The following is a 922746-nucleotide window of genomic DNA, read 5'->3' on the forward strand; positions in this document are numbered from 1 at the left end:
CCAACCGTCTAGAAGAGTTATTTGTCAAAATGGTCGAAAAGAATTTAGATGGAGCTGCGCAATGAATTTTACCCAACTACGGATTGCACTCTATACCTTAGTGCATAAAGAAGTTCGTCGTTTTATGCGCATATGGCCACAAACCTTGCTACCACCAGCCATCACCATGAGTTTGTACTTTGTGATTTTTGGTAATTTGGTCGGTTCGCGTATTGGTGAAATGGGCGGCTTTAGCTATATGCAATTTATTGTGCCTGGCTTAATTATGATGGCAGTCATCACTAACAGTTATGCTAACGTATCTTCCAGTTTTTTTAGTGCAAAATTCCAGAAAAGCATTGAAGAACTGATTATGAGTCCTGTACCGTTGCATGCCATTTTATGGGGCTATGTTTTGGGTGGTGTTATCCGTGGTGTATTGGTCGGCATTATTGTCACCACCATGAGTTTATTCTTTACCGACCTTTATATTACCAATTGGTTTATCACCATTTACACGGTATTAATTACGTCCTTTTTATTCTCATTAGGCGGTTTTATTAATGCTGTTTATGCCAAATCGTTTGATGATATTTCCATTATACCGACTTTTGTACTGACTCCACTGACTTATTTAGGTGGTGTATTCTATGCCATTAGTGCCTTAAGCCCTTTTTGGCAAAACCTCTCTTTAATTAACCCTGTGGTGTATATGGTTAATGCTTTCCGTTACGGCATTTTAGGACATAGTGATGTCAACGTGACGATTTCATTATCTGTGATTACACTATGCTGTGCAGTGCTTTATGGTATTGCCTATCATTTACTTTCTCGTGGTTCAGGAATGCGTGAATAATGAGTGTTGAACAATCTCTCCTTGGTAAAGACACCAATTATCCTACAGAATATCAACCTGATATTTTATTCCCTATTTCACGTGTTGATTCACGCGAAAAATATGCAGATGTCGAAGGAATTCGATTGGGGCAAGACTGGTGGCACATTTTTGAAATTTCGTGGTTAAATGCCACAGGCGTTCCGCAAGTTGCGATTGGTCGAATTACGCTACCTGCGTCATCACCCAACCTGATCGAATCAAAATCATTAAAGCTCTACTTTAATAGTATGAACTTTACCCGTTTTCAGTCTGAAGCCAATTTTATCGAAACCGTTGAGCATGATTTAACGGCTGCGGCGCAAGCACCTGTTACCATCACTTTATTTCAGGTCGATGATTTGGCAATTAGTCAGCCTGAAGGTATTTGCATTGATCAGCTCACACCTGAGCGTTTAGAGCAACATCCTGACCCAAGTTTATTGCAATTCGATTTAGAACAAGCTGAAGATATAGAGGTACAACTGTACTCGCATTTATTACGCAGTAACTGTCCTGTAACAGGACAACCTGACTGGGGTACTGTTTTTATCCGTTATCAAGGTAAAAAGCCTTGTTATCGCAGTATTTTGGCTTATATTATTTCTTATCGTCAGCATAATGGTTTCCATGAACAATGTGTGGAACAGATGTTTGCAGACATCTGGCAAAAATTTGCACCTGAAAAACTGATGGTATATGCAACCTATACACGTCGTGGTGGATTAGACATTAACCCTTGTCGTGTATCGGATTTAACATGGATGCCTCGCCCTATTCGTTTAGCGCGACAATAACAACATTGAGGTTGAAAAATGCCATTTTTTGGATTCATTCCATCTGCAGAATTATTAAATACGATTGAAACTGCACAACAGAAAAAAAATTCAAGTGAGCCGCTGTTCCCACTGCGTGACAAAACTGCATTAATGATTAATGAAGAAATTATTGATGCCATTTTAACCGAATTGGTACGTCGTTTTCCTGCAAGCGATAAACGCGACACTGCCGAAAAACTTGCGGGCTATGTCAAATCTACCGTTGCAGTACTCCTAAAACAATTATTAAGCAAAGCGCCCAATGATGTCGTGAAACAATCGATTGAATTTTCTGAGCGCAGTAGCTTTAAAGATGCAGCAGGCAATGCACGTGTAGGTGAAACACTTGATGCGAGTTTAGTGACCAATCTGAAACATAACTATGCCGAAATTCAAGCAGGCAATGAAGTGAATAAAGCCGTTTTGACAGAGTTGTATAAACAGTTTGCAGAAGCGACTGTACGCCACTTTATGAGCGATTTTAACAAAACCCTCGATTTAGGCATGATTAAACGTAAAGCGGCAGATATTGGCGCAGCAGCGGTAATTAAAGCTGTCCATATTGCGGTGGATAAAATCATCCCCAATTTAACCAAAGAAGAACTATTGGTTTTAGCGGAATATCACGACACATTATTCCATCATTAATGCCAGCGAGTTTAGCTGTTGATGTGGTTTAAGTCCTTTTGTTGCATGTTAACTGCAAAATAGTAGGAATTACATGTTCTAGCATCTCATACAACACAAACTAAATATGCAGTATTCTTAAAAGATGCAACCAACCTACACAATGCCTGATTTCAATCAGGCATTTTTATGCACAATTGAAAAGCGGAGTATGTCTGCAACTCTTACACAATTCAGAACAAGTTTTTGCCCCTCAATTGAATTTTGTTACAAATCCTGCGCGCTTTTTACACATTCTTTGTCTATTTTTGTATAAGTTTTTGCAAACCCGTTACGCATGAATGCTATCTTAGCCGCTTGCTTCACTTTGATAGTTTGGCCCAAATAGCGGCTTATTCTACATTTATAAGTAGCAACTTATTTAATGCATATAAATAAGTTGTGTAAATCATCAATTTGGAATTTTTCCCAATATGTTCAAACTTGATTTTTATAACAAACTAAAACGTCTATCTTTACTCATTGGTGCATTTTCTATCACCAGTTTTTGTCAGGCCAATGATTTCCAAAATCATCCGTCATATGCCAATTTTAAACAAAAAACCATGCAGACCTATGGCTTAAGTGCAGCACAAGTCGATTGGGCGATGGAAGGTTCCAAAAACTTACCCAATATCATCAACATCATGAACCGCCCAGGCGAAAGTAAGCCTTGGTACGACTATAAAACTAATTTCCTTGCAGAAAGTACCATTCAGCGTGGTGTGCGCTTTAAACAACAATATGCAGATACGCTCAATAGAGCTGAACAGCAATTTGGTGTACCGCAATCCATTATTTTAGGGATTTTGGGTGTGGAAACAGGTTTTGGGAGCAATAAAGGCTCTTTTGTAACCCGCGATGCCCTTGCTACCTTGGGCTTTGGTTATGAACGTCGCGCAGAATACTTTAAAGATGAACTCGCGGCACTGATCGCATGGTCATATAAAGATGGTGTGCCAACCTCTTCAATTGTTGGTTCTTATGCAGGCGCTGTTGGTTATCCGCAGTTTATGCCAAGCAATATTCCAAAATTTGGAGTCGATTATGACGGCAACGGACATATTGACCTACGCAACTCAGCAGTCGATGCCATTGGCTCCATTGCAAACTACTTGGCACAACATGGTTGGCAGCGCAACCAACCCATTGCATTTGCTGCACGATATATAGGCAACAATCCTGACAGCGTGATTGCCAAAGATTTAACCCTACCAACACCTTACGGGGTTTTAAAGTCGCAAGGGGTAATGCCAATGAATCCAATTGTGCAAATAGATGACCTAGACTTGGTCAATGTTATTCAATTACAAGAAAATTATGGTCATATCTACTATATAACCTATCCAAATTTTCAGGTGATTACGACTTATAACCGTAGCCGTATGTATGCGACTGCACTGTGGTTATTGGGCACTGAAATTGCGAGTCGCTAAGCACAAATTTAAATACAAAACCAAAAAGTCAAGAAATATTTTTGACAATTTGATCACAAAACAAACTTTTTACACATCATGTTACAATATTGATTATTTTTTAATCAAATAGAGTTGGTTTTTGGTACTTTTTGTCATTATTTTCGTATAAAGACTAGACACCTTGAGTAAGGGATGAATATTATCCATTTCGTCAAATGTAGTCGAAAAAGTGAAATTACAGACAGGATTACCGCTATTTCAATCAGTTAAGAGCGAAATAAGTTAAAAATTCTGTCTTCAGGAGTTCAAACCATGCATAGTTCACTTAAATACTTACTTGCACTTTCTGCAGCTGTTGCCCTAAGTCAGTCGCAAGCTGAAATGGTGCAATCATCATTCAATAATGATAATGAGTCATCTAGCCTTGCTGCGCGTGTACTCAACAAAGAAGCACAAAGTTTTAATTCACATTTCTCCAATTTGAATAGCCTTTCAATCACCGAACGTTCAGGCGACCAAATCCGTCGTCAAACGATTGCAGCGAAAATTGAAATTCCTGCTGAAGAGCCTTCAGTGATTGAAAAGTTAAATACAGTGGCATCGAACACTGTACGTAAATTTAGCCAAACAGGTATGGCATCTTGGTACGGTCGTCAATTCCACGGTCGTAAAACTGCAAGCGGTGAAACGTTCGACATGAACGCAATGACTGCTGCACACCGTAGCCTGCCGCTAAACTGCTATATTCGCGTAACCAATAAAAACAATGGTAAGAGCGTTGTAGTTAAAGTAAACGACCGTGGTCCATTCCATGGCAACCGTGTACTCGATCTTTCTTATGGCGCTGCAAAACAATTGGGCATCACCAATGCAGGTACTGCTAAAGTAAGCATCGAGCGTATTGACGGTCCAAACTCTTAAGATTCGCTTACACGACTTCACATTTGACTTAAAAGCCACAGCAATGTGGCTTTTTTAATGCCTGTAAGATTTACAGTCATCCCATGCATCTACGCACAAAGATGATCCACACAAATTTTGTGGCCACTTGAGTTTGAAAATATGAATACTGTTTTGACCACCTCTCTGTTCTCAGTTATATTTTAGACAGCAAAACAATAACAACGGATGATCGGTCTACAGGAGTAGTACATGAAGACAGTAAGCGAGTGGCTAGATGAATACAGCGAGAGCCATCAAAATAAAACCAATAAATTAATTCACTGGGTTTGCGTACCGACGATCTTTTTTTCGATTGTCGCCATCTTGGCGCATTTCAGTGCTTTACTAACAACATTACTTCTAGTACTCAGTTTTATTTTTTATGCACGTTTAGACTTGGTTCTTGCCGTCGCAATGGCAGCTTTAATGCTGGTGATGGCCTGGCTAATTTATGTATTGCCTGTGGGAATGGGTTTTTATATCGCGATTTTTGTTTTGGCATGGATTGGGCAGTTTTATGGTCACAAAATTGAAGGAAAAAAGCCTTCATTCTTCAAAGACCTCCAATTCCTTCTCATTGGCCCAATTTGGTGCATGGATGCCTATTTAGGTAAAATCCTACCCTCTTGGAAAACACGTCGTAAAAACAGCATTATGAGCGTTTAAACGCTATATCCTATTTTTATTATCGGAAGAACCGTTACTGGTAGGTTCTTCCTTGATGTTTTAACCATCCAGCTACGTGTTTATTTGCTGGATCATGATGCGTCCAATGAATCACCCCACCCTTATCTGAGTATTCATATTCACCAAAAAACTCAACGGTATCGCCTTTGGCTATATTGGCAATTCGTGGTGCAAGATCAATATTATGTGCAACCAATACAGTTTGCCCATTGCTCAATTTCAAAATAAATTTTTGATGACGTGAACCTTCGTTGTCATCTGCTAACACTGCAACGACTTGTCCACTCGCACGGACTTGTAGATTACTCTGCTTACGCTCAAACGCACGTTCAATCAGCTGAACACCCTGAGCATCCTGTCCTTGCGGTGTATCTCGCTGTAAGTTCGATTGTTTTTTTTCAGTTTGCGATGTGCGAGCAGTACTTGTAGATGGCGTGTTTGATGTTTCAGACTGAAACTGCTGTAAATCCATGCCAAAAAATGCAGCAATTAACACTACAATAATTGCGCCAATACTTAAATTCTTTTTATTTGCCATATAACCTTCTTGTTCTGATTCCGATCTATATAATCAAGCCAATTACTCATAACATACTGATTTAAAATTAATATCTTTGTTTTTATCTCAATATTTATGCCCCGATTGCATATTGCTAAAACCGATATTCACAAAAAAGCCCCAAAATAAATTGGGGCTTTCCTTACAAAATATTTTACGTGAAGTAAAAATTATTTTGCAGCAGCTTGAGCAGCAGCAACTTCTTCAGCGAAGCTCATTTCTGCTTTTTTCTCAATACCTTCGCCTACTTCGAAACGAACGAATTGAGCAACAGTTGTACCAGTTGCTTTTAATACTTCAGCAACTTTCTTCTCGTTGTCAATTACGTACATTTGACGATCAAGCGCAACTTCGTTCAAGTATTTTTCAACTGAACCAGTTACCATCTTCTCTACGATGTTTGCAGGCTTACCAGATTCAACTGCTTTCGCTTCTGCAATTTCTTTCTCTTTAGCGATAAGATCAGCAGGAATTTGTTCAGCAGTAACAGCAACTGGGTTGAATGCAGCAACGTGCATTGCAATACCTTTACCAGTCGCAGCATCACCTGTGTAAGAAACAACAACACCGATTTTTAAACCGTGCTTGTACACAGCAAGGTTGTCGCCTTCAACGATTTGTGCACGACGAACTTGGATGTTTTCACCAATTTTTTGAACAAGGGCAATACGTGCTTCTTCAACAGTTGCACCATCTTCAAGTTTAAGTTCAGCAATTTTAGCAGCATCAGTTTCGTTTGCAGCTAGAGCAGCAGCAGCAACTTTCGCAGAGAAATCAGCAAAGTTTTCGTCTTTTGCAACGAAGTCAGTTTGACAGTTTACTTCTAAAAGAATCGCTTTATTGCCTTCTTGAACGATTGTGATAGCACCGTCAGCAGCTATGTTACCTGCTTTTTTAGCAGCTTTTGCTTGACCAGATTTACGAAGGTTGTCAATCGCTAATTCGATGTCACCGCCGGCTTCTGTTAATGCTTTTTTACATTCCATCATTGCTAGACCAGTACGATCACGCAATTCTTTAACCATGCTTGCTGTAACTGCAGTCATGTTTATCTCCTAAAATCGGTAGAAAATGAATTCTTTTTTAACAGAAACGGCCCAGAGGGTGTCTCTTGGGCCGTCTGCATACATGACGCTTACTTTGCCACCATCACATGTCGCAAAAATGACAAGCTTACGTCAAAACGCATTAAGCCTCAGAAGCAGGAGCTTCTTCGCCTTTTGCTTGAGCATTGGCTTGAGTTTGAGCGTATTCTTTACCAGCAATGATCGCATCAGCCATTGAAGAAGCGTAAAGTGTAACTGCACGGATCGCATCGTCGTTACCCGGAATAACGTAGTCTACGTTGTCTGGGTTAGAGTTTGTATCAACGATACCGATTACAGGAATACCTAAGTTTTTAGCTTCTTTAATTGCAATTGCTTCGTGATCAACGTCAATTACGAATAATGCGTCAGGTAAACCACCCATGTTTTTCACACCGCCTAAAGCGCGCTCAAGTTTTTCCATTTCACGGCTACGCTCTAAAGCTTCACGTTTAGTAAGCTTAGCAAAAGTACCATCAGTAGACTGAACTTGAAGATCTTTTAAACGGCTGATAGATTGGCGAAGTGTTTTCCAGTTCGTCAACATACCACCTAACCAACGGTGATCTACATATGGTTGACCAGCGCGTTGAGCTTGTTCACGGATGATTGCAGAAGCAGCACGTTTTGTACCAACGAACAAAACTTTGTTCTTTTTGCTAGCCAATTGGTTTGCAAAGTTCAAAGCATCATTTAACGCAGGAACAGTGTGCTCAAGGTTGATGATGTGAATTTTGTTGCGCGCACCAAAGATGTATTGACGCATCTTTGGGTTCCAGAAACGTGTTTGGTGACCAAAGTGTGCGCCAGCTTGAAGAAGGTCGCGCATGCTTACGTTGTAATCTGCCATTTTCTTTACCTTAAATGTTTGGGTTAGGCCTCCATATATCCGCATTCTCCACCCCAAAGGGCACCCAGAGTAATGTGACGATATATGTGCGGATTTTTAATTCCCTTTTTACCTTGCCTTATGAAACATATTCATAAAAAGCATTTGATAAAATGGGCGGCTATTTATACCATAGTCACATACAAATTTCCAAAAGTTTTTAGAGATCATGAACAGTACTTATCAAGCGCCTCGTCGACTCATCAAAACCGCAGAAGATATTGAGAAAATGCGCGTGGCAGGACGACTAGCAGCAGAAGTTTTGGAGATGATCAAAGCATACGTTAAACCAGGTGTTACCACGCTCGAACTAGATACGATTTGCCATGACTATATTGTCAATCAACAGCAAGCCATTCCTGCCTGCTTAGGTTATGGTGCTGCTCCAGGACGTCCAGCCTTCCAACATACCATTTGCACCTCGGTTAACCATGTGGTCTGTCACGGCATTCCATCGGAAAATAAAGTGCTGAAAAAAGGTGATATTTTAAATATTGATGTCACGGTCATTAAAGATGGCTTCCACGGCGATACCAATATGATGTATATCGTGGGTGGCGAAACTTCCATTTTGGCCAATCGTTTATGTAAAGTTGCTCAAGAAGCCATGTACCGTGGTATGGCGACTGTAAAACCAGGTTCTACCATTGGTGATATTGGTCATGCCATTCAAAAGTATGTCGAATCAGAGCGCTTTAGCGTGGTACGTGAATATTGTGGTCATGGTATTGGCACAACCTTCCATGATGAACCGCAAGTATTGCACTATGGTCAAGCCAATACAGGTATGGTTTTAGAAGAAGGTATGACTTTTACCATTGAACCAATGGTCAATGCAGGCGTATGGCAAACCAAATTACTGGGTGATAAATGGACGGTCGTAACTAAAGACCATAAATTATCGGCACAGTTTGAACACACCATTTTAGTCACCAAAGATGGCTTAGAAGTGCTGACTGCACGCCCTGATGAAGATTTATCTCGCTTTCAAGCCTAAGCTTTAGCAAAAATTAGCTAAAATCTGTCATTGGCTAGAAATTGAAGCAGTCTGTCAAAAAGATCAGTTTTAAACTGGTCTTTTTTTAATTTATTTGCTTTAAACCTTAAAGATAATTTTAAAATTCAAAAGATTATATAAAAACTCAACAATAAATAATTGATTCACTGCATTTCATCTACCCGCTATAGAGTTAACAAAAACTCAATACAACTTTCAGATCACAAACAAACAATTAAAAAAATATGCTGTAAAAACAACAGTTTTATTTTCCTCCACCATTTCATAATGCCTCACATAACAAAATCGCAAATAACAACAAGCACAATGGACATGGAGTTCCGTTATGAAAAAAACCTTATGCTGCCTTGCAGTCAGCAGCTTACCAATTGTGAGTTATGCCAATTCACCCTACTTTAGCTTACAGGATGGCGATGGTTTTAAACGCTTTTCTGTTTCGGTTGGTGCACTGCATGTTATGCCGCAAGGCAAGGCACAACCTTTTCGAGTCAATACAGCTATTCAAAATGGCTACACAGCCGATGTCGGTGAGGTTCAATCGCAAACTGTAAAAGATAACTTACGTGACGGATTTGAGCCTCCCTTATTATTAAGTGGGGCATTAAATTTGCTGCCTACCGTTCCTGCCAACATGAGTGGACAAGCCACAATTTCAGGTTTGGAGCAATGGGATAATCCTGGCACAGGTTTAGAAGCAGATAATGTCACCACACTCGGTATTATCAGCAACTATTACTTTACCGATAATATTTCCTTTGAAGTCAAAGGTGGTATTCCCCCTAAAGTTGATTTACAAGGCAAAGGTAAAATCTATGCACCCTTCTCAGCAATTGCACGTCCATTAGGCGGCGCATTGGGTGAGCTTGAATTACAAAATGATATTTTCATTACCGATTTAGAAGCACATGGCCCTGCTGCTTCTGCCCGTGCTTGGACACCTGCATTTGAGTTTCAATACCATTTTGGAAAAACAGGTGTAAATAAATTCCGTCCTTATGTCGGTGTCGGGTTAATGTACGCTTATTTTAATGAATTAGAAATTAACCCACGCACTGAACAAGACCTGATCGCCGCTGGTCACATGATTGCCAATATTAAAGAAGGAAAAGCGGGCGCATCTTTAGAAGGCACACCAAGTGCAGCCAACCCTAAAGTTGAATTAGACGCCACCGATGCCTTTGCGCCCGTTGCCAGTGTGGGTTTTACCTATGACTTTAATGAAAAATGGTTTGCAGTTGGCTCACTGTCTTATGCACATCTTAAAAATGAAACCACCATTACGGTGACCGATGCTAAACACGGCGAATTAATTCATTCTAAAGCAGATATTGAGGTGAATCCAGTGATTGCCTATGCAGGTTTTGGTATGCGTTTTTAAGTGCTAATAGCGCTCTTGGATCAGTCCTTTTGAAAACTATAATCGCCTTCATCCAACCCTTCTCCACAAGGAGAAGGAACTCTCGATCCCCATTTCTTGATGACTCACGATCATTTTTTTCTTTTTGATTAAAAGTTCAAACTGATAACCAAATTTTATCATTTGATGAATTTTATTTTATCGCGATCTGCGGCTGAATCGACTATCATAACAAGCTGTTAGCAATACATGGATGCCTTATGTCGAATGCTCAATTTTCCAAACCTCTGATTTATATGTTAATTGGAAGTGCCGTTATTTTGGCATTATCACTTGGCGTTCGGCATGCGTTTGGCTTGTATTTGGTGCCTATGAGCCACGAATTTGGCTGGGGTCATAATGTCTTTAGTTTAGCCATTGCCATGCAAAACCTGATTTGGGGTGCAGTCCAACCCATCACAGGTGCTTTTGCAGACAAATATGGTAGTAAAATTGTGGTTGCAGTTGGTGGCGCACTGTATGCGCTCGGTTTACTGCTCATGGCAGTCAGTTCGACAGGGTTATTGCTAAATTTAAGTGTGGGTTTAATTTTAGGTTTAGCACTTTCTGCGACCTCATTCCCTGTACTACTTTCTGCTGTGGGGCGTGCAGCACCACCCGAAAAGCGCAGCCTTGCGATGGGCATTGCCAGTGCCGCAGGCTCGTTTGGGCAGTTTATTATGTTGCCATCAACCTTATTATTATTACAAAGTGTGGGCTGGTCAGGCGCTTTAATTGTCAGTGCAATTTTAATTACGTTAATTATTCCTTTGGCATGGATGCTCAAAGCACCTATGTACCAAAACCCCAATACAATCTCAACCAGTCAACCCGCTTTAGGCTTTAAACAAGTTTTGGTGATTGCCAAAAACCACAAACCCTTTTGGTTTTTAGCTTTAGGTTTTTTTGTCTGTGGCTTTCAAGTGGTGTTTATCGGGATTCACCTTCCTAGCTACTTAATTGATCATGGCTTTAATGCAACCACAGGCACAGTTTTTCTGGCACTCGTGGGTTTATTTAATATTGTGGGCACCTATACAGCGGGTTGGTTAGGTGGCCGCTATTCCAAACCGCATTTGCTGATGTGGCTTTACGGATTACGCGGGATTGCCATTATCGCCTTTTTAATCCTGCCTTTAAGCATCTGGACAATTTATGCATTCGGGATCATTATGGGTTTATTGTGGTTATCTACAGTTCCTTTGACCAATGGTATTGTGGCAAATATGTTTGGGATTAAATACCTGACCATGCTCAGTGGCATTGTGTTTTTCACACACCAAGTCGGCTCATTTTTTGGTGGATGGCTTGGCGGTTTAAATCACGATCTAACAGGTAACTATAATGCAATCTGGATTGTTTCTATTGCTTTAAGTGCGTTTGCGGTCTTGGTACATTTTTGGGTAGATGAGGAGCACGTCATTCATGATTAATTCTTTATTTAATTTTAAATTATGGCTCACACTTGCCATCACTGCCCTTTTTGGTTTGTCGATTTTTTTATGGGCGCAAACACCACAGCTATTTGAATATTTTAATCAGGCGTTTTGTGCGCATTAAAGCGCAACATTACGCCATATCGCTAAAATCTCAAGCAATAAAATACCCCTCAAGAATAATCTTATGGGGTATTTTATAATATGCTAAACCCAACTAATTCAACATTAAAACAAACGATTCATCCCATTTAAGGTCGCGACACGGTAAGCTTCTGCCATAGTTGGATAATTGAATGTGGTTTCCACAAAATACTTAATAGTATTGTTCGGGCTGTTCATCACCGCCTGACCAATGTGGATAATTTCCGCAGCATTATTACCAAAGCAATGCACGCCCAGCACTTCTAAAGTGTCACGGTGGAATAAAATCTTCAATTCACCCACTGTATCACCCGTAATTTGCGCACGAGCCAAATGACGGAAAGATGCCTGACCAACTTCATAAGGGATTTTTTCTTCTGTCAACTCCTGCTCAGTTTTACCAATCGAAGAAATTTCTGGAATGGTATAAATACCTGTTGGAATATCGGTTACAGGCGCAACATTTTCTTCGCCACTCATATTTGCACCCGCGCAACGACCTTGGTCATAGGCAGCTGATGCCAATGATGGCCAACCAATCACATCACCCGCAGCATAGATATTATCTACTTCGGTTTGATATTGATCATTGACTGTTAATTGACCACGGCTGTTTGGTTTAAGTTCTACGTTTTCTAAACCTAAACCATCGGTATTACCTGAACGTCCGTTACACCATAAAATCGCATCGGCTTTAATTTTCTTGCCACTTTGCAAATATAAAACCACGTGATCATCAAAAGTTTCTAAATGATCAATTTGCTCATTGTGGCGAATCAGAACCCCTTGCGCACGTAAGTGATATGACAAAGCATCTGAAATTTCATCATCCAAATAGCTGAGCAATTTGTGCTGAGTATTAATCAAATCAACTTTATGATCTAAACCAATGAAGATGGAAGCATATTCACAACCAATCACACCCGCGCCATAAATGATGATTTTTTGAATCGAGAAATCCAAATCCAAAATTTTGTCTGAATCAAATACACGCGGATGGTTGAAATCTAACATTTCTGGGCGATATGGACGGCTACCTGTCGCAATCACAATTTGATGACACATAATGGTTTCTTTAATGCCATCTGCACCAAATACCATGACCGTGTTTTTATCTTGGATATAAGCACGACCATGATAAATCGCAATTTCATTACGGTCATAAAAGCGTGAGTGCGTTTCAACTTGCTGCTGAATAACTTTATGTGCACTTTGCAACACTTGTTTCATGGTGAACTGACGCCAATCACCCATTTTTTTAAACATTGGGTCACGGCGATAACGGATAATATTCGACACTGTCTGACGCAATGCTTTACTTGGAATGGTGCCCACATGGGTACAGTTACCGCCAAGCTGCTCACGAACATCTACAATCGCAACACGCTTACCTGATTTGGCAAGTTTCATTGCCGCGCCTTCACCCGCTGGGCCTGAACCGAGAACAACCGCATCATACTTCACGAAAGTTCCACTAACGACCTCTTTTTTACGTGGCATTCAACGCTCCTTTTATTTAAATCTGTCTTTTCAATGGGCTATATTATGACGTAAATCTTTTGAATTTTCTGTATTTACTGTGCATATATTACGTGATAACCACATTTTTTATATGAATATCGTTTTTACCCAATTTAAGCACAATTTCGTTATAATAATCATCTTATGATGATGTTAAGGTGACATTTTACTTTTGCCTTTAGATTCGATTTAATCGGACTCTATTTTACGTAAAATCTACCCTACACTAAATCTCTCCCCTTTCAAAAACAGTGGAAAAGTTGAATATGTCTGCAAACCGTAAACCAGAACAGGGTGTCAAACTTCGTGGTGCTGAAAAAGTCGCACGTATTCCTGTAAAAGTTATTCCTACGGTTGAAACGCCTCGTAAGCCTGACTGGATTCGGGTCAAAATGACGGCACCAGAAGAGGTTCAACGCATCAAAACCACTTTACGTCAGCAAAAATTGCACACCGTTTGTGAAGAAGCTGCTTGTCCAAACCTGCCAGAATGTTTTGGCGGCGGTACAGCAACCTTTATGATTATGGGTGATATTTGTACGCGTCGCTGCCCGTTCTGTGATGTTGCACATGGTCGTCCAAATGCACTAGATCCTGATGAACCGCGTCACATGGCAGAAACGATTGCCAACTTAGGCTTAAAATATGCCGTGATCACCTCTGTAGACCGTGATGACTTGTTAGATGGTGGCGCACAACATTTTGTCGATTGCATTAAAGAAACCCGTTCTGTAAGCCCAAATACGTTGTTGGAAATTTTGGTGCCAGACTTCCGTGGCCGTATGGATATTGCACTACGCATTATGACCGAATGTCCGCCAGATGTTTTTAACCACAATATTGAAACTGTACCGCGTTTATATAAAGCCATGCGTCCAGGTTCAGACTATCAGCACTCTTTGAACTTGCTGAAAATGTTTAAAGAATATTGCCCAGATATTCCAACCAAATGCGGTTTAATGGTGGGTATTGGCGAAACTGAAGCAGAAGTCATTGCACTGTTAGATGACCTTAAAGCGCACGATGTAGATTATGTGACCATTGGTCAATATTTACAGCCATCTAAAGAACATGCACCGATTGACCGCTTTGTAACACCTGAAGAATTTGAGCGTTATACAGCGCATGGTCAAAAGTTAGGTTTTAAAAATATTTGGGCTGCGCCAATGGTGCGTTCAAGTTATTTTGCAGACCGTCAATATTATGGTGAACCTGTACCAACAGTACGTCGCAAAGCTGACCCTGCTAAAAAAATTACGGTGCAAACCATTGAAGCTTAACACTCGCTTATTTCAAAATTTGTGATAAAGCTAAAACAGCCCCGACTTTATGTTTGGGGCTTTTTTTATGCCTTGTGGATATATTTAAAATAGCTGATTGTGAACATTTTTATTGTCTACGACTAACTGCACATGCTATTGCAGCCATAAATTGTTAATCTATGCTTCAAGTTCAAACAATAAAATAGGGATAGTAAACATGTCACAACAAGACTATGACAATGGCTTAAAAGTTCGTACTGAAGTCATGGGCGAAAGCTTTGTAAAACGCGCACAGGACAACACTGTACCATTTACCCAACCTTTGCAAGACTGGATTAATGAGCATGCATGGGGTTCAACTTGGCAACGCGAAGGTGTGTTGCCGCGCAAATACCGCTCCTTAATTACGATCGCATTTTTAACTGCATTAAAGAGCCCGACAGAGCTTAAAGGGCATATTCGTGGTGCACTAAATAACGGTGCAAGTGTCGAAGAAATTCAGGAAGTCTTGTTACACAGCTTGCCCTATTGTGGCGCACCTGCAACACAGGAAGCTTTTCGCGCAGCGTTGGAAGTTTTGGCAGAACACACTACAAATACTTAAACAAAACCCAAACAAGAAATATAAACCTATGACATTGCACTAAAATTATTCCGTGTAATGTCGTAGGATTGAATTTAAATCCAATACACATTAAAGCTATAAAAGAACTCATTTAACTCAAAGCGCACCTGATAACCTAAATCAGTCAACTGCGCCGATAAACTCCGAATATCTTCTAAAGGTAAATGTTTTGGCAGCACGGTAAAAACTGCAGTATTGCCCTGCTTAGCATTCTCTTCAATTAAAGACGCCAAACGCTGCTTGTACAATTCAATATCTAGCTTGGCATAATCTGAATAAACTTTTGCTTGTTCAGCGGTTAAAAAATTTGCCATTTTATTGTTCTCATCATGTCGTTATTTAAGATTCAGCATATTGAAAGTTGATGATATCGCTCAAGTGATTTTTTGTTATTGTCTGCATAATTGAATAATCAACAGACCCTAGTTTTAGAAAATAAAATCACATCGAAGATGGCTTTTTCCCTGCAGACCTTTTAGGCTATCGCATATTCTTATGTTGTAATTTTGCTGGATAGCATTATGTCAGAATCTGTTTCTATCTCTCCTGCGCTAATGAACCGCGCTATTGCAGGACAAGCCGAAGCCCAATTTGAAGTGGCGGTGCTGTATATGCAAAGCGATTTTAATGAAGATATTGAACTTGCCGAACAATGGGCACTCAAAGCTGCCGCAAATGGACATATCGAAGCGATGTATTGGCTTGGTGAAGGCTATACCGTATATGCCAAAGACGTTCAGCAAGATGACCCTGAAGATGCCAAACAACACTTTAAAGATGCTTTTGTCTGGCTTAAAAAAGCCAGTGATGCACAACATCCTGCCGCTATTTTAGAGCTGGCAGGCTATTACCGTCGTGGTGATGTGGTTGAACAAGATGTCGCTCGCTCTGTGGCATTGGTTCAGCAAGCAGCAGAATTAGGCGAAGTTCAAGCCATGCGTGATCTTGCTTTTATTTATGCAAATGCTTTGGGTGTAGATGCTGATGAAAACAAAGCTGAATATTGGACACAAAAAGCAGATGCGGCGGAGTAATTCATTTCTCTAGCCGATCAATTGATGGGCTAGACAATTTTTGCATAATTCGAATCGTCATTGAATCGAGCTTGAACTTTTTATAGCGCTTAGACTTCGACCACAATTACTTGTCTGCAAATACCTTCTTGCTGACGCTGTCGTTCAAATACAGTCGCAGGCATCGAATCAAAACTATCAAAGAAACAAATTTCAGCGTCATTAATAGAATATAGCAATGAGTGATTGCCCACTCCTTCTAAAGTGTCGTAATAGACAATCACAAATTTATTTTCATCAAATACCTGCTGTATTTGCTGATAGCCGATTGCCGCCAATACAGGCAATTTAAGCTGTTCAGCTTTGGCATAACTTAACTTTTCTGAATCTTGTAAATCTGGGTCGGGGTCGGTATAAAACTGCACCTTAAAGCCAAACTTTTTCAGTCCAACAGCCAAGCCAATTGTGGTTGTGCCCTGCTCTGGCGTATAACCACACACTTCAATCAATTGTTGAATATCGGCGTCAATGCCTAAGTGTCGTAGCAGCATCCATACTGCATAAATCCCGCCGTTGGCTTCTAAATTTGCCAACTCTTGAGGAAGCTCTAAAGCCATCATTCGATCTCAAAAATATGTTTGTGGTGATAATAAACAAAACATGATTGGAACTGAATCAATTTCCAAGTACAATATTGCGCTAGTCGAGGGATGCTGCGACGTTTTACAGGCACGAAATGTAAAATCGCCAGGCTCGACCAGCATAGCAATGCGTTTGCTATGTCACAAACGGCATCCGCGAACTGAATGATCAATTGTTTTTTATAAGGAGATCGTGATGAACGCGGTTAATGCTTCATTTACAGATTATAAAGTTGCCGATATCACACTAGCTGATTTTGGTCGCAAAGAAATCAAACTTGCAGAAGCAGAAATGCCAGCCCTGATGGGTTTGCGTAAACGCTACTCAGCTGCAAAACCTCTTGCAGGCGCGAAAATTCTCGGCTGTATCCACATGACCATTCAAACTGCTGTTTTAATTGAAACTTTGGTTGAATTGGGTGCAGAAGTTCGTTGGACTTCTTGTAACATCTTCTCTACTCAAGATCACGCTGCTGCCGCAATTGCTGCTTCTGGTGTACCTGTTTTTGCCTGGAAAGGCGAAACAGAAGAAGAATATGTATGGTGTCTTGAGCAACAAATTAATGTGAATGGCACACCTTGGGATGCCAACATGATTTTGGACGATGGCGGTGACTTAACTGCACTTGTTCACGAGAAATATCCTGCATTATTAGAGCGCATTCACGGCATTACTGAAGAAACCACCACAGGCGTACAACGTCTAATTGAAATGTGGAAAGATGGTTCTTTAAAAGTGCCTGCAATTAACGTCAACGATTCTGTGACCAAATCTAAAAACGACAATAAATACGGTTGCCGTCACTCACTTAATGATGCAATTAAACGTGGTACAGACATGCTATTGTCTGGCCGTCGTGCATTGGTCATTGGTTACGGTGATGTGGGTAAAGGTTCTGCACAATCTTTACGTCAGGAAGGCATGATTGTTCGTGTTTCTGAAATTGACCCAATTTGTGCAATGCAAGCATGTATGGATGGTTATGAAGTTGTATCTCCATACAAAAATGGCGTACAAACAGGTAATAAAGCAGACGTAAACCTAGAGCTGTTAGAAAATACTGACTTGATTGTGACTACAACAGGTAACTATCACGTGTGTGACGCGGCAATGCTAGATACACTTAAAGCAGGCGCTGTCGTATGTAACATTGGTCACTTCGATACAGAAATCGACACCAATTACTTACGTGGTTATAAGTGGGTTGAAGTGAAACCACAAGTACACCAAGTGTATCGCTCAGAAAATGAAAACGATTATTTAATCTTGCTTTCTGAAGGTCGTTTAGTGAACTTAGGTAACGCAACAGGTCACCCATCACGTATTATGGATGGTTCTTTTGCCAACCAAGTATTGGCACAAATGCACTTATTTGCTGAGAAATTTGCCGATCTTCCTGCCGATCAAAAACAAGCGGCAATTCGTGTTGAAATCTTACCAAAAAAACTAGACGAAGAAGTTGCTGCTGCAATGGTTGCTGGTTTTGGTGGTGTGTTAACACAATTGACTCAAGTACAAGCGGACTACTTAGGTGTAGCTGTTGATGGTCCGTTTAAATCGGATGCTTATAAATACTAAGCGTTTAATCCCTCTGCATAACCCTCTCCTGAGCGTACTTCCAGCACTGCTTTGAAGTTCAGCCCAAGAGAGGATTTAGCAGAGGTGCAAATACAAATAAGTATTTATAACAAGGATTAAATCATGACCAAACAAATTCCGATTTCATTTGAATTTTTCCCATCTAAAACCGATGTAGGTGCGGAAAAACTCAAAGTTGTGCATCAAGAATTACAACTTTTAAATCCAGAGTTTTTTTCTATTACTTATGGTGCAGGTGGTTCTACTCGTGAACGCACTTTATCCACCATCAGTGACTTCAATGGCAAAGGTACACCTGTAGCACCACACCTATCATGTATTGGTGATGACAAAGCGCGTATTGCTGAATTACTTGATATTTATAAAGCACAAGGTATTGACCGCATTGTGGCTTTACGTGGTGATTTACCTTCAGGTCAAGTGGGTTTAGGCGAATTGCCATATGCCTCCGACTTGGTGCGTTTTATTCGTGAACATTCAGGTGATCATTTTCACATTGAAGTTGCGGCTTATCCTGAAATGCATCCACAAGCAGATCACTTTGATCAAGACATTAAAAACTTTGTCACCAAGGTAAATGCAGGTGCCAATGCGGCAATCACACAGTTCTTTTTCAATCCAGATGCGTACTTCTACTTTGTAGAAGGTATTCAAAAACAAGGTGTGAATATTCCTGTTGCACCCGGCATTATGCCGATTACTAATGCCAGCAATTTAATTCGCTTTGCAGATGGTACAGGTGCAGAAATTCCACGTTGGATTCGCAAGCAATTGGCAAGCTATGGTGATGATACAGCTTCAATCAAAGCTTTTGGTCATGAAGTGATCATTAAACTGTGCGAACGCCTAATTGCAGGTGGTGCACCAAGTCTGCATTTTTACACCATGAACAACACCGACCCGACCCGCCAGTTGGTCACAGATCTTGGTTTGGCTTAAGCTATATTTTTCATATTTAATTGACTTGAACGAGTAATCCCTATGCCCCGTTTTTATATTGAAACTGAATTAGCAGTAGATACGCAAGTTGAACTGACTGAAACAGTATTTCATCACTGGGTGAAAGTACTACGCGCACAAGTCGGAGAAACCGCCACTTTGTTCAATGGACAAGGTGGTGAATACGAAGCGGAACTGATTGAAGTTAACAAAAAAACAGCGCAAGTGCAGATTAAAAGTTTTAATCCAGACAATCGCACCCCAAGCTTTAACGCCTTATTAGGACAAGTAATGAGCAAAGGTGATCGGATGGATTATGCGATTCAAAAAGCGGTAGAGCTTGGCGTGACTAACATTCAGTTGCTCACCTCTGAACGCTGTGAAATGCGCTTAAAATATGACCGCGATCAAAAGAAATTAGATCATTGGCAAGGCATTGCCATTGCAGCTTGCGAACAGTGTGGCATGAATATCGTACCGAAAATTTTAGCTCCACTCCGTTTAGAGGACTGGTTCAATAGCAACCTTCCTGCCACCAAATTAGTGTTAGCACCGAATAAAGATCAAGTCGATGTGTTAAACAACGCCAGCAAAGATTTGGCTTTATTAATTGGGCCTGAAGGTGGTTTAAGCGAAGCTGAAATTAACGCTGCCAATGCAGTTGGCTTTGAAAACTGGTGTATTGGTTCTCGGGTATTACGCACTGAAACCGCACCCGTGGTTGCTTTAGCAATCTTAAATTATCGCTTAGCTGAGTAATTTATCCACTTTTGAAGAAATCGATAGCCAATAACATTGCAATTTACAAAGCACAGGATTATTCTCGAAGAAGATCTTAAAGATTTTGCATAGAATTTAAACACAAAACCGCAATAGTTTATGCATCAACGTAATGTTATTTAAAATATAAATGTAGGGTTCATTTAACTAGATTTTGGGGAAGTATGTCAGACGCTCAAGATGAATTGTTGCAGCAATACTTATATGCTGCGCAAATCACCAATACCATTCGGCTTATTCGATTCTTTTTGGTCAGCGTCCTGATTGTTTGTCTGTATGTATTTTTTATCTATCAAATTTCTTTCGCACATTCATCATCCTACCTGAATATCTGGTTTATTCTCACTGAACTGACTATTGGTTCGTGTTTACTGCTTACGGCAATTCATTTTAAAGCGGGACAATATCAACTCCAACAAGCAGATCGCTGGCTAAAATTGGTGTGTTTCTTAATTGGAACTGCAATCGCAGTTGGGGTAAGTTTGCTGTATTACTTTTTACCTCATCAAAACCCTGAACTAAACATCCATGAAGCCATTATTCTAGCGGCCTTATTAATTATTGTGAGTCAAATCTTTGCCCTCACCTTTTTAACGCAACGCTTGAGTTATTTTTGCTGGGTATTCATTCCAGTGATTACACCCTATATTGCCGCGCAGTTTTTAATTCGCTCTGATACTTCTGCTTTCTTTTTTCTCGCAACAAATTTTGCCTTAATTACCTTGCTCATTTGTGCCAATACTTCAATGCGCATGCATCGTCGTTTATCGAGCGTCTATTTTAAGAACGACCAATTAAAAAAAGCCGCAGAGCAACAAGTTGGCTGGACAGATCAACTCTGCCAACAATTGCAAGTTGCAATGAACAAATCTAAAGATATTGAATTACAACTGCAATTTAACAATCAAATGCTAGAACAAAAAGTTAGAGAACGTACCTTTGACTTAGAACAAACCCATCAAGACTTAATCAATCAACAACATAGTTTAATTTTGGCACATGAAGCTGCAGGTCTAAAAGCATGGGACTGGAATATTCGACAACGCAGTATTGTCTTTGGTAGTGGCGGACAGCAAACCCGTTTAGAAAATACCAAACAGCATCGAAATAAATTACAGCAACTGATTCACCCCGATGATGTTCCACACTTTCACCAAACCATGAAACAGCATTTACGTGGTCAGACAGAACGTTATCAAGCCACTTATCGCGTACAACATAGTTCAGGTGAATGGTATTGGGTACATGATATTGGGCGGGTGATTGAGCGTGATCCTGTCACTCATAAACCTTTGCGTATGGTAGGAATTCGCCGTGATATTCACCAAGAACGAATTGGGCAAGAGCGATTAAAACTCACTGCCAGCGTACTTGAACAAGCGGCTGAAGGTATTTTTATTTTAGATAAAAACCTACGCTATATTGAAGCCAATCCATTCTATGCACAAATGAGCGGATTTAAACGTGATCATATTTTAGGTAAATATCTGTTTGATTTAGTTGAGTCAAACAAATTACATCAATGCAAGACGCAAGAAGAAATTGTTCAAAAATTACTCAGTACAGGCGAATATGATACTGAACGGAATATAAAATTCCGCTCAGGTAAAGAATTAGAAGTTCGTATGCATATCAATGCTGTCACTGATGAGCAAAACCGTATAATTAATTATATTGGGATTGTGTCTGATTTAACCGAACGTAAACTACAAGAACAGCGTTTATCCTATTTAGAAAATTATGATCCGCTGACCGATCTACCTAATCGTTTTTATTATAATTATCAACTACATCAATATCTTATTTCGCAGCAAGATTCATTGCAGCAATTAGCGGTCATTCGACTCAATATTGACCGTTTCAGACCTTTAAATGAATATTTAAGCAATAATGGTGGTGATGAATTACTCCGTCAAGTGGCGCAGCGTTTACGTATCACCAATGCCGAAGCGCTATTTGTTGCGCACTTAAATGGCGATGATTTTGCAATTGTGTATGAAATATCTCATATTCGCCCTTCAATCCAACAGCACTGTGAACGCATCACCAAAGCCTTTAATGTGCCGTTTAATGTGCAGGGACAAGAACATATTATTACCCTGTCGATGGGGGTTTCCCTCTATCCTGAACATGGACGCCAGTTGGATTATCTGAATAATTGTGCTGAACAAGCCTTGTCTGAAGCCAAGCGTTTGGGGGGCAATACCGTTAAATATTACGATTTAGATAATTCCAAACTGCTAGAACAAGATGTGCATTTAGAGCGCGACTTACGCCAAGCCATTAAAAATGATGAATTAATTGTATATTATCAACCTAAAATTGATTTTCATAATTATCAGGTGGTTGGGTTTGAAGCATTGGTGCGCTGGAAACACCCAACCAAAGGTGTTCTTCCACCTAACCTATTTATTCCTATTGCAGAACAAACCAGTTTAATTTCCGATATTGGTCGAGTTGTGATTCAACAAACAGCCAAGCAAATTCGTCAATGGAACCTGTTAGGTTTTGATCACATTCAAGTATCGGTTAATGTGGTTGCACAACAACTGCAACGCGGTCAATTGCTGCAAGATTTGGATGATGCGATTAACACCTATCAAATTTCAGGTGCAAGCTTAGAATTAGAAATTACCGAATCCTCTTTAGTGGAAAATTCCACAACCGTGAAGTCTTTATTAGATGAAATTAAACAACGTGATATTCATATTGCCTTAGATGATTTTGGTACAGGCTATTCCTCACTTTCTTACTTAACTGACTTCCCAATTGACAGTTTAAAAATAGACCGTAGCTTTATTTCTAAAATTGGAAATACCAAACAAGAAGCCATTGTCAATGCCATGATTGCCATGGGCAAAGCCATGGGCATGAGTGTGGTGGCTGAAGGAATTGAAACTGAGCAACAACTCGAATATTTGAAGAATTTAAATTGTGATATTGCGCAGGGATATTTATTCTCTAGGCCTTTGCCTGAAAGTGAAGCGACTCAATTTCTAAAAGCCAATTTAGTATCGCGCGCTTATCGCTCCTTAATCTGATACCAGACCTAAAAGCTCTAAGTTTGTTCTAAAAATAAACAGTGACGTCTGTGCTAAGGGGGCAAGTAATGGTATATTCGATAAGATTCATAAAAATCCACCAGCATCGCTGGCCAACTTGTCACATAAGAGATTCAGATGGACGATCAATCATTAAAACAGCAGGCACTTTACTATCACGAATTTCCAACACCAGGAAAAATCAGCGTTACTCCAAGTAAGCAGCTGGTCAACCAACGTGACTTAGCGCTCGCTTACTCACCAGGTGTCGCAGCACCATGTTTAGAGATTGAACGTGATCCTTCAACAGCTGCACTTTATACCGCACGCGGTAACTTGGTTGCTGTCGTTAGTAACGGTACAGCAGTGTTAGGTTTAGGTAATATCGGTCCTTTGGCGTCTAAACCTGTGATGGAAGGTAAAGGCGTACTCTTTAAAAAGTTTGCTGGTGTCGATGTATTTGACATCGAAATTGCTGAAAATGATCCAGACAAAATTGTAGATATTGTTGCAGCATTAGAACCAACTTTTGGTGGTATTAACCTTGAAGACATCAAGGCACCAGAATGTTTCTACATTGAGCAAAAACTTCGTGAACGCATGAATATTCCTGTGTTCCATGATGACCAACACGGTACGTCAATCATTGTCGGTTCAGCCCTACTCAATGCTTTGTTACTCAATGGCAAGAAAATTGAAGAAATCAAAATCGTTGCTTCAGGTGCAGGTGCCGCCGCATTATCTTGTTTAGACCTATTATGTGCATTGGGCGCGAAAAAAGAAAATATCATTGTTGCGGACTCACGTGGTCTAATCACCACCAAACGTGAAGGTTTGGATGACTCGAAAAAACGCTATATGCAAGACATTGAAGCTACGCAACTTGCCGATGTAATTGGCGGTGCAGATATGTTCCTCGGTCTTTCTGCAGCGGGTATCTTGACCAAAGCTATGGTTAAAGAAATGGCTGAAAATCCAATTATCTTTGCATTGGCTAACCCAGACCCAGAAATTTTGCCTGAACATGCGCACGAAGTACGTCCTGACGTGATTATGGCAACTGGTCGTTCGGACTATCCGAATCAAGTCAACAACGCACTTTGCTTCCCGTATATTTTCCGTGGTGCATTAGACGTTGGCGCAACAACCATCAACGAAGAAATGAAAATTGCTTGCGTACATGCAATTGCTCGTATGGCACACATTGAAGCAGATGCTGCAACTTATGGTGAAAAATCTGCATCATTCGGCCGTGACTATTTAATTCCGCGTCCACTTGATCAGCGCTTAATTCTTGAAATTGCACCTGCAGTTGCTCAAGCAGCTATGGATTCAGGTGTAGCCATTCGTCCAATTCAAGACTTCTCTGCATATCGTCAGCGTTTGTCTGAGTTTGTTTACAACTCAGCATTTATGATGAAGCCTATTTTTGCTCAGGCAAAAACTGATCCTAAGCGTATTGCCTATGCAGAAGGCGAAGACCTACGCGTACTTCGCGCAGTACAAATTGCAGTTGATGAAGGCTTGGCAAAACCAATCCTTGTCGGTCGTACGGCAGTGATTGAAGCAAACATTAAAAAGCTAGGTTTACGTCTTGAACATGGCGTGAATATGGAAATTGTAGATCAGGAAAACAACCCGAACTACGAAAAATTTGCAGATGATTACTACACCATCATGCAGCGTAAAGGCGTGACACCTGAATACGCGCAGCGTGAAGCACGTCGTCGTTCCACTCTCATTGCAGCAATGTTAGTCAAGCATGGTTTAGCCGATGGTATGTTGTGTGGCACTTATTCAAGCTACGACATTCACCTTGATTTCGTAAAAAATGTGATTGGTCTAAAAGAAGGTCGTACTAACTTCTTTACCCTTAATGCATTGATGCTTGAAGACCGTAACTTGTTCATTGCCGACACTTACGTTAATACCAACCCAACTGCTGAACAGTTAGCTGAAATGACGCTTTTAGCGGCTGAAGAAGTACGTCGTTTTGGTATGACACCACGTATTGCACTACTTTCTCACTCAAGCTTTGGTTCTGACCAACAAGACGCTAGCGCACAAAAAATGCGTAAAGTCTTTGAAATTTTAAGTGAGATTGCACCTGAGCTGGAAGTTGAAGGTGAAATGCACGGCGATGCAGCATTAGACGAAAATATCCGTCATTTTGCTTTCCCGAACTCTCGCTTCAAAGGTTCTGCAAACTTGTTGATTATGCCGAACTTAGATGCGGCCAATATTTCATTTAACTTATTGAAATCGACTTCTGGTAACAATGTTACGATTGGCCCTATCTTATTAGGTGCAGCAAAACCTGTACATATTTTAACTCCGACTGCAACGACACGTCGTGTTGTGAATATGACGGCCCTCACTGTTGCTGAAATTCAACAAACAGCGCAAGTTAAAGCCTAAACCTATATTTCTGAGTGGCTGACTCAGAATTATAGACTTGAGAAAACCTCTATTCTGTTGCATGATTGCTTGAAGAATAGAGGTTTTTTCATGCAAGTTTATTTAGTAGGCGGTGCAGTTCGAGATCACTTACTCGGGCATCCCTATCACGAAAAAGATTATGTTGTGGTTGGCGCAACCCCCGAACAACTTTTGGTTCAAGGCTTCCAACCTGTGGGCAAAGACTTCCCTGTTTTTCTTCATCCTGAAACTAAAGATGAATATGCGCTTGCCCGTACAGAGCGCAAATCTGGACATGGTTATCATGGTTTTGAATTTCATACCGACCCAAGCGTGACCTTAGAACAAGATTTAATCCGTCGTGATTTAACCATTAATGCCATGGCGATGGACAATGATGGCAATGTCTACGACCCTTACGGTGGACAGCAAGATTTGTGCAATAAAGTGCTGCGCCATGTATCCGACGCATTTGTAGAAGACCCGTTACGGGTGTTGCGTATTGCCCGTTTTGCAGCACGTTATCACGCTCTAGGCTTTGTGGTTGCCCCTGAAACCTTGTTATTAATGCAAGAGTTGGCAGAGTCTGGCGAATTAAATGCGCTGACACCTGAGCGCGTATGGAAAGAAACTTCGCGTGCCCTAATGGAAGCGCATGCGGATGTGTATTTTGAAACATTACGTACCTGTGGTGCTTTAAAAGTTTTGTTTCCTGAATTAGATGCATTATTCGGTATTCCACAGCGCCCTGAATATCACCCTGAAATTGACTGTGGTGTGCACACTATGATGTCATTACAACAAGCCTGTCGTGCCAATTACTCACTCGATGTACGCTTTGCAGTGTTATTGCATGATTTGGGTAAGGCATTAACCCCTGCCGATGAATTGCCACGGCATATTATGCATGAAGAGCGTGGGATTCGACCTGTAACGGAAGTATGCGATCGTCTGCGCGTACCGACCAATACCAAACAGCTGGCACTTGCGGTATGTAAAGAGCATTTAAAATGCCACCAAGCACTGAGCTTAAAGCCCGGCACGTTATGGCGTTTATTACAGCGTTTGGATGTGTTGCGTCGTCCTGAGCGTGTAGAAGCCTTTGTACAAGCCTGTGAATGTGACTCTCGTGGGCGTTTAGGTTTGGAAGATCGTGACTATCCACAAGCGAGCTATATATTGGAAGCGATTCAAGTGGTACGTAGCATTAAAGCGCAAGACTTACCTGCCGATGTCCAAGGCCCTGATATTGGTGAAATGCTGATTGAACGACGTATTAAAGCGATTGAACAATTGAAGGCACGCCACTTGGCTGCTACTGCATAGACTATTTTAGTCTATGCAACAGCATTACATGCGTTCATTTATCAATTCTCTTTAGCTTACTCGAAACTATCCTAAAGTTCTGATCAAAAGCTGCAATCTTCTCAAAATATAGAAGTTGCGGCTTTTTTTTTGCTTTAGGTTCTCGACTAAATACATCGCGAATTGAGAAACTACTAAATTTTAACTTTTAGGCAAGCTGTGCAGGAAAACTAATCACCTGCTCTAAACGCATCTGCTCAGTTGCAACCATCAATAAGCGATCTATACCCAAGGCGATACCTGAACATTCAGGCATATGCGGTAAAGCAGCCAATAAATATTCATCAATAGGCATCACATGTAAACCAAGACCTGCGCGTTCTACATTATCGGCTTCAAAACGGGAACGCAGCACCACAGCATCAACCAATTCATCATAGGCATTGGCAAGCTCTAAACCTTCGATATAAAGCTCAAAACGGGCTGCAACCAACTCCCCATCATCATCTGTTCTGGTTTTAGCTAAAGATGCCAATTCAGGCGGAAAATCAGTTAAGAACACGGGAGCATCAAAACCCAAACTTGGTTCTACAAAATGTGAAAACAATAGGTCGATATAGCCTAGACGATCATCCCCCAAATCCAGATGCAAACCCACACGATGACAACAGTCTTTCAATTGTTGCAGACTTGCCTGTAAAGGATTTAAATCCAAACGATCCATAAATGCATGTTTATAACTTAATACCGTTGGACGTACTTCGCCAAAGCGTTGTTTTAAAGTCAGATTGAGTAAATCTGTCACCTCAAACATGAGATCTTTCAGGCTAAATTGGGGACGATACCATTCCAACATGGTAAATTCACTGTTGTGTTTACGCCCATGTTCATCATCACGAAAAACTTTGCAAATTTGATAAATAGCACCACTGCCACTGGCCAATAAACGCTTCATGGCAAATTCAGGTGAGGTCTGTAAATAGTGCGTATGCAATTTGCCCTGCACATGGCGCTGAGCTTGCACTGAAGCTAAATGAACATCAGTTACTCCTGCCTGTGACAAAATTGGCGTTTCAACCTCAAGTACCTCACGTTCCGCAAAAAACTGGCGTATCTGTGCATACAATTGCGCACGTGCGCGCATGCTGTTTAAGTCGCAAGTGGGTTGATATTGCAGATGATTTGAACTCATGCTTGTGGGCCTCCATGCGCTGCCCATTCACGACGCAGAGGATAAGTTTTTCTTAAATGATCAAAAGCCTGCTGCTCAACTTTGCCCGCTTTGACACAGGCACGTAAATTAGCATCATCCTGTGCAATATCATAAATTTGGTTTAAATGTGCACGCAGACTATTTTTCAAATCGTGTGTTTGAAAGTATTGCGCGCAGCTTGGCAATTGAGTTTCAAATTGTTTTGTTGCCTCTAAACCAAACTTTTCACAAAAAGCCTGATAAATCATTTGTGTACCGCGTGCCTTTCCCTCAAGGCTATACCCTGCAATATGCGGGGTTGCCAAAGCAAGCAAGTCCAATAATTCTGCAGAGATTTCAGGCTCATTTTCAAAAACATCTAATACCACTAAACGCTGGGTACGCTGAATATCCTGCATTAAAGCCGCTTCTTCCACCACTGGCCCACGTGCTGAATTAATCAACATGGCTTGAGGTTTCATACGTGCCAAACGTGTTGCATTGATTAAATGATAAGTAGGATGCTCGCCAGTTTCAGTTAAAGGCACATGAATAGAAATCGCATCTGCCTGCTGTAATACTGCATTTAAGTCAGATTGCTGCACATTGGGTAACTGTACAAATGGATCATAAGCGATAACATCCCAACCCAGTAATTGTGCCATTTTGACCAAGCGCGAGCCAACATTGCCCAGCCCAATAATGCCAAGTTTAAAGTCATGATTGGCATGTAGTAATTCAGGCTTGAGATGAAGCAATGCAGTAATGACATACTCACTCACCGCCTGCGCATTACAACCCGCCGCATTTGACCAGGTAATATCCTGCTGCTCGATGGCTGGAATATCAAGATGGTCTGTGCCAATGGTCGCGCTACCGATAAATTGAAGCGCTGTCTGTTGAATCAGTGCTGCGTTCACTTGGGTGACGGAACGAACTAACAGCGCATCAGCATCTTGCACTTCTTGATGCGTTAGTCGACGCCCTGCCTTATGCTCTATTTCAGCCAAATCTGCAAAGAAATAATCGGTATATGCCAGATTTTCATCTGCAATGATTTTCATAACGCCATCCCATGTGTATTTGCCTGTTTATGATAGCTTGAGTTGTCTAGGATGACTACGATTGTTGATATTGATGCAGAATTGTTGAACAGCAATCTGACTATTCATTTCGGCAGAAACATGCACATTTATATTGAGACTAAATATTCGCACAAAAAAATCAGCCACCCGAAGGTGGCTGACTGCTATAGATTAAGCCAGTGAAACCTTAACCAATAAATTTACGCGCATTGCGGAACATACGTAACCATGCACCATCTTCAGCCCATTCTTCAGGTTTCCAAGAATGTTGAATCGCACGGAAATTACGTTCAGGGTGCGGCATCATAATTGTTGCACGACCATCTTTTGAAGTCACACCTGAAATACCTTCTGGTGAACCATTCGGGTTCATAGGGTAATGCTGTGTCGTATTTCCGTGACTATCGACATATCGTAAAATCACTTGGTTCCCTGCGTTTAAGGCTGCCAAATTAACTTCCGGTGCAACGACACGACCTTCGCCATGCGCCACTGCGATTGGTAAAATCGAGCCTTCCATATCTTGCAATAATACAGAATTAGATTTTTCCACACGTACGTTAACGCTACGTGCTTCAAACACTTCTGAGGTATTACGATGGAAACGTGGCCACGCTTCTGCACCCGGAATGAGTGGCGCTAATTGTGACAACATTTGACAACCGTTACAGATACCCAATGAGAATGTTTCTTGACGATTAAAGAATTTCTCAAACTGATCACGTAATTTCGAGTTGAACAAAACTGATTTCGCCCAGCCACCGCCAGCACCTAAGACGTCACCATAAGAGAACCCACCACACGCTACCAAACCTTCAAAGTCGTCTAAATCGACACGTCCTGCAAGCAAGTCGCTCATGTGTACGTCAACGGTGTTAAAGCCAACTTTGTCAAACGCTGCCGCCATTTCGACATGACCGTTTACGCCTTGTTCACGTAAAATCACCATGTTAGGACGACGTGTGTTGATGTACGGCGCTTCAACGGGCTCATTTAAGTCAAATGTCGGTTGAGCAATTAAGCCTTTGTGGTTTTTGTCTGTGATCAAAGCAAACTCTTGATCTGCTGTTTCCGAGTTATCACGTAAACGTTGGATTTGGTGAGATACTTCAGTCCACGCCACTTGCAAGTCAGCACGTTCAAGAACCAAACCATTCACAGACAATTGATCGGTATTATTAACAGTACCCACGACTGTAATTGTATCTTTCAGTGCAGATGCAGCGACTTCTGCTGCCAAGGCTGCCCAATCTGCTTTAGAAATTTGCAATACTGCACCAATTTCTTCAGCAAACAATGCTGCAACAGATTGATCTTCAAGTGCCACACCTAAACGTGAAGCAAACATCATTTCTGCAACAGTCGCCACTAAACCACCATCACCAATGTCGTGATAGGCTTGGATCAGACCACGTGCATTCCAATCTTGTACCAACGCAAAGAAAGCTTTGAACTCATCAAAATTGTCTACATCTGGTGTGATTGAACCAATGGCTTTATACACCTGTGCCAAAATTGAACCGCCTAAACGGAACTGACCTTTAGACAAATCAATACGCACTAACACTGAATCGGTATTTTTTAATTCAGGAGTTAAGGTTTTGCGTACATCGGTTACAGGTGCAAAGGCTGTGATAACACCTGACATTGGTGACGTTACAGATTTGTCTTCACCTTCGTCATTCCAAGTGGTACGCATAGACAATGAGTCTTTACCTACTGGAATTGCAATACCTAGTGCAGGACACATTTCCATACCAATGGCTTTAACACCTTCAAACAAGGCTTGGTCTTCACCTTTTTGCCCTGCTGCCGCCATCCAGTTTGCAGACAATTTAATGTCGCTGATCTGGTCAATTTTGGCTGACATGATATTGGAAATAGATTCCGCCACTGCCAAACGTGCAGATGCTGCTGGGTTTAACAATGCTACAGGCGGACGTTCACCCATTGCCATTGCTTCACCTGTGAAGCCTTGCAAGCTAGTGGTCGTCACTGCTGCATCCGCAACAGGGACTTGCCATGGGCCAACCATCTGATCACGTGCAACCATACCAGTAATTGAACGATCACCAATGGTAATGAGGAATGATTTAGAAGCAACGGTTGGATTCTTGATGACGCGGTAAATCGCATCTTTCAGATCAGTAACTTGAGCGGCATCAAAATCATCGCCTTGACGCTTAATGCTTTCATAAGAACGGCTCATGCGAGGTGTACCACCTAAGATGACCTGCATTGGTATATCTACAGCGTTATTATTGAATAGTGGATCTTCAACAGTTAAATGACGTGCTTCAGTCGCTTCACCCAATACCGCAAACGGACAACGTTCACGCGCACAAATCGATTCAAATAACTCTAAGGAACTTGGACGAATAGCCAATACATAACGCTCTTGCGCTTCGTTTGACCAAATTTCCATTGGCGACATGCCTGGTTCTAAAGATGGAATTTTACGTAAATCAAGCACTGCACCTAATTCGTGATCATTCACCAACTCAGGCATTGCGTTAGAAATACCCCCTGCACCCACGTCATGCACAGACACGATTGGGTTGGCATCTTCCAAACGCCAGCATGTATCAATCACTTCTTGGCAACGGCGTTCCATTTCTGGGTTTTCACGTTGTACTGAAGCAAAGTCAAGGTTTTCACCCATGGTTCCGCTATCTACAGAAGATGCAGCGCCACCACCCAAACCAATCAACATCGCAGGGCCGCCTAAAACGATTAATAAATCGCCCGGCTCAATTGGGTCTTTTTCGACATGGTCTGGACGAATGTTACCGTAACCCCCTGCAATCATGATTGGTTTATGGAAGCCTTTGACTTCGCCATTCACGTTTTGCTCGAAAGTACGGAAGTAACCATTTAACGCAGGACGACCAAATTCGTTGTTAAACGCTGCACCGCCCAATGGGCCTTCAATCATAATTTGTAATGGCGATGCTATACGTGAAGGCTTGCCGTAGTTTTCTTCCCAAGGCTGTTCAAAACCAGGAATGTTTAAATTCGATACCGTAAAGCCCGTTAAACCTGCTTTTGGTTTACCGCCACGACCTGTCGCGCCTTCATCACGGATTTCACCGCCCGAACCTGTCGCAGCACCTGCAAATGGTGCAATTGCAGTTGGGTGGTTGTGCGTTTCAACTTTCATTAGAATGTGGGCAGCTTGGCTCTTATATTTATAAACGTAGTGACCTGTTGCAGCATCTTTTTTCGGATAGAAGCGCTGCGTGTCAAAACCAACTATCACCGAAGCGTTGTCTTTATAAGCCGACAATACATCTGTTGGTGATTCTTTATAAGTGTTTTTGATCATTTGGAACAATGACAATGGCTGTACTTCGCCATCAATTGTCCATTCTGAACCAAAGATTTTGTGACGGCAGTGTTCAGAATTGGCTTGCGCAAACATCATCAATTCGATGTCATGCGGATTACGGCCTATCTTGATAAATGCTTCAGTTAAATAATCTATTTCTTCATCAGACAAGGCAAAACCAAACTCGCTGTTGGCTTTTACCAATGCCGCCTTACCTTCACCCAAAATATCAATGCTATTTAAAGGTTTTGGTTCAGTTTCAACAAATAACGCTGCAGCATCATCAATGTGATTAAACACACTTTCAGTCATGCGGTCATGCAATACTTGTTTTAGTTCGTTTGAAACGTCTGCAATACCCTTCAAGGTAAACAAAACACCGCGATCTAGGCGGTGTACAGGCGTATTACAGTTGGCAAAAATATCGGTTGCTTTTGATGACCAAGGAGAAATTGTGCCCACACGTGGTGTCACTAAAATTTGAACTTCATCACTTGCAGCTTGGCGTAATTCAAAAGATGCACCATCATTTAAAAGCTGTAAAGCAGATTGCTGTTGTTGCTCGTCGAGCGCTTGGTCAAATAAATAAACCCATTGGCTATCGAAAGATTGAACAGAACTCATTGACGCTAAACGGTTTAAGAGTTGAGTTTTCTTAAAAGATGAATGTGCAGGTGCACCGGCAACGATAAACATGCTGATTTTGGCTCCACGGGCTGATCTTTTGGACCATGCCACAATGTGACTTGAAGAGAGCGCATATTCTACTGCGAAATGCCATAATCAGCTAGATGGAAAATGGTTTTCTTGGTGCGTTTCGGCAGTAAAACTTGTGAATATTATTTTTATCACAAAATTTAAGCCGACTACCTAAAACATAGGTTTGTCGACCTATATCAAACTTGAATCAAATAATTGATTCAAACTACTCAAAGCGCCTTTAGTAATCCTAATTTGAAAAGGCTTTATGGCATAAAAAATAAGAATATGATTTTATTATATTTATTTAGAGCTTAAAATTTATACAAAAATTTTAAAATTAGTCAGTTGCAAAATGTTTGTGCAACAAAGTCCATCAGAAGATATCCTCACAAAGAAAAACTTATTATATTAGACCTCTTGCGAAAGTATAGTTTTATCTAATTTTTGAATTGGCTAAAACCTTATAAAATATAGCTTTTGACTGCTTAAAATTTGACTAACGCAAGAAGTCTATTTTCTTTGCGAAACGCAACTCATTTTTAGACCTACGAATTCGCCAAACTCCTAAAAATAAGAAAATACTACCAGATCCTAACAAATAAATTAATTTTGGCAAAACAATTGAAGTTTTAACGCCCATTTGATTTAACTGATCCTAGACAAAATAATGGACAGCACGTCCCTCTAAAGATAACGTAACTTTAATCTTTGGAGATTCAAGAAATGGCTAAACGTTTTAGTCCCGAATTTAAACAGCAAGCGATTGATTATGCACTTCTTTAACCTTTGGATGCTCAATTTCCGCATCTTCGGGTAAGGGTAAGCCTTTTGGATGAAAGATTTTTACTTCAGCGCCAAACTGCTCCAAAATACGTCCTGCTTCCATCACCGCCAATCGGCTGTATGAGCGCTCACGGTTTGAACCATACAGCAGCAAAATACGCGGTGGATGATGCAGCTCTTTAGCTTGTACTTTTTCTAAAGTAGGTTGATCCAAAAGATTCATATCTACATTTGGGAGAGTCATAGAAATTACACCTCTTCTTTAAAAAACTTTTTTCTAAGCCATAAAGACACGCTCACCAAAGCAATCAGCACAGGTACTTCAACCAATGGCCCAATCACCGTTGTAAAAGCGACTGGTGAAGCTAAACCGAATGTGGCGATTGCAACGGCAAGTGCTAATTCAAAGTTGTTTCCAGCCGCAGTAAAAGAGATTGCTGCTGTCTTCGGATAATCATTGCCCATCCATTTGCTCATAAAGAAGCTAATAAAGAACATCAAGACAAAGTAAATTGTTAAAGGAATCGCAATTCGTAAAACATCCATTGGCAGGCTTACAACATCACCACCTTTTAGGCTAAACATAGCCAAAATCGTGAACAGCAAAGCAATCAAACTTAGAGGACTGATTTTCGGAATAAACTTGGTTTGATACCACTCCACGCCTTTTTGTTTCACCAAAATTAAGCGCGTTAAGAAACCTAATAAAAACGGAATACCGAGATAAATCAAAACAGCATGGGTAATCGTCCAGAAATCAACATTGATCACTTGCCCTGCAACGCCAAAATAAGGCGGTAAAAAGGTCAAGAATAGCCAAGCATAAATACTAAAGAACAAAATCTGAAAGATACTGTTAAAAGCGACCAATGCTGCGACATATTGGTTATCACCACAGGCCAAACCATTCCAAACCAGAACCATTGCAATACATCGTGCTAAGCCGATCAGGATTACGCCTGTCATGTACTCGGGATAACTCTGCAAAAATATGATTGCCAATGCAAACATCAGCACGGGAGCGATCAGCCAGTTTTGTACTAAGGATAAAGTTAGTGTTTTCTTATCCTTAAATACTTGCGGTAACGTTGCATAGTCCACTTTTGCCAGTGGCGGATACATCATCAAAATCAAACCTATCGCAATAGGAATATTGACTGAATCCACACTCATTTTATCCAAAGCGACAGAGGCTTGCGGAAAAAACACGCCTATCGCAATCCCTAAAGCCATGGCAATAAAAATCCATAGCGTGAGGTTACGATCTAAAAAGGATAATCTTTGTTGAGCCATAATTTTCTCATTCAATATCTGAGATGTGATTGATTGCAGCAATCAATTCAGGACGAGACATATGTGCTGTATCCAATGCAAATAAAGCATCTAAACGACGATTGATATGGTCTACAGTCACTTGGAATGCCTGTAATTTTTCTTCTTTAGGTAAGTCTAAGTGTGATGGATCAGCCAAACCCCAATGTGCCTTGATCGCTCCGCCTAAATAAAGCGGACACGCTTCTTGTGCTGCTGAATCACAAACCGTAATCACCACATCAGGTTGGTATTGTTCACAATCATCAATGGTTTTACTCCACAAACCATCTGTTGAAAGACCTAGATTTTCTAAAGTTTCTATGGTCAATGGATGTACTTGCCCTGATGGCTTACTACCTGCACTGTATGCTTTCCAACCCTCTGGGGCACGACTATTAAACAGCACTTCTGACAGGATGCTACGGCAACTATTTCCAGTACACAAAAAAAGGAATTTCATATTGTTCTACTCGCAATAACTATTGATTTGTTGAAATGATGGAGCAACTTTTGGCTGTAAATCAGCATTTTTAAGGGTGTTAAGTATGTCTAGGCACCAAATGGGTAAATTAGGATTGAGACTGTAATAGACCCATTGCCCTTGACGTCGATCTTGTAAGAGACCCGAAGAACGCAGTAAGGCTAAATGCCGTGAAATCTTAGGTTGGCTCAGCTGTAATTTTTCAGTCAAATCACAGACACACTGTTCATTATTCCCAAGAACCAACATGACAATGTTGAATCGAGTTTCATCAGCCAAACATTTAAAGAAATTGATTTGATCCATATTTTTACCCACTCAAACATATGGATATATCAATATTCACATATATCCATGAAATTTTTATTTCAATCGCTGCCCATTTGCATCAATCACTTGTTCACCATCCTCTTTAGTGAAAGCACCTTTTTGTGAGAGGGGCAGAATTTCTAAAACCAGTTCTGACGGGCGACTTAAACGAGTTCCTAGTTCAGTCACCACGAATGGACGATTAATTAAAATTGGATACTGAAGCATAAAATCTAAAAGCTGTTCATCCGTCCAATCATCACGTTCTAGTTCTAGCTCAGAATACGGCACAACATTTTTACGGATTGCCTCTCTCACCGTTAAACCTGCATCCGCGATCATTTGAATCAGTTCATTTTTAGATGGAGGATTGACAAGATACTCAATCACTTCAGGTTCAATATTGGCATTACGGATTAACGCCAATGTATTACGTGATGTACCACATTCAGGGTTGTGATAAATCTTAACTTTTGGAATCGCAGTCATTTACTCAAACTCAATGGAATCTTTATATATATTTATATATGAATAATCATATATATGCAATTCCATATTTCCATATTGAATAAAATTGATTATAAAAAATGACACTGTGATTTCTCATAGTGTCATTGCTCATAAAATGAATTAGTACTTACTTTAAATTAAACCCTTGAATGAACTCCATATTTATCAATCATGATCGAACTGGCTTCATTTAAGCCTCGAACCGTGACATTCACATCATTCTTTTGGAACTTATTGACCACAGAATCAAGCATAGCGACTGATGTTACATCCCAAATATGTGAGTGAGTTAAATCAATAATTACGTCTTTCACATCTTCTTTAAAGTCAAAACCCTGCATAAATTTTTCAGAAGAACTAAAGAAGATCTGACCTCTCAAATCATATAGACGAGCTGTCCCCTCAAAAGAAGCACTGACCTGAATATCATTTTCTAGTTTATTGGCCAAGAATAAAGCTGAAAGCATTACACCTGTTAATACTCCTAACGCTAAGTTATGTGTAGCTACTACTACAATAACTGTTGCAATCATCACGACATTGCTGCTTTTAGGATTGTCCCTCAATTGGGTGACAGAACTCCATTCAAAAGTACTGATTGAAACCATGATCATCACAGCAACCAAGGCGGCCATTGGAATCACTTTCAGCCAATCACTGATAAATACAACAAGAATGAGAAGAAAAATACCCGCTGAGAAAGTCGATAATCGTGTGAGACCACCCGACTTTACGTTAATCATAGATTGACCGATCATGGCACAACCAGCCATACCACCCATGAAGCCAGAGGCGATATTCGCAATACCCTGTCCTTTACATTCCTGATGCTTATCACTTGGCGTATCTGTCATTTCATCGACAATAGTTGCTGTCATCATAGATTCAAGTAAACCTACGGCTGCTAGGGCAACCGAATACGGCAAAATGATCATCAATGTCTCAAGATTTAGAGGGATATTCGGGATCAAGAACATAGGAAGGGTGTCAGGTAATGCTCCCATATCTCCAACAGTCCGTACATCAATTCCTAGGGCTATTACTAATAAGGTAATCACAATGATGCAGACAAGCGGAGAAGGTAATAGCTTTCCTAATTTTGGTATTAAAGGAAATAGATAAATAATCGCTAGACCCAAAGCAACCAATGCATATACATACCAAGTTACATTCATCAGTTCAGGTAGCTGTGCCATAAAAATTAAGATGGCTAAAGCATTTACAAAGCCAATAACGACAGATTTTGATACGAATCGCATTAATTTAGCGAGCTTTAAATAACCTGCTAATATCTGAATAATACCAGTCAAGATTGTTGCAGCAAGTAGATATTCTAGCCCATGCTCCTTGACCAATGTGACCATGAGCAGTGCCATCGCTCCAGTAGCTGCTGAGATCATAGCTGGACGGCCACCAACAAAAGAAATCACGACAGCAATACAAAAGGATGCGTATAGACCTACTTTAGGATCTACACCAGCAATAATTGAAAAAGCGATAGCTTCAGGGATAAGTGCAAGACCGACGACAAGTCCTGCAAGTACATCCCCACGGATGTTAGAGAACCATTGTTCTCGTACATTAGATAACATAAACATAGCCTGTTTTTTAATTTTTTAGATAGGCTAGTGATGTGATATATACAACACACAAGCGACTACACCACATCACTAGACAGTGATGAGTTATTTACTGATTAAAGGGGTAAATAAACTTAAGGTGGCGTAAGTGTCATATAGGAAAAGAGTGTTTAGGTTTTAGAGCACTTAGGGTAGCACAAGAGGTTGAGGATGTGAAATCAACCAACCTTTAAAAAAAACTACTTATTAAGATTAATAAGGTAGTGTTCAAAAAACTGTGTCATTTCCTTAAACTGTTAAAAACAGGAATGATGCATTATGGCAACTACATTTGATTTTGAAACAGCCTTAAAACAACTCCAGTCAGGACAAGCACTGACTGGAGAAAATGGCATACTCACCCCTTTAATTAAACAACTGACCGAAGCTGCTCTTGAAGCAGAAATCGAGAATTACATTGAAGCGAATCCGAAACAAGGTAATCGCCGCAATGGCTATACTCGCAAGACAGTAAAATCTACATCAGGTTCATTTGAGCTTGAAACCCCTAGAGATCGAAATGGTGAATTTGAGCCACAGTTAGTTAAAAAGAACCAGACCAAATTATCAGAAGAAATTGACAATAAAATCATATCACTCTATGCACTTGGTATGAGCTATCGTGATATTCAAAAGCATGTTGCTGATATGTATGGATTGGAGATTTCAGATGGTGCTATCACCAATATTACAGATAAGCTCCTCCCTCAGTTACAAGCATGGAAACAACGCCCACTCGATACAATTTATCCCTTTGTTTGGTTAGATGCCATACATTACAAAGTGAAGGATAAAGGTGTTTATGTGAGTAAAGCGATCTATACCATTTTAGCTTTAAATGTTGAAGGTAAGAAGGAACTACTCGGCTTGTATTTATCGGAAAGCGAAGGGGCGAACCATTGGCTTAGTGTACTGACAGACCTACAAAATCGTGGTGTTCAGGATATTCTGATTGCCTGTGTAGATGGACTAAAAGGTTTCCCCGAAGCCATAGCAGCGATTTACCCTCAAACAGAAATACAACTGTGTATCGTTCATCAAATTCGTAATTCTTTACGCTATGTTGCCAGTAAAGATCAGAAGGCATTTATGGCTGTGAACCGTACCAGGTTTGTCGGAGACTCAATATTCTGAGAGACTATTCCGATGAAAAAACCAAACTATACCCCCGAAATTAGAGAAAGAGCGGTTCAATTACTAATTGAATCTGAAAAAGATTATCCTTCTACTTGGGCAGCAATCACAGCTATTGCTCCTAAAATCGGTTGTACTCCTGAAACATTGCGTGTTTGGTATTTAAAGCATATGGATCAACTAAATCCTGCCAAAGTACAACAGATATCTGACCAAGAAAAAATGAAGCAAATGGAACGTGAAATTAAAGAATTAAAGCGTGCCAATGAAATTCTACGCAAAGCAGCCGCTTTTTTCGCCCAGGCGGAGCTCGACCGCCCACACAAATAATGGTGGATTTTATCCATCACAATAAAGATCGATATGGCGTTGAAGCGATTTGTAGAATTTTACCGATTGCAGCTTCGACCTATTATCGGGCTTTAGATCTCGTTGATAACCCAGAACATCGAGCGAAACGTGCTCTGCATGATTTACATCATGCAGAGCAAATCAAACGTATTTGGAAAGAAAGTTTAGGTCGATATGGTGTACGTAAAGTTTGGCAAAAATTGAAACGTGAAGGCTATGTTATTGCACGTTGTACAGTTGCTCGATTGATGAAAAAGCTAGATATACAAGGTGTTTGGCGTGGTAAGAACAAACAAACTACCCGCAGCCGAGATGATCAAAAACGAGCAGATGATTTAGTGAAACGGAATTTTAGTGCTGATCGACCTGACCAATTATGGGTCAGTGACTTTACGTATATTCAAACCAATTCTGGCTGGGTATATACCGCATTTATTATTGATGTGTTCTCGCGAGCAATTGTTGGATGGAAAGTATCAACACGGATGAATACAGATATGGTACTTGATGCACTGGAGCAAGCATTGCATGATCGAGGCATGCCAAAGAATGTGATTCATCATTCCGACAGAGGTGTGCAATATCTTTCCATTCGCTATACCAATCGTTTAGAAGCAGCAAATTTACGAGCATCAGTCGGTACAACGGGTGATTCATACGATAATGCTCTGGCTGAAACGGTGAATGGCTTATACAAAACAGAGGTGATTGAATATTTAAAAGCAGATTGGCAAGGTTTAGCGGATGTACAACTTGCGACATTAAATTGGGTAGATTGGTTCAACAAAAAGCGTGTACACAGTGCACTGGGTTATGTATCGCCTTTTGAGTTTGAAGCAATGTACTATGATAAGATTAATCCGTTAGGTCAGGTGGCCTAACTTAAATAAAAAAGTCTCCGATAAACCCGGTACGGTTCACTGATTTAAAGCCAATTTACCGTGCTGATACCAAAGGGGCGGCAGAAGTAGCACTGGATGAGCTAGAAGAAAAATGGGGCGAAAAATATGGTGTGGTCATTCAGTCATGGCGTACCAAATGGCATCTACTATCCGCCTATTTCAAATACCCTAAAGCGATTAGGAAGCCGATTTACACCACCAATGCCGTTGAAGCCGTACATCGTCAATTCCGCAAACTAACCAAAACCAAAGGAGCTTTCCCCAATGAGGATAGTCTGATGAAATTACTGTATATTGGTATTCAACAGGCATCAGAAAAATGGACAATGCCTATTCAGGAATGGGGACAAACGATTACTCAATTATCCATTTACTTTGAAGGTCGATTAGATGATATAATTAAAATCTAGTCAAATTTACTGACACAGAATTTTGAACGCCCTCATTAATAACAAAAAAATTAAGATCTGAGTTTTATTAAAAGGCATCATGTGATGCCTTTTATTCAATTTAAAGCTTTAACCGATTGCTGTAAGCCTTGCTGAATATCCTGCACAAAACCCTTACTCTGAGTGAATTTGGTCTTCGTCTTGGCTTTTGATTCAAGTGGAGAATGCTCAGACTCAGCATTCTCATCCACATAAAACTCTTCCACGAAATCTAGTCCCTCCTCAGCATTCACCTCAAATCGTGTATTACCATAACCCTGCCGTGCCATTTGATCTAAAGTAGCCTGATTAAAACCACACAACTTACTTTTCTGGTCAATTTCCTTCGCTGTTTGAATCGCCTCTTGTAAATGAACTCCATCCCGTAAAGTCAAATCCACGTAATACACAGGTGTACGATAGCTTTGTGTCGTAGACTTGCCTCTAAGAGTGAGTTGTAAAGGTAGGCATGAAAGCAAGCCATTCGATGCTGCATGGTAATAACTGAGTCGTGCCGCCAAAGTCCGAATGCTGTTAAAACCTGTGGTTCTAAAGATGAATGTGCCCAGTTCATCGGACTCATCTAAATTGACATGCAGACGCCCATAAGGTTTACAGTTTCCGCCTTGTGCCAATCGACATAAATCAGGAGATGGACAGGGATGATGCTCAACTCCCTGATTGGTTAAGCGCTGACAAGTTTCACCATTACCTACACACACAGGGCGTCCTGTCTGACGATCAAATAAACTGTACTCAGCCCGAAGATTCAATTCAGGATCATTAAAGATCATACACAGGAATCGTTCTAAGTTTTTGATTAGGTGCTTTGGTACGAAGTTGTTCATCTAAAGGGTGCTTGACCCATCCATCTTTACCTTGAATTTGGCTGGTAATGGTAAACTGATCATCCCTTTCAGGCAGACGTTTGCCGTTCTTTTCCACAACTTTACCAATGCTGATTCGCCCTAGAATAGGCGGTGTGATGGCTAAACCTTTAATCATGATGATTTCCTCTATACTTTAAATGTGTTGTGTGGTTAAAAATGAAATGGACATAAAAAATCCCATGCGCTGAGGCATGGGATGTTTAGGTGGGACTTGTATTTTTGCTTGTGAATTTTACTTAGGCTAAATTCATTTCAATCATCATTGCTGTAGATATTGAAGCGCCGTGAACCTGTTTTACTTTGTGGAAATTGCTTCAGATATTCAGGGTGCTGTTTCAATAAAGTCTTGCTGTCTAAGCTGATTGAGTCTTTAGACTTTTTCCACGTCACCGAACCTGTTAAGAATGTTGCTCGTTCTACGTTTTGCATCTTGGCTTGCAGTTGGTGTTTGAGTAGATCGAACTGCTCCTGATGTTTTTCAATTTGGTTACGGGTCTGAATGAGTTGCTCAAACTGTTGATTGGCTTGCTCATCCTCAGATAGATCCGTGGTGCTGAGCGGTACATGTTCTGGATAAAGTAGTTGTAAGGCTTTGGCTGCGGATTCACTGGCATCGGCTTCAGGTGGTGTATCCTTTTCCACACATTCCCAGAAGTAACGCTCCGCATTGATGATGTGCTGAATCACGGATTCTGAACGGGTCACTTTAAAAATTCGGGTTTCATGCCCACAAATCAATACACAAATATGTGCTGCTTTTTTACCTGTCACTGCCAATTGATGTTGTACCTGACACAGCACGTATAAAGGTACACCGTCTCGCCACAATTTGGCTGTTAGCGGCAGTGTAAAAATGCCCCCTAACCGCATTTAAAAACTGCCCCCCTTTGTTAATTTAGCGGTCATCTTGGACTGCTCAACATATCAAAGATCACCCGTGCAAAGATGCTGGCCTTCGCCGGATCAGACAACAACTGCATCATCTGTTCCTGATGTGCCGCACTACTGCCAAGAATGGCATCATCCATGGCTTTCGGGAAATCCCCCAGCATGGCCTGTTCGCGGGTATTGTTGGCAATCTGCTTCATCACAATCTCATTTTCCGCCAGCTTGTCACGTACCGTATAGGCATAGTTCAGCATGTCTTTATCGGTCAGGTTATCAGTGATAAAGACATCATTCAGACGCTCAATGATCTGTGACAGGAATTCTTCTTTCTTATCACGTGGCTTGGCTGCACCGAGGTCATTGCCCGGTTCCAGCTTAAAATCTTCGGCATCTTCTTTCAGCTTGATGTCCTGCTGACGGATCTTGGACAAGCGGTAATGGCTCATGCTGACATTACTTAAGTCCACCTCATCATCTTTCGTTGCGGTTTCACGCAGCAATGGACGCAGGTTACGCGCATACAGACTGAGCTTCTCCAGTTCTTTGTCATCGTAGTCCACGATCTGCGACATAAACTCGTAAAAACGAGTAAAGCTTCCCAAGTCTTTTTTAAAGATTTCCAACTTGTCTTTTTCAAGCTTGGCCGCTTTAAAGGCATTGTCGGCATTGGCAATCAGCACCGCATCATTGGTTTTCTTGCAGCGTTCCAGCATATCTCGGGTGGTGTTATAGGCTTCGATGGCTTGGCTATAGCGTTTCTGCCAGCGTTCAACCGCAGGCTTGCAAATGTTACTGATCGCGGCATTGGATTTGTTCTTGGTAAAGAAGGCTTCTACAAACTGTTCAACTTCCGTCCACAGAAAAATCTTGGTAGCTTTCAGCTTTTCAAACAGGTCAAAGATCTGATCCGGATTCGATACATCAGCCAGTTCTGCGGTTTGAAAGTAAGGCTGGAAGGCCCCAAGAATGTCTTCGGGATCGTTAAAGAAGTCCAGCACAAAGGTGCCAGATTCCGCTTTGCCCGGATAAGTACGGTTCAGGCGTGACAGGGTTTGTACGCACTCCACACCGCCCAGCTTTTTGTCTACGTACATGGCACACAGTTTCGGTTGGTCAAAGCCAGTCTGGAACTTGTTGGCTACCAGCATCACCTGATAGTCATCACTATCAAAGGCCTTGCGCATTTCCCGTCCTTTTAGCCCCGGGTTCATGTTGCGTTCATTAAAGGTCTGCCCGACTAAACCACTGCTGAACCGTACCAGGTTTGTCGGAGACTCAATATTCTGAGAGACTATTCCGATGAAAAAACCAAACTATACCCCCGAAATTAGAGAAAGAGCGGTTCAATTACTAATTGAATCTGAAAAAGATTATCCTTCTACTTGGGCAGCAATCACAGCTATTGCTCCTAAAATCGGTTGTACTCCTGAAACATTGCGTGTTTGGTATTTAAAGCATATGGATCAACTAAATCCTGCCAAAGTACAACAGATATCTGACCAAGAAAAAATGAAGCAAATGGAACGTGAAATTAAAGAATTAAAGCGTGCCAATGAAATTCTACGCAAAGCAGCCGCTTTTTTCGCCCAGGCGGAGCTCGACCGCCCACACAAATAATGGTGGATTTTATCCATCACAATAAAGATCGATATGGCGTTGAAGCGATTTGTAGAATTTTACCGATTGCAGCTTCGACCTATTATCGGGCTTTAGATCTCGTTGATAACCCAGAACATCGAGCGAAACGTGCTCTGCATGATTTACATCATGCAGAGCAAATCAAACGTATTTGGAAAGAAAGTTTAGGTCGATATGGTGTACGTAAAGTTTGGCAAAAATTGAAACGTGAAGGCTATGTTATTGCACGTTGTACAGTTGCTCGATTGATGAAAAAGCTAGATATACAAGGTGTTTGGCGTGGTAAGAACAAACAAACTACCCGCAGCCGAGATGATCAAAAACGAGCAGATGATTTAGTGAAACGGAATTTTAGTGCTGATCGACCTGACCAATTATGGGTCAGTGACTTTACGTATATTCAAACCAATTCTGGCTGGGTATATACCGCATTTATTATTGATGTGTTCTCGCGAGCAATTGTTGGATGGAAAGTATCAACACGGATGAATACAGATATGGTACTTGATGCACTGGAGCAAGCATTGCATGATCGAGGCATGCCAAAGAATGTGATTCATCATTCCGACAGAGGTGTGCAATATCTTTCCATTCGCTATACCAATCGTTTAGAAGCAGCAAATTTACGAGCATCAGTCGGTACAACGGGTGATTCATACGATAATGCTCTGGCTGAAACGGTGAATGGCTTATACAAAACAGAGGTGATTGAATATTTAAAAGCAGATTGGCAAGGTTTAGCGGATGTACAACTTGCGACATTAAATTGGGTAGATTGGTTCAACAAAAAGCGTGTACACAGTGCACTGGGTTATGTATCGCCTTTTGAGTTTGAAGCAATGTACTATGATAAGATTAATCCGTTAGGTCAGGTGGCCTAACTTAAATAAAAAAGTCTCCGATAAACCCGGTACGGTTCATGCTGTCGGTATCCTTGTCATTAAACTCAACCTCACCCGAGAATGCGACCATAGCCTGAATAGACTTATAGCCCTGATCCGTCACGTATTTGTCAAAGGCCAGCTTGTAACGCACCGCTTCTTTACGTGAACTGGTCACCACCATGGCTTTAGCCTGCCCACCCAATAAGCCCATCACGTTATTTTTAAAATGCTCGACAATGACTTTCACTTTCTGGGAAATGTTGTGGTCATGCAGGCGCACCCATTGATTCAGCCTGATCTTGGCTTTTTTGGCATCGACCTGTTTGTCGGCTTGTTCAATTTTTTGTTTGAGCTTATACACCACTTTATAGTTGGTATAGTTTTTCAGCACATCCAGAATAAAGCCTTCTTCAATGGCTTGACGCATGGAGTAGACATGAAAAGCTTCTGGCTTGTTCTGCTTGGAGGGTGGTAGCTCAGGATTGGGTACCCGGCCAAACAGTTGCAGGGTTTTGTCTTTCGGTGTCGCGGTAAAGGCATAGTAACTGAGGTTATTACTGCCCTTACGTGCAGCCACCACCGCATCCAGAATATCTTCCGAGGACAGTTCAGCATCCTCTTCGCGCTCTTCCAGCATCAACACTTCTTTGAGTTGTCGTGCCGTAGAGCCGCTTTGTGAAGAATGCGCTTCATCGGCAATCACCGCATAACGTCGCTGTTTCAGATTGGTACTGTTTTCAATCGCACGCAACACAAAGGGGAAAGTCTGGATGGTCACAATGATAATCGGCTGTGATGTTTCCAGTGCCTTGGCCAGTTTTTCCGATTTGGAGCCATCGCCTTCTTTGTTATTGATGCGTCCGACCACGCCATCGGCATGTTCAAACTGGTAGATGGTGTCCTGTAGCTGGGCATCCAGAATGGTACGGTCAGTGACCACAATCACCGAATCAAACAGTTTCTGATTGTGTTGATCGTACAGGGTCGACAGCTGATGTGCTGTCCAGGCAATTGAGTTGGACTTGCCTGAACCTGCACTGTGCTGAATCAGATATTTCTGTCCAGTGCCCTCCTCTAATGCGGCATTGATCAGTTTGGTGACCACATTCCACTGGTGGTAACGTGGGAAGATCAGCAGTTCTTTTTTGTACTTGCGTCCTTCCCAGTCTTCTTTTTCTTCAATTTGCAGATGGACAAAACGTCCAATGATATTCAGCAAATTGTCCGGTGTGAGGACTTCATTCCACAGATAGGCGGTGGCGTACTGATTCTGGTCTTCTGGCACATCATTGCCTGCGCCACCGTCATGCGTGCCTTTATTGAATGGCAGGAAGAAAGTATCTTCTCCGGCCAGTTGGGTCGCCATATAGACTTCGTATTGACTCACGGCAAAGTGTACCAATGCGCCACGCTTAAACATCAGCAAGGGTTCAGGCTTGTTGGTTTCTGGATCTTTCGGCAAGCGGGTGCGTTTGTACTGCAACATGGCATTCTGCACCGCCTGTTTAAACTCGGACTTGAGTTCCAGTGTTGCCACAGGAAAGCCGTTTATAAACAGCACCAAGTCAATACGCCATTTCTTGGCCTGTTTGCCCATGTCCTGTAACTCGGCAGCCGTAGCATACGGGCTATAGACCAACTCTGGCACAATGCGGCAGATGTTCTTTTTGTAATTGGCTAGTGTATCGGGATTTAGCGCATGTTCAGGCTTAAACTGACACAGGAAAAAACGTGCGCTGCGGGTTTTCACTCCGTGACGCAGCACACCTAAAGTGCCATAGCTACGTGACTGTTCATCAGTGGCATTGATGTCGGCTTTCTTCAGCTGGGCAACCACGGCTTCTAGAAAATGCCGTTCGGTATCTTGTGGAAAGATGCGCTGAAACTTCTGCCAGTCTTGTGCTTGGGTTTGTTGCACAAAATCTAGTACGTCCTGCTCATACAAGGCGGTTTCACGGTTATAACCTTGTGGGGTTCCGAGTTGCCAGCCCTGAGCCAGCATCTGTTGAATGATGTCGTTCTGGAAGATGCTTTCACGGGTCGCGTCCATGATTATTGTTCTCCATCGGCGAGCAAGCGTTGTTTAGCACGTTCCCTCGCAAGGTGTAAGCGCTGTTCCAAGACTTCTTTGGGTGGCAAAACCGTCATATATTCAGCCACATGAATATCCGATTTTTCCAAGTCCAGCAATTCAATTTGTTCATGTTTTTTGGAGGTACAGAAAATAATGCCCAGCGGTGGGTTTTCACCTTCTTCCTGTTCGTATTTGGCCAGCCAGCGTAAATACAGTTCCATCTGGCTTTTATGCGAATGGCGGAATTTTTCAGTTTTCAGGTCAATCGCGACCAGTCGTTTGAGTTTGCGGTTATAAAACAACAGGTCAATGTAGAAATCATCTTCATCGATTTGAATACGCTTCTGGCGGGCAATAAAGCTAAAGCCTGAACCCAGCTCTAAAAGAAACTGCTCAATATCGCGCAAAATGGCATCTTCTAAATCTTTTTCCAGATAGCGGTCATTCAGATCGAGAAAGTCCAGAATATAGGGATCTTTGAGCAAGAGCTGCTGATGTACAACCCCTTGTTCCTTGAGCTGTTGCAGTTCATGCAGAATGGTTTCATCCGGTTTTTTGGAAATCGCGGTACGTTCAAACAGCATTGAACCGATCCGTTCATCCAGCGTTCGCGTAGACCAGCGTTCCTGCACTGCCATGTTGAGATAGAATTCTCGTTTGATGTGGTCATCTATATACATCAGGGTTTTAAGATGCGTCCAGCTTAATTGTCCACGCACTGCATGGACAATGTTGATATCATCAAAAACTTCGGCAAATTTAACATAGTAGTTGAGCTGTGACTTTCCCCAGCCTCGGCCTAATTGCGCTGTCAGAGCTTTGGATAAATTGCCAATGATGTGTTGCCCATATTCTGCCCGTTCGCCTTTGAGGATTTCCTGTCGGATACGTTGTCCCACGTGCCAATACAGCAAGGTCAGTTCGGCATTGACGGCTATGGCTGCACGCTGTTTGGCGGCATGGACAAGTGAAACAATATCTTGGGTTAGTTGTGGCAAGGCTAAGCTCGTTAATGAATGCTCACTCATGCGCTTAACTCCGTGTCTGCCTCAGCAACCGTTGGGGCTTGCCAGTGGCGCACGTCGATTTTTCCAGTGACTGCGGCTGAGATCAGGGCGGTTCGGCGTTCTTGCATTAACTGAATTGCTTGTAGTGCTTTTTGCTCTAATTCATCTAACTTTCGGCTACTTATTTCAATATATTTTAGAATTTTCACCTGTTCATCAACAGGTGGTATTGGCAACCTGTATTCGTTTAATGATTCTCTATTAATTTTTGGCATTGCTACCCTATCAGAATCTAGGATCACAGCTTTGGTAAAACTATCAGACAATATGAAGTGATATAAAAAATCATTTGTTAAACCATTACAAGCGTTCATTGGGTACATATCAGCACTACATAGAGCCATATCTTCTTCACAAATAGCTACTTTTGCTAAAGCAGGACGAATCTTGCTATAAACGACCTCCCCCTTAAAGCAAAGATATTTATTACTATCCGCACCTTGTTCTTCAGCTGTCTCTTTATAGAGAATCTTACCTGTCGCTTTTTCAATATGATTTGGTGCATAAAGTATGAAATTTTTATAATTATTATCTCTAGGGTCTACAAGCCCATTGCGAATTTGAACACATCTATTAAATTTCATTACTATCCAATGCCCCGGCACTTCCCCTAACCATGCCACACCCGAATCTTTCATTGGAACATTTGGATCGAGTCCTTTGGTCACGGCATGGCTAATCACCGCCTGACGTTTTTCTTTGAGCAGTTCAATCAGTTGTTGTTGTTTTTCAATCAGGCGATCGATTTTGGTGGTTTCGTGATCTAAAAAATTAGAAATCTTTATCTGATCTTCTAATACTGGAGAAGCATATTCAAAATTTACAAAGGTATCTTGATACAAATGAACAATCGTTGAACCTGTTTTATTAAAGTCCACAAATTCTTTAAATACTTTCGATTGAAGCAACCAAAAATAAAACTTTGTGGAGAAATTATTTCGCAATGGTCGCACAACGAAAATTCCACTATTCAAAGTAGCTTTTTCGTCATCTTTTAAATTACTAACTAATGCAACCTTACCGATCGTACCATCTTTAGTAATTAACAAGTCTCCATCTTTCAATTGAATATATGGGTCTTGCTCATAACGTGGTAAATCGCAATGATAACATTGAGACCAATCAATATTAGTTCCTTTAAAATCACTACCTGTAACTAAATAAGGACCTTCGTCTGTAAAATCATCTGATTTAAGCCCATGCCAACCTACACGAGCTTTTACATAAGCTTCATATTTAACCTTAGTGTTAATCCAATCATTTGGAATTTCCCCCAACCATTCAACCCCTGAATCTTTATACTCCGCGTATTTCTGATACTTCGCCATTATGAATGCACCTCTTGGAGTAGCTGCATAATCTCGGCACTCACCGCATCCAAATCAGCATCAATCTCACTTAGGTCACGTGGCGGTTCATACACATAAAAATGACGGTTAAACGGAATTTCATAACCGACAATGCCAATCTCGCAATCCTTTTCATCGCGCTTGTCAGCATTAATCCAGGCATCCGGCACGTGTGGCTGTACTTCACGTTTAAAGTAAGACTCGATTAAATCTGTGGTGCTGACCTTTGGATTCAGTGCAATATTTTCGGCATCACGCAAATCTCCATCCTGTACAAACTCCACCACTTTGCCCTTGTAGCTAAACTGGCCATATAGTGGGTTTTCCGCCTGTTTCACGACCTTGTTAATCACCGGTTCCGCTTCCGGATTTTTCCAGGTAATGGCATCTAACAGCTGTTTCTTCTCTTTGGCATCCAGCTTGATGTCGGTTTGCTTCAGGGCTTTTTTCAGCACTTCATCAAACTGGTTGAAATCATCAAACTGCTCAGTGCCAATCACATTCTGTAAGGCTTGGGCTTTTTCCATCAAGGCTTTCTGGAACAGCCAGATTTTGCTGTCCAGTACCTCTTTAATGTCTTTTTCTTTTAGCTCAGGGAATTCCGCTTTAATCAGGGCACGGACCTCAAGGGCAACGTCCTGCAACTGACCATAAGTTTCAGCTGTCCATGCTGTACCAAAGGCTGTGCCCAATTGCGCATCGATACTTTGCATCACGGCATTAAACGGTTTTGGCGCAAAACGTAATGCGGCAATCGCGCTATCCGTGATCTGTGCCGATAAACGTAATGGACGTTCAATGGTCACGCGACGATAGCCAAATTCATGACTGTCAAAGATTTTGCTGGCGAATGGTTTTTGCTGTTCGGTTTCGCCATCCTGCGCCAAGGTGTCTACCGCCACAAAGTCACCGTAATTTTGGGTAATGGTGGCAATTTCAGCTTCAGTCAGATAGTTACGTTTTGAACCCAGCGACTTACGCATTTTGGTACTGAGGTTTGAGGCATTAATCAGCTGTACCTTGCCTTTACGTTCAGCGGCTTTTTTATTGCTGAGTACCCAGATATAGGTGGCAATCCCGGTGTTGTAGAACATGTCATTCGGTAAGGCAATAATGGCTTCCAGCAAGTCGGCTTCTAAAATATAGCGACGGATCTCACTTTCGCCACTGCCTGCACTACCGGTAAACAATGGTGAACCATTCAGGATAATCCCGATGCGGCTGCCGCTCTCGCTACTACTGGCATCACGCATCTTGCTGATCAGGTGCATCAGGAATAATAGTGAACCATCCGATACCCGTGGCAAGCCTGCACCGAAACGGCCATTAAAGCCTTTGTGCTCGTGCTCGTCCTTGATGTCCTGTTCGATCTTTTTCCAGTCCACACCAAAAGGTGGGTTAGATAACATATAGTCAAATTTATCTAATGCGAGTTGATCATTCGACAAGGTATTACCAAGTTTGATTCGGCTTACATCCTGACCTTTAATGAGCATGTCGGCTTTACAGATAGCGTAGGATTCTGGATTGAGTTCCTGACCAAAGGCACGCATCACCGCATTCGGGTTCAGCTCATGCAGATATTCCATACCTGAAGACAGGAAGCCGCCTGTTCCCGCAGTAGGATCGTAAATGGTACGGATAATGCCGTCTTTGGTCAGCACGTCATCATCTTCCATAAACACCAGTGCCGTGGTCAGACGCACGATGTCACGCGGGGTAAAGTGTTCCCCTGCGGTTTCATTGGAACCTTCGGCAAAACGACGGATCAGTTCTTCAAACACCAAGCCCATGTCATGGTTGGATACGTTCTTTGGACTCAGATCCGTGGTAGCAAACTTTTGCACGACTTTATACAAAAGGTTGGCATCATCGAGGAGGCCGACAAATTCGATGAAGTTAAAGTATTCAAAGATCTCGCGGGCATCTTTAGAGAAACTTTGCACATAAGTGCTCAAGTTGGCCTTGATATCACTCTGCCCCATTTTGCTAAGATCCATTGGGGAGGTATTAAAGAAGGCTAGACCGTTGGTGGCACGCAGCAATAACTTTTCTTGAGCTTCTTCTGGCAGATTCAGCTTGGAGACTTTTTCATGTTCTGCCAGTACCGCTGCCTTGCTTTCTTCCAGTACACACTCCAGACGACGTAACAAGGTAAATGGCAGAATGATGCGGCCATATTGCGATTGTTTGAAGTCACCACGCAGCAGGTCGGCAACCGACCAGATGAAAGAAGCGATTTGTGAAAAGTTATTGTTGGTCATAGTAGCGAATCAATTCCTGAATTCTTATCTGTTCAGTATCTGGCGACACTTCGGTTGCTAGAGATAATACTGATAATTTTTTAACTGTTGGATAATATTATATTATTTAAAAGCAGATTGTTGATTATTCATTTATTGCATGACAGTTAAGCGACAAATTTTGTCATCTGGTTTCAGATTTTTCTCATAGAAGGTTCATCCACCATAACGCTACAACCCTGCTTTTGAAAGCCGTGCCTATTTATAAGCCCATCTGCTAAACTAGGCTTACATCACCTTTGTTCAAGGAAATTCCAGAATGCTAAACACTCTCGAACAGAAAAAAAAATATATCCAAGCTACGCGCTTGCAGAATTATCAAGCCAGTTTAAAGCTGGAAGGCATTAACCCGTCCTCAAACGCACCGGCATTAAGTAAAGCTCAGATTCTACAGAAATATAAGAAATTCTCACAGACCTCGGAATCGTGATCAGGCTTCCTTATGGATAAATATGGTGAAATGGGTGACAGCATTTACTGTTACCCCGACTCGGACGTCCTCAAAAACAAACTGAACATTCAGGATGCTGAAATTCTGCAACAGGCAGAACTGGAGTTGACTGAGTATGCCAGCACACGAATTGAGTATGCGGAGCCACCTTACGATCTCAAATACCTGCAATCCATTCACTTTCAGCTCTTTTCAGACCTGTATGCCTGGGCAGGTGAACTAAGACAAGTGGATATTGCCAAAGGCGATACCCGCTTTTGTACCTTCCCGCGTATTGAAATTGAAGCCAATAAGCTCTTCAAGCAACTTGAGCAGCAGCACTATTTTCAAGGTTTAGCCAAACCAGTACTTATCCAAAAAATCGCTGATTTTTATTGTGAAGTCAACGTGATTCACCCATTTCGTGAAGGCAATGGACGCACCCAGCGTATCTTCTTTGAACACCTACTTGCTCACTGCGGCTATGGGGTACAGTGGATTAAAATTAACAATAAGGAAGTCTGGATTCAGGCCAATATTGATGGATTCAACTGCCGGCTAGATGGACTGATCGCTATTTTTGAAGCCTGCATTATCACTCCTGAATAACAAAAAAATGGGTATACGGATTTAATGGTTGATGGGGCACCTTCACCCCATCAATCTGATACCACCCTCAGATGGTTGATAGATCGACTCCGTAGTTGAGTTCCTCTGCGAAGTCCGGCAGTCCGTAACCGATGGTTTTCTTGTAGAAAGGAGAGACCTTCGCAGTCGGTGCCTTCTTCTTGTGCTTCGTGGTGTAGAGCATTCGTGCCCGCATCACCTCGAAGGAGTAACCGCGCCCTTCACGGTTCTTGTCCTTGGCCAGTCGGTTGATGGACTCCGTGTAAGCGTTGGTGACGGGCATGTCCGTCTCGAAGTAGGTCATGGTCTCTTCGCGCCAGTTTCCCACTGCCCTGACCAGATCGCTCCAGACTTCCTTTTGGCCCTTCGGGATGGTGGCTATCCACTCGTCCAGGGCGGCTTCTGCCTGGAGCCGTGTGGTGGCGTCCCAGATGCCGTAGAAGCGCTCCTTGTGCTCGTAGGCGGCCAGCAGTTGCGGGAACGCGCCTGTCCAGGTCTCCATGATGAGGCGCTCCCGGTCTGAGACTTCGTGAGCGCGTTTCAGCAGGATTTTCCGGTCTCCCTTGAGAGTCCGGCTCTGGGACGGTTTCAGCTCCTTTCTGAGGCCCTTGCGCACTCTCTCTAGGTCAACACGGCCAGCGCACCCCACAGGTAGCCGGAAACGGGTTGGCGCGTCTCGGGCGGCAGTTTGTCAGGGGCGTTCACGGCAATGCCTCCTCGTGCGCCCGCTCGGCTGGCATGGAGGCCAGTTGCGCGTCCAGATGGGCCAACGCTTCGCGCCGACGCTCGACGAACTGGCGCAGAACGGCAAGCTGCGCGGCCGCTTCATCGCCGTCCGCAGCATCCAGCGCCCGGCACAGCCGCGCCAGCGCGTCCAGGCCGATGCCCGCCTCGAAGGCCGCCCGCACGAAGCACAGCCGTTGCAAGGCGGCATCATCGAACAGGCCATAGCCGCCCGGGGTGCACGCCACCGGACGCAGCAATCCGCGCAGCAGGTAGTCGCGCACGATATGCACGCTCACCCCGGCATCAAGGGCCAGCCGGGACACGGTGTAGGCGCTCATTGAAAACCTCCTTTTTTTATCCAGCGCAGCAGGAAAGCTGCTTCACGTCCTTGTTGAAGGTCTGCGCCGCAAGCTTCAACCCCTCGACCATTGTCAGGTAGGGGAACAACTGGTCAGCCAGTTCCTGCACCGTCATGCGGTTGCGGATGGCGAGCACCGCCGTCTGGATCAGTTCGCCCGCTTCCGGGGCCACCGCCTGCACGCCGATGAGCCGTCCGCTACCTTCCTCGATGACCAGCTTGATGAAGCCGCGTGTGTCGAAGTTGGCAAGCGCTCGCGGAACGTTGTCGAGTGTCAGCGTGCGACTGTCGGTCTCGATGCCATCGTGGTGCGCTTCCGCCTCGCTGTAGCCCACGGTGGCGACTTGCGGGTCGGTGAACACCACTGCCGGCATCGCGGTCAGATTGAGGGCTGCGTCGCCGCCGGTCATGTTGATCGCGGCACGGGTGCCGGCCGCTGCCGCCACATAGACGAACTGCGGCTGGTCGGTGCAGTCGCCGGCCGCGTAGATGTTCGGGTTGCTCGTGCGCATGCCTTGGTCGATGACGATGGCACCTTGCGCATTGACAGTGACCCCCGCTGCGTCCAGCGCGAGGCTGCGCGTGTTCGGTGTCCGACCGGTGGCAACCAGCAGTTTGTCGGCGCGCAATTCACCGTGCGTGGTGGTCAGCACGAATTCACCGTCCATATGGGCGACCTGGCTGGCTTGCGTGTGCTCCAGCACCTCGATGCCCTCGGCACGGAAAGCGGCTGTCACCGCCTCGCCGATGGCCGGGTCTTCACGGAAGAACAAGGTATTGCGCGCCAGGACCGTGACCTTGCTGCCCAGCCGGGCAAAGGCTTGCGCCAGCTCCAGCGCCACCACCGACGAGCCGATTACGGCAAGGCGTTCGGGAATGGTGTCGCTCGCCAGGGCCTCGGTGGAAGTCCAGTAGGGTGACTCTTTCAAGCCCGGAATCGGCGGGACCGCCGGGCTGGCACCCGTGGCGACCAGGCAGCGGTCGAACATCACGACGCGCTCGCCACCCTCGTTCAAACGGACGGTAAGGCTCTGGTCGTCCTTGAAGCGCGCCTCACCGTGCACAACGGTGATGGCCGGATTACCGCCCAGGATGCCTTCGTACTTGGCGTGCCGCAGTTCGTCGACGCGGGCCTGCTGCTGGGCCAGCAGCTTACTGCGGTCAATCGTAGGCACAGTTGCCGCAATACCGCCATCGAACGGGCTTTCCCGGCGCAGATGGGCGATGTGGGCGGCGCGGATCATGATCTTGGACGGCACACAGCCGACATTGACGCAGGTGCCGCCGATGGTGCCGCGCTCGATCAGCGTGACCTGCGCGCCTTGCTCGACGGCCTTCAGTGCTGCCGCCATTGCCGCGCCACCGCTACCAATGACGACGACCTGCAACGGGCGTTCGTTGCCACTGGGCTTATCAGCGGCCCCTATCCAGCCGCGCATCTTGTCGAGCAGGCCGGCGCGGTTGTCCGTCGGTGGCGCATCGGCAAGCGTTGCCTCGTAGCCCAGTCTGGCCACGGCGGTAGTCAGCGCATCCGATGACGTGCCCGCCTCAATGGCGAGTTGCGCTGTGCCCTTCGGATAGGACACCAGCGCCGATTGCACGCCGGGCACTTTCTCCAAGGCTTCCTTGACGTGAGCCGCGCACGAGTCGCAGGTCATCCCGGTGATTTTCAGGGTGGTCATGTATTTTTCCTTTTCTGTGGTGGCTACGGCTGTTGCCGTCAGCCACGTTGTTCTGGCAATTCACAGCTGTCCGGCCCGCAGCGGCGATGTGCTGGCGAGATGAAATCCCAGACCGACACCCCAACCATCAAGGCCAGGCCGACATAGAGCAGTCCACCGCTCTGCCAGCCGTAAGCCCGCATTAAAAACACCGCTGCCAGCACCAAGATCGGGCCTATCGTGCCGAGCGCCGTGCGTCGCCACTGTCGATGATTGAGCCAAGCGATAGCATTGGCGAGTAACGCGATGCCGGCGAACATCGGCAGCAGGATGCCAATGAATAGCCCCTCGTACTGGCTCAAGAAGCCCAGTCCGATGGCCGCGCCAAAGCTGGCGATGGCAGGAAAACAGGCGGCGCAGCCCATCGCGGAAACGACGCTGCCGAGCGCGCCGGTTTTGCCAGCGATGCGCGTGATGAGTCCCATGTGTCGCTCCCGAGTTCGGTTAACGGATCAGCGTTTGAGGCTGGACGGATAGCCCGCGTCCTCGGTCGCCTTGGTCAACTTCTGGACGTTGGTCTTGGCATCGTCGAAGGTGACGACGGCCTGGCGCTTGTCGAAACTTACGTCGGTCTTGCTCACGCCCTCAACCTTGGAAAGCGCGTGCTTGACAGTGATCGGGCAAGAGGCGCAGGTCATGCCAGGCACGGACAGCGTTACGGTCTGAGTGGCGGCGAACACGGGGGCAACGAAAGCGGCGAGAGCGAGGGAGGCAAACAGCTTTTTCATGATGAACTCCTGATTAGTAGAAAAATGGCATGACGTAGGGAAAACCAAGCGCGACCAAGACCAACACGGCGACGAACCAGAAAATGAGCTTGTAGGTGGTGCGCACTTGCGGAATCGCGCACACCTCGCCCGGCTTGCAGGCTGCGGTCGGTCGGACGATGCGCCGCCAGGCAAAGAACAGTGCAACCAGCGCCGCGCCGATGAAGATCGGCCGATACGGCTCCAATACCGTCAGGTTGCCGATCCATGCCCCGCTGAACCCCAAGGCGATCAAAACCAGCGGCCCCAGGCAGCAGGCCGACGCAAGAATGGCGGCCAGCCCACCGGCGAAGAGCGCGCCGCGCCCGTTTTGTGGTTCAGACATACGCTTGTCCTTTCAAATTTGGTTTGGATAGCTTAAGCTTACTTCCGTAGTTATGTACGGAGTCAAGCGATATGCAAATTAATTTTGAGAATCTGACCATTGGCGTTTTTGCCAAGGCGGCCGGGGTCAATGTGGAGACCATCCGGTTCTACCAGCGCAAGGGCCTGCTGCCGGAGCCAGACAAGCCCTATGGCAGCATTCGCCGCTATGGGGAGGCGGACGTGGTTCGGGTGAAATTCGTGAAATCGGCACAGCGGCTGGGGTTCAGTCTGGACGAGATTGCCGAGCTGTTGCGGCTCGACGATGGCACCCACTGCGAGGAGGCCAGCAGCCTGGCCGAACACAAGCTCAAGGACGTGCGCGAGAAGATGGCCGACTTGGCGCGCATGGAAACCGTGCTGTCTGAACTCGTGTGCGCCTGCCATGCACGAATGGGGAATGTTTCCTGCCCGTTGATCGCGTCACTACAGGGCGAAGCAGGCCTGGCAAGGTCAGCTATGCCTTAGCGTGCTTTATTTTCCGATTTCTGAGGTGCCCCCACCCAGAGAGTGACCCGCTTGCCGTGGATGGGCAGATCACGATAGGGAACGTCACGCTTGCCGAACCGTACGAACTCACCCTGCACGCCGCATTCCTCGCAGGCGATGGGATCGGGCACGTCCACCTGGAAGTGCATTTCGTCGTCGGTTGATTTGCAGCCCAGTACTTGGTATTGCGGCAGGTGAAGGATGTTGTCGGGAAGTTCGGTCATGGTGTTGTATAGGCGTAGGTGTCAGTCAGATCCATCCGACTCGGCATTGGTGTTTGCTTTTTTACCCAACAAGCTGCTGGAAACTAAAAGTAAGGCACCGAGGACAATTGCAATATCAGCCAGGTTGAAGGCCGGCCAATGCCAGTCTCGCCAATAGAAATCAAAGGAATCCACAACATAGCCGCGAAAGACCCGGTCAATCAGGTTGCCCATGGCGCCACCGAGGATAAGACTGTAAGCGATGGCTTCTCCTTTATGACGATTTTCAAGGATCAGCTTGATCAGAAAAATCGAGACCACTACCGCGATTCCGATAAAAAAGTAGCGCTGCCAGCCTCCACCATTCGCAAAAAGACTGAATGCGGCACCGGTATTCCATACGTGTACCCAGTTAAAGAATGAGGTCACTGAAATAGACTCGCCATATGCCATTGATTGTTGCACCAGCCATTTTACGGCCTGATCAGACGCTGCCAGCAGGCCCGATATGGACAATAGGGCATACGGCGAGAGCTTTTTGCCAATAATGAGCATTATTTAACCCTTCAACGCCAAAATGCGTCTAGCACCGTTAAGTACAATTACCCCCACGATGGTGCCGATAATCAGATCCGGATAATTGGACCCGGTCCACGCGACCAGAGCGCCGGCGGTGATGACCCCCAGGTTGATCACCACGTCGTTGGCCGAGAATATCCAGCTTGCCTTCATGTGCGCTCCGCCCTCCCGATGTTTGGATATGAGCAGCAGACAACTGGTATTGGCAATCAATGCGACGAAGGCGATCGCCATCATCATCAGCGATTCAGGCTCACTACCGAAAACAAAGCGTCGCACCACCTCGACGAGTACGCCGATAGCCAAAATCAGTTGCAGTACCCCTGCCAGATGCGCGGCACGTACCTGCATTTTCGCACTGCGCCCTACGGCATAGAGAGCCAGGCCATAGACGGCTGCATCGGCAAACATATCCAGGGAATCAGCGATCAGGCCGGTAGACTGGGCGATCAGGCCAGCAGTCATTTCCACCACGAACATGATCGCATTGATACCGAGCAACACGCGCAGAGTGCCTGACTCCTGCGTAGCAGAGACTGCCGAGCTCTCAGCGGCCTTGATCGTCTCTGGGTCGGCAATGACGGTTTCCTGAAGCGAGGCGCCTAGCCCCAAGGTCGCCAGTTTCGCGGTAATGGGCTCAGCCTCGCCGTCATGCACGACCTTCAACCGGCGGTTCGACAAGTCGAAGGACAGTGCCCGAATCCCCTCAACGCCGTTCAGGGCCAGGCGAATCATGCGCTCTTCTGATGGACAGTCCATCTTCGGCACGGCATAAACACTGACCCATCTCCCTGGCGCCTCGGAGGAGGCCTGCATATCGATATCCGCCGCAGGCCTTGCATGGTCGCCACAGGGGCCTCCGCAGTTTTTACTCATGATATGACTCCACTTGAATGTGATCGGGTTTTCATTTAAAACTATATAGTAGCTATAATGTCAATAGCGTAGAGAATCCGTTGCGGAGGAACCCGATGCGTATTGGTCAGTTGGCACAGTCAGTAGGGGTAGATACACAGACGATCCGCTTCTACGAACGGCAGGGCTTGTTGCCGCCGCCTGGTCGGCAGGAGAACGGTTACCGTGTCTATACCGAGAAACACGTTGAGCGGCTGGCCTTTATTCGTCGCTGCCGCATCCTGGATCTGTCACTGGCAGAAATTCACGAACTAAAGCGCTATCAGGACGACCCTCATCAGTCCTGTACCGCTGTCAATGCCTTGCTCGATGATCACATCTCTCATGTGCGCTCGCAGATAACCGCTCTACAGGCGCTTGAGAAACAACTCGTTTCACTAAGAGCGCGTTGCAACGATGACCGGGAAGTTAAGGCGTGTGGGGTTCTTGCTGGAATTAGCGAAGGAAACATGCACCAGCAGTAGGTGAAGCATCAACCAGATAATCCGATGAGATGCCGGTCTGTCTCACTCTCATGCAAAGGTAAGATCAACCATTTAATCCGCTTACCCAAAAAAATTAAGGGAGCCGAAGCTCCCTTCAATTAGTGACTAGCCAACTTGTTCAGAATCCATTAATTGACTTACCAAGCTGACTAGATAATTCAACTGTGCTCAATTCACAGCTCTAACACTCTGCTGCAACCCCTGCTGAATCTCCTGCACATAGCTCAATTGCGCTGAATGCTCTGTATCTACAGCACTGTCACTGTGTGGATAAAATTCCTCCAGCAATTCCATCCCCTCCTCTGCATGCACCTCAAACTTGGCATTGGCAAAACCCTGCCGTGCAATCTGATCCAATGCCGCCTGATCAAACCCCGCCTGCTTACTCTGCTGGTCAATCTCTTTGGCCGTCTGTATCGCTGTTTGCAAATCCACACCTTCCCGTAACGTTAAATCCACGTAATACACGGGCTGACGATAGCTTTGGGTCGTAGACTTGCCTCTAAGAGTGAGTTGTAAAGGTAGGCATGAAAGCAAGCCATTCGATGCTGCATGGTAATAACTGAGTCGTGCCGCCAAAGTCCGAATGCTGTTAAAACCTGTGGTTCTAAAGATGAATGTGCCCAGTTCATCGGACTCATCTAAATTGACATGCAGGCGTGCATAAGGCTTACAGTGCCCGCCTTGTCCAAGTGGGCATAAGTCGGGGGATGGACAAGCATGTTGCTCTACACCTTGTGATGTCATACGCTGACACGTCTGACCATTCCCCACACAAATCGGGCGACCTGTCTGTCGGTCAAATAAACTATATTCAGCTCGAAGATTGAGTTCAGGGTCATTAAAGATCATCCGTACAGGGATGCTACGTAACTTTTGATTCGGTGCTTGATTACGCAATTGCTCATCCAAGGGGTGTTTAATCCAACCGTCCTTACCCTGTATTTGACTGGTAATGGTGAACTGATCGTCTTTCTCTGGCAGACGCTTGCCATTCTTTTCTATTACACGGCCAATACTGATCCGTCCCAAGATGGGTGGTGTAATGGCTAGACCTTTAATCATGTTGAAATTCCTCTGTCGTTGAGATGTTTAGATGTGTTGCACTGTTTGCTTAAATTAAAATCGGCATAAAAAAATCCCATGCAGGGCTGCACGGGATTTCAGATTGCTTCTTGCTGAGTGATTAACTCTAAACTTTGAGCTAATCGTGATAAATGTTGAAACGACGGCTGCCTGCTTTCTGCAGTGGGTACTGTTGAATGAGTTCAGGTTGGTGCTGAAGTAAGGATTTGATGTCCAGGCTAATACTATCCTTGCTCTTCTTCCATGTCACTGAACCTTGCTGAAAGACAGCACGTTCATGTTCCTGCATCAGTGCTTGAACACGGTGTTTGAGTAGATCAAACTGGCTTTGGTGCTGTTCAAGCTGCTGTTTCTCCTGTATCAGCTGATCAAACAGTTCATTAGCAAGTTTCACCTCCGTTAGATCAACACAGCTCAGTGGGGTATGTTCAGGATAGAGCTGTTGTAAAGCTTTGGCTGCCGATTCACTGGCATCAACAGCAGGCGGAACGTCATTTTCAACACATTCCCAAAACAGCCGTTCTGCCTGAATGATTTGTTCAATCAGGGCTTCGTTACGACTGACTTTGTAGATTTTGGTTTCCTGTCCACACAGCAACACACAAATATGTGCCGCGTGCTTACCTGTCACCGCCAGTTGATGTTGTACCTGACACAACACGTATAAGGGCACACCATCTCGCCACAGTTTGGCACCATATTCCCCTGCGGTTTTACATTCCAGGATTTGCACGTCTTCATTGCCCACAACGGCATAATCCAAGTTCGCCAACATAAAGGCTTTGTCAGGATCAGGATGCTGTAGCACCGCATTGACTCGACGGACTTTATTATTGGTATGCAGACTGTAGTATTCAGCCACTAGCGGTTCTAGCTGCTTGCCCCAATATAAAGGTGCATGTCCTGAGCTTTCATCTTCAATGTTTTGCTGTACCCGTCCTGTTTTGATCATCCACAGTTCCAGCATCGACATATAAGGATTCAAGCCACAGGCGGCTGCGGCGTCACTACTGCCTATTCCCTGTTTACGCACTTCCAGCCATGCCTGATAGTCCAGTTGTTTGGTGTTGATCAGACGTTTGGCATTTAAACTACGTTTTGAACCTGATTGACTTTGTTTAGGCTTGTCATTGGCTATAGTTGGTAAATACTGAGATTGAGACGTTACTGTTGGGTTTATAATCTGATTCATGGGTTTATCCTTCTATCATTGATTTTAAAACGGCATAAAAAAAGCCACATCCGAAGATGTGGCAAAGAGGGATACAAGATAAAATTTAGGCTGCAAGATATAATGCTTGCTCTAATCCACGTTGCTTTAATGCTGCCCCTGCACCAAACCAAGCAGAGTCAAGGCGGTGATCAGTACTCATCGCACGACGTTCATGGTCGACAAACTCGGTGATCGCACAAAGTAGTCCATAGGCGGTGTCTTTGGCTGAAGATAAGTCTGCTCCACGTCCCTGCCCATTAAACATATTCATGACTTTGGTCATGGCACGTCCATTCGGTTCAGTTTTATTGGGTTGTGGATTGGCTTGAGACGCGACATTACGGTAGTACTGAATAATGTTATCCTCCTGTTCCATCGCACTTAGGCTATTGTTGTTAAATACCACATCAAAATAAGCCGCTGCTTCTTTCTGGGTGACTTTACGTTGGGTGAGTTGTTTCATTTCATACATGTGGTCGTACCATGTTTTCACTGAAATACCGAGTTGATCTTTGACTTTGTCGGCATCGAATTTGGTACTGTGCGGTACTTTGACCACGCCTGCATTGGAACTCTGCCCTCGTAAGGCAATCGCTAAGGTGTTGTTGCACACCACACGGATATTGGTGAATTGTGCGGTGGTGGCTAAAGTACCATCACATGCGGTTGCTAGCAGAATATAGCCATTGCTGACATCCCCACCTTTCAATTCTGCAGTTTGTCCTGTACGTGCCAAAGCCCAGAACTTTTTCCCACCTTTTAGGACACCTGCGGTTTCCAGTTCAAAGCCGGATTGCTCAGTCAGATCACGGTAGAACTCCAGAATTTCCATCGGTTGGACTTCTTGATAACGCTGACTCACCACCGATAAAGGAGCATGGGTATCTGAACGGTACAGTACCCGTTGTTCTTCATACGGCATGATGATGCTTTGTCCACGCGCGTTTTGAGCCATGTAGCTGACATTGGATGATTCAATGCGCCAGTCCATACCTGCTTGCTTGGCCCAGACTTCAATCGGTTGGTTTTGGCTAAGTTGATTGCCCAGACCGTGCCACGGGGTTTGTCCGACATACGCCATTTGTTCAAGTTGATGTGCCATTTTGATTATTCCTTAAATAAAAGTGAAAGATGTAAAGATGCAGAAATGTGCTGTAAGGGTTTAAACAATCCATCTATTCAAAGATGTAACCGTGTAAAGTTAGAGATGCGATTACGGCACCCATGCAAACGCTTGTTGGCAATCCAGACAGAGATACTCTCGGCATTGCTGTAATATTTTTCATAGCAGTACTGACTGACAATAACCAATACACCACCCATCACAACACCGATGGCTGCGCCTGTAAAAGGCGGGAATCCTGCCTTTTTGGCAAACTGCATGCCGAACAGCGCCATCTGTGTCGGTGAAATACAACGTTGCAGTTGTTCGAAATAATTGGCGTTTGCATGACTTGAATCAGTCTGTCTGACATGGGTGGACTGACAATAGGGGCATTGAATTAAGGACATTGAATATTCCTTGTTAAATGAATTGGGTACGAAAAGCTGAATTGAGGGCATAAAAAAACCGTGCCCATTGAGGACACGGTTTGATTTAAATTTTACTTTGTCGAGGAGAGTCGCTATTGAAAGCTATAGCTTGCAGTGCCTTTTTCTGTTTCAACATCGACACGCACTACATTGTCATAGCCACAACCGGTTAATTTCAGCCTTAAACGCAAACCCATTTTAAAATGCTGCGGATATTCCAATGATCGGCGATAACCTTCATAACTGCATTCACCGTTGTTGATCAGCACATTGGTCACATCAATCGGATCTGCACTGTTAGAACGGATCGTTAATACCGCAGCGGATTGATTTTGGGCATACCAGTTACTGGTATCAATTACATCGAGTTCGACCGTAAACGTGTTTGGATCAAGGCCAGCATTACAGCCACTCAACATGATGCCTGTCGTTGTAGTCACTGCGAGGAGTAAGGGTTTTAAAAGTTGCTTCATCAAGTTCATCCTTAGCAGTAGTTATAGCTCACGCCATAATCGCCTGTATTTAAATCAATGCTAGCCAGATGGATTTCACAGTCTGTGCCGTTATCAAATTTATAGACGTAGTAGCGATTACCCGCTTGCTCCGACTCCAGTGCGCCATGTTCTTGCAAGCTAAAGTCTTGCACTGATTTGCCTGTATCTTTTGCGGCTTTGGCAAAGATATAGCGTTGATACTTGTCTATATTGTCCTGCTCAAATTCAGGCAGTTCATCATAAGGCAGCATCGACAGTAAGGTATCCACAGCCTTAAGTTTTTGATCAAACTCAAAACTCAGCAGCTCAGGCTCATGGTCTGATGGACTCAGACTTTTGCTTCCCGTGGTCAATTCTTTGACATCGATCCCATCCACTTCTGCCGCTGCAATCTCAGTGGATACTGCTTCTGAACTGGCGGATTCTAAAGGCTGTGCAGAGCTGGTCTCAGAAGTACTGGCTGGAACCGTTTTTTCAGTTGCGTGTTTAGGGCTAAAGAAGTAGAAGCCTGCGATGCTGATCAAGGTCAGGGCTAAGATTGCCGCCAAGCCCAATATGGTTTTTTGGGTCATTTGAATGTTCCCCTCGTTTAGTTGGGCACAGTGACTTGACCATTCTGAGTATTAAAGTGAACAAAGCGCGGACAACCACCCTGAAAGTTCACCGTGAAATTACGCCAACCACGGTTGCCAGGATTGGTTTTATAAAGACATTGATAAACCCCACCGCCTGTATGACGTGCTTGAACAAGGTAGGATTCACCGGCTTGTGCAAACCAGCCTGCCTGCGCCAATGATGCGCCTGCAAGTAGTGATGAAATCAGGGTCGTTTTTAGAAAAGTTTTAAACATCATCATTTTCTCTTTTTTATAGGCATCACTGGTCTTGGTCTTAATCAGACGCAGTGCTCCCCATGCATGAATGTTAGAATGAATATCTATGTTTTTTTGAAGTGTTATAGACGATAAAGCACACAAATCTATGCCCCTCAAAAACAGCATGAGAGATTCATCTTCATATCGGTAATATGTACTTGAAAAAATTTTATTCTTAGAAAGTCATGGACACAGCTATGCATTGACTGCACGGCATCAGGTCTAATCACCCAACGGCACAAACATGAAAAAAGAGAAATGTAAAAGACGGTATTGATGTAAGCGCATGGCGTACTCCTTAGGTAATAGAGCTCTACCACAACCACTGTCAATTGATGGTGGCAGAACGAGAAAGGGTTGACAGACTGAACCTAAGAATCAGCACGCCCGAAGGCGTCCCTCCCCCGCCCTACCGCAAAGAAGGGGGACGAACGAGTCCACAACATGCAAAATCAGATTTCACATATTGTCTTTGTTAATGGGTCTGTCAAAACCCGCTGACGATGTAGGTCAGCAGACTAAGGATAATCTGCACGCTGTAGAGCGTCAAGCAAGCTAAATAAATGGGGAGTGAAAATATTTATAATTAAAAAATGTTTGAATAAGAATTTAGTTAGATTTAAATACAGCTTATTAAACTATATTCCTTAATCTTCCAAATACCACCAAAAGAAATCAATCCAATCCAAAATTTGATGAGGGGTAGGTTGAGGGGTAAAACTACAGACAAAAAATAAGCCCTTGCAAATACAAGGGCTTATCTTAAAATTTGGCGGAAGCGGTGAGATTCGAACTCACGGAGGACTCACACCCTCGTCGGTTTTCAAGACCGGTGCATTAAACCGCTCTGCCACGCTTCCATGTGCGCCATGATACGAAGCTTTTGATTTGATGACAAGCAAAAAATTCCTCGTCAGCACTCAAGTGAATATTGTTTCACCAAATCAATGCTAAAGCTCATCAAAACAACAGCATAGCCACCTCACTTTTTAAAGTTTAGCAGCTAATTCTGCCCCTTCACGAATCGCACGTTTTGCATCTAACTCTGCAGCAAGCTTTGCCCCACCAATAATATGATAATTAGCCAAAGTATTTTCATCTGCCGCAGGCATTAAATCTTTAACTGATTCTTGCCCCGCACAGACTACAATGCTATCTACACGTAACAATTGGTCTTGACCTGCCATTTCAATCCACAAGCCTTCATTGCTAATAGCTTTATATTGCACACCACGTAGCATACGCACTGCATGTTTTTTTAACTGTGCGCGGTGTACCCACCCTGAAGTTTTACCCAAACCAGCACCCAAAGCCGTCGTTTTACGTTGCAATAAATAAATTTCACGGATTGGGGGATGTACTTCTGGAGCACTCATGCCTCCTTCAGTCACATAATTAGGATTCGGATCGACACCCCATTCACGCTGCCATTCTGCCAAAGGTTGCGGTTGTGGCTGATGTTCAGGTTTCAGTAAAAACTCCGAAACATCAAAACCGATTCCACCTGCACCAATCACAGCAACTTTCCGTCCAACAGGTGCGCCACGTAATACTTGTGCATAAGACAATACTTGCGGTGCTTCGCTGCCTTCAATTTTTAGTGGACGTGGTACAACACCTGTTGCAATGACCACTTCATCAAAACCTTCACGTTCGAGTTGCTCGCGGTTGACTTTGGTATTTAAACGTAAATCGACCCCAGTTTTTTCAATTTGTACTTTAAAATAGCGAATGGTTTCATGAAATTCCTCTTTGCCCGGTACGACTTTTGCCAAGTTAAATTGCCCACCCACTTCATTGCTGGCTTCAAATAAAGTCACCTGATGCCCGCGACTGGCAGCAACTGTAGCGGCAGACATTCCAGCAACACCACCACCGACAACTGCAATACGCTTCGGTTGCTTGGTTTTTTCATAGACCAATTCAGTTTCATAGGCTGCACGCGGGTTGACCAAACAAGTCGCTCGTTGATTTTTAAAGGTATGATCTAAACACGCTTGGTTACAGGCAATACAGGTGTTAATTTCATTGACACGATTAGTCGCAGTTTTATTGACCCAGAATGCATCTGCCAATAATGGGCGTGCCATTTGAATCATATCGGCTTTACCCGCTGCCAAAATTTCTTCTGCAGTATCAGGCATATTAATACGGTTGGATGCAATTACAGGAATCTCAACGTGTTTTTTCACTTCTGCGGTGTAATCAACAAAAGCTGCACGTGGCACAGAAGTCACAATGGTCGGAATACGAGCTTCATGCCAGCCAATTCCAGTATTGAGTAAGTTCACACCCGCGTGCTCTAAGGCTTTTGCAACGGTAATCACTTCCTGCATAGTGTTGCCATCGTGGACTAAATCCAACATCGACAAACGGAAGCAGATAATAAATTTTTCGCCAACTTCAGCACGAATAGCTTTGACCACTTCCAAAGCAAAACGCATACGATTTTCAATTGCACCGCCCCATTGGTCTTCACGCTGATTCACATGACGGCTTAAAAACTGGTTCAACAAATAGCCTTCCGAACCCATAATTTCCACACCATCGTAGCCTGCCATTTTGGCTAAACTGGCTGTTTTTGCATAATCTTCAATGGTATTTAAAATTTGTCTTTCACTCATTTTACGAGGTTTAAATGGTGAAATTGGAGATTTAATCGGGCTTGCTGACACCACAAATGGATGATAGCCGTAGCGTCCTGAATGCAGAATTTGCATTAAAATTTTAGCGCCATGCTTATGTACTGCATGTGTCACCAGTCGGTGTGGCGCAACATCGCCCAATGTATTCATAGCCCCGCCCGCAGGCAATAACCAGCCTTGACGGTTAGGTGAAATACCACCCGTAATAATTAAACCCACGCCACCTTTAGCACGTTCGCCAAAATAAGCAGCCAGTTTTGGATAGTTATAAAAACGATCTTCCAAACCCGTGTGCATTGAACCCATCACAACACGGTTTTTAATGGTGGTAAATCCTAAATGTAATGGTTTTAGAATATTTGCATAGCGAGTTGTCATGATGAATCCTTATATAATGAGCTTTGCAACTTGTTGCATGAATACTTTAACCGATTTTTATAAACTGTTTATGACTCTAAAGTTCGACTGCGTGGCGCAAACGTCAATCTATAAACTATTCTTGGTGAAATGCCCTAAATAAAAGTGATTTTATTTTGCACCATCCAAATTTCGGGTTTTGTTATTCAATTTTTACACCAAGTTTGCCATTTCTAAATGAAAATTTAAGTCTGAACCTGATTTTTTTATCAAATGCGCTTTTTTAACGAAAACAAGCATTTTAAAGGGTGCTATAATTTTCAGTTTAGAATTTTCCTTGGCCACCAAATGTGGTGCCTATTTTAAAAAGTTAGGACTAGCAATGACTGATAATGCAACTATCTTGCAGAATGTACCAGTAGGCAAAAAAGTCGGTATCGCCTTTTCTGGTGGTCTAGATACTTCAGCTGCTTTATTGTGGATGAAGCAAAAAGGCGCTGAACCGTATGCGTATACAGCAAACTTGGGGCAGCCAGATGAAGATGACTATGATGCCATTCCAAAGAAAGCCGAAGAATATGGCGCGGTAAAAGCACGCTTGGTTGACTGCCGTTTGCAGTTGGCTTTGGAAGGTATTGCTGCCATTCAATGTGGTGCATTCCATATCAGCACAGGCGGTGTGCCTTACTTTAACACCACCCCGCTTGGTCGTGCAGTAACAGGTACGATGCTCGTGACTGCCATGAAAGAAGATGACGTCAACATCTGGGGTGATGGTTCAACTTATAAAGGTAACGATATTGAGCGTTTCTATCGGTATGGTTTATTGACCAATCCTGCGCTTAAAATTTATAAGCCATGGTTAGACCAAACCTTTATTGATGAGTTGGGCGGTCGTGCGGAAATGTCACAATTCCTCATCGACAATGGTTTTGACTATAAAATGTCAAAAGAAAAAGCGTATTCAACTGACTCAAACATGCTAGGTGCAACACACGAAGCGAAAGACCTTGAGTACCTAGATGCTGGCATCAAAATCGTTGATCCAATCATGGGCGTGGCGTTCTGGAAAGACGACGTTGAAATTCAACCCGAAGAAGTATCGATTACTTTTGAAGAAGGCTTCCCTGTTGCAATCAACGGTCAACGTATCGAAGATCCTGTTGAGTTCATTCTTGAAGCCAACCGTATTGGTGGTCGTCATGGTCTAGGTATGTCTGACCAAATTGAAAACCGTATTATTGAAGCGAAATCTCGCGGTATTTATGAAGCACCGGGTATGGCACTTCTACATATTGCTTATGAGCGCTTGGTTACCGGTATTCATAACGAAGACACGATCGAACAATACCGTATTAATGGTTTACGCTTAGGTCGTTTGCTTTACCAAGGTCGTTGGTTCGACTCTCAAGCATTAATGCTTCGTGAAACTGCACAGCGTTGGGTTGCGAAAGCTATCACAGGTACTGTGACTTTAGAACTTCGTCGTGGCAATGACTACACGATTATGAACACTGAATCTGAAAACCTCACTTATGAAGCTGAACGTTTGACGATGGAGAAAGGTGATTCAATGTTTACGCCAATGGACCGTATTGGGCAGTTAACGATGCGCAACTTGGACATTACCGATACACGCGCTAAATTAGGTATTTATACCAATTCTGGCTTATTGTCGATTGGTTCAGGGTCTGCAGTGCCACAATTGAAAGACAAAAACAAATAATCACTTGCTGATGATTTTGTGAAATCAAAAGCCGCTCAAATTGAGCGGCTTTTTTATGTCTGTTTAAACAGAAGCACTGGATAATTCAGACTAAATGAAAGCTGCGATAAAAACTTATACCACCTCTTCTACCTGCAAAGTGTGGTAATAAATTTGATTACGTCCCAACTGTTTTGCACGGTACAAGGCTTGGTCTGCTCGTTGCAAGAAGTCGCTTTTAAAAATTTCAGCCTCACCTTTGTAGACAGTAAAACCTAAACTGATTGTGACGTTACTGGAAACTAAAGATTGGCTATGTGGAATCGCCAAACGCTCAACCGCTTTAAAAATATTGGAAGCCACAGCATACGCACCATGTGCATCCGTTTCTGGCAATAACACCACGAATTCTTCGCCACCATAACGTGCGACAAAATCCATGTGACGAATCGAGTCTTTGATGGATTTGGCAATCGCTGAAATGACCTCATCCCCCTTTTGATGCCCATAATGATCGTTATATTTTTTAAAAAAATCGACATCTATAAAAAGTAAGGATAATGGCACTTCATCATGCCGTGCCTGTTCAAAATAGCTATCTAGCATTTCATCAAAGGTACGTCGGTTAGACACTTTGGTCAACGCATCATGCTGACTTAAATGCAACAACTCTTCGGCATGGATACGGTTAATTTTTTCACTGAGTCGAGCTTGGTGCATCACCAAAAAAATCATCCGCTCTCGGGTACACAGCATTTTGCTGATTAAAAAACCCATCACCGTACTGCCAACCAACACCCGCCCCATCACCATCACATCAATTGGAATATGCAAGCTTAATAACATAATCATGGCAACCACTGCAGCCATTAGCCCTGTCAGCAGCATGTGAAACGGCTTCACCCCTGTCAGTACAAAGCCCATAATATAAATCATACTAATGATCATCATGGCTTGATATCTAAACACTTCGGTAAGCACTGTCATGGTCAGCCAAGTCATCGACACAATGGCCCAAAAAGTCAACGCCATGGCAGCATAAGCATAATACGGGCGCAAAATTTTATAATGGGCAAAAAAGAACAGGGTCAGTAAGCAAAATGCACCATTCACCAAACCTAGTAAGGAATGGATAAGGTCGTGTTTAAAAAAATTACGATCAATAAGCCAGTAATCCCCAGTAATGATCAGCACAGTGATAATAAAGTAGATGAGTACGCCCGACCAAAAATATTGGTTAATGTTATGCCGTGCTTGTTCAAGATGCTGTTGCCAAAATTCAACTTCGAGTTGTTTCGGAAAAACCTGCCCAGCACGTTTACGTTGACGTTTAATCAACTCTTCATTTTTTTCTTTGTCGTACTGTAGCTTGGCTAACTTATATTTGTATTCCATGGATGCTTTAAATTCCATTTAATCACGATTGTTGCACAGCAAAACTGTAACAGCCTGAATATAATTTTTTAGTGGTTTAAAAATAACACAATGTCGAAACAATTAATTCAGGCATTTCTATTTTTTATGGCTTTCAGCGTTACCATTTTAACATTTATAGATTATCATCTGTTTTATTTTTCAGACTGGCAGCGCCTTGAATACGATTACTCTTATCCAGCCAGATGACTGGCATGCTCATTTACGTGATGGTTTAGCACTACAACGTACTGTTCCCGATCTTGCCAAGCAGTTTTCACGCGCAATTTGTATGCCTAACCTTGTTCCGCCAGTAAAAACGGTAGAAGAAGCGGAAGCATATCGTGAACGCATCATGGCACACGTTCCAAAAGGTGTAAATTTTGATCCGCGTATGGTGTTGTATTTTACCGATCAAACCGCTCCTGAAGAAGTTAAGAAAATTAAAGCCTCTGCACATGTGAATGCCATTAAACTTTACCCTGCTGGCGCAACAACAAATTCAGACAATGGCGTGAGCGACATTCGTAAAGTATATGCGGTGATTGAGCAACTTGAAGAACAACAAGTGCCATTATTATTGCACGGTGAAGTCACGCACAATCATGTCGATATTTTTGACCGTGAAAAACGCTTCTTAGATGAAGTGCTTTCACCATTATTACAACAATTTCCTAACTTAAAATTGGTGCTTGAGCACATTACCACCTCTGAAGCAGCGCAATTTGTTTTAGAACAAGGCCGTAATGTCGCAGCAACCATTACCCCGCAACATTTATTATTTAACCGTAATGATATGTTGGTGGGTGGTGTGAAACCACATTTCTATTGTTTGCCTATTTTAAAACGTCAAACCCATCAGCAAACCTTATTGGAAGTTGCGACTAGCGGAAATCCTAAGTTTTTCTTAGGGACAGATAGCGCACCGCACTCAAAAAATGCCAAAGAAAATGCATGTGGCTGTGCAGGCTGCTATAGTGCGCCTACGGCAATTGAACTTTATGCACAAGCTTTTGATCAAGCTGGACGTATTGACCGCTTAGAAGGCTTTGCAAGCTTGTTTGGTGCAGATTTTTATGGTTTGCCGCGTAATACCAACACCATTACCTTGGTGAAAGAAGAGCAAATCATTCCAACCAGTTTAGACTACTTGGATGGTGAACAAATTATTCCGTTATATGCGGGTAAAACCATTCAATGGAGAAAAGTGTGACAGATACAACTTTGCCCGTTATGGGGCAACGTTTTCGTGGTTTCTTGCCTGTGGTGGTCGATGTGGAAACCGCAGGCTTTAACGCCCAAACTGATGCTTTGTTAGAAATTGCTGCCATTCCAATTGTTTATGATGCGGAAGGGAAATTTGTACCCGGTGAAGCGTATCATGCGCATATCAACCCGTTTCAAGGGGCAAATTTAGACCGCCGCTCTTTAGACTTTATTGGGATTGATCCTTTCAACCCTATGCGAATGGCCATGGCTGAAGATGAAAAAACTGCGTTAAAACGAATTTTTAAATCGGTCAATGAGGTGCGTCGCCAACAAAATTGCACCCATGCCATTTTGGTGGGTCACAATGCGCATTTCGATTTAGGCTTTGTGCAAGCCGCCATTGCCCGCACAGGTACGAAGAACCAAAACCCATTCCACAGCTTTTCAGTGTTTGATACAGTGACTTTAAGTGCGGTGATGTTTGGTCAAACAGTGCTGGCAAAATCATGTATTCAGGCAGGTATTGAGTTTGATGGCAAAGAAGCACATTCAGCTTTATACGATACGCAAAAAACTGCAGAACTGTTTTGTTTTATTCTGAATAAACTTGCACCGTACATGGTAGAGAACTTACTCAACCCAGATCAATAATACGATTGTTACTCAAAAATTGAGATGTTTACAGGATGACAGACTGCGTTTGTCATCCTGTTTTCTTTTTATTGTTTTGGTTTTGATTCATGTTTTTCAACCACAAGGCTGAGCATCGAAATGTTTTTACTTAGAATCAGCTTTTATCCATGCAGTCTTTTGAGCTGACTTTGGTTATAATGGCAATATTCCAATTTGTGTTACTGATTCTGCCATGTTGAAAAAAATTGTATTGGTTTTGGTCATTCTCGCGCCTTCTGCGTTGTATCTTTATATAGTGAATCGTGAGCCTGCACAACCTGAACCAAGCACTCAACCCGCAGCTACACAAACAACAACCTCTGAAAAGTAATATCACCCCCCTGATCATTAAAATACTGCACAGCGTTCAAATATTTATACGGTGATTTATTACTTTTAAAGATGTATTATTTTTTAAACAAATAACAAATAGCGCGGCTGTTTTCTAGGATTCAGGTTTGACACTGTTGCGAAAAATTCATAATATACGCATCACCTCGCAACGTCCCTATCGTCTAGAGGCCTAGGACATCGCCCTTTCACGGCGGTAACCGGGGTTCGAATCCCCGTAGGGACGCCATTTATCGTGCTATACGATCATTTCTAATTCAAACATATTATTTTCAAGATTGCAGAATTGTAGTTTTTCTCTACAATACTTCGCTTCTTTTATTTTTTCTCCTATCACTTATGCAGTCATCCAATCATCAGAATGATGCTGTGCATCAAGGTCGTGCTGAGCCTTTAAAACGTGCAATGAGTACCCGCCATTTGGTTATGATTTCATTGGGCGGAGCCATTGGTACAGGTTTATTTCTTGGCTCAGGTGAAGTGATTGCACAAACAGGGCCTATTGGCGCAATTATCGCGTATATTTTTGGTGGTTTAATTGCCTACATGGTCATGCTGTGTTTGGGCGAACTTGCCGTACACATGCCTGTTTCAGGTTCATTTGGGGCATACGCTAAACAATATATTGGGCCTGGCACGGGCTACACCATCACTTGGTTGTATTGGCTCACGTGGTCGGTCACTTTAGGCACAGAATTTACCGCCGCCGCGTTGTTAATGCAGGAATGGTTCCCCCATATTTCCATGTGGATTTGGACACTGATTTTTGGTGGTGTCGTATTTAGTTTAAATATGATTTCCACACGCCTGTTTGCAGAATCTGAGTTTTGGTTGTCTTTAGTCAAGGTCGTGACTGTTATTGCCTTTATCGTTTTGGGTTTAATGGCAATTTTTGGTGTTGTATCCTATCAAGGTTATAGCTCTACCTTTATTTAGTAATTTAACTGCACAGGGCTGGTTTCCTGAAGGGTTATTCCCTATTTTTGCCACCATGTTGATCGTCAATTTCGCCTTTTCAGGTACGGAGTTAATTGGTGTTGCTGCAGGTGAAACTAAAGACCCGGCTAAAAACGTGCCTAAAGCAATCAACACCGCAATTTTCCGCCTGTTGATTTTCTTTGTAGGTACCATTGTGGTAATTAGTGCGCTGTTACCACATCAGGCTGCAGGTTTGGCTGCAGAAGGTGTAAGTAGCAGTCCTTTTGTGACGGTGTTTAATCAGATTGGTATTCCGTATGCGGAAGATATTATCCGTTTTGTGATTATAACGGCGTTACTCTCTGCAGCCAATTCAGGCTTATTTGCAGCTTCACGAATGATGTGGTCGCTCTCACACCAAAAACAATTGCCACAGATTTTTTCTAAAGTGAATTCACGTGGTATTCCTTATATTGCAGTCATGGTCACCATGCTCGGTGCAATGCCGGGTTTATTGTCTGAACAATTTGCTCCTGAAACCATTTTTAAAAACCTCTTAGGCGTGGCAGCATTTACCATGGTGGTCGTGTGGATGAGCATTTGTTTAAGCCAGTTTAACTTCCGTCGGCAATGGTATAAACAAGGCAAAACCGTGCAGGATTTAGGTTTTGCTGCACCGCTATTTCCTATAGTGCCGATTTTAGGTTTTGTGTTCTGTTTTATTACTTGCCTAAGTATGGTATTTGACCCTGAAATGCTAGCAGGTTTTATTGGCTGTATGATTTTTATTGTGTTGTGCTATCTCAGTTATTACATGATTTATCACAAAAAATCATAATTTTTTTTAGCGATGATATAAAAATAATAAGGGCAATCTTAGGATTGCCCTATTTTTTGAGTTGTGTTGATTAGCAACGAATATTGCAAAATACAAAGAAAATCACGCTACTCAAATAAATGCGTCTATTTAAAGAATAGCTTGAAAAGCATGATTTTTACCGCTTCAGACGAATCACAGCAGCAGAATAGTTTTAATTTTATTCAGTTGAACAATTTTTTCAGAATTATTGCAGAAAAGCGTTTGACACCCCCCTTTATACGCCCTATTATACGCCCACCTCTGAAACGTCCCTATCGTCTAGAGGCCTAGGACATCGCCCTTTCACGGCGGTAACCGGGGTTCGAATCCCCGTAGGGACGCCAATTTCAGAAGTAGATTTTTTTTAAGTCCCTATCGTCTAGAGGCCTAGGACATCGCCCTTTCACGGCGGTAACCGGGGTTCGAATCCCCGTAGGGACGCCATTACTTCAAATCCAAAGTTCTGGTTTAAAATATCACTTCTACACTGTCCCTATCGTCTAGAGGCCTAGGACATCGCCCTTTCACGGCGGTAACCGGGGTTCGAATCCCCGTAGGGACGCCATATTCGAGATAGTTAATTTAATTAACTTCTCATAAAAAAGCCCAAGCATGATGACTTGGGCTTTTTTTTGCTTGTTCCTTCATTCCTGTTTTTAACGTTTGATCAAATTGTCTCGATTGCAATTTTATTTGTTTATAAATAATTCATTTAAAAATATTATTCTTTTACATTTCTCTTCAACTCGTTATCCATTCATTTTCATTTACAGCAATCGCACTATAAATCCGAACAAAAATCAATACCGATAGTATAAGCATGCCGTTAAGGTAGAAAGCATAATATATCTGCAAGGATCAGATTATGTTCGTCAGTACAAAGTTAAGTTCGCCTGAATCATCTATTAAAAAACATAATCATCAATTCAATAACTTTAAAGATTGGGTCAACTTCTTTCAAGATCAACAGATTTCGACGGCAGTAAAGACCGAACAGGCTGAGAACTATTTAAGAGATTTAATCCAGCAAGTTGATGTGGCTGGATTGGAATGGCTGGATCAACCCAGACATGTAGAGCAACATTTTCTGGAACAGCACCACCAAACCTGCACAATTTTCCAGTCTTATGTAGAGCGGCGTAAACAGCAGCAAGGACGCGAGTACTTCCCGACTGTATCACATGCATTTGAGTTCCTGGCCAAAGTCGCACCCGTAAAACTGGTAGACGGCTCATGGCTGTATTCAACTGTGCAAAACTGGAATCGTCCGGAAACCAAAGACTTGATTTCTATCTATCTGGAAGAACTGGGCATGGGTCATACTCGTGCCAATCATGTCACTATGTATCAAGATTTGTTGAATCATTATGAGCTGAACAGCTATGCCGAGCAGCTGGATGCCAGTTACTATGAACAAGCGGCTGTCCAGTTGGCACTGGCCTACGCACCACCCGAGTATTTGCCTTTAGTGATTGGCTTCAATCTGGGTTATGAGCAGCTGCCCTTACACCTGTTAATTACCAATTATGAGCTGTCTGAACTCGGTATTGATCCACATTATTTCAATGTACACATTACCATTGATAATGCTCACAACGGTCATGCACAAAAATCTCTGCAAGCCTATTTAGATCAGTATGCACTCGCTGAAGATCCTGCTCAGTATCTTGATCTGATTAAAAAAGGCTATGTGCTGAATGACATTGGTAAAAGCTCTACCCAGATCATCAAGCAGCTGGATATTGAAAAACTGGCTTTGAAAGTGTTCCAGAACAAAGCGCTGATTGGACAATATATCCATAACCAGAAATGCCAGTTTAGTGGCAAGACTATTAATGAGTGGTTATCCGATCCGACACAGATTGCGGGCTTCCTGAAAGTCATGATTGAAAAAGGCTGGATTGTAAAAGAAGCGCCTGTAGAACAAAGCCGATTCTGGAAAATGATTGATGATCCAGATGGTAAAATGTTTGGTGTATTTAATGCGACTGAAAAACAAATTATTAAAGACTGGATTCAAGGTGAGACTTTTGCTGCTCGTCTGCCATCACGTAGCAGATCTCAAGTACATAACCAGATGGAACCGGTGCTGAACCGTATCGACCAGCAGCAGATCCATCAGCTGAAAAGCCGTCTGAATCGCTGTGCCGCTGCCGAACAAAAGATTGATCTTTTGATTCCTTATGTGACACCGCATATGCATCATCAGGAAGTGGGTTTGTGGGCAACACGTCAGCTTTCTCAGTTACTCTTCCCTTTTCAGATTCAAGCCATGACTTATTCTTAAAAAGATCACTCATATAAAAACAGGGCATTTTATATGCCCTGTTTTTACTTCAATGTATTATGCAAATTAAGCCGATTTACGTGAATTGATCTGACCTTTAATCACAGCTTTCACATTGCCTTTTACATAATTTAAAAATACCTTTAAAGGTGACAATTTTGGATTTGGTCGATTACCTTTAGCAATTTCCTTAAATTGCGCGGCATACCAGATGATTTCCATAATCGCCATTTTATCGATCATTGGAATACCAGTTTTAATTTTCTCCACTGCATAACGTACATCCTGCCCAGCCACCAGACGGTTACCTAGATCAGGCTCGACCGCAAATGGACGTGCAATACCGACAAAATCACATGCGCCGCTGTCAAGGGCTGCATTCATACCCACTGCGGTACGGAAGCCCCCCGTCACCATTAAATGACAATTAACTTCCTGACGGATCTTTTCGGCAAAGTCGAGGAAATAGGCTTCGCGGGCAACCGTTGATGCTTTACGTTTCTCTGCTTTTACCCCAGCCATTGCGGGTGCTTCATAGGTTCCGCCAGAAACTTCAATAATATCGATCCCGGCTGCATCCATCGCCTTAAAGACATAAATAACGTCTTCTTCACTAATGCCACCGCGCTGAAAGTCTGCCGAGTTTAATTTCACTGAAATGATAAAATTCTCTGAAGTTGCTGCACGTACCGCCTTATAGGCTTCTAGCAAAAATCGGCTGCGGTTTTCAATACTGCCACCCCACTGATCTTGACGTTTATTGGTCAGCGGCGATAAAAACTGGCTAATCAGATAACCATGTGCACCATGTAGCTGTACGCCTTCAAATCCCGCCTTTTCACAAATGGCAGCTGAAGTCGCAAAGCGCTGGATAATATCTAAAATTTCATCTTCACGCAGTTCACGTGGCGTACCGAAACTCATCGCCAGTGCCGGACTAAAAGGTACAGCTGAAGGTGCTACAGTTTCTTTATTCAAGCCTTTCGGGCACTGACGTCCAGGATGAGACAACTGTACCAGTTGTATCATGCCATGACGTTTTCCGATATTCGCCCACGCCTTTAACTTTTCCAGATCACGTTCAGTTTCTACTACCACTACCCCAGGTTCATTCTTGGCACGAAAATCCACCATGACATTACCCGTAATCGCACAGCCTAAACCGCCTTTGGCCCAAGCCTCATACAACTTTAAATGGGCTTGATTAGGTTGGCCTGCATCATTAGCCAACGCCTCACTCATGGCACCTTTAATAATGCGATTTTTAAACATGGTATTACGAATCTGAATTGCTTTGGCAAGATGGCTCATACACTGTTCCGTATTGTATTTTATTGGTCTTTTTTACTCTAAAGATTTTTCGGAACAGGTCAATGCCATTTTGACAAATCTTATTGTCAATAATGGTAAACTAAACCAATAAGCCTCAATAGCGGTTTAAAATATTGAACGGTCAATACTCACTGGCTGCTATCAGTTGACGGGTGTATTCCGTTTGCGGATGGCTAAATAACTGCGCAGTCTCCTGAAATTCCATAACTTTAGCTTGATGCAGCACCAACACTTTTTGACAAAGCGCTTTCACCACTTGCAAATCGTGGCTAATAAACAAATAACTCATCTGTTCTTGCTGCTGTAAGCGGCGCAACAACTGCACTACAGCGCGTTGCGTGCTACGATCTAGGGCAGAGGTCGGCTCATCCATAATTAACAGTTTAGGGCGTAATACCAACGCACGTGCTAATGCAATCCGTTGACGTTGCCCACCCGACAATTCATGCGGATAGCGCTGTTTAAAACTCACAGGCAATTCTACTTTGCTTAAAGCTTCATCTATGCGCTGAATGATTTCAGGTTTGGACAAATGTTGCAATGTCAAACCTTCACCAATGGTTTGTTCCACATTTAAACGTGGATTTAAGCTGCTAAATGGATCTTGAAATACAATTTGAAACTGCTGTCGTAAGGGACGCAATTGGCGTTCATTCAGTTGATTCAGGTCTCGCCCAAGTAGTTCAATTTTTCCCTCACTTTCAATCAGTCTTGCAATTGCAAGTGCCAATGAACTTTTACCCGAACCGCTTTCACCGACAATGCCAATAGATTGACCTTGCGGAAGTTCTAAGCTTAACGGTTCAACCGCAACCACATAATCTTTAACCCGATTCAGTAAGCCTTGTTTAATCGGAAATTTCACAGCAACCTGTTCTAACGCCAAAATAGTCGGCAACTCATCAATCTGCAAAGCTTCGCCAAAATCATGGTTTAACAAATTTTGAGTATAGGCTTGCTGCGGTCTATTAAAAATATCTGCCACACTGCCCTGTTCTTCGACTCGCCCCTGATTCATGACAATGACCTGATCTGCATAGTGTTTGACCAAATTCAGATCGTGGCTGATCAAAATCATGGCCATATTACGACGCACTTGCAGACTTTTTAATAAATCCAAAATCTGTGCCTGCAAAGTGACGTCTAAAGCAGTGGTTGGTTCATCGGCAATTAAAATATCGGGATCAAGTGCTAAGGCCATTGCGATCATCACTCGCTGACGTTGCCCCCCAGATAATTCATGTGGATAACGCTTTAGTTTTTCTTCAGGCTGAGGAATGCCAACATCTTCAAGTAATTGCAATACTCGGGCACGCGTTTTTTCCTTGCTCCAACCTTGGAGCAACAAACTTTCACCAATAATTTTTTCCACGCGATGCAACGGATTTAAAGCCGTCATCGGTTCCTGAAAAATCATCGCAATTTTTTGACCACGAACTTGCCGCAATTGTTGCGGTTTAAGGCGAAGTAAATCCTGTTCTGCAAAGATTGCCTGACCTTGCACCTGTAAATGTTCGGGCAATAAACCTAGCAATGCCAAACTGCTAATAGATTTTCCAGAACCACTTTCACCGACCAACGCAATAGTTTCGCCTGTATGCAGCTCCAAGTTTAAATCATGCAGCAAAACCTGTTGCTGCTGCCGAATATGCAGATGACTGACTGTTAGCAATACTGTAGGATGTGACGCAGTTGAAGGATTAACGTCTTGGATCAAATGCATCACGGGTCGCCTCTCCAATATAAATTAACAAGGACAGCACAATCGCTAAGGTAAAAAAGCCTGACAACGCCAACCACGGTGCATTTAAATTATTTTTACCTTGTAACAGCAATTCCCCTAAAGATGCTGCATCGGGTGGTAAACCATAACCCAAAAAATCCAGTGCGGTTAAAGCTGTAATATTGGCGGTCAGCATAAAAGGCAACTGCGACAAACTCGAACTCATGGCATTGGGTAAAATATGCCGAAACATAATGGTACGATCGGTTACGCCTAAACTTCTCGCTGCACGGACATAATCAAAATTTCGGGCGCGTAAAAACTCTGCCCGAACTAAGCCAACCAGTGTCGTCCAGCCAAATAGCAGCATAATTACAAATAGCCAATACACACTTGGGGTAAACATGCTGACCAAAATCATCACCATGAACAGCATAGGTAACCCCCCCCACACTTCTAAAACACGCTGACCAATTAAATCAACCCAACCGCCATAATAGCCCTGTATCGCCCCGACCAAAATGCCTAAAGCTGCCGTTGCAAAAGTCAGTGCAAAACCAAATAACAAAGATACACGCAAGCCATATAAAATTCGCGCTAACACATCACGCCCTTGGTCATCTGTACCTAGCCAGTTTTGTGCAGTCGGTGCTGAAGGTACAGGCACGGTCAAATCTAAATTCGGGGTCTGGTAAGAAAACTCAATAAGCGGCCAAACTGCCCACCCTCGGTCTGCAATCAGTTGTTGCACTACAGGGTCTTTATAATCGGCTTCGGTTTCAAATACACCGCCAAAGGTTGTTTCAGGATAAGCCTTGAACACTGGCAGATATAAAGATTGCTCATATCTAATCAATAACGGTTTATCATTGGCAATCAATTCTGCCGCCAAAGACAATACAAAAATAATGATAAAGACAATGAAACAACCAAAACCCAATTTGTTCTGTTTAAAACGCTGCAGACGCGCCTGCATGATCGGTGACATTATTTGGCCCCTCGCGATTCAAAACTAATACGTGGGTCAATCACCTGATATAACACATCACTGATTAAGCGCAGAATTAAGCCCAATAAGGTAAAAATAAACAAAGTACCAAAAATTACAGGATAATCACGCTGCACAATCGCCTCAAAACCAAGCAGGCCTAATCCATCCAAATTAAAAATGATTTCGATGAATAAGTTCCCGACAAAGAAAATACCCACCAATGCTTCAGGCAAACCTGCAATTACAATCAGCATGGCATTACGAAACACATGCCCATATAACACACGCGATTCTGTGAGACCTTTAGACCGTGCTGCCAACACATACTGCTTGTTTAATTCTTCCATAAACGAGTATTTGGTCAGATAGGTCAGCCCTGCAAAACCACCAATCACCATCGCCAATAAAGGCAAAGTCATGTGCCAGAAATAATCGGTGATTTTGCCCCATAGGCTTAATTGTGCAAAGTTTTCAGACACCAAACCCTGTAAGGGGAACCACTGAAAATATGAACCACCCGCAAAAAATACAATCAGCAAAATTGCAAATGCAAATGCAGGAATGGCATAACCGACTGCCAACAAAATAGAAGTGGCTTTATCAAACAACAAACCATGCTGACGGGCTTTTTTAATACCTAATGGAATAGAAATTAAATAAATTAGCAAAGTGCTCCATAAACCTAAAGATAGCGATACAGGCAATTTTTCCCATAACAATTGGGTCACAGGTTTATCTTTAAAAAAACTGGTGCCAAAATCGAGCTGCACATAGCTCGTGAGCATTTTCCAAAAGCGTTCATGTGCAGGCTTATCAAATCCATATTGCGCTTCGATTTTTGCAACCATTTCATCACTTAAACCTTTAGCGCCTTGATAATTACTACTATTAGATGTTGCAGCAGTTTCACCGCCTATCATCCCCATGCCCTGAAAAGCTTCGGCTTGCTGAATTGCTTGTTCAACCGGCCCGCCTGGTGCAATTTGAATCACCACAAAGTTAATCAATAAAATGAAAAACAAGGTTGGAATAATCAGGAGCAATCTTTTGAGTATGTATGTGCCCATGTGCTTACCTTTTGGCAATGTTCTGGTTTATCGCAAACACTGTCATGCTTGAGTTTTAAAATCGTTATTGTTGACGTAAATAATGTGCAACTTTCTTGGCTTGTGCGGCATCGCTCCACCAATAATCAATTCCTGCCGATAATTTAGGTTTGGTGGCGGGCTGACGATACATATTCCAATAGGCATACCAGTTTTCACCTTTGCCATAGGTTGGAATTTGATAATACCCTGCGCGCAATAAACGATCCAAAACTTTGGTACGCACAATCAATTGTTCACGATTAGGTGCACGTATCAACTGTTGTACCACTTCATCAATCACTGGGTTTTTAATGCCTGCGTAATTGTAGTTTCCTGGTTGATCTGCGGCAGCACTACTCCAAAGCTGTGCCTGTTCATTGCCCGGGCTTAAAGATTGCGGCATGACACTGGTGGTCATATCAAAATCGGCACGACGCATGCGTTCAATATATTGCGGCACATCTACATGCCGAATATTTACCCTAACACCCAGACGTTTCATATTGCGCACAAAAGGCATTAATGTGCGTTGCAAACCATCCTGATGGATTAAAAATTCAATTTGAATGGCTTTGCCTTTGGCATCTATCAATTTACCTTGCTGAAAACGATAACCCGCTTTCAAAAGCAATTCACGTGCTTTAAGCAAACCGCTTCGGTTAAAGCCACTGGCATCGGTCACAGGATACTGCCAATTTTGCAATACGCCTTGACGTTGAATAGGATGCAGCTTGGCCAAAAAGGGTTTTAAAACAGCCAATTCTGCGGCTGAAGGAGTGCCTATTGCTTCTAACTCGCTATTGGAAAAATAACTTTGCAAACGGCGATATTGCCCATAAAACAGAGCTTTGTTTTGCCATTCAAAATCATAAGCGTAGGTTAAAGCCTGCCTAAAGCGAATATCCTGAAACGCATGTCTGCGGGTATTAAAAACAAAACTTTGGGTCGGAATTGGATTTTGGTGCTGAAATTTATGCTTGACCACCATGCCCGCATTCACAGCAGGAAAACGATATTCCGTAACCCATTTTCGTGCCGTATATTCTTCATGCAGCGTGTATTGCCCTGACTTAAACCCTTCAAAGGCAATATCTAGATTACGGTAATAAACATACTTCAGGCGATCAAAATTATAGCGCCCTTTATTTACAGGTAAATCTTTGCCCCAATAATTTGGATTACGCTTATAAGTAATGCTGCGCCCTGCATCAATCCGCTCAATAAGATACGGCCCTGAACCTAAAATCGGTTCTAGGGTAATGCGGGTAAAATCACGCTTTTGCCAGTCATTTTTAGAATAGATTGGCATTTGCGACAAAATCAGTGGCATTTCGGCATTGTTATTGGATTTAAAACTCACTTTGACCTGATGCTTAGACAAGACCGTGGTTTTATCTAAATCGGATAAATACATTTGTAAACCCGGATTGGACTTGGTCTGAAAAGCATCAAAACTGAATTTGACATCATCTGCTGTGAGCGGGCTGCCATCACTAAATTTGGCTTTAGGATTTAAATGAAAAATGACGAATGCAGTTTGCTTCGGATCATAGCTGACTTTTTCTGCCAATAAGGGATACATCACCCCTGGCTCATCTAAAGAACTGCTCATGAGTGAATCAAATAAAAAATCTACCCCATCGGTGGAGCTGCCCTTGCCATTCATACCATTTAAATTATCAAAAGTGCCATTACTGGCACGAATTAAATCGCCACCTTTAGGTGCTTGCGGGTTGGCATAAGGCATAGCCGAACGCCCTACATACTGAGGCTGGCTATGTACAGCAATATATGGCGTGGTTTGTAATGCAGCCCATCCACACTGTGGCAAGACCACACAACCTAAAATATAGCCAAGATATTGATGTGTCTTTTTTTTGGCAAATGACATGCACACAGCTCCTTGTGCAGTATTCCTGAGGATGCAGTCAAACGCCGCATCCTCAGGATTAAACTTTACAGATTCGGGACTTTAATCATATCGCCAATACGTAATTGAGTATTTGGCTGCATATCATTTAAATCTGCCAATGCTTTAGTGTCGATGCCATAACGACTGGCTAAGCCAATCAGCGTATCCCCACGTTTCACTTTATAATCAGTCACGGTTTTAGGAATTTGTATGCTTTGTCCAACGCGCAAACCTGAACGTGGGGTTAATTTATTTAAACTCGCTAATTCTGCAACCGACACACCTACACGGTTAGCAATCGAATTTAACGACTCGCCACTTTTAACGGTATAGGCTTCAGTAGCTTTGCTACTGCTGCTTTTCGCTAAACTTGTGACCTCTGTTTTTAATTCATTCTTTGCAGCACTGGCATCGACTTTTAAACGTTGCCCAATGCGTACATTTGCAGTACGTGAAAGGTCATTCAGCTCTGCCAAATAATTCAATTGCAATTTATATTGGCGGGCGATACTGCTTAAAGTTTCCCCTGCTTTGACTACGTGAATGTCATTGGTGGTTTCAGCCACCGCTTCAACTTGGACTTTTTTCTCAGGAACATCACCCGTAAGTTTCAAACTTTGCCCTGCTCTTAAACCACTGTTACGGCTTAGATTGTTTAAGTCTGCAATATAGTCTTGGCTGAGATTATATTTTGTCGAAATCGCCGATAAGGTATCGCCACGTTGTACCGTATAACGCTCAGGCACATTAACACCTGCAGGTACTTTAAGGGTTTGCCCAATGCGTACCCCACTTTGAGTGGTCAAATTGTTTAAACTGGCCAATTCAGCCAACGAAATTTTGGCTTGGTTGGCAATGCTCGATAAAGTATCGCCTCGCTGTACTTGATAATTTTCAGTCGAATATTTTGGCTCTGCTGTTTTTACATCTGACTGATTCACTTCAGCTTTGCTCGCTTCCACTTTTGGTGCAGTTACCTCATGCACAGGTACATGAATGCGCTGCCCAACCAATAAACTACTGTTCGCATTTAAACCTGGAGTTAAATCGGCCAATTCCTGATTCGACAAGGCATAACGATCTGCAATTAACTTTAAGTATTCGCCGCGCTTCACCACGTAAGTTTTAGTTGTAATTTTTGCAGCCTGTTCTGCAGTTTTTTTGTCGGCTTCTGCTTTGGCTTTAGATGCAGCTGTTTCTTTTAAACTTAATCGTTGCCCTACAAATAAGCCACTGGTGCTGCTTAAGTTATTCAAGTCTGCCAATTGTTTTACAGTTAAACCAAACTGACTGGCGACACCTGTTAAGGTGTCATTGGCTTGCACCACGTATTGCTCAGGCATAGTTTTTGGCTTGGCAGGTTCTGCCTGTACTTGTGGCTTAGCATCATATAAATAAATACTGGTGCCCACATACAAAGTTGCATCTGGGGCGATTTGGTTCCACTTGGCAATATCACGCCAATTCAAACCATTTTTCATAGCGATACTGGCCAAGGTGTCCCCCGCTAACACAGTGTACGTGCTACGTTTACCTTTTGGTGGAACGACCACCACTTCAGATTCTGTACGTACATAGTTCTTACCTTGGTTACGCTTTGCTTCTTCTGAATCTAGGCGCGTGTTTTCTGCCACACTTTTCGGGTAAGCAAAACCCTTGGTTAATTCTTTACCTTGCTGCTCTGCAACAGACTGACTGGTCTGAATAGCGGTCAGCTTAATTTTGCCATCGTATGGATCAACAATTTCAGTGCCTTGCGGCGCAATTTGTTTCAACTCGGCCACTAGTTGTTCTTGCTCAGCCTTAGAAGCCACAGGCTGCAACACTTCTTCTACAGTTTTATTGCTACCTTCTGCCTGCACGGCTGCCAAAATTTGCTCGCGCTCAGTATTGGAAATTGGTGGTTCAATCCGCACAGGCTGAATATTGGCCGCAGGTGTAACAGCAACAGGAATACGTGGCGCACTTGGAATATCACTACCCGCAGCAAATGCAGCCAAAGCGTTTGAACCTTGTGGGGTACGTGACAAACGTACAGGCACAGTCGTTGCTGGTTTTGAAACACTGGCTGTGGTCGATGCTGTGCTTGGTTTAAGGGTGGTCGTAACTGCCGTAGATTCTGCAGGTTTGCTTGTAGTTGTTCGGGTTGTAGTATTGGTCGTTAATGCTGGTGGTGAAGATTTAGATGGTGTAATGGTCACACCAGAGGATGAAAAGGATGGTGTATTGCTGCTATTGCTTGCCAATAAACCGCTACCACCATGTAGTTTTTTCAATCGTGCATCTACCGTTGGGCTTAAATCTGCAGGAATTAAAATACGCATTGGACTTTGGGTGTCAATCCAGTCACCACGATGCCCTGGGTTAAGAGAATAGAGTTCTGCTCGGCTTAATCCTGTAATATTCGCCACATCATTTAAATTCACTGCACCTACATTAATTTCACGGAAGTGCGGACGGTTGGCAATTGGGGGCAAAGACACATTATAAGCATGCGGACTTTTAATAATTTGTGCCACCGCCAAGAAACGCGGCACATAGTTCATGGTTTCTTGCGGCAGTTTTAAAGACCAATAATCGGTTGGTAAACCTGCAGCTTTATTGCGGTTAATGGCTTGTTGAATACGACCTGGACCTGCGTTATAAGCCGCCAATGCCAATTCCCAAGAACCAAACTGATTATACAAACTGCCCAGAAACTCATAGGCAGCACGGGTCGATTCCACGACATCACGGCGACCGTCGTACAATGACGTTTGTTTTAAGCCGTAAATACGCCCCGTACTTGGAATAAACTGCCATAAACCTGCAGCTGCGGCACTACTGGTTGCTGCAGGGTCATAGGAACTTTCTATTACAGGTAACAACGCTAATTCAGTTGGCATGCCACGACGTTCAGCTTCTTTAACCGTGTGATACAAATAACGTGAAGCACGCGCACTTAAACGATCCAAATACGGCTGACGTGAAATAAACCAGCCACGCTGCGCTTCAATACGTGGGTTCCAATGATTTAAATCCATTTTGAAACCAACGGTCATACGCTTCCAGACATCACCGTGTTTTAAAATTAATAAACGGTCACCTTCTACCGCACGCATATCGGTTGCAGAAAGTAAATCTTCCAGACCATCTAAAGTACTGGCATCTAAATAACCCGACCCAACCTGACTTGAAGTGAGTGGCTTGCTCGCACCTTGAGTCGAACTACAACCCGTCATCAAGCCAAGGGCAGCCAATGCTGAACCTAAAACTGTAATTTTTAAAAATGAAGGTAAAGTCAGCTGCCACATGCGCGTGGTTGGTTTATACATAAAAAAATCCAAACAACTCGTATATAAATTATTTTTTAGACTTGCCATTGTAGTAGAGCTAGACAACGACACAAGGCATTAATTTAGCGCGTTTCGTCTATAAATGTTACAAGAAATTAAAAAATAGACAGGATTTACACGTCTAAACCGAATTTGCGATATACAATAGCTTTTCATTCCGATTTATTTTGCACAACCTGCGGATCTGATTTATGTCTCAAACAATCACATTATATGTTGATGGTGCTTGTCGTGGTAATCCTGGCTTGGGTGGCTGGGGTGCGTATATTGTTACTGAACAAGCAGAACATAAATTATATGGTGGCGAAGCTCAAACCACCAATAATCGTATGGAGTTGACTGCAGCGATTGAAGGCATTTTATTTTGCCCAACGGATGCCAAGCTAATTATTTGGACTGACTCCAATTACGTCAAACAAGGCATTACTGAGTGGATTCACGGCTGGAAAAAGAAAAACTGGAAAGATGTCAAAAATCCTGATCTTTGGCAAAAATTAGATGCGGTCTGTCAAGGTCGTGAAATTGAATGGAACTGGATTAAAGGTCATGCAGGACATGCTGGCAATGAAATGGCAGATCAACTTGCCAATGTGGGTGCAGATCAAGTCAGCGAAATGTTAAAAACCGCAGACTCAAACCTAAGGCTCAATGCAACCTTAGTCACATCGGCAGCAGACACCACAGAACATGATAAAAAAAAAACGGAATCTGACTGGTTGTTAGATGACCCCTTTGGTTTTGATTTAGTGAGCGATGATGCCGAGGTTGAAACAGAGAATATGCAAAATACGTTTCAGGAAACTCATCAGACAACTGAATCAACTATCACTGACGAAGCTGAAGCGGAAAAAAACAATTCATCAACTGGTGTTGAAGCAGTGAACACAGCTCAATCGCATCCTCATATTGTGATTACCCCTGCCACAATGCAGCTACACGGCCCGCGCCAACTGATTCTGGATACTGAAACCACAGGTTTTTACTATCAAGATGGTGACCGAATTATTGAAGTCGGTGCGTTGGAAATGATTAACCGTAAACTCACGGGCAGCTCCATCCACATTTATATTCAGCCTGAAAAATTGGTCGGTGAATCGGAAAACATTCACGGCATTTCAGATGACTTCTTAAAAGACAAACCCAAGTTTGCCGAAATTGCTGATGTACTGTATCAATATCTCAAAGGTGCAGAAATTATCGCGCACAACGCCACCTTCGATATGAACTTCTTGGATATGGAGTTCAGTCGTGCAGGTTTGGGCAATTTATCAGACGTGTGTACCGTAACGGACTCATTGTTGATGGCAAAAAGCAAACACCCTGGGCAAAAAAACTCCTTAGATGCTTTAGTCAGACGCTATGAAATTCCTGCACGTGACCGTACCTTCCACGGCGCATTACTGGATGCTGAAATTCTAGCCGATGTTTACTTGGCAATGACGGGTGGACAAGTCGCCTTTGATATGGATGCCCTGTCTGCAAGTGAAGCACAGCAACGTCAAAGTGATCGTTTAAATATTGATATTAATCTTGCAGTGATTCTACCGTCTGAAGAAGAATTGGCTGCACATGAGAATTGGATCAAACAATTTGAAGAGAAACATGGTAAACCTTGCTTTTTTGCCAAATAAAAACTACGAGTTTTGTAATTTTATGTATTTAAAGATTTGCCAGTTCAGTTATAGTTAAAGCAAATAGGACTTTGTGTATTTTGCAAAGAACCAACAAACAGATAAAACACTAGGAAAGGTGCAGATCCATGTCTTACCAAACCTCTATACATTTTGATCCAACTGCCTTACTGATAATAAAAAATGAGGTTGATAATTCTATCAAACTGGTTGAATCCGCAGTAAGTTCCTTAGCTGAAGATCAAACTTTGCCTTTTGGGATTGACGATGCACTGAATCAATTTGAACAGTGTGCTCAGGTTTTAGCCTTAATTGATATGGAATGCTTGGCAAAAATTGCGCAATACTCAGCAGAGCTCATGCGTAAAATTATGGGGAACCCAGGCAATATCAACACGCTTGAAGTCATTGCACTTAGCGAAGGCACCACCATGCTCAAGCGTTATATTGAGTTTATTTGCCTACGTGAAGTTAAAATTCCACAATTCCTACTCGACACTTTAAACCGTTTAGAATTGGCATTGGGTAAACCATTGACTCAGGAAGGTCAGCATATTGAAACTTTATTGGACTGCATCACTCCAAGTTTCCAATTGCCGCAAGTGCCTTCTTTAGAAAAGTCGGCTTATGTGCATCGCTTATATAAACTGTCATTACATAAGCTGCTCAAGCAAGAAGAATCTGCCATGGATCTTCAAGCGATTAAACTGGTAGGAACGTATTTGGCAGGTTTGGCAGAACAACATCCGAGTCAGCAATATTGGGGCTTAGTACACGTTGCCTTTAACCATATTGATAACTTGTTGTTGAATGAGCCACGTTTGCGTACTTTTATTAGTATTGAGCACAATATGCGTCAATACTTTGCTGCGCCAGAAAGCTTTAAAGCAAACCTCACTGACCTTGCCAATGTTTTGAGCTTGTGCATTAGTCAGGAAGATGAAGTTTCTCAACATATTCGCAGTCAAATCAATTTGGGTGAAGACCTACTCACCGATACACAGTTACAAGTATTTAGCCGTCATTTGTATGGTCCTGACTTTGACACCATGCACACCATTAGCGATTTAGTGACCACAGAAATGTCACAGATTCGCAATGACATCGAATACAACTATCAAAACATGAGTCCTGAAAAAACGCATGAATTGCAAAGCAAATTAAACCAGTTAGCCAATTTATTTAAAGTCCTAAATTTAAATGAAGCACATATTGATCTGCAACGTCAGTCAGAATCTTTAAGTCGCCTGGAATTGCTCAAAGATGAAAACTTTGCTCAGCAATTAATGAACGTGATTTTATCGGCGATGAACTCTATTGGTGTGTTAGAGCGTCATCACACTTCTAGCCGGTTACAGTTACGTGTGAACAACATGAACATTTCGCTAGATCGTTTAGATGAAGCACACGAAGCCTTGCTCACTGAAACCAAGTTACTGATTGACCTCATCACGCAAACACTAACACAGCACTTACAAAATCAAAGCGTTGCAGATTTAGAGCATACTTCTGCGCAAATTCGTGAAGTTGCAGGGGCTATGCAGTTCTTAAATGCCGAAAGCGGTCAACAAGCACTCAAAGTATCTGCAGATTTTGTGCATGCGCAAGTCGAAGCAGGTCAGAACTTAACGCTAGAGCAAGTCAATCACATCTTGGATACACTTGCGAGCGCAGACATGCTGATTGACAATTTAAAGAACAAACAGCCTGTTCTACATAGCATGTTTAAGGTAGCATTGGACAGTAGTGAAAAATTGAAAACTGTAGCCTAATGACTGAACTCTCCCTTGCATATATTTTTCAGCAACAACAACTTTTGGTCGATGAAAACTTCCAATTACCACGTGTGGAAAAGTTGGCAAGTGATTTAAGTTTTAGCTCGGGTGATCAAGTGATTGCCCGAGATCTGCTTGAAGATGAATCTATACCTGAAGGCTTTCAACTGGTTCCAATCCGACAACTTCTACAAGTCTGGAACACTCAGCAGTTTGAACAAGCCAGCCGTGCTATTCAGTTACTCGAATGGCGTCGTAATCATAAATTCTGCAGCCATTGCGGTCATAAAACCGAAGTTCATGCGACTCAATACGCCATGGTCTGCCCTGCTTGTGGCTATCACCAATATCCGCGCGTAAATCCATGTGTCATTACCGTGATTACCCGTGGTGAAGATGAAGTTTTATTGGCACGTAATGCACGCAATAAATTGCCAATTTACGGTTTAATTGCAGGCTTTGTGGAAGTGGGTGAAACACTTGAAGAAGCTGTACGTCGTGAGACTTTTGAAGAAGTTGGTGTCCAGCTTAAAAATATTCAGTATCTTGCCAGCCAGCCGTGGCCTTTTCCAAGTAACTTAATGATCGCCTTTAAAGCTGAATACGCAGGCGGTGAAATTCAGTTACAGGAAGAAGAAATTCATGATGCGCAGTTCTTTAAATTTGATCAACTGCCTGATATTCCATTTAAAGGCAGTATCGCCCATGCCATGATTATGCATGTAACTCAAGGCACGCCTGTGGCAGACGACACAAAAGCGTGGCTGTAAGTCCAATTCGCAATCTTGCATACAAAAAAACCGTTGCAAGCCTTAAGCTGCAACGGTTTTTAATGATTATTTCCATCAGAAGATCAATCCACATCATGCATCGTTAAGCGCCTGATCTAAAGCACGCATTATTTGGCGTTTGGTCGCAAAGAAACGGCTAAACAGACTCGACACCGATGCCATAACACTAACATGCCCTGTTTTTGGAATGACAATAATTTCACTGTGATTGCCATATTTCTTTAACACGTGATCGAAGTCTGTGGCATTATATGCCCCTACAATTTGATCTTTTTCTGCCACCAATAAATAGTGTTTGACTGAATTCGGCTTCACAAAATAATACGGCATCACAGCCTGATATGGCACCTCTTGATCAAAGGCATCGGCACATAGCGGATCATCTTTATAATCAAAATGATAAGGCCCAGCTAAGCCAATAATAGCGCGGATGTGATCTTTACAACTTAAAGCATAAGGCTGTGGATGGTACAACAAGGACATGACATTAAACGCCCCTGCAGAATGTCCCATCAACACCAGCTGTGCCGTGGAAATACCCAGTTTATGTTGCTGCTGAGTCAAGTAATTCAGTGCAAGGGTTAAATCATCAATATAGGTTGGAAATATATGCTGTGGCGCGAGCTGATAGTTCATCACCGCAACATCAAATCCTTCTTTGGCAAATGCTTCGCCCACAAAACGATAATCCTGCTTATCGCCACGTGACCATGCCCCACCATGTACAAAAACCATGAGTGGACGCTGCGAACGTGCTGTTGTGGTGCGGTACAAATCCAAACGATGCCGTGCGCGTAAACCATAAGCAATATTGCTTTGAACGGTATAACCCTGACGTGGCGTTAAACGGTTCAGCGCATAGCTGCCCAAACTATACAGGCGAAATTCTTCATAAATACGTTTCGCCTGTTCTAAAGTTTTATTCAGTTGTTTGAACCAGTGTTCCACATTATTGAACATGCGTCGGTTCAACCTGATCTGGGTCAATCGCGACAGGCGTTTGTGTTTCTGGAGCAACCATTGGACTTACAAAGTTCGAGTTGTTGCTTGGTTGCAACTCAATATTATCAATTAAGGTAATAATTTTAGTGACATTACCCACTTGTTGTAGCACTTGGTTTAAATCCTGCAATTCTGCATTATTTAAACGTCCCATTACATACAGCACACCATCTTCGGTATGTATACGCACTTTGCTGTCTGACACTACAGGCGCTTTCATAATTAAGCCGCGTGTATTTGCAGTGACCGTGGTGTCCTGCATAATAGTACTATAACTAATTTGATTACCCACTGTAATATAATTGTGGATGGTTTTTACATCACTCATGGCACGCACATTGTCTTCTGCCAACTGTTTTAAATGCGCGTCAGGCACTTGCCCTGTCAACAACACATTGCCATGAAAACTTTCTATATTGACACGTGATTGTTTAAAACGTGAATCCAGTTTATATAAATTAATTTTTGCAGTACGTTCAATAGAGTTATCTATAAACACTTGCCCAAGTGAGCGTGCACCACTTTCTGTACCCACTGGCGCTGTGCCTGTGCCACTTGAAATAAAACTTGCACAACCCGATAAACTTGCTACACACAGCAAGGTCACTGCAATACGCTTGAACACTCAGCAAGACTCCTATTATTTTCTTTCAATTCTAGCTTGTGCTGTGCATTTCATCCTTAGATTTGCACGATCAACAATACACCGACTGATGCTTTTGCTTTAAATTTCACTTAAAGATTAATCAAGTCTGCATCAAAAGTAAAAGCATTTTCAATCCATTGCAAATCATACGGGAATTTGGAAAAGTCGTGCTGTACTGTTTTTGCAAATTGCCGATAAAAATCAAAGCAAATCACATCAAAACGACAATAATATTCTGAATAGTGTGGATATTCTGTTAAAAACTGCATGGCGGTTTTCATAATTTTACGCTGCTTAGATGCAGACACCACTTCATAGGCTTTGCCATAACGGGTTTGAGAACGTGCTTTGACTTCTACAAAAATCAATTGTTCAGCTTGAATAAAAATACCATCTATTTCACCAAAAACACTGTGATAATTCTGCTCCAGCATATGCCAACCATGTTGTTGTAAATATTGCCAAGCCGTCTGCTCTGCCCATGTGCCGATGCTTTGCTGGAGTATTTTTTGATTCATGCTATATCCGATTTTTTATTTTGTTATTGTGCCCATCATAGTATTCGCTGAATTGCAATGACGCGAGTTTCACACGTCAGACTGCAATTCAGGTAGAATAAATGCTTGGTCTGTAACTTGCATCAGACGCAAGCCAAGACTGCTGTTGTTTCGTGTTCGATCATTTTTTTATTTTAGTTTGCTATGCCCCACGGAGAAAACTCAATGAGTGCCCAGTTATTTGTTGTTGCTACCCCAATTGGTCACTTAGATGATATGAGCTACCGTGCAATTGATGTGCTTAAATCGGTCAGCCTAATTGCTGCTGAAGATACCCGCACCTCTGCACAATTAATGAAACATTTTAATATTTCAACTCCGCTTACAGCCTGCCATGAACACAACGAAAGCAACAAGATTGATATTTTAATCCAAAAATTACTCAATGGCGAAGACATGGCGCTCATTAGCGATGCAGGTACACCACTGATTAGCGACCCTGGTTTTAAATTGGTTCGTGCCGCACAAGCCAATGGTATTCGTGTGATTCCAGTACCAGGTGCATGTGCAGCGATTGCAGCGCTAAGTGCAGTGGGTTTACCCAGTGATCGCTTTAGTTTTCAGGGATTTCTTGCTTCTAAACAGTCACAGCGATTACAACAACTTGAAAAGCTGAAAGATGAAACCCAAACCTTGATTTTTTATGAAGCACCGCATCGAATTTTAGATTCGGTCAAAGATATGGCTGCCGTGTTTGGTGCAGACCGTCCAGTTGGCTTTGCCCGTGAAATTACCAAAACTTTTGAAACCATTAAAAAGATGACTTTGGGCGAATTGGTTGAATTTATCGCAGCAGATCATCATCAACAAAAAGGAGAAATTGTATTGGTGGTGGCTGGAGCGAGCGAAGAAAAAGACATCGAACAAGCAAAATTAGATCAGTTATTACAGCGTTTATTGCAAGATTTATCGGTTAAAGCAGCATCACAATTGGCGGCTGACTTAACAGGGATTAAAAAGAAAATTGCCTATCAACGTGCATTAGAATTAAGCCAAGCAGCTCAATAAACCGATTGAGCAATAAGAGTGATGACAATCATCGAGCCTGTAAATAATTTTGTGTAATTGCTTTTCATAAATTTAAAGGTGATTGCTTAAGCGGTCACCGAATTCAATAATAAAGCGACTCATAGCTAAACGCCAGTCGCGAATAGGCATATTCCACTTTTTAGACGCTGCATCAATGGCCAAGTAAATCACTTTACGTACAGAATCATCCGTTGGAAAGACTTTCCGCTTTTTGATTGCCTGGCGTATTACGCTGTTTAATGACTCGATCGCATTAGTGGTATAGATGGCTTTGCGTATCTCGGCTGGATAAGCAAAGAAGGTATTCAGATTCTCCCAGTGCGTACGCCAGCTTTTGCTGATCTGTGGGTACTTGTCATCCCATGTTTGGGCAAATTGATCCAGGGCCATCAAGGCTGCCTCTTCAGTGGGTGATTGATAAACGGCTTTTAAATCCTGAGTGACCGCCTTGTAATCTTTCCATGACACATATTTCAAGCTGTTGCGCAGCATATGGATAATGCACAGCTGGATGTGGGTTTGCGGGTATACGCTGTTAATGGCATCAGGAAAGCCTTTTAGTCCATCTACACAGGCGATCAGAATATCCTGCAGCCCTCGGTTTTTCAGCTCAGTCAGAACATTTAGCCAGAACTTGGCACCTTCATTCTCAGCCATCCACATGCCGAGCAGTTCTTTCTGTCCATCAAGATTAATGCCTAAGGCAAGGAATACAGCCTTGTTGATGACACTGCCATTATGACGGACTTTAACCACAATACAGTCCATATAAACGATGGGATAGATTGCATCCAGCGGACGGTTTTGCCATTCAGCAACCTGCTCATTGACGGCATCAGTCACCTTGGAAATCAGCGTTGGCGATACATCAGCATCGTACATTTCCTTGAAGGTAGCAACGATTTCACGGGTGGTCATGCCTTTGGCATAAAGGGATAAAATCTGGCTATCCATTTGCGTGATACGGGTCTGATTTTTCTTAATCAACTGAGGTTCGAAAGTACCATCACGGTCTCGTGGTGTGGTGATCTCAATCTCCCCATCATCGCTAAGCACTGTCTTACTGGAATAACCATTACGGGCATTTGAACCGTTCTTACGAGCATTCTTTTCATGTCCGAGGTGTTCGGTAAGTTCGGCATTGAGAGCCGTTTCAACAGTGAGTTTAGTCAACAATCGGGTGAATTGATTGAGATCGTCTTCTGTTTTGATTCCTTTAGCAAATTCTGCTGCAAGGTCTTTTAGTTTTTGTTCGTTCATCATGTTGCCTGACTCCGTAGTGAATATGAACATAGCAAATTCAGGCAATTACACAATTTAATTTACAGTCTCCAATCATCGCTCATAAAAAAAGCATCACACTTTATGCAAGGTGATGCTTTTTTTATGTTGAAGTTATAAACATTAGAGCAGCCTGCATAGTCAGCACTCCGCCCAACCCCACTCAACAGTTCAACGAACAAATTCAATCAACGCGTTTCGCGAGCAGCAAGTTCAAGAGATTAGTCGCGTGCAGACTCATCTGGTGGTACTTCGGTAATTTTTCCGCCACGTGCCAAGAACGCAGCCACTTCATCTTCCAATGCCTGACGCTGTTTCAGTTTGGCAGTTACAGTGAGAGTTTCTGCTTCTGCAAGATCACCATCTACAGCACCTTCTTCTGAATCTACAGCGCCTTTTTCGGCAGCTTTCGCTTCATCTTCGTCTACAGTTGAATCTTCTGCATCATCGTAATCGTTCATGTCTGTCATCTTAATCTCTCCACAAATGATTTCAATTTAGTCCAAGTGACACTGGTTATGAATTACGATGAAATTTAGCAATCTCTTGGCCTTTCGCATAGAGTCTAGATTAAAAAAAACGTATCTTTTTTAATTAAATTGATCATCAGGTATGTATGACCGTACAAAAAACAACTGTTTTGCTTTAAACCGCGTAGCGTGTGTCTTTAAGTATGCTTAATCCATTGGCTTGTGCCATAAAGGCATCCTTTAACGCAGGCTGTTGCTCTACCTGTTTCAAACCAAAGTTACGTGCCCACACCACCGGGAATAAAGTGCTGGTTTCCATCCAGCCTATCGCAGACATGCTATGCATCATGGCATCATTTTGTCCTTTACGGTGATGCTCATAACGCTTTAAGGTCTGCTCATGCGCCCAAACGCCACGTTTGAAATCATGCAACAATACATCACATAGTACGGCTGAATCCAGACAACCAATATTCACCCCCTGTCCTGCGAGCGGATGAATCACATGCGCGGCATCACCAATCAGTGCCAGACCATCTTGCACATAGCGCTGCGCTGCACGTGCTTTCAGTGGGAAAATAGCACGTGGGGTTGCCTCTAAGACTTCCCCAAGCATGTGATGACTTTCACGAGTCAAAAGTTGGGTAAAGTCGTCATCATTCAGTTTGGCATATTCTTCGGCATAGTCATCAGGCAAAGTCCAAACAATCGACTGCCAATGCCCTTCCTGCTCGGCGTGTAAACTTGCCATCGGTAAATAGGCCAAAGGACCAGTTTCTAAGAAAATTTGACGTGCAACATGCTGATGCGGCTGCGCAGTACGAATTGCACAGGTTAGACCTGCCTGACGATAATCCAACACATCAAAATCAATAAAGGCTTGTTCGCGTACAAAGGAGTTAGCACCATCTGCGCCAATGACTAGCTTAGTCTGTAATTGTGTACCATCGGCCAAATAAATGTGCCAAACGCCAACACCACGCTCTAAACGGGTCACTTTGACTTGCGTTCGATAATCTTGCACTTGTTGCAACATTTGCTGCTGAATCGCTAGATTTAAAATGCTTGGCTCGACCATTGAACCCAGAGCCTGCTCAATAGCTGGCGTACGTTCAGCACTTGCCCCAAAGTTAATTTCGCCATAGCCATTTTTGTTCCAAACCTGCATGCCGCTATACGGCATGTGTCGCGCCAGTTTAGACCAGACATCGACTGTTTTTAACAAGTGGATGGTGGCCTGACTTAAAGCCAATACACGTGGATTGGCAACTGCAAGGGTTTTCTCTGTATCTAAAATAGGTGCGGCATCTAAAACTGTAGCCTGCACACCCCCTTGTGCCAATAAGAGCGCAGTTAAGCCTCCCACCAAGCCGCCACCAATAATGATGACATCTAACACTTGAGTTTGTTGATTTGCTGTGATCATGCTTTTAACCCCATGGCATAGTTGGCGACCAAAGGCTTAATGCCTGGAATGGTATCAAATGCGACTAAGCCCGTATTACGCATGAATTTTAGGATTGGATTTTGATTGCTAAAGCCACGTACAACACTGTCGCAGAATTTAATAACGCGTTGCTGATCCTTTAAGCGAGATTGTTCATAGTCACGTAGTACAGTTGGGTCGCCTAAATCTGCAGATTTTGCTGCCTGTTCGGTGAGATAACGCAATAAAACATAAGCATCTCGCATACACAGGTTAAACCCTTGCCCTGCCACTGGGTGAATGGTATGGGCTGCATTACCCATCAGTACAACGCGGCCAACCGCCTGTTTTTCAGCCAAAACTTGTGCCAATGGAAAACTAAAACGACGTCCTGTTTTTTCAAATTTCCCTGCACGATCACCATAGGCTTGTTGCAAAGCATTTAAAAAATGTTGATCATTTTCATCGCCCATCCATTCATGTTCTGTACCTTTTGGCACAGGCCACACCACGGAACGGCGATATTCGCCTGGCAGTGGTAGTAACGCCAAAGGCCCTAAATGACTAAAACGCTCAAAGCCCACATTTGCATGTGGCTTGGAGGTTTGTACTGTGGTCACAATCGCCACTTGGTCATAATCATGTTCCGATGCACCAATCCCCAAGGCTTTACGGCAGAAAGAATCACGACCATCAGCAGCAATTAGTAGTTTTGCAGAAAGTTGGAGTTGCTCCTGACCACGCACCGCCTCGATATATGCAAATTCTGTGTCTTGCTTCAGTGCCGTTACCTGCACACCATCAATTAACTCAATAAGCGGCTGTTTACGCACTTCAGTCAGCAACACCCGACCGAGCCATGCGTTCTCAATCACCTGACCAAAGCTTTCAACTTTTTCTTGTTCGGCCAATAAACGTGCCTTGCCAAAACTGCCTTGTTCGGTAATTTGAACTTCTAAAATAGGTGTGGCATGTTGCTGCAAGGCATCCCATAAACCCAGTTCTTGGTAAATTTGTACACTGCGACGTGACAATGCGCTGTTACGGGCATCGAAACTGGAATGATACGGTGCAAGGTTAGCATCGTCATAATTGGGATATTGAATCGCTTCTAGCAACTTCACTGCAATGTTTGACTTAGCCAACATCAAGGCTAAGCTTAGCCCGACCATACCACCGCCTACAATGATCACTTCTTGTTGCTGCATTTCGTTCCCCAATCTGCTCAATTTCACTGAATCATACTGAATTTAGGCTTTGGCTTGAGCCATGAGCGCTTCAATCTCTGCTACTGTTTTTACTACATTTGCAGTCAAAACACGACGTCCATTTTGTGTTGCCACCACATCGTCTTCAATACGGATACCAATACCACGCCATTTAGCATCTACCGTTTCATCATCGGGTGCAATGTATAGACCTGGCTCAACGGTCACCACCATACCTTCTTCAAAAACACGCCAGTCTTCACCGTGTTTATAGCTGCCGACATCATGCACATCCATGCCCAACCAATGCCCTGTACCGTGCATATAAAACTGACGATAACTTTCTGAAGCAATAATTTCTTCTAAATCGCCCTGCATAATGCCTAGATCAAGCAAACCTTGCACCAAAATACGCACCGCAACATGATGTGGCTCTTTGTAGGAGTTACCAATTTGCACAGCATCAATGGCTGCAATTTGCGCATCCAAAACAATGTTATACAGTGCTTTTTGTTCTGCACTGAATTGACCATTCACGGGAAAAGTACGGGTAATATCTGAGGCATAACACTGATATTCACAGGCCGCATCAATCAGGACTAAATCGCCATCTTTAAGCACCTTGTCATTTTCGACATAATGCAAAATGCAGGCATTTTCACCACCACCGACAATGCTGTTATAGGCAGGAACACAACCATTTTTACCAAAAATATAATTCAGTTCAGCTTCTAATTCATATTCCATCATGCCTGCTTTGACAGTATGCATAGCACGGGTATGTGCCTCAGCACTAATGTCTGAAGCAATTTGCATCAACTCCAGTTCAGACTCGGTTTTATGCAAACGCATTTCATCCAGCAAACGATCTAATTGCACAATTTTGGCGGGTGCAGTATTGCCTTGACGATGCTGTGCATCGGCTTGTTGGTTCCATGCAGCTACACGTACATCAAATTCAGCTTGATGACCCAAGCGGTAATATAGCGTGTCTTTGTTAACAATTTTCGCAATGATTTCAGCATCTAACTGCTCAATTGCAAAAGACTCATCTGCCTCATACTGCTCAATTGCACCTTCTAGTCCTGCGCGATAACCATTCCAGATTTCCATTTCACGGTTACGTTCACGGCAGAACAAGGTGTAAGTGTAGCCTTCATCAATCGATTCATAAGTTTCAATTACCGCAACTGCTTCAGGTTCTGCAAAACCTGTCAGATAGAAAAAACTGCTGTCGGCACGATATTTATAGTCTGCATCACGATTACGTATTGCAACAGGACTGGTTGCAATAATAGCAACACTGTTGGGGCCCATACGCTCTGCAAATTGATCACGACGTTCTTTAAATTCGACTTGAGTCAGTTTTTTCATATTGAGTTCTTTCATTGAAAATATGTTGATGAAATTAAAATGATTATGATGCGTTCAATTAACTTACACTTTCGCAACCCAAGCCACAACGTCCGATTAGCTCGGACGGTGTGGTGTAAACATTTCTACCACTGAAGATGGATTTTTCCCTGTTTGTGCAGTCTGTACACGTGATTTAGCGTGTACGTTTTGCAATAAAGAACTTTCTTCCACAGCTACTTTTTTACGGCCCACAGACAAACTCACAGGAATTAAACGTACAAATTCATACAATTCCTGATAACTTTCTTCGCCTTCTTCATCATTGTCTGAATCTTCAAATTCAACCGCAGCCACATCTTGTAAATGCTCAATCAGTTCAATTTCATCTGAACGGATATGCCCAGAAGCCAGACCGAAACCGAGTACAACACCCGCACACCAGTCGGCTAAAGCTTGTACACGCTCTTGTAAAAGATGTTCGTCATCTGGCAACAGCGGCAAATAATCCAGTTCATCTTCAGACAAGGCATGTGCCACATCTTCAGATTCATCGGTTAAAAGTGCCAGGGCTGTTGGCTCTAAATCGGGCACATTTAAGGTTTGTAAAATCTGCTGCCATTCGGTTTCGCTTGGTGCATTTGTCACACAAACTATACCTGTGAGCAAGCCGTGTAACTCACTTGGGCTTGAAATTTCTTCAATGCCAGAAAAATTGCGAAACCATTCTGACCAACCTGAAATATCGTCTTGCATTCGTTTATCCAATCTTTATACTTCGTATATATTACCTTTGTTTGCAATACTGTGCGACCACGATATGTTAGAAGAATTACAGCGTCTACAAGCGCATATTGGTGTTTTAAAAACACGAATTGATCATTATGAAAGTGAAAATAAGGCCCTCAGCACAGCCAAGCAAACTGCTGAGGAACAGCATCATGCTCAAATTGTGCAAAGAAACGGCATTATTACTGCCAAGCAAGATGAAATTGAGAATCTGACTGAGCAATTAAGCAGCACTCAAGCGCAATTACAGCAGTTAAACCAAGATGCGACAGCACTGGCAGATCGTTACAGTCGTTTGGAAAAAAGCTGTACTGATTTGAAAAATCGCTTTCAGGAAATTTTGGCTGAGCGCAATGAATTACGCATTTTGAAAGAAAAAATGCTGAATGATCAGCGTATGAATCAGCAAGAAATTCAGACACTCAAACAAGAACGTGAAAGATTGTTACAAAAAAATGAGCATGCCAAAGCCAAAGTGGAAGCCATTATTCAGCGTCTTGCAATTTTAGGTACAGCTCAAGATCATCATGCGCAAGAAATTCAACAACTTGCCCACCCTGCTGAAGTGAATGAGGAAGGCTAATATGTCAGTTCAAATTCCAATTGATTTACGTGTTTTAGGGCATAGTTTCCGTTTAGCCACAACTGAAGAGAAAAAAGAAGACTTAGAACGTGCAGCACAATTATTGAATGAACGCTATGATGAGTTTCGTCGTAAAGCGCCCAATATGGAACCTAGCAAACTGATTATTGTGGTGGCTTTAGAGTTAATGCAAGAGGTTCTTTCTATGAATAAATCTTTGCAGCACTATGCGCATTGTGAGCGTTTACTCAGCACTATTTTGCAAGAAGTCGAAGCCCTCACTTAAATGTTGTTTTTTTATTAAAGTTTGCATAAAGGCTATACAAATGAGCCTAGTCTTTATAGTTAATTCGTGAACATGAGTTGCCAAGCAACTGAGATAGGTTATACTAATTCTAACTCTGAGATGTTCGCCAGCGAGTCTATATCCCTGCCGATACTTAAATCTTAGGATTGTGTTCTGCATATTTAGAGCGTATGCCCATCTCGTATGGGAAACCCAGCAAGTATGCGTCGCGTCCGCCTTGAACTTTTTCGGGTTCAGGGTAACGACATGCAGCGGCATCTTCGGAGCTAATTAGTTATTTAATGCCATAAATACAATATTTTATAAAACCTCACTTTCGACATTTTCACTTTCTCAGCTTTTGGATAGCTCATCCATCCTAAGCCTTATCATCAACAGCCTAGTAGCTATCTAAAATGAAAATATTAGAGAAATAAAATGAAAAGTTTTCTTTTGTCAGAATAAATTTAAAACTACTGATCTCGACATTAAAGCTTGCTAAGTAGTTTGAATCAGTATCAATTTCATCACTTCTAAACACATTCAATCTCACCCACATGATGATAGTTGCGATTAAAATAAATCAATGCCTGATCTTTCTGATTTTTTTGTATGGCAACAATTGGGCAAATAAAAATAGTATGCGTTCCGACTTCTTGAATTTGCGAAATTTCACAATCAAAGCTCACTAATGCATTTTTTAATATAGGAGCACCCGTTTCTAAAGCAGCCCATTCCGCCAGTTTAAAACGCTCATCGGAGCTCAATTTTGATGAGGCAAACGCATTTGCAAGGTGTTCTTGTTCTGCATTCAGCACATTCACACACAGCACTTTATTTTCTAAAAAACTGAGATGAGAACGCGATGATTTGTTCATGCACACCAACAAGGTCGGCGGTGTATCTGTCACGCTACACACCGCAGATGCAGTAAAACCATGACGTCCTGCATCTCCGATTGTCGTCACTACATTGACCGCACTTGATAAGAAAGACATTGCATTTTTAAAGTCTGTCGCTTTAACCATCACCGTATTCCAACACTCAACTTTTATAGAAAGTCCAAAGGATGCTTTTTGCATGAAAAAGCATCCATGATTCACTTAACTTGAATTCACTTGGCTTGAATTAACTTCGCCAGGTCAAACGCTTAACTAGATAATTCTTGGCGAATGATGTTCGTACCAGCGGCCAAAGCCTGTAACTTGCCCCGCGCAACCTGACGACTCAACGGCGCCATACCGCAGTTGGTCGAAGGATAAAGCTTATCAGCATCGACAAACTGCAATGCTTTGCGCAATGTATTTGCGACTTCATCGGCTGTTTCAATGGTATTTGTTGCAACATCAATCGCACCCACCATCACCTTTTTACCGCGGATAAGCTCAAGCAAATCCATCGGAACACGTGAGTTGTGACATTCCAGTGAGATAATATCTAAATTTGACTGCTGTAATTTTGGGAAAACAGCCTCGTATTGACGCCATTCTGAGCCGAGTGTTTTTTTCCAATCAGTATTGGCTTTAATGCCATAGCCATAGCAAATATGCACGGCCGTTTCACATTTCAAACCTTCTAAAGCACGCTCTAATGTTGCCACGCCCCAGTCATTCACCTCATCAAAAAACACGTTAAACGCAGGTTCATCAAATTGAATAATGTCTACTCCTGCAGCTTCAAGTTCACGTGCTTCCCGATTCAGGATTTTGGCAAACTCCCATGCTAATTTTTCACGGCTCTTGTAGTGTGCATCGTATAAAGTATCAATCATGGTCATAGGGCCAGGCAGCGCCCATTTAATAGGTTGATCTGTCAGTGAGCGCAAGAATTTGGCATCTTCGACAAATACTGGTTTTTGCCGAGAAACTGCACCCACTACCGAAGGGACACTAGCATCATAACGATCACGAATTTTAACTGTTTCACGTTTTTCAAAATCGACACCTTCAAGGTGTTCAATGAAAGTGGTAACAAAATGCTGGCGGGTTTGCTCCCCATCACTCACAATATCAATCCCTGCTTGCAGTTGTTCATGCAGTGATAGACTTAGCGCATCTTGTTTTGCGTCCAGTAATTCTTGCCCTGTTAATTTCCAAGCTGACCAAAGCTTTTCAGGTTCTGCCAGCCACGAAGGTTTAGGTAAACTGCCAGCCGTTGAGGTCGGTAATAAAATAGTCATTTTGAATCTTCTATCTGTATTTTAAGTTAAGCAACACGTTCTTGTTTGGCAGCATAAGCCGGCACAAATTTGGCAGCCCATTGTTCAAGAATGTCTTGATAAGGCTTGATAAAGTTTTCTTCAGTCCATTTGCCCTGCTTGACTGCCAACTGAGCACGCTCAACTCGGTCATACACAACTTGGGTCAATGAATAATCCTGATAATTCAAACTTGGCTGATAGACCTCGCCTGCAGGTGAGTTGGTGTTATAAATTTCAGGACGATAAATTTTCTGGAAACTTTCCATGGTACTGATAGCACTGATCAGCTCAAAATCTGTGTAATCACGCAGTAAATCACCAGAAAAATAGAACGCAAGCGGTGCATTGCTATTTTCCGGTTTAAAGTAACGCACGGTTAGACCCATTTTTTCAAAGTAGTCATCGGTACGTGAATATTCATCATTTTTATATTCTGTACCTAAGACAGGATGCACATTGGTCGTACGATAATAAGTTTTTGAAGTGGATACGCTCAGGCAAATCACAGGTTGTTTTTGGAACTCGGCTTGAAACACTGCCGAACAGACCAAATGCTGATAAAGCTTACCGTGCAAATCGCCAAAACTTTCAGGCTTTTCATTGACTTTGCAGCCCAATGCTGGCAATACCACACTAAAGTCATAATCACGAACATAAGAAGAAAAGCTGTTGCCAATCATGCCTTCAATGCGTTCATTTGTTTGATGATCTATGATCGTGCTTTTTAGCATTTCAATGAATGGGAAAGTTTTGCCATTTCCTTCAATATCAATTTCTGCAGAAATGATGTCAATTTCAAGCGAATAACGATCACCTTTAGGGTTATCGCAAGACGCCAGCGAGTTAAAACGATTATTGATCATCGCTAAGGTTCTGCGTAAATTTTCCTGACGACTTTCACCTCGCGCTAAATTTGCAAAATTGGTGGTTAAACGCGTGCTGTTAGCAGGTTCATAGTTTTCGTCAAAACGAATACGCTTAATTGAACAAGTGAATGGCTTAGTCATGATGATCTACTACCCAAATTTAAAAAGTTAAAATTTCTGAATGAGGATATTTATACTAGAACGACAAAGTGAATAAAAATGATTTAACCTCAACCTAAAGTGAATTTCATTCACCTTTATAAAAAAATGCAGCAATATTTCTAAAATAATGATTCTTCTGCGATAAGCAAAATTTTAAAATTTAAATAAATATCTTAATAACAATGATTTAAATAAAAATATATTTTTATTCTGAAAAATATTGAGGAGTAGATTTTAGTTGATAGCCCATTACCCATTCAGCAAATTTCAGCCCTGAATGAATGAAACTCAGCTTGAAGTTAGAAAATCTCAGCTTCTGATTGGCATGGTTGAGCATCTTCTTGATAAAACGTATTGATTGAATCACATTAAAGTCACTAGACAAAAAAATAGGTCAATCGTCAGTTTACCAATTGACCTTAGCTATAAGCTCACACCTTGGGGCTCATAGATGATGCAATTTTATTGAACTTGTGCAGGAAAACCATCTTCAGCCAATGCAGCGGTAATTTGATCTACTGTTGCAGTGCTTTCCACAGTCACAATTTTAGTCGCTAAATCGACTTCAACTTTTGCAGTAGGATCAACATCTTGAATCGTTGCAGTGACGCCACGTGCACAACCGCCACAAGTCATATTTTCAATCAATAGTTTCATTAAGAACTCCACATTTCTGCATTTGTTGAACTGTAGTTTAAAGCTTACCATGCTGGTAAGGTCAAGCTTATTCTAAGCAAGAATTTACTTGACCTTACCATCATGTCAATCTATATGCTAAGCACATCATCCCCCAAATTATAGAGACAACTATGGACGCAAAACACCCAAATGCCTCTCCCTATCAGGAAACCTTGTCTATAGAAGGCATGACCTGTGCCTCATGTGTTGGGCGTGTGGAAAAAGCTTTAAAAAAAGTCGATGGTGTAGAAAAAGCTGAAGTGAATCTTGCAACTGAAAAAGCACTAATTCACGCATCGCAACCTTTAGACCGCGCACTACTCATTAAGGCGGTGCAACGTGCAGGTTTTGATGTGCCAGCCATTCAACCGATAGAACTGTCTATTGATGGCATGACCTGTGCCTCGTGTGTGGCACGTGTCGAAAAAGCTTTAAAAAAAGTGCCTGGTGTAGAACAAGCCAATGTCAATTTGGCGACTGAACGCGCGTGGATTCAGCCGAATGCCGCAATTTCTAGCCAAGATTTAATTCAAGCGATCCAAAAAGCAGGTTATGACGCCAAACTGCTGCAACACGACGCTAATGAACAACACGATAAAAAAAATCTAGAACAGCAACAACTGAAACGTGATTTAGTGATTTCAGTCATTTTAGCCTTGCCTGTATTTATTCTGGAAATGGGATCACACATGATTCCTGCCTTTCACATGTGGGTGATGCACAATATTGGACAACAACAAAGCTGGTTAATTCAATTTGCTTTAACCACATTGGTACTGCTTTTACCTGGACGCCGTTTTTATCAAAAAGGGATTCCTGCGCTGTTACGTTTTGCGCCTGATATGAACTCTTTGGTGGCTGTGGGAACTTTGGCTGCTTACAGTTTTTCATTGGTGGCGACATTTATGCCACAGCTTTTACCCGAAGGCACAGTGCATGTTTATTATGAAGCTGCGGCAGTGATTGTCAGTTTAATTTTGCTGGGTCGCTATTTTGAAGCCAAAGCCAAAGGGCGCACATCTCAAGCCATTCAGCATTTAATTGGCATGCAAGCTAAAACTGCGCGTATTCATCGGGATGGTCAAATTATTGAAGTACCTGTGGCAGAAGTGAGTTCCAATACCATTGTTGAAATCCGCCCAGGTGAGCGCATTCCTGTAGATGGTGAAGTTGTCGAGGGTCATAGCTATATAGATGAATCGATGATTACGGGTGAACCTGTGCCTGTAGCCAAACAAGTCGGCCATCAAGTTGTGGGCGGCACCATCAACCAAAATGGCACACTGAATATTCGTGCCACAGCGATTGGTGAAGCTTCAGTATTGGCGCAAATTATTCGCATGGTCGAGCAGGCGCAAGGGTCTAAATTGCCCATTCAAGCATTGGTAGATAAAGTGACTATGTGGTTTGTGCCTGCCGTGATGCTATTGGCTGCACTTACTTTTATTGTGTGGTTTATTTTTGGCCCAGAACCAGCCCTAACTTTTGGTTTAGTCAATGCGGTTGCTGTGCTGATTATTGCCTGCCCATGTGCAATGGGTTTAGCCACACCTACTTCAATTATGGTGGGAACAGGTCGTGGCGCAGAAATGGGGGTGCTGTTTCGTAAAGGTGAAGCTTTGCAGCTGTTGCAAGAGGTTAAAGTGATTGCGGTGGATAAAACAGGAACGCTCACCGAAGGCAAACCGACATTGACCGATTTTCATGTGCAATCGGGTTTTGATGCAGATCGAGTTTTTGCACTTTTGGCATCAGTTGAAGCAAAGTCTGAGCATCCCATTGCATTGGCGATTGTGCAAGCTGCAACAGAAAAGCAAGTCAGTTTACTGCCTGTGACCGAGTTTGACAGCATCATAGGTTCTGGTATTAAAGCACGAGTGGATGCTCAGCGTATTCAGATTGGTGCAGACCGTTATATGCAGCAAATTGGGTTAGATGTTAGTGCTTTTGATGCAGAAGCTGCACGTTTGGGGCACGAAGGTAAAACGCCAATTTATATGGCGATTGATCAGCAACTGGCAGCCATTGTGGCCGTTGCTGACCCCATTAAAAATACGACTTTTGCTGCAATTGCAGCGTTGCATCAACTGGGTTTAAAAGTGGCGATGATTACAGGTGACAACAGACATACGGCTCAGGCAATTGCTGCCCGTTTACAGATTGATCATGTGGTAGCCGAAGTTTTACCTGAAGGTAAGGTTGATGTTGTACGTGAATTACAACAGCAATTTGGACGTGTGGCTTTTGTGGGCGATGGCATTAATGATGCCCCTGCTTTGGCACAAGCCGATGTCGGAATTGCGATTGGTACAGGCACAGATGTTGCGATTGAAGCAGCCGAAGTGGTGTTGATGTCGGGCAATTTACAAGGTGTGCCGAATGCAATTGCGTTGAGTAAAGCCACCATCCGCAATATTCGTCAAAATCTATTTTGGGCATTTATTTATAATATTGCCTTGATTCCAATTGCTGCGGGCGTGCTGTATCCGTTTGCAGGTATTTTGCTCTCGCCTATTTTTGCTGCGGGTGCGATGGCGTTATCTTCAGTGTTTGTGTTGGGTAATGCGCTCCGCTTAAAATATTTCCAAGCAGCACAGGTTTAAATGTAACATACAAAGGGTTTAGAAGATTGTTCTATGCCCTTTTATAAGAGAAGTCACATGAATATTGGTCAAGCCTCTAAGCTATCGGGTATTTCCAGCAAAATGATTCGTTATTATGAGCAAATTGGTTTGTTAGATACGGCCAAACGCTCTGCTTCGGGTTATCGAATTTATTCTGAGCAAGACTTAAAAACGTTGTCTTTTATTAAACATGCGCGGGATTTGGGTTTTTCTTCTGAGCAAATGAAAGAATTGCTAGGTTTATGGAAAAATGCTGACCGACAAAGTGCAGAAGTGAAGCAACTCACGCTTAAACATATTGAAACCTTAAAACAAAAGATTGCACAATTACAGGAAATGGCGAATTGGCTACAAAGTTCTGCAGACCATTGCTCTGGTGATGAGCAAGCCGATTGTGTGATTTTGAAGAATATTGAATTGGGCAAGTGAGAATTCAACTCAACATTGAATTTTAAATGGCTTTGTTGCACAAAACTATCTCTAAGGCTTATTCCACAATATAATTTCCAAATGAATAAGCCTAAACCCAAGATTTATCCGACAACCCATTGGTCTTCATATTACCGAGCACTCATTCATCGCGAAAATATTGCCATTTGGTTTGATCCTGCTGCGCAATGCTATGCTCCATAAAAGGGAAACAAGGGATATACCGAACCTACTCCAAAGCAGCCATCCAATACTGCTTAATGATGAAATCCTTATTCAATCTTTCTTTACCTATGGTCATTGGCTTTGTACAAAACATCTTTTTCTGAAATAAAGCACCTATTTAACCGATAATTTTTTTAGAATGATTTATGCTATATCACACATCAATAAATGAAAATTGAATAACAAGAGAATTTGATTTATGCCTCATTCTTACCACCTCGAAAAACATTATATTGCACGATCTGGATGGTTACGTGCTGCAGTTTTAGGGGCGAACGATGGAATCATTTCTGTGACCAGTTTGGTCGTTGGGATGGCAGCTAGTGGTGCATCTTCTCAAACCCTGTTGATTACCTGTATTGCGGGTTTAATTTCGGGCGCTGCTTCTATGGCAGCGGGTGAATATATTTCGGTGAAATCTCAACAAGACATTGAAAAAAATGACCTTGCAATGGAAGCTCGTGAATTAAAACTCAACCCAGAGCATGAGCTAAAAGAGCTCACCAATATTTATATGATTCGCGGTTTAGATGCCAAATTGGCAGAACAAGTGGCCATACAACTGACTGCACATAATGCTTTAGATGCCCATGCCCGTGATGAAATTGGTATTTTAGAACACACCGCAGCGCGACCATTTACCGCAGCATTTTCTTCGGCATTGGCATTTACCATAGGTTCATTATTCCCGTTGGTGTCTATTTTACTGTTACCTGAACATCTGTTAGATAAAGGCGTGATGCTGGTCGGTGTAATCAGTCTAGGCATTATGGGTGCGCTTGCCAGCTATGTGGGTGGTGCAAGTATGTGCAAAGGCGCATTGCGCGTCATGATTTGGGGTATTGTTGCCATGGTATTCAGTGCGTGGATTGGTTCCATGTTCCATGTCGCTGTGGCTTAAAACCTAGAAAATTCAGTATAAATTTCTGTCCTGTCTTTGAATAAAGATATATTCAGAGATAGGGCAAGCTTCAGAAATAGCATGAAGGGGCAGGTTGTCCATGCAAAGTTGATATCTCTAAAATTTCTATCTTCCACAAATAAACACTACAACAGATTCAGCCACAATTTTAAGTGAGTTTTAAGTTTCAAGTATTAGGCTAAAACATCTTAAAGTCTTTTGAATCATTGACGATGTCTAAGCAGTCCCAATCACCACTTACTCCGTCTTTCTTGGCCCGACTGCGCGTTTGGCAAAAACCGATTTCTTTATTCTATTTCAATCTAATGCTTGCCCTATGGTTAGGCTTGGTATTGAACTATGGATTTTATGAGAAAATTCAACAATTCACACCTTATCAGGGCATTAAAGCCATAGGCTTATTGATTGCAACTGTGATCGTCATCGTATCGGCGTATCATCTGTTGCTGCAATGGCTGAACTGGCGTTGGAATGCCAAAATATTAGCCAGTATTTTGATTGTAGTCGGTGGATTCAGCGCTTATTTTGTTAATAGCTTGGGCGTAGTGATTACCGCAGACCAAATTCAAAATATGCTGCAAACCGATGTACGTGAAGTACGTGATCTTTTGTCTGTACGCTTAGTGGTTTGGAGTGTGCTGTTTGTACTATTGCCATTGGTCTTGGTGTGGTCTGTTAAAATTCAGCCGACTCATTTTGCCCGTCAATTACTGCAAAAGACTTTAGGCAGTGTAGTTTCGATTGTGCTGATTTTGGGTTTATTGTTCTGTTTTTATGTGGATTATGCTGCAATCTTCCGCGAGCATCGTGATTTAAAAGGCATGCTTTCTCCACAAAATGCGATTGCCTCTAGTCTATCGTATTATAAAAAGAAAGCACCCAAACAGAATTTGCCGCTGCTGCGCTATGGTGAAGATGCACTTTTAATTCAACCTGCACAAGCAGGCGCACCACCCAAAATTATGCTGTTGGTGGTCGGTGAAACTGCACGTGCCGAAAGCTTCTCGCTGAATGGCTACGCAAAAAATACTAGTCCAGAACTGTCTAAACTGCCTGTGATTAATTTCAGTCAAGTCAGCTCTTGTGGTACTGCCACAGCTGTTTCTGTGCCGTGTATGTTCTCGGGGATGCCACGCCAAAATTATGATGAACAACTGGCAAGTCACCGTGAAGGTTTACTGGATATTGCACAGCGTGCAGGTTATCAAGTCACTTGGATTGATAACAATTCAGGCTGTAAAGGTGCCTGTGATCGGGTGCAGCAATATCAAATTCCTGCAGCGCTAAAACAAAAATGGTGTGATGCCAGCGGTGAATGTTTAGATGAAATTTTAGTCGACAGTTTACAGGCTTATCTTGCTCAACTTGACCCGAAAGACACGCGCTCACATTTAATTGTATTGCACCAAATGGGCAGTCATGGACCAGCTTATTTCAAACGCTCAACCGCAGCTTATCAACCCTTCCAACCGACGTGTAATAGTAATGCGATTCAGGGCTGCAGTGCCGATGCCTTACGCAACACCTATGACAACTCGATTGTCTACACCGACCATGTTTTAAGTCAGTTGATTCAAACTTTAGCGCAACAAAAACACTATCAAACCGGTTTTTGGTATTTGTCTGACCATGGTGAGTCGACAGGTGAACATGGTTTATATTTGCACGGTGCACCATATTCCATGGCGCCTACTCAACAAACCCATGTACCTATGCTGATGTGGTTTTCAGAAACTTGGCAACAACAAAATTCTGCGCAAGTGAATTGCTTAAAAGCACAACGCCAAGCAACATTGAGTCAGGATAATCTTTTCCCAAGTTTATTGAGCTTGCTGAACGTAAAAAGCAAAGTGATTGACCCGAAAAATGATATGCTGAATCAATGTTCTACCCCATTTACCGTCCAACCGCAGCACGAGTCATCACATGCCCAAAATATTAATCATCGAAGATGATTTTATGATTGCCGAATCGACCCAAACCTTACTCAAGTTACAGCAATTTGATGTTACTTGGGTAAATAACGGGATTGATGGCTTAAAGCAATTACAGCTGCACGATATCCAACTGGTGTTGCTGGACTTAGGCTTACCCATGATGGACGGCATGCAAGTATTAAAAAATATTCGCCAGTTACATCCACAATTGCCCGTACTGATTATTTCTGCGCGTGATCAATTGCAACAACGAGTTGATGGTTTAAATCAGGGCGCAGATGATTATTTAATTAAGCCCTATGAGTTTGATGAATTACTGGCGCGAATTTATGCCCTACTCAGACGCAGCGGTACACAAAATCCAGTGAATAATACTGCGCATATTTTAAGTTATGGCGATTTAGTCTTAGATACCGAACAACATTTGGCAAAATTCAAAGGTGAATATATTGAATTGTCGAATCGTGAATGGGCAATTTTAATGGCTTTGCTCAGCCACCCTAATAAAATTTTCTCTAAAAGTAATTTAGAAGATAAATTATACGATTTTGACAGTGAAGTCAGCAGCAACACAATCGAAGTCTATATTCACCATTTGCGCACCAAACTTGGCAAAGACTTTATTCGTACCATTCGTGGTTTGGGCTACCGTTTAGGGCAAATTTAATGCAATCCTACTCTTTGCAAAAACGTCTGATTATTTATGTTTCTATTTTTAGTGTCATGTTGGGCTGCGTTTTGGTATTTGCAGCGTATCGAATTGCCCTAGAAGAAATCAATGAAATTTTAGATGCACAAATGCAAAGTTTGGCAGAACGCATTGCAGAGAACCACCCTGAACCTACGCGAAGCCAAATCAATTTAAATCAGAAATATAGCGAAGAAGACTTATTTGTCGATATTTGGTCGTATGCTGATGCAACACCACAATTACACCCTCAAGGTGTGTTGCTACTACAACCTGTAGAAAAACCGGGTTTTTATAGTCATCAAACTGAATCTGGATTGTGGCATACCTATATTTTGCCGCAGGAAAATCTGCAAATTCAAATTAGCCAGCAAAACTCTGTGCGCCAATATTTAGCTTTAGAATTAGCGGCAAATATGTTTATTCCCTATGCACTATTTTTACCCTTTGCATTATTGGCTTTAGGTTGGCTAATTCACCATAATTTTCAACCGCTCAATGACTTTAAAAGTGAATTGGCACGTCGTAAAGCACAGGATCTCAACCCAATTCGCATGCTGGATTATCCTGTTGAGCTTGCACCCACTATTCAGGAAATGAATCAATTATTTACGCGAATTTCTGCCGCACAGCAGGATCAGCGTCAGTTCGTTGCCGATGCTGCACATGAATTACGTACCCCACTCACCGCACTTAATTTACAGGTACAAATTTTATTGCAGGAATTTCCACATAGTGATGCCCTAAATAATTTAAGCCAAGGAGTTTTACGATTGCAACATTTGGTCAATCAGTTATTAAGCTTAGCCAAACAAGATGCCTTAGATAGTCTAATTGAAAGCGATCAAACCCTATCCTTAAATCAAATGACCATTGCCTGTGTGGAACAGCTCATTCAATTGGCATTGCAAAAAGATATTGATTTAGGTGTCGAACAACGCCAAGAGTTGAATATCCACGGACAAAGTTCTACTTTACATTCCATTATTTATAATTTAATTGATAATGCGATTAAATATACCCCTCAACAAGGCGTGATTAATGTGACTATTTTTCAGCAAGCGCCGCATGCAATTTTGCAAATTGAAGACAGCGGTACAGGCATTGACCCCGCTCTATTCAACCAAATTCGACAGCGTTTTTACCGTATTCATAACCATGCAGAAATTGGCAGCGGCTTAGGTTTATCTATTGTAGATAAAGCCACGCAACGCTTAGGTGCAAGTCTAGATTTTTCAAAAAGTACCAGTTTAGGTGGTTTATGTGTGCAGGTTAAATTTCCGATGCGTTAAAATCAGGTTTTGAGTGTGGCAATTTATGCGCCAAGAACGCATAAGCAACCACGTTTAAACACCAAGTCACCCAGCCTGTCCAAAGGTTATGACTAAAAAAATGTGCACCGCGCATCATTTGCGCCCAACCCATCCCCATGCCCAAAATACATGCCGCAATCAAGAAAAAATAAGCACGTTTAGGTTGAGTAACTCGATAAATAAAATATCCGACCAATAAAGCAAAGCCACTAGAAGCATGCCCACCAGGAAAACAATGCCCTGCCGTTGCACTTAAATCCCACCAAACTCCACGCGCTGTGGCTATACTCATATCCCACGGGCAAGCATGTACCGACTGTGATTTAAGTACGGCAATCACACTAGTCGTTATCACCACCATCCAAAAGAAATAGCCAAACTCCCAACGACGGGTGCGTAATTTTTGCAATCTAAAAGACAACAACCAAGCCAGCAAATAACTCAGATATACCGCAATGAGGATATATTTGACATAACGGTGATTTAATTCAGCCAAAGCCCAGTCTTGTCGAAGTGGAAATTCTGCATGCGCATCTACGAAGGGTTGAATGAGCTGTAAATCTAGCCTGCCTGCAACACTAAAAAAATTGAGCAAGATCAGCAAACTCAGAATAAGTAAAATTGCTTGAAAAAGTAAAAATTTTGAATGCTGATGCCGCATGAGGAATACTCAACTCAGGTTATTTTATCGTCTGTTTTATACTTGCTTTAGAAAGATCAAGCAGGAATCAGGCATGCCGCCCAAGTTAATGCGATAATTGCCAAGGCAACAAATTGTGCTGCACTTCCCATATCTTTGGCATTTTTGGACAAGGGGTGTTGCGCCATCGAAACACGATCGACCACAGCTTCAATAGCAGAATTAATTAGTTCGACAATGATGGCAAGTAAACACACCACAATCATGAGTACCTGTTCAACACGACTGACAGGCATGAAAAAACTGAGTGGAATCAGCAGTGTATTAATCAGGATGATTTGCCGAAATGCAGCTTCATTTTTAAAGGCGGCTTTAAAACCTGCCAAAGAATAGCTTGTAGCATTCAGAATTCGCTGTACACCAGAAGTGCCTTTATAAGGAGAGCGTGGAAGCATAATGAATCTGATTTGAAATAAACCAGATGTTAAGTGGTTTAGCTTAAAATTGGCTTAACTACCAACGTTCGAGACTATAAATTAAATCTGTGTAACATGTAACATTATAAGTGCGCTTTTGAATAATAAGAAACCACCAGTAAAGAGACTGTAAATTAAATTGAACTTTGTTGCATAAAAATTCTTCAAAATACTGATTTTTTAGGATTTTTTAAATTTCAATCCAAAAATAAATTAAACAAAATCATACCCTTAGATATTTATGCAACAAAGCCTAGGCAAAGTGCAAATTTAAGTTTGCTGCTCTGCCGTAGAACGCGTGCAATTACGCCCACTGTGTTTTGCTTCATAAAGTTTATTATCTGCTATTTTTAGCACTTCGTTCACATCTGCTGCATCTTGAGGCCAAAATGCGATACCAACAGAGATGGTGATTTGCCCCATACCATTAATATTGGTTTGTTGCATGGTCGTTCTTAAACGCTCCGCAGCTTTATATGCCACACTTGGGTCGGCAGTCGTCATCAGCACTAAAAACTCTTCGCCCCCAGAACGGCAACAAATATCATGATCCCTAAAATTAGTTTGCATTATTTGGGCGAGCGTTTGCAGTACCATATCACCTTGATCATGCCCATAGTGATCATTAACTTTCTTAAAGAAATCAATATCAATAGCCAATGCTGCAAACTCAGTTCGGGTTTTGACCAACTCATTTAAAAATAATTGCATCCCACGACGGTTATATAAACCTGTCAATGGGTCCGTATTGACACGATGTTTTAACTCCGCAATCCGATGACTAAAGGTTTCCGAACTGAGTAATAATGAGGTTCTAAACTTTAATACCTCGAAATACCACGGGTCGACTTCTTTAATTTTATCTTGAATTTCAGCCTGATTGAGCATACTTGCCATACGTGCCAAGCGGTTCAAAGGTGAAGAAATAAAGCTTGAGATATACCAAACCACTAAGAAAATAAATAAGTAAAAAAAGAAGATCCCAATCGATACTTTTAAAATCAGCGTATTGGCTTGTGCAAGTAAATCATCAGTCGGCTGCTGAGAAACTACAATCCATTTTACACTAGGAATATGTGCAAAACCCGCCAAATTATCTATACCTAAACTATTCTTTAAACGGATTGATCCCTTTCTATGATTATTAATATAGTCTAAACCCGTATTATTGATAATTTTTTCACCAATGCGCTTTTTATCTGGATGAAAAATAATACGATTATGTTGATCAATCACATACATATAACTTTTTTTATAATCATACTGAGTATTGAGCATGGTATTAATCAAGTTCTGCTCCTGTAAATAAATCGTACCACTGATTAAGCCTAAATATTGATGTGTTTTATCATAAATAGGTTGTGACATCATGACGATTAAATTATTACTTATAGACCAATAGGGAGATGAAATATAAGTTTTCTTTTTTTTAATAGATCCATCAATACCAATGGTACTATAAGCCTGATTAAAATTAAGTTTTAATGTATTAGGTGCATAAGCTAAAATATGTTTATTCTGCTCTACCAATAAAACGCTATTAAAATTATTCGATTGATTTTTTAAGCGTTTTACTTCTTCTTTTCTAACTTGTGTATTATAAAAATTTTTTTCTAATAAACGTGCACTATAATCCAACTCTTGCAGCATATCTGAAAAATGTTGATTGGCACTGGTGGCAATTTTTTCTGCATATTTTTCATTGATCACAAGTGAATTTTGAATTAATTGTTGTTTAATTACATAATTTAAAATAAAAATACTTACGACAAATAAGCCTGATACACTTAAAATTGTGGAAATTAAAATAAGTTTACGCAGATCCAATCCGAGTCGTAGTAAAAATTGTTTCAACAGTTCCTACCCCAAAAAATTCATAAACTGCGACAAATGTCGATTTTAACACATAATTTTACAACTCAATCACATATTTGAAAGCAATACAGTTGAATTTTAGTTGTCTATTTTTGATGTTCAATTCCACAAATTGGATAATTCCCTTGTTGCTGACCACCACCTCAATTCAGAAATATATCCTGAAAATAGAACTTCTACCACACATCTCCCAAGAATGCACCGTCTAACAACAAAGAATGACAACTTGACGTTTTTTGTACTTAATTTTTTTGGAAAACCGTGACTATTAGATAAACTTCTAGGATCAATTATACACAAAATTACAAAAATTAAATATTTGCTCTATGCTTTAAATTCACTCTATCCACTTAATAAATAAATTGTTTTCTCTTATGTTTAAGACACTTTTCACTTTAAGCAATTGCTGACTTTTAACAGCATGTATTGTGGTTGACGGAACAGCATCGGGGCAGATTTCCAATATCGTCATTCAACCTCAAATTCCACCCAGTACACCTCTAGAACACCCTGCTCAACAAACTATTTATGTGCCAACATCTAAGCCTTATCCTACACAAACATGGCAACAAAAACTCAAAATTAAAACCTATGATGGCCGCTGCGTAGATTTTAGTCGCAGTAATCAACGTTCCATTCAGACTTCACATTGTCATGATGGAACCAATCAGTATTTCATTTTCCATCCTGATCAAAGTATTACCGTGCAAGGCAAATGTCTAGATGTAGCAGGAAAACAGAAACATGATGGTGCGGAAGTCATTGCTTATAGCTGTAATGGACAAAGTAACCAAAAATGGTATCTCGATGGTCAGCGTATTCGTAGTGCAGATACAGGCAAATGTTTAGATATTTATAATGGGAAAATGAAAATGTATAGCTGCAATCAAAATCGTGGGCAGAAGTTTAGTTTTATTGCATTATAAATAAATGAATCACTCCTTCCCTCAGCCTAGCCTGCTCTTTTAAAGATGGCGGAATTAGCGATTGATGATTTAAAAACAACTTATAAAAAATCTAACACCATTAATTAAGGATGCTGGCTAAACAAATCAAAAATCACTTTTCTTAACCACTGATGACAGGTTTGGTGATGACAAGACGTATGCCAATACTGTCGTACAGGATAAGTTGGGAAGTTCAACGGCGCACTTACTACTTGTAAATTCCCACGTGCCAACAATACCTCACTTAAATAATAAGGTACTGTCGCAATCATATCGGTTTCTTGCACAATTAAACCAACGCCCAAATAACTTGGAATACTCATTAAAATATTACGTCTTAAACCGCGATTGCTTAATTCATTTTCAATATGGTAGTGACCTATACTGGTATCCACATCGACATGCGATTCACGAATATAAGCTTCAACATCTAAACTTTTTTCACAGATGCGTGGATGATCTTTACGACTAATCACCACATAATATTGTAAAAATAATTGCTGCTGATAAAAACCCTGTTCTAATTCAGGTAAAAATCCAATCGCAAAATCAATTTCACCATTTGCCATTTGATAACTGGTTTCACGGGTAATAGGACGAATTTTAATCCGTACCGAAGGCGCATGTTTTTTTAAAAACTTTGTCAGCTTTGGCAATAGAACCAAATGCGAAACATCGGTCATTGCCAAGGTAAATAATTGATCGGAATGGGTCGGATCAAAATCGACTTTAAAGTTATTAACCGTTTCAATTTTATTAAGAATTTCACTAATCGGTGAAAAAATCTGTTTCGCCAACTCTGTTGGCAACATTTCATTGCCCACCCTTAAAAATAATGGGTCATTAAAATGCTGACGAATTTTATTTAAACAGTTACTAACCGCAGGCTGACTCATGCCCAACGCATCTGCGGCAGCAGACACATTTTTTAATTTATACACATAATAAAAAATCTGTAGCAGTCTGCTATCTAACTTAAACATATCCATCTATCCTTAGAATCAGTTTCACTGCTCAGTTTTCATCCTTATTTAACGCCAAGCTTTTAATTTAGAGCTATGTCCAATGCCTACATTAAAACAATTGGTCGGATCCAATTTTTTATAGTGCTGCTTCAGGGCAGGCTTCGCCACATATAAATGCCCAACATTATGCTCTGCAGGATACTCTGCCCCACGTGCATCAAGCAATGACCACATTTGATGTTCCATCGCCAACGGGTCTAGACCTTTTTTAATAATATAGTCCTGATGAAAGACATGACATAGAAAATGACCATAATACAACTTATGTATAATCGCCTGCTCCAACTCTGCAGGCAAGGTTTCAACCCATTGCTGATCATTACGTCTTAACGCAATATCTAAAGCGACAATGTCTTCCACTTCATTTCGATGTGTATCACGATAACGGATTGCAGCACCTGCCACAGCAAAGCGATGCAAAAATGCCTTACGTCCTTCATCTTCATTACATAGAAAAAAACTGCCGGAACTGCGCGTGATAAAATAATCCAGTAAAAACTGCTGTACTACCGCAACATCTTGCTGCTCAATCCGCAAAATTAAATGATGCTCATACAAATCACGAAATTGGTTCATGCGTTCAGGTAAATGATTTGGCAACAGTTTCGTGAACATTTGCAAAACTTTATCTGACAATCCACGCATACCCCAACGGGTTAGAAAACCATCGACTTTGTCTTTCATGGCAAAAGCGGCAGGTACTTTACTGGTGCCAAATTTCTCAATAAACAAAAAGCTGTCTTTGCCGTATTCTGCGCCAATGTCATAGGCATCTCGATGAATATACTCGCCTGCAATCGGTACACGCGGCAAATCACGCAATAAAAAACGGCGAATCGCGGTTAAATCATCCTGTTGATTGCTGCCGATATAAAACACCTGACTCGGAATTTTCTCAAACGTATCCAAACGCACCGCAAACACACAGACTTTACCTGCAGAACCTGAAGCTTCAAACAAACGGCTCGGGTCGGCATTAAATCGTGCAGGGGTATCGGCATCGACTTGCGTAACATCATGTACATAACGCTGATCTGAAGCACAGCAATGTTCTGAATATTCAATATCTTCAGGGCGATATTGTTGTTGCTCAAGTTTGGTTAAAATTTCTTCTGGCGAGCTTCCTAAATTCACCCCCAAATGGTTGATGAGTTGCAACTCGCCCAGTTCATTGACCTGGGCATATAAAGCCAACTCAGTATAGGCTGGGCCACGTCTGACCAATGCACCACCTGAATTATTACATACCCCGCCCAACACCGAAGCGCCAATACAAGACGAACCAATGACTGAGTGTGGCTCACGCTGATGCGGCGCCAAATGTTGTTCCAAAGCATCTAGTGTTGCACCAGGCAAGCAAATCACTTGCTTGGCATCGTTGATGAGCTGGATACCTTTTAAACGTTGGGTGTTAATCAAAATCACAGGACGATCATAGTCATCACCAAAAGGGGTAGAGCCGCCCGTGAGTCCTGTATTGGCGGCTTGCATAATAATAATGCAATCTGCGGCCACAGCCACTTGTAACACTTGCCACTGCTGCAATAAAGAACCTGGCGTGACCACCGCAAAAACCTGTCCTTCGCCAAAACGTCGCCCTTGACGATATAAACGAGTATCCGATTCATGGGTCAATACATGCGCTTTTCCCACAATATCAACTAGGTTTTTAAGGGTTGCTGCAGCATCAAATTGTGTTATTGAAGAAATTGTCTGTGGCATAGTGTACAAGTCCTGAAACAAGGTGAAAAATACAATTAAGCGATTCAGCCAAATGCAACGGTTGATGGATTGATCGCTCCTGTTGGCAATTTAGCCTTTCAGTTCACGCTCAAGTTGTACCAAGCAATCTGAATTAATCGCTTGAATGTTTTTAGCCCCCGTTAAGGTCATTGCGACGCGCATTTCTTTATCAATCAATTCGAGTAAATTACTCACACCCGCCCCGCCTGCTGCACCTAGTGCATAAATAAAAGCACGTCCGAGCATACAAGTATCCGCACCCATCGCCAACATGCGCACCACATCTAGGCCATTACGAATACCTGAATCCACTAGAATTTTAAGATCTCCTTTCACCGCATCAGCAATTGGCGGTAAAGCACGTGCAGTCGAGAGCACACCATCTAACTGACGACCACCGTGATTGGACACCACAATTCCATCAGCCCCAAAACGAACAGCATCCTTAGCATCTTCTGGGTCTAAAATGCCTTTAATGACCATTGGGCCATCCCAGAATTCACGAATCCACTCCAAGTCTTTCCATGAAATAGATGGGTCAAAGTTATTGCCTAACCAGCCAATATAATCTTCAAGTCCTGTTGGTTTGCCTAAGTATTTAGAGATATTGCCCAAGTCGTGCGGACGACCAAGTAAGCCAACATCCCATGCCCAGTTTGGATGCATCACTGCCTGCATATAGCGTCGCATAGCAGCATTTGGACCACTCATGCCCGAGTGCGCATCCCGGTAACGTGCGCCAGGCACAGGCATATCTACTGTAAAGACCAAGGTTGAACAGCCTGCTGCTTTGGCACGTTCCAAAGCATTGCGCATAAAACCACGGTCACGCAATACATATAATTGAAACCACATTGGGCGTGAAATGGCAGGCACCACTTCTTCAATAGGGCACACCGACACAGTAGATAAGGTAAACGGAATGCCTTTTTTGTCAGCCGCAACTGCAGCCTGTACTTCACCACGGCGTGCATACATGCCTGTTAAACCCACAGGTGCCAACGCCACAGGCATTGACAAGGTTTCATTAAATAAGGTGGTTTCTAAACTCAAAGCCGACATGTCATTCAAAACACGTTGGCGCAATGCAATTTGTGAAAGGTCTTCCACATTTCTTTTCAGCGTTTGTTCCGCGTACGCACCTCCATCAATATAGTGAAATAAAAATGGCGGTAAACGGCGTTTAGCTGCTTCGCGGTAATCATTCGCAGAAGAAATAATCATGGCGCTATCCTGTTTAATCGACTCGCACGCTGACGACGCGCATCTTCCTCGTCGATCATGCGTACTTGTTGAACTACAAATTCAATATGTCCACACACTGCCGTACGGGCAGCTTCTGGATCCTGACGTTCAATTGCATCCATCACTTGAAAGTGTTGATCATGCAACTGATCAAAACGGTGGGCTTCGGTATAAACTTTACGTCTGCCCAAAACTACGTTGTATTGCAACAAATCAAATAAGCCGCGCATCATTTGAATGAGCACCAAATTGTGCGATGCCTCGGCAATTGCCAAATGAAACTTGGCATCGGCAATTGCCGCCTGATCGTCATCACCCAAAATCTGAAAATGAGCGATTTGCTCATAACAGGCACGGATGTTTTTCATATCCTCAGCAGTTGCCCGCTGTGCGGCATACCATGCCGTACCACCCTCAAGCACCATTCGCGCTTCCTGCACATCAAAACGATAAGCAGGATCTTCATCAATCAGGTTACTTAAAGGCTGCACAATTTGATATTGCGACCAATTGGTGGGTAGCTGTTGCAAAAAAGTACCCGCTCCAACTTTGCTGACCAACATGCCCTGACTAGTCAATTGCTGAATAGCTTCACGCAAAGAGGAACGGGAAACCCCGAGTTGTTCACATAACTTTCTTTCGGCAGGCAATCGGTCTCCGACTTGCATCTGATTTTTTTCAACCAGTGTGCGCAGGTCTTGTACAACTTTGTCGGAAACTTTCATGCGGCAATCCTCTTGTGCATGTGGTTATGGAATCATCCATGGGAACACATAAGCTTGTAGAGTGATAATAATACCGATCATTACGGTGAACGTGATACTGTGTTTCACGGTAAAGCGGAATAAATCCGATTCTTTTCCAACTAAACCTACTGCTGCGCAGGCAATTGCAATCGATTGTGGTGAAATCATTTTACCTGTTACCCCACCACTGGTATTGGCAGCAACTAACAAGACTTCTGGTACACCAATTTGCTGTGCAGTTGTAGCTTGCAAGGCAGCAAACAAGGCATTGGCTGATGTATCCGAACCTGTTAAGAACACCCCAATCCAACCTAAAAATGGCGAGAAGAATGTGAAAGCATGGCCTGTGTGTGACAAAGCCAGTGCCAAAGTCGCAGACATACCTGAATAATTGGCAATAAATGCAAAAGCCAACACCATCCCAATCGAATAAATCGGTGTTTTAAGCTCGTTGATAGTTTCTGCAAAAGTTTTAACAGCTTCACGCGGTTTCATTTTTAAGTAAATGATGGTGATGACAGCCGCAATCATAATTGCAGTCCCTGTTGCACTCAGCCAATCGAACTTAAAGATCGCATCGTAGTCTTTAACCTCAGCAACCACAGGCGGCATCTTTTGCACCAATTGGTGTAAAAATGGCACCTTGATGGAAATTACCCAGTCGTGCATTGCCCCATCTTTGGCAAATAAATCTTTAAACGGTTTGATGCTCCAAATGGTGACCATCACCGTTAACACTGCAAATGGAGACCATGCTTTAACAATCTGACCCATGCTGTATTTTTGCTGTTGTTCTGCAACTAAGTTGGCATCTACTTTTGTGTCTGCATCGCTAAAACGGAAAATGTGTTTTGGCTGCCAGAATTTAAATAACACCGTTAAACTAATCAAAGATGCAATAGCAGCTGTAATGTCGGGTAACTCAGGTCCAACAAAGTTAGAGGTCAAGTATTGTGCAATTGCAAAAGCACCACCACCCACCAACACTGCAGGCCAAGTTTCCTTAACACCGCGCCAGCCATCCATAATTGCCATAATCCAGAACAGCACAATTGGCACCATAAATGGCAACTGACGTCCAACCATCTGGCTAATTTCCATAGTTTCTACACCCGAAACCTGACCCGCCACAATAATTGGGATCCCCATTGCACCAAACGCAACAGGTGCAGTGTTCACAATCAAACATAAACCCGCAGCGTATAAAGGTTTAAAACCCAAACCCACCAGCAAAGCTGCAGTAATTGCCACTGGCGCCCCAAAGCCCGCTGCACCTTCTAAAAATGTGCCAAACGCAAAGCCTACTAATAGCATCTGGAGACGCTGATCTTCTGTAATCGACAGAATAGATGAGCGAATAATGTTAAATTGCCCTGTTTTTACAGAGATTTTATATAAGAATAGCGCGCCAATAATAATCCATGCGATTGGCCATAAACCGTAGAAAAAACCATAGATTAATGAAGCAAAAGCCATTGGTGCAGGCATGCCATAGGCAAATAACGACACTAATAACGCCAAAATAACCGTAATTGTTCCCGCAACACTTCCCTTTAAGCGAAATACTGCCAATGCCAAAAAGAAAAATATAATCGGGATTGATGCAATAAGACTCGAAATCCAAATATTTGCCATTGGATCATAGATCTGTTGCCAATGTTGAAGCATTGTCATCTCCTTGAAATGCTCACTCAAACGTAAACATAGGTTTAAGCATAGAGGTAAAAATTCTAATTTTGGTCTGACCAATATTGAGATAAAATCAAAATCCCCTCAATATTTGCAACAAATAATAGTTTTACACAAGAAAAAGTCAACATTGGTCTGATTATTTATTAAAATGGTCATACCAGTTTAAATAAAGGTGTTCTTTGGTTGCAGCATAAAAAAATACGCTAAAGAACAATTTAAACTTTGTTTTTTCTGTAGTTTTTAAAAGGAAGGAAAAACCAAATTTATTCTGCACAGCCTTATACAACTTTAGTCCAATACAATGAAATAAGTGTGATTTCTAGCAAGATGAATTGAACCCTTGATAAATCTTTACGTCCAAATACATCTAACGCGAGTCGGAAATCATTTTTTCAGAACTTTATAATTTGTTGGCATCGGCTATGGTAATAAAGGGCTTAACTTTTGTGAAGTCTTGCCCCTGCGCATCCATCACGGTTTCTACGTTACCCATCGCAGCGTTTAAGATTTTCGTTCCACCTGCAAAGTAAATATTTTCATGCGGCTGATACTCTGTTGCAAAACGACCCAATTCTTTGCCTGTATGAATATCTAAGATATGCACCACATTGCCTGACGATGGCGACACAGCAACACGTTGTCCATCTACTGAAAGCGCCATGTTCTGCATGGAAACCTTCGACTGGCGTACAGCAATTCATTTTGCCTGTTTTAATTTTAATGGATACCCCATCAGCAAAACTTTGACGGGAATCTAAAATGGATTGTCCATCTTGGTTGGAATACATACCATCCAACCACTGTTCATTAAGCTTACCTGCAGTTTGATGAATTTAAGCATAAGTAACTAATTTTATGATATTTAAATGTATTTCTAATAAGCGCTCTTTGTGGTCAGGAATCATATTGACCACGACCACTTTTCCAAAGCCTTGCGAAAGGCGAATCACAGTCACTGGACCATCTCAGTTATTGCCGAAAAAAAAGACTTGTTGAATATTCGGTGGCTGCTGTATATAAGTCGAATCTGCATCGCCTTGTGTGCTGACACAACTGGTTAAAGCCGGCACGCCTTAAAGCAGATGTTTAAACACTTTGTTGCAATATTCATGTTCTTGTTCTGTCTAAACAGCAAAATGAAAAGTATTGTTTTTGTTTGGCTTGTGTTTTTAGATGATAGTTGTTTTTAACTGAAATCGTCCCAATTCATCTCGATACGACCTTGAAGATTGTTGGCGTGGCATTCATTGCGCAATCGCATATTTGTTTTATAATTTTAAATCTAGGTTCAAGCCAGACTATCCAATAGCAGGTCAGGTTCAGATAAACAGAAATATAACATTACATCCTGTTAAAATGCCAAGCATGATAAAAGCTTGTTTTGTCGATGCAATGACAGTAATTCCATACCAATTCAAGCATTTAAACTCAGGAATATCAGGATGTGCCGAAATGCAGTTGTTGGAACTTAAAACCTTGCGTAAACAGCTTCGACAACAACGCAGAGCAGTCACGCGTACCCAACAGCAACAAGCGCAGCAAGCTGTTTTGCAGCGCCTACTACGGCTGCCAAAATTTCAGTACGCAAAAAAAGTGGGGCTGTATTTAGATGCATTTGGTGAAATTCATACACAGCGCATCATTGAATATTGCTTCGTACAAGGCAAACAAGTGTATTTACCAATGATTTGCAATATGAATCAACGCTTGGTGTGGGTACAAATCAGCCTACAACAATATCGTAAGCAGCGTTTTACCCATCATCGTCTAGGGATGCAAGAACCAAGAACAAGTCGCGGGAAACACATCTCGCATTTAGATATGCTATTGATGCCCTTATTGGCCTGCGATACACACGGCACCCGAATTGGAATGGGTGGTGGTTATTATGACCGCACGCTGGCATCTGCTCCACAGCGTCCCTATCGCTTAGGTATTGCACATGATTTTCAGCTGATTCATGCAAACTTGCCACGTGAAAATTGGGATCAACCTCTAGATGCCTTACTGACACCACAGTATTTTTTACAGTTTAAACGCAACTAGAAATGCTAAATTGATCAATTTGACTGAGCAGGTCAATTTAAAATCAAATACTTAGCTACTTTTTAAACAATTTATGTTGACCTACCCTTGTATTTTTAAAAATACCCATCACTATAAAAAACATGGCAACACCGTTGTCACTCATTAGGAGTGCCCATGTCTGAAATTATTATGAATCAAGAAACCTTAGAGCCTCAGGTTCCAAGTGTATTACCACTTTTAGCGCTACGTGATGTGGTGGTGTATCCGCACATGCAAATCGCGCTATTTGTAGGTCGTGAAAAATCGATCAATGCAGTTGATGTGGCTCGTAACAGTGACAATCTAGTATTTGTAGTTGCGCAAAAAGATTCGCTTACAGAAGAAATTGATCACGACAATTTGTATCAATACGGTACTGTCGCGAAGATTGTGCAAGTTGTGAATCACGAAAATGATGAAAACTGTATCAAAGTGCTGATTGAAGGCTTATACCGCGCCAAACTCGAAAAAATTATTGATGAAGACGCGTATTTGACTGCTGAACACAGCTTAAGCCCAATGACTGTTGCGATGGATGAAAATACCCAAGCAACACGCTTGCAAGAATTACGTGCCTTATTTGCGCAATATGCAGAAGCAAAATTACGCAATGCACGTGAACTGATTGCTGCTGCCAATAAAATTGAAGATTTATTGCAGTTGTTGTTCTTTGTTGCAACCCGCGTGCCATTGAATATTGATGTTAAACAAAAATTCCTTGAGCACGACGAGTTTGAAGCTCACTTAACCGAGTTAATGACTTATTTATTGCAACAGTCTGAAGAACAGCAGATTGAGCAAACTTTGCATGACTCAGTTAAACGTCAGATGGAAAAAAATCAGCGTGAATACTTCTTAAATGAGAAGATGAAAGTCATTCAACGCGAACTGTCCGATATGAACGGCGGTGCGGAAGATGATGTCGCTGAAATTGAAAAACGTCTGGCCGAAGCAGACTTGCCTGAGCATGTACGTAAAAAAGCAGAAGCTGAGTTCCGTAAACTAAAAGCGATGCAACCTGCATCTAGCGAAGCAGCTGTTGTACGTAACTATCTGGAAGTTATTTTAGATACGCCATGGAACAAAGCCAGTAAAGTCAGTATTAACTTGGCGAAAGCACAAGAAATTTTAGATGCCGACCATTATGGTTTAGATGAAGTTAAAGACCGTATTGTGGAATACCTTGCTGTGCAGTCGCGCGTGAAAAAACTCAAAGGTCCAATTCTGTGCTTGGTTGGTCCTCCAGGTGTAGGTAAAACCTCACTAGGTGAGTCGGTTGCCAAAGCCACTGGACGTGAGTTCGTGCGCATGGCGCTAGGCGGCGTACGTGATGAAGCGGAAATTCGCGGTCACCGTCGTACCTATATTGGTGCGATGCCAGGTAAAATTGTGCAGTCATTGACCAAAGTTGGGGTTAAAAACCCGCTATTCTTGCTCGATGAAATTGACAAAATGGCACAGGATTACCGTGGTGACCCTGCCTCTGCTTTGTTAGAAGTACTTGATCCATCACAAAATAACAAGTTTAACGATCACTATTTAGATCTAGACTTAGACTTGTCTGAAGTGATGTTCATTTGTACTGCCAACAGCATGAATATTCCAGAAGCTCTACTAGATCGTATGGAAGTGATTCGTCTACCGGGTTATACCGAAGATGAAAAAGTGAATATTGCAGAACGCTATCTTGTACCTAAAGCCATCAAAAATAACGGCTTGCGTGCTAAAGAATTGACGGTTCATGAAGAAGCGATTCGTGACATTGTACAGCGCTATACGCGTGAAGCAGGTGTGCGTAGTCTGGAACGTGAAGTGTCAAAAATTGCCCGTAAAGTGGTGAAAGAAGCAGTCAGCAAAAAAGCCAAAAACCTACAGGTAGATGTGACTTCACAAAACTTGCCTGATTACCTTGGTCCGTACAAATTTGACTATGGTATGGCAGAAGAAGAAGCTGAAGTCGGCCGCGTAAATGGCTTGGCTTGGACTTCAGTGGGTGGTGAATTACTTACCATTGAAGTAGCAACCATGAAAGGCAAAGGCAATTTCATCACCACAGGTTCATTGGGTGACGTGATGCAAGAGTCGATCAAAGCTGCGATGACCGTTGTGCGTACCCGTGCTGACAGCTTAGGCATTGAAGCGAGTGTATTTGCCGAAACCGATGTGCACGTACACTTGCCAGAAGGTGCAACACCTAAAGATGGTCCATCTGCAGGTTTGGCATTGACCACAGCATTGGTGTCTGCGTTTACAGGTATTCCAATTCGTCCTGATATTGCCATGACTGGTGAAACCAGTTTACGTGGTCGTGCAATGCGCATTGGTGGCTTGAAAGAGAAACTTCTTGCGGCACATCGTGGTGGTATTAAACTGGTATTTATTCCACAAGAAAACGTGCGTGACTTATCTGAAATTCCAGACAATGTCAAAGATGGCTTGGAAATCAAGGCTGTAAAAAGCATTGATGAAATCTTGCCTTTGGCACTGACCAGTATGCCTAAGCCTTTAACCAAGGCACCTATTGTGAAGCCAGTAGCAGCAGGCAAAGCAGCACGTCATTAAGCCAGTGACTTTACTTTGCATAACAACTACTCAAAAGAGCACCTAGGTGCTCTTTTGTCGCATTTAGATTCTGGATTTAAAATAGTTGAATTATTTTTTTAAACAGATCCTATATTTTTAATTCAATTTCCTTGAAAAATAGGGAAACCGTCTATATATAAATTTGAGATACATCGCGCTGTATGTTTCTTGTTTGGTCTATTTAGACCGATAAATTGATCAGACGCTTTTGAATGAAGCGTGCTTCATGGTCTGGTCATCTATATCTCCAGATAGATGACCTTTTAATCGCAGTCCTAGTTCAATTCAGGGCTGCGTTTTTTATGCACTGCGATCATCCATCAAGGTGATAAAAGCTGTGTAACAAAGCCATTTACAACATGCGCCATTTTTTCAAAATTTACCGTTTTTAAAGTATCACTTGTAGTATGACGAAGTGCACTGCGATAACTACCTGTATCGGTTATTAAAATAGCTGGAATATCATATTTCCAATAGTTTAAATGATCTGAAAAATCCATCCCCTTGACGAAAGTCGGTGCCACCACGCGTTCACATTGCAGTTGGTTCAAACGCTGCATCGCATTGCAATAGGCTGCACTCACTTCACGTGACTGAATATTGCTCAACGCCGCAATAAAATTGCCATGACTGGGGTAAATCCACTTTATACCGATTGGGTAATTTTGCACCAAATTGCTGTCGTAATAACCAATCATATCGAGCACATACACCGCACTAATTTTTTCTTTTTCAGCCTGCACAGATTTGGCATGTACAAAACTGCCCATTGACTCGGTTTTAAAAAATGGTGGTTCTGCCAAGGTATAAAATACAAATTCGACATTTTGACTAAGTTTATTCTTTTCCTGCGCCAAAATTCGTGCTGTTTCGATTACACCCGCCACGCCAGAAGCGTTGTCATTTGCGCCCTGCTGCTGTCCATATACATCGTAATGCGCACCAAAAATCGTTTTTTTCGCAGAACCGATATTCAGCTTACACACTACATTACGGTAGCTTTGCTGATTGACCACATAATTCTGAAACTGACACGGTATTCCAAATACCCGCATCTGTTCCCGAATCCATGCCGAAACCCGATTCAGTTCATTCACATTTTTATAATGACGATACTGTTCGGAATTACCTAACCCCTGCTGCCCAATCACTTGCTGCATATAGACTTGTAAATTGTTTGGTTCTGCCGATTGCTCCGCTGGAGCAGAAAATGTAGCAGTGCTCATCAATCCCATACTCGCGCCCAATACCCATACATATAACTGCTGACTTTGAAACGTGCGCATGCTGATAATTCCAATACAAAAAGACCAATAAGATTGTCGAGTATTAAAGCAACAGCCTGTTGGCAAATTCAATTGCAAATTGTGTCGTTACACAGCGCTTGTATTGAATCATGGTTATAATGTGAGATTCTAATTGCTCGCTACATGAACTCGCCTATGAAAATTCGCATTCTGACCATTGGACAAAAAATGCCGACTTGGGTGCTGACTGGTTTTGAAGATTATTTCAAACGGATTCAGCCTTTTGTACAGACGCAAATTGTCGAACTGCCGATGGCGAAACGTGGCAAAAATGATTCTGAAGCCGATATTCTAAAATACCGCCAAATTGAAGGTGACAGCATTTTAAATGCCATGAAAACCAATGAGGTGTTAATTGCCTTAGAAGTGGGCGGCAAAGAGTTCAGCACCGAAAAACTTGCTGAAACGATGAAAGGCTGGATGCTAGAAGGTAATGATGTCGTCCTGGCGATTGGTGGACCAGATGGTCATTCTGAAGAAGTACGTAAAGCAGCAGCATGGCATTGGTCCTTATCCAAACTAACTTTGCCACACCCTTTGGTTCGCGTGATGCTGATCGAACAGCTATACCGTGCCATGAGCATTAACCATAACCACCCTTATCACCGTGCCGGTTAAATAAGACGACTCAATTTACACGTGAAGTTATAGCAGTATCACCAATTTAAGCAACGTTGCAAAGCTGCAACATAGCGTTGAACAAAAGTACATTTCGCTGCACACACTTTTTTGCGATGCTGTAGAACAGCAGGCTTTAGGGATCTAAGCATGAACTTACAGACATTACCTGGTTTATTTATCTCACATGGTTCGCCCATGTTGGCACTCAATCCTGAACAGGTCGGGCCCGCGCTTAGCCGTTTAAGGGACAATTTGCCAACACCGCAAGCCATTGTGGTGATGTCTGCGCATTGGGAAAGTAATGCACTGGAAGTCAATACAGGCATTCGTCCTGAAACATGGCATGACTTTCGTGGTTTTCCTGAAGCTTTGTATGCTTTACGCTACCCTGCACCTGGTTTGCCTGAACTGGCAGAAGATATTTTGCAACGTTTGACTGATGCTGGCTTTGCTGCACATGCCAACAGTACACGTCCGCATGATCATGGTGTATGGATGCCTTTACTACACATGTACCCCGATGCCAATATTCCAGTGATTACCATTTCTTTGCCCATAAATATGAGCGCCGAACAGATTTATTACATTGGGCAAAGTTTATCGCCATTGCGTGAACAGCAAATATTACTGATTGGTTCAGGCAGCATTACCCATAACTTACGTGAATTGTCCTGGAATATACCCCATGCAGCTGTGCCTGAATGGGCATCTAGTTTCCGTAATCGTGTGGTGCAGCATTTAAGTCATCGCAATTATGATGCTGTGCTGGATTGGCAACAATTGCCGCATGTGGCACGTAACCATCCAACGTTAGAACACTTTGCACCGTTATTTTTTGCAATGGGTACAGGCGATCGATTTAACATTGTGCATAGTAGCTTTAGTATGGGTTCACTCGGTATGGATATTTATCGTTTTGATTAAGCACTTTGCCAAACAAAAACGACCATAAGGCTATATTTTGAATATCATGATTGATCTGAGAATGTTGAATACAGCCTTGAAAATGAGCACTCTTTCTAAAAATAAAAATTGATCATCAGCCATCAGTAAAATAAGTACTGAAAGTTCCTTCTCTTGGCCATATATGACTCAGTATAAAGATATATGCCGTGCCAGAGAACGAGGGAATCGTAAATATCGTTTTAAGCAGATTTGTAAAAGAAGTCTTTTTAACCATCAATACTTAACAATACTTATGTTATAGCCCGCACGCCAAAAAACCAATACAATACCGATATGAGTTATCCAATACATTTTAGAAAGAAAATATTAGCCAAGCTTGAAGAAGGTCAATCTATCCGAGCGGTTGCTCAGCACTTCGAAATTAATAAAAATACAATTGTCGAATGGAAAAAGCGAATCGAAATAAAAAGAACTCGGCCAAGAAAACCATCTAAAGTTGATGATGATGCCTTACGTGCAGATGTTGAGCAATATCCTGATGATTATCAATATGAACGCGCTGCTCGTTTTGGTTGTGGTACTTCTACAATTGGAGATGCGCTCAAGCGTCTAAATATCACAGTTAAAAAAAGACCTTACGGCACCCGAAAGCAAAAACAGAACTCAGAGAGCAGTATTTAAAAGATTTGAACCGATTAAGGTATCAACACCCGATCATCTATCTTGATGAAAGTGGATTTAAATCTCATGAGCATAGACCTCAGGGTTATTCAAAACAGGGAACTCCTTGTTATGGAACATATAATTGGCAATTAAAAAATCAAACCAATGCAATAGGAGCAATCCATGAGGGTAAGTTATTTGCAGTGGGTTTATTTGATTGCAAAGTAAATTCGGATGTATTTCATTTTTGGGTAGATCAGTTTTTATTACCAGAGTTACCCTCGAATAGTATAATTGTCATGGACAATGCAGCCTTCCATAAACGACAAGATATACAAGATCTATTAAGCCAACATGGGCATCAAATACTTTGGTTACCACCGTATAGTCCTGACCTTAATCCTATTGAAAAAATGTGGGCATGGGTGAAGGCAAAAAGGAAAAAATGGTTGGTTAACTCAATAGATAAGCTTTTTAGTCGTTTCTTTAACGAGTGTATGGGTAATTAAACGGTTTGACTATACCAAACCACACCATTTGCTAAGCATCAACCAAAAAAACCGATGCATGTGCATCGGTTTTTTGAAAGTCTATTTAAGCCAAAGCTTAGAATACACCTTGCGCTAACATGGCATCGGCAACTTTTACGAAACCAGCAATATTCGCACCATCTACATAGTTTACAGTACCATCTTCTTGAGTACCGTATTTCACGCAGTTACGGTGAATTTCTTTCATAATTGCATGTAAACGCTCATCCACTTCTTCAAACGTCCAACCTAAACGAATCGCGTTTTGAGACATTTCAAGACCAGAAGTTGCTACGCCACCTGCATTTGAAGCTTTACCTGGTGCATACAAGATTTTCGCTTCAACGAATTTCTCTACAGCATCCAAAGTAGAAGGCATGTTTGCACCTTCAGCTACACAGATCACGCCATTTGCAAGTAAAATAGCAGCATCATCACCAGTTAACTCATTTTGAGTTGCACATGGCAATGCGATGTCACACTTAATACCCCAAGGTCGTTGACCTTCAAGATATTCGAAACCGTGTTTAGACGCAAATTCAGAAATACGACCACGTTTTACGTTTTTAAGTTCCATCACCTCAGCAAGTAATTCTGGTGTGAAACCTTCTTTCACGTACACAGTACCATTGGAGTCAGAAAGTGAAACCACTTTCGCACCCAAGTACATTGCTTTATCTGCAGCGAATTGTGCAACGTTGCCTGAACCAGAAATCGCAACAACTTTATCTTTGAAGGAATCGCCACGAGTCTTGAGCATTTCCTCAGCGAAATACACAGTACCGTAACCTGTAGCTTCTGGACGCGCCAAAGAACCACCGAAAGACAAGCCCTTTCCTGTGAATACACATGAAGTGTCATTGCTAAGTTTTTTCATCATGCCTGCCATGTAACCTACTTCACGGCCGCCTACACCAATATCACCCGCAGGAATATCAGTGTTAGAACCTAAATGACGATATAACTCGATCATTAAAGCTTGGCAGAAACGCATAATTTCGCCTTCAGACTTACCTTTAGGGTCAAAGTCTGAACCACCTTTACCACCACCCATCGGCAATGTAGTCAAAGCATTTTTAAAGGTTTGTTCAAAACCTAAGAATTTTAAAATAGAAAGGTTCACTGATGGGTGGAAACGCATACCACCTTTAAATGGACCAATTGCTGAGTTGTACTGTACACGGAATGCACGGTTTACGTGGGTTTGACCTTGGTCATCTACCCAAGAAACGCGGAATTGAATTGCACGTTCAGGCTCAACCAAACGCTCAAGCAAACCATGTGCTGCATATTGAGGGTTCTTTTCAATAAACGGCCAAAGGCTGGTCATTACTTCTTCTACAGCTTGTAGAAACTCTGGTTGATGTGCATCACGTGTTTTAACGTAATTTAGGAACTCGTTAAGGCTGTTGTATTTCAACGCTTAATCCTCAGCAGAAAATGGATCAAAATTGGTCAAAATTTCAATCAATGATATATTTTGGCGCAAAATATTAAATATCTTTTGTTAACAATCTACAATAGTTTTTTTCAAAAAACTTTAAAACATATTTATTTTCATAAATTTAACTTATTTTTTAGCGTGTTAAGCCCATAAGTTTATGTAACAAATTAATTCATAGTTTTGAGCATTTTTGCCCAAAAAAATTGCAATTGTTGTTCTTAATTTGCGCACAAGCCTAAATGCAAAAATCGTGCTAAAATCATCTACCTAGAGTTTTCCCCAAGATTTATCTTCCGTTTTTCTGCTGCTGTTAAAGTGGCATTGGTTTGTCCATGAATTCGCAAATTGCTCTGATTCAAAATATTGATGCGCTCCTTCCTCAAACTCAATGTGGCTTATGTGGTCACCGTGATGGCTGTTTACCCTATGCCAAAGCGATTACAGAAGGCGAAGCGGCCAATAAATGTGTACCTGGTGGACAACCTGTTGCAGATGCACTGGCAAACTTACTCCAACGGCCTTTATTGACCGCAGAAGCCAGTGTTTGGCCTGTGCAGGCCGATGGACGCCCACAGCGTATGAAAGCACTTATTCGAGAAGATGAGTGCATTGGCTGTACCAAATGTATTAATGCCTGCCCTGTCGATGCTATTTTAGGCTCAGGCAAACTCATGCACAGCGTTTTGACTGATTTATGTACAGGTTGTGAATTGTGTATTCCACCTTGTCCTGTCGATTGCATTGACTTGGTGGAAGATACACAACCTTTGCTTACTGAAAGCGCGCGTGTGGCAGAACAGAATGATTTACGCCAGCGTTATTACGCCCACATTCAACGTGAAGAACAACGTCGCCTGCACCGTAAAGGCCCCGTAGTACGTGCAGAAATTGATACTGAGCTGTTTGCACAATTCTCAGCACAAACCGATGCTGCTGTTCCTGTAATTGAGTTGCCAGTGCAAACAAATGAACAGATTTCCACTGCCGACGCACAAACCACCATCGAACTGGCAAAATTACGCACGCAAATTAAAAAACTCGAAAAACAACTCAGTGTGCGTGAAGATGAGAAAAAACGGCAGTTGCTTGCCGATTTACAACAACAGTTAGGTGAATTAGGAGCATGAACATGCCCGAAAGAAATGCACGTCTAACCAATAAAGCGGTTAAAAAAACAGCCACCAAAAGAACAAAGCCGAAAGAAAATTCGTCTAAAAATATGACCAAAAAACAAATTCAGACTTTTTTTGAACGCTTGCGTGAACAACGCCCAAATCCAACAACCGAACTTAATTTTTCCAACCCTTTTGAATTACTGATTGCGGTGACCTTATCTGCACAATCTACCGATGTCAGCGTCAATAAAGCCACTGACAAATTGTTTCCTGTTGCTAATACTCCCGAAGCGATTTATGCCTTAGGTGTAGAAGGCTTAAAGGAATATATTAAAACAATCGGGCTGTATAATTCTAAAGCAGAAAATGTGATTAAAACCTGCAAAATTCTCATCGAAAAACATGGCAGTATTGTGCCTGATAATCGTGCCGATTTAGAAGCCCTGCCTGGCGTGGGACGTAAAACTGCCAATGTGGTGCTAAATACAGCATTTGGACAGCCCACTATGGCGGTAGATACGCATATTTTCCGCTTAGGTAACCGCACAGGTTTGGCTGTGGGTAAAAATGTTTTAGAAGTAGAACAGCGTTTAATTAAAGTTATTCCTAAAGAATTTTTAATTGACTCGCATCACTGGCTGATTTTGCATGGCCGTTATTGCTGTATTGCGCGTAAACCTAAATGTGGTGAATGTGTAGTGTCAGATGTGTGTAACTGGCCAGATCGCTTTGAATTTGGTGCACACCGCCATATTAAGCTGCATGAAATTCATCACGACTCCATCCCTAAGTAAACACTTCAGTAAACTTTAGTGATCAAACTTATTGAAGACAAGATAGATCATCAACGCAATCCGGATCATCTAAAATAGTGTGGAGAACTTTGCAATCTATACACAAGATTATGCAGAGATGATTTATTTATCCTGAGAATCTTCAGACTGACCTTGTTGTTTGAGTTTCGGATGCAATTGATAGTGTTTGCCTGATTTTTTTTCAGCCGAATTTTGAGCTTGTGTGTTGCGCAATAACTTATAGCTCAAAAAAACAAGAAAGCCTAAAACAGCAATACTTGCCAATAACATGATGATAACAGCAGCGTGTTGCAAAGCACTCTCCCGAATTGAAACATATAAAAAGAGCCCTAATATGAATCAGCGCTCTTTTAAAGTCAAAACAAGCAGCCTGTTTAAACGGTTTTATTTTCATTTAAACAGACTTAATCTAAAACTAAAACCTAGGCTTATTTTGCTTGATCTAAAATAGCAAACAAATCTGCTTGAACTTCTTCAATTGGACGAAGACCATTCAATTTGTTGTAGCTTGGTGCATTTTCGCCAGAAGCAGCACGACTCTGATAGAAGCCAACCAATTGCTCAGTTTCTGAGTGATACGCTTTTAAACGCTTACGGATAGTTTCTTCTTGGTCATCTGGACGTTGAACCAAATCTTCTCCAGTTTCATCATCTTTACCTTCCACTTTTGGAGGATTGTAAACAAGGTGATAAATACGACCAGTCGCAGGGTGCTGACGACGACCTGACAATCGCTGTACGATTTCTTCGTCAGCAACATCAATTTCAATTACGTGGTCGATATTAATGCCTTCGCTTTCCAAAGCTTCAGCTTGTGGAATAGTGCGAGGGAAACCATCAAAAATACAACCATTCACGCAATCTGGCTGCGCAATACGCTCTTTCACTAAGCCAATGATAAGTTCATCAGATACCAAACCGCCACTATCCATGACGCTTTTAGCTTGTAGACCTAATTCAGTACCTTCACGAATTGCAGCACGGAGCATATCACCGGTTGAAATTTGTGGGATATTGTAGCGCTTACAGATCAACTGAGCTTGTGTACCTTTACCTGCTCCAGGTGGTCCGAGTAAGATAATGCGCATAAAAAACATCCTCATTTTAACAATGTATTTGACACTCGTTGCATATCAGCACCATCGCCCTCTACGCAGCCAGCATCCTCTTATAAGAAAGCGACAAACAAATGTATTACACCAGCAATAAAACCAGTTACGCCACCCAAGACAATTAAAATCCACTCATCTTCCTGAAAGGCAGGACGCAAGAGATTCTGAAATTCTTTTGGCGTCAGTTCACGAATACGATCTCTGAACATTTGAAAAATTTTCTGTGCACGGCTCGCATTAAAGGCAGGGTCGCATACAGGCACCATCGTAATTTCAATCGAACGATCAATCAAGTCAGTCTTGAGTTTGGCATACTCTTTTGGCCCCAAAGACAACTGTAAAGAGGTACGAACCAATGGTGTTTCCATAATTTGATTAATGTGGCGTTTGACAATACGGCGGGTTTTGTCTTTTTTACTGCCATACATCATTTCAGTCATAATGGATTTTAACGTAATCAGATCTTCTGTGACTACCTTTGCAAACACATCGGAGACTTCTTCTTGGCGTTTCATGAACGCACCCTGAATATTATAAGTCCCAATGCGTGGAATCACTGGCTTAATCCATGGAAATTTGCGATTTTCAGTCAATTTAAAGAACTGCGGATATTTCACGTAATGCGGTTCGACAGGGTTGAATACCATCCAAATGGCAATCCAGTTGGTCAAGAAACCCCAAATTGCCGCCCAAAATGGGACCGTCCAGTGCCATGGCACCAGAAACCAAACAATCATCTGGAAAATACCAAAGAACATCCCAATTAATGCACTGATATGCCAAATAAAATTAATTTCTTTTTGACCGACTTTGAGGAACATACGCACCATTAAGCGACGGTCACCTTCCATTTGGCTAACCACCATTTCACGCATATCCACTAAGGATTCAACATTCAAGGTCAGTTCAGTCACCAATTCACGCAGCACACCTGGCAATTGTTTATGCGCCTGTGCGTAAATACGGCGTTTAATCGAATAGGGTAGGTTTTCCCAAAGCACTGCATTACGGTCTAACATGACCTCATCAATTAAGTGTTCAAGTTCAAAACCCACTTGGTCACCAATAATACGCGCCATGTCTTCTGGGTCCATGGCGTTAAGAAACTCACGCAACGAGCCCAGTTTTGACAAGGTGTTATCGGTAATGATGCCTGAAATACGCCCTGCTTTACGCGGCACAATCCCCTGCCATCCCACAGGAATAGGCCCAAGGTGAAAACCCCAAAAGTTGATTGGATAGAACACCATTTTTAGCGCCATCCATACATGCGCCCAGGTCACAAAAGCAGTCACAGGAATAATACTGAGCACGGCCCAAAAATCTGGACGATTCAAAAAAGTTTGCCACAACTGATTGACGTACTCAAGCATGCATTTTTTCCATATTTAGTTCTAATTACAAGATTCTAAAGTAGTTAAAAGTCACTATTCTGACTACAAACCCATACTGAGCGTATAGGAAAATTGTATTCTAGGCTCAGTTTCCTCAATCACTCGCCCTTGTCGATCTTCCAATTTTTCACCTGCACCAATACCAACACTAAAGCTACTGATACGTTCAGGGCTGAGCAATACATAAGCCAAATCAATTCCTGCACCTAAACGTGCTTTTTCTTCACCATCCACCCACTTAGATTCTAGATGTCCTGCGTAAGCACCAATATAATAACCATTTTTGTCTTTACCTGTGAGGTGGTATGGGTAACGAAAACCCGTTTGCCCACCGACTTCATGGTCACCATTTAAAAATGCACCCGCTTTTACATAGGCAATACCATAAGGATTGACCCATTCACCATTCAAATGCAGTAATTTTTGGGTAATACCCGCGCCTACATTCCAGGTTTTTGCGCTATCTGCGCTAATTTTTGCTTCAGGTAAAAAAGTAGTGTTCCCAGCAAAGCTAAAATTTGAAAAGGCAAGTAATGCCACTAAAGAATAGACTTTTGTCATTATTGTCACCATGTCCATTTGTTTTAATTTTAAAAACAGTCCTTTTTCGTGTTTTGACTCTAGCAGAATTGTGAAAATTCTTATATACAGCAAATTAGAATTTTGATGTCGCTAAAGTCAAAAATTAAGATTGCGCCCACCTTCTCGGTTAAATCGGGCAATTCAGTCAAACATGGCTACTCAAAATTGCCACTAGATAAGCTAGAATAGTCCAAACTCTTTCTTCATCACTTTAGTTAAGCCAATTTTTGTATGAAACAACACTATCCGTTAAAAAATGCTCAGCAAGAGAAGCGTATTTTTCGCAATCGCATCTTTTTTTCGGTGGGTGTTGTGGTTTTTTTCTTGCTGCTTTTGGTGGCACGTTATGCTTATTTACAAATTAGTGGCTACGATGAATTTTCAACTGCATCAGATAAAAACCGTATTCGATTACAACCACTCGCGCCTGCACGTGGTTATATTTATGACCGCAATGGCGTGTTATTGGCCGATAACTACCCTGTATTCTCTGCCACCTTAAGCCGAGCAGATGTTGAAGATATTGATGACACCATTGCGCGACTGACGCCTGTTTTACAACTGACAGAAGAAGATATTGAACGCTTTAAAAGTCGGATTAAAACTTCACGTAAAACCGAACGTGTATCGATCAAACTGAATTTAAATGAATCAGATATTGCGCGTTTTAGTGAAGTCAAATTTCAGTTCCCTGGGGTCAATATTGAAACTCAGATGACTCGTTATTATCCACACGGTGAATTATTTGCGCATGTGATTGGTTATGTCGGACGTATTAACGACAAAGAACTGAAAGAAATTGACAAAGATGCTTATGCAGGCACTAATCTGATTGGTAAAATTGGAGTGGAAAAATCGTATGAGCACTTACTACATGGCGTACCTGGCAACGAATCTGTAGAAGCCGATGCGCATGGTAATGTGCTACGTAATTTAGGACGTAAAGACCCTTTACGTGGCAATGATTTGTTTTTATCACTGGATTACGGCTTGCAAGTGGTTGCCTCTGAACAATTGGCAGAACGTCGTGGTGCAATTGTGGCGCTCGACCCACGTACAGGTGAAATTTTAGCTTTGGTATCTAGTCCTAGCTTTAACCCTAACTTATTTGTCACAGGCATTAGTCATACCGACTACTCAGCTCTACGCGATAATTTAGATCAGCCGCTCTATAACCGTGCGGTACAAGGTGTTTATCCACCTGGTTCTACCATTAAGCCGATGTTTGGTTTAGGCGGTATTCATTATGGCTATGTCGATTGGAAAACTGCCATTCAGGATTATGGATATTTTACTTTACCGGGTGACAGCCACCGTTTCCGTGATCATAAAAAAACTGGGCACGGCATTGTCGATATGCACAAAGCCCAAATCGTGTCGTGCGATACCTATTTCTATGTATTGTCCTATCGTATGGGCATTGAAAAAATGAACGACTGGATGCGTCAATTTGGTTTTAGTGAAAAAACTGGAGTCGATTTACCAAATGAAAGCACAGGGCTCTACCCAAACCCAGATTGGAAAATGCGTACTCGTAATGCCAAATGGATGAAAGGTGAAACAATTTCAGTCAGCATTGGACAAGGTGCCTTCACCTCTACCCCATTGCAATTGGCGATGGCAACAGCCATTACTGCCAACAAAGGCTTAAAAGTTACACCACACGTACTGCGTGAAAGCCGTGGTGCAAAACCCTTCAAGGTTCACAATGGCACCAATGGTAAAATTAACTTTAATGGTACTGAAGAAGACTGGATTAAAATGCGCAATGCCATGGTTGATGTGATTCAATCAGGTACAGGTAAAGGGATTAAAGGCGGATTGCAATATTCGATTGCAGGTAAAACGGGTACAGCACAGGTTAAAAGTATTGCACAGGGCAAACGATATAATGAAGCGTTGCTAACAGATCGTCAACTTGACCACGGCTTGTTTGTCGGCTTTGCCCCTGCCGAAAACCCTGAAATTGCCATTGCAATTATTCTTGAAAATGGTCGTGGTGGTTCTGCCGCAACAGCCTTGGCGCGTCCAATTTTAGATTATTGGTTACTCAATAAAAATAAAAAGCCAATTCGTCCATCTGCTGCTCAAGTGAGTGGTGGCTTAATGACTGCAGGCTTAAAACCAAGTGAGCTACCAAGTGGTGAAGTCCCGTCATCTACTGCTCCAAATACCAATAGCTCCAATAATCCAAATATTGCGCCCCACAACCCTACGCCAAACCTGAATCATGAACAAACAGCTCCAAGTTCAACGACAACCCATTCACCTGCAGCTGCACCCGCAGCAATTGTTCCAGCCAGCCCAATTGAGAGCGACTAAGTCATGAAAAATCAACTACGCATTATTGGTGGAGAATGGAAACGTCGCCAGTTGGCTTTTGCTTCAATTGAGGGATTACGCCCTACACCTGACCGAGTCCGCGAAACCTTATTTAACTGGTTAATGTGGGATGTGCAAAACGCCAAAGTGTTAGACCTCTGTTCAGGTTCGGGCGCATTAGCTTTTGAAGCCCTGTCCCGCGGTGCGGCACACGTGGTCATGATTGAGCCAAACCGTACACAAGCGCAGTTTTTACAGCAAAATTTAGAATTATTACGCGTCAATAAAAGCACAGCACAATTAAAAATTTCTACCGCACAGCATGCCTTGGCAACACTGAAAGATCAGTTTGATTTGGTATTTTTAGACCCACCCTACAGTTTAGATTTATGGGAAGAGTTGGCAGCGTTGGCTGATCCACATATTGCAGCACAAGGTCTGATTTATGTTGAAGCAGATCGTGATTTAAACCTGTTAAAATTACCGCATACATGGCAAAAAATTAAAGAGAGCAAAGCGGGCACTGTACGTGCAGGCTTGTATCAAAAGATCACTGTTTAAATTTTTTTCTTAAAAGAGATGTTGTAACTTTCTGTTTTTGACACTTTTCAACAATTAGCAAATAATGTTATATTATAACATTACATTTAAGGTGTTTATCTTTATGAAAGTTCGTTCATCTTTAAAAAGTGCAAAATGTCGTGCTGATTGTCAAATTGTGAAACGTCGTGGCAAATTATTTGTGATTAGCAAATCCAATCCACGTTTTAAAGCAAGACAGGGCTAATCTCCTGTCTTTTGGTTTTCATAGATTATTACCCTAAAATCGCTTAATTATTCTGATTACTCTGAATAGTAACGTGTATCGACACTAAAGCTTTCGGGAAATTTTGCTTGAACGTGTGCATAAAATGCCATGATTTCAGCCATATCTTTTTCAAAATCACCAGTTGGATACACAATTTTTCCCACACCTGTTTTCTTTTTTTCATAGTCCATATACGCCAAAGCAATTGGAACACCTGCATTTAACGCAACATGATAAAAACCAGTTTTCCATTGCTCTTGACGCGCACGAGTAGCTTCAGGTGTCACTAACATCACTAATTTAGGATGGGTTTTAAATAAGTCCGTCATGAGCTGAACCATGCTTGGTCTTGCTTCACCTGATGCTTTCGGACGGCGGTCAATACCAATACCGCCCATCGCACGGACAAATGGCCCAAACGGTAATTTCATGTAGCTGTCTTTAATGGTCAGCCGAACATTAACACCTAAAGCTTTAAGCCCTAAGCGTGCATATAATGCATCCCAATTACTGGTATGTGGTGCAGCAATCATCACGTATTGGTCTAATTCCAACGGACAATGATTGTCGACTTCCCAACCCATTAAATTTAAGCTTCGCTCAGCTAACTTCTCAAACACAACCACATACCCCAAATAAAGAGTGCGAATTTTAGCAAGCATCATCAAATATAAAACTCTAAAACGATGAATAAATAAACAAATAATTTATAAATGTATAAAAATTTCCTGCATTGATCTTAATTTTCTCATTCCAAGCTAAATCGTGCTGTGTTTACACCTATTCATTACCATATTTAAGCAATTTTAAAATAATAAATATATTAATTTACACACACTTTGTTTTATTTCTACGGATCATTCGATGTAATCCTTGAAGTAAAATTTAAAACTTAAAAACACCGAACTTGTTATGATTTGCTACAAATTTTCCTTAAAAAATGAGCCGAATTGGCTAGTCATATACAAAGTGAAAGTTTAAGGTGGCAGCAAGACAAGTTTAAAGTTCAGAACATTTATGCTGAATCGTTATGCGATTGCACTCAGTACACTTAGCTTATATTTAGCAGCTTGCGGGCCAACCGAGCAAAGTAAGGAATATCAATCTAATTTATCTTACGAACCCCCAGTCGCGACCAAAACTGAAACTCAAAACTCAACAATTTCATGGTCAAGACAAGCTACCGGTAACTTTAAAGCCTTATTACCTTGTAACCACTGTGAACAACATGTGATTCACTTACGCCTGAATGATGATCAAACCTTTCAACTCAATGACATTAAACGCTGGAAACAGCGCCATCGTGAAAACCTAGTGACAGGCACGATTCAAGCTGCTCAGGACAACAGACAGCGAGAAAAACAGACCCAACATCCATCGCAAAATACCATTAATGAATGGTTGCTCAACACAGAAAATGGGGAAGCCTACGCGCGTATTCAGCTTACACCTCACGGTCTTAAATTCAGTTTATACAAGCAAAAAAATATAAAAAATCAGCAGAAAACTGAAACCCAGGTTTTCTTACAACCAGTAGAAAGTATGCAAGTCAGTAATGCGCTGAAGCATGTTGATATTCAGGCAGAATACGTGCAAGATGTTGAAATCAAAGAATTAAACCACCCTGTGATAGCACATGATTATTTTCTGGCAATCCACAATCAATCCGAGCATACATTACAATTACATGCCAGTGATTTAATTTTGGTCGATCGGCAGTATCAGGAATACGCTGCTGTAGTCGATCCACAATTTTTAAAGCCTATTCCCACACAACAAAAACAATGGATTAAGGTGTCTTTCCATTACCCTACTTCTGTACAGGCAGATGTGATCAAAATTAAATAAGTTTAAACTGCTGACTATTCATAAATAAAGAAACCTCTCTTTAAAGATGTGTCTTAAAAGTGTTTAAGCATTCTTTGATTATTTTTTATCGCCATAAAAAAACCCTGCTTAAGCAGGGTTTTTTTAAACCATCAAGCAATTAAGCATTGAATTGGTTCATTGTGTTTTTCGCATCGTCACCCGCTTTAAGCGCGTTGTCACCAGCGAAGATTTCTTTGTGGTCGTCACCGATGTCAGAACCAGCCATTGCTTGGTGTTTCACACAAGCGATACCACCGCGAATTTCTTTACGTTGTACGCCAGCAACATAAGCCAACATACCTTCAGAACCGAAGTAACCTTCTGCAAGCTCATGAGTTGAAAGCGCAGCTGTGTGGTAAGTCGGAAGTGTGATCAAGTGGTGGAACACGCCTGCTTCACGAGAAGCGTCTGCTTGGAATGTACGTACTTTTTCGTCAGCTTCAGCAGCCAATTCAGTGTTGTCGTACTCAGCGCTCATTAACTTAGCGCGGTCGTATGCAGAAACGTCTTTTCCTTCAGCAACCCAACGGTCGTAAGCTTGTTGACGGAAGTTTAAAGTCCAGTTGAACGATGGAGAGTTGTTGTAAACAAGTTTCGCATTTGGAACAACTTCTTTAACACGGTTAACCATGTGAGCGATTTCAGCTACGTTTGGAGTCGCAGTTTCGATCCAAAGAAGGTCAGCACCGTTTTGTAAGCTAGTTACACAGTCAAGTACAACGCGGTCAATTTGAGTGCCTTCACGGAACTGGTACAAGCCAGAAGCTAAACGCTTAGGACGGTGTAATTTACCATCACGCTTGATTAAGATTTCGTCTTCTTTCGCTTCAGAGATGTCAATTTCTTGAGTGTCTAAGTAGCTGATGTATTGAGAAGCGATGTCGCCTGGCTCTTTAACTACTGGGATTTTTTGAGTTAAGTCAGCGCCTTCAGAGTCAGTACGTGCAACGATGATACCGTCGTCAAGACCCATTTCAAGGAATGCATAGCGAAGAGCGTGGATTTTCGCGATGAAGTCTTCATGTGGAACTGTTACTTTACCAGCTTGGTGACCACATTGTTTCGCGTCAGACACCTGGTTTTCGATTTGTAGTGCACAAGCACCCGCTTCGATCATTTTCTTAGCAAGTAAGTAAGTCGCTTCTTCGTTACCGAAACCAGCGTCGATGTCCGCAATAATTGGCACAACGTGAGTTTGGAAGTTGTCGATTTGTGAAGTGATTTCAGCTGCTTTAGCAGTGTCGCCCGCTTCTTGTGCTTTTTTAAGTGCACGGAACAAGTCGTTTAATTCTTTCGCGTCAGCTTGACGTAAGAATGTGTAGATTTCTTCGATCAATGCAGGAACAGAAGTTTTTTCGTGCATAGATTGGTCAGGAAGTGGACCGAATTCTGAACGAAGTGCAGCAACCATCCAGCCAGAAAGGTAGATATAGCGACGTTCAGTTGTACCGAAGTATTTTTTGTTCGCAATCATTTTTTGCTGAGCGATAAAACCGTGCCAGCAGCCTAGTGATTGAGTGTATTTGCTAGAGTCTGCATCATAAGCAGCCATATCACGACGCATAATCGCAGCTGTATATTTAGCAATGTCTAAACCAGTTTTGAAACGGTTTTGCATTTGCATACGCGCAGCATCTTCAGGACTGATGTCTGCCCAAGTGTTGCCGAATTTTGCTTTTAATTCGCGGATTGCATCAATCGCTGTTTGGTATGTAGTCATGATATTGTACCCTGTAATATTATTTAGGATTTATCAATCGAAGGCTAAATCGCGCTTATGTTTGATTGCTCAGATTTAGAGCACTTCGTTACGATGAACACAGAGTAGAGTGACTGAATGAATTAATCCAATATTCTAGTGTAATTCTCGGTATTTTTTTAAAAAATGTATAGATCAAAGTCTTAATTCCAAAATACATCAAAAACATGATTCATTGTTTTTAAAAGTATTTTTTATAAAATTTATCAAATATCTTTGCTTACAAATTCATTTTTGTGCAGATATTTTCTGCATTAGACTTAAGTCTTGCCTTTCATAAAATAATACTTGCATTGGCGATTTCTGCCATTTGATCGAAAAATTTTGATGCTTTTCAGCTCAATGAAACCGCATAAGTTTCATACAAAATAGAATCTGCCATCAGTTCTGCCAATGCTTTTAAGCGTTTTTGCATTTAAAATTAAAAAGCACAGAAGCAGTACTAGGCAAGCTACATTTCTTTTTAAAATAAGGATGGGCTGGCTGTTTTTATTCAGATTTTTGACTGCTTATCTCGTCGATTTTTTCATCTTAATTTATACACAAGCCTTACGGCTTATGGCATAATTCCAATAATTTAGTGATTTTATTTTCGGTATTTATTTTATGAATCTGGAGCGGGTTGATCTTAATCTATTAATTTATCTTGACGTCTTACTTCGTGAAAAAAATGTAACCCGTGCTGCGGAACAATTGGGCGTTACCCAACCTGCAATGAGTAACATTTTACGTCGTTTGCGCAATTTATTTAATGATCCCCTGCTGATTCGTTCTTCTGAAGGCATGACACCAACTGAACGTGCCCTTGAATTACAACCGCGTATCCGTGATGCCTTATCTGACCTTTCAATGATTTTGGAACCTCGTACCGAGTTCCGTCCTTATACTTCAAATCGTGTCTTTCGGATTATGACTTCCGATTATGCAGAAGCCACATTAGTACCACGCTTGGTTAAAGCTTTACGCTCTGAAGCACCTAATGTGGTATTGGACTTTTTAACGCCGAGTGATGTGTCTTACCGTGACATGGAGCAAGGTAAAGTCGATTTAGCGATTAACCGTTTTAATGAAATTCCACAAAGTTTCCATCAAGTGTTAGTTTGGCGTGATAGTTTTTCTTGCCTGCTCAATCACAAACACCCTGCTGCCAATAACCTGAATTTAAAAAGCTACTTAGATGCACAACATATTTGGGTTTCTAAAACAGGTATGGGCGTTGGTTTTGGTGTGAATCCAGAGAAACAAGCGGGACTGGGTTGGATTGATCAAGCTTTAGAGCGTATTGGACAAAAACGTAAAATTTCGGTGTTTACCCGTCATTATCAAATGCCTGCACTACTCGCGTCTAATGTAGATTTAGTCGCAACCTTACCTACACGTATTGCGCGCTTACAAGCCAAAAGCCAAAGCTTACTGATTAAAGACCCACCATTTTATATTCCAGAATTTGAATTAAAGATGGCATGGTGTCCGTTGTTACATCATCACCCTGCACACCGTTGGTTACGCCAATTGATTTTATATGTAGCGCGCCAAATGATTGAAGAAGAAAACCGTGAGTTTTTACTGAATAACTCTCAATTTTCAGCCTATTAATTAAAAATTCACTGAACTTATTGGCACAAACGCTTATACTCAGATGAGGAATATTTCGATATTCCTCATTGTTTAATCATGATTTAATAAAGATTCAAATTGTTATATTTAAAATAATATAATCCACAGGTGGATTCGTGAGCCTCTTCCAGAATATTGTTATTATCCTCATCCTCATTGTCGGAGCTGGTTTTTTATCGCTGACTGAAATTGCGTTGGCTGGTGCACGTAAAGTTAAACTGAAAATTCTAGCCGAATCAGGCGATGAACGTGCCCAAAAAGTTTTAGACCTACAAGAAAACTCAGCTGATTTTTTTGCTGCCTCACAAATTGGCTTAAACGCAGTTGCCATTTTAGGTGGTATTTTAGGTGAAGGCGCATTCCGTCCTTATTTTTACAACTTAGTTGTGCGCTTCTATCAAGGACCATGGACTGAAACACTTAGTTTTGCCTTGTCATTTACCTTAGTGACTTCGCTGTTTATTTTATTTGCCGACCTAATGCCTAAGCGTTTGGCAATGATCGCACCTGAAAAAATTGCGGTATCGGTGATTAATCCGATTCAAATTTTTATTCGGATATGCAAGCCTTTGGCATGGATGATTAATGCGATTGCCAACGTGCTGTTCCGTTTATTTAAAGTAAATACCACGCGCGAAGATAATATTACATTTGATGATATTTCTGCAGTCATGGATGCAGGCGCTCAAGCAGGTGTTTTACAAAAGCAGGAACATCACTTTATTGAAAACGTGTTTGAACTTGAAGAACGTAACGTGCCTTCGAGTATGACTACACGTGAAAATGTGGTGTTTTTTACCCTAAAGGAATCTGAAGCCAGTATTCGTCAAAAACTTGCAGAATATCCTTATTCCAAATTTTTGGTCTGTAGCGAAAATATTGATGATGTTATTGGCTATGTTGATGCCAAAGATATTTTGGTCAGAATCCTCAATAATCAATCTTTACTACAACTAAATGAAAGCACCATCCGTAATGTATTAACCATTCCAGATACACTCACGCTGTCTGAAGTCTTAGACCGTTTCCGCTCTACCAAAGAAAAATTTGCCGTAGTCATTAATGAATATGCGTTGGTTGTGGGCGTAATTACCCTGTCTGATATTATGATTACTGTGATGGGCGATTGGGTAACACCTATTGAAGAAGATCAGCAAATCATTAAACGTGATAACAATTCTTGGCTGATTGATGGCAGTACACCAATTGAAGACATTAAACACGCGCTGCAAATTGATGAAATGCCAGATGATGAAAATTATGAAACCATTGCAGGTTTTATGATGTATAAGCTACGTAAAATCCCGCGTCCTGCCGACTCTGTACTTTTTGATGGTTATAAATTTGAAGTGGTCGACGTCGATCATTTTAAAATTGACCAACTTTTAGTGACACGAATTGTAGAAACGCAGGAAATACAAAACAACACTGAAGCAGATGGATAGTGAGATTCCTTGTATTCGTTCAGCCTGATTGCATCTACATTTTCTCGCATTCACAAAAAAGCACCACATCAAAATGAAGTGGTGCTTTTTTAAATCTGAACTGATACTTCTGAAATTTAGCTGAGTATTTACTTAATACTTACTGATCAACTCATCCAATACTGCTTGATAATGAATCGCAATATCTTCAGCTAAAATTTTATAGACATTGTCGAATTGCACCATTGGCCAACCTTCTTTCCAGAAAGGGAAAATATTGTGCAAATCATGCGTTACCACAGCATCTTCACGCACAATCGCTTGTGCAACCTGAGCCAATACTTGTGCAGTTTCTGTGCCATCAATGGCTAAATAATCAATCCCACGTGCTTTTAAAATACGCACACGGTCTTTTTTATAACGAATTTTTTTCATTTGCGCTTCATTTAACTGCAAAGCCAAACTCACCGCTTCTACAAATTTGCTTTCAAATGATTGATTCAGTGCCACCAACGCTGCTTTATGCGCTTCCTGACGACCTGCTTTCCCACCATTACGGATAATTTCTTTTGCCTCTGTGTCTAGCTCATCACTTTTCATAGACTGCAAAATGTCGAGTATTTCGATATCACTTAATGATTCAGGAGATTGGTCAATCATGTACTGCCCTTGGACAAAAATAGCAAAACGCTATTTTCGCACAATTTAGCTAAAAGCTCGACACATTCCGAAGCAATTGTTCACACAAGGCAGTGCTGCACCTATTACAGTGCAGCAGTTTAAAATTGATCTTTCAGCTTTGATCATCCTTGTTTATTTTAAATTTCTTATTGTTCCCTTAGTTTTTCTCCTGAATTTTACCGTCTATTTAAAACCCGTTATTTCAAATGAATAATCCAATAAATAACAGGTTTAACTTTTCAACTCACTTGTACTTTTTAGTAAAAAATAATTAACAGGTTGCTCTTTACACTTAATACAAGTTTTCGCGTTTATCATGATCGAGGCGGTCAATATAGCGTTCTAAATGTAGCATCGCATGATACATTTTATTTAAGTTCCGAACATTGATTTGCTGACGAACAATATTTTTGTGTAACCGTTTTAATGCACGTAGACTGTGTTTTGGCGTATATGCAGATAAAATTTTCATAAGCCTGCTCTCTCTATCAAATTATTTTACATGAACCGTTTTGTTATCTTGAGAATGAATTCAATGAATATAAAGATAAGCTCTATTATTGACAGGGTGTGTCCTACACCTCCTTAATATTTGACTATTTGGAAAAATTTTATTGTGTTAAATTGTAGTTTAAAGGAATATTTATGTAATTATGATTAAAATAATTGCTAAAAAAGATTCAAAAAATCTTTGTTAAAATCTTCTATAAAAATATGCATAAAAAAACTGACACTCGGTCAGTTTTTTATGCGGGCTGATTTTAAATTTTGAGTCTTTAAATCACTTCCACCACTACTTTGCCCACATGCTCACCTGTATCCATTTCGGCATGTGCTTGTTGAATTTGATCAAACTGGAAAGTTTTATAAATCATTGGCAGACATTCGCCTTTTGCTAACAATGGCCAAACAATCTCTTGCAAGCCTTTGGTAATTTCAGCTTTTTCTGCAGTATTGCGGGCGCGCATAGTCGAACCAGTAATGGTAAGACGCTTCATCATAATTTGACCAAGTTTCACTTCTTTGGCTTTTGCACCACCCAAGAATGCGATATACACCAAGCGACCATCACGACGTAATAAATTTAAATTACGTTCCAAATACGGCGCACCAACAATATCTAAAATGACATCAACCCCAGCATTGTCTGTCACTTCGTTAATCACTTGTTCAAAATCTTGTGTCTTGTAATTAATTGCTGTGGTGAGGTGTGAAATTGCCTGTACTTTTTCATCTGAACCTACGGTTGCAAAGGTTTTTAAACCTAAGGCATTGCACAGCATTAAAGCAGTTGTACCAATACCACTGGTTCCACCATGAATCAGCGCCGTTTCACCTGCTTTGGCTTTACCCATTTGGAATACATTGGCCCACACAGTAAAAAATGTTTCAGGTATCGCAGCGGCTTGTACAAAACTGACACCTGTTGGAATTGTCAAAGTCTGGCTTTCTGGTACAACACAATATTCTGCATAACCACCACCATTGGTTAAGCCACACACTGCATCACCAACTTTAAATTGGCTAACATCTGCACCCACAGCAACTACTTCACCTGCTACTTCTAAACCTGGCACTGGCGTCACGCCTTTAGGCATAGGATACAGACCCTGACGCTGTAAAATATCAGGACGATTCAAACCAAAAGCATGTACTTTGACCAAAACCTCATTGGCTTGTGGCTCAGGTATTGCAACCGTTTCATAGGCTAATTTTTCTGGGCCACCTGGTTCTGTAATAATAATCTGCTGCATTGTGTTTTGTGTCATGGCAAATCCCTGATTGTTTGATGCTGATATGAATTCTGACTATTTGAACATAAAACAGCAAAGCATTAAAACCCAGATTAACTTAGGTATAATTCTCATGCCGTGGTGTTTCATGCGTGATTAAATTTTTATTTATGATTAAAGAGTATGTGATGTCAGAAATTGTGGAATACAACGAAAATAATTACCGTGAGTTTGAATATGAAACAGGCGTTGCGGTGATTCGTTTTTATGCGACGTGGTGTACGCCTTGTGTTCAAAATGCACCATTTTTTGAGCAGCTTGCCCAACTTTTTGATGCTTCGGTAAAGTTTGGCAAAGTGAATGTCGATCAATCTCCAATTTTAACTTTGCGTTATCAAGTCTTTGGTTTACCGACCACTCTGATTTTTAAAGATGGGCAAATTGTTGAACGACTGTCGGGCAATGTTTCTGTCGTACAACTTCAACAAAAAATTCAGAGCTATCTTTAAGCCATGTAGAGTAGCGTCAACATATTAAGTTTGAATTACTACCTGATCGCGTCCTGCATGTTTGGCTTGATACAAATGCGCATCTGCAGCTTTCATAAAATCATCCACGTGCGTATACGCTTGTGCGCGAGTCATCCACGCTACACCGATACTTAAAGTCACATATTGTTTATGGTCTTCTCGTGCTACATGCTCAAAAGCTGCATCACGCACAGCCTGCAAGACCTTTTGCATGAGTGGTGCAATCGCAGGTTGCGGAATATCGTGCAGTAAAATGGCAAATTCTTCACCCCCATAACGTGCCACAAACGCATTTTTAGGCAAAGTATCTTGTAAAACTTTAACTAGGTTTTGCAGAATTTGATCGCCTTTTAAGTGCCCATAATGATCATTGTATTTTTTAAAATAATCGACATCGAGCATCGCAAAGACCAAAATATGTCGCTTATTTTGCAAGGTTTCAAAATACAAACGCTGAATTTCTTCATTTAATGCACGGCGATTATATGCCCCTGTTAATGCATCGGTTTTAATCTGTATTTCCAGTTTTTCATTCAAAAGACTGAGTTGTTCAGTGCGTTCCTGCACTTTTAAATCTAACGAGCTGTTTAAATGAATCAGTTTTTGGTTCAAGCGTTCAATGCGTAAGTTATGGTAGGCATAATTTCGTGCCTGCTGAAACATGATGAGCAATGCATAAACACTGGTCGAAATAAAAGATAAATGAATGGAATTGACCAAATTCAGCATTAATAAAAAATCATGAATAAATGTGCCACACAGAATAATTACTGCCCAAAAATTGATTCTAGAATAATGCTCTCCTGAGTGCAGGGTTTGATAAAATCCATAAGCAAAATTTGCCAAAATCAGCACAAAGAAAAAAGAACTATAAAATGCCAACTGCTGAAAAATAGTGGGTTCTGCCCACAGCGTCACCCCAATATTAAAGCTCAATAACAGCATTGCCGCGCTATATACCCAACGATGCAAATAGCGCGAACTGAGCAAAAACATATAACTCAGGAAAAATAAAATCGCTAAAAAACTAAATAAATATTCGAGTCTTATTCCCCAAGACCAACTTAAATTCAGGAAAGTGGTATAGGCATAGGGTGCAGAAAATAAATTGTGTAATGCCAGAAAAACAATAAAAATCCCGAAAATAAAAATACGCTTAGTCTTTCCACCATTTGCAAGACTAAATGCCGAAAACATCAAGGTAAACAAACCAATACCAAGTACTGCCCCACAAATCATGGCAATACTCATCATCAAACGCTGATACTGTTGATTGATGGTGCGACTTAAACCAATTTTCATTGGATTTTTTAAACCACCTTGCAAGCTCTGAAAGCTAGACGCTTGAATGGTCAGGGTAAAATATTCACTTTCAGGAACAAAATATGCAATTCGTGGGGCATTTTCGGTTTGGTGACTACTCGCATCTGCACCGACTGTGCCAACACGCACCAGTGGATCGCCATTTAAAAATACCCGATAGGCGCCATATTGGTTGGGAATCCAAATCGCAATACGTCTGCCTAGAAATTCTTTTGGAATTTGAAAGTGCCCAATAAAAGTGCCGTAAGTATTGGCATTGCCCATTAAATCTTCAAATGAAGCAGGCAATTCAACGGTATTCGATGCCAGTACCGCACTGGGTTCTTGAATCAATTGTTGCGGATAAAACAACCATCGCCCAGTCAAAATACTCGATTGATCTTCAGTAAATTGAACAGAATTGAGCAGTTGTTGATGTAGATAGTAAGATTCAGGTGCAGACTCATACTGCGCCAACACACACGGTGGTGTGAGTACACTGCACAGTAAAATTAAGAAGAGTAATGCACACTTGTGCCACATCCGAGTGAAATTCAAAAATGCAAAAGTCCTATTGTGCTTGTTTTTTAATCTAATCGTTCTTGCACTAAATTTGAAGTAAAAAATTAAGTCATTTATGCTAGACCTTACTGGCATCGGATGAATGACTTAAATTCTAGCGGTTTGGCTAAGTTGAAAGGTGTTTATTGATCGCGTGTTTTCACATCATACAATTCAATTTCAAAAATTAAATTCGAATTGGCAGGAATGATATTGCCCATTTTGCGCTCACCATAAGCCAAATGCGCAGGTACGATCAGTTTGCGTTTACCACCCACTTTCATCCCCATGATGCCTTGATCCCAGCCTTTAATGACACGACCTGTACCAATCACGGTTTCAAAATAGTTACCACGGTCTAAGGATGAATCAAACTTGGTGCCATCTTCCAACCAGCCTGTGTAATGCGTAGTAATTAAAGCGCCTTTAACCGCTTCTTTCCCCTCACCCATCACCAAATCAATAATTTCTAATTCTGCACTCATGTTCATCTCCAAATATTTACACTTCGATGTTTAAGATAATTTCCAGCTCGTGCAAGTGTTATTGCAACAGTGTCCACTCAATCTGAGCCTGTGCCTGATCGCCAATCAATGTCCATTCGCCATCCATTACATTCAACTGCAATTGCATGGTACGTTCGCATAAAGCTTGAACGGCTTCGGTACTCGCTGGCGATAGTTGCCACACTTCAACATTATTTAAAGTTTTGATTTTACTGTTACGTTTGTACCATTCATCTACCGATGAACCATAAGCAATAATCGCAACTTGCTTACAGCGCGAACTGGCTTTTTTGACTTTATCTTCATCTGGGCAACCAACTTCAATCCATTTGATTAACTGCCCTGTTAAGTCTTTTTCCCACAAGGCAGGCTCATCAGTTTCAAACAAATCTTTGGTGAATTCCAAAGCTTCATCTGCATAACGTGCGAATGCCAAAATACGAACCATCAAACGCTCAATAGTTTCAGAAGGATGCAATGCCATGGTGAGTTGATAGTCACCATATTGATGCACATCCATATTGGCAATGTTCAAATCTGCCTTATAAATTGTCGCTTTCAGCGCCATTGTCTATTCCTAAAACCATGTTCAAATTTGCCGTCAAGCATAATAGATTTTCTGGGATTTTGCTTTATCGTTTGCCAAATAGCACATAGATTTCATTCAAAAAGCCGTAGTCGCATCAACCCGACACGCCAATAATTCAGCCTCAAACTGTACCCAATCCCGCTCGGTTTGATAAATAATTTCTACCCGATTGTCTATGCCTTCATCGGTAGATTGATAATTAAATTGCTGGGGATTGAAGTTAAAACTTTTCCATCCCTGATTGGTATAAAAAATCCCTTTAATGCGCAACCAATCTTGCTGTTCACAAAGTAAATCTAGAAGTGGATAAAAATCGAATAGCCAACGTTTAGGAAATTTCCAACCTGCGACTGCATACTCTTGTGCAGTCTCGACATAGTGATAGGGCAATTGCTTGATTACTGCTGGCTCTTGCAAATGTGTAGGGATGACATTCTGTTGTAATTTCAGCAATGGCTGAATTTTACGCTGTGTGCCGACATAGGGTATATCAATTTCTGTCAAAGCCAGACTACCCTGTTCAGCTTTCAACCATTTTTGCATATAGGCTTGATATTCATGTTGCAACTGCACTAGCGCAAGCTCATCTGCCGCTTGCATGTGGTCTGCATGTGACACCACAATAATTTGTGCAGCTTTGAGCTGATCGGCATACAGGTTTTGTTGCGTCCACGCCTGATCATGCAAACGTGAACCATCGACCACTGTAACCAAAGCACGCATCGACAAATGCGTATGCCAATGTGGTTCAGTCAATTGCTCCAAGAGTTGCGCAGGATGCCCCAAACCTGTCGGCTCAATGAATAAACGCTCAGGCTTCGCTTCAGACAATAAACGCGACAAGGCAATTTGCATCGGCAACTGACTGCTACAACATAAGCAACCGCCCAATAACTCTTTGATCTGATAGCCTTGTTGCTGCGGTAAAAGTTGTTGATCGACTCCGATTTGTCCAAATTCATTCATCAGCACCGCCCAGACTTCATGTTCAGGTTTTTGGCTGAGTAACTGTTTTAATAAGGTGGTTTTTCCTGCACCGAGAAAACCAGAAATAATATGCGTCGGGACTGCTTTTTGTGGTGCATTTATTTTCAAAATAAGCTCGCTTTATTGAGTTTTAAACAACTCGAGCATGCTAAGCAAGTTTAGCGATTAGATCAATCTGAATCTAAACACACTAAAAATTTATCCAATTGTTCATATTAATTGGCATCATGATTTGAAAGATTTTCTTACATTTATTGTAGGATGACCGACAACTGATTTTGGTCAATACGCAAGTTTAAGCCGCTTGATGTTATGTTTTATTGCCGCCGGTGGAACTTCCTTGCCGAAAATATAGACATTTCTGATGAATTTGGCTGCATATTTAAAACAAAAATTACCAAAATACGACCTGTTCATCATCATTGTGCGATTCTAGTAACCATCATTGTTTTGCTTTGTTGCAAGCATTGATCCGACAGCATTGGCTGCTTAGGATGAGTTCCTGTTCAGCTCGTTCAAATCAGGTGATGACTGACTTGAACACTTTAGCCGCATGAAGTTTTTTTACTCAATGCTGGTGCTGAACAGTTGTACCCATTCATGAAAAACTTTAAATAAGGATGCCAAACCATGAAATTGACACAAATTTTACTCACTTCAACTTTTGCTATTGCCACTGTAACCACTTTTGCAGCACAGGCTGAATCGACAGTTACAGAACAGGAAAAAGTGATTGTTTCAACGCAGGAAACTATTGCTGAACCTGCTTCAGAACAAGCTGCTACACAACCTGCATCTGAAGCAAGCACTGAAACACCTGCTGCATCGAGCCAACAGCCTTAAAACTTAGATACATTTTAAAATGTAAATTGAATACAAAAACTGAGTTTTAAGCCACTCTCTCGGTTTACTCAGTTTTTGTTCATCAATAAGGCTAATCAATACTACTCTTGAGAAAAATTAAAAAATAGACACAAAAAAACCTGTGTGCAATTGCAAACAGGTTTTCAGCTGAATTTGATGAAAACTTAGATTTGTTCAGTTTTCTTATAAATACTGCAAGATGGATGATGATTTTCTTGCAAACGCGCAACTTTACGCTGCTCTGCTGCTTCAAAACGGCAACGCTTCCAGTCGTTGTCTAATTTCAATGCAGGGATTTGTTTGGGTTTACCATTTTCATCCACTGCAACCATAGTGAAGTAACAGCTGTTGGTATGGCGCACTGTACGCTTTTGAATATTTTGCGCTTCTACACGAATCCCGATTTCCATTGAAGTACGGCCGACGTGGTTCACACTAGCAAGGAAAGTCACCAATTCACCCACATGAATCGGTTCTTTAAAGTTCACTTTATCAACCGAAAGGGTCACCACATAACTACCCGAATAGCGGCTCGCACATGCATACGCCACTTGGTCTAATAGTTTTAAAATTGTTCCACCATGTACATTCCCTGAGAAATTTGCCATGTCTGGTGTCATTAACACGGACATAGTTAATTCTGACTGGTCATCTAACACAGGGGCAATTTGATCTAATGATGACATTGCGTTCTCTAGACTCTTTTTAAAGACAGTAAGATATGAGCGTATTATTATATCGTGTTTATAAAAGTTTGAATGTTCATTTCGGCAACAAGTGCATCATTATTATTTATATCGTTAATGACAACATTTATTTAAAATTATAAGACTAAAGACTAAGACTCCCAAGCTATTATTTTTTAATTCATTTCTGATGTTTAGAATATTTGTTCAAATTGTATATTCAGTAAATACCACCGCCTCAAGTGTTCAAAAAACAATCTAAAATCTTTTATTCAATGGATTATTCAAGCAAATTTCGGCAATTTTACACCAAGAAAGTTCAATTTAGTTCCTAAATTTTGAAATTGAGTGGCAACATTCAAGCCAAGTGCAGCATTTCATTCGATGCATTACTATAAGTCAAATTTTGATCGGTACTCAGGGCTGCTTCAATCACATAAGAACCATCCAGATTAATCATCATCACTGTAAAAACAACCTTCTACATCGTGGCAAGTATCATCTGCTGTCCAATTTCAAGGCCGTGCATCAAGTACCTCTCTATTTTTTTTAAAGTTTTAAGCTGAAGCACTAAAATATAGGCTGTCTTGGAAGCATGTTCAATTCTTAAACTGCTTACAAAAACAAATTCAGTAAACGCCAAATAGGATAAATGCAAACATAACGAAAAGGATACGATAAAAATTGATTTTTAAGTCTAAATAGCTCATCTAGGCTTTTAAATATTTTTAGGGTATTTAAATTTTTTGATTATAAATATCAAATGCTTAAAATATATCAATCTAAACCAGCTAGCATTAAAGTTATTTAAATCAAGCACCTCATTAGACTTAAGTTAAATCTATTTATTTCATTGAGTCTACGTAAATAAAGGATATGGACAGCTATTTAAACTCTCCATAACCCCCAAAAGTATTACTCACTTTATAATCTACTATTCTATGCCCATGTGCATAATGATGCTGTTGATAGACTTGATCTATTTTATTTAATTGCGCTGCGGTTGCTTCTGCACCTGCCAGCATGGTCGCTTCCCGCCCTTTTACATCAAAAATATGGGCTTTTTCACGTAAATCGGGTTGAATGACAACATCTGCGAGTTTCAATTCTTCATTGGCCAAATGCTTTTGCATAATATTAATATTTTGGTTAAACAATCCCCATACATTACTAGTTTCAGTATGAATAGGCTGCGCCAAAATATTCACGGCAATTACAATATCTGCCCCTAAATCGCGTGCAACCTTGACAGGTACAGGGCTCACTAAACCCCCATCGACATATTCATGTTCTGCAATTTTAGTAGGTACAAACATACTTGGGATAGACACTGACGCACGCACCGCCTGCCCCGTATTACCATAATTAAATACGACTTTTTTGCCTTCTTTTAATTCAGTCGCCACCACATACATTGGGATTTTAAATTGCTCCAAACGGAGTTGATCGACTTGTGCATTGACGTAATTTTCAACTTTTTTGCCATCAAAAAAGCCTTTTAAATCCAAAGTCACATCCCGTACATCATTGGGTTTCATATTCATGGCAATTTCACGTAATTGCTGCGCATTTTTACCGCTGGCATAAATTGAACCGACAATGCTGCCTGCGCTGCTGCCCACAATAAAATCAGGATGAATACCATACTGCTCAAGTACTTCAATTACACCTATATGTGCATAACCACGTGCGCCACCACTGCCCAAAACCAACGCGATAACTGGACGTTTTTCTTGTTGTTTTAACTGCCGAAAATCAATTTGATTCAGGCGTGACTCTGCTTCAACCATGGGCTGCGACTCAAGTAGAGTTTGAGTCGAAAATTGCTGCTGTGATGGCACTGCCTGACATCCCACCATCAATAATGCTGTAAGAGATACATACCCAAATTTCATAATGACCTTCTTGAATCCATAGGTTTCAGTCGATATTTCACCGCCAATCGTGACAAGGTTGATCAGCCAACTTGATACAGCAACCATCTTAACCATGCCACTGATGCTATTTGTTTCGCCTTGCATGACCGCCCATAGTCTATCTATTATTTTAACCAATCCTTGTAGTAATTCGTTAAACTGTCACGTCTAGCCACTACAGTGGCGCACAAGTCGAATCTGTCTAAAATTATATGCCAACACCTTCTTATTCCTTATTATTCTGGATTTTTCTGCAATTAGGCTGTCTGTCTTTTGGCGGGCCTGCAGCGCATTTGGTATTTTTCCATCAGCGTTTTGTGCATCAACTCAAATGGCTAGATGAATCCCAGTATTCACAAATTGTCGCACTTGCACAACTCTTACCTGGCCCAACCAGTAGTCAGGTGGGTTTAGCGATTGGTTATTTGCAAAAAGGCTATTGGGGTGCAGTCCTAGCGTGGTTGGGTTTTACCATGCCTTCCGCATTGTTTATGGCATTGGTTGCAGTTTTGGGACATCAATATTTAGATGTACTGTCGTCAAATAGCTTTCACAGTATTCAACTGATCGTATTGGCCGTGGTAGCTTGGGCATTTTGGCAAATGCTGCGCAGTTTTTGTAAAACGGTTTGGCAATATGCCTTAATGTTTGCTTCTGCCCTATTTATTTATCTAATGCCCTTGAGCTTCAATCAAGTTTTAGTGATTCTGATTGCAGCTTGTTTAGGCATGTGGATGGCGAAACGTACAACACCCACTGCAACGCTCTCATCCGCCAATACAATGGCGACAGATACACATTTTACTGCGGCACACCTACCCCAACACCGTCGTTATGCTGCATTTTGGGTAGTACTTTTTGTTGCACCTTTTATTGTGCTATCCGCGCTAAACTGGCTACAACCTCATTTACTCTATGCAGCCAATTTAAGTTTCTATAAAGCCGCATCTTTGGTCTTTGGTGGTGGGCATGTCATTTTACCTTTATTACATCAAGATTTTGTTAGTACAGGCTTAGTCAGCAAAGAACAGTTCGATTTGGGTTATGCCATAGCGCAATTGGTGCCTGGGCCATTGTTCAGCTTTGCAACGTATTTGGGCAGTTTGATTCCAATGACAGAATCTATGCTGCTGAATGCGACTTTAGCCACGTTGGCAATTTTTCTGCCATCTTTCTTTTTGGTATTTGCGACTTTGCCTTATTGGTCTTGGTGGATGCAGCAAGCTTATATTCGTCATGCCGTAACAGGTATTAATGCAGCGGTAGTCGGTTTGCTGCTGTATATGGTGCTCGAAATGGCACAGCGTTATGTTTTGAGTATTACTGATCTGCTGTTTATTGTTTTGGTGATTGGATTATTAAAATCAAAACTACCTGTTTGGCTCAGTTTAATTGGCAGTTTCCTGATCTATACCGCATTCATGCATTTCATCGCTTAGATTGAAATGCGATAGATCAAAGAACAATGCCAGTTCAATTGAACTGGCATTTTTTGTGAATGCTATGATTAAATCAATCCTGAATGCTTTAAAGCTTAGCCACCAAAGAATTTTAGAATAGATTGAATCACCGCAACGTTAATTAAATCGACAAAGAATGCACCACACAGCGGCACAATCAAGAACGCTTTATAAGATGGACCATACATATTGGTAATGGCCTGCATATTGGCGACTGCAGTTGGCGTCGCCCCCATCCCAAAACCGCAGTGTCCCGCTGCCAACACGGCTGCATCGTAGTTTTTCCCCATAAGACGGAAGGTCACAAAAGCTGCATACAACGCCATTGTGAGCGTTTGCGCACCTAAAATCACCATTAAAGGACCTGCCAAATCGGCCAATTGCCATAATTTGAGTGACAACAACGCCATCGCCAAATATAACGATAAAGATGCATTCCCAAACACATCAATCGCACGGTCAAAAATATTGACTTTAAAAATACTTTCTAAAACATTACGCAGAATCACACCGCCCGCCAATGCCCAAACGAAAGTTGGCAATTCAAACATAGTACCTTTGGCAGCGCCTGTCATAAACTCGGCAAATGCCAAACACGCTGCGAATAAACCCAAAGTGGTAATAGCATTATCTGCTGTGATTAAACGCACCTGATGCGGATATTCAAATGGAATAAACTCATTGGAATCTTGATCTGCAAGCGTATTATCACGTTTTTCAATTTGTTCTTCAGTACGAGGTACAGCCAGTTGATGACGGTTGATTAAGGTTTTAGCCAATGGGCCACCAATTAAGCCGCCAATAATTAAACCGAAGGTCGCGCTTGCCATTCCCAGTGCTAAAGCACCTTGAATACCATGTTGAGTTTCTAAAATTTCACCCCATGCACCTGCCGTACCATGACCGCCAGTTAAAGTAATTGAACCTGCAATTAAACCAATTAGTGGATCAATACCTAACAATGTTGCAAGACTAATACCGACAAAGTTTTGCACCACAATAAACACAGAAACGGCAATCAAGAAGATAATTAAACCAATTCCGCCTTGACGCAATTTTGTAAAGTTCGCGCTTAAACCAATCGAGGCGAAGAAAATCAGCATAAAACTGGTTTGTAATACGCTACTGGTGGTAATGCTATAACCCCAAAATTGATGCACCAACAATGAAACAATTGCGGCAACCAAACCACCTGCAACAGGTTCAGGAATGTTATAGCGTTTTAAAAAATCAATTTTATTAACCAAAAACCGTCCCAAGAGCAAGACGATGACCGCAGCAATCAGCGTATAAAACGCATTAAAAGTAAATTCCATGGCAATATCCATATAGTGATTGCAGATTATTTTTTAATATGATGAAGAGCTGTCTATGCAAACCAAAGCATTTGCATCAGCATGACTCTAAATCAACTAAAAAATGCCGCAATATAAAGTATGTAAGCAGTATCGTATTTGACCGATGTTTAAGATGTATGCGTTTCACTGAGCCAACCCAATCCTTAGGTTTCACTCAAGCATTATGATCTGCGTTTGCCTAGAACAGAAGAAAAGAAAGACAAAAGACAGTAATTTCACTTTCGGGGTGACTTCGAGTGCAAACAACTGAATCGGCTTAAGACTGAGAGGTAATCTCATATAAGCTCCAAAATATCTGAGGTGGATAAATACCTTGCGATAAAGATATTCAATCACTTGATAAAAAACAGCAAGATTAAAGGTCGATCATTATGCATTTTTTTTGACAAAAAGCTGCTATTTTCTGCATTATTTCTATAAATTTTATTGATTGTTTTCAACTATAAGTGCAAGTTACAGCATTCCTTGAAACTGAATAAAATTTAAATTATTGAATTGACAACATAAATTTTCAACATAAAAAAACAGAGCTTAACATTAAGCTCTGTTTTGGATTTTGCTCAAAAGTAGTGACTTAGAAGCTATAACGCGCCATAAAGCCTACGCGGTCATCACTGAATTTATCGCCAGCAAATGTTTCACGCTCACCGTTGATATATTCAATACCTAAATCGACTGGTTTTACAGGTGAATAGATAAAGTTAATCCACGCTTGTTGTACTTTCTCGTTAGCACCAGTATTATTTGCTGCACGCGCATAGTCTGTACCATCATCCGCAAATAAAGCACCATACGCTAAAGTTGAACGTAGTTGTGGAGAGAACTGATAGCTTGCACCCACTTGTACACCAAATGCTTCGTTTTGCTCAATGCTATTAGTATCTACATAGAATGCAGAGTTACTACCATATAAGTAGTTACTGTTACCCTTAACATAAGAGACATCCGCATATACTTTTAAAGGTTCTGCAACTTGATAATTGGTACCTACAGCTGCGCCCCAACCTGTCTTATCATCATTTGCTGCTTCTGATTTATAATGTTCAACCAATGCACGGGCAGAAGCTGTTCCTTTACCTTCTGCAAAGCCTTGAACTACTTTTGCAGTCAATACTGGAGCTCGGTAAGTTACGTCAGAGCTAACATTTTTCTTCTCTTTAGCATCATAAATTTGTGAAGAACTATTCCCCTCTTCAGCCGAAACGAATAATTGTGTCGCAGGCGCTAATTTATAGTTGTAGCGTACTTGCGGCACACGTGCTGTACCTCCACCAATGTTCGAATTCAAGTCAAGCATTTCTGGTGCGTGGCTTGACAAAAAGTTCGATGTAGTTTGACCAAACAACCAATTATTTAAAGTTAAGTAAGCGTGACGAAGGCGTATGGTTTCACTTGCACCATTAAAGTCTACTTCAACTTTACCACCTACTTTATTGTCACCTACAGGTGTATTAAAGTCCAAACCTAAACGAGTAGCTTTTGCAGTTGCTAAAAGTTTGTCATTTGTAGATTTAGTGCTCCCACCCACTGTATTTGCACTGTGAAACTCACTGTCCGCGCCGTCAATAACATAGCTTGCATCGCCACGTACGAAACCATAAATAGAAACATCTGCACCAGATTTAGACTTTAAGCTGCTTAATGCACTTAAAGGTGCAGCAGGCTTCGCTTGTTGTACTTGGGCAATTTGAGTTTGCTGCTGTTGTTGTACTTGCTGTTGTTGCTGAATTAATGATTTTAACGCTTCAACTTCTTGACGAAGTTCTTGAATTTGTTGTTGCTCAGTTTTTGCTGCGTGTGCAGTACCTACCATGAATGTTGTAACAGCAATCGCTAAACCTTTGATCACAAATTGACCGTTGAGTAATTGACTCATTTTTCTCTCCAAAATAAAACAACGCTGCATCCGTGCATGATGATTTTGTTCGTCATCTATCGATTTCACATCGAATTATAAAAATGGCTCAAAAATCAAAACACTTTTGCCAAATAGTCCAAGACACTCAAATATTTAAAATATTACAAATTGTGTCATTTATTACAGACTTCAATCTATCAAGTTATGACGTTTATTAAAATCAGTTTTCCCGAATAAGAAATCAAAATTAATCATAATTACAAATCCAATTAATTAAACCATATAAAATTCAATACTTTAAACAGGTTGATTATTCAAGTATTTACACCAATATTAGACTATTGTATATATTTCAGTCCTGTCTAAAAGCTCAATTTTTAAGAAAAAATCACCATTTTAAAAAGTATTTATCTCTATTTAGTCTGGTTGCGGTTGTAAAATATGAAAAACGGCAAACATTCCAGACCCAATAAATAGCAGCATTAATACCGCCATATTCAGCAAAGCAGTGCCTGTTAAAAAATTGAGTAATACCCCACCAATCAAGCCACAAAAGAATTGCACACTGCCCATGATCGCACTGGCGGTTCCAGCACGTGCGCCTTGTTTTGCCATTGCCAGCGCCATGGCATTCGGACCTGTAAAACCTATCCCAGACACTGCAAGAAATAAACCGAGCATTACCAATGCCAAAGGTGCATACCCCAGACTACCTGCGAGCAGTAGAATGACCGCACCACTCAGTTGAATGAAGCTGCCCAATTTTAAGCGTTGCAACACGCCCAATTTTCCACTGATTTTTTTATTTAGGGTCGAAAACAGCATAATACCAAGGGCATTGGCACCAAACACATAAGCAAAAGCCGTTTCACTCAAGCCATATTGATCCATCATGAGCGCACTTGAACCGCTGATATAGCAAAACAATGCCCCACCTGTCAGACAGCCTGCCAACATTGGAAAACGAAAATCACGATCTTTTAAAATTGCGAAATATAAGGTCAGGACTTGCTGAAAGCTCAAATTTAAACGGCGTTCTTTGGCTAACGTTTCTTTAAAAAAGAAATGCACGCATAAACAGCAAATGATTCCAACGCAGGTCAGCACCACAAAAATCGCTTGCCAATTCATCCATTTAAGTACCCATGCACCCAGCGTAGGTGCAATAATGGGTGCAAGGGTCATCACAATCATCATACTCGAAAAAGCTTGAGCGGACGTTTGCAAATCCAAGCGATCACGAATGGCTGCTCGTGCAATCACCACGCCCACACAACCGCCCAAAGCCTGCAAAATACGTGCAGCAATCAATCCCCATTCATTGTGTGCAAACACGCACAACATACTGGCCAGTGAAAACAATACCAAGCCAAAATATAAAGGCGGCTTACGTCCAATCCGATCACTCAGCGGCCCATAAATCAGTTGTCCCAAAGCCAAACCTAAAAAATAAGCAGGCAAACTGTTTGCGACCATTTGGGTCGATACACCAAACTCGCTTGCCATTGCTGGCAAGGCAGGCAAATACATATCAATCGACAAAGGCCCAAGCGAAGTCAGTAACGCCAACAACAATATCCACGCTGTCGAATATTGCTGCATGTTGGGTTGTGGCGCAGATGGTGGCGTACTGTTTGAACTTGGTAGCGTTTTCGATATGCTCATTTTTTATCGTGAAATGACAGATGTACAGACAAGCTTACACGCTTCATAATATTATTTGTTGTGATCAAAGATGAATTTTCACATATTAAACACTCTAAACACTCATCTACAGTTACAATTTACGCAAGCTTTCATCTCACAGCATAAATCTCTGTTTAGACAGAAAAGTTACTTAAAGGAACGATGTTGAAACCTTGGCTGATAAAGCTTAAACAAGCGACCTATAACACTACATTTATGTATAACATCCGCATGCTCATTGCATTTGCGGGAACTGCTTTTGTTCCCTATTTTATGGGAATGCAACTTGCCACCATTCCTTTAACTTTAGGTGTAGTTGCCGCAGGTTTGAGTGATATTGATGACCGTTTTTCGGTGCGTATCGTCAATCAGCTCTATACTTATATTGGTTTCTTTGTTACCGCCACTTCAGTTCAGTTTTTATTTCCGCACCCTATTTTGTTTGCCACAGGCTTAATCCTGTCGTGTATTGTCTTAATTTTGCTCGGTTCGCTCGGACGGCGTTATGCCACCATTTCTTATGGCTGTTTGGTGGTATCGGTCTACGCCATGCTTGGTGTCAATCTATTTGATGACTGGTACATGCAACCGCTACTTTTGGTTTCGGGCGCAATCTGGTACGGCTTAATTTCGACCATCAGCTTTTTACTGTTTCCTGTTCGTGCCTTACAAGACAAACTTTCGCTCAGTTATTCTGCTTTAGGTGATTTTTTATTTGCCAAATCTAATCTATTTGATGTGGATATGACTGCACCCAGTTATCAGCAAAGCATCATTGATTTATCACTTGAAAACGCCAAATTAATTGCGATTTTTAACGACTTAAAAACTGCTTTGCTGACTCGTTTAAAAGGTGACCGCGGGCAAAAAGATACCCGACGCAGCTTACAGTATTATTTTGTCGCACAAGACATTCATGAACGTGCCGATTCTGCACATATTGATTATCAAAAACTGGCGAAAATATTTCAGCACAGTGATATTTTATTTCGCTTCCAGCGCATTTTGTCTATTCAAGGCAAAGCCTGTAAAGATTTAAGCGAAAGTATTCTGCATCGTAAACCTTATGTGCATAACAAGCGTTTTAAACATGCTTTTGAAAATCTTAAACAGTCTTTAGAAAAGCTGCGCAGTGAGCAGCAATATGACCAAGTTTGGATTAATGCATTGTTTGCCTTATACCAAAACCTAAAATCGATTGACGCTCAACTGCGTAATCTTGAAACTGAACGCAATATTAAACTGGATAAATCCAAGAATATTGAGCAACAACTCATAGATGACGACTTAAAAAGCTGGGATGATATTGTCATCCGTATCAAACAGCATTTAACCCCTGAATCTGTCTTGTTCCGCCATGCCATTCGTTTGTCAATTGTACTGTTGATTGGCTATATTTTTGTACAAGTCACCAATATTCAATATGGCTACTGGATTTTACTGACCGCCCTGTTTGTGATGCAGCCTAACTTTAACACCACCAAACGGCGTTTACGTTTGCGTATTATTGGGACACTGGCTGGGATTGTGGTCGGCTACACCATTTTATATTTTGTGCCATCCGTAGAAGGGCAATTGGTAGTTTTAATTATTAGTGGCATGTTGTTCTTTGAATTACGCAGTAAACAATATGCACAAGCGACTGCTTTTATGACTATTTTGGCGCTGATGAACTTTAACCTAGAAGGTTTGGGCTATGCCGCAGCTGTACCTCGTATGGTCGATACCTTAATTGGCTGTGCACTGGCATGGTTTGGCGTGAGTTTCATCTTCCCCGACTGGAAATTCCGTCGTCTATCACGCACGATTCATCGCTCACTCACCGCACAATGTGACTATTTGGCAGAAGTGATTGAACAATATAAAAATGGACGCAATAACGGCTTGAATTATCGAGTGGTGCGCCGCGCTGCTCACAATACCGACGCAGAAGTTGCTTCACTGATTTCAACACTCGCCACCGAACCTGATTTTGATCCTGATCAAAAAGCTCAGGCCTTTGAGTTTTTGTGTCTTAATCACACCTTTATTAGTTATATCGCTGCACTGGGTGCGCACCGTGACAAAATTGAAGATCAGGAAGTCTTGCAACTGCTCGATCAAGCGATGGACGATATTCAAGGTGCTTTACTCAAAGATGAAACGCCGGATTTAAGCGCACACAACATGCTGCAAACCATTCGTCAGCGTTTAAGTCAAAACAATGAGGAAGATCAAAAATCATTGATTATTTTGCAGCAATTATCATTAATGATGAGTATCTTGCAGCAATTAAGTCGCTTAAAACAAAGTTTAAGCCACGAACATGATCAGGATGCAACTGAACTGGCGTCTTTATAAACAATCCTGCAAATAGTCCGTGCCTACTTTCTCACCCTAAGCTGTGTAAGTATTCACCGACCTTAGCATGATTTTGCGACAATATACTCACTGCATGACAGCAATTAATGCTAAACTTTTTATAGTTTTAAATTTGTTAGTTTCACTATGACCGCGAAAAGTTTATACGCCTACACCCTACAGCCTGTGATCTACGAAGTTTCTGAAGAAGAACAACGTCACGCACAACTGGTAATATGGCGCAGTACCAATAAAATTGGCATGAAAGCATGGATTATTATGGGGGTGATTGTTGCCCTTTCCATTTTAGGCATTCTACTATTAAAAAATTATTCGACAATTTTCTGCTGGGTCGCCATTGTCTGTGTGGCACTTTACCTACTGGTGCGTAAATACGGCTTGGAATGGTATGTTAAACGCAAAATGAATGAATTTCCTGTTCAAGAAATTAAAGGAATTCGTTTAGGCGTACAACCACACGGAATCGTGATGCGTCAGCAAATGGGCGCTCAAGAAGGCGTGGGTGCAATTGGCTGGAAAGATGTGTATGAATGGTACAACACCCCTGAATTTATTTTGATAAACTTCAAAGTAAAAGGTCAGCAAGGTGCTTATATTCTACCTAAGCGCATGGACAGCAAGAACTTTTCGTTCAACACCATTCGCAAGCATTTAACCGAAGCTGCAGGCGAAGCCAAGCAAATCTAAATATTCTGATCTAAAAATAAACCTCTATCCCCTGTGATGGAGGTTTTTTTACTTAAAATCAAAACAATGAACGATAATGAGAATAAATAGCATTTGCATTAACTTTGTATCTGGATTATTCTTCTCCAAAATTCATGCTCAACCCTCATTCCTCATGTTAAAAAAAACATTTTTTCAAATTCACTGGTTCCTCGGCATTACAGCAGGGCTTATTTTGTCACTCATGGGGGTCACTGGGGCAATTTATTCCTATGAACAACAAATTCTAAAATGGTTGAATCCAGACAGTTACCAAGTTCAAGTTGAGCAAAAACCGAAACTTACTCCTGCAGAAATTTACACACATTTTCAGCAAGTCCAACCCAATTATAAAATTAACAGCATTACTATTGCCCAAGATCCTGCAGCATCTTCAAGCATAAATATTGAAAAAGAAGGCGCCAGACGCGGGGAAAATATCATGATTAATCCCTACTCTGCAGACATTTTACCTGAAGTGAAAGGGCGTGAATTTTTTCAATTTATCCAACAATTACACCGCAATTTAACCATTGGTCCGATTGGCAAACAAATCACAGGTGCCTGTAGCTTAATCCTGATTTTCTTTGTTTTAAGTGGCGTGTATTTGCGGTGGCCAAAACGTCACTCCTTCAAACAATGGTTTGCGATTAAACCTCAACTCAAAGGTCGCAATTTTATTTGGGACTTACATGCTGTGGTCGGTACATGGGTAGTGATCTTCTATCTCGTTATGGCATGCACAGGTCTATATTGGTCGTATGATTGGTGGCGCAATGGCATGTTTAAAGTCATGGGTGTAGAAAGACCACAAGCGCAAGTGCAAGCAGATGGACACAATAAAAAGGAAAATCAAAAAACTCAAACATCTCATCAAGCAAGGCAAACACAAGTTACAGAACCTCGCCCAAATACTACGCTCCCTGCTCAGAAAAATACACTGGATCAGGCACAAATCAATTTTGCATTGACTCAGGCATGGCAACATTTCCCGCAGCAGTTAGAGCAAGATTATTCGAGCATCACTTTTAATGTGCCTAAACATGACAATAGTGAAATTGAAATAAACTTTATCGATGTCATTCCGCAACATGAACGCGCACGCAACACCGCAACTTTTGATTATCAACAAGCGCATATTACTCAACTTGAATTATATGCAAACAAACAACTCAATGAAAAAATCATGAGCAGCATGCTGCCTGTGCATCGGGGTAGTTTCTTTGGTCCTGTTTATCAATTTTTGGCAATGCTTGCTGCATTGATGATGCCGCTGTTTTTCGTCACAGGCTGGATGCTATATTTAAAACGTCGTAAACAAAAGCATTTGACTCTTGCTGCACGTCAAAATCAAACTCAATTTAAAATTGACCCAAATGCTGAACACTGGCTCATCGTCTATGCCAGCCAAACAGGTACTGCCGAACAATTGGCATGGCGCACTGCAACCAGTCTGCAAGAGGCACATCAACCTGTCACAGTCAAAGCTATTCAAGAATTGCAGATAGCTGACCTCAAAAACAATACTCAAATTTTGTTTGTTGCCAGCACATACGGCACAGGAGATGCACCCGATTTATCCTCTAACTTTGTTAAAAAAATCATGTCCCAAAGCTTAGACCTCTCTCATTTACGTTATGCGGTTTTAGCCCTAGGCTCCAAAGAGTATCCTGACAGTTATTGCGATTTTGGACATCGTCTTGCTGCATGGCTGCAACATAATCAGGCTCACGCTTTGTTTGACACTATTGAGGTAGACAATGCCAATCCTGCTGATGTACAGCGTTGGAATCAAGCATTGGCACAGGTGACTCAGCTTGAATTACAAAGCATGCAAATTGATAAAACTTTTGATACATGGTGTTTGCAACAACGTGATTTGCTCAATCCGAATAGTTTAGGTACCCCTGTGTTTAATATTGAACTTGTACCGCAGCACGAAGCACATTGGGCTGCAGGTGATATTGCTGAAATTCAACCAGAAAACAGTACTGTACGGATTCAGGATTTTTTAAAACAACATCAACTCGATGCAAATACTATTATTGCTGATGGTCAGCAAACCCTAGCACAGGCTTTAGCACATAAAGACCTGACAGCCCCTATTCAGACATTTAAAACTATCGATGAATTATTGGCACAACTTTCACCCTTACCTAGTCGTGAATATTCAATTGCCAGTATTCCTTCACAACAGGTTTTAAGACTTGTGGTACGTCAAAAATTCGATGCTCAAGGTGAACTTGGCTTAGGTTCAGGATGGTTGACTGCTCATGCTGCACTGGGACAAAATATCGCACTGCGCATTCGCAATAATCCATCTTTTCATTTAATTGATGATGACCGCCCAATGATTTGTATTGGTAACGGCACTGGACTTGCGGGTTTAATGAGCTTATTGCATGCACGTAACCGCCTGAATTACACCCAAAACTGGTTGTTTTTTGGTGAACGTCAGCAAGCGCACGATTACTTTTATCAACGCACCATCGAGGCTTGGCAAAGTACAGGCGTGCTACAACGGCTTGATTTGGCTTTTTCTCGTGATCAAGCCGAGAAAGTCTATATACACCATAAGTTACGTGAACAGGCTGAAGAGTTAAAACGCTGGGTTGAACAAGATGCCGTGATTTATGTTTGCGGTAGTATTCATGGCATGGCTAGTGATGTCGACCAAGCTTTAAAAGATATTTTGGGTGAAACTCAACTGGAACAATTACGTCAGCAAGGACGTTATCGCCGAGATGTGTATTAGTCAAAACTTGTCAATTCACCTAAGCTTTACCCATAGCCTCAACCGAAACATACTTCAGTTGGGGCTAAATTTTTAAGCAGCTTCGGCTATACTGTTTACACAGCATCATAGCGCAATAAAGTTATGCAGGGCATGCAAGCAAGTCACGTACACCCGCAATCAAGTCCATTCAAAAGAATATTCAGTAGCCTAATTGGATTAATTTTAGTTTTGGATGGTGTCTATCTCATCAGCTTAAAGAAAATTCATTTCGGCACCGTTTTGCCTGTTTTAATAGGCACGATGCTGCTGTGTTATGCCATTTTCTATACTTGGATTCAAAGCTACTTAAAACAACATACACGCTCAGATTGGTTGTGGAAATTGAGTTGGGGCGTATTTTGGCTGTGGTGTATCAGCCTGTCGATCTTTTTTGCTTATATTCATTTCAGTACACAGCAGCAAAATACTGTGACCAACAATGCTAAAGTGGTGATTGTACTCGGCAGTGGCATTGAAAATGGACTACCATCGCCCACACTCGCCAAACGACTAGATACCGCAGCAGCTTATGCCTTAGAACATCCACACAGTTATTTAATTGTCAGTGGCGGCCCCGCTTTTGCGGAACAACTCACCGAAGCGCAGGTGATGTCCAACTATTTACAACAACGCTATGCTATTGCAGCATCACGCATTATCTTAGAAACCCAAAGTACCAGTACGGCACTCAATTTAAAAAACAGTCAGCCTTTGCTGCATCAATTAGGCACAGATAAAACCCAACCAATTACGATTGTCACCAGCGACTTTCACACACCACGTGCAGCAGCGATTGCCAAACGACAGGGATACACACAGTTCAGCATGCTCAGTGCAGCAACACCACTCTATATCCGCTATAACGCATGGTTGCGCGAGTATTTTGCTTATATCAGTGGTTGGCTACTAAATGAGTATTAAAAATAAAATCTAACAAGCAGATCGCTTAATTCAAACGAATTGAGCGTGGTAAAGGAATTTGCATATCTTTAAAAAATTCAGGTTTTTGCATATACACCTGATACAAATAATTTTTTAGATCAAGCAATAACTTTTCAGGAGCAACCAATACATTCTGCCCTTCTGGACTTAGATTCATAGAAATATTAGTGGTTTCCTGACGTAGAAACGGAATCACTTTTTCAATAAAATCTTTCAGTGAAATTTCTTCAACTTGATAATTGGCCCAATTGTCTTTAATTAACAGTTTTGCCAGACTTTTATTTTGCCAGATCGCAAAAGCACGTTGCCCTGTAGGGGTAGCACAAAGCGCCCAACCATCTTCATACAAGGCAAAAACATGCCCCTGAGACACAATGGTTTCAATAAATTGCTTGTAAATATCTTGCACATTATAAGTTTGCGTTGCTTGCTTAGATGCAGCTTTACGTTGATAAGGATTTCGCATAAGACACGGATATTAGTATTATTATTAAATAAAAATTCTAGGCGAATTTATTGCAATACGCAAGAAATATAAGATAAAGGAGTATGAGAATATATGGTGGGCGCTGACGGGATCGAACCGCCGACATTCTGCTTGTAAGGCAGACGCTCTACCAACTGAGCTAAGCGCCCTGAAAAGAAAAAATAACATCGTTATTTTAGTATGCAAGACAACGAAGGCCGTAGTCTTGAACTTTGAAACACATTTTTCACATCAGGGAATGAAAAATGGCGCAGCGGACGGGGCTCGAACCCGCGACCCCCGGCGTGACAGGCCGGTATTCTAACCAACTGAACTACCGCTGCAACGGTAATTGCGTTAAGCAATTAAGGTCTTATTTTTTTGTATGTATGCCAAGCATATATACTAAAATATGGTGGGCGCTGACGGGATCGAACCGCCGACATTCTGCTTGTAAGGCAGACGCTCTACCAACTGAGCTAAGCGCCCTGATAAGATCAAAACAACATTTTGTTCTGATTTTGCAAAACTGTCAAACTTTGCATCATTTAAGTTTAAATCTATCAGGAAACTTAAACTTCTCTTTTGAATGGCGCAGCGGACGGGGCTCGAACCCGCGACCCCCGGCGTGACAGGCCGGTATTCTAACCAACTGAACTACCGCTGCATCGCAAAAGAATCTGGTGGGCGCTGACGGGATCGAACCGCCGACATTCTGCTTGTAAGGCAGACGCTCTACCAACTGAGCTAAGCGCCCTCAAATGCAATTTTATGTAAATGGCGCAGCGGACGGGGCTCGAACCCGCGACCCCCGGCGTGACAGGCCGGTATTCTAACCAACTGAACTACCGCTGCACTTACACAAAGTCACTCTTGTGGTACAAACGATGATTAAAGAATCTTAAGTGGCGCAGCGGACGGGGCTCGAACCCGCGACCCCCGGCGTGACAGGCCGGTATTCTAACCAACTGAACTACCGCTGCACGTAAGAATCTATAACGTAAAGGCTTGGTGGGCGCTGACGGGATCGAACCGCCGACATTCTGCTTGTAAGGCAGACGCTCTACCAACTGAGCTAAGCGCCCTTAACGTCTTTATCGTTTGTGAGGTGCATTATAGAGAATCTTTACCGCCTGTCAAACGCTTTTAGGCTTGTTTTCATTTTTTTGTGACTGAGTGATTAAAAAATAGGTAATCCGCTATAAAAACAAACAAATTCTGCAAGTTATTATAGTTTTCAAGCAAAAATTAATCTGCATTTCAACTTGTTAGCGCTGCAATCAACCTGCTCACTATATTGATTTTTTTATTGTCATAGATGCAACTTTATGCAATCAACTTACACCATCAACAAAGTAAACCTAAGCTATTTAAATCTAATTTGTGTTCAGAAATATAAACGAGTGCTTTTTCTGGAATCAGTTCAAACAATTCTAAAATATCGTGGTTACGCATCCGAATACAGCCATGCGATGCTGGGATGCCCATCGGCTCAGTGTCTGGTGTGCCATGTATATAGATATAACGCTGAAAAGTATCGCAGCCGATGCCCTGATTAAATCCCTCTTGCAAACCACTCAGCCATAAAATACGGCTTAAAATCCAGTCCCGTTCAGGAAATTGTTGGGCTAAATCTAAACTGTATATTTCACCTGTGGGTTGCCGCGCAATGAACACTGCATTTTCAGGTTCATTTTCACCAAATTTTAAAGCGACTTCATGCCAACCACGCGGTGTTTTACCACTATTTTCAGTTTCACCAATTCCATTCACCCCACTAGAAATGACATAAAATTTGTGATGCTTCGGCAAATATAGAGTTTGCTCAGCCAAATCAATCAAAATATCTGCTTGTGTGTATAAAAAAGACATTGCGCACCCTATTGTTCTTCTTTCTTGAGCGGTTGTGGTTCAGGACGTAACCACAACCAAATACACACCACCAACATGGTGGTATTGGTAAAAACTTTGACCGCAACAGGTGCTGTTGTAAACAGCATGATCACAGCACTGATACTCATCATGATCGTTGCTAACCATTTGGCTTTACGCGGTACTGTGCCATTGGCACGCCAATCCCTGAGTGTACTGCCATATTTAGGATGATTCAGTAACCAGTTATCCATTTGCGGCCAACCACGCGACGATGCCCAAGCTGCTAAAATCAAGAAAACAGTAGTAGGCATGCCTGGCAGCAATGCACCAATAAAGCCAAGGATGACAAAGATCACCACTAAACTTCGCCATAACAAGCTTTGCATACCACTGTCCCAAACTACGAATTGCGGTAGTATAAAGCGTTTTTTAATTTTCCGTTGTAATTATGCATTTTTCAGTATGGATTCATAATGATTGAGTTGCATCAACCCGAACTTTTGCCCGAAGTCTGGCTGACTTATAAAACCCCGCTTATCCGTCAGTTGGCTTTTAGCGTGGCCAGTCCGAATATTTTATGTACTGTTCCTGAGCAATTGCCCATTCAACATCCTTTTGAATTCCATTCAGATGCTTTTTGGCAAAAGCATTATCAAGCTTATCAATCACGTTTAGCCTATTTGGATTCTCATCCCGAAGCGGTTTACGATTTTTTAAATCAACTGAAAAGTACCCGTTTAGGCTTACGCTTTGAAATGCTGTTGTGGTTTTGGCTGCGAGATCGTGACTATCATCCCTTTGAATTATTAGGACACAGCATTCAAATTATTGATGGCGCTAAAACCGTAGGTGAACTGGATTTTTTACTGCGCAACCATGACACACAGCAGGTTGAACACTGGGAAGTCGCATTAAAATACTATTTAGCCGAAGCGGATTGCTCTTTGGCACACTGGTATGGTTTAAACCGCTCCGATACTTTGGTGCGTAAATTAAATCATTTTAGTCAAAAGCAATTTCAATTTAAGCAAGCCTTAGATGTGCCAATTCAACGTCGCTTAGCCGTACTCAAAGGACAATTATATTTAGCTACGTATCACTTGGCACAATCATCTACAACACTTACGCCACACTGGATCAATCGCGCTCGGCGTTTAGGTCTTTGGGGAAGTGATATTCCTGCTCAAGCTGAACAGTTTTATCGCCTACAACGACATGAATGGATTTGCCAAAATACTCAAGCCAGTAGCCTACCGAATCAATGGTGGGGAGATGGTTTATACTATCAAGAAGCCCATTCACAATTTTATATGTATCGTGCTGCATCGCTGATTAGCTATCCTCCATTAACACACTGAATAACTGTTTCAACATTTTATTACGCAAGCACCATAAAAGTTGACTATTTATTATTCTGTTTATTTTCTAAGCTAAAAAACACATCAAAATAATCTATCTAGAGTATATTGGAGATAATCATGAAAAAAATTCTAGCGACTTCACTGTTACTGACCTTTATTTTAACGGGTTGTAATACAATTAAAGGTGTGGGCGAAGACGTATCTTCTGCAGGTAATGCGGTAAGTAACACTGCTGAAAAAACCCAACAAGAAATTCGAAAATAATTCTGACAATTTCAGAAAGATCTTCACAAAACAACAAAAAACCTTGTCCGAGAACAAGGTTTTTTCACGCTAAAAATTTCACTTTTGTTGCATTATTCCCCTATTATTAGCACTTACTCTTGATAAACGTCTGAAACTCTCATGACCTCTTCTGCTACTCTGGATTTAAGCCTGCAGCTTTTACGCCAACCCTCTGTCACTCCTGTCGATCACAACTGCCAAAATCTCATGGCAGAACGCTTAGAAAAAATTGGATTTAAGATTGAAACTATGCGTTTTGATGATGTAGATAACCTATGGGCACGTAAAGGCACAGAAGCACCCGTCTTTTGCTTTGCAGGTCATACCGATGTTGTCCCTACAGGCAATTTAGACGCATGGAATACCGATCCATTCGTACCTGAAATTCGTGATGGCAAGCTTTATGGTCGTGGCAGTGCCGACATGAAAACAGCATTGGCAGCTATGGTGGTTGCCTCTGAACGCTTTGTTGCTAAACATCCTGACCACAAAGGTTCAATTGCTTTTCTGATCACCTCTGATGAAGAAGGGCCATCCATTAACGGTACCGTAAAAGTCGTTGAAACTTTGGAAGCACGTCAGGAAAAAATGACTTGGTGTTTGGTCGGTGAACCTTCAAGCACACATGAATTAGGCGATATTATTAAAAATGGTCGTCGTGGTTCACTGAATGGAGTCTTGACTGTAAAAGGTAAACAAGGTCATGTGGCTTATCCACACTTGGCAATTAACCCGATTCATACCGCGTCTAAAGCAATTGCGGAACTTTGTGAAACGGTGTGGGATCATGGCAACGAATACTTTCCTGCCACCTCATTTCAAATTTCAAATATTCAAGCAGGAACAGGTGCGACCAATGTTGTCCCAGGCAACATGACTGTGACCTTTAACTTCCGTTATTCGACTGAAGTGACTGCAGATGAGCTAAAAGCACGTGTGTTGGAAATTTTAGATCGCCATCAAGTGGATTATGAAATCGAGTGGACGCTTTCAGGTTTGCCATTTTTAACCCCTGTGGGCGAATTGGTCAATGCTGCACGTCAGGCCATTCGCAATGTCACAGGTGTTGAAACAGAATTATCGACCAGTGGCGGCACTTCCGATGGTCGTTTTATTGCGCCAACAGGTGCGCAAGTATTGGAATTAGGCGTACTCAATGCCACCATTCACCAAATTAACGAGCACGTTGATGTAGCTGATTTAGAACCCTTAGCCGAAATTTATGAGCAGATTTTAGAAGGGTTACTCACTTAAATTTGATAAAAGTTAGTTACACAAAACAGAAAAGGAACTCTATTTGAGTTCCTTTTCTGTTTTACAACATAGAAAATTGCGTTTAAGCCGTCAAGTTTTCTTGAATGTATTGCAAATTCGGTACATGAAAGACCTGCTCACCCATACGGACATATTGGAATACCGCAGGATCAGTCGTGGTTAGTTGGTCATCATCTACCACTTCAGAAATACGTAAGCGCAGTGTTTTAGGCATTTCATTGCACATCAAAGCAAAACGCTGCTCCATTTCGTCACCTTCAATGACCAGTGCCACGCCCATTTTTTTCTCTGGGTCGTTGACAGCATAAACAGGCAATTGCGATTCGTGCCATTCTACAGTTTTAACTTGAGTGGCGTTATCCAACGCTGATAACACAATATTTTGAGGTATCAGCATCGGTTGTTTACCATGACATTCAACAATATAAGCATCAATAAAACCCGTAGATACGGTAATTAAATGCTGTAGTTCTTGTTGACTGATTTGCCCAAGTAAATTTGGACTATTCGTCTGACTCATCGTTTACCTCTGACTGACTGCTAATAATTGTTCAATATTGGCAAGCAATTCTGTCTCTTGGAACGGTTTACCCATGTAATGTGTCACACCTAAGCTAAACGCACGTTCACGGTGTTTTTCACCTGTACGCGACGTAATCATGATGATTGGCAGATTGCTATGCATGTCGTGGTGGCGTACGAGGTTAGTTACCTCAAAACCATCCATACGTGGCATTTCAATATCCAGTAACATCAAGTCAGGTTTGACGTTTTCAAGTTGCTCGATGGCATCGACACCATCTTTGGCAGTCACGATGTCATAACCTTGACGCTCAAGCAGACGTGAAGTTACCTTACGTACGGTGACTGAGTCATCCACAATCATAATTAAGCGGCGCGTATTTCGACGCTGGATTTCACGTTGATCACTGGCTTGTTTAGTACGTTGTGTTGCAAGAATTTGACGGGCAATGTTCTGACCATCCAAAATTAAACAAACTTGACCATCCCCCAAAATAGTTGCGCCTGCAATTGCACCAATGCTTGTGAACTGCTGTCCAATTGGCTTCACAACAATTTGACCACGCGAACCAATCAACTGATCGACCAGCAAGGCAATGGTTTGACCTGTACTGCCTTTAATTAACAGTACTGGCAGTGAATGCCCTATATTGCTTAAACGCGGTAATGGCTGATTGCCAACGAATTCAGATAAATAGCGTAACTTATAGTTCTGGTTATCAATTTGAAAGAAGTCTTCATTGCTGTTGAAGTAAGATTCCAAAGTGGTTGGTGCGATACGTACAATACGGTCAATTTGCGCCAAAGGTACCGCAAATTGTTGATCGCCAACTTTTACCATTAAGGCATCAGATACCGCAACCGTGGTTGGTACGCGAATACTGAAGGTTGTACCTTGACCCAATATTGAATCTACAGAAACGTGACCACCAAGTGCCTTAATTTCACTTTGCACCACGTCTAAACCAACACCACGACCTGAAATTTGTGTAACCGATTGTGCTGTCGTAAAACCTGGGTGGAAAATGTATTGTAGAATTTCATTTTTATCTAAATTCTGATCGGCTTTGATTAAACCTAAGCTCAATGCTTTTTGTTTAATCTTGGCATCATCAATACCCTTACCATCATCCACAAAAGTCACCACAACATCTGTGCCTTGACGGGTAATGTTCAGTTCAATTTTACCAACTTCAGGTTTATTGGCTGCAGCACGTTGCACAGGGTCTTCAATACCATGGTCGACCGCATTACGCAGCATGTGTTCAAACGGTGTCACCAAACGTTCAAGAATGGTACGGTCTAATTCACCTTCAGTGTTATTAACCACTAGCTCTGTCGGACGGTTTAAGGTCGATGAAGTCTGACGCACAATACGTTGTAAACGTGGCAATAACCGCGAAAATGGTACAAGGCGTGTACGCATCAAGCTTTCTTGAATTTCGGCCTGAATACGTGATTGTTGTAATAACAAGCCTTCGGCATCACGGATTTTTTCAGCCAATGTACTCTTAAAGTCCACCAAGTCTGATGCAGATTCCGCCAGTGATTTAGACAACTGATTCAACGATGAATATTGGTCCATCTCTAATGGGTCAAAATCTGCATAACGTGAGTTTTCAGAACCGTGCTTGGCAATAATTTGCGATTCTAGCTCGCCTTCCATTCGGCGTAACTGATCGGCAAGACGTTTAATCGCCAATTCCATCTCATTCAAGGTACCGCCCAGTTGCCCTAGCTCCATTTCAATACGTGAACGGTTAATCGAGTTCTCGCCGGACAAGTCAATCATCTTCTCGACTAAATCAGCAGAGATACGAATCATCTCATTGCTGTTATCCAGCTGCGTGGTTTCGCCCCATTCACCCGACATTGCAGGTGGTTCTGTACCATCACCCTGAACAAACTCATAACTACGGCTCGGCGATAATAAGTCGGTATGCGTTAAACGCTCAGGCAATTGTGCAGATACATCTACAAACTGCATCGCCGACAAGCTAGATTTTAAGCTGTCATAATTGCTGTAATCTGCATTGAAGATCGCATCACGCAACCATGCCAACGTAGTTTGCAACAAGGCATCATAAACATTTGAGTTAAATTGATGCACCGCAAACTGTTCAAAGGCACGTTCAAGTTGATAAGCAATTTGCGAAACAGGATCAATTTCCAACATTCGCGCACCGCCTTTTAAGCTGTGTGCCGCACGTTGTAATTGAAGCAAGATACTTCGGTCACTTCGCTGTTCGAACCATTGTTTCAAACGCTGATCTGCAGCATCCAAAATTTCTTCCGCTTCTTCTCGGAAAGTTTCAACCACAACTGAATGCAATTGCTCATCTTTAGATTCAGCACTTGCTTTAAGACTTGCATCATCACCAATAACTACGTCATCTTTAGCTAAATCTGCAATCGTGTCTTGGAACACTTCTGCCGCCAACTCAGGCTGGGTATCAAAATCTTCAGTTGCTTCGATACCCTGTTCAAGCTGCGCTGTAGTTGTCACACTTGCAACAGATAAATCCGCATCGCCTTGTGCCAAGCTGACAATATTGCCTAAAATCGCAATGGACTCTGGCGCAGCATAGTCAACACGCTCATCACGAATGGTCTGAATACGGTCTGCAATATTATCTTGCACCAAACGGATAATTTGAATTAACGCAGGTGAAACAGCAATTTGGTTGTTAATGATACGCTCGTAAATTGACTCGAGGTTGTGTGCAATTAAACCTATATGCGTCGCCGAGATCATATTTGCACCACCTTTTAATGTGTGCAAATAACGCATAAGGTTGTTTAATGCTGAAGTATCACTAGCATCTTTTGACCAAGTATTAACGTCTTCATCCATACCCACCAAAAGTTCTTCTGCTTCTTCCAAGAAAATATCCAGCAAGTCAGGATCAAAGTCTTTATTGGCATCATCGGCATGCATGTTTTGTTGATCAGACGCAATACGTTGTGACAATTGCGCCAAATTCACCGTGCCCGAACTTTCGCTCACAACTGCAGCAGGCGAACCTTCATGTTCCGCAACAACCGCAGTTTCCACAGCGTTGTCACTCACTGATGATTCAGCATCTTGAAGTGCAATTGCATCAATATCTTGCTGTACAAATGCAGTTAAGTCATTTAAGGATTTCTGAATATCTCCGGTAACTGTAACGCGCTGTCCCGCAGCCAAGGTATCGAATAAATGAATAAACTCTTGGTGCGTCTGTGCAAATAACTCATGACAATATTCAGAATTAAGTAAAATTGGTTGGGCTAAAACACTGTCGTAAGCAGCTTTAAGTTCTTGAGTAAATTGATGGATACCTACAGACGCACGGTTATCAGTATGATCTACCAATAATTGCGCTTGTGCGCTAAGTTCTTCTAAATAGCTTGGGAATTGCGCTTGCGCCAATTTATCAAAATCAAATTCGGCATCAAGTAAACGATCAATATTCAGTTCGATGAGCTTCGATACTAAACCTTGAGGATTAGAGTCTTCCGTATCGCTAGTGCTAAAGCCGTAGCTATCCCAAGCTTTATTAAAAGTTGCATAGATAACATCTAAACCATCACAGTGACCTTGACGAAGTACATGCAGATAATCACGGACAAATTCCGCATATTGTACCAACAGCGCAGTTTCTTTAGAGGTCGACTCAATTTCATCTTGCACAAACGTTTTAAACAAGTTTTCAACTTTAGAGCTTGCTTCAAACACCTGCACAATTTGTGCCATAGACGAACTGCCGCGCAGTGTATGTAAAGCACGGATTAAACCATTATAGTCTTGCGATTGAATCTGATCTTGCGCCAAGAAATGATCAATTGTCGCTAAATGGTCTTCCGCTTCTTCCACAAAAATAGCCAGAGTTTCAGCCAATAGACTTTCATCAGCTGCCACTTCTTGCGCAACGTCTGTCTGCAGAGTTTCTTCAGAAGTTATTACATCATCAGATGATTCAACTGCTGCGACAGATGCTGTTTCAACTTCAGCATCCGCCAATTCTAGTCCTATCGGCATATCAGTTGCAGTCAGTTGATCCGCTAGAACGAGCAATTCTTCCAGTGCAGGTTCAGGACTTTGGTTTTGCTGTAATTGTTGTCCTAAAAGCACCAACGGGCGTAAATCAAGATCAATTAAACCGACTTGCTTAAAAATTGGATAAAGCTTGAATTGATAAATATTTAAAACAGTTTTAGCGTATTTTTGAATATCAGTATTGAGTGTCACCGCACCCGAAAGCACACGATTTAAAGTATCCTCAACCGTCCATGCCAATTCGCTCGCAGATTTCGCACCCACCATGCGACCCGAGCCTTTTAAAGTGTGAAAGTGACGACGAATTGTCACTAAAGTTTCTTGATCTGTTGGGTTCGCAAACCAATTTCTAAATAATGGATTTAATTCTTCGAAGATTTCTTCAATTTCTTCGATAAAAATTTCAAGAATTTCCGCATCTTGCTCAAGATAACTATCTTCAGGAAGCGTCATTGTTTCAACTAAATTTTTTAATATTTCTTTCATAGCTAAGGCTTCTTACGTTTTCAGCACCAAAAGGTACTTCAACTTAATTGTAACCATCCTGAATGCCCCTAACCCAAAAGTTAAGTTCATCTTTGCGATGCTTTATCTCTGAATGATGGTGCACCCATAACTGTGTATAGGTACACCTTTCCCCAAGCTGGAATCCGGCTTATTCAGGTAGTTTAAAGTCAGTTACAGATTCACGTAATGATTCTGCCATGTTGGCTAACTCAGATACCGAACGTGCAGTATCGAAAGTTGCACTGGTCGTTTGCGAGGTAATTTCTTGTACCACATTCATTGTGGTTGCAATGTGACCTGCAGAAGCAGATTGAAGTTTTGCAGCATCCGAAATGTTCGAAATCAATTTCGCAAGGTTGGCTGATACCGTTTGAATCTCATCCAGTGCAACACCCGCATCCTTAGATAAGTTCGCACCACGTACAACTTCAGATGTAGTTTGTTCCATCGAAATTACGGCTTCGTTGGTATCGGTCTGAATGGTTTTAACCAGTGTTTCAATCTGCTTGGTTGCAGATGCTGAACGTTCCGCTAGACGCTGTACCTCGTCGGCTACGACTGCGAAACCACGACCAGCTTCACCCGCCATAGACGCCTGAATTGCTGCGTTTAATGCCAAAATGTTAGTTTGGTCGGCAATATCGTTAATCAAGGCAACGATGTTACCAATCTCTTGTGAAGATTCACCCAAACGCTTAATACGCTTTGAGGTTTCTTGAATCTGCTCACGAATGATATCCATACCTTCGATTGAACGGTTTACAACGTCTGCACCATTCGATGCAATATGTACTGAACGTTCTGCTACCGCTGCTGATTCTTCAGCGTTGGCAGATACTTGGTCAATTGACATTGCCATTTCGTTAATTGCGGCAGATGCACCTGCAATTTCTTGCGCTTGATGCTCAGATGCTTCTGCTAACTGGTTAGTAATGTTCTGTGTGGTTGCCGTATATCGTGCAACTTCGTGCGATGTTTCTTGAATACGCGATACAAGGTCACGTAATTGGTCAATCGCAAAGTTAATCGAGTCAGCAATAGCACCCGTGAAGTCTTCCGATACTGTTGCGTATGAACGTAAGTCACCATCCGCAAGGTCGGCAATTTCATCGAGTAAACGTAAAATCGCGTTCTGGTTACGGTCATATTCATCTTGTAGACGAACCACGCGAGATTTATCGGCTTCACCACGTAAACCAAGTAACTTGAATACACAGAACAAGAATGCAAGTAATGCTGCAATCAAGCCAATTGCAGGAATCGCAATAGACCAACCTGAACCGCCAGACAATTTATTTAAATTGGTTAAAAGTTTATCTGACTGGTCAAAAATAGAAGAGGATGCCTGACGTACTTTTACAATTTGCGTTGAGTTCTTTAAAACCGTTGCAGCAGCAGATTTCAATACTTCTTCATATTCTGCTTGAATGCTTTCTAATGAACTACGTAAATCTTCTTGAGTAATACGTTGTACGCCCAGTTCTGCACTACCATTCAACTGCGCTGCTAAGTAAGCACCAAATGTTTCGGTATCGGCACTAAAGTCATCTGCAGATTCACGAGAACTGTCTGTACCTGTCAATACAGAACTGATTGAACGTAAAATACGCTCTGCAATGAATACTTGGTTCTTTGCAATAACCACCTGGCTACTTGGCATGTCTTGGCGTGCCATTTGGTCAACCATCAAATTATATTCCGCCTGAATACCAGGGATGGTTTCACTAATTGCAATGCTCGTGTCATAAAGCTGGTTAATAATTTTTTGTTGTGACGCAATTAAATCAATATTTTCAGAAATTGATTTCCACTGTGTTTCTACATCACGCAAAGTATCTGTATTTGGATGAATGTCTTTCACTGTTTCTAAGTTATCAGCAAAGGCTTTTTGTGAATCTGTTAAATTTTTAATCGATTCAGGTGTACCTGATGCAGTCGCTTCAGTTGCTTGACGAGAAATGGTTTGTGACAACAGACGTAATTCACCCAAACTACGGGTAAAGTCGTTATTACGCGGCACGCTATAAAAAAGGTATAGCAACAGGAAAAGCGATAAGATGATACAAAAAGCTGCACCTAAAATAAGTGGCTTAGATTTTTCTGTTTCGCCAAATACACTCGCAAACTCTTCTGTTCGCGCCTGTAATTTTGCAAAAAAACCTGAACCACTTGCTTTATGGACGGTTTCTTCGCCTGGATTTTTCTTTTTAAGTTTAAAGCCCATACAGCTTCTCCCCGATTGACGCCTTCATTTTTAGGTGCGCGACAGTTAATTTATAAATTTTATAGATGCGTTCATGTATTTTGGGTTTTGCAATAAACGACTAAATAAGAAAACATGCCATTGTTGGTTATGTTGGTGAAAATACCCCTGACAATATTCTTGTAAATTACTATCTAAATCATTGTGTTTAGAAAAGAAACTTTTCTTATTAAAGTGCTGTATACCCAAAACTTGATCTACAATTAAACCGACATAATGGTCATTATGACTAATACACATTACTTTTTGAGTAGGTGAATATTGGCTACTTTGCCCAGATACATAATGTGCCAAATCTGAAACTGAAAGTAATCTTCCGCGAATATTCGCTAGACCCACTACCCAAGGTTGGGTATTTGGTACTGGCGTATATTTCGGTGGATAAATAACCTCAGAAACCTCTCCTAATGGAGCAACGAAATATTGCCCCATCATCTCAAAAGCAATACCTGACCAGCGGTTTACCTCATTTTCGGTACTAACGTAGTTTTTGTTTCCACGTTTAGATAACCGAAGTAATTCAATAAAACCATTTGCAGCCATAGCTTATCCTGCATTAAGGTGTTGATTAATCACATCAATTAATTGTTTTTCGTCAACAGGCTTAGTTAAGTAATCGCTCGCACCTTGGCGTTTCCCCCAAACACGATCAGTTGCCTGATCTTTGGTACTCACAATTACAATTGGAATGTGTTTGGTGGTATCACCACGCGAAATTTGACGTGTTGCCTGAAAGCCGTTCACGCCTGGCATAACTACATCCATTAATACTAAATCTGGTAATTCGGCTTGCGCCATGGTCACGCCATCTGCACCATTCGCTGCTTCAATGACATCAAAACCATGCTTGGTCAAGATTTCTCTAAAGCGGAATGTTTCTGTAGGTGAATCATCTACAATAAGAATACGAGCCATTATTTCCCCCAATAAATCAAACTAACTAATAATTATGCGGTCACGTGGTTACGAATGGCGTTTAATAATTCATCTTTACTAAATGGTTTAGTCAGATACTCATCAGAACCCACGACACGTCCTTTGGCTTGATCAAATAAACCATCTTTACTTGATAGCATAATGACAGGAATGTTTTGGTAGTTTTGCGAGTTTTTAATCAAGGCACACGTTTGGTAACCATCTAAGCGCGGCATCATAATATCTACGAATACGATATCCGGATTTGATTCGGCAATTTTGGATAATGCCTCAAATCCATCAACTGCGGTAACCACTTCACAACCTTCACGCTGTAGAAGTGTTTCAGCTGTACGGCGAATGGTTTTTGAATCATCAATCACCATGACTTTTAGATTTTGGAATTTATCGTCCATTCAATGACCCTTCCCATTTTATTTGCACAAGCAACTGAGTAGAAAATTTTTACATATTGATGTTATTTTTAACATATCTTTACTTGTAGTTTCAATGAACATATTTAGTGTAAAGCTACACTTTTACACCATTATCACCAAACCGCTCACACTTTCGTGTGACCATTGATATTTTTTTATCGGTTGTATTTTTCTAATTCCTAAATCTGATCTAATATAACACTATTATTACGTGTAATTTAAGTAATTTAGTCAACTTTATTATGGGGGACAACGTGAGCACTTTTTTTGCAAAATCACTCGCTGTCAAATTAAAACAAACTAAGCAGTCACTCAAATTGGGCATGCTTGCTTTACTGCTCTTTCCCTCTGCCCCACTCATGGCTGACAGCCAGAATAAAGCGGTGTGGTACCGCTATTATGATCAACATGGCGTTGCGAATATTAGTAGTAATGTGACACCTAATCATATTCGTCACGGCTATGAAGCATTAGACCGTAACATGCAAGTGATTCAGCGTGCACGTCCATACAGCACCGAAGCGGATATTAAAAAAGCTCCACAACGCGCTGCTCAAGCGTATCAAATGGAATCTGATCAGCGTTTGAAAAAAGCCTATACCAATAGCCAAACCGCAATCACTAAACGTAATAACGCTTTAGCTCATATTAAAAAGCAAATTATTTTCCAACAAGAACAAATCAAACAGTTGCAAAATGACCGTATTACTTTTAAACGCCAAGAAATGGAGTATCTACGCAAAGTCAAACCTGTGCCTGCACAACTAAAAACCAATTTGGACAATAACTTGAAAAACATCGAGCTTAAAAAAAATATGATTCAATCTTTACAAACAAGCTATCGAAATACACAAGCAGAATACGACAAAATTATTACTCGCTTAAAAGCTCTTGAATAGTTGATTTGAATTACATTGTCATTTTGGCAATTATTAAGGACAAATATGCATGCACATTGCACAGCGTATCGCAGTTAGGTTTAATCGGCATTATTTACCCATTTTTCGTATCGCTACAATCGGCTTATGTATTTTAGTGAGTGCCTGCCAAAAATCAGAAACTGAAAATAAAACAATAGCATCAGAAAAAGTAGAACTCATTCAGCAAGATTTAGTGACCCCACAACAAGGCAGAGCAATCAGTAAAACTGCCTTTACAGGGACAGTGCGTGCAGTCAATCAAAGCAGTATTCAAGCACAGGTGACTGCCACAGCAACTTCAGTCTATGTCAAAATAGGCGATAGCGTACAACGTGGTCAAACCTTGCTGCGCTTGAATAATCAGGATAATGCTTCGCGTTTGGCACAAGCTCGCGCAAATTTAGCTGCAACGCAAGCACAAGCCAACCAAGCCCGAAACATGATGCAACGAAAAAAGCGTTTGCTCGATCAGGGTTTTATTTCACAAGTGGAATATGAGCAAAGTCAGTTAGATTACCGTGCACAAATGGAAAATGTACGTGCCCAACAAGCCAATGTCGATATAGCACTAAAAGCCGATCAAGATGGTACGATTACCAGTCCAATTCATGGTGTCATTACCCAACGTCAAGTTGAGCCTGGGCAAACTGTGGCTACAGGACAAACCTTATTTGAAATCGTAGATCCGAACCAATTAGAAATTCAAGCAAAATTACCAAGCGACTTACAAGCCGCACTAAAAATTGGTCAAAAAATTGAATATCAACTACAAGGGCAAGCAAACACATTTAATGCACAAATTAGTCGCGTTTCCCCTGTAGCAGATTTAGCCAGTCGTCAAATTGAGTTTTTTGCGACCCCGCTTGAGCGTCTTCCATCTTTAAGTATTGGGGCATTTGTGGATGGTTATATTTTAGCGAACAGCACAATTTCAGGGCAAATCATTCCACTCAATACCATTCACGATATCCAAAACAAACCTTATGTTTGGGTGATACGAGATCAAAAAATTGCCCGTGTTGATATCACAGTTTTAGAACAACGCTACAGTGATAATACTGCTGTGATTCAAGGCTTACAGAACAATGATCTAGTGAGTCGAGTGGTATTTAGCCCCGATCAAATCCAGCAGCAGGTGATCATCCAAAATAACCTTCAATAATTAGAATTTCATCTCAATGCAGTAGTGCAGATGTCCAATAAATAAAAAATCAGGATCGTTGTATGTGGTTTACCCGAGTTAGCGTCAAGTATCCCGTTTTTACCATCATGATGATGTTTTGTCTGATGGTGCTTGGCTTGGCTTCATGGCAACGTATGGGCGTGGAAGAATTTCCTGACGTCGATTTTCCATTTGTAGTCGTTTATACCAGTTATCCAGGGGCATCACCTGAAACAGTTGAGTCTGAAATCACCAAGAAAATGGAAGACCAGATCAACACCATTTCTGGACTAAAACAACTGGTTTCACAATCCAGTGAAGGGTTATCTACCATAACAGCCGAATTTAATTTAGATGTTCCTTCGGCAGTGGCGGCACAAGATGTACGCGATAAAATTTCCTCAGTCAGTGCAGGTTTTCGAGATGAAATTCAAGACCCTGTAGTGGAGCGCTACGACCCAACAGCCAATGCGGTCATGTCGATTGTCTTTGAATCCTCACAAATGTCCTTGCGCGATCTAAGTTCCTATCTAGATCAGCAGGTTGTGCCACAACTGCGTACCGTATCTGGCGTCGGGACAGTCAATTTATTGGGTGATGCACAGCGACAAATTCGGATTGAGGTCGATCCACAAAAATTAATGAGTTTTGGTTTAGGTGTGGATCAAGTTATCAATACCCTAAAAGCTGAAAATATTGAAGTGCCAGGCGGTACACTCAAACAAGCCAAGAGTGAATTGGTGGTCGAAATTCAATCCAAAGTCATTCACCCTCTAGCTTTTGGCGATTTGATTATTGCCAATAAAAATGCTGCGCCAATCTTCTTAAAACAAGTAGCCACAATTCAAGACAGTCAGGCAGAGCTGGAAACCAGTGCGTTTCTAAATGGCCAAACTGCGGTTGCTGTCGATATCTTGCGTAGCTCAGACTCTAATATCATTGAAGTGGTAGATAACACCCACAAAACCTTGGAACGTATTCAAACCCAACTACCTGCAGGCATGACTGCAAAAGTCGTGGTGGATTCTTCTAAAGGGATTCGTGGCAGTATCCGTGATGTAGCTCGCACCATTATTGAGGGTGCGATTTTAGCAGTCCTGATTGTACTATTGTTTCTTGGTTCATTCCGTTCTACCGTCATTACAGGATTGACCCTGCCCATCGCCCTACTCGGCACACTCACCTTTATTTGGGCATTTGGCTTTACCATCAACATGATGACCTTACTGGCGCTCTCGCTCAGTATTGGCTTATTGATTGATGATGCAATTGTGGTTCGTGAAAATATAGTGCGTCATGCCGACATGGGTAAAGACCATGTCACGGCTGCTTTGGATGGCACCAAAGAAATTGGCTTGGCGGTTTTAGCCACCACTCTAACCATTGTTGCGGTATTTTTACCTGTAGCATTTATGGGCGGGATAATCGGACGCTTTTTCTATCAATTTGGGGTAACCGTCAGTACTGCCGTGCTGATTTCCATGTTTGTCAGTTTTACCCTAGACCCAATGTTATCTGCACATTGGGCTGAAAAATCCAATCCCGATAAACAACCTGGACGGATAAAACGCTTCTTAAATTGGATTTCCAACAAACTCGACAATTTAAGTCATCATTATGAAAAACTTTTAAAATTAGCGCTACGATTTCGCGTTATTACCTTATTGATTGCCGTGGGTTCATTATTTGCTGCACTCGGATTATCCAAACTGATTGGCACAGAGTTTGTACCTGTACCTGACAAAGGTGAAATTCGGATTAAATTTGAAACACCTGTGGATGCCTCTCTTGAATATTCACAAGCAAAATTAAAACAAGTAGACCAAATCATCCGTCAACACCCTGAAGTACGTGCGACTTACGGGGCAATTAACAGCGTGACAGATCGCGGGAAAAATCATGTTAACTTGCGTGTAACTGTCAGCCCGCGTAATGAACGTCAACAAACGCTGACTGAACTCAATAATGAATTCCGCCAGCGTCTACAAAGTATTGCAGGCATCACCATCACCTCTGTCGCATCTGCCGATGAAACAGTTTCGGGGGGGCAAAAACCTGTGATGGTGTCCATTAAAGGCCCTAATTTAGCAGAGTTACAAAAAATTTCTGACCGCTTTATGAAAGAAATTGCTCAGGTGGAGGGTATTGTCGATTTAGAAAGCTCGCTAAAAGCCCCTAAACCTACATTAGGTGTTCATATAAACCGCGTGCTTGCTAGCGATTTGGGGCTATCGGTGAATCAAATTGCCAATATTATCCGACCACTCATTGCAGGGGATGATGTCACTACATGGCAAGATGAACATGGCGAAACCTACGATGTTAATGTTCGCCTTACAGAAAACCGTCGTAGCTTGCCGAGCGATGTGCAAAATATGTATTTAACTTCACAAAAAACCGATGCCAATGGACAAAATATTTTAGTGCCTTTGGCAAGTGTGGCTAAGTTTGAGGAAAGTTTAGGTGCAGCACAAATCAACCGCCGTGATTTAGCCCGTGAAGTTTTGGTCGAAGCAAACACCGCAGGACGTCCTGCAGGTGACATTGGTGCCGACATTGAAAAAATTCAGGACAACTTTAAATTACCCGCAGGTTATAGCTTCGATACACAAGGTGCCAATGCCGACATGACTGAATCTGCAGGTTATGCGCTGACTGCTATTACCCTATCTATTGTGTTTATTTATATCGTTTTAGGGTCGCAATTCAACAGTTTCATTCACCCCGCTGCAATTATGGCTTCTCTGCCTTTATCACTGATTGGGGTATTCTTGGCACTGTTTATTTTCAACTCGACCATGAACCTGTTTTCTATTATCGGTATTATTATGCTGATGGGATTGGTAACCAAAAACGCAATTTTGCTGATTGATTTTATTAAAAAAGCCATGGATCAGGGCGAGTCACGTTATGATGCAATTATTGCTGCAGGAAAAACCCGTTTACGTCCCATTTTAATGACCACCAGTGCAATGGTGATGGGGATGGTGCCACTGGCACTTGGCTTGGGTGAAGGCGGTGAACAAAGTGCACCAATGGCACATGCAGTCATTGGCGGTGTGATGACATCTACCCTGCTCACCTTGGTGGTTGTACCTGTTATTTTCACTTACTTAGATGATTTTAAGAATTTTATGTTACGCCAAACACGTAAACTGATCTCTTAAAATCTCGCACAAATTCACACAATCGTTGGGCTAAATTTTAACGCAAGTTTAGCCCGATTTTTATTGTATAATCTGGCTTTGAAAAAATTCCATTTAACGCTTCATTTTTTAGGACAGTTTCCATGCGCGCGAGTCGCTTTTTATTTGCTACGTTAAGAGAAACCCCAAACGATGCCGAGGTGATTTCTCACCAGCTAATGTTACGTGCGGGTATGATTCGTAAATTGGCTTCAGGTTTATATACTTGGTTGCCAATGGGGGTACGTGTGCTAAATAAAGTTGAAGCTATTGTTCGTGAAGAAATGAACCGCGCAGGCGCTTTAGAAACTTTTATGCCTGTCACTCAGCCCGCTTCACTTTGGGAAGAATCTGGGCGTTATGTGCAATATGGTCCTGAATTACTACGCTTTAAAGACCGCCACGACAATCCTTTTGTACTTGGTCCAACACATGAAGAAGTCATTACAGATTTGGCACGTAATGAGTTAAAAAGCTATAAGCAATTGCCAATTAACTTCTATCAAATTCAAACTAAATTCCGTGACGAAATTCGACCACGTTTTGGGGTAATGCGTTCACGTGAATTTATTATGAAAGATGCTTATTCTTTCCATACCAATCAAGCCTCCTTACAAGAAACCTATGATGTCATGTACGACACATACTGCCGAATTTTCTCGCGCTTAGGTTTAGACTTCCGCCCAGTACAAGCAGATACAGGTTCTATTGGTGGTTCAGGTTCACATGAATTCCACGTTCTAGCTTCAAGTGGTGAAGATGATATCGCCTTCTCTACAGAATCTGATTATGCAGCCAATATTGAAATGGCTGAGGCCATTTTGGTGGGTGAACGTGCTGCTGCAACGCAAGAACTCAAGATTGTAGATACACCAAACAAAAAAACCATTGCGGATGTTTCTGCATTTTTAGGCACGAATAGTAACCAGTCAGTCAAAGCGCTCTTGGTTCAAGGTGTTGCAGATGAATCGGGTCAAATCCCTGTGATTGCATTATTCTTGCGTGGTGACCATGAACTCAACGAAATTAAAGCAGAAAAGCATCCACAGATTGCTGCACCACTTACTTTTGCAACCGATGCACAAATTGCAGCATTAGGTTTAACTGCTGGCTTTGTTGGTCCACAAGGTTTGGTTGAAAAAGGTATAACTGTGATTGTAGACCGTGCTGTATCGGTACTGTCTGACTTTGTTGCTGGTGCAAACCAAGTTGATCAACACGCAACAGGTGTGAACTGGGAGCGCGATGCACAATATACTGAAGTTTATGATTTACGTAATGTCGTTGAGGGCGATCCATCTCCCGATGGGAAAGGAACGCTACAAATTAAACGCGGTATTGAAGTCGGTCATATCTTCCAGCTTGGGACTAAATACTCAGAAGCGTTGGGCTGTAAAGTATTAGGTGAAGATGGCAAACCGTTTACTGTTACCATGGGATGCTATGGGATTGGTGTTACGCGTGTGGTTGCCTCTGCTATTGAACAGAACTTTGATGATAAAGGGATTATTTGGCCTGCAGCCATCGCACCATTTGAAATTGCGATTGTGCCAATGAATGCACATAAATCACCACGTACATTAGAAGCAGCAGAAGCACTTTATGCTGAACTTCAAGCTGCAGGTTATGATGTATTACTGGATGATCGTAATGAACGTCCTGGGGTGAAATTCTCTGACCTTGAGCTTACAGGTATTCCGCACCGTATTGTGATTGGTGAGAAAGGTTTAGATGCAGGTACTTTTGAATATAAAGGTCGTCGTGATGCTGAATCTAGCAACCTAACGAAAGAAGAATTACTCATCCAAATTGCCAAATAAGATTAAACACTGAGTATAAAAAATCCCGCACAACTGGCGGGATTTTTTTCATTTGGAATTAACAGAATTTCATACCACCATAACAGTTAGGGGTAACGTTTTGGTTATGTAAAACCTGATTATTAAGTGTCAATCTGGCTGGTTGACCCGTGTAATAGCCTGTGTAACTACCAACATCAATATTCATTTTACGCTCGATTGGTGTACCAGCCAATGAACCTAATGCTTCTAAAAAACTTACATCTACATTATGCTTATTTTGTATTAACTCAGAGGTTAATGCTTTTGCGACCTGTGGTAGTACTGAAGAAACATCTACCAAATCCGCAGTTGCCAAATAACCCAATTGCACCGGTTCTTTAAACGACATCCACCAACCTTGTTGTGCAATATCTTTTTCATCTGCACCCATCCACTGCACTGGCTTGCTTTGTAAAGATAAATATCCACCTGTTCCTTTCAGAGGAATATTGTGAATCATATTTAGGGCTTGGACAAAAGTAATATCCATATTCAAATTTTCTAATGTAGAACCCTTACTCATTTTAAAGAATGAGTGATCACCAACAGAACCAAACAATAAAGGAGGAAATGTGACATATAATTGGTCGTTGGAAAAGTCAGGTGTTCCATTTACATCAGCAGCATATGTCCCAGACTCTGTTGCCGCTAGTGGAATAGAACCTAATGTTGAACGGATACCTGTAACTACAGCGGATTCCATACGCTGACCAGTCACTACTGTTTCAGGCATCGTAAAATCAGCTCTCATAGATGGAACGGTAATCCCAGTATGTCCTTCTGCACCAGGTTTACTTGTATAAACACGATCCTGCCCCAATGCTGTCAATGTCCCACTGATTTTTTGGTCAGAAGCATTACCAAACTTAGCAGCCTGAGTATAAGAGTGCCCTTGAGTTTGTGCCATTTTCATATAACCACTGAAACTTTTAATCCCGTCATTTGGGTTTTGTACGTTGTCTGTACCCAAGGTCAGTAAACCTATAATTTCTTCCGCACCTAAGCGAAAACCAACCACTTCACGTGTTGACGCACTATTTCCACTAATCGCAAATTCAATAAATGGATTGGTAATTTGTGCACTGGTACCCGCACGTTCACCATTAAACTTTGGGCTACCTGTTGAATCATGGGACTCGTTCAAACCACTTAATGCAATATTAGAAATATCAATATCACATCCTGCTCTATTATGAATCGCATTATTTACACCGCCACAACCTAGTTGTAGTGTTTTAATGTTGGCATTGAGCTCCATGAGTGCATCAACACTCAGTTTATAAAAGTTTAATCCTTGCGATTGATCTGTCGCAGTCATCAGGTTCAAAAGTGCCTGACCTTGTACATGAGATAACTGATCATCATTTAAAGCCTGCATCGCGTGAGCAGAATTAAATGAAAAAGCTGTACTTAAAATAGATGCAACTAAAATTGTTTTTTTCATTTTATTTTTATCCTTTAGCGTGGCGTAATGCCGAATGTGCTGCGCATGGCTCCACCTGTAAGCGCGACAGAAGCAATTTTTTGCATATTGCCATTGGTAGACATTGCAAAGTCTGTTTTAAAGGGTTGAGCAATATTATTTTTATAATTAAATTTAACTTGATTGTCTAAAGTGACCGTATCTGCACTGACGAAGACTTTTCCTTTAACCCCTAAATGACCTTCCATACGATTCAAGTTAATTGAAGACGTTTGAATAGTTTTATTATCCACTTGATCTTCATTAATCAAACTAAAATAACTACCCAAGTTCTTGGGATCTGCCTGTTCTGTGCTATCTAGACTTCTAAACTTAAAGTTCGCATCAAAAGACAAAAAGTTTGAGTTCGGATTAGTAGCAATTGGATCCATTCCTGGAATTACCAACAACTCGCCATTGCCATCTAATTTAAAAGCGATGGTGGTCAACACATCATCTTTCTTCGAAAAATTATCGTAAGGTACAAAGCTACCGCATTTCGTTGATTCTGTGACGCAGTTGTATTTTGAACCTGGTAATTGGCCAATCGCTAACTCTGCTTTTGCTGCAACCAATAAATGATCTGCACGGATATAAATCCCTTCATCTTCATAACCAATTACACCATCGGACTGAATTAATGCATCAATATTTCTTAAACCAGCATAATAGTTAACAGTTTCTCCTGCATGCAGGCTGTTTTGCCCATCAATTAAGATAATAGAAGTAGTACTGGGCAAGCCTGTTTTTGAATCTATGCCATAACCTTCGGTAGAAACCATGGCGTTATAACCAATTCCAGTTTTATTTGTTTGATCATAAGGTGACAGATATTGTTTACCCAACAAGGCCACATTGGCATTTAAATTATAAATTGGAATTCCAATACCCCAAGAACCACCATCCCCTGTCAATTCATCTAAAGAATTGTCAGAAATAATTCTCGCTTTGGCTGCAATTGATTGAAAGTCCATGCCACGAACAGCAATCAGTGAGAACTGATCACCTTCAAGCTTACTCGATAGCAACTGGTTTAAAATAGGACTCGATGCACCAATGGTATTTTTTATATTTTCATTGACTAAAAAATTGAGATTTTTCGCTTGTACGGTATTAATATAAATATCGCCAAAATCGATATAAGCATTTTTATTGTGTAAATTACCTTGTGCATCACGTGTGGTTAGCGGTCTTAGATTCGAAAACTCAACTGCATAACTGCCTTTTCCTGTGTGCCCAATTTCCAAGATTGTTGGTAATTGCCCTGCAGCCAAACCTGTCGTATTTTGATTGGTAAAATCTGCAGATAAGCCCAAATGCAAACCACCTTGTCCCACCACAGTATCGTAGCTTGTAACTGCGGTATTTTTAGTTTCAATTACACCATTGACCTTATTCGAAACGTCAAAATTGGCAACATTCTTTTGCTGCCCATTAAAGAACAATTTTGCATTGCTTACCGCACCTGAAGCACCAAAGCGAATTAAGTTTTTATCATCATAACGCAAGTCAATATTGACCCCAGGATTGGTTGCATTTTGTCGGCTACTTGCAACATCACTCAAGTCCTTCACACGCCCAAGATTTACAAAATGGTCGGTGGAACCATTTTTAGTGGTAAAGACCAATCCCTCATCGGCATCAATATACATATAGCCATCAGTCGCAAAATTAAAGTTAAAATCATGCAGAGATAATTGATGCTTACCTAAACCATGACTAATTTTGGCATTCTGTAACTGGAAGTTTAAATGTGCTGTTTCATTTTGATTGAATAAACCTGCTTTGGTTTCTAATAAAACTTTTAAAGGTGATTTCGTTTCTAAGCCGAACTGACCCAAGCTTTGTGTTTCTTTAGTACAACTATTTCCGACACAGTTTTTTTGGACTAAGTTTAAATCTGCAGTCGCTTCAAAAGCATCAATGCTCGCATCGATACGCACACCTGCGCCAACATCAGTTTTCCCCACATCTAAAGCAAGCTTACTGATAATAGGTTGGTTATTCTGTCCTTTAATTTCTACATTATGTAAGCCTAAGCCCTGTTGAGTGCCAGTCACTAAATCAGGATCATACCAATTGACTTGATTAATCGTGGCTTTAGACATTTCGTGGGTGATTACAATACCATCTTGCCCACTTACATCAGACAAATGTTGGTCTGCAATCAGCTCTAGAGCATGCACTTGTTGCGCACAAAGTACGCTTAATGTTAATAAATTTAACTGCATTATTTTTTTCATTTTTACATCCCTATACTGTACTTAATCCTTTATTCAACAACGACTTGCTGCTGAACCTGTACAGTTGTAGCTAAATATTTTCACATTGCTAGACATGTGCATATTGCCGTGAATATTTAAGCCTATAAATCCTTTTTCGGCGCCCCGATCAAACAGAGGGACATTTTCCTGAACTAAGCTATAACTACCATCTTGTTCATAATTTCTTCCTTCAAATTTGGTGTATACCTCTGAATTTGCATAACCTTCATTTACTCCCTGCCCTGTACCTGTTTCAATCGCCATGGTTGCAAAACCCAAATTTCTTATTTTTAATGGCTTATCATCATAAAAACTCAACATCATTGCCGTTTGTGGGTCATTTTTATGATTAATAATAGTCGTGCCATCTAAAGAAAACTTATCAATTTGTAGGGTGCCTTGAATTTGCTTAAATACCAGCCATTTTTTATTACCGTTATTATCTTCATGGTTATTGGGTGCAATCGCTAAACGACAGAGCACATTATTGTCAGCACAATTTTTACTATAGCTATAATAAACTTCTGTAGGTTTAGTCCCGCCATTAAATTTTGAAATATTGCTGAGTTCCAAGTTTTCGGCATATTCATGGTTTAACGACAACGTCCAACTGAGATCTGCACCCCCTTGACCTGTTGCTTGGGTTAATTCATGATGAACCGTACCGGGTTTATCGGAGACTTTTTTATTTAAGTTAGGCCACCTGACCTAACGGATTAATCTTATCATAGTACATTGCTTCAAACTCAAAAGGCGATACATAACCCAGTGCACTGTGTACACGCTTTTTGTTGAACCAATCTACCCAATTTAATGTCGCAAGTTGTACATCCGCTAAACCTTGCCAATCTGCTTTTAAATATTCAATCACCTCTGTTTTGTATAAGCCATTCACCGTTTCAGCCAGAGCATTATCGTATGAATCACCCGTTGTACCGACTGATGCTCGTAAATTTGCTGCTTCTAAACGATTGGTATAGCGAATGGAAAGATATTGCACACCTCTGTCGGAATGATGAATCACATTCTTTGGCATGCCTCGATCATGCAATGCTTGCTCCAGTGCATCAAGTACCATATCTGTATTCATCCGTGTTGATACTTTCCATCCAACAATTGTTCGCGAGAACACATCAATAATAAATGCGGTGTAGACCCAGCCTGAATGAGTTTGAATATACGTGAAGTCAGCGACCCACAGCTGGTCAGGATGATCTGCATTAAAATTGCGTTTTACTAAGTCATCTGCTCGTTTTTGATCATCTCGGCTACGGGTGGTTTGTTTATTCTTACCACGCCAAACACCTTGTATACCTAGCTTCTGCATCAATCGAGCAACTGTACAACGTGCGATAACATAACCTTCACGTTTCAATTGTTGCCAGACCTTACGCACACCATATCGACCTAAACTTTCTTTCCAAATACGTTTGATTTGCTCTGCATGATGTAAATCATGCAGAGCACGTTTCGCTCGATGTTCTGGGTTATCAACGAGATCTAAAGCCCGATAATAGGTCGAAGCTGCAATCGGTAAAATTCTACAAATCGCTTCAACACCATATCGATCTTTATTGTTCTGGATAAAATCCACCATTATTTGTGTGGGCGGTCGAGCTCCGCCTGGGCGAAAAAAGCGGCTGCTTTGCGTAGAATTTCATTGGCACGCTTTAATTCTTTAATTTCACGTTCCATTTGCTTCATTTTTTCTTGGTCAGATATCTGTTGTACTTTGGCAGGATTTAGTTGATCCATATGCTTTAAATACCAAACACGCAATGTTTCAGGAGTACAACCGATTTTAGGAGCAATAGCTGTGATTGCTGCCCAAGTAGAAGGATAATCTTTTTCAGATTCAATTAGTAATTGAACCGCTCTTTCTCTAATTTCGGGGGTATAGTTTGGTTTTTTCATCGGAATAGTCTCTCAGAATATTGAGTCTCCGACAAACCTGGTACGGTTCATGATTTTCCAGTGCAATTAAATCGGCATGGGTCAAAGGACTACACATCAATGCAATACAAGACAGTTTTTTTAACATGATGATTCTCCTCTTATAGACCTGTCGTTTTAAATTTCAGGTGTTGAATCAGCACGCCATCAATTGCAACCGAACCTAGATTCTTAGCAGAACCATCTACACCTTTAAATACAACACCGGTGGCATTATCATGATCCTTGGCACGTAACATATTATTTGGCAAGCGCTCAACTGTACCAATAGCAATACTACTGTGTGTTGCATTGCGCCCCTGATACATTGCTGTACTATCTGTTGCACTAGCTTTGAGTGACGTACCACAACTGACCACATTACAAGTCGCACCTGTAAACGCCGCAGAACCTAAATATCCACCCTTTCCATCTTCATAATTTTGATAAATTTTATTATAAATTTCAGGGACATTTGGAATACGTGTAACTTCCAGCACAATATTATTACCCTCAGAACCAACCACAAAAGGCTGATACATATTCCCTAAAACTAAATTGATATTTGGGCTGTATAAATATAGACCCTCGATATCATGAAAAACTGGTGCCAATGAACCATCTATTGCAGGTGTGACCGCCGTTCCATCCAAAGTATCTAATTTTGCTGCTGTGCTAATGCGAATCCCTTTACTATCTAGGTTTGAATCTGTGAAACTTAGATTCGAAGAATTATCATTGGTGTTCAAACGCAATAGACTTGCCATACCCAAGGTTTGATGATGGTTTGGGTTATCCGAGTCTAAAGTCTGAAATAGTCGGGTCTGTGACCCATTTAAACTGAGACCATTGGCAACAAATTGTGTGCGCAAACGATGCGCTTTATCTAAACCTGATGTTGGCGCTCCAGTGCTTGGATCTACCTCTGCGCTTGAATCCAACTGACGCGAAAAAATATCAGTCCAAAAGCCTAATTTAATATTATTATCACTTTCAGTTGCTGCAGTAGTTGCAAGCGGCGCCTCAAGTGCCAAATAACCAACATCTTTTTCTATATTTTTAAATTGTTTGACTTTTTCTGTACCCGCGCGGAATAACCATGGGTTATCTGCGGAACCCCAGTTAAAACCCTGATTGCTATAACGGCTACTTAATGAATTATCACTTTTAGATAATGCTAAACCATAAATAAAAACATCTGCTTTGGTTCTAAGCGATTTTACTGGAGAACCTGATGCTGCAATTGTCGCAGCCTGTTCAGCTGATTGTATAATTTGAGCATAAATTTCAGCTACAGCAGACTTTGCTGTATCTTCTGCAAGTTGACCCGCATTATATTTAGCCCGAATTTGAGCCGATGCTGTTTCTTTATTTATTTCCGTTTGTATTAGCGCATTAACTTGTGAGCCAACTTGGTCTGCTCGAGTAAAGTTGCCAAGCCCTTTATAAAAATCAGAATTCAATAAATCATTATTAGTTTCTGCCGACCGACTGCCATACAAGAGATCAAGCATTTCATAAGTATTAGCTATAGCATATTCTTTTGCTTTTTTCTGATCAGTACCAATATTACTCAAAGAATATGCTGTAGTTCCATCTTTTGCTAGACCTTCACCATCAGTTAACAACCATTCATCCTTCCATCCCCAGGTACCATTACTATAGTCTGCAAGACGCTGATTGTAATAATTCTTGAGCGTCTCATTTTTAAAAAAACCTTCACGAACCTCAAATGTAAATGTTTCTGTTTTCGCTTGAGCATCTGTTACAATATTTTTAGTATATTCTTGATACAAAGTTGAATATTGATTTGTATAGGTTTGTTCATAAGTTGAACGGTAAGTTTCGTTATATTTATGCGCAGCCTTACCTTCTAGAACACTTTGATTATAAGTATTATTAAAAACCGTGTGATATGCACTTTCTGCCAACTGCGCATAATTCTCTCCCGTCGGAATAATACGAATAAAGCCCGTATCATATTGACTAGGGTTTTCTAACCCACGAGTATAGCTTGACCCTGTAGAAAGATCATTCGGTTGCTGAAACACCATTTTGAAGTCATGAAGAACTAACGCAACACCTTCGCCTGTCGTATTAGAGAGGGAGTCATCTGAGAGTGCTTGTAAAGCATAACTTGGGTTCGCCAAAAATAAGCTTATCGCAGTGGCTAAGCAATGCTTACGAAAAGGGAAAGTAATTGCGTGTTCAGTCATCTCGACCATCCTTTTATCTGATGCTCCGCATCTTTCTTTTATTTATCTATAGCTTGGCTATTTATTTGAGTGTTTTTATCCTTAAAAACGTGATTATGCCAAACCATTCTCATATTTAATTATGCTGAATATTTATGCAAATGCAAAACAAACTGGCTAAACAGTACAGCTTTCCGATGAATGAAAAAAAGCGAGCACATTGGCTCGCTTCTTCAATAGAAAAATTGTGATAGATAGTTGTTGCTTATGCTTTAGGCAAGGTTACGCCTGTCTGCCCTTGATATTTACCACCACGGTCTTTGTACGAGGTTTCACAAACTTCATCTGATTCAAAGAACAACATTTGTGCCACACCTTCGCCTGCATAAATACGTGCAGGTAAGTTCGTGGTATTGGAAAACTCTAAAGTTACATGACCTTCCCACTCTGGTTCGAGTGGCGTGACATTCACAATAATGCCACAACGTGCATAGGTCGATTTACCTAAACACACTGTTAATACATTGCGTGGAATACGGAAATATTCAACGGTACGCGCCAAGGCAAACGAGTTTGGCGGAATGATGCACACATCTGATTCAATATCGATAAAACTTTTTTCATCAAAGTTTTTTGGATCGACAATTGCTGAGTGAACATTGGTAAAGACTTTAAATTCACGTGCACAACGTACGTCATAACCATAGCTAGAAACACCATAAGAAATGAGTTTCTCGCCATTTTCGTCAAAGCGAACTTGGTTTTCTGCATACGGTTCAATCATGCCGTGTTTTTCGCTCATTTCGCGAATCCAACGATCAGACTTAATTGCCATTTATTTTCTATCCAAAATATGAATGTTTAACTGTGCTGTACTTTAACTGAAATCTAAGTTAATGAAAACCAGCCGTTTCCCTCACATCGCTTTTTGAGTGCAATGATTAGGGTCTGTTGACAATTCGTCTATGTTTGCGACAACGCATATTTTTTAGCTGATATAAGGCATGGGACAGGAAATTTAGTCATTCTAAATGACTGGCACATAACGCAATAGCAGCAAAAAATATGCTTGTCCTGAAAGGCTGTGGCTAAAACTTTCTCAGATTACGTTATGAAACTTGGAAATAGTCTCGCTATTCCCTGCGTTTCATGCCTGATCTGCTCAGTTTTAGCACACAGCGCAAGCCATTTATGAAATGTCAACAGACCCTATTTCCAGTAGATATAAATTTTTGATACAACGTTAACTTTACAAACTTAATAAAGCCGAATAACTTAAAGGAATTGAAAAGCTTAACAACACAATAGAAGCTGTTTTTTGTAGATTGCACTGATTGAGCCAGCTAATTTTATTTTTAGCGAGCACCGAACCAATAAATGTCCAGAAAAAAGCAATCGGCACGATTAAACATAAAAATACCAGCATGTGTGCCACATAATAGTCTGCTTTTACCCATGCAATCGTTGGGAAAATCGCAGAGGCAAACAACAATGCTTTCGGATTCAATAAAGTCGCTAAAAATAGCTCACTCGCACGAATCGTAGGTTGATTAAAGCTTTGCTCAACTTTGGCCGTGCGCCACAATTTAATCGCCAAGAAAATAATATAGCTTGAACTAAATAATTTTAGAATGGTGGGCAATAATGGAAGATGGGTAGACACCGTACCAATTAAAGCACCCCAAAGTGTAATAGAAATCAAATAACCCAATGCTTCTGCTGGAATTAATCGGAAAGATTTACGGATACCAACCTGAATACCTGATGATGCAAGCAAGGTATTGGTTGGCCCTGGTGTCAATAAAATTGTGATCACCAAACCGATAAAAAACCATGAAATCATGAATTGACCTCACTACTGAATGAACGCAGATTAAAATAGTTCATTGCAATTGGCAAAAAGTATTTTGTAAGACAAATTTTTGTTTAGTTGAATATTTTAAATTTATTATTCTTATTCAACCACTTATATAAAAAATATTTTTTAATTGAATAGTAACTTATAAGTCATTTTTTCTTAACAATTTTAAGTTACTTATAGATTAAACGCCATTAAATCAGATGCTTGTGTATTTTTTAATCAAAAAAAATAGCTCACCGAAGTGAGCCAAATATTCAAAATATTGTGACTTAGCTTTTAAAGATGAATCACTCAAAATTTGAAGGGCGATAACTGAATCACTGCAACCTCGATCATTCAAAGCAGAGATGACTGTTTAGAAAATACGATTCTGATCTTTTTCAGCTTTAGGCAGTTTTTTTGCGATTTTCTGAGCAATCGCAATGTAACTATCGGCAGCATCATCGCCTGCAATCACTGACGGCGTACCTGCATCGACATTTTCACGAATACTGACATTTAAGGGTAAACGCCCAAGCAGCGGAATGTCATATTGTTCTGCCAGTTTATCGCCGCCGCCCTGACCAAAAATTTGTTCTTCGTAGCCACAGTTTGAGCAGATATGCGTCGACATATTCTCAATTACCCCCATGACAGGAATTTGCACACGATTAAACAACTCTATGCCTTTGACAGCATCCATTAAAGCGACATTTTGTGGTGTGGTTACAATTACTGCTCCCGTTACAGGAATACGCTGTGCAAGTGTCAATTGAATATCCCCGGTTCCTGGCGGCATATCAATCATCAATACATCTAAATCTGGCCATAAGGTTTGATTAAAGAGCTGCATTAATGCACCTGTGGCTTTTGGTCCACGCCACGCCACAGGTGTGTTGTGGTCACCCGTTAAATGCCCGATGGATAACACAGGCATCCCAAAAGCATCCAACGGTACAAACTGCTCAGCTTCAATCATTGGGGTTTTACCTGCATTGCCGAGCATGGTCGGAATACTAGGACCATAAATATCGGCATCTAATACACCAACTTTTAAGCCAAGCTTTTGTAATGCCAAAGCCAAATTTACCGTAGTGGTGGATTTTCCAACCCCGCCTTTGCCCGATGACACCAAAATTACGTTTTGAATACGCGGATGTTTCGGCACATCACGTTGTTGTGGCGCAGCTTTTTGAATCGGTGGATTATTCGGATCGACTTCTTGCATTGAACTTTGACCTGCAGCATCTATCACGGGGGGTAAATGAGATGCAGCAGTCTGTGTGGTCGATGTTGCGCAGCTTTCACCTTCAGCATGTTGATGCCCACAACTTTCTTTTTTTTGTCCAGTTTTCTGCTGAATCACATGCATATTCAATTCTTTAATGCCGCATTTTTCTAAAGCATCTGCCAACTCATCATGAATTTGTTGTAAATGTTGTTTTTCTTCAGGATAAGTATTGATGGTGATTTGCAGGATGTCACCTTGCACATTCACTTGAGAAATACGATCTTTTAAAGCATGTTCAGATTCAGGCAATACATAACTTTGTAGCACGTGCTGAATAGCTTCCTCATTCACCGTATGCGAAGGTGAAAAAACCGATTTAAGTGAAGAAAGCCAAGACATAGATTTACTCCAAAGTTTGGAAATACCGCGATTTTGATAGTGTAACGATAATTCAGTCTAAGGTTAAGTCGGGCTATCAATGAAATACTTAATTCTGAGTGTATTGCTTGGTTTTTGACATGATTTATCTTCAAATACAGACCAAGAGCTTGTTTCGATATTGTGTTTAGCCTTCTAGCCGGATTTGAAAAGAATTCATGGAATCCCTTGTGCATCTATGTGCTATCTAAGGTAAAATTGCCCGAATTGCATCATCCCTATTAGAGAGTTATATCCGTGCGTCAAATTTTAGTCACTAACGCCCTACCATACGCCAATGGTCCGATCCATATGGGTCACTTACTCGGTTATATCCAGGCAGATATCTGGGTTCGCGCCATGCGTGCAATGGGACATGATGTGACTTATGTCTGTGCGGATGATGCGCATGGTACAGCAATCATGCTGCGTGCCGAAGCCAATGGAATTAGTCCTGAACAGCAAATTGCGAATGTGCAACAAGAACACATTCGTGATTTTGACGGTTTTGGCGTGCATTTTGATCATTATGATTCAACGCATAGCGACACCAACCGCGCACGTGCCAGTGAAATTTATGTCAAAAACCGTGATGCAGGCAATATTGCCGTGCGTCCTGTTACGCAATTATTTGATCCTGAAAAAGGCATGTTCTTATCGGATCGTTTTATCAAAGGCACTTGCCCAAAATGTAAAGCGGAAGATCAATACGGCGACTCTTGCGAAGTTTGCGGCACTACCTATAACGCGACTGAGCTGATTAATCCAAAATCGACTTTAAGCGGTGCAACACCTGTAGAAAAATCATCAGATCATTATTTTTTTAAATTGCCTAATTTTGGCGAATACTTACAAAAATGGACGCGTGATGAAGGTCGTTTGCCAGTTTCAATTGCCAACAAATTGGATGAATGGTTTGAAAATGGTTTGAATGACTGGGATATTTCACGTGATGCGCCATATTTTGGTTTTGAAATTCCAGATGCACCAAATAAATATTTTTATGTCTGGGTTGATGCGCCAATTGGTTATATGTCGAGTTTTGAAAACTACGTGAACACCAAACGCCCTGACCTAAATTTTGACGATTACTGGAAAAAAGATTCAGACAAAGAAGTCTATCACTTCATTGGTAAAGACATCGTATATTTCCACGCCTTGTTCTGGCCTGCAATGTTGAATGGCGCAGGTTATCGCACACCTACAGGTTTATTTGTAAATGGTTTCTTGACTGTAAATGGTCAAAAAATGTCGAAATCTCGTGGCACATTCATTAAGGCAGAAACATACTTACAGCATTTAAACCCTGAATATTTACGTTATTACTTTGCATCAAAACTGTCTGACAAAGTTGAAGACTCTGACTTAAATCTGGATGATTTTGTGCAGAAAGTAAACTCTGACCTTGTGGGTAAAGTGGTGAATATTGCCAGCCGTTGTGCGAAATTCATCAACAGCAAATTTGATAACAAATTAAGTGCAAACTGTGCTGAACCTGAGTTAGTACAAAGCTTTATTGCTGCAGGTGACTCGATTGCCAAAGCCTATGAAGAGCGTGAATTCTCTGCAGCCATTCGTGAAATTATGGCACTTGCAGACCGCGCCAACCAATATATTGATGAGAAAAAACCTTGGGCTTTAGCCAAAATTGAAGGCGAAGAACAGCAAGTTCATGACGTATGTTCTGTAGGGATTAACCTATTCCGACAATTGGCAATTTATCTGGCGCCTGTACTGCCGACATTGGCTGAAGAAGTTCAAGCCTTCTTGCAATTAGACAGCTTTAACTTTGAATCTCGTCAGCAAATTTTGGTTGCACATGAAATTGCATTGTTCCAACCCCTCATGCAACGTGTAGACCCGAAAGCGGTAGCTGCAATGGTGGATGCATCTAAAGATTCTTTAGCCTCACCTACTGAAGCACCAAAAGTGGAAAAGAAAAAAGAAAAAGCCAAAGAGAAAAAAGCTGAACCTAAAGTGGGTGAAGCGGAAATTATCACGATTGATGACTTTGTCAAAATTGATTTACGTGTCGCAGAAGTTTTAGAAGCTACTACCGTTGAAGGTTCTGACAAACTGCTTCAATTGACCTTAAATGTCGGTGAAGCTGAACCACGCAATGTATTTAGTGGTATTCGTGAGTTCTATAAGCCTGAAGACTTAAAAGGCAAATTGGTGGTGATGGTGGCCAACCTTGCACCACGTAAAATGCGTTTTGGTATTTCTAACGGGATGGTACTCGCTGCGGGTAATGGTGACGGCGTTTGGGTCATTTCACCTGAAACTGGTGCTAAACCGGGTGATAAAGTCTCTTAATTTTAAGAAGTTAAGATGATAGAAGCCTCTACAAAGTAGAGGCTTTTTTGTGGCTTTTAATTTATTAATTTTTCCATGCAAGAACGATTTAACCTTTGTATGCGGTATTCTTAATTTCCGTTAAGTTAGGCAAAAATTTATCTTGTAACTTATGCTTTTCCAAAATAGTTATAGGCTGAGCTAGTTTTTCATTTATTACTTCAATAACTCTTTCAAACCATTTTTCTTCCTGTAAATAAATTTTAGCTTGGGGATGTGCTGTATAGCGTGATTTTAATCCATCTATCGCAGACATAGCACATCTATAGTTAATTTTACAAAGTTGATTTATAAAATCTTCAGGTTCTAATGCATTTAAGATCGGATAATCGTAAAATTTATTCGTAATTTGTTGGTAAAACTCATAACTATCATTTTCCATTAATGTTAATAATAGTTTTCCTCTTTCTTCATTTTTTTCAATATATTTATCTTCATATGCTTGAGCAATATCTTTTAGAAATTTCTGAAAAATTGGAAGTTCTCTAGCATACAATCCATATCCACCAGACTCATCACAAATATCAAAGTAACCAAATTTCTTAATATTTTCCTGTAAATTTACAATTTTTTTGTATTGATTAATTGCTAACACTAATAGATTTTCAATTGAAAAGAAAATGAGACTTTTTTCTTTGAAATATACCAACATACTAACAGTATGAAGAATATCCGTAACATTAGTTAAGTTTTGATTTTCAATAGTTAATTTTGCTTCTTTGACTAGTTCTTCAAATTCTTTTTGCTCCAAGTCTAAATAGTGCCAAAGTTTAAACCAAGTAGGTGGTTCTTCCTTTAAACGGAAATAAATCTGATATAACTCATTACTTATTAAGGAATCATTGATAATATTTTTGTTGAGAATTTGATCCCATAAATCTTTTGAAAACATATACTCTGCAAGATTCATTTGATATTTCTTTTTAAATTCTTGAGCCTTTTCTCCCACAAAGCCTGATATTGATTCTACAATTTTATCCACAGGCTTTTTAGAATTTTCCTCATTTAAATCAGATTTAAAATTTAAAACTTCTTTATCAAATCTTCCTTTCTTATTCTCTAATGAAAGAATCAAAAAAGCCCTTAAAACTTTCTTAAAAATCTCAGAATCAAAGCTATCATCCTTATCTTCAAAATATTTCCTTTTATAGAACCGTTCAAAATCGAAAATAGTTTGCTTAAAGGCTCTTAAATTTTTATAGCCTACTTGATTAAATGTTTGCGTAATCAGTTCAATTTCTGAATTAAGAATACTTTTTAAATCTACTTCTGAAATTTCATCTAAAATACTTTTAATAGCTAAATTTTGATCTTCGATATAGCTAAATGTTGCCCCTATAAGTTTTTCTTTTTTTCTAGCATATTCTTCATTATCTTGAATTTCTTCTTCATTTGACACAATGAGTGTCTTAATCCCTTCTTGCTCTACGAAATAGTTAATGTAGCCCAAAGTTTCTTCTTTTTTTAACTCACAGCGTTCTAAATCATCAAAAACAAGAATGAATTTATCATCAATTTTTAAATAATCTGGCAACGAAATATTTGGTATACCGCTTGAAGTACTTCCATCTGATTTACCATCACCATCTAGATCAATTTTGATTGTTGCCTTCAGTGTCCCTTTTAAAATTTGACCTGCTAATTTTGCACCTTTACTACTCAGTATTGGATGAATACTTTTAAAAATTGCCTCATCAATCAAAGAAGTTTTAGTAATTCCATTTAAGCTTACATAACAAATCTTTTTTCCCTGATCTTCTTTCTTTTCTAGATATTGCTTTACAAACCATGTCTTCCCACTTCCCCATGCTCCGTTCAATAACACAGCATATTCGAAATTCTTTTTCCCATCGAAGTAATAGTCTAAGTAATCTTCGATATGTTTATTAGGCTCTGAAATATAAGTAGACATACTCTTTGGTTTACTCTTTTTAATTAGAATGAATTGGTTGAATTAAAACTCAATGAAAAATATTTCACAACATGCTAAAAATAATCCATCTTCTTAAAATCAATAAGAACCTATGAAAACTTTAAATCCCATCCTTCTCGCTCTAAGCCTAAGCACCGCAGCCCTCACCACCCAAGCCGCTGAACCAACCATTCCCCAACAAAAACAGGTCGCGGGCTACTACCATCACCAATTCGGCAATACCCAAATCACCGCCCTACTCGATGGCACAAACTACCTCAACCCATCCATGTTTAAAGGCATAAGCGAAAGCGAAAAAAGCGACATCCTAAAAAAATATGCTGCTAAAAATGACAAAGGCGTTCAAACTTCAGTCAATGCCTTTCTCATCAATACAGGCAAGCAATTGCTCATGGTCGACAGCGGTGCAGCCAGCTGCTTTGGCGAACATCTGGGTTCAATCTATAACAACCTAAAAGCCTCGGGCTACAAACCTACACAAGTAAATGACATCTTCCTCACCCACTTACACCCTGACCATGTTTGCGGTATTTCCAATAACGGCGTAGCGCATTATCCAAATGCCACTTTGCATATTTCAAAAATAGAATACGATTTCTGGCTGAATCCCAAGACAGTGAAGAAACTGCCAAAAGACAAACAGGCAGGCTTCTTAAGCACAGTTGAAAAAATTAAAGCGGCTTTAGCGCCGTATGAAAAAGCCAAAAAAGTGAAGGTATTCTCGGACAAATCATTGGCATTGGGTGGAATCGAATTTAAGCCATCCTTTGGTCATACTCCCGGACATTACAGCTTTAAGCTGAAAGTCGCAGATCAGGAAATCGTTTTTATCGGTGACATCGTACATTCACATTCATTGCAATTCGACAAACCTGAAACAGCAATCGAATTCGATGTTGATCCTAAAGCTGCGGTACAAACCCGTTTAAAACATTTTGCCGAATATGCGAAGCAAGGTCAGACTATTGCAGCGCCGCATTTACCCTTCCCAGGGATCGGTCATATCTATTCTCAGGATGGAAAGAGCTATAAATGGATGCCAATTCATTTTAAAGATTAATGATTCTATAAAACCTTCTCCATTTAGGAGAAGGTTTGAATGAAGGCACTATACATATATTACTCACTTCATCCCAAAAATTAACTTTAAGCCCAATACTGTCATTACTGCCCCTGCTGCACGGTCAAAAATAGCCTTAAACTTAATATAAGCCTGACGCGGTTTTTCTGCAGACAAAGCCACTGCAACCAATGAGCACCAACCTGCATCAATAAAAAAACACAGAATTGGCAACACCACATAAAAAAAGTTCGGAATTTCTTTAGGCAACAAAGCTGTAAAAATACTCGCCAAGACAATTGCAATCTTAGGATTTGATAACTGCGTAATTAAACCTGTGGTAAACGCGCGGCGCAATGACATTTTCGGCCCATCTACAAGATTGGTTTGAATAGGCGCTTTGGCATGCTTCACAATTTTATAAGCCAAAAATAACAGATATAAACCACCACAAATTTTAAGCAGCAAATATGCAGAAGGCACAGCCAATAAAATAGCCTGCAACCCCATCACCGCCAATAAACCAAAAATTGCGGCACCCGTACCTGTGCCTAAGGCCGTATATAAACCATGCTTACGCGAAATGGCTATCGAATTTTTTGCCACATAAATAAAGGTGGGGCCAGGACTCATTGCGCCTAGCATTAATGCCATCGCAATTGAACCTAATATAAGCAAGGATTCCAAAACCAACACCTAACACAACAAAATCAATTTAGCTATTTTACGGTTTTTATTTCCATGGTTGTACTATTTGGTCAAATTATTTATGGCTCATTTTCCTACTAGATGTCGTAACCAATTGATAGTGATGTTCATGTACAGGCATGCCCACCATAATCACGCCGCGAGTTTCTATTTTGTTTGAGCTTTGCGTTTGTGTTTCTTGCACACTTGCGGCATCACATGCACATAAACCCAGAATCACACTAAGCAAAAATAAACAACACCATTGATGAGAAAAGAATGACATGTTTTTTCTCCTGTTCTTATATTTATCGTTCGAGCATAGCATTCATTCAGCACGTAAATTCATTGTGTTTGTTACCGTGCCCTTTATAATTATGTTATTAATCTTATTGCTGATCTGTATGTTCGATACCATCGCGCAAGAAATTCCATTACAACGTATTGATTTTTATGGTCGTGAGCTGTGGATTAAACGCCTCGATTTAGTGCATCCTAATATTTCGGGCAATAAGTTTTACAAACTAAAATATAATTTTTTAGCTGCCCAAGCGCAGGGTTATCAACACGTTCTGACTTTTGGCGGCGCATATTCAAATCATATTGCTGCAACCGCTTTTGCCGCTCAGTTGTTTGGTTGGAAAAGTACCGCAATCATCCGTGGTGAAGAGTTGGCACAACGCCCTTTGAACTCAACTTTGGCTTTAGCCCATGAGATGGGCATGCAATTTCAATTTGTTTCACGTGAAATGTATCGTCAGAAAAGCAGTCCCGAGTTTTTACAGGATTTGCAGCATGAATATCCCGATGCTTATATTCTTCCTGAAGGTGGTACTAACGCATTGGCAATTCAGGGCTGTCAGGAAATTTTAAGTGCCGATGATTTGCATCAGTTTGATCTGATTTGTTGTGCCGTTGGTACAGGTGGCACACTTACAGGTTTGATTGAAGCGAGTCATCCACATCAACAGATTTTGGGTTTTTCTGCATTAAAGGGAGATTTTTTAACGCAGGATGTTAAACAACTGACCATGAAAAGAAATTGGCAAATCACTGATGAGTTTTGCTGTGGCGGTTATGCCAAAACCACACCTGAATTACTAGCCTTTATTCGAGCGTTTGAAAAAGAACATGCAATTCCACTCGAGCAAATTTATACAGGAAAAATGCTGTTTGGATTAAGTCACATGATACAACGAGGCGAGTTCAATACAGGCGAACATATTTTGCTCATTCATAGTGGTGGTTTACAAGGCAGGCATATTGCATCTGCCTAATTCAACAGACTTTGTTGCATAAAGATTTGAAAGGCAAAGCGCCACAAATCAGCAAATTTAAGCGCAATTTGGGTAAATTCAGACCTAATTGCGTACATCTGTAGAGGACTGATACACGTGCATGAATCTCTTTGACTTGGCGATCAAAACGCCTTGCACTGAGTTTATCTCCTCATCATTTGATGCAATGCATCTTAGTTTCAACCCAACTTCAAGGATTTAATCATTAAGCAGCCTTGGATGGCTTCGTCGGAGTAGATTTGATTTCATCTTTGTTTGCCTTTTGATGGAGCATACCATTGCGTAGTTGGATCGAACCACATAGCCATATTTCCGCGATTAACGAGTGCTCGGTTATATAAAGACTAATGAGTTGTGCGGTAGATTTTGTGTGTAGGCTTCTTCATTTGAAAATTATACTGCTGAAAAAGCCTTTACACATAGGTTTATGCAACAAAGCCGAAGTGAGTGCATCACAGCAATGATCTATTTTTATGATAAACACTTCATAGTTTTATTGAAAAGATAGGCATATCAACCACAATTCAAATGCAAAAAAACGGCAACGACAAACGATAAAGTCTATAATAATGCGCTTTCTCATTTCTCTCGGTGCAACATGGCAACTGCAAATCAATATGATGTTTTGGTATTAGGTGCGGGTGCATCGGGGCTGATGACTGCTTATATGGCAGCACAACGTGGTCGTAAAGTATTGGTGTTAGAAAAAGCCAATAAAGTGGGCAAAAAAATTCTGATGTCGGGTGGTGGTAAATGTAACTTTACCAACTTAGAAGTCGAGCCAAACCATTATATTTCACATAATCCACACTTTGTCATTTCTGCACTCACCCGTTATACCAATTGGGATTTTATTGGTTTAGTCTGCGAATACGGCATTGAATATGAAGAACGCAAACACGGACAATTATTCACTTTAAACGGCGCTAAAGAAATTTTAGCCATGCTCTTAGCCGAATGTGAAAAAACCAAATTGGTCGATATTCAAACCAATTGTGAAGTCAAAGCCGTGAATGCGGTAGATGATCAAGGTTTTCAAATTGCAACGACTTTGGGTTATTTCCAAGCAAGCGCTGTGGTCGTAGCAACTGGCGGTTTATCTATTCCAACTTTAGGTGGCTCTGGAATTGGCTATGAAATTGCCAAACAATTTGGTCATCGTGTTTACCCGACCCGTGCAGGTTTAGTGCCTTTTACCTTCTCAGACAGCTTTAAAGAAGTCACTACACGTTTAAGCGGTAATGCGGTGGATGCGACTTTATCAAATTCATTGACTAGTTTTACCGAAGCATTGCTATTCACCCATCGCGGTTTGAGTGGGCCGAGTGCCTTACAGCTTTCTAATTATTGGGATGTCGGACAAAGTTTTAAAATTAACTTTTTACCTTACTTAGAACTCTATGACTTTTTTAAAAATAAAAAGCAAAGCAGTCCTAAAGTTTTACTGCGCACCTTACTCAGCGAGCATCTGCCAAAAAGTGTAGTGGCTGAATTACAGCAACTGATTTGGCCTGCACTCTCTGAAACGGCAATTGGCAATATCAGTGATGAAAAGCTAGAACAGATTGCAGCACGTTTAAATGACTTTGAAGTTAAACCATCGGGTACAGAGGGTTATCGTACTGCCGAAGTTACTTTAGGCGGAGTGGATACCCAAGAAGTTTCCTCTAAAACCATGGAAAGTAAAAAACAAAAAGGCTTGTATTTTGTTGGTGAAGTTTTAGATGTGACGGGACATTTAGGTGGCTATAACTTTCAATGGGCATGGTCATCTGCACATGCAGCATCGCAGTATGTTTAAGCAGCTTTTATATGAAACATTCAATTAAAGCATGTGATAGCAATGCTTCGAGTCAAAATGAATCAATATTGATGTTGCGAATCAAATTTTGAAATAACAAAAGCCAGTTTTTCTAAACTGGCTTTTTCTTTAATGAACAGCATCACGCACTATAAAACTGAGCAATACGTGAATCCTATTATTTTATTCTAAATAATCGGTACGAAATAATACCAATTTTGGCGTGTTTGCCAAACGTGATTCAGTTTGCTGCATTTTGAGGACTGCACTTTGCTGATGCATAGGTAACGAATTTACCACTTGAACTTTTAAACTGATACGGAGTTTATTTAGCATATTGATTTCTCTCATTATTGTCATCCTTGCGCGAATTTTAAGACTCAAATATTTCAGCTTGGTTAAAACCAAAGATTTTTATTTTCCCTTTAAACGTTCATTAAGCCTTCCAAGCTATTGATCTGATTATCCAAAATCAGTCTTTGACTCATTCCTGTCAAAGTTGATTAATTTTTAACATAATTTAAGAGCTTGGTCTATCCTCTTTTAGATAACTTTTTTCAATATTTTCAGTTGATTTTTCTGTTGCTGCTGGCTTAGCAAAGACAAACTTATAAGCTGCAACAAAAAAGCCGATAGTGATACCAGCAATCACGATTGGAGCAAAAAACTTATTGGGTGCTGATTTGGATATTATCGTTTCCTCTTTTTTAATGAATACCGAAAAGAAATCGACCAATACGGTGATTGGTCGATCATCTTAGCGATTCAAATCAAAATTTGAATAGGTTATTTCGGGTCATTTTTTGGATGTTCATCGACATCAGGTTCAGCCTCACCTGTCGAACCAAATGGGTTGTTGACTGGTGGATGTTCAGGATCAACCTTTAAGGTATCTGGCACTGCATGATCAGTTGCCGCTTCAGGTGTTGTAGTCACATCACTTACAGACGCTTGCGGCTGCTCAGATACAATAGGTGTCATCACACTTGATGCTGACGTTGCCGTTTCTGTCTTGTGCAAAGGATTCGGTTGATTTGCCTCACGTTTAGCTTTATCAATCAAATCAGTTAACACACGCTCTGCAGGTTGACGACCACCTAAACCAAAGGCAAGTGCGAAAGCCACTGCAACAGAACCGAGAGTTAAACCAAAGGCCAAGTTCACAATCGAGTCGGCAATATCCATCGCGCGTAAGCCCATGGCTACCACCAAACCCATAATTAAAATACGGACTAAGTTTGCCAACCAACGTGAGCTGTTATATTCACCGCGCTGTACCACTTTGGCGACCAAATTCGCGAGCCAGAAACCCACCACCAAAATGACAGCACCCAACAGGATATCTGCACCAAACTGGATAAACATGGCAATCAAGCCGCTGACTTGATCAAAGCCCAAACGGTTCGCCGCTTCAGATACCGCAAATAGCATGGTAAAGAATACAATCAGATAACCGACTACACATGAAATTTTAGTCGTACCTAAAAAGCGCTGTAAGTCGAGTTTGGCAGGAATATCATCGACTCCTGTGCCTGCAACCACTTCCACCACAATATTGGCGACAAAGCGTGACACCACATAAGCCAAAATAAGAATCAGACCTGCCGCAATAATATGCGGGATCGCATTCATAATTTCATACAGCATGGCTGTCGCAGGCTGCGAAATGGCTTCAATTCCAAGTGCCTCAAAACCAATAATCAAGGCGGTGATGATCACCAAGGCGAAAACAAACGAACCGAGTAATTTAGGTAAATTTGAATTTTTAAAAATGCCAACTTTTTCAGCATGCTGTTGAATATTCAGGCTGCCTAATAAACCTTCGACAATGCCACGAACAATTTTTGCCAGAATGTATCCGACAAAAACAATCACGCCTGCAATGAAGATGTTCGGTAAATACAGCACAACTTCATTCACCATGTTTTGCACAGGGAACAACAGACCGTTTAAGCCTAAAATTGACAGCACAATTGGCAAGAACAGCAATAAAATCAGCCAATAAACAATTTCACTGATATTTTGACTAAAGCCACTCACACCCACATCGTCGCTGAGTTTTTCATCCAATTGGGTACGTCCCAACAGTTTTTGTATCCCCACTTTGACCAAATTTGCCAAAATCCAGCCGATAAAACCGACGGCTACAGCCGCAAGTAAAGAAGGAATAAACAGTAAAAACTGCTGAATCATATTACTGAATGGCCCACTGACACTGGTCAGATTCAACACATTCAGCGCACCAATGACTGCAATAATTAAAATCACCCAAAATACGACCCGTGACACAATCACTTCAATATTTGAACGATGCCCCGTTGCATTTGATAACTTTTGATCGGTGCCTAATTTTTGTAGAACCTTTTTAATTCCACCCGCAACCAATAATGCAATCACCCACCCGACAAGTAAAATTGCGACTGCAGCTAAAATGGGTTGAAATTGCTCCCAATAATACATGGCATCAAAACCTCTACCATGTAGGTTCCCATTAAAATAATCATTCATCTTGTTTAATCCTCATGGTGATTAGATTCATTTTTAGTTTTGCACTTCAGCGCAAAACTGCTTTTTATCGATTCAAATTATTGTGTAAAGTTCTATCCACCATAGAATTTGTATATTTCTTATTCAATCTTAGGATGCAGAATCGCAACAATTCTACAAAGGAGGGATAATAAACCTTGCGAAAATCCACAAAAAAGCCCTGCAACTAGGCAAGGCTCAATTTATAACATATGATTTTCTTAGGTCTAGGCATAACTACCGATCTGTTGCTGTTGCAGTATTGCTGTCATCCGCACGTGCTTCATCTCCAGCTGTGCCCGTAGTCGTGCTATTTGGCGTTGCTTGTTGTACGGTTGGATTAGGATGTCCAGGAGGCGCTTCATTTGGACTCGGTTTGCGATCCGCCAACATGTAAACCAACAATGCCAATAAAAAAATACCCACCAGTAGAAGCATATAGACGGGAATACGTTTTTTACGCTTGATGTCTTCAGCTGAGTTTACATGAGGTGGTTTATTCAAATCATGTGGCATGTTCCCCTCACTTATGTATTTATCTGATGAATTTTTATACTAACAAGCTCCTCATGCTGATTGTGTGAAAATACATAGCAAGATGGTGAAAAGATGTAATAAGCCTTAAATGACACCAATTCTTCCTCTTGTGGACAAAGCTGCCTCTCACAGAGAAATGCGCTATAATCACATACCGTTTTTTTGTGTACTTTGAATTTTATGGCGTATCGTCAACAAAGTGTATCGCTTGATCTTGACACTGACGTCACTCATCAATGTGCCTTGCACTATACTCGTGATGGGCATCTAATTGGTATTATTGAATTTAGCAAGCCAAGCTATCTGCTTAACTGGAGCGATTTAGAATATTTTCGTCGTCGTACCGAAGAATTTTCAGTCATGCCATTTCCAGATTGTGTAAATGCCATGATCATTGATATTCGCAACATTGCTGCATTTTTGGATAATGAAGTGCCAATTTTGCCGTGGCGCTTAATTGAAGAAGAATGCCCTGTGCGTTTGGTGGTTCCTCAAGAACGCTTAGAACATTATGCAGGCTTTTTCGAACCGACTTGGCTGAGTAGTGATGTCGATAGCGCGATTCAGGAAATCCGTGAATATATGGATATGTTTGTACACTAATCTCTTTCAAAAAATCACTTTCAAGCATTGCCCTCAAAAGCTGTTTTCAAACTGGAATCGTACAAAGCAAAAACCTCATCTGCAATGTTGTAGTTGAGGTTTTTATCTGGATGATGAAAGTTACATCAACACCTAATTTTTAGCGAATTGTGAAAATACATAATTTTTTAAACTTGATTTAGGCATCCAAAAAACTGCTTAAAATGTATCTGATAGTTACAAAAACTTCGCATTTTCTTAGGTGCATAGCGCCAACCGACACAGTCTTTATATTTTTCAAATTCAAGTGCTTGACTTGCAATGGTTAAGCTTTGCTGAACTTTGATTTTCTGAAAATAGCGGTTTCTTTCGCAGATTGAGCCAATATATTCGTTATACATTTGCTGCATTTCGGCACATTCAAATTGCAATGTTTGACAACTGCTTCCATGCCACCCAGTGGACTACGCAAGTTTAAATCTTTTACTTTGCCCACAGCAAACACATAATTGGCACAAGAAGAACAGCAATACTATCCAACTTGTACATCGAGTTGATGATCATAAACCAAATTACCCAAATCAATGTGAAGCCGATCTCACCACCACGGCTATTGATTGTTAAGGTTTTAATCTTGTCTGACTGTTTAACTAATTCAACTGATGGTGCAATGGTTTGACAGCTAAGTGGCCCATCTTAAATTAAGCACATGATCTTGCACAGATACCTGATTTTCCAGAATTTCAGCCTGTACGGTATATGCGACTATAAATATGAAACATGAAACCTAGACTGGCTATAAATTTAAACAGTGGATATTTAAATAGCTGCATTACATCCTCACCAATAATTTTCAACTGCAATATTGCCTTCCCCGCGGCGATTCATGCTTAACCCACGCGCTTTCAAGGCTTCTTTGGTGTCATCGACCATGGCAGGGTTACCGCATAACATCACATGGCTGGTTTCAGGGTTAAATACACTGCCTGCAACCTGTTCCAGTTCACCATTTGCAATTAACACAGGCAAACGATCATGCAAAGCAGCTTGAGGGTCGCGGGTGATAATTGGGATAAACTCAAAGCCTGTATGCCCTTCGCCAAAAGTTTCGGCAATTTCGTGAATTTTATCGACATAAGCCAATTCGGCTTCGGTACGCACGCTATAAACCAAATAAATATGTTGATATTTCTTCCATGTTTCAAAGTCTTGCAGCATGGATAAAAATGGGGCAAGACCTGTACCTGTGGCCAGTAACCATAAATCGTGTGGTGCAGGCAATTGATAACGCGCCAAAGTCAAAAAACCATACGGAATTTTTTCCAAGTACAGCTCATCGCCCACTTGAAGGTGCTGCAAGTTAGAAGTAAACGCACCATCTGGCACAACAATCGAAAAAAACTCCAAAGTTTCAGCAAATGGTGATGACACCACCGAATAAGCACGTACCACCAATTCATCATCCACTTTTAACCCGATACGTGCAAACTGCCCTGCGGTAAATTTAAAATGTGCAGGACGGGTCATGGTGAAGCTAAATAAGGTGTTGGTCCAACGATGAACCGAAAGCACTTTTTCTAAAGTAAATTTTTCAATTGACATGATTTGAGCGTGGCATGAAAGACTGTGCTCATGTTAGCATGTCGGGGTAATTTATTAATATTTTTTAAATGTTAAGGCTTGATTCATGCGCATGACTTTACGCCAGTTGGCGGTTTTTGTAGCAGTTGCCCAGGAAGGGACAGTAACCAAAGCCAGTGATGCCGTTAAGCTCACCCAAAGTGCTGCAAGCATGGCCTTAGCAGATTTGGAAGATGGCTTAGGCGCTCCACTGTTTGACCGTTTGGGTAAGCGCCTACAACTGAACGATTTAGGTCGTTTTTTATTGCCACAAGCCTTAGAAATTTTGGGGCGTTGTGAAGCATTTGAGCAAGCTGCTAAAGGTGAACTACAAAGCATTGATTTGCGTTTAGGTGCAACGCTGACCATCAGTGACTATTTGATGCCTGATTTAATGGCAGACTTTTTACAAATTCAACCACAAGCACATTTACAGTTACAAGTGGGCAATACTCGCCAAATGATTGAAGCTGTGAACCAGTTTCAACTAGATTTAGCACTGATTGAAGGTTCTTGTCACTTACCACAACTGCAATGTATTCATTGGCGTGACGATGAACTTGCTGTGTGCTGTGCACCAAGTCATCCTTTAGCACAGTTAAACCGTTCCTTAAGCATTGCAGATTTTGAAGATGCCGAATGGATTTTACGTGAAGAAGGTTCAGGCACCCGTGAAGTGTTTGACAATGCAATTTTAAAAGACCTGCCTGATGCCAATATTCGTTTAACTTTGGGTCATAACGAAGCGATTTTAAAAATTGTCGCAGGTGGAATTGGTGTGTCGTGTATTTCACGATTGGCGATTGAGCCTTTACTAGAAAAAGGTCAATTGGTGATTTTAGATACGCCTTTCTGGCAATTGACGCGCCCGTTATTCATGTTGGTGCATCGGCAAAAATACCAAGGACCGGGTTTAAAAGCATTTATGAAGTTTTGCGACGCGAAATAGTTTATAGGAGTACCAATCAAGGTACTCTTTTTTAACAATTAAAACTGACTCTCACATGGTATGCCGTCACCATCACCGTCCATTTTAGTATTTGGACAATTTCTTACAAAGAATAACGCTTCTTCGTAAGACGTCATTTGACTACAGTGCTCACGCCCATCACAAGTAAAGTTCTGTTCGACCACTGGAACCTCTACTGCTTTTTGTACTGACAAAGCTTCAGACTGACTATTTTGCCAAGCTTGATACTTATTAAATACTGCATAAGACAAGCCGAATATAATCAATATACCCATATAAGTCACAAAATTGGATGAGTTATTTTCAGGCTTCTGCTGTCTTTTATGATTCTGCTTTGTGGTATAAATTGCCCTTGATTGAGGCGTATGCCTTTCGACTGCAACTTTAATATCTAGACGGACGATATTATCTGCTTTGAACTTGCCATTTTCTTCTACTTTACGAAATTTTAGATTTTCTCCCACTTTTAGTGGAATATTTTTATTAGACCTCTTGCGAAAGTAAAAACTGCATCAATATAGATTTCATGAAATATCAGAAATTAAACCGTTTTTCAGATTCTGAATTCAAGCGCTTGGTGGGCGTACCTCGACCAGTTTTTACTGAAATGGTCGAAGTTTTAAAAGAAGCAGAATCACTTAAAAAGAAATTAGGACGTCCTCATACTTTAGCTATAGAGGATCAATTATTATTAACACTCAATTACTTACGAAACTACAACACCCAATTGGAATTGGCGGCAAATTACCATATCGCTGAAAGTAATGTGAATCGAACCATTAAAAAGGTTGAAGATGCATTAATGAAATCAAGACGTTTTACCCTGCCAAAACGAAACATTACCACAGCAGACGAACAGTTTAACTGGGTCATTATTGATGCGACAGAATGTTCAATAGAACGCCCGAAAAAAAAATCAGAGTAAGTTCTACAGTGGTAAAAAGAAGAAACATACGCTAAAAGCCCAAGTGATCTATCATCCGAAGAGCAAACAAATCATAGGAGTAGATATATCGTTTGGTAGTCAGCATGATATTAAATTGGCAAGAAAAACAGTTAAGAAATTCAAACATTGTGGCTATGTTATGACCGATTTAGGGTACTATGGGTTAGAGCAAGATGGCTTTAAATTATTGATGCCAATAAAGAAAAATAAGAATTTACCCTTATTTGATGTTGAGAAAAAGTACAATAAAATGATTGGAAAAATACGAGTTGTGATCGAACACATTAATAGTCAATTGAAAAGATTTAGAATACTCAGTGAACGCTATCGAAATAGACGGAAAAGATTCGGTTTACGCATTAACTTAATCGCTGCATTGGTAAACAGGATGAACTTGCAATAAAAACTTTCGCAAGAGATACCGTCTGAAACGTCAAGCAAATTATCGAAAATTCATGCTCAATAATCTGCTTGATAAGGCTGTTGGTGTTTGAGTACACCATAACAAAGATGAACCAACTTTCTCATTGCAGCTCCAATCGCCATCATTTTGGTTTTACCATTAGCTAATAATCTTTCATTCATCCCTTTAATATGAGGATTATGCCGAGTTGCGACAATGGCTGCCATATATAAACCGGCACGTATTTTGGAAGAGCCCGCTTTGGATAAATGGCTTCTGCCATGAATGGAGCTACCTGACTGCTTTTGAGTGGGCACCAAGCCAACAAAGGCGGCCGCTTGACTAGCTCTTTCAAAAGTATGACTGCGCAAGAAACTGAGCATTAATAAACTAGTTCGATCTGCAATGGCTGGAATACTGCTGAGCAGTTCTTTATCATTTTTTAAATCAGGATTCTGATCAATGTGATCATCAATTTGTTGGTCGATACCCTGAATATGTTGGTTTAACTGTTCAATACTCTTGTGGAGAGACTCAAGTACAGGTTCCATCGTGAAGGTAGACTCTGCTTTTTCCAAACGATTCTTTTCACGTTGTAAATCTTCACAAAGAACAGCTCTTCTATCCAGTAAAGCATTCAGCAATTGAATATGTTTGGGTAAAGGTTGCCAAAAATGTAGATTGGCAGTCATCGCAAATCGAGCTAGAACCTCACTATCTACCTTGTCTGTTTTATTCAGCTTAGACATACTCTGAGCAAAATATCGAGCTCTGGCAGGATTGGTTACAGAGACTTGATAGCCCTCATCAAATAAATATTTAGCCAAGAGTTCATGATAAATAGATGTTGCTTCCATTAAGATAATGGTCTGCGTAGAAGTTGCAGCATGCTGGTTTAGCCAGATTTGAAGTTGCTCAAAACCTTTTGGTGTATTTGAAAAAGTTTTGGTTTTCTTTTTATTTGCAGAATTTTCTAAAATTAAACAGCAATCAATTTTAGCTTTAGCAACATCAATACCAAGATAAAACATAATCTTTACCTGCTTTAATTATTCAATTATTGTTTTAGCATAACCACCGTCTTTTCTTGTGAATGCAGCATCAAAGTGCTTAGTTACCGTCCAGAGTTGTGCAAGTGGTTAGGGCAAATTGTAGGTTTTATCTCTTGCACAGACTAAAAGTCTTAGGTCTATTACAAACTCTACAATTTGCATATAGTGGAAGCTAATCACTACAACCTCCAAGATACAAGGTCTATTGGGAAAATCTTTAATATGAAAAAACAAATCTTTAGGCTCTCCTTCTATTTGAATAAAACCAAAGCCTCTTTCTTCGTTATAAGTTTTTATTTTCCCTTCTATAAACATAAATTACTCTTTTCACGTTAATTTTTGATTATTGTACAAAAAAAGAGGCGGAAATGCCCCTTTTCTGTTCAGGAAAACATTTAAATTAACGCTTTAAGTTGGATAACAATGCAGACGTAATCGACGTATTTGCGGCAACTGCTTTGGCTTTTTTCGCTTTCTTGGATTTATCTTCTATAGGTTCAATATTAATGGCTTTATAACGATCACCATTTTGAACCACATTAAATTTAACCCGATCATTGCGCTTTGGCTCGCCTACAGCCGCAGGAAAATCCGAAATATGGAAAAATACTTCACCTTCAGGTGCGGCAATAAATCCATAGCCTTTTTCGGCATTGTATTGTTTGATTTTCCCTTGATATTGTTCAGATTTCATGGCTTAACCTTTTACGCGCTGCACTTTATATGAGTATATAAAAAAGAGGCAGTTAATGCCTCTTTTTCACCAACATTCAGCTTAATCTTTTTGTACCGAACCAAAAATTTTATCGCCTGCATCCCCCAAGCCAGGCACAATATAACCGTCTTGGTTTAAACCATCATCTACCGATGCAGTAAAGATCACCACATCTGGATGCGCGGCTTCTACACGTTGAATGCCTTCTGGCGCTGCAACCAACACCATCACACGGATGTCTTTACAACCACTGGCTTTAAGCAAATCAATCGCTGCCACTAAAGATGAACCTGTAGCAAGCATGGGGTCAATAATCATCGCGATACGGTTTTGTACATCTGGTACTAACTTTTTGTAATACGTACGCGCTTCTAAAGTTTCTTCATCACGTTCTAAACCAAGTACAGATACTTTAGCACTTGGAATTAGGTTCAAGAAACCATCCAACATGCCAATACCTGCACGTAAAATTGGCACAACCGTAATTTTTTTACCTGCAATACGATCTACAGTAACCGCACCATTCCAACCCGCAATCTCGTGCTCGACCATAGGCAAATCTTTGGTGGCTTCATAAGTCAGCAACATAGTGACTTCTTGTGCCAATTCACGGAAGTTTTTTGTGCTGATGTCAGCACGACGTAATAGCCCTAATTTATGACGAATAAGCGGATGACGGATTTCATGAATAGCCACGGGAGAACACCTAAAAGGAATAAAAGCAAATAGCGTTTTATTATATGCTGTTTTTAATATGTACATAAACCAAAAAGCCTTCAATTTATGAAGGCTTTTTGACTGAAAGTTAAAATTCTTTCAAATTATTGCTGTGACAGCATGAAATGGATTGGTGATAAAATTTCAGCTTCCAGCGCAATTTTGATAATTGGGTCTGGATAAACACCAATCACCAATACTGCTAAAGCTGCAGCCAATACCATAATACCGCCCACTTTTTGCCCCCAATGATCGACAGCGTCCATTTTTGGTTCGTCTGGTGGTGTCATATACATCACCACCATAACGCGCAAATAATAGTACAAACCAATACCTGAACCCACGATGATCATCGCAGCTAAGAACCAATGCTGAGTCGTTACCGCAGCCATCACCACCAAGAACTTACCAATGAAGCCTGCAGTGAGTGGAATACCAGCTAGAGAAAGCATCATCACGGTTAGTACAGCAGTCAATACTGGACGACGCCAGAACAAACCACGGTAGTCAGCCAAGCTTTCTGCTTCTGCTACGTTGTTGTATGGGCTCGACATTAATGCCACTGCACCAAAAGCACCAATAGTCGTCAAGACATAGGTAATCACATAAACGCTGACATTGCCCAAGCTTGCATAAGTCATGCTGATTAAACCAATCAACAAATAACCAAAGTGTGCAATTGATGAGTAAGCCAAAATACGTTTAAGGTTCACTTGACGTACAGCAAGGAAGTTACCCACCAAAATTGAAAGCACGGCAATAATGCTCATGATGGTTACAATCGAGTCGATCAGGATTGCACCTGAACCCAACATGTAACGCACAAACAAACCAATGGTTGCTACTTTAGCTACAGTCGCAAGGAAAGTTGCGATTGGTGCAGGTGCACCGTCATAAACGTCTGGTGTCCATTTGTGGAATGGTGCCAAAGACAGTTTAAATGCCACAGCAAAGACAATTAAGCCTAAACCTAAAATCACCAATGGCTGTTGGATATTTTGCATTAATGCTTGCACAGAGTCATAGAACGACAATGAACCTGTGTACGCATAAATATACGCCATGCCCATAAGCAACATTGCTGATGCAGTTGCAGACAATACCAAGTATTTCACGCCCGCTTCTAAAGATTTAGAACGCTGGTGGGTATATGCCAATAAGCCATACATAGGAATTGACATTAACTCAAGGCTGATGAAGAACGATGCATAGTGCGAACTTGACACCATCAACATAGCGCCCACTACAGAACATAACATTAAAATGTAGAGTTCTTCGCGGTTGTCTTTATACGTTTCAATATAGGCATGCGACAAAGTAGAACATGCCAATGCTGCGATCAGAATCACCAGTTGATATAACAAGGTGAACGGATCAATCATAAACATGCCCATCACGCTGGCAGGAGCAAAATTCCCGCCAAACATCATGAGTAATAGGTAAGCAGCAGCGAGGTTCAAACCCACTACTGATGCTGTAGCAATTAAGTTATGGTTACGCTTAATTGCAGTAAGGATCATCACGACAATCGCAGTTAAAGCCACGATCATCACAGGAGCTAAAGGCATAAGCTCAGAAAATGACATTGTGAAGTTCATGGCTTATTGGATCTCCACATTTTCGAGTTGAGCTGTTACTTCTTGAGTAACTTCAACTACTTCTTGAACAGGGATGTAGCTATTTGCTAACCACGCCATACTTGAATTTGAAACATCAAGGAAGGTTTGTGGATAAAGACCAAGCCATACTAGACCCAGCGCACAAATTGAAAGGATCACAACTTCACGTGCATTTAAATCTTTTAACGGATTTGCATAGTGCTGTTTTTGCTCTTCATTTGGTACACCAAATAAGGCTTTGTGAATCAGGATTAAACCGTAAACACCTGCAAAAACTAAGCTGATTGCCGCAATAATTGTGAAGGCTGGAAACTGTTCAAATGAACCCATTAAAATTAGGAATTCACCAATAAAGTTACCTAAACCAGGAATACCGACTAACGCAGCCACAAAGAACATAAGGAAGAATGAAAGGTATTGGAATTGACCACGAATACCGCCCATTAAACGCATGTCACGTGTGTGTACGCGCTCGTAAATTTGACCACACATAATGAACAATGCAGCAGATGACAAGCCATGTGCCAACATCATGATCATTAAGCCTTGGTAAGTTAGGATATTACCTGCATAAATTGCAAGTAATACGAAGCCCATGTGCGAAATTGAGGTATAGGCAAGTAAACGCTTCATATCGGTTTGCTGGAAAGCACACCACGCACCGTAGAACACACCAATTAAACCCAAAATAATGGCAATGTCAGCAAACTGAGCAGAAGCCGCTGGGAAGAATGGAATTACGAAACGTAATAAACCGTATGCCGCAGTTTTAATCAAAATACCTGCAAGATCGACAGAACCTGCTGTAGGCGCTTGTGCGTGTGCATCTGGTAACCAACCATGTAATGGGAAAACTGGAAGTTTTACCGCAAAACCGATGAATAAACAGATCATGAAGGCATAAGCGACTGCTGGTAACTGTGCATCAAGTGTATTCGCTACAGCCAATAAATAGTTGTAGTTGAACGAAATCGTACCTGACATCATGTATCCGTAGATCACTAGACCTAAGATACCCACCAACATGATTAAACCAGCAACTTGCGTGTAGATGAAGAATTTGGTTGCAGCATAAACACGTGAACGACCATTTGAACCTTTATGACCCCATAACGCAATCAGGAAGTAGATTGGTACAAGCATCATCTCCCAGAAGAAGAAGAACAGGAACAAGTCAATCGCAAGGAATACACCAATTACCCCGCCCAAAGACCATAAAAGGTTCAGGTGGAAGAAACCGACGTTCTTTTGAATCTCACCAAATGAACAACCTACCGCCAAAATACCCAGTAATGCAGTTAAACCTACCATGAGTAAAGATAAGCCATCCACTGCTAAGTGAATGTTGATGCCTAGTGTTTGAATCCAAGGCAACATAAATTCAGCCGACCAAGTTGGAACTTGAGCGCCTAATTCATAGTTATAGCTAGCACCTTGCCACAATGCGACAGTTAAGCCCAAAGTAACGAGCATGCCTACTAAAGCAATGTAACGCGGCAATTTATCGTCGAGTTTATCGACCAACCAGCAAATAAAACCTGCAATGAACGGAACAAGGATCAGCGCGGGTAGAATTAAATTGTTTGGAGTATCCATCTTATTTCCCCACGACCTGAATCACGATCAAGATCATTAGTAAGACCACCACACCAAGTGCCATACTCGATGCGTACTCACGTAATGAACCAGTTTGACGTGAACTTGTAAAGCTATGACCACCTTTCACCAGTGCAGGCAGTATTAACCACATAGCATCCACTGGATCACGACCTAATAGTTTGGCAATCAGCAAGTATGGTTTTACAAATACGATGTCATACAACGCATCGAAACCAAGTGCATTACGGCAAATATTGGCAAGACCTGCACCCAATGAAGTTTGTGCGAATCCTTTTACCGCATTGTAAGCAAAGGCAAATAACACAGCACCTACAGCTAAACCTGCCAAAGCCACACCAATTGCAACATACTCTGCACCATGTGCGCCTGCTTCTAATGCTTCAGGAATCACAAATGCTGGGATTTTTGCAGCATTGAGAATGCTCATCACTGGCGCTTTTAAAACAATTGCTAAACCAGTTGAAAGTACGGCAAGTACTGCCAATGGGAACCAATAAGTTGCGCCTTTGATCTCGTGATACGGTGTGTTTTCTTTACCAAAGAATACAACCCAAATTAAACGGAATGTATAAATTGATGTTAAGAATGCACCAGCTACACCCACCCAATATAAGCTGTTATATAGCGGAATACCTGCGATATGACTTTGCGTCCAAACTGCTGCCAAAATAGCGTCTTTTGAGAAGAAACCAATGGTCAAGAATGGAATCGCTGCCAATGCACCGCCACCAATTGCGAAACATGCAAACAGGAATTTGTTCTTGTAGAACAAGCCGCCCATTTTGAAAATGTTTTGTTCGTGATGGTAAGCCAAAATCACCGCACCAGAAGACAAGAATAATAATGCCTTGAAGAATGCGTGAGTGAGCATGTGGAACAAACCCGCTTGGTATGCTTCTGCACCAACTGCCATAAACATATAGCCTAGCTGACTCATGGTTGAGTAAGCCAAAATACGTTTGATGTCGGTTTGAACCAATGCTGCAAAACCAGCAACCATTAAGGTCACAGCACCTGTAATTGAAATGAATAACATCACTTCAGGCGCAAGTTCAAATACGCTGAACATACGGCAGCATAAATAAACACCCGCAGTGACCATGGTCGCAGCGTGGATCAATGCAGATACAGGTGTAGGACCTGCCATCGCATCTGCTAACCAAGTTTGTAACGGAATTTGCGCAGATTTACCCGCAGCACCCAAGAACAACATTAACGCTGTCCAAATAGTGATAGACGAGCTTTGAGTCATTACATTGGCTGCATTTTCTACGATGTATTGTGTGTTCAAAGTACCAAATTGTTGATACAACAAGAACAACGCGATCAGTAGGAAAACGTCACCCACACGTGTTACGGTAAATGCTTTGATTGCGGCAAAACCATTTGCAGGGTTTTGGTAGTAATAACCAATCAGCAAGTAAGAGCACAGACCTACACCTTCCCAACCTAAGAACAATAACGCCAAGTTATCGCCAAGTACCAACAGCAACATGCTCGCAACGAACAAGTTGAAGTAAGAGAAGAAACGTGCGAAGTCCTCTTCACCACGCATATACCATGATGCAAAGATGTGAATTAAGAAACCCACGCCTGTAATCATGCCTAGCATGAGCAAAGATAAACCGTCTAGGTGCAAGCTAAACTCAGGTGCAAAACCACCAACATTGAACCAAGTCCATAAATATTGAGTCGTTGCAACCGAACCGTTGTTTACAAAGTCCATGCCTGCAATTAACGCAAATAATGCAGACAGACCTACTGAACCTACGCCAATAATCGCAGCAACTTTTTCAGGTAAGTTGTTACGCCCTGCCGCTAAAAGGATAAAACCAATGAGCGGAAACAATACTGTTAGATATAAATAACTCATCCGCGCATCTCACTAGCAGCATCCACATCCAAATGATGGAAGCGATGATAGAACTGAAGGACGATCGCAAGACCGATACACGCCTCTGCCGCAGCAAGTGTCAAGATCAAGATAAACATGATCTGACCATCTGGTTGTACCCATGCACTACCAGCCATGACAAACGCAAATGCAGCAGCGTTCATCATGATTTCAAGGCCCATTAAAATAAATAGTAGGTTGCGTCGCACCATTACACCGTAAAAACCAAGTGCAAAAAGAATGGTCGCGACAATCAAACCATGTTCTAAAGGGATGTTGCCCATTATTCTTTTTCCTCTTCTGCACTTGGTTCACGTTTACCGATGTGGAAGCCTGCAACCAAGGCTGCAAGTAATAACATTGCGGCAACTTCAACCAACAATAAGTACTGAGTAAAGAGTGCTTGACCTACTGCTTTTGGACCCACCATCTCTGTGCCCATAAGCGCGCTTGGTGCAGTGTAGTCTGAGCTTAATGACCACACTAAAACCAAACCAATCAGGAAGCTCATCAACGCTGGGTAAGCCCAAGTTGATGAAGTCAACCATTTACGCTCTTGTTCAACAGTTTGCTGACCGAGGTTGAGCATCATCACCACGAATACGAACAAGACCATGATCGCACCCGCATAAACAATGATTTCCAAGGCGCCAGCAAATGGCGCTCCCACGATCATGAACATACCTGCAACAGCAAGTAATGACACGATCAAGCTTAGTAAAGCATGTACTGGGTTCGCGTTAGTCACTACACGAACCGTAGAAACAATGGCCACGAGTGCCATCAAATAAAACGGCCACATCATGGTAATAGACTCCGTACATCAATAGGTGCGCTTTCACGTTGCGCTTGACCTTTGTCTTTACCTGTAACAGCCATACCGGTTACGCGGTAGAAGTTGTAGTCAGGATATTTACCAGGACCTGAAATGAGTAAGTGTTCTTTCTCATACACCAAGTCTTGACGCACATATTCACCTAACTCAAAGTCAGGTGTTAACTGAATTGCAGTCGTTGGACATGCTTCTTCACACATACCGCAGAAAATACAGCGTGAGAAGTTGATACGGAAAAACTCTGGATACCAACGACCATCTTCCTGTTCTGCTTTTTGCAGTGAAATACAACCTACTGGGCAGGCAACTGCACAGAGGTTACATGCTACACAACGCTCTTCGCCATCTGGATCGCGTGTTAACACAATACGACCACGGAAGCGTGGAGGTACAATTTCTTCGGCTGGTACTTCCGGATACAAAATGGTGTCACGTTTACGTGTCACGTGTGAGAAAACCATCCACAGTGAACGTACAATTGACCCAAACCCAGCTAGAAACTTAAACATATTGTTCTCCCTGCTGTCTTAGGCCGAATGATTCATAAGAATCACAGCACCAGTTACCAAAAGGTTAACAAGCGCCAATGGCAAGCAAATTTTCCAACCAAAGTTCATCACTTGGTCATAACGTGGACGCATTAAAGAACCACGTGCCAAGACAAACATCATCACAAAGAATGCTGTTTTGATAATGAACCAGAAAGCTGCTGGAATGAATGGAATTTCAAGGTTAAACGGCGCAAGCCATCCACCGAAGAATAAAGTCACGATAAGTGCAGAGATCAGAACTACGTTGACATATTCTGCAACGAAGAACATCCCCCACTTCATACCGCCATATTCGACGTGATAACCTTCTGCCAATTCTTGTTCTGCTTCTGGTTGGTCAAATGGGTGACGGTGAGTTACCGCAACGCCCGCAACCACGAAAATCAAGAAACCTAAGAATTGTGGAATCACAAACCAAACATCACGTTGCGCTTCAACAATTTCACGCATGTTGAATGAGCCTGCAATTGCAACCACACCCATGAGTGAAATACCCAAGAAAACTTCATAAGAAATGGTTTGAGCAGCTGAACGTAAACCACCAAGTAATGCGTATTTGTTATTTGATGACCAACCACCAAATAACACCGCATACACTGCGATACCTGCCATTGCCATAAAGAACAACAGGCCAATGCTCATGTCTGCCACACCTAAATAAGGTGACACAGGAATAACCATGAATGACAGTACCGCAGTTGCCATTGCAACCGCTGGTGCCATACGGAACGTAAGTTTGTCGGCAAATTTTGGTGTCCAGTCTTCTTTGAACATGATTTTCAGCATGTCGGCAACAATCTGGAACATACCGCCTGGACCTACACGGTTCGGACCATAACGGTCTTGCCATAAGCCCAGTAAACGACGCTCAATAAAAGACATGAGTGCAGCAATCAATACTACAACCAGTAAGATGACAATCGCTTGAATGACTGAATAGGCAATTGGCCAGTTCTCAGCCCACAGCGGCGTCTGACGGATTAATTCTTCTTGCATGAATTACACTCCTACCGCGACTGAAACAGGCTCAGCAAGAGATACCGTTGGTGCGAGACCAATTGGGTAGCCAATATAACCTGTAGGTAAATATTCAATCACTTGCACTGGCAACACGATAGATGTTTCGCCTGTTTGTACAGTAATTTTTTGACCATCTTGTAGATTCAAACGCTGTGCATCCTGCGTACCTACAGCAAATACTGCTTCAGGAATACGTGATTCCATTGCAGGTGTTTTCACCGTAAATTCACCCGATGCAAAAATGTGATGCATTGGAATTAAACGGAAGCTGTCTGGATTAGCAAGCACTGGTGCAGGTGCAACATAGCTACGTGCAGGACGTTTTGCCAAACGGTCGAATAAACGAATACCTGAGTCGCCACCTTTTAAGTGACCACCTACGCTGTCTTGGAATTTGTTCCAAGCTTGTGGCGAGTTCCAACCTGCAGACCATGCAAATGGTACAAGTGCCGCTGGCGTTTGATTACCTACATAACCTTCCATAGAGAACGTTAATGCAGAATCGACATCGACAGGTTGTTTCGGCTCGTGAATAGATAACGGCGCACGCATAGCTGTACGACCTGAGTAACGACGTGGTTCACGCGCAACTTTCAAGCCATGTACACGGAAGCCTGCATCTGGTGCAACATCCTGAATTGCTTCAAGTGCTGGAACATTTTTCGCAACAGATTCAATCACGTCATCTAAAACAGTCCAGGAAATTGCTTTACCTTTTAAGCCTGTTTCAAGCGCGTGTAACCAGCGCCAAGATTCCTTAATCGCCAATTCAGGTTTGTAGTAGCTTGGGTCATAAACTTGGAAGAAGCGTTGTGCACGACCTTCCTGACTCACCACCGTACCATCACCTTCCGCAAAGCTTGCTGCAGAAAGTACGATATTGGCTTTTTGCACAGTTGCTGTTTCAGAATGATCTAACACAATGACATCTTGTGCTTTAGCCAAAGCGGCATCAACTTGTGCCGCAGGTAAACGACGGTATAAGTCATTTTCAACCACAATCACAGCATCATAATCTTGTGCAAATGCTTGCTCTAAGCTTTGACCACCAAAAATAGCCAAGCCCATTGAGTTCACTTCTGGCACAGTTAAGCTTAAACCTGCATTTGCGCCCAAGTTTTGTGCCACTTGTGCAGCCGCTTCCATAATGGCAGCTTCTTGTAAGCTTGTACCTGAAATCACCAATGGCTTTTTCGCAGCTTTTAACGTGTCGGCAATAGTTTGTGCAAATGCTTTAGCATCGTCATCTAAACCAGTGATTACATCGCCTACTACTGCAGCTGCAATCGCAAAACCTAAACGTGCAATATCGTTTGGAGAAGCAACCACTTCACCAGTTGCGACATCAGCTAAACGGGTTTGTGTTGCAGCCAAAATGTAAATTGGTGATTTTGCATCTTGCGCAATACGTTGTACAGGTTCAGCCAACCAGTCTGGGGTACGACGCTCTGCCGCCATTTCTTTGGCTTTATTTTTCGCCGCTTGACGCACAGACAACGCCATACGTGGTGCAGTTTGGGTTAAATCTTCACCCAAAATTAACACAGCATCGTAATCTTCAATTTCACGCATACCTGGGTTGTAAATACCTTCGGTTTGCATGATTGAAGCTGCAAGCTCTACCAAGTTTTGCTCTTTTTGCGATAAGCCCGTTGAGTAGTTGTCTTGACCCACTAACTCACGCAAAGTAAAGTTTGATTCAAGCGATGCACGTGGCGAACCAATACCCAAAACTTTTTTGCCTTGAACTTTGGCAATAATCGTATCAAGTGCAGTATCTACAGAAACGGTTTCTACACTCGCACCATTACGGAACTGTGGCTGACGTGGACGATCTTCACGGTTCACATAACCTGTACCGAAACGACCTTTGTCGCACAGGAAGTATTGGTTAACTTCACCGTTAAAGCGGTTTTCTACACGACGTAATTCGCCATAACGCTCACCTGGAGAAATGTTACAGCCAGAAGAACAGCCTTGGCATACGCTTGGCGCATACTGCATGTCCCACTTACGGTTATAACGTGCAGAGTGCGTTTTGTCGGTAAATACACCTGTTGGACATACTTCAGTCAAGTTACCAGAGAATTCAGATTCCAAAGTACCCGATTCAGGACGACCAAAGTAAACACGTGATGCGTTGGCATAAACGCCAAAGTCTGTACCACCTGCATAGTCTTTGTAGTAACGCACACAACGATAACATGCGATACAACGGTTCATTTCATGTGCAATGAACGAACCTAGCTCTTGGTTATAGTGCGTACGTTTGGTGAAGCGGTAACGACGACGGTCATGCTGCGTCATTACAGTCATATCTTGTAAATGACAGTGACCACCTTCTTCACAGACTGGACAGTCGTGCGGGTGGTTCGTCATCAAGAACTCTACAATTGAAGCACGGAACTCAGTCGCTTCCTTGTCTTCAATAGAGATATAGGTATTGTCAGCAGCAGGTGTCATACATGACATCACCAAGCGACCACGAGTATCTTCAGGGTTCGCATATTGGGTCACGGCACATTGACGGCAAGAACCGACAGAACCTAAGGATGGATGCCAACAAAAGTACGGAATGTCGATCCCAAGGCTCAAACATGCTTGCAGCAAGTTTTCCGAGCCATTGACTTCGTACGATTTTCCATCGACATGAATTGTAGCCATAGTCGAATTCCTTAAGCTTGTTCTACGTTGCTAGCTTGAGCAGCAGGACGGCTATTTGCCACTTTTGCTTCAAACTCGCTACGGAAATATTTGAGTGCGCCCATTAATGGCTCCATCGCACCTGGTGCGTGAGCACAGAAGGTCTTACCAATCCACAATTTTTTGGTGAGTTCTTGAAGATGTTGAATGTCTTCTTCTTTTCCTTCCCCATTCTCAATTGCTTTGAGTGCTTTCACAGCCCATGGTAAGCCATCACGACATGGCGTACAGAAACCACATGATTCGCGCGCAAAGAATTCTTCTAAGTTACGGGTTGCAGAAACCATACACTGGGTTTCATCGACCACCATAAGCAAACACGTACCTAAACGTGAACCAGCCTTCATGATGCTTTCTGCATCCATTGGCAAGTCAATGTGTTCTGCTGCCAAGAAGTCGGTAGATGCACCACCTGGTAACCATGCTTTTAACTTCAAACCATCACGCATGCCACCCGCATAGTCTTCAATTACTTCACGTGCAGTCGTACCAAATGGAAGCTCCCATAGACCTGGGAATTTCACCTTACCAGAAGCACCGTAAATTTTTGTGCCTGGGTCTTTCGATTTGCCTGCAGATAAACCGATATACCACTCTGCACCACGCAACATGATTGCAGGTAAGTTGTTATAGGTTTCTACGTTGTTGACAATTGTTGGACGACCCCATGCCCCTGCAACTTGCGGGAATGGTGGCTTAGTACGTGGGTTTGCACGACGACCTTCAAGTGAGTTAATCAATGCGGTTTCTTCACCACAGATATAACGACCTGCGCCTGTGTGCACGTATAGCTCAAAGCCCCAGTTGGTACCTAAAATGTTTTCGCCCAAATAACCTTTGGCACGAATTTGCTCAATCGCTTCATTTAAGTACTGTGCAGCTTCGATGTATTCGCCACGAATAAAGATATAACCGTGTGTAGCTTCAAGCGTATAAGCTGCAATCAACATACCTTCAATCAGTTGGTGAGGAAGTTTTTCCATCAACAAACGGTCTTTGAAAGTACCCGGCTCCATCTCATCGGCATTACAAATCAGGTAACGTGGACCTGAATTGTCGTTTGGCGCCATCAGTGACCATTTGATCCCTGCTGGGAAGCCTGCACCACCACGACCTTTTACTGTCGCAGCTTTAATGACTTCAAGCACATCTTTAGGCGGCATAAAAATCGCTTTCTTAAAGCCTGCATAACCTTCTAGCGCTTCGTAATCATCTGCATTACGCACGTGCTCTTGCTTGCTTAAACGCCAAGTTAATGGATGCGTTTCTGGGTTACCGTCACCATAAATTGGTCTTGGTTCGGTATTCATACATACTTCTCCAATAACTGTTGCACCGATGTCACCTCAACTAAACCGTGAGTATCTTCATCAATCATCAAGGTTGGTCCCTTGTCGCAATTTCCTAAACAGCAAATTGGCAATAACGTGAAACGACCATCTGCAGTCGTTTGACCAAACTGAATGCCTAATTCACGTTGGAATGCTTCTGCCAGTGTTTCTGCACCCATCAAGAAGCATGCAATCGAGTCACACAATAAAATCACGTGGCGACCTACAGGCTGGCGATAAATACGGTTATAGAAAGTTGCAACACCTTCTAAATCAGCAACGCTGATGGTGAGAAGCTGTGCAATCGCATTTAACTGCGCGTCATCTACCCAGCCATTACGGCGCTGTACACACTTCAAGGCATCTAAAGATGCTGCACGTGGGTACGGATAATGACCAATGTGATGTTCAATTTCATGGATTTCTTCCGCAGTTAAAATCCCTTCAACATTCACACGTGGCTTTTTATCAGTCAAAATCATCATAATGCGTTTACCCCTTAGCGATCCACGTCTGCCATTACGACGTCAATGGTCGCTAAATAAATGATTAAGTCAGATACCAGACTGCCGTTAATCACAGAAGGCATTTGCTGTAAATGCGTGAAAGTTGGTGTACGAATACGGGTACGGTAACTCATCGTCGACTTATCTGAAGTCAAGTAATAGTTAGATGCACCTTTCACCACTTCTGCCATTACAGATGCTTCACCAGCAGGCATTACAGGACCCCAAGACACGCTTAAGAAGTGCGTAATCAAGGTTTCAATATCTTGTAATGTCTTGTCTTTTGGTGGTGGAACAGCCAATGGATGGTCTGCTTTATATGGACCAGATGGCATGTTATCTAGACATTGTTTGATGATTTTCAATGACTCTTCGATTTCACGGAAGTGTACCAACACACGTGCGTAAGCATCGCCTTCGTACTCTAATGGCACATCAAAGTCATAGTTTTCATAACCACTGTATGGACGGTATTTACGCACATCAAAATCAATACCAGTTGCACGTAAACCTGTACCTGTCACACCCCAAGCCAAAGCAGATTTCGCATCATACTGTGCAACGCCTTGCGTACGACCCATGAATACCGAGTTGCGTAATGCCGCAGTGTAGTATTCATTCATACGTTTTGGCATCCACTCCAAGATTTCACGAATTAGGTGCTGCCAGTTGTTTGGTAAGTCGTGTGCGGTACCACCGATACGGAACCAAGCCGGGTGCATACGGTAACCTGTGATCGCTTCAATCGCATCATAGATTTTTTGACGGTCTGCGAACATATAGAATACAGGGGTCATACCGCCCGCATCCTGAATTGCAGTACCGATGAACAATAAGTGGTTATTGATACGAAATAATTCCGACATCATGACACGAATACATTGTGCGCGGTCTGGCACAGTAATGCCTGCCAGTTGTTCCACACCCATCACATACGGCATGTTTTGCGCACAACCACCCAAGTAGTCGACACGGTCTGTATAAGGAATGAATGAATGCCAAGTTTGACGTTCAGCCATCTTTTCCACACCGCGGTGGTGATAGCCAATATCTGGCACACAGTCTTTCACTTCTTCACCATCCAACTGCAAAATTACACGGAACGCACCGTGTGCAGATGGGTGGTTAGGACCCAAGTTCAAGAACATAAAGTCTTCGTCTTTATTACCGCGCTTTAAGCCCCAATCTTCAGGCACAAAGCGTAGATGTTCTTGTTCGAAGTCTTGTTTGGCTTGGTTCTGCATATACGGTGTATATTCCGTTGCACGTGCAGAATACTCTTTGCGTAACGGATGACCTTCCCAATAGGTTGGCAACAAGATACGACGAAGCATTGGATGCCCTTCGAAGTTGATACCAAACATATCGTAAGCTTCACGCTCGTACCAGTTGGCATTTGGCCAAATATTGGTTGCTGTTGGAATGTTGAGATCGTTCTCATTCAACGCAACTTTAATACGAATATCCGTGTTACGCTCAAGCGATAACAAGTGATAGAACACAGTAAAGTCAGACGCAGGTAGACCATCGCGGTGCGTACGTAAACGCTCATCTACCGCAGACAGGTCAAACAGCATCACGTATGGACGTGACACTGTACGCAAGAACATCAAGACTTCTTGTACGCGTGCGCGCTCAACCCAGACCGTTGGAAAATCTTCAAAAGTCGTTTGCACATAGAAGTTTTCACCAAATTTGGTTTTGAGCTCTTCTACAATTGCAAATGCTGGGCGGGAATCAACTGCTGTTGATTCTGGCATAGCAATGTCAGTTTCAGCCATTGGCTTGGCTTCCTATTTAATACAAATTCAGTCAACCTAAACGACAACTACACCCATCAGGTGCATCGATATTTGTACGTTTAAATTATTTAATTTCATCCATAGAGCGTAAGTTTTTCACCGCAATACGCTGTGCATTCTTACGGTCACGTTCTGGCATCATCTTAGGCTTATACACTGGCTTAAGATCATCACCAATCACCGCAGATAACGGACGACGCTCTAATTGAATTTGGTCTTGTAATAACATCAATGCTTGGATTAATGCTTCAGGACGTGGTGGGCAACCTGGAATGTACACATCCACAGGAATGATTTTATCCACACCTTGTACAACTGAATAAATGTCGTACATACCACCTGAGTTTGCACATGCGCCCATTGAGATAACCCATTTAGGCTCAAGCATTTGCTCGTACAAACGCTGAATTACAGGTGCCATTTTCACAAAACACGTACCTGCAACAATCATCAAGTCTGCCTGACGTGGTGAAGCACGAATAACCTCGGCACCAAAACGTGACAAGTCATGCACGCCTGTTAATGTCGTTGCATACTCTACGTAGCAGCACGATGTACCAAAGTTGAACGGCCAAACTGAGTTCTTACGTCCCCAGTTTACTGCTGTATGTGCCAAGTCCTCTAAACGAGTCATGAACACATTTTTATTCACTTCTTCTTCAAGCGGATCTGTAACGATTTGACGCTCTTGAAGTGGATATTGATCAGCATCGGGATTCGCACGGGTTAAGGTATATTTCATCCCGAGTTACTCCTTGTCAGATGAGGTAGTCGCAGATTTTTTTACACGACCAGAGGATTGAGCTGGAATTTGACCGGTAGGGTCCATTACCAATTCTTCAATTGAGTTAAAGCGTGTGATTTCTGCAAGATCCATATTTGGCGAACCAATTTTAGGTTTAATCCCTGCTGCTTTACGCTTATCAGATGGAGCCCAGTTCAGCGCACCAGTTGATAATTCATAAATTAAGCCAACGAGTAAAACTAAAATAAATACAGCAGCCGTTGCAAAGCCCACCCAACCTACTTCACGAACAGAAGCTGCCCATGCGTATAGATAAAGTGCTTCCAAGTCGAAAACAACGAAGAAAATTGCAACCAAATAGAACTTTGCAGATAAGCGGATACGTGCTCCACCAGCACCTACAACACCCGACTCAAACTGCTCTTGCTTTGCACGTCCCCATGATTTACCCCCAAGGAGTAAAGGAACGGTCAGCATAAAGACGCATAAAAATGTAACGCCGATCACGAAGGCAATAATTGCCCATTCGTATGGAGTAATGGCACTCATGCGGGGATAACTCCTGGCAGGCCTATTTATTAACAAAGAATGTATGTATTGGCCTTCAAATACACCAAACACAAAATTAATCACGCCAATTGTACCTGATTTATGATTTCACTTGCTAGCTCATAAGTCTTAGTCTTTCGGATGATTTTTTATTCAAATACTTGATATTTTAGAATTCCACTACTCCGCAGGGCTCTTTGATCGCTTTAACAAATAGATAAGCCAGTTGTGATTATTTTTTCCAAAACACCAATTGAGCGGTTCGTTGCCAATTTTTTAAATTTATAGAGAGATCATCGCAACTTCAGGTTTCAGCTTAGTTTAAGCCACATAAAAATTTGTGTATTTTTTGCAACTTAAGCTCTGAGTTTCTTTAATTTTTCACTCAGAGTGTGCTATTCCTAGTAAGCATTAAAAATTTGAATAATAAGGAGTAAACACATGAGCTTAGACTATATTCACAAACCAAATTACTTTATGTTTGCGCAATTATTTATTCGTCATTTGCAAAATTATTTTGAAAAACATCCTGACGCACAAAATGCAATTTTTGACTTGCGTGATATTTACGAGTTATTTCGCCAAGACAAAGCATCTGCCACCATTAATTTAGACGGTATTATGAATATTGCAGATGAATACCGCCTAGAAACCCTACAGGGCGATCAAAAATTAATTAGTCGTTATGCGATTGACCCACAAAACAATTCTTTATTGGTCGATTTTAACCGTGAGGCTTTAGACAGCTTAAAACAAGGCAAAGCAATTTTGCCACCCGATGCAACCCTGCAAGAATAAAGCCCTATAGAATCTGCATTAAAGTGTGTGTTTTAAACAGCTAACACTTTCATAAAGCACAAAAAAGCGAGCATCTGCTCGCTTTTGAGTATCGGGAGCCATAAGCCCCTTATCTAAAATAATTTAGCTTTTACGTGACAATAAAAACTCTGATATCTGCTGTAACTCTAAGACGTTGTCGTTTTTAAAATATGTTAATGCAGCAAAGGCTTGATCGTGCAATTCTTGTGCATAAGCTTGTGCTTTTTCCAAGCCCATGAGTGCAGGATAGGTCGATTTTTCAACTTCTTGATCTTTCCCTGCAGTTTTACCCAATACTTCTGTATCCGAAATAATATCTAAAATATCATCTTGTACCTGAAAGGCTAAACCAATCGCCTGCGCATATTCACGCAATTGCGGAATCGCTTGATCTCGTCCATCAAACACAGTCACAGCCGCCATCATCACGGCTGCTGAAATTAACGCACCTGTTTTGTTGCGGTGGATATTTTCCAAAGTCGCCTGATCTACCTGTTTACCTTCAGACTGCAAATCTAAAACCTGCCCACACACCATTTTTGAAGAAGCGGTGGCTAAAATTTGCATCTGTTTGAGCACAATGCCTTGATCTACCGCAGCAGACTGATCAAACAAACGGCTGCCTAAAATCTCAAATGCCATCGACTGCAAAATATCGCCTGCCAGCAACGCAGTATCTTCACCAAACGCTGCATGACATGTCGGTTGGCCACGACGCAATAAGTCATTGTCCATACATGGCAAATCATCATGTGCCAATGAGTAGCAATGAATAAGTTCAATCGCAACCGCAGCACGGCGTACCGCAGCAGAATTTTGATTCGGTCTTAATGCTGCAGTGGCATAACACAAGGCAGGACGAACACGTTTTCCACCCAACATGACGGCATGATGCACGGCAGACTTTAACGGTTCTGGCAATGCAAAAGCCTCTAAAGCGGTAAGCAAGTCTTGCTGAATACGTTGTTGGGCTGCGGTTAATGCATGCGCCTGTAAATCGTGAAGTGATGACACATTCGCCTCGATTGATTGATTCATTTCTAATAAGCAGTAAGCTGCCTGTGTAGCTGCATTGTACCTATAATTCAAAGTTTTTTAAGCTTTAGCTGAACCGATATAACATTTCAACCATAAAAAAGCCCCTATCGAAATAGAGGCTGTATGTAGCTAGCTAATATTTGCTCGAAGCAAAACTTATTCTAATGTTTCCACAGGTATGCGTACCCAACCTTCCATTAATACACGTGCACTACGGCTCATCACAGCTTTTTTCACTTGCCATTGTCCATTTTCCTGCACAGCTTGCGCACCCACACGAAGCGTACCTGATGGATGTCCAAAACGAACAGCTTCACGCTCGCCCCCGCCTGCAGCCAAATTGACCAGTGTTCCTGGAATGGCTGCAGCTGTACCAATCGCCACTGCTGCTGTGCCCATCATGGCATGGTGTAGTTTACCCATCGACAATGCACGTACCAACAAATCGGTGTCTTCAGCCTGAATCTGTTTGCCACTTGAAGATACATAACTTTTTGGCGCAGAAACAAAGGCAATTTTTGGCGTATGCTGGCGTTTTTCAGCTTCAGTTATTTCCTGAATCAGCCCCATTTGTTTAGCCCCATAAGCGCGAATAGCTTCAAAACGCGCCAAAGCTTGCGCATCACCATTGATTGCATCTTGCAGTTCTGTGCCCGTATAACCAATTTCTTCTGCATTGAGGAAAATTGTTGGAATACCCGCGTTAATAAAAGTCGCTTGGAACGTTCCTATATCTGGCACATGCAAAGTATCCACCACATTTCCAGTGGGGAACATTGCTCCTCCTTCTTCGCCATCATCGGCAGGGTCTAAAAATTCAATTTGTACTTCAGCAGCAGGAAAAGTCACACCATCTAATTCAAAATCTCCCGTTTCCTGCACTTGACCATGCGACATAGGCACATGCGCGATAATGGTTTTTTCAATATTTTTTTGCCAAATGCGTACGGTACAAATGCCATTTTGGGGAATTTTACTGGCATCGACTAAGCCATTGCTAATCGCAAACGCACCGACTGCAGCTGTCAAATTACCGCAGTTACCACTCCAATCTACAAATGGCTGATCAATCGAAACTTGTCCAAACAAATAATCAACATCGTGATTGGGTTGAGTACTTTTAGCTAAAATAACGGTTTTACTGGTACTCGAGCTCGCACCACCCATTCCATCAATTTGCTTGGCGTAGGGATCTGGACTGCCAATCACACGTAATAAAATTTGATCTCGAATTTTCCCTGGCTGCTGCGCTGCTTCAGGTAAATCATCAAGTTTAAAAAATACACCTTTACTTGTACCGCCACGCATATATGTTGCTGGAATTTTAACTTGTGGTGCAAAACGCATGAATTTTATTCCCTTGTTTTCTGATTGTTATGGCCATATAAAAGACCTTTTTACATCATAACGGTTTTTATTCAAAAGGTATCGCGGTCTTGACTTAAGTATAAAAAAACAACATTTGTTAAAATTCACCCTAACCAGTCATCTTGATTTACAAGGTATAAATAAAATTAATCTATTGATTATACTAATTTTTAAAATAAAGAACAGATAAACTTATTTTTATAATTTACATAAATTTAACTCATAACTACCTAGCTACTAGGCTAATGAAATTTGATCTATTACAATCTTGTCACTTTTTCATTGTCGGGCTGAATACTTTGAACAACAAGTCTTCACAACTTCAGCGTGGCTTAAAGAACCGCCATATTCAATTGATTGCCATGGGTGGCGCAATTGGTACTGGCTTATTCTTAGGTTCCGCGCAGGTCATCCAATCTGCTGGCCCTTCTATTATTTTGGGTTATGCTATTGGTGGTCTTATTGCATTTTTAATTATGCGACAATTGGGGGAAATGATTGTTCATGAGCCCGTTGCAGGATCATTCAGTCACTTTGCCTATAAATATGCTGGTAAATTCCCCGGCTTTTTAGCAGGTTGGAACTACTGGATTTTGTATATTTTAGTGGCAATGGCAGAACTTACTGCAGTGGCTAAATATATTAACTATTGGTGGCCCCATATTCCTGCTTGGACTTCGGCACTGTTCTTTTTCATTGTAATTACCATTATTAACTTGGGCAATGTAAAGTTTTACGGTGAATCAGAGTTCTGGCTAGCAATCATTAAAGTCGCTGCTGTGATTTCGATGATTGTCTTTGGTTTATATCTCTTACTTTCTGCAGATGCCAATTCAACCGCATCATTCAGTAACCTTTGGGCGCATGGTGGTTTCTTCCCGAATGGCTTTGAAGGCCTGTTCTTTATGTTAGCATTCCTCATGTTTGCTTTTGGTGGCATTGAGTTGATTGGTATGGCAGCCGCTGAAGCACAAGATCCTGAAAAAACCATTCCTAAAGCCATTAACCAAGTTGTGTTCCGTATTCTGATTTTCTATATCGGTTCACTCACCATTCTATTGTCATTAGTGCCTTGGAATCAGTTAGATTTAGGTGGTTTAGATAAAAGTCCATTCGTGATGATCTTTAGTCAAATGGGCATTGAATGGGCAGCCCACTTACTGAATTTCGTGATTTTGACTGCGGCACTTTCTGTGTATAACAGTGGTATGTATGCCAACAGTCGTATGCTTTTTGGTTTAGCCAAACAAGGGAATGCACCAAAGATTTTCCTGAAAGTGAATAAACAAGGTGTGCCAATTCCAGCAGTATTATTCTCTGCAGTGTTAATTTTTGGCTGTGTATTGTTGAACTACTTTGTACCCGAAGAAGCTTTAAGCCACCTTATGTATATTGTCGTGGGTGCATTGGTTTTAAACTGGGCAATGATCAGTTTGACTCACCTCAAATTTACCAACACACTGAAAAAATTAGCGATTCCAACCAAGTTCCCTGCACTATGGTCACCATTCAGCAACTATTTGGTTTTAGCGTTTATTGCAGTGGTACTTTATATTATGTGGACCCAAGGCTTTAAAGAATCAGTCATTATAATTCCTGTGTGGGTGGTTTTGATGTACATTTTATTTAAAGTGCTGAATGCTAAAAAATCTTAATTTATACAGCATATATTTCTAACAACTAAAAAGTTATTGCTTCGGCAATAACTTTTTGCTTTTAAGTGCAACATACCCTTTTGCCCCTAAATAAAGCGTTACATTTAAAATAACTTTAATTCAAACCTATTGTTTAAGTTGATATTTCGACTTTTTTGTAGCAAAAGCCGCATCATTTACATTCTAAATGATAAAAAGACTCTACATGAGAAGAATTCTTAGTTATTATTTGAGCACAAAATTTGTCGTGTGAATGAACTATGAATGCGTACGCTGCTCAACCTGCCAATATCTTGACGATCCAACAGCTCAGTAAAAAGTTTGGCGCGCGTTTTGCAGTACAACAAGCAACATGGTCGGCAATGAGTGGACAAATTATATGTTTATTAGGTCATTCAGGCTGTGGCAAAACCACGATGCTTCGTCTGATTGCAGGCTTAGAAACACCTAGCAGTGGGACAATCCTGCTAGAACAGAAAACCATGTGGAGTGAACATGCGCAGATTCCTGCAGAAGCTCGCCATATTGGTTTAGTGTTTCAAGATTACGCACTTTTTCCGCATTTAAGTGTGTTAGACAATGTTATTTTTGGCTTAAAGAAATTTCCCAAAGCGCAGCGGGAAGCAATTGCCAAACAAGCTTTAGCGCATGTTTCCATGCTGCACCATCAAGACAGCTATCCATATACACTTTCGGGGGGCGAGCAACAACGAGTCGCCTTAGCTCGCGCCTTAGCACCAGAACCACAAGTCTTGTTAATGGATGAACCTTTTTCAAATTTGGATCATCGTCTGCGAGATCAAATTCGTCAAAACACCATTCAACTGCTCAAACAAACTGCAACAACTACCGTTATCGTGACACATGATCCAGAAGAAGCCCTGCAAATTGCTGATCAAATTATTTTGATGCATCAAGGGCAAGTTATTCAAATTGGTTCACCCAAACAACTTTATTTACAGCCAAAAACGTTGTTTGCTGCACGTTATTTTTCTTCGTTGAATGAAATTCCAACACATATCCAGCATCAAGAAATTCACACAGTATTTGGCAAGATTGATTTACCAGAATATGCAAACCCTCAAGATTCAATAGTTTGCTGCTTCCGTCCGCATCAATTGCATGTCAGCCAAACACCAAGTGAAAATGCCTTGCCAGCAAGCATTGTGTCATCCAGCTTTATGGGGCATGCGCAACAACTGCGTCTAAAACTACGCGATCATGATCTCACGCTTTTGGCACAAGTGAATCACCTTCAAGATATTCAACTTTCAGAACAGGTCTATGTTTCTGTCGATTTAAACAGCTGTTATTTCTTGGCTGCTGATGAGCAATCAGCCATCACATCGTCTTCTACTCATACCGCTGTTCAGGTTTAGATTTTCAGTTCAAACTTTTAATTAGGATTACTGCATGAAACCACTATCTAAAATATCATTGCTTGTTACAGGTTTACTTGCATTTGGTGCGAGTGTCGCACAAGCAGCGGAAGTCAATTTATACACCACACGTGAGCCTGTGCTCATTCAAACTTTATTGACTGAATTTACCCAAAAAACTGGGGTAAAAGTGAATACGGTTTTTATTAAAGATGGTTTATTAGAACGGGTGAAAGCAGAAGGTCGTCGCTCCCCTGCCGACGTTATGCTGACTGTAGATTTTGGCAATTTGGTTGATTTGGTTGAAAGTGGTTTAACTCAGCGCGTGAGTTCTAAAACCTTAAATAGCGCAATTCCTGCCAATTTACGTGCTGCCAATGGTCACTGGTATGCCTTGTCGATGCGTGCACGTGCAGTCTATGCTTCTAAAGACCGTACACCGCTTAATGCGATTACTTATGAAGATTTAGCCAATCCCAAATGGAAAAATAAAATCTGTATTCGTTCAGGCAGCCATCCATATAACACTGCTTTGATTGCGGCTTATATTGCCCATCATGGTGAAAAACAAGCTGAAACTTGGTTGCGTGGTGTAAAAGCTAATTTAGCTCGCCCAGCTAGTGGTGGTGACCGTGATGTAGCACGTGATATTTTAGGCAAAATTTGTGATATTGGCGTTGCCAACACTTATTATGTCGGCACAATGCGCACAGGTGATGCCGAACAACAACGTTGGGGCAATGCGATTAATGTCGTGTTACCGCGTTTTAAAAATGGTGGAACACATGTAAACGTATCGGGTGCAGTGGTCTCTAAACATGCGCCAAACCGTAAAGAAGCTGTACAACTGCTTGAATTTTTAGCTTCAGATCATGCGCAAGCCATTTACGCAAAAAACGGCTTTGAATACCCTGTTAAACCTGGTGTAAAAATTGACCCAATTATTGCCAGTTTTGGCAAACTGAATATTGATTCAATTCGTTTAAGCGATATTGCACGTCACCGTAAAGCCGCCAACTTATTGGTCGATAAAGTCCAGTTTAACCGCTAAAATTTTCTGCTTTTGTCTTACAGTGCAGCGCTTTGCACTGTAAGATGCGCAACTGTTCCCTTCCCCCCTTATTTAGTACCTCTATTGCAATGCTTAAAAATAAATTTAATTTTTTATTTTCGCTCAGTGGGTTATTGACACTACTCGCCTGTTTACCTGTGGTCGCTTTAATTTGGACAGCATTACAAGGTGATAGTGAAATTTGGGGGCATCTGCTGCGTTATGTAATTCCACACACGTTGGCAGAAACTGGGATTTTATTGTTGGGTGTGGGAATTCTCACCATCCTGATTGGTACAGGCAGTGCATGGATTGTAACAGCGTATCAATTCCGAGGGCGTGCATTTTTAGATTGGGCCTTACTGCTTCCTTTAGCCGTACCGACTTATATTATTGCGTATAGTTATATTGACATTTTGCATCCCATCGGCCCTGTGCAAAGCATCCTGCGTGATTGGTTTAATTTAGAATTACAACAGTTTTGGTTTCCCAATATTCGTAGCGTTTGGGGCGGCATCTTCTTACTTAGCTTTGTGCTGTATCCGTATGTGTATTTAAGCACCCGTGCAATGTTTCTGATGCAATCGGCCAGTTTAATTGAGGTCGCACGTACATTAGGATTAAAACCCGATCAAGTGTTTTTACGTGTTGCGATTCCATTAGCACGTCCTGCGATTGCTGTGGGTACTAGTCTAGTTTTAATGGAAACCATTAATGATATTGGCGCAACAGAATTTTTAGGTATTAAAACCTTAACTTTGTCGATTTATTCAACCTGGACCAATCAATCCGACTTGGCAGGCGCAGCGCAAATTGCCATTTTCATGTTGATGATCATTACTCTATTAGTTTTAGTAGAGCGTTTAGGACGACGTAAACAGCGCTATATGAACTCTGCACAACGTAGCCGCTTGATGCCTGCACAATCGGTTAAAGGTGTTAAAGCACTTGTATTATTCGGTTTAGGTTTAATTCCTGTCTGTATTGGCTTTTTAATTCCAACCAGTCATTTATTGGTCGAATCCTATAAACGTATTCAATATGCAGGGTTCTCAGATTATCTGATCCAAGCATCCATCAACACACTGACGCTTGCCAGTATTGCCACCATCGTCACCATTTTGATTGGCTTCTTTATTGTCAGTGCTGCACGTTTTAGCAAACACAACTGGTTTAGCCGCATTTCGAGCTTAGGTTATGCCATTCCAGGAACCGTTTTGGCAATTGGTCTCATGCTGGCTTTGGGTAAAATTGATCATACCATTGCCGACTTTTTAGAATTTAAATTAGGGATACACACAGGTTTATTATTCCTCGGCACCAGTTTTACCCTTATTTATGCTTATGCTGTGCGTTTTTTAGCTATTTCAGTAGGTGGCATTGAGTCAGGCTATAACCGTATTCATGGTGTTTTTGATGATGCTGCACGTAATTTAGGACAAAACAGCTTTGCGATTTTATGGCGTGTGCACTTGCCATTATTGCGTCCTGCCATTATTTCTGCAGCTTTATTAATCTTTGTAGACTGCATGAAAGAACTGCCAGCAACTTTATTGCTCCGTCCTCTAAATATGGAAACACTCGCCACCCAATTGTATGCAGAAGCCTCTAGAGGAACTTATGAAGATGGCGCAGTAGCAGCTTTACTAATTGTATTGGTCGGTCTGATTCCTGTTATTTTATTGGCAAAGCTTGGAAAAACCCCACGTTGATCTGTCCCATTGTTGCTAAATATGTAGAGCAACAATGGGTTTTAGAGTAAAAATAGTATTTTTTTTAACCAATTAAAAACACTCAAACCAAAGATTGATTTTTAAATTTTATTCTTTAATTTCAATCACTAACAAACCAAAAACCCACACCAATTAGAACAAATACTCTATTCAGCTTAATTTTTAAACTAATTAGTTTTTCCTAGAGCATTTACTCTTATTTTAATTGTGATATTTTTGTCACATGGAGTAACAAATGGTCTCGGTTTGCACAAGTCGAAATCATCCTAAATGAAAGCTTAAAGCATCAACAAAAACTGTCATAAAAGACTTTATAGCCCAAGGGAAATGTATAATGAAATTAAAAGCACTTAGCACAGCAATGATTCTTGCAACTGTACCAATGACGGGGGCATTTGCCGCTGCTCTAGATCGTTCAGGTCAATCTATGGCTGCATTCTTGCAACCTGGTAATTACTTTGAAGCAGGTATTTCTGTATTAGATCCAGATGTATCTGGGAAGGCTATTTCAACTGCTGGTGGCGGCAATCTTTCTGACATGGGAGATGATTACTACTTCCCCTCAGCTGCTCTTAAATTACAAGTAACAGACCACTTCTCATTTGGTTTGATCTATGACCAACCATTTGGTGCTGATGCTGCATACTCAACAAGTGACCCACTTGTTGGTCTCAATACAGGTTTGTTCCACTTAAACGGTGAAGCAACTGAAGTAGAAGTTGACACTCAAAGTTTGTCTATGATTTTTGGTTTCCAGCCAAATGAAAATTTCAACATTTATGCTGGTCCTGTTTATCAAACAATTAAAGGTAATGTTCAATTACGTGGTGCGGCATATGGTTCAGCTAACGGCCTTGGCTTATATAATGCTGATTTAGATGAAGATGGTGCAGTTGGCTGGTTAGCTGGCTTTGCTTATCAAATTCCTGAAATTGCTTTAAAAACATCTATCACTTATCGCTCTGAAATTGACCACAAAGCATCTGCTCGCGAATATGGTCAAAGTAACGTATTAGCATTTGTTGGCAGTAGCCCTGTTTACGATGTAGCAACAGATGCAAATATTACAACTCCCCAATCTGTTAACCTTGATTTCCAAACAGGGATCATGGCAAATACAGTTGCCTTTGCAAATGTACGTTGGGTGAATTGGAAAGACTTTTCTATTGACCTAAAACAATTCGGAACTGTTGCAGATACTCTAGGTGCGCTAGGCCAGACTCCAGACAACCCAAATGGCTTTGATATTGTTGCTTATACTGATGACCAATGGTCAGCAAACGTAGGTGTAGGCCGTAAATTTAATGATCTATGGGCAGGTAATGTCTCAGTAGGTTGGGATTCTGGTGCAGGTAATCCTATATCAACTCTTGGCCCAACTGAAGGTTACTGGAATGTTGGCTTAGGACTTCAATATAGTCCAACACCTGCAACCTTTATCGCTGGTGGTGTTAAATACTTCATGCTAGGAGATGCCAAAGCACAAGTAGCGTCTGACTTCGGTTCAGATTCTTATATCGCAGAATTTGAAGACAACGATGCTTGGGCATACGGTTTAAAAATCGGTTACCGCTTCTAATCTATTGCTTTTCAAAGGAGCCACCCTTCAGGGTGGCTTTTTTTTCAACTAAAACTCCCATTTTTTATACGAGTGTTAACTAAATGTTCAAATTTAAAACACTTAAACTCATATTTACCCAAACATTACCCTAAAAAATTATTTAATAGAATTCATTTACTTAAGACTTTAAAATAGTACTTTTACTCTAATCAACTGCTATTTATAACTTATTCAGTTCATTTATTCTGCGAAGTTGAGCATTTACTCTTTTTTTAAATATGTTACTTTTCCTGCACTTTTTGTTACATAAAGCATCAGGGAAGGAACATGAAGCTCAATAGAATTTATTCGGCTATTTTACTTAGCACTCTCCCACTTACACCTGCGCTTGCTGCTGGTTTAGACCGTTCTGGTCAATCTATTGCTGCATTTTTACAACCGGGTAATTATGCAGAAGCAGGTATTTCAATTTTAGATCCAACGGTTAAAGGAAAAGATCTTATAAAAAATAACGTCAGCGATATGGCTGAAGATTATTACTTCCCTTCCGCTGCAATTAAAGTACAAGCGACTGAACAAATTTCTTTAGGTCTTTTATATGACCAGCCATTTGGTGCAGATGCGATGTATAGCCTAGAACAGAGCATGTTTACTAATGGAATTGAAGCTACAAAAGTTGAAGTTGAAACACACAATCTCACGGCTTTAATTGGTTACCAACCTACAGAAAACTGGAATTTCTACGCGGGTCCTGTTTGGCAAACTGTTGAAGCAGATATCTCCCTACGTGGTCAAGCCTATATATCACCTAAAGACCCAACTAAAGTTTTAAGTGGCTATGACATTAAAATACATGAAGAAGAGGCTTTTGGTTGGCTCGCAGGCTTTGCTTATCAAATCCCTGAAATCGCACTTAAAACATCAGTAACTTATCGCTCCGAAATCAAGCATAAAGCTAAATCGGTAGAGACACACAAGTTAATGCCAATGTTAAATGTAGAATCACAACTTGATGCCATAACTCCGCAATCAGTAAACATCGATTTTCAAACAGGTATTGCAGCCAACACGTTAGCTTATGCCAATATCCGTTGGGTACATTGGGATCAATTTGCGGTCACACCAAAGTTTTTAAATGCTGCTTCTGGCAATAACCTTATTGACTATTCAGATGATCAATGGTCTGCAACCGTAGGCGTTGGCCACAAGTTTAATAGTCATTGGTCTGGTTCTGCTTCTGTAGGTTATGACTCTGGTGCGGGTAACCCTGTCACCACTTTAGGCCCGACTGAGGGTTATTGGAGCGTTGGCTTAGGTGGTCAATACAGCCCAGCGGAAAACTATTTTATTCAAGCTGGCGTAAAATATTTTTGGTTAGGTGATGCCACTGCACGTACGGGTACAACAAACGTTGGTGAATTTGAAGACAACTATGCATTGGGTTATGGCTTAAAAATTGGCTACCGCTTCTAAATCAATGCACTGTTAATATCGCATAAAAACAAAGGGCATCAAATGATGCCCTTTATTGTATTCAGCTTCAGATTAAGCAGGAATATCTCGTACCGAAGCACCACGAATTGCTTCTTTTAATGCTGCATACCCATGAATTGCAGGGAATTGTGGGAATTCTGCAATCACATTTTCAGGTGCATCAAATAAGAAACCATGATCCGCTTCACCTAGCATGGTGGTGTCGTTATATGAATCGCCTGCAGCAATTACACGGAAATTTAAACCGTGTAAGGCTTTTACAGCTTGACGCTTTTGATCAGGTTGACGCAGTTTATACGCGGTAATCATGCCATTTTCATCTGTTTCTAGTTTATGGCAGAAAATTGTTGGCCAACCCAACTGCTTCATCAACGGATGTGCAAACTCATAGAACGTGTCTGAAAGAATAATCAATTGGAAGTGTGTGCTCACCCACTCTACAAACTCTTTCGCGCCAGGAAATGGCCCCATATCCGCAATCACCGCTTGAATATCATTCAACCCCAAGCCATGCTGTTTTAGAATATTTAAACGCTGAGTCATCAACACATCGTAGTCAGGAATATCACGTGTAGTTGCTTCAAGTTCTTTAATGCCAGTTTTTTTAGCAAAGTTAATCCAAATTTCTGGAACTAACACACCTTCAAGATCAAGACATACGATTTCCATGGGCTCTCCCAAAATACCTGTAAAAATTTTTCCCTATCATAGCCGAAGATTTGGTATTTGCCTTGATCTTTTTTAAATCTATTTCATTCATAAGCATTTATTTTTTAGTGATAAGACCTTATTAGGAATTCCATTAAAATAATCCACGCAAGTATAAAGATTAGCCCTCAAGCCGACTGCAGGAAGACTTATGCATACCATCCCCACCATAGACATTGTTGATGCACTCGCGACTGAATATGCTGATAAATCACCAAGTGACATTTTAAAGCTTGCTTTGAGTCAGCAAGGTGAAGTCGCAATTTCATTTTCAGGTGCAGAGGATGTGGTGCTAATTGATATGGCATCCAATTTAGGTTTGCCATTTCGTGTATTTAGTTTAGATACAGGACGTTTGCATCCTGAAACCTATCAATTTTTAGAAACTGTACGCAAATATTATAATATTGAGATCGAAATTTGCTTTCCCGAAACCGAAGGGGTACAACAATTAGTTCAAGAAAAAGGCTTGTTTAGCTTTTTTGAAGATGGACATCAGGAATGTTGCGGAATTCGCAAAGTTCAACCTTTACGCAAAAAACTGGCAACTTTAGATGGTTGGATTACAGGACAACGTAAAGACCAAAGCCCGGGTACACGGCAAGATATTCCTGTCATACAAGCAGATGTAGGCTTTTCAGGTCCAGCCAAGCAATTAATCAAATATAATCCACTGGCAAACTGGTCAAGCAATGACGTGTGGAACTACATTCGCATGATGGAAATTCCATACAATCGTTTGCATGAAAAAGGTTTTATTTCTATTGGCTGTGAACCGTGCACCCGCCCTGTGCTCCCAAACCAACATGAACGCGAAGGTCGTTGGTGGTGGGAAGAAGCTACGCACAAAGAATGTGGTCTGCATGCAGGAAATCTCAAATAATCTGCACCCTATTACCCTATTAAGGTCAATAAAAATCACCCACCTACTGTGATTTTTATTGACGGATGATGGCGCAAAAACCACTGTATTTGTTTGGTAAAAAAGCTATACTGAAATTAAATCTTATATAACTCTAAAAAGCCTGTTCAGCAAAGAAGAGGCGTAGAAATTGCAGTGAGGCAATCCAGAATATGCGACCATTACACCCTATTGATTTTATATTTTTATCATTAGAAAAACGTCAACAGCCCATGCATGTGGGTGGATTATTCCTATTCCAAATTCCAGAACATGCGCCAGACACTTTTATTCAAGACTTGGTTGCTGATATTCGCAATTCAAAGTCAATGCCAATTGCACCATTTAACAATAAGCTCAATGGTCTGTTTTGGGATGAAGATGAAGAGTTCGATCTCGATCATCACTTCCGTCATATCGCCTTGCCAAAGCCAGGCCGTATTCGTGAATTATTAACTTATATTTCACAAGAACATAGCTCACTCATTGATCGCGCCAAACCTTTATGGACTTGCCATATTATTGAAGGCATTGAAGATAATCGTTTTGCGATGTTCTTTAAAATTCATCATGCCATGGTAGATGGTATTGCAGGCATGCGCTTAGTTGAAAAATCTCTATCGCATGATGCAAATGCAAAAAGAATTGTACCGCCTTGGTGTGTGGAAGGTCCGCGTGCTAAACGTCTGAAAGAGCCTAGAGTCAGCCGTTTAAAGAAAATTTTTGGTGGGGTTAAAGGTCATGTTGAAGCAACTCCTCGCGCAGTCTATGAAGTATCACAGACTGTTGCTAAAGATATGGGACGTAATCCTGATTATGTCTCCAGCTTCCAAGCACCAAGTACCATCTTAAACCAACGTGTGAGCGCCTCACGTCGTTTTGCCGCTCAATCTTTTGAGTTTGCACGTTTACACCGTATTGCTAAGGCTTTGGGTGTAACTATTAATGATGTGGTACTGGCAATTTGCTCAGGCGCATTACGTGAGTATTTACTCAGCCAATATGCCTTACCTAAAAAACCACTCATTGCGATGGTGCCTGCCTCTATTCGTGATGACGATTCTGAAGTATCCAATCGAATCACCATGATTTTAGCCAACTTAGGTACACACAAAGAAAATCCACTTGAGCGTTTAGAAATTGTGCGTCGCAGTGTACAAAATGCTAAACAGCGTTTTAAACGCATGAATGCCAATCAAATTATGAACTATAGTGCTTTTGTTTACGGTGCTGCAGGTTTAAATATTTTGTCAGGCATTATGCCAAAGCGTCAGGCCTTTAACTTAGTGATTTCCAATGTACCTGGCCCGAGTGAACCTTTGTATTGGAATGGTGCAAAATTAGATGCGCTTTACCCTGCTTCAATTGTATTAGATGGACAAGCTTTAAACATTACCATGACTAGCTATTTAGACAAATTGGAAGTAGGTTTAACTGCTTGTCGTCATGCCTTACCAAAAATGCAAAACTTATTGCAACACTTGGAAGATGAAATTCAGCGTTTTGAACAGATTATTGATGCGCCTGAAGGGGTCAATAAAATCGTGGATTGATACGTCAATCCATCAGAAACAATTCAACAGAATCAATTAAGGGGCAATTGCTGCCCCTTATTTTTGAATAGTACGACACTGTTTTAATAATTGCTGACAAACTGCGCTGATCATTGCGGTGGTAATTTGAGTTTCTTTACCTTGCTCATCTACAATATAACCGTTATGTGTCACTTTACGATCTAATACTTTTAAACTCTTTTGAATCACAACTTCACTCATACCCATGACATACCTCATTTGCTAAACCGAGGGAGATATTCGGCTTTGGCTACTCTGTATGCTTAGTATTGAGAATTCGCTCAAAAAAGTAAAATTTCAGATGTAACAACTGTTTAGCGATATCCTGTTACAATTTCAGCTCAGAATGATATCGTATTGCTCTTGCGTATATAAATTTTCCACCTGAAATTTAATCACACGACTAACAAAATGCTCTAAATCCGCCACTGCTGGCGCTTCTGCAGTTAACAATCGGTCAATCACCGATGGATGCGCAACAACAGTAAAGCCACGTTGTGATTCAAATGCACGCGCATATCTTAAAATTTCCCGAAAAATTTCGTAACAAACTGACTCTGCTGTTTTAACATAGCCCCGCCCCTGACAAGTTGGACAGGCTTCACAAAGTAAATGTTCTAAAGATTCACGGGTACGTTTACGGGTCATCTCGACCAAGCCCAGCTCAGACACTTGGGTAATTTTGGTCTTGGCATGATCTCTTTCAAGCATACGCTCAAACTGACTCAAGACTTCATCACGATGCTGTGCTTCTTGCATATCAATGAAGTCAATAATGATAATACCGCCCAAATTACGCAAACGTAACTGGCGGGCAATGACCTGTGTGGCTTCCATATTGGTTTTAAATACAGTGTCTTCTAAAGTCCGACCACCGACATAAGAACCTGTATTTACATCAATGGTGGTCATGGCTTCGGTCTGATCAATCATCAGATAACCGCCTGACTTTAATGCCACACGGGTTTGCAATGCTTTTTGAATATCTTCTTCGACATTGTATAAATCGAACAGTGGACGCTCACCTGGATAATGAATCAGGCGATTGTGCATATTGGGCACAAACTCATCCACAAATTCTTTTAATTTGGCGTGAATTTCACGTGAATCGACATAAATTTTGGCGGTGTTATCATTCGCCAAATCACGAATTACGCGTTGCGGTAACGGCAACTCTTCAAAAATCAAAGAAGGCACAGCAATGCTTTTTTGTTTACGCTGAATGTATTCCCACAATTTTGCCAAGTAACACATATCTTGCACTAAGGCCGCTTCATCGACACCTTCAGCTGCTGTGCGTACAATTACCGAACCTGGCAATTTATGCTCGGCCTGAATGGTTTCAATGATGCCACGTAGACGCTCACGTTCTTCATTCGATTCAATGCGTTGAGATACGCCAATATGACTGCCATACGGCATTAAAACCAAATAACGTGAAGGAATAGAAAGATCAGTGCTTAGTCGTGCGCCTTTAGTACCTAGCATGTCTTTCATGACTTGCACGGTTAGAATTTGCCCAGGCTGCAATAATTCAAAGACATTCGGTGTAGGTTGGCTGCGCGGCCAAATCATGTCATTGATATGCAGAAAAGCGGTACGCGACAGCCCAATATCGACAAAGGCAGCTTGCATGCCTGGCAGCACGCGCACGACTTTGCCTTTATAAATATTACCCACCAAACCACGCTTAGCGGTACGTTCAATGAATAGTTCATTGACCGTGCCGTTTTGAATTAATGCCACTCGACACTCCATCGGTGTGACATTAATCAACAACTCGTCAGACATAATAAAACTCAAAACATTATAAAAATTTTTGTGCAGCAGTTAATTTAGTACCTTAACTGTCTGTAATAACTGTACGGTTTCATAGAGCGGCAAGCCAACAACGTTGCTATAACTACCCTCAATACGCGGAATATAACGTGCTGCGATGCCTTGAATTGCATAAGCACCCGCTTTTCCAATCGGCTCACCTGTTGCCCAGTAACTTTCCATATCTTCTAAGCTTAGCGATTGAAATTCAACCTGTGTACGTACCACTATACTGGATTTTTTCTGTTGTGTACGCACACAAACACCTGAAAAAACATCATGTTTTCGACCAGAAATTTGTGACCAAATGGCAAAGGCATGTGCTTTGGATTCTGGCTTGCCCAATATCTGCCCATCTACGCCCAAACTGGTATCAGCAGCTAACACCATAGCATCAGGAAATAGCTGCAAAACAGCATCGGCTTTGGCACACGCCAAACGCTCAACATAGGTGGCAACGTCTTCGCCCGCTAAAATAGATTCATCAATATCTGGACTGTAAATTTCAAATTCCAGTCCGAGCTGTTGTAGGAGTTCCCGACGGCGCGGTGAACTTGAAGCGAGAATTAAATGCGCCATTTTCGCAAGAAATAATACAGCACAGGCCAGAGTAAAATACTACTCAGCAAAGGTTGCCAATGACGCGCAAATGGGAACTGAATTCCCCCCATGACTTGCAACACCCAAATCAAGGCGAGGTGTGCCAAAATTGCGATTGCACTGATGACCCATAAATTCGCAAACGTCATAATACGGCGTTCGCGAGTCAGGAAACGCGCCACAAAAGTAATGACCACAAAACTCAGGGCATTCATACCCAAAGGTGCATCGAGAAGTAAGTCTGCAAACAAGCCTGTACCAAAGGCGAACCAGATGCCACACCAAGTTGGCTGCCCAAGCACCCAAAACAAAGTCACCATCAACATAAACAATGGTCGCCAACCCGAGCCTGTATAAGACAATGGATACACCATGAGTACGGATGCAGCTATGACAGAAAAAATAATCGGCAACAGTGGATCTTTATTTTTGTTTTGTCCGAGTCGAGTTTGCCCAATTTTAGCGATTGGCATTTGGCTGCTCCTTCGCTAAAGATTCTGAGAAAAGCACCACCACATGATGACCACCCGCCAATTGTGCTGCAGGCATCACATCAATTTGTGCAAACTCACCAGAATTATGTCGGCTGATTTTGGTAATGCTTCCAACCAAATACCCTGCAGGAAAATGCTCACCCAAGCCTGAGCTATAGACCTTTTCACCAACCTGAATATTGGCACTGGTCGGCACATATTCCATTTTTAAACGTCCCAAATCGCCCGTACCTGACACAATCGCACGCATGCCTGTATGCTCCAAACGCACTGAAAGCGAGTGTTCTTTATCGGAAAGCAACATGACACGGCTACTGTGTGGATACACAGCGATAATCTGCCCCATAATGCCCTTATCATCCAAAACGGTTTGTCCGACTTTGAGTTGATTTTGTGAACCACGGTTAATCACAATAATATGACGCAAAGGATCGGCATCTGTACCAATCACTTCGGCAATTTCCATGCGTCCATCAATAATGAGAGGGGTATCGAGTAGACCACGCAGGCGGGTATTTTCTGCAGAGAGTTCAGATAATTTTTGCAAACGGACTTGAGCCTGCAGTAGCTCTGCCTGCATCGCGGTATTTTCACGACGCAATTGAGCCTCAGACTTACTTTGTTGACTTAGCCATTCTCGCGACAATACAGGATAGCTTGCAAGGGCATAAATTGGATTATATGCCGCATACAAAACATCACGTGCAGGTTGAATTACATGCGGTACACGCCAGTTAAAGAACAGAATGACCAAACAAGTAATGACCGCAATGATAAAAGAGCGAAAAGATGGCGGTTGTCTGGAAAACAGATTTGTTTGCACCGCCGAATCCTATGTATTAGCCAACAAATAACATATCGTGGTTTGGATTATCAAAGAATTCCAAGACCTTGCCACCACCACGGGTAACGCAAGTTAATGGTTCTTCTGCGACTACCACAGGCAAGCCAGTTTCTTGTGCCAAAAGCTTGTCTAGGTTACGCAATAACGCACCGCCACCGGTGAGCACAATTCCACGCTCTGCAATATCTGAGGAAAGTTCAGGAGGCGTTTGTTCCAGTGCAGATTTTACTGCCGATACAATGCTTTGTAATGGATCAGAAATCGCTTGGGTAATTTCATCAGAAGTTACAGTAATGGCACGTGGCACACCTTCTGCCAAGTTACGACCACGCACTTCAATTTCCAGTGGTTTAGCACCTTCATCTGGCAAAGCCATGCCGACTTCTTTCTTAATGGTTTCTGCGGTGGTTTCACCAATGACACAACCATGTGCCTTGCGTACATAATTAATGATTTGCTCATCAAACACATCTCCCCCAATACGTAAAGAATCTGAATAAACACAACCTTGTAGTGAAATGATCGCGATTTCTGTCGTGCCACCCCCAACATCGACTACCATTGAACCGCAAGCTTGCTCTACAGGCATGCCTGCACCAATTGCAGCAGCCATCGGTTCTTCAATCAGGCGGACATCACGTGCACCCGCATTAAACACAGCTTCACGAATCGCACGGCGCTCTACCAAGGTAGATTTACATGGCACACACACCACGACACGCGGTGCAGGTGGGAATAAGCGTTTTTCATGCACTTTGCCAATAAATTGGTTCAGCATGGTTTCAGTCACCTCAAAATCAGCGATGACACCATCTTTCATGGGACGAATTGCAGAAATGTTTGCAGGGGTACGACCCAACATTTGTTTGGCATCAAGACCGACTGCGGCAACAATTTTCTGTGAACCGCTGTGACGAATTGCCACAACCGTCGGTTCATTTAATATAATGCCTCGTCCTGGCGCATAAATAAGTGTATTTGCTGTACCTAAATCAATGGCTAGGTCTGGCGAAAACAAGCCAATTAGTCGTTTTAGAATCACGGAGTCGTTCTCGATTAAACTTTATGTGGACGCAAGTTGGCAACTTTAACTAAATGTGGTGCGTTGAACAAGTCAATCGCTTATTATAACGCACGATATTTTGAAATTTTTTATTAATACTGATTTTAGGTGATGTTATGTCTACCTCGGATGCTCAGCATTCTGCAGATTTAAATGCACAAACAGTTTCAGCAATTGCCCATCTTGCCCGTCTTAAACTCAATGATACGCAATCTGCTGAGTATGCTCAAAGTCTAAATAAAATTTTAGGCATGATGGAAAGTTTAAAAGGCATAAATACCGATGACGTTGAGCCTTTAAAAAGCCCATTTGACCACCCGCAACCATTACGTGAAGACGTCGTAACCGAACAGAACCATCGTGAGCAATATCAAGCTGTTGCCCCTGCAGTTCAGGATGGCTTGTACCTTGTTCCACGTGTGATTGAATAATTTATTCGGCTGTTACATTTTGACTTCATAAAAAGGTAAAAGAATTTTTCTCATGACAGATTTACATCGCTTATCGATTCGTGAAATCTCTGAGGGTTTAGCGGCAGCCAAATTCTCCTCTCGCGAACTAACAGAACATTATTTAAAACGTATTGCCAAAATTGATCCGCAAGTACGCTCTTATGTCACCGTGACCAATGAAGTAGCACTGGCACAGGCAGATGCAGCCGATGCGATACGTCAGGCAGGTCAAGCGACAGCTTTAACAGGCGTTCCTGTTGCACATAAAGATATTTTTTGTACCCAAGGCATTAAAACCTCTGCGGGTTCAAAAATGCTGGACAATTTTATCTCGCCTTATGATGCAACTGTGGTGGCGCAAGGTAAAAATGCAGGTTTGGTCACTTTAGGTAAAGTGAACATGGATGAATTTGCAATGGGTTCAACCTCTGAAAGTTCATTCTACGGTGCAACAAAAAACCCCTGGGCACTTGACCATGTACCGGGTGGTTCATCAGGTGGTTCGGCTGCAGTCGTGGCGGCTGATCTAGCACCATTTGCTACAGGTACAGATACAGGTGGCTCAATCCGTCAGCCTGCATCGTTCTGTGGTTTGACGGGTTTAAAACCAACCTATGGACGTGTTTCACGTTACGGCATCATTGCTTATGCATCGTCTTTAGATCAAGCAGGCCCAATGGCACGCTCTGCAGAAGACTGTGCTTATTTAATGAATGTGATGGCAGGTCATGATGCTAAAGACTCAACCTCTATGGATAAAGCGGTTGAAGATTATGTGGCAAACCTCAATGCGACAGCGCTTAAAGGCTTACGCATTGGTATTCCTAAACAATACTTCAATGTGGCAGGCTTAGATGCTGATGTAAAAGCACGTGTTGAAGAATCACTAAAAAAATTAGAAGAATTGGGCGCAGTATTGGTTGAGATTGATCTCAACATGACGGAAAGCTACGTGCCAACTTACTATCTGATTGCCCCTGCAGAAGCATCGTCTAACCTTTCTCGTTACGATGGTGTGCGTTATGGCTACCGTGCAGAAAATCCGCAAGATATTTTAGACCTTTACAAACGCTCACGTTCTGAAGGTTTTGGTGCAGAAGTACAACGTCGTATCTTGATTGGTACTTATGCCCTTTCTGCAGGTTATTACGATGCCTACTACGTGAAAGCGCAAAAAGTACGTCGTTTAATTCAGCAAGACTTCTTAAAAGCCTTTGAACAGGTAGATGTAATTGCTGCACCGACTGCACCAACCACTGCATATAAAATTGGCGCGTCTTTAGACCCTGTTGAAATGTATTTGGGCGATATTTACACCATCGCGGTGAACTTGGCGGGCTTACCTGCAATTAGTGCGCCTGTTGGTTTTGACCAAGATCACTTGCCTGTGGGTTTACAATTAATTGGCAATTACTGGTCTGAATCGCAACTGCTATCTGTGGTACATCAGTATCAACAAGCGACCGATTGGCATACTCAACGCGCTGCAATTGCTGAGGAGAACGCATAATGGCGAAGAATACTGCTAAACCAAAATCAAACCTGATTGATGGTTGGGAAGTCGTGATTGGTATTGAGATTCACACTCAGCTTGCAACCCATTCTAAAATTTTCTCAGGCTCATCAACCGAATTTGGTCAAGACCCAAATACGCAGGCCAGCCTTGTTGATTTAGCCATGCCAGGCGTCTTGCCAGTGCTGAATAAAGAAGTGGTGGATTTGGCAATCCGTTTTGGTTTGGGTATTGATGCTTACATCGACCAAGCTTCTGTGTTTGCGCGTAAAAACTACTTCTACCCTGACTCTCCAAAAGGCTACCAAATTAGCCAAATGGATAACCCGATTGTGGGCTTAGGTCATATCGACATCCAACTTGAAGATGGCACAACCAAACGCATTGGCGTGACCCGTGCGCACCTTGAGGAAGATGCAGGTAAATCAATCCATGACCAATTCGAAGGCATGTCTGGCATCGACTTAAACCGTGCAGGTACGCCTTTATTAGAAATCGTATCTGAACCCGATATGCGCTCAGTTGAAGAAGCGGTTGCTTATATTAAAGCGATTCACACACTGGTGCGTTGGTTGGGTATTTCTGACGGCAACATGGCTGAAGGTTCTTTCCGTGCGGACTGTAACGTGTCGTTACGTCGTCCAGGTCAACCATTCGGTACACGTTGTGAGCTTAAAAATCTAAACTCATTCCGTTTCATTGAACAAGCGATCAATGTCGAAATTGAGCGTCAAATGGAAATTTTGGAATGGGATGGCACCATTGATCAGGAAACACGTTTGTTTGACCCTGTGAAGATGGAAACGCGTTCAATGCGTTCGAAGGAAGAAGCCAACGATTACCGTTACTTCCCTGATCCAGACTTGTTGCCTGTGATTATTCCTGACGCGCAAATTGAAGCCATTAAAGCGACTATGCCTGAGCTGCCTGCTGCTCGTCGTGCGCGTTTCGTGGCTGACTTCGGTGTGACTGAGTATGATGCTCACGTACTGACACTGACTCGTGAAATGTCAGAGTTTTACGAAGATGTGGTAAAAGCTGCTGGCGGCGCTGCACAAGGTAAGATTGCGGCAAACTGGGTGATGGGCGAATTCTCAGGTGCTTTAAATAAAGCAGGCTTGGAATTGGCGGATTCTCCTGTATCTGCAGAAAAACTTGGCGGTATGATCGCGCGTATTGTGGACAACACGATTAACGGTAAGATCGCGAAGCAAGTATTCGGCTTTATGTGGGAAGAAGGCAAATCTGCGGACGAAATCATTGCAGAAAAAGGCTTAAAGCAGGAAACTGATACAGGCGCGATTGAAGCGATTATTAAAGAAGTTCTTACTGCCAATGAGAAGATGGTTGAAGAGTATAAATCTGGTAAAGAGAAAGCTTTCAATGGTCTTGTTGGTCAAGTGATGAAAGCTGCGAAAGGTAAAGCAAACCCTGCACAAGTAAATGAATTAATGAAAAAATTGATTGGTTGATCTGATCTTTTTTTTTAAATAAAACCCGCTTTAGAGCGGGTTTTTTAACTCTTACTTTGTGAAAAATTCTCTAATTTCATTGATCCATTCTATTTCTTCTAAACTATTAACCGCTCTAATATATTCCTCAGCAAACTCCACTTTCATGGTATTATTATTTTTGCCAAAAAATTCTTTTAAAATCTTTCTTTCAGGTATAGATAAAGTTAAACATAAACCTGAAGGATAAAATTGATTTTCCAACAACGGTACTCTTTTGTGTTCACTAAGCAGTACTTCTAGTTCAGGATGTTCTCCTTTTTTCTCTTCTAATACTTTTAAAAACGTTTTTGCATTAAGAACATCTTCAAGAACAGTCGAATTAGCAGCAGTTGTTGAGTTAATCATCACCAATTCAGATTTCTCATTTTCTTGATTATTAATTAAACGACGATATTTTAATTTAGGGTGCTGAGTATCATGTTTTACATAATTGGTATTAGCATCTAAATTGGCATCCGTATCACAAACCAAAAACACCTTGCCTTTCATTTCTTGTTTGAAGTCTTCAAATGCTATTGCAAGATGATTATACAATTTTTTAACTTCACTATACCCACCAACAGGTAAAATTCTCAATCTAGAATTTTCAACCAAATCAGATAGGTAATAATTAAAATAGACTTTTTCTGAAGAACCTTCACAAATCAACCAATTAAATGGATTCTCACTCATACTTCCATAAATAATAGCCTGAACTAAATCATTTATACTTTTCAATTGAATACTAAAAGGTAGTTGATTACGTGACTGAACACCTATAATCCTTGTTTCTTCACGGTACTTGCTAATATTAATAAAATCAAACTTATGACTACTATCATCTCCTTTATTTAAAATTACCGTATTACCTCTAATCACAGAGGGGATATAACCATACCAATGTGTAGTAAATAATACTTGAGAACAATAATTAGTTGTTTCATATAAACTTTGAAACATATCAAAACATGCTGAAATATGTAAAGACGACTCAGGCTCATCGAACCCAAAAATCACATATTTTTCATTATGATTTTCATAGTTTTTTCTAAGTAAACTATTTGCAATATCCAATATAGCTTTTTGTTTCTCACCTGAACTAAGTTTAGTAATCGCCATTGATGAACTCGCATCTACTTTCAGATGCATAGTCCTTATATTGAAATATGCTTCAATAATTAGGTTGTTGATATCTACTCGTTTTAATTTTGTCTGCCTTACATCGCTATTTGTTTTATAAATATATGACTCAAGATCTTGTTCAATTTCTCCAATAATCCCATCCAAAGAGTCATTTATTTTTTTTACAGTTGCAGCAGAGATTGTTTCATTTAAAGTTTGTTGTAAACTTTTCCCCATCAAAAATTCAAATTGTTTGTTATGCAACTTAGTAAATTCTTCAGCACTTAACTCTCTAGGAATATAAATATAGCGATAAATATCTACAATTTTACTAAAAATATTATCTAAAACATTCAAGTCAAATTCAGTTTCATCAATCTCTTCGACCTCGGCACTTGGAGAATTGATCCCTTCTAAAAACTCAGATAATTTTTCTTTAAAATAGCTATTAAAAACACTAAAACTCTTTTTATTATTTAAAGTTATACCCAATGGAATTAGAAAATAATCATCTATATTTTTGAGTGCAGATACTACTCTTTGAATATGCTGAACTGTTTCTTTAGCTCCCGAAAACCTTGGAGGTAAATTGTAAGCGTCCGCTGAATCCCATACCTATTTTTTAATTCGATTTAGGTTTCCAGCAGTGCGGCAGCAATTCTTCAATTTGGGTCACTTTGTGTGTCGGTAACCTTTTCAGCACATCACTTAAATAGGCATACGGATCCAAGCCATTCAGCTTTGCTGACTGGATTAAAGTCATGATGTTTGCCGCTCGCTGACCACTGCGCAGCGAACCTGCAAACAGCCAGTTCTTGCGTCCCAACGCCCAGGGACGCATCTGATTCTCTACCCAATTGTTGCATATCGGTAGATTGCCATCATCCAGATAGCGGCTTAAGGCTGGCCAACGCTTCAGAGTGTAATTGATCGCCTTGGCGGTGGGAGAACTCGATGGCACTGTCAGATGATGTTGGTTGAGCCATTCATATAGTTGTTGCATCACCGGTTGGCTGTGCTGTTGTCGGTATTCGCGGCGGTGTTCTGCTGTACTATCGGTCTTTTTCCTGAGTTCTGCTTCTATCGCATACAGTTTCTGAATCAGCACCAATGCCTGTTCAGCGATCTGACTTTTCCCAGTCACATGTAGCTCATGGAATTTACGACGTGCATGCGCCATGCAGCCCACCTCAATGACATCGCCTGATTTAAAGCGTGCTTTATAACCACTGTAATCATCACAGACCAGATGGCCCTGCCAGCCATTCAGGAACTCTTCTGCATGCTGACCTGAACGGCTATCCTGAAAGTCATAGATCACCGCCTGAACTGGATTATACTGTGTGGTGGCATAGGCCCAGACATAACCTTTCTTCGGTTTTTTATTATTCTCACCCATCCGCATGATGGTGACCGGTGTTTCATCTGCATGCAGCACCCGCTGTTGCAGCACCACCTCTTTTAAGGCATTGGCCAGAGGTTCCAGTTCTACACCGCAGCGACCTATCCAGTCAGATAAAGTGGATCTGGACAGATCAATGCCAGCCCGCTGATAGATCAGGCGCTGACGGTACAGCGGCAAATGATCGGCATACTTCGATACCAGCACATGGCTGAGCAATTCAGGTGAAGCAATGCCTTTATCAATCACATAGGCGGGCATCGCTTGCTGAGTCAGAGTGTCACACTGATCACAGACCCATTTACCACGCACATGCTGTTCCTTATAGAACTGTGCCGGTCTGAAATGCAGTTTTTCACTGACATCTTCGCCGATACGACGGAGTTGGCAGCCACAAGCACATTGGGTTGATGCAGGTTCATGCTCAATACGGATGGTGTGTAGATGATCTGGCAGTGGTCGACGTTTAGGTTTATTGGTTTTGGCTTTCTGTGTCGCTGCATTGGTTTTATCTGCATTTAGCCGTTCCAGTTCTAGATCAACCGCGGCAATATCTTCTTCAACCGCTTCATCCCACAGATGGATTTGTTTTGCCGTTAAGTGTTCATTCTTTTGGGCGAATTTGTGCTTTTTAAACAGCGCCAGTTCATGCTCGTATTTTTGATTGAGAATAGAAAGATGTTGAACTTTGGCATCCAATTGTTGGTTTGATTGTGCTAGAGACTGATGCTGCAGCGCCAACTGCCTGGTGAATTCCAGCAGTTGTTCATGGGTCAGTTGGCTTAAGTCAGGCAGCGTATTCATGACCGCAGTATGCCTGAGGTCATGAGAAGAATGAAATAGAACGTTTGGAGAATAGCAGAATGGAACAGCCTGGTTTAAAGCATCGTCACCACCTGCTGTCGTCCAATGCGCTGCCAGGGCAAACCTTGGATCAGTGCCTGTAACTGTTCCGGGCTGAGGGCCACGGTTTCACCTTGGTGAACTTGAGCCCAGTGAAATTTGCCCTGTTCCAGCCGCCGGGCACACAGCCAGATGCCCAATCCATCATGTACCAGCACTTTCATGCGATGGCCACGTTTATTACAGAACAGGTAAGCACAATGCGGTTTGATGTAGCCAAAGGCTCTCACCACCTGAGCCATGGTCGTATCCATACCTGCACGCATGTCCATGGGCTGAGTAGACAACCAGATTTCATCAATGCGGATCATATTGCAAGTGCCTTGAGTAATTCTGCTAAAGCAGATATTTCTGATACTTGCCATTTCAAGCCAATTTCTGCTTTTGAGTGGGGTAAAGTAATTTGAACCGTTAACATGTCAGTAGGAGTAGGATCTAATGGTGCAGAGCAAGATAAGGCAATAAATGCAGGTTTATTCGGTAGTGGTGAGCGATCATTCCCTGGCTTAGCATCAATTAAGCGAATCCATTTGGATACAAGATTTGTATTCAATCCATGTTGCAAAGCGACCGAAGCAATTGAAACGTCCGGTGCTTTACAAGCCTGAACGATCTGCTGTTTAAATTCAGCACTGTATGTTCTTCGTTTTTTCGCAAGAGATGCGATGGATGTCTGGTGATTTGTAGTCATAAATTTTAGTCCCCACTTGTTTTTAAGTGGGGACTAAATTAAGGCTTATAGGATGAATTCATAAGGTGTGTTCAGCGGACGCTTACGGTAAATTTGTAGCCTTAATCTGTTTAATTGATTTATCTATAACTTGAACTACTTCAAGTTCTTTAGCATCAAATGTAACCTTATCTTTTTCAATTAAAAAAATTGGCACAATGTACGGAATATTAGAATCATCTTGGGATTTATTATGAGATAAATTAATATTCCATTCTTTATGGGACAAGAAAATTTTATCCAAAGCCTCTAAAATAGTACTTTTCCCAATTCCATTGTTACCAACTAAGCCACAAAATTTTTCTCCATCACTCAGCGGAATAAAATTAATACCCTTATAAGTTTTTATATGTCTTAAGAAAATTCCAACTATCATTTCATTTATTCTTTGAAATCAATTATATAAAATATAATAAAATTAATAGAAAAACTCAATTAGTATGTTATTTTTTAAATGTAACCTCTATGACCAAACCTGAGGACTCAGGACACATTCCACACCTTTTCCTATAACGAGAGGGTGAGGGAGAGATAAATATTTAAATTTTAAAATGAAGTACAGATCAAAAATCATTCACCCATCACTTCATGTCTCTTAACATATTCTTAGCCCCTGCATGATTATAATTATTGGCTAAATTCTCTAAAATACGTTTTGCCTGCGCATCGGAATTTGGGAAACGACTCCGATAATTCGAAACACCCGTTAAACAACGAGCCACCAACATGCCAGACTCTGTATAAATACGTGTCCCTTCTGCGCCTTGTAACTTGCCATAGTTATAAGCACGTTGCGCATTATTACAGGCATTAATTTGATTACGCCCATTGTTTAAATCGCGACGTGCCGCGACATATAAACGTGTCTGTTGCTGTTGCGGTGTTTCAACCACACGTGGTGGAGCTGTTTTTACTGCTGCAGCCACTGGCTCTTTTTTCTCTTCAAGTTTTTCTTTCACTTCAGCAACTTTGGTTTTATTTATTGTTTTGGGATTACTTGGAGTTACTTTAGCTCCTGCCTTTGCGGATTCAGAAGTCGCACGGTAAAAGCGTCGTGCTTCATCTTCAGACATTATTTTAGTGACCAAACTCACCACTCGCGCTTCACCACGCTGTTCCAACTGGCGCTCTGCCACTGGCTCAATGGATACGATCCAATTTTCGCCCTTATTACCTACACAGCGGTATGCTCCAATCCCCTGTTTTACATCTCGATAGCTATTGAGTAATTTTTTAGACCATGCATTCTTGACTAAACTCATTGAGCTTTTATAGGCAAGCGTGAGACGTCCATTTTGTGACTGACAGTAACTACCCAGATATTTACGTGGCAGCATAGATTCAGCAGGTTGTTCTTTACGCTGTGGCCCCCAATAATAGACATATTCTTTAGCGGCACCATTGGGCTGATTTAATTTTTTTTGAACAATCAGTTCTTGTGGAGATGCAAAATGCTTCACCGAATTTGGGCTATATTGATCAACTGTTGCACAACCAAATAATAGGCTACCAACCCCACCCATTAAAAGTAATTTTTTGCAGGTCACGTTTCAATTCTCTATTGTTTTTATATGAATGAAAATATATGAATTGGCTAAAAATAACAAATCTAACACCTTGATTTTATAGTTAAATAATCATCGCTTTATTTGAATCAAGTTTGATATTTTTATAAAACAATCCAATTCATCACAGTTTTTTATGATTTTGAAAACTAACACTCGTATTATTTTCATACAACTGTTCAGATCAATTTATATTTAGCCATCATGGCTCTGAACATGTAAACGCGACATCCACAACAAATGATGGATGTCGCCACCACACCTATTGATCTAATGTCGACTCAAATGCTTTTAAACGCTTATAGATAGACAAAAGCTCAATAATGGTTGGCCAAGATGCAATTAGATACTGAAAAGATTCACGGACTTTGCCAAATACGTTGGCAATTTGCATCATCAAACCCAATGTAATTGCACCTGCGGCAATACTTGGGAACAACACAAATAAACCGTAAATATTGTCCAATTGCATGTACCAAATGCGTACCAAGTTAAAATAGGCATAGTGGAAATATAAACGGAAATAGTTCAAACGCACTTTGCTAAACAGTTCTTTTAAACTCAGCGGATCGGCACGTTCAGCGTGATCTTCACCATAAACCAATTCTTTACGATAAGCCGCCTCAACTTTTTGGTTATTAAATTCCAGACCTGGTAACTTCGCACCCACCACAATTAACACCACTGTACCAAATACTGCCCAACCCACTGCAGCCCAAACTAAAGCATATGGAATTTCTCCTATTATAGGCAGGGCTTTGACATGCACAGACAAACTAAACAGCACAGGTAAAAATGCCAACAAAGTCATTAGGGCTTCGACTAAATTCACCCCTAAAGTTTCCATGGTTCTAGCAAAGCGCATGGTATCTTCTTGAATACGCTGCGATGCACCTTCAATATGTCTAAGCTTTTCCCAATGTGCGGTGTAATAATTATTCATTGCCGTACGCCAACGGAAGACATAGTGACTAACAAAAAATAAATTCAAAACCATTAAGGTCACTGCCACCATGGCGATGTATAAAAAGGTCAGCACACCTGCATAGAGTTCATTGACATCTCCACCACCACTACTGAGCATTTTTTGAATCAGGTCATAAAATGGGTTGTACCAAGCATTCACCACAACACTGACTTGAACCCCAAACCAAATATTAAACAGGATGAATGCCGATCCCCATACCGACCAGCGCTGCCATGGGTGATTTGCTTTAATTTTCCAGAAAATGGCAAACAGCGTCGTTGCCAAAAAAAACCACAGGTAAAACCATAAAAATGCAGTTGACCAAAAACGGCTGACATCTATGGGTAATGTTGCTTCGGCATAGCCTTGCGGGAAGCCAATCCAACTGCCCCATGCATTACCGCCCGAATACCATAAGCTTAGGTTAATACTCAACCAGAGCAACAGTGAAATAAAAAACCATTTTGGATTTGGAAAAAATGACTTAAACATGCAGACAAAATGCCTTTATTCTTAAAATATGACGATAAAACCCAACGCTGTTACTAGCTCAAAACATAGTGGCTGGGTACTAGAACTTTTATACTTTATACGCTGTTTTTTCAGCAATAATTTTATTTTTATACTGAAAACTGTAAATTTCATCAATCGGCTTTATTTTACTGTGCTGTTCATTTGCCACTCATCTAAAAAATTAAATGAAATTTCAACTTTCTTATATTTTTTAAAGCGTGAAATCATGCAGTATTAGACAAATTTATTTCGATTTTTTTGACCAACCATTTAAATACCAAATATTTAAATGCGACACAGATTTCCGATTTTTTGTTGATTATTCATCAGTTTACTATATAATACAATTGATTAAAAATAACTCATTTAGGGTGCGGTATGCGATCAACAACAGAAAACATTGCTATTGAGCTACTTGAACCTATTGTTCTGCGTAAAGAAAACTGCGCACCAATTGAATTTGAGCAAGGTACAATTTTAAAAGTTTTATTGGTTAATCCTAACTCCTACTTGGTTACCGTAGACGACGAGTTTAACTTTACTGTCGCTTTAGAAGATGAAAATAAGGTGTGGCGTAAACTTTAATTCTTTCGTATCTCTGCTCAAAATTAGAAACATTGGATGCGCCTAATTCATCCAATGTTTTTTATGTTTCGCTGTCTCTCCTTTCCAGCTCACACAATCAACTTCAAATCGCAATCATCTAATCTGCTTTCTTATTCCTGCTATATTTCATGATCGTAACCGTGCTCACAAAAAGTTTCTTAGGTCCTCAAAGCACTTCAATTCAAACAAACTTTAAAAAAAGTCTAAACAAATTCTATTCAGAATCCTCACGGAAAAATTCATAATAATCAATAAAATATACTAAACATTAAAATCAACAACATTAACAAAATGACTTACAATTCAATTTTATAACTAATAAAATCAAAAATTAATCAGAAATTATGATAAGATCAGCTTTCTTACAAAATGTGTTTTTTTATAAAGATGAATTGCTTAGGTAATTTTTACTGTCTTTAGCACATTTTATTTTTTCTTTTTTTAATTCACATCCTATTTTGAACAGATTTTTTAATCGCTCAATTTAGGATTGTATTTGCTTATCTTTATAACGCTTATATTTTAAATCCTGAATTGTGACACTCAAAATTGGAGAGGTAATTAAGAACTCAAAACTAATGGAGATAGCAATGGATCGAATTGCAATTATTGGCGCTGGCCCAAGCGGCATGGCCCAATTAAGAGCGTTTCAGTCAGCAAAGGCCAAAGGTCTACAAGTTCCTGAAATTGTATGTTTCGAAAAACAAAATGATTGGGGTGGACTCTGGAACTATACTTGGCGCACAGGTATAGATGAACATGGTGAACCTGTCCACGGCAGCATGTACCGTTATTTATGGTCAAATGGCCCTAAAGAAGCGCTAGAATTTGCCGATTATACTTTTGATGAACACTTCAAAAAACCAATCGCATCTTATCCGCCACGCGCAGTGTTGTGGGATTATATTCAAGGTCGTGCAGAAAAAGCACAGGTGAAAGACTTAGTCCGCTTTAATACCGCCGTTCAGCATATTCATTATGATGATGCGACGCAAAAATTTACGGTTGATGTCGAAGATTACGCACAGCAACGTCATTATTCAGAACAGTTTGATTATGTTGTGGTGGCCTCTGGGCACTTTTCTACCCCGCGTGTCCCTGTTTATGAAGGCTTTGATCAATTCCATGGTCGTATTTTACACGCGCATGATTTCCGTGATGCACTGGAATTTAAAGGTAAATCAGTGCTGTTGGTGGGCAGCAGCTACTCTGCCGAAGACATTGGTTCGCAATGTTATAAATACGGCGCCAAACAAATTTACAGTTGCTATCGCAGTAAAGCCATGGGCTTTAAGTGGCCCAAAAACTGGTCTGAAAAACCACAATTACTGCGTGTAGATGAAAATACTGCTTATTTTGGTGATGGAACATCGGCCAAAATTGATGCCATTATTTTATGTACGGGCTATTTACACCACTTCCCGTTTATTGAAGATGGCTTGCGCCTCAGAACGCATAACTGCCTTTATCCACTAGGTTTATATCAAGGTGTGGTTTGGGAAAAGAATCCACGTTTGTTCTATTTGGGTATGCAAGATCAATGGTACACCTTCAATATGTTCGATGCGCAGGCATGGTTTGTCCGCGATGTGATTTTGGGCAAAATTGCGTTGCCAAGTATAGACGAAATGCAAAGCCATACCCAAACCTTGCATGAAAAAGAACAACGCTTAATGAGCGATGAACAATCTGCACGTTTTCAAGGGGATTACATCAAACGCCTGATTGCGCAGACCGACTATCCATCTTTCAATATTGATGCAGTACACGATATTTTCATGCAATGGAAAAAGCATAAAAAAGAAAATATTATGGGCTTTAGAGATAAAGTTTATCGCTCAGTGATGACAGGAAAAATGGCTAAACCGCATCACACACCATGGCTTTATGCACTAGATGATTTTTTGGAAAGTTATCTAGAAGATGAAGCTCAACGTGAGGCAATGTAAGGCGTGATCTATAAGATCAATGCACGCCTGCTGTAACGAAAAAAATAACTACAAGCCTGATAAATACTGCTGATGAGGCTTGTAGTTTAAGATTTATTTCAACTTATCGCTATTTTAGAAATAGCGCAATTATAAATCCGACTTGGCGCGTTTTAAGGCATGTTGCCAACGCGCTAAATATTCAGCCCGCTCTGCTGCATTCATTTGTGGTTCAAATACACGATCTAACTGCCAAGATGCTGAAATTTCAGATAAGTCAGTAAATACACCCGCCTTTAAACCTGCCATCGCCGCTGCTCCCCAAGCAGTTGATTCCAACATTTTAGGACGTAACACAGGCACATTTAAAATATCCGCTTGGAATTGCATCAACATATCATTTTGACTCGCACCACCATCCACCCGAAGTTCTTTTAGTGGATGATCTAAATCGGATTGCATCGCAGTGAGTACATCCGAGACCTGAAATGCAATGGATTCTAAGGCAGCACGGGCAATATGCGCCTTATTGGTGCCACGTGACATTCCACATAAAAGCGCTCGCGCTTCACTGTCCCAATGTGGCGCACCAAGCCCTGTAAATGCAGGAACTAGCACTACACCATCGCTAGAAGTTACACTATTGGCAAGTTGTTCCACATCGCTGCTTTGTTGAATAATCCCCAAACCATCCCGTAGCCATTGCACCACAGCCCCAGCCATAAAGACACTGCCTTCTAGGGCAAAATGGGTTTGATTTTGACATTGCCATGCCAAAGTGGTGAGTAACTTATTTTTGCTAAACCGCACCTGATTGCCTGTATTGAACAACATGAAACAGCCTGTACCGTAGGTGTTTTTTGCTGTGCCAACCTCAAAACAAGATTGTCCAAATAACGCCGCTTGCTGATCACCTAAAATACCTGTAATGGGGATATTCGCGCCCAATAAACCTGTTGCCGTATCTGCAATATAGCTGTCGGATGTAATAATTTTAGGTAAAACTGATGCTGGTATTTGAAACAATTCCAGTAAGTCTTCATCCCACTTTTGACGATGTAAGTTCATCAACATTGTTCTTGAAGCATTACTTGCTTCAATGACATGCTCTGCACCCTGGGTCAGATTCCAGATTAACCAACTGTCGATAGTGCCAAAAGCAACATGCCCCTGCTGTGCCAATGCTTTTAACCCATTCACATGCTCCAGCAGCCACACCAGCTTGCCTGCACTAAAATACGGGTCTATACGCAGACCTGTTTTATCCTGAATCAATTGAATCTGGTTATTATGAATAAGCTGATTACACCAATCCGCAGCACGACGATCTTGCCAAATTATTGCAGGCGCTAGAGGTTTGCCTGTGCGTTTATCCCACACTACTGTGGTTTCACGTTGATTGGTCACTCCAATCGCGCAAATGTCTTTAGCCAAAATACCTGCAGTTGCCAATGCCTGTTGCACCACGGCAATTTGATTTGACCAAATTTCTTGGGCATCTTGCTCAACCCAGCCTGAATGCGGAGTCAGGATCTGGGTTTCACGTTGTGCCGTTGCCTGAACTTGTCCGTGTTCATTGAAGATAATGGCGCGACTAGAGGTTGTGCCTTGATCGAGTGCTAGTAAATAACTCATATTTTTTTATTGTGTTCGACTTGAAAAAGAAAATATTAGCGCAATTATGTAACTAAGCGCATTGAAATGTTTAATTGTGCAGAAAATACATCGTAATTTTTGCCAACTATGCTATGATAGCGCTGTGATATGGGGGTGTTATTGGCTTCGACGCTGATGATGAAGCTCATAGATGCATGCCGAGAGCGCATTTTCTCTCGTAAATCAAATTTGCATTAAAATAGTCGCAAACGACGAATCTTACGCTCTAGCTGCCTAAGGGCAGCTTGTCCGCTTCACTGAATACTTGTGGTCAGTGAACCCGACTGAAGCGCACGCACACAAGTCCGTATAAAGTTGAGCCTCGGGACTTTATACCAAACTTAGAGGATCGCACTTTGAACCCTGTTCGTCGGGTCTTAGAGTGTTAAAATAATAGACGATATCTAAGCATGTAGTATTCTCGAGTGTAGTGTTGGCGGACGCGGGTTCAACTCCCGCCACCTCCACCAAATTCTTAAATACATATGAAGTTACATAACTAAATATGAAGCAAAAAGCCTTAAATATCAGTGTTTAAGGCTTTTTTTATGCATATACATAAATAGCGATGAATACGTATAGTCTTGTATTGTTTGTATGGTGTCATGTATATTTTGAGTTGCAATAAAACCACCATACAAGGCCTTGGCTATGAAAAGAGTCGATATAAAAAAATATCCTTTATCTGATACTACTCTTGCAAGTTTGGAGCCTGAAGAAAAAGAGTACCGTGTTAAAGATAGCAATAATCTATATTTCACGGTTCATAGTAAAGGAAACAAACGCTGGGAATTAAGATATAAAAGACCAAGCGATGGTAAGTGGACATGGTTGGGGTTAGGAGGATATCCGTCAGTTGGTGGAAAACTTGCAAGAAAAAATGCAGAAGAAATGAGAAAATTAATTTCAGAGGGGATAGATCCAAAAATTGATAGAGAAAATAAAAAGCAAGCCGAATTGTTAAGCAAATCATATACATTTGAGCAATTAGCTATAGAATTTTGTCTAACTAAAACATGGACAGAGGGTACAAGAGTTAGAAATGAAGGGGCATTAAAAAACCATATTTATCCAGTGATGGGAAAACTGGATTATAGAAAAATAACAAAAAAAGCATGGTTGGAGTTATTTAAAGCGATTCAAAAAAAATTACACCCTAAAACGAAAGAACCTATTGTTGAAATGGGTAAAAGGCTATGTACATTATGTAGAGAGATTTATGATTTTGCAGAAGTTACAGGGCGTATAGATTACAACCCAGTCGCTGGTATTACAAAATTTTTAGACAAACATGAAAAGCAAAATATGCCACATGTTTCAGAAAAAGAGTTGCCAGAATTATTAAAAAAAATAAAAGCATATCCAAATCGAATGACCGCTATCGGATTGGAGTTGAGTGTTATGTTAGGTACACGCCCCTCAGAAATGAGGCAAGCTGTGTGGGAAGAATTTGATTTTCAGGAAAACCTATGGTCTATTCCTGCACATAGAATGAAAAAACGAAAAGAACATATTATCCCTTTACCACAGCAAGCCTTATTACTTCTTAACGAGCTAAAAATAATCACTAGTGATTCTGTATTCTTGTTCCCGAGCAGAGGTACCAAGAAACAACCTATTTCCAATAATACATTTAATAAAGCCTTAAAGTCATTAGGTTATCAAGGACGCCAGACTCCGCATGGGTTTAGGCATATTTTAAGTACTACTTTGAGAGAAAAAGGTTTTAGAAAAGAATATGTTGAGACTGCTTTAGCTCATACAGTCGGTGGAGTTGAAGGTGTTTATAATAAAGCTCAATATCTTAAACAACGAGCTGTTATGATGCAGAAGTGGGCAAACTATTTAGATGATCTAGTAAATAATTCAGCTAGTGCTTTAGGTTTCGAAAATACAGATATTTTTGATAGCTTGGAAAATATGGGTTTAAGTGATGATCAAAAAAATATTATTAGCAAGGTTATTGAACAACTATTAATGGACAGTCTTTAAATATTTGTAATAACTGCTAATTTGCTAACAACTCATAAAGTATTGATATATATGATTTATAATGGAAAATGATTTTTGCTAAATTTGCTAAAAATAATTTAGCAAATTTAGCAGGATAACTATTTAGTTAGTCCTGCTAAAAGTAATTTAAAATCAGTCGGTTGCCTATTTTAGCATTATTAGCAGTCTATTTAGTTGTACTACCTACTAACTCAATAAATTTTTCCTTATCATCTGTATATTTGATTAAATTTTTTTCGAGTAAAATTTTTACAGCAAGCTTACGTATTTCACACGTTCTAATCTGTTCTGGGCCGTATTGATTAAGTGTGGAGACCTTGAATTGAGTAGTACCACTTTGAACCTTAGCTCGCATCCATTCAAGTAAGATGGTGTCAAGGCTTTTTTTATTTTGGGTCAAATACAATAACCACTGATCTAATGAATACTTCACAATCAAGATAGCATTTTTCATTGTTATGTAATCAATTTCATCTTTTCCTTCAAAGAATGCGAACACCGCAGCTACTCTGAGAACATACTGTTGAGTTCGTTTAGCAAATGGTGCTATTTCAACATATAAACCCTCAGACAATAAATCTGTTTCTTTTCTTATAAACTCATTAAATTCATGATGGAGCCTATCAGCGTCTTCATTTTTTGAAATGACAGATCTAGTTTTTAGATTTGAAGACCTATCTAAAAGATCTTTACATAAATCCCAATACATTTGCAAATCATGGTCATCGTAAGGTTTTAGCTTAGTTTCTTCATAAGTTCTGGGTTTATAGGCTAAAGGTTTAGGTGAAGCAAATAAAAATCTAGCCATGAAGCCTTGATTTCTAAACATTTCATCATTTAATACTTTTTTTACAACCACATCTTGTACAGAGATATCTAAGCAAAATCTTTTATTACTTATATAACTGCTGTCTTCACCTCCCAAATTCGTGATCACAGTACCTCGATCAATAAGATCAGTTAATGTACTTAATGAATCACCTTTCATATCACTTTGTAACGAGAATCCTCCAAATACATATCCACCTTCGCCAGTACTCCATATGTAGCTTGAGGAAGGACTTAAGGACATATGCTTTAGTAAGCCTTGAGTTGTTGCTCTCATAAAAATTGATTGTGGGCTATGTGGTCGAGTCCCTTTGTTTTTCTGTGTACTAGACTTCCATTCATCAACTTCTTGTCTAAATGATTCCAAAGATGCATCATCAATTTCATTAATGATTTTAGCAGCATCATCTTTACAGACATCTTTCCCTTCACCGCTAGGAAAAACAGTCAATATAGCTAAGCTACAAGGTTGTCCTTCTTTCTTTTTATCACTAGGCGCATTGATATATGGCTGTGCCATATATGCCATTTGAGCTAAATAAGTTTGACCTGCAACGGAATGAGGGACTTGATGATAAAATGCTGATTTATTTATAGCATTCGCAACTATCACTGGAAATGCTTGAATAGGGTATTCAGTGATGGTTTCACGCAAGACTTCTTGAAGGGAAGCTATTAGAGGCTTAGTATTCATTTATACTTCCTCTCTCGCAGCTTTCTTTGATTCAACCCATTCAATTACTTCTTTTATATCAAAATACGCATGGGACTGTCGTGAAGTTCCAAACTTTATTGGGCGTGGGAATGTTTTGTCTTTTTTAATTAGCTTATTCAAGCCATCAGGAGTCAGGCTAAGAAAAGCACAGATTTCATTTTTCGTCTTTAACATCGTATGTATCCAATTGCTGATATTTGCGGATACATATATTTTTATTAGATCAGTATCTGTTTATCTTGGTTGCAGAGATATGGAAAATAAGTTGCTCTGACAACCTTGACAAAATAAGAAAAAAATGAATTAAAACTCATCTGCTAGCTTTAAATGTTCAATAGTATTATTGTCTTCACCAATAGTGATCTGAGTCATCATTTGTGTATTGATAGGATTGGTATTGGCATTTTTTAGTATATTTTTAACACCAGTTTCATCCAACTCGTGACCAAAGAGCGTGGATGTAAGTTCACAAATTATTTGGTTTGAAATCTTTTGATGAAAGGTATTTTTAATCTCTCTTACAAAAAAGTTAATTTGTAAATTTTTCTCTTTCGGTGCAAATGGATCTCTTGCATTAACTAAGTACTGAGCATCTGTAATATAATCATTGAAAAGCACATCTGAATCAGAGAGGATAGAAAAACTATTTTTCATCTCATTTTTAATTAAATCCAAATCAATATTTTTTGCTACTAACTTTGAGTTAATTAACTTTTGAATAGCCATATTTATATGAAAGTCTAATCTCTGATTTAACCACTCATTAAAATCCAAAACATTTTTTGATTTTTCATTAAAATAACTGTAGTTTTTTTCTAAGCCTTCTAAAATTTCTTTATCTTTTTTTTGCCTTAATTTTAAAGAATTAATATGATATTTAGATGACTTATCATAAATGTAAATAATTTTACAAACTCCATCTAAAGTCATATCACTGATTTTAAATAATTTTATAAAATTTGAATTTTTCAATATTTTATTCAATGCTATTACATTGTCTTCTATGTCAAGTAGGTTTCCATATCCTAGTTTTTTAAAAATCATGCTAGGAATTTTATCTTTATGAAGATTGTGCAGAAAGAATATTTTTTGATCTTCAACCTTTTTAATCGCATTTTTAAAATTTTCACTTGGGTTTCCTTCAATGAAAATTAAAGGGGAAAAAACATCTTCAAATTCTAAAGTCATAATATTGGAAAAAATTCTTTATAAATATGTTAAAAAAATAATGATCATAAAAAGATACTGAAGCTCATATGATTTAAAGCTTCAGCATCTTGAAACATTGCTTATTGGTACTTCCAAACTTTTACGATAGTTTCATATAGTTTTTCACCACGCTCATTAATCGTACTTACATCCCAAACCTCTTTGCTTAGACACTCTCTTGTGCGCAATAATGTGGAATAAGTATCTAACTCTTTACGTTTATTTTTCCAAGCTGAATCACGAAGTTTAGAGTTTAATGAACCTTTAATTAAAGCCAAATTACCTAAAGTTAAAAGCTTATAATTATTTTGATCGATTAACTCTTTTGAGTCGGGAATATCCCAATTATTTTGCCATTTTTTAGGCATAAGATGTTCCAAAGAGAATCCTTCTAATGACAAAGTATGGTTGTCAACTTTACAGTCGCTAAGATCATATAAAGATATAATATACAAAATTTCCCGCGTATATTTATTGATGAGAGCCTTGCCTAAAACTGCATCTTTAACTTGTTGATCAGTTGGAAAAATATTTGTATCGTCCGTATAAGATACAAGTTTATCTAAAATTTTTTGGCTAGTTACTGTATCCCATTTTTTGATTTCCACTAACAAGCCTAAAAAGAGATTGTTATAGTTTTTGGTTGTCAATTTGCAGATTGTACGTCTAGCGATATATGATTCCAATGTAGCTAAAATTTTCTTCAGTTCATCCTCATCTTTCACTTGCTTCATAATATAGAGCATAAGAGGCATGATTGTGGTGATTTCAAATTCAGATATGATCTGGAAGAATCTTTTTTTATATTCCGAATATGATAATGACCGTAAATCAATACCATCTGGTATTTGACGGTAAACTACTGCATGATCTTTTAAGTCTTTAATAAACAGTGCTAATTCATCTTTATTTTTTTCTTTAATTAAAGCTTTATATTCTTTAAATAGTTTTTCAAGTCGGACAGGAGCCTCTTTCGTTATTACCAAATAGCTGTATAGGAAGAGTTCTATCGTTGATCGACGAATACGTCCAGATGTACGTTCAGATGACCAAAACTCAATATCATCTTCATTTTCTTCAAATACTGAATACCAATTGTCTTGATAGAGGGTGATTGATTCTGAATCATTACGGAATAGAAAATTCTTTAATAGCTCAGCAGTTGTAAGCTTTACGCCTTGTGAGTTAATCGTATCAAAAATCTCTTGAACATCGTCACTATTTGATAGTGCCATATGAATTATCGGCAAGTTATTCAAAACAATATCAAGAAAATTAGTAAGAAATTCATCACGCTCTTCATCAGTTAATTGCTCATCAAGCATAGTGATAAGACGTTTTCTAAAGTACATGTAACAGCCATGAATAGCATCATTCTTTAAGCTTAAATCGATGTATTGTTCTAAAGTAACAAGATTCAAATCTTGAACTTCTTCCCAAATTTCAGAATTGTCATTTTCATTTACTAAGATAGCTTCAAACTTTTTTTTGTCATTTTTACTATGAATAATTCTTGGATTTTTATTACCATATCTATCTGTAAATACAACTAAATTTTTAATCCACTCTTTTAAATTAGGACTCTTTATTTCATCATGAATTGCTCGAATTAAAAGGCAAATTGTTGTCAGGCGTTGTTGACCATCAACTAAATCATATTCATTAGCCCCCATTTTTTTAACTTGTTTTTGCTGAACAATAATTGTGCCTATGAAATGTTCAGAGCTATTCGAATCTTCTTTATTTAACTGTTCTAAAATACTGTCGAAGAATTCTTGCCAGTTTTCTATTTTCCAAACATAAGGTCGTTGAAAAAATGGAATATGGAATTGCAAACTACCTTCTAAAAAAGAACTAATTTGTTCTTTATTTGCACTTAACATTAGCTACCCCTCAATATGATTTCATACATAAAAAAGCACCAGAAAACTCTGGTGCTTTAAAACTAAAAACTTAAATATCCAACTTCGGTAAACTTCTCACAATCTTCATTGTTTCCAAACTTACTGTGATGACCCGTAAAAACAACTCTAATGGATATTTAGCATCACCCATAGTTTCAATTGCCCAATCATTCGCATCATTCACAATGCCACTGTCTTTGTGCGTAGAAACGCCTTGACGCTCCATAACCCATTCAAGTGCAGACTTACCATTCACCACGTAGTCATAAGCCTCTAACGGTATTTCACGGATGGTAATAGAATTGTTATAGACCACCGTATCCTTTTGGTCTTTTTTAGGGAATTTCATTTTGGTCACATAGAAGTCTTTATCTTCTAATTGCTTTAATGATTTACCGCCTAAATCCAATTTAGCTTTGTACGGCTCTACAGTTTCATAGTTTAAATGCCAATGCGCCAAATCACGCCCTGCTTTAGAGAATGCCCAGAAATCTTCGGCTTTTTTCACGCATGGGATACGTGGTAACTCTTTAGTCAAGTTGTCTGCATAACGACTACGATAATCTTCACTATGTAATAAGCCATACACATAGTAGAAAATATCTTCCTTACTAATCGTTTCAGTCGGGTAAGCATCGTGGAAATGCTTTAGCCCCGCATCATTAATTGCATCTTTACGGGTGTACTTTTCATCTGTTGAGCCACTTTCTTCTTGGTTAAATAGATCAGTATCATTAGCTTTTACGGTATTTTCTTCGTAAAGATAAAGTGGGAAACATTGTGCTCCCGCATCCATTGAGTTTAAATCAAGAATTTGATTAGATATGATAGTTGAAAACCCTTTTTTACCACCAAGTCCTGTAACAGAAATAATTAAATTTTCGACATCTACTGTTGGGAAAATTTGTGGCATTTGATAAACCCTTTCATTTAGCCTCCTATTAAAATACATCCATGATTTAATAAATGGTCTATAAGTAGCTATTCTTAAAGATTCATTTTCAAAATTTAAAGGCTTATTTTTTTTAAGATCATCTTTTAAGTTGTCAGCCCAACTTATGTTAGTTGTATCATTTTTAATTAAAGAATTAATATCTAATTCTTTAGTTTTATTAATTAAACTGCTAAGCCTATTTCTTTCTAAATTATAGAAATCAATAAATTTTTTTATTTGATGAATTAATTTTTTATTTGAGGCTTGATAACACCAAGCATCTCGACTTGTTGCTACACCTCTTGAATAATTTTCAAATAAATCTATTTCTGATTTATTTTTCTTATTTCCAATTGAAATGAATTTATTAAAACTATCATCACGTTGATTTATCCAATCATTATGAGTATCAGGGGAGATTGTTGTCCAACCATCAATAGCAGTAATACCACTAATACTAACAAGATCAGAAATTTTTTCTAACTTTTCCTTACGACTTAGATAATCACCAATGTCATGGAAATAAATTTGACCATGTTGTTTAGCATTGGGATTTTTCACTAAAACCGATATAACGATAGGCGCTAGGCTTCCACCTTTACCACCTATTGCAGCAAATAGAGGATGCCCTTCTTTTCTACATCGTTCACCAGATGTTCTTCCATTTCCTCGCAAATGAAAAAAATATAACGAACTAAACTCATCAGCTAAACATTTACGTAAACCATCGGCTGAGTTTGAATCAATAAATCCTGCATTAGTTACAAAACCAATTACACCACAGTCTTTGATACGATCACTTGCCCAACGAATAGCACGAATGTATGAATCATAAAGTGAATTTTTATTTGTAACCTGAGTATATTTGGCATAAGTCGATTCGATACGACTATCTAAAAATGGGTATTTTACATTAGCATTATTATCATTGCCTGACTTTTGTCCTGCTGAATAAGGTGGATTACCAATAATTACTCGGATATCTAAGTTCTTTTGGCGCTTACGTCTTGAACTATTATCTACTAAAACTTTGCTAACTAAATCTTCTTTTTCATACATTTCAAAGGTATCAGTTAAACAAATTCCTTCAAATGGTGCATATTCAAGATTAGGATTAACCGTTTTCATTTGATCGTGATATACGGTTTCAATGTTGATTGAAGCAATGTAATACGCCAATAAAACAATCTCATTGGCATGAATTTCATTCTTATACTTATACGTTAAACGATCCGCAGGGATTAAACCTGATTGAAGCAAACGGTTGATGAATGTACCAGTGCCAGTAAATGGATCGAGTACATGCACGTTATCATCAGCAAAGGTTTTACCAAACTCACTTTTGAGTACGTCATTTACACTATGGATAATAAAGTCCACCACCTCTACAGGGGTATAAACAATCCCTAGTTTCTCGGTCATACGTGGGAAGGCATTTTTAAAGAATGAATCGTATAGAGTTAAAATAATACTTTGCTTACCTTCGGCAGTATTAATGCCTTCTGCTCGCATACGGACTGATTCATAGAAGGAGTTAAGCGTATCCGCTTCTTTTTCTAAGTGATGCTCATTCAGCGCATCAAGCACCTTTTGCATTGCCAAGCTCATTGGGTTATGTTCAGCAAAGCTATGGTCTTTAAATAGGGCATCAAATACAGGTTTAGTAATTAAATGCTGTGCCAACATTTCAATGATTTCAGCATCAGATACGCTATTGTTCAAATCATCACGTAGTTCATGTGCAAATTCGTTGAATGCTGCAATTTCATTTGTATTAGTAGGGTTTTCAAGGATGGCTTGAATACGGTCAATATGAGTTTTAGCAATTTTAGCAACATCACTAGCCCAATCTTCCCAATGATGGCGATTACGCATTTTTTTACGATTTTGGCATATAAAGCACGTTCAATTTCACCAACTTCAAATTCCATTTCTGTTTGCTGAGGCGTTGGTGAGGCAGCTTGCCCAATAGATGATCCACCTCTAGCTTGGGCTTTTGCCTTGCGTTTTTTACCTTCACTTAAACCCGATTGATCAGATGTTTCATTTCCATCAGTCGGTTGTGGCTTTGCTTTTTTAGTCTTTTTAACAACTTTATCTGCAATGGCAATGACTTCCATACGAGATACATCTTTGCCATTAAACTCAAGTTTGTTAATCATGGCATCAAAGCGGTCATCATGTGCGCGTAGGGCATTTAATACTTGCCAAACTACACGATATGCTTCGTTATTATTTAATGCCTGTTCAGGCTCTACACCCGCAGGGATGACGACAGGTAAAATTACGTAGCCCAATTCTTTGTTTGGGGCTTTACGCATGACACGGCCAACAGACTGAACCACATCTACTTGTGAATTACGAGGCGTAAGAAAAAGAACTGCATCAAGGGATGGAACATCAACACCTTCTGATAAACAGCGCACATTTGATAAAATACGGCATGTGTTTTCAGGTGCTTGCTCTTTTAACCATGTGATTTTTTCTTTCTTTTCTGTTGCATTCATACCACCATCAACATGTTTTACCTGACAGTTCAGTTTCAATGATGGGTCAATGTATGGATCTTGTTCTGTTCTGTACAAATGATCCATTTCAGCATCTTGATAAGCCTCTACAACAGCACTAAACATTTCCGTGATTTGTTTAGAACTTACCTTATGTTTTTTACCTTTGTATTCTTTTTCAATGACCTGACAGAAAGCAACTGCACGTTCCATTGGCTTTGCAACTGTACCATCTGGATTATATAAACCTTGTTTAGCTAGTGCTTTCCAACAGCCAACAATTTTTGCAGCATCATCAACTTTTAGAGAATTATTTTCGTCTTTTAATAAGCTCTGCAACTGGCGATTAATGTGGCTTTCTTCAACAGCAAGTACAATTACTTTGTAGTCACATAGAATCCCCATTTTTACAGCTTGTGAGAATGTGATGACATATAAATCTTCACCGTAAAGTGACTTATCATCCATTGAGCAAAGTGTAACTCCCTCTGTTTCTTTAGCTGTATCGCCATAAATACGAGGGGTAGCAGTCATGTATAAGCGTTTCTTCCCTTGTACATAATCATTGTTATGAATACGCACAAATTTAGACTCATCATCTCCTTCAAATGTTGCACCTGTAGTACGGTGAGCCTCATCACAAATGATTAAATCAAATTCAGGAAATCCTGCTTTTTGTGCTTCTGTAATAACATCAATGGAGTGATAGGTAGAGAACACTACATTCATGTCCTCATTGGCTTCATTGGGCTTGAATAAATCTCTAGCTTTGAATGCTCGTACTAAACTTTGAGGATTAGTAGTAGCAGGAAATTTTAAATCGCTAATACCAACTACAATATTGTCATCATCTTTTTTCTTACCAACATCACTATCAGAACAGACTGCAAAGCTACGAATACCAATCATGGTATCTTGCGTCCACTCATCCAGTGTTTGACTTAATAATGCAAGGCTTGGCACAAGGAATAAGACATTTTTGCCACGACCTGCTAATTCTTCTGCAATACGCAACGAAGTAAAAGTTTTACCAGTACCTGTCGCCACGATCAGCAGTTGTTAAAGCATGTTTTACTGCATTTAATGCAGGACGTTGGTGTTGGCGTAGCTGTTTCTTATCACGAAAAACTGGTTTCACATTTGGATCGAAATCAAACTGAGACCAATCAATCAAACTTCCCTCTAAATCAAGAAGTGAGATAGTTGCAACAGGCGGCTGTGCATCCACTAAAGATGATTTGGCATTGTCTGACCAATCATCCGTTGATGCCACAATATAACGATAGGCAAAATATGATTTACCCGACCCACCCAAAAAGCTATCAATGTCTTTTTTTTGAATTTTTGTAGTGTTGTAGTTTTTACATTGAATTGGATGAAAATCACCTTCAATAGTTACCGCTACGAGATCAATACCATAATCTCTTTTATCAGTAATATTTAATTTTTCACCATACTTTTCGACCCAATCAGAATACGATAATACATCGGTATAAATTTCAGCATATTTAGGCTCATTTAAAAAATATTGAACCATTAAATTCTCAAAAGAAGTTCCTTTATCTCGTTGTGTAGTAGACACTTCTTTAATTTTTTCTAATAAATTTAACAGGGCTGACATGCAAATATAACTCCGAAATATGCAAAAGCATTTTTAGTAGAGAATTTAGCATACAAAGACCTATTTTTTATAAATTAAGACGGTATTTTCCCAGTCTAAACCATATCTTTATCCAAAAACTCCATAACTTGATTCATATCTAATTTTGATGAAATTTCCCTTGGGAGCTCCTTATCAAAATTTAGGTAAATTTCTCTTTTCAAATAATATTCTTCATAGCTATCAGCATATGTTTCATAACGTGGGGCAAAATATAGTTTCAAAGTTGGTAATTTTTGATCATCCCATCTTTGTTTGCCACGGCTATATAGAAACAATTTGCCCAATGTATAGAGTCGTCCAACCTGTTGCCGCATCCCTCTAAAAACCGCATAGGTTTGAAAATAGGACTGCCATTTAACGAGATCTTCAACAGCTTTAGTTTTGTGAGTCTGTGAGACATAGCGATTAATAATATTAACTAGATCCGTCTTCTTTTTTACCACAACTTCTTTCTTCCATCTCCAAGTCCAGCTAAAGGGTTTACTTGGAGTTCTATAAAATTTGTCAGAATGTGATTTGTATTTCTTATGAGTCATTCGAACCAATTCTGCTGAACATCCAGAAAAATCTAATTCTAGATAAGGTTTAGACATGACAAATTTAAAACATTCATCATCATTAAAGTACCTGTGGATTAGATCAGTTTCAGCGATAATATTTTCTTTAGAAAAAGACAATGCTTCCATTTCAAAGATTTTATCTTTGCCGATTTGCTCTTGTTGTTCATTAGCGTGAATTGGCTGTTTACTATGTCTATGACTATTAGGCGTGGTGATTAATAAAATAAAAAGCCATCTATTTTCATACATCACATCTTGAACAATCAGATCTGCAATCGGCTTTCCTGTTTTCAGTCGATAATTCCTTTGCCGACTCGTTAAATTTAGGTCATATCTGTCCGTTAGTTTCTCGATGAGTTTCTTAATGTTGGTTGTTGAGCCAATACCATTATCAATACTAAATGATGAGTAAAAGTATGCGCCACGAGTGACTTTGTCCTGAATTTTTTGTGCTGTGTATTTGGTATGAGGGCTGTAATCAATCATTTTTTGTCATCCAACAATACAGTTTAACTGTAAATCAACAATCCACTTTTTCCCTGTGGAATCCCATCTAAGCATTTGTGTCAATCAACAATAGAAATTGTCTCAATTAAGGTGTTTTTACTTTTGAGCTTTGCTCAAAAACCGCTATGGCAAAGCCATAGCTTTATGAATGATCACCTCACTTTGTAAGGTGGCAATTAAGTAGTTCCTAATGACGACACAAACATTATTAGTTAAATTTATATTATTTTAAATTTATTATCAATATTATTGATATTTAAAATTTGATGTACTAATATGAAGTTATCAATCGAATTGTGGACTGACCATCCATCCTTAATTTTCTTCTTTGAAGTTTTGGATGGATTTAAGACCACCATTCAAAACTTTGATACATATTGCCGTGAGTACCTGAACTAACCATTCTTGTACTGCCGATGTAGCGGACTGCTGGGGAAACCTCGCTCGGTACGTTGCAACGGGGGCTGGAGAGCTGCAATGCTCTTCTTCTATCCGTTCATTCAACTTGGATTTAAGAGTTCCTATATGCATTGCATATAAAGTTGTTGGGCGACAAGGACACGGGAGCCTATAAGGAATCTATTCCGAAATGGTCATTTGGTTAGGAATAGCCAGATTAGATTTAAAACTTAGGTTTTGAATTGATACCCTGTTCAAAGTGATACAGTCAGGAGCAGCATAGGATGTGCGATAGTCTCCGTTAATAGCTGAGTGTGTATGCTTGATCGAGGCAAGTGAACAACTTGCGAAAAGTATGCTCATTTCCAATCACGATGGCTGCTGAGAGTACCGTGAGGTACTAGGACTTCGAGCCTAACGGTGGAGAAGTTGGCACCATTTGGCGCAAGCTAAATGGGTCGCTGGATAGCTTAAACGTGTAACGGCATTAATCGATAGATGCTGATTGGAGTGTAAGAGTTTTACCCTTTATAAAGTTGTGTATACATCATATCCCGATAAAACTAAGGAACTACGGTTGGGGGAAACAGGAAGTATGTATGCAAGCGAGAGGATAAACGGTCTGCACATTAAGACACTTTGAAATAACTTGGGAAGCACTGTATGAAGGACTTAAATTGGTTAAAGGTCTGTTAATTTATACAGTGTGGGAGCGATGGCAAGTAGCGCATATAAAGCAGGTTCTACCTGTGGAAGTTGTGATACAGATCTTCATTAAAAAGAACTGTATTAAGTGAGATAGCTAGCTTAAAGCGAATCCTAAAACAGTCTGATTGATCAGATTGCTCACTGCGAAAGCTTGAGTCGGCACATATGAAAATATGTTCGGCAATATGTTAGAAGAAGGTTAAGGGAATACTTGGTCGTATTCCTATGTTTGAGCTTGGTCGCTCAAACTAGACCATGATTGATGAAGTATGAGTATTCTTAAGTTTGGTCACTGAAGAAATATTGCTTATACGGAGTTGCTAGGTTCTTTTTAATCTAGCTAATGTTCACACGGACATGAAAAATATAAGTGTCTCGCTCTTCCATCTTAGGCGAGAAAAAACTAAATCCCCGATTTAGAAATTTGAAGTGGAATATGGCTTAAGTCAGCATGAAAAAATTGAGCAGCCAATAAAGGCGTAAGAATTTGCACAAGAAAGTGCATTAAAAATCACTATAAGGCTCGATTTCATTTGGAACGAGCCTTGTTTTTTCATGTATTATTTACTCAAATAAAGATAAAATGTATGGTGCTTTGTATGGTTGATTTTTTTAATTAATTAAAATTATTTAAAATCAATGCATTATCATTACAGTTTAGTAGACGCCACCCCACCAAATTCTTAAATTCATATGAAGTTACATAACTAAATATGACTTAAAAAGCCTTAAACATCAGTGTTTAAGGCTTTTTTTATGCATATACATAAATAGTGACGAATATGTATATAGTCAAACCGTTTAATTACCCATACACTCGTTAAAGAAACGACTAAAAAGCTTATCTATTGAGTTAACCAACCATTTTTTCCTTTTGCTTTCACCCATGCCCACATTTTTTCAATAGGATTAAGGTCAGGACTATACGGTGGTAACCAAAGTATTTGATGTCCATGTTGGGTTAATAGATCTTGTATATCTTGTCGTTTATGGAAGGCTGCATTGTCCATGACTATTACACTATTCGAGGGTAATTCTGGTAATAAAAACTGATCTACCCAAAAATAAAATACATCCGAATTTACTTTGCTATCAAATAAACCCACTGCAAATAACTTACCCTCATGGATTGCTCCTATTGCATTGGTTTGATTTTTTAATTGCCAATTATATGTTCCATAACAAGGAGTTCCCTGTTTTGAATAACCATAAGGTCTATGTTCATGAGATTTAAATCCACTTTCATCAAGATAGATGATCGGGTGTTGATACCTTAATCGGTTTAAATCTTTTAAATACTGTTCTCTGAGTTCTGTTTTTGCTTTCGGGTGCCGTAAGGTCTTTTTTTAACTGTGATTTTTAGACGCTTGAGCGCATCTCCAATGGTAGAAGTACCACAACCAAAACGAGCAGCGCGTTCATATTGATAATCATCAGGATATTGCTCAACATCTGCACGTAAGGCATCATCATCAACTTTAGATGGTTTTCTTGGCCGAGTTCTTTTTATTTCGATTCGCTTTTTCCATTCGACAATTGTATTTTTATTAATTTCGAAGTGCTGAGCAACCGCTCGGATAGATTGACCTTCTTCAAGCTTGGCTAATATTTTCTTTCTAAAATGTATTGGATAACTCATATCGGTATTGTATGGGTTTTTGGCGTGCTGACTATACAACTTCAAGAGAAATAATAAATATAACTTTCATTTCAACCATCTAGGTTCAAATCCACTTTTAGGGCTTGAGCTTTTTTTTATTGGGGCGATTCGTCCCCAAATGTCCCACCAAAAAATAAAACAACCGCATTTGAATCATTCAAACGCGGTTTGATTTTTAACATCCATGGTTCAGTAAACTAATCCCATCGGCATCCTACTTAGTCAAAATCTTGCTTAATATTCATAGCCATTATGGATTGACCATTTCTGCAATTTGCCATAATAGATTTCATCATTAAACAGCAGACCTGCTTTAGATGCAGCATTACTTTCTTCGGTTGGGCAGAAACCGTCATCACAATCGGCATCAACAACCCAGCAACCACGCACAAATAATACTTTATTGCCTTCTTGCTCCAATTGTTTCTGTACGCGATCAATTGCTTCATACAGGTGATCTGCACCTAAATATGCGGTCAAATACGCATAAGAGCCTGTTTCATCGGAAGCTTTACGGAACTCAACACCCACACAAAATAAATGTTTTTTCATTCTAGGCTCCTTGTCATTTTATACAACTAAACTAATCTTTAATTTGGTCTAGGTCTAGTGCTTTTTCTTACACTTAACAATACGTTACCTATTCAGCATATTGCAGTTCAGACTAAAAACCGAATATGCCAAAATCAGACTTAAGCTTTAATCGCTGTATGAAGGACGCGTCGCTTTGCTTTGATCTGCATATTCATAAATGGTGTCTAAATCTTTTTGAATGGCAGCCGCAACTCGGCTAGGCATCAACTGATTCAGTTTGACAAAGACTTTTTCAGGATACCCGACCTGATAGGATTGACGCGCTGTGTGCAAAAACTGATACAGCTCTTGCGCTACACATTCAGGTGAATCTACTTTTGTACCCAGTTTGCTATTCATTTCAATCACATCGGGATTGTTCATACTGGTATGGGTCGCGCGTGGTGAGAAATATCTAAAACGAATGGCGGTCTGACTATACTCTCGCGCCAACGCTTCAGTTGCACCACGCAAAGCAAACTTACTCGCGCAATAACTCACATAGCCAGGATAGCCGATACTGCCAAACGTCGAGCCGATATTGATGATCTGACTCGGCTGACTGTCCGACATATAGGGAATCACGTCCTGAATCAATTGCAGTGCATAAGCCACATTGACTAATAGCATTTGCTCAATGGTATCCTGTGATTGCTGCGCAAACAAACAAAAATCATTCATGCCTGCATTGTGAATATAGTAATGAATTGGCTGTTTTAATGCGGCAAGTGCCTGAATAAAATCATGACGACTGCTGGCATCAGTTAAGTCACAACGCAGACTGTGTAATTGCAACTGAGGATGCTGCTGCGCCAGACTTTGCCCTAGTTGTTGCAAGGTGTCTTGCTTACGCCCAACTAAAATTAAGTTTAAGCCTTTGTCTGCAAAATGATGCGCAATCGCATGACCAATCCCGCCTGTTGCCCCGAAAATCACCGCAGTTAAATTTGACATAAAAGATACTCTCAATTTTAAGATATTCGATACAACTCAATTATAAAAAGGCAGGATTCAGTCCCAAGCCCATACAAATATAGAGTTTACGATCTTCTAATGGCACCAATATTTCACGTCTGCCATGCATAAAGCGCTTATTGTCAATGAGCACCACATCACCATCTTGCCAGTCAATTTCTGAGGTTTCACGCTCGCAACGTTCTGCCAGTTCTTCCAATAATTCTGCTTCGATTTCGCTGCCATCGGCAAAGTAAAAATGCGGCTTTTCGTAATTATAAGAAGGCCCCAGCAAGGTGTTGGCAAAGGCAGGCACGGCTTTTAAATTGTCATGGCGAATCATCGGCATGCTCAAATCATACTGCACACCTTCATCATGCGCAGGGCGAATCCGTTGTCCAGGAATCATCTCAATAAAATGAGCGAATTCCTGCTGCCCGACCTGTGCAGCATCGGCAATATTGAGTGCAGTTGCCACATACTTTTGCCACATTACTTTGGGTAAGTAACGGCTGATGGTCATGGGTTCAGCAAATTTCTGCTTCAGTGTGTCAGGCAGTTTTTTCCATACCTCATGTCCATCACATAAAGTAGTCTGCGAACCACGCGAAGCACTTTTTTCACTAAAAAAAGCAATGATGTCAGGCGGCATTGGGGTTGAGCCATTTTCAATATGCAGCCCCATTGCCTGCGTACCTGCATCTACTTTTTGCGATTGTCTAGTTACATTTTCACGTGCAGGGTCATAGGTCAGCTTTTGGCAAATATTGCTCATCAGCCGACTAAACGCATTCACATCATAATGTTCATTTCTGAGTAAAACCCAACCGTGTTCCACCAAACGATCTTTAATTTGTTGTGGTAAATGTTTGAATTGCTGTTGTGCAATATTCATGTGATTTCTCTCTATCTCTATTGATGACTGACAGGTTGATGTCTATCTGTGAAACATCTTCAAGATCAGCCATTTAATACGTTGTAGGATGCGCCAAAGCTGTCTGATACTGTTGCTGAATGATTGCTCTACGCAATTTTCCGTTATCGGTTAACATCTGATTATTTAAAGAAAAAGGTTGTGCGGCACGGCACCAGTGTTTAATTTGGGCATAATCAGGCATGCGGGTATTGGCACGATAAATCGCGGCTGCCAATTGCGCATCTGAACGATGTTCTGTGGCATAAATCACTGCAGATAATGACGGCTGTGCTTCACCAAACACGGCAATCTGCTGAATTTCGGGTTCATTCAAACTGTTCGATTCAACCCATTCTGGTGAAATATTGCGCCCAAAACTGCTGACAATAATTTGCTTGATACGTCCCGTAATATATAAATAGCCATCTTCATCAAAATAACCTGCATCGCCTGTGTGAATATCGGCTGATACCACATCCTGCTCACGGCCAAGTTCATGCATATATCCCAACATGGCATTGCCTTTAACTACCACTTCTTGATTGGCAGCAATTTCGACTTGAACATGCGGCAATACACGTCCAACACTGCCAATTCTGCGAGCTTCCGGCAGGTTTAAACTCACAACAGATGCACATTCAGACAGACCATAACCTTCATAAACAGGTAAATTGAATTGCTGACACTGCTTGAGTAAATCTGCAGACACTTTGCCGCCACCCACAGCAATAAACTTCAAAGTGCGTAAGCCCGCATCTCCGTGTTGATGGATATATTCCACAATAGCTTTGAGCATTTGCGGCAATAAAATCACACTTTCAATGCGATATTGCTGTACGGCATCGACAAAGCGAGAAACATCAAACTCATGGTTAGACAGCAAACCAAACTGGCTGACTTCAGCCACCACCACTGCACGTCCCATGTGAAAAGGCACATACACGCCTGCGATATTTTCAAGCAATGTTGCAAATGGAATTAGACACAAATGCCGCCCAAGCTGGCTGCTTTGTAATGCCTGACTTAAAGAGTGCGTAATTGAATTGATGGTAGCTTCTGCCAAACACACACCTTTGGGTGTACCTGTACTACCCGAGGTATAGGTGATTTTTGTAGGCTGCTCAGCAGAATTTGGGGATAAATGCAGTTTTGCTGTTTCAACGCTTAGACGAAACAACTGCCCTTGATATAAATCTGATGGCGGCAAAAACTGCGCATGAACTGCATGAATTACTTCCAACAAAGCTTCGGGGATAGCTGTATTTCCAATAGCCGAGTTAAGATTGGACGGAGTATCGCCTTGTGTGGTATCTGTCAAAATACACAGCAACTCCGCTTGGCTGTCATGCAGTAAATGTTGCACTTGTGCAGCAGTAAAAAATAAAGGCACAGGAATGACTGTCATTGCAGCTATACGCGCGGCTAAATCGACCACAATCCAATCGGCCTGATTCACACCCCACAATGCCAAACGCTGTACTTGATAAGTCGCCAATTCTGCACTGAGCAACTCCACCCGTTGTTGTAATGTGGCATAACTCAGTGTGGTTTGTGCCGTCACAATGGCTTCACGTTCAGGGTCTATTTGGGCATAGTAATTCAGGTTTTCAAACAACTCATTCATCTTTCAATTTCCACCTTTCTGCATGACCTTAGGCATAAAAACAATATTGCTGTTGCGTGACCGCCAACGCTGCTGCAACGTCAATCGCCAGTACATAAGGCTTCTGTTGGTAATAACTGCCCCATTGATGCCGCGGATCACCCAATGCTTCAGGGTTGGCTTTTTCTATTACCTGAAAATGCAGTCCCATTTGGTGTAACACATAGCGCACCGCTGCTGTTCCTGTGCAAACTGCCCACGACACATTGTTCTGCGATAAATGAAACACCAAAAAAGCCACCATCAATTTGGCTTTGCTTATGTCTTGCGCGGCCAAATTACCAATTTCAACTATCTGCGCGCGCGTTACAGGCACTTGGCTCAATTGGGTTAAAATGATTTCAATGGGCGCATCTAAATACTGTTCCAAAAAGGCTTGGTTCTCGCCCAATGGCTGCATGCCAATCACCACTTGCATGTCGTGGTTTACATAACCCGCAAATAAGGTATCTGAAAAAGTATTTATGGATGCCTGATGGACTTTTTGGTATTTATCTCGAATAAAATGCTCTAGTTCCAAGCGTTGTTCGCTAGCATCTCGGCTCACCGTTGTCACATTTAAATGTTGTGCTGTTGTCTGTGCTTGAATCACCGAGGCATAGCTGTGTAATACATCTAAATGTGGCTGTTCTAGGTTCAACTGTTTTGAGTTCGTTTGTGGTTTATACGGCTGCGCTACAGACGCATATCCGATAAATTGTTTTTTATTTTTTTTCTGATGGAAATTCTCATCCAGAAAATGCGTTTGACTGGATGATTGAGCATCAAAATTAAATTTGATCATGTGCATCACATTGGATATAAAATAAATCAATGCTCAAGATAGAAATCTAAACTTAAAGAAAACTTAAGTCGCTACAAACTGTCACAATTCAAAAATTTTTTTATGCACACAAAAAAAGGAGCTGATTACTCAACTCCTTAGATATCTAAAACAATAGGCAAAACACAATTGTTCGCGCCCTAGCTTAGATTTTAATAGGCATAAGACGCTATTGCCGTTGCAATGGGTTTATCTTCATCATTCACCATCGTCATTCGCATAGTGCAACCTTTACGCCCTAAACGTAAAGTTTCCGCACGGGCAATAAAATACTTGCCACGTCCTGGCGCTAAATAATCCACCCGCATATCTACCGTAGCCAAACGGGTGACTTTTTTTATGGTGTCGGGCAAATTATCAGGTTTACTACTTTTATATAACTCACCCATCGCCACAATACCGCCCACACTATCCAAAATGGTTGCAGCAACACCACCATGTAAAATTTGAAATGCCACATTGCCTACCATATACGGTTGCATCTCAATATATGCTTCAATTTGACCATCTACCACACGCATGCTCATGCCATTGTGTTGAAAAAATGGCGATCCATTAAATGCATTGACCAATTGTCTTAGCACGATCTCAATATCGACTTTCGCGCCTAAATGTATATTCCCAGTCCAATTTTTCTCTGCATTACTCATAACGTGCCCAAAAGTCCAAACAACTCAATTTACCAACAATAAAAAAAAGCCAATGTATGCCCAAATGAAATTTAAGGGGCTACAATAGTTGTCTAGTTTAATACCGATCAGTGAGATTTTTATGACCTATACGTTCAATCGCCCTGCATTTCCTGCCACTCGTATGCGTCGTATCCGTAAAAATGATCAATTACGCGCCATGGTGCGCGAAACTCACTTAAGCACAGATCACTTGATTTATCCTGTATTTGTTTTACCAGGACAAAATCAAACCCAAGATATCCCAAGCATGCCCAACATTCAGCGTTTATCGGCAGACCTATTACTCAAAAAAGCCGAGCGTTTAATGCAACTAGGTGTATCTAAACTGGCCTTATTTCCAGTCACGCCACAAGAAGATAAAAGCTTAAACGCAGAAGCGGCATGGCGTGAAGATGGCTTGGTGCAAAACACACTACGCCTGCTAAAAAAAGAATTGCCAGAGATGGTACTGATTACCGATGGTGCACTCGATCCATACACCACGCATGGTCAAGATGGCATTATTGATGACACAGGCTATGTACTGAATGATGAAACCGTTGAATGTCTAATTAAACAGGCTTTAAGCCATGCCGAAGCGGGTGCAGATGTCGTTGCGCCAAGTGACATGATGGATGGTCGTATTGGGGCGATTCGTCAGGCGCTCGAAAGCAACGGGCATATTTATACCTCTATCATGGCCTACTCTGCCAAATACGCTTCTAGCTTTTACGGTCCTTTCCGTGATGCCGTTGGTTCTTCTAGCAACCTGAAAGGCGGCAACAAATACAATTATCAAATGGATATTGGCAACCGTGCCGAAGCCTTGCATGAAATTGCACTAGATATTCAAGAAGGTGCAGACATGGTGATTGTAAAACCAGGCATGCCTTATTTAGACATTGTACGTGAAGTGAAAGATAACTTTGGTGTGCCCACCTTTGTCTATCAAGTGAGTGGTGAATACGCCATGCTTGCTGCAGCGATTCAAAATGGCTGGTTGTCGGACAGCGTGATTATTGAATCGCTGATGAGTTGCCGCCGTGCAGGTGCAGATGGTATTTGGACGTATTTTGCCGAAGAAGCAGCACTCAAACTTAAAAATATGGCATAAAACAGAGGCTTTCATGCACATCGCAATTATTGGTGCAGGCATCAGCGGTTTGTTGTCTGCACTCGAACTGGTAGAGCAAGGTTGCTCTATCAGTATTTTTGATCAACAACAGGCAGCACAAGCCGCATCATGGGCAGGGAGTGGAATTCTATCTCCCATGTATCCGTGGCGTTATCCTCAAGCGGTCAATGACTTAGCTCAATTTGCCAAACTACAGTACCAAGCATGGAATGAAAAACTCAAACCCATCACAGGCATTGATTTTGAAATCCATGAAACAGGCATGCTGATTTTTGATGAAGATGATTTTGAAATTGGTTTAAATTATGCCGAGCGTCATCACGAACCGATGCAGCAAGCCGAATATCTGAATCGGGAACAGCTCGAACAAATTAACCCGCATATCCATCCTAAATTTAAACAGGCTCTGTATTTTTCACAGCTTGCCAATGTGCGCAATCCACGTTTATTACAATCGCTCACGCAATATTTAAAACAACATCCGCGCGTGCGTTTTTTTGAACACTGTCCAATTCACCAATTTCAGATCATTGAAAATCGTATTCAAGCCATTCAATCTGCCGATGGCCGCTTACATCAAGCAGATCATATCGTGCTTGCAACAGGTGCATGGTCACAGCAATCGGCGACGCAACTGGGTTTAGAGATTCCTATACAGCCTGTGCAGGGGCAAATTGTATTGTTTAAAACCCCTGCACAATGGTTACCCAGCATGTGCATGAACAAGGTGATGTACTTGATTCCACGTCAAGATGGCCATGTGCTCTGCGGTTCAAGTATGCGTCATGTTGGTTTTGATACTTGCCCTGACCCACAAATTAAGCAGGATATTTTAAGTGCCTGTTTTGAAATGGTGCCTGAACTGGCACAATTCCCTATTGTGAAACAATGGGCGGGTTTACGTCCAGGCTCGCCTACAGGTGTGCCGTATATCGGCAAAGTACCAAACTTGAATAATGTTTGGGTGAATTTCGGACACTTCCGTAATGGCTTATGTATGGGCACTGCTTCAGCGCAGTTATTAAGACAGCTCATGCTTGGGCAAGAGACAATTGTTGATCCTGCTGCTTATGATCCAAAACAGTTACAGCCAACTTCTATCAATGCATAATGTTCAGCATCATCCTCCGTTTACGTAGAGGATGATGCACCCAGACAAGCCGCTAGCGCCTGTTCAAGTTTTGGATATTGAAAGTAATAGCCCGCGTGTTCTAACGCTTGTGGTTTGACATATTGCCCATTGAGCACCAATTGTGATTGCTCGCCCAATAGCCAACGTAAAACAAAAGCAGGTAACACAAAAAATGGACGACGCTTTAAAAGCCGAGCTGCTGTTTTGGCAAAGTCCTGCTGACTGGTTTTTTCAGGTGCAACGACATTCAGAATTTTGGCGTCTACAGTTTGCGTCATTAACCAGTGAATGACCTGTAAAACATCTTGTATATGCACCCATGCAACAGGCTGCCGTCCATGCCCAATCCGCCCGACGGCATTTAAACGAATTGGTAATAACATTTGCGGTAAAATGCCGCCACCGCGTCCAAACACCACGCCCAAGCGCATAATTTTGGTATTTTGCTGGCTGAAGCTTAATGCAGCCTGTTCCCATTGCTGGCACAACTGCGACATAAAAATATCTTGTGCTGCACTGTGCTCGGTACACAATCCTAGCCATTGTTCCTGTGGATCAATTCCGTAATACCCCACAGCCGAGCCTGAAATAATACACTTTGGAAAAATACGGCGCTTTTCAAGATATTGATATAAGTGCAGTGTGGTCTGAACTCGACTATCAAGCAATTTTTGTTTGCGTGCTGCTGTCCATCTGCCCTGCCCAATACTTTCTCCCGCCAAATTAATTACATAATCAATTTGGTCGGTGTCGAGTTCATCTAACTGCTGAATCCAGCGTAATTGTGGATGTTTGGATACTCGATTAGGCTGTCGGGTTAGCCCCACCACCCGATAATCCTGTTGCAATAAAAATGGCAACAACTGTGAACCAATAAAACCACTTGCCCCTGTTACCAGTACCAAAGGTTTATGCATCTTCCAGTCTCAGCATGAGAAAAAATATACTGTTAGCTATACGTGATTAAGGCTGAATATTCAAGTCTGAGCAAATCACCACATCATGACTAATCATGTATATTTAAATAAAATCAGTCACACATAACTATTTTTGCAAGCCAAACATTTTAACTGCCATACGCTGAGCCTGTTTGCCATAAAACCAATAGGTCAGCAAATACAATGGAATTGCGATCAATACGAACATGATCACTACCACGCTCATAAATTGCGGCTGTTGTACATACTGTAAAAAATCTTGCCAAATGCTGGGGTTTTGGCGAGAAAATATGGCCAAACCTAATAATAAAAATGCCAAGTTATAGCCCCAAAAAATCAGGCTAAATCCTAAAGTAAATGTCTTACGTTCCTTGTCATTCGGTGCGCGGCGTTGTTGTTTTAAAAACTTATACAGCACTAAAATCATGGCAACCAAATAAGGCACCGCAGTTAAAATCCCACCCACACCCGCAGGTAATAATGCAGCCAACACGCCACAAATACAGGTCATCACAAAGCAATATAAGAAAAACCAGAGAAAATAACGGCTTAGCGATACCATGAAGATAACTCAGACAAAAGATTCATCTTAGTATAAAAAAAAATGATTTTTTTTTCATGAAATTGTCAACCGAATACAAAAGCCTGACGTTAAATAGGCTACAAGGTCACAACAACCGTTAATGTGTATGGCATCCACAATATTTTCGGTGACCTACTAAAGCAATAAATCGCATACAGTCATGCTTTGAACATCAGCCCAAGCTTTACTGTATCGCAAGTTTTTTTGACCGACGATTTCATCATCACTCGAATCGTCGGTCTTTATTTTTTAAGGTCTTTTTTATATCAAATATCTAGCATCTGTATTTTATCTTCCCTAATTTTCTATACAGATCACGACATTTTTTTGCCCTTATTTTTAAAACTCATGCGACCTAAATTGTCGTTTTAAAAGCAGAAAACTATTTTTTCGCCACAGTGTTACGCTCGATTATGTTAAGTTATCCTATAATTCAACATCAAGATTGGAACACCTATGGCTGTTCATTTTTTACATACTTCTGATTGGCATTTGGGACAATTTTTCCATCACCATGAACGTGAATATGAACATACTGCATTTTTGAATTGGCTCTTAACTCAAATTAAAAGCAAACAGCCGAATGCCCTGCTCATTGCAGGCGATATTTTTGATGTAGTGAATCCTGCTTCGAGCGCTCAAAAACAACTCTATCAATTCCTCACCGATGCGCATGCGCTTGCCCCACACATGCGAACCTTAATGATTGCTGGTAATCATGACTCTGGATATCGCATTGAGCAAGTTGAACCCTTTTTGGATCGTTTCAATGCCAAAGCTGTTGGTGTAATTGGCAAAACAGCCGAGCAAAAATTAGATTTAGATAAACTCTTAGTGCCTATTTATGACGCTGCGCAAAATATTGTGGCGTGGTGTCTGACTCTACCCTATTTACGCAGTGCAGAAATTACTGGCTTAAATGAGCATAGCAGTGACAATCAATCTGCGGTCGCTTATTTGCATCAACAACTCATTGCAGAAGCCAAAGTCCGTAAACAGCCCGATCAAGCTTTGATTTTAATGTCACATGCGCACATGCAAGGCGGCGAAACCTCCGACTCAGAACGCCCAATTGTAGTGGGGAATGAAGAAGCGTTATCGACTGCGCTGTTTGATGAGGTGATTGACTATGTCGCACTAGGACACTTACACAAACCGCAACAGGTTGGACAGCCACACATTCGCTATAGCGGTTCACCCATCCCCTTATCATTTAGCGAGCTGAATTATAAACACCAAGTTCTTGAGGTCAGAATTGACCCGTTGCAGGCAGATGCACAGCGTTTCCAATATGAAAGCTTGCTTATTCCACGCACGGTAGAGCTGCTTCGGATTCGCTGCGAACTTTCTGAATTAATTACTGAACTAAATCAATTACCAAAAGATGAAATTGCAGAAGTCTGCGCACGGCATTTTTTAGAAATTGAATATGTCAGCGATGCACCACCACCCATTGATTTACGTCAACAAATTGAACAGGCACTACCTGCCAACCGCTATCGTTTACTGCGCATTGCAAGACGCTTTCAAAATAGTGAAAACTCCAACTTGCAACAATCAAAAATTGATTTAGAACCGCCAACGCCTGAAAAATTATTTTTAGATTTATGGGAAAAAATGGGCTATCAACCTGATCCAGAAGTAAGCCAAGATTTTTTACAGCTTTTGGCCGAAGCCCAACAAGAACTTGATCTGAATAAAGCTTAAGGATTTGCCATGAAAATTTTACGTTTAAGTTTAAATAATTTGGCATCTTTGGCAGGCACCCATGTCATCAATTTTGAAGATGAGCCATTGGCACAGGCAGGTTTAATTGCAATTACGGGCAAAACGGGTGCAGGTAAATCGACTTTGCTCGATGCCATGTGTTTGGCACTTTATGATGAAATTCCACGTTTAAGAGGTGCTACAGGCAGCCTGACTGATACCGCAGGCAAAGAGATTTCCTTAAAAGACTCAAAACACATTTTACGTCGTGGCACGACTTCTGGCTTTGCAGAACTTGAATTTATCGCGCTCGATCAAAAACGCTATTCGGCACGTTGGCAAATACGCCGTGCGCACAACAAAGTAGATGGTAACTTAAAAGTTGAACGTGCCATTACCTGCCTAGATGAGCAACGGGTTTTAAATCAAAAAATTTCTGAAGCTACGCCAATTGTAGAGCAGTTGATTGGCCTTAGTTTTGAGCAGTTCACTCGAGCAGTCTTATTGGCACAATCGGAAGTGGGTGCATTTCTCAAAGCCAAAGACCATGAACGGGCAGATTTACTCGAATATTTAACCAATTCGCAAATTTTTACAGAAGTCAGTAAACGTGCAGCCGTTAAGTTTAGTGAAATTAAACAAAAACGGACAGATCTTGAAAATGTCATGGGGCATGTGGTGCTCCTCAGCGAGGAAACACTGAAAGGCTTAGAAGTCCAAAAACATGAACTGAGTCAGCAGTTAGCTTTACTGACCCAAACCGAAAAACTGTATGAAAATGATGTGAAATGGCACAAAGATTGCCATGAACTCTATGCCAGCACCCAAGCTAAAAAAGAAATATACGATGTTCAAGTCGATGCCGATCTTAAACTCGCCTCGCAAAAACAATTGCTCAGACATTTAGATGAATTTCAAACTATCCGTGAGCAATTTGTGTTACGTCAGCAAGCGGATACCGAGCTAAAAAACCTGAATCAGCAGCTTTTGAAATTTGAACCAAACTTGCAACAAGCTGAACTCGCACAACAGCAAGCGATGAGTCAGCAACAGCAAGCGGAGAAAGAACTTCAAGCATGGCAGCAACATGTAGAGCAATTGAAGCCACAACTTGAAATTGCGGCACAGTTACAACATGAAATTTCCAGCAAACTCCAGCAATATACCGCTTTGGATGCCGCACAAAAATTATTTTTAGCGCAGCAAATTCAGCCTGTACAAAATGACTTAAACCAACTGACCGCTCAACTTGCGACTGAGCAACAACAACAGCAACACTTACAGCAACAATTCAAACAGACTGCTGCATGGGCAAATTTTGATGAAAACTTAGCCCTTACGCTGCAACGTCTACAAGATTATTTGCAGCTTGAACAGCAACTGCGTCAGCAAAACCCAGAGCTGTTCCAATCGGCATTAGATACCTTAATTGAGCAACAACAACATACACAACAACAACTTTTGGTTTGGGAAAAACAATATCAACACCCTGAACAACTTGAGCAGCAACTCACGGCAGAGCAACAGCAATTACAATATACTTTAAAGAGTGTGCATGTTTTAGAACGCTTGCAGCAAGCACTTGAACAATGGCAACAACAGACCACTTTATTTGAGCAATTACAACAGCGTCAGCAAGAAACTTTAAGCTTGCAACAGCAGACACAGGCTCAAATTCAAACCCAACAGCAGCAAGTACAAATTACTGAACAAGCCTTGCAACAATTACAGCAAATCTTTGAACAGCAGCGTTTATTACAGCATCAAAGTGTGCAGGATTTACGTTCCCAACTGAAACCGAATGAAGCGTGTATGGTCTGCGGTAGCCATGAACATCCGTTTATTCAACATGAAAACTTACTCAGTGACGCTTTAAACCAATTGCAGGATCAGCAATTGCAGCAGGCCAAAACTGAATTTGAGCATGCGCAAAAACAGTTACAGCAATTGGAGCGTGATTGCAGTCAACACAATGCAACTTATCAGCAACAACAACAACGTAAACTTGAGCTGCAACAGCAACTTGAGCAACAGCAGACATTGGTACAACAGCTTACAGCGTCCTTATCATTAGATGTGGATGCGGCGCTGCCTGTTGCTAAGCAAATTGAAAGCGTGCAGCAACATTGGGCAACCACATATCAGTCCACTCAACACTTGCAGCAGAGCATTCAACAGGCAAACGACACCCTAAAACAATGGCGCAATGCTGCACAGCAGGCAGAACAACTCAAATATGCTATTCAACAGCGCCAAGACCTTGCACAGCGTTTACAGCCTATTTTGTCACTTTTAGATGCAGAACAAAAACTTGCTTGGCTCAATCAACCGATTGAATACTATCAAGATGCCTTGCAACAGTTAGAGCAACGTCATCACTTACAGCAGCAGCAAGTTCAACTGAGCAAAACGATAGAACAACTGACTCAACAACAGCAGCAAGTGCAAGAAAAGTTGCTATTTTTACAACAGCAACATGCCGAGAAAACCCAACAACTGCAGCACATTAAAACTGCAGGCAGTGAGTTACGTGATCAAATTAAGCAACTGACAAAAACCCATGCGGGATGCGAATATCAGACCTATCAAGAATGGCAGCAGGCTTTAGATCAGCAACAACAGCAACTCAGTCTTGCACTTAACACACAACGCACCGTACTTCGCCAAGCAGAACAGGTGTTAAATGACTTACAACTACAAAAACATGGTTTGGACAGTAAAATTCAACAGCGCATGCAGCAACACACTGAATGCCAGCAATACATTGCAACGTGGCAAGCGGCACACACGCACTTTCAAGCCAGCGTCATTGATGAATGTTTACAGATTTCTTATGCTGAACATCAGCAAATACGCAAGATGATACAGCAACAGCAAAACAGTTTGGAAAGTGCTAAAACGGCTTGGCAAACGCTAGAAGAACAATATCAAAAGCACTTGAAACAACAGCCGCAACTGACTTTTGACGAGGTCACCACTCAACTTGCTGCACTACAAACAGACAAAGCCAAACAACAGCAAGACTATAATGACATTGAGGCGCAACTACGCATGAATAGCACCAATCAGGGGATTTTTGCAGCCTACCAGACTCAAATTGAAAGTATCAAAGCTGAAGAATATCGTTGGGGACGTATTTACGATTTAATTGGGCATAAAGAAGGGACAAAATTTAAGAAAATTGCCCAAGAACATCACTTGGATATTTTGGTGGAATACGCCAATCAGCAATTACTACCACTCAGTTCGCGTTATCAATTGCATCGTATTCCTGACAGTTTGGGTTTGGCGATTATTGATTTAGACATGAACAGTGAAATTCGCCCTGTTCTATCTTTATCAGGTGGAGAAACCTTTTTAGTTTCTTTAGCGTTAGCACTGGCTATTGCCAATATGGCATCTGGTTCAATGAAGTTGGAATCATTATTTATTGATGAAGGTTTTGGCACACTCGATCCAACTTCCTTACACATGGTGATGAATGCCTTAGACCATCTGCAAAGTCAGGGACGTAAAGTGGTGTTGATTTCGCATATTCAGGAAATGCACGAACGAATTCCTGTGCAAATTCAAGTCAAACCTGTGGGTGCAGGGGCAAGTGAAGTCAATGTAGTGGGTTAAAGCCAATACTGCCTAAAATCTGAAAATTATTTGTCGATTGAAGAATTATTGAGATGACCGTGAGATTTCAGATTTTAGGCTTCCCTGAAGTTGTATTGAATTTATTTTAAAATCACCCACACTTTAAGTACTTAATTTTATGGATATAAAAACGATTATTCTCTTTGTTGTATTGCCCAGTTTAAGTATTATTTTTCTCACGTGGTTAGTACGTTTCCCTAAATTTTGGGTTTTTAAAGCGGTTTTAATTTTTGAAATCCTCCTCACCGTCTGCACTTTAGTCATTGAGTTGGATGCAAGAAAAACACCCGGAAATAGCGGTTGGATCATCATTTTTACAGGCTTCTTTCAGTTCTGTTTTTTGCTATTTTTACTCATTGCCCGTATTCGAATCTGGATAGAAAATAAATCTTGAATGTCCACTTCACCTGTTTACTAGACTTACTAGACGGAAGTGACGCTTTCTAAAAAATAGTAAAGGTGATTAGAAATAATCTACATAAGCCAAAATTTTGACAGCTTTACGACACAAAACTAAAAAAGCCTCGACATCCTGTCGAGGCTTTCTAGATTCAGTTTTTGGTATAACTCCTGTCGTACCAAGCACTTCCGTGTTGTTCTATTTCTTATTCTTCTTATTTAGGAAACTCCCTGTTTCCCGATAAGTTCATAATAAGAAAATCCAGCCTTCAGCACTAGCCGCAAAATTCCGCATTTCGTGTCAGCCAAAACGTACAAGGTAGCGTTTGCTAAATCTAGTCGCTTTTCTAGTGTATTTAAAGCTTAAGCCTTGGAATAGTCACGTGCACCAAACAATGCTGTCCCAATGCGCACCATGGTTGAACCTGCTGCAATTGCAGCATTTAAATCGCCCGACATGCCCATACTCAAAGTATCCCAATCTTCAGGCTGTGCATGTTGTACTTTAACTGCATCAAACAATTGTTTGGCATCCTGAAACGCTTGCGGATGATTGGGCGCAGGAATCACCATCAAACCGCGCAGTTTTAAATGCGGTAATTGGCTGATCTGTTGGACTAACTCTGCGACTTCACTCGGCTGACAACCATCCTTCGTGTCTTGCGCATCAATATTCACTTGCAAACAAATATTCAGGGGCGCTTGTTGAGCATCGCGCTGATTCGATAAACGCTCGGCAATAATTAAACGATCTACCCCATGCACCCATGCAAACTTTTCTGCCAAATGCTTGGTTTTATTGCGTTGCACATGCCCAATAAAGTGCCATTCAATTTCTAAATCACTCAAGGCCTGCATTTTATCCAAAGCTTCTTGCAAATAATTTTCGCCAAAAGCGCGCTGCCCTGTCGCATACATTTCACGCAAGGCGTCACCCGGATGAGTCTTAGACACCGCCAATAATTGCACCGTATTTGGCTCGCGCTGCGCCAACTGACATGCGTGTTGAATTTGTTGCAAAACCTGAGTGCGCATAAGCTGCAGATTATTCATTGATGCATTTCTCATTTCATTCATCTTTTTTTTCCTTGTCCAGCAACTAACAGTTGGTTAAGCTGATGGAAAGCCGTATTATTCTATCAAAATAATTAAGATTTAATTGATCTCGGGGACTTTATGGATATTACAGAATTATTGGCGTTCTCCGCTAAAAATGGCGCTTCGGATTTACACTTATCTGCGGGCATGCCACCACTGATTCGTGTGGATGGTGAAGTTCGTCGTATTAACTTACCAGCATTAGAACATAAAGAAGTACACAAATTGGTGTACGACATTATGAATGATAAACAACGTCGTGATTATGAAGAAAATCTAGAAACGGACTTTTCTTTTGAAGTCCCTGGTGTGGCTCGTTTCCGTGTGAACGCTTTTAACCAAAACCGCGGTGCAGGCGCAGTATTCCGTACCATTCCTTCTAAAGTTTTGACCCTGGAAGATTTAGGCATGGGACAAATCTTTAAAGATATTTGTGAATATCCACGTGGTTTAGTGTTAGTGACAGGCCCAACGGGTTCAGGTAAATCGACCACACTTGCCGCGATGATTGACTTTATTAATGACAATCGCTACGACCACATTCTGACCGTCGAAGACCCAATCGAATTTGTACACCAATCTAAAAAATGTTTGGTCAACCAACGTGAAGTACACCGTGATACGCATGGCTTTAACGAAGCATTACGTTCAGCACTGCGTGAAGACCCTGACATTATTCTAGTGGGTGAAATGCGTGACTTAGAAACCATTCGTTTGGCACTGACGGCTGCCGAAACAGGTCACTTGGTATTTGGTACGCTACACACCACGTCTGCAGCAAAAACCATTGACCGTGTGATTGACGTATTCCCTGCAGAAGAAAAAGACATGGTACGCGCCATGTTATCTGAATCTTTACAAGCCGTCATTTCGCAATCTCTGCTCAAGAAAAATGGCGGTGGACGTGTAGCAGCGTATGAAATCATGATTGGTATTCCTGCGGTGCGTAACTTAATTCGTGAAAACAAAGTAGCTCAAATGTACTCGGCAATTCAGACAGGTGCCAACTACGGTATGACCACCCTCGACCAGAGTTTGAAAAACTTGGTATCGCGCGGTGTAATTAGCCCACAAACGGCTCGTACGGTTGCAAAACAGCCTGAATCATTCTTATAAGTTTAAAATTCGAGATACGCGATGGACTTTAATGATTTACTGAATTTAATGATTCAGCAACAAGCATCAGACTTGTTTATTACAGCCAATGTTGAACCTTCCATGAAAATTCATGGACAAATTGTTCCTGTCGCGAAAAGTAAGCTCACAGGTGAAATTATCGGTCAGTTACTTAACTCAATTATGAGTGAAAAACAGCGTAAGGAATTTGCCGAAACCCGTGAATGTAACTTTGCGATCACCAACCGTGAAAAAACAGCACGTTTTCGTGTCAGCGCATTCCAGCAACGTGATGAGCCAGGCATGGTACTGCGTCGGATTGAAACCAAAATTCCGACCATGGATGACTTGAAACTACCCCCTATTCTCAAAGATTTGGCGATGACCAAGCGTGGCATCATCATTTTTGTAGGCGCAACGGGTACAGGTAAATCGACTTCTTTGGCGTCTATTATTGGTTACCGCAACCAAAATTCTAAAGGTCATATTATTACCATTGAAGACCCAATTGAATTTGTGCATGAACATGCGGGCTGTATTATTACCCAACGTGAAGTCGGGATTGATACCGATTCCTTTGAAGTTGCGTTAAAAAACACCTTACGTCAAGCGCCTGATGTGATTCTAATTGGTGAGATTCGTTCCCGCGAAACCATGGATTATGCCATTGCCTTTGCCGAAACGGGGCATTTGGTATTTGCCACCCTGCACGCCAACAACGCTAACCAAGCCATCGACCGTATTATTCACTTCTTTGACGCAGACCGTCATAACCAATTATTCATGGATTTATCACTAAACCTGAAAGCAATTGTGGCGCAGCAGTTAATTCCAACCATTGATGGCAACTCACGACGTGCTGCGATTGAAATTTTAATTAACTCACCATTAGTTGCAGATTTAATCCGTAAAGGTGATGTGCACGAAATTAAAGACCTAATGAAGCGTTCACGTGAATTGGGTATGCAAACCTTTGACCAAGCTTTATACGACCTCTATAAAGCCAAGCAAATTAGTTATAAAGATGCACTCAAACACGCCGACTCGCCAAACGATTTGCGTCTACAAATCAAACTTGCAGAAGAAGGTGGCGAGCGTTTGTTACATGCAACCTCGAATATAACCTTCGATGGTCAATAACAACGCTTAAACATAAAAAATAGGCTTCCATACGGAAGCCTATTTTTTATACCTTTAGCAAATTATTTTTTGCGTAACGCTTCACGACATTCTGGCGCATCGCAATAACCATATAAATTCAGCGAGTGACCTGTTAGCTCAAAACCAAATTTCTCTGCCACATCATGCTGTTCTTTTTCAATAGTATCATTAATAAATTCAACCACTTTGCTACAGTTCAAGCAGACTAGATGATCGTGGTGATCTTCCTGCATAATTTCAAACACAGAATGATTGTTCTCAAAATTATGGCGCTCAATAATGCCTGCAGCCTCAAACTGTGTTAACACACGATACACAGTTGCTAAACCCACATCTTCACCCTGATCGAGTAAAGTTTTGTAGATATCTTCTGCACTTAAATGATGTTGTTTTGAATTTTCTAATAATTCTAAGATTTTAATTCGTGGAAGGGTAACTTTAAGTCCAGCTTTGCGTAATTCTTGATTTGAAATAGGCATGAAAAAAGGTCTCTCAACAAAATTAAAGTTGGAATATGCAACAAAGTTAAGATGCAGTATGATCTAACACTGGATCAAGATCAAATGCATCATAATTAATTTGGGATAGTGTAGCAAAATGCAAAAAATCATGTTGACGTTATTGGTCACTTCACTGCTCGCAGGCTGTTCGACCTTGGGCGTTTATAAAGTCGATATTCCACAGGGTACACCTTTAACCCAAGCTCAAGCGTCTAAAGTCCAAGTCGGTATGAGTCATCAACAAGTCCGCTTTTTACTGGGCAGTCCAACCATCGCCGATCCGATGAATCCGCTACGTTGGGACTACATTTACAACTATATCCCAGGAACTTATGCTAAAAAAGCCAAGATCCCTGCCGCGCATGGTCAGCATTTGAAAATCTTTTTCAATCAAAATGGTATCGTAGAAAAAGTTGAAGGCTTGGAAACCATTCCAGAATCTCAACCTGGTCTACCAGGATCGAAAGAAGCGATTCTCAACGCGCCTCCACTATAGCCGCTTTAGAATAAAAAGAAACCCCTCACTGAAATTCATCTGAGGGGTTTTTAAATCATTTCAATTGTCTTAAGCGATTGCTTTTGGCATAACGTCCTACAGGGTTCTTTGCGGCACGTTTACGACGAATATCTTTCGGATTAATGGTCAAAGCACGATAAATCTCAACCCGATCACCTGCTTGTAATACATGTTGCGGCTCAACCCGTACGCCAAAAATACCCACCATCAACGGTTCAGGCAAAGTCGTTGCTATCGCAAGCCCACTCTGCTGAATTGCATCCAGTACGGTCATGCCCTGCTGAAATGCGACAGCCACATGCCATTGTTGATCAGGTGTGGCATACGCCACCCAAACCTGTGCCACTTGACTCATGCGATCCACTGTCCAATTAACGCCACCATCGCCACTACGATAGATACAGGCAACACCACACGTACCGCAATACGCCAAATGTTATAAAATGCTTCGCTGCTAAAGTTCATGGCTTTGCGCAAATGGCTGATTTTCATAATCCAGCCTGCAAAAATAGCATAAATCAAACAAATGACTAAGCCCCAAAGCAACAAGGCAAAATTAAACACAGGACTCATGGCAGGAATTGCCCAAACCAAAGTTGCTGCAATCAATACAATCCACTGAATCGCAACCGCCATTTGACGTTGTGCCAATTGTTCACGTGCCAGTTGCAATAACACTGCTGCTGCTGCAACAGTTGCCACCACCAAAGCCAAGGCTGGAATTTGTGCCTGTACGGCAAAGAATGCAAAAGCAACGACCGCCAATAGCTGAGCAATCCAAATTGGCAATACCGTTGCGGTTGCTGCAGATTGTTGCTGTACTTGCGGCAAACTGGTTTGCCAGTACAAGCCCATGCCTAAACCACTGGCCACCAAAGCTAAAACGGTTGCACTTCCCCATTCACTAAACTCGATTGAAGTGACTTGCCATGCAGGGAGTTCTGAACCCATCACCATTGCTAAAACCAAAGCCGCCCCAACAGCAACAGCGGTACACAACAATAAAATTTGACGCGGCACGAATGACAATGCCAAGGCTAAAACAGCAACAATCACAAATAAGAAATGACTAGCCAAATCTGCCGTGGCATATTGATTTAAAATTTGTGCAGCATTAGACAGCAACCCGCCAGCTAAAAATGGAATAAACACCACAGCAAGCCAACCCACTAAACGCCATTTTTGAGAAGCATCGGCATCACGGGTTAAACTTGAAAGTGCTTGTAATGCTGTCGTTTTAGAGCGTTTGGCTAAGGCAATTTCCAAATAAGTAATCGGCAATGCCAAAATCAGCATGGTTGCTAACCACAACAACCAAAAGTCGAGCTGGCGCTCAACCTGAATACCTGTCATTGGTGCGAGTGTGGCAATAATAATGAATGATAAACCAAATGCCATCAGCGGCGATAACCATCGTGACATAGCATTGTCCTGCATGACGCTGTCCTAATAAAAATCTACGGCTATTTTGCCTTTGTCATCAAGGAAAAGCAAAACCTCAAAAAGAAAAAAGCAAACTGTCTGAGGGGCTGCTAACACTCCATCTATTTATGATAGTGCCAACAACTCCTCTAGTTTGCTGCGCAAATTTATAATTTTTATTCTTTCATTTTTTTATGGCTACAAACTTATGAGAAGAAACGAGCGAACCAGCCTTTACCTTTTTTCTTCTCGTTTTCTTTAATAATGCCCATCATATTCTCTTTCACAGCGCCTACATAATCGGCATCATCGTGTTGAATATGATTAATTAACCATTTTGATAGGACTTCATGCAATTCGCTTTCAATGGATTGTCCTAGTTCAAAACGTTGACGGTAAGACTCAATTTTTTTAATGAATAAATCATGTACACGTTTATGTGGGACGCGGTATTTATAACCTGCTTCTTCTTGTAATGATTCTTCAAAGGTAAAATGCGATTGGGTATAGTCAATAATATTATCTAAAATATGCTTTACACGTGCTCGATCAGTGCCATCGCTAATTTCAACAATTTCATTAATATAATCGAGGATACGTTTATGCTGATCGTCAATCACATCAATTCCAGTGTTGTATTCTGGAACCCATTTCATCTTCATACGACCACCTTACAGAAATAAATGATTAATCACACTGTGGAATGGTAGCGGTATTTCCCACAAATAAAAATGAAGTGAATTGGTAGGGATTGATTAAAACCAAACAAAAACAACACAAGGTATTGATTTAAATAAATTTAAATCAAGATAACCAACAAAAAGACTCAGTTATTAATTAACCAACTTATACATTTTTGTTCTTGATTTAATTGAATTATACAACAATAAAATGAGTACTTTTTTATCACATATACCCGTATAAATTAATATTGATCCGCTTTGGTGATCCGTCTTAATTCAGGATTTAAACGTTCACGTTCCAAACGCGCAATATGTGTCATATGGGTTTTAATTGGGCGTCCATGTTGAAATAAAATCATTTCACCTGGTTGAAATGCCGTCCATGTTTCATTTTGAGTCAAAGGTTCGGTGGTAATCACCGCCACACAATCCTCAGCTGTGGTGACTTGGCTAAAATCGACCTCAACATCTAAATCAATTAATTGTGCAGGTTGAAATGGATAAGCGCGAACCAACCAATGTAATTTGGTCACTGCATAACTAAATAATGCCTGACCATTAGACAAACAAAAATTAAAAGTGCCATGTTCTGCAATTGTAGGAGAAATTTCGACTAATAGATCAAAAACTTGTGTCAGGCTAGGTTCATCATAACCAAAACGATTTATCAATTGATCTAACAAATAACAAAATGCTCGTTCACTGTCAGTATTGCCCACAGGGGTAAAACGACCTGATAAACGTGGATGAAAGTCTTGTAAATCGCCATTATGGGCAAAAATCCACTGGCGTCCCCACAACTCACGACTAAACGGATGCGAATTTTCTAAATTAATTTTGCCTTGTGTCGCTTTACGAATATGGGCAATCACATTGCGCGATTTGATGGGATAGTTGCGGATCAATTCTGCAATGGGTGATTCCACTGCAGATTGGTTATCAACAAATAAACGGCAAGCTTTATCTTCAAAAAAAGCAATTCCGAAGCCATCAGAATGGTCTGAGGTGATTCCTGCACGCTGCGAAAATCCCCGAAATGAAAAGGTAATATCGGTAGGTGTCGCACAATTCATTCCAAGCAACTGACACATAAGGCCTTATCTTTATACAAATAATGAAATTATCTGATTATTGTGCATCAGCCATGTACATAATTCAAATCCGAAAAATATAAATAGATTTCTACACCACCATTTTATAAATATGCAGTGCTGTAGAAATCTCCATTTCATCACGATGTTATGATGCTTTTACTTTCTTTTGGCGAATAAAATGTTTTGCCATTTGTTTCACATCTAACAAAACAAAATAGTCCAAACAGTTAAACTCACGATCATAAAATGCTTGCTCAGACAGTTTGGCATTCATTTTCAGATAAACATCAAACAATTTAGGAATCCGTTCATCTTGGCTAAAAATGTGACTTGGGCAACTAGGCTCAAACGGCTGCTGTGACTGAATATCGCAACGCTGATTTTCTGCCAATTGCTGAATCGCTTGATGGGTATGATAAGCCCGCGCTTCATTGCCTTCCAAACGAATACTGACACAGCCAATAAGGTGTTTGGCACGCATTTCCCATAACACTTTCGGTACTAAATTCAGCCATAAAATAGAGAGTGTTTTGCCTGAACGATAGCGTGGATGCACACAAGTACGCCCCATTTCGACAATATTCGAGAGATGCCCTAACTCATCTATAATTTTAAACTCTTGAGCGCTATAACTATTCGCAAGCTCATGCCCTTGCCAAAGTTTTAAACGGGTATAGGCAACAATTTCACCCGTAGATTTATCTCTGAGTACGGCGTGCTCACAGCCAAAATCGTACAAGTCCTGATCTAAACCTGACTCAAATTCAATGCCAAATTGCTTGGAAAATTGTTTTGCACGAAAACGCTGTACTTCTTGTAGTTGTTTTAAATTTTCAACCCATTCAAATGCATATTGTGTGGCTTTACTATTTTTTTTCTGAGCTTTACCCACTTTAACCATAGGAAAGCTAAACTGTTGACGATACTGATTTAATTTTTGTAGCATCATAGATACCTCATGTTTTCTCCTACACTAGGACAGCGACATGACACTATGATGACTACGGGTTCGCTGACTAAAATTTTAAGATCTCAGGATAGCTACTAAGCTATTTCAAGCATGCTGAATCAATAAAGTTTCAATTTCGTGCTCAAAACCTTACAAAAAAAAGAGCTTCAATTGAGAAGCTCTTTTATGGATCATTTTCTAGAGTTTCATTTACGCATTTGGACACGGTTGGTAATTAAAGTTCCTACTCCATGATCAGTAAAGATTTCCAATAAAGTAGCATGTGGCACACGACCATCGACAATATGTGCGCTGATCACACCACCCTTGACTGCATCCAATGCACAACCCACTTTTGGAATCATGCCACCGTAAATCACACCTGTATCAATTAAACGATCCACTTCCTGCGTGGTCAAACCGGTTAACAGTTTTTTATTTTCGTCTAATACACCCGTAATATTGGTCAGCAAAATTAACTTTTCCGCCCCCAATGCTTCAGCAACTTTACCTGCGACTAAATCGGCATTGATGTTATAGGTATTGCCTGCATCATCGACACCCAAAGGTGCAATCACTGGAATAAAGTCACTGCTGGTAAACATTTCCAGCACATCGGTTTTGACACCTATCACTTCACCCACCAAACCAAGATCAATCTGTTGTACTTCGCCTGTTTCAGTGGTTTTTTGCATCAATAATTTCTGCGCGCGAATCAAGTTACCATCTTTACCTGTCAAACCAATCGCACGACCGCCGTGTTGGTTTATCAGATTGACGATAGATTTGTTGACGCTCCCGCCCAAAACCATTTCTACGACCTCCATGGTCGCAGGATCGGTGACACGCATACCATCAATACGATCAGACTCACGTCCCAATTGCTTGAGCATAGAATCCACTTGTGGGCCGCCACCATGAACCACAATTGGGTTTAAGCCTACAGTTTTTAACAGCACAATATCTCGAGCAAAAGAGCTTTCTAGCTCAGGATCGGTCATGGCATTGCCACCATATTTCACAACAAGGGTCTTGCCCGCAAAACGTTGAATATACGGCAAAGCTTCGGTCAAAATTTGCGCTTTGTCGATACCAGTCTGTTGATGTGGCATTCGCCTCTCCTTATTGAGCATCTAAAATGTCTTGGGCGATTTCAGGGTATCGCTCACTTAACATGGAAACAAATGTATCGCGGATATCATTCAGTCGTGTTGGATTATCAGCATCAAAACGCACCGTAAAATATTCGCCTGTATTAGATGCTCGAATAATGCCAAAACCATCTTCAAAATCAAGTCTTATACCATCTATTTTACTTAATTCTGCCCCACTACGATGGCTATAACTTTCAACATCATTTAAAACCGTACTCGGTTCAATATTCCGTGTGCTGATATACGTATCTTCAGTGCAGCAACGCTCAGGATATTTCTGCATCAGTGCTGAAAGACTGCTGTATGTACTGTGGCTTAAATATTCAAGCACGCGTAAGGCAGCATAAATACCATCATCATAGCCAAAACCACGTCCATCATTAAATACATAATGTCCCGCGTATTCGCCACCGAACACAGCTTTGCCTTGTGACTGAGCCAAATAACGACGCAAGAAGGTGCTGCCTGTACGAATCATCACCGCTTCGCCACCCAAATCACGTACGGTATTGCGAACCATGGTGGAGCATTTTACATCAAACACCACTTGATGCTGAGGATGGGTTTTTAAGCACATTTCTGCAAATAAAGACAACAAGCGATCTGCAGACAGCACTTTTGCGCGTTCATCCAACAAGACGACACGGTCACCATCGCCATCTAAAGCAATGCCAATGTCTGCCTGATGTTCATGAACCGCAGCTTTTAAATGTTGTAAGTGTTTTTCTTGTGATGGATCGGGTGCATGCTCTGGAAAATGACCATTGGCTTCGCAGCGTAAAGCAATCACCTCACAACCCATCTTTTGCAACACCAAAGCAGCACAATGCCCAGCCGAGCCATACATCCCATCTAGCACCACTCTATAAGGGCGTGCCAGATGGAGATCCTGCAACATCGCATTTTGATATTGTTGACACGCATCTTCAATAAATTCATGAGAAATATTGTCAGCATGTTGTAATTCAATGAAGGTTGCCGCATCGGTATTTAAATAATGTGGTGCTGCATCTTGTGCCACTTGTTGAATCATTTCAGGGGTTGGTGGTTCGCCCTGTACTATCCATTTAATGCCGTTGTCCGATTTTGGATTATGACTGGCCGTAAGCATAATGCCGTTACCTGCAGTATGTCGTGCCATAAAATACAACATCGGGCTGGAACAACACCCCACCATCGTCACTTGAAATTGATGGGCAAGAAACGCTTGACGCACAATTTCAGCATAAGCAGGACTATTTAAACGCGCATCATAACCAATACTAATTTGAGTTTGCTGTTGTTGTTGATATTGTTGCACCAATCCTTGTGCAATCGCGTGTATCAATTTCACAGTCAGCACAGTTTCTTTGCCACGTATGTCGTAAGCGCGAAAAATATGCTGAGGAAAAAGTGTTTGTGGATTGTTCATAGGCTTACAACTACAAAGATGAGCCAACATAAAATGAATAAATCTTGGCTCTCTAAATTTTAAAAAATTCTAATCAAACTTTTTTAAGTAGGAATTATCGTCTCAAATCATCAAGAAATATGTTTGTCATTATTAGTACATCTTGCGTTACTTTTCAAGAATTGCTGGTAAAGTTTCAGATAAAACTTTACCAAACGATATAAGCTAAAACCTAAGTAAACTCAGTTTTTACCCGTATGCCCAAAACCACCTGCACCACGTTCAGTGGCCACAAATTCATCTACCTGTTCAAACTCAGCCTGCACCACAGGAACCAAAACGTATTGCGCTAAGCGCTCACCAGGTTCTAGGTTAAATGCAGTTTGGCTACGGTTCCAAACCGAAACCATCAACTCACCCTGATAATCTGAATCAATCAAACCCACCAAGTTACCTAACACGATGCCATGTTTGTGACCTAAGCCTGAACGCGGCAAAATCATGCCTGCAAAACCTGTATCTTGAATATAAATCGCTAAACCTGTTTTGACCAATACAGTTTGACCTGGCTCAATCACGGTGCTGCTGTCTACACAAGCACGTAAGTCCAAACCTGCCGAACCTGAGGTTGCATAAGTTGGCATTGGCCATTCTGTGCCTAAACGTGAATCTAAGACTTTAACTTGAACTTTCATGAAGTTTATCCTGTTTTTAAATTTTCAATGTAATTTCGATATAAATTATGCCCTTTGATGCTGTACTTGCATCAACACCGCTGAATGTTTTTCAGCGCTTAATCAGAGCACGTAAATTTTCCAAATAATGATGTGCCTGTAATTTCGGATCGACATCACCAGCTAACTTTTTCTTACGTCCGAGCCATTCCAATTCATCTTGTGGTAATTCATCCAAAAAACGACTTGGGGTCATTTGTTTCATTTGCCCGCCCGCTTTGCGCTGCTCTGCCAAAGTAATGGTTAAGCCCTGACGTGCACGAGTAATCCCCACGTACATCAAGCGGCGTTCTTCCTCGACAGTATCTGCCACAATCGAGTTTTTATGCGGCAAAAGCTCTTCTTCCAAACCAATTAAATACACGTACGGAAATTCCAAGCCTTTGGACGCATGCAGGGTGAGTAAATTGACTTTATCAGTGTCTTCTTCTTCCTGTTGCTGTTCGAGCATATCCAACAGCACCATTTTACGAATCACACTTTCAATATTTTTTTCATCGACATCTTCAGCGCGGTTAATCAAACTTTGGATGCTGCTATACAGAACTTCAATATTATCCAGCTTGGTTTTTTCCTGCGCAGGGGTGGCTGCTTGCTCTTTAATGTAGTCGATATAACCTGCTTCGAGCATCATTTGACGGATGATTGGCACAGGCTCATCATCTTCCAATAAATTACGGGTAAAGTTACCAATAAAATCTGCAAACTCTGCCAACTGTGTCGTGGCTTTTTTCGGAATTGCCATCGTCAGGCGCTGATCACCTGCAGCAGCCAATAATGACAAATGGTTTTCTTGTGCAAACAGCCCTAGTTTTTCCAAAGTCACAGGGCCAATCGCGCGTTTAGGCGTATTAATAATGCGTAAGAATGCGCTGTCATCTTCAGGATTAATAATCAAACGCAAATAACTCATGATGTCTTTGATTTCAGCGCGCGCAAAGAACGATTGACCACCTGAAAGCTTGTACGGAATTTGCATTTGGCGCAATTGGGTTTCCAAAATGCGTGCCTGAAAGTTACCACGATACAAAATCGCATAATCTTTCCAGCTTTTACCGTTCATTAACTTATGGGTGAGTAAGTCTTTCACCACGCGTTCTGATTCATCATCATCGTTACGGCAAGTGATCACCCGAATCACTTCACCATGACCTTTATCTGACCAGAGTTTTTTATCAAAAATATGTGGATTATTACCAATAACAGTGTTGGCTGCTTTTAAAATACGACTGGTCGAACGATAGTTTTGCTCAAGTTTAATCACTTTTAAATTCGGGAAATCATCTTTCAGTAAGGCCATATTTTCAGGCTTAGCACCGCGCCATGCATAAATAGATTGGTCGTCATCACCTACCGCAGTGAACTGCCCCATCACACCTACAAGTAATTTCACCAAGATATATTGTGCGGTGTTGGTATCTTGATACTCATCGACCAATAAATAACGAACACGGTTTTGCCACTTGTCACGTACTTCGGCATTTTCTTGCAAAAGTCGTGTCGGCATTACAATTAAATCATCAAAATCTACCGCATTATAGGCACGTAAATTACGTTCATAAAGTTGATATAAATGTGCGAACTGGATGTCTTCTGGCGTTTCACACGTAGTATGCGCCTGCTCTGGTGCAATCAGATCGTTTTTCCAGTCTGAAATCATCTTCATGGCTTTAGCAATCAATTCTTTGCTTTCTGCACCCGACAAATTATCTCGGTGCATTAAGTCCATCAGAATACGTTTGCAGTCATCGGCATCTAAAATCGAGAAATTGGCTTTTAATGGCGTGTGTTTTAATTCAAGACGCAATAAATTCAGACCAAAGGTGTGGAAAGTCGAAACAGACAAACCTTTGGCTTCTTCACGTGACAATAGTTTGGTCACACGCTCTTTCATTTCGCGTGCTGCTTTATTGGTAAAAGTCATCGCTGTAATACGATGCGCAGGAATCCCACAATGCTTCACCAAATAGGCAATTTTTCGGGTAATCACCGAAGTTTTGCCTGAACCCGCCCCTGCAAGCACTAACAAGGGTCCTTGAGTGTATTTCATCGCTTCAAGTTGCTTGTCGTTTAACTGACTTGCCAGTGACATAGTATTTCCTCTATTTCGGTTCGTGCTCGATTATAGTCATCTCCACCAAAGATGACTAATCTAAAATGCTACTTTAAACCTCATTGTCTATTTGCTGAGTAACCCCTAAAAATGCTTGCATAAAAAAACCGCCCGAAGGCGGTTTTTTACAGTCTATACAATGCCAGATTATTGGATTGCATAAATGCTGATTTCTACACGACGGTTTTGCTCACGACCTTCTGCAGTCGCATTCGATGCGATTGGGTTTGCAGCACCGTGACCTTGTGCATTGATACGAGTACGTGCTACGCCTTTACCAGCAAGGTAGTTCGCAACAGATTGTGCACGTGCTTGAGACAATGGAATGTTGATTGCATCGTTACCAGTACTATCGGTATAACCTGTTACCAAAATACCACTCTTGTTATCTTGGGTTAGCGTTTGCGCTACTTTGTCCAAGGTAGAATAGAAGTTTGGTTTGATGTTTGATTTGTTAGTATCAAACGTGATGTTACCTGGCATGATTAAGCCTACAGAACCATCTGGATTACGGTTTACTTCTACACCAGTGCCTGCCATTTGTTGACGAAGTTGTTTTTCTTTGTTGTCAAGATAAACACCCGCAGCAGCACCCACCACAGCACCAATCGCTGCAGCACGGTTATTTTGTGCGCTTGTATTTGCATTACTTTTAGAGACCCCATAACCTGCAGCAGCGCCAATTACTGTGCCTAACGCAGTTTTGTCATATTCTATACCACCAAGGTTGTTACCAGTCGTTTGACAACCAGTTAAAACCATTGCACCTACGACTGCTGCCGAAATTGCTAATGCACGCATGGCATGCCTCCTTACTTGTGTTTTGTTGTATATGCGGAATATTGAATGAAAAAATATACTTAGACCATTGATTTTTTGTTAATAAAAAAACTTTTACTTACAATTCTTCATGATCGTGTACAAATCTTGGTATAACTTCATCACAATTTCTACACACTTTCACTTCAACACTTTTTTATTTTAAAAACAACATTTATATTGGAGTCATCTACAAACACGTGACGCATTGGACGATTTATCTTCAGGATTGATTTATATGTCATCGCAAGCAAAGAAACACCCTTTATTAAAAAAAATCACAAAAGGTCTCACCGTGGGTACAGTCATCACTGGCAGTACATTTTTTCACGGCCCTCCTGTGTTGGCTTTGGGCTTAACCAAACTGTTAAAGCAGTCACGTAAGGTCGATGAAACCAATATTCAAATTACCAACAGTTGGCTCAGTGTAAACAACTGGCTGATTGATCATGTATTACCCAATACCCAATGGGATATCAGCATTGATGAAGATTTGCAACTGAGCATGCAAGGTCGTTATCTCATGACCTGTAACCATCAAAGTTGGGTCGATACCACAGTAAATCAGTATTTTGGCTTAACCCGTATGCCATTGACCCGCTTTTTTACCAAGTGGGAACTGATCTTTATTCCCTTTGTAGGACAAGCCTTTAAAATTTTAGGCTTCCCAATGATGAAGCGTCACAGCAAAGCACAAATTGCCAAAAAACCTGAGCTGAAAGACCACGATATGGAAGAAGCGCGTAAAGCCTGCCAACAGTTATTAAGTCAGCCCTTTACCCTGCTGAATTATTTAGAAGGCACACGCTTTACCCAAGAAAAACATGATCAACAACAATCGCCTTATCAACATTTATTAAAGCCAAAAGCTGGTGGTTTAGCTTTGGCATTGAATATTTTGGGTGATCAAATTGATGCCTTAGTGGATATGACCATTGTCTATCCCGACGGCGCACCTGGCTATAGCGAATTTTGGCTCGGGGAAGTCCCACGAATTGCGGTCAATTTGCGTAAAATTGATATTCCAGCATGGGTACTCGCTGGAAACTATGAAGACGATGCAGACTTTCGAGAAAAATTCCAACAGTGGGTCGATCAACTTTGGACTGAAAAAGACCAGTTGATTGAAAAAATGAAAGCCAAATACTCAAAGTCGAATTTAACCCAGTAAGAGTCTATGCATGATGCAGAATAACCAAGTCAAAAAGTCTAAATATCATCAGGTTGATCCTCAAAGTTTGTATTTCAAACTGTTTTTGATCTATGACATTTTTATGGTGTTTCTCATCATTTTTAACTTGTTTTGTTTGTGTGCTAATTTTTTTATCATGAGCAATATCGGTGGATGGTTTTTCCATGCTATTCACCTAGAAAGTGTCTTAAACTTCTATCGTGAGCATTTGCATCCATGGGTCATCACCACAGAAGCTTGGTTTATTCTGTTCTTAATTACTGAATTATTGGTGCGTTGGGGCATTGCCATCGTGTATCGACACCATCGTCGCTGGTTTTTCTTTCCCTTTATTCATTGGTACGAAATTTTAGCGATTATTCCTCATTTACGTTTTTTAAGATTATTTCGTGCAGGGGTGATTGCTTTTCGACTGCATGAATTAGGCTATAACGTAATTCCTAAGTCGTTACAAATCAAGGCCAAATTTTACTACCGTGTGGTGATGGAAGAACTCTCTGACCGAGTCGTCATTACTGTATTAGATGGGGTGAAGCACGAATTAAATACCAGTTCGACCCATAAAAAAATTATCCATGATCTGGTCGATCATCATCGGGCTTTATTTGCACAAGCATTGGCTGAAATTTTACAAGAGTCTTTGGCCACTGAATTGAAACAGCGACAGTATTTAATTACCCAAAATGTCGGTCTGATTATCAATCGTGCGATTGAAGATACCCCTGAACTGACCCAATTACTGCGTTTGATTCCAATTGTGGGTGGAAGAATTGAGCAACAAATTCAAAGTATCGGACAACGACTCGGTGAAAACATCACACAAGGTTTACTGGAACCAATGGTGACTGGAAATCCTACACAGCCCAATGCTACCTATCGCTTAATAGCTGAAAAAGTCAGTGATTTAAAAATTGATAATCAGTCTTTGGAACAATTGGTTGAGTCTGTGGTCTATGAAAGTTTGGATGCTATTCGCAAGCAAGTTAAGGTGAAACAGTGGTTAGAAGAGCTCGAAAAATATGATCAAGCCAAAGAATAAGCATTAAGATAAAAATATTACAAACGCAGCTAGTGCAATCCTTCATTTTGTTCTAGGATTTGCTCTATTTACAACATTTACTTCGACAACAATGAACAGGTCAGAAGTCTTAAGGAATCATTATGGCTGACATACGGATAAAAGGCAGATTGGTCAATGCGATTCGCATTAGCTTAGACACCAATGATCATGATGCGATCCGCCAGCAACTAAGCCCAATGTTGCAAAAATCATTTCCACCAGGGGTTTTGGTGGTCATTGAAAGTTCAGTCGAACAAGAATTGATTGCGCTAATTCAATTGCTAATTAGCCTAGAAGCACAGCCAATTGCTGTGACTGAAGGCATTATGGCAGATCAGGCACGTGCTATTCAGTTCCCTGTCATCCCGCAAGACCGTCCATTGCAGGAAGTGAAAGCCACCAAAGAACAAGTGGTTGAAGTAAAACCTGAACCTGCGGCAGAACAGCAACAGACGGAAAATCAAGTTGCTGAAACTGCACCTGCTGTAGCGCATATTACGTCTTATCACGATGAAATTTTGCGTACAGGTCAATGCTTGGTACAACATCAGGGCGACATTATTTTAACCGCAGGCATCAACAGCGGTTCTGAAGTGATTGCTTCAGGAAATATACATATTTATGGTAGTGTACGTGGTAGAGTCATTGCCGGCGCGGGCGGGAATATTGCGGCACGAATTTTCTGTCATTCCCTAGAAGCAGAATTGGTATCTATTGCAGGCACGTATTGCGTGGCGGACGATATTCCTCAGCATGTGACTAAAAAACCTGTGCATATTTACTTAAATGATAACCAAGAGCTTGTATTTGAAGCTCTACAATTTTAATGTATAAATAATCACCAAAAATCCCCGAAAAAATATAGGGGAATTTAAACCATAACAGGAGTGGATTCGGTGGCGAAAATTGTTGTCGTAACATCAGGCAAAGGTGGCGTAGGTAAAACCACTACAAGTGCATCTTTTGCAACAGGTTTAGCCCTACGTGGTCACAAAACTGTTGTTATCGATTTTGACGTGGGTTTACGTAACCTTGACTTAATTATGGGTTGTGAACGTCGCGTTGTTTATGATTTTGTGAATGTATTAAATAATGAAGCGCGTTTACAACAAGCATTAATTCGCGATAAAGATATCGAAAACCTTTATATTCTTCCAGCTTCACAAACCCGTGATAAAGATGCCCTCACCGATGAAGGTGTGGCACGTATTATGGATGAGTTGGCACAAGAGTTTGATTACATTATTTGCGACTCACCTGCAGGGATTGAGCGCGGTGCCATTCTTGCAATGTACCATGCCGATGAAGCGATTATTGTGACTAACCCTGAAATTTCTTCAGTACGTGACTCTGACCGTATTATTGGTATGCTTGACAGCAAAACCAAAAAAGTAGAACAAAATGAAGGTCGTGTGCGTAAGCACTTGTGTATTACACGTTACAACCCAGAACGTGCCGATAAACAAGAAATGCTAACTATTGACGATATTTCTAAAGATATTTTACGTGTACCAACTTTAGGTGTGATTCCTGAATGTAAGAGCGTACTTCAAGCATCTAACGAAGGTAAACCTGTGATTCTGTATAGCGATGCCGCTGCAGGTCAGGCGTACGATGACTTGGTTGCACGTTTCTTGGGTGAAGAACGTCCGTTTCGCCATATTGAAACAAAACCGAAAGGTTGGTTAGCACGGTTATTTGGAGCGTAGACATGGCAGGATTTTGGAGCAAATTATTTAGCGGTGAAGACAAGCCATCTAGCGCACAAACAGCTAAAGATCGCTTAAAAGTGATTGTTGCTTCTGAACAAGGTCTGGGTAAACGCTTAAGCCAAGACAAAATTGATCAGATGAAAAAAGAAATTATGCAAGTGGTAAACCGCTATGTGCGTGGTGTCGATGAACAACATATTCAAATGTCTGTGCGTTCAGAAGCCAATATTGAAATGTTAGAAATGAATATCAATTTGCCTGAAGAGCGATAATCTGAATACTGATTAGTCAAGCAAATTGAATCAGGGCAAAATAACGCAAGTTATTTTGCCCTATTTTTTCAAAAGAATATAAAGGAGATTGCTATGGCATTATCTCAACCTGCGACCTTTAACGAGGCATGGTCGGATGAACGTGTATTTGCCTACTTGAATCAACTTCCACCAGCAGGTGTGAATGCAGATTTTCACGTACTCTATCACGCATTTAAACACATGCGTCCAAGCGATTATGAACGTCTACTAACACAATTTGTTGCCGATGGTCGCGATGTAAATGCCACCAACCCTCAAGGTCAGCGTATTCATGATGTAATTGCTGAATTTCCTCGTCAGAAAGATGGTTTTTTAGCAGTTTTAGCCAAGTTTGCTTAAACTGCTTAATCACAGCATTTTGCAAAACTCAGCCAAAGCGGTTGAGTTAAAAAAATCCCGCAATATTGAATTGCGGGATTTTTTACTGCAGCACTTAATTCAAGATCAAACAGAAAGCGAAGCTTTACACTAAAATTTCACGTTTTCCATTTGCACCCTGCTCGCTCACAATACCTTGCTCTTGCATCTGATCAACAATACGCGCTGCACGGTTATAGCCCAAGCTAAATTTGCGCTGTAAAGATGAGGTCGATACTTTACGTGTTTCCAGTACAAATGCCACACACTGATCATATAGCACATCACGGTCTGGACTGCCCTCCCCATCTTCAAAACCACGTGAGGACGGTTCTTCATCAAATGGTGTCAAGATTTCATCAACATAGTCTGGATCACCACGCTCACGCCATGCATCACAAATACGGTTGACTTCATCATCTGAAATAAATGCACCATGTACACGTTCTGGCTCAATTTTACCAGGCCCTAAAAACAGCATGTCACCATGGCCGAGCAGATCTTCTGCTCCGCCTGCATCCAAAATAGTACGTGAGTCAATTTTTGAGTTTACACGTAAAGCCACACGAGTTGGAATGTTGGCTTTAATTAGACCAGTAATCACATCTACCGATGGACGCTGAGTTGCCAAGAGTAAGTGAATCCCTGCTGCCCGTGATTTTTGTGCTAACCGGGTAATCATTTCTTCCGCTTTCTTTCCTACTTGCATAATCATATCGGCAAACTCATCTGCCACAATGACAATGGATGGCAATGGCGTTAAGCGCGGTGCACGTTCCTGCGTTGCAGAATCGCCAGGTTTCCAAGTTGGATCAATTAAATCTTCACCATTGGCAATGGATTCTTCAACCTTACGGTTATAGTCACTTAATTTACGAATTTTAAGAAAAGACATCAACTTATAGCGACGTTCCATTTCATTGACACACCAATTTAAGGCACTGACTGCATCTTTCATGTCCGTCACCACAGGCGTCAACAAGTGTGGAATATCGTTATAGTTAGCAAGCTCTAGTTGTTTCGGATCAATCAAAATTAAACGCAATTGATCAGGCTTGTATTTCAGCAACATCGACAAAATCATCGAGTTCACTGCCACCGATTTACCAGAACCAGTCGTCCCTGCCACCAACATGTGTGGTGCTTTGCCCAATTCAGTAATGACGGGATTACCTGAAATGTCTTTCCCCATCGCCATAGATAAAATGCCGTTTGGATCTTCAAAAGCAGGCGTTTGTAATAACTCAATCAAACGTACCATTTCACGTGAACTATTCGGTACTTCAATACCAATATACGGCTTACCAGGAATGACTTCGACTACACGTACCGATGCCATCGACATTGAACGTGCCAAGTCACGGGAAATGTTGGTGACTTTCGAAGCTTTGACTCCGGGTGCCAAATCCAGCTCAAAACGAGTCACGACAGGGCCAGGCTGCGCTTCAACGACTTTGGCTTTGACATTAAATTCCTGTAATTTAATTTCCAGCAATTCCGACAAGCGTGATAATTGTTCTGCGGTGAAATTTACTTTTTTGTTTGGATCGACTTTATCGAGCAAGTCCAAACCTGGTAATGGCGATAAATCACGGCGTTTTTCTGCGACCTGCATAGCACGGGACATCGGGCGACCATGTGCATCGGTCAAGGGCGCATCAAAATCGAAGTCATATTCGTCTTGAGGTTTGCCTGCATTTTCCTGCCAAGCTTCGATAAATGCTTCTTTGGATAATGCTGCTTTTTCTGCATGATCAGCCTGTGTAGCAGTCGCTGCGCTTGCCATCGTGGCGGCAGCTGCTGTCTGAATAGGTGCCTGAACAAAAGCTGAACTTTGTGCATAACTGTTAGTACTGCGCGTTACAGGTGTTTGATCTTGAAATGAATCTTGCTGTAACTCATCAGCTAAAAGATCATCCACCAATAAATCATCTAAACTGTCTAAATCATGCTGCAAATGACGTTCTTGGCGTATAGCATGGTTTTGCGCATTCGAGGCACTTGAAGATGGCGGAGTAAAATCTGACTCAAATCGACTAAGATCATCGTTAAAATTGTGAGTCGTATGATTCGAGTGTGGATGTACTGTTTTTTGCTGGTTCACTGACTCGTCTAAAGCATCGATTGCCCCACTATTTTGGAATGGGCTATGTAAATCACTTGCAGCTTTGCCTTGCGGAACTGCTGCGAGCAATTCATCAAAAATTTGGTCATCATCCCAATCCAACGATGATTTTGTAGTGGCTTGAGCTGCTGCAGTTCTAGGAAGCACGTCATCAAAAGGATTAGATTGTAGATGCGACTCAGGCTCTTCTGAAGCACGCAATAAAGCATGAATGTCTTGGTTATGCTGACTGTCGGTATTTTCTTGTAAAGCACGCCATACTTCACCTGTCGCAACAATACGCTGGCTGTCTTGTTTTAAGCGATGCGCCTTTTCTAGGGTTTTCTCTAATTCAACCTCATCAATTTCATCTTGTATCAATCCCTGTTGCTGCGGCTGTTGCTCTTCTTCTTCGCGTTGCTGCATATCATTAAACATACGCTCTGCCGCAGGATGTGGCGTAGTTACTTTAGCTTGTTTCACCTGTGCCACAACGAGTTCACTCTCTTCTGAATCGGTTGATGCCACTTTGGCAGCATCCACAGGTGCAGCAGCGACAACGGTCTTTTTCACCTGTGGTGCAGAACGGTCAAACTCCGATTCTACTTCAGGTACATTGCGATAGAACAAATCTTGCAGATAAGCAGGTGTGGCTTTTAAAGTTGCCCAGGTTCTGTTCCACTTCACCCCAAATGCGAGGGTAAATAAGAAAATCCAAAAGACGACTAAAAAAATTGTTGCCCCATAAATGGTTAAAATTTGCGACAAACTTTTCCCAAGCTCAAAACCGATAATGCCGCCTGAGGCATTGTCTAAAGTATCGGCAGGCACTTGCCAAAATAAATACAATAAACTTGCGGTCGCCAATAAAATGAAGAATTGTGCAGCATAACGAAATGGACGGTTTAAAAAACTACGTGGCCACCAGACTTGTAAAGCTTCAATAAATAAATAAGCAGGAAGGAGCAGACTCGCCCAACCTAAAAAGCCAAACAATAAATCGGCAATCCATGCACCTGCTATTCCACTTGCATTTGAAACCTGTTGGGTATCACTAGAAATGTGCATCCAACCTGGGTCAAATGGAGTATAGGTCACTGTTGCAAGGAACAGATATATTCCAAAAGAGACCAAAAATAATGTCGCTATTAAGCGCTGTGCATAAGCACCCGACACCGCAGTCATATATTGTCCTGTCGCCAATTCTTCATCAATGTTTTGTTTGCTCGATGGTCTAAAAAAGCCACCTAATTCAGAGCGTCTGTGTTTCATTTAGCTATGGCATTTAAGTCGCATTTCACGATGCAAACTTCATCACACAGCAAGCCATAAATTATAACAGACCTTCTATTATGCATGTGTTGCCTAGAAAAAGATGCAAGATTATTGAAGTGTGTTGTTAACTTTTTCTATATAGCTCAAATCGATTTAGATGATCAGTAATATCAACTTTAATCACACAGCAAACTCATCCTGTTTCACGTATAATTCCATAAATTTCTGAATAAAAAAAGGATGCTGTGCATGAGCGCTCGTCACTCACGTTTGATTATTTTAGGTTCAGGCCCTGCAGGTTATAGTGCCGCAGTATATGCCGCACGCGCCAACTTAAAACCGACTTTAATTGCAGGCTTACAATTGGGTGGTCAACTCACCACGACCACGGAAGTTGATAACTGGCCAGGCGATCCTGAAGGTTTAACAGGCCCAGTGTTAATGGAGCGTATGCAAGCGCATGCAGAACGCTTTGGCACAGAAATCGTGTATGACCATATCAATGAAGTAAACCTGAATGTGCGCCCATTTGTACTCAAAGGCGATATGGAAGAATTTACCTGTGATGCTTTAATCATTTGCACAGGCGCGACTGCTCAATATTTAGGTTTAGAATCTGAAGCAGCATTTATGGGTCAGGGTGTAAGTGCCTGCGCCACCTGTGATGGTTTCTTCTACAAAAACCAAAAAGTGATGGTCGTTGGTGGTGGTAACACGGCTGTCGAAGAAGCATTATACCTTTCTAATATTGCAGCACACGTGACATTGGTGCATCGTCGTGATTCACTTCGTTCTGAAAAAATCATGCAAGACCAATTATTTGCAAAAGTGAAAGAAGGCAAAATCAGTATTCTTTGGAATAACCAGGTCGATGAAGTCTTGGGTGACAACACAGGCGTAACTTCAGTCCGTTTAAAATCAACTACCGATGGTTCTACTCAAGATGTTGATGTATCTGGCTTATTCATTGCGATTGGTCACAAACCGAATACTGGCATGTTTGAAGGTCAATTAAACTTGCGTGATGGTTATATCCAAGTACAAAGTGGCACTTCAGGCAATGCGACTCAAACTTCGGTGGATGGTGTTTTTGCTGCGGGTGATGTGGCAGATTCAATTTATCGCCAAGCAATTACTTCTGCAGGTTCAGGCTGTATGGCAGCATTGGATGCAGAAAAATATTTAGATGCACTGGGTAAATAATTTAGTGACTACGTTTAAAGACCGCTCTCTTTGAGCGGTTTTTTTAACACGACATTTTTAGGTATGATGAGTCAAGTTCCTCACAAAAATTCACACGGCAATTGCTATGCTCACACTCCCCGCTTCACAATTCATTTTCCCCGATCCTATTGAAGTTGATCCTGAAGGTGAAGGTTTGATTTGTGTAGGTGCAGACCTCTCCCCTTCTACGCTCTATGCAGCCTATACCCATGGTTTATTTCCATGGTTTTCAGAAGGTGATCCTATTTGCTGGTGGAGTCCAGAACCGCGCTGCGTGATCATTCCGCAACATTATCAGCCCAGTAAATCTTTAATCCGCAACATGAAAAAAATGGATTATCGTATTACTATCAATCACGCCTTTGCACAGGTGATTCGCAATTGTGCTTTACCTCGCAGCTACGCCAATGAAACTTGGATTTCTGAAGAAATCATTCAAGGTTATTGTCAGCTTTTTGCAGCAGGTTATGGCTACAGTGTCGAAGTTTGGGAGCAAGATCTTTTAGTTGGTGGTTTGTATGGAGTCAGCATTGGTAAAGGCTGTTTTGGCGAGTCGATGTTTAGCCATCGTACCGATGTATCCAAAATGGCATTTTATAGTTTGATGCTGCTCGGACAAGAACAACAATTGCCTTGGATTGACTGTCAATTGGTTAATGACCATTTAATTAGCCTGGGCGCATGTACAATTTCTCGCCAAGACTATCTTAAATCGTTACAAGATGTTGTAAAACAGCCTGCGATCAATTGGAAAAAATATCAGGACAGTGTATTTTCAAGTAAAACAATAGTGCAGTATGCGCGCTTACTTGAATGACAATAACAGAGAGGGATCTTGAAAATGAATTCATATCACCCAAAATCCCCGCTAAATGATTTGCAGTATTACATTACTCCACCGCACGATTGCAGCTATTTACCTGAAAAATCTGCGCGGATGGTATTTTTAGACCCTACACATAAAATTGATGTGCTGACTTTGTCTGAACTCTCTAGGGTCGGTTTTCGTCGCAGTGGCGATTTTGTATATCGCCCTGAATGCCATTTATGCCGCCAATGCCTTTCTTCACGCATTCCTGTCGCTGAATTTAAAATGAACAGCACCCAAAAGAAAGCTTGGAAACGCAATCATGATTTACAGATAAAAATAACGCAGCCACAAGATGCAGGCGATTTGCATTATGCACTGTATGAACACTATATCAATGAACGACATGCCGATGGTGATATGTTCCCTGCCAGTCGTGACCAATTTGAAAAATTCCTGATCCACAGTTGTACTAACAGCTTCTTTTTAGAAATTTGGCACGCAGATCGCCTTATTGCGGTATCGACCTGTGATTATTTAGATGATGGTATTTCTGCGGTCTATACCTTTTTTGATCCTGACGAAAGTCGTCGCTCACTCGGAACATTTGCAGTATTAAAACAAATTGAACAGGCGCAACATTTGGGGCTGCAATATGTATACTTAGGCTATTGGGTACCACATTCCAATAAAATGAATTATAAATCGCAATATGTACCACTTGAGCTACTGCTCGATGGTCAATGGCGACGTATTAACCGCAGCCTAAATACCGATGAGGTGCAGCAATTGGGAAACTCTTTAATGACCACACTGCCCTTAGGCTGGAATAACTCAATCATCAAATAAACTGAATTCACACAAGATCAATTTTTACCTCGAACAGATTTACTTAAACAAACTGGCAAAATCATCACTACAAGATTTCACCATAATAATGGCATGCTCGCGTGTCCCATCCGTTTTAGGATAATAATTTTTACGTAAATCAATTTGATGAAAACCTGATTTTTCATACAGGGCTATCGCAGCTAAATTACTTTCACGTACTTCTAAAAAAATCTGAACGGGTCGATTCTTTAAGCCTGCAATAGAATGTTCTAGCAATTGATAGCCTAAACCTTTGCCTTGCTGACTTGGATGCACCGCCATCAACAACAAATTCGCTTCATCCAATACAGGTTGCAAAATACAAAAGCCCACTACTTTCCCTGCGTGTTCAATCACGGTACTGTGATAACTGTCCACAGCTTCACCAAATTGGTTGGCACTCCACGGATGACTTTGTACCAAATTTTCAATAACAACCACATCGGCGACATCATGGGCTTGCATTAAACGAATCATAAGAAGTGATCTTGTGCTCTAAGATGTAGGCATTATAGATTTCACTACAAAAAAATCGAGCAAAAAAAAAGGCAACTTACGTTGCCTGACCAAAGGGAAAAGTTTAGAAGCCTAATTTGGCTTTCCAAGTATTTAATAATGTTGTGGTGTCAAAATCGTTCGGATGAAAATTCGGATTGAAATATAACAACATTTCTTTGCCCATGCCGGTAATAATCCCTTTGGATGGACTATAAGCATAACGATAAATCATGCGTAAATTTTCCAAATTCAATTGCTTGTCTTGTTTTAATAAACGCCATAAAAAATAGTTTTGTATAAAAAACAAAATCACCATCGAGATAACCAAAGAACTTGTCCGTAGTGCATAGGCTCTCAAACCCTTACCAAACACACCTTTAAACACATCATAAGCCACAGCTTTATGTTCATTTTCTTCAATTGCATGCCACAACCACATGGTTTTCATGGTGTCATCAGTCATCAATTCTTGAATATGAGAATTACTGAGTAACTGTGAAGCAATCGTTGCCGTGAAATGTTCTAGCGCAGTAGTTGTAGTTAAATCTACCATTTCCTGTGTAATGCCAATCGGTTTAGCTAACTTTGCCATAAATTTTCGAGTGGTTTGAATCACGGTATCTGTATGACGTTCCAAAGCATCAACATCATGCCCAAATTTCTGCGCAGAGGCATTAAAACCGACATGCTCATGCGTGTGCATGGCTTCTTGTCCAATGAAAGCACTGATTTCTTTCTGTAAATCTGCATTGTTTTTCAGTATTGGGTGATAACGTACAGCACGTACACTGTCTATAAAAAACTTCTCACCTGCAGGAAATAATGCAGATAAAGCAGTCATAAAATGCGTTAGGCCTGCATTACCACCCATCCAATATTCGGGTACAGTATCAAAGTTGAAATTCATACGGCGGACAGGAAAACTCGCCCCAGCACGTTTACTTATACTTACCTTAGCATTCATGTTGCTCACTCCTGAGGTTACAACTATGAAGTTATTTACTCCTTGTAACCCACTCTATTTTTATTTTTCGATATGACTTCATATTACGGTTTTCTGCGCAGTATTTAAGTGCACTTAGGGACAGCGAATTGTCAATTCAGGACATGAGGAAAAAAATAATGATAAGTGAAATTATTTTTGTGATTTAGAGAAAAATCGGTAACTATACCGTAGCATAAGAAAGTTAAAAAAATGGTTTTTAGATGATTCAAGGCTTAAAGAATGACTTTTTTGATCCATCAAACTGTATGACAAGCTATCATCCATAAATGAAAACTAGCACTCAAAATACAGCCATAAAAAAGCGCCCCAAACGGAGCGCTCTTTCACACTATAAAGCGATTATGCTGTTACTTTAGCAACAACACCAGCACCTACAGTACGACCACCTTCACGGATCGCGAAGCGTAAACCAGCGTCCATTGCGATTGGGTGGATTAATTCTACTGACATTTCAACGTTGTCACCTGGCATTACCATTTCAACGCCTTCTTTCAACTGGATTGCACCAGTTACGTCAGTTGTACGGAAATAGAATTGTGGACGGTAACCGTTAAGGAATGGAGTGTGACGACCACCTTCTTCTTTAGAAAGTACGTATACTTCCGCATCGAATTTAGTGTGTGGCTTGATTGTACCTGGCTTAGCAAGTACTTGACCACGTTGTACGTCTTCACGCTTAGTACCACGTAAAAGAACACCACAGTTCTCGCCTGCACGACCTTCGTCAAGCAATTTACGGAACATTTCTACGCCAGTTACAGTTGTTTTAACTGTATCTTTGATACCTACGATTTCAACTTCTTCACCTACTTTCACGACACCAGTTTCTACACGGCCAGTTACCACTGTACCACGACCAGAAATAGAGAATACGTCTTCGATTGGCATCAAGAATGCTTGATCGATTGCACGTACTGGCTCTGGGATGTAAGTGTCAAGCGCTTCAACAAGCGCTTCAACTGCAGCTTCACCATATTGACCAGCGTCGCCGTTAAGCGCAAGAAGAGCTGAACCACGGATTACTGGAGTGTCATCACCAGGGAAGTCGTAAGTAGAAAGAAGTTCACGAACTTCCATTTCAACTAGCTCAAGAAGCTCTTCGTCGTCTACAAGGTCGCATTTATTCAAGAATACAACGATGTAAGGTACACCTACCTGACGAGAAAGAAGGATATGTTCACGAGTTTGTGGCATTGGACCGTCAGTCGCAGCACATACAAGGATTGCACCATCCATCTGAGCAGCACCAGTGATCATGTTTTTAACATAGTCAGCGTGGCCTGGGCAGTCTACGTGCGCGTAGTGACGAGTTGGAGAGTCGTATTCTACGTGAGAAGTATTAATTGTAATACCACGTGCTTTTTCTTCTGGTGCAGAGTCGATTGCAGCGTAATCTTTCGCTTCACCACCGAATTTTTTTGCACATACAGTTGCAATTGCAGCTGTTAAAGTTGTTTTACCATGGTCAACGTGACCGATTGTGCCCACGTTAACGTGTGGCTTATTACGTTCGAACTTAGCCTTAGCCATGAGATCTTCCTTTTTAAAACAACTCATGGAGGATCACTCCATGAGCATTAGGTTTTTTAACTATAAATTAGTTTGCGCTTATAGTAATCGAAAGATTACTCGTCGTCACCTTTTTTACCACCAGACTGGAATTTAGCAATGATACCCTCTGCCACGTTACGTGGAGTTTCAGCATATTTAGCAAATTCCATAGAATAAGTCGCACGACCTTGAGACATAGAACGCATGTGAGTTGCGTAACCAAACATTTCTGCAAGAGGAACTTCAGCACGAATTGCTTTAGTACCACCAGGTAAGTCGTCCATGCCTTGAACTATACCACGACGACGGTTTAAGTCACCCATGATATCGCCCATGTAGTCTTCTGGAGTTTCTACTTCAACTTTCATGATTGGCTCAAGAAGAACAGGATCTGCTTTCATGAAACCGTCACGGAACGCGTAAGAACCTGCCATTTTGAACGATAGTTCGTCAGAGTCGACATCGTGGTAAGAACCGTCGAATAATGTCGCTTTAATGCCCACAACTGGGTAACCAGCCAAGACACCATTCTTCATACGTTCTTGGATACCTTTGTCTACTGCACCGAAGAACTCTTTAGGTACTACACCACCTACAACTTCTTCAGCGAATTCGTATTCTTTACCAGATTCAGGATCAAGCGGCTCTAAACGTACGTATACGTGACCGAATTTACCCTTACCACCAGTTTGACGTACGAACTTACCTTCTTGCTCAACAGTCTTTTTGATTGTTTCGCGGTAAGCAACCATTGGTTTACCAATGTTCGCTTCAACGTTGAATTCACGTTTCATACGGTCAACGATGATGTCAAGGTGAAGTTCACCCATACCAGCGATGATTGTTTGACCTGACTCTTCGTCTGTACGAACGCGGAATGATGGGTCTTCTTTCGCCAAGCGACCTAAAGCAATTGACATTTTTTCTTGGTCAGCTTTCGTTTTTGGCTCAACAGCCAATGCAATTACTGGCTCTGGGAATTCCATACGCTCTAGTGTAATGATGTTTTTCTCATCACACAGTGTATCACCTGTAGTTACGTCTTTGAGACCTACACATGCAGCGATATCACCCGCACGGATTTCTTCAACGTCTTGACGATCGTTCGCGTGCATTTGCACGATACGACCGATACGCTCACGTTTAGATTTAACTGGGTTATAAACAGAATCACCTTGCTTAAGAACACCAGAGTAAACACGAACGAACGTTAAGTTACCTACGAATTTGTCGTTCATGATTTTGAACGCAAGTGCAGAGAACGGAGCTTCGTCAGATGCTTCACGAATCGCTTTAGTTTCAGCTTTGTCGTCAAGAACACCTTCAATTGCTTTCACTTCTGTAGGTGATGGCAAGAATTCAATTACTGCGTCCAACATACGTTGAACACCTTTGTTTTTGAATGCTGTACCACAAAGCATTGGTTGAATTTGACAAGCCAAAGTTTGAATACGTAGACCAGCAACGATATCTTCTTTAGATAGTTCGCCTTCTTCTAGGTATTTATCCATGAGCTCTTCAGAAGCTTCAGCAGCAGCTTCAACCATGTTTGTACGCCATTCTTCAGCAGTCGCTTGAAGATCAGCTGGAATCTCACCGTACTCAAACTTCATACCTTGTGACGCTTCATCCCAAATGATCGCTTTCATTTCGATCAAGTCGATTACGCCTTGGAAGTTTTCTTCAGCACCAATAGGAATGACTACAGGTACTGGAGACGCGCCTAAACGTGTCTTCATTTGCTCAACAACACGGAAGAAGTTTGCACCTGTACGGTCCATCTTGTTCACGAATGCTAAACGAGGTACTTGGTATTTGTTTGCTTGACGCCATACAGTTTCAGACTGAGGTTGTACACCACCTACAGCACAGTAAACCATACATGCACCATCAAGAACACGCATAGAACGCTCAACTTCAATAGTGAAGTCAACGTGTCCCGGTGTATCAATTACGTTAATACGGTGTTCAGGGAATTGCTTAGACATACCTGACCAGAAGGTAGTAGTAGCAGCAGAAGTAATGGTAATACCACGCTCTTGCTCTTGCTCCATCCAGTCCATTGTTGCTGCACCATCGTGTACTTCACCAATTTTGTGAGATACACCTGTGTAGAACAAAATACGTTCTGTAGTGGTGGTTTTACCCGCATCAATATGCGCAGAGATACCAATGTTACGATAACGAGAAATTGGGGTTTGACGTGCCATGATTTCTAGCATTCCTAAATTTTGTTGTTTAAAACAGGACGCTTTAAGCTGCCTAGCAACTTAAAGCGATTTGATGACAATTCAGTGACAACCGATTCATCACCCTCCTGATTAGGGCCTGTTTTAGTCGCTTAGAAGCGGTAGTGAGAGAATGCTTTGTTGGCTTCAGCCATACGATGCACGTCATCACGTTTTTTAACCGCTGCGCCTTTACCTTCAGATGCATCAAGCAACTCACCAGCAAGACGTAAAGCCATAGTTTTTTCAGAACGCTTAGCAGCAGCATCTACCAACCAACGCATCGCTAAAGCAGTACGACGGGATGGGCGTACTTCCATAGGAACTTGATAAGTAGCACCACCAACACGGCGTGCTTTTACTTCGACCATTGGACGAACTTTTTCAAGCGTAGCTTCAAAAAATTCAACTGGGTCTACTTTAGATTTTTCTTGAACGCGGTCTAAAGCACCGTAAACGATACTTTCAGCAATAGATTTTTTACCATCTTGCATTACGTGGTTCATGAATTTAGCGATTGTTTGGCTGCTGAATTTAGGATCCGGAAGGATTTCACGAGCAGCGACTACGCGACGTCTTGGCATTTTAAACTACCTATAAATATGACACTTCAGGGTGATCCAGCCGTAGCACAAAGTGTCGTGTGCATTTCGCTGGCCTTACTACACGTCGCTTGAATTTCACAAAATTAAATGCAGAAATCAGACAAGCGAGACGATAAAGGATTGCAGTTCTACGAACTAAGAGCTTAATCTTTAAAAGATTATTTCTTAGGACGTTTAGCACCGTATTTAGAACGCGACTGGTTACGATCTTTCACGCCAGCACAGTCTAAAGAACCACGAACGGTATGGTAACGTACACCTGGTAAGTCTTTAACACGACCACCACGGATAAGAACAACGCTGTGCTCTTGTAGGTTGTGACCTTCACCACCGATGTAGCTAGAAACTTCAAAACCTGAAGTTAAGCGCACACGGCAAACTTTACGCATTGCTGAGTTAGGTTTTTTAGGTGTAGTTGTGTAAACACGTGTACAAACACCACGACGTTGTGGACAAGCCTTCAACGCAGGAACTTTTGATTTTTCAACCAAAGTCGTACGACCCTTACGGATCAACTGATTTGTTGTTGCCATGTGGCAATTCTCCCGTTATTAAAAAGCCCCAAAACATACTACTTTTTGAGGGCATGCAATTGTAAGCGAAGATAGAATAATGGTCAATATTGCATAGGCAGTTAAAACACCAACCCAATTTCTACTTATCACTTGTTTTTATTCAGCTTTTGGCTTGCGAGTACTTGTACGAGTTCTCGGTTTTTTTGTAACCTGCCTTGCAGTTTCTTTGCTTGATGTTACTGAATTATCTGAAACAGTTTCAGCCATTTGGGTTGAATCTTTCACAGGCTCCAAAGCATCTTCTAGCATATATTCATCAATTTCATCAGCAGGTACAGCTGGTTTTTGCGGTGCAACTTCAGCATGTGGCTCTAGCATTTGATCTGCCAGTTCTACTAAACCTTGCTGAATATTTTCATCTCGCTGTGCTGCCGTTGTTTCCACTTTGTCCGATTTTTTCTGCACTTTTACCGTTCGAATACTTTCATGGTCTGATAAGGTTTGCACTAGAGCATCTGACGGTGCAGATTCCGCGCGCTCTTGCCCCTCTACCAAAGCATCTTGCGCATGTTTGGCTTCATTGCCCTTCAATTGTTCCAAGAGTTTAGGCGCAGCCTGTGCCAGTAATTCTAATGATTTTTCATAAGCATGAATGGCAGATAAATTGCTGTCTTTATGCTGAATTAAATAGCTGCGAGCATTTGAAAACACTTGCTGTGCCTTTTGATGCACATCCTCAACTAATTTCCAGCTATATACTGCACTCACCGATGCGGTTGCTACAGGCGTGAGTTTATTCAACATGGAAAACTTAGGTACATGGTTCAACCAAGACCATTTGACTTGACCTTGCTCATTCAAGAAGTATTTCTTTAATGCCTCATAATCATTGCTTGAACCGAGCATATTCTGTAGTTGATGCACATCATGAGTTTGCAGCATATTGGATAAGGTTTTTAACCCCATCAACACTGCTTGCTTTTCTGCAATGACACCTAAATCAATTTGTTTAAAAATAAACTGAACAATTTCTTGCTCGGTATCTTTATTCAGTTCAAAACCGTAGGCACGCCCCACCTGATAAATGGTACGCAAAGACATCACAATAGATGCAGGCACATCAATGGTTGAGCCAATCACTCCCGTTGCACCTGTTAATGCGCCTTGCAGTGATGCAATCCATTTATTTTGTTCTGCGAGTGCCTGACTAATTCGTTTAGAACGATCCACATCTTGAGTCAATTCTTCTAAATCACGTACACCAGCCTGATCAAGCACATCATCAACTGAGCTAATATTGGAAGTAAAACTATTCAACTGATCAAATAAATAATCTGAAATTTTATCGGAAAAATCGGGCGACACAAAACTTGCCACCTGATTGACGCGGTTATAGTGACGACCTAAAAGCTGACGTGAAACTTGTGGCACGTGCTGTCTGAGCATGTGTTGAGGATTATCATATTGACGTGCTTGAAAAGCACTAAAACTACGCGCCTGACCTTCAATAATTTGCCCTGATTTTGCACTGTGCTCATCCTTTGCTACAGCAACCGGTGCAACTTGCTGCAATACATGGATGCCTGTACTACTGAGCTTTTTAGCCACCCCAATCGCATTCGAGAAGAATCCGCTTGATTGTTTATTGTTGGAATCTGACATTCTTACTCCTCATTTTTAATTTCTATGATTTATAGGTAAATACTAGGTGTAGTCTAAGTTTATCTCAATATGATTGTGTATCTTTTGGTTGGCTTCCTGCATCTCATTCGCCGCTTCACTGCAGTTTGATCTTCCTTGCAAAGTGGCATCATATTTGCCATAAGAATTCAAAATTCTTTCTGCTATTATGAACGCAATTGTAAGACATGAGTCATACCGTATCAGCGATTGCTTGGCAATTACGGTGTTCGGCTCGACATTATCACCATAAAAGGGATCTGTAGATGAAACGTGTTGTAATCACCGGCATGGGCATTAACTCGTGCATTGGTAATACTTTAGAAGCTGTGACTCATTCTTTACAAAACGGTATTTCTGGGACACGTTCCAACCCAACTTATGCTGAACTTAATTTCAAAAGCCACGTAAGTGCAGCAGCTGAACAAAACTTTGACCACATTGACCGTAAATTAAAACGCTTTATGGGCGTGTGTGCGATGTACGCTTACAACGCTGCAGTAGATGCCATTGAACACGCGGGCTTAAAGCAAGAAGATTTAGCAGGCAACCCACGTTACGGTATCGCAGGTGGTTCAGGCGGTAACTCTACAGCATCTGTTGCAGAAATGATTGAGCTGCTTGAAGAAAAAGGTGCGCGTAAAATTGGTCCATTCTTCGTACCGCGCAACATGTCAAACACGATTACGGCAAACTTGGGCGTTGCATTCAAATTACAAGGTATTGCGCACTCAATTACCAGTGCATGCGCAACTTCTGCCGATGCAATTGGTTATGCCTACAACCTCATTCAATTGGGTAAACAAGATTTAATGCTAGCAGGTGGCGGTGAAGAAGATCACTGGTCACAAAGCTTATTGTTTGATGCGATGGGTGCATTGAGTTCTAAATACAACGACACTCCAGAAACAGCATCTCGTCCGTATTCTGCAGACCGTGACGGTTTCGTGATTGCTGGTGGTGGTGGTTTTGTGGTGCTTGAATCACTTGAACACGCTCAAGCACGTGGTGCAAACATTTTAGCTGAAGTGGTTGCGTATGCTGCAAACTCTGACGGTGCAGACATGGTTGCTCCAAGCGGCGAAGGTGCAACACGTTGTATCTTGATGGCTTTAGACGAAGCAAAACAACACGGTGTAGAAAAAATTGACTATGTGAACACACATGGTACTTCTACCCCTGCGGGTGATGTAACAGAATTAAAAGCGATGGAACGTGCGTTTGGCGAAGGTCAAGTTCCTGCACTTAGCTCTACGAAGTCAATGACAGGTCACAGCTTGGGCGCCGCTGGTGTTCAAGAAGCAATTTACTCTGTCTTGATGATGCAAAACGACTTTATTGCACCAAACATCAACGTTACTGAACTAGATGAAGGCGCAAAACCATTTGATATCGTACTTGAAAAACGTGACACAAAATTGAATACTGTGATGAGTAACAGTTTCGGTTTTGGCGGCGTAAATGCCTGCCTTATTTTCAAGAAGTGGGATGAATAATCTCCATAGGATGATCGATGGATGCACCTTCTGATGCTTTTTTATGGGTAAAAGCATTACATATTATTGCTGTGGTTTGTTGGTTCGCTGCATTGTTCTACCTACCACGTTTATATGTTTACCATGCCATGAGTGAAGATACGCTGAGCCATCAGCGTTTTGAAATCATGGAACGCAAGTTGTACCGAGGGATTATGTGGCCATCTATGATTGCCACCCTCATTACGGCACACTTTTTGGTAGATTGGGGTGATGCGACCCGGAATTACCACGATGCGTTATGGTTTTACCTGAAAGTGGGATTAGTCGGTTTATTGGTGATTTATCACTTGGTTTGTGGCTATTACCGCCAAAAACTAATTGGCAATGCACATTATAAATCACATAAGTTTTGGCGATTCTTCAATGAAATGCCAACAGTTTTGTTACTGGCAATTGTGATTTTAGTGGTGGTTAAGCCGCAATTCTAAGCGTTAAACCGCAACATCTAGATACGTCCAACTTAACTCAATTCCAATTGAGTTAGAAAAAACCTCAGCTCTATATGAACTGAGGTTTTTTTATTGACTCCAGCCTTATTTATTTTTGATAGATTGGATTGCGTGATAAGACTTAAACCCTAAGGCTTCTGCTTGTTTCTGCTGAGATTGAGGAATAGTCACGATGGCAATTCGTCCATCTGCCCCACCACAGACTTGTGCATACATTCTTCCATCTGAACCCACACGAGCCTGATATACCTGAATCTGTGCCTGCTGCAAACGTTGGCTAATCTCAGCAACAGTTAAACCAGAGTCAGGCTCACACTGACGATGTTGCAATGATGTGTACATTTCGACCTGTGCTGCGGACTGTGTAGGTGTGGGTATGCTATTTACACATGCCGTCAAGAACACTGAAACTGCTACAAAAGTCATCGATTGACTGCTTTGCTTCATCATAACTTCCCTCTCAATCTGGATATAAATATTGAAGCATGATCCTGCCTAAAACTCTGCGGTAAAAGTGCAAACAGATATAGCCCCCAATTAAGGTAATTTTTCGACTACCGACAAAATTTGCGCAAAACACTGAATTCTGTATTTTGGTGCAGCCAAATCTAGCTCCTGAGCCGAACCATAGCCATACTCGACTGCAACACAATCGATGCCATTGGCTCGCGCACCGAAAACATCGTGTTCACGATCTCCAATCATTAAACATTGTTCAGGTTGCAATTGTTCTTGCTGCAAAATATAGTGAATAAGGTCTGCTTTATGGGTACGCTCGCCATTCAGTTCACTACCATAGGGATATTCAAAATATTGCAATAAATCGAAGTGATCCAATATTTGGCGTGCATAAATTTCAGGCTTGGCTGTTGCTAAAAACAGTTTATAGCCTTGTTGTTTTAAAGCTGCCAAGGTTGCGGCAGCATCTTCAAAGACGTGATTTTCAAACAAGCCTGTTGCAGCAAAACGCTCTCGATAGCCTGCTAAGGCTTGCTCTGCCAATACGTCATGCACATCTACATTGAGTAATTTTGCCAAAGAGGCTTTTAAGGGAGGCCCAATAATCCAGTCAATATTTTCCATATCTGCAATAGGATGCCCAACTTTTGCCAAACCATAGCGTGCAGAAGCGGTAATGCCCTCTTTCGGGTCGGTCAACGTGCCATCCAAATCAATTAAAAGGGTGTTAATCACAATCCATGCCTATCAGTACAAATGACTATCGAGAGTTATTACAAAGTTGCCTATACTAACGTAAATATAAGCAATGAAGGATATGTGTGTGCGACCAACAGTACTTTGTTTTTCTGGTTTAGACCCTTCGGGTGGTGCTGGTTTACAGGCTGATATTGAAGCCGTTGGCAATAGCGGTGCACATGCAGCGATTGCCTGCACAGCACTGACTATTCAAAACTCTCAGCAAGTGTTTGGCTTTGAAGCCACCTCTAAAGAGTTGTTGTTGGCACAAGCCAATGCGGTGGTGAATGATTTGCCCATTAAAGTTGTAAAGTCCGGCATGTTGGGCACCACTGACAATATTGCAGCACTGGCAGATTTTTTACGTGCGCATCCTGATTATTTATATGTGCTTGACCCTGTTTTGGTTGCCAATAGTGGTGGTTCTTTAGGAGATCAAGCGACGTTGGTTCAGGCATTTGTCGAGTTAATTCCACTGGCGACGTTAATCACGCCAAATACTGTGGAATTACGCGCTTTAACGGGTGAAGATGATTTAGAGCGTGCAACGGCTAAATTATTTGCCATGGGGGCGCAGGCTGTTTTGGTCAAAGGTGGGCATGAAGATACCCCTGATCACATTCGTAATGCGCTGTATATGAACAATGAAATGGTTTCCGAAACCCGCTGTCCACGTCTTGAAGGTGAATATCACGGTTCAGGCTGTTCTTTGGCGAGTTTTATTGCAGGTCGCTTGGCATTAGGAGATCAACTGAAACAAGCGGTACAACATGCAGAAACTTGGCTGTTTGGTGTGCTTAAAATTGCGGAAACGCCTGTACCGAATGGACAGAAAATTCCGAAAAGGTTTTAGTATTTAACGTTCAACTCTTTCATACCCTGATCACACTGTATCAGGGTTTTTTATTGCAACTTTTTTAATGTTCGTGCCGTTGTTTTAAATTTTCGACATGCTGACGATGGGTTTTCCAAGACTTATCGAGTAGTTCTTTTTCAATTCTTAGTTGAATGCGTTTCAGTTTCATCGGTGAAATAACTTCATGCCGAAAACCTTTGACATGCTCAACCCATGCACTACCTTTAAAAACATTGTTGGGCAAATGGGTCTTAAACTCACAGTCTGGCATAAATACAATCACAGAATGCAGATATTCAGGCTCGATAATATCGCTTAATACTGATTCCAAAACTTTTATATGCTTATAGTTCTGATAGACAGGATTCTGAAATTTATAGGTCTTTTTATAAATTTTTTGTGTCCATACTTTTTGGCGTTCTCCACCAAAAATCCAACCTTTATAGTTTTTTGTTTCAATCACAAAAATTCCAAAAGGACTCAATAAAATATGATCTATTTGAGTTGTTCCTGTGGACTCATCAGGCAGAGTTACATCATTCAACAAGATATAATGTTCATCTAGATACAACTTCACATGCGCACTTACTGCGAGTTCTCCTGCCTTTCCCTTAAGAAACGGTTTGAAAATTTTGATCAGTCCTACCCCTGCAACCAGCAGAATAAGCCACCAAAACTGCCACAATAATGTTTTTAACATTTCCCCTGCTCTTCTTTATTATGATCAAAATTGTTGTTGAATCGCAGTAATTTAAACTTTTGAATTTGAAGATTCTAATCTTAACAAAATCGCTTTATTATCCAACCCGCCTGCAAAGCCTACTAGCTTTCCACTTGCACCCACCACACGATGACACGGTACAATAATCGAAATTGGATTTTTACCATTTGCCGCCCCTACAGCACGCATCGCATTCACACTACCGACCTGTTCGGCAATTTGCTTATAACTGCGAGTTTCCCCAAAAGGAATGCTTAATAATGCCTGCCAAACTTTCTTCTGAAATTCAGTGCCTTCAAAATCAAGAGGCACATCAAATTGCTGACGCTGACCTGCAAAATACTCTTGGAGTTGCTGCTGAGTTTTGAGCAAAATTGGATGATCATCTTGTCGAACTAAACTGGCTAAACGTACCCGTTTATGATCTTCGTTATCCCACATTACCGCAACCAATGCGTGATCGTGAGCCACCAATTTAAGCACGCTTACAGGAGTGTCCATTTCAGTAAATGCCAATTGCATTATTTTTCTCCTCAAGCAGGTAGGGTATCAGCTCACCCTGTTTTAACTCGAACCGATCTGTGATTGCACGCACATACCAAACAACCACATTCCCAATTATGTAGATGAAATTTTCATCAACACCAGACCGGAAATAATCAGAACTGCAGCCAACATACGCATAGCACTGGCAGGTTCGCCTAACACAAAAATACCCACTAAAAATGAACCGACTGCGCCAATACCTGTCCAAATCGTATAAGCCGTGCCCAATGGTAAAGTACGCATCGCATAGGCCAAAAGCGCAAAACTTAAAATCATAAAAAAGAGCGTCACAATGCTAGGCGTTAATTTACTAAAGCCGTCAGACAACTTCATGGAATATGCCCAAACCACTTCAAAAATACCCGCCAATATCAACATCAACCAGGCCATAACGCCCTCCTTCAATATCATGAAATCAGGCCGCCCTGATGATTTTTCTTGTCGAGTGTCAGTCACTTTGCCTATTTCCCAAAACCCAAACAAGGGAGGTCGTTCCTCCTGTTGAAATTTAAGCCACCGTGCAGCGATGACCCCTCTATTTTAAACTTAAAATTTTGCGCGCATCATTCAACTCAAACATGGCCACAATTAAGCGAATAATCAGGTCTGGATAATTCGAGCATGTGAGCATCACCAAACCGCCCGCGATAATCACACCTAAATTAACAATTACATCATTGGCGGAAAAAATATAACTGGCCTGCATGTGGGTTCCGCCATCCTTATGCCCTGAAATCAGCCATAAACAGGTGACGTTTGCCAGCAATGCTACAGCGCCAATACCCATCATCAATATGGATTCAGGCTCACTGCCCAAGAAGAAACGGCGCAGAACATCAAAAATAACCAGTGCAGCCAAACCCAGTTGTACCCAACCAGACAAATGCGCAGCTTTGAGCTGTTTCTTGGCGGATTGACCCACAACAAATAAAGCCAAACCATACACAGCAGCATCAGCAAACATATCTAAGGAGTCAGCAATTAACCCAGTCGAAGATGCAATTAAACCTGCGATTAATTCCACTAAAAACATAGCAGCATTAATGCCAAGCAAGGCATACAGCACTTTTTGTTGTGCAGCACTGTTAGATACAGGTAGTTCAGTTTGTGTATTGGCTTCAGTCTGTTGCAACACAGCACCCAAACCCAATGCCCATAATTTATAGCTAATTTCTGTGACATATTGGTTGCTGTGGTAAACGATTAACAGTCGCGCAGGCAAATCAAAAGATAAGGCTGCAATATTATTATAGTCTGCTAAAGCAATCCGTACCATTTGTTCATCTGCACCACCATTCATTTTATATGGTATGCACTTACGCACGGACTCAAAAGTTATGAATATAAGACTGTTGCTTTATCTGTTTGAGTAGTCATGGCAGATGTAACGCTATTTTGATCCGCACAGGATTTTTTTGTATCGTAAGACAGACCACAGCCAGCATTGTTTAGATTTTGGTTTTCTGAGTTTTTATCTTGATTCGATTAAGGATCTTGAGTTGATGAAGACATACGCCACACCCAAAAATACAATAGGCTCAGTATAAACCAAGCCTATGTATTTAGGGACAATCTATTCTATTTAGAAGTTGCAGCGATAATTGTCGTAATCATTAAAACCTGAGACGCAAGCCTATCGCATATAAGCCGCTCTGCTCGGAATCAGCTGCTGACTGCCAAGCAGTTTGTTGATTGCCTTTCGTATATTCATAACCTGCACTGATATACGGCATGATGTTCTTGCTGATTTCATAACGCATTGCCACACCCACAGCCGCACGGTTGAGTCCTGTTTTTTTCGCATATTTGGCATCATCCTGCAGAATAACATCTACATCTAAATAAGGTTGTGCAATCAATTTCTGAGTCAATAACAGATCCCGTGTGGTTTCCAAACTCAAAGCCGCATATTGATCCTCACCCAAATAAAAATAAGCATCGGTTTCAAAAAAATATGGAGCTAAACCATGTAAGCCAAACACAGCGTCAAACTTATCTTCTCGGTCTATTTGATGCTCTTGCTGATTCACTTCATGGCGATAACGCACACCTGCTTGCACATCCCAAAAATCCGAAATCACACGACTGTATAACAACTTGACATCATATTCAGTTGCTTGTGATTCGTGTTTATCGCTATGAATTTTCAAAAACAACTTGTTTTCATCGGTTCCAATACGAGTTTGTAATTTAGATTTGAGCACTCCCTCGGCATGATCATTCACTTGCCATTGCGTATCTAAAGTGCTCACCGCATATACTTGCGCGCCATGTTCTTTACGATGATCGTGTGACTGCGACTCTTGCAAGAGCGAAGCAAATTGATGCGATTGATGCGATTGATGCGATTGATGCGATTGATGCGATTGATGCGATTGATGCGATTGATGCGATTGATGCGATTGATGCGATTGATGCGATTGAGTATTTACCTTAGCTGCGATTGCTGCAACCTTTGCGGAACTGCCATGTGCGCTATGCGCCTCTGTTGCTGCCAACCCAACTGAGCTGATGCAGCAGACAAAAATACTCAAAACTGTTTTCGCAAAAAGATTAGTGTTGTGCATGTGCTGCTCCTTTTTGCGCTGTCGCTGAAGAGGTTTGAGTCGCCTGAATTGCTGTGGTAGAAAGCGGTTCATTATCGCTGACCTGTGCCACAATCAATTTGTTCATCATTCCTGCACTCATGTGATAGAGCAAATGACAATGTATGGCCCATTCACCTAATTCATCTGCAGTAAGCAGTGCTGTTACAGTTTTACCTGGCGGCACAATTAAGGTGTGTTTATTCGGCATTTCTGCTGCCGTTTGACCATTTTCCAACTGCATAAACATGCCATGTAAATGCATCGGATGCGCCATCATACTGTCATTGATAAATTTGATCCGAATACGTTCACCATATTTCACCTTGAGCGGTGTGGCGTCACTAAATTTCTTGCCGTTGATTGTCCAGATATAACGCTCCATCGTACCACCTAAACGCACGACCAATTCACTGCTAGGTTTACGTGTGTCTGGTTGTAGCTGCAGCGATTTCAAATCTTCATAGTTCAAGGCCTTATGCCCCGCAGGTGTAGAAGCATTTGTCCATCCATATACCACCGCATTTTTGTGTTCTACTGAAGGCATGCCATATTGTGTATGCGTATTTTCAGACATTGTTGCATGGTTCATCTTGGAATGATCTATTACCGCATGATTCATCTTGGAATGATCCATTTCTGACATCGCTACATGGTTCATCTTGGAATGATCCATTTCCGACATCGCTGCATGATTCATCTTGGAATGATCCATCTCCGACATTGCTGCATGATTCATCTTGGAATGATCCATTTCATGCATCGTTGCATGGTTCATTTTGGAATGATCCATTTCCGACATCGCTACATGATTCATTTTGGAGTGATCCATTTCTGACATCTTTGCATGATTCATCTTGGAATGGTCCATCTCAGACATCGCTGCATGATTCATTTTGGAATGATCATCTGCATGTTCTGTGGCATGCCCCATATCTTGCATGGTGAGTAAAGCACGCGGACGCGCTGCGGGCAGCTGTAGATTTGATGATGCAGAATGAAGTTCATTCTGCAAACTACCCACAGCAAAACCTGAGCGGTCTATCGATTCTGCTTCAATTTGATAGTGCGCTGCTTGAGGTTCAACAATCACATCGTAGGTTTCTGCAGTTCCGATACGAAACTCATCTACAGTGACAGGTTTGACTGGCTGACCATCTGCACTGACCACTGTCATTTTTAAGTTTGGAATCCGCACATCATAAAATGACATCGCAGAGGCGTTGATAAAACGTAAACGTACTTTTTCATTTGGCTTGAATGCACCTGTCCAATTCTGTTCAGGTGTCTTGCCATTCATTAAAAAAGTATAGCCTGTGACATCGGAAAGGTCAGTTTTCAGCATGCGCATCTGATTCCACATTTTACGGTCTGACCATGTGGCTTTTAGTCCATCACGCTGTATTTGACGCCAAACATCACCTAACGTTTCACGCTGATTTTGATAAAACTCGGCTGAAATTTTTAAATCTTTCTGAATTTGATTGCTAGATTTTTCATGAAAATCTGACAGCAGCACCACATAATCACGATCGGTGTATTCATGTGTGTTTACAGCTGGCTTGGCTTTAGGATGAATCACCAATGAACCGTATAGGCCATCTTGTTCCTGACCTTTGGAATGTGCGTGATACCAATAGGTGCCACTTTGGCGCACTTTAAACCGATACACAAAATGCCCTTGTGGCTTAATCCCTTGAAAACCATTAAATCCAGGCACACCATCCATCAAACCCGGCAGCAATAAACCATGCCAATGAATAGATGAATCCTGATTTTTCAATTGATTATTAACGTGAATTACCGCCTCATCACCCTCTTCAAATTCGAGTGCAGGCGCAGGAAACTGCCCATTGACCGTAATGCGTTGAACAGGTTTTCCCGTGATATTGACTGTTTGTTCTGCAATGGTCAGGTGATATACCTTGACCGCGGCAAACGCAGAACTCGAATACAATGCACAGACTGTTAAAAACAGCGTAGGCTGATAAAATTTAGACATGACTTAATCCTTAAAATAAAACTTAAAAGTGTTTTGAATTTAGGATTAAGCTTTGGGTGGACGTAAAATTTGCTGCCAATGACCAAGTAAATGTTGAGCGTGATAAGCAGGCAATAGAATATTGACAGATGTGAGTGCTGCAGGTTGAGTCAGTTCAGGAACTTGCACATTCAACACACTGTTTAAGCTTTGACAATGCAACTGCACACAGTCCTGACAATTCATGTTGGCAGTAGAAAATTCAGCCGAGCCATAACAACCTGCCGCATTTAAATCGGTATCCGTTGCAGATGTGTGCTGACTGAGATGCTGTTGGCATTGGAATCATGCCCAGATAAATGCTGCTTGGTTTCAGGATGCATTTGCAAAGCTGTCGTATGACAATCTACTAAAGATGTCACTATAGGCACTGCGGTTGCAGAATGTAGAAGCTCAGACCCTGCTGCATGATTTGACATCATCCAATTGTGTGCAGGTTTTACCGCAGCACTGACAATACCACTCCACCCCATGACAAATGCCATCAGGACAACAAACCACATTTGTTTGTAGGGTTGAGTCAGCACTAAATGAATTCCTGAGTATGAAAGATGTAAACCTGAAATTGCGCAAGAATTGAACATTTTTGCCAAGCGCAATCCACAATCTACAACTCGCTCAATATAATTCAAGCCCCACTTATACACAATAACTTTTGCATTGAAAAACTGAGTGAATCGGTGCGATTAAAAAGCCAACTAAAACAATCAAGTTATATATTAAGCAACTTATTTTTATGACTACCTGAGCAAATACCAAACAAATTCAGTGTATTTAAAATATACAAAAAGGATTCTATTGAATCCTTTTTATACTTATTTTGTATAAGTCACAAACAATTGATGTACCAATGTTTATAAATTAATCGGCTTATCCATAGTGTTATCAACATAGATATCCATACAGTTATCTACAAAGTTATCCACAGCTTAAGACCTTGTGATTGTAGAAACTTATACTTCGACTGCGCCAACTTTTGCCAATTCAGCGCGCATGTCATCAATCACTGTTTTATAGTCTGGCTTGCCAAAAATTGCTGAACCTGCAACAAACATATCTGCACCCGCTTCTGCAATTTCACGAATATTGGCAGGTCCTACACCGCCATCAACTTCTAAACGAATATCACGACCTGAAGCATCAATGATTTGACGTGCCTGACGTAATTTCTCTAAAGTCATTGGAATGAATTTTTGCCCACCAAAACCCGGGTTCACACTCATAAGTAAAATCTGATCGACTTTATCAAGTACATAATCTAAATAATGTAGCGGTGTAGCAGGGTTAAATACCAAACCCGCTTTTGCTCCACCCGATTTAATCAGTTGCAATGAACGGTCAATATGCTCTGAAGCTTCAGGATGGAACGTGATAATGTCTGCACCCGCTTCAAGAAAATCACCAATCATCCGGTCTACAGGTTTTACCATTAAATGCACATCAATTGGTGCAGTAATACCATAGTTTTTCAATGCCTTACACACACCTGCGCCGAAAGTTAAATTCGGCACATAGTGATTATCCATTACATCAAAATGCACCACATCGGCACCTGCCTGAAGTACATTTTCCACTTCTTCGCCTAGACGAGCAAAATCTGCAGATAAAATAGACGGCGCAATTAAATAAGGCTTGGACATGGGAGAACCTGGCTGAATATTGGGATTGAGGCGCATTATAGCAAACACTGCTTGGTGTTGTGGATTCTGTTACGATTGGATCATTCAGTTCGATTCTTCAGTTACATCATCCAATTTGATAATTCTATTTCCGCAACGCTCCGTTGCAGGATTCCACTTTTCTTTCAGTCTGACTTTGTTATGGTAAAGGTCTTTACTCATATAAACAAAATGCTGGTTTCAACAGATGATGAATAGTACTGCCCATATTCAAACAACACAAGCAAGTCGCATTGCCAAGCGGCTACTCAACCACTGGAAACATAAATTTAACGTTGTAGAAAATGCAAGCCAATACCAAATTATGATGCCAAGCGCCACAATTCTGCTCACGCCTCAAACACATAAGCTTGTGGTTGAAATTCAAGCCAAAGATGCTGAAACAGATTTAAGTTACCTCGAACAAGTCGTGCTTGACCATTTAAATCGTATGGGACAAACAGAATTGAGCGCGGTTTGGCAACAACACTAACTGATTGATGTTAAGGCGCTAAACGCTGCGTCTGCTCAAAATCCTTGACTGCTTGAATACGTTTTTGTGTTGCAGGATGGCTTTGCAAAAAATCCAAAGGACTTTTGCCGATGTCTTCTCCTGTATCTTGTGCCAAACGCTCCAAAAAATGAGCAAAATGAATGGTTGGAATGCCCTGAGCGTGCATGGTATTTAGAGCATAATGATCTGCTTCAGATTCAAAATTACGTGAATAACTTGCCCCCACGAGCGCCACAGGCAAGGTCGAAACTAAATCTGTACCATCTCCTGTAATCGCAAGCAAAATAATACTAAACCCTAAGCTCGATAAAGCTTGTTGCAAGCTGTGTCTTTCTGCCAAATGCCCTTGTTCATGCGCCAACACACCAAAAATTTCCTGATCATTCTGCGCCAATTCCACCAATTCATCGGTCAAAATAATGGTGTTATTCGGAATTGCCAAAGCATTCGCTCCTAAGCGATTACCTTGTCGAAACAGCACTTTAGCAGGTGTATCTCCTGCAATGAGCTTGCGATAATCTTTCAGAATTTTCTGCTGACGCGCTGTAGGTAATTGACTAGGAGCTGTCATATCTAAAATATAACGCTCTGCTTCATCACCAATTTGATTCAAGGTGTTCGCAGGCAATTGAAAGGCAACGTATTTGGATGCACTCGGAATGCCCCATTGTACGGTGGCAAATACCATCAACATCACAAAAAACAGACTAAATACAATCAAGCTTGGCGTACGTTCCAATTTCCAGATGGAATGCTGCAGCTGTTTATTTCGTAGTTGAAACCAGTCAGGCAACGCTTGAGAAAACTCAATACGTGCATCGTCTTTAAGTTCAATGACAGGCTGAATTTTACCCAGTGCGCCCACCAACATCATGTCTTGATAATGATAGCGCCGTTGTTGTTGTAAGTTCTCACCATAACAAATGAGTACCGACTGAGCATCAATAGGCGAGATTTTGGCTGGCCATGGTTTAGATACCACGCCATCATAAAACACCACATCCACGACCTGTTCAGCCATATTTCTCTCCCACCTTACAGCGATACATCAATATCAAAAATATCACTGATTTCTTCTGCAAGTGCGCTATGTTCAGCTTGCAGTTGATTGATCATCAAATCTGGATCATTTTTTAAATGTAGACTTAAAGACTCAACCTGATAGCGATATAAACGAATGGCTGCCCATGGAGTCATTAACCCCAAACTCAGAACTTTCACAATCCAATTGGTCACCACAATCCAAGTATAGTGCCACTGCCCGCAATCGGTCTGAAATTCACTACCACTGATACTGGTATTGTTCCATGTAGTGATAAAAATTCGCGCCGACATCAGCGGCCAAATTAAAAACAACCCCAGCAGATAAACCGCTAAAAACAACCAAAGCAACTGTGCAGGATTTCGACTTAACTGTCCTGACAAAGCCAAAATCATCCCCACAGCAAGCAAAATACCAAAGAATAAGAAAATAGGTATATACATCGCGCGCATAAAAGCAGGCCAGTCAGCTTTTAATTTAAATTTAAGCTGTCCTGCATATAAATGGTCTAGGCAATAACGCTTATACATCCACACCAATACAGGAAAAAACAAGCCTAAAGTAAACAGATTAATCACGATACATTTTAAAAATACCCAGTAGGCTTCTTTGTTGCTACCTGAAAAATAAAAACGCGCATTACCAAATTTACTATTTCGCGCCTTGAAACGAAGGGTCGCTCGAATCAACCACGGCACAACTAAATATAAAGTCACCACGCCAATGAGCATGGCTTTGACTGAATAATTGGAAATCACCGAGATCGCAACATAAATTCCAATGGCAATTAAACGCCCTAATAAAATTTTATGTGGGATGCCCGTGAAATCAAAACGGCGTTTGTTTAATTCGGTATTGCCATAAAAATAGCGCAAACGACGTACTTTTGCCCACGGTGCATATAGCCCGAAGGTTACAATCATCAATAAAATATTGACAATCCAAATGCCAAAATACTCTGAGGCGCTACCATGAAACTGAAAATGATGAATCCGTCCAAGTAATGGATTCAGCGCAGGCGGCGTTGTAGGCTCCGCTGGAAAAAACGGGGAAGATGACGGTGTTTGTTGTGGTAAATCCCATTCTGAATTGTGCATGTGATGCCTTAGTTATTTTATTGTGCAGTCGTTCTTTTACCTAGACACTCAAACCCAAATGAGCAATCTTTCTAATTGGTAAAAAAACAAGTGTTCACCATTCTATTAAAAACTAAACAACGTGCCTAGAAAAGTTTAAAAATCAATGTGTAAAATTGATTGCTTGGCTTAGTCTGCTTGCAATTGCACCACATGGAATTGTAAATGCTGATCTATAAAGCTTTGAATGAAATAATAGCCATGATCATAGCCCGCATGTTCACGCAAACTCAATTTTTGCCCAACTGCATCGCAAGCTTGCTGAAATAATGCAGGATTGAGCTGACTGTAGAATTGATCTTTCAATCCCTGATCAATCAAAATTTCACTGAACAATGCACCTTTGGCCTGCACCAAAGCAGTCGCATCGTGCTGTAACCATAGTTGTTGATCTGAGCCTAAATAATTAGAAAACGCTTTTTCACCCCACGGGCATTGGGTTGGTGCACAAATCGGAGCAAAAGCAGACACGGACTTAAATTTTTCAGGATATTTAAACGCGAGGGTCAATGCACCATGACCACCCATACTGTGCCCCATGATACCCACTTGCTGTGGCTGAATTGGGAACTGTTGTCGTACCAATTGATAAAGCTCATCGGCTACAAAAGTTTCCATTTGATAATGTGCCGCCCACGGTGCTTGTGTGGCATTGATATAGAAACCTGCACCCTGTCCAATATCCCAATGGTCACCTTTAGCAACAGCTTCACCACGTGGTGAAGTATCTGGACTAATCAAAATTAGTCCCAATTGCGCTGCCATGTGCTGTGCATGTGCTTTAATCGCAAAAGTTTCTTCGTTACAGGTTAAACCTGCCAAATAAAATACCGCAGGACAAGCCTGTCCCGCCAAAGCTTGTTCGGGCAAAAAAATGCCAAACTGAGTTTCAGTCTGTAAAGCATTAGAATGAAAACGATAAATCCGTTGCTCACCCTCAAAACAGCGGTTGTTCTGAATTAACTCCATCACCCTCTCCTCTTTGGCTTATTGAACAGATTGCGCACTCAATTGAATTTCTGCCGATGTTGCAACACTTTTTTGTGGAAACAAACGCTGCTCTAATTGTGGCAGCATCAATTCCATATTTTTACCTATCGCCCATTGCGGCTCTGAAGGCTCAAAACCTTGCGCTTGCTCCCATTTGGCCACAGTCACTTTGGCTTCATTAAAGGCATTGGCAAATGAATTTTGTTCACGCATGGCCTGATCAAAAAAGGCACGACCAAAATAAGTATAGTCAGCTTCGTTTGAACAACCAAACGACTCACGATCTGCTGCCGATGCAGTAATTACCAAGGTATTATCATCTTGCAAGGCGGATACAAAGCTACCTGAATAACAGGCTGAAATAACGATCACACGCCAGCGAATACCCGATTTATCCAAAGTATCACGCAGCCATTTCGGATCGACCTGATTTAAGTCAAGTGGTGCATTTTCAATTTCAAAATGGTCTTTTAAACCATGTGAGGTCATATATAAAAATAGCACATCACTTTCACGGTTCATGCGTTGCCCCATACGGCGCAGCGCCAATTCAATACTGGTTTGTGAGGCAATTGGAATTACATTGCGGGTCATTGGGTTATTAATGAGCACCATCGAACGCCCAAAAGTACCAAAACGGGTATCAAACTGTTCACGAATCCGCTCAATTTCAGACATAAATACGTCTTGATAGCTCGCCCCTGCAACCCCTAAAAAGTACCAATGCGATTGGGCAAATTCCCCATATTGAATACTGTCTAAAGCTTTATTCAGTACACGGCTTTGTGCATAAAAAGCTTCTTCGCTTAAACTTGGTGGAACTTCTTCTACTTTCCAAATGGGCTGACTTTTCACTGACATCTGCCAAACCACCAAAGTGAATAAGGTCGCCAAAACAATCAGTGCCCTTTCCCACCACGGCCAATGCAGCTCACGTGAAAACACCCACACCACGGCCAAGCTTTGCCAAACAAAAAGCACCATAAAAATGATAGGCAAATAGTCATACAACACATACGGCAAGACATCCATCATGCCCATGTATTGAATCAAGCTTTGTAATAAAGCAACGTGAGTATCTAATACTAGCCACAACAAAGCAGGGACTAACAATAAGCGCGGGTTATTGACACGCTGAGAAAGAATAATTCCGACAATTAAGGCAATAAACGGCCACAAGGCATAACTGACCAAACCCTGTGGGTTAAATTCACTCACTTCTCCCGCCACCAACCAACTGAATAAGGTATTGGCAAGACCGCCTAAAATCCCCCAAAAAATCAGTTGTAAGATAGATGGACGAATAATTTGCAAAGAGCGTCGCGAACCCAAAAATAACCAAACGCCCGCGGCTTGGTTGCTTTTAAAATCGTGCCAAAAATTAATGGAGGGTTTGAAGTCAATCATAGGATTCTGTTAATCGCAGCTCGCGTTTCCACACTCCAAGTTTATGCTTGTCGTCGTAATTATCAATTGTTAATTTTAACTATATAACAAATCTTTGTGCATTATAGAAGCATTGAATGCCTTGCCACTGCTTTAGTGGTAGAAATCTACCCGTTGTTCAAATTTGCTTGGAAATAAGCATCAAATCTGCATGCATCACCATGCCATTGATGTGTAGTTTCCTGCCCCGCCAAAAATACTGCCAAACGTGGACGCTTCACTACAACACGTTTGGCAATTTGCTGTGCTAAGCCTAATAAATGATCACCTAAATCCATTTCACCATCTTCAGGTAACAACAAATGTAATAACTGCATTTGTTTTTTGACTTGAGCCTGCTTTTTCTGTGTCTGTTGATGTTGATCTCTCTGCGGAAACATCGGGTCTAAATACACCACATCAACAATTTTTCCCCGCGCTGCGCAGTTGCGTAAATAATCTGCTGAATCTGTAAAAACCAACTGGATACGTGCAACAACACGTGCCAAGAAAGGATCATCTTCAGCTTGGCGTTTAGCATCTTCCAACAAAGTAAAAAGAATAGGATGACGCTCCAACAACGTGACCTGAGCACCCAAATATGCCATAAGCAAGCTGTCGTGTCCTAGTCCTGCCGTAGCATCAATCAGGCTTGGTTTTTCCGACAAATTACAGGCACGAGCAATCATTTCTGATTTTAAAGAGGCACGCTTTAGCCGTCCAATTTCAGCTTTCCAATCGGGTTGCATTTTCATGCCATTGGCACACAACCACAGCCCTTCAGCATCTACACACAATGCCAATTCAGGGTTCAAACGCAAAAAACGCGCATTCAGTTTTTCTACTGTTTCAATGCGCGTTTGCACGCCTCTAGACAAAAGCACAGCAGAATAATGCTGTGCTTGAGTGAGCCACTCGGCTTCTATGTATAAGCGAAGTTCGCTTACCATAGTTTCCAGCCTGTGAATGCGAACAATAAAATGATTAAACCTGAAGCAATGCGATACCAAGCAAAAATCATAAAATCTCGCTTAGCCACATACGCCACCAAGGCACGGATTAGCAAGAGCGCCGATACAAAAGAAACGATGATCCCGAAACTGAGCACCGTCCAATCTTCTGTGGTTTGGAATACATCATAGCTTTGGTACAAGTCGAGTAAGCCTGCGCCAATAATGACAGGAATACCCAAAAAGAAAGAAAATTCAGTGGCGGCTTTACGCGAAACACCTAAGAACATTGCACCAATAATGGTTGCCCCTGAACGCGAAGTCCCCGGAATCAGCGACAACACCTGAATCAGACCAATCCAGATAGCATCTCTATAAGTTAGGTCTTCAACTTCATGTGCACGTACTTGTGGTGGATGTTTCTCAATCCACATAATGATAAAACCGCCAATAATCAGACCAATGGCTACGGCAACATCATTAAACAATAATTCTTTTACAGTTTGTCCAAAAGTCAGTCCAATCAGAATTATTGGAATAGACGCCATAATCAGACCAAAGCCCAAGCGACGACCTTTTTCTTCGCCTGTAAACATACCTGTGGCTGCGCCCCATAAACGTGTCCAATACTCATAAATGACCGCTGCAATTGCTCCCATTTGAATGGCAATCACAAATACATCACTTTTTTCTTTGGTCCAAAAGTCCATTAGCTCTGCAGCTAGAATCAAATGTCCTGTGCTAGAAATGGGTAGAAATTCGGTAATCCCTTCTACAATACCCATAATTGCCGCTTTGAGCAGCAGTAAAAGATCCATAAATAACCCTAATTATGCCTTGCCTTGTTCTGGAATTTTTTTCCAAGCATTGTCACGTAAATAAACAGGTAATGCTTGTTCTGCGCTGACCCATTGCTGTTGCTGTGCACAGACGCGTGCAATAGTAGCAATATCTTGTGCGGTTGCACTTAAGCCCTTGTATTGTATTTGTTCTTGATCAATTAGGCCTGCACCAGAACCGACCAATTGAAAGCGTACCACTTGTGCAGCGTCGCTATAATTCAATAATTGTTCCTGATCAACCGCCTGCATAATTTCTTGTATATCTAGCTCAAAACTAGCGATATACACTTCATTCATGCGTGCATCCAACACAGCTGTAACTGCAGTTAACCCTTCAAGACGATAAGCCGCTTGCGCCAATGCCTGCAAAGTCGATACAGGAATTACAGGCACATCATGCGACCACGCCAAAGCTTGCGTAACTGCTGCATTGATTCGCACACCACTAAAAGAACCTGGGCCACGACTAAAGGCAATTGCAGTCAGGTCAGCCGTACTCATTTGAGTTTCAGCAAAGCCTTGCTCAATCATCGGTAAGATGGTTTGCGTTTGTGCTTTTGCTCGCGTATCTAATTGAAAAAAAAGTTCCTGTGTTTCATCTACAATCGAAACGGAACACTGCTCATTGGCAGTTTCCAATGCCAGCAATTTCATGCACAACCTTCAAGGAGTAAATATCAAAAATTGGCGTTATGATACTCCACTCCTGAAATTCACGCGAGGATTTACATGCCTCAGATTGCAATTCATGCGTATAAAATTCTATGCAATTAAAGCCAAAATATGCGTTTGACTGAACGATGCAAATTCTAATTTAGAGTGTGGCAGGCTCTAGGTTTACAAATTGTTGAAAATGTTCAGCATAGTGCAGCGCACTCATTTTTAAACGTGCTTCTGCAGATTCATCCAAAATCTTGACCACTTTTCCAGGAGAGCCCATCACCACAGAATTATCAGGAATCACTTTCCCTTCAGGAATTAAAGCATTGGCGCCAATAATACAGTTTTTACCAATCACCGCATGATTCAATACCACCGCATTAATACCAATCAGACTGTTATCGCCCACGGTACAACCATGTAACATCGCCTGATGTCCAATAGTCACATAATCACCAATCTGCATTTCAATGCCTGCATCAGTATGCAATACAGCATTTTCCTGAACATTGCTAAAATTACCCAATTTGATTTTACTGTTATCGGCACGTACCACAGCCCCAAACCAAATGCTAACTTTTTTCCCCAACTCAACCTGACCAATGACCGTAGCATTATCAGCTACCCAACCATCCCACGGTTGCTGCATTGCTTGAGGCGCATATCCTTTAAATTTATACAACATAGTTCCTTTCTATCCTCACATCAAAATTTTTTCTATTTGTTAAATGTTGGTGAATTTAACAAAAACGGCCATTCTTTACGATAATCCAAACCATATTCAAATAAAGATACTAACATCCGCGCTGTTAACCCCCAAACTACTTCATCTTCGATCTGCATGCTCGGAAAATATAATTTTTGTTGTGCAAAGCTCACTTCATACGGCATCGGTGGCGCTTCCATTAAATGCTGTAAAGAAGCAAAAAAGATCCGATCAATTTCTGAAGGTTGTGGAATTAGTTCTACTTTTGGGGGAATCAGCCCCACCACAGGTTTAACCAACATCCCATTACGAGCTTTTTGCATTGGCAAATCACCAATCAACTGCACTTCAAATGGATTTAATGCGGTTTCCTCCTGCGCTTCACGCAATGCCACCACAATATTACTGGTATCTTGCGGATCGCGTTTGCCACCTGGAAAAGACACCTCACCCGCATGATTGTTGAGTAAGGTAGAGCGGCGTGTGAGCAACACCTTAGGATCAGACTCGTCGGTAATAGCAATCAACACCGCTGCATGCGCTTCCATGAACGTTTTAGAAAAGCGCAAACGTTGCTGTAACAGATGCGTGAGCGAATGATCAATCATGCCTTATAACTCTCCTTGTCTAAGTTTTCATCATAGCTGAAATAGCTAGGCAATAGATAGAGAGGATGCCAAAGTTGAAATTTTCAGTTATTCTGAGAACTCCCTTTAACAATGACGATCACTATGAACTTTTGTGGAAATTGTGGGCAAAAAACAACAACGAAAATTCCGCTTGGCGATCAGCAATTACGTCAAGTCTGTAGCGCATGTGGCAACATTCACTACGTCAATCCAAAAGTCATTTGTGGTGCATTGGTGGTTTGGGAAAATAAAGTATTATTGTGTCGTCGTGCAATTGAACCGCGCTATGGTTTGTGGACTTTACCTGCAGGCTACATGGAAATGTTTGAAACTATGGAGCAAGGTTCTGCTCGTGAAACCCGCGAAGAAGCCGAAGCTGAAATTGAAATCGAACAACTTTACTGTATGTATAACATTCCTCGGATTGGGCAAATTTATGTGCTATTCAAAGCTCAATTGTTGAATGGTCAATTTGGTGCAGGTGAAGAAACCATCGAATCACGTTTGTTTAGTGAAGATGAGATTCCCTGGTCTGAATTGGCGTTTCCAAGTGTAGAACGTACTTTACAGCACTACTTTACAGACCGAAAAAACAATCATTTCACGATTCATTTAGAAACCTTAGGTTCACGTACCGATCATACGGGTTAACCCCATATGATATTCATTTAAACCAACCTGAAATCTGAATAAAAATAGCCCACTCTCACAGTGGGCTTTTGTCAACTCATATCAGCTAAAATGAATGCTAAATACGCACTCTATTTGGGTTATAACACTCAGCAACATCTAGACTTACCGCTCCACCCTGGGCTTTCACCAAAGCTTTATCTGCATCAGTTGCTAAAGTTGGGTTCTGAGCCACGTAGGTTGCAAGTTGTGCATGATAAATATTGCTCCACTTCACTGTTGCGCCATTAAAATCTGACAAAGTAATACGTGTGGAGTTGGCTGCAACTAAATTGCCTATATTGGCGCGTGCACCACCCACCACTTGACCAACCCCACCTTCGACAGCTTCAATTTTGGTGTTCAAACCAATGACTGCGCCATCAAGTTTATGAAATTTTGGATTGGCTAAAATCATACGCAAAGTGACTGCTTTATTGTCGATATCGGTTGCACCTAACACACCAATACGGTATTGCTGCACACCATTTGTATCCACATATTCAGCACCAGTCTGACTAATTTCAGCACATTGACCTGACATATCGGTTGCTGTGGCATTTGGTGCTATATCTGCCCAAGTTTAGTAAATTTTTTCATCTTGTTACTCTCCCGAGAGTATTATTTTTTTGGTTTTACCACTCAGTGCCAATGATTGTTTTTTTATTTGATGAGGACAACACTGACACACATTCCTTGAGCAGCCGGTTTGCACGTACAAAGGTATATCTGAGTTATTTTTTGTTCAACTGCTGTTGGTCGCAATCCACATCTTACCGACAAACGGTTATTTACTTTTTATGTGCTGTAATCATGTAAAATAGCCTTTTTAAATCTCTCAGCTGTTTACACTTTATGTCCTATCCTAATCATTTTAAAAAATTATTCTGTGAACCTGAATGCGAGGCTGCAAAAATTCTGCAAGCTTTGGCAGCACTTTCACATTGTATTTATTTGCAAAATAATGGAAAGGCACGTATTGCATTTTTGGCTGAATGCTATTGTGTGGAACAAAACCATCAACATTTTTACTTTCAAAAAACAGCATTGAATCAATACGAATTAAGTTCAACTCAATTAGATTTAACAGCTCATCTCGGTGCTTCAAATGATACAAACACTGCCCCATTTTGCAGTTTAATGGGTTTTATTTCGTATGATGCAGCAGCACAGCAACACATCGATATGCAATCCCGCGCCCAGCCAAGTGCTTTTTTAGGTCAATTTAAAAGCTATTTACAGCAAGAACCAGATGGCTGGTATTTTTATAGTTCAGACGACAATCCAACACAAACTTTTGATTTTATTTTTAATTTATATACCCAATCAGCCGTAGTTGAACAGTTTGAATTAAGCCAAAAGTGTCAAGCACGCTGGAATTTCACAGATTACCAACGTGCCTTTCAGCGTGTTCAAGACTATATAGTCGCTGGAGATTGTTATCAAATTAATCTTACGCAAGAGTTTAGCGCTGAGGCTCAAGGTCCACTTTTAGCAACTGCTGCTCAGTTTTGGCAACTGACCAATGCACCTTATGCAGGTTATTTACGTATTGGTGATTTTGAAATTTTAAGTTGTTCGCCCGAACTCTTTATTAATTTTGAGGAAAATCGAAAAATTACCACAAAACCAATTAAAGGCACGATGCCACGCTATGATGATCCTGAATTAGACCGACAATCGAAACAACAATTAAGCGAATCTGAAAAAGATCAGGCCGAAAATGTGATGATTGTAGATTTATTACGTAATGATTTAAGTGTTTATGCCGAAACTGGCAGCGTCAAAACGCCAAAGTTATTCAATATTGAGTCTTTTAATCAAGTGCATCACATGGTCAGTGAAGTTACTGCAACACTAAAAGCAGAAATGAATCCTTTTGCTGTATTGATGTCTGCCTTGCCAGGTGGCTCAATTACAGGTGCACCAAAAATTCGTGCCATGCAAATTATAGATGAACTAGAAGGTGCAGCACGTGGCGCCTATTGCGGCTCTATGGGTTATTTTGATGCAGATGGAACGGGTTCCTGGAATATTTTGATCCGTTCTATTCAAAAATATCAGCAAGATGTTTCATTATGGGCAGGTGGCGGAGTCACGATTGCATCTGTATGTGAAGCAGAATATCAAGAATGTTTTGACAAAGTTTCAGCCATGTTGGATTTATTGAATCGTTGGTATAAACCTGTGCTATAGCATGAAGTAAAAACAAAAAAAGCGAGTGAATTCAAAACTTCACTCGCTACTATTATATTTTGATTATTAGACCAAAATCTCGTGTTTTAAAGTTTCGACTAAGCGTTGATTTTGCTCATCAGTACCAATCGTAATGCGCAAATATTGATTGATACGTGGTTTATTAAAATAACGCACAATAATACCGCGTTCACGTAATGCTGTAGCTAATTCACCTGCATCCCGTTGAGGATGTGATGTAAAAATAAAGTTAGCGTGTGATGGCAATACCTTAAAGCCCAAGGTGATTAAATCCGTCACCAATTTCTCACGGCTAGCAATAACTTTTTGGCATTGCGCTTCAAAATACGCCTGATCTTGAAAAGATGCCACCGCGGCTGCAATGGCAAAACGATCCATTGGATAGGAGTTAAAACTATTTTTTACGGCTTCCAATGCGGCAATTAAATGTGGTTGTGCAATCGCAAAACCAACACGTAAACCTGCCAAAGAACGTGATTTAGAGGTGGTTTGACACACCACCAAATTCTCGTACTTTTCCACCAATTTCACTGCAGACGCTGCACCAAAATCGACATAGGCCTCATCAATCACCACCACTGAATTTGGATTGGCCTTTAAAATTTCTTCAATAGCGCTTAAACCTAAAGCAATACTGGTCGGTGCATTCGGATTGGTGATGATAATGCCGCCATTGGCTTGCTTATAGTCATTAACTACAATTTCAAAATCATCATTTAAAGGCAAAATTTTAGTTTTCACCCCAAAAAATTGACTATATACAGGGTAAAAACTATAAGTAATATCTGGATACAGTAGTGGCTGTTCCTGAACAAAAAAAGCCTTAAAAATATGTGCAAGAACTTCATCTGAACCGTTGCCAACAAAGACATTTTCCACCGCTACATTTTGCTGTTTCGCAATGGCTTGCTTAAGTTCAGACGCATCTGGGTCTGGATATAAACGCAGTGCATCAGCTGAATTTTCTAAAACCTTTTGCACCGCTCCCACCACTTTAGGTGAAGGTGGATACGGGTTTTCATTGGTGTTCAATTTTAATAAATTTTGGATTTTTGGCTGCTCACCCGGTACATAAGGTTCTAGCTCACGTACTTCAGGGCTCCAAAAACGCATTTTTTCTGCTGTGATATTCATTTTATATTCTCGTTCATGCACTCAACTTACTTTCGCGTAAGCCTTCTCTTTTCAGGAGAAGGTTGGGGTGAGGTTTTAAACCATGCCAAACTGAATTAAAGATTGCAGCCCTCATCCTTTTGTGAAGTCATACTTTTCCCTCAAAGGGATAAGGAGCTTTAAATGAGAGTTTTTTAAATTAATTACTGATAACGATAGCGTGCTGATCTTGCATGTGCATCAAGATTTTCCTGCTGCGCTAAAATATCAGCGGTTTTCGCTAAGCTTTTCACACCCTCAGCTGAACACATAATCAGACTTGAGCGTTTTTGGAAATCATAAACACCCAATGGTGATGAAAAACGTGCCGTCCCCGACGTTGGCAAAACGTGGTTTGGTCCTGCACAATAATCACCAATCGCTTCTGGTGTATAGCGCCCCATAAAGATCGCACCCGCATGACGAATTTCTTCTGCCATTACTTGAGGATTATCCATACACAATTCCAAGTGTTCTGGCGCCACTTGGTTAATCAATTCAATGGCTTCGTGACGATCTTTCACTAATACCAATGCACCACGATTTGCAATAGAGGTGCGAGCTATTTCAGCTTTAGGCAAATTTGCCAAGTGCTGTTCAATCGCTTGTTCAACCTGATTTAGCAATTGCTCATCTGGTGTCATAAAAATAGATTGTGCAACAGTGTCGTGTTCGGCTTGAGAAAGCAAGTCCATGGCCAACCATTCTGGATTATTCTCACCTTCGGCATAAACCAAAATTTCGGATGGTCCTGCAATCATATCAATGCCAACCTGACCAAACACAGCACGTTTTGCAGCTGCTACAAAGCGGTTACCCGGCCCCGTGATTTTATCTACCGAGGGGATAGTTTCTGTACCATAAGCCAATGCAGCAACGGCTTGCGCGCCGCCAATGGTAAATACACGAGTCACCCCTGCCAAATATGCAGCGGCCAAAACCAATGGATTGAGTTCACCATTCGGTGCAGGCACAACCATAATAATTTCAGGCACACCAGCAACATGCGCAGGTACAGCATTCATAAGCACTGAAGATGGATAAGACGCCAAACCACCTGGCACATAAATACCCACACGGTCTAATGGTGTGACTTTTTGTCCGAGTGTATTGCCCAAAGCATCAACATAACTCCATCCATCCTGTTTTTGCGCTTGGTGAAATTCACGAATACGTACAGCAGCCAATTCCAATGCCTCACGAACTTCGCGCTCTAAAGCATCAAATGCGGCTTTCAGCTGTTCCTGACTTAACTCAAGTTCTGAAAATTGATGCGCTGGATGTCGATCGAACTGTTGAGTGAGTTTAAGAACCTGAGCATCACCATGCTGACGTACATCAGCAATAATTTGATCTACAGTTTTTAAAAGTTCAGGATCACTGACAGTTTCAAAAGCCAACAAGTCCGCAAAAGCTTGTTTAAAGCTTTGATCTTGAGTCGATAAACGTCGCATCAATTTACCCACAAGGTTTAATAGAAAAGTTTAGTTTACCTTGTTTCTAGGGCTTTGTGGGAGTCTATACATGGTCAAAGCAGTATGTTTTGATGGAAATTCACGTTCAAAATCATTCAAGAACAGAATCATGCACGAACATAAAAAAACCGCCATTGAATGACGGTTTTTTGAGAAGGCAGGATGATGGATACAAAGTTAAGCAGATTGTTTTGCCAACTCTCGTTCTGCCACAGCTTTTTCAAGTTGTGCCAAAATTGGATTGAGCAAATCTTGCTTGCGCTTAAAACTGGCTTTATTGACAATTAAACGTGAAGATACTTTACAGATTTCTTCTAGCGGCTCTAAACCGTTGGCACGTAAAGTATTACCTGTATCAACCACATCCACAATGTAATCACCCAAACCGACCAATGGCGCTAATTCCATTGAGCCATAGAGCTTAATTACATCAACCTGCTCGCCTAAGCTGGCATAGTATTGACGGGTTAAATTCACATATTTAGTGGCTATCTTTAAGCGACCTTTTGGACGCTGCATGCCAACCTTACCAGCAGTCATTAATTTACAATTGGCAATTTTCAGATCTAGCGGCTCATATACATTTTGAGCGCCATGCTCCATCAATACATCTTTACCCGCAACCCCAATATCTGCCGCACCATTTTCAACATAAGTGGGTACATCAGAAGCACGTAAAATTAAAATACGCACTTGTTTATGTGTGGTTGGGAAAATCAACTTACGTGATTTATCTGGGTCTTCCAGTAAATTAATTCCCGCAGTTTCCAATAAAGGCAAAGTTTCTTTTAGAATTCGCCCCTTACTTAATGCCAAAGTTAAACCATGATCAAAATTGCCCATGACGTCAAAATTTGGATCATCGTTTCTCATGTCATTCATCTATTTACTCGCTTAATTTGGGCGCCTAAACCTTGTAACTTTTGTTCTACATTTTCATAACCGCGATCAATATGATAAATACGATCAATCAATGTTTCGCCTTCTGCCGCCAATGCTGCTAACACCAACGAGAAAGAGGCACGTAAATCGGTTGCCATAACAGGTGCAGCAGAAAGTTTTTCGACTCCTGTCACCACCGCATCATTACCTTCTACCTGAATATTGGCGCCCATACGTGACAACTCAGGGACATGCATAAAACGGTTTTCAAAAATAGTTTCTGAAATCGTTGCAAAACCGCGTCCAATCGCATTCACCGCCATTAACTGTGCTTGCATGTCAGTCGGAAATTCAGGATGTGGCAAAGTTCTGAAACTCACAGCCTTAGGACGCTTGCCCATCATATCCAGTTCAATCCAGTCATCGCCACGTGTGACTTCTGCACCCATTTCTTCAAATTTATCTAACACGGATTCTAGCAACGCAGGATCGGTATGCGTGGTTCTAATTTTACCACCTGTAATTGCAGCTGCTGCCAAATAAGAACCTGTTTCGATACGGTCGGCAACCACGGAATACTCACAACCATACAAATGTTCAACGCCTGTGACCACTAAAGTATCGGTGTCTAAACCTTCAATTTTAGCGCCCATTTTAATGAGCATTTGTGCAAGGTCAGTAATTTCAGGTTCACGTGCAGCATTACGAATGGTAGTCACACCTTCTGCCAATACGGCCGCCATGAGAATATTTTCTGTACCGCCAACAGTGACCATATCAAAGACCACTTCACCACCTTTAAGGCGACCATTGACTTTGGCATTTACATAGCCATTTTCAACTTCAATTTCTGCGCCTAAAGCTTCAAGTGCTTTAAGATGCTGATCGACAGGACGAGAACCAATTGCACAGCCACCAGGTAAAGATACTTTTGCACTACCATAGCGCGCGACTAATGGGCCAAGCACCAAAATAGAAGCACGCATGGTTTTTACCAACTCATAAGGTGCAAATTGGTTATCCAATGTTGAGGTATCCGCAATGACAGTATCGCCCTCATAAGACATTTTAATGCCCAAGCCTGCGATCAACTTCACCAAGGTATTTACATCTTTTAAATTTGGAACATTTTTCAATGTTATTGGTGTTTCTGCAAGAATCATTGCAGCAAGAAGTGGCAAGGCTGCATTTTTCGCACCAGAAATGCGCACTTCACCTTCGAGCTTATTACCGCCCTGAATTAAAAATTTATCCATTAAATTATTAAGCTCCAAATAAGCTTGCTTTACGCCATTCTTCTTGTGTCATTGCACGAATTGTAACCGCATGAACTTCACCGCTGGCAATATAGCTATTCAATGGTGCATACACTGCTTGTTGACGAGCAACAGGACGCTTACCTTCAAACTGATTATCTACAATACGAAGATCAAACTTGCCGCCTTGCCCACTTACAGCAACTTCAGCCTCTGGAAAAGCAGCTTTTAAAATTTCAGTGAGCTGTTCACTATTCATCACAAAGACCTCTTATAGGACCAACGGTGTAAAAACCTGTCATTTTACTATAAATAGAAAAAATAATTCATTAATCCTATACATTATCGCAATAAAAAAGAGGTTTATCCAAAACCTCTTTTTAAATCACATTTTGATTAGATTGCTAATGGCTGATAATCCAGCTGCATCTTCCGATGTTTCTCTAACTGCCGTTTTAATTTTTCTGTCATCATCTTAATTGAAGTATACATATCATCAGCGCTGGCCTGCGCAAAAAGCTCCGTTCCAGGTAAACGAATAATCGCTTCTGCAATATGATTGGCGCTGCCTTTTTTAGAATGTTTATCGATTTGATGATCTTTACTTAATTTCACCTGCATACTATTGACCTGATCCAGATGTTTGGTCATTTGTGCAAATTTAAGTCGAATATTTTCTTCAATTGCAGGGGTGATAGCTAAGTGATGTCCACGAATTGTTATTTGCATAGTTCTATCCCTCACCTTCATTAGGATTAGGAAGGCATAGTTCACATGATTGATTGCCAAATAACAGATCGCTGCAGCGGTCACTTTAAATCATGTCTAACTATTCCTTCAAAAAAAAAGATTCATTATTTGGTCATAATGAATCCTTAGAATAGACCGATTTTAAAAATTAGATCAAGACTTTTCGTTCAGAAGATGACGGAATATTTAATGACTCACGATATTTCGCTATAGTCCGACGTGCTACATCAATTCCTTCCTCCTTAAGTAGATTAGCAATTGTGTTATCGGATAAAGGCTTACGTGGATTTTCATCTGCAATTAATTTTTTAATCTTGGCGCGAATCGCAGTTGAGGATGCTTCACCGCCTGAACTGGTTCCGACGTGACTTGAAAAGAAATATTTCAATTCAAACAAACCACGCGGAGTTAACATATATTTATTGGTGGTCACCCGTGAAACTGTAGATTCATGCAATTCCACCTCATCAGCAACATCACGCAAAATCAAAGGCTTCATTCCTTCAGCACCAATTTCTAGAAATTCACGTTGATGCTGTACAATACAGGTCGCGACTTTTAATAAAGTTTTATGACGTTCATCGACACTTTTAATAAAGTTTTTTGCATCCAACATTTGATTGCGCAAATATTGATTTTCTTCGCTTTGATCCGCGCGTTTAATCATATTGGCATAAAATGAATTGATTCTAAGCTTCGGCACAACATCTGGATTCAATTGCACCTGCCAATGATCCTGTTTTTTACTGACCACCACATCTGGAATTTGATAGTCTAAATCCTGATCTTCAAATGCTTTACCAGGATGCGCTTTCAAAGTTTTTAATAAAGACACTGCATACTGAAGCTGATCAGCACTTAAACCTGTTTGCTTAATTAACTTGGCTAAATCATTCGCAATTAATAATTCATAATGCTGTAAAAGTTGCAATGCCTCCTGACGATAAGGCACATCTGTAGCCAAACTTTCAAGCTGAATAGATAAGCATTCCGCCAAATTACGCGAACCGATTCCAATTGGATCTAAACGCTGAATATGTTTCAAAACGACTAAAACTTCATCGTCTTCAACTTCATCATCATATTCCATGGAGATCAATAGATGCTGTACAGATGTAGTGATTTCCGATATTTCACAATCCAAGAAACCATTGTCATCTAAAGCATCGACAATACAGTAGGCAATGAGCTGCTCAACTTGAGAAAAATGTAACAGATTGATTTGTTGCATCATGTGCTCTTTTAAACCCAAATGCCCCTGACGATTATCCTCTCGCTCTTCATATTCCGCCGTGCCCAAACTCGTTGGTAAATGAGTGTACACATCATCCCAGTCTGTATCGACAGGCAAGTCATTAGGCAGATGATCTGCATTTAATTCTTTGGTTAAATCTTTTTGATTATGTTCTTGCTCTTCTAAAGTGGATAAACTTTCGAAACTACTTTGTTCTTCGACTTTTTCTAATAGAGGGTTACTGTCCAACTGAATTTGAACTTCTTGTTCAAGCTCTAAACTTGAAAGCTGAAGCAAACGAATGGCTTGTTGTAACTGCGGTGTCAGCGACAAGGAGTTTGCAACTTTTAATCCAACCGATAACTTCATTTTCACCACTCTTTTAAATTTATTTTTTCAAAAACTTAATACATAAGTTTTTGATAAGCAATTTCTATGCCGTTATTTTAGATATAACATAAATTTATGAAAAAACATAAAGATTTTAATTAGAAATTCTATTCAATTTATTTTCTTTTTCTACTTATCTTTCCCCATAAAAAAACACCCCCAACGTGAGTTGAGGGTGTTTGAATAATGAGCTGGCGATGACTTACTCTCACATGGGTAATCCCACACTACCATCAGCGCGAAGAGGTTTCACTTCTGAGTTCGGGAAGGGATCAGGTGGTTCACTCTTGCTATGGTCGCCAGCACAACTGTTATGGACTTGTTCGGGTCTTAGTTACATTGCTTTTGCTTGATGCTTTTGCATGTAATGCCTTACTTGGTTCCAAATGAGTTATTAACAGGTTGGCTATTGGGTCTGAAGTTTATTGTTTAGCGTTCACTAAATCAAGTTTTTGTTTGATCGTTAGATCAATATGAAATCGATTGATCCTCACTTCTTTCGAAGTTCGTACAACAACTGTTTGGGTGTTGTATAGTCAAGCCTCACGAGCAATTAGTATTGGTCAGCTTCACATATCGCTATGCTTCCACATCCAACCTATCAACGTCGTAGTCTTCAACGGCTCTTTAGGAGGCATAAAGCCTCGGGGAAATCTTATCTTGAGGTAGGCTTCCCGCTTAGATGCTTTCAGCGGTTATCCCTTCCGAACATAGCTACCCGGCGATGCGACTGGCGTCACAACCGGTACACCAGAGGTTCGTCCACTCTGGTCCTCTCGTACTAGGAGCAGATCCTCTCAAATTTCCAGCGCCCACGGTAGATAGGGACCGAACTGTCTCACGACGTTCTAAACCCAGCTCGCGTACCTCTTTAAATGGCGAACAGCCATACCCTTGGGACCTGCTTCAGCCCCAGGATGAGATGAGCCGACATCGAGGTGCCAAACACCGCCGTCGATATGAACTCTTGGGCGGTATCAGCCTGTTATCCCCAGAGTACCTTTTATCCGTTGAGCGATGGCCCTTCCATACAGAACCACCGGATCACTAAGACCTACTTTCGTACCTGCTCGACTTGTGGGTCTCGCAGTTAAGCGCGCTTTTGCCTTTATACTCTACGCGTGATTTCCGACCACGCTGAGCGCACCTTCGTACTCCTCCGTTACTCTTTAGGAGGAGACCGCCCCAGTCAAACTACCCACCAGACATGGTCCTCGTCCCGGATAACGGGACAGAGTTAGAACCTCAACATTACCAGGGTGGTATTTCAAGGACGGCTCCACTCGGACTAGCGTCCAAGTTTCAAAGCCTCCCACCTATCCTACACAAGTAAGGTCAAAGTTCAATGTCAAGCTGCAGTAAAGGTTCACGGGGTCTTTCCGTCTAGCCGCGGGTACACCGCATCTTCACGGCGAATTCGATTTCACTGAGCCTCTGCTGGAGACAGCGCCGCCATCATTATGCCATTCGTGCAGGTCGGAACTTACCCGACAAGGAATTTCGCTACCTTAGGACCGTTATAGTTACGGCCGCCGTTTACTGGGGCTTCGATCAAGAGCTTCGCTTACGCTAACCCCATCAATTAACCTTCCAGCACCGGGCAGGCATCACACCCTATACGTCCACTTTCGTGTTTGCAGAGTGCTATGTTTTTAATAAACAGTTGCAGCGGCCTGGTTTCTGAGGCTGTCGACAGCTCAAGGAGCAAGTCCTATCACCATCAACAGCGTACCTTCTCCCGAAGTTACGGTACCATTTTGCCTAGTTCCTTCAGCAGAGTTCTCTCAAGCGCTTTGGTCTACTCGACCTGACCACCTGTGTCGGTTTCGGGTACGATTCCAGTGTAACTGAAGCTTAGAGACTTTTCCTGGAAGCAGGGTATCAGCCACTTCACTGTACAAGTACAGCTTGATATCAGATCTCAGCATAGAGCACCCCGGATTTGCCTAAGATGCATGCCTACTTCCTTTCACCTGGACTACCAACGCCAGGCTGACTTAACCTTCTCCGTCCTCTCATCGCATTACACTGAAGTATTGGAATATTAACCAATTTCCCATCGACTACGCCTCTCGGCCTCGCCTTAGGGGTCGACTCACCCAGCCCCGATTAACGTTGGACTGGAACCCTTGGTCTTTCAGCGAACGGGTTTTTCACCCGTTTTGTCGTTACTCACGTCAGCATTCGCACTTCTGATACCTCCAGCAGACTTCTCAATCCACCTTCGTCGGCTTACAGAACGCTCCCCTACCACGTATACAATGTATACATCCGCAGCTTCGGCACATAGTTTTAGCCCCGTTACATCTTCCGCGCAGGCCGACTCGACTAGTGAGCTATTACGCTTTCTTTAAAGGGTGGCTGCTTCTAAGCCAACCTCCTAGCTGTCTATGCCTTCCCACATCGTTTCCCACTTAACTATGATTTTGGGGCCTTAGCTGGCGGTCTGGATTGTTTTCCTCTTGACTACGGACGTTAGCACCCGCAGTCTGTCTCCCGGATAGTACTCATTGGTATTCGGAGTTTGCATCGGTTTGGTAAGTCGGGATGACCCCCTAGCCGAAACAGTGCTCTACCCCCAATGGTATTCGTCCGAGGCGCTACCTAAATAGCTTTCGGGGAGAACCAGCTATCACCGAGTTTGATTAGCCTTTCACCCCTATCCACAAGTCATCCCCTGGCTTTTCAACGACAGTGGGTTCGGTCCTCCAGTTAGTGTTACCCAACCTTCAACCTGCTCATGGATAGATCACCCGGTTTCGGGTCTATACCCAGCAACTATACGCCCTATTAAGACTCGATTTCTCTACGGCTCCCCTATGCGGTTAACCTCGCTACTGAATATAAGTCGCTGACCCATTATACAAAAGGTACGCAGTCACCAAACAAGTTGGCTCCCACTGCTTGTATGCATGCGGTTTCAGGATCTATTTCACTCCCCTCACAGGGGTTCTTTTCGCCTTTCCCTCACGGTACTGGTTCACTATCGGTCAGTCAGGAGTATTTAGCCTTGGAGGATGGTCCCCCCATATTCAGACAAGGTTTCACGTGCCTCGCCCTACTCGTCATCATTATGTGTGCCCTTTCGTGTACAGGACTATCACCCACTATGGTTGCACTTCCCAGAGCATTCCACTAAAACACACATAACTTAATGGGCTTTTCCCCTTTCGCTCGCCGCTACTGAGGGAATCTCAATTGATTTCTTTTCCTAAGGGTACTGAGATGTTTCACTTCCCCTCGTTCGCTTCGTATGACTATGTATTCATCATACGATACCTACCTTAAGGTAGGTGGGTTTCCCCATTCAGACATCTCCGGATCAAAGGATATTTGCCGCCTCCCCGGAGCTTTTCGCAGGCTATCACGTCTTTCTTCGCCTCTGACTGCCAAGGCATCCACCACATGCACTTAATTACTTGACTATACAACCCCAAACAGTCGTTAATCCCTACAAGTAGGATTAAGACAATTAAATAAATAATCAATGATCTATTTAATCTACAGTTTGAAGTCCCGTGCTCTTAAGCACCGTACAGCTTCAATCTAAATTCATATACCAAAACGCTTGATTCAGTTAATTTGCTAGTGCTCATTTCAATTCGTAATTAAACCGTAACACCGAAGCATTACTGTCAATCTTGAATAAAATGAGTTGAACAATTTATTTCAGACTCAATTTTTGCCAATCTGTTAATGATTCACTGCATCCTCGTCGGACTGCAGTCAACTGTGATAAATCACAGAACTTAATAAATCTAAATCAATCTCTTGATTCACCTTATTTATTAAGTTCTATAATTTAAAAATATCTTTCACTACCATATTAGATCAGATACTACGCGCAGCATAGCTGCTTGTCTTGCGCTTCGGCAAAGCGTTGCTTTGCTGATCGAAGCTCTGGTGGAGACTAGGAGAGTCGAACTCCTGACCTCCTGCGTGCAAAGCAGGCGCTCTACCAACTAAGCTAAGTCCCCAGCTTATCATTTTTGATTCGATGTATCAGATTATAGCCTGCGCACTCACTCACGTTCGTTTGCCTTGCGCTTCGCCTTAAAGCAGTGCTTTAAGTCTTGCTCATGGTGGGTCTGACAAGACTTGAACTTGTGACCCCACGCTTATCAAGCGTGTGCTCTAACCAACTGAGCTACAGACCCTGAGAAAAATCAAAGCATCGCTTTGTATTTTTCGCAAGACAAACGCAGTGCGTAGTATCTGCTACTCAATCCAATTCGAAAACCTCGAATTATCTTTTAAGACACATCGTCATGAAGAACAACTTGTTGTGGATTCTTACCAATCGTCAATCTTTCGTTAAGGAGGTGATCCAGCCGCAGGTTCCCCTACGGCTACCTTGTTACGACTTCACCCCAGTCATCGGCCACACCGTGGTAAGCGTCCTCCTTACGGTTAGACTACCTACTTCTGGTGCAACAAACTCCCATGGTGTGACGGGCGGTGTGTACAAGGCCCGGGAACGTATTCACCGCGGCATTCTGATCCGCGATTACTAGCGATTCCGACTTCACGCAGTCGAGTTGCAGACTGCGATCCGGACTACGATCGGCTTTTTGAGATTAGCATCACATCGCTGTGTAGCAACCCTTTGTACCGACCATTGTAGCACGTGTGTAGCCCTGGCCGTAAGGGCCATGATGACTTGACGTCGTCCCCGCCTTCCTCCAGTTTGTCACTGGCAGTATCCTTAAAGTTCCCATCCGAAATGCTGGCAAGTAAGGAAAAGGGTTGCGCTCGTTGCGGGACTTAACCCAACATCTCACGACACGAGCTGACGACAGCCATGCAGCACCTGTATGTAGATTCCCGAAGGCACCAATCCATCTCTGGAAAGTCTCTACTATGTCAAGGCCAGGTAAGGTTCTTCGCGTTGCATCGAATTAAACCACATGCTCCACCGCTTGTGCGGGCCCCCGTCAATTCATTTGAGTTTTAGTCTTGCGACCGTACTCCCCAGGCGGTCTACTTATCGCGTTAGCTGCGCCACTAAAGGATCAAATCCCCCAACGGCTAGTAGACATCGTTTACGGCATGGACTACCAGGGTATCTAATCCTGTTTGCTCCCCATGCTTTCGCACCTCAGTGTCAGTATTAGGCCAGATGGCTGCCTTCGCCATCGGTATTCCTCCAGATCTCTACGCATTTCACCGCTACACCTGGAATTCTACCATCCTCTCCCATACTCTAGCTAACCAGTATCGAATGCAATTCCCAAGTTAAGCTCGGGGATTTCACATTTGACTTAATTAACCACCTACGCGCGCTTTACGCCCAGTAAATCCGATTAACGCTCGCACCCTCTGTATTACCGCGGCTGCTGGCACAGAGTTAGCCGGTGCTTATTCTGTGGGTAACGTCCACTCTTCTTAGGTATTAACCAAGAGAGCCTCCTCCCCACTTAAAGTGCTTTACAACCAAAAGGCCTTCTTCACACACGCGGCATGGCTGGATCAGGGTTCCCCCCATTGTCCAATATTCCCCACTGCTGCCTCCCGTAGGAGTCTGGGCCGTGTCTCAGTCCCAGTGTGGCGGATCATCCTCTCAGACCCGCTACAGATCGTCGCCTTGGTAGGCCTTTACCCCACCAACTAGCTAATCCGACTTAGGCTCATCTATTAGCGCAAGGCCCGAAGGTCCCCTGCTTTCTCCCGTAGGACGTATGCGGTATTAGCATCCCTTTCGAAATGTTGTCCCCCACTAATAGGCAGATTCCTAAGCTTTACTCACCCGTCCGCCGCTAGCTCAGTTACCGAAGCAACCTCGCCCGCTCGACTTGCATGTGTTAAGCCTGCCGCCAGCGTTCAATCTGAGCCATGATCAAACTCTTCAGTTAAAATCATTTTGTCACTTTATTCGAAGTGACCAAATCTGGCTCATCAATTTTCTGACTTAAATTTCGCTCAAATAAACTTCGAGTAATTTAAACCAATCAATCAATGAAAATAATTTCGATCAATCAACCAGTAAAAATCCACACAAGTTGTTCTTCATAATCTCTTAATGATCTTCTTGCCACTTCGTCAGCAGCAAGCTAGGTCGGCTATATTACGCTTTATTTCTAAAGTGTCAACTGGTAAATTAAATTATTTTAAACTTATCAAATAAAACCCAACTCAATCATTTCCAACCAAGTCATTGTTTTATCAGAAGTTTTAATCTGCATCACCGCCGATGGATGTGCATTATAGGGCAATTATTTTACCTTGCAATACTTTTTTTTAAAGAAATATATCGGGTGCTTGTTTTTTGTTCTTTTTTGCATTTTTTACATACATTTTGAGCAAATTTGCTTCAATACATCGTTTCAATTAACTGTTAATATATAACCATCGGCGATATAACAGCTTTTGCTTACTCAGATTTAAGCGCTAGGATTCTTATGTATCAACAAAAATATCTTTGGGTGTGCCTTGTTTCTTTAGGATTCATCACCTCAACACATGCGACAACATCATCATCTTCTAGAGAAGAAGTTACTCAAAAAGAAACCGCTGAAGTTATTGCGGCAGATTCATCTTCTAAAACTAAAAATAGTCGTTTGGATGCACTAAAAGAATTAAAAAATGTAAAAACCAAAGATTTAAAAGTGAATGCAAATGCTACACAACCCGATGAAGTCAAAGACCCACTCCAGCCTTTGAACCGTCAGGTTTATGCATTCAATGACATGCTAGATCGTAATATCGCGCGTCCACTTGCAGTGCAATATGCAAAAAATGTCCCTCGTGAAGTTCGCGGTTCATATCGCCAGTTCAGAAAAAACTTAGGTGAACCTTGGAATGCGGTTAATCAATTGATTCAAGGTCGCCCTTTACGTGCCGCAAAAACTTTAGGTCGTTTTAGCTTAAACACCATTACCACTTTAGGAATGGCTGACCCTGCACGTCGTTTAGGTTTAGATACTGAAGAAGAAAATTTTGGTACAACCTTGGGCTATTACGGTGTCCCTTCAGGGCCTTATGTTATGTTACCAATTTACGGACCAAGTACTTTCCGTGATGGTTTTGGCACAATTGTAGATGGTCAGGCGCGTCCACAAAAATACATTTTAGATGGGAATGACCGTTTATATTGGTCGGAACAAGTTATGCGCGGCCTAGATACGCGTTCGCAAATCTTAGATGTAGAAAAAGTATTACAGGGCGATAAATATGCCGCGATTCGAGATATTTACTTGCAACGTAAAAACTTTGAAATTGCAGAAAAGAAAGGACTCGATGCCGACAGTATTTCTTTTGTAGATGATGAAACCGAAGAGTTTTTCGATGATCAAGAAGAAATAACCGCACCTGAAGAAAGCAAAGAATAATTTGTAAAACATTTTACTCAAGGTGTGTTTTTACTTTCCTTGAGTATTCAGGCATTGTTATAGTAACGCTTTGTTTAGGTTAAGGGTCAACACAAAACTCTATGTATTTCATTCAACCCACACGCGATATTCCATATCTAGAACAGGTGCTCGACACACTTCCTAGTGTGCAAATGATTCACATAGATGACATCAGTTTGTATGACCCAACCATTATTGCAATTGCCGATGTGCACGATTATTTAACCCATCAATGGAATTTACCCACGATTGTATTGGCCTTTGAAGATGAAGGTACAGCATTGGTGCAAGCATGGGAGCAAGGTGCTTTAGCAGGTTGGTTGTGGAGTCGTTTACCCGAAAATCCACCGCAAGCCTTACGCAAAATTGACGCACAATATAAACGTAATCAAGACAGCCGTGACTTACCTTCTGCAGCAGAACTACAAAAAAAATTACTGCCAAATCCTATTGAACTGTACAACTACCGTGTTGATACCTTATTTAAACCTTCGGCTTATTTGTCGGGCGATTGGTTTGATTACTGGAAAATCAGTGACAAAGAAATTATGTTCTATTTGGCCGATGTGTCTGGGCATGGTGTAACCAGTAGTTTACTGACGTCTTGGATGGCTGCCTTTCATGGTCGCTCCAAAACACCGCGCGAGCTGATTAAAAAGCTGAATGGCATGCTGGTTCAAGAAAATATTGAAAAGCATATCACTATGATTAGTGGGATTTTAAATATTGAAACCCATGAGCTGCGTTGGTCGAGTGCGGGGCATTATCCACCTGCCATTATAATCTCGCCCAATCAAGCACCTAGGATTTTAAATACCAGTAGTTTCCCTCTAGGACTGACTGAAGATTTAGAAGTTGAAGAATTTGAGTGTGTATTAAATAAACAGGCGCGGTTTATTATCTGCTCCGATGGTGCATTGGAACCTTATAGCGGTGGTTTGAATGAACAGTTCGAGCAATTGGTCTTTCACTTGCAAAATCAATCATTCCAAGCCCCCGATCATGTGGCAGATGATATTGCGATCTTGAGTTTATGCCGGACAAAATAAACAACAAATCAGTTAGTTAACCTCTTAACCCAAGATATACGACTGTAAGCTACTTGAGTCTATATAGTCGCTATGGGATAATTATCTGATCCTTCTCTGCAAATGGCATTTATATGTCAACAGGTCATGTTGAATATGCAAGCTTGAATGGAACGCATATCTTTAAGCTTTTTGGCGAAGTGCGTGCCCAATCTTGTATTAGTCTAGACAAACTACTCAGTAAAATTGAACAGCAATCTAATGTAGTGGGTGCAATTGTAGATTTAACCCAAACTACATTTATTGACAGTACAGTTTTAGGTGTATTGGCTAAGCTAGGCTTAAAACTGAAACAAATTCATCACATTCAAGCAGTTATGCTATCTACGAATCCTGACATTACTACGCTCGCCAATAGCATGGGCTTAGGACAGGTATTTGTAATTTTAAACTACTGTGGCGAACCGACACTCTGCACGCGTGAACTGGTCGAAGAACACGTTACACATAGCAATATGCTCACCACAGTATTAGATGCCCATAAAACCCTCATGAAGCTGAATGAAAACAACCAAAATATGTTTGAACCTTTGGTGAAACAGCTACAAAAAGAACAAGATAATCTCGATCAATGTGCTGACCAAAATCAGCAGAACGCTTGATCTTCACTTAGGAATAGGTTGATGACTCTACTTTCTGTTGCTCAAATGAACTCGCAAAACGATATTGAAGAAAACTTCAAAATCATTGAAACATTGATTCAACAGAGTAAAGTTGATGGTGCAGAGCTGATCGTTTTTCCAGAAAATTTTGTCTGCTTTGCGGCTGGTAAACAACGCGAAACCGCGGCACAGTTTGAAAGTATTCAACAGCGTTTGGAACAGCTTGCGCATCAATATCAAATCTGGATTGTAGCAGGTACATTGCCCTGTCCGTATCGCCCAGACGGCTCAACAATTGCAGATGGTCGTGTGCGTACGGTCAGTTTATGTATTAGCCCAGAAAAAACCGAAGCACGTTATGACAAAATTCATTTGTTTGATGTGCAAGTTGGCGACTCAGTTGGTGGTTATCAGGAATCTAAATTTTTTGAACCTGGTTCTGAAGTTGTTGTGGCCAAAACACCGTTTGGTCATATCGGCTTAATGGTGTGTTATGACTTGCGCTTTCCTGAATTGGCCTTAACTTTACGTGCTCAGGGCGCCAATATTTTAACTGCGCCATCAGCTTTTACCTACACCACAGGTCAAATGCACTGGCAATTGCTCTTGCAGGCACGTGGCATGGATAGTCAATGTCAGGTTTTAGGTGCAGCCCAACAAGGCTGGCATGGTGAAAAACGTCAGACTTGGGGACATTCAGGCGCTGCTAATTCACGTGGGCAGTTATTATCAATGGTGCAAGACGAAGGTACGCAACTGATTACAGTGCCCTTTGATTTAGATGAACAAAGCAAAATTCGAGAGTCAATGCCGTTAATCCAGCATCGTCGTTTATTGCAATTTTAAACTCAAATTTCAATAAAAAGGGCTGATCTACAATATAGTGATCAACCCTTTTCATTTCCCATCTTACTTTTTAACTATTCAGCCGCTTCATTGGTAACACGCAAGACTTCTTCCAAGGTCGTTTTACCAGCCAATACCTTACGCAATCCATCTTCACGAATAGAACCTGATTGCTGTCGTGCATAATCTTCCAGTTCGTATTCTGCGGCATTGCCATGAATCAGACGGCGCATCGCTTCATCTACAGGTACAATTTCATAAATTGCAGTCCGCCCTGTAAAACCTGTATGTGAGCAATGCTCACAGCCTTTGGGTTGTGGAAGTTTCAAATCGGTTGCATCGGTCACATGTTTAAACAATGCTTGTTCAAAGTCATCTGCGTCATGCCACGTGGCACATTGTGAACATAAGGTACGTACCAAACGCTGTGCAATTACACCAATTAAAGAACTTGACAACAAGAACGGCTCGATGCCCATATCTTTTAAACGTGTGACTGCACCAATAGCAGTATTAGTATGCAGTGTAGATAATACCAAGTGACCCGTTAAAGAGGCCTGCACCGCAATTTCGGCAGTTTCCAAGTCACGAATTTCCCCGACCATCACCACATCGGGGTCTTGGCGCAGCATGGCTTTTAAAGCACGCGCAAAGGTCATATCCACTTTGGTGTTGACCTGTGTTTGTCCAATCCCTTCAAGTTGATATTCAATTGGGTCTTCTGCAGTCAAAATATTTTTAGAACCGTCATTTAGGTCTGACAAGGCGGCATATAATGTCGTAGTTTTACCTGAACCTGTCGGCCCTGTAACCAAAATAATCCCATGTGGTCGATGTACCAGTTGCTTTAAGCGATCATAATCATTTTGCATCAACCCCAAGTGCGTCATGTTTAAACGACCCGCTTGCTTATCCAGCAAACGCATCACCACTCGCTCACCATGTGAAGATGGAAGCGTTGAAACACGCACATCGACCTCACGACCTGCCAGTCTGAGCGAAATGCGACCATCTTGAGGAATACGTTTTTCAGCAATATCGAGCTTGGCCATGACTTTAATACGTGACACCAACAACGGCGCCAATTCACGACGAGGTTGTACAATTTCACGTAGCTGACCATCGACCCGTAAACGCACCGACAATTTTTTTTCAAAAGATTCGATATGAATATCGGATGCACCGACCCGAATCGCTTCAGATAGTAAGGCATTAATTAAACGTACAATAGGTGCGTCATCTTCCTGATCCATCAGATCTTCTGCTTCTGGAACTGAATCTGCCAAACTGAGCAAGTCAGGATGATCTTCCAGTCCCGCAGCGACTTGCTGCGACTCACCCGTATCACCTGCAAAACTGCTGCTTAATAATTTGTGAAATTCCTGATTGCTACAAAGTTGATGCTGTGCAGGATGCCCCAGAAAACGACGTGCTTCTTGAATGGCAAGCATCGGCGTATTTTCACGACGTACAATAAAGGCATGATCGCCTTCATAACGAATTAACACCCCATGGCGTTTGGCAAAGCTATACGGTATTTGTAATTGTTTCAGTACTTGCATCAGAGATTATAATAATGATGAAAAAATTTAATTTGAGTGTACTCTAAGCGTATAACAGCGTGAAGTCTGTTTTCGCTGATTTATCAAGAAAGGGATAGGCCATTGTCACAAATTCATGAGATTTCAGAAACTGATTCAGCTAAATTAAAATGGTGGGGTGATTATGCGTTTGAGCTCAATCATCCTAAAGCGTGGCAATTTGGCTCACTCTTAGTACGTTTGACGCGTGGCATGCAAGAATGGCGGTTGGAATACTATCGTCCGCAAATTCAATATGATTATGAACAGCAATGGCATAAAATTGATGATCCTGAATTTGCCTTTCCACAACCTATAAAAATTGAACGCTATATGTTCAAATCTACACAAAGTAAATTACACCTCATGCCACGTTTGGCAGACCGTTCCGTGGTAATCAAACCTGTCGATCCAATTTATATTCCTGCAGGGCAACGCGGCACCTTGTATATCAGCACGCCATTGTGGATGTCTGCCTTTGTAGATGGACAACGTGAACCCATTTTTGATTTGCCAGTTATTCGCCCGAAAGATACTTGGTTTGGCCCAAATCATCGTACAGGTGAAATTTGCTATGCCACAGCAGTCGATGGCCGTACCGAATTACATCAACTCAAACCCCGTGCATTTCGTGCCGTCACGCCTATTGAATTTCACAACACCAGTAATCAACAATTGCGTTTTGACCGAATGAATGTGCCTGTGCCTGCACTGCCTTTATTTTTCAGCGAAAGTACAGGTCGTTTATGGACTTCACAAATTAAAGTGATGCACGAAGGTTTAGACCGCCCGCTGCGGATTCGGATTGAAAATCGTACCCCACCACATGCAGGTGAGGTGACCTATTTGCAACCACCACGTGAAACGGCAGGTGCTTTATTTAATATGTTTGATTCATTCTTCTAAGAGGTTGTTATGGCAGATTCAAATATTTACAAAGAAATCACCAACAGCCTCAAAGGAATTTTTACCAGTATCAATACAGATCGTCTGACTGAAATTTTGGTCGCAATTGTATTGTCTTTGATTGGTTTTTTAATTGCGCGTTTTGTTTCCAATACTTTTGTGCGTACTATTGGCGCACGTTTTAATGCGCATCAACGCTTAGTTTGGCGACGCGGGATTTTTTACTTTATTTTCCTGCTGTTTGTGATGGCGAGCCTGAAAGAAGCAGGCTTTAAACTCAGCGTGTTTTTAGGTGCAGCAGGTATTTTAACCGTGGCTTTGGGTTTTGCCTCACAAACCTCGGCATCCAATTTAATTAGTGGCATGTTCCTAATTGGTGAAGGTTCTTTTGAAGTGGGCGATACTATTCAAATCACCCTGATTCGTGGACATACCATTGAAGGTGAAGTGATTTCAATTGACTTACTTTCAGTCAAATTACTGACTCAGGACAATATTTATGTGCGTTTGCCCAATGAACAATTGATTCGTGCGCCCGTACAGAACTTGTCTAAGTTTCCCATCCGACGTGTGCCTATTACCCTAGCGATTAACTTTCACGAAGATATTATTAAAGTGCGTGAAGTATTGCTCAGCGTTGCCAATCAATATGCCTTAGTATTGTCTGACCCAAAGCCTGCTGTAACGGTTACAGCTTTCCGTGAATCCTCAATTGAATTGTTGTTTGCGGTGTGGTGTCAGCAAGAAAACTTTTTTAAAGTACGCGATGAAATGCAGGAACGTATCCGTAATGGTTTCCTAGACAACCAAATCGAAATTCCTGTACCCAAAATGGGGTTTGTTGATCATCCTTTATCGCGCCCTTTAAACAATGAAGACCTTGATCAATATGCCAGCGCCCAAGCACTGAAACGAGAACCAGACTTAAAGTAACCGTTTCAGTCTTCGACACTTTGCCTCTTACTAAAATTAATGATCTGCTCAAACTTTAGAAGACGGCGAAGTGTTATTTTTTGCAAGATTTAGCTCGGGAATTGGGGCGATGTATGCAATTAGCAGCATGCCCAAACCTGCAGCAAAGAATGACAGTATGCGCATGAGAGTTCCAATATTAGATAAATCCAAGAGTACCAATTTCAAGGTCACAATAACCAAAATACTGCTGCCTAAAATCCATAAGGCACGTAATTGTTTTAGACTAGCAATCCACATGGCGATACAAGCTAAACTTACCCAAAGCAAGGTCAGACTGAGCTGCACAGTCGCATCTTGCCAAACAGCAATCCCGTTGATTGGCGTTCCCAAATACAAATGCAAGGCACGTAATAGCACATAACTACTCAGCCACAGTAAACTCAAGACCATAATCACCGCAGTCAAGCCTTGATCTAAATTGGTTTTGCGTTGCAGATTCAGCATCCACAAAATAGCCACCAACATGGCTATACTGACCAAATCAAATGGATTCAAAATAGGCAGTACATAGCCGTAAAATGCTTGTTCCGTCAACAGTTGTGAACATAGCATCCACATCAACATAAAGATTAAATTGCTACGCGCATACCAAAACTTGCGCCAATCTGAATCTGGTTGTTGCCACCAACACCACGCAGCAAAGATCAATGGTAAAATCACCACACTGCTATACGGATGTTGAGGAAACAGCGTTAAACTCGCCATCGCCAAAATGGGTAACAGCCCTAAACTCACCCACTCTTTGTCGCTACGGACAGTCCATATAGGACGCAGCCACAAGACACAGAGCACACTTGCAAACAAGGCAAATAGCAGACGTTCAGCGCCCGAAACCCAATGCACTGCCCCATCATAGCTACGGCTGAATAATAATCCTGCTGCAGTGAGTGAAACAGGCGTTAAACCTAACCATTTGGGCAATAACCATGACCATGTCGCTTGACGAGAAAGCAATACTTCGTTGAAGAGCAAATAGATGACCACCACTGCCAAAAGCGTCTGTACTGTTGCAAGCTCTCCATCGAAGTAGTCTAAGCCTAACCATAGCCATAAACTGGTTGCAGACAACATCATGAGACACAGTACGCTCGTGGTAGCGGTGCTCAGTTGTTGTCTAAATACTGCACGGCTGTTGGAAAACACCACAACCGTGGCATAACTTAGGCTCAGTACCCAATAAATACTGCGTTCGAAATAAGGCAACTCGACTAAATAATACAACCCTGACAAGCCCGCAACGGCAAACAAACCCAATGCCAAATAACGGCTAATTTTAGAATGTTGAATAAAGGCAAAAATAAACACAGCCACGCCTTGCAATGCCCACCCGATGACACTCCACTGTTCAGGCAGTAAAATAGGAGGAATCAACACACTAAAAATCAGCATCAAACTGAAATAACTCTGTGCAATAAATTTTGTCTGCCGATGCTGTTTGGTCAGCCAATACAAACCAGCAAAAATTACAGCAAACAACAAACTAAAAGCTGCCTGCCCTGCTGTTTCTTCAAAATACATGAGATATAAACAAGCATAACCGACAATGGGTGCACCAAAAATTAAGGCAAGATCTAAAATAGGTTTCAGCTGAAACGAGACAACATCATCCTGTGCCAAAAGCTGACTAAAGCGAAAACCCAACCAAATAAAAATAGCCGCATGCGCCAAAATCAGTAGCGTTAACACCTGCCGTTCAAAGATATAACCATGATAAAAGGCATAACTGCCACCGACCACAACCGTCATTAAAAATGCGATTTGATTTAAATATTTCCACGGGCGCAAACTACTTAAAATGGCAACAGAAATATTAATCAGCAAATAATAAGCAATAAATTCAATGGCTGTGGCATTACGGACAGGTAAAGTAAACGGTGCGAAATAAGCAATTAGCATTGCCATGAGGGCAAGTTCGACTGATTGTTGTTTTAAACTCAGCCAGAGCGTGAGCAACATCACCACAATAAAACACAGACTGGCAACCACTAAATTTGGAATGACCAAATTGTAATAAGCAAAAAATAAGGTCAGACACAACCCTGCCAACCCCAAACCTTGTACCGCCAAAGCGAAGCTGCGATTTTTGTTGCGTAATAGATAACCAAATACTATCACGGCAGCACTCACGCCAGAAACGAACAGAAGTTTCACCGCCAAACTAAATTGCCAATGCTCAGTAGCAAAACGTAACAGCAACACCACACCAATAAGTAATACTGCAATTGCCGCTTTTAACACGGGATTGCCATGCAACAGCCATAATTGGGCTTGTTGCAATAAGCTATTACTTGATGTGCGCGCTTGTGTTGCAAAAGAGCCAGCAGACCTTGAGGAATTAGCTAAATCTGGAGCTGAATATTTTTGATCTAGATGTTCTTGATCTTGATATGAATAAGAAACTTGAGCTGGTTGTTCCTGAACAGAGTTTGGCACACTCGATAATATGGAATCAGGTTGAATAGCGATGGTTTCAGGTTGAGAAGTTGTTGATATAACGCTCCCATCCACATTCGCCTTAGATAATGAAAGACTTGCATCGACTTCAGATGTTTTGGCTAAAATATGCTCTGTGAATTGCGTTTGAGTCTTTGTTTCTTGAGCATAGGCCTTTTGGGGATAGCTCTTTTGAGCATGCGTCTGAAGCTTAGCAGCACTTTGTAATTGCTGTAATTGATACAGCCCTTGCTCCAAACGCTGCAACCATCGCAATAACATAAAAATCCATGCACTTAAAGCAATCGATGCCAGCAAATACCAATCCAGCAACACCCCTAAAAAAGCAATAAAAGTGGCGATATATAAAGGAGTTTTAGAGCTTTGACGCTGTACTTGGGACTGCGCTTCTGCAACCTGTTCCAGTGAATTCTGCACTCGTCCCACAAAAAATATCACACTGACCACTGCAGCGACTGCACAGATATAACTCAGCATCGGCACATCGAGCCACCATGCACCAATTGCTACTATGATTAATAGCATGAACCAAATGATTCGAATTTCATTCTGCCGTGTCTGCATTGCTCTTCATTTTATTGATATTGTCATGGCTCCGATCATACAACAGCCAGCACGAATCTGAATCAGGATTCATCAACAATTCGGTAACTGCGCGTCTGCAACACTTGCCTTAAAATCAGTTTCTGCGACAACTACAAAAATCACGTACAATAAACTGCTTATTTGCAGGAGGAATCAATCCATGCCACCATTTGTCTTGGTCGATGGCTCATATTTTCTATTTCGTGCCTTTCACGCACTACCACCATTAACCACGTCAACTGGTTTACATACCAATGCTATTCGTGGCGCGATCTCTGCGATTCAAAAGTTGATGCGTCGTACTCAGCCTACTCACATGGCGGTGATTTTTGATACCCCTGAGCCGACTTTTCGCCATGAATTATCGCCTATCTATAAAGGTGACCGCCCAAGTATGCCTGAGGAACTTTCTCAGCAAATCCCATACTTACACGCTTTAATTCGTGCTTTGGGTATTCCGCTTTACATGCTGCCAGGCGCAGAAGCCGATGATATTATAGGAACTTTAGCCAAACGTGCTGAAGCTGAAGGACAGCAAGTGCTGATTTCTACAGGCGATAAAGACATGGCGCAGTTGGTAACTGAAAAAGTTACCCTTGAAGACAGCTTCAAAGAAAAGCCAATGGATATACAGGCGGTATTCGATAAGTTTGGCGTATGGCCACATCAAATTATTGATTACCTCACGCTCATGGGTGATGCTTCCGATGGCATTATGGGTGTGCCTGGTATTGGCGCCAAAACTGCTGCAAAACTGCTGACCGAATATGGCTCGATTGGTGGGATTTTGGAAAATGTCGACCACATTAAAGGCAAAGTCGGACAAAATATTAAAGACAATGCGGATGGTATTGCGTTGGATCATCAACTTGCCAGCATTGTGTGTGATCTTGATCTAGGCTTTGGCTATGCCGATCTAAAACTGCAAAACCCAAATGTCGAAGCCCTACGCAATTTATATACAGAGCTAGAATTCCGTAACCAATTACAATCGCTTGATCATCCAAATAATCCAAACAACAACAATTATCAACAAGCTGCACAAACAGTCGCCGCACCGACAGCCAATGAAATTGAAACTGAAGATCAAGCCACACAAAGCAGTATCGATGATCAACTCGGAGTAGCAACATACCAAACCATTTTAGATCAGATGGATTGGGATAGTTTGCTGCAACGCTTGCAAACTGCACAGCGTTTTGCCTTTGATACCGAAACCACCAGTCTAGATTATCGCGTTGCAGAAATTGTTGGTTTCTCAGTCGCTTTCGATGCCAAAAATGCCTACTATGTACCTTTAGCGCATGATTATGAAGGCGCACCACAGCAGCTCAACCGTGATCAAATCTTGGCGCAAATCAAACCTATTTTAGAAAATAATGCTGTGGAGAAAATTGGGCACCATTTAAAATATGATGCGCATGTGCTTGAAAATCATGGTATTCATTTACAAGGTTGGTATTTCGATACCATGCTGGCATCTTATGTGCTCAACTCAGTTGCAACTCGACACGGCATGGATGATGTGGCACGTTTATATTTAAGTCACCTGACTACATCGTATGAGCAAATTGCAGGCAAAGGCGTTAAACAAAAAACCTTCAATCAAATTGAAATTGAAACGGCTGCACACTACGCTGCAGAAGATGCGCATGTCACCTATCGTTTATATGAAGTGCTGTCTGCGAAGCTACAAAAACATCCTGAATTGGTCAATATTTTGCACAACATTGAAATGCCTGTGGCTCGTGTGCTGACCTGCATGGAAGAAAACGGCATTCAACTTGACCTGGAATTTTTAGATCAATTAGGTGTCGATTTTGCCCGAACCATGCAAGATTTAGAAAACCAAATTGTAGAGTTGGCAGGTGAAAACTTTAATGTCAGCTCACCCAAACAAGTGGGTGAAATCCTATTTGATAAACTCGGACTCAAAGGCGGCAAGAAAACCGCAACAGGTCAATACAGCACCAGTGAAAGTGTTTTGGAGAAAATTGAGCATCCGATTAGTAGCTTAATTTTAGACTACCGTGGTTTATCCAAACTAAAAAGCACCTATACCGATGGTTTGCTGAAACAAGCCAACAACGATACGCATCGAGTGCATACCAGTTATCACCAAGCTTTGACTGCAACAGGGCGTTTATCTTCCACCGATCCAAACTTACAAAACATTCCCATTCGTACCGAAATTGGTCGTCAAATTCGTAAAGCCTTTGTCGCACCTGAAGGTCGTGTGCTATTGGCAGCCGACTACTCGCAAATCGAATTACGTTTAATGGCGCATTTTTCACAAGATGATGCCCTGCTCGATGCCTTTAACCACGGTCAAGACGTGCACCGCCGTACTGCAGCAGAAGTCTTGGGTATTGCCTTAGAAGATGTAACCTCAGATCAGCGTCGTCAGGCTAAGGCCGTAAACTTCGGTTTGCTCTACGGCATGTCTGAATTTGGCTTAATTCGTCAGCTTGGGTTTACCCGTGAAGAATCACAAAACTACATCAAGCAATATTTCCAGCGTTATCCAGGTATTTATGAATATATGCAGCGCACCCGCCAAGTCGCGCTAGAACAAGGTTTTGTAGAAACTATTTTAGGCCGTCGCCTCTATACGCCAGATATTGCTGCACGTAATATGATGATACGTAAAGCGGCAGAACGTGCGGCAATTAACGCGCCATTACAAGGCTCTGCAGCGGATATTATTAAAATGGCGATGATTGAAGTTGACAAAATGTTACCGCAAGCGCAAGCCAAAATGTTGCTGCAAGTACACGATGAATTGGTATTTGAAGTCGATCGCGATGCGGCAGATGAACTCGCGCCGAAGTTGGCAGAAGTCATGCAATCTGTAGTGGAAATTTCAGTACCATTGGTAGTGGAAGTCGGTCAAGGCAATAACTGGGATGAAGCACACTAAAATCGTTGCACTCTCTTTTTCCGCACCTTCCTTCTTCGAGAAGGAAGGTCAGGGTGAAGGTTATTTGTATTCCCAAAGACATATTAAGGTCGTCAGTCCAAACTTCAAGCATTAAAAAGGACTCCAAGAGTCCTTTTTAATGGTTCTGGAATATTGCGACTTATAAGCCTGTCAGCAAAACAATCGCCACCTGATTCATAATGATTTCAGCGATATATAAAGCCAAAAATGCAATAATAGGCGACAAATCAATCATCCCCATGTTTGGCAATAAACGACGAAATGGTGCCAACAACGGCTCTGCCAACTCTTGAATCACTTCAATATACGGGCCTCGAGATTGAGTAAACATCACCACCCAACTTAAAATAATGGTGGCAAAAATCAAATAACGACAGAAACGGATTAAATCCTGAATCATAGTCACAAAAGTCAGAATCACTAAGTGAATTGGACTATTTGGCATCGCACCATTTAAGTACATGACACCAAATATTTTGAGTAAATACAGCACCACCAACAAAGCTAAGGCAGCAGAATTGACCCGACCTTTGCCAACTGTTGGAAAGATACGTCCAAATACATCTACAATTTTGGTGGCTTTAATGGTTGAAAGCACCACAGGGTTATAAGGACTCACCGCTGCCAATTGCATTAGGAAACGGAAGAATACGAGCAAAATCGCTACGTTAATGATAATGCCAAAAATTAGCGCAGAATTTGCACCCATACTTAAACTTTCCTAAAATTTAAATTCGTTGTTTTTCAATAAATTAAATACTATCACTCAACTCTTGCGCTAATTCTTGACTACGCGTTTTAGCAGCAGCCAACGCCGCCTGAATATTTTGTGAAATTTGTGCATGATCAAACACTTCAATCGCAGCTTGGGTCGTGCCATTTGGTGAAGTCACATTTTTGCGTAATTCTGCAGGTGTATTCGAGCTGGTAATTGCCATTTGCGCAGCACCCAAAGCAGTTTGCAAGGTCAATGCTGTCGCAACTTTTTCATCTAAACCTAAGTTCTTGCCTGCACGAATCATGCTTTCCATCAAATAGAAGAAATATGCTGGCCCTGAACCAGATACTGCAGTCACAGCATCAATTTGCGCCTCAGAGTTTACCCAAATAGTTAAACCTGTCGCTGCCAAAACCTGACTTGCCAATTCACGGTCAGTGCTATTGACCTGTTCGGTTGCATACAAACCATGTGCACCTGTTTGCACCAAAGCAGGCGTATTTGGCATTACCCGCACTACACGTTCTGTACCCAATAACTCAGAAATCGTGGCAATTTCTGCGCCCGCAACAATCGAAATCACCAGTTTATCTTCAAACTGACCGTGCAATGGACGCAATACTTGTGCCAAAACCTGTGGTTTGACTGCAAATACCACAATATCTGCATCTGCAATCGCGGCCAAATTATCCTCAGTGACATGCACATCTTTTTCTTTCAATAAATCACGTACTTGTTCTACAGGATCTGAAACTGTAATACGGGTAGGCGGCAAACCTCTGGCAATCAAACCACCAATCAAGGCTTGCGCCATGTTGCCACCGCCAATGAAACTAATATTACAATTCAATACTGCACTCATGATCCACGCTCTTCGTTGAGTTCTTTGTCGTTAAGAGACTAAATTCGGTTGCCATCCATCTGCGACACAATAGTCCGACTGTGCAAGCCAAAAGCCTTTGGGGCTAAAAACGCCTAGCATAACATTATCTAGGCTTAATATTTGAATTGTATGACGTGTCCACGGAAAAATTTGTGCTTCCTGAATAGCTTTTTTCAGTGGCCATGTGCCCACCCGACCATACAAATGAATTTTTTCACCACCCAAACGTGGCCGTAAAGTTAATCGACGATTCAGCAAAGTTGCAGATAAACCAACTTTGGCTTGTTGCAGTTGATAACAGCCAGACCACACTTGAAAAGTCTGATCTGCCTGTAAACATAACGCTTGTTCTTCTGCCTCAAACTGTTCTGCAGCTAAATACTCTGCTTTTGGCAAACGAAATAATTGTTGCTGATAACGCAGATAATAATAATCCTGACAATGTAACGCCGCTTGTGCATCGGCTTTGGCCTGAATCACTTCTCGCTGCAAACGATCGACCATATCATAACTTGGGCGATATTGTGCTTGCCCTTTCATCCACGCCGATAAAAGCTGACGTTGCCGTGGCAAAGATAATTGTTGTAACTGAATTAAATTCAACTGCGAAGCTGAACCGCAAGCCGCTAAATCCTGCGCTAAAACTTCGGCCAAAATATGTTCGGCATCTTGCATCAAGTTTGCAGTACGTGCCACAGCTTGCTGCATTCTAGGAAAACGTTGTTGCAACACTGGCCACAACATTTCTCTCGCCCATGCTCGGTCATAATGCACATCCTGATTACTAGGGTCTTGCACATAATCCAGCTTTAATTCAGCACTCCATTGGCAAATCTGCTCACGCGAGACCTCCAATAACGGACGCCAAATGCTCAAATCATCCCGTACATCGACAACCTCCATGGCAGCAAGTCCTTTCACACCTGCGCCTGAAAACAAACGCAGCAATACGGTTTCCGCCTGATCTTGCTGATGGTGCGCCAATACTAAAACTTCGTCGCTATCCAAGTGCTGCATATAGGCCTGATAACGCGCCTGACGTGCCTGATTTTCTAGATTACCCTCAGACACACTGACTTTTTGCAGTACACACGGTACATTTAAATTCTGACAGGTGGCTTGCACCAACACGCCCCACGCTGCGCTTGGACTTTGCAATTGGTGATCAATGTAAATCGCGCGTACTTTTTCAGGACACAAAAATGATAAAAGATGCAGTAGCAACATGGAATCCATGCCGCCACTACATCCAATTAAAAATTTTGTCTGTGCAGGAAAAGCCTGTAGTTGACTTAAGACGCTAGACCTAAATTGTCGCTGCCAAACTTCATTAAACGCTGGTAACGTTCTTCGCATCGTTGTGTTGCATCCATCGCTTGCAATTCATTCAAAGCTTCTTTTAACACATTTTTTAGACTGTGCATGACGTGTACAGGATTTAAATGTGCTCCCTCACCTTCATCAACCACGTATTCTACAATACCAATCTTTTGCAGTTTTTCTGCGGTCAATGCCAATGCTTCACTGGCTTGTTCGGCTTTTTCTGCAGTTTTCCAGAGAATAGACGCACAACCTTCTGGTGAAATAACAGAGTAAATACTGTGTGACAACATCACTACACGGTCAGCCACACCAATACCCAAAGCACCACCTGAACCACCTTCGCCCAATACTGTAGCAATTACAGGTACTTTTAAATTCGACAGTTGTGCCAAGCTAGTCGCAATCGCTTCTGCCTGACCACGTTCTTCTGCACCTACACCTGGGTATGCGCCCATGGTATCAACAAAAGTGAAAACTGGCAGATTAAAACGCTCTGCCATATCCATAAGACGCTGTGCCTTACGGTAGCCTTCTGGATTACACATCCCAAAGTTGTGTTGTAATTTTTCGCGGGTACTGCGACCACGATGTTGACCTATCACCATGACAGGCTGACCATCAAAGCGTGCCAATCCACCGATCATTGCCCCATCATCACCAAATAAACGATCACCATGCAAGGCATCAAATTCAGTGAAAATTTCACCCACATAGTCTAGAAATTGCGGACGTTCAGGATGACGTGCAATTTGCACGGTTTTCCATGCTTTAGATTGAGCAGCTTTTTTCATAAGTCGACTGTTATCCCTAAATTAACCAAATCTTAATCGACAAATTGTTCCGACTGAATATTCAATTCAATGTCCCAATTCTTGAATTGCACTTGTTCATCGTGCAATTCAGCGACAAGTAATGGCCACTGTTTGGCATCACCCGACACGCTGAGCTGCCATTGTTGCGCATTGCGGATGCTTAATTCAATGGCAGGAAGCATCGCATCGCTACGACTTGCATTGACCAAAACTGCAAGGCGAAGCAACAAACTTAAGTAAACAATTTTATTGCCACCCGCTTTCAATGCTTCTATTTTCGCGTCATGACGCAACTTTCGACGATGGTTGCCCACCAAATGCGAGAGATAGTTTTGGTCAATTTGTGAAAACCCTGGAATGTCCGAATGTTGCAATAAATATGCACCATGACGATGATAACTGCTGTGACTGATGGCTAAACCAATTTCATGCAGGTACGCAGCACGACGCAATAAGTCACTATCTTCATTATTTAATCTTAATGAATCTGCCACACTATCAAACAAATGTTGCGCAGTTTTGACCACGCGTCCTGCCTGTTTCGGGTCTGAGTTATAACGCCCCATTAAGGCCTGTACACTGCGATCACGAATGTCTTCATGCTGGAAACGTCCTAACAAGTCATACATTACACCTTCACGCAAGGCACCATCGGAATACACCAATTTATCGATATCTAATACATCAAATACGGCATATAAAATTGCTAAACCTGCTGGCAAAACTGCTCGACGGTCTTCTTTAAGGCCATCAAATTCCATTTCTGATACGTGTTTAAACTTGAGCAAACGGTCTTTGAGTTTTTCTAAACCTTCACGAGTCAGATTTTCCTGCTCATTGCTCCAGCCCATATTTACCGTAATTTGACGACAGGCTTTAATGGTACCGCTTGAACCTACAACCGTATCCCAACCTGCTTCTTTATAAGTGTTTGCAATCGAATACAGTTCTTTACGCGCTGCAACTACTGCTTTTTCAAAACTACTCTTGCTAATTTCACCATCGGCAAAATAGGCTTTGGTATAGGCCACACAGCCCATTTGTAAAGATTCAGTATGAATTGGCTCAAACTCTTCGCCAATAATCAATTCTGTCGAACCACCGCCAATATCAATCACCAAACGACGTCCACTATTCGCCATCGTGTGCGATACGCCTAAATAAATTAAACGGGCTTCTTCACGCCCTGCAATAATTTCAATAGGTTTAGGCAAAATTTCTGCGGCTTTTTGAATAAACTCATGTCCATTTTTGGCCTGACGCAGTGCGTTAGTTGCCACAATACGCAAACGGTTTGACTGTACTGCAGTTAAACGCCCCACAAAACGCGCCAAACAAGCCAAACCTCGTTGTTGAGCTGCTTCGGTCAAATTCTTATTTTCATCTAAACCTGCAGCCAACTGTACTTTTTCTGACATTGATGCCACTTTTTTTACTTCACCATGATCCACCCGTGCAATCGCCAAGTGGAAACTATTCGACCCCATATCGATGGCTGCGAGTAACTCTTCATCAATTAAAAAATCAGACATTCTTCAAACAAACCTAGACAGAATTGTGCCTAGAGTAATTCACATAAACCTAATTTAAAAGCCATTTATCAGCACAATTTAACGACTATTTAAATTTTCTGCATATATGACAATTGTGTTACAGAATTAGCATTTTCGTTTAGCCTTATCGTCACGATCAATTGGACAAATTTGTATATTGAATGGAAAATTCACAGATTCCCTACTTTGTTCAAGATGGCTATGTAATACTAATTAAAGCTATCTTATAAATTATTTGGAGCGTAATCCATGTCTGGCAACATCGTAAACACCACTGATGCAAACTTCGAAGCCGATGTTCTTCAATCAGATACTCCTGTATTGGTTGACTTTTGGGCTGGCTGGTGTGCGCCATGTAAAGCAATTGCACCTGTACTTGAAGTACTTGCAAACGAATACCAAGGCAAAGTTAAAATTGTAAAGGTTGATGTGACTTCTTGCGAACAAACTGCAGTGAACTACAACATCCGCAATATTCCAGCTTTATTGATGTTCAAAAATGGTGAAGTGGTTGCACAGCAAGTTGGTGCAGCACCTAAATCTAAATTGACTGCGTTTATTGACGAAAATATCTAAGTCGATGGATACATCATCTATTTATAGAGATGATGAAAAAAATACGCCAAACACTGGCGTATTTTTTTTCCTACAAATTGACAACTAGAGATTTCTCTCTTATATTGCATGCTCAGGAAACGCAGGATCTTTCATCCTCTTTCTGAAAAGACACAACACAAAAATGCCGCTCGGCAACAGAAATTGTTTTTCACATTTTTCATTCAAACAATGAATCAGTGCTCTGAATCGTTATTGTGCAAATACAATTGCTTTCATTTTATTGTATGAATGCGGCTAAATGTTGCTCCTTCTCTAACCAGTACCCCAGAATTTTAATTCTATCAGAACCTCTATGAATTTAACCGAACTCAAGAAAAAACCGATTGGCGAACTCATCAAAATTGCCGAGTTTATGGGCCTTGAAGGAATGGCACGTAACCGTAAGCAAGACATTATTTTTGCCATCTTAAAGCGCCACGCCATGAATGGTGAAGAGATTTTTGGTGATGGCGTTCTAGAAATTCTCTCTGATGGTTTTGGTTTTTTACGCTCTGCTGCTGGTTCATATCTTGCTGGCCCAGATGACATTTATGTCAGTCCTTCACAGATTCGTCGCTTTAACCTACGTACAGGTGACACAATTACGGGTACGATTCGTCCACCTAAAGAAGGTGAACGTTATTTTGCTTTACTTAAAGTAAACCAAATAAACTATGACACCCCTGAAAATTCACGTAATAAAATCTTATTTGAAAACTTAACCCCGCTTTTCCCAACAGAACAATTGGTAATGGAGTTGGGTAACGGAACAACTGAAGACTTAACTGCACGTGTGGTAGATTTGGTTGCCCCAATCGGTAAAGGTCAGCGTTCAATTATTGTCGCTCCGCCTAAAGCGGGTAAAACCATGTTGCTACAAAACATCGCCCAGTCGATTGTGCGCAACAACCCTGAGGTGTTCTTAATCGTACTTCTCATTGACGAACGTCCAGAAGAAGTGACGGAAATGGAACGTACCGTTCGTGGCGAAGTCATTGCGTCAACCTTTGATGAATCACCTGCACGTCACGTTCAAGTAGCCGAAATGGTCATTGAAAAAGCCAAACGCTTGGTTGAACACAAAAAAGATGTCGTCATTTTACTGGATTCCATTACCCGTTTGGCTCGTGCGTATAACACCGTTGTACCATCTTCAGGCAAAGTTTTAACGGGTGGTGTTGATGCGCACGCTTTAGAACGTCCAAAACGCTTCTTTGGTGCTGCACGTAATATTGAAGAAGGTGGTTCACTGACCATTATTTCAACTGCACTGATTGAAACAGGCAGTAAAATGGATGAAGTGATTTACGAAGAGTTTAAAGGTACGGGCAACCAAGAGATCACCTTAGACCGTCGTATTGCAGAAAAACGTGTTTTCCCTGCCATGAACATCAAGAAATCAGGTACGCGTCGTGAAGAACGGTTAATGAGTGAAGATAATCTTCGTAAAGTTTGGATTTTACGTAAATTGTTGCACACTCAAGATGAATTGGCAGCAATGGAGTTCTTACTTGATCGCATGAAAGAAACCAAAACCAATGACGATTTCTTCGATCAAATGAAACGTAAAGCAGCCAATTAAACTATTAGAAATATCAGAACACCTAAAAAAGTCATCTTATAACGATGGCTTTTTTTATTTGGTTGACAAAAGTTACATAAAGACACAATTGCACCTGTTATATGTAAACTTATTTTTAAGTAAATGATTATAAAAAAATATTTAGTCAAAACCTTTTAGTTTTTAGCCAGTTACTGTGCAACTCTCCAATCTAAAATGCCAAATTAATTGTTATTTTCTGTTAAAAAAGCACGTATTTTTCGCGTTTTTTTGCCTTTTTTTCAATCAACCTAGTAGCAATTCAAAAAGCGCAGTGATAGCATATTCGCAGACCAGTTAGACTGCGCCTGCGTTGTTAGTGCCTAACAAAATTTAGGAATAATAAAAGCATACAACAGACTAACGTCGGTTTTTTTTAATCTCATATTTTAGAGAGTGATGCCATGTTATTCAAAAAAATCGCTATTGCTGCTGCAGTTGCTACTACTTTAGCTTTTGTTGGTTGTGCTAAAAAAACTGAAGAAGCTGCTGCTGACGCTAACGCTGCTGCATCTGAAGCTGTTGTAGCTGCATCTGAAGCTGAAGCTGCTGCTGACGCTGCTGCTGTAGAAGTTGCTTCTGGCGCTGAAGCTGCTGTAGACGCTGCTACTGATGCTGCTGACACTGCTGCTGCTGCTGCAACTGACGCTGCTGATGCTGCTGTAGACGCTGCTGCTGCTGCTTCTGAAGCTGCTGCTCAATAATCGATTAGATTATGCAGTACAAAAAGAGAGCCTCTGGCTCTCTTTTTTTATTACCTGTTTTAAATTACTGACACAATAACAAATCGTGATATATCAAAGTATCAGAACAGTCCTACCCTACTTACAAGTAGGTTAGTCAAACCTTTTAAATTCAATCAGAATATTTTCCAAAGTTTATTAAAGCTACCCATCCATTTTGGGCAAGGTAAAATCATCTATTGATTATGTGCTACAGAGATAATTGCCTATCTAAGCTATTGGTCTTGTTTATAGATTATTTTAAAAAGTAGGCTAAATGTATTTAAACTCACGCTAGATGCCAGCCTAAACCAAATACAAGTATTAAATATCTAACGCAGAATTAAAACATAAAAAAAGCAGATCAATCGATCTGCTCATTTCCCACACGCTGGCGGAATTTCTGGCCTGCGCGGAATGTGACTACACGGCGGGCTGAAATTGGAATTTCTTCGCCTGTTTTCGGGTTGCGACCAGGTCGTTGACGTTTATCACGTAACTCGAAGTTCCCAAACCCTGAAAGTTTAACTTGCTCGCCAGAGATCAGTGCTTGGCTGATCTCATCAAAAAATAGCTCGACCATTTGTTTCGCTTCACGGCGGTTTAAACTCGTGAGCTCACTTAAATGATCAGCCATTTCTGCTTTTGTTAATGCTGTCATGAAGCCCTCAATGTCGCTTGGTAAGTGTTTTCCAACACTTGCAGAATGTTATCCATACCAGATTTAATTTCAGCATCTTCAAGTGTACGTGTTGGATGTTGCCATAACAAGGCAAAAGCCAAAGAACGCTTGCCTTGTTCAACACCTTGACCAGTATACACATCGAATAACCAAGTTGAGTCTAACAGCGCTCCACCCGTTTTTTCAATAAGTTGCTGAATTTCACTTACATTTATCTTATCACTAATTAAAAGCGCAATATCACGTCTAACCGATGGAAAACGTGATAATTCTGTAAAATTATATACATAAGTTTGCAAAACTGCTGTTTGATCGAGTTCTGCCACCCAAGTCGTGCCTAAATCTAGCTCATCTTCTAAAGATGGATGCAAACGACCAAAGTAACCAATAGACTGACCATCTACTAAAATTTCAGCAGATTGCCCAGGATGCAACCAAGTGCGCTCTGAGCGAACATACTCGACTTGTACACGACCTGCAGCTAAAATTTCTTCAATATCACCTTTAAAGTCGAAGAAATCCATAGGCTGAGCTTTGGCATGCCATGATTCTGCATGTTTAGCACCCACAGCAATCAATGCCAAAGTTGGAATTTGTTTTAAATCATGAATGCTTGCTGCATGTTGATAATCAAAACGTAAACCCAACTCAAAAAAACGCACACGGTTTTGCTGACGATTCACGTTGTATTGCACGCATGGAATTAAGCTTGATAACAGTGTTGAGCGCATCACTGCCAAATCGCTAGAAATTGGATTCGCCAATGCCAACGGGTTCACCGCAGGGTTTAACTGTTTTTCCAATTTTGCATCGGCAAAGCTAAAACTAATCGCTTCTTGATAGCCCAAAGTTACTGCAGTTTGACGTAATTGAGAAACTTCAAACTGATCTTGGTATTTTGCCAATCGCACATCTATCACAGGCAAACTGATTTGAATGTTGTCGTAACCGTGAATACGGGCAATTTCTTCAATTAAGTCTTGGTAAATTGCCATATCAAAACGATGCGATGGCGGCACAACGCTCCACTGACCTTCAGCTTGAACAGTCACTTGACAACCTAAACGGGTTAAAGCATCGGCAATAAATGCCGTATCAACGTGATAACCCAAGAGCTGATCGACTTGCGCTTGATTTAACGAAATTGCTGCACGTGTTGGTAATTGTGCTGCTTGTTCTGCCACTGTAATTGGACCAAATTCGCCACCCGCTAATTCTGCAATCAGTTGGGATGCACGGTTCATGGCCAATAATGGCAATTCAAAATCGACACCACGTTCATAACGCTGTGAGGCATCGGTATGTAGGCCATAACGACGTGCACGACCTGCAATATGCAATGGTGCAAAGAAAGCGGATTCAAGGAAAATTTCTGTGGTTTCATCACTTACCGCAGAAGATAAGCCACCCATGATGCCCGCCATCGCCAATACTTTTACGTCATCGGCAATCACCATCACATCTTCTTGTAGCTCTACTTCTTGCTCGTTTAACAGCACCATTTTCTCTGCTGCAGTCGCTTGTCGAACTTGGATACCACCTTGAATTTTCGCACCATCAAAAGCGTGCATGGGCTGACCCAATTCAATCAAGACATAGTTAGTAATATCTACCAAAATACTATGTTGACGGATCCCTGAACGTGTCAACGCGCGCTCCATCCACTCAGGTGTAGCTGCTTTGGTATTGACATTTTTAATCACACGACCTAAATAACGTGGGCAGCCTTCAGTCAGACTTTGTACGGTTTTTTCATCGTGAATGGTTGATGCTACTGCCTGAATATCAGGTGAATTAACTGGCAATTGGTTAATCACTCCAATTTCACGGGCTATACCACGAATACTGAAACAGTCACCACGGTTTGGAGTAATACTAATATCAATGACATGGTCATCTAAATCAAGATACTCACGCACATTCACCCCTACAGGTGCATCTGCAGGCAGTTCCAGTAAGCCATCAAGTTTATCTTCAAGATCAATTTCTGATGCACCGCACAGCATCCCTTGTGATTCCACACCACGCAGTTTGCCTTTTTTAATTTTAAAGTCGCCTGGCAATACCGCACCAATGGTTGCCACAGGTGCTTTCATACCTGCACGCACGTTTGGCGCACCACACACAATCTGCAACGGCTCACCTGAACCAATATTTACCGTAGTCACACGTAAACGATCTGCATCTGGATGCTGTTCAACCGTTAAGACTTCACCCACCACAACGCCTGTAAATGGCTTTGCTGCTGGTGACATATCATCAACTTCTAGACCCAGCATCGTGAGTTGATTCGATAAAGTATCGCTGTCAATGGCTGGGTTAACCCACGTGCGTAGCCAATTTTCGCTAATTTTCATTGATATAAAACCTATAAATCTAAATTTTGAATCCCCTCTACTCCCTCTTTTCAAAGAAGAAGCGTCCTGTGTCATATATGGACACCCCTCTCCTTTTAGGAGAGGTCAGGGAGAGGTATAAATTTGTTTTTAAGCAAACTGGCGCAAGAAACGCACATCATTTTGGTAGAACATACGTAAGTCATTAATGCCATAACGCAACATTGCAAAACGCTCTACCCCTAAACCAAAGGCAAATCCTTTATATTTTTCTGGGTCGATGCCTGAAGCGCGTAATACGTTTGGGTGCACCATGCCGCAACCCAAAACTTCCAACCAACGACCACGTTCATCCATAATATCCACTTCGGCACTTGGCTCTGTAAATGGGAAATACGATGGGCGGAAACGAACTTTTAAGTCTTTTTCAAAGAATACATTCAATAAGTTAATCAACAAACCTTTGAGTTCTGCAAAACTGGTGTTTTCTGCGACGTATAAGCCTTCAATTTGATGGAACATTGGTGAGTGTGTTTGGTCTGAGTCGCAGCGATAAACACGACCTGGACAAACAATACGAATAGGCGGCTGTTGATTTTCCATGGTGCGAATCTGTACGCCAGACGTATGTGTACGCAATAAATGATTCACATCAAAATAGAAAGTATCGTGCATGGCACGTGCAGGGTGATGTCCTGGAATATTCAACGCTTCAAAGTTGTGATAGTCATCTTCAACTTCTGGGCCCGTTGCCACGGTAAAACCGGCTTTGGTAAAGAATTGGCAAATACGTTCCTGAACCTGCGTAACTGGGTGAATACTGCCAATGCTTTGACCACGACCTGGCAAAGTAATATCAACGGTTTCATTAGCCAGTTTTTGCGCCAAAGCCGCTTGTTGTAATTCAGATTGACGCGCAGTTAATGCCGCATTAATTGCTTCACGCACAGCGTGAATTTGTGCACCAAATTCTTTACGCTGTTCAGGGTCCATTTTACCCAGTGCTTTGGATTGTTCCGCAAGCTGGCTTTTTTTCCCCGTAAATTGCACTCGCACCTGGTCGAGTGTAGCAAGGTCCTCTGCTGCTGCAATTGCAGCGAGCGCTTCATTGGTCAGGGCTTCCAGTGACATAGTAACTCTCAAAAGCAACAATTTAGAAATAATTTAAAAACCCCGTATTCTAACAGTTTTTAGTCGCTATGATGAAGCTTCGATATAATCAAAATTAGATTAGCATCTTGAAATACAAAAAGTATAAGATAAAGCCAATCAACACGAGATCTCAATATTATGGCGCTCGATCAGATTTGGAAGCAGCAACTTGCCCTTGTGACTTATGGCAATGAATATTTGACTCAAGATTTAAGTTTCAATCATTGGCTCAAGCATCAAGTATTTAACCAGCATCAAATTCAATTTCGTGATTTATTGTCACAACATTTATTGGCACAACACTTTCAAATTTGGTTAGAGCATCTTAAACAACAAGGCGTGCGACGTTTGAGCCTACATCAGGCAAGTATTTTAAATGATGAGAAAAACCCCAATCCAAATGTAGAGTTATTACCTTTTGCACACTTTATTGTAAGCCACGAGGCAAAACACAAATCTGCCTGGATTTTCGGAAAAGAACTTGCAGAATGGTATACCGCAGAACAAGATTATATGGCGCCCGTTTCGCAACAGAGCGAGCTACGTCAGGAAGTGATGTGGCGTTATCAACTAAACCACAAACTCGTCAAACAGCTCGATACAGATTTTTTCTCTCCAAACTGGGATGAAATTGATCGCTTTATTCGTTCTGAATTATTTTTAAATTCTTGTGCTGCGGAGTTTATTGAACCAGAGCAAAGTGCTAAACCTTATTTCGGTGTAGATCTTACTCAAAATTCAACTGAAAGCATGCACCCAACTTTAGCGTTAATTCCCGCAGACTACCCTGCTGCGTATGCACATCAAATGCTGTATCGTTTAGATGCACTGCATCAATTTATTCAGAACAAAATCCAGCATCCTTATCATGCCGATGGCACAGAATTCGAACCGAGCGAACAACTCAATTTACGTCATTTTTCTCAGAAACTTGAAGATTTACACGCCAAATTTATCACGAAGGTTGCGAACCATTATCAGACCGCACAGCTTACGCCAGTGCAAACGCCTGATCATTTTGAATCAACGCCTAGTCAACTACAAAATATCACTTCACCCCAAATACCAACACCTGCAGCTTCACATAAAGTCGGTGCATCTGCAGTAATTAAACTGATTTTAATTACCGTGGTGATTTGTGCTGCAGCTTACTATTTTGGCTTATAAGCCAGTCATAAATTTTGAGCATAAAAAAAGACCGCTAAGGTACTATATATAACAAATACGGTCTTTTTTTAGTCTTAAAAGACTTATGCAGCTAATGCATCTTTAGCTTTTGAAGCTAAAGCAGCAAATGCAACTGCGTCATGCATAGCGATGTCAGCAAGTACGCGACGGTCGATAATCACTTGAGCTTTTTTCAAGCCAGCGATCATACGGCTGTACGATAAACCATTTTGACGAGCACCCGCATTGATACGCGCAATCCATAAAGCACGGAATTGACGTTTCTTTTGACGACGGTCACGGTAAGCGTATTGACCTGCTTTGATTACCGCTTGGAACGCTACGCGATATACGCGTGAACGAGCGCCATAGTAACCTTTAGCACGAGCAAGAATTTTTTTATGACGGCGATGAGCCTGTACACCACGTTTTACACGAGCCATTTATAATCTCCTTAGATGTATGGGCACATAGCACGAACAGCAGCAACGTCACTCACGTGAACCATTACACAGCCGCGCAATTGACGGATACGTTTAGCAGATTTTTTGGTCAAAATGTGGCGTTTGAACGCTTGTTTACGCTTGAAACCGTTAGCAGTCGCTTTAAAACGTTTAGCTGCACCACGGCGAGTTTTTAACTTAGCCATAACAACCTCTTTAAACACCTGTTCGGCACGTCTGCACCATTGCAAAAACGACCTGCAGGTAAGGGAGCGAGTATTCTAAAGCATCTTTGCTTAAAACAAAAGCATATTAGCTAAATAAAAATGAGCGTCTCATCACTCGTTTACTGTAATTCAACTTTGGAAAACATCATGAAATTGTGAACATTTACTACAATTCACAACAAAGCTTAAGTTCTGCAAAAAATTGTGCAGATCGACACCCTAAAAACTTGCAATAAGTTACGGATTACTCTTGCGATTATTCACAATTACATCAATACTTCGTCTCGCTTGTGTGAGATAAAAAAGACCGTAACATGATGAAAACATCTTTATATATAACTCTATTGCTTGGAATCAGTGGGACGCACTTATATGCAAAACCAACGCAACTGCAACCAACAGCAAAAGCCACACTCGAGGTACAAAAAAGTGCCGCCTTGCCTGCTCATCTCACCACACGTTTAACATGGCGTAAGTTCCCACAGCCCAAATATAAAAATGAAGATTTAAATCAGCAAAACCGAGCTGCAATTGTGCGTATTTATGCAGATGAAACGGGCAAAATTAGTCAAGCCACTATTCAAGAAAGTACAGGGCTGAAAAACTTAGATAACGCCTTATTACAAGCGGTTCGCACTGCTGAAATCCAACCAACCTATGTAGAAGATACTGCCGTTCCGACCATTGGTTTTCAAAGCTTTAATTTAAGATTTCAGGATAACCAACACGAAAATTGCCAGTTTGATTTTCAATCTAAACAATGGTTAGCACAGCAACAACAGCAAAAAGTTCAATTTAAGTATCGTCATCAACCACAATTAAACTTAAGTGCCGAAGATTTAAAAAACCACTCACGCAAGTTAAAGTTTCAATTCAAAGTGAATAAGCATGGCGAGGTGAAACGTGTGAAATTGACACAAGGTTCAGGACAATCTGCACTTGATCAACAAGTTTTGGCTGCAGTGAAAGCTGCTCAAGTAGATGTACCGCGTCAATTTTGGCTATATAAAAAGTCAAAATTAAAAGATGAAATTTATTTTGATATAAACACGTGTGATGCTCAAGAACAGTCATAAGTGAACGTGGTGACTAAGTTATTGGTGGCTGACTTAAACCCATGTATAAACAAAATAAATAAACAGATAACGCCCGATTTTGGCAAGACTCACGATCAACACAAAACGGGCAAAATGTTCTTTCATTAAGCCTGCAATCAGGGTAATTGGATCACCAATAATCGGCACCCAACTGAGAAATAAAGACCAAAAGCCATATTTGGCGTAAGTATGTTGTGCTTTTTCTAATTGAGTAGCCGAAACAGGAAACCATTTTTTATCTTTATAATGTTCGATTTTAAGTCCCAAATACCAGTTCACACAAGAACCTAAAATATTGCCTAGACTCGCAATGCTAATGAGCCAAATGGGTGCATAACTGCCTTCATATAACAGCCCCAACAGCACGGCTTCGGACTGTAAAGGCAATAAAGTTGCCGCACCAAATGCAGATAAAAATAAACCCAACAACGTCCAAAGCATAGACGATTTAAAGTCCTAAAGCTCGTTTAGTTTTACGATATTCCCAGTTCGCCCAAACAATACAGAGCAAAATGAGCACCGCACGCGCCCATGTATAACGCTGAGTAACAGGCTCAATCGCGGCACGTAAAACCTGCTGATCTGTGCTATTTAAAGCCCCAATCATATTCTGCACATGAAAAGCTTCGATCACAAACAAGATCAAGCAAGATACGATACCCAAAATAATGCTCCAATACACTTTGGCATTTTGTTCAACAATCTTGGTAAAGTTTAAAAAAAATTCTTGCATAGCCCATCCAATAAAAAAGCCACCTGAAAAAGTAAGGTATCAGGTGGCTGGCATATTAGCATAAAAGTAAATTCAAACTTGAATCTCAAGTGCTTTCTGCACCGCAGGGCGAGCAGTCAATCGTGTAATATAGTCTTGTACATAAGGATAATCTTCTAGCGAAATATTTTGCCAGTCATGACGTAGTGCCCATGGCAAAATAGCCATATCAGCGATTGAATATTCACCTGCCACGTACTTTTGCCCCATCAACTGCTTATTTAACACACCATATAAACGCTTGGATTCATTGATATAACGCTCAATCGCATAAGGAATTTTCTCTGGTGCGTAGCGACTAAAATGATGATTTTGCCCCAGCATTGGACCAAAACCACCCATCTGCCACATCAGCCACTGCTCTACTTCAACACGTTCTTGCTCATCGTTAGGGTAGAACATGCCTGTTTTTCGCCCAAGATATTGTAAAATTGCACCCGACTCAAACACAGAGATTGGCTCACCACGTGGGCCATTCTGATCGACAATTGCAGGAATTTTATTATTGGGCGAAATTTTTAAAAAATCTGGCTGAAATTGATCATCTTCTGAAATATTGATGGGGAAAATTTGATATTCCAAGCCCATTTCTTCTAATGCAATTGTAATTTTATGACCGTTGGGCGTACCCCAATAATATAAATCAATCATTTGTGCCTATGCTCCGTGCACCTTTATTTTGGTGTTTCAACAACATAATAGATCTGACCAAAAACAACAAGCATTGCGCCGAAAAATAAATTTTTATTATCTATTCAATTACTTGAAACTAAAAATAAAAAATTTTCGCGCTCTTCCTTGAATTTTTTTCACTCAAACACATATTTATTTTTGCATCAGGATGATATTTCATCTTTTGCCCTGTCGATGATGATCATGACAGATAAATTCTTGTTTTAAGACTTTGCTGACCTCAGGAGGTTCTAATAATGAGTAACATCAATCTTCATCCACTTTTCCGTCGCAGTATTGGTTTTGATCGATTGAATGATTTCATTGATTATGCCATGCAAAGCGATGCACCCAACTATCCGCCCTACAATATTGAAAAACATGGTGAAAACCATTACCGCATTGTAGTGGCAACTGCTGGTTTCGACCAGAACGAGCTGGATATTTCACTTGAAAACCGTTTACTGACCATTTCCGGCAAGCCTGAGGTTGTGCAAACCGAAGGTACTGAATATCTGCATAAAGGTATTGCCCGTCGCTCCTTTAAACTGTCATTGCGTTTAGACGAGCACATTGAAGTACAACAAGCCGATTATGAAAATGGTCTGTTGGTGATTGATCTGCAACGTATCATTCCAGAAGAGAAGTTGCCGCGACAAATCCCGATCGGCAAAAAGTTACTGCTAGAAAATCCGGAAAAGGTGACCGAAAAAACCGTGAATACGGAATAATGTGCTTATTCAAAGAAAGACTCCAACTGGAGTCTTTCTTTTTTTATACATAACAGTAGACCTCTTGCGAAAGTAAAAACTGCCTCAATATAGATTCCATGAAATATCAGAAATTAAACCGTTTTTCAGATTCTGAATTCAAGCGCTTGGTTGGCGTACCTCGACCAGTTTTTAGTGAAATGGTCGAAGTTTTAAAAGAAGCAGAATCACTTAAAAAGAAATCTGGGCGTCCTCATACTTTAGCTATAGAGGATCAATTATTATTAACACTCAATTACTTACGGAATTACAGCACTCAATTGGAATTGGCTGCAAATTACCATATCGCTGAAAGTAATGTGAATCGAACCATTAAAAAGGTTGAAGATGCATTAATGAAATCAAGGCGTTTTACCCTGCCAAAACGAAGCATTACCACAGCAGACGAACAATTTAACTGGGTAATTATTGATGCGACAGAATGTTCAATAGAACGCCCGAAAAAAAAATCAGAGTAAGTTCTACAGTGGTAAAAAGAAGAAACATACGTTAAAAGCCCAAGTAATCTATCATCCGAAGAGCAAACAAATCATAGGAGTAGATATATCGTCTGGCAGTCAGCATGATATTAAATTGGCAAGAAAAACAGTTAAGAAATTCAAACATTGTGACTATGTTATGACCGATTTAGGGTACTATGGGTTAGAGCAAGATGGCTTTAAATTATTGATGCCAATAAAGAAAAAGAAGAATTTCCCCTTATTTGATGCTGAGAAAAATTACAATAAAATGATTGGAAAAATACGAGTTGTAATCGAACATATTAATAATCAATTGAAAAGATTTAGAATACTAAGTGAACGCTATCGAAATAGACGAAAAAGATTCGGTTTACGCATTAACTTAATCGCTGCACTGGTAAACCGGATGAACTTGCAATAACGACTTTCGCAAGAGGTCTAGTATAGTAGATTCAAAACATGCATAATAAAAACATAGATGAAAGCACAACCTTCAATAAAACGGTAGTGTTCAAAAAACTGTGTCATTTCCTTAAACTGTTAAAAACAGGAATGATGCATTATGGCAACTACATTTGATTTTGAAACAGCCTTAAAACAACTCCAGTCAGGACAAGCACTGACTGGAGAAAATGGCATACTCACCCCTTTAATTAAACAACTGACCGAAGCTGCTCTTGAAGCAGAAATCGAGAATTACATTGAAGCGAATCCGAAACAAGGTAATCGCCGCAATGGCTATACTCGCAAGACAGTAAAATCTACATCAGGTTCATTTGAGCTTGAAACCCCTAGAGATCGAAATGGTGAATTTGAGCCACAGTTAGTTAAAAAGAACCAGACCAAATTATCAGAAGAAATTGACAATAAAATCATATCACTCTATGCACTTGGTATGAGCTATCGTGATATTCAAAAGCATGTTGCTGATATGTATGGATTGGAGATTTCAGATGGTGCTATCACCAATATTACAGATAAGCTCCTCCCTCAGTTACAAGCATGGAAACAACGCCCACTCGATACAATTTATCCCTTTGTTTGGTTAGATGCCATACATTACAAAGTGAAGGATAAAGGTGTTTATGTGAGTAAAGCGATCTATACCATTTTAGCTTTAAATGTTGAAGGTAAGAAGGAACTACTCGGCTTGTATTTATCGGAAAGCGAAGGGGCGAACCATTGGCTTAGTGTACTGACAGACCTACAAAATCGTGGTGTTCAGGATATTCTGATTGCCTGTGTAGATGGACTAAAAGGTTTCCCCGAAGCCATAGCAGCGATTTACCCTCAAACAGAAATACAACTGTGTATCGTTCATCAAATTCGTAATTCTTTACGCTATGTTGCCAGTAAAGATCAGAAGGCATTTATGGCTGATTTAAAGCCAATTTACCGTGCTGATACCAAAGGGGCGGCAGAAGTAGCACTGGATGAGCTAGAAGAAAAATGGGGCGAAAAATATGGTGTGGTCATTCAGTCATGGCGTACCAAATGGCATCTACTATCCGCCTATTTCAAATACCCTAAAGCGATTAGGAAGCCGATTTACACCACCAATGCCGTTGAAGCCGTACATCGTCAATTCCGCAAACTAACCAAAACCAAAGGAGCTTTCCCCAATGAGGATAGTCTGATGAAATTACTGTATATTGGTATTCAACAGGCATCAGAAAAATGGACAATGCCTATTCAGGAATGGGGACAAACGATTACTCAATTATCCATTTACTTTGAAGGTCGATTAGATGATATAATTAAAATCTAGTCAAATTTACTGACACAGAATTTTGAACGCCCTCAATAAAACAGTATCCGGTTGCTATCTTTAAACTTGCAGCAGTATTTTTTGTTCTCTTGCCGCTCTTGGTAACTTCAGTTATCTTCTATATCGGGCGGAGCAACAATAAGACTTATGTAGAAATCTGGACGCTATTCATTGAGCTGGAACTGACCATGCACTTATACAATCTAGGCTGTATTGCCATCGCAGTGGTCTTATGGAAATTTACGTTTAATCATTACACCACAGAAAATTTATTATAGGGTTTGGAACATTCCCATTACTTTGGGCATTCAAAAACATGAAATTTATGATTGCCAGATTAATCATCAGTTTGATGCACCACTTACTTGGATGTTAAGGCAAGTAAAAACTTTCGATTCAACGAGTGATCTAGATGCATTTGACAGAAAAATGGGAACCATAGAGTTTGTTTTTATTCATCAACAACCCATCAATTGGCTGAGACATAAATTCAGCCTGATGTATTTACTCAGTTTTTCCAAACAGCATCGTCATGCGATTGTTCAAATGCTTCAAGACCATTGGAATTTAAAATTCCATCGAGACTCATAAAACCAGCATCAAAAAGCCCTGCGATTGCAGGGCTTTTTAGACTCAATAAGTGCTTACTTTTTCTTTTTAGGACCAAGCAGCATTCCCATTTGACGACCTTCCATTTTTGGTGCTTGTTCAACTACACCATATTCAACTACGTCAGCTTCAACTTTTTGTAATTGAGCCAAACCTAACTGTTGGTGAGCCATTTCACGACCACGGAAGCGTAAAGTGATTTTTACCTTGTTTCCTTCTTCAAGGAATTTGATAATTGCACGTAATTTTACGTTGTAATCGCCAACATCAGTCGCAGGGCGCAGCTTGATTTCTTTCACCTGTACTTGATGCTGTTTTTTCTTCGCTTCTTTCTGCTTTTGCTTTAGATCAAACAAATGCTTGTTAAAGTCCATGATTTTGCATACTGGTGGTTCAGCATTTGCCACAATTTCCACCAAATCAAGGTCTACGCTTTCTGCTGCGCGTAATGCATCAGCCAAGCTGACAATACCTTTTTGCTCACCATTTTCGTCTACAAGACGGACTTCTTTTGCACGAATTTCATCATTCAAAGCAGGACGGTTAGATTTTCCGCCCTGTTGATTACGGTCAGGCTGTTTAATCGCTGTTACTCCACAATATACCGGCCGCGTTCTGCGACGGCTGTTTTCACTAGGTCAATGAAAGCATCAATTGACATAGTACCCAAATTTGTTCCTGAGCGAGTACGGACGTTTACCGTTCCTTCTTCCACTTCACGGTCCCCAAGTACCAATAAGTATGGAATACGCTCTAATGTACGCTCACGAATCTTAAAGCCGATTTTCTCATTTCTCAAGTCAGAAATAGCACGAATACCGTTTTCTTTAAGTTTTGCGACGACCTGTTCACTTGCAGCAGCTTGTGAGTCGGTAATATTCATAACACAAGCTTGCACTGGCGCTAACCATGGTGGCATAAAGCCTGCATAGTGCTCAATAAGTATACCAATAAATCGTTCAAAGCTGCCAAGAATTGCACGGTGCAACATTACAGGCTGATCACGATCATTGTCTTCAGTGACATAAGATGCCTCTAAACGTTCAGGCAAGTTAAAGTCACACTGAATTGTACCACATTGCCACACACGACCTAAGCAGTCTTTCAGTGAGAATTCAATTTTCGGGCCGTAGAACGCGCCTTCACCCGGTTGTAACTCCCAATCTAGACCTGCAGCATCCAGAGCATCTGCCAAAGATTTTTCTGCAATATCCCAAAGTGCATCATCTCCCACACGTTTTTCAGGACGTGTAGACAGCTTCATTTGCACCTCTTCAAAACCGAAATCTTTATAAACATCTAAAGTCAGTTTGATGAAGTCTGCAACTTCAGGCCCAATTTGCTCTTTGGTACAAAAAATGTGAGCATCGTCTTGTGTAAAGCCACGCACGCGCATAATGCCGTGCAATGAACCCGATGGCTCATTACGGTGACATGAACCAAATTCTGCCAGACGAATTGGCAAATCACGATACGACTTTAGCCCTTGGTTAAAAACTTGTACGTGACATGGGCAGTTCATTGGTTTTACTGCATAATTACGATTTTCAGAATGGGTAGTGAACATATTGTCTGCATAGTTGGCAGCATGTCCTGATTTTTCCCATAGCGTAAAATCGACCACTTGCGGGGTACGAATTTCCAAGTAACCGTGGTCTTGTTGTACTTTACGCATGTATTGCTCAAGTACTTGGTAAATCGTCCAGCCATTTGGATGCCAGAACACCATGCCTGGCGCTTCTTCCTGCATGTGGAACAAGTCCAAAGCTTTACCAATTTTACGATGGTCACGTTTTTCTGCTTCTTCTATACGTTTGATATACGCCGCGAGTTGCTTTTTATCTGCCCAAGCCGTACCATAAATACGTTGTAACTGTTCGTTTTTGGCATCACCGCGCCAGTAAGCGCCAGAAATTTTGGTGAGTTTGAACGACTTTAAGAATTTAGTGTTTGGAACGTGTGGACCGCGGCACATATCCAAATAGTCTTGGTGATAGTACAAGCCCATTTGAGTTTCGTTTGGCATGTCTGCAATCAAACGTAATTTATATTCTTCGCCACGTGCTGTGAATTCTGCAATCACCTCATCACGCGGGGTCATTTTTTTCACAACATCATAATCTTGGTCGATGAGCTTTTTCATACGCTCTTCGATTGCTGCCAAGTCATCTAACGTAAATGGGCGTGGCATCCAGATGTCATAGTAGAAACCTTCTTCAATGACAGGGCCTATCACCATTTTCGCTTCAGGGAAAAGCTGTTTTACCGCATGCCCTACTAAGTGCGCACATGAGTGACGGATAATTTCTACACCTTCTTCATCTTTAGGCGTAATAATTTGTACGGTTGCATCTTCAGTAATTAAATCGCAAGCATCGACCAAACGATCATTCACACGTCCAGCAACTGTATTTTTGGCAAGACCTGGACCGATGCTTTGAGCAACTTCCATCACAGATACGGCTTGATCAAACTGTTTTTGATCGCCATTTGGCAAAGTGATAATAGGCATAGATAAAAATCCTTAAGGAGTGATGCCCCGTACCATGGAGCATATCACCGCGAGATTATGATTAAGGGAGACCCTCAAAAGATAAAAACGGTGTATAAATAAAAAGCGCCTTAAATTTTACACGGCTTGCGTTCAGGTTTAAACCTTTGTGTACTAAAAAAGCCAAAGAATCGGTATTTCAGCTGTTTTTATTCCCTGCAGGTTACCCACAGCGTGAATTGTCCATGCTGATAGGCATACACCTCGGCAAACTGTGGTAACACCGCCTCACTCTACTGCGGGCGTAAAAACACGTAATCATCTATTTGAATGCAATGCTGTTTGGGCAATTGAATCAACCCTTGATTGCTGTTACGTCCATATAAGGCATGTGGATGACTACCCTCAGGATAAATATAATCTCCCATCCAAAAATAATTACTTTGCATATCACGCTCCCCTGTTCAATGCGCTTACTTTGACGATTGCTTGAGTTGTTTATTGAACATCACGCTGCACTCAAACTTGGAGTCGTGAAAATATGACTTAAAATGGATTAACCCATTTTTGCTGTGGATCAAGCTGCTCATGAAGTTGCGTAAAAGTAAGCGTGCACTGAATAGACCTTATGAATTCATTCTATAAGCCTTAATTTAGTCCCTACTTAAAAACAAGTGGGGGACTTAAATTTATAACTACAAATAACCAGACGTAGATTACATCGCGCCTATGAGCATGACTGAAATTAGCCAACCACTTGGCTTTAGTGAATTACGGAAATTTTGACGTGCATTTAAGCGTTGGATAGGACTCAACCCATCACTCTATAAAGCCAAATAACAAAATAAGTGATTTTTTTTATTGAGTAAAAAAGCTGCTAATTTTTACTGAAACTAATTTTTAAATATACTTACAAGTGATTCAAAATAAAAACAACAGATTTTCGACTAAAGCATAAATGCAAAGCTGCCATAAAATCCCTATCGTTTTAAGTTGGATAAAATAACGACACATATATGGAGAATAACAATGGTCAGCGCATACGATGAACTACCGCGTACCCCTGCGAACTTTGTCGCCTTGTCCCCGTTACGTTACTTAGAGCGGGCAGCTTATATTTACCCTCACCAAAACGCGATTATTCACGGTTCACGTCAAATTACCTGGCGCGAAACTTATTTGCGCTGCTGCCAATTTGCGCATCAACTTCAAAATTTAGGCATCAGCAAAAATGATACTGTTTCGGTGCTGCTCCCAAATGTTCCCGCCATGCTAGAAGCACACTTTGCCGTACCAATGTCAGGTGCAGTGCTGAATACCTTAAACACTCGTCTGGATGCTAAAACACTGGCATTTATGCTCGATCATGCAGAATCCAAAGTGCTTTTGGTGGACCCTGAATTTGCGGCTTTAGCACAAGAAGCGTTGCAGATGGTCAATCATGAAATTTACGTGATTGATGTCAGCGATGCAGAATATGAGCATGCTGCCAATGCTCTTAGCATCGGACAGATTGAATACGAAACTTGGCTGGCTGCAGGTGACCCCAATTTTGAATGGCATTTACCTCAAGATGAATGGGATGCAATTAGCCTGAACTATACTTCGGGCACGACAGGCAACCCGAAAGGCGTGGTCTATCATCATCGTGGTGCTTACATTAATGCAGCCAGCAATATTATTGCCTGCGGGATGACCCCACGTGCAACCTACCTATGGACATTGCCCCTATTCCACTGTAATGGCTGGTGCTTTGCATGGACAATGGCGGCCAACGGTGGCACCAATATCTGCTTGCGAAAAGTCGACCCTGAACTGATTTTTAAATTAATCGCAGAGCACAAAGTCGATTATTTCTGCGGTGCACCAATTGTCTTGTCGATGCTCATCAATACCCCAGAACAGAAAAAAACCCAGTTTGATCACCGTGTTGAAGTGATGGTTGCTGGTGCTGCACCACCAGCAGCAATTATTGAGGGCATGCGCAATATTGGCATTAATGTGACTCACGTTTATGGCTTAACTGAAACCTATGGCCCATCTGCATTGTGTGCTTCTCAAGCTGGTTGGAGCGACCTATCCATTCAGGAACAGTCACAATTACATTCGCGTCAAGGCGTTCCTTACCCATTGCAAGATGGCATGAAAGTTTTAGACCCTGAAACCATGCAACCCGTGCCAAAAGACGGCAAAACCATGGGCGAAATTATGTTCCGTGGCAATATCGTGATGAAAGGCTATTTGAAAAACCCAGAAGCTACCGCAGAAGCATTTGCAGGCGGTTGGTTCCATACGGGCGATTTAGCTGTCTGCCAACCTGATGGCTACGCCAAAATTACTGACCGTTCTAAAGATGTGATTATTTCAGGTGGTGAAAATATTTCTTCACTCGAAGTGGAAGAAGTGTTGTATCAACATCCTGCAGTTTTGACCGCCGCAGTGGTGGCAAAACCAGACCCACGTTGGCAAGAAGTCCCGTGTGCCTTTATTGAACTGAAAGAAGGTAAACAGGTCAGCCCTGAAGAAATTATTGCCTATTGCAGTCAACATTTAGCGCGTTTTAAAGTGCCAAAGGATGTGGTGATTACTGAAATTCCCAAAACGTCGACAGGTAAGCTACAAAAATTTGTACTGCGCGAATGGGCCAAAGAGCGTTCAGTCGGTGAGTGTGGCTAAAATTTGAAAAATCCCTACACATAACAGGCCAAATAAAAAACGACTCGGCATGAGTCGTTTTTTTGTGCAATCATCAGCTCACGCTATCTATCTTCTTAGATAAGGAACACTAATTTAGCTTTCTGACAATAAAGCGACTTGCTGCACATAGTTAAACAACTTGAGTTTAGATGCTTCAAGTTCTTCTACAGACATTTCTTGCTTCATATCACGATGGATACGCAACACATGCTGACGCAGCGTATGACGCTCAGCCGCTTTATAGGTTTTACTAAAATCATTAATTACAGGGTCGCCATCTTTAATGATTCGCTCCACCCAACGCTGTAACTGTGCGGTTTTTTTCGCACCTTGTTGCGGGGTCAAATAAGACAAAATTACGCTTTCATCTTCATTACGCAACAATTTACCAATACGCTGACACTGACGACGACGTGCTTCATGTGAAGTAATACTTTGCAATTCCAGTAAAGCATCAATTAAACGCTCTTCTACTGGAAGTTTTTGAATTTGTTTGGTGCTTAACTGCGCCAATTGTTCGCCTAGCGCAGCCATACGTTGTACGGCTTTTTTCTGTTCGGTTTTACTTGCACGCCCTTCTAAAGATTCAAAGTCATCTTCGGTAAAACGTTGCGGTCGACGTGCCACGATTAATCTGCCTCGTAAAATTTTGCTGCAAACAGTGCTTGAATATCAGATAAAGCTTTTTCTTCATCTGTACCATCAATCACCAAGCGTAAAGTAGTTCCCTTGCCTGCACCTAACATGAGCAAGGACATAATATTTTTAGCATCAACCAATTTGTCGCCTTTACCAATTTGGATTGACGAACGAAATTTAGTGGTCACTTCAATCAGCTTCCCAGATGCCCGTGCATGTAAACCTAGTTTATTAATTACGTCAACAGTTGTGTCAATCATGACCAGTGCTTCATTTCTCGGTGTAAGACTTGAATAGACCATTGTGCCTCAAGTGCTTTCTTTAGTCTATCAACGATATAGACAGAACGGTGTTGCCCACCCGTACAGCCAATTGAAATGGTAATGTAGTGGCGATGCCCTTCGGCAAACGCTGGCAACCATTTTTCTAAAAACTGCTGAATGTCATGAATCATTTCATGAGTTTGTGGACTTTGTTGCAAAAATTCCTGCACAGGTGCATCTAAGCCTGAATATTTCCTGAGCTCCAAATCCCAATGTGGATTGGGTAAATGGCGTACATCAAAGACATAATCGGCATCTAAGGGAATTCCGTGCTTATAGCCAAAGGATTGTAAAATTACAATGAGATTGTCAGTTTGCCCAAGCTTAGACAACAACACGTGTTTTAAATCATGCACACTTTTGTCGGTAGTATCAATATGCACCGAAGAGCGAAACTGAATGGGCATCAACAAGTTTTTTTCTTCTTGAATACATTCATTCAAGCTTTTAAAACGATTAGAGAGTGGATGCGGACGGCGTGATGCGCTAAAACGGGCAATCAATTCCTGATCTTGCGTGGTCAGATAAATAATATCGACTGAACCATGCTTTTGCAGTTGCTCAAATACCAAATCAAACTCTTGCAAGTCGGCACGGGTACTGCGTACATCTACCCCCAATGCCAACTGTTCCAAGTTATTTTCCTGATCCAGTTTATCCACAATTTCGGGAAGCAATGCCAAAGGTAAATTATCAATACAATAATAACCCAAATCTTCCAACACTTGTAATGCCGAAGATTTTCCAGAACCCGATTGACCTGTTACGATCAAAATACGTTTCATGGCATGCAACCCTTCTCTTGTCAGCTATGCAGAATGTTTGACCTGCAAATTATCAATTAAACGTGTATTGCCCAATTTTGCCGCAACGAACAACACTAAATCTTCACTAAACGCTTCAATTTTCTGCAGTTCTGTTGTACGCGCCTCTACATAGTCCACAACAAAGCCTGCTGCTGTCAATGTTGCTTTAATATTCGCTAACACTTGTGACAAAGTTTCACCTTGCTGTAATGCTTGTGCAGCTGTTTTTAAACTTTGATAAATTGTCGGTGCAATTTGACGCTGTTCCACACTCAAATACCCATTGCGTGAACTAAGTGCCAAACCATCAGCTGCACGTACAATTGGTATACCAATCACTTCTAGCGGAATATTCAAGTCGCGTACAAACTGACGAATGACTGCCAATTGTTGATAGTCTTTTTCACCAAAGAAAGCATAGTTTGGCTGTACCATGTTGAATAATTTGGTCACGACCACCGCAACACCATCAAAGTGTCCAGGACGCTGCAAACCACACAAGTCTGCCGTAATCTGGCTGACTGAAATATTGGTCAAACGTGGTTTGTTACCATACATTTGCTCAACTGAAGGTGCAAAAATAATGTCGCAGCCAACCTCTGCTAACAATTGACTGTCTTGGTCTAAAGTTCGTGGATAACTATCAAAGTCTTCATTAGGTCCAAATTGAATTGGATTGACAAAAATACTAACCACCACCACATCACATATTTTTTTCGCTTCGCGCACTAAAGTTAAATGCCCTTCGTGCAAATTGCCCATGGTCGGAACAAAACCAATGCTTTTTCGTGCAGCGCGTGCAGGCTGTAACGAAGCCGCTAAGCCTTGAATTGTGGTTTCAGTTTTCATATTACAACTCGACTTGGAAAGTTTGTTCACGTGCTGGGAAAGAGCCATCTTGAACTGCAGCATGATAGGCTTTAAACGCATCTAAAATGGCAGTTTCACCCGCTTGTTCTTTCATAAAATTACGCACGAATTTTGCGACACGGCCAAAAGTCAACCCCAGCATGTCTTGCACCACCAATACCTGACCGTCAGTGTCTGCGCCCGCACCAATTCCAATAACGGGAACTTCAGGGAACAAGGCAGAAATTTCTTGACCTAGCTGTGCTGGCACACATTCTAATAATAGAATCGCAGCGCCAGCTTCTACAACAGCTTTACAATCAGCAATTAGTTTATCTGCAGCTTCACGGGTACGTGCCTGTAATTTATAACCGCCAAATACATGCACCGATTGTGGCGTTAAACCTAAATGCACACAGACAGGAATACCATTACGGGTCAGTGTTGCAACGGTTTCACAGAGCCATGCACCACCTTCCATTTTGACCATTTGCGCACCCGCCTGCATCACTTCTTTCGAGCTTTGCAATGCATCATTTAAGGTGGCATAACTCATAAATGGCAAGTCAGTCAAAATAAAAGCATGTTGATTACCACGACGCACCGCCGCAGTGTGATAAGCCATATCCGCCACGCTTACAGGCAAGGTTGAGTCACGTCCCTGAATAGACATACCCAAAGAATCACCAATTAAAATCGTATCAATTTCAGCAATTTCCATTGCTTTCGCCATGCTTGCATCATAGCAAGTCAGGCAGGAGAATTTTCGACCTTCCGCTTTAAATTTTCTTAGGTCACTTAAACTAATCATGAAATATTCCTCTATGGAAAAAGCATCACGCATGCTTAATTTAAAACTTTATAGCCCTGCCCAATTGCCTGCATCCACAACAGTTAAGCTCGGATGTTCAAGCAATGGCGAGTGTTTTAATAATTGTCCTTTGACGCTTAAGTTAGCATCCAAATCTAACAGCGGGATGACGACAAAATCGCGTTCTAACACCCCCACATGCGGTACAGTCAGACGTTCATTTTGAATACTAGCATCAGCATAAATCAACAAGTCTAAATCTAGCGTACGCTCACCCCAATGACGTAAACGTACCCGACCTGACTCATGTTCAAGACGCTGCAATTCATCTAACAATGCCAGGGCTTCAAGCTCGGTATCTAAACGTACCACAGCATTCAAATAATTAGGCTGATCTTGTGGTCCCATTGGTGGGCTTTGATACAGTTTAGATGTCTGCACCTGCCCCAGTGTTGCCAGTTTTTGCACCGCTTCAGTCAAAATTTGACGCGAATCGCCTAAATTACTGCCTAAACCAATATAGGTGATGTTGCTCATTGTGTTGGCCCAAAAATCACTTGGCCTAAATCACGTTGCACACGTTTACGTTTTAAAATTGGATGATCTGCACCAATACCTGAACTGCTTGCTGTAGCAGTCAATTGCGCTCGATTTTCTTCATATTGTTTGGCTTTACGCGCACGACGACTTCGAGGCTCAGGCTCATTCACCAAGGGTTCAATCTGCATATCAGCAGCATGTATTGCTGGTGTCACATCAACAGGCTCTTGCGCTGTTTTACGGCGGCTCTTGGCACGTAGTCGGTTGTATTGGGCAATCGCACGTTCTTTTTCATCGATGCTCATGAGCTGGTAGGCATCCCACCACTGCCCCATTCCTAAAGTCGAGCTATCACCTGCTTTTTCACGCAGTAATAAAAAGTCAAACCCTGCACGGAAACGTGCATGCCCAGACAATGCTTCAATTTGCTGTGGTTTCGGTTGCAATAAACGGGTTTGCATTTCCCAAACTTCACGAATAAAAGTTTCAGCAAAGCGTGGGATAATGGTACGTGTCGCCTGACGCTTTAACACATCTAAACCTGCTTGCGCTCGCGCTTCGGCTGCCACCACACCTTTAGAAAGATAAAAGTCACAACGCTCTAAAAACGGTTGCCACAACAGCACCGCATAGAAAAATGCAGGGTTGATGGTTTTACCAATTGCAATTCGTTGATCGGTATTTTTTGCTGCACGCTCAATAAAAGAGTTGATGTCAGGCTTGATGTCGGCAAATAACTGACGCCAAATACCAAACTCAATCAACATAGGCAGGACTTTACTTAAATGTCCCATCGTAAAGAGTTTTTGCGACTCATCATATAAACGGTGTGGCGAAACATCACGCAATAACTGCGTCATTTCAGGGGTAAAAATTTTAAGAATTTTTGGATCAATATTGAAATTTAATTTGGCAGCGAAACGCAAAGTACGCAACATACGCACTGGGTCTTCTTCAAAACGCAAGGTTGGATCACCCAATAAGCGTAAGTTTCTGTGCTTAATATCATCTACCGCATTGCAAAAATCGAGTACGATGCCTTTACGTGGCTGGTAATACAATGCGTTGATTGAAAAGTCACGACGAGCAAAATCTTCCTCTATTGTACCCCAGTTATTATCGCGCAGAATCATCCCTGCGGCAGACGTCACAGCTTTTTTGGGTGGTGCTCGGAAAGTGGCTACTTCAATCAATTCACGTCCTGCATAGACATGCGCCAACTCAAAACGTCGTCCAATAATTCGGCAACGTCGTCCGAAAACTTCTTTCACTTGTGAGGGGGTAGCATTGGTTACGGCATCAAAATCCTTCGGATTTAGCCCTAACATTAAGTCACGAACTCCACCACCGACTATATAGGCTTCATAGCCTGCTTTGGTTAAAGCATCTAGAACATCTAAAATGGAAGAAGGTAATTGAGCGGTAGATAAACCACATTTTGACGCGCGCAAAGTTTGCAAAAGACGCTGTCTCCTACGTCTGAACGTAAAACAGATAAGATGTCGCTAATCATATCTCTAACACAATCAAAGGGCAATTTGATTCACACGCTAATTTTGCAATGTGCGGTGCTAAAATTCTGCTTGCAGCTACAATGCCAACTTGTGTTTATTCTTGGCAAATAAGGCAGGCCCAATCCCTTTGACTTGCTGAAGTTCTTCAATACTTTGGAATTTTCCATTTTGTTTTCGATATTCCACAATCGCTTGTGCTTTTTTCATACCCACCCCAGACAATTGCTGCAATTGTTCTAATGAAGCACTATTTAAACGCACCTGGTTTGAATGCGCACTTTGCTGGGTAGGACGCGCTAAATAATGTTCTGCGGTTGCTGAGGCTTGAGTCGCACTTAAACGCTGATCTTGCGCAGCTTGCTGCGCTTTCCATTTTAAATAATTTTGATCATAGCTGTGTCCATTCACCTGAGTAGACTTGGACTGCACATTTTGTGCTGTAGTCCATGCGCTGATACTACATAACAGCAATGCAAGCCAGTACTGCCATCCGAAAGAAAAAAAGCGAAAAGAAACTTTTAATTGCTGCGATATATTCATGTTGCTGCAAAACCTGTCATTTTAATTGTTGTTTTGCCTGCTCCCAAAGTTGATCCATTTCTTCTAAAGTCATATCTTCTATTGTTTTTTGTTGTAATTCGGCCTGATCTTCAATGTAAGCAAAGCGTGTTCTAAATTTATGAATCGTGCCCAATAATGCCATCTCACTGGACACGCCAAGTTTACGCCCAACATTGATTAAAGAAAACAAACAATCCCCAAATTCATCCACTATTTCGTCGGATTGTTGCTGCTGAATCGCATGTTGTAGTTCTTGCAATTCTTCTTCTAACTTACCATAGGCATCTTGCACAGTATGAAAGTCAAAGCCCAACTGTGCCGCATGCTGTTGAATTTGCTGTGCTTGCACCAATGCGGGTGCATGTTTCACCGCATCTAAACGGGACTTTGCTTTACCCTGTTTTTCTTGTTGTTTGATGGTTTTCCATAAGGCAGCAACATCTTCTGCGCTAAGCTGTGTAAACTGTTCTGCATGAAACACGTGTGGATGCCGACGAATCAATTTATCGCAAATGGCTTGTACCACATCCTGAAAATCAAATGCACCTTCCTCGCTATACATTTGTGCCTGAAACACCACTTGCAACAACAAATCACCTAGCTCATCACGTACATCATCCACCTTGCCTGAACGCACTGCCGCTTCAACTTCATAAGCTTCTTCAATCGCATATTGAGTCAAACTTTCTGGGGTTTGTTTTTGATCCCACGGGCATTGTTGACGTAATTGTTGCATGATGGAAAGCAATTGCTGCATGGGTTGTTCCTTATTTCAATTTATTGCACGAATGTAGCTATTTTTTTGTTATGCTCAGACAGCAAGGACGATATGCACAACAAAAATAACATCAGGGAGCAAGTTCAAATGCACAGTATCTTGATTAGTGGCGCTGCACAAGGCATTGGTGCGGCGATCGCACAATTGTTTTATCAACAAGGTTACCGTGTCGGTATTTATGATATTCATCTCGCACAAGCGCAGCAATTGGCAGAACAATTGGGTGAGCGTGCACATGCAGGTTTACTTGATGTGGCGGACTATGCCAGTTGGCAAGCTGCATTATCTGATTTTTGCCAATGGGCAGGTGAATTGAATATTTTGGTGAATAATGCTGGAATCCTCTACTCAGGCGCATTTGAGAACACCCCTATAGAAGCGCATCATCGAACTATGGCGGTGAATGTAAATGGTGTGTTGAACGGCTGTCATGCGGCTTTTCCTTATTTAAAACAAGCCAGTTTTGCGCGGGTGATTAACCTATCTTCTGCATCTGCGATTTATGGACAAGCCGATTTAATTTCTTATTCTGCTTCCAAGTTTGCAGTGCGTGGCATTACGGAAGGTTTAGATATAGAGTGGCAAAAATACGGCATTCGGGTCTTAGATGTCATGCCGCTATTTGTACAAACCGCAATGGTTAAAGATATGGATGCAGCCACCATTCAAAACATGGGTGTGCATTTATCAACAGAAGATGTTGCACAGGTGGTGTATCAACAAGCGACGGTTAAAGATTCGATTCTGACCAATACGCATCGTGCAGTCGGTTTAAAAGCCAAAACCCTGATGCAACTTTCAAGTATTAGCCCGCAATGGTTAAATCGTTTGTCGAATAGCTTGTTAGCGAAGCGGCATTAATTCTACATCTATCATATTTAGATTAAGTCACTCAAAAAAAATCCCGAATTCACATTCGGGATTTTTTAATCAAACTCGTCAAAGTTTAAGCCTTAGCCTCGCTTAAACTTCTTCTCGGCTTTCTTAAACTTCTGCACATAACGGCGACGACGTGCCGCTGTGCGTTCATCCACTTGTGACTTACGTCCTTCAAACGGGTTATCAGAGGTCTTAAATTCAATTTTTACAGGTGTACCTTCTAGTTTATAGACTTTACGGAACACGTTTTCTAAATAGCGACGATAATCTGCAGGAGTTTTGTCTACCTTATTACCATGAATCACAATGGTTGGCGGGTTCTGTCCACCCATGTGTGCATAACGCATTTTGATGGCACGACCTTGCACTTTAGGTGGATGGTGTGCATCTGTTGCATCATTCAAAATTTGGGTCAGTTTCGCAGGTGACACTTTTAAGCGTGATGATTCATAAGCACGGTGAATTGAAGGATATAAATCGCCCACACCTGTACCATGCAAGGCAGAAATTAAATGAATTTTTGCCCATGGAATAAAGTCAAAACGACGCTCAACATCTAACTTACATTGTTTGCGATCATATTCGGACATATTGTCCCATTTGTTAATCGCAATTACCATGGCACGCCCTGCTTCAAGCGCATAACCAATTAAGTGTAAATCTTGCTCGACAATGCCATCTCGTGCATCCACCACAATCACCACCACGTGTGCATCTTTCATCGCTTGCAAGGTTTTGACAATCGAGAATTTCTCGATCATTTCATCGACCTTACCTTTACGACGCACACCTGCAGTATCAATCAAGGTGTATTTACGTTCATTGCGCTCAAACGGAATATAGACAGAGTCACGTGTCGTACCTGGCTGATCATATGCCACCACACGTTCTTCGCCCAATAAACGGTTAACCAGTGTCGATTTACCTACGTTTGGACGCCCAATAATAGCTAAACGCAAACCTGTATCTTGATCATGTGCATCTGGGTTTTCATCTTCAGGAACATCCGCCAAAACGTCTTCCAGCATTTGCTGAACGCCTCGACCATGACTAGCGGCCACTTGCAATGGCTCACCCATTCCCAATTTAAAGAATTCAACCAAAGCGGCTTCGGCATGTACGCCATCTACTTTGTTCGCCACCAAGAATACTTTTTTGCCCAAAGTACGCAATTCACGCGCAATTTGCTCGTCCGATGCTAACAAGCCTGCACGTGCATCGACCACAAAAATGATCATATCGGCTTCGTGGATGGCTGTTTTAGATTGTTCAGCCATATAAGAGTCGATGCCACCTTCACTTTCGCCAATACCGCCAGTATCAACCACAATGAAAGATTTATTTTGATAGGTTGCATCACCATATTTGCGGTCACGTGTCAGACCTGCAAAGTCGGCAACAAGTGCATCACGGCTCTTGGTAATCTGGTTAAACAGCGTTGATTTTCCGACGTTCGGACGACCAATGAGCGCAATTACGGGTTTCATAGATTAACCTTTATTCAAGATCAGTCAGTTTCAATGGTCTGTACATCCGAAACTGTGGAAGAAAGAACAGAGTATGGATGTTGGGTTCAGCGTTGCGACCACGCAAACGACAAAGAGAACATCGACCACTCTATTAAATAAAAACACGGGGCATTGATGATTCAATTACCCCGCGTAAAAATACGGACAACTATTTTAGCATAAAAGTCAGAACAAAATTAGCGGTTCTGCCAAACGCTTAATGCGCCCTTTTGCGTTGCGACATAGAGTTGATTGTCAATTACACGCAATGAACGGACTTCGCCATTGGTTTTTGAACGTCCAACCAGTTGCCCTGAGCTTGGATCAATGAGGTGTAAAACACCATCTAAATCACCGACCACCAAATATTTTCCAAACAATACAGGATTAGATAAACGACGGTTCAGTAAACTGTCATTTTCCCAAAGTAATTGCCCAGATGTGATTTCGTAAGCTGCAATTTTGCCATCTGTAGTGCTGACAAATACACCATTCCCCGCAACTTCTGGGCGTTTGGTACTGCTTGCATCTTCACTCCAAATCACTTGTTGTGAAGCCAAGTCCAATACTGTGACCTGACCTTGGTAACTTGTAGTCACCAAGAATTGACCCGCAACCACAGGGTCACCATCAATGTCATTTAAGCGTTGAATGTCTGAACGGCCTTCACTAATAGCAACACGGCGCTGCATACGTGGTACGCCTGTAACAATATCTAGCGCATACACATAGGCATTTGCTGAAGCAATCAGCACAGTACGTGAATCGAGCGCAACGGGTGCCGCCATGCCACGTAAGCTAAATTGCACGTTTGGCAAATTGTAAGTCCAAACCAATTGCCCTGTTTCGGCATTGTGTGCATATACCGTGCCGTCATTGCTGACAGTGACCACACGACCTGCCTGAATTAACGATGGCGCAAGAATTGCACCTGTTAACTTTGCAACCCACTTTTGTTCGCCTGTTTGCTGATCTAGGGCGAACAATTGTCCTTTGCTGTTGCCTGCAACCACTATTCCTTCTGCAGCATTGACACCTGCCGTTAAGCCTTGCTTAGACACTTGTTTTTGCCAAAGGCGCTGTTTGCCTTGATAGGCGGCCATTTCACCTTTAGGATCAACGGTATAAACCACCCCATTTTCTGCATCTAATTGCAGACGCAATGGATCGGCTGCTGTAGTCGATGCAACGCTTTGTGAAAACACAGGAACTAAACTTTGTGCTTGCTCAAGTTTTGGTAGTGGATTAGGCTTAACTTCTGCAACTTTAATTTTATTGGTGGAACACCCCACCAAAGCAAGGGTTAAAACGGTCAGTGCAAACGGTGTTTTATACTTTCTATTCATTAGCTCTCATCCACTTGTGTTTCTAATACTGGGCGTTCAATTTCAGGATCATCCACCAAAACACCAACACTTTCGAGTTTTATTTGTAAAATTTGACGCTCTTGTTTACGTTCCGCCAAAGTATCCCATGCACTTTGATACGCTTTTTTGGCATTTTCACGGTCATTTTTCGCGACATAAACATCGCCACGCGCTTCATCTGCAGTCGCTTTAAATGCAGGATCAGTCACCGCTGCCAAACTTTGAATAGCTTCATCGTATTTCTTTTGCGCCAACTGTGCATAAGCCAAACGCAACTTAACCAATTGCAGCAAGCCTTGGTCTTTCACTTTAGAGTTTTCAACTTTCTTTAAGGCTTTTTCTGCGGCAGCAAAATCTTGCTGATCGTAAGCGAGTTTTGCCATTAAGAATTGGGTTTGAATGGCTTGCACAGAATCTGGAGCTTCTTTCACAATTTTATCGGCAGTTGCAGACAATTGACTAAAGGCATCTGGATTGCCTTCCGCTGTACGTGCATCATCCATCAGTTGTTGCACTTTAGCTGTATTCATTTGCTGCTCTGCCAAGGTTTTTTTCTGCCAATATTGCCATCCGAAAAAGGCAATCAACGCAATTAAAATCCCGCTAATCATGGCTGAACCATATTTTTTCGCAAACGATTTTAAACTATCAAGTTGTTCGTCATCACTCAATGCGCTCATTGGATTACCCTTTTCCTTATGTTATTTGGCTTATTGTGAAGAAAATTTTTCAATGATGAAAGGTACAATTTCAGCAACAGCAACTGCAGTTTGCTCAGCAGTTGCCAAGGTTTTCACTGCTAATTGCTGTGCTTCTGCTTCGCGCTCACCAAAAATCAAGGCGTAGATTGCACCTGATTGATCGGCTTTTTTCATTTGGCTTTTCATTGAGCCTTGTGAACCTACTTTTAAGCGAATCTGGCTGCCCGCTTGTTCCAATTGGTCACGAATTTGCTCAGCTAAAACCAACGCTTTGCCTTGAGTTGTTGGGTCTGCCAACAAGAACACTTCACAATCACGTACAGCTGTATTGTCTTCAACCTGTTCAAGCAATAACAATAAACGCTCAATACCCATTGCAAAGCCCACGGCAGGTACAGACTGATCTGCTTTACCTTTCAACTGCCCCACCAAACCATCATAGCGTCCGCCTGCACAAACTGTGCCTTGCGAACCTAAATGCGTGGTTGTCCATTCAAAAACGGTTTTGTTGTAATAATCTAAACCGCGTACCAGTTTTTGATTAATCACAAACTCAATGCCAGCATCGGTTAAATATTGCTGTAATTGGGCAAAATGATTCAGGGTGTCTTCACCCATAAAATCATGCAATTTAGGTGCATTTTCTAGAATGCTTTGGGTTTTAGCATCTTTCGAGTCCAAAATACGCAATGGATTGGTACTTAAACGACGCTGTGAATCTTCATCTAAATCGGCTTTGTGCGCTTGCAAAAATTCAACCAAAGCGGCACGATAGGCTGCACGCTCATCCGACTCACCCAAGGTATTTAACTCTAAGCGAACTTTATCGGCAACGCCCATGCGTTTCCATAAACGCGCAGTCATTAAAATAAGTTCGGCATCCATATCGGGTGTGGCAACACCAAAAGTTTCGACACCAAATTGATGGAATTGACGATAACGACCTTTTTGCGGTTTTTCATAACGGAACATCGGACCGATATACCATACACGCGGTGTCGCACCACGTAGCAAATTGTGCTCTAACATGGCACGTACACAACCTGCAGTTCCTTCTGGACGTAAAGTCAAAGACTCTGGCGGATTACCCTTATCTAGGAATGTGTACATTTCTTTTTCGACGATGTCTGTGGCATCACCAATTGAACGCTTAAACAAATTGGTTTGCTCGACCATTGGCAAACGAATTTGTTGATAACCATAAGCATCCATTAAAGATGCTAAATGTTGCTCTAGACGTCTCCACGCTGGTGTTTGCGTTGGAAGAATGTCATTAAAACCTTTGATTGCAACAATTGAACTCATGTCTTACTCAGAAAAGTTTGTACGAATAATCTCTTTAGATTTAGCTTCTTCAAGCTCTGTCACACGTTGACGAACCATGCTTTCGATTTCATCAACAAGTTGGTTGGTATCAATTAAATGGCTTTTTTCACCATTTCGATATACCAACGAACGTGGACTTGCACCCACCACACCAATATCCGCCTCTTTGGCTTCACCTGGGCCATTCACTTTACATCCAATAACCGATACATCCATAGGCGTGCGGATATCTTCCAAACGCTCTTCCAAAGCCTGCATCACAGAAATCACATTAAATTCCTGACGTGAACAGCTTGGGCAAGCAATGAAGTTAATGCCGTTTGAGCGTAAGCTTAAAGATTTAAGAATATCAAAACCAATTTTGACTTCATCTTCAGGTTCTGCCGCAAGCGAAATACGCATGGTATCGCCAATGCCTTCCATGAGCAGACCACCCAAGGCAATTGCAGACTTTACGGTACCAGTACGATAAATTCCTGCTTCAGTCACGCCCAAATGTAATGGATTATCAATTTTTTGTGACAATAAACGATAAGCATCCATCGTTAAAAACACGTTCGATGCTTTGACTGAAACTTTAAATTCCTGAAAATCTAGACGGTCTAATATATCAATATGACGCATGGCAGATTCTAGCAATGCAGCCCCTGTTGGCTCACCATATTTTTTCTGAATATCTTTTTCCAGCGATCCAGCGTTCACACCAATTCGCATAGAAATGTCATGATGTTTGGCTGCAGCCACCACTTCACGAATCTTGGCTTCCGAACCAATATTGCCTGGGTTAATCCGTAAACAGTCCGCACCCGCATCGGCAACCGCCAACGCAATTTTATAATCAAAGTGAATGTCTGCCACCAACGGCACAGACACTTGCTTACGAATTTCACCAAATGCAGCTGCGGATTCCATTGTCGGTACAGAAACACGCATGATGTCTACACCTGCATCTACACAACGCTGAATTTGTGCCACAGTTGCAGCAACATCGCAGGTTTCCGTATTGGTCATACTTTGGATGCTGATGGGCGCATCCCCACCCACATAAACAGAACCCACACGAATTTTACGGGTCGGACGGCGTTGAATTGGATTTACAATCATGATATCGCTCTACCTTGCTGTATTATCGAGATAAACGGAATTCTGCTTTTCCGTTCACCGTGTATGGCGATAATGAAATCGACTCATTATTCAAACTTAATGACACAGCAGTCGCATCATCTAAGCGAATTTGAAATGGAGCTTCGCCTTGTAAATTTAACGTAGAGGCTTGACGTCCTGTCGCCAAAACATTGCCAGCAGCGTCAACAATATGCACTGAAGTTGGACGAGAAAATTGCAAATTCAGCTGATCGCCTGAAGCAAGAGCAGTCGTGCTGCCTGTCGCATTGTCTGAAATAATTTGCACATCGGATTGCAGTACTGCAATTTCAGGTTCTGCACCCTCTTGACCAGATGACATCCAGTTTTGAATTAGCGCGACCAATGCCCACAACAACAGCAATACCGCCACAATTATGGCGATACGAGTGAGCCACTTTTTATTGCGATCACGGTTAGAGCCAGGCAGTTTTCCCATAATTTTAATGGGTGAATTGTTCAAGGCGTGATTTGGCAACAACCCTGTATCGTTGGCATAAATTTCATCAAAACGCTGAATAATGACTGAAGCATCGACCTGTAAATATTTGGCATAGGTACGATAATAACCTTTAATAAAGGTAGCTTCAGGCAAAGCGGTATATTCGTCTTGCTCTAGCGCCATCAGCGTTTTTAATGGAATTTTCAAATCTTTTGAAACATCATCCAGCTCGCGTTTTTGATTGACGCGAATTTGACGAAGGTACTCACCTGGACGTTGAACATTTCCTAATGCATGGGATACAGGCGTGGTCCCCTGTGTGGGTTGCGGTGAATTAGGATTTACTTCCATACGGCCTCAGTACTGTACTGTAATTGCAAATAACGTTGGTATTCTTGGCTATTGGGAAATAATGCACGCAGCTGGTTCACTAAAACCTGAGTTCCCAATTGATCGCCATTGGCACGTGCTAAACGAATCCCGATCCATAAGGCACGTGCACCTTGATTTGTTTGCCCCACTGCACGTACAAATTGTTCATACAGTTGTCGTGCGGGTGCAAATTGTTGTCTTAAATATAAAATTTCCGACAACTCTAACATTGAAACATAAGAATCGCGATTGGCTTGCAAGGCTTGTTTGAATGACTTTTCGGCATTCTCTATATCGCCTAGTTTCAAGTAAATACGACCTACATTTTCCAATGCTCTAAAGCGTTGATCATAACCTAGCGTTGCACCTGCAATACTGAGCTGCTCAATCGCATCATTATAGCGTTCTACTTGATATAAATACGTACCATAGTTGTTACGCGCTTGTGCATTTTTTGGGTCAGCGGCAATGGCTCGCTTAAAATAAGCATCGGCTTTTTCTAAATTCAGCTTGCTGCCTTCTTGTTGCAGCAACACGCCCATCATCATATTGGCAGCGGAATCACGTGAATCGCTTTCCAAAGCTTGATCAAGTGCGCGTTTGGCTGAATCTAAATCACCATTTTTTAAGTATTCTGCTGCCAACTGGGTACGTACTTGCACCGCTTTTTCAGGGTCTTTTTGCCCTAAGGTTGGAGCTGTGGTTTGACAAGCTGCAGCAAAAATTGCCGAAATACAAACAGTTGTAATTTGTGCGATTTTAAATACAGGCTTATTCAATGGACATCCCCTTTGCGTCTTCGTTCGATGCAAGTTACTTATCTATACAAGTCATTATCCTTGCGAGCGTATGATTTCATTTTGCGCTGCAACTTTCTTTTTCCACTGTTCGGCACGGCGGGTGCGGTCTGCCACTTGTCCGACCAATTGCCCACACGCGGCATCAATATCATCACCACGTGTCTGACGAATCGTACACACAAAACCAGCATCAGACAAAGTTTTTTGGAAAGAAATTATTCGATTTCGGCTTGAACGTCCATACGGCGCATGTGGAAATGGGTTAAATGGAATCAAATTAATCTTGCTTGGCAGGTTCTTGAGTAGTTTAATCATTTGCTGCGCATGTTCAGGATGGTCATTTACGCCATCTAACATCACATATTCAATGGTCACGTGTTTACGTGCGCTTTCGTTGCCATCTTTACCAATATAACGCTGACAAGCTGCGATTAATTGTTCCAACGGATATTTTTTATTAATAGGAACCAGTTCATCACGCAGTTGGTTATTGGTTGCATGTAAAGAAATTGCCAAAGCCACGTCAATATCTTGTGCCAATTGGTCAATTTTAGGTACAACACCCGAAGTAGATAAAGTCACACGACGCTTAGACATACCATAAGCAAAGTCGTCCAACATAATGCGCATGGAATTCAAGACGGCATCGTAATTCAGCAACGGCTCGCCCATACCCATCATCACCACGTTGGTCACTGAACGCTCACGCTCAATCACAGGCACATCTTCCATATAGGAATAGTTTGCCATCCACAACTGACCAATAATTTCGGCTTGAGTCAGGTCACGCTGAAAACCTTGTTTGCCCGTAGAACAAAATGAACAATCGAGCGCACAACCCACTTGCGATGAAATACACAGGGTTTTACGTGAGCCTGTTTTGTCTTCTGCAGGAATCAGAACGGTTTCGACCAATGAGCCTTCGCCATCACCCACACGAAACACCCACTTACGGGTACCGTCTTTAGAATAATTTTTATGCACCACTTCAGGCGCTTTAATTTCACAAATCTTTTCCAATTTTTCACGTAACTTGCCTGAAATATTGGTCATTTCGGCAAAATCTGTGACAAAAAACTGGTGAATCCATTTCATCACCTGTCCTGCACGGAACTTCTTCTCACCTAAATCTTCAAAGAATTTTTCCATTTGTGGACGTGACATGCCAAGTAGATTCACTTTCTCTGCAGTCGCAGACTGTGCAGGAGCGGACGCAGATACTTGCTGAACATCTATTGAAGATGCAGCGAGGACTTCTGTACTCATGTGTGTATACCTAAACCATGTCTAAAGATGAAAGGAGAAGCTCAAGAGGAGAGCAAAGGTTTATTCAGAAAATAAAAATCAGAGAATAAAAAACCAGATAAGCATAATAACACTTATCTGGTTTGAATACTGCGTATTAACGAGTACGTGGGCAAACTTCAGTTTGAGCAAAGAAGTAGTTTACTTCACGCTCTGCAGATGCAACTGAGTCTGAACCGTGAGCAGCGTTTTCGTCGATGCTTACAGCGAAATCTGCACGAATTGTACCTGGTGCAGCTTCTTTAGGGTTTGTTGCACCTAAAATTTCGCGGTGAGCAAGAACTGCGTTTTCACCTTCAAGAACTGACACAACTACTGGACCAGAAGTCATGAACGCAACTAGGTCACCAAAGAAACCACGTTCTTTGTGCTCTGCATAAAAGCCTTCAGCTTCAGCTTGAGAAAGGTGTTTCATTTTAGTCGCAACGATTTTAAGACCAGCTTTTTCGAAACGAGCAAAGATGTCACCGATGTGGTTTTTAGCAACTGCATCTGGTTTTACGATAGATAAAGTACGTTCAATAGCCATGATTGGCTCCTTAAGTCAATGTTGACACGAAAATTTTGCCGCATTATACCGAATAATGGGCTATTTTCTGCTTTTGATGTGTAAAAAAATTGCTTTTTTCGATATGAAGCGCATTGTGCAGGACCTTGATCGGCAAATCAATCTTGCTTCATACCGCTAAATTAACGCGCTTCATCAATCCACGCCATTTGAATGGCTTCCAAGATGCCTTCAGTCGATTTTTCAGGATCATCCTCAAATTCTGGTAAAGCACAAACCCAAGCGTGTAAATCGGTAAAACGAATCCATTGCGGATCAACATCAGGATGCGCCTCATACAACTCAATGGCAATGTCGATGCTGTCTGTCCAACGTAAACCCATGTGTATTCCCTATTCTAGTCAAGACAGCGACTACTTTAACAAATTTCGCATGGGCTGCCTGCCATTCTCCACTGAATTTTCGATTTGGTTTTATCCAGACTTATAAAACAATATTTACATAAGGCGCGGCCAAAATAATCGCACTCGCCACTGCACCGCCAATCATCGCCCCAACCGCCACATCACTCGGATAGTGCAAGCCTAAAATCATACGGGAAATGGCCACCAAAATCGTAAAAGGCAACATCAACATCAACAATACTGGCTGGATATAACCCAAAACCGTCGTGGTCATGACTGCATGCAAAGTGTGACCGGAGGGGAAGCTAAAATGATCTAAGGGACGTTCCCCCAAACGAATCACTTGGTGTACCTGATATGGGCGCGGACGGACTGTTTTTTGTTTTAAATATTTATAAATACCTGTACCAACAGAACCGCCTAATAACAGATAAATAATTTGTAAACTATAGCCAATGCCCTGCATCACCCAAGCACTTGCGAGCATGACATACCAGAACACACCGTCGCCCAAACGGCTAATGACTTTAAAAAATTGTGCCACCCGCTGAGAGTGGGAAAAATGGTTAAGATACAAACAGCCTTTTAAGTCGAGATCCAGCATTCTTATTTTTGCATTTTTAAACTTCATCAGTTCTCTCCTCTTTGGCGTATAGCTAAGATGGCATGTGTAGCTCCTTCGCCACCTGATATAACGCTTGCTCAAATTGTTGGACTGGATACTGCCAGCCAATATTTAAAGTCGCTTTGCGGGCGCGTTCGCCCATCTGTCTAAGGGTTGTAAGATTGGGAAGTCGGTGGATATGACCGACCAAGTTTTCTGGCTGACCGAGTGGACTCAACCAACCTGTTTCATTCGGTTTTATATGTAAACGTGCACAAGCATAGTCATAAGCAATGACAGGCAAGCCACTGGCCATGGCTTCTAACACGACATTGCCAAAGGTTTCGACCTGACTGGCAAAAGCAAACACATCGGCACTGGCATAGGCTTGTGCAAGTGCTGTGCCACTTAAACTACCTGTAAAAACAATATCTCCCTGAGTGTTCATAGCTTCTAAATGCTCACGGTCTGGCCCATCCCCGACAATCACCAATTTCACAGGCTGTTCAGTATTTTTTGGCATACACTGATAGGCATCAATAATAAGATTGACTTCTTTTTCAGGTGATAGACGCCCTACATACAACATCACCCGCGTGTTTTCACTGGCACCCCAGCTCGCTCTAAGTTGAGGCGAACGAAAATCTGGGGAAAAATATTCGGCATCAACACCACGCCCAACCACCACCAGAGGCCCTTGCACGCCAAACTGACGCAATGATTTTTCAGTATGACTACTTGGCACACAAGTGAGCAAGGTATTGTTATGAAACCATTTTAGATAATGCTGAATGGGTTTGAGTAAAAATGCCAAATCGAAAAAACGGCTAAAATCCTGAAAAGCAGAGTGAAAACCACTCGATATTGGAATATTTTTGGACTTTGCAATTTGTAAACTAGCTAGACCCAAAGGACCTTCAGTGACGATATGCACCACATCGGGTTGAAACTCATCTAGCGCCTGCGAAACTTTAGACCACTGTGGCCAGCCGAATTGCAAATTATGATATTTAGGAATCGCTTGGGCTTTAACTAGACATTCTTTATAGGGCTGAAACTGACCATCATGCTGTTTTTGTTCAGGGCGTATGAGCAGAATTTTATGTCCAAGTGCCTGTAAGCCTTTGCACAATTGCTGCAATGAACGTGCTACACCATTAATTTCGGGTGGCCAGGTTTCTGTCACAAGGGCGATTTTTAAACGTGGGCGGACAAGGTCTGATAGATCAGAAGTGGATTGGCTGCTTTTTTGTTTTTGATTTTGTTTGAAATAAAATTTAAACGCATCGCTGTAACGCTCTAATTTACTGCTCTGCTTTGCCAATACATTACTCATCGCCTTTCTGCTCAATTCTTATTTTATGCTCGTTAGCCTAATACAGCAGCATTGCAATAATATGATGCTTTGGTGACACGTTTGTCATTTTTTTCAATTTTAAAAAGCTAGCAACCCCCATAATTTGCTGTCATTTAGCCTAATAACACATGAAAAAAGCAAATATTCAATACCGACCTGCTCAATACATCATCTTGAGTCTGTTATAAATCAAAACATCTAAAACAGTAAGTTAACATATAACTCATCGGTATAGCGTCCTGCTGGCGTTGTCAAACTCGGCTGTTCATCTAACTGTACCGCTACACTGTATTTATGCCCTGATGCAGAAGTCTGTCCTTCAATTGGTGTGTTCCACAGATTATTTTTTGCACCCATAATGCGCATACTGGTCCGTAAACGGTGAGCACCATTATTCACAAAACTGCTGCCGTGCTTGTCCCGTAAATTACGACTACTAAACTGAATGCTATAACCCCGATCACAGTGCACATTAAAACTGGTTGCCGTCTGACTACGGTATTGAGCGCTCATTTGCAATAAAGACTCACTCACCGAACCAATGGTGCAGGCCTGTGCAGGAACACAGACCCAACAGCCACACAACAACAGGCTTATTTTTTTTACGATCTCTAATCTTTTCATTTTTCTCACCCTCACTCATCATGCTGACATGCTTACTGACAAATCAAATCCATTTGCGTTGTTTGCGGAACCGTGCCAGCTTTAACTTGAGGTACTTCAAGCTGGCTATGGCAAATCTTTCCACCTTTGGTTTTGACTTTTAGCGTATAGCTGCCGGGTTTCACACCATATAAATGTACATTTCCATCACTGCCCACAGGTACAAACTCAGTGGTATCACGACTTAAATACACCTCACTTCCCTGCACAAACGGCTGCTGATCAGCTGTAAGTAAACGTAATATAATCAATCCTGTACGCTGCACAGGAAAATTCACTTTATAACCACGTTGATTCATACCAATCACTTTTTGGCTTGAATATTCAAAGCTGTCATACATGTCTAACTGGTCTTGATCAAAAGACACGTCGTAATTGACGTAAGGTACAATGTCATGCACAAACACATAGCCTTTTTGATTGGTTTTGCCGACTGGTGTTAAAGCCCGTTGTACTTCTACATTTGGAATATCACCGACATTTACCAATGCAAAGGCATTGTCTACGTATTTGGTCATGGCCCATTTTCGATCTAACCAAACCACTGCACCCTGATAATTGGCTTGACTATAACTAAAGCGCTCGCTTTCATCGTGGCTTAAATATAAATTGCCCATCGGCATTTTCAGGGCTGTATAAGCATTTACACCAATATCCCCTTCAGCTTGCTGATGGCGCACAGCAAGCGTGTAATCCACACCATTTTGAGTTAGGCTGCTTTGCGCATAACGTAACTGGGTTTGTTCTTCAAAATTATGTGAAAGCTGCGCACTGCGGCGTTGGTCAAATTGATAATTCAGCGTTAAATAGGCTCCGTCGCTATCCTGCATTTTCAAGTCTTTATAATAAGAAAACGATATTGAGGTTTGACGTCCCAACATACGAGAAAAACCGACTGTAAGCATTTGGCTATCTGTAAAACTATTATTTGCATTTGGATGATAACGGCGCTCAAGATAATTCACATTTAAGGTGTTGATTAAAGGAATATTAAAAATACTGACATAAGCTAAATTGTCGTATTCCACTGTTTGCGTCGTATTGCTATATCCCAAACCGCGATATTCAGGACTGTAGTATTTATGACTTGCACCAAGCGCAATCCAACTTCCACTCCGGCTTAGCGAAGCGCCAAAGGTATAGCCATCGCCCCAATCACTGTGACTAGAAGCTGCATGCGTATCTAACAAGGCATATTTGTTGATAGCTTGCGTCCATAACAAACCAACATTTTGCACATCCTTGCTGTAACTTAAATTAGTGCCTAAGGTCGTGCTGTCAGTAATCCCGCGTCTGAAATAAAGGTTGCCAAAAAACTCACGATAATCATCTGACACGTAGTCATAGTCATAACGCAACTTGCCTGCAGAAAAGTTATATTCATTTAACCCAGGTTTGAGTAATTGCGTGGTGACATAGACAGGAAAGGATTGCACGGTACGGTTACCCAATACATCTTCCACCACCACCTGCGCCTCACCCGACTGCTGAATATTGGCACCTGTATTTAAGCTATAGTGTCCAGGCGTAACCTGTTGTTGATATAAATTGATACCATTAATGTATAAATCGACTGTGGATGGCAGTACAGCACTCCCCCTTAAGGTGGGTACATTCCAATAAATAAAATCTGGATAACTACTAAAATTTGAACCAAAAGATACACCGCCAAATCTAAATGTATCTAATAATGGATTATAAACACTTGTGTTATCACCCAAGGTTAAACGCTGATAACGTGATGGAAACTCTATTTCAAAACTGGTATTCAAACGCAGTAGCTTATCTTGATCTTGTTCTACCTCTTTGCGATACATCATGGCATTTTTAAAAATCCAGTAATCTTTAAAAATACCAAGCTCCGCCAAGCCATTTATTTCATTGTAATTATCATAACGTGCATACAGCACATCATAATTTAAAAAGCCACCCAAGTCCGCTTTTGAGGGAATCGCATGCGTTTGGGTAAATTGTGCATCAATAAAATAGCTGGCTGGTACAGTCAGTTTAATGGCTTGCAGCGCAGCGTCTTGCACGGACTGAATTTCATTGGTGCTTACAGAACAGAACTGAGTTTGTGCGCTGTGTTTTTGTAAGCGCTCTTGCAGCAAACCCAATTGTTGCAAGACTTCACATTCCATATAACGTTGCCCGTCCTGCTGCAATACTAGACTTTCAACGACACGATCAACGCCATTTAGCCAGACACTATTTAATACCATTTCAGGCTGAGCAGCAGCGGCTTGTAATGGTATCCCCCACAGGACACTTTGCAGCGCAAAAAACAGTCGAGTTCTATGCATGATTTAGCCCTTCATTTTCAACTCAATGGCTTGCTCACTTTTATCTGTTTCAAGTTTGAGTATGTAATTTTTCAAATCACTCAGTTTGATTTGCCCCATATCAAAGCTGTGCTTTTGTTGATTCAACAAATATTTCATTTCACGAGTAGTTGCGACAGGTTGTTTTTGTTGATTCAAAATACTGATTGAAGAAATTTGCACATGCGATCCAGCATGATTTTCTATCTCTAAAAATAAATGATCATTTTGATAACGCGGGGTTGCTGTTACCTGAATGGCTTCTTGCTTACCCACAAATAAAGGAACAGAAATTGTGAATAAAAATTGTAAGGCGTCTTCTTCCACTACAGGAGCAATTTCTTTAAAAACAATGCGCCAAGTTTTTTCTTGCGCCATTTCTTCCTTCGAAAGTGGTCGGCTAAAACCTACACGAATAATTTGTTGCGTATTAGGTTGTAAAACAAAGTTTTTTGGATTAATTAAAAGGTCTTGATCTGGCTCTAGTACATCTTCACCCTGAGCATTTTGCGTCCATTTATAGGCAAACATTTCAAAGCTTTTCGGTTCGGTAAGATCAGTGGCTTCCATCACAACCGTTGCACTGCGTTGTCGTGCTTTATCGCCCAAATACATTTGTGTAGGTGAAATCACCATGTTTGCATAAACAGCTTCTACACATAAGCAACTTGCAATCAGCATATATTTCAATAATCGTTTCATGCTTCCCCCAGCAATGTCTTATTTTGTATTTATTTAGACTAAAAAGTTGACTCCACCCATCGGCAAAGCCAACTCATTCAGATTGAGTTCAAACGTATTAGAATGACACTCGAATGTTGTATTTATCGGTATAAGTACCCGCTGGTTTAGAAATACCTACGCTGTCACTTTTAACAAAGACATTGTAAGTGTTCCAGCCATTGCTGCCTGGCGCAATATTGGTTTGCTGATCATTTAACTTAATCACAGACGATGAACCCGTACGCTTGGTTTCAACGGTTAAGCCCACGGCATGGCTACCTGATTTAGCTTCAGATTTGGTTGTTTTGCCTCCACCAACACGGTTGTCGGTATCGACTAATAAGTTGTAGTCTGCATTCGCTCCAACCAAAAATTGACCTGAAGCTTCTGCACCATCTTTTAATGAGATACTTGGTGTTTTCACTTTCAGCTCACAACGCTTAGGTACAGTCACTTGAATTGGTATACTTCCTGTGCAAGGCCCTTCGTTACATACTGGGGTTGGCTTAGGGTCTGGTTTAGGACCGTGATTGCCGCCACCACCTGCCATTGTTACCGTTGAAAAAGCGCCGAAAACCACCACAGCTGCAGCTGTTTTAATAAATTTAGACATTTCATTTCTCCATAACTCTTATAAAAAACCATTTTTTAATCATTCACTCGCTTGAGATATCGTTAGAATTATTGAAACTCAATCCTTAGCAAGCTTCTTCATTTTAGGTATTTCTCACAAAAAACCATCTATACGCGCTATTTCACACAATATTGAATAAACCTTGAATTTCAGTAAATTAGGATGATTAAAGTACTGTTTTAAATGACATCACAAAAAACTAGGGAGCAGCTCACTCCCTAAAATTTGTGACCCAAATTTTAGGGATAATAAAAAAATATATTTCTTAACTTCTAGATTAAGATTTTGTTTTTATGGAATTTTTACTTTAACTTCATTTTAACTTTTGTTACATTTTAAGTCGGTTTATTTTTAACTGAATGGTTAAATTCTCATTTTTAGTCCATTTTTTACTATACTTTTCACATATTTGATTCGCTATCTCCTATCACATTCGACAGACTGAGCGCTTTTTAACATCAAATCTCACCAATTACAGGGATTGCCTCTCGCTATAAAAAACCTATGTTTTGAGCAACTAAATTTATCGTTAAGATCAAATTTGCACATCACTAACTCAACGAAGAAATAATTGATTATTCATTTATATCGCTAACGTGAGTGATAAATCTTGCTCGATGTTTAGCGAGCTCATAAGGTAATAGCAGACAAAATAAAACCCCATTCAAGCACTGCCTGAATGGGGTCATCACACCTGAGTCAATTCTCTTCACCCAGGCACGCAAGCGTGACTCATTTAACGTAAGTCAACCAGTGTGCATATTTGTCATTCTTACCTTGAACTGCATCAAAGAAAGTTTTTTGAATTTCAGTGGTAATTGGGCCACGTGAACCACAACCAATCACACGGTCATCATATTCACGAATTGGGGTGACTTCCGCTGCTGTACCTGTAAAGAAGGCTTCATCGGCAATGTAGAATTCATCACGTGTAATACGGCGTTCAACCACCTCATAACCCAAGTCTTTAGCAATGGTGATCACTGTTTGACGCGTAATACCATCTAAAGCACCGCCTGCGATGTCTGGTGTGTGTAAAACGCCATCTCTAATTAAGAATACGTTTTCACCAGAACCTTGGCATACATAACCTTGTGGGTCCATCAACATGGCTTCATCATAGCCTGCTTGCGCGACTTCTTGGTGTGCAAGAATAGACAAGGTGTAGTTACCTGAAGCTTTGGCTTTACACATAGTCACGTTTGGATGATGGTGCGTAAATGATGAAGTTTTAACGCGAATGCCTTTAGCCATTGCCTCTTCACCCAAGTATGCCCCCCAACCCCAAGCCGCAACCGCAGCATGAATGGTGTTATTGGTTGCAGCAATACCCAGTTTTTCAGAACCAATCCAGATTAAAGGGCGTAAATAGCACGATGAAAGTTTGTTTTCACGTACCACATCAATTTGCGCCTGTTCTAGAGCTGCTTGATCAAATGGTACTTTCATTTGATAGATTTTTGCAGAGTTTAACAAACGCTTAGTATGGTCCTGAAGACGGAAAATCGCAGTTCCGTTTGGCGTTTCATAAGCGCGGACACCCTCAAACACACCCATACTGTAGTGTAAGGTATGCGTTAAGACGTGAATTTTTGCATCACGCCAGTCAACCAATTGTCCATCTTGCCAAATAAAACCATCACGATCAGCCAAATTCATGGCACACACTCCAAATGTTTATACAATAGTCATTTTAATCCAACGCAGACATTGCAGTCGGATCAATTAATCTTTGCCATAACTTGCAAACGACCTCACGGGTATCGTACCAGTCCGCAGCATTGACTTGCATGGATTGATTTGCAAGGGCTAAGCGGTGGCTTTCGGCTCGTTCACGGAGATAAGCTTGAATCAATGCTGTCGCATCGTCGCTGGATAAGCAACCTGTTTTTGCGGCATCTTCAAGGATTCTTACGTTGTCGGAATAATGGGCGAGATCAGGATTCGACCCACTCCAGGCTAATACCGCATACTGTGCCATAAATTCGATATCAACGATACCACCTGCATCCTGTTTTAAATGAAAAATTCCATCTTTTTTTTGCTCTTTAGATGAACCCAAATGATCTTTCATTTTTTGACGCATTTTCAGCACTTCGCTGCGGACATAAGCTTCGTCACGCGGCTGGGTTAAAATCTTACAACGCAACACTTCAAACTTGTCACGTAAATCTTGATCTCCCGCAATACTGCGCGCACGCACCAAAGCCTGATGCTCCCACAGCCATGCACTTTTCAGTTGATATTGCTCAAAGGCCCGTAAACTGGTCACCAATAAACCCGCATCTCCCGAAGGACGTAAACGGGTATCGACATCATAAACGCGACCATCTAAAGTTTGCGTGGTCATTAAAGATACAAATTTACGCGCTACCCGCATGGCAAATTCAAAGCCACTGATGGGTTTAATACCATCAGTATCGGCCTGTTCATCCATGTTGTGAATAAAAACTACATCTAAATCTGAGCCGTAACCCAGTTCAATGCCACCCACTTTGCCATAACCAATAATGGCAAAAGCGTTATGCTCTAAACCACAACGCTGCCCTTCACTGTCTAGTGGATAACCATGCTTTTTGACAATCATTTGATAGGCTAGTTGCAGGGCTGCATTTGCGGTCACTTCGGCAATATCAGTTAAAGCATCTGACACTTTCATTAAGTGACTTTCTGCTAGTACATCGCTCGCTGCAACGGTCAATACGTTGGATTTTTTGAATAAACGTAGCACCCGCATGAGGTCTTCGACTTCATCCAGTTCAATGCGCAACAATTGTTGGCGCAAAGAATCTTCCAAATCGCTGCGTTTTGGCAATTCAAAATCCATAGACAAAAACTCATCTAGCAACACAGGATATTGCGTCAATTCTTCACAAATCCATGGGCTGACCGTGGCCATTTTCACCAAGCGTTGTAAAGCGCCCTTACTCTCAATCAACATGACCAAATACACGGAACGACGCAGTACAGATTCAACCAATGGCATTAAACGCATTAGCGCCATCTGTGGGTTTTCCGACTGTAACACCGCCTCAATCAGGTGTGGCCAAAAGGTTTTTAAACGCTGCAAAGCTTTGGCGGTGAGTTTTTTAGTGGCATGTCCATACCAGAACTCATGCACTAAATTTTTCGCTTGGTCGTCCAATACCGCATCGAGCTGTTTTTCTAGCTGACTGTAATTTTCCAGCAAAGAATCGGGTTCATTTTCTTTAATTAAATGTTCAAACTGATAAATGACTTTGGCACGTTTTTCATTTAGGGTCTGCATAAAGCTATCCCAATCGGCAAAGCCCAAAGTATCGCTAATGCGTGCACGTAACTCAGGTTCGGTTGGTAAAGCTTGGCTTTGCTGATCATTCAAGGCTTGAATGGCATGTTCAACTCGGCGTAGGAATAAATAAGCATCTTCCAAATCAAGTACGGCTTGCGGTTCTAGCAATTCGGCTTCGCCCAAATGGCGCAAACTCACCAAACACTGGCGATCTTGTAATTCTAGTTTTGAACCACCGTAAATTAGCTGAAAAACCTGCACAATAAATTCAACTTCACGAATTCCACCTGCGCCCAATTTAATATTGTCTTCGATATTACGGCGCTGCACTTCGCGTTCAATCATAGCTTTCATTTCGCGCATAGCTTCGAAGGCGGTGTAATCGACATACTTGCGGAATACGAAAGGTCGGGTCATTTGCAGTAATTCATGACCTTCTTGCCCGCCTGTGATAATACGTGCCTTAATCCAAGCATAGCGTTCCCATTCACGTCCATGCTGACTTAAATATTTTTCCAATGCCACGTGGCTAATTGCCAATGCTGAACCATCGCCCCACGGACGTAAACGCATATCGACACGAAAAACAAAACCATCGGCGGTGATATGATCTAATAGATAGATCAGTTTTTGTCCCCATAAGATGCAGAATTGCTGCACTTCAATACACTTGCGTCCATTGGTTTCACCTTGTTCATCAAAGGCAAAAATCAGGTCGATGTCGCTGGATAAATTCAATTCCTGCGCACCATGCTTGCCCATGGCGACCACAATCAGGTCTTGGACTTTGCCGTTATATCCCATCGGTTCGCCATGCTTGGCAACCAACGGAATCCGCGCAAAATCTTTGGCAACTTGCACACAAATATCGGCAAAGTCTGAAAGTTCCTGCGTCAACGTCACCACATCGGTGAGTTGGTTGGCATCTTGCCAAATCCAGCGAAACATTAAACGCGCGCGTAAAATTCGCAGGGTTTTCATCCACAAGGTTTCATCTTGAATGTCTTGTAAAGTCGAAATTACCAGTTGATGAATATAGTCTGCGCTCAGCGGTTTTAGAAATTGGTCAATTGCATAATCCTGCTGTAACAGGCTTTCGTGATTTGCCAAAACTTGTTCTGCATATTGACTGGCATGTAACGTTTTTTGCAATTGTTCCGCATTCATTTTTAAGACCTAAAACCCAGTTTTATTTTGAAATATTGTCAACTCATCTATTTATAGCAGCAGACGTGCCAAAGAAGAAAATAAAATTACCGCAATCTATAAAATACCTCTTACTTAAAATGCAGCGATAAAAAAACCGAAGTCTAAACTTCGGTTCTATCTGCTTGATGCAATGCCTATTCAGCATCTAGCATTAATTCTGCACTCATACCCACGGTGTTAAAACCTGCATCGACATACAGAATTTCACCGGTAATACCATTGGCCCATGGTGAACAGAGGAATAGTGCAGCATTACCGACATCTTCAATGGTCACGTTGCGTTTTAAAGGTGCAACTTTTTCATTCAGGTCTAACATTTTACGAAACGATTTAATACCTGAAGCTGCAAGCGTACGAATTGGTCCTGCAGAAATTGCATTTACACGAATACCTTCAGCACCCAAACTTGAAGCCAAGTAACGTACACCCGCTTCTAAAGATGCTTTTGCCATACCCATGACGTTGTAGTTTGGCATCACGCGCTCAGAACCTTGATAAGTCAAAGTCAATAAGCAACCTTGGCGTGCTTGTAATAATGGTTTTGCAGCACGTGCCATCGCAATAAAGCTATAAGCACTAATATCATGCGCAACTTTGAAACCATCACGATCTGTAACATCGGTAAAGTCACCGTCTAAAGTATGCGCAGGTGCAAAACCAATCGAGTGAACCAAACCATCCAAACCATCCCAGTGCTTTGCCAAGTCAGCAAAAGCTTGCTCAATTTCTGCATCTACACCTACATCGCAAGGCAATACAATGCTTGAGCCAAATTGTGCAGCGAAGTCATCAACACGTTTTTTGAGTTTTTCATTCGGATAAGTAAATGCTAATTCTGCACCTTCACGATGCAATGCTTCTGCAATACCAAATGCGATAGATAATTTACTTGCAATACCAGCAATTAAAAAACGCTTACCCGCCAAAAGACCTTGTGCCATGTGAAACTCACCTTGATATATTTCGCAGTATCATGCCAATTCTGAACGCATAGTGAAATTGCATAATGCGACTTTTTTTGCAGATTATGTAAAAACTCAATGGCGTTTCAATTGAGTGGTAGATGAAATCACAGGATTGATCTGCAAGTGGTGACGTACAATCTTAGTTAAAAACCTGCCCTACCACTTGGCATAATGCTGTTCAAGCAAGCCGTATTCGTTTAACAAAATAATTTCGGTGCCATTTTGTTGAATAGTACCGCTAATTTTGGCTTGCCATTGGCTAAACTGACTGCCGACTAGACGCAAATTCAAGTTTTCATAACGGCGCCAACCAGTACTAACAGTTAAATTCAAGCGATGATCCAGTGAACGAATACTCCACGAACCATCATCTTCAAGTTGGAACAACACATCTGTTAATGGATACAGCACCCCATTAATCCACAAACAGTTTTCATTGCCAAAACTTTCATTCACTCCAGACGCCAGATTCAAGCCTACACGACGGTTTTCGGTACCCCAGAAGTTACACGACAACCAAAACCATGCCGTTTCAGGACGTAAAAACCCGCAGGTGTCATCTAAAGAAGCAAAGGTGCGTTCATGGAATTGAATGGTTTGTCCGGTTTTATTGACAAAATAGCCTTCACAGCCGAGCGTGGTCAGTTTTTGGGTGTAAGTCCAACCATTAATACCCGTTGGGCTACACATACTCAGCGGGTCTGTGCCTGCACAAAATATCCGCGCACTGAGTTTTATTTCACCGTATTTGGTCACGCGGATATAACGCACACCATTGGCATGTTGAATTTCAATTTGAAATGGCGATTTTTCAAAAAAACTTTGATTAAATAACGGTTGCTCATCTAAAACAGTATTACGCGATAATAAATTAATCGCATTCCATTCCTGTACTTCTCCCGTCATGTGATTATAAATATAGACAAAACCGTGCCCTGCCCAAGCAATATCGGCAATCGCAAGCCCAATGGTATAGTGTTCGTGTTGAATACTACAAAATTTAAACTTTTTATATTTTAATCGCTTACGCCAACCTGACAATACCTCACCATACGGTGATTTATATTGGTAAGCCTGATAATCAATTTTTTTGGGAAGTTCACTAAAGCGTCCATAATGCGGTTGTCCATTCGCCTGAATTAAATCCATTGAAGACATTCCCTGTTGTCTAAAAACAATTCATCTTTGGTCGTATTATGCCTACAAATGCATGTACAAAAAACCCGCAGCTTATGATTTTGTTCAAAAAACTATAAAAACATAGATTGTTTTACCATTTTAAGGCCTGAGCGCTTACTAAATATACAAAACATAAATTAATCTATTTCTGCCTCAATATTCTGAATACTTTTAAGCATCAGCCTTCAAAGTCAGATAGGTATTTTCCCAGCGATTGCCTGAAAATGACCCTTCAACCAATTGCACATAGCGACCATGCACCTGATCTATCGCAATACAATCATCCACTTCTAATACCCGATCGGTATGTTGTTTTTGCCAGTGCTGAGCAAAATAGGCTTTACCACGCTGTTTTGCCACCATTGGGTTTTGCGCCACCACCAAAACATAACGATGTAACTCACCAAACTCTCGCGGATCATATCCACCTAAATTAATTAAATACAGTCGGTTTTCTACCTGATTCGGCTGCGCATCGGTAAATTTTAAATAGTAAGATTTGCCTTCAAACGCAACACCATTAATTTGCGCCCATGCATCAATATGCAAACCTTTCGGCTCTGCAAACCAAGCCTGCTTGAGTTGAGGATAGGTTTCTTCTAAAGCATCACCCACTGCAAGTACCACATCATGTACTTCGGTATTGGCCCGTGCATGACGCCCACCCAACATGACAATAAATAAACTTGGCATACCCATCCCCTACATAATTTTTAGCTTTAATGGTTTTAAAGTAGCGAGAATTTTTAAATGATCCAATTAAAAAATCGTGCCGAATTGCTTCAGCACGATTAAGGAATTGAAAATCTAGCCTGCTCTATTTCGAGCATGTGGCAATTTACATATCTACCATTTCTACGCCATCTAAACGTGCAACAGTCATTAAGTCTTTATCACCACGACCTGAAACGGTCGCAATAATGATTTGGTCTTTATCCATAGTTGGCGCAAGCTTGGTGACATACGCCATCGCATGTGAACTTTCCAATGCAGGAATGATCCCTTCAATACGGGTTAGGTCACGGAAACCTTGCAAAGCTTCTTGGTCATTGATTGGCACATAATCGACACGGTGCATATCTTTTAAGAAGCTATGCTCTGGCCCTACACCTGGGTAATCTAGACCTGCAGAAATAGAATGGGTTTCAATAATCTGACCTTGCGCATCCGACATTAAATAAGTACGGTTACCGTGCAATACGCCTACGTGTCCTGCATTCAATGGCGCAGAGTGTTTGCCTGTTTCAATGCCCAAACCTGCAGCTTCGACACCGTACATTTTCACTTCGGCATCGTTCAGGAATGGATAGAACAAGCCCATCGCATTGGAACCACCACCAACACACGCCACAAGTGCGTCAGGTAAACGACCTGCCTGCTCCTGAATTTGACGACGTGCTTCACGACCAATAATTGACTGGAAATCACGTACCAATTGTGGATATGGGTGTGGGCCAGCGACTGTACCAATCACGTAATATGTAGAGTCAACATTGGTCACCCAATCACGCATGGCTTCGTTCATGGCATCTTTTAATGTTTTAGAGCCACTTTCCACAGGTACAACAGTTGCACCCAATAAACGCATGCGATACACGTTCATGGCCTGACGTTTGACGTCTTCTGCACCCATGAACACTACGCACTCTAAACCTAAGCGGGCTGCAATCGTTGCGGTTGCCACACCATGCTGACCAGCGCCTGTTTCGGCAATAATGCGTTTTTTACCAGACAACTTTGCCAGTAATGCCTGACCAATGGTGTTATTCACTTTATGTGAGCCAGTATGGTTCAAATCTTCACGTTTTAAGTAAATTTGCGCACCACCCAACTCTTTTGACCATCGCTCAGCATAATACAAAGGACTAGGACGACCTACATAGTAGGCGAGATCGCGGTCGAATTCTGCCAAAAACTGCGGATCATCTTTCATGCGGAAATACAGTTTTTCTAAATCTTGTAAAGCCGCCATCAGCGTTTCTGACACAAAACGTCCGCCATGGATCCCAAAATGCCCTTTTGCATCTGGGAATTGGGTATAGTCAATCACTGAGTTATTGTGATTTGTACTTTGCTGATCCACGTTGGACTCCTTGCATGAAGCTTTCTATGAGTTGTTGGTCTTTAATACCTTTTGCTGACTCTACCCCACCACTGACATCAACAGCATAGGCTTGAGTCGTCTGTATTGCATCTTCAATATTTTCAGGGTTTAAACCACCCGCCAAAATTAAAGGAATATCGAGTTTGGGGAAATTTGACCAGTCAAAACTGTGTCCTGTTCCACCTTTCAATTCTGGATGCCACGCATCTAAAAGTACTGCGCTTGCCCCTGCCTGTTGAAAGCGTTGAACTTCTGCAACTACATCCAGTTCAGGTTTCACTTGAATGGCTTTATACCAGCGACGCCCAACCTGTGCTGCAATCGCCTGACAGTCTTCTGGTGTTTCATCGCCATGAAACTGAATAATATCCAGTGCCACTTGTTTTAACACATCCGCAATATCATCCGCAGTGGCATTCACAAAAAGTCCAACAGTTTGCACATAGGCAGGCACATGTCGAATCAATTCTTTAGCTTGAACTGCACTGACATGGCGTGGACTAGGCGGGAAAAATACAAAACCAATTGCATCTGCCCCTGCATTGACCACAGCTTGAATATCTTGGCTACGGGTAATCCCACAAATTTTGGCACGGGTTCGCATAGGTTATAACTCTGGCTCAACCCTATTTATAGCTGATCTATAAATAAAGGGCGAATCATTGTAATGCAATTTTTTCGCCTTGCGTAAAGTTCATCCTGAAAAATCTTTACATAGATTGTTTAATTCGCATACAAACCTTATACTTCGCCCAAATGCAATAAGTCTGAGCACTATGCTTTAGGGAAGTTGGTGAGAGTCCAACACTGCCCCCGCAACGGTAAAACGAAACGTATATCTTTATAAGTGTTTGCACTTACATCACTGCACTCGTGTGGGAAGATGGATATACCAATATTGTTCGCAATATTTATATTTAAGTCCGGAGACCTGCTTATTGCGCCATTTAACTCAATCATTCACGGGGGGTGAATGTATGGAGCCAGCATGCCAAATTTATTTCAGCCTACAGCTTTAGTGGGCGCAATCGCTATTGCGATGGGTTTCTCCGCAACAGCATCTGCACAAGACAGTATTAATACATCTTTAGATACATTGGTTGTCACTGCAACACGTTCTGAAAAAAAGATTAAAGACGTTCCTGCCCGTATTTCTGTAATTTCAAAAAGTGAAATCGCAAAAAATCCAGCCCTTAACTTAAATGATCTAGTCAAACAAGATGCCGCATTAAATGTTGTTCAAACTGGCGGTCTTGGGCAAACAACTTCCATTTTCACCCGTGGTACAAATTCAAATCATACTTTAGTACTTAAAGATGGTGCTGCTTTAATTGAAGGAATTAACGGTAAAAATAATACCGAACTTTTAGATTTATCTGACATTAGTCAAATTGAAATTCTTAAAGGACCAGCTTCGGTTCAATATGGTTCTGATGCAATTGGTGGGGTAATCCAATTACTGACAGATACCCCAGAAAAAAATAGTGCATTCATTACTGGCTTATATGGTGAGAACAACACATATAAAGCACTGGTAGGATTAGATCTAGCTCAAGATGGTTTTTTTGCTCAAATTCGTGGTCAACGCTTAGAAAGTGACGGTACAGAAATCTTAAATACACAGAATAATGACCAAGCGAGCTATGACCAAAAAGGCTATAGCGCTAAGATTGGATACAAACAAGATAATTTTAAAACAAACGTGTCTATTAGTGAAAATGAAGGAATCAATCACTATTTAGACTATTCTACAGGTACAAATACGGCTAAACGTGATTTTAAAAATCAATTGATCAATTGGAATGGCCTATACCAATTCACAGATGCATTAACATTAAATGCCCGCTATTCAAATTATCAAGATGAAGCAACTTATATTGAAACATATTCTTATGCCTATGATAGTGAGCGCAATGAAGGTGACATCAATTTAAATTGGAAGTTCACTCCAAAACAAAACATTTTGTTCGGTGTATCAACGCAAGATACCGATGTGACTTATGATTACCTATCTGGGAAGAAAAACCTTGGATCTACAGGGTATTACTTACAACATCAATATAATAATGCGGGCATACACACTCAAGCAGGTATCCGTTTAGAAGATGATGATCAATTTGGCCAACACACTGTAGGGCAAATAGCTGGGCGTTTACAAATTGCCCCGTTGACAAGTATTTATGCCAATATTGGCTCTGCATTTAAAGCGCCAACAGCCTATCAGTTATATGCTGGTTTTTATGGAAATCAAGATCTCAAACCAGAAGAAAGTATTTCTTATGAAATTGGTCTAGATCAACAACTTAACTATGGTTTAAGTGCAAATGCGTCTGTGTATTACACTAAGGTTAAAAACCTAATTGGATCAAATGCTTCATGGCAATATGTCAATATTGATGATGCCAATATGACTGGTGGTGAGCTCGGACTAAATTGGAAAAAAGATCAACTTTTTACATCTGCTGAATATGCTTACGTAAAAACAGAAGATGAATCTACTGGGTTTGAACTCGTGCGTCGTCCACGTCAAACCTTTACCTTTACAGCAGGATATGATGACGGAACTTATGGTGTAAATACTGCTCTTGTTGCTCGTTCTCATGCAAAAGCTCAAGCAAGCCAAAACTCCGTTAAAATTCCTGGCTATGCAACGATTGATCTCAATGCATTTTGGAATGTAAATCCAAATATCAAATTGTTCACCAATATCCAAAACATTGGTGATGTGAAATACAAAGCAGTCTACTCAAGCACTGATACTTGGTACATCAACGGCGGCCGTCAAGCCTCTGTAGGAGTCACTTTCCGTTATTAATTTAACGCAATGGCTCAAAAAACAATTTAAAACAGCGCAGTTTATGGATAATGTTTTGACCGACATTATCCTTTTTTTCATTTTTTAGGCAGGACAAATTATGGGCCACCGTTTAAGTAAAATTTATACCCGCACAGGCGACTCAGGTACAACAGGACTGGGCGATGGCTCACGTGTTGCCAAAGACGACTTACGCATTCATGCACTGGGTGATGTCGATGAACTCAATGCCTGCATTGGCGTATTGCGCTCACAAATTACACATAGCAACATTCAAGACAAAAACACTTGGGACAAATCGCTTAGCCTGATTCAGCACTGGCTATTCGATTTAGGCGGTGAAGTCTGTATCCCCAATTACCATCTCGTACAACCACTTGCGATTGAGTTCCTAGAACAAGACATTGACCGCATGAATGAAAGCCTGCCAATGCTCAAAGAATTTATTCTGCCTGCAGGTACATTGGCATGCAGTTATGCACATCAAGCCCGTGCCGTATGCCGCCGTGCAGAACGCAGTTTAATGACCGTCCACAACCGTGATCAAAATATTCAAGCACCGTCTTTGCAATTACTAAATCGACTGTCTGACTGGCTATTTGTCGCATCGCGCAGCTTGCAACGCGCCGAAGGTGGCAGCGAAGTACTTTGGCAAAAAAATATCAATGACAGCATTAGTAACTGACATCGGAAACTAAAATAAAGTCCTGATTTTACATCTAAAAAATCACAGCAGATGGTGCTTGAATTTTCACACCATCTGACCAAAATAAGAGTTGTCATCCCTCTGTCACGTCGTACTTGCAAAATGAAAGCAAACCTTCAATTCATGGGCACATTATGCGCATAATTGGTCATCGCGGTGCGCGTGGCGAAGCACCTGAAAACACGCTTGGTGGTTTTGAATATATTCAAAATATTGGTATTCGTGCCGTCGAATTTGATGTGCGTCAACTCAAAGACAATGCCTTGGTGGTTATGCATGATGATCAATTCATCCGCACCACAGGACAAGACAAAGCGTTGTATGAATGTAGTCTGGAAGATTTAAACCATTATAACCATGCGGTGATGTGGTCAGACTGGAATAAAGTTGAAACCACGCCCCTACTCAATCAAACCATGAGCATTATTCAAAATTTTGATCATATTGAAGTAGAAGTTAAAGCAGTCGACTCGCATGCCGATGCCGAAAAAATTACCCAAAGTTTAGAGCAACATTTACAGGGTTTTGAACACAACGCCATCATCACCAGTTTTGATCCAAAAATTCATTGGGCCTTGCAACAACAAAAATCACGCTTTAAACGCGGTTTATTGGTTGAAGATAATTTGCAATATCAGGCCATTGACCAGGCTTTAGCATTTGGCTGTTGCCAAATTGGTTGGATGAATGAACTCGCAACTGATGCACTCATTCAGGCCACACAACAAGCCAAACTGAATATCAGCGTTTGGACAGTCAACCAAATTGAACGTGCCAAACAACTTAAAGATTTGGGTGTTCAGGGTTTAATTACCGATTATCCTAAACTGATGATGCAACACTTGTGAGCGGCACAACCTCAAGTATTTTGATGGATAAATGATTGATTTATCGTGCTTGTTTGGTTGCCGTATACTCTATTTCCGTAAAATCTCGCAGATACCATTATATTCTGTTACCACCCAGTACAATACAACTGTACAATAATACTGTGATCGTGAATACGCTCATGCTAATATGCGAAAAAATTAATCCCCATATAACTTAATACTATGATTTCAATCTACAGATCGGTCATAACGTTGTAACGGATTAAGGTCCATTTATACCTCCCAAGGTTCTAGGAGTGCTGTTGGAGATGAATGCTCCCCTACCTCAAGCCCCAATTAACTGGGTCGCTGTGTTTGCTCTGGTGGTTTTACCCATTGTAGCTGTTATCGCGATTCCGTTATATGCGTATCACCATGATTTTAGCCTTGCCGCTTGGATCAGTATGTTTGTATTACTTGGCGTAAGTAGCTTGGGTATTACAGCAGGTTATCACCGTTTATGGGCACATCGTGCTTATGAAGCGACTTTACCATTAAAAATCATTTTAATGATCATGGGTACCTTTGCCGTGCAGAACAGTATTCTGTATTGGGGTTCAGGTCACCGTACCCATCACCGTCATGTCGATGACATCGAAAAAGACCCATATTCAATTAATAACGGCTTCTGGTATGCGCACATGGGCTGGATGTTACGTGACTATCCTGCTGCAGAGCCAAACTTTAAAAATGCACCAGATTTGTTAAATGACAAGTTGGTGATGTTCCAACACAAATACTATATTCCGCTCGTGATTGCAGTGCACGTTGGTATTTTGGTGCCAATAGGTTGGGCTGTAGGCGATATTTGGGGCGTGTTGTTATTGGGCGGTTTAATGCGTCTGATTTTAAGCCACCATGTTACCTTCTTTATTAACTCACTATGTCATATGTGGGGTTCACGTCCTTATACTGACGAAAATACCGCGCGTGATAACTTCTGGTTAGCCATTGCCACTTGGGGCGAGGGTTATCATAACTATCACCACATTTTCCAGTACGATTATCGTAATGGCGTAAAATGGTGGCAATATGACCCAACCAAATGGTTAATTTGGACATGCTCGAAGTTGGGCTTAGCGAAAAACTTACGCCGTATTCCAAGCTTTAATATTAAAAAAGCAGAATTGGCGATGCGTTTTAAATATGTAGAGCAAGACTTGGCGGTCTATGGACACAATGTAAATGATGACATTGGCCAAGTTAAAAGCCGTATTTCGCAAGAATATGATGCCTTTACTCAAACTCTGAACGATTGGGCAAAGTTAAAAGAGCAAGAAATTCAGGCGAAAAAAGCGTCTGTAGCTGAAAAAATCCACCAAATGGATGACAAATTAAAAGTTGAATTCCAATTGGTTGAACAGCGTCTTTCACACCATCGTGAAACATTGAACTTACTCATGCGCAACCTGAAAAAGAATCCTGTATCTGAATAAACCTCCATTCTAATGCACTGCGAAAACCCTGACCTGTTCAGGGCTTTCTGCATTTTTAGACTACAGTTTTTAAAGCCTAAGTTTGCTATAGTGAAACTCACTTTGTGCCAAAGCTCTCTCACTATGCAATTTAATCCACGTTATCCGACTCTGCCCGCCCGTCTTTATCACATGCAGGAGCCTTTACCTTTAAAAGGTGCAAAAGCAGGACACTTTAATGCTGCATTGGCAAAAGAACTGCAATGGACAGCCGAAGAACAACAGCATTGGATTGAAATTTGCAGTGGACAAACCACCTTCCAGGAATTTCCTGCTTTGGCAATGGTCTATGCAGGACATCAATTTGGACAGTGGGCAGGTCAATTGGGAGATGGACGCGGTTTACTCATTGCGCAAGTGTTGGATACACAACAACGCACAATCGACCTACATTTAAAAGGTGCAGGAGCAACGCCTTATTCTCGTATGGGCGATGGACGTGCGGTTTTGCGTTCCGTGATTCGTGAATATTTAGCAGGTCATGCTTTAAATGCACTTGGTGTGCCATCAAGCAATGCCGTTGGATTTACCTCATCCACTCAAGGCGTACAACGTGAAAAACTAGAACTGGGCGCCATGTTATTACGCACCTCTGACTGTCATATTCGTTTGGGGCATTTTGAATGGATCAATCAGTATCAACCTGAATTACTGCCTGAATTTGTGCAAAAGTGTATCGAATGGCACTATCCAGAATGCTTGGCAGCCGAACAGCCTGTACTCGCCTTTGCTACGCAAGTTATTCAACGTACCGCTGTCATGATTGCAAAGTGGCAACTGGTCGGTTTTGCGCATGGCGTGATGAACACCGACAATTTAAATATCACAGGTTCAACACTCGATTTCGGTCCTTATGGCTTTATGGAGCGTTTTCGTCCCAATTGGATCAACAATCATTCGGACTATCAAGGACGTTATACCTACCAACAACAACCGAGCATGGCACACTGGAATTTGTGGGTCTGGTTAAATAATTTAATTCCGCTTGAGCAAAATCCAGATCTGAAAGAACACTGGAAACAAGCACTGGCAGCATGCTTAGAACATTTTGAACCCACTTTTTTGGAGCATTATAAACTCGGTTTATGTGAAAAAGTGGGACTGCCAAGCTTCCATAAAGACAGTTTTGACTGCGCAACCAACTTCTTACGTATTTTGCAAAGTGAGCAACTGGATTACACCCAAAGTTTTATCCGTCTACAAAATAAACAATACACAGAAATATTGGATGATTGTTTGGATCGTCGTCAGTGGGAAAGCTTTTTGGCGCAGTATTTACAAATTCGTGAACATCAGGATACCGATGCCTTAGATATTGCTATGCAGCAAGTCAACCCTCAGTATATTTTGCGCAATCACATGGCACAAAAGGCGATTGAGCAAGCAGAGCGTGATGATTTTTCAGAAGTTGAGCGTTTATTTAACTTGCTCAGCCAACCCTATATTCAGCAAACAGCATTGGAAAAACCTGAAGATTTAGCACCTTTACCAAGTGATGTGCCAGAAGTGATGGTGAGTTGCTCATCTTAATAGCCTTGTTGCACAAATGCCTAACACTATGATTTTATTAAAACCTAAAGAAACCTTTAAAAATTAGTATCTTGCAAAATATTTATGCAACAAAGCCATTGTCCTGCTAAGCAATTGATTGTACAAACTACAAAATTTAGCTGCGATGTGAAATGACAAATATTTTATCTAGCCCATCTCTCTGTATTAAAGATGGACTAGATTAATTTTTTCTACTCATCAGGATATTCAAAACGATAACCTACACCATACACAGCCTGAATCCACTCATGTCGATTACCTGTTTCGGCAGCGTCAGAAATTTTACGGCGCAAGTTTTTAATGTGGCTATCGATCACCCGATCTGCCACTTCAAAACTGTCAGGGTTAATATGATCTAACAATTGCGCACGTGAATACACCTGCCCAACATGCTCTAAAAACAATTCCAATAAACGGAATTCGGTTGGGGTCAAATTCAAGGTTTTTTGCTGATACCAAATACGCTGCTGCGCTTTATCCATACGGAACAAAGACGGATCTTCGGGCTCAGCCTTACGTTCTAAACGGCGCAACACTGCCTGTACACGCGCGACCAGCTCTTTCGGGCTAAAAGGCTTACATACATAATCATCTGCGCCCATGTTTAGACCCAGCACCCGATCAATTTCTTCTGTTCGTGCCGTGACCATAATAATAGGCACATCGGACTGTTCACGCACTTTGCGGCAAATGGTCAAACCATCCATACGCGGTACCATCAAATCCAAAATCATCAGGCTCGGTTTACGCTGCAAAAAGCTGTCATAGGCTTCTTGCCCATCATGAAACATACTGACTTCAAAACCAGCAGCTTCTAAATAATCTCGCACCAATTGGGCAAGTTCAATTTCATCTTCAACCAGCAAGATATGTTTCATGCACGATTCCTTAAAGTCCATTAAGATTTGATTTTTGGAAAACTTAATTTGCAGCGTAAACCACCCAACGGTGAATGAGCAAAACTTAGCTCTCCGCCCAATGCTTTGGCAATTTTGACCGATAAAGCCAGACCTAAACCTGTCCCGCCTGTGGCACGTGTACGCGAATCATCGGCACGATAAAAACGCTCACCCAAACGTGCCAATTGTTCATCACTTAAACCAAACGGACTGTCATCTACATACACTGTCCATTCTGTTGCACTTTGACTGGTGTGAATATGCACCTGCCCACCCGCTTCGGTATAACGAATACTATTACTGAGCAAGTTGAGCATAATTTGTTTAAAACGGTCTATATCCAATTGTAATTGCGTGCCTTCACCCGACACGATCAAGTCCAACTGCGCCTGTTCAAATTTCGGCTTAAAGCTTTCGATTTCCTGCTCAATCACTTGCCATGGATCAATGCTCGAGAAATAGCATTTCAGCTGCATGGCTTCGGCTTGCGCCAAGTCCGATAAATCCTGTGTGAGTTTTTTCAGATTATTGACCTGATGCATCATCGCAGCCAAATGCTCTGGTGTGGCTTTGCGGATACCATCTTGCATGGCTTCAATTTGCGCCTGCAACACCGCCAATGGCGTTTTTAATTCATGCGAAGTATCTGCCACCCACTGACGACGTGAAGTTTCATGTTGATCTAAAATCACCGCCAAATGATTCAACTCGGTAGATAAATCACCCAATTCATCATTACGATTGACCGTGACCTGATGCTGATAATGCCCTTTGGTCAATTCACGTGTACCATTCAACAAACGCTGAATCGGTTTTTTAAAATAGGTCGCCAATAACAATGCAGCAATCAAGCTCGCCAAAATACTTAAAGCATAAACCAATAATAAATAACGGGTTTGCTTACTAAAAAAGTTAATACTTAAAGCATCTTCCTGATCTAACACAGGTTTTAAGCCTAAATAGCCCACGACTTTTTCATTGACCATAATTGGACGATAAGAAATTTGAGTTTCAGCAGGCTCTCCCACTACAAATTGCCGCTGAGCATCATATAAAGATAAGCGTGAACTCAAGCCTAAACGGTCAGGCATCGAAATAAATTGTTTTTTACCCGAAGCGTCTGTTGTATTGTTCTGCCCTTCGTTTTTACGATCTGAACGGAATGCATTTTGATTGGCGCTTAAAGGAAATACTAACCCCTCAAAAGGCTGAAACTGCGAAGGTAAATTTAGCTCTAACCAACGTAACTCTTCTGCATTGGCTTGACGCTTCATTGGGTCCGGCTCAACCACACTTGGGTTTACATTGGCTAAGCTATGTTCCTGAAAATAGCGCTGCTGCAAGGCAATATCATACTGACGACGCAACCACCACCGCGATAAACGGTCATAATCATCGGGTGCAGCCTCACCTTCAATTTGGAGAATTTGCGCCTGAATGGCGTTGCCCCAATCGTGATATACCGCATAGACTTCTGCCAAGTTTTGAGTGAGCAAGTCCAGCTTCTGCATTTCTACGTCGGCCACGTATTTACTGAAGTTACGCTGCATATTGACATGCAATACCCCCAAACTAACCGTGGTGATTAGCAAGGTCGTCAGTAGCACTGTTAAAAACAGGCGTAAGGCGATGGGAATGCGGCGAATTTTCAATAGAACAGTCTCAGAATTTTTTCTTCATTTTGAGCATTGTAACCAACAGCGCTTCAAAAAACTCTCCATTGTTTCTTCATCTTTATTATTTAATCTTAACTTAAGCAAAGTCGGATTCCAGTTAAGGAGCTGTAAGATGAAACAGATGACAAAAATCGCGTTACTTGGGGCGAGTGTTTTGGGGATGGGTGCTTTAACGGCTTGTCAAACTAGCAATGACTTAACGGATCGACAACAGGCACGCATGATGAAGCATCATGCTGGAGCCGATTCACGTTTTAGCCCAGAACAACGTGAACAGTATCGTGCGAAGCGCGCAGAACACCGTGCTTTTCGTAGCCAGATGCAACAAGCGTGTGACAATAAGGCAGCAGGTACAAAACTGCAACTCAAACTCGGCGAAAAAACAGTTTCGGGTACCTGTACTATGCGCTTTCAGCCAGACCGTCAATCGTTTAAACAACAACGTCAATATATGATGAAACAGCATCAAGCTATGCATGCCAATATGCAGCGCCCGCAACGTGGTGAAGTACTGACCGATGCACAACGTGCTGAAATGACCAAACAGTACGATCAACAATTGGCACAGCGTCAAGCTCATCAACAAGCAATGCGCACAGCTTGTAAAGGTAAAACCCACGGTCAAAAAGTTCAGGTTAAACTAGGCGACCAACAACTCAATGGTCAATGTTTAGTACGTTTTCAGCCAAATCAGCCTATTCAACCTTTAAAAATCAAGCAATCTGCATCACGTTAAGCAATCGTACCAGTCAATTCACACTGTTTTAAAGGCGCTCATTGAGCGCCTTTTTATTGATCTTTTTATCCACTGTACTCAGACATATCTCTTTACGCTTTTTGACTATTTGTGTCATTTCAAATTCAGCAAAACTATTTACACTCAAACAACTTAGCCATTTCAAGGTAAAAATCTTTGACTTTACAGTCACAAAGAAATGCCATGCAGATGCTTGTACCGAATTAGAAGATGTTGCACGATTACAACCATTGCAACACGGCATGTCTAATAAGGCATGCGCTGAAATCCCTTTAAAATATAACGCTGGTCAAACCAGTATTGAGGAAACCGATATGCCACAATACAAAGCGCCTTTACGTGATATGCAATTCGTACTGCATGAATTACTTAACGCAGAAGAACATTATTCTAAATTGCCTGCATTTCAGGAAACTGTGAACCGTGAATTGATTGACCAATATTTAGAAGCAGCAGCTGATTTCTGTGAGAATGAACTTTCTCCTATCAACCAATCAGGCGATCGTGAAGGTTGTACTTGGAACGATGGTGTTGTTACTACGCCTACAGGCTTTAAAGAAGCGTATCAAAAATATATCGAACTTGGCTTCCCATCGTTGTCTGCTGAAGAGCAATACGGCGGTCAAGGCCTACCTGTTTCTCTAGGAAACGTGATTTCAGAAATGGTAGGTACAGCAAACTGGGCATGGGGAATGTATCCTGGCCTTTCTCACGGTGCAATACGTACCCTAGAACATCATGGTTCAGACGAACAAAAATCCACCTACCTACCTAACTTGGTTTCAGGTGTTTGGACTGGCACCATGTGTCTTACTGAATCACATGCAGGTTCTGACTTGGGTATTATCCGTACTAAAGCTGAACCTCAGGCCGACGGAAGCTATGCAATCTCGGGCGAGAAAATCTTTATCTCTGCTGGTGAACATGACATGGCAGAGAATATCGTGCACATCGTATTGGCACGTTTACCTGGTGCACCTAAAGGAACTAAAGGTATTTCTCTGTTCATCGTTCCTAAGTTCAACCTGAATGCAGATGGTTCTTTAGGGGAGCGTAATGGTGTACGTTGTGGTTCAATCGAACACAAAATGGGGATTCATGGTAACGCAACTTGCGTCATCAACTTTGATAACGCGAAAGGTTTCTTGATTGGCCCTGAAAACCGCGGCCTAAACTGCATGTTCACGTTCATGAACACTGCACGTATTGGTACAGCCGTTCAAGGTCTTGCTGCATCTGAAGGTTCTTTCCAAGGTGCTTTAGCATATGCGAAAGACCGTGTGGCAATGCGCTCACTTTCTGGCCCGAAATCTCCTGAAAAAGAAGCAGATCCAATCATTGTGCATCCTGCGGTACGTAACATGCTGTTGACGCAGAAAGCATTTGCAGAAGGTGGTCGCGCACTAGTGCATCTGTTGTGTCTACACGCAGATATCGTTGAACAAGGTGCAACTGAAGAAGAACGCAAATCTTCTGACAATATCTTGTCTCTTTTAACCCCAATTGCAAAAGCGTTCTTAACTGAAACAGGTTCAGAGTCAGCAAAACACGGTATTCAAGTATTGGGTGGTCATGGTTTCATTTCTGAATACGGTATGGAACAAATTGCACGAGATACACGTATCTCTACCATTTATGAAGGAACCACTGAGATTCAAGCACTTGACCTTTTAGGCCGTAAAGTTTTGGGTACACAAGGTGCAATGTTGAAAGACTTCACCAAAATCATCCATAAATTTGCAGAAGCCAACAAAGACAACGCAGCAATGCAAGAATTTGTTGAACCGCTTGCAGCGCTCAATAAAGAATGGGGCGATTTGACCATGCAAATTGGTATGCGCGCAATGCAAAACCCTGATGAAGTTGGTGCAGCTGCAGTTGATTACATGTATTTCTCTGGCTATGTAACGCTTGCTTACCTATGGGCTCGTATGGCATTGGTCGCACAAGAAGCACTTGCAGCGGGCACCACCGATGTAGACTTCTACAATGCTAAAGTGACGACTGCTCGCTTCTACTTCAAGAAAATCTTGCCACGTGTTCGCTCACACGTAGAAGTGATTGCAACAGGTGTAGAGCCTTTACTTGCATTAGATGCTGAACACTTTGCTTTCTAAGCTAAATATTGAGAATATTTAACTAGATATTCAAAATGTTGTACTCTTGAGTACAGAAATTGAGAAAGGACGGTCATAGCATTGACAGTCCTTTTTCTTTATAAATAAAGCATTCTTTCGCTTTAGTCGCCTACAACATTCACAATTGTAGATTACACTGAACTCAACGAATCAAGATTCAAACAATAAACAGGTGAACTCACATGCCAATTTATAATGCCCCACTTGCCGATATGAAATTCATCTTAAATGATGTATTCAGTGCAGAACAATTCTGGCAAAACAATGAAAACCTCGCTCACCTTGATGCTGCAACGGCTGAAGCAATTTTGGAAGAAATGGCAAAATTTGCCCAAAATGTGACGTTGCCTATTAACCGTAGCGGTGATGAAGAAGGCGCGACCTATAACAATGGCGAAGTCACCACACCTGCTGGATTTAAAGAAGCATTTAAACAATATGCCGAAGGCGGCTGGATTGGTTTAGGCGCAGATGAAGAATGGGGTGGTCAAGGCATGCCAAAAATGCTGACAGTATTGTCAGATGAAATGCTGTTTGCCACCAACCCATCATTCTTATTGTATCCACTACTGTCTGTCGGTGCAGGCATGGCGTTAAGCAGTTATGCATCACAAGAACAGAAAGAAACGTATTTACCTAAAATCTACTCTGGCGAATGGTCAGGCACCATGTGCTTAACTGAACCGCATGCAGGTACAGATTTAGGGATTATTAAAACTAAAGCTGAACGCAACGAAGATGGTACTTATAACATTACAGGTACTAAGATCTTCATTACAGGTGGTGATCACGACCTCGCAGAAAACATCATTCACTTAGTTTTAGCGAAAACACCAGATGCTCCTGCAGGTTCACGCGGTATTTCTTTATTCATCGTGCCAAAATTCTTGGTGAATGAAGATGGTTCATTGGGTGAGCGCAACCCAGTAGGTCCAGGCTCAATCGAACACAAAATGGGCATTAAAGCCTCTGCGACTTGTGTGATGAACTTTGACGGTGCGAAGGGTTTCTTGGTCGGTAAAGAAAATGAAGGTCTTGCAGCCATGTTCGTGATGATGAACTATGAACGTTTATCAATGGGTATCCAAGGTCTTGGTGCTTCTGAATTTGCTTACCAAAATGCAGCTCAATATGCGACTGATCGTTTACAAGGTCGTAGTGCTTCTGGTGTTAAATCTCCAAGCAAACCTGCGGATAGTATTTTGGTACATGGTGATGTTCGTCGCATGTTGCTCAATGCCCGTGCCAATAATGAAGCATCTCGTGCATTTGCAGTTTACGTGGGTCAGCAACTGGATATCACTAAATTCTCTACCGATGCAGAAGCTGTGAAAAAAGCCAATGACCGTGTAGCGTTATTAACACCAATTGCAAAAGCTTACCTCACAGATACTGCATTCCAAGCCACTTTAGATGCGCAAATGGTATTTGGTGGTCACGGTTATATTCGTGAATGGGGCATGGAACAATGTGTACGTGACTTACGTATTGCGCAAATCTATGAAGGCACCAACGGCGTACAATCACAAGACTTGATTGGTCGTAAAACCATTAAATGCAATGGTGAATTTATTGCAGAATACATTGCAGAAATCCGTGATTTTGCCAATGGTTTAGATGCAGACCTGAACTTCATTAAAGATGCAACTTTGGATGCAGCGACCGAAGTCGAATCTGTGACCCAATACGTTTTAAATGCAGCCAAAGAAAATGTAGATTTCCCGAATGCAGCAGCGGTAGATTATTTACATGCGGTAGGTTTGCTCAGCTTCTCATATATGTTTGCGCGCATCGCGAATGCCGCTAAGCAAAAAGAGGGCGAGTTCTATCAAAACAAATTGTCATTGGCACTGTACTTTGTACAACGTATTTTGCCAGAACTAGCTTTACGCATTACAAAAGTGAAAGCGGGTGCAGAAGTGGTAATGAACTTCAGCGAAGATTACTTCACCAGTCAAGCTTAAGTCGATTGTCTCTAAAAAACGTCTGCATCGTCAGGCGTTTTTTTATACCTCTTATTTTTACTATGTTTACGCAGCTTTTCCTGTAGTTGTGCACAGTTTTTGCATGAGTTTTTATCATTCATCAAAATTATCAGGGGGAACAAATGAAAGCACAACATTCCAAAGTAGAAAAAATAGAAACCCTCCTCGACCGACTTGGCAACCTGGCCGTTGAAAGTTTTCACTATATTGCCCTGTTCATCATTGGCTGTATGGTGATCTGGTCAGCTGGTCATACCGTAATCGACATTCTGACCGTTAAACAATATGCCACGATTGATGATATTTTATTGCTATTCATTTATTTAGAACTTGGTGCCATGGTTGGAATTTACTTTAAAACCAATCATATGCCAGTACGCTTTCTGATTTATATTGCCATTACCGCCCTAACCCGACTGCTCATTTCCGATATTCAACATGACCATAAGGCAGATATGGACTTGGTGATTATTACGGGTTCAATTCTAATTCTAGCCTTTGCAATTCTGGTGGTGCGTTTTGCCTCGTGGAATTATCCATCGGTCATTCGAGATAAACACAGTGAAAAACCATTGCCACCGGGCAAGACGCCACGCCCAGAAGATGATGAGCTGGCCTAAACTAAAATTGCTTAATTCACTCAAAGCCACTCAAACTTCTGCTATAAAAAAGCGCGTCAGGATAAACCATGACGCGCTGATTTTTGAAGATTCACCTAATGATGCATTTGGCTAAAATACTTTTCTTTATCACTTGAACACTTAAGGTGTTCTAACGATTTGCCACCAACACATAACGGCCATGTTCAAAAACCCAATACATACCACGTGGTGGTGCAGGCAAGCCTAAATGCTGCCAATTGGTCACAACCCGATAAGTCGAACTTTCAATATGAGCAGTGCTCGGTTCACCATTCACCCAACTATAGCTTTGGTGGTTATATTGCACCGTGCTTGGTGCATTGTATTGAATATTAATACCACTCCGAATAGTTGGCTGCCCCCACTGCGGTGCAGGACGTGGGTGATGCTGCGGGTAATGTCGTGGATAGTACTGCGGTTGAGGATGCTGTGAATAATATGGTCGATGTTGTGGATATGCAGGATGATGCTGATAACGCTGAGTATCGACACCTGTATAGCCTGCCCAACGATTCGTTTCTGCAAATGCTGGCAGCGTAGCACCCATAAGTAGCATGCCACTTAATGCAGTTAAAATTGCTACTTTCATATCCAACACTCCTCTGGTTATCATTTAATTTTAACCTCAAATTAAGGATAAACAATGAATAAAAAAACAGCAATTTTATTCATTCCAACTCCGCTCTTACAGAAACAAAGCTGCAGCATACCTGTTTCATTTTCACATTATGCTAAGATACATTTTTTTTTAAATTGGATGAAACCTCGTGCCTGAATTAAATTTTGACCGCCTTCATCAGTTTTTCTGTAAAGTTCCAAGTGTGCAGCAAGCCCGTGTGGATTCTTATGGTTCAGACGGTCAGCATGCATGGTGGTTTAAATTTCAAATAGATGTAGAACACCCACTGGCATGGCAAACCGTACAAGAATTGGGGCATGTCCTGAATTATATTTCTAGAGATGAGCGTTTACCGACCCAATTCTTGCCTGTATCTCCACCGCCATATATGAATGGTGAAGCCAAAGATTTTTTATCGTGGGTGATTCAATGTAACCATCCAGAATTTAGCCCAGATGTGGTCTGTGACTGGTTAGAAGCGCGTTTACCCAATCCTGTAGATGATGAAACACAATGGAAAATCAAAACCGATATTGCTGAGTTAGATCAGCTGAGTGATAAAGATTTAGATGAAATGGTGCCGCCAAATCCTAAAAAATAATTTTTAGAGCTTCATTGTCATTTTCTAAAAATCCCTCTTGAAACAAGAGGGATTTTGCTAGAAATATTACATCTGACCAAAAACTTAAAGTCAGAATGTCGATAAACCACTCCACTCCATAAAGCGATACAGCGTATATTTCCACTTCGACTCATCGGCATACACAGCATAATCCACACTCATATTTTTACCCTCAAGGTTCGACCATGCGGTATTAAAATAGTGTTGAGCATCCTGAAAGACGGGGTCTTGCATCTGTCCAACCACACGCAAGTTGGTTTCTAAATTATAGTTTTTTAAATTACGTGCCGTGAAATTGGCGGAACCTAAAATCAATTCGGCCTGTGTTGCATTCGATTTCATCAGCATTTTATTGTGGCATTGCTCGCCTCGGGTATTACACCAACGTATCTTCACCCCTGCAGCATGCAATTCTGCTGCTACAGGTCGGTTTGGAATGCCATTTTTTTCACGTCCGAAGGCATCTTTATTCGGGTCCAGCAATACTCGCACCTGTACGCCACGTTGCTGTGCAGCAATCAGTGCCTGAATGATCTGTCGTTCAGACAGATAGAACATCGCCAAATCAAGATGTTCTTGCGCTTTTGCCTGCCGAATCAGTGTCAAACTGGCCTCTAGAATGGCTTGTTCAGTGATGACTTGCACTTGAGGATAAGACGAGTCTGCCTCAAATTCCCCCACAACCACCCCAGACAGATTGCCCTGCGACATACGCGCGACGGCTTGTTCTGTTTTCAACACATCTACTGCAGTATTGCCCGTCACCAATAAAGCGCTGTTGGAATGACGTGAACTGCCATCATGAGGATTAAACGACGTAACCAACGCTTTCCAGCCTTCAGCGGTATCGACTACCATGGTTTTACGGTGATTAGCTTTAAAATTAAACAAGCTGAAATAACTGCGCAGGGTAATTTTATCTTTGCCAAAAGGACTGGGTAGCCAACCCTTTTCGGCATTATTCGGAATGCCCTGACAGCAGAGATACCAAAACCCCGACCACAGCGGATTCGATGCGCGCAGCGGGGTTAAATCTGTTTCAATCACATCAATGCCTGCTTGACGCAATTGACGATAATGCTCAGGTGCAATACCGCCATATACTGAGTTAATTGGGTCTGTAATGACCTTAATTTCAATATTTGGCTGCATCTGACGTTTATGAATTAAAGCAGCGGTGAGTTGCTGTGTCAGTGGCTGATGCTGCTGTTTAGATGTTCCCACTTCAGGATTAAACAAGAACATATCCAATACAATGGTGCTTTGTGCTGCGTCAATCAGCCCTAAAATTTCATTAAAAATTTGATGCTGTTGTTGCTGAACACCTTGCTCATCAATATAGGTCTGATCGGCAATAAATTTAATAGGCGCATGACGTAATTTTCCGGTGTAATTCAGACCATCTGGTAACGGTTTAAGACTGTGGTAAATAGCCGAGGACAAATAACCTAAAGCCAGAAAACTTATAATAAGTCCCACATACGCCCGAGGCGACCAATTCAATTTTTGATGAATTCGCTGAAAGATACGCATAACAAAAAACCTAGTCCGATGCGCTCAGACTAGGTTTAATTGTTTGGTTTTTCAAGAGGATTTCTGTGTTTTCACGCAGACATCCTGCTCAAAGCAAATTGAATTTTAGAAGCCAAATTCCACGCCAACTGTAAAGTTACGACCCAATTGTGGAATATTCGACAAAAATGATGCATGTGAATACACTTCATCATCGAGCAAGTTGTTGGCTTTAAAATACACACGGTAATCTTGTTTATTGGCATAATTACCCGCATAAGCCACACCGACATTGACCATATTATAGCCTGCTGTTTCTTGCTCATAAGCAGCAACCTTGTCTTGTTTGAATACACGATAGTATTCCGCCATACCCGACCAGCCATCGGCAAAGTTGGCATCTACTTTAGTTCCCAAACGACCTGCAGGTACACGTGGTGCATTTTGATTGTCAATTTCACCACGCACATAATCACCAAACACACTGAGTTTATAATCGGGACTAATCTGATAACCTAGCTTGGCTTCTGTACCATAAAACTTGGCTTTGTCTTGAGTATATTCAAGTTCTAAGAATCCTTCCTCATTTCTCGCCCCTTGAGCCTGTCCATAAATATAGTTGTCAAACCAGTTATGGTAAACATGCAGCGAATAATCTAATTTGTCGGCTTCATAGTGTAAACCTAACTCTAAATTATTCGATTTTTCTGGACTCAGATTTACATTACCATGCTCAATGGTTTTTGTAGCGTAGTGTTTACCTTGCGCATATAACTCTTGTGCCAAAGGTAAACGTTGCTGGTGTGAACCTGTAAGCGACAATTTATAGTTGGGTGCAAACTGCCAATTGGATGCAGCAGACGCAGACACACCAGTATCGGAATAATCTTTTAGATCAGCATCGACATCAATTTTTTGATGTTCAACTCGCGCACCAAGTTCAACATGTACATCACCAAATTGTTTATGCTCTAAACCAAATAAGCTATATTTTTCAGTTTTCGTATTTGGCATGAGTACGGCATGATCATGTCCGTCATGTTCATCTTCAGCATGATCATGCGCGGCAGCAGCAATATCTAATTGTTGTTGACTATATTGTGTACCAAATACACCTTCCCAACCTGCAACGGGTTTGTGCACCAATTCCAAACGTGCATCATAACCTTTGTTTTTAAAATTACTAACAACCTCATGACCTTCAATTTCATCATGTTCATAGTCAGTAAAACTGGCATGCGCACGCAGTTTATCAAAGCCTACAAAAGGCTGATCAAGCTCGGTACGCAAATCATAACGGTGTGATTCTAAATCCACCCATGGGCCAGCGGTATGTTCGTGTGTATGATCGCCATCTTCATCACCATGAGAACCATGCCCTGGCAACCCATATTTATCCTGACGATTACTATATGACATGCCCACAAAACCACGATCATGAATCCATGAGCCACCAATATTCACCGTTTGCCCTTCAGCAAAGGTATTCTCTACACGACGTGCTTTATCTAAATGTGTGCCTTCATCATCATGATCATGTCCTGGATCATTATGTCCGTGATCATGGTCATCATGGCCTGCTTCATCATTATGATGTTCTACCCAATAGTTTGGGGTAATGTAATCATTAGCCTTACGCTTAGAACCTTCTACACGCAGCGCAAACTGGTCACCAATTGCTGCGGTCACACCTGCGCTGGCCAGTTTTTCATCACTGCCTGTGTTATAACGCAGACCGACTCGTCCTTCTAAACCATTATTTGGCATTTGCGTTGGAATTTTTTGATCGGTCACATTGACCAAACCACCTACGGTACCTGCACCATAAAGTAAGGTTGATGGCCCACGAATAATTTCAACTTGCTTGGCCAAAATTGGATCTACCGTTACCGCATGGTCGGGTGAAAGTGTAGAAACATCGGCCGTTTCTGAAGCATGTTGCAACACTTTAACCCGTGGGCCATCTTGCCCACGAATCACAGGGCGGCTAGAGCCTGAGCCATATTGATTGGAATATACGCCTAGCTCATCTGACATTGCATCACCTATAGTGGTGCTGCGCTCTGCCAACGTTTTCTGATCAATCACATGATCTGCTACAGCGAAATCTGCCGCAGTTTGTACCAAAGGATGTGCTTGTAGCTGAATCGTTTCCAGTTGTGTATTTGTAGCATCTGTATTGGCAAATGCTGCTGGACTAAGTACTGCAAAAATTGAAACTGTTATTAAATTCTTGTGGAACGCCATGATCCATGCTCAAAGTAGCAAAAAATAATTGTTGTTATAATATAACATTTCAATAGCATTGCAATAAAAAACATTCTCATTCCGTATTTTCAGTTAAGCTACGCTTTCAATTCTGCTGATATTTATTCTTCTTTTTATTGGTATGCCCTTTACGCTCTCACATGCAGTACTTGCCCCGCCACTCGCCAAGCTTTCAGGACAACGGCTACCTATTGCTGCACTTGCAATTGGCTGTATGTTGCCAGATTTACATCGCCTATTTACCCTACGCCAAGACCCCACGCCACATTTATGGTCGGCATTGCTGTATCCGAATTTATTATTGGGTCTTGTGTTTTGTGCGCTGTGGTATTTACTCTATCGCCCTGCATTGTATCGCTTTATGGGTGTGTATCACCCTTTAAATCTAAACACGATAAAATCTGTACTAGGCTTTATAGGCGGCATGATTCTCGCCTTACTGATTGGCAATGCCACGCATTTAATTTGGGATGGTTTAACCCATCACGACTTTCGTAGTTTTGCCTTTCAGGATTTTTTGGCGCAATCGGTACAATTAGGCACAGATATTTATCCGATGCATCGCGTACTGCAAATTGGTAGCTCTATTTTAGCCCTGCCTTTTTTGTTGTGGATGAGCCTGCATTATTATAAGAAGCATCGGCAAATCAGACCTGTAAGCATCAAAGTTCGGGGCTATGCAGTTGGTCTTATTACACTGTCTGTCGCTTTGGGCTGTTTCTCGCTTTGGGATTATGCACGTTATATTCCCGATGCAACTTGGCAAGCCGAACTGTATTATTTTACAGGACGTGCCATCAATGAGTTTAGTCAAGGCGCCTTACTCATGTTGAGTTTTGGCTGTCTGCTATTTTTGTTTTTAGATTTTCAAAGGCAGATGGAATAAACGCTCTATCGCTCTACTTTTGCCTTCACGTGCCTACATTCTTCTGTTTCAAGCAGATTCCTGCTAAAAACCCACGGTTTTTGCAGCAGGTTCTTGTAGCTACATGCCCAAAGAGGCATAATCCTACCTTTGCTAAAGGCGGTGCGCTGTTTACGTATTCGCTTCCTTAACCCATATAGTTGGATTTTTAACGCTATGATGCGAACTCATTATTGCGGTTCTTTAACCGAAGCTCAAATTGATCAAACCGTGACCCTGTGTGGCTGGGTACACCGTCGTCGTGACCACGGTGGTGTAATTTTCCTAGACATGCGTGACCGCGATGGTCTTGTGCAAGTCGTGATTGACCCAGACACTCCAGAAGCATTTGCAACTGCAGACAAAGCACGTTCAGAATTTGTATTAAAAATCACAGGTCGTGTACGCCGTCGCTATGCAGGCACAGAAAATGCCAATATGGTCAATGGACAAATTGAAGTTTTAGGCAAGGAAATTGAAGTTCTTGCAGCATCTGAAACGCCTCCGTTCCCATTGAACGATGAAAATACCAACATTTCAGAAGAAATTCGTTTGAAATACCGTTTCTTGGACATCCGTCGTCCAGAAATGTTAGATCGCTTACGTTTCCGTTCTAAAGTGACCAACCTGATTCGCAACTATTTAGACGATCATGGTTTCTTGGATGTTGAAACACCAATTTTGACACGTGCTACACCTGAAGGTGCACGTGACTATTTAGTGCCAAGCCGTGTATCTAACGGTAGCTTCTATGCACTGCCACAATCGCCACAATTGTTTAAACAATTGTTGATGGTAGGTGGTATTGACCGTTATTACCAAATCGCTAAATGTTTCCGTGATGAAGATTTACGTGCGGACCGTCAGCCAGAATTTACTCAAATCGACATTGAAACATCGTTCATGAGTGACGATGACATTATGGATTTGATGGAAGGCATGACCGTGAAGATGTTCGATGAACTTTTGGGCGTGAAATTCGACAAATTCCAACGTATGCCATATTCAGAAGCAATGCGTGATTATGCTTCTGACAAACCAGACTTGCGTATTCCACTGAAATTGGTAGATGTTGCAGACTTGATGCAAGACGTTGAGTTCAAAGTATTTGCTGGCCCTGCGAAAGATCCAAAAGGTCGTATTGTCGCGCTTCGCGTTCCTGGCGCGGGTTCATTGCCACGTAGTGCAATTGATGAATACACTAAATTTGTAGGCATCTATGGTGCGAAAGGTTTGGCGTATATTAAAGTCAATGAGCTTGAAAAAGGCATCGAAGGTTTACAATCTCCTATCGTGAAATTTATTGAGCCAATCGTGCTTGATTTATTAAAACGTGTAGGCGCTGAAAATGGCGACATCGTATTCTTTGGTGCAGATAAAGCTAAAGTGGTCAACGATGCAATGGGCGCACTTCGTGTGAAAATTGGTCACGATTTGAACCTTGGAACTTGTGAATGGGCTCCGCTTTGGGTGGTTGATTTCCCAATGTTTGAAGAAACTGATGATGGTAAATGGACCTCTGTGCATCACCCATTCACCTTGCCTAAATCAAGCGTTGAAGATGTAAAGAGCAACCCAGGTGAAGCTTTATCTGTTGCGTACGACATGGTGTTGAACGGTACTGAAATTGGTGGCGGCTCACTGCGTATTTATACTTTAGAAATGCAAAAAGCGATTTTTGAAGCTTTAGGTATTGAAGAAGAGGAAGCCGAAGAGAAATTCAGTTTCTTGTTGAATGCGTTGAAATACGGTGCGCCTCCGCACGGTGGCTTGGCATTTGGTTTAGACCGTTTGGTGATGTTGATGACAGGTGCATCGTCTATTCGTGATGTGATTGCCTTCCCGAAAACTAAGACGGCTGAATGTCCATTGACTCAAGCACCTGCCCCAGTTGAAGCGACTCAATTGCGTGATTTGGGTATTCGTTTACGTGAAAAACCAAAAGCAGAATCTCAAGAATAAGTTTTGAGCGTTTGAAAAAACCCTGCAAATTTGCAGGGTTTTTTATGAATTGAGATAAAGCCAAGCTAGTGGCATAATAGCGCTTCGTTTTGAATTTTAAGTTGAGCGTTACTATGGCTATGCGTCCTGCAGTTCGTAATCGTGGCATTATGCTAATTGTATTTGCTGTCGCTCAATGGTTATTCATGCGTTATATTCTGGCCAATAACATGTTTGCCTTAGACACCAATGACCGTATTTTATATTTTAGCTTAAGTTCTATTGGTGGTGCGTTTGTGATTTTTGTGGGGCTGATTTATATGGTGTTAGCGGGGAATGCGGATAAACAATAATTTTTATATATAGCGCTCAGATTTCTATTTATGTATGCTTTGCTGAAGAATTTTTCTCGTCTTCCGTTAAGAATCATTCAATCTATGGCAAAAGCTGTAGGTTCCCTGCTGTATTATTCAAACTCTTCCGCAAGAACCACAACCGAAATCAATTTAAAATCGGCTTATCCTGAACTTACAGATGCGGAAAGACAAAGCCTAACTAAAAAAAGTCTTAAAAGTCAGTGCATGACGTATGCGGAATCTGTAAAAATTTGGGGCTCATCTACAGAATATGCCCTCTCATTGATTCGAGATATTCATGGTGCTGATTTATTTTTAAAAGCTTTAGAAAACCCAAATGGTACTTTGGCTGTTGTTCCTCATTTTGGAACTTGGGAATTACTAAATGTTTGGCTAAATCAACACACTGCACCTGTCATTATGTATAAACCTAGCAAAAATAAAGATTTAGATCGTTTTATGTTAGAGGCTCGTCAGCGTTTGAATGCAACTTTAGTCCCTACCGATGATACAGGTGTACGTGCGCTATTTAAGCATTTGAAGCAAGGTGGTTTTTCTGCAATTTTACCTGATCATGTACCTAAAGAGTCTGGAGGAATTTACTCTCCGTTTTATGGTCAAAATGCATTATCCTCAACTTTGCTTTCTAAGCTAGCCGCAAAAACCCAATGTTCCGTGATCGGGTTAAGTTGTTTAAGACGTGATGATTTATCGGGTTATGATATTTATGTAACCGAATTATCAAATGATATTTTATCTAAAGATTTACAGCTTTCTGTAGATACCTTAAACAAAGAAATGGAGCGCATGATTAATTACGCTCCGGAGCAGTATTTGTGGGGGTATAAGCGGTTTAGGAAGGTTGAGGGAGGAAGAAACCACTATAAAAAAATTTTATAAGTTGAGTTTCCAATTGAACTATATTACTCAAAATTAAATTAGAGGGTGTAAATAATTCTGTGTAAATACAGTTTTAAAAATACTTGGTTACACGCTCTTCAAACATGATACTAAAGCGATTCATGGCAGCTTTCCAATTCTGAATAGGCATCGTCCATTTTTTGCTTGCTGCCATAATTGCTAAATATACCACCTTTTTCACGGAATCATCAGTTGGGAAGATTTTTCTTTTCTTGGTTGCATGGCGGATAACGCTGTTCAATGATTCAATCGCATTCGTCGTGTAAATCGCTTTGCGAATATCCATAGAATAAGCGAAAAACGTGTTTAGATTCGACCAGTTGGCAAGCCATGACTTGCTGATTTGAGGATACTTCTCATCCCATTTTTGTCCAAATTCATCTAAAGCCTGTAAGGCTGCGTCTTCTGTAACAGCTTTATATATCTTTTTTAAATCGGCTGTGACAGCTTTGTAGTCTTTCCAACTCACATATTTAAGGTTGTTGCGTACCATGTGGATGATACACAACTGAATATGCGTATCAGGGTAAATTGTATTGATTGCATCAGGAAAGCCCTTCAGTCCTGAGAAGCGCTGCTTCGCAAGGCAGGCAATCAATATCCTTTAACCCACGATTTTTCAGTTCTGTAAGGACTGAGAGCCAAAATTTAGAACCTTCGTTTTCTGACATCCACATACCTAATAAGTCTTTCTGTCCGTCTGTATTGACACCTAATGCCAGATACACCGCTTTGTTAATAATCGTACTATCTTGACGCACTTTCACGACGATACAATCCATATAGACAATAGGATAAAGGGCATCCAATGGTCGATTTTGCCATTCTATTACTTGTTCTTTAACTGCATCCGTCACTTTGGAAATAAGCGTTGGGGAGACGTCCGCATCGTACATTTCCTTGAATGTGGCAACAATATCTCGTGTCGTCATGCCTTTGGCGTATAAGGATAGGATTTGGCTATCCATTTGTGTGATACGCCTTGCGAAGCGCTGCTTCTCATCTTCTTGATCAACTGGGGCTCAAAAGTGCCATCACGATCTCTAGGCGTGTCTAGTTCAAATTCACCATCATCAGTAAATAGCCGTTTGGTTGTATAGCCATTACGTGTATTTTTGCCTATACGAGGACTATTCTTCTCATAGCCTAAATGTTCAGTCAGTTCAGCATTGAGTGCAGTTTCAACGGTGAGTTTCTTTAAAGCTTTACTGAAATTATTCAGGTCAGCTTCTGTTTTTAAGTTCTTAGCAAATTCTTTTGCCAATGCCAGCATTGCTTCATCTTTCATGGTAAACACCTGTGTTGCCCCCCCCAACAGCGTTGAGGGATAGTTTAAGCGTTTACACATTTTTATTTACAGTCTCTTAAATTATCATTTTAGCATATAACTCTTTTAGCTTAGATAACTCAACCATATAATTTGAATGAATATTATCAAAATTATCTACTTGATCAATAATAAAAAAATTCATATCACAATCAAAAATTTTAGCTAAAGATGAAAAAACAGAAAATTCTGACATCTCATCAGATAACCAACTGATAGCTTTACATCCCTTTTTACAGAAAATAATATTTGACCAGGCAGCACCACTAGGACCTATAATAAAATCAGCTTGATTGAATAATAAAATTTGCTCTTCCAACGCTAAATCGTCTAAATATACTGCCTCAAAGCCTTGTGTACCCAAATATTCTATTATTTCCTCTTGATTATACGATCTTAACTGACTTTTTTTTCTCGCAAGAAAAATTTTTGATTTTTTTACTTTTTTAGATGGAATTGATTTCATCAAAATTTCTCTCAAATCCTTTAAAATAGGTATTGAAAAAAATGAATATTCAACAGAAGATAAAATATTTTTAGTATTGAATACTACATTATTAGCTGAGTTGATATAAAAAACACTTTCTGCATATAAATTACAATTTTTCTCAATATAAAAAATAGGAGTGGCAATACCTCTACTATTTAATACTATTTCTAGCAACCTCCTATAAGAGACAATATCCCTAACTGAAGAATCACAAACAATATAATCGATAGCATATTTTTTAAAAACATCATTATCGACTAAAAGAAGCCTAGGTATTATTTCAACCAACCAATGATAATAATTAAAGCAACCATTACCACCTAAAAAAAATACTCTATTCAATTTTATACTTTTTTTATTAAAGCGCAATAATGCATAAAGCTCATTATGCACTCTCACAAAACCAGTTGAATAGTTACAGAATTCTAAAGAAATATTAGGCACTCTCTCTAAAATAACAAAATCATCACTAATTAAATAAAAGCTTGATGAACGAATATTTATCAAAGTCGTATTAAACTTGTATAATGAGATAGTAATATTAGAGTTATATTTTCTCCCTCGGCCTTCATTAAAAACTGGAGAAAAACTAACACAAGTTAATTGTTTACTGATATCATTAAGCTTATTCCCTTGAACCTCATCCAACCAAACTAGTTTTTTCTTGTAAATCCTCATCAATCTCAAACACTTATATAAAAAATCAAGTACTACAAAGTCCCTTTTTTCTATATAACTAATTAATACTTTCCCTATCATATACAATCTTTCACTTAATTTCTTATACTCTTAATCAGATACCTAAATGTATATTTAAGTCTCAAAAACAAATATAACAAATAGCTCTTTTCTTTAGCTGGACGTACTTTATATAATTTATACACCATATACTCAGCATAAGGAAATCCACGATATCCCTTATATCTTTTTACTAACTCTAATACCTCATTAAACATAAGAGCCTTGTCTTTACTCAAATTATTATCATGCATCCTGTATGAAACTATTATATCGGGGATATAAACCAATTTGGCACCATCTTCTGTTAATCGAAGCCACAGATCCCAATCTTCTACCATTGTCTTCTCATTATATCCACCTATTCCTCTCAAATTTTTACATCTAATCATTTGTGATGAAGCTGGAATATCATGTTTGTGATGAAACACATCTCTAAAACTAAACTCTTTATAAGGTGCTTTCTTAATACTAATTATACGATTTTCATTATCAATATATTGATGGGCTCCAACAACTGCTGAAACCATAGGGTTTTTTTTAAAGATATCAAGCTGTATAAAGGTCTTTTCTTCTAACATCTGATCATCAGATGCCAATGCACAAAAATACTCACCTTCCGCCCAGTCTAGCGCTTCATTTAATGTATTACTTAATCCTTTATTTGAACGGTGTCTAAACTCAAAACGAACAAATCTTTGCTTACACTCAACCATTAACTCTTCAATTTTGTTTAAAGACTGATCAGTGGAACCATCATCAATAATTATGAGCTCAATATTTTCATAAGTTTGATTAATAACACTACGTATTGCATCTTGTACAAAGGAAGCATGATTATAACTCGGAATCACGACACTAACTAAGGGCTTCAATATTTGCTTATCCATTTACTCTAAACTCATTACATAGCTTCACAACTAAACTAACATCTTCAATATCTAAGTGACCTCCCATAGGTAAACTCAAAACTTCTCTATGTATCTGCTCAGAAATTGGATAACTTAAATTCTTACATTCTTTATATGCTTGTTGTTTGTGTGGAGGAATTGGATAATGAATTAATGTTTGAACACCATGATCTAATAAAAACTGTTGTAATGCATCACGATGTTTGCAGCGAATTACAAATAAATGCCAAACATGCTGCATATAAGATTCAGCATTAATAGAGCTTAATGAAAGTTGAATTAGTGGATTTTTAATTCCATTCAAATACAAACTCGCAATATTACGTCTGTGCTGAGTTTCTTGGTCCAAGTATTTGAGCTTAACATCCAGCATAGCTGCTTGTATTTCATCTAATCGACTATTCACACCCGGAACTAAATTTTTATACTTTTCATGCGAGCCATAGTTACGCAATGCTTTTAACATAGTAGCTAATTCTGCATCATTCGTCGTAACTGCACCCGCATCACCCAATGCACCTAAATTTTTTCCAGGATAAAAACTAAAACCTGAAGCATCACCCCAGTTCCCTGCTTTTATCCCTTGTAGTTGTGCACCATGACTTTGCGCTGAATCTTCTAAAACCAACAAGTTGTATTGTTTGGCAATTTGCATGATTTCTGGCATATCAGCGAGTTGCCCATATAAATGGACAGGTAAAATCACTTTGGTTTTAGCCGTTATTGCTTCTTTTATTTTTATAGGATCAATATTGTAGGTAGAAATATTTGGCTCAACTAAAACTGGCGTCAAGTTATTTGCTGTAATGGCAAGAATGCTAGCAATATAGGTATTCGATGGAACAATAACTTCATCTCCATCTTTAAGTTTGCCTAACTCTTTCCATGCACGTAGTGTCAGAATCAATGCATCTAAGCCGTTTGCAACACCAATTGCAAACTGTGTACCACAATATTCAGCAAAGTTCTTTTCAAAACTTTGTAGCTCTTTACCACCAATATACCAACCTGAATCAATCACTCGCGTACAAGCCGTAATCAACTCTTCACGATACTGCTGATTGATATTTTTTAAATCAAGGAAAGGGATCATTATAAATTCACATTATTCAGGAATATAAAGTTCAGCCATACCCACAATACACTCTTGATCATTAGATACAGCAACTGTCTTAAAAATTACACGTTTCTTTTCTTGCAGAACATCTATTATTTCTACTTTAAAAATAACTTTTTCGTTTAAGTATATAGGTCTAAGAAATTTATTTTCAGATTTTAAGTAAATGCAACCGGCGCCTGGTAAGCAGTTTGCAAAAATTGTAGAAAAAATACTGCTAGCTAAAGCACCATGTACAATACGTGCACCAAAAATTGTATTTTTTGCATAACTTTCATTTAAATGAACAGGATTTGTATCGCCAGAGAGTTCAGAAAACAATTTCACATCACTCTCATTAAATGAGCGAACTAGTTCCGCGCACATCCCGACTTTATACTCAGTAATCGACAACATAATTAATCAACCCAAAAAACGACTATATTGAACTTTATTCTTTTCATATTTTTCTTTCGGGAAAATATAATATATATTCGTGCTGTCCTCTGACACTTTTTCTGCACCCATTTTCAAGTGAAATGAATGAACCTTATCATTCCCTCTCATTACATCATAATGACTTTGCTTGAAATCTAAATACTCAAAACCCGCCTCGTAAACTAAAAGCGCACTTTCAACCGCCGCATACTTAGTTTTATTTTCGTTTAAAATCCAACTTCCCCAGCAAAATGACTTTGATTCCTCTTTAAAGTCGTAAAGTCGCACTGTACCAACAGATAAATCATCACTATTTCTGCAAATAATAAAATAGTACTCTTCCCCAGCCTCTTCTCTTTTTTTATAATTTACAATCCATTGACGTTGAGCATCTTCATCTGCTGTAGATTTAGAAATATAAGTGTTTAATTGGTCATTATTTCTTAAGCTACAAATAAATGCAGCATCACTTTCATGCACTAACCGAAGATAAACCGTATTCGCCTTCAAATCAAAATCTTTCATTTTAGCCTCTCCATAGCCTGAAACTCAGTATACGTACGAATATAGTCATTTTCATCATAATGTTCACTTGCCAATACCAATAAAACACAATCTTCTGAAAAATCATGCATTTCTCGCCAAGTTAGCGCATCAATATAAAGACCTTGTGTTGGTGAGTTAAGCGTTACTTCTTCTCTAGTATGCCCATTATCTAAAATAAAACGACAACTTCCTTTGACGCACACCGCGACTTGCTTTAAATCGATATGTGCATGAAAGCCACGAGACTGATTGGTTGTATTAAAAATATAATACAAACGCTTAATCTCAAAAGGAATGGATTGATTAGACTCTATTGCAACCAATCCCCCTCGCTGATCTCCCAAACTCGGCAAATCAATTAGTTTTATTAAACTCATATTAATTCATTCACCAATGAAATTAGATATTGACCATAGTCATTTTTACTCATGCTCTGACCAATTTCTAAAACCTGTTCTTTACTGAGCCAGCCATTATTCAAGGCAATTTCTTCTAAACACGCCACTTTATAGCCCTGACGTTTTTCAATGGTTTCTACAAACTGTGCTGCCTCTAGCAAACTTGAATGCGTACCTGTATCCAACCATGCAAAACCACGTCCAAGTAACTCTACATTTAAATCACCACGTTCTAAATACATCTGATTAACGGTAGTAATCTCTAACTCTCCACGCTCAGAAGGCTTCACTTGTTTCGCAATTTGAATCACATCATTGTCATAAAAATACAAACCGGTGACTGCAAAGTGAGATTTAGGTTGTTTAGGTTTTTCTTCTAAAGAAATTGCTCGTTTCTGCTCATCAAATTCAACCACACCAAAACGCTCAGGGTCTTTCACCTGATAGCCAAATACCGTTGCACCTTTTTGACGGGCAACGGCTTGACGTAGCATTGGAGTAAAACCTTGACCATAAAAAATATTGTCGCCAAGCACTAAGCAAACATTACTATCCCCAATAAAGCTTTCACCAATTATAAATGCTTGCGCTAAACCGTCTGGACTAGGTTGGACTGCATATTCAAGCTGAATACCAAATTGAGCACCATCACCCAACAAACGCTTAAAACCATCAATATCTTCAGGAGTACTAATAATGAGTACTTCACAAATACCTGCAAGCATAAGCACCGAAAGCGGGTAATACACCATTGGCTTGTCATAAATAGGCAATAATTGCTTAGATACACCTTTGGTAATCGGATATAAACGTGTACCTGAACCGCCCGCTAAAATAATACCTTTTGTTGTATTTGACATTATGAATTTACACCTAATCTTTCGCGTTGGTAACTGCCATCTTGCACTCGATGACACCAATCTAAATTATTTAAATACCATTGCACCGTTTTACGAATTCCAGTTTCAAAAGTTTCTGTAGGTGTCCAACCTAATTCATTTTGAATTTTTGTAGCATCAATCGCATAGCGTAAATCATGCCCAGGGCGGTCTTTTACAAATGTAATCAGTGATTCATAGGTTTGACCATTTACCTGTGGTTTTAGCTCATTCAAAATTTTACAAATAGTTTTGACCACTTCTATATTCTGTTTTTCATTATGACCACCAATATTATAGGTTTCACCCACTACACCCTCAGTCACCACTTTATATAAAGCGCGTGCATGATCTTCTACAAATAACCAATCCCGAATTTGCTGACCATTACCATATACAGGCAAAGGTTTAGCATCCAGTGCATTTAAGATCACCAATGGAATTAATTTTTCTGGAAAATGGTAAGGCCCATAATTATTGGAGCAATTGGTCACAATGATAGGTAGGCCATAAGTTCTGTGCCAAGCACGTACCAGATGATCCGAACTGGCTTTAGAGGCAGAATATGGAGAGCTTGGCGCGTATGAAGTTGTTTCAGTAAACAAATCTGTCGTGCCTTCTAAGTCACCATAAACCTCATCAGTTGAAATATGATGAAAGCGAAAGTTTTGTTGAGCTTCGGCGTCAAGCCCCATCCAATACTTTCGAGCGGCTTCTAATAAAGTATAAGTTCCCACAATATTGGTTTGAATAAATGCTGCTGGGCCATCAATTGAGCGGTCTACATGCGACTCTGCAGCTAAATGCATAATTGCATGGGGTTGAAACGCATCTATTGCGGCTGTAATTTGCTCAGTATCGCAAATATCAATTTGCTTAAACTGGTAGTTTAAATCTTGATCAATTTCTTTTAACGACTCTAAATTACCTGCGTAAGTCAGTTTATCTATGTTTAAAACTTGGCTGTTGGTATTTTGGATAATATGGCGGATCACGGCTGAACCAATAAAGCCTGCACCGCCAGTCACAAGAATGCGCATCTCAAGCTATTCCTATTATTTCATCATATTTATATTTTGATGTTTTAAACAAGGCATCGATTTATTTAACATAACTGCTAGTCCAACTTCTATTTAAACTCAATATGCTTACCAACTACAGCATATTTTACTTGTTTAAATATACGTGCAATCTCTAATTGAACCTTAGCTAACCCTTTCTTCTTTTGCTTACGCATGCGTGCTTTACGTTCAGCAAGCAAATCACTAGCAAGTACAGTGTTTTTTTCAGGAAATAACTTCATTTCTTGAATGCACAATGCAGGCGACATTTGATAAACGGGATGTGTTTGCTTAAGAATAAACTCATTAAACATAACCTGATCTAAAGGAATAAGTTGAATTTGACTTATATATTCTAAATATTTCTGCGCACCTCGAAGACTTAGAATATAACCTGCAGTTCCTAGATTTGGCCCCCTTAACGCAACAATTTTACGATTTTCATTAGCTACTTTAGCCTCAACAGAACCAAGTAGAACCTTATCTGCAAATGCTTCAGTTTTTATAATATCCCAATCAGATTTAATCCAATCAGTATGATTTAATAACTCACTAGAGTTTTCTCCCAGATATACATCATCTTCAAATATAGCCACATAAGGAATTTGCTCGTTGACCATTTTTTTCCAAATTGACACATGGCTCATAAAGCATGCAAGCTCCCCATATGTCAAAAAGTCACTATGAACCCTTAAATTCATTTTTTCAGCTAAAGGTTTTGCTAACTCAGGAGTAAGCGCATCAAAAAAACTAAACTTGATACTTTGTTGTCCAAATTCTTTTTCAATATGCTGTCTGCGTGCAACAGCCATTTCCAAACTAATAACATAGACTTGCATTGAATTCACTTCACTTTAAAAGTACGAAATAACTCTAAGATAATTTACACTTATAGCCAAAGATTAAATAATTAACTCAAAAATCATAATTTTCATTTAAGTCGTTTTTTCACACTATTCATAAATTTTTGCCAACCTGAAAGTTTCCAAGTCTTATGCCAATGATGAATTGCCAATGTATTTTCTGTAATATCACAAAACATAAGTTGCTTCACAGTTTGATTAGCATCATACGGATTGTAGGGATAAAATGTTTCTGTATCTAAAACTTGTAGTATTTTTTGATCTTTCAAATAAATTTCAGTAATTACATGTGGAATCGTTTTAAAAACAATAGGCCGCATTTCTGTATAGTATTTTAATATTTGTTGAAAAAATGGTGCATTAGGCATACCACCTATTACAGCACCATTCAACATGAGTCCATTTCGACTTTCAGAAGCAGCAAAAGCCGTATATTCTAATAAGGGAGATAAGTTTTGGATCACTTCAACATCGGTATCTAAATATACCCCTCCGTACTCCCGCAAAGCATAAAAACGCATGAAATCTGAAGCAAAAGCATATAACTTTTTCTCAAGTGCATGTTTTAAATATGGGATATCGTCAGGAATGTTTGTCTCATCCCACTTTTTTATTTCCCACTCTGGACAATAAACTTGCCATGTCTTCATACATTTTTGCATCAAAGGAGAGTATTCTCCGCCACCAAACCAGCAAAAATGAATAATTTTAGGAATTCTTTCAGACATAAACGTGCAGTTACTATATGACTTTCAAGTTGATTATACATTTAATCAACTTAAATAGATCAAGTTATGGAAATTTTGTTTAGAGAGTGATGAAGCATCATTTGATCAAAAAACTACTTAAACTTTGAAGCATTTACATCTATATCTCGCCTACAACCTATAAACAAATACTTTAATTGTATGAAACCCAAAATAATTTGTGCGACTATTCTATTCCTTTTAAATCTAATTTTTTGTTTTACAGATAAATCAACCTGATGCACATTTTTTACTAAACCAATCACAGAATTTTTATCAATTTCTGTTTCAACACCATATATTGGGCAAATTACGCCTTGTAAAAGAGCTGCAGGTTCAATCTGAAAACCTCTTAAAGTACGACAACTTGCAATATATTCATCTACCAAACCAATTGATCTATCATTCATAAGATTTAATAATTTTTGTGCACCAGTAGGAAATAAAATATAACCACCTGTTCCATTCCTATCTTGATATAATTTATACAATTGATACTCATTAAAATGATGTGATGATGTTTTCCCAACAATTTTTTTTCTACCAACAACTTCTAAATTAACATAATCTAGGCCAGGTATACTTTCAATATGATCTAAAACATCTTTAAAATCGGAAACCAATACAGCATCATCCTCCAAAATTGCACAGGGTTGATTATACTGAATTACATATTCCCACGCCCTTTTATGACTCAAAAAGCAAGCTAACTCTGATTGTTTCATTGGTCGCTGGCCACCAAAAGCCATTTTTTTATAATCTTGTTCTGTAAAGTCCTGAATTGAAGTTGCTGAAAATCGCTCAAAACTCAACTCCAATCGCTCAAACTGAGTTAATTGTTCCTCAAACCGTTCGACAGACTGATCTAAATTAATCAACAAAATTTTCATTATTTTAAATAACTTTTAATTTGATTTAAAATATAAATGCTTAATAGCATTCAGCTTATTTCGCCACATCCTTTTTTGTCTAGGTGCAAACCTATCAATTCGCAAACTATTTTTTTTCTGCGCCAATGTATTTGCATCAATATCACTATCAACACCACTCGGTTGTACAATTGCTGGATAAATAGATAAACCTAAACCTGTTTCACATGCCCAAGCCTGAATTTCAACATCTATAGGTGTATAGATCTCTTTCATTTCAGATAAAAACTGTTGAGCTCCGCGCTTGGTCCATAGTAAACCCAAAGCGAGTATAGGAAAATAATATGCTTTAAATAAACCATATTGCTGTACTGTAGCAAACTCCCTTGCCAACTTCTTTTTATTGGCTGCAACATTAATAACAGCCCAATTAATATTTTGCTTTTGAATAATACTCAGGGATTTTTTCAAAATAAGATTAAAATCCTCATTAAGTTTGAGATCATCCTCTAATATCAATCCATAATCAGCATCAGAATTAACAAATGTTTCTAAAGCCTTTTTATGGCTTAAATAGCAACCAATTTCTGAGCCAATTAAGTCTCTTCCCGTATACGCATTCGAGCGAGCTGCATTGTAGAGATCAAAATTCTGAACATCCAACTGTCTTCCATCAACTGCAGAAATACGAATATAATCCATATGATGTTTTTTTAGCTCAGCATCAGCTTGTTTTAATCGATCAACACTAGAATCTAAGTTGATCAAATACACACCTAACTTCATTTTTTAAATTCCAAGTTCTTACTGCCAAGCCTCTTTAATCCAATCCGATGGTAATACATAACGATACCACTTACCCCCACCACCATGAATTGCATCAGGCGGGTTAATTTCACCATGGAAGATAATAATTTTTACACCATCTGGCTTTACAGGTGGCTTAAAATAAGCCATCGGAATTTTTTGCAAACAATGATATTTATAACTTTTGCACCAACTGTCTGGCCAGTAAGTTAACTTTTTCTCTTGATCTACATACCAAGATAAATATGCTTGCTCATTACGGAACTTTTGGCGAATTTCATCAAAATGTTCACGAAAATATGGCAATAAACCAGGAAATGCACCTAACTTAAAACGATATACTGAACTGTTACCCGTAATACGCCATGGACGTTTCCAGTCATGAATAATCAAAAAATCGCCTGGATGGGTAAAGAAACCATCAATATTATCAACAATCACCACATCTAGGTCTAAAAACAGAGCATTGCCTGTTAACCCATATAAGTCTGGCTCAAAGGTCGAAAGCTTGTTCCAGCCACGTTCAGGTGCGCCCTCAGGCAATGCAAGTGGTGGAATCGGGAAACATTCTACATTTGAATCAATACCTTCAGTACGATCTGTCAAACACACCATTTTAAAATCAACTGTGGTATGTCGCTTCACCATATTATAAAGACGATTCACATACTCAGACCCGTATTTTGTGCCCCATTTCATACAGATCACAACATTTTGCTCAGTCAAATTATCTGCCTGAGCCTTTAGGTCATTTTGATTCATGTTCATGCATCCATTATCCACCCGCGCAATTTCAATATCATACCATTAACACAGCATAACTGAGATGCTTGCTTTTCATTTCTGCACAGTTTAACGCAAATCTTTCATAGAAATATAAGCTTCACCAAACCGTCATCGAGCTTGAATAAATTTTCATCACATTAAACACGTATAAATAATAAGAAATTTGATTGAATATGAAAATCGCAATTGCAGGTACAGGTTACGTCGGTTTATCTAATGCCATGATTTTTGCCCAACATCATCAGGTCGTGGCTTATGATCTTCAAGCAGAAAAAATTAAATTACTCAATCAACGCATCTCGCCCATTCGCGATCAAGAGATTTCTGATTTTTTAGCAAAACCTGAATTAAATTTTCAAGCCACACATTGCAAAGTCGATGCTTATCAACATGCAGATTTTGTGATTATCGCCACGCCTACTGACTACGACCCAGATACCAATTACTTCAATACGCAAAGTGTTGAAGCAGTCATTCAGGATGTATTGGCTATTAATCCTTTGGCAACCATGGTGATCAAATCCACTGTACCTGTAGGCTTCACCCAACAGATTAAGAAAAAATATCACACTGGAAATATTATTTTTTCACCTGAATTTTTGCGCGAAGGTAAAGCACTACATGACAATCTTTATCCTTCGCGGATTATTGTGGGTGAAAAATCAGAACGTGCCAAACTTTTTGCGAATATGCTGGTAGATGGTGCAATCAAAAAAGACTGTACGGTGCTGTTTACCGACGCTACCGAAGCCGAAGCGATTAAGCTATTCGCCAATACTTTTCTAGCGATGCGTGTGGCTTATTTCAATGAGTTAGATACCTATGCTCAAATCTACAACCTAGACACACGGCAAATTATTGATGGTGTCTGTTTAGACTCACGTATTGGTCAATTTTACAATAATCCATCCTTCGGTTATGGTGGATATTGCTTACCTAAAGACACCAAACAACTACTGGCAAACTATGCTCAAGTTCCGAGCAACTTAATTAAAGCGGTGGTAGATGCTAATCAAACCCGCCAAGAATTTATTGCCGAATCCATTCGTAAACAACAGCCCAAAGTGGTTGGGATTTATCGCCTGACCATGAAAAGTGGTTCAGATAATTTCCGTGCCTCTGCTATACAAGGCGTGATGCAATATCTCAAAGCCTATGGCATAAAAGTGATTATTTATGAACCCGAAATAGATCAGAAAAAGTTTTTAAATTCCAAAGTGATTCACGATTTAGCCGAGTTTAAACAACGTGCCGATTTAATTGTTTGTAACCGTAAATGCTCACTGCTGCATGATGTGCAAAACAAGGTTTATACGCGCGACGTATTTGGGATGGATGATTAGAATAATGTACAAGAAGCAAAATACTGTCTTGTCCGAAGTATAAAGCTCGTAGCAACATTTACTTCACCCATAAAACCTCTATATAAATAACGGCTTTATAAAGGTTAAACTAAAGCTTCGTTTTTCTCTTTATCAATAATCTTGGTCGCTTGAATCCAAGGTATGAGCAAGTTCAGAACACTGTTCTGAGCGAAGCGCAAGGAATTCAAAGCGCTGCTTTGAATGAAGCGCAACGAGTGAAAGTACCGTTTTCATTTATTTGAGGCACGTCACTATAAATATAAAAAACCCACTCAAATTGAGTGGGTTTTCGCATTCAAATCAACTGATTCGAGAAATTAGTTTTTCTCTTTGTCTACAATCTTGTTTGCTTGGATCCAAGGTACGAAAAAAATGGGAAAGCACTGCTTTCCCATTTTTTAAGGCACGTAACGCAACCTTAGTTCTTTTCTTTATCTACGATCTTGTTCGCTTGAATCCAAGGTACGAAAGAAAAGTAAAGCACTGCTTTACTTTTCTTAAGGCGCGTAACTTAGTTCTTTTCTTTGTCTACGATTTTGTTTGCTTGGATCCAAGGCATCATTGCACGTAATTTATTACCCGTTACCTCGATACCATGCGCCGCATTTTGACGACGACGAGCAGTCATAGATGGGTAGTTTAATGCACCCTCTTGGATGAACATCTTCGCATATTCACCAGATTGAATACGTTTAAGTGCATTACGCATTGCTTCACGAGACTGTTCGTTAATCACTTCAGTACCCGTTACATACTCGCCATATTCAGCATTGTTAGATACTGAATAGTTCATGTCAGCGATACCGCCTTCGAACATCAAGTCAACGATCAATTTAAGCTCGTGTAAGCATTCGAAGTAAGCCATTTCTGGTGCATAACCTGCTTCAACAAGAGTTTCGAAGCCCATTTTAACCAATTCAACAGCACCACCACAAAGAACTGCTTGCTCACCAAATAAGTCAGTTTCAGTTTCTTCACGGAAAGAAGTTTCGATGATACCTGTACGACCACCACCTACGCCTGAAGCGTAAGAAAGTGCAACGTTACGTGCATTACCAGAAGCATCTTGATGAATCGCGATAAGATCAGGAACACCTGAACCACGTTGGAATTCAGAACGTACAGTGTGACCAGGTGCTTTAGGTGCAACCATGATTACGTCTAAGTCAGCACGTGGAACAACTTGGTTATAAAGTACAGAGAAACCGTGAGCAAATGCTAAAGTTGCGCCTTGCTTGATGTTTGGTTCAATGACGTCACGATAAAGTTGTGATTGGAACTCATCTGGAGTCAAAATCATAACCAAGTCAGCTTGAGCAACAGCAGCAGGAACTTCAGAAACTTTAAGACCCGAATTTTCAGCTTTTTTCCAAGAAGCAGAACCAGCACGTAAACCTACAGTGACGTCTACGCCAGAATCTTTCAGGTTAAGCGCGTGCGCGTGACCTTGTGAACCGTAACCAATGATCGCTACTTTCTTAGATTGAATGATAGATAAGTCGCAGTCTTTATCGTAAAAAATTTGCATTGCTGTCTCCGCTAAAATGCTTTGGATTCTTATCTTACTCAAGTACTTATCTATTCAATACTTGAGTAAGCGCTCCATCCTTTGAGATGGAATGAATTCGATGAGTAAAATTAACTATAAATTCAGTTAAATGGTTAAAACTTTTTCGCCACGTGCGATACCTGACACACCTGAACGCACAACTTCTAAAATAGTGTTTTCTGCAATCGCATCAATAAAGCCATCTAATTTTTCAGTTGTACCCGCAAGCTGCACGGTATAAGTCGTTGGTGTAACATCAACAATTTGTCCACGGAAGATGTCAGCAGTGCGTTTAATTTCAGCACGTGCAGCACCCGATGCTTTGACTTTAATTAGCATCAATTCGCGTTCAATATGTGGACCTTCTGACAAGTCGACGACTTTAACCACTTCAACCAATTTGTTTAATTGCTTGGTGATCTGCTCAATTTTATGATCATCACCATACGTGGTCAGTGTTAAACGTGAAAGTGTTGGGTCTTCGGTTGGTGCAACGTTTAAAGTCTCAATGTTATAACCACGTTGAGAGAATAAACCCACTAAACGAGAAAGCGCACCTGATTCGTTTTCAACGAGAACGGAAATAATGTGTCTCATTCTGTACGCTCCCCTTTACCTAACCACATATCTTTCATGGATTGACCTGCAATTTGCATCGGATAAACGTGCTCTGTACGGTCAACCATGACATTAATGAATACGCATTTGTCATTAATTGCCATCGCTTCTGCAAGCTTAGATTCAAGCTCATCGGCATGGTTAATTTGAATACCAACGTGACCATAAGCTTCCATCAATTTAGGGAAGTCAGGCAATGAGTCAACATAAGAACTTGAGTGACGACCTTCATAGTTCATATCTTGCCATTGTTTAACCATACCTAAAGCTTGGTTATTCAAGCATAAGATTTTTACGTTTAAACCATATTGCTTACAGGTAGAAAGCTCTTGGATACACATCTGAATAGATGCCTCACCTGTAATACATACAACCTGTTGATCTGGATATGCCAGTTTAGCCGCCATTGCATACGGTAAACCTACGCCCATCGTTCCTAAACCGCCAGAGTTCAACCATTGACGTGGACGCTTGTACTTATAGTAGTTCGCGCCAAACATTTGGTGCTGACCAACGTCAGATGTAATAATTGCATCACCATTGGTCACTTTATCTAAAGCTTCAACTACTTGTTGTGGCTTCATGCTGCCATCAGTTGGCTTGTCATATTTCAGACCATGAACTTTGCGCCATTCATTAATTTGATTCCACCATGCAGCAATTGCTTCTGGGTTTGGCTTAGAAACATTTAACTGTTTCAACTGCACTAGCATTTCCTGAAGTACAGGTTCAACTGCACCCACAATTGGAATATGCGCCATGATGGTTTTTGAAATCGTCGCTGGGTCAATGTCAATATGAATGACTTTGGCATTTGGACAGAATTTTGCTGGATTATTGGTTACACGGTCATCAAAACGTGCACCAATACACAAAATCACATCAGCGTTGTGCATGGTCATGTTAGCTTCATACGTGCCATGCATCCCCAACATACCAATAAATTGTGGATCATTACCAGGGAACGCACCCAAGCCCATCAATGTATTGGTTACAGGAAAGCCCAAAATGTGCGCAAGTTCAGTCAATTGCTCAGATGCATTGCCTTGAACCACGCCACCGCCTGAATAAATCACAGGACGTTTGGCATTTAATAATTCATCAATCGCTTTACGAATTTGACCTGAGTGACCACGATGCGGCGGTTGATACGAACGCATCTTCACTTTTTCTGGGTATTCGTACGCAAATTTTTCCGCTGGATTGGTTGCATCCTTAGGAATATCAACCACCACAGGACCTGGACGGCCTGAAGATGCAATATAGAATGCCTTCTTAATAATCGAAGGAATTTCGCTGGCATGGCGCACTTGGAAACTATGTTTTACGATTGGACGTGAAATACCTACCATATCGGTTTCTTGGAAGGCATCTTCACCAATCAAGTGACTCGCAACCTGACCAGACAAAATCACCATTGGGATTGAGTCCATATATGCCGTTGCAATTGGAGTTACCGTGTTGGTTGCACCCGGACCTGAAGTCACAAGCACCACACCGGTTTTACCTGTTACACGCGAGTAGGCATCTGCCATATGACCAGCAGCTTGCTCATGGCGCACAAGGTAATGATTAATTTTGTCTTGTTGAAAGAACGCATCGTAAATATGAAGTACTGCGCCGCCTGGGTATCCAAAAACATGTTCAACGCCTTCGTCCGCCAATGCGCGAACGAGCATTTCACCACCAGATAAAAGTTCCAACGTGATTCACCCTAGTCTTGTCACTGCAAAATGGGAGACACCTGCAGTGTTTTGTTCATTAATTCGTGCACTGTTATAGCACACATATTTCATAGTTTTCATGGCAATAGGAAAAATTTCTGATCTGATTACCGTATAAGCAATATGAGATCTAAAATGTGTTGGGGTAAACACATTTTATAAGCTTTGTTCAGCTTCTCGGCTAGAGAAGTTGCCCATTGCATGACATGACACTTATTCGAAGGGTGATCGATCTAAGGCACATAAAACTAAAGTGTGCATTTTTGTAGTTTACCTGACTAAAGTCAAGTTTAAAAATCGGCTTTTTCTGCTTTATTGATAAACTGGGTATTTTTTAAGCTTTGTGTCATCCATCACAATTTAATCCAAAGTCTAATATTTCCATATAAAACAAATAACTTCAGATATTTGATGATTTTTTATAATTTTTTCATATTAAATTCATAAAAATAAAGAATGAGTTAAAAAAATATATAAAGCGCCTGGTTATGATTCACCAACGTATTTCAGCTTATTTTAAATCGCAAATAGGCAAGCCCATGCCCAATTTTAAACAAGCACTATTGCAGATAAAAATCATCAAAAATTGTCAATAAATCCTAGCTTCATGGGTAATTATTGCTAAAATTTAGCCAACATGATTTTTGTAATTGATTTTCTGCGATTTACCTTTTTTTGCTCAGGACGTCCAAACATGAAAACACCAATGATCCGCCGCTTGAGTTGTCTTTCTGCAAGCTTGATTTTAATTTTTGCCACCAGTGCCGTTTCTGCAAAACAATATTACAAGTGGGTCGATGCAAATGGTTCAACCCATTACACCACAACACCGCCACCAAAAACTGCCAAGAAAAAAGGTAAAGTCGATACCTATGGCTGGAAAAATTCAGCACCGACTGTTGCTACTCCTGCAAATCCTGCTGTGAATCCAACACCTAGTGCAACAAACCAACAAGCGACACCAACTACAAATCACCCTGAAGGAAATCCAGCCATGGATCAACAACAACGTGAAGCCAATGCAGCTTTAAATCAAGCAAAATAAGAACGTGCCAGTCTACAAGTTTGATGTTTTAAGCCATAAAATGCGACTCGCTCAAATTTTCCTGCACAATCCCATGCGCAAAATTCAATTTAGCTGCATTTTGCGCTATGCTGTGTGACACACTTTTTTAACCGTTTATTCCTGATTTAACCTTATGACTACTCACATTGACCCTGAATATCAAGCCAGTGCGATTGAACCTCAAGTCCAAAGCGACTGGGAATCTCGCAAAGCCTTTAAAGTTGCCGACACTGTCGAAGGTCCACGTCGTTATATCCTCTCGATGTTCCCTTACCCAAGCGGCAAACTGCACATGGGTCACGTGCGTAACTACACCATTGGTGATGTAATTAGCCGTTTTCACCGTTTAAAAGGTGAAACAGTCTTACAACCTATGGGTTGGGATGCTTTTGGTTTACCTGCTGAAAACGCAGCGATTGCGCATCAGGTTGCCCCAGCTAAATGGACTTTTGAAAATATCGCCTACATGCGCGACCAATTGAAAAAACTAGGTTTGGCAGTAGATTGGGATCGTGAATTTGCCACTTGCACCCCAGAGTATTACCACTGGGAACAATGGTTATTCGTGCAACTGTATAAAAAAGGGTTAATTTATCGCAAACTCTCGACAGTCAACTGGGATCCTGTCGATCAAACAGTTTTGGCCAATGAACAGGTCGAAAATGGTCGTGGTTGGCGTTCAGGTGCATTGGTAGAAAAACGCGATATTCCAATGTACTACTTCCGCATTACCGATTATGCCCAAGAATTATTAGATGATTTAGAAACCTTAAAAGATGGCTGGCCGCAGCAAGTTTTGACCATGCAGCGTAACTGGATTGGTCGTTCGCAAGGGATGGAAATTACATTCCCATCGGCAAATCCTGAAGTTTATGCAGAGGGTCTGACTGTATTTACCACGCGTGCCGATACCTTAATGGGTGCAACTTATGTGGCTGTGGCTGCAGAACATCCAATGGCGTTAAAAGCAGCAGAAAACAATGCGCAATTAAAAGCCTTTATTGAAGAATGCCGTATGGGTTCTGTAGCAGAAGCTGACCTTGCCACTGCCGAGAAAAAAGGTATGGCGACTGGCTTATTTGTGAAGCATCCAGTAACAGGTAAAGAATTACCTGTGTGGATTGCCAACTATGTGTTGATGTCTTACGGTTCTGGCGCGGTGATGGCTGTACCTTCACACGATGAGCGTGATTTTGAGTTTGCCAATAAATTCCAATTGCCAATTCTTCAGGTAATTGATGCCAAAGGTGCAGACGATGCGGACTTTGACACAACCCAATGGCAAGAATGGTACGGTTCTAAAGAAGGTAAACTGGTCAATTCTGGCGAATTTGATGGTTTAGATTTCCAAGCGGCTTTTGATGCAATTTTAGCGAAATTAGAGCCACAAGGCTTAGCCAATGTAAAAGTACAATTCCGCTTACGTGACTGGGGTGTTTCACGCCAACGCTACTGGGGTTGTCCAATTCCTATGATCAACTGTGAAAAATGTGGACAAGTCCCAGTTCCAGAAGATCAGCTTCCTGTCATTTTACCTACCGATGTTGTGCCAGATGGTTCAGGCAACCCGTTAAATAAAATGCCTGAATTCTATCAAACCACTTGCCCATGCTGTGGTGGCGAAGCACGTCGCGAAACCGACACTTTGGATACCTTTGTAGAATCGTCTTGGTACTATGCCCGCTATGCATCTCCAGATTTTACGGGCGGTATGGTCAAGCCTGAAGCTGCACAAACTTGGTTGCCGGTTAATCAATATATTGGTGGTGTAGAACACGCCATCTTGCACTTGTTATACGCGCGTTTCTTCCACAAACTCATGCGTGATGAAGGTGTGGTACAAGGCAATGAACCATTTACCAACTTACTGACTCAAGGCATGGTCTTGGCAGATACTTTCTATCGTGAAGCAGAAAACGGTAAAAAAACTTGGTTTAACCCTGCCGATATTGAACTTGAAAAAGACGAAAAAGGTCGTGTGCTTTCTGCAAAATACACGGGTGATGGTCAAGCAGTGATTGTTGGCGGTCAGGAAAAAATGTCGAAATCGAAAAATAATGGTATCGACCCGCAAGCCATTATTGATCAATACGGCGCAGATACTGCACGTGTGTTTATGATGTTCGCCGCACCACCCGATCAGTCTTTAGAGTGGTCAGATGCAGGCGTTGAAGGCGCTAACCGCTTCTTAAAACGCGTTTGGCGTTTAGCGGCAGGTTTCCTTGAAAAAGGCAGTAATGTAACTGCAATTGACAGCAGCAAACTTGCTACAGCAGCACAAGACTTACGCCGCAAAACCCATGAAACCATTCAAAAAGTAGGCGATGATATTGAGCGTCGTCATGCATTCAACACTGCAATTGCCGCATTGATGGAGCTCTTGAATGCTTGCAACAAGTTTGAAGCACAGAGCGAACAAGACTTTGCGGTTGAACGCGAAGCGATTGTGACTTTATTGACCTTGCTGGCACCATTTGCACCACACTTAAGCCAGACCTTACTGGCAGAGTTCGGAATTGAATTAACCGCTACCCTGTTCCCTGTCGTCGATGAGTCTGCATTAACCCGAAGTACTCAAACGATTGTGGTACAAGTCAATGGTAAATTACGTGGCAAGCTCGATGTCGCGATAGATGCTTCTAAAGAGGATATTCTTGCACTGGCCAAAGCCTTACCAGAAGTACAACCATTCTTGACTGGCCCAACCAAGAAAGAAATTGTGGTACCGAATAAGTTAGTGAATTTGGTTGTTTAAATCCTTAAGTACCCTCTCCTTTTAGGAGAGGGCTAGGGAGAGGTAAATATGTACCCCCTCATCCTAGAGGGAGAAGGAACTTTCTGAAGGATTTCACAATTTCCAAACAAAGCCCGTTGTCAGTCAACGGGCTTTGCACCTACAATCAAGATATTCTCAACTTCCACTTTAGAACTTTCGAAAATATTACAGAGGACAGCACATGCACTTTAGCCAACGTTTAGCAGTCATTGTTTTAACTTGTGGACTCAGTGCTGGCTTAGTCGGCTGTGGTTTTCATCTTAAAGGCAGCAACCCAAGTATTGCACCTGTGGCTTATTCAAAAATGAGCCTAGCTTTACCGAGCAATGCTGAAGAATTAGAAGAAAAACTTTCTATTCATCTGGGTACGGCAGGTGTACAACTCAGTAATGATCCGAATGCCTATGTACTGCGTGTACTTGACTTTACGCCACGTCGCTTGGAATTGAATGGCAAACTGGTAGAAACCTTATTGCGTTTGAGTGTGACGTTCCGTATTGAAGATGCGCAAGGCAACCCGATTACCGAACCTCGTACCGTCATGGCATCGCGCAGCTATCAATACGATGTCGCAACGGTGAATACCGATGATCAGGAACAAAAATTCTTAAAAGAAGTGATTATTGATGATGTGGCACAACAAATTGTGCGTCAAATTTCATCGAACCGTTTACCTCTGGTCAATCCACCTGTGTATTCAAACCCTAAATAAGTTTCCGAGTGCGATTTTTTTTATGAAACTTGACTATCTACAAGCTCTCAAACGTGTCGATGAAGCACGTGGTGCATGGATTTTGCATGGTCAAGAACCCTTACTCGAACAAAACTTGCTCGATACTTTTCGTTCCAGTTGGCAGAAACAAGAGATTGAACGCCAGCGTTATGACTTAAATAGCGTGAGCGACTGGAAAAATGTATTCAATGCTTTGAACAGTTTGTCACTGTTTTCAAGCCAATTGGCGGTTGAAGTACACGGCAATATCAAACCCGATGCCAGCACACTCAAACAACTGAAAAGTTATATTCAGCACAATGAACAAAACTTGCTGTTGGTGGTGATGCCAAAACAAGATAGCAATAGCCTGAAGTCCAGTTTCTTTCAGTTGATTGATGCCAATGGGGTCAATGTTGCACTCACGGCAAACTACCCTAAAGATCGTCAACAGATTTTAGCTTTAGAAGCAGAAAAGCTAGGCATTCAATTGGGTCATGATGCGTGGCAATGGCTGGAACAACATCATGAGCACAACCTTTTGGCTGCCAAAAACAGTTTGATGCGGGTTAGTGACACCTTTCCTGAAGTTCAACAGATTCAGATTGAACATCTACATGCCTGCTTACAAGATCAATCGCGTTATAGCACTTATGATTTAAGTGATGCTTTACTGGCGGGAAATCTGGCGCAAGCCATGAAAATTTTTCAATACCTCATAGCTTCGGGTGAAGCTATGAGTTTAATTTTGTGGAGCATCAGCAAAGAAATGCGCCTGCTGATGCAGTTATTTGAACAACCACAAAATGCTTTGCAACTGGGTATTTGGAAAAACAAAGTTAGTGTTTATCAACAAGCTTTGCGACGTTTAAATCCAAATAGTTTCTTGCAATGGCCTACTCTGTTATTGCGTATCGATGCCTCTATTAAAGGGATGTCCAAGGAAAACCCTGAACATCTGGTGCTACAAGCCATTACAGAACTCTGTGGTAAAACGCTGTTTGCTTCTCACTCAGCTTAATTAAGCAGACCTCTTCATCAAAATAATTTTTAAAATCATCTGCTTTTCAGAGGATTAGCTAAAGAAACGTGCAAACCAACTTTTGCCTTTTTTCTGTTCCTGCGAACGCAAATAATGCAGCATATTGTCGCGTACTGCATCGACATAATCCTGATCATCATGCTGAATATGGTTAATCAACCATTTAGACAACAAACGATACAAGTCATGTTCTACCGATTCGCCATTGGCAAAACGCTGACGGCAATCATTCAAACGCCTCACAAAGAGTTCGTGAATACCACGATGCGATGGTAAGTATTGATAATTGACCTGTGACAACAAGTTTTCTTCAAAGCTACAATGCGATTGCGTATAGTCAATCAAGTCATCCAAAACTTCCTTAATTTGCTCCCGCGCACCTGTCGCCCGAATTTTTTCTAGCGCATTAATATAGTCCAGAATTTGTCGATGTTGATTGTCAATCACATCAATTCCGATATTAAATTTCTCACTCCACTCCATGATGTACCCCTCAGATTTTTTGCTTAAAGTCGTGTTTTATTGCATCGTCCCGATGCCGTATTATCCTAATGATTAAATCCATAATTATTTTATGGAATTTGATACTAGCTGCTTTTAACTTTTAAATCCATATAGAAAATAAGGTTTTTTAAGCAACTTAGACCATAGTTGTATTTTTCAACATTTATCATAAAAATTCATAAAATTATCATAGAGATGAAATAAAACACCTTACCGCATGACTAGATGCTATTTTCACTTTTTTATGTATACAATACCCCTTTCAGATTGGATCAAATTAAGATCAAACCAATAGTGAATAATTAGACCTCTTGCGAAAGTATAGTTTTATCTAATTTTTGAATTGGCTAAAACCTTATAAAATATAGCTTTTGACTGCTTAAAATTTGACTAACGCAAGAAGTCTATTCTCATTTGCAATTTCTTTAAAAAATTCACGATTTATCCTTCTTTCACTTCTATAATCCTTTTTAATTTATTTTTTCTGTTTTTTGACTCATGCCAAAAATAAAATCGACCAAACTTATTGTGGGAATTCTCATTGCGCTGATGCTGGCATTTGCCGCTTGGTATTTTTTGAAACCAAAACAAGAACAACCACAATACATTACTGCCGAAGTAAGCCGTGGAGATATTGAAAGTGCGGTTTTGGCAACAGGCGTGCTTGAAGCCACCAAAATGGTCAGCGTTGGTGCGCAAGTTTCAGGTCAAGTCAAAAAAATGTATGTTCAGTTAGGCGATCAGGTCAAACAAGGACAGTTGATTGCCCAAATTGACTCCGTACGACAGGAAAATGAGTTTAAAACAGCACAAGCCAGTATTAAAAACCAACAGGCACAATTGGCGGTTCGGCAAGCCAATCTCGCCAAAGTCGCAGCAGAATATCAGCGTCAACAAGCCATGTATGCGCAAGATGCGACCTCACGCGCCGAACTTGAAACGGCCTTAGCCAACTATAAAACTTCGCAAGCAGAAATTGCTGCCATTAACGCTCAAATTGAACAATCACGCCTAACTTTAGACACATCTAAAGAAAATTTAGGTTATACCCGTATTCTTGCCCCAATGGATGGCACTGTCGTCGCAATTGTGACCGAAGAAGGTCAAACCGTGAACGCCAATCAAAGCGCACCCACGATTGTTAAATTAGCTAAACTTGACACCATGACCGTGAAAGCAGAAATTTCTGAAGCAGATGTGATGAAGGTCGAAGAAGGACAAACAGTTTATTTCACCACCTTAGGCAACAGCGAGAAAAAACATTACGCTACTTTACGTCAGGTAGAACCTGCACCCAAATCCATCAATACCGAAAGCAATAACAACACCTCATCATCTTCAAGTTCTGCCGTGTACTACAACGCTTTATTTGACGTACCAAATGAAGACGGCAAGCTACGCATCAATATGACCGCACAAGTGTCCATTGTTTTGGCAGAGGCACGCAATGTACTGACCATTCCTGCTGCTGCAGTGCAAGGTGCAAACCGTTCACGCAGTCGTAGCAACAGCAATAATTCAGACAGCAACGCACGTACTGAACGCGACAATACCGATGCCAGTTCGGCCAAACGCCCTGCCCGTTTGGAATTGACAGCCAATGAAAAAGCCTTGGTTGATCAGGGTAAAGCCTCTTTAGGCATGGTACGCGTGCTACAAGCCGATGGCTCAGCTCGACCACAATCGGTATTGCTTGGCTTAAACAACCGTGCAACGGTACAAGTCATTCGCGGCCTAAAACTGGGCGATCAAGTCATTATTGCCGATGGTTCTGATACCTCAAACGATGCGGCGAAGCGTGGTGGTCGTGTTGGCCCATCAGTGAGAATGTAAGATGAGTCAGTCTCAACCTCTGTTAGAGGTCACCAATCTGACCCGTGAATTCCCTGCGGGTGAATCTACAGTACAGATTCTCAAAGGCATTGATCTGAAGATTTACCCAGGTGAACTGGTTGCCATTGTGGGTCAGTCGGGTTCAGGAAAATCCACCCTCATGAATATTTTGGGCTGTTTGGATCAACCCACCACGGGCAGCTATAAAGTCAAAGGTCGTGAAACCCGACAACTTGAAGCCGATGAACTGGCACAGCTACGTCGTGAATATTTTGGTTTTATTTTCCAGCGCTATCACTTATTGGGCGATTTAACCGCTGCGGGCAACGTCGAAGTGCCTGCAATTTATGCAGGTGCCGATGTTGAAGAACGACAAGCTCGCGCAACTGCGCTGCTCAGTGACTTAGGTCTAGCCGATAAAACCCAAAACCGCCCAAGTCAGCTTTCAGGTGGGCAACAACAACGTGTATCAATTGCACGTGCCTTGATGAATGGTGGCGATGTGATTCTTGCTGACGAACCCACAGGTGCACTCGACAAGAATAGCGGTATTGAAGTGATGCGGATTTTACGTGAGCTGAATGCCAAAGGTCACACTATCATCTTGGTCACACATGACCATAATGTCGCTAAAAATGCCACACGGATTATTGAAATCAGTGATGGTCTTATTATTTCTGATCAGCCCAACACACCTGCCGATCAAGATGATATTGCCCAACAAACCTTGCAACATCCGCCACAAAAAAGAACTTCAGCTTGGCGTTCTGTATTTGATCGTTTAGGTGAAGCGTTCCGCATGGCGCTACTGGCAATGAATGCGCATCGCATGCGTACCTTTTTAACCATGCTCGGGATTATTATCGGGATCGCTTCAGTTGTATCTGTTGTGGCACTCGGCAATGGTTCACAGAAACAAATTTTAGAGAACATCAGCAGTTTAGGTACCAATACCATCACCGTATTTCAGGGGCGTGGTTTTGGCGATACCTCGCGCTCATCGCAGCTTAAAACCCTGATTCCTGCCGATGCCGATGCTTTGGCAGAACAGCCTTATGTGGATGGCGTCAGCCCATCGGTCAATAGCAACGTCACAATACGTTTTAAAGACACCGAAGCGTCTGCTACAGTCAATGGTGTGAGTGAAGACTTTTTCTATGTACGCGGCATGAACTTTCAGTCGGGTCAGCCTTTTGACAAACACAGTGTATTGGAACAAGCGCAAGATGTGGTGATTGATCACAACACCAAAAATACATTCTTTAGTGATGGCAGCAACCCAGTTGGGCAAGTGATTTTATTAGGCAGTGTGCCCAGCCGTATTATTGGCGTGGTCGAAGAACAAAAAAGCATGATGGGCAATGCCGACAGCTTAAATGTGTATTTGCCTTACTCTACGGTAATGAGTCGCATGCTTGGTCAAAGCCATGTGCGCAGCATTATTGTACGAGTCAAAGATGAATACCCAAGTGCTGCAGCAGAAAATGCCATTCTAAGCCTGTTGGTACAACGTCATGGTGCACAGGATGTATTTACTCAAAATGCCGACAGTATCCGCGAAACCATCCAACAAACCACCGCCACTATGACCTTACTGGTTTCTGCTATTGCAGTGATTTCACTGGTGGTCGGTGGAATTGGGGTCATGAACATCATGTTGGTCTCTGTCACTGAACGCACCCAAGAAATTGGGGTGCGCATGGCAGTCGGCGCACGACAAAGCGATATTTTGCAGCAATTTTTAATTGAAGCCATTTTGGTGTGTATTTTAGGCGGTGTACTTGGCGTCTTGCTCGCACTCGGAATTGGGCAATTGATTAATCATGTGGCTGGCGGAACCTTTGAAATGGCGTACTCCACCACCTCGATTGTAGCCGCTTTTGTCTGTTCAAGCCTGATTGGGATTGTGTTCGGTTTTATTCCTGCACGTAATGCTGCCCAACTGAACCCTGTCGATGCGCTATCTAGAGAATAAGCAATTAGAGTAAGGAATGATGATGCGATTTAACCAGAAGTCACGACAATTCAGCCAACTTGTCATTGCACTTTTTCTTGGCAGCAGCTTGGTGGGTTGTGCAGCCGTAGTCAAAACGCCTTATCAGGCACCTGCTGTAGATATTCCACAACAGTTTGACCATCAGCAAAAAAGCCAGCAAGTGCTTGCGCAACTAAATACAGACCGTTGGTGGACACTCTTTCACGATGCTGCTTTAAATCAATTGATTGAACAAGTCTTGGCGCGTAACAGCGACCTCGCGGTTGCAGGACTAAATTTGCAACAAGCTAGATTACAAGCCAAACAAAGCCAAAGTCAGCAAGGTGTCCGGATTGGCAATGCAGGTATTTCTACAGGGCATCAATTTAGTTTAGAGGGCAACGGTGATGCAGCACGCGGGATTTCGCTGAATTATCCTGGACTAAGCTATGAATTGGACTTATTCGGTAAACTTGCCAATCAGACTGAAGCTGCACGTTGGGAAGCCTTAGCCACCGAACAAGACTTACAAGCTACCGCACAAAGCCTGATTGCGACCACTGCCAATTTATATTGGCAATTAGGATATTTAAATGAACGCTATGTTGTTGCACAACAAAACCTTGCCAGTACGCAAAAAACTTATCAATTGGTCAATGCACAATATCGCACAGGTGCAGTTTCAGGGCTGGATTTAAACCAAGCCGAGCAAGCCCTACAAAGTCAAAAATCGACTTTAAGCCAAATTGCACAGCAAAAAGTTGAAACGCGTACCGCCTTGGCAGTTTTACTGCATCAACCTATGCAAATGTTGAATATCAATGAACCACAGAGTTTAGCCGCTGTTCGTCTACCCAACATTACTGCAGGCTTACCTGCAGAATTACTATCACGTCGTCCCGATTTGCGCGCAGCTGAGTTACGTTTACGCAAAGCCTTAGCCAATAAAGATGCCAATCGAGCCAGTTATTATCCATCTATCAGTCTTACAGGCACACTCAGTACAGGTGTCGGTACAGGTGCTCACACCTCTTTAAGTGATGCCCTAAAAAATCCGATTGCCACTTTAGGTGCTGGTTTAACCCTGCCATTTTTGCAATGGAATGACATGCAGCGTGATTTAAAAGTAAATGCTTTGGAATATGAAAAAGCCATTGTGCAATATCGACAGACTTTATATAAGGCCTTTGCTGATGTCGAAAATGCACTGTCGGCACGAACCGCGCTGAATCAACAAGTCGCACTGCAAAGCCGCAATTTAGCACTGGCAGAAAAAACTGAACGCTTAACCGAGGTGCGTTATCGGCATGGTGCGATTGCCTTAAAAAACCTGCTAGATGCACAGGAAACTACGCGTAATGCGCGTTTAAGTTTATTGCAGACCAAGCAAAATCAATACAATGCCTATGTGACTTTATTGCAAGCGTTGGGTGGCAGTCCAATTCAAAACATTCAATAATACAAGAGTTGATCCAAATTGATCGTGATACAAAAGTCTGTGGATGATTTTAAATCTCGATTTAAACATCGACAGGCTTTTGCTTACTGTGCATATAAACGTTAAAAATTAAGTTTTCTCAGACAATAACGCTTCTTTACTTAACACTTGATGGCTACTGGTCGCAATCGGCAAACTAACTTTAAAAGTCGTTCCCACACCTTCTTTCGATTCCACGACAATTTGCCCGTGGTTCAAATCGACAAAACGCTTGCACAACACCAAACCTAAACCGATGCCCTTTTCACCTGCAGTGCCTTTAAAACTAACAGTAAGTTTAGGCTCGAACAGCGTTTCAAGTTGTTCTGCAGTCATGCCTAAACCTGTGTCTTGGATATAAATATCTACACTGGTTTCTGTTTGCTCTGCACGTAAAATGACTTTGCCTGTACCATCGGTAAAGGTAAATTTCAGCGCATTCGAGACCAAGTTTTGAATCACCGAGGTAATCATATTGATGTCGGCATAGACTTTAATACCTTCTTCAACTTGATCAATGAGTTCAATATTTTTCTTAATTGCCAAACTTTTCAAAACATTACAAACAATTTTAGTCGATTGCTTTAACTCAAAATTAATAGGGTGATAAACAAAGCGTCCACCCTCTGCCATTGCCCAATTCAATAAACTTTCTAACAAGTTATAAGTCGATTGTGCTGTATCGAATAAATAGTCGGCTATATTTTGAATACTAGAATCATCCAAAGTTTCGCGCTCTTGCGCCAAAACCTCGGAAAAACCCAATAAGCCATGAAATGGCGCACGCAAATCATGCGCAATAATCTGGAAAAACTTGGTTTTACTAAAATTCAATGCAGACTGCTGTTCATACAGTTCTTTTAAGTCAGTATAATCAACTTTTAATTCAATATAACGTACCAAACCTGCAGCAAACTCCGCCACTGTCGGCACAGCACCTAAACTAAACGCTTCTTCACGATGATCAAATAGCAGCAACTGTCCAATCGACTCACCATCAGTCTTGAGTAAATCCAGCGCAATTACACGCGCGGCTTCTATCCCCAAACTTGCAATATGCTTCACAAACTTCGCATATTGCGAATGTTGATGTTCAATCAGTTGCTGACCTTGAAAGAAAGCGTCTAACTGTGCAGTTGGATTGGCATGAAAAGCTTTAAAAACTTGATTGGTGGAATACCAGAAATAGGGCTCATTTTTAAAAGTTAAAATGGCATGATCGACTTGCAGCATTTGACGGGCAAACTTCAAAAAACCATCAATTTGGTTACTTGGCGTATGTACACCCAATAATAACGAGAGTGTGCAAGCACTGAGTTGCTCCGTTTCAGGACCAATTTCCAGCAACTGTATTTTCATTTTTGCCTCGTTAATTTAAAGTGTGCTGCCTTATGAATTATTTTCTCTGCAAAACTCGTCCATTGAATTCAGAGTTAACCTACAAACTTTAACACAAAATACAAGCTTTCAAACCCATTAAAAAACTGTGCCACAAATCGGCACCTCTTCTTTCGAGCTTGTTTTTTCATCTATGCATGAATAAGAGTTGAGATCACGATGAACCATGCTTTCAGAGGGATCAAACTGTGCTTCAAACCACCAAATAAAATACGCCGATTTTTGTAAAATTTAGCCCTTAAAAATAGATCTAAACTGTTAAAATCTAAATCAGACTTTTTAAATGTAAATTTCCATTCCTTTTTTGAAGACAATCTCAACTTCTATACAAGAATTTACATTGCATCACACTGAAAAAAACCTAAGCAACATATTGATAAACATATAAAATAAATAGACTAAATATATCCACCCATCATTTTCATCGGTTATTTATCAAACATTCGACTTAAGTCGAACCCTCAACTGGTTAATTTATAATAAAATATACATATATTTTTGATGTCATATCTTCATCATACGATTTGATTAGTATTTCAATACTAAATACTCAAGGCGATTTTTAGGTTTAAACTGGCTCATTTTTACATTAAGCCGTGTCTTGACTCGCACAAACGCGATAGATCATTTCGTAGCGAAATGGCGTCATCACTGTAATTACGTTGACTGAAATGCACAGAGAGTCGATACTCTCAAGGTTAAATTAGGCAAATCGGTTCGCAGGGGCTGAGTTATCATCTCGCTCCTAAAAAACTCAATCAAAGCAAGGGGCTATATATGGCTGGTGGAAAGTCAAAAATCATTTACACACTGACCGATGAGGCGCCATTGTTGGCGACCTACTCTCTACTGCCGATCATTGAGACCTTTACTAAGCCTGCTGGCATCGAGATTGTCAAGAGTGATATCTCTGTAGCAGCACGCGTACTCTCTGAATTCTCGGAATACCTAAGCGAAGAACAGAAGGTAGCCGACAACCTCGCAGAGCTTGGACGTCTCACGCAAGATCCAGATACCAACATCATCAAACTTCCAAACATCAGTGCTTCAGTTGCCCAGTTAGTTGCATGTATCAAGGAATTACAAGCAAAAGGTTATGCAATTCCTGACTATCCTGAAAACCCAACCACTGAAGACGAAAAAGCGATTAAAGCACGCTATGGCAAATGTCTTGGTTCAGCTGTAAACCCTGTATTACGTGAAGGTAACTCTGACCGTCGTGCACCTGCTGCAGTGAAAAACTACGCGAAAAAACACCCGCACTCTATGGGTGAATGGAAGCAATGGTCACAAACTCACGTTTCACACATGAATGAAGGCGACTTCTACCATGGCGAAAAATCGATGACGCTTGACCGCGCACGTAACGTAAAAATGGAACTCATCACTCAATCTGGTGAAACCATTGTATTGAAAGAAAAAGTAGCGTTACTTGATGGCGAAATCATCGACTCTATGTTCATGAGCAAAAAAGCGCTTTGCGACTTTTATGAAAAACAACTGGATGATTGTAAAGAAGCAGGCATTTTGTTCTCTTTACACGTAAAAGCAACCATGATGAAAGTTTCACACCCGATTGTATTCGGTCACTGTGTGAAAATTTACTATAAAGAAGCGTTTGAAAAACACGGTAAATTGTTTGAAGAACTTGGCATTAACGTCAACAACGGTATGGCGGGTCTTTATGAAAAGATCGAAACCTTACCAACTTCTTTACGTGAAGAAATCATCGAAGATTTACACGCATGCCAAGAACACCGCCCTGCACTTGCAATGGTGGATTCTGCAAAAGGCATCACCAACTTCCATTCTCCAAACGACGTAATTGTAGATGCTTCTATGCCTGCAATGATTCGTGGTGGCGGTAAAATGTGGGGTGCTGACGGCAAGCCTTATGACTGTAAAGCTGTAATGCCAGAGTCGACTTTCGCACGTATTTACCAAGAAATGATCAATTTCTGTAAATGGAATGGCAACTTCGACCCACGTACGATGGGTACTGTGCCAAACGTAGGTTTGATGGCGCAAAAAGCTGAAGAATACGGTTCACACGACAAGACTTTTGAAGTTCCTGCTGCGGGTGTTGCAAACATCACCGACATTGACACTGGTGAAGTGTTGATGACTCAAAACGTGGAAGAAGGCGATATCTGGCGTATGTGTCAGGTGAAAGACGCACCAATTCGCGACTGGGTGAAACTTGCAGTTACTCGTGCACGCAACTCTGGCATGCCAGCAATCTTCTGGCTTGACCCGTACCGTCCACACGAAAATGAAGTGATCAAAAAAGTTCAAAAATACTTAAAAGATCACGACACGACTGGTTTAGACATTCAAATCATGTCTCAAGTGCGTGCGATGCGTTATACGCTTGAGCGTGTTGCGCGTGGTTTAGATACCATTTCTGTAACAGGTAACATCTTACGTGACTACCTCACTGACTTGTTCCCAATTATGGAACTTGGTACTTCCGCGAAAATGCTGTCTATCGTTCCGTTAATGGCGGGTGGCGGTATGTATGAAACTGGTGCGGGTGGTTCTGCGCCTAAACACGTACAACAACTTGTTGAAGAAAACCACTTACGTTGGGATTCTTTAGGTGAGTTCCTTGCACTTGCTGCTTCTTTAGAAGAAATGGGGATTAAAGAAGACAATGCGCGTGCGAAGTTACTTGCATCAACCCTTGATCAAGCGACCAGCAAATTACTGGACAACGACAAGTCTCCATCACGTCGTACTGGCGAATTGGACAACCGTGGCAGCCACTTCTACTTGGCAAAATACTGGGCAGAAGCACTTGCTGCTCAAGACGAAGATGCTGAGTTAAAAGCGAAGTTTGCACCACTTGCACAAACTTTAGCTGAAAACGAAGACAAAATTGTTGCTGAACTTGCGGAAGTACAAGGTAAATCGGTTGATATCGGTGGTTACTACGCAGTAGATCAAGCTAAAGTGAATGCAGTAATGCGTCCAAGCGCAACATTCAATGCTGCACTTGAAACTATTTAATGCTATGACATCGCACTGATACAATTCAGTGCCTGTTCTACAAAAAACCAGTGCTTTCACGCTGGTTTTTTGTTGTCAGAAAATTGATAAAGACGGGATAAGTTAGCGATATCCTCAAATATATCCTTATTTCTTATTCTGTATGCCTATTTTTATTCATGAACCAAGAAAATCAAATTAAAGTAAGCAACAACCTTCTTATAAAAACTTTAAGATATTCAAATCATTGGATAAAGTTCAGACAATAAAAAAAGCCCCCAAGTCTTAATATGCTTGAGGGCTTTTCCTTTATATGGTCCCGAGGGTCGGACTCGAACCGACACGTCATCTCTGACAGCGGATTTTGAGTCCGCCGCGTCTACCAATTTCACCACCTCGGGTAGGTGTTGATGGGTATAATAAACTTTTTTGACAGCTTGTCAACGCAAGTTTTTTGCAATTGTTTAAAATTAAATCAGCTGTCATTTTTTTGATTTATAATCGACCAATTTCATCCATAAAACCTAAAAAAGCATATACTAGGCGCAGTTTTCCCAGTGTTCTAACTTTTTTTATCATGCAGCTTTCTGACTTTAACTTTAATCTCCCCGATGAACTCATTGCACGCTACCCGCTAGCCAGTCGTAGCGCTTCTCGCCTGCTGCATCTTGATGCTCAAGGTCAATATCACGACCATCAATTTACCGACTTACTGAATTTACTCGAAGCGGGCGATTTACTGGTACTTAACGATACCAAAGTCATGAAAGCACGTCTTAAAGGTAAACGTGCCACAGGGGGTGCGGTAGAAGTCTTGGTTGAACGTCTGCAAGATCAATTTATTGCCCATTGTCATATTAAAGCCAGCAACTCACCAAAAGCTGGTGCTGAACTGTTTATTGGGCCTGATGCTGTAAAAGTGACCGTACATGGTCGTCATGAAAACTTATTTATTGTCGAATTTTCACAGCCTATTTTAGACGTATTGGATGTCTACGGTCAGCTGCCAATTCCACCCTACTTTAACCGTGAAGCAGAAGCGATTGATACCGAACGTTATCAAACCGTGTTTAACGACCCGACAAAACTCGCTAGTGTTGCCGCACCCACTGCCAGCTTGCACTTTGATGAAGCCTTGCTGCAACAGTTAGCAGATAAAGGCATTCAAAAAACCTTTGTGACCTTGCATGTGGGTGCAGGTACATTTTTACCTGTACGTACCGAAGATATTGCCAATCACATTATGCACAGTGAATGGTGTGAAGTTTCTGAGGCTGCCGTAGCGCTGATTCGTGAAACCAAAGCACGAGGCAACAAAGTTATTTCAGTAGGTACAACTGCCACACGTGCCGTGGAAAGTGCAGCACAAGCTCATGCAGGCGAACTTGCGGCGTGGTCGGGTGATACGCAAATCTTTATTTACCCAGGTTATCAGTTTAAAGTGGTGGATCGTTTGATCACCAATTTTCACTTGCCTGAATCGACCTTATTAATGTTGGTGTCTGCGCTTTCGAGCCGTGAAAATGTCATGCGGGCGTATCAACATGCTGTGGCTGAACGCTATCGTTTCTTTAGTTATGGCGATGCCATGCTGATTGATCAAGCTCAAACTTAATTTTCAACCTGTTAAAACAATCGCCATGCCGCTCGATACCGTGCAACACTCCATTCATATTCGACGCAAGAAGAATCAGCGGGTATTTCGTAATATCGCGCGGTTATGGGATATTGGAAAAAAAGCGCAAAGCCATCAAGAAATTTTAGATGGTTTACACCCTTGGCAAGATGACATCACCCTCAAGTTTGAAAATGTTTTACCTGTCTTGCTTGGTATTATGGGTGTGTTGTTCTGTTTAATGCTCTTGATTCAACCAAGCAATATTTGGCTGCAATTTTGTTTACTGATTGGCGTAGTCTGTATTTTTTGGGCATTTATTACCTATGAGCAAGACGACCCCATTGAAGAAGTTATCACTTTTTTAGAACAGGAAAGTATTGCGCAGCGCTATCAACTGGCGTGGCAGCAACCGCCACAGTATCTTGCCCGAACTTTACAACCCGTTTATTTGATTGCCCATTTAAAAAGTCTGTTCCCTTTATTTAATTTAGGGAATCTGTCTAATGAAATTCGCCGTTACGCCAGTACTGTTTGGCAGGATCAACAAGGCAAGGAGCATCAGGTTTTGGTCTTTGAATATCGTTATGTCAGCGAAACCCGCATTAAAGATCAAAATGGCAATGACTATAAAGTGCGTGAAGTCGTGCGCTATTTATCCGGCGTATTTGTCTTTGATGTGCAGCTACAAGGTTTAGCCGTTACCTCAAACAATAAAACCTTTGGTGCGCCTTATCATGTTCCGTGGCATACCAGTGATATTCGCCTAAATCAAAAACTCAATTTTTTTGGTAGTGATGCAATTCAACTGGCGCGTACGCTCAGCCCTGCAATGGTGTTAAAACTAGATGATTTTTTTCAGCATCAACAAGGTGATTTATTATTTCACCCTGAGCGGAACACGCTGTGCTTTTTAGGCAATCGCAACCTGTTTGAAATTTCCAGTAAAGCAAAAAATATTCAAGATATTTCCGCATTGCGTGGACACTTACGCACTTTTAAATTACCTTATTTAGAACAATTACAGACAGATCTGGTCGATTTTCTAGACTAAGAAAATCATCTTGGGGCAAAGCATGGGTATCGCAATTTTTCTTTTGGTTGTTATCGTATTAGTGATTCTAGGCATCATGATTCGTAACAATATCGTACGCCACCACAACGCTACTATCCGCGCTTGGGCAGATGTAACCAGTTTTGAACGACAGAAATTAAAAACACTCGAAGAACTTGCGCCAGTAGTCGAACAATATGCAGGCATGGAAAAAAGCACTTTAGAAAAAGTGACTGAACTGCGCCAAAATATTATGAACCTAAACATCAACAATGCCGATGTTAATCAATTACAACGTGTTGAAGCATTAAGCAAAGAATTGATGCGCAGCTTGAATGTGGTGGTCGAAAATTATCCTGAGCTTAAAGCCGATCAACTGTATTTAAAAATGATGCATGAAATTGATGAGCAGAATGAAAATGTCGGTGCTGCAATTACCATTTATAACCGCAATGTCGAGCTATTTAATAATTATATTCAGGTCTTTCCCAACAACATAATCAATACTGCAACCACAGCCAAAAAACCAGTGCGCGCTTTTCGTGACAACAGCGCAGCGCAAAGTTTTGATTATCGTCCAAATTTTTAAGTTATTTTTGATATGTCAATAAAACAACAGGCACGAAGCTTGCTGTTTTTTCAGATTTCAACTAAACAGGTGACTGTGTCAGATACTGCACTTGATTACGCCCTTTATTTTTTGCCAAATACAATAATTCATCGGCTGAATGCAGAAAATCGACCACATTGTGATACTGCTGATTTTGATCATAGCTATTTACACCAATACTCACCGTGACTTGGGTCGTTTCCCTAGTCTTGGTATGTGGAATTTCTAGCGCATATACTGCCTGCCTAAAGTTTTCAGCAAGTTGTACAGCATCTGCCAATGGTGTTTCGGGCAACAGCACCACAAATTCTTCGCCACCAAAGCGAGCCACAAAGTCAGATGCACGCGCAAAATGTTGTTTAAGCAACTGTGCCACACTAATCAAACAATGATCACCCTGTAAATGCCCATGATTGTCGTTATAAGGCTTGAAATGATCGATGTCGATAAACAAGAGAGACAATGCATGTTGATGACGTGAAGCTCGTTTAAATTCATTCTCTATACACTCGCTGAGCGCCTTTCGATTGGCAACCAAGGTCAGCGGGTCTTGCAAGCTCAAAGCCAGATTTTTACGACTCAATGCTTCGAGTTCCAACTCCATCTGTTTACGTGCAGAAATATCAAACATAAACCCGATAATCGCCACAGTTTCGTCATTTTCACGAATCACATGCACCACATCACGAATCCAGACATAATCTCCTGTAGCGGTTAAGGCACGATAATCAGCTTCGTGGTCTGTACCTTGATCAGACAAACTCACACACATATTTACGGTCTTGTCTCGATCTTCAGGATGCATCCGATCAATCCAATCTTGTGCAGTTTTCCAACTGTCTTGCGTCCAACCCAGTAAAGACTCAATTTGTGGACCGATGTAGCTAAAAGCTTTGGTTTTCCAGTTAATCTGCCACGGAATTGCATTCGTGGTTTCCAAAAGCGTTTTATAGAATTGGTCTTCTTTTAGTGCACTGTTTAATTCACTCATAGCCCACCTCTATGAATTGATTTTAATTACAATTTAACAACTTAAGTGAGCTTTGACTACAATTTGTTTTGTCTTATTGACATTTTCTTCAACTTTGACAAACTCATAGAGTTAAGCAAAATATAAACAACAATTACTCCAAACATAAATCTCAAAATAAAAAGTAAGCCGATAAAGAAGAAATTACCCAGCGTATTCAGCAATTTTCCACCACGTAAGCACAATGGATTTGAGCAAAATATTCACTCTCAATTTTTACCAAGGAAAACGTATCTCAACTGGCAATTCTGTGCATAATCTAGGAAAATAGTGCACTTTTAGCATGAACAATCAGCGAACTGTTTTTTCGCCTTGATTTGGAACATATATGAAGTTTGAGAAATTAGGTCAGTCGGGGCGTGCCCGTCGTGGTCGTTTAACGCTTGCTCATGGTGTGGTCGAAACCCCTGTGTTTATGCCTGTGGGGACGTATGGCACAGTCAAAGGCATGCTGCCACGTGATATTGAAGAAATTCAGGCACAAATTATTTTAGGCAATACCTTCCATTTATATTTGCGTCCAGGACTGGAAGTGATTCAGCAACACGGCGGTCTACATGAATTCATCAAATGGGATAAGCCTATTTTGACTGACTCTGGCGGCTTTCAGGTGTTTAGCTTAGGTGCAATGCGTAAAATTAAAGAAGAAGGTGTGACCTTCCGCTCGCCTATTGATGGCTCAAAGGTTTTTCTTTCGCCTGAAATCTCGATGGAAATTCAACAAACTTTGAACTCTGATATCGTAATGATTTTTGACGAATGTACGCCTTATCCTGCAACGCATGAAGAGGCACAAAAATCGTTGCAATTGTCTTTACGCTGGGCAAAACGCTGTAAAACCCATCACCATGATGAACTACAAAATAGCAACGCGCTGTTTGGAATTATTCAAGGTGGTATGTATGAAGATTTACGTGATGAATCTTTAAACGGCTTACTCGAAATTGGTTTTGATGGTTATGCGATTGGTGGTCTTTCGGTGGGTGAACCGAAAGAAGAAATGATCAAAGTACTGGATTATTTACCAGCTAAAATGCCAGAAGATAAACCCCGCTATTTAATGGGCGTGGGTAAGCCAGAAGACATTGTTGAAGCAATTCGTCGTGGTGTGGATATGTTCGACTGCGTGATGCCAACCCGCAATGCGCGCAATGGTCATTACTTTGTCACCGATGGCTTGGTGCGTATTCGTAACAGTAAGTATCGTCATGACCAAAGTCCGCTCGATCCGCATTGTGATTGCTATACTTGTAAGAACTTTACCCGCGCCTATTTGTTCCATTTAGAAAAATGTGGCGAAATGTTGGGGTCAATGCTAGGCACGATTCACAACTTACGTTATTACCAACGCTTTACCCAAGGTATTCGCAATGCCTTAGATAACGGCACTTTCGATGAATTTGTACAGGACTTTTATGCCCGCCGTGGCTTAGAAGTACCGCCTTGTCCTGAAGATTAGTCTTTTCAGTATTTGCGCTGAGTAAAAAGACAAGGTAAATTGCAGAACAAACCCATTTATTATCAGATCACTGATCGCCAGTTTTTAGTTTAGGAAAATGAAATGAGCCTTTTTATTTCGACCGCTCACGCAGCAGGTGAAGCTGCACAACAACCAAGCCTTGTGGCTAACCTTTTAATGATTGCAGTCTTCATTGCAATTTTCTACTTCCTGATTTGGCGCCCACAATCAAAGCGTGCCAAAGAGCATCGCACACTGATTGAAAGCTTGGGCGTAGGCAGTGAAGTGGTATTCGCAGGTGGTCTTATGGGTAAAATCACTAAAATTGAAGGTGATTTTGCAGTGGTAGAGCTGAACCGTGGTGTAGAAGTAAAAGTACAACGCGCGAGTGTCATTTCAGTTCTTCCTGAAGGCACATTAAACAACCTCTAATCAAAAAGAGTCGTGCTCACGCACGACTTTTTCATTTTAAGAAGAAAATAAATGCGTTACCCAGCATGGAAATATCTGCTCATCCTTGTTGTTCTTGTGGTGAGTACATTATATGCCCTGCCTAGCTTGTATCCAGATGAACCTGCTGTTCAAATTTCAGGTGCCAAAGCTGGTACCCAAATTGATCAAAGCATCATACAAAAAGCAGAGCAAATTTTACAATCAGAAAATATTGCCAGTCATGACAACAGCTTTACCAACAATGCCGCATTGTTGCGTTTAGACACCTCAGAAGCCCAACTCAAAGCCAAAGAAGCTTTACGTCGCGGTTTGGGGGATGACTATGTCGTGGCGCTGAACCTTGCGCCAACCACACCAGAATGGCTACAAAAAATTGGTGCAAAACCAATGAAGCTAGGTCTGGACTTACGTGGTGGTGTGCACTTCTTATTAGAAGTGGATATGGACAAGGCCATCAGCCAACGTATGGAAACTTCAGCCGCCGATTTACGCCGTCAATTGCGTGACAACAAGCTGAAATTTAATAGCCTTTCGCTGAACAACAACACCATCACCCTACAGTTTGCCAACAATGCAGACCGTGATGCGGTAATGGATTTCTTGCGCCGTAACGGCAATGAGTACACTCAACAAGCGGTAGCGACAGCAGAAGGTTCGAGTTTACGCCTGACGTATACCGATGTACGCAAACAAGAAATTCAGTCTTATGCAGTCAATCAAAACTTGACCACACTGCGTAACCGTATTAACGAACTAGGTGTAGCCGAAGCCTTGGTGCAAACTCAAGGCAGCAACCGTATTGTGGTGGAATTGCCAGGCGTACAAGATACGGCTGAAGCGAAGCGTGTACTCGGTCGTACTGCGAACCTCGAATTCCGCTTGGTGTCTGACTTAAATGATCAATATATTGATCCGTACACAGGTCAGCTTACAGGTCCTGTACCACCTGGCACAGAAGCTTTTGCCTTTGAATCTTTGGACAGTGGCCGCCAAATATTATTGAACCGTAGTCGTATTTTAACGGGTGAGCGTGTTCAAAATGCATCAAGTGGCTTTAGCCAAGATACAGGCGGTGCAGAAGTTAACATTACCCTAGATGCTGCGGGCGGCAAGCTCATGGCAGATGCGACGCGCAACGCTGTGGGTAAACGTATGGCGGTATTGTTTATTGAAAATAAACAACGCATTAGCTATGTGACCGATGAAAATGGTACACAAACTGAAGTACGTACCCCGTACACCGAATCTGTCGTCATTAATGCTGCAACCATTCAGGCGGTATTGGGTTCACAGTTCCGTATTACAGGCCTAGATTCTCCACAAGAAGCCTCTGAATTGGCCTTAATGCTTCGTGCAGGTGCCTTAGCAGCGCCAATGTACTTTGTCGAAGAACGTGTGATTGGTCCAAGCTTGGGTCAAGAAAACATTGATAAAGGTGTATTGTCGACTCAGATTGGCTTCATTTTGGTGGCAATTTGGATGGTGGTGTTCTTCCGTCTGTTTGGTTTGATTGCCAACTTCGCTTTAGTGTTTAACTTAGCCATGATTTTAACCGTCATGTCTTGGATTGGTGCTTCACTCACTTTACCGGGTATTGCGGGTATCGTAATCACCATTGGTATGGCGGTGGATGCCAACGTATTGATTTGTGAGCGAATACGAGAAGAAATTAAGTGGGGGGCCTCACCAAAACAAGCCATTGTGGCAGGTTATGACCGAGCGTATAACACTATTTTCGATTCGAACTTAACCACATTCTTGGTGGCATTCATTCTGTTTGCGATTGGTACAGGTCCTATCAAGGGCTTTGCTGTGACGCTCATGATTGGTATTGTCTGCTCGATGTTTACTGCAATTACAGTCACCCGTGCAATTGTACAAATCATTTATGGCAAAAAACGTAACTTGAAAAAGTTGAGCATTTAAGGAGATCAATGATGACTGAGAATACTCAACTACCTTCAAAAAAATACGGTCGCCCTGATGATGAGCGCGTGATTCCGTTTATGAAGATAGCTTTGCCTGCGGCATTGCTTTCTATTCTACTTACGGTCGCCAGCATCTTCTTTATTGCCACTAAAGGTTTAAATTTAGGTTTGGACTTTACTGGCGGTATTGCGGCAGAACTTAACTATAGTAACCCTGTTAAAGCGACTGACGTATCTAATGCTTTAATTAAAGCAGGCTTCAATGACCCTGTGGTACAAACACTTGGCTCAGACCGCGACCTAATGGTGCGTATGCCTGTGCAAGAAGATGTAGAAGCCGAAGACCTAACCAAAGCGATTACCGCTGCGGTACAGTTACCAAATAATGCTGCTGCTGTGCCAAAGGTAGATGTGGTTGGCGGTCAAGTCGGTAATGAGCTGTACATACGTTCTGCTGGCGCTGTCGCTTTAGCCATGTTATTGATGTTGGTTTACGTCACCATTCGCTTTGAATTCAAACTGGCAATGGGTGCGGTACTGTCATTGTTCCACGATATTATTGTGACACTGGGTATTTTTGCCATGCTGCAATGGCCATTTGACCTGACTGTATTGGCAGCGCTATTGGCAATTATTGGCTTCTCACTCAACGATAACATTGTTGTATCTGACCGTATTCGTGAAAACTTCCGTAAAATCCGTGGTGCAACACCGCTTGAAGTGGTGAACATTGCACTGACAGAAACTTTGCGTCGTACCATTCACACCTCTATGACCCTGTTACTGGTTGTAGTCGCAATGATGCTCATGGGCGGTGATGGTCTGAAATGGTTCTCGATTGCGATGTTTGTCGGTGTATTTGTCGGAACATATTCATCTATTTACATTGGTACAGCCTTTGCCTTATGGCGCGGTTTGAACCGTCAGGACTTTATTGTTCAAGTCAAACCTGAATTTGAGGGTGAAGAGCAAGAAATTCCTTAATACATTTCTGTCGACAACAACACGCAAGCCTATCTTCGGATAGGCTTTTTTGTGCCTTGACGTTACGATATTTGATCTGATATTGCGATGTTAATGCTGAACAATATGAATTTGTGGAAACTGAAAGCCTGCGCAGGATGGCGCAGCTCGCCATGCCACAGTCAGCATATAGTCTGTTAAACGAAAGTTTTGATAAGCAAAACTCCCAATCTGTGGATGATGACAAATGCCGCCCTGTGCACTCGGATGCACACGGGTATCTAACTCATTTAGGCTTAAACGAATCCCTAAACCTGATGCTTTCAACACCGCCTCTTTGGTTGTCCAGACACGAAACCAATAATCGGCGTCATGTTCCAAATCTTGCCAGTATTTGAGTTCATTGGGATGAAACGCATGTTGTGCCAAGCCATCAAAACGCACATTACGGTCTAAGTCTTCAATATCTATCCCAACATCTAGCAACTCAAAACTGCTTGCCAATGCATAATGTTGACGGCTATGGCTATGGTTAAACTGCAATTGAGGGAATGCCATCAAAAATGGCTTGCCATGTGGGTTACGCTCAATATCGCTGTTTTGAATATCGTGTTTTAAGTACTCAGACAACAATTGATTCCGATACCGATAAATCGCCTGCTTTAGCTGTTGAATCTTTTCTGTTCGTGAATCTGTTGCAGCAGGAACAAAAATTTTATGAATAGGGCTCACATCTACATGAATTTTTTTATCTGTTTTACTCATCCCTGATCCTCCTATTCCTTTTGCTTCAACTCACAGCAAATTAAAATTGCCACTCTAAGGCATACAGAAAAAAAACCAGCACAATGCTGGTTTTTTTAGAAGCGATTTTGATTAACTACCCTGCACCAAACGGCGTGCACTGATAATACCTGGTTGCTGCTCCAAACGCGCCAACAAACGAGAAAGTTGCGCCAAGCCTTTGACCTCAATTAACAGTTTCATGTTGGCAATTCCATCATTCTCAGAAATGGTATTCACCTGACGAATGTTAATTTGGTCAGCAAAAATCACTTGGGTTAAGTCTTTGAGCAAACCGCGGCGGTCGTAGGCTTCCACCACAATCTGCACGCTTTGACCACGGGTGGGCTGCATTTCCCAGTCAGCTTCGACTGCACGTTCAGGCTCATTGCCAATCATGCGCACATAGTCTGAACACGCTAATTTATGAATACTCACGCCACGATTCAGAGTGATATACCCCGCAATCGCCTCACCATGCACTGGCTGACAGCATTGTGCGATATGCAGTTCAACGTTATCCAAACCATCAATCAAAATACCATGTGCCGATAAGGTATGGCTGGCACGTGGATTCAAAGTCGGCTTCAACACCAGCTCAGGTTCATCCTGATCTAAGTGCATGTGACGATTGACCTGATTAATTAAGGCATGCAAGCTAATATCACTATTGACCAGACCAATCAGAATGTCTTCACCTGTTTTGACGTTAAAGTGATTGCAATAATCATTTAAATCAATACTTTTTGGATGAATCGCCAAACGTGACAATTCTTTGTTGAGTACTTCACGCCCAACTTCGAGATTTTTACTGCGGTCTTGCTGTCTAAACCAATGACGCAGTTTATCGCGCGCACGTGCCGTTTTAATATAACCTAAAGAGTTCACCAACCAATCACGGTTCGGTTCACGGTCTTTTTTGGTCAAAATCTCAACCTGCTCCCCTGTTTTTAAGCTGTAGGTGAGCGGTACATAGCGCTGATTGACCCGCGCAGCATAACATTTGTTACCCACTTCGGTATGCACATGATAGGCAAAGTCCAGCACTGTTGAGCCACGTGGTAACTCTTTAATATCACCATCACGGCTGAACACATAAATTTTTTCAAAATCTTCAAACTCTTGGATTTGTTCAAAGTTTTCAGAATCATCATCTTCTTTATGTGCGCTAGCATCGTTACGTTCCTGATAATGCTCCAAAACAGAACGTAACGAATGCAAACGATGATTGAAAGAATGGTCTGTGGCTTTAGAACCTTCTTTATAATTAAAATGTGAACATACCCCAAGCTCGGCTTCTTGGTGCATATCCAAAGTACGAATTTGCACTTCAAGCGACTTGTTTTCTGCAATCACTGCAGTATGCAATGAGCGATAACCATTGGCTTTTGGATTGGTAATGTAATCATCAAACTGGTGCGGAATATGCCGCCACAATTGGTGTACGATGCCCAAAGAGTGATAGCACTCTGGAATGGTTTTCACCAAAACACGTACAGCACGAATGTCATAGAGCTGGTCAAAGCTGAGGCTTTTACTCTTCATTTTTCGATAAATCGAATAAATATGTTTCACCCGCCCACTAATTTCGGCATGAATACCGTTATTGCTTAGCTCTGTACGCAATTGCTCAATTACGCTTTGAATGTAATTTTCACGTTCTAAACGCTTTTCATTCAGCAATGTTGCAATTTCTTTATAGCGGTCTGGTGCCAAATAACGGAATGCTAAATCTTCGAGTTCCCATTTCAGTTGGGCAATCCCTAAACGGTGTGCCAATGGCGAGTAAATGGTTAAAATTTCCCGCGCCACACGCTCCTGACGTTCTTTGGAAGCAGTTGCCAACTCACGTAATGAATAGGTACGTTCTGCCAGTTTAATTAGCACCACGCGCACATCTTCCGTCATGGAAATCAGCATTTTATAAATGCCTGTTAAATGTTCACGCTGGTTATTATTAAAGTGGTCTTCTAAACGCTTATTTTTCTCAATCAGTTCAGACAACTTACCCATCGACAAGGTGCCTTTGATCAAGCCATAAACTGCTTCACCAAATTTTTCACGTACTTCATCTAACTTTAGGACATTTTCACGCACGCTACGATAGAGCACCGCCGCAGACAAAGTGTCTTCGTCAACATGCAAGTGCGCTAAGATATTTGCCATCTCAATACCTGTATACAGGGTATGCGATGGATGACTAACGTCTGTTTCCAGCTCTTTTTTCAGGGTATAACTGGCAACGCGTTCTAATTGTTCAAGTGCCGCCCCATCGTAAATCCCACGAACTCGGTCTAGCCATTCTGCTAAATCCTGTCGGGCTTGCTCGGCATGTTCTACAGTCGTTTCCTCAGACAGTTCATTTAAACGTCCAGGAAGTTGTTCACGTACTGTGACCATACCCTTCTCCTACCTCTATGTACTTCATATTATAAATCGTTTATTTGCTTTTCTTTCTCAAACAAGGCAATGGATTCGACATGTCCCGTATGTGGGAACATATCCATTACGCCTGCTTTTTTCAATTGATAACCCTGCCTGACCAATACACCAGCATCCCTTGCGAGTGTAGCTGGATTACAAGACACATAAACGATTCTATCTGCGCCAAATTTGGGCACATAATACATCACTTCCTCTGCGCCTGAACGCGGAGGATCAATTAATAATGCCTCAAATCCTTGATTTGCCCAAGAATGATGCGAAAAATCTTTTGTTAAATCTTGTGAATAAAACTTAACATTGTCCAAATCATTGGATTGCGCATTCTCTTGACCACGCTGCACCATTTGCTCTGAACCCTCTACAGCAACCACCTTTCCTGTTGCACCTACACAACGTGCAAGCGGCAATGAAAAGTTGCCTAATCCACAAAACAGATCAAGCACCCAATCACCTGATTTTAAGTTAAGCAAATCACATGCCAGCTTAACCATTTGTGGATTAATTGTAGAATTGACTTGGGTAAAGTCTTGGGGATGAAAGCCAAAACTCACATCAAAATCATCTAAACGATAATGCAAACGCATTGCTGCATGCGGATCATCAACCCGATGCAAACTGTCTGGACCTTCAGGCTGCAAATACAATTGCCAGTGTTTCTGTAACGCAAACTGCTGTAACTGGTTGATATCGGCTGCAGATAGTTGTTCTGTATGCCGCACCACCAAAGCAATCTCTTGATCTCCCATCGCCAATTCTATATGACCAATATGGGCCTTGCCTGTTAGACTTTGGAGTAGCTGCTTGATTCGTGTTAACGAACCAAATGCCTGATCCAACACCATACAGCGGTCAATTGAGGTCAGTTTATTGCTATTGCGCTCACGAAAACCGACCACCAATTTGTCTTGACTGGCAATATAACGCACCCCAACACGGGCTTTGCGGCGATAATCTTCACGCTGTGAACGCAAAGGCGCTAACCATTCTTCAGGCTGAATTTGCGCAAAATGTTGCAGATGCGACTGCAACACCTGTTGTTTGAGATGAATCTGCTCATCCAACTGAATATGCTGCATGCTACAACCACCGCAACGCTGATAATGTGGACATTGTGGCGTAACCCGTAATGTCGAAGGCTCACCCAGCACTTCTAGACACTCGGCTTCTTCTAAGCGTTTGTTACTATGCGTAATTTTGGCGCGTACTGTTTCACCAGGCAATGCGCCCTCTATAAAAACTGTTTTCCCCTGCTTCTCGGCTGGATGACCCGACTGAGCTGTGTAGTGTGCAATCCCGCGCCCTTCATGTGACAACGATTCCACCTGAAAGCAATATTCAGCCTGCTGCGTGGTACGGTTTTTACTGCGATGTTTCATATCAGTCTAAATATCGAAAGATGGGGAAGATTGAAAAGGCATCACGGATTCATTTGAAGGCGTGGTGACACTTTGTTCAGGAAAATCTGTACGGGTAAATTCAGTTTGCTGCGAACTGTGCTGCCACACGCTTAAAAAGTCTGCATGCTGCGGCTGGGTATGCAAATATTGAATGGTGTGCTGTACCCATAAAGTATGATCTTCAAGCAGTAATTGACCTTTGAGCAGCAGCCAACGCAGGTAAATGAGCCAAGTATTTAAGACATCGCCTTCACAATAACGCGTCAGTCTCGACCATTCACCGCTTTGCATAAATGCAGGAACATGATAGCCCGCATCTACACGCTTACCCGGAAAACCTAGCAAATACGCAATGTCATCCAACTTTTGGAAATGACGACCATTGAACATGGCCATCACATCCATTAAATCGACATGACGCTGATGGTAACGATTTTGATAATTGTTATAGCGTTTTTGCTGATCAATCTCGCCCTGATCAAATAAACTTGGCGCAGACAACCCGTGATACATGGCACGGAATAAAATCACTGGCAAATCAAACTGCGACCCGTTCCAACTGACCAAAGTCGGATGACGCTTATCAAAAATAGACAAAAACTTTTTCAGCATTGTCGCTTCGCTGTCGTGTTCACGGCTAAAGGAAAACAGCTTCATGCCGTGTTCATCAATCCACAAGCCTGAAATACACACAATTTCGTGCAAGGGCAAACGCTGAAAATCGGTTCCAGCTTCTTGGCGACGCAGTTTCATCAACGCCTGTTCAAGTTCAGCCTCAGGCAAATCCAGCTGATATAAATGCGCGCCTGATTTCAAATCGGTAACGGTTTCTATATCGAAAATCAGCACAGGTAAACGCATACGATTTTACTCAGTCAGCTACAAAGAAATGAATGCTTTTCGGCTATTCAGGGTCTTGAACAGAGAATAACCCTGTCGATAAATAACGGTCACCACGGTCACAGACAATACAAACAATGACTGCGTCTGGATTTTCTTCGGCAATTTTTAAAGCAGCCCAAACCGCCCCACCCGATGATGTGCCTGCACTGATACCTTCTTTTTGCGCCAATTTACGCATGGTTTTTTCCGCTTCAATTTGCGGAATATCAATAATACGGTCAACACGGCTACGGTCAAAAATGGTGGGTAAATACGCTTCAGGCCAACGGCGAATCCCTGCAATACTTGAACCATCTGAAGGTTGTAAACCAATAATTTGAATCTCTGGGTTTTGTTCCTTTAAGTATTTAGACACGCCCATAATGGTGCCTGTTGTACCCATAGAGCTTACAAAGTGGGTAATTTTACCGCCCGTTTGCTGCCAAATTTCAGGCCCTGTGGTCAGGTAATGTGCTTCAACATTATCTGGATTCCCAAATTGGTTTAGCACCAAGCCTTTGCCTTCGCGCTGCATTTGCAAAGCTAAATCACGTGCGCCTTCCATACCTTGTGCTTTGGTTACTTCAATCAACTCTGCACCATAGGCACGCATGGCATCTTTACGCTCTTGGCTCATATTGTCAGGCATGATCAGCTGCATTTTATAGCCGCGCATGGCTGCTACCATCGCCAAAGCAATGCCTGTGTTACCACTCGTTGCTTCAATTAAAGTATCGCCCGGTTGAATTTCACCGCGTTTTTCTGCCTGCATAATCATGTTATAGGCAGGACGATCTTTAACAGAACCCGCAGGGTTATTGCCTTCCAGTTTTGCTAAAACCGTTGCCTGCGTATGACTTGCCAAACGCTGCAAACGCACTAATGGGGTTTTGCCCACATAATGATCTAACAAAAATTCATCACTTTGGAAATCTGGTTGGGTATCACGCATGCTCTGCACCAATATCAAGGTGGGCTTATTGTATGAAAATTTGCACCTTCCTGCACGTTTTTCGCAGGCTTTTTATCAAAACAGCACTAGTCTGCCGACAATTTATGCATCACTCACCGCCTGCACAATTCTATGCAAGATGAACACAGTTTCAGATTGTCTTTTGCGAGATGAATGCAAAAATATACACACAGATTAATTGCAAGATAAAGCTGCACCGTACACGTCTAACAGATGAAAACACAGTCTGTAGAAATAAAGCGTGCTAAACTGCCAAACATAGGGATTAAACTGCGTTAACCATGTCAAATATCAATAAAAAGTTATTTAAGCGCTTACATTTAAATCATGCTTATGGACAGTTGATTGCACTTATTTTTGTGCCAATTATGGTTTTGGCATGCGTCGGTACCATGTTGGTTCTTTCTGAAACCTCTAACGCAGCCAAAGCACAACAGCGGCAAATGGCGATTGCGATTTTAACTCGATTTGAATTACCGTCTGAAGCAGCCCTAGATCAATTGTCTAGCTTCCCATGGAAGTACGAAGAAGCACGTTCTTATATGCAAAATATGATGAACGAAAAGCACTTGATTCGTACTGCACTGATTGATGCTTCAGGTACACGCCGTTTAAGCATGGGTTTTCAAGACCAAGCCGAATGGCCCAAGTTCCCTAAAAATGCCGAATTTTTTGGCCCAATCCTGTATAAAAATAATCATGTGTATGGCATGCAAATTCAGCAAGACGTCAATCGACCTGCATGGTTGCTGATTGAACTAGACAATCAACCGCTACAAATTGCCCACTATCGGGTCATGATTGTATTAATTGCCACAGGCTTGCTGACCCTATTGTTGTTATTGCTGTGTCTGAATTTCTATTCTCGACGCTGGATTGCACCTATGTATGAAATCCGCATGCAGCTACAACGCCTGAATGCCGATACGCTCGATCAACACATGGTCATTAACAGTACTGGCGAATTACGCTTATTGCAGCGTGATATTGCCAATCTGGTAAAACGCCTGCATTTCAGCTTTCTTGAACTCAAAGAACACACCGAACAAACTGAAGATGACTTGCGTCGCACCCTCGATACTTTGGAAGTGCAGAACATTACTTATCGTCAGGCACGTGACCAAGCGATTTCTGCCAATCAGTCTAAATCGGTATTTTTAGCCAACATCAGTCACGAACTCAGAACACCGCTGAACAGTATTGATGGCTTTATTCACCTGTTATTGCGTCAGGAAAACCTAAGCAATGAGCAGAATTTGTATTTACAAACTATTCGTAAATCATCGGCGCATCTTTTAGCACTCATTAATGACGTGTTGGATTTTTCCAAAATTGATGCAGGCAAACTGGAACTGGATACCGCACCCTTTGATTTAGAAGAAGCCATTTTTGATGTGATGGATATGCTCTCACCTTTGGCTGCGCAAAAACACATCAACATGGCCTTTTATTTTGCCGATAACGTGCCGCAATATGTGCTGGGCGATGCTTTACGTTTCAAGCAAATTTTAACCAATTTAATTTCCAATGCGATTAAATTCACCCCCGATGGTGAAATTATTGTACGGGCGCGGGTAGAACATGATGATATTGGACAATGCCTCATCCACTTTAGCGTCCAAGACAGCGGCATTGGTTTAAGCGGCACAGACCGTAAAAAACTGTTTGAGTCGTTCTCTCAAGGTGATACTTCGGTCACGCGTCAATTTGGTGGTACAGGCTTAGGCTTGGCTATTTCTAAACAGTTGGTGCATTTGATGCAAGGTCAAATTGGCTTTGAAGACAATCAGGAACGCGCCCCAACCGAAAAAGGCTCGACCTTCTGGTTTACTGCCATGTTTGCAGTAGATGAAGCGCATGCTCAGCAACATCCAAGCTTCAAAGAGATTCAAGTGGTATCCTATTTAGCACACCCTGCCACAGCAAATGTCTTGCGTCATTATCTTGAAAATTATGCTGTGCAACATATTGAAGCCGCTTCAATTTTAGACTTATTTAGCCGCTTAAAAGATGTATCTAGCCTACAAGACAACACTTGGTTGATTGTTGATCATAGTGGCGACACCGAAGCTTTATTAAAAGAAATCCGTACCCGTTATCAAGGCAATTTGGCGGTGTATGGCTATCAAATGGCGCTAGATCCAAGCCTGTTAAATGAATATCGTGCGCGCGCTTTATATCAACCGCTCAGTCGTTCAGCCTTAATTGAATTACTCAGGAATGAAAATAGTTTTGATGAACAGGATTCTGCATCATTTGATGGTAAAGGCCTGCACGTTTTAGCGGTGGATGACCATCTACCAAACCTGATTGTACTCGAAGCCTTGTTGGGTGAACTGAATGTGACCACCACCAAAGCGCAAAGCGGTCAGGAAGCTTTAGGGATTTTGCAGCAGCGTATTGAACAGGGACAGCAACCATTTGACCTGATCTTTATGGATATTCAAATGCCTGTGATGTCAGGGGTAGATACCACTCGTGCGATTCGTTCTTTAGAATCGACTTTGGAAAATCACAAACGCTTGCCTATTATTGCCCTCACCGCGCATGCACTTGCCGATGAGAAGCAAAAATTACTCAAAGTCGGTATGGATGACTACGTCACCAAACCGATTCAGATTGAACAAATCATCCAGATTTTAACTCATTGGACGACACAAAGTTTTAATAAACTACCCGCAGTCGAAAAAGCCATTGTAATTGAAGCATTAGATCCACAGGTGTTGGATTGGCAACAAAGCCTGATGCTAGCTGCCAACAAAGAAGACCTTGCAGTGGATTTACTAAAAATGTTGGTAGATAGCTTTGCCACAGAATTACATGAAATAGAGCAGCTGATTGAACTGGAAGATTTCCCGCAACTCGAACATGTGTTGCATCGTCTGTATGGCGCAACCCGCTATGTTGGCACACCAAACCTGCAAGAAGCGACAGGCTCATTTGAACAGTTTGTATCGACCTTGCGCAAGGAACGTCGCAAAGCCGATGATCTGTTTGTACAAGAGGTCTTAAATCGTTATCAGGAATTACAAACCTGTATACAGCAAGTTGAACATGCAGCAGAACATATTTTTGCGCAACATACAGCAACCAGCTCATAGTGAATAAAGTAGGATGAATAGCATTTCCTCCAAGTAAAAATAGCGTTTTTAAATACAAGTTTCACAAAGTGCAACACATGATTTTTAGGAATCGTTTCAGGCAGAGCCCACCGTTTTGGCCGTGACTCTGCTGTCATTTATCTTGGGTCTGTGCATGCTATGCTTTGCTGAGTAAAAACAAGAGCTCACATCATGACTTTACTTCGAATCGAAAAAAATAATGGCATCGCCATAGTTTCCCTGAACCGCCCAGACAAACGCAATGCCATGAGTTTTGCCCTACTCAAAGAATTGGTGCGCACTGCAGAAAAGCTTAAAAAAGACCGCAGCTTACGTTGTGTGATTTTAACAGGCGAAGCAAACGTATTTAGTGCAGGCATTGATTTAGCCGACCTCAACAATCCTCAAAATCGTGCTTTTGCAGCGTGGGAACTGATTAAACCAGGACAAAGCCTATTCCAAAAAGCATTTTTGGTTTGGCAGGAGTTACCTGTACCTGTCATTGCAGCAATGCAAGGTTATTGTTTTGGCGCAGGCATGCAACTGGCGTTGGCTGCCGACATTCGTATTGCGCATCCTGACACACAAATGTCGATCATGGAAAGCCGCTGGGGCTTAGTGCCAGACATGGGACTCAGCCGCTCTTTAAAAGGTTTAATTGGTTTAGACCTTGCCAAAGAATTAACCCTCACCGCACGTATTTTTGATGCGAACTATGCTAAAGAAATTGGTTTAGTGACACATCTTGCCGAGAACCCATTACAAAAAGCACAAGTGCTTGCCGAAGAAATTGCACAGCGCTCCCCAGATGCATTGGCTGCAGCTAAACAAGTGCTGGATGCCATGGAACATTCTCCAAATAAATCTTTACGTTTAGAAAAAATTTGGCAATTAAAATTATTGCTAGGTAAAAATAGCCAACTGGCACGTAAAAAGGACAAGAATCCTGAAGTGACCTTTGCACCGCGTCAGTTTTAATGCAGTTCAGACACAACAGACTTTGACCAAAGGCTAAATTGACATTTCAAGCCAGACTTGTACTGTAGGCAAAAATGGAGAATCAGCGCTATGCATTTTGATCGTGACACAAAAATCGCTTTTTTAGGTATGGGACTTATGGGGACGCGCATGGCAACCCGCTTAGTTCAGGCAGGTTTTGAGGTCGCGGTGTGGAATCGTAGCCCTGCGGCTTGCGAATCTGTGCTCAGTCTGGGGGCAAAACCGCTGCAATTGAGCGAGATCGGACAATATCCAGTGATCTTGAGTTGCCTTGCCGATGATCATGCTGTCCAAGCCGTATTTGATCAAATCGAGCCATTTTTGACTGCTCAACAAGTCATTGTCGATTTTTCCAGTTTGTCTGTAAATCAAACCGAAAAGCTAGCGCAGCAAGCCAATCTCAAACAGGTCACATGGATTGACTCGCCTGTTTCAGGAGGTACAGCAGGAGCTGAACAAGGCAGTTTGGTGATTTTTGCAGGGGGAGATGCAAACACCATCGAAAAATTAAGCCCGATTTATGATGTGCTGTCACAACGTGTGACTCGTATGGGCGAAACAGGCACAGGACAAGCCACTAAAATCTGCAACCAACTGATTGTTGCTGCCAATAGCACCCTGATTGCCGAAGCCGTTGCCCTAGCTGGACAGGCAGGCGTAGATACTCGTTTACTTGCACCTGCTTTGGCGGGTGGTTTTGCCGACTCAAAACCGTTTCAGATTTTAACGCCACGCATGGCAACCCACAGTTTTGAGCCTGTGCAATGGAAAGTCCAAACCCTATCTAAAGATTTAAACAATGCCTTACAACTGGCAGCGCAATTTCAGTTACAGATTCCTGTGGCAGAAAAAGCCTTTTCGCAACTTCAAGCCCATCAAGCCAAGGGTTTTGCAGAAGCAGATTTAGCCACGATTATCCATCAAATCGAAGCTTAATCGGTTTGATTCCTGATCCACCCTTTGCTTGCAAGGAGCATCTGCATGTCTAAACTGGCGGTTAATCTGTCAATGATTTTTACCGAAGTGCCTTTAATCGAACGCTTTGCCCTTGCACGTGAACATGGTTTTCAGCATGTTGAAATTCAATTTCCCTATGAGCTGAGTATTGAGCAAATTCAAAGCCAACTCATACTCCATCAACTTAGCCTGTGCTTAATAAATGTCCCTGCAGGCGACCTCATGCAAGGCGGTAATGGTTTGGCGGGCGTACCCGGAAAAGAGATTGAATTTCATCACGCCCTAGAGTTAGCTATCCGTTATGCCACAGCGTTAAATATCCCTAGCGTCAATATTTTGGCAGGCAAACAACCTGTCGATGCCGATTTACTGCCTTGCTTAAACACGTTGGCAGAAAACCTAAAACTGGCCTGCTCGATGCTCACTCAACATCATATTCAGCCTGTATTTGAAATGATTAATGGCACCGACATGCCACGCTTTTTAGTACAAAATATTGCGCAAGCTCAAGAGATGCTAGAAGCAGTCAAACATCCTGCTCTTAAAATGCAATACGACTGTTATCACATGGCGATGGTGGGCGAAGATGTACTGAGTGCATTGCAAGAAAACATTCAGGATATTGGTCATATCCAATTTGCCGACAATCCAGGACGTCATGAACCCGAATCAGGCGAGTTAGACTATGCTGCTATTTTTAAATGGTTAAAGCACAGTGCTTATTCAGGCTATATCGCTGCAGAATACCGCCCAAGTCTTGCGTCACATCAATCATTTGCATGGAAAGACAAATATTTTGCCTCGCCTTAAAATGGTTAAAATTAAACCGATTTGAAATTTCAAGCTAAAACAGCTATATTAGATGATGAATAATTTTAGGAAATTATACACCCCATGAATTTAGAACCATCGCCCGGCGCTTCTAATTCTCACGATCTTGCAATGAATACCCAAAAGCATGACGTACAAACTTGTCTTAAAGTTGTACATGAAGCTCTCCTTGATATAAAAGCCAAAGAAATTGTTGAACTTGATGTCAGCAGCATCAGCAATGTTTCAGATGCCATTGTGATTGCTAGCGGCACTTCAACTCGCCACGTAAAATCTATTGCCGATAATGTTGCCGAAGAAGCGCGCAAAGCAGGCTTTCGCCCAATCGGTATTGAAGGTGAACGTGATGCTGAATGGATCCTCATCGACCTTGGTTATGTTGTGGTTCATTGTATGCTTCCAACAGCGCGTAAATTCTATGACCTAGAAAGCTTATGGCGCAATCCTACAGATACTGACTCTGTAGCGTAAAAACCAAATATTCAAAAAAGCGACCTGTGTAGGTCGCTTTTTTATTGCCTGCATACGACTAGAGCAATTGATGCAAATCGGCCTCCGGATATTTCGCTTTAATCATTAGCCGAGCTTGCGCAAATACTTGATCTGAACGTTGTGGTCCATAAAACTCACACAGCACCTGATATAAACTGGTAATGGCCTTGGCATAATCTTTGGCTTGTGCACGATCCATCATCGCAAGTGTCGTGTTGTACATCGCACTGGAGTCATTCAGCAAAATACGATCTCTCAATAATTGCATTTTCAACGTATCAAAAAAGTCATCTGTATCTTGCTCAAGCACAGCATGCAGCACCTCAGCAACAAAATCGATATAGGCATGATATTGCGCTGAAACGTTGACGGTTTGTGCCTTCGTATTGGTCTGCAATAACTCATCTTTTTCAATGATGGTCAGCTCATATAATACTTGTTTGAGCATTTCTTTACGGTTTTGCTTAAGCTCTTCTGTGGTGCAAATTTCACTTAAAAATCGATTGAGCACAAAGGCTGGTTTTGCACTGTATTCCTGCTCCCAATAGCCTACCACCTGATCTAAACGTGCCCCATGAAAATAGTGTTGGAGTGCACGTTGAATGGCTAAACGACGTTGTCCAACATTCAGGACTTCTGCATTCATCTTGAATTACCTCCTCATTTAATGGCGTTTGGTGATGTCATCAGTTTCACAGGTAATATCACGCTGAAATTCTGGATAAGACAGTTCCGCATGCTCGGTATAATCTAAACCACGCTGCTCATGCTGCGCACTGACACGTAAGCCGCCCAAGACGACATGCAAGGTTTTAAATACAATAAATGACACTCCAAACCCCCATGCAAAGGCCGCAAACACCCCCATGGCTTGTACAAGAATAATCTCGGTATTAAACATATTGCTTTCAAAGAAGAGCCCTGCAGCGAGTGTGCCCCATGCCCCGCAAAAGCCATGCACGGTGACTGCATCGACTACATCATCCACTCGGAGTTTTTCAAGCAGTGCAGGCAAAATGCTGACCATTAACCCTGCGACCAAACCGGTCAGTACAGCGAACATCGGACTCATAGTCGCACAACCCGCAGTAATGCCGACTAAGCCCCCAAGCGATGCATTAATCGTGGTTTTGATGAGAATCGCTTTACGCATCAGGAGTGCAAATAACATATAAGCCACTGCAGCGGAACATGCTGCTAAGTGAGTATTTAAGGCAATACGCCCGATGCTGACATTGGCATTGACCGTGGAGGCAGCATTAAAGCCAAACCACGCAAGCCATAAGATAAAACCACCCAAGGCAATTAAGGGCAAGTTATGCCCAGGCAAATGATGCACTTGACCATGACGCCCAAAACGTCCAATTCGTGGGCCGAGCACGATAATGCCTGCAAGCGCGACCCATCCTCCAATCGAATGCACCACCGTAGAGCCGGCAAAATCAATAAAGCCCATGGCTTTGAGCCAACCCTCTCCTGCAAATAAGCTCCCCCACGCCCAACTGCCAAAGACCGGATAGATCAAACCATTGACCACCGCCGCACTCACCACATAGGCAACAAAGCGAATCCGTTCAGCCATTGCCCCACTGGCAATGGTGGTCGCAGTAGCAGCGAACATCATTTGAAAGAACAAAAGATTCCAATGCCAATCATCAAGCTGATTCGGTAAAAAATGCGATGTCCCTAACCAACCACTTTGGTTGACCCCAAACATCAAACCAAAACCCACAATCCAAAAGACCAGCCCACCCAAGCAGGCGTCCATATAATTTTTCATTAATACATTGACGGTGTTTTTACTACGTACCGAACCACTTTCAATCATGGCAAATCCGGCTTGCATAAAGAACACCAAAATTCCGCCCATAATCACCCACACACTATCGAGTGAAATACGAATCTCTTGAATATTTTGAATCATTTCAACTTGCTCTGCTGCATAAGCAGGTAGAGCCAATACCCCAATGAACAACGCAATATAATGATTTATTTTCATGCAACACCCCTACCTTTTAAACAGAGAAATGCAAGAACAATGCCATTTATTACGGATTCTTCTGAGCATTTAAAAAATATATTTTTATTATTTTTCAAAAATTTAAATCACAAAAATAAAATCCGAACCTGTTTAATAGTTATTTATTTGCACGAATTCCGGCTCTCATCAAACATACCCAAAAGATGAGCTACATAAGTGAAAATATTTCAGGCATAAAAAAATCCCCCTTTGAATAAAGAGGGATTTTTTTAGAATCGAATGATTGAGAGAATTAGTGACCTGTACCATTAATGGCTTTAGTCATATCTTCCACCACTTTCTTGGCATCACCAAAGATCATCATGGTCTTGTCGTTATAGAACAAGTCATTGTCTAGACCGGCATAACCTGTTGCCATAGAGCGCTTGATGACCATAATGGTACGTGCTTTATGCGCTTCAAGAATTGGCATACCGTAAATTGGCGAGTTTGGATCATCTTTTGCCGCAGGGTTAACTACGTCATTCGCACCAATCACCAACACCACATCTGTAGCAGGGAAATCTGAGTTGATTTCGTCCATTTCCAAGATATCTTCATACGGTACATCAGCTTCTGCAAGCAATACGTTCATGTGACCTGGCATACGACCTGCCACTGGGTGAATCGCAAAGCGAACTGTTACACCTTGCTCTTTCAACAAGTTTGCCAATTCTTTTACAGCATTCTGAGCACGACCTTGTGCCATACCATAACCAGGTATAATCACCACGCTGTCTGCATTTGACATCAAGAAGCCAGCATCATCAGCAGAACCAGAACGGTAGTTACGTTGTACTTGCTCACCAGCGCCAGCAGTCGGTGCTGCTGCACCACCCATCGCACCACCAAACAATACGTTGATGATTGAACGATTCATCGCTTTACACATAATGTACGACAGAATCGCACCCGATGAACCTACAAGTGAACCCGCAACAATCAGCATGTTGTTTTCAAGTGTGAAACCAATCCCTGCTGCAGCCCAACCTGAGAATGAGTTGAGAAGTGATACCACCACTGGCATATCACCACCACCTACAGGTGCAATCCATACCCAACCAAATGCAAGTGCAAGACCAGTCATTGCCCAGAATGATGTCATGTTTCCAGTCAAGAAGAAGTGGATACCAAAACCTAACATGGCAATGAAAATCAATGCTTGAACAGGTTTAACCCATGCACCTGAAATGGTTTTTGCCCATTTCTTTGCAGCCAGTTTGCCGTACGCAAATACAGATGCTGTAAAGGTAATTGCACCCACGAAACAACCCACAAACAATTCAAATAAATGAACTTTGCTCATTTCATGGAAATTAATACCATTTGCAGCCAATAGGTCTGGACCTAATTCCACCAACTTGTTGTTGTGAATAATTGCCGCAATGGCAATTAAAACTGCTGCCAAACCCACCAAAGAGTGCATCAGTGCAACTGTTTCAGGCATTTGAGTCATAGGAACAGTACGTGCGCGGGCAATACCAACGATTGCACCTAGAACCATAGCACCTACGATCATCCAAACCACTGGATTATCGGCTACAAAGAATGTGGTCAATACGGCAATTGCCATGGCGATCATGCCGTAGCGGTTACCTGCAATTGCTGTTTTTGGACCAGACAAACCACGAAGCGTTAAGATAAAAAGTACAGCCCCGATTAAATAGAACCAGTCTGCATATTCACGAATAAATTCCATGCATTAGCCCTCTTTTTTCTTTGCTTTTGGTTTGAACATTTCCAGCATACGTGCCGTTACTGCGAAACCACCAAAAATATTGATACTTGCCAAGAACACAGCAATAGCACCCAGTACACTCACCACGTTAATGGTTTGAAAATCGACACTACCTTCTACACCAACCATTGGTAAGCCAACAGTTTGAATCATCGCACCCACGATAATGATCGAAGACAGCGCATTGGTTACCGCCATAAGTGGCGTATGCAATGCAGGCGTTACGCCCCAAACCACGTAGTAACCTACGAAAATGGCAAGGACAAAAATCGTAATTGTTTCAACCATGAGAGTTCTCCTTAACCACGCTTTAACAGCACTTGACCGTTATGAGTGACTAGCAACGCTTTCTGAATTTCTTCTTCAGGATTCAATGCGAAGTTCTTGTCGTTATCAAATAATGTTTCAACAAAATTCAACACATTACGCGCATATAGTGCAGATGCTTCTGTAGATACAGTCGATGGAATGTTTGGAATACCCAAAATTTTCACACCATTGGCAGTCACAACAGTTTCACCGCATTGTGAACCTTCGACATTACCACCCGTCTCAACCGCCATATCTAAAATCACAGAACCTGGCTTCATTTTTGCCACGGTTTCTGCTTTGATTAAACGCGGTGCATCACGACCTGGCAATAACGCAGTGGTGATCACGATGTCCGCATTAGAAACTGCTTTATCGACAATCACAGCTTGGTCTTTAATGTATTGTTCACCAGGCATCCAGCCATAACCATTTTTGGCAGCATCGGCAGCTTTTTGTTTTTCTTCTTCAGACATTGGTACATCTAGCCACTTACCACCTAAAGATTCCACCTGATCTTTTGCCGTTGGACGCAAGTCAGTTGCTTCGACTACAGCACCTAAACGCTTCGCTGTTGCAATCGCTTGCAAACCAGCAACACCCACACCCATAATCACAACACGCGCAGGTTTTACAGTACCCGCTGCCGTCATTAACATTGGGAACATGCGTTGATATTCTGCGGCAGCCAACAACACAGATTTATAACCTGCCAAGTTGGCTTGTGATGACAACACGTCCATATTTTGCGCACGCGACAAGGTACGTGGCAAAAGCTCTAAAGCAAATGCAGATACCTGAGCGGCAGCAAATTGGTCTAATTCAGTATTACGGTAAGGATCGAACATCGCTACCACAGTGCTGTTCGGTGCAAGTTTTTGAATTTCCTCACCCTTTGGGGCACGAACTTTCAAAATCATTTGGCTACCACGATAAGCATCATCTGTCATGGTCGCACCTACTTGTTCATAAGCGCTGTCGATATAAGCGGCTTTTACGCCTGCACCACGTTCAATGACTACGCTATGACCCGCGCTAATCAACTTCTTTACTGTTTCTGGCGTCGCAGCGACACGATTTTCACCGACAACAGTTTCGGTTGGAATTCCGATCTGCATGAGCGTTCCTCAAGCTGGTTTTTCTTAAGTCAACATCGTGGATAACGATGCTTTCCCCTCAGGATAAGTTTTGTTGAATTTTTGGATTCTAATGCAACAATTTTAAATTACCACCCAATATTTATTAAATAAATACCGATATTTTGAACTGATAATTCATAAAAATATTGTTGCGAGATATAATTGATAGGTTTTGCTTCTTGAATATAAGTCTAATTATTCAGCAAAACTCCGATTTGAAGTGTCTAAAAGAAAAAAAGCGATGCTTTGAGCTTGCAGTTGACCACATTTAAATGAATTAAGCATTGATCATTCTGACACGCATTTCACTTAAATGGGAAAATCCGACTTAACGCTAAAAGATTGCATATCTATACATTTAAGCGCTAAAAGCAAAAACTTAAACACCAAATTGACTTTTTTGACAATTTTTACACCGCACAACAAGGATCAATTTAGAAGTGTTTTGTGCATCTGAAAACCTTAGAAAAACCTACCTTTGCCTAATCATTAAAATCTAAAAGTGGCAACAGCAAAACTTTTAAACCCTCTGTAAATTTATTCAGTGCATGTCTAAGTTGACCACTATTATTTTTTTAATTTTATTTAAACATCATTTTGTCTGATGATGGATTTTGTCTGTTTTGCAATATTTCCACCCAATTTGCACCATTATCGCGCACAATTGATTTATTCCACTTTTCACAAAATTTATGCCATCTCAAGCAGACCATTTGCATAAAATCAGCTATGCTTGCTCAAACACGGCACACAGTTTTATCCATGCAGTCGCATCTGTCTTATCTATCATACAACTTGCATTTGTGTGCGCGGCATGTATCACTTTTCTTGCATCCACCTTGCTCGACAGCATTTTTCATGATTAGACTTAACGCCACACAATCGGGCTCAATCTTTGCTTTATTTGCTGCCTTTTTGTTTAGCACCAAAGCCATTTTTATTAAACAGGCTTATGCGCTTTCCACGCTGGTCGATGCAACTGTACTCATGGCTTTACGCATGGCAAGTGCCCTGCCTTTCTTCTTGCTGATTTGTTGGCTCAATCGCCATCACAGTCGCAACATATCTACACGCAATTGGGTGCTGCTGATTTTTGCAGGTTTGATGGGCTATTATTTTTCCAGCTGGTTGGATTTTTTAGGTCTGATGTTCATTAGTGCCTCATTAGAACGCATTATTCTGTTTTTATACCCAACCCTCACCGTTCTGGCGTCGAGTGTGATGTATCGGTAGAAACTTAGCTGGCTGAGTCTGTTTGCAATTGCTCTGAGTTATGGCGGAACAGTGATTGTGATGTTACAGGAACAGTGCAATACTCCGCACGACACGTATTTTTGGTTGGGCAGCAGTTTGGTGTTTGCCAGTGCGGTGTGTTTTGCAGGTTATTTATTGCTGACCAAAAGCTTGATTCAGCATTTTGGTTCATGGAATTTTACAGGTCTGGCGTTAAGTATTGCCTGCATTGGTACACTTACGCATTACAGTTTGGTCACACCCAATCCACTGGGACTGATACAACAACTGCCTTTAGAAGTGCTGGGCTATGGCATAGCTTTAGGGATATTTGTCACAGTCTTGCCCACCTTACTCATGGCGCACAGTATCGCCCGTTTAGGTGCGGCACAATCGGCCATGATTGCTTCAATTGGACCGATCTTGACGATTTTCTTGGCCAAAGCATTTTTAGGTGAACACGTAAATGGCATACAATGGATCGGCTGCATTCTTAATATTGTAGGCGTGATGATCATCACCTTGTCCAAAAACAAATTTACTCATTAAGCTAAAGACGACATCGTGCCGTGTATTTAAGTTGAATTTTGAATTCAGTCTTTAAGCTGCTGCAATCCCGTTTTATCATTGACCTTAGGATAATTATGAACACTGCGCCCGACATCAGCCAAGATAAAACCCTGCTCTGGTTGATGGCGATTGCCTGTGGTTTATGCGCGGGTGCGAATTATTATTGCCAACCGCTGATTTACTCGATTCATCAATCTTTCCAGATCCCACAATCTCAAGTGGCATTGACGGTGACTTTTGCACAAATATCTTATGCAATAGGTCTATTGTTCATTGTGCCCTTGGGCGATATTGTCAATAAAACCAAATTCATCCCCTTATTGATGTTTTTAGCCTCGATAGGCTTATTTTTATGTGCTTTTTCCCGTAATTTAAGCATGTTATGGATTGGCACGATGATTACAGGGCTGTTTTCAGTTGCGGCACAAGTCTTAATTCCCTTTGCCACCATGACCGTAAAACCTGAAAAAATGGGTGAAGTGGTCGGTTTATTGATGAGTGGTTTATTGGTCGGTATTTTACTTTCAACCAGTTTGGCAGGTTTGCTGTCTAATTTATTCCATTGGAAAGTGATTTACTTGATTAGCGGCGTGCTAATGCTGTGCATTGCCGCAGTACTCAAAGCGCGCTTACCGTTTATCTCAACCAGCAAACTCAGCTATTTGGCCGTGTTTCAGTCTATGGGCAAACTCATTTTAGAAGAACGTCGTTTGGTCTACCGCGCTTTACTCGGTGCGTTTGCTTTTGCTGCAATGAGCGTGTTGTTTTCTACCATTGCAGTACTACTCAAATCCAGTTTTGGCCTAGCCGACTTTATGGTGGGCATTGTGGCAATGGTGGGAGTATTCGGTGCTCTTTCGACCAAACACGTGGGAAAAATTGCAGATCGTGGCTATGTTACAGCGCTGACGTGGGGTGGTTTGGCTTTATTAGCAATCAGCTGGCTCTTTCTATACTACGGACAATTTAGCTTATGGAGTTATATTCTTGGTTTTGGCTTAATTAACTTTGGGCTTGCCACCGTACATAGTAGTAACCAGAACGTGATTTTCCGTTTACGCCCCGATGCCAAATCGCGGATTAACTCAATTTATATGACCAGTTATTTTACTGGCGGTGCCTGCGGCTCTGCCTTGGGGATCTATGCTTGGCAACACGGTGGATGGTTATGGAGTTGCTTAGTTGGTTTGTGTTTTGTTGCAGCCGCAATAAGCTTTGCCCTGCTCGACTGGCAACATCAACGTCAAAACACCAGCATGCTTTGAAAGCGGCTATTACAATCAAGCAAGTCGCTTAAGACATTTGCATCGCAGGATAAAATGGCTGACTCAATTCCACATTTTCTAAATTTTCCAATAAAATTTGGATAAAACACGGCATCAACGCACAAAGTAAAGTATTGGCATGGCTAAGTTGTTTGCGGTTGATTGCACTATTATAAGTTGCTCCACCTTGTAAAAGTTGCTGCTTTAACGCCAATAAACGCTTAAATAAACATGCCAAAATTGTGGCTGAATCATGGATGTGCAATGCCTGCATAATCTGCTGTTTTTCTGCTTCATAATCTGCACGCCATTCAGCTTCAGTGTTTTTTTGATTACACCAATCCCAAAAACTTTGATACAAATAAGGGTTGGTCAGCAATACCTCTAAACTTTGTGGATATTTGTCCCAAATGATTCTCGCCATGCGCTGATCGACATCTTTTTGATACATACACTGCACAAATTGCTGCAGGGTCTGTTGTGTATGCTCTGCCGTCTGACCTTGCGCATACAAAGCACTTAATGCCACCCATGCTGTCATAAATTGCATATCAATATCATTATGAAACTCAGTGGCTTTTTTCCACCAACTTAAACTGCGCTGCATGCGTAAATTAAATGCCGCTGAAAATTCATTTTTCTTAGTTCGATAAATTTCTTCTAATACCAGCATTTTATTCCCCCTCTTATGCTGCATTATCGTTATCTTTTCAACATACTAAAAAACGGTTACGCATACAAATACTGAGCAGTTCGGTTTTAACGTCTACAGTAGTTGCGCTGCTTTGTTCATGGCTATAAATGCAAAGTTGATGCCAATGTAGTGAGTTGGGGATACTGTCGATTTTCACTTAAACCCCGTATAATGCGCGGTCTTGTGCTTTTGTTTTTCAATTCAGGTGGGTTATGACACGTGCCATCCAAACTTTACAACCTCGCATTTCGGTTGCCCCGATGATGGATTGGACTACCAAGGACTATCGTTTTTTTGCACGTTTATTTAACCCCAATATCATTCTGTATACTGAAATGGTAACCACTGGCGCAATTTTATTTGGTGATGCCAAGCGCCATTTGGATTACAGCAAGGAAGAACATCCAATTGTGTTGCAGCTTGGTGGTTCAAATCCGAAAGACCTTGTGACCTGCAGTAAAATGGCACAAGACTGGGGTTATGATGAAATCAACCTGAACGTTGGCTGCCCAAGTGATCGAGTACAAAACAATAAAATTGGCGCATGTTTAATGGCAGAACCAGACTTGGTGGCAGAGTGTATTGCCGCCATGCGTCAAGCGGTTGATATTCCTGTGACCGTAAAACATCGGATCGGGATTGACGACATGCACTCTTATGCAGAGATGCTGCATTTTGTGGATACCGTGGCTCAAACAGGTTGCAATAACTTTATCGTGCATGCCCGAATTGCCTTATTACAAGGTTTATCCCCTAAAGAAAACCGCGAAGTACCACCGCTGCGTTATGAGGATGTGTATCGTTTAAAACATGACCGTCCTGAATTGTTGATTGAAATTAATGGTGGCATTAAAACGCTTGCCGAAACCCAACAACATCTCAAGCATGTCGATGGGGTGATGATTGGTCGTGAAGCCTATCACAACCCTTATTTACTGGCAGAGCTTGGACAATTATGGGGATTAGAATTGCCTGACCGTTTTGAAATTATGCAGCGCATGTTGCCGTATATTGAACAACGCTTACAACAAGGCGCACCACTTTCTGTCATCACCCGCCATATTTTAGGTTTATTCCAAAACCTGCCTGGGGCACGTAAATGGCGTCAGGCTTTAAGTGGTGGCAATGCAAAAACCTTTGCAGATGTAGAACAAGCACTGGTGAACATTCAAGCAGCAATGCAGCGTACAGAAGACTATTTAAAAGAGCAACAGCTACAACGACCTACTGAATAAAGTCATTGGCGATGTGCAAAAATCAAAGATTTTTTTATAAGCCATGCCTCGCATGGCTTTAATTTATGTATTTTTAGCCTGCAAGGCATCTAACTTTTTCAACACTTCTGCCACAGCGACCATCGCAAAACTGGACGTGACCACCACCGCCGAACCATAGCCGCCACAGCGCAAGCCTGCGCTAGGGCACACATCGGCACTGGAAAATGGATTGTCGATGGAATACACACAGGTAATCCCAAACTTTTCTTTTGGTTTTTTACAAATACCTTTGCTGCGTAATTGGGCGCGCAATTTGGCCAACATTGGGTCTTGTTCGGTTTTAGATAAATCTGCCACTCGAATTTTCAACGGATCAAGTTTGCCACCTGCACCACCCGAAACAATCAACGGAATCTTGTTAAAACGGCAATGCAGCATCAACGCTAGTTTAGCTTTTACATCATCAATGCAATCTAAAATCAAATCAGGTGCAGTCGCCAATAAGACTTTGACGTTGTCTGGACTGAGGTAGTCATCGACCAAATTAATTTTGATACGTGGATTAATAGAACGACAACGCTCTGCCATGACATTAATTTTTTCACGCCCCAAGGTCGAACTCATGGCAGGCAATTGACGGTTAATGTTGGATGCTGCGACCACATCCATATCCACCAATGTCAGCTTACCGATACCTGTACGTGCCAACGCCTCAACTGCCCAAGAGCCGACACCGCCAATTCCAATCACCATGACATGACTTTGGGCATAATGCTGAAAAGCACTGTCGCCATAAATTTTGGCCACACCTGCAAAACGGCGTTCATATTCATCATCTTGAAGAAGGTCTGTCATGCTGCAATCAAATCTAATTTCAAAGTGTGGCCATTTTACTGCGTTTCGCAGACTTCGTGTTATTTCATCTAAGGTTTAGGCAAGTCTAATACTTGAACACTATTCTGCCAAAGCTGTGCGGCTAAAGTCTTCGGTACAATTTCCAAACAATCCGCCAAACCTTCAAGGACATAAATCAGGTTTGCAGGGGTATTTCGGGTGCGTGATTGAGTATCTGTCTGACAGCATAAAGGCGTCATATCGGGGCAGTCGGTTTCTAAAACCAAATGTTCAGCACCAATTTGCTGCACGACGCGACGTAGTTTTTTGGCATTAGGATTGCTAATCTGCCCTGTCACACCAATTTTAAAACCTAATTTGATCAGTGCTTTGGCTTCTTCCACCCCACCACTAAATGCATGTGCGATACCACCAAACTGAAACTGTTGCTGTTTGAGTATTTTTAAGGTTTCAGCATGGGCTTTACGAATATGTAGCAGCACAGGTTTTTGTCGATGCTGTGCAATTTCCAATTGCGTAGCAAAAAAATCTTGCTGCTTTTGAAACGCTTCAGGCTGTTTATGTTCGGCCAAAAAAGTATCTAAGCCAATTTCACCCACCGCGACACAATGCTGTTGTTGCAAAAATTGTTCTAAATCTTGTAGATGTTGATTTTGGTGCTGCTCGATATAAAAAGGATGCAAGCCTGGCGCAAGATGACTTTGTGGCACCTGCTCAAGTTGATTTAAAAACTGTTGTGTGGCAATTAAATCTTGAAAACGTGATTGCACAAAGCCAATCAGCACCAAATGTTCAACACCCGCTGCCTTTGCCGCATACGCCAATTGCTCCCGATCTGAGTCAAAATCAGGTACATCAAAATGGGTATGCGTATCAAACAGCGCAATGCTCATATTAAGATTTCGCTTTGGTTGTTGCGTTTGCAGCACTTGCTTCGGTAGATTTTGCGGTTGCTTCAGAGGCTGCTTCTGTTACAGGTAAATACGCAGCTTTTAAAATCCCCTGCAGTTCTGCATAAGGAATGGTTAAGCGCGGTAAACCCGCGACATAAGGGCCAATTTCATATTCTGCATATTGCAAAATTAAACCTTGTTGACCCAAGTAGTAATTTTCTGACAGCTTAAATTTCCACGCTTGTTCATATTCTTGCACATTGGTGGAAAGTTCAGATGCGATCACCCATTGTTTAAACGCTTCGTAAGCTTTACGTTCCAATTGTGGACGCTGCTTATCTAATAAAATGTCATTTAACAACACTAATTTTTTCTTTTCTAAATCAAAATTATAGTATTGCTGTGCCGATGACCCATGTGCTCCGCCCAAATAACTGCTGCTATTCAATACCACGGTTGCCAAAGGCTGATCTGCATTTAAAATTTTAGGCTTAATCATCAAACTGATTTTATGATTTGAACTTAAAGCTTTCAGTTCCTGATCAAGCGCCAAAAAGCTTTGCACATAAGGCAAGGTTTGTTTTTCTAATTTTTGCGCCAAAGTTTCAACTTGTGCAATGGCTGCTGCAGTGGGGTTGCTGGTAGGTGCATCTGCAGCAGTGGCTGCATTCTCAATTGCAGCAGCTTCAGAAACCGCCTGCTGTGGCGCAATTTCTAAAATTTGTGCCAATTCTTGAATAATTTTCTGATCAATAAATTGGTCGATAAAGGCCTGATTGCTATTCAAACGCTCAATTGAGATTTCAGGGCAGTTTTTCCCATCACATTTAGGCAACGACAAATTCAGTTTTTCAGTATCTCCGACCAGCTTTAGGCTTTGCTGTTCCGTCTGTGTCTGCTCTGGCTCGACGGCTTCAGGTTCAGTTTTCTTTGGCTGACATGCAGTGATCCCTAAAGTTGTAATTAAAATACTGATCGCCAAAATACTTTTATTTTTCAACATGGATTCAACCTTGATTTCATCAATTTTTGCTTATCATCAAACTCATCTACTAAAACATAGATGGGTAGATCTCTGCTTTTAAAACTTGTTGTGTTTGTGCTTTGCTTAGGTAAATGTCTAACTGCGTGCCATCTTTGACAATTTCATGGGTGCGATAATGCAATCCTAAACCCTGATCATCAAAAAACCAATCTGCCTGCCCCCAATACAGTTTGGGAGGTGCTGATTTTTGCACGTCACTGCTTTGTGTTTTGAGCCAATCCTGATAGGCCTGCTGTACAAAAGTATTCATACGGGTTTGTTGTTTGGCATCAATCACGTCTAAAACAGACAAGGCTTTTTGCTGCTTCCGATCTGCGACAAAGAAATAATAGCGTTCTTTGACCTGTGTGCCTTCCTGTTTGCTATCTACCCCGACTTGCAACAAGACATATTGATTGCGTTGATATGCCATACGGGTGTACATCGCTAATTCATAAGCTTTATTTTGATCTAATTGCGCCTGCCAAGCATCGGATTTTTTCACATAGGCATCTACAGCTTGCTGCAAATTCATGTTTTGTTTTAAGCCAATTTGATCTTGAATCACCATAGCCTGATTTTTAGCAATCCAACTGTTGAGCCATGCATCTTGGGTATTTAAAGTTTGTACTTCTAATTCAATGCAGTTTTTATTTTCACAAAAAGGCAAGGCAATATCTGCCGCCTGTGGTTTGATATTTAAATAAGGTAAAACTTCAGCCTGATCTTTCTGTAAAATAGAGGTTTGCTCATCTGTATTTTTATTTTGTTGAGATGAGTCACAGGCACTGAGTAAGATCGCTCCACTCAACATTACTCCCAGATAGACTGTTTTTTGCAGCATGACATCCCCAATGTATTTATCTAAAAATAATCACCAGCCATAATAAAACAGCTTCGTGATGAAGCTGTTTTATTTTTAAAAGCTTGAACTTAGTGCTCACGCGTATTTCTAAACTCAATATCAGGATAACGCTCTTGCATTAACTGTAAATTCACGCGGCTAGGTGCGAGATAAGTTAAGTGTCCACCACCATCGACAGACAATTGGTCGTGGGCTTTTTTCTTAAACTCGTTAAATTTTTTCTCATCGGCACAAGACACCCAACGCACAGTATTGATGCTGACTGGCTCATACATACAATCGACCTTATATTCTTCTTTCAGGCGATAGGCAACTACTTCAAACTGCAGCACACCAACAGCACCCACGATTAAATCATTGCTGTTTTGTGGCATAAAGACTTGCGTTGCACCTTCTTCTGAAAGCTCTTTAAGACCTTTTTGCAGCTGTTTTGACTTCAATGGGTCTTTCAAACGCACACGACGGAACATTTCAGGTGCGAAGTGAGGAATACCTGTAAATTGTAGCTTCTCACCCGAAGTGAATGTATCGCCAATTTGAATAGTACCGTGGTTATGCAAACCAATGATATCGCCTGGCCAAGCTTCTTCTAAATGCTGGCGGTCACCTGCCAAGAAGGTTAAAGCATCACTAATACGCACATCTTTATCTATGCGTACATGTTTCATTTTCATGCCTTTTTCATACTTACCCGAACAAATTCGCATGAATGCAATACGGTCACGGTGTTTCGGATCCATATTGGCCTGAATCTTAAATACAAAACCACTAAAGCCTTCTTCATCAGCTTCTACAATACGTTCTTGAGTTGGATGTGCTTTTGGGGGCGGCGCATAGTCACTAAAAGCATTCAATACATGATCTACACCGAAGTTACCCAAGGCTGTACCAAATAATACAGGGGTTTGACGACCTGCCAAGAATTCTTCTCGATCTAATGGCTCATTCGCCATTTGTACCAATTCAAGTGACTCTTCAAATGCTGCCCATGCCAATTCACCGACTTTTTCACGTAAGTCTGCATGGTTATAGCCATCACGCACTTCAATCTCAGTAATGACTGAACCGAAACCGGCTTTATACACGTAGAATTTTTCTTCGATTAAATTAAATACACCTGCGAAATCACGGCCAGTACCGAGTGGCCAAGTAATCGGCACACATTTAATTTTTAGAACGTTTTCAATTTCATCAAGAAGTTCGAGCGGCTCACGGATTTCACGGTCCATTTTGTTGACAAATGAGATGATCGGGGTATCGCGCATCCGACACACGTCCATCAGTTTAATAGTACGGTCTTCGACACCTTTTGCTCCGTCAATCACCATCAGTGCAGAGTCCACCGCAGTTAAAGTCCGATAAGTATCTTCTGAGAAATCTTCATGCCCTGGGGTGTCAAGCAAGTTGATCATTTTGTCTTTATATGGGAATTGCATCACCGAGGTGGTAATGGAAATTCCACGCTCTTTTTCCATTTCCATCCAGTCAGATGTAGCACCACGGTCAGACTTACGGCTTTTTACCATCCCTGCAACCTGAATAGCCTGTCCCCATAACAGCAGTTTTTCTGTCATGGTGGTTTTACCAGCATCGGGGTGGGAAATAATAGCAAAAGTCCTGCGAGCCGCGACTTCTCTAGCTAATTGATCTTTAAACATAAGGGAAATCTTCAATATGTACACAGTTTTGTACACACCTACAAATGTGTACCAAGCCAGTGAAGTGATAACTTAAAATTGGCGCAATTGTAGCAGATTTAAGCTTGCTATATTCAAGTCTTGGTTATTGAAGAAACTACATCTTATTACTGACGGCATCAAATTATTAGGAGAGAAACTCAACGCAAGGAACTATCAAAGTCAAGTCAATGAAATCCACACACGTGTGGCAGTTCTGAATCGGTTTACGGAATTAGGCCGACCTCATACCCAAGTTGTCACTTGAGTTCTGTTCAGATAAGCAGGTGCTGTCTTTTAAATCTTTGTGCAACAAAGCCATTTAAAAATGTGAAAGCTTGCCACACTTATAGCTATAACATTTTTCTACTATTCAAATTAATCTAATAAAATGGCCTTTTGCATTAGCATTTGATTATTTTGATAAAATGGTACATCTGTATTACCTAATACCGTTGCAGGAATATTAGTTAATTCATTTAAATTATCCATAGGTACTACAACAGACTTAGCCCCATTTTCTGACAACATAGTAATTTTGTCCGCAAAATTAATAGCTCTTTCTATAGCCCCTCCTACAGAAATATTCCCTAAAACTGCAAGTCCAGCTTTGAGATTTTTCTTGTAAAGCGCTGAAACAATTGCAATATAAACAGCAGAACCTATACCAGAAGAGATCGATGCTCCTAATAAATTAGATACCTGAATAGTAATATCGTAATTTTTTAAGGAGTGCTGCTCACTTAAGATAGTTTTTTCATTTGCTTTAATATATTGATAGGTATTTTTTATATTTTCTTTAACTGTAGTGTTATTTACCCCTGTAATGTTTAGCTTACCTGAGCCTGATACCGCAATGGTCTCAACTCTGACTAGTGCAACATTTTCCCCATCACTAGTGCTGGTATAGCAAACACCAGGTGGTAAAGGAGTATTCTCAATTAAATGTGAACCTTTCTCTTCAGGCAAGCCAACAAAGTGCTCTTCTTGGGTGTCTTTATCAATATAAGAAAAGTTTGTATCCCAGAATTCCATACCACCAATACGCTTAAGCTGCTCTTTTACCCTACGACGCATTTCAAGAGCAATTTCCAAATATTCCCGAACATCTTCCTTAGTATATTCACCATCTGGATGCATTAACTTAATGAAGCCAGAAACAGTCTTCTTAACTGGCTTTGTATCACGCTGTTTTAAGTGAGATCCTAATGAAAAGAAACTTTCTATAGCATCCGTATAGGTTACCCGACGGAAAGACTTTAATGTCTCTGAAAAGTAATCAGTACTAAAACCGAAATGATTTGTAAAATGCTTTGGAGCAAATTTTATCATTTCCCAACCCGGTAAATAGAAATGAATACGATCTAGAAATGCAGTGTCATTGTTCACTTCATTTGATAATGGACTGAATAAGTGCGATGTTTGCAAGACAGCTTCAACAGGCTGATTAATGTTACCGTTAAAAATAATAGATGCGACACCTGTAATTTCACCACCAGAACCAGCTCTTGAGAAGGATCCTGACTCCATATAGTCCTTCATTAAAGGTACAGCATCACGATCTTTAAAAATTTTATCTGTTGCTTCATCAAAACAAATCGCATCCCATTGCCCAACTGCTCCGACTTTACCAGATGAACCATGAACAAAAAGTTTAGCAACTGTCCCCTGTCCACCTGAAATTAGCACCGCATACGGTGTAAGCTCTTTGAAAACGAATGATTTACCTGTAGAGCGTGGACCTAGTTCAATAAAGTTAAAATTACTTTCTACCATTGGCAGCAGTCTGGAAAGTAGTAACATTTTTATTCGATCAGTTACACCTTCAGCGCTCGGTTCATAACCACAACTTCTAAGTAAAATATCCATCCATTCGCTTTTTGTAAACTCTTTACGTTTATGCAGAATTTTACTGTTGTCAAAAGAAGAGAGTTGTATTGGTCTAATGTTAGTAATCACAAATGGGAAAATATTTTGCCCAATGCGAATATCTGGATCATATTCCACATCTATAATGGCCCAAATCCCCCCCATCAACATTTTTTCATGTTCTTTAACTAAATCATCTCGGATATTTCCATTAGTAATATTACTATTTTGTAATTTAGCCCAATAAATATCCTTCTTTGAATCTAACTCGACTGAAATTTTGTCAATAACTTTATAACGACCTTTTTCTCGAATTTTAGAATGAATCAGTGCACTTTCTTCTGGGTTAACATAATGTTCGCTAAGAATCTTTTTGACATTATCCATACCCACTTTAATTTTTTCTTCATCATCAGTCGAGCAAGAATTAGCAATTAAATACTCCAAGACAAAAACTGGTACATTGGCGCCAACTTTCACCATTCGCACTAAGTCTTTTTTAACCACATAACCTCTAAAATGCTCTAGAAGCTTATGGTCTAATTCATTTAATACAGTCATCACAATTCCTTACTCGAAGTCTTTCAGCATTGTCTCAATTATTAACAATACTTTTAAAATAACCCATCCAAATCTCGATCGTTATTCTTCTTGATCATTACTCGATCAAGTAGTTGCTTAGTAAGAGCATCAACTAACTGTACTTCAATTTCCTTATAGCCATCAAATGTATATTCTTTTATTACTTCGCTATCGCAGTGCATCGATATAACATCACTCTTGTTGATTTGGCACTTATTAGCAAAAAACAGCAGAAGTACTTTGCGATCTTGAGTAAAGAGATTACCTTCACCTTTATCTCCCTTCAGCTTAATTTGGTATAGTTCCCCAGCAACACTAGTCAGATCAGATTTATTGCTGATTGAAATAGACAACTCACCCATTCCCTCATTTTCTAGCTCCCAACAAAAATAAGGAGTCACTAATTCTTGAGGGGCTAATCCTCCATGTGCAAAACCATAAGTACCTGCGGTTTTGAATGGGTTCATATTTCGAGCAAAATACAAATAGTTATAATCCTTATAACTCTTTTTCACTTCTATAAGTTGCACACTTAGACCATCTTGCTTCTCACTAGTCCAAATGAATCGCTCATCGATATAATTATTTCCTAAAGGTTTCACCACAATTTTGTCAGATTCACTTAATAATCCAGTTAATACGAAACCATGGTCAGTTATTAAATATACTTTGGCGTAACCAATATTAAGCAACTGATTAATCTTCTGAGCAAAAAAATCAATAGATTCAGGAAAATACTTCAATGCTTTATGATTAAGCTTATCTCCCATGTCATCTATATCTTTATAGGTACAAATAAGAATTTGACCAACAAGTGGCTCATCATTCACCTCATCCAACCGAATATAATCAATTGTTTTTTCTATATTTTGCGTTGAGAGATATTTTTCACGTTTACTTTGAACAGCCTCTACCACGCCATTTGCCATGTAAATATGGCTCATATTGTTTTCTGTTTCTGATGGGTAGTCGGCAAGAATTGACTGGCGCGTTAATTTGATATGACCATTCACCTTTTTAGCTATTTGTTCAGCTATCTCATATGCTACTCCATCCCCGACAATAACAGCGATTTTTTTATTATTGGCATCGATGATGTGCTGTAATATTCCAGTTTGTTCTTCTTGATAATGATCAAAAAATTTGAACCATTTATCCAAGAATAAAGTTACATATTCTTTATAAAGCTCTTGGAAGGGTTCAAGTACATCACGATGTTGTAACAATTCAGTATACAGATTGCGTATAGCTGTATCTAATGGGCAGAAATGCTTTTTATAGAATTCAACACACTCATCAAAGCTGCTTAAATACGCCATGTCTTTCGGATCAAATTCCAGTAGCGTTATAATATCTCCCCAAAAAACTATTCCAACAGCCTGTGCTTGCTTACTCTGATGGCGTTGTTTTAATCGTGCTATAAGTTGCGAAATTTCCCCTTGGTTGATCATCTTATTTGCCAGTTTAATACCAAGCTGTTTTAACCAAGAACTATCCACTTGTTTAAAAGGATGGTCAGGGTTAACCTTCCAGATATCAATATCTGAATCTATTGAATATTTAGATAGATAAGGTCCAAATGAATCACGATAACTTATCGAATCTAACCAATTGGTGTAAATTGAAAAAAGGGTCTTATTACAATTATTAGTAATTAATCCATTCAATATTGTAGTTACAACCTCACTAGCCAAGGTAGTAGCTGGCTTATCAATATATTCCTGACCTAATAGTTCATTGACTTTGCGATAGAAGGTTTCACGTAATTGAGCGTCATACTTTTCTGTTGAATAGCCTTGAGGGTCATGTAAAAAAGGCAATAATTCTTTACCTAAATCAAAGATTTCAGAGGCACCTTTATGACTTAAATCCATCCAGTAAGTGCGGTCTTTTCCCACACTAACCTTTGCCGCAGCAATCAACTCATCCTTTGGCAAATTGATATTTAAATTTAAGGCTTGATGAACCTTGTCCTTGATATAGTTCTGTAAATAACGGATCTCAATACAACCGTGAGTTTCACAATACTCTCGTATAAAGGTCAAATTATCTTTGGTTAATTGGGTATAAACTAAAAACTTCTGACCAGAAGCTGGATTTTCTTGAATCAGTTTTTCAATGCGATATTTTGCTTCAAGCTCTTCCAGATCGCTATTGGTACGGTAAATAGTACAATCACTTTTGAAACTCTTTAATAAAAAATCTGCTTCTCCACTTTCATCAATAAATACTGCAACTGGATGTTGAGCTAGGATTTTTTTTAAATCTTCTTTAAACCATGTATCAATCATTATTCAGCACCTTACCAGTCTGCATTCAGATATTTTTTCAGCTGACCATCATTAAGCACTTCATAAGGCAGCATTTTCTTTTTCTGAAGAGGTGCTATATTTTTCCCAACACCATCATCAAGAATCGGGTTATAGCCTTCAGACAAAAGCTCATCAATTTTCTTTTTAAAGGATTCGATTTCCTTTAATTGTTTAAAGATGCGTTCTTTCTCATTCTGGGAATCAGCACTATCATTACCAGCAATATCACTTTGTCTGTTCTGCAAAGCACGCTCACGGTTTTCAATATAAACCGAACGTAGCCGCATTAAGTTATCACGACTCCACTTGTAGATAATGATATAGCAATCAAAACCTTGTTCTGGACCACTGCTGATATGCCAAATGAATGGTGTTGCTGGTAATTGCTTAAACAGTTTTAAGTGATCAGACAACTCAGCAAAGAAATATTTGTTTAAATATTCATAAATTGGTCGACCAAGAACTGAGTCAAAACTAGAGTACTGAGCAGTGCTGAATCCCTTTTCGATAAACTTTTCTTCAATGCGGTCGAGTAATACCTTTTCACCTGCGTTAGGCACCAATGGAATAATACCGTCCTCATCTTGCATAAGAATTTCACGAATCATGTCTGTCAAAAATTCCATTGCTAACGTTTGCATACGTTGCGTTGGAATCACATTACTTTGTTTAAACCAGTACCAAACATTAATCGGATTAACTTCATGACGGATACAGAATTCCTCAAAAGTATTGTTACCCTGATATAATACAGAGAAACCACTCTCAATTTTTTCACGCTCATCCGTAGTAAATTCTTTAGTTAAAATTGACTCAATATACTCATGGATAGCATTTAATGAAAACTCTTTGGTTGCTTCAACTTCAGCTAAATAAGCATCCCTGGCTTCAAGTGAAACAGGCAAGCTACCAATGCATTCACCTTCTTTAGCCAATACCATAGCTTTATCATGTTCAGTTAAGTCATAAACTTCAAAGATTTTTTCATTAATAATAGCCTCATTGATTAAGACTTGAGTTAAGAGATGATTTTCATAATTGAAAAAATTGCGAGACCTAAAATCCTTAAACTGAAGTAATGGATTATTATTAAACTCCAACTCATATAAGGAATAACTGTTTAATTTCTTTTTTATATTTATATTCTTTTGAACAAGATAACTTACCTTTTTCTGTTCACTCTCTACACAGTTAACTATAGGAATTCTCTTAAGATCGCCAACTTGAGTATTTACTGTTGGATTTAGGCAATCAGTGATATAGAAACACAATTTGCTATTTAAAAACCCTAAGAGATAATCTAAATGAATATTGGCATTATCTTTAATAAAAATCGATGAGCCGCCAACATCAAATACATTATTATCACCGAGGTATCGGAAGGATACTCCTTTTGATCCAGATGCAGAGTATGTAATTCCCTCTTTAAAGTAAAAGCTGCTATTTCGCATAATAGATTTTGGGGAATTGCTAACTTCAGCGCCATTATTGGACCAATTCAATTTCAGCCAATTATTTCCATACCATTTATTAAATGCTCCCCCTTTAGCGTAGCCAACCCATTTTAATCTGTCTTGACTATAACACTCGGAAAGATCATTCTTTTTGACTTCCCACCAAAATCTTAAAAATCTTTCATTCCCTCCAGAATTTATACCAACTGTTGCATTTGCAATATCTTCAAGACAACTTAGACCAAACTTCTCTCGAAATTCATCAGAAATCCAATAAATAAAAGGCCAAGATTTGATTATTTTGAGCTTTTTTTGCGGTATTGTAAAAACATGTTCATCTATTAAACCAGACACATAGTTTTCATAAATTTTTCTGAATATAGTTGGTTTATTAGTATGGTTTTTATATTTTTTTAGATCAAAGTAAGTGCCGTAGGCTTCTGTATCAACTTTTTGTAAAATATACATAGCCGCATCAACTTGAACATCAGAGTTAGCAAAGACCCCCCCCAACCCCAGTTCAACCAACAAATTAACATTTGTTTTGGTTAAGATAAATTCTCGAACATCTTCAAACGTCTTAATATACATAAACGTAAGTGGATGGAGCATTGCAATAAAACCAGCATCACATGTGAAATCATAACAACGCTTGATAAATGCAGCATATAAGTTAATATTAAATTTATAAGATTTTTTATAATTATCTTCAATAAATTCTTTCAATTCCGGACCAAAATCCGCACTATCGGTATAAGGTGGATTAGCCATAGCCACATCATATTTCATAGTTAAGAGTTCAAGAAATGTGATAGCATCCCTAGTTTTGCTAGATAAGAAAGTGTTGGTACTAGTACGAGCATACTGCTCCACTGCCATGGTTAAGTTTTTAAAGAAGTTCGTAGCAAAGTCTTTATGCTCAGATAAATCAGCTGCTGCAAACAAATCATCTCCAGCTCGTTCTTTTATAGCATGTAATTGTTTGTTAATTTGCTCATCAATATGTACTAAAGAGCCAAACTTATAAGCATACTGCAAGTCACCCCAAATTTTCTCAATCAGCTCTTGCTGGTTACGTTCTATTCCACTTCCTTGCTCGAAGATATGACGAACTTCACTGTATTCAGGCAAATAAAAATCTGAAGAGACAACTCTAAAGTTCAGCTCACCAATATTTCGACGTTTTTTCTTAGCTTTAATAAACAAACCTAGTTGTGCCAACTGAATGGCTCGATCATCTAAATCAATACCGTGCAGGTTGTTTTCGATAATGAGCTTGGCTATATCCTTTTCTTCATATTCAGCACCATAATTTTCAATCTGGTCCAGATAGAGCTCGTAATAAAAATCAAAGGCATAAAGCAAAAAGTTTCCAGAACCACAAGCTGGGTCAATCGTGCGTACTTCATGTAATGGTTTAGGTGTCCGCATTTGCGTTATAGGTGTGTTAGCAATTTTAAAACGCTGCTTGATCTCGGATTGCGGGTACATCTCCAGATACATCTTACCCAGTGAATTTTCCACCAAAAACTTTACTACCCAACGCGGTGTATACACTTGTGATTGCAAAGAGACCTTGTTGTATTCCGTTTTTGCTTTGCTATCTTTATGAGCCTGCTTTTTCTTATTGTTATAACTTTCGTACATCCAGCCAAGCACATCATCACTCAGCCATATTTCTGAACCGACTTGAACATCTTTCTCAACTGCATTAAAAGCATCGATGATATCGTTAAGACTGATGGCATCTGGTAGCAAAGCGTAGGGATATGTTTTGCTATATAGAGGTAAGGTTTGACCCAACTCATTAAAGGCTGTTTTCAAATAATCACGTATGCCTTCAAGCTCCTCATCGCGCATGTGTGGGTTCATTTCCAGCCATGCTTTGTGGCCAAAAGAGCGATCTCCATGCTCGATCTGTTTAGTCAGAATAGGAGGAAAAAGACTTGCTGCTTCCATAACTTTAATAGCAGCCAGACGGTTAAACAACGTAAAAGTTAACTCATCCAGTAGTTTTTCACGGGCCTGCTCGTAGTCACCAGTTTCACCGATATGGTTTTCGAGCATAGTAACAAAACGCTCTCGCTTGCTCTTTACTTCTTCTGGTAACTTCTCGGCATTTATTTTTTTATTTTTGCCAAAACCAAGTCTTGCAAACTGCTTTTCAAAGGCCGCTTCAATCAGCTCTCTCAAATGATCTACATGGTCAGCTAATTTCATTTCTTACGGTCCTTCATTTTCTATATCTAGTGTAAGTTCAATTTCTTCATCTGGCTTAGCTGCAGCAAGTGACGTAAGTTGACGAGTAAGCAGTGCTTTATAATCTTGTACTGTCATTAATCGGCTTGGAACGTTAAAAGTAACCCTACGTGGTTTTTTAGGTGCTGGAACTGGTATAGAAACTGGCTCACTTGTTCCAGATGATCCCAAGAGTGGAGATGGAGTCGGCTCAGGTTCCTCTTTGATAAGACTGCTTTCTATAATGAGTATTTCGTTGTCTTTTAATGGTGCTTGAACTGTGTAATTCAAAATATCAGACAGTGAGTAACCACTATTCAAACAAGCAGTACTGAACTCTAGCAAGGGTTCACCTACCACACGCTTATCAGCGTAAGCTTTTAATGCTTCAAGTTTTTGCAGATTTTGCGTATTTGGTCGAATAGGATAATTCGCTTTAAGATCTCGCAGTGCTGCATCAATTTTTCCAGTTAACAGCTGATATTCGTGACTCATACCAGCTGAAGCTGTTTTTACCAACTTATAGTAAGCATCCTTAACCACTTGTACTTGTTGCTGCAAATGGCCGAAGTTTTTGACCATATCCTGTTTAAATAGACGGTCGAATTCTTCATATGCTTCTTGGATATTAATATCAGTACGATCCGCTTTGATCAGTTCATTGCGAACATCATCAATAAAACGCTTGAACTCCCTAACCTTAGGAAAATTCTTTTTGATAAATTTCTGAGCTTTTAATATATTTTGAATAGCATCTTTGAACTCATCGCTATTATTTAGAAGATATTCAACCTTCTCAATATAATTACTTTCGGTAACTTTACCTGAATAACCTTGTAAGGTTTGTTTTAGACTCGCAATTTTTGGGAATAGCGATTCAAAGTTCTCAATGGTTTCATTTAGGTTAGTTATCGCACCAATAAAATGTTCTGCCATCAAACGGATGCTGTCGGCTAAATCAAAGTCATTGATACCCCAATCAACTTTACGGTCAATATGATCTTGTACCTCCAGCTCCATTAATATCTGCACAGCTTGGTTCTTTTGTAGTGCGCTTAAAGTAGCAGTAATGGATTTAAAGGAAGCCGACTTAAATTTGGTTGTGTTGGTAAAAGCATCATGAACAGATTTTTGCTCATATGAGAAGTAAATTTCACCATTAAATTTAACAGACAGGCGACCAGCACGGAATAAGACAGCAAGTGTGCTAACCAACGTTCCATAAGTATATCCCCATGGAGCACCCGATAAGTCTGCTTCTAGCGACCTACCATCCATGTAACGAGATTTTAACTTAGCATGAATTTCTTCAATAACTTTTAAGTGATCTCCAGTGAAATTACCATGACTATCAAAGAAAGAGAAATCGGTTGCCGTAAAAAGTTTATGTAGATTTTCTTTCTGTGTACTAAAAATTTTTGGAACCAAGCTATCCGAAAGTTGACTTGTAAGACGCTTGGTATAAATATTTTTAACCATCTTACGCTGGTTATCAGCAATAGTACCTTTAAAAGTATCAACATTAAGCAAATGCTCATCATACATATAGATCAAGGAGGAGTTATGATAGGCATTCTGAATAAGCCCTCTTAAAGTACGCTGCTTTTCCTCACGAATAACTTCGAAATCCCGAATAATCTGACGTTTATCTGCATCCTTTTCGTTGGAGTATTTCTCTTCCATAAAAGTGTAACGCATGACTTCGCCGATTAATTTATCGATTTCAGCGAATTCAGAAGTGTCTGGAACTATAGTAATCACATCTTTTTGATATTGGGTATCTAATTTTAACTGCTCGATAAAATCTTGACGATCATCACTGATATTAAAAAGACTATAAACGGTAATTTTCAGGTGTTTACTACCTGATACGGCGAGTTCATCGTCTTGATCAGATAAAATACTAAACTTAAAGGCATCACTGCTATCTGTATATGTTGCAATCGAGTTGAAAGTTTTATTGTCTTTTATATATTTAATCAACTCGCGCTTTTTACTAAACAACTCAACATCTAATTCCTTCATTTCTTCAAGCATTTTGCCTTCCAGATCTGAGGTGATTTTGTAATTGTTGTTTGAGAGGAGCAGAACTTTTGCATCCAGAAGCAGCTTTAAAGCCTCTTCGATGCTAGGTTTTATAGTGTAATAACTTGTGATATCAGAGATATAACTTTTCGTGATATTTTCAACTGTAGGAGAAACAACTTCTGATTCTGCTAAGAGATGCATGGTTTTGAGCAGCTTTCCCCCCTCAATCTGACTACCATACTCTTTTAGGATTTTGCGGGCAGTATCATATTTATTGACTAAACTAATAGGAGGTGCTGTCTGAGCTTCACTACAGATCGCATATCCAGGGGTAAAGTCATACAACTTTTTATCACGCATTTGCTTACGCAAAACATCAAAAGTTGTAATAATCATGCCACGAGCAGCCACTTGAGTAGCGACCAATGCATTAGAGCTAAATAAAAATTTTTGTAAAATATCGAATTGATACTTATGAAAAGGATAGTAATTTGCAAAATCTTCAGCAGAATCAGTTTTAGTAGGAAAAAGTGATTTTAAATTTGTAGCATCACTAATAAGCCCTTCATTTTTCTTATAATATTCAATAAGGTCTTGTTTTGCACTTTCTGTTTTTTGAAGAAGTCTACTTCTAATAATTACGTCAACTTCTGTTGATTCTAGATGTATTTTAGTTTTGAAACGGTCGGTAACTTTTGTTAATTGACTTCGGTTTACGTTAGCATTGTTAATAACGTCATCAAGCTTTTCTTGTGCAATTGCAATAGTCCAAACCTTATTACTAATACTTGAGAGTGATTCACTGATACCTTCAAGATCTAATAAGTTAAATTTCTTTTGACTAATGGCTTCACTGGCTTCATCAAATACAAAAACAAGCGTTTCATCTGGCTTATATTTAAAGTACTTTTCTAGCTCAGCTTTAAACTTGCTAGCTGAAAAGTCGCCAATAGCTGCACTATATACATTTTTAGTATCTTCGTAATCTGAATCGCTATAGCCCATTTCAGCAAATACTTTTCGCATCACTTTAGCTACAAGATGATTACTTTTTTTTAGCTCATCCCAATCTTTAGATTCAAGATTTTTAGCAATCGCTTTAAACTCCTCATATTTGCCATCAACTAGCAAATCATATTCCATATAACCATACAGATCCTTACGTAATCCTAGGTTCCCAAGAAAATTACTAAATAAAGTAAAAGCTAAACCTTTATCTGTGTTCTGCTTAGCAACATCTAGGAATACAACACGACTATTAATGGAATCTAAATTTCGAATAGCATTTTCAATAAGTCCTGCATCACTTACTCCTTTCAACCGCGGAATAAAACGATCTCTAGCAGAAGTACCATTAATTACAGGATTATCAATAAGATAGCCAAGAATTTTCCCAAAATAGGATTTACCTGAACCATAAAATCCAGACAGCCAAACACCTGTTTCTTTTATATTTGAAGTAAATTGATTAGTAAAATCATATAAATGTCGACCTATACCCTCAGTAACAATATAAGATTCAATTTCTTGCTGAATTTCTGTCTCAGAGCGATCTTCTAGATCAATAACATTCTTTATATCTTCTTTCAGATCTAACGTTAGTATTTGATTAATAGTAGTCATGTAGTTCACCCTTATTTCACTAACGTGCAACGGTACTTTGAAGCTGGTTTGAAGTTTAAAAAATAGATATTGTCTTCGGAAATTTTTGATGGATAAAATATTACGAGCGGGTGCCTGAGTCTCATCACTTCTTTGTGTTCCATAATATTCACATTTTCAATACCTGTTCCGTATAGGCAACCACTACGAATTAGAAACGGAATTTTGTCATTTTCACAGGCTTGCTGAATCGCTAAAATGATTAAATCGAAGAGATCTATAGATGGATCTTCAGATCTAAAAACAATATGAGGCGTGCTTTTAAAATCATTATAATAGTCCGAAAAAGACTCCCAACTATATTCATCAATGAAGTCAACAAAGAGTTTACTAACATCAATAAACTCAGCATTATCAACGTATAATTCACGAGCTTTAGCGATATAAAGATGCTCTTCACTTGGCGGGTAAGAAAACAAAATGCTGTTCCCTCCATTCGCTTGCCTACGAAGCTGATCTTGATTCTCAATGTTAAAGTTAAGATCAGAAAACTTTTGTTTATGATCAGCTATATAAGGCATCACAAATTTCCTTATGGCTATATTTTAATTCAATGTTAAGTGCCAGACCATTAAAGTTCATATTAAAAAACCCTTTGATTGACAGCTTTTTAAGCTTAACTTGAATACTTTCTCCTGCTAAAAAAGTTGCAGGCAACAACTCATTTTCCAAAATATTTTTCATATTTGGAGAATACAAATGAGCAAAGTAAAGAAAAATAATTAGCGCCTCAGAAGATGGGCGAATATAATTAAATGACTTAATGCGTCCATCTGATACAAAATCAAACTTGGTCATCAAACTCAGATATTTGGTTGCTAAACGATAAATAGTTTCTTCTGACCAACCCAAGCCTAACGTATGATCATTATCAGATATATCTTTGATATAGCCGATAATATCTTCTTTAGATATCTGTGCCCGACCAGAATAATAAACTTTTGTGAAAACTTTAATAGTTACTTCTCTAAACAATCTATTAGTCAGACAAAAGTGCCAAAAAAATGCAAACTTTTTATCTTGAAGCGGTATTTTTTCCTGAAATACTTTGCTAATTAAATCTCGATGTTCTTCACTTACAAACTGTAATATCGCCTTATTGATTGCCCAATTTACTTTTGTTCGTGTTTTTAATGTTCTGATGTCAAACTCATTTCCTTCTCTCACCCTAGAACCTATTGAACTAGGCTCATTGAAATAAGCATTAATGATATTAAAAATTAAAGTGTAATCTTTAATTCCAGCTATATCTTTAATCGCTGTATTATATTCATCAAAACATTCAATCATATTCAAACTTTAAAAAAATAAGTTAAAAACCACAAAAGACTATTGACACAAAGCTCAAGAAAAAGCATTAAGAATACATTGAATTCAAGTATTTTTTTCAACATGAGTTTAACTCAAAATAATCTTATTTCAAGAACATAGCCGCAATAGAAACATTTGTATTGCTGCAAATCAATTAGGAAGTCTGCAACTCGGTGCAAACATGAATTCATCTAAATCAGGTAACCAATCATGTAGTGCTAAAAATGGCTGATACAGGCTTTCCATATCAACATGAAGGGTCGAATGGGTAAATTATTCTGCATGATTATTATAGTAGTCTATTGTTTTCATTCATAACACTTAGGCCAAAGTTAAGCTCAGTCTACAAGAAAATAAAAAATAAGGGAGCCGAAGCTCCCATTTTATTCACGACTCACAAGCTTATTTTCAATCCATTGATGAATTTCATAAGCTGACCAACCGATTCGATTTTGGGTGATTTTAACTTTCTTTGGAAAAGTTGGATGGTAGTATGGTGAGTTCTCATCCATCATCTCATAGATGGTAGAACTTGCAACACCAACAAAAGTATTCATAATGTTTACTCCTATCTCATGATTTCGAGCAACTTGCTCATGAGATACGGCAATCCTGTAGGGTTTTACCCTGTCAGATTTAATTCAATGCAGTCACTGAACCCTTTAAACCCTGTTGGATATTAAAAGCTTCATTCTCAACTGATGACTGCTGTTGGTCTTCACATTGATAGAACTCATCCACCACACCCACCTCCTCCATATCGATTTCAAATCGGGCATTGGCAAAGCCCTGTCTTGCGACGTGATCCAATGCCTCCTGATAAAATCCTGCCTGCTTACCCAGTTGATCAATCTCCTTGGCCGTCTGTATCGCTGCTTGCAAATCCACACCTTCCCTCAAAGTTAAATCCACGTAGTACACAGGCTGACGATAACTTTGTGTAGTGCTTTTACCCCGTAGCGTGAGCTGCAATGGCAAGCACGACAATAAGCCACCCGATGCTGCATGGTAGTAACTCAAACGTGCTGCTAATGTTCGGATACTATTAAAGCCTGTGGTTCTAAAAATAAATGTACCCAGCTCATCCGAGTCATCCAGATTCACATGTAAACGACCATAAGGTTTACAGTTGCCGCCTTGTGCCAAAGCACACAAGTCTGGCGATGGACAATGATGTTGTTCAACCCCTTGATGAGTGATGCGCTGGCATGTTTCACCATTACCCACACAAACAGGTCTGCTCGTCTGTCGGTCAAATAAACTGTATTCAGCTCGAAGATTGAGTTCGGGATCATTAAAGATCATCCGCACGGGAATGGATCTCAACTTGCCATTCGTTGCGTTTGCACGTAGCTGTTCATCTAGGGGATGTTTAATCCAGCCTTCTTTGCTTTGGATCTGACTGGTAATCGTAAACTGGTCATCTTTCTCTGGCAGACGCTTGCCATTCTTTTCCACCACATGACCTATGCTGATTCGTCCTAAAATTGGTGGCGTAATTGCTAAACCTTTAATCATGATAAAAATCCTATCAATGTATTTTCTTACAGACTTTCCCCTACTATGTAAGAGACGTGTTTCACCCACTCAACAAATCCAATCCATTAAAATAGATCATTGCTGGCAGTCCAAACGTGATATGTAAGAAGCATGTTTTTGAATAATTGAATAAAGTAAAAAATGAATGAATAACGTTGTCAGCAACAAAGGCCGCGACCATATTGCTCTCTATTCCTAGCGAATGGAGAGCGGGGAGCGGCTTTTGCGCTTCAGTGTTTTAGGAAACTGGATTTAGATGCCATCGCTATAAATGTTGAAACGACGACTACCCTGTTTATGCAGTGGATACTGCTCAATCAGCTCAGGCTGATGTTGCAGTAATGCTTTAATATCAAGACTGATCGTATCCTTGGCTTTCTTCCAAACCACTGAACCACCTTGAAAGGTGGCTCGTTCTGCAGTTTTCATTAGCATTTGAATTTGATGCTTCAGCTGATCAAAACGCTGCTGCCCTTCTTCAAGCTGCTGCTTGGTTTGTAGCAATTTATCAAAGAGCAAATTGGCGGACTCACTTTGGGATAAGTCCTCTACAGTCAAAGGTTCATGGGTCGGATATAACTGTTGAATGGCTTTGGCAGCCGATTCACTGGCATCTGCCGAAGGTGGAATATCATTTTCTACACATGCCCAGAAATGCCGTTCTGACTGAATGATGTGTTCAATCAGATCGTCATTACGAGTTACTTTAAAAATCTTGGTTTCCTGCCCACACAAAAGTACACAAATATGTGCCGCCTGCTTACCCGTCACTGCAAGTTGATGTTGCACCTGACACAGCACATACAGCGGTACGGCATCCCGCCATAGCTTTACGCCATATTCGCCTGCGGTTTTACATTCCAGTATTTGTACTTCATCACTGCCGACCACGGCATAATCCAAGTTAGCTAACATGAAGGCTTTATCAGGATCAGGGTGTTGCAGCACTGCATTAACTCGACGCACCTTGTTGTTGGTATGCAGACTGTAGTATTCCGCCACTAACGGTTCTAGCTGCTTACCCCAGTACAAAGGCGCACGACCAGAACTCTCATCTTCAATGGTTTGTTTACTTCGTCCTGTTTTTATCATCCAAAGCTCTAGCATGGACATATAGGGATTCAAGCCACAGGCGGCTGCGGCATCACTGCTGCCGATACCTTTCTTACGCACTTCCAACCACTCCTGATAATCCAGATTCTTGGTATTCATCAGACGTTTGGCTGCTATATGACGTTTTGCAGTCGCGGTGGATTGATCTGCGATTGCAGGGATTGCAGGTAAATAACTTGGAGGGATTGATGCGATAGGGGTCATTTGATTCATGGTCATTTCCTTATTAATGGGTGACTCTGTAAAATTTTGCGCATAAAAAAAGCCACATCTGGGGATGTGGCTAAAGGGGGGCTTCTATGGAGGAAAGGATCATGAAACTAATCCTTAAGCACCATAGTAGTCGTTCTAACTTAACTGAAACTTAAGCAGCCAATCGCAAGGCTTGCTCAAGCCCTCGCTGCTTCAATGCTGCACCTGCACCGAACCATGCAGAATCCAGTCGATGATCCGTACTCATCGCACGACGCTCATGATCAACAAACTCGGTAATAGAGCAAAGCAAGCCATAAGCCGTGTCTTTGGCTGAAGAAAGTTCTGCACCACGTCCCTGCCCATTGAACATTTCCATCACCTTGGTCATGGCACGTCCATTGGGTTCAGTTTTGTTGGCAGTCTGTTTCGCCTGTGAAGCAACATTTCGATAAAACTGGATAATGTTATCCTCCTGCTCAATATTGCTTAGGCTAGTGTTATTAAACACAGCATCAAAGTATGCTGCTGCTTCAGTCTGCGTCACTTTGCGCTGAGTCAGCTGTTTCATTTCATACATGTGTTCATCCCATGTACGCACTGAAATACCAAGTTGCTGTTTGACCTTGTCTGAATCGAAACGGGTACTATGTGGGACTTTAACCACGCCTGCGCTGTTGCGCTGATCTCTTAATGCAATCGCCAATGTGTTATTACACACCACACGGATATTGGTAAATTGTGCAGTTGTCGCTAATGTACCATCACATGCAGTCGCGAGAAGGATATAGCCATTGCTGACATCCTTACCCTTCAAAGCAGTGCTCTGTCCTGTTCTTGCCAAAGCCCAGAACTTCTTACCGCCCTTTAATACACCAGCAGTTTCTAATTCAAAGCCCGATTGTTCGGTGAGATCCCGATAGAACTCCAGAATTTCCATCGGCTGAACTTCCTGATAGCGTTGGCTGACGACAGACAGCGGTGCATGTGTATCAGAACGATATAAGACCCGTTGTTCTTCAAAAGGCATGATAATGCTTTGCCCACGCTCATTCTGTGCCATGTAGCTAACATCAGACGATTCAATGCGCCAATCCATGCCTGCCTGCTTTGCCCAGACTTCAATCGGCTGGTTCTGGCTCAGCTGATTGCCAAGCCCATGCCAAGGTGTTTGTCCGACATAAGCCATTTGTTCAATTTGATGTGCCATATTCTTTCTCCCAAATAGGTTTAATCAAAATTGCGCTGGCAAGAATGACAATGAAAGTAACGCATTGGTGGACTTACTGGACGGGATGGTTGCATGAAGCTATCTAGCAATCCTCCGACCACTACCCCCGCAATCCCGCCCATCCATGGAGAGATTGGTAAGGGCAAGCTTTTGGAAATGCTTGCTCCAATCCCTGCACAGGTCATTGATGATAGGCTGCCTTGGTTCTGTGACTGCTGATCAATCACACGGCTGACATTTTCGGAATGGCAATACGGACATGTAATATTCATAAGATATACCTCAATAATGAAAAAAGGCTTACCGTCTGATAAGCCTTTGAATGTAGGAATAAACATTCATAGTTCATGTAAATGATGTATATCTGTAATTTTTTGGGATCGACGGCTCTTACGCTTGCGCTGCTCTTTTTTTAACTGCCCCTTTCTAAACTGCCTCATCCCTAACAATGGCCCTCGAATATATTGATCATCCTTTTCAGGATCAGCTAAGTAAGCAAGCATCTTCTGTGCCTTGCGCCTTTTATCCAAATCAGACCTTTCAAGTAATTCAAGCCCCCACTGATCTTTCTGCTGGTGGTACTGCTTGTAATCAGATTGATGACAGTTGAAAAATTTACCATCACCACCCGTAATTTTTTTCAACCACAGCTCACCTATCTGAATTGCCAGATAATTAGCACTCCATCGCAAAGATCCGTTATAGATCACCAAGAGATGACAGTGATAACCGCTGCTTTCCCCTCCTTGCTCCAGTCGATAGACATACCCAACCTGATCTTTAAAAATCGTATCCTTATCTTGCACCCGCTTAATCAGTCTTTTGATATCTTGAGTAAAGCGTTCAATACTTGGGTCATGTCCAGTGCGATAAGATAAATCCACCCGTACAAGCAATAATTTGCAATGCCTTTCAATCAACCCATCAAAGTACTTAAACACACTTTTTCGATTCCGCTGATTGTTGTCACAGAATTCATCAACGAATTGTTCGTGGCGAGTTCGTAGGTCAGACTGGAACTTTTGAAATACAGGACGATGACAAAACATTTCATCACCGATCATGACTTTGCGCTTGGCTTGCATATCAAAGTAAGCATGAACCAAAGGGCTGTATTCCCTATTTGATCTAAAAAATGGGTCTGTATATTGTCTGTAGTGATCCATCTCGGAATCAAGATCTTGCCAGTGATAAGTTTTTCTCATCACTTTCTTCATCAGGTTTTCAATTGCGAGTAAGGTTTGTGCTTCATTCATCGTTGTCGTCCTATGGTGATTAATTCCATAGGAGTGACACATCTGTATTTTTTAACTTTGAGGTAAGCGGGTTATTTTTCTCTCAATAAAACACCTTCATCATTTGGGGATGATGAAGGTTATTAAGTTGTTTAAATATTTAATAATATTAAATATATATCCCAGCTACTCTCAGACTGACTAAGCAAGAAAGTACAGGCCTGAAATAAAAATCTCTACTTCTATAGCAAACAGGGAAAATCTTACGAAATCCCCTGTTTTTAAAGAGCAAATTGAAGCGTAAGTTAAGTATTCTAATTGCGAACTCGTTTCGAGACTTTAGTTTTTCTTGCACTTCCATTTTTTTTGATCAGCCATTTTGGAAGCTCTTGATAAATATTATCATCTAACAGATCTTGATAAACCACATAACTTGCCAGATACTCAGCGATCTTCTTAGATAGTTGTTTTTGAGTAGTTTCAACTACAACTTGGGCGTATTGGAGTTCTTCCAATACATGGGCTATCTGTAATTTTTTCACATAACCATTAACTCTCATCCCAGAATCGCAATCACTTTCAATTTTTCGGCATGCAAATTGCCATAGTCTTTCCAATTCAGAAAATAGATCAGGATGGTCTACCAGTGTTTGTGCCTTAAACATAAAAACCACATTAGCAGCATAACTTGTTATTTGATCTTGAGAATTTCTTTCTTCTCCTTCCCAGTAGCCAAGATAGGCTGTAATTTCAGATATGGGTTTTCTTTTTTTATTGTCCTGCAACATACCAGAAAATATTTCGGAAAAATCATTATAAGTTAATCGAAATGAAGGTTTACAACCAAATAAACAGCGCACAATCACCACATCTGTCTTCATCGCAGATTTTAGCATCGCTTCAACTTTACCTACTCGACTCAGGTGTCGCTGAACATGAAAAAGTTTATAACGCTCATCTTCAGCCTGTATAAGCATTGAAGCAGATTCTACAGGCTGATCAATACTTATTAAGCTTTGATCTGGTTGTTCAACATCAGTAGATTCGACATCTAATCTTGTATCATCTTGAGAGCCAACCTCTTCTATCAGATCACTCGCTTCTAAAGTGGGTCCATCAACTTGCTGTGCACCCATTTCAGGTGGAATTATTTCACCACTTTTGTTTATCTGTTTTCGTCGAGATTCTGGTTTAAAAAATAAAGGTTGAGTGAATCGGTATTCAGCAATAATGCTATCAATCTGTTCTTTCATCCTTTTTTCTTTGATTTCCACACCTAAAAAAGTATCTAACATGGAAGAAAAATACTCATCACAGGTTTGGTTTTTATAAATCAAAAAAAAGTACTTTAGTGTTCTAGAAACCGTTTTACCTTCAAGCTTTCTTTGCAACCTCCCTAATTTATCGTGATTCTTAAGAATGCAAGAAAATTGTAAAAGTTGTCGAGTAATAAGGCTCTCTATATTTTCAGATCGTTTTGTTAACCTATCACGAACGGTATCTGTACTAGGATAAAAGGCATCGTAAGCCGATTCCTTCAATGTCATTAGAAAAGTTTCAATTTCAATAGCTAGTGAAACATACTGTTGCATGTCCCAAGCTATAAAATTTTCTCGGTAGATGATTGAAATCCGCTGGATATATTCCCTTGCATGCTCTGACAAATGAGCAATATCCCAAATATATTTTGCACGTTTTCCTGAGCCAAAAAATAAAAGATGCTGAATATCTTGCTGGGCATCATTGGCTCGAAGATATGTGAATTTAAGTTCTATTCTCTCATTGGCCGAATTTATCCCAACTTTACGAACTCCAGCCAACATCACCTCATGGATATAGTCATATTGAGACTGTTTAGATCTATTCTGCCCCCCTAGTCGTTCCAACTGAAACAAAAATCCAAGAAACCATTTTTGAAAAAATGCCCAACTCTCATCCACATCATCAATAAGCAAAAAATGCTTTAACTTAAAAGAAGGGAAAAGACTTTGCCTGAATGTATCATTCAAGTTTTGCACAATCGTTCGTACTGCTACATCTTGATTTTTAGACAGGGAAGTAGATAAATCATTTTCGATTTGTTGAATAAATTTTTTTTCATCTAGGTGCAATGCTGACTGAACAACAAATACTGCATAGTATTCCAGAATCTCTGCAGTCTCTCGAAATGGCTTATACAGTATACGAATGATATTTTTATTAGCTTTAAGGCAATGTAATACTTTAAGTCTTTGCCTGATTATTTTATCAAAATTTGTAGTCTCTCCACTCTGATTCATGAATGTGATTTTAGCTGCAACAACATATAGCATCCCTGCCTGTTGCAACAACGAAGATATATCCTGTTTCACATCCAATTCAAACTCATTTAGTGCCTCATCCTGATAGCCACTAAACACCTGAGGAGCATTGCTTCGTTTCTCGACATAAGATAGCTTTTCCTGCTGACGTTCGTAACGATAGGCTAGATACTTATTTAAGAACTGCTCTGCGTAATCCTCCTCATCTAGCTTCCAACATCCTGAATCTTCATCAACTAAAACAATATTGCGATATTTCGTTTTGATTCTAGGGTTGGAATAAGTTTTCTGTACAAACTCAAGAAATGCTCGTAATTCAAAAAAGGAGTTTTGATTTATATCCTGAACTCTATGATTCGGAAAAAGCTTTACGCGCTTCAAAGCATCAATCAATCGATTAATGTTTTTTTGATTGAAACGATCATCAGGAAAAACGAGATCCCCCTTATAGCTCTCCACCAAAAATGGAACAACTTCATCAACAAGTTGATAGACATTAATAACATCATCCATTTGTAAAAGTTGATCACTATTAGCACCCAAACCCCCAGTATTGGCATAAATTATTTTTATAAATTTATAGAAATCACTATTTTTATTCATTAAAACCACATTAAACCAATTTAAATATTTGATTTTATATTACTAAAATTATTTTCAAATACAAGTTTAGTACTACAAAAACATCTTTAAATTTTAAGTTTATTAGATTAATTATCACCGTAATATTACAATTTAAAATTCAGAAAAACATCTCAAATTTACTATATAAATATAGGCAAATTAAACACCATACAGTTAACTCAAATTTCAACCATAGACTCTTTCAGACTCGATCAAACCCCTTCCTGATTGACCTAAACTTGAAAAAATCACGGACAAAAAAAACGCGCATATGCGCGTCTTTAAGTGATTAGCTAATCTCAATTTAAGGTATTTCAGAGCAACATTTTTCTAAGCAATCAGTTAATCTAGCAAAGTCAAAAATCAGCTGATTTTAACATCCATCCTTTTATTATCTCCCCGTACCATTCCATCAACCTTACTCGCTCCTCCCAATACTGTGCTCGGTTATAAGCGGAACGAATTCTATTCTGTGACACATGAGCATGCTGGCGCTTAATAGCATCAGGATTGAATAAATTTGATTCATTCAGTACGGTACTGAAGAGTGATCTAAAATTATGTGTGGTCATTTAACCAGCAAGCCTTACCCAAATTACAAGTTCATTCAACGATGCTATGACCTGCTTGGTATCACCAGATCACAAAAACATAATGATACTGACAACTAAATCACCACTTCTCAGCCCCTATTTTTTGGCTCACAATCACCTGGTTCATGATTTCAGTGCTATTTCTTAAACAGTCGATTAATGACGATTGAATATCATTATTAAATAAGATTTCTCGCCCCAAACTTTCAAACGGATAACCATATTTTTTAGCATCGGAATACCTCAAGATCTGAGATTCTAAAACCTGCAATTCTGCTACTAATTTTATTTGTTTTTGCCTAGCAGAGTTTAAATGCTCACCATCACTGCTACCTTCTCTGTTTTTTAGTTTTCTTGCCTCAATATTATCTATAAGTACTTCAACCTCTTCTTTTTCCTTAAAAATTTCTTGCTTTTTCATTTCAAGCTTTTTTAATTGCTCTTCTATATACTGTTTATCCATTTCCTCAAATTTTTCAACAACTTCAGTATAAACATCTCTAACAGCAGTACTAGGACTGCTCCATTTGCCATGCTTATCTGCATACGCAAGTAAAGTATCAAAAAAAATTTTATGCTTAACCCCATGCCGTTTATTAACAGCAATATAGCCTTGTATTTTTTTTCTTAACTCGACAGTGTAAAGCGAACCATAAAGCACACTTTGCCTTGGTGTTATCATGTCAATCAAAGCTTCGAGGCAAGATTTATATTCATCTCGTTGAATAGAAGCAGATAAATTGTTGTAATCACCTACCAGCTTATTGATGCTTTCAATTAAGTGCAGAGTCTTTCTTGCGGTAAATTTTGGATTGAAGTTCATCAGGAAGTCATCACCATCCCATGGACTATCTTGCCATAAAAGCTCATTAAAACTTTTATCACCTAAATTTTCTAGCTCTTTTAATAGCTGCTTTTTTTCCAAAGCGGACAAACTCAGGCGTTGGATATCTGCTTCATTTTCAGCTTTATTTGATTTTTTAGCAGCCTTTATAAAATTTTCAAGTTTGAGAGCATTGATGACCTGAAAATACAACTCATCACTTAATATTTGAAAATCTTCAATTTTTACCTTCTTCATTATTCTAAAATTCAATGAAAAAATAACAGAATCTTAATATTTAATTTTTTAATTTCCTAGACCTATTACTCTTTATTTTTGACGTACCTAAACTTAAGACATCAAATCAACAGGGAGCCAAATAGGTAAAATGGTTGCATTCCAAATAAATACTCTTGATGACTTATATATGCAATATTGGTCTATGACAGTTGACTTCTTATTGATCGTTTTAGGCTACTATCCATATTTAAAAAAGGAGCAACTTATTGAAAAATCGAAAAAAGGAATTCCTTTTTTCTTCCTACAGAATTTCAGCATTATCTCTATACAGATGTATAACATGCTTACAGAAATAACTCTTGATTGTGACGAATGATGAAATACTTAACATCCAAGCAAGTACGCCAAAGATTTATGATCAAGTCTCCAGTCACTTTATGGCGTTGGCAGCAACCCACCCAAAGAGTATTTAAGGAACCGTTTCCACCTCCCATAAAAATGTCTACAGGTTCTGCTAGTCTTTGGGATGAAGAACAAATCAAAATTTGGGAAGCTAAATATTTTAGAAATAATGAAAGCCTAACTATTTAGTTAGGCTTTCTAGTTTATGCCACCATTGTTGATAGGCTATGGCCATTTCTTTCTGATAATCATAATAATCATAAGTCCCTTGCTCACCTATCATCGTATGACCAATCATTAGCTCAGCAATATCACGTGATGTAAATCTACTAAAATGGGTACGAGCAGTTCGCCTCAAATCATGCATTGACCAATGCCTCATGTCTACCTGATAGTGCCGTCTAGCATATTGCATTACATTATAAGGAAGCTTTCCCGGGCCATTTTGACCAAACATTTCTTTTGTACCACTATTAACAAACATATATACAGAATTATTAAGCTCCATTGCTTGCCGAATAAAGGGTTCGATCTCTGGCAAAATTGGTCTAATTAGAGGGCGTTTAGTATATTGACCTGTTTTATGATTTTCGGGTGGTACAGTCCAAATTTTTCGCTCTAAATCAAAATCAGACTTTTTTGCCATTCTTAGTTCACTGTATCTATTAGCATAAAAAAGACATATCTTTATAAATAAAGCATTCTTTAAAGCCATTCTAGATTCATCACAAATCCTCCAAATCAAGGCCAACTCTTCATCATCCAGAATTCTGTCCACTTTATTTTTTTTGATATTGAGATCGCGCTTTCCAGAAATATGGCGTATTGGATTAGTCTCAACCAACTTGCGATTCACCCCCCAATCTAAACATTGTTTTGTATTGGTAAGTAAACGATCTGTGATTGATGCTGATTTCTGAAAATGTGCTTCAAACAAATCCAACCACATGTGCAAAGTAATTTGATCAACAGGCAATGAACCGTATTTTGGAAATACATACAATTCAAAAGATCTTAATTGCTGTTGTGCATTTTTCTTATTAGCAAGGCAATATTTTTCATGCCATTCTAGATAAAGGCCTTCAAAAGTTAATGCATTAGCCACTTTATGAAGTTCTATTCTTTTATGAACCCTCGGGTCTTGCCCAGACTCCAACACTCCTTTCATTTTTTGTAATTCAAGCCGTGCTTCCTGCAAAGTAAGATGTGGATAAGAACCTAAATCAAGACGTGCTTGAACACCTTGATATCTATAACGCATCTGGAACGTAATTTTACCTTTAGGTGAGACACGTACACTTAACCCATCTCGATCAGATTCTACATGTTGTGCTTCTCTTTCCTTACCTAAATTCTTTTTAAGCCATGTATCTGTAAGTGCCATGATACCCCTGTGTACAAATATTTAATTCAAAAAAAATAAACACACTTATGTACACAATCATGTACACACAATTTGTGAATAAACTTAGATCAACTTGAAATAACATGCAATGGGTAGTCGATATAAATAATAACAAGATATTGTAAATTATATAGTTATTTAATTCTTCGAGAAGGTTTTTGGAATGGGTTGAAATGAGTTGAATTATAGTGTGTTATTTGGGTGGGAAATAATCGCGAAAGTGCGTCGCTGTGCGACCTGCGCCGCTAACTCATCTTTAAAACTCATGCAAGACACCTACTGCAGAACTGCAGTGTATAAGATCAAAATGATCAATATGAAAAATTGGCGATATTGTAGCAGATTTGAAAAGGATTTTAATGTTCGTTGATAGGTCTTGATTTATTCACAAATGAAAATATAGTTACTTTTTCAATCTATACTTTTGCTTTGGGCTTTTCAGTTTTTCTGGAATCGTACGTTCAATCTAACCTAATTCTATGGCAGGATTCAGATAATTCTTTTGGAACGTTGCTCGATGAGTCAATCCGACCAATTGCATCAACTCAGCGAAAGTATAGTCTCCTTGTTTCATCGCTGAAATTGGCCGCTAGCTTGAGCGGTAGCATGATCGCTAACTTAAGTCGAATGTTTAAACAACTCTTCTAAATGCTCAACATCCATAGGTAAGCCCAATAAATAGCCCTGCAATTGCTGACAGCCTAAACGGGTTAAAATTTCAGCTTGTAACGGCGTTTCCACTCCTTCAGCAGTCACCGTCAAACCTAGTTTAATCGCCAACTGAATAATACTTTCTAAAATTAATTCTTCTTTGCTGTCCAAACGTAAGTCTAAAATAAAAGCACGGTCAATTTTCAACTCATCGACGGGCAATTTCTTCAAATACAAGAAACTCGAATGTCCTGTACCAAAATCATCAATCGCCAATTGAATCCCCATTTGACGCAAACGTTCAAAACTACGAATACTCGATTCAATATGATGCATTGCTGTACTTTCAGTCACTTCAATCATCAAGTGTTTAGGTTGAATCTCATAGCGTTTAAATAAGTTTTCTAAAGTAGAAAACAGGTGCTTATGTTCAAACTGCACTGCCGATAAATTCACAGCCACAGGAAATAACGGTGCGCCCAACCTTTCCCAAATTTGAATTTGTTTAAAGGCTTCTTCTAGCGCCCAATAGCCAATTTGAATAATCAAACCCGTTTTTTCAGCCCCTTTAATAAACATATTTGGGGTAAGTAAACCATGCACAGGGTGATACCAACGAATTAAAGCTTCTACACCACAAATTTTATGGTCAGCGGCTTTAAACTTTGGCTGATAGAACAGCTTAAATTGTTGTTGTTCAACTGCTTTATATAAATCATTAATCAACTTACTTTGGCTTCTAGCCTCAAGTAACTCCAGATCATAATTAAAGACTGAACTGGTGTTACGCCCCTGATATTTAGAGGTCAGCATAGCGGCATCGGCATTCATTAAAATATCTTGCAAATTGGTACCATGCTCTGGATACATGGCAATGCCAATACTGCCTGAAATATGAATGACCTTGCCCGCAATTAAAAAACCTTGCTGAATCAGTTCCAATATTTTTTCAGAAATGGCAGTGGCTTCGGCAATATCGGTATGTTCTATCACCAAAAGAAATTCATCACCACCAATTCTTAATAACTGGGTATTTTCACCCAAGTGGGATTGCACACGTTTCGACAGCTGAATCAGTAATTGATCGCCAACATGATGCCCAAATACGTCATTCACCGCCTTAAAGCGGTCTAAGTCAATATACAAAAACGCAATTTTAGTGTTTTTTTGCCGATGTTCAGAAAAAAGCAATTGTGCATATTCGGCCAAATATGAACGGTTAGGCAATTTGGTCAGGTTATCTTTGACTGCCTGATTGGCTAATTCTCGATTGGCCAAAGACAATTGTCTGCTTTTTTCTTCTAAGCGCAGTTCCAATAAAGATACGCCCACCGCAGCAGCAAAAATAAGACTGGTCACTAAAATGACCACCAACAAGGCTGACCCTTGCCCCATCTGGAAATGCCTTGATTGAGGCAACTCGGCTGTGGAGTAAAAATGCAATGCTTCCATGCCAATATAATGCATGGCAACAATGCTCAGACTCATGAGCACCGCAATGAAAATTTTATATTGTGCCTGACGCCGCAAGCTGTAATTCGAACGGAACATAAACCAAAAGGTAAATATTGCCCCACCAATCGCCACCAATACAGACAGTAAAACAATCGTAGGATCATAATAACTACGGTAACCTTCTACCTGAATTCCCATCATGCCCGTATAATGCATGCCTGAAATGCCCAACCCCATCAAAATGCCGCTGAGGATTAAACGTGCTATAGGCAAAGTCGATCGCGCAGTCAGCCAAACCGCAAACGTAGAGGCGATAAATGCAATAATAAAAGACAGGGTCGTAAAGCTAAGATCAAATTGATACGGTGCAGGTAATTGGCATGCCAATATGCCCACAAAGTGCATACTCCACACTGCCGCACCCAGCAGCAAACCACTCATGATTAATGCAATTTTTTTGAGTTGTTGTTGTACATTTTGAAACAGCATTTGCTCAACAGACACTGCAAAATAGCAGGCCAATACTGAGATTGCCACCGAGCCAATTAACAAGCTCAAATCATAATGTACATGCATAATTAGATGTATCCATACCTGTTATATTTTATTGCTTTTCGGTTACTCAATCTCACACTCTCTTATAAACAATAACTAAAAAGCAACCTGAACGACAGATTGATCCAACAAAGACTGCATTGCCTTTAGAATCTAATACAATTCCGCCTTGGTCAATAGTCAAATATTAATATCTCATCACGAAAGAATGGCAATTTTAAACTGCGTACAGCTGTCTAACTCAAAGCTATACACACATCTTGTCACTTTACTTTTCGCTTTAGAAAAAAAACCAGCAACTTTTAGTTGCTGGCTCTATTTGATTAAGGTTCTAAGATTGTTTTAAGGTTGATTCGGCTCAGAAACACTTTTTTGTAACATGGCATAGTCTTGCAAAACCTGTGCTGCTTCAATCACAAAAGCTTCCTCCTCAGGCAAAGCAGGGCGTTGTGCTGCCTTCATTTTGGCACGCGTTTCTGCCAAAGCATCAATGGATGCCTGATAGCTTTCCCAATTGGCAAATGGTTTCAAACCTGTTTCCTGACGGCGTTTGTTTTCAGCAGTCAAAGTTTGCTGCTCTAGTGCCATTAACTCGGCTCTGCGTTGTTCAATATCTAAAACAATGCTTTTGCGATCTTCAGCTTTTTTGGCAATTTGCTTACGTTGTTCTAAATATTGAAATTGTGGATCAAGCGTAACACGTTGCTGTGATAATTGACTTAATTTGGTGATATATGGCTGCACTGAGCCCTCACGCTTAAATGGCGCAGTTGGAATGGTATCCCATTTCAAGGCATTTTTAGCTTTACGCTCACCAAACTCATCATTGTAAATATCAACCAGTTTAATGTCTGGAATCACACCTTTGTTTTGAGTACTGCCGCCCGTAATACGGTAGAACTTACGTTGAGTTAAGGTCGCCTGACCATAGGCCAAGGAGTCAAGTTGTACCTGCGCTGTGCCTTTACCTGTGGTGGTACTACCAATCACAATCCCGCGTTGATAATCCTGAATTGCTGCAGAATAAATTTCACTAGCAGAGGCTGAAGCTAAGTTAATCATCACCGCCAATGGGCCTGCATAAGTCTGTGCACCGCCATCGTCATCTTCAAACACACTCACATTGCCATTGCCATCACGGATTTGCACCACAGGACCAGACTTAATCACTTGCCCGAGCATACGCGCCACTTCTTCGAGTGAACCGCCAGGATTGTTACGTAAATCGACAATAATCCCTGCGACATTTTTGGCCGCCAAACTTTTCAGGGCATTGTTGGTATCTTCCGACACCGAGCGATACTCATTACCTGCCCGACGCGCACGATAATTCAAATAAAACGATGGAATTTCAATCACACCATAGGTATAGGTTTGACCATCACGTTTGATGTCAATGGTCCGCGAACGAACTCCCGCATCTTCTTCTTGAATCACATCACGTATAATGGTGACATTACGCGCCTGATTCATGGCCGCACCTGCACCCAACAATCGTACAGTGACTTTGGTGCCGCGTTTACCGCGAATCAGCCCAACAATTTCATTGCTCGGCCAACCCACAACATCCACCATTTTTTCGCCATCTTGTGCCACACCAATAATGCGGTCACCCGATTTCACCTGCCCTGTTTTGCTGGCAGGGCCACCCTCAACAATGGTTTCAATTTTGGTGTAATCTTCATTGCCCCGTTCAGGACGAATCGACACCCCAATCCCTTCCAGCTGTAAAGTCGTTTGACGGTTTAGCTCCATCGCATCAACCGGCGGAAAGAAGTTACTATGCGGATCATAAGTCAGCATCATCGCATTTAAAGTTTTGTCCAGTACATCATCACTCTTTAAACGATTCATACGCTCTAACTGACGGGTATAACGTTTGGTTAACGTTTGCACTGGAGTCAAATCTTCAGGGCTAGCCAAATCTTGCCCATTGGTCAATTCGGGATTGTCTTTAATGGCTTTTTGTTTTGCTAATTCTTCTTCTTTGCTAATGGTCAGGTTAATGAGCTGTGACACTAGCATTTTTTGCCAGTGTGCACGCATTTCTGCTTCTGTTTTAAAGAACGGTGCTTTTTCACGATCTGTTTCAATACTGACATTTGGCTGTTTTAAATTTTGTGGTTTTTTCAGCTCTGCCAACATGAAATGATAAAACTGTTTTAAACGCTCACGATACTGTGCATGAATTTGATACGGCCCAGCCAAATTCCCTGCCTTTAAGGACGCACCAAAAGTTGGGGCATATTGTTTGCGGTATTGCTCAACTTCTTTAGCCAAAAACAAAGTATGGTCTGGGTCTAGACTGTCGATATAAAAATCAAAAATGCGCTGCGACGTCGCGGCATCTAAACGCTGATTTAAATAATGCTGACGATCGACCAAGGTCGCCAATTGACGCGAAACCAATGCTTGCTCCTGCGTCGGCACAATACTGTTAGCAACGACAGCGGTATTATTGGCTGCAATTGCCTCGTTAATGGCGTGAGAAAAGAAAAAACCGCCAGTTGCTATCGCAACCGCACAAGCGATGGTTTGAAGTTTCATAAAAATATTTACGTCCTTGGTTTTTGACCAATCTCTGCTTTTCACAATGAATTGAGCAGATTCAAAATCTTATACAACTTAATTTAGGTCTGTCGTGTAGTTTTATCATAATCTGTGCTGTCAAAATGTAGCAAATCATTGCAGAATTCAGGTATTGTTTTTTTATTGATAAAAATCGAATACGGACACCCAATATGATTGGCGCATTGATGCTCGACATCGCTGGCACAGAACTTACTCAAGAAGATATTGAACTATTAAGCGCTCCGCAAGTCGGTGGCGTGATTTTATTTGCCCGAAATATCCAATCTCCTGCGCAAGTACGCGATCTGACCGACCACATGCGTCAGGTGCGCCCTGATATTTTAATTGCAGTGGATCAGGAAGGCGGACGCGTACAACGCTTGAAACAAGGTTTTACCTTATTGCCTGCTATGGGCAGATTTGGCGAGTTATATCAAAGCGAACCTGAACGTGCCTTAGATTTAGTCGAAGAATGTGGCTGGTTGATGGCCACCGAAGTATTAGCAGTAGGCATTGATTTTAGTTTTGCGCCCGTTTTAGATCTAAATGGCGTCAGTGATGTAATTGGAGATCGCGCTTTTGCTGCTTGTCCTGCCAATATTATTGCTTTGGCAGATGCCTTTTTACGTGGAATGCATCATGCGGGAATGGCAACTACAGGCAAACACTTTCCTGGACACGGTTCAGTTAAAGCCGACTCTCACGTTGCTGCTGCGATAGATTCACGTTCTTTTGCCGAAATTCAGCAACAGGATATGCAAACCTTTCTGCAACTGCAGAATCAACTAGATGCTCTCATGCCTGCGCATGTCATTTATGATCAGGTCGATCCGAACCCTGCAGGTTTTTCTGAATTTTGGTTACAGCAAGTGCTTCGCAAAGACTTGGGCTATGATGGGGTACTTTTTTCAGATGATTTAAGCATGCAGGCCGCTTGTGTAGCAGGTGATGCCGATGCGCGTATTCATGCCGCTTTAGTCGCAGGTTGTGACATGGGACTGGTCTGCAACAATCGTGCAGCACAACGATTGGCTTTAAGTGCGATTACCGATTTACCCTTGCCTAATCAGACACGTTTAGAACGTATGCGCGGTAAAATCCCCGAACTCAGTACGGAGTTTAAGATTACTGATGTTTTGGATTTAGGCGATGAATGGCGAAGCGTCCGTGATCGTATCTTGGCATTTAAAGAACAAAGTGCCGCGCTACTGGCAGCGCAAACCAGTCACGACCCGACCAATTATTCAAGTAGCACTAAAAACGCTGCAACGTGAGACAGCCACAAACTAACCATACACCTGCACTTTTTTCACAGCATTTATACGACAAAGGAACACGACAGCGTGTTCCTTTTTGATTATGATGAACTTATTCTATTTTGAGTATATGCATGACACCGAAGCTTGAGTATCAAAGCATGCCTAAAAAGACAACGACCACCATTCAAACAATTAAGGTCTAGACGAAAATGACAAAAACACTCCTGAACAGCAAAATCGCAACAGAAAAAAGCACCGAAATGCATAACTCGGATGATAAACCAACTCACTCAGACACGACTGCATTGTCCAAACATCGACATATTTCTTTTACCGCACACTACACGGGATATATCTGGTATCAAATGGGGATTTCACATCCTGTATTTGCGACCCGTAAAGGCAAGTTTTTAGCCAAATTGGTACATCCTTTAGAAAACTGGGCAGAACGGCATGTAGGCGGCAGTATGCGCAGCACTCTCAAACAACGTCATCAAATGATTGATGCACACTTAACCACACTGATTCAGCAACATCCACAACTACAAGTGCTCGAAATTGCATCTGGACTGTCACCACGCAGCTGGAATTTTCGACAAAAATATCCTGAACTAAATTACCGTGAACTGGATTTGCCCGATATGGCGCAAATTAAAACCCAAGCGTTACGACAGATTGACCACGATGCACCTGAAGTGCTCACCGCCGATATTTTTAGTGACTCCTTTCAACAGGTTTTTGAATATTTTGATCACTCGCAGCCCTTGGTGCTTATTAGTGAGGGTTTAATTAACTATTTTACCAAAGACATGCTACATAAGCTGTTAAATGGCATGTGTAACTACACTCAAAACTTTCCAGAACTGCATTATTTAACCGACATTTACCCTGAACCCGTGAAGAATAAGCTCGCCAACTTTATTTGGAACTGCAGCCGATTATTGAAATTGATGTCACGCAGTGCTTTCACCTTCCACTTTCAATCTCCGCAGGAATTAACTCAATTTTTTCAAAGCGCAGGTTTTGAACAGGTGCAGCTAGAACAACCACAACTGTATTTTTCAAATACCTCTTTAGAAAAAACAACGACAGAACATTTAGGCGATTTAGTTTGGATGATTCATGCCTACAAAAAAAATAGCGTGGTTTAACACGCTATTTTTTTTTATTTGGTATGAACAATTTCAAACTCAGCCAATCATTGCACCGACTACTAACAGGCGTATTCCAAATTTTGCTTAGCCGCTTTTTGACGTTCCACATAACGTAACAAACGCTCTGCCACTTCAAAACTACCATGCTTAAATAATGCACGTAATTGTTGCCCTTGGCTTTCAAAAATTAAACATTCAATACCAAAACTGCCTTCTTCATCCTGTAATTCTAAGGCCATATCTCGTTCAAACTGTGCTGCCTGCGCCACCAACGCTGCATTTTCAAAATTAAGTAACACACCAAAGAAGTTTAAATCGACGATGTTTGTAGCGATTTTCAAATCAGAATGACGATATTGCAAATGACTTTGTGGATTTTGCACCCGAATACGCGCTTCACCACGACGTTCCATCTTCAACAACTGCGCACGTGTCATAGGAATAATGCCATCTAATTCCTGAATAGATTCATGGCTTAAAAAGGTCGCAAATAAATTCATGGTTTCTTTACGGCGCTGTAGTTGCGGCACATGATCTGCATTGGCAATCATAGCAAATTCCATATTCGGGCACTGTAAAGCGAAATTGGCATTTTCATGCGGTAGGGTAAAACTATCATATTGCCCACACGCCACCAAAACCTTACATTGCGGAATTGGCACATTGGTTAAACGCAGCAAACGGTTGCAGTTCACATCGTAACGATCTTGCTCTGTGGCGGTAAAGTCGGCCATTTGTCGGTAAAACAAACGCTTAGCAGTCGGAGACATGCGAGTTTGTTCCATTTTGGCATGATTGACCAAGTACAAAATCACCGCCTGACCAAACTCATCCATGCGCTGCTCTTTCATTAAATGCAGCGATTCTTCAAGCAACATGCGCCAACTTTTACGGGTCTTTTGCATAACCCCCATTAAAATCATGCGATCAATCAATTCAGGACGTTGATCTGCCAAACAAGATGCCACCACCGAACCCAATGACATGCCCATGACGGACACTTTATCTAAGCCGACAATATCCAACCAATTACCCAACATCTGACCTAAATCGTGCAGTTCCAGCGTTCCTGCCGACTCACCTGTTTCCACATTGCTCATTTGCTGATTGGCGCCCATAGATGGCATATCAATTAAAATAATTGGCCCTGCACGAAAAAGCTGTTCCACACAATATTTATATGAATTAAAGTTTTGGAATGCACCGCCAATAATCACAATTGGGGTTAGATGTGCGGTTTCTGGCTGAGCAATTGCCATGTATTCCACTTTCCAGCCATTGATCCAAGTGGTACGAGCGGGTTGTTTAAAGCTGTGTTTATCATAAATATCAAAAAAACAGAGATGCGAACTTGCGTCCTGTACATCCGTGTCCATCTGGATCATGGAATTCATATTCCTTACCCCCCATGCGCATTTTATTTTTATTGTGCAAGTGTTCGTCATTGAACGATTACCCACTTATCTGAATTAAAGTGGCATCCTGCTTATTGTTGTAAATGACATCAATGTCGTTATCGCATCATTCTATACAGGTGCTGATTTTATACGCAACATTTTCTATGACCGCTCATCTACTTTTAAAGTATAAAGCATTTCAAAATATTTATTTTAAAGATGAAAGCATTGAAAAATATTTAAAGATTGAACAATTTAGTCGATTTTCTACCGAGATGCTTCATTGTGCAGGCACAGACTGTTAATATCGAATTGAAATTTCTAAGTGATCAAACCGCTATGCAAGAGTCTATTGAACAATATATGCAAACGGTAGGACAACAAGCACGCCAAGCCTCTCGTGTCTTAGCAAGCGCTTCTACCCAATCTAAAAACAATGCGTTATCGGCTATTTATACGGCGTTGGAAAATAGCGAGTCCGCTATTCTAGCTGCCAACCAAATGGATATGACCAAAGGTCGTAACAACAACTTAGATAGCGCACTGCTTGATCGCTTAGAACTTAACCCCGCACGTTTTAAAGGCATGTTACAAGGTCTAAAAGATGTGATTGGCCTCATGGATCCAATTGGAGAAATTACTGATATGGCTTACCGTCCATCAGGTATTCAATTGGGTAAAATGCGGGTGCCACTAGGAGTGGTGGGCATGATTTACGAATCACGTCCCAACGTGACCCTAGAAGCGGCGTCTTTGGCGTTAAAGTCAGGCAATGCGATTATTTTACGTGGTGGTTCTGAAGCTCTGAAATCGAACCAAGCGATTGCTGCTGCAATTCAACACGGTTTAAAAACTTCGGGCTTGCCAGAAACATCTGTGCAAGTGATTAACACTTCAGATCGTGCTGCTGTTGGGCAATTAATTACCATGTCTGAATATGTAGATGTGATTGTGCCACGTGGCGGTAAAAGTCTGATTGAACGGATCAGCAATGAAGCACGTATTCCAGTGATTAAACATTTGGATGGTAACTGTCACGTATTTGTGGAAGCACAGGCCGATTTACAAAAAGCCCTGCCTATTGCTTTGAATGCAAAAACTCACCGTTATGGTGTCTGCAATGCGATGGAAACTTTGTTGGTCGATGAAGCTGTTGCTGCACAATTCTTGCCACGCATTGCCGAGCTGTATGCAGAAAAACAAGTCGAATTACGCGGCTGCCCTGCAACTCAAAAGATTTTAGGCACGACTGTCAAAACTGCCACAGAAGAAGACTGGTACACCGAATATCTAGGTCCAATTTTGGCGGTTAAAGTGGTTTCAGGCATAGATGAGGCGATTGAACATATCAATAAATATGGCTCACATCATACCGATGCCATTATTACTGAAAACTTTAGTTTAGCGCGTCAATTCTTGGCTGCAGTAGATTCAAGTTCAGTCATGATTAACGCTTCTACACGCTTTGCCGATGGTTTTGAATATGGTTTAGGCGCTGAAATTGGGATCTCTACCGATAAAATTCATACCCGTGGGCCTGTCGGTTTAGAAGGTTTAACCTCACAAAAATGGGTGGTGTTTGGTGATGGTCAAATCCGCCAATAAAATCAATCTGTAATTTTGTAATAGCCAAACATAATGTTCAGTTTCACAGTAAGCTGAACATTATTCAATTCTTTTGAACACACTATTTTAAGACACAGTTCGACTACACATTTCTACCCCCAGCTCACCTAAAATAGAAACACCATCACGATTAGAAAAATCATCAAAAAGAGTGGCGATGCTTATGTTTTATTATTTGATTATTAGTACCTTTGCTTTGGCTCTGCTGGTGTCATTCATTGTCATGCGTTTGTTTTCTAACTCCATCAATGCAATTTTGGCACGCATCATTCACGACCCAATTCATGAAGCATGGGCAAAGTACACTAAATTTGCAGGCATGGTGGTCGGTACATCTTCAGGCATTCGTATTTACGATATGGAAAAATACATTACGCCACTTACTTATGCCGAAAATGACAAAAGAATTGTGATTGAACTGACGCAAGAACGCTGGGTACTGGAAATTTACCGCACGATTATTGAAACCTTACAAGGCTTGGCGTGGATGATGTTGGTGTTTTTTATGGTGGCGCTGATTGCTTATGTGATTGTCCGTTGGTCAGAAATTAAATACGCTGCCAAATCAAAATAAACTGACAAAAGTTGAGGAAATAATTTAAAACAGTTTGCCACTCGCCTGCAGAATGAAGTGTGCTATGTTAAGACAATACAACAGGAATTAAGCAGAAATTTTAGACCATCATTTCATGGAAAAATGAAAGTTTCGGACTGATAAATTTTAATTATTTCTGATTTCATGGTCGATAATGCTTAAGTCTAATCTCCTAAAGTCTATCTAGGAGCAATAAAAAACCCATGATAAAACATACGTAATGATCAAGATTGCAACACAATAGATTGCCATTTGCCATATATTGCAATGCAGCTTGATTGACTAGGGATAACTTCAATTAGAATTCGGGTACATAAAAGTGACTACATCAGTATTAGTGATTAACTGCGGATCTTCTTCTATCAAATATGCGCTTGTATCTGAAAGCGTTGGGGATCGTATCTTTGGTTTGGCAGAAAATCTAGGTTCTGCTGATGCGCGCATTAAAGGCATTACCGCAGGTGGTGAGCCGCTCGAACTTTCTATTCCACATGCTGACCATGAAAAAGCATTGGAAACTATTCTTGGTCGCTTATCTCAATATAAGCCACAAGCCATTGGTCACCGCGTTGTACACGGCGGTACTTTAACCAAAGCAGAATTATTAACCGAAGAAATCGTACAACGTATTCGTGAAGCAACTCCGCTTGCACCTTTACACAACCCTGCACACTTGGTAGGTATTCAAGCAACAATGCGTTTGTTCCCTGAACTTCCACAAGTGGCTGTATTTGATACTGCATTCCACCAAACGATGCCTGCACATGCTTACCGTTATGCAGTACCTAAATTCCTATATACCGACCACAACGTACGTCGTTATGGCTTCCACGGCACAAGCCATGCATACGTTTCAGAGCGCGGTTCAGAGTTGGCTGGCAGCTTTAAACAAGGTGGCTGGTTAACTGCTCACTTAGGCAATGGTAGCTCGACTTGTGCAATTTGGAATGGTGAAAGCGTAGATACGTCTATGGGCTTAACCCCACTTGAAGGTTTGGTGATGGGTACGCGTAGTGGTGATGTAGACCCAAGCTTACACAGCTTCCTTGCAAGTAACTTAGGTTGGGATATTTACAAAATTGACAAAATGCTAAACAGTCAAAGTGGTTTACTTGGTTTGTCAGGCCTATCGAATGACATGCGTACCCTGATTGAAGCATCTGAACAAGGTAACGAAGATGCAACGCTTGCCATTGAAGTATTCTGCTACCGTTTAGCTAAATCTTTAGCTGCACTTAGCTGTGGTTTACCACGCTTAGATGGCTTATTCTTCACAGGCGGTATTGGCGAAAACTCTGCTTACATCCGTGAAAAAACGGTCGCTTACTTGCCACACTTCGGCTTTAACTTCAGTAAAGAACGCAATGACAGCTTAAAACGCGGTACCGAAGGTCGTATTGATGCAGGCACAGGTGGCCCACAAATTTGGGTTGTACCAACTGACGAAGAAGGCCGTATTGCGAAAGAAACTGCGCAAGTTGCAGAGGAGCTAAAGTCAGCTGCAAAAAAGTCTGAATGTGACGCTGCGATTGCTTAAGCAATCGTAGTGCTCAGCCACTTTCAATCAGTCCCTTTACGATCTAGAAAAAATTATGAAAACAATACTTTTGGTTCCTACAGAAATTGGTGTTGGTTTAACATCAGCATGTTTAGGTTTAATTTACGCTTTGGAATGCCAAGGTATAAAAGCTGGTTTCTTAAAACCATTTTCACAAGAATTACAGCCTGAAGCAGACCGCACGACGGCATTGTATCGTCATCTGTTCAAGCATGAAACGGTTGAACCAATTACTTATGCTGCGCTGACTGAGCGTTTAAAAAATGATGAAAATGACGAATTGCTTGAAGATGCAGTCCGTTTACATCGTGAAATTTCTAAACATCACGATATCATTATTGTAGAAGGGGTTTTACCAAACGGACGTGATCCATTTGCAACTGAATTAAATGCAAATTTGGCCAAAGCACTAGATGCGAAAGTCATTATTGTCAGCAATGCCGACATCAACAACCCCGTTAAAACAGCGTCAAAAGTAGACAATCAATTACGTTTCTTTGGTGGTGCGTCTGGTGAACGTACTGCGGGCGTATTGTTCATGCGTACCAAAGGTTTGCCAGAAGATTCTGCACAAATTCCTGTTACGCTTGATCCAAGTTTACGTTTAATTAGCGACACCAACCAGTTTGTCAGCAAAATTCAAACCACACATCCAATGATTGGTAAAGACTGCATGCCAGTGATTGGCTTAGTTCCTTTTAGCAACACTTTAAGTGTACCACGCATGTCTGATTTGGCTGCGCACATTTCAGCAGAATGGATTAACCAAGGTGAAGCAGCACAGCGTCGTGTATTACACAGCAGCTTAATTGCATCGAATATTGAACACGAAATGCATAAATTCGTAGCAGGCGAACTGATTATCAGTGGTTCTGACCGTGTCGATGTATTGCTTGCCAGTAGCTTAGCCAGCAGTAATGGTATTCCACTTGCAGGTTTGGTGTTAACTGAACAAAAAGCGCCAAGCGCACAAGCTTTAGAATTCTGCCAAGCGGCAATAAAAAATGGCTTGCCAATTTTACATACTAAGTTGAGCACATTTGAAACAGCGCAACAGTTGTTAAACCTTAGCAACGAAATTCCTGTAGATGATACTGAACGAGCAGAACAAGTTACCCGTTTTGTAGCTAGCCACATCAATCAAGAGTGGTTGTCTCATTTAATTAGCGATTCGTACAAACCACGGTTATCGCCTTCTGCGTTCCGTCATGAATTGGTGCAAAAATCAATCGCAGCTAAAAAACGTATCGTGCTTCCAGAGGGTGATGAGCCGCGTACCGTTCAAGCTGCAGCGATTTGTCAATCACGTGGTATTGCCCACTGCGTATTATTGGCAAAACCAGAAGCGGTGGTTGATGTTGCCAAAGCACGTGGTATAGAGCTTCCACACGACTTAGAAATCATTGATCCTGACTTGGTTCGTGAAAATTATGTCGAAAAAATGGTGGAAATGCGTAAAGGCAAACTCACTGAAGATCAAGCACGTGAACAGCTGCAAGACACTGTCGTCTTAGGTACGATGATGTTGGCACTTGATGAGGTTGATGGTTTGGTGTCTGGTGCTGTACATACGACAGCGAATACCGTTCGCCCTGCGTTCCAGCTCATTAAAACTGCACCTGAATATTCATTGGTATCTTCAATATTCTTTATGCTGTTACCTGATGAAGTCTATGTGTACGGTGACTGTGCGATTAACCCAGACCCAGATGCAGAACAATTGGCTGAAATTGCGATTCAGTCTGCAGACTCTGCAAAAGCGTTTGGTATTGACCCACGTATTGCCATGATTTCTTACTCAACGGGTACTTCAGGTGCAGGTGCTGACGTCGAAAAAGTTGCGAAAGCAACTGAAATTGCGAAACAACGTCGTCCTGACTTACTGATTGATGGTCCATTACAGTACGATGCGGCATCAGTTGAAAGTGTTGGTCGCTCTAAAGCACCGAACTCTCAAGTTGCAGGTCGTGCCAATGTATTCATCTTCCCTGACTTAAACACAGGTAATACGACGTATAAGGCAGTACAGCGTTCTGCCAATGTGGTGAGTGTTGGTCCAATGCTACAAGGCTTGAATAAGCCAGTGAATGACTTATCCCGCGGTGCATTGGTAGATGACATTGTGTTTACCATTGCATTGACTGCGATTCAGGCAGAGCAACAAGCAGCTCAATAATTCGTAAAGTTAAGTTTTACAAACCACCTGATTGAAAAATTGGGTGGTTTTTTATGTGTTATGTTTTAAAAAGTAGTATATTTTTATAAACAATCTCACAATTGCTGAGTTTATATTTGTTCACACAATCCTCCATTCCAATCACTTCGGCATTCTTTTCAGAATAAGAGTTTGATGGGAAAAATGTTTTCTGACCATTTAAACCGTATCTAAGATTCAGTTGGAATGTACCGTCTGGACGTTGTCCTTTGGTAATCACTGTACCAGGCTCTTTGTCTTTTGTGTATCCAGAAACACTAGAAATAAGCTCGGAGCATCTTCTTTGATTCTCATTTATTTGTTTGCACTCTTTTGCTGCTGAGCGCATAGCCAGTTCACGCGATGTGGCTGTATAGATCGAAAATATGCCATTCTTCGGGTCGTAAGCAACACCAGCATACCAATATTGTGGCTGATAACTACTGCTATCCCCCAACCGCATACACTGTCATCAACTGTCTGGCAGTAACCTTGGGTAGGGTTTGCTTGAACTAGTGGACTAAGACTGAGCAATCCAATTACACTTAAAGAAGCAAAAAAATAATACTCCATCTTCATTCCCTAAATTATTGTGTTTTAATTAAATAAATATATCTAAATCACGTAATTAACTCGAATAGCAGATAAGAAATTGCCCTAATAAATAGGAGGATGAAAGCCAGTAGTTGAATTACCAAGTTAAACCTTAAGCTCTAGCCCTCATGTCTAATAATACCGAATTATTCTGCGTGCTTGATGACTTTTTTCTTAAATTTGAAGCAAATTATTGGAAATTTATAAAACATAGTCCCCGCTATCCAAGAACCTGACAGGGAAACTTACTCCCTTTCAGAAATTATCTTTATCTCCATCTGGTACACATGCTCTCAATGTAATAATTTCAAAGCCCTTATTCAAATTATGGAATCATTTGCTAAAACAGAATTCGAGGTAATTTAAGATTCCTAAAATTAACATAATACACATTATAAAAATTATCATTATAAATCAATACATTAAAACCTATTTTACAACCCACTCACCCTCGAATGGGCTTTTTTATATGATTTTTCACGTTACACGCTCAATTCTCAATCATTGTTCCACATTATTATTTAGCATGACTAAATCACAACTTCTGTGCCAACCACACCGTATGCCCGGCACAGTCCTGATCTTCAGCCTGCATATCCACTACCTTAAACCCATGTTGTACTAACAATTGACGGTATTCATCCTGCGATAAACTGGCATGATAAAGTGCCTCACCAAGCATATCCCCAATCGACTCACCTGCCGCAGGTCCGCTGCTAAACATGAGAACCGTATTGGTGGTAGAGCATTGCGCAAATTTCTCGAACATGCAGCGCTGATCGTTTGGCGTTAAATGAAAAAAACTATCCCACGCCAAAATACCATCAAAGCACTGATTCAAGTTCACCGAGCGCATATCGGCTTCAATCCAACACTGTGTAGGAAAATGTTCTCGTGCCATTTCCAGCATGGTGTCTGAACTATCCACACCTGTAAGCCTATGCCCGTGTTGTAGTAGATACGCTGCAATTGGACGCCCCGAACCACAGCCTAAATCTAAAATTTTGGCCTGAGCAGGCAAAAAATCAAGAAAACGATCCAGCCAAGCTTTTTCATATAACAACTGACCGCGCAAGTCTGTCCACGCTTTTGCATGCCGTCGATAAATAGAGATAATCTGAGCAGCTAAATAGTCGGAATCATTCATATTTATCCCAAACATCATCGAAAAGAAGTCTTTTAACATAGCTGAATTTGTGCAGCCAGAACAGCAAAATGATGGCGCGTTTTGGCGACATATTTTTTGGATATTTCACAGACTCTCTCAAGCTGACGACTGTTATTAAACTTTCGCCCAAAGCTTGATCAAAGTGCCCACAATTGCTGCATTTTGTCTTATAATTTAGCCCGCTAGCTATCCGCCCGCTCAAGAGATTTTTGATATGACAACTATTATCAAGCAAGATGACTTGATCACTTCGATCAAAGACGCGCTTCAGTTTATTTCCTACTATCATCCACAAGACTTCATCCAAGCGATGAGCCGTGCTTATGATCGTGAAGAAAACAAAGCAGCGAAAGATGCGATTGCACAGATCTTAATTAACTCACGTATGTGTGCAGAGGGTCATCGTCCAATCTGTCAAGATACTGGTATCGTAAACGTATTCCTTGAAGTGGGTTTAGACGTTAAATTTGATTTAACGATGAGCTTGGATGATGCGATTAACGAAGGTGTGCGTCAAGGTTATCTAGAAAACTCAAACGTACTTCGTGCATCAGTATTGGCTGATCCTGCATTTGGTCGTAAAAATACCAAAGACAACACCCCTGCAGTGATTCACTACAAACTCGTTCCAGGTAACAAAGTTGATATTACTGTTGCTGCTAAAGGTGGTGGTTCAGAAAACAAATCTAAATTAGCAATGTTGAACCCATCCGACTCAATTGTAGATTGGGTACTTAAAACTGTACCGACTATGGGTGCAGGCTGGTGTCCGCCAGGTATGTTGGGTATTGGTATTGGTGGTACTGCTGAAAAAGCCATGATGCTTGCCAAAGAAGCACTCATGGAAGAAATCAACATGGACGAATTATTACGTCGTGGCCCACAAAACAAAATGGAAGAACTCCGTATCGAGATCTTCGAGAAAGTGAACGCACTTGGTATTGGTGCACAAGGTTTAGGCGGCTTAACTACAGTTTTGGATATTAAAATCAAAGACTACCCTTGCCACGCTGCAGGAAAACCAGTGGGCATGATTCCAAACTGTGCGGCAACTCGTCACGCACACTTCCAGTTAGATGGTTCAGGTGTAGCGCATATTCAAGCGCCTAAACTTGAAGACTACCCAGAAGTAACTTGGGACTCTTCTAAATCTAAACGTGTAGATTTAGACAACATTACCCAAGAAGAAATGAACTCTTGGCAGCCGGGCGATACGTTGTTATTAAACGGTACGATTTACACAGGTCGTGATGCTGCGCATAAACGCATGGTTGACATGATCAACAATGGTGAAGAATTACCAGTCGACTTAAAAGGCAAATTCATTTACTACGTTGGCCCTGTCGACCCTGTTGGTGATGAGGTCGTTGGCCCTGCAGGTCCAACAACGGCAACTCGTATGGATAAATTCACTCGCCAAGTCTTAGAACATACTGGTTTATTCGGTATGATTGGTAAGGCAGATCGCGGTCCTGCAGCAATTGAAGCCATCAAAGACCATAAAGCAACTTACCTGATGGCAGTAGGTGGCGCAGCTTATCTTGTATCTAAAGCTGTACGTGAAGCAGAAGTGGTCGCTTTTGAAGACTTAGGTATGGAAGCAATCTACAAGTTCAAAGTTGAAGATATGCCTGTGTCTGTTGCAGTTGATGTCAACGGCACATCGATCCACGCGATTGCACCAAAAATCTGGCAAGCTAAAATTGGCAAAATTCCTGTTGTAGATGCAGCAGCAGAATAATATTCCAATTTAGCAATAAGCCAAACCAAAAAGCACCCAAATTTTGGGTGCTTTTTTATGCGGGTTAGAAATGAATGAAAGCGATGCGCGAGATAAAGATACAAGCCCTTACCACGTTCTCGGATCCCACAATTTAAAGGGTTGAGTTAAGTGCACATCTTCCGCAGGGTCATATTTTTCATGCTTGATTTTTTGTGGCTTTTTACGCAACTTGCCTGTGTTTTGATCTTCCGCAACAAAGTTATAGCTTTCTGTTTTTAGTTGAGTAAATGCAATTTCCTGTTGTGCCGTACTTGCAGGCATAAGCATTAATGGCCCTGAAACTTCTTTGCGGGTACTTAGGTTTTCTTCATCATACTTAATAAAATACGACTGCCCTGCCTGCACCTGAAAATCCAAATATTTCGGTTTTTGGAAATGTAATGCCCCCAAAGGACGGCTCACACTCAGACGATACGCACCTGGTGCCAATTCAATCCAATAATAATGATTGTGTAATAAACTTGGAATCCGATGTTTGTTGATAAACATACTAGCTGCGACAATTTCCTGTCTGTTCCATTTGGAATCTGGGCGATATAAATACACGATGGCAGCATCAGCATGTTGTGCCTGAACAGGTTTAAAATTTTGCCCGAGTTTTTGATTGACCCAACCACCAATTGTCATCATGCCCAAACGGTGCTGTTCTACAAAACCCGGTTTTTGTTCTAAATTTAAAACTTTTAAGGTACTGGGTGGTTGCGTTTGTTGCACCACGTTTTTTTTGCCATGACATCCCAGCAACATTAAACTGGTCACGACCAAGATTGCGACACCACGCATGTCTATCCCTCGCTACGTTTCTTATTTTTGTAAATCAAGTTTTGAAATCAAGCTGCAAATTCATTTTGCAATTGTTGTTTTGAATAATAGGCATCCACGCCTAGGCTTAAGATTAACACTGCCTTAATTTTTTTGACAATAAAAAACGTGCCGAAACCTAGCGTTTCGGCACGTTTCAGACGAATAGCGTATTAAGCAGTTTTGCTGTCTAACACTTTTAAGTCAATTTTTTCTGCTGCAGGCTCTTCTATTTGAGGCTGACGTTCAGGCAAAAATTCGGGCTTCGCACCGTCTTCAATCACTGCTTTGGTCACCACCACCGTGCCAACATCGGTACGACTTGGTAAGTCGTACATGGTTTCGAGCAAGGCATTTTCCAGAATTGAACGCAAACCACGCGCCCCCGTATTACGCTCAAGGGCTTTTTTCGCGACTGCACGTAACGCTGCATCTTCAAAGACTAAATCGACATTTTCCATCTCGAATAAGTATTGATACTGACGGGTTAAGGCATTTTTCGGCTCGGTCAGAATTTGCATCAATGCATCTTCATCTAGTTCGTCTAGCGTTGCAATCACAGGTAAACGACCAATGAACTCTGGAATTAAGCCAAATTTCACCAAGTCGGTTGCTTCTACTTGACGGAATAAATCAGACAATTTCTTGCCTTCATCTTTTTTCTTCACGTCTGCGGTAAAACCAATACCGCCTTTTTCTTGGCGTTGCTGTACAATTTTCTCTAAACCAGAAAAGGCACCACCACAAATAAACAAAATATTTGAAGTGTCAATTTGAATGAATTCTTGCTGTGGATGCTTACGTCCACCTTGAGGAGGAATAGAAGCCACCGTACCTTCAATCATTTTGAGTAAAGCTTGCTGAACACCTTCACCAGACACATCACGGGTAATCGATGGGTTTTCAGACTTACGCGTGATCTTGTCAATCTCATCAATGTAGATAATACCTTTTTGTGCTTTTTCTACATCGTAATCGGCTTTTTGCAACAGCTTTTGTACGATATTTTCGACATCTTCACCCACATAACCCGCTTCGGTTAATGTGGTTGCGTCTGCCATTGCAAAAGGAACATCCAACAGGCGCGCCAAAGTCTGTGCAAGTAAGGTTTTACCCGAACCTGTTGGCCCTACCAGCATGATGTTACTTTTTGAAATTTCGACAGTATCGTCTGACTTATGCCCTTGCTGGGTCACTTTCAGACGTTTGTAATGGTTATACACTGCAACCGATAAGGTTTTTTTCGCAGTGTCCTGACCAATCACATACTGGTCTAGCGCAGCACGAATTTCATGTGGTTTTGGCAATGGACGTGTTGCCCAATCACCCGACTCAACTTGTTGACTGGTCTGAACCAAGTCTAAGCATACGTCCACACATTCATTACAGATGTATGCGTCCTCGCCTGCAATCAGCTTCCCGACTTCAGACTGCGTTTTACCGCAAAATGAACAATGTTTTTGTCCCTGAGGATGTTCGGACATAGTCACTCCAATATTTCAATCTTTAAAACTTATGGACGTTTTGTTAAAACTTCATCCACAAGACCGTATTCCTTCGCTGCCTGAGCAGTCATGAAGTTGTCACGATCGGTATCTCTTGCGACAGTTTCATAGTCTTGACCACTATGTTCTGCCATTAAACGGTTCAAACGCTCTTTAATGAATAAAATTTCACGCGCATGAATTTCAATATCTGACGCCTGACCACGGAAACCACCCAGCGGCTGATGAATCATAACGCGGGCATTTTCAAGACAGTACCGCTTACCTTTTGCGCCTGCATTAAGCAGGAATGCACCCATAGATGCTGCTTGTCCCATACAGTAAGTCACAACATCTGGTTTAATAAATTGCATGGTATCGTAAATTGCCATACCTGCAGTCACTGAACCACCTGGTGAGTTAATGTAAAGGTGAATATCTTTATCAGGGTTCTCAGCTTCTAAAAACAACATCTGCGCCACAATTAAGTTGGCCATATTATCTTCGACTTCACCCGTCAAGAAAATGACACGTTCACGTAAAAGACGTGAATAAATATCAAAAGAACGCTCACCACGAGAGGATTGTTCGACCACCATGGGAATTAAAGCATTTTCAATTGTTGGAACATACATAATGGTTATTTATTCCTAAATTTATGTGACACGACTCATGTTCACAATATGAGGGATAATTGTCTAAATTGCAAAATATTCACGGTGTAAATCGTAGATATTTTGAGTGAAATGCGATCACTCTCTGAAAAAACTGCAAACCGCGATGTAATAAAAAAGGCGCACGAAGCGCCTTTTTGTATCAAAGCCAATTAGCCTTGTTGACGAGCCTGCTGCTCTTTCAATAAATCTTCATAGCTTACAGTTGTATCGGTTACTTTTGCAGAAGCTAAGATGTGATCTACAACCTGGTCTTCTAAAACAACAGCTTCAATTTGTGAACGTTGTTGTTTGTCGTTTTTGAAGTATTCAATCACTTCGCTTGGATCTTCATAAGAAGAAGCCATGTCTTCGATGTAAGCATCTACACGTGCTTGATCTACTTCGAGTTTAGCATTTTCTAATACTTTGCTCACCAATACGCCAAGTTTTACAGATTTTTCAGCTTGTTCTTTGAATAATTCATCTGGAAGCATGCTTGAATCAAATGCTTTTGCACCTTGCGCACCAAACTGCTGTGTGAATTGCTGAATCATTTGCTGACGTTGACGGTCAACTTCTTGAGCAATCATCGCTGCTGGAAGTTCAACTTCGTTTGCAGCTACAAGTGCATCAAAAGTTGCGCCTTTTACTTGGTTACGTAAACCGTTTTTCACTTCACGTTCCATGTTTTTACGAACGTCGGCTTTTAACTTGTCTACGCCTTCTTCTTCAGAAATACCGAAGATTTGTAGGAATTCTGCATCAATTTCTGGAAGTTTTTGCTTTTCAACAAGCTTCACTGTGATTTTGAATTGTGCTGCTTTACCTGCAAGGTTCGCTGCCTGGTAGTCTTCAGGGAAAGTTACATCAATAACTTTCTCTTCGCCTTTTTTCATGCCCACGATACCATCTTCAAAACCAGGAATCATGCGACCAGAACCAAGTACCAGTTTAAAGTCTTCAGCAGTACCGCCTTCAAACTTCTCGCCATCTACAGTGCCTTCAAAGTCAAAAGTTACTTGCATGTCTTGTTTCGCCATGCCTTTGGTTTCTACCCAAGAAGCACGTTGCTTTTGAAGGTTTTCAAGCATTTGTTCAACGTCTTTGTCGTTCACTTCTGAAGACTTACGTTCAACTTCTAAACCTTCAAATTTCACTTCAACTTCAGGATAAACTTCAACAGTCGCTTCGTACACTAAAGCGTCGTCTTTCATTTCAGTTTTTTCGATGTTCGGCATACCCACAGCATTGATTTTTTCTTGCTGGATTGCTTCAAACACGGTGTCACGAATAATGTCGTTGATCACTTCTTGATAAATACCCGCACCGTATTCACGACGAACAACGTTTAGAGGCACTTTACCTGGACGGAAGCCGTTGATCTTCACAGTTTTGGCAGTGCGTTTCAAGCGAGCTTCAAACTGCTCGTTAATACGGCTCGTCGGTACAGATACATTTAAACGACGGGCAACGCCCGAAACCGCTTCAGAAGTTACTTGCATGGCTTCCTCGATATAGTTAGTAATAACAGTTTATAAAAAAGTGCCACATTATATGACAACATTAAAGGATATACAAAATACGTTCTGATCTTGACTGAATTTTTTTAATCGGCACGCTATTTTCTGTAAATTTTCAACTTTGTGTATATTTCCTGTTGTAAATAAGAATAATTATCATTAATATTAACCAACTCCTTCATGAATGATTCTAGTTACCGTATAGGTCTAAATTAGGTTCATTGATTCATATTAGAGATATAATTTTATGGCTAAGTTCAACCTACACCCGCTGTGTCTTGCATTACTTGGGGCAACCTCTACTACTGTTTTCGCAAATACCTCTACCGATGCGACTTCAACCCATCAACTTTCCACAATTGTGGTTTCAGCGGCAGGTTTTGAACAAGATATTAAGAATGCGCCTGCGACAATGACCGTCATTACAGCAGAAGATTTAAAGAATAAACGCATTAATTCAATTGCAGATGCCTTAAGCGATGTTGAAGGTGTCGATATCAGCCCAACAGCAGGTAAAACAGGTGGTTTAAATATTCGTATTCGCGGCATGGATTCAGAATACAGCTTAGTTTTAGTCGATGGACGACGCCAAAACAGTACAGGTGACATTACACCAAACGGCTTTGGAGAATCAAATAACAGCTTTATCCCCCCTATTTCTGCAATTGAACGCATTGAAGTCATCCGCGGTCCAGCCTCAACTTTATATGGTTCCGATGCAATGGGTGGCGTTGTTAATATCATCACCAAGAAAGTCAGCAATGAATGGACGGGTGCAGTTACTTTAGAAGGCACTTTACTTCCCAATAGTTCAGAATTTGGCAATCAACGCTCCGTTGATACTTATGTAACAGGTCCAATTATTCCAAATTTACTGGGTATTCAATTACGAGGCCGTAAAGCTGAACGCGATCAGTCTCATCTGACTCGTTCGGATGATGAAGGTGGTTCTTCTGAATTAAATATGGGCAACAACCCAACCAAGTCAGATTTAGAAACTATTGGTGTACGTCTTACTTTAACGCCAACAGATCAACACGATCTTTCTGTTGAGTATGAACAAACTGAACAGTGGTATGACAATAGCAATGGACAGTTGGGTACGCTTGGTGCAAATGGCGGCTATGATAAAGCTCAAGAATATAACCGTGACAAAATCATTTTAGCCCATACTTGGCGTAATCAAATCGGTACACTTGAATCCAGTATTGCCAATACTCAAACTGAAACTATTGGGCGTTTGATTCCAGCACGTGCGCAAAATATGTCTCAAGCCATCACGCCTCGTATACTGGAAAGTGAAGACACGATTTTTGATACCAAATTTACCACTTAATATTTTGATCGACACAATATAGCTTTAGGCGGTCAATGGTGGGATGCCAGTCTGCAAGATGGCTTAAGAGAAAACAAAGAAATTTCATTTACCCAAATCGGATTATTCGCTGAAGATACATGGGCACTGACGGATCATTTAGCACTTACTCTAGGTCTGCGCTTTGATGATCACGATACCTTTGGAGACTTTTGGACTCCTCGTGCCTATTTAGTTTGGAAGGCGAATGATAACTGGACATTCAAAGGCGGTTATTCTGAGGGCTATAAAGCGCCACGCTTAGAGCGACTCACCAACGGTATTTATAATGTTGGCGGTCAAGGGCGTAACCCCCTCTTCGGTAATCCAAATTTAAAGCCTGAAACCAGTAAGAATTTTGAGTTCGGGACATCTTTCACCAACAATAAAAACTTCGACTATAACATCACCGCTTTTTACAGCCAGATTGAAGATAAAATTGTCAGCGGCAATACTGAATTCAGCTGTAATACCGATACAACATCAACCTCTGGAAGTAGCTGGTCTAAAGCAGACTGTGAAAAATATATGGCTTCTATTGGCACACCATGGGTGATGGGCTATCACCCAACCACTGGCAAAGCTGATTCTTGGAACGTCACACGACCTACCAATGCCGAAGATGCTGAAGTCTATGGAATTGAAACGGGGTTAAATTGGGAGTTCTATCCTGCATGGAACTTCGGTATTAACTACACGTGGACCGAAACTGAAATTAAAGATTCTAAGCTTGGTAACCCACATCTCAATGACACGCCAGAACATATGGTCAATGCATCACTTAAGTGGCAAGCTGATGACAACATTCAACTTTGGGCTCGCGGTGAAAACCGAAGTGAACGCGCACGCTATACAAAAACTTATGCCAATCTGACCAAAGATGAAAAAGCCATTTACAATGCTTTAGGTGACTACAAAGCATATGCTCTTCTACATGTCGGCTCGAATTTCACTGTGAATGATCATTGGGACGTTGGTGTTGCACTTTATAACGTGTTTGATAAAAACTTCACGGATTATGAAAAAGTTGCAGATATCGGTTGGTATAACCACTATAGCAACACACAAGAAGGTCGCAGAGTACAATTAAGTACTACCTTTAAGTTCTAAAAATTTTCTTTTCCTCTAAACCCTGCTTCGGCAGGATTTTTCTATATCCACTTAAAATCATACACTTATATACAGATTGTTACACAATATCATTTATTTTCACATTTTCATCATAACTTATTATAGATAATTCCAATTATTCACAATTGCTAAACTAAACAAGAATCATTATTATTTGCATACCAATTTACAACGCTAGAACTAGATTCGTTATGACCTTCATCAAAACACGTAAAAAACTGGTTTCTTCAGCAATCGCTTCAACACTCTCTGTGGTTGCAGTCAATGCTGTTGCGCAAGATCAAATCGCGCAATTAGAAACAATTCACACGGAAGCGGCAGCAGAACAAAGTTTAAAAGTAGATAATTCTGCAAATAGCAAATTTGTTGCTCCCCTACTCGACACACCAAAGTCAGTATCTGTTATTTCTAAACAGCTGATTGAAGACACTCAAGTTACAACTTTAAGCGATGCTTTACGCACAGTGCCTGGTATCACACTTGGTGCAGGTGAAGGCGGCAACCCGAATGGTGACCGTCCTTTCATTCGTGGTTATAACTCTGAAAGTTCAATGTATGTTGATGGTATTCGCAACTCTACTTCACAAAATCGTGAAATGTTTGCGATTGAGCAAGTCGAAGTTACCAAAGGTTCTGCGTCAGCAATGGGTGGTGCAGGCACAACTGGTGGTAGCATCAACATGATTTCAAAAACCGCTAAAAAAGGTGATTTTTTAGAAGGTTCTGTGGGAGCAGGAACGGATGATTACCAACGTATTACTTTAGACGGTAACAAAGATTTTGGTAATGGTATTGCTGCTCGTGTTGCCGTAATGGGTCACCACAACGACAAAGCAGGTCAAGAAAATGGTACTGAATATGCACGTGCAGGTATTGCGCCAAGTATTACGTTTGGTCTAGACAGCGACACGCGTGCAACATTAAGCTACTACTACCTCAAAACTGATGATACCCCTGATTCAGGTGTGCCATACAACAATCCTACGGGCTATTCACAATACTCAGGAAAACCAATTGATGTAAAACAGGGTGTTTACTATGGTTGGAAAGACCGTGATTTCCAAAAACAAGAAAATCAATCAGGAACGATCAAGCTTGAACATGACCTGACTGATAATCTAACCATTTCAAATACCGCAGTTTATAACAGCTCTAAAAATAATTATCTGTGGACAAACCCAGATAGCTCCCAAGGCAACATCTATAAAAGCGGCAATGTTTGGGCGCGTGCAAACTCACGTATGGCAAATACCGATGCATTTACAGACCAATTGGCTTTAACGGGTAAGTTTAATACAGGTCGCTTAAAGCACAGCTTTAACTTAGGTGCTGAGTACTCAGGCCAAGAAACTGATCGTACCCAATATATTATTGATGGTAAAAATACAACAGGTGCTGGATACAATGCATGTACACCAGAAAACATTGCTACGGGCTGGTGTACTTCTGTCCAAAATCCTAATCGTGGTCCATGGACAGGCAGCATCAGTACTGAAGGCGCTGACCGCTATAACATTCAGAATAAAAACACTTCTGTATATTTCCTCGATAGCATTGAATTACACCCACAGTGGATCTTGGATTTAGGCTTACGTTGGGATGACTACTCAGCAGAACAAACCATGATTGCAGGTCGCTATAACTCAACCTATTCGGAAGGAACCGTTGTTAACCTTAAAAACGATTCAGACTTTGTAAACTATCAAGCTGGTTTAGTTTATAAGCCTGTCGAAAATGGTTCAATCTATGCAAGTTATGCAACCTCATCAAACCCAGTCGGTGTGGATGGTGGTGATGGTTCTGAAGGGATTACAGCAGCTATTCAAAACTTAAAACCTGAAGAAGTCCGCACTATGGAACTGGGGACTAAATGGGATGTCTTGAATGAAAAACTTAATTTAACAGCAGCCATTTTCCGTACTGAAAAAACCAATACTCGTGCAACAGCTGATGACGGTACAACCAAAAATATTGGTGAAACACGTGTCGATGGTTTTGAATTAGGTGTAAATGGTAATATCACGGACAAATGGGCATTATCTGCTGGATATACTTATTTAGACAGCGAATTAGTTGATGATGGCGCTGGTTTAAATGACGGCAAGCAAGTTCAAAACGTTGCTAAGAACTCTGCAACACTATGGACCACTTACCAAGTCATGCCACAGTTGACTTTAGGTGCTGGTGCTGTTGCGATGGATAAAGTGTATGGTAATGCGGCAAATACCAAATTTGTTCCAGGCTATGTCCGTTACGATGCCATGGCACGTTACAACGTTAACGAAAATGTTGACCTGCAATTGAATGTCAATAACCTGTCGGACGAACGCTATTTCACTAAAGCGTATGCCTCTCACTACGCCACTGAAGCAGAAGGTCGTAGTGCAGTGCTTTCTCTAAACTTTAAATACTAATCCCATATATTAGCTATGGAATTGTGATATAAAAATAGCCTCTGCCTGCAGAGGCTATTTGCATGTATAAGTTATTCTAAATAAAAGGTGTTCGTGTGATTCATCATATCCCTAATGTACTAACAAAAGAGCAAGTTCAATACTTCCGTGATGAAATGGACAAAATTGAATGGGTCAATGGAAAAGTTACCGCAGGAACTTTATCTGCGACAGTAAAACAGAATCAACAACTCCCTGAAGATCATCCGCTCACGCATCATCTTAGTAGCATTATTTTAGAGTCGCTTGGGCAGCATCCTTTATTCCTTTCTGCAGCTATTCCTTTAGATATTATTCCCCCTCTATTTAACCGTTACGAAAACAATGAATCTTTTGGTTTTCATGTCGACAATTCAATTCGTCGTATTCGTGGCACCAATGAACGCTTGCGTACCGATTTATCCTGTACGGTATTTTTAAGCGAGCCTGACGAATATGAAGGTGGTGATCTCGTGGTTGAGGACACTTATGGCTATCATGAAGTTAAACTTCCTGCAGGGGACATGATCCTCTACCCTTCTACCAGTTTGCATGAAGTAACTGCGGTAACGTCGGGCTGTCGTATTGCTTCCTTCTTTTGGGTACAAAGCATGGTACGCGATGATGCTGATCGTCATATGCTGTTCAATCTTGATCAAACTGTGCAAAACCTACGTATGCAGTTGGGTGATCAACATGAAGAAGTGATTAAGCTCACCAACCTTTACCACAACTTGATGCGCAAATGGGCTGAACTTTAAGGCCTTAAAACCGATTTAAAAATACTTGCTACTGTAGTCGCCCGCACTTAAACAGTAGCGAGAAAAATTTAAGTAAATATTGTGATTTACTTTTACAATCATTTAAACAATTACCAATATTCAATAAAAAATACTCATAAATAAATAAAATTAGAAAAAAAATCTCATTATTGTTTTATTCAATCAGATATTCGGAAAACATTCTCAACACAAGCGCGATATGATATGACTATAAACTTAGCACTCATGCAATTTTTCCTAAAAGGTTTGCATAAGTAAAACCTTTGTATTGATCTTGATGGTTACATGATGAAAACGAATGATCTTTTTGCTTTTCCGACTCACGCTCAACCTCAATTGAATCTCCTGATGCTGCGCCACGCGCGCCTATAAAAAATTTGCTTTTCTAAGCAATTACCTCTGAATATCCCTTTAATTTTGTTTAAATAGACACCATATATTATTAGTAGTACGTTGCATTTAATAAGACCGAGCAACAGGCACTACACAAGGAGTTCCTCATGATGTTGGCAGATCCAAGCAAGAAATACCGTCGTATGTACCAGCGTGTCGACTTACCAGACCGCCAATGGCCAAATAACGAAATTACCAAAGCGCCAATTTGGATGAGTACCGACCTACGTGACGGTAACCAAGCGATCTTTGAGCCAATGAACATCGAACAAAAATTCAAAATGTTCCAAATGCTTGTGAAAATTGGTTTTAAGCATATCGAAATTGGTTTCCCATCTGCATCTCAAGTTGACTTCGATTTCACCCGCAAATTGATTGAAGAAGGTCATATTCCAGATGACGTGTATATTGAAGTCTTGGTACAAGCACGTGACCATTTGATTGCACGTACTTTTGAATCTTTACAAGGTGCAAAACGTGCAATTGTGCATATTTATAATGCCAACTCGCCTACCTTCCGCCAAAAAGTCTTGAATGTAGATATTGCGGGTGCCAAACAATTGGCCATCAACGCGGCAACCAAAGTAAAAGAATACGCAGCGAAGCAACCTGAAACTGAGTGGATATTCCAGTACAGCCCAGAATGTTTTACTGCAACTGAGTTAGAAGTGGCTAAAGATGTATGTGATGCGGTAACTGAAATTTGGGAAGCGTCGCCAACCAATAAAGTCATTTTAAACTTGCCTGCAACAGTGGAAGTATCTACACCAAACGTGTATGCCGACCAAGTGGAATGGATGCACCGCAATATTGAGCGTCGTGATGGCGTGATCATTTCAGTACACTGTCACAATGACCGTGGTTGTGGTATTGCCGCTTCTGAATTGGCCATCATGGCGGGTGCAGACCGTGTAGAAGGTTGTGTATTTGGTAACGGTGAACGTACCGGTAACGTTGACGTTGCGGCAATTGCCTTAAACATGTACACCCAAGGTGTTGCACCTGAGTTGGATTTCTCAAACATCAACGAAATTATTGCTACAGTTGAAGAATGCACAGGCTTGCCAGTACACCCTCGTCATCCGTATGCAGGTGACTTAGTCTTTACTGCATTCTCTGGCTCACACCAAGACGCAATTAAGAAAGGTTTTGAATTCCAGAAAAACGAAGAAATTTGGGATATGCCTTACTTGCCAATCGACCCGAAAGATTTAGGGCGTGACTATGATGCGGTGATTCGTGTCAACTCACAATCTGGCAAAGGCGGGATTGCGTACTTGTTAGAATCGAACTACAACGTGACTTTACCACGTCGTTTACAAATCGAATTCTCACAAATTGTGCAACAACGTACCGATGAGCAAGGCACAGAAATCAGTGCAAGTGAAATCTGGAATTTGTTTAAAGACACTTACGTTGCAGTAAAAGATGCGCACTATGCGACGCAAAACTACAAATTATCTGATGAAAATGGCAATCAAGTCATTGAGTTAGATGTGGTAGTGAACGGCGAAACGCAACGCTTACGCGGCGAAGGCAACGGTCCAATTTCAGCAATTTTGAATGCACTTCAACTACCAATTGATGTCTTGAACTATGAAGAACGTAGCATTAGCTCAGGCGCACACGCAAAAGCTTTGGCATTGATTGAGTTGCAAGTCAAAGGTACAGGTAAATCTGCCTTTGGTGCAGGGGTACACGACAACATTGTGACTTCATCTATTGATGCAATTATTGCTTGTACAAATCGCTTGATTGAGCAAGGCGTATTAAGCACGGATCAAGTAGTTGCAGCAGCAGTATAATCTTGCGGTAACATGTAAAAGCATTTTGAAAAGGATACCCCAAGTGGTATCCTTTTGTTTATTCATCCTCAGGATTTAAGGCGAATTATTCCCGTGTCTTTTCCAGCTGACTCAGTAGGCATTGTTGTTCCAGAAAAGTTCCAATTTGAAGAACCTTTAGAACTCGAATGTGGTCGTGTTCTGCCCCGCTTTGAACTCATGGTCGAAACCTACGGCACGCTCAATGCCGACAAATCCAATGCAATTCTAATCTGTCACGCACTATCAGGGCATCATCATGCTGCAGGTTATCATCATGCCGATGATAAAAAAGCAGGCTGGTGGGATGCCTGTATTGGCCCGGGAAAAGCCATTGATACCAACCACTTTTTTGTGGTGGCCTTAAATAATATTGGTGGCTGTAACGGCTCTACGGGGCCCACATCACCTAACCCTGAAAATGATAATCGCCCTTATGGCCCAGATTTTCCATTGGTCACTGTGCGAGATTGGGTCAAAACTCAAGCCATGCTATCTGACCGTTTAGGGATTGAAGTCTGGTATTCAATTATTGGCGGCTCTTTGGGTGGCATGCAGGCTTTGCAATGGTCGGTAGATTATCCTGACCGTCTCAAAAAATGCGTCATTATTGCCAGTGCACCAAAACTGTCCGCACAAAATATTGCCTTTAACGAAGTCGCACGTCAGTCGATTTTATCTGACCCAGATTTTCATCATGGGCGTTATTTAGAACACGACAGCTACCCAAAACGTGGTTTGATTTTGGCGCGCATGGTTGGACATATCACCTATTTGTCTGAAGAGGCCATGAAACAAAAATTTGGTCGTGACTTAAAATCAGGCAAATTTATGTATGGTTTTGATGTCGAATTTCAGGTCGAAAGCTATTTACGCTATCAAGGCGAACAATTTAGCCGTAATTTTGATGCCAATACCTATTTAATTATGACCAAGGCACTGGATTATTTTGATCCTGCACGTGAATACGAACAATCTCTACAAAAAGCCATGGCCAATACCAAGTGCAAGTTTTTAGTGGTGTCTTTTACCACCGACTGGCGTTTTAGCCCTGAGCGTTCGCAGGAAATTGTAGATGCCTTAATCAGCAATCATAAGCCGGTCAGCTATTTAGATATTGATGCCGAACAAGGACACGATTCGTTCTTGTTCCCAATTCCACTATACGTGAAAGCCATGCGTGCATTCTTGGGTGGAACAGAACATCTTCAAGCAACCCCACAGGAGGCCGTATAATGCGTCTTGATCAGCAACTTGCCGAAAAGTGGATTAAACCCAATTCTAAAGTACTCGATTTAGGTTGTGGCGATGGCGAACTGTTGGCTCACATGAGCAAACAGCATAATATTCGTGCATACGGATTAGAAATTGATCAAGAAAAGATTGCAATTGCGATCAGTCGCGGGTTAAATATCATCCAACAAGACTTGAATTTGGGGCTTGGCCGTTTTGCCGACCAGTCTTTTGACTATGTGGTCATGGCACAAGCCTTGCAAGCAGTAGATGCACCGGACGTATTATTAAGAGATATGGTACGTGTGGCTAAACAGGCAATTATTACCTTTCCAAACTTTGCGCATTGGAAGACTCGATCTTTTCTTGCCTTAAAAGGAAAAATGCCTGTTTCAGATGCATTACCTTATATGTGGTACAACACCCCAAATATTCATTTATGTACGTTTCGTGATTTTGAGGCACTTTGTGCCGAAAATAATATTCGCATCATTAACCGACTTGCCGTGAATGGGAATCAACAAGATAGTTTACTCAGTAAGCATCTGCCTAATTTGTTTGGTGAAGTCGCAATTTATCGAGTGAGCGCTCTATGAAAAAACTATTATTAAGCACCACGCTATTGGTTGGACTGTTGAACATTCAAGCCCACGCAGATTATGTTTCACCGTCATCTTCTGTAGCGAGCCAAGCGGCTCAATATTCAACTATGGATATTAATGGCTTGATTAAAGCAGCCAAAGCAGGTCAGGCAGGCGCACAATTTTACTTAGCGACAAAATATCAACAAGGTAAAGACGTTCAACAAGACAGCCGTCAAGCGTTTGCTTGGTACAAAGCGGCGGCAGATCAAGGTTTATCGGCTGCACAACTCAATGTAGGTCGTATGTTGGCGGATGGTATTGGCACGAAAAAAGACGAAGTCTTGGCACGTCAATATTTTGAAAAGGCAGCTAGCCGTGGTGATAACCGTGCCAGCTTTAACCTTGCCATGATGGAAGAACAAAAGAAAAACTATATGGGCGCGTATCAGTGGTATGAATTATCTACCCGTGATGGCATGCTCGACAATAAAGTCATTTCTTTGTCTGAAGGCAAGAAAACAGCTTTGGCAGCCAACTTAACTCAAGAACAAATTCGTCAAGCACGTGACCGCGCTGACAAATGGATTCAAGCACAATAAATTTAATCGCGCTTAAATTAACTTCATGCACCTTCGGGTGCTTTTTGTTTTATCCGAAATAAACCGCCTGCATGGCCTGTAGCAATTCAGGGCTGAACTCTTCTACTGTAGCAGAACCCAATACCGCATCTATACCACAATGCGGACACATTGCGGTTTGCTCATCATCACACCAATCTTCAATTTCGCTATAAGTAAAAATTTGCAGACAGCAAAAACAGCCACAACGCTCACTTTGCTGCAGTAATGCACAGTGCTGACTCGTATAACGGTAGATCTCTGAAATTTTGCTCATCATGATTTCCCTACTTTTTGAAACCTAAATATTATTAGCATGTAAAAAAACAAATCTATGCGAGATTAAACTTTTAAGTCTGAAAAATCCGTTAAAATATCCAATATTTTTTTGAATTAAGATCTGAATTATGGCTGCAACTGATTGGCGCGCTCAAGGTACTTTGGTTTTAGCAAGCAATAACAAGGGAAAAATTGGAGAATTTGAAACCCTGTTTGCGCAATTAGACTTGCCTGTGCAAGTGATTCCTCAAGGTCAACTAAATATTGAAGATGCGGTTGAAGATGGTTTGAGCTTTGTTGAAAATGCCATTTTAAAAGCGCGCCATGCCGCGAAAATTTCAGGAAAGCCCGCAATTGCCGATGATTCTGGTTTGTGTGTGCCTATTTTAGGCGGCGCACCAGGAATTTACTCTGCACGTTTTGCAGGTGAACATGGCAATGATGCAGCCAACAACGAAAAACTTTTGAATAAACTTAAGCCACTACGTCAAGATAACGAAACAATTGAAGGTATGTTTGTTTGTGTTTTAGCTTTGGTTGAACATGCCGATGATCCATTACCACAAATTTTCCAAGGTATGTGGAAAGGCGAGATTTTAGCAGAAGCCCGTGGTGAAAATGGTTTTGGCTATGATCCGCTCTTTTGGTTGCCTGAACTAGGAATGTCGAGCGCAGAAATGTCAAAAGCAGAAAAGAATAAAATCAGTCACCGTGGTCAGGCGATGCAACTGTTTAAAGCAAGTTTACAAGCTTAGATTTAACAGATGTGATTGATCTTACAGCCCGTTTTCAAACACGGGCTGTTTTATTTTCAAGCTATACAAATCAGGTCAAACATCCCTTGTCGTCAAATCGCAACACATTCGTCACCGCATTGTCATACAGACCTGTTGAGATAGGCTCAACTATTGAGAGGTCTAAATCATGGCAGGATTATCTATTTGGCACGTGCTGATTTTTGCAATTGTGGTCATTTTATTATTTGGTACATCTAAGCTTAAAAACTTAGGTAAAGATGTAGGTGGCGCGGTCAAAGATTTTAAAAAATCAATAAAAGATGATGAGGCAGAAGCGGCGCAACTGAAAGAACCTCGTACGATTGAACATCAAGCCAATAGCAGTGATGTAAATTCGACTGTAAAGCATTAAGGCTGAGGGTTTGAGATTATGCTCAATATTGGAATGACGGAACTGCTGATTTTCGGCATCATTGCATTATTGGTGCTGGGTCCTGAAAAACTCCCTGAAGCAGCGCGTTTTGTCGGCAAGTGGTACGCTAAAATTAAACGTATGGTCAGTAATGTTCAAAATGACATTGACCGCGAATTGCGTTTATCTGAATTACGCGAGCAAATGCAGCAAGAAATGGCGCGTATTCAGGAACTTGAAGCAAAGATGCAAGCACAAATGCATGAAATGCAGCAAGAAAAAATATTTGAAGATACAACTGCAAAAAGCACACATTCCCCGCATGCCGTATCAAAAAATACCTTACAACAGCATCATTACACCTTGGTTTTAAATACTGAAAAAACCTCTGCGGTGTTACTCCCTAAAACTAGAGGGCGTTCAAAATTCTGTGTCAGTAAATTTGACTAGATTTTAATTATATCATCTAATCGACCTTCAAAGTAAATGGATAATTGAGTAATCGTTTGTCCCCATTCCTGAATAGGCATTGTCCATTTTTCTGATGCCTGTTGAATACCAATATACAGTAATTTCATCAGACTATCCTCATTGGGGAAAGCTCCTTTGGTTTTGGTTAGTTTGCGGAATTGACGATGTACGGCTTCAACGGCATTGGTGGTGTAAATCGGCTTCCTAATCGCTTTAGGGTATTTGAAATAGGCGGATAGTAGATGCCATTTGGTACGCCATGACTGAATGACCACACCATATTTTTCGCCCCATTTTTCTTCTAGCTCATCCAGTGCTACTTCTGCCGCCCCTTTGGTATCAGCACGGTAAATTGGCTTTAAATCAGCCATAAATGCCTTCTGATCTTTACTGGCAACATAGCGTAAAGAATTACGAATTTGATGAACGATACACAGTTGTATTTCTGTTTGAGGGTAAATCGCTGCTATGGCTTCGGGGAAACCTTTTAGTCCATCTACACAGGCAATCAGAATATCCTGAACACCACGATTTTGTAGGTCTGTCAGTACACTAAGCCAATGGTTCGCCCCTTCGCTTTCCGATAAATACAAGCCGAGTAGTTCCTTCTTACCTTCAACATTTAAAGCTAAAATGGTATAGATCGCTTTACTCACATAAACACCTTTATCCTTCACTTTGTAATGTATGGCATCTAACCAAACAAAGGGATAAATTGTATCGAGTGGGCGTTGTTTCCATGCTTGTAACTGAGGGAGGAGCTTATCTGTAATATTGGTGATAGCACCATCTGAAATCTCCAATCCATACATATCAGCAACATGCTTTTGAATATCACGATAGCTCATACCAAGTGCATAGAGTGATATGATTTTATTGTCAATTTCTTCTGATAATTTGGTCTGGTTCTTTTTAACTAACTGTGGCTCAAATTCACCATTTCGATCTCTAGGGGTTTCAAGCTCAAATGAACCTGATGTAGATTTTACTGTCTTGCGAGTATAGCCATTGCGGCGATTACCTTGTTTCGGATTCGCTTCAATGTAATTCTCGATTTCTGCTTCAAGAGCAGCTTCGGTCAGTTGTTTAATTAAAGGGGTGAGTATGCCATTTTCTCCAGTCAGTGCTTGTCCTGACTGGAGTTGTTTTAAGGCTGTTTCAAAATCAAATGTAGTTGCCATAATGCATCATTCCTGTTTTTAACAGTTTAAGGAAATGACACAGTTTTTTGAACACTACCTAAAACTAAAATGACATCACATTCAAATTTATCTGCGCTACAACATACTACAGCGCCCTATACTGAAATGAAGGTTGCAGTATGAGCCAATCAAACGCTTCTGAGCTTTCACATTTGCCTGTGAAGGCAGAGCAAGCCGCATTAGAAGAAATGCCAATTACCAAGCACTTGATGGTGCTGCGTAATCATCTTTTTAAAATTGTAGGGCTTATTCTTGCCTTATTCTTCTGTTTATTGCCCTTTGCCAATAAAACTTATCAAGTATTGTCGGAACCATTACGTGCACAGTTGCCACATACATCAACCATGATTGCGACTGATGTTACCGCAACCTTTATGGCGCCGTTTAAACTAAACTTTTTTGTCGCGCTGTTCATTGCGATGCCATTTATTTTGTATCAGATTTGGGCATTCGTAAAACCAGCGTTATATGAAAAAGAAAAAAGTTTGGCGCTGCCTTTGCTGATCGGCAGTATTTGCTTGTTCTATATCGGAATTAGCTTTGCTTACTTTGTCGCCTTGCCATCCATTCTGCACTTTTTCATTAGCGTTTCCCCTGAAACAGTCGCCCCGATGACCGACATTAATAGCTATCTTACGTTTTGTTTGAAGCTGTTTTTGGTTTTTGGTTTTACCTTTGAGATTCCAATTGTCACACTTTTGCTGATTATGATTGGTGTCGTGTCTACGCAAACTTTGGTTGAAAAACGTCGCTTTATTATTGTTGGCTGTTTTTTTGTGGCCATGTTTGTCACACCGCCAGACGCTTTATCGATGATCATGCTTGCCATTCCGATGTGGATGCTGTTTGAAATTGGTTTGTTTTTTGGCAAATTAATTGAGAAGCGACGAGTCAGTCACAGCTAATCTAAAATATTGAATTTTAAAAAGAAGCACATGGTTGCTTCTTTTTTTGTGCGTGTAGATCACAAATGAACGGATTTAATCAGTTTGACACATAAGCTTAACCCGCATGTCATGTTTAGCCACTAATTTACATATAACTTTCAAACGACTAAGCAATTTGCTAGGAAAAAAAATGACTGATTTTATAATGTGGTTCCGTTAATTAGACCACTCAATTCAGTTTTATAAGTGATAAATCCGCTCTAAATATTTAAATTATGCTGCCATTACTTTTAGTAAATGTTGATCATAAAATTCATCCGGTGTTGCCTTATTCAAACTTGAATGAGGACGTATCATGTTATAAAAATCCAAATATTCAGCAATTGATTGTTTCGCTTGTTTAACCGTATCGTAAGCCTTCAAATAGACTTCCTCATGCTTCACGCTGCGCCATAAACGCTCAATCATTACATTATCCATCCATCGTCCTTTCCCATCCATACTGATACGGATATTTCGCAATTTTAACTCATTCAAAAATGCCTCGCTTGTGAATTGACTGCCTTGGTCTGTATTAAACACCTCAGGACAACCATATTTCACAATTGCTTCTTGCAACGCATCTATGCAAAAGCCTGTTTCCATACTGATCGATACACGATGAGCCAGTACTTTACGACTATGCCAATCTATAATTGCACACAGATAGACAAAGCCTTTAGCCATAGGAATGTACGTTATATCTGTACACCAGACTTGATTAGAGTGATCGATGACCATGTTTTTCAACAGATATGGGAAAATACGGTGTGCAAGATTAGGCTTACTGGTATTGGGTTTTGGATACAAGGCATGTATTCCCATCAAGCGCATTAAACGTCGGACTTTACGCCGACCTATTTGATGCCCTTGACGCTGTAGCATATCTCGTATCATTCGACTGCCCATAAAGGGGTAGTCGAGATGAATTTCATCGATCAGGCGCATCAAACTCAAATCAGTTGATGAAATCTCTTTGGACTTGTAATACAACGTACTGCGATTGATTTGAATCAATTGCGATTGTTGTCGTACCGAAAGTTGATGGGTCTTATCGATCATTTTTTGCCGCTCAGCTGCCCTATTTTTCTGAGCGCACCTTCTAAAAAATCAATTTGCAATGCCTGATGTCCTATCTTGGCATGTAGAGCTTTGAGGTCAATCTCTGGTTCTTGTTGTGCTGTTGGTCGTGAAAAAATATTGACTGATTGCTCAAGCAGTTGATTTTTCCAATCGATGATTTGGTTTTGATGTAAATCGAATTGAGTAGAAAGTTCAGCGAGTGTGTGGTCGCCTTTAATTGCTGCGAGAGCAACTTTAACTTTAAACTCTGCTGAATGATTACGACGTTTTCTTCGTGTCATGGTTGACTCCAAAAACAAGCATTTCCCATGCTTATTGGGGAGTAGATTATCACTTATAGGCGTGGTCTAAAATCCTAGAACCACATCATTTATGCCTTACAATGAAGATCAAGAGTTAGATAATAACACTTCAGACAATACGCACTTTCGTGACATTCTAGAACAACGCATGAGCCGTCGCAGTTTAATTAAAAAAACTGCAAGCGGTGCAGCAGCTTTAGCTTTAGCTTCTTCTTTATCTGCATGTAGTGATGATGATGAAGATACAAATGTAACACCACCAACAAGTAAAGAAGAACCCAATACCAAGCCTGAAACATTAACATTTAAAGCTGTAGATAAAAATTTAAATGATATTGTTACTGTTCCTGAAGGTTACCAAGCAACTGTATTATATGCTTTAGGTGACTCAATCAATCCTTCTTATAGCAATTGGAATGCAGATGCAGATGTTCCATCTGGCCCAAGTTTCCAATTCCGCTCTGGTGACTGTCACGATGGCATGAGCTATTTTGGCTTAAGTACTAAAACTGGTCGTTATGATGAAAATGCATCAGATCATGGCTTATTGGTTTTGAACCACGAATATATCAACCAAACCTTCTTACATCCAAAAGGCGCAACTAAAAAGGATGGACGTCGCCCAGAAGATGAAGTGATTCGTGAAGTAAATGCACACGGTGTTTCAGTCGTTCATATTAAGAAAAATGCTGAAACTCAAGCTGTAGAGATTGTGAAGTCATCACCATTTAACCGTCGTATTACAGCTTCGACTGTCATGGATTTTGCAGGGCCTGTAGCTGGTTCTCCATTACTGCACACAGCATTCTCTCCCGCTGGTCGTCAAACTCGAGGCACACAAAATAACTGTGGTAATGGTTATACACCATGGGGCACTTATTTAACTGCTGAAGAAAATTTTATTGGTTATTTCCAACGCTCAGGTACAGACCAATACTCAGCCCGGAGTGAAGCTGAAAAAATAGCACTTAAACGCTATGGCTTAGGCTTAGAGATCTCTTATCAAACTGAAAAAAATGCAGACGGTAGTGTTAAACGTGATGCGAAAAACAACATCATTTATATTTTAGATGCTGATGGAAAAAAAATTCCAGAACGCGATGAGCAAGATCGCATCGTGTATTTGAATAAATCTTCACGCTATGGTTGGGAAACAGCAGAAGCTGGTTTTGAATCTCAAGACATGTATGATCGTTGGGCTGCTAACGTAACCAAAGAGTCTTCAACTCAAGACTATCGTAATGCGCCAAATACATTTGGCTGGATTGTAGAAATTGATCCATTCGATAGCCGCTCAAACCCAGTAAAACGTACTGCATTAGGTCGTTTTGCTCACGAAGACTGTCGCGCCAGCCGCGCAATTGAAGGGCAAAAATTTGCATTCTATATGGGCGATGACTCGCGCGGTGAGTACATCTACAAATTTGTATCAGATGCAACATGGGATCCTAAAGATGTGAATGGTGGCTATCGAGCTGGCGACAAATATATGAATTCAGGGAAATTCTATGTCGCTAAATTTAATGCATCAGGCACAGGAGAGTGGATTGAACTGGCTTATGGTAAAAATGGCTTAACCGAAACAAACGCTATTTACCCATTTAGCTCACAAGCGGATGTCCTTACTTTTGCTCGTCTTGCAGCAGATGCTGTAGGAGCTACAAAAATGGATCGTCCAGAATGGGTTGCTGTAAACCCTGAAAATGGTGAAGTGTACGTGACTTTAACCAATAACTCGAACCGTGGTTCAAGCTATGCAACAGATCCTGCAAACCCACGTAACTACACCGATCCTGAAGGTGGTAAAGGTAACGTCAATGGTCATATTATCCGCTTTAAAGAAGAGAATACTGCAGCAACATCATTTGAATGGGATATCTATCTATTTGGTGCTGAAGCAAGTATGGATCCGACAATTAACCTTTCTAATTTAAGCGATGCAAACGACTTCTCAAGTCCAGATGGTATGTGGTTTGACCCACGTGGTGTTCTTTGGATTCAAACAGATGATGGCGCATATACAGATGTTACAAACTGTATGATGTTAGCAGCACTACCTGGTCAAGTTGGTGATGGCGGTGTTGTAAAAACTGTTGGTGATCAAAGTACAATTGCTGGTGCTCAAGTCACCGATAAAAACTTACGTCGCTTCCTTGTTGGGCCAAAAGAATGTGAAATTACAGGTGTAACCATGACACCTGACTACAAAGCAATCTTTATTAACGTTCAGCACCCAGGTGAAGATTCAAAGAGTTTTGATGCGCCAAGCAGCCATTGGCCTGCAACACAAACTGACATGAACAATAAAACTGCACGTCCTCGTTCAGCAACGGTTGTCATCACCCGTAAAGACGGCAAAGCAATTGCTGGATAACATCCATAAATTAAAAATGCCGACAACATGTCGGCATTTTTTATGCTTCAATCTTCACTTGCTGTCGTACAATCTTTCCTTTTTGCTCACCATACTGTGTTTTTTCCAACCATATAAACTGCTGTGCTTGCATACATAAAAAGTTAGAACTACGTGTTCCGTACAGTGGGCTTTGAATAAATGTCGATGACAACAACGCTTCCATCTCCAATGAAATCCCTGTTTGTGGTAACAATTCAGATCCAACCTTGCGTTCATCTTCTAAAATATCCCACGCTGCAGCATTTAGCTCTGCCGATGCAAGATTAGGCAATTGCAGCATCGGTAAAAACTCCTGCGTAAAGCGTTTGCGTAAACGTGCAGTTTTTTCCCAAGGGTCACTCATCAACCCATTTGACACCACATAAACGCCTTTAGCTAGAACCTGCGGTGCTTCGCCACGGTTACTCATATACACCGCTTGAGTGGTATCGCCCACAAATAAATTAAAACCTGCGTATTCACATTGCTGTTTTTCTAAGGCTTGCGCAAAACGGATAGGCGTTTGCTCAGATTCTAAAAAAGCCTGAATAATATGCCCACGTGAGGTTGGATATTCACGAACATCATTCGCATCACGATAATTGGTAATCACTGCCCAGCGTCCCGACTGAGTGACCCCCATCCACGTACCGCCCGATTCTAAATCCTGCCCAGCAACAATTGGACTCTGGGGCCATGCTGCCAGTGCTGCTGTCGAACGCCGATAGAACTCATCCCGATTTGAAATCAAACACAGGGGTGTGTCTGCCAAGACCTGCCAAGCCAATGCAACAATACACATAATTCAAACTCTTAATCTTTACACATTGAATGTACAACATTTTTCATCACATTCAGCTAAAATCTGTGCAAAACAGAATCACAAGGAACAGGAATGCTCACCTATCCAAATATTGACCCCGTTGCTATTTCGCTCGGGCCTTTACAAGTCCATTGGTATGGCTTGATGTATTTACTGGCATTTTTATTTGCATGGGGTTTGGCAACTTACCGTGCCAAACAGCGTGGATGGACACCAGACATGGTTTCCGACCTGATCTTTTACGGCGCTTTGGGCGTAGTCATTGGTGGACGTGTCGGTTACGTATTTTTCTATGGCTTTGAACAATTTTTGGCAAATCCGCTATGGTTATTCCAAGTTTGGACAGGCGGCATGAGTTTTCATGGTGGCTTTTTGGGCGTGATTTTAGCCATGCTGTTCTGGTGTAAAAAATACAAAATGACTTGGTTCCAAACGCTGGATTTTATTGCCCCATGCGTTCCTACAGGTCTGATGTTTGGTCGCATTGGTAATTTTATTGGTGGCGAATTATATGGTCGCCCTGTGACCGATCCTAACTTTGCCTTGGGGATGATTTTCCCGACCGATCCTTTGCAATTGGTACGGCATCCATCGCAGCTTTATCAAGCCTTATGTGAAGGTTTAATTCTATTTATTGTCCTCTGGTGGTTTAGCTCCAAGCCACGTCCACGCATGGCAGTGTCTGCCCTATTCCTGATTGGTTATGGTTTGGCACGCTTTGTTGTCGAATTTTTCCGCGAACCCGATCATGGTCAGCTCTTTATTGCATGGATGAGTAAGGGGCAATTCCTGAGCTTACCAATGATTTTGGTCGGTATCTGGATGATGTGGTATGCCTATCAAAAGAAAATTTATGATTGGGGTCCGCAGAAAAACAGCTAAACAGCTATCCATTTACATGCAGCTTTCATCTATTCAGGCGAAGTCAATCTTCGCCTTTTTTATGCTACAGTGCCATCTAGTACTTATACTTTTCATACATCAATATCTCACATGCTTGAATTTTGGTTTAACCCACAGATTACCGTCAAAAAGAAAATTGCCCTGCTAATGCTGAGTGCGTTGGTCACTGCAGCGTTATATTTCTTAGAACCCTTAAAGCTCGATGCGATTTTAATGTTTCTGGCTGCAGGTCTTGTTTTTTTAATTTGTCGTTACTGCAAAATTCATTTTACTGCGCAACATCCAACAGGTTGGTTGGCACGACTATTGACTTGGATTCCACTGGCGTTGTTACTCGCACTGATTTTTATGCAGATTCAACACGGTGAAATTTTACTGTCGGGCGCACAAGGCATTGGCTTTACCGCTTTGGCTATTTGCCTGTTTTCACCACTGGCATTACTGAATCAACATCACACTTCCGACTCACAATAAAGTCACAACTTTAAAAACTCTGCTATTATTCTTTGTGATTTACTGGGCATCGAATCGCCCAACCAAAAATATTCACTTTTGCTTGACCAGAGAACGCTATGCGCCAGTATTTAGACCTACTCCAACATATTCTTGACCATGGTGGCGACAAAGGTGACCGTACCGGAACTGGTACGCGTTCAGTGTTTGGGCATCAAATGCGTTTTAACCTTGCGCAAGGTTTTCCACTGCTGACCACCAAAAAAGTGCATTTCCGCTCTATCGTGATTGAGCTATTATGGTTTTTAAAAGGCGATACCAACGTCAAATATCTACAAGAACATAAAGTCAGTATTTGGGATGAATGGTCTACCGCAGAACAAACCGCGCGTTTTGGTCGTCCTGAAGGTGAACTTGGCCCAGTGTACGGACATCAATGGCGTAATTTTGGTGCAACACAAAAAGCCGATGGGTTATATGAGCAAGATGGTTTTGATCAAATTGCATGGTTAATCAATGAAATTAAAACCAATCCAAATTCACGTCGTTTAATCGTGTCAGGCTGGAACCCGAAAGAAGCCGGACAAGTGGCATTACCGCCTTGCCATACTTTATTCCAGTTTTTTGTGCACAACGGCAAACTCTCATGCCAGTTATATCAACGCAGTGCCGATGTGTTTTTAGGTGTACCTTTTAATATTGCCAGCTATGCTTTACTAACCCACATGATCGCACAAGTCTGTGATTTAGAAGTCGGAGATTTTGTCTGGACAGGTGGCGATACGCATTTATATGCCAACCACTTTGAACAGGCACAGTTACAGCTAAGCCGTGAACCATTGGCTTTATGTCAATTAAAACTCAATCCTGAAATCAAAGATATTTTCGACTTTAAATTTGAAGATATTGAAATCGTAGGCTATGAGTCACATCCTGCAATTAAAGCGCCTGTCGCAGTTTAATTAGCTGTTGCTAGATTTAGCATCTCAACATTTAAAGGACCTGAACATCCCTAAAACACTTTGCAGACTAAGAAAATACGAGCCGAATTATGTCATTTCAAAATTTAGAAGTTGTACACGTGGTCGCTATGGATCAACAACGCTGCATTGGTCAAGGTAACCAATTGCCTTGGCATATTTCGGCAGACTTAAAACACTTCAAAGAAATCACCCAAGGTGGCGTGGTGATTATGGGACGCAAAACATTGGAATCAATGGGGCGCACTCTCCCTAAACGTGTGAATTGGGTGATTACCCGCGATCCAAACTGGTCATTTGAAGGCACAAAAGTCGCACACAGCATTGAAGATGCGTTGCAACAAGCTGTTGCAGATGTACACGCCTCAGAAAAACCTAACACATTATTTATTATTGGCGGCGGTGAAATTTTTAGCCAAACCATACCGCTTGCTGATCGTCTGGAACTGACGCATATTGAGCTGGATGTTCAGGGAGATGCGCATTACCCTGCCATTCCTGCCGAATTTAAAAAAGTAGCCTCAGAACAGCATGTCGATGAAAAATCAGGCATTGTCTTTGAGTTTGCCCGCTATCAAAAATAATGCTGACAGCTTTGGCAATCTTTGATTATCATAACTTAAACGGAATTTAACTTGCCTCAGGAATGGCGGATGCTGCATTTCATCTTCAGTTTAGGTGTCATTCTTTCTTCTATTTGGCTGAGTATGGCCTTGTGGATTCATCAGCCTTTGGGTTGGTTGATGAGCCGTGTGCTGATTGGAACTTGGCTAGCCTTTACGCTCAGCATTTTAGGCATCTATATCACGCAACATTTGCTGAGTCGTAATCAGGATATTCTGGTTTATCTATTGGGTTTTGCCTTAGGGCTGTTTTGGTATTGTGGGCTAGAGGCCAAGCAAGACCGTGACTGGAACCCTGAAGTGGCTCGTATGCTGCATTATGAACAAGTACAAGATCAGGTCACGCTGCAGAATGTCCGCAATTTTGACTGGCATGCCGATGGTCGCTATACCGAACGCTGGGAGACCCGCCAATTTAACCTGAAACAGATTACAGGGGTGAATATCATCACCTCTTACTGGATGGGGCCAAAAATTGCGCATACCTTAGTCAGTTTTGACTTTGCCGATCAAGCGCCACTCACCTTTTCCATTGAAATTCGCAAAGAAAAACACGAAGAGTTTTCTGCGATTGGTGGCTTCTTTCGGAAATATGAGTTGAGCCTTGTTGCTGCCGATGAAAAAGATATCATTTACACCCGCAGTAATATTCGGGGTGAACAAGTTTATTTTTTCCCCCTTCAAATGAATCATCAAGAAGCGCAGGCTTTGTTTCAAGAATATCTTCGTAAAGCTGATGCTTTAGCGGCTAAGCCACGTTGGTACAACACTTTAACCAGTAATTGCACCACATTGTTGTTTGATATGATTCAGTCAGTATCACAAAAACGCTTCCCTGCAGACTATCGCTTGTTTGCTTCGGGTTATTTACCCAATTATTTATATGATTTGCATGCGCTGGATCATCGTTGGGATATGCAAACTTGGTATCAACGCGCCCACATTAACCCACGTGTGGAAAACTTAAAAGATATCCACAGTCAGGACTTTTCCAGACTTATTCGACAAGGGGTACAGCTCGATTCCTCAGCAAAAATCAGCACGCCTTACTCGCACCCAACCTATCAAAACAAAGTGCTGCCTTGACCTATTTTGGTCATTTTGTCCAGATACAATTCATTCAAATAGCAAACTACACCCATTCTTGAAAAAGTTGCAGCAAACATACAAATTCAACTAGAGCCACGGCGCATAATTTGTTTAGATAGCAACAAGTTCAAAAAATTAGAGATCATTTCATGTTTAAAAAATCTTTTGGTTTCGCAATATTTGCTTCAGTCATGCTTTTCTCTGGATGTGAAAATATGCCAACTCAAACGAGCACCAGCCAAATTACCGCAATCAATCAAGCTAACTTGGTACAACGTACATGGACGGCTACGCAATTGGGCAACAGTATGTTAAATACTGCAGCAAACCGCCAAAACTTGCCATATTTAAACTTTGATGCCACCACACAAACAGTCTCAGGTTCAGATAGTTGTAACCGAATCAACGCTAGCTATACCGCAGGACGTGACACCCTACAATTGGGTCAATTGGCGACCACGCGAATGGCTTGCTTAAATAACAACAACTTAGATCAAAAATTTCACGAAGCCCTGAATAAAGTGACACATTATCAGGTCTATGGCAAAACTCTAAAATTGCTAGATCGTCATGGAAATTTACTCATTCAATTTGAAACACCAACGGCTGTACGTTAATGTCTAAGTCTAACCATAAATAGGCTTAAAATAGTTGATTCATAAAATATAAGGACAAAATCATGCAACAAGCATTGTTTGGTGGCGGATGTTTCTGGTGTGTTGAAGCTGTATTTTTACAACTGCAGGGCGTAGAAAAAGTCACCAGCGGTTATGCAGGTGGACATACCTTAAACCCAAGCTATGAAGATATTTGTCGGGGCGACAGCGGACATGCAGAAGTCATTTTGATTGATTTTGATGAACAGCAGATCAGCTATTCACAATTACTTGAGGTGTTTTTTGCCACACATGACCCAACCACCTTAAACCGTCAGGGCAATGATGTCGGCACACAATATCGCTCTGTGATTTATTATTTGGATGCTGTACAACAACAAACTGCAGCCGAGATGATTGCAGCCTTACAAGCCGAAGGTGTGAATGTGGTGACAGAACTCAGTGCAGCCCCTGAATTTTACCCTGCGGAAGACTATCATCAGAATTTTTTTGCCAAAAATCCAAATCAGGGCTACTGCAATTTTTCTATTCCACCTAAACTGAATAAATTACGCAGTAAATTTCAGCATTTACTTAAAGTATAGCCTTCCGATTTAAAAGCAATTACATAACGGTGATACTCATCTTTTAGAGTTTCACCGTTTACACCACCATTTATTTCACAAAAGTCGTCCAGACAAATGCCTGAGTGCGTCCTTGTAAGGTCATCTTCAACTGATCGCCCGACTGTAATGCTGCCACCCCTGCAGGTGTACCAGTCATGACCACATCACCAGGTTCTAAACTAAACACTTGGCTAATATCTGCCAATAATGCTGCAATATCAAAAATCAATAAACTGGTATCGCCTTGCTGACGTAATTCGTCATTGATGTCCAAACGATAGTGCACGTTTTTCCATTCCTGAATTTCCGATACATCCACCCAGTCTGCCAACACACAAGAACCATCAAATGCTTTGGCTCGTTCCCATGGCTGCCCTTTTTTCTTGAGTTCGTCCTGCAACTCACGCAAAGTTAAATCCAAACCTAAAGTCACAGCACCTACAGCATCCAACACTTTGGCAGGATCTGTATCTGCATTTAAGGATTGGTCAATGCGTAAACTAAGTTCACATTCATAATGACAATTGCCCCAGACTTTATTCCACGTAATCCCATCATTTAAACTGCGTAAACTACTTGGCGGTTTAATAAATAACACAGGACGATCAGGTACAGCATTACCTAATTCTTTGGCATGGTCTGCATAACTGCGACCGACACAGACAATTTTAGATGGACGTGTACTCATGATCATCCTCAGATAATTGGTAAATTGGGAAAATTAGAACTTACTTTTTAAAAGTATTTTCAAAAACCGTTTGTTCTGCAGGCTGATTAAATGCTCGTTTCGGTACAATCACAACTGTACGGTTTTTCAATTCCAGCATATAGGTGAGTTTACCCACAGCGAAATTTTGTACCTCATTATAATGAAATACCTGTTTGCGACCATTGGCATACAATTCTGCATAGTCTTGAAATAAATCAATACCTTGCTCGCTTTTTCCAAATTGGTATTTTACAAACTGACGTTTAAACATCATTGGCAAGAACCAATAACGCATTAAAGTTTGCAAGATTAAAAAGAACGCACCGAGTGCAACATAATAGCGACCTACCCCATCGAAGCCCAAATAAAAGCCCCAAGCGATAATCGCCACACTCATCAGTGGTGTAATAAAACGGGTGAATTGTTTTTTACCAAAAGTCGCAAGGGCAAAGCCGTCTTGAGATTCTGCTAAATTTAAAATATAGCGCAAAGACAATGCTGGCTGCGTGTCAGACATAAGCTCATCATCAAGTCATTCAAATTGCGCTAAATCTTACACTAGATTGAGCACATTCCTTATTTTTTTAGTGTTTATTCGCTCAAAGCCAGATGTAAAACAATAGTCATACTTTTGACACAGAAATTTCATCATTTTTAGATAGTGTAGATGCAAAAAAACCGCATCAAAAGTGCGGTTTTTTATTTCAAGTTGGTGCGCTCAGAGAGATTCGAACTCCCGACCCCTTAGTTCGTAGCCAAGTGCTCTATCCAGCTGAGCTATGAGCGCGACGACTTGATGGGGGGCATTATACGTGTTTTTTTCTGGCTGTTAAGTATTAATTCATTATTTTGCAATCAAATGCACAGATATTCGACGATTCAAAAAATTTTACCGAAATACAATTATTGCATTGGCTTAGCTTCGGGTAAATGCAGATACCCACTGTATCAGCAAATTTCAGGCACAAAAAAACCGCATTTAAGCGGTTGATTGTTCAAGTTGGTGCGCTCAGAGAGATTCGAACTCCCGACCCCTTAGTTCGTAGCCAAGTGCTCTATCCAGCTGAGCTATGAGCGCATTACTTGTTTGCCAATTTAGGCGATACGTTACTGTTCAGTTTACTTATTGGTGCGCTCAGAGAGATTCGAACTCCCGACCCCTTAGTTCGTAGCCAAGTGCTCTATCCAGCTGAGCTATGAGCGCGACATAAGTAAAGCGTGGCGGTGAGAGAGGGATTCGAACCCTCGATACAGTTACCCGTATGCGTCCTTAGCAGGGACGTGGTTTCAGCCACTCACCCATCTCACCGTAACGTGCCGCCATAATACAAATTAAGTGCTAGCACTGCAAGCTTAGACACCACAATTTTTGCATATTTTTGCTCAATTAAATATTTTTTAGACAATTTTCAGGATTCATCGCCACAATTGTGCCTGAACTTTTGGCAATCACTACACAAAAACTAGAAACATCGTAAAATAACGACAGAAAACACATTATTGCAATCATTTACGTGCAGTCTTCACGTACATGACTTATGCTAAACCTACCTTCTGACATGAAGTTTATTCCATGATGAAAAATTGGGTCGATCCTGAAGCGAAAGCTGAAGCCGAACGTTACGAAAATCCTATTCCAAGCCGTACCTTAATCTTAGAAACCATTGAAACACTGCAAGCGGCACAGTCACATGCAGACTTGGTTGAGCATTTCGCCATTGCCGATCAAAAAAGTATTGATGCGTTAAGCCATCGTTTAATTGCCATGGTGCGTGATGGTCAGCTCATGAAAGATGGATTCAAGTTCCAGCTGGCTGCAGAACAACCGACTCATGACGCCACGGTGTACATCAACAGTAAAGGTTTAGGCACAGCCAATATTGCAGGTCATGAAGATATTTTATTGCCTGAACGTGAACTACGTTTGGTGTTTAATGGCGATCAAGTCAAAGTCCGCCAGACTTCGGTAGATCGTAAGGGCAAGGCATGGGGCTTTATTACCGAAGTCACCCAGCGTCGTGTCAAACAAATCATTGGTAAATTGTCAGAATACGATGGTGAATATTTTATTCAGCCCGCCCAACCAAATAGCCATCAACCCATTACCCTTGAAAAAGAACTAATTGAACACGCCCAAGTTAAACTGGGCGATTCTGTGCGCATTGCCATTGACGACTATCCAACCCGTGAAGAATTCGCCACAGGACATATTATTCAGTCGATGGCAGACAAAGCTGATACTGAAATTATTATCCCGCAAACCATTTTAGAATTTGGTCTGCCATATGAATTTCCTGAAGATGTCATTCAAGAAGCTGAAAGCTTTCAGGAACCGACTGCCCAAGATCGTGAAGGACGTATTGATTTACGCGATTTACCCTTAGTCACCATTGATGGTGAAGATGCCCGCGACTTTGACGATGCGGTGTACGCCGAAAAACGTCCAGGCGGTGGCTATCGAGTCGTTGTCGCCATTGCCGATGTCAGCCATTATGTCCGCTCAGGCAAACCATTAGATAATGAAGCTCAGCAACGTGGGACTTCGGTGTATTTCCCACATTTTGTATTGCCAATGTTGCCTGAAGCTTTATCGAATGGCTTATGTTCACTCAATCCGCAGGTAGACCGTTTATGTATGGTCTGTGATTTAAAACTGTCACGTGCAGGTCGAGTCACAGGTTTTGAATTCTATCCATCGGTCATGCATTCCAAAGCACGTCTAACCTATACCCAAGTGGCACAATATTTTGAGGGGGATAGTGCGGCAATTCCAGAAGATCGGGAGGTGCGCAAATCATTAAACACTCTGTTCCAACTGTATCAAGTGCTGAAAGGCTTACGTGCCAAACGTCATGCCATGGAGTTTGAAACCGTTGAAACCTACATGACCTTTGATGAGTTAGGTGGAATTAAAGAAATTTTGCCGCGCACCCGTAACGATGCGCATAAACTGATTGAAGAATGTATGTTACTCGCCAACGTCGCAGCAGCAGAATATGCACTCAAACATGATGTGCCGATGCTGTACCGTGTGCATGAACCACCAGAGTTTTCACGTATTCAAAAAGTCCGTGATTTTGTCAAATTACTTGGGCTACATTTCCCAGAACAACCAACTCAAGCCGACTATCAAGCGGTGATTGAAGCCACTAAAGATCGTATTGATGCGCCAAGTATTCACGCGGTGTTATTACGTTCCATGATGCAGGCCTATTATGGTGCCAACAATGCAGGACACTTTGGTTTAGCTTATGATGCCTACACGCATTTCACTTCACCAATTCGCCGCTACCCTGACCTGTTATTACACCGTGCCATTAAAGCACATTTACAACACAAGCCATCCCCACTTTCGGGCGCAGCTTTAGATGATGCAGGAGAACATTATTCTGCAACTGAACGTCGTGCCGATGAAGCCTCGCGCTCTGTCACGACATGGCTAAAATGCCACTATATGCAGCAGCATTTAGGTGAAGAATTTGTGGGCATAATTTCTGCAGTGGCAGAATTCGGTCTATTTGTTACGCTCAAAGACCTTTATGTCGATGGTATGATTCATGTCAGCCAGTTAGGCGATGATTTCTTTGTATTTGATCAAGCTAGTCAAAGTCTAATTGGACAAGCACGTGGTCAAACCTTTAGCTTAGGCGATGAAGTCAAAATTAAAGTGGCGGCCGTGAATTTAGAAGACCGCAAAATTGATTTTGAACTTATGCAACAACTCACCCATGCAGGTCGTGCTATTCGTATGCGCGCACCGCGCGTGGCAAAACCATTCAACCGTGAAGCCACCGAAGAAGTTTTTTCTGAGCGTCCAAGCAAGGCGACTTTAAGTGAAAACGGTGAGCAACCTGTACCAAAGAAAAAGCAAAAAAACAAACCGAGTTCTTATGGTAAAAAAACCTCAGCGAAGTCGGAAATAAAACCGAAAGAAAAAACCAAGAAAAAGACCAAAGAGAAAAAGAAAAAAGCCAATGCCAAGTCTAAATTTGACTAGCATCGGCTTTTTTCCAACCACTTCAAAAAGAGCTACGGCTCTTTTTGTTTTTTGGGATCGCCTCAAACAGCCATATTCTGAAAAAGTTATCACCTTGATTAGCTAAATCTGCCCTTTTGCCTTGATTTCAGCCCTCAAAAGCCCTACATCTATTAATCATGAAAGAAATTTAGATGGCACTCAAAAAATGAAATTACAGCAAGCAACTTTACCTGTTCCACAGTTTGATCAAATTACACTGGCAGATTTAAAAGAAAAAATTGAGCATGCTATTCAGCAGGGACAAAGCTTTTTAAATAAGCTGACTGCAGTACCTGAAAGTATTACGGCGCAATTAAATGTTTTAGAACAGATTGATCAGCTCGAAAATAATATGAGCGAAGCATGGGGCGTGCTGTCACATTTAAATGCGGTCATGAATAATACTGAAACCCGTGAAATGTATCAGGCGTTATTACCCAGTTTAAGTGACTACTATACTCAGCTTGGTCAGCACACGGTGTTATATCAAACTTATCAACATATTCACGATGCCAACACCTTTAAAGATTTGCCTGCTGCACAACAAAGCGCAATTCAACTGGCCTTGCGTGACTTTAAACTGTCAGGCGTGGCCTTAGAAGGCGAAGCCAAAAAACGCTATGCTGAAATTTCAGCGCGTTTATCGCAACTGTCATCGGATTTTTCCAATCATGTCTTGGATGCTACTCAAGCCTATTACAAAGTATTATCAGAAGATCAGCTCAAAGGTTTACCACCAAGCAGCGTTGAATTGCTGAAACAATATGGTCAGCAACGCGAGCTAGAACAACCTGTGGCAACACTGGATATTCCTGCCTATTTAGCCATTATGACCTATGCCGATGATCGTGCTTTGCGCGAAACCTTGTATCAGGCATACACTACTCGCGCGTCCGATCAATCAGCCCAGTCTGAATTTGACAACACCCCGATCATGGAAGAAATCTTGCGTTTACGTCAAGAAATGGCGCAATTGCTCGGTTTTAACAACTATGCAGAATTATCCCTTGCCAGCAAAATGGCACCAAGTGTCGAAGCAGTCGATCAATTCCTGCGTGAACTGGCAGAACATGCTCGTGCACCTGCAGAACAAGAAATTGCCGAACTCAAAGCCATTGCCGCCCAAGATGGGATTGATACCTTACAACCGTGGGATACAGGCTACTATTCTGAAAAATTAAAATTACAGCAATTTAACCTTTCACAAGAAATGTTAAAACCATATTTCCCTGCACCGAAAGTGGTTGAAGGTCTATTTAGCATCGTCAAGCGTTTATACGATGTCGATATTATTGAGCGCGCTGCCCCTGTTTGGCATCCTGATGCACGTTATTTTGAACTTGAAGATCAAGGTCAAGTGATTGGTGGTTTTTACTTTGATCTATATGCCCGTACAGGCAAACGCGGCGGCGCATGGATGAGTGGTTTCCGTTCACGCATGCAATTGGCACAAGGTTTACAAAAACCAATTTGCTATATGGTGTGTAACTTTACCCCACCTGTTGCAGACCAACCCGCGCTTTTAACGCATGATGAAGTCATCACCCTATTCCATGAATTTGGACATGGCTTACATCACATGCTAACTGAAGTAGATAATATTGCTGTGGCAGGTACACATGGTGTCGCTTGGGATGCGGTGGAATTACCAAGCCAATTCATGGAATTTTGGACTTGGGATCAAGATAGTTTAGATATGCTGAGTGCGCATATTGAAACCCAAGACACCCTGCCAGAACACCTGCTTAAAGCACTGTTAGATGCACGTTTCTTCCAGTCGGGAATGCAGAGCCTGCGCCAAATTGAATTTGCCCTGTTCGATTTAAGTATTCATCGCAGCAACCCTGCTTTAAATGCGGAACAGATTCAAGCCATGCTAGATGATATTCGTCAAAACTATGCCGTTGCGCCAACTACAGCTTACAACCGCTTCCAGCACAGCTTCAGCCATATTTTCGCAGGCGGCTATGCTGCAGGATATTATTCATACAAATGGGCAGAGGTTTTGGCCAGTGATGCCTTTGATCGCTTCGAAAATGAAGGGCTGTTTAATACCGAAACGGGTAAGCAGTTTAGACAGTTTATTCTAGCAGTTGGCGGAAAAGATTCAGCCCTTGACGCATTTATCAATTTCCGCGGACGCGAGCCAAAAATAGACGCACTATTACGTCATCAAGGTTGGACGAACACAGTTAAAAACGCTTAAACTATGAACTTTAGATGAAGTTAGGGGAGTCGTGATGACCATTAAACGTCGTTTCATTGCAGGCGCAAAATGTCCAAAATGTCAGGCGATGGATCGGGTTGTCATGCTCACCGCTGGCGAAGCTGAATGGATCGAATGCATCGAGTGTGATTATACGGAAAACCGTCCAACACATATTGATGAACCTGAAATCCCAGAGGTTTCAGATGAAATTGGGGTGATCCAGTTTAAGCCACGTCAGTCAAAATAAAACAATAAGGTTTAACGCATGACTGAAGATCAACGACACAACCCTAAGCTCCTGTGGGCGATTGCTGGGGGCTTAATTGTTGTCATTATTTCCGTGTTTATCTTTCAATGGATGGGTGAGAGCGACAATACTGCACCTATAGAAACTGCCCCAACCACGGCGCCTGCAACGAAATCTGCGCCTGTTGAAGCAACGCCATTGCAAGATGATGAAGCAGCACCAAAACAGTTGGTGACTGAAGATTTACTTAAAGCACCTGTACCTGAAAATCCAGCGCTTGCCAAAGAAGAAGTGGCTAAATTAGATGACATTCAAAATCAGCTATATGATCAACATACCTTATTAAAACAGCAACATAATGATTCCGATGAGTTGATTAAACTCAAAGAAGAGCAAATCAAAATCCTGGAAGCTCAACTGGCACAGTAAGCCTCATTTAATTAACATCAGTCGTTTTGAAATAAGATAAAGCGTCAGAGTTATAGCCAATTTAAGCTAGAATAGCCTGAGGTTATTCTGGCTTTATTTGTATGACATCTTCTGGTTCTACCCAACAAAATTTGCTCAAAGCAATTATGCTGTTGACCTGCTCTGCTTTTCTGTTCTCACTTATGGGGGTCTGCGTTCGTTACGCCTCTGAAACGGTAGACAATGCCACCGTGGTATTTTTCCGTAACTTTATTGGTTTGTTTATTTTTATCCCACTCATTTTCAATAAAGGCTTGGGCTTTTTTAAAACTGAAAAGTTATGGATGCACACTTGGCGTTCGCTGGTCGGATTAACTGCTATGTATGGTTTTTTCTACGCAATTGCCAATCTGAAACTGTCCAATGCGATGGTCTTTACCTATTCGTCGCCTATTTTTATCCCCTTAATTGCATGGCTATTCCTTAAAGAAAAAATCACCAAACCAATGCTATGGGCTGCGTTCATTGGTTTATTTGGCGTGTTGTTTGTCGCCAAACCCGATGCAGGTATGTTTAATAGTATGTCCGCGATTGGACTCAGTGCCAGTTTTTTAGCAGCAATGGCTTTTGTTACAGTACGTGCTTTGACTCAAACCGAGCCGCCTGAACGTATTGTGTTTTATTTTTGCATGATTGGAACACTCATTTCTGTTGTACCGATGTTCTGGTCATGGCGCCCCTACAACTTAAAAGAATTGAGTTTTTTAATTGGCGCGGGATTGCTGGCCAATATCAGTCAAATCTTTATGTCCAATGCCTACCGTCTTGCCCCTGCAGGGCAAATTGGCCCTGTAAATTACATTGCGATTATTTTTGCGGGGATTTGGGGCTTTAGCTTTTGGCATGAAACGCCAGACTTATTTAGTTTGATTGGCTTTGCCCTAATTTTGCTTGCCATTATTTTGTGCAGTCCACTGTTACAAAAACACCTGAATCACCACTCACCACATTCTTAATTCCACTTTATATTCCCTACATATCAGCCTATTAAAAAAACACCCCATAGTGAACTACAGGGTGTTGTTAAATAATAAGATGACTGTGATTAAGTATCCATGTGCTTATTCATACCAACCGAATAGCTTAAACGCATACGGTGCATAGGCAATAATCAACATCGCAGGAAGCATCACAATTATAGGTAAAATCCAACGCTCATAACGATAATAGAACGATTTATGCCGAACTTCTGCATCGGCTGCAGCGACTTCTTCATCACCAATCGACTGCCTTGCCAATAAGTGATTCAGCGCTACAGGTGGCGTCACATAGCCTAATTCAAAACCAATTAGGGTAATCATCCAGAAATGCGCAGGATGAATCCCATATTGATAAGCCACAGGCGCAACCGTTGCAGAAATTAGAATCACCGCACCGAATGGATCCATAATCATGCCTACAAAAATCATTAGGGCAACAATCAGGCTAATCACAATAAAGATGCTGCTAATGTCTGTTGGGAACGCTTCCATAATTTCAATACGTTCTAAATAACCGCCCACACTGACTGAAAGCGCCATCAAAATCACCAATGCCCCAATATGTCCCACCGTTTCACTGGTCGATAAATGCAGTGCTTTGAAAAAACCATATTGACGCAATGGTGAATCAGGTGCGGTCAATAATGAACGCTCAGATGAAGCTGTTATCTGTTGTGCTGTAGGCTTGTGATCTAAAGTCTGATCCCACTGCCCCATGGCTGGAATAGGTGCAGGTTCATGGCGCAATTTATCAAACAGCACCATCATCAATAAAATAACCGGCATCATGACAGGTGCAGTAAATTCATTCATATTGGTGTCTAAAGCATATTTATAGAACAACCAAATCAACACAAAAATAAGAATATAGGGCAGTACAGGGCCAAAAGCACGTAAGGACAATGGCGCAGCTATTCGTGGTGTAGCAATGCGGAATTTATTTTCAGCAAAGAACAACGAAATCACTAAAAACAGGGTTGAAGTCAGCAGGAACACATACAAACCATAGTGATACAGCATGTCTGTTGTAACTTCTTTGTTCAGCGATGCCACCACAACAATCAATAGGCAAGGACGAAGTACCACCCCCATTGAACCCGACATGGCTGTTACCGCCAATGCAAACTGACGTCGTCCACCCGCATTCCAAACCTCTTTATAAATGATTGCACCTGCGGCAATGACAAAAATCCCCGATGCACCGGTATAAGCCGTTGGTAATGCAGCGGCTATCAGAATCAGCCAGGTTAAGGTTTCAGGTGCCAAATTCCACGGACGCAGAATATTCAGGAACAAATCCACAATTCGGGTTTGTTTGAGCAACATCCCCGCCCAAATAAACAATGCCAAGTTCAAGAAAATACTGGAGAATTCGATCAACTGCCCTAGGTAAATCCCTTGCCCCATTGGATAATCCATTAGGAAGGTAAAGGAGAAACCCGTACTAATTGCCATATAGGCATACAGAGGCACACTCAGGAAAGCAAGACCTAAACTACCGCCTTCACGGGTCGGTGCAGGTGGCTTAATGAGCTGGAATAAACTAATTAAAGTCAGGGTTGCAAACAGAATCATCCACATCCAGTAAATGATTTGCGTTTCACCACTCATCGGTACGCCTGAATCGAGTACTGAACGATATTGACTGATACTTGACGAGGTTAAGAAACCATTCGCTACCACCATTAAAGTCGAGTACACCTTAAAATCAATTTTGGTCGCAGGGCCACGTAAACCAATGTGATGGGTTTTTAAAGTGGCACTGATCGCGGCAAAAACCACCATCAACACCAATAAAATGGCACGATTTTCAGTACCAAACTTAAAAATACCAAAAAAAGAGGTTTCAATGGTTCGATACATTTTCAAGCCTGGATGGGCTTGAATATGCTGAATCGCCTGATCATGAAATTGAAATTTTTCTTCACAAATTTGTTTGGCTGCCAAAATGGAAGCGCGGACATCTGACTCAGAGGCAGTGCCAAAAATATCGGCAAACTCATCAGCAGCATTGGCTTGCATTTGGGCATGAACTTGCGCATCGATATCGGGGTTGCGTTCGCAGTCAGGTGCAGTGGGTTCGGCACGCAAAAATGAATACTGCATACCCGTTGCAGGGTCACCATATAGGCGTTCACCCATGCGCAACAACTGACCATGTATCATTTCACCTGTACCAATAATGAGCGTCAGTAGCAACAAGATCAAAATAACGAATGTAGAAATCCATTCTGTCCATATATGTCTGAGCAAAGCCAAGCCAGACCTGCGTTGTCCGTTATTGTGCATATATTTTCCTGTTTTTATTTTGTACAGAAACCGAGACTCTCGAATTTCTGTCTGTCCTTATTCAACGGAATATCCATCTTCCATTGAGCATTTTTGTATTCGGTTTAAATGTGAATGAACGTTGTTATTTTTAAAATGACAATATGGATTTTCTTTTAAGTAAAAATGGTCAATTGTGAGTTTTTTTTTGAGTCCTCTTCGATGTAATTTTAATACGGATCAATGCAATAGGCCCAAACAATATAAGCGAGTGCAAAAATTATTCCCCAAATCACTCCCAATAAATGTGCCTCAACCAATACAGGACTTCCGATTAATTCTGCTGTACCCAAACTGCCCACGGTATTTTCCCAAATCAATTTAGATAAAATAAGCAGCAAGACCAATGTGGCAAAGCCACGTTCTTTTTTATAAAGCAAATGCACACATGCCACCGCCACATAAGCACCATGCAACACCCCAGAAAGTCCTGCATAGGCATCAATATCGGCAAGGAAGTAATAGAAACTCAGACTAATCGCTGGCGGTAGTAGCAGCAAAAGCGCCACAAAATGCCATACTTTGGCATGCGGAAAAATAAAAGGGATACAGGCAAAGGCGATCATATTGAGTAAATAATGCATCCAGCCCACATGCACCCAATGCCCTGTCCATAAGCGCCAGAATTCATCCAATAAATATGTAGACCAATAAATAAAATGCTCTGCAAAAATCTGCAAACATGCCGAAACCGACATACATGCCGCAATAAACACAATTTTTCGACTGAGAAATTGAGATGAATATTGCATAGGCGCTCGCATCCTCCAAATTATTCTTGTTATGTGCTTCGGCAAACGGATTGCCCAATCCTAAAATACTTGTCTATATGAAATTGGGCAATCTTGATATTTTTACAATTGAGCTGCCGTATCTTCATTAAATAAATCATCCAATTCAGATGAATTATCTTGCTCATCCCAGAAACGTTGCTGATCACCAGTACGCACACCTGTATGTTCAGTCCAGTAACGGTCTGAAATTCCTTGTACCATGCTTCCCGCCATAGCATCAATCAATTTAAATTGTGGATTTACAGGTTTTTCGTCACTGCGCGCATGAGAAAAGGCTTTGAGTGCATCGCGGATTTTGGCATCTTCACCACTGGCTTGAGCAGCAACTGCATATAAGGCGTGTGATAAACGCACCCCTTTATTTTCACCAATCTGCATTGACTGCTTTAAGGTTTGATATGGATCAGGTTTACCATCTCCCGCACCTGGAAGCAAAGTCCATATTACGGCACGTGTGGCCTCTGGTGCACCCCAGAATTTTTCATTATTTAAACAGGTCATGCCACGTTCAACAATCGCGGCAATGTCTTTAGGCACATGCACTGCCCCGCCTGAATTAATATCATTGGTCATAGCTTGCAAGCCACTCAACATTCCCAGCATGTACACCGTTTGATCAATATCACTGTTCATTTTTGGACAACCTTCGCCCAAAGGTTTTCGGTATTTCTTTTCCCAACGATGCTGAAATAATTGATAGCCTGTGTATTGACGCTGTGCAGCCAAAGCCGCCCAACGCTTTTGTTGAATACGCGCATCTTGCGCTTCACCCACTTGCCCTGCTTTTGCTGCACGTAAATAACGCAATTCCGCATCTAACGCTTTTTCTTCGGCACAAATGCCTGCCGCCGAGTACATCAGTACCGCAACACGGGTTGGGTCTGCGCCCATATCTTTAGTCGCCATAATGGCAGGAGTTAAGGAATTACCAGAATTACACACCATTTCAGCATCTTCCATCGCTAAAATTGGCGGTACAATATGTTTTTCAGTAAATCCAAGTGCGACATTGGCACCTGTTTTGATCACTTGTGAACAACCTGATAATAATAAACTTGTGATTGCAAATATGGCCACACCCTGGCCTATTTTTTGGACTTGCGACATTTTCCTGTCCTCTATAATTGTGTTTATGTCCATTGCAACAAACATAGCAGAAGCAATATCTGAATAAAAGCGTCTACTTGCTGCTTCAGATGGATAACTTTGCCATGTTTTAAATTGACTGAAATCTGTCATCCGACAAAATTTAGACAAAAAAAAGTAGCATTGCGACGGTTCAGCACATGCTACTTATTAACTGGTGCCCATTTCAGGCTTATCTTAAAAAATCTTTCGATCAAATTTAAATCTGTACATTTCAGGAATCTGATTTGTAATGATCTAAACCGTTCAGGAATTAATATAACTGAAAATAGGGATAGGTGTAATCTTTTATGCCAACATAAAATGACTAGTCAGGACACGAAAAATAGATGATAATTTTATCCTTATGATAATTATTGTTTTTTAATTAATAAAAATATACAGCTGTCTGCAAATTAGAGCATTTTCGCCAATACTTTTAGCGCCTTCCACTGCGTCTTAGAAACTTGATCACACCAAATCACCACAGGTTTAAAGGCTTGCTGAAATTCCAAGACGATATAAATTTGATGATCTATCACTTGACGTAGTTCCACACGCTGAATTTCTGTTTGACGAGCTGTACTTTTGAGATGTTGTGATGGGACACGGGGCACGAGATAGGAAATTGACCATTCACGGTCATCTAATTGATCTAAGCCAAGAATTCTACGAGCACGGACAAACTTAAAATAGGTCCAAGCCACAATAATAATACATATAATACTTAACCATAGGCTTAATACTTGCAGTAAAAGCCAGACGATGAGTAGAGCGATCATCAGCTGAAACACTATTGCGATGACACTAGGTTTCAGCTGAAACTGCTGCTTAGCCATGCACATAATGCTTTAGTTTACGGATAAAATCTTTCAACTCAGGACGTGGTGGCTCAGACACTTCCATAAACCAATCCAACAAATCTGGGTCTTCCTGCGCAACTAAATCCGCAAACATTTGTTTTTCTTCCACACTGGCAGTCAAATAGTGATTTTTCACATACGGGTCAAAATAGACATCAATTTCCTTTAAACCACGACGGGCTCGGTAAATTACTTTGCGTTCTTCTAAGCTAATGTCATCACTCATGCTGTTCCCCCATTCAAAATTAAACTCAGGATAGTTTAACCGACCCCCTTTAAAGTTTCGATGACTTTTATGCAGCAATGACCAAAAGCATCATATTGCATCTGCAATTGAAACTTTTGCCCCTTGTTCACCCCTATAAATTCTTCTAAGGTGAATCCACAATAACAACATCAAGAAGATGAAACCATGCAATCTGCCGCTATTCGCCCCATTGCTAATATGTTACCGCGCACCTTATTCAATGCTGAACACGAAGGTTTTCGTGATTTGGTACGAAAATTCTATTTGCAAGAAGTCATCCCTCATACTGAAAAATTTGAAGCGCAGCAGCATGTAGACCGTGAGTTATGGCGTAAAGCAGGCGCTTTGGGCTTGCTGTGTAGCACCATGCCTGAAGAATATGCAGGTTCAGGTGTAGACCGCTTATACAGCATGATTTTGATTGAAGAACAAGCCTATGCAGGTGACAGTGCCACAGGTTTTTCACTGCATTCAGATATTGTCGCCAATTACATTAATAACTTTGGAACGACTGAACAAAAACAACACTGGTTGCCCCGTATGGCAACAGGCGAAGTCATCACAGCGATTGCCATGACTGAACCTAGTACAGGTTCAGACTTACAAGCTGTACGCACCTCTGCGGTATTGGATGGTGATGAATACGTGATTAATGGTTCTAAAATTTTTATTACCAATGGCTATTTGTGCGATATGGCAATTGTGGTGTGTAAAACCGCGAACACCGACAAAGGTTCAGCTAATCTGTCTTTAATACTCGTAGAAGCAGACCGTAGGGGATTTACCAAAGGCAAACCACTGAATAAAATTGGGATGAAAGGTCAGGACACTTGTGAATTATTTTTTGATAATGTCCGCGTGCCTCGCAGTAATTTATTGGGCACAGAAGGCATGGGCTTTATCATGTTGATGAAAGAACTGGCTTGGGAACGTTTGATTGTCGCAATTATTTGCCAAGCAGGTGCGGAAGCTGCTTTTGCGCATACACTGCAATATACTCAGCAACGACAAGCCTTTGGCAAAAGTATCCAAAACTTTCAAAATACGCGCTTTAAACTGGCAGAATTACGTGCCGAAATTGATTTTTGTCGTGCTTTTTTAGATCAATGTATGCAGTTACAACTTCAAGATCAACTCAGTGTCGAAGCTGCTGCAGCTGCCAAATATAAAATTTCAGAGATGTATTCTAAAGTAGTGGATGAATGTCTACAACTGCATGGTGGCTATGGTTATATGCTTGAGTATCCAATTGCACGTGCTTACTTAGACAATCGGGCCAATCGTATTTATGCAGGCACCAATGAAATTATGAAAGAACTAATTTCACGTTCTTTATAAAATTCCCACCTCAACATGAAAATGGTACAAGAGCTTTAAAATCCCTTGCACCAAATAACTTCTGCACCCGACAATTTAAGACACTAATTTAGGTTTACGCTACGGTGCAGGCACAGTCTGTTTGAACTTTAAAATACCATCTTCAAAACTTGCATGTTTTAATGTTTTGCGATCTTCTAAGTAATTGTTTGTCACTCTCCATGGCGCATGTTTGCCTTGCTTCGGCATCACATCAACAGCACGTGCGATATAACCCGAACTCAAACTGCCCATCACCGTATCTTCCAATAACTCAGTTTCATCAGCTTGAGGAATTACCTCGTCATAACCTTGCCGATCCATATAATTGAGCAAACGACAAATATAATCCGCAGCCACATCCACCTTAAGTGTCCAAGATGCATTAATATAGCCAATAATCATTGCCATATTCGGCACATCACTCATCATCACACCTTGATACAGCATGTGCTTCGATGTGTCCAAAGGCTCACCATCAATCGTGGCTTGAATACCGCCTAGAATTTGAATATTCAAACCCGTGGCAGTCACAATAATATCGGCATCCAAATGCTTACCTGATTTTAATTGCACACCTGTTTCAGTAAATCTATCGATTTGATCAGTTTCAATCGAAGCATGCCCTTCGCGCAAAATCTTAAATAAATCACCATCAGGCACGACACATAAACGCTGATCCCACGGATTATATTTTGGTGTGAAATGCTTCATATCCACCTTGCCTTTGAGCTGAAATTGGATAGATTTCAGCAACAAAGTACGAAGTAATTTTGGTTTCTTTTGTGCTAAAGCATAAATGGCGCGTTGCATACCAATATTACGTGCACGAGTCAGCTTGTAGGCGACCTCCTCAGGCAGATAATTACGCATTTTTGAGTAAATAAAATCGACCGAAGGCACCGAAGCTATATAAGTCGGTGAGCGTTGTAGCATAGTGACATGCCCTGCTCCACCTTTCACCATCGCTGGAACCAAGGTAATCGCGGTCGCACCACTGCCAATGATGACCACTTTTTTGCCTTTATAGTTTAAATTTTCAGGCCAATGCTGAGGGTGAATAAATGAACCTTTAAATGCCTGTTGATTCGGGAAATCTGGCTGAAAACCTTGATCGTAATTGTAATAGCCTGTGCAGCCTAAAACAAAATGAGCCACCCAAGTTTCAATCTGTTGTTCTGCATTTTGTATGCGTAGTGACCACTTACGTGTTTGAGAATCATAATTAGCAGATAGCACACGATGCTGAAAACGAATTTTTGAATGTAAGTTTTTTTCTTGAATGACTTCGGCTAAATAGCCTTTAATAGATACACCATCGGCAAGTACATTGGTTTTTTTCCAAGGCTTAAAATTATAACCAAAGGTCGACATATCCGAATCTGAACGAATACCAGGATATTGAAATAAATCCCAAGTACCACCAAAGCTTTGACGACGCTCTATAATTTCAATAGAACGCTGCGGGCAATTTTGACTCAAATGTGCAGCCAAACCAATGCCAGAAATTCCTGCCCCAATAATTAATATATCAACCTGTTTATCCATGTTTTATTGTCCAGCTTGAATGATGTTTTTTATTAAAGCACAGATTTGACAATACACAATGTCAAGTTCAACAAAAGTCGCTTAAATTTATATCAATTCGGGTCAATTTCTTTTTTTTGATATTCAACTTTTTATTTGCATAAAAAAAAGACCGGTAAAACCGGCCTTTTTCTGAACAACGTGCGTTATTCTTGGCGAAATTATTTAACTTCGCGATCTACAAGCTCAACGTAAGCCATCGGTGCAGCATCACCCGCACGGAAGCCCGCTTTAAGAACACGTAGATAACCGCCGTTACGCTCTTTGTAACGAGGGCCAAGAACGGTAAATAATTTACCAACAGTTGCTGCTGAACGAGTACGAGCAAACGCTAAACGACGGTTTGCTACTGTATCGTTTTTAGCTAAAGTGATTAAAGGCTCAGCAACACGACGTAATTCTTTTGCTTTAGGAACAGTTGTTTTGATTAACTCGTGTTCGAACAATGAATTAGCCAAGTTTTGGAACATCGCTTTGCGATGGCTGCTTGTACGGCCTAATTTCACACCACTATTACGATGACGCATGGTGATAGTCCTACTTAATTAACGGCTACGATAGGCGAAACGATCGTCCATACGGAGACTAGCTGGTGGCCAGTTCTCTAAACGCATGCCGAGCTGTAAGCCTTTAGAAGCCAGAACATCTTTGATCTCTGTAAGCGATTTTTTACCCAAGTTAGGCGTTTTAAGTAGCTCAACTTCAGTACGCTGTACAAGATCACCAATGTAGTAAATATTTTCTGCTTTCAAACAGTTAGCAGAACGAACAGTAAGCTCTAGATCATCTACTGGACGAAGCAAGATTGGGTCAACTTCTTCACGAGGCTCTTGAGCAACAGGAGCTTGATCTTTCTGAAGATCAACAAAAATTGCAATTTGTTGTTGCAAGATTGTTGCCGCTTTACGGATCGCTTCTTCTGGATCAACTGTACCATTGGTTTCAAGATCAATGATCAACTTGTCAAGGTCAGTACGTTGTTCTACACGCGCGTTTTCTACGATGTAAGACACACGTTTGATTGGGCTATAAGATGCATCTAACTGTAAACGGCCTACAGGACGAGTTTCGCCTTCTGGGAAACGTGAGTCAGATGTTTCATAACCACGGCCTTGAGCAACTTTCAGGCGCATTTTTAAATTGCCTGAAGCACTTAACGTGCCGATCAAGTGTTCAGGGTTAACCACTTCAACATTATGTGGTAAACGAAGGTCTGCAGCAGTTACATCGCCTGGACCTTGTTTTTCCAATGTCAAATAAGCTTCATTTTGATCGAACAGCTTAATAGACAATCCTTTCAGGTTCAGCAAGAGCTCGACGATGTCCTGCTGCAAGCCTTCCAAAGTACTGTACTCGTGCTCGACACCTTCAATTTCAACTTCTACCACAGCTGCGCCAGGTAAAGAAGAAAGAAGGATGCGACGTAAAGCATTACCAAGAGTATGACCAAAGCCACGCTCTAATGGTTCTAGAATAACTTTTGCCGAGGTCCCGCTTGCCGCTTCGACCTTGATCGCTTGCGGAGTAAGAAACTCATTTGCAGTACGCGTCATTATTGCTACCTCAAGGATTATTTAGAATACAATTCTACAATCAAGCTTTCGTTGATTTCAGCAGGTAAATCAGAACGATCTGGTGCAGCTTTGAACGTACCTTCTAATTTAGAATGGTCAACTTCCATCCAAGAAGGGATACCACGTTGAGCAGCCAATTCAATTGCGTTTTTAATACGTAATTGTTGTTTTGCACCTTCGTGAACTGCAATTACATCACCAGCTTTAACTTGGATAGACGCAATGTTAACACGACGACCATTTAAAGTAATGCTACGGTGAGATACAAGCTGACGAGCTTCTGCACGTGTAGAACCAAAACCCATGCGATAAACAACGTTATCAAGACGGCTTTCGAGCAATTTCAACAAGTTTTCACCTGTTGCGCCTTTCACACGAGCAGCTTCTTTATAGTAGTTACTAAATTGACGCTCTAAAACACCGTACATACGACGTACTTTTTGTTTTTCACGTAATTGTAGTGAGTACTCAGATTGCTTACCACCACGAGCCCCGCCATGTTGGCCAGGTGCTTTAGCGTGTTTTTTAGTTTTGACGTCAAAAGGTTTAACGCCAGATTTAAGTTGCAGGTCTGTCCCTTCGCGGCGAGAGAGTTTGCATTTTGGACCAATATAACGAGCCATGAATGTTTCTCCTTACACGCGACGTTTTTTAGGTGGACGGCAACCGTTGTGAGGGATTGGAGTCACATCGGTAATGCTGTTAATTTTATAACCCACTGCACCTAATGCACGAACCGCAGACTCACGACCTGGACCAGGACCTTTAACAAGGACGTCCAAGTTTTTCAAACCGTAATCTAAAGCAGCTTTACCAGCAACTTCAGCAGCTACCTGAGCAGCGAACGGAGTTGATTTACGTGATCCACGGAAGCCTTGTCCACCTGAGGTAGCCCAAGCCAGTGCATTACCTTGACGATCGGTAATAGTCACAATGGTGTTATTAAAAGAAGCGTGAATGTGTGCAACACCTTCAGAGACGGTACGAGTGACCTTCTTGCGTGTGCGAGTATCTTTAGCCATCTTTTAGCTTCCAGAAATCTTATTTCTTAATTGGTTTGCGCGGACCTTTACGGGTACGTGCGTTAGTTTTGGTGCGTTGACCACGGACAGGCAAGCTGCGACGATGACGAAGACCGCGGTAGCAGCCTAAATCCATTAAACGTTTAATGTTCATGGAAATTTCGCGACGTAAGTCACCTTCGGTCGGAACCTTAGCAACTTCTGCACGAATCACATCAAGCTGAGCGTCATCTAATTCACGGATCTTTGTTGTTGGCGCGATACCAGCAGCAGCTAAGATAGTCTTAGCAGTGTGACGACCAATACCAAAGATATAAGTGAGAGAGATAACAGCGTGCTTGTTATCCGGAATGTTTACACCGGCAATACGAGCCATTCAATTTTCTCCAAAAAGGCAGTTAAGATAATCAACCGCCCCACAAAAATCTTGAGGGGCGGATAATAACCTAATTAGCCTACTGAAATCAACAGGTCTTAATCAAATTAACCTTGACGCTGCTTATGACGAGGTTCTGCGCTGCAAATTACGCGAATAACCCCATTACGACGGATAACTTTGCAGCTACCACAAATTTTCTTTACAGAAGCTTGTACTTTCATGATGAAACCTCTAAGTGCGCTTATCCCTTAGGATGAGCAGTCGTTTTTCTCATTAACGTTTGATTATCGTACTGGTGCGAGGTGAGATGTGCTTGAAGCTGAGCCATAAAGTCCATCACAACCACTACAACGATTAATAATGATGTACCACCCAAGCTAAATGGAATTCCAAATGAGCTTTGTAGAATCATCGGCATTAAGCAGACTACAGTGATGTAAATCGCGCCAATAAAGGTCAAACGACTGAGAATATGATCTAAGTAACGAGCAGTTTGCTCACCTGGGCGAATACCAGGCACATAAGCTCCGCTGCGTTTCAAGTTTTCTGAAACTTCTTTAGGGCTGAAAACCAGCGCGGTGTAGAAGTAGCAGAAAAAGATAATTAACGCACCAAAGAGCACCAAATACAACGGTTGTCCAGGCGACAATACCAATGCCAAATCTTGTAGACTACGCTTGATTAACCCAGCATTTGGATCCGCACTACCCACCCATTGACCTAAGCTCGCTGGGAACAAAAGCAATGAACTGGCAAAAATTGCTGGAATCACACCTGCCATATTAATTTTTAATGGCAAATGCGTTTGCTGAGCAGTAAATACACGACGACCTTGTTGTTTTTGAGCATAGTTTACTGGAATGCGACGCTGCGCCTTCTCAATAAACACAATTGCTGCAAGTACACCTACAGACAATAAGCCAAAAATTGCCAAACCAATCAGGCTTGACTGACCACTATCAATAGATGTGAAGGATTGCATAATTAAATTAGGCAAGCCTGCAACAATACCTGCGAAAATGATCATGGAAATACCATTACCCACGCCGCGTTCGGTAATTTGTTCGCCCAACCACATTAGGAACATTGTGCCTGCAACCAAAGAGGTAACTGCAGGAACATAAAATGCCAGACCTGACGTTAAGGTAATACCTTGACCAATCAGACCTGCACACATCCCGATGGCTTGCACAAGTGCAAGAAACAATGTGCCTTGACGCGTATACTGATTAATTTTGCGCTTGCCTTGCTCGCCTTCTTTTTTCAAAGCCTCAAGCGAAGGAACCACTGTAGACATCAACTGTACGATAATCGAAGCAGAAATATACGGCATGATCCCTAAAGCAAGAATCGACATCCGCTCTAATGCACCACCTGAAAACATGTTAAACAAACCAAGGATTGTACCTTGGTTTGCATTAAACAATTGTTCAAGTGCGGCATTATTAATGCCTGGTACTGGAATATGCGCTCCTAGTCGAAATACCAATAACGCACCAATGAGAAACATCATTCGGCGTATAATTTCACGGTATTTCACGTGAAATGGTTGGCCTTTCATCATGTGAACATGACCTGAAGAACTAGGAGACATAGACACTGGGGATTACTCCTCGACTTTACCGCCAGCCGCTTCAACAGCAGCTTTAGCGCCTTTAGTCACAGCAACACCTTGAATAGTGAATGCGCGAGTAATTTCACCAGAAAGTACGATACGAGCACGAGCCATATCTTTACGTACAACATTCGCTGCTTTTAAAGTTTCAAGGCTAACGATGTCGCCTTCCACTTTTGCAAGCTCAGATAAACGTACTTCAGCAGTTTTCAAAGCGATTTGGCTAGTAAAGCCGAATTTAGGTAAACGACGATATAACGCAGTTTGACCACCTTCGAATCCAGGACGTGTACCACCGCTCTTACGTGAGTTTTGACCTTTGATACCACGACCACCAGTCTTACCAACGCCAGAACCGATACCACGGCCAAGACGACGGGCTTCACGCTTAGCACCTTCTGCAGGTGCAAGTTCATTTAAACGCAGAGTCATGGCTTATTCCTCTACACTAACCATATAGTAGACTTGGTTGATCATACCACGGTTAGAAGGCGTATCTTGCACTTCTACAGTATGACCAATACGACGCAGACCTAAACCTTTAAGGCTAAGCTTGTGATTTTTCAAGCGGTGCGATGCAGATTTAGTCTGGGTAACTTTAATCGTTTTCATGATTGATTACCCTTGAATTTGTTCTACTGAAAGACCACGTTTCGCAGCAACCTTTTCAGGAGTTGTCATGTCACGCAAACCGTTGAAAGTTGCGTTCACTACGTTTGCAGCGTTAGTAGAACCACGGCATTTAGTCAATACGTTACGTACACCCGCAGCTTCTAAAACTGCACGCATAGAACCACCCGCAATTACACCAGTACCTTCAGATGCTGGTTGCATGTAAACACGGCTTGCGCCATGACGAGCATGAATCGGGTGTTGTAAAGTACCATCTGCCAATTCGATAGTGATCATGTTACGACGTGCAGCTTCGAGTGCTTTAGAAATAGCAGCTGGAACTTCACGTGCTTTACCACGACCAAAACCTACGCGACCATTACCATCACCCACAACAGTTAATGCTGTGAAAGAGAAGATACGACCACCTTTAACAACTTTGGCTACGCGATCAACGGCAACCAGCTTTTCAACAAGACCTTCGTTTTGTTCAACTTTAGCCATGATTAGAACTCCAAGCCGTTTTCACGAGCAGCATCAGCCAAGGCTTTGATACGACCATGATATTTAAAACCAGAACGGTCAAACGCAACTTTAGTTACGCCAGCTGCTTTCGCGCGTTCTGCGATTAAAGCACCTACTTTTTGAGCTGCTTCAACGTTACCAGTTGTACCAGCACGTAAAGTAGCATCTAAAGTTGAAGCTTGCGCTAAAACTTTGCCACCATCTGCTGAAATAACTTGAGCATAGATGTGACGCGGCGTGCGGTTTACACACAAGCGAGTCGCACCCAATGCACGGATGTGCAAGCGTGTGCTTTTCGCACGACGCAAACGGGATTGTTTCTTTTCGTTCATAAGAACCTCGCGCCTTATTTCTTCTTAGCTTCTTTACGAAGAACAACTTCATCCGAATAACGAACACCTTTGCCTTTATATGGCTCTGGTGGACGGTATCCGCGGATATCCGCAGCAACTTGACCTAAAGCTGCTTTATCAGCAGATTTAAGGATAATTTCAGTCGCAGTTGGAGTTTCTGCAGTTACACCTTCAGGAAGGGTGTAATCGATTGGGTGTGAAAAACCAAGGTTAAGGTTAACAACGTTACCTTTTACTGCAGCTTTATAACCAACACCAATCAATTGCAACTTACGTTCGAAGCCTTCGCTCACACCTTTCACAAGGTTGTTAAGCACAGCGCGAGCAGTACCAGCTTGCATCCAAGCGTCTTTCGACTCAGCTTTAGGAGCAATAGCTAAAATACCGTCTTCCTGTTTTAGCTCGACCAGCGCATGCAGGTTGAAAGACAATGTACCTTTGCTGCCTTTCACTTCGACCTGCCGGCCGTTCTGAGTAACTGTAACACCGTTAGGTACAGTTACTGGGGCTTTAGCCACACGAGACATGAGGAATCACCTATTATTAAGAAACAAAAGCAATAACTTCACCACCGATACCTGCAGCACGTGCAGCGCGATCAGTCATGATGCCTTTGCTTGTAGAAACGATTGCAATACCTAAACCTTGCTTAACGCTTGGAAGTGCATCTTTACCACGATACTGACGTAGACCTGGACGGCTTACGCGTTTCACAGTTTCGATCACTGGTTTACCTTCATAGTATTTTAAAGTAATCGTTAATGTAGGTTTGCCTTCGTTATCAGCAACTTCTACATTTGCGATATAACCTTCTTGTTGAAGTACGTTTGCAATAGCAACCTTCAACTTAGAATTAGGCATAGAAACAGTTTGTTTCTTTGCCATTTGAGCGTTACGAACACGCGTTAGCATGTCGGCAACGGTATCTTGCATACTCATTTATAGTGCTCCTTACCAGCTTGCCTTAACAACGCCCGGCACATCACCTTGCATTACTGTGTCACGTAATTTGTTACGGCTTAAACCGAACTTACGGAAGTAACCATGAGGACGACCAGTTAAACCACAACGGTTACGAAGACGTACTGGAGACGCATTACGTGGTAATGCTTGTAACTTCATCATCGCTTCGAAACGCTCTTCTTCGCTTGCATTTACGTTTGCAATCGTTGCTTTTAATTCAGCACGTTTTGCAGCGTATTTCGCAACAGTAGCTTCGCGTTTCAATTCGCGATTAATCATACCTTTCTTAGCCATATCGACCTCTTATTTGAACGGGAAGCCGAATGCACGCATAAGCGCACGGCCTTCGTCATCGGTGCGAGCAGTCGTAGTGATGGTGATGTCCATACCACGAATTTGATCAATCTTATCAAAATCGATTTCAGGGAACATGATTTGTTCCTTGAGACCCATAGAGTAGTTACCACGACCATCGAATGATTTCGAAGAGAAACCACGGAAGTCACGGATACGAGGGATCGCGATAGAGATCAAACGGTCTAAGAATTCGTACATACGTTCGCCGCGTAAAGTAACTTTACAACCAATCGGCCAACCATCACGGATTTTAAAACCAGCGATTGATTTACGAGCTAATGTTAAAACTGGTTTTTGACCAGCAATAGCTTGCATATCAGAAAGAGCGCCATCTAACAATTTCTTGTCAGCAGCTGCAGCACCAACACCCATGTTGATGGTAATTTTAGTGATGCGAGGGATCTCCATCACATTCTTAACGCCCAATTGTTCTTGTAATTGAGCCTTAAGTTCGTCGTTGTAACGTGTTTTAAGTCTGGCCATTGCCTATTTCAACCTATTACTTCGCCACCGCCACTGATTCACCATTCGATTTATAAACGCGAGTTTTCACGCCATCAATCGTTTGGTAACCAACACGGTCAGCCTTTTGGGTTGTAGCATTAAAAATTGCCACGTTTGAGATATGAAGCGAAGCTTCTTGCGTTACGATACCGCCTTCAGCGCCCGTAGCACGGTTTGGCTTCTGGTGCTTCTTAACCAAGTTAAGACCTTCGACCTTAACACGGTCATTAGAAACTGACAGAACAGTACCCTGTTTGCCTTTTTCTTTACCTGCGATCACAATTACTTGATCGCCTTTTTTAATCTTAGCCATGATTGCCTCTTATAGAACTTCAGGAGCCAATGAAATGATTTTCATGAACTGTTCAGTACGAAGTTCACGAGTCACTGGTCCGAAAATACGAGTTGCAATCGGTGCTTTGTTGTTATTCAAAATAACAGCAGCGTTATCATCAAAACGGATCACAGAACCGTCTGGACGACGAATACCGAACTTTGTACGTACAACAACAGCATTCATTACGTCACCTTTTTTAACACGTGCGCGTGGAATAGCTTCTTTTACAGTAACTTTAATAATGTCGCCAACAGAAGCATAACGACGATGTGAACCACCTAGTACTTTAATACATTGTACGCGGCGAGCACCACTGTTGTCAGCTACGTCAAGCATCGTTTCGGTTTGAATCATTGCCCTACTCCAAAACCGAGCATCACCGGTCACAATTTCGAAAGGCTCAAAGAGTACTCGAAATTGACCGATGATGCAACAAGAACGTTAATTACTCAGCAGCAGCTTCAACAACTTCAACTAAAGTCCATGACTTAGTTTTAGACATTGGGCGGCTTTCTTTGATGGTTACAACATCACCAATCTTGGCAGTGTTTTTCTCATCATGAGCGTGTAATTTGGTTGAACGGCGAATCAATTTGCCATACAACGGATGTTGAACTTGGCGTTCAATAAGGACAACAATAGATTTTTCCATTTTGTCGCTTACAACTTTGCCAGTTAACGTGCGGACTGTATTTTGACTCATTGCCCGTTCCCCTGTTTTTCGGTAAGGAGGGTCTTGATGCGAGCAATAGTTTTACGAGTAAGCGCAACTTCATGCGATTTACCCAATTGACCAGTTGCTTTCGCCATACGAAGACGGAATTGGTTAAGCTGTTGCTCATCAAGCAAAGCTGTCAACTCTTCTACCGACTTTTCACGTAGATCTTTAGTTTTCATTACATTACCGTCCGAGTCACGATAGTGGTTTTAAACGGAAGTTTAGCAGCAGCAAGCGTAAATGCTTCACGTGCCAATTCTTCGTTCACACCATCAATTTCGTACAAGACTTTACCTGGTTTGATTTGACAAACCCAATATTCCACAGAACCTTTACCTTTACCCATACGCACTTCAAGAGGCTTAGACGTAATTGGTTTGTCTGGGAATACACGGATAAAGATCTTACCACCACGCTTAATACGACGGCTGATTGTACGACGTGCCGCTTCAATTTGACGCGCAGTCATTTGACCACGTTCAATTGATTTAAGAGCGATAGTACCGAAAGATACTGAGCTACCACGGTGAGCTAGACCAGTGTTACGGCCTTTTTGCACCTTACGGAATTTAGTACGTTTAGGTTGCAACATGGATTATTCTCCCTTTTCAGCAGAACGATCATTGCGACGACCACGACGCTCTTGACCTTCACCACGACCGCGACCGCGTTTAGCTGGACGCTCTTCAGCAGGTGCTGGGTTCATGACTTGTTTCATGCCACCCAAAATTTCACCACGGAAGATCCAAACTTTAACACCAATCGTACCGTAAGTTGTTTCAGCTCGCATAGTTGCATAGTCAATGTCCGCACGAAGTGTATGCAAAGGTACACGACCTTCACGATACCATTCAGTACGTGCAATCTCTGCACCACCTAAACGACCAGAAACTTCAACTTTGATACCTTTAGCACCAGCACGCATAGAGTTCTGTACCGCACGCTTCATAGCACGACGGAACATAACACGCTTTTCTAATTGAGAAGCAATTGCTTCAGCAACTAAACGAGCATCTAAATCTGGACGGTCAATTTCGTTGATGCTTACTTGCGCAGGAACACCCATAATAGATGTTAATTCGCGTTGTAATTTCTCAATATCTTCGCCTTTTTTACCGATTACGATACCAGGACGAGCAGTGCTAATTGTTACTTTAGCAGCGCCTGTTGGACGCTCGATAAGAATGTTGCTTACCATTGCGTTCTTAAGTTTTTTAGTTAAAAACTCACGAACTTGAAGGTCTTTAAGCAAGTATTCAGCGTATTGTTTCGGATTCGCATACCAGTTAGCGTTATGACGTTTCACAACACCTAGGCGGATACCGATTGGATGAACCTTCTGACCCATATCAAACCCCTACCTTAACGGTGATGTGACAAGTACGCTTAGTAATACGATCTGCACGGCCTTTAGCACGTGGCATAATACGCTTAAGGCTCATGCCTTCATCAACGTAAATCGTAGATACTTTAAGGTCGTCTACATCTAAACTGTTATTGTGTTCAGCATTTGCAATTGCAGATTCCAATGCCTTCTTAACTAAAACAGCAGCTTTTTTGTTGCTGAAGTTTAAAATGTTAAGTGCATGCGCAACAGATTTGCCGCGGATAAGATCTGCAACCAAACGTGCTTTTTGTGCCGAGATAGCGGCACCGCGTAATTTAGCAGTTACTTCCATCATAGCACCTATTAACGTTTAGACTTCTTGTCAACACCGTGACCACGATAGGTACGAGTTGGCGCGAATTCACCGAGTTTATGACCAACCATATGCTCAGAGATAATCACTGGAACATGGTTACGACCATTGTGAACAGAAATTGTTAAACCAACAAAATCTGGGAGGATCATCGAACGACGCGACCAAGTTTTGATCGGCTTACGGTTATTAGCCGCGATTGCCGCTTCAACCTTAGCGAACAAGTGCGCATCGACGAATGGGCCTTTTTTCAGAGAACGAGGCATTGTCAGATTCCTTTACTTGTTACTTAACGCGACGGTCGCGAATAATCATCTTAGTCGTACGCTTGTTGGTACGTGTCTTGTACCCTTTAGCTTTTTGACCCCATGGGCTTACAGGTTGGATACCTTTAGTACGCCCTTCACCACCACCGTGCGGGTGATCAACCGGGTTCATCGCCATACCACGAACGGTAGGACGAACACCACGCCAGCGCGAAGCACCTGCTTTACCAAGTGAACGAAGGTTGCTTTCTGAATTAGATACTTCACCTAACACAGCGCGACATTCAACGTGCACTTTACGCATTTCGCCTGAACGTAGACGAACGATAGCGTATGAACCGTCACGACCCAACAATTGAACTGAAGTACCAGCAGAACGCGCTAATTGAGCACCTTTACCGATTTTAAGTTCGATGTTGTGAAGAGTAGCACCGATTGGCATATTACGAAGTGGTAAGCAGTTACCTGGACGAATTGGAGCATCGTTACCAGATTGAACTTGATCACCAGCACGTAAACCTTTAGGCGCAATAATATAACGACGCTCACCATCAGCATACTTCAACAATGCGATGTGTGCAGTACGGTTTGGATCGTATTCAATACGCTCAACAACAGCAGGAATGCCATCTTTGTTACGTTTAAAGTCTACGATACGGTAGTGTTGCTTGTGACCACCACCAACGTGACGTGTAGTAATGTGACCGTTGTTGTTACGACCACCAGTACGTTTTTTAGCTTCCACCAACGGCGCATAAGGCGCACCTTTGTGAAGATGGTCGTGAACGACTTTCTCTACAAAGCGACGTCCTGGAGACGTTGGCTTACATTTTTGAATCGGCATAAATTTCGTCCTTATTCCGCTGCGCTTTCAGCGGTATCGCCCAAGTCAGCCATTTCAACATCTTGGCCAGCTTTCAGGGTGACGTATGCTTTTTTAACATCAGAACGGCGTCCTAATGTACGACCAAAGCGCTTAGTCTTACCTTTAGTGATAGTCGTGTTAACTTTAACAACTTCCACACCAAATAATTGCTCAACTGCTTTTTTGATTTCAAGCTTGTTTGCATTTAATGCAACTTTAAATACTTGAACACCAGCAGTTTCGCCTAAAACTTGTGCTTTTTCAGAAAATACAGGTCCTTGTAGGACTTGATATAAACGTTCGTTGTTCATCCGAGTTCTACCTCAATTTTCTTAGCAGCAGCAACAGACATTACAACTTTGTCGAACGCGATCAAGCTAACAGGATCGATTGCAGTAGCATCAACCACATCAACGTGTGGAAGGTTACGTGCTGCAAGATATAGATTTTCATCTACAGCTTCAGTTACGATCAATGCGCGAGTTGCATTCAAGTCGTTAAGTTTTGCAAGCAACTCTTTAGTTTTAGGAGCTTCAACAGAAAACTCTTCAACCAATACAAGACGATCTTGGCGAACAAGTTCAGCTAAGATACATTGCATTGCACCGCGGTACATTTTGCGGTTAACTTTTTGAGACCAATCTTGTGGACGAGCAGCAAAAGTTTTACCACCACCAACCCAGATTGGGCTACGAATAGAACCAGCACGAGCGCGGCCAGTACCTTTTTGACGGAATGGTTTTTTACCACCACCAGAAACGTCTGCACGTGATTTTTGTGCTTTTGAGCCTTGACGACCACCAGCCAAATAAGCTGTAACAACTTGGTGCACAAGAGCTTCATTAAAGTCACGACCAAACGCAACTTCAGACAATTCAACAGCAGAGCCGGAAACAGTTTTTAAATTCACGTTATTTCCCCTCAGGCCTTGATCGTAGGACGAACAGTTACGTCGCCACCAGTAGCACCAGGAACCGCGCCTTTAACCACTAGAACTGAACGCTCAGTGTCGATAGCAACGATTTCAAGACCCTGTGTAGTTACGCGTTCAGCACCTAAATGACCAGCCATTTTTTTGCCTTTGAACACGCGACCAGGAGTCTGGTTTTGACCTGTAGAACCTAGAACACGGTGAGAAACAGAGTTACCGTGAGTAGCATCTTGAGTACGGAAGTTCCAACGCTTAACACCACCTTGGAAACCTTTACCTTTAGAAGTACCAGTTACGTCAACGATTTGACCTACTTGGAACAACTCAACAGTAAGCGTACCACCAACTTCACGACCTTCAAGCTCAGCTTCTGAAACACGGAATTCTTGAACCAGACGACCAGCAGCAACACCCGCTTTAGCGAAGTGACCTTTCTGAGCGTTAGTTACGCGAGATTCGCGACGTTCACCAGTAGTAACCTGAATTGCTTGATAACCATCAGTTTCAAGCGTTTTGATTTGAGTGATGCGGTTAGGATCAACCTCAATCACTGTAACAGGTACAGAAACACCAGCATCTGTAAAGATACGGGTCATACCGCACTTGCGACCGACTAAACCAATAGCCATGTGCATAAACCTCTAAAAAAGCGGCCTAATTAACTTAGAGTGTTAATTAACCGAAAGCCTTAACCCAATGCAATCTGAACATCAACACCAGCTGCTAGATCTAATTTCATCAACGCATCAACAGTTTTATCTGTAGGTTGAACGATGTCGATCAAACGCTTGTATGTACGGATTTCATACTGGTCGCGTGCATCTTTGTTTACGTGTGGTGATGTTAAAACGTTGAAGCGTTCGATGCGAGTTGGCATCGGGATTGGACCACAAACTTGTGCGCCAGTACGCTTAGCGGTTTCTACGATTTCTTGAGCAGATTGATCGATCAGACGATGATCAAAAGACTTCAAACGGATACGAATTCTCTGGTTAGACATACCAGTTAACTCCAAGCCAAATATATAAAGAATCACCCTTGACGCATCTCACCCCACTAATTTAAGGCAAGTGTCAAAGGCAGTGAATTATCACTAAGGTCATGATCGATGCCACGACTGTCACGATGTTAACTACTTTCTTCGCAGTTAACCCCCTTGCATAAAGGGTCGCCCATTATAACGATTGTTTAATGCATAAGCAAATCCCTTTTTGGCTTTATTGCTTTATTTTTCATGCTCTACCGATTTCTCTTTTTAAAATATAAGATTAGCACTTTATAGATGAGTAGGCAGCCTTCTTATCCATTTTTTTGTGCAAGCTTAGGCAAGCTTCATTTTGATCATTTCCACCACACTGACAGCACAAATCATCATCACCATGACCTAATTTGTTTTTTGTGTTCGTGCCACAATCCATGACATTATTCTCTAAGTTCGCTTTGTGACAAAACATAATCTATTGCACGATTCATTAATTGGTTACCTGCCTGAAATTGTTGTGCAGACATCTGTTTTAATTCATGCGCGGGTTGTACATACCTACCTGAAAATGTAGGTTTCATTTCAAAATTTTCCAAAAACAACTGCAAAGCTTGAGGGGTAATTTCTGGATGAAACTGAAATCCTAGTACATTTTCGCCAATTTGATACAGTTGATTGGCGCAGGCAGCATTGCTGGCAAGTTTTACCGCACCCTTTGGTAATTCAAAAGTTTCAGCATGCCACTGCATCACTGTGATTTGATCTGGCATTTGGAAATAAGTTTCTGGTGTATTCTCGACTTTATATACACGATGCCAACCGCGTTCTTGTTCAGGGTTAGTACCCACTGCTGCACCCAATGCATTGGCAATCATTTGACCACCTAGACACAACCCAATTGCAGGTTTACCCATCGCCAAATAACGCCTAATCCAGCGTTTTTCTGTTTTTAGCCAAGGATAATGTACTTCATCATTTACACTCATGGCACCCCCCATCACAATCAGTAGATCAATATCTTCAACTTTGGGTAGGGCTTCAATTTCAATGTTTTGTTCGGGCGGTAAGGCAAAAAATTCTGTTGCAGTGATATGCGCTCCCATCTGTTTTAAATAGTCATAGCAACTTCCAAAACCTTCACCTGCACTATGCTGAAAATAATGTACGCTTTGTGGTGCTTTCATCTGGATTATCCTTTGTATTTTCTATACTTCAGCTTCTGCAAAAATAGCGCCAAGTTCAGGGTATGTCTGGTAGTGAAGCTTTTTATAGCCTAAAGCCAGTATTTCTCTTAAGCTAAACTCAATATTTGCTTATTCTCTGAGTGAACTGTGAAGAAAAATGCTCAAACTGCTTTAATTCATGCACCAAGACGTGCCCCGCAATATATTCAAACGGTCCAACCTCCCTTATTTCGTGCATCGACCATTATCTTTGAAAATACTGATGCGCTGTTTAACCGACACTGGACCGATGCTTATGATTATAGTTATGGCACGCATGGCACACCGACTACATTTACACTCGCTGATCAGATTGCACAATTAGAAGGTGGTGAATACTGCTTACTTGCACCAAGCGGACTCTCAGCAATTAATTTGGTGAATTCCTGCTTTTTAAGTCATGGCGATGAAATCTGGGTGGCCGATAATATTTACGGTCCCAATATGGAACATTTACGCAATTTAGAGCAGCGTTATGGCATCACCGTTCAAGTCTACAACCCAATTGATGTCGATAGTTTTCAACCTTCTGCACAAGCCAAACTGATTTGGCTAGAAGCGGCTGGTTCGGTCACGCTTGAATTTCCAGACTTAACAGCATTAGTCAAAAAAGCCAAAGCACATCACATGCTCACAGCATTAGATAACACATGGGGTGCAGGGCTTGCTTTTAATGCCTTCAATTTTGGTGACGAACATTTAAGTGTCGATATGAGTGTCCATGCCCTGACCAAGTACCCAAGTGGAGGTGGCGATATTTTAATGGGTTCTGTGGTGACCCGTGATCAACATTTACATCATCAACTTTTTCGTATGCACGCAATTCAAGGGATTTGTGTGTCGGGCGATGATGTCGCGCAAGTACAACGCAGTTTAGCTTCGATGCAACTACGTTATGAGCACCAAGCAAAAAGCACAATTGAATTACTCAACTGGCTGAAACTGCAACCGCAATTTGCTCAGGTGTTGCACCCAGCCGATGCCACATCTGCAGGGCATGCGTATTGGAAGGAAATTTGCCGCGATGGGCACAGTGCAGGTTTGGTCAGTGTAATTTTTAAGCCCGAATATGATTTAGCCGCTGTACGTCAATTCTGCGATGCTTTATCTTTATTTAAACTCGGCTTTAGTTGGGGCGGCCCTGTAAGTTTAGTGATGCTTTACGATCTCAAGTCCATGCGTACCCTAGAGCGCTCTCACTTGGCTGAAGGATTATTGGTGCGCTTTTGTATTGGGCTAGAACACCCTGTAGATTTAATTCAAGATATTCAAATAGCCTTACAAAGCTTGAGCGACTAATCCAACACAAATCATCATTTTAACAATAGCTATATAAATCAGGATAAAAATATGAGTACAGCAATCGTCATTGGTAAAAAAACTGCCGACGTTCAACAAGAAGTGGTTTTACATTCACAGTTTGCCAACCGCCACGGTTTAATTGCAGGTGCAACAGGTACAGGCAAAACCGTCACTTTAAAAGTCTTGGCAGAAAGCTTTTCACGAATTGGTGTACCCGTATTTTTAGCCGATGCCAAAGGCGATGTTTCCAGTCTAGCCAAAGCAGGTAGCAGCAGTCCAAAGTTTGATGCACGTCTTCAGAGCTTAGGTATCGAAAGCATTCCGTTTGCAGCATCTCCTGTGGTGTTTTGGGATTTATTTGCCGAACAAGGCCATCCGATTCGTACCACCATTTCTGAAATTGGCCCGTTATTATTGGCGCAAATGCTGAACCTGAATGACACCCAAGAGGGCGTGTTGTCTGCAGTATTCCGTATTGCTGATGATCAGGGTTTATTGCTGATTGATTTTAAGGATTTAAAAGCCATGCTGACCTATGTCAGTGAACATGCCAGTGAATTTAAAGCCGAGTATGGCAATCTTTCTCCAGCCAGTTTGGGTGCGATTCAGCGCAATTTACTGGCTTTAGCTGATCAGGGCGGTGACAAATTCTTTGGTGAGCCAAGTTTGGATATTTTGGATTTTATTCAAACCGACAGTCAGGGGCGCGGCAATATTAATGTCTTGGCTGCAGACAAACTCATGAACACACCAAAACTATACGCCACCTTTTTATTGTGGATGTTATCGGAACTGTTTGAACAATTGCCTGAAGTGGGAGATATGGACAAGCCAAAGCTGGTGTTCTTTTTTGATGAAGCACACTTGTTATTTGACAATGCCAGCAGCGCGCTACAAGAAAAAATTGAACAAGTGGTACGTCTGATTCGCTCAAAAGGCGTGGGGATTTATTTTGTGACCCAAAACCCGCTGGACTTGCCTGAAAGCGTATTGGGACAATTGGGAAACCGCGTACAACATGCTTTACGTGCTTTTACACCCAAAGACCAAAAAGCGGTAAAAACGGCTGCAGATACATTCCGTGCCAACCCTGAATTTAAAGTTGAACAAGCCATTACCGAACTGGCGGTTGGTGAAGCCCTGATTAGCTGTTTGGATGAACAAGGCACACCGCAAATTGTAGAGCGTGCTTGGATTATGCCTCCCTACTCTGCTTTTAGCCCAATTAGCGCTGAAGAACGACAAGCCTGTATCAATCAAAGCGTGATTGCAGGCGTGTATGAAAAGCAGCTCGACCGTGAAAGTGCCTACGAGATGTTGCAACAAAAAGTTGAACAACGACAGCAACAAGCCGCAGCAGCAGAGCAAGCTAAAATTGAAGCTAAAGAGGCTGAAGCCCGCGCCAAACAAGAGGCTAAAGAAGCCGAAGCACAGGCTAAACAACAAGTAAGAGAGCAAGAGCGTCTCGCCCGCGAACAGCAAAAAGAAGCAGAACGCGCTGCTAAACAGCGTGAAAAACTGACTCAGGATATTGTGGGAACCTTTGCCAAAAGTGCAGCACGTAGCTTAGGCGGTTCTACTGGGCAGAAAATTGTACGAGGTTTGTTAGGGTCATTATTTGGTAAGAAATAGCATGTTATAAACGATGAGGTTTGTATAAATTTCATTCATGGATGCACCACCCAAAACCTGAATGAACACTTAAAAACCTCTCGCTGTCACATCTACAAACTCCATAAAAACTAGGACTTACGCATTGACGGATTCAAAAAGTATTAAAATACCTTATAAAGTATCTGTGATCAGACGAATTAAAAATGCTTCTACAGCAACTTGTACTCTACCCATTTATATGGGCTTTCTCATGACAGAACCGAACTCTATTAGCTGCACACAACTTGCCGAGACTTATAATATCTCGCATGATAGTGTAAATCGCTTTCTAGAGCGTGAAGACTACACACCTCACGACCTATATCAAGAAGCAATTCAACATATTGATAATAATAAACTTATAGTCAGTATTGATGATACTGTTTTAGATAAACCATATAGTCAACATATGGACTTAGTTAGCTATTTTTGGTCAGGCAAACACCACCGATCCGTCAAGGGTATTAATCTCATTACCTTGTATGCGACAGATCAAAATGGTCAAAATATTCCAATTAATTTCCGAATTTATGACAAATCTGAAAGTAAAACCAAGAATGATTACTTTATGGATATGTTAAGTGAAGTACTCAGTTGGGGTGCAAAGATTCAATTTATTACAGGTGATAGTTGGTATTCATCGACTGGAAATCTAAAAACCATAAGAAAATATGGTATTCGATTTATGTTTGGTATCGACTGTAACCGTAAGGTTTCCCCAGAAAAAGGACAATGGTTTCAACTGCGTTTATTGCCAGATTTCCATCAGGGTCAAGTGGTCTGGCTCAAAGATTTTGGCTTTGTACAATTATTTAAGACTCAGTTAAAAGAACAGCAGAGGTTTTATATTGTGCATCAAGATGAAGATGATTTATTGTCCTTTGATGGTTTTCATGAATTACATTCAAGTCATTGGAAAATAGAACAATATCACCGAGTGATTAAACAGGTTTGTCATATTGAAAAGTTTCAAGTAAGACGATCTAAACTGATTTTGAATCATATTTTTTCAGCCTTGATGGCCTACGTCGAGATACAAAAGAACCAGTTTGAGCGGACCTTTGAAAATGTATATCGTTGGCAAAAGAACTTATTTAGACCAATCATCAAAGACTTCATTGATGACTTTATTCTCGATAAAAATCATCTCCTACCACAGAGAATCTATAAATGATAGTGCGTAAGTCCTAAAAACTTTAAAAATTATGGGATATTTTTATAATACATAATTTTTTTAAGGTTTTTCCAAAAATTGGTTGCAATCCTTATTTATAAGATATATTTTAAATACATCTTATAAATAACAGCCATGAGAGATCGAACATGACTCCACAGCAAATTGACCTTGTAAAAGCAACTGTTCCTGTACTGCGTGAAAATGGTGTCGCACTCACAGGTTATTTCTATAATCGCATGTTGGGAAATAATCCTGATCTAAAAGAAACCTTTAACATGGGTCACCAACGTAGTGGTGCGCAGGCTCAAGCGCTTGCAGGTGCTGTATTGGCTTATGCTGAAAACATTGAAGATCCCTCTGTGCTTGCTCCTGTCATTGAATTGATTGCCCACAAACACGTGAGCTTAAACATTCAAGCACCAGACTATAATATTGTGGGCGAAAACCTACTTCACTCTATTAGCGAAGTATTAAATATTTCAATGGAAGATCCTCTCATTGATGCATGGGCAGCTGCTTATGGTCAGTTAGCAGAAGTGTTTATTAATGCTGAACGTGCAATCTACGAACAACACGAACAAACTAAAGGCAGCTGGTTAGGCTGGCGTAATTTCAAAATTGCCAAGAAAGTTGTAGAAAGTGATGAAATCACTTCAATCTACTTCCAACCTGTAGATGGCGGCGATTTACCAAAATATGAAGCAGGTCAATATATTTCAGTACGCGTATTTGTACCTGAACTTGGCTTGAAGCAACCACGTCAATACACGCTATCAACTAGCCCACAACAAGATTACTTACGTATTTCTGTAAAACGTGAGCCAGGCAATGGTGCAGATAAAGTGGCAGGTTGGGTATCAAACGTATTGCACCAATTACCGGAAGGTTCTGAAGTTGAAGTATCTGCACCAACAGGTAACTTCTTCCTCATCGACAGTAATAAACGTAACGTCTTCATCAGTGGCGGTGTTGGCTTAACACCAATGATTGCGATGCTGAACCAATTGGTGACTTTAGATGTGCCACAACCTGTGACATTTATTCACGCATGTCGTAACAAACAAGTGCATGCCATGAAACAGCACCTCCAAGACTTAACTGCGAAATATCCACGTATTCATACGTTGACTGCGTACGAGTTCCCGAATGAAGCTGATGTACTGGGTCAAGATTACGATGTTGCAGGTCGTTTAGACCTCAGCACTGTAGATGCAGCATTATTACCAGCCGATGCAGATTACTATTTATGTGGTCCGATGCCATTCATGGCAGAACAGCGCAAAGCTTTACTTGCGCGTGGCATCAAAGATGAACAAATCCATAGCGAAGCGTTTGGTACAGGTGGTGTTCGCCACTAATCTAAAGCGTTAAAAGCCAATAGGTAAGGCTAATCTAGTTATGCTAGACTAGCCTTAATTTAATTGTATTTTAAAAAAATATCTGTGCGATCATGCAATTAAATAAATTCACCGACTATGCGCTGCGTGTTTTAATGTATATCTCACGTCCACGAGATGTGCCCTATACCATTGCGGAAATTGCACAGGATTTGCATGTTTCCCAGAACCATTTGGTTAAAATCGTTCACTTTATGGGTAAGCAAGGATGGCTCATTACCACACGTGGCAAAGGTGGAGGGATTCGTTTGCATCCTGAAACACTGCCTTTACGTTTAGGTCAAGTGGTGAGAATCCTGCAAGGTGAAAATCAAATTGTAGAATGTAATTCCCCGCCCTGCGTGCTACGTGCGCAATGTGGACTCAAAGGCATTCTCAATCAGGCAATGGAACAGTTTTATCAAAGCTTAGATCAATACAGCTTAAGTGAAGTGTTACAGCCTGTACCCAATTTACAGTTCAGCACGCTATCTCCAATTCCACTGATTCATCTTTAAAAGCAGTTTAAACCACTAAAGCAATATCATTCTAGATGTTGCTTTTTTCGGGCTTTCAGGGCGCAAAGGTCGCTTGCCTGTATGACTTGCTTTATAATGCCTGTTTGTAGCCCATGAATTGAAGTTAAGTTATGCACCACAGCAGAGGAAAATCGAAAAACAGTAAGGCGGCAGCACAGCCACGGCAGAAAATTAGCTATGAGAGAAAAGTAGACCCTGCCATTACTGAATACTCTGTTCGCGCCTTAAACTGGCTGCGTAAAGCCGAGTTTTTAATGAGTGCGCCTAAACTGAATTTATGTGTAGAAGATACTGGCTACGAAGTGGCTTTTGCAGGACGTTCCAATGCAGGTAAGTCCAGTGCAATTAATGCGCTAACCAATCAAAAACAATTGGCGCGGGCTTCTAAAAAACCAGGTCGCACCCAAATGATCAACTTCTTTAGTTTGGGCAACCCTGAACAGCGTTTGGTCGATTTACCTGGTTATGGTTATGCAGCCGTACCTGAAGCCATGAAAATTGTGTGGCAAAAAGAACTCGAAAATTACTTGATTCATCGTAAAAGCTTACAAGGCTTGGTGTTATTGATGGATATTCGTCATCCCCTACAACATTTTGATGTGATGATGTTGGAATGGGCGTATTCGCGTAAATTGTTCGTGCATGTATTGCTCACCAAATCGGATAAACTCAATCGCGGTCCTGCCAATAAAGTATTGCTTGAAGTCAAACAGCAGTTGAAAAAAATGAAACTGGATTTCTCAATTCAATTATTTTCATCACTGAACAAGCAAGGTTTGGAAGAGCTTGCAAGTGTGATGGGCGGACGTTTGAACTTTACCTTAGAACAGGCGCATCAATTTGATTTAGACAGCATTCCAGAAGCAACAGATGTTGATGTTGATGTTGATGTTGATGTTGATGTTGATGTTGATGTTGATGTTGATGTTGATGTTGATCAGCCTGAATTTTTAGAAACTGAAGATCCAGCCACATCTGATACTGGAACCAAATAATCCATTAAATTACTGACTATTGGTTTATCAAATAAAGTCCTATTCGTTCAATCTCGAATAGGACTTTTTTTATTTGTACATTCCCTCACACCCGTTAGTGCCATTTCTTACACCACCAAAGTTGCACTTTACAACGCATAAAGAAATACCCTACTGTCAAAGTAATAACAATTACAGCAGATAAGGAGATCAAACATGCGGGCACATCTTTCAGTCATTACCCTTGCGGTAGAAGATTTACAACGTGCACTTGAGTTCTACCGTGACGGTCTAGGGCTTGCCACTGAAGGTATTATCGGTCAGGAATTTGAACAAGGTGCTGTGGTATTTTTTGAACTGCAAGCGGGTCTAAAACTGGCATTATGGTCTAAACACAGTTTGCAACAGGACATTGGCTTCGCCCCTGCCGAACAAGCCACAGCACAAATCACTTTGGGCCATAACGTACATAGCCCGCTTGAAGTAGATCAGGTATTGAAACAAGCGCAAAATGCAGGTGCAAAAATTTTAAAACCTGCACAGAGCACCTTTTACGGTGGCTATGCAGGTTATTTTCAGGACTTAGATGGCCACATTTGGGAAGTCGTTTATAGCCCTTGCTGGGAATAAACCTTTCACTAAAAATACGCCCTGAAGTGAAAATATTGCTTGAAGCACAATATTTAAGAGCTTAATGCAGGGTCTTCACGGGTATGCCGATCGACCACCACACTGATCATCATATCACCCTGCACATTTACCACGGTACGCACGGTATCCAACAAACGGTCGATTGGCAATAAAATCGCAATGGCTTCTGCAGGCAAGCCCACCGATTGCAACACCATAATCATCGTCACCATACCCGCACTTGGAATACCAGGCGCGCCCAAAGAGGCAATCATGGCTGTGGCACAGACAATTAACTGCTGTCCTAAACTTAAATCCAGCCCCATTAAATTGGCAACAAACAAAGCCGCTGCGGCTTCATACAATGCTGTACCATCCATATTCAGTTGCGTACCCAACGGAATCACAAACCCTGCAGTTTGCGGACGCACACCTAAATTTTCTTGCGCACATTTCATCGAAAGTGGCATAGTCGCAGAACTAGAACTGGTGGCAAAAGCAGTAATCAGCGCCGCGCGTGTACCTTTAAAAAAGGTGATCGGATCCATTTTGCCAAATATCCACAGCAGCAAAGGTAAGACTACCGCACCATGAAAAATTGTAGTGCCTGTGACCACCGCAGCAAATTCTGCCAAACGACTCAGGACTGAAATATCTTCGGTTGCGACCAACTTCGCCAATAAGGCAAAAATCCCCAAAGGCGCTAATTTCATTACCCAGCCAATCATCAACATCATGATTTCAAAAAATTGCTGACTGAGTTTACGCACAGTTTTAAAGCGCTCCCCGCCTTTAACCAATGCCACACCTACCAATAAAGCAAAAATCACCACCGCCAAAACATTGCCCTCGGCAAAAGCTTTAAACGGATTAATTAAGGTGTTTTGAATAAAATTGGTAAAAAACGAAGACGGCGTTAGCGTGTCTGGGGTTTGATGCTGCGCCATAGCATCTTGAAACATTAAAATATCTACGCCTTTACCGACTGCAAATAAATGGGCACATGCCAAACCTAAAATTAAAGCCAACGTCGTGGTGGTGACACTGCATGCCAACGTAATTTTCCAGACCCGACTCAATTGTCCCACAGCCTGTAAGTTCGACACGCCGACCACAATTGAGCTGAAAATCAGCGGTATGAGTAACATTTTTAATAAACCAATAAAAATACTGCTCATCAAACCAACGCCATACAAACTGGCGCTAAAAAATGTGCTGTCTGGAAATAGATTCAGAACAAAACCAAACACCACGCCCAAAATTGCGGCAATTAAAATTTGTGTATTGAGGCTCATACGCAATTGAGTTTTTTAATGTGATGTGTGAACTATGACATGTGGCTGAAATTGAATCGAGTATTATTTTTCTGGCGCACTTTGACAAGATTCAGATCAGACTTCAAGAATAAAAAAGCCGACTCGAATGTCGGCTGATGATTCTAGATTATCAAAGGCGGAATTCTATTGTGTTTCAATTTCACGTAAACGAATCAGTCCTTCCTGACTGGTGCTACACACCAATTCACCATTTTGCCACATGCGACCAAAGTTCAAACCACGCGAACTGGTGCTAATGGTGGCTTCCATGTCGTACAGCATCCAGTCATCCACACGGAAGGGTTTATGGAAATACATGGTATGGTCAATACTGGCACATTGTAAACTTGGCGATAAATAACTCAAACCATGCGGGCGAAGTGCTGTGGTCATTAAAGTGAAGTCTGAATAAAATGCAGCAATCGCCTGATGCAAAGACACTTCATCCACCTCTGGCGAAATGGTGTCATGAGTGCGAATGTAGTGTGCGTAAGCAGGGGCTTCAGGCTGTGGCAAAAACGGATTACTCGGATTAATCGGACGAATCTCAACCAAGCGATCACGCATAAAACTGGCACGCACGTTTTCAGGCACAAACTCGACAATATGCTGTTTGAGTTCCGCTTCGTTTTTTAAGGCTTCCGCTGCAGGATAGTTAGGCTCTGAAATTTGATAATTCAAACCTTCTTCTAACGGTGCAAAGGACACCATTGCCGTAAAAATAGTACGTCCATGCTGAATGGCACGCACCTGACGGCTAGAAAAACTTTTACCATCTCGTAAGCGGTCAACCTCATAAATAATAGGTGCGTTGACATCTCCACCAAACAAGAAATAAGCATGTAAGGAGTGCGCAGGACGATCTGTAGTATAAGAAGCAGCACGCAAAGCCTGTCCTAAAACCTGCCCACCAAAGACGCGCTTGCCTACCAAGTTGCGGCTAATGCCTCGATAGATATTTTCTTCTAACTTTTCTAGACAAAGAAGTTCAACCAGCTCTTGTGTGAGTGCGTTCATAACTAACCTATGTATGGCGGAAATTTGGGATGCAGAATCGATGTCGATGAAAAATAAATCGTCAAAATAAAATGACTCTTTCAAGCCTGCTATTTTGCCATACATTCGGCGTCTTTTATCCATCAAAGACTGACCACTGTGTCACAACTTAGCCGATCAATTTTGCTAAAAACACGATTTTTAACGATAAAATCTAACAATATTCATGCAAATTATCTAAAAATGCAGCGCCATTATTAGATACAATGACGCAAAATAAATTCCCTACTGGCTAGGGACTTAGGTGATGAAGTAGGAGTGAATATGTCCAAGCGTGGTTTTGGTCAAATGTATCGTCAGCTTTCTGGTAAGCTGCTTGACCTTGTGGTGACACCGCATGTTTTGGGTGAAGTCCCTGTTAAGGATGCGCAAAATGCAGACTTAGATGCCACTCGCACCAAGATAACCTGCTATGTATTGCAAAATCACTCACGCAGCAATGCTTTGGTGGTCGATGGCGAAACACGTCGCTTAAAACTCACGCCTGCACTTGATCCTTTAGTGATCGGCTCACATAAGGAAAAAGCCTCGATTCTGTTTTTACAGCATCACGATGAGAACAACCTACTCAATCCACCACCTTATGCTTTTCCGCCACGCTTGCTTCGTTTAATTGAACAATTAGAACAGCACCCAGAAATTGATATTGAGTTGGTGCCTGTAACCGTGTTGTGGGGACGCTCTCCCGACAAAGAAGATTCGTGGTTTAAACTGCTGTTTACCGATACTTGGGCAACGCCTGGTACAATCAAGCAGTTGATGAATATTGGGGTACATGGTCGTCAGTCTTATTTGGAATTTCACGAACCGCAATCATTACGTGCTTTAATTGAACATGCCAAAACTGAGCATCCAAACCTGTCGCCTGCGACCTTTATTGTCAACACCCTAAATAATTATTTAGATGGGCAGCGTGAAGTCGTACTTGGTCCAGACTTGTCTGACCGTCGCAATGTCATGCTCAGCCTGATCAAGTCTCCCGATGTGCAAGATGCCATCCGTCGTGAAAGTCTACGCAGTAAAATTAGCGTGATTGAAGCTGAGCGTCGTGCGATTGGTTATCTGAACGAAATTGTGTCGGACTACTCGCATGCAGCAGTACGTTTTGCCGATATGGCACTGACCCGCTTATGGACACAATTATACGATGGCGTAGAAGTGCATAATTTCAGCACCGTGCGCGAACTGGCCAAAGATTATGAAATTATCTATACCCCATGTCACCGTAGTCATATCGACTATTTATTGCTGTCTTATGTGATTTACAAACGCGGCATGATGGTGCCGTACATTGCTGCGGGCGACAACCTCAACATGCCATTTGTCGGGCAATTGCTTCGTGGAGGCGGTGCGTTCTTTATTCGTCGTACCTTCCGTGGCAATGGTTTATATACCACTGTCTTTAAAGAATATTTGTTTAGTATTTTGTCACGCAATACGCCGCTCGAATACTTTATTGAAGGTGGACGTTCACGCACAGGCCGTTTGTTGCCACCTAAAACAGGCATGTTGGCCATGACCATTCATAGTCACTTACGTGGTCGTGCTAAACCGATTGCTTTTGTACCAACCTATATTGGTTATGAACGCCTGATGGAAGGCTCAACCTATGTGGGCGAAATGCAAGGCAAGCCAAAAGAATCTGAATCGCTAATGGGCATTTTAAAAACCATGCGCAAGATTGAACGGATTTTTGGCAAGGTGCATGTCAACTTTGGCGAACCTGTATTTTTAGATGATGTGCTAAAACAACACGATGCAGAACATATCAGCATTGAAAAAAATGATGATCCAATTCCGCCACAAGTGTCAGATGCAGTGAACACTTCAGCGCATGCGATTTTGGAAAACATTAACCGTGCTGCAGTGATTAACCCAGTATCCTTGTTATCGCTGATTTTACTGGCAACACCAAAACATACCTTGGATGAAGAAATTTGTGTGAAGCAGTTAGACACTTACCGTAATCTGCTCACTGCCCTGCCTTATGATGAGCGCACTCAAGTCACGCCATTGTCAGGCAAAGAAATTATTGCCTACGGCTTAAAACTCAAACTGATTAAACGCGTGCAACACGTTCTGGGCGATATTATCGCGATTGAAGACAATCAGGCGGTGTTACTCACCTACTTCCGCAACAATATTTTGCATGCCTTTGTCTTACCATCTTTAATTGCCGCGTTAGTGAAACACAACGGTTCGATTCGTCGCGGCGATCTCATCAATGTCATTCGCACCTTATATCCGTTCCTAAAAGCTGAGCTATTCTTAAAATGGCAAGATCAGGAACTCAAAGAACAGATTTGTGCTTATGTAGAAGCTTTAATTCAGGCCAACTTGATTTCTGAAGATGCTGAAGGCAATTTAATTTCTCCTGCACCAAACAGTGAAGATCATAACCAGTTGGTGGTCTTAGCTGCACCTGTAATGCAGAGTTTAGAACGTTATTACATGACCTTGGCTTTAATCACACAACGTGGTTCAGGCAATATTTCGGCACGTCAGGTCGAAGAATTGAGCCATTTGGTCGGTCAGCGTTTGTCAGTGCTGTATGAATTCAATTCACCTGAATTCTTTGATAAAGCCTTGTTCCAGAGCTTTATTAAAGTATTGACCCAGCAAGGTTATATCAGCACCAACAGTGACAATGCGATTGTGTTTGATGACAACTTTAAAAACGTCGCACAATATGCCAATTTGGTGTTGGATGATGTGACTTTGCAGATGCTGCAACACATCACCACCTTTAGCGATGAAGAGTTGCGTGAGGCCTTAGACGCACTTGCTGCACAACAAGCGAAAAAACGTTTAAAACGTAAAAAGAAGTAGTTTTTAAAGTTCCTTCTATTGCACCCTATATGGCGCAAGAGAAGGATTTTTTATTATTCTATTTCAGCGAGAAACTTTGCATAGTCCTCAAAGCAATCTACATGTTCTAACTGAAATCCAGTTTTTTCCATCCGCGTAGCAAAAATCCTTTTCCCCGTTTCCTGCTCACTTTCCAACACCAACTCAGCTAAAGCACATGCACGCTGAAGTTTTAAAAGGATTTCATGCAAAGATTGTGGTTGATTATTAGTGCAGATATATGATTTTTCAGAATGTTCCACGTGAAGTAAATGTGCCAAAAATCCCGCCAAATCATCAATATGAATTCGATTTGACCAATGTATATTTGGGTAACTTTGCGTGCTTTCCGCAAGTTTGAGCATGCGTGCAGCCGATGTGCCATAAATACCTGAAGGGCGCACAATCACACATTGTTCAGGGTAAGCCTGTTGCCACAAATGTTCCATCTGCAACAACAACTGCCCTTGTGCATCATTCGGCTTAGGCACAGTCTCATCATCAATACATTCACCTGCGTTTTCACCATACACCCGTGTAGATGACACCACAATAATTCGTTTTACAGGATGATCTTTTAAAGCAGCAACTATCGGCAGCACAGAATCTACATAAGTCTGTTGATAGGCTTCTACAGAACTTAAAGCGGTATTCAGAGATGGTGCAAGTAATACATAAGCGGCATCAACAGGTTGAATCTGTGATAAATCGAGCTGATGAACCTCCTGAACAATATGCGTCATATCAGGATCTGTTTTCGGACTGCGGCTAATTGTGGTAATTTGATGGCCGAGCGTAAATAATTGTTTTGCAACACGCTGTGATGTTTTACCATAACCAATAAATAGAATATGCATTCAGCACCTAATCATAGCATTTGAAGTTGAGGGGACATGGCTGCAGTCCATCAGTTGCAAGGGGTAGGCTCTGCCTCTGCTGCATTACTCGAAAAACTAAATATTTTCACTACAGATGATTTGTTGTTTCATCTACCGCGTGACTATGAAGATCGTAGCACGATCATCCCCATGAACCAATTAAACGTGGGACGCAGCTATTTACTCGAAGGTGTAGTCAAAGGTGTGGATTTTCCACCCGGTAAACGCAAGTCGATGGCGGTCAATTTAGAAGATGAATTTGGCAAAATCACCTTACGTTTTTATCATATTTATAAAGGCATTACAGATCGTGCCAAACTCGGCAATCGTTTAAGAGTATTTGGTGAAGTGCGGGTGGGTGCACGTGGTCTGGAAATGTACCATCCCGAACTGCAACTGATTACCGCACATACCCCACTGCCTAAAACCCAACTGACCGCAATTTACCCAAGTACTGATGGGCTGACCCAAGCCAAATTGCGCGAATACGTCAAACAAGCTTTGGCACAGCATAGTGATGATTTACCCGAGCTGCTGCCTGAAAAAATGACCAATGGTTATGCACTCAAACAGGCGCTCGAATATATTCATCATCCGCCCACCGATGCCAATATGCTGCAATTGGCGCAAGGCTCACACCCTGCACAGCAACGCCTAATTTTTGAAGAATTGGTGGCACATCAAGTCAGCTTACTGACCCGCCGCGCCTATATTCAGCAAATTGCATCACCTGCATTTGCCTCTAGTCAAAAACTAGCACCTGCTTTACTCAATAGCATGCCATTTCAAATGACAGGCGCACAGCAACGCGTATCGCAAGAAATCATGCAGGATTTACAGCGTAATAAACCGATGCTGCGCTTGGTACAAGGCGATGTCGGTGCAGGTAAAACGCTGGTCGCTGCAGTCGCGGCGTGTCATGCCCTAGAAGAAGGTTGGCAAGTTGCGCTGATGGCACCGACTGAAATTTTGGCAGAACAACATTATCTGAACTTTCAAAAATGGTTTGAGCCACTTGACTTAACTGTGGCGTGGTTGTCTGGTAAACAAAAAGGCAAGGCACGTGCTGCAGCTGAACTCAGCATTCAGGATGGCAGTGCCAATTTGGTGGTTGGTACACATGCGCTGTTTCAAGACAATGTACAATTTGCCAAATTAGGTTTGGTGATTATTGATGAACAACACCGTTTTGGGGTCGATCAACGTCTAGCATTGCGCAATAAAGGCGCCAATCACACCACACCGCATCAATTGGTGATGACCGCAACCCCTATTCCGCGAACCTTAGCCATGTCCGCCTATGGCGATTTGGATACTTCAGTGATTGATGAACTACCGCCAGGACGCACACCTATTCAAACGGTGACCATTCCGCTAGATCGGCGTGAAGAAGTCTTACAACGCATTGCCAGAAATTGTGTCGAAGGCAAACAAGTCTATTGGGTCTGTACCTTGGTGGAACAGTCAGAAACCTTGGATGCACAAGCTGCCGAAGCGACTTTTGCTGAAATTAAAGAACGCTTTCCTGAACTGAATATTGGGTTGGTACACGGCAAAATGAAAGCAGATGAAAAACAAGCTGTCATGCAGCAATTTAAAGACAATCAAATTCAGTTGCTGATTGCCACCACGGTCATTGAAGTTGGGGTCGATGTACCCAATGCTTCAATTATGGTGATCGAAAATGCCGAGCGTTTAGGGCTTTCACAGCTACATCAGTTACGTGGACGAGTCGGACGTGGTGCCAAAGCCAGTTTCTGCGCCTTGTTATATAAAAATCCACTCTCGCAAAATGGACAAGAACGCTTGCGAATTATGCGCGAAACCAACGATGGTTTTATGATTGCAGAAAAAGATTTAGAACTGCGTGGCCCTGGAGAACTCTTGGGAACCAAACAAACAGGAGATATGGGCTTTCGGGTGGCCAAACTGGAACGGGATGATCATTTACTGGCGCAGGCGCATCATGTGGCACAGCAAATTTTAAAAGACTATCCTGCGCATGCTGAAGCTTTGCTGAAACGCTGGCTGCCCGAGGCACCACGTTATGCCTATGTTTAAGCGGACCAAGTCGTAACATGACCCATCCCATCAGCCCAATACAACGCGGCCTACAATGGTTGCGCAAATTGCAACCGTGTCAGCTCTGCCATAGCGACACGCAATGGCAACACTCCGTCTGTCAAGCCTGTTGGCAACAATTACCATGGCGTAGCCAAGCGGTACAACGACAAGAAATGCAGATTCAAGTCGCCTTTGATTATCACTATCCAATCAATCGCATCATTCAACAATTTAAATATGAACAGCAGTTACAATACCAACTGCTTTTGGTAGGTGCGCTAAAACAATTGTCTTATCCTAAAATTCAAGCCATTGTACCTATGCCAATTTCCTCTGCTCGCTTGACTGAACGCGGCTACAATCAATCTTTATTGTTGGCAAAAGGACTGGCGCGGCATTTAAATGTTCCGATTTGGCAACCTGTGACCCGCTTGCAACAGCATGCGCAAAAAGGCTTAAGCCGCTTAGAACGACTAGAAGACATCCAACAGCAATTTCAAATTCAGACTGCGCCTAAAATCCGTTATCGTCGAATTTTAATTGTGGATGATGTGGTCACAACGGGCAGTTCAATTCATGCACTCAAACAACAATTACTCAAACTTGGCTGTCAAAAAGTCGAGGCGGTTTGTCTCGCCAGTGCTGAATAAAAAAACTATTCGGTTAGGCATGCTCAACGTATGAGAAAGTTGCACTTAAAATATAGGCGAATTGTCAATAGCGCCTAATCAAGTTGTAAATATTGTCTTAACCACGGCATCACCACTTCACGGGTCAGTGGTGCCAACAAAGTATCTTGATCATCCAAATCCACCCACTTCATCTCAGCAATTTCAGCGGCAATTTTTGGGGTCTGATCTAGCTGCACCCAATACACATAACTGACTAAACGGCAATCAGGTTCATTGGCTGTTGCCGTTTCATAGCGACCAATAAATTGTTGAATTTGCGCCTGACAGCCAATTTCTTCTGCAATTTCTCGCAACATGGTCGCTTCAGGTGCTTCATTGGGTTCTAACTTGCCACCGACCTGCATAAAACACGCAGTGTGCTGTTTACGCACCACCAATAACTGCTGTTTGGCATTTAAAATAATTGCGGCTGCAACAGTAATGATATTATTGATCTCAACCATTCTATTTCGCCAACTCCTGCTGCACCCACTCTAGCTCAGGCACTTCCCATTTCATTTCTGGGGCACGGTATTGTTCAAATCGCTGCAAAATATTGTCAATACAATTCGATACAATCAATGCCTCACAAAAACGTGGCTGAGTAAAACCTTTTTCAGAGGTCTGTCTTAAAAACTTCAGCAAATCATCATAAAAGCCATCAACATTTAAAAAAGCACAGGGTTTCGAGTGAATGCCTAATTGTGCCCACGTCCATTGCTCAAAAATTTCTTCTAACGTTCCCGAACCACCTGGCAAAGCAATAAAGCCCTCGGCCAATTCTGACATTTTTATTTTTCGGGCGTGCATGTTTTCAACAATGTATAATTCAGTCAAATGCGGGTGCGCCAATTCATACTTTGCCAAACTTTCAGGCATAACGCCAATTGCACGGCCGCCTGCTGCCAAAGTACTATCTGCCACCACACCCATTAAGCCTGAGCGCCCACCGCCATAAATTAAAGTTTTGCCTTGTGCAGCCAGTGTTTCCCCCACTTTTCGTGCATTTTCAACAAAAACTGAATCTTTTCCTGGGGCAGAACCACAGAAAATAGCAATTGACGACATCATTTTTTCACCATGTTATCTGGCTGTCATGCCATAAAATTAAACTTCAGGGAGATTTTTAAATAAAATAGCATTCTGAGCAGTGTATTTAGTAATATCCTTGTCTAAAATACACCCATCCATAAACCCATACTGCGCAAGGAGAAAAGACGAATGCTTGAAGCCTTTTATGCCACAGAGCGCGGTAGTCTGGAAGATGCCACCATTAACGGTGGTTTTGATTTGCATCCAGATCTGGTCTGGATTGACCTCATTGCCCCTTCGCAAGAAGAACAGCAATGGGTACTAGACGCATACTCACAAAATTTACCCACATTAAAGTCATTAGAAGACATTTCGTCTTCGGCGCGATTTTACCGCGACGATGACGGTATTTTACACATTAGTACCTATTTTTTAACGAAAAATAAAAACTATCAAGTCGATGGCGAAACTGAAGATAATTCCAGTATTTTAGCCACCGTACAAACCGTTGCCTTTATTTTACATAAAGAACGCCTGTTTACCCTACGTGGTGAAAAATTAGTGGCATTTCGGGCATTTCGGGCACGTGCACGACGTAACGACTACGAAATTGATTATAAAGACCCGACTTGGGTACTTTTAGGCTTGCTTGAAGCCAAACTAGACGAACTTGCGGATATCTTAGAAGATATCCACAAGGACTTAGAAAAGTATTCCACAGAAGTTCTGAATAACCGTCATCGTGAGCAAATTTTAGACCTCGATGACATGATTACCCGACTGGCACAATTAGAAGACATGCTTGGAAAAGCACAACTGTGTTTGATTGACTTACGTCGTGTCCTGACCTTTTTGGCACGTCCGCGCGCGTTGGGCAGTCATATTTACGATGCCGACATTAGAGAACTCAGTGAAGATGTACGCTCACTGGTCGAACACGATGCCTTCTTATTCCAGAAAGTACGTTTCTTACTCGATACCACTTCGGGCTTCATTAACACCGAACAGAACGACACCATTCGTCGATTCTCGATTTTACCGAGTATGTTGGCGCCACCTATGCTGGTTGCCAGTGTTTATGGCATGAACACCGACGTGTTGCCTTTTGCCAAAGGGTCCACCAGTTTTATTGTGGTCAGCATTATTTTAATTGGCTTCTTTATTGGCCCATTAATTTATTTTAGATGGAAAAAATGGATTTGATGCCTTTTATAGGCCCGCTGCTTTAGGAGAGATTTGCAATCCCACCTCACTTGAATACAGCAAAAAACTTAGCGAAAATAAAAAAGCACCTTACAAAAAGGTGCTTTTTAGTGGTTTTTCAGTTTTAGGCGATCAGTTGTAAATCATCTTGCAAATGACAGGCTTGAATGATCTTCATCATTTTTTCAGGAACCGCTTTAAACTGTAAGCCTTTGGCTTCAGGCGTCTGACGCAACCATTGCACCAAAACAGCCAAAGCTAAAGTGCTCCCATGTTGCAGCTGCGCCAAATTGACCACCAAAGGCAACTGCTGCTGACGAATCAACTGCAGACCTTTTTGGTAATATTGCTCTGCATTACTGAAATCTATTTTTCCAGAAACGCATAATTCCTGATTTGATAATTCAATCACGCCACACCTAACCTATTTTTTCTTTTCAACCGCCGCTTCTGCATCTGGCTTAAAGGTTGCAATGGCTTTATCAATATTGCCACCATTACGCTTCACGTTTGCCGCAAACTGGTTACGGAATTGCAAACCTAAATCAATACCAGACACATTGATGTTACGGATTTTCCATTGGTTACCTTTATCTGCCAACTGGAATGACACAGGAATTTTTTCACCATTGTGAACAAAGTCAATGGTTACTACAGGGTTCTTGCTGTTGGTCGCCTTATAAGGACGCATGGTGTAGCTTTGGTTACTAAATTTCGCAAATGCTGAGCCATAGTTCTCAATTAAGGTTTCACGGAAGTTTTTCTCAAATTGCGCACGCTGAGCTGCTGAACTGTATTGGTTGGTTGCATAAGTACCCATTACAATACGGGTAAATGCCTGCGCATCTACATACGGATCAAGGTTCTGACGCACAATGGTTTTTACCAATGCGGGATTGTTCTGCAATTTCGCATGATCTGCTTTTAAACGAGCAATCAAGTTATCGGCAACTCTTTTTACAAAAGCTGGTGGCGCTTCTGCAGGTGCAGCAAATACAGTTCCTGCCAACATGGTCGAAAGCACACTTACCGCCAGAGTTTGCTTTAAAAGTGTTTTCACGGACAATCTCCTTCATTACTCAACAAATGACACTTCTGCATCTGTTGTTTCAGCTGTCGCTATATCTTTATCTGCGTCTGACGCTGCGCCGGATGTTTTCGCTGCACCGCCAGTAATAAACTTACTGATTAAATCTTCTAGATCCATGGTGCCTTGCGTGTTGGCAATACTTTCACCACGCTTCACAAAATTCAAACCACCACCTGGAACCACTTTGAGATATTTCTCACCCAATAGACCATTGGTTGCTACCATTATATAAGCATCTTCATCAATACTTGTGATGGATTTCATGTTGCCTAACAGTTGTTGTTCCATTTCTTTTTGTTGCTCAGGACTTGCGTCTTGGTATTCTGCACTGTAGCGCAACTCTTCAAGTGCATAATTTTGCACTGTTTTCAGTTGTTCAGGATTAAAACTGGTCAACTTGCCATCGAGTTCAAATTCAACTGTCGCCAAACGTGATACAGGATCTAAGCTAATATCATGAACACGCCCAATGGTGACACCGCTCATGGTGACTTTAGCGCGTGGTTTTAAACCATTCACGTTGTCAAATGTTGCAGTCATATTATAACTGTCGCGCAAATTGGTACCCACCAATCCACTGACTTTCATGGCCAAGAAAAATAATGCAATGCCTGTCAAAATGACAAATACACCTACGGCCAGCTCACTTGTACGTGATTTCATTAAACACCTCCGAACATGACCGCAGTCAACACAAAATCAAAACCTAAAACACATAATGAAGAATACACCACGGTTCGTGTGGTCGATGTCGCAATGCCTTCCGATGTTGGGACACAGGCATAGCCTTGATATACTGCAATCCAAGTACAAATTAATGCAAAAACAAAACTTTTAATAATGGTACCGTTGAAAATATCTTTATAGAACTGGACGCTGCTTTGCATGCCGCCCCAGAAAGAACCTTCATCTACACCCAGAAAATCGACTCCAACCATTTTGCCGCCCATAATGCCAATCGCAGCAAAAATAATGGACAGCATCGGCAGGCTGACAATTCCCGCCCATAAACGTGGCGATACAATACGCTTGAGTGGGTCTACCCCAATCATTTCCATACTGGCCAATTGTTCTGTAGCTTTCATCAGGCCAATTTCAGCGGTTAAGGCAGAGCCTGCACGTCCTGCAAATAACAATGCTGCAACCACAGGGGCAAGTTCACGTAACAAGGTTAAAGACACCATGGTGCCAAGCATGGCTTCTGAGCCAATATTGACCAAAATGGAATAACCTTGTAAGCCTAAAACCAAACCAATGAATAAACCCGAGACCGCAATAATCAATAATGACATCACGCCAACACGGTACATTTGGTACAGGAACAACTTCACCCCAAGTAGGGTTGGCATGGAAAATAGAATTTGCAACAACATTTGGGTGGCGACACCAATGCCACGAACACGCTCAATGACGCGTTGACCTAATGCGGCAATAGCATTCATGTACGCACCTCATCATTTAAATAAGCCCGATGGCTAAATTGATAATCGACTGGCCCTTCGGCAGCACCTGTTAAGAACTGACGCACAAATGCCGATTCATGCTGTTTTAATTCTGCAGGTGTACCTTCGCCCTGAATCACGCCTTCAGCGACAATATAAATGTAATCAGCAATTGATAAAGTTTCAGCAACATCATGCGAGACGATGATGGTGGTTAAATCCAACGCTTCACGCAACGAACGGATTAATCGGGTCAACACACCTTTTACAATCGGGTCTTGCCCTGCAAACGGTTCATCGTACATGATCAATTCAGGGTCTAACGCAATTGCACGTGCCAATGCCACGCGACGGTTCATCCCGCCTGAGAGTTCTGCAGGCATGAGTTGTTCTGTACCACGCAAACCGACTGCTTCGAGTTTTAAAGCCACCAGCTCTGCAATTAAATGTTCAGGCAACTGGGTATGTGCACGCAATGGGAACGCAACGTTTTCATATACGCTCATATCGGTAAATAGCGCACCGCTTTGGAATAACATGCCCATACGTGCGCGCGCAGCAAACAACTCCTGGCGCGACATTTGCGCAAGATTTTTTCCATCTAGAAGAATATCACCATGATCGGGAGTCAACTGACCACCAATTAACCGTAATAATGTAGTCTTACCTGTACCTGAAGGTCCCATAATGGCAGTAATTTGACCACGGCGAATCTTTAAACTGACATTTTCATAAATGACACGTTTTCCTCTTTTAAAGCTCAATTCATTGACTTCAATCAAAGATGGCTCATGTTGAGGCATAGAATTATTCATAGCGGAGGGTTTTCCTGCATTTTTCAGCACGCATACTATAAAGGATTGAAGTACAAAATGTTATCTAGCAATTTTTTCAAAACTGTGCACGTATTGTTCAAGCAGTCTTATTATTGTTATTTAAGTCACTTTTTGGACAGCAACAGTTTAAAAGTAAGAAGACATAATATAATACATTAAATTACATAAGATGAGTGCTAAACCAATATACGGCATCATTTCCTCTCTCGTCTGCATAAGCAATCGTAAGCTTTTGATGTTCATAATTAGCAAATAGAGTTAAAAACATGACTGATTATACATTTTAATTATCCAAAGCCAAAACATTTAACATAAAAAAAACCAGTGCTGAGCACTGGTTTTTTTTATACAAATTGCTATCGCGGTCTTAGTCGTTAAATTTACGACGTGGACGATCAAAACCACCTTCACGGCGTGGACGATCTGAATTGAACTCGCGACGTGGACGATCTTCACCACCAAATGAACGCTTAGGACGATCATCAAAAGAACGTGGTTGACGGTCACCAAAACCACCTTCACGACGTGCAGGACGATCACCAAAATCACGTTTTGGACGGTCACCGAAACCACCTTCGCGACGTGGTTTATAGTCTACGCGGTTGCCACGGTTGTCATCAGTCGCATCAAAGCGTGGTTTATCGTTGAAACCACCTTCGCGACGTGGACGGTCTGAATTAAATTCACGACGCGGACGATCTTCAAATGAACGTTGTGGACGGTCACCGAAACCACCTTCACGGCGTGGACGGTCTGAATTAAATTCACGGCGTGGACGGTCTTCAAATGAACGTTGTGGACGGTCACCAAAACCACCTTCACGGCGTGGACGATCTGAGTTGAACTCACGACGTGGGCGATCTTCACCAAATGCAGGGCGTTCACCACGTGGTTTGTCATCGAAGCTACGACGTGGACGATCATCACCACCTTCACGACGTTTAAAGTTGCTTTCGCCTTCAAAACGACGACCGCCACCAAAACCGCCACGACCACCGCGACCGCCATCACGACGACCACGACCACCGTCACGGCCAGAACGTGCTGGTGGTGGAGATGGCTCTAAGCCTTCAATTTCAGAAACGCTTAAACGTGCATCCAAGAAATCTTCCAACGCACGGATTTTGCCACGCTCACGGTAAGTTGCCAAAGTAATCGCATTACCGGTACGACCCGCACGACCTGTACGACCAATACGGTGTACATAGTCTTCATTTTTCATTGGTAAACCAAAGTTGATCACGTGAGAAATCGTTGGTACGTCTAAACCACGTGCTGCTACGTCAGTTGCAACCAAAATTTTTGCACGACCTTCACGAATGCTACGTAAACGACGGTTACGTACGGTCTGTGGCATTGCACCGTGTAGCGCAACCACCGAGTGACCTGCTTCAGCCAATTCTTCAGCCAGCATGTCGGTATCTTCTTGAGTCGATGCGAATACAACCGCTTGATCTACACCTTCATCAGATAACCAGTGTGACAATAATTTTTTCTTGTGCTCAAAGCCATCTGTCCAGTGTAAAGTCTGGGTGATGTCCATGTTGGTTGAATGACCTGTTTCAATTGCAATACGCACAGGTTCATTCATCATACGTTCTGCAAGTGTGATAATACGGCTTGCAAAAGTAGCAGAGAACATTAGTGTTTGTTTACGGTTAGCAGCCAAGTCACTAATGGCTTCTAGGTCTTCAGAGAAACCTAAGTCAAGCATACGGTCAGCTTCGTCTACAATTAGAGCATCAACTTTATCGAGCTTAATTTGACGACGGTTCACCAAGTCAAGTAAACGACCTGGAGTCGCTACAACTACTTGTGCACCTTTTAATTGTTGGATTTGCTTACCAAAAGGCATACCACCCATGATTGCTGCAATACGTACACCTTTCATGTGACGTACAAATGCAATCGCATCTTGGCTGACTTGTTGCGCCAACTCACGTGTTGGGCAAAGTACCAAAATAGATGGCTGAGTAATGGCTTTCATACGGTCTTTAAAAGGAACGAAAGTATCTTGATTAGCAAGCGCGTTTAAAGTTGGGAGTAAGAATGCAGCAGTTTTACCAGAACCTGTTTGGCTAGACACCAATAAGTCTTTACCTTCAAGTGCCGCTGGAATCGATTGTTCTTGAACAGGAGTCGGCGTAGTAAAGTTCAAGCCTTCTAAAGCTTGTTGTAAAGATTCGTGTAAAGAAAAATCAGCAAAAGTTTTGCTCATAGAGATTTTCACCCTAAAAATGGGTGCTCCATTAAAATAAAGTCAGATGGACATCGGCAAAAAGCGGTACAGCAATTATCGCTGACAATTTAAGATTCAGCGGCGATCCGAGTAACGACGATGTGATATAACGCACGCATGATTACGGCTTAACCTGAAGGAATCGCTTTAGCGATTGGGGCGCGAGATATCGTCCTCTCTTTGGACCGCACGCGCATACACAATGATTAGAAGAGAAATGTTCAGGTAATGAACAGAAATTAAGTGCGTGCCCAGATTATAGCAGGATTATTTTAAAAGTCACCTTATTTAATCGACTTTTGCAGTTTTTTGTGTAAACCGTGATAGATTCTGCCTTTTATAGTCAGTATAAAGACGATAACAACAGATTGAAAACCAGCACCAAGAACCGCTAGGTAAAAGAAAAGCCCTCAGGATTGAGAGCTTTGCTAAATGTCTTGTTGATGTATAAATGCAATCAGCTGATTATTTTGCTGCTTCACCCCAAGCAGGAACAACGGCTTTCATAAGTGGTTTTAACATTTTCATTGAACATGCCAAAACTTGACCATTTTCCATAGAGTCGCTGCCACCACGTGCATCGACCACCGTACCACCTGCTTCTTTCACAATCAGCTCACCAGCAGCAATATCCCACGGTTTTAAGCCAAGTTCAAAATAACCATCTAAACGGCCTGCAGCCACATAAGCCAAGTCTAAAGCAGCAGAACCTGCACGGCGGTATTGTGCGCCAGCTTCGGTTACATTCAATAAACTTTCAAAATGGTTTTTGGCATAAGAGATGATTTCACCATCACGCTTGGCACGATAAGCATGCCCAACGGCTAAGAAGGTGTTTTCTAGGCTGTCTTTTACATTTACACGAATACGACGCTGATTCATCATCGCACCACGGCCACGGCTCGCAGAGAACAATTCATCTTTTACAGGGTCGTAAATTACACCGTGCTGCGTTACACCTTTGTGTTGTACCGCAATAGAAATACAGAAATGAGGGAAACCGTGAACAAAGTTTAAAGTGCCATCTAAAGGATCAATTACCCAGCACCAGTCGGCATCATGGCCTTTGCCTTCCTGCATGCCAAACTCTTCACCCAGGAAGCTGTGATTTTTATAACTTTTACGCAAAGTATCAATGGTCAATTGCTCAAGGTAACGGTCTACACGCGTTACAGGACCATCAATCCCTTTTTCTTCGACTTGTAGATCGAGTTTATGACGATTCTGATGTGCTTTTAAAAGCTCTTGACCAACTGTTTGAGCCGCACGCGCAGCCATCACCACCATAGGTTCCATTGAACACCCACTACAAATTTGAAGAGATTGATAAAGAATAATGCATGAAAGCTCCAACATTTTAACAAATATTGAGGCTTTTGGGGAAGAAGTGTTGCTAAATTTAATTCAGTACAGACTGCTGCACGTGCTGCCAAGTTTTTTGCATCGATTTTTCAATGCCTTGGGCATCTAGACCTGCTTGCTGCAACATTTGAGCATGCGTCGCTTGTTGCATAAAGCTATCTTCTAAACCTAAATGAATGATCGGTTTGACAATCTGTGCTTTGGCCAAGTATTCACTTACTGCGCTGCCTGCACCACCCATAATCGCATGTTCTTCTACGGTCACGAATAAAGCGGTACTTTCAGCAATATCAGACAGCAGTTTTTCATCCAACGGCTTCACAAAACGCATGTTCACCACACGTACTGCCACCTCATGCTGCTGAGCAAAGGCTTCTGCTGCTTCTACAGCCGCTTGTACACGACTACCAAAGGCTAAAACAGAAACATAGTCTTCATACTGCGTATTGAACTGTGCCACAATTTCCGCTTGCCCTAATGGTATTGCGGTCATTTGTTGTTGAATTTCAACACCTAAGCCATTACCACGTGGGTAACGCACCACTGCAGGACCGTTGTACAAATAGGCTGTATGCAGCATCTGACGACATTCATTTTCGTCTTTTGGCGCCATAATGACGATATTTGGTACGGTACGCATATAGGCATAATCGTATGCCCCCGCATGGGTTGGACCGTCTTCACCGACCAAACCTGCACGGTCAATACCAAAAGTTACATCTAAATTTTGTAAGGCCACATCATGAATGAGTTGATCATAACCACGCTGTAAGAAGGTCGAATAAATTGCGACCACAGGCTTTAAGCCTTCACAGGCCATGCCTGCGGCCAAAGTCACTGCATGCTGTTCGGCAATGGCAACATCAAAAAAACGTTCAGGAAATTGTTTGGCAAACTGCACCATACCCGAACCTTCACACATGGCTGGCGTAATGGCCAATAAACGTGAATCCTGTTCGGCCTGATCGCATAACCACTGTCCAAACACATCGGAATATTTTGGTGCTGCAACAGGCGCAGTTTTGGCATGGATTTTAGTAATCGCGTGATATTTAATTTGATCGGCTTCTGCAGGAGCAAAGCCTTTGCCTTTTTTGGTATAAACGTGAATTAAACGTGGGCCTTTACGTTTTTTCAGGGCATTAAATACTTGCGCCAATTGTTCAACGTCATGCCCATCAAAAGGGCCGAAATAATCAAAACCAATCGCTTTAAATAAGTTGTCTGCAGCTTCGGTAGCAGCGCAATGTAAACGTGAGTTGTACGTCCACTTCGGATGTGGCTGCACGTAGGCTTCACCTGTTTCACTCACATGAACGGATTCACCACGTTCCCAAATCGCTGCAAGGTGTTTGGCAAAGCCGCCTGTGCTGCATGAAATAGACATATCATTGTCATTCAGCACCACCATCATGTCGGCTTGATGCGCAACGGCATCATTCATGGCTTCAAAAGCCATCCCTGCTGTCATGGCGCCATCGCCAATAATGGCAACAACTTCACATGGGTTTTGCTGATAACGTCGTGCCAAAGCCATCCCCAAGCCTGCAGAAATAGCCGTTGAGGAATGACCAACACCAAAGGTATCGAATATAGATTCTTCGCGTGCAGGAAATGCAGCCAAGCCATCTTTGGCACGAATGGTGGTAAGCTGCTCGCGGCGCCCTGTCAGGGCTTTATGCGGATAAGCCTGATGGCCGACATCCCAAATTAAGCGGTCGTGTGGGGTATTAAAGCAATAATGCAGTGCAACGGTCAGTTCGATCACGCCTAAGTTTGCGCCAAAGTGTCCTCCACTTTGACCTGCGGCATACAAAATGAATTGACGTAACTCATCCGCCACTTGTGGAAGCTGGCTTTGCGCGAGTAAACGTAATTGCTGCGGATGGTCAATCGCATCGAGCAATGGTGTTACAGGGCGTTGAGTTGGAATTTCTGTATACAGCATATGTGGCAAAGCCTTCTAAAGCCTGGCAAATCCTAAGCGAGGTCAATGGGAATTACTCGATCATATAACCGAATGGTATTACCTTCAATCAGCCACATTTCTAGCGGTGTAGTTTTGAGCAATGATTTCAGTTGGGCACACGTTGGGTGGGTAGATTATCCTGAATAATCTAACTATTTATCAACCATTATCGTGTGCTTTATACAAAAAAGAAAATCTTCTGTATAAATTCATGTTCGCTATTCTACTAATGTGTGAGCATTACGCTATACTTTAAACAATTTATCGACTATTTTACGAGTTAAACAGTGCCGATTAAGTTTGTCGCAACCTCACGATTACCGACCGCATTTGGTGAATTCAACATTACGGTATTCCAAGATCCTGAAACTGGCGAAGAACACGTGGCATTATCCAAAGGTTTGGACACTGCGCCAACCGAGCCTGTTCTGGTGCGAATTCACTCAGAATGTTTAACTGGCGATGCTTTCGCGTCTTTAAAATGCGACTGTGGCCCACAGCTTCAAGCCACTCAGCGCCTGATTAATGACGCAGGACAAGGGGTGATTTTATATTTACGCCAAGAAGGTCGCGGAATTGGTTTGACCAATAAAATTCGTGCTTATGCCCTGCAAGATCAAGGACATGACACGGTGGATGCCAATTTGATGCTGAATTTACCTGCCGATGCACGTCGCTATGATATGTGCAGCATTATGTTGGATCATTTGCAGGTTAAAGCCGTGCGATTAATTACCAATAACCCTTTGAAAATTCAAGCATTGCAGGAGCAAGGAATTACAGTAGTAGAGCGTGTACCGTTAACTGTGGGTCTAAATCCGTTTAATGAAGAGTATTTGCAAACCAAACATGAACGCATGGCGCACATGTATGATAAAGGTGACTTTTGAGTCACCTTTTAATTTATGAATTGAACAATTTCAATGCAATTTGCTTAAATTGTCATCGAAAAAATACGGTTATTCGGCATGCGGCGTTTTAAACGCAAATCAAAGGCCATGCAAATATTGCGCACAAAAGGTTTACCTTTTTCCAAAATTTGAATGTGTTGATCTTGAATGCGCAGCAATTCATCTTCCTGCATTTCTTGTAACTGTTGCAGCACTTGCTCAATTTCAGGAAATGCCAATTCTGGACTGGCCCACGACGTTTCGAAGCCGCACATTAAATTTAAAATATGCTGACGTATCACTAAATCTTCCCGATTCAGCACATGCCCTTTAAACACAGGAATTTCATTGCAGGCTAAACGTGCATAATAATCTTCAATGCTTTTTTCATTTTGCGCAAAGCTATACCAACTATCGCTAATAGATGAAACGCCCAAGCCAATCATGAGCTGTGTTTTAGACGCGGTATACCCCATAAAATTACGATGCAGGGTACCATTTTTAAACGACTGGTACATGCCATCACTGGCTAAAGCAAAGTGGTCCATGCCAATTTCATGGTAACCATGTGCCAGGAGCCGATTTTTACCCTCTTCATAGCACTGCCGTTTTAATTCATCTTTCGGTACATCTTCGTCTTTAAAACCTCGTTGGCCATTGCCTTTAATCCAAGGTACATGCGCATAACTGTAAAACGCCAAACGGTCTGGCATTAAACGCTGGGTCTGCTCAATGGTATTCAGTACATCTTCCAGATTTTGAAAGGGCAAACCAAAAACCAGATCATGTGAAATAGAAACATAACCAATTTCACGCGCCCACTCGGTCACACGTTGCACATGCTCAAAAGGCTGAATCCGATGAATGGCACGCTGCACTTTTTGATTATAATCCTGCACGCCATAACTAACCCGACGAAAACCCAAGTCATATAAAGCCTGTAAATGTTCACGGGTGGTGTTATTGGGATGACCTTCAAAACTAAATTCGTGCTGTTCTGCCACTTTGGCTTTTGCCAGAATGCCTTGAATGAGCTGCGTCAAATGTTCGACAGAAAAGAAAGTTGGTGTGCCGCCACCCAAATGAATTTCTTTAATAAAAGGTGTGGTTTCCAGCAACTGACAATATAAGTCCCACTCTTTTAATAACGCCTGAATGTATGGCTGTTCAACTTCATGGCGTTTGGTAACACGTTTATGACAACCACAAAATGTGCATAGGCTTTCGCAAAATGGCAGATGAATATACAAACTGATGCCTTCACTGGCATTGGATTCATCAAAAGAACGCTTCAGGGTTTGCTGCCATGCCTCGGCTGAAAAGGTGGCATCATCCCAATAAGGTACGGTTGGATAACTGGTATAACGTGGTCCAGGCACATTGTATTTTTGAATTAAAGAATTTGCCTGCTGTGTCATCCACTCTGCCCCATTCAGTTAATCGCTGCTGACTAAAACTTAGATTGTAAAAACTATTGTGCTGAGCTTGTGCAGGGAAATCAACCAAGTGTTTTGCTCGGAATACACGCTGAAATACACATTACCTTGTTCAACTGCCTGAGCTATTTGCAGCAAACTGGATAAACCCCTTAATTTTTAGACAGTTTTATGTTTTGATGTAAGCCATTTTATTTTTATGCTGAGGTGGCCATGTCGCATCCTACTCACGCGGATATTCAACGTGTACGTGAATTTCTTCTCGATTTGCAGGCGCGAATTTGTGCGGCTTTAGAACAACAAGAACAGGCAGGTGGCGGAAGCGCACAGTTTGAAATTGATGACTGGCAACGTCCTGAAGGTGGCGGTGGTCGTTCCCGTGTCTTACAAAACGGTACAGTCATTGAAAAAGGCGGGGTGATGTTTTCGCATATCAATATTTCCAAACTGCCTGCTTCTGCAACTGAGCGTCATCCCAATATTGCAGGCGTACCTGCGCAAGCGATGGGTGTATCATTGGTAATTCACCCGAAAAACCCGCATGTACCCACCTCGCACGCCAATGTGCGTTTATTTGTCGCTGAACCTGAAGGACAACCGCCAATTTGGTGGTTTGGTGGTGGTTTTGACCTCACACCATTTTATCCGAATGATGAAGATGTGTTGGCATGGCACCAAACAGCACATGACTTATGTGCGCCTTTTGGCGATCAAGTCTATGCAGAACATAAACAATGGTGTGATGACTATTTTTATTTAAAACACCGAGATGAACAGCGTGGCGTGGGTGGCTTATTTTTTGATGACCTGAATCAATGGGACTTTGACACCTGTTTCAACTATATTCAGGCGGTGGGTAACGGTTATTTGGCTGCAATTCTGCCTATTTTTGAGCGTAATCGTGACAAAGCCTATACCGAAGCACAACGTGAGTTCCAGCTTTACCGTCGTGGACGTTATGTGGAATACAATCTGGTCTATGACCGTGGCACTTTATTTGGCTTGCAGACAGGTGGACGGATTGAGTCCATTTTAGTCAGCTTACCGAACTTGGCGGGATGGTCGTACCGTCCTGAATGGGCAGAAGATTCCGCAGAGAAAAAACTCACTGACTATTATTTAAAACCACGCGATTGGTTAAATCTCAAGACGAGTTAAAGCTCGCGACTGGTGAAACCTTGCTACATCGCAGTGTAAAAAAGATCACATTCAAGGTTCAAAAAAGCGATTCTTCCACGAATCGCTTTTTTACTTACAAACTTTATTGCTTATTTTCAAATCAATAAATATGCACAGCATGAATTAACTGTCATGATAGTGCGGATGGATTTTAATAGATGATGTGACCACGCACCCTATTCGACCATGCACAAATAGGATTTAACTATCCATACATCAAACCATGAGTCAAAGGCGAATTCATCAAACTGTCAAAGCCTTATGTCACACTGCGCCACATCTGTCAGGAGATCCGCATGTTTAGCCCGCTGTTCAAACACAAAATCTTTTTATTTTGGGCAACCTTTGCCATGTTACTTGGCTCAATTTGCATGACCTTTATTTTTGAAAGTCATCTTTCAGATGGCTTAGCCATTAGTAGCAGCATTTTAGCGGGCATTGCCATGTTCGTGATTGCCACTATTTTGGTATTAGAAACCGTTTTAGAGATTTGTAATCCTTAAGTCCAAAGACTCCTACCGTTTTATACCGCCATAGGCTTTAGTCCGCGCTGAATTTGACGTATATTGATGCACATTTCAGCACATGGATTTTGGCAAATGCGCAAACAATTTGCTGTGATTGGCAACCCAATTGAACAATCACGTTCTCCTGAACTGCATCATGCCTTTGCAGAAAAAACAGGCATTGACCTGCAATACAGCAAACGCCTTGCCCCTCTTGATGGTTTTAGAGACAGTGTTGCAGACTTTTTTAATCAGGGCGGTGTAGGCATGAATGTGACCGTGCCTTTTAAAGAGCAAGCATTTGCCCAATGTGGCGTATTAACCGAACGTGCCAAAATTGCCAAAGCAGTCAATACCTTGTGGATGCAAGATGGTATTTTGCATGGCGACAATACCGATGGTCAGGGTTTGGTTGATGCTATTCGTGCTTTGGGCTGGAATTTAGATCATAGCGATATTTTGATTATTGGCGCTGGCGGAGCAACCCGCGGGGTAATTTACCCGTTGGTACAAGCAGGCGCAAAAAAAATAGTGATTGCCAACCGCACCCTTGCCCGTGCTGAACAACTAGTTGCCGACCTGCAAGCTGCTGTACCACAAGCAGAATTACAAGCCATGGCACTTTCCGATTTAACAGGTCAATTCGATTTAGCCATTAATGCGACCTCTGCCAGCTTAACGGGAGATGCGCTTACCTTGCCTGAGTGTTTACACTTTAATTTTGCTTATGAAATGGCTTATGGCAAACCTTCGAGCTTTTTAGAACAAGCCAAAGCGCGTGGCGTACCGACCTCAGAAGGTTTTGGCATGCTGGTCGGACAGGCGATTGAATCTTTTTATATCTGGAATGGCGTGAAACCTGAACTAAAAGATTTCATCTAAAATTTTATGCAGCATCCATGACTTTGGGTCAAAGGGGCATTATTTCTGCTCCTTTGCTTAAAATATTTGAAATTTCCTGTGGCAATTAAAGTGATCTGTTCGCATAAAACTGGATTAATTGACGCCCGTATATCGCATTAAAACCATACAAATTGCAGCCTATAAAACACAATACACCAAAGCATCAACATACATATTTATATTAAAAATCAATATTATATAAAAACTCACAGATTTACACCTTGTTATTCTTTACAAATCACGATAAAACTAAACTAATCCTTGGCTAAAAAAATTTATTCGCATTTCTGACATTTTTATTCGCTATTCTTATCAATGTTTTTTGATCATGAGTGTGAATAATCAACATATCGATACAGATAATCCAAAACTATTTCTAAATCAGGATTAAGACTATGCCAGCATATAAAGCCCCATTACACGATATTCGTTTCTTAATGAACGAGGTGCTTGATTACCCAACCCACTACAAAAATCTTTCTAACGGTGAACTTGCTGACGCAGATACAGTCGATATGATTTTGGAAGGTGCAGCAGATTTCTGCGAAAATGTACTTTCTCCACTCAATCAATCAGGCGATGAAGAAGGCTGTCATTTCGAAAATGGCAATGTAACCACACCTAAAGGCTTTAAAGAAGCTTATGATCAATTTGTGCAAGGTGGTTGGCAAGGTCTGTCTTATCCTGAACAATACGGCGGTCAAAACCTGCCAATGTCGCTGAACCTCATCAAATCTGAAATGATGGGCACAGCAAACTGGTCATTCCAAATGTATCCAGGTTTAAGCATAGGTTGTATCAACACCATTATGCAATTTGGTACAGACACGCAAAAAGATACCTATTTACCACACTTGGTTGCAGGTACTTGGTCAGGCACCATGTGTTTAACTGAACCACAATGTGGCACCGACTTAGGTCAGGTAAAAACCAAAGCAGAACCACAAGCCGATGGCACTTATGCGATTTCAGGCACCAAAATTTTTATTTCTGCAGGCGAGCATGACCTGACTGAAAACATCATTCATATTGTGTTAGCACGCCTCCCAGAAGCACCTGCAGGTACGAAAGGTATTTCATTGTTTATCGTACCGAAATTCCTGCCAACCGCAGAAGGTACAGTGGGTGAGCGTAACCCTGTCACTTGTGGCTCAATTGAACACAAAATGGGGATTCGCGCGTCTGCAACTGCAGTCCTAAACTTTGACAATGCCGTGGGTTATTTGATTGGTGAACCAAACAAAGGCTTACATGCCATGTTTACCTTTATGAATACTGCACGTATTGGTACGGCAATTCAGGGGATTTGCCATGCAGAATTGGCCTTCCAAGGCGCATTGCCTTATGCCAAAGAACGTATGTCGATGCGTGCCCTTTCAGGTAAAAAAGACCCTGAAAAAGTAGCCGATGCCATTATTCACCATGCCGATGTACGTCGTATGCTATTAACGCAAAAAGCCGTGGCAGAAGGTGGTCGTGCAATGATTTATCATGCCGCACAATTGGCAGACAAAATGAATGACGCTTTAATGCGTGGTGATACTGCTGCTTTTGAAGCGCATGATGACCATTTAGGTTTCTATACCCCGATCTTAAAAGGCTTCTTGACTGAGCTGGGTTATGAAGCTGCCAACCACGGCATGCAAGTGTACGGCGGTCATGGCTATATTAAAGAATGGGGCATGGAGCAAATTGTACGCGATTCACGTATTTCTACCCTGTATGAAGGTACAACTGGCGTTCAAGCGCTTGACTTGATTGGTCGTAAAGTGTTGTTAAGCTCAAAGGGTAAAGTGATTCGTGACTACACCGCTGAAATTTTGAAATTCTGTGGTCAGCATGCACGTAACAAATACATGCGTCGTTTCGCATGGGACTTAACCAAGCTATGTGCTCAATGGAACGCGCTAACCGTGCGTATTATGTTGGCAGCACGTAAAGATCGTGACATCGTATCCAGTGCTTCTGTAGATTTCTTGATGTTCTCTGGTTATGTCATGATGGCTTATTTCTGGGCACAACAAGCGGCTGTGGCTTCAACTAAATTGGCAGAAGGCAATGGTCAGGAAACACCAGAGTTCTATAAAGCTAAAATCAAAGTTGCAGATTTCTACTTTGAGCGCTTATTACCACGCACCCAAGGTCATGCAGAAGCAATGGTCAATCCATCTAAAACCATGACTGCATTAGCACCAGAACATTTTAGTTTTGATTACTAAAATATTCTAACTAGATGTAAACCAAAAGAGCGCGTAATGCGCTCTTTTGGTATTTATCACTTTAAACAATATCAAGAACATAAATAAAAAAGAGTTTATTCAATTATTTAAAGCGAATTTGTAGATTTAAAGATAGATACAGTTTATTGTCCTTTAGAAATAACTGACCAAAATCATGCTTGGATTTGCTTGCCATCTCAAACTTTGTATTATTGTATAAATACTCTTCAAATTCATGGCGATGATACAGATGATAGCAAATGATCTCGCCATCTTCTTTAATTACTAAATATCCACCTGTAGAATCAATTTCGTTACCTGTCCAAACTGTACCAGGCATCATTCCAATTGCTATTTCACACAATAATTTTTTAATTTTAAACTGATAAAAAGGATGCTGATGTTCAAAAGAATATTTCATTGGATTTTCATAAGAAATTTCATTAAAAATATCTTTAACTGAATTAAGAGTTGATGTGTAATATTTAAATATAGCTTCTGCCATAATTTTTGGTAGTAAACTATCCAACAAAATTAAATTATTCTCAAATACAGCATTATTTAAATGGGAAAATTTAATATCGGCTCCCAACATTTTTAAATGTGCTATACGAGATTTAATAATTGGTTGTGGCAATGCAAGCTGATTAAAATCTTCAATCTCTTTTTCGGTTAGGCAAATATTTTTTATTTCAAAAATAAAATTTGTTGTCTTTCCTGCATTTAACAATGTGGATGGTTTACCTAATTTTGACTTTATACTAAATCCCAATTCAGGCATTGTTCCAATTTTTGCATCATAAATTACGATTCTAATATCACTTTTCGCACTAGATTTTGCTTTAATCTTATTTGATTGGTATCTGGATATAAAGTTTTCCACATCTGGAATAGTAAATGATGCCGTTTGCTTTTTCTGTAATTCTGCCAGCAAAAACTGAGTAATATCTCTGAGTTCCTGTAATGGTATTTGAAAAACATCTTCACCCCGCAAAATCTCTACTATACCCTCTGATTTATGCGGTAAATAAGTGAATAAATGATGATGTTCTTGACGTAAAATTCTAATTACAGGATAAATTAAATTATTTATTTTATTTAAGTTTTCATCACCCGCACTTAACTCCCCATCACATAGTAATTTAAAAAGGGCATAGAGTTCACTCCATTCCCCCTTATTTGCTGTAATCATACTCACCAATCTTCAATGCTTTTAATATTTCTTTTGCAGTTGCCTGTATCGCTGGAATAGCAACAGAATTTCCAAATTGTTTATAGGCTGAGGCATCTGAAACCACGATTTTGAAATGATCTGGAAACCCCTGCAACCGTGCCCATTCTCTTGGCGTCATTTTCCGAATACCTTTCCGATTTACCTCTCCTTTAATTCTAGTAGTTGGAGTAAAGTCTGTAATTCTATGATCTATAACTAAATTACGCTCTCTCCCCATTCCACCTACAACTATGGCATTGGCAATTGCGTGATCTGGAATAATCGCGTAACCAAAACCATTTCCTTTATTTTCATGTCGAGCTTTATGCTTTTCCAAGGTATCTAAATACTGTGTAGATAAGTAATATTTAGTAGGTACAACCTGAGTTTCCTTTATATCGGCAAAACAGGTTTTTTTATTTAATGGTTGTGGATAAGAGAAATTTTGAATTCCAGTATCTTTATGGAAGCCTACAATAAAAATTCGCTCTCTATTTTGGGGAACACCAAAATCTTTAGCATTTATAATTTGAGGCTCAGCAACGTAGTAACCTAAATCATCTCTTAATGTTTTTAAAATAGTTTTAAGTGTATTTCCCTTATCATGACTAATTAAGCCTTTAACATTTTCTAAAAAGAAAGCTTTAGGTTGTTTCCGTTTTATAATATCCGCAACGTCAAAAAATAGCGTACCGCGTGTATCTTCAAATCCAGATCTTTTACCTGCAATTGAAAAAGCCTGACAAGGGAAGCCTCCACATAAAATATCGAAATGATCAGGTATCGCATTTTTAGTAGACTCTAAAGTGATATCACCATAAGGCGTTTCACCAAAATTGACGGAATATGTTTTTTGGGCATATAGGTCTATTTCTGATGAAAATACGCACTCGCCACCAAGATTTTGTAACGCTAGCCGAAATCCACCAATTCCTGCGAATAGGTCAATAAATTTAAATTTACTTGGGTATTCTGGATAAAAAGGGATTGATTCAAAGAGGGAAAGGTTTTCCTCTTTGTTTACCACTAATTCACCATGAGCCTTTAAAACTTTTGGACTAGTAGAGTTCATCTCAAACCTTCAAGGCGATACAATAACAAAGCCATTACAATAACAAAATTTACCTTAAATAGCATGCAGTGCAAGACACAAGCTGTCGCTCTAGCACAATATTCGATAAGCGTTAGGACAGATACCTGAGCTAAACTCAAATCACAAAAACGCTTCCAACACTGAATTTAAAAACACATGCCCTTGCGCAGTACATGCCAATCGCTTCGGATCATCCTGCAACAATTGCCGCTGACGCAATGTATTTAAAATATCTTGCAAATCTTCCAAGTTTAAACCTGTTCGCGCAGCATACAAGTTTGCCTCAACTCCATCATTCAGGCGCAGCGCATTCATCATAAATTCAAATGGCAACTCATCGGCTGCAATCACTTTAAACTGCAAGTTTTCCGCAGGTACTTTCGCTAAGTAATCTTTCGGCAAACGGGTTTTTTGGAAACGATAGACGCCATCAGGCAAAGTCACTTTACCATGCGCCCCCGCACCTATCGCCAAATAATCGCCAAACTGCCAATAGTTTAAATTGTGCGCAGACGGCAACTCTTTACGCCATGCAGATACTTCATAATTCACAAAACCTTGTGCTGTTAAATAGGCTTCACCCTGCGCCTGAATTTCTTCCAAGACATCATCTACAGGTAAAATCGGCTGAGTGCGGAAAAACACGGTATTAGGCTCAATGGTCAATTGATACCATGAAATATGCGTTGCACCATGTTCCACTGCCAGTTTTAAATCCTGCAGCGCTTGCTGCAAAGTTTGTTCAGGCAAGCCATGCATTAAATCGACATTAATTCGCTGAAAGCCTGCTTCACGCGCCAAGCCAATTGCAGCAATGGCATCATCATTGGAGTGAATACGCCCTAATTTTTTTAAATGCTCAGTATTGAAACTTTGCACGCCAATTGACAAACGGTTAATCCCTGCAGCCAAATAATCGGTAAAAGGATCATGCTCCACTGTACCTGGATTGGCTTCCAACGTAATTTCGCAGTCATCCTCAAAAGCAAGCACGGCTTTGAGCTGTGTAAATAACCATTGATAACCCTGTGCTGAAATCAGCGAAGGTGTACCACCGCCAATAAAGACACTGTGGATGTTTCGACCCTGCGCAAACTGAGTCTGAGTTTTAAAATCTTCCAGCAAAGCCTGTAGATATTCTTGCTCTAAATCTAAACTCAATTTACCGTCAGGCACAGCATGTGAATTAAAATCACAATACGGGCACTTACGCACGCACCACGGCATGTGGATATATAAGGATAGAGGAATATCAATGGGTTGAAGTGGGTTCAAAGACAGGCTCAATGCAAAATCAAAACAGTGATACAGATTTTAACATGACTACAGCAGGACACCGATGTATTCCCTAGAATTTGCTTTAGACTAGGGTCTATGAAATAAGAAATAATGTGCAAATGATGAAGATATCCAGCCAATTACTCTTAATTTTGCCACTGGCGATGGGCATCGGGATTGCAATGGCATTTCAAACTGCAATCAACAGCCAATTGCGTGAATATTTATATTCTCCGCTACAAGCTGCCCTTTTCTCTTTTTTGGTTGGTACAATAGTTTTAGCCGTACTGGTATTTTTTCAGCAAGTCGAAAAACCCAACCTCAGCACCTTGCTCAACATCCCGTGGTATTTATGGATTGGCGGATGTTTAGGGGTTTATGCCATCAGCATGAGTATTTATAGTGCTCCCAAACTAAGTTTGCTTACTTTGTCTGGGGTGATTATTTTTGGACAAATGGTCACCTCAATGCTGATTGATCATTTTGGGTTCCTGGGCACTGAAAAAGTTGCTATCAACTGGCAACGTCTTCTAGGTAGCGTAGTGATTTTTATTGGTGTGCTTCTCACTTTACAACGCTAATACCCAAACGCTAAGCACCTCAGCCATTGAGATTTTTTGTGTCAAATATACATTCTGTGACCACGACCCATTTTGAATTAAAACAGCTTTTTCAACTGATGATTCCAATTTTGGTCACACAATTTGCGCAAGCAGGTTTAGGTCTAATTGATACCATTATGGCAGGTCACATGTCTGCCACCGACTTAGCGGCCATTGCTGTTGGGGTTGGTTTATGGATGCCCATTATGCTGCTGTTCAGTGGCATTATGATTGCCACCACACCCTTAGTCGCCGAAGCCAAAGGCGCACGTACTCCAGAAAAAATTGCCACCATCGCCCGTCAATCTTTATGGATTGCATTTATTTTAGGCGTGATTGCAGGACTGATTTTACAGCTCATGCCGGCACTATTGCCGTTATTTGGTGTGCCTGAAAATTTACAGCCCAAAGCAGGCTTATTTTTACATGCCATCGGTTTTGGGATGCCTGCCGTGACCATGTATGCCGCCTTGCGCGGATATTCGGAAGCATTGGGTTATCCACGCCCTGTGACCGTAATTAGTCTGTTGGCATTGGCTTTATTGGTTCCACTGAACTTTATGTTTATGTATGGATGGGGACCTCTGCCTGAACTGGGCAGTGCGGGTTGCGGTTTTGCCACTGCCATTTTGCAATGGTTAATGTTTATAACTTTGGCATTTTATATTTTTAAAAGTCGCGCCTATCAAAGCACACAGGTATTTAGCCAATGGGAAGCGATTGATGCGGTCTGGATTAAACGTATTTTGCTGTTAGGACTGCCAATTGGTTTAGCCATTTTCTTTGAAGTGAGTATTTTTAGTACTGCCGCTATTGTGATTAGCCCTTTGGGAGAAACCAAACTGGCAGCCCATCAAATTGCCATGTCGGTCACATCTCAGTTATTTATGATTCCCATGTCTTTAGCAATTGCCCTGACCATTCGTATTGGCACCTATTATGGCGAACAAAATATTCACGCCATGCGTAAAATACAAGGCTTGGGCTTTGCAACTGCAACTGTATTTGCCTTTTCCACCATGGCACTGATGTGGTTTTTCCGTCCTGAAATCATTTCAATCTATACCCGTGACCCACAAGTGGCGCAAGTGACGATGTCTTTATTAATATTTGCGATTGCCTATCAACTCATGGATGCCTGGCAAATCAGCGCAGCAGGTTGTTTGCGTGGCATGCAAGACACGCAAGGCCCTATGTGGATTACCATGCTCGCTTATTGGGTTGTGGCCTTTCCCATTGGCGTGTATTTAACCCGTTATAGCAGTATGGGCGCTGCAGGGGTTTGGGTCGGGCTGATTGTCGGTTTAAGCATTGCCTGTGTGTTACTTCTGACCCGTTTGTATTTCAATAATCAGCGACTAGAACGCCAGTTTTCAGCATAAACCTCAGCCTACTCACCCGCATGCTGAAATACGTTTTAGCATGTGGGTCTTGTGATGAAAATAAATGCTTTAACAATTAAAAGTAGGCATTTTGCTCACGAACACTTATGATCAAAAGATAGTAAAGATGATCTTGAGGAACATCGCATGGCAAAAACGGCGCGCACACCCGGTCGTCGCTTTATGAAACTTGCGAGCATGACAGCAAGTATTGCAACCAAAACGGTAACGAACTCGTTAAAAAACATCACCGCAGATGAAGAACAAAAAAATGCGGCTCGCAGCCAATTGTTTCAAGATATTGGCATCCAAATCGCTGATACCTTAGGCGAAATGAAAGGTGCGGTGATGAAAGTCGGGCAAATTGCCTCGCAATATAAAGATATTTTTCCGCCTGAAGTTGCCAAAGCTATCAGTAAATTACAGCGCCAAGCACCTGCCATGCCTTTTACTGAAATTAAGGCACAAGTTGAAAAAGAACTCGGCAAACCGCTCGACAAAATTTTTAAACACTTTGATGAAACTCCGTTTGCAGCCGCATCTATTGGGCAAGTGCATAAAGCCATTTTACCCAATGGCGAGCAAGTGGTGGTCAAAGTGCAATATCCTGGGGTCGATGAAGCCTGCGAAAGTGACCTGAAACAAGTCCGTTTGGCACTGCGTTTAATGGGTGTACTTAAAATAGACCGTAAATTACAAGACCGTCTATTTCAGGAAATTCAGGAAAGTTTAGACAATGAGCTGAACTACCAAATTGAAGCACAAAACCTAGAAGTAGCACGTACGTTTCACGCGGCTTTGGATGATAAAATTATTATCCCACAAGTGTTTAAAGACTATTCTTCACGGCATATTCTCACATTGAGCCTAGAACAAGGTGAAAGTATTGAAACGGCAAGCACATGGCCACAGGGTACCCGTAATACTTTGGGACGACGTTTATTGCGTGCCATGGGCCAAGAAATCTTTTATTTAAAACGCTTTCATTGCGATCCGCATCCGGGCAACTTTGCGTTTCGCCAAGATGGTTCTGTGGTGATTTATGATTACGGCGGCGTCAAAACCCTATCGAATGATGCCGTGCATCATTTTAGACAGCTGATTCATGCTGCACGTGCGCAAGATATTGCTGAAATTGAACAGCATTTAGACGCACTACAGGCCATTTCTGCATTGGGCAAATTCCCTGAAGATTTATATTTGCAATGGTTAGAAGTGCTGATGCGTCCACTCACTACACATTATGATTTTGCTGAAAATTCTGCCCATCATGATGGCGTTGAGTTGGTCAAAAGTTCACTGAAATATTGGGATGTGTTTAAGCCTTCTCCCGATACCTTAATGGTGAATCGTACTGTTTCAGGGCATTATTGGAATTTAATTCATTTAAAAGTACATGATAATTTAAATGATGTTTTTGAAGAATTAGTTCCACCACGAGCTTAGACTCAACTTTGGACTCAGCAAAGGATGTTGAAAATAAAGCCTAACCTGTTTTATGCCCCGTAACTAAAAATATAATCAAGACAAAAAATCCTCTCAAATGTAGGAGGATTTTTTGTTATCTAAACCGATTCATGCAAGTTGGAACGATGAAATTCAATTTATTGAATTTCAAGGTGTTTGATTAAGCGTGCCAGATCATCGGCAGACAGTTGCCCAATGTAAGTGAGTTGTGTTTTTTGGATAGGCAGCTGATATGTTTGTACTGTATCAATCCACGATGGCTTTTTTAAACCAGCCTGTTGCCAGTTTTTAATTTCCACATATTTGCTTTTAATAAAAGCAGACTTATTTTCGTATTGACTACTTAAACGGAATACAACATAGTCGGTGTCCGTTTGGCGAATATACAACACAGGTCTGGTCTTACCATCGGCAATATCTGTAAAGCCAACATAAGCCCAATAGAGTTGTTGGGTCATTAGTAGCCGCCATCATCTTCTAAAAAAGCAGCAGTATCCGCAGCGCTAGACACTTTTACACTAGGAACATTATGGCTCATAGCGATTAATCTTGCTGTATTCAAATCCTCATCACTCACTTGAGTCGTGACGGGTATTTTGCCAGTTCGAGCAATTTCAGCATAAACCATGCTCATTACAGTGGCAGGCGTCAGACCAACTTTTGTCATAATATATTCTGCCGATTCCATAATTGCCTGATCAACCGTGTATTGAACCCGTTTTTTTACCAATGTTGTCATCATATGCTCCATACACACCACTAAATGCCATTTTATGCCTTAAAATGGCGTAGGTCAAACTTGTTCTTACGATGCCTTTTCACATCAAATAGAAAAAATTATTTAATCTGTGCAGACACTATTCCCTCAATGACAGCCCTTATACAACAGGTTTAAAAAGGGATTGGATAATTTTTGATGTAAAACTCACTAGAAAGAATGCATGTGGGTTTTATTTGCCAAATTAATTGTTATGTTATAACATTTCTCAAAATACACACTCAGTTTGGAGAAATCTCATGCGTCCGAATATCCACCCAGAATATCGTGAAGTTTTATTCCACGACACCAACGCCAATGCCTATTTTGTGATTGGCAGCACCTTGCAAAGCAGCCAAAGTAAAGAATATGAAGGCAAGGTATATCCTTATGTGACTTTAGATATTTCAAGCGCATCGCATCCGTTCTACACAGGTGAACAACGTCAAACCAGTAATGAAGGACGTGTCGCGAGCTTCAATAAACGCTTTGCACGTTTCAAACGCTAAGCTTGAGTTTTATTGCAAAATCTCACAATCACTTCATATTCAGTTAAGTTTTCTGTTTTATATTTTAAACATAGCAAGATTGCTCATCGAAACGATGGGATACCTTCTATCTTCAAAGCCCAAGCACTCTCCTCCAGCTTGGGCTTCTTTTTATGTGTAATTTTTATCTAATGGATTTTTCTACTCAACGATTGATTTGGTACAGACCCTAAGCTAATGTTTTAAAAACTGTTGAATCACATAAAAACCCACTGCCAAAAACATCACTCCCAAAACCACACTGGAAAGCGCATAACTAAACGCCATACCCTGCTGTCCATGTCTGAATAGTTGCCAAGTTTCCAAACCAAAACTAGAAAAAGTGGTAAAGCCACCTAAAACACCCACCATCAGTAATAAACGCGCTTCCTGCTGTAATGCGGGATATTTTTGACTATATGCAAAAAATACACCCGCTAAAAAACAACCGAGTAAATTCACTGTCCACGTGGCCCACGGAAAATGCTGGGTAGATTTAAATAAATACAGGCTGGCGGCATAGCGTAAACTTGCGCCAATTGCACCGCCCATTGCCACCAAAAGCCAATTCATGGTGTATTTAATCCTAATAAAAAAAGTGGGATGAATGAACTATCACCGCACAATTAAAACCTGGTCACACTATACAAGAATCATGATCTTAAATGCGAATTTATACTCAAAAACACATAGACTTTGCCATAAAAATTGCGCTAGTCTGCATGTTATTTTTAGGCGCAATAGAGGACAAGATGGCTCAGGAATTATTGGCTCAACTTGAAGCTGGCACTGCAACATTTTCAGATGTGCTTGGATTTATTGAGGCGCGTTACACCCACACGCCAACTGCTTTCAAAAATGGGCAACAGCTTAACGCTGCCAATGAAAATCAAGGCAGTGCCAAAATATTTTCATTTGCGAAACTCAATGGCTTAGATCAGGCACAGACCCTCAGCCTATTTGCAGAACATTATGCTTCAGTACTTGCAACACCTGAAGGAAATGACCATCAAAATATCCGCCAGTTTATGCAGCACGGTTGGGATGGCGTTCAGTTTGAAACGCTAGCCCTCAGTGCCAAATAAAAGTGATTTTAACTAAAAAAAACCGCACGAAAGTTAAACCTAATCATGCGGTTTTTCTTATGGATGTGTATGTTTCACGTGGAGCAAAACTCAAGAAGCTATTTACCGTGTATAAGATACTGTCTCTGCAAGTATCTGCAATTCAAACTCCAAACTTAAAAATCTCACACTCAGCTTTTTACTTTTTCAATCCACTGAATTGAGCTAACCCGAAATACTTCACAAGCACCATCACCCGTATCGGTTGGTGTCAGAGATGACGTCCAAACCAAGTCCTGATCTTTCACTTCAACCAACTCACCTTTTAAACGCACCAAATCACCACGTTTTACTTTTTGAATGTCTTTGGCAATTTGGGGATTGGCAGGAATAATGTGCATATTAGATACCATTTGCATGGCTTGTTCTGCAGGCACAGGTAAACGGTCTATTTTCCAATTTAAATAGCGGTCATATTGATTGACCGTAATATGACGGGCAATTTCAGGCTCGGCAAACAAGCCCCAACTCACCGCATAATCAATCGGAGAAAATTTGGCTTGGGCATCATCTTGATATATTTTTGAACCCAAAATCCGAAAATCACCTTTAAAGGGTTGCAACACTTCAATCGACTGACCTTTCAATACAGGAGGCAGACCTTTGGCAATATTACGCTCGACTGAGGCATAGACAGAACATGGCAAAGCCAAAGTCATTAACAATGCCATGAGTTTTAGCGAAATATGTGTGTTCATTTTAAAGTCTACCTATCAAATTCATCTATCTATATTTATCTTAATCACAGATCATCAATACAATAGTTGAAATTGGTAACAAAATGCAGTCATTAGCTTGTTCTGACATGACAAAAACCCTGTAATTTCAGCTAAGCTTATGGCCGTAAAATCAATAATCAGATCTGCACATGCTCTATAAATTTTATCAAAAACATATTTTCCCGCACTTACTGAATCAGGTCATGCAAACCCCGTCCTTAATGGATTTACGACGTGAGCTTTTATTGGGCGTAGCGGGTGAGGTTTTGGAAATTGGCTTTGGCACGGGTTTGAATTTACCTTTTTATCAAGGTGTAGATACTGTGTATGCCTTAGAACCCAATGCAGCAATTTTCGAATTGGCACAGCAACGAATTGATGAAACGCCTTTTATTGTTGAGCAGATTACCGCAAGTGCAGAGCAACTGCCTTTTGCAAATAATCAATTGCAGCATGTGGTGTCCACTTGGACCTTGTGCAGTATTCCAGACCTAGAACAAAGCCTGCGAGAGATTTATCGCGTCTTACAACCAGGCGGTACTTTTCACGTTATAGAACACGTTTTAAATCGACAAAATTTGAATATTCAGCGTTTACAACATCTGCTCACGCCTATTCAAAAGAAAGTTGCAGATGGCTGCCACTTAAACCGTGACATTGAAATTACCCTACTTGAAACTGGTTTTGATTTGGGTGAAGTCCAATATATTGATGTTGCAGGTATTCCAAGTCTTGCACAGCGCATGTTATTGGCACGAGTACATAAACCTCATGCAACAGCTTAAGAAAATATTCCCGACCATCTCAGCACACAAAATAAAGAAGAAGATTCGTTGCTGTACGCATCAACTTTAATCACAGTCTTCAAAATCAATCCGAATGGTTTCAAAACGCAGTCTACCCTGCTGAATGGCTTGTGCAATTGCTTGCTGACCTTTAGTCAAACGTGCGCCACCACTTTTAATATCAATCAAGACAATGGCAATATCTTCGGCACGCCCGTCGCCATCCCGATAATCGGTATAGCCATCGAACACAATATAATCAACAGGATCACCTAAAAATTTGGCATCACTGGGTAAATACTGAAATTCAGGCATAATCGGTGCCAATTGCTCTGCCATTTTGCCTTTCAATACCGCACGACTGGTATTCACACTGCGCTTTTGTGCCTGTAATAACGCCTGCTGATGCGCCAATTCAATTTCTGCAATATATTGTTCATACTCGGCTTTAATCCGTCCATTGCGGCTATTGCTTAATATTAAGGTAGTCAGCACCACGCCTATACAAGCACCAATCAGCATTGCCATCCAGATTGACATAAAACCTTCCTAAACCTTATTTGCAGAACTCGATACGACTTTTGTCAACTGTCATATTCCGAGCACAAAACAATGATATGCTAGGGATGAGCAGATTAAAATCGATTCGAGGGTCATGAAAACTATATTAATTGCCAACCAAAAAGGTGGCTGTGGAAAAACCATTACAGCTATTAGTTTAGCATCTGCGCTTGCACAAAAAGGCTATAAAGTTGCTTTGGCGGATGCCGATAACCAAAAATCTGCACTGCAATGGTTAAAACAAAGACCTGAAACAGCCGCTCCAATCCAAAGTTTAGATTGGCGTCATGAAAAGTCGATTGGCGATGCACCCAAAAACATTGAATATTTAATTATTGATGCACCTGGCGCATTATCGGGTGAACATGCTGAGCAATTGATCAGTGAAGCACATGCCATTATCACACCGCTACAACCTTCATTTTTTGACATTGACTCCACCCGTCGCTTTTTAAAGCATTTACAAGATATTAAGCGCATTCGTAAAGGCAAAGTCCAAATTTTATTACTGGCCAACCGCGTTAAACCCAACTCAGCCAGTTCTAAAGATATTCAGGATTTTTTCCAGAAAATTGAGCAACAGCCTGTGGCGTGGATTTCAGAACGTGCCGCTTACGGACAATTGGCCATGCAAGGTCTCAGTATTTTTGATAAAACCCAAAAGACTTATTTACAGATGCAAAACCAATGGCAACCTGTATTAAACACCATTGTAGATGACCCTAGCCAATGGTTTTAAAGCATAGAATCACCACAATTTAGAACTTATTCACCAGAACTTACCAAGCTCTCGTTTTCGGGAGCTTTTTTTTCAGTTAATATGGCACATGACCTTAGGAATGTTTCAGTGAATTCAGTGCAACAGTACGCGCCAACATTACAAAAAATTTTATTGTTTGGACTGTTTTTTGTCCTGATTTTTTTGGGTTTTCACATCCTCAAATACTTCATTGTTCCTGTTGTTTGGGCAGCGATTATTGCCTACATGAGTTGGCCACTGTATCAGTCGGTGATGCGTCTATGTGGTCAGCGTCCTACACTCAGTGCAGCCCTAATGATGCTAATGATCACTTTGGTGGTGGGTATTCCACTCACCTTTGCCATTTTTATTCTGCAACATGAAGGTCGCAATTTATATTACGAATTGCAAAAACAGGTCTTTTCAGGGCATTTAGATGTGCCTGATTTTATCCGTAATTTACCCATTATTGGTAAAGAAGTGACCCGCACCCTTAAAGAAATTAATCACGACCCGAATAGCATTGTGCAGTCTATTTCTTTATGGATTCAGGGGCATTTGAACTACGGAAAGGTGGTCATTAATGAAGTCAGCAAAAACCTGATCAAACTGTGTTTTGCTCTGCTGTCTTTATTCTTTTTCTACCGTGATGGTCACACCATCTTGCATCAAGTCAGCAAAGCTTTAGAAATGGTGATTGGGCCACGTATTCATCACTATTTAGACACTATTTCTGAAACCACACGTGCTGTGGTTTATGGCGTTGGACTCACCGCAATCGCGCAGGCCTTACTCGCAGGCGTAAGCTATTTTGTCGCTGGGGTACCTAATCCGATGGTGCTGACCATTGTGACTTTTTTATTTGCCTTAATACCGTTTGGCCCACCGCTGGCTTATGGTTCAGTATCCTTATGGTTATTCACCCAAGGGCATACTATGGAAGCCATTGGAGTCATGGCATGGGGCGTGTGTGTGGTCAGCACAGCTGATAACGTGATTCGCCCCTTGGTGATTTCAGGTGCAACCCAAATTCCATTCTTATTGATTATGTTTGGTGTACTGGGTGGCATTGCTAGCTTTGGCCTAATTGGTCTGTTTATTGGCCCTGTTATTTTGGCCGTGTTACTGGCCATTTGGCGTGAATGGTTGCATGAAAATAATCAACCCGAAGCTTTATTGATGCCGAAAGCCACACTTGCCCACGACCTACCTGAAGACGATTCATCTTCCAATTCAAAGCTTGATTAAGCTTTCTTTCTTATCATATTGCTCACATGGCTGTGTTGATCTGAACATATCAACTCAACACAGTTCATACATTCCACTACGCAAACGTTGTATTGTAACGTGGCTAACTTTGCTTCAATCAAGACATCCCTAAATATTATGCACAACAAACAGGATGTCTTTTATGCGCTCATTACTCAAATTTGCCTGTCTTGCGTAAGCGTCCGCTGAATCCCATACCTATTTTTTAATTCGATTTAGGTTTCCAGCAGTGCGGCAGCAATTCTTCAATCTGGGTCACTTTATGTGTCGGCAGCCTTTTCAGCACATCACTTAAATAGGCATACGGATCCAAGCCATTCAGCTTCGCTGACTGGATTAACGTCATGATGTTTGCCGCTCGCTGACCACTGCGCAGCGAACCTGCAAACAGCCAGTTCTTGCGCCCCAACGCCCAGGGACGCATCTGATTCTCGACCCAATTATTGCAAATCGGTAGATTGCCATCATCCAGATAGCGGCTTAAAGCTGGCCAACGCTTCAGAGTGTAATTGATGGCCTTGGCGGTGGGAGAACTCGATGGCACTGTCAGATGATGTTGGTTGAGCCATTCATATAGTTGTTGCATCACTGGTTGACTATGCTGTTGTCGGTATTCGCGGCGGTCTTCCGCTGTACCATCGGTCTTTTTCCTGAGCTCTGCTTCTATCGCATACAGTTTCTGAATCAGCACTAATGCCTGTTCAGCGACCTGACTTTTCCCAGTTACATGCAGTTCATGGAATTTACGACGTGCATGCGCCATGCAGCCCACCTCAATGACATCGCCTGATTTAAAGCGTGCTTTATAACCACTGTAATCATCACAGACTAGATAGCCCTGCCAGCCTTTCAAGAACTCTTCAGCATGCTGGCCTGAACGACTATCCTGAAAGTCATAGATCACCGCCTGAACTGGATTGTACTGTGTAGTGGCATAGGCCCAGACATAACCTTTCTTCGGTTTTTTATTATTCTCACCCATCCGCATGATGGTGACCGGTGTTTCATCTGCATGCAGCACCTGCTGTTGTAGTACCACCTCTTTTAAGGCATTGGCCAGAGGTTCCAGTTCTACACCGCAGCGACCTATCCAGTCAGATAAAGTTGATCTAGAAAGTTCGATTCCCGCCCGCTGATAGATCAGACGTTGACGGTACAGCGGCAAATGATCGGCATACTTCGATACCAGCACATGGCTGAGCAATTCAGGTGAAGCAATGCCTTTATCAATCACATAGGCGGGCATCGCTTGCTGAGTCAGAGTGTCACACTGATCACAGACCCATTTACCACGCACATGCTGTTCCTTATAGAACTGTGCCGGTCTGAAATGCAGTTTTTCACTGACATCTTCGCCGATACGACGGAGTTGGCAGCCACAAGCACATTGGGTTGATGCAGGTTCATGCTCAATACGGATGGTGTGTAGATGATCTGGCAGTGGTCGACGTTTAGGTTTATTGGTTTTGGCTTTCTGTGTCGCTGCATTGGTTTTATCTGCATTTAGCCGTTCCAGTTCTAGATCAACCGCGGCAATATCTTCTTCAACCGCTTCATCCCACAGATGGATTTGTTTTGCCGTTAAGTGTTCATTCTTTTGGGCGAATTCGTGCTTTTTAAACAGCGCCAGTTCATGCTCGTATTTTTGATTGAGAATAGAAAGATGCTGAACTTTGGCATCCAATTGCTGGTTTGATTTTTCTAATTCTTGATTTGATTGTGCCAGAGACTGATGCTGCATTGCCAACTGTCTGGTAAATTCCAGCAGTTGTTCATGGGTCAGTTGGTTTAAGTCAGGCAGTGTATTCATGACCGCAGTATGCCTGAGGTCATGAAGAGAATGAAATAGAACGTTTGGAGGATGGCAGAATGGTCGAGCTTGGTTTAGAGCATCGTCACTACCTGCTGTCGTCCAATGCGCTGCCAGGGCAAACCTTGGATTAATGCCTGTAACTGTTCCGGGCTGAGGGCCACGGTTTCACCTTGGTGAACTTGAGCCCAGTGAAATTTACCCTGTTCCAAACGCCGGGCACACAGCCAGATGCCCAGTCCATCATGTACCAACACTTTCATGCGATGGCCACGTTTATTACAGAACAGGTAAGCACAATGCGGTTTGATGTAGCCAAAGGCTCTCACCACCTGGGCCATGGTCGTATCCATACCTGCACGCATGTCCATGGGCTGAGTAGACAACCAGATTTCATCAATGCGGATCATGTTGCAAGTGCCTTGAGTAATTCTGCCAAGGCAGGTATTTCTGATGTCTGCCATTTTAGCTGAATATCATTATTCGTATGAGGCACGGTGATACACAACGTGATCCTCTCATCAATAGGTTGGCTGATTGCAGCAGTGTAAGGCAAAGCAATAAATGCTGGATTCACATGAGTAGGATCTTGCACGGCACCATCATGATGGCTGAAGATCCTGATCCAACGACTGACAAGGTTGGCATTAATACTATGTTGCAGTGCGACCGAAGCGATCGAGGTATTAGGATTTTTACAGGCATTGACAATACTGAGTTTGAATTCTTTGCTGTATGTTCTGCGTTTTTTAGCAACAGGAGGTGTTGCTGAATATATATCCATGTTCATGGATTAAGTCCCCACTTGTTTTTAGGTGGGAACTAAATTAAGGCTTATAGGATCGCTTGGTAAGGCTGTGTTAGCCGGATGCTTACTGTCTTGCTGCTTTTAGTGGCCTAGTACTCATGGGTTGCAGCACCACCACGACCACACAAGAAAAATCAAAAATCGTAAAAATGCATGCTGTTTCAGCACAAGGTATTGGCAAAGAATTAGGTACGGTCGAACTGCGTGACAGTGCAGCAGGCTTAGTCATTCACACCCAACTCCAGCAACTCCCTGCGGGTGAACGTGGTTTTCATATCCATGAAAAAGGTTCATGTGCAGCAGCAGAAAAAGATGGAAAAATGGTTGCTGCTTTGGCAGCGGGCGGACATTTTAATCCGAAAAATGTCCCGCATCATGGTACACCGCTGACAGGACATTTAGGTGATTTACCTGCTTTAAGTGTTGCAAGCGATGGAACAGCCAAAGTAACCGTGATTGCATCACGTTTAACATTGGCACAAGTTGAAGGATTGGCCTTGATGATTCATGCAGGCGGTGATAACTATGCCGACCATCCAAAACCATTAGGCGGTGGCGGTGAGCGAATTGCCTGTGGGATTATTTAAGCCCACTTTATGCATTGTCAATAAAACATTGATAACCAATTGTGGATAAGTTAAGGGTTATACACATGCCTTTCGACTTATCCGCAAAAAAGTAAAATTTATCTTTTTGTGGATTATTCTAAAACTACGCTCAATGCAGCTCTTCTCACTTTGTATCGGTCATCCTTCATAACCACACTCACTATTTTTTGAAAAACTTGCTACGAACTTACAGAAAACAGCTCAATTTTGTAACCATCGTGTCTAACTCATAAATGTATAGAGCTCCCAACAGCTCGTCTTTGCCAATGTCACTATTTGCGCTACACTGCTGTTTTATCGACATGAAAAAGATTTGGGCATGAACATTAAAACATTGCGTCTGGTTGGTTTCCTAGAAGGTATTTCATTCTTATTGTTGTTATTTATTGCAATGCCCATGAAATATATATTCGATAACCCAATTTTAGTGAAATATGTAGGTATGGGTCACGGCGTATTGTTTATCGCATTTTTAGTGGTGCTTTTTGTGGTTTGTGAAAAACAAAAATGGTCTCTTAAAATGTTTATTTTGGGCTTAATTGCTTCAATTTTACCTTTTGGTCCATTTGTTTTTGATGCCAAATTGAAAAAGATGGAACAACCTGTAGAGGCTTAATCTACAAGTCCTTTTTAGCGTTTATCACATTACACATTATTTGATATTTGATTTCTAAATCAAATATTGCAAGGCGATACAACATCGCCTTGTTTGATGATGCAGCAGAAAAATTTACACTCTTAAAACTGCCCTGCAGCAACTCGCTCCTGCATCACCTGTTTAAGCATCATGCGTGGCAAACTAAACCACAGCATTATCAGCACCAAACAAGCCACACTATACGCCCAAATATCAAATTGAATATATAAAACACGTACCAGTTCAATCACAATAAAAAAGCACAGCATCAATAGCATTGAAACACTGGCAGCAACAGTGCCTTTAGACACTTCCGATGACATTAAGGCAAAACGATATAAGACTGAAAAGCTCATCCCCTCACCAAAACTGATCAGACTCATGCCAACGACCAAGCACCACACAAAATAGCTTTGCCAAATTGCACCCAATACGATCAGCACACTACCCAACAACATTAAAGGTAAACCCATCAAGACGGTTTTGCCTAAAGGCAAACGGTCTATGACTTTCATCAGCACCAGATTTCCTAAAATCAAACCACCCAAAACAGGAAACTGCGCCAAACCGTATTGCAGACTGCTAAAGCCTAAATCTTCAACCAACATCACGGGAGATAACGCAATCCACAACATTAAGGGCATGCTCAATAAAGGCAGCGCCAATGTTAGACCTAAGAATCTGGTATTTTGAAAAACTTGCTTAAAATCATCCCAAACATCTCGAAACGGACGTTTAGGAATACTTTGCTGAGTTTCAGGCATTTTGGCTTTCAATCCAAACCAACTCAAAAATGCCAACAGTGCTATGCCAATAAATCCCCAGTGCCAAGAAACATGCTCAATCATAAATGCACCTAAGACTGGGCCTAGCAAGGGAGCAAGTAAAGAGACGTTTGCCATGAGTGCCATGACTTTAATTGCATCACGCTCTGCAAAATTTTCCTGAATAGCCGCATAACCGACTGCACTAATGACCGACAAGCCAAACCCTTGTAAAAAACGGAGGGCTAGGAAACTTTCAATATTCTGAGTTAATAGAATCAATAAGCAGGTCAGAGTAAAAAATGCCACGCCGCCCAATAATACTTTTTTGCGCCCCAAACGGTCAGAGAGTGGTCCCAATAACCACGCCACACACGCACCGCCCAACAAATAAAATGACATGGACGAAGCTGCCCATGCACTACTGACCCCAAAATCTTGGGTGATGGCCAACATTGCGGGTTGAACCAAGTCATTGCCAATATAAACTGCGAACTCAAACAAGACCAAAGCCAAGGGAAACATGAGTGTGGCACGTTGAATGGTATTTTTTTGCTGCTGTGGCATGAATTGTAAAGGGCAAAACGATGCAATTCAGCAGCGTGTAGCCCATGAAATAGAAAATTGAACTGCAGTTTAACAGAGTTGAATGGCAAATTTATGGCGCATTTTTTAAGTCCGTTGAATAAATTGTGGCACTTGTTGTGACATCAGACCAAGTCAGGCATCACTTCCTTCAGCGGGTTAGCGGATAAAACTGCCTGTTTGAATCTCGATGTTCCCATTCACCCTGAAACATTATGAAGAATTTTTCAAAAACCCGATGTGAATGTTCTCTGACACCCTTACTTAATTGTATCGGTTTTAAAGCGCCTGGTCTTAAATGTTCAAGCAGCAAAAAAGGCGATACGGTATTGGCCAATTCATGATGTGAAAATCCCGAGAGCACAGGATAAAAATCACCCACGACAAAAGGGCGATCATTGCGGTGTAAAGATGCTAGAGTTTTGATGCACATGCTGCGCTCGCACGTTTTCGAATAGAATTGAGTCATCCTAAATAAAAACTGTGGATAACATGCGTATTATCCACAAACGCTTTGTTGTATTTTTAGAACAACGTTCAAATTTCATAACAGTCCAATTGTCTGGGTTCACATGCAGGACTCACCTAAGCCCTACAGCAATTTAAGGACATTTTTTGCTTTGGAACGTCTTGGTATTTTTACCGCGTGCACATAAATAAGCGGTTTGCACATCGCCCTGCTGCCATTGTCCATTTATATTTTTAAAGTGATAAATGCTACGAATTGAACGGACTGAATCATCCATTAAGCCTGTTTCAGTAATTTTCACTTCTGCCGCAGTCGGTGCTTCGACACGGTTAAAGTATTGACGAATTTCAACAGTAGCCAATTCTTTACGCAAATCTGGACGTTGTTTTAATACTTGTGCCAAAGGCGTTTCTGCAGGCGTAACTTGCGAAATAATGTTTTGTGTGGTCGCACAACCTGACAACAACGCAACACCTAATGCCGAAACCGTGATTAAACGTAACATAACTCCTCCAAAATGTTGATTATTATTTATGCTTCCATGATGCCCTGTTAGGGCAAAAACGCTAGCATAGAAATGTAAAATTAAAATCTCGGCATAAAAAACGCATCTCCAGGATGCGTTTTTCAATTCAATACAACTAATTCACAAAAATCAGGTCACTCAAATAAATGAAAGACGCTAGGAATTACAAATCAAATAATTTGCCTGGATTCATGATGCCTTGAGGGTCAAACACCTTTTTTAGCGCTTTCATATATTCAATTTCTTCAACCGAGCGAGAATATTCCAAATATGGTTTTTTGGTCATCCCCACACCGTGTTCAGCAGAAATTGAACCATCATATTTCTTCACTGTGTCAAACACGTACTTGTTCACCACCTGACATTTAGCAAAGAATTCGTCTTTGCTTAAATCGGCAGGTTTTAGAATATTCAGGTGCAAGTTACCGTCACCAATGTGTCCAAACCAGCAAATTTCAAAGTCAGGATAGTTTTCTGCCACAATTGCATCAATTTCCTGAATAAATGCAGGAACATGAGTAATCAATACTGAAATATCATTTTTGTATGGAATAAACGGTGCAATCGACTCAGAAATGTCTTCACGCAAACGCCATAAGCTTTCAACTTGGTCTAGGCTTTGGCTCAATACACCATCCATCACCCAGCCTTGTTCCATACAGTGTTCGAAAATTTCCATCGCCTTGTCCATAATTGGCTCAAATGGCGCTTCAAATTCAAGCAACACGTAAAATGGACATTGGGTTTCAAATGGACGTTGCACATGACCATGATCCAAGACTTTTTGCATCGCCAATTCCCCAAAGAATTCAAATGCAGTCAGATCAATTTTGGCTTGGAAGGCGTGTAATACAGGCATCACTGAATTAAAATCAGGTACGCCCAACACCATCACTTGTAAAGCTTGCGGTTGGCGTTCTAGCTTAATTTCTGCTTCGGTCACTAAACCGAGTGTACCTTCCCCACCAATAAATAAATGTTGCAGCGCATAACCCGTTGCATTTTTGATCATGCCTTTGTTCAGACGAAGGATGTCACCCTTACCTGTCACTACAGTTAGGCCCAACACCCAGTTACGAGTCATGCCGTATTTAATAACTTTAATACCGCCTGCGTTGGTGCCAATGTTACCGCCAATTTGTGAAGAACCTGAAGAGGCGAAATCGACTGGATAATACATGCCCTGTTCTTCTGCATAGTTTTGCAGTTGCTCAGTCACAACACCCGCTTGCACGCGCACCATACGGTCTGCTGGGAAAAATTCCAAGATTTGGTTCATCTTGTCCATGCTTACGACAATTTCACCATTGGCTGCGACTGCACCCGCAGATAAACCTGTACGCCCGCCCGATGGGGTAATTGCAACATTAAATTGATTCGCCAGTTTTACAATGGCTTGCACTTGCTCTGTGCTGGATGGAAAAACGATGACCGATGGATTCGGATCAAAATGCTTTGTATGGTCACGACCCCAGTTTTTGAGGCTATCGGCATCCGTTTTTATACGGTTTTCACCGACTATTGCCGTTAATTGGGTCAATAACTCTGGGGTTAAAGCGACTGGAGCATTCATCGTTTGCAGACCTAGCTAGAATTAAACAGGAAGAAAAGCGACTGTCTGCATTTCTTGATCTAATTGAAGATGAAGATGCTGCAGACTAAATATGTGCATCAAAGCAACAGCGTGGTTGGCTTTCATGTGTGACACTTATTATAAGCGATTTTTTTGAAAAACCTGTGAATATTGGCAATTCCGATAATATAACGTGGTAGCAACAGGACAATTTTAGGCAATATTTCTGAAAGAGATTATATCTGACAAAAAATACCTGCACTCTTGGTCATAAAGGAAATGTATATCGACGCATCTCCTATGTTATCATACCGCCACTAAATTTGGCCTTTGTAGCGGAGCCGTAATGAGCCAACATCTTTCACTACCTAAAGATAAAATTCGTTTCTTGTTGTTAGAAGGCGTACACCAGAACGCAATCGACGTGTTAAATGCAGCGGGTTATACCAACATCGATTATCGTAAAACGGCGCTTGAGGGCGATGCGTTAAAAGAAGCGGTTAAAGATGCGCATTTCATTGGAATTCGTTCACGTACGCAACTGACTGAAGAAGTTTTTGAAGCTGCGAACAAACTGATTGCGGTAGGTTGTTTCTGTATTGGTACCAACCAAGTGAACTTAACTGCAGCAATGCAACGTGGTATTCCAGTTTTCAATGCCCCTTATTCAAACACCCGTTCGGTTGCAGAATTGGTATTGGCTGAAGCAATTTTATTGCTACGTCGCGTTCCTGAAAAATCAACCGATACACATGCAGGTGGCTGGAACAAATCGGCTGTAGGTTCATTTGAAACACGTGGTAAAACTTTAGGTATCGTGGGTTATGGTTCAATTGGTTCTCAACTTTCAGTTTTAGCTGAAAGCTTGGGTATGCACGTAATTTATTATGATGCGGTGACCAAATTACCTTTAGGTAATGCACGTCAAGTTGGCTCTATGGGCGAATTATTGGCAAATGCTGACGTCGTTTCTTTACACGTTCCAGATGTGCCATCTACCCGCAATTTCATGACAAAAGAACAATTTGCACAAATGAAAGAAGGCGCAATTTTCATTAATGCGGCACGTGGTACCTGTGTCGTGATTGAAGATTTGGCAGATGCGATCAAGTCTGGTCATATTGCAGGAGCTGCAGTTGACGTATTCCCGAAAGAACCAAAAGCCAATGGTGAAGAATTTGTTTCTCCACTACGCAACCTACCAAACGTGATTTTAACACCGCACGTAGGTGGTTCAACTATGGAAGCGCAAGCGAACATTGGTTTAGAAGTAGCAGAGAAATTTATTGCATATTCAGATAAAGGTATGACTTTGTCTGCAGTAAACTTCCCTGAAATTGCACTACCATTGACTGAAGGCAAGCACCGTTTATTGCACATTCACCAAAATATCCCAGGTGTATTGTCTAAAATCAACAACTTGTTTGCTGAACACGGCATCAACATCTCTGGTCAGTCACTTATGACTAAAGGTGATGTCGGTTATTTAGTGATGGATGTTGATGCAACTGCATCCAAAGAAGCACTAGATACTTTACAAGAAGTTGAAGGCACAATTCGCGTACGTGTCTTGTTCTAAGACCACACGCTGATGCTACAAAAAACCACAGTCTTAGCACTGTGGTTTTTTATGCATGATCTATGAGCATAATCTTGAGTTACCACAACCCTGTATTTTTAAACTTGCTATAATCTGCCTGACTTTCTCATTTCCACACTGTTGAGTATTTTCCTGCCCCATGCCAAACGCCCAACTCACTGCGGTGTTGTTCATGGTTTTATCCATGATCTCCTATCAAATCAGTGCATCTTTTGCCAAACAATTGTTTCAAATGCTTGACCCGCTCACTGTGACAATTTTACGGCTAAGTTTTGCCAGTGTCATTGTGGCAATCATGTTTCGCTCATGGCAAATTCTGTCACGGCTTGCACATTTAAAATGGCATGATTTATTGTGCTATAGCGCAGCCTTAGGCTTAATGAATATTCTGTTTTATTTGTCTTTGGGCAAATTACCCCAAGGTATTGCAGTGGGTTTGGAGTTTATCGGACCTTTAGGCTTGGCTTTATTGTCCATTCAAAACCGTAAAGATTATGTCTGGGTAGTGTTGGCAATTTTAGGCATTATTTTTATGGTACCTTGGGGACAAGCACAGGGAGATCATTTTAGTCTGTTTGGTGTAGCATGTGCCTTAGGTGCAGGATTATGTTGGGCTTTTTATATTTATTTTGGGCAAAAAGTGGTTCAACAAAATATTGGCATGCATGCGCTGACCATCGCCATCAGTATTTCAGCTTTAGCTTTAATTCCCTTCGGGCTGTACAACAATGCCCCTGCCCTGTTTGAAACTCAATATTGGGGCAAAGCACTTGCTATTGCAGTGCTCGCTACTGCCATTCCTTATGCTTTAGATTTACAAGCGCTGAAACAACTCAGCAAAATGAGCTATGGCACACTGTCCAGTTTATCTCCCGCTTTAGCCGCACTGACAGGCTTGGTTTTATTGGGTGAGAAAATCACCAGCCTGCAATGGCTGGCTTTATGCTGCATTATGCTGGCTTCGGTTGGTGTAACCTTAAGAGCCGTGAAAAAGTCCAAACAGTCACACAGTGCTTAAATGGCATTTTGAATGAAAACTTAAACCAAACTGTCTTTAGACATCTGTTGATATTTTTCATATTCTGCCAAATATTGCTTGGCTAGACTTTGTTTTTGCTGCTCAGACAAAATTTTGCCTGCTTGCTGAAAAAAACCATGTTCTTCTTCTTTTAAATGATGATGCACTTTATCTGACAGTTGCTTTGCAATGGCCAGCCAACCCGTATTACTCATTTCAGTTTCGGTTAATTGTTCGAGTAATTCATCCATTTGATGATGCTCTGCCAAAGCATGGCGAGTGATATTTAAACCTGCATCCGTCATCATTAAAGGAATATAAAAATAGCGATCTTCTGCCACAGCATGCGCGAATAATTCATTTTTAAGTTGGTCAAATATCGCTCTGCGTTCAGGACTATCCCCTGAAGTTTGCGTCAGTTGGCGGGCTAAGTCTCGTTGAATGTCGTGACTTTGGCGTAAAGCTTCAAAAATATTCATATGCAGACCTCTTGTTTTAAACCGATGCTGGCTGGCAAGTGATGTCACTGGCTGACGCAACGCTCGGTTTTATTGTCGGTTTTTAATTTCAGTTTTTAGCTCTAATTACTGTATAGGGCATGGCGCTGAAATCCTGCAAAGATTTGTATAAAAAGCTTTAATTGACTCACCCAGTTTATTCAAGTTATGTATCTGAACAGAATTTAAAGATTTAAAACCCGTTTCGGTACCAAGCGTTTTTTATCTGTAATTTCAGCCAAACCTAAACACTTCTCACCGTCAAAGACCAACACTTGCGTTACGGCAGGATGGTCAATATTACTTTCCATGCCACGACTAAAATATTCAGCGCGTCCTTCAGGGACTTGAATGTGGAGAAAATGCTGCACAGGCGCATACGCAGGCAGCAATAAAGCCTCACGCTCTGCTTCACTTAAACTTTCCAAATATTCAATGCTGTAGCTCGGAATCAGGTCAAAATGTCCCGTTTTAATCCGATGTAAATAAGTCAAATGTCCATAAGTGCCCAAGGCTTTAGCAATGTCTTCACCTAAAACACGAATATAGGTGCCTTTAGAGCAAGTCACATCCAAAGTCATGCTCTGTTCAGTAAAAGATAGCAACTCAATGGCATAAATGGTGACTGGACGCGCTTCGCGTTCAATTTCAATGCCTTGTCGTGCCAACTCATACAACGGACGCCCTTCTTTTTTTAAGGCAGAATACATCGGCGGAACTTGCATAATATCGCCCTGAAATTGTGCCAATACCTGCTCAATGCACTCTTGGCTCAATGCAGGAACTGCCTGCTGCAACAACACTTCCCCTTCCACATCTCCCGTGGTGGTGCTATGTCCCAATTGAATGGTGGTTTGATAGCGTTTCACCGAATCGAGTAAATAGTGCGAAAACTTGGTTGCTTCGCCCAAACAAATCGGCAGTAAGCCCGAAGCCAATGGGTCTAATGCCCCCGTATGCCCTGCTTTTTGCGCCCGATATAACCAGCGCACTTTTTGCAATGCTGCATTGGAACTGATGCCCAAAGGTTTATTCAATAAAAATACACCACTAATGGCACGACGCTGGATTTTAGCCGCAGATGATTTCATAGCACACATAAGTCAAAGCAAAACTGCGCCATGGTAACAATCTGCCGCGATAAATGACAACATTTCTAGAACAGCGATTTACTTTTATGGCATATTTAGGCACTTAGGATTAAAAAAATAAAATGGATATACAGGTGCATTGCAATGCAGAAACATAAAATATGGATTGTTTTAGGCGTAGTGATACTGCTCATTGTAGCTTTGGTGTATTGGCTGATGCCACAATCAAACTCTCCCAATATATCGCCCCAACAAAGCTCACATAATGAAACAGCTCAAGCGTTGAACCTGCAGCAAGCCATACAAAATAACCCTGCTGCAAATTTTTTAAGCCCAAGTCAACAGGACACCGAAGTCAATTGTCAGCTTAAACTCGATGCAAGTCATCGTCTGACTGTGAATGAGCAAACCCGTAATTGCTTTGAATATTTTATTACCCAATATGGCGAAAAAAGTATTGAACAGATTCGTGGTGATTTTAAAAGCTATATTCAACAAGGACATAAAGAACCTGCCTTATCGCAAATTTTAGATTTATGGCAGCGTTATTTGGACTATCGCAACGCGCTTGGGCAACTGCAAGCACCGAATTTAAATCAGGAAGATCCACAATATTACCGCAGCATTTTTAGCAGCATGCAAAATCTGCGTAAACAATATTTTTCAAATTATGAAATCGAAGGTTTATTTGGTACCGAAGATGCCTATCATGAATATACCTTAAAGCGCATGGCCGTCATGGAGAATAAAAAATTATCCGAAGCTGAAAAAGCACAACAATTGCAGGAGTTATTTAAACAATTACCTCAAGATTGGCAGGAAAATTTAGAACAGCTGAACACCTTACAAGATTTACGCAGCTTGACGGCCGCAATTAAAGCACGCGGCGGTTCTGCTGCTGAAATTCGCCAAATGCGTTTAAATTTGGTTGGTCCTGAAGCCACGCAGCGTTTAGAACAACTCGATGGGCAGCGCAGTCAATGGAAATCACGAGTCGAAGAATATTTAAATGCACGCGATCAAATCATACAAAGTGGGATGAATGATCAAGCCAAGCAACAAGCCGTGAAGCAATTACGCGGGCAGCATTTTCAAAATCCACAAGAGCAATTGCGTTTAGAAACCTTTGAACAGGTACATGATCAGGGCGGAAAACTCCCCTTTGCCGATTAACATATTGCAAAGAACAATTGGGGTATTCAATGTGCCCCCTTTTTTATGTATGAAAAGCTGTTTTGAATCCACTTACCACAAAACTATAATATACAAATGTCTATAAATATTAAATAGATATCAAGATGCATGTAGATTTACAAATCTCTGGTGCAATACGCAATAACTGTCCCCAAATGATATGTTTTTTCTAAATTACGCATGAAAAAATAACTAAACGTACAAAAATTAGTCGAGGATGACTCACAATAACATGCCGTAAGCAACGGCAATTTACATATCTGAGCTTTCAGGAGGGAAGCGTCACTTCACTTGTAATAAAAATAAAGAACACAGGATTGTTTTATGACCATCATCTCTAATACACGGACAATTTCATTAGCTATCATTGGCTGCTTACTTGGCCAATCGGTGCGACTCAAGCGGCTCCAAGCGTTTTGCCTATTCAGGAACAGGCCAAATCTGACTATACCAAAACCAAATATCCATTGCTCATGGTGCATGGTTGGCTGGGCTGGTCACGCATTGGCAATTTGGATAACGATGGCATGGTCGCACGTTATAGCACTCACATTACTAGACGATCTATGTATGCTTGAAATTCAAGTGCATAAAGACCTTTTAAACTGACTGATATTTCAACAACCTTTCATCATTCGGAACTTGCAATATTGCAAATCTCCTGAATAATGACAATTGACAATAAAAATCGTCATGCTAGGAAAGCACAATAAAATAGAGGATATTATATGAAATATGGATTATTCATTGCAGGCTTAATTGCGGCCAGTACGATTAGTACCTCGCACGCATCCAATGCAGAACAGGTCAAATCTAACTTCGTCATCTCCAGTTATGCCAAAACCAAATACCCTATTGTGTTTACTCACGGTATGGCAGGTTTTATCAATATTGGCGGCGATCAGTTAGGTGTCGACTATTGGTACCAAATTTTACCCAATTTAGCACGTAACGGTGCCAACGCTTGGGCCACCCGTGTATCTCCTTTTAACTCATCGGAAGTCCGTGGTGAACAACTGGCACAACAAGTCGATGAAATTCTTGCAATTACAGGTGCAAGCAAAGTCAACCTAATTGGTCACTCACATGGTGGACCAACCATTCGTTATGTTGCAGGCGTGATGCCGTCTAAAGTCGCATCGCTGACTGCTGTCGGTTCACCAAATAAAGGCTCACCTGTGGCTGATTTTATTTTAAAAGTACAAGGCACACCACTCGAAAAGCCATTAATGGATATGGTCAATTTAGTTTCCAAAACCATCACTTGGGCACAAGGTTTAGACCCAAACAGCTATCCACATGATTCGTTGGCGAGTGCAAAAAGCTTAACTTTGGCTGGCTCAGCACAATTTAACAGCAAATTCCCAATGGGTATGCCAACGACGAGTTGTGGTGAGGGCGCTTATCAAGAAAAAGGCATCCAGTTCTACTCATTTACGGGTAATACGGCTGTTACCAATATACTTGATCCAGACTCAGCCATGCTGGCGAGCAGTTTATTGATTGATAATGGCCGTGATAATGATGGTTTGGTATCACGTTGCAGTGCCAAATTTGGTAAAACCATTCGTGATAACTACTATTGGAACCACTTGGATGAAGTCAATCAAGTCCTGGGCATGAAAGATATCTTTGCCCCAGATCCTGTCGATGTCTACCGTCAACATGCTAACCGCCTAAAACTACAAGGTTTATAAATTCAAATAGCACACATAAAAAAATGCGCCTAAACGGCGCATTTTTTAGCTGTAACGCAAAGTTAAAATTAACCTTGTTTACGTGCTGGTAATTTCTCACGAATACGTGCAGCTTTACCAGACAATTCGCGTAGGTAATAAAGTTTAGCACGACGAACGTCACCACGACGTTTCACTTCGATTTTCGCAACGATTGGAGAGTGAGTTTGGAAAACACGCTCAACACCAATACCGCTAGAAATTTTACGTACTGTGAACGCAGAGTTCAAACCACGGTTTTTCTTCGCAATTACCACACCTTCAAATGCTTGAAGACGCTCACGATCACCTTCTTTTACTTTTACTTGAACGATAACTGTATCGCCTGGTGCAAAAGCTGGAATGTCTTGCTTAAGCTGTGCATTTTCAACAGCTTGTACTAAAGGATGCTTACCACTCATGGGGTATCTCCAATATGTGTGGGTCAGAAGAGGTCTGAGATCCACTGGGGCTAGAGGCTAAAGCGCATAGACCCGATTAACTTTCCCTTTATGCTTGACCGCTTCAAGACATAAAGAGCCTATTTAAGTACTTAATTTACATTAAGCAGTTTAGTTTGCTCGAAGCATAGCTTCTCGCCTTGCGCTCGGGTAAAGCAATGCTTTACTCACCCTCGCTCATCTTTTAGCCATTTTTTTTGCTGCTTACTCAACTCAACTTTTTCAATCAACTCAGGTCGACGTTCTAAAGTTCGTTGATAACGCTGCAAAAAACGCCATTTTTCAATATTGGCATGATGTCCCGACTTTAATACTTCAGGGACATCCAAACCTTCAAAATGGTCTGGCTTGGTATATTGTGGGCAATCTAACAGACCATCCACAAATGAGTCTTGCACATGAGATTGTTCATCCGACATAGCACCCGGAAGTCTCCGGATAATACTGTCTAACAACACCATCGCAGGCAGTTCACCGCCCGATAACACGTAATCTCCAATTGACCATTCCTGATCTACATAGTTTTGGATTAAACGTTCATCGACACCCTCATAACGACCACACAGCACAATTAATCCGTCATATTGAACAAATTGTTGTACTGCAGTTTCGTTTAAGGTTTTACCTTGTGGTGACATATACACCACTGGCACATGAACTGCACCCGCTTGCTGTGCAAGGTATTTGGCATGTTGGATTGCTTGTGCCAATGGCTCAGCCATCATCACCATACCTGGACCACCACCAAATGGACGTTCATCCACTCGTTTGTAGTTGCCCTGCGCATAATCGCGAGGATTGATACAATGAATTTGCATCAGATCACGTTGTGCTGCGCGCCCGCTAATACCGAAACGTGTAATCGCTTCAAACATTTCAGGAAAAAGCGTAATGACTGCAAAAAACACCGCAGACTCCTCTATTTTCCTGCTATGTGAATCCTGAAAGGATTAATAATCTACGCTCCAATTCACGTAGATGCGACCCGCTTCGAGATCAACGCGTTGTACCACATCTTTATGCCATGGAATCATACGCTCTTCACCATCGACACTATCGGCAGTTGCGCGAACCACCATCACGTCATTGGCACCTGTTTCAAACAGTTCATGGATTTGACCAAGGTTTACTTCTTGTTCGTCATCGTTCAGACCTAACACCGTTAGACCTTTTAAATCAGACCAGTAATACTCGTCCACACCTGCTTGAGGCAGTTGCGCTTTTGAAATCCAGATATTTGCGCCAACCAAGTTGTCTGCTGCGGTACGATCACTCACACCTTTTAAGCTGACAACCAAGCCTTTGCCATGTGGTTTCCAACGTTTTACATCGACAGTTTGCCATCCTGCTTTGGTTTCAATATACCAAGGCAGGTAGTCAAACATGTTGCTCATAGGTTCTGTATTGGAATAGACCCAGAGCCACCCATTTAATCCATAAGCTGAACGTAGCTGTCCAATCTGAATACGATCTTCGGGCACATTCTGTGTTGGTGTCATGGGCTACCTACTACTTAATTAAATTATGCAGCAGCTGCAGCTTTCTTTGCTTGAGCAGCTAAAGAAGCAACACGCTCAGACGGTTGAGCACCTTGAGCAACCCAGTGTGCAAAACGGTCAGCATCTAAACGAAGTTTTTCTGCTTTACCTTGCGCTGTTGGGTTGAAGAAACCAATACGTTCAATGAAACGACCGTCACGCGCATTGCGGCTATCAGTTACAACGATTTGATAGAATGGACGCTTTTTAGCACCACCACGAGTAAGACGAATAACTACCATGATACAACCTTATAGTTTTTACGGATTATCCCTGCACCGACCATCGATACATTTCAAACCCCTTTCATAGAGGGCAATATTCTACGCTAAATTCCGCACGAGGGAAAGATAAAAAAATGATTTATCCACAGTTTTGAATTTGGAAGTTAGCGACCATCCCAATTTGTAGTGGCTGACGGCACACAGGCAGTCCCACTATTAATATCGGTTCCTTTGGTCCAACAACGCTCACCACGATAATTTACAACCAAATGCCCATCACCTTGTTGTGCTGATCCAGCAATTGGAGTTGCTGTTAACGTCCACGCTGATGATGTTAACGCTGAGGGAGTACCGCCCACAGGGCTTAAACTTACAGTATATAAAGCTGTCCCCTGTGTCGGATAAGCCGCTGCTATTCCCACATCACTAGTTGTTGCACCCGTTACCTTAAAATTAGCAATTTTGTAGCGTTGAATTTGACTCGCAATTTCAGTCAAGTTGGCCTTCATATCTGCTCGTTTTGTACGACGTACAGAGTCTTGATAAGAGGGATAGGCAATTGCTGCTAGAACTGCAATTACCGCAACAACGATCATTAACTCAATAAGAGTAAAGCCTTTTTGCTGTATTACCATGCCTCTCCTCCAGTGCCACACCCTGTATAACTAATGTTTTCAGCAGTCAAATTTTTACACCGAATTCCAGTGCTTGTAATTAAGTAGTTATAATTTTTTGCATCTGTTGTCGTCGCTTTTAACACCCAAGCATGACCCGCAGCATCTGTTGCATTTAATAATTTAGTCGTATTTGTACCATCTTTGAGTTCAAAGCTATAGGTTCTAGGGGTACTTAATGTTTGAGCAGAAAAATCAAATCCCTTATAACTAAAATTTCGTGCTTTATGCCGTTCAAGTAATGTCGCAATGCGCTTCAACTCTTGTTGTGCTTTCGATGTCTCTGCTCTACGGATATAAGCTTGATAGGATGGAATTGCGATTGCTACGAAAATCGCAACAATCACAACAACGACCATGAGCTCGATTAAGGTGAAACCATTTTTTTTCATAGATCACCTATTATTTTTCATACCAACGTTGTGCAATTAATTTAATAGTCGTTGCATATTGATCATTTAAATTATTACCAATAATCGCACCACCAACTAAACGTGTTGTTCCATCACCACCACTCGCAATCGCATGGTTTTGAATCCCTGGTCCATGATCGTCACTATAGTTCGTATTTGTGCGACTTGGATAGTCTGCCGCTGAACATTGACCAAATGGCATACAGAAGATTTGTACTTTACTTACCCCTTGCACACCACCACCACACGCACCCGTTAAACCTAAACGACTTGCATCATAGCTACTCACATACAGGTCATAATCAATTACGGTTGGTGAGTAGAATATCTTTTCATGTTGAATTTTCGTACCACCTGGGAGTTTATAATACCAACCCGATGAGGTTGCATAAGGTGCAACCAATGCTGTCATGTTATCCTCGGTCTGCTGGAAACGATTCGCCATAGTGAGTTCATTGATCGCAAGTGAACCAGTCGCACCCACTGCTGCATCTTGAGTATTCATTGTACTTGCAGTATATAGATCAGAGCGAGTTACGTCTTTATCGTAAATCGTATATAAAGCATCATAGTGTCGACCCGAATCATATCCAGCTAAAGGATGACTCAAATTCCCACTACCAATCGAAATGCCTGCAAATAAATTACCACTTGCACTGTCTTCAAAAATCGCAAACGATGGCGCAGCGTAGAAACGTGGGCTCGTTCCACCCGAAGCATGCATATTCATAATACGAGTTGAACGTGTTGCAAATGCACCACTGGTTGACGCGTTATTATTCAGATCAATGCGGAAGACTTGTCCACCTAAATCACCAAAATAAAGATGATCGACTAAACCATCATTATTGCGGTCGGCAGTTTTAATTTCACTTACCACACTGTATTTCATATTGGCATCTTTCAGCGCAATCACGCCGGAGTTGGTTGTAGCAGCCGTAGTAGCTGAAGCTTTATTACTTGCCCACCACAACAAATTACCTGCATCCGCACCATCGGCACTAAACATATACACACCCGCACCAATACCATTGTCTTGGTCGTAGGTATCACTTTCATATCCTCCATTATTGGCTTTACCTGTGGTACCGCCTGCGTCATAACCGCCCCCCACAAACATCACCATTTTTCGGCTGCCTTGCCAGTTTACCCAAGCAATTTTAGGTTTCGACCAACTTTCACCCATATAGCTTAACGGTGTTCCTGAAGCAGCGGCATCTGGATTAATATGGAATTTTAAAGATGGACTACTCATATCTGTCAGGTCAAGCGAGTAATAGCTACGACCACCCATACGTAAACCACCATAAACAAACTGCTTACCCTTGAGTGTCGTTGTACCTGTCGTAGTTTTCCCCCTACCGACGGTTAAAGTACCATCCGCCTTAGGTACATATTCGGTATAAGCCGTCCACGGCGCATCTATACCATAAAATAAATTTGCTGTTCCACCTGTGGTTTGATTAGGGGTTAAGAAAGCTTTACTTTGGTTTTCAACCATTTCATTTGGAACGAATGCAAATATTTCCTTACCACCACCATTGGTTGAGGTGTAGTCATCAGCTTTCACCACATGCAATAAACCTTGTGTACTACCAAACAATACATAATCTTCACGACCACTCGATTCAAGCTGTTTGGTCGAGGCGTTATAGGTCATTTTACCTTCATTCGATAGTAATAACGGTGAAGAATGCATGACAGCACCCAACTGACGTAAGTCTAGCAGGGATATAATATCTGTGGCTTTTGGATCACCAACAGCCGAACCACCCGATACATAATTTTTACGTTCAATACGTGTAAGTGAACTTCCTGTACTTGCAACACCACTGGTAATGACACGATTAGTTAAAAGTTTACGATTTTCAACCGTAACCCCTGCTAACACCGAGGTGCCGAGTGGTAATTGTGATTTCACCCCGCCCATACGTGCATAAAGTTCACTGCCCCATGTATTTTCATCACCCTTAGCAATCGCATCAACTTCACTTACATTAGGTGCCCAATAGTCATGTGTACCTGTAATCAACCGCCCAAGTTCATCTGTTACTGCTTCTTTTTCCTCAGCAGCACCAATAATAGTGCTATTTTTACCAACTAATCGACCTAGATTATTCACATGGTACTTTTTCATATTCCCAGCCCAAAGCTGACTTCCTACAGTGGTTGTCTTATTCGGGGTTGGTTTAAATTGAGAAAAGTACGCATTACTTTGTACTAGCACAGGATTTAGCGGGTCTTGTGGAATAGTTGGTGCACCAGTAGTCATATAAGGAATATCACTTTTTGCGACATCCGCAATAAAGCGTTTAATCGTATCCGTTAAGGCATTCGAATCCTTTACTGAATAATATCCACCACCACCTTTCACCCCCGAAATTGCCGCTGCCCCTTTATTATTAAATAATTCTTTTTCATTATTGGTTGCTGTTGCCGCAATTTCATCGGTGACGCGTTGAATCATCTGTGCAGTAGTTAAATTCGGGTCATAGTCAGATAAATGTTGCGAAAAATCAAAGCCCGTACCGAAACTCACCACCACCGATTTCACAGGCATGGCTATTTTCGCCTTACTGGCGGCTAACAAGTCCGCAGCTTTACCCACACATTTCCAGGCTCGCCCATCTGCAAGATTACCCGTCGTTGGACAATCCGTAGAATTGACCTGAAAACCAGACTGCAATACACTGTTTAAGTTGGTTTGTGCAACATCCATTTCTTCATGTATAGGCACTCCCGCGGTCAAAGAAAAAATGCCATAGCCTGAACATTGATCAGCAGCAAGGTCTCCGCCATTCTCATTGGTGAGCAAAGTTTTAGCGGCTACGCCATAAGCCTTTGCCACAGGTACAATTTTACTTTCATTCGGGTTACCCATAGAGGGAGCGATCTGGTGAATCCTAGCATTTAATACATCACGCCCATAGGTACAACCTGTAGAATTATCTACAGTTCCCGTTGGGCAATTGATCAATTTACTACTATCAGATGGATCAACTTTATACCAGCCTAATGGCACAGGGCGTTGATTTTGAGTAGTTCCATAAAGCGGAAATAAACCAAGCCCCAATGAAACTTTATCACCTAGTTCTGGACTATTGACTACCGCGTATAAACTACGTCGCACCATGGTATAGCGGTCAAAACACTTATAAGATGTTGGAGTTAAAGCTTGTGAATAAACTTTTTCGCACCGAGCCTCAATCGCTGTCTTATTTAAATTACTCGCATTGCCAACTGGATACGGTGTCGTACAGTAATATTCATTATCCGTATAAGAAATACCATTAAAAACACGTGTTACGCTTTGAGTAAAATAATTATCGCTACCACCAGGACAGGTCATTCCTTTACCAAAATCTTCATAAATTGAACCTGGCGATTGTGATCCGCTTGGAGGTGGCGACATAAATGATGAGTTATCCAAATTCAACATCACCCGCGCCTTACCATCCGCCGCATTAGGAGCTTTATAAATTTCAATATCGCTGGCATTGTTCGCCGTTACACACAGCATTAACGTGGTTAATACTGAGAGCTTAAATGTCATTATTTTTGCTGTATTTTTCATGGTTTAATCCCTCAACATTAAGTACGGTCAAAAGCTTGCGTTAAGTTGTATTCGGCAATTTGCGTATTTACTGGCACACCCAAATCTTGCAAACATTGCGACACACTTTTATTCATGCCTGTGGCAGGTGTCACACCACTCGGAATGACCACCTGATTCATGTGTGTAGAAAAACAATTATTAATATCTGTATCGTTTGCTGTGCTCATTGAAGGTACAATTGAAGTCGCAGTAACCAATATTTTTTCTGACTTATCAATCTTGGCAGACTCCGCGTCGGTTCCTCTTTGCATATGTTCGAATGCCCGATCTAAATTACTTGAGGCATCGGTATTCACCTTAATTGAAACTTGAGTCATGACCGCTTTACGACCACTGGTAAAGAAATTATTACTGCTATCCATCTTACAATAACCATCTATACCTAACTCGCTGTTATTTGGATCTGTTCCCGATACCCATTGCATAAAGCTCACCCTAGAAAAGTCATAAAAGGTGCTTGCTGTGCCTCGATAGCAAAACACCAACTCCTTACCCTTATTGGCATCGCTTTTTACCAAACCAAATAATCCATCATAGGCCGTGTTTCTTTCAATAAGATCAGGGTCTTCAACATTAAAAATTGCAGAATCGGAGTTTTGTACCAACAACTGCTGTGCTTGGCTACTCGTGGCAATATTCAAGGCGGTCAAACTACTTCGGATGGCTAATGTCCCAATCACAGTAATAATGACCAATAGAATTAGAACAACAATTAATGTCGCACCTTCTTGTTTTGTTTTCATTATTCTCGCTCCCCAAGTGCATTGCGTAATGCAATCGTTTGTGAAACCACCTTACGAATATATTTTGGATCAGACATAGTTTTTAACTTTACAGCTTGATCTAAAACCTGAAATGTTTGATTAGCCTTAATAACACTATCGCCACCTATTGATTGTGTGGATCGAGTCAGAGCACCCAACTGAATCGATACTATTCTTGGGCGTGGTGCAGTTAATGCTAGGTATGAATCTATTGGAAGATAGCGATGTGTGCCATTTGCAAATTGCACGCCTAGCAGCACCCTAAAATAATCCACCCGTTTCATAATAATTTCACCAGAACCTCCATATCCCACTATAGTATTTGGAGTATTTAAAGCGTAATAACCTGCATCACAAGCCAACGCCAAAGGAGAGCCTTCGTTACTTGCTTTATTGTTATCTGTTCTTAAGAAATAGCGCTGCACCACCATATGCAGACCCGCGGATTTACTAAAGCGTAGCTCTTGTCCTTCACAGTCAAAGCCACCGACCAGTTCATCATCGGTCTCATCTGTAGGCGTATTTTTATTGTCTAAAGTGTATTGAGGTAAATACTGGATTACTAACTGGTCACTACTTATCGCTGTACCACCACTATCCACAACATTACTGGTTAAATTACCTTTCGAAATCAGATTAGCATCAAGTGCCGCAGAGGACAGATATACATTGCTTTTGGGTTCTGTATTCGATGAGCTTAAAACCACGCCACCATAGGGTGTTTGATCATTAATTGCGGCTTCTTTGACATTTAAATTGGTTAAGCGAATATCCTTAGTAATATAATTTAGTCCAAAATTCGCATTATCTTGTAGCTCAGATACTCCTTTTTGCATCGCGACGCCTTTTTGCCCAGTTAAAAACAATAGGATTGAAGCCGCGACCACGATCAGCCCCAACGCTAAAGAAATCATGAGCTCAATTAAAGTAAAACCTATTTGTTTTTTCTTCATTTTAATAGGTCTCCATAATTACACAGGTCGAGCTAGGATTATAGGAAGTCCCATTGGTACAGTCGCCACTACCAGTACCATCCGTCGCACTGGTATCTCCCCAAGCAACATACAAGCAATTTCGACCATCATTATTACCAGCACAAGACAATATGTTAACTGTCATCCCCAAGTCGGCCGCTTTCCCTGTGACTTGAGACACATCAAAATCAGCCAAATCTGCAGTACTGCACGCATTGGTCATACAGTTTGTATTGTATGCAACCTGATTCGCTGCAGTAGCAGTTTGGGCTTTATAGGCAGCCAGTCCATCGCGATTTGCTCGAATTCGCTCCGCTAAGTCGCGCGCAATATTGATCGCTTGAACGCGATTTATTGCTTCAGATGTTGCCTCTACAGCCCGATATTGCAATGCAACAAATCCTAAAATCCCAATTGCCAAGAGCAGCAAAGCCACTAAAATCTCAATTAAACCAACACCCTTTTGACTCGACATTATTATTTTCATGAGCATGTTCCCTCAGTAATCTGCTGAATGGTGCCCATTCTCGAAATACTCACAGTTCTTGATAATTCACCAGATGCCTTCTCACAGATAGTAAAAGACGTATCCGCTGTTGCACTCTTAATTAAACCGGTAGCTAAAAATGTAATACTTGTTGGTGAACCAGTTTTCAACACTGCTTTACCTTCTGGCATCCAATTTAATTGCGTCAAAGAATCAGCAACCGCTGAAGTATTTAGTTGCACAGTAACTTCCCTACGCTCTAATGCTGCTTTTGACCTTGCTTGAACCAGTACATTGGCTAACTCTTGCGTACTTTTTTTTAAGTTTTGCTTTAGCAACATATTGCTGAAAGAAGGCACAGCAATCATTGCGATAATCGCCATCACCGCAATCGTCACCATCAACTCAATTAAGGTGAACCCGTTTTCTTTTTTTCGCATACTCCCCCCAAGACACAAACTTTGCCCTATTAAAAATAGTAACCAACAACTTTACAAAACCCTCACACTTCAGGATAAAAGGCATAAAAAAGCAGATAACCATCATTCAACGGTTATCTGCCTATTTTTAATAACTTTTTTAAAATTTAATATGCTTCGCAGTTTAGGCCTGTGTTACAGGAATACGTAACTCTTTGGGCAAACTAAAGGTAATATTTTCTTCACGTCCAGCCAGCTCTTCAGGTGCTGTTGCACCCCAATCCTGTAAGCGTTGAATCACCTGTTTAATTAAAATTTCAGGTGCAGATGCGCCCGCAGTTACACCAATTTTTGTATTTGCTTTAAACCATGCTTGGTTTAATTCATCGGCATTATCCACCAAGTAGGCTTGTTTCCCCATGCGTTCGGCTAACTCACGTAAACGGTTTGAATTCGAGGAATTTGGAGAACCCACCACCAACACTACATCACACTGACTGGCCAAGTCACGTACAGCATCTTGACGGTTTTGGGTGGCATAACAAATATCGTCTTTGCGTGGTCCCTGAATATTCGGATATTTTTGGCGCAAGGCATCAATCACTTTGGCAGTGTCATCAATCGACAAAGTTGTTTGCGTCACAAAAGCCACTTTATCTGGATGCTGAACCGCAAGTGCAGCCACATCATCCTCATCTTCTACCAAATAAATTTCACCACCATTTTTCTTGTCGTACTGTCCCATCGTACCTTCAACTTCTGGGTGGCCTTCATGCCCAATTAAAATAGCTTCGGTGCCTTCACGCGCATACTTAGTCACCTCAATATGCACTTTGGTGACCAATGGACAAGTCGCATCAAACACTTTTAAACCACGACGCTCTGCTTCTTGTTGTACTGCTTTAGATACGCCATGCGCACTAAAAATCACAATGTTGTCATCTGGCACTTCATCTAGCTCATCAACAAAAATTGCCCCGCGCTGACGCAAGTCGTCCACCACAAATTTATTGTGTACCACTTCGTGACGTACATATATAGGTGGGTTAAAACACTCAAGGGCACGATTTACAATCGCAATTGCTCGGTCTACACCTGCACAAAAACCACGTGGATTCGCCAATACAATTTCCATAGAACCCTCTATGTTGAAGTTAAATAGGTGGGATGTTTAAAAATTTATGCCAACAAAAGCCATCTTGGCTATTTTGTTTAAGGGGCGCCTACTCTAAAATAGAGAAGATATTTTATCATATCAGGAAAAATATCATGTCGGGTCTATTGTTTGTCGTTTCTGCCGCTTCAGGAACAGGCAAAACATCCCTCGTTAAAGCCCTGCTTGAGCGTGTGAATAATTTACACGTTTCAGTTTCTCACACAACACGCGGTCAACGTCCCGGCGAACTCGATGGTGTGCATTATCACTTCACACAAAAACAAGATTTTATCGACTTGGTAAAACAAGGCGGTTTTATTGAGTATGCTGAAGTGTTTGGCAATTATTACGGCACCGCGCAAGCAACGGTTAAAGAGCAGTTAGCCAAAGGTCACGATGTGTTACTGGAAATTGACTGGCAAGGTGCTCAACAAGTACGCAATCTTTTTCCTGAATCGAAGCAAATTTTTATTCTTCCACCAAGTCAGTTTGATTTACGTGAGCGCTTGTCTAACCGTGGCACCGATGCAGTCGATGTGATTGAGCATCGTTTGGGCTGCGCAGTAGAAGACATGCAGCAATATGTCAATTTTGACTATCTGATTATTAATGATGACTTTAATAAAGCCTTGCACGATTTAGAAGCAGTGATTATTGCCAATCGTTTGGTGACAGCGCAGCAGGCACATCGTCATCAAGCCTTGATTCAAAAGTTAATTAGCCCACCCAGCGCGTGATTAAAACTTGAGTCTATAGGCAAAGCACCTTATACTGCACAGTCTGTTTAAATTTACTATTCGAACGAGAATTCTTATGGCACGCGTTACCGTTGAAGATTGTTTAGACCATGTAGACAACCGCTTTGAGCTTGTACTAGTGGCAAGCAAGCGCGCGCGTCAATTGGCACGTCAAGGCATTGAGCCAACTGTAGAGTGGGACAATGACAAGCCAACTGTAGTGGCATTACGTGAAATTGCTGTGGGTCATGTGTCTAAAGACATTTTGAAACAACGTGATCAAGACTATCAAACTTCAAGTCTTGACCTCGCACTTTCAGCAAATAACTTGAATTTAGATGGTTTTTCTTTCCAATAAGAACCACTTTCTGAAAAAGCCTAGTATTTTACTAGGCTTTTTTGTTGTCTGAACTTTAATCTTGCGCTAAAAACCATTATAACATAAGGAGTAAGACCCTGTTTATTAGTGCCAAATTTATCACTATTTTGGCATGAAAAAAATTGACAAGTCATGCAATATGCTTTTCATTATAAGGTCTAACTGTAGATTCGTTATCACTTGTATTTTAAAGGGTGTTATATGCCAGGCACGATGGTCAGCCAAGCCAAACAACAGCTTCAAGCCATGATCGAACCTTACCTAAGTGTAAGTGATGTCGAACAGGTGCTTACGGCTTGCGATTATGCTGAACATGCGCATGATGGCGTGACCCGTAAAAGTGGTGAACCGTATGTGTTACACCCGATTGCGGTGAGTTGTATTTTGGCACACATGCGTTTGGATGCCGACACGCTCATTGCTGCGCTATTGCACGATGTCATAGAAGATACCGACTACAGCAAAGATGACATCACAGAAAAATTCGGACGTACCGTTGCCGAACTGGTCGATGGTGTAACCAAGCTTAGCCATTCGAGCGACAAGGAATACAACAAAGCCGCTTCGTTCCGTAAAATTCTGCAAGCAACCTTACAGGATCCACGTGTCATTATTGTGAAACTGGCAGACCGTTATCACAACATGACCACATTAGATGCGCTGCGACCAGACAAACGCGCACGCATCGCCCAAGAAACTTTTGATGTGTTTGTACCGATGGCACGTATCGTGGGTATGAATGAAATGGCGGATAACCTTGAACATCTGTGTTATCAAAACCTAGATTTAGATATGTATAACGATGTGCAAGCCGCCCTTTTGCAAACCAAGCCAAAACGCTGCGAATACCAGTCTAAATGGGAAAAAAACCTTGCCGACCTGCTGCAAAATAATCAAATTACAGGCCGGATTAAAAAGAAAAATAACAATATTGAATTACTGCGCCACTTTGTTAAAAACGATATTGATCTACAAGAACTGACCCACAGCCACGCCTTTGAAATTATTTTACAAAGCATTGCCGACTGTGACCGTTTGGCCGATATTTTACGTGACAGCTTTCAGGTCTTGCATTATGAAGATCATATCCGTCGCCCACTGCCAGGCGGTAACCAATCGCTCATGATGCGGCTAAAAGGTGAACAAACCACCTTATCACTTACCATTCAAACTGAATTGATGCGTAAAGCCGCACGTTTTGGCGTAGTCTTGGGTGAAAACGCACCACAAGCCTGCCGTTCTGCCATTCAAGCCTCTATGCAAAGCTTGAACGTGTTGATTGATGGTGAATGCGCTAAAACTACATTTAGCGATTTACTGGATTATCTACACCAAGAGAAAATTCATGTTTATACCCCGCACGGACATTTACATGAATTGCCCCAAGGTGCCACCGCAGTTGACTTTGCCTATGCAGCCAGTTTGTTCTTAGGTAACCATGCCGTCGGTACAAAAATTAATGGTGAAAGCAAACCACTTTCCACACCACTCACCAGCGGGCAAGTGGTCGAAATCATCACCGATGTTTTAGCCACACCCAACCCAGATTGGTTGAGCTTCATTAATACCCAAAAAGCCCGTCGAGCCTTACAGAATATTCTGCGTGATCAAGATATTGAAGAGCAGCGCTTGGTGGGTCAGCAAGCGCTTAACCGTGCGCTGAAATTATTTAATCACTCGATTCAAGACTTGACCGAAGCAGATTGGTTAAATGTGTTGCAATGGCGTCATATCGACAGCAAAGAACGCCTGTTCGAACAGATTGCAGTCGGAGATTTATTGCCACAGTTGGTGGCAAATCACATTTACGCACTCGATCAGGACAGCAGCGAACATTCTGACCGTCTGATTCAGGGCACAGAAGGCATTGACGTGAAATATGCGCACTGTTGCAACCCTGTACTGGGCGATCCGATTCAGGGTAACTTGTCACGCCGTGGCTTGATTGTGCATCGTGCGCGTTGCAACAACTTACTGCATGAGCAACATCAACATCCTGAAAATATCATGCCGCTACAATGGACTTCGGAAGATGTAGATGACGTGAGTTTTACGGCTTATCTCAGCATTGATATGGATATGAATGACGAACAAATTTCCGATTTGATCTATCAATGTCGTAAGGCCAAAACGGGAGTAGAAATGGTACGCAGCCACGATGGCAAAACCTATGTGAATATTGTAGTGAATAACCGTAAGCAAATTGCCAAAATTATTCGTGATTTGCGTATGCACTTCGGTTTCCCACGAATTAGCCGTTTAGCGCGCCCCATCAGCATCGCAGAAGAAGCCAAAGCTTGTTAATTTAATGTGGCTACATAGTTTGACTGTGCCGCACCTTCACCGATTTTGCATTATAGACTCATCAGGCTACTGAAATGCAGTCGGATGGTCTATGATGTTCATACATTATTTTAGGAGAAATCAATGTCTCGCCAAGTCATCCATACTGAAAATGCACCTGCAGCAATTGGTACTTACTCTCAAGCCATTTTAGTGGGCAATACTGTTTATTTATCAGGTCAAATTGGTTTAGACCCATACAGCATGGAATTGGTAGAAGGCATTGAAGCGCAAATTCGCCGTGTGTTTGATAACTTAAAAGCCGTTTGTGAAGCGGCGGGCGGTTCTTTGGCCGATATTGCCAAGCTGAATATTTTCCTGACGGATTTATCACACTTTCAATTAGTCAACCAAATTATGGGCGAATACTTTGCACAACCATACCCTGCGCGTGCAGCCTTAGGTGTGGCTAGCTTGCCTAAAGGTGCTTTAGTTGAAATGGATGGCGTGGTGATTATCAATTCATAAGTCATTATTATTCATATACTTAAAAACTAATAAACGATGCCACCTATTGAGTGGCATTTTTTAATTCAAAAACTCAATTACAATAAATGACTTTTCAAATGATTTTTATTGACAAACGATAATAATTATCAATAATAACTCTTATCTTATTTCAATTATTGTGGTTGCATTCATGTACGTTTGCTTATGCCGTGGTATTACAGATCAAGACATTAAAGAAGCCGTTGCCAATGGTGCAGAGAGCTATCGTGAAATTCGCGATATGTTTGACTTGGGCACGTGTTGTGGTCGCTGTGCACCTGAAACTCGCGCTATCATTAGCGATGAAATTGCACAAATTGCATCTCGTCTTGCCGTAGCTGCCTAAAGCTGACGTTTTATTGCTCTCCCCACATTTAAATATTATAATTTATACTCAGTGTTTCCTCTCCCGCTTTCGACTACAGCGGGTTTTTATTGGCTTACATTTCTTCACACCACCTAGCTAATTGTTTTTGATTGCGATTTTCATTTGCGGTCTGGGGTCTATTTATACTTCATCTATGTTTGCGACTACGCATATTTTTTAGCTGATATAAGGCATGGGACAGGAAATTTAGTCATTCTAAATGACTGGCACATAACGCAATAGCAGAAAAAAATATGCTTGTCCCCTTGCGCAGCAAACAAAGCAGTGCTTTGTTCTTGCTCATGTGGCTAAAACTTTCTCAGATTGCGTTATGAAACTTGGCAATAGTCTCGCTATTCCCTGCGTTTCATGCTTTACGACGTATACGTCTCATGCTCAGTTTTAGCCTACAGCGCAATCCATTTATGAAATATAAATAGCCCCTAAATCACTCGCCATTTTGCCCAGTCTTGTTTAAGATACAAATATAGATTGCCTTAAGCTGTTTAAGGCAGAAATTGTTGATGGAGTGCTGCAATGAAAGGCAATCGTGATGTGATTAATCAACTCAACCAAGTTTTGTATCATCACCTGACTGCAATTAACCAATATTTTTTGCATTCACGTATGTTTAATGATTGGGGCATTGAACAACTCGGCTCGGCTGAATATAAAGAGTCGATTCGTCAAATGAAACATGCTGACAAAATTATTGAACGTATTTTATTTTTAGAAGGGCTGCCAAATTTACAACATTTAGGCAAATTATATATCGGTCAGCATACGGCTGAAGTGTTGAAATGTGATGTGCGTAAAGTCCAAGAAAATATTGAAGCGATTCAAAAAGCCGTCGTTTTGGCAGAACAACAACTGGACTATGTAACTCGTGATTTGGTTCAGGAAATTCTAGAGAAAGAAGAAGAGTATCTCGACTGGGCAACGACACAGCTTGATTTGGTTGAAACTGTAGGCATTGAAAACTATATTCAAAGCCAACTCTAAGATTCATCTCGCTTCAATCGCACAAAAGACTGGTTTTTCCAGTCTTTTGTTTTTAGGGTTTGGTAGAGGTTTTTAGTTCATCTTAGGTCATGATTGAATCATGCTTTTAAAGTAAGAGATAAAGATTCATCCGCTGGGATTCTTTGAACTTATGATATTTGCTGGAACGTCAATTTTAAACCCAATGCATTTGCCACTTTACTCACCGTCACAAAACTAGGATTTCCCTGTTTTCCAAAAGACTTATATAGCCCTTCGCGGCTTAAACCCGTTTCTTGTGCAAGTTTAGTCATGCCATACGATTTAGCAATATCACCCAAAATATGCGCAATATATACAGGATCATCCCCCGCCTCTTCTAAAGCCGCTTCAAGATAAGCCTGTCTATCTTCATCAGTTTTAAGATGATCCTGTATGTCCCATTTTTTTAACTCAACAATCATGCTTCACCTCGTATTTCTTTTGCCAGTTTCAGTGCTGTACGAATATCATTTTGCTGTGTAGATTTATCTCCACCTGCGAGCAAGAGCAAAATTTCACTCCCATGCTGCATGAAATAAATACGGTAGCCAGGACCAAAGAAAAATCTCAATTCAGATACATAATCACCAACAGGTGAAGTATCACCCAAATTTCCCAGTTCTACCCGACGCAAACGAGCATTAATACGTGCCTTCGCTTGCGTGTCTTTTAATGAGTCAAACCATGCAGCATAAGATTGAGTGGTTATAATTTTATACATTTAATTGTAATCTATAGTTTACAGTTTAAGAAGTTTATTTTTGTTGTCTAGCTCAATAGAGCTTAGCTAATTGCAAAAATGCGCAACGCTTCACATAAAAATACGCTATTGATACTTCTGCTTCACTTGAGCCGCGATATCTTTTAGGCTGAGTGTACTTTCGCCACTATTCTCGCCTGCTTCAATCGCTCGCTTCAAAGCTACAGTTTGATTTTCTTGCTGTTCCAATAATCTTAATGCAGATCGCATCACTTCGCTGGTTGAACCATAACATCCAGATTCAATCAGTTTGCTCATAAAGTCATCGAGTTGTGGGTCAATTGTTACACTCGTAGTTCTCGCCATTAGCATGCCTTATTGTATAAATAGATCATACAGTTCTAACATAAATGCCTTTATCTGAGCAAAATTTCAACGCTACTTCAATTTCACACATGAAATCAATTTCATAATGAATACCCCTCTCTTTTTTAAAGAGAGCTTGGGAGAGATTTTCAACATTGGTATCTTCAACCTTAGCGATGCCTTAGTCAATTGACGATATTTAACGCGCTTGTTAATATAATTTTTGTATAGTCGTCAGGCTGAGTTCTTCTTATAAGTCTGCATGAGCTTGGTAATATCTATATTTCAAGAAAATAAATAAAAACAATGTAAAACAAATATTTATACAAAAAAATCAACCATTTACCACAGCAAGATGATTCAAAATCAGGCTGAGTTGAAATTGTCTTTTATCTAACACAACAACATTCCATCAATGGAATATAAAGAGTATAATAAATCATGTGGGATGTCGAATATACCGATGAGTTTGAACAATGGTGGGAAACTCTGACAGAGCAAGAGCAAATATCAATTGCTGCTTCAGTAGAACTTCTTGAAACTTTTGGTCCAAATCTAAAATTCCCACATAGCAGTGGAATTCATGGTACGCAAAAGTACGATCACCTGAGAGAATTAAGAACGCAACATCAAGGTCGCCCACTTCGTACCTTGTACGCTTTTGACCCAAGACGTACCGCAATTTTACTGATTGCTGGTGATAAAACTGGCGATGACCGTTGGTATGAGATCAATATCCCTATTGCAGAGCGTCTATATGATGATCATCTTAATCAATTGAAAAAAGAGGGTTTAATCTAATGGCAAAAAAATTTACTGCTCTACGTGCAAAAATGTCTGCCGACTCCCAACAACAAGCACACCAACTTGCTCAACAGCACATGAGTGAAATGCCTTTGCAAGAGTTACGTCAAGCACGCGGGCTATCACAAAAAGTCATGGCCGATTTACTTAACGTTCAACAACCTGCAATTGCAAAATTAGAAAAGCGTACCGATATGTATGTTTCTACTTTACGCAGCCATATTGAAGCAATGGGAGGTCAATTAGAAGTGATTGCACGCTTTCCCGATGGCACAGTAAAAATCACGAATTTTTCAGAAATTTAGTTTATGCTCTGAACTCTCATCTACAAGAAGGACTTCTCCTTGAGGCATGAGTTTTTGAATCCGCCTCCTTGCACCATACATGGCTCACCTTTTTCAAATCCCCCTCAATCCCCCTCAATCCCCCTCAATCCCCCTTTGATAAAGGGGGAAGCTTGAAAAGCATGTTTGCACAATAAATAAATTTTATGATGAATGTTCCCCCCTTTTTTAAAGGGAGGTTAGGAGGGATTTTCACCATATTTGGCTTATATTTTTTGAATCCCCCTCCTTGCGCCATATATGGCTCACCTTTTTCAAAGGGGGAAGCCACACAAGCATATTTTTTTAAATAGAATACTTAAATCAGCGTGACGCGGCCTCATCCAATAAAGTCGTATAATCTACATTGACCTGCCATAAAGTGCTTAACAACCATAATTGCTTTTTGGCTTCTGCTTCATAACCGTTAAATGCTAATACGCGTGCATATTTCAATAAATCGTAACGGGTTGGATAATTCAACACCATTTCATGAATATCCTGCAACTGTTCAGGCGTTTGTAGGCTATACGGATTTAAACGAATCCACGCAATGCGACGGTTAAATTCTTCCAGTACAAAAATACGCTCTTGATTGGTAATTTTTTCAGGCGTTTGTTCATAGCGTACCGACTGATTCAATTTAGGCACCATCACCTCATAATCACGATAAATCAACATCAACAACAATGCGCCAAGTACAAAAGTACTGCGTAAATAAATTGCAGATAAAGTGAAGCTTTTGAACACCAGTTGTGATTGAACCATGCCGATAATAAAACCTACAGGCAGCAAGAAGTAGGCATAGTTTTGTGGGAATTCCAGCATGGCATGTACGCTAAATGCACCGACCATTAAAATCCCCACAACCGATTCCGCCGACTGGGTATATTTATGCAACTGGTAACCCCAATAGCCCAGATACGCCAAAAATGGCACGCCGAGTATCACACCATTCCAAAGTAAAAAGTCTAAAATAAAATTGTGTGCGCTACGAATCCACACAGGACCTTGCACAATTTCGCTAATCGTGACATACGCCACACTGGTTTGATGCCAACCATAGCCCCACCACGGTTGATGTTCAATCGCAGCGAGCATTTGCTGCCAAATTGCTAAGCGCGACATATCACCTGTAGCGCGTTGTACCACATCACGAGATTGCACCGAAAGGTCTGCACTTTGTGAAAGCAATTGACTAAAAGCAGGTGCGATAAAAATTAACCCGATAAATGCGGCAAACCACAGTAAGCTATAGCGCCATTTAATCCGCATCACGCCACGGTATTGTTGATAGCTCAAATAGATCAAGAGACACAGCGACGCCAACCATGAAGTCCGTGATTGACTCAGTACCACACCAACCAAAATCATGGCAGCAGCAATCACAATCCACACAGTTTTGAGTTTTTGTTTTTCATATAAATATAAACATGCCATAAGCGACATCACCAAAAAGGTCGCCATATTATTCGGTTGGGCGAAATTGGCATAAGGGCGTTGTCCAATTTTAATATCCACCATCATTGGCAGGTATTGATCGAGTGTGAGCCACTGACAAATTGCCATGAATGCGGTAATACTTCCCACGCCAAGCAGCACATAACTAAAACCTGTAAAGATGCGTTCACGTTCGCTGTTATTTTGCGTGAGGTTGTAGCCAAAAATAATTGCCAACCAAAAACTGAAGATATACACACTGCTGAGCAAGGCTTTGTCAAAGAAATAGACTAAGCCTAAACTCCACTGAATGAGTGGAACACTGCACAGTGCCAGTAAGGGCAGGCTGATTTTTGGTATTTGTGATTTTGCTTTAAACAGGCTGGCTGCGAGAGCAAACAGGGCAAAAAATGCATAAAGTTCACCTGTATAAGTGACCCACGGGCGGTAGTGAATGGGCAATAGCCATGCAAGGGAGATGAGGATGGCAGCCAAAAGTAGCAATGCAGATTTCATAGAAAAAATAGACCAAAAAACTGGCCCTATCTTATATTTTTTTAGGCAAGATGATAGTGCTTTGTGTGGCAAGTTTGATTGGAATTCTGCCAGTTTTAAAATGGGATAATCGCATGGGGAATACTGAAATTCCCCATTTTTTACTCAAGATGTTATTGCCACGGTCTGAGGTCTACTATTTTGATGATGCTTGCAGTCTGGGTTACGCTACACTCACCGAGTTTTTTTATTTTATTCAAAAATCACGCACCACAAGTTTTACAAGAACACTCTCATATTCAGTTAAGTCATGCTCAGTTCGAGCAATTTGTTTAAGTATGTCAAACTCAAAAAAAGGTCCCTACCCGATTAAAACAGGCTACCCAGCTTTTAGATAAAGAAAATTTTTAAGGAGCAGAAATGAAAGTCATTACATGTGCTGAGCTGCAAGACAGTTTAGCGGATATACTCGATTACGTTATAGACGATCATTCACTCGTACTTATTAATAGAGAAGATAAACAAGCCGTGGTGATAATAAGTCTAGATGATTGTCATGCCTTTAAAGAAACAGCGTACCTACTCAAAAGTCCTGCCAATGCAAAACGGTTACGCGATTCAATCGCGCAAATTGAAGCAACTGAAACAACGTGTCATAAACTCAGTAAAGAGTGAGATTGAGATGCACTTACAATGGCAGAAATAGCACCCTCCTATACCCAGAAAATTTCAGCGATAGACTCCAACATAAAGAACGACATCACAACACCCAAAAAGAAAGAAACGACAAATACGTGATACAAATCACACAATGACAATGTTTGTCTAATACTCACAATTCAACCTGACAATAATTGTCACTTTTTAACAAAAATATACAGTGAAATTTATAGTCTGAATTTTTTTATGTATAAGATGCTGTTTTTCTGTGTAAACTGTCTATAATAAAAGTTGGCACGTTTAGTGCTACTATTAAAATAGCTTACAAAGCTTATAATTAAATTAACAACATTTGTGGAGAATGTTATGAACGCACAGAAAGGTTTTACATTGATCGAGCTGATGATTGTGGTCGCTATTATTGGTATTTTAGCTGCAATTGCGATCCCTGCTTACTCTAACTATACTGGTCGTGCTCAAGCATCTGAAGGCTTAAAAGCAACAACTGGTTTACAAGCAGATATTGGTGTATTTGTTAATGAATATAACAGAGCACCAAATACAGCAGATTTGACTGCAAGTTCTACCCCGCCAGGGGCAGCAGCTTCTATTGATTCAGCTGCTAAAGCTTTAGCTGGTAAATACTTCAGTGCAGGTAAAGTTACTGTTACTAATGGCGGTGTGATTAATATTGAATTCGATGCAGGTGCAAACTCTGGAAAAGGATTTACATTAACCCCTACTCTTACAGGTAGTAATCAAATCTCTAAATGGACTTGTGCACCTTTAACAGGCAAGGAAATTGATAAAGCACGTTTACCAACAAGTTGCCAACAATAAATTAAATAAACGCATCAAATTTGATGCGTTTTTTTTAATTCAAAATTTTCTAACAATAGTGAATTAAACTTTTCGAGCAGTTTTTCATAATCTTCCTCAAGCTGCTCATAAGCACTTTTCACAGCTTTGGTCTTAGTTTTAGCCTGCTTAATCCGTTGTGCAGGCGAAAGAACATTTTGCCCCACTTCCTGTACTGCTTGCTCAATTGCCTCCACCAGTGCTGCATGACGGCTCTTTTTAATTGAACCCCGTTTACGCCCTGCTTCAAGTGCTACAGTGTCGTTATTAATTGCAGAACCTTTAGGCAGAACCTCTGGTTTGTTGGCTTTTAATCGCTCTAAAGCAGCGTAATAATCATTAAGTGCACTCATATTTTACACCTCAATATTAATCGTTCTAATTTTTTGAATCATTTTGTTTAAAGCCAAAATCTCATTGTCCATTTGCGCGTATAGCAGACTGTTCTGTACTTGCATATCTCGCTGTCGTTGTAGTTGCTGAACCGCTTTTGGCATTTTTTCAGCACTTGTTGCGTCAAACACAGCATGGGCACAACTCAAACAACTGGTAATCGCAGTAAATGAAATTTTTTCGCAAGCATCAGGATTAGTATAAGCACCCAAAAGACTCGGTTTGTAAGCAATTTCCCCTTTTTTCATACGCTTGATGGTTTCATCACGGTTTGGAAATACTGTGAGTAATTGATCGCGGTCTTTTTGTAGCTGCAAATAGGTTCCTGCACCACCAAATAGCTTACTAGAGCTATTAATCACACCCTCTTCAAATTGCGCATAAGAATGCACTAAACGCTGATATTCCAGCTCTTGTATAAATTCCTTTTGGCTATCACCGGCTAAAATATTTGGAGCAAATACCGCATTATTACGGCAATACAATGTCTAAGACTCTGTTAGATGCTTGAATTGGACTGACAAAACACCTAAACCAATAACTCCTGAACAAGCGCCAAATCAGCCCAAAATAATCGGCGCATTGCCCAATTCATTTTGCTGATCTAGCAGCTGGCGGTCATAAAACACATCCAAAATTTCACCAATTTCTTGCACGCCTGTGATTACCGCTTGCCGATATTGCTGCTGTGCCAAACCCTGCACAATATGTGTACAGACATCATCCCACACCTGTTGCGTGGTTGCTGTTTTAATGCCACGGTCAATCACAATTTCTACTTTGCGTTCACACAAATTCAGGTACAGCAAAACGCCGCTGTTTAGTTCAGTATCCCAAACACCCAATTCTGCAAATAATTGGCGTGCACGGGTATGCGTATCTACCGCATACGCCAACCGCGAGGGTAAACAACCTTCAATCACCACCTGAATTTCACCCACATGCCCATGCTCGGCAACAGTCACCGCTTCTGCAATTGCATGTTGATCCTGCGCATTAAAAAAACGTTTAGTGGCAGGTAAATAAAAGAAATGCTTCAGCCAACGCTTTACACTCGGACGCGCTGCAATCTCCATTTTCGGTTGAGTAATAATTTCTGTTGTATCTGTTGTGGTTACCATGATCCTGATGCTCCTCCCCCACCAAAGCCACCGCCTCCGCCGCTATAGCCACCGCCACCCAAACCGCCGCCGCCAAAACCACCGCCACCACGTCCGCCTCCACGCCCTGCAGAGGACAAGAAAATTTGGAAAATGGTCTGTGCAATGGCAGTGATGAGTAAAAAGAAAATTCCCGCGCCAATCATTAAACTGGTGATTAAGCCGACACCATTGACTAAACCTGCCACTGTTCCTGCTACGGCAGCGGTTGAAGCACTTAAGCGTTTTCCGACAATAAGCGAGCCAATCACCCCTGCAATTAAAATAAATAAAGCGCTGCTCAAGGTTTTTTCACGCGCCTGTTGTTCTTGCAGGGCTTGTTCCTGACGTTGCTTCAGTTCTTGCGCCGCCTGTGCAGCAACTTCGGGGTCTAGGTTTAAAATCCGTTCAATTTCTGCCACGCCTGCATCTATGCCTTGTGCATATTGCGCTTGTTTAAAATACGGCGTAATGCGTTGGTTAATAATACGACTGACCACAATATCGGGCAGCACACCCTCTAAACCATAACCTGTTAAAATTTGAATTCGGCGGTCATTGACTGCAATTGCCATCAACACACCATTATCTTGCTTGGCAGAACCAAGCTGCCATTGTTCTGCGACCCGCATGGCAAAATCAAAAATATCCTCCTGCCCTGTGGTCGGTACAATCACCACCCCAATTTGTGCTTTGGCTTGTTGATGTAAATTTAAAATCCGCTGGCTGATTTGCTGTTTTTCTGCAGCAGTGAGCAAATTGGCTTGATCGACCACGGGCTGATTCAAGGTCGGCAAAGCACGGATGGATTCACCCTCTGCCATATCATTGGCAATTTGCGGTTGCTGAACGGGTGTTTCTACAGGTGCTTGCTGAGTGGTAGATGTAGGCTGACGTGAATTTGTAAGATCAGGAATAGGGTTTGCACTTTGAGGATGCTGTTGCTGCACAATTTTACCTAGCACCACAGCTTCGGCAGTTTCATCGGTTGCGGTGGCAACTTCACTATATGCCAAGCAGCTGAAACACATAACTGCCATGAGCAGCAGCATCTGCACTAGATTTATGCGGGTCTTGCTGTGCGATTGCAGCATCCAGACATCCTCCTAGGCGTTATTCAAACGAAACTTTCGGTGCTGTTTGTGCGCTTTGCTCGGCACTGAAGTTTGGTTTGGTGTCCATGCCAATCACTTTGGCGGTCATTACTTGCGGGAACTGGCGTGCATAGCTGTTAAAGTCTTGCACTGTGCTGATGTAACGGTTACGCGCCACGGCAATACGGTTTTCTGTGCCTTCTAGTTGTACTTGTAACTCACGGAATTGCTCATTGGCTTTTAAGTCTGGATAGTTTTCAGACACGGCAATTAAACGCGACAAGGCACTGGTCATTTGCGCCTGTGCTTCCTGATATTTCTGGAATAACGCAGGGTCTTCCAATACCGACTTATCCACTTTTAAGCCTGCGACATTGGCACGTGCCTGAGTGACTTCAGTCAAGACTTGTTCTTCATGTTTGGCATAGCCTTTGACCACATTCACCAAATTTGGCACTAAATCGGCACGGCGTTGATATTGGTTTTGGACTTCTGACCAAGCCGCTGTTACGGCTTCATCTTTCACTTGTAAGGTGTTATAGCCACAACCGCTTAAAGTCAAGGTACTGCTTAAAGCCACTGCAAGCATGGTTTTTTTTGTGAAATTCATAGATTATCCTCTAAATTTTCTTTGTATTTGTTTGAAATGATATCATTCTAACGTGAAATTCTGACCTGTTTGTGTATTTTGTTTAATCGGAGATATCAGCAGACTGGTTACATCAAACAAAAACCTTGAACAGCAGATTGAATTGATATTGAAGTTTCAGCTCTTAAACCTTATATGAATCAAGGATGGCAATATTTTCCACAAGAAGATGAGCTGGATAAAATATCCAATAAAAAAGGACTGAATTCCTTAAAACTCAGCCCTTTCAAGATCTAAGCAAAACAAACTCGTTTAGACATCTAAATAATCTAAAATACCTTCTGCCGCCTGACGACCTTCCCAAATTGCAGTCACGACCAAATCAGAACCACGCACCATATCGCCCCCTGCAAAAATTTTCGGGTTAGACGTTTGGAACTTAAATGTTTGCTGTTCTGCTGCCACTACACGACCTGAACCGTCTACTCCAACATTGGCAGAGGCAAACCAATCTGCAGGGCTGGCACGGAAACCAAAAGCAAGTAATACTGCATCGGCAGCTAAAACTTCTTCTGAACCTGGAACAGGCTCTGGACTACGACGACCACGGCTGTCTGGCTCACCCAATTGCGTGGTCACCACTTTAACACCAGTGACTTTGCCATTTTCACCAATAATTTCAATGGGTTGACGATTAAATAAGAAATTCACCCCTTCTTCACGGGCGTTGGTCACTTCACGGCGTGAACCTGGCATATTGGCTTCATCACGACGATAGGCACAAGTGACTTGCTGCGCACCTTGACGAATAGAAGTACGGTTACAGTCCATGGCAGTATCTCCACCACCCAGTACAATCACTTTTTTGCCTTCAACGCTAATGTAGTCTGCAGGGTCTTTTTCCCAGCCTTGGCAACGGTTGACATTAGCAATCAAGAAATCCAGTGCATCATAAACGCCATCTAAATCTTCGCCTGCAAAGCCACCTTTCATATAGGTGTAAGTGCCCATGCCCATGAATACCGCATCGTAATCTGCAAGCAGTTGTTCAATGCTGATATCTGTACCAATTTCAGTATTTAAACGGAATTCAACCCCCATGCCCGAGAAAATTTCTCGGCGGCGTTTCATCACATCTTTTTCCATTTTAAATTCTGGAATACCAAAGGTGAGCAAGCCACCAATTTCAGGGCGTTTGTCAAAGACCACTGGTTTGACGCCATTACGCACCAAAATATCGGCACAGCCCAAACCTGCAGGGCCTGCACCAATAATCGCCACTTTTTTATCGGTCCATTTCACATGCGACATGTCTGGACGCCAACCCAAGGCAAAAGCCGTATCGTTGATGTACTTTTCAGCATTGCCAATGGTCACTGCACCAAAACCATCATTTAAGGTACATGCACCTTCACACAAACGGTCTTGTGGACAAACCCGTCCACAAACTTCAGGCAACGTATTGGTTTGATGACACAATTCTGCCGCCTGAAAAACACGGCCTTCCGAAATTAGTTTGAGCCAATTCGGAATGTAGTTATGCACAGGGCATTTCCATTCACAGTAGGGGTTACCACAGCCCAAACAACGATGGGTCTGATTAGCCGCCACTTCTGCAGTAAACGGTTTATAAATTTCCACAAACTCATTTTTGCGGACATCGAGATCTTTTTTCTCTGGATCTTGGCGTGCTACATCCAGAAATTGAAAGTCATTATGTAGGCGTTCTGCCATGTCTTTCTCCGTAGGGGGATGTGGATAACGCGACATTTACACTGGGTATAAGTCTAAAGTTATCCACATCTGCCGAATGTGAGTCGTGGATTATTGTGGATCTGCTTGGGTGGTTTTCAACAAAGTCTGCAAGTTGGCAGCTTTTGGTTTTACCAGCCAGAATTTACGGCTATAGAAATCAAACTCATGGCGGATTTTATATGCCCACGCACTGCCTGTTTCTTTAATATGTTCATCTAAAATACGGCACAAGAACTCTTTATGTTCTTCCATCGCTTCAGTCGAAATACGATTCAGCTCAATCAGTTCATGGTTGTAATGGTCAACGAAGTCATTATCTAAGTCCAGTACATAGGCAAAACCACCGGTCATGCCCGCACCGAAGTTATGTCCCACTTTGCCCAATACCGTTACAATCCCGCCTGTCATATATTCACAGCAATGGTCGCCTGCTCCTTCAATCACAGCGAAAGCACCTGAGTTACGCACCGCAAAACGCTCACCTGCCGTACCTGCAGCAAATAATTTACCACCGGTTGCACCATAGAGACAGGTATTACCAATAATGGCAGTATTCTGCGTTTGGAAAGGCGAACCTTTTGGTGGGAAGATGGAAATACGCCCCCCCGCCATGCCTTTACCCACATAGTCATTGGCATCGCCTTCAAGTTTGATATGCAAACCACCTGCATTCCAAACACCTAAAGATTGTCCCGCTGTACCCGTAAGGTTCAATTTGACAGGATGATGTTCCATGCTCAAGTTACCATAACGACGCGCAATTTCACCTGAAATACGCGCACCAATTGAACGGTCACAGTTGCTCACATTAAAGTAATAATCGCCCCCTGTACCTGCTTCAATTGCAGGCAACATCTCTGCAATCATTTTTTCAGCCAAGATGCCTTTGTCAAATGGCGCATTGCCTTCAACCTGACAGTATTGCGCTTTGCCTTCTGCTGCAGGGTGTGATTCTAACAAGGCACTTAAATCCAAGTGCGCATGTTTTTCAGTTTCACCCGGTAAAATTTCCAGCAAGTCGGTACGGCCAATCAAGTCTTTTAAGCTCGCCACACCCAATGCGGCTAACCATTCACGGGTTTCTTCCGCAATGAAAGTGAAGAAGTTGATCAGCATTTGTGGTTCACCAATATAGTGTTCCTGACGCAAATGATCTTGTTGAGTCGCTACCCCTGTTGCGCAGTTATTTAAGTGGCAAATACGTAAGTATTTACAACCCAAGGCAATCATTGGGGTTGAACCAAAGCCGAAGCTCTCCGCACCTAAAATTGCCGCTTTCACCACATCTAAACCAGTTTTTAAGCCACCATCGGTTTGCACACGAACTTTGCCACGTAGGTCATTCACACGTAAAGCTTGGTGCGCCTCGCTTAAACCTAATTCCCATGGCGAACCTGCATGGTGAATAGATGACAGTGGCGATGCTGCTGTACCGCCATCATAGCCCGAGATGGTAATGAAGTCGGCATAGGCTTTGGCTACACCTGCTGCAATGGTCCCAACACCTGGTTCAGATACCAACTTGACTGATACCATGGCTTGTGGATTGACTTGTTTTAAATCAAAAATCAATTGTGACAAGTCTTCAATCGAATAAATATCGTGGTGTGGTGGTGGTGAAATCAAAGTTACACCTGGCACAGAATAACGTAACCGTGCAATCAACCCATTCACTTTACCGCCTGGTAACTGACCACCCTCGCCTGGTTTTGCACCCTGTGCCACTTTAATCTGCAACACTTCTGCAGAGGTTAAGTAAGCAGGGGTTACCCCAAAACGTCCCGAAGCAATCTGTTTGATTTTCGAGTTACGAATCGTGCCATAACGTGCAGGGTCTTCACCGCCCTCACCTGAGTTTGAACGTCCACCAATGGTATTCATGGCTATCGCAATCGCTTCATGTGCTTCTGGCGATAACGCACCCAAAGACATCCCCGCAGAGTCAAAACGTGGCAGGATTTGCTCAACCGATTCCACTTGATCTAAGGGAATGGAATGGTCTGTTTTTAATTTGAATAGATCACGAATGGTCGCAATAGGGCGATTGTTCACGATTTCTGCATATTCTTTAAAATCTGCGTAATTGCCTGAACGCACCGCTTTATGTAAAGCATTGATCACATCTGGGTTAAAGGCATGATATTCCTTGCCAAATACAAATTTCAGCAAACCACCCTGATCAATTGGCTTACGCGATTTCCATGCCGCGTCTGCCAACTTTTTCTGATCGTTTTCAAGGTCGGCAAAGGTAGCCCCCTGAATACGGCTTGGCACACCAATAAAACAAATATTCACCACTTCAGCAGACAAACCCACCGCTTCAAACAACTGACCACCACGGTAAGAGGCAACAGTTGAAATGCCCATTTTGGATAAGACTTTAAGCAAGCCTTTTTCAATGCCTTTGCGGAAATTGCTTTGTGCATAAACAGGGTCGCCCAATAACTCACCTTTGGCAATCAAGTCATTGATCACATCATAAGCCAAATATGGGTACACTGCGGTTGCACCAAAACCAAGCAATACTGCAAATTGGTGCGGATCACGAGCAAAACCTGTTTCCACAATAATGTTGGCATCGGTACGTAAACCGACTTGAATTAAGTGGTGATGCACAGCACCAGTCACCATGACTGCATTGGCCGGTAAATGACCTTCACGGATTTTTTTATCGGTGAGTACCAATAAAGTTTTACCCTCACGCACCGCTTGTGCAGCAGTTTCACAAATCCGTTGAATCGCAGCTTGTAAACCTTCATTTTCAGCATAGTTCAGGTCGATGTCGGCAATTTCATAGCCTTTCCGACCCAAAGTGCGAATCTGATGCATTTTGGAATTGGTCAGTACAGGGCTTGAAATAATCAAGCGGTCTGCATGTTCTGGGCCTTGCTCAAATACGTTTTGTTCACGACCTAAACAAGTTTCCAACGACATCACGATCGATTCACGCAATGGATCAATCGGTGGATTGGTCACCTGTGCAAACTGCTGACGGAAATAATCCGACACATGGCGTACCTGACGCGACAATACTGCCATTGGCGTATCGTCACCCATAGAACCCACGGCTTCTTGACCACTTTCTGCAATTGGACGCAATAATTGATCACGCTCTTCAAAGGTCACCATAAACATTTTTTGTGCGGCTTTTAAGGCATCACCTTTTAAACCCTGATCACACAAATATTCTTCAAGCTCTGGGCTACCTTGTAAACGGATTGAATTTTCACGTAACCATTCACGGTAAGGACGCATTCTTTTCAGATGGTTATTTACATCCTGCGTATCGAGCACTTTGCCTGTAAAGGTGTCCACCACCAAAATTTGACCTGGGCCAACACGTCCTTTAGAAATTACATCTTCAGGCTCATAACCCCACACCCCAATTTCAGAGGCCAAAGTAATGTAGCCGTTTTTAGTGATCACCCAACGTGCAGGACGTAAGCCATTACGGTCTAGCATACAGATGGCATGTCGACCATCCTGAATCACCAAACCTGCAGGACCATCCCATGCTTCCATATGTTTAGAGTTAAATTCATAGAAGGCGCGTAAATCGGCATCAATTGTTTCGACGTTCTGCCATGCAGGCGGAACCAACATGCGCAAGGCACGAAATAAATCCATTCCGCCACCCACCAGAATTTCCAGCATGTTGTCTAAGCTAGAGGAGTCTGAACCTGTACGGTTTACAATTGGGTTTAGCTCTGTCAAACCTGGCAATAATGGATTTTCAAATTTAGGGGTACGTGCCATCGCCCAGTTACGGTTGGCGGTAATGGTGTTGATTTCACCATTGTGTGCCAAGTAACGGAATGGCTGCGCCAACGGCCAACGTGGCAAAGTGTTGGTCGAGAAACGCTGGTGGAACACCACAATATGTGATGCCAAACGTTCATCGGCAAGGTCGGTATAGAAGTCTGCAATCGCTGCAGGCATCATCAAGCCTTTATAGCTGATCACGGTTGAACATAGCGTGGTCACATAAAAATATGGATCGGCAGTCAATTGCTGCTCGGCACGACGACGCGCCAAGAATAATTTGCGGTTAAATTCAACTTCAGTCACACCCAATGGGCAATTGACAATAATTTGCTCAAACGCAGGCAAAGACTGCATGGCGATTTCGCCCAATGCGTCATTATTGGTGGGCACCACCCGCCAAGCTAAAACTTTACAGCCTTCCGCTTCAATTTCTTTAGTCAAAATATTTTTAGCATGAACAGCCAAAGCAGGATCAAGGTTCAGAAAAACCGTACCCACGGCAAAAATTTCACTGAGGGTAATGTCACTTAAGCGTTTTGCTTCTTCGCGGAAAAATTGCTTTGGCATCGCCAACAGCAAACCACATCCATCGCCCGTTTTACCGTCTGCAGCAATACCACCACGGTGGGTCATGCAACTTAAACTATGAATGGCAGTCTTGACGAGATCATGGCTTGCATCACCCTGCATATGGGCAATTAAACCGAAACCACAGTTATCTTTAAACTCATCTGGTTGGTATAAACCTTGAGTGGGAGCTACAGTATTAGGCGATGGCATGTGCATAGCGTACCCTTCTTTTACTTGCCCAATTGGGCCAATTAAACAATCTGTTTTTGCGATTTAACTCAATTTACAACTCTAAACATCAACTTTGAGTAAATGACCTATCTCTCATTTACGCAACTTTTATACTTGAATGTAGCAGGTAAATTTGACAGTTTCGCACAATCATTGAATTTTTTGCGCCAAAATAGGGACAACAACTCAATTCACGCACCAATAAAAGCAAAAACAATGCCAACTTTATTTTTCTTCAACCATGAGCTAAATTTCAGCATTCAGCGCATAAATGTAAAATAAAATCGCTTTTTTAAGTCAAATTCGCACTGTTTTTGTGCACTTGATTCTTTTTGTACACCATGCTGCGCCATTTTAGAACACATTTATTCGGGAGAAGAGTAGTTTTTTTGATCAAATTGGTGCAATTGAGCCAGAATAGCTCAATCCGAATCATAGACAAAATGGATAGAACAAATAAAGGCAAGCGATGGTTTGAATGACCTAAATGAAGCTAAAAGAATATTGGAAGTGTTTAAGATTAGTTAAAAGGGTCGCGCACTTCAGGTTCAGGTGCATCTGGCTGAGTTGGTGCTGTACCACTTTGTGATTTTTGTACATCCACGACATTACCCTCCTGATCACGGCGGGTAATCGTGGTGCTGGTGGTACTATTTTGTGGGGCAACAGCCTGCGTACTCGGTGCAGTCGTTGAGGTTGCAGGTGGACGCGCTAAAACACTTTCATCTATTGTAGGCACAGCTGCAGGACGTAAATTTACTGCATATAATTTGGTGCTTAATCCCATTTCATCTGCCCCTAAATCATTGACATAAGGACGATAATCTGCAAATTGCACCACTACGGGTTGAATGGTTTCAGGAAATTTAAATGGCAATGCGGTTAAGGTTTGTGCAGCTTCACGTTTATTGCCAAAACTGCCATATAGCATCACATATTGTTCAACCTGCCCCTCACCGCTTAAACGGATATAAAACAGCTTGCTCCGATCTGTTTGCTTTTTAATAAAACTTTTAATGATGTTTTCATCACTGACCCGAAACAGTTCAATTGTGCTGTTATTTTTTTGTTCCTGAATAAATTTAGTACCGCGAAATTCAGCCTCATGCAAGCCTGAAGCTGTTAATCGCGTGGTGAGCTCCAAAGGTCGAACTTCTTCTTGTAAACCACCCAAATAGGTGGTTGCAGCAACCTTTTCAGGTTGAATTTGCAGTGCAATTTCAGACTCAGGTTGTTTTTCAATTTCAACCAGTTCCTCGCGGTCAGTCACCGCCCAAAAAATCAGTGCCGCCAATAAACACAGCACCGCGCCCAGCAACCAAATCGACTGTTGAATTTTTTGCCAGTGTGTCCGCAGTGCTGTCATATGCTGCCTTTATGCTTGATTGGCTAAAATTGCCTGTTTCATCAATTCTAAGTCAAACTCTTTGGTGATGATGGCTTGACCCAATTGCTTCATGAGCACCAAACGCAATTGACCATTCAACACTTTTTTATCATGTGCCATATAAGCCAAAAACTTGTCCAGTGGAATTTGCGGACATACTATCGGTAAATTGGCACGAGAAATGATTTTTTTTGTACGCTCTAGATCTTCGGAAGAAATCCAGCCCATGCGCTGCGATAAATCAGCGGCCATCACCATCCCTGTCGCCACGGCTTCACCATGCAACCATTCACCATAACCCAAATAAGATTCAATTGCATGCCCAAAGGTGTGCCCAAGATTCAATAAAGCGCGCTCACCTTGCTCTTTTTCATCATTGGCAACAATACGTGCTTTATGTGCACATGAGCGATATACCGCTTCTGCCAATATAACAGGATCACGTGCCACTAACGCTTCCATATGCTTTTCCAGCCATTCTAGAAACTCAACATCCCCCAAAAGTGCATATTTAATAACTTCGGCTAAGCCTGCAGAAAGCTCACGCTCAGGCAAAGTATTCAGTTGCGACATATCTGCCAGCACCACTTGGGGTTGCTGAAATGCACCAATCATGTTTTTACCCAGTGGATGATTAATCCCTGTTTTGCCACCAACACTTGAATCGACCTGCGACAATAAAGTGGTTGGTACTTGAATGAAGTACACCCCGCGCTGAAAGCTTGCCGAAGCAAAGCCTGCCATATCGCCAATCACGCCACCACCCAAAGCCAGCACTGTACAGTCGCGGTTAAAACCTGCTTCTAGTAAGGCATCAAAAATAAGAGTCAGATGCTGAATATCTTTGTATTGTTCTCCATCAGGCAAAATACAGGTTGCCACTTTTTTGCCCAGTGCTTCAACAGCCGTCACATAGTGACTTAAATACAAAGCTGCAACCGTGGTATTGGTCACAATCATGACTTGCTGTCCTAGAATATAAGGTGCAAGTAATGCTTGAGGCTGAAGATCACTACCAATAAAAATAGGGTAACGGCGATCGCCGAGTTCAACATGTAAAGTCTGCATGAAAAGAGTCGCTTTCTACCTAAGATATTTGCTCTGAAACAATCGTATTTAAGATTTTTTGCGCCAAATCTCGCGCAGCACCCTGATTGGTTTCAATAATATAATGTGCCACCTCACGATACAACGGATCACGCACTGCAAGCAAATCACGTAGTCGTTGTTCGGGATTTTCGACTTGAAGTAACGGACGATTTTTGTCGCGATAGGTTCGCTGAAGTTGAATTTCAACAGGGGTATACAGATAAACAACAATACCGCGTTGTTTTAAGAAGTCACGATTCGGGGCTTGAGTTACCGCACCACCACCTGTAGCAAGTACAAGATTATGCCGTGTGGTTAACTCATCAATGACTGCTGTTTCACGACCACGAAACCCTTGTTCGCCTTCTTTTTCAAAAATCCAAGGAATCGTAGCGCCAGTTTTACGTTCAATTTCATGATCGCTGTCTAGAAATTGACGCCCTAACAATTCCGCCAAATGGCGTCCTACAGTAGTCTTACCTGCCCCCATCGGCCCTACCAAATAGATATTTGGTAGGGTGTCAAACTCTTTGCTTAGCAAGGAGTCACCTATAAATTTTGTTTAAATTAAAAATATATTAATGATTTCTTGAAACACTGTCATTAACAATTCGTGGTGTAACAAAAATCAGCAACTCACGTTTGTTTTCCGACTTAACATCTTTACGGAATAAACGTCCGATATAAGGAATATCGCCTAAGAATGGAACCTTTGTTTGTGAGTTAGCCGTTTGTTGCTCAAAAATACCACCCAAGACCACAGTTTCACCATTATCTACCAAAACGTTGGTATTCACGGCGTTCTTGTTAATCGTGAGCTGACCGGTTGGTGTAGGCGCACCTGGTGAGTCACTGGTGATATTCAATTGCATTTGCACCTTGCCATCTGGCGTTATACTTGGAGTCACATCCAAACTTAAAGTCGCATCAATAAATTCTGTGGTCGAGACAGCATTAGCGCCCCCACCTTCAGAAGATTGGTATGGAATTTGAGTACCCGATGCAACTTTGGCTTTTTGCTTGTCTGCAGTCAGGATTTTTGGTGTCGAAATCACTTCACCGTAACCATCGGCTTGTAATGCAGACAATTCCAAATCTAGCATAAAGTCAGATAAGCTGATTAAACCAAAAGCAATGCGGCTCGCACCTGCACTGGTCACACCTAAATCGACATTCAGGTTTTGTGGACGCTCAATATCATACTTCCAGCCACCTAAATCTTCATTTTTTTCTGGTTCACGCAAGTTCCACAAAGTCGTATCACTACCACCGACCAACAAGTGATTATTGTTGGTGATCCCTTGTGACAAGATACCCCACTTCACACCCATCTCTTTGGTGAAATCTGTGGTTGCACGTACGATACGTGCTTCAATCATCACCTGCTTCACAGACACATCAAGCAAATCAATCATCTGACGAATCTGATCAATTTTAGCGGAAGTATCGTTAATGATTAAGGTATTGGTACGTGGATCTACCGACACTGTACCGCGAGGGCTGAGCAAGCTCCCCACGCTATCACCTAATGGGTCAGTACCTGAACTTGTGTTGGAACCACTACGTGAGTTAGAAGCATTTTTACCGTCAGTAATCAGCTTCTCAATATCTGCCGCTTTAGCATAGTTCAATTGGATATATTCAGTTTGCAATGGCGCCAGTTTCACACTTTGTGCAATCGCTTTGGCTTCTTCTTCTTCGGCTTTAATCAACTCAGAAACAGGCGCAATCCAGATGACGTTACCATTACGACGCTTATCCAAGTTTTTGCTTTTCAGGATAATATCTAAAGCCTGATCCCAAGGCACATCTTTTAAACGTAAGGTAATGTTGCCTTGCACGGTGTCTGCTGCCACCATGTTAATGCCTGTGAAATCAGCCAATAACTGCAATACACGACGCACTTCAATGTCTTGGAAATCCAATGAAATCTTTTTACCTGTGTAGCTTTGTGCTGCACGTGGCTTAAACGGGTTTTTATCGACTGGGCGTTTTAAGCTGATCGTTAGTTTGTCTTCTGCTTGATACGCCATATATTCATAGCTGCCTGCAGCCTGAATAGTAATCACGCCATTGCTGCCATCATTGTGTGCATCAATGGTCGAAACAGGCGTTGCAAAGTCATTGACATTTAAACGACGCGCCAAATGTGCAGGTACTTTATTGCCTAAAGTACGTACCACAATTTTGCTGCCTTGCTGCTGCACATCTACAGGCGTATTGCTACCGAGTAGATCAATCACCACCTGACCTTCGCCTTCACCGCCACGCTGGAAACCAATATTCGAAACGCCTTGCGCACTACGTTGAGCAGTCACGGCAGCCACAGGGGTTGCCGTTTTTGAGTTGATTTTTAAAATAAAGGTATTGCCTTCAACACGCGTGGTGAATGCACCCGCATCTGCCAAATTCACAGTTAAACGTGAACGCTGTGCATCTGAACTTACCTCTACAGAGCTGGCTTCTTTGGTCGCAACAGCAACGCTGTTTTGTTTCAGGGTTTGTTGTGCTTTATCAAAATCTAGAATCAAGCGGGAAGGTTGTTCCAGCTGATATGCAGCAGGTTGAGGTGGCAAACCATTAAACATGACACGAATTTCGGTGCCCTGTCCCGGAATTTGCATGGGTACGATGTTGGTAATGCTGACTTGGGCATTGGCCACTTGCATCACGGCCATTGCGATTGCACCCATTGAAAACTGACGGAACAAATTATTCATTGTATTACCATCCCCAAAAATAAAATCTTTCACACTGTTATTCATTTTTATTCCTTTAATTTATGGCGCAGGCCCAATTAAAACCAAACTTCTTGGACGCTCTACATAACCTTCACGACCATCTGGAATAATTTCGATTAAATCAATTTGTGTAGGTGTAATATTTACTACACGACCATGATTTATCCCCATATAGCTACCACGCTGGATACGCTCAATTTCACCGTCTGGTGTTTGAATCAGTGCCAAAATTTTACCATTTTGACGCATACTGCCTTTCATGGTCAGTGACTCAAGTGCGTAATTTTCCAAGGGTTGTAACTGGCGAGCAAGGTTCGGATAAACGCGTTTCCCTGCCATTATTTTAAGCTCTGCCGCCAATGAACTAGGCATAAATGGGCTTTTGAGCTGGTGTGCTGCATAATTGAATGTTGGCGCAGGCTCAAACACGGGTGCAGGCTCAATCGGCAATGGTGGCTGATTACGGATTTCAGCCATTTGTGCATTGACTGCATCAATTCGAGAATCACAACCTACCATTAACACAGTTGCCAACAGGGCTAACGAAAGCTTTTCAATTTTCATTACTGTGCCCCTCCAGCAGTGTTAGCCGCAGTTTGTGTATCTGCACTGCCTACATAACGATAAGTTTTTGCTTGCGCTTTATAGGTTACTTGCGGAATATCAGTTTTCTTGTCTGTATTTTCAGTCGCTACAATTTCAAAGTCGTGCATGGTCACAATACGTGGCAATGCTGCTGTACCGCTCACGAATGAACCAAAGGCATGGTAATCACCTGTTGCTTCAATTGAAATTGGCTGTTCGATAAAGAACTCTTGTTTAATCTCGTTCTCTAAACGAATGTTTTTAAACTTTAAACCTGAATTCACGCCGGTCACGTTAATATCTTCAACCAAGCCTGGAATTTCAGTTTCTTTTGGCAATTGTTCAAGTTGTTGATTAAAGTTCGCTTCCATTTCTTGTAATTGTGCTTGATATTGCTGCAAATTACGCAATTTAGAATCTTTTTCGCGGAACTCATTTAACAAGTTTTGTTCTTGTGCATGTGCTGCTGCAATGGCATCTAACTTTGGCTTGATCACAACAAAATAACCTAAAGCCAAAATCAGGAAAGTAATAAAAATCCAGCAGGTAATTTTGACCGAAAGCGGCCAAGCACCATAATTGTTTGGATCTAGGGTATTGAACTGTTGAAAAAACTTTTCAACAGTCATTTTCTTTTTCGGAGCAACAGCAGCATCCTGATTTACTTCATCAAATTCATCGAGACTCATTGTGCTGCCCCCGCTGCTGATGTTGGATTAGGTTCTGTTGGTGTTACTGGAATTGCAATTTCTTCTAAATCTGAAGTCACTACAAAAGTACCGTAACTTTCCTCTACACGAGGAACCACAGAGCTTGGTGCTTTATCTTTATTTTCTTCTTTGGCTAAGAATGAATTCATAAATGCATTGCGGTACCAAGGCGATGCTTCCAAATTACGCAAGAATTCAGCCACAGTATTTGGACTTTCAGCCTTGCCTTCAAAAGTGAATTTATTGCCTGTACGACTCACTTTGGTTAAGTACATATTGCTTGGTGTCACACGTACCAATTCATCCACTAAACGCACAGCAATCGGACGCTGACTTTGTAAACCCTGAATCAGCTTCATGCGCTCAACAATAGCATTACGCTGTTCTTGCAAGCCTTCTAAAGATTTTAATTGTACATCTAGGTTTTGGTTGGTGCTGATCACCAATTGATTGGCTTGTTCTTGATCTTGTAACTTCGCGTTATAGAAGAACCACGCTAAAGCCACCAATAACGCCCCAACAGCCGCCGCTACAATACAAAATACAATAAATTCTTTTTTTCGTTTTTCTCTTAGCTCATCGCGCCAAGGGAGTAAGTTAATCTTTGCCATTAATCAAAACTCCTCATTGCTAAACCACATGCCACCATCAATGACGGTGCATCACTTTCAATTCTTTTAATGTCGATTTGTGGAGAGAAGCCCATTTGCAAGAATGGATTGGCAATGGTCACACGGTAGCCCAGTTTTTGCTGCAACAACTTCGCAAGACCTGGAATATTGGCATTCCCCCCTGCCAATAAAATGTGATCAATTTCATTAAATTGTGAAGAAGAAAAGAAGAACTGCAATGAACGTGCAGCTTGTTGCACCACCGCTTCTAAGAACGGCTCGAGCACTTCTACATCGTAGTCATCTGGCAAAGTACGGCTTTTTTTGGCGCGCCCTGCTTCTTCATACGACAAACCATAACGGTTTTGAATTTCTTGTGTCAGCTGTTTACCGCCAAAAGTTTGCTCGCGGGTATAAATAATTTTGTTATTTTGTAGCACCGACAAGGTAGTCATGGTATGACCAATGTCCAAAATACCAATGGTGTTCACACCCATTGGTAGAGTATCGGAGAACACTTTAAAGGCATTTTCGATGGCAAAACTTTCGACATCGGCAATTTTTGCTGTCAAGCCGCCCAAGTCCAAAGCTTCTACTCGTGCTTCTACGTTTTCTAAACGTGTCGCAACCAGCAACACATTGACGCGGTTTGGATTAGCCAAACGGTCTGGCTGGACTTCAAAGTCTAGGCTGACTTCATCTAATGGGAATGGAATATATTGCTCGGCATCCATACGAATTTGAACTTCACGCTCATCGCTGGTCATATCTGCATCCATTTCAATGATTTTGGTAATCACCATTGAGGTTGGAATTGCAAATGCTGCAGATGTAGATTGCGTGTTTGCTAAGTTCAATGCACGTTCAAGCGCATCCCCGACTGCTTCTGGATTGAGAATGTTTTTTTCAACCACACTGCCTTCTGGAAGTGGAACCAACGCATAGCTCTCGACCCAGTATCTACCATTCTTCACAGAGAGTTCTAATAACTTAACAGAAGTAGAACTAATATCTACACCTATTAACCCCTTACTTGGCTTACGATATAACCTACGCACAATAATACCATTCCTATTATTTTTTTATCCCCAAAAAAATTTAACCTACTAATGCGCGCTGGTCTATAATTTTTTACGGATACAATAATTCATCTAACAATCCGTAAGTCTACTCGCTATACTGACCAGCAATTAGTTTGCTATTAGCTCTTATTAAAACGCACTTGTTATGAAAAAGCTATCTTGTTCGGGTCGTGTTCATCCATTTTTTTTGATCATTATAATAATTTTGGTCGCAATACCGATGGGTTTCTATGGCATGTATCTCTATATTGCCCCATCTTTGCCAGAAATGACCACCTTAAAAAAAGCGCCATTATTAAAACCGTTGCAGGTTTATAGTGCCGATAATGAGCTGATTGCTGAGTATGGCGGCAAGCTTTCTGTGCCTGTCGATTATGAAAATATTCCTGAAAAATTCATTTTTGCGTTCTTGGCAGCTGAAGATTCTGCTTTTTTTGAACACAGTGGAATCAGCTTCAAAGGTTTGGGACGCGCGGTGAGCGAGGCGGTAACAGGCTCCAATGTGCAAACGGGCGGCTCGACCATTACCATGCAGGTGGCAAAAAACTATTATCTCAGTCCTGAACGCACCTTAAAGCGCAAACTTACCGAAATCTTTTTAGCACGTAAAATTGAACAAAACCTGAGCAAAGAAGAAATTTTAACCTTATATGTTAATAAAATCTTTTTGGGTAAAAATGCTTATGGTATCGCGGCAGCTGCCAAAATTTATTACAACAAAAGCCTAGAAGAACTGTCGATTGCACAAATGGCGATGATTGCAGGCTTACCTAAAGCACCTTCACGCTACAATCCTGTCGTCAATCCTGAACGTGCTTTAGAGCGTCGCAACTGGATTTTAGGACGCATGTTGCAATTAGGGTATATCAACCAAAATGAGTACCAAAAAGCGATTGCTGAAACCATTAATTTAGATATGCCAGACCGTAGCATTAGCAATAAACATCCATATATTGGTGAAATGGTACGTGCTGAACTGGTCAGTAAATTTGGCGAACAAGCGGTTGATTCGGGCTATAAAGTTTACACGACGGTAGACAGCAAACGTCAGATGTATGCTGAACAGGCGGTGCAAGAAGGTCTAGAAGCCTATGATCGTCGTCATGGATGGCGTGGTGCAGAGGCACATGACAAACCGCTGAATGAATTTCGTGCTTATGCCAATACCTACCCTGCGCAAGTTAGCAAAGTACTCAATAATTCTTTTGAAGCGTTGATGCAAGATGGAACAACGGTTACTGTACCGTGGTCAGGCATGTCTTGGGCGCGTCCCTATCGCAACGCCAATAGTGTAGGCAATGCGCCAAGTCGTGCGGCACAGATTGTAAAAGTCAAAGATATTGTCCGTTTACGTCCAAATGAAAATAAAACCGCTTGGTCATTAGTACAAGTACCAAAAGTGCAAGGTCAATTGGTCGCAATTAACCCGAATAACGGCGCCATTGAAGCATTGGTAGGTGGATATAATTTCTATCAATCCAAATTCAACCGTACTTTACAAGGTTGGCGCCAACCAGGTTCTACCATTAAACCTTTTGTGTATGCACTGGCTTTAGAGCGTGGTATGACACCATATACTATGGTCAATGACAGTCCAATCACCATTGGTAAATGGTCACCACGTAACTCCGATGGTCGTCATTTAGGCATGATTCCGTTACGACGTGCACTCTATTTATCTCGTAACACGGTTTCGGTACGTTTATTACAAGAAGTCGGTATTGAGCGTACCCGCCAACTATTCATGGATTTTGGTTTGCAGGAAGATCAAATTCCGCGTAACTACACCATTGCATTGGGTACGCCACAAGTTTTGCCTATTCAAATGGCTACGGGCTATGCCACTTTTGCGAATGGGGGTTACCGTATTCAACCGCACTTCATTAACCGTATTGAAGATGCTTATGGCAAGGTGATTTATCAAGCCAATCCTGAATATGCGTGTATTGCTTGTATTAACACCAAAGAACAAACGCTTGAAAGTGCCGAAGCCACCACGCCAGATGATGAAGTGATTGAAGTGACCAATAAAAAACTGGCTCAAGCGGAACAAGATCCAAAATTATTGGCAGAGCGTAGTCAGTACAAACAGGCACAACGTATTTTAAAATCTAGCTCGGCATATGATATGTCCAATATTTTACGTGACGTGATTCAACACGGTACAGGACGTGCTGCGCTGAGAATTGGTCGTGGTGATATTGGCGGTAAAACAGGAACCACCAACGATGCCAAAGATGCTTGGTTTGCAGGTTTCAATGCTAAACTGGTGACTGTAGCTTGGGTCGGCTTTGACCAACCAACCACTTTAGGACGTCGTGAATATGGTGGTGTCGCAGCGCTGCCAATTTGGACAGATTTTATGGGCAATGCACTCAAAGGCACACCTGAAGCCTGGGTCAGTTTAGACAGCAAAGCCAAAGCGCCACAACGTGAACTCAATCAAATGAGTGCAGAACAGCAGCTGGATTATCGTGCTTCACCGCCATTGGCACGACCATTGTATCGACCTGCACCTGTTGCGCCAGTTCGTGCGCCTGAGCTTGATTTTGACGATTTACCAGGCGAGGAAGTGTTAATTCCTGACAACGCCGCACCGCCTGCCATGCAAGCGCCAAACAACAGCCCTGCCAAACCGAATACAGCACCCAAACCTGCTCCCGATGCCTTAGAAAACTTAATTGACGAAGTCTTGTAACAACAGACAAGCAGCCATAAAAAAAGCCCTCTTACGCAAAGATGAGGGCTTTTTTTATGGGCTATTCAAACTTACTTTTTCTGAAACAGATAAATTTGATGCTGTGCTGTCACGTCAAACTGGGTTTGCTGTTCCAATGTCTGACGGCGCTCTGCTTTGGCTTTATAGACATAAGGTGTCATAGCAATTAAATGAATTAAATCGCTTTGATTGAGCTGTAATGGTGTTTCCACCACACTGGCATCAACCAAATCAAAGGCATCTTGTAATTGGGTGATAAATTTTTCAGGCTCATGTGGCTTTACCTCTTCAAACAAAGCTTGACGCATCGCCAATAAATGCTCTGGCGCAGGCGTCACCACTAATAAATAGCCTTGTGGTTTTAAGACTCGCAAAATTTCCTGTTGTGGAATTGGGCTAAACAAGCTGCTACATAAATCAATACAATGTTCCAAAACAGGCAAAGTTGCCCCTGTCCCCACTACCCAAGTCACTGCGGGATTCAGTTTTGTCGCCACTTGTACGGCATTCTTGGCAATATCCACCCCGACACATTGCAACACCTCACCTTGCATAGCAGCAGTGTAGTAGCCTTCGCCACAGCCAATATCCAGCAAATTTTCGATGCGTAAGCTGCGAATTTTTTGCACCACTGCCTGTTGCAAGGGTGCATAATGCCCTGCACTTAAAAATGCGCGACGCGCCTGTACCGAAGTAGCTGTATCCCCTGGATTTTTACTGTGCTTATGCTGCACCAGATGCAAATTGACGTAGCCTTGTTTTGCAACATCATAACTGTGATTGTTGGCACAACGCCATGTTCGATCGTGCAGTTGCAATACCTGACGACACACAGGACACATCAGCAAATTCATCATTTTCTCCAGAGTGGACCACATAAAAAAGTCGGCGAGTGCCGACTTTTAAAATTTTCGGTTGGATAGGCCTAACGTAATTTTAAGGTCATTAAACCTAAAACCACCAACATAATTGTAATAATCCAGAAGCGAATCACCACTTGAGTTTCACGCCAGCCTTTCTTTTCATAGTGGTGATGCAAAGGCGCCATTAAGAATACCCGTTTATTACGCATACGGAGTGAACCAATTTGCAGGAAGACCGAAATCGCTTCAACCACAAACACACCGCCCATAATCGCAAATACGATTTCATGACGCACCATGACGGCAATCGTACCTAGCATTGCCCCCAAAGATAGTGCACCGACATCGCCCATAAAAACTTGTGCAGGATGCGCGTTATACCACAAGAAGGCTAAGCCTGCACCAATCATTGCGGCACAGATTACCACCAACTCAGACGCATATTTCACATAAGGGATATGCAGATAATCAGCAAAACGAACATCCCCCGCCAAGTAGGCAAATACACCCAAACCTGCTGCAACCAACACGATTGGCATAATCGCCAAGCCATCTAAACCATCGGTCAGGTTGACTGCATTTGAGGCACCGTTAATGACCAAATAGGTAAAAATAATGAAGCCAATACCGAGTGGAATTAGTGACAAAGGAATACTGAAATCTTTAAAGAATGGAATCAACACATCCAACATATCTGCAGTTTGGGCAGGATTTGGCTGTTGGGTTGCAATCACATACAACGCAATACCTGCACCCAATGATGCGACCGAAGTCCAGAAGAATTTTTTACGCGCAGGCAAACCCGCATTGTCTTTGTAACGAATTTTAATCCAGTCATCTGCCCAGCCTACAGCGCCAAAAATGACCATGACCGCCAGTACAATCCAGACATAAGGGTTAGATAAATCTGCCCATAATAGAGTCGAAATACCAATGGAAAGCAGGATTAATACACCACCCATGGTTGGCGTACCCATTTTTTTGGCATGCCCTTCAGGTGCATAAGAGCTGACTGCTTGACCGTATTTTAATGCTTGCAGTTTACGAATCATCACAGGGCCTAGCACCAAACCGATGCCAAGCGCAGTCAATACACTCAGTAATGAACGTAATGTTAAATAACGAACCACTTGAAACGAACTGTGATAGCCCGCCAGCTGTTCAAATAACCATAACAGCATTTAAATTCTCTCCATCAATGCAGCCATCAACGTTTCCATATGGGTATATCGAGAACCTTTAAATAGGAAACTCATGGACTGAGGTTGATGTGTTTTTACCAGATCAATTAAAAACGGCAAGGCTTGTTCTTGAGTGACAAAAGCCTGTAATTTTTTTCCATATTGGGTACTGCGTGCACCTTCTTGGATCGCAGGTGCAAATTCACCCACCGCCACCACAAAGTTGATGCCATGAATAGACACCAAATCACGCCCCAACATATAGTGCTGTTGTGCTGCGCTATTGCCAAGTTCACCAATATCACCAATGACCATAACCCGCACACCTGTTTGCTGTGCAAGGACTTCGCCTGCAGCACGCATAGAAGTTGGATTGGCATTATAGGTGTCATCAATGAATAAATGTGCGCCTTGCTGAATAAAGTTCAAGCGACCTTTTGCGCCTTGCGCCTGCTCCAAGCCTGCGACAATATCATCTAAACTCACGCCAATTGCCAGTGCAAAAGCGGTAGCAGCCGTAGCATTTTGTACATTGTGCTCACCCGCAAATGGCAAGTGAATCTGACGCATACCTTGTGCGGTATTTAAACAAAAACGTGCCGATTGTGGCTGCAACTGAATGTTTGTCGCAAACACATCACCGCCTTCGCCAAAACTTAGACGCTGTTCTGACTGAACCGCTTGCTGAATCTGTTCGGCAAAATCATCGGCAGCAGGGATAATGGCTGTGCCTTGTGGGGCAATATGTGCATAAATTTCAGACTTAGCCCGACAAATACCCTCACGCCCACCGAATTCACCCAAATGCGCAGTACCAATATTGATAATGCCTGCCACCTGCGGCTGCACCAAGTTTGAAGTGTAATCGATTTCACCTTGATGACTGGCGCCTAATTCCATCACTGCATATTGATGGTTTGCATTCAACTCCCATAACATCATCGGCACACCCAAGTCATTATTCAGGTTGCCACGGGTAATTAAAGTCGGTGCCAAACGTGACAAAATACTACCCAGCATTTCTTTGGTGGTGGTTTTACCGCTACTACCGGTTAACGCAATCACTTTTAATTGTGGATGTTGCTGACGACGAAATGCGCCCAAGTGTCCCAAGGCTAAACGGGTATCAGGCACCACCAATTGGCAAATATCCGCATCGACAGGCTGGCTGACAATTGCCATAGAGCAGCCCTGTGTCGCCACTTGTGCCACAAAGTCATGCGCATCAAAACGCTCACCTTTTAAAGCCAAAAAGGCATCGCCTGCTTCGGCATGGCGTGAATCGGTCAAAATACGTTTAATGTCACCTTGCGGTGCTTGTCCATTGAACCAATGACCCTGTGTTGCTTGTTGGAGTTGTTCGACAGTCCAAGGTTCTAAAATTGCGGTACTGGTGGTGGAAGTGTGCATACAAATTCCTTATTGGGCAGGATAAGCAGAAGCTGAACAATGTTGTGCATCAATCGCAGATTGCACTTCAACCACATCGTCAAACCAGTGTCTTACCCCATCTATTTCTTGATAATTTTCATGGCCTTTGCCTGCAATCAAGACAATATCACCTGACTGTGCATGATTGACGGCATATTTAATCGCTTCACGACGATCATGAATTTCATGGCTCTGTGCCACCGATAAATCGACACCTGTCTGCATATCGGCAAAAATTTGCAAAGGATCTTCTGTACGCGGGTTATCTGAGGTCAAAAGCACAATATTGGCATAATCTAATGCCGCTTGGGTCATCAGTGGGCGCTTGCCACGATCTCGATCTCCACCACAGCCAAATACCGCCCAAAGCTGTGCGCTGACATGACGTTTTAGAGTTTGCAACACTTGAATTAGGGCATCTGGCGTATGCGCATAATCCACTACAAATAAACGCTCTGCATCACGCAACACTTGCATACGCCCCGGTGCACCTTTGAGTTGTGCAGTCGTGTGTATTAAATCTGGCAATGCAAAACCTGCTTGCTCTGCGGCAATTAAACTCGCCAGCAAATTTTCAACATTAAAATGTCCGAGCAACGGACTTTGCACCACATATTCTGCCGTAGCAGTTTGGAGATGAAAACGTACACCATTCAGACTGTATTCAATCTGCTGTGCTTGATAATCTGCCGTCTGCTGCGTGGAATAAGTCAAAATTTTTGGTTGTGCAGGATTCTGTTGAGCCGCTTGCAACATGATCCCTGCATATTCATCATCTAAATTGATAATAGCCACTTTTAAACTGGCAAACTGAAACAGCATCGCTTTGGCTGCAGCATACGCCTCTAAAGTACCGTGATAATCCAAATGGTCACGGCTGAGGTTGCTATATACCGCAATTTCAATATCGCAGCCATTTAAGCGCCCTTGCTCCAAACCGTGTGAACTGGCTTCAATTGCGGCAAATTTTGCGCCTTGTTGTGCATAGCTGTATAAAGCATTTTGCAGTTGCAAGGCATCTAAAGTCGTATGCGTTGAAGCTTCCAAATTAGGCAAAATTCCGTTGCCTGTGGTACCCATTACCGCACAGCGTTGAGCTTGCAACATCAACAATTCGGCAATTAAACGTGAAATGGTGGTTTTACCATTGGTACCCGTGACGGCAAGTATACGTGCCAAAGGTATAGGCTGTCGCGCTTGTAAATATTGTTTTTGCCAGTGTCCCATGCGCTGACGCACATCAGGCACCACCAAATTATTGGCAACTACCAGTTCAGTTTCCGAAATCACCGCCAAAGCCCCTTGATCTAAAGCGGCTTGTGCAAATTGTGCGGTTTTTTCAGGCTGCGACAAACTAGTAAGGGCAATAAAAATTTGCCCTGCTGTAACATGGCGGCTGTCAAGTTGAAAGCCCTGAAAGTCTTGTGTCATCCAATCTGCAACGCAAGAACTGCGATAAATATGTTGAAAGCTGATAGACATGCGTCACCTGTTATTGGATGTTTGGAGTTTCTAAAGGTTTATCTAAAGGTACGTTCATTAAACGTAAAGATTCTTGCATCACACGAGCAAATACAGGCGCTGCCACTAAACCACCATAATACTGTCCTTTTGGATTTTCTACCACGACCACCATGGCTAAACGCGGATCACTGACTGGCGCAACCCCAGCAAACAAGGCACGATATTCAGTCTGTGAATAGCCTTTGCGGTCTGCACGAAGTTTATGCGCTGTTCCCGTTTTACCTGCAACTCGATAGCCTGGAATATTGGCTTGACGTGCTGTACCACCTGGCAAAGTTACTGCTTCCATCATCAGTAGAACTTGGTCAGCAATTTTAGCATCTACAATTTGTTCGCCTTTGGGCTGTTCTTCTAATTTATATAAACTCAGCGGCATTTTTACGCCTTTATTGGCAAGCATGGCATAAGCATCTGCCAATTGCAGCACAGTGGCATTCAAACCATAACCATAAGACATGGTCGCCACTTCCGACACATTCCATTTGCTTGGCGGCAAGATTAAACCTGCGCTTTCACCTGGAAATTTCACCGCCGAACGCGCACCAAATCCTAAACGCTTATAAAAAGTCGGTAAGGTAGCATACGGTAAAGATAAAGCTATTTTCGCCACACCTACGTTAGATGATTTTTGGATAATCCCCGCCAAAGTCAGTGAGCCATAGTTGTGAGTATCACGGATGGTGTGATTGCCCACCCGCATTGAGCCACCACTTAAATTGACCACGGTATTCGGTGAATATTTGCCACTTTCCAGTGCCATTGCCACAGTGATAGGCTTCATGGTCGAACCTGGTTCAAAGGAATCCACCGCACCACGGTTACGCATGGCATCTTTATTGGACAAACTTTTTTTATCATTCGGGTTATACGACGGCCAACTGGTCATCGCTAAAATTTCACCGGTTTTAACATCTACCGCAATTGCTGTAGCTGAACGGGCATTATTTGCTACCCCTGCCGCAGTCAATTCACGATACATAATATATTGCAAACGTGAGTCGATACTCAGGGTAATATTTTCACCCGGTTCAACCTCCTTCACCACTTCGGGGTCTTTGACACGGTTACCTTTTTTATCACGTACGATTTGTTGTTCACCATCTACCCCTGCCAAGCGGGTATTAAGCTGCATTTCCAAGCCTTCAATGCCTGTGCCTTCACTGTTGGTCAAACCAATAATTTGTGCATTCGGCTGTGGCTGCGGGTAATAACGCTTATAGTTCTTTTCGGTATATACCCCTTGGAAGTTACGCTTCAGAATCAACTCTGCCTGTTGCGGTGGCACTTCTTTTTGCAAAACCAAATAACGTGAACGTGGACGCTCGTTCATTTTATTTTTAAGTTCTTGACGATCCATCCCCACCGCATCGGCAAGTTCATCTAAATTTAGGTTTTTATCTGGCAATTGGCGTTGCAATTTACGACTGGTCGGATTTTTTGCTAAATCGGCTGTAATTTCTTCAAACAGTTTTTTATTATCAAAATAATCACGTGGATCAATCACCACTTTCATTACAGGGGTACTAATTGCCAAAGGCACACCGTTGCGATCATAAATCACCCCACGCATGGCTTTGATCTTTTCTGTTCTTAAAATATTCGCATTGGCTTTATTCTGTAAAAAGTCATGGTTCACAATTTGCACATAAAACGCACGCCCCACCAGTGCCACGAACACCAGCAGTACCACAGCCCACATTAAGTAAAAACGCCACATTTCTACATGAATGGCATTTTTTCCAGTTACCGATTGCTGTTTCTTTCGGGTTTGCTTTTTGCGCGTATCTACCATGTGCAACTCGCCTTATTGTTGTGCTGAAGTTGTAGGCAAAGAAATCACTACCGTTTGCTGTGCAGGTGGTGAATACATGCGCAATTGTGTAACCGCACGAGTGCCAATTTGTGCAGTTGCACCAAAGGTCTGCTGTTCAATTAGCAAACGCCCCCATTCGGCATTTAAGTCATCTCGCTCACGCATATAAGAACTCAGCTCACGATAATCATGGCGATATTCAAACACCTGAAACACCACCATAATCGCGCTGATAAACACCAGCGCCAATAAAATAAAATAGGCAACCATTTTTTTCAGTCGCACTTGAGATTGATTTTTTTCAACGCTTTCAGTTTTCATTATTGGCCTGTTCAAGCTAATCGTTCTGCAACACGTAGCCATGCACTGCGTGAGCGTGGATTGGCTTTGACTTCTTCATCGCTGGCACGCACACGTGAGATTTTTTTCAATCGACGTGTATCTTGTTGCTGTTGTGGCAAGCCCCAACCTGAATCTTCAGGCAAGCTCGATTCTTTTTGAATAAACTGTTTAATTAAACGATCTTCCAAAGAATGGAAGCTAATTACAGCCAAACGACCTTCGGGTTTTAACACCTCAACCGCCTGTGGCAAGAAGTTTTCAATATCTTCCAACTCTTTATTAATCGCAATACGAATTGCCTGAAAAGTACGTGTTGCAGCGTGTTTATTTTTTTCCCACTTCGGATGGGCAACTTTTACAATTTCAGCCAATTGTGCGGTGGTTTCAATATAACCCGCCTGTTTAATGGCTTTGGCAATACGGCGGCTATAACGCTCTTCACCATATTGAAAAATTACATTGGCTAAGGCTTCTTCTTCAATATCCACCAACCACTCTGCTGCAGTCGGACCTTGTGAATTGTCCATTCGCATATCAAGCGGGCCATCTTTCATAAAGCTAAAACCGCGTTCTGCCTGATCTAGCTGTGGTGACGACACGCCTAAATCGGCCATCAGACCATCGACCTGAGTGACACCCAAATCATTCAACGCTTGCTGCATATCGGCAAAACTGGCATGAATAATTTGAAAGCGCGAATCTTGCTGCGCCAATTCTGCTGCCACTGCCAAAGCTTGTGGATCTTTATCAAAGGCATAGACTCGTGCTTGCGCATCCAATTTAGCTAATAATAAACGCGTATGCCCACCTCGTCCAAAGGTGGCATCAACATAAATTCCTGTATTGCGATCTGCCAACACGGCATCAACAGTTTCATGAAGTAATACAGAAATATGCGACATAAGGTTCAATCAATACAGCTAAAATGTAACTGCACATTATTACCTTGTTTTGGCAAAGCTCCAAACGTCTTTTTGTAGATAAATATTACTTTTCATAGGGAAAACCGTTTTTGACTTTTTTAAAGCACAAAAAAATCTCCGTAGAGATTTTTTTGTGCGCCAATCCAATCAAAGATTAGACAGAAATGAATATGTGCTTAACGCTTAGCATTATAAATTTGGTCAAAAATCGCACCATTCACAAAATGGGTTTTTTGTGCATTTTCCCAACCACCGAACACTTCATCAATGGTGAAAGTTTTTAATTTCGGAAATTGCGCTGCATATTTTGCAAGAACTTTTTCATTACGTGGACGGTAGAAATGCTTAGCTGCCATTTCCTGACCTAAAGGTGAATATAAATAGTTGATATAACCTGTCGCCAACCATTTATTGCCATTTTTTTCTACTGTACGGTCTACAATTGCCACCGAAGGTTCAGTCAAAATAGAAATAGATGGATAAACAATATCAAACTTGTCTTTGCCTAAGGTTTTTAAAGTTACAAGGGCTTCATTTTCCCAAGTCAACAACACATCACCAATGCCACGTTCAGCAAATGTAGTCATCGACGCACGTGCTGCCGAATCCATCACTTTTACATTGTGGTACATCTTGCCCACAAATTCTTGCGCTTTGGCCTTAGAGCCGCCCGGCTGCTTTTCTGCATAACCCCAAGCCGATAAATACACCCAACGTGGCAAACCACCTGTTTTCGGGTTAGGGGTAATAATTTGTACGCCTGGTTTGGTTAAGTCATTCCAGTCTTTAATGTTTTTCGGATTGCCTTTACGCACCATAAAGACGATGGTCGAGGTATAAGGCGCAGAGTTATGAGGAAATTCTTTTTGCCAACCTGCTTGGATTTGACCTGACTTTACAATTTCTTCAATGTCATTCGCCAATGCCAAAGTGACAACATCGCCCTTTAAGCCATCGACCACTGAACGCGCTTGCTTGCCCGAACCACCATGTGATTGTTTAAAGTTTACGTCTAAACCTGTACGTTTTTTCCAGTACCCACCAAACGACTTGTTAAATTCATCATAAAATTCGCGGGTTGCATCATACGATACATTTAAAAACTGACGATCTGCAGCCTGAGCAGTCGTTGCAGCTAAACCTGTTGCCAATAGAGCAGCAGTCAATAAAGCTTTCAATTGAGTTTTCATCACAATACACATCACTTTTAATCTGTCACTCAATATATGTAATGCTTAGGCACTGCGCAATTTGTAAAAAATACAAAAAAATCTTTAAACTCAATAAATTCAGCTTTATTTATTTGTTTTTATTCAATTTAATTTAAGATACAGCGTTTATTCAAAATTTATACCTTTTTATGAATTAGATATATGAAAAGTGAATAAAAATTTGATCCATTTTCAAACTTAATGGCAAAATAAACAACATCACATCAAACCAACCTTCTCAAATTAATTTTATTGTGACTTTTGTAAAAATCTTCACGATATCTCCACAGTTGTTTGTTACAACATGTTCTAAATCAAGGATCATTGGAAAAACCTGTATATAGTGAGTAAATAATGATACAGATTTTATTAAAAGTGTGACTTAAGTCTACTTTTGTTATGATTCTTGTGATTAAATATTAAGGTGATTAAAACAATTTATAAATTGTGAGTTCATTCATAAAGGAAAGGGGGGAATCAAGATGAAATCTAAACTCATGTTCGCAGCATTACTCAGTTTAAGTACAGTCGGTCACAGTGCCGTGATCAAGTCTGCTGAAAGTAAAACCAATTTAACTGCGGAAAAAGGCTCTTTAATTGAAAAAGCCATTACCCAACAAAAACAGGCAGACAAGCAAAAGTTTGAATCAAATAATGATTTAAAAGTGCTGACTTCTATTCATGTCGCTCCAACTCAAAATTTCTTTGCCTTACAAAATCAGCGTTTTAGCCGTTTCGTACAAGCCTTATTCCCGCAAGGCAACTCATAAGCCTGCATCAAACTCACTGCCTTTGATCCCCTTTTCAAATGCAGTTGAAACGCCCAAGTACAGAATGTTGAATTTAACATTAAGTACTTGGGCTTTTTCGTTATAATGGTTGCAATTTACATTTTGAATTAATTTTTGCTTATGACTGTTCGTACTCGTATCGCGCCTTCTCCTACTGGTTTCCCGCACGTGGGAACAGCGTATATCGCCTTGTTTAACTTATGTTTTGCCAAACAACACGGTGGTGAATTTATTCTTCGTATTGAAGATACAGACCAACTGCGTTCAACCCCTGAGTCTGAAAAAATGATTTTGGATTCATTGCGTTGGTTAGGCTTAAATTGGGCAGAAGGTCCAGATGTAGGCGGCCCGCATGCACCGTATCGCCAATCTGAACGTATGGATATTTATAAGCAATATGCTTTGCAATTGGTTGAACAAGGACATGCTTTCTATTGCTTCGCTACTAGCGAAGAACTAGATCAAATGCGTGCAGAACAGCAAGCACGTGGTGAAAGCCCGCGCTACGATGGTCGTGGTTTAAACTTGTCTGCAGATGAAGTGCAGCGTCGTTTAGCCGCAGGCGAAGCGCATGTTATTCGTATGAAAGTGCCATCCGAAGGCGTATGTAAATTTAATGACATGCTGCGCGGTGAAGTGGAAATTCCATGGGCGCAAGTCGATATGCAAATTCTACTGAAAACAGATGGTTTGCCAACTTATCATTTAGCAAACGTGGTCGATGACCATTTGATGCAAATCACCCACGTGATTCGTGGTGAAGAATGGATTCCATCGGCACCGAAACACCAATTGCTTTATCAGTATTTTGGTTGGGATATGCCTGTGTTGTGCCACATGCCACTGTTGCGCAACCCAGACAAATCAAAATTATCTAAACGTAAAAACCCGACTTCAATTAACTACTACAAAGACATTGGCGTATTACCCGAAGCGTTGCTGAACTATTTAGGTCGCATGGGCTGGTCAATGCCCGATGAAAGCGAAAAATTCACCTTGGCCGAAATGATTGAACACTTTGATATTCAACGTGTCTCATTAGGCGGCCCTATCTTTGATGTGGAAAAACTCAATTGGCTAAATGGTCAATGGATTAAAGCACTTTCACCTGCTGAACTATTAGACACCTTATTGGCTTGGAAAGCAGATCGTGCCAAATTGGAAGAGATTGCTGCCGCGATTCAACCACGTATTCATTTGCTCTCAGAAGCAGTTAATTGGTCTGCACATTACTTCAACCACTTCCCAACTTTGAGCAAGCAACAGTTTGAAAGTAAAAAACTGTCTGAAGAACAAGTGCGCCAAAGCCTGCAATTTGCAATTTGGCGTTTAGAAAGTCTATTTACTTGGAACAACGACACGGTAAGCCAAACCCTGATGGATTTAGCGAACCAAATGGAAATCAAATTGCGTGATTTCATGCCTGCATTCTTTATTGCAATTGCAGGTTCAACCGCATCTACACCTGTAATGCAAACCATGGTCACCATTGGCCCTGATCTGACCTTTGCGCGTTTACGTCATGCCTTAGAAGTGGTTGGCGGACCAAGCAAAAAAGAAGTGAAAGTCTGGGAAAAACTGAATGAAAGCATCAAATTGCCGAAAAATAATGCAATTGATCCTGCTTAATTCATTTTTTTGTTGACGTGTAAGCGCAATAGCCCTAATATTGCGCTCACACAGACTGGGGTCATAGCTCAGTTGGTAGAGCGCTACAATGGCATTGTAGAGGTCAGCGGTTCGATCCCGCTTGACTCCACCAAGTTTAATTCAGGCTTTACCTGTGTTGCCTCATCAAGTCCCTATCGTCTAGAGGCCTAGGACATCGCCCTTTCACGGCGGTAACCGGGGTTCGAATCCCCGTAGGGACGCCATATTCAAGATGAATATAAATCTATTTTTTTCATCTTATAACAAAGCTCAAGCAATGACTTGGGCTTTTTTATTGCCCTGTTTTCTGACAGACTGTTTTTGATTTGCTGTACATTTGGTTAGAATAACGATCAGATTAGAATTTTGGAGTTGTAATGCAATACCGATGCCCTAAATGCCAAAGCCCAAAAATCATGCCTGTTGCGCAGGCAGGACAAGCAACACCACGTCCTGTGGTGCCAAAAAGCTTGGTGATGCTTATTCCAGCGGTATTTGTCTTATTACTTCTTGTCTTGATCAGTATTGCCATGTGGATTTTTGGTGATGGTGCAGGTACAGCCTTACAAAGCATTACTGTAGCGGTATTTGTACTGTGTGTGATTGCAGGTTTCCTGTTCTACCGAGATTTGCCTGATTTTAAAATTTCTATGCAAGCTTTTATGCAGTCGCAAAAACAATGGAAATGCCGTGAATGTAATCATGAGTGGGAAATCTAATTTACCCTCCACCATATAATAAACATAAAAAAACCAGCCCTGAGGCTGGTTTTTTTATTTACAAAAGTCGGAGATGATTAAACACCGATTTTGCGATATTTTTGACGCTTGGCTACAAGATCATCACCATCACGCTTACGGCGATATTCTTCAAACTCAGCATAGTTACCAGTGAAGAATTCAGGTGTTTCACCTTCGAATGACAAGATGTGCGTTGCAATACGATCCAGGAACCAACGGTCATGCGAGATCACCATCACAGTACCCGGGAATACCAGAATGGCATCCTCAAGTGCACGCAAGGTTTCGATGTCCAAGTCGTTCGATGGTTCATCCAGCAAGATCACGTTTGCACCCATTTGCAGGATTTTCGCAAGTTGTAAACGGTTACGCTCACCACCTGACAATTGACCTACGCGCTTTTGCTGATCTTGGCCTTTAAAGTTAAAGCGACCGATATACGCACGAGATGCGATTTCGTAATCACCAATCTTCAAGATATCTAAACCACCAGACACTTCTTCCCAAACCGTTTTGTTGTTGTCTAGCGTGTCACGGATCTGACCGACATAAGCCACTTTAACCGATTCACCCAGCGTTACCGTACCGGTATCTGGTTGCTGTTCGCCAGTCATCATACGGAATAGCGTGGTTTTACCCGCACCGTTCTCACCCACGATACCCACAATTGCAGCAGGTGGTACTGTGAAGGTTAAATCCTTGTACAGTAAGCGATCACCAAACGATTTACTGATGCCTTCAACTTCTACAACCTTGTTGCCCAGACGTGGGCCAGGTGGAATGTAGATTTCAGAAGTTTCGTTACGTTGCTGGAATTCGCGCGAGTTAAGCTCTTCAAAACGCTCCATACGCGCTTTGTTTTTCTTTTGCTGACCTTTGGCATTAGAACGAACCCATTCAAGTTCTTTTTTCAATGCTTTAGCAAAAGATTCTTCCTGCTTGTTCTCTTGCTCTAAACGGGCATTTTTCTGCTCAAGCCAAGAAGAGTAGTTACCTTGATACGGAATGCCCATACCACGGTCAAGCTCCAGAATCCATTCAGCAACGTTATCCAAGAAGTAACGGTCATGCGTAATAGCGACGATGGTACCCGGGAAGTCTTTCAAGAAACGTTCCAACCAAGATACAGATGAAGCATCTAAATGGTTCGTTGGTTCGTCTAGAAGTAACATATCTGGTTTAGACAGAAGTAATCGGCACAGCGCCACACGACGACGTTCACCACCTGAAAGCTTAGATACATCTGCATCCCAAGCAGGCAAGTTCAATGCTGCAGCTGCTTGATCCATCTGGTTCGCAAGGTTATGCGCATCCCAAGTCTGGATAATCGCTTCAAGCTTCTCTTGCTCTTTCGCAAGTGCATCGAAATCCGCATCTTCTGCTGCATATTCAGCAAAGACTTCATCCAGACGTGCCAAGGCATCAAGCGGTTCACGTAAACCATCTTCGACGTTACCACGAACGTCTTTAGTTTCATCTAAAGGTGGTTCTTGCTCAAGATAACCGATTTTTATACCCGGTTGCGCACGTGCTTCACCAGAGAAATCTTTATCTACGCCCGCCATAATACGAAGCAAGGTAGATTTACCTGCACCGTTTAAACCAAGCACACCAATTTTAGCGCCTGGGAAAAATGATAAAGAGATGTCTTTCAGGATTTCGCGCTTAGGCGGAACCATTTTCGACACTCGGTTCATCGTATAAATATATTGGGCCACGTAGGACTCCTCAATAGAAAACCAAATCTGGGGCTCAGATGAGCAGCCCCTGCTCTAATGAGCGAAAAAATAATCGGGTATTATACGCAGAAAGCTGCGAAAACATAAGCCATTGCCATGAACTTCAATGCATTGTTACAAGTTTATTGATGATGTTTTTTTAAACAGTTGTTTTCAGTAAAATAAACGACTCAAATCCAGGTCGATATATGAATATTTCATATATTTATTTCAATAAAATTGCACTTTTACTCATATGTGAAAATGCTACACTCAAGCCATAAACTTAAACTAGAAGATCAAACAGAATGAGTTATAAAGCAGAAACCCTTGCGATTCATGCAGGTTATACCCCAGAAGCAACCACCAAAGCTGTTGCAGTGCCGATTTACCAAACCACGTCTTATGCCTTTGACAATACTCAACATGGGGCCGATCTCTTCGATTTAAAGGTTCAGGGCAATATCTATACCCGAATTATGAACCCGACCACTGCGGTTCTGGAACAACGTGTCGCAGCACTGGAAGGTGGAATTGGCGCGCTGGCTTTGGCCTCTGGCATGGCTGCGATTACTTATGCGATTCAGACCATTGCGGAAGCGGGTGACAACATTGCTTCTGTGTCAACGCTATATGGCGGTACCTATAACCTCTTTGCCCATACCCTACCAAAACAGGGCATTGAAGTCCGTTTCTTTGATTATGAAAAGCCGGAAAGTCTGCGTGACTTGATTGATGAAAAAACCAAACTGGTCTTTGTCGAATCGATTGGTAATCCACTGGGTAATATTATTGATCTGGAAGCCATTGCTAAAATTGCACATGAATATGGCGTACCGGTGATTGTCGACAATACCGTTGCCACCCCAGTACTACAAAAATCTTTCGACTTTGGTGCGGATATTGTGGTGCATTCCCTGACCAAATATATCGGTGGTCATGGCAATTCAATTGGCGGCATTATTGTGGATAGCGGCAAATTCCCGTGGGGTAAATATCCTGAACGTTTCCCTGCCCTGAATACGCCTGATCCAAGCTACCATGGCGTGAACTATGTCGAAGTTTTGGGGGAAGCAGCATATATCGCACGTGCGCGTGTGGTTCCACTACGCAACACAGGTGCAGCAATTAGCCCGCATAATGTGTTCCTGATTTTACAAGGTTTAGAAACATTAAGCCTGCGCATGGAACGTCATACTGAAAATGCACAAAAAATTGCGGAATATCTACAGGCACATCCAAAAGTGAAATGGGTCAATTACGCAGGTTTAAGAAATCATCCACAACATGCGTTGGCACAAAAATATGTGAAAGGAAAACCTTCTGCAATTCTGTCCTTTGGCGTGCAAGATGGTCGTGAAGGCGGAACTCGTTTTATTGATGCGCTGCAATTATTCACACGCTTGGTCAATATTGGCGATGCCAAAAGTCTGGCTTGCCACCCTGCGACCACCACTCACCGTCAGTTGAGTGCAGATGAACTCAAGGCTGCAGGTGTGAGTGAAGATATGGTGCGTTTATCCATCGGGATTGAACATGCCGATGACTTAATTGCTGATTTAGAGCAAGCTTTAGCAGCCGTATAAAAACTCATCAGTTCAAGCTTTGTACTGGCATCCTGCTGATTAATTTCAACAGGATGCTTTTTTATTTTAATTTTTCTTTGTATGTCTTTGCATTAGCTTTAGTTTATGGTAAAAATAAAGATATACAGCTCACAAAAATAGAGCAATTACTCTAAATTCATTTTTAAATTCAACCACTTATTGCATAGCTTTTTTTGTGAAATCGGCTATTATAAAGCCAAGGAAAACAGTTCAAATTCAGCCTGAAATTTGAATCGTCAATCTCAATAAAAATGACAACTCAGGAATCAAAATCAGGAATATTAGCGTGAAGCCAAAATTAGAGAAACTTTTTCAACAGCGAGTAAATGGTAAAGTTGCCCTTATTACAGGTGCATCGAGTGGTATTGGTTTAACCGTAGCACATAAACTAGCCGATGCGGGTGCGCATGTGCTCTTAGTTGCACGTACTCAGGAAACCTTAGAACAAGTCAAAGCCGAAATTGAAGCACGTGGTGGCAAAGCTTCAGTTTTTCCTTGTGATTTAAACGATATGGACTCTATTGATGCGGTATCACAACAGATTCTTGCTTCAGTCGACCATATTGATATTTTAATTAACAACGCAGGACGTTCAATTCGTCGTGCAGTTCACGAGTCGGTTGATCGTTTCCACGACTTTGAACGTACCATGCAACTCAACTATTTTGGTGCTGTGCGTTTGGTGCTGAATATTTTACCGCAAATGATGCACCGTAAAGATGGTCATATCATCAACATTAGCTCAATTGGCGTATTAGCCAACGCAACTCGCTTCTCGGCTTATGTGGCATCTAAAGCTGCGCTGGATGCATTTAGTCGCTGTCTATCTGCAGAAGCGCATACGCACAAAATTGCGATTACGTCGGTGTATATGCCATTGGTACGCACCCCGATGATCGCACCAACTAAAATTTATAAGTACGTCCCAACGCTTTCACCTGAACAAGCTGCAGATTTAATTGCTTATGCGATTGTGAAACGTCCGAAGAAAATTGCGACACACTTGGGTCGCCTGGCTTCAATTACATATGCGATTGCACCAGATATCAACAACAAACTCATGTCAATTGGTTATAACTTGTTCCCAAGCTCAACCGCTTCTGTAGGCGAGCAGCAAAAACTGAACTGGGTACAAAGAGCATATGCACGCCTGTTCCCGGGCGAACACTGGTAATTTATACACATTCAAGTTTTGCTTTAGGCGACCTACGGGTCGCCTATTTTATTAGCAATCACTTCATCCTACGTTTTCAATCTTGCCACATCTATTGCAAGAGATAACGCTAACAAGCTTTATCTTGTGTCCATGCAGCTCAAACAAACATTCAATTTATAGATCGTTTATGCTATAACACAGCTGTTTTGAGTATTTTGAATGGATTATGCGAGCACTAGCCCTCATTTTACAGTATGGCTGTTTTGCCTTTGCCTTATTTTTGAGTTATCAAGTTGCAACGGCGCTTTATCAGCAAGAATATGAACTCTTAGAAGTTGTTGCCGATGTAGGCACGATTTTAATTTGTATTGATTTGGGCGTATTTTTATTTAGCAGCAAAGCCTCACAAGGTTTAAATCTTCAGGAATATGCTCGTCAGCTTGAAGCACCACCATCAAAACTAGTGGCAGTGACGCGTAAACTTGGGCATTTGGGAATTATGCTGATTTTAGTGAGTTGGATTGTGCCGTTGATTTAAAAAATCATCCTTTATTCCAAGAGAGCTAAAAGACTTATAAGCTGCCTATACTTTTGGTTTTTAACACATCAAACCCACAGCTCAACAGAAACTCATACGTCAAATCATATTGTCGCGCAGGTCGTGTCCAATCATCATCGTAAACACATGGTACATAAATCACCATACCTTGACGGGCACGCGTTAATAAAACCCGATAGGCATTCAATAAGTATTTTTTATTGGCATCATTATGGATTTGCTGCCACTTACTTCCCCTAAAACTCTGGTAACACCATTGTTGATCAAAATAAAAGTTAATATCCCAAGCCACACAGGTATGATCTATTTCCAAGCCCTGTATATCAAATTCAGTTGCAACGTCTTCTAAATAATAAGAGGAACGCACATCAAAATTGTTATTTAAAAACCAATCCGATGGCTCCATTTTGTTTTTAACATCCAAACCCTCTGCCTTTAAACGACGCCCACCCGAACTTGCCACAATACCGTAACGCTCTGAACCTTTCGCTTTTTCTTTTAGCCAATCTTTTGCTTGATTTAAATTACGACACAACACGATCGGATAATCTTGCTTAATTTCCTGATAAATTTGCTTTGCAATGTCTGGTTGATTGTCCAATATCGCTTGGACTAAATTAGAAACACGCTCACTTCTAAATGAGCGAACAGAAACTGCTAAATGTAAATTTGACTCATGCTGCCCAAAAGCTTTCAACCAAGCGATCTGTTCATTTGACTCAAGATAGACTGTCTGCTGTAAGATTTGATGTGAATAATATACGGTCCAATCTTTAAAACTATTCTGCAAAGCGGAAATCCATTCCGAAACACCCGCTTCACCTGTATTAATCTCTTGCCCGCCACCAATTAAACACACGATCACACACCAATCTGAGTGCCGATCCATAACGCTGATTAAAAATTCTGGCTCTGACATCGCAAAATTTTCAATGCCTTTTTTTTGTTTCATAAAATTGGAAACTTGCTCTTTTTGCCAAGCACGTTGAGCCTCATCAAAAACAACGACTTTCTCAATCGGCGCTTCTGATGATTTTAAATAATGATCACGAAAGTGATGAATATTTTGAATAAATGTTTTAGCATGACGCTCGGCATCTGTACGCTTGATCAATTGGTTATTTTGCTTAGCACTATTCACAGTATCACGTATCAAGGCCTCTCGTAGCACATCCACAAGTGGGCCATTTCCTGATAAAAATACAGAGTGCTCAGACTCATCTGCTTTTAAGCGCTGATTGGCAATATTTAAACCTGCCAAGGTTTTTCCTGCTCCGGGCACACCCGTTAGAAAGCAAATGGCTTTATGTTTATTCAGCTTAGTGAGTTCGATAATCTGCTCAATTCGCTTTGATGTGATTTCTAAATTAATTGCACCCGCATCACTTCGTGAAATATCTTCAACACGATGCCCTTGATATAACGCCTGCGCAGCTTCAATAATTGTGGGGGTAGGTTTATAAGTTGAATTAATCCACGTAGATAAATCAAAGTAAGTAGATTCAGAAAAATACTGTATGGCTTCTAGTAAATAATTTGTTAGTTGCTCCGTATTACAACATAAAGCATCATTCAGCTCCCGAATCGCCTGCCAGTCCTGTTCAATTGAATTGGCTTGTGTTGCAACCAAAACTGGGATCACTTTTTGGTGATGACATCCCGCATGAAAGTTTAATAAATCCAGACAATAATCAATCACCTGTGTTTTTGCTTGTGAAGTGAATTGTCGATCACCCACTTTAAATTCGACCACAAAAATTAAATCACGAATAATTAGAATATTATCTACCCGTTTCCCCATACGCGGGATACTAAACTCAAAAAAGACTTGCCCACTCTTAAAAACCCCTAAATGCTGTTTCAATATTTGAATTTATTTTAACCAAGCATTCTTCTGCAGTTCATCTAATGCAAACTCATGATGTCGTGCCAAACTCCCCAATATAGATACATCTGTTGCTTCTAAGAAATTTTTGAACTCATTCTGGTAATAGCTTTTCAATATCTTCAAACTTCAGTTTTGTTTTTATTTAATATACTGAAAACAAAAACAAAAAGCCCCCGAAATTCGGGAGCTTTTTATTGGAACAATTCAAGATTACTTCGAACCTTTAATTCCCGCTTGCAACAACAATGCACCTAAACCACCAATTTTATTCTCTTGTGGTTTAGCAGCTTGTGGCTTTTTAGCCTGTGGGCGATCCGCCTGAGGGCGCGACTGCTGTGGACGCTTCGCCTGTGGCTTACGCTCTGTACGTTGCTCTTGATCACGACGTGCTGGACGTGCCGCTTTAACAGGTGCAGCCGAACCTTCAGGACGCATCGATAAATTCACGCGGTTACGTTCTACATCAACCTGCAACACTCGCACTTGCACGATTTGACCAGGTTTCACAACTTTATGCGGATCAGCCACAAACTCATTGGCCAATTCAGAAATATGTACCAAACCATCCTGATGCACGCCAACATCTACAAATGCACCAAAGTTAGTTACATTGGTCACCACACCTTCAAGCTGCATGCCTTCAGTCAGCTGTGCCACCTCAGTAATATCTTCACGGAACTTAGCCGTACGGAATTCAGGACGTGGGTCACGACCTGGTTTTTCCAATTCAGATAAAACATCTTGAATGGTAGGTAAGCCGACTTGATCATCCACAAATTCTTCAGCATTCACTGAACGGATAATTTCGGTATTGCCAATGATGTCTTTGACTGTAGTCGCTTTAGCAGCCACAATTTTTTCTACCAAACCATAAGATTCAGGGTGAACAGCTGAGGCATCTAAAGGCTCAGAACCCGCTTGAATACGCAAGAAACCTGCGGCTTGTTCAAAAGTACGCTCGCCTAAACGTGGTACGTTTTTCAAGGCTTGGCGGTTATCAAAACGACCATGTTCTTTACGGTAATCTACAATTTGCTGTGCAATGGCTTTATTCAGACCTGCGATATAACCTAAAATTGCTGAAGATGCCGTATTGACATCAACACCTACCGAGTTCACACAGTCTTCGACCACGGCTTCTAAGGTTTTTGCCAAACCTGCCTGATTCACGTCGTGTTGATACTGACCTACACCAATTGATTTCGGATCAATTTTAACCAATTCAGCCAATGGGTCCTGTAAACGACGGGCAATAGACACTGCACCACGAATCGACACATCTAGCTCTGGCAACTCTTGCGATGCCAACTCAGAAGCTGAATATACCGATGCACCTGCTTCAGATACAGATACACGCGTCAATTTTAAGTCGCTGTGTGCAGCCATCATTTCTGCCACCACCGCTTCAGTTTCACGGCTTGCAGTCCCGTTACCAATCGCGATTAAATCAACATGGTGCTCACGGCATAAACGTGCAAGCTCTTCAATCGCGCCTGCTTTGTCTTCTTTAGGTGCAAATGGATAAACCGTGCTATGTGCAACCACATCGCCAGATTGGTTCACCACAGCTAGTTTCACACCTGTACGGATACCAGGGTCTACACCTAGCGTACAACGTGCGCCTGCAGGTGCAGAAAGCAATAAATGACGCAAGTTTTCTGCAAACACATCCATTGCTTCTGCTTCGGCAGCCAAACGTTTTTCAGTCAATAATGAATGTTCGATTTGTGGACGTACTTTGCCCAACCAGAACAATTTTGCCGTTTGTTTTAAAAAGTCCTGGCGTGCTTGCGGCTGAATCTGATCTAAATTGTATTCAGTTTCAATACGTGCCAAAGGTGCACTGTCTTCACCATCAACTTTTAAGCCCAAGACGTTTTCTTGGCGACCACGCAACATCGCCAATAAACGATGGGATGGCACTTTGTTCAGGTTTTCTGAAAAATCAAAGTAATCGCGGAATTTTTTGCCCACTTCTTTTTTCTCATCAGAAGCAACCAAGCTTTTTAATACCGCTGTTTTGGCAAAAATTTCTTTTAATTCGGTGGTCAAGGCAATATTTTGTGCCCATTCATCAATTAGAATGTGTTGCACAGCATCTAGCTGACTGTCTACATCTGGATAGTCTGCATGACTAAAGCCTGCTAAAGCTTCGCTTGGCTCGACTTGTTCTGCAAAAATTCGCGCTGCAATTGGACCTAAACCTGCTTCTTTGGCTTTAAACGATTTACTAGTACGTTTAGGACGGTAAGGCGCATAAATTTCTTCTAAGGCATTTTTGGTTTCAGCAGCGTTTACCCGTGCCAATAAATCATCAGATAATTTATCTTGTTCTTTGAGTGATTCTATTACTTTTTCGCGACGCTCATATAAATCACGTAAATACGATAAACGTGTATCGAGCTGACGTAGCTGCGTGTCATCTAAACCTTGCGTCACTTCTTTACGGTAACGTGCAATAAATGGAACGCTAGCACCTTCATCAATCAGTTTGATGGCAGCTTCTACTTGATTTGGTCGTACGGCAAGTTCTTTTGCTAACTGCTGAACTAAGTCAGTCATCGTGTGTGATCCTACAAGGATAAGTACTAAAAGCCATGATTATAAAGACCAAGACTATAAAATCCACAATTGTTTTATGAATTTTATAAATGGTGGTGTTTTGGCGATTTTTGCCAATTCGGCAAAATTTTATAAATCTAAATAAAATTCAGGCTTATGTTAGACTCAAATGGGCAAATATGTCAGTTTTTGGCATGGGAATGCTGTATATATTTGGTATCTATGTCTTGATTTTATCTGCAATATTTGTTGCTTTAGAGCATAGGCAAAAGATACCAATGAATCGTATACTCAAAGCCAACTCAACTTTTTGTTTACGATGACAATAAAGAATAAAGGAGCACATCATGAGTTTAGTTGTACCTGCTGAAAAAACAGATGCCGTACACAGCGAAACTGACCGCGTTGAACGCATTCTCGTTGTGGATGATGATGTGCGTTTACGTACCCTGTTACAACGTTTCTTGGAAGATAAGGGCTTTGTGGTTAAAACTGCCCACGATGCAACGCAAATGGATCGTTTGTTACAGCGTGAACTGTTCTCTTTAATCGTGCTGGATTTTATGCTGCCTGTAGAAGATGGTTTAAGTATTTGCCGTCGTTTACGTCAATCTAACATCGACACGCCAATTATTATGCTGACGGCTCGCGGCAGTGACTCTGACCGTATTGCAGGTCTTGAAGCAGGTGCAGATGATTATTTGCCAAAACCATTTAATCCAAACGAGCTGTTAGCACGTATTCGTGCCGTATTGCGTCGTCAAGTGCGAGAAGTACCAGGCGCACCAAGTCAGCAAATGGAAGTGGTCGGTTTTGGCCCATGGTCGCTAGATTTATCGACCCGTACTTTAACGCGTGAAGGTCAAGTTGTAACACTGACTACAGGTGAATTTGCGGTACTCAAAGCTTTGGTACAACACCCACGCGAACCTTTGACCCGTGACAAATTGATGAATTTGGCACGTGGCCGTGAATGGGGTGCAATGGAACGCTCAATTGATGTTCAAGTTTCTCGTTTACGTCGTTTAATTGAAGAAAACCCTGCCCGCGCACGTTATATTCAAACGGTTTGGGGTGTAGGTTATGTATTTGTTCCAGACGGCGCGGAATAAATTACTGTCACCTATTGTCCCTAAACGATATTTATAGCATTGAATTACGTGACAAATCATTCGCAACTGTCCGAGGCAGGAGGTATCAATCTCTAATGTTTCTGCGAGTCATCAATCATATGCAGTGATTTGACGAGTTTTGCGAATGAAAATGGTTTTGCCTACTTTTGCCAAAACAAAAGTAGGTCGAACCGAAGGTTAAACCCAACATCTAAACCTAAAAATGTATGACTCCGCAGTGATAGTTGCAGCTACAAATTATTAGCTTGGTAGGTCGCAGCATAGGATTGCTTAGTGAAACTCGAACCCATCAACCCACAAGAGTTTACCGACTATGTGGCGTATTCTGAAAAGAAACGTACCCGCTGGGAGCGTTTTTTGGACAAAATCAAACCACGTTCTGCCGCGATGCGCACTGCGGTGCTGGTGGTTTTTGTGGTGCTGTTCAGTCTGTTTATGTCGTTGTGGTTCTTTTGGCGCACTTTGTATTTACCTGAAATTCAACAGCATGCGCGCTATTTAGCGGTTGAACTGGAAATTTTAAACAATCCCGATTTGCGCATTTTTCACAATGAAGCCGAAGTCGATGTTGATGCATGGCTTAAAAATCGGGTCGGTATTGAATATGTGACCGATCCACGTGAGTTTCCCAATGTACGGGAAAAAGTCATTGCCGAATTTTTTACCCGACAAATTGAAAAGAAACTAGCAACTGAATTAAAAATGCAGGATGTCACGGTTTATTTCCAGTTCAAACCAAGCCCGCGCATTTGGATTCAAACCCCAGAAATGAATGGCAACTGGGTACGTGAACCCCTCAAAACTTATGCCAACTACAGCCCTGAACTGGTCTTTGGCTGGCTTTTGGGTATTCCGCTTTTGGCTGCAGCAATTATTTTAACCTTAGTACGTCAGCTGAACCGTCCTTTGCGTCGTCTGCAAAATGCCGCCAACAGCTACAGTAAAACAGGTAAAGCCCCTTATTTGGAAACCAATCACGGCCCGCAGGAAATTCGTGAGGTCAACCAAGCCTTTAACCACATGATTTATACCTTGGAACAGACTGAACGTGACCGTCGTATCATGTTGGCGGGTATTTCACATGACCTGCGCACGCCACTGACACGGATTCGTTTAAGTGCTGAAATGATGCCTGATGATGAATTTTTAAAAGAAGGCTTAATTTACGATGTAGAAGATATGGATGCGATTTTGAATCAATTCATTTCTTATATGCGTGATGGTTCTGATGAAGAATTACAAGAAACCGATTTAAATGTTTTGCTGCAGGAATTGATTATTCAATTTAAACCGTTGGATATTCGCTTTAACGCACAAGAATTACCTCTAATTCAGGCGCGTAGTTTGTCACTAAAACGTCTGATTGGTAACTTGATTAACAACTCTAAACGCTATGGTGCAGAACCGATAGAACTTTCTGCAGAATTGCTGGAGGATCAGATTCGGATTCGTGTGGCCGACAATGGTACAGGAATTCCTGAAGACCAGATTGCAGATTTAATGCAGCCGTTTGTACGTGGCAATGAAGCGCGTACCGTACAAGGCAGTGGTTTAGGCTTGGCGATTGTAAAACGTATTGTTGATATTCATCAGGGCGAACTGACCATTCAAAACCGTGAACAAGGTGGTCTGGAAGCCATCATTACCCTGCCGCTACAACCTGAAGTTGTAGAAGAAAAAAGTAATATTGGCACGCTGGAAAAAATCAAACAAAGTTTGAGTGAACATTTCTAAACGGCTGATTCATTTGATCTCCATCTGGCTTGCTATATAGCAATTTCAGACCAACAGCAAATCGCAGGAAGGATCAAAGCAAAAACTTCTCACAGCGCATATCAAAATTGTATAAAAATATATCAAATAAATTTTTACATTTATCAAGTGATATATAAATAAACTATTAAATTCAACTATTTATATATTATTTAATATTTTTATACCACCATTTAGGCAAAAAATTAGACCTTAGCCTAACACCTATGCAAAATACCTTTTTTGATCGGTACAATCGGTATCAGTTTAGTATTTTACGAGAGTTCACCATGTCTTTAGATCGCATTCGTTTAGCCTCCCTCCACGACAAAGTAATCAGCGCAGAACAAGCTGCTGAATTCGTTCAAGATGGTATGACCGTAGGTATGAGTGGCTTTACTCGTGCGGGTGAAGCAAAAGCAGTTCCACTTGCATTGGTTGCACGTGCAAAAACCAATCCTTTAAAAATTGATTTAATTACAGGTGCAAGTCTAGGTAACGATTTAGACAAGCAATTGACTGAAGCTGGTGTTTTGGCACGCCGTATGCCGTTCCAAGTAGACAACACTTTGCGTAAAGCAATTAATCAAGGTCAAGTGATGTTTATTGACCAGCACTTGTCTGAAACTGTTGAGCAAATGCGTAACAATACGCTTAAACGCCCAGACATCGCGATTGTTGAAGCAGTAGCTATTACTGAAGACAGCTTAATTATTCCAACAACTTCTGTAGGTAACTCTGCAAGCTTTATTGAATTTGCAGATAAAGTCATTATTGAAATCAACACTACGGTAAGCACAGAATTTGAAGGTCTACACGACATTTATATTCCTGAAGCACGCCCAACACGTGGTCCAGTACCGTTAACTCACGTTGACCAACGTATCGGTACCAAAGGTATTCAGTTAGACCCAGCGAAAGTTGTAGGTATTGTATTTAACGATACTTTGCTTGACTCTCCATCTAACGTGACTGATCCAGATGATGAAACTCAAGCTATTGCAGATCACTTGATCGCATTCTTTGAAAATGAAGTTGCACAAGGTCGTTTACCGAAAAACCTAGCGCCATTACAAGCAGGTATCGGTTCAATTGCAAACGCAGTATTAACAGGCTTCAAACACTCTAACTTTGAAGACTTGGTCATGTACTCAGAAGTACTTCAAGACTGTACCTTTGAATTGATTGATGCAGGCAAAATGAAGTTCGCTTCTGGCTGTTCAATGACTTTGTCTGAAAAATGTGGTGATCGCGTATTTGGCAATCTTTCACACTACAAAGACAAATTCATTTTACGCCCACAAGAAATTTCTAACTTCCCAGAGTTAGTTCGTCGTTTAGGCATCATTGGTATTAACACTGCACTTGAGTTTGATATTTACGGTAACGTGAACTCAACACACGTATGCGGTACCAAAATGATGAACGGTATTGGTGGTTCAGGTGACTTCGCACGTAACGCACACTTGGCGATTTTCGTGACTAAATCGATTGCCAAAGGCGGTGACATTTCATCTATCGTTCCAATGGCTGCGCACGTAGACCATAATGAACATGACGTTGACATTTTGGTTACTGAGCAAGGTTTAGCAGACTTACGTGGTCTTGCACCACGTGAACGCGCTCGTGCGATTATCGACAACTGTGTACACCCAATGTACCGCAATGCCTTGAACGATTACTTCGAGCGTGCATGTGCAAAAGGTGGTCACACTCCTCACCTACTTCGTGAAGCATTGTCTTGGCATGCAAACTTCGAAGAACATGGTCACATGTTGACTCCTGCACAACAAGAATCTGCGCAACCAGCCTAATTCAAGTGCAATAAAAAACGCCCTGATTTTTCAGGGCGTTTTTTTATGTCTTAAGTTTTTATGTTTTAGATTGCCACAAGGTCATTTGCGACAACGCCTTCCACTTTACTCAAATGCCAAAGCTTTAAATTCATCTATAAAATGCTGCCCTAACTGGCGTAAACCATCCACACTGAGTGTGGTTTCAATCACACCTAAAGACACGACATCACGTTGAATTTGCAGCACAGTTTGACCTTGCGGATTGATATAAAAACGAGAACCTAAAGCTGCAAAGTTACTTGCCAAGTCTTGGTTTTGTTCAAATCGAACTTGATTCACCAGATCTTGCGCAGTAAAACGGTATTGATCTTGTACTAAATTCAGGGTGTTGGATTGCCCGTATTCAGCACTTAATGCATGATCATCCAAGGCCTGTAAAGGCTGATCAAGATTGGCAAAAGCAGTCACAGGAAGGCACAGCACAAGGCCGAATAAAACAGGGAGAGAGAATTTAAACATAGAACACCTCACACATTCCGTCATTACACGTGTGGAAAAATATCCTTTTTTCACCCAAGCCTTATTTTAATCTCAATACAATCTAAAAACAGTGATTTTTTATACCAAACAACCTAAACGCAGCAAAATGGGAAACTCAATTTCCAAGTCCTGAGCAGGTTGCTGCTGCAACAATTGCTGTAATTCAAGCAAAGGCGTCTCTGTATGCTGCTTTAAATAATGCTGCAGTCCCGACCAAGTGTTTAAATAATTCAGCAATTGTGTTGCCGACCAACGATATTTTAGGGAAAGTTCAGGTGTCACGATTTCTTTAAATGGGAAAGGAATCGTGCGATATAAGTCATCAATATAACGGCGCTCAGCATCCCAATAACCTTTTAAGGTCTGAAAATACAAGCGTTGAATTGCGGCATTCACCTCAGTGTCTACAACTTGAATCAGCCCATAGCCCACCGCAGCGAATACTCCACGCGGTTTTAGCACCCGATGTACTTCAGCGTAAAAGGTTTCAAAATCGAACCAGTGAATCGCTTGCGCAACGGTAATTAAATCCACACTTGCATCTGCCAATCCACTGTCTTGCGCCAAACAAGCGCGATAACGCACATTCGCCCATTGTGGTGCTTGATCCAACTGTGCCTGACTTAAATCTGTGGCTAAAATCTGCTGAAAATGTGGTGCTAATAACTGAGTAAACTGCCCTGAACCTGCACCGCAGTCCCATGCCAAACCGTGCTCTGGCACATACTGTAAAATCGTATCGACAATTGCGGTTGAATATTGTGGACGTGCCTGACGATATAAATCGCTGCCCTGCGAAAACAAATCTTTCATGCTGCATTCCCGGACCATGAGTCCTTCATTCTAATCCAGCTTTTTTTCACAGGTATCGTAGACTTTAGATGAAGATGCAAAGCGGCTTTGAGTACAAGGCTTTGTTTTAGACATAAAAAAAAATTGGGGCATAAAAAAAACCCCAAACACTGTTTGGGGTTTTTTTGAATATGGTGGCGAGACCCAGGATCGAACTGGGGACACACGGATTTTCAATCCGTTGCTCTACCGACTGAGCTATCACGCCAATGCCGTGTATTAAGCCGTATCTCGGCTGAATAGTCAATAAAAATCATCACTTTTTTATTTGATCGCATAAACTTTATGCAAAAAAAATCCCTGATGGGATCAGGGATTGAAAACGTTTAACCGTTTTTAATATGGTGGCGAGACCCAGGATCGAACTGGGGACACACGGATTTTCAATCCGTTGCTCTACCGACTGAGCTATCACGCCAATGACGCGTATTAAACAGTTTCAGCTGTAAATCGTCAATAGTCTTTTTCGCTTTTCAGTGCAAATGTTTACTTTTACAGCAACATCTGCGTGAATTGGATGTAAAAACATCTTGTATTATAGGCTTAGTGCTTATCACGACTCACAACTTACCCAAATGCGCTAAACAACGATGAATCGCACCACAGCCTGGCTGAAAATGCTGCACACCTTTTGCTTCTTCCATACGGCACACTTCACTTACCAAGCGATCTGCCACGCCTCGACCTCGGTTTGCAGGATGCACCACAATATATTCAAGCGTGCGATGATCATCTTGGCCTGTACACCAAATCGCACCAATCACTTTAGTATTAAATTCTGCCGTGTAAAGTAGGGTATACTGAGCCAAGTTCTGCTCAAGTTGGCTTACCGCATCTTGCCCATCGCCAAATTCAGGGCTGGTATCATACAGTCGCTCAAGCTGGCTGCGCACTTCGGTATTTTCTAGTGAAGTATAAGCATGTACGGTAATAGGCATTGATTAACCCTCCTGAGCAATCTAATATGCTGAGACTTCGTCACAGCGAAAACATTTTACATCAATCATTTTTGACGTTTTTTTGAGGAACGTGTCTATGACCCAACGTATCAGTGAAGTGGTGAGGAATACCAACGAAACTAAAATTCGAGTTCGTGTGAATCTGGACGGTACGGGTCAAGGCACACTCAACACTGGAGTTCCATTTTTAGACCATATGATTGATCAAATCAAGCGACACGGTTTGTTTGATATTGATATTCATTGTGATGGCGACTTGGAAATTGATGATCACCACACTGTGGAAGACTGCGGTATTACGCTTGGACAAGCTTTTGCTCAAGCTTTGGGTGATAAAAAAGGTTTACGACGCTACGGTCACTTTTACGCACCGCTTGATGAATCTTTAAGCCGTGTGATTGTAGATTTATCGGGCCGTCCGGGTTTATTTATGGATATTCCATTTACCCGCGCGCGTATTGGTACTTTTGATGTGGATTTATTCTCAGAATTCTTCCAAGGCTTTGTCAACCATGCGTTAATGACGCTGCACATCGACAACCTCAAAGGTAAAAACAGCCACCACCAAATTGAAAGCGTATTTAAAGCATTTGCACGTGCTTTACGCATGGCATGTGAGGTCGATCCGCGTGCTGAAAATACAGTGGCATCAACCAAAGGAACACTCTAATGACCCGAATTGCCCTTCTTGACTATGGCATGGGAAATTTACACTCTGCAGCGAAAGCTTTAGAGCATGTGGGTGCAACGGTAGATGTGACCAATGACCCAAAACTGATTGCACAAGCCGATAAAATTGTGTTTCCAGGTGTGGGTGCCATGCGTGACTGTATGCAAGGCATGCATGAAGCTGGCATTGATGAGGTGGTGCGCAATGCGGTCTTTAATAAACCTGTACTTGCAATTTGTGTAGGCATGCAGGCATTGATGCAACATTCTGAAGAAAATGGTGGTGCAGATGCACTGGGTGTTTTTGCAGGCACAGTCAAACGCTTTCCTGAAGTACCAGGTTTGAAAGTACCACACATGGGCTGGAATCAGGTACATCAACGTGACCCGAGCCACCCTATGTGGAACAACATTGAACAAGATGCACGTTTTTACTTCGTGCATAGTTTTTATGTGGAACCACAAGATGAAAAAATCGTGGCTGCGACCTGTGATTATGGTTTAACTTTCTGTACGGCCCTGCATCAAGAAAACTTGTTTGCAACACAGTTCCATCCAGAAAAAAGTCACACTGTTGGTTTGCAGTTACTAAAAAACTTTGTGGAATGGAACATCTAATATTCAAGATGTTCCTCCCTTTAAAGCCGAGTTAATCTCGGCATTATTTATGCGTGAATGTTTTTCACTGTTATTGCACATCGATTTGTGTTTAAAATTAAAGCGTTTTATACCTTTTATTCAAAATAAATTGAGGGTCTGTCCATAATTTGTCTATCTTTGTACTGTGAGAGAGATCTCACAAGATTTTTGAGCAAATATACGTGATGCGACAGAAAATTCAAAAAATCTAGGAATTACAACAATGAGTCAATATGTAGAAGATTCTGCACTGAGTGCTGCGGGGCGGTTTGGTCGATTATCATTTTTAGCGTGGAACTGCTTGCTCAGTTTGGGGCTTGCAGTACTGATTGCAATTATTGCCGTTGTTGCACCCAATTTATTGCTAGAGCTCGGCTCTGGCTCTATGGGCATCGGCATGATCTTGCTTGTGATCATTTATATCGTCGCATTCTATTTTAGCTTTATTTTCACCATCCGCCGCTTGCATGACCGTAATCATACTGGCTGGTTGTCTTTGCTGATTTTGGTGCCTTTGGTGAATATTATTTTGGGTCTATATTTGGTATTTGCACCTGGCGATGATCGTCAAAATAGCTATGGTGCAGTACGTGAAACTGCAGGTTGGGAAAAAGTACTGGCTTGGATTTTTATTGTGCTGATGATTTTGGCGATTATTGGCAGCTTCTCGGCAGGCATATTCAGCAACCTCTAAGCAAAAATATTCCGCTTGATTGATCTTTCAAAATAGCCCATCTGTTGGGCTATTTTTTCAGGATATTCACGTCAATCTCTGCCTTGCACAGTATTTTCAATCGTTTAAACTTTGCCAAATTCTGCAAAACGCTTTAGGCTAAAACCGCTTCTTTGCCGCTTTGAATGTTATGGATCTAACTCGTCTGCGTACCCTGCCTAGCCCTGATGAAATTCGGCAATTGCCACTATTTGAAAATATTGCCCGTCAAAATATTGTTCTGATTCAAACTCTAGAACAATGTCGAGCGATTGAAGCTGAACTGAAAACCGCAGCTGTCTTGGGTTTCGATTCTGAATCCAAACCGACGTTTAATGTAGGTGAAGTTTCTACAGGCCCGCATTTAATTCAGCTTGCAACCTTAGAAAAAGCGTATTTATTTCAGCTCAATGATGAAATTTGGCAATTTTTACAGCCAATTTTTGCCAATCGGGATCAAATTAAAGTGGGGTTTGGACTGAAAAATGATGCGCATTTATTTCGAAAAAAAGGCATACCACTGAATAGCGTGATTGAATTATCTAAGTGTTTTGGCAGTTTTGGTTTTAAAAGTCCACTTGGGCTTAAAAATGCCATGGCCTTATTATTTCACGTTCATTTCCCTAAAAGCCGAAGAATCAGTACCTCAAACTGGGCACGCAAACAGCTCAGTGAAGCACAAATTGCCTATGCTGCTGCCGATGCCTACGCGCCTGTATTGATATTTGAAGAATTGGGACGTTTAGGCCTATTGCCCGAGCATATTCCCAACAGTTCACTCAAATTGCGGATTCGTCCCTCTAAAACAAAACCTACAACAGATGCTTAGAGATTTAACAATACTTTGTTAAGATGCATAAATTGAATTCAATAAGTTTTTGGCAAGGAGCGAAAGCATGCTGATCATCCCTGCAATTGACCTGAAAGATGGCAAATGTGTTCGTTTAAAACAAGGTCGTATGGAAGATGATACTGTATTTTCTGACGATCCAGTGGCGACAGCACAACATTGGGTAAATGAAGGCGCACGTCGCTTGCATTTAGTCGATTTAAACGGCGCTTTCGCAGGTACGCCAATTCATAAACCTGTGGTTGAAGCGATTGCAAAATCACAACCAGATCTCCCAATTCAAATTGGGGGCGGTATTCGCTCACTCGAAACCATCGAACACTATTTAGATGCAGGCGTATCATTCGTGATTATTGGTACCAAAGCCGTACAAGAGCCTGCTTTTGTAGATGAAGCCTGCAAGAAATTTGCAGGACACATCATTGTCGGCATTGATGCCATGAATGGTATGGTGGCTACCGATGGCTGGGCCAACGTTACAGACGTTAAAGCAACAGATTTAGCCAAGCGTTTTGCCGATGCAGGTGTATCTAGCATTGTTTATACCGATATTGCCCGTGATGGTATGATGCAAGGTGTGAACGTTGAACAAACCGTGAACTTGGCGCAATATTCAGGCTTACCAGTAATTGCTTCTGGCGGTGTAACTAATTTAGATGACGTACGTCACCTAAAAGGTCAGCCAGGCATTTTAGGCGCAATTACAGGTCGTGCAATTTATGAGGGTACCTTAAGCCTGCGTGAAGCACAGTTACTTTTAGATGAGCAATCTTTGTAATTCTGCCGCATTTTTTAAAGAGGTCTGCGGACCTCTTTTTTATTTTAAGTTTATTTTACTCATTTCGAGTTTTTTTCACCTCCTACTGATTATATGTCTCAGCTTTCATCAATACTTCGTAGCAAAGCCCCACAACTGTCACTCATTTTGATTACCTTGATTTGGGGAGCAACCTTCATTACCGTGCAATACGGTTTGAATTTCAGCAGTCCTGTACTGTTTGTAGGCTTACGCTTTGCTGCAGCCACTTTGGCTGTGGGATTGATTTCATGGCGAAGCCTACGTGGTTTTAGGCTCGATGAACTCTATGCAGGCTTTGCCATAGGCGCAGTGATTGCGCTAGGTTATGTCACTCAAACGATTGGCTTACAAAGTATTAGCAGTAGCGAATCCGCCTTTTTAACGGCGCTGTATGTTCCGCTTGTACCGCTATTGCTGTGGTTATGCTTTGGTCAACGTCCGCATATCATGACTTGGTTGGGTACTATTTTGGCATTTATCGGCTTGGTCTTTTTAACAGGCAATGGCTTAGACGCAATTCAGTTAAATTTTGGACAAGCCATAACTTTAATGGGTTCAATTGCGATTGCCTTTGAAATTGTTTTAATTGGCTATTTTGCCAATCGGGTCAATTTAAAGCGCGTTACTCTCATTCAACTGGGTTGTGCATCATTATTGTGTTTTGCGATTGCACCACTGGTCGGAGAAACTCAATTGCCCGAATTCCAGTGGTCGCTCCTTGCTGTTTTACTTGGCTTAGGTATTGCCAGTGCTGTAATTCAATTGGTGATGAACTGGGCGCAACGACAAGTCGACCCTGCGCAAGCTGCTATTATTTATGCAGGTGAACCTGTTTGGGCCGCATTGATTGGACGATTGGCAGGCGAACGCTTAGCAGTTGTGGCATTGTTCGGAGGACTACTGGTGGTTTTAGGCGTACTGGTCAGCGAATGGCGACCAAAATTTTTAAATCGAAACACATCATCCCAAAAAGTTGAATGAACAGCATTTCAGTGAGATTGCTCAAAACATCTTACAAAGAAGCACGAAGGTGGATTAATGATACATTGGCAAATTGTCATTCACGCGAATTAAACCACGAATAGCACGGTAAACAATCCATAGCCACGAAATAGCAACCACTGCGATACAGAAAAGTGTCGCAGCCAAAGTCATACTGGCAAAGCTTTGCGCATCTGGACTAAAGAACACCAAAAAGAAAGGTACAAATGCAACAATATTCCAAAACAGATACCACCAGAAGCTGCGAATTTGCCAAGTAAAATGACTGGCAAAAATTGAACCTTGCACATCACCACGTTTTAAATAGTTGATGATCAAGGCAATAACGGCCAATATCCCCGCAGAAAAAATCGCCACGATATACAGCACATATAAAATCATGGTCAATGAACGATGTGGGTCTTGATCTACTGGATATGAATGCTCTGCGTCTGACATAATGCACCTGACAAGCCTGTTACTAGAACAATAGTATTAATTAGATACTGAGCTGATTTAGCGGAGAAATCAGCCATAAAATCAGCAAGATATTTAAGCCTATCGTACAAAAATAAATCTTACCAAAGGGTTGTTTTTGTGTTTTGTGGCGTAATTTTTGTTGTGCCAACCATGCTGCAGGCCAACCCCCTAAAAAAGCCACAATATGCAAGTTATTTTCAGAGATACGACGCCCGCCCTGCTGGGCAGCTTCTTTATCTTGTGCATACAGCCAATAACTCAGCACATTCATAAAACTAATGAATAATAACAATATGCCACTGAGCAATCCCAACAGCGTCAGCAAAGCCAAAACAACAATATAAGCCACACACAATATTTGCATCGGCTGCATTTTTTGCGTGCTGTTGGATGTTTTCGCACTCACAGCAGATGCCTTTGCTGCTTTGGTCTGCGAAGCTTTTAAATACACCGCTTGCTGCGCTCGGTAACGTCCGCGTTCATCCACAGTTAAGGTATATTCCAAAGCACAGCCCACAATTGGACGTGGCCCTTGTCGGGCGAAGTCCTTAATGTGTAAAAACACGCGATCTTTTTGACGGTCATTCGGCTGAATAAACCCATAACCCTGCTCATCAAACCATTCAACTAAACGCCCTTGATCACGCATGTTCTATATTCCTCAAGCTGTCACAAACTTTAAGCGTTCAATCAGCATATTCCGCATTTCATCTGGATTTTTCTGCAAAATATCTGCGCCTGTCCGTCCTTCTGCTAAATTTTTAGCAGCTACTTGCAAACGCATTAACCAAAAACGTCCTGCCGCCATTGCTAAATACAGTTCCAAACAGGCTTTTTCGTCTTGGGTTAAAGGACGCACCGTTTCGTAGGCATTTAAAAATGCAATCGCCTTGCTTTCATTTAAGCTCAGCTCGGGAAAATCGGTACAAAAATCATTGAGGGTAATCGCAATATCAAATAGTAATTCATCTTGATTTAATTCATAAAAATCTAAAATGCCTTGTAAATGATCATCTGCGAACAAGGTATTGTCACGAAATAAATCCGAATGAATAAAACCTTTAGGACGCTGCGGATAGACTGCGGTTAAAGCCTCATACAAGCCCAAAAGTTTGGATAATAAGGCTTGATCTGCCACATGCATGCTTGGTTTTAATTGGCGGGCAACTCCTGCCCAATAAGCATGATCACGTACATGATCGCGCTGCAAAGAGAAATTTTGTAACGCCACATGCATTTTTGCTTGTGCAATCGCAATCGCTTCCACTTGCGCCACTGTTGTCAGTGTCGGATGCTGCCCAATTAAACGTGGTGCAATTTGTGCAGGTTTATCTTTTAAACGATGAATGGCTTGTCCTGAGTGTGACAAGGGCACTGCCACAGGCAAATCGACTTGCCCCAAATACTGTAACACAGGAATTAATTCGCCTGCCGCTTGCTGATCTAATTCTTCAAAAATGGTCAGCACGTACTGGTTTTGATTGTCGCAGCGCAAAAAATAATTGGTATTTTGAATCCCACCTTGAATGGGAATCAGCTCGACCACTTCCAACCCATAAGGCGCTGCAAAAACCTGAACTTCCTTTAAAGTCAAAGGAGTATAAACCGACATAGAAAACCTGCGAAAAACCTGAGCTAAGTTTGATAGAATACCCGCTCCATCTGCCAAGGTGTAGCGCTTGTGTGGGTGAGTTTCATAATCGGCTGTAATAATTGGAAAAATTTATGCTAGCGAAACGTATTATTCCTTGCCTAGACGTAGATAATGGTCGCGTGGTCAAGGGCGTGCAATTCCTTGATATTCGTGATGCGGGCGACCCTGTCGAAGTGGCGCGTCGTTATAATGAACAAGGTGCCGATGAAATCACCTTTTTAGACATTACTGCTACCCATCATGGCCGTGATACGACCTATCGTACCGTTGAGCGTATGGCAGAAACCGTGTTCGTGCCCCTCACCGTGGGTGGTGGCGTGCGTAAGGTTGAAGACATCCGCCTATTGCTGAACGCAGGTGCAGACAAGGTCAGTATTAACTCGGCAGCAGTCTTTAACCCTGAATTTGTGCAAGAAGCCTCACAGCGTTTTGGCGCGCAATGTATTGTGGTTGCGATTGATGCGAAAAAAACGGGGGATAACAAATGGGAAATTTTCACTCACGGTGGCCGTAAACCAACAGGTATTGATGCGATTGAATGGGCAGTAAAAATGGCCGACTATGGCGCAGGTGAGCTATTGGTCACTTCAATGGATGCAGATGGTACCAAAGCAGGCTATGACTTGGCGCTCATGCGTGCCATCAATGACCGTGTCACTGTACCGACGATTGCATCTGGCGGTGTGGGCAATTTACAGCACTTGGCAGATGGTATTTTAAAAGGCGGCGCCGATGCGGTACTGGCTGCCTCAATTTTCCACTTTGGTCAGCATACTATTCCAGAAGCCAAACAATATTTGGCAGCGCAAGGCATTGAAATGCGTTTATAATTTTCAAAACAAAACAGTTTTAGACTTTAATTTTTGAGCTTCAAAAGTGTAATCTTCGGGTTACACTTTTTTATTTAGCTCAAAAATACAGGCAGAAAAAAAAGAGCAAAAAGGTCACTACTGTCCCATGGTTTGGTTTAAATAAAACCCCGAGTCCAGATCATTAAAATATGAGTGCAAACAAACACTTTCACGAGCAGGATTCAGGTTTTGTCACATCGGAATACCGTATTTCATCAGCGAAAGGATTTTAACAACTTCCAAAGTACACCATCTTGGACAGAAATTTAGAGCAGCTTCAAAGTGGGATCAGTTTATTGCCATATTGATGTCTCAACTTTCCTGCAGGCAAAGTCTGAGAGATATTCGATCCAATCTGGCGTGCTAACAGGCAAACTGAGTCATTTCGGAACAAAGTCTATTCCCCGAAGCACACTGGCACTAATTAACGAGCAGCAGCCTGCTACCTTGTATCAACAGCTCTTTTACAAGTTGATGAAATGCTATGAACACTCAAAAGGGCTTTTTTGCATAAATGTTTTGCAAGATACTGATTTTTAAAGGTTTATGAAAATTTGAGTGGAAAATAAAGATAATAAAATCAGAATGTTAGATATTTTTACAACAAAACCCAATTAATAATATGTGAAAGCACGTGAAGAATTGGCTAAAACCAACACCGATATTAAAACCCAATCGCAAGTGGTTAAAAGTAAATCAGACACTCTCAATCGTACTATTTTCAAATCGCCTGTGCATGGTCTGTACATGGTATTGTCAAAGAAATTGATGTGATGACCTTGGGCGGCATCGTTTCACAAAATGGCAAACTGATGATGATTGTGCCACTGGATGAACAACTGCTGATTCAAGCGCGTATTCTCCTCGTGATATTGCGTTTATTCGAAATATTCCAAGTTAAAGGTTTGAACATTAATTGCTTGAAATATCAACTATATGATCAAGCGTAGAGGCGATTGGAGTACTGCAACAAAACGATGAGGTGAAATACAGAAAAATTAGGAGTTTTTCTTGAAAATATAAAAAATAAACGCTTTTCTGTGATTAATTGCACAATAAATGCAAAAAAGTCATGTCTTGCATATCCTTAATTGTCTTTGTGTGGTTAGAATATAACAACTGTGCCCAAGATCTCTCACGTCTGTTATGAATATATTAATCGTTGATGATCATCCGCTGTTTCGCCATGCCTTAATTCAGGCGGTTCGTTATAGCTTACCACAAGCTCAAATTCATGAAACTGCTGCAGTTAATGAATTGTACGAACGTTTGGAAAATGGGCCTGAGCCTGATCTTGTGTTATTGGACTTGAATTTACCAGGGGCATCAGGCTTTTCTGCATTGGTGCATGTACGTGCGCAATATCCATCTATCCCAATTATTGTGGTGTCTGCTCACGAAGAAGCATCGATTATTCAACGTTCAATTGCACATGGGGCGATGGGTTATATCCCAAAATCTGCACATCCGAGCCATATTGGTGAAGCAATTCGTCAAGTTTTAGAAGGTGAGATTTGGTTGCCGCCAAACTTGGCTGCGAATGTTAACTTTGACCCTCGCGCAGCAGATGAAACGGCTTTGGCTGAACGAATACAGTCTTTAACGCCTCAGCAATTCCGTGTGTTGATGATGGTGGCAGAAGGTTTGTTGAATAAACAAATTGCCTATGAATTAGATGTTTCTGAAGCAACGATTAAAGCGCACGTAACCGCAATTTTCCGTAAATTGGGTGTGCAAAATCGTACTCAGGCGGTATTGGCAATTAATGCTTTAAATATTGAAGAAAAGAAAATGTAATATGTGACTGATCTGAAAAAGATGAGTTTAAAACCGCTGTGTTGATCTCGAGGATTGAGCAGCGGTTTTTTTAGGTGTGTGGTTGATAAGAGGGTGATACCAACAAAGTTGTGGATATGCTACCGTTTTACGCTGTAGTGAGTTTTGTTACTTAAATATTTTGCAAGATACTAATTTTTAAAGGTTTGGGGAAATTTAACAAAAATAAATATAATAAATCATAGTTTTAGGTATTTACACAACTAAGCCCCACCGCCATCAGGGTGTCTTTGCTTTTTAGCACCATTTATATCGAAACGTAGATTTTAGAACTTTTATAGCATCGAGTTTGTCTATGTGTTTTGCCATGTTTAGTTTCTCCCTTATTTGTCGGTATAAAATCGGCACTTTTGTAGCTTGCTGATTAAAATTTAGCTATTTTGCATTTATACCGACAAATATGTCGGTATGCCACCGTGTTTTACCGTATTATCACATGCAATAAAAAAGGGCTTAAACCCTTTAGATTCAAGCCCTTAACACTACGAGATAATACCGTAAACAACTAATTTGGCGGTGAGAGAGGGATTCGAACCCTCGATACGCTATTAACGTATACACACTTTCCAGGCGTGCTCCTTCAGCCACTCGGACACCTCACCATAGGCGGTGGATAATAACCAAAAAATAGTACAAAGCCAAGTTGAAACATTTGATTTAGAGAAAAATTTTCAGCGTAGTGCTATGATTCTCAAAAATACCGTCTAAATCGAAGACACCTATGCAAAGTACTGCAAAAAAAGCAGCCTTACCCGTCATTACCTTGGCTGCACTCGGAGTTGTATTTGGGGACATTGGCACCAGTCCACTTTACGCCTTCCGACAAACTTTTTTAACGGCGCATCTTGCAATTACCCAAGCCAGTGTATTGGGAATTTTATCCCTAATTTTCTGGTGCATGATGCTCACCATCAGCTTTAAATACGTCACCATTATTATGCGTGCCGATAACAATGGCGAAGGCGGGATCATGTCATTATTGGCATTGAACCTGCGCACCACTCGCATTGCCGAAGACAAAAAAATCTTCCTGATCGCACTTGGCTTTATTGGCGCATCCCTGTTCTTTGGCGATGGTATTATCACCCCCGCTATTTCAGTATTGTCTGCCATTGAAGGACTAAGTATTGCCACTCCTATCTTTAATCAATGGCTCGTGCCGCTCTCAATTGGTATTTTGGCGGGACTGTTCATTGTGCAGCGTCATGGTACAGGCACTATGGGCAAATTTTTTGGCCCACTGACTTTGCTGTGGTTTTTAGCCATTGGTGGTGCAGGGCTGCTCAGTATTATCCAAACCCCGTTTGTATTGGCCATGGTCAGTCCACATTGGGCGTTTAACTTTGTAGTAGAGCAACCCTTTGTTGCATTTCTCACCATGGGCGCGGTGATTTTGACCATGACGGGTGGCGAAGCACTCTATGCCGATATGGGACATTTTGGGCGGATGCCCATTCGGCTTGCATGGTTTTTGATTGTCCTACCTTGTTTGTTATTGAATTACGCGGGACAAGGCGCATTATTGCTACGCAACCCTGCAGCAATTGAAAATCCGTTCTATATGTTGGTGCCTGAATGGGGCTTATACCCGATGATTGGTTTAGCCACGGCTGCCGCAGTGATCGCTTCTCAAGCGGTGATCACAGGAGTATTTTCAATGGTCAATCAGGCCATTCAATTGCGTTATTTACCGCGCCTGACCGTACGCCATACGTCGGATGTCGAGCGTGGTCAAATCTATTTGCCGTTCATTAACTGGGCCTTATTTATTTCAGTGCTGATCTTAATTTTACTGTTTGAAAATAGTGCCAATCTTGCCAGTGCTTATGGCGTGGCAGTGACCATGACCATGCTGTGTGGCACTATCCTAATTTCAGTGTTGGCCTATGGTTTTTGGCGTTGGCCAATGTGGAAAGTTGCCCTTTTTGCAGTGCCATTTTTAACTCTAGATTTGATTTTTGTGGCCTCGACCTCACTCAAAATTGTAGCGGGTGGCTGGGTACCAATTTTAATTGGTGCCATCATGTATACCATTTTAATGACGTGGAAAGATGGTCGTGCATTGGTTTTCAATCGTTTGGAAAAAGATGCTTTGCCGATAGACCTATTCATTCATAGTGTTAGTTTGGGCAATGAAACCAAATTTGTCCCTGGCGATGCGATTTTCCTGACAGGTACGCCCAATATTGTGCCGCATGCCATGTTGCATAATATTAAGCACAACAAGGTGTTACATGAACGTAATATCATGGTAACGGTTATCACGCGTGATATTCCATTTGTGGCGCAGCAAGATCGGATTCAAGTCGAAAAACTGGATGATCGTTTTTATCGGATTACCATGTATTACGGTTTTAAAGATCAGCCGAATATTCCAAATGCCTTGCAACAAGCTTATGAGCAGCTTGGGTTTGAATTCGATATGATGCAAATGAGCTTCTTTATTTCGCGTGATCGGATTGTGCATACGGTGGGTGATGGTATGTCACCGTGGCGTGAAAAACTGTTTATTTCAATGCAGCGCAATACCAGTCCAGTGAGTGATTTTTATCAAATTCCAACCAACCGTGTGGTGGAATTGGGTAGTCAAATCGAAATTTAAAATCACTCAACAGCTTAAAAAAAAACCAGCATTACATCGTGCTGGTTTTTTATTTTTAGCTCAAGATTGGTCTTAAACAGATCTTATTTTTCCGTATCACTTTGCGGTACATGATTTAAATCTATATCGTTTATATCTGTATCCTGTGCTGCAGGTGCTGTGGTTTCAAGCCGCTTAGTCGTGGGCAGATTGACTGCTGCCTGTTCAGATGCAGCAGGGCTTGGTGGTGCAGCATTAAGCGCTTCTGCGGTGACATCCACATCATCTCCAACATTTACAGGTAAGTCGGCTGAAGATGACAATAAGGGAACTGACGGGGCTTGTATGTGTTGTTCGCTCATCTGTTTAGCCTGCGCTGCGTGTTGCGGTTCAGATTCGGTTCCGACAGGCATCGTCATAGGCGTATTTTCTTGAGCCAGATTGGCTTGTTCGGCGGTAATTTGGTTTGCAGGTTGTTGCGCCATATTTTCTGTTGGATTCGTTAAATTTGCATCTGCACTCGTTACAATCCGGATTTGACCATTGGCAATTAATTCTTGTAGTGAGCCTGCTTGTCCATTAATCGTGGTGCTTATTTTGACTTTGGATAAACTTTCCAAAGTATCACCTGCCTGAATGGGTGGTTCGGCAAAGACAGAAATGCTAATGCTGCTGACCAAAGCACAAGCAAAAAGATGAAAACGCATGTATTTCTCCATCAAAAATCGTAAAAATAAAGTTAAAACCAATTTAAATCGTCAATCACACCTAGCGAGAACATCGTAATGTGCTTAGGTGTCGCTAGGCGATGTCTTGAAGGTGTATTTAGCTTGGCAGATTCGTTGAAACGGATGCAATCAAACCTACCAAACTTGATCTAGACTGATGTCAAAAGTGCTTAAAACTCAGGCTGTGTGTGGCTTTTGTGGTGTTATGGCGCGGGTTTTGTTTAATTGTTAGGCGAACAAGAGGTGCTTCATATACAAGCTGTGAGTGGATTGTTAAGCTCAGGCAAACTCTGCGGATCTAGAGCGAAGTCACAGTAACGGTTATGGCAAGAAAACGGCGCAATTCCAACAATATTTGGACTCAAATTTTCAATCAAAACAGCCTGAAAGTGCTACTCGGTGTAGTAGCAACAGGCAGTTTTGTGATTGCTTTTGGTCAAGAAAAAATTAGTCAGTGGACTTCACTGGTGCCGAGCACAGGAAATAATGCTTGCTTAACTCAGTTTTATCGGGAAACGCCGCCCTATTTACTGAAAAACAGCCTGAAAAAAGACAGCTATCCGCTGTGTTTTAATGACTTTAATGTGATGTATTCAGGGGTATCTAAAACCCCGTTATGGGTGGCAGAAGCCTTAACGCCTACGCGTTTGAGCCAGCGGATTCCGCGTGAAGATAACTTTCACGAAGAACCGCGCGTCAAAGCCGAGCATCGTGCAACTTTGCAGGATTATCGTGGTTCGGGTTATGACCGTGGACACATGGCACCAAATGCCGACATGACTAACTTGGCAGCCCAGTTTGATAGCTTTTCTTTGGCAAATATGGTGCCGCAAGCCCCTAAAAATAATCAGCAGGTTTGGCGTGAACTTGAAGAAGCTACACGGGCGGTGGTGACCAAACAAAAGCAAGATGTCTATGTAATTACGGGGCCTAGTTTTAATGCCAAACGTCTAAAAACCATTGGTCAGGGCGTTATTGTACCGACTGCGGTGTATAAAGCCGTGTATATGCCTAAAACAGGCGCGATAGGGGCTTATTACGCGCCCAATAACGACTCGCTACAGGTTCAAGTGGTGAGTGTCTGCTATTTAGAAGAACAGTTAGGCATCAATTTATTCCCACAATTAACTGAAGAACAAAAGCGCAATACCTATAAATTGCCGTTGACTGCAAATGCTGTAAAAGCCAATACACCAATTGCTTATTCGCATTGGGATGCAGAAAGTCAGTGTGCGGAAGATGTATCTGCCGAGCAATTACAAGCTTTACAAACCGAGTTTAAACGCTCGGGTAGTAGTCCAGCATCGGGTGCTAGCATTGATGCAAATACCCAAGATGCAATTGTGAAGCAGTTGATTGAAGCTTTATTGCAATATATTTTACAGTTGTTGAAATCTTAAACTGGGTTAAGATAATGGATAATGCATCCTTCATTCTAAGGTGAATTCAATGTTTAAACCGTTTCAAAATGGGACTGAATCACATGCGATTCATGACTTAACCTTAGAAAATGATTTGGATTGCATCAATGTGTATGGCAATTTGCAAATCAGCAAAGATCAGGCAGGTTTACAAGCAGCCAAAGCACTGCAGGCATTTTTAAATGAAGTTGTTGCGACTTTGGAACAGACCCCCAATTTGCCTGAGAAGTTAGATCGTCCCGAAGTGGATGAAATTGAAAATCCATTTATATAATAGACTTCTTGCGTTAGTCAAATTTTAAGCAGTCAAAAGCTATATTTTATAAGGTTTTAGCCAATTCAAAAATTAGATAAAACTATACTTTCGCAAGAGGTCTAATGGATAAAATTAAAAGGGATTAGGTGTTTAGTCCCAACCTGAATTTGTTTGAATATACCTAAAGTCACTCATCCACAGTTGGTCAGGATGATCAGCAGTAAAATTACGTTTCACTAAATCATCTGCTCGTTTTTGATCATCTCGGTTACAGGTCGCTCGCTTATTCTTACCATGCAATACACCTTGTATTTCAAGCTTTTGCATCAATCGAGCAACCGTATAGTGCGCAATAACATAACTTCTCGTTGCAGTTGTTGCCAGACTTTAGGAACGCCATACCGACCTGAACTTTTTCTAAATTCGTTTGATTTACTCAGCATGATACTCATCATGTAGATCTCGCTTCGCTCGATGTTCCCTTACTAAGCGATGATTCTCATCTCAGGAAAGTTGGTCTGCGACAAACTCGGTACGGTTCGTACGGTTCAGAAAAGTCACAGTGATTTCTCCTGATACCCTAAGCGATAATGTGGTTCCGTTAATTAGACCACTCAATTCAGTTTTATAAGTGATAAATCCGCTCTAAATATTTAAATTATGCTGCCATTACTTTTAGTAAATGTTGATCATAAAATTCATCCGGTGTTGCCTTATTCAAACTTGAATGAGGACGTATCATGTTATAAAAATCCAAATATTCAGCAATTGATTGTTTCGCTTGTTTAACCGTATCGTAAGCCTTCAAATAGACTTCCTCATGCTTCACGCTGCGCCATAAACGCTCAATCATTACATTATCCATCCATCGTCCTTTCCCATCCATACTGATACGGATATTTCGCAATTTTAACTCATTCAAAAATGCCTCGCTTGTGAATTGACTGCCTTGGTCTGTATTAAACACCTCTGGACAACCATATTTCACAATTGCTTCTTGCAACGCATCTATGCAAAAGCCTGTTTCCATACTGATCGATACACGATGAGCCAGTACTTTACGACTATGCCAATCTATAATTGCACACAGATAGACAAAGCCTTTAGCCATAGGAATGTACGTTATATCTGTACACCAGACTTGATTAGAGTGATCGATGACCATGTTTTTCAACAGATATGGGAAAATACGGTGTGCAAGATTAGGCTTACTGGTATTGGGTTTTGGATACAAGGCATGTATTCCCATCAAGCGCATTAAACGTCGGACTTTACGCCGACCTATTTGATGCCCTTGACGCTGTAGCATATCTCGTATCATTCGACTGCCCATAAAGGGGTAGTCGAGATGAATTTCATCGATCAGGCGCATCAAACTCAAATCAGTTGATGAAATCTCTTTGGACTTGTAATACAACGTACTGCGATTGATTTGAATCAATTGCGATTGTTGTCGTACCGAAAGTTGATGGGTCTTATCGATCATTTTTTGCCGCTCAGCTGCCCTATTTTTCTGAGCGCACCTTCTAAAAAATCAATTTGCAATGCCTGATGTCCTATCTTGGCATGTAGAGCTTTGAGGTCAATCTCTGGTTCTTGTTGTGCTGTTGGTCGTGAAAAAATATTGACTGATTGCTCAAGCAGTTGATTTTTCCAATCGATGATTTGGTTTTGATGTAAATCGAATTGAGTAGAAAGTTCAGCGAGTGTGTGGTCGCCTTTAATTGCTGCGAGAGCAACTTTAACTTTAAACTCTGCTGAATGATTACGACGTTTTCTTCGTGTCATGGTTGACTCCAAAAACAAGCATTTCCCATGCTTATTGGGGAGTAGATTATCACTTATAGGCGTGGTCTAAAATCCTAGAACCACATCACGATGAAGTCAAACAAAATCAGTTTTATTATCGGGTTTATATTCGCACCGATTCAGATAAGCTTAACCATAAAGCAGGACAAGCGTTTGAGATTACCCTAGCGGTCGCAATAGTCGCTATGAAAACGTGTGAAAAACGGTGTTGGATTATCTGATCAAACCATTCAACAAAGCCAAAAAAGCCTTTCGTGAGCGCTAAACTGAAATTTACTTATACTTGAATTTAATAAATCATCTCACCCCTACGTCTTGCCTTTCCCAAAACCCAAGTCGGTTCACGTGAAGGCAAGGATAAGGACGATGATCCCAATATCTAATACAATTTTATTTTTTACAGATTTTGCATTTCATCTCAATTGCCTAAACAATCTACAGCAACGCTGCAAATCCTTATTTTCGCCTCTTTCCAAGCCTGATGACACTGTGTATAACCATAAGTCACGCAATGAAAATGATAAGCATAGGCAAAACAGGTAAAAAACCGTTAGACTATGCATCTCTCTCATTCAATGTCGTTTCAGACAAATAAGAAGGTGAAGATTGATGCCGCTCAATACTGTCGAAGAGCTTGTAGCAGATATCCGTGCAGGAAAAATGGTCATCCTCATGGATGATGAAGATCGCGAAAATGAAGGTGATTTAGTCATTGCCGCAACCCACGTTCGCCCTGAAGATATCAACTTCATGATCACACACGCACGTGGTCTTGTTTGCCTGACCTTAAGTCGTGACCGTTGCCAGCAATTAAACTTACCGTTAATGGTTGATGCCAATGGCGCACAACACGGTACGAACTTTACTTTGTCGATTGAAGCGGCTGAAGGCATTACCACAGGTATTTCTGCCGCAGAACGTGCGCATACCATTCAAACTGCGGTCGCTGCACATGCTAAGCCTGCCGATATTGTTCAGCCTGGGCATATTTTCCCACTCATGGCACAACCAGGTGGTGTATTGCACCGTGCAGGACATACCGAAGCAGGTTGTGATCTTGCCCGTTTGGCAGGTTTAGAGCCTGCATCGGTGATTTGTGAAATCATCAATGAAGACGGCACCATGGCTCGTCGTCCTGATTTAGAAATTTTTGCTGAAAAGCACGGATTGAAAATTGGTACCATTGCCGATTTAATCCACTACCGCATGACCAATGAGCAAACCGTAGAACGTTTGGATCAGCAAAGCATCGACACTGAATATGGTACTTTTGACTTATATCGCTACCGTGAACTGGGTAATCCTGACATTCACTTAGCATTGGTCAAAGGTGAACCAAAAGAAGGCGTTACTACAGTACGTGTGCATGGTTTTAATCCAACCCGTGATTTACTCAAGCTTAAAAAAGCAGATACTTCGGCCACTTGGAATTTAGACCGCGCTTTAAAAGAAATTGCCAACAGTGAACGTGGTGTTTTGGTCTGGATTGGTCAAACTCAATTGCAAGACTTGGGCCCTGCCCTAGATAGCCTTAAAAATCCGAAACAGGGCAAAGCCAATGCTGCATTGTCACAGCAGTACCAAACCATTGGCGTGGGTGCACAAATTTTACGTGATTTAGGCGTTGAAAAAATGAAGCTGCTCAGCTCACCATTACGTTTCAATGCTTTATCAGGCTTTAACTTAGAAGTGGTGGAATACGTCACCGCAGATCCAACATCAGAGAAATAATCGAGGTTGCTATGGCAATTCGCCGTATTGAAGGTTTATTACATCTCGCTAGCGAAGGCCGTTATGCGATTTTAGTCGGTCGTTTTAATAGTTTTGTGGTTGAGCATTTGCTTGATGGCGCAATTGACACATTGAAACGTCATGGCGTATCAGAGGATAATATCACCGTTGTTCATGCACCAGGCGCTTGGGAACTTCCTGTTGTGGCTAAAAAATTAGCTGCATCGAATGGTTATGACGCGATTATTGCACTCGGCGCAGTGATTCGCGGTAGCACACCACACTTTGACTTTGTTGCAGGCGAATGTGCCAAAGGTTTAGGCGTGGTGGGTTTAGATACAGGCTTACCTGTGATTAACGGTGTATTGACTACGGACAGTATTGAACAAGCGATTGAACGCTCTGGAACAAAAGCAGGTAATAAAGGAAGTGAAGCTGCCTTAACTGCAATTGAAATGGTTAACTTGTTAAAGGCTATTTAACGCTATGTCGCAAACACTTCAAGCAACTTATGCAGCAAAACGTAAAGCACGTCGTTTTGCTGTGCAAGGTATTTATGAATGGCAGATGAGCCACAATCCAGTACATGAGATTGAAGCACGTACCCGTGTGGAAAATGCCATGCACAAAGTGGATCTCGGCTATTATCATGAATTGTTGACTCAAGTGGTTGCCAATCATGAAGCATTGGATGCATTACTGGTGCCTGTTCTTGATCGTGATATTCAAGCCCTAGATGGTGTTGAACTCGCTACCTTACGTTTAGGTGCGTATGAGTTAGAACAACATCTGGAAATTCCATACCGTGTGGTATTGGATGAAGCGATTGAATTGGCAAAACACTTTGGCGGTGCAGACAGCCACAAATACATCAATGGTGTATTAGACCGTCTTGCCAACAGCTTACGTGCAGCAGAAAAGCAACAAAGCAACTAATTCAAAGTATTGAGTCGATTGTTGTATGGCTGAGTTTTCCATTATTGAGACCTATTTCAACAGACCGCGTCCCGATGCAGTCGATTTAGGTGTCGGTGATGACTCAGCTCTGCTCACCCCTCCGCCGCAACAACAATTGGTCATTTGTGCCGACACTTTAGTCGCTGGACGACATTTCCCCCTCGATACCAACCCACATGCGATTGGTTGGAAATCGGTTGCGGTCAATTTATCTGACATTGCCGCCATGGGTGCCACCCCACACAGTATTTTACTGGCATTGAGCCTACCCCAAATTGATCATGACTGGCTCAAAGGTTTTAGTCAGGGTTTACATGATTGTTGCGATCAATTCGGGGTAAGTTTAATTGGTGGAGATACCACACAAAGCCCGCATCTCACCATTTCCGTTACCGCCTTAGGCTGGATTGAACAAGGACAAGCAATTCCACGTTCAGGCGCACAAGTCGGCGATTATATTTGTGTCAGCGGACAAGTCGGCGATGCCGCTTTTAGTTTAGATCATCTCGATCATCCCTTAAAACAGCGCCTAGACTATCCGACCCCTCGCTGCCAACTCGGGCAACAGCTCAAAGGTCTGGCTTCAAGCATGATTGATGTTTCAGATGGCTTGGCACAAGATTTAGGGCATATTCTCAAAGCCTCTCAGGTCGGTGCTTGTGTTGAACTCAGCCAACTGCCTATAGATACTGCATTAACCGAATTACCACAACAAAAGCAGTGGCAATATGCCTTGGCAGGTGGCGATGACTATGAGTTATGCTTTACAATAAGCCCACAAAATTATCAGCAGCTTTTGCAAAAACCGCTGAATACCCCTATTCATATTATTGGCAAAATTAACAATCAAAACCGCTTAAGCTTTGAACAGAATGGCGTAGATCGTTCACTTCATTTTCATGGATACCAACACTTTGCAAAAACCCGCGATTAATTTCAAAGCCATGTCTTGGACTGACCGACTGATTGTCTGCTGTGGTGTTGGCTTCGGTTCAGGTCTACTGCCCAAAGCACCTGGTACCTTTGGTTCGGCCTTTGCCCTACTCTTCATTCCCATTTGGTTCGCACTTGGTTTCATTCCAAGCCTTTTTGCCATTGCTATGATGTCCCTGGTTGGCATATATATCTGTGGGCGTACTGCACAAGTTATGGGCGTACATGATGATGGTCGTATTGTTTGGGATGAGTTTGCAGGACAATCGATTACTTTTTTACCCCTGATTTTTATCAATCAAATCAGCTGGGTCTGGGTAATAGTAGGTTTTGCCTTATTCCGACTATTTGATGTGTGGAAACCTTGGCCAATTCGTGTCATTGATCGTCAGGTCGAAGGTGGTTTTGGCATCATGCTGGACGATATTATTGCGGGTCTTTGGGCCGCATTATGTATTTATATTTATTTATCTTTTACTTTGGTTTAGCCATCACTAGGATTCAACATGTCTACCACCGTGATTATTCTTGCTGCAGGTAAAGGCACGCGCATGCGTTCAAATTTACCAAAAGTATTACAACCTCTTGCAGGACGACCTCTTTTGGGTCACGTGATTGATACCGCAAAAAAATTACAAGCCGATCATATTATTACCATTTACGGTCATGGCGGTGCTTTGGTTCAAAATGCTTTTACGCATGAACAGATACAGTGGGTCGAACAGGCTGAACAGCTGGGCACAGGCCACGCAGTCAAAGTAACTTTGCCTGTTTTACCACGTGAAGGTGTATCACTGATTTTATCGGGAGATGTACCTTGCATTACAGAGCAAACCCTACAAAAGCTGCTCGATGTTTCACGTGAAACCAAAATTGGATTGGTGACACTCACCCTTGCCGATGCCACGGGTTATGGTCGTATTGTGCGTGAAAACGGTAAAATTCAAGCGATTATTGAACATAAAGATGCATCTGAAGCACAGCGCCAAATTCAAGAAATTAACACGGGTATTTACTGCGTCAGTAATGCCAAATTACATGAATGGCTGCCAAAACTAAGCAATAACAATGCGCAGGGTGAATATTACCTGACCGATATTGTGGCGATGGCAATTGCCGATGGTTTAGAAGTTGCATCGGTAAAACCCGAACTGGCTTTTGAAGTAGAAGGCGTGAATGACCGTGTACAATTGGCTGCCTTAGAACGTGAATTCCAGAACTTCCAAGCCAAGCAACTTATGCAACAAGGTGTGCATTTAATTGACCCAACCCGTTTTGATTTACGTGGAAATCTCCATGCAGGTAAAGACGTTCGCATTGACATTAACGTGATTATTGAAGGTAATTGCGAACTAGGTGATGGCGTAGAGATTGGTGCAGGTTGTATCCTCAAAAACACCAAAATTGCTGCGGGCACTAAAGTTCAGCCGTATAGCGTATTTGACCAAGCGGTTGTAGGTGAAGATGCGCAAATTGGCCCGTTCTCACGTTTACGCCCGGGTACAATATTGGCCAATGAAGTGCATATTGGCAACTTTGTTGAAGTGAAAAACAGTCAAATTGGTTTAGGCTCCAAAGCCAACCACTTTACCTATTTAGGCGATACCGAGGTAGGTGCAGGCAGCAATATTGGTGCAGGTACGATTACTTGCAATTATGATGGTGCCAATAAATTTAAAACTATTATTGGTGACCAAGTCTTTATTGGTTCAAATAGTTCATTGGTTGCACCTGTCACCATTGCCAATGGTGCAACGGTAGGCGCAGGTTCGACCATTACCCGTGATGTTGCAGAACAGTGTTTAGCTGTGGAACGTTCTAAACAGTTCACTAAAGAAAATTATCAACGTCCACAAAAATTGAAAAAATAAGAGGAAGTTCCTATGTGCGGTATTGTCGGTGGCGTTGCAGAACGTAGTATTACCAATATCCTCATTGAAGGTTTAAAGCGTTTAGAATATCGCGGTTATGATTCCGCAGGTTTGGCATTGATTAGTCAGGGTCAGGTCTTGCGTGAGCGTCGTGTCGGTAAAGTAGCAAATCTTGAGCAAGCAGTTGTAGATTCTCAAATAACAGGTTCACTCGGTATTGCGCACACGCGCTGGGCAACACATGGTAAACCGACAGAAAACAATGCGCATCCGCATATTTCTGGCAATGTTGCTGTCGTACACAACGGGATTATCGAAAATTATCAAGAACTGAAAGACGAGCTGGAAACTTTAGGTTATGTGTTCAGTTCTCAAACGGATACTGAAGTGGTTGCCCATTTGGTCGACCATGCACTTAAAACTGCTCCGAATTTACTGGTTGCGGTACAGCAAGTGGTACCTCAACTGAAAGGTGCTTATGCACTTGGAATTATCCATACCGATTATCCAGATGAGTTGATCACTGTGCGTGAAGGTTCGCCTTTGGTGATTGGTGTCGGTATTGGCGAAAACTTTATCAGTTCAGACCAATTGGCGTTATTGCCAATTACCAACCGTTTCATGTATTTGGAAGAAGGTGATATTGCCCGCTTAACCCGCGACAGCATTGAAGTTTTTGTAAATGGTCAAACGGTTGAACGCCCTATAAAAGAGCTGGATGCAACTGTAAGCAATGCATCGAAGGGTGAATATAAGCACTACATGCTCAAAGAAATTTATGAGCAACCTGAAGCGATTCAACAAACCATTTCACAAGCATTAAATGGCAACGCTTTACGTGAAGATTTCCTGAAAGATGCTGAGCTTGATTTTGCCAAGATTCAACAGGTACAGATTATTGCCTGTGGTACCAGCTACCATGCGGGGATGATTGCAAAATATTGGTTTGAACAGCTGATTAACTTGCCATGTCATGTGGAAATTGCCAGCGAATATCGTTATCGCACGCCAGTGATTGTGAATAATACGTTGTATGTGTGCATTTCACAATCGGGTGAAACTGCAGATACTTTAGCTGCTTTACGCGACACGCAAAAACGTGCTGCTGCAAAAGGCTTAAATATTAGCACCATGACCATTTGTAACGTAGCGACCTCATCTATGGTGCGTGAAACCCAACATAGTTTGTTGACGCTTGCTGGTCCTGAAATTGGTGTGGCATCGACCAAAGCCTTTACCACACAGTTGGCAGCATTAATGCTGTTGGTGCTCAAAATTGGTCAGGTGAAAAATGCAATAGCAGCGACAGATACGGCTGAAATTATTGCAGGCTTGTGGCACACACCAAAAGTGATTTTAGATACTTTGCAAAATGATACGGCAATTTTACGTTTGTCTGAATTGTTTGTAGAGAAAAATCACTGCTTGTTCTTGGGTCGTGGCACACAATTCCCAATTGCCTTGGAAGGTGCGTTAAAACTGAAAGAAATTTCATATATTCACGCAGAAGGTTATGCTGCGGGTGAATTGAAGCACGGCCCATTGGCATTGGTAGACAATGACATGCCTGTGGTGATTTTAGCACCGCAAGATGACATGCTGGATAAACTAAAATCCAATATGGAAGAAGTACAGGCACGTGGTGGTGAGCTGTTTGTATTTGCAGATGAGAACAGCGGCATTCCTGCAGATAAAGAGCGTCAGCATGTGGTTTATGTGCCACAGGTTAGCGCGTTGCTTGCGCCAATTGTATATAGTATTCCTGTGCAGTTGTTGTCTTACCACGTGGCAGTTTTACGCGGTACAGATGTCGACCAACCTAGAAACCTGGCAAAAAGTGTAACAGTTGAATAATATTTATTAAATTCAATAATTTGATGTATTCAAGTAATAAAGTATCATCTTGAGTAATATAGTTTCATCCTATGTAATAAAGTATCATCCTATATTGCCTAAATATTAATCGCCTGTTATTCTAAATTAATAAAGAATAATGGGCGATTTGTTATGGCGACAGAACATCAGCAGAACCGCTGGATTAAAGAAGGACGTGGACAAGGCAATCTAAAAGATTATAAGCCGTGGATTACTATACGGGATGTTAGTTCAAAAGGTCGTTCTCACCGAGTTTTTGGTCATACAACAAAACGTACCCATCATTTATTATCTGATTTAGAACTTGCGATTTTTCTACTTTTAGACTGGAATCCTTTAATTACTGATATTAGAGAGCAATTTCCCTTACCTCTCAATGCTACGCTGGAAATATCAGAACAAGCTAAAATCTCTCACCCAAAAGTTAGAGATACTCTACAAACTATAAGTTCAAGTTTTTATGTTAATAGTCAAACTGCTGATCAACCAAATTTTGCCATTCGAACTAAATACACAAATGACTTACAGAATGAGAGAATCATCGAGAAACTAGAACTAGAGCGTAGATATTGGAAAAGTACAAAAACACCTTGGTATATCCTTACAGAAAAAGAAATTCCTTTAGTTATTTTGAATAACATCAAATGGCTTTATCCAGCCATGAGAGAATCTAGTACTACAATTTATGATCAGTTAAATTCGTACATTCATATATTTACACAATATCCTGAACTCAATTTAATCGATTTAAGTAAAAAAATAGATCAATCATATAATTTACCAATTGGTGCGTCTTTAGCAGAGCTTCGAGAACTACTTGCTCAACGTTATTTCATTTTTGATATAACCAAAGACTATAAAAAGATTAAGGCTTCTGAGATTAAATTAGGGAATTTTGAAATATGGGAGGAAATTCGCCATGTTTCGAATCAATGATGTATATAAGTTTCACGGTGAAGACTACCGACTTCTTAAAATCACTCCTTCTCATATTATATGGATTGATCTAAACCACCACCATGCAAATCCCTTTTTAATTGAAAAAGAGGAATTACTTACAGCCATAGAGGCAGGCGAAGCAGAAATAATCGAAGATCCTTTTGCCGATATTTCATTGATTAATGTAACAGAAGGGTCTGTCCAGCAAAAAAAACGTGATATGGGAATGAACATTATAGATTTACTCATTTCTAATGAGAATTTCTATGATCCGTCTATACGCTTTAGCCTTGTTAAAACAATTATTAAACAGCACAAAACAACCCATCAGACTATTTATAGATTGGCACGTCGATACTGGCAACGAGGTCAAACACCAAATGCCCTTATTCCCAGTTATAAAAATTCTGGTGCTAAAGGTACTAAGCGTATTGCAAAAGATAAAAAATTAGGGAGACCAAGAAAATATACTGAAGGTGTTGGTGCATTAGTTGATCAGAATATTGAAAGGCTATTTAGAATTATTATCAATAAATATATGTTAACAAAGGATAAATATTCTTTAGGTTATGCTCATCGTAAATTTTCTACGATGTATCATACATTATTTCCAGATATTCCTGATAGCGAAATCCCAACTATCTGGCAGTTTAAATATTTTTATGATCGTGATTTTCCCAAACTAACTCAGCTGACTGCTCGAACTAATCCAATTACTTATGCAAAAGATATCCGAGAGCTCTATTCAACTGTAAACACCCAAGTCTTAGGACCTGGATCTCGCTATGAAATTGATGCAACCATTGCAGATATTTATCTTGTATCGGATTCTGATCGTGCTTGTATTGTTGGACGGCCGACTATTTATCTAGTTGCTGACGTATTTAGTAGAATGGTAGTTGGTTTCTATATTGGATTTGAAAATGCTTCCTATGTGACTGCCATGCAAGCTCTACAAGTTGCCATGACAGATAAAGTTGAGTTGTGTAAACAATATGGTTATGAAATTACACACGATGACTGGCCGTGTATTGGATTACCTGATGCCATTTTGGCAGATAGAGGTGAATTATTAGGACATCAGATTGAAGCTTTAGAATATAAATTTTCTATTCGTATCGAGAATACCCCGCCTTATCGTGGAGATTTAAAACCTATTGTAGAGCGTTATTTCAGAACTATTCAGGCAACATTTAAGCCTTTTGCTTCTGGTGTAGTACAACAGGCTAAAGAGAAAAAACGTGGGGGGTCTGACTATCGGTTAGATGCGACACTTACGATAACTGAATTTAAGCAGATCATTATTGGTTCAATCCTTACACACAATACGTCACATCAATTGACAACTTATGATCGTGATATAGATATGCCTAGTGATCTTCCTTTAGTTCCTATTCATTTATGGAATTGGGGAATACAACATCGCGTAGGTCAATTAAAACAGGTTTCTGAAAAAGCATTACGTGTTGCTTTATTACCTAAAGTTAAAGCAACCTTATCTGACCATGGACTTAGAGTGTTTGGAGTATTTTATCATTGCCCTGAAATATATGAAGAAGGCTGGATGCATCGTAAAAAATCTATTTCTCGTCCACAATCATTTCAAGTAGCTTATGACCCAAGTAATGCAGAAATAATTTATGTGTTTTATGAGGAGCATAGTCTAGATTATTGGGAAGCTATACTTTCTCCAAGATCAAGAGAATTTATAGGCTGTAGTTTTTGGGAAGTTTGGCAAGTTCAACACGAACAAAAGAAAGTAGAAGCCGCTCAAAATCTAAAAACCAATAGGTCTCAAGCATATATTGAAGAACGTATTGAATCAATTATTGCTCAGGCAGATAAAAACAAACCTTCTTCTACATCCAGTAAAAAACAACGTTTGACTAATCTCCGTGAAAACAAACAGGCTGAAAAAGATATTGAACGATTGAAACAGAGAAATAATGGTCAAAAATCATCAAAAAGTGCTTTGACGGTTCTAGAGCACCCTGAGTCATCCTCAAAAACTGAAAACAATATTCTCCATATGCCTAAGTCCAAACAATTCATAAACTTAGAAGATGATGAAGATTACAGACTTCGTTTTGGAGTTTATCAAGATTTACTAGATGATCTTGAAGATTCTAATGATGAAAATTGATATTCACGAAATATAAATAGGCAGGATACGATTATGAAGAATAAAAATAACCATGCAGTGTATACAGCAAGTCCAGTTTCTGATTATCAGGGGAATCCTTTTATCGAGGCATTACCCGTAATTTTTGAGGCAAAAGATACAATCCAAGCCATTAAAGGCACTATTGAATTTAAATTATCCGATAGACAACTCCCCAATAATACTCGTGCTCATATTATATCGCAGTTATTAAATAATTTTTTTCACCCTATTAAACGACATTTAACATTAGAACAAAAAATTTCTATTATGTTGAGAAAAGGCTATGTAGGACGAAATATTACTACAGGTGATTTAAATCGGCATTTACAAAATAGTTTTGAACATATTAAAAGCAATGATTTTAATGCTTCTCGCCATACAGATTTAATATCAACAGCACAGAGTCTAGTGTTTATTGGCTTCTCTGGTAGTGGCAAAACAACCACATTAAATCGCATTCTTAGAAATTATCCACAAAAAATTTACCATCCTGAACATAATTTCACTCAACTGGTCTATCTAAAAATAGACTGCCCATATAATGGCTCACTTAAATCTCTATATTTAAGTTTCTTTAGTGCTGTTGACCGTGCTTTAGGAACTAATTATGAACAACAATATACTCAAAAAAGACATAATGAACAAAAGCTCTTGCAACTTATGGGACACATTGCCCATCTTCATGCAATCGGTCTTTTGGTGATTGATGAAATTCAACACCTCATGGCAAACAGATCTAAAAATTCTGATGAAATGTTAAATTTCTTTGTGACTTTAGTGAATGTTTATAGCTTGCCAATCATTATGGTAGGAACACCTAAAGCAAGTAATATATTTGAGCGTGATCTGCGCTCATCACGTCGAGCTGTAGGTTTTGGTTCAATCCACTGGGAACCTATAAAAAATGAGCCTGCAATAAAAACTCCAGATGGAAAAGTTCGAAAATCTGAGTGGATGACATTTACAGAGGCTCTTTGGAAATATCAATGGTTAAGAAAAGCTGATCTCTTACTCTCAGAGGAGTTACGACAATGCTGGTTTGATCTAACCCAAGGTATTTTAGATGTAACTGTTAAGCTTTTTGTCCTTGCACAAATACGGGCAATTGAGTCTGGTCTAGAACGAATTACTGTAAAATTGCTCCAAAATACATATCAAGAAGATTTTAAACCAATTCATCATATTATAGATGCTTTACGTTCAGGTGATGCTAGACGGATTGCACAATATCCTGATTTGATCACACCTGAAATTGACAGACAATTGTTAAAACTCTTTTCCAAAATCGAAGAAAGTGCAATTGAGCAAGAAGATGAGCTTGCTGAATATCAAGGACATGACGAATCTATCCGCTTACACAATCTATTACTTGAACTTGGTTATGAAACTAAGCTTTTGATACCAATGGTTAAAAAGATATTTACCGAATATCCTGATAAACACTTGACCGAGTTACTTCCCATTATTATGGACTGGTTAAAGCAAGATATAGATCCAATAAAGGATTCCTCATTATCTAAACCTAAAACACCTAAATCCAACCTACTTAAATTTAATCAATGGCATACATTGGATTCAGTTGACTTACGTTTTCAATTTTCACAAAAAGAGAATGAACAAAGTTTTTATGATCATTTAAAAACCCAAACAGATCTGATCTTTGATATATCTCATTGGATAAAAGAAGTGAGTTAGATATGCTAAATTTTCCTATGCCTTATGAACATGAACTTATTTATAGTACAGTGGCTCGTGCTGGAATCCGCTTGGCATTTGAAAGTCCAAAGCAATTACTTGATGCTGTATTTAAAAATAGACAGGTTATTGCTACGGTTGATTTACCCTGTCATCTTAATGCGATCGTTAATCAGTATTCTGAAAAACAATTGAGTCTACAAAATATAATATACAAACATACATTATTTCCTATATATGCACCATTTGTACCTGAAGTAAGAAGAAAACAATGTATCAAATGGATGGCTAATATTTCAAAAGGCTCAATACATCTTTCTTTGGGAATTAATGCTTCACGAATCCCTATTATTCACAAACTACGCTACTGTCCAAAATGTTTGAAAGAGCAAGCTCTTCAAAAAGGTGAATTCTACTGGTTGCGTTTATGGCAAATACAGGGAGCTTGCTGTCCACAACACGGTAAACTTGTCGAATCAACACTAGATTTAAGATCATTACATCGACATGACTTCATTGTACCTTCAGATATTTCCTGTACTGAATGGAATCAGGAATCGGCAACAAATGATGAACTTTTTATTAGCTCAAAATTAATAGAATTGCTATCTATACCACCTTTTGTATCATCAAGTTATGAACAGTGGACAATATTCTATAATGAACTAGCTAAACGAAATGGCTGTATACGTGGGCAAAACCAAATTGCTTTCGACCAAATTTTAGAAAAAATATCATTACGGTGGTCACAAAAATTTCTTAGGCAATATCATTTGGATGACTTAGCATCTGAAACCAGTTGGCTACGTCATATTTTTAGAAAACATCGCAAAAGCTTTAGTTATTTGGAGCATATTATTGTAATCGAAGCTTTTTTGAATACTGACTGGTCTTTTGCAGATATATTCACTCAAGTTAAATCCTTCCAGAAAGTAGTCTCTCAACAAAATAATCAAATAAAACCGCAAGATACTAATTTTGAAATAACCAGAGCTGAGAATCGTGAAAAATGGGTAGATTTAGTACAAAACCATGGGGTTAAACCCGCTCGTCACCTGCAGGCAGCTCTTTATGCATGGTTATATCGAAACGATAAAGATTGGCTATTGCAGACCAACCAAAACTTCCATCAGAAGTTTATTCCACAAGGGACTAAAATTGATTGGCAAAAACGCGATCTTTTGTATGTAAGGCAACTTATCCAACTTAAGAATACTTTAATCTGGGATTTAGATAGTCCGAGACGTTCTACGAAATGGTGGTTAAAACAGACGTCCACTTCAAATACATTAGAAAAAAACTTGCAAAAACTCCCCCTAATTAGATGCTTTCTAGAGCGATATTGTGAAGATATTAGCTGTTTTCAAATCAGGCGTCTAACAAAAGTTTTTATAGATAGTAATCTCAACAGACAACCACTTCCTCAGTGGCGCATTCTACGAACAGCTGGATTAAGTGAGGAGAGGATGACTTCTGAAACGAAAAAATTTCTAGAATATATCATTCATGAATTTCCTAATATGATTAAAAATTAATTGAATTGAATCCGTACTTTTATGAAACAATTTTAAAATATAATAAAATAAGTCTCTATATATATGATAAATTTCTAGTCAAACAACCAACGATTAAAATGGTAAAGCACTGATGATAAAAATTAAAAATTTTCCTGAAAATGCGAGAATTACATTTTTAGGTTCTATTTTTAAAGATATAAAAAATAGTGAATGGAATATCACTGTTGGATTAGAAAATGATAAATATTCAACAAAAGATCAGAGATATATACTTAACCATGCTCGTTTTTCTAACATGCCATTATTGGCACGAAATCGTCGATTCAATCAAACTAAACTCTTTACTCCTTTTAATGAGTCTACGATCACTATTAAAATTGATGATTTTCAGAAATGGGATATTTTAATTAATGAATCAGGACAATATAGTTTTAGTAATATTGTTAGCGATATTCATGGAAAATACACAGATATTGAAATTATTTTACCTCAAATAGAACTTGCTAGAGTATTATTTTTGCATAATGCCTATCTATCTCGTAGTGCACTGGATCAAAGATGTCTTTCTGGCGAATTTGATATCATAAAGGGAGAGAATCAAACTCTGATCAATATCCCTACACTCTGTAACTTCCCACGAGACCAATATGATAATGTCGGAATGCGCCGCTTGCTCGCATGGATATTACTCGATACAGAAGCACGAACATCTTTTGAAAGCATCTCCAAGAATTTTTTAAGTGAGAAATTGCAGACAAAATTCCGAGAATTTTGGAACTTTAATTTTGTCCCACCATCATTAAAAGGTGCTGAACTCACATTAAAAGTATATTTAAGTCCGAAGAAAAACAAATATTATGTAAATGAAATTCTAGCAATATCAAACTTACCTAGTGAAATTAATCATACAGTCATTTTTTGTAGTCCAACATTTACTGTTAAAAATACTCAAGTAAGTTCTGACGGTTCTTCAGGAGGCAGTAAACCTCCAAGAAATGAAGATCCTATAATTGATAATGAAAAAGAAGCTAATAGTGATAAGCCAACAGTAATCATTGATTCACCCAAAATAGTAATGACACTCTCATCACCTTTTGAAACAAAAAAAGCAGTAATTAAACATTCTGGTAAAAAGGGTAGACTTAATAACGATGATATAAATACGTTACCTGAACCTGACGTAGGTACAGGTGAATCTAGTATTTTTGGAGAAATTGGCCGAGGAGAGTTTGAAAATTGCCAAGATGAAAGTGATGATCTTGAGCTATTCATGAAACGATTTGAAGCATTTCAAGCTATGATTGAGGAATTCAGATCACAGCATAATATTCTATCAAAATTTAGATTTACCATTTCTAAGCTTCCTGCTGTGAATCGATCCAAGGTACATATGACTGATGATGGTAACTTTCGATGTATCGCTGAAGCACAGCTAGAATTTCAAAATAAACAATTCGTCATTCTAGAAATTGATACTAGCGACAATCGAAAATCACTGTCTACATTAATTATTAAGGTTGATAGTTTGGAAATATGGGATCAACATTTTCCAAGTTTTAAAGAAGACATTATTAAACGCTCTTTACGTTGGCCTACTGCAGAATCCTTAAAAAATATTGGTATTCCCAAAGGTGTTAACCATCCAAAAAACAAATTTGAGATAGCTAAATCTGATAAAGAGTTTAAATATTGGGTAAAACGATTTACAGAAGTTTTAAAATCTACTTAATAGATTTTTCTATAGCATGAGCAATTGAAAAAAATATCTTTTGTTGTTTGGATATTTCTTAATTTTATGGGAATTAGCCTTTTAAATATCTGTAACCTCAATGGCATAAGTGCTTTAGCCTTGGAATTGTATCTACTTATATTTAAGATGATACTTTATTACTAATTTTTTTATAGAGTTGAGAATATACTATAATCTACGATGATACTTTATTTTCAAAAAACTAAATCATGAACTATATAAATCAATTAGTTACCAAAAATTTAGGGTGAAACTTTATTACTGACCTACATGAACTTAATAAGATTATTTTAAATCACTTGAAAATCCGCAGTCAGCTTCATTTTTACAAATTTAGTACTGCGGATTTTTTATGTCTGATACTTTTTGTTTTTCGCATAACACCAGTGCACAGCAAGCGATATTGAGACTTTAGCAGACAATAAAAACTTTTATAAAAACAAACAACCTAAGTCATTTAACCGAACTATTTTCTTAAAATGTTGTTTATTTATTCAGTCAGTACGATGGCATGAAAAAAATGATTGACCGTATTTTTGCATCATGTATTATACACCGCATGCGGGAATAGCTCAGTTGGTAGAGCACAACCTTGCCAAGGTTGGGGTCGGGAGTTCGAGTCTCCTTTCCCGCTCCAGATTCAAAAAGCCCTCATCGAAAGATGGGGGCTTTTTTCTTGTTGATTTTATTATATTTTTTAAAAAATCTTCTTCCTTTGTTATTTGATTCAATAAAAAATATTCTTAATGTAATTTATATTGGCTCTAGACTAGCAGATTTGCACTTAGTTTTACCTAATGAGGTCCCACAACTCTGTTGCTAGCTCATTAGACTCCCTCATCCAACGCCATTCTGTTTCTTTAAGATGATAATCAAAATACTCTTTTGATATACCGTTGAACTTTGCTAGCCTTCTTTTACAAAAGCTCCAGAATGATTCTATTCCATTTATATGACATTGTCCTCTGGCAAATTCATTCGCTCCATGATTTACTCTAAAATGCTTTGAGTAACCAACATCTACCAAACCATTGTATCCACGCCAACCATCACTATAAATTACACTTTCAAGTGCAACTTTACCTAAGATAACTTGTTGTAATGTAGTCTTTTTACAATCAGGGACTATTTCTGTATAAACTCGACCATTCCTTTCAAATATTCCAAATACAGGTTGTTTTAAAGTACCTCGACCTCGCTTCAATTTCCCATGAAAACCACGTTGTCTTTTTGCTCCAAAATAGCTCTCATCAACTTCAATAGAACCTACAAACTTTGCTCTTAAATCTGTTTGATGATCGTAGATTGCTTCTCTAAAAAGCATGTACCAATAGTTGATGGTATTACGGTTCAAGTTAAGCAATAAGGCTGTTTTAGAAGCAGGAATATCAATGCAAAAGCACTGAATAATTTTTTTAATCTTATAGTGACTTAATTTACTGTTTTCTATCATGATTCTAGACTAACATATCTATTCTGCTAGTCTAGAGCCTTATATTTTGTGACCAAGATGTGACCATGGCGTGCCCACAACAATAAAAATGGTCTCAATTAACCTTAAATGTCCTCAATCGATCACCACTTTCAGAGCTTTTTTTGAAAGTAAAAAATCACCCTATTCTCCTCCAAACAAGATGTTTTTTACCAAACGATCAAGGATTTGTGACCATTTCACTTTTTGATGTGACCAATTGTGACCAAACTATTCACTAATAGGTTGTTCTTTATTATCTTTTTCAAAAACAAACAAATCCCCTACCTGCACATCCAAATAATCGCAAATACGATCGATAGTCTCTAAATCAATTCGAGTCAATTCGCCATTATAAAGCTTATGCAAAGTTGTCTTGTTAATGCCTGTGCCACGAATCAAGTCAGCGACACGCATTTTTCTTTCGGCCAACAATATTGGTAGTTTACAAATAACCATTAATTTTTCCTCTAATACAATGAAAATTTAATTGCATTTAATTAAATTTGAGGTTATTTTAGGTCTAAGGATGAAAAATTCATTACATCCAATGAATTACGCTAGGAATACAATTATGTCATATACCTATCTCACAGCCCAGCAACTGGCTGAAAAAATCCAGTACGACGCTCGTACTATTCGCAACCAACTGAAGGACAGTGTCTTTATTGAAGGTGTTCACTACATCCGTCCTTTTGGTGGTCGAAAAATTCTTTTTGTTTGGGAACGCATTGAAACTGAAATGCTTAAATTCACCGGTTTAAGCATGGATGCCTTGCAATAAGGCTTAGGAGGTTTAACTGATGGCTACCATCCGGGAACGAAGTGGCAAACTGATTGCCGACTTTCGCTACATGGGCATTCGTTGCAGAGAGACAACCAATCTTGAAGACAATGCTTATAACCGACGCATTTTGAAAAAACGTCTCGAACAGCTTGAAGCCGAAATTACTTTGGGAACTTTTGAATACGGAAAGTACTTTCCAAAAAGTAAACGTATTGAAGAATTTAAGGAAAAAAGAAATCCAAAGTCTGTGAAAATCTGACAGATAAAGAAACCTCGATCCTGCGTCAATTAGTAAAGGAGCAATTTCATGGATAACCACTTATTTGATGACCTGGTTGCTTCAATCAAAGACGCTGGGGCCATCAAACGTAATGAGATAAAGGCAAGTCGAGTCACAAAGCTTGAACTGCCAGATATTAAAGAAGTACGTGAAAAAACAGGCTTAACCCAGGCTGAATTTGCTGCACGTTTGCATATCAGCGCGAGAACCCTGCAAAACTGGGAACAAGGCCGTCGCTATCCGACTGGCCCTGCAGCGACATTAATCCGTATTCTGGATGCTCACCCGGGTCTGATTTAATTTAAATATACGAGAAATGAAAAAACCCTGGCATCCTGCCAAGGTTTTTCGTATGGGGTCGCTCGGTATAACTCCTGTCGTACCTTACTGTCCTTGTGCGTATTTATATTCTTATTATTGTGTGGAACTTCCTGTTCCCTATGAATCTATCATATGAAAATTCCAATGTTCCGAATAGCAGCAAAGTACCGGAATTGACGTAAGTAAATGCGTACAAAGATGATTAAAAACTGTTCCAGGTTTATCCGCAGAAATTGGGGGGATTTTTGCCCTGAAAAAGCCGGGATGGGGACTGTCGAAGGTTCAGCTACTCGAAAATTGTGTGCTGCAGCATGATTTTTTGTATAATAAGATGACTAGAACAACTAACCGTACCATGGTTATATCCATAGTCGTTTTAGTGAAAGGCAGAAGCTCCAACTTCTGCCTTTTAATTTTTTAAGTAATAAAGAAAAAAAAAAGCCCTATAAGACTCTTTCTAGGGAGTTTGATATAAAAACTATCCGAATAACCCTCTATTGAATAATACACTCAAGGTTTGAAGCCTAAGTTCCTTAAGTAAGGTAAAAATTGTTTTGTTGTTTTGAATCTCTCAGCATTTTTTGTTTGGAGAAACCGGACATTTCTACTTAGGAATAACATCTTTTGATTTTCTTTTTTAAATCAGAATCTTATCGTGTTTTAAAAAGCCCAATCTCAACAGTTTGGGCTTTTTTCATGATTTACCCTGTTCCACGATTACTATTCAATCAATGTTCCACGGATTTGTTCAACTCAGTTAAACAATTATGATTACCATAGGGTCTAAAAAACCGACTCCCAAATCCCCCTTTCTGCTGTTACAGTCCACCTTCTTTTTTAAAAAAATACAACAAAGGATATGACATTAAATGTGGTTTAAATTAACTTAAACAGGAAATAATGTCGGATTTCTGAGGATTTGTATGAAGAAGGCCTCCAGTCATTTTATGATGCATGGCGTAGCGGATTTACTTCAACAAGTCGGGAAAAATATTAAGATTGCGAGAATCCGCCGGAGCATTACCATTCATGAGTTAGCTAATCGGGTGCATGTGGATGAACGTACAATTAGCCGAATGGAAAAAGGCGATCCAAGTATTAACTTCAAAAATTTAGTAACGGTCTTAATGGTTCTTGGCCTTGAAGACTCTGTCTTTGATCTTGCCCATCCAGACCATGATGAAATTGGGAAAGCTTTAGAAATCCAGAAACAGCCTAAAAGAGTTCGGAATATGGACAGACTCAGTGATGATTTCTAAGAACTAACTATTAGGTAGGAAAAATGGCACTGTTGCAAATAGAAATTTGAGTCGATGATGTTCCCTTCCAAATCGGTGGCTATTCATATTGATACCATTCATCTGTGGAATCAATAATTATTTGGACATCCATTCTTATTTTACTTGGACAGTAATTAATGAAGATTAAAAGACTTTTTACCTCTTTTTCACATAGACTTACCTTCTAAATTAAATGCAGAAGTTGCAAATAATTCTGATTCAACAAATCTATCAATAGCAATTATTTAATGACATGATATATACCAACGGTACATATCATACCGGGAGAGTAAAAATGGAAATTGCTAAAGTTTTCCAAACAGGTCGAAGTCAGGCTGTTAGATTGCCCAAAGCATTTCGCTTTAATGGTAACGAAGTTGCTATTAAAAGTTTTGGTCGTGGTGTCTTGTTACTACCTATCAATAATCCCTAGGACATTATGTTAGAGGCAATTAACGAGTTTGAATTAGGTTTTCAACTGGAACGAGCTGATCAAGGTGAACAATTGCGTGAGGACTTCAAGTGAATAGCTGCCGATTTTGTAGATACCTTTTAGTTATATTGGACTGCTCCCAGTATCCTAGACATGAAATAGCCTCATTTTGAAGCTGCCTCAAATGCTTCTGGGCTCATCCCATCGAGCTTGATACGCCCCTGATACTTCATAAAACCTGATTTGTTCATCCCCTATTGTTTGGCTTCTTCCTGAGAAGAACAGCAACAACAGTGCCTGTAATTTTGTGATCGCGCCCACGACTATAAAAATGGTCTCAATTGACCTTAAATGCTCTCAATCCACGATCACTTTATCACCATCTTAGTAGCTTTTTGATAAATTGCTTTTTTTAAAAAAAGAAACTAATATGTTTCTTACAGGATCTAAAAGCAATAAATGTATCTACAATGAATAAGTCTTTACTTCAGCAAATCAAAAAAAGACGAACCCAATTGGGCTTAAAGCAAGTTGATATGCAATCCCGTACAGGCATTTCAAGACAGCAGTACCAAAAACTGGAAAGTCAGGGCAACCCTCGATTAGAGACCTTAGAAATTATAGCGGCAGGATTAAATGCTCAACTGATGCTCATCCCTGATGATAAGGTTCATTTGATCAGACAATTATTGAATGATGAAATTAAAGTCACTATTGAAGATCAGGATGACTTAATGACTAACCCATGGAAGGGTCTTCTCGGAGGAGAGGAACCATGAATACTGTTGCCGTCCTGAAATTAACATTACATCACGCTGTCGTTGGATACTTGGCAGGATTTCAGAGCGGAAAAAATATTCTGGTTTTTACGGATTCTTTCCGATTTGATCAGCGACGCCCGACCTTGAGCCTGCTGACTTCCCCCTTGTATCCTCAAGCAGATAAGATTTTAGAAAAGACCTATGTTACACATCAGCGCTTACACCCCTTGCTATCAAACTTGCTACCAGAAGGCGCATTACGCGAACTAATTGCACAAAGCCTCAAAGTACATATAGACAATGAATTTCAGTTATTGGCAGCTTTAGGTCATGACTTACCTGGAGCACTCATTGCGACCCCATTAGATCCAGAAGAAATTCCAGATGAAATAAAATTCAAACTGCAGATCTCGAATCCAGATCAGATTTTAAAGCAAGAGATTCGAACAGATAATAAGTTTTCCTTGGCCGGCGTCCAAATGAAGTTTTCCATGAAAGCCAAAGATGGGCGTTTTACACTAGCACAGGCAACGGAAACGGCTCTACTCGGGGACTGGATTATCAAAACTCCTTCTTCCAGACATGCTTTTGTTCCGCTAAATGAATATTCTATGATGACCCTTACCAAAACGGTCGGAATAGATGTCCCTGAGATTCACTTGGTGGATATGGCCCTTTTACAAGACCTTCCACCATTAAATTTACCCCAAGAGCAATATGCTTTTGCAATCAAAAGATTTGATAGACAGAGTACTGCTGATACTACAGAGCTTATTCACATCGAAGATTTTGCTCAGATCTTCGGCGCATATCCACATCAGAAATACAACACCACAAATTATGAGCAGATAGGAAAGATCATTTATCAATTTTCAGATAACAAAATTCTTGATATTCAGCAATTTGCCAGCCGCTTACTTGTCAATATTTTGCTCGCCAATGGAGATGCACACTTAAAAAACTGGAGTATGATTTATCAGGATAAAAGAACACCAAGATTATCTCCCGCATACGATATATTGATGACCAGTGTATATATTGAAAATGAGCATCATTTCGCATTAAATCTTGCCAAAAATAAAGATTGGTATGAGCTGAGATGAAGCATTTTAAGCAATGGGCAGAAAAAGTCGGTGTTCCATGGCGTATCATCGAGAAGCAACTTCACGATATTATGGATAAAGCTCGATCATTATGGCCAGCGCTCTTACTAGACTTACCTATGATTTCTGCTCATAAAGAAAAATTAAGAGAACATTGGAAAAAATTGCATCAAGACTTTCAGATACTTACAGATGATTAGAGGAACCTGTAAAAAGGCTAAAATTTCTCAAACAATTTCATCACATCATTTTCCGTCAGTTTCGCTTTGAACCGTACCGGGTTTGTCGGAAACCACTTTTCCTGAAAGAATGTCCCGATAAAAATGGAGAAATACCGAAGTCATCAAAGATAGAGTGGCTCAACTTGTCATTGAATCAGACAAAGATTATCTATCTAATTGAGCTGCCTTCATCACAGCAATTCCACCTAAAATCAGTTTGGACTTCCACCGCTCCTACTTTGCAAAAAGAATCGACGAAACATGTCCAGAATGGAAATCACATTCTAGTTTTAGGCATCAACCAATAAATCTTCGTGATATTTACTCCTTAGAGATTGCTCAAAATCAACTCATTTAATCAACAACATGCACAAAAAGCTGGCGTAGAAATGTATTAAAAATATCTGTAAATGTGCATGTTGCACATGTTGTGAAGGGCGTATTGCTTAAAAGTAACCCAATTTTAAAGCGGCACGGCTCTTGCAAACTCAGGTGTATTCAAAAATAGCGCAAGAGACTGGAGCTAAAAATGAGTACACATGAAGAAAGTCCACTGACCGAAACACCCCAAGCCAATCGAAAAGGATTGTTTCCGATTGCAATGGTGCTGTTTAGTTTTACTTTTTTTACCGGCACTATGTTTGCTGGTGGCAAAATTGGCGTCGCATTTAATTTTGTTGACCTCCTCTGGATCACGGCAATTGGTAACCTGTTACTGGCTCTCTATGCTGCATCACTCGGTTTAATTTCCGCCCGCAGTGGTTTAAATACGGTATTAATGGGGCGGTTCTGCTTTGGTAATTTAGGCAGCAAACTCTCCGACTTTTTATTGGGTTTTGCTGAACTGGGCTGGTATGCCTGGGGAACTGCAACACTGGCTATTTCGCTGGTGAAAATTGTTGGGATGCCAGAAAGCTGGGTAATACCATTAATGGTGCTGTTCGGTTTACTCTTTTCAGTGACCGCACTGGTTGGTTTTAAAGGGCTGGAATACCTGTCACGGGTTTCAATTCCATTGATGTTTATCCTGCTCATTACCTCAATTGTATTGGCCACCAAAGAAATTGGCGGCTGGACCGGTTTGACTGCTGTTAAGCCAACAGAAGCCATGACGTTCTCTACCGCTGTAACCATCGTATTTGGTACGTTTGCCAGTGGCGCAACACAAATCACCAACTGGACCCGTATGTCGAAAAACGGCAAGATCGCAGTATGGGCATGTCTGATCAGCTTTGTCATTGGTAACGGTTTGATGGTCTTGGCAGGTGCCTGGATGGCGATTGTTTACCAACAAGCTGACATTGTAGAGGTTCTAGTATTGCAAGGCCTATCTGTCGCAGCAGTGATTATGCTGTGCATGAACTTGTGGACTATTCAAGGCCCAACCATCTATAACGTGTCCGCAGCAGCATGCCATTTAGTACGTAGCGAACGTCGTAAAACCATGACTATCCTGGCTGCGATTGTGGGGATTGTGCTGGCTGTCGCAGGCATGTATGAGTTGTTATTGCCATTCCTGTTGTTACTCGGTGCAATCATCCCACCTGTAGGTGGCGTCATTATGGCGGATTACTGGGTTCGCTACAAAGGTCAATATCCATTGTTGAACGATGTAGAACTGCCAAATTTTAACTGGAATGGTCTGATAGCTTATAGCATCGGTGCGATCGTGGCGTATAACTCTCCCTGGATTGCCCCGATTGTCGGGATTGTGGTTGCTTCCGTATGTTATGTGGTGTTGATCCGTTTATTTCCAGCAAAATCGGCTGAAAAATCAGCACAAGTGATGACAGGGTCATCAGTATGAGTATGACGGTGCAAGAGGTGCTGGAACTACCACAGTTGTATGAACTACGGCTGCGGGCAGGTGCAGATCATGTGCACCGTCTGGTTCGCTGGTTCTATGTCGCTGAGAACGAAGGAATTTCCGACTGGATTGAAGGTGGTGAATTGGTATTTATTACCGGTATCAATCAGGTACGTGATGAAGCCAACCTGCTAGATCTATTAGATCAGGCTGCTACCAAAAACGTAGCAGGTATTGTGATCCTGACCGGTACCGATTTTATTCGTGAGATTCCGGCCACAGTGCTGGAAAAGGCCGATACACTCGGATTACCCCTCATTGAACAGCCTTACCACCTCAAGCTAGTGGAACTGACCCATGTGATTGGAACCCGCTTGGTACAGCTGTCACAAATCAAGAAGTCTGCAGAAGACGTGGTGAGCCAGCTGTTACTGGGCCAGTATCCATCACTGGAAACCATTCAGTTGCGGGCACAGCAGTTGGGTTTACCCTTGTTAGGGCAACATGTGGTGGCAGTAGTTCGTTTGAGTAATGTGCAAGACTTTTTTCAGGATAGTGGTGCACAACACAAAACCCATGATCTGTACCAGAAAAAACAGGCCTGTTATGAACATCTGGAAAGCTGGAGAAAACAGCATGAACAGGTTTTCCCTATTGTTCCGCAGGGAGAGCAGTTTAGTTTGGTTCTATCCTTGCAGGATCAGGATCTGAATTTCTGGTTCCAGGCTCTGTCGGCATTGGTTTCTGCTTTGCGCGAGTCTGAATCCGATCTCAAGTTGTATGTTGGACTTTCCACCGAAGTGAATTCTGCCGTTGCCTTTCAGCGCGGCTACTGGGAAGCCTGTCAGGCTGAAGAAATTGCCGCTGATTTAAAGACCAGTTCCGGTGTCTGCCTGTATAACGAACTGGGCGTGCTCAGATTGATCAAGGCAATTCCAAACAAGGCCGTTACCCAGCAACTAATGAATGAAACGCTCGGCTGCCTGATTGAGCCAGAAAAAAAACAACCCTATCTGCTGATTGAAACCTTGGATGCCTGGTTAAAGGAAAGTGGCAATGCCATTCAAGCCGCTGCCCGGTTGGGTATTCACCGCAATACCCTGAACCAGCGTATCCAAAAAATTGAAGCATTAACCGGACAATCATTGGGCAATCCCAATTTCCGTTTGAATGCTTCTGTTGCCCTATTAATTTGGCAAATATCCCATGATTAGAGAAAAGAATATGAAAGTGATCAATGCAACCTTACGTAAAAAGACCGGTTTATTCACCATCAGCTATCACAATGGCGTAATTGATGCGATTGAGCCACAGGCCGGGTTACTCACCCTCGAAGGAGCTGACGTGATTAATGCGAAACAGCAGTTACTTATGTCGCCACTGGTTGATCCACACATTCATCTGGATGCGGTACTGACCGCGGGTGAGCCGGAATGGAATATGTCTGGAACCCTGTTTGAAGGCATTGAACGCTGGGCACAACGCAAGGCCAGCATTACCTTTGAAGACACAAAACAACGTGCAAAACAGACCATCGACATGCTGGTGGCGCATGGCATCCAGCATGTGCGTACCCATGTCGACATTACCGATCCGCAATTGACCGGATTGCAAGCCATGCTTGAGGTCAAGAATGAAGTCAAGGATGTGGTGAATCTGCAGATTGTGGCATTTCCGCAAGAAGGCATTGAGTCCTATAAAAATGGCCGTGAACTGCTAGAAAAAGCCTTGCAGATGGGGGCCGATGTCGTCGGGGGAATTCCTCATTTTGAATATACCCGTGACAAAGGCGTGAGCTCCGTGCATTACCTGATGGACCTGGCCGAAAAATACAATGTACTGGTTGATGTCCATTGCGATGAAATCGATGATCCGAACTCCCGTTTTCTGGAAGTATTGGCCGACGAAGCCCTGGTCAGAAACATGGGCGAACGTGTCACGGCCAGTCACACCACAGCTATGGGCTCTTATGACAATGCCTACTGCTATAAACTGTTCCGTTTGCTGAAACGCTCCAAAATCAATTTCATTTCCTGCCCGACCGAAAGCATCCATTTACAGGGCCGCTTTGACAGCTATCCAAAACGCCGTGGTTTGACCCGCGTGGCGGAGATTGACCGTGCTGGCATGAATATCTGCTTTGCGCAGGACTCGATCCGTGATCCATGGTATCCGGTCGGCAATGGCAATATCTTACGCATTCTGGATGCCGGTTTGCATATCTGTCACATGCTAGGCTATGAAGACCTGCAACACTGTCTGGATCTAATCTCGGACAATTCTGCCAAAACCATGTGCCTGGGCGAGCAATATGGCATCGAAGTGGGCAAACCTGCGAGCTTCATTCTGTTCAATGCCAAGAATGATTATGAGGTTGTCGCGAATCAGGCCAAGGCGGTGCTCAGTGTACGTCATGGCAACATCATCATGCAGCGTCAGGAAGATCAGGTGCAATTATTGTCTGTTACCACGCCTGCTCAACAGGATGTTGCGACTACGCGTTTAGCGATTGGCGTCTAATTCAATAGGTAAAACAACACACTAAAAATATCTGATCCGAATGAAAGATATTTTTCGATGAACTGATCCAGCGGGTAGGCAAAATCCGGATATATAAACAAGCGGCATTGCCCTAAACCGGATTCACCTGACCCGCAATCCAAATCACTAAATCAAAAATTGTCTATGTTCTGCATAGATAAGGGGTTTCTTATGCTTAAAAAAAATGTATTCCACCATATGACGATTCCTTCAGGCTTGGCTTTGGCTATTTTATCTGCAACAACTGTGACGCATGCGGAAGAACAGGGCTGGTCGGTTTCTGGTTTTGTGCGAGGCAATTATCAATATAAAGAATATGCTGAAAGCGAAAAGAGTAAAGCGCAGATCAGTGATGTCCGGCTCAATCTGAATTACAAGAAAGATCAAGTGGATGGCAAGATTACAGCACGTTGTGTCCAGTTTAACGAAATGTGTGATTTAATGACATTGTCAGATGCTTATCTGGGTTATCAATTGGATGAGCAACAGAAAGTCACCGTTGGCCTGCAACCGATTCCATTCGGGATTGGAACCTATTGGGATAGCAGCTTCTATGAAAGTATGATGTATACGATTGGCATGCAGGATACCCATAATATTGGGATTCGCTATGATCTGAGTCAGGATCAGCAGTCTTGGAGCTTTGGCTATTTTCCAAAGGATGGCGGTAACTATAAAGGGGATAGTAAGGATGCATCACGTTATAGTGCCAATTTTATTGAAGGCGTATCAGACAATGCCACCCAGATTGATGAAAAGAATATGCTAATGATGCGTTATGCATATCAGGGTCAGGAGGATACGGCTGGATATACGCTGGGTTCATCCGTTTGGTATTCATTCTTGGACAATAAAAATAACAACAAGACCGGCAGTCGCATGAATGCCAACGTGTTTGGCCAGTGGGCGACACCAACTTATGACACAACCTTAACTGTTGGTTATCAGGATATCGACAACAAACAAGATGGAGTGGCCTATTCGACCTTTGGTTCTTTTGATACGGAATATCATGTAGCGAATAAAGCCTACTATTATGTTGCTGATATAGACTATAAAACTTCGTGGAATTATAAGGATTGGAAAGGATTTAAACCATATCTCGTATTCAGTGGTTTGATGAAACAGGATGGGCAGCCAAACTCCTACCGAAATATTGCTGGTCTACAGGCAGATTACAAAAACATTACTATCAATGCAGAGTATATTTTGGCGAAAAATGATGCCTTTGTTGGTGGTAATACCAATTCCTTTGCTAATTCGACTAACAATGATTGGAAAAAGCTACTTTATATTACCTTTGCATATAAGTTCTAATTGTTTTAGCTCCTCCAAGATGGATCATGCAAATCACGTTGAAGTCGACTCTCTAATGTAAAGAGTCGACTTCAAATTAATGATAATTCCATTTTTTCCTAATAGTTGCTGTCTTTGTTAGACACAAATATAAAACATTGATTTTATTTAATTTATTTTTTCAATAAACTCGCTGGGCTACAGCAAAATGAAGTGGTTTAGAAGAAACGATTAGGCTTTGTCCTGGTGCCTATTCAACAGCAGCATCAAGAGTTAAAAACACAAAATAAACGTTTTTGGGCGAAGCAAAGTGAAGAGCTACCACTTTTCAAGACATCTCTAAGTCCAATCTAGAGAATGATTAATTGCGTGGTTTTAAAATAGATAAACAGCTTGTCGGCTAATACCAAATGCTTTTGCCAGAGCAACTTTGGAGGAGTACTTCCCTGCTTTCAAGATTTGACATAAAGCCTTAGCTATTGAACCGTACCGGGTTTGTCGGAGAGTCAATATTCTGAGAGACTACCCCGATGACAAAATTAAAATATACCCCTGAAATCAGAGATAGAGCGGTTCAATTATTGATTGAATCCGAAAAAGATTATCCTTCTACTTGGGCTGCAATCACAGCAATTGCGCCTAAGATTGGTTGTACTCCTGAAACACTTCGTGCCTGGCATCAAAAACATTTAGATCAGCAAAATCCTATTAAAGTACAACAGATATCTGATCAAGAAAAAATGAAGCAAATGGAACGTGAAATTAAAGAATTAAAGCGTGCCAATGAAATTCTACGTAAAGCAGCCGCTTTTTTCGCCCAGGCGGAGCTCGACCGCCCACACAAATAATGGTGGATTTCATCCATAACAATAAAGACTTATATGGTGTTGATGCGATTTGTAGGATTTTACCGATCGCAGCTTCAACCTATTACCGAACTTTAGATCTCGCTGACAATCCAGAACATCGAGCGAAACGAGATCTACATGATGAGCATCATGCTGAACAAATTAAACGAATTTGGAAAGAAAGTTCAGGTCGATATGGTGTGCGTAAGGTCTGGCAACAATTGAAACGTGAAGGTTATGTTATCGCACGTTGTACAGTTGCTCGATTGATGCAGAAGCTAGGTATACAAGGTGTTTGGCGTGGTAAGAATAAACAAACCACCCGTAGCCGAGATGATCAAAAAAGAGCAGATGATTTAGTGAAACGTAATTTTAATGCTGATCATCCTGACCAACTGTGGGTGAGTGACTTTACGTATATTCAAACTCATTCAGGCTGGGTCTATACCGCCTTTATTATTGATGTGTTCTCACGAGCAATTGTTGGATGGAAAGTATCTACACGGATGAATACAGATATGGTGCTCGATGCACTTGAGCAAGCATTGCACGATCGAGGCATGCCAAAGAATGTGATTCATCATTCCGATAGAGGTGTTCAATATCTTTCTATTCGCTATACCAATCGTTTAGAAGCTGCAAATTTACGAGCATCAGTCGGTACAATTGGTGATTCATACGATAATGCTTTGGCTGAAACGGTGAATGGCTTATACAAAACAGAGGTGATTGAATATTTAAAAGCAGATTGGCAAGGTTTAGCAGATGTACAACTTGCGACACTAAACTGGGTAGATTGGTTCAATAAAAAGCGTGTACACAGTGCACTGGGTTATATATCACCTTTTGAGTTTGAAGCAATGTACTATGATAAGATTAACCCGTTAGGTCAGGTGGCCTAACTTAAATAAAAAAGTCTCCGACAAACCCGGTACGGTTCACTTTTACTGAACTGTGAATATGCACCACTTGTGCAAAAGCTAACTGACTATAGCGAAAATGAATATCAAAAAATTCGAGCTGAGCTACTTCAAAATCAACATGGACAAAACCATTGGTTTGTTATTGCACATCTCTTAGGACATATAGAGCCAGTTGAAACTTTCAAAAGCTATATTCATTTAAGTTATCTCATAGCTGGTCAAAAACTACTAAAATATCATACAGATATGCCTAATGAATTGGCTAAAAAAATTATGGGCCACAATGCAACGTTTAAAAATTTGAAAATAACAAATGATGAAAAAGACTTTAATTTTGAAAAAAACCAGGCAGTTCTAGCAACTATATTATTGAACGATCAAACAAAATGGCTTCAAAGTAATGCTACTGACATTTTAGATGAACTGTCGTTACAAATAGATCAATCCCATGATTTTTTTGCTTTCTTTGTTGGAACAGAAGATTCTAAAATTTCACTTCAACGCTTCTATGAAACGCTCAATATATTGGAGACTACTCACGATCCTAAAAGTGCAGCTCAACGTATGTGCTTACCAGAAGAACTCGTCAATTATTGGTATGAAAATGCCCTAAATTTAGCAAATATTAAATCAAAAAAAGGGAATCCGCGTTTATTTAGTATTGATAGCTCAACCCAGTTAAAGCCAGCGATGCTTGATACCGCTGAAGAGCTTCATGCGGTGACTTATTTTTTTGAACATTTACAGAAAATAGCTCGTAAAAAACCAACACAAATTGCATGCGTCCTAAATGTATTTTTGAATCGAGTGACCGCATCACACACAGGTATCCATTATCGCTGGAAGGATATCGATCAACTCGAACATTTTTACTCCCAAGTTAAGGCTTTATTTCCTGCCAAATTTTGGCACTTACTTGGACAAGATTTGCAAACAAAGTTAGATGCTAAACAACAGCCTCAACTTTTCAAATTAGCAAAAGCATCAACAGATAAACATCCATCGACTCTAGAGGAGTTTCCTCGTCTACAACTCTACTCAGTAAAAGATGGTCATGCTCTTGCTGCATTTAAATTTTGCTTACATCTAGCATGTATTGGTCGCCCACGATCTGTTCAGCTTAATGAGTTAGCTGACATAGCGCCTGTTACCCTGCATAGACCTATCGCTGCATTACACCAAGAGGAACTTTTTAAAACTGATTAATTTACTGATCAATTTATGATTTCCATGGTGTGTTGTATACCCCTCTATAATTCTATTTTAATAGTAAAATATAGTCAGTTTTGGCTATTATATAACTATTAAAATAGTAAAATACCTCTTATTTTCAATGGTCAGACTATTATCTATTGTACCTTGACTAGAATACAAAGTGTTTCAGGCGTACAACCAATCTTAGCTGTAATTGCGGCCCAATTCGATGGATAATCTTCTTCGGATTCTATTAATTATTGAACTGCTCTTTCTCCGATTTCGGGGGTATATTTTACTTTTTTCATCGGGACACTACGCTTTGCTACGTCTTGCGAAGCAATCCTTCTTATCTTAAGAAAATGGGGCTCCGACAAACATGGTACGGTTCACCGCAAGTTGGTGGTCTTTTTATGATTTAGTACCCAGATAAGTTATCAGATATAATTATTCATAAGCCCCTGATAACCAGATAAAATATATGCGAATCTTAGTTCTTAGTACTACTGGCCATCCTGAAGCAAATTTAGAATCTGCCCGTTATTTCATCGAAAATAAGAGCAATATTGATAAAATTACAGTGCTCAGCACCACGTATATGGATGAACAAGGTAAGACTGATCTTTTCACGCGATCATGGACAAAGCACGGTCAGTATGGCCAGTGCTATTACTAGACTTACCTATGATTTCTGTTCATAAAGAAAAATTAAGAGAACATTGGAAAAAATTGCATCCAGACTTTCAGATACTTACAGATGATTAGGGTAATCTGAAACCAAACTAAAATTTCTCAAACAAGTTCATCACGTCATTTTCCGTCAGTTTCGCTTCGCCCTCATGATCGGTACTTAGAATAGACTGTGCCAGTTCTGCTTTATTTTGCTGTAAGGCAAGAATTTTTTCTTCTATGCTTTTATTGGTAATCAGCTTATACACAAATACTGGCTTGTCCTGTCCAATCCGCCATGCACGATCTGAAGCTTGATCTTCAGCAGCAGGGTTCCACCATGGATCATAGTGAATGACCGTATCTGCGGCAGTTAGATTCAGACCGACCCCTCCTGCTTTCAGACTGATTAAAAATACTGGCACTTGTCCAGACTGAAATGCTGTAATGACTTCATCTCGCTTTTTGGTCTTTCCAGTCAGCTTCACATAGCCAATTTCTGCGTGATGGAGCTGTTGCTCAATCAGTTCCAACATTGAGGTAAACTGAGAGAAGATCAGAATTTTTCGCCCCTCCTCCACCATTGGAACGACCATATCCATCAACTGTTCAAGTTTGGCAGAGTGTGCCTGCCCGGTTTTCACTGAATCCAGCTTTAGTAAGCTAGGATGGCAGCACACCTGACGTAGCTTCAGTAAGGCATCTAAAATTTGAATTTGACTACGTTTAAAGCCTTTTTCTGCCACAATTTTCTGAATATTTTCCTGCATCGTGGCACGAACAGCCTCATATAACTTGGATTGCTGGTCATTCATATCAATATTGACTTCAATCGTAGTTTTTTCTGGCAATTCTTTGGCTACGTCAGTTTTCAAGCGACGTAAAATGAAGGGCTTAATCCGGTTGACCAGCTTTTGCCTTAACTCCTGATCACCGCGTTTTTCAATCGGATGACGGTACTTTTTATTAAAAATTTCTTGTGAATATAAAAATCCTGGCATCAGGAAATAAAATAGTGCCCACAGTTCACCCAAATGATTTTCCATCGGGGTACCTGTTAGACACAAACGATGTCGTGCTTTTAATTGGCGTACTACCTGTGCAGCTTTGGCACGCGGATTTTTGATATTCTGCGCCTCATCCAAAATGAGTTGATGATATTCATATTGCTTTAGTTGTTCTTCATCTCTCGCTAGAAGCGGATAGGTGGTTAACACAATATCATAGTGCGGAATCTGCTCAAAATTCTGATGGCGGTCGGGCCCCTGTAGCAGCAATACCTTGAGCTCAGGGGTAAATTTCTCCGCTTCTTTGAACCAGTTATGCATCAGCGATGTGGGTGCAACAATTAAGGCGGGACTGTCCTGCAAATATCCAGCCTGCTTTTCCATGAGTAAATGGGCTAAAGTTTGTGCTGTTTTCCCCAAGCCCATATCATCTGCCAGAATCCCGCCATGCTGGGTTTCCCTTAAAAACTGTAACCAGCCTAAGCCCTGCTGCTGGTATGGACGCAACTCCCCCTGAAAACCTTGTGGTGTCGGCAGTTGTTGCTGATAGCCTTGTTTGAATTTCTGTACAAATTGCTGCAGGCGATCACTGACCTGCCATGTCATCCCAAGATTATGCTGCAATTCTAATAATTGACTCGCATCATAGCGATCAATACTGCGCTCTTCTTGCTGTAAAATGCTCTGCAGATGTAACAATACCGGCTTAATATCCCTAGCGGATAGAGCCAAATCAGGTTGATCAACTGCAGTTTTCACGGTGAAAATTTGACTGTCATGCAGATGAATAAACGTCCGCGGATCAAGTAAATCAGGATTTACTCGCACCAAAGCTACGAGCGCATCAAGCAAATTATAAGAATTACCTGCACTGTCTTGAACCGTCGCCCCGATATTGAACCAGTCCTGCTGACCTTCAGATTCAGTAATAGAAATATTTAAATTTTCGACATATTGCAGGTTAAAGGGGCTGTTTTCCAGATGCTCTATCTGCCAGCCCATCAACTCAATTTGATTGATGGGCATCAGCTGTTTGATCCAGTCTCCATAGAAAGCAAAAACCATAGAATCAAGACGTTGTTTATCCAGTTTTAATTGATGGTCATAACTAAGATCTTTCACCCACTTCAGTGATTCGACCAATAGCTGTAAACGTTGGATTGACTGTTGTTCCTGAACTAAGTCCCGAAGCTGTCGTACCATTTTGTCATGCTGCTCACCAATAAAACTGTCGCCTGATGTACCTGCTTTAATTCGCCCACCTGCATAGGAGAATTCAATTTCGGCACAAACAGACTCTTCCCATTTCCAATCAAATTTATCTAAAACACCGAAGCGTAAAATTGGCTGGGGACTTCCCTCAAGGACATCAATATGCTGAATAGACTCGGGCTGAGGCAGATTTTTCAGATCTGAATATTGATGAGTCAGTTTCTCAAACTCTGGCAAGAGCATAGATGGAAGATCAGGCATCTGTAAAAAATGGTACAGAAGATTTGCCGTATATTCACCATATAACTGGCCCACCTTGTTCTGTTGAATATCCACATAACATGGTGGATGGCTCGCGAGAATCTGAATATGAGGATTTGATTTTAAATCGAGCCGAATATCACCATTGACCAATTCAATGTTTAAATGCTCTGTCTGTTTGTTTAAACCTTGTTGCCAGATCAGTTCGATGTGATAGCCTTGTTCTGACCATTGAAGTGCAGTATGGCTCTTTTTTTTCCAGTACACATCGCCACTTTGAATAAAAGATTTGAAATGCTCCAATAAAATGCTTGAGATATCAAGATTGCTTTGATAAAAGCGTTCGTCGCTGTTTATTTTGGCGTAATAATAAATCTGGTTAAATAATTGTCGTTTTTGTTCAGGTAAAGTCAGATGCTTTCTGGTGATATTTTCATATTGGGTATAATAACTTTCCCCTGCAATTGAGCCGTTCTTATTGCGTCTGGCTTTCTGAACATCAACTGTCAATTTCTTTAAGCTGACCGACTGATCTAGCAGGTAAATTAAATAATTGTTTGTTTTGACAGATTGCTCTGGTTCAGTCTGTTGCAAATACCGTTTAAAATCATTCAACCAGCGCTGCGCCTGATCATCCCCCCATCGGCGTTTTGCGATTCCCTGCGGAGATTGAGATTCAGCATAACGCTGTTGAAATTCCTGACGATATTCTTGAAAGAATAACCGCGCTAAAGCAGCAGCATGTTTACAGTTATATCCAACTGGACAAGTGCAGTCATCATCGATTAAACGGTCTTTTTTAAGATTATAGGTAATCGCGGTATCGTAATAATCTGTCCCTTCAATTTGAGCATACATCGTGACATCATCATTTTCCTCAAAGAACTCAATCGTTTCCCTATCAATGTGTTTAGCATAGCTCAGACTGCGATGAAGAGTTGGATTACTAAAGTGAGATAGAAAATTGATCAATGAGGACATAATTACCAGACACCAAAATGTTTATACAATTATAACGGACAAAGCTGTCATTTCAGAACAGTAGCCGAACTGCTCAACCTGAGCACAGATTCGACTCACTCAATAGGAATATTGTGAATAAAGACAATCAAATTCGAGAAGTTAAACAGTTCATTGAGATCGAAAATATCCTGATAGAAAGTGATCATTTCTTCACAACAGTTAATTTTAAACCAAATGGGGTCAAAAGTTTTAGCATTGTTTCTATGTGTGATTCATAGAGATCATTTCAATTTAGCGATCTCTAGATCCATCTTGTAATTGGCATGTTGAATCCGTTCATTTGAGGGGTTGTATTGCTTCTGGACTTCATCTGAGAAAGGAGTTTCTTCACATAATTCAAAGTACCTCTCCATCGGTGTTTTACCTTTCAACGCTGAATGTGGTCTCATCCAGTTATAGTAATGCTGCCATTCGGCTAGCTTGTCTTGGATATCCTCAGAATCGATATCTACAGTAGCGTAGAACTCAGATTTATCAGTTTTTTGTGAACGCTCTACCTTGCCATTCAGATGAGGTGTAATGTGGTTCCGTTAATTAGACCACTCAATTCAGTTTTATAAGTGATAAATCCGCTCTAAATATTTAAATTATGCTGCCATTACTTTTAGTAAATGTTGATCATAAAATTCATCCGGTGTTGCCTTATTCAAACTTGAATGAGGACGTATCATGTTATAAAAATCCAAATATTCAGCAATTGATTGTTTCGCTTGTTTAACCGTATCGTAAGCCTTCAAATAGACTTCCTCATGCTTCACGCTGCGCCATAAACGCTCAATCATTACATTATCCATCCATCGTCCTTTCCCATCCATACTGATACGGATATTTCGCAATTTTAACTCATTCAAAAATGCCTCGCTTGTGAATTGACTGCCTTGGTCTGTATTAAACACCTCTGGACAACCATATTTCACAATTGCTTCTTGCAACGCATCTATGCAAAAGTCTGTTTCCATACTGATCGATACTCGATGAGCCAGTACTTTACGACTATGCCAATCTATAATTGCACACAGATAGACAAAGCCTTTAGCCATAGGAATGTACGTTATATCTGTACACCAGACTTGATTAGAGGTAAGCATCCGGCTAACACAGCCTTACCAAGCGATCCTATAAGCCTTAATTTAGTTCCCACCTAAAAACAAGTGGGGACTTAATCCATGAACATGGATATATATTCAGCAACACCTCCTGTTGCTAAAAAACGCAGAACATACAGTAAAGAATTCAAACTCAGTATTGTCAATGCCTGCAAAAATCCTAATACCTCGATCGCTTCGGTCGCACTGCAACATAGTATTAATGCCAACCTTGTCAGTCGTTGGATCAGGATCTTCAGCCATCATGAGGGTGCTGTGCAGGATCCTACTCATGTGAATCCAGCATTTATTGCTTTGCCTTACACTGCTGCAATCAGCCAACCTATTGATGAGAGGATCACGTTGTGTATCACCGTGCCTCATACGAATAATGATATTCAGCTAAAATGGCAGACATCAGAAATACCTGCCTTGGCAGAATTACTCAAGGCACTTGCAACATGATCCGCATTGATGAAATCTGGTTGTCTACTCAGCCCATGGACATGCGTGCAGGTATGGATACGACCATGGCTCAGGTGGTGAGAGCCTTTGGCTACATCAAACCGCATTGTGCTTACCTGTTCTGTAATAAACGTGGCCATCGCATGAAAGTACTGGTACATGATGGATTGGGCATCTGGCTGTGTGCCCGGCGGCTGGAACAGGGCAAATTTCACTGGGCTCAAGTTCACCAAGGTGAAACCGTGGCCCTCAGCCCGGAACAGTTACAGGCACTGATCCAAGGTTTGCCCTGGCAGCGCATTGGACGACAGCAGGTGGTGACGATGCTTTAAACCAGGCTGTTCCATTCTGCTATTCTCCAAACGTTCTATTTCATTCTTCTCATGACCTCAGGCATACTGCGGTCATGAATACGCTGCCTGACTTAAGCCAACTGACCCATGAACAACTGCTGGAATTCACCAGGCAGTTGGCGCTGCAGCATCAGTCTCTAGCACAATCAAACCAGCAATTAGATGCCAGAGTTCAACATCTTGAAGTCACCAATCAGCAATTAGATTCTAAAGTTCAACATCTTTCTATTCTCACGCAAAAATACGAGCATGAGCTCGCACTATTTAAACAGCACAAATTTGGCAGTAAAAACGAACATCTCACCGCAAAACAAATCCATCTGTGGGATGAAGCGGTCGAAGAAGATATTGCCGCTGTTGATCTGGAACTGGAACGGCTGAATGCAGATAAAACTGATGCAGCGACACACAAAGCCACAGTCAACAAACCTAAACGTCGACTGCTGCCCGATCATCTACACACCATCCGTATCGAGCATGAACCAACATCAACCCAATGTGCTTGTGGCTGCACCTTGCGTCGTATCGGCGAAGATATCAGTGAAAAACTACATTTCAGACCGGCACAGTTCTATAAGGAACAGCATGTGCGTGGCAAATGGGTCTGTGATCAGTGTGACACCCTGACTCAGCAAGCGATGCCCGCCTATGTGATTGATAAAGGTATTGCCAGTCCTGAACTACTGAGCCATGTGTTGGTCTCGAAATACGCAGATCATTTACCGCTGTACCGTCAACGTCTGATCTATCAGCGGGCGGGAATCGAGCTTTCTAGATCAACGTTATCTGACTGGATAGGTCGCTGCGGTGTAGAACTGGAGCCTCTGGCCAATGCCTTAAAAGAGGTGGTACTACAACAGCAGGTGCTGCATGCAGATGAAACACCGGTCACCATCATGCGGATGGGTGAGAATGATAAAAAACCGAAGAAAGGTTATGTCTGGGCCTATGCCACTACACAGTACAATCCAGTTCAGGCGGTGATCTATGACTTTCAGGATAGTCGTTCAGGCCAGCATGCTGCAGAGTTCTTGAAAGGCTGGCAGGGTTATCTAGTCTGTGATGATTACAGTGGTTATAAAGCACGCTTTAAATCAGGCCAGGTCATAGAGGTGGGCTGCATGGCCCATGCACGTCGTAAATTCCATGAACTGCATGTAACTGGGAAAAGTCAGGTCGCTGAACAGGCATTGGTGCTGATTCAGAAACTGTATGCGATAGAAGCAGAACTCAGGAGAAAGACCGATGGTACAGCAGAACAGCGCCGCGAATACCGACAACAGCATAGTCAACCGGTGATGTAACAACTGTATGAATGGCTTAACCAACATCAACTGACTGTGCCATCGAGTTCTCCAACCGCCAAGGCCATCAATTACACTCTGAAGCGTTGGCCAGCTTTAAGCCGCTATCTGGATGATGGCAATCTACCTATAGATAATAATTGGGTGGAAAACCAGATGCGACCTTGGGCGTTGGGACGTAAGAATTGGCTATTTGCAGGTTCGCTGCGCAGCGGTCAGCGAGCAGCCAATATCATGACATTAATCCAGTCAGCAAAGCTGAATGGGCTGGATCCGTATGCCTATTTAAGTGATGTTCTGAAAAGGTTGCCGACACATAAAGTGACCCAGATTGAAGAGTTACTGCCACACTGCTGGAAACCTAAATCGAATTAAAAATTGGTATGGGATTCAGCGGACGCTTACAATAATTCAACTTTAAATCCATCCTCAACATTACAACGCACTTCAAGCACAACAACTATTAATTGCACATATTAAAAAAATCTAAATCCAAATAATCTGCTCGCAGTATGTATTTTAACTGTCATATATCTACAACTTATAGCAAACCCTTATTTGCACCAGTTCTCTGAACTTTGCTGCGTCCTGCACGATGAATCAATAACTTCACTGTAGCTGCTTGTTCAAATCCTTACATGCTGCCGTTTCTTCCTCAAGATATTTCCAATATTTGTTTACTTTTGACTTTAAAGCATCATCAAACTGCGATCTGTTTGCAATATAAAACGCTTAATTTCTAAACAAGAATAAAGAGGAAAAACTTCTTATTTTTTTATAACCTAGGACTTACGCACTATTATTTATAGATTTTCTGTGGCAGCAGATGATTCTTATCGAGAATAAATTCATCAATAAAGTTCTTGATAATTGGTTTAAATAATTTCTTCTGCCAACGATATACATTTTCAAAGATCCGCTCAAACTGGTTCTTTTGTATCTCAACATAGGCCATCAAGGCTGAAAAAATATGATTCAAAATCAGCTTGGATCGTCTTACTTGAAACTTTTCAATATGACAAACCTGTTTAATTACTCGATGATATTGTTCTATTTTCCAATGACTTGAATGTAATTCATAAAAACCATCAAAGGACAATAAATCATCTTCATCTTGATGCACAATATAAAACCTCTGCTGTTCTTTTAACTGAGTCTTAAATAATTGTACAAAGCCAAAATCTTTGAGCCAGACCACTTGACCCTGATGGAAATCTGGCAATAAACGCAGTTGAAACCATTGTCCTTTTTCTGGGGAAACCTTACGGTTACAGTCGATACCAAACATAAATCGAATACCATATTTTCTTATGGTTTTTAGATTTCCAGTCGATGAATACCAACTATCACCTGTAATAAATTGAATCTTTGCACCCCAACTGAGTACTTCACTTAACATATCCATAAAGTAATCATTCTTGGTTTTACTTTCAGATTTGTCATAAATTCGGAAATTAATTGGAATATTTTGACCATTTTGATCTGTCGCATACAAGGTAATGAGATTAATACCCTTGACGGATCGGTGGTGTTTGCCTGACCAAAAATAGCTAACTAAGTCCATATGTTGACTATATGGTTTATCTAAAACAGTATCATCAATACTGACTATAAGTTTATTATTATCAATATGTTGAATTGCTTCTTGATATAGGTCGTGAGGTGTGTAGTCTTCACGCTCTAGAAAGCGATTTACACTATCATGCGAGATATTATAAGTCTCGGCAAGTTGTGTGCAGCTAATAGAGTTCGGTTCTGTCATGAGAAAGCCCATATAAATGGGTAGAGTACAAGTTGCTGTAGAAGCATTTTTAATTCGTCTGATCACAGATACTTTATAAGGTATTTTAATACTTTTTTGAATCCGTCAATGCGTAAGTCCTATAACCTTATTCTGCTTAGGAAAACAACATGTCTGAACAAAAAGTAGCTTTAGTGACGGGTGCATTAGGTGGTATTGGCAGTGAGATTTGCCGTCAACTGGTTACAGCAGGCTATAAAATTATCGCAACGGTTGTACCACGTGAAGAAGACCGCGAAAAACAATGGCTTCAAAGTGAAGGATTTCAAGACAGCGATGTACGCTTTGTCTTAACGGATTTAAATAACCACGAAGCGGCAACAGCAGCTATTCAAGAAGCAATTGCTGCTGAAGGTCGTGTCGATGTGCTGGTCAATAATGCAGGCATCACCCGTGATGCAACTTTTAAAAAGATGAGCTATGAACAGTGGTCACAAGTCATTGATACCAACTTAAAAACATTGTTCACAGTGACTCAGCCCGTGTTTAACAAAATGTTAGAACAAAAGTCGGGACGTATTGTCAATATCAGCTCAGTCAACGGTTTAAAAGGTCAGTTTGGACAAGCCAACTACTCTGCGAGCAAAGCCGGCATTATCGGTTTTACCAAAGCCTTAGCTCAAGAAGGTGCACGTTCAAATATTTGTGTAAACGTGGTTGCGCCTGGCTATACCGCAACACCAATGGTTACTGCCATGCGTGAAGATGTGATTAAAAGCATTGAAGCACAAATTCCTCTACAACGTCTTGCTGCGCCAGCTGAAATTGCCGCTGCTGTTATGTACTTGGTCAGCGAGCACGGTGCGTACGTGACAGGCGAAACCTTATCGATTAATGGCGGTTTATACATGCACTAAACCGTGCAGCCCCTATTTTCATTTACAAGTTTATTTACTGGAGTTACACCATGCTATACGGCGACTTATTTTCAAATATGAATGCACAATACAAAAACGTATTTGAACCGTACACAAAATTCAACAGCTTAGTGGCTAAAAACTTTGCTGACTTAACCAACCTACAATTAGAAGCAGCACGCAACTATGCCAACATTGGTCTAGCGCAAATGTTTGCCAATAGTGAAGTTAAAGACATGCAAAGCATGGTGAATTGCACCACCAAGCAATTAGAAACCATGAACAAACTTAGTCAGCAAATGATTGAAGATGGCAAAAAGTTGGCAACACTAACGACTGAATTCAAATCGGAATTTGAAAAGTTAGTTAGCGAATCTATGCCTAACAATAAATAACACTGCTCTGAAAACCATGCGTTATCAGGACGAATGTTACGGGGAAGTGTGAAAATTTCCCCGTTTTAGTTTCAGCCCTGCACTCAATTTGATTGCTAAAAGCCATGTGCTATGGAGCGATGAAATGAACCCGAACTCATTTCAATTCAAAGAAAACATACTACAATTTTTTTCTGTACATGATGACATCTGGAAAAAATTACAAGAATTTTATTATGGGCAAAGCCCAATTAATGAGGCTTTGGCGCAGCTCAACAAAGAAGATATGTCTTTGTTCTTTGAAGCACTATCTAAAAACCCAGCTCGCATGATGGAAATGCAATGGAGCTGGTGGCAAGGTCAAATACAAATCTACCAAAATGTGTTGATGCGCAGCGTGGCCAAAGATGTAGCACCATTTATTCAGCCTGAACGTGGTGATCGTCGTTTTAACAGCCCATTATGGCAAGAACACCCAAATTTTGACTTGTTGTCACAGTCTTATTTACTGTTTAGCCAGTTAGTGCAAAACATGGTAGATGTGGTCGAAGGTGTTCCAGACAAAGTTCGCTATCGTATTCACTTCTTTACCCGCCAAATGATCAATGCGTTATCTCCAAGTAACTTTCTGTGGACTAACCCAGAAGTGATTCAGCAAACTGTAGCTGAACAAGGTGAAAACTTAGTCCGTGGCATGCAAGTTTTCCATGATGATGTCATGAATAGCGGCAAGTATTTATCTATTCGCATGGTGAATAGCGACTCTTTCAGCTTGGGCAAAGATTTAGCTTACACCCCTGGTGCAGTCGTCTTTGAAAATGACATTTTCCAATTATTGCAATATGAAGCAACTACTGAAAATGTGTATCAAACCCCTATTCTAGTCGTACCACCGTTTATCAATAAATATTATGTGCTGGATTTACGCGAACAAAACTCTTTAGTGAACTGGTTGCGCCAGCAAGGTCATACAGTCTTTTTAATGTCATGGCGTAACCCAAATGCCGAACAGAAAGAATTGACTTTTGCCGATCTCATTACACAAGGTTCAGTGGAAGCTTTGCGTGTAATTGAAGAAATTACCGGTGAAAAAGAGGCCAACTGCATTGGCTACTGTATTGGTGGTACGTTACTTGCTGCGACTCAAGCCTATTACGTGGCAAAACGCCTGAAAAATCACGTAAAGTCTGCGACCTATATGGCCACCATTATCGACTTTGAAAACCCAGGCAGCTTAGGTGTATTTATTAATGAACCTGTAGTGAGCGGTTTAGAAAACCTGAACAATCAATTGGGTTATTTCGATGGTCGTCAGTTGGCAGTTACCTTCAGTTTACTGCGTGAAAATACGCTGTACTGGAATTACTACATCGACAACTACTTAAAAGGTAAAGAACCTTCTGATTTTGATATTTTATATTGGAACAGCGATGGTACGAATATCCCTGCCAAAATTCATAATTTCTTATTGCGCAATTTGTATTTGAACAATGAATTGATTTCACCAAATGCCGTTAAGGTTAACGGTGTGGGCTTGAATCTATCTCGTGTAAAAACACCAAGCTTCTTTATTGCGACGCAGGAAGACCATATCGCACTTTGGGATACTTGTTTCCGTGGCGCAGATTACTTGGGTGGTGAATCAACCTTGGTTTTAGGTGAATCTGGACACGTAGCAGGTATTGTCAATCCTCCAAGCCGTAATAAATACGGTTGCTACACCAATGCTGCCAAGTTTGAAAATACCAAACAATGGCTAGATGGCGCAGAATATCACCCTGAATCTTGGTGGTTGCGCTGGCAGGCATGGGTCACACCGTACACTGGTGAACAAGTCCCTGCCCGCAACTTGGGTAATGCGCAGTATCCAAGCATTGAAGCGGCACCGGGTCGCTATGTTTTGGTAAATTTATTCTAATCGGTCATATAACAACAGCCATGCAGATGCTATATATCATGTGCATCCACAGAAACATGAACACAAAATTTAAGGATATAAAATGAAAGATGTTGTGATTGTTGCAGCAAAACGTACTGCGATTGGTAGCTTTTTAGGTAGTCTTGCATCTTTATCTGCACCACAGTTGGGGCAAACAGCAATTCGTGCAGTTTTAGACAGCGCTAATGTAAAACCTGAACAAGTTGATCAGGTGATTATGGGCAACGTACTCACGACAGGCGTGGGACAAAACCCTGCACGTCAGGCAGCAATTGCTGCTGGTATTCCAGTACAAGTGCCTGCATCTACGCTGAATGTCGTCTGTGGTTCAGGTTTGCGTGCGGTACATTTGGCAGCACAAGCCATTCAATGCGATGAAGCCGACATTGTGGTCGCAGGTGGTCAAGAATCTATGTCACAAAGTGCGCACTATATGCAGCTGCGTAATGGGCAAAAAATGGGTAATGCACAATTGGTGGATAGCATGGTGGCTGATGGTTTAACCGATGCCTATAACCAGTATCAAATGGGTATTACCGCAGAAAATATTGTAGAAAAACTGGGTTTAAACCGTGAAGAACAAGATCAACTTGCATTGACTTCACAACAACGTGCTGCGGCAGCTCAGGCAGCTGGCAAGTTTAAAGATGAAATTGCCGTAGTCAGCATTCCACAACGTAAAGGTGAGCCTGTTGTATTTGCTGAAGATGAATACATTAAAGCCAATACCAGCCTTGAAAGCCTCACAAAACTACGCCCAGCCTTTAAAAAAGATGGTAGCGTAACCGCAGGTAATGCTTCAGGCATTAATGATGGTGCAGCAGCAGTACTGATGATGAGTGCGGACAAAGCAGCAGAATTAGGTCTTAAGCCATTGGCACGTATTAAAGGCTATGCCATGTCTGGTATTGAGCCTGAAATTATGGGGCTTGGTCCTGTCGATGCAGTAAAGAAAACCCTCAACAAAGCAGGCTGGAGCTTAGATCAGGTTGATTTGATTGAAGCCAATGAAGCATTGTAAGCGTCCGCTGAACACACCTTATGAATTCATCCTATAAGCCTTAATTTAGTCCCCACTTAAAAACAAGTGGGGACTAAAATTTATGACTACAAATCACCAGACATCCATCGCATCTCTTGCGAAAAAACGAAGAACATACAGTGCTGAATTTAAACAGCAGATCGTTCAGGCTTGTAAAGCACCGGACGTTTCAATTGCTTCGGTCGCTTTGCAACATGGATTGAATACAAATCTTGTATCCAAATGGATTCGCTTAATTGATGGTAAGCCAGGGAATGATCGCTCACCACTACCGAATAAACCTGCATTTATTGCCTTATCTTGCTCTGCACCATTAGATCCTACTCCTACTGACATGTTAAAGGTTCAAATTACTTTACCCCACTCAAAAGCAGAAATTGGCTTGAAATGGCAAGTATCAGAAATACCTGCCTTGGCAGAATTACTCAAGGCACTTGCAACATGATCCGCATTGATGAAATCTGGTTGTCTACTCAGCCCATGGACATGCGTGCAGGTATGGATACGACCATGGCTCAGGTGGTGAGAGCCTTTGGCTACATCAAACCGCATTGCGCCTACCTGTTCTGTAATAAACGTGGTCATCGTATGAAAGTGTTGGTACATGATGGACTGGGCATCTGGCTGTGTGCCCGGCGTTTGGAACAGGGTAAATTTCACTGGGCTCAAGTTCACCAAGGTGAAACCGTGGCCCTCAGCCCGGAACAGTTACAGGCACTGATCCAGGGTTTGCCCTGGCAGCGCATTGGACGACAGCAGGTAGTGACGATGCTCTAAACCAGGTTGGTGCATTCTGCTATTCTCCAAACGTTCTATTTCCTCTGCGTCATGACCTCAGGCATACTGCGGTCATGAATACGCTGCCTGACTTAAGCCAACTGACCCATGAACAACTGCTGGAATTCACCAGGCAGTTGGCGCTGCAGCATCAGTCTCTAGCACAATCAAACCAACAATTGGATGCCAAAGTTCAACATCTTTCTATTCTCAATCAAAAATACGAGCATGAACTGGCGCTGTTTAAAAAGCACAAATTCGCTCAAAAGAATGAACACTTAACGGCAAAACAAATCCATCTCTGGGATGAAGCGGTTGAAGAAGATATTGCCGCGGTTGATCTAGAACTGGAACGGCTAAATGCAGATAAAACCAATGCAGCGACACACAAAGCCACAGTCAACAAACCTAAACGTCGACTGCTACCCGATCATCTACACACCATCCGTATTGAGCATGAACCTGCATCAACCCAATGCAGTTGTGGCTGCCAGTTACGTCGTATCGGCGAAGATATCAGTGAAAAACTGCATTTCAGACCGGCACAGTTCTACAAGGAACAGCATGTCCGTGGCAAATGGGTCTGTGATCAGTGTGACACCCTGACTCAGCAAGCGATGCCCGCCTATGTGATTGATAAAGGCATTGCTTCACCTGAACTGCTCAGCCATGTGCTGGTATCGAAGTATGCCGATCATTTGCCGCTGTACCGTCAACGTCTGATCTATCAGCGGGCGGGAATCGAACTTTCTAGATCAACTTTATCTGACTGGATAGGTCGCTGCGGTGTAGAACTGGAACCTCTGGCCAATGCCTTAAAACAGGTGGTACTACAACAGCGGGTGCTGCATGCAGATGAAACACCAGTCACCATTATGCGGATGGGTGATGATGAGAAAAAACCGAAGAAAGGTTATGTCTGGGCCTATGCCACTACACAGTACAATCCAGTTCAAGCGGTGATCTATGACTTTCAGGATAGCCGTTCAGGTCAGCATGCAGAAGAGTTCCTGAATGGCTGGCAGGGCCATCTGGTCTGTGATGATTACAGTGGTTATAAAGCACGCTTTAAATCAGGCGATGTCATTGAGGTGGGCTGCATGGCGCATGCACGTCGTAAATTCCATGAGCTACATGTGACCGGGAAAAGTCAGATCGCTGAACAGGCATTACTGATGATTCAGAAACTGTATGCGATAGAAGCAGAACTCAGGAAAAAGACCGATAGTACAGCAGAACACCGCCGCGAATACCGACAACAGCACAGCCAACCAGTGATGCAACAACTATATGAATGGCTCAACCAACATCATCTGACAGTGCCATCGAGTTCTCCCACCGCCAAGGCCATCAATTACACTCTGAAGCGTTGGCCAGCTTTAAGCCGCTATCTGGATGATGGCAATCTACCTATTTGCAATAATTGGGTCGAGAATCAGATGCGTCCCTGGGCGTTGGGGCGCAAGAACTGGCTGTTTGCTGGCTCGCTGCGCAGCGGCCAACGAGCGGCAAATATCATGACTTTAATCCAGTCAGCAAAACTGAATGGCTTGGATCCGTATGCCTATTTAAGTAATGTGCTGAAAAGGTTGCCGACACATAAAGTGAGCCAAATAGAAGAATTGCTGCCGCACCGCTGGAAACCCGACCAAAATTAAAAAAATAGGTATGGGGTTCAGCGGATGCTTACGAAGCATTTGCTGCACAGGCTTTGGGTGTTGCTAAAGAATTAGGCTTAGACCTGGATAAAGTCAACGTCAATGGCGGTGCAATTGCATTGGGTCACCCAATTGGGGCTTCAGGTTGCCGTATTTTGGTGACTTTATTACATGAAATGCAGCGCCGTGATGCCAAGAAAGGCATTGCAACCCTCTGTGTTGGCGGTGGTATGGGTGTTGCACTTGCAGTTGAACGTGACTAAGTACACCATTGCATCGAATCTTGAAACTTGATAAAGATTGACAATAAATTCAATACATAATGGGAGCTCAGGCTTCCATTATTTCTAGCTGAGCGCATTTCTAATATTAAGGCTTCTAGCTCAGCATTGATTTTAGTATTTGGCGATTTTAAGGGACGTCTACTCTGACTACTTAATCCATCAATACCTTGCTCAGAATATCGTTTCCACCACTTGCGTAACGTTGGTCTAGAAATGCCACATCTCCGACAAACTAGGCCAGCATCATTAGTCTCTTCAAATAATTTAACTCATACGAGTCTTTGTTGAATTTCTCTGTTCATAGACACCCATTATATTGAAATAATGTCTATGAATAAAATACTTAAATAAAAATTCTCCGACAAACTCGGTACGGTAAATTTTTATCCAAATGAGTTTTCAAAATTATGCTTCATCCATAATCCATTCTTTAAAAAGAGCATCCTCGATTTCATAAGTACCATTCTCTGGTTTAAAAATAATTTGTTTTTTTGATAAAGAACGTAGGGCCGATTGAATACTTGATACCGCAATGTTATCTACACCAATGGAATCAGCCAGATGTTGTCTAAATTGACTACTATAAAGTTCAACTTGTGATTCCGCTATGGCTTTTAAAATTAGCTGTTCTAATAACTTAAACTCTCCCCATAATCCCGAAAAGTCACGATGCCCCATTGTATCGGCTATAAGCTGTTCCTTGGCAAAATCTATAGCCAGCATTGGGTTTAAGGCTAAACGCTCCACTAATGATCTTGCTAGTTGAGGACTTTGCTTCATATCTAAAAAGGCGTGCCATAAAATTTCTTTATTCAAACTACGTCCTGTTGTCTGATTAAATACATCTGCCAGATGATCTGTAAATGCTTTTGTTAGATTTGGAAAAGGTAAATTCTGTCCATAATGAAAAAAGGGAGCACTACTCACAGAAAACATTTGTCTCAGGCCTTCTCGACTTGAACCAGTAAAAACCACCTTTATTGTTTCTTTATGCATATCTAAAGCGGTACGTAAACTGGCAATCGTGGTTTTATATTTTGAACTAGCTAAAGCCTGAATCTCATCAAGTAACAGTAAAATAGGTTTCCCCTGCTGAGCCAGTTTAGTAATGCTAGACAAAATACTGGAATTCACTTGTCCTTGTAGAAGTGTCACTTCAGCTTTTACCCCTGCCACCTCTGTACTTAAAGAACCAATATTTTTAATCCAATGTGTGGCTTTCCCCATTAAGCCATTTTGTTTTGAAAACTCATCAAGAGCTTTTACAAACTGCCCTTCACTATGCAGGCCTGCATCTAAAAAACTGAAATAAAAAACGCGCCATCCAAGCTGTTCTGCTAGGGGCGTAATATCTTTTCGTAAAAATTCAGTTTTTCCCATCCGGCGTGGGGCAAAAAAAGTCAGAGAACTAGCTAGTCCAGTCTCAAACATGCCTAAAATTTGTTTCGCCAGTTCGGTACGTGGAAAGTGCCAAGGGTCATTGGAGATGGTCATCATTTTAATTACTCGGCAATGATTTATTTATTACCATAGATTGTATTAGATTCCATTAGATTGTAAATGTCTAATTAGATTTCTTTAATCTAATAGGATCTAATCAGGCCAATAAAGCACCTTCTTACCGATCAACTGGTTTATTTTATAACTCCATTATTTTGTGGTTTAATAGACACATATGGACATAAGACCCAATATTATGGATTTAAAATTCAGAAAACCTGAAGAAGTTGTTGGATTATTATGTGAGAGGCTTCGTAAAGAACGACTTTATCTGGAAATGACTCAGGCAGATGTTGCTGCACGTGCTGGTATTGGTGTGAATACAGTATCCAATCTGGAAGCAGGTCGAAATGTTTCATTTGAAAATTTAGTACGCGTTGCCATGGTCCTAGGCCGATTACAAGAATTAGAGGAACTCTTCAAACCTCATTTAAACAGTGTAGATGATATTCTTCGCTATGAGAGCAATACGGCTCGCCAACGTATCAAAAGGAAATAAATCCATGCTCAAAAAACTTAATGTTTACTACAATGGATGGGGTGAATATTGGCTTTAGGGTACACTGGTCTCCTCAACAGCAATCACAGGTCGACCATTAATTGCCTTTGAATACAGTGCTGAAGCGATCCGTAAAGGTTTAGAGCTTTCCTCTTACCTACTTCCATTAAAAGGTGACCCATTAAGAAAAAACTTTCCTACACAGCAAATGGGATTACCAAGTCATATATATGATGCATCACCCGATGGCTGGGTGTGCTCCAGAATTTTGGTGGCTATTCAGTCCATCATTACTTACATTCCAACTCTCTAGTTTTCCAACTAGCCCAGGTTATAATAATGGCCACCCAAAATACGATTGATCTATTATGAACACCTCCAATGACCCTTTACACGGCAAAAAACTTGCTGACATTTTGGATGAATTATTGGATTACTACGGTGGCTTTGAAGGTTTAAGTCGTAAAATTGAAATTAGATGTTTTTGCATAGACCCAAGTGTTAAATCATCATTGCGATTCTTGCGTACCACACCATGGGCACGTGAAAAAGTAGAAAGCTTATATTTGTACGTCTTACGCCAAAAGGCAAAACAGAAACCGTAGCCCCAGGCAACACCCCTCTCATTATAAAATTATACCAGTCAGTAAAACACCTTTAGATTAAGCATGTGTATGTTGGTTATTATTGTTGATTATCACAATAAATTAGTGACCAAAAATCAAAGTACCCCACCCTACCTTAAATTACACCACACAAAATAAAAACTCTATATAACTGTTATATATAGTTTATTAAAATACCAATTATGTTATTTAGTGTATTTTATGTCGGTGACTCTTGCCAAGGTTGGGGTCATTTGTATTTTGTGACCAAGATGTGACCATATCGTGCTCACAACAATAGAATGCCTTTTGATGGAGTATACCATTGCGTAGCAGGATCAAACCAAATGGCAATATTTCCGCGACTCATGAGTGCTCGGTTATATGCGGGCCAATTGGTTGTGCGGTAGATTTTGTGTGTAGGCTTCTTCATTTGTGAATTATATTACTGAAAAAGCCTTTACAGATAGTTTTGTGCAACAAAGCCCTCTTTTTTTATATCGAACTCAGGTTAGTTAAAACCTACCGCTCCCCATACACCGTTGCAATCAATTGCTCCACCACTTGCGGCTCAGCCAAAGTAGAAGTATCTCCTAAACTATCCAATTCATTCGCTGCAATTTTCCGCAAAATACGGCGCATGATTTTACCTGAACGGGTTTTGGGTAAAGCAGGTGCCCAATGCAAAGCATCAGGCGTTGCAACAGGTCCCAAAATTTTGCGTACCCAGTTGATTAATTCTTCACGCAATTCTTCTGACTCGGGTGTACCAACTTGTAAAGTTACAAAGGTACAAATCCCCTGTCCTTTAATCTCATGCGGCATGCCCACCACCGCCGCTTCAGCCACAGCTTCATGCGCCACCAAGGCACTTTCAATTTCTGCGGTTCCTAAACGGTGCCCTGAAATATTCAAGACATCATCCACACGCCCCGTAATCCAGTAATAGCCATCTTCATCACGGCGCGCACCATCTCCTGTAAAATACGCACCAGGATAAGTCGAAAAATACGCTTCAATAAACCGCGCAGGATCACCCCAAATACCACGCATCTGCCCCGGCCATGAATCTTTGATAATTAAATTGCCTTCGGTCGCTCCTTCCAGTTCATGACCTTCGGCATCGACAATTGCAGGTTGTACCCCAAATAAAGGGCGTGTTGCCGAACCTGGTTTCAGCGGAGTTGCACCGGGCAATGCTGAAATTAATATCCCCCCTGTTTCGGTCTGCCACCATGTATCTACAATTGGGCAACGTCCTTCGCCTACCACGTTGTAATACCAGTTCCATGCTTCAGGATTAATCGGCTCGCCAACCGAGCCCAATAAACGCAAACTACTACGGTCACTTTCACGCACAAAACGATCTCCCTCTCGCATCATGGCGCGAATGGCGGTCGGCGCAGTATATAAAATGGTGATGTTGTGTTTATCAACAATATGCCCTGTGCGCGCCCAACTCGGATAGTTCGGCACCCCTTCAAACATCACAGTGGATGTACCATTCGATAAGGGACCATACAAAACATAGGAATGCCCTGTAATCCAGCCTACATCAGCGGTACACCAAAACACATCATCCTGTTTCAGGTCAAAAACCTCCCTAAACGTGCTATTCACATAGGTCAAATAACCCCCTGTAGTATGCAAAACGCCTTTGGGTTTTCCAGTAGAACCTGAGGTATATAAAATAAATAGTGGATCTTCTGCATTCATTGGCTCGGGTGGGCAGATATCGTTCACCGACATAATTTCCATGTGATACCACAAGTCGCGTTCGGGCAGCATCTCAATCGGATTCCCTGTACGATGCACCACAATCACATTTTGCACACAGTCAGTACCTGCTACTTTTAGGGCAGCATCGACATTGGCTTTTAAATAAATTGGCTTGCCACCACGCATGGCCGCGTCTGCAGTGATAATTAACTTAGCCTGACAATCTTCAATTCGGCTAGCCAAAGCATCGGGAGAAAAACCACCAAAAACCACACAATGCACTGCACCAATCCGCGCGCAGGCCAGCATGGCAATCGCAGTTTCGGAAACCATCGGCATGTACAGCACCACCCGATCTCCTTTTTGCACCCCATTCTTTTTCAGTACGTTGGCAAAACGGCAGGTTTCATCATGCAAAGAAGCAAAAGAAACCACTTTATGCCGAGAAGGATGATCTCCTTCCCAAATAATTGCAGGTTTATGTGGATGTTCTTTTAAATGGCGATCTAAGCAATTGGCACTGACATTCAGTTGCCCATCCACAAACCATTCAATTTTAAAATGCTCGGGGTCAAAGTTGGTATTTTTGACTTGGGTAAAAGGTTTAATCCAATCTAAGCGTTGGGCCTGCTCTGCCCAATAAGTTTCAGGGTCATCTATAGATTGTTGATAGCGTTGAAAATATTCTGCCTCAGTGGTGCGGGCAGTCTTTTTAAATTCATCTGGAACAGGATATACGTCTTTCATCTGCTACTTCCTTGATGTTCTCGCATCTCATCTCGAGATGTATGCCACGTTATTGATTATTATTTCTGCATATTCACAGTATGAACTTTCTTTTTTATGGCCCACCATTCGGCTTTAGTCGCATAAATTTTATATAAAAAATAGCATGCCAAAGCGTTGATCAAATGCCATGTTCTTGCATTCATACTTTTCAGGTTTACATGCCACTGTACTGCACATTGCATTATTTTTAAACAAAATATCGTCCAATAATCATGAGTATTAACATTTTTTTACGCAGCCAATCATTCATACCTGCGACCCTGTCTTAAAGATAAAACCACATACAACTAGCAGTTTAAGTGCTACAAAATAGTGTGCTCATCACATCTATCCAAGTTGTCTAAAATACTCGCAAGTAAGTATCGCTGCATTAACCAAATTGAGTTTTTCAGGCAAAATAGTCGCTTCATTTTGAATTCGGAATTATCGTGGCAGAATCTAAACCCTCACTCAGTGAAGTGTCTGAAAACACCACTCAACTGTTGCAAGAAGCCACTGAAAAAACTACGCAGACCGTGATCAATCATACGGCCAAGTACAATGACGCCTATTCAACCATCGATAAAATTATGGAAGGATTTTGGGAGCGTGTGCCGTATTTGATAATTGCAGCCGTAGTGCTGATTGTATTTTGGCTGCTTGCTCGTGTGTTCAAATGGTCTATCCGTAAGACCCTAAACAATCGTTCCTATACCCGACAAAATCTGGTTTTAGTGCTGAATCGGGTTGGTAGTTCCGCTATTATTTTCTTTGGCTTTCTGATTGCGATGGTGATTGCGATTCCAGGATTCACCCCTAGCCAACTCATGAGTGCCTTGGGTCTAGGCTCTGTTGCAATTGGTTTTGCTTTTAAAGATATTTTCCAGAATTTACTGTCGGGTGTGCTGATTTTGCTTAGCGAGCCATTTAAAATTGGTGATGACATCATCGTAAATAATATGGAAGGTACGGTAGAAGATATTCAGATTCGTGCAACCTTCTTGCGCTCTCCCGATGGGCGTCGCATCGTGATTCCAAATGCTACAGTGTATACCAGTGCGGTAACGGTCAATACGGCTTATACCCGTCGTCGTTGCGAGTTTGTGGTGGGTATTGGTTATGAAGATGACGTGCAAAAAGCCAAAGATATTATTTTGGCCATTTTAGACCGTGACATCAAAATCTTGAGCCAACCTGCATTTAGCGTCAATGTCACTGCCTTGGCCGATTTTTCGATTAATTTAAATGTGCGTTGGTGGGTTAATACTACGGAAACTAGTACCTCAGCGTCCATCAGTGAAGTGCAGGAGCGGGTGATTGCCGCTTTTGCCGAACATCATATTTCCATTCCTTATCCTGTGCAGGAAGTGAAAATTTATCGTGGTGATGCAGCAGTCAATGAAGATGATTCAGGTCGTGCTAAACAAACGCCCTAAAACATAAGCAATCACAGTTTCAGTACGAATAATACGGTTGCCCAAGTGTCGCGCTTGGCAGCCATTTTTTTCTAGCAAATCAATTTCGTAGGGAATAAATCCACCTTCTGGACCAATCACAATACTACATGGATGCTGAATGCTATGTGGCATAGCTTGATCGGTATAAGGATGCGCCACATAAGCAGGACAATCGGCAGAAATCAAACCGGGAAAAACATCTTCCACAAAGGGTTTAAAGCGTTTATAAAGTTGGATCTCAGGTGCAATGGTATCGCCTGCTTGTTCCAAACCCAAAGTTACATATTGATCGAGTTGCTGCAAAAATGGTGTTTGCCAATAGCTTTTATCGACCCGATAGCTGTGCAGCAAAATAATTTTTTCCACACCTAGCGTCACGCTATCCATAATTAAACGACGCAATACCTTGGGGCGAGGTAAAGCCACAATCAGGGTCACAGGCAGTTTTTTCGGGACTGCTTCTTCATGTAGGGTTTTGACTTGAATCCGCTGCTCACGAACTTCCACCACTTCGGTCAAATAACGCTTGCCTCCGCGAATCCCGACTTTTAAGCTGTCACCCACTTGCACACCGACATGCGTATGCAAATGCTGCACTTGGCGCTGGTCGCTAATAGACCACACTTCATTTGGGGCCTGTCGTGGGTCAAGCAAAACGATATTCATATTTAAAGATACTGATTAATCACGTGGATATGCTCCATTAAAGAGCCACGATTTTTATACATAATCACTTGGGCGTTCTGGTTCAATTGTGCACGCAAAGCAGGTTCAAACAACAATTGCGTTAACGTCTCTACAGCTTGTTCAGCATCTTCGACCACGTACACCGCTTCTGCTGCAACAAACTCATCCACAATACTTTGGAAATTAAAATAATTTTTACCCAATACCGTGGCGACACTTAAGGCCAAAGGCTCTAAAATATTATGACCACCGCCAGGTTCATTCAGCGAGCCGCCGACATAACACGCCTGACTCAAGGCGTACCATAACCACATTTCACCCATACTATCGGCTAAATACACCTGTGTTTCGGGTTGGATCACTTCAGCCAAACTACGACGCTGCATATTGAGTTGCAGTTTTTGTACCTGCGCAGCCACTTCATCAAAACGCTCTGGATGACGCGGGACAACAATACATAACAGTTCAGGATGCTCTGCAAAATATGGTTTCAGTGCAGTCAATAATTGCTGTTCTTCTGGTGCATGGGTACTGGCAAGGGTAATAATTTTGCGATGTGCCAATTGCCATGTCTGTTGCAACTGCACGGCTTGCTCTACAAAATCTTCTGGAGCACTAATATCAAATTTAATATTACCCACCACGTTTGTACGCTCGGTAGGCATCCCCAATGCAATAAAACGCTGTTGTGTGACAAGGTCTTGCGCCAAAAGTTGCTGCAAATTTTGCAACATGCCCCGTGTCAATCCTTTAACTTTAGCATAGCCTTTGGCCGATTTTTCCGAAAGCCGTGCATTAATTAACAAACACGGGACTTTAAAATGCTGCGCCTGATCAATCAAATTTGGCCACAGTTCTGTTTCAACCAACGCCAATAATTTGGGCTGATATTTCTGATAAAACTCACGAATTAAATGTACCTGATCGGCAGGTAAATACACGGCTTGAAATAAATCTAAATACGGTGCTTTTAAAAATAATGATTTGGCACGCGCCTGCCCCGTTTTGGTGGTATTGGTGACTAAAACGGGATGTCCCGCTTTTAAATAATGTTCAATTAAAGGTTGCGCGGCATTGGTTTCTCCTACCGACACCACATGAAACCAAATGGCATGTAAATTTTTAGCGGGCTGAAATGGGCCAAAACGCTCAAGCAGTTCTTGTTGTAATTGCTCAGGATGTTCGGCACGTTTACGAATGCGTGACTGATAAATCGGTTTTAACAGCGCCAAGGCTGCGTTATACCAAAATGGAGTAGCCAAAAGATGCGCCCCAAAGAAAGATTATCGGCAAAATATAACAGAGCCACACGCGCATGTTAATTGCATGTGGCGCTATACGGGCTTCTATTCTACAGCGTGTTGTGTTTCAGCCAAAGCTGGATAATCGATATAGCCTTCTGCAACAGCTGTACCAATCATGTTTTCTAGCTTGAGTTCATTTAAAGGTGCATTTACCAATAAACGCTCATACAAGTCTGGATTGGCAATATACGCCCTACCAAAAGCCACCGCATCAGCCTTGCCTGATGCCAACAGCTCAATCGCATCTTCACGACTTAGTTGCATATTCGCAATATAAGGCACTCCACCTGAACGCTCTTTCATATATTCAGAAATACTGTCTTCAGCCAAATATTCACGGGTAAAGAAAAAAGCGATTTTACGCTGACCCAATTGCTGCATGACATAACCAAAGGTTTCACGTGGATCATCATCGCCCATGTCATGCTCATCGCCACGTGGTGCTAAATGCACACCGACGCGACCTGCGCCCCAGACTTCAATTAAGGCATCCACCACTTCCAACAAGAAACGTGCACGATTTTCAACCGAACCACCATATTCATCGTCACGTTGGTTGGTTTTGCTTTGCAGGAATTGATCAATCAAATAACCATTCGCTGCATGCAATTCTACTCCGTCAAATCCTGCCTCTTTGGCACGGATCGCGGCTTGTTTATATTGCTCAGTAATGGCGTGGATTTCTGCAATTTCTAAAGCACGTGGCAATACATAAGGACGTTTTGGACGTAGTAAGCTGACATGACCCGCTTGTTGCACCGCACTTGCCGAGACGGGTGTTTCACCCTTCAGCAAATCAGGATGGGATACCCGCCCCACATGCCACAATTGCGCGACAATCAGACCATCTTTATCATGCACCGCATCGGTCACCAATTTCCAGCCTTGTACTTGTGCATCTGTAAATAGACCTGGAGTATTCAAATAACCATTGGCTTCTTCAGAAATCACCGTGGCTTCTGAAATAATTAAGCCTGCGCTGGCACGCTGTGCATAATATTCCGCCATCATCGGCGTAGGTACACGGTCATCGCTGGCACGACTGCGGGTTAAAGGTGCCATCACGACACGGTTTTTAAGATGAAGATCACCCAAAACCAAAGGAGAGTCTAATTCAGCCATTTTTGCCTCTAATCTCACAGTTAAAGTGAGTGTTTTAAATATTCGACATATTGCTGAATGAGTGCTTCATTACGAGAAAAATATGACCATTGTCCGTATTTTTCTGCACGAATAAGACCTGCCTGTTGCAGTACCGATAAATGATTTGACATGGTCGATTGCGACACGTTGCCCAAACGCTCAATGTGTCCTGCACATACGCCACGCTTAAAGTCGCCACACTCATCGATCGACAAAAATTGTTCTGGTGCTTTTAACCATTCTAAAATTTGCCGACGGGTAGGATTGGCTAAGGCTTTAAAGATTAAATCGACATCCATCATTCAGACACATATTCGTAAATATAAGCCCAATTCAGCAGCTGCTTTTAATATATCGTATTTTTTCGATATTAATATCGTTTTTTTACGATTTATGTAAATTTTTAAGTAACTCAACTGAATTGGGCAGGCTCATTAGGATCTTACAGACCGTAAGTTATAGACCCTGTTTTAAACTGGCTTCAATAAACTTGTCTAAATCACCATCTAAAACTGCACCTGTATTTGAAGTTTCCACGCCTGTACGTAAATCTTTAATACGTGAATCATCCAATACATAAGAGCGAATTTGGCTGCCCCAACCAATATCAGACTTCGAGTCTTCTAAAGCTTGAGCGGCCTCATTACGTTTACTCATTTCCAATTCATACAACTTGGCACGTAACTGTTTCCACGCATGATCACGGTTGGCGTGTTGTGAACGCTGGTTCTGACAAGCGACCACAATACCTGTAGGTGCGTGGGTTAAACGTACCGCAGAGTCGGTTTTGTTAATGTGCTGACCACCCGCACCTGAAGCACGGTAAGTATCGGTACGAACATCGGCAGGGTTAATATCAATTTCAATATTGTCATCCACTTCTGGCGAGACAAACACGGCAGAAAATGACGTATGACGACGGTTACCCGAGTCAAATGGCGATTTACGCACTAAACGATGCACACCCGATTCAGTGCGCAACCAACCATAGGCATATTCGCCTTCAACGCGAATGGTCGCAGATTTAATCCCTGCCACATCACCATCCGATTCTTCCATCAATTCTGCTTTAAAGCCGTGACGTTCAATCCAGCGCATATACATACGCAACAGCATCGATGCCCAGTCTTGTGCTTCTGTCCCACCTGAACCCGCTTGAATTTCAACATAGCATGGGTTTGGATCCATTGGATTACTGAACATACGGCGGAATTCAAGCTTCGCTAACTCTTCTTCTGCAGAAGTCAATTCAGCTTGGACATCAGCCAACAGACTTTCATCATCGGCTTCGACTGCCAAATCAAGCATCGCTTGCGCATCTTCAAGCTGCGTTGCCAAACCATCTAACACGTTTAAGACGTTTTCAAGTTCGCCTTTTTCTTTGGCCATGGCTTGTGCACGGCTTTGATCATTCCAGATTGCAGGATCTTCTAACTCGCGGAGAACCTCTTCTAAACGCTCTTTTTTCAGATCGTAGTCAAAGATACCCCCGTAGTGTTTGACTACGTTCGTTCAAGTCTTTTAATTGGTTTAGATAAGGATTAATTTCCACGTAAATTCTCTCAATTAACAATGAAGCTTATTAGCTGATAATTGTAGCACAGACCTGTTCTAGCATTTCTACCCTGCTGTAAATTCCAGCATAACTTTTCAGCTGATATAAGTTGAATGCTAAATGTGGTTAAAAATAAAAATCGCTTTCAACTTTTAAAACGAAAGCCCGATAGATATCCGACCTAAAATAGCATGCACGATTAACACGGATGTTTATCTTAATGGCCGATCTATCGCCCTGATTTTTGCCTGACACATTCAGCTGAATACAAGCTTAAAAGTTGTGTTTCGCAATTGCTTCAACCCGCCAAAACCAAGCGAAGATGAAACAATTTTGATGATTTAATAATCAATTTGGGTAAAATTCACAAAATACACATAGTTTTAATAAAACAAAACATTTAATTATTTCATCTTTATTTCAATCACTTAAACTCAAAACATTACACAAATTAACGCTTGTAACAAAGCGGTAACTCTCCTGTGATTGACGCTGATTTTTTTTCGCCTAGACTGAAAGTTGTAACAAAAAGTTTAACTGTTAACCAGATTCAGAGGGGTACTTTCCATGAAAAAATTAGCAATCGCATCAGCCCTACTTTCAGCTTTGGCTATCACTGGTACTGCGAACGCATACCAAGCTGAAATTGGTGCATCAGCAGGACTGATTGATCCAGACAACGGCAGTTCAAGCGGTTCATTCGGTGTAGATGGTACTTATTACTTTAACCCTGTACAAACCCGTAATGCACCTTTGGCAGAAGCAGCGTTCCTTGATCGTGCTAGCAACGTAAATGCCAAATACCAATATGACGAAGTTGGCGACAATGAAGCGCATACTTACGGCGTAGGTGCAGAGTACTTTGTACCGAATTCAGACTTTTACTTAAGTGGTAATGTGAGCGGTCATGACTTGAAAGACAATGATGACCTAAACAATGATTTAACCACCTATGGTGCAGAAGTTGGTTATTTACCAGCACCAGGCTTGTTAATCGCAGCAGGTCTTAAAGGTTGGGATAATGACCGTGATGATGGTGTAGACCCAACTTTACGTGCGAAATACGTAACTACGTTGTCTAATGGTAAAGACATCAATTTAGAAGCAGGCGCTGCATTTGGTGATCTCGATGAATACAATTTGGCAGCAGACTACTTCATTGATAAGACCCTAAGCGTAGGTGTTGATTATTACAGCAATGACATCAATGATCGTGATGAGTTTGGTGTGAGTGCACGTAAATTCTTTACCCCACAAGTGAGCTTAGAAGGCCGTGTAGGCTTTGGTGAAGCTGGCAATGCTGACTACAATAGTTTTGGTGTCGCTGCGAAATATCGTTTCTAAGCTTAAGTCTAATTACTTACTCAAACAGCACTCTTCTTCGGAAGGGTGCTTTTTTATGCTCCAAAATAAAGCAGTTAGGTAGAAATAGTGCATTGACTGTATGTTTATTTTCCGTACAATGAGCAATAACTGTAACAAAACAGTCATATTTCTATAACAGAGGGCATCTCACTTATGTTTAAAAAACTTGCGCTTGCAACTGCTCTTCTTGCTGGTTTAAGTACTGCTCATGCATATCAATTCGAAATCAATGGGGGTTATGAAAACACTGATTTAGAAGAAAGCAGTGATTTAGATACATTCTTCATTAATGGCAAATATTATTTAAATGGTGTTCAAGTCAAAAATGCACCTTTAGCTGAAGCTGCTTTTTTAGCTAAAGCAAGCAATATCGGTTTAGGTTATGTTAATTCTAACCTTGATGTCACTGATGTTGAGCTTGAAATTGATAGCGTTGGTATTTCTGGTGAATTCTTTATTCCAAATACTCAATTCTACGTATCAGGAAAATTAAACCGTTCTGAAATTACAATCGAAGATGATGAAGATTCGATTTCAGCAGACAACACAGGTTATGCACTAGAAGTGGGTTATTTACCAATCAATGGTTTGTTATTAGCAGCTGGTGTTGCAAAAGAAAATATTGATCCAATCCAAGCAAGCCAAATCGGTTTTATAAACAGTTTTACAAATGTTTGGACTGCTGAAGATGATACTATTGCAACACTTCGCGCAAAATATGTCACTCAAATTGGTAACTATTATACTAATTTTGAAGGTGCAACCTATTTTGCAGATGAAACAGTATATCGTCTAGGTGCAGACCTTTATATCGACCCAACTTTAAGCGTTGGTGTTTCTTTTGCAGATTCAACAGAAGAAGATTTTGATACAATCTTTAATGTGCGTGCACAAAAATTCTTTACCCCAGCATTTGCTGTAGGTGTTAATTACACAACAACTGATGGTGCGGACTCTTACGGCATCAATGGTACATTCCGCTTCTAATCCCTCACATTAAAAGCCAAAAAATCCGCTCAAATTTGAGCGGATTTTTTTATTTTGATTACTGCTCCAAATGCACAATCTGCAACTGCAAACTCACATTGCCATTAAACACATTGCGCTCTAATTCATAAACCAAACGCACATCATCCCGCATCGGGTTAAATTCAAATTTATCTTTGGCACCAAACGCAATCGCATCTACAACTTGCCCATTGTCCAATGCCAAACGCAACTTTAAATGACTGTCCTTCAACCATCTAAAATCGACCACTTTAAACCGTCCTTCAAACACAGGCTGCGGAAATTTCTGTCCCCACGGCGCCAAATGCTGTAATAAATCCACCGTGTGTAAAGCAAAAGCTTCTTGCGGCAATTCACCATCTGTCCACAGCACGGCATGAAATAAATCCGCATCCATTTGCGCAATGATCTGTTCAAAGACCTGTTTAAATTCTGCAAAGTGCGCCTTTTTAATGGTCAAACCTGCCGCAGCCGCATGCCCACCAAAATGACTAACCAAGTGTGGATATTGTTCTGCAACCAATTCTATAGTGTCACGTATGTGAATCCCCTCAATTGAACGGGCAGAACCTTTGATATGCTCACCATCTTCATCGGCAGCAAATACAATCGCAGGACGATGAAACTGTTCCTTTAAGCGTCCTGCAACAATCCCAATCACACCTTGGTGCCAATGTTCTTCAAACATAATCAACGCATGCGGTAAATCACTTTGATCTAACTGCAGCTTTTCCAATTCTGCCAGCGCATCCTGTTTAATTTGCCCTTCAACCTGACGGCGTTCCTGATTCAAAGCATTTAACTGACGCGCCAAAGCATAGGCACTTTGCATATCCGCTGCCAATAAACACTCAATTCCAATGTCCATGGTTTCCATGCGCCCTGCAGCATTAATACGTGGCCCCAAGACAAAACCTAAATCCTGCGCTTTGAGCTGTGCGGGTTCTCGTCCTGCCAAGTCCAGCAATGCACTAATCCCTGGACGACATAAATTCTGCTGTATCCGTTTTAAGCCTGCATCCACCAAAATACGGTTGTTATAATCCAGACTGGCGACATCGGCATAGGTACCCAAAGCCACTAAATCTAAATATTGAGTCAAATTTGCAGCAGGTTTGCCCTGTTTTTTACGCTGACTGGATAAGTTCGCCAAAACGTAAAATGCCACGCCCACTCCCGCCAAAGCTTTACTTGGGAAATCACAACCCAATTGATTCGGATTCACCACAGCCTCTGCATTTGGGGTGGCTTTTGTAGTGAGGTGGTGATCGGTGATGATGACCTGCATCCCCAAAGCTTGCGCACGTTCCACGCCCGTATGACTGGAAATCCCGTTATCTACCGTAATTAATAAATCAGGCGCATAACGCTCAAAAGCCAAATCGGCAATGGCGGGGGTTAAGCCATAACCATATTTAAAACGGTCAGGTACTAAATACTGCACCTGTGCGCCCATTTCGCGCAGTGCCAGAATCATGAGTGTGGTACTGGTCGCGCCATCGGCATCGTAATCGCCCACAATTACAATTTTTTTCTGCTGATCAATTGCCTGATCCATTAGCTGAATTGCTTCAGGTAGACCTTTCATATCTGGGGCAAGCAAGTGCTTCAGTTTAAGTTCTAGCTCCTGCTCCGACGTAACGCCACGGCGCGCTAAAATTTGGGCAACAAATGTAGAGACGCCCTGAAAGTTTTCAGGGCGTGTAAGTAAAGGTCTTTGTTTTATTAGAATTTTTGACATAGTTTCCAGTCATTTAAGGCATCAAGCGTTGTAGTTTCCACTCACCTTCAATTTTTTCATAAGCTAAGCGGTCATGCAAACGGTTCGGACGACCTTGCCAAAATTCGTAATAATCAGGCTGCAAGCGGTAGCCACCCCAAAATACGGGTTTTTGCAATTCAGATTGATCAACCACTTGGGCATGCAAGTCTTGAAAACGCGCCTGTAATTCTTCACGGCTAGTAATCACACCACTTTGCGGGGTACTAATATGTGCAGCAATCTGATTGTCACGTGGGCGTTTGTGATAGTACGCTGTCGACTCTTGCTCATCAATTTTTTCGACATAGCCACTCACCCGAATTTGACGTTCTAGCTCAGGCCAGTAAAACAATAATTCCGCATAAGGATTCGCTGCTAAATCTAGCCCTTTTTGACTGTCATAATTGGTATAAAAGTCATAGCCTGCCTCGGTTGCTCCGCGCAATAATACCGTACGCACATGCGGGCGACCTTGGGCATTGGCAGTAGCCAATGACATGGCATAGGGTTCATGTAATTTAGCTTCTAAAGCATGGTTAAACCAATTCAAAAACTGAATATGCGGATTGGCACTCACCTGCGCTTCCAACAATTCACCTTTTTGGTAACTTAAACGCAATTCACTTAAATCTTTGATTAAATCACTCACGATTTATACCCCTTTAGATTGCATGACGACGTACAGCATCTGCCAAATGTTTTGCCAATGCGCTTACTTCAGCCAAATCATCACCTTCCACCATCACACGAATCACAGGTTCAGTGCCCGATTTACGAATCAATAAGCGTCCACGACCTTTCAGCTGTTCCTTGGCACGATCAAACTCTTCCACCAAGGCAGGAACGCTATACGGGTCAAACATATTTGCTAAGCGCACATTTTCCAACACGTTTGGCAACAGTTTAAAATCTGTCACCAATTCATGCAGGGCTTTATTTTTTTCGACCATCACCGTTAACACTTGCAAGGCAGCAATAATTGCATCACCTGTAGTGCTCTTATCCAAAGTCAAAATATGTCCCGATGGCTCACCACCAATGACCCAGCCATTTTCTTCTAGACCTTGTAGCACGTAACGGTCACCGACATTGGCACGCAATAAAGGCACTTGGGCTTTTTCTAAAGCCAATTCCAACGCCATATTGCTCATCAATGTGCCTACAATTCCTGCAGGTTTTTTCGAGCCTTGCGTGGCAAGAATATATAAAATATGGTCACCATCAATCAGCTTGCCATGACGGTCTACCAAAATTACACGGTCGGCATCGCCATCAAAAGCAATCCCCAAATCGGCTTGATGATCCAACACCGCCTTTTGTAAATGCTCAGGATGAGTCGAACCACAATGTTCATTAATATTTAAACCATTCGGTTCATTGTGAATAGCAAAGACTTTGGCACCCAGTTCACGGAATACTGCAGGGCCGACGTTATAGGCTGCACCGTTGGCACAATCGACCACAATGGTCAGGTCATTTAAATCTAAATGATATGGGAAAGTCGATTTACAAAACTCAATGTAACGCCCATTGGCATCTTTTACACGAACACTTTTACCCAAGTTGGCTGTGTCTTCAATTTTTAACTCTTGCTGTAATTCTTGGTTAATTTCTTCTTGTATCGTATCTGGAAGTTTTTTCCCTTCACCGGAGAAAAATTTAATTCCGTTATCAAAATACGGGTTATGTGAAGCTGAAATCACAATGCCTAAACTGGCATGCAAAGCACGGGTCAAGTGTGCAATGGCTGGGGTTGGTAATGGGCCCAACAAGTGTACATATACACCTGCGGCGTTCAAACCCGCCTGTAACGCTGCTTCTAAAATATAGCCTGAAAGACGTGTATCTTTACCTAATACCACGATTGGTTTATTTTTTTTGGTGTGCTTTTTTAAAACTTTACCTGCTGCAAAACCCAGTTTTAATGCAAATTCAGGTGTAATAGGTAACTCTCCGAACTTCCCTCGAATGCCGTCTGTACCAAAATAACTCATATTGTTCTCACTTCTTAGAGGTGATCTTTATCATCACTTTTTTACTGCAAGTTACTTTACACCAAAAATGAAAAAGCCGTCACATTGATGACGGCTTTTATTTGAAAACGATACTAAAAATTAACCAACACGATAGTTCGGCGCTTCTTTAGTAATCGTCACATCATGTACGTGAGATTCCTGCATACCTGCTGCAGTAATTTTCACGAATTTTGCATTCTGACGTAGGTCTTCAATGGTTGAAGAACCTGTATACCCCATAGATGAACGCAGACCGCCCATCATTTGATGCACGATGTTACCCATTGGACCTTTATACGGCACACGACCTTCAATACCCTCTGGTACAAGTTTTTCTGCACCTGCTTTAGAGTCTTGGAAATAACGGTCTGCAGAACCTGTTGCACCCGCCATTGCACCCAATGACCCCATGCCACGGTAAGCTTTATAGTAACGGCCTTGGAAGAATTCAACTTCGCCCGGTGCTTCTTCAGTACCTGCAAGCAATGAACCGACCATAATCGTACTTGCACCTGCACCAATCGCTTTGGCCATATCACCAGAGAAGCGAATACCACCATCGGCAATTAATGGAATCTGTTCTTTCAATGCATTGGCAACAGAATCAATTGCAGAGATTTGTGGCATACCAATACCAGCCACAATACGTGTGGTACAAATCGAACCTGGACCAATCCCCACTTTCACTGCGTCTGCACCTGCATCTAACAATGCCAAAGCAGCATCGCCAGTTGCAATGTTACCGCCAATCACTTGAACTTGTGGATAGTTGGCTTTTACCCAACGTACACGTTCAATTACACCTGCAGAGTGACCATGTGCAGTATCGACTACAATTGCATCGACACCTGCTTCAACTAATGCTTCTACACGGCTTGGCGTTTCTGCACCTGTACCCACGGCAGCACCCACACGTAAACGACCTAAGTCATCTTTACAGCTATTTGGGTACAATTCTGCTTTACGGAAGTCTGTGACCGTAATTAAACCTTTTAATTCCTGCTGGTCATTCACCACCAAGACTTTTTCAATACGGTGCTGTTGCAACAAAGCTTGAATATTTTCTTTAGATTCGTCTTCGCGTACTGTCACTAAACGATCTTGACCTGTCATGATGTTGCTAACAGGTTGTTCAAGGTTGGTTTCAAAACGTGTATCACGCCCTGTCACAATACCAACAACTTTGCCATTTTTAACTACAGGTACACCGCTAATATTGTTGGCTTGGGTCAGCGCAATCAATTCACGTACTGTCGTTTCAGGCGTTACGGTAATCGGGTCTTTCACCATACCCGCTTCAAATTTTTTCACACGGCGCACTTCGGCTGCTTGCGCAACGATGTCCATGTTTTTATGCAAAATACCAATACCACCGTTTTGCGCCATCGCAATTGCCATACGAGATTCAGTCACCGTATCCATTGCTGCTGAAACAAGTGGAATATTCAGGTCAATGCCGCGCGTAAAACGTGTCTTTAAGGAGACATCTTTTGGAAGAACAGTAGAATAGGCAGGGAGTAATAAGACATCATCGAAGGTTAACGCTTCTTGAACGATGGTCAGCATAACAGTCTCACTGGTAATTTCCGTGAGCCATTATAAACAAATCTAGGCACAAATTTCATTTGTTCTCTAAGAAATATTTTTATTCTGCTCTTCTGGGGGATGCTGCATGAAAAAATCGGCAATTTTCATCTAAAAATTGAGGTTTTCACCCCTAGTTTACTTTTTAGCCGCACAGATTTAAAAATTGTGATGTTTCATTTTTCAGCCTGATCAAGCCGCTTCAATCTGAAGCATGATTTGGCTATCTATTCCAAATTAGCCACAAAAAAAGCAAAGCAGCAGCCTTGCTTTTTCAATCTGGATTGCCATCAACAACTGACTTCACAATTAAACGACTTGATCGAAGTCATCATCATTCACAGATATGGCTGGATCGACCTGCACAAATGGAATCATATTATGTGCAAGGCGGGCTTTGTTGCATTGGTCATCGGCAATTTGTACTTCTTTGCAAGAGCTGCTACGCAATTCATAAATCCCGCAGCTCACTTGCTGTCCAACCTCACCTTGTAAAGCAATACAACGTGGCTGACTTTGGTTTGTCCCGCACATACATGAATACACTGCTGTCACTGGTTCCGTGTAGTGCTCAGGCATATTTATGCCTTCAGCCCAATAAAATGAAACACGGAAATAAGCGCAACACGCGCCACAGCTTAAGCAGGCATCCTGTGTAGGTACTTGAGACAACATTCGTTAAGTTCTCGCCATCAAAAAAATCGTTTTTGGGAGAAAATCTTAAAAAAAGTTGTTTTTGCACTCAAGTTTTTTTTACAGTTTTTTCAGCTTTTTTTGTTGCTTATTCGGGGCAGCTAAACACGTGCTCATCCATCAAATCGACGCCACATTCCAATGTTTCAATCCAGTCTAGGAATTGATTCACCTGTTCTTTACCCACAAATGGTGTACCGTGTTGCGGCACAATCATTTCAACGTCCATGCTGCGCACCATATTCACCCATAGGCGAATCACTTTATTGGAACACATATACCGCTGATGGAAGCCTTTCATAGTAGGAATATGCGCAGCAAAATCAGTCAATGGAATTGAAGCATCTTCTACCATCGATGCACCCATATCGCCAGAAAATAAAATTTTAGCAATAGGATCATAAAACTGGAAATTACCGACAGAGTGCAAGAAGTGCGCAGGCACAGCTATAATTTTAGACTCACCCAAAGGAATCGCTTGACCTTCATCTGGCAGTTCCACCAAACGATCTAGCCAGTTGCCTTTCATACGATCACTCATAAAAGATGAGCTTAAGTGCGGCAAGAAACGCGCCCACAATTTTGATGCTACGATTTTTGCTTCGGTATAGACCAACCAACGCGGCATTGAAGTGATGATGTCTGGGTCTTGGTGCGATGCCATGACATAATCAAGATTGGTTAAACGGGTATATTTGTTTAATTCCATGGTCAGTGGCACATAGGTCAGGTCGCCACCCGGGTCTAGCACTGCAGCACGGTTATTATCAATAATCAGAAATTGGTTGGCCTGAACACCTTCACCTTTGACCAAACTGGTAAAACTAATACATTTATGTGTCCCATTATCAAATAAGACCTGCGATGTTGTACGGTCAAATGCCATAACCAAACCCCAATTTTTCATTTAAAAAATACATTTCTATGACTGAATAACATATAGCTATTTATGCGAAGTTACAATAAATAAAATAGCTTGGATTATCTGAAATATCAGTAAATTGCAGCACGACGCACATAAATAAATCCCAAGCAACTCACTCGGGATTTATGCATTTTAATGAATAGTTTAGAATAAATAATGTTGCGCCAAAGTCGACACACCAATAATCAAGAAGATCAAGGCACCGATTTTATGGATTAAAGCAATTGGCAATCGGGTCGCTAATTTATTACCAATAAATACCGCAGGTGCATTGGCCAGCATCATTCCCAAAGTGGTTCCAAGCATGACCCAAAACACGCTGTCATAACGCGCCGCTAAAGCCACGGTGGCAATTTGAGTTTTATCACCAATTTCTGCCAAAAAAAACAACACAAAGGTCGCGCCAAACACCCCGTATTTTTGCCACTTGTTGATGCTTTCAGTTTCATCATCCAATTGGTCTGGAATAAGCATCCAAATCGCCATGCCAATAAAACCTAAAGATAAAATCCACAATAAAATTTCTGGGCTAAGTACCGTGGTAATCCACTGCCCCAAAACTGCAGAAAGTCCGTGATTAATGAGTGTTGCCAGTAAAATAGCAACCAAGATTGGAGCAGGTTTACGAAAACGTGCCGCAAGTAATAAAGCCAATAGTTGGGTTTTATCACCCATTTCGGCTAAGGCGACAATGGCAGTCGAGATGAGGAATTCATACATGATGTTTTCTCTGGCTAGCACACATACCAATGACCTATCCCTCCTGCTAGCCAAAATCTGCAGAGTGATAAATCAAAGGTCTTGCCAACAAAAGAAAGCTTGAAAAAGCTGACTTGGTTCTTTGCTATGATGACCATGTTCTGTGGAACAAATATGTTGACCATCACCTTTTTACTTAATCTAGTTTAAACAGAAATCAGTAAAAAGCGGCTACTCCCCAATGAAGTAAAGCTATTCTAAACGGAATACTGCGCTTAAGCAAATTTAGCCGAGTAACGGCACTGACAAAAAACCCTGCCGCAGCAGGGTTTTGTAAAGCTTTTCTGAATTTAGAGCAGTAAGCTACGAATATCAGCCAATAATTGGGTCAGTTTATGGGTAAAACGTGCTGCATCTGCGCCATTAATCACCCGATGGTCATACGACAATGACAACGGCAACATCAAGCGCGGATCAAAACTTTCACCATTCCAGACAGGCTGCATGGTGGCAGGTGAAATACCCAAAATCGCAACCTGCGGCCAGTTCACCAATGGCGTAAATGCCGTACCGCCAATCGAACCTAAACTGGTGATGGTAAAGTTTGCGCCTTGTAAATCTTTAGGCGACAACTTTTTATCACGCGCTTTTTGGCTGAGCTCGCCCAGTTCAATCGCAATTTGTTTAATCGATTTCTGATCTGGATTGCGTAGCACAGGCACGGTTAAACCATCAGGGGTTGCTACGGCTATGCCCATGTGGATTTCTTTACGTAACAGTACCGATTTTTGATCGTCTGCCAAATGTGCAGCAAAATACGGCTCATCTTTCAGCAAATGCGCCACAGCTTTAGCAATGAACGCCAAAATGGTCAGGCTGACACCTTCTTTTTTGAAGTTGGCTTTTAATTCACCACGCCATGCTTCTAGCTCAGTAATATCGGCCAAATCAAATTGCGTGACTTGTGGAATGTAATTGTTCAGGGACAATTGCGGAATTGACACTTGTTGTAAACGCGTCAAACCTTTTTCTTCAACACCACCAAATGCACTAAAGTCAGGCAGCTTTGGCAAACCTGTAACTTGCTGCGTTGTAGCAGCCACAGGAGCAGTCTGCGGCGCAGTAAGACGCGCTTTAACATAAGCCTTCAAGTCTTCTTTGAGTACACGTGCATGTGGGCCAGTAGCCTTTACATCGGCTAAAACGACACCTAACTCACGTGCCAGTTTACGCACAGCAGGACCTGCATACACTTTTGCATTGGCTTCATGTTGTGCCTTGCTCAGTTTGTCTACATTCGTATACGCATTTGCTGCAACTGTCGTGGTTTGTGCTGTAGATGCAGCGCTGACTGCTGGCGATGCACTTGGTACAGAGGCAACTTGGGCTGCCGAAACTGCTGTTGGTGCAGCTGCATCTGCAGTCACTATTGTCACTAAGGCATTGCCCTGCGCAACACTTTGTCCTAATTCCACGTGGATGGCTTGAATCACGCCTGCAGTAGTACTTGGCACTTCAACTGTGGCTTTGTCTGATTCCACCACAATCAAACTTTGGTCAGCGGCAACTGTATCGCCTACTTGTACTAAAATTTCTGCCACTGTGGCTTTATCGACCCCTAAATCAGGTACTGCAACTTCAACCTGAGCTGATGCTGTAGTTTGTGGTGCCGATGCACTTGTTGCTGCACTCACTGGTGCGACAGCCTCTTCTACTGGTACTGATTGAGGTGTTTCCATCTGTGTGACTGCGCTAGATGTGGCAGTTTTCACTTTCAGAATCACCACACCTTCTTTTACGGTATCTCCCGTATTGATTTGGATGGCAGTGACTGTACCCGACACCGTACTAGGCACTTCTACTGTGGCTTTGTCCGACTCTACTACAATAAGGCTTTGATCAACATCAATCACATCGCCGACTTTTACTAGAATTTCCCCAACAACAGCTTTTTCCACGCCAATGTCAGGTACTTTTACATCTACTTCTTGTGCAGTGTTTGATACAACTGAGCTTGGCGCAGCAGCAACTACTGGTTCAGCATCTTGCTTTGGTGCAGCATCTACTTCGATTTGCGGTGCAGCAACTTCTGTAACAGCTGCAGATTGAACTTCAGTTTCTAACTCAATCAGTACTGCACCTTCAGTCACTTCATCGCCTTGTTGTACCAAAATGCTTTTCACTACTCCTGCAGCGGTGCTGGGTACTTCAACAGAAGCTTTGTCTGATTCCAATAGGACAATGCTGTCATCAACTGCAATCGTGTCGCCAACTTTGACAAGAATATCTGCAACAGTGGCTTTATCGACACCAATATCAGGCGTTTGAATTTGCATGATCAGTGCTCCTCTTTGTAGTCAGCAACCGCTTGTACTTCAGGAACCGCTTGCGGTGCCCACGCGACAGGACGATCTGTATCTAACTCAAATGTCGAGATTGCATCTTTGACTAAGCGTGCATCGACTTCGCCTTCATCAGCCAGTTTTTTCAAGGTTGCTACCACAATGTGTGCAGCATCGACCCCAAAGTAGCTACGCAAGTTACCGCGGGTATCGGAACGACCATAACCATCGGTACCTAAGGCAACAAATGGACGGTTGTCTGGCAAGTAACCGCGAATTTGCTCGCTATAGGCGCGCATGTGATCGGTTGCAGACACTACAATGCCGTCTTTGCCACGTAACTGTTGTGAAACCCAAGGCTCTTTGCTTTCTTCGGCCAATGGATGCAAACGGTTGTACTCTTCACACGCCATACCATCACGCGCCAATTCGTTGAAACTGGTCACACTGTAGACATTCGAGTGAATTTGATACTCTTCACGCAAAATTTTCGCCGCTTTAATGACTTCACGCAGAATTACACCTGAACCCAACAATTGAACCGTGGCTTTTTCATCTTCCTGCAGTAAATACATACCGCGCTTAATGCCTTCTTCCACACCTTGCGGCATTTCAGGATGCTCGTAGTTTTCATTCATGACAGTGAGGTAATAGAACACGCGCTCCTGATTGACATACATGCGCTGTAAACCATCATGCACAATCACGGCAAGCTCATAACCAAAACATGGGTCATAGGACACACAGTTTGGAATGGTATTGGCTAAAATATGCGAGTGACCATCTTGGTGTTGTAAACCTTCACCATTGAGTGTGGTACGTCCTGCAGTGGCACCCAACAAGAAACCTTGCGCCTGTGCATCACCTGCTGCCCATGCGATATCGCCAATACGCTGAAAACCAAACATGGAGTAGTACATGTACATTGGAATCATTGGTAAGTTATTGGTTGAATAACTGGTACCCAAAGCTGCCCAAGCACTCATTGCACCTGCTTCATTAATGCCCTCTTGCAGCATGTGACCGTCTTTGGCTTCACGATAATGCATCAACTGTTCTTGGTCTTCTGGGGTGTATTTTTGCCCATGCGCGGCATAAATACCCAATTGACGGAACATGCCTTCTAAACCGAAAGTACGTGCTTCATCAGGTACAATCGGTACCACACGGTCTTTAATGGCTTTTTCTTTGAGCAAGGCTGAAATCAAACGCACCATCACCATCGTGGTCGATTGTTCTTTGCCACCTGAACCCGCCAAAACTGAATCGAAAACTGATAATTCAGGAATTTGTAAAGCTTCGCTGTCTTTACGGCGCGCAGGCAAATAACCGCCCAACGCTTCACGACGCGCTTTCATATATTTTAATTCAGGCGAGTTTTCACTTGGACGATAGAATGGCACTTCCTCAAGTTGCTCATCGCTGAATGGCAAGTTAAAGCGGTCACGCACATATTTTAAAGAATCCAACTGCATTTTTTTGATTTGGTGGGTTTTGTTCACCGCTTCAATTTCATCCGACAAACCATAACCTTTGACCGTTTTGGCTAAAATGACCGTTGGCTGACCTTTGGCCTTACATGCTTCAGCATACGCCGCAAACACTTTATACGGATCGTGACCACCACGGTTCAGGTTATCAATATCTTCATCGCTTAAATCTTTGATCAATTCTTTGGCTTCAGGATATTTACCAAAGAATTTCTCACGGGCGTATGCACCGCCTTTCACTTGTAAACGCTGATAATCACCATCGACCGCTTCTTCCATGATGGCTTTTAATGCACCTGTATCATCTTTGTCCAATAAAGCATCCCAATGACGCCCCCAAACTACTTTAATCACGCGCCAACCTGCACCACGGAATAATGATTCAAGTTCTTGAATGATTTTACCGTTACCACGTACAGGCCCATCTAAACGCTGTAAGTTACAGTTGACCACCCAAATCAGGTTATCTAGCTTTTCACGACCTGCGAGTGAAATCGCCCCCAGACTTTCTGGCTCATCCATTTCTCCATCGCCCAGAAATGCCCAGACTTTACGATCTTCTTCTTTAATCAAACCGCGGTTCATTAAATATTTTTGAATATGCGCCTGATAAATTGACATGATTGGACCCAGACCCATTGATACTGTTGGGAACTGCCAATAGTCAGGCATTAAATAAGGATGTGGATAGCTAGGTAAACCGTTACCGCCCACTTCGCGGCGGAAATTATTCAATTGATCTTCAGTTAAACGCCCTTCTAAATATGAACGGGCATAAATACCTGGTGCACAATGACCCTGATAGTAGATCATGTCACCACCAAAGTGATCACTATTGGCACGAAAAAAATGATTAAAACCAACATCATACAATGTTGCTGAAGATGCAAAACTTGCAAGGTGACCACCTAAATCATCACCTGTTTTATTGGCACGCAATACCATTGCCAACGCATTCCAGCGAATCAAGGCACGAATACGGCGCTCCATATCCGGATCGCCAGGCATGGCAGGTTGTTCTTCCACTGAAATAGTATTGAGGTAGGGAGTATTTAATCGCTGAATGGGTACATGTTTTGCAATTGCACGTTGGTACAGTTTTTCGAGTAAAAATGCTGCCCGTTCAGTACCCATATGTTGTAACACAGCATCAAAGGCATCTTGCCATTCTTGGGTTTCTTGTGAGTCCGTATCACCATAAAACGCCATAATTCACTATTCCTAAGCCTAATCGTATGCTTTATATGTATCATAATTTAGACTTTAGTAGTTATGGCTAATCTTAAATGCGTATCCTACATACTATTTAGAAAATAAATAGTAATTGACATTCCCTTACAGCAAATAACAAAAAACCGCCAATTTAGGCGGTTTTTTATACAATACAGCATATACTGCGTGTTATTATTTTTTTAAGTGATAAGTTGAAGTCTAAAAAGTTTCACTGAATTTTGCTCAAAGCAAAAACCTGAGTATAAACAAAAGCGACATTTCCCGCTTTAATTTCATGTTTGAATTTGTAGTGAGTACTTTACAGTGAATGTGGCTAGAACATAAATTTCTAGCCAAAACATTACGGCAACATTGCTAAATAGGTTGATGGGTTCTTACGTTGACCATCTTTCACGACTTCATAATGTAAGTGTGGACCTGTACAACGACCTGTACAACCCACGTTAGCAATATGTTCACCTGCTTCGACGCGGTCACCTACACGTGCAATTAAACGTGAAGCGTGTGCGTAACGCGTGATATAACCATTACCATGGTTAATTTCTACATATTGACCATAACCTGTGCCCCAACCTGACTTGGTTACAATACCTGGACCAGTCGCATAAATTGGTGTACCACTTGGTGCAGCAAGGTCTAAACCTGAGTGGTTTTCAGCACGACCACTCATGACACGACCGCCATAGGTCGAGCTAACGCGTGCATTCGGTAAAGGATGTGATACTAACCACGAATAAGGATTTGAAGAAGCAAAACGGGTACTGGTATTAGAACCATATTTTTGGGCTAAAGAGGCGTTATTTAATTCTGTAGTTTTTTCACGCAATTTAACTGTCATCTGCGTTTGTGCAGGAATGTCAATATCTTGTATTTCTGTATAAGAACCCTGTGACAAGGTACGGGTTAATTGCTCAATACGGTCAGTTGATGAACTTTGAGAATCTAACTCAACTAAATCAGCAAATGCGACAGATGCTGCCGAAGCTGCCAGTGAAAACGCTAATAAAATACGGCGCGAATGCATAAAAAAACCTCTTAACTGTTCTTACTTGAAGTTCCTTGTGATCTCTTCCTTGATATCTACTGAAAGGAAGGCATAAGATTAGGGCATAACCATGAAGGAATGATGTATGTCCGAACCTGTGAATCTCTTTCAACAAACAAGAAAACACATAAAAACAGGAAACCTAACGTTTCTATCAAACCAAGTTGCCGCATGGCAGAAACTTGGCAAACTTATTCAACCTTTACTGCCGCAACCAGAGCAATGGCAGGTGGTTTGTTATCAACAAGGTGTCTTAACCATTACCGGAACCAATCAGGCGATGGTGAGTCAACTTGCTTATTTGCAAAAGCAATACATTACTCAATTGTCACAACTGCATGAGCTTAAAGACTTACAAAAAATCCAAGTTCGTTTAAGAGTTGAATCTCAAACGCCCCCAAAATGCGAAAAGCCTTTAAGAACACTTAGTCCAGAAACTCAAGATATGTTACGAGGTGCTGCTGACTTTGTGAGCGACCCTAAGCTTAGCCAAGCTTTGTTACGTTTGGCAAGCAAAAAAAAATAATTGTTTGCAGAAAACTCCAAAAAACTCTGCTCAATTTTGTGATGAAATTCGCACATTTTTATTGTTACATTATAACGTATTAATAAAAGACAAAGACTTATGTCACATGCACATAAGTGATCGGGCAAGAATTTATGTCATCAAATGTTACAATTTCATAACTACTTGGATCACTCTGAACATTGTGTAATAACTGATTATTTAAGGCATGTCCTGACTTGTAACCATCAAACTTGCCAATAATTTGATGTCCAAGCAAGTATAAATCCCCCACAGCGTCTAAAATTTTATGGCGCACAAACTCGTCAGAGAAGCGCAAACCTTCCTCATTGACCACGCCTGTATCATCTACCCCAATAGCATTATCTAAACTCGCACCCAAAGCCAAATTGTTGGCTTTTAAATAGTCCAAATCTTTCATAAAGCCAAAAGTACGTGCGCCACTCACTTCATAGACAAAGGTTTCTGTAGAAAAGTCGATGGTGGCAGACTGATATTCTTTCTTAAAGGCAGGATGATCAAAGTCGATAGTAAAATTGAGCTGAAAACCTTCATGCGGACTGAACATCGCGCGCTTATCATCAATTAATGCTTCTACAGGTTTTAAAATTTTGATGAACTTTTTAGGAGCCTCCTGTTCTTTTAAACCGCCCTGCATCAACAAATAAATAAAAGGCCCCGCACTGCCATCCATAATAGGCACTTCAGAGGCAGACACTTCAATAATCAAGTTATCAATGCCTAAACCTGCTATTGCACTCATGACATGCTCGATGGTGCCAACTTTGGCATCATCCTGAACCAAATTCGAGCACATAAATGCTTCTTGAATCAGCATGGCATCGGCTGGAATATCAACAGGCGGATTTAAATCGATACGACGAAACACAATTCCCCCATCGACATGATGCGGCACAAAGTTGATCAATACTTTTTGACCACTGTGCAGACCAATACCGCTCGCCTTGACGACACGTTGCAGGGTACGTTGTTTCAGCATGTTCTCAATTCATCTAAATTTTAAAAACCGCTATACGTTAGCATATTCAGCCATTGATAAAAAACAAAAAAGGCAGTTTAAAACTGCCTTTTTCCGATCACACAATCAAATTGAGTATCTTGGCTTATTTACGCTGCTGATTTTTCAAATAGTCTTGAATACTCATCGGCGTTGGACGCGCAGAGCTTGATGTTGTTGTCGCACTAATTGCAGGTGCAGTTTCTGATTGCTGACGCTGAATTGCAGGAACATCATCTTCTTCCACTGCCGCTGTTGGTGCTGCAGAAGTTGTTTGTGTCACAGTGCGTTTAGCAGGCTCTGGTGTATCGCCTGTGTTACGCGCCAAACCTGTAGCAATAACAGTCACACTGATTTCGTCACGCGCTTCAGGGTCAAATACGGTACCGTAGAATACTTGGGTTTGTTCGGTATCTGAAAGTTGATGAATTACCTCCATAATCTCATCAATCTCACCAAAGGTCACATCATCACCACCCGTTACGTTAATCAACAAGCCTTTGGCATTTGCAATGGTCACGCTATCGAGCAATGGGCTGCGAATGGCTTGTTCAGCCGCTTGACGTGCACGGTTTTCACCACGACCTGAACCGACACCCATCATCGCATAACCACGCGTGCTCATTGCCGTTTTCAAGTCAGCAAAGTCTAGGTTGATGTGACCCGGACGTACCACCAAATCAAAAATACTGCGTACACCGTTCAACAAAACGTCATCGGCTTTTTTATACGCATCTTTCATAGAAATATCGCGGTAAACTTTCATTAACCGCTGGTTTGGAATAATGATTAAAGAGTCTACATGCTGCTCTAATGCCGCAATCCCTTTTTCCGCAGAAAGTAAGCGACGCTTACCTTCAAAGTTAAATGGCGTAGTCACCACACCAACAGTCAAAATACCCATTTCTTTGGCAATTTCAGCCACCACTGGCGCAGCACCTGTACCTGTGCCACCACCCATCCCCGCAGTCACAAACACCATGTCTGTGCCTTCAAGTTGCTGACAAATTAACTCACGGCTTTCTTCTGCTGCAGTTTGACCCACTTGAGGATCACCGCCCGCGCCTAAACCACGTGTGCTTTGCTCACCTAGCTGGATTTTGAATTGCGAATTCATGCGATCCAGTGCTTGTTTGTCCGTATTGGCACAAACAAATTTTACACCCTGAATATCTGACTCAAGCATGTGTTGCACAGCGTTACCGCCTGCACCACCAACACCAAACACAGTGAAACGGGCTTGACCGTTGCTATCGGTTTGATCATCTATAAATTCAAATGAGGCCATGACCTTTAGATTTCCTAATATGTTATTGGCAGTCACTTAAGCCCGTATACTGCCTTGATCTTCATAAAAATTATTTTTAAGAATGCTGTTCAACTTCTGGCTTGTCAAGTACCAGCGATGATCCGTACAACTTCCTAACAATATTCCCAAAAAAACTCAACTAAAAAATAGATTTTAACTTTTCGTTCAAGCCTGACCATGCCCGTCCGACACGCCCCCAAACCGATAAGGTTTCAGGGTCTTCATGTTCTAAAATCGTGTCTTGAGTATAGTTTTGACTATAAAGCAATAAGCCTGAAGCCGTTGCATATTGTGAACGGCGTAAGGCAGCCTGATGCGGTTCTTCGGCATAAACTTGTGAAGGATGATTCCCCAAGTGCGCCGAAACACCCAACATACGACGTACCAAGCTGATCATACCTTCAATTTGTGAGGCATCGCCCGCCAAAACCACACCATGATACAAACCATGAATGGCACCGCTTTTTTCGAGTTCCTGACGAATTTGTGCGAAAATTTCTTCATAACGCGCAATAATAATTTCCGCCAATTCAATGCGGCTAATGGTTTGTGGCCCATCAATGCCTTGAATTTGAATCATGTGATCAGGTTTGACCACTTTCATATCTACACAGCCATACAATAGCTTAATCCGTTCAGCTTCTTCGGTTGTGGTTTGTAACACTGCTGCAATATCACGGGTAACATGCTCACCACCACGCTGCAAAGTGTGTGCTAAGGCCAAACGTCCATCTAAATAAACCGCAATACTGGTCGTGCCTGCGCCAATATCTACCAGACACACACCGTATTCTTTTTCATCTTTGAGCAGACTGGCTTCTGCAGTGGCTAAATTCGACACCACCATTTTTTCAACGCCAATATTGGCACCTTTTAAAGCACGGTCTAAATTTTGCATGGTGCTAATCGGCAACATCATCAATTGATAATGCCCCGTCATGCTATGTGCCGACATCCGAATTGGGTTTTGTACCCATTCACCCGAATCATCTAAATCAAAACCGAGTGGTACAGCACTCACCAAATAATGGTCTGAAGTGAGGTGACTGGCTTTAGCCAAGTCCAGTGCGCGCACCACTTCACTGGTGGTAATGGTGTGATCACTACTTTCAATAGGTGTGCGACCTGAAGCATAGAAGCTTTTGAGCTCTGCACTAGGAATAGAAACCCATGCCGAATGCACACGGCATTCCGCCATATCTTCCGCTTCTTGCACGGCATTTTTAATTGCAGTAATCACTTTATCGAGACTGACAATTTTTCCTTTACTCATGCCTCGATTACGTGCGGTGGCCATACCAATAACTTGGATATTGTCTGGCGCATGGACCTTAGCAATCAAAACTGAAACTTTGTGCGTCCCAATGTCAATCGCAACAACCGAGGGAACAGCTTCATTCATTTATTCACTACCATTACCAGTATGTTTAATTTATGGCTTAATGCCTCTATTTTTTAAAGCCCAATATTATGGCTTTGCTCTTATTCCCTCTGCAATGCTTGTGTCATCAATCGTTACAACAAAGTGACCATTTGCAATTTTTGGCGGAATTGAATTTTTCCATTGAATGGCCAAACCATTGCGATAACGCAAATCGATGGCGGATATTTTAGACCATACAGGCTTCAAATCACTTTGTGCAAGATGCCCTAAGCGCTGCAGCTTACTCATGGTTTGATCTTTATCTACAATAACACGTAGACCTGAATCAAACTGCATAAACCACGTCATACGTTCTGTTAAATATAGTTCTTTTAAACGATCGTTAACGGGTAAGAATAATTGGTTAATTTCATTATAACGACGCATCATCATTTTAGATTGATGCGTTGGCCCGTGTAATAACGGTAAATGTTGATTATTTTGTGGCGTGACCTCGGTAAAGACTTCACCGCTGTCACTGAGCAAACGACCTGTACCCCAACGCGCAATTGGATGACGCGGCATGACCCGTACACGAATGGCATTCGGCCAAGCGCGTGAAACCACTACTCGATCTACCCAAGACAACTCCAAAGCGGTATCGCGGATTTGCTCTAGGTTAGAGGTGAAATAGTTCTTGGTCATCACAGGGTTCACATGCATCATCACTTGGCGATGTTCCGCATCTGAACGTGTACCCACTACATCTAGCTTGGCAATTTGTGCATCAGTCATGACTTTATATAGCCCGTACGCACCCACTGCCAGCACGAGCACTGCAACGCACAGCATTACCCAACCGCCAAAATGGATCAGCTTTTCTTTGGCTGTTGGCGGTTTATCATGAATCGAGGTAATCGCTGCCCGTTTACGGCGCAAGGATGCAGGAAGTTGAGCCATATTTAGTGTGCTTCACCTGTAAGGGTTTGTGCCAAAATTGCCACACACAGCTCATCAAAACTATAGCCAACTGCATTTGCCGCTTTCGGAACTAAAGAATGGCTGGTCATTCCTGGTACGGTATTTACTTCCAATAACCAGAAATTGCCCTTTTCATCTTGCATGGCATCAATACGCCCCCAACCACTTGCACCCACTGCTTGGAAGGCACGCAATGCTAAAGCTTGTAACTGTTGCTCTTCGACAGCGCTTAAACCACACGGAATACCGTATTGCACATCGTTACGCTGATATTTGGCTTCATAATCATAGAATGCTACATCTTTCGGTGGTTCTAAACGAATAATCGGTAAAGCCTGACCATTTAACAGCACGATGGTAAATTCACGTCCTGTAATCCATTTTTCAGCCATGACAATGTCATCATGTGCAGTTGCTTTCGCTACAGCATTGGCAAAGTCTTCAACTTTTTCGACTTTGCTCATACCAATACTAGAACCTTCATGCACAGGCTTGATGATGAGTGGTAAGCCCAACTCGGCAACCACGTCTTCAATATTGGAATCTTTGCTAACAATACGGTATGGCGCAGTTGGCAAATCAGAACCTTGCCAAATTTGCTTGGTTTTCACTTTGTCCATGCCAATGGCTGAACCTTGCACGCCCGTCCCCGTGTATGGAATATTCAACCATTCCAAAACACCTTGAATTTGACCATCTTCACCACCGCGCCCGTGTAACACAATAAAGGCACGATCATAATTGACCAATTCGGTCACACTACGTGTGTGTGGATCAAATGCTTCTGCATTCACCCCTGAACGTAGCAGTGCTTCGAGTACTGCTTGACCGCTGTCTAGAGAAACCTCACGCTCAGCAGATTTTCCACCCAACAACACGGCAACTTTGCCGAACTTTGAAGCATTTGACACGTTTATATCCTTAAACTTTAAACTGGTCGATCAAATTCAAACATCACAAGTTGTGATTATTTTAAATACAAATGGTTTTGTGCAAGCTCGATTGAAATCGCCCCCACATTACCTGCACCTTGGGTCAATAACAAGTCATTGGCCTGTAACACTTGTTTCACAATATTCGGTAAGTTGCCATCGTTTGGATCGACTAAAATTGGCTCAACCTGACCACGCAAACGAATACTGCGTGCCAAAGTACGGCTATCTGCGCCAACAATTGGTTTTTCACCCGCAGGATAAACATCCAACAATAACAATTGATCGACTTGTGACAACACCTCAACAAAGTCATCAAAACAGTCACGAGTACGACTAAAACGGTGTGGTTGGAACAACATCACCAAACGGCGGTCAGGATGACTTTGACGCGCAGCTTTAATGGTGGCTTCCACTTCTTTCGGGTGATGTCCGTAGTCATCTACCAATTTCACATTGCCGTCTGCTACCGCAAACTCACCTTGTACTTGGAAACGACGACCAACACCGCTAAAGCCTTCTAAAGCACGGCAAATTGCACCATCAGAAACGCCTTCATCGGTGGCAATTCCAATTGCAGCCAAAGCATTTAATACGTTATGCAGGCCTGGTTGATTCACCGTCACGCGCAATGGTTCGCGGTCTTTACGCAATACGGTAAAGTGTGTACGCATACCATCTTGATCGACATCAATGGCACGAATATCGTTGTCTTCGTTAAAACCATAGGTCAATACCGGACGCCCGATACGTGGCATAATTTCACGGATATTGGCATCATCACCACACACGACAGCTAAGCCGTAAAATGGCAATTTGTGCAAGAATTGAATGAAGGTATCTTTTAAAGTATCAAAACTACCGCCATAGGTGTCCATATGATCGGCATCAATATTGGTCACGACAGCCGCCATTGGCTCTAGGAATAAGAACGATGCATCAGATTCATCGGCTTCTGCCACGATATAACGGCTCGCACCCAATGCTGCATTGACTCCAGTACGGTTTAACAAACCACCAATCACATAAGTTGGATCCATGTTTTCTTCGGCCAACATACAGGTAATTAAACTGGTGGTGGTGGTTTTGCCATGTGTACCCGCCACTGCAATACCATGACGATAACGCATCAACTCGCCCAGCATTTCAGCACGACGCACCACAGGAATACGGGTGTCAATTGCTGCTTTAATTTCCGGGTTTTCTTGGTCAATTGCAGTAGACACCACCAACACATTTGCGCCTTTAATATGGTCTGCCGCATGCCCAATATAAACCTTGATGCCGTTTTCTTCTAATTGCGCTGTGGTTTTTGAGGCTTTGATGTCTGAACCCGATACTTTATAGCCTTGGTTCTTCAAGACTTCGGCAATGCCACACATCCCCGCGCCACCAATACCCACAAAATGAATGTGTTTGATACGGCGCATTTCAGGCACTTTGATTAATTTTTTCGCTTGATCAGCGGGTGTAGATGGAGACATATTTTACTCGAACAAAGCTTGAATAAGACGAACCACGTGTTGTGTTGCATCAGGCTGTGCCTGCTGACGGGCTTTGACCGCCATTTCAGACAACAATTGACGATTCATTAACGGGGTTAATAATGTTGTTAAACTTTCGGGGGTCATGCTGGCTTGCGGACAGATTTTTGCTGCACCAAGATCGGCTAAAAACTTGGCATTGGCAGTTTGGTGATCATCCACTGCGCTAGGCAATGGTACAAATACTGCCGCAACACCTGCAGTCGCGACCTCGGTTACCGTAAGTGCGCCCGCACGACAAATAATTAAATCGGCATCACTATAGGCTTTGGCCATATCTTCAATAAAAGGCTGTACCTCAACCTGTAAATGGTCAGGCTTGTGCGCATAACGTGCCTGCGTCGCTTCGGCATGGTTTTGCCCACATTGATGATAAACATCTAAAGCAACATTCAGTTGCTTTAATGCTTCAGGTACACATTCGTTTAAGGCTTGTGCACCAAGTGAACCACCCACAATTAAAATTCGAATTGGCAAGCCTGCTTTTTCACGTTCCTGATAGCGCCATGCAGGGCTTAAGGTCGCGGTGATTTCTTCACGTACAGGGTTGCCTGTGGTAACGATTTTGTCACTGTTTGGAAAAGTATTTGGAAAAGCCTGACACACCGTTTTTGCCACACGTGACAATTGAGTGTTGGTAAAACCCGCGACTGCATTTTGTTCGTGAATCAGCACAGGAATACCCAAAGCGCGTGCTGCCAAGCCACCTGGCCCTGCTACATAACCACCAAAACCTGCAACTGCATCAACTTTTAATTGTTTCATGTAACGCATGGCACTGAGCGTTGCGCCTAAAATTTTAAATGGCGCAGCCAGTTTACGGATCAACCCGTTGCCACGCACGCCTTGAATATTAATTTGGTAAATCGGGATATTGTGATTTTTAAGCAGACGATTTTCCATGCCCACTGGGGTCGCCAACCATGACACTTGAATCCCTTGTTGCTGTAATTGTTTTGCGACGGCCAAAGCGGGGAAAACATGTCCACCTGTACCTGCGGCCATCATCATGACATGTTTAGGCTGTTGTTGCTGTGCGTCAGTCACGGTTTAATTCTTCAACTCAAAATAATGCAAATAAAAATCTTGTATAAGCTATCAATTGTAATCACAAACGCATGGGCTTGAAAGGTTATTTACTTTTTTTCACCAAGTGCTTGATTGTTTTTTTCTACAGATTTTCAAGTTTAAACTAGTTTTATTATTAATCTACGGATAATGTTAATTTTTATTCAATTTTAGCTGCTTTACTTGAACTCTTTTGCAAAGGTTTTAAGTTGTTTTTTGTATCCCCCTTCTCTAAAAATAAAGCCGCTTTCAAATAGAGAACGGCTTTTGTATTGATACAGTGAGCATAAAGCCCCAATTTAGTTGGGACGACCTGCTTCAAGTACTGCAAATAAATCATCAGCAATAGATGTACCAAACTGTGCGTCAATTTCACGAATACACGTTGGACTGGTCACGTTAATTTCTGTGACATAGTTGCCAATCACATCTAATCCGACAAAAACCAAGCCTTTTTCACGTAAAAATGGTCCAACTTTGGCGGCAATGGCTTTGTCATTTTCAGTCAATGGACGTGCTTCGCCCAAACCACCTGCAGCTAGGTTGCCACGCACTTCGCCATTTTGTGGAATACGCGCCAAACAATACGGTACAGGCTCGCCATTGACCATGAGAATGCGTTTATCACCCTCTACAATTTCTGGAATATAACGCTGCGCCATGATGGGCTGAGTACCGTTGTTGGTCAAAATTTCAATGGTTGAGCCAATATTGACCCCGTCTTGGTACAAACGGAAAATTCCCATGCCGCCCATACCATCGAGCGGTTTAACAATCACATCGCCATGTTGCTGAATAAATTCACGAATCAGGCTTTGTTGTGAAGTAACCAATGTTGGAACTTGTAGTTCTGGGAATTGGGTCGCAAACAGTTTCTCATTACAGTCACGCAAGCTTTGCGGTTTGTTGATGATCCATGCGCCTTCGCGTTCAGCTTGCTCTAAGATATACGTGGTATAAACGAAATTCATGTTAAAAGGCGGGTCTTTACGCATGAGAATGACATCATAATCGGCTAAGGATTCTTTGCGTTTTTCGCCCAATTCGTAATAATGGTTATAGTCTTCAAAGACTTTGAGCGGTGCAATCAGACCAAATGCCTTGCCCTGATCAATATATAAGTCTTGTTGTAATGCATAGCCCAAGGTATGCCCACGACGTGAAGCAGCCCATAGCATTGCCATGGTGGAATCTTTTTTGAGATTGACTGTTTCAATAGGGTCCATCACCACAAGTACGCGCATATTTCGGTGCTCTTTTGAAGAATTGAATAAGCAAAAGTATAGCGGAGTTTGGCTTTGGTTTTGCTGCAATTTTCGTAACACTTTATCCACGATCATCATGTACTTAGGAGTATGCGATGCAACAAGCGATTATTGGCTTTCATTTAGATGAAGAAAATGATTGGGTTGCAGATTTGGCCTGCGGTCATGGGCAGCATGTGCGGCATAATCCGCCGTGGCAAAACCGCCCGTGGGTAATCACAGAACAAGGGCGCAAGGAAAAGCTGGGAGTCATGCTGGAGTGTAAGAAATGTGAGGAGGAAACTGAGTGAATACACTTAGATGTAGATGTATTAGTTGAACGCTCAATAGGAATGAATCAAGCTCAGGTTAGGTAATATTACAGTTCAAATTACCAGCTCACAATGACGACCTAATCGAACCAACTTCAAAATGATCAGTTCACCTTCTTCTGTTTTCTTATAGACGCAGATCTCTAAAGAAACTAAAATTTAATTTTTCTAAGCTTAACATCATGCAGTTCTGATACAAAAAAGTATTCATTATAATTCAATGTATTATTAAAAAAACAAAAACCCAAACCTACCGATCTGGGCTTTTTTTTATAGATTTGTCACGTTCCGAGCTAAATCATTGATCAACGTTCCACACGATCATCAAATAATGCTCATGAGACTTAAACCCCATACTTCACACGGTACGCTTCCATTTTTGCCAAGGCATCTTTTTCACCTTTGGCATCTAAATAATTCATTAAATCTTTCATGGTAATCAAAGCATGTACAGGAATTTCCAGCTCTTTTTGCACTTCCTGAATGGCAGACAAATCGCCCTGGCCTTTTTCTTGACGGTCTAAAGCGACCAATACACCCGCAATTTGTGCGCCTGCATTTTTCAAAATGGTGACTACTTCGCGAATAGCTGTACCCGCAGTGATCACATCATCAATAATCCAAACCTTTTTACCCTCAACTGCAGCGCCAACGAGCACACCGCCTTCGCCATGATCTTTAGCTTCTTTACGGTTAAAGCCCCACGGCACACTCACGCCATGATTTTGAGATAAAGCCACCGCAGTAGCCGCAACAAATGGAATCCCCTTATAGGCAGGCCCGAAAATCACATCTACATTTTTGCATTGCATAAGTTGATCTGCATAGCCTGAAGCCAATAGTGATAAGGCCTCGCCGTCATTCAACAAACCTGCGTTAAAAAAATAAGGACTCACACGACCCGATTTTAAAGTAAACTCACCAAATTTAAGCACACCACGTGATAAGGCGAGTTCGATAAAAGCTTGCGGGTTAAATTGAGCTGGCGATGTCATGAGGTGCTCCAAATTAATACATTGAGGTAAGACCTGAGCATGATACCAAAGAGTAGCTATCCGAGTGATCAAAAAATTCTTCGAGTGGTTTCAATTAACGTCAATGGGTTGCGTTCATCGGTAAGCAAAGGCTTACTCGAATGGTTGGAAAAGTCTGAAGCAGATGTGGTTTGCATGCAGGAAAGTCGTATCACCCACGCCCAATGGACCGATAAGTTTAAGCCCGAAGGCTGGTATACGCATCTATTCCCCGCAGAACGCGCAGGCTACGCAGGTACAGCCATTTATAGCCGTTTGCCGTTTGTTTCGGTGCAAAATGGTTTAGGTTTTGAATTGGCAGACTCACAAGGTCGTTTTATCAGTGCCGAGTTTGATGTAGGACTGGATCATCCAATTTACATCTGTTCACTGTATTTACCTTCCGGCTCTTCAGGAGAAGAAGCGCAAATGCGGAAAGATCACTTTTTAGAAGAGTATCAAAAAATTCTAAAGCAGTGGCGTGAAGAGAATAAATCTATCATCGTCTGTGGCGACTACAACATCGTGCATAAACGTATTGATATTAAAAACTGGTCAGGCAACCAAAAGTCTTCAGGCTGTTTGCCGCATGAACGGGCATGGTTAGATCATATTTATAATGATTTAGGCTATGTTGATACCTTCCGTGAAGTGCGTCAGGAAGCAGAGTTGTATTCTTGGTGGTCAAATCGAGGGCAAGCCCGTGCTAACAACGTTGGTTGGCGGATTGATTATCATGCCTGTTCACCCGACTGGAAAGCACGTACTGTCAATGCTTGGGTGTATAAAGAGGAATGGTTTAGTGACCATGCTCCAGTAATTATTGATTATAAGATTTAGGGACTGTTGGCATTTCATAAATGGCTTGCGCTGTAGGCTAAAACTGAGCAGATCAGGCATGAAACGTAGGGAATAGCGAGACTATTGGCAAGTTTCATAACGCAATCTGAGAAAGTTTTAGCCACAGCCTTTCAGGACAAGCATATTTTTTGCTGCTATTGCGTTATGAGCCAGTCATTTAGAATGACTAAATTTCCTGTCCCATGCCTTATATCAGCTAAAAAATATGCGTAGTCGCAAACATAGACGAATTGCCAATAGTCCCTTATTCACACAAATTTTACTGCCTAAATGAGTGAACACATGTTCACTTAACTGAGGTTCAATTCGCACATAATCTGTCGACTTTGTGCATTTAACTTCAGGGCCATTCAGCGCATTATTGCATCACGGCAAAGGGACAGTCAGGATGACACAAAAGGATTGGAAGCCGAAGGATGGAAAATAAACTAACTGGTTTTGGTTAGTTTCAAGGAAGTAACAATGGACGTTAAAATGAGACCCGCATAATCAGGATGATTAAATGCGGGTTTTCTCTTTTTATCGTCTTATTTTCTGTTTTGCGCTGTTACTGTTGTTCTTCACTGTATTTTTTATTTTCACTTGAGTCTATTCTTAGCAAGTTTTTCATTTTGTTCCGCTTATGCATCCCATTTTAGAGTGATCAAGTGTCAATTTGGTGACATTGGTATGACGTATTGATGACACATACAATTTAAACAGCCAATCATTGTCCACTGCTGGTTTCTAGCGCTTAACGCTGTTTTGGGCTAGGCTATAACCAATTTGATGATATTAACGTGAAAAAATATGTTAAAAATTTATGGTATTAAAAACTGCAACTCAATGAAAAAAGCCTTCGATTTACTCAATGAATTGGGGCTAAGTTATGAGTTTCACGATTATAAAAAGCAAGGGATTGATGCCGGCACTGTCAAAAGTTGGTTAGATGCACTTGGGCAAGATGTGGTACTGAATAAAAAAGGCACCACTTGGCGCAAACTTAGCGAAGCAGAACAGCAAGCCGCTTTGGCCAGTGAGACCAACTTAATTGAGGCACTTTGCACTCACACCAGTTTAATTAAACGTCCTGTCTTAAAAACCGAATCAGGATTTATTGCGGGTTTTGATGAAGTGGCTTATCGTGCTTTGGGTTAAGTTGTAAGAATACCAATAAAAAACCTGCTCATATGGAGCAGGTTTTTTTACATCCAGTGCAATATGATTTCAATTGCAGAGGTTGGAATACAGACTTAGTTCGCACGAACCCATGTTTGGTTACGACCCAATGCCGCTACACCAACGAAACCACGCAATTCAAGTTTCTTACCACCATCGGCAAGTTTACCTTTTAGCTTATAGGTTTTACCTGTTTGGGGATCAAGGATTGAACCACCATCGTAGCTCGTGCCACCTGTATTTTTCAGACCGCGAACAATGGTCAAACCTTTGAGCGATTTGTTGTGATACGGACCTTCACATTTTGTACAGGCATTTTCTTCACCAGGCGTTAAAATTGACTGAATGCTGGCGGTTAAAGTTCCATTTTTTTGCTCAGTAAATTTTACCGTGGCTTTGGGTTGTTTGGTTTTGTCGTCAATTGTTTTCCAAACTGTGCCGTTAAGCGGATCTGCAGCATTGGCCAAAGCGCTTAAACCTAACAGCCCGAATGCAAGTGCAATTTTTTTCATTGTTTTGTTTCCCTGGTCTACTATTAGACAACTTTATTATTAAAAAGTCACAACAAATTTGCAATTTTTGAATGTGACCGTTTAGTGTACCCTTGTAAATTATGTTGGTAAATACACAAATATCCGATCAAATAAAGAACAAGATGGAAAAATCATGAAGATAAGCCCCATGTGGAAACAAATTATTACAGAGCAGTTTTTAAAAACCACCATTCGCAAACCAAGCCAATTTAATTTACCACCCAATTCTGTACGTTTTGCATTGGAGCAAATGTGTCGTTTATTTCCCATGCAAAAGTCGGTGCAAGTACGCGCACTTCGTTTAGCAGGTCTGCATGCCGAAGAATTAAAACCACAGAATGCTACGACACAACTCATTTTTCATATTCATGGCGGGGCTTTTTTTCTGGGTTCGTTAAATACCCATCGGGCATTTTTGAGTCAAGTTGCGGCACGTACCCAAATGCAAGTGATTCATGTCGATTATCCACTTGCACCTGAGCATCCTTTTCCAAATGCTTTGGAAGCTGTATTTGATGTCTATCAAAGTCTGTTGGCGCAAGGAATACAAGCCAAAGATATTATTTTATCGGGAGATTCTTGCGGTGCAAATTTAGCATTGGCATTGGCTTTAAAAATACGTGATGAGCAATTGCCGCAAGTGAGTAGTTTAATGCTGCTGTCACCATTTTTAGATTTAACCCTCACCAGTGAATCGTTGCGTTATAACAGCAAGCATGATGCCCTGCTGTCAATTGAAACGCTGGAAACAGGTATTGATTACTATGTACCGCCTGAACTTGATCGGGCAGACCCGCAAATTTCGCCATTGTTTGATGATTTACATGAATTGCCACCAGTTTTAGTGCAAATTGGTTCTAAAGAAATTTTGCTGGACGATGCAACACGTTTTAAAGAAAAAGCCGAACAAGCAGGCGTAGAAGTGCATTATAAACTCTACACGGGTATGTGGCACAATTTTCAAATGTTTTCACCATGGTTTGAAGAAGCCCAACGTGCATTGGCAGATTTGGCGGAGTTTGCACATCGGCAAGATCAAAGCTAAGTTCAGCCATAACAAGGCTTTGCTAACCAACTCTTTTAGCCGATCCATGTTTATAAAAAGCTCAGCACCTTAAAGCACTGAGCTTTTTTGTTGCAATGATACGTTAAATCGCCTGAATTTTTTGCATTGCAAAGGTTCTTCCCGCCACACTAATGCGGTCAATCCCTGCCTTTAAGGTTGAAGACAAACCAAAGTTATACATGGCTGCAACCACCACCACGACATCGGCATCAATATATTGCTGCATGATTTTCTCACCCAAAGCCGCTTGTTCTGTATCTTGTCCCATTAAAATTTCGGCAGTTAAATGTGGAATTGGCTGTTGTGCCAAATCTAAATAATCGACCTGTATATTGCTATTTTTTGCAGTCAATTGTTGCACAATCGCTTGGCTCAACTGACGTGAAACTGAGTTTTTACCTAAAATACTTGAGTCGATGTGTAAAATTTTCATGCGGATGTTCCAATCTTATATTCATTTAATAACGCTATTTTAATCATGAAGCGAAAATAGAATAATTAGAAAACTAAGACACTATGTTTTATTTTTGGAACAAAAGACCTTTTTAACGCACGAAAACTTCCGCAGTATTTTTCCTAATCCCACTTCTTCCAAGTCATTTTGCTGGGTTTTGATAAGGCTCTAAATAATTGACCCACATTGCTTCTTGTAAAGCTGCCTGTACCCAAGCCTGCATGGCAGGATGTTGCATTACCCGCTGCATATAGTGTCGGCTTTCTACGCTCACAGGCAAAGCATAGCTCATAAAACGTGTCACCACAGGGGCATAAAACGCATCGGCAATGCTAAACTCCCCACACAAGAAACTATCTGCTGCGGGACGTTCCGCCCAAATGTGTTCAATGCGCGCTACATCCTGCCTTAAACCCGAATGTTCTTGCCATAATTTTGCACCCACTTCTGCTAAATTGGCGCGAATATTCATGCCGCATAAACTGCGTAAATCGGTAAAACCGCTGTGCATTTCTGCACTTATGCTACGCGCCCAAGCGCGTTGCTGTGCATCACGTGGCAAAAGTGCCTGTTCAGGATATTGCTCTGCCAAGTATTCGCAAATGGCGAGAGAGTCCCAAACCAATCTACCCCGATCTAATAAGGTTGGCACTTTACCATTGGGGTTAATTTCTAGGACACGTTGTTTAAAATCGCCCTCGCCACGCTCGCAGGGAAAGTTTAGTTGTATTTCTTCAAAGGGCAAGTCAAACGCCTTCAGTACTAACCACGGGCGCATCGACCAACTCGAATAATTTTTATTGGCTATGTACAGCTGCATCATGGCGATGATTCCTGTGTGGTTTGAAGTTGCTGCAGTTGATTTAACAAAGTGCTTTCGTTAAATGCACCCGTTAAACGTAGGCTGCGAATTTCTTGTTGTTGTGCATCCAAAAATAAAAAAGTAGGTGGCCCTAAAATTTCCCATTGATTCAGCAAGGCTTGATGACTTGCATCGTAATGACTTAAATCGAGTTTAATTAAATAAAACGCTGCAAGTGCCTGTTTTACAGTGGAGGATGTCAATACCTGCTGCTCAATCGGACGGCACGCCACACACCAGTCAGCATAGACATCTATAATCATGCGCTGATTTTTCGGAGCTTGGGCGAGTAACTGTTGTAACTCTGTTGCAGTCGTTGCACGGTGCCATTCTAAGACCGTATCGTTTTCCTGCTGCCAAAAACGCTGACTGTGTTGATATTGGGTATAAATCAGATACGGCACCACCACCAATAACGCGCTCAGATAAATTGCCCGCAGCGCACCATGATAGCCACTTAAACGATGCAGCACATAGCCGACAAAACCCAGTCCAAGTGCCAAACTGAGCCATTGCATCCATGCTTCACCCAATAAAGGACGAATGAAATACAACGCCAATGCCAACATAATAAAGGCAAACAGCACTTTGACTTGATGCATCCACAAACCCGCGCGTGGCAAAGCTTTTGCCCCAAGCACACTGGCCAACAATAACGGCGTACCCATACCAAAACCGAGCGTAAATAGCAGCAACGCCCCCTGCATCTGACTTTGGGTTTGTGAAATAAATAATAACGCCCCTGCCAATGGCGCAGTCATACATGGGCCGACCAAAAGTGCCGACAACATGCCCATGAGTGCAGCACCTGCCAAATTACCGCCTTTTTGCATAGATTGCGCCTGATCGAGTCGATTGACCCAAGCACGTGGCAATTTGATTTCAAACAATCCAAACAGATTTAAGGCAAACAGCACAAACAGCGAACTAAAGGCAATTAAAGTAGCAGGTTGCTGCAACCAACGCTGAAAATTCAAACCAGCCGATGACGCAATTAAACCCAATATGGCATAAACCATTGCCATGCTACAGACAAAAACCAGTGCAATCGTCCACGCTTTGACGCCTTTATGTTCACGCACCAACAAAGAGGTCAAAATCGGTAGCATCGGCAAGGAACATGGGGTAAAAGCCAATAAAATCCCTAAACCAAAAAACAGTAGCAATCCATAAGCAAACGAACTTTGTGCCAGTTTTTCTGACCACATTTGATCTTGTGCGGTGATGGGTTGCGCTATCGCAGCACTTGTTGAAGATGCTTGCGTGGAGTTGCTCTGAGTTGTCGAAAACACATTCTGGGGTGGGTTACTGTGTCCGCCCCACAGATTTTTTTGTATTGCACTTTGATTGTCTAAAATCACCAAACCCGTGCTGTCGGTCTGAAATTCAATGCGCTGTGGTGGATAGCAAAGTCGATCTTGCGCACAACCTTGCCAACTCACTTGATAGCGCTGCGCAGCCTGTGTAGGAATTTTAAAACTGACTTGTCGATAATAAACCTGAGTGTGTCCATAGTTTTCATCATAGACATCTTCTGCGGGAGGCAACTCTAAAGCCAGTATTTGCTGTCCATGCTCAACCTTAAATTGATGCTGATACAAATAATATTGTTCAGGCATGTTCCAGCGTAGTTCGGCTTGCTGGGAATTGACCGATTCAACACTAAACTGAAAAGCTTGTTCAGGTGGGAGTAAAGGTGCTTCTGCGTGCAGGCTTAATGAGCACAACAACAATAGACTTGCGAGCAGAAAAGAAAAGCCCTTGTTCATAGAGCGAAAAATATCAGCCATTAGATCAACAGCAGCTTGCCAAAAGGTCTGAAATAAGGACTGCTTCATGTTCTGCTCGCCTCGGCATGAACTTTATTAGGATGAAAATGGATCTGCAGCAAGCTTAATAACTTTGGCCTACTGCAATACAACGTATTTTAAAGCCTTAAATGATTTAAATGGCTTAGAACAAGAACGCCATCCCTAAACCTGCCCGGTAACTTTTATCTACACCGTCTAAATCTACGCCGACACTGGCATCCAGCTGAATGCGTTCATTCAGTGCGTAAATCACCCCTGAAGTTAAGCCATATTCATTATCCTGACTTTCAGCTTTACGATAGACCAATTCTGAAAAACCCGACCATTGATCGTTTAAACGGTATTGAATATTGGGAATCGCTGTAATCGCCCAATCGCTATTTTGCACATCATAACGCATGTTAATGCCTGTTTTTAACAGCTCGCTGTATTGATAGTTGACTGCCGTAGCCAAGATATAAATATCATCTTCTTCACTAAAACCATCATTGCCTGTAGCAATTAAAGCTTGCAACAACACGGCCATAGAAAGTTTGTCGTCATTTAAGTCAATGGCTTGTTTCAAACCAATGCTGACATCGCCTAAACCATCCTCTTCAACTGATTGACCTGCGGTTTTGCTTTTGCTCCATGCAGGACCTTGCCAGCCCAATTGCAACTCTAAATCTTGCGCCAAACCTGTACGTAACAGCATGTCAGCATTGAGGCGAGTGGTTTTAACTTTTTCACCCAAAGCATTGTTGCTTTCCTGATAACTTGCACTTGGCAAAGCTTGTTCCCAAGCCAATTTCCCTACAGGTGTAATACCCGTACTCATTCCTGCACCAGGACGATCAAATTCAAAATCTGCCGCGCTCACCTGCATGCTGATGCCTGCCGCCACGATTAAACCAACTGTTTTTAATGCTGACATATTATTATCTCTGCTCTTAGGCCAATTCTTTGCTCATTTTTGCGCCATAACGACGCAACACTTCTAAAGTCTGTTGTTCTTCTGGCAAAGCATCCGACCACTGTATTTCATCAAAATCACAATCAAACAATAAATCACTAATTGAAGATAGAATAGTTAAACCATCTTCATCTTTGCTGTTCGGATCGACTTTTTCATCCAATAAACGCTGTACTGCAGGAACACACGCTGCAGAGGCTGCATCCCATAACGGGCCGTAAATTTCTTCGGCATCCCATAAATGCAAATTCACTTTAGCTTGAATCAATGCCTCTAAAATATCTAGATGCACTTGTAAATCTTGCTGTTTTTGCTGCTCTGTGAGTGGTTGACCTGCTTCGTATGCTTCACAGACTTTTTCCCACCATTGAAATAAACCATCTGACCAAACTGAAATCACAGGGCCTTTTTCGGCATCCATAAAGTTAGGGTCTAAACCGTCTGCCAATAGGCGTTGCACTTGGGCAAGGTCTAATTCTTCTATTGCTTGCACCAAGACTTGTTGTTGCGCAGTTAACATGCAGAGAGCTCTCTTATTCAATGTTTAATTTAGAACTATTATGCCCAATAAAGCGACATTTGTATGAGATAAATGTCAGCAAATCGTGAATTTTGTGGATTGGCTGCGTGCAAACACTAAAAAGCCTCGCAAAATTTGCGAGGCTCCTAAATACAGTACCTAAACGGTATGATTCTTATTCGTCGTCACCGCCAACATCTGTATCTACAAATTCTGGGCGTACACCACGAGGATTCTCATTTTTCTCAAACGTATGTTCTAGGCTGCGTTTTAAGCGGTCAATCGCACCATGAATGGCTGTATCAATATTATGACCACGGTGATTCACAACCACTGGTTTTAAACCTGCTGGACGAGCTTCAATCATACAACGAATGTCGTCATCACCGCCTTTTTCACCATTTTCATCACTAAAATGCACTGAAAAATGGGTAATACGCTCACTGTGGCGTTGGAATTCATTATTCAGTTCTTCACGAACGTAACTAATTAATCGATCACTGTTTTGAATGTTTTTATCGGTACGGATTTCAATGTTCATAATTTCATCCTCTTGCGTTCGTTATTTCTGAATCTTGTTGTGCCAAAATCTTAAATACATACGTATTGGCTTGTTTATAATATGCTGTTTTTACAGCATAAAGTACATCTTCAACTGCATTTGGAATCACTTCCTCCTACGTGAATGATGAACACTTTTAATTCTGCAGAACCGTGTCCCTATACCCTGAATATCGGGCCTATCTGAAAAATATGCAAGCGATATTTATAGAAAAGCAGCAAAACAATAACCCTTTTATCACCAATTTCAGCTTAGATGTTCAATTAGCGATCAATTTGGATAGCACCATGTTGTTCAATCTATTGCTTATAAGCAACTTGATGCTTTTAAAGGATTTAGTTACATCTACAATATTCTGCTTTGTATTTTTGACCATTGGTTTTAAATCGTTAAAAAACACTCAACCCCCAAAACTGATAAAAACACCCAAAATGACCCGTCAATAATCGAATTTTGCTTTATTTTTGCTAAGGAATCTGTATCCTTGAAACGCTTTTCTTGGGGGCTTATTTTATGAAATTTACACACATTGCTGCGCTATGCGCTCTCTCCACTGCTGCAACTTTTACGCAAGCGAATCCTATTGTATGGCAGGATTTCAGCTTGACTGGCCTTTATGGCGAAAACTATGAGGTAGGTACTGAAGATCGTACAACTCTTACTGCTGAATATGCAGCTAAACTCAAATATTCTGATGTGTTCTTCTTCGTTGACCAACAGTGGGATGGCAATGATGATGACTCAACCTATTTTGAATTAGCACCACGGTTAAGCTTGGGTGAAACTACAGGTCAAAACTTATCTTTTGGCCCAGTGAAAGATGTTCTCATTGCAACCACTTGGGAACATAATGCTGGACACGGTACCAATACTGAATTCAATAACTTCTTATACGGTATTGGATTTGCTTTAGACATTCCATATACCCAATATGCAAACATCAACTTCTATAAAGCAGAAAATGATGACCAAGAAGATGATTATCAAATGACCATCAATTATGCTGTTCCATTTAAAATTGGTTCAGAAGAGTTCTTGGCCGATGCTTTCCTAGACTGGTCTACGGCAGAAGATGACCATGCCAGCGAATTGAACTGGACTTCTCAATATAAATGGAATGTTGGCAAACACATTTCACCTAAAACTAAATTATACGTGGGTATCGAACACTCTGTTTGGAACAACAAGTTTGGAATTAAAGGCGTAGATCAAAACGATGTTAGCGCATTGGTCAAATACCACTTCTAAGCCAGCCTCATCTCTATTCAAAAAAGCAAGACTTCAGTCTTGCTTTTTTATTGGTCGTTAAAATAGTTTCAATCGTTATACATTGCTCACCAGCACGCAAGCCATTTGTACTTGGTGCAAAACTCCGCTACATTGAGTTAAATTTCAAATAAAAAGCACTGTGAACCCCACATGCAAAAAACCGATTTCATTATTCTGATGTTTTGTGCGATTGCTGCAATTTTGCATGGCATGAGTGGATTTGGCTTTCCTATGCTCAGCACCGCAGCAGTGGCGATGCTGTATCCACTCAGTACCGCAGTTGCCTTAGTCCTTATTCCCTGTTTACTGTTAAATCTATTCATGCTGCGGGGCGATACACAGCAATCTTTATTGAGCAGTTTATATGGCTACTGCAAAAAATATTGGGGCTTAATTCTCAGTGCGCTGATTGGCAGCTATTTGGGCGTCAGTTTGCTGCTGATTCTAAATGAAGGCTATTTAAAATTTACGATGGGTTTACTAATTCTGCTTTACGTGGCCGATCAATTTCGACAGCATCCTTTGCAAATTTCTGCCTCACTGAAAAATATGCTGATTTTTGGTTTTCTAGCAGGTGTGATTGGTGGTGCAACGAATGCCATGGCACCATTTCTGATGATGTATTTGCTCAGCACCCAACACAGCAAAACTGATATTGTAGTGATTAGTAACTTAAATTTTATTATTTCCAAACTCATTCAACTGGCAGTTTTATTTCCTGTCATTCAACAATTTAATCACATACAATTACAAGTTTTAGCCCTAATTTGCCTAATTTCTGTGGCAATGGTTTATGTGGGCAGCCAGATTCGTAAAAATATTTCTCAGGCTGTATTTAAGCAGATTGTATTTACTTTACTGGGTCTTATGGCTATTTACGCAATTGCTCAAGGATTATCCATCATTTTAAAACAGCCTGCATTGATGGTATAAATCATTAAAATGCACTTAACAAATGGAAAATTATTTAGATTTTTTTGGCTTAAATAAATTTTTAAACCTATAATTAAAGCTAGCTTAAAAGACAGTCTATTCAGACTGCTTCGGTCGTTTGCATCGACCAATCTTCCCTCTTTTCTTTTAATTCCTTTTGACGGAGTGAACTTCTATGGAAAATAACCATATAGAAGTGCCAGCCAGTATTAAGCGAAAAGAACTGATCAAGACCTGGGTGATTGTTGCAATTGCAGCCCTGCTCTCTTTCGGTTTATACAATGTCTTGCCTTATGACGAAAATGCGAATAAGGGTCTAAGTCTGTTGCTTTTTATTGGTATTTTATGGCTCACCGAAGCTGTACATATTACCATTACCGCGCTTTTGGTGCCGGTGCTTGCCGTAATTTTGGGCATGCCTGTAGAAAATGCCAGCAAAGTGCTTGAGCCAATTAGCACCAGCAAGGCATTGGCAACTTTTGCCGATCCTGTTATTTTCCTGTTCTTTGGTGGTTTTGCTTTAGCGACTGCACTGCACATTCAGAAACTCGATCGTAAAATTGCAATGTGGATTATTTCCATGTCGGGCGGTCACTTGGGGATTTCGGTTTTATCTATTTTTGCGGTCACTGCTGCGTTGTCAATGTGGATTTCCAACACAGCCACCGCGGCAATGATGTTACCGTTGGCACTGGGTTTGTTATCACACCTTGATGCCACCAAAGAGCGTAAAACCTTCGTTTTCATTTTATTGGGGATTGCCTACTCTGCCAGTTTAGGTGGTTTAGGTACTTTGGTCGGTTCGCCGCCAAACGCCATTGCAGCCAAAGCATTAGACTATGACTTTGCTGACTGGATGAAAATTGGTTTACCAATGATGCTGATTTTACTACCAGCGATGTTGGTCAGCTTATATTTGGTATTGCGTCCAAATTTAAACCAGAAAATTCATTTTGAAACTGAAGTCATTCCTTGGACCAAAACCCGTATTGCAACGATGATTTTATTCGCATGTACTGCCGTGGCGTGGATTTTTGGTAAAAAACTTAGCGATACCTTTGGTATTAGCCAACCCGATACATGGACTGCATTAGCTGCTGCATGTTTGGTGGTCATGCTAGGTACTGCATCATGGCGGCAAGTGGCTGAAAATACCGATTGGGGCGTGTTATTACTGTTTGGTGGTGGTTTAACCCTCAGTGCAATCTTAAAAGATTCAGGTGCATCTTTGGTATTGGGTCAAACCCTTGCCAATACCTTTGGGGATACCTCTCCATTGGTGGTGATTTTTGCGGTGACCATCTTCATTATTTTCTTAACTGAATTTACCAGCAATACGGCGTCTGCTGCATTATTGGTCCCTGTATTTGCTGCAATTGCAGACCAAATGGGTATTCCAAAAGAAATTTTAGTGGTGATTATTGGTATTGGGGCATCGTGTGCCTTTATGCTTCCTGTGGCGACGCCACCAAATGCGATTGTATTTGGTACTGGTCAAATTAAACAAAGTGAAATGATGAGTGTGGGCATGGTCTTGAACGTCATGTGCGTATTTATTATTTCATTATTCGTATATTGGTTCTTTAGTTAAGTATCAATAAAAATGGAGCACAAGATGCTCCATTTTTTTTACCTTAATTTTAGAATATTTTAATCATCAAATAATTACCTAAATAAATTCGCTATACTCAGGACTTAATAATTTAGACACGATGAGGAGGGTTAAATGGCTAAGTTTTTGAATACGAGCGCGACCAATTTTTTCTTAGAAGAACTGATAAAAAATGCCAAAGAAAGGTTAATTTTAATTAGCCCATATTTACGTTTAAATGATCGTATTAAAGAATTACTTGAAGATAAAGATCGACTCAAAATTGATATTCGGATCGTTTATGGAAAAAGCGATTTACATCCTGATGAAATAAAATGGATGCAAAAACTTGATTTTGTTCGGCTCAGTTTTTGTAAAAACTTACATGCTAAATGCTATCTCAATGAGTCTGAATGTATTATTTCCAGTCTAAATCTTTATGAATTTAGCCAAATTAATAATAACGAAATGGGCATTTTGATTCGTAAATATGAAGATCAAGATGTCTTTAAAGACGCTTATGAAGAAGCACAGCGTATTATCCGTATTAGTGATGAAGTTAGAATTAGTTTAGATGAAGTGAAAGCCGAACCAACCAATGAATCCGTCGAAGAAACCAATGACAATAATGTTGGTAAATTAACATCATCTAAACTTGCAGCAACACATAAAATGAAAACCAATGAATTATTGGCTCATTTTACCGAAAAAGGCTTCTTAAATATCAATGATGCTGGAAAGCACATACTCACTCAACAAGGCAAAGACGTAGGTGCAGAATTTAAAACTAGTCAATATGGTGGATATTTTTTATGGCCTGAAAATATTGAATTATAAAATACCAATCAAAATCACACTAAAAAGCATCCATTACTTTTTTGAAATAATGGATGCTTTTTCCAAACTAAATCAGCTAAACCGCCAAATCGGCTAAATTACCTTTCTGCTCTAACCATATTTTACGATCTGCAGAGCGCTTTTTGGCCAGCAATTTATCCAATAAACCTGCAGTAAAATGACTGTCATCTAAATCGAGTTGCACCAAACGGCGTGTATTTGGATCCATCGTGGTTTCGCGTAGTTGACTGGCATTCATTTCACCCAAACCTTTAAATCGGGTAATTTGCGGATTTTTGGTTTTGGCTTTTTTAAGCGTATTTTCCAACTCATCTTCATCTAGCGCATAATGCACATCTTTACCGTCATCAATACGGAATAATGGCGGCATGGCAACGTATAAATGCCCATCTTCCACCAAGCTTGGGAAATGTTTCACGAATAAAGCACACAGCAAGGTAGCAATGTGTAAACCATCCGAGTCGGCATCGGCCAAAATACAAATCTTCCCGTAACGTAATTCAGACAAGTCATCACTGCCTGGGTCAATCCCAATCGCAATTGCAATATCGTGTACTTCCTGTGAAGCCAAAACCTCGTCCGAAGATACTTCCCACGTATTTAAAATTTTTCCACGAATTGGCATGATCGCCTGAAAGTTTTTATCGCGTGCCTGTTTGGCAGACCCCCCTGCAGAATCACCTTCTACAATAAACAGTTCCGATTCTTCACGGGTTTGCCCCACGCAGTCGGCCAGTTTACCTGGCAAGGCTGGGCCTGAAACAATTTTTTTACGTTCTACTTTTTTCGCCGCTTTTAAACGACGACCTGCTTTAGAAATAGCCATTTCTGCCAGTTGCATGGCAATGTCAGAGTTTTGGTTCAACCACAAGGCAAAGGCATCTTTGGCGATATTCTGCATAATGCTTGCGGCTTCACGGCTCGATAAACGCTCTTTGGTTTGCCCTGAAAACTGCGGCTCTTGGAACTTTAACGATAAAATGTAGTTGACCCCATCCCAAACATCTTCGGCAGACAATTTTAAATTACGTGGCAATAAATTGCGTAATTCACAGAACTCACGTAAAGCATCGGTCACACCAGAACGTAGACCATTGACATGCGTACCGCCTTGCGCAGTCGGAATCAAGTTGACATAACTTTCCTGAATTTGCTCGCCACCTTCTACGTTCCAACAAATTGCAAATTCTGCACTAGCACGTTCTGCCTCACCTGTCGCCACAAAAGCAGGAGCAGGTACAATCTCACGATCTTCCAACTCATCCATCAAATAGTCGACTAGACCATTTTCAAACTGCCAGACAATTTCTTCATCGTTAATTTCATCAATGTAATGAATTTCTAAACCTGCAGCCAGTACCGCTTTGGCTTTTAAATTGTGCTTTAAGGCTTTTAGCGCAAATTTAGGTGAATCAAAATATTTAGCTTCAGGCCAGAAATGTACCAACGTACCCGAAGCACGTTTTGGCGCTTTGCCTTCCAAGACTTCTAAAGGTGCAGCGGCTTCGCCCTGATTAAAAGCCATTTTATACAGGTTGCCCTGACGCTGTACGGTCACTTCAACCCGACTGGACAAGGCATTCACGACAGAAATACCGACCCCGTGCAAACCACCCGAAAATTGGTAGTTGTCGGTGCTGAACTTACCGCCTGCATGCAGCTTGGTCAGAATAATTTCAATCCCGCTTTGCCCGTATTCTGGGTGAATATCGACAGGCATACCACGGCCATTGTCTTCTACCGACAAAGAGCCATCTTTATAGACTTTTACGGTAATTTTATTGGCATGCCCTGCAAGTGCTTCATCCACCGCATTATCAATAACTTCTTGCGCCAAATGGTTTGGACGTGTGGTGTCGGTATACATGCCCGGGCGACGACGTACTGGATCTAAACCAGATAAAACTTCAAGAGATTGAGCGGTATATTGAGACACGTTGTACTGTTTCCTTAGGCTAGGGAATCCGATAAAAATTGCAGTAACATCGGAATTTTGTCTGCAAAATCATCCATGGCATGATTGCCGTGCGCTTCAGTCATGATCATGGCCGAAGGCGTGGCAGCACTATAATAACGCTGTGCTTCACGATAATCCAAAACTTCATCACCTTGTTGCAATAACACCAATATTTTGTCTGCATCTTGCACAATTGGCAACGCAATGTCTGCTAAGTCATCCAATTGCGCTGCAGTTAAGCTCCAATTCGGATGTACCACATAGGGCAGCACCTCGCCAAACAAGTCCTGAAATAACTGCCATGGTCGCATAGCAGGATTGATCACAACAGCAGGTACATGATGCTGTGCGACCAGTTGTGTCGCATAAAATCCGCCTAGACTGCTGCCTACCAACGCCACTTTGGTCAAGCTTTGAATCAATCCCGAAACGTTTGCCAAAACCTCTAAAGGCGGAGCATTTAAATCGGGCAAGTGCATCTGAATATCAGGTCGATGCTGCTGTACATAAGCATGCAATAGCTGCCCTTTCATGGACAAAGGACTGCTTTGAAAACCATGTAAATAAATTAAATTCATGCGTGACATTTCTCAGCAACACCATTCAATTTTTGGCTGATACAGCACTTATTTTGCGTTTTTAATTTAATTTTCATGGAAAAATGCAATTGTTAGACAAAAAGATGCGAACATTTTGGCAGTCATCGGTATGTTACAAGTAGTTCAAGATGAACACGATAAAATAAAAGTATCGGGGTTGGTGACAATTCATCTAAAAATTTGCAATCCTGCAAATTCATGAAATGCCAGCAGACTCTTGAGTTTATACCGCGAACCCAAGTAAAAATAAAGCGTTCGGTAGATGGGAACGCAAGGGGCAACACAGTATGCCAAGTTTAACACCGCTGCATGAAACATATTGTAGATGGGACCGTACACCTCCAAGTCAAGCCGATGTATTAGAAGGCTTGGCACAGTTGGTCAGCACGCGCCTGAATGCCGTGATGAGCGATGTGATTCAAACCATTCAACGTGAAGTGTTGCTCAGCGTATTTGGCATGAGCGAACAACGCTCGCAAAAGTTTCAAAAAACTGCGACTTTTCAAAAGTTGTATAAGTTTGCCTTCAACAGCTTACAACAATATGGCTATCACTTTGTTGCGCCAGGTTTGCGTCAAATTATTGCGCAATTTCCCAACTTACATGACAAAGCACTTACGCCAAGCCTACACTTTTTAGTCGGCGTACTAAATGGCATACTGGGAGATTATCTACTCGAACAGCAAAATCCGCTCGCCTTACCCATGGTGCTCTATGACCATTATGGCGAAGTTCAACAGGGCGATTTATCTGGGCGTGTGGTAATTTTTGTGCACGGTTTATGCCGTAATCACCTCGATTGGACGACACATCAATTTGGTGGTTTTGGTGAAAAATTACTGGCACAACGTGACCATAACACCATGTTATATCTAAACTACAATACAGGACGTCGTATTTCTGCCAATGGTCGCAGCCTTGCCAATACATTAGATGATTTAATTCAGCGTCATCCTAAAATTACCAGTATTGATTTAATTGGGCACAGCATGGGCGGTTTGGTATCGCGCAGTGCGCTGTTTTACGGTAAGCAAAATTTACAGCACTGGATTCACTTGGTCGAAAATCTGGTCTGTTTGGGCTCACCACATCACGGGGCAGTTTTAGAGCGTTTTGGTTTCCATTTACAGGAAAAATTAGGTCGCTTCCCCATTGTGAAAATTGTCGGGCATTTGGTCAATATTCGCAGCAACGGCATTTTAGATTTGCGCTATGGCAGTGTGCGAGATGATGACTGGGAACACAATCAGGCACGAATTGGACAGGTAGATGACAACCGCAAACCTGCGCCTTTGCCGACCCATATTAACGCTTATTTCGTAGCAGGCAGTATTGAGTTTGAGAAAAAGCAGAACCTGACCCGCAAAATCATTGGTGATTATTTAGTCAGTATAAAAAGTGCTTTGGGGGAACATCCTAACCCACGTTTTCAATTAAAACTGCCTGAATCGCACAAAGCTGTGTTCTATGGTCTGAACCACTTCCAGTTACAATATCATCCAAGTGTGGCAGAGCAATTGGTAAAATGGTTTTATCCTGCGCATGCTGAGGTACCAGAGCAGCAAATTCATGAATTTATTGGCGATTGGTCAAGTTTAGAAGGTATTGCACTTACCTAACACAGTCCAAGCAGTTCAAAATACCCTACAACACAATGATTTTTAGATGGGTTTTTCACAGACCTATAATACCTAAACAAAAAAGCGCCATCTCAATTTTATGGATGGCGCATTTTTATCAATTCAGTGGGCAGGCTGCCCGAATTTATTTCTTCTTCACTTTGCCAAATGTTGCCGATGCCACAAACGGATAGTTACGCAGCAATTGCCATAAACTGATGACTGCCAACACGCTAAAGAAAAACAATGACCACACTGGTAAAGACTGCCCTAAGAACGTCCAGTCAATTACGGCACACTCACCTGAACCCGACAGTACTTGTTGTAATACAGCTTTCATAGGTAAAGCATCTACCAAATAATCCAGTCCTGGGCCGCAGCTTGGCACTTGATCGGGCGGTAGATTTTGCAGCCACACGTGTCGTGCTGCCACACCCACTGACCATAAAATTCCAATGCTGCCGAGCAGCGCATAAATACGCTTAACCACGTTAGATTTAGGGTTATGCACAAAGGCAATCAGTGAAACCAAGCCCAATGCAATTAAACCCACCCGCTGAAAAACGCACAGTGGACATGGTGCTAAACCTTGCACATGCTCCAAATACAATGCAAATGTCATCCCAATGACACTAGCGAAAAATAAAACACCACTTAGCTGACGATAACTCAATTGCATGTTTAAATCTCTGAGCTGTTATCTATATTGTGCAACATAGTCTGCGAAACTCAGACCCTGTGCTTGTTCAAGTTGTTGTTGTTGTTGAATAGATTGCACTGCAATTTCATCAAAATATGTTTGTGTTTCAGGACGCAACGCATGTTGCTCATAGGCATGTGCATGTTGCTGTGCCATATAACTGCCAAAGCCCCAGGTACCGCCATGTTGAATAGTATCGGCAATCATTTGGGCCGACAGGGTTTCATCGACTTCATGCAAACGTGCCATCATGTGCTCTAAAGCTTGAGAATACAGCTGCGTCGCATAACTTTGATCAAGTAAAGCAGCCAAAGGTTGCATGGCGGTGACATACCGCTGCCCCCACGCTTCTATTGGGATTTTGATATCGCCCTCTTGAATGTGCGCATTTGGCGCACGCCCACGATTGACCACTTCGGCCTGATTGTTTTCGATGATGCTTTGTTCTGCATCTAACAAGGCTGGGCTATCTTGTAACAAACAATACAATGCCAATACTTCCAAAAAGCCTGCCGTATCTTCATCTATTCCAATTGGGCTGTACGGATTGACATCTACCGCACGTAATTCGACATAGCCAATACCCCGACTGGCAAGTGCTTGAGATGGCGTTTCGCCCTCTTGTGGTACTTGTTTTGGGCGCACCAAACTGTAGTATTCATTTTCAATTTGCAGCACATGGTCATTAATTTGAATTGGCTCTCCCGTCGCATCATCTAAACCTAAGCGGCTAAATGGCAAATACGGGGTTTTTACGGCTTTTTGCAAACCATCCAAATAACCCGTTAAATCATTGTAATGAATACCAAGTTTTTTCTGCGCCGAGTTTTGATAGCCAAAGTTACCCATACGCAATGCAGTCGCATACGGTAAATACAACGTGCCTCTTAACAACGGCAGCAAATGATGTGCACGCCCTGTCATAAAACACTTACAGACCGATGGGCTTGCACCGAGCAGGAACATCACCAATGGCGTTAAACGAATAAAATTACGAATTAAACCTAAATAACGATGACTGCGATAATCTTGCAAACTCAGTGCTTTGAGCTGCTCATCGTTTTCATGTTGTTGCAAGGCGGCAAATAAATGCTCAGGGAAGGATAAATTATAATGAACCCCTGAAATGGTCTGCATACGGCGACCATAGCGCACCCCCAAACCACGGCGATACAAGGTTTTAAAGCGCCCGATATTGGAGCTGCCATATTGCGCCAGTGGGATACTGTCATCGGTTTCATCGAGCATACACGGCATGGACAGTGGCCAAAGCTTTTCACCTTCGCCCAAGTGTTGATTCACTACACTATGAATATCACGCAAATAATCCAGCGCGTGTTGAATGCTGCTTTGCGGTGGAGTAATGAACTCCATTAGCGCTTCAGAATAGTCCGTGGTAATGTGTGGATGTGTGAGTGCCGAACCCAAGGCTTGAGGATGTGCATGCTGCGACAAGAAGCCATCGCTTTGCATACGCAGACTTTCGCGTTCAATTCCGCGCAACATCCCTTGAAGCAACGCAGCATCTACCCATGCTGGTAGAACATCTTGCGCATTTGGTTCGGGTTGACTCATTACACTCTCGCTTAATCCAATACACTACAAATACGACATAAACCACAGGCTGATTTTGGGTCGGGGGTAATTTTCTCTATCATACACATGATCTGAGATGAAATTACCACCGTTCAAGTATAACTTGATTTGGCATCAGCACATGCGTTTGGGCTGTTTTTTTCTAACTAAATGATGATTTTGGGGCATACTGACCTCTTATAAAAAAGTGGTCAAGGTCAATAAATTTTAATTCCCATAAACCCACATTCATAATAACCACACGATACTCGGAAACATCATCCACAGCCTCAGCAAAAACAAGCATGGCTTTGTTTGCAGCGCAAATCCACAGTGGCTAATATTTTCAACTAAACAGGTTTTGTATTGAAAACACTGCTCCACAGAGGGTTTTCTTGCGAAGCTTCTCATTTTGCCGAATGAGAAGCTTCGCAAGGTAGGTCGAACCAAAGGTCAATCCAAAAATCCGATGAAGATGTTGCATAACTCCGTCGCAATCTTTCATCTTCTCATTCAAACAACCATCATCATAAATTTCATTCACTTTCAAATTAAAAGTGAGACTCACATGAATTTGGCAATTTTTTATCACAAAGTTGCACTATAAGACATGCTCAATTTGTGATTTTATAATCAAAAGAACAGAGCTAAATAATAAAGCGTATGAATTATCAAGATTTTTTAGATTTTTGGTTTTCTCCTGCTGCAGAACCGAACTGGTTTGTCAAAAGCGCAGAGTTTGATGCCCTGCTTGCAGAAAAATTTACCGATGTACTGCAACAAGCTGCACAAGGAGAATTATGGACATGGCGCGAAACACCCGCAGGTCGTTTAGCTGAAATTATTGTTTTAGATCAATTATCACGTAATTTATACCGCAATGACCCGCGTGCCTTTGCCCAAGATGGAATGGCCTTGGTGTTGGCACAAGAAATGATTCACTTAAAATTGGATCAAAACTTAAACCCAACTGAACGCCGTTTTTTATATATGCCGTTTATGCACAGTGAATCCAAACGTATTCATGAAGTCGCATTGACGTTGTTTGAACGTTTGAATGACCCCACCGTGTTGGACTATGAACTGAAACATAAAATAATTATTGACCGTTTTGGACGTTATCCGCATCGGAATCAGGTGTTGGGACGCCCATCTAGTGCAGAAGAGCTTGAGTTTTTAACCCAACCCAATAGCAGTTTTTAACTGGCGAGTTTGTCTTGGCTGGTTGATGTGTACAGGAGCTTTCACATGAAATATTTCCTCCTCGGTCTTGCCCTTGCCAGCAGTTTGCTGTTTACAGGCTGTGCCACGACACCCTCTAAACCACTCAGCTTTGAACAATTGGGGCAATACAGCACCACACCACTGAATGTGCAGACCTATCGGATTAGTTTTTTAGCGGGTCATAACATGAGTTTTGGCACCGCAGAAGAAATTACTTTGGTGAAAGCAGCACAAACCACGCTGCAACACGGTTTTCGCTTGTTTAAAGTTCTAGATGACCCAAGTAATCGTAGCCAGAAACCACCTAGACAAGCCGTGGTTTACCCTGCACCAAGTTACTATCCATACAGTTATTCGCCGTATGGATATTATCATCGTCGCGCACCCTTCTGGCCTGACCCATTCTATGATATGCCGCAAGTGGTCACCCTCGATCCGACTCAAGTGTCTTACACCATTCAGTGTTTTAAAGATCAAAAATCTGCACCTGAAGATGCCTTTGATGCCAGCCTGATTTTACAATCACTGGGGGCAAAATATGGTTTAAGTCCAACAGGACAACCATTAACTCCACCAAGCTCCGCCCCTGCCGCGCCCTAATGAAATAAGGATGCCTGCATGAATACAGCGTCTGACCACACTTTAGCGACCAGCTCGCAGCATACCTCTCCGAGTCTGCAACGCAGTAAACGCTTTGCGACCATTGCTTTAGTGATTGCCGTAGTGGCATGGCTGGCATTAATGCTGACCGCAAAATTACTGCCTGAATATACGTGGTTGATTCACATTCTAATGCTGTCTGCCGAAGCAGGCGTGGTGGGTGGTTTGGCAGACTGGTATGCAATTACGGTGCTGTTTCGCAACCCTTTTGGCAAAATGCCAATTCCTAAATTCTTGCGTGATCACACCGAAATTATTCCACGCAACAAAGACCGTATTGCCGAGTCGATGGGGCGTTTTGTGCAGGAAAACTTTTTATCGCCACACGTGGTACAAAAAAGCCTGCACAGCACTGACTTATCTTTAGCCGTGGGTAAATGGTTGGCGAATCCGCAAAATAATGCGCAAGTAACCCAAGTCATTCAGCAGACTGTACCGAAAATTTTTGAATTTGTCGGGCAAGAACAAATTGGGCGCTTTATTCAAAGCAACAGTGTGCAATGGGTCCGCAACACGCAGGTCAACCACTTGGCCAGTGAAATGCTGCGTGCGGTTTTGGAAAATGACTTCCATCAGGATGTGCTACAACGCGGTTTAGACCTTGCCCATGACTGGATGCTGAAACATCCTGAAAAAAGCCGTGAATTGACCCGTCAATTGTTTAAAGAACTTGGCGTGTGGAAACTGGCCAAAGGTGCGAGCTGGATTGGAATTGATGTGCAACAACGCACCATAGATTCTTTATTGCAACGGGTCGAATCTATGTTGGCAGACCCTGAGCATCCTTGGCGACAAAAAATTGAAGAAGCTGGACAACAACTGATGTTACAACTGGCAGATAACAACAGCAGTGCCAGTCTGCGTCTGAATGACACTAAAAATGCCCTGTTAGACAGTCCACAAGTCTTGAATTTTATTAGTGGTGCGGTGGTGATTCTTTGCAATGCGATTAAGGAAGATTTACAAAAACCTGATTCGGGAATTGCACAAAACTTGCGTGTTGCCATTCAGCAAGTCGGTGAAAATATTATTGCTAATACCGCAGTACGTCAGTTACTGAATGAAAAAATGAGTACGATTGCGGTGAATTTGTCAGATCAATACAGTGAAAAAGTGATTCGTTTTATTAGTGAGCGTATTCACGAATGGGACTCTCGCGAAATGATTGGCAAAATTGAAAACGAAGTCGGTGGTGATTTACACATGATTCGGGTCAATGGTGTGGTCGTAGGTGCATTTATTGGTCTAGGATTGGGGATTATCCGGGCATTGGTGGAGTTGATTTGAGATGCAAGTTTTATGATAAATCGATCTTGAGGTGTTCAATCAAAAATAACGCCTCGAACGATCTATTCAAGCCACATCAACCCCCTTTACCCCATTTGCATTCACTCCTGAAAACGCTACGATGTAAAACAAACTGCTGCCACAACCAGAACCCCACTATGCTCGATATTCACGCGAAACTGCCTGCTCAAGGTCTGAGTATTTTTAGTACGATGTCTAACTTGGCACAACAACTGAATGCCTTAAATTTATCGCAGGGTTTTCCCGACTTTCCCCCACCTGCAGCATTACTGGATGCTTTAAGCCAAGCCACACACGCAGGCTTTAATCAATATCCTTCGGGCGATGGTTACTTGCCGCTACGTGAACAACTGGCACAGCAATTTTTACAGCGTGATCAGCTAACACTTGACCCGATCAGTGAAATTACCATCACCCCAGGGGCAACACTGGCTATTTTTAGCATCATGCAAACCGTGTTACAGGCAGGCGATGAAGTCATTATTTTTGATCCAAGTTATGACAGTTATGCACCCTGTATAAAATTATTGGGTGCAAAAGCCGTTCATATTCCGCTGAATGCTCCGGATTTTCAGGTGGACTGGAATAGGGTCAAAGATGCAATTCATGCCAAAACCCGCATGATCATCATCAACACGCCACATAACCCCACAGGTACAGTGTGGTCAGCGCAAGATTGGCAGCATTTAATTGATGTTATTCAGGAACATAATATTGTGGTGCTGTCCGATGAAGTCTATGAACATTTAGTCTTTGATACGCATCAACATCGCTCTGTGTTGTCTTTTCCTGAACTGAGGGAACGTAGTTTTGTCGTAGGTTCTTTTGGTAAAACTTTTCATGTCACAGGCTGGAAAACTGGTTACTGTGCAGCGGCACCTGCCTTAATGCAGCTCTTTCGCCAAGCCTATCAATTTATTAATTTCTGCGGGGTTAGCCCTGTGCAAGTGGCACTGGCAAATTATATGCAGCAACACCCTGAACATATTGCAGAATTGGCAAAGTTTTATCAGGACAAACGTGATTTGTTTAATCAAGGCATTGCCAATTCACGCTTTCAATTCAGCCCTGCACAAGGCACTTATTTTCAAAATTTAGATTACAGCAATATCCGCCCTGACTTAAATGCTGTCAATATGTGCCATTTTCTAGCCGAGCAGCATGGCATTGTCGGTATTCCTGTGTCTGCATTTTATCAAACCCCGCCCGATGATTTACGTTTAATCCGTTTCTGCTTTGCTAAAAAAACTGAAACCTTGTTGCGTGCAGGTGAAATTTTATCAGCAATTTAAGCGGCAAAGCGCCACTAAAACGGCACTGAGTTACTGAAAAGCTAAGGCTTTTTATAACTCAATCATGCTAATGTGAAATTTCAAACAACCGCATATTGAAGCGCAGGATTTGGCATGGCAAGACCTCAGGCACTGGTCGATCACCCTCAACTTTGGAAAACCTTTTTGGTGTTTCTATTACCACTGATTGCCACCAATATTTTGCAAAATCTTTCAGGTACCATTAATACGATTTTTGTCGGGCAAATGCTGGGGGTAGAAGCCATTGCTGCGGTGTCGGTATTTTTTCCCATTATTTTTTGCCTCATGGCCTTTGTAATTGGACTTTCAGCAGGCTCGACTGTGTTGGTTGGCCAAGCATGGGGAGCGCAAAATGTTGAAAAAGTGCGTTGTATTGTCGGTTCGACTTTATTTATGACACTGATTGGCGGCAGTTTGTTTGCCTGTTTAGGGGTGATTTTTGCCGAGCAAATTTTAAGATTATTGGGTACAGATCCCAAAGTGATGCATCTATCCCTGCCGTATGTGCAATGGATGTTGGCAGGCAGCCCATTGTTGTTTGTGTATATTATTTATACCTCAATTTTACGTGGAGTGGGCGATAGCCTTACGCCGCTCATTGCCCTGAGTTTAACCAGTTTAATGGGCTTAGTGATTACTCCCATCCTGATTGCAGGTTATTTTGGCTTTCCTCGCTTAGGCATTATTGCCCCTGCAATTGCCACCATTATGGGCTATCTGGCTGTTTTAATTTTTTTGGTGATTTACCTAAATAAAAAGAACCATCCCCTAAAAATGGATAGGCATCTGCTACGTCAAATTCGGCATCAACCCAATTTAAGCAAAGTGATTTTACGCTTGGGCATTCCTACTGGCTTACAAATGGTCACTACCTCTATGGCAGGTTTAGTGATTGTTGGTTTGGTCAATCGACACGGTGCTGAAGCCACTGCCGCCTATGGTGCAGTCAATCAAGTGTTGAACTATATTCAATTTCCTGCGCTGTCCATTGCAATAGCTGCTTCAATTTTTGCAGCACAAGCCATTGGAGCAGGCAAAGCCGAATTGCTGGCCAAAGTGACCCGCACTGCCTTGGGCATGAATCTGCTAATTACAGGTATTTTAGTTACCTTGGGTTATTTATTTTCTAAATATCTGATGGCGCTGTTTATTACCGATCCGGCAGTGGTGGTACTGGGTCAGCAGCTCTTATTTATTGTGCTATGGGCCATTTTATTTTTTGGTGCCAGTGCAATTTTTGCCTCTATTATGCGTGCCAGTGGTACGGTCAATGTGCCAATGATCATCAATATTTTAGCGATTGTTTTAATTGAAGTGCCGTGTGCTTATTTCTTCAGTCAGTGGTGGGGCTTGCAAGGAATTTGGTATGCCTATGCCTTGGCATTTGTGAGTCTGTGCATCGGTCAGGGTGCGTATTATCAATTTGTCTGGAAGAAAAAAACCATTCAGGTTTTGGTCTGAATGGTCTGTTATATTTGTAAGTTAGATTAACCGCGTTTCTTGCCCAACTTAGTCGCCCATGCGGTAACTTTCTGATAACCCGTTGGAACAATACGCTGGATTAAATCCAAAGTTTTAGCATCATTACCAATCAATAAACGGCGCTTGTCTTTTTGTACCGCTTCTAAAATTTGGCGCGCCGCTTCTTCAGGCGGGCAACGTAATAATTTATTAAATGCACGTGCCGATTTTTCAGGATTCATACCCAAAGTGCGTATGCTGTCGTTCATTTTGGCGTTGTTGGCAATATTGGTGCGAATCCCGCCTGGATGCACGCTCAACGCACTCACACCACAATTTTCCAAATCCAATTCCTGACGCAAAGACTCGGTAAAACCGCGCACCGCAAATTTGGTTGCGTTATAAGCCGACTGCGTTGGCTGTGCAGTTAAACCAAATAAACTGGAAATGTTAATGATATGACCATCTCCCGTTTGTTTGATGAAAGGCAAAAATTCTTTGGTGCCATAGACCACACCCCAGAAATTAATACCAACAATCCACTCCAACTCTTCGTAACTTGCACCTTCTACGGTAGAACCCAATGCCACGCCTGCATTATTAAAAATCATATTGACCGAGCCGTGGTCTCGCACAGTTTCAGCTGCCCATTCGCGCATTTGTTCTAATTGAGAAACATCCACCTTTTTAATGGTCACGCGCACATTACTGTCTTTGAGTAAATCTACTGTTTGCGCCAAACCTTGTTCATTCACATCACTGAGCGATAAATGACAGCCTTGCTTCGCCAATAGAACAGCCAATTGCTGCCCAATACCCGAGCCTGCGCCTGTAATTGCGGCAACTTTATTTTTAAAATTTTTCATGTGATTTCCTTGAGTATGTGGCGTGCACAGTTCAGACCTGCTTGTTGTTTTGTAGGGCTGTGCGATGCGCTGTGGTTTAAATATAATTTTGACAATAGGTATTGTCAATATAGACTAGTAGGAATATCGCATATGAATCTGAAATCATAGGTTTAACAGATAATTATTGCTAATATAAAGCCTGCTTACGGTTCGTATTTGGCTTAACTGAACAGGACAGAACGACTGCCCATGACTGCACAAACAGAAAAAACTACCCAGAAATCACCAAAAGAACGACAGTTTAAAGGCTTATCTTTAACTGAGCGCAAACAGGTACGTCGTGAAAAATTGATTGAGGCCGGTATTCAAGCCTATGGGACGCATGGCTTTTTTGCCGTGACCGTAAAAGATATATGTACCGAAGCTAAACTGACCGAGCGCTATTTCTACGAATCTTTTAAAAAAAGCGAAGAACTGTTTCAGACCATTTTTTTAAAACTGATTGATGAGTTACAGCAAAATGTCATGCAAGCCATTATGCAAGCTTCGGCGGATCCCAAAAAAATGATTGATGCAGGACTAACGGCTTTACTAACTACGCTAAAAAACAACCCACAAATGGCGCGTATTATTTATATTGATGCCATGCTGGTGCAAGAACTACATAACCAAGCCACTATTCACGAAACTATGTCACGTTTTGACCGCATGATTCAGGCCTTTGTCATGCTGATGATGCCGCATTTAGACCGCCCCAACCGTGAGATTTCATTGGTGGCAACTGGTTTAAATGGTTACGTCACCCAAATTGCGATTCGCTGGGTGATGAGCGATTTCAAACAATCTATGGAAGATGTGCTGTCTTCTTGCCGTATTGTATTTTTATCGTTATTACAGACCTTTTCGGAAAAAGAGCAAGCTTTTGTGAAAGATTCTTCGACATTGTCATAAAACTGAAAAATATTCATAATATTTTTCAAATTCATTATTTTACTTTTACTGAATCTATTCAGATTTTTCATCAAATCGACACTAATTTGTCACAAATTATTGCAAATATAGCTCAATTAACCCTTTCTGCAATGATACTGTCATAATTAATCTTTGTAATAAGCCTGTCATAAATAAAACGGCCCACCGTTAACATCTATAGGATATTGCGTTGTGAAAGATGACTACATTTTAATCGTCGATGACGAACTTCCAATTCGGGAGATGATCCATACCTCTTTAGATATGGCAGGCTTTCAGTGCTTACAAGCAGAAGATGCAAAACAAGCTCATCAGATGATTGTCGATCAACGTCCAGCGCTTATCTTGCTTGATTGGATGATGCCAGGCGGTGTCAGCGGTGTAGACTTGTGTCGTCGTCTAAAACGCGATGACAACCTTGCCGAAATTCCTGTGATTATGCTCACTGCACGTGGCGAAGAAGATCACAAAGTTCAAGGTTTGGATGCAGGCGCGGACGACTACATGACCAAGCCGTTCTCGACCCGTGAACTGGTGTCGCGAATTAAAGCCGTCTTGCGTCGTGCCAATGCTCTAAGCGGTGAAAAAACCATTGATGCCAACGGTTTAATTTTGGACCCAGTTAGCCAGCGTGTCAGTTTTGGCGACAATATTTTAGAAATGGGGCCAACCGAATATCGTTTATTGGCGTTCTTCATGACGCACCCAGAGCGCGCTTACACCCGTGCGCAATTGCTTGACCAAGTTTGGGGCGGCAATGTATATATTGAAGACCGAACTATTGATGTGCATATTCGTCGTTTACGTAAAGTCTTGGAACCGTATGCTGTAGACCGTTTTGTTCAAACGGTACGTGGTACCGGTTATCGCTTCTCGACACGTGCGGATGTTGCTCTAGGCTAAAATTATTTTATGTACGAACCTTACCCAGTCCCTGAACTCGCCCGTGACATCAAACAAGTTCGTTACAGCAGTTTATGGACTTTTGCCAAACAAGATTTTCGTTTATTGGCCTTTTTCCTGATTATTGCAAGCTTGATTGGTTTTGGGATTGGGTATTTTTGGATTTGTATTAGCCTCGCCTTTTTGCTGTTTTTTCTTCAGCAAATGCGTTCGCTCTATTTAGTCAATGATTGGATTTCCAATCGTCCTTATGATGTACCGCCGAATCTACATGGTATTTGGGGCGCATTACTGTTCAATGTTTATCGCTCACAACGTCAGGAACGTATAGTTCAGGCCGAAATGGTCGGGTTGATTGATCGTGCCCAGTCTTCATTGGTGGCATTAGATGAAGCCGTGATGCTGATTGATGAAAATCATCAGATTGAATGGTGGAACCCTGCTGCAGAAAAACTGTTAGGTATTCAGCCTTTAGACCGTGGACGCAACATCCTGACTATTTTGCGCCAGCCTAGTTTTATTGAATATTTTAATCATATTGACCAAGCACCTGACGGTTTAAAAATGAAATCGAGTGTCCATGAAGGGCAATATGTACACATCAAAATGACTCAGTTTGGTGGCGATAGCCGTTTGTTATTTGCTTACGACATGACGCGTATGCATAACCTAGAACAAATGCGTAAAGACTTTGTAGATAACATTTCACACGAATTACGTACGCCACTAACCGTGCTGAGTGGTTATATCGAAACCTTTACCGATCAGGATGATATTAACCCGCGTTGGAAACGTGCTTTTGAGCAAATGCAGTCACAAACCCGACGCATGAATGCTTTAGTGAATGACCTTCTGCTATTGTCACGTCTTGAAAATGAAAAAACCATCGCCAAAAATCAAATCATTGAAATGCCAAGTTTAATGAATCAATTATTTGACGATGCACATGCCTATAACGTCGATTATGGACATACGCTCAACTTAAATATTGACAGTCATTATGATCTGATTGGTTCAGATGTAGAACTGGCTAGCGCCTTTAGCAACCTAATCACCAATGCAATTAAATACACCCCAAAAGGCGGGACGGTTACCATTGGCTGGCATGATGATGGCAATCAAGGCTATTTTACTGTGGAAGATACAGGCATCGGGATTGATCCGAAACACTTACCACGCTTAACCGAACGCTTTTATCGTGTAGACAGCGCGCGTAGCCGACAAACAGGCGGCACAGGTTTAGGTTTAGCAATTGTGAAGCACGTTTTAATGCAGCACAATGCACACTTAGAAGTCGAATCTAAAGAAAATCAAGGCTCTATATTCAAAGCTGTGTTCCCGAAAGAGCGTTTGTATTACGAAAGTTAAGCGCTGATTTGGATACAACACCCAACAAATTACAAAGTTAAAAATAAAAAACGCTAAATTATTTTGGCGTTTTTTTATTTCTCAATTCATCAGATTTTATTCAGCGGAAACGATATGCCCCAAGGCTCTCCCCATTTCCACCACAGAATTGGCCTTGAATTCAACATCCCACTGCATTTTATTTTCTTCAAACAAAACAATCGCGGTTGAACCCAAATAAAAACGTCCTAATTCTGCACCTTTTTCAAGGAATAACTGGTGCTGATTCAACTCCAAACGCCCTGATGGTTTCACTTTACCTGTCGCCACGGTTTCAATGCCCGCAACAATCATGGCACCCACCAAAACCACCGCCATACGGCCCAGTTCCGTGTCAAACAAACATACCATGCGCTCATTGCGGGCAAATAAACCCGGAATATTTTCGGCTGTGGTTTGATTGACAGAAAACAACTCGCCCGGCACATATAAAGTTTCGGTGAGTGTGCCTGCAAAAGGCATGTGGACACGGTGATAATCTCGCGGAGATAAATACACGGTTGCAAACTGACCATTTTTAAATGGTTCAGCCAGTTGCGGGTCGGCAATTAAGTTTTCAACAGTAAATTGCTGACCTTTGGCCTGAAAAACTGCCCCATCTTCAATTTTACCTAGCTGCGAAATCGCCCCATCTGCAGGCGATACAATGCTGTTCGGATTGCTGTCAATTTCCCGCACACCCTGCTTTAAAGAACGGGTAAAAAACTCATTAAAAGATTTATATTTCAAGGCATTGCTTTGCTCTGCCAAAGACATATCAATGCCGTATTGCGCCTTGAATGCAGTAATCACCGCATTTTTTAGCACAGGATGCTCACTGGCTGCAAGTTTGCCCACAACACGTGATAATTGATGTTGTGGCACAACGCGTTGTGCCTGAATGAAAATTTGTTTTTTTAAACGTGATGTGAGGCTCAAGACGGCAACTCTCCAGTAATAACAGGACTGTCAGGGCGGTTGCCCCATTCACTCCACGCACCATCATAGGCCTGAATTTTCCAACCCAATAAACGCCCTAAAATGTAGGCCAAACCTGAACGGTGATGTGACTGACAATACACCACTACAGGTTCGTTTAAATTGAATCCGAGTTGTTCCAGACGCTGTCGTGTGCGTTCTAAGGGATGCAATTTTAAATGATTTTCACGATTAAGGGCAGTACTCCATTCAAAATGCAATGCTCCCGGAATGTGACCGCCGCGTCGTGCAGCCAAACGCAGCCCTGTATATTCATCTGTGGTGCGGCAATCCCAAAGTTGCACCGACTGGTTTTGGCACTTTTCTAATAGCTCATCATATTGAATTCGATACTGATTTTTCTCGACAACAGGAACGAGACTGCTCACAGGAGTCAGTGGTTCAACCTCCGAAGTGGTGGGAAAACCTGCTGCCAACCATGCGTGAATCCCACCATTCAGTAAACTGGTATTTTCAAAGCCCAAACAGTGCAAATTCCAAATCAGACGCCCTGCCCATGCACCACCTTCATCATCATAGGCGACCACATGATGTTCAGGAGAAATATTCAAATACTGAATCAAGTCTTGTAAAGCCTCAGGTTCAGGCAATAGACCCGACGTATGTTCATCCTGACGTAGCAACATGCTCGGTTTGAGCTGTAAAGCATGCGGAAGATGCAATTGCTCGTACACCGAATTGCGGCTCAAATCGACAATGCGCAATTTTTCATGCCCTAAAAAGGGAACTAAATCTTCTGCTTCAATCAGCAGTCCAAAATTGAATGGAGATGTGCTCATTTTTATGCGGTTCAGTCTGTTTAGCAATCAACTTTAACTTAGTATAGGTCATTTTTGATGGCATGCTGTTTTTTTCATAACTTTCGCAGAATTTTAACAATCACATGATTTAATCTAGAAAAAAACCGAAGATTTTCTTCGGTTTCTTGAATGAGTTAAGTTTTTAAAGAGGGGTTTGTACTTCAAAAACTTGGCGTAAATATGCAAGGAAAGTGTCATTATCGGTCATGGTTTTACCCGGACTATCGGACAATTTTGCCACCGACTGACCATTACATTCCACCAATTTCAACACAATATTCAGCGCAGTTTGCCCCATATCATTGGTTAAGTTGGTACCAATCCCAAAACTAACCTGAAAACGGTCTTTAAAATACTGATGTAAAGCCCACGCTTTTTCGACATTTAAGCCATCACTGAAAGTCAGCATTTTAGTTTTACTGTCAATTTTCAGCTTTTTATAGTGCCCATAAGCTTTATCGCCCCACACATATGGGTCGCCACTGTCATGTCGTAAGCCATCAAACAACTTGGCAAAATACAGATCAAAGTCACGCAGGAAAGCATCCATTCCAACCACATCGGTCAAGGCAATGCCTAAATCCCCCCGATATTCCTGCACCCAAGTTTCTAGCGCGGCTTTTTGGAAGTCACGTAAACGCACATCTAGCGCTTGAAATGCCTGTAAAAACTCATGTGCCATGGTCCCAATTGGGGTAATGCCTAATTCTTTAGCCAGCAGCACGTTACTGGTGCCACGAAACACCTCTGGTACAGCTTGATGAAGGGCCGTAATCACGTGTTTTTGCCATGCAAAACTATAACGGCGGCGTGTACCAAAATCTGAAACCAAAAATGGCGGATCTTCAGCTTGTTGCTGCTGTTGGTAACTTTGAATCAAGGCAATTTTTTGCTGTAAACGGCGCTCGCCTTCTGCCCAGACCCCATCATTGCGAATGCGCTGAAAATACAGTTCATTGACAATTGCCAAGACAAAAATCTCGAACATCATGGCTTGTACCATCGGGCCTTCTACCCGAATATCCAAACGACCTTGTGCATCAATACTGGCGTGAATAAAACGACGTTTGAGCTGAAATAGTTCTAAATAATCGACAAAGTCACTTTTAATAAAGCGTAACTTACGCAAATACTGTAATTCATCTTCTTTAAATTTCAGCTGACACAATTGGTCAAGCTGCGCATTCAACTCAGCTAAAATATCGCTCAGTGGATAAGCGGTATCTTCAAGGTTACGGCAGCGGAATTGATACACACTGTGCGTTTGCGGAAATTTATGCAGCACCACCTGTAACATGGTGAATTTATATAAATCAGTATCGAGCAGAGATTGAATAATGGGGGGCATAGGGATCATCATTTCGTGGTACTTCTTGCATTAAAGCATACTTTATTCAGCAAAAAAGGCTTTTATCGACAATCTTATTACAGCTTTGCTGAAGTGCAGCCTTCCCATGACATTTTATATCTCTTCGTACAACAGCAGTTCTGGTACTTACATGATTGATGTTAATGCACGCCAAAGTGCCTGAGTTTGCTACAATCTGCAGCCGTCCCCACACTGAGAAAATTAGTCCCCCATGCGTGCATTATTACAACGAGTTCTTGAAGCCAAAGTCGTGGTCGATGGTGAAATCACTGGCGAGATTCAACAGGGTATTTTGGTGTTTTTGGGCTTAAGCAAAGACGATAATTTTGAGAAAGGCAAAAAGCTGATTGATAAAATTTTAAAATATCGTTTTTTTGATGATGAACAAGGCAAAATGGGTTGGAATGTCAGTCAGGCCAATGGCGGTGTGTTATTGGTTTCACAATTTACTCTAATGGCTCAGACCCAAAAAGGTTTACGTCCTGATTTTGGCCCTGCGATGCCACCAAACGAAGCAAAAGCCCTCTATGAACAATTGGTGGACTACGCCAAAAGTCAGTTTGATCAAGTAGAAACGGGTATTTTTGCTGCTGATATGAAAGTGCATTTGGTAAACGATGGGCCTGTGACTTTTTGTTTGGAAGTTGACTAACTAAAAATAGAGCTCTCAAATGAGAGCTCTAAACTTACTTTATAAAGTAGTGATATATTTAGCGCGGTTCATGATATCAACTGGAACATCTTTCACTAACATTACAGTTAAACTTTGTTTAGATTTATTTTGAGCAGTTTGTGATTGAGTTGAATCAAGTACTGCATTTACATCTTTTGGCGAAAGCGTATACATTGCACCTGTTGCAGGATCGATAATAAGCAATCCAATTAAACCGCCAAAAATAATATTAGCGATATACCAACCGTTCACATTAGCAGTTACTTGAATTTTCTTTGGCTGATATCCATCTTTAGTAAAAGTTACTTCATAACTAGCTGGCTGAAAGAAGCCATTACCACGTTTTAAAGTAACAGTAGCTGGAGTAGAACCTGTATGGATTTTTTCACCAGCTTTATTTGTAATGCTGATATTTGCTGTATCAGGTACTGATTTAAAAGTTAATGTTTGTGTAGAACCAGAAAAAATACTTGCACAACCTGTAAATGTAAGAGTTGTTGCAATTATTGATGCTGTAAATAGTTTTTTCATAATAATGCCCCCTTTAAAGCGGGTGCATTATTATGAATAATTCAAAATATTTCAATAAGTTTGAATTCATTTACCCGTTTTTTGTTGAATAAACTGGCGCGCCATTTTGATTTTTTCTTTCACAGGTTTTGGCAGTTTAGGTGGAATCAACTTCGCTGCTTGGTTAAACCACACCAATAAGCCAAAATCACCTTCCATTTTAATGCTGCCGTTTTGCATGCCTGTCATAAACGCAGTTGGATCGCCTTTCATTAAGGTTTTTACACCTTGCTCACTGTCTGCAAACTGCAAAATAAAATCCGCTTTTTCTGCATCACCTGCCACAGTATCAATATGTCCATTGTTGACAATAATTTGACGCGCCATGCCTAAATCTGTGCCAATCTGAATGCGGAACTGACGCTCATGCACCAATTCAATAAATTTTGGACTGGTACGTGCCAGCTGTTTCATACGCAATGCCAAGCCTGCCACAAGCAGGTCAAGTGGATCGGTACTGACATCAACCAAAGGTAGTTTGATCACAGGAATTGCAGAAAGTTTCATGACCGAGAAGCCTATTGTAATTGTTGGATAATCAATAGACTTATCCTATCACAACTCCTGCTTTTTACAGCAAAGCTTTGTATAACAATCTTTAGCAGGGTTTAAAATTTTGTCGCTGTTTGAATGATGCAAACTACCGTGCGAATAAAGTAAAAAAGATGCAAACCAGTTGCATCTTATTTAAAGTTTTTGAATTGAGTCTGTATGATTTAGCGGCTTGAACACTGCTGATGATCGTCTTCATACACAGGAGTATGTTCGATACAGCGACGTTTTGCCAAAGCACGCTCTGCCCGTCGATCTTCTCGTAATAATAATAAAGTCACCATAGTCATCGCCAAGAAAATTGCTGACAAGTAACTGTAGGTAATGGGCAGATCAAATACGCTTTGCACACTGTAGCGTACCACTTCCAATAAACCCCAAAATACCATACCTGCCAACATAAAGTTTAACCAGCGACGATAAGGCGAAAAGAAAACAGCAATCAACGCAGCTGCGACGAGGCTTAAGCCTACAATGGTCGCTAAATTCGCTGTTAGCATAAAAACCTCCGTCTAAAGATGCAGCCTCTTTTTGAATTGGTCTGCAACTTCAAATACCGTTTAAATAAATAATGGATGTCGATTTAAATTCTATGTATGCATTATGCTGCGTTTTCTAGATAAAAAAAGACTTGTATTTTTATAAAGCGACACACCTTGTCGCAATATTATATTGTCATTACATTTTTTAAATTTTGTAGTTTTCGGGAAGCTAAGCTAGCCCTTTATTCGCGTGTCATTACAAAAAAACACCTTAATTTTTTGCCTAAAAAAATATTTTTTTCCTTCTGTGCTGTTGCGTTTTTTATCGACAGTGTCTGTTGACCGTTCATCGTTATCTGCTGATTATACAAACAAAAAAAGCAGCATAACTGCTGCTTTTTTTCATTAAATTATCATATTAGGCACGGTTCAAATCTTTGTCATGCACGCCTAATAAGTACAGCACACCATCTAAGCCCACACTTGAAATGGCTTGATTGGCGTTTTGACGTACCAATGGCTTAGCACGGAATGCCACACCTAAACCTGCTATAGAAAGCATTGGTAAGTCGTTCGCCCCATCGCCCACCGCTATGGCTTGTTCCAAAGAAATCCCCATTTTGTCTGCCAGTTCGCGCAGCAATAATGCCTTACGCGCGCCATCTACAATGTGACCTTTTACTTCGCCTGTGACCACGCCATTTTCTACATCTAGAATGTTGGCATGCACTTCATCAATCCCCAATTTTTCCTGTAGATATTCTGCGAAATACTGGAAACCACCCGACAAAATTGCTGTGCGATAACCTAAGGATTTCAGAGTTGAAATCAGGCGTTCTGCACCTTCGGTCACGGTCAGACGTTCAGCAATTTTAGGCAGTACCGCAGCGTCTAAACCTTTGAGCAATGCTACACGCGCGCGGAAACTTTGCTGAAAATCCAGTTCACCCTGCATGGCACGTTCGGTAATTTCCGCCACCTGATCACCCACACCTGCCTCAATTGCCAACTCATCAATCACTTCTTGTTCAATGAGCGTCGAGTCCATGTCAAAACATACCAAACGGCGGTTACGACGATAGGCATTGTCTTCCTGTACCGCGACATCCACACTCAGTTCATTCGACAGGCTTAAACATGCAGCACGCATAGCAACTGCATCTAGCATTTGCCCACTTAATCCAAACTGAATACAGGCACGTTTAGGTTCGTCTTCAGTTGTATTAAGCTGCGGACGACCCGACAAACGGGTCACGGTTTCAATGTTAAAACCTTGGCTAGATACAATATGTGTGACCGCCTGTAAATGTGAGGCATTCAGCTCTGGCGCCAGTGCAGTCACGATATAACGGGTGCGACCGCCTTCTTTGACCCATTGCTCATATTCAGTTGCAGAGATTGGTTTAAAACGCACAGTTAAGCCAATATCATGTGCTAAAATCAGCATCTCCTTCATGGCTAAAGCAGTTGCAGTCTGGTCTTCTGATGCAACAACAATACCTAAAGTCAGTTGATTATGAATAACAGCTTGGCCAACATCTAAGATTTGTAAGGAATGAGCGGACAATACCTGCATTAATCGAGTAAACTGATTAGGTTGGTCAGGTCCTAAAAATGATATAAGAATGATTTCTCGCATGAATTGACTCGGGTCTGAGCTACAACTATTGTGAGAATCATAATCTAAATTGAATATAAATGCCTTGGAAGTTTTACCTTGAATGCGCCTAGACAAGGGCTATTTGCTAGCCTATTGATTGTAAGTTTTGCTTTTCACACCTTTTTATTGGTGCTTGCAACAACACACCAATTAAATGAAAACCGCGCCAATCAGGGGCAGTTAATGACCAGCCAACTGGTCACAGACAGCCTTTCTGAGCTGGAACCTGCTAATACAGTATCACTGGCATTATTGGTAAATCGTTATGCCACCAATCCAAGCATTGCTTCTATTCGTATTTTAGATGCGAAAAATCAGGTCTTGGCGACAGGTGGACAGTCACGTACCCGTGAAGGTGAAGTCTTTGTCCGCGATGCGATCGTCAATGAAAAGAAAGTCGGTACCATTGAAATTACCTTAATTCAGCCAAGTATTGGTGAAATTCTGCGTACCCAATGGTTAGCAATACTTTTATCATTACTGGTTCATGGTTTGTTATGGTTGGCTTATCGCGCGATTGCCCGTCCAAGCCGTAGTGAATATTTGGCACGCATTAATAATGAATCTCGCCTCAAACACGAATTACAATTATTGACGCAAGCCCTTGAGCAAGAAAAACATCAAACCGCTTTGGCACTTGCGCAGGCCCAGCAACAACCGAAACCTGTGATGTCGCCTAAAGCAAACAAAGCCATTGAGCAAAGCCAAGATCAGAACAACATTGCGCTGAATATTCAGTTTTATGACCCGAAACAATTATTAGACACAGTCACGCAAAGTGTGTCTGTGCCTTATTTTAGCTTATGTCAGATTTTCCTGAACAAAAGTATTGAACTGTGCGTTCAACACTACAAGTTAAATCGTTCCGATATTCAAACGGTACAGCCATTCCATGAAGATGGCGCAACACTGAGTATTGCAGCCAATACGCCAAATGCAGCAGCCTGTATGGCAATGATTGGCACGGTGTTCCAGTTATTGTCTGAAGTGCTGTATAAGCGTTACCGCGAAGAAAAACGTTTTGTGTTGCAAACTCGCAGTGGTTTATCTACCGCAGTCGAAGCCATGCAGTTATCTGCGGTGCAGGCGGCAGAGCGTTTGGTACATCAATTATCTGCCCGTGAAAATGCAGTGCATTTACCAAATGAACTCTTGGATCAACTGTCTGCGCATTATGAATTGGTGAGTATGCCAAATCCGACCAATGTGCTGATGCGTCATGCCTTTATGGTGAATGGTATGGACAGCCAATCGGCTGAGTTGGCGCAAAGCTTGCGAACTGAAATTCTAAAAGGCAAACATTCAAGAGCTTCTTAAAGCAATCCATGTGATGCTTTGAAAACATAAAACCTGAGTATGCGCACATACTCAGGTTTTTTATATTCGCAGATGCTAGATCACATCCATTTACTGCAGCCCAATTTACACATTCAACTGTTTTTGCTCGACCAAATACATTTGCGCATTGTGTACGGCAGCCTGCCCTACCACAGCAGCTTTCTGCCATTCGCCATTGGCTTGTAGCTCCCACGCATTTTGATTGTCATGCAAATAACTCAGCAAGCCATCTTCCACAATACGCTGTTTAATTTTCTCATCCAAAATAGGGAAGCAGGTTTCCACCCGTGAAAATAAGTTGCGCCCCATCCAGTCTGCGCTGGCACAATACAATTTTTTCGCACTACCATGCTCAAAATAATACACACGGGTATGTTCCAAAAAGCGCCCTACAATCGAACGGACATGAATACGCTCAGACATACCTTTCACTTTTGGAATCAAACAACAAATCGAGCGGATAATTAAATCGACCTGTACTCCTGCCTGCGAAGCGCGATACAAAGCCGTAATTAACTGTGGCTCAGTCAATGCATTGACTTTAATGATAATTCGAGCAGCTTTGCCTGCTTGTGCAAACCCGATTTCTTGTTCAATCAGTTTGAGCAATTCACTGTGCAAGGTAAATGGTGCATGCAGCAAGTTTTTTAATTTTGCTGATCTGCCCATACCAGTGAGTTCCTGAAACACCCGATGCACATCTTCACAAATATCAGGATGTGTGGTCATCAATCCATAGTCGGTGTACATACGCGCATTGCCCGCGTGATAGTTGCCTGTACCCAAATGCACATAGCGCACCAACTGGTCTTGCTCACGACGCACAATCAAAATCATTTTGGCATGGGTTTTATAATCCACAATGCCATACACCACCACCGCGCCTGCCTCTTGTAAGACGTTAGCAACCATAATATTGGATTCTTCATCAAAACGTGCGCGCAGC

797 protein-coding genes, 26 tRNA genes, 3 rRNA genes, 2 other RNA genes, 50 pseudogenes, 2 riboswitches and 4 other annotated features (2 of these 884 only partly in view) are annotated in these 922746 nt (G+C 41.4%); of the genes and pseudogenes, 345 read left to right on the forward strand and 533 right to left on the reverse strand.

Annotated features, from left to right (window positions below):
* From AC0T5Z_RS08755 to AC0T5Z_RS08785, 7 genes are all read left to right on the forward strand, one after another.
* Positions 1–65 carry the final stretch of an ABC transporter ATP-binding protein gene (locus AC0T5Z_RS08755; protein WP_291333947.1) on the forward strand. The gene continues 871 nt to the left of window position 1, outside the view, so only the last 65 of its 936 coding nucleotides appear in the window; the start codon falls outside the window, past its left edge; it ends in the stop codon at positions 63–65.
* Positions 62–835: an ABC transporter permease gene (locus AC0T5Z_RS08760; protein ID WP_291333949.1), complete on the forward strand. Its 774-nt coding sequence runs from the start codon at positions 62–64 to the stop codon at positions 833–835. Before AC0T5Z_RS08755 ends, AC0T5Z_RS08760 begins: the two co-directional genes overlap by 4 nt.
* Positions 835–1650: an NADPH-dependent 7-cyano-7-deazaguanine reductase QueF gene (gene queF / locus AC0T5Z_RS08765; protein WP_291333950.1), complete on the forward strand. Its 816-nt coding sequence runs from the start codon at positions 835–837 to the stop codon at positions 1648–1650. Before AC0T5Z_RS08760 ends, queF begins: the two co-directional genes overlap by 1 nt.
* An 18-nt stretch (positions 1651–1668) precedes the next feature.
* Entirely contained in the window at positions 1669–2319 is a 651-nt protein-coding gene (locus AC0T5Z_RS08770) for a hypothetical protein (protein ID WP_291333952.1), read from the forward strand.
* A 452-nt stretch (positions 2320–2771) separates the two neighbouring features.
* Entirely contained in the window at positions 2772–3773 is a 1002-nt protein-coding gene (gene mltB, locus AC0T5Z_RS08775) for a lytic murein transglycosylase B (RefSeq protein ID WP_291333954.1), read from the forward strand.
* Positions 3774–4067: 294 nt separating this feature from the next.
* Positions 4068–4676, forward strand: coding sequence for a septal ring lytic transglycosylase RlpA family protein (locus AC0T5Z_RS08780; RefSeq protein ID WP_004972798.1), 609 nt, complete (start codon positions 4068–4070; stop codon positions 4674–4676).
* Between the two features lie 231 nt (positions 4677–4907).
* Positions 4908–5363, forward strand: a complete 456-nt coding sequence (locus tag AC0T5Z_RS08785; protein ID WP_291333960.1) for an Mpo1 family 2-hydroxy fatty acid dioxygenase — start codon at positions 4908–4910, stop codon at positions 5361–5363.
* A gap of 34 nt (positions 5364–5397) precedes the next feature.
* On the opposite strand, the gene AC0T5Z_RS08790 is transcribed toward AC0T5Z_RS08785, so the two are convergent.
* From AC0T5Z_RS08790 to rpsB, 3 genes are all read right to left on the reverse strand, one after another.
* Positions 5398–5922: a DUF3465 domain-containing protein gene (locus tag AC0T5Z_RS08790; RefSeq protein ID WP_435337316.1), complete on the reverse strand. Its 525-nt coding sequence runs from the start codon at positions 5920–5922 to the stop codon at positions 5398–5400.
* A gap of 191 nt (positions 5923–6113) precedes the next feature.
* Positions 6114–6989, reverse strand: a complete 876-nt coding sequence (tsf, locus tag AC0T5Z_RS08795) for a translation elongation factor Ts (protein ID WP_291333964.1) — start codon at positions 6987–6989, stop codon at positions 6114–6116.
* 142 nt (positions 6990–7131) lie between these two features.
* Positions 7132–7878, reverse strand: coding sequence for a 30S ribosomal protein S2 (gene rpsB, locus AC0T5Z_RS08800; RefSeq protein WP_004972791.1), 747 nt, complete (start codon positions 7876–7878; stop codon positions 7132–7134).
* A 208-nt stretch (positions 7879–8086) separates the two neighbouring features.
* Here rpsB and map point away from each other — a divergent pair, with 208 nt between their 5' ends.
* The 3 genes from map (at position 8087) to AC0T5Z_RS08815 (ending at position 11764) form a co-directional block, all read left to right on the forward strand.
* On the forward strand, positions 8087–8914 hold the full coding sequence (gene map, locus AC0T5Z_RS08805; protein WP_435337315.1) for a type I methionyl aminopeptidase: 828 nt from the start codon (positions 8087–8089) through the stop codon (positions 8912–8914).
* A gap of 346 nt (positions 8915–9260) precedes the next feature.
* Positions 9261–10313, forward strand: a complete 1053-nt coding sequence (locus AC0T5Z_RS08810; RefSeq protein WP_435337314.1) for an OmpW/AlkL family protein — start codon at positions 9261–9263, stop codon at positions 10311–10313.
* A 239-nt stretch (positions 10314–10552) separates the two neighbouring features.
* Positions 10553–11764 (forward strand): MFS transporter, encoded by a 1212-nt coding sequence (locus AC0T5Z_RS08815; RefSeq protein WP_291333972.1) that lies wholly within the window; start codon positions 10553–10555, stop codon positions 11762–11764.
* A gap of 231 nt (positions 11765–11995) precedes the next feature.
* Here the strand turns inward: AC0T5Z_RS08815 and sthA are convergent, their stop codons facing one another.
* Complete coding sequence (gene sthA, locus AC0T5Z_RS08820; protein WP_291333974.1) at positions 11996–13411, reverse strand: Si-specific NAD(P)(+) transhydrogenase; 1416 nt, start codon at positions 13409–13411, stop codon at positions 11996–11998.
* 287 nt (positions 13412–13698) lie between these two features.
* On the opposite strand from sthA, the gene lipA reads away from it, so the two are divergent.
* Positions 13699–14712 (forward strand): lipoyl synthase, encoded by a 1014-nt coding sequence (gene lipA, locus AC0T5Z_RS08825; RefSeq protein WP_291333976.1) that lies wholly within the window; start codon positions 13699–13701, stop codon positions 14710–14712.
* Positions 14713–14911: 199 nt separating this feature from the next.
* A complete protein-coding gene (locus AC0T5Z_RS08830) occupies positions 14912–15298 on the forward strand; it encodes a carboxymuconolactone decarboxylase family protein (RefSeq protein ID WP_435337313.1) in 387 nt (128 codons plus the stop codon).
* A gap of 74 nt (positions 15299–15372) precedes the next feature.
* Here AC0T5Z_RS08830 and AC0T5Z_RS08835 read toward each other — a convergent pair whose 3' ends face one another.
* Complete coding sequence (locus AC0T5Z_RS08835) at positions 15373–15633, reverse strand: hypothetical protein (RefSeq protein ID WP_291338751.1); 261 nt, start codon at positions 15631–15633, stop codon at positions 15373–15375.
* A gap of 207 nt (positions 15634–15840) precedes the next feature.
* Between AC0T5Z_RS08835 and AC0T5Z_RS08840 the strand changes: the two genes are divergently transcribed.
* On the forward strand, positions 15841–16353 hold the full coding sequence (locus AC0T5Z_RS08840) for a tetratricopeptide repeat protein (protein ID WP_291338752.1): 513 nt from the start codon (positions 15841–15843) through the stop codon (positions 16351–16353).
* A gap of 89 nt (positions 16354–16442) precedes the next feature.
* On the opposite strand, the gene AC0T5Z_RS08845 is transcribed toward AC0T5Z_RS08840, so the two are convergent.
* Positions 16443–16949: a cysteine peptidase family C39 domain-containing protein gene (locus tag AC0T5Z_RS08845; RefSeq protein ID WP_435337319.1), complete on the reverse strand. Its 507-nt coding sequence runs from the start codon at positions 16947–16949 to the stop codon at positions 16443–16445.
* A 220-nt stretch (positions 16950–17169) separates the two neighbouring features.
* On the opposite strand from AC0T5Z_RS08845, the gene ahcY reads away from it, so the two are divergent.
* The 6 genes from ahcY to AC0T5Z_RS08875 all read left to right on the forward strand — a co-directional run bounded on the left by ahcY (position 17170) and on the right by AC0T5Z_RS08875 (position 27077).
* Positions 17170–18552, forward strand: coding sequence for an adenosylhomocysteinase (ahcY, locus tag AC0T5Z_RS08850; protein WP_179995669.1), 1383 nt, complete (start codon positions 17170–17172; stop codon positions 18550–18552).
* Between the two features lie 123 nt (positions 18553–18675).
* Positions 18676–19512 carry a methylenetetrahydrofolate reductase [NAD(P)H] gene (gene metF, locus AC0T5Z_RS08855; protein WP_291338755.1) on the forward strand — a complete coding sequence of 279 codons (837 nt, stop codon included), beginning with the start codon at positions 18676–18678 and terminating at the stop codon, positions 19510–19512.
* A gap of 42 nt (positions 19513–19554) precedes the next feature.
* Positions 19555–20271 (forward strand): 16S rRNA (uracil(1498)-N(3))-methyltransferase, encoded by a 717-nt coding sequence (locus AC0T5Z_RS08860; protein ID WP_435337312.1) that lies wholly within the window; start codon positions 19555–19557, stop codon positions 20269–20271.
* Positions 20272–20456: 185 nt separating this feature from the next.
* On the forward strand, positions 20457–23333 hold the full coding sequence (locus AC0T5Z_RS08865) for a putative bifunctional diguanylate cyclase/phosphodiesterase (protein ID WP_435337311.1): 2877 nt from the start codon (positions 20457–20459) through the stop codon (positions 23331–23333).
* A 138-nt stretch (positions 23334–23471) separates the two neighbouring features.
* Entirely contained in the window at positions 23472–25751 is a 2280-nt protein-coding gene (locus AC0T5Z_RS08870) for an NADP-dependent malic enzyme (RefSeq protein ID WP_291338758.1), read from the forward strand.
* A 90-nt stretch (positions 25752–25841) separates the two neighbouring features.
* Positions 25842–27077, forward strand: coding sequence for a multifunctional CCA addition/repair protein (locus AC0T5Z_RS08875; protein ID WP_291338759.1), 1236 nt, complete (start codon positions 25842–25844; stop codon positions 27075–27077).
* A gap of 187 nt (positions 27078–27264) precedes the next feature.
* Here AC0T5Z_RS08875 and epmA read toward each other — a convergent pair whose 3' ends face one another.
* From epmA to AC0T5Z_RS08920, 9 genes and pseudogenes are all read right to left on the reverse strand, one after another.
* On the reverse strand, positions 27265–28248 hold the full coding sequence (gene epmA, locus AC0T5Z_RS08880; RefSeq protein ID WP_435337310.1) for an EF-P lysine aminoacylase EpmA: 984 nt from the start codon (positions 28246–28248) through the stop codon (positions 27265–27267).
* The gene (locus AC0T5Z_RS08885; RefSeq protein WP_291338761.1) at positions 28245–29312 is read right to left on the reverse strand and encodes a 4-phosphoerythronate dehydrogenase; all 1068 of its coding nucleotides are present in this window, start codon (positions 29310–29312) and stop codon (positions 28245–28247) included. Before AC0T5Z_RS08885 ends, epmA begins: the two co-directional genes overlap by 4 nt.
* 208 nt (positions 29313–29520) lie before the next feature.
* The gene (gene purL / locus AC0T5Z_RS08890) at positions 29521–33357 is read right to left on the reverse strand and encodes a phosphoribosylformylglycinamidine synthase (RefSeq protein ID WP_435337309.1); all 3837 of its coding nucleotides are present in this window, start codon (positions 33355–33357) and stop codon (positions 29521–29523) included.
* 775 nt (positions 33358–34132) lie between these two features.
* Positions 34133–34390, reverse strand: a pseudogene (locus AC0T5Z_RS08895) (NADPH-dependent FMN reductase); the annotation flags it as partial.
* 5 nt (positions 34391–34395) lie between these two features.
* Positions 34396–35439, reverse strand: a complete 1044-nt coding sequence (gene arsB, locus AC0T5Z_RS08900; protein WP_291338763.1) for an ACR3 family arsenite efflux transporter — start codon at positions 35437–35439, stop codon at positions 34396–34398.
* Positions 35440–35446: 7 nt separating this feature from the next.
* On the reverse strand, positions 35447–35920 hold the full coding sequence (locus AC0T5Z_RS08905; protein ID WP_026438201.1) for an arsenate reductase ArsC: 474 nt from the start codon (positions 35918–35920) through the stop codon (positions 35447–35449).
* Positions 35921–35926: 6 nt separating this feature from the next.
* Positions 35927–36247 carry a metalloregulator ArsR/SmtB family transcription factor gene (locus AC0T5Z_RS08910; protein WP_004644580.1) on the reverse strand — a complete coding sequence of 107 codons (321 nt, stop codon included), beginning with the start codon at positions 36245–36247 and terminating at the stop codon, positions 35927–35929.
* A gap of 57 nt (positions 36248–36304) precedes the next feature.
* The gene (gene arsC, locus AC0T5Z_RS08915) at positions 36305–36739 is read right to left on the reverse strand and encodes an arsenate reductase (glutaredoxin) (protein WP_435337811.1); all 435 of its coding nucleotides are present in this window, start codon (positions 36737–36739) and stop codon (positions 36305–36307) included.
* 158 nt (positions 36740–36897) lie between these two features.
* Complete coding sequence (locus AC0T5Z_RS08920; protein ID WP_291338766.1) at positions 36898–38352, reverse strand: SulP family inorganic anion transporter; 1455 nt, start codon at positions 38350–38352, stop codon at positions 36898–36900.
* Between the two features lie 306 nt (positions 38353–38658).
* On the opposite strand from AC0T5Z_RS08920, the pseudogene AC0T5Z_RS08925 reads away from it, so the two are divergent.
* From AC0T5Z_RS08925 to AC0T5Z_RS08935, 3 genes and pseudogenes are all read left to right on the forward strand, one after another.
* A pseudogene (locus tag AC0T5Z_RS08925) lies at positions 38659–39474 on the forward strand (IS256 family transposase); the annotation flags it as partial.
* A gap of 51 nt (positions 39475–39525) precedes the next feature.
* Positions 39526–40745, forward strand: a protein-coding gene (locus AC0T5Z_RS08930) for an IS3 family transposase (protein WP_407507946.1) whose coding sequence is annotated in 2 segments (ribosomal slippage) — positions 39526–39802 and positions 39802–40745 — 1221 coding nt in all. Because the reading frame shifts where the segments join, the coding sequence is not laid out codon by codon here.
* Positions 39801–39917, forward strand: a sequence feature (AL1L pseudoknot). Its footprint overlaps the gene before it by 117 nt.
* Positions 40746–40786: 41 nt before the next feature.
* A pseudogene (locus AC0T5Z_RS08935) lies at positions 40787–41176 on the forward strand (transposase); the annotation flags it as partial.
* Positions 41177–41271: 95 nt separating this feature from the next.
* On the opposite strand, the pseudogene AC0T5Z_RS08940 reads toward AC0T5Z_RS08935, so the two are convergent.
* The 3 pseudogenes from AC0T5Z_RS08940 to AC0T5Z_RS08950 form a co-directional block, all read right to left on the reverse strand.
* Positions 41272–42199 (reverse strand): annotated as a pseudogene (locus AC0T5Z_RS08940) (recombination directionality factor).
* A 137-nt stretch (positions 42200–42336) separates the two neighbouring features.
* Positions 42337–42918 (reverse strand): annotated as a pseudogene (locus AC0T5Z_RS08945) (YqaJ viral recombinase family nuclease); the annotation flags it as partial.
* Between the two features lie 68 nt (positions 42919–42986).
* A pseudogene (locus tag AC0T5Z_RS08950) lies at positions 42987–44222 on the reverse strand (type I restriction enzyme subunit R domain-containing protein); the annotation flags it as partial.
* Between the two features lie 49 nt (positions 44223–44271).
* Between AC0T5Z_RS08950 and AC0T5Z_RS08955 the strand changes: the two are divergent.
* Positions 44272–45491, forward strand: a protein-coding gene (locus AC0T5Z_RS08955; RefSeq protein ID WP_407507946.1) for an IS3 family transposase whose coding sequence is annotated in 2 segments (ribosomal slippage) — positions 44272–44548 and positions 44548–45491 — 1221 coding nt in all. Because the reading frame shifts where the segments join, the coding sequence is not laid out codon by codon here.
* Positions 44547–44663 (forward strand) — a sequence feature (AL1L pseudoknot). Its footprint overlaps the gene before it by 117 nt.
* Before the next feature lie 7 nt (positions 45492–45498).
* On the opposite strand, the pseudogene AC0T5Z_RS08960 reads toward AC0T5Z_RS08955, so the two are convergent.
* The 4 genes and pseudogenes from AC0T5Z_RS08960 to AC0T5Z_RS08975 form a co-directional block, all read right to left on the reverse strand.
* Positions 45499–47550 (reverse strand): annotated as a pseudogene (locus AC0T5Z_RS08960) (type I restriction endonuclease subunit R); the annotation flags it as partial.
* Positions 47547–48596: a PDDEXK nuclease domain-containing protein gene (locus AC0T5Z_RS08965; protein ID WP_435337086.1), complete on the reverse strand. Its 1050-nt coding sequence runs from the start codon at positions 48594–48596 to the stop codon at positions 47547–47549. The gene AC0T5Z_RS08965 and the pseudogene AC0T5Z_RS08960, both read right to left, overlap by 4 nt.
* Complete coding sequence (locus AC0T5Z_RS08970; RefSeq protein ID WP_435337087.1) at positions 48593–49963, reverse strand: restriction endonuclease subunit S; 1371 nt, start codon at positions 49961–49963, stop codon at positions 48593–48595. Before AC0T5Z_RS08970 ends, AC0T5Z_RS08965 begins: the two co-directional genes overlap by 4 nt.
* Positions 49963–52248 carry a type I restriction-modification system subunit M gene (locus tag AC0T5Z_RS08975; RefSeq protein ID WP_435337088.1) on the reverse strand — a complete coding sequence of 762 codons (2286 nt, stop codon included), beginning with the start codon at positions 52246–52248 and terminating at the stop codon, positions 49963–49965. The genes AC0T5Z_RS08970 and AC0T5Z_RS08975 overlap by 1 nt, the downstream gene beginning before the upstream one ends.
* 298 nt (positions 52249–52546) lie before the next feature.
* Here AC0T5Z_RS08975 and AC0T5Z_RS08980 point away from each other — a divergent pair, with 298 nt between their 5' ends.
* Both AC0T5Z_RS08980 and AC0T5Z_RS08985 read left to right on the forward strand, forming a co-directional pair.
* Positions 52547–52717 carry a YhfG family protein gene (locus AC0T5Z_RS08980; protein WP_004914907.1) on the forward strand — a complete coding sequence of 57 codons (171 nt, stop codon included), beginning with the start codon at positions 52547–52549 and terminating at the stop codon, positions 52715–52717.
* 12 nt (positions 52718–52729) lie between these two features.
* The gene (locus AC0T5Z_RS08985) at positions 52730–53326 is read left to right on the forward strand and encodes a putative adenosine monophosphate-protein transferase Fic (protein ID WP_435337089.1); all 597 of its coding nucleotides are present in this window, start codon (positions 52730–52732) and stop codon (positions 53324–53326) included.
* Between the two features lie 67 nt (positions 53327–53393).
* Here AC0T5Z_RS08985 and AC0T5Z_RS08990 read toward each other — a convergent pair.
* The 7 genes and pseudogenes from AC0T5Z_RS08990 to merT form a co-directional block, all read right to left on the reverse strand.
* A pseudogene (locus AC0T5Z_RS08990) lies at positions 53394–53969 on the reverse strand (ISL3-like element ISPpu12 family transposase); the annotation flags it as partial.
* A complete protein-coding gene (locus tag AC0T5Z_RS08995; RefSeq protein WP_425265850.1) occupies positions 53966–54049 on the reverse strand; it encodes a hypothetical protein in 84 nt (27 codons plus the stop codon). The gene AC0T5Z_RS08995 and the pseudogene AC0T5Z_RS08990, both read right to left, overlap by 4 nt.
* Positions 54046–54408, reverse strand: coding sequence for a mercury resistance co-regulator MerD (merD, locus tag AC0T5Z_RS09000; RefSeq protein ID WP_025467726.1), 363 nt, complete (start codon positions 54406–54408; stop codon positions 54046–54048). The genes AC0T5Z_RS08995 and merD overlap by 4 nt, the downstream gene beginning before the upstream one ends.
* A gap of 16 nt (positions 54409–54424) precedes the next feature.
* Positions 54425–56110: a mercury(II) reductase gene (gene merA, locus AC0T5Z_RS09005; protein ID WP_348933486.1), complete on the reverse strand. Its 1686-nt coding sequence runs from the start codon at positions 56108–56110 to the stop codon at positions 54425–54427.
* A gap of 38 nt (positions 56111–56148) precedes the next feature.
* A complete protein-coding gene (gene merC / locus AC0T5Z_RS09010) occupies positions 56149–56574 on the reverse strand; it encodes an organomercurial transporter MerC (RefSeq protein WP_000522996.1) in 426 nt (141 codons plus the stop codon).
* A 27-nt stretch (positions 56575–56601) separates the two neighbouring features.
* Positions 56602–56877: a mercury resistance system periplasmic binding protein MerP gene (merP, locus tag AC0T5Z_RS09015; protein WP_004178136.1), complete on the reverse strand. Its 276-nt coding sequence runs from the start codon at positions 56875–56877 to the stop codon at positions 56602–56604.
* A gap of 13 nt (positions 56878–56890) precedes the next feature.
* Positions 56891–57241: a mercuric ion transporter MerT gene (gene merT, locus AC0T5Z_RS09020; RefSeq protein ID WP_001294659.1), complete on the reverse strand. Its 351-nt coding sequence runs from the start codon at positions 57239–57241 to the stop codon at positions 56891–56893.
* A gap of 71 nt (positions 57242–57312) precedes the next feature.
* On the opposite strand from merT, the gene merR reads away from it, so the two are divergent.
* Entirely contained in the window at positions 57313–57747 is a 435-nt protein-coding gene (gene merR / locus AC0T5Z_RS09025; RefSeq protein ID WP_001166630.1) for an Hg(II)-responsive transcriptional regulator, read from the forward strand.
* Positions 57748–57779: 32 nt separating this feature from the next.
* Here the strand turns inward: merR and AC0T5Z_RS09030 are convergent.
* The 3 genes and pseudogenes from AC0T5Z_RS09030 to AC0T5Z_RS09040 form a co-directional block, all read right to left on the reverse strand.
* Positions 57780–57992 (reverse strand): annotated as a pseudogene (locus tag AC0T5Z_RS09030) (transposase family protein); the annotation flags it as partial.
* Positions 57993–58013: 21 nt separating this feature from the next.
* Entirely contained in the window at positions 58014–58526 is a 513-nt protein-coding gene (lspA, locus tag AC0T5Z_RS09035) for a signal peptidase II (protein WP_000905420.1), read from the reverse strand.
* A gap of 3 nt (positions 58527–58529) precedes the next feature.
* Positions 58530–59426, reverse strand: a complete 897-nt coding sequence (locus AC0T5Z_RS09040; RefSeq protein WP_004964805.1) for a cation efflux transmembrane domain-containing protein — start codon at positions 59424–59426, stop codon at positions 58530–58532.
* 95 nt (positions 59427–59521) lie between these two features.
* Here AC0T5Z_RS09040 and cadR point away from each other — a divergent pair, with 95 nt between their 5' ends.
* Positions 59522–59929, forward strand: coding sequence for a Cd(II)/Pb(II)-responsive transcriptional regulator (cadR, locus tag AC0T5Z_RS09045; protein WP_001219640.1), 408 nt, complete (start codon positions 59522–59524; stop codon positions 59927–59929).
* Between the two features lie 189 nt (positions 59930–60118).
* Here cadR and AC0T5Z_RS09050 read toward each other — a convergent pair whose 3' ends face one another.
* From AC0T5Z_RS09050 to AC0T5Z_RS09090, 9 genes and pseudogenes are all read right to left on the reverse strand, one after another.
* Positions 60119–61015 (reverse strand): recombination directionality factor, encoded by an 897-nt coding sequence (locus AC0T5Z_RS09050; protein ID WP_114171442.1) that lies wholly within the window; start codon positions 61013–61015, stop codon positions 60119–60121.
* A 139-nt stretch (positions 61016–61154) separates the two neighbouring features.
* Positions 61155–62228 (reverse strand): YqaJ viral recombinase family nuclease, encoded by a 1074-nt coding sequence (locus tag AC0T5Z_RS09055; RefSeq protein ID WP_435337090.1) that lies wholly within the window; start codon positions 62226–62228, stop codon positions 61155–61157.
* An 85-nt stretch (positions 62229–62313) separates the two neighbouring features.
* Positions 62314–63351, reverse strand: coding sequence for a DUF932 domain-containing protein (locus AC0T5Z_RS09060; RefSeq protein ID WP_435337091.1), 1038 nt, complete (start codon positions 63349–63351; stop codon positions 62314–62316).
* Between the two features lie 111 nt (positions 63352–63462).
* Positions 63463–63761 (reverse strand): annotated as a pseudogene (locus AC0T5Z_RS09065) (hypothetical protein).
* Positions 63762–63874: 113 nt separating this feature from the next.
* On the reverse strand, positions 63875–64255 hold the full coding sequence (locus AC0T5Z_RS09070; protein WP_005176388.1) for a hypothetical protein: 381 nt from the start codon (positions 64253–64255) through the stop codon (positions 63875–63877).
* 11 nt (positions 64256–64266) lie between these two features.
* The gene (locus AC0T5Z_RS09075; RefSeq protein WP_005176381.1) at positions 64267–64848 is read right to left on the reverse strand and encodes a hypothetical protein; all 582 of its coding nucleotides are present in this window, start codon (positions 64846–64848) and stop codon (positions 64267–64269) included.
* A gap of 17 nt (positions 64849–64865) precedes the next feature.
* Positions 64866–65126: a hypothetical protein gene (locus AC0T5Z_RS09080; RefSeq protein ID WP_034597600.1), complete on the reverse strand. Its 261-nt coding sequence runs from the start codon at positions 65124–65126 to the stop codon at positions 64866–64868.
* A gap of 794 nt (positions 65127–65920) precedes the next feature.
* A tRNA-Ser gene (locus tag AC0T5Z_RS09085) sits at positions 65921–66010 on the reverse strand.
* Positions 66011–66139: 129 nt separating this feature from the next.
* Positions 66140–68173, reverse strand: coding sequence for an NADPH-dependent 2,4-dienoyl-CoA reductase (locus AC0T5Z_RS09090; protein WP_291336520.1), 2034 nt, complete (start codon positions 68171–68173; stop codon positions 66140–66142).
* 361 nt (positions 68174–68534) lie between these two features.
* Between AC0T5Z_RS09090 and argG the strand changes: the two genes are divergently transcribed.
* Complete coding sequence (gene argG / locus AC0T5Z_RS09095) at positions 68535–69878, forward strand: argininosuccinate synthase (RefSeq protein ID WP_291336518.1); 1344 nt, start codon at positions 68535–68537, stop codon at positions 69876–69878.
* A 114-nt stretch (positions 69879–69992) separates the two neighbouring features.
* Here the strand turns inward: argG and AC0T5Z_RS09100 are convergent, their stop codons facing one another.
* Complete coding sequence (locus AC0T5Z_RS09100; RefSeq protein WP_435337092.1) at positions 69993–71252, reverse strand: GGDEF domain-containing protein; 1260 nt, start codon at positions 71250–71252, stop codon at positions 69993–69995.
* Between the two features lie 196 nt (positions 71253–71448).
* Here AC0T5Z_RS09100 and pyrC point away from each other — a divergent pair, with 196 nt between their 5' ends.
* The 9 genes and pseudogenes from pyrC (at position 71449) to AC0T5Z_RS09145 (ending at position 77566) form a co-directional block, all read left to right on the forward strand.
* Positions 71449–72483 (forward strand): dihydroorotase, encoded by a 1035-nt coding sequence (gene pyrC / locus AC0T5Z_RS09105; protein WP_291336514.1) that lies wholly within the window; start codon positions 71449–71451, stop codon positions 72481–72483.
* Positions 72468–73130 (forward strand): ribonuclease T, encoded by a 663-nt coding sequence (gene rnt / locus AC0T5Z_RS09110; RefSeq protein WP_435337093.1) that lies wholly within the window; start codon positions 72468–72470, stop codon positions 73128–73130. Before pyrC ends, rnt begins: the two co-directional genes overlap by 16 nt.
* A gap of 214 nt (positions 73131–73344) precedes the next feature.
* Positions 73345–73482, forward strand: coding sequence for a hypothetical protein (locus AC0T5Z_RS09115; RefSeq protein ID WP_291336510.1), 138 nt, complete (start codon positions 73345–73347; stop codon positions 73480–73482).
* A gap of 173 nt (positions 73483–73655) precedes the next feature.
* Positions 73656–73731: transfer RNA gene (locus AC0T5Z_RS09120), tRNA-Glu, on the forward strand.
* Positions 73732–73841: 110 nt separating this feature from the next.
* Positions 73842–75258, forward strand: a pseudogene (locus AC0T5Z_RS09125) (amino acid permease).
* Between the two features lie 289 nt (positions 75259–75547).
* Positions 75548–75623: transfer RNA gene (locus AC0T5Z_RS09130), tRNA-Glu, on the forward strand.
* Positions 75624–75647: 24 nt separating this feature from the next.
* Positions 75648–75723, forward strand: a tRNA-Glu gene (locus AC0T5Z_RS09135).
* Positions 75724–75768: 45 nt separating this feature from the next.
* Positions 75769–75844, forward strand: a tRNA-Glu gene (locus tag AC0T5Z_RS09140).
* Positions 75845–76144: 300 nt separating this feature from the next.
* Entirely contained in the window at positions 76145–77566 is a 1422-nt protein-coding gene (locus AC0T5Z_RS09145) for an iron-containing redox enzyme family protein (protein WP_435337094.1), read from the forward strand.
* Between the two features lie 66 nt (positions 77567–77632).
* Here the strand turns inward: AC0T5Z_RS09145 and AC0T5Z_RS09150 are convergent, their stop codons facing one another.
* The 6 genes from AC0T5Z_RS09150 to AC0T5Z_RS09175 all read right to left on the reverse strand — a co-directional run bounded on the left by AC0T5Z_RS09150 (position 77633) and on the right by AC0T5Z_RS09175 (position 87926).
* Positions 77633–78877 (reverse strand): NADH:flavin oxidoreductase/NADH oxidase family protein, encoded by a 1245-nt coding sequence (locus tag AC0T5Z_RS09150; RefSeq protein WP_435337095.1) that lies wholly within the window; start codon positions 78875–78877, stop codon positions 77633–77635.
* 142 nt (positions 78878–79019) lie between these two features.
* The gene (locus tag AC0T5Z_RS09155; protein WP_435337126.1) at positions 79020–80621 is read right to left on the reverse strand and encodes an ABC transporter ATP-binding protein; all 1602 of its coding nucleotides are present in this window, start codon (positions 80619–80621) and stop codon (positions 79020–79022) included.
* On the reverse strand, positions 80599–81609 hold the full coding sequence (locus AC0T5Z_RS09160) for an ABC transporter permease (protein ID WP_435337096.1): 1011 nt from the start codon (positions 81607–81609) through the stop codon (positions 80599–80601). The genes AC0T5Z_RS09155 and AC0T5Z_RS09160 overlap by 23 nt, the downstream gene beginning before the upstream one ends.
* A complete protein-coding gene (locus AC0T5Z_RS09165; protein ID WP_435337097.1) occupies positions 81609–82679 on the reverse strand; it encodes a microcin C ABC transporter permease YejB in 1071 nt (356 codons plus the stop codon). Before AC0T5Z_RS09165 ends, AC0T5Z_RS09160 begins: the two co-directional genes overlap by 1 nt.
* A 64-nt stretch (positions 82680–82743) precedes the next feature.
* Positions 82744–84591: an extracellular solute-binding protein gene (locus tag AC0T5Z_RS09170; RefSeq protein WP_435337098.1), complete on the reverse strand. Its 1848-nt coding sequence runs from the start codon at positions 84589–84591 to the stop codon at positions 82744–82746.
* 65 nt (positions 84592–84656) lie between these two features.
* Entirely contained in the window at positions 84657–87926 is a 3270-nt protein-coding gene (locus tag AC0T5Z_RS09175; protein WP_435337099.1) for a lytic transglycosylase, read from the reverse strand.
* Positions 87927–88138: 212 nt separating this feature from the next.
* On the opposite strand from AC0T5Z_RS09175, the gene dnaQ reads away from it, so the two are divergent.
* The 3 genes from dnaQ to nudC all read left to right on the forward strand — a co-directional run bounded on the left by dnaQ (position 88139) and on the right by nudC (position 92123).
* On the forward strand, positions 88139–89578 hold the full coding sequence (dnaQ, locus tag AC0T5Z_RS09180) for a DNA polymerase III subunit epsilon (protein ID WP_435337100.1): 1440 nt from the start codon (positions 88139–88141) through the stop codon (positions 89576–89578).
* 128 nt (positions 89579–89706) lie between these two features.
* Positions 89707–91350, forward strand: a complete 1644-nt coding sequence (locus AC0T5Z_RS09185; protein WP_435337101.1) for a chemotaxis protein — start codon at positions 89707–89709, stop codon at positions 91348–91350.
* Positions 91350–92123, forward strand: a complete 774-nt coding sequence (gene nudC, locus AC0T5Z_RS09190; RefSeq protein WP_435337102.1) for an NAD(+) diphosphatase — start codon at positions 91350–91352, stop codon at positions 92121–92123. The genes AC0T5Z_RS09185 and nudC overlap by 1 nt, the downstream gene beginning before the upstream one ends.
* 93 nt (positions 92124–92216) lie before the next feature.
* On the opposite strand, the gene AC0T5Z_RS09195 is transcribed toward nudC, so the two are convergent.
* The 3 genes from AC0T5Z_RS09195 to AC0T5Z_RS09205 all read right to left on the reverse strand — a co-directional run bounded on the left by AC0T5Z_RS09195 (position 92217) and on the right by AC0T5Z_RS09205 (position 94310).
* Positions 92217–93104: an alpha/beta hydrolase gene (locus AC0T5Z_RS09195; RefSeq protein ID WP_435337103.1), complete on the reverse strand. Its 888-nt coding sequence runs from the start codon at positions 93102–93104 to the stop codon at positions 92217–92219.
* Positions 93094–93771, reverse strand: a complete 678-nt coding sequence (locus AC0T5Z_RS09200; protein WP_435337104.1) for a BON domain-containing protein — start codon at positions 93769–93771, stop codon at positions 93094–93096. Before AC0T5Z_RS09200 ends, AC0T5Z_RS09195 begins: the two co-directional genes overlap by 11 nt.
* A gap of 110 nt (positions 93772–93881) precedes the next feature.
* On the reverse strand, positions 93882–94310 hold the full coding sequence (locus AC0T5Z_RS09205) for a YraN family protein (RefSeq protein ID WP_435337105.1): 429 nt from the start codon (positions 94308–94310) through the stop codon (positions 93882–93884).
* 204 nt (positions 94311–94514) lie between these two features.
* Between AC0T5Z_RS09205 and rsmI the strand changes: the two genes are divergently transcribed.
* Positions 94515–95357, forward strand: coding sequence for a 16S rRNA (cytidine(1402)-2'-O)-methyltransferase (gene rsmI / locus AC0T5Z_RS09210; protein ID WP_435337106.1), 843 nt, complete (start codon positions 94515–94517; stop codon positions 95355–95357).
* A gap of 72 nt (positions 95358–95429) precedes the next feature.
* On the opposite strand, the gene AC0T5Z_RS09215 is transcribed toward rsmI, so the two are convergent.
* The 6 genes from AC0T5Z_RS09215 to AC0T5Z_RS09240 form a co-directional block, all read right to left on the reverse strand.
* Positions 95430–96638, reverse strand: coding sequence for an IS256 family transposase (locus tag AC0T5Z_RS09215; RefSeq protein ID WP_435337127.1), 1209 nt, complete (start codon positions 96636–96638; stop codon positions 95430–95432).
* A 242-nt stretch (positions 96639–96880) separates the two neighbouring features.
* Complete coding sequence (locus AC0T5Z_RS09220) at positions 96881–97129, reverse strand: hypothetical protein (protein WP_435337107.1); 249 nt, start codon at positions 97127–97129, stop codon at positions 96881–96883.
* Positions 97130–97304: 175 nt separating this feature from the next.
* Positions 97305–98555, reverse strand: coding sequence for an FAD-dependent monooxygenase (locus AC0T5Z_RS09225; RefSeq protein WP_435337108.1), 1251 nt, complete (start codon positions 98553–98555; stop codon positions 97305–97307).
* Entirely contained in the window at positions 98552–99763 is a 1212-nt protein-coding gene (gene ubiH / locus AC0T5Z_RS09230; RefSeq protein WP_435337109.1) for a 2-octaprenyl-6-methoxyphenyl hydroxylase, read from the reverse strand. The genes AC0T5Z_RS09225 and ubiH overlap by 4 nt, the downstream gene beginning before the upstream one ends.
* 42 nt (positions 99764–99805) lie before the next feature.
* The gene (pepP, locus tag AC0T5Z_RS09235; RefSeq protein WP_435337110.1) at positions 99806–101137 is read right to left on the reverse strand and encodes a Xaa-Pro aminopeptidase; all 1332 of its coding nucleotides are present in this window, start codon (positions 101135–101137) and stop codon (positions 99806–99808) included.
* A gap of 96 nt (positions 101138–101233) precedes the next feature.
* Positions 101234–101872, reverse strand: coding sequence for a UPF0149 family protein (locus tag AC0T5Z_RS09240; protein WP_435337111.1), 639 nt, complete (start codon positions 101870–101872; stop codon positions 101234–101236).
* 64 nt (positions 101873–101936) lie between these two features.
* Between AC0T5Z_RS09240 and AC0T5Z_RS09245 the strand changes: the two genes are divergently transcribed.
* The 3 genes from AC0T5Z_RS09245 to ssrS all read left to right on the forward strand — a co-directional run bounded on the left by AC0T5Z_RS09245 (position 101937) and on the right by ssrS (position 103066).
* On the forward strand, positions 101937–102488 hold the full coding sequence (locus tag AC0T5Z_RS09245; RefSeq protein ID WP_435337112.1) for a hypothetical protein: 552 nt from the start codon (positions 101937–101939) through the stop codon (positions 102486–102488).
* A gap of 1 nt (position 102489) precedes the next feature.
* Positions 102490–102774, forward strand: a complete 285-nt coding sequence (locus tag AC0T5Z_RS09250) for a cell division protein ZapA (RefSeq protein WP_435337113.1) — start codon at positions 102490–102492, stop codon at positions 102772–102774.
* Positions 102775–102883: 109 nt separating this feature from the next.
* Positions 102884–103066, forward strand: a non-coding RNA gene (ssrS, locus tag AC0T5Z_RS09255) — 6S RNA.
* A gap of 241 nt (positions 103067–103307) precedes the next feature.
* On the opposite strand, the gene AC0T5Z_RS09260 is transcribed toward ssrS, so the two are convergent.
* From AC0T5Z_RS09260 to AC0T5Z_RS09275, 4 genes are all read right to left on the reverse strand, one after another.
* On the reverse strand, positions 103308–103802 hold the full coding sequence (locus AC0T5Z_RS09260) for a flavin reductase (RefSeq protein ID WP_435337128.1): 495 nt from the start codon (positions 103800–103802) through the stop codon (positions 103308–103310).
* A 122-nt stretch (positions 103803–103924) separates the two neighbouring features.
* Positions 103925–104953, reverse strand: a complete 1029-nt coding sequence (locus AC0T5Z_RS09265; RefSeq protein WP_435337114.1) for a methionine synthase — start codon at positions 104951–104953, stop codon at positions 103925–103927.
* 26 nt (positions 104954–104979) lie between these two features.
* Positions 104980–105981: a putative oxygenase MesX gene (locus tag AC0T5Z_RS09270; RefSeq protein WP_435337115.1), complete on the reverse strand. Its 1002-nt coding sequence runs from the start codon at positions 105979–105981 to the stop codon at positions 104980–104982.
* Between the two features lie 483 nt (positions 105982–106464).
* Positions 106465–106659 (reverse strand): heavy-metal-associated domain-containing protein, encoded by a 195-nt coding sequence (locus AC0T5Z_RS09275; protein ID WP_435337116.1) that lies wholly within the window; start codon positions 106657–106659, stop codon positions 106465–106467.
* Between the two features lie 152 nt (positions 106660–106811).
* Here AC0T5Z_RS09275 and AC0T5Z_RS09280 point away from each other — a divergent pair, with 152 nt between their 5' ends.
* The 7 genes and pseudogenes from AC0T5Z_RS09280 (at position 106812) to AC0T5Z_RS09310 (ending at position 114797) form a co-directional block, all read left to right on the forward strand.
* A complete protein-coding gene (locus AC0T5Z_RS09280; protein WP_435337117.1) occupies positions 106812–109283 on the forward strand; it encodes a heavy metal translocating P-type ATPase in 2472 nt (823 codons plus the stop codon).
* 57 nt (positions 109284–109340) lie between these two features.
* A complete protein-coding gene (gene cueR / locus AC0T5Z_RS09285) occupies positions 109341–109733 on the forward strand; it encodes a Cu(I)-responsive transcriptional regulator (RefSeq protein ID WP_435337118.1) in 393 nt (130 codons plus the stop codon).
* 81 nt (positions 109734–109814) lie between these two features.
* A pseudogene (locus tag AC0T5Z_RS09290) lies at positions 109815–110053 on the forward strand (transposase); the annotation flags it as partial.
* Between the two features lie 104 nt (positions 110054–110157).
* The gene (locus tag AC0T5Z_RS09295) at positions 110158–110859 is read left to right on the forward strand and encodes a VIT1/CCC1 transporter family protein (protein WP_435337119.1); all 702 of its coding nucleotides are present in this window, start codon (positions 110158–110160) and stop codon (positions 110857–110859) included.
* 233 nt (positions 110860–111092) lie between these two features.
* Positions 111093–112835: a phosphoethanolamine transferase gene (locus AC0T5Z_RS09300; protein ID WP_435337120.1), complete on the forward strand. Its 1743-nt coding sequence runs from the start codon at positions 111093–111095 to the stop codon at positions 112833–112835.
* Positions 112807–113484 (forward strand): response regulator transcription factor, encoded by a 678-nt coding sequence (locus AC0T5Z_RS09305; RefSeq protein ID WP_435337121.1) that lies wholly within the window; start codon positions 112807–112809, stop codon positions 113482–113484. The genes AC0T5Z_RS09300 and AC0T5Z_RS09305 overlap by 29 nt, the downstream gene beginning before the upstream one ends.
* The gene (locus AC0T5Z_RS09310) at positions 113484–114797 is read left to right on the forward strand and encodes an ATP-binding protein (protein ID WP_435337122.1); all 1314 of its coding nucleotides are present in this window, start codon (positions 113484–113486) and stop codon (positions 114795–114797) included. The genes AC0T5Z_RS09305 and AC0T5Z_RS09310 overlap by 1 nt, the downstream gene beginning before the upstream one ends.
* Here AC0T5Z_RS09310 and AC0T5Z_RS09315 read toward each other — a convergent pair.
* From AC0T5Z_RS09315 to AC0T5Z_RS09325, 3 genes are all read right to left on the reverse strand, one after another.
* Entirely contained in the window at positions 114778–115479 is a 702-nt protein-coding gene (locus tag AC0T5Z_RS09315; RefSeq protein ID WP_435337123.1) for a phosphatase PAP2 family protein, read from the reverse strand. The genes AC0T5Z_RS09310 and AC0T5Z_RS09315 overlap by 20 nt on opposite strands.
* Before the next feature lie 56 nt (positions 115480–115535).
* Positions 115536–115913: a diacylglycerol kinase gene (locus tag AC0T5Z_RS09320; RefSeq protein WP_435337124.1), complete on the reverse strand. Its 378-nt coding sequence runs from the start codon at positions 115911–115913 to the stop codon at positions 115536–115538.
* Positions 115914–116204: 291 nt separating this feature from the next.
* Positions 116205–117788: a sensor domain-containing diguanylate cyclase gene (locus AC0T5Z_RS09325; RefSeq protein ID WP_473786276.1), complete on the reverse strand. Its 1584-nt coding sequence runs from the start codon at positions 117786–117788 to the stop codon at positions 116205–116207.
* A gap of 449 nt (positions 117789–118237) precedes the next feature.
* Between AC0T5Z_RS09325 and AC0T5Z_RS09330 the strand changes: the two genes are divergently transcribed.
* Positions 118238–118735: a ricin-type beta-trefoil lectin domain protein gene (locus AC0T5Z_RS09330; RefSeq protein WP_435337704.1), complete on the forward strand. Its 498-nt coding sequence runs from the start codon at positions 118238–118240 to the stop codon at positions 118733–118735.
* A 104-nt stretch (positions 118736–118839) separates the two neighbouring features.
* Here the strand turns inward: AC0T5Z_RS09330 and AC0T5Z_RS09335 are convergent, their stop codons facing one another.
* The 6 genes and pseudogenes from AC0T5Z_RS09335 to AC0T5Z_RS09360 all read right to left on the reverse strand — a co-directional run.
* Positions 118840–119739 (reverse strand): LysR family transcriptional regulator, encoded by a 900-nt coding sequence (locus AC0T5Z_RS09335; protein ID WP_019837852.1) that lies wholly within the window; start codon positions 119737–119739, stop codon positions 118840–118842.
* 48 nt (positions 119740–119787) lie between these two features.
* The gene (gene dld, locus AC0T5Z_RS09340; protein ID WP_348931777.1) at positions 119788–121503 is read right to left on the reverse strand and encodes a D-lactate dehydrogenase; all 1716 of its coding nucleotides are present in this window, start codon (positions 121501–121503) and stop codon (positions 119788–119790) included.
* A gap of 90 nt (positions 121504–121593) precedes the next feature.
* Entirely contained in the window at positions 121594–122748 is a 1155-nt protein-coding gene (gene lldD / locus AC0T5Z_RS09345; protein WP_016659249.1) for an FMN-dependent L-lactate dehydrogenase LldD, read from the reverse strand.
* Complete coding sequence (gene lldR / locus AC0T5Z_RS09350) at positions 122745–123494, reverse strand: transcriptional regulator LldR (RefSeq protein ID WP_435337703.1); 750 nt, start codon at positions 123492–123494, stop codon at positions 122745–122747. The genes lldD and lldR overlap by 4 nt, the downstream gene beginning before the upstream one ends.
* A 24-nt stretch (positions 123495–123518) precedes the next feature.
* A complete protein-coding gene (gene lldP / locus AC0T5Z_RS09355; protein WP_435337702.1) occupies positions 123519–125189 on the reverse strand; it encodes an L-lactate permease in 1671 nt (556 codons plus the stop codon).
* Positions 125190–125548: 359 nt separating this feature from the next.
* Positions 125549–126214 (reverse strand): annotated as a pseudogene (locus AC0T5Z_RS09360) (YncE family protein); the annotation flags it as partial.
* A gap of 445 nt (positions 126215–126659) precedes the next feature.
* Between AC0T5Z_RS09360 and AC0T5Z_RS09365 the strand changes: the two are divergent.
* A complete protein-coding gene (locus tag AC0T5Z_RS09365; RefSeq protein WP_435337701.1) occupies positions 126660–127253 on the forward strand; it encodes a 5-formyltetrahydrofolate cyclo-ligase in 594 nt (197 codons plus the stop codon).
* Between the two features lie 156 nt (positions 127254–127409).
* On the forward strand, positions 127410–129836 hold the full coding sequence (gene lon, locus AC0T5Z_RS09370) for an endopeptidase La (protein ID WP_435337700.1): 2427 nt from the start codon (positions 127410–127412) through the stop codon (positions 129834–129836).
* A gap of 341 nt (positions 129837–130177) precedes the next feature.
* Here lon and AC0T5Z_RS09375 read toward each other — a convergent pair whose 3' ends face one another.
* The gene (locus AC0T5Z_RS09375) at positions 130178–131143 is read right to left on the reverse strand and encodes a M28 family peptidase (RefSeq protein WP_435337699.1); all 966 of its coding nucleotides are present in this window, start codon (positions 131141–131143) and stop codon (positions 130178–130180) included.
* Positions 131144–131299: 156 nt separating this feature from the next.
* On the opposite strand from AC0T5Z_RS09375, the gene rlmH reads away from it, so the two are divergent.
* From rlmH to AC0T5Z_RS09395, 4 genes are all read left to right on the forward strand, one after another.
* Positions 131300–131782: a 23S rRNA (pseudouridine(1915)-N(3))-methyltransferase RlmH gene (gene rlmH / locus AC0T5Z_RS09380; protein WP_291340443.1), complete on the forward strand. Its 483-nt coding sequence runs from the start codon at positions 131300–131302 to the stop codon at positions 131780–131782.
* 150 nt (positions 131783–131932) lie between these two features.
* Positions 131933–132709 carry a dioxygenase family protein gene (locus AC0T5Z_RS09385; RefSeq protein ID WP_435337698.1) on the forward strand — a complete coding sequence of 259 codons (777 nt, stop codon included), beginning with the start codon at positions 131933–131935 and terminating at the stop codon, positions 132707–132709.
* A 315-nt stretch (positions 132710–133024) separates the two neighbouring features.
* A complete protein-coding gene (locus tag AC0T5Z_RS09390; RefSeq protein ID WP_005093620.1) occupies positions 133025–133372 on the forward strand; it encodes an IS630 transposase-related protein in 348 nt (115 codons plus the stop codon).
* A gap of 5 nt (positions 133373–133377) precedes the next feature.
* Positions 133378–133863, forward strand: coding sequence for an IS630 family transposase (locus AC0T5Z_RS09395; RefSeq protein ID WP_473786277.1), 486 nt, complete (start codon positions 133378–133380; stop codon positions 133861–133863).
* Positions 133864–133960: 97 nt separating this feature from the next.
* On the opposite strand, the gene gdhA is transcribed toward AC0T5Z_RS09395, so the two are convergent.
* A complete protein-coding gene (gdhA, locus tag AC0T5Z_RS09400; protein WP_291340441.1) occupies positions 133961–135304 on the reverse strand; it encodes an NADP-specific glutamate dehydrogenase in 1344 nt (447 codons plus the stop codon).
* A gap of 356 nt (positions 135305–135660) precedes the next feature.
* Here gdhA and AC0T5Z_RS09405 point away from each other — a divergent pair, with 356 nt between their 5' ends.
* Both AC0T5Z_RS09405 and nth read left to right on the forward strand, forming a co-directional pair.
* Positions 135661–136455, forward strand: a complete 795-nt coding sequence (locus AC0T5Z_RS09405; protein ID WP_435337320.1) for an RnfABCDGE type electron transport complex subunit B — start codon at positions 135661–135663, stop codon at positions 136453–136455.
* 92 nt (positions 136456–136547) lie between these two features.
* Positions 136548–137237 (forward strand): endonuclease III, encoded by a 690-nt coding sequence (nth, locus tag AC0T5Z_RS09410; RefSeq protein ID WP_435337342.1) that lies wholly within the window; start codon positions 136548–136550, stop codon positions 137235–137237.
* Positions 137238–137360: 123 nt separating this feature from the next.
* Here nth and AC0T5Z_RS09415 read toward each other — a convergent pair whose 3' ends face one another.
* The 4 genes from AC0T5Z_RS09415 to AC0T5Z_RS09430 all read right to left on the reverse strand — a co-directional run bounded on the left by AC0T5Z_RS09415 (position 137361) and on the right by AC0T5Z_RS09430 (position 140325).
* Positions 137361–137552 carry a hypothetical protein gene (locus AC0T5Z_RS09415; RefSeq protein ID WP_435337321.1) on the reverse strand — a complete coding sequence of 64 codons (192 nt, stop codon included), beginning with the start codon at positions 137550–137552 and terminating at the stop codon, positions 137361–137363.
* Between the two features lie 134 nt (positions 137553–137686).
* Positions 137687–138346, reverse strand: coding sequence for an adenylate kinase (adk, locus tag AC0T5Z_RS09420; protein WP_435337322.1), 660 nt, complete (start codon positions 138344–138346; stop codon positions 137687–137689).
* Between the two features lie 80 nt (positions 138347–138426).
* Positions 138427–139743, reverse strand: coding sequence for a DUF445 domain-containing protein (locus AC0T5Z_RS09425; protein ID WP_435337323.1), 1317 nt, complete (start codon positions 139741–139743; stop codon positions 138427–138429).
* A 63-nt stretch (positions 139744–139806) separates the two neighbouring features.
* Positions 139807–140325, reverse strand: a complete 519-nt coding sequence (locus AC0T5Z_RS09430; protein ID WP_435337324.1) for a hypothetical protein — start codon at positions 140323–140325, stop codon at positions 139807–139809.
* Between the two features lie 252 nt (positions 140326–140577).
* On the opposite strand from AC0T5Z_RS09430, the gene mrdA reads away from it, so the two are divergent.
* From mrdA to ykgO, 3 genes are all read left to right on the forward strand, one after another.
* On the forward strand, positions 140578–142668 hold the full coding sequence (gene mrdA, locus AC0T5Z_RS09435; protein ID WP_435337325.1) for a penicillin-binding protein 2: 2091 nt from the start codon (positions 140578–140580) through the stop codon (positions 142666–142668).
* Positions 142669–142671: 3 nt separating this feature from the next.
* Entirely contained in the window at positions 142672–143229 is a 558-nt protein-coding gene (rsmD, locus tag AC0T5Z_RS09440; protein ID WP_435337326.1) for a 16S rRNA (guanine(966)-N(2))-methyltransferase RsmD, read from the forward strand.
* 103 nt (positions 143230–143332) lie between these two features.
* Positions 143333–143455: a type B 50S ribosomal protein L36 gene (gene ykgO / locus AC0T5Z_RS09445; RefSeq protein WP_435337327.1), complete on the forward strand. Its 123-nt coding sequence runs from the start codon at positions 143333–143335 to the stop codon at positions 143453–143455.
* A gap of 56 nt (positions 143456–143511) precedes the next feature.
* On the opposite strand, the gene AC0T5Z_RS09450 is transcribed toward ykgO, so the two are convergent.
* The gene (locus AC0T5Z_RS09450) at positions 143512–144060 is read right to left on the reverse strand and encodes a 1-acyl-sn-glycerol-3-phosphate acyltransferase (protein WP_291340449.1); all 549 of its coding nucleotides are present in this window, start codon (positions 144058–144060) and stop codon (positions 143512–143514) included.
* A gap of 433 nt (positions 144061–144493) precedes the next feature.
* On the opposite strand from AC0T5Z_RS09450, the gene AC0T5Z_RS09455 reads away from it, so the two are divergent.
* Positions 144494–145324: a copper resistance protein NlpE N-terminal domain-containing protein gene (locus tag AC0T5Z_RS09455; protein WP_435337328.1), complete on the forward strand. Its 831-nt coding sequence runs from the start codon at positions 144494–144496 to the stop codon at positions 145322–145324.
* Between the two features lie 139 nt (positions 145325–145463).
* Here AC0T5Z_RS09455 and AC0T5Z_RS09460 read toward each other — a convergent pair whose 3' ends face one another.
* Complete coding sequence (locus AC0T5Z_RS09460; RefSeq protein WP_435337329.1) at positions 145464–147065, reverse strand: isocitrate lyase; 1602 nt, start codon at positions 147063–147065, stop codon at positions 145464–145466.
* 645 nt (positions 147066–147710) lie between these two features.
* Here AC0T5Z_RS09460 and AC0T5Z_RS09465 point away from each other — a divergent pair.
* Together AC0T5Z_RS09465 and paeA are read left to right on the forward strand one after the other, a co-directional pair.
* Positions 147711–148700 (forward strand): LysR family transcriptional regulator, encoded by a 990-nt coding sequence (locus AC0T5Z_RS09465; RefSeq protein WP_004977282.1) that lies wholly within the window; start codon positions 147711–147713, stop codon positions 148698–148700.
* A gap of 137 nt (positions 148701–148837) precedes the next feature.
* Entirely contained in the window at positions 148838–150166 is a 1329-nt protein-coding gene (gene paeA / locus AC0T5Z_RS09470; RefSeq protein ID WP_096901479.1) for a polyamine export protein PaeA, read from the forward strand.
* A gap of 132 nt (positions 150167–150298) precedes the next feature.
* Here the strand turns inward: paeA and AC0T5Z_RS09475 are convergent, their stop codons facing one another.
* The 3 genes from AC0T5Z_RS09475 to AC0T5Z_RS09485 form a co-directional block, all read right to left on the reverse strand.
* Positions 150299–150805 (reverse strand): hypothetical protein, encoded by a 507-nt coding sequence (locus tag AC0T5Z_RS09475; RefSeq protein WP_004977287.1) that lies wholly within the window; start codon positions 150803–150805, stop codon positions 150299–150301.
* A 313-nt stretch (positions 150806–151118) separates the two neighbouring features.
* Positions 151119–151298, reverse strand: a complete 180-nt coding sequence (locus AC0T5Z_RS09480; protein ID WP_096901477.1) for a hypothetical protein — start codon at positions 151296–151298, stop codon at positions 151119–151121.
* Between the two features lie 304 nt (positions 151299–151602).
* Positions 151603–152595: an NAD(P)H-quinone oxidoreductase gene (locus tag AC0T5Z_RS09485; RefSeq protein ID WP_179994508.1), complete on the reverse strand. Its 993-nt coding sequence runs from the start codon at positions 152593–152595 to the stop codon at positions 151603–151605.
* Between the two features lie 152 nt (positions 152596–152747).
* Between AC0T5Z_RS09485 and AC0T5Z_RS09490 the strand changes: the two genes are divergently transcribed.
* Positions 152748–153068, forward strand: a complete 321-nt coding sequence (locus AC0T5Z_RS09490) for a thioredoxin family protein (protein ID WP_004977299.1) — start codon at positions 152748–152750, stop codon at positions 153066–153068.
* A gap of 24 nt (positions 153069–153092) precedes the next feature.
* On the opposite strand, the gene AC0T5Z_RS09495 is transcribed toward AC0T5Z_RS09490, so the two are convergent.
* From AC0T5Z_RS09495 to AC0T5Z_RS09510, 4 genes are all read right to left on the reverse strand, one after another.
* Positions 153093–154934, reverse strand: coding sequence for a sensor domain-containing diguanylate cyclase (locus AC0T5Z_RS09495; RefSeq protein ID WP_435337330.1), 1842 nt, complete (start codon positions 154932–154934; stop codon positions 153093–153095).
* A 161-nt stretch (positions 154935–155095) separates the two neighbouring features.
* Positions 155096–155437, reverse strand: a complete 342-nt coding sequence (locus tag AC0T5Z_RS09500; protein WP_435337331.1) for an FKBP-type peptidyl-prolyl cis-trans isomerase — start codon at positions 155435–155437, stop codon at positions 155096–155098.
* 58 nt (positions 155438–155495) lie between these two features.
* Complete coding sequence (locus AC0T5Z_RS09505) at positions 155496–156026, reverse strand: YaeQ family protein (protein WP_435337332.1); 531 nt, start codon at positions 156024–156026, stop codon at positions 155496–155498.
* Between the two features lie 96 nt (positions 156027–156122).
* Complete coding sequence (locus AC0T5Z_RS09510) at positions 156123–157142, reverse strand: CobW family GTP-binding protein (RefSeq protein ID WP_435337333.1); 1020 nt, start codon at positions 157140–157142, stop codon at positions 156123–156125.
* Positions 157143–157664: 522 nt separating this feature from the next.
* Here AC0T5Z_RS09510 and AC0T5Z_RS09515 point away from each other — a divergent pair.
* Positions 157665–157877: a hypothetical protein gene (locus AC0T5Z_RS09515; RefSeq protein WP_435337334.1), complete on the forward strand. Its 213-nt coding sequence runs from the start codon at positions 157665–157667 to the stop codon at positions 157875–157877.
* Positions 157878–158062: 185 nt separating this feature from the next.
* On the opposite strand, the gene AC0T5Z_RS09520 is transcribed toward AC0T5Z_RS09515, so the two are convergent.
* Complete coding sequence (locus AC0T5Z_RS09520; protein ID WP_435337335.1) at positions 158063–158584, reverse strand: acyl-CoA thioesterase; 522 nt, start codon at positions 158582–158584, stop codon at positions 158063–158065.
* A gap of 884 nt (positions 158585–159468) precedes the next feature.
* Positions 159469–160479 (reverse strand): patatin-like phospholipase family protein, encoded by a 1011-nt coding sequence (locus AC0T5Z_RS09525; RefSeq protein ID WP_435337343.1) that lies wholly within the window; start codon positions 160477–160479, stop codon positions 159469–159471.
* 233 nt (positions 160480–160712) lie between these two features.
* Here AC0T5Z_RS09525 and chrA point away from each other — a divergent pair, with 233 nt between their 5' ends.
* A complete protein-coding gene (chrA, locus tag AC0T5Z_RS09530; protein WP_435337336.1) occupies positions 160713–161939 on the forward strand; it encodes a chromate efflux transporter in 1227 nt (408 codons plus the stop codon).
* Between the two features lie 95 nt (positions 161940–162034).
* On the opposite strand, the gene gltS is transcribed toward chrA, so the two are convergent.
* The 3 genes from gltS to AC0T5Z_RS09545 form a co-directional block, all read right to left on the reverse strand.
* Entirely contained in the window at positions 162035–163276 is a 1242-nt protein-coding gene (gltS, locus tag AC0T5Z_RS09535) for a sodium/glutamate symporter (RefSeq protein WP_435337337.1), read from the reverse strand.
* A 616-nt stretch (positions 163277–163892) separates the two neighbouring features.
* Positions 163893–165194: a DcaP family trimeric outer membrane transporter gene (locus tag AC0T5Z_RS09540; protein ID WP_435337338.1), complete on the reverse strand. Its 1302-nt coding sequence runs from the start codon at positions 165192–165194 to the stop codon at positions 163893–163895.
* A gap of 399 nt (positions 165195–165593) precedes the next feature.
* Positions 165594–166778 (reverse strand): multidrug effflux MFS transporter, encoded by a 1185-nt coding sequence (locus AC0T5Z_RS09545; protein WP_435337344.1) that lies wholly within the window; start codon positions 166776–166778, stop codon positions 165594–165596.
* Positions 166779–167027: 249 nt separating this feature from the next.
* Between AC0T5Z_RS09545 and yccS the strand changes: the two genes are divergently transcribed.
* From yccS to AC0T5Z_RS09565, 4 genes are all read left to right on the forward strand, one after another.
* Complete coding sequence (yccS, locus tag AC0T5Z_RS09550; protein WP_435337345.1) at positions 167028–169202, forward strand: YccS family putative transporter; 2175 nt, start codon at positions 167028–167030, stop codon at positions 169200–169202.
* Between the two features lie 147 nt (positions 169203–169349).
* The gene (locus tag AC0T5Z_RS09555) at positions 169350–169910 is read left to right on the forward strand and encodes an SdpI family protein (RefSeq protein WP_291334716.1); all 561 of its coding nucleotides are present in this window, start codon (positions 169350–169352) and stop codon (positions 169908–169910) included.
* A gap of 154 nt (positions 169911–170064) precedes the next feature.
* Entirely contained in the window at positions 170065–172683 is a 2619-nt protein-coding gene (locus tag AC0T5Z_RS09560; protein WP_435337339.1) for a PepSY domain-containing protein, read from the forward strand.
* Between the two features lie 123 nt (positions 172684–172806).
* Complete coding sequence (locus AC0T5Z_RS09565) at positions 172807–173625, forward strand: YdcF family protein (protein WP_435337340.1); 819 nt, start codon at positions 172807–172809, stop codon at positions 173623–173625.
* A 25-nt stretch (positions 173626–173650) separates the two neighbouring features.
* On the opposite strand, the gene AC0T5Z_RS09570 is transcribed toward AC0T5Z_RS09565, so the two are convergent.
* From AC0T5Z_RS09570 to AC0T5Z_RS09620, 11 genes are all read right to left on the reverse strand, one after another.
* Positions 173651–174112 (reverse strand): DUF2750 domain-containing protein, encoded by a 462-nt coding sequence (locus tag AC0T5Z_RS09570; protein WP_435337341.1) that lies wholly within the window; start codon positions 174110–174112, stop codon positions 173651–173653.
* 94 nt (positions 174113–174206) lie between these two features.
* Positions 174207–174282: transfer RNA gene (locus tag AC0T5Z_RS09575), tRNA-Val, on the reverse strand.
* Positions 174283–174379: 97 nt separating this feature from the next.
* Positions 174380–174456, reverse strand: a tRNA-Asp gene (locus tag AC0T5Z_RS09580).
* A 69-nt stretch (positions 174457–174525) separates the two neighbouring features.
* Positions 174526–174601, reverse strand: a tRNA-Val gene (locus AC0T5Z_RS09585).
* Between the two features lie 101 nt (positions 174602–174702).
* Positions 174703–174779, reverse strand: a tRNA-Asp gene (locus AC0T5Z_RS09590).
* A 14-nt stretch (positions 174780–174793) separates the two neighbouring features.
* Positions 174794–174869, reverse strand: a tRNA-Val gene (locus AC0T5Z_RS09595).
* Positions 174870–174890: 21 nt separating this feature from the next.
* A tRNA-Asp gene (locus tag AC0T5Z_RS09600) sits at positions 174891–174967 on the reverse strand.
* A 51-nt stretch (positions 174968–175018) separates the two neighbouring features.
* Positions 175019–175095, reverse strand: a tRNA-Asp gene (locus tag AC0T5Z_RS09605).
* A gap of 26 nt (positions 175096–175121) precedes the next feature.
* Positions 175122–175197 (reverse strand) — tRNA-Val (locus AC0T5Z_RS09610).
* A gap of 262 nt (positions 175198–175459) precedes the next feature.
* Entirely contained in the window at positions 175460–175984 is a 525-nt protein-coding gene (gene elsL / locus AC0T5Z_RS09615; RefSeq protein WP_435337565.1) for a cell wall-recycling L,D-carboxypeptidase ElsL, read from the reverse strand.
* 8 nt (positions 175985–175992) lie between these two features.
* On the reverse strand, positions 175993–176373 hold the full coding sequence (locus AC0T5Z_RS09620) for a YbaN family protein (RefSeq protein WP_291334726.1): 381 nt from the start codon (positions 176371–176373) through the stop codon (positions 175993–175995).
* An 87-nt stretch (positions 176374–176460) separates the two neighbouring features.
* On the opposite strand from AC0T5Z_RS09620, the gene AC0T5Z_RS09625 reads away from it, so the two are divergent.
* The 3 genes from AC0T5Z_RS09625 to dapE all read left to right on the forward strand — a co-directional run bounded on the left by AC0T5Z_RS09625 (position 176461) and on the right by dapE (position 178887).
* Positions 176461–177345 carry a DUF1853 family protein gene (locus AC0T5Z_RS09625; protein WP_435337566.1) on the forward strand — a complete coding sequence of 295 codons (885 nt, stop codon included), beginning with the start codon at positions 176461–176463 and terminating at the stop codon, positions 177343–177345.
* A 120-nt stretch (positions 177346–177465) separates the two neighbouring features.
* Positions 177466–177612 (forward strand): entericidin A/B family lipoprotein, encoded by a 147-nt coding sequence (locus AC0T5Z_RS09630; RefSeq protein ID WP_070152591.1) that lies wholly within the window; start codon positions 177466–177468, stop codon positions 177610–177612.
* 141 nt (positions 177613–177753) lie between these two features.
* The gene (gene dapE, locus AC0T5Z_RS09635) at positions 177754–178887 is read left to right on the forward strand and encodes a succinyl-diaminopimelate desuccinylase (RefSeq protein ID WP_435337567.1); all 1134 of its coding nucleotides are present in this window, start codon (positions 177754–177756) and stop codon (positions 178885–178887) included.
* Positions 178888–178969: 82 nt separating this feature from the next.
* Here dapE and AC0T5Z_RS09640 read toward each other — a convergent pair whose 3' ends face one another.
* The 6 genes from AC0T5Z_RS09640 to pilG all read right to left on the reverse strand — a co-directional run bounded on the left by AC0T5Z_RS09640 (position 178970) and on the right by pilG (position 187570).
* Complete coding sequence (locus AC0T5Z_RS09640) at positions 178970–179428, reverse strand: hypothetical protein (RefSeq protein ID WP_435337568.1); 459 nt, start codon at positions 179426–179428, stop codon at positions 178970–178972.
* Between the two features lie 3 nt (positions 179429–179431).
* Positions 179432–183955 carry a hybrid sensor histidine kinase/response regulator gene (locus AC0T5Z_RS09645; RefSeq protein WP_435337569.1) on the reverse strand — a complete coding sequence of 1508 codons (4524 nt, stop codon included), beginning with the start codon at positions 183953–183955 and terminating at the stop codon, positions 179432–179434.
* Positions 183956–184124: 169 nt separating this feature from the next.
* The gene (locus tag AC0T5Z_RS09650) at positions 184125–186200 is read right to left on the reverse strand and encodes a methyl-accepting chemotaxis protein (protein ID WP_435337570.1); all 2076 of its coding nucleotides are present in this window, start codon (positions 186198–186200) and stop codon (positions 184125–184127) included.
* A 45-nt stretch (positions 186201–186245) separates the two neighbouring features.
* Positions 186246–186782, reverse strand: coding sequence for a chemotaxis protein CheW (locus AC0T5Z_RS09655; RefSeq protein ID WP_291334738.1), 537 nt, complete (start codon positions 186780–186782; stop codon positions 186246–186248).
* Positions 186783–186785: 3 nt separating this feature from the next.
* Positions 186786–187154, reverse strand: coding sequence for a response regulator (locus AC0T5Z_RS09660; RefSeq protein WP_435337571.1), 369 nt, complete (start codon positions 187152–187154; stop codon positions 186786–186788).
* Positions 187155–187186: 32 nt separating this feature from the next.
* A complete protein-coding gene (gene pilG / locus AC0T5Z_RS09665) occupies positions 187187–187570 on the reverse strand; it encodes a twitching motility response regulator PilG (protein WP_004975524.1) in 384 nt (127 codons plus the stop codon).
* Positions 187571–187845: 275 nt separating this feature from the next.
* Between pilG and AC0T5Z_RS09670 the strand changes: the two genes are divergently transcribed.
* The 4 genes from AC0T5Z_RS09670 (at position 187846) to AC0T5Z_RS09685 (ending at position 194678) form a co-directional block, all read left to right on the forward strand.
* The gene (locus tag AC0T5Z_RS09670; RefSeq protein ID WP_435337572.1) at positions 187846–188490 is read left to right on the forward strand and encodes a hypothetical protein; all 645 of its coding nucleotides are present in this window, start codon (positions 187846–187848) and stop codon (positions 188488–188490) included.
* 49 nt (positions 188491–188539) lie between these two features.
* Positions 188540–189673, forward strand: a complete 1134-nt coding sequence (locus AC0T5Z_RS09675) for an efflux RND transporter periplasmic adaptor subunit (RefSeq protein WP_435337573.1) — start codon at positions 188540–188542, stop codon at positions 189671–189673.
* A gap of 62 nt (positions 189674–189735) precedes the next feature.
* A complete protein-coding gene (locus AC0T5Z_RS09680; RefSeq protein WP_435337574.1) occupies positions 189736–192840 on the forward strand; it encodes an efflux RND transporter permease subunit in 3105 nt (1034 codons plus the stop codon).
* Positions 192841–192962: 122 nt separating this feature from the next.
* Positions 192963–194678: a proline--tRNA ligase gene (locus AC0T5Z_RS09685; protein ID WP_291334746.1), complete on the forward strand. Its 1716-nt coding sequence runs from the start codon at positions 192963–192965 to the stop codon at positions 194676–194678.
* Between the two features lie 58 nt (positions 194679–194736).
* Here AC0T5Z_RS09685 and AC0T5Z_RS09690 read toward each other — a convergent pair whose 3' ends face one another.
* The 8 genes and pseudogenes from AC0T5Z_RS09690 to apbC form a co-directional block, all read right to left on the reverse strand.
* The gene (locus AC0T5Z_RS09690; RefSeq protein ID WP_435337575.1) at positions 194737–196143 is read right to left on the reverse strand and encodes a hypothetical protein; all 1407 of its coding nucleotides are present in this window, start codon (positions 196141–196143) and stop codon (positions 194737–194739) included.
* Between the two features lie 14 nt (positions 196144–196157).
* Complete coding sequence (locus AC0T5Z_RS09695; RefSeq protein ID WP_435337576.1) at positions 196158–198404, reverse strand: DUF6160 family protein; 2247 nt, start codon at positions 198402–198404, stop codon at positions 196158–196160.
* 33 nt (positions 198405–198437) lie between these two features.
* Positions 198438–199073: pseudogene (locus tag AC0T5Z_RS09700) on the reverse strand (hypothetical protein); the annotation flags it as partial.
* Positions 199074–199119: 46 nt separating this feature from the next.
* Positions 199120–200339 (reverse strand): IS3-like element ISAba29 family transposase gene (locus AC0T5Z_RS09705; protein ID WP_151826295.1). Its coding sequence is split into 2 segments (ribosomal slippage): positions 199120–200063 and positions 200063–200339, totalling 1221 coding nucleotides; the frame shifts between segments, so codons are not numbered across the junction.
* Positions 199948–200064, reverse strand: a sequence feature (AL1L pseudoknot). (Overlaps the previous gene by 117 nt.)
* Positions 200340–200479: 140 nt before the next feature.
* Complete coding sequence (locus tag AC0T5Z_RS09710; RefSeq protein WP_435337836.1) at positions 200480–202573, reverse strand: hypothetical protein; 2094 nt, start codon at positions 202571–202573, stop codon at positions 200480–200482.
* Positions 202574–202817: 244 nt separating this feature from the next.
* Positions 202818–203387 (reverse strand): dCTP deaminase, encoded by a 570-nt coding sequence (gene dcd, locus AC0T5Z_RS09715; protein WP_004975507.1) that lies wholly within the window; start codon positions 203385–203387, stop codon positions 202818–202820.
* A 414-nt stretch (positions 203388–203801) separates the two neighbouring features.
* Entirely contained in the window at positions 203802–204395 is a 594-nt protein-coding gene (locus tag AC0T5Z_RS09720) for a LysE family translocator (protein ID WP_435337807.1), read from the reverse strand.
* A gap of 373 nt (positions 204396–204768) precedes the next feature.
* Positions 204769–206022, reverse strand: coding sequence for an iron-sulfur cluster carrier protein ApbC (gene apbC / locus AC0T5Z_RS09725; RefSeq protein ID WP_435337808.1), 1254 nt, complete (start codon positions 206020–206022; stop codon positions 204769–204771).
* 276 nt (positions 206023–206298) lie between these two features.
* Here apbC and metG point away from each other — a divergent pair, with 276 nt between their 5' ends.
* The gene (metG, locus tag AC0T5Z_RS09730) at positions 206299–208356 is read left to right on the forward strand and encodes a methionine--tRNA ligase (protein WP_435337809.1); all 2058 of its coding nucleotides are present in this window, start codon (positions 206299–206301) and stop codon (positions 208354–208356) included.
* 88 nt (positions 208357–208444) lie between these two features.
* Here the strand turns inward: metG and AC0T5Z_RS09735 are convergent, their stop codons facing one another.
* On the reverse strand, positions 208445–210307 hold the full coding sequence (locus AC0T5Z_RS09735; protein ID WP_473786278.1) for a P-loop NTPase fold protein: 1863 nt from the start codon (positions 210305–210307) through the stop codon (positions 208445–208447).
* Positions 210308–210419: 112 nt separating this feature from the next.
* Between AC0T5Z_RS09735 and AC0T5Z_RS09740 the strand changes: the two genes are divergently transcribed.
* Positions 210420–211388 carry an MBL fold metallo-hydrolase gene (locus AC0T5Z_RS09740; RefSeq protein ID WP_435337720.1) on the forward strand — a complete coding sequence of 323 codons (969 nt, stop codon included), beginning with the start codon at positions 210420–210422 and terminating at the stop codon, positions 211386–211388.
* A 63-nt stretch (positions 211389–211451) separates the two neighbouring features.
* Here AC0T5Z_RS09740 and AC0T5Z_RS09745 read toward each other — a convergent pair whose 3' ends face one another.
* Complete coding sequence (locus AC0T5Z_RS09745; protein WP_435337721.1) at positions 211452–212075, reverse strand: LysE family translocator; 624 nt, start codon at positions 212073–212075, stop codon at positions 211452–211454.
* 76 nt (positions 212076–212151) lie between these two features.
* A complete protein-coding gene (locus tag AC0T5Z_RS09750; RefSeq protein WP_291334767.1) occupies positions 212152–212361 on the reverse strand; it encodes an NF038215 family lipoprotein in 210 nt (69 codons plus the stop codon).
* Positions 212362–212479: 118 nt separating this feature from the next.
* Here AC0T5Z_RS09750 and AC0T5Z_RS09755 point away from each other — a divergent pair, with 118 nt between their 5' ends.
* Positions 212480–213352 carry a 1-aminocyclopropane-1-carboxylate deaminase/D-cysteine desulfhydrase gene (locus tag AC0T5Z_RS09755; RefSeq protein WP_291334769.1) on the forward strand — a complete coding sequence of 291 codons (873 nt, stop codon included), beginning with the start codon at positions 212480–212482 and terminating at the stop codon, positions 213350–213352.
* 269 nt (positions 213353–213621) lie between these two features.
* On the opposite strand, the pseudogene AC0T5Z_RS09760 reads toward AC0T5Z_RS09755, so the two are convergent.
* Positions 213622–213759, reverse strand: a pseudogene (locus AC0T5Z_RS09760) (IS5/IS1182 family transposase); the annotation flags it as partial.
* A gap of 212 nt (positions 213760–213971) precedes the next feature.
* On the opposite strand from AC0T5Z_RS09760, the gene AC0T5Z_RS09765 reads away from it, so the two are divergent.
* Positions 213972–215174, forward strand: a complete 1203-nt coding sequence (locus tag AC0T5Z_RS09765; RefSeq protein WP_435337722.1) for a BaiN/RdsA family NAD(P)/FAD-dependent oxidoreductase — start codon at positions 213972–213974, stop codon at positions 215172–215174.
* A gap of 183 nt (positions 215175–215357) precedes the next feature.
* Here the strand turns inward: AC0T5Z_RS09765 and AC0T5Z_RS09770 are convergent, their stop codons facing one another.
* From AC0T5Z_RS09770 to AC0T5Z_RS09785, 4 genes are all read right to left on the reverse strand, one after another.
* Positions 215358–215525 carry a hypothetical protein gene (locus AC0T5Z_RS09770; protein ID WP_171324904.1) on the reverse strand — a complete coding sequence of 56 codons (168 nt, stop codon included), beginning with the start codon at positions 215523–215525 and terminating at the stop codon, positions 215358–215360.
* A gap of 169 nt (positions 215526–215694) precedes the next feature.
* On the reverse strand, positions 215695–215865 hold the full coding sequence (locus tag AC0T5Z_RS09775) for a hypothetical protein (protein WP_435337727.1): 171 nt from the start codon (positions 215863–215865) through the stop codon (positions 215695–215697).
* A gap of 95 nt (positions 215866–215960) precedes the next feature.
* Complete coding sequence (locus tag AC0T5Z_RS09780) at positions 215961–217682, reverse strand: mechanosensitive ion channel (RefSeq protein ID WP_435337723.1); 1722 nt, start codon at positions 217680–217682, stop codon at positions 215961–215963.
* A 255-nt stretch (positions 217683–217937) separates the two neighbouring features.
* The gene (locus tag AC0T5Z_RS09785) at positions 217938–218216 is read right to left on the reverse strand and encodes a hypothetical protein (protein WP_435337724.1); all 279 of its coding nucleotides are present in this window, start codon (positions 218214–218216) and stop codon (positions 217938–217940) included.
* A 201-nt stretch (positions 218217–218417) separates the two neighbouring features.
* Between AC0T5Z_RS09785 and AC0T5Z_RS09790 the strand changes: the two genes are divergently transcribed.
* On the forward strand, positions 218418–218840 hold the full coding sequence (locus AC0T5Z_RS09790) for a hypothetical protein (RefSeq protein ID WP_435337725.1): 423 nt from the start codon (positions 218418–218420) through the stop codon (positions 218838–218840).
* 819 nt (positions 218841–219659) lie between these two features.
* Here AC0T5Z_RS09790 and AC0T5Z_RS09795 read toward each other — a convergent pair.
* On the reverse strand, positions 219660–220421 hold the full coding sequence (locus tag AC0T5Z_RS09795; protein WP_435337726.1) for a ferredoxin--NADP reductase: 762 nt from the start codon (positions 220419–220421) through the stop codon (positions 219660–219662).
* 85 nt (positions 220422–220506) lie between these two features.
* Here AC0T5Z_RS09795 and gigC point away from each other — a divergent pair, with 85 nt between their 5' ends.
* Positions 220507–221388 (forward strand): LysR family transcriptional regulator GigC, encoded by an 882-nt coding sequence (gene gigC, locus AC0T5Z_RS09800; RefSeq protein WP_236162525.1) that lies wholly within the window; start codon positions 220507–220509, stop codon positions 221386–221388.
* Between the two features lie 38 nt (positions 221389–221426).
* On the opposite strand, the pseudogene AC0T5Z_RS09805 reads toward gigC, so the two are convergent.
* Positions 221427–221885 (reverse strand): annotated as a pseudogene (locus AC0T5Z_RS09805) (excalibur calcium-binding domain-containing protein); the annotation flags it as partial.
* A 50-nt stretch (positions 221886–221935) separates the two neighbouring features.
* On the opposite strand from AC0T5Z_RS09805, the gene AC0T5Z_RS09810 reads away from it, so the two are divergent.
* Positions 221936–222758, forward strand: a protein-coding gene (locus AC0T5Z_RS09810) for an IS5 family transposase (protein ID WP_099046669.1) whose coding sequence is annotated in 2 segments (ribosomal slippage) — positions 221936–222316 and positions 222318–222758 — 822 coding nt in all. Because the reading frame shifts where the segments join, the coding sequence is not laid out codon by codon here.
* 56 nt (positions 222759–222814) lie between these two features.
* Here the strand turns inward: AC0T5Z_RS09810 and AC0T5Z_RS09815 are convergent.
* The 17 genes and pseudogenes from AC0T5Z_RS09815 to ndhC all read right to left on the reverse strand — a co-directional run bounded on the left by AC0T5Z_RS09815 (position 222815) and on the right by ndhC (position 240417).
* Positions 222815–223789, reverse strand: coding sequence for an IS110 family transposase (locus AC0T5Z_RS09815; RefSeq protein WP_435337577.1), 975 nt, complete (start codon positions 223787–223789; stop codon positions 222815–222817).
* A 222-nt stretch (positions 223790–224011) separates the two neighbouring features.
* Positions 224012–224125, reverse strand: a pseudogene (locus AC0T5Z_RS09820) (cold-shock protein); the annotation flags it as partial.
* Between the two features lie 85 nt (positions 224126–224210).
* Positions 224211–224504, reverse strand: a complete 294-nt coding sequence (locus AC0T5Z_RS09825) for a cold-shock protein (RefSeq protein ID WP_236162523.1) — start codon at positions 224502–224504, stop codon at positions 224211–224213.
* An 81-nt stretch (positions 224505–224585) separates the two neighbouring features.
* Positions 224586–225221 carry a uracil phosphoribosyltransferase gene (upp, locus tag AC0T5Z_RS09830; RefSeq protein ID WP_435337290.1) on the reverse strand — a complete coding sequence of 212 codons (636 nt, stop codon included), beginning with the start codon at positions 225219–225221 and terminating at the stop codon, positions 224586–224588.
* 125 nt (positions 225222–225346) lie between these two features.
* Entirely contained in the window at positions 225347–226840 is a 1494-nt protein-coding gene (gene nuoN, locus AC0T5Z_RS09835; RefSeq protein ID WP_435337291.1) for an NADH-quinone oxidoreductase subunit NuoN, read from the reverse strand.
* Between the two features lie 3 nt (positions 226841–226843).
* Positions 226844–228457: an NADH-quinone oxidoreductase subunit M gene (gene nuoM / locus AC0T5Z_RS09840; protein ID WP_435337292.1), complete on the reverse strand. Its 1614-nt coding sequence runs from the start codon at positions 228455–228457 to the stop codon at positions 226844–226846.
* 1 nt (position 228458) lies between these two features.
* A complete protein-coding gene (gene nuoL / locus AC0T5Z_RS09845) occupies positions 228459–230354 on the reverse strand; it encodes an NADH-quinone oxidoreductase subunit L (RefSeq protein WP_435337293.1) in 1896 nt (631 codons plus the stop codon).
* Positions 230351–230659: an NADH-quinone oxidoreductase subunit NuoK gene (nuoK, locus tag AC0T5Z_RS09850; RefSeq protein ID WP_291341291.1), complete on the reverse strand. Its 309-nt coding sequence runs from the start codon at positions 230657–230659 to the stop codon at positions 230351–230353. The genes nuoL and nuoK overlap by 4 nt, the downstream gene beginning before the upstream one ends.
* Positions 230659–231177, reverse strand: coding sequence for an NADH-quinone oxidoreductase subunit J (nuoJ, locus tag AC0T5Z_RS09855; RefSeq protein WP_171062597.1), 519 nt, complete (start codon positions 231175–231177; stop codon positions 230659–230661). The genes nuoK and nuoJ overlap by 1 nt, the downstream gene beginning before the upstream one ends.
* Positions 231177–231719, reverse strand: coding sequence for an NADH-quinone oxidoreductase subunit NuoI (gene nuoI / locus AC0T5Z_RS09860; protein WP_004975460.1), 543 nt, complete (start codon positions 231717–231719; stop codon positions 231177–231179). Before nuoI ends, nuoJ begins: the two co-directional genes overlap by 1 nt.
* Before the next feature lie 18 nt (positions 231720–231737).
* Positions 231738–232757, reverse strand: coding sequence for an NADH-quinone oxidoreductase subunit NuoH (nuoH, locus tag AC0T5Z_RS09865; RefSeq protein ID WP_234114635.1), 1020 nt, complete (start codon positions 232755–232757; stop codon positions 231738–231740).
* A gap of 3 nt (positions 232758–232760) precedes the next feature.
* Complete coding sequence (gene nuoG, locus AC0T5Z_RS09870; RefSeq protein WP_291341296.1) at positions 232761–235445, reverse strand: NADH-quinone oxidoreductase subunit NuoG; 2685 nt, start codon at positions 235443–235445, stop codon at positions 232761–232763.
* Between the two features lie 11 nt (positions 235446–235456).
* Positions 235457–236794, reverse strand: coding sequence for an NADH-quinone oxidoreductase subunit NuoF (gene nuoF / locus AC0T5Z_RS09875; RefSeq protein ID WP_435337294.1), 1338 nt, complete (start codon positions 236792–236794; stop codon positions 235457–235459).
* Positions 236791–237300, reverse strand: coding sequence for an NADH-quinone oxidoreductase subunit NuoE (nuoE, locus tag AC0T5Z_RS09880; protein ID WP_004975451.1), 510 nt, complete (start codon positions 237298–237300; stop codon positions 236791–236793). The genes nuoF and nuoE overlap by 4 nt, the downstream gene beginning before the upstream one ends.
* Positions 237301–237314: 14 nt before the next feature.
* Positions 237315–239102 (reverse strand): NADH-quinone oxidoreductase subunit C/D, encoded by a 1788-nt coding sequence (gene nuoC / locus AC0T5Z_RS09885; protein WP_435337295.1) that lies wholly within the window; start codon positions 239100–239102, stop codon positions 237315–237317.
* Between the two features lie 85 nt (positions 239103–239187).
* Positions 239188–239865 carry a NuoB/complex I 20 kDa subunit family protein gene (locus AC0T5Z_RS09890; protein WP_004975447.1) on the reverse strand — a complete coding sequence of 226 codons (678 nt, stop codon included), beginning with the start codon at positions 239863–239865 and terminating at the stop codon, positions 239188–239190.
* 6 nt (positions 239866–239871) lie between these two features.
* Positions 239872–240417, reverse strand: coding sequence for an NADH-quinone oxidoreductase subunit A (gene ndhC, locus AC0T5Z_RS09895; protein WP_234114631.1), 546 nt, complete (start codon positions 240415–240417; stop codon positions 239872–239874).
* A gap of 441 nt (positions 240418–240858) precedes the next feature.
* On the opposite strand from ndhC, the gene AC0T5Z_RS09900 reads away from it, so the two are divergent.
* On the forward strand, positions 240859–241215 hold the full coding sequence (locus AC0T5Z_RS09900; protein WP_435337296.1) for a hypothetical protein: 357 nt from the start codon (positions 240859–240861) through the stop codon (positions 241213–241215).
* A gap of 123 nt (positions 241216–241338) precedes the next feature.
* On the opposite strand, the gene AC0T5Z_RS09905 is transcribed toward AC0T5Z_RS09900, so the two are convergent.
* Both AC0T5Z_RS09905 and prpF read right to left on the reverse strand, forming a co-directional pair.
* Entirely contained in the window at positions 241339–242250 is a 912-nt protein-coding gene (locus AC0T5Z_RS09905) for a polyprenyl synthetase family protein (RefSeq protein WP_435337297.1), read from the reverse strand.
* Positions 242251–242430: 180 nt separating this feature from the next.
* Positions 242431–243621, reverse strand: coding sequence for a 2-methylaconitate cis-trans isomerase PrpF (gene prpF / locus AC0T5Z_RS09910; RefSeq protein WP_435337298.1), 1191 nt, complete (start codon positions 243619–243621; stop codon positions 242431–242433).
* A gap of 320 nt (positions 243622–243941) precedes the next feature.
* Here prpF and AC0T5Z_RS09915 point away from each other — a divergent pair, with 320 nt between their 5' ends.
* The 6 genes from AC0T5Z_RS09915 to AC0T5Z_RS09940 all read left to right on the forward strand — a co-directional run bounded on the left by AC0T5Z_RS09915 (position 243942) and on the right by AC0T5Z_RS09940 (position 252494).
* On the forward strand, positions 243942–245297 hold the full coding sequence (locus AC0T5Z_RS09915; protein ID WP_435337307.1) for an amino acid permease: 1356 nt from the start codon (positions 243942–243944) through the stop codon (positions 245295–245297).
* Between the two features lie 260 nt (positions 245298–245557).
* Positions 245558–246676, forward strand: coding sequence for an ABC transporter ATP-binding protein (locus tag AC0T5Z_RS09920; protein WP_435337299.1), 1119 nt, complete (start codon positions 245558–245560; stop codon positions 246674–246676).
* 34 nt (positions 246677–246710) lie between these two features.
* The gene (locus tag AC0T5Z_RS09925) at positions 246711–247727 is read left to right on the forward strand and encodes an extracellular solute-binding protein (RefSeq protein WP_435337300.1); all 1017 of its coding nucleotides are present in this window, start codon (positions 246711–246713) and stop codon (positions 247725–247727) included.
* A gap of 89 nt (positions 247728–247816) precedes the next feature.
* Positions 247817–249439, forward strand: a complete 1623-nt coding sequence (locus AC0T5Z_RS09930) for an ABC transporter permease (RefSeq protein ID WP_435337308.1) — start codon at positions 247817–247819, stop codon at positions 249437–249439.
* Positions 249440–249794: 355 nt separating this feature from the next.
* On the forward strand, positions 249795–251039 hold the full coding sequence (locus AC0T5Z_RS09935) for an OmpP1/FadL family transporter (RefSeq protein WP_435337301.1): 1245 nt from the start codon (positions 249795–249797) through the stop codon (positions 251037–251039).
* Positions 251040–251348: 309 nt separating this feature from the next.
* Positions 251349–252494 carry an OmpP1/FadL family transporter gene (locus tag AC0T5Z_RS09940; protein ID WP_435337302.1) on the forward strand — a complete coding sequence of 382 codons (1146 nt, stop codon included), beginning with the start codon at positions 251349–251351 and terminating at the stop codon, positions 252492–252494.
* A 72-nt stretch (positions 252495–252566) separates the two neighbouring features.
* Here the strand turns inward: AC0T5Z_RS09940 and thrH are convergent, their stop codons facing one another.
* A complete protein-coding gene (gene thrH / locus AC0T5Z_RS09945) occupies positions 252567–253184 on the reverse strand; it encodes a bifunctional phosphoserine phosphatase/homoserine phosphotransferase ThrH (protein ID WP_411690804.1) in 618 nt (205 codons plus the stop codon).
* A 190-nt stretch (positions 253185–253374) separates the two neighbouring features.
* Between thrH and AC0T5Z_RS09950 the strand changes: the two genes are divergently transcribed.
* Positions 253375–254106, forward strand: a complete 732-nt coding sequence (locus AC0T5Z_RS09950) for a phosphoadenylyl-sulfate reductase (RefSeq protein WP_435337303.1) — start codon at positions 253375–253377, stop codon at positions 254104–254106.
* A gap of 191 nt (positions 254107–254297) precedes the next feature.
* On the forward strand, positions 254298–255677 hold the full coding sequence (locus tag AC0T5Z_RS09955) for a WS/DGAT/MGAT family O-acyltransferase (protein ID WP_435337304.1): 1380 nt from the start codon (positions 254298–254300) through the stop codon (positions 255675–255677).
* A gap of 57 nt (positions 255678–255734) precedes the next feature.
* Here the strand turns inward: AC0T5Z_RS09955 and AC0T5Z_RS09960 are convergent, their stop codons facing one another.
* The 6 genes from AC0T5Z_RS09960 to AC0T5Z_RS09985 all read right to left on the reverse strand — a co-directional run bounded on the left by AC0T5Z_RS09960 (position 255735) and on the right by AC0T5Z_RS09985 (position 260496).
* Positions 255735–255905 carry a PA1571 family protein gene (locus tag AC0T5Z_RS09960; protein WP_019838370.1) on the reverse strand — a complete coding sequence of 57 codons (171 nt, stop codon included), beginning with the start codon at positions 255903–255905 and terminating at the stop codon, positions 255735–255737.
* Between the two features lie 129 nt (positions 255906–256034).
* Positions 256035–257489 (reverse strand): ribonuclease G, encoded by a 1455-nt coding sequence (gene rng, locus AC0T5Z_RS09965; protein ID WP_136143862.1) that lies wholly within the window; start codon positions 257487–257489, stop codon positions 256035–256037.
* 39 nt (positions 257490–257528) lie between these two features.
* Positions 257529–258095 (reverse strand): Maf-like protein, encoded by a 567-nt coding sequence (locus AC0T5Z_RS09970; protein ID WP_291341321.1) that lies wholly within the window; start codon positions 258093–258095, stop codon positions 257529–257531.
* A complete protein-coding gene (gene mreD / locus AC0T5Z_RS09975) occupies positions 258083–258589 on the reverse strand; it encodes a rod shape-determining protein MreD (protein ID WP_136143852.1) in 507 nt (168 codons plus the stop codon). Before mreD ends, AC0T5Z_RS09970 begins: the two co-directional genes overlap by 13 nt.
* Positions 258576–259433, reverse strand: coding sequence for a rod shape-determining protein MreC (gene mreC / locus AC0T5Z_RS09980; RefSeq protein WP_019838366.1), 858 nt, complete (start codon positions 259431–259433; stop codon positions 258576–258578). Before mreC ends, mreD begins: the two co-directional genes overlap by 14 nt.
* A gap of 16 nt (positions 259434–259449) precedes the next feature.
* Positions 259450–260496 (reverse strand): rod shape-determining protein, encoded by a 1047-nt coding sequence (locus AC0T5Z_RS09985; protein WP_004975408.1) that lies wholly within the window; start codon positions 260494–260496, stop codon positions 259450–259452.
* Between the two features lie 137 nt (positions 260497–260633).
* Between AC0T5Z_RS09985 and gatC the strand changes: the two genes are divergently transcribed.
* The 3 genes from gatC to gatB are packed head-to-tail and all read left to right on the forward strand — an operon-like array spanning position 260634 to position 263954.
* Positions 260634–260948 (forward strand): Asp-tRNA(Asn)/Glu-tRNA(Gln) amidotransferase subunit GatC, encoded by a 315-nt coding sequence (gene gatC, locus AC0T5Z_RS09990; protein WP_004975405.1) that lies wholly within the window; start codon positions 260634–260636, stop codon positions 260946–260948.
* 52 nt (positions 260949–261000) lie between these two features.
* The gene (gatA, locus tag AC0T5Z_RS09995; protein ID WP_291341327.1) at positions 261001–262479 is read left to right on the forward strand and encodes an Asp-tRNA(Asn)/Glu-tRNA(Gln) amidotransferase subunit GatA; all 1479 of its coding nucleotides are present in this window, start codon (positions 261001–261003) and stop codon (positions 262477–262479) included.
* Positions 262479–263954, forward strand: coding sequence for an Asp-tRNA(Asn)/Glu-tRNA(Gln) amidotransferase subunit GatB (gene gatB / locus AC0T5Z_RS10000; RefSeq protein ID WP_291341329.1), 1476 nt, complete (start codon positions 262479–262481; stop codon positions 263952–263954). Before gatA ends, gatB begins: the two co-directional genes overlap by 1 nt.
* Before the next feature lie 51 nt (positions 263955–264005).
* Here the strand turns inward: gatB and AC0T5Z_RS10005 are convergent, their stop codons facing one another.
* The 7 genes from AC0T5Z_RS10005 to sbmA form a co-directional block, all read right to left on the reverse strand.
* Entirely contained in the window at positions 264006–265589 is a 1584-nt protein-coding gene (locus tag AC0T5Z_RS10005) for an ATP-dependent nuclease (protein WP_435337306.1), read from the reverse strand.
* 130 nt (positions 265590–265719) lie between these two features.
* Positions 265720–267303 carry an IS66-like element ISAba25 family transposase gene (locus AC0T5Z_RS10010; protein ID WP_473786279.1) on the reverse strand — a complete coding sequence of 528 codons (1584 nt, stop codon included), beginning with the start codon at positions 267301–267303 and terminating at the stop codon, positions 265720–265722.
* Between the two features lie 74 nt (positions 267304–267377).
* Positions 267378–267713, reverse strand: a complete 336-nt coding sequence (tnpB, locus tag AC0T5Z_RS10015; RefSeq protein ID WP_000618091.1) for an IS66 family insertion sequence element accessory protein TnpB — start codon at positions 267711–267713, stop codon at positions 267378–267380.
* Positions 267710–268093, reverse strand: a complete 384-nt coding sequence (tnpA, locus tag AC0T5Z_RS10020) for an IS66-like element accessory protein TnpA (RefSeq protein WP_473786280.1) — start codon at positions 268091–268093, stop codon at positions 267710–267712. Before tnpA (AC0T5Z_RS10020) ends, tnpB (AC0T5Z_RS10015) begins: the two co-directional genes overlap by 4 nt.
* A gap of 82 nt (positions 268094–268175) precedes the next feature.
* A complete protein-coding gene (locus AC0T5Z_RS10025) occupies positions 268176–268508 on the reverse strand; it encodes an ATP-binding protein (RefSeq protein WP_435337770.1) in 333 nt (110 codons plus the stop codon).
* A gap of 205 nt (positions 268509–268713) precedes the next feature.
* On the reverse strand, positions 268714–269679 hold the full coding sequence (locus AC0T5Z_RS10030; protein ID WP_435337769.1) for a hypothetical protein: 966 nt from the start codon (positions 269677–269679) through the stop codon (positions 268714–268716).
* A 280-nt stretch (positions 269680–269959) separates the two neighbouring features.
* Entirely contained in the window at positions 269960–271156 is a 1197-nt protein-coding gene (gene sbmA / locus AC0T5Z_RS10035) for a peptide antibiotic transporter SbmA (protein ID WP_435337767.1), read from the reverse strand.
* 399 nt (positions 271157–271555) lie between these two features.
* Here sbmA and AC0T5Z_RS10040 point away from each other — a divergent pair, with 399 nt between their 5' ends.
* Both AC0T5Z_RS10040 and AC0T5Z_RS10045 read left to right on the forward strand, forming a co-directional pair.
* Positions 271556–271762 carry a hypothetical protein gene (locus AC0T5Z_RS10040; protein WP_435337766.1) on the forward strand — a complete coding sequence of 69 codons (207 nt, stop codon included), beginning with the start codon at positions 271556–271558 and terminating at the stop codon, positions 271760–271762.
* A gap of 611 nt (positions 271763–272373) precedes the next feature.
* Positions 272374–273732, forward strand: a complete 1359-nt coding sequence (locus AC0T5Z_RS10045; protein ID WP_435337765.1) for an NAD(P)-binding domain-containing protein — start codon at positions 272374–272376, stop codon at positions 273730–273732.
* A gap of 129 nt (positions 273733–273861) precedes the next feature.
* Here the strand turns inward: AC0T5Z_RS10045 and glpK are convergent, their stop codons facing one another.
* On the reverse strand, positions 273862–275346 hold the full coding sequence (glpK, locus tag AC0T5Z_RS10050; protein WP_435337764.1) for a glycerol kinase GlpK: 1485 nt from the start codon (positions 275344–275346) through the stop codon (positions 273862–273864).
* Between the two features lie 131 nt (positions 275347–275477).
* Here glpK and ssrA point away from each other — a divergent pair.
* Positions 275478–275837: a transfer-messenger RNA gene (gene ssrA / locus AC0T5Z_RS10055) on the forward strand.
* Between the two features lie 181 nt (positions 275838–276018).
* Positions 276019–277359, forward strand: coding sequence for a tyrosine-type recombinase/integrase (locus AC0T5Z_RS10060; protein WP_435337763.1), 1341 nt, complete (start codon positions 276019–276021; stop codon positions 277357–277359).
* Between the two features lie 187 nt (positions 277360–277546).
* Here the strand turns inward: AC0T5Z_RS10060 and AC0T5Z_RS10065 are convergent, their stop codons facing one another.
* The 6 genes and pseudogenes from AC0T5Z_RS10065 to AC0T5Z_RS10090 all read right to left on the reverse strand — a co-directional run bounded on the left by AC0T5Z_RS10065 (position 277547) and on the right by AC0T5Z_RS10090 (position 288186).
* The gene (locus AC0T5Z_RS10065) at positions 277547–278902 is read right to left on the reverse strand and encodes a DUF3987 domain-containing protein (RefSeq protein WP_435337762.1); all 1356 of its coding nucleotides are present in this window, start codon (positions 278900–278902) and stop codon (positions 277547–277549) included.
* The gene (locus AC0T5Z_RS10070; protein WP_160242876.1) at positions 278903–279097 is read right to left on the reverse strand and encodes a helix-turn-helix transcriptional regulator; all 195 of its coding nucleotides are present in this window, start codon (positions 279095–279097) and stop codon (positions 278903–278905) included.
* Between the two features lie 129 nt (positions 279098–279226).
* The gene (locus tag AC0T5Z_RS10075) at positions 279227–280111 is read right to left on the reverse strand and encodes a hypothetical protein (protein ID WP_473786281.1); all 885 of its coding nucleotides are present in this window, start codon (positions 280109–280111) and stop codon (positions 279227–279229) included.
* Positions 280112–280212: 101 nt separating this feature from the next.
* Positions 280213–282015, reverse strand: coding sequence for a DUF262 domain-containing protein (locus AC0T5Z_RS10080; RefSeq protein ID WP_435337778.1), 1803 nt, complete (start codon positions 282013–282015; stop codon positions 280213–280215).
* Between the two features lie 70 nt (positions 282016–282085).
* Positions 282086–287098 (reverse strand): annotated as a pseudogene (locus tag AC0T5Z_RS10085) (DEAD/DEAH box helicase).
* Between the two features lie 95 nt (positions 287099–287193).
* Positions 287194–288186: a hypothetical protein gene (locus AC0T5Z_RS10090; RefSeq protein WP_435337779.1), complete on the reverse strand. Its 993-nt coding sequence runs from the start codon at positions 288184–288186 to the stop codon at positions 287194–287196.
* A 297-nt stretch (positions 288187–288483) separates the two neighbouring features.
* Here AC0T5Z_RS10090 and AC0T5Z_RS10095 point away from each other — a divergent pair, with 297 nt between their 5' ends.
* On the forward strand, positions 288484–288606 hold the full coding sequence (locus AC0T5Z_RS10095) for a hypothetical protein (RefSeq protein ID WP_435337781.1): 123 nt from the start codon (positions 288484–288486) through the stop codon (positions 288604–288606).
* A gap of 1553 nt (positions 288607–290159) precedes the next feature.
* Here the strand turns inward: AC0T5Z_RS10095 and AC0T5Z_RS10100 are convergent.
* The 8 genes and pseudogenes from AC0T5Z_RS10100 to AC0T5Z_RS10135 all read right to left on the reverse strand — a co-directional run.
* Positions 290160–290588, reverse strand: a pseudogene (locus AC0T5Z_RS10100) (IS630 family transposase); the annotation flags it as partial.
* Positions 290589–290605: 17 nt separating this feature from the next.
* Positions 290606–290953 (reverse strand): IS630 transposase-related protein, encoded by a 348-nt coding sequence (locus tag AC0T5Z_RS10105; RefSeq protein WP_435337860.1) that lies wholly within the window; start codon positions 290951–290953, stop codon positions 290606–290608.
* A 255-nt stretch (positions 290954–291208) separates the two neighbouring features.
* Positions 291209–291526, reverse strand: coding sequence for a hypothetical protein (locus tag AC0T5Z_RS10110; RefSeq protein WP_435337283.1), 318 nt, complete (start codon positions 291524–291526; stop codon positions 291209–291211).
* Positions 291527–291673: 147 nt separating this feature from the next.
* Positions 291674–292501 carry an SDR family oxidoreductase gene (locus tag AC0T5Z_RS10115; protein ID WP_435337282.1) on the reverse strand — a complete coding sequence of 276 codons (828 nt, stop codon included), beginning with the start codon at positions 292499–292501 and terminating at the stop codon, positions 291674–291676.
* A 40-nt stretch (positions 292502–292541) separates the two neighbouring features.
* On the reverse strand, positions 292542–293396 hold the full coding sequence (locus AC0T5Z_RS10120) for a TauD/TfdA family dioxygenase (protein ID WP_435337281.1): 855 nt from the start codon (positions 293394–293396) through the stop codon (positions 292542–292544).
* 73 nt (positions 293397–293469) lie between these two features.
* Positions 293470–295041, reverse strand: coding sequence for an AMP-binding protein (locus AC0T5Z_RS10125; RefSeq protein WP_435337280.1), 1572 nt, complete (start codon positions 295039–295041; stop codon positions 293470–293472).
* Between the two features lie 28 nt (positions 295042–295069).
* On the reverse strand, positions 295070–295864 hold the full coding sequence (locus AC0T5Z_RS10130; RefSeq protein ID WP_435337279.1) for a thermostable hemolysin: 795 nt from the start codon (positions 295862–295864) through the stop codon (positions 295070–295072).
* Between the two features lie 191 nt (positions 295865–296055).
* Positions 296056–296553, reverse strand: a complete 498-nt coding sequence (locus AC0T5Z_RS10135) for a thioesterase family protein (RefSeq protein WP_435337278.1) — start codon at positions 296551–296553, stop codon at positions 296056–296058.
* Positions 296554–296674: 121 nt separating this feature from the next.
* Between AC0T5Z_RS10135 and hemB the strand changes: the two genes are divergently transcribed.
* Positions 296675–297688 carry a porphobilinogen synthase gene (gene hemB / locus AC0T5Z_RS10140; RefSeq protein ID WP_435337277.1) on the forward strand — a complete coding sequence of 338 codons (1014 nt, stop codon included), beginning with the start codon at positions 296675–296677 and terminating at the stop codon, positions 297686–297688.
* Positions 297689–297701: 13 nt separating this feature from the next.
* Positions 297702–298820, forward strand: coding sequence for an NAD(P)/FAD-dependent oxidoreductase (locus AC0T5Z_RS10145; protein WP_435337276.1), 1119 nt, complete (start codon positions 297702–297704; stop codon positions 298818–298820).
* A 20-nt stretch (positions 298821–298840) separates the two neighbouring features.
* Here AC0T5Z_RS10145 and AC0T5Z_RS10150 read toward each other — a convergent pair whose 3' ends face one another.
* Both AC0T5Z_RS10150 and AC0T5Z_RS10155 read right to left on the reverse strand, forming a co-directional pair.
* Positions 298841–299758: a TIGR01777 family oxidoreductase gene (locus tag AC0T5Z_RS10150; protein ID WP_435337275.1), complete on the reverse strand. Its 918-nt coding sequence runs from the start codon at positions 299756–299758 to the stop codon at positions 298841–298843.
* Positions 299759–299885: 127 nt separating this feature from the next.
* Complete coding sequence (locus tag AC0T5Z_RS10155) at positions 299886–300341, reverse strand: ABZJ_00895 family protein (protein ID WP_435337274.1); 456 nt, start codon at positions 300339–300341, stop codon at positions 299886–299888.
* A 477-nt stretch (positions 300342–300818) separates the two neighbouring features.
* Between AC0T5Z_RS10155 and AC0T5Z_RS10160 the strand changes: the two genes are divergently transcribed.
* Both AC0T5Z_RS10160 and AC0T5Z_RS10165 read left to right on the forward strand, forming a co-directional pair.
* Positions 300819–302069 carry an exonuclease SbcCD subunit D gene (locus AC0T5Z_RS10160; protein WP_435337273.1) on the forward strand — a complete coding sequence of 417 codons (1251 nt, stop codon included), beginning with the start codon at positions 300819–300821 and terminating at the stop codon, positions 302067–302069.
* Between the two features lie 9 nt (positions 302070–302078).
* On the forward strand, positions 302079–305690 hold the full coding sequence (locus tag AC0T5Z_RS10165; RefSeq protein WP_435337272.1) for an SbcC/MukB-like Walker B domain-containing protein: 3612 nt from the start codon (positions 302079–302081) through the stop codon (positions 305688–305690).
* Between the two features lie 783 nt (positions 305691–306473).
* On the opposite strand, the gene AC0T5Z_RS10170 is transcribed toward AC0T5Z_RS10165, so the two are convergent.
* A complete protein-coding gene (locus AC0T5Z_RS10170) occupies positions 306474–307163 on the reverse strand; it encodes a YggS family pyridoxal phosphate-dependent enzyme (protein WP_435337288.1) in 690 nt (229 codons plus the stop codon).
* A 123-nt stretch (positions 307164–307286) separates the two neighbouring features.
* Here AC0T5Z_RS10170 and AC0T5Z_RS10175 point away from each other — a divergent pair, with 123 nt between their 5' ends.
* Both AC0T5Z_RS10175 and AC0T5Z_RS10180 read left to right on the forward strand, forming a co-directional pair.
* A complete protein-coding gene (locus tag AC0T5Z_RS10175; protein WP_180192401.1) occupies positions 307287–308324 on the forward strand; it encodes a type IV pilus twitching motility protein PilT in 1038 nt (345 codons plus the stop codon).
* A 21-nt stretch (positions 308325–308345) separates the two neighbouring features.
* The gene (locus AC0T5Z_RS10180) at positions 308346–309464 is read left to right on the forward strand and encodes a PilT/PilU family type 4a pilus ATPase (RefSeq protein ID WP_435337270.1); all 1119 of its coding nucleotides are present in this window, start codon (positions 308346–308348) and stop codon (positions 309462–309464) included.
* Between the two features lie 62 nt (positions 309465–309526).
* On the opposite strand, the gene fur is transcribed toward AC0T5Z_RS10180, so the two are convergent.
* A complete protein-coding gene (gene fur, locus AC0T5Z_RS10185; RefSeq protein WP_004975325.1) occupies positions 309527–309964 on the reverse strand; it encodes a ferric iron uptake transcriptional regulator in 438 nt (145 codons plus the stop codon).
* A 118-nt stretch (positions 309965–310082) separates the two neighbouring features.
* Between fur and AC0T5Z_RS10190 the strand changes: the two genes are divergently transcribed.
* Entirely contained in the window at positions 310083–310481 is a 399-nt protein-coding gene (locus AC0T5Z_RS10190) for an outer membrane protein assembly factor BamE (RefSeq protein ID WP_004975323.1), read from the forward strand.
* Positions 310482–310536: 55 nt separating this feature from the next.
* On the opposite strand, the gene AC0T5Z_RS10195 is transcribed toward AC0T5Z_RS10190, so the two are convergent.
* The 10 genes from AC0T5Z_RS10195 to AC0T5Z_RS10240 form a co-directional block, all read right to left on the reverse strand.
* Positions 310537–310857 (reverse strand): RnfH family protein, encoded by a 321-nt coding sequence (locus AC0T5Z_RS10195; protein WP_435337269.1) that lies wholly within the window; start codon positions 310855–310857, stop codon positions 310537–310539.
* The gene (locus AC0T5Z_RS10200) at positions 310854–311939 is read right to left on the reverse strand and encodes an SLC5/6 family protein (protein ID WP_435337268.1); all 1086 of its coding nucleotides are present in this window, start codon (positions 311937–311939) and stop codon (positions 310854–310856) included. Before AC0T5Z_RS10200 ends, AC0T5Z_RS10195 begins: the two co-directional genes overlap by 4 nt.
* A 191-nt stretch (positions 311940–312130) precedes the next feature.
* The gene (locus AC0T5Z_RS10205; protein ID WP_435337267.1) at positions 312131–312586 is read right to left on the reverse strand and encodes a bacteriohemerythrin; all 456 of its coding nucleotides are present in this window, start codon (positions 312584–312586) and stop codon (positions 312131–312133) included.
* A gap of 263 nt (positions 312587–312849) precedes the next feature.
* A complete protein-coding gene (locus tag AC0T5Z_RS10210) occupies positions 312850–313698 on the reverse strand; it encodes a class II glutamine amidotransferase (RefSeq protein ID WP_435337266.1) in 849 nt (282 codons plus the stop codon).
* A 148-nt stretch (positions 313699–313846) separates the two neighbouring features.
* Complete coding sequence (locus AC0T5Z_RS10215; RefSeq protein WP_435337287.1) at positions 313847–314647, reverse strand: GNAT family N-acetyltransferase; 801 nt, start codon at positions 314645–314647, stop codon at positions 313847–313849.
* A gap of 209 nt (positions 314648–314856) precedes the next feature.
* Complete coding sequence (gene argB / locus AC0T5Z_RS10220) at positions 314857–315762, reverse strand: acetylglutamate kinase (protein WP_435337265.1); 906 nt, start codon at positions 315760–315762, stop codon at positions 314857–314859.
* 10 nt (positions 315763–315772) lie between these two features.
* Positions 315773–317215, reverse strand: a complete 1443-nt coding sequence (locus tag AC0T5Z_RS10225; RefSeq protein ID WP_435337264.1) for a phosphomannomutase/phosphoglucomutase — start codon at positions 317213–317215, stop codon at positions 315773–315775.
* Positions 317216–317436: 221 nt separating this feature from the next.
* Positions 317437–317889: a dUTP diphosphatase gene (gene dut, locus AC0T5Z_RS10230; protein ID WP_435337263.1), complete on the reverse strand. Its 453-nt coding sequence runs from the start codon at positions 317887–317889 to the stop codon at positions 317437–317439.
* 91 nt (positions 317890–317980) lie between these two features.
* On the reverse strand, positions 317981–320020 hold the full coding sequence (locus tag AC0T5Z_RS10235) for a UvrD-helicase domain-containing protein (RefSeq protein WP_435337262.1): 2040 nt from the start codon (positions 320018–320020) through the stop codon (positions 317981–317983).
* Positions 320021–320188: 168 nt separating this feature from the next.
* Positions 320189–320842, reverse strand: a complete 654-nt coding sequence (locus AC0T5Z_RS10240; protein WP_435337261.1) for a YiaD family glycine zipper/OmpA-like lipoprotein — start codon at positions 320840–320842, stop codon at positions 320189–320191.
* Positions 320843–321098: 256 nt separating this feature from the next.
* Here AC0T5Z_RS10240 and AC0T5Z_RS10245 point away from each other — a divergent pair, with 256 nt between their 5' ends.
* The 6 genes from AC0T5Z_RS10245 to AC0T5Z_RS10270 all read left to right on the forward strand — a co-directional run bounded on the left by AC0T5Z_RS10245 (position 321099) and on the right by AC0T5Z_RS10270 (position 325477).
* The gene (locus tag AC0T5Z_RS10245; protein WP_435337260.1) at positions 321099–322031 is read left to right on the forward strand and encodes an acyltransferase; all 933 of its coding nucleotides are present in this window, start codon (positions 321099–321101) and stop codon (positions 322029–322031) included.
* 10 nt (positions 322032–322041) lie between these two features.
* Positions 322042–323091 (forward strand): preprotein translocase subunit SecA, encoded by a 1050-nt coding sequence (locus AC0T5Z_RS10250; RefSeq protein WP_435337259.1) that lies wholly within the window; start codon positions 322042–322044, stop codon positions 323089–323091.
* A 122-nt stretch (positions 323092–323213) separates the two neighbouring features.
* Complete coding sequence (gene minC / locus AC0T5Z_RS10255; protein WP_096902696.1) at positions 323214–323939, forward strand: septum site-determining protein MinC; 726 nt, start codon at positions 323214–323216, stop codon at positions 323937–323939.
* 69 nt (positions 323940–324008) lie between these two features.
* Complete coding sequence (minD, locus tag AC0T5Z_RS10260; protein WP_096902697.1) at positions 324009–324821, forward strand: septum site-determining protein MinD; 813 nt, start codon at positions 324009–324011, stop codon at positions 324819–324821.
* A 2-nt stretch (positions 324822–324823) separates the two neighbouring features.
* Entirely contained in the window at positions 324824–325096 is a 273-nt protein-coding gene (gene minE / locus AC0T5Z_RS10265; RefSeq protein ID WP_096902698.1) for a cell division topological specificity factor MinE, read from the forward strand.
* A gap of 93 nt (positions 325097–325189) precedes the next feature.
* Positions 325190–325477, forward strand: a complete 288-nt coding sequence (locus tag AC0T5Z_RS10270) for a PA4642 family protein (protein WP_435337258.1) — start codon at positions 325190–325192, stop codon at positions 325475–325477.
* 124 nt (positions 325478–325601) lie between these two features.
* On the opposite strand, the gene AC0T5Z_RS10275 is transcribed toward AC0T5Z_RS10270, so the two are convergent.
* Positions 325602–328784 (reverse strand): DNA translocase FtsK, encoded by a 3183-nt coding sequence (locus AC0T5Z_RS10275; protein ID WP_435337285.1) that lies wholly within the window; start codon positions 328782–328784, stop codon positions 325602–325604.
* Between the two features lie 339 nt (positions 328785–329123).
* Here AC0T5Z_RS10275 and trxB point away from each other — a divergent pair, with 339 nt between their 5' ends.
* The 3 genes from trxB to AC0T5Z_RS10290 all read left to right on the forward strand — a co-directional run bounded on the left by trxB (position 329124) and on the right by AC0T5Z_RS10290 (position 331755).
* Positions 329124–330077 (forward strand): thioredoxin-disulfide reductase, encoded by a 954-nt coding sequence (gene trxB, locus AC0T5Z_RS10280; RefSeq protein WP_291333929.1) that lies wholly within the window; start codon positions 329124–329126, stop codon positions 330075–330077.
* 106 nt (positions 330078–330183) lie between these two features.
* Positions 330184–330915 (forward strand): leucyl/phenylalanyl-tRNA--protein transferase, encoded by a 732-nt coding sequence (aat, locus tag AC0T5Z_RS10285; RefSeq protein WP_435337257.1) that lies wholly within the window; start codon positions 330184–330186, stop codon positions 330913–330915.
* Between the two features lie 24 nt (positions 330916–330939).
* The gene (locus tag AC0T5Z_RS10290; RefSeq protein WP_291333933.1) at positions 330940–331755 is read left to right on the forward strand and encodes an arginyltransferase; all 816 of its coding nucleotides are present in this window, start codon (positions 330940–330942) and stop codon (positions 331753–331755) included.
* A gap of 39 nt (positions 331756–331794) precedes the next feature.
* Here AC0T5Z_RS10290 and rimI read toward each other — a convergent pair whose 3' ends face one another.
* The 7 genes from rimI to AC0T5Z_RS10325 all read right to left on the reverse strand — a co-directional run bounded on the left by rimI (position 331795) and on the right by AC0T5Z_RS10325 (position 339841).
* Entirely contained in the window at positions 331795–332253 is a 459-nt protein-coding gene (rimI, locus tag AC0T5Z_RS10295) for a ribosomal protein S18-alanine N-acetyltransferase (RefSeq protein WP_291333935.1), read from the reverse strand.
* Between the two features lie 103 nt (positions 332254–332356).
* Positions 332357–333238 (reverse strand): metal-dependent hydrolase, encoded by an 882-nt coding sequence (locus AC0T5Z_RS10300; protein ID WP_435337256.1) that lies wholly within the window; start codon positions 333236–333238, stop codon positions 332357–332359.
* Between the two features lie 381 nt (positions 333239–333619).
* Positions 333620–334810: an elongation factor Tu gene (gene tuf / locus AC0T5Z_RS10305; RefSeq protein WP_446893300.1), complete on the reverse strand. Its 1191-nt coding sequence runs from the start codon at positions 334808–334810 to the stop codon at positions 333620–333622.
* A 95-nt stretch (positions 334811–334905) separates the two neighbouring features.
* Positions 334906–337041, reverse strand: a complete 2136-nt coding sequence (fusA, locus tag AC0T5Z_RS10310) for an elongation factor G (protein ID WP_291340734.1) — start codon at positions 337039–337041, stop codon at positions 334906–334908.
* 131 nt (positions 337042–337172) lie between these two features.
* Complete coding sequence (rpsG, locus tag AC0T5Z_RS10315) at positions 337173–337643, reverse strand: 30S ribosomal protein S7 (protein WP_262450776.1); 471 nt, start codon at positions 337641–337643, stop codon at positions 337173–337175.
* 179 nt (positions 337644–337822) lie between these two features.
* Positions 337823–338197 carry a 30S ribosomal protein S12 gene (gene rpsL / locus AC0T5Z_RS10320; protein ID WP_000246374.1) on the reverse strand — a complete coding sequence of 125 codons (375 nt, stop codon included), beginning with the start codon at positions 338195–338197 and terminating at the stop codon, positions 337823–337825.
* 138 nt (positions 338198–338335) lie between these two features.
* Positions 338336–339841 (reverse strand): EcsC family protein, encoded by a 1506-nt coding sequence (locus tag AC0T5Z_RS10325; protein WP_291341081.1) that lies wholly within the window; start codon positions 339839–339841, stop codon positions 338336–338338.
* A 284-nt stretch (positions 339842–340125) separates the two neighbouring features.
* On the opposite strand from AC0T5Z_RS10325, the gene AC0T5Z_RS10330 reads away from it, so the two are divergent.
* Positions 340126–341355, forward strand: a complete 1230-nt coding sequence (locus tag AC0T5Z_RS10330) for a beta-ketoacyl synthase N-terminal-like domain-containing protein (protein ID WP_291341082.1) — start codon at positions 340126–340128, stop codon at positions 341353–341355.
* A gap of 17 nt (positions 341356–341372) precedes the next feature.
* On the forward strand, positions 341373–341825 hold the full coding sequence (gene hemJ, locus AC0T5Z_RS10335; RefSeq protein WP_435337359.1) for a protoporphyrinogen oxidase HemJ: 453 nt from the start codon (positions 341373–341375) through the stop codon (positions 341823–341825).
* Between the two features lie 105 nt (positions 341826–341930).
* Here the strand turns inward: hemJ and AC0T5Z_RS10340 are convergent, their stop codons facing one another.
* Together AC0T5Z_RS10340 and AC0T5Z_RS10345 are read right to left on the reverse strand one after the other, a co-directional pair.
* On the reverse strand, positions 341931–342296 hold the full coding sequence (locus AC0T5Z_RS10340) for a hypothetical protein (protein ID WP_435337358.1): 366 nt from the start codon (positions 342294–342296) through the stop codon (positions 341931–341933).
* A gap of 87 nt (positions 342297–342383) precedes the next feature.
* Positions 342384–343040, reverse strand: coding sequence for an HAD-IA family hydrolase (locus AC0T5Z_RS10345; protein ID WP_291341087.1), 657 nt, complete (start codon positions 343038–343040; stop codon positions 342384–342386).
* A gap of 88 nt (positions 343041–343128) precedes the next feature.
* On the opposite strand from AC0T5Z_RS10345, the gene AC0T5Z_RS10350 reads away from it, so the two are divergent.
* The gene (locus AC0T5Z_RS10350) at positions 343129–343896 is read left to right on the forward strand and encodes a hydroxymethylpyrimidine/phosphomethylpyrimidine kinase (protein WP_291341089.1); all 768 of its coding nucleotides are present in this window, start codon (positions 343129–343131) and stop codon (positions 343894–343896) included.
* A 64-nt stretch (positions 343897–343960) separates the two neighbouring features.
* On the opposite strand, the gene AC0T5Z_RS10355 is transcribed toward AC0T5Z_RS10350, so the two are convergent.
* The 9 genes and pseudogenes from AC0T5Z_RS10355 to rpe all read right to left on the reverse strand — a co-directional run bounded on the left by AC0T5Z_RS10355 (position 343961) and on the right by rpe (position 351432).
* Positions 343961–344599, reverse strand: a complete 639-nt coding sequence (locus tag AC0T5Z_RS10355; RefSeq protein ID WP_435337357.1) for a nuclease-related domain-containing protein — start codon at positions 344597–344599, stop codon at positions 343961–343963.
* 51 nt (positions 344600–344650) lie between these two features.
* A complete protein-coding gene (locus AC0T5Z_RS10360; protein WP_291341093.1) occupies positions 344651–345142 on the reverse strand; it encodes a methylated-DNA--[protein]-cysteine S-methyltransferase in 492 nt (163 codons plus the stop codon).
* Between the two features lie 96 nt (positions 345143–345238).
* The gene (sugE, locus tag AC0T5Z_RS10365; protein ID WP_291341095.1) at positions 345239–345556 is read right to left on the reverse strand and encodes a quaternary ammonium compound efflux SMR transporter SugE; all 318 of its coding nucleotides are present in this window, start codon (positions 345554–345556) and stop codon (positions 345239–345241) included.
* A gap of 145 nt (positions 345557–345701) precedes the next feature.
* A pseudogene (locus AC0T5Z_RS10370) lies at positions 345702–346469 on the reverse strand (cation efflux transmembrane domain-containing protein); the annotation flags it as partial.
* 310 nt (positions 346470–346779) lie between these two features.
* A complete protein-coding gene (locus tag AC0T5Z_RS10375; RefSeq protein WP_473786282.1) occupies positions 346780–347733 on the reverse strand; it encodes a copper resistance protein B in 954 nt (317 codons plus the stop codon).
* On the reverse strand, positions 347720–349753 hold the full coding sequence (locus AC0T5Z_RS10380; protein WP_435337355.1) for a multicopper oxidase domain-containing protein: 2034 nt from the start codon (positions 349751–349753) through the stop codon (positions 347720–347722). Before AC0T5Z_RS10380 ends, AC0T5Z_RS10375 begins: the two co-directional genes overlap by 14 nt.
* Before the next feature lie 45 nt (positions 349754–349798).
* Entirely contained in the window at positions 349799–349978 is a 180-nt protein-coding gene (locus AC0T5Z_RS10385; RefSeq protein WP_435337354.1) for a hypothetical protein, read from the reverse strand.
* Between the two features lie 44 nt (positions 349979–350022).
* Positions 350023–350319, reverse strand: coding sequence for a hypothetical protein (locus tag AC0T5Z_RS10390; protein WP_435337353.1), 297 nt, complete (start codon positions 350317–350319; stop codon positions 350023–350025).
* Positions 350320–350745: 426 nt separating this feature from the next.
* A complete protein-coding gene (gene rpe, locus AC0T5Z_RS10395) occupies positions 350746–351432 on the reverse strand; it encodes a ribulose-phosphate 3-epimerase (RefSeq protein WP_291341103.1) in 687 nt (228 codons plus the stop codon).
* Between the two features lie 229 nt (positions 351433–351661).
* Between rpe and AC0T5Z_RS10400 the strand changes: the two genes are divergently transcribed.
* On the forward strand, positions 351662–351943 hold the full coding sequence (locus AC0T5Z_RS10400) for a DUF2218 domain-containing protein (RefSeq protein WP_435337360.1): 282 nt from the start codon (positions 351662–351664) through the stop codon (positions 351941–351943).
* Positions 351944–351953: 10 nt separating this feature from the next.
* Here the strand turns inward: AC0T5Z_RS10400 and AC0T5Z_RS10405 are convergent, their stop codons facing one another.
* The 9 genes from AC0T5Z_RS10405 to AC0T5Z_RS10445 form a co-directional block, all read right to left on the reverse strand.
* On the reverse strand, positions 351954–352985 hold the full coding sequence (locus tag AC0T5Z_RS10405; RefSeq protein WP_435337352.1) for a M48 family metallopeptidase: 1032 nt from the start codon (positions 352983–352985) through the stop codon (positions 351954–351956).
* Positions 352986–352999: 14 nt separating this feature from the next.
* A complete protein-coding gene (locus tag AC0T5Z_RS10410; protein WP_435337351.1) occupies positions 353000–354103 on the reverse strand; it encodes a YjgN family protein in 1104 nt (367 codons plus the stop codon).
* 168 nt (positions 354104–354271) lie between these two features.
* Positions 354272–355111, reverse strand: coding sequence for an S-formylglutathione hydrolase (fghA, locus tag AC0T5Z_RS10415; protein WP_291341107.1), 840 nt, complete (start codon positions 355109–355111; stop codon positions 354272–354274).
* A gap of 18 nt (positions 355112–355129) precedes the next feature.
* Positions 355130–356539, reverse strand: coding sequence for a C13 family peptidase (locus AC0T5Z_RS10420; RefSeq protein ID WP_435337350.1), 1410 nt, complete (start codon positions 356537–356539; stop codon positions 355130–355132).
* Between the two features lie 146 nt (positions 356540–356685).
* Entirely contained in the window at positions 356686–357507 is an 822-nt protein-coding gene (locus tag AC0T5Z_RS10425; protein WP_435337349.1) for a class I SAM-dependent methyltransferase, read from the reverse strand.
* Positions 357501–358325 (reverse strand): undecaprenyl-diphosphate phosphatase, encoded by an 825-nt coding sequence (locus tag AC0T5Z_RS10430; RefSeq protein WP_104852431.1) that lies wholly within the window; start codon positions 358323–358325, stop codon positions 357501–357503. The genes AC0T5Z_RS10425 and AC0T5Z_RS10430 overlap by 7 nt, the downstream gene beginning before the upstream one ends.
* Positions 358326–358337: 12 nt before the next feature.
* Positions 358338–359003 (reverse strand): tRNA (adenosine(37)-N6)-threonylcarbamoyltransferase complex dimerization subunit type 1 TsaB, encoded by a 666-nt coding sequence (gene tsaB / locus AC0T5Z_RS10435; RefSeq protein ID WP_291341112.1) that lies wholly within the window; start codon positions 359001–359003, stop codon positions 358338–358340.
* 160 nt (positions 359004–359163) lie between these two features.
* On the reverse strand, positions 359164–359694 hold the full coding sequence (locus tag AC0T5Z_RS10440) for a gamma carbonic anhydrase family protein (RefSeq protein WP_291341113.1): 531 nt from the start codon (positions 359692–359694) through the stop codon (positions 359164–359166).
* A gap of 32 nt (positions 359695–359726) precedes the next feature.
* The gene (locus AC0T5Z_RS10445) at positions 359727–360323 is read right to left on the reverse strand and encodes a CoA pyrophosphatase (protein ID WP_136143983.1); all 597 of its coding nucleotides are present in this window, start codon (positions 360321–360323) and stop codon (positions 359727–359729) included.
* A 123-nt stretch (positions 360324–360446) separates the two neighbouring features.
* Here AC0T5Z_RS10445 and AC0T5Z_RS10450 point away from each other — a divergent pair, with 123 nt between their 5' ends.
* A complete protein-coding gene (locus tag AC0T5Z_RS10450) occupies positions 360447–360995 on the forward strand; it encodes an NUDIX hydrolase (RefSeq protein WP_291341116.1) in 549 nt (182 codons plus the stop codon).
* Between the two features lie 97 nt (positions 360996–361092).
* Here the strand turns inward: AC0T5Z_RS10450 and AC0T5Z_RS10455 are convergent, their stop codons facing one another.
* The gene (locus AC0T5Z_RS10455; RefSeq protein ID WP_435337348.1) at positions 361093–361557 is read right to left on the reverse strand and encodes a hypothetical protein; all 465 of its coding nucleotides are present in this window, start codon (positions 361555–361557) and stop codon (positions 361093–361095) included.
* 311 nt (positions 361558–361868) lie between these two features.
* On the opposite strand from AC0T5Z_RS10455, the gene pabB reads away from it, so the two are divergent.
* Positions 361869–363209: an aminodeoxychorismate synthase component I gene (gene pabB, locus AC0T5Z_RS10460; protein WP_291341128.1), complete on the forward strand. Its 1341-nt coding sequence runs from the start codon at positions 361869–361871 to the stop codon at positions 363207–363209.
* 66 nt (positions 363210–363275) lie between these two features.
* Here the strand turns inward: pabB and hisC are convergent, their stop codons facing one another.
* The 12 genes from hisC to AC0T5Z_RS10520 form a co-directional block, all read right to left on the reverse strand.
* Positions 363276–364364: a histidinol-phosphate transaminase gene (gene hisC / locus AC0T5Z_RS10465; RefSeq protein WP_291341130.1), complete on the reverse strand. Its 1089-nt coding sequence runs from the start codon at positions 364362–364364 to the stop codon at positions 363276–363278.
* A 182-nt stretch (positions 364365–364546) separates the two neighbouring features.
* Positions 364547–365848: a histidinol dehydrogenase gene (gene hisD / locus AC0T5Z_RS10470; RefSeq protein WP_291341132.1), complete on the reverse strand. Its 1302-nt coding sequence runs from the start codon at positions 365846–365848 to the stop codon at positions 364547–364549.
* A 186-nt stretch (positions 365849–366034) separates the two neighbouring features.
* Positions 366035–366739 carry an ATP phosphoribosyltransferase gene (gene hisG / locus AC0T5Z_RS10475; RefSeq protein ID WP_004975201.1) on the reverse strand — a complete coding sequence of 235 codons (705 nt, stop codon included), beginning with the start codon at positions 366737–366739 and terminating at the stop codon, positions 366035–366037.
* Entirely contained in the window at positions 366736–367995 is a 1260-nt protein-coding gene (murA, locus tag AC0T5Z_RS10480; protein WP_435337347.1) for a UDP-N-acetylglucosamine 1-carboxyvinyltransferase, read from the reverse strand. Before murA ends, hisG begins: the two co-directional genes overlap by 4 nt.
* A gap of 7 nt (positions 367996–368002) precedes the next feature.
* Positions 368003–368254, reverse strand: a complete 252-nt coding sequence (gene ibaG, locus AC0T5Z_RS10485; protein WP_004975198.1) for a BolA family iron metabolism protein IbaG — start codon at positions 368252–368254, stop codon at positions 368003–368005.
* Positions 368255–368391: 137 nt separating this feature from the next.
* Positions 368392–368724 carry a ribosome hibernation-promoting factor, HPF/YfiA family gene (gene hpf, locus AC0T5Z_RS10490; RefSeq protein WP_004975196.1) on the reverse strand — a complete coding sequence of 111 codons (333 nt, stop codon included), beginning with the start codon at positions 368722–368724 and terminating at the stop codon, positions 368392–368394.
* Positions 368725–368893: 169 nt separating this feature from the next.
* Positions 368894–370348, reverse strand: a complete 1455-nt coding sequence (locus AC0T5Z_RS10495) for an RNA polymerase factor sigma-54 (protein WP_435337346.1) — start codon at positions 370346–370348, stop codon at positions 368894–368896.
* Positions 370349–370558: 210 nt separating this feature from the next.
* Positions 370559–370673 (reverse strand): 5S ribosomal RNA (rrf, locus tag AC0T5Z_RS10500).
* Positions 370674–370901: 228 nt separating this feature from the next.
* Positions 370902–373794: ribosomal RNA gene (locus AC0T5Z_RS10505) — 23S ribosomal RNA — on the reverse strand.
* Positions 373795–374270: 476 nt separating this feature from the next.
* A tRNA-Ala gene (locus AC0T5Z_RS10510) sits at positions 374271–374346 on the reverse strand.
* Positions 374347–374449: 103 nt separating this feature from the next.
* A tRNA-Ile gene (locus AC0T5Z_RS10515) sits at positions 374450–374526 on the reverse strand.
* Positions 374527–374684: 158 nt separating this feature from the next.
* A 16S ribosomal RNA gene (locus AC0T5Z_RS10520) occupies positions 374685–376221 on the reverse strand.
* The 16S, 23S and 5S rRNA genes sit together here with 2 tRNA genes alongside, the layout of an rRNA operon.
* 546 nt (positions 376222–376767) lie before the next feature.
* Here AC0T5Z_RS10520 and AC0T5Z_RS10525 point away from each other — a divergent pair.
* The 4 genes from AC0T5Z_RS10525 to AC0T5Z_RS10540 all read left to right on the forward strand — a co-directional run bounded on the left by AC0T5Z_RS10525 (position 376768) and on the right by AC0T5Z_RS10540 (position 380254).
* On the forward strand, positions 376768–377697 hold the full coding sequence (locus AC0T5Z_RS10525; protein ID WP_435337606.1) for an MlaA family lipoprotein: 930 nt from the start codon (positions 376768–376770) through the stop codon (positions 377695–377697).
* Positions 377698–377798: 101 nt separating this feature from the next.
* The gene (gene gigA, locus AC0T5Z_RS10530) at positions 377799–378767 is read left to right on the forward strand and encodes an RsbU family protein phosphatase GigA (RefSeq protein WP_435337607.1); all 969 of its coding nucleotides are present in this window, start codon (positions 377799–377801) and stop codon (positions 378765–378767) included.
* A gap of 113 nt (positions 378768–378880) precedes the next feature.
* Positions 378881–379408 carry an anti-anti-sigma factor GigB gene (gigB, locus tag AC0T5Z_RS10535; RefSeq protein WP_435337608.1) on the forward strand — a complete coding sequence of 176 codons (528 nt, stop codon included), beginning with the start codon at positions 378881–378883 and terminating at the stop codon, positions 379406–379408.
* A 21-nt stretch (positions 379409–379429) separates the two neighbouring features.
* Complete coding sequence (locus tag AC0T5Z_RS10540; protein ID WP_435337609.1) at positions 379430–380254, forward strand: carbon-nitrogen hydrolase family protein; 825 nt, start codon at positions 379430–379432, stop codon at positions 380252–380254.
* A gap of 74 nt (positions 380255–380328) precedes the next feature.
* On the opposite strand, the gene gspE is transcribed toward AC0T5Z_RS10540, so the two are convergent.
* Complete coding sequence (gene gspE, locus AC0T5Z_RS10545; RefSeq protein ID WP_435337610.1) at positions 380329–381816, reverse strand: type II secretion system ATPase GspE; 1488 nt, start codon at positions 381814–381816, stop codon at positions 380329–380331.
* 102 nt (positions 381817–381918) lie between these two features.
* Here gspE and AC0T5Z_RS10550 point away from each other — a divergent pair, with 102 nt between their 5' ends.
* The gene (locus AC0T5Z_RS10550) at positions 381919–382740 is read left to right on the forward strand and encodes a hypothetical protein (protein WP_435337611.1); all 822 of its coding nucleotides are present in this window, start codon (positions 381919–381921) and stop codon (positions 382738–382740) included.
* Positions 382741–382749: 9 nt separating this feature from the next.
* Positions 382750–383673, forward strand: coding sequence for a mechanosensitive ion channel family protein (locus AC0T5Z_RS10555; RefSeq protein WP_435337612.1), 924 nt, complete (start codon positions 382750–382752; stop codon positions 383671–383673).
* A gap of 48 nt (positions 383674–383721) precedes the next feature.
* Here AC0T5Z_RS10555 and AC0T5Z_RS10560 read toward each other — a convergent pair whose 3' ends face one another.
* Positions 383722–386733, reverse strand: coding sequence for a DUF2339 domain-containing protein (locus AC0T5Z_RS10560; RefSeq protein ID WP_435337613.1), 3012 nt, complete (start codon positions 386731–386733; stop codon positions 383722–383724).
* A gap of 181 nt (positions 386734–386914) precedes the next feature.
* Between AC0T5Z_RS10560 and polA the strand changes: the two genes are divergently transcribed.
* On the forward strand, positions 386915–389674 hold the full coding sequence (gene polA, locus AC0T5Z_RS10565; RefSeq protein WP_435337614.1) for a DNA polymerase I: 2760 nt from the start codon (positions 386915–386917) through the stop codon (positions 389672–389674).
* A gap of 160 nt (positions 389675–389834) precedes the next feature.
* On the opposite strand, the gene AC0T5Z_RS10570 is transcribed toward polA, so the two are convergent.
* Genes AC0T5Z_RS10570 through ppx form a run of 5 tightly spaced genes read right to left on the reverse strand, consistent with a single transcriptional unit; the run spans position 389835 to position 394963 of the window.
* Entirely contained in the window at positions 389835–390404 is a 570-nt protein-coding gene (locus tag AC0T5Z_RS10570) for a YggT family protein (RefSeq protein ID WP_180112611.1), read from the reverse strand.
* 43 nt (positions 390405–390447) lie between these two features.
* Positions 390448–391275 carry a pyrroline-5-carboxylate reductase gene (proC, locus tag AC0T5Z_RS10575; protein WP_435337615.1) on the reverse strand — a complete coding sequence of 276 codons (828 nt, stop codon included), beginning with the start codon at positions 391273–391275 and terminating at the stop codon, positions 390448–390450.
* Positions 391276–391305: 30 nt separating this feature from the next.
* The gene (gene tilS / locus AC0T5Z_RS10580) at positions 391306–392652 is read right to left on the reverse strand and encodes a tRNA lysidine(34) synthetase TilS (RefSeq protein ID WP_435337616.1); all 1347 of its coding nucleotides are present in this window, start codon (positions 392650–392652) and stop codon (positions 391306–391308) included.
* Positions 392589–393410: an acetyl-CoA carboxylase carboxyltransferase subunit alpha gene (locus AC0T5Z_RS10585; protein WP_435337617.1), complete on the reverse strand. Its 822-nt coding sequence runs from the start codon at positions 393408–393410 to the stop codon at positions 392589–392591. Before AC0T5Z_RS10585 ends, tilS begins: the two co-directional genes overlap by 64 nt.
* A 32-nt stretch (positions 393411–393442) precedes the next feature.
* Positions 393443–394963, reverse strand: a complete 1521-nt coding sequence (ppx, locus tag AC0T5Z_RS10590) for an exopolyphosphatase (RefSeq protein ID WP_435337618.1) — start codon at positions 394961–394963, stop codon at positions 393443–393445.
* A 270-nt stretch (positions 394964–395233) separates the two neighbouring features.
* Between ppx and trxA the strand changes: the two genes are divergently transcribed.
* The 3 genes from trxA to AC0T5Z_RS10605 all read left to right on the forward strand — a co-directional run bounded on the left by trxA (position 395234) and on the right by AC0T5Z_RS10605 (position 397885).
* Positions 395234–395560, forward strand: coding sequence for a thioredoxin (gene trxA, locus AC0T5Z_RS10595; RefSeq protein WP_236093937.1), 327 nt, complete (start codon positions 395234–395236; stop codon positions 395558–395560).
* Between the two features lie 334 nt (positions 395561–395894).
* Entirely contained in the window at positions 395895–397163 is a 1269-nt protein-coding gene (rho, locus tag AC0T5Z_RS10600; protein WP_004975162.1) for a transcription termination factor Rho, read from the forward strand.
* 422 nt (positions 397164–397585) lie between these two features.
* On the forward strand, positions 397586–397885 hold the full coding sequence (locus AC0T5Z_RS10605) for a hypothetical protein (protein WP_131260745.1): 300 nt from the start codon (positions 397586–397588) through the stop codon (positions 397883–397885).
* A 382-nt stretch (positions 397886–398267) separates the two neighbouring features.
* Here the strand turns inward: AC0T5Z_RS10605 and AC0T5Z_RS10610 are convergent, their stop codons facing one another.
* The 3 genes from AC0T5Z_RS10610 to pheS form a co-directional block, all read right to left on the reverse strand.
* Positions 398268–398564 (reverse strand): integration host factor subunit alpha, encoded by a 297-nt coding sequence (locus tag AC0T5Z_RS10610; RefSeq protein WP_004649746.1) that lies wholly within the window; start codon positions 398562–398564, stop codon positions 398268–398270.
* Positions 398561–400942: a phenylalanine--tRNA ligase subunit beta gene (pheT, locus tag AC0T5Z_RS10615; RefSeq protein ID WP_435337742.1), complete on the reverse strand. Its 2382-nt coding sequence runs from the start codon at positions 400940–400942 to the stop codon at positions 398561–398563. Before pheT ends, AC0T5Z_RS10610 begins: the two co-directional genes overlap by 4 nt.
* Before the next feature lie 129 nt (positions 400943–401071).
* The gene (gene pheS, locus AC0T5Z_RS10620; protein ID WP_435337743.1) at positions 401072–402052 is read right to left on the reverse strand and encodes a phenylalanine--tRNA ligase subunit alpha; all 981 of its coding nucleotides are present in this window, start codon (positions 402050–402052) and stop codon (positions 401072–401074) included.
* 159 nt (positions 402053–402211) lie between these two features.
* Between pheS and AC0T5Z_RS10625 the strand changes: the two genes are divergently transcribed.
* Positions 402212–403240, forward strand: coding sequence for a hypothetical protein (locus tag AC0T5Z_RS10625; protein WP_435337744.1), 1029 nt, complete (start codon positions 402212–402214; stop codon positions 403238–403240).
* Between the two features lie 83 nt (positions 403241–403323).
* Here the strand turns inward: AC0T5Z_RS10625 and rplT are convergent, their stop codons facing one another.
* Together rplT and rpmI are read right to left on the reverse strand one after the other, a co-directional pair.
* Positions 403324–403683 (reverse strand): 50S ribosomal protein L20, encoded by a 360-nt coding sequence (gene rplT / locus AC0T5Z_RS10630; RefSeq protein ID WP_004647525.1) that lies wholly within the window; start codon positions 403681–403683, stop codon positions 403324–403326.
* 11 nt (positions 403684–403694) lie between these two features.
* Positions 403695–403889, reverse strand: a complete 195-nt coding sequence (gene rpmI / locus AC0T5Z_RS10635; RefSeq protein WP_004975152.1) for a 50S ribosomal protein L35 — start codon at positions 403887–403889, stop codon at positions 403695–403697.
* Between the two features lie 335 nt (positions 403890–404224).
* Between rpmI and AC0T5Z_RS10640 the strand changes: the two genes are divergently transcribed.
* Positions 404225–404986: an energy transducer TonB gene (locus AC0T5Z_RS10640; RefSeq protein WP_435337745.1), complete on the forward strand. Its 762-nt coding sequence runs from the start codon at positions 404225–404227 to the stop codon at positions 404984–404986.
* A 33-nt stretch (positions 404987–405019) separates the two neighbouring features.
* On the opposite strand, the gene AC0T5Z_RS10645 is transcribed toward AC0T5Z_RS10640, so the two are convergent.
* The 3 genes from AC0T5Z_RS10645 to AC0T5Z_RS10655 all read right to left on the reverse strand — a co-directional run bounded on the left by AC0T5Z_RS10645 (position 405020) and on the right by AC0T5Z_RS10655 (position 406430).
* Positions 405020–405448, reverse strand: a complete 429-nt coding sequence (locus tag AC0T5Z_RS10645; protein ID WP_435337746.1) for a YqaA family protein — start codon at positions 405446–405448, stop codon at positions 405020–405022.
* A gap of 7 nt (positions 405449–405455) precedes the next feature.
* On the reverse strand, positions 405456–405740 hold the full coding sequence (locus AC0T5Z_RS10650; RefSeq protein WP_435337747.1) for a hypothetical protein: 285 nt from the start codon (positions 405738–405740) through the stop codon (positions 405456–405458).
* Positions 405741–405812: 72 nt separating this feature from the next.
* Positions 405813–406430 carry a glutathione S-transferase N-terminal domain-containing protein gene (locus AC0T5Z_RS10655; RefSeq protein WP_435337748.1) on the reverse strand — a complete coding sequence of 206 codons (618 nt, stop codon included), beginning with the start codon at positions 406428–406430 and terminating at the stop codon, positions 405813–405815.
* Positions 406431–406708: 278 nt separating this feature from the next.
* Between AC0T5Z_RS10655 and AC0T5Z_RS10660 the strand changes: the two genes are divergently transcribed.
* The 3 genes from AC0T5Z_RS10660 to AC0T5Z_RS10670 all read left to right on the forward strand — a co-directional run bounded on the left by AC0T5Z_RS10660 (position 406709) and on the right by AC0T5Z_RS10670 (position 409450).
* On the forward strand, positions 406709–407182 hold the full coding sequence (locus AC0T5Z_RS10660) for an Hsp20 family protein (RefSeq protein ID WP_019836319.1): 474 nt from the start codon (positions 406709–406711) through the stop codon (positions 407180–407182).
* A 98-nt stretch (positions 407183–407280) separates the two neighbouring features.
* Positions 407281–408103, forward strand: a protein-coding gene (locus tag AC0T5Z_RS10665) for an IS5 family transposase (RefSeq protein WP_156189619.1) whose coding sequence is annotated in 2 segments (ribosomal slippage) — positions 407281–407661 and positions 407663–408103 — 822 coding nt in all. Because the reading frame shifts where the segments join, the coding sequence is not laid out codon by codon here.
* Between the two features lie 141 nt (positions 408104–408244).
* Entirely contained in the window at positions 408245–409450 is a 1206-nt protein-coding gene (locus AC0T5Z_RS10670) for an IS256 family transposase (protein ID WP_160127165.1), read from the forward strand.
* Positions 409451–410094: 644 nt separating this feature from the next.
* Here AC0T5Z_RS10670 and infC read toward each other — a convergent pair.
* The 3 genes from infC to AC0T5Z_RS10685 form a co-directional block, all read right to left on the reverse strand.
* On the reverse strand, positions 410095–410643 hold the full coding sequence (infC, locus tag AC0T5Z_RS10675; protein WP_074964463.1) for a translation initiation factor IF-3: 549 nt from the start codon (positions 410641–410643) through the stop codon (positions 410095–410097).
* Positions 410644–410648: 5 nt separating this feature from the next.
* Positions 410649–412571 (reverse strand): threonine--tRNA ligase, encoded by a 1923-nt coding sequence (gene thrS / locus AC0T5Z_RS10680; protein ID WP_291333646.1) that lies wholly within the window; start codon positions 412569–412571, stop codon positions 410649–410651.
* Between the two features lie 272 nt (positions 412572–412843).
* Positions 412844–412999 (reverse strand): hypothetical protein, encoded by a 156-nt coding sequence (locus AC0T5Z_RS10685; RefSeq protein WP_291333648.1) that lies wholly within the window; start codon positions 412997–412999, stop codon positions 412844–412846.
* 580 nt (positions 413000–413579) lie between these two features.
* On the opposite strand from AC0T5Z_RS10685, the gene AC0T5Z_RS10690 reads away from it, so the two are divergent.
* A complete protein-coding gene (locus AC0T5Z_RS10690) occupies positions 413580–415226 on the forward strand; it encodes an acyl-CoA synthetase (RefSeq protein WP_291333650.1) in 1647 nt (548 codons plus the stop codon).
* Between the two features lie 114 nt (positions 415227–415340).
* On the opposite strand, the gene yjgA is transcribed toward AC0T5Z_RS10690, so the two are convergent.
* The 9 genes from yjgA to mazG all read right to left on the reverse strand — a co-directional run bounded on the left by yjgA (position 415341) and on the right by mazG (position 422047).
* Positions 415341–415874, reverse strand: coding sequence for a ribosome biogenesis factor YjgA (yjgA, locus tag AC0T5Z_RS10695; protein ID WP_291333652.1), 534 nt, complete (start codon positions 415872–415874; stop codon positions 415341–415343).
* Positions 415875–415876: 2 nt separating this feature from the next.
* Positions 415877–416146, reverse strand: coding sequence for an HPr family phosphocarrier protein (locus AC0T5Z_RS10700; RefSeq protein ID WP_019836310.1), 270 nt, complete (start codon positions 416144–416146; stop codon positions 415877–415879).
* Complete coding sequence (gene rapZ, locus AC0T5Z_RS10705) at positions 416143–416994, reverse strand: RNase adapter RapZ (protein WP_291333669.1); 852 nt, start codon at positions 416992–416994, stop codon at positions 416143–416145. Before rapZ ends, AC0T5Z_RS10700 begins: the two co-directional genes overlap by 4 nt.
* A 24-nt stretch (positions 416995–417018) precedes the next feature.
* Positions 417019–417864, reverse strand: coding sequence for a pantoate--beta-alanine ligase (gene panC, locus AC0T5Z_RS10710; RefSeq protein WP_291333671.1), 846 nt, complete (start codon positions 417862–417864; stop codon positions 417019–417021).
* A 1-nt stretch (position 417865) separates the two neighbouring features.
* A complete protein-coding gene (gene panB / locus AC0T5Z_RS10715; protein WP_291333672.1) occupies positions 417866–418675 on the reverse strand; it encodes a 3-methyl-2-oxobutanoate hydroxymethyltransferase in 810 nt (269 codons plus the stop codon).
* A gap of 48 nt (positions 418676–418723) precedes the next feature.
* Complete coding sequence (gene folK / locus AC0T5Z_RS10720; RefSeq protein ID WP_291333674.1) at positions 418724–419212, reverse strand: 2-amino-4-hydroxy-6-hydroxymethyldihydropteridine diphosphokinase; 489 nt, start codon at positions 419210–419212, stop codon at positions 418724–418726.
* Positions 419209–420675 carry a polynucleotide adenylyltransferase PcnB gene (gene pcnB, locus AC0T5Z_RS10725; protein WP_435336981.1) on the reverse strand — a complete coding sequence of 489 codons (1467 nt, stop codon included), beginning with the start codon at positions 420673–420675 and terminating at the stop codon, positions 419209–419211. The genes folK and pcnB overlap by 4 nt, the downstream gene beginning before the upstream one ends.
* Before the next feature lie 129 nt (positions 420676–420804).
* Positions 420805–421269 carry a ComEA family DNA-binding protein gene (locus AC0T5Z_RS10730; protein WP_291333678.1) on the reverse strand — a complete coding sequence of 155 codons (465 nt, stop codon included), beginning with the start codon at positions 421267–421269 and terminating at the stop codon, positions 420805–420807.
* 16 nt (positions 421270–421285) lie between these two features.
* Entirely contained in the window at positions 421286–422047 is a 762-nt protein-coding gene (mazG, locus tag AC0T5Z_RS10735) for a nucleoside triphosphate pyrophosphohydrolase (protein WP_435336982.1), read from the reverse strand.
* A 108-nt stretch (positions 422048–422155) separates the two neighbouring features.
* Between mazG and AC0T5Z_RS10740 the strand changes: the two genes are divergently transcribed.
* Positions 422156–422929 carry an SDR family oxidoreductase gene (locus AC0T5Z_RS10740; protein ID WP_291333682.1) on the forward strand — a complete coding sequence of 258 codons (774 nt, stop codon included), beginning with the start codon at positions 422156–422158 and terminating at the stop codon, positions 422927–422929.
* Positions 422930–423021: 92 nt separating this feature from the next.
* On the opposite strand, the gene der is transcribed toward AC0T5Z_RS10740, so the two are convergent.
* The 23 genes from der to AC0T5Z_RS10855 form a co-directional block, all read right to left on the reverse strand.
* Positions 423022–424434, reverse strand: coding sequence for a ribosome biogenesis GTPase Der (gene der, locus AC0T5Z_RS10745; protein ID WP_435336983.1), 1413 nt, complete (start codon positions 424432–424434; stop codon positions 423022–423024).
* Positions 424435–424652: 218 nt separating this feature from the next.
* Positions 424653–425801, reverse strand: a complete 1149-nt coding sequence (gene bamB, locus AC0T5Z_RS10750; RefSeq protein ID WP_291333686.1) for an outer membrane protein assembly factor BamB — start codon at positions 425799–425801, stop codon at positions 424653–424655.
* Positions 425801–426502, reverse strand: a complete 702-nt coding sequence (locus tag AC0T5Z_RS10755; protein WP_291333688.1) for a YfgM family protein — start codon at positions 426500–426502, stop codon at positions 425801–425803. The genes bamB and AC0T5Z_RS10755 overlap by 1 nt, the downstream gene beginning before the upstream one ends.
* 30 nt (positions 426503–426532) lie before the next feature.
* A complete protein-coding gene (gene hisS / locus AC0T5Z_RS10760; protein WP_291333690.1) occupies positions 426533–427828 on the reverse strand; it encodes a histidine--tRNA ligase in 1296 nt (431 codons plus the stop codon).
* A gap of 3 nt (positions 427829–427831) precedes the next feature.
* On the reverse strand, positions 427832–428953 hold the full coding sequence (ispG, locus tag AC0T5Z_RS10765; protein WP_291333692.1) for a flavodoxin-dependent (E)-4-hydroxy-3-methylbut-2-enyl-diphosphate synthase: 1122 nt from the start codon (positions 428951–428953) through the stop codon (positions 427832–427834).
* Between the two features lie 22 nt (positions 428954–428975).
* Complete coding sequence (locus AC0T5Z_RS10770; RefSeq protein ID WP_291333694.1) at positions 428976–429785, reverse strand: helix-turn-helix domain-containing protein; 810 nt, start codon at positions 429783–429785, stop codon at positions 428976–428978.
* Complete coding sequence (pilW, locus tag AC0T5Z_RS10775; RefSeq protein ID WP_414630567.1) at positions 429776–430564, reverse strand: type IV pilus biogenesis/stability protein PilW; 789 nt, start codon at positions 430562–430564, stop codon at positions 429776–429778. The genes AC0T5Z_RS10770 and pilW overlap by 10 nt, the downstream gene beginning before the upstream one ends.
* Before the next feature lie 75 nt (positions 430565–430639).
* Positions 430640–431872, reverse strand: a complete 1233-nt coding sequence (gene rlmN, locus AC0T5Z_RS10780) for a dual-specificity RNA methyltransferase RlmN (protein WP_291333698.1) — start codon at positions 431870–431872, stop codon at positions 430640–430642.
* A 136-nt stretch (positions 431873–432008) separates the two neighbouring features.
* A complete protein-coding gene (gene ndk, locus AC0T5Z_RS10785) occupies positions 432009–432440 on the reverse strand; it encodes a nucleoside-diphosphate kinase (RefSeq protein ID WP_004975092.1) in 432 nt (143 codons plus the stop codon).
* A gap of 161 nt (positions 432441–432601) precedes the next feature.
* Positions 432602–432802, reverse strand: coding sequence for a Fe-S cluster assembly protein IscX (gene iscX / locus AC0T5Z_RS10790; RefSeq protein WP_019836293.1), 201 nt, complete (start codon positions 432800–432802; stop codon positions 432602–432604).
* A gap of 100 nt (positions 432803–432902) precedes the next feature.
* Positions 432903–433454: a phosphatase PAP2 family protein gene (locus AC0T5Z_RS10795; RefSeq protein WP_291333705.1), complete on the reverse strand. Its 552-nt coding sequence runs from the start codon at positions 433452–433454 to the stop codon at positions 432903–432905.
* Positions 433455–433479: 25 nt separating this feature from the next.
* Entirely contained in the window at positions 433480–434763 is a 1284-nt protein-coding gene (locus tag AC0T5Z_RS10800) for a glycosyltransferase family 4 protein (protein WP_435336984.1), read from the reverse strand.
* 219 nt (positions 434764–434982) lie between these two features.
* Positions 434983–435408: a hypothetical protein gene (locus tag AC0T5Z_RS10805; RefSeq protein ID WP_435336985.1), complete on the reverse strand. Its 426-nt coding sequence runs from the start codon at positions 435406–435408 to the stop codon at positions 434983–434985.
* 32 nt (positions 435409–435440) lie between these two features.
* The gene (locus AC0T5Z_RS10810) at positions 435441–437750 is read right to left on the reverse strand and encodes a fimbria/pilus outer membrane usher protein (RefSeq protein ID WP_435336986.1); all 2310 of its coding nucleotides are present in this window, start codon (positions 437748–437750) and stop codon (positions 435441–435443) included.
* Between the two features lie 3 nt (positions 437751–437753).
* A complete protein-coding gene (locus tag AC0T5Z_RS10815) occupies positions 437754–438470 on the reverse strand; it encodes a fimbrial biogenesis chaperone (RefSeq protein WP_435336987.1) in 717 nt (238 codons plus the stop codon).
* Positions 438471–438567: 97 nt separating this feature from the next.
* Positions 438568–439104, reverse strand: coding sequence for a hypothetical protein (locus AC0T5Z_RS10820; protein WP_435336988.1), 537 nt, complete (start codon positions 439102–439104; stop codon positions 438568–438570).
* A gap of 753 nt (positions 439105–439857) precedes the next feature.
* Positions 439858–440784: a branched-chain amino acid transaminase gene (locus AC0T5Z_RS10825; RefSeq protein WP_291333716.1), complete on the reverse strand. Its 927-nt coding sequence runs from the start codon at positions 440782–440784 to the stop codon at positions 439858–439860.
* A 34-nt stretch (positions 440785–440818) separates the two neighbouring features.
* The gene (gene glnE / locus AC0T5Z_RS10830; RefSeq protein WP_291333719.1) at positions 440819–443563 is read right to left on the reverse strand and encodes a bifunctional [glutamate--ammonia ligase]-adenylyl-L-tyrosine phosphorylase/[glutamate--ammonia-ligase] adenylyltransferase; all 2745 of its coding nucleotides are present in this window, start codon (positions 443561–443563) and stop codon (positions 440819–440821) included.
* A gap of 176 nt (positions 443564–443739) precedes the next feature.
* On the reverse strand, positions 443740–444546 hold the full coding sequence (locus AC0T5Z_RS10835) for an enoyl-ACP reductase FabI (protein ID WP_019836285.1): 807 nt from the start codon (positions 444544–444546) through the stop codon (positions 443740–443742).
* Between the two features lie 180 nt (positions 444547–444726).
* Entirely contained in the window at positions 444727–445719 is a 993-nt protein-coding gene (locus AC0T5Z_RS10840) for a DUF2804 domain-containing protein (protein ID WP_435336989.1), read from the reverse strand.
* A gap of 201 nt (positions 445720–445920) precedes the next feature.
* Positions 445921–446442 (reverse strand): DUF1543 domain-containing protein, encoded by a 522-nt coding sequence (locus AC0T5Z_RS10845; RefSeq protein WP_435336990.1) that lies wholly within the window; start codon positions 446440–446442, stop codon positions 445921–445923.
* A gap of 145 nt (positions 446443–446587) precedes the next feature.
* Entirely contained in the window at positions 446588–447832 is a 1245-nt protein-coding gene (gene trpB / locus AC0T5Z_RS10850; protein ID WP_435336991.1) for a tryptophan synthase subunit beta, read from the reverse strand.
* On the reverse strand, positions 447804–448457 hold the full coding sequence (locus tag AC0T5Z_RS10855; RefSeq protein ID WP_435336992.1) for a phosphoribosylanthranilate isomerase: 654 nt from the start codon (positions 448455–448457) through the stop codon (positions 447804–447806). Before AC0T5Z_RS10855 ends, trpB begins: the two co-directional genes overlap by 29 nt.
* Before the next feature lie 142 nt (positions 448458–448599).
* Positions 448600–448806: riboswitch (cobalamin riboswitch) on the forward strand.
* Positions 448807–448841: 35 nt separating this feature from the next.
* Here AC0T5Z_RS10855 and AC0T5Z_RS10860 point away from each other — a divergent pair.
* The 5 genes from AC0T5Z_RS10860 (at position 448842) to AC0T5Z_RS10880 (ending at position 455248) form a co-directional block, all read left to right on the forward strand.
* Entirely contained in the window at positions 448842–450668 is a 1827-nt protein-coding gene (locus AC0T5Z_RS10860; protein ID WP_435336993.1) for a TonB-dependent receptor plug domain-containing protein, read from the forward strand.
* Between the two features lie 100 nt (positions 450669–450768).
* Entirely contained in the window at positions 450769–451353 is a 585-nt protein-coding gene (locus tag AC0T5Z_RS10865; RefSeq protein ID WP_168418570.1) for a cob(I)yrinic acid a,c-diamide adenosyltransferase, read from the forward strand.
* Between the two features lie 155 nt (positions 451354–451508).
* Complete coding sequence (locus AC0T5Z_RS10870) at positions 451509–452222, forward strand: glycerophosphodiester phosphodiesterase (RefSeq protein ID WP_435336994.1); 714 nt, start codon at positions 451509–451511, stop codon at positions 452220–452222.
* Positions 452223–452512: 290 nt separating this feature from the next.
* Complete coding sequence (locus AC0T5Z_RS10875; RefSeq protein WP_435336995.1) at positions 452513–453679, forward strand: acyl-CoA desaturase; 1167 nt, start codon at positions 452513–452515, stop codon at positions 453677–453679.
* 123 nt (positions 453680–453802) lie between these two features.
* Entirely contained in the window at positions 453803–455248 is a 1446-nt protein-coding gene (locus AC0T5Z_RS10880; protein WP_435336996.1) for a protein adenylyltransferase SelO, read from the forward strand.
* 212 nt (positions 455249–455460) lie between these two features.
* On the opposite strand, the gene AC0T5Z_RS10885 is transcribed toward AC0T5Z_RS10880, so the two are convergent.
* Together AC0T5Z_RS10885 and baeS are read right to left on the reverse strand one after the other, a co-directional pair.
* On the reverse strand, positions 455461–456147 hold the full coding sequence (locus AC0T5Z_RS10885) for a response regulator (RefSeq protein WP_291333740.1): 687 nt from the start codon (positions 456145–456147) through the stop codon (positions 455461–455463).
* A gap of 20 nt (positions 456148–456167) precedes the next feature.
* Positions 456168–457820, reverse strand: a complete 1653-nt coding sequence (gene baeS, locus AC0T5Z_RS10890; protein ID WP_279186297.1) for a sensor histidine kinase efflux regulator BaeS — start codon at positions 457818–457820, stop codon at positions 456168–456170.
* Positions 457821–457956: 136 nt separating this feature from the next.
* Between baeS and AC0T5Z_RS10895 the strand changes: the two genes are divergently transcribed.
* From AC0T5Z_RS10895 to AC0T5Z_RS10910, 4 genes are all read left to right on the forward strand, one after another.
* Positions 457957–458580 carry a hypothetical protein gene (locus tag AC0T5Z_RS10895; protein ID WP_435336997.1) on the forward strand — a complete coding sequence of 208 codons (624 nt, stop codon included), beginning with the start codon at positions 457957–457959 and terminating at the stop codon, positions 458578–458580.
* Positions 458581–458915: 335 nt separating this feature from the next.
* Positions 458916–460718, forward strand: coding sequence for an acyl-CoA dehydrogenase C-terminal domain-containing protein (locus tag AC0T5Z_RS10900; protein ID WP_435337020.1), 1803 nt, complete (start codon positions 458916–458918; stop codon positions 460716–460718).
* Between the two features lie 203 nt (positions 460719–460921).
* Positions 460922–462703, forward strand: coding sequence for an acyl-CoA dehydrogenase C-terminal domain-containing protein (locus tag AC0T5Z_RS10905; RefSeq protein WP_435336998.1), 1782 nt, complete (start codon positions 460922–460924; stop codon positions 462701–462703).
* A 143-nt stretch (positions 462704–462846) separates the two neighbouring features.
* The gene (locus AC0T5Z_RS10910; protein WP_291333749.1) at positions 462847–463344 is read left to right on the forward strand and encodes a phosphate-starvation-inducible protein PsiE; all 498 of its coding nucleotides are present in this window, start codon (positions 462847–462849) and stop codon (positions 463342–463344) included.
* 151 nt (positions 463345–463495) lie between these two features.
* Here the strand turns inward: AC0T5Z_RS10910 and AC0T5Z_RS10915 are convergent, their stop codons facing one another.
* Complete coding sequence (locus AC0T5Z_RS10915) at positions 463496–463954, reverse strand: RcnB family protein (RefSeq protein ID WP_435336999.1); 459 nt, start codon at positions 463952–463954, stop codon at positions 463496–463498.
* Positions 463955–464132: 178 nt separating this feature from the next.
* On the opposite strand from AC0T5Z_RS10915, the gene AC0T5Z_RS10920 reads away from it, so the two are divergent.
* Positions 464133–464585, forward strand: a complete 453-nt coding sequence (locus AC0T5Z_RS10920; protein ID WP_291333753.1) for a hypothetical protein — start codon at positions 464133–464135, stop codon at positions 464583–464585.
* A gap of 90 nt (positions 464586–464675) precedes the next feature.
* Here the strand turns inward: AC0T5Z_RS10920 and AC0T5Z_RS10925 are convergent, their stop codons facing one another.
* Together AC0T5Z_RS10925 and znuD are read right to left on the reverse strand one after the other, a co-directional pair.
* Positions 464676–466139, reverse strand: a complete 1464-nt coding sequence (locus AC0T5Z_RS10925; protein WP_291333755.1) for a phospholipase D family protein — start codon at positions 466137–466139, stop codon at positions 464676–464678.
* Between the two features lie 105 nt (positions 466140–466244).
* A complete protein-coding gene (znuD, locus tag AC0T5Z_RS10930; RefSeq protein ID WP_435337000.1) occupies positions 466245–468365 on the reverse strand; it encodes a zinc piracy TonB-dependent receptor ZnuD in 2121 nt (706 codons plus the stop codon).
* A 142-nt stretch (positions 468366–468507) separates the two neighbouring features.
* Between znuD and AC0T5Z_RS10935 the strand changes: the two genes are divergently transcribed.
* The 4 genes from AC0T5Z_RS10935 to AC0T5Z_RS10950 all read left to right on the forward strand — a co-directional run bounded on the left by AC0T5Z_RS10935 (position 468508) and on the right by AC0T5Z_RS10950 (position 472487).
* Positions 468508–469272, forward strand: coding sequence for a DUF4184 family protein (locus tag AC0T5Z_RS10935; RefSeq protein ID WP_435337001.1), 765 nt, complete (start codon positions 468508–468510; stop codon positions 469270–469272).
* Between the two features lie 195 nt (positions 469273–469467).
* Positions 469468–471252 carry an aspartate--tRNA ligase gene (gene aspS, locus AC0T5Z_RS10940; RefSeq protein ID WP_435337002.1) on the forward strand — a complete coding sequence of 595 codons (1785 nt, stop codon included), beginning with the start codon at positions 469468–469470 and terminating at the stop codon, positions 471250–471252.
* Positions 471253–471365: 113 nt separating this feature from the next.
* Positions 471366–471584, forward strand: coding sequence for a hypothetical protein (locus tag AC0T5Z_RS10945; RefSeq protein WP_435337003.1), 219 nt, complete (start codon positions 471366–471368; stop codon positions 471582–471584).
* A gap of 30 nt (positions 471585–471614) precedes the next feature.
* On the forward strand, positions 471615–472487 hold the full coding sequence (locus AC0T5Z_RS10950) for a lysophospholipid acyltransferase family protein (protein ID WP_435337004.1): 873 nt from the start codon (positions 471615–471617) through the stop codon (positions 472485–472487).
* 73 nt (positions 472488–472560) lie between these two features.
* On the opposite strand, the pseudogene AC0T5Z_RS10955 reads toward AC0T5Z_RS10950, so the two are convergent.
* The 14 genes and pseudogenes from AC0T5Z_RS10955 to AC0T5Z_RS11020 all read right to left on the reverse strand — a co-directional run bounded on the left by AC0T5Z_RS10955 (position 472561) and on the right by AC0T5Z_RS11020 (position 484444).
* Positions 472561–473796: pseudogene (locus AC0T5Z_RS10955) on the reverse strand (IS256 family transposase).
* A 76-nt stretch (positions 473797–473872) separates the two neighbouring features.
* Positions 473873–475084, reverse strand: a complete 1212-nt coding sequence (locus tag AC0T5Z_RS10960; protein WP_435337005.1) for a glycosyltransferase family 61 protein — start codon at positions 475082–475084, stop codon at positions 473873–473875.
* Between the two features lie 14 nt (positions 475085–475098).
* On the reverse strand, positions 475099–475953 hold the full coding sequence (locus AC0T5Z_RS10965; protein WP_435337006.1) for a glycosyltransferase family 2 protein: 855 nt from the start codon (positions 475951–475953) through the stop codon (positions 475099–475101).
* Positions 475946–477067 carry a DegT/DnrJ/EryC1/StrS family aminotransferase gene (locus AC0T5Z_RS10970; RefSeq protein WP_435337007.1) on the reverse strand — a complete coding sequence of 374 codons (1122 nt, stop codon included), beginning with the start codon at positions 477065–477067 and terminating at the stop codon, positions 475946–475948. The genes AC0T5Z_RS10965 and AC0T5Z_RS10970 overlap by 8 nt, the downstream gene beginning before the upstream one ends.
* Positions 477068–477079: 12 nt before the next feature.
* Positions 477080–477487 (reverse strand): MaoC family dehydratase, encoded by a 408-nt coding sequence (locus AC0T5Z_RS10975; RefSeq protein WP_167846273.1) that lies wholly within the window; start codon positions 477485–477487, stop codon positions 477080–477082.
* Positions 477488–477493: 6 nt separating this feature from the next.
* Positions 477494–478033, reverse strand: a complete 540-nt coding sequence (locus AC0T5Z_RS10980; RefSeq protein ID WP_167846274.1) for a GNAT family N-acetyltransferase — start codon at positions 478031–478033, stop codon at positions 477494–477496.
* Positions 478030–478431: a sugar 3,4-ketoisomerase gene (locus tag AC0T5Z_RS10985; protein ID WP_167846275.1), complete on the reverse strand. Its 402-nt coding sequence runs from the start codon at positions 478429–478431 to the stop codon at positions 478030–478032. The genes AC0T5Z_RS10980 and AC0T5Z_RS10985 overlap by 4 nt, the downstream gene beginning before the upstream one ends.
* A complete protein-coding gene (gene rfbA, locus AC0T5Z_RS10990) occupies positions 478428–479312 on the reverse strand; it encodes a glucose-1-phosphate thymidylyltransferase RfbA (protein WP_167846276.1) in 885 nt (294 codons plus the stop codon). The genes AC0T5Z_RS10985 and rfbA overlap by 4 nt, the downstream gene beginning before the upstream one ends.
* On the reverse strand, positions 479312–480370 hold the full coding sequence (rfbB, locus tag AC0T5Z_RS10995; protein WP_435337008.1) for a dTDP-glucose 4,6-dehydratase: 1059 nt from the start codon (positions 480368–480370) through the stop codon (positions 479312–479314). Before rfbB ends, rfbA begins: the two co-directional genes overlap by 1 nt.
* Before the next feature lie 89 nt (positions 480371–480459).
* Entirely contained in the window at positions 480460–481230 is a 771-nt protein-coding gene (locus AC0T5Z_RS11000) for a glycosyltransferase family 25 protein (RefSeq protein WP_435337009.1), read from the reverse strand.
* A 92-nt stretch (positions 481231–481322) separates the two neighbouring features.
* Entirely contained in the window at positions 481323–481982 is a 660-nt protein-coding gene (locus AC0T5Z_RS11005) for a glycosyltransferase family 32 protein (RefSeq protein WP_435337010.1), read from the reverse strand.
* Between the two features lie 113 nt (positions 481983–482095).
* The gene (locus AC0T5Z_RS11010) at positions 482096–482890 is read right to left on the reverse strand and encodes a glycosyltransferase family 25 protein (RefSeq protein WP_435337011.1); all 795 of its coding nucleotides are present in this window, start codon (positions 482888–482890) and stop codon (positions 482096–482098) included.
* Between the two features lie 15 nt (positions 482891–482905).
* A complete protein-coding gene (locus AC0T5Z_RS11015) occupies positions 482906–483655 on the reverse strand; it encodes a glycosyltransferase family 25 protein (RefSeq protein ID WP_435337012.1) in 750 nt (249 codons plus the stop codon).
* Between the two features lie 18 nt (positions 483656–483673).
* Entirely contained in the window at positions 483674–484444 is a 771-nt protein-coding gene (locus AC0T5Z_RS11020; RefSeq protein WP_171525190.1) for a glycosyltransferase, read from the reverse strand.
* Positions 484445–484635: 191 nt separating this feature from the next.
* On the opposite strand from AC0T5Z_RS11020, the gene AC0T5Z_RS11025 reads away from it, so the two are divergent.
* Complete coding sequence (locus tag AC0T5Z_RS11025; RefSeq protein ID WP_435337013.1) at positions 484636–485805, forward strand: nucleotide sugar dehydrogenase; 1170 nt, start codon at positions 484636–484638, stop codon at positions 485803–485805.
* Between the two features lie 532 nt (positions 485806–486337).
* Here the strand turns inward: AC0T5Z_RS11025 and ilvC are convergent.
* The 3 genes from ilvC to AC0T5Z_RS11040 form a co-directional block, all read right to left on the reverse strand.
* The gene (gene ilvC, locus AC0T5Z_RS11030) at positions 486338–487354 is read right to left on the reverse strand and encodes a ketol-acid reductoisomerase (RefSeq protein ID WP_004974988.1); all 1017 of its coding nucleotides are present in this window, start codon (positions 487352–487354) and stop codon (positions 486338–486340) included.
* Positions 487355–487480: 126 nt separating this feature from the next.
* On the reverse strand, positions 487481–487972 hold the full coding sequence (ilvN, locus tag AC0T5Z_RS11035; RefSeq protein ID WP_004974986.1) for an acetolactate synthase small subunit: 492 nt from the start codon (positions 487970–487972) through the stop codon (positions 487481–487483).
* Positions 487969–489696, reverse strand: a complete 1728-nt coding sequence (locus AC0T5Z_RS11040) for an acetolactate synthase 3 large subunit (RefSeq protein ID WP_435337014.1) — start codon at positions 489694–489696, stop codon at positions 487969–487971. The genes ilvN and AC0T5Z_RS11040 overlap by 4 nt, the downstream gene beginning before the upstream one ends.
* Positions 489697–490411: 715 nt before the next feature.
* Between AC0T5Z_RS11040 and AC0T5Z_RS11045 the strand changes: the two genes are divergently transcribed.
* The 4 genes from AC0T5Z_RS11045 to holA all read left to right on the forward strand — a co-directional run bounded on the left by AC0T5Z_RS11045 (position 490412) and on the right by holA (position 495292).
* The gene (locus AC0T5Z_RS11045) at positions 490412–490762 is read left to right on the forward strand and encodes a DUF4124 domain-containing protein (RefSeq protein WP_435337015.1); all 351 of its coding nucleotides are present in this window, start codon (positions 490412–490414) and stop codon (positions 490760–490762) included.
* A gap of 154 nt (positions 490763–490916) precedes the next feature.
* On the forward strand, positions 490917–493538 hold the full coding sequence (gene leuS, locus AC0T5Z_RS11050) for a leucine--tRNA ligase (protein ID WP_435337016.1): 2622 nt from the start codon (positions 490917–490919) through the stop codon (positions 493536–493538).
* A 202-nt stretch (positions 493539–493740) separates the two neighbouring features.
* Positions 493741–494271 carry an LPS-assembly lipoprotein LptE gene (locus AC0T5Z_RS11055; RefSeq protein ID WP_435337017.1) on the forward strand — a complete coding sequence of 177 codons (531 nt, stop codon included), beginning with the start codon at positions 493741–493743 and terminating at the stop codon, positions 494269–494271.
* A gap of 22 nt (positions 494272–494293) precedes the next feature.
* Complete coding sequence (holA, locus tag AC0T5Z_RS11060) at positions 494294–495292, forward strand: DNA polymerase III subunit delta (protein WP_435337018.1); 999 nt, start codon at positions 494294–494296, stop codon at positions 495290–495292.
* A 54-nt stretch (positions 495293–495346) separates the two neighbouring features.
* On the opposite strand, the gene AC0T5Z_RS11065 is transcribed toward holA, so the two are convergent.
* Positions 495347–495796: a bacteriohemerythrin gene (locus AC0T5Z_RS11065; RefSeq protein ID WP_435337019.1), complete on the reverse strand. Its 450-nt coding sequence runs from the start codon at positions 495794–495796 to the stop codon at positions 495347–495349.
* Between the two features lie 519 nt (positions 495797–496315).
* Here AC0T5Z_RS11065 and AC0T5Z_RS11070 point away from each other — a divergent pair.
* Genes AC0T5Z_RS11070 through AC0T5Z_RS11080 form a run of 3 tightly spaced genes read left to right on the forward strand, consistent with a single transcriptional unit; the run spans position 496316 to position 501084 of the window.
* A complete protein-coding gene (locus AC0T5Z_RS11070) occupies positions 496316–497650 on the forward strand; it encodes an efflux RND transporter periplasmic adaptor subunit (RefSeq protein ID WP_291334379.1) in 1335 nt (444 codons plus the stop codon).
* A gap of 1 nt (position 497651) precedes the next feature.
* The gene (locus AC0T5Z_RS11075; protein WP_435336846.1) at positions 497652–499625 is read left to right on the forward strand and encodes a MacB family efflux pump subunit; all 1974 of its coding nucleotides are present in this window, start codon (positions 497652–497654) and stop codon (positions 499623–499625) included.
* Positions 499626–499647: 22 nt separating this feature from the next.
* Entirely contained in the window at positions 499648–501084 is a 1437-nt protein-coding gene (locus AC0T5Z_RS11080; RefSeq protein WP_291334377.1) for an efflux transporter outer membrane subunit, read from the forward strand.
* Between the two features lie 108 nt (positions 501085–501192).
* Here the strand turns inward: AC0T5Z_RS11080 and AC0T5Z_RS11085 are convergent, their stop codons facing one another.
* Entirely contained in the window at positions 501193–502461 is a 1269-nt protein-coding gene (locus tag AC0T5Z_RS11085) for a sensor histidine kinase (RefSeq protein ID WP_435336847.1), read from the reverse strand.
* 816 nt (positions 502462–503277) lie between these two features.
* Between AC0T5Z_RS11085 and AC0T5Z_RS11090 the strand changes: the two genes are divergently transcribed.
* Entirely contained in the window at positions 503278–505509 is a 2232-nt protein-coding gene (locus tag AC0T5Z_RS11090) for an NADP-dependent isocitrate dehydrogenase (protein ID WP_291334375.1), read from the forward strand.
* A gap of 293 nt (positions 505510–505802) precedes the next feature.
* On the opposite strand, the gene AC0T5Z_RS11095 is transcribed toward AC0T5Z_RS11090, so the two are convergent.
* Positions 505803–505889: transfer RNA gene (locus AC0T5Z_RS11095), tRNA-Leu, on the reverse strand.
* Between the two features lie 176 nt (positions 505890–506065).
* On the opposite strand from AC0T5Z_RS11095, the gene queA reads away from it, so the two are divergent.
* From queA to AC0T5Z_RS11110, 3 genes are read left to right on the forward strand one after another with little or no spacing between them, the layout of a single operon-like run.
* Complete coding sequence (queA, locus tag AC0T5Z_RS11100) at positions 506066–507103, forward strand: tRNA preQ1(34) S-adenosylmethionine ribosyltransferase-isomerase QueA (protein WP_435336848.1); 1038 nt, start codon at positions 506066–506068, stop codon at positions 507101–507103.
* Between the two features lie 25 nt (positions 507104–507128).
* Complete coding sequence (locus tag AC0T5Z_RS11105; RefSeq protein ID WP_435336849.1) at positions 507129–508157, forward strand: hypothetical protein; 1029 nt, start codon at positions 507129–507131, stop codon at positions 508155–508157.
* Positions 508158–508179: 22 nt separating this feature from the next.
* A complete protein-coding gene (locus tag AC0T5Z_RS11110) occupies positions 508180–508746 on the forward strand; it encodes a LemA family protein (RefSeq protein ID WP_163170398.1) in 567 nt (188 codons plus the stop codon).
* A gap of 61 nt (positions 508747–508807) precedes the next feature.
* Here AC0T5Z_RS11110 and AC0T5Z_RS11115 read toward each other — a convergent pair whose 3' ends face one another.
* Entirely contained in the window at positions 508808–509758 is a 951-nt protein-coding gene (locus tag AC0T5Z_RS11115; protein WP_435336850.1) for a sensor domain-containing diguanylate cyclase, read from the reverse strand.
* A gap of 367 nt (positions 509759–510125) precedes the next feature.
* Between AC0T5Z_RS11115 and tgt the strand changes: the two genes are divergently transcribed.
* The 4 genes from tgt (at position 510126) to secF (ending at position 514621) form a co-directional block, all read left to right on the forward strand.
* The gene (tgt, locus tag AC0T5Z_RS11120; protein ID WP_435336851.1) at positions 510126–511256 is read left to right on the forward strand and encodes a tRNA guanosine(34) transglycosylase Tgt; all 1131 of its coding nucleotides are present in this window, start codon (positions 510126–510128) and stop codon (positions 511254–511256) included.
* Positions 511257–511358: 102 nt separating this feature from the next.
* Positions 511359–511688: a preprotein translocase subunit YajC gene (gene yajC / locus AC0T5Z_RS11125; protein WP_004974939.1), complete on the forward strand. Its 330-nt coding sequence runs from the start codon at positions 511359–511361 to the stop codon at positions 511686–511688.
* A 51-nt stretch (positions 511689–511739) separates the two neighbouring features.
* Positions 511740–513635 carry a protein translocase subunit SecD gene (secD, locus tag AC0T5Z_RS11130; RefSeq protein ID WP_435336852.1) on the forward strand — a complete coding sequence of 632 codons (1896 nt, stop codon included), beginning with the start codon at positions 511740–511742 and terminating at the stop codon, positions 513633–513635.
* An 8-nt stretch (positions 513636–513643) separates the two neighbouring features.
* Complete coding sequence (gene secF, locus AC0T5Z_RS11135; protein WP_291334369.1) at positions 513644–514621, forward strand: protein translocase subunit SecF; 978 nt, start codon at positions 513644–513646, stop codon at positions 514619–514621.
* A 90-nt stretch (positions 514622–514711) separates the two neighbouring features.
* Here secF and AC0T5Z_RS11140 read toward each other — a convergent pair whose 3' ends face one another.
* The 5 genes from AC0T5Z_RS11140 to cysM form a co-directional block, all read right to left on the reverse strand.
* Positions 514712–515365, reverse strand: a complete 654-nt coding sequence (locus tag AC0T5Z_RS11140) for a 4'-phosphopantetheinyl transferase family protein (protein WP_435336853.1) — start codon at positions 515363–515365, stop codon at positions 514712–514714.
* 111 nt (positions 515366–515476) lie between these two features.
* On the reverse strand, positions 515477–517783 hold the full coding sequence (locus AC0T5Z_RS11145; RefSeq protein ID WP_435336854.1) for a RelA/SpoT family protein: 2307 nt from the start codon (positions 517781–517783) through the stop codon (positions 515477–515479).
* A 29-nt stretch (positions 517784–517812) separates the two neighbouring features.
* Entirely contained in the window at positions 517813–519204 is a 1392-nt protein-coding gene (gene rlmD, locus AC0T5Z_RS11150) for a 23S rRNA (uracil(1939)-C(5))-methyltransferase RlmD (protein WP_435336855.1), read from the reverse strand.
* Between the two features lie 6 nt (positions 519205–519210).
* Complete coding sequence (locus AC0T5Z_RS11155) at positions 519211–520086, reverse strand: 3'-5' exonuclease (protein ID WP_435336856.1); 876 nt, start codon at positions 520084–520086, stop codon at positions 519211–519213.
* Between the two features lie 43 nt (positions 520087–520129).
* Positions 520130–521059 (reverse strand): cysteine synthase CysM, encoded by a 930-nt coding sequence (cysM, locus tag AC0T5Z_RS11160; protein WP_435336857.1) that lies wholly within the window; start codon positions 521057–521059, stop codon positions 520130–520132.
* 302 nt (positions 521060–521361) lie between these two features.
* Here cysM and AC0T5Z_RS11165 point away from each other — a divergent pair, with 302 nt between their 5' ends.
* The 5 genes from AC0T5Z_RS11165 (at position 521362) to rsfS (ending at position 527439) form a co-directional block, all read left to right on the forward strand.
* On the forward strand, positions 521362–524181 hold the full coding sequence (locus AC0T5Z_RS11165) for a GacS-like sensor histidine kinase (protein WP_435336858.1): 2820 nt from the start codon (positions 521362–521364) through the stop codon (positions 524179–524181).
* Positions 524182–524373: 192 nt separating this feature from the next.
* Complete coding sequence (locus AC0T5Z_RS11170; protein ID WP_291334362.1) at positions 524374–525159, forward strand: crotonase/enoyl-CoA hydratase family protein; 786 nt, start codon at positions 524374–524376, stop codon at positions 525157–525159.
* A 90-nt stretch (positions 525160–525249) separates the two neighbouring features.
* A complete protein-coding gene (locus AC0T5Z_RS11175; protein ID WP_435336859.1) occupies positions 525250–526116 on the forward strand; it encodes an NAD(P)-dependent oxidoreductase in 867 nt (288 codons plus the stop codon).
* Between the two features lie 45 nt (positions 526117–526161).
* Positions 526162–526947 carry a hydroxypyruvate isomerase family protein gene (locus tag AC0T5Z_RS11180; protein WP_435336860.1) on the forward strand — a complete coding sequence of 262 codons (786 nt, stop codon included), beginning with the start codon at positions 526162–526164 and terminating at the stop codon, positions 526945–526947.
* Positions 526948–527031: 84 nt separating this feature from the next.
* A complete protein-coding gene (gene rsfS / locus AC0T5Z_RS11185; RefSeq protein WP_435336861.1) occupies positions 527032–527439 on the forward strand; it encodes a ribosome silencing factor in 408 nt (135 codons plus the stop codon).
* 58 nt (positions 527440–527497) lie between these two features.
* Here the strand turns inward: rsfS and AC0T5Z_RS11190 are convergent, their stop codons facing one another.
* The 5 genes from AC0T5Z_RS11190 to AC0T5Z_RS11210 form a co-directional block, all read right to left on the reverse strand.
* Positions 527498–528106 carry a hypothetical protein gene (locus tag AC0T5Z_RS11190; protein ID WP_286431948.1) on the reverse strand — a complete coding sequence of 203 codons (609 nt, stop codon included), beginning with the start codon at positions 528104–528106 and terminating at the stop codon, positions 527498–527500.
* A gap of 18 nt (positions 528107–528124) precedes the next feature.
* Complete coding sequence (locus AC0T5Z_RS11195; RefSeq protein ID WP_435336897.1) at positions 528125–529384, reverse strand: ammonium transporter; 1260 nt, start codon at positions 529382–529384, stop codon at positions 528125–528127.
* A 349-nt stretch (positions 529385–529733) separates the two neighbouring features.
* Positions 529734–531179: an NAD(P)(+) transhydrogenase (Re/Si-specific) subunit beta gene (locus AC0T5Z_RS11200; protein ID WP_435336862.1), complete on the reverse strand. Its 1446-nt coding sequence runs from the start codon at positions 531177–531179 to the stop codon at positions 529734–529736.
* 3 nt (positions 531180–531182) lie between these two features.
* A complete protein-coding gene (locus tag AC0T5Z_RS11205; protein ID WP_168419150.1) occupies positions 531183–531506 on the reverse strand; it encodes a proton-translocating transhydrogenase family protein in 324 nt (107 codons plus the stop codon).
* Between the two features lie 11 nt (positions 531507–531517).
* Positions 531518–532645, reverse strand: coding sequence for a Re/Si-specific NAD(P)(+) transhydrogenase subunit alpha (locus tag AC0T5Z_RS11210; protein WP_435336863.1), 1128 nt, complete (start codon positions 532643–532645; stop codon positions 531518–531520).
* 879 nt (positions 532646–533524) lie between these two features.
* Here AC0T5Z_RS11210 and AC0T5Z_RS11215 point away from each other — a divergent pair.
* Positions 533525–534448 (forward strand): annotated as a pseudogene (locus AC0T5Z_RS11215) (DMT family transporter).
* A 95-nt stretch (positions 534449–534543) separates the two neighbouring features.
* The gene (locus AC0T5Z_RS11220) at positions 534544–535734 is read left to right on the forward strand and encodes an MFS transporter (RefSeq protein WP_435336864.1); all 1191 of its coding nucleotides are present in this window, start codon (positions 534544–534546) and stop codon (positions 535732–535734) included.
* Positions 535735–535762: 28 nt separating this feature from the next.
* Here the strand turns inward: AC0T5Z_RS11220 and AC0T5Z_RS11225 are convergent, their stop codons facing one another.
* Positions 535763–536407 carry a hypothetical protein gene (locus AC0T5Z_RS11225; protein WP_435336865.1) on the reverse strand — a complete coding sequence of 215 codons (645 nt, stop codon included), beginning with the start codon at positions 536405–536407 and terminating at the stop codon, positions 535763–535765.
* A gap of 233 nt (positions 536408–536640) precedes the next feature.
* Between AC0T5Z_RS11225 and dusA the strand changes: the two genes are divergently transcribed.
* Complete coding sequence (gene dusA / locus AC0T5Z_RS11230; RefSeq protein WP_435336866.1) at positions 536641–537663, forward strand: tRNA dihydrouridine(20/20a) synthase DusA; 1023 nt, start codon at positions 536641–536643, stop codon at positions 537661–537663.
* Between the two features lie 63 nt (positions 537664–537726).
* Here the strand turns inward: dusA and AC0T5Z_RS11235 are convergent, their stop codons facing one another.
* The 5 genes from AC0T5Z_RS11235 to AC0T5Z_RS11255 all read right to left on the reverse strand — a co-directional run bounded on the left by AC0T5Z_RS11235 (position 537727) and on the right by AC0T5Z_RS11255 (position 542940).
* Complete coding sequence (locus AC0T5Z_RS11235) at positions 537727–538500, reverse strand: tRNA threonylcarbamoyladenosine dehydratase (protein WP_435336867.1); 774 nt, start codon at positions 538498–538500, stop codon at positions 537727–537729.
* A 68-nt stretch (positions 538501–538568) separates the two neighbouring features.
* The gene (locus tag AC0T5Z_RS11240; protein ID WP_435336868.1) at positions 538569–539393 is read right to left on the reverse strand and encodes a TatD family hydrolase; all 825 of its coding nucleotides are present in this window, start codon (positions 539391–539393) and stop codon (positions 538569–538571) included.
* A 1-nt stretch (position 539394) separates the two neighbouring features.
* Positions 539395–540396, reverse strand: coding sequence for an RsiV family protein (locus AC0T5Z_RS11245; RefSeq protein ID WP_435336869.1), 1002 nt, complete (start codon positions 540394–540396; stop codon positions 539395–539397).
* Positions 540397–540445: 49 nt separating this feature from the next.
* Entirely contained in the window at positions 540446–541261 is an 816-nt protein-coding gene (locus AC0T5Z_RS11250; RefSeq protein ID WP_435336870.1) for a hypothetical protein, read from the reverse strand.
* 89 nt (positions 541262–541350) lie between these two features.
* Complete coding sequence (locus AC0T5Z_RS11255; RefSeq protein WP_435336871.1) at positions 541351–542940, reverse strand: peptide chain release factor 3; 1590 nt, start codon at positions 542938–542940, stop codon at positions 541351–541353.
* Positions 542941–543097: 157 nt separating this feature from the next.
* On the opposite strand from AC0T5Z_RS11255, the pseudogene AC0T5Z_RS11260 reads away from it, so the two are divergent.
* A pseudogene (locus tag AC0T5Z_RS11260) lies at positions 543098–543226 on the forward strand (IS5/IS1182 family transposase); the annotation flags it as partial.
* A gap of 110 nt (positions 543227–543336) precedes the next feature.
* On the opposite strand, the gene brxL reads toward AC0T5Z_RS11260, so the two are convergent.
* The 21 genes and pseudogenes from brxL to AC0T5Z_RS11365 all read right to left on the reverse strand — a co-directional run bounded on the left by brxL (position 543337) and on the right by AC0T5Z_RS11365 (position 573319).
* Positions 543337–545388: a protease Lon-related BREX system protein BrxL gene (gene brxL, locus AC0T5Z_RS11265; protein ID WP_435336872.1), complete on the reverse strand. Its 2052-nt coding sequence runs from the start codon at positions 545386–545388 to the stop codon at positions 543337–543339.
* Positions 545389–545441: 53 nt separating this feature from the next.
* Entirely contained in the window at positions 545442–547700 is a 2259-nt protein-coding gene (locus AC0T5Z_RS11270) for a PglZ domain-containing protein (RefSeq protein WP_435336873.1), read from the reverse strand.
* Positions 547701–547711: 11 nt separating this feature from the next.
* Positions 547712–551395 (reverse strand): BREX-1 system adenine-specific DNA-methyltransferase PglX, encoded by a 3684-nt coding sequence (pglX, locus tag AC0T5Z_RS11275; RefSeq protein ID WP_435336874.1) that lies wholly within the window; start codon positions 551393–551395, stop codon positions 547712–547714.
* A gap of 3 nt (positions 551396–551398) precedes the next feature.
* Positions 551399–555064 (reverse strand): BREX system P-loop protein BrxC, encoded by a 3666-nt coding sequence (gene brxC, locus AC0T5Z_RS11280; protein WP_435336875.1) that lies wholly within the window; start codon positions 555062–555064, stop codon positions 551399–551401.
* Positions 555065–555075: 11 nt separating this feature from the next.
* On the reverse strand, positions 555076–555624 hold the full coding sequence (locus AC0T5Z_RS11285; RefSeq protein ID WP_435336876.1) for a hypothetical protein: 549 nt from the start codon (positions 555622–555624) through the stop codon (positions 555076–555078).
* Positions 555608–556393: a BrxA family protein gene (locus AC0T5Z_RS11290; RefSeq protein ID WP_435336877.1), complete on the reverse strand. Its 786-nt coding sequence runs from the start codon at positions 556391–556393 to the stop codon at positions 555608–555610. Before AC0T5Z_RS11290 ends, AC0T5Z_RS11285 begins: the two co-directional genes overlap by 17 nt.
* A 128-nt stretch (positions 556394–556521) precedes the next feature.
* A pseudogene (locus AC0T5Z_RS11295) lies at positions 556522–556666 on the reverse strand (HNH endonuclease); the annotation flags it as partial.
* 131 nt (positions 556667–556797) lie between these two features.
* A complete protein-coding gene (locus AC0T5Z_RS11300) occupies positions 556798–556971 on the reverse strand; it encodes a helix-turn-helix transcriptional regulator (RefSeq protein ID WP_435336878.1) in 174 nt (57 codons plus the stop codon).
* A 79-nt stretch (positions 556972–557050) separates the two neighbouring features.
* Positions 557051–557932: a recombination directionality factor gene (locus AC0T5Z_RS11305; protein WP_435336879.1), complete on the reverse strand. Its 882-nt coding sequence runs from the start codon at positions 557930–557932 to the stop codon at positions 557051–557053.
* Between the two features lie 273 nt (positions 557933–558205).
* Complete coding sequence (locus AC0T5Z_RS11310) at positions 558206–559279, reverse strand: YqaJ viral recombinase family nuclease (RefSeq protein WP_435336880.1); 1074 nt, start codon at positions 559277–559279, stop codon at positions 558206–558208.
* Between the two features lie 151 nt (positions 559280–559430).
* Positions 559431–560468 carry a DUF932 domain-containing protein gene (locus AC0T5Z_RS11315; protein ID WP_435336881.1) on the reverse strand — a complete coding sequence of 346 codons (1038 nt, stop codon included), beginning with the start codon at positions 560466–560468 and terminating at the stop codon, positions 559431–559433.
* A 20-nt stretch (positions 560469–560488) separates the two neighbouring features.
* The gene (locus AC0T5Z_RS11320) at positions 560489–560761 is read right to left on the reverse strand and encodes a hypothetical protein (protein ID WP_435336882.1); all 273 of its coding nucleotides are present in this window, start codon (positions 560759–560761) and stop codon (positions 560489–560491) included.
* A 66-nt stretch (positions 560762–560827) separates the two neighbouring features.
* Entirely contained in the window at positions 560828–561745 is a 918-nt protein-coding gene (locus AC0T5Z_RS11325) for a YagK/YfjJ domain-containing protein (protein ID WP_435336883.1), read from the reverse strand.
* 293 nt (positions 561746–562038) lie between these two features.
* Positions 562039–564627, reverse strand: coding sequence for a hypothetical protein (locus tag AC0T5Z_RS11330; RefSeq protein ID WP_435336884.1), 2589 nt, complete (start codon positions 564625–564627; stop codon positions 562039–562041).
* A 377-nt stretch (positions 564628–565004) separates the two neighbouring features.
* A pseudogene (locus tag AC0T5Z_RS11335) lies at positions 565005–565220 on the reverse strand (tyrosine-type recombinase/integrase); the annotation flags it as partial.
* A 100-nt stretch (positions 565221–565320) separates the two neighbouring features.
* Positions 565321–566322 carry a hypothetical protein gene (locus AC0T5Z_RS11340; protein ID WP_435336885.1) on the reverse strand — a complete coding sequence of 334 codons (1002 nt, stop codon included), beginning with the start codon at positions 566320–566322 and terminating at the stop codon, positions 565321–565323.
* 565 nt (positions 566323–566887) lie between these two features.
* Positions 566888–568090: a tyrosine-type recombinase/integrase gene (locus AC0T5Z_RS11345; RefSeq protein WP_435336886.1), complete on the reverse strand. Its 1203-nt coding sequence runs from the start codon at positions 568088–568090 to the stop codon at positions 566888–566890.
* Positions 568091–568306: 216 nt separating this feature from the next.
* A pseudogene (locus tag AC0T5Z_RS11350) lies at positions 568307–568378 on the reverse strand (hypothetical protein); the annotation flags it as partial.
* 136 nt (positions 568379–568514) lie between these two features.
* A pseudogene (locus AC0T5Z_RS11355) lies at positions 568515–568700 on the reverse strand (Fic family protein); the annotation flags it as partial.
* 29 nt (positions 568701–568729) lie between these two features.
* Positions 568730–570796, reverse strand: coding sequence for a putative bifunctional diguanylate cyclase/phosphodiesterase (locus tag AC0T5Z_RS11360; protein WP_435336898.1), 2067 nt, complete (start codon positions 570794–570796; stop codon positions 568730–568732).
* Between the two features lie 318 nt (positions 570797–571114).
* Complete coding sequence (locus tag AC0T5Z_RS11365) at positions 571115–573319, reverse strand: carboxy terminal-processing peptidase (RefSeq protein ID WP_435336887.1); 2205 nt, start codon at positions 573317–573319, stop codon at positions 571115–571117.
* Positions 573320–573513: 194 nt separating this feature from the next.
* Between AC0T5Z_RS11365 and nagZ the strand changes: the two genes are divergently transcribed.
* Together nagZ and AC0T5Z_RS11375 are read left to right on the forward strand one after the other, a co-directional pair.
* Complete coding sequence (gene nagZ, locus AC0T5Z_RS11370) at positions 573514–574617, forward strand: beta-N-acetylhexosaminidase (protein WP_291334315.1); 1104 nt, start codon at positions 573514–573516, stop codon at positions 574615–574617.
* 245 nt (positions 574618–574862) lie between these two features.
* Positions 574863–575753 carry a class I SAM-dependent methyltransferase gene (locus AC0T5Z_RS11375; RefSeq protein WP_435336899.1) on the forward strand — a complete coding sequence of 297 codons (891 nt, stop codon included), beginning with the start codon at positions 574863–574865 and terminating at the stop codon, positions 575751–575753.
* Positions 575754–575815: 62 nt separating this feature from the next.
* On the opposite strand, the gene AC0T5Z_RS11380 is transcribed toward AC0T5Z_RS11375, so the two are convergent.
* The gene (locus tag AC0T5Z_RS11380) at positions 575816–577150 is read right to left on the reverse strand and encodes an alpha/beta fold hydrolase (RefSeq protein ID WP_435336888.1); all 1335 of its coding nucleotides are present in this window, start codon (positions 577148–577150) and stop codon (positions 575816–575818) included.
* A gap of 342 nt (positions 577151–577492) precedes the next feature.
* Between AC0T5Z_RS11380 and AC0T5Z_RS11385 the strand changes: the two genes are divergently transcribed.
* The 4 genes from AC0T5Z_RS11385 to pta all read left to right on the forward strand — a co-directional run bounded on the left by AC0T5Z_RS11385 (position 577493) and on the right by pta (position 583108).
* Positions 577493–578758 carry a glutamate-5-semialdehyde dehydrogenase gene (locus AC0T5Z_RS11385; RefSeq protein ID WP_291334313.1) on the forward strand — a complete coding sequence of 422 codons (1266 nt, stop codon included), beginning with the start codon at positions 577493–577495 and terminating at the stop codon, positions 578756–578758.
* Between the two features lie 184 nt (positions 578759–578942).
* The gene (locus AC0T5Z_RS11390) at positions 578943–579353 is read left to right on the forward strand and encodes a hypothetical protein (RefSeq protein WP_019836819.1); all 411 of its coding nucleotides are present in this window, start codon (positions 578943–578945) and stop codon (positions 579351–579353) included.
* A 340-nt stretch (positions 579354–579693) separates the two neighbouring features.
* Positions 579694–580911: an acetate/propionate family kinase gene (locus AC0T5Z_RS11395; protein ID WP_435336889.1), complete on the forward strand. Its 1218-nt coding sequence runs from the start codon at positions 579694–579696 to the stop codon at positions 580909–580911.
* A 55-nt stretch (positions 580912–580966) separates the two neighbouring features.
* Positions 580967–583108: a phosphate acetyltransferase gene (pta, locus tag AC0T5Z_RS11400; protein ID WP_291334311.1), complete on the forward strand. Its 2142-nt coding sequence runs from the start codon at positions 580967–580969 to the stop codon at positions 583106–583108.
* Positions 583109–583166: 58 nt separating this feature from the next.
* On the opposite strand, the gene AC0T5Z_RS11405 is transcribed toward pta, so the two are convergent.
* The gene (locus AC0T5Z_RS11405) at positions 583167–583475 is read right to left on the reverse strand and encodes a hypothetical protein (RefSeq protein ID WP_291334310.1); all 309 of its coding nucleotides are present in this window, start codon (positions 583473–583475) and stop codon (positions 583167–583169) included.
* Between the two features lie 373 nt (positions 583476–583848).
* Between AC0T5Z_RS11405 and AC0T5Z_RS11410 the strand changes: the two are divergent.
* Positions 583849–584035 (forward strand): annotated as a pseudogene (locus AC0T5Z_RS11410) (IS982 family transposase); the annotation flags it as partial.
* A 220-nt stretch (positions 584036–584255) separates the two neighbouring features.
* Here the strand turns inward: AC0T5Z_RS11410 and AC0T5Z_RS11415 are convergent.
* Entirely contained in the window at positions 584256–584867 is a 612-nt protein-coding gene (locus tag AC0T5Z_RS11415; RefSeq protein WP_435336890.1) for a class I SAM-dependent DNA methyltransferase, read from the reverse strand.
* A gap of 235 nt (positions 584868–585102) precedes the next feature.
* On the opposite strand from AC0T5Z_RS11415, the gene AC0T5Z_RS11420 reads away from it, so the two are divergent.
* Positions 585103–586629, forward strand: a complete 1527-nt coding sequence (locus AC0T5Z_RS11420; RefSeq protein WP_004974861.1) for a fumarate hydratase — start codon at positions 585103–585105, stop codon at positions 586627–586629.
* A gap of 108 nt (positions 586630–586737) precedes the next feature.
* Here the strand turns inward: AC0T5Z_RS11420 and AC0T5Z_RS11425 are convergent, their stop codons facing one another.
* The 4 genes from AC0T5Z_RS11425 to tig all read right to left on the reverse strand — a co-directional run bounded on the left by AC0T5Z_RS11425 (position 586738) and on the right by tig (position 591114).
* Entirely contained in the window at positions 586738–587454 is a 717-nt protein-coding gene (locus tag AC0T5Z_RS11425; RefSeq protein WP_291334307.1) for a DUF2846 domain-containing protein, read from the reverse strand.
* A 191-nt stretch (positions 587455–587645) separates the two neighbouring features.
* The gene (clpX, locus tag AC0T5Z_RS11430) at positions 587646–588956 is read right to left on the reverse strand and encodes an ATP-dependent protease ATP-binding subunit ClpX (RefSeq protein ID WP_291334306.1); all 1311 of its coding nucleotides are present in this window, start codon (positions 588954–588956) and stop codon (positions 587646–587648) included.
* 29 nt (positions 588957–588985) lie between these two features.
* A complete protein-coding gene (gene clpP / locus AC0T5Z_RS11435; RefSeq protein ID WP_019836825.1) occupies positions 588986–589591 on the reverse strand; it encodes an ATP-dependent Clp endopeptidase proteolytic subunit ClpP in 606 nt (201 codons plus the stop codon).
* 191 nt (positions 589592–589782) lie between these two features.
* On the reverse strand, positions 589783–591114 hold the full coding sequence (gene tig, locus AC0T5Z_RS11440) for a trigger factor (RefSeq protein WP_435336891.1): 1332 nt from the start codon (positions 591112–591114) through the stop codon (positions 589783–589785).
* A gap of 265 nt (positions 591115–591379) precedes the next feature.
* Here tig and AC0T5Z_RS11445 point away from each other — a divergent pair.
* The 7 genes and pseudogenes from AC0T5Z_RS11445 to AC0T5Z_RS11475 all read left to right on the forward strand — a co-directional run bounded on the left by AC0T5Z_RS11445 (position 591380) and on the right by AC0T5Z_RS11475 (position 601463).
* Positions 591380–593596, forward strand: a pseudogene (locus tag AC0T5Z_RS11445) (TonB-dependent receptor domain-containing protein).
* A 212-nt stretch (positions 593597–593808) separates the two neighbouring features.
* Positions 593809–596031, forward strand: coding sequence for a TonB-dependent receptor (locus tag AC0T5Z_RS11450; RefSeq protein WP_291334304.1), 2223 nt, complete (start codon positions 593809–593811; stop codon positions 596029–596031).
* A 95-nt stretch (positions 596032–596126) separates the two neighbouring features.
* Complete coding sequence (locus AC0T5Z_RS11455; RefSeq protein ID WP_291334303.1) at positions 596127–596810, forward strand: Fe2+-dependent dioxygenase; 684 nt, start codon at positions 596127–596129, stop codon at positions 596808–596810.
* A 521-nt stretch (positions 596811–597331) separates the two neighbouring features.
* Positions 597332–599029 (forward strand): 2-isopropylmalate synthase, encoded by a 1698-nt coding sequence (gene leuA, locus AC0T5Z_RS11460; protein WP_435336892.1) that lies wholly within the window; start codon positions 597332–597334, stop codon positions 599027–599029.
* Between the two features lie 93 nt (positions 599030–599122).
* A complete protein-coding gene (metX, locus tag AC0T5Z_RS11465; protein ID WP_104852561.1) occupies positions 599123–600283 on the forward strand; it encodes a homoserine O-succinyltransferase MetX in 1161 nt (386 codons plus the stop codon).
* Entirely contained in the window at positions 600283–600876 is a 594-nt protein-coding gene (gene metW, locus AC0T5Z_RS11470) for a methionine biosynthesis protein MetW (RefSeq protein ID WP_230245396.1), read from the forward strand. Before metX ends, metW begins: the two co-directional genes overlap by 1 nt.
* On the forward strand, positions 600873–601463 hold the full coding sequence (locus tag AC0T5Z_RS11475) for a tetratricopeptide repeat protein (RefSeq protein ID WP_230245397.1): 591 nt from the start codon (positions 600873–600875) through the stop codon (positions 601461–601463). The genes metW and AC0T5Z_RS11475 overlap by 4 nt, the downstream gene beginning before the upstream one ends.
* A 49-nt stretch (positions 601464–601512) precedes the next feature.
* Here the strand turns inward: AC0T5Z_RS11475 and AC0T5Z_RS11480 are convergent, their stop codons facing one another.
* Positions 601513–601758, reverse strand: a complete 246-nt coding sequence (locus tag AC0T5Z_RS11480) for a cytoplasmic protein (protein WP_435336893.1) — start codon at positions 601756–601758, stop codon at positions 601513–601515.
* Between the two features lie 130 nt (positions 601759–601888).
* On the opposite strand from AC0T5Z_RS11480, the gene rdgB reads away from it, so the two are divergent.
* The 3 genes from rdgB to tatB all read left to right on the forward strand — a co-directional run bounded on the left by rdgB (position 601889) and on the right by tatB (position 603359).
* Complete coding sequence (gene rdgB, locus AC0T5Z_RS11485; protein WP_435336895.1) at positions 601889–602515, forward strand: RdgB/HAM1 family non-canonical purine NTP pyrophosphatase; 627 nt, start codon at positions 601889–601891, stop codon at positions 602513–602515.
* Positions 602516–602684: 169 nt separating this feature from the next.
* Entirely contained in the window at positions 602685–602909 is a 225-nt protein-coding gene (gene tatA / locus AC0T5Z_RS11490) for a Sec-independent protein translocase subunit TatA (RefSeq protein ID WP_004974820.1), read from the forward strand.
* Between the two features lie 18 nt (positions 602910–602927).
* Positions 602928–603359: a Sec-independent protein translocase protein TatB gene (gene tatB / locus AC0T5Z_RS11495; RefSeq protein WP_435336896.1), complete on the forward strand. Its 432-nt coding sequence runs from the start codon at positions 602928–602930 to the stop codon at positions 603357–603359.
* Here the strand turns inward: tatB and AC0T5Z_RS11500 are convergent.
* Positions 603356–604561, reverse strand: coding sequence for an IS256 family transposase (locus tag AC0T5Z_RS11500; RefSeq protein ID WP_160127165.1), 1206 nt, complete (start codon positions 604559–604561; stop codon positions 603356–603358). The genes tatB and AC0T5Z_RS11500 overlap by 4 nt on opposite strands.
* A 140-nt stretch (positions 604562–604701) precedes the next feature.
* Between AC0T5Z_RS11500 and tatC the strand changes: the two genes are divergently transcribed.
* Entirely contained in the window at positions 604702–605487 is a 786-nt protein-coding gene (tatC, locus tag AC0T5Z_RS11505) for a twin-arginine translocase subunit TatC (RefSeq protein WP_004974811.1), read from the forward strand.
* A 255-nt stretch (positions 605488–605742) separates the two neighbouring features.
* Here the strand turns inward: tatC and AC0T5Z_RS11510 are convergent.
* Positions 605743–606872 (reverse strand): IS3-like element ISAcsp5 family transposase gene (locus tag AC0T5Z_RS11510; RefSeq protein ID WP_100222370.1). Its coding sequence is split into 2 segments (ribosomal slippage): positions 605743–606620 and positions 606620–606872, totalling 1131 coding nucleotides; the frame shifts between segments, so codons are not numbered across the junction.
* Between the two features lie 91 nt (positions 606873–606963).
* On the opposite strand from AC0T5Z_RS11510, the gene AC0T5Z_RS11515 reads away from it, so the two are divergent.
* Positions 606964–609267, forward strand: a complete 2304-nt coding sequence (locus AC0T5Z_RS11515; protein ID WP_435337783.1) for a PhoX family protein — start codon at positions 606964–606966, stop codon at positions 609265–609267.
* A gap of 40 nt (positions 609268–609307) precedes the next feature.
* Here the strand turns inward: AC0T5Z_RS11515 and AC0T5Z_RS11520 are convergent, their stop codons facing one another.
* Positions 609308–610090 (reverse strand): NRDE family protein, encoded by a 783-nt coding sequence (locus AC0T5Z_RS11520; protein ID WP_435337785.1) that lies wholly within the window; start codon positions 610088–610090, stop codon positions 609308–609310.
* 93 nt (positions 610091–610183) lie between these two features.
* On the opposite strand from AC0T5Z_RS11520, the gene lgt reads away from it, so the two are divergent.
* The 7 genes from lgt (at position 610184) to msrA (ending at position 615360) form a co-directional block, all read left to right on the forward strand.
* On the forward strand, positions 610184–610993 hold the full coding sequence (gene lgt, locus AC0T5Z_RS11525; protein WP_236094042.1) for a prolipoprotein diacylglyceryl transferase: 810 nt from the start codon (positions 610184–610186) through the stop codon (positions 610991–610993).
* A 111-nt stretch (positions 610994–611104) separates the two neighbouring features.
* Complete coding sequence (locus tag AC0T5Z_RS11530; protein WP_435337786.1) at positions 611105–611488, forward strand: hypothetical protein; 384 nt, start codon at positions 611105–611107, stop codon at positions 611486–611488.
* A gap of 98 nt (positions 611489–611586) precedes the next feature.
* A complete protein-coding gene (gene thyA, locus AC0T5Z_RS11535) occupies positions 611587–612429 on the forward strand; it encodes a thymidylate synthase (protein WP_004974795.1) in 843 nt (280 codons plus the stop codon).
* 89 nt (positions 612430–612518) lie between these two features.
* On the forward strand, positions 612519–613031 hold the full coding sequence (locus tag AC0T5Z_RS11540; protein ID WP_435337787.1) for a dihydrofolate reductase: 513 nt from the start codon (positions 612519–612521) through the stop codon (positions 613029–613031).
* A 69-nt stretch (positions 613032–613100) separates the two neighbouring features.
* A complete protein-coding gene (locus AC0T5Z_RS11545; protein ID WP_435337788.1) occupies positions 613101–614156 on the forward strand; it encodes an Lnb N-terminal periplasmic domain-containing protein in 1056 nt (351 codons plus the stop codon).
* A 152-nt stretch (positions 614157–614308) separates the two neighbouring features.
* A complete protein-coding gene (locus AC0T5Z_RS11550) occupies positions 614309–614776 on the forward strand; it encodes an META domain-containing protein (protein WP_026438072.1) in 468 nt (155 codons plus the stop codon).
* Between the two features lie 62 nt (positions 614777–614838).
* Positions 614839–615360, forward strand: coding sequence for a peptide-methionine (S)-S-oxide reductase MsrA (gene msrA / locus AC0T5Z_RS11555; protein ID WP_435337789.1), 522 nt, complete (start codon positions 614839–614841; stop codon positions 615358–615360).
* Positions 615361–615430: 70 nt separating this feature from the next.
* Here the strand turns inward: msrA and AC0T5Z_RS11560 are convergent, their stop codons facing one another.
* The 6 genes from AC0T5Z_RS11560 to AC0T5Z_RS11585 form a co-directional block, all read right to left on the reverse strand.
* A complete protein-coding gene (locus AC0T5Z_RS11560) occupies positions 615431–616069 on the reverse strand; it encodes a fumarylacetoacetate hydrolase family protein (RefSeq protein WP_435337790.1) in 639 nt (212 codons plus the stop codon).
* A 40-nt stretch (positions 616070–616109) separates the two neighbouring features.
* Positions 616110–616607, reverse strand: coding sequence for a YcxB family protein (locus AC0T5Z_RS11565; RefSeq protein WP_435337791.1), 498 nt, complete (start codon positions 616605–616607; stop codon positions 616110–616112).
* 193 nt (positions 616608–616800) lie between these two features.
* Positions 616801–616877 (reverse strand) — tRNA-Arg (locus tag AC0T5Z_RS11570).
* Between the two features lie 214 nt (positions 616878–617091).
* A tRNA-Arg gene (locus AC0T5Z_RS11575) sits at positions 617092–617168 on the reverse strand.
* A 49-nt stretch (positions 617169–617217) separates the two neighbouring features.
* A tRNA-Arg gene (locus AC0T5Z_RS11580) sits at positions 617218–617294 on the reverse strand.
* A 15-nt stretch (positions 617295–617309) separates the two neighbouring features.
* Positions 617310–617399 (reverse strand) — tRNA-Ser (locus AC0T5Z_RS11585).
* Between the two features lie 264 nt (positions 617400–617663).
* Here AC0T5Z_RS11585 and rnr point away from each other — a divergent pair.
* From rnr to AC0T5Z_RS11610, 5 genes are all read left to right on the forward strand, one after another.
* Positions 617664–620087 (forward strand): ribonuclease R, encoded by a 2424-nt coding sequence (rnr, locus tag AC0T5Z_RS11590; RefSeq protein ID WP_435337415.1) that lies wholly within the window; start codon positions 617664–617666, stop codon positions 620085–620087.
* Positions 620088–620274: 187 nt separating this feature from the next.
* A complete protein-coding gene (locus AC0T5Z_RS11595; RefSeq protein ID WP_435337416.1) occupies positions 620275–622314 on the forward strand; it encodes a M3 family metallopeptidase in 2040 nt (679 codons plus the stop codon).
* Positions 622315–622354: 40 nt separating this feature from the next.
* A complete protein-coding gene (locus AC0T5Z_RS11600; RefSeq protein WP_171062592.1) occupies positions 622355–622564 on the forward strand; it encodes a YheV family putative zinc ribbon protein in 210 nt (69 codons plus the stop codon).
* Between the two features lie 18 nt (positions 622565–622582).
* Positions 622583–622993 (forward strand): hypothetical protein, encoded by a 411-nt coding sequence (locus AC0T5Z_RS11605; protein ID WP_291334283.1) that lies wholly within the window; start codon positions 622583–622585, stop codon positions 622991–622993.
* 101 nt (positions 622994–623094) lie between these two features.
* The gene (locus AC0T5Z_RS11610) at positions 623095–623988 is read left to right on the forward strand and encodes a DMT family transporter (RefSeq protein WP_291334282.1); all 894 of its coding nucleotides are present in this window, start codon (positions 623095–623097) and stop codon (positions 623986–623988) included.
* Between the two features lie 105 nt (positions 623989–624093).
* Here AC0T5Z_RS11610 and AC0T5Z_RS11615 read toward each other — a convergent pair whose 3' ends face one another.
* The 5 genes from AC0T5Z_RS11615 to AC0T5Z_RS11635 form a co-directional block, all read right to left on the reverse strand.
* A complete protein-coding gene (locus AC0T5Z_RS11615) occupies positions 624094–626301 on the reverse strand; it encodes a TRAP transporter large permease subunit (protein ID WP_435337417.1) in 2208 nt (735 codons plus the stop codon).
* Between the two features lie 209 nt (positions 626302–626510).
* A complete protein-coding gene (rrtA, locus tag AC0T5Z_RS11620; RefSeq protein ID WP_291334280.1) occupies positions 626511–627092 on the reverse strand; it encodes a rhombosortase in 582 nt (193 codons plus the stop codon).
* A gap of 102 nt (positions 627093–627194) precedes the next feature.
* Positions 627195–628241, reverse strand: coding sequence for a hypothetical protein (locus AC0T5Z_RS11625; protein ID WP_435337418.1), 1047 nt, complete (start codon positions 628239–628241; stop codon positions 627195–627197).
* A 434-nt stretch (positions 628242–628675) separates the two neighbouring features.
* Positions 628676–629098 carry a hypothetical protein gene (locus tag AC0T5Z_RS11630; protein WP_291336525.1) on the reverse strand — a complete coding sequence of 141 codons (423 nt, stop codon included), beginning with the start codon at positions 629096–629098 and terminating at the stop codon, positions 628676–628678.
* Entirely contained in the window at positions 629091–629348 is a 258-nt protein-coding gene (locus tag AC0T5Z_RS11635) for an FAD assembly factor SdhE (protein ID WP_291336527.1), read from the reverse strand. The genes AC0T5Z_RS11630 and AC0T5Z_RS11635 overlap by 8 nt, the downstream gene beginning before the upstream one ends.
* Positions 629349–629534: 186 nt before the next feature.
* Here AC0T5Z_RS11635 and AC0T5Z_RS11640 point away from each other — a divergent pair, with 186 nt between their 5' ends.
* Positions 629535–630707 (forward strand): acyl-CoA dehydrogenase family protein, encoded by a 1173-nt coding sequence (locus tag AC0T5Z_RS11640; RefSeq protein WP_291336529.1) that lies wholly within the window; start codon positions 629535–629537, stop codon positions 630705–630707.
* Between the two features lie 99 nt (positions 630708–630806).
* Here AC0T5Z_RS11640 and AC0T5Z_RS11645 read toward each other — a convergent pair whose 3' ends face one another.
* From AC0T5Z_RS11645 to AC0T5Z_RS11790, 30 genes and pseudogenes are all read right to left on the reverse strand, one after another.
* Positions 630807–632273, reverse strand: coding sequence for a flavin-containing monooxygenase (locus tag AC0T5Z_RS11645; protein ID WP_291336531.1), 1467 nt, complete (start codon positions 632271–632273; stop codon positions 630807–630809).
* Positions 632274–632473: 200 nt separating this feature from the next.
* Positions 632474–632839, reverse strand: coding sequence for a 50S ribosomal protein L17 (rplQ, locus tag AC0T5Z_RS11650; RefSeq protein ID WP_004974746.1), 366 nt, complete (start codon positions 632837–632839; stop codon positions 632474–632476).
* An 18-nt stretch (positions 632840–632857) separates the two neighbouring features.
* Positions 632858–633865, reverse strand: a complete 1008-nt coding sequence (locus tag AC0T5Z_RS11655; protein ID WP_008302649.1) for a DNA-directed RNA polymerase subunit alpha — start codon at positions 633863–633865, stop codon at positions 632858–632860.
* Positions 633866–633882: 17 nt separating this feature from the next.
* On the reverse strand, positions 633883–634509 hold the full coding sequence (gene rpsD / locus AC0T5Z_RS11660; RefSeq protein ID WP_004786890.1) for a 30S ribosomal protein S4: 627 nt from the start codon (positions 634507–634509) through the stop codon (positions 633883–633885).
* Between the two features lie 12 nt (positions 634510–634521).
* Positions 634522–634908, reverse strand: coding sequence for a 30S ribosomal protein S11 (gene rpsK / locus AC0T5Z_RS11665; protein ID WP_001040166.1), 387 nt, complete (start codon positions 634906–634908; stop codon positions 634522–634524).
* Between the two features lie 19 nt (positions 634909–634927).
* A complete protein-coding gene (rpsM, locus tag AC0T5Z_RS11670) occupies positions 634928–635284 on the reverse strand; it encodes a 30S ribosomal protein S13 (RefSeq protein ID WP_435337419.1) in 357 nt (118 codons plus the stop codon).
* Between the two features lie 107 nt (positions 635285–635391).
* Entirely contained in the window at positions 635392–635508 is a 117-nt protein-coding gene (gene rpmJ, locus AC0T5Z_RS11675) for a 50S ribosomal protein L36 (RefSeq protein WP_000867907.1), read from the reverse strand.
* A 20-nt stretch (positions 635509–635528) separates the two neighbouring features.
* Positions 635529–636848, reverse strand: coding sequence for a preprotein translocase subunit SecY (gene secY, locus AC0T5Z_RS11680; RefSeq protein ID WP_435337427.1), 1320 nt, complete (start codon positions 636846–636848; stop codon positions 635529–635531).
* Positions 636849–636893: 45 nt separating this feature from the next.
* A complete protein-coding gene (gene rplO, locus AC0T5Z_RS11685) occupies positions 636894–637334 on the reverse strand; it encodes a 50S ribosomal protein L15 (protein ID WP_004974728.1) in 441 nt (146 codons plus the stop codon).
* A gap of 3 nt (positions 637335–637337) precedes the next feature.
* Positions 637338–637514 (reverse strand): 50S ribosomal protein L30, encoded by a 177-nt coding sequence (rpmD, locus tag AC0T5Z_RS11690; protein ID WP_004786899.1) that lies wholly within the window; start codon positions 637512–637514, stop codon positions 637338–637340.
* Positions 637515–637520: 6 nt separating this feature from the next.
* Entirely contained in the window at positions 637521–638018 is a 498-nt protein-coding gene (gene rpsE, locus AC0T5Z_RS11695; RefSeq protein WP_004974725.1) for a 30S ribosomal protein S5, read from the reverse strand.
* A 2-nt stretch (positions 638019–638020) separates the two neighbouring features.
* Complete coding sequence (rplR, locus tag AC0T5Z_RS11700) at positions 638021–638371, reverse strand: 50S ribosomal protein L18 (RefSeq protein WP_004281497.1); 351 nt, start codon at positions 638369–638371, stop codon at positions 638021–638023.
* 14 nt (positions 638372–638385) lie between these two features.
* A complete protein-coding gene (gene rplF, locus AC0T5Z_RS11705) occupies positions 638386–638919 on the reverse strand; it encodes a 50S ribosomal protein L6 (RefSeq protein WP_004974722.1) in 534 nt (177 codons plus the stop codon).
* A gap of 16 nt (positions 638920–638935) precedes the next feature.
* Positions 638936–639331: a 30S ribosomal protein S8 gene (rpsH, locus tag AC0T5Z_RS11710; protein WP_004974720.1), complete on the reverse strand. Its 396-nt coding sequence runs from the start codon at positions 639329–639331 to the stop codon at positions 638936–638938.
* A gap of 12 nt (positions 639332–639343) precedes the next feature.
* Entirely contained in the window at positions 639344–639649 is a 306-nt protein-coding gene (gene rpsN, locus AC0T5Z_RS11715; protein ID WP_179995216.1) for a 30S ribosomal protein S14, read from the reverse strand.
* Between the two features lie 9 nt (positions 639650–639658).
* Positions 639659–640195 (reverse strand): 50S ribosomal protein L5, encoded by a 537-nt coding sequence (rplE, locus tag AC0T5Z_RS11720; protein ID WP_004974719.1) that lies wholly within the window; start codon positions 640193–640195, stop codon positions 639659–639661.
* Positions 640196–640211: 16 nt separating this feature from the next.
* Positions 640212–640529, reverse strand: coding sequence for a 50S ribosomal protein L24 (gene rplX / locus AC0T5Z_RS11725; RefSeq protein WP_004974717.1), 318 nt, complete (start codon positions 640527–640529; stop codon positions 640212–640214).
* Positions 640530–640538: 9 nt separating this feature from the next.
* The gene (gene rplN / locus AC0T5Z_RS11730; RefSeq protein WP_001982634.1) at positions 640539–640907 is read right to left on the reverse strand and encodes a 50S ribosomal protein L14; all 369 of its coding nucleotides are present in this window, start codon (positions 640905–640907) and stop codon (positions 640539–640541) included.
* Between the two features lie 91 nt (positions 640908–640998).
* Complete coding sequence (gene rpsQ, locus AC0T5Z_RS11735; protein ID WP_435337420.1) at positions 640999–641256, reverse strand: 30S ribosomal protein S17; 258 nt, start codon at positions 641254–641256, stop codon at positions 640999–641001.
* Positions 641253–641450, reverse strand: coding sequence for a 50S ribosomal protein L29 (gene rpmC / locus AC0T5Z_RS11740; protein ID WP_004650482.1), 198 nt, complete (start codon positions 641448–641450; stop codon positions 641253–641255). The genes rpsQ and rpmC overlap by 4 nt, the downstream gene beginning before the upstream one ends.
* A complete protein-coding gene (gene rplP, locus AC0T5Z_RS11745) occupies positions 641450–641863 on the reverse strand; it encodes a 50S ribosomal protein L16 (protein ID WP_435337421.1) in 414 nt (137 codons plus the stop codon). The genes rpmC and rplP overlap by 1 nt, the downstream gene beginning before the upstream one ends.
* A pseudogene (gene rpsC / locus AC0T5Z_RS11750) lies at positions 641803–642619 on the reverse strand (30S ribosomal protein S3). The gene rplP and the pseudogene rpsC overlap by 61 nt, the downstream one beginning before the upstream one ends.
* Position 642620: 1 nt before the next feature.
* Complete coding sequence (rplV, locus tag AC0T5Z_RS11755) at positions 642621–642950, reverse strand: 50S ribosomal protein L22 (protein WP_001982638.1); 330 nt, start codon at positions 642948–642950, stop codon at positions 642621–642623.
* Between the two features lie 11 nt (positions 642951–642961).
* Positions 642962–643237, reverse strand: a complete 276-nt coding sequence (rpsS, locus tag AC0T5Z_RS11760; protein WP_004673001.1) for a 30S ribosomal protein S19 — start codon at positions 643235–643237, stop codon at positions 642962–642964.
* Between the two features lie 19 nt (positions 643238–643256).
* Entirely contained in the window at positions 643257–644081 is an 825-nt protein-coding gene (gene rplB / locus AC0T5Z_RS11765) for a 50S ribosomal protein L2 (RefSeq protein ID WP_004974706.1), read from the reverse strand.
* 11 nt (positions 644082–644092) lie between these two features.
* Positions 644093–644413: a 50S ribosomal protein L23 gene (rplW, locus tag AC0T5Z_RS11770; protein ID WP_004974703.1), complete on the reverse strand. Its 321-nt coding sequence runs from the start codon at positions 644411–644413 to the stop codon at positions 644093–644095.
* Complete coding sequence (gene rplD / locus AC0T5Z_RS11775; protein ID WP_435337422.1) at positions 644410–645012, reverse strand: 50S ribosomal protein L4; 603 nt, start codon at positions 645010–645012, stop codon at positions 644410–644412. The genes rplW and rplD overlap by 4 nt, the downstream gene beginning before the upstream one ends.
* A gap of 11 nt (positions 645013–645023) precedes the next feature.
* On the reverse strand, positions 645024–645662 hold the full coding sequence (rplC, locus tag AC0T5Z_RS11780) for a 50S ribosomal protein L3 (protein WP_435337423.1): 639 nt from the start codon (positions 645660–645662) through the stop codon (positions 645024–645026).
* A gap of 59 nt (positions 645663–645721) precedes the next feature.
* On the reverse strand, positions 645722–646033 hold the full coding sequence (rpsJ, locus tag AC0T5Z_RS11785; RefSeq protein ID WP_000070912.1) for a 30S ribosomal protein S10: 312 nt from the start codon (positions 646031–646033) through the stop codon (positions 645722–645724).
* Positions 646034–646455: 422 nt separating this feature from the next.
* On the reverse strand, positions 646456–647199 hold the full coding sequence (locus tag AC0T5Z_RS11790) for a type 1 glutamine amidotransferase (protein ID WP_435337424.1): 744 nt from the start codon (positions 647197–647199) through the stop codon (positions 646456–646458).
* A 147-nt stretch (positions 647200–647346) separates the two neighbouring features.
* Between AC0T5Z_RS11790 and AC0T5Z_RS11795 the strand changes: the two genes are divergently transcribed.
* From AC0T5Z_RS11795 to AC0T5Z_RS11825, 7 genes are all read left to right on the forward strand, one after another.
* A complete protein-coding gene (locus tag AC0T5Z_RS11795) occupies positions 647347–648537 on the forward strand; it encodes a PLP-dependent transferase (protein WP_435337425.1) in 1191 nt (396 codons plus the stop codon).
* A gap of 51 nt (positions 648538–648588) precedes the next feature.
* Positions 648589–650172 carry a helicase HerA-like domain-containing protein gene (locus AC0T5Z_RS11800; RefSeq protein WP_435337426.1) on the forward strand — a complete coding sequence of 528 codons (1584 nt, stop codon included), beginning with the start codon at positions 648589–648591 and terminating at the stop codon, positions 650170–650172.
* Positions 650173–650338: 166 nt separating this feature from the next.
* Positions 650339–651367: an IS701-like element ISAba11 family transposase gene (locus tag AC0T5Z_RS11805; RefSeq protein ID WP_473786289.1), complete on the forward strand. Its 1029-nt coding sequence runs from the start codon at positions 650339–650341 to the stop codon at positions 651365–651367.
* 149 nt (positions 651368–651516) lie between these two features.
* Positions 651517–652728: an NO-inducible flavohemoprotein gene (gene hmpA, locus AC0T5Z_RS11810; RefSeq protein WP_435337191.1), complete on the forward strand. Its 1212-nt coding sequence runs from the start codon at positions 651517–651519 to the stop codon at positions 652726–652728.
* A gap of 92 nt (positions 652729–652820) precedes the next feature.
* Positions 652821–653264 carry an RrF2 family transcriptional regulator gene (locus AC0T5Z_RS11815; RefSeq protein WP_435337190.1) on the forward strand — a complete coding sequence of 148 codons (444 nt, stop codon included), beginning with the start codon at positions 652821–652823 and terminating at the stop codon, positions 653262–653264.
* Positions 653265–653395: 131 nt separating this feature from the next.
* Positions 653396–654280 carry a ribosome biogenesis GTP-binding protein YihA/YsxC gene (gene yihA / locus AC0T5Z_RS11820; protein ID WP_435337189.1) on the forward strand — a complete coding sequence of 295 codons (885 nt, stop codon included), beginning with the start codon at positions 653396–653398 and terminating at the stop codon, positions 654278–654280.
* A 195-nt stretch (positions 654281–654475) separates the two neighbouring features.
* Positions 654476–654889, forward strand: coding sequence for a VOC family protein (locus AC0T5Z_RS11825; RefSeq protein ID WP_435337188.1), 414 nt, complete (start codon positions 654476–654478; stop codon positions 654887–654889).
* Between the two features lie 53 nt (positions 654890–654942).
* Here AC0T5Z_RS11825 and AC0T5Z_RS11830 read toward each other — a convergent pair whose 3' ends face one another.
* A complete protein-coding gene (locus tag AC0T5Z_RS11830) occupies positions 654943–656184 on the reverse strand; it encodes a dicarboxylate/amino acid:cation symporter (RefSeq protein ID WP_435337187.1) in 1242 nt (413 codons plus the stop codon).
* A gap of 165 nt (positions 656185–656349) precedes the next feature.
* Entirely contained in the window at positions 656350–657222 is an 873-nt protein-coding gene (locus AC0T5Z_RS11835; RefSeq protein ID WP_435337186.1) for an acyl-CoA thioesterase, read from the reverse strand.
* Positions 657223–657525: 303 nt separating this feature from the next.
* Here AC0T5Z_RS11835 and plsB point away from each other — a divergent pair, with 303 nt between their 5' ends.
* A complete protein-coding gene (gene plsB, locus AC0T5Z_RS11840; RefSeq protein WP_435337185.1) occupies positions 657526–660090 on the forward strand; it encodes a glycerol-3-phosphate 1-O-acyltransferase PlsB in 2565 nt (854 codons plus the stop codon).
* Between the two features lie 53 nt (positions 660091–660143).
* Here the strand turns inward: plsB and AC0T5Z_RS11845 are convergent, their stop codons facing one another.
* The gene (locus tag AC0T5Z_RS11845; protein WP_435337184.1) at positions 660144–660965 is read right to left on the reverse strand and encodes an NAD-dependent epimerase/dehydratase family protein; all 822 of its coding nucleotides are present in this window, start codon (positions 660963–660965) and stop codon (positions 660144–660146) included.
* Between the two features lie 36 nt (positions 660966–661001).
* Here AC0T5Z_RS11845 and recG point away from each other — a divergent pair, with 36 nt between their 5' ends.
* Together recG and AC0T5Z_RS11855 are read left to right on the forward strand one after the other, a co-directional pair.
* The gene (gene recG, locus AC0T5Z_RS11850) at positions 661002–663047 is read left to right on the forward strand and encodes an ATP-dependent DNA helicase RecG (protein WP_435337183.1); all 2046 of its coding nucleotides are present in this window, start codon (positions 661002–661004) and stop codon (positions 663045–663047) included.
* A gap of 17 nt (positions 663048–663064) precedes the next feature.
* Positions 663065–663700 (forward strand): ComF family protein, encoded by a 636-nt coding sequence (locus AC0T5Z_RS11855; RefSeq protein WP_435337182.1) that lies wholly within the window; start codon positions 663065–663067, stop codon positions 663698–663700.
* A 74-nt stretch (positions 663701–663774) separates the two neighbouring features.
* Here the strand turns inward: AC0T5Z_RS11855 and AC0T5Z_RS11860 are convergent, their stop codons facing one another.
* Together AC0T5Z_RS11860 and AC0T5Z_RS11865 are read right to left on the reverse strand one after the other, a co-directional pair.
* A complete protein-coding gene (locus AC0T5Z_RS11860) occupies positions 663775–664185 on the reverse strand; it encodes an NUDIX hydrolase (protein WP_435337181.1) in 411 nt (136 codons plus the stop codon).
* Position 664186: 1 nt separating this feature from the next.
* On the reverse strand, positions 664187–664789 hold the full coding sequence (locus AC0T5Z_RS11865; RefSeq protein ID WP_315278985.1) for an LOG family protein: 603 nt from the start codon (positions 664787–664789) through the stop codon (positions 664187–664189).
* 153 nt (positions 664790–664942) lie between these two features.
* On the opposite strand from AC0T5Z_RS11865, the gene AC0T5Z_RS11870 reads away from it, so the two are divergent.
* Positions 664943–665956, forward strand: a complete 1014-nt coding sequence (locus AC0T5Z_RS11870; RefSeq protein WP_435337180.1) for a magnesium and cobalt transport protein CorA — start codon at positions 664943–664945, stop codon at positions 665954–665956.
* Between the two features lie 124 nt (positions 665957–666080).
* Here AC0T5Z_RS11870 and AC0T5Z_RS11875 read toward each other — a convergent pair whose 3' ends face one another.
* From AC0T5Z_RS11875 to dxs, 8 genes are all read right to left on the reverse strand, one after another.
* Positions 666081–666368: an STAS domain-containing protein gene (locus AC0T5Z_RS11875; RefSeq protein ID WP_278517708.1), complete on the reverse strand. Its 288-nt coding sequence runs from the start codon at positions 666366–666368 to the stop codon at positions 666081–666083.
* 12 nt (positions 666369–666380) lie between these two features.
* Positions 666381–667016 (reverse strand): MlaC/ttg2D family ABC transporter substrate-binding protein, encoded by a 636-nt coding sequence (locus AC0T5Z_RS11880; protein WP_435337179.1) that lies wholly within the window; start codon positions 667014–667016, stop codon positions 666381–666383.
* Positions 667017–667031: 15 nt separating this feature from the next.
* Positions 667032–667709 (reverse strand): outer membrane lipid asymmetry maintenance protein MlaD, encoded by a 678-nt coding sequence (gene mlaD, locus AC0T5Z_RS11885; RefSeq protein ID WP_070153370.1) that lies wholly within the window; start codon positions 667707–667709, stop codon positions 667032–667034.
* Positions 667709–668488, reverse strand: a complete 780-nt coding sequence (mlaE, locus tag AC0T5Z_RS11890) for a lipid asymmetry maintenance ABC transporter permease subunit MlaE (protein WP_004974646.1) — start codon at positions 668486–668488, stop codon at positions 667709–667711. Before mlaE ends, mlaD begins: the two co-directional genes overlap by 1 nt.
* Positions 668485–669303, reverse strand: a complete 819-nt coding sequence (locus AC0T5Z_RS11895) for an ABC transporter ATP-binding protein (RefSeq protein ID WP_435337178.1) — start codon at positions 669301–669303, stop codon at positions 668485–668487. Before AC0T5Z_RS11895 ends, mlaE begins: the two co-directional genes overlap by 4 nt.
* 388 nt (positions 669304–669691) lie before the next feature.
* The gene (locus tag AC0T5Z_RS11900) at positions 669692–671542 is read right to left on the reverse strand and encodes a DEAD/DEAH box helicase (RefSeq protein ID WP_435337177.1); all 1851 of its coding nucleotides are present in this window, start codon (positions 671540–671542) and stop codon (positions 669692–669694) included.
* A 486-nt stretch (positions 671543–672028) separates the two neighbouring features.
* Entirely contained in the window at positions 672029–672859 is an 831-nt protein-coding gene (locus AC0T5Z_RS11905) for an inositol monophosphatase family protein (RefSeq protein WP_168419187.1), read from the reverse strand.
* Between the two features lie 103 nt (positions 672860–672962).
* Positions 672963–674873: a 1-deoxy-D-xylulose-5-phosphate synthase gene (gene dxs, locus AC0T5Z_RS11910; RefSeq protein WP_435337176.1), complete on the reverse strand. Its 1911-nt coding sequence runs from the start codon at positions 674871–674873 to the stop codon at positions 672963–672965.
* 308 nt (positions 674874–675181) lie between these two features.
* Here dxs and ribA point away from each other — a divergent pair, with 308 nt between their 5' ends.
* Positions 675182–675784 carry a GTP cyclohydrolase II gene (ribA, locus tag AC0T5Z_RS11915; RefSeq protein WP_435337175.1) on the forward strand — a complete coding sequence of 201 codons (603 nt, stop codon included), beginning with the start codon at positions 675182–675184 and terminating at the stop codon, positions 675782–675784.
* Positions 675785–675828: 44 nt separating this feature from the next.
* On the opposite strand, the gene hemN is transcribed toward ribA, so the two are convergent.
* The gene (gene hemN / locus AC0T5Z_RS11920) at positions 675829–677202 is read right to left on the reverse strand and encodes an oxygen-independent coproporphyrinogen III oxidase (protein ID WP_435337174.1); all 1374 of its coding nucleotides are present in this window, start codon (positions 677200–677202) and stop codon (positions 675829–675831) included.
* Positions 677203–677433: 231 nt separating this feature from the next.
* Between hemN and hemF the strand changes: the two genes are divergently transcribed.
* The 4 genes from hemF (at position 677434) to AC0T5Z_RS11940 (ending at position 682027) form a co-directional block, all read left to right on the forward strand.
* Positions 677434–678378, forward strand: coding sequence for an oxygen-dependent coproporphyrinogen oxidase (hemF, locus tag AC0T5Z_RS11925; protein ID WP_179997387.1), 945 nt, complete (start codon positions 677434–677436; stop codon positions 678376–678378).
* 317 nt (positions 678379–678695) lie between these two features.
* Positions 678696–678902: a hypothetical protein gene (locus AC0T5Z_RS11930; protein WP_004974627.1), complete on the forward strand. Its 207-nt coding sequence runs from the start codon at positions 678696–678698 to the stop codon at positions 678900–678902.
* Between the two features lie 96 nt (positions 678903–678998).
* Complete coding sequence (aroE, locus tag AC0T5Z_RS11935) at positions 678999–679787, forward strand: shikimate dehydrogenase (protein WP_435337173.1); 789 nt, start codon at positions 678999–679001, stop codon at positions 679785–679787.
* Positions 679788–680203: 416 nt separating this feature from the next.
* Positions 680204–682027, forward strand: a complete 1824-nt coding sequence (locus AC0T5Z_RS11940; RefSeq protein WP_291338686.1) for an acyl-CoA dehydrogenase C-terminal domain-containing protein — start codon at positions 680204–680206, stop codon at positions 682025–682027.
* Positions 682028–682130: 103 nt separating this feature from the next.
* Here the strand turns inward: AC0T5Z_RS11940 and AC0T5Z_RS11945 are convergent, their stop codons facing one another.
* From AC0T5Z_RS11945 to hemW, 3 genes are all read right to left on the reverse strand, one after another.
* On the reverse strand, positions 682131–683219 hold the full coding sequence (locus tag AC0T5Z_RS11945) for an HpaII family restriction endonuclease (protein ID WP_435337172.1): 1089 nt from the start codon (positions 683217–683219) through the stop codon (positions 682131–682133).
* The gene (locus tag AC0T5Z_RS11950; protein WP_004974609.1) at positions 683203–684312 is read right to left on the reverse strand and encodes a DNA cytosine methyltransferase; all 1110 of its coding nucleotides are present in this window, start codon (positions 684310–684312) and stop codon (positions 683203–683205) included. Before AC0T5Z_RS11950 ends, AC0T5Z_RS11945 begins: the two co-directional genes overlap by 17 nt.
* Positions 684313–684453: 141 nt before the next feature.
* Positions 684454–685608: a radical SAM family heme chaperone HemW gene (hemW, locus tag AC0T5Z_RS11955; RefSeq protein WP_291338688.1), complete on the reverse strand. Its 1155-nt coding sequence runs from the start codon at positions 685606–685608 to the stop codon at positions 684454–684456.
* A gap of 122 nt (positions 685609–685730) precedes the next feature.
* Here hemW and AC0T5Z_RS11960 point away from each other — a divergent pair, with 122 nt between their 5' ends.
* The 3 genes from AC0T5Z_RS11960 to AC0T5Z_RS11970 all read left to right on the forward strand — a co-directional run bounded on the left by AC0T5Z_RS11960 (position 685731) and on the right by AC0T5Z_RS11970 (position 689041).
* On the forward strand, positions 685731–686192 hold the full coding sequence (locus tag AC0T5Z_RS11960; RefSeq protein WP_230245433.1) for a DMT family transporter: 462 nt from the start codon (positions 685731–685733) through the stop codon (positions 686190–686192).
* 38 nt (positions 686193–686230) lie between these two features.
* Entirely contained in the window at positions 686231–687595 is a 1365-nt protein-coding gene (locus AC0T5Z_RS11965) for an MATE family efflux transporter (RefSeq protein ID WP_435337171.1), read from the forward strand.
* A gap of 147 nt (positions 687596–687742) precedes the next feature.
* Positions 687743–689041, forward strand: a complete 1299-nt coding sequence (locus AC0T5Z_RS11970) for an ABC1 kinase family protein (RefSeq protein WP_435337170.1) — start codon at positions 687743–687745, stop codon at positions 689039–689041.
* A gap of 158 nt (positions 689042–689199) precedes the next feature.
* Here the strand turns inward: AC0T5Z_RS11970 and AC0T5Z_RS11975 are convergent, their stop codons facing one another.
* A complete protein-coding gene (locus AC0T5Z_RS11975; protein ID WP_435337169.1) occupies positions 689200–689520 on the reverse strand; it encodes a type II toxin-antitoxin system PemK/MazF family toxin in 321 nt (106 codons plus the stop codon).
* Entirely contained in the window at positions 689520–689801 is a 282-nt protein-coding gene (locus AC0T5Z_RS11980) for a type II toxin-antitoxin system RelB/DinJ family antitoxin (protein WP_136144463.1), read from the reverse strand. Before AC0T5Z_RS11980 ends, AC0T5Z_RS11975 begins: the two co-directional genes overlap by 1 nt.
* Before the next feature lie 278 nt (positions 689802–690079).
* Here AC0T5Z_RS11980 and AC0T5Z_RS11985 point away from each other — a divergent pair, with 278 nt between their 5' ends.
* Positions 690080–690328 carry a type B 50S ribosomal protein L31 gene (locus AC0T5Z_RS11985; protein WP_004974599.1) on the forward strand — a complete coding sequence of 83 codons (249 nt, stop codon included), beginning with the start codon at positions 690080–690082 and terminating at the stop codon, positions 690326–690328.
* A gap of 213 nt (positions 690329–690541) precedes the next feature.
* Here AC0T5Z_RS11985 and crcB read toward each other — a convergent pair whose 3' ends face one another.
* Positions 690542–690919 (reverse strand): fluoride efflux transporter CrcB, encoded by a 378-nt coding sequence (crcB, locus tag AC0T5Z_RS11990; RefSeq protein ID WP_291338694.1) that lies wholly within the window; start codon positions 690917–690919, stop codon positions 690542–690544.
* Positions 690920–691098: 179 nt separating this feature from the next.
* Between crcB and AC0T5Z_RS11995 the strand changes: the two genes are divergently transcribed.
* The gene (locus tag AC0T5Z_RS11995) at positions 691099–691431 is read left to right on the forward strand and encodes a HopJ type III effector protein (RefSeq protein ID WP_435337168.1); all 333 of its coding nucleotides are present in this window, start codon (positions 691099–691101) and stop codon (positions 691429–691431) included.
* Positions 691432–691601: 170 nt separating this feature from the next.
* Here the strand turns inward: AC0T5Z_RS11995 and AC0T5Z_RS12000 are convergent, their stop codons facing one another.
* The gene (locus tag AC0T5Z_RS12000) at positions 691602–692141 is read right to left on the reverse strand and encodes a hypothetical protein (RefSeq protein WP_414630589.1); all 540 of its coding nucleotides are present in this window, start codon (positions 692139–692141) and stop codon (positions 691602–691604) included.
* A 197-nt stretch (positions 692142–692338) separates the two neighbouring features.
* Here AC0T5Z_RS12000 and AC0T5Z_RS12005 point away from each other — a divergent pair, with 197 nt between their 5' ends.
* Entirely contained in the window at positions 692339–692974 is a 636-nt protein-coding gene (locus tag AC0T5Z_RS12005) for a class I SAM-dependent methyltransferase (RefSeq protein WP_435337167.1), read from the forward strand.
* Between the two features lie 66 nt (positions 692975–693040).
* Here the strand turns inward: AC0T5Z_RS12005 and AC0T5Z_RS12010 are convergent, their stop codons facing one another.
* On the reverse strand, positions 693041–693514 hold the full coding sequence (locus AC0T5Z_RS12010; RefSeq protein WP_291338698.1) for a Holliday junction resolvase-like protein: 474 nt from the start codon (positions 693512–693514) through the stop codon (positions 693041–693043).
* A 115-nt stretch (positions 693515–693629) separates the two neighbouring features.
* On the opposite strand from AC0T5Z_RS12010, the gene AC0T5Z_RS12015 reads away from it, so the two are divergent.
* Together AC0T5Z_RS12015 and AC0T5Z_RS12020 are read left to right on the forward strand one after the other, a co-directional pair.
* Positions 693630–694274, forward strand: coding sequence for a ParA family protein (locus tag AC0T5Z_RS12015; protein WP_019836190.1), 645 nt, complete (start codon positions 693630–693632; stop codon positions 694272–694274).
* A 108-nt stretch (positions 694275–694382) separates the two neighbouring features.
* Entirely contained in the window at positions 694383–695522 is a 1140-nt protein-coding gene (locus AC0T5Z_RS12020) for an AI-2E family transporter (protein ID WP_435337166.1), read from the forward strand.
* Positions 695523–695748: 226 nt separating this feature from the next.
* Here the strand turns inward: AC0T5Z_RS12020 and tnpC (AC0T5Z_RS12025) are convergent, their stop codons facing one another.
* From tnpC (AC0T5Z_RS12025) to AC0T5Z_RS12035, 3 genes are all read right to left on the reverse strand, one after another.
* The gene (gene tnpC / locus AC0T5Z_RS12025; RefSeq protein WP_473786261.1) at positions 695749–697353 is read right to left on the reverse strand and encodes an IS66 family transposase; all 1605 of its coding nucleotides are present in this window, start codon (positions 697351–697353) and stop codon (positions 695749–695751) included.
* Positions 697354–697427: 74 nt separating this feature from the next.
* Positions 697428–697763: an IS66 family insertion sequence element accessory protein TnpB gene (gene tnpB / locus AC0T5Z_RS12030; RefSeq protein ID WP_000618091.1), complete on the reverse strand. Its 336-nt coding sequence runs from the start codon at positions 697761–697763 to the stop codon at positions 697428–697430.
* The gene (locus AC0T5Z_RS12035; RefSeq protein ID WP_019836977.1) at positions 697760–698143 is read right to left on the reverse strand and encodes a transposase; all 384 of its coding nucleotides are present in this window, start codon (positions 698141–698143) and stop codon (positions 697760–697762) included. Before AC0T5Z_RS12035 ends, tnpB (AC0T5Z_RS12030) begins: the two co-directional genes overlap by 4 nt.
* 116 nt (positions 698144–698259) lie before the next feature.
* Here AC0T5Z_RS12035 and sodC point away from each other — a divergent pair, with 116 nt between their 5' ends.
* Positions 698260–698748 (forward strand): superoxide dismutase [Cu-Zn] SodC, encoded by a 489-nt coding sequence (sodC, locus tag AC0T5Z_RS12040; protein WP_435336978.1) that lies wholly within the window; start codon positions 698260–698262, stop codon positions 698746–698748.
* 340 nt (positions 698749–699088) lie between these two features.
* Positions 699089–699385, forward strand: a complete 297-nt coding sequence (locus AC0T5Z_RS12045; RefSeq protein WP_435336977.1) for a DUF3817 domain-containing protein — start codon at positions 699089–699091, stop codon at positions 699383–699385.
* Between the two features lie 122 nt (positions 699386–699507).
* Here AC0T5Z_RS12045 and craA read toward each other — a convergent pair whose 3' ends face one another.
* From craA to AC0T5Z_RS12065, 4 genes are all read right to left on the reverse strand, one after another.
* Positions 699508–700737, reverse strand: a complete 1230-nt coding sequence (craA, locus tag AC0T5Z_RS12050) for a chloramphenicol efflux MFS transporter CraA (protein ID WP_435336976.1) — start codon at positions 700735–700737, stop codon at positions 699508–699510.
* Between the two features lie 169 nt (positions 700738–700906).
* Positions 700907–701224, reverse strand: a complete 318-nt coding sequence (locus AC0T5Z_RS12055) for a pirin family protein (RefSeq protein WP_414630588.1) — start codon at positions 701222–701224, stop codon at positions 700907–700909.
* 133 nt (positions 701225–701357) lie between these two features.
* The gene (locus AC0T5Z_RS12060) at positions 701358–701729 is read right to left on the reverse strand and encodes a hypothetical protein (protein ID WP_004974545.1); all 372 of its coding nucleotides are present in this window, start codon (positions 701727–701729) and stop codon (positions 701358–701360) included.
* Between the two features lie 184 nt (positions 701730–701913).
* Positions 701914–703323 (reverse strand): FAD-binding oxidoreductase, encoded by a 1410-nt coding sequence (locus AC0T5Z_RS12065; protein ID WP_291338702.1) that lies wholly within the window; start codon positions 703321–703323, stop codon positions 701914–701916.
* 346 nt (positions 703324–703669) lie between these two features.
* Between AC0T5Z_RS12065 and serA the strand changes: the two genes are divergently transcribed.
* Positions 703670–704902, forward strand: a complete 1233-nt coding sequence (gene serA / locus AC0T5Z_RS12070) for a phosphoglycerate dehydrogenase (protein ID WP_291338703.1) — start codon at positions 703670–703672, stop codon at positions 704900–704902.
* Between the two features lie 160 nt (positions 704903–705062).
* The gene (locus AC0T5Z_RS12075; RefSeq protein WP_435336974.1) at positions 705063–705941 is read left to right on the forward strand and encodes an EamA family transporter; all 879 of its coding nucleotides are present in this window, start codon (positions 705063–705065) and stop codon (positions 705939–705941) included.
* A gap of 20 nt (positions 705942–705961) precedes the next feature.
* Here AC0T5Z_RS12075 and AC0T5Z_RS12080 read toward each other — a convergent pair whose 3' ends face one another.
* Positions 705962–706420 (reverse strand): hemerythrin domain-containing protein, encoded by a 459-nt coding sequence (locus AC0T5Z_RS12080; RefSeq protein WP_291338705.1) that lies wholly within the window; start codon positions 706418–706420, stop codon positions 705962–705964.
* A gap of 203 nt (positions 706421–706623) precedes the next feature.
* Positions 706624–707529: a tRNA pseudouridine(55) synthase TruB gene (gene truB, locus AC0T5Z_RS12085; protein ID WP_435336973.1), complete on the reverse strand. Its 906-nt coding sequence runs from the start codon at positions 707527–707529 to the stop codon at positions 706624–706626.
* A gap of 144 nt (positions 707530–707673) precedes the next feature.
* Here truB and AC0T5Z_RS12090 point away from each other — a divergent pair, with 144 nt between their 5' ends.
* From AC0T5Z_RS12090 to AC0T5Z_RS12100, 3 genes and pseudogenes are all read left to right on the forward strand, one after another.
* A complete protein-coding gene (locus AC0T5Z_RS12090; protein ID WP_435336972.1) occupies positions 707674–708702 on the forward strand; it encodes a lipase secretion chaperone in 1029 nt (342 codons plus the stop codon).
* Positions 708703–709118: 416 nt separating this feature from the next.
* Positions 709119–709232 (forward strand): annotated as a pseudogene (locus AC0T5Z_RS12095) (triacylglycerol lipase); the annotation flags it as partial.
* 219 nt (positions 709233–709451) lie between these two features.
* On the forward strand, positions 709452–710420 hold the full coding sequence (locus tag AC0T5Z_RS12100; protein ID WP_435336971.1) for a lipase family alpha/beta hydrolase: 969 nt from the start codon (positions 709452–709454) through the stop codon (positions 710418–710420).
* 68 nt (positions 710421–710488) lie between these two features.
* Here the strand turns inward: AC0T5Z_RS12100 and rplS are convergent, their stop codons facing one another.
* From rplS to ispH, 12 genes are all read right to left on the reverse strand, one after another.
* Entirely contained in the window at positions 710489–710860 is a 372-nt protein-coding gene (gene rplS, locus AC0T5Z_RS12105; RefSeq protein ID WP_004809937.1) for a 50S ribosomal protein L19, read from the reverse strand.
* Positions 710861–711066: 206 nt separating this feature from the next.
* Positions 711067–711807, reverse strand: coding sequence for a tRNA (guanosine(37)-N1)-methyltransferase TrmD (trmD, locus tag AC0T5Z_RS12110; protein WP_435336970.1), 741 nt, complete (start codon positions 711805–711807; stop codon positions 711067–711069).
* Positions 711808–711849: 42 nt separating this feature from the next.
* Positions 711850–712398: a ribosome maturation factor RimM gene (rimM, locus tag AC0T5Z_RS12115; RefSeq protein WP_291338711.1), complete on the reverse strand. Its 549-nt coding sequence runs from the start codon at positions 712396–712398 to the stop codon at positions 711850–711852.
* 23 nt (positions 712399–712421) lie between these two features.
* Positions 712422–712679: a 30S ribosomal protein S16 gene (gene rpsP, locus AC0T5Z_RS12120; RefSeq protein WP_004974526.1), complete on the reverse strand. Its 258-nt coding sequence runs from the start codon at positions 712677–712679 to the stop codon at positions 712422–712424.
* A 146-nt stretch (positions 712680–712825) separates the two neighbouring features.
* Entirely contained in the window at positions 712826–713296 is a 471-nt protein-coding gene (locus AC0T5Z_RS12125; protein WP_435336969.1) for a type IV pilin protein, read from the reverse strand.
* Positions 713290–713727 carry a type IV pilin protein gene (locus AC0T5Z_RS12130; protein WP_016658479.1) on the reverse strand — a complete coding sequence of 146 codons (438 nt, stop codon included), beginning with the start codon at positions 713725–713727 and terminating at the stop codon, positions 713290–713292. The genes AC0T5Z_RS12125 and AC0T5Z_RS12130 overlap by 7 nt, the downstream gene beginning before the upstream one ends.
* A 10-nt stretch (positions 713728–713737) precedes the next feature.
* On the reverse strand, positions 713738–717322 hold the full coding sequence (locus tag AC0T5Z_RS12135) for a pilus assembly protein (protein ID WP_435336968.1): 3585 nt from the start codon (positions 717320–717322) through the stop codon (positions 713738–713740).
* 17 nt (positions 717323–717339) lie between these two features.
* On the reverse strand, positions 717340–718107 hold the full coding sequence (locus AC0T5Z_RS12140) for a pilus assembly protein PilX (RefSeq protein WP_435336967.1): 768 nt from the start codon (positions 718105–718107) through the stop codon (positions 717340–717342).
* The gene (locus AC0T5Z_RS12145; RefSeq protein WP_435336966.1) at positions 718107–719081 is read right to left on the reverse strand and encodes a PilW family protein; all 975 of its coding nucleotides are present in this window, start codon (positions 719079–719081) and stop codon (positions 718107–718109) included. Before AC0T5Z_RS12145 ends, AC0T5Z_RS12140 begins: the two co-directional genes overlap by 1 nt.
* A gap of 1 nt (position 719082) precedes the next feature.
* Complete coding sequence (pilV, locus tag AC0T5Z_RS12150; RefSeq protein ID WP_435336965.1) at positions 719083–719589, reverse strand: type IV pilus modification protein PilV; 507 nt, start codon at positions 719587–719589, stop codon at positions 719083–719085.
* On the reverse strand, positions 719586–720029 hold the full coding sequence (locus AC0T5Z_RS12155) for a GspH/FimT family pseudopilin (RefSeq protein WP_435336964.1): 444 nt from the start codon (positions 720027–720029) through the stop codon (positions 719586–719588). Before AC0T5Z_RS12155 ends, pilV begins: the two co-directional genes overlap by 4 nt.
* Positions 720030–720192: 163 nt before the next feature.
* A complete protein-coding gene (gene ispH, locus AC0T5Z_RS12160) occupies positions 720193–721143 on the reverse strand; it encodes a 4-hydroxy-3-methylbut-2-enyl diphosphate reductase (RefSeq protein WP_180072788.1) in 951 nt (316 codons plus the stop codon).
* A gap of 134 nt (positions 721144–721277) precedes the next feature.
* On the opposite strand from ispH, the gene gmk reads away from it, so the two are divergent.
* From gmk to bfr, 6 genes are all read left to right on the forward strand, one after another.
* Positions 721278–721901, forward strand: a complete 624-nt coding sequence (gene gmk, locus AC0T5Z_RS12165; RefSeq protein WP_008303116.1) for a guanylate kinase — start codon at positions 721278–721280, stop codon at positions 721899–721901.
* A 76-nt stretch (positions 721902–721977) separates the two neighbouring features.
* Positions 721978–722259, forward strand: a complete 282-nt coding sequence (gene rpoZ, locus AC0T5Z_RS12170; RefSeq protein ID WP_004896248.1) for a DNA-directed RNA polymerase subunit omega — start codon at positions 721978–721980, stop codon at positions 722257–722259.
* Positions 722260–722481: 222 nt separating this feature from the next.
* Positions 722482–724584, forward strand: a complete 2103-nt coding sequence (locus AC0T5Z_RS12175) for a RelA/SpoT family protein (RefSeq protein ID WP_435336963.1) — start codon at positions 722482–722484, stop codon at positions 724582–724584.
* 123 nt (positions 724585–724707) lie between these two features.
* A complete protein-coding gene (locus AC0T5Z_RS12180; RefSeq protein WP_004809961.1) occupies positions 724708–725091 on the forward strand; it encodes a RidA family protein in 384 nt (127 codons plus the stop codon).
* Positions 725092–725263: 172 nt separating this feature from the next.
* Positions 725264–725458: a bacterioferritin-associated ferredoxin gene (locus AC0T5Z_RS12185; RefSeq protein ID WP_004809963.1), complete on the forward strand. Its 195-nt coding sequence runs from the start codon at positions 725264–725266 to the stop codon at positions 725456–725458.
* A 558-nt stretch (positions 725459–726016) separates the two neighbouring features.
* Positions 726017–726481: a heteropolymeric bacterioferritin subunit Bfr gene (gene bfr, locus AC0T5Z_RS12190; protein WP_004809965.1), complete on the forward strand. Its 465-nt coding sequence runs from the start codon at positions 726017–726019 to the stop codon at positions 726479–726481.
* A 149-nt stretch (positions 726482–726630) separates the two neighbouring features.
* Here bfr and AC0T5Z_RS12195 read toward each other — a convergent pair whose 3' ends face one another.
* The 3 genes from AC0T5Z_RS12195 to AC0T5Z_RS12205 all read right to left on the reverse strand — a co-directional run bounded on the left by AC0T5Z_RS12195 (position 726631) and on the right by AC0T5Z_RS12205 (position 727568).
* Entirely contained in the window at positions 726631–726924 is a 294-nt protein-coding gene (locus AC0T5Z_RS12195; RefSeq protein WP_004809966.1) for an addiction module antidote protein, read from the reverse strand.
* Complete coding sequence (locus tag AC0T5Z_RS12200; RefSeq protein WP_004809969.1) at positions 726921–727223, reverse strand: type II toxin-antitoxin system RelE/ParE family toxin; 303 nt, start codon at positions 727221–727223, stop codon at positions 726921–726923. Before AC0T5Z_RS12200 ends, AC0T5Z_RS12195 begins: the two co-directional genes overlap by 4 nt.
* 105 nt (positions 727224–727328) lie before the next feature.
* Positions 727329–727568 (reverse strand): type II toxin-antitoxin system ParD family antitoxin, encoded by a 240-nt coding sequence (locus AC0T5Z_RS12205; RefSeq protein ID WP_004809971.1) that lies wholly within the window; start codon positions 727566–727568, stop codon positions 727329–727331.
* Between the two features lie 441 nt (positions 727569–728009).
* Here AC0T5Z_RS12205 and AC0T5Z_RS12210 point away from each other — a divergent pair, with 441 nt between their 5' ends.
* On the forward strand, positions 728010–728369 hold the full coding sequence (locus tag AC0T5Z_RS12210; protein WP_004809973.1) for a type II toxin-antitoxin system RelE/ParE family toxin: 360 nt from the start codon (positions 728010–728012) through the stop codon (positions 728367–728369).
* Positions 728369–728677 carry an XRE family transcriptional regulator gene (locus tag AC0T5Z_RS12215; protein WP_004809975.1) on the forward strand — a complete coding sequence of 103 codons (309 nt, stop codon included), beginning with the start codon at positions 728369–728371 and terminating at the stop codon, positions 728675–728677. The genes AC0T5Z_RS12210 and AC0T5Z_RS12215 overlap by 1 nt, the downstream gene beginning before the upstream one ends.
* A 342-nt stretch (positions 728678–729019) precedes the next feature.
* Here the strand turns inward: AC0T5Z_RS12215 and AC0T5Z_RS12220 are convergent, their stop codons facing one another.
* Positions 729020–730651, reverse strand: a complete 1632-nt coding sequence (locus AC0T5Z_RS12220) for a PglL family O-oligosaccharyltransferase (RefSeq protein ID WP_435336962.1) — start codon at positions 730649–730651, stop codon at positions 729020–729022.
* 399 nt (positions 730652–731050) lie between these two features.
* On the opposite strand from AC0T5Z_RS12220, the gene AC0T5Z_RS12225 reads away from it, so the two are divergent.
* Entirely contained in the window at positions 731051–731305 is a 255-nt protein-coding gene (locus tag AC0T5Z_RS12225) for a type II toxin-antitoxin system Phd/YefM family antitoxin (RefSeq protein WP_435336961.1), read from the forward strand.
* 351 nt (positions 731306–731656) lie between these two features.
* On the forward strand, positions 731657–732130 hold the full coding sequence (locus AC0T5Z_RS12230) for a pilin (RefSeq protein ID WP_435336960.1): 474 nt from the start codon (positions 731657–731659) through the stop codon (positions 732128–732130).
* Between the two features lie 14 nt (positions 732131–732144).
* Here AC0T5Z_RS12230 and AC0T5Z_RS12235 read toward each other — a convergent pair whose 3' ends face one another.
* The 15 genes and pseudogenes from AC0T5Z_RS12235 to AC0T5Z_RS12305 all read right to left on the reverse strand — a co-directional run bounded on the left by AC0T5Z_RS12235 (position 732145) and on the right by AC0T5Z_RS12305 (position 749865).
* On the reverse strand, positions 732145–732501 hold the full coding sequence (locus tag AC0T5Z_RS12235; protein ID WP_435336959.1) for a hypothetical protein: 357 nt from the start codon (positions 732499–732501) through the stop codon (positions 732145–732147).
* 3 nt (positions 732502–732504) lie between these two features.
* A pseudogene (locus AC0T5Z_RS12240) lies at positions 732505–733101 on the reverse strand (hypothetical protein); the annotation flags it as partial.
* Positions 733102–733662 carry a TPM domain-containing protein gene (locus AC0T5Z_RS12245; RefSeq protein ID WP_435336958.1) on the reverse strand — a complete coding sequence of 187 codons (561 nt, stop codon included), beginning with the start codon at positions 733660–733662 and terminating at the stop codon, positions 733102–733104. It lies immediately after the preceding pseudogene.
* Entirely contained in the window at positions 733656–734774 is a 1119-nt protein-coding gene (locus tag AC0T5Z_RS12250; RefSeq protein ID WP_435336957.1) for a TPM domain-containing protein, read from the reverse strand. The genes AC0T5Z_RS12245 and AC0T5Z_RS12250 overlap by 7 nt, the downstream gene beginning before the upstream one ends.
* A 19-nt stretch (positions 734775–734793) precedes the next feature.
* Entirely contained in the window at positions 734794–735384 is a 591-nt protein-coding gene (locus AC0T5Z_RS12255; RefSeq protein ID WP_291340466.1) for a LemA family protein, read from the reverse strand.
* A gap of 291 nt (positions 735385–735675) precedes the next feature.
* Positions 735676–737097 carry an FAD-dependent oxidoreductase gene (locus AC0T5Z_RS12260; RefSeq protein WP_435336956.1) on the reverse strand — a complete coding sequence of 474 codons (1422 nt, stop codon included), beginning with the start codon at positions 737095–737097 and terminating at the stop codon, positions 735676–735678.
* Between the two features lie 90 nt (positions 737098–737187).
* Positions 737188–741663: a glutamate synthase large subunit gene (gltB, locus tag AC0T5Z_RS12265; protein ID WP_435336955.1), complete on the reverse strand. Its 4476-nt coding sequence runs from the start codon at positions 741661–741663 to the stop codon at positions 737188–737190.
* Between the two features lie 541 nt (positions 741664–742204).
* A complete protein-coding gene (locus AC0T5Z_RS12270; RefSeq protein WP_136143667.1) occupies positions 742205–743050 on the reverse strand; it encodes a hypothetical protein in 846 nt (281 codons plus the stop codon).
* Positions 743051–743059: 9 nt separating this feature from the next.
* A complete protein-coding gene (gene aroB / locus AC0T5Z_RS12275) occupies positions 743060–744139 on the reverse strand; it encodes a 3-dehydroquinate synthase (RefSeq protein WP_435336954.1) in 1080 nt (359 codons plus the stop codon).
* 19 nt (positions 744140–744158) lie between these two features.
* Complete coding sequence (gene aroK / locus AC0T5Z_RS12280; RefSeq protein ID WP_435336953.1) at positions 744159–744701, reverse strand: shikimate kinase AroK; 543 nt, start codon at positions 744699–744701, stop codon at positions 744159–744161.
* A 37-nt stretch (positions 744702–744738) separates the two neighbouring features.
* Positions 744739–746880, reverse strand: a complete 2142-nt coding sequence (locus tag AC0T5Z_RS12285; RefSeq protein ID WP_435336980.1) for a type IV pilus secretin PilQ — start codon at positions 746878–746880, stop codon at positions 744739–744741.
* Between the two features lie 60 nt (positions 746881–746940).
* Positions 746941–747465 carry a pilus assembly protein PilP gene (locus AC0T5Z_RS12290; RefSeq protein WP_291340470.1) on the reverse strand — a complete coding sequence of 175 codons (525 nt, stop codon included), beginning with the start codon at positions 747463–747465 and terminating at the stop codon, positions 746941–746943.
* On the reverse strand, positions 747465–748175 hold the full coding sequence (locus tag AC0T5Z_RS12295; protein WP_435336952.1) for a type IV pilus inner membrane component PilO: 711 nt from the start codon (positions 748173–748175) through the stop codon (positions 747465–747467). The genes AC0T5Z_RS12290 and AC0T5Z_RS12295 overlap by 1 nt, the downstream gene beginning before the upstream one ends.
* Positions 748172–748807, reverse strand: a complete 636-nt coding sequence (locus AC0T5Z_RS12300) for a PilN domain-containing protein (protein ID WP_291340472.1) — start codon at positions 748805–748807, stop codon at positions 748172–748174. Before AC0T5Z_RS12300 ends, AC0T5Z_RS12295 begins: the two co-directional genes overlap by 4 nt.
* Entirely contained in the window at positions 748807–749865 is a 1059-nt protein-coding gene (locus tag AC0T5Z_RS12305; protein ID WP_278518700.1) for a pilus assembly protein PilM, read from the reverse strand. Before AC0T5Z_RS12305 ends, AC0T5Z_RS12300 begins: the two co-directional genes overlap by 1 nt.
* Before the next feature lie 169 nt (positions 749866–750034).
* Between AC0T5Z_RS12305 and ponA the strand changes: the two genes are divergently transcribed.
* Complete coding sequence (gene ponA / locus AC0T5Z_RS12310) at positions 750035–752587, forward strand: penicillin-binding protein PBP1a (protein ID WP_435336951.1); 2553 nt, start codon at positions 750035–750037, stop codon at positions 752585–752587.
* A 71-nt stretch (positions 752588–752658) separates the two neighbouring features.
* Here the strand turns inward: ponA and AC0T5Z_RS12315 are convergent, their stop codons facing one another.
* From AC0T5Z_RS12315 to AC0T5Z_RS12350, 8 genes are all read right to left on the reverse strand, one after another.
* Positions 752659–753462 carry a putative RNA methyltransferase gene (locus AC0T5Z_RS12315; protein WP_435336979.1) on the reverse strand — a complete coding sequence of 268 codons (804 nt, stop codon included), beginning with the start codon at positions 753460–753462 and terminating at the stop codon, positions 752659–752661.
* A gap of 71 nt (positions 753463–753533) precedes the next feature.
* On the reverse strand, positions 753534–754652 hold the full coding sequence (gene mraY, locus AC0T5Z_RS12320; RefSeq protein WP_291340475.1) for a phospho-N-acetylmuramoyl-pentapeptide-transferase: 1119 nt from the start codon (positions 754650–754652) through the stop codon (positions 753534–753536).
* On the reverse strand, positions 754653–756062 hold the full coding sequence (locus AC0T5Z_RS12325) for a UDP-N-acetylmuramoyl-tripeptide--D-alanyl-D-alanine ligase (protein ID WP_435336950.1): 1410 nt from the start codon (positions 756060–756062) through the stop codon (positions 754653–754655).
* Positions 756063–756071: 9 nt separating this feature from the next.
* Entirely contained in the window at positions 756072–757565 is a 1494-nt protein-coding gene (locus AC0T5Z_RS12330) for a UDP-N-acetylmuramoyl-L-alanyl-D-glutamate--2,6-diaminopimelate ligase (RefSeq protein WP_435336949.1), read from the reverse strand.
* A gap of 10 nt (positions 757566–757575) precedes the next feature.
* A complete protein-coding gene (gene ftsI, locus AC0T5Z_RS12335; protein WP_435336948.1) occupies positions 757576–759399 on the reverse strand; it encodes a penicillin-binding protein PBP3 in 1824 nt (607 codons plus the stop codon).
* A gap of 12 nt (positions 759400–759411) precedes the next feature.
* Positions 759412–759741 carry a cell division protein FtsL gene (gene ftsL / locus AC0T5Z_RS12340; RefSeq protein ID WP_372238848.1) on the reverse strand — a complete coding sequence of 110 codons (330 nt, stop codon included), beginning with the start codon at positions 759739–759741 and terminating at the stop codon, positions 759412–759414.
* An 11-nt stretch (positions 759742–759752) separates the two neighbouring features.
* Positions 759753–760664 (reverse strand): 16S rRNA (cytosine(1402)-N(4))-methyltransferase RsmH, encoded by a 912-nt coding sequence (gene rsmH / locus AC0T5Z_RS12345; protein ID WP_435336947.1) that lies wholly within the window; start codon positions 760662–760664, stop codon positions 759753–759755.
* A 197-nt stretch (positions 760665–760861) separates the two neighbouring features.
* Positions 760862–761875: a sulfate ABC transporter substrate-binding protein gene (locus tag AC0T5Z_RS12350; RefSeq protein WP_435336946.1), complete on the reverse strand. Its 1014-nt coding sequence runs from the start codon at positions 761873–761875 to the stop codon at positions 760862–760864.
* A 503-nt stretch (positions 761876–762378) separates the two neighbouring features.
* Between AC0T5Z_RS12350 and AC0T5Z_RS12355 the strand changes: the two genes are divergently transcribed.
* The 5 genes from AC0T5Z_RS12355 to AC0T5Z_RS12375 all read left to right on the forward strand — a co-directional run bounded on the left by AC0T5Z_RS12355 (position 762379) and on the right by AC0T5Z_RS12375 (position 765056).
* The gene (locus AC0T5Z_RS12355; RefSeq protein ID WP_291340481.1) at positions 762379–762666 is read left to right on the forward strand and encodes a hypothetical protein; all 288 of its coding nucleotides are present in this window, start codon (positions 762379–762381) and stop codon (positions 762664–762666) included.
* Positions 762667–762807: 141 nt separating this feature from the next.
* A complete protein-coding gene (gltX, locus tag AC0T5Z_RS12360; protein ID WP_435336945.1) occupies positions 762808–764316 on the forward strand; it encodes a glutamate--tRNA ligase in 1509 nt (502 codons plus the stop codon).
* Between the two features lie 57 nt (positions 764317–764373).
* Positions 764374–764449: transfer RNA gene (locus AC0T5Z_RS12365), tRNA-Ala, on the forward strand.
* A gap of 36 nt (positions 764450–764485) precedes the next feature.
* A tRNA-Glu gene (locus tag AC0T5Z_RS12370) sits at positions 764486–764561 on the forward strand.
* 153 nt (positions 764562–764714) lie between these two features.
* Positions 764715–765056, forward strand: coding sequence for a hypothetical protein (locus tag AC0T5Z_RS12375; RefSeq protein ID WP_291340483.1), 342 nt, complete (start codon positions 764715–764717; stop codon positions 765054–765056).
* A 77-nt stretch (positions 765057–765133) separates the two neighbouring features.
* Here the strand turns inward: AC0T5Z_RS12375 and ettA are convergent, their stop codons facing one another.
* A complete protein-coding gene (gene ettA, locus AC0T5Z_RS12380; protein WP_005263915.1) occupies positions 765134–766795 on the reverse strand; it encodes an energy-dependent translational throttle protein EttA in 1662 nt (553 codons plus the stop codon).
* 308 nt (positions 766796–767103) lie between these two features.
* Between ettA and AC0T5Z_RS12385 the strand changes: the two genes are divergently transcribed.
* From AC0T5Z_RS12385 to AC0T5Z_RS12395, 3 genes are all read left to right on the forward strand, one after another.
* Positions 767104–768381 carry an O-acetylhomoserine aminocarboxypropyltransferase/cysteine synthase family protein gene (locus tag AC0T5Z_RS12385; protein WP_435336944.1) on the forward strand — a complete coding sequence of 426 codons (1278 nt, stop codon included), beginning with the start codon at positions 767104–767106 and terminating at the stop codon, positions 768379–768381.
* 307 nt (positions 768382–768688) lie between these two features.
* The gene (locus AC0T5Z_RS12390) at positions 768689–769576 is read left to right on the forward strand and encodes an SDR family NAD(P)-dependent oxidoreductase (RefSeq protein ID WP_291340485.1); all 888 of its coding nucleotides are present in this window, start codon (positions 768689–768691) and stop codon (positions 769574–769576) included.
* 208 nt (positions 769577–769784) lie between these two features.
* On the forward strand, positions 769785–770096 hold the full coding sequence (locus AC0T5Z_RS12395; protein ID WP_019838218.1) for a hypothetical protein: 312 nt from the start codon (positions 769785–769787) through the stop codon (positions 770094–770096).
* Positions 770097–770130: 34 nt separating this feature from the next.
* Here AC0T5Z_RS12395 and AC0T5Z_RS12400 read toward each other — a convergent pair.
* Positions 770131–772122, reverse strand: a pseudogene (locus AC0T5Z_RS12400) (DUF2075 domain-containing protein).
* A gap of 93 nt (positions 772123–772215) precedes the next feature.
* A complete protein-coding gene (locus AC0T5Z_RS12405) occupies positions 772216–774567 on the reverse strand; it encodes a Tex family protein (protein WP_291340487.1) in 2352 nt (783 codons plus the stop codon).
* Positions 774568–774914: 347 nt separating this feature from the next.
* Here AC0T5Z_RS12405 and ompR point away from each other — a divergent pair, with 347 nt between their 5' ends.
* The 3 genes from ompR to AC0T5Z_RS12420 all read left to right on the forward strand — a co-directional run bounded on the left by ompR (position 774915) and on the right by AC0T5Z_RS12420 (position 779266).
* Positions 774915–775679, forward strand: coding sequence for an osmolarity response regulator transcription factor OmpR (gene ompR, locus AC0T5Z_RS12410; protein ID WP_104852661.1), 765 nt, complete (start codon positions 774915–774917; stop codon positions 775677–775679).
* 294 nt (positions 775680–775973) lie between these two features.
* Positions 775974–777434 (forward strand): ATP-binding protein, encoded by a 1461-nt coding sequence (locus tag AC0T5Z_RS12415; protein ID WP_435336943.1) that lies wholly within the window; start codon positions 775974–775976, stop codon positions 777432–777434.
* A 308-nt stretch (positions 777435–777742) separates the two neighbouring features.
* On the forward strand, positions 777743–779266 hold the full coding sequence (locus tag AC0T5Z_RS12420; RefSeq protein ID WP_435336942.1) for an acetyl-CoA hydrolase/transferase family protein: 1524 nt from the start codon (positions 777743–777745) through the stop codon (positions 779264–779266).
* 105 nt (positions 779267–779371) lie between these two features.
* Here AC0T5Z_RS12420 and AC0T5Z_RS12425 read toward each other — a convergent pair whose 3' ends face one another.
* The 5 genes from AC0T5Z_RS12425 to AC0T5Z_RS12445 form a co-directional block, all read right to left on the reverse strand.
* Positions 779372–779767: a hypothetical protein gene (locus AC0T5Z_RS12425; protein ID WP_236769266.1), complete on the reverse strand. Its 396-nt coding sequence runs from the start codon at positions 779765–779767 to the stop codon at positions 779372–779374.
* Positions 779768–779866: 99 nt separating this feature from the next.
* The gene (locus AC0T5Z_RS12430; RefSeq protein WP_236769267.1) at positions 779867–780601 is read right to left on the reverse strand and encodes a class I SAM-dependent methyltransferase; all 735 of its coding nucleotides are present in this window, start codon (positions 780599–780601) and stop codon (positions 779867–779869) included.
* 171 nt (positions 780602–780772) lie between these two features.
* Positions 780773–780848 (reverse strand) — tRNA-Phe (locus AC0T5Z_RS12435).
* 134 nt (positions 780849–780982) lie between these two features.
* A tRNA-Phe gene (locus tag AC0T5Z_RS12440) sits at positions 780983–781058 on the reverse strand.
* 142 nt (positions 781059–781200) lie between these two features.
* Complete coding sequence (locus AC0T5Z_RS12445; RefSeq protein ID WP_096902643.1) at positions 781201–781578, reverse strand: GNAT family N-acetyltransferase; 378 nt, start codon at positions 781576–781578, stop codon at positions 781201–781203.
* Positions 781579–781675: 97 nt separating this feature from the next.
* Here AC0T5Z_RS12445 and hisB point away from each other — a divergent pair, with 97 nt between their 5' ends.
* The 6 genes from hisB (at position 781676) to AC0T5Z_RS12475 (ending at position 786249) form a co-directional block, all read left to right on the forward strand.
* Positions 781676–782269: an imidazoleglycerol-phosphate dehydratase HisB gene (gene hisB / locus AC0T5Z_RS12450; protein WP_096902642.1), complete on the forward strand. Its 594-nt coding sequence runs from the start codon at positions 781676–781678 to the stop codon at positions 782267–782269.
* Complete coding sequence (hisH, locus tag AC0T5Z_RS12455; RefSeq protein WP_435336941.1) at positions 782269–782886, forward strand: imidazole glycerol phosphate synthase subunit HisH; 618 nt, start codon at positions 782269–782271, stop codon at positions 782884–782886. The genes hisB and hisH overlap by 1 nt, the downstream gene beginning before the upstream one ends.
* A 244-nt stretch (positions 782887–783130) precedes the next feature.
* Positions 783131–783601, forward strand: coding sequence for a DUF805 domain-containing protein (locus tag AC0T5Z_RS12460; protein ID WP_291340495.1), 471 nt, complete (start codon positions 783131–783133; stop codon positions 783599–783601).
* Positions 783602–783770: 169 nt separating this feature from the next.
* A complete protein-coding gene (locus tag AC0T5Z_RS12465; protein ID WP_291340497.1) occupies positions 783771–784448 on the forward strand; it encodes a 3'-5' exonuclease in 678 nt (225 codons plus the stop codon).
* Positions 784449–784515: 67 nt separating this feature from the next.
* Complete coding sequence (hisA, locus tag AC0T5Z_RS12470) at positions 784516–785247, forward strand: 1-(5-phosphoribosyl)-5-[(5-phosphoribosylamino)methylideneamino]imidazole-4-carboxamide isomerase (protein WP_291340499.1); 732 nt, start codon at positions 784516–784518, stop codon at positions 785245–785247.
* A 93-nt stretch (positions 785248–785340) separates the two neighbouring features.
* A complete protein-coding gene (locus AC0T5Z_RS12475) occupies positions 785341–786249 on the forward strand; it encodes a DMT family transporter (protein ID WP_435336940.1) in 909 nt (302 codons plus the stop codon).
* A 54-nt stretch (positions 786250–786303) separates the two neighbouring features.
* On the opposite strand, the gene AC0T5Z_RS12480 is transcribed toward AC0T5Z_RS12475, so the two are convergent.
* From AC0T5Z_RS12480 to AC0T5Z_RS12490, 3 genes are read right to left on the reverse strand one after another with little or no spacing between them, the layout of a single operon-like run.
* Positions 786304–786708 carry a DUF4870 family protein gene (locus AC0T5Z_RS12480; protein WP_291340503.1) on the reverse strand — a complete coding sequence of 135 codons (405 nt, stop codon included), beginning with the start codon at positions 786706–786708 and terminating at the stop codon, positions 786304–786306.
* Between the two features lie 40 nt (positions 786709–786748).
* Positions 786749–787378, reverse strand: coding sequence for a DUF1294 domain-containing protein (locus tag AC0T5Z_RS12485; RefSeq protein ID WP_435336939.1), 630 nt, complete (start codon positions 787376–787378; stop codon positions 786749–786751).
* 12 nt (positions 787379–787390) lie between these two features.
* Complete coding sequence (locus AC0T5Z_RS12490) at positions 787391–788341, reverse strand: homoserine kinase (RefSeq protein WP_291340507.1); 951 nt, start codon at positions 788339–788341, stop codon at positions 787391–787393.
* A 113-nt stretch (positions 788342–788454) separates the two neighbouring features.
* On the opposite strand from AC0T5Z_RS12490, the gene hisF reads away from it, so the two are divergent.
* The 4 genes and pseudogenes from hisF (at position 788455) to AC0T5Z_RS12510 (ending at position 791031) form a co-directional block, all read left to right on the forward strand.
* A complete protein-coding gene (gene hisF / locus AC0T5Z_RS12495; protein WP_004974384.1) occupies positions 788455–789213 on the forward strand; it encodes an imidazole glycerol phosphate synthase subunit HisF in 759 nt (252 codons plus the stop codon).
* Positions 789214–789423: 210 nt separating this feature from the next.
* A pseudogene (locus AC0T5Z_RS12500) lies at positions 789424–789732 on the forward strand (DUF4372 domain-containing protein); the annotation flags it as partial.
* A 123-nt stretch (positions 789733–789855) separates the two neighbouring features.
* Positions 789856–790120 (forward strand): annotated as a pseudogene (locus AC0T5Z_RS12505) (secretion protein HlyD); the annotation flags it as partial.
* A gap of 260 nt (positions 790121–790380) precedes the next feature.
* Positions 790381–791031: a response regulator gene (locus tag AC0T5Z_RS12510; protein ID WP_004974358.1), complete on the forward strand. Its 651-nt coding sequence runs from the start codon at positions 790381–790383 to the stop codon at positions 791029–791031.
* 550 nt (positions 791032–791581) lie between these two features.
* Here the strand turns inward: AC0T5Z_RS12510 and AC0T5Z_RS12515 are convergent.
* Positions 791582–791672: transfer RNA gene (locus tag AC0T5Z_RS12515), tRNA-Ser, on the reverse strand.
* 119 nt (positions 791673–791791) lie between these two features.
* Between AC0T5Z_RS12515 and AC0T5Z_RS12520 the strand changes: the two genes are divergently transcribed.
* A complete protein-coding gene (locus AC0T5Z_RS12520; RefSeq protein WP_291340547.1) occupies positions 791792–793672 on the forward strand; it encodes a potassium transporter Kup in 1881 nt (626 codons plus the stop codon).
* Positions 793673–793755: 83 nt separating this feature from the next.
* Here the strand turns inward: AC0T5Z_RS12520 and AC0T5Z_RS12525 are convergent, their stop codons facing one another.
* Positions 793756–794358, reverse strand: a complete 603-nt coding sequence (locus tag AC0T5Z_RS12525; RefSeq protein WP_435336938.1) for a hypothetical protein — start codon at positions 794356–794358, stop codon at positions 793756–793758.
* 344 nt (positions 794359–794702) lie between these two features.
* On the opposite strand from AC0T5Z_RS12525, the gene AC0T5Z_RS12530 reads away from it, so the two are divergent.
* Together AC0T5Z_RS12530 and AC0T5Z_RS12535 are read left to right on the forward strand one after the other, a co-directional pair.
* A complete protein-coding gene (locus AC0T5Z_RS12530; protein ID WP_291340551.1) occupies positions 794703–795779 on the forward strand; it encodes a DNA/RNA non-specific endonuclease in 1077 nt (358 codons plus the stop codon).
* A gap of 49 nt (positions 795780–795828) precedes the next feature.
* Entirely contained in the window at positions 795829–796074 is a 246-nt protein-coding gene (locus tag AC0T5Z_RS12535) for a hypothetical protein (RefSeq protein ID WP_435336937.1), read from the forward strand.
* Between the two features lie 138 nt (positions 796075–796212).
* Here AC0T5Z_RS12535 and AC0T5Z_RS12540 read toward each other — a convergent pair.
* Both AC0T5Z_RS12540 and AC0T5Z_RS12545 read right to left on the reverse strand, forming a co-directional pair.
* Positions 796213–796536, reverse strand: a pseudogene (locus AC0T5Z_RS12540) (IS3 family transposase); the annotation flags it as partial.
* Positions 796537–796714: 178 nt separating this feature from the next.
* Positions 796715–797844, reverse strand: a protein-coding gene (locus tag AC0T5Z_RS12545) for an IS3-like element ISAcsp5 family transposase (protein WP_100222370.1) whose coding sequence is annotated in 2 segments (ribosomal slippage) — positions 796715–797592 and positions 797592–797844 — 1131 coding nt in all. Because the reading frame shifts where the segments join, the coding sequence is not laid out codon by codon here.
* An 89-nt stretch (positions 797845–797933) separates the two neighbouring features.
* On the opposite strand from AC0T5Z_RS12545, the pseudogene AC0T5Z_RS12550 reads away from it, so the two are divergent.
* From AC0T5Z_RS12550 to AC0T5Z_RS12615, 14 genes and pseudogenes are all read left to right on the forward strand, one after another.
* Positions 797934–798130, forward strand: a pseudogene (locus AC0T5Z_RS12550) (secretion protein HlyD); the annotation flags it as partial.
* A 344-nt stretch (positions 798131–798474) separates the two neighbouring features.
* The gene (gene ribBA / locus AC0T5Z_RS12555) at positions 798475–799596 is read left to right on the forward strand and encodes a bifunctional 3,4-dihydroxy-2-butanone-4-phosphate synthase/GTP cyclohydrolase II (RefSeq protein WP_291340556.1); all 1122 of its coding nucleotides are present in this window, start codon (positions 798475–798477) and stop codon (positions 799594–799596) included.
* An 11-nt stretch (positions 799597–799607) separates the two neighbouring features.
* Positions 799608–800078, forward strand: coding sequence for a 6,7-dimethyl-8-ribityllumazine synthase (gene ribH, locus AC0T5Z_RS12560; RefSeq protein ID WP_004974350.1), 471 nt, complete (start codon positions 799608–799610; stop codon positions 800076–800078).
* A gap of 4 nt (positions 800079–800082) precedes the next feature.
* The gene (gene nusB / locus AC0T5Z_RS12565; protein ID WP_004974349.1) at positions 800083–800532 is read left to right on the forward strand and encodes a transcription antitermination factor NusB; all 450 of its coding nucleotides are present in this window, start codon (positions 800083–800085) and stop codon (positions 800530–800532) included.
* A 25-nt stretch (positions 800533–800557) separates the two neighbouring features.
* Positions 800558–801487, forward strand: coding sequence for a thiamine-phosphate kinase (thiL, locus tag AC0T5Z_RS12570; protein WP_179990266.1), 930 nt, complete (start codon positions 800558–800560; stop codon positions 801485–801487).
* Positions 801453–801974 (forward strand): phosphatidylglycerophosphatase A family protein, encoded by a 522-nt coding sequence (locus AC0T5Z_RS12575; RefSeq protein ID WP_435337666.1) that lies wholly within the window; start codon positions 801453–801455, stop codon positions 801972–801974. Before thiL ends, AC0T5Z_RS12575 begins: the two co-directional genes overlap by 35 nt.
* Before the next feature lie 18 nt (positions 801975–801992).
* Positions 801993–803357 (forward strand): bifunctional UDP-N-acetylglucosamine diphosphorylase/glucosamine-1-phosphate N-acetyltransferase GlmU, encoded by a 1365-nt coding sequence (gene glmU, locus AC0T5Z_RS12580; RefSeq protein ID WP_435337664.1) that lies wholly within the window; start codon positions 801993–801995, stop codon positions 803355–803357.
* 12 nt (positions 803358–803369) lie between these two features.
* Entirely contained in the window at positions 803370–805211 is a 1842-nt protein-coding gene (glmS, locus tag AC0T5Z_RS12585; RefSeq protein WP_291340564.1) for a glutamine--fructose-6-phosphate transaminase (isomerizing), read from the forward strand.
* Positions 805212–805364: 153 nt separating this feature from the next.
* Positions 805365–806168 carry a TnsA endonuclease C-terminal domain-containing protein gene (locus tag AC0T5Z_RS12590; RefSeq protein ID WP_180094616.1) on the forward strand — a complete coding sequence of 268 codons (804 nt, stop codon included), beginning with the start codon at positions 805365–805367 and terminating at the stop codon, positions 806166–806168.
* The gene (locus AC0T5Z_RS12595; RefSeq protein WP_435337663.1) at positions 806152–808314 is read left to right on the forward strand and encodes a Mu transposase C-terminal domain-containing protein; all 2163 of its coding nucleotides are present in this window, start codon (positions 806152–806154) and stop codon (positions 808312–808314) included. The genes AC0T5Z_RS12590 and AC0T5Z_RS12595 overlap by 17 nt, the downstream gene beginning before the upstream one ends.
* Before the next feature lie 33 nt (positions 808315–808347).
* Positions 808348–810030 (forward strand): AAA family ATPase, encoded by a 1683-nt coding sequence (locus AC0T5Z_RS12600; protein WP_435337662.1) that lies wholly within the window; start codon positions 808348–808350, stop codon positions 810028–810030.
* 2 nt (positions 810031–810032) lie between these two features.
* Positions 810033–811565, forward strand: a complete 1533-nt coding sequence (locus AC0T5Z_RS12605) for a TniQ family protein (protein ID WP_435337661.1) — start codon at positions 810033–810035, stop codon at positions 811563–811565.
* A 112-nt stretch (positions 811566–811677) separates the two neighbouring features.
* On the forward strand, positions 811678–813276 hold the full coding sequence (locus tag AC0T5Z_RS12610; protein WP_446893073.1) for a Tn7-like element transposition protein TnsE: 1599 nt from the start codon (positions 811678–811680) through the stop codon (positions 813274–813276).
* 582 nt (positions 813277–813858) lie between these two features.
* Positions 813859–813934 (forward strand) — tRNA-Gly (locus tag AC0T5Z_RS12615).
* A gap of 153 nt (positions 813935–814087) precedes the next feature.
* On the opposite strand, the gene AC0T5Z_RS12620 is transcribed toward AC0T5Z_RS12615, so the two are convergent.
* Positions 814088–814750 (reverse strand): IS1595 family transposase, encoded by a 663-nt coding sequence (locus tag AC0T5Z_RS12620; protein WP_473786247.1) that lies wholly within the window; start codon positions 814748–814750, stop codon positions 814088–814090.
* A gap of 249 nt (positions 814751–814999) precedes the next feature.
* On the reverse strand, positions 815000–815227 hold the full coding sequence (locus AC0T5Z_RS12625) for a helix-turn-helix domain-containing protein (protein WP_435337741.1): 228 nt from the start codon (positions 815225–815227) through the stop codon (positions 815000–815002).
* A gap of 115 nt (positions 815228–815342) precedes the next feature.
* Between AC0T5Z_RS12625 and AC0T5Z_RS12630 the strand changes: the two genes are divergently transcribed.
* From AC0T5Z_RS12630 to AC0T5Z_RS12690, 13 genes and pseudogenes are all read left to right on the forward strand, one after another.
* On the forward strand, positions 815343–815552 hold the full coding sequence (locus tag AC0T5Z_RS12630) for a hypothetical protein (RefSeq protein ID WP_000122748.1): 210 nt from the start codon (positions 815343–815345) through the stop codon (positions 815550–815552).
* A gap of 19 nt (positions 815553–815571) precedes the next feature.
* A pseudogene (locus tag AC0T5Z_RS12635) lies at positions 815572–815793 on the forward strand (Arm DNA-binding domain-containing protein); the annotation flags it as partial.
* A gap of 69 nt (positions 815794–815862) precedes the next feature.
* Positions 815863–816135 carry a NadS family protein gene (nadS, locus tag AC0T5Z_RS12640; RefSeq protein WP_435337740.1) on the forward strand — a complete coding sequence of 91 codons (273 nt, stop codon included), beginning with the start codon at positions 815863–815865 and terminating at the stop codon, positions 816133–816135.
* A gap of 944 nt (positions 816136–817079) precedes the next feature.
* A complete protein-coding gene (locus AC0T5Z_RS12645) occupies positions 817080–817415 on the forward strand; it encodes a helix-turn-helix domain-containing protein (protein ID WP_435337739.1) in 336 nt (111 codons plus the stop codon).
* A 316-nt stretch (positions 817416–817731) separates the two neighbouring features.
* A pseudogene (locus tag AC0T5Z_RS12650) lies at positions 817732–817962 on the forward strand (antitoxin).
* Between the two features lie 377 nt (positions 817963–818339).
* Positions 818340–818648, forward strand: coding sequence for a helix-turn-helix transcriptional regulator (locus AC0T5Z_RS12655; RefSeq protein ID WP_004282130.1), 309 nt, complete (start codon positions 818340–818342; stop codon positions 818646–818648).
* Positions 818645–819933, forward strand: a pseudogene (locus tag AC0T5Z_RS12660) (type II toxin-antitoxin system HipA family toxin). Before AC0T5Z_RS12655 ends, AC0T5Z_RS12660 begins: the two are co-directional and overlap by 4 nt.
* 550 nt (positions 819934–820483) lie before the next feature.
* Positions 820484–821761 carry a cytosine permease gene (codB, locus tag AC0T5Z_RS12665; RefSeq protein WP_151723333.1) on the forward strand — a complete coding sequence of 426 codons (1278 nt, stop codon included), beginning with the start codon at positions 820484–820486 and terminating at the stop codon, positions 821759–821761.
* A complete protein-coding gene (locus AC0T5Z_RS12670) occupies positions 821758–822975 on the forward strand; it encodes a PucR family transcriptional regulator (RefSeq protein ID WP_151723332.1) in 1218 nt (405 codons plus the stop codon). The genes codB and AC0T5Z_RS12670 overlap by 4 nt, the downstream gene beginning before the upstream one ends.
* Positions 822976–822985: 10 nt before the next feature.
* Positions 822986–824281 (forward strand): cytosine deaminase, encoded by a 1296-nt coding sequence (gene codA / locus AC0T5Z_RS12675; protein ID WP_151723331.1) that lies wholly within the window; start codon positions 822986–822988, stop codon positions 824279–824281.
* A 192-nt stretch (positions 824282–824473) separates the two neighbouring features.
* Positions 824474–825619: a porin family protein gene (locus AC0T5Z_RS12680; protein ID WP_151723330.1), complete on the forward strand. Its 1146-nt coding sequence runs from the start codon at positions 824474–824476 to the stop codon at positions 825617–825619.
* Between the two features lie 509 nt (positions 825620–826128).
* Positions 826129–827348, forward strand: a protein-coding gene (locus AC0T5Z_RS12685) for an IS3 family transposase (protein WP_473786283.1) whose coding sequence is annotated in 2 segments (ribosomal slippage) — positions 826129–826405 and positions 826405–827348 — 1221 coding nt in all. Because the reading frame shifts where the segments join, the coding sequence is not laid out codon by codon here.
* Positions 826404–826520: a sequence feature (AL1L pseudoknot), on the forward strand. (Overlaps the previous gene by 117 nt.)
* A 36-nt stretch (positions 827349–827384) precedes the next feature.
* Positions 827385–828575: pseudogene (locus tag AC0T5Z_RS12690) on the forward strand (site-specific integrase); the annotation flags it as partial.
* A gap of 167 nt (positions 828576–828742) precedes the next feature.
* On the opposite strand, the pseudogene AC0T5Z_RS12695 reads toward AC0T5Z_RS12690, so the two are convergent.
* From AC0T5Z_RS12695 to AC0T5Z_RS12710, 4 genes and pseudogenes are all read right to left on the reverse strand, one after another.
* Positions 828743–828871, reverse strand: a pseudogene (locus AC0T5Z_RS12695) (IS3 family transposase); the annotation flags it as partial.
* 474 nt (positions 828872–829345) lie between these two features.
* The gene (locus tag AC0T5Z_RS12700; protein WP_435337796.1) at positions 829346–832693 is read right to left on the reverse strand and encodes a DEAD/DEAH box helicase; all 3348 of its coding nucleotides are present in this window, start codon (positions 832691–832693) and stop codon (positions 829346–829348) included.
* Between the two features lie 263 nt (positions 832694–832956).
* Positions 832957–833253, reverse strand: a pseudogene (locus tag AC0T5Z_RS12705) (integrase core domain-containing protein); the annotation flags it as partial.
* 69 nt (positions 833254–833322) lie between these two features.
* Positions 833323–833811 (reverse strand): annotated as a pseudogene (locus tag AC0T5Z_RS12710) (IS3-like element ISAcsp5 family transposase); the annotation flags it as partial.
* A 90-nt stretch (positions 833812–833901) separates the two neighbouring features.
* Here AC0T5Z_RS12710 and AC0T5Z_RS12715 point away from each other — a divergent pair.
* The 3 genes and pseudogenes from AC0T5Z_RS12715 (at position 833902) to tnpC (AC0T5Z_RS12725) (ending at position 836317) form a co-directional block, all read left to right on the forward strand.
* Positions 833902–834285: a transposase gene (locus tag AC0T5Z_RS12715; RefSeq protein ID WP_001055589.1), complete on the forward strand. Its 384-nt coding sequence runs from the start codon at positions 833902–833904 to the stop codon at positions 834283–834285.
* Entirely contained in the window at positions 834282–834617 is a 336-nt protein-coding gene (gene tnpB / locus AC0T5Z_RS12720) for an IS66 family insertion sequence element accessory protein TnpB (protein ID WP_000618091.1), read from the forward strand. The genes AC0T5Z_RS12715 and tnpB (AC0T5Z_RS12720) overlap by 4 nt, the downstream gene beginning before the upstream one ends.
* A 74-nt stretch (positions 834618–834691) precedes the next feature.
* A pseudogene (gene tnpC, locus AC0T5Z_RS12725) lies at positions 834692–836317 on the forward strand (IS66 family transposase).
* 424 nt (positions 836318–836741) lie between these two features.
* On the opposite strand, the gene AC0T5Z_RS12730 reads toward tnpC (AC0T5Z_RS12725), so the two are convergent.
* Positions 836742–837770: an IS701 family transposase gene (locus AC0T5Z_RS12730; RefSeq protein ID WP_473786284.1), complete on the reverse strand. Its 1029-nt coding sequence runs from the start codon at positions 837768–837770 to the stop codon at positions 836742–836744.
* 83 nt (positions 837771–837853) lie between these two features.
* On the opposite strand from AC0T5Z_RS12730, the gene phbB reads away from it, so the two are divergent.
* From phbB to AC0T5Z_RS12770, 8 genes and pseudogenes are all read left to right on the forward strand, one after another.
* Positions 837854–838600 carry a beta-ketoacyl-ACP reductase gene (phbB, locus tag AC0T5Z_RS12735; protein ID WP_019384920.1) on the forward strand — a complete coding sequence of 249 codons (747 nt, stop codon included), beginning with the start codon at positions 837854–837856 and terminating at the stop codon, positions 838598–838600.
* Between the two features lie 50 nt (positions 838601–838650).
* Complete coding sequence (locus tag AC0T5Z_RS12740; protein ID WP_019384921.1) at positions 838651–838995, forward strand: phasin family protein; 345 nt, start codon at positions 838651–838653, stop codon at positions 838993–838995.
* Between the two features lie 124 nt (positions 838996–839119).
* Positions 839120–840892, forward strand: a complete 1773-nt coding sequence (locus AC0T5Z_RS12745; protein ID WP_435337816.1) for a class I poly(R)-hydroxyalkanoic acid synthase — start codon at positions 839120–839122, stop codon at positions 840890–840892.
* A gap of 82 nt (positions 840893–840974) precedes the next feature.
* A complete protein-coding gene (locus tag AC0T5Z_RS12750) occupies positions 840975–841934 on the forward strand; it encodes an acetyl-CoA C-acyltransferase (RefSeq protein ID WP_435337815.1) in 960 nt (319 codons plus the stop codon).
* An 82-nt stretch (positions 841935–842016) separates the two neighbouring features.
* Positions 842017–842400: an IS66-like element accessory protein TnpA gene (tnpA, locus tag AC0T5Z_RS12755; protein WP_148699016.1), complete on the forward strand. Its 384-nt coding sequence runs from the start codon at positions 842017–842019 to the stop codon at positions 842398–842400.
* A complete protein-coding gene (tnpB, locus tag AC0T5Z_RS12760) occupies positions 842397–842732 on the forward strand; it encodes an IS66 family insertion sequence element accessory protein TnpB (RefSeq protein WP_000618091.1) in 336 nt (111 codons plus the stop codon). Before tnpA (AC0T5Z_RS12755) ends, tnpB (AC0T5Z_RS12760) begins: the two co-directional genes overlap by 4 nt.
* A 74-nt stretch (positions 842733–842806) precedes the next feature.
* On the forward strand, positions 842807–844390 hold the full coding sequence (gene tnpC / locus AC0T5Z_RS12765) for an IS66 family transposase (RefSeq protein ID WP_473786285.1): 1584 nt from the start codon (positions 842807–842809) through the stop codon (positions 844388–844390).
* A gap of 32 nt (positions 844391–844422) precedes the next feature.
* Positions 844423–844653: pseudogene (locus AC0T5Z_RS12770) on the forward strand (acetyl-CoA C-acetyltransferase); the annotation flags it as partial.
* Between the two features lie 71 nt (positions 844654–844724).
* Here AC0T5Z_RS12770 and AC0T5Z_RS12775 read toward each other — a convergent pair.
* Positions 844725–844976, reverse strand: a pseudogene (locus tag AC0T5Z_RS12775) (helix-turn-helix domain-containing protein); the annotation flags it as partial.
* 103 nt (positions 844977–845079) lie between these two features.
* On the reverse strand, positions 845080–846171 hold the full coding sequence (locus AC0T5Z_RS12780; protein WP_002058158.1) for an ATP-binding protein: 1092 nt from the start codon (positions 846169–846171) through the stop codon (positions 845080–845082).
* A gap of 199 nt (positions 846172–846370) precedes the next feature.
* Here AC0T5Z_RS12780 and AC0T5Z_RS12785 point away from each other — a divergent pair, with 199 nt between their 5' ends.
* The 3 genes and pseudogenes from AC0T5Z_RS12785 to AC0T5Z_RS12795 all read left to right on the forward strand — a co-directional run bounded on the left by AC0T5Z_RS12785 (position 846371) and on the right by AC0T5Z_RS12795 (position 847278).
* Positions 846371–846673: a helix-turn-helix transcriptional regulator gene (locus AC0T5Z_RS12785; protein ID WP_139850597.1), complete on the forward strand. Its 303-nt coding sequence runs from the start codon at positions 846371–846373 to the stop codon at positions 846671–846673.
* Between the two features lie 64 nt (positions 846674–846737).
* Positions 846738–846926: pseudogene (locus AC0T5Z_RS12790) on the forward strand (type II toxin-antitoxin system HipA family toxin); the annotation flags it as partial.
* A 115-nt stretch (positions 846927–847041) separates the two neighbouring features.
* Positions 847042–847278: a VF530 family protein gene (locus tag AC0T5Z_RS12795; protein WP_002058193.1), complete on the forward strand. Its 237-nt coding sequence runs from the start codon at positions 847042–847044 to the stop codon at positions 847276–847278.
* Positions 847279–847582: 304 nt separating this feature from the next.
* Here AC0T5Z_RS12795 and AC0T5Z_RS12800 read toward each other — a convergent pair.
* Positions 847583–847711, reverse strand: a pseudogene (locus AC0T5Z_RS12800) (IS5/IS1182 family transposase); the annotation flags it as partial.
* 89 nt (positions 847712–847800) lie between these two features.
* A complete protein-coding gene (gene acs / locus AC0T5Z_RS12805; RefSeq protein WP_435337047.1) occupies positions 847801–849744 on the reverse strand; it encodes an acetate--CoA ligase in 1944 nt (647 codons plus the stop codon).
* Positions 849745–850214: 470 nt separating this feature from the next.
* Here acs and AC0T5Z_RS12810 point away from each other — a divergent pair, with 470 nt between their 5' ends.
* The gene (locus tag AC0T5Z_RS12810) at positions 850215–851201 is read left to right on the forward strand and encodes a mechanosensitive ion channel family protein (RefSeq protein WP_435337046.1); all 987 of its coding nucleotides are present in this window, start codon (positions 850215–850217) and stop codon (positions 851199–851201) included.
* Here the strand turns inward: AC0T5Z_RS12810 and AC0T5Z_RS12815 are convergent.
* From AC0T5Z_RS12815 to prfB, 5 genes are all read right to left on the reverse strand, one after another.
* Positions 851175–851888, reverse strand: a complete 714-nt coding sequence (locus tag AC0T5Z_RS12815; RefSeq protein ID WP_435337045.1) for a 16S rRNA (uracil(1498)-N(3))-methyltransferase — start codon at positions 851886–851888, stop codon at positions 851175–851177. The genes AC0T5Z_RS12810 and AC0T5Z_RS12815 overlap by 27 nt on opposite strands.
* Positions 851889–851890: 2 nt before the next feature.
* Positions 851891–853171, reverse strand: coding sequence for a 3-deoxy-D-manno-octulosonic acid transferase (locus AC0T5Z_RS12820; RefSeq protein WP_435337044.1), 1281 nt, complete (start codon positions 853169–853171; stop codon positions 851891–851893).
* Positions 853172–853255: 84 nt separating this feature from the next.
* Complete coding sequence (locus AC0T5Z_RS12825) at positions 853256–854335, reverse strand: alkene reductase (protein WP_435337043.1); 1080 nt, start codon at positions 854333–854335, stop codon at positions 853256–853258.
* A gap of 20 nt (positions 854336–854355) precedes the next feature.
* On the reverse strand, positions 854356–854655 hold the full coding sequence (locus AC0T5Z_RS12830) for an ArsR/SmtB family transcription factor (RefSeq protein ID WP_016658749.1): 300 nt from the start codon (positions 854653–854655) through the stop codon (positions 854356–854358).
* Positions 854656–854812: 157 nt separating this feature from the next.
* Positions 854813–855908, reverse strand: a protein-coding gene (prfB, locus tag AC0T5Z_RS12835; RefSeq protein WP_435337042.1) for a peptide chain release factor 2 whose coding sequence is annotated in 2 segments (ribosomal slippage) — positions 854813–855835 and positions 855837–855908 — 1095 coding nt in all. Because the reading frame shifts where the segments join, the coding sequence is not laid out codon by codon here.
* A gap of 570 nt (positions 855909–856478) precedes the next feature.
* Here prfB and AC0T5Z_RS12840 point away from each other — a divergent pair.
* Both AC0T5Z_RS12840 and AC0T5Z_RS12845 read left to right on the forward strand, forming a co-directional pair.
* A complete protein-coding gene (locus AC0T5Z_RS12840; RefSeq protein WP_435337041.1) occupies positions 856479–857255 on the forward strand; it encodes a putative porin in 777 nt (258 codons plus the stop codon).
* Between the two features lie 174 nt (positions 857256–857429).
* Positions 857430–858263 carry a putative porin gene (locus AC0T5Z_RS12845; protein ID WP_279687086.1) on the forward strand — a complete coding sequence of 278 codons (834 nt, stop codon included), beginning with the start codon at positions 857430–857432 and terminating at the stop codon, positions 858261–858263.
* A gap of 58 nt (positions 858264–858321) precedes the next feature.
* On the opposite strand, the gene recJ is transcribed toward AC0T5Z_RS12845, so the two are convergent.
* The 10 genes from recJ to AC0T5Z_RS12895 all read right to left on the reverse strand — a co-directional run bounded on the left by recJ (position 858322) and on the right by AC0T5Z_RS12895 (position 872051).
* On the reverse strand, positions 858322–860025 hold the full coding sequence (recJ, locus tag AC0T5Z_RS12850; protein WP_435337040.1) for a single-stranded-DNA-specific exonuclease RecJ: 1704 nt from the start codon (positions 860023–860025) through the stop codon (positions 858322–858324).
* Positions 860026–860038: 13 nt separating this feature from the next.
* Complete coding sequence (gene pdxH / locus AC0T5Z_RS12855; protein WP_291333894.1) at positions 860039–860695, reverse strand: pyridoxamine 5'-phosphate oxidase; 657 nt, start codon at positions 860693–860695, stop codon at positions 860039–860041.
* 13 nt (positions 860696–860708) lie between these two features.
* Entirely contained in the window at positions 860709–862040 is a 1332-nt protein-coding gene (gene glmM, locus AC0T5Z_RS12860; protein ID WP_435337039.1) for a phosphoglucosamine mutase, read from the reverse strand.
* 120 nt (positions 862041–862160) lie between these two features.
* Entirely contained in the window at positions 862161–863627 is a 1467-nt protein-coding gene (gene guaB, locus AC0T5Z_RS12865; protein ID WP_291334277.1) for an IMP dehydrogenase, read from the reverse strand.
* A gap of 327 nt (positions 863628–863954) precedes the next feature.
* On the reverse strand, positions 863955–864320 hold the full coding sequence (locus tag AC0T5Z_RS12870) for a YkgJ family cysteine cluster protein (protein ID WP_291334276.1): 366 nt from the start codon (positions 864318–864320) through the stop codon (positions 863955–863957).
* Between the two features lie 106 nt (positions 864321–864426).
* Entirely contained in the window at positions 864427–865224 is a 798-nt protein-coding gene (locus tag AC0T5Z_RS12875) for an oxygen-binding di-iron domain-containing protein (RefSeq protein WP_435337052.1), read from the reverse strand.
* Between the two features lie 183 nt (positions 865225–865407).
* Positions 865408–865983, reverse strand: a complete 576-nt coding sequence (locus tag AC0T5Z_RS12880) for a TMEM165/GDT1 family protein (protein ID WP_004974251.1) — start codon at positions 865981–865983, stop codon at positions 865408–865410.
* A 70-nt stretch (positions 865984–866053) separates the two neighbouring features.
* A riboswitch (yybP-ykoY riboswitch) is annotated at positions 866054–866214 on the reverse strand.
* A 98-nt stretch (positions 866215–866312) separates the two neighbouring features.
* Positions 866313–868298, reverse strand: a complete 1986-nt coding sequence (locus AC0T5Z_RS12885; protein WP_473786286.1) for a 2-oxo acid dehydrogenase subunit E2 — start codon at positions 868296–868298, stop codon at positions 866313–866315.
* A 2-nt stretch (positions 868299–868300) separates the two neighbouring features.
* On the reverse strand, positions 868301–871003 hold the full coding sequence (gene aceE / locus AC0T5Z_RS12890; RefSeq protein WP_291334273.1) for a pyruvate dehydrogenase (acetyl-transferring), homodimeric type: 2703 nt from the start codon (positions 871001–871003) through the stop codon (positions 868301–868303).
* Between the two features lie 364 nt (positions 871004–871367).
* Positions 871368–872051: a M23 family metallopeptidase gene (locus AC0T5Z_RS12895; RefSeq protein WP_291334272.1), complete on the reverse strand. Its 684-nt coding sequence runs from the start codon at positions 872049–872051 to the stop codon at positions 871368–871370.
* A 106-nt stretch (positions 872052–872157) separates the two neighbouring features.
* Here AC0T5Z_RS12895 and AC0T5Z_RS12900 point away from each other — a divergent pair, with 106 nt between their 5' ends.
* The gene (locus tag AC0T5Z_RS12900) at positions 872158–872598 is read left to right on the forward strand and encodes a DciA family protein (protein ID WP_291334271.1); all 441 of its coding nucleotides are present in this window, start codon (positions 872158–872160) and stop codon (positions 872596–872598) included.
* Between the two features lie 97 nt (positions 872599–872695).
* Here the strand turns inward: AC0T5Z_RS12900 and lpxC are convergent, their stop codons facing one another.
* The 8 genes from lpxC to gshB all read right to left on the reverse strand — a co-directional run bounded on the left by lpxC (position 872696) and on the right by gshB (position 882057).
* Positions 872696–873598 carry a UDP-3-O-acyl-N-acetylglucosamine deacetylase gene (lpxC, locus tag AC0T5Z_RS12905; protein WP_291334270.1) on the reverse strand — a complete coding sequence of 301 codons (903 nt, stop codon included), beginning with the start codon at positions 873596–873598 and terminating at the stop codon, positions 872696–872698.
* A gap of 124 nt (positions 873599–873722) precedes the next feature.
* Positions 873723–874904: a cell division protein FtsZ gene (ftsZ, locus tag AC0T5Z_RS12910; protein WP_291334269.1), complete on the reverse strand. Its 1182-nt coding sequence runs from the start codon at positions 874902–874904 to the stop codon at positions 873723–873725.
* Positions 874905–875064: 160 nt separating this feature from the next.
* The gene (ftsA, locus tag AC0T5Z_RS12915; protein WP_291334268.1) at positions 875065–876327 is read right to left on the reverse strand and encodes a cell division protein FtsA; all 1263 of its coding nucleotides are present in this window, start codon (positions 876325–876327) and stop codon (positions 875065–875067) included.
* A gap of 66 nt (positions 876328–876393) precedes the next feature.
* Complete coding sequence (locus AC0T5Z_RS12920) at positions 876394–877248, reverse strand: cell division protein FtsQ/DivIB (RefSeq protein ID WP_291334267.1); 855 nt, start codon at positions 877246–877248, stop codon at positions 876394–876396.
* A gap of 2 nt (positions 877249–877250) precedes the next feature.
* The gene (locus AC0T5Z_RS12925; protein ID WP_291334266.1) at positions 877251–878180 is read right to left on the reverse strand and encodes a D-alanine--D-alanine ligase; all 930 of its coding nucleotides are present in this window, start codon (positions 878178–878180) and stop codon (positions 877251–877253) included.
* A 56-nt stretch (positions 878181–878236) separates the two neighbouring features.
* Positions 878237–879685, reverse strand: a complete 1449-nt coding sequence (gene murC, locus AC0T5Z_RS12930) for a UDP-N-acetylmuramate--L-alanine ligase (protein WP_291334265.1) — start codon at positions 879683–879685, stop codon at positions 878237–878239.
* Positions 879686–879688: 3 nt separating this feature from the next.
* Positions 879689–880792, reverse strand: coding sequence for an undecaprenyldiphospho-muramoylpentapeptide beta-N-acetylglucosaminyltransferase (murG, locus tag AC0T5Z_RS12935; protein WP_291334264.1), 1104 nt, complete (start codon positions 880790–880792; stop codon positions 879689–879691).
* A gap of 320 nt (positions 880793–881112) precedes the next feature.
* Positions 881113–882057: a glutathione synthase gene (gshB, locus tag AC0T5Z_RS12940; RefSeq protein ID WP_291334263.1), complete on the reverse strand. Its 945-nt coding sequence runs from the start codon at positions 882055–882057 to the stop codon at positions 881113–881115.
* A 116-nt stretch (positions 882058–882173) separates the two neighbouring features.
* Here gshB and AC0T5Z_RS12945 point away from each other — a divergent pair, with 116 nt between their 5' ends.
* A complete protein-coding gene (locus tag AC0T5Z_RS12945; RefSeq protein WP_070155853.1) occupies positions 882174–882368 on the forward strand; it encodes a DUF3565 domain-containing protein in 195 nt (64 codons plus the stop codon).
* A gap of 365 nt (positions 882369–882733) precedes the next feature.
* On the opposite strand, the gene pyrE is transcribed toward AC0T5Z_RS12945, so the two are convergent.
* Positions 882734–883384 (reverse strand): orotate phosphoribosyltransferase, encoded by a 651-nt coding sequence (gene pyrE, locus AC0T5Z_RS12950; RefSeq protein WP_291334262.1) that lies wholly within the window; start codon positions 883382–883384, stop codon positions 882734–882736.
* A 39-nt stretch (positions 883385–883423) separates the two neighbouring features.
* Between pyrE and AC0T5Z_RS12955 the strand changes: the two genes are divergently transcribed.
* A complete protein-coding gene (locus AC0T5Z_RS12955; RefSeq protein WP_291334261.1) occupies positions 883424–884242 on the forward strand; it encodes an exodeoxyribonuclease III in 819 nt (272 codons plus the stop codon).
* Positions 884243–885052: 810 nt separating this feature from the next.
* Positions 885053–885400, forward strand: a complete 348-nt coding sequence (locus AC0T5Z_RS12960; RefSeq protein WP_291334260.1) for a Spx/MgsR family RNA polymerase-binding regulatory protein — start codon at positions 885053–885055, stop codon at positions 885398–885400.
* Positions 885401–885495: 95 nt separating this feature from the next.
* Here AC0T5Z_RS12960 and AC0T5Z_RS12965 read toward each other — a convergent pair whose 3' ends face one another.
* Positions 885496–885933, reverse strand: a complete 438-nt coding sequence (locus tag AC0T5Z_RS12965) for a DUF2147 domain-containing protein (protein WP_291334259.1) — start codon at positions 885931–885933, stop codon at positions 885496–885498.
* A 154-nt stretch (positions 885934–886087) separates the two neighbouring features.
* Between AC0T5Z_RS12965 and AC0T5Z_RS12970 the strand changes: the two genes are divergently transcribed.
* The gene (locus tag AC0T5Z_RS12970) at positions 886088–886999 is read left to right on the forward strand and encodes an alpha/beta hydrolase (RefSeq protein WP_435337038.1); all 912 of its coding nucleotides are present in this window, start codon (positions 886088–886090) and stop codon (positions 886997–886999) included.
* Positions 887000–887129: 130 nt separating this feature from the next.
* On the opposite strand, the pseudogene AC0T5Z_RS12975 reads toward AC0T5Z_RS12970, so the two are convergent.
* From AC0T5Z_RS12975 to AC0T5Z_RS13000, 6 genes and pseudogenes are all read right to left on the reverse strand, one after another.
* Positions 887130–887453, reverse strand: a pseudogene (locus AC0T5Z_RS12975) (NAD(P)H-dependent oxidoreductase); the annotation flags it as partial.
* 163 nt (positions 887454–887616) lie between these two features.
* Positions 887617–888297 (reverse strand): glutathione S-transferase family protein, encoded by a 681-nt coding sequence (locus tag AC0T5Z_RS12980; protein ID WP_435337037.1) that lies wholly within the window; start codon positions 888295–888297, stop codon positions 887617–887619.
* Complete coding sequence (dsbD, locus tag AC0T5Z_RS12985; RefSeq protein ID WP_435337051.1) at positions 888294–890105, reverse strand: protein-disulfide reductase DsbD; 1812 nt, start codon at positions 890103–890105, stop codon at positions 888294–888296. Before dsbD ends, AC0T5Z_RS12980 begins: the two co-directional genes overlap by 4 nt.
* Positions 890106–890289: 184 nt before the next feature.
* Positions 890290–891060 carry a transporter gene (locus AC0T5Z_RS12990; RefSeq protein ID WP_435337036.1) on the reverse strand — a complete coding sequence of 257 codons (771 nt, stop codon included), beginning with the start codon at positions 891058–891060 and terminating at the stop codon, positions 890290–890292.
* A gap of 16 nt (positions 891061–891076) precedes the next feature.
* Positions 891077–891619 (reverse strand): ankyrin repeat domain-containing protein, encoded by a 543-nt coding sequence (locus AC0T5Z_RS12995; protein WP_435337035.1) that lies wholly within the window; start codon positions 891617–891619, stop codon positions 891077–891079.
* Positions 891620–891794: 175 nt separating this feature from the next.
* Entirely contained in the window at positions 891795–892160 is a 366-nt protein-coding gene (locus AC0T5Z_RS13000; RefSeq protein WP_291334254.1) for an HPF/RaiA family ribosome-associated protein, read from the reverse strand.
* 534 nt (positions 892161–892694) lie between these two features.
* Between AC0T5Z_RS13000 and AC0T5Z_RS13005 the strand changes: the two genes are divergently transcribed.
* The 4 genes from AC0T5Z_RS13005 to AC0T5Z_RS13020 all read left to right on the forward strand — a co-directional run bounded on the left by AC0T5Z_RS13005 (position 892695) and on the right by AC0T5Z_RS13020 (position 896811).
* A complete protein-coding gene (locus AC0T5Z_RS13005; protein ID WP_435337034.1) occupies positions 892695–893429 on the forward strand; it encodes an outer membrane protein OmpK in 735 nt (244 codons plus the stop codon).
* A 171-nt stretch (positions 893430–893600) separates the two neighbouring features.
* Complete coding sequence (locus tag AC0T5Z_RS13010; protein ID WP_353675308.1) at positions 893601–894383, forward strand: sulfite exporter TauE/SafE family protein; 783 nt, start codon at positions 893601–893603, stop codon at positions 894381–894383.
* A gap of 175 nt (positions 894384–894558) precedes the next feature.
* Entirely contained in the window at positions 894559–895974 is a 1416-nt protein-coding gene (locus AC0T5Z_RS13015; protein WP_435337033.1) for an SLC13 family permease, read from the forward strand.
* 135 nt (positions 895975–896109) lie between these two features.
* Positions 896110–896811, forward strand: coding sequence for a phospholipase D family protein (locus AC0T5Z_RS13020; RefSeq protein WP_435337032.1), 702 nt, complete (start codon positions 896110–896112; stop codon positions 896809–896811).
* 76 nt (positions 896812–896887) lie between these two features.
* On the opposite strand, the gene parE is transcribed toward AC0T5Z_RS13020, so the two are convergent.
* Together parE and AC0T5Z_RS13030 are read right to left on the reverse strand one after the other, a co-directional pair.
* Positions 896888–898768 carry a DNA topoisomerase IV subunit B gene (gene parE / locus AC0T5Z_RS13025; protein WP_435337031.1) on the reverse strand — a complete coding sequence of 627 codons (1881 nt, stop codon included), beginning with the start codon at positions 898766–898768 and terminating at the stop codon, positions 896888–896890.
* Between the two features lie 14 nt (positions 898769–898782).
* Positions 898783–899367, reverse strand: a complete 585-nt coding sequence (locus AC0T5Z_RS13030; protein WP_435337050.1) for a YqiA/YcfP family alpha/beta fold hydrolase — start codon at positions 899365–899367, stop codon at positions 898783–898785.
* Positions 899368–899675: 308 nt separating this feature from the next.
* Here AC0T5Z_RS13030 and AC0T5Z_RS13035 point away from each other — a divergent pair, with 308 nt between their 5' ends.
* Positions 899676–901007 carry an alpha/beta fold hydrolase gene (locus AC0T5Z_RS13035; protein ID WP_291333855.1) on the forward strand — a complete coding sequence of 444 codons (1332 nt, stop codon included), beginning with the start codon at positions 899676–899678 and terminating at the stop codon, positions 901005–901007.
* A 145-nt stretch (positions 901008–901152) separates the two neighbouring features.
* On the opposite strand, the gene AC0T5Z_RS13040 is transcribed toward AC0T5Z_RS13035, so the two are convergent.
* Positions 901153–901686, reverse strand: coding sequence for a disulfide bond formation protein B (locus tag AC0T5Z_RS13040; protein ID WP_291333857.1), 534 nt, complete (start codon positions 901684–901686; stop codon positions 901153–901155).
* 18 nt (positions 901687–901704) lie between these two features.
* Positions 901705–903282: a glutamate--cysteine ligase gene (gene gshA / locus AC0T5Z_RS13045; RefSeq protein WP_291333859.1), complete on the reverse strand. Its 1578-nt coding sequence runs from the start codon at positions 903280–903282 to the stop codon at positions 901705–901707.
* Positions 903283–903945: 663 nt separating this feature from the next.
* Here gshA and AC0T5Z_RS13050 point away from each other — a divergent pair.
* The 5 genes from AC0T5Z_RS13050 (at position 903946) to AC0T5Z_RS13070 (ending at position 909248) form a co-directional block, all read left to right on the forward strand.
* Positions 903946–904485 (forward strand): DUF924 family protein, encoded by a 540-nt coding sequence (locus AC0T5Z_RS13050; protein WP_291333861.1) that lies wholly within the window; start codon positions 903946–903948, stop codon positions 904483–904485.
* 45 nt (positions 904486–904530) lie between these two features.
* A complete protein-coding gene (locus tag AC0T5Z_RS13055) occupies positions 904531–905106 on the forward strand; it encodes a CC0125/CC1285 family lipoprotein (protein WP_291333863.1) in 576 nt (191 codons plus the stop codon).
* A gap of 18 nt (positions 905107–905124) precedes the next feature.
* A complete protein-coding gene (locus AC0T5Z_RS13060) occupies positions 905125–906453 on the forward strand; it encodes a DUF445 domain-containing protein (RefSeq protein WP_291333865.1) in 1329 nt (442 codons plus the stop codon).
* A gap of 158 nt (positions 906454–906611) precedes the next feature.
* The gene (locus tag AC0T5Z_RS13065; protein WP_291333867.1) at positions 906612–907766 is read left to right on the forward strand and encodes a methionine aminotransferase; all 1155 of its coding nucleotides are present in this window, start codon (positions 906612–906614) and stop codon (positions 907764–907766) included.
* Between the two features lie 114 nt (positions 907767–907880).
* Positions 907881–909248 (forward strand): MATE family efflux transporter, encoded by a 1368-nt coding sequence (locus tag AC0T5Z_RS13070; RefSeq protein ID WP_291333869.1) that lies wholly within the window; start codon positions 907881–907883, stop codon positions 909246–909248.
* Positions 909249–909274: 26 nt separating this feature from the next.
* Here the strand turns inward: AC0T5Z_RS13070 and AC0T5Z_RS13075 are convergent, their stop codons facing one another.
* Positions 909275–910114: an SDR family NAD(P)-dependent oxidoreductase gene (locus tag AC0T5Z_RS13075; RefSeq protein WP_435337030.1), complete on the reverse strand. Its 840-nt coding sequence runs from the start codon at positions 910112–910114 to the stop codon at positions 909275–909277.
* Positions 910115–910345: 231 nt separating this feature from the next.
* Between AC0T5Z_RS13075 and AC0T5Z_RS13080 the strand changes: the two genes are divergently transcribed.
* The 3 genes from AC0T5Z_RS13080 (at position 910346) to phoR (ending at position 913339) form a co-directional block, all read left to right on the forward strand.
* Positions 910346–911047: a TetR/AcrR family transcriptional regulator gene (locus AC0T5Z_RS13080; protein WP_435337029.1), complete on the forward strand. Its 702-nt coding sequence runs from the start codon at positions 910346–910348 to the stop codon at positions 911045–911047.
* Between the two features lie 213 nt (positions 911048–911260).
* Positions 911261–911971, forward strand: coding sequence for a phosphate regulon transcriptional regulator PhoB (gene phoB / locus AC0T5Z_RS13085; protein WP_291333875.1), 711 nt, complete (start codon positions 911261–911263; stop codon positions 911969–911971).
* A gap of 9 nt (positions 911972–911980) precedes the next feature.
* Positions 911981–913339 carry a phosphate regulon sensor histidine kinase PhoR gene (phoR, locus tag AC0T5Z_RS13090; RefSeq protein ID WP_435337028.1) on the forward strand — a complete coding sequence of 453 codons (1359 nt, stop codon included), beginning with the start codon at positions 911981–911983 and terminating at the stop codon, positions 913337–913339.
* Between the two features lie 96 nt (positions 913340–913435).
* Here the strand turns inward: phoR and asd are convergent, their stop codons facing one another.
* From asd to pncB, 3 genes are all read right to left on the reverse strand, one after another.
* Complete coding sequence (gene asd, locus AC0T5Z_RS13095; RefSeq protein WP_435337027.1) at positions 913436–914296, reverse strand: archaetidylserine decarboxylase; 861 nt, start codon at positions 914294–914296, stop codon at positions 913436–913438.
* Complete coding sequence (locus AC0T5Z_RS13100) at positions 914293–915135, reverse strand: sulfurtransferase (RefSeq protein ID WP_435337026.1); 843 nt, start codon at positions 915133–915135, stop codon at positions 914293–914295. Before AC0T5Z_RS13100 ends, asd begins: the two co-directional genes overlap by 4 nt.
* A 163-nt stretch (positions 915136–915298) precedes the next feature.
* Positions 915299–916504: a nicotinate phosphoribosyltransferase gene (pncB, locus tag AC0T5Z_RS13105; RefSeq protein ID WP_435337025.1), complete on the reverse strand. Its 1206-nt coding sequence runs from the start codon at positions 916502–916504 to the stop codon at positions 915299–915301.
* A gap of 232 nt (positions 916505–916736) precedes the next feature.
* Between pncB and dtd the strand changes: the two genes are divergently transcribed.
* A complete protein-coding gene (gene dtd / locus AC0T5Z_RS13110) occupies positions 916737–917177 on the forward strand; it encodes a D-aminoacyl-tRNA deacylase (RefSeq protein WP_291331372.1) in 441 nt (146 codons plus the stop codon).
* Positions 917178–917216: 39 nt separating this feature from the next.
* On the opposite strand, the gene AC0T5Z_RS13115 is transcribed toward dtd, so the two are convergent.
* From AC0T5Z_RS13115 to serB, 4 genes are all read right to left on the reverse strand, one after another.
* Entirely contained in the window at positions 917217–917729 is a 513-nt protein-coding gene (locus tag AC0T5Z_RS13115; RefSeq protein WP_291331371.1) for a hypothetical protein, read from the reverse strand.
* Between the two features lie 66 nt (positions 917730–917795).
* Complete coding sequence (locus AC0T5Z_RS13120; protein WP_291331370.1) at positions 917796–918275, reverse strand: SCP-2 sterol transfer family protein; 480 nt, start codon at positions 918273–918275, stop codon at positions 917796–917798.
* A gap of 209 nt (positions 918276–918484) precedes the next feature.
* Positions 918485–918820 (reverse strand): ciprofloxacin tolerance protein AciT, encoded by a 336-nt coding sequence (gene aciT, locus AC0T5Z_RS13125; protein ID WP_291331368.1) that lies wholly within the window; start codon positions 918818–918820, stop codon positions 918485–918487.
* Positions 918821–919220: 400 nt separating this feature from the next.
* The gene (gene serB / locus AC0T5Z_RS13130) at positions 919221–920441 is read right to left on the reverse strand and encodes a phosphoserine phosphatase SerB (protein WP_435337024.1); all 1221 of its coding nucleotides are present in this window, start codon (positions 920439–920441) and stop codon (positions 919221–919223) included.
* Positions 920442–920519: 78 nt separating this feature from the next.
* Here serB and AC0T5Z_RS13135 point away from each other — a divergent pair, with 78 nt between their 5' ends.
* Positions 920520–921779, forward strand: coding sequence for a hypothetical protein (locus AC0T5Z_RS13135; protein ID WP_291331365.1), 1260 nt, complete (start codon positions 920520–920522; stop codon positions 921777–921779).
* Between the two features lie 105 nt (positions 921780–921884).
* Here the strand turns inward: AC0T5Z_RS13135 and ppk1 are convergent, their stop codons facing one another.
* Positions 921885–922746 carry the end of a polyphosphate kinase 1 gene (ppk1, locus tag AC0T5Z_RS13140; protein ID WP_435337023.1) on the reverse strand. The gene runs 1202 nt beyond the window's last position, so 862 of the gene's 2064 nt are visible here — the last part of the coding sequence; the start codon falls outside the window, past its right edge; it ends in the stop codon at positions 921885–921887.

It is taken from the genome of Acinetobacter pengchengensis, assembly GCF_982235305.1.

Excerpts from the sequence above, each read along its gene's own strand:
- AC0T5Z_RS08760 (WP_291333949.1), top strand. The coding sequence starts at position 62 with ATGAATTTTACCCAACTACGGATTGCACTCTATACCTTAGTGCATAAA.
- queF (WP_291333950.1), top strand. The coding sequence starts at position 835 with ATGAGTGTTGAACAATCTCTCCTTGGTAAAGACACCAATTATCCTACA.
- AC0T5Z_RS08770 (WP_291333952.1), top strand. The coding sequence starts at position 1,669 with ATGCCATTTTTTGGATTCATTCCATCTGCAGAATTATTAAATACGATT.
- mltB (WP_291333954.1), top strand. The coding sequence starts at position 2,772 with ATGTTCAAACTTGATTTTTATAACAAACTAAAACGTCTATCTTTACTC.
- AC0T5Z_RS08780 (WP_004972798.1), top strand. The coding sequence starts at position 4,068 with ATGCATAGTTCACTTAAATACTTACTTGCACTTTCTGCAGCTGTTGCC.
- AC0T5Z_RS08785 (WP_291333960.1), top strand. The coding sequence starts at position 4,908 with ATGAAGACAGTAAGCGAGTGGCTAGATGAATACAGCGAGAGCCATCAA.
- AC0T5Z_RS08790 (WP_435337316.1), bottom strand. The coding sequence starts at position 5,922 with ATGGCAAATAAAAAGAATTTAAGTATTGGCGCAATTATTGTAGTGTTA.
- tsf (WP_291333964.1), bottom strand. The coding sequence starts at position 6,989 with ATGACTGCAGTTACAGCAAGCATGGTTAAAGAATTGCGTGATCGTACT.
- rpsB (WP_004972791.1), bottom strand. The coding sequence starts at position 7,878 with ATGGCAGATTACAACGTAAGCATGCGCGACCTTCTTCAAGCTGGCGCA.
- map (WP_435337315.1), top strand. The coding sequence starts at position 8,087 with ATGAACAGTACTTATCAAGCGCCTCGTCGACTCATCAAAACCGCAGAA.
- AC0T5Z_RS08810 (WP_435337314.1), top strand. The coding sequence starts at position 9,261 with ATGAAAAAAACCTTATGCTGCCTTGCAGTCAGCAGCTTACCAATTGTG.
- AC0T5Z_RS08815 (WP_291333972.1), top strand. The coding sequence starts at position 10,553 with ATGTCGAATGCTCAATTTTCCAAACCTCTGATTTATATGTTAATTGGA.
- sthA (WP_291333974.1), bottom strand. The coding sequence starts at position 13,411 with ATGCCACGTAAAAAAGAGGTCGTTAGTGGAACTTTCGTGAAGTATGAT.
- lipA (WP_291333976.1), top strand. The coding sequence starts at position 13,699 with ATGTCTGCAAACCGTAAACCAGAACAGGGTGTCAAACTTCGTGGTGCT.
- AC0T5Z_RS08830 (WP_435337313.1), top strand. The coding sequence starts at position 14,912 with ATGTCACAACAAGACTATGACAATGGCTTAAAAGTTCGTACTGAAGTC.
- AC0T5Z_RS08835 (WP_291338751.1), bottom strand. The coding sequence starts at position 15,633 with ATGGCAAATTTTTTAACCGCTGAACAAGCAAAAGTTTATTCAGATTAT.
- AC0T5Z_RS08840 (WP_291338752.1), top strand. The coding sequence starts at position 15,841 with ATGTCAGAATCTGTTTCTATCTCTCCTGCGCTAATGAACCGCGCTATT.
- AC0T5Z_RS08845 (WP_435337319.1), bottom strand. The coding sequence starts at position 16,949 with ATGGCTTTAGAGCTTCCTCAAGAGTTGGCAAATTTAGAAGCCAACGGC.
- ahcY (WP_179995669.1), top strand. The coding sequence starts at position 17,170 with ATGAACGCGGTTAATGCTTCATTTACAGATTATAAAGTTGCCGATATC.
- metF (WP_291338755.1), top strand. The coding sequence starts at position 18,676 with ATGACCAAACAAATTCCGATTTCATTTGAATTTTTCCCATCTAAAACC.
- AC0T5Z_RS08860 (WP_435337312.1), top strand. The coding sequence starts at position 19,555 with ATGCCCCGTTTTTATATTGAAACTGAATTAGCAGTAGATACGCAAGTT.
- AC0T5Z_RS08865 (WP_435337311.1), top strand. The coding sequence starts at position 20,457 with ATGTCAGACGCTCAAGATGAATTGTTGCAGCAATACTTATATGCTGCG.
- AC0T5Z_RS08870 (WP_291338758.1), top strand. The coding sequence starts at position 23,472 with ATGGACGATCAATCATTAAAACAGCAGGCACTTTACTATCACGAATTT.
- AC0T5Z_RS08875 (WP_291338759.1), top strand. The coding sequence starts at position 25,842 with ATGCAAGTTTATTTAGTAGGCGGTGCAGTTCGAGATCACTTACTCGGG.
- epmA (WP_435337310.1), bottom strand. The coding sequence starts at position 28,248 with ATGAGTTCAAATCATCTGCAATATCAACCCACTTGCGACTTAAACAGC.
- AC0T5Z_RS08885 (WP_291338761.1), bottom strand. The coding sequence starts at position 29,312 with ATGAAAATCATTGCAGATGAAAATCTGGCATATACCGATTATTTCTTT.
- purL (WP_435337309.1), bottom strand. The coding sequence starts at position 33,357 with ATGTTTATCGTTGCCGGTGCACCTGCACATTCATCTTTTAAGAAAACT.
- arsB (WP_291338763.1), bottom strand. The coding sequence starts at position 35,439 with ATGGCTCAACAAAGATTATCCTTTTTAGATCGTAACCTCACGCTATGG.
- AC0T5Z_RS08905 (WP_026438201.1), bottom strand. The coding sequence starts at position 35,920 with ATGAAATTCCTTTTTTTGTGTACTGGAAATAGTTGCCGTAGCATCCTG.
- AC0T5Z_RS08910 (WP_004644580.1), bottom strand. The coding sequence starts at position 36,247 with ATGGATCAAATCAATTTCTTTAAATGTTTGGCTGATGAAACTCGATTC.
- arsC (WP_435337811.1), bottom strand. The coding sequence starts at position 36,739 with ATGACTGCGATTCCAAAAGTTAAGATTTATCACAACCCTGAATGTGGT.
- AC0T5Z_RS08920 (WP_291338766.1), bottom strand. The coding sequence starts at position 38,352 with ATGTTATCTAATGTACGAGAACAATGGTTCTCTAACATCCGTGGGGAT.
- AC0T5Z_RS08965 (WP_435337086.1), bottom strand. The coding sequence starts at position 48,596 with ATGAGTGAGCATTCATTAACGAGCTTAGCCTTGCCACAACTAACCCAA.
- AC0T5Z_RS08970 (WP_435337087.1), bottom strand. The coding sequence starts at position 49,963 with ATGGCGAAGTATCAGAAATACGCGGAGTATAAAGATTCAGGGGTTGAA.
- AC0T5Z_RS08975 (WP_435337088.1), bottom strand. The coding sequence starts at position 52,248 with ATGACCAACAATAACTTTTCACAAATCGCTTCTTTCATCTGGTCGGTT.
- AC0T5Z_RS08980 (WP_004914907.1), top strand. The coding sequence starts at position 52,547 with ATGCTAAACACTCTCGAACAGAAAAAAAAATATATCCAAGCTACGCGC.
- AC0T5Z_RS08985 (WP_435337089.1), top strand. The coding sequence starts at position 52,730 with ATGGATAAATATGGTGAAATGGGTGACAGCATTTACTGTTACCCCGAC.
- merD (WP_025467726.1), bottom strand. The coding sequence starts at position 54,408 with ATGAGCGCCTACACCGTGTCCCGGCTGGCCCTTGATGCCGGGGTGAGC.
- merA (WP_348933486.1), bottom strand. The coding sequence starts at position 56,110 with ATGACCACCCTGAAAATCACCGGGATGACCTGCGACTCGTGCGCGGCT.
- merC (WP_000522996.1), bottom strand. The coding sequence starts at position 56,574 with ATGGGACTCATCACGCGCATCGCTGGCAAAACCGGCGCGCTCGGCAGC.
- merP (WP_004178136.1), bottom strand. The coding sequence starts at position 56,877 with ATGAAAAAGCTGTTTGCCTCCCTCGCTCTCGCCGCTTTCGTTGCCCCC.
- merT (WP_001294659.1), bottom strand. The coding sequence starts at position 57,241 with ATGTCTGAACCACAAAACGGGCGCGGCGCGCTCTTCGCCGGTGGGCTG.
- merR (WP_001166630.1), top strand. The coding sequence starts at position 57,313 with ATGCAAATTAATTTTGAGAATCTGACCATTGGCGTTTTTGCCAAGGCG.
- lspA (WP_000905420.1), bottom strand. The coding sequence starts at position 58,526 with ATGCTCATTATTGGCAAAAAGCTCTCGCCGTATGCCCTATTGTCCATA.
- AC0T5Z_RS09040 (WP_004964805.1), bottom strand. The coding sequence starts at position 59,426 with ATGAGTAAAAACTGCGGAGGCCCCTGTGGCGACCATGCAAGGCCTGCG.
- cadR (WP_001219640.1), top strand. The coding sequence starts at position 59,522 with ATGCGTATTGGTCAGTTGGCACAGTCAGTAGGGGTAGATACACAGACG.
- AC0T5Z_RS09050 (WP_114171442.1), bottom strand. The coding sequence starts at position 61,015 with ATGATTAAAGGTCTAGCCATTACACCACCCATCTTGGGACGGATCAGT.
- AC0T5Z_RS09055 (WP_435337090.1), bottom strand. The coding sequence starts at position 62,228 with ATGAATCAGATTATAAACCCAACAGTAACGTCTCAATCTCAGTATTTA.
- AC0T5Z_RS09060 (WP_435337091.1), bottom strand. The coding sequence starts at position 63,351 with ATGGCACATCAACTTGAACAAATGGCGTATGTCGGACAAACCCCGTGG.
- AC0T5Z_RS09070 (WP_005176388.1), bottom strand. The coding sequence starts at position 64,255 with ATGAAGCAACTTTTAAAACCCTTACTCCTCGCAGTGACTACAACGACA.
- AC0T5Z_RS09075 (WP_005176381.1), bottom strand. The coding sequence starts at position 64,848 with ATGACCCAAAAAACCATATTGGGCTTGGCGGCAATCTTAGCCCTGACC.
- AC0T5Z_RS09080 (WP_034597600.1), bottom strand. The coding sequence starts at position 65,126 with ATGTTTAAAACTTTTCTAAAAACGACCCTGATTTCATCACTACTTGCA.
- AC0T5Z_RS09090 (WP_291336520.1), bottom strand. The coding sequence starts at position 68,173 with ATGACAACTCGCTATGCAAATATTCTAAAACCATTACATTTAGGATTT.
- argG (WP_291336518.1), top strand. The coding sequence starts at position 68,535 with ATGACTGATAATGCAACTATCTTGCAGAATGTACCAGTAGGCAAAAAA.
- AC0T5Z_RS09100 (WP_435337092.1), bottom strand. The coding sequence starts at position 71,252 with ATGGAATACAAATATAAGTTAGCCAAGCTACAGTACGACAAAGAAAAA.
- rnt (WP_435337093.1), top strand. The coding sequence starts at position 72,468 with ATGGAGAAAAGTGTGACAGATACAACTTTGCCCGTTATGGGGCAACGT.
- AC0T5Z_RS09115 (WP_291336510.1), top strand. The coding sequence starts at position 73,345 with ATGTTGAAAAAAATTGTATTGGTTTTGGTCATTCTCGCGCCTTCTGCG.
- AC0T5Z_RS09145 (WP_435337094.1), top strand. The coding sequence starts at position 76,145 with ATGTTCGTCAGTACAAAGTTAAGTTCGCCTGAATCATCTATTAAAAAA.
- AC0T5Z_RS09150 (WP_435337095.1), bottom strand. The coding sequence starts at position 78,877 with ATGAGCCATCTTGCCAAAGCAATTCAGATTCGTAATACCATGTTTAAA.
- AC0T5Z_RS09155 (WP_435337126.1), bottom strand. The coding sequence starts at position 80,621 with ATGCATTTGATCCAAGACGTTAATCCTTCAACTGCGTCACATCCTACA.
- AC0T5Z_RS09160 (WP_435337096.1), bottom strand. The coding sequence starts at position 81,609 with ATGTCACCGATCATGCAGGCGCGTCTGCAGCGTTTTAAACAGAACAAA.
- AC0T5Z_RS09165 (WP_435337097.1), bottom strand. The coding sequence starts at position 82,679 with ATGGGCACATACATACTCAAAAGATTGCTCCTGATTATTCCAACCTTG.
- AC0T5Z_RS09170 (WP_435337098.1), bottom strand. The coding sequence starts at position 84,591 with ATGTCATTTGCCAAAAAAAAGACACATCAATATCTTGGCTATATTTTA.
- AC0T5Z_RS09175 (WP_435337099.1), bottom strand. The coding sequence starts at position 87,926 with ATGTATAAACCAACCACGCGCATGTGGCAGCTGACTTTACCTTCATTT.
- dnaQ (WP_435337100.1), top strand. The coding sequence starts at position 88,139 with ATGTCTCAAACAATCACATTATATGTTGATGGTGCTTGTCGTGGTAAT.
- AC0T5Z_RS09185 (WP_435337101.1), top strand. The coding sequence starts at position 89,707 with ATGTCTTACCAAACCTCTATACATTTTGATCCAACTGCCTTACTGATA.
- nudC (WP_435337102.1), top strand. The coding sequence starts at position 91,350 with ATGACTGAACTCTCCCTTGCATATATTTTTCAGCAACAACAACTTTTG.
- AC0T5Z_RS09195 (WP_435337103.1), bottom strand. The coding sequence starts at position 93,104 with ATGTTCAATAATGTGGAACACTGGTTCAAACAACTGAATAAAACTTTA.
- AC0T5Z_RS09205 (WP_435337105.1), bottom strand. The coding sequence starts at position 94,310 with ATGAATCAAAAAATACTCCAGCAAAGCATCGGCACATGGGCAGAGCAG.
- rsmI (WP_435337106.1), top strand. The coding sequence starts at position 94,515 with ATGAGTGCCCAGTTATTTGTTGTTGCTACCCCAATTGGTCACTTAGAT.
- AC0T5Z_RS09215 (WP_435337127.1), bottom strand. The coding sequence starts at position 96,638 with ATGAACGAACAAAAACTAAAAGACCTTGCAGCAGAATTTGCTAAAGGA.
- AC0T5Z_RS09220 (WP_435337107.1), bottom strand. The coding sequence starts at position 97,129 with ATGACAGACATGAACGATTACGATGATGCAGAAGATTCAACTGTAGAC.
- AC0T5Z_RS09225 (WP_435337108.1), bottom strand. The coding sequence starts at position 98,555 with ATGATCACAGCAAATCAACAAACTCAAGTGTTAGATGTCATCATTATT.
- ubiH (WP_435337109.1), bottom strand. The coding sequence starts at position 99,763 with ATGCAGCAACAAGAAGTGATCATTGTAGGCGGTGGTATGGTCGGGCTA.
- pepP (WP_435337110.1), bottom strand. The coding sequence starts at position 101,137 with ATGAAAAAACTGACTCAAGTCGAATTTAAAGAACGTCGTGATCAATTT.
- AC0T5Z_RS09240 (WP_435337111.1), bottom strand. The coding sequence starts at position 101,872 with ATGCAAGACGATATTTCAGGTTGGTCAGAATGGTTTCGCAATTTTTCT.
- AC0T5Z_RS09245 (WP_435337112.1), top strand. The coding sequence starts at position 101,937 with ATGTTAGAAGAATTACAGCGTCTACAAGCGCATATTGGTGTTTTAAAA.
- AC0T5Z_RS09250 (WP_435337113.1), top strand. The coding sequence starts at position 102,490 with ATGTCAGTTCAAATTCCAATTGATTTACGTGTTTTAGGGCATAGTTTC.
- AC0T5Z_RS09260 (WP_435337128.1), bottom strand. The coding sequence starts at position 103,802 with ATGGTTAAAGCGACAGACTTTAAAAATGCAATGTCTTTCTTATCAAGT.
- AC0T5Z_RS09265 (WP_435337114.1), bottom strand. The coding sequence starts at position 104,953 with ATGACTATTTTATTACCGACCTCAACGGCTGGCAGTTTACCTAAACCT.
- AC0T5Z_RS09270 (WP_435337115.1), bottom strand. The coding sequence starts at position 105,981 with ATGACTAAGCCATTCACTTGTTCAATTAAGCGTATTCGTTTTGACGAA.
- AC0T5Z_RS09275 (WP_435337116.1), bottom strand. The coding sequence starts at position 106,659 with ATGAAACTATTGATTGAAAATATGACTTGTGGCGGTTGTGCACGTGGC.
- AC0T5Z_RS09280 (WP_435337117.1), top strand. The coding sequence starts at position 106,812 with ATGGACGCAAAACACCCAAATGCCTCTCCCTATCAGGAAACCTTGTCT.
- cueR (WP_435337118.1), top strand. The coding sequence starts at position 109,341 with ATGAATATTGGTCAAGCCTCTAAGCTATCGGGTATTTCCAGCAAAATG.
- AC0T5Z_RS09295 (WP_435337119.1), top strand. The coding sequence starts at position 110,158 with ATGCCTCATTCTTACCACCTCGAAAAACATTATATTGCACGATCTGGA.
- AC0T5Z_RS09300 (WP_435337120.1), top strand. The coding sequence starts at position 111,093 with ATGTCTAAGCAGTCCCAATCACCACTTACTCCGTCTTTCTTGGCCCGA.
- AC0T5Z_RS09305 (WP_435337121.1), top strand. The coding sequence starts at position 112,807 with ATGCCCAAAATATTAATCATCGAAGATGATTTTATGATTGCCGAATCG.
- AC0T5Z_RS09310 (WP_435337122.1), top strand. The coding sequence starts at position 113,484 with ATGCAATCCTACTCTTTGCAAAAACGTCTGATTATTTATGTTTCTATT.
- AC0T5Z_RS09315 (WP_435337123.1), bottom strand. The coding sequence starts at position 115,479 with ATGCGGCATCAGCATTCAAAATTTTTACTTTTTCAAGCAATTTTACTT.
- AC0T5Z_RS09320 (WP_435337124.1), bottom strand. The coding sequence starts at position 115,913 with ATGCTTCCACGCTCTCCTTATAAAGGCACTTCTGGTGTACAGCGAATT.
- AC0T5Z_RS09335 (WP_019837852.1), bottom strand. The coding sequence starts at position 119,739 with ATGTTTAAGTTAGATAGCAGACTGCTACAGATTTTTTATTATGTGTAT.
- dld (WP_348931777.1), bottom strand. The coding sequence starts at position 121,503 with ATGCCACAGACAATTTCTTCAATAACACAATTTGATGCTGCAGCAACC.
- lldD (WP_016659249.1), bottom strand. The coding sequence starts at position 122,748 with ATGATTATTTCTTCTGCGAATGATTACCGCGAAGCAGCTAAACGCCGT.
- lldR (WP_435337703.1), bottom strand. The coding sequence starts at position 123,494 with ATGAAAGTTTCCGACAAAGTTGTACAAGACCTGCGCACACTGGTTGAA.
- lldP (WP_435337702.1), bottom strand. The coding sequence starts at position 125,189 with ATGACAATGCTTCAACATTGGCAACAGATCTATGATCCAATGGCAAAT.
- AC0T5Z_RS09365 (WP_435337701.1), top strand. The coding sequence starts at position 126,660 with ATGCAGTTGTTGGAACTTAAAACCTTGCGTAAACAGCTTCGACAACAA.
- lon (WP_435337700.1), top strand. The coding sequence starts at position 127,410 with ATGTCTGAAATTATTATGAATCAAGAAACCTTAGAGCCTCAGGTTCCA.
- AC0T5Z_RS09375 (WP_435337699.1), bottom strand. The coding sequence starts at position 131,143 with ATGCGCACGTTTCAAAGTCAGCAGTTATATGTATGGGTATTGGGCGCG.
- rlmH (WP_291340443.1), top strand. The coding sequence starts at position 131,300 with ATGAAAATTCGCATTCTGACCATTGGACAAAAAATGCCGACTTGGGTG.
- AC0T5Z_RS09385 (WP_435337698.1), top strand. The coding sequence starts at position 131,933 with ATGAACTTACAGACATTACCTGGTTTATTTATCTCACATGGTTCGCCC.
- AC0T5Z_RS09390 (WP_005093620.1), top strand. The coding sequence starts at position 133,025 with ATGAGTTATCCAATACATTTTAGAAAGAAAATATTAGCCAAGCTTGAA.
- AC0T5Z_RS09405 (WP_435337320.1), top strand. The coding sequence starts at position 135,661 with ATGAATTCGCAAATTGCTCTGATTCAAAATATTGATGCGCTCCTTCCT.
- nth (WP_435337342.1), top strand. The coding sequence starts at position 136,548 with ATGACCAAAAAACAAATTCAGACTTTTTTTGAACGCTTGCGTGAACAA.
- adk (WP_435337322.1), bottom strand. The coding sequence starts at position 138,346 with ATGCGCATTATCTTACTCGGACCACCTGGAGCAGGTAAAGGTACACAA.
- AC0T5Z_RS09425 (WP_435337323.1), bottom strand. The coding sequence starts at position 139,743 with ATGCTTGAGTACGTCAATCAGTTGTGGCAAACTTTTTTGAATCGTCCA.
- AC0T5Z_RS09430 (WP_435337324.1), bottom strand. The coding sequence starts at position 140,325 with ATGACAAAAGTCTATTCTTTAGTGGCATTACTTGCCTTTTCAAATTTT.
- mrdA (WP_435337325.1), top strand. The coding sequence starts at position 140,578 with ATGAAACAACACTATCCGTTAAAAAATGCTCAGCAAGAGAAGCGTATT.
- rsmD (WP_435337326.1), top strand. The coding sequence starts at position 142,672 with ATGAAAAATCAACTACGCATTATTGGTGGAGAATGGAAACGTCGCCAG.
- ykgO (WP_435337327.1), top strand. The coding sequence starts at position 143,333 with ATGAAAGTTCGTTCATCTTTAAAAAGTGCAAAATGTCGTGCTGATTGT.
- AC0T5Z_RS09450 (WP_291340449.1), bottom strand. The coding sequence starts at position 144,060 with ATGGGTTGGGAAGTCGACAATCATTGTCCGTTGGAATTAGACCAATAC.
- AC0T5Z_RS09455 (WP_435337328.1), top strand. The coding sequence starts at position 144,494 with ATGCTGAATCGTTATGCGATTGCACTCAGTACACTTAGCTTATATTTA.
- AC0T5Z_RS09460 (WP_435337329.1), bottom strand. The coding sequence starts at position 147,065 with ATGACTACATACCAAACAGCGATTGATGCAATCCGCGAATTAAAAGCA.
- AC0T5Z_RS09465 (WP_004977282.1), top strand. The coding sequence starts at position 147,711 with ATGAATCTGGAGCGGGTTGATCTTAATCTATTAATTTATCTTGACGTC.
- AC0T5Z_RS09475 (WP_004977287.1), bottom strand. The coding sequence starts at position 150,805 with ATGATTGACCAATCTCCTGAATCATTAAGTGATATCGAAATACTCGAC.
- AC0T5Z_RS09480 (WP_096901477.1), bottom strand. The coding sequence starts at position 151,298 with ATGAAAATTTTATCTGCATATACGCCAAAACACAGTCTACGTGCATTA.
- AC0T5Z_RS09485 (WP_179994508.1), bottom strand. The coding sequence starts at position 152,595 with ATGACACAAAACACAATGCAGCAGATTATTATTACAGAACCAGGTGGC.
- AC0T5Z_RS09490 (WP_004977299.1), top strand. The coding sequence starts at position 152,748 with ATGTCAGAAATTGTGGAATACAACGAAAATAATTACCGTGAGTTTGAA.
- AC0T5Z_RS09495 (WP_435337330.1), bottom strand. The coding sequence starts at position 154,934 with ATGTGGCACAAGTGTGCATTACTCTTCTTAATTTTACTGTGCAGTGTA.
- AC0T5Z_RS09500 (WP_435337331.1), bottom strand. The coding sequence starts at position 155,437 with ATGAGTGCAGAATTAGAAATTATTGATTTGGTGATGGGTGAGGGGAAA.
- AC0T5Z_RS09505 (WP_435337332.1), bottom strand. The coding sequence starts at position 156,026 with ATGGCGCTGAAAGCGACAATTTATAAGGCAGATTTGAACATTGCCAAT.
- AC0T5Z_RS09515 (WP_435337334.1), top strand. The coding sequence starts at position 157,665 with ATGAAATTGACACAAATTTTACTCACTTCAACTTTTGCTATTGCCACT.
- AC0T5Z_RS09520 (WP_435337335.1), bottom strand. The coding sequence starts at position 158,584 with ATGTCATCATTAGATCAAATTGCCCCTGTGTTAGATGACCAGTCAGAA.
- AC0T5Z_RS09525 (WP_435337343.1), bottom strand. The coding sequence starts at position 160,479 with ATGAAATTTGGGTATGTATCTCTTACAGCATTATTGATGGTGGGATGT.
- chrA (WP_435337336.1), top strand. The coding sequence starts at position 160,713 with ATGCCAACACCTTCTTATTCCTTATTATTCTGGATTTTTCTGCAATTA.
- gltS (WP_435337337.1), bottom strand. The coding sequence starts at position 163,276 with ATGGAATTTACTTTTAATGCGTTTTATACGCTGATTGCTGCGGTCATC.
- AC0T5Z_RS09540 (WP_435337338.1), bottom strand. The coding sequence starts at position 165,194 with ATGAGTCAATTACTCAACGGTCAATTTGTGATCAAAGGTTTAGCGATT.
- AC0T5Z_RS09545 (WP_435337344.1), bottom strand. The coding sequence starts at position 166,778 with ATGCAGCAATATTCGACAGCGTGGATATTGTTGTTGGCGTTACTGACT.
- AC0T5Z_RS09555 (WP_291334716.1), top strand. The coding sequence starts at position 169,350 with ATGACCGCGAAAAGTTTATACGCCTACACCCTACAGCCTGTGATCTAC.
- AC0T5Z_RS09560 (WP_435337339.1), top strand. The coding sequence starts at position 170,065 with ATGTTAAAAAAAACATTTTTTCAAATTCACTGGTTCCTCGGCATTACA.
- AC0T5Z_RS09565 (WP_435337340.1), top strand. The coding sequence starts at position 172,807 with ATGCAGGGCATGCAAGCAAGTCACGTACACCCGCAATCAAGTCCATTC.
- AC0T5Z_RS09570 (WP_435337341.1), bottom strand. The coding sequence starts at position 174,112 with ATGCGAAATCCTTATCAACGTAAAGCTGCATCTAAGCAAGCAACGCAA.
- elsL (WP_435337565.1), bottom strand. The coding sequence starts at position 175,984 with ATGTCTTTTTTATACACACAAGCAGATATTTTGATTGATTTGGCTGAG.
- AC0T5Z_RS09620 (WP_291334726.1), bottom strand. The coding sequence starts at position 176,373 with ATGCAAAGCTTGTTATGGCGAAGTTTAGTGGTGATCTTTGTCATCCTT.
- AC0T5Z_RS09625 (WP_435337566.1), top strand. The coding sequence starts at position 176,461 with ATGATTGAGTTGCATCAACCCGAACTTTTGCCCGAAGTCTGGCTGACT.
- AC0T5Z_RS09630 (WP_070152591.1), top strand. The coding sequence starts at position 177,466 with ATGAAAAAAATTCTAGCGACTTCACTGTTACTGACCTTTATTTTAACG.
- dapE (WP_435337567.1), top strand. The coding sequence starts at position 177,754 with ATGACCTCTTCTGCTACTCTGGATTTAAGCCTGCAGCTTTTACGCCAA.
- AC0T5Z_RS09640 (WP_435337568.1), bottom strand. The coding sequence starts at position 179,428 with ATGAGTCAGACGAATAGTCCAAATTTACTTGGGCAAATCAGTCAACAA.
- AC0T5Z_RS09645 (WP_435337569.1), bottom strand. The coding sequence starts at position 183,955 with ATGAAAGAAATATTAAAAAATTTAGTTGAAACAATGACGCTTCCTGAA.
- AC0T5Z_RS09650 (WP_435337570.1), bottom strand. The coding sequence starts at position 186,200 with ATGGGCTTTAAACTTAAAAAGAAAAATCCAGGCGAAGAAACCGTCCAT.
- AC0T5Z_RS09655 (WP_291334738.1), bottom strand. The coding sequence starts at position 186,782 with ATGGCTGCAAATGGTTTTATTGAATTACTTCGGTTATCTAAACGTGGA.
- AC0T5Z_RS09660 (WP_435337571.1), bottom strand. The coding sequence starts at position 187,154 with ATGGCTCGTATTCTTATTGTAGATGATTCACCTACAGAAACATTCCGC.
- pilG (WP_004975524.1), bottom strand. The coding sequence starts at position 187,570 with ATGGACGATAAATTCCAAAATCTAAAAGTCATGGTGATTGATGATTCA.
- AC0T5Z_RS09675 (WP_435337573.1), top strand. The coding sequence starts at position 188,540 with ATGCACATTGCACAGCGTATCGCAGTTAGGTTTAATCGGCATTATTTA.
- AC0T5Z_RS09680 (WP_435337574.1), top strand. The coding sequence starts at position 189,736 with ATGTGGTTTACCCGAGTTAGCGTCAAGTATCCCGTTTTTACCATCATG.
- AC0T5Z_RS09685 (WP_291334746.1), top strand. The coding sequence starts at position 192,963 with ATGCGCGCGAGTCGCTTTTTATTTGCTACGTTAAGAGAAACCCCAAAC.
- AC0T5Z_RS09690 (WP_435337575.1), bottom strand. The coding sequence starts at position 196,143 with ATGAAAAAAACAATTTTAGTTGCATCTATTTTAAGTACAGCTTTTTCA.
- AC0T5Z_RS09695 (WP_435337576.1), bottom strand. The coding sequence starts at position 198,404 with ATGAAAAAAATAATGCAGTTAAATTTATTAACATTAAGCGTACTTTGT.
- AC0T5Z_RS09710 (WP_435337836.1), bottom strand. The coding sequence starts at position 202,573 with ATGACTGAACACGCAATTACTTTCCCTTTTCGTAAGCATTGCTTAGCC.
- dcd (WP_004975507.1), bottom strand. The coding sequence starts at position 203,387 with ATGGCAATTAAGTCTGATCGTTGGATTCGCGAAATGAGCGAAAAACAC.
- AC0T5Z_RS09720 (WP_435337807.1), bottom strand. The coding sequence starts at position 204,395 with ATGATTTCATGGTTTTTTATCGGTTTGGTGATCACAATTTTATTGACA.
- apbC (WP_435337808.1), bottom strand. The coding sequence starts at position 206,022 with ATGTCTTGGCTTTCTTCACTTAAATCGGTTTTTTCACCTTCGCATACG.
- AC0T5Z_RS09735 (WP_473786278.1), bottom strand. The coding sequence starts at position 210,307 with ATGTCTACTTATATTTCAGAGCCTAATAAACATATCGAAGATTACTTA.
- AC0T5Z_RS09740 (WP_435337720.1), top strand. The coding sequence starts at position 210,420 with ATGAAAACTTTAAATCCCATCCTTCTCGCTCTAAGCCTAAGCACCGCA.
- AC0T5Z_RS09750 (WP_291334767.1), bottom strand. The coding sequence starts at position 212,361 with ATGTCATTCTTTTCTCATCAATGGTGTTGTTTATTTTTGCTTAGTGTG.
- AC0T5Z_RS09755 (WP_291334769.1), top strand. The coding sequence starts at position 212,480 with ATGTTCGATACCATCGCGCAAGAAATTCCATTACAACGTATTGATTTT.
- AC0T5Z_RS09765 (WP_435337722.1), top strand. The coding sequence starts at position 213,972 with ATGGCAACTGCAAATCAATATGATGTTTTGGTATTAGGTGCGGGTGCA.
- AC0T5Z_RS09770 (WP_171324904.1), bottom strand. The coding sequence starts at position 215,525 with ATGAGAGAAATCAATATGCTAAATAAACTCCGTATCAGTTTAAAAGTT.
- AC0T5Z_RS09780 (WP_435337723.1), bottom strand. The coding sequence starts at position 217,682 with ATGAATGATTATTTTAATGGGAACCTACATGGTAGAGGTTTTGATGCC.
- AC0T5Z_RS09785 (WP_435337724.1), bottom strand. The coding sequence starts at position 218,216 with ATGCCACATGATTTGAATAAACCACCTCATGTAAACTCAGCTGAAGAC.
- AC0T5Z_RS09790 (WP_435337725.1), top strand. The coding sequence starts at position 218,418 with ATGGCGTATCGTCAACAAAGTGTATCGCTTGATCTTGACACTGACGTC.
- AC0T5Z_RS09795 (WP_435337726.1), bottom strand. The coding sequence starts at position 220,421 with ATGTCAATTGAAAAATTTACTTTAGAAAAAGTGCTTTCGGTTCATCGT.
- gigC (WP_236162525.1), top strand. The coding sequence starts at position 220,507 with ATGCGCATGACTTTACGCCAGTTGGCGGTTTTTGTAGCAGTTGCCCAG.
- AC0T5Z_RS09815 (WP_435337577.1), bottom strand. The coding sequence starts at position 223,789 with ATGTTTTATCTTGGTATTGATGTTGCTAAAGCTAAAATTGATTGCTGT.
- AC0T5Z_RS09825 (WP_236162523.1), bottom strand. The coding sequence starts at position 224,504 with ATGAAATCTGAACAATATCAAGGGAAAATCAAACAATACAATGCCGAA.
- nuoN (WP_435337291.1), bottom strand. The coding sequence starts at position 226,840 with ATGAACTTCACAATGTCATTTTCTGAGCTTATGCCTTTAGCTCCTGTG.
- nuoM (WP_435337292.1), bottom strand. The coding sequence starts at position 228,457 with ATGGATACTCCAAACAATTTAATTCTACCCGCGCTGATCCTTGTTCCG.
- nuoL (WP_435337293.1), bottom strand. The coding sequence starts at position 230,354 with ATGAGTTATTTATATCTAACAGTATTGTTTCCGCTCATTGGTTTTATC.
- nuoK (WP_291341291.1), bottom strand. The coding sequence starts at position 230,659 with ATGGGCAACATCCCTTTAGAACATGGTTTGATTGTCGCGACCATTCTT.
- nuoJ (WP_171062597.1), bottom strand. The coding sequence starts at position 231,177 with ATGTGGCCGTTTTATTTGATGGCACTCGTGGCCATTGTTTCTACGGTT.
- nuoI (WP_004975460.1), bottom strand. The coding sequence starts at position 231,719 with ATGTTTAAGTTTCTAGCTGGGTTTGGGTCAATTGTACGTTCACTGTGG.
- nuoH (WP_234114635.1), bottom strand. The coding sequence starts at position 232,757 with ATGCAAGAAGAATTAATCCGTCAGACGCCGCTGTGGGCTGAGAACTGG.
- nuoG (WP_291341296.1), bottom strand. The coding sequence starts at position 235,445 with ATGGCTACAATTCATGTCGATGGAAAATCGTACGAAGTCAATGGCTCG.
- nuoF (WP_435337294.1), bottom strand. The coding sequence starts at position 236,794 with ATGAATACCGAACCAAGACCAATTTATGGTGACGGTAACCCAGAAACG.
- nuoE (WP_004975451.1), bottom strand. The coding sequence starts at position 237,300 with ATGATGATTTTGACTGATAAAAAGCCACGTGTGAATGTTGAAGGGATT.
- nuoC (WP_435337295.1), bottom strand. The coding sequence starts at position 239,102 with ATGGCTGAAACTGACATTGCTATGCCAGAATCAACAGCAGTTGATTCC.
- AC0T5Z_RS09890 (WP_004975447.1), bottom strand. The coding sequence starts at position 239,865 with ATGAAATATACCTTAACCCGTGCGAATCCCGATGCTGATCAATATCCA.
- ndhC (WP_234114631.1), bottom strand. The coding sequence starts at position 240,417 with ATGAGTGCCATTACTCCATACGAATGGGCAATTATTGCCTTCGTGATC.
- AC0T5Z_RS09900 (WP_435337296.1), top strand. The coding sequence starts at position 240,859 with ATGAGCTTAGACTATATTCACAAACCAAATTACTTTATGTTTGCGCAA.
- prpF (WP_435337298.1), bottom strand. The coding sequence starts at position 243,621 with ATGCGTTTTGCACCACAAGTTAAAATTCCAGCAACATATATGCGTGGC.
- AC0T5Z_RS09920 (WP_435337299.1), top strand. The coding sequence starts at position 245,558 with ATGAATGCGTACGCTGCTCAACCTGCCAATATCTTGACGATCCAACAG.
- AC0T5Z_RS09925 (WP_435337300.1), top strand. The coding sequence starts at position 246,711 with ATGAAACCACTATCTAAAATATCATTGCTTGTTACAGGTTTACTTGCA.
- AC0T5Z_RS09930 (WP_435337308.1), top strand. The coding sequence starts at position 247,817 with ATGCTTAAAAATAAATTTAATTTTTTATTTTCGCTCAGTGGGTTATTG.
- AC0T5Z_RS09935 (WP_435337301.1), top strand. The coding sequence starts at position 249,795 with ATGAAATTAAAAGCACTTAGCACAGCAATGATTCTTGCAACTGTACCA.
- AC0T5Z_RS09940 (WP_435337302.1), top strand. The coding sequence starts at position 251,349 with ATGAAGCTCAATAGAATTTATTCGGCTATTTTACTTAGCACTCTCCCA.
- thrH (WP_411690804.1), bottom strand. The coding sequence starts at position 253,184 with ATGGAAATCGTATGTCTTGATCTTGAAGGTGTGTTAGTTCCAGAAATT.
- AC0T5Z_RS09950 (WP_435337303.1), top strand. The coding sequence starts at position 253,375 with ATGCATACCATCCCCACCATAGACATTGTTGATGCACTCGCGACTGAA.
- AC0T5Z_RS09955 (WP_435337304.1), top strand. The coding sequence starts at position 254,298 with ATGCGACCATTACACCCTATTGATTTTATATTTTTATCATTAGAAAAA.
- AC0T5Z_RS09960 (WP_019838370.1), bottom strand. The coding sequence starts at position 255,905 with ATGGGTATGAGTGAAGTTGTGATTCAAAAGAGTTTAAAAGTATTAGAT.
- rng (WP_136143862.1), bottom strand. The coding sequence starts at position 257,489 with ATGTCTGACGAGTTGTTGATTAATGTCACACCGATGGAGTGTCGAGTG.
- AC0T5Z_RS09970 (WP_291341321.1), bottom strand. The coding sequence starts at position 258,095 with ATGGCGCATTTAATTCTCGCTTCAAGTTCACCGCGCCGTCGGGAACTC.
- mreD (WP_136143852.1), bottom strand. The coding sequence starts at position 258,589 with ATGCCAATCGCTAAAATTGGGCAAACTCGACTCGGACAAAACAAAAAT.
- gatC (WP_004975405.1), top strand. The coding sequence starts at position 260,634 with ATGTCTACCTCGGATGCTCAGCATTCTGCAGATTTAAATGCACAAACA.
- gatA (WP_291341327.1), top strand. The coding sequence starts at position 261,001 with ATGACAGATTTACATCGCTTATCGATTCGTGAAATCTCTGAGGGTTTA.
- gatB (WP_291341329.1), top strand. The coding sequence starts at position 262,479 with ATGGCGAAGAATACTGCTAAACCAAAATCAAACCTGATTGATGGTTGG.
- AC0T5Z_RS10010 (WP_473786279.1), bottom strand. The coding sequence starts at position 267,303 with ATGAATACGCTGCCTGACTTAAGCCAACTGACCCATGAACAACTGCTG.
- tnpB (WP_000618091.1), bottom strand. The coding sequence starts at position 267,713 with ATGATCCGCATTGATGAAATCTGGTTGTCTACTCAGCCCATGGACATG.
- tnpA (WP_473786280.1), bottom strand. The coding sequence starts at position 268,093 with ATGACTACAAATCACCAGACATCCATCGCATCTCTTGCGAAAAAACGA.
- AC0T5Z_RS10025 (WP_435337770.1), bottom strand. The coding sequence starts at position 268,508 with ATGATAGTTGGAATTTTCTTAAGACATATAAAAACTTATAAGGGTATT.
- sbmA (WP_435337767.1), bottom strand. The coding sequence starts at position 271,156 with ATGTTTAAGTCATTTTTTCCAAATCCAAAATGGTTTTTTATTTCACTG.
- AC0T5Z_RS10040 (WP_435337766.1), top strand. The coding sequence starts at position 271,556 with ATGCGATCAACAACAGAAAACATTGCTATTGAGCTACTTGAACCTATT.
- AC0T5Z_RS10045 (WP_435337765.1), top strand. The coding sequence starts at position 272,374 with ATGGATCGAATTGCAATTATTGGCGCTGGCCCAAGCGGCATGGCCCAA.
- glpK (WP_435337764.1), bottom strand. The coding sequence starts at position 275,346 with ATGAGTTATTTACTAGCACTCGATCAAGGCACAACCTCTAGTCGCGCC.
- AC0T5Z_RS10060 (WP_435337763.1), top strand. The coding sequence starts at position 276,019 with ATGAAAAGAGTCGATATAAAAAAATATCCTTTATCTGATACTACTCTT.
- AC0T5Z_RS10065 (WP_435337762.1), bottom strand. The coding sequence starts at position 278,902 with ATGAATACTAAGCCTCTAATAGCTTCCCTTCAAGAAGTCTTGCGTGAA.
- AC0T5Z_RS10070 (WP_160242876.1), bottom strand. The coding sequence starts at position 279,097 with ATGTTAAAGACGAAAAATGAAATCTGTGCTTTTCTTAGCCTGACTCCT.
- AC0T5Z_RS10075 (WP_473786281.1), bottom strand. The coding sequence starts at position 280,111 with ATGACTTTAGAATTTGAAGATGTTTTTTCCCCTTTAATTTTCATTGAA.
- AC0T5Z_RS10080 (WP_435337778.1), bottom strand. The coding sequence starts at position 282,015 with ATGTTAAGTGCAAATAAAGAACAAATTAGTTCTTTTTTAGAAGGTAGT.
- AC0T5Z_RS10090 (WP_435337779.1), bottom strand. The coding sequence starts at position 288,186 with ATGATTGATTACAGCCCTCATACCAAATACACAGCACAAAAAATTCAG.
- AC0T5Z_RS10095 (WP_435337781.1), top strand. The coding sequence starts at position 288,484 with ATGAAGTTATCAATCGAATTGTGGACTGACCATCCATCCTTAATTTTC.
- AC0T5Z_RS10105 (WP_435337860.1), bottom strand. The coding sequence starts at position 290,953 with ATGAGTTATCCAATACATTTTAGAAAGAAAATATTAGCCAAGCTTGAA.
- AC0T5Z_RS10110 (WP_435337283.1), bottom strand. The coding sequence starts at position 291,526 with ATGAAAAAACATTTATTTTGTGTGGGTGTTGAGTTCCGTAAAGCTTCC.
- AC0T5Z_RS10115 (WP_435337282.1), bottom strand. The coding sequence starts at position 292,501 with ATGTCAAATTTAACTGCGGTGATTTTCGGGGCAACAGGCGGGATTGGT.
- AC0T5Z_RS10120 (WP_435337281.1), bottom strand. The coding sequence starts at position 293,396 with ATGAATATTGCACAACAGCAATTCAAACATTTACCACAACAAATTAAA.
- AC0T5Z_RS10125 (WP_435337280.1), bottom strand. The coding sequence starts at position 295,041 with ATGAATGAGTTGTTTGAAAACCTGAATTACTATGCCCAAATAGACCCT.
- AC0T5Z_RS10130 (WP_435337279.1), bottom strand. The coding sequence starts at position 295,864 with ATGATCAAATTTAATTTTGATGCTCAATCATCCAGTCAAACGCATTTT.
- AC0T5Z_RS10135 (WP_435337278.1), bottom strand. The coding sequence starts at position 296,553 with ATGAGTAATGCAGAGAAAAATTGGACTGGGAATATACATTTAGGCGCG.
- hemB (WP_435337277.1), top strand. The coding sequence starts at position 296,675 with ATGACCTATACGTTCAATCGCCCTGCATTTCCTGCCACTCGTATGCGT.
- AC0T5Z_RS10145 (WP_435337276.1), top strand. The coding sequence starts at position 297,702 with ATGCACATCGCAATTATTGGTGCAGGCATCAGCGGTTTGTTGTCTGCA.
- AC0T5Z_RS10150 (WP_435337275.1), bottom strand. The coding sequence starts at position 299,758 with ATGCATAAACCTTTGGTACTGGTAACAGGGGCAAGTGGTTTTATTGGT.
- AC0T5Z_RS10155 (WP_435337274.1), bottom strand. The coding sequence starts at position 300,341 with ATGGTATCGCTAAGCCGTTATTTTCTCTGGTTTTTCTTATATTGCTTT.
- AC0T5Z_RS10160 (WP_435337273.1), top strand. The coding sequence starts at position 300,819 with ATGGCTGTTCATTTTTTACATACTTCTGATTGGCATTTGGGACAATTT.
- AC0T5Z_RS10165 (WP_435337272.1), top strand. The coding sequence starts at position 302,079 with ATGAAAATTTTACGTTTAAGTTTAAATAATTTGGCATCTTTGGCAGGC.
- AC0T5Z_RS10170 (WP_435337288.1), bottom strand. The coding sequence starts at position 307,163 with ATGAATAATCTGCAGCTTATGCGCACTCAGGTTTTGCAACAAATTCAA.
- AC0T5Z_RS10175 (WP_180192401.1), top strand. The coding sequence starts at position 307,287 with ATGGATATTACAGAATTATTGGCGTTCTCCGCTAAAAATGGCGCTTCG.
- AC0T5Z_RS10180 (WP_435337270.1), top strand. The coding sequence starts at position 308,346 with ATGGACTTTAATGATTTACTGAATTTAATGATTCAGCAACAAGCATCA.
- fur (WP_004975325.1), bottom strand. The coding sequence starts at position 309,964 with ATGCCTATTTCAAATCAAGAATTACGCAAAGCTGGACTTAAAGTTACC.
- AC0T5Z_RS10190 (WP_004975323.1), top strand. The coding sequence starts at position 310,083 with ATGCAAAAAATCATGTTGACGTTATTGGTCACTTCACTGCTCGCAGGC.
- AC0T5Z_RS10195 (WP_435337269.1), bottom strand. The coding sequence starts at position 310,857 with ATGAGTCAAGTGGCACAGGTTTGGGTGGCGTATGCCACACCTGATCAA.
- AC0T5Z_RS10200 (WP_435337268.1), bottom strand. The coding sequence starts at position 311,939 with ATGCAGGACAATGCTATGTCACGATGGTTATCGCCGCTGATGGCATTT.
- AC0T5Z_RS10205 (WP_435337267.1), bottom strand. The coding sequence starts at position 312,586 with ATGAAGATGAAATGGGTTCCAGAATACAACACTGGAATTGATGTGATT.
- AC0T5Z_RS10210 (WP_435337266.1), bottom strand. The coding sequence starts at position 313,698 with ATGTGTCAGTTGCTTGGAATGAATTGTGCGACACCTACCGATATTACC.
- AC0T5Z_RS10215 (WP_435337287.1), bottom strand. The coding sequence starts at position 314,647 with ATGCTACAAAAATTAAATCAGTATCGTCAACAGTTTAGCTTTCCTATG.
- argB (WP_435337265.1), bottom strand. The coding sequence starts at position 315,762 with ATGCCACATCAACAGACTGGTATCGACAAAGCGCAAATTTTGACCGAA.
- AC0T5Z_RS10225 (WP_435337264.1), bottom strand. The coding sequence starts at position 317,215 with ATGAACAATCCACAAACACTTTTTCCTCAGCATATTTTTCGCGCTTAC.
- dut (WP_435337263.1), bottom strand. The coding sequence starts at position 317,889 with ATGAAAGTTCAAGTTAAAGTCTTAGATTCACGTTTAGGCACAGAATGG.
- AC0T5Z_RS10235 (WP_435337262.1), bottom strand. The coding sequence starts at position 320,020 with ATGTCACTGGCAAGTCAGTTAAACGACAAGCAACTTGAAGCGATGAAA.
- AC0T5Z_RS10240 (WP_435337261.1), bottom strand. The coding sequence starts at position 320,842 with ATGCGTGCATTAGCAATTTCGGCAGCAGTCGTAGGTGCAATGGTTTTA.
- AC0T5Z_RS10245 (WP_435337260.1), top strand. The coding sequence starts at position 321,099 with ATGTCATCGCAAGCAAAGAAACACCCTTTATTAAAAAAAATCACAAAA.
- AC0T5Z_RS10250 (WP_435337259.1), top strand. The coding sequence starts at position 322,042 with ATGATGCAGAATAACCAAGTCAAAAAGTCTAAATATCATCAGGTTGAT.
- minC (WP_096902696.1), top strand. The coding sequence starts at position 323,214 with ATGGCTGACATACGGATAAAAGGCAGATTGGTCAATGCGATTCGCATT.
- minE (WP_096902698.1), top strand. The coding sequence starts at position 324,824 with ATGGCAGGATTTTGGAGCAAATTATTTAGCGGTGAAGACAAGCCATCT.
- AC0T5Z_RS10270 (WP_435337258.1), top strand. The coding sequence starts at position 325,190 with ATGGCATTATCTCAACCTGCGACCTTTAACGAGGCATGGTCGGATGAA.
- AC0T5Z_RS10275 (WP_435337285.1), bottom strand. The coding sequence starts at position 328,784 with ATGACTGCGGTGTCGGGTGCTTATGCACAGCGCTTAATAGCGACATTA.
- trxB (WP_291333929.1), top strand. The coding sequence starts at position 329,124 with ATGAGCGCTCGTCACTCACGTTTGATTATTTTAGGTTCAGGCCCTGCA.
- aat (WP_435337257.1), top strand. The coding sequence starts at position 330,184 with ATGCTCACACTCCCCGCTTCACAATTCATTTTCCCCGATCCTATTGAA.
- AC0T5Z_RS10290 (WP_291333933.1), top strand. The coding sequence starts at position 330,940 with ATGAATTCATATCACCCAAAATCCCCGCTAAATGATTTGCAGTATTAC.
- rimI (WP_291333935.1), bottom strand. The coding sequence starts at position 332,253 with ATGATTCGTTTAATGCAAGCCCATGATGTCGCCGATGTGGTTGTTATT.
- AC0T5Z_RS10300 (WP_435337256.1), bottom strand. The coding sequence starts at position 333,238 with ATGAATGCTAAGGTAAGTATAAGTAAACGTGCTGGGGCGAGTTTTCCT.
- tuf (WP_446893300.1), bottom strand. The coding sequence starts at position 334,810 with ATGGCTAAGGCTAAGTTCGAACGTAATAAGCCACACGTTAACGTGGGC.
- fusA (WP_291340734.1), bottom strand. The coding sequence starts at position 337,041 with ATGGCACGTCAAACCCCAATTTCTCGTTATCGTAACATTGGTATCTCT.
- rpsG (WP_262450776.1), bottom strand. The coding sequence starts at position 337,643 with ATGCCAAGACGTCGCGTAGTCGCTGCTCGTGAAATCCTTCCGGATCCT.
- rpsL (WP_000246374.1), bottom strand. The coding sequence starts at position 338,197 with ATGGCAACAACAAATCAGTTGATCCGTAAGGGTCGTACGACTTTGGTT.
- AC0T5Z_RS10325 (WP_291341081.1), bottom strand. The coding sequence starts at position 339,841 with ATGTCAGATTCCAACAATAAACAATCAAGCGGATTCTTCTCGAATGCG.
- AC0T5Z_RS10330 (WP_291341082.1), top strand. The coding sequence starts at position 340,126 with ATGAAACGTGTTGTAATCACCGGCATGGGCATTAACTCGTGCATTGGT.
- hemJ (WP_435337359.1), top strand. The coding sequence starts at position 341,373 with ATGGATGCACCTTCTGATGCTTTTTTATGGGTAAAAGCATTACATATT.
- AC0T5Z_RS10340 (WP_435337358.1), bottom strand. The coding sequence starts at position 342,296 with ATGATGAAGCAAAGCAGTCAATCGATGACTTTTGTAGCAGTTTCAGTG.
- AC0T5Z_RS10355 (WP_435337357.1), bottom strand. The coding sequence starts at position 344,599 with ATGTTAAAAACATTATTGTGGCAGTTTTGGTGGCTTATTCTGCTGGTT.
- AC0T5Z_RS10360 (WP_291341093.1), bottom strand. The coding sequence starts at position 345,142 with ATGCAATTGGCATTTACTGAAATGGACACTCCTGTAAGCGTGCTTAAA.
- sugE (WP_291341095.1), bottom strand. The coding sequence starts at position 345,556 with ATGGCCTGGTTGATGTTGATATTGGCGGGTATTTTTGAAGTGGTTTGG.
- AC0T5Z_RS10375 (WP_473786282.1), bottom strand. The coding sequence starts at position 347,733 with ATGCACAACACTAATCTTTTTGCGAAAACAGTTTTGAGTATTTTTGTC.
- AC0T5Z_RS10380 (WP_435337355.1), bottom strand. The coding sequence starts at position 349,753 with ATGTCTAAATTTTATCAGCCTACGCTGTTTTTAACAGTCTGTGCATTG.
- AC0T5Z_RS10385 (WP_435337354.1), bottom strand. The coding sequence starts at position 349,978 with ATGAATTGTCAGGACTGTGTGCAGTTGCATTGTCAAAGCTTAAACAGT.
- rpe (WP_291341103.1), bottom strand. The coding sequence starts at position 351,432 with ATGTCCAAGCCTTATTTAATTGCGCCGTCTATTTTATCTGCAGATTTT.
- AC0T5Z_RS10400 (WP_435337360.1), top strand. The coding sequence starts at position 351,662 with ATGAATAGTACTGCCCATATTCAAACAACACAAGCAAGTCGCATTGCC.
- AC0T5Z_RS10405 (WP_435337352.1), bottom strand. The coding sequence starts at position 352,985 with ATGGCTGAACAGGTCGTGGATGTGGTGTTTTATGATGGCGTGGTATCT.
- AC0T5Z_RS10410 (WP_435337351.1), bottom strand. The coding sequence starts at position 354,103 with ATGCACAATTCAGAATGGGATTTACCACAACAAACACCGTCATCTTCC.
- fghA (WP_291341107.1), bottom strand. The coding sequence starts at position 355,111 with ATGGAGTTAATTCAGAACAACCGCTGTTTTGAGGGTGAGCAACGGATT.
- AC0T5Z_RS10420 (WP_435337350.1), bottom strand. The coding sequence starts at position 356,539 with ATGATTGACTTCAAACCCTCCATTAATTTTTGGCACGATTTTAAAAGC.
- AC0T5Z_RS10425 (WP_435337349.1), bottom strand. The coding sequence starts at position 357,507 with ATGGTAAGCGAACTTCGCTTATACATAGAAGCCGAGTGGCTCACTCAA.
- AC0T5Z_RS10430 (WP_104852431.1), bottom strand. The coding sequence starts at position 358,325 with ATGGATCTTTTACTGCTGCTCAAAGCGGCAATTATGGGTATTGTAGAA.
- tsaB (WP_291341112.1), bottom strand. The coding sequence starts at position 359,003 with ATGAAATTGCTGGCATTGGAAACTGCCAATGAGCAGTGTTCCGTTTCG.
- AC0T5Z_RS10440 (WP_291341113.1), bottom strand. The coding sequence starts at position 359,694 with ATGTTGTATAAATTTAAAGGATATGCGCCTCAAGCAATGCAGCAACCG.
- AC0T5Z_RS10445 (WP_136143983.1), bottom strand. The coding sequence starts at position 360,323 with ATGATTGATCATTCGCTCACGCATCTGTTACAGCAACGTTTGCGCTTT.
- AC0T5Z_RS10450 (WP_291341116.1), top strand. The coding sequence starts at position 360,447 with ATGAACTTTTGTGGAAATTGTGGGCAAAAAACAACAACGAAAATTCCG.
- AC0T5Z_RS10455 (WP_435337348.1), bottom strand. The coding sequence starts at position 361,557 with ATGTCAGGTCAATGTGCTGAAATTAGTCAGACTGGTGCTGAATATGTG.
- pabB (WP_291341128.1), top strand. The coding sequence starts at position 361,869 with ATGTCCTATCCTAATCATTTTAAAAAATTATTCTGTGAACCTGAATGC.
- hisC (WP_291341130.1), bottom strand. The coding sequence starts at position 364,364 with ATGAATATCACAGCAGAAAAAATGCGTTTTTGGAGCCCTGAAGTACGT.
- hisG (WP_004975201.1), bottom strand. The coding sequence starts at position 366,739 with ATGAATGACATGAGAAACGATGATCCAAATTTTGACGTCATGGGCAAT.
- murA (WP_435337347.1), bottom strand. The coding sequence starts at position 367,995 with ATGGATAAATTTTTAATTCAGGGCGGTAATAAGCTCGAAGGTGAAGTG.
- ibaG (WP_004975198.1), bottom strand. The coding sequence starts at position 368,254 with ATGAATAGTGAACAGCTCACTGAAATTTTAAAAGCTGCTTTTCCAGAG.
- hpf (WP_004975196.1), bottom strand. The coding sequence starts at position 368,724 with ATGCAAATAACAATTCGTGGACATCACTTAGCTATCACCCCTGCAATT.
- AC0T5Z_RS10495 (WP_435337346.1), bottom strand. The coding sequence starts at position 370,348 with ATGAAGTTATCGGTTGGATTAAAAGTTGCAAACTCCTTGTCGCTGACA.
- AC0T5Z_RS10525 (WP_435337606.1), top strand. The coding sequence starts at position 376,768 with ATGTATCAACAAAAATATCTTTGGGTGTGCCTTGTTTCTTTAGGATTC.
- gigA (WP_435337607.1), top strand. The coding sequence starts at position 377,799 with ATGTATTTCATTCAACCCACACGCGATATTCCATATCTAGAACAGGTG.
- gigB (WP_435337608.1), top strand. The coding sequence starts at position 378,881 with ATGTCAACAGGTCATGTTGAATATGCAAGCTTGAATGGAACGCATATC.
- AC0T5Z_RS10540 (WP_435337609.1), top strand. The coding sequence starts at position 379,430 with ATGACTCTACTTTCTGTTGCTCAAATGAACTCGCAAAACGATATTGAA.
- gspE (WP_435337610.1), bottom strand. The coding sequence starts at position 381,816 with ATGCAAGTACTGAAACAATTACAAATACCGTATAGCTTTGCCAAACGC.
- AC0T5Z_RS10555 (WP_435337612.1), top strand. The coding sequence starts at position 382,750 with ATGGCAGATTCAAATATTTACAAAGAAATCACCAACAGCCTCAAAGGA.
- AC0T5Z_RS10560 (WP_435337613.1), bottom strand. The coding sequence starts at position 386,733 with ATGCAGACACGGCAGAATGAAATTCGAATCATTTGGTTCATGCTATTA.
- polA (WP_435337614.1), top strand. The coding sequence starts at position 386,915 with ATGCCACCATTTGTCTTGGTCGATGGCTCATATTTTCTATTTCGTGCC.
- AC0T5Z_RS10570 (WP_180112611.1), bottom strand. The coding sequence starts at position 390,404 with ATGGGTGCAAATTCTGCGCTAATTTTTGGCATTATCATTAACGTAGCG.
- proC (WP_435337615.1), bottom strand. The coding sequence starts at position 391,275 with ATGAGTGCAGTATTGAATTGTAATATTAGTTTCATTGGCGGTGGCAAC.
- tilS (WP_435337616.1), bottom strand. The coding sequence starts at position 392,652 with ATGCGAAGAACGTTACCAGCGTTTAATGAAGTTTGGCAGCGACAATTT.
- AC0T5Z_RS10585 (WP_435337617.1), bottom strand. The coding sequence starts at position 393,410 with ATGAAAAAAGCTGCTCAATCTAAAGCATGGAAAACCGTGCAAATTGCA.
- ppx (WP_435337618.1), bottom strand. The coding sequence starts at position 394,963 with ATGTCTGATTTTTTAATTGATGAAGAGTTACTCGCAGCCATCGATATG.
- trxA (WP_236093937.1), top strand. The coding sequence starts at position 395,234 with ATGTCTGGCAACATCGTAAACACCACTGATGCAAACTTCGAAGCCGAT.
- rho (WP_004975162.1), top strand. The coding sequence starts at position 395,895 with ATGAATTTAACCGAACTCAAGAAAAAACCGATTGGCGAACTCATCAAA.
- AC0T5Z_RS10605 (WP_131260745.1), top strand. The coding sequence starts at position 397,586 with ATGTTATTCAAAAAAATCGCTATTGCTGCTGCAGTTGCTACTACTTTA.
- AC0T5Z_RS10610 (WP_004649746.1), bottom strand. The coding sequence starts at position 398,564 with ATGACAGCATTAACAAAAGCAGAAATGGCTGATCATTTAAGTGAGCTC.
- pheT (WP_435337742.1), bottom strand. The coding sequence starts at position 400,942 with ATGAAAATTAGCGAAAATTGGCTACGCACGTGGGTTAACCCAGCCATT.
- pheS (WP_435337743.1), bottom strand. The coding sequence starts at position 402,052 with ATGTCACTGGAAGCCCTGACCAATGAAGCGCTCGCTGCAATTGCAGCA.
- AC0T5Z_RS10625 (WP_435337744.1), top strand. The coding sequence starts at position 402,212 with ATGGCGCTCGATCAGATTTGGAAGCAGCAACTTGCCCTTGTGACTTAT.
- rplT (WP_004647525.1), bottom strand. The coding sequence starts at position 403,683 with ATGGCTCGTGTAAAACGTGGTGTACAGGCTCATCGCCGTCATAAAAAA.
- rpmI (WP_004975152.1), bottom strand. The coding sequence starts at position 403,889 with ATGGCTAAGTTAAAAACTCGCCGTGGTGCAGCTAAACGTTTTAAAGCG.
- AC0T5Z_RS10640 (WP_435337745.1), top strand. The coding sequence starts at position 404,225 with ATGATGAAAACATCTTTATATATAACTCTATTGCTTGGAATCAGTGGG.
- AC0T5Z_RS10645 (WP_435337746.1), bottom strand. The coding sequence starts at position 405,448 with ATGCTTTGGACGTTGTTGGGTTTATTTTTATCTGCATTTGGTGCGGCA.
- AC0T5Z_RS10650 (WP_435337747.1), bottom strand. The coding sequence starts at position 405,740 with ATGCAAGAATTTTTTTTAAACTTTACCAAGATTGTTGAACAAAATGCC.
- AC0T5Z_RS10655 (WP_435337748.1), bottom strand. The coding sequence starts at position 406,430 with ATGATTGATTTATATTATTGGGGTACGCCCAACGGTCATAAAATTACA.
- AC0T5Z_RS10660 (WP_019836319.1), top strand. The coding sequence starts at position 406,709 with ATGAGTAACATCAATCTTCATCCACTTTTCCGTCGCAGTATTGGTTTT.
- AC0T5Z_RS10670 (WP_160127165.1), top strand. The coding sequence starts at position 408,245 with ATGGCAACTACATTTGATTTTGAAACAGCCTTAAAACAACTCCAGTCA.
- thrS (WP_291333646.1), bottom strand. The coding sequence starts at position 412,571 with ATGCCTATTATCACTTTGCCAAATGGCGATCAAAAACAGTTTGATCAA.
- AC0T5Z_RS10685 (WP_291333648.1), bottom strand. The coding sequence starts at position 412,999 with ATGCAAAGTAATTATTTTTGGATGGGAGATTATATTTATCCTGAGGGT.
- AC0T5Z_RS10690 (WP_291333650.1), top strand. The coding sequence starts at position 413,580 with ATGGTCAGCGCATACGATGAACTACCGCGTACCCCTGCGAACTTTGTC.
- AC0T5Z_RS10700 (WP_019836310.1), bottom strand. The coding sequence starts at position 416,146 with ATGATTGACACAACTGTTGACGTAATTAATAAACTAGGTTTACATGCA.
- rapZ (WP_291333669.1), bottom strand. The coding sequence starts at position 416,994 with ATGAAACGTATTTTGATCGTAACAGGTCAATCGGGTTCTGGAAAATCT.
- panC (WP_291333671.1), bottom strand. The coding sequence starts at position 417,864 with ATGAAAACTGAAACCACAATTCAAGGCTTAGCGGCTTCGTTACAGCCT.
- panB (WP_291333672.1), bottom strand. The coding sequence starts at position 418,675 with ATGATTAGTTTAAGTGACCTAAGAAAATTTAAAGCGGAAGGTCGAAAA.
- folK (WP_291333674.1), bottom strand. The coding sequence starts at position 419,212 with ATGAGCAACATCACCTATATTGGTTTAGGCAGTAATTTAGGCGATTCG.
- AC0T5Z_RS10730 (WP_291333678.1), bottom strand. The coding sequence starts at position 421,269 with ATGAATATATCGCAGCAATTAAAAGTTTCTTTTCGCTTTTTTTCTTTC.
- mazG (WP_435336982.1), bottom strand. The coding sequence starts at position 422,047 with ATGCAGCAATTGCTTTCCATCATGCAACAATTACGTCAACAATGCCCG.
- AC0T5Z_RS10740 (WP_291333682.1), top strand. The coding sequence starts at position 422,156 with ATGCACAGTATCTTGATTAGTGGCGCTGCACAAGGCATTGGTGCGGCG.
- der (WP_435336983.1), bottom strand. The coding sequence starts at position 424,434 with ATGAAACCCGTAATTGCGCTCATTGGTCGTCCGAACGTCGGAAAATCA.
- bamB (WP_291333686.1), bottom strand. The coding sequence starts at position 425,801 with ATGAATAGAAAGTATAAAACACCGTTTGCACTGACCGTTTTAACCCTT.
- AC0T5Z_RS10755 (WP_291333688.1), bottom strand. The coding sequence starts at position 426,502 with ATGAGCGCATTGAGTGATGACGAACAACTTGATAGTTTAAAATCGTTT.
- hisS (WP_291333690.1), bottom strand. The coding sequence starts at position 427,828 with ATGAGTTCAATTGTTGCAATCAAAGGTTTTAATGACATTCTTCCAACG.
- ispG (WP_291333692.1), bottom strand. The coding sequence starts at position 428,953 with ATGATTGTAAATCCAATTCAACGCCGTCCGACCCGTAAAATTCGTGTG.
- AC0T5Z_RS10770 (WP_291333694.1), bottom strand. The coding sequence starts at position 429,785 with ATGGAAGTAAATCCTAATTCACCGCAACCCACACAGGGGACCACGCCT.
- rlmN (WP_291333698.1), bottom strand. The coding sequence starts at position 431,872 with ATGAGTACAGAAGTCCTCGCTGCATCTTCAATAGATGTTCAGCAAGTA.
- ndk (WP_004975092.1), bottom strand. The coding sequence starts at position 432,440 with ATGGCTATTGAACGTACTTTATCTATCGTAAAACCAGATGCAGTTGCT.
- iscX (WP_019836293.1), bottom strand. The coding sequence starts at position 432,802 with ATGGGTTTACGTTGGACAGACAGCATCGACATTGCCATTGAGTTGTAT.
- AC0T5Z_RS10795 (WP_291333705.1), bottom strand. The coding sequence starts at position 433,454 with ATGAAGTTTAAAAATGCAAAAATAAGAATGCTGGATCTCGACTTAAAA.
- AC0T5Z_RS10800 (WP_435336984.1), bottom strand. The coding sequence starts at position 434,763 with ATGAGTAATGTATTGGCAAAGCAGAGCAGTAAATTAGAGCGTTACAGC.
- AC0T5Z_RS10805 (WP_435336985.1), bottom strand. The coding sequence starts at position 435,408 with ATGAAAAGATTAGAGATCGTAAAAAAAATAAGCCTGTTGTTGTGTGGC.
- AC0T5Z_RS10810 (WP_435336986.1), bottom strand. The coding sequence starts at position 437,750 with ATGCATAGAACTCGACTGTTTTTTGCGCTGCAAAGTGTCCTGTGGGGG.
- AC0T5Z_RS10815 (WP_435336987.1), bottom strand. The coding sequence starts at position 438,470 with ATGAAACGATTATTGAAATATATGCTGATTGCAAGTTGCTTATGTGTA.
- AC0T5Z_RS10820 (WP_435336988.1), bottom strand. The coding sequence starts at position 439,104 with ATGTCTAAATTTATTAAAACAGCTGCAGCTGTGGTGGTTTTCGGCGCT.
- AC0T5Z_RS10825 (WP_291333716.1), bottom strand. The coding sequence starts at position 440,784 with ATGAATTTGGCTGATCGTGATGGTTTTATTTGGCAAGATGGACAATTG.
- glnE (WP_291333719.1), bottom strand. The coding sequence starts at position 443,563 with ATGAATGCGGAACAATTGCAAAAAACGTTACATGCCAGTCAATATGCA.
- AC0T5Z_RS10835 (WP_019836285.1), bottom strand. The coding sequence starts at position 444,546 with ATGGCACAAGGTCTTTTGGCGGGTAAGCGTTTTTTAATTGCTGGTATT.
- AC0T5Z_RS10840 (WP_435336989.1), bottom strand. The coding sequence starts at position 445,719 with ATGGATTTAATTCAGGCGAATGGACAACCGCATTATGGACGCTTTAGT.
- AC0T5Z_RS10845 (WP_435336990.1), bottom strand. The coding sequence starts at position 446,442 with ATGCCAAGTTTATTTATTGTCATGTTGGGTGGGCGTCATGCACGGGCC.
- AC0T5Z_RS10855 (WP_435336992.1), bottom strand. The coding sequence starts at position 448,457 with ATGCGAACCCGTGCCAAAATTTGTGGGATTACCCGTAGCCAAGATATT.
- AC0T5Z_RS10860 (WP_435336993.1), top strand. The coding sequence starts at position 448,842 with ATGCCAAATTTATTTCAGCCTACAGCTTTAGTGGGCGCAATCGCTATT.
- AC0T5Z_RS10865 (WP_168418570.1), top strand. The coding sequence starts at position 450,769 with ATGGGCCACCGTTTAAGTAAAATTTATACCCGCACAGGCGACTCAGGT.
- AC0T5Z_RS10870 (WP_435336994.1), top strand. The coding sequence starts at position 451,509 with ATGCGCATAATTGGTCATCGCGGTGCGCGTGGCGAAGCACCTGAAAAC.
- AC0T5Z_RS10875 (WP_435336995.1), top strand. The coding sequence starts at position 452,513 with ATGAATGCTCCCCTACCTCAAGCCCCAATTAACTGGGTCGCTGTGTTT.
- AC0T5Z_RS10880 (WP_435336996.1), top strand. The coding sequence starts at position 453,803 with ATGCAATTTAATCCACGTTATCCGACTCTGCCCGCCCGTCTTTATCAC.
- AC0T5Z_RS10885 (WP_291333740.1), bottom strand. The coding sequence starts at position 456,147 with ATGAAACATATCTTGCTGGTTGAAGATGAAATTGAACTTGCCCAATTG.
- AC0T5Z_RS10895 (WP_435336997.1), top strand. The coding sequence starts at position 457,957 with ATGAAACAGATGACAAAAATCGCGTTACTTGGGGCGAGTGTTTTGGGG.
- AC0T5Z_RS10900 (WP_435337020.1), top strand. The coding sequence starts at position 458,916 with ATGCCACAATACAAAGCGCCTTTACGTGATATGCAATTCGTACTGCAT.
- AC0T5Z_RS10905 (WP_435336998.1), top strand. The coding sequence starts at position 460,922 with ATGCCAATTTATAATGCCCCACTTGCCGATATGAAATTCATCTTAAAT.
- AC0T5Z_RS10910 (WP_291333749.1), top strand. The coding sequence starts at position 462,847 with ATGAAAGCACAACATTCCAAAGTAGAAAAAATAGAAACCCTCCTCGAC.
- AC0T5Z_RS10915 (WP_435336999.1), bottom strand. The coding sequence starts at position 463,954 with ATGAAAGTAGCAATTTTAACTGCATTAAGTGGCATGCTACTTATGGGT.
- AC0T5Z_RS10925 (WP_291333755.1), bottom strand. The coding sequence starts at position 466,139 with ATGCGTATCTTTCAGCGAATTCATCAAAAATTGAATTGGTCGCCTCGG.
- znuD (WP_435337000.1), bottom strand. The coding sequence starts at position 468,365 with ATGGCGTTCCACAAGAATTTAATAACAGTTTCAATTTTTGCAGTACTT.
- AC0T5Z_RS10935 (WP_435337001.1), top strand. The coding sequence starts at position 468,508 with ATGCCCTTTACGCTCTCACATGCAGTACTTGCCCCGCCACTCGCCAAG.
- aspS (WP_435337002.1), top strand. The coding sequence starts at position 469,468 with ATGATGCGAACTCATTATTGCGGTTCTTTAACCGAAGCTCAAATTGAT.
- AC0T5Z_RS10945 (WP_435337003.1), top strand. The coding sequence starts at position 471,366 with ATGGCTATGCGTCCTGCAGTTCGTAATCGTGGCATTATGCTAATTGTA.
- AC0T5Z_RS10950 (WP_435337004.1), top strand. The coding sequence starts at position 471,615 with ATGTATGCTTTGCTGAAGAATTTTTCTCGTCTTCCGTTAAGAATCATT.
- AC0T5Z_RS10960 (WP_435337005.1), bottom strand. The coding sequence starts at position 475,084 with ATGATAGGGAAAGTATTAATTAGTTATATAGAAAAAAGGGACTTTGTA.
- AC0T5Z_RS10965 (WP_435337006.1), bottom strand. The coding sequence starts at position 475,953 with ATGGATAAGCAAATATTGAAGCCCTTAGTTAGTGTCGTGATTCCGAGT.
- AC0T5Z_RS10970 (WP_435337007.1), bottom strand. The coding sequence starts at position 477,067 with ATGATCCCTTTCCTTGATTTAAAAAATATCAATCAGCAGTATCGTGAA.
- AC0T5Z_RS10975 (WP_167846273.1), bottom strand. The coding sequence starts at position 477,487 with ATGTTGTCGATTACTGAGTATAAAGTCGGGATGTGCGCGGAACTAGTT.
- AC0T5Z_RS10980 (WP_167846274.1), bottom strand. The coding sequence starts at position 478,033 with ATGAAAGATTTTGATTTGAAGGCGAATACGGTTTATCTTCGGTTAGTG.
- AC0T5Z_RS10985 (WP_167846275.1), bottom strand. The coding sequence starts at position 478,431 with ATGAGTTTAATAAAACTAATTGATTTGCCGAGTTTGGGAGATCAGCGA.
- rfbA (WP_167846276.1), bottom strand. The coding sequence starts at position 479,312 with ATGTCAAATACAACAAAAGGTATTATTTTAGCGGGCGGTTCAGGTACA.
- rfbB (WP_435337008.1), bottom strand. The coding sequence starts at position 480,370 with ATGCGCATTCTTGTGACTGGCGGTGCAGGCTTTATTGGTTCAGCCGTG.
- AC0T5Z_RS11000 (WP_435337009.1), bottom strand. The coding sequence starts at position 481,230 with ATGCAAGTCTATGTTATTAGTTTGGAAATGGCTGTTGCACGCAGACAG.
- AC0T5Z_RS11005 (WP_435337010.1), bottom strand. The coding sequence starts at position 481,982 with ATGTCTGAAAGAATTCCTAAAATTATTCATTTTTGCTGGTTTGGTGGC.
- AC0T5Z_RS11010 (WP_435337011.1), bottom strand. The coding sequence starts at position 482,890 with ATGAAAATTTTGTTGATTAATTTAGATCAGTCTGTCGAACGGTTTGAG.
- AC0T5Z_RS11015 (WP_435337012.1), bottom strand. The coding sequence starts at position 483,655 with ATGAAGTTAGGTGTGTATTTGATCAACTTAGATTCTAGTGTTGATCGA.
- AC0T5Z_RS11020 (WP_171525190.1), bottom strand. The coding sequence starts at position 484,444 with ATGAACATGAATCAAAATGACCTAAAGGCTCAGGCAGATAATTTGACT.
- AC0T5Z_RS11025 (WP_435337013.1), top strand. The coding sequence starts at position 484,636 with ATGAAAATCGCAATTGCAGGTACAGGTTACGTCGGTTTATCTAATGCC.
- ilvC (WP_004974988.1), bottom strand. The coding sequence starts at position 487,354 with ATGCAAATTTTTTACGATAAAGACTGCGACTTATCTATCATTCAATCT.
- ilvN (WP_004974986.1), bottom strand. The coding sequence starts at position 487,972 with ATGAGACACATTATTTCCGTTCTCGTTGAAAACGAATCAGGTGCGCTT.
- AC0T5Z_RS11045 (WP_435337015.1), top strand. The coding sequence starts at position 490,412 with ATGAAAACACCAATGATCCGCCGCTTGAGTTGTCTTTCTGCAAGCTTG.
- leuS (WP_435337016.1), top strand. The coding sequence starts at position 490,917 with ATGACTACTCACATTGACCCTGAATATCAAGCCAGTGCGATTGAACCT.
- AC0T5Z_RS11055 (WP_435337017.1), top strand. The coding sequence starts at position 493,741 with ATGCACTTTAGCCAACGTTTAGCAGTCATTGTTTTAACTTGTGGACTC.
- holA (WP_435337018.1), top strand. The coding sequence starts at position 494,294 with ATGAAACTTGACTATCTACAAGCTCTCAAACGTGTCGATGAAGCACGT.
- AC0T5Z_RS11065 (WP_435337019.1), bottom strand. The coding sequence starts at position 495,796 with ATGGAGTGGAGTGAGAAATTTAATATCGGAATTGATGTGATTGACAAT.
- AC0T5Z_RS11070 (WP_291334379.1), top strand. The coding sequence starts at position 496,316 with ATGCCAAAAATAAAATCGACCAAACTTATTGTGGGAATTCTCATTGCG.
- AC0T5Z_RS11075 (WP_435336846.1), top strand. The coding sequence starts at position 497,652 with ATGAGTCAGTCTCAACCTCTGTTAGAGGTCACCAATCTGACCCGTGAA.
- AC0T5Z_RS11080 (WP_291334377.1), top strand. The coding sequence starts at position 499,648 with ATGCGATTTAACCAGAAGTCACGACAATTCAGCCAACTTGTCATTGCA.
- AC0T5Z_RS11085 (WP_435336847.1), bottom strand. The coding sequence starts at position 502,461 with ATGAAAATACAGTTGCTGGAAATTGGTCCTGAAACGGAGCAACTCAGT.
- AC0T5Z_RS11090 (WP_291334375.1), top strand. The coding sequence starts at position 503,278 with ATGGCTGGTGGAAAGTCAAAAATCATTTACACACTGACCGATGAGGCG.
- queA (WP_435336848.1), top strand. The coding sequence starts at position 506,066 with ATGCAGCTTTCTGACTTTAACTTTAATCTCCCCGATGAACTCATTGCA.
- AC0T5Z_RS11105 (WP_435336849.1), top strand. The coding sequence starts at position 507,129 with ATGCCGCTCGATACCGTGCAACACTCCATTCATATTCGACGCAAGAAG.
- AC0T5Z_RS11110 (WP_163170398.1), top strand. The coding sequence starts at position 508,180 with ATGGGTATCGCAATTTTTCTTTTGGTTGTTATCGTATTAGTGATTCTA.
- AC0T5Z_RS11115 (WP_435336850.1), bottom strand. The coding sequence starts at position 509,758 with ATGAGTGAATTAAACAGTGCACTAAAAGAAGACCAATTCTATAAAACG.
- tgt (WP_435336851.1), top strand. The coding sequence starts at position 510,126 with ATGAAGTTTGAGAAATTAGGTCAGTCGGGGCGTGCCCGTCGTGGTCGT.
- yajC (WP_004974939.1), top strand. The coding sequence starts at position 511,359 with ATGAGCCTTTTTATTTCGACCGCTCACGCAGCAGGTGAAGCTGCACAA.
- secD (WP_435336852.1), top strand. The coding sequence starts at position 511,740 with ATGCGTTACCCAGCATGGAAATATCTGCTCATCCTTGTTGTTCTTGTG.
- secF (WP_291334369.1), top strand. The coding sequence starts at position 513,644 with ATGATGACTGAGAATACTCAACTACCTTCAAAAAAATACGGTCGCCCT.
- AC0T5Z_RS11140 (WP_435336853.1), bottom strand. The coding sequence starts at position 515,365 with ATGAGTAAAACAGATAAAAAAATTCATGTAGATGTGAGCCCTATTCAT.
- AC0T5Z_RS11145 (WP_435336854.1), bottom strand. The coding sequence starts at position 517,783 with ATGGTCACAGTACGTGAACAACTTCCTGGACGTTTAAATGAACTGTCT.
- rlmD (WP_435336855.1), bottom strand. The coding sequence starts at position 519,204 with ATGAAACATCGCAGTAAAAACCGTACCACGCAGCAGGCTGAATATTGC.
- AC0T5Z_RS11155 (WP_435336856.1), bottom strand. The coding sequence starts at position 520,086 with ATGCGTTTACCTGTGCTGATTTTCGATATAGAAACCGTTACCGATTTG.
- cysM (WP_435336857.1), bottom strand. The coding sequence starts at position 521,059 with ATGCGTGATACCCAACCAGATTTCCAAAGTGATGAATTTTTGTTAGAT.
- AC0T5Z_RS11165 (WP_435336858.1), top strand. The coding sequence starts at position 521,362 with ATGTCAAATATCAATAAAAAGTTATTTAAGCGCTTACATTTAAATCAT.
- AC0T5Z_RS11170 (WP_291334362.1), top strand. The coding sequence starts at position 524,374 with ATGACTTTACTTCGAATCGAAAAAAATAATGGCATCGCCATAGTTTCC.
- AC0T5Z_RS11175 (WP_435336859.1), top strand. The coding sequence starts at position 525,250 with ATGCATTTTGATCGTGACACAAAAATCGCTTTTTTAGGTATGGGACTT.
- AC0T5Z_RS11180 (WP_435336860.1), top strand. The coding sequence starts at position 526,162 with ATGTCTAAACTGGCGGTTAATCTGTCAATGATTTTTACCGAAGTGCCT.
- rsfS (WP_435336861.1), top strand. The coding sequence starts at position 527,032 with ATGAATTTAGAACCATCGCCCGGCGCTTCTAATTCTCACGATCTTGCA.
- AC0T5Z_RS11190 (WP_286431948.1), bottom strand. The coding sequence starts at position 528,106 with ATGAATGCAGAAGTCCTGAATGTTGGACAACGTCGTTTAGCCATTCAA.
- AC0T5Z_RS11195 (WP_435336897.1), bottom strand. The coding sequence starts at position 529,384 with ATGATTCAAAATATTCAAGAGATTCGTATTTCACTCGATAGTGTGTGG.
- AC0T5Z_RS11200 (WP_435336862.1), bottom strand. The coding sequence starts at position 531,179 with ATGGAATTTATTCGTGAATATGCAGACTGGTTCTATTTAATCGGGGCT.
- AC0T5Z_RS11205 (WP_168419150.1), bottom strand. The coding sequence starts at position 531,506 with ATGGTTGAAACAATTACGATTTTTGTCCTTGCCATTTTCGTAGGTTAC.
- AC0T5Z_RS11210 (WP_435336863.1), bottom strand. The coding sequence starts at position 532,645 with ATGCAGATCGGAATTCCAACCGAAACTGTTGTCGGTGAAAATCGTGTC.
- AC0T5Z_RS11220 (WP_435336864.1), top strand. The coding sequence starts at position 534,544 with ATGAACACTGCGCCCGACATCAGCCAAGATAAAACCCTGCTCTGGTTG.
- AC0T5Z_RS11225 (WP_435336865.1), bottom strand. The coding sequence starts at position 536,407 with ATGCTGGTATTAGAAGAAATTTATCGAACTAAGAAAAATGAATTTTCA.
- dusA (WP_435336866.1), top strand. The coding sequence starts at position 536,641 with ATGACACGTGCCATCCAAACTTTACAACCTCGCATTTCGGTTGCCCCG.
- AC0T5Z_RS11235 (WP_435336867.1), bottom strand. The coding sequence starts at position 538,500 with ATGACAGACCTTCTTCAAGATGATGAATATGAACGCCGTTTTGCAGGT.
- AC0T5Z_RS11240 (WP_435336868.1), bottom strand. The coding sequence starts at position 539,393 with ATGAGCATTGCGCTGTTTGATACGCATACCCATTTTGATGTACCTGAT.
- AC0T5Z_RS11245 (WP_435336869.1), bottom strand. The coding sequence starts at position 540,396 with ATGTTGAAAAATAAAAGTATTTTGGCGATCAGTATTTTAATTACAACT.
- AC0T5Z_RS11250 (WP_435336870.1), bottom strand. The coding sequence starts at position 541,261 with ATGCTGCAAAAAACAGTCTATCTGGGAGTAATGTTGAGTGGAGCGATC.
- AC0T5Z_RS11255 (WP_435336871.1), bottom strand. The coding sequence starts at position 542,940 with ATGTTTAAAGATCAATTAGCTAGAGAAGTCGCGGCTCGCAGGACTTTT.
- brxL (WP_435336872.1), bottom strand. The coding sequence starts at position 545,388 with ATGACTGTATTAAATGAATTAGACCATAAGCTTCTAGAGCATTTTAGA.
- AC0T5Z_RS11270 (WP_435336873.1), bottom strand. The coding sequence starts at position 547,700 with ATGATTGATACATGGTTTAAAGAAGATTTAAAAAAAATCCTAGCTCAA.
- pglX (WP_435336874.1), bottom strand. The coding sequence starts at position 551,395 with ATGAAATTAGCTGACCATGTAGATCATTTGAGAGAGCTGATTGAAGCG.
- brxC (WP_435336875.1), bottom strand. The coding sequence starts at position 555,064 with ATGACTACTATTAATCAAATACTAACGTTAGATCTGAAAGAAGATATA.
- AC0T5Z_RS11285 (WP_435336876.1), bottom strand. The coding sequence starts at position 555,624 with ATGCCTTATATAGCTGATCATAAACAAAAGTTTTCTGATCTTAACTTT.
- AC0T5Z_RS11290 (WP_435336877.1), bottom strand. The coding sequence starts at position 556,393 with ATGATTGAATGTTTTGATGAATATAATACAGCGATTAAAGATATAGCT.
- AC0T5Z_RS11300 (WP_435336878.1), bottom strand. The coding sequence starts at position 556,971 with ATGAATACTTTTGTTGGTGTTGCAAGTTCTACCATCTATGAGATGATG.
- AC0T5Z_RS11305 (WP_435336879.1), bottom strand. The coding sequence starts at position 557,932 with ATGATTAAAGGTTTAGCAATTACGCCACCAATTTTAGGACGAATCAGC.
- AC0T5Z_RS11310 (WP_435336880.1), bottom strand. The coding sequence starts at position 559,279 with ATGAATCAAATGACCCCTATCGCATCAATCCCTCCAAGTTATTTACCT.
- AC0T5Z_RS11315 (WP_435336881.1), bottom strand. The coding sequence starts at position 560,468 with ATGGCACATCAAATTGAACAAATGGCTTATGTCGGACAAACACCTTGG.
- AC0T5Z_RS11320 (WP_435336882.1), bottom strand. The coding sequence starts at position 560,761 with ATGAATATTACATGTCCGTATTGCCATTCCGAAAATGTCAGCCGTGTG.
- AC0T5Z_RS11325 (WP_435336883.1), bottom strand. The coding sequence starts at position 561,745 with ATGAATGAAGCACAAACCTTACTCGCAATTGAAAACCTGATGAAGAAA.
- AC0T5Z_RS11330 (WP_435336884.1), bottom strand. The coding sequence starts at position 564,627 with ATGAATAAAAATAGTGATTTCTATAAATTTATAAAAATAATTTATGCC.
- AC0T5Z_RS11340 (WP_435336885.1), bottom strand. The coding sequence starts at position 566,322 with ATGAAGAAGGTAAAAATTGAAGATTTTCAAATATTAAGTGATGAGTTG.
- AC0T5Z_RS11345 (WP_435336886.1), bottom strand. The coding sequence starts at position 568,090 with ATGGCACTTACAGATACATGGCTTAAAAAGAATTTAGGTAAGGAAAGA.
- AC0T5Z_RS11365 (WP_435336887.1), bottom strand. The coding sequence starts at position 573,319 with ATGAAACTTCAAACCATCGCTTGTGCGGTTGCGATAGCAACTGGCGGT.
- nagZ (WP_291334315.1), top strand. The coding sequence starts at position 573,514 with ATGATTGGCGCATTGATGCTCGACATCGCTGGCACAGAACTTACTCAA.
- AC0T5Z_RS11375 (WP_435336899.1), top strand. The coding sequence starts at position 574,863 with ATGCATAACTCGGATGATAAACCAACTCACTCAGACACGACTGCATTG.
- AC0T5Z_RS11380 (WP_435336888.1), bottom strand. The coding sequence starts at position 577,150 with ATGAATTCCATGATCCAGATGGACACGGATGTACAGGACGCAAGTTCG.
- AC0T5Z_RS11385 (WP_291334313.1), top strand. The coding sequence starts at position 577,493 with ATGCAAGAGTCTATTGAACAATATATGCAAACGGTAGGACAACAAGCA.
- AC0T5Z_RS11390 (WP_019836819.1), top strand. The coding sequence starts at position 578,943 with ATGTTTTATTATTTGATTATTAGTACCTTTGCTTTGGCTCTGCTGGTG.
- pta (WP_291334311.1), top strand. The coding sequence starts at position 580,967 with ATGAAAACAATACTTTTGGTTCCTACAGAAATTGGTGTTGGTTTAACA.
- AC0T5Z_RS11405 (WP_291334310.1), bottom strand. The coding sequence starts at position 583,475 with ATGCGCTCAGCAGCAAAAGAGTGCAAACAAATAAATGAGAATCAAAGA.
- AC0T5Z_RS11415 (WP_435336890.1), bottom strand. The coding sequence starts at position 584,867 with ATGAATGATTCCGACTATTTAGCTGCTCAGATTATCTCTATTTATCGA.
- AC0T5Z_RS11420 (WP_004974861.1), top strand. The coding sequence starts at position 585,103 with ATGACAACTATTATCAAGCAAGATGACTTGATCACTTCGATCAAAGAC.
- AC0T5Z_RS11425 (WP_291334307.1), bottom strand. The coding sequence starts at position 587,454 with ATGCGTGGTGTCGCAATCTTGGTCGTGACCAGTTTAATGTTGCTGGGA.
- clpX (WP_291334306.1), bottom strand. The coding sequence starts at position 588,956 with ATGTCCGAACATCCTCAGGGACAAAAACATTGTTCATTTTGCGGTAAA.
- clpP (WP_019836825.1), bottom strand. The coding sequence starts at position 589,591 with ATGTATGTTCCAACAATTGAAAATGCTTTAATTCCCATGGTGGTCGAA.
- tig (WP_435336891.1), bottom strand. The coding sequence starts at position 591,114 with ATGCAAGTAACTTCTGAAGCGGTTTCGGGCGTTGCCCGTCGTTTAAAT.
- AC0T5Z_RS11450 (WP_291334304.1), top strand. The coding sequence starts at position 593,809 with ATGACCTTCATCAAAACACGTAAAAAACTGGTTTCTTCAGCAATCGCT.
- leuA (WP_435336892.1), top strand. The coding sequence starts at position 597,332 with ATGATGTTGGCAGATCCAAGCAAGAAATACCGTCGTATGTACCAGCGT.
- metW (WP_230245396.1), top strand. The coding sequence starts at position 600,283 with ATGCGTCTTGATCAGCAACTTGCCGAAAAGTGGATTAAACCCAATTCT.
- AC0T5Z_RS11475 (WP_230245397.1), top strand. The coding sequence starts at position 600,873 with ATGAAAAAACTATTATTAAGCACCACGCTATTGGTTGGACTGTTGAAC.
- AC0T5Z_RS11480 (WP_435336893.1), bottom strand. The coding sequence starts at position 601,758 with ATGAGCAAAATTTCAGAGATCTACCGTTATACGAGTCAGCACTGTGCA.
- rdgB (WP_435336895.1), top strand. The coding sequence starts at position 601,889 with ATGGCTGCAACTGATTGGCGCGCTCAAGGTACTTTGGTTTTAGCAAGC.
- tatA (WP_004974820.1), top strand. The coding sequence starts at position 602,685 with ATGGCAGGATTATCTATTTGGCACGTGCTGATTTTTGCAATTGTGGTC.
- tatB (WP_435336896.1), top strand. The coding sequence starts at position 602,928 with ATGCTCAATATTGGAATGACGGAACTGCTGATTTTCGGCATCATTGCA.
- AC0T5Z_RS11500 (WP_160127165.1), bottom strand. The coding sequence starts at position 604,561 with ATGGCAACTACATTTGATTTTGAAACAGCCTTAAAACAACTCCAGTCA.
- tatC (WP_004974811.1), top strand. The coding sequence starts at position 604,702 with ATGAGCCAATCAAACGCTTCTGAGCTTTCACATTTGCCTGTGAAGGCA.
- AC0T5Z_RS11515 (WP_435337783.1), top strand. The coding sequence starts at position 606,964 with ATGCCTTACAATGAAGATCAAGAGTTAGATAATAACACTTCAGACAAT.
- AC0T5Z_RS11520 (WP_435337785.1), bottom strand. The coding sequence starts at position 610,090 with ATGTGTATTGTTGCATTGGCTTGGCAGGTCTTGGCAGACACACCCCTG.
- lgt (WP_236094042.1), top strand. The coding sequence starts at position 610,184 with ATGCTCACCTATCCAAATATTGACCCCGTTGCTATTTCGCTCGGGCCT.
- AC0T5Z_RS11530 (WP_435337786.1), top strand. The coding sequence starts at position 611,105 with ATGCTTGAATTTTGGTTTAACCCACAGATTACCGTCAAAAAGAAAATT.
- thyA (WP_004974795.1), top strand. The coding sequence starts at position 611,587 with ATGCGCCAGTATTTAGACCTACTCCAACATATTCTTGACCATGGTGGC.
- AC0T5Z_RS11540 (WP_435337787.1), top strand. The coding sequence starts at position 612,519 with ATGTCATTTCAAAATTTAGAAGTTGTACACGTGGTCGCTATGGATCAA.
- AC0T5Z_RS11545 (WP_435337788.1), top strand. The coding sequence starts at position 613,101 with ATGCTGCATTTCATCTTCAGTTTAGGTGTCATTCTTTCTTCTATTTGG.
- AC0T5Z_RS11550 (WP_026438072.1), top strand. The coding sequence starts at position 614,309 with ATGTTTAAAAAATCTTTTGGTTTCGCAATATTTGCTTCAGTCATGCTT.
- msrA (WP_435337789.1), top strand. The coding sequence starts at position 614,839 with ATGCAACAAGCATTGTTTGGTGGCGGATGTTTCTGGTGTGTTGAAGCT.
- AC0T5Z_RS11560 (WP_435337790.1), bottom strand. The coding sequence starts at position 616,069 with ATGAGTACACGTCCATCTAAAATTGTCTGTGTCGGTCGCAGTTATGCA.
- AC0T5Z_RS11565 (WP_435337791.1), bottom strand. The coding sequence starts at position 616,607 with ATGTCTGACACGCAGCCAGCATTGTCTTTGCGCTATATTTTAAATTTA.
- rnr (WP_435337415.1), top strand. The coding sequence starts at position 617,664 with ATGATGAAAAATTGGGTCGATCCTGAAGCGAAAGCTGAAGCCGAACGT.
- AC0T5Z_RS11595 (WP_435337416.1), top strand. The coding sequence starts at position 620,275 with ATGAAATTACAGCAAGCAACTTTACCTGTTCCACAGTTTGATCAAATT.
- AC0T5Z_RS11605 (WP_291334283.1), top strand. The coding sequence starts at position 622,583 with ATGACTGAAGATCAACGACACAACCCTAAGCTCCTGTGGGCGATTGCT.
- AC0T5Z_RS11610 (WP_291334282.1), top strand. The coding sequence starts at position 623,095 with ATGACATCTTCTGGTTCTACCCAACAAAATTTGCTCAAAGCAATTATG.
- AC0T5Z_RS11615 (WP_435337417.1), bottom strand. The coding sequence starts at position 626,301 with ATGCACAATAACGGACAACGCAGGTCTGGCTTGGCTTTGCTCAGACAT.
- rrtA (WP_291334280.1), bottom strand. The coding sequence starts at position 627,092 with ATGCAATATTCATCTCAATTTCTCAGTCGAAAAATTGTGTTTATTGCG.
- AC0T5Z_RS11625 (WP_435337418.1), bottom strand. The coding sequence starts at position 628,241 with ATGTCGCAAGTCCAAAAAATAGGCCAGGGTGTGGCCATATTTGCAATC.
- AC0T5Z_RS11630 (WP_291336525.1), bottom strand. The coding sequence starts at position 629,098 with ATGGCTAAGCAGCAGTTTCAGCTGAAACCTAGTGTCATCGCAATAGTG.
- AC0T5Z_RS11635 (WP_291336527.1), bottom strand. The coding sequence starts at position 629,348 with ATGAGTGATGACATTAGCTTAGAAGAACGCAAAGTAATTTACCGAGCC.
- AC0T5Z_RS11640 (WP_291336529.1), top strand. The coding sequence starts at position 629,535 with ATGCAATCTGCCGCTATTCGCCCCATTGCTAATATGTTACCGCGCACC.
- AC0T5Z_RS11645 (WP_291336531.1), bottom strand. The coding sequence starts at position 632,273 with ATGGATAAACAGGTTGATATATTAATTATTGGGGCAGGAATTTCTGGC.
- rplQ (WP_004974746.1), bottom strand. The coding sequence starts at position 632,839 with ATGCGTCATCGTAATAGTGGTGTGAAATTAGGCCGTACAAGCAGCCAT.
- AC0T5Z_RS11655 (WP_008302649.1), bottom strand. The coding sequence starts at position 633,865 with ATGACGCGTACTGCAAATGAGTTTCTTACTCCGCAAGCGATCAAGGTC.
- rpsD (WP_004786890.1), bottom strand. The coding sequence starts at position 634,509 with ATGGCTCGTTATATTGGTCCAAAATGCAAACTCTCTCGCCGCGAAGGG.
- rpsK (WP_001040166.1), bottom strand. The coding sequence starts at position 634,908 with ATGGCTAAAGATACTCGCACACGCAAGAAGGTCACTCGTACCGTCTCT.
- rpsM (WP_435337419.1), bottom strand. The coding sequence starts at position 635,284 with ATGGCTCGTATTGCCGGTGTAAACATTCCGGATAACAAGCACGCTGTT.
- rpmJ (WP_000867907.1), bottom strand. The coding sequence starts at position 635,508 with ATGAAAGTACAAGCTTCTGTAAAGAAAATTTGTGGTAGCTGCAAAGTT.
- secY (WP_435337427.1), bottom strand. The coding sequence starts at position 636,848 with ATGAAAGGCCAACCATTTCACGTGAAATACCGTGAAATTATACGCCGA.
- rplO (WP_004974728.1), bottom strand. The coding sequence starts at position 637,334 with ATGACTCTGCGTTTAAATGAACTTGCACCTGCAGAAGGTGCTAAGCGT.
- rpmD (WP_004786899.1), bottom strand. The coding sequence starts at position 637,514 with ATGAAAACGATTAAAGTTACCCAGACTAAATCTGCATCGCACCGCTTG.
- rpsE (WP_004974725.1), bottom strand. The coding sequence starts at position 638,018 with ATGGCTAAAGTTGAACAAAACGAAGGTCTTGTTGAAAAGCTGGTTGCC.
- rplR (WP_004281497.1), bottom strand. The coding sequence starts at position 638,371 with ATGAACGAAAAGAAACAATCCCGTTTGCGTCGTGCGAAAAGCACACGC.
- rplF (WP_004974722.1), bottom strand. The coding sequence starts at position 638,919 with ATGTCTCGTGTGGCTAAAGCCCCAGTAACTGTACCTAACGGTGTTACA.
- rpsH (WP_004974720.1), bottom strand. The coding sequence starts at position 639,331 with ATGAGTATGCAAGATACCGTTGCCGACATGCTAACGCGTGTTCGTAAC.
- rpsN (WP_179995216.1), bottom strand. The coding sequence starts at position 639,649 with ATGGCTAAGAAAGGTATGATTAATCGCGAATTGAAACGCGAAGCTACT.
- rplE (WP_004974719.1), bottom strand. The coding sequence starts at position 640,195 with ATGGCCAGACTTAAAACACGTTACAACGACGAACTTAAGGCTCAATTA.
- rplX (WP_004974717.1), bottom strand. The coding sequence starts at position 640,529 with ATGGCTAAGATTAAAAAAGGCGATCAAGTAATTGTGATCGCAGGTAAA.
- rplN (WP_001982634.1), bottom strand. The coding sequence starts at position 640,907 with ATGATTCAAACCGAAACGATGCTTGACGTAGCTGACAACAGTGGTGCT.
- rpsQ (WP_435337420.1), bottom strand. The coding sequence starts at position 641,256 with ATGAGTCAAAATACAGTCCGCACGTTAACTGGCAAAGTTGTAAGCGAC.
- rpmC (WP_004650482.1), bottom strand. The coding sequence starts at position 641,450 with ATGAAAACTAAAGATCTACGTGAAAAGTCGGTAGAAGAGTTGACAGCT.
- rplP (WP_435337421.1), bottom strand. The coding sequence starts at position 641,863 with ATGTTGCAACCTAAACGTACTAAATTCCGTAAGGTGCAAAAAGGCCGT.
- rplV (WP_001982638.1), bottom strand. The coding sequence starts at position 642,950 with ATGGAAGTAACTGCTAAATTACGCGGTGCCGCTATCTCGGCACAAAAA.
- rpsS (WP_004673001.1), bottom strand. The coding sequence starts at position 643,237 with ATGCCTCGTTCTCTGAAAAAAGGCCCATTCGTCGATGCGCACTTGTTC.
- rplB (WP_004974706.1), bottom strand. The coding sequence starts at position 644,081 with ATGCCGATTCAAAAATGTAAGCCAACGTCTCCAGGACGTCGCTTTGTA.
- rplW (WP_004974703.1), bottom strand. The coding sequence starts at position 644,413 with ATGAACAACGAACGTTTATATCAAGTCCTACAAGGACCTGTATTTTCT.
- rplC (WP_435337423.1), bottom strand. The coding sequence starts at position 645,662 with ATGGCTATTGGTTTAGTCGGTCGCAAGTGCGGTATGACCCGTATCTTT.
- rpsJ (WP_000070912.1), bottom strand. The coding sequence starts at position 646,033 with ATGTCTAACCAGAGAATTCGTATCCGTTTGAAGTCTTTTGATCATCGT.
- AC0T5Z_RS11790 (WP_435337424.1), bottom strand. The coding sequence starts at position 647,199 with ATGAAAGCACCACAAAGCGTACATTATTTTCAGCATAGTGCAGGTGAA.
- AC0T5Z_RS11800 (WP_435337426.1), top strand. The coding sequence starts at position 648,589 with ATGAGTACAGCAATCGTCATTGGTAAAAAAACTGCCGACGTTCAACAA.
- hmpA (WP_435337191.1), top strand. The coding sequence starts at position 651,517 with ATGACTCCACAGCAAATTGACCTTGTAAAAGCAACTGTTCCTGTACTG.
- AC0T5Z_RS11815 (WP_435337190.1), top strand. The coding sequence starts at position 652,821 with ATGCAATTAAATAAATTCACCGACTATGCGCTGCGTGTTTTAATGTAT.
- yihA (WP_435337189.1), top strand. The coding sequence starts at position 653,396 with ATGCACCACAGCAGAGGAAAATCGAAAAACAGTAAGGCGGCAGCACAG.
- AC0T5Z_RS11825 (WP_435337188.1), top strand. The coding sequence starts at position 654,476 with ATGCGGGCACATCTTTCAGTCATTACCCTTGCGGTAGAAGATTTACAA.
- AC0T5Z_RS11830 (WP_435337187.1), bottom strand. The coding sequence starts at position 656,184 with ATGAGCCTCAATACACAAATTTTAATTGCCGCAATTTTGGGCGTGGTG.
- AC0T5Z_RS11835 (WP_435337186.1), bottom strand. The coding sequence starts at position 657,222 with ATGAACGCACTCACACAAGAGCTGGTTGAACTTCTTTGTCTAGAAAAG.
- plsB (WP_435337185.1), top strand. The coding sequence starts at position 657,526 with ATGTCCAAGCGTGGTTTTGGTCAAATGTATCGTCAGCTTTCTGGTAAG.
- AC0T5Z_RS11845 (WP_435337184.1), bottom strand. The coding sequence starts at position 660,965 with ATGCATATTCTATTTATTGGTTATGGTAAAACATCACAGCGTGTTGCA.
- recG (WP_435337183.1), top strand. The coding sequence starts at position 661,002 with ATGGCTGCAGTCCATCAGTTGCAAGGGGTAGGCTCTGCCTCTGCTGCA.
- AC0T5Z_RS11855 (WP_435337182.1), top strand. The coding sequence starts at position 663,065 with ATGACCCATCCCATCAGCCCAATACAACGCGGCCTACAATGGTTGCGC.
- AC0T5Z_RS11860 (WP_435337181.1), bottom strand. The coding sequence starts at position 664,185 with ATGGTTGAGATCAATAATATCATTACTGTTGCAGCCGCAATTATTTTA.
- AC0T5Z_RS11865 (WP_315278985.1), bottom strand. The coding sequence starts at position 664,789 with ATGTCGTCAATTGCTATTTTCTGTGGTTCTGCCCCAGGAAAAGATTCA.
- AC0T5Z_RS11870 (WP_435337180.1), top strand. The coding sequence starts at position 664,943 with ATGCTTGAAGCCTTTTATGCCACAGAGCGCGGTAGTCTGGAAGATGCC.
- mlaD (WP_070153370.1), bottom strand. The coding sequence starts at position 667,709 with ATGAAATCACGTACAAGTGAGCTGGCCGTAGGTGTATTTGTCATTTTG.
- mlaE (WP_004974646.1), bottom strand. The coding sequence starts at position 668,488 with ATGAATGCTATTGCCGCATTAGGTCAACGCGTCATTGAGCGTGTTCGT.
- AC0T5Z_RS11895 (WP_435337178.1), bottom strand. The coding sequence starts at position 669,303 with ATGAATAATTCTATGCCTCAACATGAGCCATCTTTGATTGAAGTCAAT.
- AC0T5Z_RS11900 (WP_435337177.1), bottom strand. The coding sequence starts at position 671,542 with ATGAGCAAAACTTTTGCTGATTTTTCTTTACACGAATCTTTACAACAA.
- AC0T5Z_RS11905 (WP_168419187.1), bottom strand. The coding sequence starts at position 672,859 with ATGGAACCTATGGTGGTGATGGCTGCGCGTGCGGCTCAAACAGTTGGT.
- dxs (WP_435337176.1), bottom strand. The coding sequence starts at position 674,873 with ATGCTGTATACAGAAATTCCAACTCAACGCCCTGTAACACCATTGCTC.
- hemN (WP_435337174.1), bottom strand. The coding sequence starts at position 677,202 with ATGACACAGCAGGCAAATTCTTTAATTCAAAAATACAATGTGCCTGGA.
- hemF (WP_179997387.1), top strand. The coding sequence starts at position 677,434 with ATGTCGCATCCTACTCACGCGGATATTCAACGTGTACGTGAATTTCTT.
- AC0T5Z_RS11930 (WP_004974627.1), top strand. The coding sequence starts at position 678,696 with ATGTTTAGCCCGCTGTTCAAACACAAAATCTTTTTATTTTGGGCAACC.
- aroE (WP_435337173.1), top strand. The coding sequence starts at position 678,999 with ATGCGCAAACAATTTGCTGTGATTGGCAACCCAATTGAACAATCACGT.
- AC0T5Z_RS11940 (WP_291338686.1), top strand. The coding sequence starts at position 680,204 with ATGCCAGCATATAAAGCCCCATTACACGATATTCGTTTCTTAATGAAC.
- AC0T5Z_RS11945 (WP_435337172.1), bottom strand. The coding sequence starts at position 683,219 with ATGATTACAGCAAATAAGGGGGAATGGAGTGAACTCTATGCCCTTTTT.
- AC0T5Z_RS11950 (WP_004974609.1), bottom strand. The coding sequence starts at position 684,312 with ATGAACTCTACTAGTCCAAAAGTTTTAAAGGCTCATGGTGAATTAGTG.
- AC0T5Z_RS11960 (WP_230245433.1), top strand. The coding sequence starts at position 685,731 with ATGATGAAGATATCCAGCCAATTACTCTTAATTTTGCCACTGGCGATG.
- AC0T5Z_RS11970 (WP_435337170.1), top strand. The coding sequence starts at position 687,743 with ATGGCAAAAACGGCGCGCACACCCGGTCGTCGCTTTATGAAACTTGCG.
- AC0T5Z_RS11975 (WP_435337169.1), bottom strand. The coding sequence starts at position 689,520 with ATGACCCAACAACTCTATTGGGCTTATGTTGGCTTTACAGATATTGCC.
- AC0T5Z_RS11980 (WP_136144463.1), bottom strand. The coding sequence starts at position 689,801 with ATGACAACATTGGTAAAAAAACGGGTTCAATACACGGTTGATCAGGCA.
- AC0T5Z_RS11985 (WP_004974599.1), top strand. The coding sequence starts at position 690,080 with ATGCGTCCGAATATCCACCCAGAATATCGTGAAGTTTTATTCCACGAC.
- crcB (WP_291338694.1), bottom strand. The coding sequence starts at position 690,919 with ATGAATTGGCTTTTGGTGGCAATGGGCGGTGCAATTGGCGCAAGTTTA.
- AC0T5Z_RS11995 (WP_435337168.1), top strand. The coding sequence starts at position 691,099 with ATGGCTCAGGAATTATTGGCTCAACTTGAAGCTGGCACTGCAACATTT.
- AC0T5Z_RS12000 (WP_414630589.1), bottom strand. The coding sequence starts at position 692,141 with ATGGCATTGTTAATGACTTTGGCTTTGCCATGTTCTGTCTATGCCTCA.
- AC0T5Z_RS12005 (WP_435337167.1), top strand. The coding sequence starts at position 692,339 with ATGCTCTATAAATTTTATCAAAAACATATTTTCCCGCACTTACTGAAT.
- AC0T5Z_RS12010 (WP_291338698.1), bottom strand. The coding sequence starts at position 693,514 with ATGTCAATCTGGATGGCAATGCTGATTGGTGCTTGTATAGGCGTGGTG.
- AC0T5Z_RS12015 (WP_019836190.1), top strand. The coding sequence starts at position 693,630 with ATGAAAACTATATTAATTGCCAACCAAAAAGGTGGCTGTGGAAAAACC.
- tnpC (WP_473786261.1), bottom strand. The coding sequence starts at position 697,353 with ATGAATACACTGCCTGACTTAAACCAACTGACCCATGAACAACTGCTG.
- tnpB (WP_000618091.1), bottom strand. The coding sequence starts at position 697,763 with ATGATCCGCATTGATGAAATCTGGTTGTCTACTCAGCCCATGGACATG.
- AC0T5Z_RS12035 (WP_019836977.1), bottom strand. The coding sequence starts at position 698,143 with ATGAACATGGATATATATTCAGCAACACCTCCTGTTGCTAAAAAACGC.
- sodC (WP_435336978.1), top strand. The coding sequence starts at position 698,260 with ATGGGTTGCAGCACCACCACGACCACACAAGAAAAATCAAAAATCGTA.
- AC0T5Z_RS12045 (WP_435336977.1), top strand. The coding sequence starts at position 699,089 with ATGAACATTAAAACATTGCGTCTGGTTGGTTTCCTAGAAGGTATTTCA.
- craA (WP_435336976.1), bottom strand. The coding sequence starts at position 700,737 with ATGCCACAGCAGCAAAAAAATACCATTCAACGTGCCACACTCATGTTT.
- AC0T5Z_RS12055 (WP_414630588.1), bottom strand. The coding sequence starts at position 701,224 with ATGACTCAATTCTATTCGAAAACGTGCGAGCGCAGCATGTGCATCAAA.
- AC0T5Z_RS12060 (WP_004974545.1), bottom strand. The coding sequence starts at position 701,729 with ATGTTACGTTTAATCACGGTTTCGGCATTAGGTGTTGCGTTGTTGTCA.
- AC0T5Z_RS12065 (WP_291338702.1), bottom strand. The coding sequence starts at position 703,323 with ATGAATGCTCCAGTCGCTTTAACCCCAGAGTTATTGACCCAATTAACG.
- serA (WP_291338703.1), top strand. The coding sequence starts at position 703,670 with ATGAGCCAACATCTTTCACTACCTAAAGATAAAATTCGTTTCTTGTTG.
- AC0T5Z_RS12075 (WP_435336974.1), top strand. The coding sequence starts at position 705,063 with ATGCCAAACGCCCAACTCACTGCGGTGTTGTTCATGGTTTTATCCATG.
- AC0T5Z_RS12080 (WP_291338705.1), bottom strand. The coding sequence starts at position 706,420 with ATGAATATTTTTGAAGCTTTACGCCAAAGTCACGACATTCAACGAGAC.
- truB (WP_435336973.1), bottom strand. The coding sequence starts at position 707,529 with ATGAAATCATCTGCGGCTAAAATCCAGCGTCGTGCCATTAGTGGTGTA.
- AC0T5Z_RS12090 (WP_435336972.1), top strand. The coding sequence starts at position 707,674 with ATGCAGAAACATAAAATATGGATTGTTTTAGGCGTAGTGATACTGCTC.
- AC0T5Z_RS12100 (WP_435336971.1), top strand. The coding sequence starts at position 709,452 with ATGAAATATGGATTATTCATTGCAGGCTTAATTGCGGCCAGTACGATT.
- rplS (WP_004809937.1), bottom strand. The coding sequence starts at position 710,860 with ATGAGTGGTAAGCATCCTTTAGTACAAGCTGTTGAAAATGCACAGCTT.
- rimM (WP_291338711.1), bottom strand. The coding sequence starts at position 712,398 with ATGACACCAACACAGAATGTGCCCGAAGATCGTATTCAGATTGGACAG.
- rpsP (WP_004974526.1), bottom strand. The coding sequence starts at position 712,679 with ATGGTAGTTATTCGTCTTACTCGTGGTGGTGCTAAAAAGCGTCCATTC.
- AC0T5Z_RS12125 (WP_435336969.1), bottom strand. The coding sequence starts at position 713,296 with ATGGTAATACAGCAAAAAGGCTTTACTCTTATTGAGTTAATGATCGTT.
- AC0T5Z_RS12130 (WP_016658479.1), bottom strand. The coding sequence starts at position 713,727 with ATGAAAAAAAATGGTTTCACCTTAATCGAGCTCATGGTCGTTGTTGTG.
- AC0T5Z_RS12135 (WP_435336968.1), bottom strand. The coding sequence starts at position 717,322 with ATGAAAAATACAGCAAAAATAATGACATTTAAGCTCTCAGTATTAACC.
- AC0T5Z_RS12140 (WP_435336967.1), bottom strand. The coding sequence starts at position 718,107 with ATGAAAACAAAACAAGAAGGTGCGACATTAATTGTTGTTCTAATTCTA.
- AC0T5Z_RS12145 (WP_435336966.1), bottom strand. The coding sequence starts at position 719,081 with ATGAAGAAAAAACAAATAGGTTTTACTTTAATTGAGCTCATGATTTCT.
- pilV (WP_435336965.1), bottom strand. The coding sequence starts at position 719,589 with ATGAAAATAATAATGTCGAGTCAAAAGGGTGTTGGTTTAATTGAGATT.
- AC0T5Z_RS12155 (WP_435336964.1), bottom strand. The coding sequence starts at position 720,029 with ATGCGAAAAAAAGAAAACGGGTTCACCTTAATTGAGTTGATGGTGACG.
- ispH (WP_180072788.1), bottom strand. The coding sequence starts at position 721,143 with ATGGAAATTGTATTGGCGAATCCACGTGGTTTTTGTGCAGGTGTAGAC.
- gmk (WP_008303116.1), top strand. The coding sequence starts at position 721,278 with ATGTCGGGTCTATTGTTTGTCGTTTCTGCCGCTTCAGGAACAGGCAAA.
- rpoZ (WP_004896248.1), top strand. The coding sequence starts at position 721,978 with ATGGCACGCGTTACCGTTGAAGATTGTTTAGACCATGTAGACAACCGC.
- AC0T5Z_RS12175 (WP_435336963.1), top strand. The coding sequence starts at position 722,482 with ATGCCAGGCACGATGGTCAGCCAAGCCAAACAACAGCTTCAAGCCATG.
- AC0T5Z_RS12180 (WP_004809961.1), top strand. The coding sequence starts at position 724,708 with ATGTCTCGCCAAGTCATCCATACTGAAAATGCACCTGCAGCAATTGGT.
- AC0T5Z_RS12185 (WP_004809963.1), top strand. The coding sequence starts at position 725,264 with ATGTACGTTTGCTTATGCCGTGGTATTACAGATCAAGACATTAAAGAA.
- bfr (WP_004809965.1), top strand. The coding sequence starts at position 726,017 with ATGAAAGGCAATCGTGATGTGATTAATCAACTCAACCAAGTTTTGTAT.
- AC0T5Z_RS12195 (WP_004809966.1), bottom strand. The coding sequence starts at position 726,924 with ATGATTGTTGAGTTAAAAAAATGGGACATACAGGATCATCTTAAAACT.
- AC0T5Z_RS12200 (WP_004809969.1), bottom strand. The coding sequence starts at position 727,223 with ATGTATAAAATTATAACCACTCAATCTTATGCTGCATGGTTTGACTCA.
- AC0T5Z_RS12205 (WP_004809971.1), bottom strand. The coding sequence starts at position 727,568 with ATGGCGAGAACTACGAGTGTAACAATTGACCCACAACTCGATGACTTT.
- AC0T5Z_RS12210 (WP_004809973.1), top strand. The coding sequence starts at position 728,010 with ATGTGGGATGTCGAATATACCGATGAGTTTGAACAATGGTGGGAAACT.
- AC0T5Z_RS12215 (WP_004809975.1), top strand. The coding sequence starts at position 728,369 with ATGGCAAAAAAATTTACTGCTCTACGTGCAAAAATGTCTGCCGACTCC.
- AC0T5Z_RS12220 (WP_435336962.1), bottom strand. The coding sequence starts at position 730,651 with ATGAAATCTGCATTGCTACTTTTGGCTGCCATCCTCATCTCCCTTGCA.
- AC0T5Z_RS12225 (WP_435336961.1), top strand. The coding sequence starts at position 731,051 with ATGAAAGTCATTACATGTGCTGAGCTGCAAGACAGTTTAGCGGATATA.
- AC0T5Z_RS12230 (WP_435336960.1), top strand. The coding sequence starts at position 731,657 with ATGAACGCACAGAAAGGTTTTACATTGATCGAGCTGATGATTGTGGTC.
- AC0T5Z_RS12235 (WP_435336959.1), bottom strand. The coding sequence starts at position 732,501 with ATGAGTGCACTTAATGATTATTACGCTGCTTTAGAGCGATTAAAAGCC.
- AC0T5Z_RS12245 (WP_435336958.1), bottom strand. The coding sequence starts at position 733,662 with ATGGTAACCACAACAGATACAACAGAAATTATTACTCAACCGAAAATG.
- AC0T5Z_RS12250 (WP_435336957.1), bottom strand. The coding sequence starts at position 734,774 with ATGCTGCAATCGCACAGCAAGACCCGCATAAATCTAGTGCAGATGCTG.
- AC0T5Z_RS12255 (WP_291340466.1), bottom strand. The coding sequence starts at position 735,384 with ATGAATTTCACAAAAAAAACCATGCTTGCAGTGGCTTTAAGCAGTACC.
- AC0T5Z_RS12260 (WP_435336956.1), bottom strand. The coding sequence starts at position 737,097 with ATGGCAGAACGCCTACATAATGACTTTCAATTTCTGGATGTAGCACGC.
- gltB (WP_435336955.1), bottom strand. The coding sequence starts at position 741,663 with ATGCCATCGCCTAATACTGTAGCTCCCACTCAAGGTTTATACCAACCA.
- AC0T5Z_RS12270 (WP_136143667.1), bottom strand. The coding sequence starts at position 743,050 with ATGACAGCACTGCGGACACACTGGCAAAAAATTCAACAGTCGATTTGG.
- aroB (WP_435336954.1), bottom strand. The coding sequence starts at position 744,139 with ATGCAGACTTTACATGTTGAACTCGGCGATCGCCGTTACCCTATTTTT.
- AC0T5Z_RS12285 (WP_435336980.1), bottom strand. The coding sequence starts at position 746,880 with ATGAATAATTTGTTCCGTCAGTTTTCAATGGGTGCAATCGCAATGGCC.
- AC0T5Z_RS12290 (WP_291340470.1), bottom strand. The coding sequence starts at position 747,465 with ATGAAAATTGAAAAGCTTTCGTTAGCCCTGTTGGCAACTGTGTTAATG.
- AC0T5Z_RS12295 (WP_435336952.1), bottom strand. The coding sequence starts at position 748,175 with ATGAGTCTCGATGAATTTGATGAAGTAAATCAGGATGCTGCTGTTGCT.
- AC0T5Z_RS12300 (WP_291340472.1), bottom strand. The coding sequence starts at position 748,807 with ATGGCAAAGATTAACTTACTCCCTTGGCGCGATGAGCTAAGAGAAAAA.
- ponA (WP_435336951.1), top strand. The coding sequence starts at position 750,035 with ATGAAAAAGCTATCTTGTTCGGGTCGTGTTCATCCATTTTTTTTGATC.
- AC0T5Z_RS12315 (WP_435336979.1), bottom strand. The coding sequence starts at position 753,462 with ATGAATTTGCTGATGTGTCCTGTGTGTCGTCAGGTATTGCAACTGCAC.
- mraY (WP_291340475.1), bottom strand. The coding sequence starts at position 754,652 with ATGCTGTTATGGTTATTTGAACAGCTGGCGGGCTATCACAGTTCGTTT.
- AC0T5Z_RS12325 (WP_435336950.1), bottom strand. The coding sequence starts at position 756,062 with ATGCACACTTCCACCACCAGTACCGCAATTTTAGAACCTTGGACTGTC.
- AC0T5Z_RS12330 (WP_435336949.1), bottom strand. The coding sequence starts at position 757,565 with ATGTCTATCAGCTTTCAACATATTTATCGCAGTTCTTGCGTTGCAGAT.
- ftsI (WP_435336948.1), bottom strand. The coding sequence starts at position 759,399 with ATGGTAGATACGCGCAAAAAGCAAACCCGAAAGAAACAGCAATCGGTA.
- ftsL (WP_372238848.1), bottom strand. The coding sequence starts at position 759,741 with ATGAAAACTGAAAGCGTTGAAAAAAATCAATCTCAAGTGCGACTGAAA.
- rsmH (WP_435336947.1), bottom strand. The coding sequence starts at position 760,664 with ATGTCGCATATTTCTGTATTACTTCATGAAACTGTTGATGCCGTGTTG.
- AC0T5Z_RS12350 (WP_435336946.1), bottom strand. The coding sequence starts at position 761,875 with ATGAAAACTCAATTGAAAGCTTTATTGACTGCTGCTCTATTGGCAACA.
- AC0T5Z_RS12355 (WP_291340481.1), top strand. The coding sequence starts at position 762,379 with ATGAAATCTAAACTCATGTTCGCAGCATTACTCAGTTTAAGTACAGTC.
- gltX (WP_435336945.1), top strand. The coding sequence starts at position 762,808 with ATGACTGTTCGTACTCGTATCGCGCCTTCTCCTACTGGTTTCCCGCAC.
- AC0T5Z_RS12375 (WP_291340483.1), top strand. The coding sequence starts at position 764,715 with ATGCAATACCGATGCCCTAAATGCCAAAGCCCAAAAATCATGCCTGTT.
- AC0T5Z_RS12385 (WP_435336944.1), top strand. The coding sequence starts at position 767,104 with ATGAGTTATAAAGCAGAAACCCTTGCGATTCATGCAGGTTATACCCCA.
- AC0T5Z_RS12395 (WP_019838218.1), top strand. The coding sequence starts at position 769,785 with ATGCGAGCACTAGCCCTCATTTTACAGTATGGCTGTTTTGCCTTTGCC.
- AC0T5Z_RS12405 (WP_291340487.1), bottom strand. The coding sequence starts at position 774,567 with ATGACTGACTTAGTTCAGCAGTTAGCAAAAGAACTTGCCGTACGACCA.
- ompR (WP_104852661.1), top strand. The coding sequence starts at position 774,915 with ATGAGTTTAGTTGTACCTGCTGAAAAAACAGATGCCGTACACAGCGAA.
- AC0T5Z_RS12420 (WP_435336942.1), top strand. The coding sequence starts at position 777,743 with ATGTCTTTAGATCGCATTCGTTTAGCCTCCCTCCACGACAAAGTAATC.
- AC0T5Z_RS12425 (WP_236769266.1), bottom strand. The coding sequence starts at position 779,767 with ATGTTTAAATTCTCTCTCCCTGTTTTATTCGGCCTTGTGCTGTGCCTT.
- AC0T5Z_RS12430 (WP_236769267.1), bottom strand. The coding sequence starts at position 780,601 with ATGAAAGATTTGTTTTCGCAGGGCAGCGATTTATATCGTCAGGCACGT.
- AC0T5Z_RS12445 (WP_096902643.1), bottom strand. The coding sequence starts at position 781,578 with ATGCCTATTACCGTACATGCTTATACTTCACTAGAAAATACCGAAGTG.
- hisB (WP_096902642.1), top strand. The coding sequence starts at position 781,676 with ATGACCCAACGTATCAGTGAAGTGGTGAGGAATACCAACGAAACTAAA.
- hisH (WP_435336941.1), top strand. The coding sequence starts at position 782,269 with ATGACCCGAATTGCCCTTCTTGACTATGGCATGGGAAATTTACACTCT.
- AC0T5Z_RS12460 (WP_291340495.1), top strand. The coding sequence starts at position 783,131 with ATGAGTCAATATGTAGAAGATTCTGCACTGAGTGCTGCGGGGCGGTTT.
- AC0T5Z_RS12465 (WP_291340497.1), top strand. The coding sequence starts at position 783,771 with ATGGATCTAACTCGTCTGCGTACCCTGCCTAGCCCTGATGAAATTCGG.
- hisA (WP_291340499.1), top strand. The coding sequence starts at position 784,516 with ATGCTGATCATCCCTGCAATTGACCTGAAAGATGGCAAATGTGTTCGT.
- AC0T5Z_RS12475 (WP_435336940.1), top strand. The coding sequence starts at position 785,341 with ATGTCTCAGCTTTCATCAATACTTCGTAGCAAAGCCCCACAACTGTCA.
- AC0T5Z_RS12480 (WP_291340503.1), bottom strand. The coding sequence starts at position 786,708 with ATGTCAGACGCAGAGCATTCATATCCAGTAGATCAAGACCCACATCGT.
- AC0T5Z_RS12485 (WP_435336939.1), bottom strand. The coding sequence starts at position 787,378 with ATGCGTGATCAAGGGCGTTTAGTTGAATGGTTTGATGAGCAGGGTTAT.
- AC0T5Z_RS12490 (WP_291340507.1), bottom strand. The coding sequence starts at position 788,341 with ATGTCGGTTTATACTCCTTTGACTTTAAAGGAAGTTCAGGTTTTTGCA.
- hisF (WP_004974384.1), top strand. The coding sequence starts at position 788,455 with ATGCTAGCGAAACGTATTATTCCTTGCCTAGACGTAGATAATGGTCGC.
- AC0T5Z_RS12510 (WP_004974358.1), top strand. The coding sequence starts at position 790,381 with ATGAATATATTAATCGTTGATGATCATCCGCTGTTTCGCCATGCCTTA.
- AC0T5Z_RS12520 (WP_291340547.1), top strand. The coding sequence starts at position 791,792 with ATGCAAAGTACTGCAAAAAAAGCAGCCTTACCCGTCATTACCTTGGCT.
- AC0T5Z_RS12525 (WP_435336938.1), bottom strand. The coding sequence starts at position 794,358 with ATGCGTTTTCATCTTTTTGCTTGTGCTTTGGTCAGCAGCATTAGCATT.
- AC0T5Z_RS12530 (WP_291340551.1), top strand. The coding sequence starts at position 794,703 with ATGGCAAGAAAACGGCGCAATTCCAACAATATTTGGACTCAAATTTTC.
- AC0T5Z_RS12535 (WP_435336937.1), top strand. The coding sequence starts at position 795,829 with ATGTTTAAACCGTTTCAAAATGGGACTGAATCACATGCGATTCATGAC.
- ribBA (WP_291340556.1), top strand. The coding sequence starts at position 798,475 with ATGCCGCTCAATACTGTCGAAGAGCTTGTAGCAGATATCCGTGCAGGA.
- ribH (WP_004974350.1), top strand. The coding sequence starts at position 799,608 with ATGGCAATTCGCCGTATTGAAGGTTTATTACATCTCGCTAGCGAAGGC.
- nusB (WP_004974349.1), top strand. The coding sequence starts at position 800,083 with ATGTCGCAAACACTTCAAGCAACTTATGCAGCAAAACGTAAAGCACGT.
- thiL (WP_179990266.1), top strand. The coding sequence starts at position 800,558 with ATGGCTGAGTTTTCCATTATTGAGACCTATTTCAACAGACCGCGTCCC.
- AC0T5Z_RS12575 (WP_435337666.1), top strand. The coding sequence starts at position 801,453 with ATGGATACCAACACTTTGCAAAAACCCGCGATTAATTTCAAAGCCATG.
- glmU (WP_435337664.1), top strand. The coding sequence starts at position 801,993 with ATGTCTACCACCGTGATTATTCTTGCTGCAGGTAAAGGCACGCGCATG.
- glmS (WP_291340564.1), top strand. The coding sequence starts at position 803,370 with ATGTGCGGTATTGTCGGTGGCGTTGCAGAACGTAGTATTACCAATATC.
- AC0T5Z_RS12590 (WP_180094616.1), top strand. The coding sequence starts at position 805,365 with ATGGCGACAGAACATCAGCAGAACCGCTGGATTAAAGAAGGACGTGGA.
- AC0T5Z_RS12595 (WP_435337663.1), top strand. The coding sequence starts at position 806,152 with ATGTTTCGAATCAATGATGTATATAAGTTTCACGGTGAAGACTACCGA.
- AC0T5Z_RS12600 (WP_435337662.1), top strand. The coding sequence starts at position 808,348 with ATGAAGAATAAAAATAACCATGCAGTGTATACAGCAAGTCCAGTTTCT.
- AC0T5Z_RS12605 (WP_435337661.1), top strand. The coding sequence starts at position 810,033 with ATGCTAAATTTTCCTATGCCTTATGAACATGAACTTATTTATAGTACA.
- AC0T5Z_RS12610 (WP_446893073.1), top strand. The coding sequence starts at position 811,678 with ATGATAAAAATTAAAAATTTTCCTGAAAATGCGAGAATTACATTTTTA.
- AC0T5Z_RS12620 (WP_473786247.1), bottom strand. The coding sequence starts at position 814,750 with ATGATAGAAAACAGTAAATTAAGTCACTATAAGATTAAAAAAATTATT.
- AC0T5Z_RS12625 (WP_435337741.1), bottom strand. The coding sequence starts at position 815,227 with ATGGTTATTTGTAAACTACCAATATTGTTGGCCGAAAGAAAAATGCGT.
- AC0T5Z_RS12630 (WP_000122748.1), top strand. The coding sequence starts at position 815,343 with ATGTCATATACCTATCTCACAGCCCAGCAACTGGCTGAAAAAATCCAG.
- nadS (WP_435337740.1), top strand. The coding sequence starts at position 815,863 with ATGGATAACCACTTATTTGATGACCTGGTTGCTTCAATCAAAGACGCT.
- AC0T5Z_RS12645 (WP_435337739.1), top strand. The coding sequence starts at position 817,080 with ATGAAGAAGGCCTCCAGTCATTTTATGATGCATGGCGTAGCGGATTTA.
- AC0T5Z_RS12655 (WP_004282130.1), top strand. The coding sequence starts at position 818,340 with ATGAATAAGTCTTTACTTCAGCAAATCAAAAAAAGACGAACCCAATTG.
- codB (WP_151723333.1), top strand. The coding sequence starts at position 820,484 with ATGAGTACACATGAAGAAAGTCCACTGACCGAAACACCCCAAGCCAAT.
- AC0T5Z_RS12670 (WP_151723332.1), top strand. The coding sequence starts at position 821,758 with ATGAGTATGACGGTGCAAGAGGTGCTGGAACTACCACAGTTGTATGAA.
- codA (WP_151723331.1), top strand. The coding sequence starts at position 822,986 with ATGAAAGTGATCAATGCAACCTTACGTAAAAAGACCGGTTTATTCACC.
- AC0T5Z_RS12680 (WP_151723330.1), top strand. The coding sequence starts at position 824,474 with ATGCTTAAAAAAAATGTATTCCACCATATGACGATTCCTTCAGGCTTG.
- AC0T5Z_RS12700 (WP_435337796.1), bottom strand. The coding sequence starts at position 832,693 with ATGTCCTCATTGATCAATTTTCTATCTCACTTTAGTAATCCAACTCTT.
- AC0T5Z_RS12715 (WP_001055589.1), top strand. The coding sequence starts at position 833,902 with ATGAACATGGATATATATTCAGCAACACCTCCTGTTGCTAAAAAACGC.
- tnpB (WP_000618091.1), top strand. The coding sequence starts at position 834,282 with ATGATCCGCATTGATGAAATCTGGTTGTCTACTCAGCCCATGGACATG.
- phbB (WP_019384920.1), top strand. The coding sequence starts at position 837,854 with ATGTCTGAACAAAAAGTAGCTTTAGTGACGGGTGCATTAGGTGGTATT.
- AC0T5Z_RS12740 (WP_019384921.1), top strand. The coding sequence starts at position 838,651 with ATGCTATACGGCGACTTATTTTCAAATATGAATGCACAATACAAAAAC.
- AC0T5Z_RS12745 (WP_435337816.1), top strand. The coding sequence starts at position 839,120 with ATGAACCCGAACTCATTTCAATTCAAAGAAAACATACTACAATTTTTT.
- AC0T5Z_RS12750 (WP_435337815.1), top strand. The coding sequence starts at position 840,975 with ATGAAAGATGTTGTGATTGTTGCAGCAAAACGTACTGCGATTGGTAGC.
- tnpA (WP_148699016.1), top strand. The coding sequence starts at position 842,017 with ATGACTACAAATCACCAGACATCCATCGCATCTCTTGCGAAAAAACGA.
- tnpB (WP_000618091.1), top strand. The coding sequence starts at position 842,397 with ATGATCCGCATTGATGAAATCTGGTTGTCTACTCAGCCCATGGACATG.
- tnpC (WP_473786285.1), top strand. The coding sequence starts at position 842,807 with ATGAATACGCTGCCTGACTTAAGCCAACTGACCCATGAACAACTGCTG.
- AC0T5Z_RS12780 (WP_002058158.1), bottom strand. The coding sequence starts at position 846,171 with ATGATGACCATCTCCAATGACCCTTGGCACTTTCCACGTACCGAACTG.
- AC0T5Z_RS12785 (WP_139850597.1), top strand. The coding sequence starts at position 846,371 with ATGGATTTAAAATTCAGAAAACCTGAAGAAGTTGTTGGATTATTATGT.
- AC0T5Z_RS12795 (WP_002058193.1), top strand. The coding sequence starts at position 847,042 with ATGAACACCTCCAATGACCCTTTACACGGCAAAAAACTTGCTGACATT.
- acs (WP_435337047.1), bottom strand. The coding sequence starts at position 849,744 with ATGAAAGACGTATATCCTGTTCCAGATGAATTTAAAAAGACTGCCCGC.
- AC0T5Z_RS12815 (WP_435337045.1), bottom strand. The coding sequence starts at position 851,888 with ATGAATATCGTTTTGCTTGACCCACGACAGGCCCCAAATGAAGTGTGG.
- AC0T5Z_RS12825 (WP_435337043.1), bottom strand. The coding sequence starts at position 854,335 with ATGGCTGAATTAGACTCTCCTTTGGTTTTGGGTGATCTTCATCTTAAA.
- AC0T5Z_RS12830 (WP_016658749.1), bottom strand. The coding sequence starts at position 854,655 with ATGGATGTCGATTTAATCTTTAAAGCCTTAGCCAATCCTACCCGTCGG.
- AC0T5Z_RS12840 (WP_435337041.1), top strand. The coding sequence starts at position 856,479 with ATGAAAAAATTAGCAATCGCATCAGCCCTACTTTCAGCTTTGGCTATC.
- AC0T5Z_RS12845 (WP_279687086.1), top strand. The coding sequence starts at position 857,430 with ATGTTTAAAAAACTTGCGCTTGCAACTGCTCTTCTTGCTGGTTTAAGT.
- recJ (WP_435337040.1), bottom strand. The coding sequence starts at position 860,025 with ATGTCAAAAATTCTAATAAAACAAAGACCTTTACTTACACGCCCTGAA.
- glmM (WP_435337039.1), bottom strand. The coding sequence starts at position 862,040 with ATGAGTTATTTTGGTACAGACGGCATTCGAGGGAAGTTCGGAGAGTTA.
- guaB (WP_291334277.1), bottom strand. The coding sequence starts at position 863,627 with ATGCTGACCATCGTTCAAGAAGCGTTAACCTTCGATGATGTCTTATTA.
- AC0T5Z_RS12870 (WP_291334276.1), bottom strand. The coding sequence starts at position 864,320 with ATGTTGTCTCAAGTACCTACACAGGATGCCTGCTTAAGCTGTGGCGCG.
- AC0T5Z_RS12875 (WP_435337052.1), bottom strand. The coding sequence starts at position 865,224 with ATGGCATTTGACCGTACAACATCGCAGGTCTTATTTGATAATGGGACA.
- AC0T5Z_RS12880 (WP_004974251.1), bottom strand. The coding sequence starts at position 865,983 with ATGTATGAATTCCTCATCTCGACTGCCATTGTCGCCTTAGCCGAAATG.
- AC0T5Z_RS12885 (WP_473786286.1), bottom strand. The coding sequence starts at position 868,298 with ATGCAAATTCAAACGCCTGATATTGGTGTCGATAAAGCCACTGTTGCA.
- aceE (WP_291334273.1), bottom strand. The coding sequence starts at position 871,003 with ATGGCGTTTTATGGTGATACGGACTCACAAGAAACCCAAGAATGGCAA.
- AC0T5Z_RS12895 (WP_291334272.1), bottom strand. The coding sequence starts at position 872,051 with ATGCATTCGCGCCGTATTTTATTAGCGTTTTCACTGGCAGCTTCGGCA.
- AC0T5Z_RS12900 (WP_291334271.1), top strand. The coding sequence starts at position 872,158 with ATGTCCGAACCTGTGAATCTCTTTCAACAAACAAGAAAACACATAAAA.
- lpxC (WP_291334270.1), bottom strand. The coding sequence starts at position 873,598 with ATGCTGAAACAACGTACCCTGCAACGTGTCGTCAAGGCGAGCGGTATT.
- ftsZ (WP_291334269.1), bottom strand. The coding sequence starts at position 874,904 with ATGGCCTCATTTGAATTTATAGATGATCAAACCGATAGCAACGGTCAA.
- ftsA (WP_291334268.1), bottom strand. The coding sequence starts at position 876,327 with ATGAATGAAGCTGTTCCCTCGGTTGTTGCGATTGACATTGGGACGCAC.
- AC0T5Z_RS12920 (WP_291334267.1), bottom strand. The coding sequence starts at position 877,248 with ATGGCTCAACTTCCTGCATCCTTGCGCCGTAAACGGGCAGCGATTACC.
- murC (WP_291334265.1), bottom strand. The coding sequence starts at position 879,685 with ATGTCTCCATCTACACCCGCTGATCAAGCGAAAAAATTAATCAAAGTG.
- gshB (WP_291334263.1), bottom strand. The coding sequence starts at position 882,057 with ATGCGCGTACTTGTGGTGATGGACCCTATTGAAACAGTCAATCTCAAA.
- AC0T5Z_RS12945 (WP_070155853.1), top strand. The coding sequence starts at position 882,174 with ATGCAACAAGCGATTATTGGCTTTCATTTAGATGAAGAAAATGATTGG.
- pyrE (WP_291334262.1), bottom strand. The coding sequence starts at position 883,384 with ATGACATCGCCAGCTCAATTTAACCCGCAAGCTTTTATCGAACTCGCC.
- AC0T5Z_RS12955 (WP_291334261.1), top strand. The coding sequence starts at position 883,424 with ATGATACCAAAGAGTAGCTATCCGAGTGATCAAAAAATTCTTCGAGTG.
- AC0T5Z_RS12960 (WP_291334260.1), top strand. The coding sequence starts at position 885,053 with ATGTTAAAAATTTATGGTATTAAAAACTGCAACTCAATGAAAAAAGCC.
- AC0T5Z_RS12965 (WP_291334259.1), bottom strand. The coding sequence starts at position 885,933 with ATGAAAAAAATTGCACTTGCATTCGGGCTGTTAGGTTTAAGCGCTTTG.
- AC0T5Z_RS12970 (WP_435337038.1), top strand. The coding sequence starts at position 886,088 with ATGAAGATAAGCCCCATGTGGAAACAAATTATTACAGAGCAGTTTTTA.
- AC0T5Z_RS12980 (WP_435337037.1), bottom strand. The coding sequence starts at position 888,297 with ATGATGCAGCTGTACATAGCCAATAAAAATTATTCGAGTTGGTCGATG.
- dsbD (WP_435337051.1), bottom strand. The coding sequence starts at position 890,105 with ATGAACAAGGGCTTTTCTTTTCTGCTCGCAAGTCTATTGTTGTTGTGC.
- AC0T5Z_RS12990 (WP_435337036.1), bottom strand. The coding sequence starts at position 891,060 with ATGTCAGCATTAAAAACAGTTGGTTTAATCGTGGCGGCAGGCATCAGC.
- AC0T5Z_RS12995 (WP_435337035.1), bottom strand. The coding sequence starts at position 891,619 with ATGTTAACTGCGCAACAACAAGTCTTGGTGCAAGCAATAGAAGAATTA.
- AC0T5Z_RS13000 (WP_291334254.1), bottom strand. The coding sequence starts at position 892,160 with ATGAACATTGAAATCCGTACCGATAAAAACATTCAAAACAGTGATCGA.
- AC0T5Z_RS13005 (WP_435337034.1), top strand. The coding sequence starts at position 892,695 with ATGAAATTTACACACATTGCTGCGCTATGCGCTCTCTCCACTGCTGCA.
- AC0T5Z_RS13010 (WP_353675308.1), top strand. The coding sequence starts at position 893,601 with ATGCAAAAAACCGATTTCATTATTCTGATGTTTTGTGCGATTGCTGCA.
- AC0T5Z_RS13015 (WP_435337033.1), top strand. The coding sequence starts at position 894,559 with ATGGAAAATAACCATATAGAAGTGCCAGCCAGTATTAAGCGAAAAGAA.
- AC0T5Z_RS13020 (WP_435337032.1), top strand. The coding sequence starts at position 896,110 with ATGGCTAAGTTTTTGAATACGAGCGCGACCAATTTTTTCTTAGAAGAA.
- AC0T5Z_RS13030 (WP_435337050.1), bottom strand. The coding sequence starts at position 899,367 with ATGAATTTAATTTATTTACATGGTTTTCAAAGCAGTCCTTTGTCCATG.
- AC0T5Z_RS13035 (WP_291333855.1), top strand. The coding sequence starts at position 899,676 with ATGCCAAGTTTAACACCGCTGCATGAAACATATTGTAGATGGGACCGT.
- AC0T5Z_RS13040 (WP_291333857.1), bottom strand. The coding sequence starts at position 901,686 with ATGCAATTGAGTTATCGTCAGCTAAGTGGTGTTTTATTTTTCGCTAGT.
- gshA (WP_291333859.1), bottom strand. The coding sequence starts at position 903,282 with ATGAGTCAACCCGAACCAAATGCGCAAGATGTTCTACCAGCATGGGTA.
- AC0T5Z_RS13050 (WP_291333861.1), top strand. The coding sequence starts at position 903,946 with ATGAATTATCAAGATTTTTTAGATTTTTGGTTTTCTCCTGCTGCAGAA.
- AC0T5Z_RS13055 (WP_291333863.1), top strand. The coding sequence starts at position 904,531 with ATGAAATATTTCCTCCTCGGTCTTGCCCTTGCCAGCAGTTTGCTGTTT.
- AC0T5Z_RS13060 (WP_291333865.1), top strand. The coding sequence starts at position 905,125 with ATGAATACAGCGTCTGACCACACTTTAGCGACCAGCTCGCAGCATACC.
- AC0T5Z_RS13065 (WP_291333867.1), top strand. The coding sequence starts at position 906,612 with ATGCTCGATATTCACGCGAAACTGCCTGCTCAAGGTCTGAGTATTTTT.
- AC0T5Z_RS13070 (WP_291333869.1), top strand. The coding sequence starts at position 907,881 with ATGGCAAGACCTCAGGCACTGGTCGATCACCCTCAACTTTGGAAAACC.
- AC0T5Z_RS13075 (WP_435337030.1), bottom strand. The coding sequence starts at position 910,114 with ATGAAAAATTTTAAAAATAAAGTTGCCGCAATTACAGGCGCAGGCTCG.
- AC0T5Z_RS13080 (WP_435337029.1), top strand. The coding sequence starts at position 910,346 with ATGACTGCACAAACAGAAAAAACTACCCAGAAATCACCAAAAGAACGA.
- phoR (WP_435337028.1), top strand. The coding sequence starts at position 911,981 with ATGTACGAACCTTACCCAGTCCCTGAACTCGCCCGTGACATCAAACAA.
- AC0T5Z_RS13100 (WP_435337026.1), bottom strand. The coding sequence starts at position 915,135 with ATGAGCACATCTCCATTCAATTTTGGACTGCTGATTGAAGCAGAAGAT.
- pncB (WP_435337025.1), bottom strand. The coding sequence starts at position 916,504 with ATGCCCCCCATTATTCAATCTCTGCTCGATACTGATTTATATAAATTC.
- dtd (WP_291331372.1), top strand. The coding sequence starts at position 916,737 with ATGCGTGCATTATTACAACGAGTTCTTGAAGCCAAAGTCGTGGTCGAT.
- AC0T5Z_RS13115 (WP_291331371.1), bottom strand. The coding sequence starts at position 917,729 with ATGAAAAAACTATTTACAGCATCAATAATTGCAACAACTCTTACATTT.
- AC0T5Z_RS13120 (WP_291331370.1), bottom strand. The coding sequence starts at position 918,275 with ATGAAACTTTCTGCAATTCCTGTGATCAAACTACCTTTGGTTGATGTC.
- aciT (WP_291331368.1), bottom strand. The coding sequence starts at position 918,820 with ATGCTAACAGCGAATTTAGCGACCATTGTAGGCTTAAGCCTCGTCGCA.
- serB (WP_435337024.1), bottom strand. The coding sequence starts at position 920,441 with ATGCGAGAAATCATTCTTATATCATTTTTAGGACCTGACCAACCTAAT.